The organism is Ornithinimicrobium carbonis (assembly GCF_977012275.1).
The window spans coordinates 1,932,749-2,836,111 of record NZ_OZ348993.1 but is presented as its reverse complement, the minus strand read 5'-3'; the positions used below and the strand labels follow the sequence as shown (position 1 = coordinate 2,836,111).

Annotated in this window: 835 protein-coding genes, 9 tRNA genes, 6 rRNA genes, 2 other RNA genes, 12 pseudogenes and 3 riboswitches (2 of these 867 only partly in view); of the genes and pseudogenes, 327 read left to right on the top strand and 537 right to left on the bottom strand. The window is 72.2% G+C overall.

Annotated features, from left to right (window positions below):
* The 3 genes in view from ACWHYA_RS12995 to ACWHYA_RS12985 are tightly spaced (at most 3 nt apart) and all read right to left on the bottom strand, a layout consistent with a single transcriptional unit that may run on beyond the window.
* Positions 1-799: the start of an ABC transporter ATP-binding protein gene (locus ACWHYA_RS12995; RefSeq protein ID WP_425943958.1), read on the bottom strand. The gene continues 953 nt to the left of window position 1, outside the view; 799 of the gene's 1,752 nt are visible here — the first part of the coding sequence; the start codon lies at positions 797-799; its stop codon lies beyond the left edge, outside the window.
* Positions 796-1,443 (bottom strand): ECF transporter S component, encoded by a 648-nt coding sequence (locus ACWHYA_RS12990; RefSeq protein ID WP_425943956.1) that lies wholly within the window; start codon positions 1,441-1,443, stop codon positions 796-798. Before ACWHYA_RS12990 ends, ACWHYA_RS12995 begins: the two co-directional genes overlap by 4 nt.
* Positions 1,444-1,446: 3 nt before the next feature.
* Positions 1,447-2,136: a YkoF family thiamine/hydroxymethylpyrimidine-binding protein gene (locus ACWHYA_RS12985; protein ID WP_425943954.1), complete on the bottom strand. Its 690-nt coding sequence runs from the start codon at positions 2,134-2,136 to the stop codon at positions 1,447-1,449.
* 53 nt (positions 2,137-2,189) lie between these two features.
* Positions 2,190-2,299: riboswitch (TPP riboswitch) on the bottom strand.
* A gap of 128 nt (positions 2,300-2,427) precedes the next feature.
* Between ACWHYA_RS12985 and ACWHYA_RS12980 the strand changes: the two genes are divergently transcribed.
* From ACWHYA_RS12980 to ACWHYA_RS12965, 4 genes are all read left to right on the top strand, one after another.
* Positions 2,428-2,676, top strand: a complete 249-nt coding sequence (locus tag ACWHYA_RS12980) for a hypothetical protein (RefSeq protein WP_425943952.1) — start codon at positions 2,428-2,430, stop codon at positions 2,674-2,676.
* A gap of 67 nt (positions 2,677-2,743) precedes the next feature.
* Positions 2,744-3,067: a hypothetical protein gene (locus ACWHYA_RS12975; RefSeq protein ID WP_425943950.1), complete on the top strand. Its 324-nt coding sequence runs from the start codon at positions 2,744-2,746 to the stop codon at positions 3,065-3,067.
* On the top strand, positions 3,051-3,293 hold the full coding sequence (locus ACWHYA_RS12970) for a DUF6290 family protein (RefSeq protein ID WP_425943948.1): 243 nt from the start codon (positions 3,051-3,053) through the stop codon (positions 3,291-3,293). Before ACWHYA_RS12975 ends, ACWHYA_RS12970 begins: the two co-directional genes overlap by 17 nt.
* A 60-nt stretch (positions 3,294-3,353) precedes the next feature.
* The gene (locus tag ACWHYA_RS12965) at positions 3,354-3,740 is read left to right on the top strand and encodes a cytidine deaminase family protein (protein ID WP_425943946.1); all 387 of its coding nucleotides are present in this window, start codon (positions 3,354-3,356) and stop codon (positions 3,738-3,740) included.
* 34 nt (positions 3,741-3,774) lie between these two features.
* Here ACWHYA_RS12965 and ACWHYA_RS12960 read toward each other — a convergent pair whose 3' ends face one another.
* Entirely contained in the window at positions 3,775-4,500 is a 726-nt protein-coding gene (locus ACWHYA_RS12960) for a class I SAM-dependent methyltransferase (protein ID WP_425943944.1), read from the bottom strand.
* Between the two features lie 137 nt (positions 4,501-4,637).
* Here ACWHYA_RS12960 and ACWHYA_RS12955 point away from each other — a divergent pair, with 137 nt between their 5' ends.
* Positions 4,638-5,147, top strand: coding sequence for a GNAT family N-acetyltransferase (locus ACWHYA_RS12955; protein ID WP_425943942.1), 510 nt, complete (start codon positions 4,638-4,640; stop codon positions 5,145-5,147).
* 75 nt (positions 5,148-5,222) lie between these two features.
* Positions 5,223-6,020, top strand: coding sequence for an acyl-CoA thioester hydrolase/BAAT C-terminal domain-containing protein (locus ACWHYA_RS12950; protein WP_425943940.1), 798 nt, complete (start codon positions 5,223-5,225; stop codon positions 6,018-6,020).
* Positions 6,021-6,143: 123 nt separating this feature from the next.
* On the opposite strand, the gene ACWHYA_RS12945 is transcribed toward ACWHYA_RS12950, so the two are convergent.
* The 3 genes from ACWHYA_RS12945 to ACWHYA_RS12935 form a co-directional block, all read right to left on the bottom strand.
* Entirely contained in the window at positions 6,144-6,803 is a 660-nt protein-coding gene (locus ACWHYA_RS12945) for an alpha/beta hydrolase (RefSeq protein ID WP_425943938.1), read from the bottom strand.
* A gap of 65 nt (positions 6,804-6,868) precedes the next feature.
* Entirely contained in the window at positions 6,869-7,108 is a 240-nt protein-coding gene (locus ACWHYA_RS12940; RefSeq protein ID WP_425943936.1) for a hypothetical protein, read from the bottom strand.
* A 633-nt stretch (positions 7,109-7,741) separates the two neighbouring features.
* Positions 7,742-9,019: an IS110 family transposase gene (locus tag ACWHYA_RS12935; protein WP_425943934.1), complete on the bottom strand. Its 1,278-nt coding sequence runs from the start codon at positions 9,017-9,019 to the stop codon at positions 7,742-7,744.
* 462 nt (positions 9,020-9,481) lie between these two features.
* Here ACWHYA_RS12935 and ACWHYA_RS12930 point away from each other — a divergent pair, with 462 nt between their 5' ends.
* The 3 genes from ACWHYA_RS12930 to ACWHYA_RS12920 are packed head-to-tail and all read left to right on the top strand — an operon-like array spanning position 9,482 to position 11,734.
* Positions 9,482-9,709, top strand: coding sequence for a hypothetical protein (locus tag ACWHYA_RS12930; protein WP_425943932.1), 228 nt, complete (start codon positions 9,482-9,484; stop codon positions 9,707-9,709).
* Complete coding sequence (locus tag ACWHYA_RS12925) at positions 9,706-11,160, top strand: sodium:solute symporter family protein (protein WP_425943930.1); 1,455 nt, start codon at positions 9,706-9,708, stop codon at positions 11,158-11,160. The genes ACWHYA_RS12930 and ACWHYA_RS12925 overlap by 4 nt, the downstream gene beginning before the upstream one ends.
* A 10-nt stretch (positions 11,161-11,170) precedes the next feature.
* Entirely contained in the window at positions 11,171-11,734 is a 564-nt protein-coding gene (locus ACWHYA_RS12920; RefSeq protein WP_425943929.1) for a hypothetical protein, read from the top strand.
* An 18-nt stretch (positions 11,735-11,752) separates the two neighbouring features.
* On the opposite strand, the gene ACWHYA_RS12915 is transcribed toward ACWHYA_RS12920, so the two are convergent.
* A complete protein-coding gene (locus ACWHYA_RS12915; protein ID WP_425943927.1) occupies positions 11,753-12,406 on the bottom strand; it encodes a VOC family protein in 654 nt (217 codons plus the stop codon).
* 46 nt (positions 12,407-12,452) lie between these two features.
* Between ACWHYA_RS12915 and ACWHYA_RS12910 the strand changes: the two genes are divergently transcribed.
* Positions 12,453-13,388, top strand: a complete 936-nt coding sequence (locus ACWHYA_RS12910; RefSeq protein ID WP_425943925.1) for an ornithine cyclodeaminase family protein — start codon at positions 12,453-12,455, stop codon at positions 13,386-13,388.
* A 466-nt stretch (positions 13,389-13,854) separates the two neighbouring features.
* Positions 13,855-14,751 carry a trypsin-like serine protease gene (locus tag ACWHYA_RS12905; RefSeq protein WP_425943923.1) on the top strand — a complete coding sequence of 299 codons (897 nt, stop codon included), beginning with the start codon at positions 13,855-13,857 and terminating at the stop codon, positions 14,749-14,751.
* A 29-nt stretch (positions 14,752-14,780) separates the two neighbouring features.
* Here ACWHYA_RS12905 and ACWHYA_RS12900 read toward each other — a convergent pair whose 3' ends face one another.
* On the bottom strand, positions 14,781-16,067 hold the full coding sequence (locus tag ACWHYA_RS12900; RefSeq protein ID WP_425943921.1) for an IS256 family transposase: 1,287 nt from the start codon (positions 16,065-16,067) through the stop codon (positions 14,781-14,783).
* A 635-nt stretch (positions 16,068-16,702) separates the two neighbouring features.
* Here ACWHYA_RS12900 and ACWHYA_RS12895 point away from each other — a divergent pair.
* The 9 genes from ACWHYA_RS12895 (at position 16,703) to ACWHYA_RS12855 (ending at position 24,866) form a co-directional block, all read left to right on the top strand.
* A complete protein-coding gene (locus tag ACWHYA_RS12895) occupies positions 16,703-17,398 on the top strand; it encodes a GNAT family N-acetyltransferase (protein ID WP_425943919.1) in 696 nt (231 codons plus the stop codon).
* A 519-nt stretch (positions 17,399-17,917) separates the two neighbouring features.
* Positions 17,918-18,685, top strand: a complete 768-nt coding sequence (locus tag ACWHYA_RS12890; RefSeq protein ID WP_448095601.1) for a DUF7668 domain-containing protein — start codon at positions 17,918-17,920, stop codon at positions 18,683-18,685.
* Positions 18,669-19,442 carry a DUF7668 domain-containing protein gene (locus ACWHYA_RS12885; protein ID WP_425943915.1) on the top strand — a complete coding sequence of 258 codons (774 nt, stop codon included), beginning with the start codon at positions 18,669-18,671 and terminating at the stop codon, positions 19,440-19,442. Before ACWHYA_RS12890 ends, ACWHYA_RS12885 begins: the two co-directional genes overlap by 17 nt.
* Before the next feature lie 333 nt (positions 19,443-19,775).
* Positions 19,776-20,264: a DUF7668 domain-containing protein gene (locus ACWHYA_RS12880; RefSeq protein ID WP_425943913.1), complete on the top strand. Its 489-nt coding sequence runs from the start codon at positions 19,776-19,778 to the stop codon at positions 20,262-20,264.
* Between the two features lie 12 nt (positions 20,265-20,276).
* Positions 20,277-20,987 (top strand): Imm52 family immunity protein, encoded by a 711-nt coding sequence (locus ACWHYA_RS12875; protein ID WP_425943911.1) that lies wholly within the window; start codon positions 20,277-20,279, stop codon positions 20,985-20,987.
* Positions 20,988-21,153: 166 nt separating this feature from the next.
* The gene (locus ACWHYA_RS12870; protein ID WP_425943909.1) at positions 21,154-21,288 is read left to right on the top strand and encodes a DUF3626 domain-containing protein; all 135 of its coding nucleotides are present in this window, start codon (positions 21,154-21,156) and stop codon (positions 21,286-21,288) included.
* 664 nt (positions 21,289-21,952) lie between these two features.
* Positions 21,953-22,849, top strand: coding sequence for a TIR domain-containing protein (locus ACWHYA_RS12865; RefSeq protein ID WP_425943907.1), 897 nt, complete (start codon positions 21,953-21,955; stop codon positions 22,847-22,849).
* A gap of 28 nt (positions 22,850-22,877) precedes the next feature.
* Positions 22,878-23,321 carry a hypothetical protein gene (locus ACWHYA_RS12860; protein ID WP_431472905.1) on the top strand — a complete coding sequence of 148 codons (444 nt, stop codon included), beginning with the start codon at positions 22,878-22,880 and terminating at the stop codon, positions 23,319-23,321.
* Positions 23,322-23,558: 237 nt separating this feature from the next.
* On the top strand, positions 23,559-24,866 hold the full coding sequence (locus tag ACWHYA_RS12855; protein ID WP_425943903.1) for an ISL3 family transposase: 1,308 nt from the start codon (positions 23,559-23,561) through the stop codon (positions 24,864-24,866).
* Positions 24,867-25,012: 146 nt separating this feature from the next.
* Here ACWHYA_RS12855 and ACWHYA_RS12850 read toward each other — a convergent pair whose 3' ends face one another.
* From ACWHYA_RS12850 to ACWHYA_RS12840, 3 genes are all read right to left on the bottom strand, one after another.
* Complete coding sequence (locus tag ACWHYA_RS12850; RefSeq protein WP_425943989.1) at positions 25,013-27,940, bottom strand: DEAD/DEAH box helicase; 2,928 nt, start codon at positions 27,938-27,940, stop codon at positions 25,013-25,015.
* Between the two features lie 962 nt (positions 27,941-28,902).
* Positions 28,903-29,814, bottom strand: coding sequence for a hypothetical protein (locus ACWHYA_RS12845; RefSeq protein ID WP_425943901.1), 912 nt, complete (start codon positions 29,812-29,814; stop codon positions 28,903-28,905).
* Complete coding sequence (locus tag ACWHYA_RS12840) at positions 29,811-31,118, bottom strand: ISL3 family transposase (RefSeq protein WP_425943899.1); 1,308 nt, start codon at positions 31,116-31,118, stop codon at positions 29,811-29,813. Before ACWHYA_RS12840 ends, ACWHYA_RS12845 begins: the two co-directional genes overlap by 4 nt.
* 557 nt (positions 31,119-31,675) lie before the next feature.
* On the opposite strand from ACWHYA_RS12840, the gene ACWHYA_RS12835 reads away from it, so the two are divergent.
* From ACWHYA_RS12835 to ACWHYA_RS12825, 3 genes are all read left to right on the top strand, one after another.
* Positions 31,676-32,017, top strand: a complete 342-nt coding sequence (locus tag ACWHYA_RS12835; protein ID WP_425943897.1) for a histone-like nucleoid-structuring protein Lsr2 — start codon at positions 31,676-31,678, stop codon at positions 32,015-32,017.
* A 515-nt stretch (positions 32,018-32,532) separates the two neighbouring features.
* Positions 32,533-33,144, top strand: a complete 612-nt coding sequence (locus tag ACWHYA_RS12830) for a hypothetical protein (protein WP_425943895.1) — start codon at positions 32,533-32,535, stop codon at positions 33,142-33,144.
* On the top strand, positions 33,141-33,710 hold the full coding sequence (locus ACWHYA_RS12825; protein ID WP_425943893.1) for a hypothetical protein: 570 nt from the start codon (positions 33,141-33,143) through the stop codon (positions 33,708-33,710). The genes ACWHYA_RS12830 and ACWHYA_RS12825 overlap by 4 nt, the downstream gene beginning before the upstream one ends.
* A gap of 130 nt (positions 33,711-33,840) precedes the next feature.
* On the opposite strand, the gene ACWHYA_RS12820 is transcribed toward ACWHYA_RS12825, so the two are convergent.
* Positions 33,841-34,740 (bottom strand): hypothetical protein, encoded by a 900-nt coding sequence (locus ACWHYA_RS12820; protein WP_425943891.1) that lies wholly within the window; start codon positions 34,738-34,740, stop codon positions 33,841-33,843.
* A 259-nt stretch (positions 34,741-34,999) separates the two neighbouring features.
* Between ACWHYA_RS12820 and ACWHYA_RS12815 the strand changes: the two genes are divergently transcribed.
* From ACWHYA_RS12815 to ACWHYA_RS12805, 3 genes are all read left to right on the top strand, one after another.
* The gene (locus ACWHYA_RS12815; RefSeq protein ID WP_425943889.1) at positions 35,000-35,350 is read left to right on the top strand and encodes a hypothetical protein; all 351 of its coding nucleotides are present in this window, start codon (positions 35,000-35,002) and stop codon (positions 35,348-35,350) included.
* Complete coding sequence (locus ACWHYA_RS12810) at positions 35,347-36,837, top strand: hypothetical protein (RefSeq protein WP_425943887.1); 1,491 nt, start codon at positions 35,347-35,349, stop codon at positions 36,835-36,837. Before ACWHYA_RS12815 ends, ACWHYA_RS12810 begins: the two co-directional genes overlap by 4 nt.
* Before the next feature lie 112 nt (positions 36,838-36,949).
* Positions 36,950-37,165, top strand: coding sequence for a hypothetical protein (locus tag ACWHYA_RS12805; protein WP_425943885.1), 216 nt, complete (start codon positions 36,950-36,952; stop codon positions 37,163-37,165).
* A gap of 494 nt (positions 37,166-37,659) precedes the next feature.
* Here the strand turns inward: ACWHYA_RS12805 and ACWHYA_RS12800 are convergent, their stop codons facing one another.
* Together ACWHYA_RS12800 and ACWHYA_RS12795 are read right to left on the bottom strand one after the other, a co-directional pair.
* Positions 37,660-39,072: a sugar ABC transporter substrate-binding protein gene (locus tag ACWHYA_RS12800; protein WP_448095600.1), complete on the bottom strand. Its 1,413-nt coding sequence runs from the start codon at positions 39,070-39,072 to the stop codon at positions 37,660-37,662.
* An 866-nt stretch (positions 39,073-39,938) separates the two neighbouring features.
* Entirely contained in the window at positions 39,939-40,514 is a 576-nt protein-coding gene (locus ACWHYA_RS12795) for a hypothetical protein (RefSeq protein WP_425943881.1), read from the bottom strand.
* A 465-nt stretch (positions 40,515-40,979) separates the two neighbouring features.
* Between ACWHYA_RS12795 and ACWHYA_RS12790 the strand changes: the two genes are divergently transcribed.
* The 3 genes from ACWHYA_RS12790 to ACWHYA_RS12780 all read left to right on the top strand — a co-directional run bounded on the left by ACWHYA_RS12790 (position 40,980) and on the right by ACWHYA_RS12780 (position 44,761).
* A complete protein-coding gene (locus ACWHYA_RS12790) occupies positions 40,980-42,101 on the top strand; it encodes a DUF5655 domain-containing protein (RefSeq protein ID WP_425943879.1) in 1,122 nt (373 codons plus the stop codon).
* Positions 42,102-42,490: 389 nt separating this feature from the next.
* Positions 42,491-42,802 carry an integrase core domain-containing protein gene (locus tag ACWHYA_RS12785; RefSeq protein ID WP_425943987.1) on the top strand — a complete coding sequence of 104 codons (312 nt, stop codon included), beginning with the start codon at positions 42,491-42,493 and terminating at the stop codon, positions 42,800-42,802.
* A gap of 198 nt (positions 42,803-43,000) precedes the next feature.
* Positions 43,001-44,761 carry an IS1634 family transposase gene (locus tag ACWHYA_RS12780; protein WP_425943877.1) on the top strand — a complete coding sequence of 587 codons (1,761 nt, stop codon included), beginning with the start codon at positions 43,001-43,003 and terminating at the stop codon, positions 44,759-44,761.
* Positions 44,762-44,952: 191 nt separating this feature from the next.
* Here ACWHYA_RS12780 and ACWHYA_RS12775 read toward each other — a convergent pair whose 3' ends face one another.
* From ACWHYA_RS12775 to ACWHYA_RS12750, 6 genes are all read right to left on the bottom strand, one after another.
* Positions 44,953-47,895, bottom strand: coding sequence for a DUF499 domain-containing protein (locus ACWHYA_RS12775; protein WP_425943876.1), 2,943 nt, complete (start codon positions 47,893-47,895; stop codon positions 44,953-44,955).
* Positions 47,892-50,711: a hypothetical protein gene (locus tag ACWHYA_RS12770; RefSeq protein ID WP_425943874.1), complete on the bottom strand. Its 2,820-nt coding sequence runs from the start codon at positions 50,709-50,711 to the stop codon at positions 47,892-47,894. The genes ACWHYA_RS12775 and ACWHYA_RS12770 overlap by 4 nt, the downstream gene beginning before the upstream one ends.
* On the bottom strand, positions 50,708-53,806 hold the full coding sequence (locus ACWHYA_RS12765; protein WP_425943872.1) for a helicase-related protein: 3,099 nt from the start codon (positions 53,804-53,806) through the stop codon (positions 50,708-50,710). Before ACWHYA_RS12765 ends, ACWHYA_RS12770 begins: the two co-directional genes overlap by 4 nt.
* A 216-nt stretch (positions 53,807-54,022) precedes the next feature.
* The gene (locus ACWHYA_RS12760; protein WP_431472915.1) at positions 54,023-54,541 is read right to left on the bottom strand and encodes a hypothetical protein; all 519 of its coding nucleotides are present in this window, start codon (positions 54,539-54,541) and stop codon (positions 54,023-54,025) included.
* Positions 54,542-54,998: 457 nt separating this feature from the next.
* Positions 54,999-56,054 (bottom strand): thermonuclease family protein, encoded by a 1,056-nt coding sequence (locus ACWHYA_RS12755; protein WP_448095599.1) that lies wholly within the window; start codon positions 56,052-56,054, stop codon positions 54,999-55,001.
* Between the two features lie 811 nt (positions 56,055-56,865).
* Positions 56,866-57,204: a hypothetical protein gene (locus ACWHYA_RS12750; RefSeq protein ID WP_425943866.1), complete on the bottom strand. Its 339-nt coding sequence runs from the start codon at positions 57,202-57,204 to the stop codon at positions 56,866-56,868.
* Between the two features lie 379 nt (positions 57,205-57,583).
* Here ACWHYA_RS12750 and ACWHYA_RS12745 point away from each other — a divergent pair, with 379 nt between their 5' ends.
* From ACWHYA_RS12745 to ACWHYA_RS12710, 8 genes are all read left to right on the top strand, one after another.
* Positions 57,584-58,654, top strand: a complete 1,071-nt coding sequence (locus ACWHYA_RS12745) for a tyrosine-type recombinase/integrase (RefSeq protein ID WP_425943864.1) — start codon at positions 57,584-57,586, stop codon at positions 58,652-58,654.
* On the top strand, positions 58,651-58,986 hold the full coding sequence (locus ACWHYA_RS12740; RefSeq protein WP_425943863.1) for a helix-turn-helix domain-containing protein: 336 nt from the start codon (positions 58,651-58,653) through the stop codon (positions 58,984-58,986). The genes ACWHYA_RS12745 and ACWHYA_RS12740 overlap by 4 nt, the downstream gene beginning before the upstream one ends.
* Positions 58,983-60,452, top strand: coding sequence for a hypothetical protein (locus tag ACWHYA_RS12735; protein WP_425943861.1), 1,470 nt, complete (start codon positions 58,983-58,985; stop codon positions 60,450-60,452). The genes ACWHYA_RS12740 and ACWHYA_RS12735 overlap by 4 nt, the downstream gene beginning before the upstream one ends.
* A 61-nt stretch (positions 60,453-60,513) precedes the next feature.
* Positions 60,514-60,864 (top strand): Cd(II)/Pb(II)-sensing metalloregulatory transcriptional regulator CmtR, encoded by a 351-nt coding sequence (gene cmtR / locus ACWHYA_RS12730; protein WP_425943859.1) that lies wholly within the window; start codon positions 60,514-60,516, stop codon positions 60,862-60,864.
* The gene (locus ACWHYA_RS12725) at positions 60,861-61,457 is read left to right on the top strand and encodes a cadmium resistance transporter (RefSeq protein ID WP_299520917.1); all 597 of its coding nucleotides are present in this window, start codon (positions 60,861-60,863) and stop codon (positions 61,455-61,457) included. Before cmtR ends, ACWHYA_RS12725 begins: the two co-directional genes overlap by 4 nt.
* A 293-nt stretch (positions 61,458-61,750) precedes the next feature.
* Entirely contained in the window at positions 61,751-67,471 is a 5,721-nt protein-coding gene (gene mobF, locus ACWHYA_RS12720; protein ID WP_425943856.1) for a MobF family relaxase, read from the top strand.
* 132 nt (positions 67,472-67,603) lie between these two features.
* Positions 67,604-68,773, top strand: a complete 1,170-nt coding sequence (locus tag ACWHYA_RS12715) for a tyrosine-type recombinase/integrase (protein ID WP_425943854.1) — start codon at positions 67,604-67,606, stop codon at positions 68,771-68,773.
* Positions 68,770-70,053 carry a tyrosine-type recombinase/integrase gene (locus ACWHYA_RS12710; RefSeq protein WP_425943852.1) on the top strand — a complete coding sequence of 428 codons (1,284 nt, stop codon included), beginning with the start codon at positions 68,770-68,772 and terminating at the stop codon, positions 70,051-70,053. Before ACWHYA_RS12715 ends, ACWHYA_RS12710 begins: the two co-directional genes overlap by 4 nt.
* A gap of 73 nt (positions 70,054-70,126) precedes the next feature.
* Here the strand turns inward: ACWHYA_RS12710 and ACWHYA_RS12705 are convergent, their stop codons facing one another.
* The 4 genes from ACWHYA_RS12705 to ACWHYA_RS12690 all read right to left on the bottom strand — a co-directional run bounded on the left by ACWHYA_RS12705 (position 70,127) and on the right by ACWHYA_RS12690 (position 71,812).
* The gene (locus ACWHYA_RS12705) at positions 70,127-70,534 is read right to left on the bottom strand and encodes an orotate phosphoribosyltransferase (RefSeq protein ID WP_425943850.1); all 408 of its coding nucleotides are present in this window, start codon (positions 70,532-70,534) and stop codon (positions 70,127-70,129) included.
* The gene (locus ACWHYA_RS12700; protein WP_425943848.1) at positions 70,516-70,662 is read right to left on the bottom strand and encodes a hypothetical protein; all 147 of its coding nucleotides are present in this window, start codon (positions 70,660-70,662) and stop codon (positions 70,516-70,518) included. Before ACWHYA_RS12700 ends, ACWHYA_RS12705 begins: the two co-directional genes overlap by 19 nt.
* 65 nt (positions 70,663-70,727) lie before the next feature.
* Positions 70,728-71,276: a GNAT family N-acetyltransferase gene (locus tag ACWHYA_RS12695; RefSeq protein WP_425943846.1), complete on the bottom strand. Its 549-nt coding sequence runs from the start codon at positions 71,274-71,276 to the stop codon at positions 70,728-70,730.
* A 77-nt stretch (positions 71,277-71,353) separates the two neighbouring features.
* Positions 71,354-71,812 (bottom strand): GNAT family acetyltransferase, encoded by a 459-nt coding sequence (locus ACWHYA_RS12690; RefSeq protein ID WP_425943844.1) that lies wholly within the window; start codon positions 71,810-71,812, stop codon positions 71,354-71,356.
* Between the two features lie 175 nt (positions 71,813-71,987).
* On the opposite strand from ACWHYA_RS12690, the gene ACWHYA_RS12685 reads away from it, so the two are divergent.
* On the top strand, positions 71,988-73,355 hold the full coding sequence (locus ACWHYA_RS12685) for an IS1380 family transposase (protein ID WP_425943842.1): 1,368 nt from the start codon (positions 71,988-71,990) through the stop codon (positions 73,353-73,355).
* 337 nt (positions 73,356-73,692) lie between these two features.
* On the opposite strand, the gene ACWHYA_RS12680 is transcribed toward ACWHYA_RS12685, so the two are convergent.
* From ACWHYA_RS12680 to ACWHYA_RS12670, 3 genes are all read right to left on the bottom strand, one after another.
* Entirely contained in the window at positions 73,693-75,474 is a 1,782-nt protein-coding gene (locus ACWHYA_RS12680) for an NAD-dependent malic enzyme (protein WP_425943840.1), read from the bottom strand.
* Between the two features lie 39 nt (positions 75,475-75,513).
* Complete coding sequence (locus ACWHYA_RS12675; RefSeq protein ID WP_425943838.1) at positions 75,514-76,956, bottom strand: aspartate ammonia-lyase; 1,443 nt, start codon at positions 76,954-76,956, stop codon at positions 75,514-75,516.
* Between the two features lie 69 nt (positions 76,957-77,025).
* Positions 77,026-77,544, bottom strand: coding sequence for an orotate phosphoribosyltransferase (locus ACWHYA_RS12670; protein ID WP_425943836.1), 519 nt, complete (start codon positions 77,542-77,544; stop codon positions 77,026-77,028).
* 1,935 nt (positions 77,545-79,479) lie between these two features.
* On the opposite strand from ACWHYA_RS12670, the gene ACWHYA_RS12665 reads away from it, so the two are divergent.
* The 11 genes from ACWHYA_RS12665 (at position 79,480) to ACWHYA_RS12615 (ending at position 89,954) form a co-directional block, all read left to right on the top strand.
* Positions 79,480-80,349, top strand: a complete 870-nt coding sequence (locus ACWHYA_RS12665) for an ABC transporter ATP-binding protein (RefSeq protein WP_425943834.1) — start codon at positions 79,480-79,482, stop codon at positions 80,347-80,349.
* The gene (locus ACWHYA_RS12660) at positions 80,336-81,151 is read left to right on the top strand and encodes an ABC transporter permease (protein ID WP_448095598.1); all 816 of its coding nucleotides are present in this window, start codon (positions 80,336-80,338) and stop codon (positions 81,149-81,151) included. The genes ACWHYA_RS12665 and ACWHYA_RS12660 overlap by 14 nt, the downstream gene beginning before the upstream one ends.
* Positions 81,152-81,354: 203 nt before the next feature.
* Complete coding sequence (locus ACWHYA_RS12655) at positions 81,355-82,296, top strand: ABC transporter substrate-binding protein (protein WP_425943830.1); 942 nt, start codon at positions 81,355-81,357, stop codon at positions 82,294-82,296.
* Between the two features lie 57 nt (positions 82,297-82,353).
* A complete protein-coding gene (locus tag ACWHYA_RS12650; RefSeq protein WP_425943828.1) occupies positions 82,354-83,457 on the top strand; it encodes a dihydroorotate dehydrogenase in 1,104 nt (367 codons plus the stop codon).
* A gap of 20 nt (positions 83,458-83,477) precedes the next feature.
* Positions 83,478-84,251 carry an IclR family transcriptional regulator gene (locus ACWHYA_RS12645; RefSeq protein WP_425943826.1) on the top strand — a complete coding sequence of 258 codons (774 nt, stop codon included), beginning with the start codon at positions 83,478-83,480 and terminating at the stop codon, positions 84,249-84,251.
* Entirely contained in the window at positions 84,251-84,826 is a 576-nt protein-coding gene (locus ACWHYA_RS12640; protein ID WP_425943824.1) for an orotate phosphoribosyltransferase, read from the top strand. Before ACWHYA_RS12645 ends, ACWHYA_RS12640 begins: the two co-directional genes overlap by 1 nt.
* Positions 84,819-85,307, top strand: coding sequence for a hypothetical protein (locus tag ACWHYA_RS12635; protein WP_425943822.1), 489 nt, complete (start codon positions 84,819-84,821; stop codon positions 85,305-85,307). The genes ACWHYA_RS12640 and ACWHYA_RS12635 overlap by 8 nt, the downstream gene beginning before the upstream one ends.
* Positions 85,300-86,595, top strand: coding sequence for a Zn-dependent hydrolase (locus ACWHYA_RS12630; RefSeq protein WP_425943820.1), 1,296 nt, complete (start codon positions 85,300-85,302; stop codon positions 86,593-86,595). The genes ACWHYA_RS12635 and ACWHYA_RS12630 overlap by 8 nt, the downstream gene beginning before the upstream one ends.
* Positions 86,596-86,767: 172 nt before the next feature.
* Positions 86,768-87,463: an iron-sulfur cluster-binding protein gene (locus tag ACWHYA_RS12625; RefSeq protein WP_425943818.1), complete on the top strand. Its 696-nt coding sequence runs from the start codon at positions 86,768-86,770 to the stop codon at positions 87,461-87,463.
* The gene (locus ACWHYA_RS12620) at positions 87,460-88,767 is read left to right on the top strand and encodes a dihydroorotase (protein WP_425943816.1); all 1,308 of its coding nucleotides are present in this window, start codon (positions 87,460-87,462) and stop codon (positions 88,765-88,767) included. Before ACWHYA_RS12625 ends, ACWHYA_RS12620 begins: the two co-directional genes overlap by 4 nt.
* A gap of 371 nt (positions 88,768-89,138) precedes the next feature.
* Positions 89,139-89,954: a hypothetical protein gene (locus ACWHYA_RS12615; RefSeq protein ID WP_425943814.1), complete on the top strand. Its 816-nt coding sequence runs from the start codon at positions 89,139-89,141 to the stop codon at positions 89,952-89,954.
* A 52-nt stretch (positions 89,955-90,006) separates the two neighbouring features.
* On the opposite strand, the gene ACWHYA_RS12610 is transcribed toward ACWHYA_RS12615, so the two are convergent.
* Together ACWHYA_RS12610 and ACWHYA_RS12605 are read right to left on the bottom strand one after the other, a co-directional pair.
* On the bottom strand, positions 90,007-90,837 hold the full coding sequence (locus tag ACWHYA_RS12610; RefSeq protein WP_425943812.1) for a hypothetical protein: 831 nt from the start codon (positions 90,835-90,837) through the stop codon (positions 90,007-90,009).
* 118 nt (positions 90,838-90,955) lie between these two features.
* Positions 90,956-91,081 carry a hypothetical protein gene (locus ACWHYA_RS12605; RefSeq protein ID WP_425943810.1) on the bottom strand — a complete coding sequence of 42 codons (126 nt, stop codon included), beginning with the start codon at positions 91,079-91,081 and terminating at the stop codon, positions 90,956-90,958.
* A gap of 147 nt (positions 91,082-91,228) precedes the next feature.
* Here ACWHYA_RS12605 and ACWHYA_RS12600 point away from each other — a divergent pair, with 147 nt between their 5' ends.
* Positions 91,229-91,687, top strand: coding sequence for a GNAT family N-acetyltransferase (locus ACWHYA_RS12600; RefSeq protein ID WP_075958511.1), 459 nt, complete (start codon positions 91,229-91,231; stop codon positions 91,685-91,687).
* Between the two features lie 153 nt (positions 91,688-91,840).
* On the opposite strand, the gene ACWHYA_RS12595 is transcribed toward ACWHYA_RS12600, so the two are convergent.
* Positions 91,841-92,425, bottom strand: a complete 585-nt coding sequence (locus ACWHYA_RS12595; RefSeq protein WP_425943808.1) for a TIGR03086 family metal-binding protein — start codon at positions 92,423-92,425, stop codon at positions 91,841-91,843.
* Positions 92,426-92,476: 51 nt separating this feature from the next.
* Between ACWHYA_RS12595 and ACWHYA_RS12590 the strand changes: the two genes are divergently transcribed.
* The 4 genes from ACWHYA_RS12590 (at position 92,477) to ACWHYA_RS12575 (ending at position 96,369) form a co-directional block, all read left to right on the top strand.
* Positions 92,477-93,322, top strand: coding sequence for a helix-turn-helix domain-containing protein (locus ACWHYA_RS12590; protein ID WP_425943806.1), 846 nt, complete (start codon positions 92,477-92,479; stop codon positions 93,320-93,322).
* Positions 93,323-93,619: 297 nt separating this feature from the next.
* Positions 93,620-95,026: an IS1380 family transposase gene (locus ACWHYA_RS12585; RefSeq protein WP_425943745.1), complete on the top strand. Its 1,407-nt coding sequence runs from the start codon at positions 93,620-93,622 to the stop codon at positions 95,024-95,026.
* A 138-nt stretch (positions 95,027-95,164) separates the two neighbouring features.
* The gene (locus ACWHYA_RS12580) at positions 95,165-95,563 is read left to right on the top strand and encodes a GNAT family N-acetyltransferase (RefSeq protein WP_448095645.1); all 399 of its coding nucleotides are present in this window, start codon (positions 95,165-95,167) and stop codon (positions 95,561-95,563) included.
* A gap of 251 nt (positions 95,564-95,814) precedes the next feature.
* A complete protein-coding gene (locus ACWHYA_RS12575) occupies positions 95,815-96,369 on the top strand; it encodes a DUF2500 domain-containing protein (protein WP_425943804.1) in 555 nt (184 codons plus the stop codon).
* A gap of 253 nt (positions 96,370-96,622) precedes the next feature.
* On the opposite strand, the gene ACWHYA_RS12570 is transcribed toward ACWHYA_RS12575, so the two are convergent.
* Positions 96,623-97,372 carry an HpcH/HpaI aldolase family protein gene (locus ACWHYA_RS12570; RefSeq protein WP_425943802.1) on the bottom strand — a complete coding sequence of 250 codons (750 nt, stop codon included), beginning with the start codon at positions 97,370-97,372 and terminating at the stop codon, positions 96,623-96,625.
* Between the two features lie 94 nt (positions 97,373-97,466).
* Complete coding sequence (locus ACWHYA_RS12565) at positions 97,467-97,853, bottom strand: RidA family protein (RefSeq protein ID WP_425943800.1); 387 nt, start codon at positions 97,851-97,853, stop codon at positions 97,467-97,469.
* Between the two features lie 105 nt (positions 97,854-97,958).
* Here ACWHYA_RS12565 and ACWHYA_RS12560 point away from each other — a divergent pair, with 105 nt between their 5' ends.
* From ACWHYA_RS12560 to ACWHYA_RS12540, 5 genes are all read left to right on the top strand, one after another.
* On the top strand, positions 97,959-98,531 hold the full coding sequence (locus ACWHYA_RS12560) for an Lrp/AsnC family transcriptional regulator (protein ID WP_425943798.1): 573 nt from the start codon (positions 97,959-97,961) through the stop codon (positions 98,529-98,531).
* The gene (locus tag ACWHYA_RS12555; protein WP_425943796.1) at positions 98,528-99,421 is read left to right on the top strand and encodes a PhzF family phenazine biosynthesis protein; all 894 of its coding nucleotides are present in this window, start codon (positions 98,528-98,530) and stop codon (positions 99,419-99,421) included. Before ACWHYA_RS12560 ends, ACWHYA_RS12555 begins: the two co-directional genes overlap by 4 nt.
* Positions 99,422-99,877: 456 nt before the next feature.
* Positions 99,878-100,372, top strand: a complete 495-nt coding sequence (locus tag ACWHYA_RS12550; RefSeq protein ID WP_425943794.1) for a beta-class carbonic anhydrase — start codon at positions 99,878-99,880, stop codon at positions 100,370-100,372.
* 176 nt (positions 100,373-100,548) lie between these two features.
* Positions 100,549-101,511 (top strand): ATP-grasp domain-containing protein, encoded by a 963-nt coding sequence (locus tag ACWHYA_RS12545; protein ID WP_425943792.1) that lies wholly within the window; start codon positions 100,549-100,551, stop codon positions 101,509-101,511.
* Between the two features lie 59 nt (positions 101,512-101,570).
* Positions 101,571-102,302 (top strand): DsbA family protein, encoded by a 732-nt coding sequence (locus ACWHYA_RS12540; protein ID WP_425943790.1) that lies wholly within the window; start codon positions 101,571-101,573, stop codon positions 102,300-102,302.
* A gap of 502 nt (positions 102,303-102,804) precedes the next feature.
* Here ACWHYA_RS12540 and ACWHYA_RS12535 read toward each other — a convergent pair.
* The 4 genes from ACWHYA_RS12535 to ACWHYA_RS12520 all read right to left on the bottom strand — a co-directional run bounded on the left by ACWHYA_RS12535 (position 102,805) and on the right by ACWHYA_RS12520 (position 107,036).
* Positions 102,805-103,461 (bottom strand): hypothetical protein, encoded by a 657-nt coding sequence (locus ACWHYA_RS12535; RefSeq protein WP_425943788.1) that lies wholly within the window; start codon positions 103,459-103,461, stop codon positions 102,805-102,807.
* Complete coding sequence (locus ACWHYA_RS12530; protein ID WP_425943786.1) at positions 103,458-104,882, bottom strand: type IV secretory system conjugative DNA transfer family protein; 1,425 nt, start codon at positions 104,880-104,882, stop codon at positions 103,458-103,460. The genes ACWHYA_RS12535 and ACWHYA_RS12530 overlap by 4 nt, the downstream gene beginning before the upstream one ends.
* Positions 104,883-104,929: 47 nt before the next feature.
* Complete coding sequence (locus tag ACWHYA_RS12525; RefSeq protein ID WP_425943784.1) at positions 104,930-105,379, bottom strand: hypothetical protein; 450 nt, start codon at positions 105,377-105,379, stop codon at positions 104,930-104,932.
* A 67-nt stretch (positions 105,380-105,446) separates the two neighbouring features.
* Positions 105,447-107,036: a peptidoglycan DD-metalloendopeptidase family protein gene (locus ACWHYA_RS12520; RefSeq protein ID WP_425943782.1), complete on the bottom strand. Its 1,590-nt coding sequence runs from the start codon at positions 107,034-107,036 to the stop codon at positions 105,447-105,449.
* Between the two features lie 173 nt (positions 107,037-107,209).
* Here ACWHYA_RS12520 and ACWHYA_RS12515 point away from each other — a divergent pair, with 173 nt between their 5' ends.
* From ACWHYA_RS12515 to ACWHYA_RS12505, 3 genes are read left to right on the top strand one after another with little or no spacing between them, the layout of a single operon-like run.
* On the top strand, positions 107,210-108,301 hold the full coding sequence (locus ACWHYA_RS12515) for a tyrosine-type recombinase/integrase (protein WP_425943780.1): 1,092 nt from the start codon (positions 107,210-107,212) through the stop codon (positions 108,299-108,301).
* Between the two features lie 4 nt (positions 108,302-108,305).
* Positions 108,306-108,644 carry a helix-turn-helix domain-containing protein gene (locus ACWHYA_RS12510; RefSeq protein WP_425943778.1) on the top strand — a complete coding sequence of 113 codons (339 nt, stop codon included), beginning with the start codon at positions 108,306-108,308 and terminating at the stop codon, positions 108,642-108,644.
* Between the two features lie 20 nt (positions 108,645-108,664).
* Positions 108,665-110,419: a hypothetical protein gene (locus ACWHYA_RS12505; RefSeq protein WP_425943776.1), complete on the top strand. Its 1,755-nt coding sequence runs from the start codon at positions 108,665-108,667 to the stop codon at positions 110,417-110,419.
* A 308-nt stretch (positions 110,420-110,727) separates the two neighbouring features.
* On the opposite strand, the gene ACWHYA_RS12500 is transcribed toward ACWHYA_RS12505, so the two are convergent.
* The 13 genes from ACWHYA_RS12500 to ACWHYA_RS12440 form a co-directional block, all read right to left on the bottom strand.
* Positions 110,728-111,945 (bottom strand): MFS transporter, encoded by a 1,218-nt coding sequence (locus tag ACWHYA_RS12500; protein WP_425943774.1) that lies wholly within the window; start codon positions 111,943-111,945, stop codon positions 110,728-110,730.
* A gap of 252 nt (positions 111,946-112,197) precedes the next feature.
* A complete protein-coding gene (locus ACWHYA_RS12495) occupies positions 112,198-113,520 on the bottom strand; it encodes an ATP-binding protein (protein ID WP_425943772.1) in 1,323 nt (440 codons plus the stop codon).
* A 222-nt stretch (positions 113,521-113,742) separates the two neighbouring features.
* Entirely contained in the window at positions 113,743-115,323 is a 1,581-nt protein-coding gene (locus ACWHYA_RS12490) for an SCO6880 family protein (RefSeq protein WP_425943770.1), read from the bottom strand.
* Positions 115,320-116,744: a hypothetical protein gene (locus ACWHYA_RS12485; protein WP_425943768.1), complete on the bottom strand. Its 1,425-nt coding sequence runs from the start codon at positions 116,742-116,744 to the stop codon at positions 115,320-115,322. The genes ACWHYA_RS12490 and ACWHYA_RS12485 overlap by 4 nt, the downstream gene beginning before the upstream one ends.
* A complete protein-coding gene (locus ACWHYA_RS12480; RefSeq protein ID WP_425943766.1) occupies positions 116,744-117,661 on the bottom strand; it encodes a hypothetical protein in 918 nt (305 codons plus the stop codon). The genes ACWHYA_RS12485 and ACWHYA_RS12480 overlap by 1 nt, the downstream gene beginning before the upstream one ends.
* 1 nt (position 117,662) lies before the next feature.
* Positions 117,663-117,971, bottom strand: a complete 309-nt coding sequence (locus ACWHYA_RS12475; protein ID WP_425943764.1) for a hypothetical protein — start codon at positions 117,969-117,971, stop codon at positions 117,663-117,665.
* Positions 117,968-118,876 (bottom strand): hypothetical protein, encoded by a 909-nt coding sequence (locus tag ACWHYA_RS12470; RefSeq protein ID WP_425943762.1) that lies wholly within the window; start codon positions 118,874-118,876, stop codon positions 117,968-117,970. Before ACWHYA_RS12470 ends, ACWHYA_RS12475 begins: the two co-directional genes overlap by 4 nt.
* Before the next feature lie 35 nt (positions 118,877-118,911).
* A complete protein-coding gene (locus ACWHYA_RS12465) occupies positions 118,912-119,688 on the bottom strand; it encodes a hypothetical protein (protein ID WP_425943760.1) in 777 nt (258 codons plus the stop codon).
* Positions 119,689-120,276: 588 nt separating this feature from the next.
* Positions 120,277-120,579 (bottom strand): hypothetical protein, encoded by a 303-nt coding sequence (locus tag ACWHYA_RS12460; protein WP_425943758.1) that lies wholly within the window; start codon positions 120,577-120,579, stop codon positions 120,277-120,279.
* Positions 120,536-121,765 (bottom strand): NAD(P)/FAD-dependent oxidoreductase, encoded by a 1,230-nt coding sequence (locus ACWHYA_RS12455; protein ID WP_425943756.1) that lies wholly within the window; start codon positions 121,763-121,765, stop codon positions 120,536-120,538. The genes ACWHYA_RS12460 and ACWHYA_RS12455 overlap by 44 nt, the downstream gene beginning before the upstream one ends.
* Positions 121,766-121,774: 9 nt before the next feature.
* Positions 121,775-122,005: a helix-turn-helix domain-containing protein gene (locus ACWHYA_RS12450; RefSeq protein ID WP_425943754.1), complete on the bottom strand. Its 231-nt coding sequence runs from the start codon at positions 122,003-122,005 to the stop codon at positions 121,775-121,777.
* A complete protein-coding gene (locus tag ACWHYA_RS12445; protein ID WP_425943752.1) occupies positions 122,005-122,511 on the bottom strand; it encodes a DUF2975 domain-containing protein in 507 nt (168 codons plus the stop codon). The genes ACWHYA_RS12450 and ACWHYA_RS12445 overlap by 1 nt, the downstream gene beginning before the upstream one ends.
* Before the next feature lie 220 nt (positions 122,512-122,731).
* Complete coding sequence (locus ACWHYA_RS12440) at positions 122,732-123,559, bottom strand: SDR family oxidoreductase (protein WP_425943750.1); 828 nt, start codon at positions 123,557-123,559, stop codon at positions 122,732-122,734.
* A gap of 88 nt (positions 123,560-123,647) precedes the next feature.
* Here ACWHYA_RS12440 and ACWHYA_RS12435 point away from each other — a divergent pair, with 88 nt between their 5' ends.
* The 3 genes and pseudogenes from ACWHYA_RS12435 (at position 123,648) to ACWHYA_RS12425 (ending at position 127,039) form a co-directional block, all read left to right on the top strand.
* Positions 123,648-124,190 carry a TetR/AcrR family transcriptional regulator gene (locus ACWHYA_RS12435; RefSeq protein WP_134774141.1) on the top strand — a complete coding sequence of 181 codons (543 nt, stop codon included), beginning with the start codon at positions 123,648-123,650 and terminating at the stop codon, positions 124,188-124,190.
* 1,098 nt (positions 124,191-125,288) lie between these two features.
* A pseudogene (locus tag ACWHYA_RS12430) lies at positions 125,289-126,570 on the top strand (IS256 family transposase).
* 16 nt (positions 126,571-126,586) lie between these two features.
* The gene (locus ACWHYA_RS12425) at positions 126,587-127,039 is read left to right on the top strand and encodes a LysE family translocator (RefSeq protein ID WP_425943986.1); all 453 of its coding nucleotides are present in this window, start codon (positions 126,587-126,589) and stop codon (positions 127,037-127,039) included.
* 580 nt (positions 127,040-127,619) lie between these two features.
* Here the strand turns inward: ACWHYA_RS12425 and ACWHYA_RS12420 are convergent.
* Positions 127,620-128,918, bottom strand: a complete 1,299-nt coding sequence (locus ACWHYA_RS12420; RefSeq protein ID WP_425943747.1) for an ISL3 family transposase — start codon at positions 128,916-128,918, stop codon at positions 127,620-127,622.
* Positions 128,919-129,678: 760 nt separating this feature from the next.
* On the opposite strand from ACWHYA_RS12420, the gene ACWHYA_RS12415 reads away from it, so the two are divergent.
* Together ACWHYA_RS12415 and ACWHYA_RS12410 are read left to right on the top strand one after the other, a co-directional pair.
* Positions 129,679-131,085, top strand: coding sequence for an IS1380 family transposase (locus ACWHYA_RS12415; protein WP_425943745.1), 1,407 nt, complete (start codon positions 129,679-129,681; stop codon positions 131,083-131,085).
* 160 nt (positions 131,086-131,245) lie between these two features.
* Positions 131,246-131,971 carry a HEAT repeat domain-containing protein gene (locus ACWHYA_RS12410; RefSeq protein WP_425943743.1) on the top strand — a complete coding sequence of 242 codons (726 nt, stop codon included), beginning with the start codon at positions 131,246-131,248 and terminating at the stop codon, positions 131,969-131,971.
* A 356-nt stretch (positions 131,972-132,327) separates the two neighbouring features.
* Here the strand turns inward: ACWHYA_RS12410 and merA are convergent, their stop codons facing one another.
* A complete protein-coding gene (gene merA, locus ACWHYA_RS12405; protein WP_425942514.1) occupies positions 132,328-133,779 on the bottom strand; it encodes a mercury(II) reductase in 1,452 nt (483 codons plus the stop codon).
* Between the two features lie 69 nt (positions 133,780-133,848).
* Here merA and ACWHYA_RS12400 point away from each other — a divergent pair, with 69 nt between their 5' ends.
* Positions 133,849-134,238, top strand: coding sequence for a heavy metal-responsive transcriptional regulator (locus ACWHYA_RS12400; RefSeq protein WP_122263854.1), 390 nt, complete (start codon positions 133,849-133,851; stop codon positions 134,236-134,238).
* 802 nt (positions 134,239-135,040) lie between these two features.
* Here ACWHYA_RS12400 and ACWHYA_RS12395 read toward each other — a convergent pair.
* From ACWHYA_RS12395 to ACWHYA_RS12360, 8 genes are all read right to left on the bottom strand, one after another.
* Positions 135,041-138,397, bottom strand: coding sequence for a LysM peptidoglycan-binding domain-containing protein (locus ACWHYA_RS12395; RefSeq protein ID WP_425943466.1), 3,357 nt, complete (start codon positions 138,395-138,397; stop codon positions 135,041-135,043).
* Positions 138,394-138,840 carry a pilus assembly protein gene (locus ACWHYA_RS12390; protein ID WP_425943467.1) on the bottom strand — a complete coding sequence of 149 codons (447 nt, stop codon included), beginning with the start codon at positions 138,838-138,840 and terminating at the stop codon, positions 138,394-138,396. The genes ACWHYA_RS12395 and ACWHYA_RS12390 overlap by 4 nt, the downstream gene beginning before the upstream one ends.
* 7 nt (positions 138,841-138,847) lie before the next feature.
* Positions 138,848-139,288: a TadE/TadG family type IV pilus assembly protein gene (locus tag ACWHYA_RS12385; RefSeq protein ID WP_425943468.1), complete on the bottom strand. Its 441-nt coding sequence runs from the start codon at positions 139,286-139,288 to the stop codon at positions 138,848-138,850.
* Positions 139,285-139,467, bottom strand: a complete 183-nt coding sequence (locus ACWHYA_RS12380; RefSeq protein WP_425943469.1) for a hypothetical protein — start codon at positions 139,465-139,467, stop codon at positions 139,285-139,287. The genes ACWHYA_RS12385 and ACWHYA_RS12380 overlap by 4 nt, the downstream gene beginning before the upstream one ends.
* A complete protein-coding gene (locus ACWHYA_RS12375) occupies positions 139,439-139,867 on the bottom strand; it encodes a hypothetical protein (protein ID WP_425943470.1) in 429 nt (142 codons plus the stop codon). Before ACWHYA_RS12375 ends, ACWHYA_RS12380 begins: the two co-directional genes overlap by 29 nt.
* Positions 139,868-140,084: 217 nt before the next feature.
* Positions 140,085-140,486: a TadE/TadG family type IV pilus assembly protein gene (locus tag ACWHYA_RS12370; protein WP_425943471.1), complete on the bottom strand. Its 402-nt coding sequence runs from the start codon at positions 140,484-140,486 to the stop codon at positions 140,085-140,087.
* An 80-nt stretch (positions 140,487-140,566) separates the two neighbouring features.
* Positions 140,567-140,767 carry a hypothetical protein gene (locus ACWHYA_RS12365; protein WP_425943472.1) on the bottom strand — a complete coding sequence of 67 codons (201 nt, stop codon included), beginning with the start codon at positions 140,765-140,767 and terminating at the stop codon, positions 140,567-140,569.
* An 82-nt stretch (positions 140,768-140,849) separates the two neighbouring features.
* Positions 140,850-141,770: a type II secretion system F family protein gene (locus tag ACWHYA_RS12360; RefSeq protein WP_425943473.1), complete on the bottom strand. Its 921-nt coding sequence runs from the start codon at positions 141,768-141,770 to the stop codon at positions 140,850-140,852.
* 194 nt (positions 141,771-141,964) lie between these two features.
* Between ACWHYA_RS12360 and ACWHYA_RS12355 the strand changes: the two genes are divergently transcribed.
* The 3 genes from ACWHYA_RS12355 to ACWHYA_RS12345 are packed head-to-tail and all read left to right on the top strand — an operon-like array spanning position 141,965 to position 145,174.
* Positions 141,965-143,071, top strand: a complete 1,107-nt coding sequence (locus ACWHYA_RS12355) for a tyrosine-type recombinase/integrase (protein WP_431472932.1) — start codon at positions 141,965-141,967, stop codon at positions 143,069-143,071.
* Between the two features lie 4 nt (positions 143,072-143,075).
* A complete protein-coding gene (locus tag ACWHYA_RS12350) occupies positions 143,076-143,393 on the top strand; it encodes a helix-turn-helix domain-containing protein (RefSeq protein WP_425943475.1) in 318 nt (105 codons plus the stop codon).
* Positions 143,390-145,174 (top strand): hypothetical protein, encoded by a 1,785-nt coding sequence (locus ACWHYA_RS12345; RefSeq protein ID WP_425943476.1) that lies wholly within the window; start codon positions 143,390-143,392, stop codon positions 145,172-145,174. The genes ACWHYA_RS12350 and ACWHYA_RS12345 overlap by 4 nt, the downstream gene beginning before the upstream one ends.
* Positions 145,175-145,179: 5 nt before the next feature.
* Here ACWHYA_RS12345 and ACWHYA_RS12340 read toward each other — a convergent pair whose 3' ends face one another.
* From ACWHYA_RS12340 to ACWHYA_RS12315, 6 genes are all read right to left on the bottom strand, one after another.
* The gene (locus ACWHYA_RS12340; RefSeq protein WP_425943477.1) at positions 145,180-146,076 is read right to left on the bottom strand and encodes a type II secretion system F family protein; all 897 of its coding nucleotides are present in this window, start codon (positions 146,074-146,076) and stop codon (positions 145,180-145,182) included.
* Positions 146,073-147,698, bottom strand: a complete 1,626-nt coding sequence (locus ACWHYA_RS12335; RefSeq protein ID WP_425943478.1) for a CpaF family protein — start codon at positions 147,696-147,698, stop codon at positions 146,073-146,075. The genes ACWHYA_RS12340 and ACWHYA_RS12335 overlap by 4 nt, the downstream gene beginning before the upstream one ends.
* Positions 147,695-148,489, bottom strand: coding sequence for a hypothetical protein (locus ACWHYA_RS12330; RefSeq protein WP_425943479.1), 795 nt, complete (start codon positions 148,487-148,489; stop codon positions 147,695-147,697). Before ACWHYA_RS12330 ends, ACWHYA_RS12335 begins: the two co-directional genes overlap by 4 nt.
* A gap of 1 nt (position 148,490) precedes the next feature.
* A complete protein-coding gene (locus ACWHYA_RS12325) occupies positions 148,491-149,201 on the bottom strand; it encodes an SAF domain-containing protein (RefSeq protein ID WP_425943480.1) in 711 nt (236 codons plus the stop codon).
* 77 nt (positions 149,202-149,278) lie between these two features.
* Entirely contained in the window at positions 149,279-149,971 is a 693-nt protein-coding gene (locus ACWHYA_RS12320; protein ID WP_425943481.1) for a hypothetical protein, read from the bottom strand.
* A gap of 227 nt (positions 149,972-150,198) precedes the next feature.
* Positions 150,199-150,867 carry a hypothetical protein gene (locus ACWHYA_RS12315; RefSeq protein ID WP_431472939.1) on the bottom strand — a complete coding sequence of 223 codons (669 nt, stop codon included), beginning with the start codon at positions 150,865-150,867 and terminating at the stop codon, positions 150,199-150,201.
* A gap of 523 nt (positions 150,868-151,390) precedes the next feature.
* Between ACWHYA_RS12315 and ACWHYA_RS12310 the strand changes: the two are divergent.
* Together ACWHYA_RS12310 and ACWHYA_RS12305 are read left to right on the top strand one after the other, a co-directional pair.
* Positions 151,391-152,335: pseudogene (locus ACWHYA_RS12310) on the top strand (recombinase family protein); the annotation flags it as partial.
* 246 nt (positions 152,336-152,581) lie between these two features.
* Entirely contained in the window at positions 152,582-153,037 is a 456-nt protein-coding gene (locus ACWHYA_RS12305; protein ID WP_425943740.1) for a hypothetical protein, read from the top strand.
* Here the strand turns inward: ACWHYA_RS12305 and ACWHYA_RS12300 are convergent.
* Positions 153,019-153,102 (bottom strand) — tRNA-Leu (locus ACWHYA_RS12300). The two genes, ACWHYA_RS12305 and ACWHYA_RS12300, sit on opposite strands and share 19 nt — an antisense overlap.
* 74 nt (positions 153,103-153,176) lie before the next feature.
* The gene (locus ACWHYA_RS12295) at positions 153,177-154,580 is read right to left on the bottom strand and encodes a DNA polymerase IV (RefSeq protein ID WP_425943483.1); all 1,404 of its coding nucleotides are present in this window, start codon (positions 154,578-154,580) and stop codon (positions 153,177-153,179) included.
* Between the two features lie 68 nt (positions 154,581-154,648).
* On the opposite strand from ACWHYA_RS12295, the gene ACWHYA_RS12290 reads away from it, so the two are divergent.
* Both ACWHYA_RS12290 and ACWHYA_RS12285 read left to right on the top strand, forming a co-directional pair.
* Entirely contained in the window at positions 154,649-155,179 is a 531-nt protein-coding gene (locus ACWHYA_RS12290; protein ID WP_425943484.1) for a YbhB/YbcL family Raf kinase inhibitor-like protein, read from the top strand.
* The gene (locus ACWHYA_RS12285) at positions 155,176-155,721 is read left to right on the top strand and encodes a YbaK/EbsC family protein (RefSeq protein WP_425943485.1); all 546 of its coding nucleotides are present in this window, start codon (positions 155,176-155,178) and stop codon (positions 155,719-155,721) included. Before ACWHYA_RS12290 ends, ACWHYA_RS12285 begins: the two co-directional genes overlap by 4 nt.
* Before the next feature lie 27 nt (positions 155,722-155,748).
* Here the strand turns inward: ACWHYA_RS12285 and ACWHYA_RS12280 are convergent, their stop codons facing one another.
* Positions 155,749-155,940: a hypothetical protein gene (locus ACWHYA_RS12280; RefSeq protein WP_425943486.1), complete on the bottom strand. Its 192-nt coding sequence runs from the start codon at positions 155,938-155,940 to the stop codon at positions 155,749-155,751.
* 144 nt (positions 155,941-156,084) lie between these two features.
* Between ACWHYA_RS12280 and ACWHYA_RS12275 the strand changes: the two genes are divergently transcribed.
* Genes ACWHYA_RS12275 through ACWHYA_RS12265 form a run of 3 tightly spaced genes read left to right on the top strand, consistent with a single transcriptional unit; the run spans position 156,085 to position 160,533 of the window.
* The gene (locus tag ACWHYA_RS12275) at positions 156,085-157,107 is read left to right on the top strand and encodes a cyclic nucleotide-binding domain-containing protein (RefSeq protein ID WP_425943487.1); all 1,023 of its coding nucleotides are present in this window, start codon (positions 156,085-156,087) and stop codon (positions 157,105-157,107) included.
* Positions 157,100-159,721, top strand: a complete 2,622-nt coding sequence (locus tag ACWHYA_RS12270; RefSeq protein WP_425943488.1) for a tetratricopeptide repeat protein — start codon at positions 157,100-157,102, stop codon at positions 159,719-159,721. Before ACWHYA_RS12275 ends, ACWHYA_RS12270 begins: the two co-directional genes overlap by 8 nt.
* Before the next feature lie 11 nt (positions 159,722-159,732).
* Entirely contained in the window at positions 159,733-160,533 is an 801-nt protein-coding gene (locus ACWHYA_RS12265; protein WP_425943489.1) for a maleylpyruvate isomerase family mycothiol-dependent enzyme, read from the top strand.
* Positions 160,534-160,539: 6 nt separating this feature from the next.
* On the opposite strand, the gene ACWHYA_RS12260 is transcribed toward ACWHYA_RS12265, so the two are convergent.
* The gene (locus tag ACWHYA_RS12260) at positions 160,540-161,235 is read right to left on the bottom strand and encodes a M50 family metallopeptidase (protein WP_425943490.1); all 696 of its coding nucleotides are present in this window, start codon (positions 161,233-161,235) and stop codon (positions 160,540-160,542) included.
* Positions 161,236-161,297: 62 nt separating this feature from the next.
* Here ACWHYA_RS12260 and ACWHYA_RS12255 point away from each other — a divergent pair, with 62 nt between their 5' ends.
* Positions 161,298-162,215, top strand: a complete 918-nt coding sequence (locus ACWHYA_RS12255) for an exodeoxyribonuclease III (RefSeq protein WP_425943491.1) — start codon at positions 161,298-161,300, stop codon at positions 162,213-162,215.
* A gap of 22 nt (positions 162,216-162,237) precedes the next feature.
* Here ACWHYA_RS12255 and ACWHYA_RS12250 read toward each other — a convergent pair whose 3' ends face one another.
* The 4 genes from ACWHYA_RS12250 to ACWHYA_RS12235 all read right to left on the bottom strand — a co-directional run bounded on the left by ACWHYA_RS12250 (position 162,238) and on the right by ACWHYA_RS12235 (position 165,124).
* Positions 162,238-162,600 carry a cupin domain-containing protein gene (locus tag ACWHYA_RS12250; RefSeq protein ID WP_425943492.1) on the bottom strand — a complete coding sequence of 121 codons (363 nt, stop codon included), beginning with the start codon at positions 162,598-162,600 and terminating at the stop codon, positions 162,238-162,240.
* A gap of 66 nt (positions 162,601-162,666) precedes the next feature.
* Entirely contained in the window at positions 162,667-163,527 is an 861-nt protein-coding gene (locus tag ACWHYA_RS12245) for a TrmH family RNA methyltransferase (protein ID WP_425943493.1), read from the bottom strand.
* Positions 163,527-164,291 (bottom strand): sulfite exporter TauE/SafE family protein, encoded by a 765-nt coding sequence (locus ACWHYA_RS12240; protein ID WP_425943494.1) that lies wholly within the window; start codon positions 164,289-164,291, stop codon positions 163,527-163,529. The genes ACWHYA_RS12245 and ACWHYA_RS12240 overlap by 1 nt, the downstream gene beginning before the upstream one ends.
* Complete coding sequence (locus tag ACWHYA_RS12235; protein ID WP_425943495.1) at positions 164,288-165,124, bottom strand: ABC transporter ATP-binding protein; 837 nt, start codon at positions 165,122-165,124, stop codon at positions 164,288-164,290. The genes ACWHYA_RS12240 and ACWHYA_RS12235 overlap by 4 nt, the downstream gene beginning before the upstream one ends.
* Positions 165,125-165,214: 90 nt before the next feature.
* Between ACWHYA_RS12235 and ACWHYA_RS12230 the strand changes: the two genes are divergently transcribed.
* Positions 165,215-165,982: a hypothetical protein gene (locus ACWHYA_RS12230; RefSeq protein ID WP_425943496.1), complete on the top strand. Its 768-nt coding sequence runs from the start codon at positions 165,215-165,217 to the stop codon at positions 165,980-165,982.
* A gap of 866 nt (positions 165,983-166,848) precedes the next feature.
* On the opposite strand, the gene glgA is transcribed toward ACWHYA_RS12230, so the two are convergent.
* Positions 166,849-168,096, bottom strand: a complete 1,248-nt coding sequence (glgA, locus tag ACWHYA_RS12225) for a glycogen synthase (protein ID WP_425943498.1) — start codon at positions 168,094-168,096, stop codon at positions 166,849-166,851.
* Positions 168,097-168,214: 118 nt separating this feature from the next.
* Between glgA and glgC the strand changes: the two genes are divergently transcribed.
* Entirely contained in the window at positions 168,215-169,471 is a 1,257-nt protein-coding gene (gene glgC, locus ACWHYA_RS12220; RefSeq protein ID WP_425943500.1) for a glucose-1-phosphate adenylyltransferase, read from the top strand.
* Positions 169,472-169,607: 136 nt separating this feature from the next.
* On the opposite strand, the gene fabI is transcribed toward glgC, so the two are convergent.
* Entirely contained in the window at positions 169,608-170,363 is a 756-nt protein-coding gene (gene fabI / locus ACWHYA_RS12215; RefSeq protein WP_425943502.1) for an enoyl-ACP reductase FabI, read from the bottom strand.
* Positions 170,364-170,429: 66 nt separating this feature from the next.
* Complete coding sequence (gene fabG / locus ACWHYA_RS12210; RefSeq protein WP_425943504.1) at positions 170,430-171,197, bottom strand: 3-oxoacyl-ACP reductase FabG; 768 nt, start codon at positions 171,195-171,197, stop codon at positions 170,430-170,432.
* Between the two features lie 29 nt (positions 171,198-171,226).
* Between fabG and ACWHYA_RS12205 the strand changes: the two genes are divergently transcribed.
* Genes ACWHYA_RS12205 through ACWHYA_RS12195 form a run of 3 tightly spaced genes read left to right on the top strand, consistent with a single transcriptional unit; the run spans position 171,227 to position 172,777 of the window.
* The gene (locus ACWHYA_RS12205; RefSeq protein ID WP_431472942.1) at positions 171,227-171,721 is read left to right on the top strand and encodes a DUF3099 domain-containing protein; all 495 of its coding nucleotides are present in this window, start codon (positions 171,227-171,229) and stop codon (positions 171,719-171,721) included.
* Positions 171,718-171,972, top strand: a complete 255-nt coding sequence (locus tag ACWHYA_RS12200) for a hypothetical protein (RefSeq protein WP_425943508.1) — start codon at positions 171,718-171,720, stop codon at positions 171,970-171,972. The genes ACWHYA_RS12205 and ACWHYA_RS12200 overlap by 4 nt, the downstream gene beginning before the upstream one ends.
* Positions 171,973-171,982: 10 nt before the next feature.
* Positions 171,983-172,777, top strand: coding sequence for an SURF1 family cytochrome oxidase biogenesis protein (locus tag ACWHYA_RS12195; protein ID WP_425943510.1), 795 nt, complete (start codon positions 171,983-171,985; stop codon positions 172,775-172,777).
* Between the two features lie 99 nt (positions 172,778-172,876).
* On the opposite strand, the gene ACWHYA_RS12190 is transcribed toward ACWHYA_RS12195, so the two are convergent.
* Positions 172,877-174,745, bottom strand: coding sequence for an ABC transporter ATP-binding protein (locus ACWHYA_RS12190; protein ID WP_425943512.1), 1,869 nt, complete (start codon positions 174,743-174,745; stop codon positions 172,877-172,879).
* A 54-nt stretch (positions 174,746-174,799) separates the two neighbouring features.
* Complete coding sequence (locus ACWHYA_RS12185; protein WP_425943514.1) at positions 174,800-176,398, bottom strand: ABC-F family ATP-binding cassette domain-containing protein; 1,599 nt, start codon at positions 176,396-176,398, stop codon at positions 174,800-174,802.
* Positions 176,399-176,561: 163 nt separating this feature from the next.
* Between ACWHYA_RS12185 and ypfJ the strand changes: the two genes are divergently transcribed.
* Both ypfJ and ACWHYA_RS12175 read left to right on the top strand, forming a co-directional pair.
* A complete protein-coding gene (ypfJ, locus tag ACWHYA_RS12180) occupies positions 176,562-177,446 on the top strand; it encodes a KPN_02809 family neutral zinc metallopeptidase (RefSeq protein ID WP_425943516.1) in 885 nt (294 codons plus the stop codon).
* Between the two features lie 160 nt (positions 177,447-177,606).
* Positions 177,607-178,950, top strand: coding sequence for a dicarboxylate/amino acid:cation symporter (locus ACWHYA_RS12175; protein WP_425943518.1), 1,344 nt, complete (start codon positions 177,607-177,609; stop codon positions 178,948-178,950).
* A 31-nt stretch (positions 178,951-178,981) separates the two neighbouring features.
* Here ACWHYA_RS12175 and ACWHYA_RS12170 read toward each other — a convergent pair whose 3' ends face one another.
* Genes ACWHYA_RS12170 through ACWHYA_RS12130 form a run of 9 tightly spaced genes read right to left on the bottom strand, consistent with a single transcriptional unit; the run spans position 178,982 to position 186,567 of the window.
* Complete coding sequence (locus ACWHYA_RS12170; RefSeq protein ID WP_425943520.1) at positions 178,982-179,623, bottom strand: acVLRF1 family peptidyl-tRNA hydrolase; 642 nt, start codon at positions 179,621-179,623, stop codon at positions 178,982-178,984.
* Between the two features lie 28 nt (positions 179,624-179,651).
* Positions 179,652-179,975, bottom strand: coding sequence for a metal-sulfur cluster assembly factor (locus tag ACWHYA_RS12165; protein ID WP_425943522.1), 324 nt, complete (start codon positions 179,973-179,975; stop codon positions 179,652-179,654).
* A gap of 56 nt (positions 179,976-180,031) precedes the next feature.
* Positions 180,032-180,559, bottom strand: a complete 528-nt coding sequence (sufU, locus tag ACWHYA_RS12160; protein WP_425943524.1) for a Fe-S cluster assembly sulfur transfer protein SufU — start codon at positions 180,557-180,559, stop codon at positions 180,032-180,034.
* A complete protein-coding gene (locus ACWHYA_RS12155; protein ID WP_425943526.1) occupies positions 180,559-181,923 on the bottom strand; it encodes an aminotransferase class V-fold PLP-dependent enzyme in 1,365 nt (454 codons plus the stop codon). Before ACWHYA_RS12155 ends, sufU begins: the two co-directional genes overlap by 1 nt.
* Before the next feature lie 38 nt (positions 181,924-181,961).
* Positions 181,962-182,717: a Fe-S cluster assembly ATPase SufC gene (gene sufC, locus ACWHYA_RS12150; protein WP_425943528.1), complete on the bottom strand. Its 756-nt coding sequence runs from the start codon at positions 182,715-182,717 to the stop codon at positions 181,962-181,964.
* Positions 182,718-182,766: 49 nt separating this feature from the next.
* Positions 182,767-183,105 carry a non-heme iron oxygenase ferredoxin subunit gene (locus ACWHYA_RS12145; protein ID WP_425943530.1) on the bottom strand — a complete coding sequence of 113 codons (339 nt, stop codon included), beginning with the start codon at positions 183,103-183,105 and terminating at the stop codon, positions 182,767-182,769.
* Positions 183,102-184,310, bottom strand: a complete 1,209-nt coding sequence (gene sufD, locus ACWHYA_RS12140) for a Fe-S cluster assembly protein SufD (RefSeq protein WP_425943532.1) — start codon at positions 184,308-184,310, stop codon at positions 183,102-183,104. Before sufD ends, ACWHYA_RS12145 begins: the two co-directional genes overlap by 4 nt.
* Positions 184,310-185,731 (bottom strand): Fe-S cluster assembly protein SufB, encoded by a 1,422-nt coding sequence (sufB, locus tag ACWHYA_RS12135; RefSeq protein ID WP_425943534.1) that lies wholly within the window; start codon positions 185,729-185,731, stop codon positions 184,310-184,312. Before sufB ends, sufD begins: the two co-directional genes overlap by 1 nt.
* The gene (locus ACWHYA_RS12130) at positions 185,728-186,567 is read right to left on the bottom strand and encodes a helix-turn-helix transcriptional regulator (RefSeq protein ID WP_431472947.1); all 840 of its coding nucleotides are present in this window, start codon (positions 186,565-186,567) and stop codon (positions 185,728-185,730) included. The genes sufB and ACWHYA_RS12130 overlap by 4 nt, the downstream gene beginning before the upstream one ends.
* Positions 186,568-186,667: 100 nt before the next feature.
* Here ACWHYA_RS12130 and ACWHYA_RS12125 point away from each other — a divergent pair, with 100 nt between their 5' ends.
* Both ACWHYA_RS12125 and ACWHYA_RS12120 read left to right on the top strand, forming a co-directional pair.
* Entirely contained in the window at positions 186,668-187,363 is a 696-nt protein-coding gene (locus tag ACWHYA_RS12125; RefSeq protein WP_425943728.1) for an ABC transporter ATP-binding protein, read from the top strand.
* Positions 187,360-188,181: an ABC transporter permease gene (locus tag ACWHYA_RS12120; protein ID WP_425943538.1), complete on the top strand. Its 822-nt coding sequence runs from the start codon at positions 187,360-187,362 to the stop codon at positions 188,179-188,181. The genes ACWHYA_RS12125 and ACWHYA_RS12120 overlap by 4 nt, the downstream gene beginning before the upstream one ends.
* Positions 188,182-188,448: 267 nt before the next feature.
* Here the strand turns inward: ACWHYA_RS12120 and ACWHYA_RS12115 are convergent, their stop codons facing one another.
* Both ACWHYA_RS12115 and ACWHYA_RS12110 read right to left on the bottom strand, forming a co-directional pair.
* Positions 188,449-189,477 (bottom strand): COX15/CtaA family protein, encoded by a 1,029-nt coding sequence (locus ACWHYA_RS12115; RefSeq protein ID WP_425943540.1) that lies wholly within the window; start codon positions 189,475-189,477, stop codon positions 188,449-188,451.
* Positions 189,478-189,546: 69 nt separating this feature from the next.
* The gene (locus tag ACWHYA_RS12110) at positions 189,547-190,518 is read right to left on the bottom strand and encodes a heme o synthase (RefSeq protein WP_425943542.1); all 972 of its coding nucleotides are present in this window, start codon (positions 190,516-190,518) and stop codon (positions 189,547-189,549) included.
* A 229-nt stretch (positions 190,519-190,747) separates the two neighbouring features.
* On the opposite strand from ACWHYA_RS12110, the gene tkt reads away from it, so the two are divergent.
* Genes tkt through pgl form a run of 5 tightly spaced genes read left to right on the top strand, consistent with a single transcriptional unit; the run spans position 190,748 to position 199,308 of the window.
* Positions 190,748-193,045 (top strand): transketolase, encoded by a 2,298-nt coding sequence (gene tkt / locus ACWHYA_RS12105; protein WP_425943544.1) that lies wholly within the window; start codon positions 190,748-190,750, stop codon positions 193,043-193,045.
* Complete coding sequence (gene tal / locus ACWHYA_RS12100) at positions 193,042-194,232, top strand: transaldolase (RefSeq protein ID WP_425943545.1); 1,191 nt, start codon at positions 193,042-193,044, stop codon at positions 194,230-194,232. Before tkt ends, tal begins: the two co-directional genes overlap by 4 nt.
* A complete protein-coding gene (locus ACWHYA_RS12095; protein ID WP_425943547.1) occupies positions 194,229-195,905 on the top strand; it encodes a glucose-6-phosphate isomerase in 1,677 nt (558 codons plus the stop codon). Before tal ends, ACWHYA_RS12095 begins: the two co-directional genes overlap by 4 nt.
* The gene (gene zwf, locus ACWHYA_RS12090; protein ID WP_425943549.1) at positions 195,905-197,455 is read left to right on the top strand and encodes a glucose-6-phosphate dehydrogenase; all 1,551 of its coding nucleotides are present in this window, start codon (positions 195,905-195,907) and stop codon (positions 197,453-197,455) included. Before ACWHYA_RS12095 ends, zwf begins: the two co-directional genes overlap by 1 nt.
* A complete protein-coding gene (pgl, locus tag ACWHYA_RS12085; RefSeq protein ID WP_425943551.1) occupies positions 197,452-199,308 on the top strand; it encodes a 6-phosphogluconolactonase in 1,857 nt (618 codons plus the stop codon). The genes zwf and pgl overlap by 4 nt, the downstream gene beginning before the upstream one ends.
* Positions 199,309-199,494: 186 nt before the next feature.
* Here pgl and ACWHYA_RS12080 read toward each other — a convergent pair whose 3' ends face one another.
* The 11 genes from ACWHYA_RS12080 to uvrA all read right to left on the bottom strand — a co-directional run bounded on the left by ACWHYA_RS12080 (position 199,495) and on the right by uvrA (position 212,206).
* Entirely contained in the window at positions 199,495-199,851 is a 357-nt protein-coding gene (locus tag ACWHYA_RS12080; protein WP_425943553.1) for an RNA polymerase-binding protein RbpA, read from the bottom strand.
* A 132-nt stretch (positions 199,852-199,983) separates the two neighbouring features.
* On the bottom strand, positions 199,984-200,226 hold the full coding sequence (gene secG, locus ACWHYA_RS12075) for a preprotein translocase subunit SecG (protein WP_425943730.1): 243 nt from the start codon (positions 200,224-200,226) through the stop codon (positions 199,984-199,986).
* Between the two features lie 123 nt (positions 200,227-200,349).
* Positions 200,350-201,147, bottom strand: coding sequence for a triose-phosphate isomerase (tpiA, locus tag ACWHYA_RS12070; RefSeq protein WP_425943555.1), 798 nt, complete (start codon positions 201,145-201,147; stop codon positions 200,350-200,352).
* Positions 201,144-202,358: a phosphoglycerate kinase gene (locus ACWHYA_RS12065; RefSeq protein ID WP_425943557.1), complete on the bottom strand. Its 1,215-nt coding sequence runs from the start codon at positions 202,356-202,358 to the stop codon at positions 201,144-201,146. Before ACWHYA_RS12065 ends, tpiA begins: the two co-directional genes overlap by 4 nt.
* Positions 202,359-202,363: 5 nt before the next feature.
* Positions 202,364-203,368, bottom strand: a complete 1,005-nt coding sequence (gap, locus tag ACWHYA_RS12060; RefSeq protein WP_425943559.1) for a type I glyceraldehyde-3-phosphate dehydrogenase — start codon at positions 203,366-203,368, stop codon at positions 202,364-202,366.
* Between the two features lie 314 nt (positions 203,369-203,682).
* On the bottom strand, positions 203,683-204,663 hold the full coding sequence (gene whiA / locus ACWHYA_RS12055) for a DNA-binding protein WhiA (RefSeq protein WP_425943561.1): 981 nt from the start codon (positions 204,661-204,663) through the stop codon (positions 203,683-203,685).
* Between the two features lie 79 nt (positions 204,664-204,742).
* On the bottom strand, positions 204,743-205,687 hold the full coding sequence (locus ACWHYA_RS12050; RefSeq protein ID WP_425943563.1) for a gluconeogenesis factor YvcK family protein: 945 nt from the start codon (positions 205,685-205,687) through the stop codon (positions 204,743-204,745).
* An 11-nt stretch (positions 205,688-205,698) separates the two neighbouring features.
* A complete protein-coding gene (rapZ, locus tag ACWHYA_RS12045) occupies positions 205,699-206,607 on the bottom strand; it encodes an RNase adapter RapZ (protein WP_425943732.1) in 909 nt (302 codons plus the stop codon).
* Between the two features lie 100 nt (positions 206,608-206,707).
* Positions 206,708-208,693: an excinuclease ABC subunit UvrC gene (gene uvrC, locus ACWHYA_RS12040; RefSeq protein WP_425943565.1), complete on the bottom strand. Its 1,986-nt coding sequence runs from the start codon at positions 208,691-208,693 to the stop codon at positions 206,708-206,710.
* Positions 208,686-209,162 carry a Rieske (2Fe-2S) protein gene (locus tag ACWHYA_RS12035; protein ID WP_425943567.1) on the bottom strand — a complete coding sequence of 159 codons (477 nt, stop codon included), beginning with the start codon at positions 209,160-209,162 and terminating at the stop codon, positions 208,686-208,688. The genes uvrC and ACWHYA_RS12035 overlap by 8 nt, the downstream gene beginning before the upstream one ends.
* A gap of 14 nt (positions 209,163-209,176) precedes the next feature.
* The gene (gene uvrA / locus ACWHYA_RS12030) at positions 209,177-212,206 is read right to left on the bottom strand and encodes an excinuclease ABC subunit UvrA (protein WP_425943569.1); all 3,030 of its coding nucleotides are present in this window, start codon (positions 212,204-212,206) and stop codon (positions 209,177-209,179) included.
* 157 nt (positions 212,207-212,363) lie between these two features.
* Here uvrA and gltB point away from each other — a divergent pair, with 157 nt between their 5' ends.
* From gltB to ACWHYA_RS12010, 4 genes are all read left to right on the top strand, one after another.
* Positions 212,364-216,956 carry a glutamate synthase large subunit gene (gene gltB / locus ACWHYA_RS12025; protein WP_425943571.1) on the top strand — a complete coding sequence of 1,531 codons (4,593 nt, stop codon included), beginning with the start codon at positions 212,364-212,366 and terminating at the stop codon, positions 216,954-216,956.
* Positions 216,949-218,409: a glutamate synthase subunit beta gene (locus ACWHYA_RS12020; RefSeq protein WP_425943573.1), complete on the top strand. Its 1,461-nt coding sequence runs from the start codon at positions 216,949-216,951 to the stop codon at positions 218,407-218,409. The genes gltB and ACWHYA_RS12020 overlap by 8 nt, the downstream gene beginning before the upstream one ends.
* 82 nt (positions 218,410-218,491) lie before the next feature.
* A complete protein-coding gene (locus tag ACWHYA_RS12015) occupies positions 218,492-219,202 on the top strand; it encodes an MBL fold metallo-hydrolase (RefSeq protein WP_425943575.1) in 711 nt (236 codons plus the stop codon).
* A 38-nt stretch (positions 219,203-219,240) separates the two neighbouring features.
* Positions 219,241-220,104, top strand: a complete 864-nt coding sequence (locus ACWHYA_RS12010; protein ID WP_425943577.1) for an EamA family transporter — start codon at positions 219,241-219,243, stop codon at positions 220,102-220,104.
* Positions 220,105-220,122: 18 nt separating this feature from the next.
* Here ACWHYA_RS12010 and ACWHYA_RS12005 read toward each other — a convergent pair whose 3' ends face one another.
* From ACWHYA_RS12005 to rpsA, 4 genes are all read right to left on the bottom strand, one after another.
* Positions 220,123-221,250: a TerC family protein gene (locus ACWHYA_RS12005; RefSeq protein WP_425943579.1), complete on the bottom strand. Its 1,128-nt coding sequence runs from the start codon at positions 221,248-221,250 to the stop codon at positions 220,123-220,125.
* Between the two features lie 113 nt (positions 221,251-221,363).
* On the bottom strand, positions 221,364-223,466 hold the full coding sequence (gene uvrB, locus ACWHYA_RS12000; protein WP_425943581.1) for an excinuclease ABC subunit UvrB: 2,103 nt from the start codon (positions 223,464-223,466) through the stop codon (positions 221,364-221,366).
* Between the two features lie 126 nt (positions 223,467-223,592).
* Positions 223,593-225,269: a BCCT family transporter gene (locus ACWHYA_RS11995; RefSeq protein ID WP_425943583.1), complete on the bottom strand. Its 1,677-nt coding sequence runs from the start codon at positions 225,267-225,269 to the stop codon at positions 223,593-223,595.
* A 139-nt stretch (positions 225,270-225,408) separates the two neighbouring features.
* Positions 225,409-226,893 carry a 30S ribosomal protein S1 gene (gene rpsA, locus ACWHYA_RS11990; RefSeq protein WP_425943585.1) on the bottom strand — a complete coding sequence of 495 codons (1,485 nt, stop codon included), beginning with the start codon at positions 226,891-226,893 and terminating at the stop codon, positions 225,409-225,411.
* Positions 226,894-227,130: 237 nt separating this feature from the next.
* On the opposite strand from rpsA, the gene ACWHYA_RS11985 reads away from it, so the two are divergent.
* From ACWHYA_RS11985 to ACWHYA_RS11965, 5 genes are all read left to right on the top strand, one after another.
* Positions 227,131-227,958: a class I SAM-dependent methyltransferase gene (locus ACWHYA_RS11985; protein WP_425943587.1), complete on the top strand. Its 828-nt coding sequence runs from the start codon at positions 227,131-227,133 to the stop codon at positions 227,956-227,958.
* A 129-nt stretch (positions 227,959-228,087) separates the two neighbouring features.
* On the top strand, positions 228,088-229,413 hold the full coding sequence (locus ACWHYA_RS11980; RefSeq protein WP_425943589.1) for a branched-chain amino acid ABC transporter permease: 1,326 nt from the start codon (positions 228,088-228,090) through the stop codon (positions 229,411-229,413).
* An 18-nt stretch (positions 229,414-229,431) separates the two neighbouring features.
* A complete protein-coding gene (locus ACWHYA_RS11975) occupies positions 229,432-230,409 on the top strand; it encodes a branched-chain amino acid ABC transporter permease (RefSeq protein WP_425943591.1) in 978 nt (325 codons plus the stop codon).
* Entirely contained in the window at positions 230,399-231,343 is a 945-nt protein-coding gene (locus ACWHYA_RS11970) for an ABC transporter ATP-binding protein (protein WP_425943593.1), read from the top strand. The genes ACWHYA_RS11975 and ACWHYA_RS11970 overlap by 11 nt, the downstream gene beginning before the upstream one ends.
* Positions 231,340-232,131, top strand: coding sequence for an ABC transporter ATP-binding protein (locus ACWHYA_RS11965; RefSeq protein WP_425943595.1), 792 nt, complete (start codon positions 231,340-231,342; stop codon positions 232,129-232,131). The genes ACWHYA_RS11970 and ACWHYA_RS11965 overlap by 4 nt, the downstream gene beginning before the upstream one ends.
* Before the next feature lie 107 nt (positions 232,132-232,238).
* Here the strand turns inward: ACWHYA_RS11965 and ACWHYA_RS11960 are convergent, their stop codons facing one another.
* Together ACWHYA_RS11960 and polA are read right to left on the bottom strand one after the other, a co-directional pair.
* Positions 232,239-233,549: an ABC transporter substrate-binding protein gene (locus ACWHYA_RS11960; RefSeq protein ID WP_425943597.1), complete on the bottom strand. Its 1,311-nt coding sequence runs from the start codon at positions 233,547-233,549 to the stop codon at positions 232,239-232,241.
* A 185-nt stretch (positions 233,550-233,734) separates the two neighbouring features.
* A complete protein-coding gene (polA, locus tag ACWHYA_RS11955) occupies positions 233,735-236,479 on the bottom strand; it encodes a DNA polymerase I (RefSeq protein WP_425943599.1) in 2,745 nt (914 codons plus the stop codon).
* 19 nt (positions 236,480-236,498) lie between these two features.
* Here polA and ACWHYA_RS11950 point away from each other — a divergent pair, with 19 nt between their 5' ends.
* Together ACWHYA_RS11950 and ACWHYA_RS11945 are read left to right on the top strand one after the other, a co-directional pair.
* Positions 236,499-236,936, top strand: a complete 438-nt coding sequence (locus ACWHYA_RS11950) for a hotdog fold thioesterase (protein WP_425943601.1) — start codon at positions 236,499-236,501, stop codon at positions 236,934-236,936.
* Between the two features lie 63 nt (positions 236,937-236,999).
* Positions 237,000-237,770: a DUF554 domain-containing protein gene (locus ACWHYA_RS11945; RefSeq protein ID WP_425943603.1), complete on the top strand. Its 771-nt coding sequence runs from the start codon at positions 237,000-237,002 to the stop codon at positions 237,768-237,770.
* Between the two features lie 54 nt (positions 237,771-237,824).
* Here the strand turns inward: ACWHYA_RS11945 and ACWHYA_RS11940 are convergent, their stop codons facing one another.
* The 13 genes from ACWHYA_RS11940 to ACWHYA_RS11880 all read right to left on the bottom strand — a co-directional run bounded on the left by ACWHYA_RS11940 (position 237,825) and on the right by ACWHYA_RS11880 (position 250,170).
* Entirely contained in the window at positions 237,825-238,535 is a 711-nt protein-coding gene (locus ACWHYA_RS11940) for an ANTAR domain-containing response regulator (protein WP_425943605.1), read from the bottom strand.
* A 73-nt stretch (positions 238,536-238,608) separates the two neighbouring features.
* Positions 238,609-238,694, bottom strand: a tRNA-Leu gene (locus ACWHYA_RS11935).
* A 51-nt stretch (positions 238,695-238,745) separates the two neighbouring features.
* Positions 238,746-240,206, bottom strand: a complete 1,461-nt coding sequence (gene pyk / locus ACWHYA_RS11930; protein WP_425943607.1) for a pyruvate kinase — start codon at positions 240,204-240,206, stop codon at positions 238,746-238,748.
* 102 nt (positions 240,207-240,308) lie between these two features.
* A complete protein-coding gene (gene lgt, locus ACWHYA_RS11925; protein ID WP_425943609.1) occupies positions 240,309-241,205 on the bottom strand; it encodes a prolipoprotein diacylglyceryl transferase in 897 nt (298 codons plus the stop codon).
* On the bottom strand, positions 241,202-241,933 hold the full coding sequence (locus ACWHYA_RS11920; protein ID WP_425943611.1) for a DsbA family protein: 732 nt from the start codon (positions 241,931-241,933) through the stop codon (positions 241,202-241,204). Before ACWHYA_RS11920 ends, lgt begins: the two co-directional genes overlap by 4 nt.
* Before the next feature lie 5 nt (positions 241,934-241,938).
* A complete protein-coding gene (locus ACWHYA_RS11915) occupies positions 241,939-242,463 on the bottom strand; it encodes a MauE/DoxX family redox-associated membrane protein (protein ID WP_425943613.1) in 525 nt (174 codons plus the stop codon).
* On the bottom strand, positions 242,460-243,242 hold the full coding sequence (gene trpA, locus ACWHYA_RS11910; RefSeq protein ID WP_425943615.1) for a tryptophan synthase subunit alpha: 783 nt from the start codon (positions 243,240-243,242) through the stop codon (positions 242,460-242,462). Before trpA ends, ACWHYA_RS11915 begins: the two co-directional genes overlap by 4 nt.
* Positions 243,239-244,591 carry a tryptophan synthase subunit beta gene (gene trpB, locus ACWHYA_RS11905; RefSeq protein WP_425943617.1) on the bottom strand — a complete coding sequence of 451 codons (1,353 nt, stop codon included), beginning with the start codon at positions 244,589-244,591 and terminating at the stop codon, positions 243,239-243,241. The genes trpA and trpB overlap by 4 nt, the downstream gene beginning before the upstream one ends.
* On the bottom strand, positions 244,588-245,412 hold the full coding sequence (gene trpC, locus ACWHYA_RS11900) for an indole-3-glycerol phosphate synthase TrpC (protein ID WP_425943619.1): 825 nt from the start codon (positions 245,410-245,412) through the stop codon (positions 244,588-244,590). The genes trpB and trpC overlap by 4 nt, the downstream gene beginning before the upstream one ends.
* A 119-nt stretch (positions 245,413-245,531) precedes the next feature.
* On the bottom strand, positions 245,532-245,774 hold the full coding sequence (locus ACWHYA_RS11895; RefSeq protein ID WP_431472951.1) for an HGxxPAAW family protein: 243 nt from the start codon (positions 245,772-245,774) through the stop codon (positions 245,532-245,534).
* Positions 245,775-245,800: 26 nt separating this feature from the next.
* Positions 245,801-246,490, bottom strand: a complete 690-nt coding sequence (locus tag ACWHYA_RS11890) for a hypothetical protein (RefSeq protein WP_425943622.1) — start codon at positions 246,488-246,490, stop codon at positions 245,801-245,803.
* Positions 246,491-246,493: 3 nt separating this feature from the next.
* Complete coding sequence (locus tag ACWHYA_RS11885; RefSeq protein WP_425943734.1) at positions 246,494-248,245, bottom strand: ABC transporter ATP-binding protein; 1,752 nt, start codon at positions 248,243-248,245, stop codon at positions 246,494-246,496.
* Positions 248,246-248,304: 59 nt separating this feature from the next.
* A complete protein-coding gene (locus ACWHYA_RS11880; protein WP_425943624.1) occupies positions 248,305-250,170 on the bottom strand; it encodes an ABC transporter ATP-binding protein in 1,866 nt (621 codons plus the stop codon).
* A 101-nt stretch (positions 250,171-250,271) separates the two neighbouring features.
* On the opposite strand from ACWHYA_RS11880, the gene ACWHYA_RS11875 reads away from it, so the two are divergent.
* The 3 genes from ACWHYA_RS11875 to ACWHYA_RS11865 are packed head-to-tail and all read left to right on the top strand — an operon-like array spanning position 250,272 to position 253,004.
* The gene (locus ACWHYA_RS11875; protein WP_425943626.1) at positions 250,272-250,919 is read left to right on the top strand and encodes a TIGR03085 family metal-binding protein; all 648 of its coding nucleotides are present in this window, start codon (positions 250,272-250,274) and stop codon (positions 250,917-250,919) included.
* Positions 250,920-250,923: 4 nt separating this feature from the next.
* A complete protein-coding gene (locus tag ACWHYA_RS11870) occupies positions 250,924-251,757 on the top strand; it encodes a hypothetical protein (RefSeq protein WP_425943628.1) in 834 nt (277 codons plus the stop codon).
* Positions 251,754-253,004 carry an FUSC family protein gene (locus ACWHYA_RS11865; RefSeq protein WP_425943630.1) on the top strand — a complete coding sequence of 417 codons (1,251 nt, stop codon included), beginning with the start codon at positions 251,754-251,756 and terminating at the stop codon, positions 253,002-253,004. The genes ACWHYA_RS11870 and ACWHYA_RS11865 overlap by 4 nt, the downstream gene beginning before the upstream one ends.
* Positions 253,005-253,034: 30 nt before the next feature.
* Here ACWHYA_RS11865 and ACWHYA_RS11860 read toward each other — a convergent pair whose 3' ends face one another.
* The 35 genes and pseudogenes from ACWHYA_RS11860 to ACWHYA_RS11690 all read right to left on the bottom strand — a co-directional run bounded on the left by ACWHYA_RS11860 (position 253,035) and on the right by ACWHYA_RS11690 (position 292,144).
* A complete protein-coding gene (locus ACWHYA_RS11860) occupies positions 253,035-253,517 on the bottom strand; it encodes a PH domain-containing protein (RefSeq protein WP_425943632.1) in 483 nt (160 codons plus the stop codon).
* Entirely contained in the window at positions 253,514-254,242 is a 729-nt protein-coding gene (gene pnuC, locus ACWHYA_RS11855) for a nicotinamide riboside transporter PnuC (protein ID WP_425943634.1), read from the bottom strand. The genes ACWHYA_RS11860 and pnuC overlap by 4 nt, the downstream gene beginning before the upstream one ends.
* Positions 254,243-254,314: 72 nt before the next feature.
* Entirely contained in the window at positions 254,315-254,986 is a 672-nt protein-coding gene (gene rpe, locus ACWHYA_RS11850; RefSeq protein WP_425943636.1) for a ribulose-phosphate 3-epimerase, read from the bottom strand.
* A 151-nt stretch (positions 254,987-255,137) separates the two neighbouring features.
* Positions 255,138-256,601, bottom strand: a complete 1,464-nt coding sequence (locus ACWHYA_RS11845; RefSeq protein WP_425943637.1) for an RsmB/NOP family class I SAM-dependent RNA methyltransferase — start codon at positions 256,599-256,601, stop codon at positions 255,138-255,140.
* Positions 256,598-257,533 (bottom strand): methionyl-tRNA formyltransferase, encoded by a 936-nt coding sequence (gene fmt, locus ACWHYA_RS11840; RefSeq protein ID WP_425943639.1) that lies wholly within the window; start codon positions 257,531-257,533, stop codon positions 256,598-256,600. The genes ACWHYA_RS11845 and fmt overlap by 4 nt, the downstream gene beginning before the upstream one ends.
* Before the next feature lie 31 nt (positions 257,534-257,564).
* Complete coding sequence (locus tag ACWHYA_RS11835) at positions 257,565-259,367, bottom strand: ABC transporter ATP-binding protein (RefSeq protein WP_425943641.1); 1,803 nt, start codon at positions 259,365-259,367, stop codon at positions 257,565-257,567.
* Entirely contained in the window at positions 259,367-260,479 is a 1,113-nt protein-coding gene (locus ACWHYA_RS11830) for an ABC transporter permease (RefSeq protein WP_425943643.1), read from the bottom strand. The genes ACWHYA_RS11835 and ACWHYA_RS11830 overlap by 1 nt, the downstream gene beginning before the upstream one ends.
* Positions 260,480-260,546: 67 nt before the next feature.
* Entirely contained in the window at positions 260,547-262,079 is a 1,533-nt protein-coding gene (locus ACWHYA_RS11825) for an ABC transporter permease (protein WP_425943645.1), read from the bottom strand.
* Between the two features lie 230 nt (positions 262,080-262,309).
* Complete coding sequence (locus ACWHYA_RS11820) at positions 262,310-264,202, bottom strand: ABC transporter family substrate-binding protein (RefSeq protein WP_425943647.1); 1,893 nt, start codon at positions 264,200-264,202, stop codon at positions 262,310-262,312.
* Positions 264,203-264,390: 188 nt separating this feature from the next.
* Complete coding sequence (locus ACWHYA_RS11815; RefSeq protein WP_425943649.1) at positions 264,391-266,505, bottom strand: primosomal protein N' family DNA-binding protein; 2,115 nt, start codon at positions 266,503-266,505, stop codon at positions 264,391-264,393.
* Positions 266,506-266,534: 29 nt separating this feature from the next.
* Complete coding sequence (gene metK / locus ACWHYA_RS11810) at positions 266,535-267,749, bottom strand: methionine adenosyltransferase (protein WP_425943651.1); 1,215 nt, start codon at positions 267,747-267,749, stop codon at positions 266,535-266,537.
* Positions 267,750-267,823: 74 nt separating this feature from the next.
* A complete protein-coding gene (coaBC, locus tag ACWHYA_RS11805) occupies positions 267,824-269,098 on the bottom strand; it encodes a bifunctional phosphopantothenoylcysteine decarboxylase/phosphopantothenate--cysteine ligase CoaBC (RefSeq protein WP_425943653.1) in 1,275 nt (424 codons plus the stop codon).
* A 14-nt stretch (positions 269,099-269,112) separates the two neighbouring features.
* On the bottom strand, positions 269,113-269,376 hold the full coding sequence (rpoZ, locus tag ACWHYA_RS11800) for a DNA-directed RNA polymerase subunit omega (RefSeq protein ID WP_425943655.1): 264 nt from the start codon (positions 269,374-269,376) through the stop codon (positions 269,113-269,115).
* 4 nt (positions 269,377-269,380) lie between these two features.
* A complete protein-coding gene (gene gmk / locus ACWHYA_RS11795) occupies positions 269,381-269,992 on the bottom strand; it encodes a guanylate kinase (RefSeq protein WP_425943736.1) in 612 nt (203 codons plus the stop codon).
* The gene (mihF, locus tag ACWHYA_RS11790; RefSeq protein WP_425943657.1) at positions 269,992-270,309 is read right to left on the bottom strand and encodes an integration host factor, actinobacterial type; all 318 of its coding nucleotides are present in this window, start codon (positions 270,307-270,309) and stop codon (positions 269,992-269,994) included. The genes gmk and mihF overlap by 1 nt, the downstream gene beginning before the upstream one ends.
* A gap of 96 nt (positions 270,310-270,405) precedes the next feature.
* Complete coding sequence (gene pyrF / locus ACWHYA_RS11785) at positions 270,406-271,248, bottom strand: orotidine-5'-phosphate decarboxylase (RefSeq protein ID WP_425943659.1); 843 nt, start codon at positions 271,246-271,248, stop codon at positions 270,406-270,408.
* Complete coding sequence (locus ACWHYA_RS11780; RefSeq protein WP_425943661.1) at positions 271,245-272,114, bottom strand: hypothetical protein; 870 nt, start codon at positions 272,112-272,114, stop codon at positions 271,245-271,247. The genes pyrF and ACWHYA_RS11780 overlap by 4 nt, the downstream gene beginning before the upstream one ends.
* On the bottom strand, positions 272,111-272,938 hold the full coding sequence (locus ACWHYA_RS11775; RefSeq protein ID WP_425943663.1) for an iron-sulfur cluster-binding protein: 828 nt from the start codon (positions 272,936-272,938) through the stop codon (positions 272,111-272,113). The genes ACWHYA_RS11780 and ACWHYA_RS11775 overlap by 4 nt, the downstream gene beginning before the upstream one ends.
* 16 nt (positions 272,939-272,954) lie before the next feature.
* A pseudogene (gene carB, locus ACWHYA_RS11770) lies at positions 272,955-275,288 on the bottom strand (carbamoyl-phosphate synthase large subunit); the annotation flags it as partial.
* Between the two features lie 207 nt (positions 275,289-275,495).
* A pseudogene (gene carB, locus ACWHYA_RS11765) lies at positions 275,496-276,512 on the bottom strand (carbamoyl-phosphate synthase large subunit); the annotation flags it as partial.
* Positions 276,499-277,659: a glutamine-hydrolyzing carbamoyl-phosphate synthase small subunit gene (carA, locus tag ACWHYA_RS11760; protein WP_425943667.1), complete on the bottom strand. Its 1,161-nt coding sequence runs from the start codon at positions 277,657-277,659 to the stop codon at positions 276,499-276,501. The gene carA and the pseudogene carB (ACWHYA_RS11765), both read right to left, overlap by 14 nt.
* Positions 277,656-278,984: a dihydroorotase gene (locus ACWHYA_RS11755; RefSeq protein ID WP_425943669.1), complete on the bottom strand. Its 1,329-nt coding sequence runs from the start codon at positions 278,982-278,984 to the stop codon at positions 277,656-277,658. Before ACWHYA_RS11755 ends, carA begins: the two co-directional genes overlap by 4 nt.
* A complete protein-coding gene (locus tag ACWHYA_RS11750; RefSeq protein ID WP_425943671.1) occupies positions 278,981-279,913 on the bottom strand; it encodes an aspartate carbamoyltransferase catalytic subunit in 933 nt (310 codons plus the stop codon). The genes ACWHYA_RS11755 and ACWHYA_RS11750 overlap by 4 nt, the downstream gene beginning before the upstream one ends.
* Positions 279,910-280,488: a bifunctional pyr operon transcriptional regulator/uracil phosphoribosyltransferase PyrR gene (gene pyrR, locus ACWHYA_RS11745; RefSeq protein WP_425943673.1), complete on the bottom strand. Its 579-nt coding sequence runs from the start codon at positions 280,486-280,488 to the stop codon at positions 279,910-279,912. The genes ACWHYA_RS11750 and pyrR overlap by 4 nt, the downstream gene beginning before the upstream one ends.
* A gap of 139 nt (positions 280,489-280,627) precedes the next feature.
* Positions 280,628-281,041 carry a transcription antitermination factor NusB gene (nusB, locus tag ACWHYA_RS11740; protein WP_425943675.1) on the bottom strand — a complete coding sequence of 138 codons (414 nt, stop codon included), beginning with the start codon at positions 281,039-281,041 and terminating at the stop codon, positions 280,628-280,630.
* 1 nt (position 281,042) lies between these two features.
* Positions 281,043-281,603 (bottom strand): elongation factor P, encoded by a 561-nt coding sequence (gene efp / locus ACWHYA_RS11735; protein WP_425943677.1) that lies wholly within the window; start codon positions 281,601-281,603, stop codon positions 281,043-281,045.
* A gap of 155 nt (positions 281,604-281,758) precedes the next feature.
* A complete protein-coding gene (gene aroB / locus ACWHYA_RS11730; RefSeq protein ID WP_425943679.1) occupies positions 281,759-282,838 on the bottom strand; it encodes a 3-dehydroquinate synthase in 1,080 nt (359 codons plus the stop codon).
* Positions 282,835-283,362, bottom strand: coding sequence for a shikimate kinase (locus ACWHYA_RS11725; protein WP_425943681.1), 528 nt, complete (start codon positions 283,360-283,362; stop codon positions 282,835-282,837). The genes aroB and ACWHYA_RS11725 overlap by 4 nt, the downstream gene beginning before the upstream one ends.
* Complete coding sequence (aroC, locus tag ACWHYA_RS11720; protein ID WP_425943683.1) at positions 283,359-284,663, bottom strand: chorismate synthase; 1,305 nt, start codon at positions 284,661-284,663, stop codon at positions 283,359-283,361. The genes ACWHYA_RS11725 and aroC overlap by 4 nt, the downstream gene beginning before the upstream one ends.
* Positions 284,664-284,778: 115 nt before the next feature.
* Positions 284,779-285,498 (bottom strand): prepilin peptidase, encoded by a 720-nt coding sequence (locus ACWHYA_RS11715; protein WP_425943685.1) that lies wholly within the window; start codon positions 285,496-285,498, stop codon positions 284,779-284,781.
* Complete coding sequence (locus ACWHYA_RS11710) at positions 285,491-286,372, bottom strand: shikimate dehydrogenase (protein WP_448095597.1); 882 nt, start codon at positions 286,370-286,372, stop codon at positions 285,491-285,493. The genes ACWHYA_RS11715 and ACWHYA_RS11710 overlap by 8 nt, the downstream gene beginning before the upstream one ends.
* Positions 286,366-287,607 carry an endolytic transglycosylase MltG gene (gene mltG / locus ACWHYA_RS11705; RefSeq protein ID WP_425943689.1) on the bottom strand — a complete coding sequence of 414 codons (1,242 nt, stop codon included), beginning with the start codon at positions 287,605-287,607 and terminating at the stop codon, positions 286,366-286,368. Before mltG ends, ACWHYA_RS11710 begins: the two co-directional genes overlap by 7 nt.
* A 13-nt stretch (positions 287,608-287,620) precedes the next feature.
* A complete protein-coding gene (gene ruvX, locus ACWHYA_RS11700; RefSeq protein WP_425943691.1) occupies positions 287,621-288,112 on the bottom strand; it encodes a Holliday junction resolvase RuvX in 492 nt (163 codons plus the stop codon).
* Positions 288,109-290,802 (bottom strand): alanine--tRNA ligase, encoded by a 2,694-nt coding sequence (gene alaS, locus ACWHYA_RS11695; RefSeq protein ID WP_425943693.1) that lies wholly within the window; start codon positions 290,800-290,802, stop codon positions 288,109-288,111. Before alaS ends, ruvX begins: the two co-directional genes overlap by 4 nt.
* Before the next feature lie 46 nt (positions 290,803-290,848).
* The gene (locus tag ACWHYA_RS11690; protein ID WP_425943738.1) at positions 290,849-292,144 is read right to left on the bottom strand and encodes a replication-associated recombination protein A; all 1,296 of its coding nucleotides are present in this window, start codon (positions 292,142-292,144) and stop codon (positions 290,849-290,851) included.
* Between the two features lie 109 nt (positions 292,145-292,253).
* On the opposite strand from ACWHYA_RS11690, the gene ACWHYA_RS11685 reads away from it, so the two are divergent.
* The 3 genes and pseudogenes from ACWHYA_RS11685 (at position 292,254) to ACWHYA_RS11675 (ending at position 296,215) form a co-directional block, all read left to right on the top strand.
* Entirely contained in the window at positions 292,254-294,527 is a 2,274-nt protein-coding gene (locus ACWHYA_RS11685) for an MMPL family transporter (RefSeq protein ID WP_425943695.1), read from the top strand.
* A gap of 115 nt (positions 294,528-294,642) precedes the next feature.
* Positions 294,643-295,257, top strand: a pseudogene (locus ACWHYA_RS11680) (GNAT family N-acetyltransferase); the annotation flags it as partial.
* Positions 295,258-295,444: 187 nt separating this feature from the next.
* Positions 295,445-296,215, top strand: a complete 771-nt coding sequence (locus tag ACWHYA_RS11675) for a hypothetical protein (protein WP_425943697.1) — start codon at positions 295,445-295,447, stop codon at positions 296,213-296,215.
* Between the two features lie 81 nt (positions 296,216-296,296).
* Here the strand turns inward: ACWHYA_RS11675 and ACWHYA_RS11670 are convergent, their stop codons facing one another.
* The 25 genes from ACWHYA_RS11670 to pheS form a co-directional block, all read right to left on the bottom strand.
* Entirely contained in the window at positions 296,297-297,769 is a 1,473-nt protein-coding gene (locus tag ACWHYA_RS11670; protein ID WP_425943699.1) for a phytoene desaturase family protein, read from the bottom strand.
* Between the two features lie 41 nt (positions 297,770-297,810).
* Positions 297,811-299,643, bottom strand: a complete 1,833-nt coding sequence (gene aspS, locus ACWHYA_RS11665) for an aspartate--tRNA ligase (protein WP_425943701.1) — start codon at positions 299,641-299,643, stop codon at positions 297,811-297,813.
* 209 nt (positions 299,644-299,852) lie between these two features.
* On the bottom strand, positions 299,853-300,458 hold the full coding sequence (locus ACWHYA_RS11660; protein ID WP_425943703.1) for an NUDIX domain-containing protein: 606 nt from the start codon (positions 300,456-300,458) through the stop codon (positions 299,853-299,855).
* Between the two features lie 33 nt (positions 300,459-300,491).
* Positions 300,492-302,186, bottom strand: a complete 1,695-nt coding sequence (locus tag ACWHYA_RS11655; RefSeq protein WP_425943705.1) for a CTP synthase — start codon at positions 302,184-302,186, stop codon at positions 300,492-300,494.
* A 16-nt stretch (positions 302,187-302,202) separates the two neighbouring features.
* Entirely contained in the window at positions 302,203-303,408 is a 1,206-nt protein-coding gene (locus ACWHYA_RS11650; protein ID WP_425943707.1) for a glycosyltransferase, read from the bottom strand.
* On the bottom strand, positions 303,405-305,102 hold the full coding sequence (locus ACWHYA_RS11645; protein WP_448095596.1) for a lipid II flippase MurJ: 1,698 nt from the start codon (positions 305,100-305,102) through the stop codon (positions 303,405-303,407). Before ACWHYA_RS11645 ends, ACWHYA_RS11650 begins: the two co-directional genes overlap by 4 nt.
* Positions 305,084-305,896 carry a hypothetical protein gene (locus tag ACWHYA_RS11640; RefSeq protein WP_425943711.1) on the bottom strand — a complete coding sequence of 271 codons (813 nt, stop codon included), beginning with the start codon at positions 305,894-305,896 and terminating at the stop codon, positions 305,084-305,086. Before ACWHYA_RS11640 ends, ACWHYA_RS11645 begins: the two co-directional genes overlap by 19 nt.
* A complete protein-coding gene (locus ACWHYA_RS11635; protein WP_425943713.1) occupies positions 305,893-307,059 on the bottom strand; it encodes a copper transporter in 1,167 nt (388 codons plus the stop codon). The genes ACWHYA_RS11640 and ACWHYA_RS11635 overlap by 4 nt, the downstream gene beginning before the upstream one ends.
* The gene (gene steA / locus ACWHYA_RS11630) at positions 307,060-308,241 is read right to left on the bottom strand and encodes a putative cytokinetic ring protein SteA (RefSeq protein WP_425943715.1); all 1,182 of its coding nucleotides are present in this window, start codon (positions 308,239-308,241) and stop codon (positions 307,060-307,062) included.
* 16 nt (positions 308,242-308,257) lie between these two features.
* The gene (gene recN / locus ACWHYA_RS11625) at positions 308,258-310,126 is read right to left on the bottom strand and encodes a DNA repair protein RecN (RefSeq protein WP_425943717.1); all 1,869 of its coding nucleotides are present in this window, start codon (positions 310,124-310,126) and stop codon (positions 308,258-308,260) included.
* Complete coding sequence (locus ACWHYA_RS11620) at positions 310,123-311,055, bottom strand: NAD kinase (RefSeq protein WP_425943719.1); 933 nt, start codon at positions 311,053-311,055, stop codon at positions 310,123-310,125. Before ACWHYA_RS11620 ends, recN begins: the two co-directional genes overlap by 4 nt.
* The gene (locus tag ACWHYA_RS11615; protein WP_425943721.1) at positions 311,052-311,900 is read right to left on the bottom strand and encodes a TlyA family RNA methyltransferase; all 849 of its coding nucleotides are present in this window, start codon (positions 311,898-311,900) and stop codon (positions 311,052-311,054) included. Before ACWHYA_RS11615 ends, ACWHYA_RS11620 begins: the two co-directional genes overlap by 4 nt.
* A complete protein-coding gene (locus ACWHYA_RS11610; RefSeq protein ID WP_425943723.1) occupies positions 311,897-312,094 on the bottom strand; it encodes a hypothetical protein in 198 nt (65 codons plus the stop codon). The genes ACWHYA_RS11615 and ACWHYA_RS11610 overlap by 4 nt, the downstream gene beginning before the upstream one ends.
* The gene (locus ACWHYA_RS11605) at positions 312,091-312,942 is read right to left on the bottom strand and encodes an HAD-IIA family hydrolase (RefSeq protein WP_425943725.1); all 852 of its coding nucleotides are present in this window, start codon (positions 312,940-312,942) and stop codon (positions 312,091-312,093) included. Before ACWHYA_RS11605 ends, ACWHYA_RS11610 begins: the two co-directional genes overlap by 4 nt.
* Entirely contained in the window at positions 312,939-313,706 is a 768-nt protein-coding gene (locus ACWHYA_RS11600) for a tetratricopeptide repeat protein (protein ID WP_425943726.1), read from the bottom strand. The genes ACWHYA_RS11605 and ACWHYA_RS11600 overlap by 4 nt, the downstream gene beginning before the upstream one ends.
* Before the next feature lie 418 nt (positions 313,707-314,124).
* Positions 314,125-314,241, bottom strand: a 5S ribosomal RNA gene (rrf, locus tag ACWHYA_RS11595).
* 116 nt (positions 314,242-314,357) lie between these two features.
* Positions 314,358-317,497: ribosomal RNA gene (locus tag ACWHYA_RS11590) — 23S ribosomal RNA — on the bottom strand.
* A gap of 456 nt (positions 317,498-317,953) precedes the next feature.
* A 16S ribosomal RNA gene (locus tag ACWHYA_RS11585) occupies positions 317,954-319,476 on the bottom strand.
* Together the 16S, 23S and 5S rRNA genes form the textbook arrangement of a ribosomal RNA operon.
* 362 nt (positions 319,477-319,838) lie before the next feature.
* Positions 319,839-321,182, bottom strand: a complete 1,344-nt coding sequence (gene tyrS / locus ACWHYA_RS11580; RefSeq protein WP_425944198.1) for a tyrosine--tRNA ligase — start codon at positions 321,180-321,182, stop codon at positions 319,839-319,841.
* 78 nt (positions 321,183-321,260) lie between these two features.
* Positions 321,261-321,914 carry a DNA-3-methyladenine glycosylase gene (locus ACWHYA_RS11575; protein WP_425944310.1) on the bottom strand — a complete coding sequence of 218 codons (654 nt, stop codon included), beginning with the start codon at positions 321,912-321,914 and terminating at the stop codon, positions 321,261-321,263.
* A gap of 46 nt (positions 321,915-321,960) precedes the next feature.
* Positions 321,961-323,382 (bottom strand): argininosuccinate lyase, encoded by a 1,422-nt coding sequence (argH, locus tag ACWHYA_RS11570; protein WP_425944200.1) that lies wholly within the window; start codon positions 323,380-323,382, stop codon positions 321,961-321,963.
* 55 nt (positions 323,383-323,437) lie between these two features.
* Positions 323,438-323,938 carry an arginine repressor gene (argR, locus tag ACWHYA_RS11565; RefSeq protein ID WP_425944312.1) on the bottom strand — a complete coding sequence of 167 codons (501 nt, stop codon included), beginning with the start codon at positions 323,936-323,938 and terminating at the stop codon, positions 323,438-323,440.
* A gap of 117 nt (positions 323,939-324,055) precedes the next feature.
* Positions 324,056-324,841 carry an SDR family NAD(P)-dependent oxidoreductase gene (locus ACWHYA_RS11560; RefSeq protein ID WP_425944202.1) on the bottom strand — a complete coding sequence of 262 codons (786 nt, stop codon included), beginning with the start codon at positions 324,839-324,841 and terminating at the stop codon, positions 324,056-324,058.
* A gap of 27 nt (positions 324,842-324,868) precedes the next feature.
* Entirely contained in the window at positions 324,869-327,478 is a 2,610-nt protein-coding gene (locus tag ACWHYA_RS11555) for a phenylalanine--tRNA ligase subunit beta (RefSeq protein WP_425944204.1), read from the bottom strand.
* Positions 327,478-328,572, bottom strand: coding sequence for a phenylalanine--tRNA ligase subunit alpha (pheS, locus tag ACWHYA_RS11550; protein WP_425944206.1), 1,095 nt, complete (start codon positions 328,570-328,572; stop codon positions 327,478-327,480). Before pheS ends, ACWHYA_RS11555 begins: the two co-directional genes overlap by 1 nt.
* 56 nt (positions 328,573-328,628) lie before the next feature.
* Between pheS and ACWHYA_RS11545 the strand changes: the two genes are divergently transcribed.
* Positions 328,629-329,495 (top strand): DUF368 domain-containing protein, encoded by an 867-nt coding sequence (locus ACWHYA_RS11545; protein WP_425944208.1) that lies wholly within the window; start codon positions 328,629-328,631, stop codon positions 329,493-329,495.
* A 22-nt stretch (positions 329,496-329,517) separates the two neighbouring features.
* Here the strand turns inward: ACWHYA_RS11545 and ACWHYA_RS11540 are convergent, their stop codons facing one another.
* From ACWHYA_RS11540 to infC, 4 genes are all read right to left on the bottom strand, one after another.
* The gene (locus tag ACWHYA_RS11540; protein ID WP_425944210.1) at positions 329,518-330,330 is read right to left on the bottom strand and encodes a TrmH family RNA methyltransferase; all 813 of its coding nucleotides are present in this window, start codon (positions 330,328-330,330) and stop codon (positions 329,518-329,520) included.
* 29 nt (positions 330,331-330,359) lie between these two features.
* Positions 330,360-330,746, bottom strand: coding sequence for a 50S ribosomal protein L20 (gene rplT, locus ACWHYA_RS11535; protein WP_425944212.1), 387 nt, complete (start codon positions 330,744-330,746; stop codon positions 330,360-330,362).
* A 43-nt stretch (positions 330,747-330,789) separates the two neighbouring features.
* A complete protein-coding gene (rpmI, locus tag ACWHYA_RS11530) occupies positions 330,790-330,984 on the bottom strand; it encodes a 50S ribosomal protein L35 (RefSeq protein WP_425944214.1) in 195 nt (64 codons plus the stop codon).
* Positions 330,985-331,063: 79 nt separating this feature from the next.
* Complete coding sequence (infC, locus tag ACWHYA_RS11525) at positions 331,064-331,741, bottom strand: translation initiation factor IF-3 (RefSeq protein WP_425944216.1); 678 nt, start codon at positions 331,739-331,741, stop codon at positions 331,064-331,066.
* Positions 331,742-332,134: 393 nt separating this feature from the next.
* On the opposite strand from infC, the gene ACWHYA_RS11520 reads away from it, so the two are divergent.
* Positions 332,135-332,644: a Fur family transcriptional regulator gene (locus ACWHYA_RS11520; RefSeq protein ID WP_425944218.1), complete on the top strand. Its 510-nt coding sequence runs from the start codon at positions 332,135-332,137 to the stop codon at positions 332,642-332,644.
* The gene (locus ACWHYA_RS11515; RefSeq protein WP_425944220.1) at positions 332,641-334,257 is read left to right on the top strand and encodes a catalase; all 1,617 of its coding nucleotides are present in this window, start codon (positions 332,641-332,643) and stop codon (positions 334,255-334,257) included. Before ACWHYA_RS11520 ends, ACWHYA_RS11515 begins: the two co-directional genes overlap by 4 nt.
* Before the next feature lie 78 nt (positions 334,258-334,335).
* Here the strand turns inward: ACWHYA_RS11515 and ACWHYA_RS11510 are convergent, their stop codons facing one another.
* The 6 genes from ACWHYA_RS11510 to ACWHYA_RS11485 form a co-directional block, all read right to left on the bottom strand.
* Complete coding sequence (locus tag ACWHYA_RS11510) at positions 334,336-335,127, bottom strand: SseB family protein (RefSeq protein ID WP_425944222.1); 792 nt, start codon at positions 335,125-335,127, stop codon at positions 334,336-334,338.
* Positions 335,124-335,837, bottom strand: a complete 714-nt coding sequence (locus ACWHYA_RS11505) for a HisA/HisF-related TIM barrel protein (RefSeq protein ID WP_425944224.1) — start codon at positions 335,835-335,837, stop codon at positions 335,124-335,126. Before ACWHYA_RS11505 ends, ACWHYA_RS11510 begins: the two co-directional genes overlap by 4 nt.
* 67 nt (positions 335,838-335,904) lie before the next feature.
* Positions 335,905-336,576: a hypothetical protein gene (locus ACWHYA_RS11500; RefSeq protein ID WP_425944226.1), complete on the bottom strand. Its 672-nt coding sequence runs from the start codon at positions 336,574-336,576 to the stop codon at positions 335,905-335,907.
* Between the two features lie 9 nt (positions 336,577-336,585).
* Complete coding sequence (locus tag ACWHYA_RS11495) at positions 336,586-339,786, bottom strand: bifunctional [glutamine synthetase] adenylyltransferase/[glutamine synthetase]-adenylyl-L-tyrosine phosphorylase (RefSeq protein ID WP_425944228.1); 3,201 nt, start codon at positions 339,784-339,786, stop codon at positions 336,586-336,588.
* Entirely contained in the window at positions 339,783-341,111 is a 1,329-nt protein-coding gene (locus ACWHYA_RS11490; protein WP_425944230.1) for a glutamine synthetase family protein, read from the bottom strand. Before ACWHYA_RS11490 ends, ACWHYA_RS11495 begins: the two co-directional genes overlap by 4 nt.
* Positions 341,112-341,115: 4 nt before the next feature.
* Positions 341,116-341,463, bottom strand: a complete 348-nt coding sequence (locus ACWHYA_RS11485) for an MGMT family protein (protein WP_425944232.1) — start codon at positions 341,461-341,463, stop codon at positions 341,116-341,118.
* Between the two features lie 40 nt (positions 341,464-341,503).
* Between ACWHYA_RS11485 and ACWHYA_RS11480 the strand changes: the two genes are divergently transcribed.
* The gene (locus tag ACWHYA_RS11480; RefSeq protein WP_425944234.1) at positions 341,504-342,505 is read left to right on the top strand and encodes a TIGR03557 family F420-dependent LLM class oxidoreductase; all 1,002 of its coding nucleotides are present in this window, start codon (positions 341,504-341,506) and stop codon (positions 342,503-342,505) included.
* Between the two features lie 6 nt (positions 342,506-342,511).
* Here the strand turns inward: ACWHYA_RS11480 and ACWHYA_RS11475 are convergent, their stop codons facing one another.
* Entirely contained in the window at positions 342,512-342,745 is a 234-nt protein-coding gene (locus tag ACWHYA_RS11475; RefSeq protein WP_425944236.1) for a hypothetical protein, read from the bottom strand.
* A gap of 91 nt (positions 342,746-342,836) precedes the next feature.
* Between ACWHYA_RS11475 and map (ACWHYA_RS11470) the strand changes: the two genes are divergently transcribed.
* A complete protein-coding gene (gene map / locus ACWHYA_RS11470) occupies positions 342,837-343,697 on the top strand; it encodes a type I methionyl aminopeptidase (RefSeq protein WP_425944238.1) in 861 nt (286 codons plus the stop codon).
* A 52-nt stretch (positions 343,698-343,749) separates the two neighbouring features.
* A complete protein-coding gene (gene ppgK, locus ACWHYA_RS11465) occupies positions 343,750-344,505 on the top strand; it encodes a polyphosphate--glucose phosphotransferase (protein WP_425944240.1) in 756 nt (251 codons plus the stop codon).
* A 40-nt stretch (positions 344,506-344,545) separates the two neighbouring features.
* Here ppgK and ACWHYA_RS11460 read toward each other — a convergent pair whose 3' ends face one another.
* Entirely contained in the window at positions 344,546-346,003 is a 1,458-nt protein-coding gene (locus ACWHYA_RS11460; RefSeq protein ID WP_425944242.1) for a GuaB1 family IMP dehydrogenase-related protein, read from the bottom strand.
* Between the two features lie 82 nt (positions 346,004-346,085).
* On the opposite strand from ACWHYA_RS11460, the gene ACWHYA_RS11455 reads away from it, so the two are divergent.
* Together ACWHYA_RS11455 and rnpB are read left to right on the top strand one after the other, a co-directional pair.
* Complete coding sequence (locus ACWHYA_RS11455) at positions 346,086-346,742, top strand: MBL fold metallo-hydrolase (protein WP_425944244.1); 657 nt, start codon at positions 346,086-346,088, stop codon at positions 346,740-346,742.
* Positions 346,743-346,765: 23 nt separating this feature from the next.
* Positions 346,766-347,145: RNase P RNA component class A (rnpB, locus tag ACWHYA_RS11450), an RNA gene on the top strand.
* A 65-nt stretch (positions 347,146-347,210) separates the two neighbouring features.
* On the opposite strand, the gene ACWHYA_RS11445 is transcribed toward rnpB, so the two are convergent.
* A complete protein-coding gene (locus ACWHYA_RS11445; protein ID WP_425944246.1) occupies positions 347,211-347,369 on the bottom strand; it encodes a hypothetical protein in 159 nt (52 codons plus the stop codon).
* The gene (locus ACWHYA_RS11440; RefSeq protein ID WP_425944248.1) at positions 347,366-348,841 is read right to left on the bottom strand and encodes a ribonuclease catalytic domain-containing protein; all 1,476 of its coding nucleotides are present in this window, start codon (positions 348,839-348,841) and stop codon (positions 347,366-347,368) included. Before ACWHYA_RS11440 ends, ACWHYA_RS11445 begins: the two co-directional genes overlap by 4 nt.
* Positions 348,842-348,874: 33 nt before the next feature.
* Between ACWHYA_RS11440 and ACWHYA_RS11435 the strand changes: the two genes are divergently transcribed.
* On the top strand, positions 348,875-349,621 hold the full coding sequence (locus ACWHYA_RS11435; protein WP_425944250.1) for a YaaA family protein: 747 nt from the start codon (positions 348,875-348,877) through the stop codon (positions 349,619-349,621).
* Between the two features lie 49 nt (positions 349,622-349,670).
* Here ACWHYA_RS11435 and ACWHYA_RS11430 read toward each other — a convergent pair whose 3' ends face one another.
* The 6 genes from ACWHYA_RS11430 to ACWHYA_RS11405 form a co-directional block, all read right to left on the bottom strand.
* Positions 349,671-351,029 carry a histidine phosphatase family protein gene (locus ACWHYA_RS11430; protein WP_425944252.1) on the bottom strand — a complete coding sequence of 453 codons (1,359 nt, stop codon included), beginning with the start codon at positions 351,027-351,029 and terminating at the stop codon, positions 349,671-349,673.
* Positions 351,026-351,763: a zinc ribbon domain-containing protein gene (locus ACWHYA_RS11425; protein WP_425944254.1), complete on the bottom strand. Its 738-nt coding sequence runs from the start codon at positions 351,761-351,763 to the stop codon at positions 351,026-351,028. Before ACWHYA_RS11425 ends, ACWHYA_RS11430 begins: the two co-directional genes overlap by 4 nt.
* Complete coding sequence (locus ACWHYA_RS11420) at positions 351,760-352,701, bottom strand: Nif3-like dinuclear metal center hexameric protein (RefSeq protein ID WP_425944256.1); 942 nt, start codon at positions 352,699-352,701, stop codon at positions 351,760-351,762. Before ACWHYA_RS11420 ends, ACWHYA_RS11425 begins: the two co-directional genes overlap by 4 nt.
* A 1-nt stretch (position 352,702) precedes the next feature.
* A tRNA-Val gene (locus ACWHYA_RS11415) sits at positions 352,703-352,775 on the bottom strand.
* Positions 352,776-352,850: 75 nt separating this feature from the next.
* The gene (locus ACWHYA_RS11410; protein ID WP_425944258.1) at positions 352,851-353,315 is read right to left on the bottom strand and encodes a peroxiredoxin; all 465 of its coding nucleotides are present in this window, start codon (positions 353,313-353,315) and stop codon (positions 352,851-352,853) included.
* Positions 353,312-353,728: a DUF3052 domain-containing protein gene (locus tag ACWHYA_RS11405; protein WP_448095595.1), complete on the bottom strand. Its 417-nt coding sequence runs from the start codon at positions 353,726-353,728 to the stop codon at positions 353,312-353,314. The genes ACWHYA_RS11410 and ACWHYA_RS11405 overlap by 4 nt, the downstream gene beginning before the upstream one ends.
* Positions 353,729-353,887: 159 nt before the next feature.
* On the opposite strand from ACWHYA_RS11405, the gene aceE reads away from it, so the two are divergent.
* The 7 genes from aceE to ACWHYA_RS11370 all read left to right on the top strand — a co-directional run bounded on the left by aceE (position 353,888) and on the right by ACWHYA_RS11370 (position 363,011).
* On the top strand, positions 353,888-356,647 hold the full coding sequence (gene aceE / locus ACWHYA_RS11400; protein ID WP_425944262.1) for a pyruvate dehydrogenase (acetyl-transferring), homodimeric type: 2,760 nt from the start codon (positions 353,888-353,890) through the stop codon (positions 356,645-356,647).
* Positions 356,648-356,736: 89 nt separating this feature from the next.
* The gene (locus tag ACWHYA_RS11395; protein WP_425944264.1) at positions 356,737-357,915 is read left to right on the top strand and encodes a PucR family transcriptional regulator; all 1,179 of its coding nucleotides are present in this window, start codon (positions 356,737-356,739) and stop codon (positions 357,913-357,915) included.
* 108 nt (positions 357,916-358,023) lie between these two features.
* Positions 358,024-359,073, top strand: coding sequence for an ACP S-malonyltransferase (locus ACWHYA_RS11390; protein WP_425944266.1), 1,050 nt, complete (start codon positions 358,024-358,026; stop codon positions 359,071-359,073).
* Positions 359,070-360,119, top strand: a complete 1,050-nt coding sequence (locus tag ACWHYA_RS11385) for a beta-ketoacyl-ACP synthase III (protein ID WP_425944268.1) — start codon at positions 359,070-359,072, stop codon at positions 360,117-360,119. Before ACWHYA_RS11390 ends, ACWHYA_RS11385 begins: the two co-directional genes overlap by 4 nt.
* Before the next feature lie 119 nt (positions 360,120-360,238).
* Positions 360,239-360,487: an acyl carrier protein gene (locus ACWHYA_RS11380; RefSeq protein ID WP_425944270.1), complete on the top strand. Its 249-nt coding sequence runs from the start codon at positions 360,239-360,241 to the stop codon at positions 360,485-360,487.
* Positions 360,488-360,597: 110 nt separating this feature from the next.
* Positions 360,598-361,860: a beta-ketoacyl-ACP synthase II gene (gene fabF / locus ACWHYA_RS11375; RefSeq protein ID WP_425944272.1), complete on the top strand. Its 1,263-nt coding sequence runs from the start codon at positions 360,598-360,600 to the stop codon at positions 361,858-361,860.
* A gap of 35 nt (positions 361,861-361,895) precedes the next feature.
* Positions 361,896-363,011 (top strand): glycosyltransferase, encoded by a 1,116-nt coding sequence (locus tag ACWHYA_RS11370; RefSeq protein ID WP_425944274.1) that lies wholly within the window; start codon positions 361,896-361,898, stop codon positions 363,009-363,011.
* 163 nt (positions 363,012-363,174) lie between these two features.
* Here the strand turns inward: ACWHYA_RS11370 and ACWHYA_RS11365 are convergent, their stop codons facing one another.
* Positions 363,175-363,690, bottom strand: coding sequence for a DUF3145 domain-containing protein (locus ACWHYA_RS11365; RefSeq protein ID WP_425944276.1), 516 nt, complete (start codon positions 363,688-363,690; stop codon positions 363,175-363,177).
* 408 nt (positions 363,691-364,098) lie between these two features.
* Here ACWHYA_RS11365 and ACWHYA_RS11360 point away from each other — a divergent pair, with 408 nt between their 5' ends.
* The 11 genes from ACWHYA_RS11360 (at position 364,099) to ACWHYA_RS11310 (ending at position 372,718) form a co-directional block, all read left to right on the top strand.
* Positions 364,099-365,112: a C40 family peptidase gene (locus tag ACWHYA_RS11360; protein WP_425944278.1), complete on the top strand. Its 1,014-nt coding sequence runs from the start codon at positions 364,099-364,101 to the stop codon at positions 365,110-365,112.
* A 179-nt stretch (positions 365,113-365,291) separates the two neighbouring features.
* Positions 365,292-365,714: a CBS domain-containing protein gene (locus ACWHYA_RS11355; RefSeq protein WP_425944280.1), complete on the top strand. Its 423-nt coding sequence runs from the start codon at positions 365,292-365,294 to the stop codon at positions 365,712-365,714.
* An 81-nt stretch (positions 365,715-365,795) separates the two neighbouring features.
* Positions 365,796-365,869, top strand: a tRNA-Ile gene (locus ACWHYA_RS11350).
* 77 nt (positions 365,870-365,946) lie between these two features.
* A complete protein-coding gene (locus tag ACWHYA_RS11345) occupies positions 365,947-366,720 on the top strand; it encodes an amino acid ABC transporter ATP-binding protein (protein WP_425944282.1) in 774 nt (257 codons plus the stop codon).
* Positions 366,721-366,732: 12 nt separating this feature from the next.
* Positions 366,733-367,650, top strand: a complete 918-nt coding sequence (locus ACWHYA_RS11340) for a glutamate ABC transporter substrate-binding protein (protein ID WP_425944284.1) — start codon at positions 366,733-366,735, stop codon at positions 367,648-367,650.
* Between the two features lie 92 nt (positions 367,651-367,742).
* The gene (locus ACWHYA_RS11335; protein WP_425944286.1) at positions 367,743-368,423 is read left to right on the top strand and encodes an amino acid ABC transporter permease; all 681 of its coding nucleotides are present in this window, start codon (positions 367,743-367,745) and stop codon (positions 368,421-368,423) included.
* A complete protein-coding gene (locus ACWHYA_RS11330) occupies positions 368,420-369,361 on the top strand; it encodes an amino acid ABC transporter permease (protein ID WP_425944288.1) in 942 nt (313 codons plus the stop codon). The genes ACWHYA_RS11335 and ACWHYA_RS11330 overlap by 4 nt, the downstream gene beginning before the upstream one ends.
* Positions 369,362-369,575: 214 nt before the next feature.
* The gene (locus ACWHYA_RS11325) at positions 369,576-370,811 is read left to right on the top strand and encodes a tyrosine-type recombinase/integrase (protein WP_425944290.1); all 1,236 of its coding nucleotides are present in this window, start codon (positions 369,576-369,578) and stop codon (positions 370,809-370,811) included.
* A 500-nt stretch (positions 370,812-371,311) separates the two neighbouring features.
* The gene (locus ACWHYA_RS11320; protein ID WP_426949448.1) at positions 371,312-372,082 is read left to right on the top strand and encodes a hypothetical protein; all 771 of its coding nucleotides are present in this window, start codon (positions 371,312-371,314) and stop codon (positions 372,080-372,082) included.
* A 116-nt stretch (positions 372,083-372,198) separates the two neighbouring features.
* Positions 372,199-372,396, top strand: coding sequence for a hypothetical protein (locus ACWHYA_RS11315; protein ID WP_075957819.1), 198 nt, complete (start codon positions 372,199-372,201; stop codon positions 372,394-372,396).
* A complete protein-coding gene (locus ACWHYA_RS11310; protein ID WP_075957820.1) occupies positions 372,380-372,718 on the top strand; it encodes a type II toxin-antitoxin system PemK/MazF family toxin in 339 nt (112 codons plus the stop codon). The genes ACWHYA_RS11315 and ACWHYA_RS11310 overlap by 17 nt, the downstream gene beginning before the upstream one ends.
* A gap of 61 nt (positions 372,719-372,779) precedes the next feature.
* Here the strand turns inward: ACWHYA_RS11310 and ACWHYA_RS11305 are convergent, their stop codons facing one another.
* Together ACWHYA_RS11305 and mobF (ACWHYA_RS11300) are read right to left on the bottom strand one after the other, a co-directional pair.
* Positions 372,780-373,859 carry a hypothetical protein gene (locus ACWHYA_RS11305; protein WP_425944294.1) on the bottom strand — a complete coding sequence of 360 codons (1,080 nt, stop codon included), beginning with the start codon at positions 373,857-373,859 and terminating at the stop codon, positions 372,780-372,782.
* Between the two features lie 511 nt (positions 373,860-374,370).
* A pseudogene (gene mobF / locus ACWHYA_RS11300) lies at positions 374,371-376,593 on the bottom strand (MobF family relaxase); the annotation flags it as partial.
* On the opposite strand from mobF (ACWHYA_RS11300), the pseudogene ACWHYA_RS11295 reads away from it, so the two are divergent.
* Positions 376,547-376,972, top strand: a pseudogene (locus ACWHYA_RS11295) (hypothetical protein); the annotation flags it as partial. The pseudogenes mobF (ACWHYA_RS11300) and ACWHYA_RS11295 sit on opposite strands and share 47 nt — an antisense overlap.
* Here the strand turns inward: ACWHYA_RS11295 and ACWHYA_RS11290 are convergent.
* The 8 genes and pseudogenes from ACWHYA_RS11290 to ACWHYA_RS11255 form a co-directional block, all read right to left on the bottom strand.
* Positions 376,885-378,525, bottom strand: a complete 1,641-nt coding sequence (locus ACWHYA_RS11290) for a hypothetical protein (protein ID WP_425944296.1) — start codon at positions 378,523-378,525, stop codon at positions 376,885-376,887. The pseudogene ACWHYA_RS11295 and the gene ACWHYA_RS11290 overlap by 88 nt on opposite strands.
* Entirely contained in the window at positions 378,522-378,857 is a 336-nt protein-coding gene (locus ACWHYA_RS11285; RefSeq protein ID WP_075957825.1) for a helix-turn-helix domain-containing protein, read from the bottom strand. Before ACWHYA_RS11285 ends, ACWHYA_RS11290 begins: the two co-directional genes overlap by 4 nt.
* Complete coding sequence (locus tag ACWHYA_RS11280; protein WP_425944299.1) at positions 378,857-379,969, bottom strand: tyrosine-type recombinase/integrase; 1,113 nt, start codon at positions 379,967-379,969, stop codon at positions 378,857-378,859. Before ACWHYA_RS11280 ends, ACWHYA_RS11285 begins: the two co-directional genes overlap by 1 nt.
* A 704-nt stretch (positions 379,970-380,673) precedes the next feature.
* Positions 380,674-380,976 (bottom strand): integrase core domain-containing protein, encoded by a 303-nt coding sequence (locus ACWHYA_RS11275; RefSeq protein ID WP_425944313.1) that lies wholly within the window; start codon positions 380,974-380,976, stop codon positions 380,674-380,676.
* Positions 380,974-381,135, bottom strand: a pseudogene (locus tag ACWHYA_RS11270) (IS3 family transposase); the annotation flags it as partial. The pseudogene ACWHYA_RS11270 and the gene ACWHYA_RS11275, both read right to left, overlap by 3 nt.
* Before the next feature lie 120 nt (positions 381,136-381,255).
* Positions 381,256-383,478, bottom strand: a complete 2,223-nt coding sequence (locus tag ACWHYA_RS11265; protein ID WP_448095594.1) for a hypothetical protein — start codon at positions 383,476-383,478, stop codon at positions 381,256-381,258.
* On the bottom strand, positions 383,478-384,128 hold the full coding sequence (locus ACWHYA_RS11260; protein ID WP_219977698.1) for an ABC transporter ATP-binding protein: 651 nt from the start codon (positions 384,126-384,128) through the stop codon (positions 383,478-383,480). Before ACWHYA_RS11260 ends, ACWHYA_RS11265 begins: the two co-directional genes overlap by 1 nt.
* A gap of 9 nt (positions 384,129-384,137) precedes the next feature.
* Complete coding sequence (locus ACWHYA_RS11255; RefSeq protein WP_289019947.1) at positions 384,138-384,473, bottom strand: hypothetical protein; 336 nt, start codon at positions 384,471-384,473, stop codon at positions 384,138-384,140.
* On the opposite strand from ACWHYA_RS11255, the gene ACWHYA_RS11250 reads away from it, so the two are divergent.
* Positions 384,448-384,810, top strand: coding sequence for a hypothetical protein (locus tag ACWHYA_RS11250; protein ID WP_425944304.1), 363 nt, complete (start codon positions 384,448-384,450; stop codon positions 384,808-384,810). The two genes, ACWHYA_RS11255 and ACWHYA_RS11250, sit on opposite strands and share 26 nt — an antisense overlap.
* An 11-nt stretch (positions 384,811-384,821) precedes the next feature.
* Here the strand turns inward: ACWHYA_RS11250 and ACWHYA_RS11245 are convergent, their stop codons facing one another.
* On the bottom strand, positions 384,822-385,052 hold the full coding sequence (locus ACWHYA_RS11245; RefSeq protein WP_425944305.1) for a hypothetical protein: 231 nt from the start codon (positions 385,050-385,052) through the stop codon (positions 384,822-384,824).
* Positions 385,053-385,713: 661 nt separating this feature from the next.
* Here ACWHYA_RS11245 and ACWHYA_RS11240 point away from each other — a divergent pair.
* Together ACWHYA_RS11240 and ACWHYA_RS11235 are read left to right on the top strand one after the other, a co-directional pair.
* Positions 385,714-386,310 (top strand): hypothetical protein, encoded by a 597-nt coding sequence (locus ACWHYA_RS11240; RefSeq protein ID WP_425944307.1) that lies wholly within the window; start codon positions 385,714-385,716, stop codon positions 386,308-386,310.
* A 120-nt stretch (positions 386,311-386,430) separates the two neighbouring features.
* Positions 386,431-386,892: an NUDIX domain-containing protein gene (locus ACWHYA_RS11235; protein WP_425944309.1), complete on the top strand. Its 462-nt coding sequence runs from the start codon at positions 386,431-386,433 to the stop codon at positions 386,890-386,892.
* A gap of 194 nt (positions 386,893-387,086) precedes the next feature.
* Here the strand turns inward: ACWHYA_RS11235 and ACWHYA_RS11230 are convergent, their stop codons facing one another.
* Positions 387,087-388,343 (bottom strand): IS256 family transposase, encoded by a 1,257-nt coding sequence (locus ACWHYA_RS11230; RefSeq protein WP_425941857.1) that lies wholly within the window; start codon positions 388,341-388,343, stop codon positions 387,087-387,089.
* Between the two features lie 170 nt (positions 388,344-388,513).
* On the opposite strand from ACWHYA_RS11230, the gene ACWHYA_RS11225 reads away from it, so the two are divergent.
* A complete protein-coding gene (locus tag ACWHYA_RS11225) occupies positions 388,514-388,753 on the top strand; it encodes a hypothetical protein (RefSeq protein ID WP_425941034.1) in 240 nt (79 codons plus the stop codon).
* Positions 388,754-388,873: 120 nt separating this feature from the next.
* Here ACWHYA_RS11225 and ACWHYA_RS11220 read toward each other — a convergent pair whose 3' ends face one another.
* Together ACWHYA_RS11220 and ACWHYA_RS11215 are read right to left on the bottom strand one after the other, a co-directional pair.
* Complete coding sequence (locus tag ACWHYA_RS11220; protein WP_303374654.1) at positions 388,874-389,866, bottom strand: hypothetical protein; 993 nt, start codon at positions 389,864-389,866, stop codon at positions 388,874-388,876.
* Entirely contained in the window at positions 389,863-390,210 is a 348-nt protein-coding gene (locus ACWHYA_RS11215; protein ID WP_303374655.1) for a PadR family transcriptional regulator, read from the bottom strand. Before ACWHYA_RS11215 ends, ACWHYA_RS11220 begins: the two co-directional genes overlap by 4 nt.
* Before the next feature lie 183 nt (positions 390,211-390,393).
* Between ACWHYA_RS11215 and ACWHYA_RS11210 the strand changes: the two genes are divergently transcribed.
* Positions 390,394-390,645: a hypothetical protein gene (locus ACWHYA_RS11210; RefSeq protein WP_425941036.1), complete on the top strand. Its 252-nt coding sequence runs from the start codon at positions 390,394-390,396 to the stop codon at positions 390,643-390,645.
* A gap of 81 nt (positions 390,646-390,726) precedes the next feature.
* Here the strand turns inward: ACWHYA_RS11210 and ACWHYA_RS11205 are convergent, their stop codons facing one another.
* The 3 genes from ACWHYA_RS11205 to ACWHYA_RS11195 all read right to left on the bottom strand — a co-directional run bounded on the left by ACWHYA_RS11205 (position 390,727) and on the right by ACWHYA_RS11195 (position 391,842).
* Positions 390,727-391,137, bottom strand: coding sequence for a GNAT family N-acetyltransferase (locus ACWHYA_RS11205; protein ID WP_134774227.1), 411 nt, complete (start codon positions 391,135-391,137; stop codon positions 390,727-390,729).
* A 138-nt stretch (positions 391,138-391,275) separates the two neighbouring features.
* On the bottom strand, positions 391,276-391,635 hold the full coding sequence (locus ACWHYA_RS11200; protein WP_425941039.1) for a type II toxin-antitoxin system death-on-curing family toxin: 360 nt from the start codon (positions 391,633-391,635) through the stop codon (positions 391,276-391,278).
* Between the two features lie 3 nt (positions 391,636-391,638).
* Positions 391,639-391,842 carry a toxin-antitoxin system HicB family antitoxin gene (locus ACWHYA_RS11195; RefSeq protein WP_075958334.1) on the bottom strand — a complete coding sequence of 68 codons (204 nt, stop codon included), beginning with the start codon at positions 391,840-391,842 and terminating at the stop codon, positions 391,639-391,641.
* 163 nt (positions 391,843-392,005) lie between these two features.
* Between ACWHYA_RS11195 and ACWHYA_RS11190 the strand changes: the two genes are divergently transcribed.
* On the top strand, positions 392,006-392,212 hold the full coding sequence (locus ACWHYA_RS11190) for a helix-turn-helix domain-containing protein (protein ID WP_114906025.1): 207 nt from the start codon (positions 392,006-392,008) through the stop codon (positions 392,210-392,212).
* A 155-nt stretch (positions 392,213-392,367) separates the two neighbouring features.
* Here ACWHYA_RS11190 and ACWHYA_RS11185 read toward each other — a convergent pair.
* The 3 genes from ACWHYA_RS11185 to dnaG all read right to left on the bottom strand — a co-directional run bounded on the left by ACWHYA_RS11185 (position 392,368) and on the right by dnaG (position 395,041).
* Positions 392,368-392,440, bottom strand: a tRNA-Asn gene (locus ACWHYA_RS11185).
* A gap of 113 nt (positions 392,441-392,553) precedes the next feature.
* Complete coding sequence (locus ACWHYA_RS11180; RefSeq protein ID WP_425941041.1) at positions 392,554-393,135, bottom strand: hypothetical protein; 582 nt, start codon at positions 393,133-393,135, stop codon at positions 392,554-392,556.
* A gap of 1 nt (position 393,136) precedes the next feature.
* Positions 393,137-395,041 (bottom strand): DNA primase, encoded by a 1,905-nt coding sequence (dnaG, locus tag ACWHYA_RS11175; protein ID WP_425941043.1) that lies wholly within the window; start codon positions 395,039-395,041, stop codon positions 393,137-393,139.
* A gap of 94 nt (positions 395,042-395,135) precedes the next feature.
* On the opposite strand from dnaG, the gene ligD reads away from it, so the two are divergent.
* On the top strand, positions 395,136-396,104 hold the full coding sequence (ligD, locus tag ACWHYA_RS11170; protein WP_425941045.1) for a non-homologous end-joining DNA ligase: 969 nt from the start codon (positions 395,136-395,138) through the stop codon (positions 396,102-396,104).
* Between the two features lie 132 nt (positions 396,105-396,236).
* On the opposite strand, the gene ACWHYA_RS11165 is transcribed toward ligD, so the two are convergent.
* The 7 genes from ACWHYA_RS11165 to ACWHYA_RS11135 form a co-directional block, all read right to left on the bottom strand.
* Positions 396,237-397,775 (bottom strand): AMIN-like domain-containing (lipo)protein, encoded by a 1,539-nt coding sequence (locus ACWHYA_RS11165; RefSeq protein ID WP_425941047.1) that lies wholly within the window; start codon positions 397,773-397,775, stop codon positions 396,237-396,239.
* Positions 397,772-398,305, bottom strand: a complete 534-nt coding sequence (locus tag ACWHYA_RS11160) for a SigE family RNA polymerase sigma factor (RefSeq protein WP_425941049.1) — start codon at positions 398,303-398,305, stop codon at positions 397,772-397,774. The genes ACWHYA_RS11165 and ACWHYA_RS11160 overlap by 4 nt, the downstream gene beginning before the upstream one ends.
* A gap of 85 nt (positions 398,306-398,390) precedes the next feature.
* Positions 398,391-399,494 carry a hypothetical protein gene (locus ACWHYA_RS11155; RefSeq protein ID WP_425941050.1) on the bottom strand — a complete coding sequence of 368 codons (1,104 nt, stop codon included), beginning with the start codon at positions 399,492-399,494 and terminating at the stop codon, positions 398,391-398,393.
* On the bottom strand, positions 399,491-400,513 hold the full coding sequence (locus tag ACWHYA_RS11150; protein WP_425941052.1) for an NAD(P)H-dependent flavin oxidoreductase: 1,023 nt from the start codon (positions 400,511-400,513) through the stop codon (positions 399,491-399,493). Before ACWHYA_RS11150 ends, ACWHYA_RS11155 begins: the two co-directional genes overlap by 4 nt.
* 1 nt (position 400,514) lies before the next feature.
* A complete protein-coding gene (locus tag ACWHYA_RS11145) occupies positions 400,515-401,777 on the bottom strand; it encodes a deoxyguanosinetriphosphate triphosphohydrolase (protein ID WP_425941054.1) in 1,263 nt (420 codons plus the stop codon).
* A 32-nt stretch (positions 401,778-401,809) separates the two neighbouring features.
* Positions 401,810-402,361 carry a hypothetical protein gene (locus tag ACWHYA_RS11140; protein WP_425941056.1) on the bottom strand — a complete coding sequence of 184 codons (552 nt, stop codon included), beginning with the start codon at positions 402,359-402,361 and terminating at the stop codon, positions 401,810-401,812.
* A complete protein-coding gene (locus tag ACWHYA_RS11135; RefSeq protein ID WP_425941058.1) occupies positions 402,354-402,620 on the bottom strand; it encodes a DUF2277 domain-containing protein in 267 nt (88 codons plus the stop codon). The genes ACWHYA_RS11140 and ACWHYA_RS11135 overlap by 8 nt, the downstream gene beginning before the upstream one ends.
* An 80-nt stretch (positions 402,621-402,700) precedes the next feature.
* Between ACWHYA_RS11135 and ACWHYA_RS11130 the strand changes: the two genes are divergently transcribed.
* Entirely contained in the window at positions 402,701-403,576 is an 876-nt protein-coding gene (locus tag ACWHYA_RS11130) for a sulfurtransferase (RefSeq protein ID WP_425941060.1), read from the top strand.
* Positions 403,577-403,585: 9 nt separating this feature from the next.
* Here the strand turns inward: ACWHYA_RS11130 and ACWHYA_RS11125 are convergent, their stop codons facing one another.
* From ACWHYA_RS11125 to ACWHYA_RS11110, 4 genes are all read right to left on the bottom strand, one after another.
* A complete protein-coding gene (locus ACWHYA_RS11125) occupies positions 403,586-406,474 on the bottom strand; it encodes a DUF4153 domain-containing protein (protein WP_448095593.1) in 2,889 nt (962 codons plus the stop codon).
* A gap of 19 nt (positions 406,475-406,493) precedes the next feature.
* On the bottom strand, positions 406,494-407,207 hold the full coding sequence (locus ACWHYA_RS11120) for a response regulator (protein WP_425941064.1): 714 nt from the start codon (positions 407,205-407,207) through the stop codon (positions 406,494-406,496).
* A gap of 97 nt (positions 407,208-407,304) precedes the next feature.
* On the bottom strand, positions 407,305-408,621 hold the full coding sequence (gene dusB, locus ACWHYA_RS11115) for a tRNA dihydrouridine synthase DusB (RefSeq protein ID WP_425941066.1): 1,317 nt from the start codon (positions 408,619-408,621) through the stop codon (positions 407,305-407,307).
* A gap of 152 nt (positions 408,622-408,773) precedes the next feature.
* A complete protein-coding gene (locus ACWHYA_RS11110; RefSeq protein ID WP_425941068.1) occupies positions 408,774-409,322 on the bottom strand; it encodes a type 1 glutamine amidotransferase domain-containing protein in 549 nt (182 codons plus the stop codon).
* Positions 409,323-409,413: 91 nt separating this feature from the next.
* Between ACWHYA_RS11110 and ACWHYA_RS11105 the strand changes: the two genes are divergently transcribed.
* Positions 409,414-410,022, top strand: a complete 609-nt coding sequence (locus ACWHYA_RS11105; RefSeq protein WP_426947705.1) for a LysE/ArgO family amino acid transporter — start codon at positions 409,414-409,416, stop codon at positions 410,020-410,022.
* A 1-nt stretch (position 410,023) separates the two neighbouring features.
* On the opposite strand, the gene ACWHYA_RS11100 is transcribed toward ACWHYA_RS11105, so the two are convergent.
* Entirely contained in the window at positions 410,024-411,433 is a 1,410-nt protein-coding gene (locus ACWHYA_RS11100; RefSeq protein ID WP_425941072.1) for a glycine--tRNA ligase, read from the bottom strand.
* Positions 411,434-411,496: 63 nt separating this feature from the next.
* On the opposite strand from ACWHYA_RS11100, the gene ACWHYA_RS11095 reads away from it, so the two are divergent.
* From ACWHYA_RS11095 to ACWHYA_RS11075, 5 genes are all read left to right on the top strand, one after another.
* Positions 411,497-411,856: a DUF6703 family protein gene (locus tag ACWHYA_RS11095; protein WP_425941074.1), complete on the top strand. Its 360-nt coding sequence runs from the start codon at positions 411,497-411,499 to the stop codon at positions 411,854-411,856.
* A gap of 69 nt (positions 411,857-411,925) precedes the next feature.
* Positions 411,926-412,987, top strand: a complete 1,062-nt coding sequence (locus ACWHYA_RS11090) for a metal ABC transporter substrate-binding protein (RefSeq protein WP_425941076.1) — start codon at positions 411,926-411,928, stop codon at positions 412,985-412,987.
* Positions 412,984-413,715 (top strand): metal ABC transporter ATP-binding protein, encoded by a 732-nt coding sequence (locus ACWHYA_RS11085; RefSeq protein WP_425941078.1) that lies wholly within the window; start codon positions 412,984-412,986, stop codon positions 413,713-413,715. The genes ACWHYA_RS11090 and ACWHYA_RS11085 overlap by 4 nt, the downstream gene beginning before the upstream one ends.
* Positions 413,712-414,752 (top strand): metal ABC transporter permease, encoded by a 1,041-nt coding sequence (locus ACWHYA_RS11080; RefSeq protein WP_425941080.1) that lies wholly within the window; start codon positions 413,712-413,714, stop codon positions 414,750-414,752. The genes ACWHYA_RS11085 and ACWHYA_RS11080 overlap by 4 nt, the downstream gene beginning before the upstream one ends.
* Positions 414,749-415,147 carry a Fur family transcriptional regulator gene (locus ACWHYA_RS11075; protein ID WP_425941081.1) on the top strand — a complete coding sequence of 133 codons (399 nt, stop codon included), beginning with the start codon at positions 414,749-414,751 and terminating at the stop codon, positions 415,145-415,147. Before ACWHYA_RS11080 ends, ACWHYA_RS11075 begins: the two co-directional genes overlap by 4 nt.
* Positions 415,148-415,169: 22 nt before the next feature.
* On the opposite strand, the gene ACWHYA_RS11070 is transcribed toward ACWHYA_RS11075, so the two are convergent.
* Both ACWHYA_RS11070 and recO read right to left on the bottom strand, forming a co-directional pair.
* Entirely contained in the window at positions 415,170-415,961 is a 792-nt protein-coding gene (locus tag ACWHYA_RS11070; RefSeq protein WP_425941083.1) for an isoprenyl transferase, read from the bottom strand.
* Positions 415,962-415,963: 2 nt separating this feature from the next.
* The gene (gene recO / locus ACWHYA_RS11065; protein ID WP_425941085.1) at positions 415,964-416,695 is read right to left on the bottom strand and encodes a DNA repair protein RecO; all 732 of its coding nucleotides are present in this window, start codon (positions 416,693-416,695) and stop codon (positions 415,964-415,966) included.
* Positions 416,696-416,797: 102 nt separating this feature from the next.
* Between recO and ACWHYA_RS11060 the strand changes: the two genes are divergently transcribed.
* A complete protein-coding gene (locus ACWHYA_RS11060) occupies positions 416,798-417,433 on the top strand; it encodes an alpha-ketoglutarate-dependent dioxygenase AlkB (protein ID WP_425941087.1) in 636 nt (211 codons plus the stop codon).
* Here ACWHYA_RS11060 and ptsP read toward each other — a convergent pair.
* The 11 genes from ptsP to hrcA form a co-directional block, all read right to left on the bottom strand.
* The gene (ptsP, locus tag ACWHYA_RS11055) at positions 417,399-420,008 is read right to left on the bottom strand and encodes a phosphoenolpyruvate--protein phosphotransferase (RefSeq protein WP_425941089.1); all 2,610 of its coding nucleotides are present in this window, start codon (positions 420,006-420,008) and stop codon (positions 417,399-417,401) included. The two genes, ACWHYA_RS11060 and ptsP, sit on opposite strands and share 35 nt — an antisense overlap.
* Complete coding sequence (gene dhaL / locus ACWHYA_RS11050) at positions 420,005-420,643, bottom strand: dihydroxyacetone kinase subunit DhaL (protein ID WP_425941091.1); 639 nt, start codon at positions 420,641-420,643, stop codon at positions 420,005-420,007. The genes ptsP and dhaL overlap by 4 nt, the downstream gene beginning before the upstream one ends.
* 10 nt (positions 420,644-420,653) lie before the next feature.
* The gene (gene dhaK / locus ACWHYA_RS11045) at positions 420,654-421,658 is read right to left on the bottom strand and encodes a dihydroxyacetone kinase subunit DhaK (RefSeq protein ID WP_425941093.1); all 1,005 of its coding nucleotides are present in this window, start codon (positions 421,656-421,658) and stop codon (positions 420,654-420,656) included.
* Positions 421,659-421,715: 57 nt separating this feature from the next.
* The gene (gene era / locus ACWHYA_RS11040; RefSeq protein ID WP_425941094.1) at positions 421,716-422,654 is read right to left on the bottom strand and encodes a GTPase Era; all 939 of its coding nucleotides are present in this window, start codon (positions 422,652-422,654) and stop codon (positions 421,716-421,718) included.
* On the bottom strand, positions 422,644-424,008 hold the full coding sequence (locus tag ACWHYA_RS11035; RefSeq protein WP_425941095.1) for a hemolysin family protein: 1,365 nt from the start codon (positions 424,006-424,008) through the stop codon (positions 422,644-422,646). The genes era and ACWHYA_RS11035 overlap by 11 nt, the downstream gene beginning before the upstream one ends.
* Positions 424,005-424,505, bottom strand: coding sequence for an rRNA maturation RNase YbeY (gene ybeY / locus ACWHYA_RS11030; protein WP_425941097.1), 501 nt, complete (start codon positions 424,503-424,505; stop codon positions 424,005-424,007). Before ybeY ends, ACWHYA_RS11035 begins: the two co-directional genes overlap by 4 nt.
* The gene (locus ACWHYA_RS11025; RefSeq protein ID WP_425941099.1) at positions 424,502-425,548 is read right to left on the bottom strand and encodes a PhoH family protein; all 1,047 of its coding nucleotides are present in this window, start codon (positions 425,546-425,548) and stop codon (positions 424,502-424,504) included. The genes ybeY and ACWHYA_RS11025 overlap by 4 nt, the downstream gene beginning before the upstream one ends.
* Positions 425,549-425,591: 43 nt before the next feature.
* A complete protein-coding gene (locus tag ACWHYA_RS11020; RefSeq protein ID WP_425941100.1) occupies positions 425,592-426,968 on the bottom strand; it encodes an MFS transporter in 1,377 nt (458 codons plus the stop codon).
* Positions 426,965-427,723: a 16S rRNA (uracil(1498)-N(3))-methyltransferase gene (locus ACWHYA_RS11015; protein WP_425941102.1), complete on the bottom strand. Its 759-nt coding sequence runs from the start codon at positions 427,721-427,723 to the stop codon at positions 426,965-426,967. Before ACWHYA_RS11015 ends, ACWHYA_RS11020 begins: the two co-directional genes overlap by 4 nt.
* A 22-nt stretch (positions 427,724-427,745) precedes the next feature.
* A complete protein-coding gene (dnaJ, locus tag ACWHYA_RS11010) occupies positions 427,746-428,873 on the bottom strand; it encodes a molecular chaperone DnaJ (protein ID WP_425941104.1) in 1,128 nt (375 codons plus the stop codon).
* A gap of 122 nt (positions 428,874-428,995) precedes the next feature.
* The gene (gene hrcA, locus ACWHYA_RS11005) at positions 428,996-430,021 is read right to left on the bottom strand and encodes a heat-inducible transcriptional repressor HrcA (RefSeq protein WP_425941105.1); all 1,026 of its coding nucleotides are present in this window, start codon (positions 430,019-430,021) and stop codon (positions 428,996-428,998) included.
* Between the two features lie 270 nt (positions 430,022-430,291).
* Here hrcA and fumC point away from each other — a divergent pair, with 270 nt between their 5' ends.
* From fumC to ACWHYA_RS10990, 3 genes are all read left to right on the top strand, one after another.
* On the top strand, positions 430,292-431,695 hold the full coding sequence (gene fumC, locus ACWHYA_RS11000; RefSeq protein ID WP_425941107.1) for a class II fumarate hydratase: 1,404 nt from the start codon (positions 430,292-430,294) through the stop codon (positions 431,693-431,695).
* Between the two features lie 192 nt (positions 431,696-431,887).
* The gene (locus ACWHYA_RS10995; RefSeq protein ID WP_425941109.1) at positions 431,888-432,751 is read left to right on the top strand and encodes a DUF3097 domain-containing protein; all 864 of its coding nucleotides are present in this window, start codon (positions 431,888-431,890) and stop codon (positions 432,749-432,751) included.
* A gap of 48 nt (positions 432,752-432,799) precedes the next feature.
* Positions 432,800-433,372, top strand: a complete 573-nt coding sequence (locus ACWHYA_RS10990) for a DUF4870 domain-containing protein (protein ID WP_425941110.1) — start codon at positions 432,800-432,802, stop codon at positions 433,370-433,372.
* A gap of 503 nt (positions 433,373-433,875) precedes the next feature.
* On the opposite strand, the gene hemW is transcribed toward ACWHYA_RS10990, so the two are convergent.
* Complete coding sequence (gene hemW, locus ACWHYA_RS10985) at positions 433,876-435,099, bottom strand: radical SAM family heme chaperone HemW (RefSeq protein ID WP_425941111.1); 1,224 nt, start codon at positions 435,097-435,099, stop codon at positions 433,876-433,878.
* Between the two features lie 92 nt (positions 435,100-435,191).
* On the opposite strand from hemW, the gene ppk2 reads away from it, so the two are divergent.
* Complete coding sequence (gene ppk2, locus ACWHYA_RS10980; protein ID WP_425941113.1) at positions 435,192-436,082, top strand: polyphosphate kinase 2; 891 nt, start codon at positions 435,192-435,194, stop codon at positions 436,080-436,082.
* Between the two features lie 107 nt (positions 436,083-436,189).
* Here the strand turns inward: ppk2 and ACWHYA_RS10975 are convergent, their stop codons facing one another.
* The 4 genes from ACWHYA_RS10975 to ACWHYA_RS10960 all read right to left on the bottom strand — a co-directional run bounded on the left by ACWHYA_RS10975 (position 436,190) and on the right by ACWHYA_RS10960 (position 440,617).
* Positions 436,190-437,101 (bottom strand): hypothetical protein, encoded by a 912-nt coding sequence (locus ACWHYA_RS10975; RefSeq protein WP_425941115.1) that lies wholly within the window; start codon positions 437,099-437,101, stop codon positions 436,190-436,192.
* Positions 437,102-437,415: 314 nt separating this feature from the next.
* Positions 437,416-438,195, bottom strand: coding sequence for a tRNA (guanosine(46)-N7)-methyltransferase TrmB (trmB, locus tag ACWHYA_RS10970; protein WP_425941117.1), 780 nt, complete (start codon positions 438,193-438,195; stop codon positions 437,416-437,418).
* A complete protein-coding gene (gene lepA, locus ACWHYA_RS10965; RefSeq protein WP_425941118.1) occupies positions 438,192-440,060 on the bottom strand; it encodes a translation elongation factor 4 in 1,869 nt (622 codons plus the stop codon). Before lepA ends, trmB begins: the two co-directional genes overlap by 4 nt.
* A gap of 128 nt (positions 440,061-440,188) precedes the next feature.
* The gene (locus tag ACWHYA_RS10960) at positions 440,189-440,617 is read right to left on the bottom strand and encodes a GNAT family N-acetyltransferase (protein WP_425941120.1); all 429 of its coding nucleotides are present in this window, start codon (positions 440,615-440,617) and stop codon (positions 440,189-440,191) included.
* A 177-nt stretch (positions 440,618-440,794) separates the two neighbouring features.
* On the opposite strand from ACWHYA_RS10960, the gene aceB reads away from it, so the two are divergent.
* From aceB to ACWHYA_RS10940, 4 genes are all read left to right on the top strand, one after another.
* On the top strand, positions 440,795-442,420 hold the full coding sequence (gene aceB / locus ACWHYA_RS10955; RefSeq protein ID WP_425941121.1) for a malate synthase A: 1,626 nt from the start codon (positions 440,795-440,797) through the stop codon (positions 442,418-442,420).
* A gap of 74 nt (positions 442,421-442,494) precedes the next feature.
* A complete protein-coding gene (locus ACWHYA_RS10950; RefSeq protein ID WP_425941123.1) occupies positions 442,495-444,060 on the top strand; it encodes an FAD-linked oxidase C-terminal domain-containing protein in 1,566 nt (521 codons plus the stop codon).
* The gene (locus tag ACWHYA_RS10945) at positions 444,060-445,352 is read left to right on the top strand and encodes an FAD-binding oxidoreductase (RefSeq protein WP_425941125.1); all 1,293 of its coding nucleotides are present in this window, start codon (positions 444,060-444,062) and stop codon (positions 445,350-445,352) included. Before ACWHYA_RS10950 ends, ACWHYA_RS10945 begins: the two co-directional genes overlap by 1 nt.
* Before the next feature lie 107 nt (positions 445,353-445,459).
* Positions 445,460-446,845, top strand: a complete 1,386-nt coding sequence (locus tag ACWHYA_RS10940; RefSeq protein ID WP_425941810.1) for a (Fe-S)-binding protein — start codon at positions 445,460-445,462, stop codon at positions 446,843-446,845.
* A 206-nt stretch (positions 446,846-447,051) separates the two neighbouring features.
* Here the strand turns inward: ACWHYA_RS10940 and ACWHYA_RS10935 are convergent, their stop codons facing one another.
* Complete coding sequence (locus tag ACWHYA_RS10935) at positions 447,052-448,860, bottom strand: L-lactate permease (protein ID WP_425941127.1); 1,809 nt, start codon at positions 448,858-448,860, stop codon at positions 447,052-447,054.
* Between the two features lie 166 nt (positions 448,861-449,026).
* On the opposite strand from ACWHYA_RS10935, the gene ACWHYA_RS10930 reads away from it, so the two are divergent.
* Both ACWHYA_RS10930 and ACWHYA_RS10925 read left to right on the top strand, forming a co-directional pair.
* Positions 449,027-449,791 carry an IclR family transcriptional regulator gene (locus ACWHYA_RS10930; protein ID WP_425941129.1) on the top strand — a complete coding sequence of 255 codons (765 nt, stop codon included), beginning with the start codon at positions 449,027-449,029 and terminating at the stop codon, positions 449,789-449,791.
* Complete coding sequence (locus ACWHYA_RS10925) at positions 449,788-450,360, top strand: type II toxin-antitoxin system PemK/MazF family toxin (RefSeq protein ID WP_425941131.1); 573 nt, start codon at positions 449,788-449,790, stop codon at positions 450,358-450,360. Before ACWHYA_RS10930 ends, ACWHYA_RS10925 begins: the two co-directional genes overlap by 4 nt.
* Here ACWHYA_RS10925 and ACWHYA_RS10920 read toward each other — a convergent pair.
* The 6 genes from ACWHYA_RS10920 to ACWHYA_RS10895 all read right to left on the bottom strand — a co-directional run bounded on the left by ACWHYA_RS10920 (position 450,278) and on the right by ACWHYA_RS10895 (position 453,738).
* Positions 450,278-451,540: an MFS transporter gene (locus tag ACWHYA_RS10920; protein ID WP_425941133.1), complete on the bottom strand. Its 1,263-nt coding sequence runs from the start codon at positions 451,538-451,540 to the stop codon at positions 450,278-450,280. The genes ACWHYA_RS10925 and ACWHYA_RS10920 overlap by 83 nt on opposite strands.
* A gap of 91 nt (positions 451,541-451,631) precedes the next feature.
* Positions 451,632-451,704: transfer RNA gene (locus tag ACWHYA_RS10915), tRNA-Ala, on the bottom strand.
* A 186-nt stretch (positions 451,705-451,890) separates the two neighbouring features.
* Positions 451,891-452,544, bottom strand: a complete 654-nt coding sequence (locus tag ACWHYA_RS10910) for a histidine phosphatase family protein (protein WP_425941134.1) — start codon at positions 452,542-452,544, stop codon at positions 451,891-451,893.
* A complete protein-coding gene (rsfS, locus tag ACWHYA_RS10905) occupies positions 452,541-452,927 on the bottom strand; it encodes a ribosome silencing factor (RefSeq protein WP_425941136.1) in 387 nt (128 codons plus the stop codon). Before rsfS ends, ACWHYA_RS10910 begins: the two co-directional genes overlap by 4 nt.
* On the bottom strand, positions 452,924-453,496 hold the full coding sequence (gene nadD, locus ACWHYA_RS10900) for a nicotinate-nucleotide adenylyltransferase (RefSeq protein ID WP_425941812.1): 573 nt from the start codon (positions 453,494-453,496) through the stop codon (positions 452,924-452,926). Before nadD ends, rsfS begins: the two co-directional genes overlap by 4 nt.
* Before the next feature lie 14 nt (positions 453,497-453,510).
* Positions 453,511-453,738, bottom strand: a complete 228-nt coding sequence (locus ACWHYA_RS10895) for a hypothetical protein (RefSeq protein ID WP_425941138.1) — start codon at positions 453,736-453,738, stop codon at positions 453,511-453,513.
* A 38-nt stretch (positions 453,739-453,776) separates the two neighbouring features.
* Here ACWHYA_RS10895 and ACWHYA_RS10890 point away from each other — a divergent pair, with 38 nt between their 5' ends.
* Positions 453,777-454,823 (top strand): glycosyltransferase family 2 protein, encoded by a 1,047-nt coding sequence (locus tag ACWHYA_RS10890; RefSeq protein WP_425941140.1) that lies wholly within the window; start codon positions 453,777-453,779, stop codon positions 454,821-454,823.
* Here ACWHYA_RS10890 and ACWHYA_RS10885 read toward each other — a convergent pair.
* The 7 genes from ACWHYA_RS10885 to ACWHYA_RS10855 form a co-directional block, all read right to left on the bottom strand.
* On the bottom strand, positions 454,811-456,094 hold the full coding sequence (locus ACWHYA_RS10885; protein ID WP_425941142.1) for a glutamate-5-semialdehyde dehydrogenase: 1,284 nt from the start codon (positions 456,092-456,094) through the stop codon (positions 454,811-454,813). The genes ACWHYA_RS10890 and ACWHYA_RS10885 overlap by 13 nt on opposite strands.
* A 130-nt stretch (positions 456,095-456,224) precedes the next feature.
* Positions 456,225-457,349 (bottom strand): glutamate 5-kinase, encoded by a 1,125-nt coding sequence (proB, locus tag ACWHYA_RS10880; protein WP_425941144.1) that lies wholly within the window; start codon positions 457,347-457,349, stop codon positions 456,225-456,227.
* Positions 457,350-457,458: 109 nt separating this feature from the next.
* On the bottom strand, positions 457,459-458,976 hold the full coding sequence (gene obgE / locus ACWHYA_RS10875) for a GTPase ObgE (RefSeq protein ID WP_425941145.1): 1,518 nt from the start codon (positions 458,974-458,976) through the stop codon (positions 457,459-457,461).
* Between the two features lie 179 nt (positions 458,977-459,155).
* Entirely contained in the window at positions 459,156-459,422 is a 267-nt protein-coding gene (gene rpmA / locus ACWHYA_RS10870) for a 50S ribosomal protein L27 (protein WP_425941147.1), read from the bottom strand.
* 48 nt (positions 459,423-459,470) lie between these two features.
* Positions 459,471-459,785, bottom strand: coding sequence for a 50S ribosomal protein L21 (gene rplU, locus ACWHYA_RS10865; RefSeq protein WP_425941814.1), 315 nt, complete (start codon positions 459,783-459,785; stop codon positions 459,471-459,473).
* Positions 459,786-459,949: 164 nt separating this feature from the next.
* The gene (locus ACWHYA_RS10860) at positions 459,950-463,012 is read right to left on the bottom strand and encodes an Rne/Rng family ribonuclease (RefSeq protein WP_425941149.1); all 3,063 of its coding nucleotides are present in this window, start codon (positions 463,010-463,012) and stop codon (positions 459,950-459,952) included.
* A 377-nt stretch (positions 463,013-463,389) separates the two neighbouring features.
* Positions 463,390-464,148 carry a TIGR03936 family radical SAM-associated protein gene (locus ACWHYA_RS10855; RefSeq protein WP_425941151.1) on the bottom strand — a complete coding sequence of 253 codons (759 nt, stop codon included), beginning with the start codon at positions 464,146-464,148 and terminating at the stop codon, positions 463,390-463,392.
* A 206-nt stretch (positions 464,149-464,354) separates the two neighbouring features.
* Between ACWHYA_RS10855 and serC the strand changes: the two genes are divergently transcribed.
* Positions 464,355-465,434: a 3-phosphoserine/phosphohydroxythreonine transaminase gene (serC, locus tag ACWHYA_RS10850; RefSeq protein WP_425941152.1), complete on the top strand. Its 1,080-nt coding sequence runs from the start codon at positions 464,355-464,357 to the stop codon at positions 465,432-465,434.
* A 3-nt stretch (positions 465,435-465,437) separates the two neighbouring features.
* Entirely contained in the window at positions 465,438-466,622 is a 1,185-nt protein-coding gene (locus ACWHYA_RS10845; protein ID WP_425941154.1) for a phosphoglycerate dehydrogenase, read from the top strand.
* A gap of 157 nt (positions 466,623-466,779) precedes the next feature.
* On the opposite strand, the gene ACWHYA_RS10840 is transcribed toward ACWHYA_RS10845, so the two are convergent.
* The 6 genes from ACWHYA_RS10840 to rbfA all read right to left on the bottom strand — a co-directional run bounded on the left by ACWHYA_RS10840 (position 466,780) and on the right by rbfA (position 474,218).
* Complete coding sequence (locus ACWHYA_RS10840) at positions 466,780-468,744, bottom strand: TIGR03960 family B12-binding radical SAM protein (RefSeq protein ID WP_425941155.1); 1,965 nt, start codon at positions 468,742-468,744, stop codon at positions 466,780-466,782.
* An 89-nt stretch (positions 468,745-468,833) separates the two neighbouring features.
* On the bottom strand, positions 468,834-470,678 hold the full coding sequence (locus ACWHYA_RS10835; protein ID WP_425941157.1) for an AMP-dependent synthetase/ligase: 1,845 nt from the start codon (positions 470,676-470,678) through the stop codon (positions 468,834-468,836).
* Positions 470,679-470,739: 61 nt separating this feature from the next.
* A complete protein-coding gene (gene rodA, locus ACWHYA_RS10830) occupies positions 470,740-471,858 on the bottom strand; it encodes a rod shape-determining protein RodA (protein ID WP_425941159.1) in 1,119 nt (372 codons plus the stop codon).
* A gap of 8 nt (positions 471,859-471,866) precedes the next feature.
* Positions 471,867-472,823: a bifunctional riboflavin kinase/FAD synthetase gene (locus tag ACWHYA_RS10825; RefSeq protein WP_425941161.1), complete on the bottom strand. Its 957-nt coding sequence runs from the start codon at positions 472,821-472,823 to the stop codon at positions 471,867-471,869.
* 11 nt (positions 472,824-472,834) lie between these two features.
* Positions 472,835-473,767 carry a tRNA pseudouridine(55) synthase TruB gene (gene truB / locus ACWHYA_RS10820; RefSeq protein ID WP_425941163.1) on the bottom strand — a complete coding sequence of 311 codons (933 nt, stop codon included), beginning with the start codon at positions 473,765-473,767 and terminating at the stop codon, positions 472,835-472,837.
* Complete coding sequence (gene rbfA, locus ACWHYA_RS10815; protein ID WP_425941165.1) at positions 473,757-474,218, bottom strand: 30S ribosome-binding factor RbfA; 462 nt, start codon at positions 474,216-474,218, stop codon at positions 473,757-473,759. The genes truB and rbfA overlap by 11 nt, the downstream gene beginning before the upstream one ends.
* Before the next feature lie 456 nt (positions 474,219-474,674).
* On the opposite strand from rbfA, the gene ACWHYA_RS10810 reads away from it, so the two are divergent.
* Genes ACWHYA_RS10810 through ACWHYA_RS10800 form a run of 3 tightly spaced genes read left to right on the top strand, consistent with a single transcriptional unit; the run spans position 474,675 to position 476,759 of the window.
* Positions 474,675-474,968 carry a hypothetical protein gene (locus ACWHYA_RS10810; protein ID WP_425941167.1) on the top strand — a complete coding sequence of 98 codons (294 nt, stop codon included), beginning with the start codon at positions 474,675-474,677 and terminating at the stop codon, positions 474,966-474,968.
* Positions 474,969-475,002: 34 nt separating this feature from the next.
* Positions 475,003-475,545 (top strand): copper chaperone PCu(A)C, encoded by a 543-nt coding sequence (locus tag ACWHYA_RS10805; RefSeq protein WP_425941169.1) that lies wholly within the window; start codon positions 475,003-475,005, stop codon positions 475,543-475,545.
* Positions 475,542-476,759 carry a Dyp-type peroxidase gene (locus ACWHYA_RS10800; RefSeq protein WP_425941170.1) on the top strand — a complete coding sequence of 406 codons (1,218 nt, stop codon included), beginning with the start codon at positions 475,542-475,544 and terminating at the stop codon, positions 476,757-476,759. Before ACWHYA_RS10805 ends, ACWHYA_RS10800 begins: the two co-directional genes overlap by 4 nt.
* A gap of 74 nt (positions 476,760-476,833) precedes the next feature.
* Here ACWHYA_RS10800 and infB read toward each other — a convergent pair whose 3' ends face one another.
* From infB to ACWHYA_RS10780, 4 genes are all read right to left on the bottom strand, one after another.
* Positions 476,834-479,758 carry a translation initiation factor IF-2 gene (gene infB, locus ACWHYA_RS10795; protein ID WP_425941172.1) on the bottom strand — a complete coding sequence of 975 codons (2,925 nt, stop codon included), beginning with the start codon at positions 479,756-479,758 and terminating at the stop codon, positions 476,834-476,836.
* Between the two features lie 109 nt (positions 479,759-479,867).
* The gene (locus tag ACWHYA_RS10790) at positions 479,868-480,209 is read right to left on the bottom strand and encodes a YlxR family protein (protein WP_448095644.1); all 342 of its coding nucleotides are present in this window, start codon (positions 480,207-480,209) and stop codon (positions 479,868-479,870) included.
* Between the two features lie 70 nt (positions 480,210-480,279).
* Positions 480,280-481,311, bottom strand: a complete 1,032-nt coding sequence (gene nusA, locus ACWHYA_RS10785) for a transcription termination factor NusA (protein WP_425941175.1) — start codon at positions 481,309-481,311, stop codon at positions 480,280-480,282.
* On the bottom strand, positions 481,311-481,868 hold the full coding sequence (locus tag ACWHYA_RS10780; RefSeq protein WP_425941177.1) for a ribosome maturation factor RimP: 558 nt from the start codon (positions 481,866-481,868) through the stop codon (positions 481,311-481,313). The genes nusA and ACWHYA_RS10780 overlap by 1 nt, the downstream gene beginning before the upstream one ends.
* Before the next feature lie 105 nt (positions 481,869-481,973).
* Here ACWHYA_RS10780 and ACWHYA_RS10775 point away from each other — a divergent pair, with 105 nt between their 5' ends.
* The 3 genes from ACWHYA_RS10775 (at position 481,974) to ACWHYA_RS10765 (ending at position 486,493) form a co-directional block, all read left to right on the top strand.
* Positions 481,974-482,999, top strand: a complete 1,026-nt coding sequence (locus ACWHYA_RS10775; RefSeq protein ID WP_425941179.1) for a hypothetical protein — start codon at positions 481,974-481,976, stop codon at positions 482,997-482,999.
* 129 nt (positions 483,000-483,128) lie between these two features.
* Positions 483,129-485,120: a thioredoxin domain-containing protein gene (locus ACWHYA_RS10770; protein WP_425941180.1), complete on the top strand. Its 1,992-nt coding sequence runs from the start codon at positions 483,129-483,131 to the stop codon at positions 485,118-485,120.
* A gap of 32 nt (positions 485,121-485,152) precedes the next feature.
* A complete protein-coding gene (locus ACWHYA_RS10765) occupies positions 485,153-486,493 on the top strand; it encodes a CapA family protein (protein ID WP_425941182.1) in 1,341 nt (446 codons plus the stop codon).
* 49 nt (positions 486,494-486,542) lie between these two features.
* Here ACWHYA_RS10765 and ACWHYA_RS10760 read toward each other — a convergent pair whose 3' ends face one another.
* From ACWHYA_RS10760 to uxaC, 8 genes are all read right to left on the bottom strand, one after another.
* Positions 486,543-487,340: a TSUP family transporter gene (locus ACWHYA_RS10760; RefSeq protein ID WP_425941184.1), complete on the bottom strand. Its 798-nt coding sequence runs from the start codon at positions 487,338-487,340 to the stop codon at positions 486,543-486,545.
* 14 nt (positions 487,341-487,354) lie between these two features.
* Positions 487,355-489,139, bottom strand: a complete 1,785-nt coding sequence (locus tag ACWHYA_RS10755) for a proline--tRNA ligase (protein WP_425941186.1) — start codon at positions 489,137-489,139, stop codon at positions 487,355-487,357.
* 99 nt (positions 489,140-489,238) lie between these two features.
* Complete coding sequence (locus ACWHYA_RS10750) at positions 489,239-490,513, bottom strand: alpha-amylase family glycosyl hydrolase (protein WP_425941188.1); 1,275 nt, start codon at positions 490,511-490,513, stop codon at positions 489,239-489,241.
* Positions 490,510-491,754 (bottom strand): cysteine desulfurase-like protein, encoded by a 1,245-nt coding sequence (locus ACWHYA_RS10745; RefSeq protein WP_425941190.1) that lies wholly within the window; start codon positions 491,752-491,754, stop codon positions 490,510-490,512. The genes ACWHYA_RS10750 and ACWHYA_RS10745 overlap by 4 nt, the downstream gene beginning before the upstream one ends.
* Positions 491,755-491,845: 91 nt before the next feature.
* Positions 491,846-493,630: a beta-glucuronidase gene (gene uidA / locus ACWHYA_RS10740; RefSeq protein ID WP_425941192.1), complete on the bottom strand. Its 1,785-nt coding sequence runs from the start codon at positions 493,628-493,630 to the stop codon at positions 491,846-491,848.
* 57 nt (positions 493,631-493,687) lie between these two features.
* Positions 493,688-495,133 (bottom strand): MFS transporter, encoded by a 1,446-nt coding sequence (locus ACWHYA_RS10735; protein WP_425941194.1) that lies wholly within the window; start codon positions 495,131-495,133, stop codon positions 493,688-493,690.
* A 95-nt stretch (positions 495,134-495,228) separates the two neighbouring features.
* A complete protein-coding gene (locus ACWHYA_RS10730; RefSeq protein WP_425941195.1) occupies positions 495,229-496,629 on the bottom strand; it encodes a mannitol dehydrogenase family protein in 1,401 nt (466 codons plus the stop codon).
* Positions 496,626-498,038 (bottom strand): glucuronate isomerase, encoded by a 1,413-nt coding sequence (uxaC, locus tag ACWHYA_RS10725; protein WP_425941197.1) that lies wholly within the window; start codon positions 498,036-498,038, stop codon positions 496,626-496,628. Before uxaC ends, ACWHYA_RS10730 begins: the two co-directional genes overlap by 4 nt.
* A gap of 176 nt (positions 498,039-498,214) precedes the next feature.
* Between uxaC and ACWHYA_RS10720 the strand changes: the two genes are divergently transcribed.
* Positions 498,215-499,510: a lactate racemase domain-containing protein gene (locus ACWHYA_RS10720; protein ID WP_425941199.1), complete on the top strand. Its 1,296-nt coding sequence runs from the start codon at positions 498,215-498,217 to the stop codon at positions 499,508-499,510.
* On the opposite strand, the gene ACWHYA_RS10715 is transcribed toward ACWHYA_RS10720, so the two are convergent.
* Positions 499,467-500,555 (bottom strand): LacI family DNA-binding transcriptional regulator, encoded by a 1,089-nt coding sequence (locus tag ACWHYA_RS10715; protein ID WP_425941201.1) that lies wholly within the window; start codon positions 500,553-500,555, stop codon positions 499,467-499,469. The genes ACWHYA_RS10720 and ACWHYA_RS10715 overlap by 44 nt on opposite strands.
* 96 nt (positions 500,556-500,651) lie before the next feature.
* Between ACWHYA_RS10715 and gndA the strand changes: the two genes are divergently transcribed.
* The 3 genes from gndA to larB are packed head-to-tail and all read left to right on the top strand — an operon-like array spanning position 500,652 to position 503,678.
* Positions 500,652-502,112, top strand: a complete 1,461-nt coding sequence (gene gndA / locus ACWHYA_RS10710) for an NADP-dependent phosphogluconate dehydrogenase (protein WP_425941203.1) — start codon at positions 500,652-500,654, stop codon at positions 502,110-502,112.
* 25 nt (positions 502,113-502,137) lie between these two features.
* Complete coding sequence (gene larE / locus ACWHYA_RS10705; RefSeq protein ID WP_425941205.1) at positions 502,138-502,947, top strand: ATP-dependent sacrificial sulfur transferase LarE; 810 nt, start codon at positions 502,138-502,140, stop codon at positions 502,945-502,947.
* A complete protein-coding gene (larB, locus tag ACWHYA_RS10700) occupies positions 502,944-503,678 on the top strand; it encodes a nickel pincer cofactor biosynthesis protein LarB (protein ID WP_425941207.1) in 735 nt (244 codons plus the stop codon). Before larE ends, larB begins: the two co-directional genes overlap by 4 nt.
* Here larB and larC read toward each other — a convergent pair.
* Complete coding sequence (gene larC, locus ACWHYA_RS10695; RefSeq protein WP_425941209.1) at positions 503,621-504,877, bottom strand: nickel pincer cofactor biosynthesis protein LarC; 1,257 nt, start codon at positions 504,875-504,877, stop codon at positions 503,621-503,623. The genes larB and larC overlap by 58 nt on opposite strands.
* A 99-nt stretch (positions 504,878-504,976) precedes the next feature.
* Between larC and ACWHYA_RS10690 the strand changes: the two genes are divergently transcribed.
* From ACWHYA_RS10690 to ACWHYA_RS10680, 3 genes are read left to right on the top strand one after another with little or no spacing between them, the layout of a single operon-like run.
* Entirely contained in the window at positions 504,977-505,879 is a 903-nt protein-coding gene (locus tag ACWHYA_RS10690) for an alpha/beta hydrolase (RefSeq protein WP_425941211.1), read from the top strand.
* Positions 505,876-506,844, top strand: a complete 969-nt coding sequence (locus ACWHYA_RS10685) for a DMT family transporter (protein WP_425941213.1) — start codon at positions 505,876-505,878, stop codon at positions 506,842-506,844. Before ACWHYA_RS10690 ends, ACWHYA_RS10685 begins: the two co-directional genes overlap by 4 nt.
* 13 nt (positions 506,845-506,857) lie before the next feature.
* Entirely contained in the window at positions 506,858-508,951 is a 2,094-nt protein-coding gene (locus tag ACWHYA_RS10680) for a prolyl oligopeptidase family serine peptidase (RefSeq protein ID WP_425941215.1), read from the top strand.
* A 23-nt stretch (positions 508,952-508,974) separates the two neighbouring features.
* On the opposite strand, the gene ACWHYA_RS10675 is transcribed toward ACWHYA_RS10680, so the two are convergent.
* Positions 508,975-510,390: an MDR family MFS transporter gene (locus tag ACWHYA_RS10675; protein ID WP_425941816.1), complete on the bottom strand. Its 1,416-nt coding sequence runs from the start codon at positions 510,388-510,390 to the stop codon at positions 508,975-508,977.
* Positions 510,391-510,568: 178 nt separating this feature from the next.
* Positions 510,569-511,411, bottom strand: coding sequence for a GNAT family N-acetyltransferase (locus ACWHYA_RS10670; RefSeq protein ID WP_425941217.1), 843 nt, complete (start codon positions 511,409-511,411; stop codon positions 510,569-510,571).
* 128 nt (positions 511,412-511,539) lie between these two features.
* Here ACWHYA_RS10670 and ACWHYA_RS10665 point away from each other — a divergent pair, with 128 nt between their 5' ends.
* On the top strand, positions 511,540-513,336 hold the full coding sequence (locus ACWHYA_RS10665; protein WP_425941219.1) for a glycerol-3-phosphate dehydrogenase/oxidase: 1,797 nt from the start codon (positions 511,540-511,542) through the stop codon (positions 513,334-513,336).
* Positions 513,333-514,871, top strand: coding sequence for a glycerol kinase GlpK (gene glpK / locus ACWHYA_RS10660; protein ID WP_425941221.1), 1,539 nt, complete (start codon positions 513,333-513,335; stop codon positions 514,869-514,871). Before ACWHYA_RS10665 ends, glpK begins: the two co-directional genes overlap by 4 nt.
* Before the next feature lie 16 nt (positions 514,872-514,887).
* On the opposite strand, the gene ACWHYA_RS10655 is transcribed toward glpK, so the two are convergent.
* From ACWHYA_RS10655 to ACWHYA_RS10615, 9 genes are all read right to left on the bottom strand, one after another.
* On the bottom strand, positions 514,888-515,595 hold the full coding sequence (locus ACWHYA_RS10655) for a uridine kinase (protein WP_425941222.1): 708 nt from the start codon (positions 515,593-515,595) through the stop codon (positions 514,888-514,890).
* 71 nt (positions 515,596-515,666) lie between these two features.
* Positions 515,667-516,518 carry a GNAT family N-acetyltransferase gene (locus tag ACWHYA_RS10650; protein ID WP_425941223.1) on the bottom strand — a complete coding sequence of 284 codons (852 nt, stop codon included), beginning with the start codon at positions 516,516-516,518 and terminating at the stop codon, positions 515,667-515,669.
* Positions 516,519-516,553: 35 nt separating this feature from the next.
* Positions 516,554-517,729 (bottom strand): flavodoxin-dependent (E)-4-hydroxy-3-methylbut-2-enyl-diphosphate synthase, encoded by a 1,176-nt coding sequence (gene ispG / locus ACWHYA_RS10645; RefSeq protein WP_425941225.1) that lies wholly within the window; start codon positions 517,727-517,729, stop codon positions 516,554-516,556.
* A gap of 59 nt (positions 517,730-517,788) precedes the next feature.
* Positions 517,789-519,108 carry a M50 family metallopeptidase gene (locus ACWHYA_RS10640; protein ID WP_425941818.1) on the bottom strand — a complete coding sequence of 440 codons (1,320 nt, stop codon included), beginning with the start codon at positions 519,106-519,108 and terminating at the stop codon, positions 517,789-517,791.
* Between the two features lie 34 nt (positions 519,109-519,142).
* The gene (dxr, locus tag ACWHYA_RS10635) at positions 519,143-520,375 is read right to left on the bottom strand and encodes a 1-deoxy-D-xylulose-5-phosphate reductoisomerase (protein ID WP_425941227.1); all 1,233 of its coding nucleotides are present in this window, start codon (positions 520,373-520,375) and stop codon (positions 519,143-519,145) included.
* Positions 520,372-521,199, bottom strand: coding sequence for a hypothetical protein (locus ACWHYA_RS10630; RefSeq protein WP_425941229.1), 828 nt, complete (start codon positions 521,197-521,199; stop codon positions 520,372-520,374). The genes dxr and ACWHYA_RS10630 overlap by 4 nt, the downstream gene beginning before the upstream one ends.
* On the bottom strand, positions 521,196-522,497 hold the full coding sequence (locus ACWHYA_RS10625) for a hypothetical protein (protein WP_425941231.1): 1,302 nt from the start codon (positions 522,495-522,497) through the stop codon (positions 521,196-521,198). Before ACWHYA_RS10625 ends, ACWHYA_RS10630 begins: the two co-directional genes overlap by 4 nt.
* Complete coding sequence (locus ACWHYA_RS10620; RefSeq protein ID WP_425941233.1) at positions 522,494-522,811, bottom strand: WXG100 family type VII secretion target; 318 nt, start codon at positions 522,809-522,811, stop codon at positions 522,494-522,496. Before ACWHYA_RS10620 ends, ACWHYA_RS10625 begins: the two co-directional genes overlap by 4 nt.
* Positions 522,812-522,955: 144 nt before the next feature.
* Entirely contained in the window at positions 522,956-524,863 is a 1,908-nt protein-coding gene (locus ACWHYA_RS10615) for a propionyl-CoA synthetase (protein ID WP_425941234.1), read from the bottom strand.
* A gap of 181 nt (positions 524,864-525,044) precedes the next feature.
* Here ACWHYA_RS10615 and ACWHYA_RS10610 point away from each other — a divergent pair, with 181 nt between their 5' ends.
* The gene (locus ACWHYA_RS10610) at positions 525,045-526,151 is read left to right on the top strand and encodes an LOG family protein (RefSeq protein WP_448095592.1); all 1,107 of its coding nucleotides are present in this window, start codon (positions 525,045-525,047) and stop codon (positions 526,149-526,151) included.
* Here ACWHYA_RS10610 and rlmN read toward each other — a convergent pair.
* The 6 genes from rlmN to rpsB all read right to left on the bottom strand — a co-directional run bounded on the left by rlmN (position 526,141) and on the right by rpsB (position 531,798).
* Positions 526,141-527,334, bottom strand: coding sequence for a 23S rRNA (adenine(2503)-C(2))-methyltransferase RlmN (rlmN, locus tag ACWHYA_RS10605; protein ID WP_425941237.1), 1,194 nt, complete (start codon positions 527,332-527,334; stop codon positions 526,141-526,143). The two genes, ACWHYA_RS10610 and rlmN, sit on opposite strands and share 11 nt — an antisense overlap.
* 27 nt (positions 527,335-527,361) lie before the next feature.
* Positions 527,362-528,264, bottom strand: a complete 903-nt coding sequence (locus tag ACWHYA_RS10600; RefSeq protein ID WP_425941239.1) for a phosphatidate cytidylyltransferase — start codon at positions 528,262-528,264, stop codon at positions 527,362-527,364.
* A gap of 22 nt (positions 528,265-528,286) precedes the next feature.
* Entirely contained in the window at positions 528,287-528,853 is a 567-nt protein-coding gene (gene frr / locus ACWHYA_RS10595) for a ribosome recycling factor (protein WP_425941241.1), read from the bottom strand.
* 87 nt (positions 528,854-528,940) lie between these two features.
* Positions 528,941-529,717, bottom strand: coding sequence for a UMP kinase (gene pyrH / locus ACWHYA_RS10590; RefSeq protein ID WP_425941243.1), 777 nt, complete (start codon positions 529,715-529,717; stop codon positions 528,941-528,943).
* Positions 529,718-529,887: 170 nt separating this feature from the next.
* Positions 529,888-530,715 (bottom strand): translation elongation factor Ts, encoded by an 828-nt coding sequence (tsf, locus tag ACWHYA_RS10585; protein WP_425941244.1) that lies wholly within the window; start codon positions 530,713-530,715, stop codon positions 529,888-529,890.
* A gap of 39 nt (positions 530,716-530,754) precedes the next feature.
* Positions 530,755-531,798, bottom strand: a complete 1,044-nt coding sequence (rpsB, locus tag ACWHYA_RS10580) for a 30S ribosomal protein S2 (protein WP_425941246.1) — start codon at positions 531,796-531,798, stop codon at positions 530,755-530,757.
* A gap of 259 nt (positions 531,799-532,057) precedes the next feature.
* Between rpsB and ACWHYA_RS10575 the strand changes: the two genes are divergently transcribed.
* The 3 genes from ACWHYA_RS10575 to ACWHYA_RS10565 are packed head-to-tail and all read left to right on the top strand — an operon-like array spanning position 532,058 to position 534,779.
* The gene (locus tag ACWHYA_RS10575; RefSeq protein WP_425941248.1) at positions 532,058-533,221 is read left to right on the top strand and encodes a pyridoxal phosphate-dependent aminotransferase; all 1,164 of its coding nucleotides are present in this window, start codon (positions 532,058-532,060) and stop codon (positions 533,219-533,221) included.
* Between the two features lie 11 nt (positions 533,222-533,232).
* A complete protein-coding gene (locus ACWHYA_RS10570; protein ID WP_425941250.1) occupies positions 533,233-533,862 on the top strand; it encodes an RDD family protein in 630 nt (209 codons plus the stop codon).
* Complete coding sequence (locus ACWHYA_RS10565) at positions 533,859-534,779, top strand: tyrosine recombinase XerC (protein WP_425941252.1); 921 nt, start codon at positions 533,859-533,861, stop codon at positions 534,777-534,779. Before ACWHYA_RS10570 ends, ACWHYA_RS10565 begins: the two co-directional genes overlap by 4 nt.
* Before the next feature lie 6 nt (positions 534,780-534,785).
* Here ACWHYA_RS10565 and ACWHYA_RS10560 read toward each other — a convergent pair whose 3' ends face one another.
* The 8 genes from ACWHYA_RS10560 to rplS form a co-directional block, all read right to left on the bottom strand.
* Complete coding sequence (locus ACWHYA_RS10560) at positions 534,786-535,433, bottom strand: peptidoglycan DD-metalloendopeptidase family protein (protein ID WP_426947776.1); 648 nt, start codon at positions 535,431-535,433, stop codon at positions 534,786-534,788.
* Positions 535,430-536,587, bottom strand: a complete 1,158-nt coding sequence (dprA, locus tag ACWHYA_RS10555) for a DNA-processing protein DprA (protein ID WP_425941255.1) — start codon at positions 536,585-536,587, stop codon at positions 535,430-535,432. The genes ACWHYA_RS10560 and dprA overlap by 4 nt, the downstream gene beginning before the upstream one ends.
* On the bottom strand, positions 536,584-538,113 hold the full coding sequence (locus ACWHYA_RS10550) for a YifB family Mg chelatase-like AAA ATPase (RefSeq protein WP_425941256.1): 1,530 nt from the start codon (positions 538,111-538,113) through the stop codon (positions 536,584-536,586). Before ACWHYA_RS10550 ends, dprA begins: the two co-directional genes overlap by 4 nt.
* The gene (locus ACWHYA_RS10545) at positions 538,113-538,493 is read right to left on the bottom strand and encodes a YraN family protein (protein WP_425941258.1); all 381 of its coding nucleotides are present in this window, start codon (positions 538,491-538,493) and stop codon (positions 538,113-538,115) included. The genes ACWHYA_RS10550 and ACWHYA_RS10545 overlap by 1 nt, the downstream gene beginning before the upstream one ends.
* 143 nt (positions 538,494-538,636) lie before the next feature.
* Positions 538,637-538,960, bottom strand: a complete 324-nt coding sequence (locus ACWHYA_RS10540) for a DUF2469 domain-containing protein (protein ID WP_425941259.1) — start codon at positions 538,958-538,960, stop codon at positions 538,637-538,639.
* On the bottom strand, positions 538,957-539,679 hold the full coding sequence (locus tag ACWHYA_RS10535; protein WP_425941261.1) for a ribonuclease HII: 723 nt from the start codon (positions 539,677-539,679) through the stop codon (positions 538,957-538,959). The genes ACWHYA_RS10540 and ACWHYA_RS10535 overlap by 4 nt, the downstream gene beginning before the upstream one ends.
* Positions 539,676-540,413 carry a signal peptidase I gene (gene lepB, locus ACWHYA_RS10530; protein WP_425941263.1) on the bottom strand — a complete coding sequence of 246 codons (738 nt, stop codon included), beginning with the start codon at positions 540,411-540,413 and terminating at the stop codon, positions 539,676-539,678. Before lepB ends, ACWHYA_RS10535 begins: the two co-directional genes overlap by 4 nt.
* Before the next feature lie 157 nt (positions 540,414-540,570).
* Entirely contained in the window at positions 540,571-540,990 is a 420-nt protein-coding gene (gene rplS / locus ACWHYA_RS10525; protein WP_425941264.1) for a 50S ribosomal protein L19, read from the bottom strand.
* A 234-nt stretch (positions 540,991-541,224) separates the two neighbouring features.
* Here rplS and serB point away from each other — a divergent pair, with 234 nt between their 5' ends.
* Complete coding sequence (serB, locus tag ACWHYA_RS10520; RefSeq protein WP_425941265.1) at positions 541,225-542,106, top strand: phosphoserine phosphatase SerB; 882 nt, start codon at positions 541,225-541,227, stop codon at positions 542,104-542,106.
* A 32-nt stretch (positions 542,107-542,138) separates the two neighbouring features.
* On the opposite strand, the pseudogene trmD reads toward serB, so the two are convergent.
* The 5 genes and pseudogenes from trmD to ACWHYA_RS10495 form a co-directional block, all read right to left on the bottom strand.
* A pseudogene (trmD, locus tag ACWHYA_RS10515) lies at positions 542,139-542,825 on the bottom strand (tRNA (guanosine(37)-N1)-methyltransferase TrmD); the annotation flags it as partial.
* Between the two features lie 2 nt (positions 542,826-542,827).
* Positions 542,828-543,358, bottom strand: a complete 531-nt coding sequence (rimM, locus tag ACWHYA_RS10510) for a ribosome maturation factor RimM (RefSeq protein WP_425941267.1) — start codon at positions 543,356-543,358, stop codon at positions 542,828-542,830.
* Between the two features lie 180 nt (positions 543,359-543,538).
* On the bottom strand, positions 543,539-543,781 hold the full coding sequence (locus ACWHYA_RS10505) for an RNA-binding protein (RefSeq protein ID WP_425941269.1): 243 nt from the start codon (positions 543,779-543,781) through the stop codon (positions 543,539-543,541).
* Positions 543,782-543,783: 2 nt separating this feature from the next.
* Positions 543,784-544,353 carry a 30S ribosomal protein S16 gene (gene rpsP, locus ACWHYA_RS10500; RefSeq protein WP_425941271.1) on the bottom strand — a complete coding sequence of 190 codons (570 nt, stop codon included), beginning with the start codon at positions 544,351-544,353 and terminating at the stop codon, positions 543,784-543,786.
* A gap of 187 nt (positions 544,354-544,540) precedes the next feature.
* Entirely contained in the window at positions 544,541-546,040 is a 1,500-nt protein-coding gene (locus ACWHYA_RS10495; RefSeq protein WP_425941273.1) for a helix-turn-helix domain-containing protein, read from the bottom strand.
* 119 nt (positions 546,041-546,159) lie between these two features.
* On the opposite strand from ACWHYA_RS10495, the gene aceA reads away from it, so the two are divergent.
* From aceA to ACWHYA_RS10480, 3 genes are read left to right on the top strand one after another with little or no spacing between them, the layout of a single operon-like run.
* Positions 546,160-547,470, top strand: a complete 1,311-nt coding sequence (gene aceA / locus ACWHYA_RS10490; protein ID WP_425941275.1) for an isocitrate lyase — start codon at positions 546,160-546,162, stop codon at positions 547,468-547,470.
* A gap of 23 nt (positions 547,471-547,493) precedes the next feature.
* Positions 547,494-547,625, top strand: coding sequence for a hypothetical protein (locus ACWHYA_RS10485; RefSeq protein ID WP_425941277.1), 132 nt, complete (start codon positions 547,494-547,496; stop codon positions 547,623-547,625).
* Complete coding sequence (locus ACWHYA_RS10480; RefSeq protein ID WP_425941278.1) at positions 547,625-549,214, top strand: aldolase/citrate lyase family protein; 1,590 nt, start codon at positions 547,625-547,627, stop codon at positions 549,212-549,214. The genes ACWHYA_RS10485 and ACWHYA_RS10480 overlap by 1 nt, the downstream gene beginning before the upstream one ends.
* A gap of 8 nt (positions 549,215-549,222) precedes the next feature.
* Here ACWHYA_RS10480 and ACWHYA_RS10475 read toward each other — a convergent pair whose 3' ends face one another.
* Positions 549,223-550,326, bottom strand: coding sequence for an amidohydrolase family protein (locus tag ACWHYA_RS10475; RefSeq protein WP_425941280.1), 1,104 nt, complete (start codon positions 550,324-550,326; stop codon positions 549,223-549,225).
* 76 nt (positions 550,327-550,402) lie between these two features.
* Here ACWHYA_RS10475 and ACWHYA_RS10470 point away from each other — a divergent pair, with 76 nt between their 5' ends.
* Entirely contained in the window at positions 550,403-551,101 is a 699-nt protein-coding gene (locus ACWHYA_RS10470) for an N-acetyltransferase (RefSeq protein ID WP_425941281.1), read from the top strand.
* On the opposite strand, the gene ACWHYA_RS10465 is transcribed toward ACWHYA_RS10470, so the two are convergent.
* From ACWHYA_RS10465 to ffh, 4 genes are all read right to left on the bottom strand, one after another.
* Positions 551,098-551,679: a mismatch-specific DNA-glycosylase gene (locus ACWHYA_RS10465; RefSeq protein WP_425941282.1), complete on the bottom strand. Its 582-nt coding sequence runs from the start codon at positions 551,677-551,679 to the stop codon at positions 551,098-551,100. The two genes, ACWHYA_RS10470 and ACWHYA_RS10465, sit on opposite strands and share 4 nt — an antisense overlap.
* Positions 551,676-552,827: a M4 family metallopeptidase gene (locus ACWHYA_RS10460; RefSeq protein WP_425941284.1), complete on the bottom strand. Its 1,152-nt coding sequence runs from the start codon at positions 552,825-552,827 to the stop codon at positions 551,676-551,678. Before ACWHYA_RS10460 ends, ACWHYA_RS10465 begins: the two co-directional genes overlap by 4 nt.
* A gap of 50 nt (positions 552,828-552,877) precedes the next feature.
* Positions 552,878-553,909, bottom strand: coding sequence for an LLM class flavin-dependent oxidoreductase (locus ACWHYA_RS10455; protein ID WP_425941286.1), 1,032 nt, complete (start codon positions 553,907-553,909; stop codon positions 552,878-552,880).
* 65 nt (positions 553,910-553,974) lie between these two features.
* On the bottom strand, positions 553,975-555,627 hold the full coding sequence (ffh, locus tag ACWHYA_RS10450) for a signal recognition particle protein (RefSeq protein WP_425941288.1): 1,653 nt from the start codon (positions 555,625-555,627) through the stop codon (positions 553,975-553,977).
* A 93-nt stretch (positions 555,628-555,720) separates the two neighbouring features.
* On the opposite strand from ffh, the gene ACWHYA_RS10445 reads away from it, so the two are divergent.
* Positions 555,721-556,713 (top strand): oxygenase MpaB family protein, encoded by a 993-nt coding sequence (locus ACWHYA_RS10445; RefSeq protein ID WP_425941290.1) that lies wholly within the window; start codon positions 555,721-555,723, stop codon positions 556,711-556,713.
* Here the strand turns inward: ACWHYA_RS10445 and ftsY are convergent.
* The 4 genes from ftsY to ACWHYA_RS10425 all read right to left on the bottom strand — a co-directional run bounded on the left by ftsY (position 556,694) and on the right by ACWHYA_RS10425 (position 562,411).
* A complete protein-coding gene (gene ftsY, locus ACWHYA_RS10440; protein ID WP_425941292.1) occupies positions 556,694-557,884 on the bottom strand; it encodes a signal recognition particle-docking protein FtsY in 1,191 nt (396 codons plus the stop codon). The two genes, ACWHYA_RS10445 and ftsY, sit on opposite strands and share 20 nt — an antisense overlap.
* A gap of 128 nt (positions 557,885-558,012) precedes the next feature.
* Positions 558,013-558,333: a hypothetical protein gene (locus ACWHYA_RS10435; RefSeq protein WP_425941293.1), complete on the bottom strand. Its 321-nt coding sequence runs from the start codon at positions 558,331-558,333 to the stop codon at positions 558,013-558,015.
* A gap of 82 nt (positions 558,334-558,415) precedes the next feature.
* Positions 558,416-562,054 carry a chromosome segregation protein SMC gene (gene smc / locus ACWHYA_RS10430; protein WP_425941820.1) on the bottom strand — a complete coding sequence of 1,213 codons (3,639 nt, stop codon included), beginning with the start codon at positions 562,052-562,054 and terminating at the stop codon, positions 558,416-558,418.
* Between the two features lie 75 nt (positions 562,055-562,129).
* Positions 562,130-562,411 (bottom strand): acylphosphatase, encoded by a 282-nt coding sequence (locus tag ACWHYA_RS10425; RefSeq protein ID WP_425941295.1) that lies wholly within the window; start codon positions 562,409-562,411, stop codon positions 562,130-562,132.
* 23 nt (positions 562,412-562,434) lie between these two features.
* On the opposite strand from ACWHYA_RS10425, the gene ACWHYA_RS10420 reads away from it, so the two are divergent.
* Both ACWHYA_RS10420 and ACWHYA_RS10415 read left to right on the top strand, forming a co-directional pair.
* Positions 562,435-563,469 (top strand): Gfo/Idh/MocA family protein, encoded by a 1,035-nt coding sequence (locus tag ACWHYA_RS10420; protein ID WP_425941296.1) that lies wholly within the window; start codon positions 562,435-562,437, stop codon positions 563,467-563,469.
* Positions 563,470-563,489: 20 nt separating this feature from the next.
* Positions 563,490-563,771: a hypothetical protein gene (locus ACWHYA_RS10415; protein WP_425941298.1), complete on the top strand. Its 282-nt coding sequence runs from the start codon at positions 563,490-563,492 to the stop codon at positions 563,769-563,771.
* A gap of 28 nt (positions 563,772-563,799) precedes the next feature.
* Here the strand turns inward: ACWHYA_RS10415 and mutM are convergent, their stop codons facing one another.
* The 9 genes from mutM to ACWHYA_RS10370 form a co-directional block, all read right to left on the bottom strand.
* Entirely contained in the window at positions 563,800-564,699 is a 900-nt protein-coding gene (gene mutM / locus ACWHYA_RS10410) for a bifunctional DNA-formamidopyrimidine glycosylase/DNA-(apurinic or apyrimidinic site) lyase (protein WP_425941300.1), read from the bottom strand.
* On the bottom strand, positions 564,692-565,447 hold the full coding sequence (gene rnc, locus ACWHYA_RS10405) for a ribonuclease III (protein WP_425941302.1): 756 nt from the start codon (positions 565,445-565,447) through the stop codon (positions 564,692-564,694). The genes mutM and rnc overlap by 8 nt, the downstream gene beginning before the upstream one ends.
* 16 nt (positions 565,448-565,463) lie before the next feature.
* Positions 565,464-565,658, bottom strand: coding sequence for a 50S ribosomal protein L32 (gene rpmF / locus ACWHYA_RS10400; protein WP_425941304.1), 195 nt, complete (start codon positions 565,656-565,658; stop codon positions 565,464-565,466).
* A gap of 1 nt (position 565,659) precedes the next feature.
* A complete protein-coding gene (locus ACWHYA_RS10395) occupies positions 565,660-566,259 on the bottom strand; it encodes a YceD family protein (protein WP_425941306.1) in 600 nt (199 codons plus the stop codon).
* A 136-nt stretch (positions 566,260-566,395) separates the two neighbouring features.
* Positions 566,396-566,902, bottom strand: coding sequence for a pantetheine-phosphate adenylyltransferase (gene coaD / locus ACWHYA_RS10390; RefSeq protein ID WP_425941308.1), 507 nt, complete (start codon positions 566,900-566,902; stop codon positions 566,396-566,398).
* A gap of 30 nt (positions 566,903-566,932) precedes the next feature.
* Complete coding sequence (locus ACWHYA_RS10385) at positions 566,933-567,499, bottom strand: hemerythrin domain-containing protein (protein ID WP_425941310.1); 567 nt, start codon at positions 567,497-567,499, stop codon at positions 566,933-566,935.
* A 102-nt stretch (positions 567,500-567,601) separates the two neighbouring features.
* On the bottom strand, positions 567,602-568,174 hold the full coding sequence (gene rsmD / locus ACWHYA_RS10380; protein WP_425941312.1) for a 16S rRNA (guanine(966)-N(2))-methyltransferase RsmD: 573 nt from the start codon (positions 568,172-568,174) through the stop codon (positions 567,602-567,604).
* Between the two features lie 7 nt (positions 568,175-568,181).
* Entirely contained in the window at positions 568,182-570,467 is a 2,286-nt protein-coding gene (locus ACWHYA_RS10375; RefSeq protein WP_425941314.1) for an ATP-dependent DNA helicase RecG, read from the bottom strand.
* A 25-nt stretch (positions 570,468-570,492) separates the two neighbouring features.
* A complete protein-coding gene (locus ACWHYA_RS10370) occupies positions 570,493-572,271 on the bottom strand; it encodes a DAK2 domain-containing protein (RefSeq protein WP_425941316.1) in 1,779 nt (592 codons plus the stop codon).
* A gap of 209 nt (positions 572,272-572,480) precedes the next feature.
* Here ACWHYA_RS10370 and rpmB point away from each other — a divergent pair, with 209 nt between their 5' ends.
* Positions 572,481-572,666 (top strand): 50S ribosomal protein L28, encoded by a 186-nt coding sequence (rpmB, locus tag ACWHYA_RS10365; RefSeq protein WP_084617151.1) that lies wholly within the window; start codon positions 572,481-572,483, stop codon positions 572,664-572,666.
* Positions 572,667-572,777: 111 nt separating this feature from the next.
* Here rpmB and thiL read toward each other — a convergent pair whose 3' ends face one another.
* The gene (gene thiL / locus ACWHYA_RS10360; protein ID WP_425941318.1) at positions 572,778-573,821 is read right to left on the bottom strand and encodes a thiamine-phosphate kinase; all 1,044 of its coding nucleotides are present in this window, start codon (positions 573,819-573,821) and stop codon (positions 572,778-572,780) included.
* Positions 573,822-573,890: 69 nt separating this feature from the next.
* On the opposite strand from thiL, the gene ACWHYA_RS10355 reads away from it, so the two are divergent.
* Together ACWHYA_RS10355 and ACWHYA_RS10350 are read left to right on the top strand one after the other, a co-directional pair.
* Positions 573,891-574,124, top strand: coding sequence for an Lrp/AsnC ligand binding domain-containing protein (locus ACWHYA_RS10355; protein ID WP_425941320.1), 234 nt, complete (start codon positions 573,891-573,893; stop codon positions 574,122-574,124).
* Positions 574,103-574,582, top strand: coding sequence for a DUF3515 family protein (locus tag ACWHYA_RS10350; protein WP_425941322.1), 480 nt, complete (start codon positions 574,103-574,105; stop codon positions 574,580-574,582). Before ACWHYA_RS10355 ends, ACWHYA_RS10350 begins: the two co-directional genes overlap by 22 nt.
* A 14-nt stretch (positions 574,583-574,596) precedes the next feature.
* Here the strand turns inward: ACWHYA_RS10350 and ACWHYA_RS10345 are convergent, their stop codons facing one another.
* The 3 genes from ACWHYA_RS10345 to ACWHYA_RS10335 form a co-directional block, all read right to left on the bottom strand.
* Positions 574,597-575,754: a D-alanine--D-alanine ligase family protein gene (locus ACWHYA_RS10345; protein ID WP_425941324.1), complete on the bottom strand. Its 1,158-nt coding sequence runs from the start codon at positions 575,752-575,754 to the stop codon at positions 574,597-574,599.
* A gap of 117 nt (positions 575,755-575,871) precedes the next feature.
* The gene (locus ACWHYA_RS10340; RefSeq protein ID WP_425941326.1) at positions 575,872-576,873 is read right to left on the bottom strand and encodes an NAD(P)H-dependent glycerol-3-phosphate dehydrogenase; all 1,002 of its coding nucleotides are present in this window, start codon (positions 576,871-576,873) and stop codon (positions 575,872-575,874) included.
* Positions 576,870-577,637 (bottom strand): lysophospholipid acyltransferase family protein, encoded by a 768-nt coding sequence (locus ACWHYA_RS10335; RefSeq protein WP_425941328.1) that lies wholly within the window; start codon positions 577,635-577,637, stop codon positions 576,870-576,872. Before ACWHYA_RS10335 ends, ACWHYA_RS10340 begins: the two co-directional genes overlap by 4 nt.
* Positions 577,638-577,683: 46 nt before the next feature.
* Here ACWHYA_RS10335 and cofC point away from each other — a divergent pair, with 46 nt between their 5' ends.
* The gene (cofC, locus tag ACWHYA_RS10330; RefSeq protein ID WP_425941329.1) at positions 577,684-578,349 is read left to right on the top strand and encodes a 2-phospho-L-lactate guanylyltransferase; all 666 of its coding nucleotides are present in this window, start codon (positions 577,684-577,686) and stop codon (positions 578,347-578,349) included.
* Between the two features lie 4 nt (positions 578,350-578,353).
* On the top strand, positions 578,354-578,587 hold the full coding sequence (locus tag ACWHYA_RS10325; RefSeq protein ID WP_425941331.1) for a hypothetical protein: 234 nt from the start codon (positions 578,354-578,356) through the stop codon (positions 578,585-578,587).
* Between the two features lie 3 nt (positions 578,588-578,590).
* On the opposite strand, the gene ACWHYA_RS10320 is transcribed toward ACWHYA_RS10325, so the two are convergent.
* The 6 genes from ACWHYA_RS10320 to clpS form a co-directional block, all read right to left on the bottom strand.
* The gene (locus tag ACWHYA_RS10320; RefSeq protein ID WP_425941333.1) at positions 578,591-579,484 is read right to left on the bottom strand and encodes an HU family DNA-binding protein; all 894 of its coding nucleotides are present in this window, start codon (positions 579,482-579,484) and stop codon (positions 578,591-578,593) included.
* Between the two features lie 163 nt (positions 579,485-579,647).
* Positions 579,648-579,720: transfer RNA gene (locus tag ACWHYA_RS10315), tRNA-Glu, on the bottom strand.
* Between the two features lie 81 nt (positions 579,721-579,801).
* Positions 579,802-579,873, bottom strand: a tRNA-Gln gene (locus tag ACWHYA_RS10310).
* A 96-nt stretch (positions 579,874-579,969) separates the two neighbouring features.
* Complete coding sequence (gene gltX, locus ACWHYA_RS10305; RefSeq protein ID WP_425941334.1) at positions 579,970-581,535, bottom strand: glutamate--tRNA ligase; 1,566 nt, start codon at positions 581,533-581,535, stop codon at positions 579,970-579,972.
* 7 nt (positions 581,536-581,542) lie between these two features.
* A complete protein-coding gene (locus tag ACWHYA_RS10300) occupies positions 581,543-582,145 on the bottom strand; it encodes a DUF2017 family protein (RefSeq protein WP_425941336.1) in 603 nt (200 codons plus the stop codon).
* An 8-nt stretch (positions 582,146-582,153) separates the two neighbouring features.
* Positions 582,154-582,492, bottom strand: coding sequence for an ATP-dependent Clp protease adapter ClpS (gene clpS / locus ACWHYA_RS10295; RefSeq protein ID WP_425941338.1), 339 nt, complete (start codon positions 582,490-582,492; stop codon positions 582,154-582,156).
* A gap of 45 nt (positions 582,493-582,537) precedes the next feature.
* Between clpS and ACWHYA_RS10290 the strand changes: the two genes are divergently transcribed.
* Together ACWHYA_RS10290 and ACWHYA_RS10285 are read left to right on the top strand one after the other, a co-directional pair.
* Positions 582,538-583,839: a nicotinate phosphoribosyltransferase gene (locus ACWHYA_RS10290; protein ID WP_425941339.1), complete on the top strand. Its 1,302-nt coding sequence runs from the start codon at positions 582,538-582,540 to the stop codon at positions 583,837-583,839.
* Positions 583,840-583,844: 5 nt separating this feature from the next.
* Positions 583,845-584,432, top strand: a complete 588-nt coding sequence (locus ACWHYA_RS10285) for an isochorismatase family protein (protein WP_425941341.1) — start codon at positions 583,845-583,847, stop codon at positions 584,430-584,432.
* 18 nt (positions 584,433-584,450) lie between these two features.
* On the opposite strand, the gene ACWHYA_RS10280 is transcribed toward ACWHYA_RS10285, so the two are convergent.
* On the bottom strand, positions 584,451-585,797 hold the full coding sequence (locus ACWHYA_RS10280; RefSeq protein WP_425941342.1) for a homogentisate 1,2-dioxygenase: 1,347 nt from the start codon (positions 585,795-585,797) through the stop codon (positions 584,451-584,453).
* A gap of 120 nt (positions 585,798-585,917) precedes the next feature.
* Between ACWHYA_RS10280 and ACWHYA_RS10275 the strand changes: the two genes are divergently transcribed.
* Entirely contained in the window at positions 585,918-586,790 is an 873-nt protein-coding gene (locus tag ACWHYA_RS10275) for a hypothetical protein (RefSeq protein WP_425941344.1), read from the top strand.
* A gap of 85 nt (positions 586,791-586,875) precedes the next feature.
* Positions 586,876-588,087 (top strand): fumarylacetoacetase, encoded by a 1,212-nt coding sequence (fahA, locus tag ACWHYA_RS10270; RefSeq protein WP_425941346.1) that lies wholly within the window; start codon positions 586,876-586,878, stop codon positions 588,085-588,087.
* Between the two features lie 6 nt (positions 588,088-588,093).
* Here the strand turns inward: fahA and ACWHYA_RS10265 are convergent, their stop codons facing one another.
* Both ACWHYA_RS10265 and hppD read right to left on the bottom strand, forming a co-directional pair.
* A complete protein-coding gene (locus tag ACWHYA_RS10265; protein ID WP_425941348.1) occupies positions 588,094-588,894 on the bottom strand; it encodes an RDD family protein in 801 nt (266 codons plus the stop codon).
* Between the two features lie 23 nt (positions 588,895-588,917).
* The gene (gene hppD, locus ACWHYA_RS10260; protein ID WP_425941349.1) at positions 588,918-590,147 is read right to left on the bottom strand and encodes a 4-hydroxyphenylpyruvate dioxygenase; all 1,230 of its coding nucleotides are present in this window, start codon (positions 590,145-590,147) and stop codon (positions 588,918-588,920) included.
* Positions 590,148-590,256: 109 nt separating this feature from the next.
* Here hppD and ACWHYA_RS10255 point away from each other — a divergent pair, with 109 nt between their 5' ends.
* Complete coding sequence (locus ACWHYA_RS10255; RefSeq protein WP_425941822.1) at positions 590,257-590,718, top strand: Lrp/AsnC family transcriptional regulator; 462 nt, start codon at positions 590,257-590,259, stop codon at positions 590,716-590,718.
* A gap of 129 nt (positions 590,719-590,847) precedes the next feature.
* Here ACWHYA_RS10255 and ACWHYA_RS10250 read toward each other — a convergent pair whose 3' ends face one another.
* From ACWHYA_RS10250 to ACWHYA_RS10230, 5 genes are all read right to left on the bottom strand, one after another.
* Positions 590,848-592,599, bottom strand: a complete 1,752-nt coding sequence (locus tag ACWHYA_RS10250) for a DEAD/DEAH box helicase (RefSeq protein WP_425941351.1) — start codon at positions 592,597-592,599, stop codon at positions 590,848-590,850.
* Between the two features lie 92 nt (positions 592,600-592,691).
* Complete coding sequence (locus tag ACWHYA_RS10245) at positions 592,692-593,036, bottom strand: DUF3039 domain-containing protein (protein WP_425941353.1); 345 nt, start codon at positions 593,034-593,036, stop codon at positions 592,692-592,694.
* A gap of 74 nt (positions 593,037-593,110) precedes the next feature.
* On the bottom strand, positions 593,111-593,707 hold the full coding sequence (locus ACWHYA_RS10240) for a YqgE/AlgH family protein (protein WP_425941355.1): 597 nt from the start codon (positions 593,705-593,707) through the stop codon (positions 593,111-593,113).
* A 19-nt stretch (positions 593,708-593,726) separates the two neighbouring features.
* Positions 593,727-594,035 carry a hypothetical protein gene (locus ACWHYA_RS10235; protein WP_431473005.1) on the bottom strand — a complete coding sequence of 103 codons (309 nt, stop codon included), beginning with the start codon at positions 594,033-594,035 and terminating at the stop codon, positions 593,727-593,729.
* 155 nt (positions 594,036-594,190) lie between these two features.
* The gene (locus tag ACWHYA_RS10230; protein WP_425941359.1) at positions 594,191-595,609 is read right to left on the bottom strand and encodes an NAD-dependent malic enzyme; all 1,419 of its coding nucleotides are present in this window, start codon (positions 595,607-595,609) and stop codon (positions 594,191-594,193) included.
* A 128-nt stretch (positions 595,610-595,737) separates the two neighbouring features.
* Here ACWHYA_RS10230 and ACWHYA_RS10225 point away from each other — a divergent pair, with 128 nt between their 5' ends.
* Together ACWHYA_RS10225 and trxA are read left to right on the top strand one after the other, a co-directional pair.
* Complete coding sequence (locus tag ACWHYA_RS10225; RefSeq protein WP_425941361.1) at positions 595,738-596,721, top strand: YihY/virulence factor BrkB family protein; 984 nt, start codon at positions 595,738-595,740, stop codon at positions 596,719-596,721.
* A gap of 45 nt (positions 596,722-596,766) precedes the next feature.
* Positions 596,767-597,129, top strand: a complete 363-nt coding sequence (trxA, locus tag ACWHYA_RS10220; protein ID WP_425941363.1) for a thioredoxin — start codon at positions 596,767-596,769, stop codon at positions 597,127-597,129.
* Positions 597,130-597,244: 115 nt separating this feature from the next.
* Here the strand turns inward: trxA and ACWHYA_RS10215 are convergent, their stop codons facing one another.
* A complete protein-coding gene (locus ACWHYA_RS10215; protein ID WP_425941364.1) occupies positions 597,245-598,312 on the bottom strand; it encodes a gluconolaconase in 1,068 nt (355 codons plus the stop codon).
* A gap of 58 nt (positions 598,313-598,370) precedes the next feature.
* On the opposite strand from ACWHYA_RS10215, the gene ACWHYA_RS10210 reads away from it, so the two are divergent.
* The 4 genes from ACWHYA_RS10210 to ACWHYA_RS10195 all read left to right on the top strand — a co-directional run bounded on the left by ACWHYA_RS10210 (position 598,371) and on the right by ACWHYA_RS10195 (position 601,504).
* A complete protein-coding gene (locus tag ACWHYA_RS10210) occupies positions 598,371-599,573 on the top strand; it encodes a sensor histidine kinase (RefSeq protein WP_425941366.1) in 1,203 nt (400 codons plus the stop codon).
* Positions 599,570-600,217 carry a response regulator gene (locus ACWHYA_RS10205; protein WP_425941368.1) on the top strand — a complete coding sequence of 216 codons (648 nt, stop codon included), beginning with the start codon at positions 599,570-599,572 and terminating at the stop codon, positions 600,215-600,217. The genes ACWHYA_RS10210 and ACWHYA_RS10205 overlap by 4 nt, the downstream gene beginning before the upstream one ends.
* A gap of 143 nt (positions 600,218-600,360) precedes the next feature.
* The gene (locus ACWHYA_RS10200; RefSeq protein WP_425941370.1) at positions 600,361-600,927 is read left to right on the top strand and encodes a dihydrofolate reductase family protein; all 567 of its coding nucleotides are present in this window, start codon (positions 600,361-600,363) and stop codon (positions 600,925-600,927) included.
* A 91-nt stretch (positions 600,928-601,018) separates the two neighbouring features.
* Positions 601,019-601,504 carry a mycothiol transferase gene (locus ACWHYA_RS10195; protein WP_425941372.1) on the top strand — a complete coding sequence of 162 codons (486 nt, stop codon included), beginning with the start codon at positions 601,019-601,021 and terminating at the stop codon, positions 601,502-601,504.
* Between the two features lie 42 nt (positions 601,505-601,546).
* On the opposite strand, the gene ACWHYA_RS10190 is transcribed toward ACWHYA_RS10195, so the two are convergent.
* Both ACWHYA_RS10190 and ACWHYA_RS10185 read right to left on the bottom strand, forming a co-directional pair.
* Positions 601,547-602,491, bottom strand: coding sequence for a cold-shock protein (locus tag ACWHYA_RS10190; RefSeq protein ID WP_425941374.1), 945 nt, complete (start codon positions 602,489-602,491; stop codon positions 601,547-601,549).
* A 299-nt stretch (positions 602,492-602,790) separates the two neighbouring features.
* Entirely contained in the window at positions 602,791-602,973 is a 183-nt protein-coding gene (locus ACWHYA_RS10185; protein ID WP_425941376.1) for a tyrosine-type recombinase/integrase, read from the bottom strand.
* A 433-nt stretch (positions 602,974-603,406) separates the two neighbouring features.
* On the opposite strand from ACWHYA_RS10185, the gene ACWHYA_RS10180 reads away from it, so the two are divergent.
* Entirely contained in the window at positions 603,407-603,655 is a 249-nt protein-coding gene (locus tag ACWHYA_RS10180; protein ID WP_425941378.1) for a type II toxin-antitoxin system Phd/YefM family antitoxin, read from the top strand.
* Positions 603,652-604,056 carry a type II toxin-antitoxin system VapC family toxin gene (locus ACWHYA_RS10175; RefSeq protein WP_425941380.1) on the top strand — a complete coding sequence of 135 codons (405 nt, stop codon included), beginning with the start codon at positions 603,652-603,654 and terminating at the stop codon, positions 604,054-604,056. The genes ACWHYA_RS10180 and ACWHYA_RS10175 overlap by 4 nt, the downstream gene beginning before the upstream one ends.
* A gap of 45 nt (positions 604,057-604,101) precedes the next feature.
* On the opposite strand, the pseudogene ACWHYA_RS10170 reads toward ACWHYA_RS10175, so the two are convergent.
* The 3 genes and pseudogenes from ACWHYA_RS10170 to ACWHYA_RS10160 all read right to left on the bottom strand — a co-directional run.
* Positions 604,102-604,323 (bottom strand): annotated as a pseudogene (locus ACWHYA_RS10170) (hypothetical protein); the annotation flags it as partial.
* Positions 604,307-604,522: a hypothetical protein gene (locus ACWHYA_RS10165; RefSeq protein ID WP_425941382.1), complete on the bottom strand. Its 216-nt coding sequence runs from the start codon at positions 604,520-604,522 to the stop codon at positions 604,307-604,309. The gene ACWHYA_RS10165 and the pseudogene ACWHYA_RS10170, both read right to left, overlap by 17 nt.
* Before the next feature lie 273 nt (positions 604,523-604,795).
* On the bottom strand, positions 604,796-605,266 hold the full coding sequence (locus ACWHYA_RS10160) for a UPF0158 family protein (RefSeq protein WP_425941824.1): 471 nt from the start codon (positions 605,264-605,266) through the stop codon (positions 604,796-604,798).
* 72 nt (positions 605,267-605,338) lie between these two features.
* On the opposite strand from ACWHYA_RS10160, the gene ACWHYA_RS10155 reads away from it, so the two are divergent.
* From ACWHYA_RS10155 to ACWHYA_RS10135, 5 genes are all read left to right on the top strand, one after another.
* A complete protein-coding gene (locus ACWHYA_RS10155; protein WP_448095643.1) occupies positions 605,339-605,512 on the top strand; it encodes a Txe/YoeB family addiction module toxin in 174 nt (57 codons plus the stop codon).
* Positions 605,513-605,682: 170 nt separating this feature from the next.
* Positions 605,683-605,916: a YlcI/YnfO family protein gene (locus ACWHYA_RS10150; RefSeq protein ID WP_425941383.1), complete on the top strand. Its 234-nt coding sequence runs from the start codon at positions 605,683-605,685 to the stop codon at positions 605,914-605,916.
* A 2-nt stretch (positions 605,917-605,918) separates the two neighbouring features.
* Positions 605,919-606,239 carry a type II toxin-antitoxin system PemK/MazF family toxin gene (locus ACWHYA_RS10145; RefSeq protein WP_425941385.1) on the top strand — a complete coding sequence of 107 codons (321 nt, stop codon included), beginning with the start codon at positions 605,919-605,921 and terminating at the stop codon, positions 606,237-606,239.
* 120 nt (positions 606,240-606,359) lie between these two features.
* On the top strand, positions 606,360-606,590 hold the full coding sequence (locus ACWHYA_RS10140; protein WP_425941387.1) for a ribbon-helix-helix domain-containing protein: 231 nt from the start codon (positions 606,360-606,362) through the stop codon (positions 606,588-606,590).
* A complete protein-coding gene (locus tag ACWHYA_RS10135; protein WP_425941389.1) occupies positions 606,577-606,924 on the top strand; it encodes a type II toxin-antitoxin system PemK/MazF family toxin in 348 nt (115 codons plus the stop codon). Before ACWHYA_RS10140 ends, ACWHYA_RS10135 begins: the two co-directional genes overlap by 14 nt.
* 15 nt (positions 606,925-606,939) lie before the next feature.
* Here ACWHYA_RS10135 and ACWHYA_RS10130 read toward each other — a convergent pair whose 3' ends face one another.
* The 6 genes from ACWHYA_RS10130 to ACWHYA_RS10105 form a co-directional block, all read right to left on the bottom strand.
* A complete protein-coding gene (locus tag ACWHYA_RS10130; protein WP_425941391.1) occupies positions 606,940-607,272 on the bottom strand; it encodes a type II toxin-antitoxin system VapC family toxin in 333 nt (110 codons plus the stop codon).
* 126 nt (positions 607,273-607,398) lie between these two features.
* The gene (locus ACWHYA_RS10125; RefSeq protein WP_425941393.1) at positions 607,399-607,584 is read right to left on the bottom strand and encodes a hypothetical protein; all 186 of its coding nucleotides are present in this window, start codon (positions 607,582-607,584) and stop codon (positions 607,399-607,401) included.
* A 135-nt stretch (positions 607,585-607,719) separates the two neighbouring features.
* Entirely contained in the window at positions 607,720-608,451 is a 732-nt protein-coding gene (locus tag ACWHYA_RS10120; RefSeq protein WP_425941394.1) for a DUF7668 domain-containing protein, read from the bottom strand.
* 22 nt (positions 608,452-608,473) lie between these two features.
* Positions 608,474-609,292 (bottom strand): DUF7668 domain-containing protein, encoded by an 819-nt coding sequence (locus ACWHYA_RS10115; protein WP_425941396.1) that lies wholly within the window; start codon positions 609,290-609,292, stop codon positions 608,474-608,476.
* A 663-nt stretch (positions 609,293-609,955) separates the two neighbouring features.
* Positions 609,956-610,322: a transfer-messenger RNA gene (gene ssrA / locus ACWHYA_RS10110) on the bottom strand.
* 166 nt (positions 610,323-610,488) lie between these two features.
* On the bottom strand, positions 610,489-610,908 hold the full coding sequence (locus tag ACWHYA_RS10105; protein WP_425941398.1) for a CBS domain-containing protein: 420 nt from the start codon (positions 610,906-610,908) through the stop codon (positions 610,489-610,491).
* Positions 610,909-611,034: 126 nt separating this feature from the next.
* On the opposite strand from ACWHYA_RS10105, the gene smpB reads away from it, so the two are divergent.
* Positions 611,035-611,511 carry an SsrA-binding protein SmpB gene (smpB, locus tag ACWHYA_RS10100; protein WP_425941400.1) on the top strand — a complete coding sequence of 159 codons (477 nt, stop codon included), beginning with the start codon at positions 611,035-611,037 and terminating at the stop codon, positions 611,509-611,511.
* Positions 611,512-611,616: 105 nt separating this feature from the next.
* Here smpB and ACWHYA_RS10095 read toward each other — a convergent pair whose 3' ends face one another.
* From ACWHYA_RS10095 to ftsE, 3 genes are read right to left on the bottom strand one after another with little or no spacing between them, the layout of a single operon-like run.
* Complete coding sequence (locus ACWHYA_RS10095) at positions 611,617-613,374, bottom strand: M23 family metallopeptidase (protein ID WP_425941402.1); 1,758 nt, start codon at positions 613,372-613,374, stop codon at positions 611,617-611,619.
* 28 nt (positions 613,375-613,402) lie between these two features.
* Entirely contained in the window at positions 613,403-614,326 is a 924-nt protein-coding gene (gene ftsX, locus ACWHYA_RS10090) for a permease-like cell division protein FtsX (protein WP_425941403.1), read from the bottom strand.
* Positions 614,323-615,018: a cell division ATP-binding protein FtsE gene (gene ftsE, locus ACWHYA_RS10085; RefSeq protein ID WP_425941405.1), complete on the bottom strand. Its 696-nt coding sequence runs from the start codon at positions 615,016-615,018 to the stop codon at positions 614,323-614,325. The genes ftsX and ftsE overlap by 4 nt, the downstream gene beginning before the upstream one ends.
* 300 nt (positions 615,019-615,318) lie before the next feature.
* Here ftsE and ACWHYA_RS10080 point away from each other — a divergent pair, with 300 nt between their 5' ends.
* The gene (locus ACWHYA_RS10080; protein WP_425941407.1) at positions 615,319-616,884 is read left to right on the top strand and encodes a M28 family peptidase; all 1,566 of its coding nucleotides are present in this window, start codon (positions 615,319-615,321) and stop codon (positions 616,882-616,884) included.
* A 117-nt stretch (positions 616,885-617,001) separates the two neighbouring features.
* Here the strand turns inward: ACWHYA_RS10080 and ACWHYA_RS10075 are convergent, their stop codons facing one another.
* Positions 617,002-618,507 carry an aldehyde dehydrogenase family protein gene (locus ACWHYA_RS10075; protein ID WP_425941409.1) on the bottom strand — a complete coding sequence of 502 codons (1,506 nt, stop codon included), beginning with the start codon at positions 618,505-618,507 and terminating at the stop codon, positions 617,002-617,004.
* A gap of 37 nt (positions 618,508-618,544) precedes the next feature.
* Positions 618,545-619,657, bottom strand: a complete 1,113-nt coding sequence (gene prfB, locus ACWHYA_RS10070; RefSeq protein ID WP_425941411.1) for a peptide chain release factor 2 — start codon at positions 619,655-619,657, stop codon at positions 618,545-618,547.
* Positions 619,658-619,764: 107 nt separating this feature from the next.
* On the opposite strand from prfB, the gene ACWHYA_RS10065 reads away from it, so the two are divergent.
* Positions 619,765-620,319: a DinB family protein gene (locus ACWHYA_RS10065; protein ID WP_431473011.1), complete on the top strand. Its 555-nt coding sequence runs from the start codon at positions 619,765-619,767 to the stop codon at positions 620,317-620,319.
* A gap of 6 nt (positions 620,320-620,325) precedes the next feature.
* Here ACWHYA_RS10065 and ACWHYA_RS10060 read toward each other — a convergent pair whose 3' ends face one another.
* Positions 620,326-621,882, bottom strand: coding sequence for a nitronate monooxygenase (locus ACWHYA_RS10060; protein WP_425941413.1), 1,557 nt, complete (start codon positions 621,880-621,882; stop codon positions 620,326-620,328).
* 220 nt (positions 621,883-622,102) lie between these two features.
* Between ACWHYA_RS10060 and ACWHYA_RS10055 the strand changes: the two genes are divergently transcribed.
* Positions 622,103-622,747, top strand: a complete 645-nt coding sequence (locus tag ACWHYA_RS10055; RefSeq protein ID WP_431473012.1) for an arsenate-mycothiol transferase ArsC — start codon at positions 622,103-622,105, stop codon at positions 622,745-622,747.
* Between the two features lie 111 nt (positions 622,748-622,858).
* Here the strand turns inward: ACWHYA_RS10055 and ACWHYA_RS10050 are convergent, their stop codons facing one another.
* From ACWHYA_RS10050 to ACWHYA_RS10015, 8 genes are all read right to left on the bottom strand, one after another.
* The gene (locus ACWHYA_RS10050; protein ID WP_425941416.1) at positions 622,859-623,527 is read right to left on the bottom strand and encodes an HAD family hydrolase; all 669 of its coding nucleotides are present in this window, start codon (positions 623,525-623,527) and stop codon (positions 622,859-622,861) included.
* Between the two features lie 65 nt (positions 623,528-623,592).
* Entirely contained in the window at positions 623,593-624,048 is a 456-nt protein-coding gene (locus ACWHYA_RS10045) for a pilus assembly protein TadG-related protein (protein ID WP_425941418.1), read from the bottom strand.
* Positions 624,045-624,491 carry a pilus assembly protein gene (locus ACWHYA_RS10040; RefSeq protein WP_426947860.1) on the bottom strand — a complete coding sequence of 149 codons (447 nt, stop codon included), beginning with the start codon at positions 624,489-624,491 and terminating at the stop codon, positions 624,045-624,047. The genes ACWHYA_RS10045 and ACWHYA_RS10040 overlap by 4 nt, the downstream gene beginning before the upstream one ends.
* A complete protein-coding gene (locus ACWHYA_RS10035; protein ID WP_425941422.1) occupies positions 624,488-624,967 on the bottom strand; it encodes a TadE family protein in 480 nt (159 codons plus the stop codon). The genes ACWHYA_RS10040 and ACWHYA_RS10035 overlap by 4 nt, the downstream gene beginning before the upstream one ends.
* Entirely contained in the window at positions 624,964-625,194 is a 231-nt protein-coding gene (locus tag ACWHYA_RS10030; RefSeq protein WP_425941423.1) for a hypothetical protein, read from the bottom strand. Before ACWHYA_RS10030 ends, ACWHYA_RS10035 begins: the two co-directional genes overlap by 4 nt.
* Positions 625,195-625,352: 158 nt before the next feature.
* Entirely contained in the window at positions 625,353-626,282 is a 930-nt protein-coding gene (locus ACWHYA_RS10025) for a type II secretion system F family protein (protein ID WP_425941828.1), read from the bottom strand.
* Complete coding sequence (locus tag ACWHYA_RS10020; protein ID WP_425941425.1) at positions 626,282-627,148, bottom strand: type II secretion system F family protein; 867 nt, start codon at positions 627,146-627,148, stop codon at positions 626,282-626,284. The genes ACWHYA_RS10025 and ACWHYA_RS10020 overlap by 1 nt, the downstream gene beginning before the upstream one ends.
* Positions 627,148-627,483, bottom strand: a complete 336-nt coding sequence (locus ACWHYA_RS10015; RefSeq protein WP_425941427.1) for a hypothetical protein — start codon at positions 627,481-627,483, stop codon at positions 627,148-627,150. Before ACWHYA_RS10015 ends, ACWHYA_RS10020 begins: the two co-directional genes overlap by 1 nt.
* 100 nt (positions 627,484-627,583) lie before the next feature.
* Here ACWHYA_RS10015 and ACWHYA_RS10010 point away from each other — a divergent pair, with 100 nt between their 5' ends.
* The 4 genes from ACWHYA_RS10010 to ACWHYA_RS09995 all read left to right on the top strand — a co-directional run bounded on the left by ACWHYA_RS10010 (position 627,584) and on the right by ACWHYA_RS09995 (position 633,133).
* Complete coding sequence (locus ACWHYA_RS10010) at positions 627,584-629,068, top strand: recombinase family protein (protein WP_425941428.1); 1,485 nt, start codon at positions 627,584-627,586, stop codon at positions 629,066-629,068.
* A 661-nt stretch (positions 629,069-629,729) separates the two neighbouring features.
* Positions 629,730-630,644 (top strand): hypothetical protein, encoded by a 915-nt coding sequence (locus ACWHYA_RS10005; protein ID WP_425941430.1) that lies wholly within the window; start codon positions 629,730-629,732, stop codon positions 630,642-630,644.
* 128 nt (positions 630,645-630,772) lie between these two features.
* Positions 630,773-631,042 (top strand): hypothetical protein, encoded by a 270-nt coding sequence (locus ACWHYA_RS10000; RefSeq protein ID WP_425941432.1) that lies wholly within the window; start codon positions 630,773-630,775, stop codon positions 631,040-631,042.
* 288 nt (positions 631,043-631,330) lie between these two features.
* Positions 631,331-633,133, top strand: coding sequence for a hypothetical protein (locus ACWHYA_RS09995; RefSeq protein ID WP_425941434.1), 1,803 nt, complete (start codon positions 631,331-631,333; stop codon positions 633,131-633,133).
* 323 nt (positions 633,134-633,456) lie between these two features.
* On the opposite strand, the gene ACWHYA_RS09990 is transcribed toward ACWHYA_RS09995, so the two are convergent.
* Complete coding sequence (locus tag ACWHYA_RS09990) at positions 633,457-634,368, bottom strand: restriction endonuclease (RefSeq protein ID WP_425941435.1); 912 nt, start codon at positions 634,366-634,368, stop codon at positions 633,457-633,459.
* Positions 634,369-634,503: 135 nt separating this feature from the next.
* Between ACWHYA_RS09990 and ACWHYA_RS09985 the strand changes: the two genes are divergently transcribed.
* Positions 634,504-634,677 carry a hypothetical protein gene (locus tag ACWHYA_RS09985; protein WP_425941437.1) on the top strand — a complete coding sequence of 58 codons (174 nt, stop codon included), beginning with the start codon at positions 634,504-634,506 and terminating at the stop codon, positions 634,675-634,677.
* Positions 634,678-635,158: 481 nt separating this feature from the next.
* Here ACWHYA_RS09985 and ACWHYA_RS09980 read toward each other — a convergent pair whose 3' ends face one another.
* The 4 genes and pseudogenes from ACWHYA_RS09980 to ACWHYA_RS09965 form a co-directional block, all read right to left on the bottom strand.
* Complete coding sequence (locus tag ACWHYA_RS09980) at positions 635,159-636,601, bottom strand: hypothetical protein (protein WP_425941439.1); 1,443 nt, start codon at positions 636,599-636,601, stop codon at positions 635,159-635,161.
* Between the two features lie 168 nt (positions 636,602-636,769).
* Positions 636,770-637,402 (bottom strand): annotated as a pseudogene (locus ACWHYA_RS09975) (CpaF family protein); the annotation flags it as partial.
* 30 nt (positions 637,403-637,432) lie between these two features.
* Positions 637,433-638,623: a tyrosine-type recombinase/integrase gene (locus ACWHYA_RS09970; protein ID WP_425941441.1), complete on the bottom strand. Its 1,191-nt coding sequence runs from the start codon at positions 638,621-638,623 to the stop codon at positions 637,433-637,435.
* 3 nt (positions 638,624-638,626) lie between these two features.
* A complete protein-coding gene (locus ACWHYA_RS09965; RefSeq protein ID WP_425941442.1) occupies positions 638,627-639,436 on the bottom strand; it encodes a helix-turn-helix transcriptional regulator in 810 nt (269 codons plus the stop codon).
* A gap of 339 nt (positions 639,437-639,775) precedes the next feature.
* Between ACWHYA_RS09965 and ACWHYA_RS09960 the strand changes: the two genes are divergently transcribed.
* From ACWHYA_RS09960 to ACWHYA_RS09870, 19 genes are all read left to right on the top strand, one after another.
* Positions 639,776-640,432: a hypothetical protein gene (locus tag ACWHYA_RS09960; RefSeq protein WP_425941444.1), complete on the top strand. Its 657-nt coding sequence runs from the start codon at positions 639,776-639,778 to the stop codon at positions 640,430-640,432.
* Positions 640,432-640,599, top strand: a complete 168-nt coding sequence (locus tag ACWHYA_RS09955; protein WP_425941445.1) for a hypothetical protein — start codon at positions 640,432-640,434, stop codon at positions 640,597-640,599. Before ACWHYA_RS09960 ends, ACWHYA_RS09955 begins: the two co-directional genes overlap by 1 nt.
* Complete coding sequence (locus ACWHYA_RS09950) at positions 640,596-640,823, top strand: hypothetical protein (RefSeq protein WP_425941447.1); 228 nt, start codon at positions 640,596-640,598, stop codon at positions 640,821-640,823. The genes ACWHYA_RS09955 and ACWHYA_RS09950 overlap by 4 nt, the downstream gene beginning before the upstream one ends.
* Positions 640,823-641,134, top strand: a complete 312-nt coding sequence (locus tag ACWHYA_RS09945) for a hypothetical protein (protein ID WP_425941448.1) — start codon at positions 640,823-640,825, stop codon at positions 641,132-641,134. Before ACWHYA_RS09950 ends, ACWHYA_RS09945 begins: the two co-directional genes overlap by 1 nt.
* Entirely contained in the window at positions 641,131-641,412 is a 282-nt protein-coding gene (locus tag ACWHYA_RS09940) for a hypothetical protein (protein WP_425941450.1), read from the top strand. The genes ACWHYA_RS09945 and ACWHYA_RS09940 overlap by 4 nt, the downstream gene beginning before the upstream one ends.
* Entirely contained in the window at positions 641,409-642,362 is a 954-nt protein-coding gene (locus ACWHYA_RS09935) for a helix-turn-helix domain-containing protein (protein ID WP_425941451.1), read from the top strand. Before ACWHYA_RS09940 ends, ACWHYA_RS09935 begins: the two co-directional genes overlap by 4 nt.
* The gene (locus ACWHYA_RS09930) at positions 642,359-643,696 is read left to right on the top strand and encodes a hypothetical protein (protein ID WP_425941452.1); all 1,338 of its coding nucleotides are present in this window, start codon (positions 642,359-642,361) and stop codon (positions 643,694-643,696) included. The genes ACWHYA_RS09935 and ACWHYA_RS09930 overlap by 4 nt, the downstream gene beginning before the upstream one ends.
* Positions 643,693-643,944, top strand: a complete 252-nt coding sequence (locus tag ACWHYA_RS09925; RefSeq protein ID WP_425941454.1) for an HNH endonuclease — start codon at positions 643,693-643,695, stop codon at positions 643,942-643,944. Before ACWHYA_RS09930 ends, ACWHYA_RS09925 begins: the two co-directional genes overlap by 4 nt.
* Before the next feature lie 102 nt (positions 643,945-644,046).
* Positions 644,047-644,304, top strand: coding sequence for a hypothetical protein (locus ACWHYA_RS09920; RefSeq protein ID WP_425941456.1), 258 nt, complete (start codon positions 644,047-644,049; stop codon positions 644,302-644,304).
* Complete coding sequence (locus ACWHYA_RS09915) at positions 644,301-645,716, top strand: hypothetical protein (protein WP_425941458.1); 1,416 nt, start codon at positions 644,301-644,303, stop codon at positions 645,714-645,716. Before ACWHYA_RS09920 ends, ACWHYA_RS09915 begins: the two co-directional genes overlap by 4 nt.
* A 94-nt stretch (positions 645,717-645,810) precedes the next feature.
* Entirely contained in the window at positions 645,811-646,911 is a 1,101-nt protein-coding gene (locus ACWHYA_RS09910; RefSeq protein WP_425941460.1) for a phage portal protein, read from the top strand.
* Positions 646,908-648,467: an HK97 family phage prohead protease gene (locus tag ACWHYA_RS09905; protein WP_425941462.1), complete on the top strand. Its 1,560-nt coding sequence runs from the start codon at positions 646,908-646,910 to the stop codon at positions 648,465-648,467. Before ACWHYA_RS09910 ends, ACWHYA_RS09905 begins: the two co-directional genes overlap by 4 nt.
* A 2-nt stretch (positions 648,468-648,469) precedes the next feature.
* Complete coding sequence (locus tag ACWHYA_RS09900; protein WP_425941463.1) at positions 648,470-648,778, top strand: hypothetical protein; 309 nt, start codon at positions 648,470-648,472, stop codon at positions 648,776-648,778.
* Positions 648,775-649,158, top strand: a complete 384-nt coding sequence (locus ACWHYA_RS09895) for a hypothetical protein (protein ID WP_425941465.1) — start codon at positions 648,775-648,777, stop codon at positions 649,156-649,158. The genes ACWHYA_RS09900 and ACWHYA_RS09895 overlap by 4 nt, the downstream gene beginning before the upstream one ends.
* On the top strand, positions 649,158-649,571 hold the full coding sequence (locus ACWHYA_RS09890; RefSeq protein ID WP_425941467.1) for a hypothetical protein: 414 nt from the start codon (positions 649,158-649,160) through the stop codon (positions 649,569-649,571). Before ACWHYA_RS09895 ends, ACWHYA_RS09890 begins: the two co-directional genes overlap by 1 nt.
* A gap of 10 nt (positions 649,572-649,581) precedes the next feature.
* Complete coding sequence (locus tag ACWHYA_RS09885) at positions 649,582-650,013, top strand: hypothetical protein (protein WP_425941469.1); 432 nt, start codon at positions 649,582-649,584, stop codon at positions 650,011-650,013.
* An 8-nt stretch (positions 650,014-650,021) separates the two neighbouring features.
* A complete protein-coding gene (locus tag ACWHYA_RS09880) occupies positions 650,022-650,429 on the top strand; it encodes a hypothetical protein (RefSeq protein ID WP_425941471.1) in 408 nt (135 codons plus the stop codon).
* Positions 650,430-650,439: 10 nt separating this feature from the next.
* A complete protein-coding gene (locus ACWHYA_RS09875) occupies positions 650,440-650,742 on the top strand; it encodes a hypothetical protein (RefSeq protein WP_425941472.1) in 303 nt (100 codons plus the stop codon).
* 140 nt (positions 650,743-650,882) lie between these two features.
* Positions 650,883-652,952: a hypothetical protein gene (locus ACWHYA_RS09870; RefSeq protein WP_425941474.1), complete on the top strand. Its 2,070-nt coding sequence runs from the start codon at positions 650,883-650,885 to the stop codon at positions 652,950-652,952.
* Positions 652,953-652,966: 14 nt separating this feature from the next.
* Here ACWHYA_RS09870 and ACWHYA_RS09865 read toward each other — a convergent pair whose 3' ends face one another.
* Positions 652,967-653,296, bottom strand: a complete 330-nt coding sequence (locus tag ACWHYA_RS09865; RefSeq protein ID WP_425941475.1) for a hypothetical protein — start codon at positions 653,294-653,296, stop codon at positions 652,967-652,969.
* Between the two features lie 236 nt (positions 653,297-653,532).
* The gene (locus tag ACWHYA_RS09860) at positions 653,533-653,826 is read right to left on the bottom strand and encodes a hypothetical protein (protein WP_425941477.1); all 294 of its coding nucleotides are present in this window, start codon (positions 653,824-653,826) and stop codon (positions 653,533-653,535) included.
* A 205-nt stretch (positions 653,827-654,031) separates the two neighbouring features.
* On the opposite strand from ACWHYA_RS09860, the gene ACWHYA_RS09855 reads away from it, so the two are divergent.
* Positions 654,032-657,883: an FtsK/SpoIIIE domain-containing protein gene (locus ACWHYA_RS09855; protein WP_425941830.1), complete on the top strand. Its 3,852-nt coding sequence runs from the start codon at positions 654,032-654,034 to the stop codon at positions 657,881-657,883.
* Here ACWHYA_RS09855 and ACWHYA_RS09850 read toward each other — a convergent pair.
* On the bottom strand, positions 657,849-658,244 hold the full coding sequence (locus ACWHYA_RS09850) for a hypothetical protein (RefSeq protein WP_425941478.1): 396 nt from the start codon (positions 658,242-658,244) through the stop codon (positions 657,849-657,851). The two genes, ACWHYA_RS09855 and ACWHYA_RS09850, sit on opposite strands and share 35 nt — an antisense overlap.
* Before the next feature lie 94 nt (positions 658,245-658,338).
* On the opposite strand from ACWHYA_RS09850, the gene ACWHYA_RS09845 reads away from it, so the two are divergent.
* Positions 658,339-658,920: a PGPGW domain-containing protein gene (locus ACWHYA_RS09845; RefSeq protein ID WP_425941480.1), complete on the top strand. Its 582-nt coding sequence runs from the start codon at positions 658,339-658,341 to the stop codon at positions 658,918-658,920.
* A gap of 69 nt (positions 658,921-658,989) precedes the next feature.
* Here ACWHYA_RS09845 and miaB read toward each other — a convergent pair whose 3' ends face one another.
* Complete coding sequence (gene miaB, locus ACWHYA_RS09840; protein WP_425941482.1) at positions 658,990-660,522, bottom strand: tRNA (N6-isopentenyl adenosine(37)-C2)-methylthiotransferase MiaB; 1,533 nt, start codon at positions 660,520-660,522, stop codon at positions 658,990-658,992.
* Between the two features lie 196 nt (positions 660,523-660,718).
* Positions 660,719-661,474: a YoaK family protein gene (locus ACWHYA_RS09835; RefSeq protein WP_425941483.1), complete on the bottom strand. Its 756-nt coding sequence runs from the start codon at positions 661,472-661,474 to the stop codon at positions 660,719-660,721.
* A gap of 107 nt (positions 661,475-661,581) precedes the next feature.
* On the opposite strand from ACWHYA_RS09835, the gene ACWHYA_RS09830 reads away from it, so the two are divergent.
* A complete protein-coding gene (locus ACWHYA_RS09830) occupies positions 661,582-662,133 on the top strand; it encodes a DUF5709 domain-containing protein (protein ID WP_425941484.1) in 552 nt (183 codons plus the stop codon).
* A gap of 30 nt (positions 662,134-662,163) precedes the next feature.
* On the opposite strand, the gene ACWHYA_RS09825 is transcribed toward ACWHYA_RS09830, so the two are convergent.
* A complete protein-coding gene (locus ACWHYA_RS09825; protein WP_425941486.1) occupies positions 662,164-662,847 on the bottom strand; it encodes a regulatory protein RecX in 684 nt (227 codons plus the stop codon).
* Complete coding sequence (gene recA, locus ACWHYA_RS09820) at positions 662,847-663,893, bottom strand: recombinase RecA (RefSeq protein ID WP_425941832.1); 1,047 nt, start codon at positions 663,891-663,893, stop codon at positions 662,847-662,849. Before recA ends, ACWHYA_RS09825 begins: the two co-directional genes overlap by 1 nt.
* 357 nt (positions 663,894-664,250) lie before the next feature.
* Here recA and ACWHYA_RS09815 point away from each other — a divergent pair, with 357 nt between their 5' ends.
* The 4 genes from ACWHYA_RS09815 to ACWHYA_RS09800 all read left to right on the top strand — a co-directional run bounded on the left by ACWHYA_RS09815 (position 664,251) and on the right by ACWHYA_RS09800 (position 668,130).
* Positions 664,251-665,063, top strand: a complete 813-nt coding sequence (locus ACWHYA_RS09815) for a YwiC-like family protein (protein WP_425941488.1) — start codon at positions 664,251-664,253, stop codon at positions 665,061-665,063.
* A 167-nt stretch (positions 665,064-665,230) separates the two neighbouring features.
* Positions 665,231-666,502 carry an aspartate kinase gene (locus ACWHYA_RS09810; RefSeq protein WP_425941490.1) on the top strand — a complete coding sequence of 424 codons (1,272 nt, stop codon included), beginning with the start codon at positions 665,231-665,233 and terminating at the stop codon, positions 666,500-666,502.
* Entirely contained in the window at positions 666,499-667,608 is a 1,110-nt protein-coding gene (locus tag ACWHYA_RS09805; RefSeq protein WP_425941492.1) for an aspartate-semialdehyde dehydrogenase, read from the top strand. The genes ACWHYA_RS09810 and ACWHYA_RS09805 overlap by 4 nt, the downstream gene beginning before the upstream one ends.
* 48 nt (positions 667,609-667,656) lie before the next feature.
* The gene (locus ACWHYA_RS09800; RefSeq protein WP_425941493.1) at positions 667,657-668,130 is read left to right on the top strand and encodes a hypothetical protein; all 474 of its coding nucleotides are present in this window, start codon (positions 667,657-667,659) and stop codon (positions 668,128-668,130) included.
* Positions 668,131-668,137: 7 nt separating this feature from the next.
* On the opposite strand, the gene ACWHYA_RS09795 is transcribed toward ACWHYA_RS09800, so the two are convergent.
* Positions 668,138-668,362 carry a DUF3046 domain-containing protein gene (locus ACWHYA_RS09795; RefSeq protein WP_425941495.1) on the bottom strand — a complete coding sequence of 75 codons (225 nt, stop codon included), beginning with the start codon at positions 668,360-668,362 and terminating at the stop codon, positions 668,138-668,140.
* A 9-nt stretch (positions 668,363-668,371) separates the two neighbouring features.
* Positions 668,372-669,298: an AEC family transporter gene (locus ACWHYA_RS09790; RefSeq protein ID WP_425941497.1), complete on the bottom strand. Its 927-nt coding sequence runs from the start codon at positions 669,296-669,298 to the stop codon at positions 668,372-668,374.
* Positions 669,299-669,369: 71 nt separating this feature from the next.
* Between ACWHYA_RS09790 and ACWHYA_RS09785 the strand changes: the two genes are divergently transcribed.
* On the top strand, positions 669,370-671,220 hold the full coding sequence (locus tag ACWHYA_RS09785; RefSeq protein ID WP_425941498.1) for a carboxyl transferase domain-containing protein: 1,851 nt from the start codon (positions 669,370-669,372) through the stop codon (positions 671,218-671,220).
* A gap of 21 nt (positions 671,221-671,241) precedes the next feature.
* Here the strand turns inward: ACWHYA_RS09785 and ACWHYA_RS09780 are convergent, their stop codons facing one another.
* Positions 671,242-673,185, bottom strand: coding sequence for an ABC transporter ATP-binding protein (locus ACWHYA_RS09780; protein ID WP_425941500.1), 1,944 nt, complete (start codon positions 673,183-673,185; stop codon positions 671,242-671,244).
* Positions 673,182-675,152: an ABC transporter transmembrane domain-containing protein gene (locus tag ACWHYA_RS09775; RefSeq protein ID WP_425941501.1), complete on the bottom strand. Its 1,971-nt coding sequence runs from the start codon at positions 675,150-675,152 to the stop codon at positions 673,182-673,184. The genes ACWHYA_RS09780 and ACWHYA_RS09775 overlap by 4 nt, the downstream gene beginning before the upstream one ends.
* 107 nt (positions 675,153-675,259) lie before the next feature.
* Here ACWHYA_RS09775 and ACWHYA_RS09770 point away from each other — a divergent pair, with 107 nt between their 5' ends.
* The 4 genes from ACWHYA_RS09770 to ACWHYA_RS09755 all read left to right on the top strand — a co-directional run bounded on the left by ACWHYA_RS09770 (position 675,260) and on the right by ACWHYA_RS09755 (position 682,286).
* On the top strand, positions 675,260-675,460 hold the full coding sequence (locus tag ACWHYA_RS09770; RefSeq protein WP_425941503.1) for a hypothetical protein: 201 nt from the start codon (positions 675,260-675,262) through the stop codon (positions 675,458-675,460).
* Between the two features lie 42 nt (positions 675,461-675,502).
* Positions 675,503-680,620, top strand: a complete 5,118-nt coding sequence (locus tag ACWHYA_RS09765; protein ID WP_425941834.1) for an Lhr family ATP-dependent helicase — start codon at positions 675,503-675,505, stop codon at positions 680,618-680,620.
* 161 nt (positions 680,621-680,781) lie between these two features.
* Positions 680,782-681,360 carry a peroxidase-related enzyme gene (locus ACWHYA_RS09760; RefSeq protein ID WP_425941505.1) on the top strand — a complete coding sequence of 193 codons (579 nt, stop codon included), beginning with the start codon at positions 680,782-680,784 and terminating at the stop codon, positions 681,358-681,360.
* A 68-nt stretch (positions 681,361-681,428) separates the two neighbouring features.
* On the top strand, positions 681,429-682,286 hold the full coding sequence (locus tag ACWHYA_RS09755) for a DNA-formamidopyrimidine glycosylase family protein (protein ID WP_425941507.1): 858 nt from the start codon (positions 681,429-681,431) through the stop codon (positions 682,284-682,286).
* 100 nt (positions 682,287-682,386) lie between these two features.
* Here ACWHYA_RS09755 and ACWHYA_RS09750 read toward each other — a convergent pair whose 3' ends face one another.
* From ACWHYA_RS09750 to ACWHYA_RS09725, 6 genes are read right to left on the bottom strand one after another with little or no spacing between them, the layout of a single operon-like run.
* Positions 682,387-682,836, bottom strand: a complete 450-nt coding sequence (locus ACWHYA_RS09750; protein ID WP_425941509.1) for a rhodanese-like domain-containing protein — start codon at positions 682,834-682,836, stop codon at positions 682,387-682,389.
* 58 nt (positions 682,837-682,894) lie between these two features.
* A complete protein-coding gene (locus ACWHYA_RS09745) occupies positions 682,895-683,233 on the bottom strand; it encodes a helix-turn-helix domain-containing protein (RefSeq protein WP_425941511.1) in 339 nt (112 codons plus the stop codon).
* Positions 683,234-683,236: 3 nt separating this feature from the next.
* Positions 683,237-683,833, bottom strand: a complete 597-nt coding sequence (locus ACWHYA_RS09740; RefSeq protein ID WP_448095591.1) for a CinA family protein — start codon at positions 683,831-683,833, stop codon at positions 683,237-683,239.
* Positions 683,800-684,405 carry a CDP-diacylglycerol--glycerol-3-phosphate 3-phosphatidyltransferase gene (pgsA, locus tag ACWHYA_RS09735; protein ID WP_425941515.1) on the bottom strand — a complete coding sequence of 202 codons (606 nt, stop codon included), beginning with the start codon at positions 684,403-684,405 and terminating at the stop codon, positions 683,800-683,802. The genes ACWHYA_RS09740 and pgsA overlap by 34 nt, the downstream gene beginning before the upstream one ends.
* Positions 684,402-685,883 (bottom strand): 30S ribosomal protein S12 methylthiotransferase RimO, encoded by a 1,482-nt coding sequence (gene rimO / locus ACWHYA_RS09730; protein ID WP_425941517.1) that lies wholly within the window; start codon positions 685,881-685,883, stop codon positions 684,402-684,404. The genes pgsA and rimO overlap by 4 nt, the downstream gene beginning before the upstream one ends.
* Positions 685,884-685,936: 53 nt before the next feature.
* Entirely contained in the window at positions 685,937-688,639 is a 2,703-nt protein-coding gene (locus ACWHYA_RS09725; RefSeq protein ID WP_425941836.1) for an FtsK/SpoIIIE family DNA translocase, read from the bottom strand.
* Between the two features lie 320 nt (positions 688,640-688,959).
* Between ACWHYA_RS09725 and ACWHYA_RS09720 the strand changes: the two genes are divergently transcribed.
* From ACWHYA_RS09720 to ACWHYA_RS09695, 6 genes are all read left to right on the top strand, one after another.
* Positions 688,960-689,427 carry a 2TM domain-containing protein gene (locus tag ACWHYA_RS09720; RefSeq protein ID WP_425941519.1) on the top strand — a complete coding sequence of 156 codons (468 nt, stop codon included), beginning with the start codon at positions 688,960-688,962 and terminating at the stop codon, positions 689,425-689,427.
* Positions 689,428-689,668: 241 nt separating this feature from the next.
* The gene (locus ACWHYA_RS09715) at positions 689,669-690,490 is read left to right on the top strand and encodes a thymidylate synthase (RefSeq protein WP_425941520.1); all 822 of its coding nucleotides are present in this window, start codon (positions 689,669-689,671) and stop codon (positions 690,488-690,490) included.
* Complete coding sequence (locus ACWHYA_RS09710) at positions 690,487-691,431, top strand: dihydrofolate reductase (protein WP_425941522.1); 945 nt, start codon at positions 690,487-690,489, stop codon at positions 691,429-691,431. Before ACWHYA_RS09715 ends, ACWHYA_RS09710 begins: the two co-directional genes overlap by 4 nt.
* Positions 691,428-691,907: a hypothetical protein gene (locus tag ACWHYA_RS09705; protein WP_425941524.1), complete on the top strand. Its 480-nt coding sequence runs from the start codon at positions 691,428-691,430 to the stop codon at positions 691,905-691,907. The genes ACWHYA_RS09710 and ACWHYA_RS09705 overlap by 4 nt, the downstream gene beginning before the upstream one ends.
* Positions 691,904-693,223 (top strand): threonine/serine exporter family protein, encoded by a 1,320-nt coding sequence (locus tag ACWHYA_RS09700; RefSeq protein WP_425941526.1) that lies wholly within the window; start codon positions 691,904-691,906, stop codon positions 693,221-693,223. The genes ACWHYA_RS09705 and ACWHYA_RS09700 overlap by 4 nt, the downstream gene beginning before the upstream one ends.
* A gap of 9 nt (positions 693,224-693,232) precedes the next feature.
* Positions 693,233-695,176, top strand: coding sequence for a S9 family peptidase (locus ACWHYA_RS09695; RefSeq protein WP_425941527.1), 1,944 nt, complete (start codon positions 693,233-693,235; stop codon positions 695,174-695,176).
* An 84-nt stretch (positions 695,177-695,260) separates the two neighbouring features.
* On the opposite strand, the gene ACWHYA_RS09690 is transcribed toward ACWHYA_RS09695, so the two are convergent.
* From ACWHYA_RS09690 to ACWHYA_RS09680, 3 genes are read right to left on the bottom strand one after another with little or no spacing between them, the layout of a single operon-like run.
* On the bottom strand, positions 695,261-696,046 hold the full coding sequence (locus tag ACWHYA_RS09690; RefSeq protein ID WP_425941529.1) for an AMIN-like domain-containing (lipo)protein: 786 nt from the start codon (positions 696,044-696,046) through the stop codon (positions 695,261-695,263).
* A gap of 47 nt (positions 696,047-696,093) precedes the next feature.
* Positions 696,094-697,665, bottom strand: a complete 1,572-nt coding sequence (locus ACWHYA_RS09685) for an acyl-CoA carboxylase subunit beta (protein ID WP_425941531.1) — start codon at positions 697,663-697,665, stop codon at positions 696,094-696,096.
* 23 nt (positions 697,666-697,688) lie between these two features.
* Positions 697,689-698,870 (bottom strand): acyl-CoA dehydrogenase family protein, encoded by a 1,182-nt coding sequence (locus tag ACWHYA_RS09680; protein ID WP_425941533.1) that lies wholly within the window; start codon positions 698,868-698,870, stop codon positions 697,689-697,691.
* Between the two features lie 147 nt (positions 698,871-699,017).
* Between ACWHYA_RS09680 and ACWHYA_RS09675 the strand changes: the two genes are divergently transcribed.
* Both ACWHYA_RS09675 and ACWHYA_RS09670 read left to right on the top strand, forming a co-directional pair.
* Positions 699,018-699,422 carry a MerR family DNA-binding protein gene (locus ACWHYA_RS09675; RefSeq protein WP_425941535.1) on the top strand — a complete coding sequence of 135 codons (405 nt, stop codon included), beginning with the start codon at positions 699,018-699,020 and terminating at the stop codon, positions 699,420-699,422.
* An 87-nt stretch (positions 699,423-699,509) separates the two neighbouring features.
* Positions 699,510-701,288, top strand: coding sequence for an acetyl/propionyl/methylcrotonyl-CoA carboxylase subunit alpha (locus tag ACWHYA_RS09670; protein ID WP_425941536.1), 1,779 nt, complete (start codon positions 699,510-699,512; stop codon positions 701,286-701,288).
* Positions 701,289-701,405: 117 nt separating this feature from the next.
* Here ACWHYA_RS09670 and ACWHYA_RS09665 read toward each other — a convergent pair whose 3' ends face one another.
* Complete coding sequence (locus tag ACWHYA_RS09665; RefSeq protein ID WP_425941539.1) at positions 701,406-702,872, bottom strand: NAD(P)H-quinone dehydrogenase; 1,467 nt, start codon at positions 702,870-702,872, stop codon at positions 701,406-701,408.
* Between the two features lie 31 nt (positions 702,873-702,903).
* On the opposite strand from ACWHYA_RS09665, the gene ACWHYA_RS09660 reads away from it, so the two are divergent.
* Together ACWHYA_RS09660 and ACWHYA_RS09655 are read left to right on the top strand one after the other, a co-directional pair.
* Entirely contained in the window at positions 702,904-703,740 is an 837-nt protein-coding gene (locus ACWHYA_RS09660; RefSeq protein ID WP_425941540.1) for a purine-nucleoside phosphorylase, read from the top strand.
* An 82-nt stretch (positions 703,741-703,822) separates the two neighbouring features.
* On the top strand, positions 703,823-705,520 hold the full coding sequence (locus ACWHYA_RS09655; protein WP_425941542.1) for a phospho-sugar mutase: 1,698 nt from the start codon (positions 703,823-703,825) through the stop codon (positions 705,518-705,520).
* A gap of 27 nt (positions 705,521-705,547) precedes the next feature.
* Here the strand turns inward: ACWHYA_RS09655 and ACWHYA_RS09650 are convergent, their stop codons facing one another.
* The gene (locus ACWHYA_RS09650) at positions 705,548-706,285 is read right to left on the bottom strand and encodes a hypothetical protein (protein ID WP_425941544.1); all 738 of its coding nucleotides are present in this window, start codon (positions 706,283-706,285) and stop codon (positions 705,548-705,550) included.
* Between the two features lie 42 nt (positions 706,286-706,327).
* Between ACWHYA_RS09650 and ACWHYA_RS09645 the strand changes: the two genes are divergently transcribed.
* From ACWHYA_RS09645 to ACWHYA_RS09615, 7 genes are all read left to right on the top strand, one after another.
* Positions 706,328-706,984 (top strand): uridine kinase family protein, encoded by a 657-nt coding sequence (locus ACWHYA_RS09645; protein WP_425941546.1) that lies wholly within the window; start codon positions 706,328-706,330, stop codon positions 706,982-706,984.
* A 185-nt stretch (positions 706,985-707,169) separates the two neighbouring features.
* Positions 707,170-708,159 (top strand): hypothetical protein, encoded by a 990-nt coding sequence (locus ACWHYA_RS09640; RefSeq protein WP_425941548.1) that lies wholly within the window; start codon positions 707,170-707,172, stop codon positions 708,157-708,159.
* A complete protein-coding gene (locus tag ACWHYA_RS09635) occupies positions 708,156-708,818 on the top strand; it encodes a DUF4129 domain-containing protein (RefSeq protein ID WP_425941550.1) in 663 nt (220 codons plus the stop codon). The genes ACWHYA_RS09640 and ACWHYA_RS09635 overlap by 4 nt, the downstream gene beginning before the upstream one ends.
* Positions 708,819-708,916: 98 nt before the next feature.
* Positions 708,917-710,065 carry a DUF4350 domain-containing protein gene (locus ACWHYA_RS09630; RefSeq protein ID WP_425941551.1) on the top strand — a complete coding sequence of 383 codons (1,149 nt, stop codon included), beginning with the start codon at positions 708,917-708,919 and terminating at the stop codon, positions 710,063-710,065.
* Positions 710,062-711,075: an AAA family ATPase gene (locus ACWHYA_RS09625; protein ID WP_425941553.1), complete on the top strand. Its 1,014-nt coding sequence runs from the start codon at positions 710,062-710,064 to the stop codon at positions 711,073-711,075. The genes ACWHYA_RS09630 and ACWHYA_RS09625 overlap by 4 nt, the downstream gene beginning before the upstream one ends.
* An 8-nt stretch (positions 711,076-711,083) precedes the next feature.
* Positions 711,084-712,397, top strand: a complete 1,314-nt coding sequence (locus tag ACWHYA_RS09620; protein WP_425941554.1) for a DUF58 domain-containing protein — start codon at positions 711,084-711,086, stop codon at positions 712,395-712,397.
* An 85-nt stretch (positions 712,398-712,482) separates the two neighbouring features.
* Positions 712,483-713,415, top strand: coding sequence for a cation diffusion facilitator family transporter (locus ACWHYA_RS09615; RefSeq protein WP_425941555.1), 933 nt, complete (start codon positions 712,483-712,485; stop codon positions 713,413-713,415).
* A 16-nt stretch (positions 713,416-713,431) separates the two neighbouring features.
* Here ACWHYA_RS09615 and ACWHYA_RS09610 read toward each other — a convergent pair whose 3' ends face one another.
* Both ACWHYA_RS09610 and ACWHYA_RS09605 read right to left on the bottom strand, forming a co-directional pair.
* Positions 713,432-714,427 (bottom strand): stage II sporulation protein M, encoded by a 996-nt coding sequence (locus tag ACWHYA_RS09610; RefSeq protein WP_425941556.1) that lies wholly within the window; start codon positions 714,425-714,427, stop codon positions 713,432-713,434.
* 137 nt (positions 714,428-714,564) lie between these two features.
* Positions 714,565-715,776: an IS110 family transposase gene (locus ACWHYA_RS09605; RefSeq protein ID WP_425941838.1), complete on the bottom strand. Its 1,212-nt coding sequence runs from the start codon at positions 715,774-715,776 to the stop codon at positions 714,565-714,567.
* 270 nt (positions 715,777-716,046) lie between these two features.
* On the opposite strand from ACWHYA_RS09605, the gene ACWHYA_RS09600 reads away from it, so the two are divergent.
* On the top strand, positions 716,047-716,931 hold the full coding sequence (locus ACWHYA_RS09600) for an RDD family protein (RefSeq protein ID WP_425941557.1): 885 nt from the start codon (positions 716,047-716,049) through the stop codon (positions 716,929-716,931).
* Here the strand turns inward: ACWHYA_RS09600 and ACWHYA_RS09595 are convergent.
* Positions 716,853-717,224, bottom strand: a complete 372-nt coding sequence (locus ACWHYA_RS09595) for a cupin domain-containing protein (RefSeq protein WP_425941559.1) — start codon at positions 717,222-717,224, stop codon at positions 716,853-716,855. The two genes, ACWHYA_RS09600 and ACWHYA_RS09595, sit on opposite strands and share 79 nt — an antisense overlap.
* Before the next feature lie 36 nt (positions 717,225-717,260).
* On the opposite strand from ACWHYA_RS09595, the gene deoC reads away from it, so the two are divergent.
* Entirely contained in the window at positions 717,261-718,028 is a 768-nt protein-coding gene (gene deoC, locus ACWHYA_RS09590; protein WP_425941560.1) for a deoxyribose-phosphate aldolase, read from the top strand.
* Positions 718,029-718,059: 31 nt separating this feature from the next.
* On the opposite strand, the gene ACWHYA_RS09585 is transcribed toward deoC, so the two are convergent.
* Positions 718,060-719,343: a thymidine phosphorylase gene (locus ACWHYA_RS09585; protein ID WP_425941562.1), complete on the bottom strand. Its 1,284-nt coding sequence runs from the start codon at positions 719,341-719,343 to the stop codon at positions 718,060-718,062.
* Entirely contained in the window at positions 719,336-720,004 is a 669-nt protein-coding gene (locus tag ACWHYA_RS09580; protein ID WP_425941564.1) for a hypothetical protein, read from the bottom strand. The genes ACWHYA_RS09585 and ACWHYA_RS09580 overlap by 8 nt, the downstream gene beginning before the upstream one ends.
* Positions 720,005-720,040: 36 nt before the next feature.
* Between ACWHYA_RS09580 and ACWHYA_RS09575 the strand changes: the two genes are divergently transcribed.
* Positions 720,041-720,709 (top strand): hypothetical protein, encoded by a 669-nt coding sequence (locus tag ACWHYA_RS09575; protein WP_425941566.1) that lies wholly within the window; start codon positions 720,041-720,043, stop codon positions 720,707-720,709.
* Here ACWHYA_RS09575 and ACWHYA_RS09570 read toward each other — a convergent pair.
* The 8 genes from ACWHYA_RS09570 to ACWHYA_RS09535 all read right to left on the bottom strand — a co-directional run bounded on the left by ACWHYA_RS09570 (position 720,699) and on the right by ACWHYA_RS09535 (position 730,906).
* The gene (locus ACWHYA_RS09570) at positions 720,699-721,112 is read right to left on the bottom strand and encodes a cytidine deaminase (protein WP_425941568.1); all 414 of its coding nucleotides are present in this window, start codon (positions 721,110-721,112) and stop codon (positions 720,699-720,701) included. The genes ACWHYA_RS09575 and ACWHYA_RS09570 overlap by 11 nt on opposite strands.
* Positions 721,113-721,126: 14 nt before the next feature.
* Positions 721,127-722,434, bottom strand: a complete 1,308-nt coding sequence (locus ACWHYA_RS09565) for an ABC transporter permease (RefSeq protein WP_425941570.1) — start codon at positions 722,432-722,434, stop codon at positions 721,127-721,129.
* Positions 722,431-723,771 (bottom strand): ABC transporter permease, encoded by a 1,341-nt coding sequence (locus tag ACWHYA_RS09560; RefSeq protein WP_425941572.1) that lies wholly within the window; start codon positions 723,769-723,771, stop codon positions 722,431-722,433. Before ACWHYA_RS09560 ends, ACWHYA_RS09565 begins: the two co-directional genes overlap by 4 nt.
* Positions 723,768-725,405, bottom strand: coding sequence for an ABC transporter ATP-binding protein (locus ACWHYA_RS09555; protein WP_425941573.1), 1,638 nt, complete (start codon positions 725,403-725,405; stop codon positions 723,768-723,770). The genes ACWHYA_RS09560 and ACWHYA_RS09555 overlap by 4 nt, the downstream gene beginning before the upstream one ends.
* 125 nt (positions 725,406-725,530) lie before the next feature.
* A complete protein-coding gene (locus ACWHYA_RS09550; protein WP_425941575.1) occupies positions 725,531-726,715 on the bottom strand; it encodes a BMP family lipoprotein in 1,185 nt (394 codons plus the stop codon).
* A gap of 102 nt (positions 726,716-726,817) precedes the next feature.
* Positions 726,818-728,077 carry an amidohydrolase gene (locus tag ACWHYA_RS09545; protein ID WP_425941577.1) on the bottom strand — a complete coding sequence of 420 codons (1,260 nt, stop codon included), beginning with the start codon at positions 728,075-728,077 and terminating at the stop codon, positions 726,818-726,820.
* A 67-nt stretch (positions 728,078-728,144) separates the two neighbouring features.
* The gene (locus ACWHYA_RS09540) at positions 728,145-729,728 is read right to left on the bottom strand and encodes an acyl-CoA mutase large subunit family protein (protein ID WP_425941579.1); all 1,584 of its coding nucleotides are present in this window, start codon (positions 729,726-729,728) and stop codon (positions 728,145-728,147) included.
* 26 nt (positions 729,729-729,754) lie between these two features.
* Positions 729,755-730,906 carry a quinone-dependent dihydroorotate dehydrogenase gene (locus ACWHYA_RS09535; protein ID WP_425941581.1) on the bottom strand — a complete coding sequence of 384 codons (1,152 nt, stop codon included), beginning with the start codon at positions 730,904-730,906 and terminating at the stop codon, positions 729,755-729,757.
* 23 nt (positions 730,907-730,929) lie between these two features.
* Here ACWHYA_RS09535 and ACWHYA_RS09530 point away from each other — a divergent pair, with 23 nt between their 5' ends.
* Positions 730,930-732,042 carry a mannose-1-phosphate guanylyltransferase gene (locus ACWHYA_RS09530; protein ID WP_425941582.1) on the top strand — a complete coding sequence of 371 codons (1,113 nt, stop codon included), beginning with the start codon at positions 730,930-730,932 and terminating at the stop codon, positions 732,040-732,042.
* 143 nt (positions 732,043-732,185) lie between these two features.
* Positions 732,186-733,343, top strand: a complete 1,158-nt coding sequence (locus ACWHYA_RS09525; protein ID WP_425941583.1) for a glycosyltransferase family 4 protein — start codon at positions 732,186-732,188, stop codon at positions 733,341-733,343.
* 16 nt (positions 733,344-733,359) lie between these two features.
* On the opposite strand, the gene ACWHYA_RS09520 is transcribed toward ACWHYA_RS09525, so the two are convergent.
* Complete coding sequence (locus tag ACWHYA_RS09520) at positions 733,360-733,923, bottom strand: 2'-5' RNA ligase family protein (protein ID WP_425941585.1); 564 nt, start codon at positions 733,921-733,923, stop codon at positions 733,360-733,362.
* 103 nt (positions 733,924-734,026) lie between these two features.
* Positions 734,027-734,617, bottom strand: coding sequence for a LysM peptidoglycan-binding domain-containing protein (locus ACWHYA_RS09515; protein ID WP_425941587.1), 591 nt, complete (start codon positions 734,615-734,617; stop codon positions 734,027-734,029).
* Positions 734,618-734,871: 254 nt separating this feature from the next.
* Here ACWHYA_RS09515 and ACWHYA_RS09510 point away from each other — a divergent pair, with 254 nt between their 5' ends.
* Entirely contained in the window at positions 734,872-735,858 is a 987-nt protein-coding gene (locus tag ACWHYA_RS09510) for a malate dehydrogenase (protein WP_425941589.1), read from the top strand.
* 162 nt (positions 735,859-736,020) lie between these two features.
* On the opposite strand, the gene ACWHYA_RS09505 is transcribed toward ACWHYA_RS09510, so the two are convergent.
* The 9 genes from ACWHYA_RS09505 to pcrA form a co-directional block, all read right to left on the bottom strand.
* Positions 736,021-736,347, bottom strand: coding sequence for a DUF3017 domain-containing protein (locus ACWHYA_RS09505; protein ID WP_425941591.1), 327 nt, complete (start codon positions 736,345-736,347; stop codon positions 736,021-736,023).
* Positions 736,344-737,201: a bifunctional methylenetetrahydrofolate dehydrogenase/methenyltetrahydrofolate cyclohydrolase gene (locus ACWHYA_RS09500; protein WP_425941593.1), complete on the bottom strand. Its 858-nt coding sequence runs from the start codon at positions 737,199-737,201 to the stop codon at positions 736,344-736,346. Before ACWHYA_RS09500 ends, ACWHYA_RS09505 begins: the two co-directional genes overlap by 4 nt.
* 22 nt (positions 737,202-737,223) lie before the next feature.
* Positions 737,224-738,783, bottom strand: coding sequence for a bifunctional phosphoribosylaminoimidazolecarboxamide formyltransferase/IMP cyclohydrolase (gene purH / locus ACWHYA_RS09495; RefSeq protein ID WP_425941840.1), 1,560 nt, complete (start codon positions 738,781-738,783; stop codon positions 737,224-737,226).
* Between the two features lie 167 nt (positions 738,784-738,950).
* A riboswitch (ZMP/ZTP riboswitch) is annotated at positions 738,951-739,027 on the bottom strand.
* Between the two features lie 2 nt (positions 739,028-739,029).
* Positions 739,030-739,629 carry a phosphoribosylglycinamide formyltransferase gene (purN, locus tag ACWHYA_RS09490; protein ID WP_425941595.1) on the bottom strand — a complete coding sequence of 200 codons (600 nt, stop codon included), beginning with the start codon at positions 739,627-739,629 and terminating at the stop codon, positions 739,030-739,032.
* Positions 739,626-740,924 (bottom strand): cell division protein PerM, encoded by a 1,299-nt coding sequence (locus ACWHYA_RS09485; protein ID WP_425941597.1) that lies wholly within the window; start codon positions 740,922-740,924, stop codon positions 739,626-739,628. The genes purN and ACWHYA_RS09485 overlap by 4 nt, the downstream gene beginning before the upstream one ends.
* A gap of 99 nt (positions 740,925-741,023) precedes the next feature.
* The gene (gene sucD / locus ACWHYA_RS09480) at positions 741,024-741,914 is read right to left on the bottom strand and encodes a succinate--CoA ligase subunit alpha (RefSeq protein ID WP_425941599.1); all 891 of its coding nucleotides are present in this window, start codon (positions 741,912-741,914) and stop codon (positions 741,024-741,026) included.
* Between the two features lie 36 nt (positions 741,915-741,950).
* Entirely contained in the window at positions 741,951-743,132 is a 1,182-nt protein-coding gene (sucC, locus tag ACWHYA_RS09475; RefSeq protein WP_425941601.1) for an ADP-forming succinate--CoA ligase subunit beta, read from the bottom strand.
* Positions 743,133-743,214: 82 nt separating this feature from the next.
* On the bottom strand, positions 743,215-743,619 hold the full coding sequence (locus ACWHYA_RS09470; RefSeq protein ID WP_425941602.1) for a cobalamin B12-binding domain-containing protein: 405 nt from the start codon (positions 743,617-743,619) through the stop codon (positions 743,215-743,217).
* 67 nt (positions 743,620-743,686) lie between these two features.
* On the bottom strand, positions 743,687-746,203 hold the full coding sequence (gene pcrA, locus ACWHYA_RS09465; protein ID WP_425941604.1) for a DNA helicase PcrA: 2,517 nt from the start codon (positions 746,201-746,203) through the stop codon (positions 743,687-743,689).
* Between the two features lie 133 nt (positions 746,204-746,336).
* Here pcrA and ACWHYA_RS09460 point away from each other — a divergent pair, with 133 nt between their 5' ends.
* Genes ACWHYA_RS09460 through ACWHYA_RS09450 form a run of 3 tightly spaced genes read left to right on the top strand, consistent with a single transcriptional unit; the run spans position 746,337 to position 748,326 of the window.
* The gene (locus ACWHYA_RS09460) at positions 746,337-746,759 is read left to right on the top strand and encodes a hypothetical protein (RefSeq protein WP_425941606.1); all 423 of its coding nucleotides are present in this window, start codon (positions 746,337-746,339) and stop codon (positions 746,757-746,759) included.
* Positions 746,756-747,199 (top strand): hypothetical protein, encoded by a 444-nt coding sequence (locus ACWHYA_RS09455; RefSeq protein WP_425941608.1) that lies wholly within the window; start codon positions 746,756-746,758, stop codon positions 747,197-747,199. The genes ACWHYA_RS09460 and ACWHYA_RS09455 overlap by 4 nt, the downstream gene beginning before the upstream one ends.
* Complete coding sequence (locus ACWHYA_RS09450) at positions 747,196-748,326, top strand: lysylphosphatidylglycerol synthase transmembrane domain-containing protein (RefSeq protein ID WP_425941610.1); 1,131 nt, start codon at positions 747,196-747,198, stop codon at positions 748,324-748,326. The genes ACWHYA_RS09455 and ACWHYA_RS09450 overlap by 4 nt, the downstream gene beginning before the upstream one ends.
* On the opposite strand, the gene ACWHYA_RS09445 is transcribed toward ACWHYA_RS09450, so the two are convergent.
* From ACWHYA_RS09445 to ACWHYA_RS09405, 9 genes are all read right to left on the bottom strand, one after another.
* Positions 748,236-749,237, bottom strand: coding sequence for a type 1 glutamine amidotransferase (locus ACWHYA_RS09445; protein ID WP_425941611.1), 1,002 nt, complete (start codon positions 749,235-749,237; stop codon positions 748,236-748,238). The two genes, ACWHYA_RS09450 and ACWHYA_RS09445, sit on opposite strands and share 91 nt — an antisense overlap.
* Positions 749,234-750,547, bottom strand: a complete 1,314-nt coding sequence (locus tag ACWHYA_RS09440) for a MurT ligase domain-containing protein (RefSeq protein WP_425941613.1) — start codon at positions 750,545-750,547, stop codon at positions 749,234-749,236. The genes ACWHYA_RS09445 and ACWHYA_RS09440 overlap by 4 nt, the downstream gene beginning before the upstream one ends.
* Before the next feature lie 5 nt (positions 750,548-750,552).
* Positions 750,553-752,148, bottom strand: coding sequence for a glutamine-hydrolyzing GMP synthase (guaA, locus tag ACWHYA_RS09435; RefSeq protein WP_425941615.1), 1,596 nt, complete (start codon positions 752,146-752,148; stop codon positions 750,553-750,555).
* The gene (locus ACWHYA_RS09430) at positions 752,145-752,480 is read right to left on the bottom strand and encodes a DUF3817 domain-containing protein (RefSeq protein ID WP_425941617.1); all 336 of its coding nucleotides are present in this window, start codon (positions 752,478-752,480) and stop codon (positions 752,145-752,147) included. Before ACWHYA_RS09430 ends, guaA begins: the two co-directional genes overlap by 4 nt.
* Positions 752,477-753,361, bottom strand: a complete 885-nt coding sequence (locus tag ACWHYA_RS09425) for an SURF1 family protein (protein ID WP_425941619.1) — start codon at positions 753,359-753,361, stop codon at positions 752,477-752,479. Before ACWHYA_RS09425 ends, ACWHYA_RS09430 begins: the two co-directional genes overlap by 4 nt.
* Before the next feature lie 70 nt (positions 753,362-753,431).
* Positions 753,432-754,814: a YncE family protein gene (locus tag ACWHYA_RS09420; RefSeq protein WP_425941621.1), complete on the bottom strand. Its 1,383-nt coding sequence runs from the start codon at positions 754,812-754,814 to the stop codon at positions 753,432-753,434.
* Entirely contained in the window at positions 754,804-755,922 is a 1,119-nt protein-coding gene (locus ACWHYA_RS09415) for a GuaB3 family IMP dehydrogenase-related protein (protein WP_425941623.1), read from the bottom strand. The genes ACWHYA_RS09420 and ACWHYA_RS09415 overlap by 11 nt, the downstream gene beginning before the upstream one ends.
* A gap of 50 nt (positions 755,923-755,972) precedes the next feature.
* Positions 755,973-757,493: an IMP dehydrogenase gene (gene guaB, locus ACWHYA_RS09410; protein WP_425941625.1), complete on the bottom strand. Its 1,521-nt coding sequence runs from the start codon at positions 757,491-757,493 to the stop codon at positions 755,973-755,975.
* Positions 757,494-759,029: 1,536 nt separating this feature from the next.
* Entirely contained in the window at positions 759,030-759,620 is a 591-nt protein-coding gene (locus ACWHYA_RS09405) for a sigma-70 family RNA polymerase sigma factor (RefSeq protein WP_425941627.1), read from the bottom strand.
* Between the two features lie 288 nt (positions 759,621-759,908).
* On the opposite strand from ACWHYA_RS09405, the gene ACWHYA_RS09400 reads away from it, so the two are divergent.
* The gene (locus ACWHYA_RS09400) at positions 759,909-760,199 is read left to right on the top strand and encodes a WhiB family transcriptional regulator (protein WP_425941629.1); all 291 of its coding nucleotides are present in this window, start codon (positions 759,909-759,911) and stop codon (positions 760,197-760,199) included.
* A gap of 83 nt (positions 760,200-760,282) precedes the next feature.
* Here ACWHYA_RS09400 and groL read toward each other — a convergent pair whose 3' ends face one another.
* From groL to ACWHYA_RS09385, 3 genes are all read right to left on the bottom strand, one after another.
* On the bottom strand, positions 760,283-761,890 hold the full coding sequence (gene groL / locus ACWHYA_RS09395) for a chaperonin GroEL (RefSeq protein ID WP_425941631.1): 1,608 nt from the start codon (positions 761,888-761,890) through the stop codon (positions 760,283-760,285).
* A 179-nt stretch (positions 761,891-762,069) separates the two neighbouring features.
* Positions 762,070-762,366, bottom strand: a complete 297-nt coding sequence (gene groES / locus ACWHYA_RS09390; protein ID WP_425941633.1) for a co-chaperone GroES — start codon at positions 762,364-762,366, stop codon at positions 762,070-762,072.
* 203 nt (positions 762,367-762,569) lie between these two features.
* Entirely contained in the window at positions 762,570-763,838 is a 1,269-nt protein-coding gene (locus tag ACWHYA_RS09385; RefSeq protein ID WP_425941635.1) for a phospholipase D-like domain-containing protein, read from the bottom strand.
* A gap of 33 nt (positions 763,839-763,871) precedes the next feature.
* On the opposite strand from ACWHYA_RS09385, the gene ACWHYA_RS09380 reads away from it, so the two are divergent.
* Positions 763,872-765,143: a class I SAM-dependent methyltransferase gene (locus tag ACWHYA_RS09380; protein ID WP_425941637.1), complete on the top strand. Its 1,272-nt coding sequence runs from the start codon at positions 763,872-763,874 to the stop codon at positions 765,141-765,143.
* A 35-nt stretch (positions 765,144-765,178) separates the two neighbouring features.
* On the opposite strand, the gene tsaD is transcribed toward ACWHYA_RS09380, so the two are convergent.
* The 5 genes from tsaD to ACWHYA_RS09355 form a co-directional block, all read right to left on the bottom strand.
* The gene (tsaD, locus tag ACWHYA_RS09375; RefSeq protein WP_425941639.1) at positions 765,179-766,249 is read right to left on the bottom strand and encodes a tRNA (adenosine(37)-N6)-threonylcarbamoyltransferase complex transferase subunit TsaD; all 1,071 of its coding nucleotides are present in this window, start codon (positions 766,247-766,249) and stop codon (positions 765,179-765,181) included.
* On the bottom strand, positions 766,246-766,758 hold the full coding sequence (locus tag ACWHYA_RS09370) for a GNAT family N-acetyltransferase (protein ID WP_425941641.1): 513 nt from the start codon (positions 766,756-766,758) through the stop codon (positions 766,246-766,248). The genes tsaD and ACWHYA_RS09370 overlap by 4 nt, the downstream gene beginning before the upstream one ends.
* Positions 766,755-767,438: a tRNA (adenosine(37)-N6)-threonylcarbamoyltransferase complex dimerization subunit type 1 TsaB gene (gene tsaB, locus ACWHYA_RS09365; RefSeq protein WP_425941643.1), complete on the bottom strand. Its 684-nt coding sequence runs from the start codon at positions 767,436-767,438 to the stop codon at positions 766,755-766,757. Before tsaB ends, ACWHYA_RS09370 begins: the two co-directional genes overlap by 4 nt.
* Positions 767,439-767,516: 78 nt before the next feature.
* Entirely contained in the window at positions 767,517-768,740 is a 1,224-nt protein-coding gene (locus tag ACWHYA_RS09360; protein WP_425941645.1) for an HD-GYP domain-containing protein, read from the bottom strand.
* Positions 768,737-770,023 (bottom strand): HD-GYP domain-containing protein, encoded by a 1,287-nt coding sequence (locus ACWHYA_RS09355; protein WP_425941647.1) that lies wholly within the window; start codon positions 770,021-770,023, stop codon positions 768,737-768,739. The genes ACWHYA_RS09360 and ACWHYA_RS09355 overlap by 4 nt, the downstream gene beginning before the upstream one ends.
* Before the next feature lie 525 nt (positions 770,024-770,548).
* Between ACWHYA_RS09355 and ACWHYA_RS09350 the strand changes: the two genes are divergently transcribed.
* Complete coding sequence (locus ACWHYA_RS09350) at positions 770,549-770,623, top strand: 50S ribosomal protein bL37 (protein WP_373288732.1); 75 nt, start codon at positions 770,549-770,551, stop codon at positions 770,621-770,623.
* A 140-nt stretch (positions 770,624-770,763) separates the two neighbouring features.
* Here the strand turns inward: ACWHYA_RS09350 and rsrA are convergent, their stop codons facing one another.
* The 3 genes from rsrA to ACWHYA_RS09335 all read right to left on the bottom strand — a co-directional run bounded on the left by rsrA (position 770,764) and on the right by ACWHYA_RS09335 (position 772,766).
* Positions 770,764-771,060, bottom strand: a complete 297-nt coding sequence (gene rsrA / locus ACWHYA_RS09345; RefSeq protein ID WP_425941649.1) for a mycothiol system anti-sigma-R factor — start codon at positions 771,058-771,060, stop codon at positions 770,764-770,766.
* Positions 771,057-771,722 (bottom strand): sigma-70 family RNA polymerase sigma factor, encoded by a 666-nt coding sequence (locus tag ACWHYA_RS09340; RefSeq protein ID WP_425941843.1) that lies wholly within the window; start codon positions 771,720-771,722, stop codon positions 771,057-771,059. Before ACWHYA_RS09340 ends, rsrA begins: the two co-directional genes overlap by 4 nt.
* A gap of 150 nt (positions 771,723-771,872) precedes the next feature.
* The gene (locus ACWHYA_RS09335) at positions 771,873-772,766 is read right to left on the bottom strand and encodes an SGNH/GDSL hydrolase family protein (protein ID WP_425941651.1); all 894 of its coding nucleotides are present in this window, start codon (positions 772,764-772,766) and stop codon (positions 771,873-771,875) included.
* 95 nt (positions 772,767-772,861) lie between these two features.
* On the opposite strand from ACWHYA_RS09335, the gene ACWHYA_RS09330 reads away from it, so the two are divergent.
* The 6 genes from ACWHYA_RS09330 (at position 772,862) to ACWHYA_RS09305 (ending at position 779,098) form a co-directional block, all read left to right on the top strand.
* The gene (locus ACWHYA_RS09330; RefSeq protein ID WP_425941654.1) at positions 772,862-774,103 is read left to right on the top strand and encodes a pyridoxal phosphate-dependent aminotransferase; all 1,242 of its coding nucleotides are present in this window, start codon (positions 772,862-772,864) and stop codon (positions 774,101-774,103) included.
* A 14-nt stretch (positions 774,104-774,117) separates the two neighbouring features.
* Positions 774,118-774,957: an SOS response-associated peptidase gene (locus ACWHYA_RS09325; protein WP_425941656.1), complete on the top strand. Its 840-nt coding sequence runs from the start codon at positions 774,118-774,120 to the stop codon at positions 774,955-774,957.
* On the top strand, positions 774,954-775,724 hold the full coding sequence (locus ACWHYA_RS09320) for an alpha/beta hydrolase family protein (RefSeq protein WP_425941658.1): 771 nt from the start codon (positions 774,954-774,956) through the stop codon (positions 775,722-775,724). Before ACWHYA_RS09325 ends, ACWHYA_RS09320 begins: the two co-directional genes overlap by 4 nt.
* The gene (gene aroA, locus ACWHYA_RS09315; RefSeq protein ID WP_425941660.1) at positions 775,721-777,025 is read left to right on the top strand and encodes a 3-phosphoshikimate 1-carboxyvinyltransferase; all 1,305 of its coding nucleotides are present in this window, start codon (positions 775,721-775,723) and stop codon (positions 777,023-777,025) included. The genes ACWHYA_RS09320 and aroA overlap by 4 nt, the downstream gene beginning before the upstream one ends.
* Entirely contained in the window at positions 777,025-778,038 is a 1,014-nt protein-coding gene (gene rsgA / locus ACWHYA_RS09310) for a ribosome small subunit-dependent GTPase A (RefSeq protein ID WP_425941845.1), read from the top strand. Before aroA ends, rsgA begins: the two co-directional genes overlap by 1 nt.
* A gap of 121 nt (positions 778,039-778,159) precedes the next feature.
* Positions 778,160-779,098, top strand: coding sequence for an inositol monophosphatase family protein (locus tag ACWHYA_RS09305; protein WP_425941662.1), 939 nt, complete (start codon positions 778,160-778,162; stop codon positions 779,096-779,098).
* A gap of 30 nt (positions 779,099-779,128) precedes the next feature.
* Here the strand turns inward: ACWHYA_RS09305 and ACWHYA_RS09300 are convergent, their stop codons facing one another.
* The 4 genes from ACWHYA_RS09300 to ACWHYA_RS09285 form a co-directional block, all read right to left on the bottom strand.
* The gene (locus tag ACWHYA_RS09300; RefSeq protein ID WP_425941664.1) at positions 779,129-780,481 is read right to left on the bottom strand and encodes a M16 family metallopeptidase; all 1,353 of its coding nucleotides are present in this window, start codon (positions 780,479-780,481) and stop codon (positions 779,129-779,131) included.
* Entirely contained in the window at positions 780,478-781,821 is a 1,344-nt protein-coding gene (locus tag ACWHYA_RS09295; RefSeq protein ID WP_425941666.1) for a M16 family metallopeptidase, read from the bottom strand. The genes ACWHYA_RS09300 and ACWHYA_RS09295 overlap by 4 nt, the downstream gene beginning before the upstream one ends.
* A gap of 132 nt (positions 781,822-781,953) precedes the next feature.
* Positions 781,954-782,027, bottom strand: a tRNA-Met gene (locus ACWHYA_RS09290).
* Positions 782,028-782,106: 79 nt separating this feature from the next.
* A complete protein-coding gene (locus ACWHYA_RS09285) occupies positions 782,107-785,307 on the bottom strand; it encodes a UPF0182 family membrane protein (protein WP_425941668.1) in 3,201 nt (1,066 codons plus the stop codon).
* 61 nt (positions 785,308-785,368) lie between these two features.
* On the opposite strand from ACWHYA_RS09285, the gene ACWHYA_RS09280 reads away from it, so the two are divergent.
* Positions 785,369-785,905 (top strand): PPA1309 family protein, encoded by a 537-nt coding sequence (locus ACWHYA_RS09280; protein WP_425941670.1) that lies wholly within the window; start codon positions 785,369-785,371, stop codon positions 785,903-785,905.
* Positions 785,906-785,914: 9 nt separating this feature from the next.
* Here the strand turns inward: ACWHYA_RS09280 and ACWHYA_RS09275 are convergent, their stop codons facing one another.
* Together ACWHYA_RS09275 and ACWHYA_RS09270 are read right to left on the bottom strand one after the other, a co-directional pair.
* Positions 785,915-787,069, bottom strand: a complete 1,155-nt coding sequence (locus tag ACWHYA_RS09275; protein WP_425941671.1) for a YlbL family protein — start codon at positions 787,067-787,069, stop codon at positions 785,915-785,917.
* 10 nt (positions 787,070-787,079) lie between these two features.
* Entirely contained in the window at positions 787,080-787,508 is a 429-nt protein-coding gene (locus ACWHYA_RS09270) for a molybdenum cofactor biosynthesis protein MoaE (protein WP_425941672.1), read from the bottom strand.
* 180 nt (positions 787,509-787,688) lie between these two features.
* Between ACWHYA_RS09270 and ACWHYA_RS09265 the strand changes: the two genes are divergently transcribed.
* A complete protein-coding gene (locus ACWHYA_RS09265) occupies positions 787,689-789,194 on the top strand; it encodes a zinc-dependent metalloprotease (RefSeq protein WP_425941674.1) in 1,506 nt (501 codons plus the stop codon).
* A 69-nt stretch (positions 789,195-789,263) separates the two neighbouring features.
* Positions 789,264-790,046 carry a hypothetical protein gene (locus ACWHYA_RS09260; RefSeq protein ID WP_425941676.1) on the top strand — a complete coding sequence of 261 codons (783 nt, stop codon included), beginning with the start codon at positions 789,264-789,266 and terminating at the stop codon, positions 790,044-790,046.
* On the opposite strand, the gene ACWHYA_RS09255 is transcribed toward ACWHYA_RS09260, so the two are convergent.
* The 4 genes from ACWHYA_RS09255 to nudC form a co-directional block, all read right to left on the bottom strand.
* Positions 790,043-790,282: a WhiB family transcriptional regulator gene (locus ACWHYA_RS09255; RefSeq protein ID WP_425941847.1), complete on the bottom strand. Its 240-nt coding sequence runs from the start codon at positions 790,280-790,282 to the stop codon at positions 790,043-790,045. The genes ACWHYA_RS09260 and ACWHYA_RS09255 overlap by 4 nt on opposite strands.
* A gap of 326 nt (positions 790,283-790,608) precedes the next feature.
* A complete protein-coding gene (locus tag ACWHYA_RS09250) occupies positions 790,609-790,803 on the bottom strand; it encodes a hypothetical protein (protein ID WP_425941678.1) in 195 nt (64 codons plus the stop codon).
* 122 nt (positions 790,804-790,925) lie between these two features.
* Positions 790,926-793,103, bottom strand: coding sequence for an ATP-dependent DNA helicase UvrD2 (locus tag ACWHYA_RS09245; RefSeq protein WP_425941680.1), 2,178 nt, complete (start codon positions 793,101-793,103; stop codon positions 790,926-790,928).
* Positions 793,100-794,053 (bottom strand): NAD(+) diphosphatase, encoded by a 954-nt coding sequence (gene nudC / locus ACWHYA_RS09240; protein ID WP_425941682.1) that lies wholly within the window; start codon positions 794,051-794,053, stop codon positions 793,100-793,102. Before nudC ends, ACWHYA_RS09245 begins: the two co-directional genes overlap by 4 nt.
* Positions 794,054-794,146: 93 nt before the next feature.
* Here nudC and ACWHYA_RS09235 point away from each other — a divergent pair, with 93 nt between their 5' ends.
* Positions 794,147-795,670 carry a phosphotransferase gene (locus ACWHYA_RS09235; RefSeq protein WP_425941849.1) on the top strand — a complete coding sequence of 508 codons (1,524 nt, stop codon included), beginning with the start codon at positions 794,147-794,149 and terminating at the stop codon, positions 795,668-795,670.
* A 21-nt stretch (positions 795,671-795,691) separates the two neighbouring features.
* On the opposite strand, the gene ACWHYA_RS09230 is transcribed toward ACWHYA_RS09235, so the two are convergent.
* Together ACWHYA_RS09230 and ACWHYA_RS09225 are read right to left on the bottom strand one after the other, a co-directional pair.
* Positions 795,692-799,024, bottom strand: coding sequence for an ATP-dependent helicase (locus ACWHYA_RS09230; protein WP_425941684.1), 3,333 nt, complete (start codon positions 799,022-799,024; stop codon positions 795,692-795,694).
* Positions 799,021-802,266: an ATP-dependent helicase gene (locus ACWHYA_RS09225; RefSeq protein WP_425941686.1), complete on the bottom strand. Its 3,246-nt coding sequence runs from the start codon at positions 802,264-802,266 to the stop codon at positions 799,021-799,023. The genes ACWHYA_RS09230 and ACWHYA_RS09225 overlap by 4 nt, the downstream gene beginning before the upstream one ends.
* Positions 802,267-802,363: 97 nt before the next feature.
* Here ACWHYA_RS09225 and ACWHYA_RS09220 point away from each other — a divergent pair, with 97 nt between their 5' ends.
* From ACWHYA_RS09220 to ACWHYA_RS09205, 4 genes are all read left to right on the top strand, one after another.
* Complete coding sequence (locus ACWHYA_RS09220; protein ID WP_425941688.1) at positions 802,364-802,999, top strand: TetR/AcrR family transcriptional regulator; 636 nt, start codon at positions 802,364-802,366, stop codon at positions 802,997-802,999.
* Between the two features lie 62 nt (positions 803,000-803,061).
* Entirely contained in the window at positions 803,062-803,286 is a 225-nt protein-coding gene (locus tag ACWHYA_RS09215) for a DUF3107 domain-containing protein (RefSeq protein WP_425941690.1), read from the top strand.
* 181 nt (positions 803,287-803,467) lie between these two features.
* Complete coding sequence (locus ACWHYA_RS09210) at positions 803,468-803,752, top strand: GlsB/YeaQ/YmgE family stress response membrane protein (protein ID WP_425941692.1); 285 nt, start codon at positions 803,468-803,470, stop codon at positions 803,750-803,752.
* A gap of 338 nt (positions 803,753-804,090) precedes the next feature.
* Positions 804,091-805,650, top strand: coding sequence for a DEAD/DEAH box helicase (locus tag ACWHYA_RS09205; protein WP_425941694.1), 1,560 nt, complete (start codon positions 804,091-804,093; stop codon positions 805,648-805,650).
* A gap of 20 nt (positions 805,651-805,670) precedes the next feature.
* On the opposite strand, the gene ACWHYA_RS09200 is transcribed toward ACWHYA_RS09205, so the two are convergent.
* Positions 805,671-806,546 (bottom strand): PHP domain-containing protein, encoded by an 876-nt coding sequence (locus ACWHYA_RS09200; RefSeq protein ID WP_425941696.1) that lies wholly within the window; start codon positions 806,544-806,546, stop codon positions 805,671-805,673.
* An 86-nt stretch (positions 806,547-806,632) separates the two neighbouring features.
* On the opposite strand from ACWHYA_RS09200, the gene ACWHYA_RS09195 reads away from it, so the two are divergent.
* Positions 806,633-807,391: a hypothetical protein gene (locus tag ACWHYA_RS09195; RefSeq protein ID WP_425941697.1), complete on the top strand. Its 759-nt coding sequence runs from the start codon at positions 806,633-806,635 to the stop codon at positions 807,389-807,391.
* 23 nt (positions 807,392-807,414) lie between these two features.
* On the opposite strand, the gene ACWHYA_RS09190 is transcribed toward ACWHYA_RS09195, so the two are convergent.
* Entirely contained in the window at positions 807,415-808,932 is a 1,518-nt protein-coding gene (locus tag ACWHYA_RS09190; RefSeq protein ID WP_425941698.1) for a threonine/serine exporter family protein, read from the bottom strand.
* Positions 808,933-808,990: 58 nt separating this feature from the next.
* Here ACWHYA_RS09190 and ACWHYA_RS09185 point away from each other — a divergent pair, with 58 nt between their 5' ends.
* Entirely contained in the window at positions 808,991-810,526 is a 1,536-nt protein-coding gene (locus tag ACWHYA_RS09185) for an aminopeptidase P family protein (protein WP_425941700.1), read from the top strand.
* 17 nt (positions 810,527-810,543) lie between these two features.
* Here ACWHYA_RS09185 and ACWHYA_RS09180 read toward each other — a convergent pair whose 3' ends face one another.
* On the bottom strand, positions 810,544-811,044 hold the full coding sequence (locus tag ACWHYA_RS09180; RefSeq protein WP_425941702.1) for a general stress protein: 501 nt from the start codon (positions 811,042-811,044) through the stop codon (positions 810,544-810,546).
* Between the two features lie 129 nt (positions 811,045-811,173).
* Here ACWHYA_RS09180 and ACWHYA_RS09175 point away from each other — a divergent pair, with 129 nt between their 5' ends.
* The 3 genes from ACWHYA_RS09175 to ACWHYA_RS09165 are packed head-to-tail and all read left to right on the top strand — an operon-like array spanning position 811,174 to position 814,202.
* The gene (locus tag ACWHYA_RS09175) at positions 811,174-812,472 is read left to right on the top strand and encodes a magnesium transporter MgtE N-terminal domain-containing protein (protein ID WP_425941704.1); all 1,299 of its coding nucleotides are present in this window, start codon (positions 811,174-811,176) and stop codon (positions 812,470-812,472) included.
* Positions 812,465-813,052: a DUF1003 domain-containing protein gene (locus tag ACWHYA_RS09170; protein WP_425941706.1), complete on the top strand. Its 588-nt coding sequence runs from the start codon at positions 812,465-812,467 to the stop codon at positions 813,050-813,052. The genes ACWHYA_RS09175 and ACWHYA_RS09170 overlap by 8 nt, the downstream gene beginning before the upstream one ends.
* Positions 813,053-813,062: 10 nt before the next feature.
* Positions 813,063-814,202 carry an Mrp/NBP35 family ATP-binding protein gene (locus tag ACWHYA_RS09165; RefSeq protein WP_425941708.1) on the top strand — a complete coding sequence of 380 codons (1,140 nt, stop codon included), beginning with the start codon at positions 813,063-813,065 and terminating at the stop codon, positions 814,200-814,202.
* Between the two features lie 3 nt (positions 814,203-814,205).
* Here the strand turns inward: ACWHYA_RS09165 and ACWHYA_RS09160 are convergent, their stop codons facing one another.
* The 3 genes from ACWHYA_RS09160 to sigE all read right to left on the bottom strand — a co-directional run bounded on the left by ACWHYA_RS09160 (position 814,206) and on the right by sigE (position 816,557).
* Positions 814,206-814,682, bottom strand: a complete 477-nt coding sequence (locus ACWHYA_RS09160) for a Sec-independent protein translocase TatB (RefSeq protein WP_425941710.1) — start codon at positions 814,680-814,682, stop codon at positions 814,206-814,208.
* 73 nt (positions 814,683-814,755) lie between these two features.
* Positions 814,756-815,874, bottom strand: coding sequence for a S1C family serine protease (locus tag ACWHYA_RS09155; protein WP_425941712.1), 1,119 nt, complete (start codon positions 815,872-815,874; stop codon positions 814,756-814,758).
* A 44-nt stretch (positions 815,875-815,918) separates the two neighbouring features.
* A complete protein-coding gene (gene sigE, locus ACWHYA_RS09150) occupies positions 815,919-816,557 on the bottom strand; it encodes an RNA polymerase sigma factor SigE (RefSeq protein WP_425941714.1) in 639 nt (212 codons plus the stop codon).
* A gap of 95 nt (positions 816,558-816,652) precedes the next feature.
* Here sigE and ACWHYA_RS09145 point away from each other — a divergent pair, with 95 nt between their 5' ends.
* Complete coding sequence (locus ACWHYA_RS09145) at positions 816,653-817,285, top strand: O-methyltransferase (RefSeq protein WP_425941716.1); 633 nt, start codon at positions 816,653-816,655, stop codon at positions 817,283-817,285.
* Positions 817,286-817,428: 143 nt separating this feature from the next.
* Here ACWHYA_RS09145 and ACWHYA_RS09140 read toward each other — a convergent pair whose 3' ends face one another.
* Entirely contained in the window at positions 817,429-817,596 is a 168-nt protein-coding gene (locus ACWHYA_RS09140; RefSeq protein ID WP_425941718.1) for a DUF3117 domain-containing protein, read from the bottom strand.
* 143 nt (positions 817,597-817,739) lie between these two features.
* Here ACWHYA_RS09140 and ACWHYA_RS09135 point away from each other — a divergent pair, with 143 nt between their 5' ends.
* Together ACWHYA_RS09135 and ACWHYA_RS09130 are read left to right on the top strand one after the other, a co-directional pair.
* A complete protein-coding gene (locus tag ACWHYA_RS09135) occupies positions 817,740-818,549 on the top strand; it encodes a PaaX family transcriptional regulator (protein ID WP_425941720.1) in 810 nt (269 codons plus the stop codon).
* A 9-nt stretch (positions 818,550-818,558) separates the two neighbouring features.
* Positions 818,559-819,380 carry an enoyl-CoA hydratase-related protein gene (locus ACWHYA_RS09130; protein ID WP_425941722.1) on the top strand — a complete coding sequence of 274 codons (822 nt, stop codon included), beginning with the start codon at positions 818,559-818,561 and terminating at the stop codon, positions 819,378-819,380.
* Positions 819,381-819,389: 9 nt separating this feature from the next.
* Here ACWHYA_RS09130 and ACWHYA_RS09125 read toward each other — a convergent pair whose 3' ends face one another.
* Genes ACWHYA_RS09125 through ACWHYA_RS09110 form a run of 4 tightly spaced genes read right to left on the bottom strand, consistent with a single transcriptional unit; the run spans position 819,390 to position 822,409 of the window.
* On the bottom strand, positions 819,390-820,616 hold the full coding sequence (locus ACWHYA_RS09125; protein ID WP_425941724.1) for a hypothetical protein: 1,227 nt from the start codon (positions 820,614-820,616) through the stop codon (positions 819,390-819,392).
* Entirely contained in the window at positions 820,613-821,251 is a 639-nt protein-coding gene (locus tag ACWHYA_RS09120) for a DNA-3-methyladenine glycosylase I (protein ID WP_425941726.1), read from the bottom strand. Before ACWHYA_RS09120 ends, ACWHYA_RS09125 begins: the two co-directional genes overlap by 4 nt.
* The gene (locus ACWHYA_RS09115) at positions 821,248-821,589 is read right to left on the bottom strand and encodes a DivIVA domain-containing protein (protein WP_425941728.1); all 342 of its coding nucleotides are present in this window, start codon (positions 821,587-821,589) and stop codon (positions 821,248-821,250) included. Before ACWHYA_RS09115 ends, ACWHYA_RS09120 begins: the two co-directional genes overlap by 4 nt.
* A 52-nt stretch (positions 821,590-821,641) precedes the next feature.
* Positions 821,642-822,409 carry an LOG family protein gene (locus tag ACWHYA_RS09110; RefSeq protein WP_425941730.1) on the bottom strand — a complete coding sequence of 256 codons (768 nt, stop codon included), beginning with the start codon at positions 822,407-822,409 and terminating at the stop codon, positions 821,642-821,644.
* A gap of 86 nt (positions 822,410-822,495) precedes the next feature.
* On the opposite strand from ACWHYA_RS09110, the gene ACWHYA_RS09105 reads away from it, so the two are divergent.
* Entirely contained in the window at positions 822,496-823,362 is an 867-nt protein-coding gene (locus ACWHYA_RS09105; protein ID WP_425941732.1) for a hypothetical protein, read from the top strand.
* 110 nt (positions 823,363-823,472) lie between these two features.
* On the opposite strand, the gene ACWHYA_RS09100 is transcribed toward ACWHYA_RS09105, so the two are convergent.
* From ACWHYA_RS09100 to ACWHYA_RS09070, 7 genes are read right to left on the bottom strand one after another with little or no spacing between them, the layout of a single operon-like run.
* The gene (locus ACWHYA_RS09100) at positions 823,473-824,771 is read right to left on the bottom strand and encodes a citrate synthase (RefSeq protein WP_425941734.1); all 1,299 of its coding nucleotides are present in this window, start codon (positions 824,769-824,771) and stop codon (positions 823,473-823,475) included.
* 41 nt (positions 824,772-824,812) lie between these two features.
* Positions 824,813-825,139, bottom strand: coding sequence for a ferredoxin (gene fdxA / locus ACWHYA_RS09095; RefSeq protein ID WP_425941736.1), 327 nt, complete (start codon positions 825,137-825,139; stop codon positions 824,813-824,815).
* Positions 825,140-825,185: 46 nt separating this feature from the next.
* The gene (locus ACWHYA_RS09090; RefSeq protein ID WP_425941738.1) at positions 825,186-827,003 is read right to left on the bottom strand and encodes a VanW family protein; all 1,818 of its coding nucleotides are present in this window, start codon (positions 827,001-827,003) and stop codon (positions 825,186-825,188) included.
* 57 nt (positions 827,004-827,060) lie between these two features.
* Positions 827,061-827,600 carry a flavin reductase family protein gene (locus ACWHYA_RS09085; protein ID WP_425941739.1) on the bottom strand — a complete coding sequence of 180 codons (540 nt, stop codon included), beginning with the start codon at positions 827,598-827,600 and terminating at the stop codon, positions 827,061-827,063.
* Complete coding sequence (mshB, locus tag ACWHYA_RS09080) at positions 827,579-828,478, bottom strand: N-acetyl-1-D-myo-inositol-2-amino-2-deoxy-alpha-D-glucopyranoside deacetylase (protein WP_425941741.1); 900 nt, start codon at positions 828,476-828,478, stop codon at positions 827,579-827,581. Before mshB ends, ACWHYA_RS09085 begins: the two co-directional genes overlap by 22 nt.
* A complete protein-coding gene (gene typA, locus ACWHYA_RS09075) occupies positions 828,475-830,400 on the bottom strand; it encodes a translational GTPase TypA (protein WP_425941743.1) in 1,926 nt (641 codons plus the stop codon). The genes mshB and typA overlap by 4 nt, the downstream gene beginning before the upstream one ends.
* Entirely contained in the window at positions 830,390-830,842 is a 453-nt protein-coding gene (locus tag ACWHYA_RS09070) for an NUDIX domain-containing protein (protein WP_425941745.1), read from the bottom strand. The genes typA and ACWHYA_RS09070 overlap by 11 nt, the downstream gene beginning before the upstream one ends.
* Before the next feature lie 153 nt (positions 830,843-830,995).
* Here ACWHYA_RS09070 and ACWHYA_RS09065 point away from each other — a divergent pair, with 153 nt between their 5' ends.
* The 8 genes from ACWHYA_RS09065 to ACWHYA_RS09030 are packed head-to-tail and all read left to right on the top strand — an operon-like array spanning position 830,996 to position 839,514.
* Entirely contained in the window at positions 830,996-832,702 is a 1,707-nt protein-coding gene (locus ACWHYA_RS09065) for an ABC transporter substrate-binding protein (protein ID WP_425941747.1), read from the top strand.
* Between the two features lie 58 nt (positions 832,703-832,760).
* The gene (locus ACWHYA_RS09060; RefSeq protein ID WP_431473039.1) at positions 832,761-832,901 is read left to right on the top strand and encodes a hypothetical protein; all 141 of its coding nucleotides are present in this window, start codon (positions 832,761-832,763) and stop codon (positions 832,899-832,901) included.
* A complete protein-coding gene (locus ACWHYA_RS09055; RefSeq protein WP_425941749.1) occupies positions 832,895-833,905 on the top strand; it encodes an ABC transporter permease in 1,011 nt (336 codons plus the stop codon). The genes ACWHYA_RS09060 and ACWHYA_RS09055 overlap by 7 nt, the downstream gene beginning before the upstream one ends.
* Before the next feature lie 19 nt (positions 833,906-833,924).
* Positions 833,925-834,866 carry an ABC transporter permease gene (locus ACWHYA_RS09050; RefSeq protein ID WP_425941851.1) on the top strand — a complete coding sequence of 314 codons (942 nt, stop codon included), beginning with the start codon at positions 833,925-833,927 and terminating at the stop codon, positions 834,864-834,866.
* 10 nt (positions 834,867-834,876) lie between these two features.
* Positions 834,877-835,959, top strand: coding sequence for an ABC transporter ATP-binding protein (locus ACWHYA_RS09045; protein WP_425941751.1), 1,083 nt, complete (start codon positions 834,877-834,879; stop codon positions 835,957-835,959).
* Entirely contained in the window at positions 835,956-837,152 is a 1,197-nt protein-coding gene (locus ACWHYA_RS09040) for an ABC transporter ATP-binding protein (protein WP_425941753.1), read from the top strand. Before ACWHYA_RS09045 ends, ACWHYA_RS09040 begins: the two co-directional genes overlap by 4 nt.
* Before the next feature lie 9 nt (positions 837,153-837,161).
* Complete coding sequence (locus ACWHYA_RS09035; protein WP_425941755.1) at positions 837,162-837,896, top strand: type 1 glutamine amidotransferase; 735 nt, start codon at positions 837,162-837,164, stop codon at positions 837,894-837,896.
* Between the two features lie 31 nt (positions 837,897-837,927).
* Entirely contained in the window at positions 837,928-839,514 is a 1,587-nt protein-coding gene (locus ACWHYA_RS09030; RefSeq protein ID WP_425941756.1) for a cation:proton antiporter domain-containing protein, read from the top strand.
* Between the two features lie 28 nt (positions 839,515-839,542).
* Here the strand turns inward: ACWHYA_RS09030 and ACWHYA_RS09025 are convergent, their stop codons facing one another.
* Positions 839,543-840,445 (bottom strand): universal stress protein, encoded by a 903-nt coding sequence (locus ACWHYA_RS09025; RefSeq protein WP_425941758.1) that lies wholly within the window; start codon positions 840,443-840,445, stop codon positions 839,543-839,545.
* A 218-nt stretch (positions 840,446-840,663) separates the two neighbouring features.
* Here ACWHYA_RS09025 and ACWHYA_RS09020 point away from each other — a divergent pair, with 218 nt between their 5' ends.
* A complete protein-coding gene (locus tag ACWHYA_RS09020) occupies positions 840,664-842,883 on the top strand; it encodes an NADP-dependent isocitrate dehydrogenase (protein ID WP_425941760.1) in 2,220 nt (739 codons plus the stop codon).
* Positions 842,884-842,949: 66 nt separating this feature from the next.
* Here the strand turns inward: ACWHYA_RS09020 and ACWHYA_RS09015 are convergent, their stop codons facing one another.
* The gene (locus ACWHYA_RS09015) at positions 842,950-843,267 is read right to left on the bottom strand and encodes a DMT family transporter (protein ID WP_425941762.1); all 318 of its coding nucleotides are present in this window, start codon (positions 843,265-843,267) and stop codon (positions 842,950-842,952) included.
* Between the two features lie 9 nt (positions 843,268-843,276).
* Positions 843,277-843,341, bottom strand: a riboswitch (guanidine-III (ykkC-III) riboswitch).
* 31 nt (positions 843,342-843,372) lie between these two features.
* Here ACWHYA_RS09015 and ACWHYA_RS09010 point away from each other — a divergent pair.
* Together ACWHYA_RS09010 and ACWHYA_RS09005 are read left to right on the top strand one after the other, a co-directional pair.
* Entirely contained in the window at positions 843,373-844,605 is a 1,233-nt protein-coding gene (locus ACWHYA_RS09010; RefSeq protein WP_425941763.1) for an MFS transporter, read from the top strand.
* Between the two features lie 294 nt (positions 844,606-844,899).
* Complete coding sequence (locus tag ACWHYA_RS09005; protein WP_425941765.1) at positions 844,900-845,613, top strand: hypothetical protein; 714 nt, start codon at positions 844,900-844,902, stop codon at positions 845,611-845,613.
* 94 nt (positions 845,614-845,707) lie between these two features.
* Here ACWHYA_RS09005 and ychF read toward each other — a convergent pair whose 3' ends face one another.
* From ychF to ACWHYA_RS08960, 9 genes are read right to left on the bottom strand one after another with little or no spacing between them, the layout of a single operon-like run.
* Positions 845,708-846,793, bottom strand: a complete 1,086-nt coding sequence (gene ychF / locus ACWHYA_RS09000) for a redox-regulated ATPase YchF (RefSeq protein ID WP_425941767.1) — start codon at positions 846,791-846,793, stop codon at positions 845,708-845,710.
* A gap of 12 nt (positions 846,794-846,805) precedes the next feature.
* The gene (locus ACWHYA_RS08995) at positions 846,806-847,792 is read right to left on the bottom strand and encodes an alpha/beta hydrolase (protein WP_425941768.1); all 987 of its coding nucleotides are present in this window, start codon (positions 847,790-847,792) and stop codon (positions 846,806-846,808) included.
* Positions 847,789-848,448: a TetR/AcrR family transcriptional regulator gene (locus tag ACWHYA_RS08990; protein ID WP_425941770.1), complete on the bottom strand. Its 660-nt coding sequence runs from the start codon at positions 848,446-848,448 to the stop codon at positions 847,789-847,791. The genes ACWHYA_RS08995 and ACWHYA_RS08990 overlap by 4 nt, the downstream gene beginning before the upstream one ends.
* On the bottom strand, positions 848,445-850,040 hold the full coding sequence (locus ACWHYA_RS08985; protein WP_425941772.1) for a class I adenylate-forming enzyme family protein: 1,596 nt from the start codon (positions 850,038-850,040) through the stop codon (positions 848,445-848,447). Before ACWHYA_RS08985 ends, ACWHYA_RS08990 begins: the two co-directional genes overlap by 4 nt.
* On the bottom strand, positions 850,037-851,188 hold the full coding sequence (locus ACWHYA_RS08980) for a branched-chain amino acid ABC transporter permease (RefSeq protein WP_425941773.1): 1,152 nt from the start codon (positions 851,186-851,188) through the stop codon (positions 850,037-850,039). Before ACWHYA_RS08980 ends, ACWHYA_RS08985 begins: the two co-directional genes overlap by 4 nt.
* Positions 851,185-852,063, bottom strand: coding sequence for a branched-chain amino acid ABC transporter permease (locus ACWHYA_RS08975; protein ID WP_425941775.1), 879 nt, complete (start codon positions 852,061-852,063; stop codon positions 851,185-851,187). Before ACWHYA_RS08975 ends, ACWHYA_RS08980 begins: the two co-directional genes overlap by 4 nt.
* On the bottom strand, positions 852,060-852,863 hold the full coding sequence (locus tag ACWHYA_RS08970) for an ABC transporter ATP-binding protein (protein WP_425941777.1): 804 nt from the start codon (positions 852,861-852,863) through the stop codon (positions 852,060-852,062). Before ACWHYA_RS08970 ends, ACWHYA_RS08975 begins: the two co-directional genes overlap by 4 nt.
* The gene (locus tag ACWHYA_RS08965; protein ID WP_425941779.1) at positions 852,860-853,657 is read right to left on the bottom strand and encodes an ABC transporter ATP-binding protein; all 798 of its coding nucleotides are present in this window, start codon (positions 853,655-853,657) and stop codon (positions 852,860-852,862) included. Before ACWHYA_RS08965 ends, ACWHYA_RS08970 begins: the two co-directional genes overlap by 4 nt.
* A complete protein-coding gene (locus tag ACWHYA_RS08960) occupies positions 853,654-854,868 on the bottom strand; it encodes a substrate-binding domain-containing protein (protein WP_425941852.1) in 1,215 nt (404 codons plus the stop codon). Before ACWHYA_RS08960 ends, ACWHYA_RS08965 begins: the two co-directional genes overlap by 4 nt.
* Before the next feature lie 315 nt (positions 854,869-855,183).
* Between ACWHYA_RS08960 and ACWHYA_RS08955 the strand changes: the two genes are divergently transcribed.
* Positions 855,184-856,422 (top strand): DNA recombination protein RmuC, encoded by a 1,239-nt coding sequence (locus ACWHYA_RS08955; protein WP_425941781.1) that lies wholly within the window; start codon positions 855,184-855,186, stop codon positions 856,420-856,422.
* 47 nt (positions 856,423-856,469) lie between these two features.
* On the opposite strand, the gene ACWHYA_RS08950 is transcribed toward ACWHYA_RS08955, so the two are convergent.
* Both ACWHYA_RS08950 and ACWHYA_RS08945 read right to left on the bottom strand, forming a co-directional pair.
* On the bottom strand, positions 856,470-857,510 hold the full coding sequence (locus ACWHYA_RS08950; RefSeq protein ID WP_425941854.1) for a 4-hydroxy-3-methylbut-2-enyl diphosphate reductase: 1,041 nt from the start codon (positions 857,508-857,510) through the stop codon (positions 856,470-856,472).
* 29 nt (positions 857,511-857,539) lie between these two features.
* Positions 857,540-858,283, bottom strand: coding sequence for an alpha/beta fold hydrolase (locus tag ACWHYA_RS08945; protein WP_425941783.1), 744 nt, complete (start codon positions 858,281-858,283; stop codon positions 857,540-857,542).
* An 18-nt stretch (positions 858,284-858,301) separates the two neighbouring features.
* On the opposite strand from ACWHYA_RS08945, the gene xseA reads away from it, so the two are divergent.
* Positions 858,302-859,540: an exodeoxyribonuclease VII large subunit gene (gene xseA, locus ACWHYA_RS08940; protein ID WP_425941785.1), complete on the top strand. Its 1,239-nt coding sequence runs from the start codon at positions 858,302-858,304 to the stop codon at positions 859,538-859,540.
* 171 nt (positions 859,541-859,711) lie between these two features.
* Positions 859,712-860,083, top strand: coding sequence for an exodeoxyribonuclease VII small subunit (locus ACWHYA_RS08935; RefSeq protein ID WP_425941787.1), 372 nt, complete (start codon positions 859,712-859,714; stop codon positions 860,081-860,083).
* 117 nt (positions 860,084-860,200) lie between these two features.
* Here the strand turns inward: ACWHYA_RS08935 and ACWHYA_RS08930 are convergent, their stop codons facing one another.
* Positions 860,201-861,703, bottom strand: coding sequence for an HNH endonuclease signature motif containing protein (locus ACWHYA_RS08930; protein WP_425941788.1), 1,503 nt, complete (start codon positions 861,701-861,703; stop codon positions 860,201-860,203).
* Between the two features lie 129 nt (positions 861,704-861,832).
* Positions 861,833-862,465, bottom strand: coding sequence for a DUF4245 family protein (locus tag ACWHYA_RS08925; protein WP_425941789.1), 633 nt, complete (start codon positions 862,463-862,465; stop codon positions 861,833-861,835).
* A 111-nt stretch (positions 862,466-862,576) separates the two neighbouring features.
* Here ACWHYA_RS08925 and glpX point away from each other — a divergent pair, with 111 nt between their 5' ends.
* The 4 genes from glpX to ACWHYA_RS08905 all read left to right on the top strand — a co-directional run bounded on the left by glpX (position 862,577) and on the right by ACWHYA_RS08905 (position 866,461).
* A complete protein-coding gene (gene glpX, locus ACWHYA_RS08920; RefSeq protein ID WP_425941791.1) occupies positions 862,577-863,611 on the top strand; it encodes a class II fructose-bisphosphatase in 1,035 nt (344 codons plus the stop codon).
* 10 nt (positions 863,612-863,621) lie between these two features.
* A complete protein-coding gene (locus ACWHYA_RS08915) occupies positions 863,622-864,554 on the top strand; it encodes a carbohydrate kinase family protein (protein ID WP_425941793.1) in 933 nt (310 codons plus the stop codon).
* A 107-nt stretch (positions 864,555-864,661) separates the two neighbouring features.
* Positions 864,662-865,201: a beta-class carbonic anhydrase gene (locus tag ACWHYA_RS08910; protein WP_425941794.1), complete on the top strand. Its 540-nt coding sequence runs from the start codon at positions 864,662-864,664 to the stop codon at positions 865,199-865,201.
* Positions 865,202-865,354: 153 nt separating this feature from the next.
* Entirely contained in the window at positions 865,355-866,461 is a 1,107-nt protein-coding gene (locus ACWHYA_RS08905) for a MauE/DoxX family redox-associated membrane protein (RefSeq protein ID WP_425941795.1), read from the top strand.
* 56 nt (positions 866,462-866,517) lie between these two features.
* Here the strand turns inward: ACWHYA_RS08905 and glmM are convergent, their stop codons facing one another.
* From glmM to rplM, 3 genes are all read right to left on the bottom strand, one after another.
* Positions 866,518-867,864, bottom strand: coding sequence for a phosphoglucosamine mutase (gene glmM, locus ACWHYA_RS08900; RefSeq protein ID WP_425941797.1), 1,347 nt, complete (start codon positions 867,862-867,864; stop codon positions 866,518-866,520).
* Between the two features lie 265 nt (positions 867,865-868,129).
* Positions 868,130-868,627 (bottom strand): 30S ribosomal protein S9, encoded by a 498-nt coding sequence (gene rpsI, locus ACWHYA_RS08895; protein ID WP_425941799.1) that lies wholly within the window; start codon positions 868,625-868,627, stop codon positions 868,130-868,132.
* Between the two features lie 14 nt (positions 868,628-868,641).
* Positions 868,642-869,085 (bottom strand): 50S ribosomal protein L13, encoded by a 444-nt coding sequence (gene rplM / locus ACWHYA_RS08890; protein WP_425941801.1) that lies wholly within the window; start codon positions 869,083-869,085, stop codon positions 868,642-868,644.
* A gap of 146 nt (positions 869,086-869,231) precedes the next feature.
* Here rplM and ACWHYA_RS08885 point away from each other — a divergent pair, with 146 nt between their 5' ends.
* Positions 869,232-869,885, top strand: a complete 654-nt coding sequence (locus ACWHYA_RS08885; RefSeq protein ID WP_425941802.1) for a winged helix-turn-helix domain-containing protein — start codon at positions 869,232-869,234, stop codon at positions 869,883-869,885.
* Between the two features lie 133 nt (positions 869,886-870,018).
* Here the strand turns inward: ACWHYA_RS08885 and ACWHYA_RS08880 are convergent, their stop codons facing one another.
* The 41 genes and pseudogenes from ACWHYA_RS08880 to tuf form a co-directional block, all read right to left on the bottom strand.
* Positions 870,019-871,206: a S8 family peptidase gene (locus tag ACWHYA_RS08880; RefSeq protein ID WP_425941804.1), complete on the bottom strand. Its 1,188-nt coding sequence runs from the start codon at positions 871,204-871,206 to the stop codon at positions 870,019-870,021.
* Positions 871,207-871,408: 202 nt separating this feature from the next.
* Complete coding sequence (gene pulA / locus ACWHYA_RS08875) at positions 871,409-874,153, bottom strand: pullulanase-type alpha-1,6-glucosidase (protein WP_425941806.1); 2,745 nt, start codon at positions 874,151-874,153, stop codon at positions 871,409-871,411.
* Positions 874,150-876,516, bottom strand: a complete 2,367-nt coding sequence (locus ACWHYA_RS08870) for a 6-phosphofructokinase (RefSeq protein WP_425941808.1) — start codon at positions 876,514-876,516, stop codon at positions 874,150-874,152. The genes pulA and ACWHYA_RS08870 overlap by 4 nt, the downstream gene beginning before the upstream one ends.
* Before the next feature lie 233 nt (positions 876,517-876,749).
* Positions 876,750-876,866 (bottom strand): 5S ribosomal RNA (gene rrf / locus ACWHYA_RS08865).
* 116 nt (positions 876,867-876,982) lie between these two features.
* Positions 876,983-880,122 (bottom strand): 23S ribosomal RNA (locus ACWHYA_RS08860).
* Positions 880,123-880,578: 456 nt separating this feature from the next.
* Positions 880,579-882,101, bottom strand: a 16S ribosomal RNA gene (locus tag ACWHYA_RS08855).
* A gap of 388 nt (positions 882,102-882,489) precedes the next feature.
* Complete coding sequence (locus ACWHYA_RS08850; RefSeq protein WP_425943992.1) at positions 882,490-883,473, bottom strand: zinc-binding dehydrogenase; 984 nt, start codon at positions 883,471-883,473, stop codon at positions 882,490-882,492.
* 9 nt (positions 883,474-883,482) lie between these two features.
* The gene (truA, locus tag ACWHYA_RS08845) at positions 883,483-884,340 is read right to left on the bottom strand and encodes a tRNA pseudouridine(38-40) synthase TruA (protein WP_425943994.1); all 858 of its coding nucleotides are present in this window, start codon (positions 884,338-884,340) and stop codon (positions 883,483-883,485) included.
* 87 nt (positions 884,341-884,427) lie between these two features.
* Complete coding sequence (gene rplQ, locus ACWHYA_RS08840; protein ID WP_425943996.1) at positions 884,428-885,135, bottom strand: 50S ribosomal protein L17; 708 nt, start codon at positions 885,133-885,135, stop codon at positions 884,428-884,430.
* 31 nt (positions 885,136-885,166) lie between these two features.
* Positions 885,167-886,188 (bottom strand): annotated as a pseudogene (locus tag ACWHYA_RS08835) (DNA-directed RNA polymerase subunit alpha).
* Between the two features lie 267 nt (positions 886,189-886,455).
* Positions 886,456-887,064 carry a 30S ribosomal protein S4 gene (gene rpsD / locus ACWHYA_RS08830; protein ID WP_425944000.1) on the bottom strand — a complete coding sequence of 203 codons (609 nt, stop codon included), beginning with the start codon at positions 887,062-887,064 and terminating at the stop codon, positions 886,456-886,458.
* 28 nt (positions 887,065-887,092) lie between these two features.
* The gene (rpsK, locus tag ACWHYA_RS08825) at positions 887,093-887,461 is read right to left on the bottom strand and encodes a 30S ribosomal protein S11 (RefSeq protein ID WP_448095642.1); all 369 of its coding nucleotides are present in this window, start codon (positions 887,459-887,461) and stop codon (positions 887,093-887,095) included.
* 126 nt (positions 887,462-887,587) lie between these two features.
* The gene (rpsM, locus tag ACWHYA_RS08820) at positions 887,588-887,965 is read right to left on the bottom strand and encodes a 30S ribosomal protein S13 (RefSeq protein ID WP_075956886.1); all 378 of its coding nucleotides are present in this window, start codon (positions 887,963-887,965) and stop codon (positions 887,588-887,590) included.
* 214 nt (positions 887,966-888,179) lie between these two features.
* A complete protein-coding gene (gene rpmJ, locus ACWHYA_RS08815) occupies positions 888,180-888,293 on the bottom strand; it encodes a 50S ribosomal protein L36 (protein WP_022925314.1) in 114 nt (37 codons plus the stop codon).
* Positions 888,294-888,384: 91 nt separating this feature from the next.
* The gene (gene infA / locus ACWHYA_RS08810; protein WP_425944005.1) at positions 888,385-888,606 is read right to left on the bottom strand and encodes a translation initiation factor IF-1; all 222 of its coding nucleotides are present in this window, start codon (positions 888,604-888,606) and stop codon (positions 888,385-888,387) included.
* A gap of 187 nt (positions 888,607-888,793) precedes the next feature.
* Complete coding sequence (gene map / locus ACWHYA_RS08805; protein WP_425944007.1) at positions 888,794-889,660, bottom strand: type I methionyl aminopeptidase; 867 nt, start codon at positions 889,658-889,660, stop codon at positions 888,794-888,796.
* 15 nt (positions 889,661-889,675) lie between these two features.
* Complete coding sequence (locus ACWHYA_RS08800; protein ID WP_425944009.1) at positions 889,676-890,257, bottom strand: adenylate kinase; 582 nt, start codon at positions 890,255-890,257, stop codon at positions 889,676-889,678.
* Complete coding sequence (secY, locus tag ACWHYA_RS08795; RefSeq protein ID WP_425944011.1) at positions 890,257-891,582, bottom strand: preprotein translocase subunit SecY; 1,326 nt, start codon at positions 891,580-891,582, stop codon at positions 890,257-890,259. The genes ACWHYA_RS08800 and secY overlap by 1 nt, the downstream gene beginning before the upstream one ends.
* Positions 891,583-891,813: 231 nt before the next feature.
* Positions 891,814-892,287 carry a 50S ribosomal protein L15 gene (gene rplO, locus ACWHYA_RS08790; protein WP_425944013.1) on the bottom strand — a complete coding sequence of 158 codons (474 nt, stop codon included), beginning with the start codon at positions 892,285-892,287 and terminating at the stop codon, positions 891,814-891,816.
* A 2-nt stretch (positions 892,288-892,289) separates the two neighbouring features.
* The gene (gene rpmD / locus ACWHYA_RS08785) at positions 892,290-892,472 is read right to left on the bottom strand and encodes a 50S ribosomal protein L30 (RefSeq protein ID WP_141339071.1); all 183 of its coding nucleotides are present in this window, start codon (positions 892,470-892,472) and stop codon (positions 892,290-892,292) included.
* Positions 892,472-893,155, bottom strand: a complete 684-nt coding sequence (gene rpsE / locus ACWHYA_RS08780; protein ID WP_425944015.1) for a 30S ribosomal protein S5 — start codon at positions 893,153-893,155, stop codon at positions 892,472-892,474. Before rpsE ends, rpmD begins: the two co-directional genes overlap by 1 nt.
* 30 nt (positions 893,156-893,185) lie before the next feature.
* Positions 893,186-893,560: a 50S ribosomal protein L18 gene (gene rplR / locus ACWHYA_RS08775; protein WP_425944017.1), complete on the bottom strand. Its 375-nt coding sequence runs from the start codon at positions 893,558-893,560 to the stop codon at positions 893,186-893,188.
* Between the two features lie 3 nt (positions 893,561-893,563).
* Positions 893,564-894,103: a 50S ribosomal protein L6 gene (gene rplF, locus ACWHYA_RS08770; RefSeq protein WP_425944019.1), complete on the bottom strand. Its 540-nt coding sequence runs from the start codon at positions 894,101-894,103 to the stop codon at positions 893,564-893,566.
* 22 nt (positions 894,104-894,125) lie between these two features.
* Positions 894,126-894,524 carry a 30S ribosomal protein S8 gene (gene rpsH, locus ACWHYA_RS08765; RefSeq protein WP_425944021.1) on the bottom strand — a complete coding sequence of 133 codons (399 nt, stop codon included), beginning with the start codon at positions 894,522-894,524 and terminating at the stop codon, positions 894,126-894,128.
* Positions 894,525-894,648: 124 nt separating this feature from the next.
* Positions 894,649-894,834 carry a type Z 30S ribosomal protein S14 gene (locus ACWHYA_RS08760; protein WP_425944023.1) on the bottom strand — a complete coding sequence of 62 codons (186 nt, stop codon included), beginning with the start codon at positions 894,832-894,834 and terminating at the stop codon, positions 894,649-894,651.
* 3 nt (positions 894,835-894,837) lie between these two features.
* Positions 894,838-895,440 (bottom strand): 50S ribosomal protein L5, encoded by a 603-nt coding sequence (gene rplE / locus ACWHYA_RS08755; protein ID WP_425944025.1) that lies wholly within the window; start codon positions 895,438-895,440, stop codon positions 894,838-894,840.
* A gap of 5 nt (positions 895,441-895,445) precedes the next feature.
* The gene (gene rplX / locus ACWHYA_RS08750; protein ID WP_425944027.1) at positions 895,446-895,793 is read right to left on the bottom strand and encodes a 50S ribosomal protein L24; all 348 of its coding nucleotides are present in this window, start codon (positions 895,791-895,793) and stop codon (positions 895,446-895,448) included.
* Between the two features lie 3 nt (positions 895,794-895,796).
* Positions 895,797-896,165, bottom strand: coding sequence for a 50S ribosomal protein L14 (gene rplN, locus ACWHYA_RS08745; RefSeq protein WP_425944029.1), 369 nt, complete (start codon positions 896,163-896,165; stop codon positions 895,797-895,799).
* Positions 896,166-896,241: 76 nt separating this feature from the next.
* Positions 896,242-896,586: a 30S ribosomal protein S17 gene (rpsQ, locus tag ACWHYA_RS08740; protein WP_425944031.1), complete on the bottom strand. Its 345-nt coding sequence runs from the start codon at positions 896,584-896,586 to the stop codon at positions 896,242-896,244.
* A 2-nt stretch (positions 896,587-896,588) separates the two neighbouring features.
* On the bottom strand, positions 896,589-896,846 hold the full coding sequence (rpmC, locus tag ACWHYA_RS08735) for a 50S ribosomal protein L29 (protein ID WP_425944033.1): 258 nt from the start codon (positions 896,844-896,846) through the stop codon (positions 896,589-896,591).
* Positions 896,846-897,265, bottom strand: a complete 420-nt coding sequence (gene rplP, locus ACWHYA_RS08730; RefSeq protein WP_141339053.1) for a 50S ribosomal protein L16 — start codon at positions 897,263-897,265, stop codon at positions 896,846-896,848. Before rplP ends, rpmC begins: the two co-directional genes overlap by 1 nt.
* Positions 897,265-898,134 carry a 30S ribosomal protein S3 gene (gene rpsC, locus ACWHYA_RS08725; RefSeq protein WP_425944036.1) on the bottom strand — a complete coding sequence of 290 codons (870 nt, stop codon included), beginning with the start codon at positions 898,132-898,134 and terminating at the stop codon, positions 897,265-897,267. The genes rplP and rpsC overlap by 1 nt, the downstream gene beginning before the upstream one ends.
* On the bottom strand, positions 898,134-898,502 hold the full coding sequence (gene rplV / locus ACWHYA_RS08720; RefSeq protein WP_425944195.1) for a 50S ribosomal protein L22: 369 nt from the start codon (positions 898,500-898,502) through the stop codon (positions 898,134-898,136). The genes rpsC and rplV overlap by 1 nt, the downstream gene beginning before the upstream one ends.
* A gap of 26 nt (positions 898,503-898,528) precedes the next feature.
* On the bottom strand, positions 898,529-898,810 hold the full coding sequence (gene rpsS, locus ACWHYA_RS08715) for a 30S ribosomal protein S19 (protein ID WP_075956900.1): 282 nt from the start codon (positions 898,808-898,810) through the stop codon (positions 898,529-898,531).
* A gap of 17 nt (positions 898,811-898,827) precedes the next feature.
* Positions 898,828-899,658, bottom strand: coding sequence for a 50S ribosomal protein L2 (rplB, locus tag ACWHYA_RS08710; RefSeq protein WP_425944038.1), 831 nt, complete (start codon positions 899,656-899,658; stop codon positions 898,828-898,830).
* A 36-nt stretch (positions 899,659-899,694) separates the two neighbouring features.
* On the bottom strand, positions 899,695-899,991 hold the full coding sequence (gene rplW, locus ACWHYA_RS08705; RefSeq protein ID WP_425944040.1) for a 50S ribosomal protein L23: 297 nt from the start codon (positions 899,989-899,991) through the stop codon (positions 899,695-899,697).
* Positions 899,988-900,650, bottom strand: coding sequence for a 50S ribosomal protein L4 (gene rplD / locus ACWHYA_RS08700; RefSeq protein ID WP_425944042.1), 663 nt, complete (start codon positions 900,648-900,650; stop codon positions 899,988-899,990). Before rplD ends, rplW begins: the two co-directional genes overlap by 4 nt.
* 8 nt (positions 900,651-900,658) lie before the next feature.
* Positions 900,659-901,321 carry a 50S ribosomal protein L3 gene (gene rplC / locus ACWHYA_RS08695; RefSeq protein WP_425944044.1) on the bottom strand — a complete coding sequence of 221 codons (663 nt, stop codon included), beginning with the start codon at positions 901,319-901,321 and terminating at the stop codon, positions 900,659-900,661.
* An 8-nt stretch (positions 901,322-901,329) separates the two neighbouring features.
* Positions 901,330-901,638 (bottom strand): 30S ribosomal protein S10, encoded by a 309-nt coding sequence (gene rpsJ / locus ACWHYA_RS08690; RefSeq protein WP_006946210.1) that lies wholly within the window; start codon positions 901,636-901,638, stop codon positions 901,330-901,332.
* 375 nt (positions 901,639-902,013) lie between these two features.
* Positions 902,014-902,568 carry a YceI family protein gene (locus ACWHYA_RS08685; protein WP_237769954.1) on the bottom strand — a complete coding sequence of 185 codons (555 nt, stop codon included), beginning with the start codon at positions 902,566-902,568 and terminating at the stop codon, positions 902,014-902,016.
* A gap of 167 nt (positions 902,569-902,735) precedes the next feature.
* A protein-coding gene (tuf, locus tag ACWHYA_RS08680) for an elongation factor Tu (RefSeq protein WP_425944048.1) crosses the window boundary here: on the bottom strand, positions 902,736-903,363 show its 3' portion. It continues 566 nt past the right edge of the window; the window shows 628 of its 1,194 coding nt (coding positions 567-1,194); its start codon lies off the right edge, out of view; the stop codon is at positions 902,736-902,738.

Below are 903,363 nucleotides of genomic sequence, written 5' to 3'. Positions count from 1 at the left end.
CCCGCAGCTCGGCGTCCAGCGGCAGCCAGCAGCCGGCTGCGTGCAGCCGTGCAGCCTGGTCGCGCAGGACGACGGCGGTGGGGCCGTCGGCCAGCACGGTCCCGGACTCGTCGAGCACGAGCGCCCGGGCGGGCAGCCCGGCCGCCCCGTCGGCCCCCGCCCACTCGTCGAGCCGGTGCTCGACCAGCACCACCGCGGGGCCGTAGCGCTGCACCGCTTGGACGAGGGCACCGCGGACCGCGGCCACGCCGTCGGGGTCGAGCATGGAGGTGGGCTCGTCGAGAAGGAGCACGTCCGGCTCGGTCACCAGGGCGGCCGCGAGCGCCACCCGTTGCGACTCCCCGCCCGAGAGCGCGGCCGTCGCCCGCCGCCGCAGGTGGCCGGCGCCGACCGCGGCGAGGGCATCGCCGATGCGGCGGTCGATCGTCGAGCGGTCGGCCGCGTGGTTCTCCAGCGGCAGGGCAAGCTCCTGCTCCACGTCCGGCAGGCACACCGCCGAGGAGGGGTCCTGCGCCACCACGCCGAGGTACCGGGACCGCTCGACCACGGTGGTCGCCGCCGTCGTCGTCCCGGCGACGGTGACCTCGCCGTCCAGCTCGGCGTGGACCGTGTGCGGGACGACGCCGGTGATCGTGTGCAGCACCGTCGACTTCCCGGACCCGGACGCGCCGAGGATCACCACCTGCTCGCCCGGCGCCAGGCGCAGGGAGACGTCCCGCAGCACCGGGGTGGCGCGGCGCGGGAACCGGACGCTGACGCCGTCGAGCGTGACGACGGGCGGCCCGGGCGGCGTCGTCATCGGTGCGCGGCGCGGCCGATGGCGAAGTTGTCGACGACGCCGGTGCGCGCCAGCGCGTCGACCACCACCTTGGCGAGCAGGCCGCCGAGGACCACGCCGGAGACGCACTGCATGATCAGACGCAACGGGAAGATGTCCTGCCCGTACCAGCCGGAGCGGAAGGCCGAGTAGAAGAACACCAGGAAGGCGCCGAGCAGCCCGGACAGGGCGAAGACGCCCCAGCCGAAGCGGCGGTACCGGGTGAGCGCGAACGGCAGCTCGCTGCCCGCGCCCTGGATCGCGGCGGCGAGGATCAGCAGCGGCCCCACGGGGGAGCCGAGGAAGACGACCTCGATGACGGAGGCGATGACCTCGGCGATGATGCCGGCGAACGGGCGCCGGATGATCGCGATGGCGATCGGCGCGACGATCAGCCACCCGCCGAGCAGGACGTGCTGCGCCAGGTCGCCAGCCGGGCCCATGAGCACGGCCAGGCCGTTCCACGCCTGGACGAGCGCCCAGTAGACGAAGCCGAAGACGACGCCCAGCACGACCATGAGGACGAGGTCCTTCATGGCCCAGCCCTGGCGGGCGCTCGGCGTCCGGCCGGTGCGCGGCGCGCCGGCGCCGACGCTGCCGTCGCCGGTCTTGTCGGTGCTGGTCATCGCTCAGCCCTCTGCCTGGCTCGGCGAGCCGACCGAGATCGTCAGGTGGGTGACGGCGTGCGGGACGTGGGCCCCGACCTGAGCCCACGCGTCGACGGCGGTGGCCAGCACCTCGGACACGTCACCGGTGAGCTTGGTGGCGTAGTGGTTCGGCAACGCCGCCGTCCCGCGATCGTGGGCGGCGGCGATGGCGGACTCGATGTGCGCCATGTGGTCCCCCGCGTCGCTGCCGCCGTCGAGCAGCGGGTACAGCGACCACTGGGCCGCGGCCCGGATGCCGGTCGGCTCCAGCTCGACGGGCGCCGGGCTGGGCAGGCCGGTCACCGACAGGTCGCAGGCGACCTCGCCCGGGCAGCCACGCGAGAAAAGCGCGTGGGCGACGACGTGCCCGCCGCCGGAGCGGCGGTAGGCCGCCGCGATGACCGCGGACAGGTAGGCGGCCAGGCGCTGCTCGGCGGGCCAGTCCTTGGCGCCGACGTAGGTGCTGACCTCGTCGGTCTCACTAACCAGGCCCTTGGTCAGGCCTGCCGCCGCGACGTCGGCGAGCGCGCCCAGGATGACGTCGACGAAGTCGTCGGTGTGGGGATGGATGCTGAACCGCAAGCCGATCCCGAGCTCGGCCGGGGTGGCGCCTGCGGTGGTTCCAGCGGTGGTCGTGGCCGGCCGGCTCGGCCGGGTGGTCGACGTGCTCATCACGGTCCCTCTCTCGGGCCCGAGGGTACCTCGACGAGACCCGCCATCGTCCGACGACGGCGAGTGCCCTGCTCCCTACGCCGGTACGAACCGGATCAGGTGTACGGGTCTGCGGACTTTCCGCACTCTCAGCGCTCTTCCCAGCGCTCCCCGGGGGTCGGTGACAAGACTAGTCAGGCGGCGTTCGGTTGTCCACACGGCGTTCGTCAAGCCCTGTGCGTCAGGATGAGGTGAGACACCACCGCTGATCTGCTACTGACCTCGCACGGGGCGAGAAATGGACACTTTGAGATGACGATGACGGTTGCTGACGTCGGCGCCGATGATGGGGCCATGGCTCCTCGTGCTGACCGTCCCAAGCGGCGCTCGTTCACCGCCGAGTTCAAGGCGGCGATCCTGGCCGAGTACGACGCCGCGGACCGGGAGGAGCGAGTGGCATGCCGCAGTATTGCAGCGGCGGAGCTGAGGATCAGGACTTCGGGCAGCGCCGCCGTATGCACTCATCTGCCGCGGGTCGCGTCAACGTCATTGACCTCCTGAACGATCGGCAGTGGGCCGCCCCACTGAAACTCTGTACTACATCGTCGTTCAGTGACATACTGAGGTAGTGAGTGCAGAGCTTCACTGGGACGTCGAGTCGATGGACTACATCAGCTCCCGTTCCAGTCGCTACGCCGACGCCTTGGACATCGACCCCGACTGGACCCGCGAGCTCCTGGCCGACGCCGACATGGTGGCGTTGGAGCCGGATCCCAAGTCACGCATGGGCGCCTCCAGGTTCATCGGCCGCTCACCCTCTGCCGGCCGCGTCCTGGTTCTCATCGCCTACCGCGATCTCGACGGCGAGCTGCACGGAGTGAATGCCTGGCCGGCCACCGGGGCCGACCTGCAGATCTATCAGGAAGGACTCGACGATGGCCAAGACTGTTGACCCCCAGCTGATCTCCGGGTTGCGCGAGGAGTCCGAGCGGACCAAGGACGACCCCTACCCGGCAGGAACCGAGGGCAAACGCCCGAACCGGTCGCAGGTGTACTCCGTACGGCTGAGCGCCGACGAGCAGGCGCGGGTCCAAAGCGTGGCCGAGGCCAAGCACCTACCTGCGTCTACGCTGGTGCGTTCCTGGATCCTCGAACGGCTAGACCAAGAGAGCGCCTGAAAACGCACTAATCTGCCGCTGGTCGATCCTGTCGTGCAGCCTGCGTGCGAGGGTGGTCACATGGCGCACTTCGATGATCTTCGGGAACGAGCGACCGATGTGGTGGCGCCACGCCAACTATCACCGTCAGCATCGTGTGGAACGGTCGGCGCTGCTCTTGAGACCGTGCAGGGAGAGGTGTTCGTGGGAGTTTGCGTCGATACGGCATCATCACTTGGCTTCTGTGCCGAGCACGCCGCCGCGGCCGCCATGCTTACACACGGCCAGAACGTCGTCGTTCGCATGGTTGCTGTCGGCGCCGACCACAAGGTACTCGCACCGTGCGGTCGGTGCCGCGAGTTCATCCTTCAACTGTCACCGCACAACTTCGACGCGGAGGTGCTGGTCAACCAGACAGAGGTCGTGCGTCTCGGCGACCTGATGCCCTACCGCTGGCCCGTGGACTGAACACGCGCTACTGCAGCTGGTCACCCCGCCGCGCTTAGTCAGGGCGCGCTGCCTCGAATACCATCAGGGCTTCGGCGCCGCCGAACGGCGTCTGTGCCCAATCGCGCCACACATTGACGGTGACGAGACCGGCGGCGAGCAGGTCGGCCTCGATCTGCTCGCGGCTGCGGAACTGGAGTGGCTGCGCCACGTCGAGGGCATCACCAGTATCGACGAACTCGTTGTGGCAGCACATGACAACGACGCCATCCTCGTCCGGTGGTTGCGTGGTGAGGGACTCCCGGAGCAACCCAACGGGTGTCTCTCGCTCGGCGACCGGGTCGTTCCAGGTCTCCCAGGCGCGCACTGCAGGATTGCGTGCTTCGAACACCAGGCGCCCATCGGGCCTCAGACCGCGCGCGATCGCGGCCAGCGTTGTGTGCCAGTCGTCGCCGATGATGTGCATGGCGACATTCCCGCTCATGATGACCAGGTCGGCCGTGTCAGGCGCGATCGCGTCCCCCGTGCCCAGTACCCAGTTCACAGCTTCACCCCCGGGCCGGGCAGCCGCCCGCTCGAGCATCGCTGCCGCGGGGTCGATACCCGTCACGGTCCGACCCGGTTCGGCCAAGGTCACGGTGAGCAGGCCAGTGCCGCAGCCGAGATCGACAATGTGCTCGGCGCCGAGGTTCTCCGCGAACCGTCGGAAGAAGTCGTGGTCGGGGCCAGCGGGATTGTCGAGGTCGTACAGCACTGCCAGGCGTGGATCGTCGTAGGTCACGCAGTTCCTTTCGCGAGTGGAAGATGCCAGTGTGCAAGGCGAGGAGGGGCAACCGCATTCTGCACTCACTCACTTGCCGCTGCGGGCGCGTCGTGCGACGGTGCCGCGTCGTGCCTTGGTTGGAGCGGGATGCAAGGATGGAACTCATGCGGACGCCTCCGCCCCGCTTCGAGGTCGTCACGCCGGCCATGGAGCACGTCGATGGCCTGGCCCACGTTCACGTGCAAGGTTGGCGTGACGCCTACGGAATGGTGCTGCCCGAGTCCTTCTACGACGACACCGCACTGGAACGCCGTCGCAATTCCTGGGCGGCACTTCTGAGCACCCTAGGTGCAAATCAAACTGTCCGCGCAGCAGTGGCCGACGGTCACGTGATTGGGTTCAGCTTCGCCGGACCCGCCCAGGACGAGAACCTCGCACGGGACCAGGAGCTGTACTCCCTGTACGTTCTCTCCGACTGGTACGGCACCGGCGTCGCGACCGCACTCCTGGAGGGCTCCCTGCGCGAGCAACCTGCCCAACTGTGGGTCGCTCAGCAGAACGCCAGAGCCATCGCGTTCTACCGCAAGCATGGATTCGATCTCGATGGAACCGAGAAGATTGAAACCAGGCTGCACGATCTCGTTGAGGTGCGCATGGTCAGGTGAGCGACGCACTCAACTGCCGCGATGACATCGGCATGGTTGCCCTGCGGGGAGTGAAGCGCGGCTACGGTGACGGGCGTGGAGATCTTCCGGCCAGCGCACCCGACCGGCACGGGTGTACTCGTCCTGGCCGGGTCGAGCGGCCGGGTCGACACCCAGCGGGCCATGCTGCTGGCAGAGCATGGGGCGCTCGCGCTCCCTCTGCAGTGGTTCGGCGGACCTGGTCAACCCTCCGGGCCATGGGAGGTCCCCATCGAGACCTTCACCTCGGCGCTGGACCACCTCGCGAAGGAAGCTGACTCGCTCGCGATCGTCGGGGTCTCCTTCGGGGCCGAGGCAGCCCTGACCACCGCATCCCTCGACCCGCGCGTACGCGCCGTGGCCGCCTTCGCCCCCTCGCACGTGATCTGGGCTGGCTATGACGAGAACCAACAACGGTGGACCTCCCACTGGAGCTGGCAGGGACGCTGCCTGCCCTTCGTCCCCATCCAACGACCATCCACTCCCGAACTTGACCAGGGGCCGCCCAGCTACCTGCCTGTGTACCGGGCGTCCCTGAGTGCGGTATCCGCGGAAGTGCTCGAACAGGCGACCATCCGCGTCGAGAACATCCCCGAGTTGCTCCTGATCAGCGGCGGCGATGACCAGGTCTGGCCCTCCGTCGACTTCGCGCGCGCCATCAGTAGCCGGCGCGCGTCCCACGGTCTCGACACCGCCCATGTGCACGTGCCTGAGGCCGGACACCGCACTGTTCTCCCCGGGGAACGTGCACCTGACGGCGGGCGAGCTATGGCCCGCGGAGGCACCACCGAGGCCGATTCGGCGCTCGGCCGACTGGCCTGGCCCCACCTCTTGACAATTCTCCGGCTCCACTGAAGTGTCGACGAAAATGCATCCGGAGATGCCGCCTTGAGCACGCTGGCGTGCGGTGCGCTAGGGACTGCTGGGTGTCGCGGTCCTGATGGACAGGCCCAGCCGCTCCCAGCGGATTGGGTGCGGTCACCGGTGGTTGCTCGACAAGAAGTTCTCGACACTTGCGTGGAAGTCGGGGTGGTCTTGGACTCGGTGGCCCTGGCCGTCGAGGACCGCCGCGGACGCACCCGCCTGTGCCAGGACCGTGGCGATGGCTTCGTACTCGTCGTTCCAGCCACCAGTGAGGACAAGCGTCGGCACGGAACGCACGAAGGCTGGGTCGATCTGGTGGCCCCACGGCGCCTCCAAGCTCGCGAACCGTGCCGCGATCTCTTGGTCTTCGGTCCAGGCGTCGCTCGTGGCGGTCTGGCCGAACATCATCGGCTTGACGATCTGCCAGTAGCCGAACAGATCTCCCTCCTTGGCCTTGTCGCGTGCACGGGTCATCGCTTCGATATGCGCCTCAATGGCTGCGTTCCCACGTGCGACGTCGTAAAGCGCCGGCTCCACGAGCACAAGGTGCGAGGGAGACAGATTGTGGCCGCGCATGGCCAGCACGGATATCACCGCGCCAAGGGAGTGAGCGACCACGGCGTACGGACCAGCGGGTGCCTGTTGTCCCACCATGGCTGCCTTCTCGGCGGCGCTGCGCACCGATCCATGGTCGGCGAAGACCGCCGTCTCAGCCGCCTGCGCAAGCCATGCCTGCTCGCCGGAGCGACCCGCTCCGTGCACGTAGTACCTCACTGAAGGGACAGTAGACGAGTCATTCGTCAGCGACCCAGGCGCTCCCTTTATTGCCGCGATCACGGCTATGCTTCCGCGCCGCCCGCGAGTCGGAGCTCCTGCATGATGCTGGAGCGGTCGGCCCGGGTGGCGCGTTTGAACGACATGTCCATCACCATCTCTGACTGGTGTTCATCCCAGCCATATCTCTCCTGGAGAGCGTGAACGGCGGCTCGTCGATCCTCCGCTTCCACGATGACTGCAAGGAACGCGTGGGGATCAGCGAGTGCCTGAGCGACTGCGCGCAGCAGGTGCGGATCGGACATGCCTCAGCCTCGCTTCAACAGCTGCAGTGTGTCTAGTCGCGCAGCGCGAGGCCGGCCGGGAGCGGCACCCGAATCCATCCGGTATTGCCGCTGTGAACGCGTAGCGTCCGACCATGCCGCTGTGAACGCGTAGCGTCCGACCATGCCGCTGTGAACGCGTAGCGTCCGACCATGCCGCTGTGAACGCGTAGCGTCCGACCATGCCGCTGTGAACGCGTAGCGTCCGACCATGCCGCTGTGAACGCGTAGCGTCCGACCATGCCGCTGTGAACGCGTAGCGTCCGACCATGCCGCTGTGAACGCGTAGCGTCCGACCATGCCGCTGTGAACGCGTAGCGTCCGACCATGCCGCTGTGAACGCGTAGCGTCCGACCATGCCGCTGTGAACGCGTAGCGTCCGACCATGAGCGTGAGGCGTTGTACGTCAAGAGGGGGCCGGTGCCCTGTGCCCGTCGTCGTCCCTGCATAGGTGATGGAGCTTGGTGGCTCTGCAGCGTGTGATCGGGTTTGGTGACGACGGGCCGGGGGCGGCCCATGATGTGCGACGAGATACCTAGGGGTTCTCAATGCCGCGGAGGGCTCGCCCCGGCCCTGCTGGTGACGCGCGACGCCTGATGCGAGGTCGCGTTGGGGTCAGGCGGCCACGAGCGGTTCCTGGGCGCGGGCGTGGCCGGTGGCGATGGCGGGGTCCCAGGCCTGGCGGTGGACGACGACGGCGTGCAGCTGGCGCAGGATCGCTGCGGCGATCACGGTCTGGGCCTGGGTCGCCTTGAGTCTGTTGGTCTCCCGGGTGGTCAGGTGTCGGTAGCGGGCGGCGTAGACCTTGTTCGTCTGCAGGCAGCCCCACACCGCTCGCCAGGCGGCGGTGCGTAGCTCGGGCCGCCCGGCGCCGCTGAGGCGGGCCTTGCCGGTGAAGGTGCCCGACATCCGCTCCCGTGGTGCCAGGCCGGCGTGCTTGACCACGGCGCGGGCGGAGGTGAACCGCCTCAGGTCTCCGGTGTGGGCCAGGATCGCGGCCGCGCCGACCGGGGACAGGCCGGGGATGGTGGTGACCAAGGCGGTGAGCTCGAGCTCGTCGAGGACGGCGGTCATCTGGGCCTCGATGTCGCCCTGCTGGGTGCGGGCCCGGTCCCAGTCGTCGAGCACCCAGGCGATGCGTTCGAACGCGCCGGCACGGTGGGTGTGCACGCCGGCGGGGTCGGACAGGGCGGTGAACAGGTTGCGCACGATCCGCAGGCAGGGGCGCGTCTTGCCCCTCCTGGTCACCTCGACCCGGACCATCCGTTCGAACCGGGCCGCGCCCAGGCGGCGGGTCCGCTCCAGGTCCCCGCCGTCACGGGCGGTGATAACCACCAGGGCGGCGACCCACGTGGTCGACCGGAACGGGTAGGCCGCCGTGGCCAGGGCCGCGGGCCAGACGCACTCGAGCAGGTCGCGCAGCCGGTGGACCGAGGAGCCGTGGATCTCCAGCAGCTCATCGCGTCGATTCCCCAGGTGACGCAGCCGGCCCCAGGTCTCATCAGCCGGCTCGGGAAGGTAGCAGCGCAACTGGGCGGTCATCCGCGCGATCAGCACGGCGTCCTTGTCGTCGGTCTTGTCGAACGTCAGGTCTTCGGACTTGCGGGCCCAGGCAGACATCGTCGGTTGCACGCACACGAAGCTCATCCCACGGTCGGCCGCGAGCTGGCCCAGGATCCGCCACCGGTGCCCGGTCGGCTCGCAGGCGAGCGTGACCCCGGCGAACCCGTGCCGGGCGGCGTGGGCGGCGGCCCAGTCCAGCGCCGAGCCCAGGTCCCAGGCCTTGCACCGGAAGGTGCGCCGGGCCAGCACCCGGGAGTCGTGGTCGCACACCACGACCATCTGCTTGACGTCGGCCAGGTCGATCCCGACGATCGCGTTCGAGGTCGGCACCGCAGCACGCAGCCGAGCCAGCCGTGCGTTCCTGTTCCGGTCACCACGCGAAACACCACTACCGCTACTCATGACGTCCTCCTGACAGCGATGGGAAACCAAGCCCGACAAGCGCATCAGGAGGACGTCAACACGTCCAGACCCCAGCGCTTAACGTCTTCCTATGCCGCTGTCCTGGCGGCCGTCCGACAGGCCGCAGGGGCGTGGTCGCAGGTATTGCCCATGGGCGTGTTGACGTGGAGTGACGTTGCGCCCAACGGGTGATGCGCCGCCCAGCGCTGGTGAACGATGGCTACGCGGCGACCTTGCACGTGTGCACAGGAACGACTGGTCCACGAGCTGCAGGGGCCAGCGTGCGCCATCCCGACCACGCCTCGCTGTCCCGGGCATTCCGTCGATCTGCGTTGCATCTGTCACGACTTCGTCTTGTGTCCATACGTTGAGGGTGATAGGCAATCTTCTATGTCAACGACCCGCCGGCGGCTCCGGAACGAGCCAGGCCTCATCTCCTTCGTCGTCGTGATCCTCTACAGCGTCTTCGTCTGGACGTGGTGGCCGGCCGATGTGCTGATCGGGCGCATCTCCCTGGTCATCCCGTTGATGTCCCTGGGCGTGGCGCTGTGGGTGGTGCTGTCCTTCGTGTTCGTCTTCTGGGTGGAGCGGCTCGAGTCGCAGGAGTCTGTGCGATGAGGGTCACCGAGTCGGTCCTGGTCGGCCTCTACCTGGTCGGTATGACGGTTGTCGGTATCTACTTCTACAAGCGGGCGCGCAGCTCTGAGGACGACTACTTCACGGCCGGTCGCAGCATCGGGACCTTCGTCGGCGCCTTCGCCATCTTCGCTGCGATCGCCAGCTCCAGCTCGCTCATGGGTGCCGTCGGCGGAGGCGTGGCGCTCGGGCTGCCCTACTTCGTCACGTACGCCTTCGGCGTTGTCGGGGCGCTGCCGCTGGTGATCTTTCTGGTCGCCGGGCAGCTGAGCAAGTCCGGTGTCCGCACCGTGCCGGACTTCTTCCGGCAGCGGTTCGGCGTCAGCGTGCAGATCGTGGCGGCCGTCATCGTGGTCCTGGCCATGACCTTCTACCTCGTGCCACAGCTGACGGCCGCGGGCCTCATCGGGTCCTACGTGCTGGGCATCAACTACGGCACCGCCGTGGTCGTCCTCGGGCTGGGATTCACCTTGTACGCCGCCCTCGGCGGGATGTGGGCCATCACCTACACCGACCTCGTGCAGGGCATGATCATGCTGGTCGGCATCGTGGTGCTCGCCGGGGCGATCCTGTTCTCCCGCGGCTGGGACTTCGCCGGTCTGCTGGACGAGGCCTTGACGGTCGACCCCGCCTTCGGTGAGGTCACCCAACCCTGGATGTCCTACTTCGGGATCTTCATCGCCTTCATCTGGTTCGGCATCATCTCCCCCTCGGTGGTGATGCGAAACTTCGCCTCCCGCAGCCCGTTCGTGGCCCGACGCTCCTCCATGTGGGCAACCCTCATCTATGCCGTGCTGTTCGCCGCCGGTGCCGTGGTCGCGACCGCCGGGGCTGCCATGGGCAGGATCGACGAGCTGGACAACCGCGACTTCATCTTCATCCTGGCCATCGAGCAGTACCTCCCGAGCATCCTGGCCGGCATCATCCTGGCCGGCCTCCTCGCTGCGATCATGTCCTCGGCCGATGCCATGCTGCTGGCAATATCCGCTGGTGTTGCGCACGATCTCTACAAGGGGGTCATCAACAGGCAGGCGGCGGAGCGTCTAGTCACCGGTGTGGGCCTTGCCGTCATGTTCCTGGCCGTGGGCCTGGGCATCGTCTTCGCCCTGGACCCGCCGGGGCTGATCGCCGTCATGGTGGGATGGGTCGGCGGGTTCCTGCTGTCCAGCTTCGGGGCCCCCCTGGTCCTGGGCATCTGGTGGCGCGGGGCCACGACCGCGGGAGCCCTGGCCGGCATGGTCGGAGGGGCTGCGACCTTCGTGGTGCTGATGATCGGCGGCTGGTTCCCCACCAACGCCGAGCCCATCATCGCCACCCCGTTGAGCCTGGCACTCGTCATCGTCGTGAGCCTGGTGACCGGTCCGACGACGCCGCGGCAGCAGGACCTGGTGGCCCGGTACCACGCCGCCGAGCCCGAGACCGTCGGACGGTGAGCAGGTCTCGGTGACCGCTGCGCTGACGGTCGTCGGCGACGACATCCTGACCGAGGAGGCGGCTCGCGCCGGCGTGCGCCGCCGCGTCCGCCGCAGCCTGACGCAGACGGCCGGGCAGCTGCTCCTGCACCCGATCTGGGTGGCGCGGGTCGAGGTGATCGCCGACCGCCCTCCTTTCGCGCCCCTGGTCCGACGCAGGTTGGTGTTCGTGGACGGGGTCTCGGAGTATCGCGGCCTGCTCGAGGCGGTCCCCCCGGTCCGTCAGGTTGCGGTCCAGGAGGAGGCGTGGGGCAGCCACGCCGGCCGGGCCGGGGAGTACCGGGCCCGGATGGACGGCGAGCTGGTGGCTGTGCACCGCACCGTCGTCGACCGGGACCGCGCGGTAGAGCTGGTGCAGGACGTGCAGGTCCGGCAGATCAACCGCTCCTACGCCCTGAGGAAGCCCCGCCACCGCATCCTGGACGTCGTCATCCAGCACCTGCCCCTGTGGCGCTTCCAGACGCGGACCGGGCACGTGGCCACCGTCAACGCGGTCACGGGCGCGGACGAGTCGTACCTTGCCTCGCGCTGGTGACGCTCCACCGTGCACCGGTCAGGTCAGGGTCAGGTCACCAGCGGGGGCGCCGACCACCGCGATGAGGCGCGGCGCCGGCCCCGCTGCCACGTCGACCTGCGCCCCCAGGGCGCGGATCACGCGGACCGCGAGGACCGGGTCGGGGTGCTCAGCCCGTAGCTCCTTGAGCTCCAGCCACGGCAGGTCGGCGTCCGAAGGGTGGGCCCCGCCCTGCCAGTCGATGAGGAAGGGCTGCACCCCCCCGAGCCCCAGAGGGTAGGGGGCGGCCAACCGCCACGACAGGAGCGTGCCGTCCGCCCTGCGACGCTGGGTCGCCACCGGCCGGCCCACGTCGACACCCGCCTGCCTCGCCCGCTCCACGGCCTCATCCAGTGCGGTCCCGGGGGCCTCGACGGCCCACCCGTGCAGGCGAGGGGCCTGACCCCAGACGTCGCCCGCCCCCAGCATCGTCCGCTCGGGAGGCACCGGCGGCTGGTCCGGATCAGGCCCCAGGAGCTCCAGGTAGGCGCGTCGGGCGCCCTGCCAGCTCACCCCGACCAGGGCGTTGCGGGTGCCCATACCCGGGTGGCTCCCGCCAGCCACCGGCTCCACCCCCGTCCTGGTGGCGAAGTCCGAGACCGCCGCGTCAAGGTCGCGGACGGTGAGCACCAGGTGGTCCAGCTGGACAGGCATGATGCCCATCATGCTGGACCCCGCGCCGGTGTGCTTGGGTAGATCGATGAGAGTCCTGGACGCCGACCACATCCGGGCTCGTGTCGACCCCGGTGCGCTGGTCCAGTCCCTGCGCGAAGCCTTCGCCGGTCAGAACCGGATCGAGGCACCGGCGCGCATGCACCTGCCCATGGACGAGGACCTCGAGTCCACCCTGCTGGTGATGCCCGCCTGGGAACGCGGCCGCTACGTGGGCGTCAAGGTCGTCGGGCACTACCCCCGCAACGGGGCGGAGGGCCTGCCCAGCATCCTCGGCAGCTACCTGCTTCTCGAGGCGCGGACAGGACAGCCCGTCGCTGTCCTGGACGCCACCGAGCTCACCCCCTGGCGGACCGCGGCGGCCAGTGCCCTCGCCGCCGACCACCTGGGGCCGGACCAGGTCAATGAGCACCTGGTCATCGGGGCCGGGAAGGTAGCCGCTGCCGTCCCCGCCTGCTACTCCGTGGTCCGTGAGGTCGAGCTGACGCGGGTCTGGGCACGCCGCCCCGAACGGGCGGCCGCCCTGGTCGATCAGCTTCGTTCCGAGGGTCGGGCCGCCGAGCCTGTCGCCGACCTGAGGGCCGCCGTGCGGACCGCCGACGTCATCACTTCTGCCACCTCCTCCACGACACCCCTGATCCTGGCCGAGGACGTCCGCCCCGGGGCCCACGTCGACCTCATCGGGGCCTTCTCCCCACAGATGGTCGAGGCGGACGAGGCGCTGGTCACCTCCGCCAAGGTGTTCATCGACGGGCCCGAGGCGCTGCACGCCGGGGACCTTGCCGGCCCGCTCGAGCGCGGCACCTTCACCGAAACGGACGTCCACGGCACCCTGGCCGACCTGGTGACCGGGCGACACGGCGGAAGACGCGCCGCAGCGGAGGTGACCCTGTTCAAGTCGGTAGGCAGTGCCCTGGAGGACCTGGTCGCCGCGGTCCTCGTGGTCGAGGCGGGGGACGCTTAAGCGCTAGGTGTGGTGTCCGGGAGGTTGGTCAGTCGGGTGACCGGTGGCCGGCCGCAGTACGGACCCGTACCTGGGGGATATGGCGGCCATCCGTCACCGGCGGCAAGATGAGCGGTTCCACCGCACCCTGCGCACACGTCCATGATGGGTGAAACATGGCCTCCGCGGCTGACACACTCATCTGCCGCCGTGAACGCGTAGCGTCCGACCATGCCGCCGGTTGTGCTCGCGCCCGAGGCCCCCGATCGCGGAACGGAAGCGAAAGCACAGGAGCGCAGGGAGCGAGTAGCTCGCCACATGCAGTCACGACGGCTCCGGTGTATCGATGGACGACCGTAGATGAGCAGGTGGACGGCCTACGTGCACCCGGGAGTCTGCCCGACGTCGTTCCGGCCTGTGGCGCAGCCGGAAACGAAGACCTAGTGTGTACTACCTCACACCACTTCCCAATAAGGATGACGCAACGATGCGCAAGAGCACCCTTCTGGCAGGCGCCGCCGGCCTGGCCCTCGTAGCCACCACCGTAGTCCCCGCCGCAGCCGTCAAGTACGGCGAGCCGGACAACAATGAACACCCGTACGTGGGACTCATGCTCGCCTACGTCTGGGACGACCTGGACGAGGACGGCAACATGACCGACGACGAGCTCTTCGCAGGGTGGCGCTGCACCGGTACCCAGCTCGACGCCGACACCTACCTCACCGCCGGTCACTGCACCTCCGGCGCGGACGCGGTCGCCGTCTGGTACGCCGATGACCTGCAGGACGTCCGCTTCGCCCGCGAGTTCGTCGTCTTCGCCGACGCCATCGACCAGACCAACGAGCTGGCGGCCGACGCCTGGAGCTATGACGCGCTGACCCACCCCGACTACACCGACGGCGCCTTCTACCTGCACGACGTCGGAATCGTGGACCAGATGATCCTGGCCGAGGACACCACGTTCGAGGACTACGGCACCCTGCCCACGCTCAACTACTGGGACACCCAGCTCGCGACCCGGAAGAAGGACCGCGACAGCTACACCACCGTCGGCTACGGGCTGCAGTGGGCCACACCGGACAGCAACGGGCAGGGCCGTGGTGACCAGGCCGACTGGCTCAAGCTCAAGGCCGGGGGTGACCTCATCGGCTACCGCCAGTTCGGGGGCGGCAAGGCCAACGACGCCTACGTCGTGCTGACCAACAACGCGAACACCGGCGGCACCTGCTTCGGCGACTCCGGCGGCCCGACCTTCATCGAGGACGAGACCACCGTCGTGGCCGTCACCTCATTCGGCGTCAACTCCACCTGCGCCGGCACCAGCGGCGTCTACCGCATCGACACCGAGGACGACCTCGCCTGGCTCAGCCAGTTCGTCAGCTGAGTAATTGTCAAGACCTGTGGATCGGCGTGTCACGCCACGTGTTGGTGGTCTCCTGACTCTTCGGGTCGTTCGACGAGTTTGCCCTTCTCGAAGGTGGCGCCGGCACGGACCAGGGCGACGAGGTGGGGTGCGTTGACCGCGCGCCAGCGTCGTTGCGCTGACTCGATGAGCTTGAACGCCATCGCGATGCCTGCCGCACGCGAGCCGGGTCCCTTGGTGACGCGCTGCCGGAGCCGGACGGTGGCGAAGGTGGACTCGATCGGGTTGGTCGTGCGCAGGTGGATCCAGTGCTCGGCCGGGAAGTCGTAGAACGCGAGGAGAACGTCGAGGTCATCGGTGACCTTCGCGGTCGCCTTGGGCCACTTCGCGCCGTAGGCGGTGCTGAACGCCTTCGCCGCGGCCAGGGCGTGCTCGCGATCCTGCGCGTTGTAGATCTCGGCGAGGGCGGCCTTGGCGTCCTTGTGCACCGACTTGGGCAGCGCGGCGAGCACGTTGCCGATCTTGTGCCACCAGCAGCGCTGCTCGGCGGTGGCGGGAAAGACGTCGCGCAGCGCACGCCAGAACCCCAGGGCACCGTCGCCGACCGCGAGGACGGGGGCGCGCATGCCGCGGCGCTTGCACGAGCGCAGCAGGTCAGCCCAGGACTCGGTGGACTCGCGGTGCCCGTCCTCGAGCGCGACGAGCTCCTTGGTGCCATCGGCGCGGACCCCGACCATGACCAGCAGGCAGACCTTGTCCTGGGTGAGGCGGACCTTGAGGTGGATCCCGTCGACCCACACGTAGACGTAGTCCGTGCCAGCCAAGGAGCGTTGGTTGAACGCGACCGCCTCGTCCTGCCACTGCTCGGTGAGCCGGGTGATCGTCTTGGCCGACAGCCCGGCGGCCGAGCCGAGGAACTGCTCCAGGGCCGGAGCGAAGTCCGAGCTCGACAGGCCGTGCAGGTACAGCAGCGGCAGCACCTCGGCCAGCTGCGGGGACTTGCGCGCCCACGCAGGCAGGATCGCCGAGGTGAACCGCTTGCGCTGCCCGCTGGCCTCGTCGATCCGGCGGTCGTTGACCCGCGGCTGGCGCACCGGCACCGCACCCGCGGCGGTGCTCACCTCCCGCGGTTGGTGGTAGCCGTTGCGGACCACCAGCCGGTGGCCGTGCTCGTCGACCTCCTCGGCGTGGGCCGCGATGTAAGCCGCGACCTCGGCCTGCAGCGCCGCCGCGAGCATCTGCCTCGCGCCGTCACGGACGATCTGATCCAGCAGCGACCCACCACTCGTGGCCGCGTCGACGTTGGACCCGTCGTTCTCCTGGACTACCTTGAGCATGGGCGTACCTTCCCGAGCCGGCGCGCCAACGCCGACCCTGATCAGAACTTCTATGGGCTTCAGATCTTGCTCGGGAGGTACGCCACATTCACGTCACCCCGCCGAGAGCCATCCACAGGTTCTGATCATTGCTCTCGTCAGCTGACGCAACAGCGATGTCGAAGGGCCGGCACCCGCGGGTGCCGGCCCTTCGACATCCACTAACGCACGCTCCCAGGACCGTTCCACTTTGCGGCGCTCATAACCGGGCGGGGCAGCGATGAGACATACGTGCGCAGGCCGGCCGCCGGCGCCTCGACCGTGCCGGCGCCAGCGGCACCTACAAGGACTAGACCTTCGAGAAGAAAGCTCGGCAGTCCCTGACAGCGCCCACGCAGTTGGCCTTGAAGCAGACGCGCGATTACTGCCTAAATCCGGTCCAACACTCTCCCGGAGCAACAAGAGACGCACTCATTTGCCGCCCTGCGTGCATTGAGCAGCCCGCCGAGCGTAACGTAACTTGGTCGCGCTGGGCCGCCGGCGGACAGGGACGCAGCGATGCGCTTTTCGGCTGGTACCGATGGCGGGCGTCGTGCCGGCGCTGCGCCTGCCTGAGGCCGACGATGAAGTATCGCTGCGAGAGGATGGGACCCGGAGTGCGGGATCAGACCAGACGGAGGATCAACCGCTACTGGGCCGCCTTCTTTCCCGAGATTCCAGCCGACTGGTCTTCTGTCGTTGTCAGCCACACGTCGGTATTGGAGGGATACCACGGCCTTTACGCCATCCTCCGGGACGGTCGCGCGTACGTCTCATCTCCGCCTGAGATGGCTGCCACGGTGCGCACCTGGGGCGTCGACGCGGCCACGGTGACCGACCCGGCCTGGTGGCGTCACCGAGTTCCGGAAGGAACGGTGCTCGGGCCAAGCGTCCATGCGTTCCTCGACACGGCTGACACAGTTCCCCGCTCACAGCGGGCCCGCCGTGCTGACGCAGGGGAGGTGGTCCACGCCCTGAAGGGGCGCGTTACCGCCGAGGAGTGGGTCGAGAGCGGCTTCGACAGTGATGACGTCCACAAGACCTGGTTGGTGCGCGACAACGACGCAGAACCAGTCGCCGCTGCAGGCCTCACGCTTTTCGATGGCGACCCCGTCGACGTCGGTGTGATCGTCGCTGCCGACGCTCGCGGACGTGGCCACGGAAAGCACGCCGCAGCTGCGGCGGTACATGACGCCATCGACCTGCACGGGATCGTCCGCTGGCGCTCTCTTGATGCCAACCAGCCATCACGCCAGCTCGCTAAGAGTTTCTCATTCCAGGACGACTGCCGACAGCTCGCCATCCGACTCTGAGGCGGCCGCCTGAACAGGATGAATGTCCGGTTCTGCCGCCGAGCGGTTACGCCTCGTCGCGTCTAGGTATGGCAGGCTCACCCCTGTGACCACTAATCCGCAGCGCGCCGCGAAGGCACGCATACTGCCGGACAACTGGAGGGTTCCAGTATTCGGGGGACTCGGGGCGGGGCTGGCTGTGGTGGCCGGCGCAGTGATCGACGAAGTGACAGGCTCAGTCGCCCTCCGAATCCTGACCATGGTGCTCGTTATTCTCGGCGTCATGGCGCTCGGCCGTCCGTACGCGTCGCGGCGTAAGTAGGGCATTCAGCGCCCTGTACGGCCGCGTGGAGGACGGCTACGCTCGTCCGACTTTGCCGCGATGGTGACAAGTTCCACCGCGGTGATCTGACGGTTCGTGACCGCTCAAATCGGCTTCATCCACGCGGTGCCGGTACCCCCTGCCGGTGTCCCTTGTATGGTGCTTGTGTGCACGGCTGCGACGCAAGGGGTGGACGTGAGGAACGGCGGGACATGCTCATGCCGCTCGCCGTCCTGTCCAATCTCTTCGGTAGCGACGACCTGGATGCCATCGCGCACGCCGGCGGACTGTCCCGCGTGGAGCTGGAGGCCGGGGTCAAGGCAGTGGGTGCACCGCTGCGCAGGCTCCCGGAGCAGGCGCTGCCCTGGTTCGAGAGCTCGGTGCGACCTCGGAGCGTGCCGGGGACGGACCCGGTCGAGTACGAGGCCCTCGTGCCCTTGTGGACGGACACCGGCATGGCGGGGAGAGCTGCCCGCGTCCGGCTGGTCCCGTCGGGGTTCGAGTCGACCTTTCGACGTCACGTGATCGGGTTCGAGGATGTCGTGGCACCGCCTGAGGTCACGGGCATGGTCCCGGATCCGGCCCGTCAGCCGCGCCCGCCGGAGGTTCGTCTGACGGAGCCGCTGGTGCCGATGGAGCACCCCGTACCCGAGGGGTGGCGTCCCTTGATCCGTCGCATGGTCGACAGGTTGGCCGCCGGTGACTATGAGGGTCTCGAGAGGGAGGGCGTGATCACTCACGTCGGTGGGCCCGGTGACATGGTCAGGAGCAACCTCAAGGCCTATCACGACTCCTTGGTGCCCCTCCCACCCCAGGCCTGGGCGTGGTCGGATCACCTGCCGGTCTATGCCGGGCCAGGCGTCTATCACGTGACGCTGCCGTTGTGGACGGCGGTGGAAGGGGTCAGCGACCTCACGCTGACAGCAGAGGTGCACGACGACGACACGAGCGTGAGGGTCGTGGTCACGAGTGTCCACGTCCTCTGACGGGGGGATGCGGCAGGCGGCCGTGTTCCCGCTCAACATCCTCGTCAAGGAGGCGTTCGGCGCCGTGCGGCCGTTCTCGCGGGTGGACGAGGCGGACCTGAGGGAGAGGCTGGCGGACCTTGGTGGCCGGCTGCTGCCCCTCTCGCCCGAGTCCGTCCGCGAGCTGACGGCGCGCCCGGTCGGCGGGCGTCCGGACCAGGTCGACATCGTCGTCCCGCTGGTCACTGTTGACGGCCCGACGGGGGCCGGGCTGCTGGTCCGCGTCACGGAGCACGGGTCTGGCTACCGGCCCGAGGTGCTCTCCTTCGTCGACGCTGAGCCGACCGAGGCGCAGACTCGTCCGGGTGACGTGCGCGGCGCGACGGTGGTTCCCCCTCCCGGCCCGCCGGGCACTCCCGAGGAGGGTCTTCGGCCGGTGCCCGAGCGATGGCGACCGGTCGTCGCGGGTGCCGTCTGCCGCCTGGCGGCCGGCGACTTCGCCGGCCTGGTGCGGGACGGGGTCGCGCCGACCCGTGAAGGCCCCGACGACCTCGGCTTCGAGCACTGGCTCGTGGAGTATCCCGCCACCCTCGTCGACCTTCCCGACGAGGCCTGGCCCTTCACCGACCACGAACCGACGGACGAGGCGGAGGTCTGGGACGTGTCGGTCGACCTGTGGACCGCGGAGGAAGGACGCAGCGACCTGACCCTCGAGGGGCAGGTCCGGGATGACGGGAGCGCGGTCACCCTGCGCATCGAGAGGATCCATACCCTGTGAGTCGGCGGCGGTTCCGTCGTCCGGGGAGAGGGGGAAGAGTGGCCTACAGCAGACCCGAGGTGGTCTCGGCGTTCGGCGGGGTGATCGGCGCGCTCTCGGCCGGCGAGCTGTCTCTCTTCACCGGCCGGGATGGCCTGGGTCTCGACGAGCTCCGGGACGGTCTGGTCGGCCTCGAGGGCCGGCTGCGTCCCTACCCAGACGCCTTGTGGTCGTGGCTGGACGAGCATCTGGTCCTCGTCGCTGTCGAGGGCACCTCGCCGGTGGAGCACGAGACCGTGGTGCCGGTGTGGACCGACGAGGGGGGCGGCGCGGCGCGGTCTGCGCCTGCGGCTCGTGCCGGTCGGCACGCGGGGGTTCCTCGACGCCCGGATCGTCGGTGTCGAGGATGTCGACCGTGTCCCGGAGTGGGCGGGGTTCACGGGTGTGTCGGCGGACGAGCCGGCCGCCAGTCTCGCCATGCCTGGCGACAATGCGGTGCCCGAGCGCTGGCGACCCGCCCTGCGCGAGGTGGTCTCCCGGTTCGCCCGGGGTGACTTCGACGGCCTGGCCCGGGACGGTGTCCTGGCCCTGGTCGGGCACCCCTCACACACCATGGTCAGAGAGGGGCTGGAGGCCTACCCCGACCGGCTCGTCGACCTGCCGGAGGACTGGTGGAGATGGTCGGACCTCGCCTCGGCGGACCACGGCCCCGGCCGGTATGCCGTCCTCCTGTCGCTCTGGACAGCCGGTCAGAGTCCCAGCCGCCTGTCGCTGGAGGCCGACATCGACGACCGAGGTGCGGACGACGTGCGCGTGCAGGTGATCGGCGCCCATGTGCTGTGACCGGGAGGGGCGATGAGCGCGATGTACGTCGGTGCCTACTGGGGAGCCCGCGCCGAGCCGGCCTCGACCTGCGCCGCACGCCTGGCACGGTGCCTCGAAAGCCTCCACGGGGCGCACCCCGCGCTGACCTCGTGGTGCCACAAGGGACGCTCACGCGCAGGCGCTCGCCGTCCGGTCGACGTGGACCCGGGGTCGTTGACGACCCTGGTCGAGCGCGGACGGGCCCGCAGGGACGTCGACGACGAGACGATCGACGAGCTCGGCTTCACCGGCGGGATGTGGAACGGCCAGACACCGTCGGTCGGGCTGACCTTCCAATGCGGAGCGACCTTCATGCCCATCGGCAACAACGTGGTGCTGCAGCTGTCGGGCGGTGGGGAGGGTGAGACCCTCACCGAGCCTGCGGTTGCCCGGGCCGTCCTCGACAGCCTCGTGAATGCGTGGGAGCCGGTCTGGGTCACGTGGACGACCGACGCGTGGCGCAATGCCCAGGGAGCTGAGCCGGGGCGACCTGTCGTCGGCTGGCTCACCTACCTGCGAGGGGTGCCGGCATACGGCATACCCGATGAGCTGGCGAGCGTCGCCATGGCCGGCGGCGTGCTGGTCAGTGCGGCACCGACCTTCTCTGAAGTAACCGAGGAGCGAATCCTGTCGGTGCGGGAGGCTCTGCGCGGCGCTGGTGCGCTGGACCTGCGGGGCGGGGGCTCTGAAGTCGGCTCCTGACCTGCACATCTCTCGAGCAGCGCCGTTGTCGTTGTCGCGGGTCAGCGGATCTGTCGGTGATGCCGCCTAACGTGGGGTATGTCGCAGCGCTGGGGCTGCCGGCTCCTCACGGGATGAGGGTGTAGGCAGTGCTGGCGCGCCGGTCCGGGGCTAGGGGCCGGGGTCTTTGGAAGAGGAGGCATGCGTCCACGGTCAGGTCTCCACCGCCCGCGATGTCCAGGCCGTGGTGCTCGACCCCTGCTGCCAAGGCACAGATGTCGAACGAGCGGCCGAGAGACTCGACTGCCCCGGGGGGAAATAGGCGGATCATGGCCTGTGCGGCATCGTCACAGTCGAGGCACCGACCACTTGGTCGTGGTGGACTCCCGCGCCGGCAGGGATTCGGGACAGAGCCGTTGGTCGCGCTTGAGGTCGGCGGGAAGTCCCCCAAGCATCAGGCTCGGGGCCAAGCCTCTCACCACGTGGGGGTTCAAGTCGCCGATAGAGAAGTATGACCGCGTTTCCGCAGGTCAGAGCACTGCCTGGTGTCCGGAGGGGGACTTGCCCACATGGGACACACACCTTCGAGATCGCCGTCAACACATAACAGCAGCTCAGGCGGCGACCCCAGCCCTCGAGCGTTCGTGTCTTGCGCGTGGCTTCCCCTTTCCGGCCCCCCAGACGGCTGGCGCTGTGAACCGGAACGCTGATGTACGTGACAGCACGACGCCCGCCGCTCAGCGGTCCTCCGGTCGGCGGCCGCGTCGTGGCGTCATTCCGCCCAGAATGATGTGACCGGGGTGTACAGGATGGCTAGCCATCACAAACCTAGACGACCTTCACGCCGCGGGAGCAGCTCACCGTGTGATGACTTGGAGGCGCGGAGTTCCAGGCTGTCCGCGCGACGACCTCTTCACTGTCAGTGGTAGTTGCTACCTTCGGACTCGACCACACTTTCGAGCAATCCGAAGGAGGCAGAACTACTTATGACCCAGGACGACCGCGCCGTATTCGTCGTGCACGGACGCAATCGTGCCCTCGCTGACGCCATGTTCGACTTCCTGCGCAGCATCGACCTCGCGCCGATGGAGTGGGACCAGGCAGTCCAACTGACTGCCACCGGAAGCCCGTACGTCGGGCAGATTCTCGATGCAGCCTTCGAGAGGGTCGCAGCAGTCGTCGTCCTGCTCACGCCTGACGAGGTCTCCTACCTCCAGCCTCGCTACGGCGACGGCCCGCACGACGTCGAAACGCAGCCGGCCGAGCAGGCCCGACCCAACGTACTGTTCGAGGCGGGCCTAGCGTTCGGTCGACACCCCGACCGGACCGTCCTGGTGGAAATCGGCGACGTCAGGCCGTTCAGCGACGTCGGAGGTCGTCATGTCATACGGATCAACAACTCGCCGGCGTCGCGGCAAGCACTTGCGACCCGCCTACAGACCGCCGGCTGCGCGGTCAACCTCACTGGGACGCACTGGCATAGCAGGGGTGACTTCACCGCGCCCCGTCCCGCGGGCGACGGGTTAGTTCTCGGGCGACGGATCCCCGCTGCAAACACCCAGCGGCCTCCAGTCGACTTCGATATCAAGTACCTGAACAAGGGCGGCAGCCGGAGCGACAAACTGCAAGTCATCAACCGCGGCACCGAGACCGCGTACGACGTCACCCTGTCCGTCCAAGAAGGCACATCGCTGGACCTGCAACGTGCCGCCCCGATCGCCAAGATCCCTGGGGGCGGCAAGTCGGTGACCGTCGACGTCATGAACCTCAACCGTTTCTTCGGCGGCGCCCACACCATCGATCAGTTCGACATCACTGTGACCGCCCGCACCGACGCTGGCGAGACGGTAACTCAGGACGTGTTCATCGACATGAATGGATGATCCAGTGACCGAAGAGTTCAGCATCCCCGTGAGCATCCCGCTCGACGAAGACGGCTTCCTGCGCCGAGAATGCCCCACCTGTGAGCAGGAGTTCAAGTGGTTCAACCACGAAGAAGGTGACCCGGACGCCGAGCAGGTCGGCCAGTACTTCTGCCCACGCTGTGGAGAGCCGTCCGGCCTCGACACATGGTGGACACCGGCGCAACTCGAGTTCGCGCAGGCCGCAGCCCAGCCCCAGATCGACCAGTACGTCAAGGACTCGCTCACCGACGCGTTCAAGGGTGTGAAGGGCATGGACTTCAAGGTGAATCAGAACTGGCACTCTGACTCCGCCTCTCCCGACCCGTTGATCGAGCCGAGCGACATGGTGATCGTCGAGCCGCCCTGCCATCCGAACGAGCCGCTCAAGGTTCCCGACACCGCTACCGGCCGTGTCCACTGCATGATCTGCGGAACGCCGTTCGCCGCGTGAAGCGGCAGTGCCCCTTACCGCCGCGAATGTTTGGATTCGGATACCGTATGCTGCCGAGATGCTTATCACCAATTGGCTGCCAGCTAAGGATGTAGCGAGGTGGGCGGGCTAGGATCGTCGGAATAACGGCTCTTCACAGATGAGGGTGTAGAGAGCGCTGGCGCGTCGGTCACGAGGTAGGCGTCGAGGTCTTCCGAGGATGGAGGTTCCTACGCCAGCCATCCGAAAGACCTCGACATGCCCGACGCTACCTTCACGCGCCCCGACCTGACGACCTTCACCCGCCTGGACGACCTCGGCCTGGAAGTCACCGGCCAGCTGCTCGAGCCCGACCGTTCGGTGCTCGCCTGCCGGGTCCTCGAACCCGACGACTGGTGCCGACGATGCGGCTGCCAGGGCGTCCCGCGCGGCACCGTCACCCGGGAGCTGGCGCACGAGCCGTTCGGGTGGCGCCCCACCACGCTTCTGCTCACCGTGCGCCGCTACCGGTGCGCCGAGTGCGCGCACGTGTGGCGTCAGGACACCACCGCCGCGGCCGAACCGCGGGCCAAGATCTCCCGCGCCGGCCTGCACTGGGGACTCGTCGGCATCGTGGTTCAGCACCTGTCCATGTCCCGTGTCGCCGAAGGGCTCGCCGTGTCCTGGAACACCGCCAACGACGCCGTCCTGGCCGAAGGACAGCGCCTGCTCATCGCTGATCCGACCCGACTGGACGGCGTCCGCGTCGTAGGTGTTGATGAGCACGTGTGGCGGCACACGAGGAAGGGTGACAAGTACGTCACCGTCATCATCGACCTCACCCCGGTCCGTGACGGCACCGGTCCATCCCGGCTGTTGGACGTGGTCGAGGGCCGCTCGAAGAAGGCGTTCAAGGACTGGCTGGCCCAGCGTGACCAGGCCTGGCGCGACGGCATCGAGGTCGTGGCCATGGATGGGTTCGCCGGGTTCAAGACCGCCACCACCGAGGAACTCCCCGACGCTGTCGCGGTCATGGATCCGTTTCACGTCATCCGGTTGGCCGGTGACGCCCTCGACGGGTGCCGCCGCCGCGTCCAGCAAGAACTGCACGGCCACCGCGGCCGCAAGGGCGACCCCCTCTACGCCACCCGGCGGACCCTGCACACCGGCGCCGACCTGCTCACCGAGAAGCAGCACGACCGTCTCGACACGCTCTTCACCGGCGACCGGCACCTGCAGGTCGAGCTCACCTGGGGCATCTACCAGCGCATGATCTCCGCCTACCGAGACCCCGACCGGGCGGGCGGCCGCACCGAGATGAACTCGGTCATCGACGCCCTCACCCAGGGCGTGCCCAGACCGTTGGTCGAGCTGCGCACGCTCGGCCGCACCCTGGCCCGCCGCGTCTGCGACGTCCTGGCCTACTTCGAGCGCCCCCGCACCAGCAACGGCCCCACCGAAGCAGTGAACGGTCGCCTTGAGCACCTGCGCGGCCTGGCCCTCGGCTTCCGCAACCTCACCCACTACATCGCCCGAGCACTCCTGGAGGCCGGCGGATTCAGGCCCCAACTACACCCTGGATTGTGAAGAGCCGGAATAACTCGGGGCGCATTTTCATTGCAAACTGACGCACCCGAGATGGTAATTGTACCCCGTCCCGCTGAGGCGGTGCTCGGGCAGGCGTCTTTCTCGGAAGATCTCTGTTGTGCTACAGCCCCGAGTGCCTGAGGAAACTACTCGCTGCACCAGACGGTGAGTGGCGCGTTGATCGTGGTCTTCAGGTATGCCTGGGTTGACGCCAAGAGATCGAGCTGCTGGGTGGTTGCCTTCGAGGCTGACAGGCCGGGTTGCACGATCACCATTTCCATCCGGCGGCGAAGGACCAGGGCTTTGTCCTGCATCTCGTAGAGTTTCTTGATATCACCGACCTCGAACGGGTTGACACCGTCTCGGCGCTGCTTCTGCCGGGCACGGGCTTCGAGGGTTCGGAAGAACGGACGTAGATCGCCGCGACGCCACATGATCGATTTCTGTGCTTGGCCGCAGACCTCGTATAAATCCGCGACGCGCGCCCCGGGGGTGTCGGCGCGCGAGTACTTGCAGTGAACCAGCCGGATGAGCAGTCCTTCGTGGTCCAGGCGAAGAGCGACGACGTCTGCGATCTCGCCGGTGCCGTCGTCGTCAATTATGATGTCCCACGGCTCTGGCTCGGCCTTGAGCTCGGAGATGGCACGGAACTGGATTGACTGGACGAGTTTGTCTTTGGTCTGGGACTCGACTGTGAGCGTTGTCCCACCCCAGTCGAGCGGGACGAGCTGGGACGGGTCGAAGGGCGGTCGGTCCCAAGTGGGCTTGTACAACAGGTTGTCCTCGATGATCCGGTCGTCGTCGAGTATCAGAAGCAGCCCGTTGTCGTTCAGCCAATCGCTGAGGGGATATTCCGATCGTGGGCGAACGACCTTGATATCGTCGTCGCCGGTACAGCGGTAGTGAAGCCGTCCCCTCTCGACAGCTGCTTCGTAGGTCACTTCCCAACTGCCGGTCTTGACGGTGAACCGGAACGGTCCGGTCGTTGACGCGGTGTCTGGGATGAGATCCGTGTAGACGGCCTCGTGGATTTGTTCCTGATAGGAGAGGCGCACGTGTTCGGCCTGCAGCGTGTGGAGCTGCCATGGCCATTCGACGGCCAGCAGCACGCCTTCCGGTCGCCCGGTGAGTCTTTCGGGGAGAATGAACTGGCCGATGACCTTGTCGATGCTGATGGTGTCATCGAGGAGCTTCTCGCCAATGGAGTCACACCAGTCTTGCCAGTGCTTGAGGCTGGTGGCCGTCGCGTGGGACCAGATGCGGCCTTTGAGTGAGGCGCTGATGCTGACGTGTTCTCCGTCGCGGTATCCGCCGCCTGAGATGTTCGTCTGCGACTTGGTCCCGGCCTCGGCCTGGGAGAAGCTGGCGGCCACATCTGAGCCGACATGCATCGAGAAGCGTCGAAACTGGTCGCGGGCGTCGAGGACACCGACGTTAGTCGGGACCAAGCGTTCGATGTCGGCCATGACGCGGTACACGGTCGACCCAGTGAACCGTTCGGCGCCGGGGTTCAGCACGGCGTCTGCGAGGTCCTCGAAGACGCCGTCGTTAGCCGAGTTGTTGATGTACAGCAGCCGGTGGACGCGGTCGAAGTACAGGACGAAGAGTTGGTAGGCGACCTCCTCGATGGTCTTCAGATCGCCCCAGCGGACGTCAGTTCTGCGCTCTACCACGCACCAGGCCACCCCGGCGTCGGCGTTGAGCCCGATAGGGGAAGTGAGCAAGTTTTCCTCGCCGAAGAAGTGGACGATGTTCTGTGGTTCCCACTCCATCGACGGTGCGCGGTAGACCACCGTGCTCATCTTAGGCAGCAGGCTACGAAGGGCTACTTCCTCCGGGAGGCTGGTGAATCCCTCCTCGAAGTCGCTGACAGCCTGCTGCTCATCGACTGCGGCTTCAGTTAGGTTGCGAAGGATGAGGTTCCAGTCCGAGTCTTCGGCATAAAGCTCGCGTAGGCGCTTGTCGACCTCGATCTCCGCGCGCGCCACGAAGATCGACGCCTCGCCGAAACTGCCCGACGCCGAGGTGCGGGCAAACCGTCCGATGAACTGAAGAGTCACCCCGAGGCTCTTCTGCGGGTCGTGCACTGCGGCGATCTTGAGAGCGGGCAGATCGAATCCCTCGCCGAGCATGTTGACGCATACGATGATTCGCGATGTGCGCTCGCTCAGCGCCTTCAAGGCGTCACGCTGCTGGGTCTTCGGCATTCGGCTGTTGATGATGACCGGTGATAGGTCTGGGGCGATCGCTTCGTAGAGCGGCAGAATCGCCTTGGCCCGTTCTACGCCGCGAACTCGTGCCATGAGCACGTGGTCATGCCCTGCGGCGAGGTCGACGCGAAGCTGAGCCACGCTCTGGTCGGCGAGCGCTTGATCAACATCATCGAAGTCGATCACGGCCGTGTAGTTGATGCTCGAGAAGTAGCCTTGAGCTTGCGCCTCGCGCAGCGGGAATGAGTAGATGCTGCGACCTTGAAGGTGCTTGCCGTCCTCGCGAAAGGGTGTGGCGGTGAACTGCACCACCGGCTTCTGATCAAACGCTTGGCGAACCTCTGACCAGGTCCGGGCAGCGACGTGGTGTGCCTCATCGATGAACAAGTGCGAGCACGCGCCAAGCAACACCTCCAGAGCGTCGGGCGCGCAGGCGTTGAGCGCCGACGGTGTGGCCACTATGACGTTGCATGTCTCGGCAAAGGCGGTAGCTGTGTCCGTGTCAGAAAGTCCGTGCGACAGCCGTCCCACCGTCGGTCGAAGGGCTGAGGCTGACACGATGCCAAGTTCCTGCAACACACCGAGGGTCTCGAACTTCGTTGCTACCTGTTCTCGAAGCGAGTCCGACGGCACCAACACGAGCAGCCGCTCAGGCCGGGCTGCCACGAGCAGGGCCAGCATGGTCTCAGTCTTACCCGTACCCGTGGGCATAACGACTGTTGCCGGGGTCATGCGCTTTGTGGTCCAGTAACCCAGGACAGCGTGCAGAGCTCCGAGCTGCGGTGAGCGGAGACCAGGCCTGTCGGGGCGGCCTTCAGTGAAGCCGATGGCGTCACGGTAGCTTTCGTTTACCTCTACGGGCATGACGCGTGGAACCGTGGGTGGCCTGTTCCATGAGGCCCGGCGAACGTCATCATCGGCTTGAGTGCCTAAAGGCAACCGAACCCAGAGCATCTCGCGGCTTAACGGTCGGTCAGGTGTTGCCGCCGGCCAGGAACCGTAATTATTCTTTACCTGGAGTCCGCCGTCAACGGCGACGACTTGCTGAAAAGTGCTTGCCGGCGCGATGAGCTGCTTGACCTGGTTTCCCCCGAAGGTCTCCGTTCGAGCCCACACGCTCGGTGCGCGCCACCCCCCGCGCGCATCGTCCCCTGGGCAGTCAGCGTCGCTCACGTGTGGAGTATCTCACGTGTGTAAGTCCTCAGCAGATTCGAACGCGTGTTGTCCCGTCCGCGTTCGATGGCGTGGAGGGGCGCTCACGCACGCCACATCGGTGAAGGTCACCACAGGCATGGACTACTACGGATGGGAGTCCCGAGTGCCCGGCCGCAGCCCCAGCCGCAGGGCGAACGCCGCAGGGCGAACGTACTAGTACGGCTCAGAGCCATCTTCTGGGCCAGCGCGTGCCACGGTAGGCTGGATGCCGCACTGGTGTGCACGTTCCATTCCTTGTGAAGAGTCGAAAGCTCGCAAGCATCCCTTGATCCGCCGGCGCAAGCCCTCTGTTTGCCGCGATCGGCGTGTCGGACCGTTCCGTTGCTTCGGTGCTGAGGAAGAGAAGTGGCGGCCCTTTGTCTCCGAGAGAGGTTGTCAAGGCGATCTGTCGCACGTGATAACGCCGTCGGGGGTCCTCCTCTGCCGCCGATCGGCACGACTGAGGTGCGTCCTTTCGCCGCGCGTGACGCGATGCGCCTAGCGAGGTTGTCGCGGATAGGTGAGTTCATCCCCAGTACGGCTACCGACTGAGGACCAGGAGTCGGTCGACCTGGTGACCGCCCGGCGGGCAGCACGGGGGTGCGACCGACTCGACGCCACCCGATGCTCCGTCAGCCGTCGGTCCCCACCCCCTCGAAGAGGTCAGGGAATCGGTCCGGCCAGGCAAGCCTGACCCCGCTCGCCGCGCAGATGTCCACCCAGTCGGAACGGCTCTGCGCGGGTGCACTCTCGATAGCCAGTACGCCCCGCATGGCCTGAACGTGCGGCCAGTGCTCGATGTTGGTCCGGTGGAGGTAACTGAGCAGTTGTCCGAGGCCGAGACGCGACTGCGACTCCTCGTTGGCGCTCGTGGTGCTCTTAACCTCACAGATGTAGAGCACGTGATCGGCCACCCAAGCGACGTCGAACGGCTCGTCGCCGCCGCGGGGGGACAGGGGCACGAAGCCGGACTGGCGGATGCGTTCGGCGAGCTCGACCTCGAGGTCCTTGTGGGCCTGGGTACCGCGGTCGATCGCGTCCGCGTTCCACAGGACGAACGCGGGCTCCGCGCTCGACTCCTCATCCTGGAGAGTTCGGGACGGCCCCACGTAGGGCCTTCCGCCTTGGGCGAATCCCTTTGAACCTGTGCCCTCGATTCGGTTTTGCTCCACGGCTTCCTGCTCATCGGACCCAAGACGGGCCCAGGCCAGCCTGACGTCGTTGAGGTCCACGCCGTAGGCGTCCGTCAGCACCGTCATGAACTCGATGGGCGCTCCCGCGTCATGCAGCATTCTCAATGTCACAGCTGCCTGTTCCCCAGTTGTGGTGCGTGGGTTGGTGCCATCATCGGCATTGTTGAAGGCCTCGCGCGGGAGAACGCCCTCCCGGACAGCCTTCAAAGCAGCTTGCGCCGCCGAGGATTTGTAACGGCCAGCGGAGGGCATCGTGTCTGCGGCATGCCAGTTGTGATGGGTCATCGCCCGCGAAGCAGCAATCGCCGTGGGATCGCCGCTGAAGCGTTGAGCCCATTGCCGGCTCTTCACAATCCAGGGTGTAGTTGGGGCCTGAATCCGCCGGTCTCTAGGAGTGCTCGGGCGATGTAGTGGGTGAGGTTGCAGAAGCCGAGGGCCAGGCCGCGCAGGTGCTCAAGGCGACCGTTCACTGCTTCGGTGGGGCCGTTGCTGGTGCGGGGGCGCTCGAAGTAGGCCAGGACGTCGCAGACGCGGCGGGCCAGGGTGCGGCCGAGCGTGCGCAGCTCGACCAACGGTCTGGGCACGCCCTGGGTGAGGGCGTCGATGACCGAGCGCATCTCGATCCGGCCGCCCGCCCGGTCGGGGTCTCGGTAGGCGGAGATCATGCGCTGGTAGATGCCCCAGGTGAGCTCGACCTGCAGGTGTCGCTCGCCGGTGAAGAGCTTGTCGAGGCGCTCCTGCTGGCGCTCGGTGAGCAGGTCGGCGCCGGTGTGCAGGGTCCGCCGGGCGGCGTAGAGGGGGTCGCCCTTGCGGCCGCGGTGGCCGTGCAGTTCCTGCTGGACCCGGCGGCGGCACCCGTCGAGGGCGTCACCGGCCAACCGGATGACGTGAAACGGATCCATGACCGTGACAGCGTCGGGCAGTTCCTCGGTGGTGGCGGTCTTGAACCCGGCGAACCCATCCATGGCCACGACCTCGATGCCGTCGCGCCAGGCCTGGTCACGCTGGGCCAGCCAGTCCTTGAACGCCTTCTTCGAGCGGCCCTCGACCACGTCCAACAGCCGGGATGGACCGGTGCCGTCACGGACCGGGGTGAGGTCGATGATGACGGTGACGTACTTGTCACCGCGCCTCGTGTGGCGCCACACGTGCTCATCAACACCGACGACGCGGACGCCGTCCAGTCGGGTCGGATCAGCGATGAGCAGGCGCTGTCCCTCGGCCAGGACGGCGTCGTTGGCGGTGTTCCATGACACGGCGAGCCCTTCGGCGACACGGGACATGGACAGGTGCTGGACCACGATGCCGACCAGGCCCCAGCGCAGGCCGGCACGGGAGATCTTGGCCCGCGGTTCGGCCGCGGCGGTGGTGTCCTGACGCCACACGTGCGAGCAGTCGGTGCACCGGTAGCGGCGCACGGTGAGCAGAAGCGTGGTGGGGCGCCACCCGAACGGCTCGTGCGCCAGCTCCCGGGTGACGGTGCCGCGCGGGACGCCCTGGCAGCCGCACCGCTTGCACCAGTCGTCGGGTTCGAGGACCCGGCAGGCGAGCACCGAACGGTCGGGCTCAAGCAGCTGGCCGGTGACTTCCAGGCCGAGGTCGTCCAGGCGGGTGAAGGTCGTCAGGTCGGGGCGCGTGAAGGTAGCGTCGGGCATGTCGAGGTCTTTCGGATGGCTGGCGTAGGAACCTCCATCCTCGGAAGACCTCGACGCCTACCCCGTGACCGACGCGCCAGCGCTCTCTACACCCTCATCTGTGAAGAGCCCCATTGCCGCAAGCCGTCCGTGATCTCAATGACACCCGGGACGTCTTTGGCAGGCGTTCGGTTGGTGGCAGTCATCGCACTGATCTCCTGGTTGGGCACCGACTCTCCGCAGACTAGACCGTATCGGCACCCACCCCCAGCGGCACTCTGCCCGCTTGGGGCGCGGAACCGCTGGTTGGGTCGTCGGATCCGAGGCACATCGCATCGCCACGCATGGCCCAGTACTGTGCCGCGGGCCGCGCGACTTTACCTCGACTTGACGCTTGCTTGCATCCTGAGGCCCGTCGGATACTCAAGTGAGCAAGCTGGAAGCCGATCCGCGAGACTGCCCTGGTGATATGGGCAGCGAATCTTGTCTCGCGAGTGCAATCGGCCCTGATGTGTACCCAGCCCAGGCCAAATGGTCGTAGGCTGGTCTCGACAATCCCAACTCGCTTAGGAGCCACAGTGGCGCAGAAGGTACAGACCATTCTCGTCTCGGACCTGTCCGGGACCGAGCTCGGTGAGGACGGTCAAACCGTCAAGTTCGGTTTTCTCGGGGTGGACTATGAGATCGATCTCTCCCAGGAGGAAGCCGACGAGTTCGCCAACACGATACAGAAGTACGTCGAGGCGGGCCGTCGGGTCGGTGGCCGCCGTCAGACGGGCGCGGCCAGTTCCGCCAAGCGCGCCCCCTCGCAGACCAAGGCGATCAAGTCCTGGTTGGACGAGCAGGGCATCGACTACCCCAAGCGGGGACGTCTCCCGCAGAACCTGATCGACCAGTGGGAGCAGGCCCACAGGTCCTGAGACCCCCCGAGTGACCCCTGGCCCCCGGCCAGGGGTCCTCCTCTGTCCGGACGACGTGTTCGAGATCCCTCCATCTGGGTCGTTGCGCCGCGCCGGAGGCGTCCCGTGCGCCCGTACGAGGGCCGCGCACCCACACCTCGACCGGTGCGCGCCCTCCCCCACCGCTGTCGAGGAAAGTTCGTGGACCCCCGGGGTGGGTTCCCCGGGCCTGTGGTGAGGGACCGCCACAACGCGAGGACCTGGCGGACCGTGGATGGGAGAGGCGCTGTGCAACCGAACACCGTCAGCGGGCAGACCCCTCGATCGGGTTGGCCCTGTCCGAGGGCTGATGCGCGGCCCAGCCCTGGTTCCGCCTGCAGGAGCGTATGTCCGCCATACCGGGACCTCAAAGCGGCGACCCTGCCAGGGCGGACGCTCTCATGTCCGTGAGCGCTCGTCCGGAATGGGACGAGGCCAGATCGGTCTTGGTCCACGTGTCCCAGGTCCTTCCCCGGGTCCGTTGGGAGCTGTCCCGCATGCGGCTCGACATGCTCGACGCCCACCTCAGGCTGGCCCGGCTCGCCGCCCCACGCCTCTCAGGCGGTCGCGGCGCACCGGCTGCCGAGCGGGGTGTTCTCCTGCGTGGGATCGTCGTCTCATGCGAGCAGGGTGCAGCAGCCGGCGCGCAGGTCGACCGCAAGCTGCAGGACGGGATCGCCGGACTGAAGGCCGCGGCCGTCCTGGCAGGGGCGGGTCGTGCGGTGGGGACGCACGAGGAACTTGCACAGGTACGTCTACTGCGTGACCTGGAGGATCTGCGCACCCAGCTGGGGGCCACCGGCACGGCGCTGGCCGGGGTGGCGACATCGCTGCGCGAGGTTGCCGACCGCGCACGCACCGTCTCACCCACAATCGCCGGCAATGGTGGCGGCGTGGGCGATGGCAGGACGGTGCAACGTCTCCACGGGATGGTCCAGGCGGCCGCGAACCAGGCACGCTACGGCGACCAGGACCTTGACCGTGCCCAAGCGCGTACCAGCGAGCTCGTCACCCAGGTGAGGGCGCAGGCCCGTGACAGCGGCCTGCGGACCCGGGCGCTGCGGCACGCCGTCGGGCCACCCGCGCCGTCGAACGGGACGCCCCGATGAGCACCGGCCACGGGTTCGTCCTGCCGGCGACCCGACCCGAGCGGTCGACCGGTCCCGGTCCTGGGGACCTGCGGGGTGACCTCGTCGCGCTGAGCACGGCGCTGGACCGCCTCGCGCGGGATCTGCGGGCGTGGATCCTGCTCGTGGGCACCTCCACGGACGCGCGGGTGCTGATCGACCAGGCCGAAGACCTGCGCCGGCGTCTGCGCGAGACCGGGGCCGACGCACGACAGCTCTGCGAGGCGGCCCGGCCACCCGTCCCCGGCGGACCGGACCACGGGGTCCTCCCGCTCTCGCCATGCGTGGGCGCGCTGGTGTCCGCAGCGACATCGCTGCACGCGGCGAACCACGCGATGAGCCCGGCCGCGTCCGCCCTCTGCCGACAGGACCATCTGACCACGACCCTGAGAACCTCCGGGATGGTTGCGCGCCGGTTCCTGGCCGCCGCGGCCGACGCGACCCAGGACGCCGCCCGCACAATCACCGACCACCCGGCCCACGACGTCGGACAGGAGGACGGCACCCCTCGTCTGCGGCTCGTCCACGCAACCGACGAGGAACCATAGGTCGGCCTCGCCCCGCACCGGCCCCACGGCCACGGCCCCGGCCGCGCGTCATCCGACACTGAACAACGGGCCGTCTCCTCTGCGGCGCCAGCTCCTGGGCTGGGCCTGTCGAGGTAGAGGCCAGGTTCTGCTACCGGGACCATGACACCGGGCAGGCGCCTGCTCCCGTGGCCGCAGGCCCGTCACCGGACCGACCCGGGTGCCAGGAGTCCTGCTGCCGCAGACGGACGACCCGGTCGAGGGTCGCGTCGTCGCTGCCGGTGGTGCGCAGGTAGTCCGCGAAAGACCCGGCGAGGCCGACCTGGACCAGGTGGTCGTCAGCCACCCGGTTCCGGGCCCGGTGCCAGCCCGAGGACGACCACCACGTCCACGCCACCACGGCCATGACCAGGGTGCTGGCCAGGTGGACCGGGTGCTCGGTGGCCCCCAGCCAGAGCCCCACGCCGGCGGAGATCACCATGGAGGCCACCAGGACCCGGGCGGACACGAACACGGTCACGATTCCCCACAGGAGCGTCAGGAACCCCACCAGGGCCGACCACGGCAGCAGGAAGACCGCCCAGGCCTGTGACGTCCGTGTCAGCCCCGCCCGGACAATTCCGAGCTCGTGGGCGATCACCGCGGCCGCGGTCACCGGCCCCAGGCATCCTGACCGGACCGCCTCGACCAGGCCCCTGGTCACGACGAGGGTCCGCTCCCCCACCGCCATGACACCCACCCCGGCGCCGGGTCCGACGAGCAGCAGCAGGCCGTCCACGACGACGCCATGGCCCAGCAGCACCTTCGCGACCGGCGCCAACGTGCACCGCTGGTGCAGCCGCGGGACACCACCCCGCAGCAGCACCCGGGCCGTCCACCGCTCCCCCACCCCCGTGCAGGACAGCACCACCAGAGCTATGCCGCCGGCCGCCACCGGCCACGCGTCCACCGCCAGCGCGGTCTCGAAAGCGAGAGCCCACCCCGTCAGGCTCCACAAGGCAGGCACGAGCAGGGCCTTGGCCCGGGCCTCGCGCGCGACCCGCACGTGCACGACCACCACCTCCAAACCCGCCGCAACCCCGGCGTCCTGACCCGGGTGTCCGGACTTCGTGGACCCCGCAGGCCACGCCGGCCCGCGTCCGGGGGTCATGACCACCCTGCCCCACCTGCCGGCCCTGCCCACCACGTCGTCCACAACCACCCCCGCGCTCCCCGATGCGTCCCCGCCCCTGTGCGGAGCCGCCGCACCCGTGTCATCGGAAGCCCTACCCAGGGAGGGAACCGACGCACCGACCCCAGGAGCGACCTCGATGACGATGCACGAGCACCAGGTCCTGTCCCCCGTCGGGGTGCTGCTGCGGGCACACAGGCTGCTGGCCCAGGCCGACGCCGAGGCCACCCGCACGGCGTCCCGCACCCGAGGCATGGACGACGTGGACCTGGCGTTCGCCCTGTCCTGCCTGCGCGGTCAGGTCCTGGACCGTATCCCCGCGCCGGTGCGTCACCTGCTGTCCCACGTGCCGGACCCGGCCGGGCTCGACCCGGTCGACCTGGCCGCCGCCGCCGAGCAGGTCCTGCGGACCGTGCCGCTGGAGCAGATGCCCCCGGGCACGAGCACCCTCCTGTGCCGGCTGACCGAGACCCTGCGGCGGTTCTGGTGACCAGGCGCCGGCCCCCGAGCATCTACCCGCCCAGCACCGGGGAGCTGATGGACCGGGCCGACCTGCTGGCCCGCCGCCTGCTCTACGAGGCCCCGGAACGGGACGGGCGGGCCATGGTCCGCGCCTGGGGCGAGGTCGTCGAAGGCGCCGTCGAGCTCTGGTCCCACCTGCCCCGCCCCTCGGACGTTCCCGGCACCGGGCACGACGTCATCATCCAGCTGGCTAGCACCGCCAGGACCCTGCACCGCAGCGCCGGCCAGGCCCGCCAGGTCGACCCCACCCTGCACGAGATCGGAACCCTGTTCACCCGCGCGGCCGCCATGATCGAGGACTCCGGCATCGGCCGGACCGGCACCCGGTGGACCCCCCGGCAGAACCAGGACGCGTTCGCCGCCCGCCTGAACATCATGCACACCCTCTACGTCACCTCCCACGCCGTCTCCGTCGCCCTGGCCACCACCGCCCGGGCCGAGAACCGCGACGAACGCCTGCAGGTGTACACCGTCCCTGCCGACGACCTACGGGCACGGGTCCTGGACGCCGAGCAGATCGCCCACTCCTACCTGCGCGGCCACTACCCCACCGGCCTTGACGGGCGGCACCGACAACCCGTGGACGACACCCGCATCGACGCGGCTGTCGCCACCTGGGACGTGCACGCCCAACGGACCCTGACCCGCGACCCGACCGCCGACGCGATGGCCCAGGTCGCCGGCGCCGCCTTCGCCACCACCGTCCACGCACACCGGCTGTGGCGGGCCGCCGCCGACACCGGGCACGTCGACCCCCACGCCTACACCCACGAGATCGCCCCCGCCTTGGAGACCATGATCGAACGCTGGGGACAGGCAAACACCGTGTGGCACAACCTGCACCACCCCCAGGTCCCCACCGCCGGCGACCTGCGCGAAGCCTCCTGGGAGCTGGTCAACGCCATGCTCGAAGTCACCCGGGACCGGATCGGCGCCGCCACCGGCCAGCACATCGCCCAACGCGTGCACATGCCCACAGTGCTCAGATCCCTGCACCGAGTCCACGCCACCCTCGCCAGCCTCGGCGAGCTTTTCCACGACACCGCCCGACGCGCCCCTTTCGTGGTCAACGCCAGACCCGCCAACGACCTCGCCCGACAGCTGGACCCCAGTACCAACAAACCCCGCTCCGTGCCCCGCGGATGGCCCGAGACCGAGCCGACCGAGAACCCCCTCATCACCCCCCGCGACATCCTGCTCCGACGCCCCGTCCCGCTGCCCGAACCCCTGCGGCCCCTCCTGGAACGCCCCTCCGGACAGGCAGCGGCCGCCTCCAGAGCAGCTCTACGCGCGACCATCGGCGCCGACGACCGGAACGTCGACTCCATGCAGGTTCCACCCAGCTGGACGAAGGACAAGCCCGCCCCCACGCGACTGGCCCGCTCCCAGGCCACCGAACGTCACCGATCCGCCTCGGTCCCGGGACCCGGCGCCGTCACCACCCCGGGACGCTGATCAGCCGACCGCTCTGCACGCTCGCCGGCAGCCGTATCCGTTTCGGCAGCATGGCTGTCCAGCAGGGCGTCTCCTCGGACGAGGCTCGTAGGGGCGGGTAACCTCCGCGAGTGTGAGCACCGACGACGTCCCGCCGCAGCAGCGCGCGCTCGAGCTGGTGGCCGACGCCGCAATCAACCTCGAACAAGCCCGTGCCCTGCTCGTCGCCCGTGCCTCGGTAGCCATCGCCGCCGACCTCGATCTCAAGGTCGTCGCGAAGACCGCGGGTCTTGACCGGGCGACGCTACGTCGTTGGCTGATAGCGCGCGAACGCGAGACGCCCAGCTGAAGACCGCGGACGGGCAGGAGAGAGGCCCGCTGGTACGTTCACCTGTGTCCAGCTGGCGTGTGAGATTGCCGTGAGACCGCGCAGAGCCGCCCCGGTCAAGGCGCCACCCATCGGAGATGCAGTCCCATGCACCCCGGAGCGAGAACGGCCCGTCGCGAATGAGCGTCAGTTTCCTGCTTCGCTGCCGCGAGTACCGACGGGTGTGCGGGCCAGACTTCGTTAGACGAAGTGCCACCCGGTACACACCGACCCGGGTCAAGTTGGGCACAACCTCGACGGAGCGCTTCGGGCCCGTTGTTGCACGCCGTCGACACCTGCCAAGAACTGCCGTCCTCGATGGATCAACGAGGCAGCAAGAGGACACCCTCGAGCCGTCCTTACGGCTGAGGGCGAGGTCCTGAATAGGTGTTACCCTAGCCCACCGTGATTTCCCCACCAAGCCTATTCTGCCCCAATATTGAGGGTGCGGACTTGACCGGCGCGTCGCTCAACGATCACCTCTTGCTCACGCCCAAAGCTCCATCCATATTATCAGCTGCTACGTCTAGAGCAGCCCGTACGGATCTTGAGTCTCCGGACGTACTGACGCACTGGTTAATAAGCTCACCAAGGATGCGCCACACATCAGCCATGTTCGGCAGGGATGGCATGGGGCGAGAATTTGAGCAACATTGCTGAACGACCGCCGCGTATGCACCTTCATCCACTAGGCCCGATCGGCTAACGACCGGCATGCCAAGATCCCCGGATAGCTGGGAGCAGACGATCCTGCTACCGAGATGATAGTGCAGAAAATCTTCGCCGTTCCTCGTGTACTCATTCCTCTCAAAGTCCTGATTGCCAGGATTCTCAGGGGATGGAATATCGCGAAAATAGAAAGCGTATATCAGGCTTAGCCCAGGACGCGCGATTTCGCTCTCGATCGGAACGGGAGCGAGTTCTGGCTCGAAATCACACTTCATTTCAGATCGCGCACCAGCCGTGTCGATATGAAAGGGCGTCGAACCTTCGGAGAAGATCTGCCGAGCTGTGGCATGAGTCGTCCGCGGATCGAAGCTCTCGGGGTATTCGCGGGCGATCCCCTGCAAGGCGATCAACGCCTCAGCTAGCTGAGGCGCTCGTAGCGCGTTCGCGCTAGGAAGCCAGGCGTCGTCTCCCTGCGGTTCGAAAAGGTAACCCCCCAGGCTCGCCAATAGTGGCCACATCATGAAGGGGTCCCCTTCATGTAACCGTTCCCCCATGCTGACGCTCACGCCTGGAATGTTCACATCATCCTCTCCGGCATGTCTACACGCACGGCCTGCACGAAACATCTCCGGCACCGACTTCGGAATCTCGCCTTGATACAGTTTCCTATTAATAAACAAGACCGCGGTATCGTAGGCTAGGGGCACGCCGTAAGATTCCACCGACCCCTCTGCAGCCCTGAACGTCTCGAACGCCTCGCGCGTCAGAAAATCCTTAGGTACCACGTGAGGGATGGGAATCGACCGTAGAAGGGACCTCGCCCGAAATGTCCCTAGCCAATCGTGAGGCCCGACGATTGCGTCACATTTCCCGCCTTCATATCTTTTGGACCCAAAGAACTCGCGGAGTCCGTGACCGCTGTGGCTAGTGTTCACCTCCACCTCCAAGGAGAACTGTTCTCTGAATAATTTTCGATATCGATCCAGGCCCTTTTTTACATCCACTCCACTGTACAGCGTGAATTTGTCAGGCAAAGGGCCCAACTTGCCTGCTGGATCTCGCTTCCATCGCTTTCCGGAGCTGTCCGTGAACGTCATGCTCGTTCTGTAATGATCGTGAAACACATCATCGCCATGGAGCTCTCCGAGGTTATTAAACGTAACACCAGGAGGCAACACCGAGTGGTAAGAGTAGTAGATCGTGTTGTCGGAATCGTTCAATACGCGTATTGCAACATGCCGAACGGGCAAGGCGGAACCGTTGTGCGCATTCACATCCAGCTGGATCTGAGAATCGGTCACTGGCGTAACCTCTGCCCAACTGGCAACTCCTGAGGCGTGGATACGCTCCAGTTCTCTCCTGTGTTCCTGAGCGCTCCGCGACTCACGGTACTCCCGACGCGCCTGCAGCCCAATGGCCACCAACGACCCCATTGCTGTAGCGATCACTATTGCGCCGCCACCGGCGTCACTCAGGCTTCCAATAGAGACCATGAGGCCACCCCAATTTGCAAAGGTCACTATTCTGCACCCTTCGGTATAATTTCGACAGCCACCGAATTCGTGCAGTGGACACCGATGTCACTGCAGGCCGATGGCGCATGATGGACCTTACTGCTGGAACCGCCGAGGCGCACGCTGATCCGTTAGATGTCTTGGGTCTCCTACAGTTGCCGGTCGCCTAGCTAGTGGAGGTCCGGCCGTTGGACCGAAGAGCTGAGGTTCCCCCGGGGCAACAGCGTTCGATTCTGCAGGCTAGTTTTCGAGTGTTCTCGCCCGGCAGCAGTGCCGCGACACGCTTGGTGCGTGACATGGTCACACCGCGCACCCAGTCTCGTTACCGAGCAGGTTCCTGGCGGGTGGACCGACTGGCCATCCGTGCACCAGGGAGCTTGATCGGTGGGGGCGGTAGACCTGCAGGACGGCGTCTCCGCGGTGGAAACTGTCTCGACGAGCGGTGCCCCCGGTGTGAGATCGCGGGGTCGCGCGGTGAGACGGGCGGGTGTTCCTGCAGGTCGGCGGCGGGGTGATCGGAGACGACATCCGATGCCGCACCAGCCCGAGCCCTCCTCAATCAGGGACACCGCCTACCAGCTCGGCAGATCCTGGTGCCAGGGGTGGGCCGGAGGCAGACCCACCCGCTGCTCGGTCGCCAGGGACCGGAAAGCTGTCGGCAGGAGGACGGGGGCCTGCTCGGTCGGGCGCTCCACCATGTCCCAGCGGTCTTCGTACGCGGCGAACACCTCGACCTTGACACGGGCATGTTCCACCGAGGCGGTGCGCTTTCCCGCAGGGGCGTCCGGGTGGGTCAACCAGTCCATGTGCGAGATCCAGGCCGCGGCCGAGACATGGGACCGAGGCACGACGAAGCTGCGCAGCGGACCCCGGGGCTCCGGATCGGCGGCCACGAGGACCACCCATTCATGCTCTCCTCCCGCTACCGAGTGGGCGAGCGAGCCCAGGTGCCACGACACGCGCCCCGGGACGGCCACGGTCGTCTTCACCTGCACCTCGACCATGAGACGTTCCCCATGGTTCTTCACCGCGAGGATGTCGGTCCGCTCGATGCCGTCCCGGGTGAGGGCAGGTGCCCACCCTCGGCGGGCCAGCTCGCAGCACGCCCAGTGCTCACCGATGGTCTTGGTCTGCTTGGTGTCGACCACGCCCCGAAACCTACGGGGTATCCGAGGGTGTTGAGATCGGACGCGCCCAATGCGTGTTGCTCTGGGCTCCTGCTCTCCTCTAGCGACGCCCCAGACCAGGCAGTCCTCCAGACATGGCGCGCACACTGGTCGAGCGGGGGCGCGCCTCGGGGATCTCAGTGATGTCCTCAGGTTTCTTCTTAGGCACTTTGCGCCGTCGCCGCCGAGTTTCGGGGGGGACCGTCGGCTCCGCAACCTGCATGCCCCCGGCCCGGCAGTTCTTCGTTCGGTCGACTCTGGGGTGGACGTACAGCTTTCCTGTCTCCACGCTGAAGTGGGTTTCCCGTCCGCACTCCGGACAGGTCACAGCCATCGCTTGACCATCGGGCACGAAGTCTCCTAGCAGCGCGTCATCGTCTGCTGCCGAATGTACGCCCAGGGACTGCAAGGCGCGTCCGGAAGCGCCGCCTGTGACAACATGCGGACATGGGGCTTGCTGAAGTCGTCGACAAGGTCACGGAACGTTCTCACAAACTGGAGGACTCCAAGAAGGGCAACGAGGCCAACACCAAGGCACTCCTGATAGAGCCTGTTCTCCAGGCCCTCGGATGGGACACCGGAGACCTGGACGCGGTGCAGCGGGAGGTCAAGGTCTACGAGGGCACCTACCTGGACTACGCCCTTCTCATCACGGGCGGGACCAAGTTGTACGTCGAGGCCAAGGGCATCGCCGAGAAGTTGGACGACAAGAAGTTCATCGCCCAGACCGTCAACTACGCCAACAACGACGGCGTCGTGTGGTGCGTGCTCACCAACGGACTGCAGTACCGGGTCTACAAGACCAACGAGCCGGTCCAGATGGATCAGAAGCTGTTGTTCGAGGTCGATCTGCGGGAGGACTCCCAGTCCATGCCCGACCGGCTGCGCCAACTGCGCACCCTGAGCCGCGACGCGGTGACCGCGGGCGAGCTGGATTCCTTGGGCGAGCGGGTGTTCACCGACACCCGGATCAGAGCGGCGCTGTCGAAGCTGGCGACCGACCCGCCCGCCGAGTTCGAACAGATGCTCCACGACCGGCTCGGCCACCCCGCCGTGGCCCCTGACAACCTGCGCCGCAGCCTGCTACGGGTCCTGGACGGCGACCAGGAGGACCGCCCCCGCCCCGTGGTCGACCACAAGGGCAAGACCAAGCCGGTGGGACCGGCCAAGCCACCCACGGGCAAGGAGTACCCCCTCGAGCACCACTTGGGCGGCAAGAGCAGCCTGATCCGCGAACTCTTCGAGGCCGTCGACGACATCCCTGCCTCGCTGGGCGGTGACGTGACCCGCCGCACGAAGAAGATGTACGTGGGCTACTACAGGGGGAAACGCTCGTTCCTCACTGTCCAGACCCAGAAGAGCCGCCTCCTGCTCTACCTGTCGCTAGACCCCCACTCGACCAAGCCGTGGAACGAAGGCGTGATGAGGGACGTTCGTGAGATCGGGCACTACGGCATGGGACACCTTGAGTACTCCTTCACCGATCCCGACCAGCTGGCAGATGTTCGAGCTCTGATTCAGGCGGCCTACGTCAGGGCGGGGAGCAAGAGTCCTGATTCTTTGCGCTGATGCTGCTAAGTGCCAGCGTCCGCGCTATCACCTGCGGTGTGAGCCAACCGTCGAGCCGTGAGATCCGCACGCCGTCCTCGCAGGCCAGCGGCGTCGGTGATCGGATCGGGTATCCGATCACGGTACTTGCCTCCTCCGAGTCTGGACCATCGAGACCGAGGAGCCCAAGCGTGCGCAGCTTGTGAGGGAGCGGTTCTTCGCACGGCCGGACCTACCCGGACGTCTGCGCCGGAGGCAGGTGGCAAGGACCGGATCGGCCCCCGCGCACGAGGAACGTTTCGGGCCGGGCGCGGGCTCGTGGTCAGCCATCGCGGCGCTGTCCGCCCAGGCCAGGAACTCGGCGACGGCGAGGATCGGCTTGCCCCGCTCTCTCGGAGGCCACCCCGCATCTGGACCACGTCCGCACGAGGGTCCCCACCCCGGGCCAGAACGGGGTCCCGGAGCGGGCGTTCCAGTCGCTGAAGGACGAGCGGCACTACCGCGAGCAGATCGACGACATGCACGACCTCGTCGCTCACGGCGAGGAGTGCCACACCAAGTTCAACACCGTCCGCCCGCACGAGGCCCTGTCCTGGAACCGGCCCTCGAGGTGCGCACCTGCACCTAGCCGACCCCTGCTCACCCACCTTTCCCGAGCCCGAAAACCTGCCAAGAACTTGACACGGGACACGTGCATGGCCGCGCCTCGGTGGGTCGGGTGACGCGCCGAGCAACCCGCAGTGCGAGTGCCGTCCCGCCAGACCTGAGTTCCGCAGCTGATCGCGTTTCTGGGACATGTCGGGGGACGAACGTGCAGGTCAGCGGTTCGCGGGGTGGTGACGCATCCCGAAATGCCTAGTGACACGACTGGGCGTGTTTGGCTCGCTTAGGCGCGTGTTGCCCGGGTAGCGTCTGGTGACATGTTCGTGAGGACGACGTCGCGGCGGAACAAGGACGGCACCGTGGTGCGGTACCTGCAGCTGGCGCACAACGAGTGGGATCCGGCTGCGAAGAGCGCGCGGATGAAGGTGCTGTACAACTTCGGCCGGGCCGAGGAGCTGGACCGGGCCGCGGTGCAGCGGTTGATCGGTTCGCTCTCCCGGCTGCTCGGCGAGACCTCGAGAGGCAGCCAGGTCGAGGATCAGGCCGGTGGGCTGCCCGGGCTGGCCTTCATCGAGTCCCGGCCGCTGGGCGGGGCCTGGGTGCTGGACGCGTTGTGGACCCGGCTCGGGATCGCCAAGACGATGCGCACCCTGCTGAGCGGGACCCGCCGCGACGCCACCGTTGAACGGGTCCTTTTCGCGTTGGTCGCCAACCGTGCACTGGCACCGTCCTCGAAGCTGGCCGCCGCGGGCTGGGTCAACCGTGACGTGCACATTCCTGGCCTGTCCGAAGTCAGCGACGACGCCTGCTACCGGGCGATGGACTGGCTCCTGGCCGTCGAACCAGCCCTGGCCAAGGACGTGTACGCCTCGACCGCGGACCTGCTCAACCTGCAGGTCGACCTGCTGTTCTTCGACACCACCTCCACCTACTTCGAAACCGAGACCGGCGACGAACCCCTCTGGCGCGACGCCAAGGGCAACCCCGTGGCCACCACCATCGACACCACCGCTGACGGCGACGGCGACGACGACGGCGGCGAGCTGCCGAGCGGTGCGGTCAAGCAGGCCGGGTTCCGCACCTACGGCAAGTCCAAGGACCACCGCGAGGACCTGCCGCAGGTCGTCGTCGGGATGGCCGTGACCCGCGAGGGGATCCCGGTACGGGTGTGGTGCTGGCCGGGCAACACCTCCGACTCGGCGCTGATCCGCCAGGTCAAGGACGACATGCGCGACTGGAACCTGGCCCGGGTGGTGTGGGTCGCCGACCGCGGGTTCACCTCAGCGGAGAACCGCCGCTACCTCCAACGCGCCGGCGGCGGTTACATCCTGGGCGAGAAGCTCCGTTCCGGCTCGGCCGAAGCCACTGCCGCGTTGGGGCGGGCCGGCCGCTACCAAGACGTCGCCGACAACCTGCGCGTCAAGGAAGTACGGATCAGCGAGAGCGAACGGTTCGTCATCTGTCACAACCCCGAGGCCGCCGACCGTGACGCGCTGGTGCGGACGGCACTGCTCGCACGGCTCACCGAGATGATCAAGAACTCCGACAAGCTCACCAAGACCAAGCGGGCCGAGCTGCGTGGGGTGATCTCCACCAAGCCCGGGCTGAACCGCTACCTGCGCGTCACCCCCAGCGGGCTACTCCGCATCGACGCGGCCGCGATCGCCGAGGAGGCCAAGCTGGACGGCAAGTACCTGCTGCGCTCCAGCGACCCCCACCTCTCCGCTGAAGACATCGCGCTGGGCTACAAGCAGCTGCTGGAGGTCGAACGCGGCTGGCGCGACATGAAACAGATCCTCGACCTACGCCCGGTCCACCACCGACTCGAGGACCGCATCCGCGCCCACGTCGTCTTGTGCTGGCTCGCGCTGCTGCTGATCCGGATCATCGAGACCACCACCGGCGACACCTGGAACAACCTGCGCGCCGAACTCCAGCGCCTGTACGTGGGCACCTTCACCGGCCCGGCCGGCACCTACCAGCAGAGCACCGACCTCACCAGCGAGCAGGCCAAGATCCTCGCCCAGCTCGACATCACCGCCCCGCCCCGGATCCTGGACCTCGCCACCGCGGGCTGATCCTCCCGCCGGGACAGGGCTAGTGACACGCCGTGTCACCGGCCAAACACGCGTTTCCGCAGGTCAACCCCCACAACCGCGCCCCCAAGCAGTCACTCAGCTGCGGAACTCAGGCCAGAGACACGCGCGACGACCGTACCGTCCACGCCCACAACCGCATCAAGACTAAGGGGCCCGTACGCCGTGCCTCGCTACATGTCCCGAAGCACAACCGAGATTCCCGCCTGCCGCGCAGCGTCCGCTATCTGCTCGGCCCACGACTCATGCGCGACAACGCGCAACTGGCCCTGAGCGAAGGACGACCCATTCGACTCGATTGCTTCGTAGATGAGACGGAGCATGGCCGCCGTGCTGTCGCTTGCCTCCTCGTCGCCCTCGAAACGTTTGAGGATGGAGAGGCTGACCTCCTTCTCCACAAGCGTGTCCGGTCCGGGAGACGTCGTGCCGCCGCCTCCTGGGCCCGGTGACGGAGCAGGGCTGTCCCCGCGGCCCGTGCCGGGCTGGACACCGGGCGCGTCATCCGGTCCCGGCTGGGAGTCGGGCACAACCTCAGCTGGCTTCTGCAGGGTGAGCGAAGCTGACTGGAGGTTTATCTCGTTCGGGCCTGTGACCACGACCTCGCTGCCGTCGCGGCTCACGACTCGCATGTCCCCAGCCGTTACCGCGTCATAGATCGCGTGCCGGAGCTCGGCCTCTCCCTCGTGGAGAAGGGGCAGTCGCGGCGCCTGCCAAAACGAGTCCCGGATCTCGATCAGAGGGCGTCCGTAGTCGCTGTCACGGAGCTGGTGCAGCAGGGCACGGGCGTTGAACTCGCCCTGGTCGAACGCCTTCTCCTGGGCGACCAGGGCCTTCCAGACGAGAGCGCCGTTCAGCGATGTCTGGGCGTCATCGTCAAACGTGACCTGCCCAAGTTCCCGAACGGAGTCGGGGTCCGGCTGGGATAGATAGACGACGTGCTGGTAGGCCCGCTTGAGCGCGCTGTCGAGACGACGTTTTGCCTCGTCGCGGGATTTCTTCGCCTCGTCCCGCATCGTGTCGTCAGCTTGCACGTCGGGCGACATGAGCACCCGCTCCCATGCGATGAACTCGCTGGCGATCGCACGGGCGTGCCCACGACGTTGCGTGTTGACGACGGCGAACACCATGGAGGAGGCCCACGAAGAGGTGAGCCGGTCAGGCCCGAGTCCCAGCGCGGCTTCCAGCGCCTCGACCGTGTCCCTCTCCATGCCGTTGCGCAGGGAGAACGCGGCGGGGTCAAGAACGACCAGCCGGGTCGTCCTTGCCTCGTCCAGTCCTGCCGCTTCCAGCAGTTCCAGCGGCGTCCTGCCCTCTTCCGCGCGGACGAGGATCTTCGTGCGGAACGGGCTCGGCGCGGGCACGATCCCTTCGACAGCGTCTGCGACGGTCCGGTCCCTGTCGGAGTCGGTGATGCTGCCGCGCATGGCCCTGGCGAGCATGTTCAGCGTCTGCCGCGTCGACAGGTAGTAGCGAGGGGCCGTGCCTCCGCTGCCCTTGATCGGCTCGACCGCGGCCAGGCCCGTGTCCGGGTCCACGAGGTCACGGATAACCCCGTCGGCGTCCGCGATCCCGTAGTTGAGCTCGGGAACGATGGTCGCAGCCTTCGCCTCGGGCTCAGAGGCTCCGCGTCGGCCTTGCCCGCGCGCACCGACGATAGACGCGAGGAAGATCATGGTCGCCGCGCGTTCAGCCGCCCGCGGATTGAGGGTGCTCCAAAGGGGCGCGTCCCTGCGGAGGTCCAGTAGGCGCGCTGCGCCGGAAGTCTCGTCGAGGGAGACGATGTCGTTCTGTGCGACCGCGCGGTAGTTCGCCTGCGTCTTGGTGTCAGAGATGAGGCCGCTGCCGAGGATGGCCTCGCGGACCGTCGCCTCGGATAGCGGGAGGTCCCCGGGCCCGATGAGCGTCGGGACCCAGTCACCGGCGCGGCCTCGTGCTTGCAGCGCCCACACTGTCGCGGCGAACACCTGGATCGTCGACCGGACCTTCTGGAAACCGGCCAAGTTCGCCCACTCGTTCTCGGCGATGTGCATGAGCTGGGGGTGGAACGGGTAGGACCGTTCCACCTGCGCCGCGAAGTCCGTGGTCCATGCGGCAGAGAGCTGGTCAAGAACCTTGCTCTTCCACCCCTTGTCCCTCAGCACAGAGTCGAACGAGCGCACGGTGGCGCTGACGACCTCGTTGACAGGCGCAGCATCGAACAGCCGCCGGCGCAGGATCGCGGCGAAGTCGGCGTTCTCGTTCACCGTCGCCAGGCGACCGTTGCGGTCGATGAACGACTGCAAAGACTCGCGGCGCCTCTCACCCGCGGCGCTCAGGGCCATCGTGTCCCGGTCGGAGGCGATCATCACGAGCAGCATGGCGACGTTGGGGGCGTCGTTCACTGCGTCCAGCAGGACCTGTAGGAACCCCATGTCCTGCGCCACCAGTTCGGGGTTGCCTGCTCCGTCGAGGCCGTTCCCGATGTAGTTGACGACCTCATCCACGATGATGAGGACCGGCCGGCCGACCGACCGCAGTGCGGCGACCACTTTGGACTTGTCGTTGAAGTAGGGACGGTAGTCCTCGAAGCGGGCGTAGTCGCGCTCGAAGAGACGCCACAGGAAACGCTCCCACAGGTTCGTGGCTGGCCCGTCGAGCTCCTGGACTGGAGCCCCGGGCGTCATGGAGTCACACGGCAAGACGACCACGCGGGGGTCGCCCAGGTCGGCTGGGAGTGCCTTGCCGAGCACGTCTCGGGCGACCTTGTGGACGGCCTTGCCGATGTCCGTGGCCGCGAACTCGGATGGGTGCTGGGCCAGGTGCCAGGCACCGATGCAGGCGTGGGACTTACCGCCGCCCATCCCTTGATCAAGCCGCGTGAGCGCGCGCACCTTCGTGTAATCCTCGGGCCCGGCTCCGAGGCGGATCGCGAGTTGGGCAAGCAGGTCAGCGAGCTGCCCGGTCGGATGGGTGATCTCCCCGTAGTAGGCGACTTTGGCGTACTCGGGCCGCGTGACACCCTTGCCGTAGACCGCGTCGTGCAGGCTCATCTGCACGTCGTCTATCGCACCGGAGGCGTCCACGATCTCCGGCCGGAGCTTCAACGCCTCCCACCAAGGCGTGGGCTTGTTCTTCATCCGTTGCTCCTACGGGTCGAGTCGGTCGGCGCTGCCGAGGTGATGGTGGCCCCCAGCTCGGGTCCTCCGAACAGGTCGAACGTGCCGAGGTCGAGGGTGGGCTGGTCGGCCTTGTTGCGGGCGTCCTGGCGGGTGCGCTCCGCGCCCGCTGCGGCGGATGTGACGTTGCGTCGGTTGCGGATGATGCCGGTCCACGCGACCGCGTCGGCGTCGCTGTCGGGTAGCCGATCCGCGAGGAAGGTGATGGCCGCCCAGAGGTAGGGATCGTCGGTGCTGCGGCCAGACGCGGCGAGCACGTCGCCCACGGCGTCCAACCCGTGCGCCCATTCCTTGGCCATGGCTAGGGCAACGTCGATAACTGCCGATTCCCCGTCGATGCGGGGCTTGACGGACTTGGACTCGACCAGCCGGCAGCCCTTGGACGCGTCTGGGACCAGGTCTCGCACGTCGGTCAGTTCCATGGACGCCGCGAGCGTCTGCCAGCGCAGTTCGGACTTGGGTTGGACGTTGCGGCCGTAGAGTCGGGCCCACCATAGGGCGAATCGTGTGCGGGCGTCGAACGTCTCCAGAGGCTGGTGGTCGATTTCGACGGCCATGGCGTCTTGGACCGTCGAGCGTGCCAGGGGGAGGAACGTCGAGATGTCCACCTCCTCGCCCCTCGCGTCCAGCACCGCGCTGTACCGTCCCGCGACCTCCATGGCCGGGCCGGCAGCGGCCATGAGCATGTCAGCGGGCGCCAGCCCCCACCGCTCCCAGTCGGGCACCCGGCTCTTGACGACCTTGCGGATCTCCGACTCCACGGCCCCCTTACGCCCGATGGGGCGTCCTGCGGGGGCGGGGCGGCAGGACATGGTGAGGGTGGTGACGATGTTAGTGAAGCCGACCTTCCCTCCGGCCTCCGTTTTTGCGGGCCAAGCACCCGTGAGGACCAGGCCGGCGTCGCGAATGGCGGACAGGAGGCGCTGCCAGACCTCAGGCTCCCCGTGCCCGAAGACGATGGTCACCACGCCGTCCTCCTTCACCACACGTTGTGCCTCGTTGAACGCCTGCGTGATGAGCCGGTCGTAGTGCTCGCGGGTGCGGTGGTCGTGGTTCTTCGTGCCGCCCTTCTTGACGATGATCTCGTCGCCCTTCTCCTGCACGCCGAACTCGTGGGAGGTGAGGCCCATCTCGGGCCAGGCGTCCGTCAGCGCGCGCTTGATCCACACGTAGAACAGGTCGCTGGCGTCGCTGTAGTCGATCATCGCGTCGTAGGGCGGGTCGGTGACGACGGCGCTGATGCTCCGGTCCCGGAACGGGAGCATGGTGGCCGTTCCTTGTGCCACGTCGGCTGGGACCGCGCGCGGCGGGGGCATGGTGTTGCGGACCGACCTGAGAGTGCCCTTGGCCACGGAGGCCCAGCTTCCGGGACCGTCAGCGAGGCCCACCTCGAAGTAGTCGAAGGAGAAGTTCAGGCTGGACTCGGTGGCGAAGATGTCGTGGACTCCCGCGCGGCTGACGTCGAGCGTGCACCCACGGGTCGCGCGTCGGAGTTTGCGAGACATGGCGGCGGCGGCGTACCCGGTCAGGGCACGCACGTACTCGTCAGAGTTACCGTTCGACAGGAGCTCGTTCCCCAGGTCGCGGATGATCCTCGCGAGCCGGACGAACGACAAGGTCTGGCGAGCGTTCATCATGTCGCCGTACGTCCGAGCGCCGTACACGGTGGCTTGGACGGTCCACGAGTTCCCGTCGGGGATGCGTTCGACGGGGACGGCTGACAGGAACGGCGAGAACCGCTCCTCGCGGGCGAGCTGGTCGTGGGCGGCCTGCACGGCGTCGGTCTCTACGGCGGTGAGGGCCCGGTATGTCTTGCCGTAAACGGGGTCGAGGTCGGCCGCAAGAAGGGGTACGTCCGCTCCCTCCCCCTGGTCGAAGAGCCGGGTGAGGATGTGACGGTCGTGGGGGTGGTCGCAGAACGGGCACACGGCGATGCGCCCGTTACTGTCGTACCGGCTCTTACCGGGGGGCACCTGACGGGTCGGGAGGCGACGTGGGGCACCCTCATGGACGACCACGGAAGAGGTGCCGGTAGCCCGGTCGGGGTCGACATAGTAGGACTGGCCGGCGTCGTGGACCTGGACCCCCGTCTCCGGGTCCCGCCGCATTCCGGCGTGGCGGAGCGCGAGCTGGCCGATGAGCGGGAAGCGGTGGCCGCACTCTTGGCAGGGGATCGCGAGAGCCCAGAGGTACCCCCAGGCGTGCTGTCCATCCACGGACGGGTAGTACGTCCTCATGTGCGTGGTGTGCCGAGTCCCGACCTCCTCGATCGTGGCCTCCAGGTCCCCCACCAGGCGCTCTGTACCGACGTCGAGGGTGTCGGAGTCGCGATATGGCAGGTGCGGTTCGGCGGACCAGTCGCGGGCGGGGAAGTCGGTCAGCAGCCGGGATGCGAGGACGGCTACGGGGCTGTAGTCGATCGCGTGGGCAGTGAGACCGAGCCGTGCTGTCTCCAGCGGGATGAGTCCCCGCCCCGAGAACGGGTCGAGCGTGCTGGCACCGGGGCCGTTGGCGGCGACGATCTCGGCGCGGACCTGCGCGCCCTTCTCGTACCTGCCGGACATGGCGTCGCGGACCAACTGCTGGAGGCGTGCCTGCTCTGCAGGGTCGTCGGGCCAAGGAAGGAGGGAGCAGATCGTGGCGGCTTTTGCCTGGGCGGTGGGCCGCTTGGCGAACCATGTCATCACGCCGACCTCGGCGTTCCCGCTGCCCCAACCAGACCCGCTGTTGGCGCTCACTTCGGCGCAGGGGAACCAGCGTTCGATCATGCGGGTCATACGGGGTCGTTCTCCTTGTTAGCGGCGCGAGCGAGGCTTGAACCGGGGACGCGGAACACCGCGTCGGCGGTGATGTCGGGAGCGAACACCCTGACCGGATCTCGGTAGGTCCCGAAGACGCGACCCTTCCCGTCCGAGCAACCGTCCACGACGTACAGCCAGTAGTCCTTGCTGTGCTGGGTCGCGATGAGGACCTCGTTGCCGGTGAGTTTCACCCCGGTCGAGCTCGCGGACCCCCACACGCCCTTGACCTCGACGAGCCGGTGCTCACGCCCCCGGCGGGCGTACAGGTCGTAGCCCACGTTGTCGTGGTGAACGTCTCCGACGACCCATCCCTCGGTCGTGAGGGTGTTGGCGACGAGCCGCATTGAGATGGCCTCGGAGTCCTTCTCCTCGACGGTGGCGGGCACACCGGCGGCGGTCACGTGGATACGGGCGACGAGACGTGGGGTGGTGATGTCCACCACGGACAGGCGTTGGAGCTCAGCCAGCCGGTCCTCGGTCTTGGCCTTGAGCGTGCTCCGCAGGTGTATGCGTTCTTCCCGGTTCGGGAACGACGTGGCGGGGGTCAGGTCGGTAGGCAGGTTGGACAGGTCCCTGCGGGCGTCCGCGAACCAACTGTTCCGAGCCGTCTGGGAATCGGTCTTGGCGCGTTCGGCGGCCCTGCGTGCCTCGTCGTCCGCGGCGAGGTCCCGTGCGGGGTGGGGCGGTTTGCCGGGGTCGGACGTGGGCGTGAGGTTCGCGAGCGTCTCCCATCGGACCAGTGTGGCCTTCCCTGTGGCGTCCACGCGGACGAGCGCGGCCCACTGAGTGCGGCGGCGACCGCCGGCCTCGGTGAGCTCGCCCCGGTACGCGTACAGGTCGTAGGGGGTGATGGTTGTCGGGTCCTGGGCAGCGCCGCCGCGGAACAGGTCCGGCTCGAACTGGTCCTCGGCCAGGTCGATGAGCGCGGCGAACGCGGGGTCGCCCGGCCCGAGCGGGAGGACGCGAGTGTCCGCCATCGCGGCGTCCTTCAACGCGTCCCCGCTCACGGCGACGAGAGCGGCCGGCTGGCCTCCGAGCCCGTCAGGGAGGCGGGTCGCGGTGAGGAGTCGAACCTCGTCGCCCATCGCGGTCGGCCGGACCTGCAGCAGGCCGGACGCGTCGAGCCGGGCGAGGTACGCGTCGACGATCGCGGGGTTGATCCGTTCGAGGTAGTCCTGGTGCAGCAGCGACATGGCCTCCACAACCCTGACCTGCTCGGCCAGCCTGGCCTCCTGGGCCCGTGCGGTCTGGGCGGCGGTTTTGAGCTGCGTGCTGGTGACCCGTCTGGCGGCCCGCAACGCCTCGGCTTTCCGGTCCTCGTCGTTGCCGTACAGGGCCGTGAGCCACTTCTCGTAGTCCACGCCGGTCAGCTCAGCCACGAGGGAGAGGGAGTCGAAAAGCTGGCCGTTCAGCTCGTTCGCGGCGTTCACAAAGTTGTCCAGCAGCTTGTGCAGCGTCTCGCCCTCGCGGGTGTCCACGGCGACGAGGTTGAACAGCTCCACGTCCCGGGTCTGTCCGACCCGGTGGATACGGCCCATGCGCTGTTCGAGCCGGACGAGCGACCACGGGATGTCGTAGTTCACGAGCACGTGCGCAGCCTGCAGGTCGATGCCCTCGTTGCCGGCGTCGGTCGTCACGATCACTTGGAAGTCGCCGCGCATGAACGCGGCTCGCACCGTGTCCCTCTCGGCGTGGTTCTGCCTGCCCGAGTACGTGCGCGCTGAGTAGCCCTCCGCGGCGAGCCGAGTCGTGATCCACTCTGCGGTGTCGGCGTACTCGGTAAACACGACCGCCTGCTCGGTCCCACCGGGCCGGATGCCCTGCGCGGCGAGGCACTCGTCAGTCAGCCGCTTCCACTTCGACGGGACGTAACCGGGGTCGGCGAAGATGCCGTCGAGGGTGGCAAGCAGCCCGCCGATAGCTTTCTTCTCCGCGCGGGCGGACAGCGAGTCAGCATGGACGACCTCCTCGACCTCGCGCTCGGAGTCGTCCTCCCCGTACGGGTCGACCTCCATCGCGGTCTGCGCCGCGGTCTTGCCGCCCATGTTGTCCCTGCGGCGCCGCAGCGTCTCCGCGAGAGAGTGTAGGCACGACGCGGACCGTTTGCCGTACACCATGCGCGCCAACGCCTGCGCGGACGGCGGGAAGAACTGGTCCACCATCTCCAGCGCCTGGTTGTAGACGGTCAGCTCCTCCAACGTGAGCGGGACGCGCAGGTTCGTCGCGGTCCTGCCCTTGAACAGCTTGGTCATCCCGTCGTAGTCGACCAGGTCCTCCTTCATGCGGCGCAGGAAGTGGGTTGTGCCCGGGCGCAACGGCGCCAGGGGCTGGTCCTTGTCGTCACCCGGGTCGGGGTAGATGTCAGGGTCGACCAGGTGCAGCAGGTGCCGGAACAGCCACTCCGACCCCCTGTGCGGCGTGGCCGTCAGCAGCAGCGCACGGGGCGACTGGGTGAGCAACCGGCCGACCCGGTGGAAGGACTGGGCGGTCGGGGTGAGCCGGTGCGCCTCGTCGAACACGACGATGTCCCAACCAGCGAGGTCGGGCCGGATCGCCTCCTGCACGGCAGGGTTGACCGCGGCCAGCTCCAACGACGTGATCCACATGTCGTGGTCCAGGTCGAGGGCGTGCTCCCGCACTGTGCCTGCGGTGATGCGGCGCAGCCCGCCGCCGAAGAACCTGTCGAAGTCGGCCTGCCACTTGGAAACGAGGTTCGCGGGCACAACGATGATCGCCTTGCGGATGAGCCCATACTTCTGCATCTCGCGCAGGTACAGGCCAGCCATGATGGTCTTGCCCGTGCCCGGCTCGTCCGCAAGGAGGAACCGCAGCCACGGCTGCGGCAGCATCGCCCCGTACACCGCGTGCGACTGGTGCGCGAACGGCTCCAACGGGGAGGACGCCAACAACGTCGACCGGGCGTTCATGGACGCCCCCGCCATCCACTGCGTCCACATGCCCGCTAGGACCCGCTCGGACCGGGCCGCACCGTCCTGCACCAGCACCTGCACACCGGCTACGTCGTCACCGGCCACGTCCGCCCGGTGAAACCCGCCCCTGTCGTCCTTCACGTACAGCGTCCATCCGCCAACAGTGTCAACGGCAGCCATGTCAACCGTCACATACCCCAAGTGGGCGAGGGCAGGGACGAGGACGCGCTGGCCCTCTTCGAAACCGCCCGACACCGTCGTCCTTCCGTCGCACACGTCACCCCGGCGTAGTCACGGCGAAGGTGACTCCGGGGCGTCGTCCAACCGTAACCGTCCGACCACCGTGCTGGGCCCGCCCTACGCGACCCGCGCGGAAATGCCCGCCAACGGTGCGTATACATGCCCGTGACAGGCGCCCTCTCCGCCCCCGAACGCTACCTCTGGCACCTGATATCCACTGAAGCTAGGCGGATCGATGTAGATGCACTTGACCTGACCGGTGTGGGACCCGAGCAGGTGCTTCAGTGCGTCCAGATTGTCACCCACTAGATACAGATTCTCCCGCCGGGAGTATGCCTCCTCGGTGTTGTGCTCGAGGTCGGGGACGAGCACCGTCTCGGTCTTCGTGGAGGTGAGGAAGTTCGCGTACGCCTTTCTGAGGAATTTGAGTTCGTAGCCCTCTCGGGCAAGGCCCACGTCACCACAGGCAAGCACCTCCTGAAGCCGGTCAAGCATGAAACTCTCGTCCTTGGCGAAGTACCCCTGTAGGGCGGCGAGGAGCCGTGCGATCTCGAAGTCGTTCGGGCCAACCGCGTCGTTGGCCTCGTGGGCGTCCCTGATCATTGGTCCCCCGTCGTGTCGACCGTGCGTCGTCATGTGGTTGGCGTACCACGCCGGGCACGTAATGTTAGTCCGTCCAACCCGTGAGCCAGGCACCAGGCGCTCGTCATGATCCGCTGCTTACCATCAGGCACGCACCCCGAGCGATTCCGATTCGGAGCGCTCCCGCCCGCTGTGCACTTGCTCGATGCTGCCCTCCGTCGGACGAAGCACTCCCGCGGGCCCTACCGTTCGAGGCCACCTGAGCACATGCCCTGCCTCTCCCCCCGCAGCCGCCTCCAGTTACACGCATCCCCTCCGCAGCCTGGCCCGAATCGGACACCATCTCCGATCGTCGGCGCCACCATCAGCGATGATCGGTCTCGGTCTCACGGCGCTCTCACGGCCGCCGGTGCCGGTGCCACTTGTTTGTTGGGGGTGCCCGTGGCAGCGCGCGCACGACCCGTCCTGGAGGCCGCGCACGGCTCCCTCCCGAGCTAGCCGGCCGGGTCGGTCAGCGTTCGCAGACGATCCCGTCGCTGTCGGCGTCGCGGTACCAGTGGTACTCCGGGTCCACGCCGACGACGTACGGCCCGTACCCGTTGGCGATCGCCTCCTTGCAGGTGCCGAACTGGGGATCGGTGCCTCCCCCGGCCGGTGGCTGGGGGACGAACGGCTGCGGTTGCGGTGCTGGCTCGGGCGCGGGTGGGGGCGCAGCTGGGGCGGGGCAGGAGTAGGCCTGCGGGCTGGCGGCGTCGGCGGCGACGTACTCCGCCTCGCGGTGGTGCCACCCGTAGCCGTCGCGGGAGTCGTACCGGGCGATGGCCAGGCCCTCCTGGATCAGCGTCAGGCCCACGTCGCGTCCGTCCACGTCCAAGTAGCGGATCAGCCGCCCGTACCGGTCGATGCTGTCCGCGCCCGCCTTGACCAGGACCGCCTCACGGTCCCGGGCCAGCTCCATCATCCGGGCACCGGCCTCCTCGTACCCGCACTCCCCACGCTCGGGGGTGTCGATCCCGGCGATCCTGATGCGGGCACCGGTGGACACGTCTACGGTGTCCCCGTCCACGATGGCCACGACCGTCGCGAGCTCTCCCGCGGCGGCCTTCTCCTCAGCGGCCTTCTTCTCTGCCTCCTCGGCCGCCTCCTTCTCCGCGGCCTCCTCAGCCGACTTCTTCTCTGCGGCCTCCTCAGCCGCCTTCTTCTCCTCAGCCGCCTTCTTCTCCGCGGCCTCCTGGGCGGCCTCCTCCTGCGCAGCCCGCTTCTCGGCGGCGATGCGCTTGCCCTCCTCGGCGCGTGCCTCGGCACGCTCGGCCCGCCTGGCGTCGGCCGCCTCCCTCTCCGCAGCCTGATCCGCGGCCTCGTCGTCGGCAGGCTCCTCCGGCGTCGTCGGCACCGGCTCCTCGGCAGGAACCTCCCGTGTCGCGGCAGGGACGGGCGCGGAGGACACCGCCGCCGGGTCCGACTCCTCCACCCCGACCATGGCCACGACGGACACCGTCAGAAGAACCAGTCCCCCGATGAACGACGCTACGGCGATCAGCACACCGATCAGAGCGGCACGAACCATTCCTTCTCCCCATTTGCCTGCTTCTCTGCAGGACGTCTCCGGCCGGCGGGTGCCCACTCAGGACCCCGCCCCATGAAACCCTGCGCCGAGGCACGTGATGACACGCACCCCTCGGCAAGTTCTGGACGGCTATGACGTTACCCCGCACCTCCGACAGGCATGAAGGCTGCGTCATCGTGGTCCTCCAGGTTTCGGTGCCTGCGGCTCCACGACCCGGTGGCAGGCTTCCAGGCACGCGTCGACGTCGTCGAGCAGACCGAACGTCGCCAGCAGGTGGGCGCAGACCGTGCCGGGAAACCACCCGATGTCCCCTCCGGGTCAGTGCCCGGGAGCGAGCGTCAGATGGGACACACGCCCCGGACTGATGCCTGCCGCCTTGGCCACCACCGAGGGCCTCACGCCTGCCTTCACAGCAGCTCGCACGGCCCGGTCACGAGCTTCACGAGCACGCCTCTCCTCGAGCACAGCCCGCTCCAAAGCAGCCGCTGCATCCTCGACCGCTTCAAGCTTCATCCGCTCGTGCGCGGCCGTCGCCCCAATGTCCACCCTTGGTCCCTCCACCGTCGTCGTTCCCGACCGCCAAGGATGCCGGACAGCGAAGACGACCGCGTGAAGGTATCCACAGCCCGGGCTATCCGGCGACGGCGAGCAGGGAGACCAGCAGGGTCTCGCTGATCAACCAGAACGCCACGGCCAGGCCGGTGACCGCAACAGCAGGGGCCAGACACATGGGCACTCCCCACGGTCCCGGTGCACCTTGCCGTCGATAGACACGGGCAATGGAGGCGCCGCGGCCCGCCGGAGAGCCGGTTCACCCCTCTCGTGCCCCGTTGGCCTCGCCTCCGCGCATGGCCTTCTCGACTGGGCGGCGCATCATCCGCAGGGCCTCCCTCGATGTCAGGCCCTGCACGCCGCACCACCTCAAGGCGTCTCGGACGCTGAGTCGCTCGTCCTGAACCATCGTGCGCAGTGCCTCACCTGCGCGTCGTTCGTGATCGGCCACCGCGGCGTCGCGGCGCGCCAGCTCGACGGCGACCGTCTCCCCTGCTCGGGCCAACCGCTTCTCCCGCGCGGCACGCTCGGCCCGAACCCTCGCCCTGGCCTCCCTGGCCGCACGCCGTGCCTCCTGCGCCGCTGCCTGATTCGCCATCTGCGATCACACCCTTCCTCGAATCGACGTTCCACATCCCACAGGCACTGCCCAGGACCGCCCCGGCTCCAGCGATCCTCGAGTGATCTCGCGACCCGAGGACGTCGAGCACCACCGTCCCCACCCATTCCCGCTGCGCTCAACTCCCACACACCTCTTGCATCCACGGGCAAAGCGAGCATTATCGCGTCAGAAGTCACACCCACTGGGTGGTCTGCGGATTAGTAGGGACGCCGACGTCCCCACGCGAGTTCGTTGACCAGGGACGTCCTACTAGGTGTAACGTCAGGAGCAACAATATGGCTTCTGCGGCAACGACGGATCGGCGGTCCTGATGGTCGGCATACCCGGATCAGCTGGGCTCGTCCTGATCGCCGGCGTGGCTCATCTGAACGAGGAGAGCGCCGTCTTCGAGGCGATGCTGACCGGGTGGGGACGCCAGCAGGCCTCCCGGCTGCTGGGTGAGAAGACCATCGGCGACCGGGTCCGGGTGGTCCGTCGGTTCACCGAGTTCGCCGAGTCCTACCCGTGGGCGTGGGGCCCTGGGGACGTGGAGGACTTCACCGTCTCCCTGGCCAGCGGGGACGGTCGGCGGTCACCCTCGACGATCCGCGGGTACCACCTGGCGCTGCGGATGTTCTGCGACTACCTGACCGACGCCCGGTACGAGTGGCCCCGTCAGTGTCGCGACCGGTTCGGCTCTGTGCCCTCGCAGGTGTGCCACGAGTGGAACACGGTGGCGCACCTGAACGAGTACGAGGGCCGCCCGGCACGACGGCCGCTGACGTACGCCGAGCTGCAGGATCTCTTCGACCACCTGGACGCCCAGGTCGAACGGGCCGCGTCCTCGGGCCGCAAGGGAGCGTTGAGCGCGTTGCGCGACGCGCAGGTCTTCAAGACCGCCTACGCGTTCGGCCTGCGCCGCAACGAGCTGTGCCGCCTGGACGTGGCCGACCTGCGGCCCAACCCGCACGTGCCCCGGTGGGGTACCTACGGCTCGGTGCACGTCCGCTACGGCAAGGCCGTTCGCGGCGGTACCCCGCGGCGCCGCACGGTCCTGGCGGTGCCCGAGTTCGACTGGGCCATCGAGGGGATGCGCCAGTGGGTCGAGCAGGCAAGGCCGCTGTTCGGCGTGCCTGGCCACCCGGCCCTGTGGGTGACCGAGCGGCTCTCCCGGGTCTCGTTGCGCCACTTCGACGCCCGCTTCGCCACGGTCCGCAACCAGGCGGGCCTGGACCCGGCGCTGTCGCTGCACTGCCTGCGCCACTCCTACGTCACCCACCTGGTCGAGTTCGGCTACCCCGAACGGTTCGTCCAGGAACAGGTCGGGCACGCCTACGCCTCGACCACCGCGATCTACGCCTCGGTCAGCAACGACTTTAAGGACAAGACGCTCAAGGCCGCGCTGGCCCGCGTCTACGCACCCACCGATCAGGAGGACCAGGGATGACCGTCCGCACCGTGATGGGGTGGAACCTGCGCCAGGTGATGGCCACCCACGGCATGTACCAGACCTCCGAGCTCGTCCCGCTGCTGGCCGAGCGCGGGGTCCACCTGTCCCGCGAGCACGTCTACCGGCTGGTGGCCCGGACCCCGCAACGGCTGAACATGGAGGTCCTCGCTGCGCTGTGCGACATCCTGGACTGCGAACCCAACGACCTGCTGGTCCCCACCGTCGTCGAGGACCAGACCGCCAAGACAGGGACCGGGGACCGCGGTCCAGGGATCGGTGACCTGCGCCCGATCCGTGCCCGGGTCCGCCGCCCGCCCGAGGACGGATGAGCCCAAGGGCGCGGCTGCCGCGCCAGGACTGCGCGCACTGCGGGCGCCACGACCGGTGCACCCGGGTCGTCCTGGAGGAGGCGGTCTGCCAGCGCTGCACCCTGCGCTTCGCCCGGACAGCCCAGCCCTGCCCCGGTTGCGCGAACATCAGGGTGCTGGCCTTCTACGACGACCGGCGCCGGCCGGCGTGCGCGGCCTGCACCGGCAACGAGGCCGTCTACGCCTGCACCGCCTGCGGACGGGAGGACTCCCCGTGGGGCCGGCTGTGCGGGCACTGCGCCCTGAAGGAGAAGGCCACCGCGCTGCTGTCCGGCCCCGATGGCGGCATCAACCCGCGACTGCGGCCGGTGTACGAAGCCCTGATCTCGGGCCCGCGACCACAGAGCACCCTGTACTGGTTCACCCGCTCCACCGGCCCGGCCACCCTGGGCGCGATGGCCCGCGGCGAGCTCGACATCTCCCACGCGACCTTCGAGGCCATGCCCGCGAGCAGGACGAACAGCTACCTGCGCGACCTGCTCACCGCCCTGGGCGTCCTGCCGCCCTTCCACGCCGAGCTCGAGCGGGTCAGCCCGTGGCTGGCGGAGCTGCTGAGCACCCTGCCGGCCGGGCAGTCCGAGGTCCTGGCCCGGTTCGCCCGCTGGCAGGTGCTGAGCAGGCTGCGCCGCCAGGAGCATCACGGGACCCTCACCCACGGCGCGATCTCCGCCGCGCGGGCCACCATCGTCGTCACCGCCCGCTTCATGGACTGGCTCACCAAGGACGGCACCGACCTGACCGACATCGACCAGGACGACCTGGACCGGTACGCGCAGCAGCACCGCGCCCGCGCCCTCGCGCTGCGACCGTTCCTGGCCTGGTGTGCCCGCACCGGCCTCGGAGGGGATCTGTCCGTGGCCACCCGCCCCACCACCCAGCCCGCCGTCACCCTCTCCGACGAGGACAGGTGGTCGCACGTCCAGCTGCTCCTGCACGACGACACGATCCGCCTCTACGCCCGCGTCGCCGGCCTGTTCGTCCTGCTCTACGCCCAACCCCTGGCCCGGGTCGCCCGCATGCGCGCCGACCAGATCACCGTTGACGCCGTCGGCGTCACCACGGCCACGTTCGACACCTTCCCCGTCGAGCTGCCGGGCCCGCTCGACCGCCTCGTCCGCACCCACCTGACCTGTCGCGGGCAGGCCTCCTACGTCAGCCGTCCCGACACCTGGCTCTTCCCCGGCGGCATCCCCGGCAAGCACCTGGCCACCGAGAACGTCCGCGCCCAGCTCGTCGAACGCGGCATCCAGCCCATGGCAGCCCGCAACGCCGCCATGTTCCAGCTTGCCGCGAGCATGCCCACCCCGATCCTGGCAGAGGTGCTCGGCCTGGCACCCAACACCGCGACCCGGTGGGCCGCACTGGCCGCACGAGACTGGAGCACCTACACCGCCCAACGCGAGGCCCACCTCCGACGCCGAAGCTGACGACTTCGCTTGCACGCCCGACCCGACGGGTCGGTTCAGCAAACACTGTATAGTTCAGCGCATGCTGACTACTCCCTCCAGGCTGGACGCGATGCACCGGATCGGCCGGGCTCTGGCAGATCCGACGCGGGCTCGGATCCTGCTGTCGCTGCTCGAACAACCTGCCTATCCCGCTGGACTCGCCGAGGACCTCGGCCTGACGCGGCCCAACGTGTCCAACCACCTGACCTGCCTGCGCGACTGCGGCATCGTCGTGGCCGAACCGCAGGGACGACACACCCTCTACGCGATCGCCGACCCCCACCTCACCAACGCGCTGCTCGCGTTGGTCGAGGTGACCCTCGCCGTGAACGAGGACGCCCCGTGCCTGGATCCGCAGTGCCCCGTCGCCGGTTGCGAGGTCAGCCGGTGACCGCCACCACGGTGCTGCAGGCGATCGGGCTGTTCATGGCCACCAACATCGACGACATCATCATTCTTTCCCTGTTCTTCGCCCGAGGCGCCGGCCAACGAGGCACCACCACCCGGATCGCGCTGGGGCAGTACCTGGGGTTCGTCGGGATCCTCGGTGCTGCGCTGCTGGTCGCCTGGGGAGCCGGGCTGGTCCTGCCGTCCAGCGCCATTCCCTACTTCGGGCTCATCCCCCTGGCGCTCGGTATCTGGGCGGCGTGGCAGGCATGGCGAGGCGACGGTGACGACGACGACGAGAAGGTCGAGGGCAAGAAGGTCGGCATCTTGACTGTCGCCGCGGTCACCTTCGCCAACGGCGGAGACAACATCGGCGTCTACGTCCCGGTGTTCCTGAACGTCAGCACGGCAACCGTGGTCATCTTCTGCGTCGTGTTCCTGCTGCTCGTCGGCGTCCTGGTCCTCCTCGCCAGGTATGTCGCCACCCGCAGGCCTATCGCCGAGGTGCTTGAGCGGTGGGAACACGTGCTCTTCCCAATCGTCCTGATCGGCCTCGGCATAGCCATCCTCGTCAGCGGCGGCGCATTCGGACTCTGACAACCCGCACCCTACGAAGCGCCAAGCGGCGGAGCGTGACGCCTCCCATTCCGAAGGCCTGCCCTGCGGGGCACCGCATGCTTCCGACCAGCTATAGCGACTGGTTCGAATAGGGCTGTCCACCAGTAAAGGGCCGCGAATCGCACCTGGGTTGACCACGTCCCCACCGGCGTTTTCGGTCCGAGATCGCCCGTCCGACGGGATTCGTCCCGGTACATGCAAGCCGACTACGAGCCCCCGTACTGGTCCAGTCTGCGGACCCCGATCGCACCCCCTTGCTGCCTTCGGGAAGCGTGACGGTCTCCATCCACAAGCTGACCGCCGGATCGGGGTATGACTACCTGACCCGGCAGGTCGCCCGGCAGGACGCCACCGAGGTCGGCCACAGCGGGCTGGGCAGCTACTACACCGCTAAGGGCGAGGCTCCGGGGGTGTGGGTCGGCGCCGGCATGGCCGGGATCGCCGGCCTGGCCGCCGGCGAGGAGGTCACCGCCGAGCACATGACCCGCCTGTTCGGCACCGGGGAGCACCCGCTGGGTGATGAGTCCGGGCAGAGCCTGGGCCGTCCGTTCCGGGTGTACACAGGACGGGACGACGTGACCCCGTTCCGGATCGAGGTGGCACGCCGGTTCGAGAAGCACAACAAGGCTCTCGGGCTACCGGTGGACCACCCGATCCCGGTGGAGGAACGCGCGAGCATCCGCACCCAGGTCGCCCTGGAGATGTTCCGCACCGAGCACGGCCGCGACCCGTTCGACGAGCGGGAGCTGGCCGGGCTCATCGCCAAGCAGTCCCGACCACGGACCACCGCCGTGGCCGGGTTCGACCTGACCTTCTCCCCCGTGAAGTCGGTCTCCACCCTGTGGGCCGTGGCCGACCGCCCCCTGGCCCTGAGCATCGAGGCCGCCCACCAGGCGGCTGTCCGCGACGCCCTGGGCTACATCGAGAAGCACGCCCTGTTCACCCGCACCGGTAAGGACGGCGTGCAGCAGGTCGACGTGCGCGGCATGGTCGCCGCGGCGTTCACCCACCGCGACTCCCGCGCCGGGGACCCGGACCTGCACACCCACGTCGCCGTGGCGAACAAGGTGCAGACCGCCAAGGACGGGCGGTGGCTCTCCGTCGACGGGCGCACCCTGTTCAAGGCGATGGTCTCCGCCTCCGAGGCGTACAACACGGCCCTGGAGAAGCACCTGCGACCGCTGGGGATCACCTTCGCCGCGCGTGCAGTTCGCAGTGATGCGCACAGGCGGCCGGTGCGCGAGATCGTCGGTGTCGACGACCGGCTCAACCAGGCGTGGTCGACCCGGCGGGTGAGCATCCAGGCGCGGCGCAGCGAGCTGGCGCAGGCATTCCAGGCACAGCACGGTCGACCGCCCACCCCGGTGGAATCCATCCAGCTGGCGCAGCAGGCCACCCTGGAAACCCGCGACGCCAAGCACGAACCCCGCTCCGAGGCGCAGCAGCGGCAGACATGGCGGGCCGAAGCCCTGGCCGTCCTCGGGGACCAGGACGGGCTGGCCTCGATGGTCGACGCGGCCCTGTCCGGTGCTCACACCCACGGGCTCGGCGAGCGGGTCGACGAGGCGTGGGTGGAGCGGACCGCAGCCCGCGTGGTCGACACCGTGCAAGGGTCCCGGTCCACCTGGCAGGTGTGGCACGTGCGGGCCGAGGCCCAGCGTCGCGTCCGCGCCGCCGACGTCCCACTGGAGCGGGTCGAGGACCTGGTCGAGCAACTCACGCACGCAGCGCTGTCACGCAGCAAGGCGATGAACTCGGCCAAGGCCGATCCCATCGTCGAACCGGAACCGTTGCGCCGGGCCGACGGCGCGAGCGTCTACACCGTCGCCGGGTCACAGTTGTTCACCTCCACCGCGGTCCTGGAGGCCGAACGACGGCTGGTCACCGCTGCCGGGGCCACGGACGGGCGCCGCGCCTGCGAGCAGGACGTGGACGTGGCCCTGCTGGAATCGGTCGCCAACGGGGTACACCTCAACGCCGGGCAGGCCGCCCTGGTCAAGGGCATGGCGACGTCAGGGGCGCGGCTTCAGCTGGCGATCGCTCCCGCAGGGTCGGGCAAGACCACCGCCATGCGGGCCCTGGCCCGGGCCTGGGAGTCCTCCGGCGGGACCGTCGTCGGACTCGCCCCGTCCGCAGCCGCCGCCGCGGTGCTGCGGGACAACGCCGACACCCAGGCCGACACCCTGGCCAAGCTGGTCTGGCACCTGGAGCACGACCCCGAACAGCTCCCCGCCTGGGCCACGGACATCGACGAACGGGCCCTGGTGGTCATCGACGAGGCCGGGATGGTCGACACCCTTTCCCTGGACAAGGCAGTGGCGTTCATCACCTCCCGGGGCGCCTCGGTCCGGCTGGTCGGGGACGACCAGCAGCTGGCCGCGGTAGGCGCCGGAGGGGTGCTGCGCGACATCCGCGCCACCCACGGTGCCCTGCACCTGACCGAACTGATGCGCTTCACCGGAGCCGCCGAAGGCGGCGCCTCCCTCGAGCTGCGCGACGGTCGACCCTCCGCGCTGGGGTTCTACCTCGACGCCGGGCGAGTGCACGTCGGTGACCTGGCCACCATGACCGAGGACGTCTTCGGTGCCTGGTCCGCCGACCGGGCCAACGGCAAGGACGCGATCATGCTCGCCCCCACCCGGGATCTTGTCGCCGAGCTCAACCAGCGCGCCCGCGACCACCGCCTGGACGGAGCCCCCCGCCCCACTGACGAGGTCGCCCTGTCCGACGGCAACCACGCCTCGGTCGGGGACACCGTCATCACACGCCGCAACGACCGGCGCCTGCAGACCGCACCGACCGACTGGGTGAAGAACGGTGACCGGTGGACCGTCCTGGACACCACCGGCGCCGGCGCCCTGGTCGTGCAGCACACCCACACCGGCCGCAAGATCACCCTGCCGGCCGACTACGTCGCCGCCAACGTCGAGCTCGGGTACGCCTCCACCGTGCACACCGCCCAAGGGGTGTCGGTCGACGTCACCCACGGCCTGGCCACCGGCCAGGAGTCCCGCCAGCAGCTCTACACGATGATGACCCGCGGCCGGGACGCCAACCACGTCTACCTGGAGGTCGTCGGCACCGGCGACGAGCACGACGCCGCCAAGCCGGACACGGTCCACCCGCGCACCGCCACCGACATGCTCGAGACCATCCTGGCCCGGGACGAGGCCCCCGCCTCGGCCTCCACCATGCTGCGGCAGGCCGACGACCCGGCCGTCCTGCTCGGCCAGGCCACCGCCCGGTACGTCGACGCGCTCTACACCGCCGCCGCCACCACGGTCGGCACCGAGCGCCTCCAGCGCCTCGACGAGGCCGCCGACCGTCTCGTCCCCGGCATGACCGACGCGGCGGCGTGGCCGACCCTGCGGGCACACCTGACCCTCATCGCCGCCGGCGGAGGCGACCCGGTGCAGGCGCTGACCGGCGCGGTCACCGCCCGGGAGGTCGACACCGCCGCCGACCCCGCCGCCACGGTCGACTGGCGCCTGGACGACACCGGGATGCGCAACACCTCCACCGGGCCGCTGCCGTGGATCCCCGGCATCCCCACCACCCTCGCCGACCACCCGACCTGGGGGCCCTACCTGGCCGCCCGCGCCCAGCGCGTCACCGACCTCGCCACCGAGGTCGCCGAGCACGCGCTCACCGCACCCACCCCCGAGTGGGCGGCACAAGGCACGGCTCGCCCGGCCGATGACGTGCTCGCAGCTGTCGCCGTCTGGCGGGCCGCGAACCAGGTCGAGGCCAACGACCTGCGCCCCACCGGCCCGGCCCACGCCTCCAAGGCAGCAGCGACCTACCAACGCCAGCTGCGGGCCCAGATCCAGGGCGACCGCTCCCCCGCCCTGGCCGAGTGGGGTCCGCTGCTGTCCGAGGTCGCCCCGGGGGCGGTCAGGGACGCCTTCGCACCGGTCCTGGCCGAGCGCCTGGCCGCCGCCACCCGAGCCGGGATCGACGCCGCTGCCCTGGTCCGCGACGCCGCCGGCACCCGGCCCCTGCCGGACGACCACGCCGCGGCCGCGCTGTGGTGGCGCGTCGCGCAGCACCTGACCCCGGCCGTGGACAGCACCGCCGGACCCGACCAGCTCCTGTCCACCGCATGGGTGCCGACCCTGACCAGCACGCTCGGGGACGACCGGGCCCAGGCGATGCAGGCCAGCACCTGGTGGCCGGCGCTGGTCACCACCGTCGACCACGCACTGCAACGCGGCTGGTCCCTGGCCGACCTCGCAGCCACCGCACCCGCACCCGGCGCCGATGTCGACGACGCCGCGGCCATGACCTGGACCATCAGCACCCTCCTGGACGACCCGACCCACCTGCACCACGCCGCCGGCCCCCACGAGGAGGACCTCGAGCTGGCCGCTGTCGACCCGCACCCGGTCTCGGTGCAGGCCACCGACGCCGAGTACCGCGACCACCTCGACACGCTCACCGCCTCCCCCGCCACCGACCAGACGGACCGGGACGACGACCTCGACCTCGCACAGGTGAACGCCGGGCTTGCCCTGGCCGCGCAGTACCGCCGGCTCATGGGACCGCTGGACCCGACCGACACCGACCTGCAGCGGGCCTACGACCGCGCGGTGCAGGCGCAGGATTCACCCGTCCCGGTGCAGCGGCTGGCGCAGGTCAACGCGATGGCGCTGCACTACTACGAGCAGCAGCTGACCGCCGGTGGCTGGGCACGCGCCTACCTGACCGACCGGTTCGGCCAGGACGTCGCCGGCCACCCGCACGTGCGCCCCGGATACGCCCCGACCGGGTGGACCCGGCTGACCGACCACCTTCGCAGCCAAGGCGTCACCGACACCGAGATACAGACCACCGGGCTGGCCACCACCACCAAAGACGGCCGCCTCATCGACCGCCTCCGCGACCGCGCCGTCTTCCCCATCACCGACACCAACGGGCAGGTCCTCGGGTTCGTCGGCCGCCGCAACCCCTCCATCACCGATGACACCCCGCACGCCGGCCCGAAGTACCTCAACACCCCCACCACCCCCCTGTTCTCCAAGGGCCACCAGCTCTACGGCGCCGACGCCAACCTCCTGGCGACCGGGGCCACCCCGGTGCTCGTCGAGGGCCCGATGGACGCCCACGCCATCACCCTCGCCACCCACGGCCGGTACGTCGGCCTCGCTCCGCTGGGCACCGCCCTCACCGACGACCAGGCCGCGCAGCTGGCCCAGCTCGGCGGCCCGGTCATCGTGGCCACCGACGCCGACCTGGCCGGTCGCATGGCCGCCGAACGGGCCCACTGGCTCCTCGCCCAGCACAACGTCCCCACCTTCCACACGCCCCTGCCCGAGGGAACCGACCCCGCAGCCATGCTCCACGACCAGGGCGCCGACGCTGTGACCGGCGCGCTCCTCGGCTCATCCCCCCTGTCCGAGGTCCTGCTGGAGGAGCGGCTGACCAACCTGCCCGCCGACGAGGCGCTCGAGCCGGCGGCCCGGGTCCTGGCCACCGCCGACCCGTCCAGCTGGGACCGCACCTGCACCGAGATCGCCGACCGGCTCGGCACCGACGAGGCGACCACCCGCCGGGCCCTGCACCAGGCCGTCCGCGCCTGGCACGACGACCCCCACGCGGTCGCCACCCGACAGCTGGACAACACCCGCGACGTGCGAGCCCGGCTCGAAGCGGCCGCCCGTCAGGCCCCAGACCAGCGGTGGGCTACCCTCGCCGACCGCCTCGACACCCGACTCACCGTCCAGGAGGACTGGCCGGCCCTGGCTCACGTCATGCAGCACCTGCACGACGAAGGCCACGACGTACAGGCTCTTGCCCAGGCAAGTATCACCGACGAGCCCCTGGTGTCCTCCCGCCCTGCGCAGGCGCTGCGCTACCGCCTCGCCGTCATCGCTCCCCCCACGGCCAGCACACCCCCGCCAAGGGACGCGGCACCCGCAATGCCTGCACGTCCAGAGACCGAGCGGGCTGCCGCCAAAATGCCTTCTCGCCGTCCCGCGGGTCCCGGACGATGACCCCCGATGCCCCAAGTGGTTCGGCGCGCTTCGAGAGGCTCGTGACAGACCGGATCCGCTTGATATGTGGGTGATCTTCGGATCGCCGGCGCCTGTACTTTGCAGGTGTCCGTCTCGCTGAGGAGGCGCTGTATGTCAGCTCTGTCGTTGAGGTTCGTGCCGGCCGACGAGCGGTTGCCGAGTTCGGCCCCGGCCAGGTTCGACGAGCCGTTGCTGGATGACTTCGTGGATTTCCTGGCGGGCAGGTCGCGACCGAACTCCGTGCTCGCCGCGATCTATGACCTGAAGGTCTTCTTCACCGTGGTGGACAAGCCGGTCGCGCAGGTCACGAGCAGGGACGTGCTCGCGTTCATTACCGCCCAACGGGCCGGGCTGAAGAAGTTGCCGACGATCGGCCCGGTGCTGCCGGTGGTCGGGGTCGACGGCTCGCCCGCCTCGGGCGGGGTGTCCTTGCGGACGGTCCGGCGGCGCCTGTCGACGATCAGCGCGCTGTACGCCTTCCTGAGCGTGCGCGGTGATGTGGCCCGCAACCCGGTACCGCGGGGGCTGCCGACCCGGCGCGAACGCAACCGTCCCCGTCAGGGTGTGCCTTTGGTGCGGGCACCTCGGACGCTGCCGCGGATCCTGGCACCGGTGGAGGTCGACGCCCTCGTCGCGGCGCTGCGTACCCACCGGGACCGGGCCATGGTCGCGGCGATGCTGCTGGGCGGGCTGCGCCGCTGCGAGGTCCTGGGCCTGCGGCTGGAGGACCTGCGACCCGGTGAGCGGCGTGTGTTCGTGGCCGACGGCAAGGGCGGGCACCAGCGGTACGTGCCGATCGCGCCCGCGTTCTTCGTCCACCTCGCCGCCTACCTGAACACCGAACGGCCCGCCGAGGCCGGCACGGGCCAGGACGACGGCGGCACCGACCGCGTCTTCGTCTGCCTCAAACGGCCCCGGCGCGGACACCCGTTGAGCGCGGACGGCCTGGACGAGATCCTCGAGGGCGCCCGGCGCCGTGCCGGGCTGGACCGGGCGACCTGTCACCAGCTGCGCCACACCTGCCTGACCCGGCTGCGGACCGCGGGCATGCCGCTGGAAGCGGTGCAGGCACAGGCCGGGCACGCCTCGATCGAGTCCACCCGGATCTACCTGCACCTGGGCCAGGACTGGCTCGCCACCCAGTACCGCACCGCCTCGGAGGTCATCGACGCGCAGGTCTTCGCCATCGACCCACCGCTGTCACCACCACCGACCCCGGTCCGGGTCTTCACCAGCATCTCCGGCCGTCCCGGACCTGCGCTGCCCGGGGGGTCCTCATGAGGCGCGGACGCCGGCGGCTGCGCCCGCCCAACCCGTACGCGGCGATCCCGTTCGCGACCTGGGAGCAGCTGACCGAGGCCGTCCCGGACATCGTCGACGTCATGGTCCGCTACCTCGAGCAGATCGCCTGCATCCTGCGCCCGGGCAGCGTGCACAACACCGACCAGTGCTTGCGGGCCTTCGCGACCTACCTGATCCAGTGCCACCCGCAGGTGCGCACGGTCGCGGCGATCGGCCGTCCCCAGATCGAAGGCTACAAACCCTGGCTGCTGGCCCGCCCGGGACAGAACAAACCGACCCTGGCCCCGGCCACCAGCGCCCACCGGCTCGGGGTGCTGCGGATGTTCTTCATGCGCATCGACGAGTGGGGATGGCCCGAGGCCCCGTCCCGGGTGCCGATGTTCCACGGCGACATCCCCGTCCAGGACCACGCCCTGCCCAAGGCCCTGGACGACCCCTCCGCCTCCGCGCTGCTGCGCGCCGCCCAGGCCGACAGACGCCAGCTCATCGGCCTGACCGTGGAGGTCCTGCTGCGCACCGGCCTGCGCGTCGGGGAGTACTGCTCCCTGAGGTCCGACGCCGTCGTCCTCATCGGAGACACCTACTGGCTCCACGTGCCGGTCGGCAAGCTCCACGAGGACCGCTACCTGCCCCTGCACCCCCACCTGGTCGAGCTCATCGGCGCCTACCGGGCCGCGCACGTCACCCCTGGGCACGAGCTGCTCATCCCCTACGAGAACGGCCGCCAGCTCGACCGGCACGCCGTCACCCGGTTCATCAACAAGGCCGGCGCGGCCGCCGGGCTGGGCCACATCAACCCGCACCGACTACGGCACACCCTGGCCACCCAGGCCATCAACCGAGGCATGTCGCTGGAGGCGATCGCCGCGATGCTCGGCCACAAGTCCCTGGACATGACCCTGGTCTACGCCAAGATCGCCAACCGCACCGTCGCCCAGGAGTACTTCGCCGTCGCCGCCAAGGTCGACGCCCTCTACGCCCACCCCGCCAGGCTCCCGGCCGAGGACCTCGGACCCAACATGGCCCGCCTCAACCGCGAGCACCACCGCCTCCTGGGCAACGGCTACTGCACCCGCCCCACGGTCATGGACTGCGAGTACGAGAGCATCTGCGAGTCCTGCACCTTCTTCCAGACCACCATCGCGTTCCGCCCCGCACTCCTCGCCCAACGCGCCGACGCCTGCGCCAAGGGACAGACCCGCCGCGCCGCGATCTACGACCAGCTCATCACCAGCCTCGACACCACCGAGGCCTCTTGACAACGATCACCCACATAACGCCGATGTGCGGATGTTGACCGAAGCCACTCTGAACCGCCGGATCCTCGGATACTTAGCGAGTTCTAGCGGCGTCGAGATCTGCCTTAGTCAGGACCGAGATGGTGCTCAGGCCGATCTCGTGGAGTGCGTTCTGGCCGGGCTCGGAGCGGTCGATCACGCACACCACATCCTGGACCGCCCCGCCGAGCTCGCGCAGTGACACAGCGGCTTTCCGGACAGCTCCGCCGGTGGTAATGATGTCTTCGATCAAGGTCACCCGCCGGCCTGCGAAGTCGCCACCCTCGGCGATCTTGCAGGTGCCGTAGGTCTTGGCTTCCTTGCGAATGAAGATGACTGGGAGCCCGGTCAGAGCGCTGAGCCGGGTAGCGATCGGGATGCCACCCAGCTCGAGCCCCCCGAGCACTTCCGTGTCGCCAGGCAGGAAAGTCGCCATGGCTTCGGTCACTCTGCCCAGCAGCACGGGTCGGTCTCGAAACGGTACTTGTCGAAGTACTCGGGCGAGGTGAGTCCGCTGCGCAGCGTGAATTCTCCCTGGATGCGGCATACGGCGTCGATGGCGGCGGCCAGCTCACGGGCATCGGTCCTCATGGACCCTGATCCTGCCATCGCCCCAATCCACACCACTGGCCCCGGTGCGCACGCGCCCGAGGGATCTACGTTGATGGGTCGTCGGAGTCAAGCCGGCTGAAGACGACCAGGTCGACAGGCCCTGCGTGTGTTATCCCCGCCTGCCGCAAGACCCCTTCCTCGGTGAATCCGGCCGCCCGTGCCGTGCACAGAGAGGCGTCGTTGCCGGCGGCGGCCCGTAGCTCGATCCGTTTCATGCCCTGTGCCAGCGCCCACGTCGACAAGAGCTGGGTGCACCGGGCGGCCAGACCCTGACCGCGCCCCCAGGGGGCGACCATGTAACTGATCTCAACCGACGGCACTCTCCAGTCGGCCTTGCGGAGGTCGATCGTTCCATGGAAGCGGCCCCCAACGGTGATGGCACGGACGAGCCCTGCTCCCGACTCCAGCTGCGCAGGCGCCCACTCCTCGATGAACCAGCGTGCATGGGCGTCCAGGTACGGGCTGGGCAGCGGCAGCCAGCGCTGAACATCAGGGTCGTTGCAGGTCTGGACGAGGTCACCGACATCGTCAGCCCGTAGACCGCGAAGAACAAAACCCCCGCCCGGCACCTCCACGTCGTCAAATCCGCCCATGGACGTAGCCTCCCAGACACGCGCACATTTGCCGCTGGTCGCTTCTGGTGGCCGGGCTTCGTCCTTGCCCTGCGGTCCTAGCGGAATCGCTCCGACGAGTTCTGTTCACGTAGCGCTTGTAGCTCCTCGTCGAGGAATCGACCAAGGACAGCGACCCGTTGATCCACATAGCCCAGCCGTTCGTAGAACTTGATGACGGCAGTGTTGTCAGCACGCACCATGAGCTGCAGCTTTGGTATGCCCTGCTCGCGTGGCCATGACTCAGCAGCGTTCATCAGGGCACGCCCAATCCCGGCTTCACGATGGCCGGGCTGGACGGCCAGGTAGTACACCCAGCCACGATGACCGTCCTGCCCCGCCATCACCGTGCCGAGAAGCTGCCCGTCCGTCACCGCCGCGAGAACCGTGGACGACGGGCCCTCGAGGGCACGCCCCAGATCGGCGCCTGGATCGTTCCACGGACGGGTCAGTCCGCAGTCGCGCCACAGCTGTACCGCATCGTGTTCCAGCTCGGACGGGAGAGGAGTGATCAGCATGCGGTTGAGTCTCTCTTACAGGCCGAGTCGCGAACGCGCGGTACTGCCGCACTGAGCCTCGATCCGCCGATGTGATTGGTGACCAAGCCGGGTCGTAACGCACGAATGCCCCTGTGACCTGGGGCGATGGGACTTGCGACAGTTCCATTCGACCAGATAACAGGAGCACCCGATAGTGCGAGTCTGCCACAACATCTCCGCCGTTTTCGATGACCCGAACCTGATCGGCACCGCCGGGTTGGTCCCGGTGATGGGCCTGGCCGAGAAGGCCGGGCTGCCCGACCTGGTCGCCGGGCACGTCACCGTGGCCGGCTCGGCCGGCGCCAACGCCGACCTCAAGATCGGCTCGCTGGTCGCGGGCATGATCGCCGGCGCGGACAGCATCCAGGACATGGACCTGGTGCGCCACGGCGGGATGGGTCGGGTCTTCACCGGGCACCGGGCCCCGACCACGCTAGGCACCCACCTGCGCGCTTACACCTTCGGCCACCTCCGCCAGCTGGACGCCGTCGCCTCCCGTGTCCTGGTGAACCTGGCCGCCATCGTCCCGGGCCTGCTGGCCGGTGCCCAGGCGGTCGCCTACCTCGACGTCGACGACACGATCCGCGCCACCCACGGCTACGCCAAGCAGGGCACCGGGTACGGCTACACCGGCATCAAGGGCCTGAACGTGCAGGTCGCGACCCTGTCCACCCCCACCAGCGCACCGGTGCTCGCAGCCACGAGGCTGCGCAAGGGCAACAGCTCCTCCGCGCACGGCGCGCCACGGCTGATCGGTGACGCGCTGGCCACGGCGAGAAAGGCCGGCGCGACCGGTTCGGTCACGGTGCGCGCGGACTCCGCCTACTACAACCACGCCGTGGTCGCCGCGGCCCGCCGGGCCAAGGCGAGGTTCTCCCTGACCGCCCGGATGGACCCGGCCGTGACCGCGGCGATCTCCCGCATCCCCGAGCAGGCGTGGGTGGACATCAGGTACACCGACGCGATCTGGGACGAACAAGAGCAACGGTGGATCTCCGATGCGCAGGTCGCCGAGATCTCCTACACCGCGTTCACCTCCCGCAAGAAGTCCGAGCACGTCACCGCCCGACTGATCGTGCGCCGCGTCAAGCGCCTCAACCCCCAGGCCGTCAGGGCCGGGCAGGACGAGCTGTTCGCGACCTACCGTCACCACGCCGTGTTCACCGACTCCCCGCTGACCATGCTCGAGGCCGAGGCCTCCCACCGCGACCACGCGATCGTCGAGCAGGTCATCGCAGACCTGAAGGCAGGTCCGCTCGCCCACGCACCATCAGGGTCCTTCTGCGCCAACGGTGCCTGGACCGTGCTGGCCGCGATCGCGTTCAACCTGACCCGCGCCGCCGGCGTCCTGGCCTCGGCCGCCCACGCCCGAGCCCGCCCGGCCACGATCCGGGACCAGCTGATCAAGATCCCCGCCCGCATCGCTAACCGCGCCAGGCGACTCCACCTGCACCTGCCCACGAACTGGCCCTGGCAGGACGCCTGGCAAGGCCTCTTCAACACCGCCTACGCCCCCTCCTGACCCCCGCTCTCTGCCCCTTCGAGGAACAACCCACGTGGAAAAGCCGGGCAGACCGGCGAACTCCCCCTGCCCCGAACCCGGACCCACCCCTCCTGCCGCCCTCCAACATCCCGGACGACGCTCACAAAACCCGCTCGGCGGATCGAGGCTCAGAGGGAGCACGGCTAGTCTCGGCCGGCACCCGGTCGTGCCGCGTGCAGGGCGCGCCGTGTAGTGCGCATTCGTCCTTCCCATCTCGCATGGAGCCTGGCACCTTCGGCGAAGGGGCCGTCTCGGTGTCCTGTCGAGCGGCCGGCTTACGGACCGTTCGGAGAACCACCGCGTGCTTTGCGCAACGTCACTCCGGCTGTGCGGGGTCGTCCGAGTCCTCCGTATGCGCAGCGCCGGTGTGCCGGGCCGACTGCACGTCCGTCCGGTCGACGACTTCGACCGTGGGGTAGTTCGGCACCCACATCAGGTCGTGGATGTCCTGGATGGGGTTGGTCAGCGTGCGGCGGGCGATGCCATCCTCCTGCGCGGCCTGCGCGACGCGCACCGCCACCGCCGCCGAAACGGCGCGCAACTGCCGCATCGAGGGCAGGACCGCACTGCCCGGCCGCCGGGCGGTGGTCATCTCAGCCACCGCCTGGGCGGCGGCGGTGATCATCCTGTCGCTCACCGCGCTCGCGCGGGCGGCAACGGTGCCTAAGCCGATCCCGGGGAAGACCAGCGCGTTGTTGGCCTGGGCGATCTCATAGGTGACCCCATCATGGACCACCGGGGCGAAGGGCGAGCCGGTCGCGATGAGGGCCTGCCCGTCGGTCCAGGACAGCAGGTCCTCCGGCAGCGCCTCGGCCTTGGACGTCGGGTTGGACAGCGGCATGATCACCGGTCGCTCGCAGGAGTCGGTCATCAGCCGCACGATCTCCTCGGTAAACGCCCCGGCCTGCGCCGAGGTGCCGATGAGGATGGTCGGTCTGACGTTCCGGACGACGTCCGCCAAGTCGTAGCGGCCCGCCGCGGTGACCCAGTGGTCGACCTCACCGGCCGGGCGGGCATACCGCTCCTGGAAGTTTCGCATGGGGTGCCCGGTGCGCAGGAGCCCTCGGCTGCCGAGGCCCCAGAATCGCCGTTCCGCCTCCTCGCGGCTCAGGCCCTCGGAGACCATGATGTCGCGCATCAGGTCCGCAATACCGATGCCGGCGGTGCCCGCCCCGTGCACCACGACACGCTGTTCGCTGAGCAGCTTACCCTTGGTGCGGACCGCCCCGAGCGCTGCGGCGGCGACCACCGCGGCTGTGCCCTGGATGTCGTCGTTGAAGGAGCAGTGCTCCTCGCGGTAGGTTTCCAGCAGCCGGTGCGCGTTGTCGGCACCGAAGTCCTCCCAGTGCAACAGCGACGCCGGGAAGTGCTCCTTGACTTTCGCAACGAACAGGGCGAGGAAGTCGTCATACCGCTGCCCCCGGACCCGTGCGTACCGGCCCCCCAAGTAGGCGGGGTCGTTCAGCAGCCGGGGGTTGTCCGTGCCGACGTCCAGCACGACCGGCATGGCCCGCAGTGGGTGGATGCCGGCCGCGGTCGTGTAGACGGCTAGCTTGCCCACAGCGATCCGGATGCCTCCGACGCCCTGGTCTCCGATACCGAGGATGCCCTCGGAGTCGGTCACCACGACGAGGTCTACGTCGTCGGCGCCCTGGCCGTTGGCCCGGAAGGCGTCGTCGATGCCGGCCGGGTCCTCGATGGACAGGTAGATCCCGCGCGGACGGTCGAAGGTGGAGCTGAACTGCTGGATGGCGAGGCCGACCGTGGGGGTGTAGATAATCGGCAGCATCTCGTCGATGTGCTCGGCCACGAGCCGGTAGAACAGGATCTCGTTGAGGTCCTGTAACTGATTGAGGAACACGTACTTGCTGAGCGCGTCAGGCTGGCTGGAGAACTGCTGGTAGACCCGCTTGAGCTGCTCGTTCATGCTGTTGACGGCTGGCGGCAGCAGGCCGGTAAGGCCCAGCGCCCGCCGCTGCTCGAGCGTATAACCAGGTCCGAAGTTCAGCATCGGGCGCGCCAGCACCTGGCGGCCGCGCACGGCGATCTGGACGGTCTCGCGGCCGTCGACGGTGCGGTACTGGTACTGGCGCCCCATGTTCAGACCGCCATGAATACTGTCGGGCACCTCGGCATCTCAGAACCTTCCACGTCCGTGCCGGAATCGTTCGGCTGGATCCACATCTTGGGCAAGACCTTGTTCCTCAGCGAGTTCAGCAATGCTTCGCCCAGTGATCAATGACTGCTCCACCAGTGCTGCGGCCGCCTTGTATCCCATCGTTGGGACCAGTTCGGTCGCCCTGGCGGTGACAGTTTTTTCCTGACTGCGGAGGAACTTCTCGTTGGGGGAGATGCCCTCAACGCACCGTTGCCGAAGAATTCTCACCCCATTTTCCATCAATTCAAAAGCTTGCAGAAGCGTATGTGCGATCACTGGCTCAAACGCATTAAGCTGCAGTTGTCCATTCTCTGCCGCCAAAGTCACTGTCAAATCAGCTGCCACAACTATAAACACGACTTGATTCATCATCTCTGGGATGACCGGATTGACTTTCCCTGGCATAATGGACGAGCCCGCCTGGCGTGGCGGTAGGAGTATCTCTTGAAGCCCCGCTTGAGGGCCACTTGACAATAGGCGGAGGTCATTGCAAATTTTAGTCAGTTTAATGGCGGAACGCTTCAGAATGCCCGAGACCTGCATGAATACGCCGGTGTCCCAACTGGCTTCGATGAGGTCTATAGCAGGTTCGATCGGTAGGGCGGTGACGGCGCGGAGGTGTTTGATAACGACCTCTTGGTAACGGGGGTGTGCGGTTATTCCGGTGCCGATTGCGGTGGCACCCAGGTTGCACTCAAGAAGCAGTGGGATAGCCTCTTCTAGCCGGTCACAGTCCTCGAAAATGGTGTTTCCAAATGCAGCAAACTCTTGGCCCAAGGTCATTGGCACCGCATCTTGAAGTTGAGTGCGGCCAATTTTCTGGATGTCTTTGAATGCCTCCGATCTCTCCAGAAATGCATCAGCCAAACTGGAGAGTTCCTGAACCATCTTTTGGATTGCGAGCACAATCGCCAGGCGCACGGCAGTCGGGTACACATCATTGGTGGACTGACACTTGTTGACGTGCTCGATCGGGTGGACAATATCGTGCCGCCCAAGGGGATGCCCCATCTTCCGCAAAGCGGCGTTGGCGATAACCTCGTTGGCATTCATGTTTGTCGAGGTGCCCGCACCGCCTTGAATGACATCCACGGGGAACTCGTCGTCCCAAGCACCAGCGGCGACGTCACGAGCAGCCTCGATGATGGCCGTCCCGACTGGCTTTTTGAGGAGCCCCAATTCAGTGTTAGCTGCGGCTGCAGCTTCCTTCACACACCCTAGGGAGTGGATTAGACCGCGGTACCGACCGATACGGATCCCACTGATGGGAAAGTTTTCAATGGCACGTTGGGTGTGCGCGCCCCAGAGCGCCTCAGCAGGGACCTCAATCGGTCCAAGCGAGTCGTGATCTGTGCGTGTGGGGGGATCGGCTGCGGGGCCACTGCTTCGTGACGAGACTGTGGAAAATCTCCGGTCGGTCACTGTGTCCTCTTTTCGCAGATATCAACCGCGCTTGTGTGGGAGTGTGGGTCACTTTTGGGCCGCTCGTCTCTAGTTCTGGTGGCCGTTCATCTGTTCGAGCGTGAAGAGTGATTCAGTCCAGACACCAATGTCCTGAAGTGCATGGCCTGGTCGGGGACTGCGATCGATGGCACACACGGCGGTCGATACGTTCGCGTGGTGATGCCGGAGCGCCACGGCAGCGGCGCGCACAGACCCGCCGCTCGTGATGATGTCCTCGATGACCGTGACCACCACGTTCTCGACTGGCGCGCCTTCGATAAGACGACCAGTGCCGTACCCCTTTGCCTCCTTGCGGATGAAGGCTACTGGTAGATCGGTGATCTGTGAGATGAGGGTGCCCAGGGGGATCCCCCCCATCTCTAGTGCTCCCAGGACTTGGGTATTAGGTGGAACCAGGTCGGCCATGGCTTCAGCGACACGTCTGTGTAGGCGGGGGTCGGCTTCGAAGGAGTACTTGTCGAAGTACTCGTCAAGGACCTGCCCTGACCGAAGCCGGAACGTCCCTGTGAGCCTGCACGCCTTGTTGAGATCGGCAGCCAGTGACATCGGACGGAACCCCCTGAAGGAGACGTGGTGGTCGCGAACCTCTTGTGGGGGTTCGAGTGCGCAGCAGTATGCCACACTTCCGTACGGGCGAAGTTGTTACCGGCCCATGGAAGTGAAGAGGGAGCGACAGGAGGCGTTGCGATCCGGTCAGGCGACTAGGAGGGCGCTGAACAAGGCGCGATCCAACCGTGGGTTCAGCATGAGGGGGCGGTCGGCGTTAAGTCCTGCAGAGTGCAGAGCCGGGATGATCAGTGGGTCAGGTGCACTACCTCGGCGGTCGCAGGCTCGGGGCATGCGGTAGGACGGGCCGCTAATGACGACGGTGGTGGCGTGGTGCACGAGCCGGTCGACTTGGACCCGGCGGTGGTGTGCTCGGACCGTGAAGCGTCCCCAGCCTTCGAAGGAGTGGTGGGAGGCCATGCCGAGAGAGCGGCGTTTCGTAGGCGGCGGCGAAGAAGCGGAAGAGCAGTGGACGCCGGCGCCGTCCAACGGGGCGAACCGATCTCGTCGCCGAGGAGGAGGTCGTCGCGCAGCAGGGCCTCGATCGCCCTGCAGACGGTTCGTCGGCCAGGCCGCGGTGGAGCGTCTCGATGAGGTCGGCCGTGGTCACATATCCCACCCGGTGACTGCGGCGTGCCCCGGCGCGATGAGGGTGTGGGACTCGTGGGTGCCGGCGGGCCGAAGAACGCGATGCTCTCCTTGGCCCGGACCCCCTCTAGGCTCGCGAGGTAGGGCTAGGGCGGCGCCGGGGTCGAGGAGCCGGCCAGGTCGAAGCCCTCGATCGTCTTGAGCACGGGAAGCCGGCTGCCTTGAGCCGGGTGCGTTCCATTGGAGCCGTGGCCGTGCGGCGATCTCGGCCTGGACCAAGTCCCCAGCACCCCTTCGGGGGAACGACCGCTAGGTCTGGCCGTGACGAGCAGCCCGCGGGCGAGCTGGCCCGTCGCGGCCAGTGCGGGCGGTCAGAGCGTTGAGCTCGGCCAACTGGGGACCGAGCCGGGTGTGCCCGGTGCCCGCAGCGCCGGCGACAAACGCCGCGGCGGCGGGGCCGAGCTCGCAGAACGCCTGCTCCGCCGCCGTGCGCGGGCGGATCGCCCGCACCCGTGTCGCTGGGCGGGGGCAGGTGGTAGACCTTCCGCACGTCCTCCATGCTTGCCACGAACCCTCCGCTGGCCTGCGTGGGATGGTCCAGCCCTTGTTCAGGTGAGGACGAAACCCCCCTATTGATGACCCGCCCGATGATGGTTGGTCCAGATCGGAATCCCATCGGTCAGCCCCACGTGTTCGCCAACAGCTTGCCGCCACCACTGCTCGTACCGGCCGGGGGCGTGGTGCACCCCAGGGCGATAACCCCCTGGCCGCCACCTCACCGGCACCTTCGGTGCCACCCGGCGGCGTCGCCCGCCTGCGGGGGCAAATGACGGTGCCTCGGCTCGGTTCGATATCACAGAAAATCACGAATTCCCAGAGCCTGTAGATCTAACTGCGCCGCCCACCCCTTCCTTCGGATGAAGTACGTGACCACCTCCACGGTTCAGTTCGGTGACGAGGTCCACGCCAGGTCCTCCCTACGGCCGAAGCCTTGACATCGCGTCAAGTCACCAGTAGTTTGACTGACATTCACGACACAGAAGTCGTTTCCGCCACATGGAAGTGAGCGAACCGTGCTAGTGCAGCACACCAGCATCCTTCAGTCGCACCTCGGGGCGCACCTGCCGAACCTCATCATGCCTGGCCACCGTTGTCCCGACCCTCATCTGCCGCGCGTAGTTCTTGCTACCCACGGTCCCCAGCGCGGTCTTAACAGCCTTCCCCGGGATTCGATCTGGCAATCACGTCCACCAAGGCATTCTCCCCGACAACACGTCAGTCGCCCGCTTCGTGCGAGAGGCAAAGTCAATGCAGTTCAATCTGGAGAACGAGGAGTGAGGCAAAAAAATGCATAATCTCGCCGGTGCAGAAGTAGTTGCCGAAAGCGTCTGCAAGACGTTTCGTACTAAGGGCGGCCAACCCGTCCAAGCGCTTCGCGATGTCTCGTTCCGAGTAAACGGGGGAGAATTTCTGTCGATTGTGGGTCCGAGCGGTTGCGGCAAGAGCACACTTCTTATGATGATCGCCGGTTTGGAGTCACTGACGACGGGGCACCTTGCGATCGATGGTAACTCGGTAAAGGGCCCTAGCGAGGTTCTCGGGGTGGCTTTTCAGCGGGACAATCTATTTCACTGGAGGACTGTCCTGGGAAATGTCATGGCACAAATCGACCTGAGGGGATGGAAGAGATCCAAGTGGGAAGACCGAGCGCGAAACCTGATACATATGGTGGGCTTGGAAGGCTTCGAAAACTCCTACCCAAGCCAATTGTCAGGGGGCATGAGGCAGCGGGTCGCGCTCTGTAGGGCTCTCCTGCATGAGCCGCAAATGCTCCTACTAGATGAACCCTTCGGCGCGGTCGATGCATTGACTCGGGAGCAACTTAACGTCGACGTTGCGACGATCTGCGCGTCTGCGGGCGTAACCACACTCTTGGTGACTCACGACATCAATGAGGCAGTTTTTATGGGAAATCGAGTGATGGTTCTGGCACCACGACCTGGGAGAGTCGCGGGAATCGTTGATGTGCCGACCTTCACACCTCGGACATCGGAGTTCCGAGTGACGCCAGAGTTTCTAAACGTTTCGGCCGACGTGCGAGCCATGCTTGAGGGGAGTACGCCTACGCCGACAGCCGCGTGGTCGCCGGACCGCAACGGCAGGCGGCAGGAAGACCACCACAACTCGCAATTGGGGAGCGGTAATGAGCAGTCTTGAGAGTGCAGCAGAAATTCAACGAGCTGAGATGCCCGAGCAGAGCCTGACGGAGCGTCTCGGTGACTCCAGAACCGTCCAAATAGGCCTTGTTCTCGGGACTCTCGCAGCAGTGATAGTCGTCTGGCACCTTGGTGTGTTGCTCTTGGATGTGAGAGAATTTGTTCTGCCGTCGCCTTTAGCCGTGGGACGCTCACTGATCGACTCTTGGGGCCTGCTTTTACCACATGCCTATATAACGTTGCAAGAGACGATATACGGATTCGTCATTGCAGTCTTGGTGGGGGTGCCGTTAGCTGCTGGAATCGCCATGTCACCCTTGATCGAGCGGGTGGTGAATCCGCTCCTCGTCCTAAGTAACGCCGTGCCCAAGATCGCCCTTGCACCCTTGTTCCTGGCATGGTTCGGTTTGGACAGCACGCCGCGAGTATTGATCGCTGCCCTGTTGGCAATCTTCCCAGTGGTAATCAACACGGTCGTGGGCCTCGTGGAGATTGAGCCCGGACTCATTCTTCTTGCACGATCCACGAGGGCAGGGCAACGAAGAACGTTTTGGCGAGTCCGGTTTCCTGCTGCTTTGCCGAACATCATGAGCGGGATGAAATTGGGCATTACCCTATCATTGACTGGAGCGGTAGTGGGTCAGTTCTTGGGCGGGAACGGTGGACTGGGCTACGTGATCACCAATGCGCAGGGGAACCTGCAGCTCGACGTAGCCTTCGCATCCATCGTACTTCTTTCTGTCATGGGTATAGCCCTCTTCTATTTGGTTGAGTTTGTTGAAAAAATGATGATCCGGAAGTAATCCATGGAGTTGCAGTTCCACATCCTAGAGAGAGAAGAATCATGACACAGACAGACTGGTCCAGGGGCCGGGCTCTTGCCGTGGTCGTTGCGCCGTTGGTGGCAACGGTGGCGTTCGTTGCAGGTTGCACTCCAGGGGCCGAGCAGGGCGCTCCACTGGATGACGACTCAACTGGTCCGCCAGCGGTCGCCCAGGATCTGACGATGTTGACAGACTTCGTGGCCAACGGTGTTCACGCACCTCTTTGGTATGGCGTCGACGAAGGGTTTTACGAGGATGAAGGCATCAATCTGGACATTGTCTACGGTACGGGATCAGCTACGACGTCGCAGCAGGTAGCGGCCGGGCAGGTGCATATGGGAGACGCTTTCAGCGCCACGTTTATTCAGGCGGTGGATTCGGGAGCCCCCCTCGTCGCTGTGGGAATGTATCGGGCCGACGCCGGCTTCGCCTTCTTCTGCGACGAAGAGTTGGGGCTCGAAAGCATCGAGGATCTGTCAGGTCATTCTATAATCCTGCCTCCAGGGACGGTCCAGGCATCACTGTACGAAGGAGCGCTTCGGGCAGCTAGTGTTGAGCCTGACTCGGTGGAGCCCGTGGCGGTTGAGGCTAAGACATCGCTATCCATCTATGCCAGCGGGAGAGCGGATTGCATCGCTACCACCCTTGGGGATGCCCCGACGTTCCAAGAAATCCGCCCGAGCGACGCCTTCACCTGGCAGGAGGCCGGTTTCAATCTTGCTGGCTTCCCCTTTATTGTCAACAACGACTTCTTTGAGTCGGACAAGGATCTCATTGAGAGGTTTTTGCGCGCCACATACAAGAGCATCAGCGCTGCCTTAGAAGAGCCAGATGCAGCGTTGGAGGCCTACTTGGAGCATAACCCGTCTGCAGACCGGGACTTGACCGCCAAGCAGTGGCTGGACGTGTCTGTCAAGGTCTTCTGCACCGTGGACATGGTCGAGTCGGAGGAGGTTATCGGCGCGCAGAATTCGGAGGCGTGGGACACGACCTATGAAGCTGTGAAGGAGTTCCAGGGCCTCACGGGTGAGGACATCTCTGTTGAGAATCTGTTCACGAACGAGTTCGTCGAGGATGCGTCCATTTCGGGCACGGTCTGCAGTCCAGAAATGGCCAACATGTGATCGGCGATCTCACCCTAGAAAATAGTGTCCGCGCAGTCGAAGAGAGTAGGTCATGCAATGACGGTCCAGGACACAAGCACTTTCCAGTCACTCGGGGTCGACTTAGGAGGGCTGCAGTTGTCGAACCCCATCATGCCTGCCTCCGGTTGCTTTGGCCCTCAGATGGCGAGCGTGGTTGATACCAGCGGTCTCGGTGCGGTGGTGACGAAGACGGTGTTCCCCGATGTTCGCTCCGGCAACCCTGCCCATCGATTGGGAGAGACTCCTGGAGGCATGATTAATGCAGTCGGGATCCCGAGCCCGGGGTTGCCCGGGCTCCGCACGACAGTGCTTCCCGACTACTGCGCTTTAGGCCCCCCCGTCATAGTAAGCATCGGGGGCCTGACGGTCGAGGAGTACGTGCGGATGGCCGCCGGGCTGGCCGAACTTGTCGCAAGTGAGTACCGTTTCGCGGCAGTCGCAGCTGTGGAGGTCAATCTCTCATGCCCCAACCTCGAGCATGGGGGGCTCGAGATGGGCTCAGTCCCGGAACGAGTCGCAGAAGTCGTGAACCGCGTTGGTGAACAGACGGATCTGCCCGTATTCGCCAAGTTGACGCCCAACGTAACGGATATCGCTGCCTTGGCACGGGCCGCGGAAGCCGCAGGGGCGCACGGCCTCACCGTAGCAAACACGTTTGTGGGGCTCGTGATCGATGTACATAGGCGACGACCGGTCCTCGGAAATGTCACCGGAGGCGTGAGCGGTCCAGCGATGAAACCCCTCGCCCTCCGTGCCGTGCACCAGGCCTCTCGCGCGGTCGAGATCCCCGTCATCGGATGCGGTGGAATCGCCACCGCGTCCGACGTCCTCGAGTTCTACCTCGCGGGCGCATCTGCGGTGCAAGTCGGAACCGCCAACTTCACACGCCCAGACACAATGAATCGTATCCTGGACGAGCTTCCGAAACTCCTTTCGGAACTCGATGTCCTTCACATCTCGGATCTGAAGGGGGCAATGGATACTCCGGCCGCTGTCGATCTCGGCGAGACGAAAGATCCCGAGCTGGATCTCCCTATAACCGAGCCCGGACGGCCTGCTTCACCGGGGGAAGGGAACAACCGCAGGGCAGGGAGGGCGCCGGGCTGGGTGGAGGCTCAGCCTATACCGAGCGAATCGTAACCGCACAGGGAAGGTAAGAAATGCAATTGATTACCCGCATTGCGAGCATCCTGAAGTACCTTGCGAGTCGCCCAGACGGGGCAACCCTTCTGCAGATCACGGTCGAATTGGGGCTTCCCATGTCGACGCTTCACCGATTATTGGCATCCTTGGAGGATGAGCATTTCGTGACACGCGTGGGGAAGGTTTACGTCCTCGGGCCGGACGCTATAGGACTGTCTCGCGGCATTCGGTATACAGCCCAAGTGGCAAAGAGGCACTTGCATGCGCTGACATCGGAAACCGGCGAGACAACCTTCCTAACGGAGTTTCTCGGAGAACGGGCCGTCTGCGTGGCGATCTCGGATGGCCCGGGGTCACTACGACTGTTCGTTCGTGTTGGTGAAGCTATGCCACTCCACGCGGCTGCCTCGGCACGCGCCATACTGGCGTTCCGTCCGGACGAAGAGGTGCAGGCGCTGCTGTCGGCTTCGCCCATGACGATGTTCACTCCTAAAACACCTGTTACGGTCGAGGAGGTCGCGGAGGATCTGTCGATGGTACGAAGGATGGGATATGATCTCTGCGACGAGGAGTTGGACCCTGCCGTGGTGGCGATTAGTGCGCCGGTCTTCGATGCGCACAACGAGGTGATCGCTAGCGTGACGGTGGCTGCGCCCAAGACGCGATGCCATGGTGAGCGACGCACGGATACAATTGACGCCCTCATGAGACATACAGGCGCAATCTGTAGAGAACTTGGTCATCTTCCTATGAATGTCGATACTCCTACGGCTGCTGGTGAGGTCAGCTGATGAGGCACGAACTGATAGAATTTCCAAAGAGGGACGGATTACCGATGGGTGGCCTTTGCAGCGAAGTTGGGCGGGACATAGTTGCGGCCTCGTACCGCAGAGGCGATTTTGTTCTGCCGTCGGGTGAGCACAGCAAGTTCTACTTCGACACGTACCTGTTCGAAACAAAGCCAACAATCCTTCGGCGGATTGCGGACAGGATCGCCATGGAACTTCCATCCCGGGTTGACCGTGTCGCTGGCACAGACGGTGGAGGGGTCGCTTTGGCGACGGCTGTGTCCTTAGCTACCGGGCTCCCTTTCGTGATCATACGGCCGACCAAGGAGTTCCAGGTAAGGGGGGAGCTGTACAAAGGAGAGCGAGTAGCTGTCCTTACGGACGTCGTCGACTCTGGAGAGCACGCCACCGCAGCCGCGACGAGGGTGAGCGCCGCAGGTGCGGAGGTAGTTGTGGTTATATCTGTGATCGATCGTGATGCGGGTGCCCCCCGCCGGCTCAGGTCCGCTGGATTGCAGTACCGTTCCTTGTATCGACTGCAGGATCTCGGCATTGATGAGGAGCAGTGGAATGGCTGAAATGAACAGAGCGGGCATGGATCTAGAGACCGCGCTTGAGAACGGTGGCATAAGCATGCCCAAGCTATGGGAGCGGCCGTCCCGTCACTTCGAAGCCCACCTGGACCCGTCGGGTGCCGAGTTGCTCGGTTCCAGCCTGGCGAAAGCGGCACAGGGGACTCGCCCAACCGCTGTCATGGTCTGGTACGACCATGAGCAGTCCGTTCTGGGACACATCGTCGCGCGGGAATTGTCGGCGCGCGTGATTCAGGCTTACGAAGCATCTGGCGTGCTCGGGGTTGAAGGTTCGTTGAGGGCGACCGATCGGGTTCTGATAGTGGGTGACTACTTCAGTAGCGGCCCGGAACTCCAGCAGATGCAGGCGCTGATCAGGAATCATGGGGCGCAATCCATAGGCATCGCGACGCTAATTGGAGGCTCTGCACTTCCCGAGACGGGCGATATCCCGGTCATGTCCCTAGTATGGGAATACCATGAATGAGCGCAGGCGAGGTGCCACAGAGAAGCCAGTGGCCGACCCGGCACGGATCACTGAACTTATCGCAAGTATCGCAGCGATCAACGACACACCCGCGGATCAAGGCATCACTCGTATCGGCTTCACGCCGAGCGAAAAAAGGGCGCACAAACAGTTCAGTGACTGGCTATGCGATATAGGGTTGACGGTGCGAAGCGACGAAGTTGGTAATACCATCGCTGAAAAAGTCGGCCTACAGTCGCTTCCCGCAATCGGCACCGGCTCGCATCTTGATAGTGTGCCTGGAGGTGGCCGTTTCGACGGGATTGCGGGGGTTGTCGCGGCGGTCCATGTGGCTGAGCTTCTCGTCAGGCACGAGATACCGCATAGGCACCCGCTGCGGTTCGTCGCGTTCGTCTGTGAAGAAGGTGCTCGTTTCGGACAAGCCTGTGTTGGAAGCAAAGCCGCTGGTGGTCATTGGAGCTATGAGGCCCTGCAAGGAATTCGAGATTCGAATGGGATCAGTATCGCGGATGCAATCCAGCGTTCTGGGGGGTGTCCAAGCGATGTAGTGCGTGCCATTTGGCAGAAGAGCGACTGGGCGGCCTTTCTGGAACTCCATGTCGAACAGGGCGGGCAGCTGGAAGAGTCCGGCGTAGACATTGGCCTCGTGGACCTGATTTCAGGGAGCACACGATTCGAGCTTGTCCTGGAGGGCGTAGCGTCACATACGGGTAGCACTCCCATGCACTTGCGCGCCGATGCCCTTACGGCAGCAGCACAAGTGATCCTGCTGGCCGAAGGAATCGCCAATGACGGGCGTCACCGCGGGACACGCGTGACCGTTGGCAAGGTGGATGTGCATCCGGGCAGCATTACTACCATTCCCGGACGAGTCTCTCTATGGGTCGACGTCCGAGACATTGACAGCGGACGGCAACGGTTGATCGCTGACGAGATCGTGCGACAGGCTCGAGCCGTGTGTGACGCTCGCAGGGTAGCTCTGACACCTAGGCTCCTCAGCGACGCATCCCCAGTGGTTCTACCCGCCTGGCTGCGCGATGTCACAACGACGGCAGCTGACCAGCGCGGCAGGTCCTACCGTGTGATGTACAGCGGTGCGAGCCACGACAGTCAGATGGTGGCTGCTGTCGCGCCGGCAGCCATGATATTTGTGCCTAGTAGAGGTGGATTGAGCCATGTCCCCGAGGAGTGGACGAGCGCTAACGAGATCGCGCGAGGAGTAGAAGTGCTGCTAGATAGCATCATGGCCCTAGACAAGCTAGGAGAAAGCGGTGATTGCAGTGTCTGAACTTCCGTCCGGACTCATACCCGGCCTTTCGACCATTGGAGAGCCAGATCGCCCCCTACCAACGTTGGCCCGATCGCAGATTGTTCTCCAGGAACATCTAGGTGACAGGTACTGGAAGTTAGTTTTGTCTGCTCCGCAGATCGCTGCTGTGGCTGCACCAGGACAGTTTGTGATGGTGACCCTTCCCGAATCGATGGATGTGGCGCCAACGCTACCCCGGCCAATGGCAATCTATTCAGCGGACCCCGACGCTGGAGAAATCGTCCTAGTTTACGGAACATTGGGCAATGGAACAAGGCGCATGTCGCGTTGGACTCCCTCATCACGAGAACCCGTGGTCCTCGTGGGGCCCTTGGGCCAAGGGTTTACCCTTCAGGACGGTACACGACATCTCCTCCTTCTCGGCCGGGGTATCGGAACTTGCTCCCTTGTCCCTGCGGCTGGACTCGCGGTTCGGCGTGGCGTCTCCGTTACAGCGGTCGACAGTGCAAGGAGCGAGGAAGCTCTCGTTGTGGGGGGCGCCTACGATGAGATCGGCGCGACTCGGTGGGCGGTGACCGACGCTGATGGCTCGTCGGATGCCATCATTCTGGAGAAGCGACTCATCCGGACATTCAATGACACGGGCCCCGAGCAGATTGCTGTGTGTGGGTCAACTCGGCTCGCGGAGCTCGCTCGGAGGTTAGGAGCGCGGTGGGGTTCTCGGGTGGAAGTGTCGATTGAAGCTCATATGGCATGTGGATTGGGCTACTGTCATGGCTGCTCTCGAGGAGACCGCACGGCGTCGTCTGAAACGCCCCTAGTCTGCTGTGACGGGCCGACATTCCTGCTCAACACACGAGAGAACATATCCGGTGGTATCAAATGAAGCATCGACCCTACGTATTGCGCAACGTTAGCATCGAGGGCGCCAATCCTCGCGACGTCGCCGTGGCAGAGGGCGCGTATGTGCGGTTGGACGCACTCGGCCACGACGCTGACCAGATTGACTGCAAAGGATTGATTCTTCTTCCGGGCCTGGTCGATCTGCACACTCACCTCCGTGACCCGGGCGACGGGAGGGCAGAGACCATGGAGAGTGGCACCCGCGCTGCAGCAGCAGGCGGATATACCACAGTATTTGCGATGGCAAACACTACTCCCGTGGCCGACTCCGTCGAAGTAGTTGAGCGCGTGGTCGGTTCGGCTGCATCGACAAACTGTGAAGTTCGGCCCGTTGGGGCGCTCACGAAAGGGCTTGAGGGGCGAGAACTTGCAGACATCAGGGGCATGGCCTCGTCTCGGGCTCAGGTCACGTGGTTCTCGGATGACGGGCACTGTCTTTCAGACAGCGCACTGATGAGAGAGGCCCTGATAATGGTTCGAGACGTGGACGGGACGCTCGCACAGCATGCCCAGGATCCGAATCTCACCCGTGGCGCCCAGATCAACGATGGCGCTGCCATGGCGAAGAAGTTGGACCTACCAGGATGGCCACCCATGGCAGAAGAGGTGATTATTGCCCGCGATGCCATTATGGCACACCATCTCGGCAGTCGTGTTCACGTCTGTCATGTGTCTACTGAGGGGTCGATGGAAGTCGTGCGATGGGCTAAGGAGCAAGGCTTTCCAATTACTGCCGAAGTTGCGCCTCATCATTTGACACTGACGGACGAAAGCGCAGGGGAGGATCCAGCGTTCAAGGTGAATCCCCCCTTACGCAGTGCCCGAGATGTTGCAGCCGTCACGAAGGGGCTTATGGACGGCGTGATTGACGTGGTCGCGACCGATCACGCACCTCATCCGGACTCGGAAAAAGGGAGGTGTTGGTCCGCAGCACCCATGGGGATGCTGGGCCTGGAAACCGCTCTTCCGATCATGAGTGAGTTCGTGGCTGCCGGCACTCTTTCGTGGAGTCAACTTGCCGATAGGATGTGTCGCACACCTGCGAGGCTTGGCAAGTTGGATGACGATCGCCGCAATCCAGGCGGTCCGGGAAAACCTGCAACGTTTTGCCTGATAGATCCCAATGATCCATGGACTCTTCGGGCCGAGAATCTGCAAAGCAGAGGTCATAATACTCCATATGATAGACGGCGATTCCCGGCTCGCGTAATGTTCACTGCGCGTGAAGGACGGGGAGTGTTCGACGAACTTGCGAAACGAGGCTCTGTTCGAGGGGGCCCGAGGTAACTGTTTCCGCCAGGAATATGACCCCTCAGCATGGATGAACGGGGTTCAACGCCTCTACTTCAGCCCGATTGTCCGGTCTGCCCAGTTGCGGTGGGATAGCGGCCTGACCCGCCGGGTGGTTGCGGTCCTGGACGATGGGCCAGCCTACGGGGTGCTCTGGCGGGTAAGATGCTGCTCGAATCCTTCTGCGACAACTCGGATATGCTCGTGGGCTCGAGTCGAAGTCTGTGACGCGCAGGATATTGGGCCCTGCAACTTTGACCTGACTCGGTTCCCTGAGCCCTGAGGACGGCCACGCTCGTCCGAATCTGCCGCAGGTCGCTGCCTCGGACGAGGGCGGGTATCGCCCTGTGGGCGCTACGGTTTGTGGGATGTGGGCGACCCTGGAGACCTGGCTCCTCGGCGACGGCGAGGTACCTGAGCTGTGCATCGGCGAGGTGTTGCCTCACAAGGGGCTGCGACTGAGCTGCGACACGTTCGGACCTAGCGCAGAGACGACCACAGGCGCGTGGACCGCAGGGGCGGCAACGGAGGGTGACATCACCCACCGACTGCGAGGCGTCGTGGTCGCCGCCTGGCGGCAGGCGGCTGTGATCGACATCGGCGAGTGTCTGGTCCTGCTCGAGCCGGCCGCCGTCCGCTCGGTACAGACCGCGGATGGTCACGAAGCGCTGGAGCGGTACTCCGCCGACTTCAAGACCCCGTCCCTCGGGGCGATGGGTGAAGCGGTCGGTCGGCTTGAAGTCGTGCCCGACTATGAGTGGGAAGCATTCCACCAGCTCGACGTGCGCCGTGACTGGCGACTCACGGATGTAATGCTGATCGACCGCCAGCCCGTCTTTCACGTGCGCCCAATGGCGCAACTCGACATCACGGCTGACCGCAACCCCAGCAGCTGTTACCTGGTCGATCTCGAACCGGCACAGAAGGTGGTGTCCTCCAGAGAGCCCGCCGAGCCGAGTGCAGAGAACTACGCGATCGAGGCAGTCGTGCTCGAGTGGCACCCGGAGGAAGGATGGGGCGTCGTGGACTCCCAGCAGACCCCGGGTGGATGCTGGGTCCACTGCAGCCACATCCACGCGACCGGGTACCGAGAACTCGTCCCCGGACAGACCGTCGCGCTCGAGTTCGAGCCTGCAGACCAGGACGGCCTCACCTACCGAGCCGTGACCATCAAGCCTCTCTAGAAACGCACGGATCTGCCGTCCGTGCCTGCCGCAGCCCGACTCGTTGTCGGTGTCAATGCTCCTCGTAGTGCGTGATGAGGAAGCAGTTCTCGTCATCGATGCTGTCGAGCCGCAGGTCCAGGTCGAACCATCGAGGCACGCCGTCTTGGTCGACCCAGACCTGGGCTTCGCCCTCGCGCTCGGCCTGCCGGGCAAGGTCGAGCATGGCGGCCAAGCTGGGCACGGAGTCGACACCGATCCCGTCGAAGCCCCGTCTCAGCGGATCGACGCCAGTGACGGCGCCCTGCTCGACGCTGACTGCGTACTCCCCGATGAAGGCTTGCTCGCCGCAGGAGCTCTGCACGACGTAGGAGTAGTCAGGCGGTGGCTGCCAGTCCGGCACTCCGTCGTGGCGAGTCAGACCCGCAGGCGGCGCCCAGCGCACCGCTTCGGTGCACGCGGCCGTGCCCACGGCCTCTCCTTGCAGGCAGGCGGCGTCGACCAATTCCCGGACGCCCAGGGGCTGATCCAGGTGGATCTCCACGGGGACTGCGTCGTTGCCTTGACAGTCGTGTGCGCCGGGCCCGATCTTCTCGACGTCGGTGCGGAGAAGGACCTGCGTCTCGTCGTAGTGGATCTGCGGGTCGAGAACGGTGCCGGTGATCCCGCTTGCGCATCCCAGCCGGGTCACCTCGACGACGAGAGACGTCGTCTTCGGGTCCACGAGCTCGTCGGGCGCCAGCGACCAGGTGGCAACGTCACCGGCGAGAGGTTCGAGACGAGAGACGGCAGGCGAGCCTTCCGACGCCATCGAGCCGGCGTTCGTGTTCGGCCGTTCCAGGGCGCATCCGCTCAGGGCAACAACCGCCAGGGCTGAGCCTGCCAATGCTGAGCGTCGTCGCATGCGCGGCCTCCAGACCTTGTGGCATGGGCTTGGACGCGAGGTGGGCATCTGGGTTCCGGCGACCTGAGGACGACCTCAACCGCCGCCAGGCGCGCGAATGAGCGAACTGCCGTTGAGGTCAGGCGTGATCGCGCCGCGCGTCTTTGATTCCGTGCCGAACCGCCAGCCGCACGACGAAGTAGAGGATGACGACCGGGACGATCCACACGAGAAGAAGGAACGCTTCGATCCCTGTGACGTTCATGCCCCGGACCATAGCGGCCGCTGAGGCTGGACGTCCGAAAATGCCGCCGGTCGGTCGCTCCCGACTGACCGGAGGTGTTCCCCGGAACACTCGTGCGCGAGCCGTTAATCGTGTGTCGTCGCAGATGCGCTCTGGCAGGCTTAGGCCATGGGATGGATCTGTCGTCCGGACTCGCAGGTGCCGGAAGCGGCGGAGCGACTTCTGGCGAGGGTGCCTGAGTGGTTCGGTCTCCCGGAGGCGAACGCTGACTACATCGAAGCGGCTCGTACCAAGGAGACGTGGACGGTCCGCGATGACGGCGGGAACGTCATCGGGCTCACTTTGGTCGATCGTCACTTCCCGCACGTGGCTGAGCTCCACCTCATGGTTGTCGACCGCGACCATCACGGTCAGGGTGTCGGAACCGCCATGGTCCAGGCCGTCGAACAGGACGCGCGGGAACGCGGTGTTCAGCTGCTCGAGGTGAAGACGTTGGGCGGCTCACATCCGGACCCCGGGTACGCGCGCACCCGTCACTTCTACGAGCAGGCCGGGTTTCTCCCGCTTGAGGAGACCGACCTGTGGGGTGAAGCGAATCCCTGCCTCTTCATGGTCAAGCCGCTCTGAGACCTAAGCCCGGCCAACTCGAGAGCCGGCATCCGGATTTGCCACGTGCCGTTTCGTAGGCCGGAGCGCTTGTTAGCACAATCAGTGAGACCGGCTCGAGCGATTGCCGGCACCGATTGCCGGGCACTGGGCAGGCCGTGGCGATGCATCTGCTCAGGCGGGTTGCCAGTGCGGGTCGCGGCCAAGCCGAGCGAGGAGTCGGTCGGTTGCAGAGGCATCTCGGGCGACCTCGACAGGTGCGGCGCAGATGCCCTCGGAGTACAGGGCTTCGCCCCAGCCGTCGGCCGTGGTGTGTAGTGCCTGTGCCTCGTCATCGCTGATCGACCATTGCTGCCCAGTGGCTCGAGCCACGTCAGAACCGTGCACGACCAGGTCCCAGCCGTAGAAGTCCGCCATCGTGGCGCCGATGGTGGTGCGGCCGAAGTAGCCGTCGTACTCCCTCTCCGCGACACGGTCCTTTCCCAGCACGGCCACCACGTGGTCGAGGTGGGCGTTCCACGCGGCGGCGGGGTCGGCGAGGTCAGTTACCGGTCCGGCGTCCAGGCCCTGACCGGTCAGGAAGTCGCGCTGCGTGTCGATCACGTGAGCGACGACGTCTCGGACGCTCCACCCCGCGCACGGTGTCAGGGCGTCCCAGGCCTCGCCTGCGGCGGCGAGAATCCTGGTGAACCGGGCGGCCCGGTCAACGAAAGTCAGGGCGTGCTGATCCGGCGTGGTGGCCGATGTCGTCTGGGTCATAGGACAACCGTGACAGGACAGACGTCTCCGCCGCTTGTGATAATCCGACACATGCCTGCGCCCGAGATCCCGCGACCGGTCGACCCGGTCGATCGGGCACACCTGACGGGAGTCAGCCGGCCCTCACCACCCATACACCGCTACGCCCCGAGCGAGCATCTCGCCGACCTGGTCGCTCGTTACTGGATCCCGGTGTGGCGGAACCTAGCTGAGCCCTCCACGCAGAGCACCCTGCAGCACCCCGTCTGCCTTGTCGTCGTCAGCGACAGCTACGCCAGGCTGTACGGCGTGGCGCGGGGCAGTTCCAGCGTGACGCTCGATGGTGAGGGCTGGGCCGTCGGCACCATGCTTGAACCGGCCGCCGGACGTCTGTTGCTCGGGCGGTCCGTCGCCGAGCTCACCGACAGGTGGGTCGACCTGACCGGGGTCGACGGCGTTCCCAGCAGTCTGGTGCCCGACGTGCGGGCCGCGATGGCGGCCTCCCCGCGCGATCCGGCCGCCCACGCAGCGGCGATCGCAGTGGTGGAGCGGTGGCTCACGGCCTACCTACCGGTGGACGAGCAGGGACTACTGATCAACCAGATCGTCACCTGGCTCCGTCACAACCCCGACGTGACTCGGGTCGAGCACGTGGCCCGCGAGTTCGGCCTCACCGAGCGCAGCCTCCAGCGTCTGGTGGAGCAGCGGGTGGGGCTGACCCCCAAGTGGCTGGTCAAGCGCCGGCGCCTGCACGACGCGGTACAGGCGCTCAAGTCCGGGAACACCACTCTGGCCGACGTGGCGGCCGAGCTCGGCTACAGCGACCAGGCCCACTTCACCCACGACTTCCGCGCGGTCACCGGGATGACGCCGGGGCATTTCCTGCGCGACCAGCGCAGCACGCCCCCGCACACATGAGCGCAAGCTCGACTGCGTTTCCAGGCATCCGGTCATGCCGCCGGTCGGTCGCTCCCGACTGACCGGAGGTGTTCCCCGCAAGCCGTTAATCGTGTGTCGTCGCAGATGCGCTCTGGCAGTCCGGACTCGCATGTGCCGGAAGCGGCGGAGCGACTTCTGGCGAGGGTGCCTGAGCCTGGATCCACCGATCGGGTGAGCCGGTGAAGCGGCGTGGGAAAGCGAGAAATGCCCTTCTGACCTGGGAAGATACGACTTGTCTAGAGCACGTATCACCCAAACCGGAAGGGCATCTCGTAGATGCAACTCTCTCACACCCTCCCCGTGGTCTCCGCGACGTTCGATGACCCCAACCTCGTGTCTGCCGCCGGGCTTGTCCCGCTGATGACGCTGGCCGAAGAAGCCGGCCTGCACGCCCTGGGCGATGAGCACCTGAGCCTGCCGACCGACAAGGGCGCCAACGCCGGCGCCAAGCTGGCCGCCCTGGTGGCGGGTATGGCCGCCGGCGCGGACAGCATCGAGGATATGGGGCTCTTGCGCCACGGCGCGATGGGCAAGCTGTTCGAACGGCCCTATGCCCCCTCCACGCTCGGTTCGTTCCTGCGCACGTTCACCTTCGGCCACGTCCGCCAGGGCGACGCGGTCGCCTCCCGCTTCACCCTCGCCCTGGCCGGGCGCACCGGGCTGCTGGGCCGGGCCGGCGACACCGGGACGGTGCTGCTCGACCTGGACGACACCATCGTGGAGGTCCACGGCTACGCCAAGCAGGGCGCCGGGTTCGGCTACAGCGGGGTCCGAGGGTTGAACGCGCTGCTGGCGACCGTGTCCACCGAGCAGACCGCCCCGGTCATCGCCGCCCAACGCCTGCGCAAGGGTTCCGTGGGTTCCTCCCGTGGCGCGGCCCGGTTGGCCACCGATGCCCTGGCGCTGGTCCGGCGCAGCCACCTGGCCGGGCGACCGGTGCTCCTGCGCGCCGATTCCGCGTTCTACTCCGCCGCCCTGGTGGGCGCCGCCGACAGGGCCGGTGCACAGGTCTCGATCACCGTGCGGCTGGACCCGGCGGTCAAGCGCGCCATCGCCGCGATCGCCGAGGACGCGTGGACCACGATCAGGTACACCGACGCGATCTACGACCAGGCCACCGGCAGGTGGGTCTCGCGGGCCGAGGTCGCCGAGATCGACTACACCGCGTTCACCTCGGCCAAGAAGTCCGAGCAGGTCACTGGCCGGCTGGTGGTGCGCCGCGTCCCGGACCTGAACCCCAGGGCCAAGGACGGGCAGGAGTCGATGTTCGACACCTGGCGCTTCCACGCGTTCTTCACCACCACGCCCGCCACCGAGCGGGACACCGTGGCCGCCGACCAGGTCCACCGGGGCCACGCGGTCATCGAGAACGTCCACGCCGACCTGAAAGCCTCGGCCCTGGCGCACCTGCCCTCGGGCAAGTTCGCTGCCAACGCCGCCTGGCTCATCGCCGCGGTCATGGCGTTCAACCTCACCCGCGCCGCGGCCACCCTGACCGGCAGCACCCGCCTGGCGCGGGCGACGACGCCCACGATCCGCCGCAAGCTGGTCAACCTGCCAGCCCGGGTCGCCTCCTCCGCCCGCCGCCTCCACCTGCACCTACCCCGAGACTGGCCCTGGGAGCACGCCTGGACCGTCCTCTACGACGCGCTCCGCCCCGGCCGGGCCGCAGCACCCGCCTGACCCCAGCCCCCGTCCCTACCAGCAGGAACCCAGTGGAAAAGCCGGGCAGACCGGCAGTTCACGCGCGCCCTCACGACCCTCGCCCCGTCAAAGACCTGACCCCGTCCTACAGCGGCCCATCCACCTGCCCATCGGTGGATCGAGGCTGAGTGGTTCGGTCTCCCGGAGGCGAACGCTGACTACATCGAAGCGGCTCGTACCAAGGAGACGTGGACGGTCCGCGATGACGGCGGGAACGTCATCGGGCTCACTTTGGTCGATCGTCACTTCCCGCACGTGGCTGAGCTCCACCTCATGGTTGTCGACCGCGACCATCACGGTCAGGGTGTCGGAACCGCCATGGTCCAGGCCGTCGAACAGGACGCGCGGGAACGCGGTGTTCAGCTGCTCGAGGTGAAGACGTTGGGCGGCTCACATCCGGACCCCGGGTACGCGCGCACCCGTCACTTCTACGAGCAGGCCGGGTTTCTCCCGCTTGAGGAGACCGACCTGTGGGGTGAAGCGAATCCCTGCCTCTTCATGGTCAAGCCGCTCTGAGACCTAAGCCCGGCCAACTCGAGAGCCGGCATCCGGATTTGCCGCCAGGAGGACGCTAGCCTTCGGCGCGTCCGACATTGCCGCTCGGAGGGCGTTAGGTCTTCGGGGCGTCCGCCTGGCCGAACACATGCTTGGCCCGGCACGGACAGCGCTTGCCGGGGACCCAAGAAAGGTTCTTGACCCGATCGGGGGGTGCTGGCCGCGGGAACCCGTCGCCGGACGGTAGCGTCCGACCTGGGCCAAGTTGAACCTTGGCACTCATCGAGGAGGTGGGCCTGATGCATACGACCATGTGGCGGCCGCTGTGGGCAGGCGCCAACGGATCGGGCCCGGCCATGGATCCTGACGTGCAGTTCGATCCGGGGGTGTCTCTCGACCCTATTGCTGGACCGGGCGAGGGGTTGTTCTCCACGATGCCGGTGCTCATGGGCATCTTCTTCATCATCTTCGTGACCGTGGTCGTCGTGAAGCTGGTCCAAGCCGGGCAGACCTTCGCCGACAATTCCGCGTTGCCCGAGCAGACCGTCGCCGCACGGGTGGTCGGAAAGCGGACCCACACCGAAGGCGGAGCGGGCGACAGCGCGGTGCAGACCGCTTACTTCGCCACGTTCGAGGTTGGGAGTGGTGAACGCATCGAGGTCAAGATCCCACCACGCGAGTACGGCCAGTTCACGGAGGGGGATCAGGGGCAACTTACCCATCAGGGCACGTGGTATCGCGGGTTCGAGCGCAGGCGCGTCATCCCAACGGACGGCTCGTGGGAAGCACCCGGCGGCCCCTCCCTCCGGCCGCCGAACACAACCTGAGGCCAACCGCAACGTTTCCCTGAACCACTCCGAGCGGCCAGCCTCGCGCCGTCCGCTCTTGCCGCCAGGAGCGCTGGTTCCGCCCATGCTCGCCTGACCGTCCACAGCACTACCCCTGGGCCTTTGATCGTGCCTCAGATGACGTACCCGCTGGGGGTCGGTCTGCCAGTGTTTGTGTCGAAGCGTCTCCCGGGTCTTATCAGGGAGCGATGATGCGGCCGAAGTGTTCTGGGTCTGGCACTGGGGGCTGGCTCTAGGTGAAGAGTTGTGCGAGTCCGTGGCGCAGTGCTGATGTGTCGGTATCTACGGCGATGAGGTCTGCTTCGGGGGCCACCTGGATGAGTTCGGGACCTCCAGCCATAAAGCCGACGACCTTGCCGGCGGTCCGGGCCAGGCTGATGGTGTGCCGCAGGGCCTGGATGGTCTGGGTGGAGTCCGGTCCGGAGTGACCGGCGGAGATGGACAGGTCATAGGGTCCGAAGAAGACTCCGTCGATCCCGGGGACGGCGAGGATGTCTGCGGCGTTGTGCAGGCCCGCGACCGTCTCCACCATGGGCAGCACGAGCTGCGGCTCGGGCTGCTGGGTGACGCCGAGCGTGGCTCGGCACCCCCCGGTGCTGCGGTTCCCGACCGGCGGGGTGCGGCACGCCGAGACAAGGTCTTGGGCCTGGGCGGCCGACTCGACCATGGGGATGATGACGCCGCTGACGCCTGTGTCCAGGACCCGGCCGAGAGCGGCGGGGTCGTGGCTGGCCGTCCGGGCCAGCAGGGGCAGCCCGGCCGCTTCGGCGACACGCAGCAGGCCGGGCAGGTGGTGCGTCTCGATGTTGCCGTGCTGCAGGTCGACCCCGACCCAGTCCGGGCCGCAACCGGTGGCGACCTCCAGCCCGTACGGATCGAGGAAGCTGAGCCACAGTCCTCGTCGCAGGCCTTCGCCTGTCCCAGCGGAGGCTGCTTGCAGCCGTGTCCGTAGGTCCTGGGCGGCAGCGGGCTGTGAGGCCATGGCTTCTCCTTCGTCAGGTGGTCGTGGGAAACCGGCGGACAGGACCTGTGCCGGTGCCCGCGTTGGTGCGGTCGAGGCTGTGGTGGTGCGGGGTTCAGCGGGGCACGCGGGCGACCAGCTCGATCTCCACGGCGATACCCAGCGGTAGTCCGGCGACCCCGATGGTGGTCCGGGCGGGATAGGGCTCGGTGAAGCATTCGGCGTAGAGGGCGTTGACGGTGGCGAAGTCGCCGAGATCGGTGAGGTAGATGTTGGCCTTGACGACGTCCTCGAAGCTCGCGCCGGCTGCTGAGAGGACGGCCTCCAGGTTGGCGAGCACCTGCCGGGTCTGCGCCTCGACGCCCCCTTCGACCACGGCCCCGGTGCCCGGGTCCAGCGGCGCCTGGCCAGAGAGAAAGATCATGTCCCCCTCTCGGACGGCGTGCGAGTAAGGGCCGACAGCAGCCGGCGCGGACGTTGCGTGGACGGCGTCTCGAGTCATCCCCCCAGCCTAGCCCACGCCATCATAACGTTGGCCATTCGCCCATCGTACTTCGCAGATCGGGCGTGGGTATGGCGTGCAGCCATCGGTTGTAAGATCTCCGTCATGACTGGTGCCGATCTCGACTCCTCCTGGTCGTTGGACGCGGTGGACACCCGGTTGCTCTCGTTGCTCGCCGCGGATGCCCGGGCCTCCCTGAGGAGCTTGGGGAGCGCCGTCGGTCTCTCCGGGCCTTCGGTGGCCGAACGGATCGCGCGGCTGAGGTCTCGAGGGGTCATCCGGGCGTTCACGGTGGACATCGACTGGGCCCGGCTGGGCATGCCTACCCTGGCCCACATCTCGCTGCTGACCGACAAGAGCAGCCACATCGAGCAGATCGTCGCGACGCTTCGCACCGTCGAGCGGGTGGAGGAGATCTCGATCGTCACCGGATCGACCGACCTGCTGGTGCGCGCCCGCGTGGCTGACCTGACCGAGCTGCGCCAGCTGCTGGTCGAGCACATCTGGCCCATCCCAGGAATCCAACGGGTCGAGACCACACTGGCGGTGCAGACCGTGCAGGCGCCCCAGTTCGTCGACAGCCTGCTCGAGCATGCTCCCGCGACCCCGAGAGCCCCGCACGAGGCACTGGACCAGGGTCCCCGTCACGGGGATACGAGGCCAGGAGGAACCGCATGACGATCCCCGTCGACGTGCACCGGTACGCAGCGTTCAGCGACCGTCCCCGCGGGGGCAACCCCGCCGGTGTGGTTCTGGAGGCCTCGCACCTGACCGCCGAGCAGATGCAACACGTCGCCGCCGAGGTCGGGTACAGCGAGACCGCGTTCGTCACCGGCCCGCTCGAAGCCGGGCCGGGTGGCCAGATCCCCATCCGCTACTTCGCCCCCGAACGCGAGGTCGACTTCTGCGGCCACGCGACGATCGCCACCGCGGTCGCCATCGGCCGGCGGGTCCGTCCCGGTACCTACACACTCGCGACCAAGGCCGGCCCCGTCGCCATCAGCGCATGGCTCGAAGAAGACCGGGTGATCGGGACCTTTCGCAGCCCGGACCTCGGCTGCTACCCCCTGCCCGAGGAACTGCTCACCCAGCTGCTCAGGGCACTGGGATGGTCCACGGACGACCTCGACCAGAACCTTCCACCGGCCATCGGCTACGGCGGGAACCACCACCCCGTCCTCGTCACGCCGAGCCTGCAACGGCTGGCCACGTTGTCCTACGACTTCGACGCCCTGCAACGCCTCTGCCGCGCCCACGACTGGGTGACGGTGCACCTGGTGACCCCGACAGGCCCCGACACCTGGCAAGCCAGAGACCCCTTCCCCTGGGGCGGAGTCGTCGAGGACCCCGCGACCGGTTCGGCCGCCGCCGCCTTCGCCGGCTACCTGCGCGCCCACGACCGCGTCGCCCCCGGCCAAGGGCTGGTCATCACCCAGGGAGTCGAAATGGGGCGTCCCAGCCGCATCCAGGTCGAGCTGCTGGATCAGGCCGCCCTGATCAGCGGCGTCGCCACCCCCATCCACGACCCCCGGCCCACGCGCCGAGAAACCCCACGAAGGCGGCTGTAACCCAGGACGAGACGAAGAGGGCCACCCTTTCGCAGGCGAGGCCACCCACACAAACTCGGCCCTGACGCCCACCATCACGCGCGGTCCCGTCAGAGGACAGGACACAATCGGCAGACACAAGCCGGCGGCACCTTGGCCATGTGGAACTCGCGGGCATGCGCCCATCTCGCATCGAGGTGCACAGTGGCATCAACCGATCCCCGGCGCCCCCTGGACAGCAGCAACTGCCGCCGACGCCATCGACCGTTGCCGCCATGTGGGGCCACGTCGAGTGACCCATCCATGGGCTGGGTGCTCAGACCGTCGTCGGACGCAGCTGTGGACGGGTGCCACCCGACATAATTGACACTTATGATGAGACGAAGATGTTGTAGTGTTCGCGGGTGAGCCAGGCTCCCTGCCCGCTCGCGCATGAGTCTTCGACGCCCAGCCAGGACCACACTCCAGGAGAAAGCGATGACCGTCACCGACACCCTGCTCGCCAACAACGAGGCCTACGCGTCCCACTTCGACGGTCCGCTTCCGCTGCCGCCCTCCAAGCACGTGGCCGTCCTCGCCTGCATGGACGCGCGTCTGGACGTGTACCGCGCCTTGGGGCTGGCCGAAGGCGAAGCACACGTCATCCGCAACGCCGGCGGCGTCGTCACCGAGGACGAGATCCGCTCCCTGGCCATCAGCCAACGACTTCTGGGAACGACCGAGGTCATCCTCATCCACCACACCGACTGCGGGATGCTCACCTTCACCGACGACGAGTTCAAGGAGTCCATCCGTGCCGAGACCGGCCTGCGCCCGCCGTGGGCGGCCGAGGCCTTCCCAGACGTGGAGGAGGATGTCCGCCAGTCACTGGCGAGGGTCCGCAACAACCCCTTCATCCCCCACAAGGAGTCGGTTCGCGGCTTCGTCTTCGACGTCGCCACCGGACGACTGCACGAAGTGACCGCAACGTGAGTCGCGCCCTCGCAGGCGGTACGGGCCGGTTCAGTTACTCGCCGGCGAACGACTGCACCACGAGTTCTTCCTCCGGCCCCGCCTGAAGGACGGCACGACACCTCTTCAACCGCATCCTGACTGTGGTCCGGCGCAGGGGCCTGGGCAACGGCAACCTCTGAAAGTTGAGCTGGACCATGACGACCCCCACGATCTTCGCCCTGCACGAGAACCCCGAGTGGTTCCCGCCCTTCGCCGAGGCGTTCGCCGCCGAGGGCGTCCACGTCCAGGAGTGGCTCCTCACCGACGGGGTCCTGGACCTGGACTCCACCCCGCCCGAGGGTGTCTTCTGGTCGCGGATCAGCGCCTCGGCGCACACCCGCGAGCACCACCTGTCCAAGGACTACACCCGCACGGTGCTGTCCTGGCTGGAGTCCCACGGGCGCCGCACCGTCAACGGCCGGCAGGTGCTGGAGCTGGAGATGAGCAAGGTCGACCAGCTCGCCCGGCTGCGGGCCGCCGGCATCGAGACCCCCCGCACCGTGGCCGCCGTGGGCCGGCACCACGTGATCCAGGCGGCCGCGGCGGTGCCCGCGCCCTTCGTCACCAAGCACAACCAGGGTGGCAAGGGGCTCGGGGTGCGCAAGTTCGAGCGCCACGCCGAGCTGGCGGACTACGTGGACTCGGAGGAGTTCGAGGAGCCGCAGGACGGCATTACCCTGATCCAGGAGTATGTGGTGCCCGCCCGTCCGAGCATCACCCGCGTCGAGATCGTCGGCGGGGAGTTCATCTACGCCATCGAGGCCGACACCGCCCGCGGCGGCTTCCAGCTGTGCCCCGCCGACGCCTGCGCGGTCGACCCGGCGACCGGGCAGCCGATCATGCCGCCCGGCGCGACGCTGGCGCCGGAGATCGGGCAGCAGCTCTTCTCCCTGCGCGAGGGTTTCGACCACCCGATCATCGAGAAGTACCTGGACTTCGCCCGCACCAACGGCATCGAGGTCTGCGGCATCGAGTTCATCGAGTCCGTCGACGGCCGCATCCTGACCTACGACGTGAACACCAACACCAACTACAACGCCGTGGTCGAGCAGGCCGCCCCGCGCTCCGCGCCCCGGGCGCTGGCGCAGTACCTGCGGTCGGTCGCCGAGAACCTGTGACGCCCTGAGCGCTCACGGTGCGCAACCGCCATGGACCGACCCGAACGTCAGGAGAGACGATGAACAGCCCCGACATCCACTTCTACTTCGACCCGGTCTGCCCGTTCGCCTGGATGACCAGCAAGTGGGTGCGGCTCGTGCAGGCCCAGCGCGACTACACGGTCGACTGGCGGTTCATCTCGTTGCGGCTGGTCAACGCCCAGGTGGACTACGACGCCCACTTCCCGCCGGAGTACGAGGCCGGCCACACCGCGGGTCTGCGGCTGCTGCGGGTGGCGGCACGGGCCCGGCAGGAGCTCGGCCCAGAAGCGGTGGGCAGCCTGTACGCCGCCCTCGGCGCCCGCATCTTCGACACCTGGACCGACACGCCCGACGCGACCGGCACCCGGGAGCGTCGCGGCACCCGAGACTTCCTCGAGCCGGTCCTGACAGGGGCCGGCCTGCCCGCCGCACTCGCGGACTCCCTGGACGACGACTCCTTGGACCGGGTGATCCAGGCCGAGACTGACGAGGCCCTCGGGCTCACCGGCAAGGACGTCGGCACCCCGATCATCCACTTCCGGCCACCGGCGGGCGTGGCGTTCTTCGGGCCGGTCATCAGCCGGCTGCCGGACGAGGAGGAGGCCGGACGGCTTTGGGACCACGTCGTGGGCCTGGCCACCTTTCCCGGCTTCGCCGAGCTCAAGCGCAGCCTGCGCGAGACCCCCCAGCTGGCCGGGCTGGGCGTGGACGTGGACCGGCCGGGGACCCAGGAGGACTGGCACGCCGGCAGCCGCCGCCTCAAGAAGTAGGCACCCAACCCTCCGGCCTGCCCCGGAGCGCCCCTCCGCCCTGCCCCGGAGGGGTCCTTCGAAGTCTCCGGTGAGCGTCAGGGACCGTGACGTGGCGACCTTCAACCCCCGGGGTCCCCAACAATCGGGAAGCCCGCGTGGCTCCCACCGGGTTCCCTGGGCGCCAGGCATACCTGCGCGCGCACCCATGGACCGCGGGTCCAGCGGTGACATGCAACACCGCGGAGGTATGACGTGAAGCAGATCAAGGAACAGACCGGAACCGGGCGGGCGACCGTGCGCGACGTGTCCTTTCTCGGGACCGAGGGGGACGTCCTCGCAGCCACCCGGAAGGTGCCAGCGGGTCCACCGGCCGGGTACGCGATCATGGCGCACTGGTTCACCTGCACGAGCAACACGCACGACACGTCACGGATCTCCGGGGCCCTGACCGCGCTCGGGTGTTCGCCGCCCCGCGCTTCGACTTCACCGGGCGCTCAGGTGGGGACTCCGCACCCTGTACCTAGTGCACCTCACCGGTACGTGGGTCGACCCGGTGGCCGTCGACGAGGTGCAGTCTTGGGATCTGCTGGGTCTGGTCGGGGGGTTGCAGCAGCCGGCGGTGGTGGTCAACGTCGCCGGTGTAGTGCCGGGCCCGGTGCTCGTGGGCATCCTGGAAGCGGACGTGGGCGGGTCTGGCTGGCCAGTCGTGGTGGCGGCTGTCGCAGGCTGTGCGCAGCCGCGTCTTGCGGCGGTCGAAGAAGGCGGGCAGGGCGTAGCGGTGCCACTCCTCGAGGGCGTCGCTGGCGATGGCCTGGCCGGCTTTGCGGCGTTGGTCGGCCAGGACGGCGATCTCGTGGACCAGGTGGGGGTGGGCGGGCCAGCACGGCGGAACGAGGTAGGAAGGGTCCCAGACGTGTTCGCTGTTGACCCATTCGACGACGGCTTCGAGCCATTCCCACAGCTCGGTCCGCATGGGCGGGTCGCCGATGGTTCCGGGGTCCCAGGGGCGGGGCAGCTTGCTGGGGTGGCCGACGGCCTTGCGTGCCGCGTCGTCCCCGTTGAGGGCGATGTCGAGCTCCCGGTAGGCGTGGACGATCAACGGGCCGGGGGCGGGGAAGGGTCTGGCCAGCGGGTAGCGTGCCCGTCCCTGTTCTCCTGCCTGGTGGGTGGTGCTCACCGGTCGTGCTCCGCTGTGATGAGGCCGTGCTGGCGGGCTGCGGCCAGGGCTGCAGTGGTGCGGGCCTGCGGGCTGATCGTGGCGCGCTGGTGGCCCCCGATCTGGGCCCGGAGCGTGGCCTGGTCGGCCAGGAGTCGCTTACCGGGTCTGCCGTCGATGCAGCGGTGGAGCCGGGCCATGACCGGTTTGCCGTTCTCGGAGATGACCAGGGCGTGCCGTTCCTTGATCTGGCGGATCTCCGATCCGGTCAGGACAGGGATGTCCTCGGCCGAGTAGGTGCGTCCACCGCGGTGTCCGGTGTTCCAGGTGGCCCGACCGACGCGGACCTTGCCTAGAAGGTCGGAGACCTCCTGGTTGAAGGCGACGTCCTTGGACCCGCCGAACAGCACCATGTTGTTGGTCAGGCCGAGCACGGCGCGGGCTTCCTGCTGGCCGAAGATCGAGTCGAGCTGGGCGCGGGTCTGCGCGGCCCAGATGAAGGACAGGCCCAGGGCTCGTTCGTTGGCCATCCGGGTGCGCAGGGTGGGCAGGGGGGCGGTGGAGGGCAGCTCGTCCAGGCAGGCGAGCAGGGGCGGGCACAACCTGCCCCAGCCGGACCGTTGGGCCATGCCCAGGGCGGTGTCCAGGACGTGCTCGGCCAGCGCGGTCATCAGCGGGGAGGCCGAGGCGTAGGGGTCCTCCCGGCCGAGCAGGTAGATGGTGCCGCCGCCGGCGAGAACTTCGGTGATGTTGGTCGCCGGTCGCCCGGGGCCGGGAACGCACCGCTGGCGCATCGGTTCCTGGAAGAACAACGACAGTGCCTGCTGCACCGTGGTGACGGTGTTGCCGGCGGTCCGTTCGTCCCCGTGGAGGGCCCCGTGCAGCAGTCCGTGCCAGAACCGGGCGGCCTGGGGGTGGGTGCGCAGGATCTCGGCGGGTTCGACGGTGGAGCGTGGGTCGGCGACCCACTCCAGCACGTCGTCCAGGGTGCGGCTGGTCAGCGCGGCCGCGTGGAAGTAGGCCTGGATGACCTTGGCGGCCTCGGCGGCGTAGAACCGGGCGGCCTGGTCCCCATACCCCTCGGCCACAGCACCCTTGATCGTGCCGGCGGTGAACGCCTTGGCCCGACGCTCGGCCACGACCGCGTCCACGCACCCGGTGATCGGGTCCCACACGAGCTCCGGGAGCCCAGGCACCAGGGCGAACGGGTCGAGCACGACGCAGGGACGCCCGTGGGTGGAGCGGGCGGTGAACGTCAGGAGCAGGTCGTCCGGCTTGGTGAGGGTGACCAGCGCCGCCCCGGGTGCGTCAAGCAGAGCGGGGGTGAGCAGGTCCAGGGTCTTGCCTGAGCCTTGTGGCCCGATGACCCCGGCGGTGCGGTCCCACGGCACCCACAGATCGACCCCGGCGGGGGCGGTGGACCGTCCAAGGTTCCATCCCACGTCCCGAGGGTCGAAACGACGGCTGCGACCGAAGGGGCTGGGCAGGTTCATCGCGCGGCCTTTCCGAACAGGTCGGGCCGGATCACGGCCCGGTGCCTGCGCAGCCGGGGCAGTCCCAGCAGCGACGCGGCCTCGGCCTTGGAGGCCATCCCCCGCAGCCGGCCCGGTCCCCAGCGCCGGTAGGCCACCACGGCCAGGACCAGAGCGCCGAGCAGGTTGACGGCCGCCGTGATGAGCACCCAGGTCCGCAGCGCCCCCGGTTCGGCGAGGTCGCCGGGGTCGCTCAGTCCGGCGCCGGCGTCGCCGCGCAGGAGGCCGGGCAGGCTGCTGAACAGCTCGGTGGCGGGGGGCCAACCCCAACCTCCGCCGGCGAGGAGGTTGGCCACGGCCCGCCCGGTATGCACCCCCAGCACCGCGATCAGCATCAAGGTCAGCACGATCGCCAGAGGGATCTCGTAGGTCCACGGGTGCGGGTTCTTCAGCCTGTCCTGCTGCATCGCTTCCTCATCTCCGGGGGCGGGGAACTGTTCTGCGTCCTGAAGCGGACGAGGACGGCCCAGGGACTCAGCTGGGCGCCTTCGGGGTGTCCTCGATGTTGCCCAGACGCCAGATCTCGAAGATGTTGTTGTCCAGCGCGTGCTCGTAGCTGAAGTGCCCGACGCCCTTGGTGGGGTTGGCGGCCTCGATGCTGGTGTAGGTGGCCGGGTCCCAGACGAACCCGACATGCCCGATCGTGTGCGGGCCCAGGTAGGAGTCGAAGAAGAACAGGTCCCCCGGTCGGGCCTGGTCGAGGGGCACGCGGAACCCGTTGCCCATCCCCAGCCAGTCCCGCTGGGCCTGGGCGGTGCGGGGGGCGGTGATCCCGATCTGGGCCATCGCGGTCTGGGTCAGTGAGGAGCAGTCCCAGGCGTCGGGCCCACCGGCGCCCAGGATGTAGGAGTCCCCCTCCTGTCCGGCCGCGAACGCCAGCATCTGCGCGACCCGTCCGTTGCTGACCGGGGGCAGGTCGGGGTTGCTGCCCTGGGGCTCGCAGTGCAACGGGTCTCCCAGCACCAGCCCGCCCCCGTACTGCTGGGCGTAGTACAGGACGTCGTTGACGTACCAGTGCGCGTGGTTGTAGGCGAACAGCGCATCACGCACCCCCTCCTCGCCTCGGTGCACCCCGGAGGCGGTCAGGTAGTTGGCCGCGGAATGGACCGAGTCGGCATCGTTGTCGATCTGCGCCAAGCCGTCGCCGTCCCCGTCGACCCCGTAGGCGGCGAAGGTGGCCGGCATGAACTGCATGAGGCCCCGCGCGCCCGCCCAGCTGGTGCCGGTGTTGGCCCCGTGGGCGGTCTCGGCCATCCCGATCCCGGCCAGCAGGGCCCACGGGATGCCGTACTGCGACCCGGCCTGCTCGTACAACGCCTGGATGCCCGACGGGATCGGCAGCGGCGGGTTGCGCAGCGAGTCCTGGCGCGGCTCCCCCGGGGCGGGCAGCTCGAACCCGATGCCACCCTCCCCGTCCTCGGGCAGTTCAGGCACCCACGGTGGCAACGGGTCCTCCCCCGCCGGTGGGGAGGGTGCCACGGCGACACCGTTCAGGGGGGCACCGCGCTCGAGCATGAACGGGACCGGGTCGATCGGCTGCCCGTCCTGGCGGATCTCGAAGTGCAGGTGTGAACCGGTGGAGTCCCCGGTGGACCCCTCGACACCGATCCGCTGACCCTGGTGGACGGCCTGCCCGAGCCTCAGCGGGCTGGGTTCCGCCAGGTGCAGGTACCGGGTGCTGATGCCGCCGCCGTGGTCGATGGTGACAGTGTTCCCTCCCCCGCTGGTCCACCCGGATCCGGTGACCGTGCCGGCCGCGGCGGCGACCACCGGGGCGCCCGCCGGCTGGGAGACAAGGTCGACCCCGGCGTGCAGGCGCCACTCCTTGTGGATCGGGTGGAAACGCTGCCCGAACCCCGAGCCTGGGGTCAGGGCATAGGCGGTCTCGTACGGTGGCCGCCAGTCCCCGGTGACGGGCAGGGTCCCCTCGCAGAAGAGGGTGCGGTGCTGCTGCGCCATCGCGGGCGTGGCCACCGAGGCCACGAGCACCGCGGTGGCCAGGGGAAATCCCAGCAGCACCGCGAGAGCGGCCATCACGGCCAGGACGCTTTTCACTTCCCTCACCTGGCTGTCTCTAGGGACTCAGGTTCTCCTGGCCCGGTTTCTGCTTGACGTTGCTCGTGCGCAGGCCACGTCGGCTCGGGGCGGTTGGGCGCGCAGAACGATGCGTCGTCACTCTGGCTGACGCTATTGCTGTACTGTCGATGCATGAACGCCCTTGGTGAAGTCGAGTTCTGATGGAGTTGGTGGCGCTGCCAGGTGGCGGCGCCGAGGACGTGGTCCTGCCGGACGCTCAGGCTGCTCAGGAGTTCGAGCAGGAACTGGTCGATCAGTACGCCTTGGCGATGGCGGCAGCAGGTCTGAGCGATGACCACATCAGTGGCACCCGGTCGGTGGTGATCGAGTTCGCGAGGTCGCTGACGACACCGCTGTGGGAGGCGACCTGTCAGGATGCCGACCGGTTCATGGCCGAGCAGAGACGGCGGGGCTGGACGGTGTCGACCAGGGCCGGCAAGGCCGGCGCGTTGGCAGGCTTCTACGAGTTCCTGATCGCCCGGCACAGCGGCACGATCCGACGCGCGACCGGGGTGACGGTGGGGCAACCGATAGATGAGTTCAACCGGCAGTCCGGCCACTCGCTGGGCAAGGTGCGGGTGCCTCCCTCGGACGCCGAGGTCGAGGACCTCTTCACCGGCTGGCGCGACTCGGTCGGGCAGGCCCGCAAGTATCTGCCAGCCGCCCGCGACTACTTCGCCGCGTCGCTGTGGCGTCGCCTCGGGCTGCGGATCAACGAGACCGTGATGCTCGACATCCGCGACTGGCGGCCCGACCTCGGCGGGTTTGGCAAGCTGCACGTCCGGTTCGGCAAGGGCTCCGGCGGGCGCGGCCCCAAGCCCAGACTGGTCCCGGCGATCAACGGCGCGGACCAGCTGATCGACTGGTGGCTGGCCGAGGTTCGTCACCAGTACGGGGGCGACTTCGCTGACCCTGACGCCCCGATGCTCCCTTCCGAGCGGTTCGACACCGACCTCGACCGCTGCGGCCGAGTGGGCGCGAACGCGCTGCGCCGGACGCTGACGATCCAGACCCGGCGATGGCTGCCGGCGTGGTCGGGACAGTTGACTCCACACGTGCTGCGCCACTACTGCGCCTCCTCGCTCTACGAGGCGGGCATGGACCTGAAGGCACTGCAGGAGCTGCTGGGTCACCAGTGGCTCTCGACGACCTCCTCTTACATCCACGTCCGGGACGAACACGTCGAGCTGGCCTGGAAGAGCGCCAACATGCGGGTAGCTGCCCGCTTCGGGATCACCGAGAAGGAAGGCTGAGACGATGCAGTGGAACCTGCGGCTTCGCGCCGCCGAGCGCGGGATCTGGAAGTCGACGCAGATGCGCAGGATGCTTGCCGATGCCGGGCTCGACATCAGTGCCGGGAAGATGTCCTCATGGTGGGCCGGCAGCCCACCGACGCTGCGCCTGGCCGAGCTGGACGTTCTCTGCGCCGTGCTCGAGTGCACCCCGAACGACCTGATGACACCCGAGCCGGACAAGGTCGCCGCTGCCCGGCCAGCGGCGGAGAACGCCGCGACCGGTGAGGGCGCCTCGCCCGGCGCACGTGGGCCCGTGGTGTCGCCGCGGTTCGGCAAGCCACGGTCCACGCCGCCGGTATAGACCGACGGGGGGAGCACGCGATGCCAGCTGCCGGGGAGTCCGCGCCGCTGCGGCTGCCACCGATGTGCGGATCCTGCCTGGCCCGGCGTGTGGCCTGGACCCGGCCGCGGGTCGACGTCTGCTACGACTGCCTGCCCGGTGGGCCCTTTCCCCCGCCGGCGTGCTCGGCCTGCGGCACCGAGCAAGACTACTTCAGCCAGGGCCTGTGCGGCCGCTGCCACCCGCGAAGCCCGCTGCACGTCGGCTCGTGCAAGATCTGCCTGGCCTGGGGCGTCTATCCACGCCACAACTGGACCTGCTGGGCGTGCCGGTGGTGGCGGGCGAACTGCCCCGAGCAGACCTGCCAGTACTGCGGCCGCCTCACCCGCGTCGGGGACCAGGGCGCCTGCCGCTTGTGCCTGTCCCAGGCCCAGTCCCTGCAGGAGCCCGGCCGCAGCCTCGACCTGGCCGGTGCCAACCGGCACGGGCAGCAGCTGTTCTTCGCCAACATCCTGATCAAGCGGCGCAAGACCCCCCGTCTGCGCGCCGACCCCTGGCGTGCCCGGAACCGCAACTCCCTGCCGTTCCCCGCCGGCACCGGTTTCACGGACCACGGGCCTGACCAGCTCACCCTGTTCGACTTGGCGCCCGACCCCAAGATGGTCCGCGCCCTGGCCGCGGTCGCCGACAGCGACCTGACCCGCTACTGCGCCTCGATCGTCGATGAGCACGCCGCCCGGTTCGGCTGGTCGGCCAGGCAGCGTAACGACGTCATCCGCTCCCTGCGGCTGCTGCAGACCCTGCGCACCACGCCGAACGCGAAGATCCGCGCTAGTGAGGTCCTGATGCTGCCCCGCTACCAGGGCAACATCACCTCCACGATGGACGTCCTGCGTCAGGCCGGACTGCTCATCGAGGACCATCCCACCCCGCTGCAGACCTACCTGACCACCAGGACCGCCGGGCTGCCACCGCAGATGGTCGAGCACCTCGAGCTGTGGGTCGACGTCATGGTGCACGGCAGCCGCACCGCACCGCGGCAGCTGCCGCGCGAACCGCAGACCGTCCGGCTGCACGTGGACGGCGTCACACCCGCTGTCACCACCTGGGCCCAGGCTGGCTACCGCTCCCTTGCCGAGGTCACCAGCCAGGACGTCCGGGTCGCGGTTGCCGCCCAGACCGGCGCGCGACGCCGCTTCGCCGAGACCGGGCTGAAGTCGCTGTTCAAGGTTCTCCATGGCCGCAAGCTGCTCTTCACCAACCCCGCCCGCGGACTGCCCAGCACCCAGGTCCGGGCCAACATCCCACTGCCGCTGGACCCGGCCACCGTCCGGGAGGGACTGGACTCCCCCGACCCTGCCCTCGCGCTGTGCGTCGCCCTCGTCGCCTTCCACGGCCTGACCGGCAAAGAACTCCGGTCCCTCCAACTCACCGCCATCGCCGACGGCTGCCTCACCCTCGGCGACCGGGTACTGCCACTGGCCGCCCCGGTCCGCTCCAGGCTCGCTGCGTGGCTCGACGACCGGCAGCGCACCTGGCCCGAGACCGCCAACCCGCATCTGCTGATCAACCGCAAGACCGCGCCACGCCTCACCCCACCCGGACAGGCCTGGCCCTGGACCGGCACCACCCTGCGGCCACAGTCCCTCCGCGAAGACAGGATCCTGCACGAACTGCAGGCCACCGCAGACCTGCGACGCATCTGCGACCTCTTCGGCCTGTCCGTCCAGGGCGCCACCCGCTACCTGCCCACCATCGAACACCCCGACCTCACGATCAACAGCCCCCGGGACTGAAACCAGGCGGCGTCCTTGACCATCCCGTCCCGCCCCGGCGGCGGGTCCGGACAGAATCGAGCGCAACTCCCGGGCGGGCGCAGGCTCGTGGGGGCGACAACGATGATCGAACCGTCCAAGACGGGGCTGCTGACGCTGCCTGACCGATCCCAGCTGTGGGCGGAGACGACCAGGAACCTCGACGGTGAACCGCTGCTGTAGCTGCACGGCGCCCCTAGCACCGGCCTGGGCTCTGGCGCGGCCTACGATCAGGAGCCTCCGCAGCGAGTCAAGGGCTCCGTGCTCAACGCGGTTCTCGTCGGAGTCGTTCAGTCCTGCCGCACGAGACGCCAGGGCAGCAGAACCCCGGACACGAGCAGAGCCAATGCGCTGAGCAGGATGGCGACCTGTGTCGAGGTGGCCACAGCCAGGGCACCGAAGAGCAGCATGGCGACCGGCCACAGGACACGGTTGGAGACGCTCCAGGCCGCTGAGACGCGAGCCATCAGGTGGTCGGGCACCGCATCCATGCGGTGTCCGGCAAAGAGCGGGTTGAACGCTCCGGCAAAGAACAGCAGCAGGGTGTCGCAGGTGATGATCACCGCTACACCGGCCAGTCCTGGTGGGGCAAACGCAATCGGGATCAACCACACGGCCCGCAACGCCCCGAGGACCACCATCACCCGATCCCGTCCCCACCGGCGCTCCAGGTGTGGGGCCAGCATCGCACCGGCCAGGCCGGCGGCGGCCGGCAGGCCCAGCGTCAGCCCGTACTGGAAGGGCGTGAAGCCGAGGTCGCGCAGCATGAACAGCAGGATGAGGGGCTGGGCGCCCATGATCATCGCGCCGAAGAGCATCGCGTTGACGAACAGCGGCCGCAACGTGGCATGGCCCAGGACAAAGCTCCACCCGGTGGTCAGGTCCTTGACCCACCGGTGATCTGGCGGGCGTGGCGCCGGGTCTGGCTCGGGTTGGCGTATACGGCTCAGGCTGAATGCAGAGGCCAGGTGGGCCACTGCGTCCAGGCCGAGCGTGATGGTCGGGCCGATCACGCCCAGCAGGACACCGCCCAGCGGTGGCCCGCTGCTGTTGGCGATCCAGCTGGTGGTGTCGATCCGGCTCACTGCGATCGTGCGCTGCTCGCGGGAGACCAGTGCCTTGAGGTGGGCGGTGCTGGCCGTCAGGCTCAGCAGCTGGCCAAAGCCGATGACCGCCGCCACCACGAGCAGGTGAACATACGTCAGGACGCCTGCCAGGTGCGCGATCGGCACGCTGAACAAGGCCACGGCACGAACCAGGTCCGCACCGATCATCACCGGTCGTTTGCGGCGCAGCTCCACCCACGGCCCCACCGGTAGCCCGAGCAGTCCCGCCGCGGCGGTCCCTGCGGCCGCCAGCAAAGAGACCTGGAAGCTCGTGGCGAGCAGGACCTCGGTCGCCACGAACGTGAAAGCTCCCATCGCCAGGGCCGAGCCGGTCTGACCCGCAGCCATCGCCACCCACAGGCGCCGAAAGTCGCTCCCCAACGCCGGGACTGGCTTCGTCACTGCTCCTCCCGGCGCACCCACGAGGCAGGACCCTACGCACTTCCTCCGACATACCCTGTGCCGAACACGCGGACACCACGGCTGACGTCCGGCCACGCCACGAGACGCCGTCCTTAGCTCCTACAGTCGGGAGGCCCTGGCCATACAAGGCTCGCCCGCCGTCAATTCCCATCGAACACGAGCACCTACGTCCCCTCGCACCACCGCCGATGCTCAGGTTTCCGCCCAGACTGTCGATTTTCACGCGAACTTCTAACCCGCCGACTCGATACCAAGGTTGGTGTTGGCCAGTGCGGCCTCGAGCGGGTGCAGAACGGTGGCCACCTTGTACATGCGGTCCCCCACCTGCCACACGGCGCGACCAGGTTCCTGCCGGGCCCACGTGGTGATGGCGTGCACGGCCAACGGGCCCAGGCCCAGGATCTCGTCGAGCTCGCCTGCGACCTTGGGGCCCTGGCCGTGCAGGATCTTGATGTCGGCCAGGTGCAGCATGTCCCGGGCGATGGTCTGGGCCACCGAGCCCTCGTCGCCGGCCGAGAGCAGGTCGGAAGGTTTGTGCGCGACCGCGTACTGGATGTCCCCGCCCTGGCCGGCGAAGCCGCGGGACAGGCGCATGTCGGCGTCGAACGCCTTGACGGCCTCCGGCCCCAGCCGCAGCTGCCGCCACGCCTCGTCACGGACGACCACGCGCTGGTCGGCCCGGGAGACGACCTCGCGTTGACCGGCGCCCCAGGAGCCCAGACAGGTCAGGGCGATGCCCACGGCCTCCTGGGGCAGCCGGGACAGGGACAGGGACTGGATCGGCGCGAGCCAGTCGATGTGCACGTTGGTGTGCGCGTCGAACATGCCGGCCAGGGCGCCGTTGACCAGCTGGCCCAGGGCGTCGCGCAGCAGGCGCGTGGAGTCCATGAACGCCCGTGTGGTCTCGAACCGGGTCGCGGCCACCAGTTCGGGGGCAGGGTTGTCCAGGGCGTGCCACAGCCCGGGCAGCGTGGTCTCGGCCAAGGAGGTGGCGCCGGCGGCGTACCCGGTCAGGTCGGCCAGGGCGGTGCGGACCACGGCCTCGTCGCTGGGTCCAAAGGGGACCAGGTTCTCCCCGATCCGTTGGGACCCGACCAGGGCACGGATCAGGGTCAACCAGCGGGAGAAGACGGCCTGGGCGCGGCGTTGCGCCTCCACGGCGTCCAGCCGTTCCCACCCGTGGGCCAGCGGGCCGAGGGCCAGGGGGTTGACCCGGGCCCCCAGGCCGGCGCCGAGGGCGATCGGCTGCACCCCCAGGAACCGGCACACCCCCTCGTACTCGTCCTTGGTGTCACCCAGGATCAGGGCCCGGTACCCGAAGTCCATCATCCGCAGGATGAACGCCTTGGTGGTCCCGGACTTGCCCATCCCGGGCTTGCCGAAGCACATGATGTTCGGGTTGCTGATCGGCACGTCAGGGCGGACCACCCAGCCGAGGGGGTCGCAGTGGAACGCGGCCCCGGAGGCGACGTCGATGCCCATCTGCGCCCCGGTCGGTGGAAGCGCGGGGGTGGGGATGAACGGCCAGAACGCCGGAGCCTGGTCACTGGTCATCCGCCAGGTCGCCACCGGCGCTTTCGCCGGGGCCCAACCACGATCTGCCTTCCGTGGTCCTCTGGTGCTGGTGGGCCGGAACACCCGCGGCTCCCGCTCCTGCCTTGCGGGCGTCGGTGCCGGTGGGGCGTCGTGGCCGAAGTCGGCCAGCAGACGGGCCACGTCCCGGCCGGTGCTCCCCCGGCGGCCACCAGGGTTCCGACTGTGTGAGGTGCTCATGGTTCAGCTCGCCTTCCGGGTCAGGCTGATGCCCATCGGCACCACCGAGGCGGCGAAGGCCACGTCGTGGGCCAGGTCCAGGCGCAGCGGGGCGAACCCCGCCCGGCGGATCGAGGAGTCGAGGCGCCGGCCGGCCTCGGCCGCCCGGACCGTCTTGGGCACCGTGACCGTGGCCACCGCGTAGGGAACGGTCAGGGAGTTGCCGCGGGCCAGCTTGGACTCCAGGGCGCGCACCTTCTGCGACTCGTCGACGTCCTTGGTGCGCTGCTTCATCCGTGCCGCGACCCGCAACGACTGCCCCAGGTCGGCACCGAACTCGCTGTTGGCCGACTGTCGGTCGGCACGGCCCGGCGGCACCAGGGGGTAGCAGACCATGAAGGAGCGCCGCTCCCCGTCCTGGTGTGCCGACAGGACCGGGGCCAGTGCCCCCATCGCGGCACCCTTGACCGGCAGCTTGACCGTGGAGGAGACCGAGTTCCAGGCGTCGTGGGAGTAGTGCCGCACGGCCGCATCCGCACCGGAGGGGCCGGCCATCTCCCACGGCACGTCGGTGTTCACGTCGTCGTCGGTCTGGGATGCCGCGAGGGCGTCGATGATGGTGGCCCGGTCCCCCGGGGCGAACCCGGTCCGGCACGCGATCGCCAGCTGGCGGCTGGTCAGCCACTCCACGCTCGAGACGCCCAGGCCGCCGCGCAGGTGGGACTCGACCTCGGTCATCGTCCCGTACAGGGCCCTGGCGCGGCCGTCGATACCCCCGCCGTACTCCCGGGCCACCTTGCCCAGCCGTGACTCGGGCACCACGACGGTGACGTACTGCTCGGTGCGCACGGTCGCGGCGGTCAGCGACTCGTGCAGGTCGTCGTTGATCGCGCTGACCTGGGCCGGGGCGTTGCCCGTGCGGTGGCGCCGGACCCAGTCGGCCCGCTCGGCACCGTCCTCGGGGACGGTGCGGACCATGAAGATCACCTCGCAGGCCAGCTCGGCCCGCACGGCCGCGTCGAGCAGCTCGGCCAGGCCCTGCCCGTAGACCTCCCGGTCCTCGGCCTCGGCCATGCCCAGTCCCGGGTGCACGATCGACGCGGTGACCGCCCACGTCCTCATCGAGTGGTTCTGGATCAACGCGACCCGCCGGTGGGAGTGTCCCGTGGGTGGGCCCTCGTGGATCACGACGCTGGCCAGGATTCCCGGCAGGTCCACCTGCTCCTGCTCCTGCTCGTGGGGTCTGGCCTGCCCGGTGGTGGCCCGCGCCCGGAACCGGGTCCACCCGGCCAGGGTGCCCGCCGCCAGGGACACGGTCGAGGTGATCCACCCGGTCATCGACCGGCCCCGCACCGGGACGGCCACGATCCCGAACAGCACCCCCCAACCGAGGATCGACAGGCCCACCGCGGCCCAGTCCTGCTGGGAGATCGACCAGGCCACCGGCAGGACCGCCGTGGCCAGGAGGCCGAGCTGGAGGCCGGTGAGGCCGAAGAACCACCCGATGCGGGCGCGGGTGTAGTCGCGGTAGACGGTCATGACCGTGTCCTTCCTGACGTCGTGCCGGCAGGGGTCGTGCTCCTTGCGGCTGGGCTGGGTCGTCACGGGGTCACCACCCCGGCGCCGGCACCGGCGGCTGCCGCACCGGACCCGGCGCCGCCACCGCTGGGTGGGGGTATCGGCCCGGTCCCGGTGCTGGGACTGGTCTGTGCCGGCGGCGGTGCCTGGACCGCTCCCCCGCCGGCTTCCCCGCCGCCGCTGCCGGTGTTCTCGCCGCGTTGTTCGGGGTGGGCGAGCCGGTGCCGGTCGCCGGTGGGGCGGGAGGGTTGGAAGTCCGGGACGTAGGTGTTGTGGCCCACGCCGGCCTGGTTGGCCAGGTCCGCGGCCACCGCGGCGCCGCGGGTGCCGGCCGAGACGAACGACCCGACCCCTGCCCCGATCACGGCGGCCGCCGCGCCCAGGGCCGGGTGGGCCAGCCCGCCGGCGGTCGATCCCAGGCTGGTCGTGGCCGTCACCGCGCGTTGGTTGGCCTGGCCCTCGGCGGACACCTCCCCCGCGGGGCGGCCGTGCCCGTCGAGGGTGGACGCGGCCCCGGAGGTCGCCACGCCGCGGCCGGTGAGTCCGCGCAGACCGCCGTGGGCCTCGTACCCGGCGCGCATCGCGGCCCCGGAGGAGGTGCCGGGGTCCACGAACGCCAGCAGCTTGAACAGGGCCAGCGGGGAGAACGCCGCGATGCAGATCAGGAACACCCCCGGGATCGCGGTGCCGATCGTCTTGGCCAGCCCGTCGGCCTCCCCTTGGACGACGCCGGTGGTGACCGAGGTGCCCAGGCCGAGCACGAGGGCGACCAGGACCGGGGTGAACGCGGCCGCGTGGAACCACCGGAACGACGTCCAGAACCAGCCCCTGGAGAACCCGGCCGCCAGCCCGGCAGCGGCGATCGGGCCGGTGGCCACCAGCACCAGCAGGGCCCCGGCCCGGGTCAGCATGACCAGCAGGAACCCGACCCCGCCCAGCCACAGCACCAGGCCCAGGAACCCCAGGACGGTGGCCAGCAGGGCGTCGGTGACGTCCTCGGCCGCGATGACCAGGGTCCCGGAGGGTTCCCAGTGGGCGAACGCCTCGACCCCGAACATGGCCCGCAGCAAGGACCGGGTCAGGCCCTGGGCGGCGGCCAGGATCATCACCGCGTACCCGACCCAGGCGGCGAACACGACGACGAACTGGGCCACCCCGATCCCGGCGTGGGCCAGGTCGGTCCCGTCCCGCCGCCACGCGGCCACGCCTAGCTGGACCATCGCCAGGATCAGCAGCAGAGCGATTGCGAGCCAGAACGTGGTCCGGTACACCTGCCCGGCCGGGCCGTCAGCGGTCACGTCGGGGGTCAGGATGGCGTCCACGAGGCCCAGGACGGTGCGCAGGAACCACAGCCCGCCCATCCAGATCGCCAGCATGATCGAGGTCCACGCGTCGGCCACCAGCTCCCCGACCGCCTTGGCCGCCAGGTACTCGAACGGGTTCGGCATCACCGACCACCCCCCGACCCGCGCCCGTCCAAGGGACCGACCCACGTCCCCGTCCCACCGGTGACGTCCCCGGTGGGCCCGGCGTCGACCGGCGCCGGTGCGGGGGACCAGGGGCGCCACCCGGCCCGGGCGGCAAGGTCGGTCCCTGGCCAGGTCGAGGGTGCCGGGGACACCCGGTGGGTGGTGTCGATGACCCACCGGTCGCCGGTCCAGGTCATGGCCTCGCAGTGCCCGTACGCGGCCTGGGCCTGCTCGACCAGGGACGCCTCCAGCTGCAGCAGGACGCAGGCGACCACCCAGTCCGGCCCGTCGGTGCCTTTGACCTGGCCGGCGGCCGGGACAGCGGTCACGACCAGGCCGGCCTCCTTGGTCTGCCCGGCCTGGCCGGCGGCGGTGAGGAAGTCGGTGACGTTGCCGGCCATCACCCACCTCGCCGGGTCGGCACCACCGGTGGACCAGGACCGGTAGATCTCGTGCGTGGCCGGCACCGACATGGCCCGGATCACACTCACGTCGATCGCCGCCAGCTGTCCCACCGCCCCCTCGGGCGTCCGGGGGAACCCGGTGGGCACGTCCACCGGACCGGTCGTCGTCGGCGAGGGGACGCCCAGGGGCTCGGTGACGGTGGTGGTCACCTGCCCCTGCCGGTAGGCGCGTGGGTCGTCCACGGTCAGCATCGGCGTGTCCGCGATCCGTTCCCGCCGGGCAGGGCCCTCCTGCGGCAGGTGCGCCTCCGCCAGCACCACCTGGGCGGGTGCAGTTTCTTGCGCGGCCAGGGGGTCGGGTGCCTCGTCGGTCAGGACCTGCCGGACGAACAGGCCCAGGCCGACCAGCAGTCCCAGGCTTGCGGCCAGGGCTGCGGCGAGGATGGCCAGCAGCTTGCCCCGACCCCACGCTCCGGGTGTGGTGGTGGTCATCTCAGACGCACCCGGTGCCCATCATCGCGTCCAGGATCCCGGGCAGGATCAGGTAGGCGATCACGGCGACGAAGACGATGACCAGGCCGATGATGCCGCCGGTGCTGGCATGGGGCATGCCGAACATGCGCCCGCCGGCGATCGCTGCCACGGCGATGACGACGCCGAGGAAGAACAGGATGCCCACGCCCCACAGGACGTACCCGAGGATGTTGTCGACGTGGACCTGCGCCCCCGGTGGTGCCTGCGGGCAGACCTGGGCGACCAGGGAGCCGGCGTGGGCCAGGGCGGGAGAGAGCGTGGTGGTCATCGGGTGCTGCCTTTCGTCGGTGCGGGTCGTGCCCCGGTCAGGCCGAGGCCATGCAGGAGGTCGGTGGCCGCGGCGACCAGCTCGCGCGGCAGCGGGCGGGTGTCCAGGCCGTGCACGGCCAGGCCCGGGTCGTGCGGGACCGGGACCACCCCGGTCAGCAGGTCCCGGGTGGCCGGGCCGGTGCTGTGCCGCACCGCCGCGGGCCACCGGCGAGGGGCCGGGCCACGCACGGCCAGCACCAGCCTGGCGTGGGAGGGCCCCAGGCGTTCCAGGGTTTCTTCCAGACGCCTCATGCCCGGGACGGTGGCGGTGGTGACCAGGACCAGGTGCTGTGCCGCGGCCACCGCCGGGCCCACCCACCCGGGGGCAGCCTCGAGCCCGTCGGGGTGGCACCCGGCGTCGACCACCGTGAGCTGTTCCTGTGCGGTGCCTCCCGGGTCGGGGATGTCTGGGTGGGTGGGCGGGTCGGGGTCGGGCAGGGGCACCGGGCCGGGGTGCTCGCGGCGGTCCAGGATCACGTGGTCGCGGCGGCCGCGGACCCACCCGGTGCCGGTGGGTCCCAGCTCGGCCGTGGCGTACCCGACCAGGCCGCTCGCGCCCGGGGCTGCGGTCTCCAGCAGGTGCACCGGGCGGTCCGTCGCGGCGGCCAGGGCCACGGCCACGGTGGTGCACCCGGCGTAGCCGTGGCACCCGAGCACCGCGACCACCTCCCCCGTCGGGGACCACTCGCCCTCGGTGGCCGGCGCGCCCGGGGCCGTCGAGGGTTGCTGCATGGTCCCGCGGAAGCGGCCGGCTGCGGCCGCGTGCCACGCGGCCCGCAGCTCGGCCACGCTCACGCTCGCCCGGCAGGTGTCGGGCGGGTCGGCCGCACGAGGGGTGCCCGGTGTCGAGGCAGCAGGTCCCATGACGCCCACATGCAGACCGGGGGCTGGTGTGGGGTTCATGCGGTCCTGGCCCGGTCCGCGTAGGTGGCCTGCAGGGCCTCCAGGGCCCGGTGGGCCCGCCGGAAGATGGTCGTGCGGGACGAGCCGTGCTCGCGGGCGACCTGGTGGGCCGCGGCCCGACTCAGCAGCCCCGCCCGGCACAGCGTGGTCGTGCGGGTGGTGGTGTGCTCGGACAGGTCCAGCAGCACCCGGCAGTCCTGCCGGCTGACCACCCCCCGCCGGCGGGCGTCGGCCAGCAGCTCGTGCACCAGGTCCACCGCCCCGGCCGAACCACCGTCCGGGGCCGGGGCGGGCAGCAGGTCCATGTCCTGCGAGGGGGTCTCATGGTCCACCCACCGGGCCGTGACCTCCAGGTCCAGCAGGACACCGCGGCGGGCGCTCAGCATCACCGAGGGGGCGACCTTGACCCGGTTGCGCCAGGCCACAGTCCGTCCGCTGATCCACAGCTGGGCCGCGACCGCCTCGTCCACGTCCGGGCCGTACCGGGCCAGCGACCGGGACAGGCGCACCGCCCCCGGCATCAGCACCCACAGCAGCATCCCGGTGGCCGCGGCCTCTCCCCCGCCGTCGGGTGCACCGAGCTCGGCCAGGGCCAGCAGCACCTCGTTCGCCCGGGCCGGGGCGGCGTCCAACGACCACTGCCGCAGCCCTTCCGGTCCGACCCCGACGTCCAGGCACGGGTGCAGCCCCGCCCAGGTGTCCCACCGGGACCGGGCCGTGGCCAGCAGGTCGCAGTCCCACCCGGTCAGTCCCAACGCTGTCGCCACACTCATCTCGAGCTCCTCTTCTCGTGCGAACACCCACGAGAAGCTCCCCGGCCAGCGCTCCCGGTTACGTCCCCACCAGGGCCCCCACCACGCCCCTGCCAGGGTGGGGACGCTGGAAGAACCGCAGGTCAGGGCACGTCCCCACACGTCCCTGGAAACGGTCCTTGACGCAGCCCCCGACCACGTTGACCGCGGGGCTCGGCTGAGCGTTACGCTGCTCGGTGCCGGCTTAGACCGGCCCGCGGGGGACGTGCGCGTCGCCCGGTAGCCCATCACCGCCGGGCAGACCCCACCGCCGCGGGCGGCCCTCCCGGGGAGTACCCCCCCTGCACCCGGGAGGGCCGCACAGGTCACCACGTACCCGTCGGAGGGTCGAGCACGCCATGGTCGGTCTCGGGTCCCGTTCCGTGGCGGAGGCGTCGTCGTGACACGACCTTGCCGTCACCTGCTCCGACCCACCCACGGCGCCGTGAGACGTCTTTGGGACCCACGGTGGACGACGAGCATCATCGCCTGGATGCCCGTAGGGCCTTGGTCAGGACGGGCCGTTCGTGCCCGCCGGTGGCTGGAGGACCCGCCGGCGTGTGGCCTGCCCTAGACGGTCTGTGCGGTGGGCACCTGGTAGTGCTTGAAGTAGATGTCGTCGCCGTCGGGCCAGTCGTTGTCGAGCAGGATCACGTGCACCTGGGTGGGTTGCCCGTCGTGGGAGACGTCCTTCCAGATGGTGACGCCTTCGACCTCCTCGAACTTGCTGGCGTCCTTCTGGACGGGCGCGCTTCCGCGGTAGGCAACGTTGAGGGTGCTGACGCAGCGGTTGTCGTCGGTGCGGCCCGAGGCGATGGCGGCAAGTCCGCTAACGGGGAGTAGTGACCCGCGCGTCGCCGGGGCACGCCTCAACGGTTCGGCCCTGGCGTGGGGTGACGTCCCCGCCTTCCCTAGGTGCGGTAGGGGCGTCGATCGGGAAGGACCTGTCGGAGAACAGGATTTGGCGTGCAGCAGCACGGCCAGGGGTCGTGCGCAGGCCGGTGAAGGCGGCTTCTACCAGGCGGGGTGAGCTGGTGTGGGCGAGCACGGTCCGAAGAGCTGTTCGGCCCCGGAGCCGACGGCGCAGGGGGGCCGCGTCGTAGCGGTCCAGGCTCTCGCGCCGTCCCGTCCTCAGGGCTTCGTCGAGGATCTGCGCCGCGTGGTCCGACAGGCGCAGGCACGGGTCGAGCCCTCCGGCGGTCAGCGGGGACACGGCCCCCGCGGCGTCGCCGACCAGGAGACCGTCCCGGTTGCCGATCCTGCGGAGCAGCCCGCCCACAGGGATCGGGCCGGCGCGGTGTTCGACCGGTCCGGTGCGCGTGGCGGTCGACAGCCCGGGGGCCCGGGCGCGGTAGGTGGCCAGGCTCTGGCGCAGGCCGTGGCGGAACTGGGCGGGGTACCCAGCGGTCCCGACGTGGACGTGGGCGCCGTCGTGCACGACCCAGGCCAGGTAGCCAGGGGCGATCCGCGGGTCCAGGGTGCAGTGAAACGTCGGTGGCGGATCGGTCGGGTCGTGCACCGGGTAGGTCTGCTCAGCACCCACGAGCAGGGCACGGTTGGTGTCCAGTCCGAGGTCCCTGGCCACGCGGGAGCGGGCCCCGTCGGCGCCGACGACCAGGCGGGCGAGCACCCGGACTGCTCCGTGCGGTCCCTGCAGGTGGTAGGCCGTGCCGTCGCGGCCCTGGTAGGTGGTGCCGAGCATGATCTGGACCCCGTGCTGCTTGGCCTGCTCCCCGGCCCAGGTGCACAGTTCGGCCATCCGGCCCACGCGAAACTCATCCCGCTCGCTGCGAAGGTCCACGGGTCTGCGGTGGCTGGGTGGGTATAGCACCACGCGCCGGATCGCGGGGCCGAGCGTGTGCGGGGGGAAGTGGAAGTCCTGCAGGGTTCGGTGCACGAAGATGCCGGTGGTGCGGATCCCCACGCCCAGCGAGGCCCGGCTGTCCACGAGCAGCACCTCGTGGCCTGCTTCCGCCAGCCGGGTGGCGGTGCGCAGTCCTGCCAGGCCGGCGCCCACCACCAGGACGTCGACGTGGACGGTGACCGGAAGGTCAGCCATGGCAGCAGGTCAGCCGATGCCGGACGGGCTATCACCGTCCGGCTCCCAGCGCAGCAGGTCCCCCGGTTGACAGTCCAGCGCCTCGCACAGCGCTTCCAGGGTGGTGAACCGTACCGCCTTGGCACGGCCGTTCTTGAGGACGGAGAGGTTGGCCGGTGTGATGCCGATCCTGTCGGCGAGCACGCCCACGGCCATCTTGCGCCGGGCCAGCATGACGTCGATGTCCACGACGATCGGCATCAGATCACCTCGTCGAGCTCGGAGCGCAGCTGACGGGACTGCACGTCGAGCGCGACCGCCTGCGCGAGCAGGGTGCGCATCACGTAGACGAGCAGGGCGACCCCCGCGGCCACCAGAGCCAGCCCGGAGATGATCCCCACCAGCCCAGGAGCCACGGCGTCGCCCTCGACCGCGTGGTTGGCGAACCTGGCCACCACCGCGACGCAGAGCACGAGGACCGAGCCTGCCGCGATCGCACCGATGACGATGTCGACATAACGGAAGCTGGCCGGGGAGAACACGGTGCCGCGCGCGGCCATCGTCAACAGCCTCCACACGCACACGGCGATGACCTGCAGGCACAGGATGCCGAGGACGGCGATCACCGCCAGTGAGGTGCGGAACCCCTCGCCCGCCTCGTCCATGTCCAGCCACAGCAGCGGGACGATCAGCACCTGCACCACCAGCGAGCCCAGCAGCGCGATCGCGAGCACCACCCGCAGGCTCAGCACGACCCACCTGTTCATAGCCATCTCTTTCGTCGAGAAACAATGCACAGGTATCGTACAACGATAGATTCTGAACGTGCAACGATGATCGGAAGGTCGCGTGGCCGTGCCACCCCCTCCAGGCCCCAACTGGCGGCCAGGACCGGACACCCGCGTCCGGTCCCGACGTTGTCGTCCGGGCGGCCCCGGTTCAGCATCTGGGCACCATGACGTGCCGGGCCTGTCTGAACCGGGTGGGTTACCGCAGGCCCAGGAGTCGGGCTCCGATGGCGTCGTTGAACCGCGTGGGCAGGACTGCGTTCATGGTGACCATCGCCCGGGCCTGGGCCCCGGCGGCGTAGCGAGCACGAGGGCGGCGCGCAGTCAAGGCCTGCTCGACCACGCGGGCTACGACGTCCGGCGGCACGGTCCGGGCCTGGAGCGTGCTGACCAGCTTGAGCATGCCGCTGATGTGTTGCGCGTAGAGCTCGCGGTGGTTGGCCGCCATGCCCAGCTCCATGGCATGGAGCAATGGCTGGATCTGCTGCCACGGGCCGGTGTCGGTGGGGCCGGGCTCTACGACGGACACCTCGATGTGCCAGGGCCGGAGCTCGACCCGGAGCACGTCCGCGACTGCTTCCACCGCGAACTTCGATGCGCAGTAGGCGCCCTCCATGGGCACCGGTGCCCGGCCGCCGGTGGAGGAGATGAAGACGATCTGGCCGCCGCCGGTACGGATCTGCGGCAGTACGGCCTGCGTGACGGCGACCTGGCCAAAGAGGTTGACCTCGAACTGGCGGCGAAGGTCTGGGATGGACACGGTCTCGATCGGGCCGAGCACGCCGATGCCGGCGTTGTTGACGAGGGCGTCCAGCCGGTCGGGCAGGTTGTCGGCCAGGGCGGCGACGTGCGCCTCGTTGGTGATGTCGAGCAGGACCCTCGTGATGCCGCGGTCCTCGCGCCCCAGGCCCTCCCCGGTGAGTTCCTCGCGCACGCCGGCGAAAACGGTCCATCCGGCGCGGGCCAGTCGCAGCGCGATGGCCTCGCCTATCCCGCGACCGGCTCCGGTGACCAGTACCGATGGCATGGGGAACATCCTTCCCGGCAGGCGCCCCGCCTCACCACGCCACACTACTCGCGTAGTGGCACGGTGTCACTACTCATATAGTGCTCAGATGAGATCGTTGCGGGACCGTGCCCTCGATGCCGCCATCGAGTTGGTGGGCACCCAGGGCCTGAAGGCCTTGACCCACCGCCGGATCGACGAGCGGGCCGACCTCCCGCCGGGGTCCACGTCCAACTACTTCCGGACGCGCGACGCCCTCCTTCGTGGGGTGGCGGACGCCATCCTCGAGCGGGAGATCTCTGGGATGCGAGCCACGTTCGCCCCGCAGTCGGCCGAGGAGCTCCTCGAGGCCATGGTGGCGCTCCTGGACCGCACCACCGAGGACCAGCGCACACTGACCAGCGCACGGCTGGTCCTCTTCATGGAGGCGAGCCACAATCCCGCCTTGCGTGAGAGCCTCGGACGGGGTCGGGCAACCTTTGAGGCCGCCCTGCAGGGGGCACTTGCAGAGCTGGGCGCCACGGACCCGGTTGCGGCGACCCGGGCCATGATGGCGTGCGCGGAGGGACTGATCCTGCATCGCGTCGCCCGCCACGACGACAGCGACATCCGGCCGGTCCTCGAGCTCGTCGTCCGCGCCGTCCTGGCCTGAAGGCGTTCGTGACCCGCCAGCGAACGAAGGCGACCACCGTTCCGACGCTCGTTGGCCTGGCGCACGGGTCGCGCAGGCAAAACGCTCCGGCCGCGCGACGAGCGGCAAATGGGTATGGCTCCGGCGTCTTGATCAGTCGGGTCAAGAGCCCCGTCGGCAGCATGCCTGGGGCTAGTCTGTGGCCATGAGCGCCTGGCTCACCATCGAGGTCCAGGAAGGCGACGTCTCCGCCGATGGGTGGCGTCGTGCCCATGGCGAGCTGCTTCTCGAAGCGGCGGTTACCAACGGGGCTAGCGATTGGGTCTGGCACACCCCTCGGTGGGGCGTCATCCTAGAACTGCAGTTCGCGGAAGAGCTCGCGCGGGAGTCCTTCCGGGAGCTTCCGGCAGTACTTGCTGCACTGGACGCCGTCCCAGACGCTGCGTTCGGCTTGCACGTTTACCCCGGACGCGGAGGTAGCTCCGGCAGCGCAGTTCCCCGGCGCCCTCGACCATCTCCCCTCAGCGATACTGCCATGGCTGAAGAGACCCAAGACGAGTTCATAGATCTGCCACCCGGCGAGCACTCGTACTGGAGCGGCACCCGACCCTAGGTTCGCTGCTTGGCATACGATGCCAGATGCGGCAAAGTCGGACGTCACGCTGGAGGGCTGGTGACTACTGATCCTTTCCGCGCAACAAGCGGATTCGCTGTAGCCAGCCCCGGGTGGAGATCGCACCGGCCACAGGGTCTGCGCCCTGCCGCTGCGCCATGAGGACCCCCGCCGCTGCGCCGAGAACACCCTGCTCGCACTTGGTGCAGACCCGGCGTCCAGTCGCCGTTCGACGTGCTTGACCCCTGAACATTCGACCGCACTCGACGCAGGTGAACGTGCTCATCCGTGCACCCTATGGTGATTCCGGTTCAGCCTGCAGGAATGCGTTGCGGCGGACGCGTGCGTCCCACGTCAATGCGACTGGGTCGGACGAGCGTAGAGTGGAGTCCACCAGAGTGGTGTACGACGACACCCGGTGAGCGTGTCCTGCTGAGGTAGGCGCGGCCACCGGTGTGATCCTTCGAGTGAACCTTCCACAGAACTCTCGAAGAGGAGCACCACCGATGACCGCTGGACCCATTATCGACCCGCATCAGTTCCTGCACGAGCAGCTCGCGCAGGCGAGCCCTGACCTGATGCGTGAGCTGCTGCAGTCCTTCATCAACAGCCTGCTCTCGGCCCAGGCCGACAGCGTGTGCGGCGCCGACTACGGCGACCGCAGCACCGAGCGCACGAACCGGCGGAACGGGTATCGGCACCGGGACCTGGACACGCGTGTGGGCACCCTGGACGTGGCGATCCCCAAGCTGCGCGAGGGGTCCTTCTTCCCCGAGTGGCTGCTCGAGCGTCGTAAGCGGGCCGAGGCCGCGCTGACCACGGTGGTGGCGACCTGCTACCTGCTCGGGGTCTCCACCCGGCGGATGGACAAGCTGGTCACCGCGCTGGGGATCACGGGCCTGTCCAAGTCGCAGGTGTCGGTGATGGCGGCCGAGCTGGACGAGCACGTGGAGTCTTTCCGCACCCGCCCGCTGGACGCCGGCCCCTACACCTTCGTCGCGGTCGACGCGCTCGTGCTCAAGGTGCGTGAGGGCGGGCGCGTGGTCAAGGTGAGCGCGCTGGTGGCCACCGGCGTCAACGCCGAGGGCTACCGGGAGATCCTGGGCCTGCAGGTGGCCACCGGCGAGACCACCGCCTCCTGGCTCGCGTTCTTCCGCGACCTCGTGGCCGCGGCCTCACCAGTGCCGGGCCGGTCGGGCTGGTCACCTCCGACGCCCACGCCGGCCTGGTCGGGGCGATCGGCGCGACCCTGCCCGGCACCGCGTGGCAGCGCGTGCTCCCGCCCACTACGCCGCCAACCTCATGGCCGCCACGCCCAAGAGCTCCTGGCCCTGGGTCAAGGCGCTGCTGCACTCCGTCTACGACCAGCCCGACGCGCCGTCGGTGCAGGCCCAGTTCGACCGGGTCATCGACACCCTGGCGGGGAAGCTGCCCGCGGTCGCCACCCACCTCGAGGACGCCCGCGCCGACATCCTGGCCTTCACCGCCTTCCCCAAGGAGGTGTGGCGCCAGATCTGGTCCAACAACCCCCAGGAGCGGCTCAACCGCGAGATCCGCCGGCGCACCGACGTCGTCGGCATCTTCCCCCACCGTGAGGCCATCATCCGCCTCGTCGGCGCCGTCCTGGGCTGGGGGCACCTCCCGCTTGCGGGGGCGCAGCACGACGCCTGGGCCGAGCAGCGCCGCTACATCGGCCTCGACGTCCTCACCCGCTGCCGACACGCCCTGGCCCCCACCACCACCGGACAGGAGGAAACCGCTGCTACCGTCCCCGCACTGACGGCCTGATCAACCCCATCGAGGGATCACCGTCGTACACCACTCCACTGGACTTGACCTGATCAAGATGCTGGGTGCTGCATACCTGATCTACCTCGGGGTTCTGGCGATCCGGCATCGTCGAGCAGGTACCGGTACCGACGGCGGGGACAGTCACCGAGCACTGACGTCCTGGACCCTCCTGCGGCAGGGGTTCATCGTCGGCGTGACCAATCCCAAGACCATCGTCTTCTTCGTCGCAGCCCTACCGCAGTTCGTGAACTTCCATGCCGGCGTCATCCCCGTGCAGATGATGGTTCTGGGCTTCGTCTTCGTCCTGATCGCGTTCGTTTGCGACGCTGTCTGGGCCGTGCTGGCCAGCAGTGCTGCCTCGTGGTTCGCCCGCTCTCCACGTCGTCTCGCCGCGGTGCGTGCGACCGGGGGCGGCATGATGATCGGCCTGGGTGGCAACTTCGCGCTCACCGGCAACAAGGGCTGAGCACCTCCTTCAATTCCGGGCCCACACAGGAGCGCGACGGGTCGCACCGCACCCAGCGATCAGCGGCAGAAGCGGATGCTGGTCCTGAAGAGGAGCAGGCCGGGTGGTTGCCCAACCAGCGGCACGGTGCCACGCTGGCTGCTATGGAAATCGCGGCAAGGACTTGCCCCTCCTGCGGGGTCGACGCCCATCCCGTGACGGCAACCGGCGTCGGGAGGCTGGATCAGCCCGGCGTCACGCTGCGCATGCCGTACCAGTGCCGCCGCGGCCACCGCTTTATTGCGAAGATCGAGACGCGAGAGTTTGAGCCGTCGCCGCCGGCGAGCTGATCCGCTGGCCGACTGCGGGTGTTCGACTGCAGAGGTCGCGACCTGCGGCAGAAGCGGATGTCTGCCTCTAGCGGCGCTGCACTCTATCGACTACCGCTGCGAGACGAGGCAGGTGGTCACGCCACCCGGCTGGAACGGGCCACAGCAGCACAACGATCAGCATTGCGAAGGGCAGAACTAGCATCTCCGGTACCCCCAGGAACAGGAAGAGGATCCCGCAGAAAATCGGGCTCTCCTGACACATGTGTGGGTCAGTTCCGGCCTGGGAGCGCGGGGCGGTGACCGCCGAGGTTGAGCAGTGCGAGGGCGATCAGGGCCTCGGCGGAGTGGAACCCGAACGCTATGCGGGTGATCAGGCGCACCTTGGTGTTGGTGGACTCGACGAGTCCGTTTGACAGGTCGTGCTCGATCGCTGCCAGGATCCGGTCGCGGTGCTTGACGATGCTCTTCTGCAGCTTCACGAATGCGGGGATGCGGCACCGGCGGGCCCAGCTGATCCACCGGTCCAGGGCCTCGACGGCCTCGTCGTAGGGCAGCTGGAACACCACCCGTAGGCCCTCCTTGAGCAGGTAGGCGCGGTGCAGCCTCGGGTCGGTGGCAGCGACCCAGGCGAGTTTGGCCTGCTGGTTCTCGGTGAGGTTCTCCGGGTTCTTCCACAACGCGTACCGGGCACCCTTGAGCGCCTTGGCCCGCTCGCTGCCTGGTCGTGGTGGGGCGTCAGCGCCAGGACGGCCAGGACCGCGCCTGGGCTCCTTCCGGGCCAGCGCACGGGCGTCGTTCCACGCTTCGCGGCGGACCTCATCCAGCGCGTCGGTGGCCCACTTCACGATGTGGAACGGATCGGCCACCCGCACCGCCTGAGGACACCGCCGGACGACGATGGTGTCGATGAAGTCCGCCCCGTCAGCCGAGACGTGGGTGATCTGGGCGCTGCGCTCGGGGCCGAGGAGGTCGAAGAACTCGCCCACCGTGGCGCTCGTGCGTCCCGGCGCGGCCCAGACGAGGCGGCGTGCGTCATGGTCGACGACCACCATCAGGTACTTGTGGCCCTTCTTGTAGCTGATCTCGTCGATCCCGATCCGCCGTAGCCCGGCGAACCGGTCGTGGCTGGCCTCGACGTCGGCCCAGACCCGGGTGATGATCGACCCGACGGTGCGCCAGCCGATGCGCATCAGCTCGGTCACGGTGGACTTCGAGGACTGGGTCGCCAGCCACGCCACCTGATCGTCGAAGGCGTAGGTGTGGCCCGCGTCGTGGCGCGCCCACGGCACCGAGGCGACCACCACCCCATGAGCGCGGCACCGCACCCGTGGCGTGTGGGCCTCCAGCTCGGCCCGGATGGTGCCCAGATCCAGTGCGCGCCAGCGCCGCCGCCCCGGGCCGGCGTCATACCGTGGGCTGCGCCGTCGACACTTCACGCACCGGCCCCGCTGCCGGGCGGTGGGTCGCACGTGCGCCACCAGCACCTCGGCGTCCTCGTCGAACTCGACCCGCTCCAGCACCGTCTTCTCGACCCCGAGCAGACTGCGCCATAGGCTGACATCACGCACGCCGTTCTCCTGACCACTGGCTTCTGTTCCTTGACAGCTCAGAAACCTAGGCAGGGAACGGCGTGCGCCCTACTCAGCCGCGCTCAAACACCCACAGATGTGTCAGGAGGGCCGAAAATCGAGCCGGCAAACATGATCAGGGTCCGATACCAGCGCTCGACAGGTCGCCAAGGGTGGCGCGACGGGTACCTGTCCATGCTGCAAGGTTAGGCGCTGACTGCGACGCCGATGAGCGGAGGAGTGCTCGCGGCTTCCACCGTGCCTGTCGGCCGTCCTCCTGGCGGCATGAGCGTGCCCGTCGCCCTTCGCTTGGTTTGGCTGTCCGGCTCCAGGATCTGGTGCGTTCAGTCGACGTCTTCAGCGTCCTTTTCCCTCGGCGGTCTCCAAGCAACCCATTCGCGGAGGATGCGGCGAAGCGGAGTAGAGGCCACAGACCGACCAGTGATGGATACACGGAGAGGCACTAGCAACCGTAGGGCTCAACGATCCCAGTGTCCGGCTGGCGCTCCGAACCGTGCTTGAGTTGCGGCAGGTGCCTGTCGTAAAGCTCTGCTCCTGGATACCCGCAAGTCATTCCTGGGCGGCGCAGAGGCTGGTGCTACCAGCGGGTTGACCCTCACGCACGGTGAGGCCTTAGCCTGGATCCACCGATCGGGTGAGCCGGTGAAGCGGCGTGGGAAAGCGAGAAATGCCCTTCTGACCTGGGAAGATACGACTTGTCTAGAGCACGTATCACCCAAACCGGAAGGGCATCTCGTAGATGCAACTCTCTCACACCCTCCCCGTGGTCTCCGCGACGTTCGATGACCCCAACCTCGTGTCTGCCGCCGGGCTTGTCCCGCTGATGACGCTGGCCGAAGAAGCCGGCCTGCACGCCCTGGGCGATGAGCACCTGAGCCTGCCGACCGACAAGGGCGCCAACGCCGGCGCCAAGCTGGCCGCCCTGGTGGCGGGTATGGCCGCCGGCGCGGACAGCATCGAGGATATGGGGCTCTTGCGCCACGGCGCGATGGGCAAGCTGTTCGAACGGCCCTATGCCCCCTCCACGCTCGGTTCGTTCCTGCGCACGTTCACCTTCGGCCACGTCCGCCAGGGCGACGCGGTCGCCTCCCGCTTCACCCTCGCCCTGGCCGGGCGCACCGGGCTGCTGGGCCGGGCCGGCGACACCGGGACGGTGCTGCTCGACCTGGACGACACCATCGTGGAGGTCCACGGCTACGCCAAGCAGGGCGCCGGGTTCGGCTACAGCGGGGTCCGAGGGTTGAACGCGCTGCTGGCGACCGTGTCCACCGAGCAGACCGCCCCGGTCATCGCCGCCCAACGCCTGCGCAAGGGTTCCGTGGGTTCCTCCCGTGGCGCGGCCCGGTTGGCCACCGATGCCCTGGCGCTGGTCCGGCGCAGCCACCTGGCCGGGCGACCGGTGCTCCTGCGCGCCGATTCCGCGTTCTACTCCGCCGCCCTGGTGGGCGCCGCCGACAGGGCCGGTGCACAGGTCTCGATCACCGTGCGGCTGGACCCGGCGGTCAAGCGCGCCATCGCCGCGATCGCCGAGGACGCGTGGACCACGATCAGGTACACCGACGCGATCTACGACCAGGCCACCGGCAGGTGGGTCTCGCGGGCCGAGGTCGCCGAGATCGACTACACCGCGTTCACCTCGGCCAAGAAGTCCGAGCAGGTCACTGGCCGGCTGGTGGTGCGCCGCGTCCCGGACCTGAACCCCAGGGCCAAGGACGGGCAGGAGTCGATGTTCGACACCTGGCGCTTCCACGCGTTCTTCACCACCACGCCCGCCACCGAGCGGGACACCGTGGCCGCCGACCAGGTCCACCGGGGCCACGCGGTCATCGAGAACGTCCACGCCGACCTGAAAGCCTCGGCCCTGGCGCACCTGCCCTCGGGCAAGTTCGCTGCCAACGCCGCCTGGCTCATCGCCGCGGTCATGGCGTTCAACCTCACCCGCGCCGCGGCCACCCTGACCGGCAGCACCCGCCTGGCGCGGGCGACGACGCCCACGATCCGCCGCAAGCTGGTCAACCTGCCAGCCCGGGTCGCCTCCTCCGCCCGCCGCCTCCACCTGCACCTACCCCGAGACTGGCCCTGGGAGCACGCCTGGACCGTCCTCTACGACGCGCTCCGCCCCGGCCGGGCCGCAGCACCCGCCTGACCCCAGCCCCCGTCCCTACCAGCAGGAACCCAGTGGAAAAGCCGGGCAGACCGGCAGTTCACGCGCGCCCTCACGACCCTCGCCCCGTCAAAGACCTGACCCCGTCCTACAGCGGCCCATCCACCTGCCCATCGGTGGATCGAGGCTTAGCGTCGGCCACGTGAACCAGCCCCGTAAGCCTTTAGCCGACAACCCTTCGGCCGCACTCGCCGCCCTGGTCCACCCGGACAAGGACATGCGTCAACACGCAGCTGTCGCATTAGGTCAGCGAGCCGAGCCGCATCTGGCACCTCGCATTGCCGAGCTGCTGTGGCAAGAACCTGACTATTTCGTTCGGGAAACCTTGACCTGGGTCCTGACCCGGACCCCTGAGGCAGCCGCAGACGCAGCTTCGTCGGCGCTTTCCGTCGGCGATGTCAACACCCGCCTGCAGGCACTACACCTTCTCAGTAAGCTCGCCGACCCCAACACTGTTCCCGTGGTGGCGCGGTTCATCGACGATGCCGACCCTCTTGTCGCGGACAAGGCCCGGTGGGCACTTGCCCGGATCGCGGACCCCTCGGTCATTCCGCTCCTGGTTGACCGGCTCGGCGACACGGACCAGACGGCGCGCGATGCGATGACCACGGCGCTGTCCCAGTTCGGAGCGCCAGCTGTGCCGACCATCTGCACGGCCCTGACCACGGCGAATGATCCGAGCGCGCGCGCTCATGCAGCCGACGTACTGTGCTTCATCGGGGCACCGGGCGCACATGAGGCTGCTCCCGCCCTAGCCGACGCGTTGCACGACGACCACCCCGATGTCCGGCTGGCCGCCACGCTAGCCCTCCGCGAGCTGGTCGACTACCCCCCCGGCGCGCAAGGCGCTCCTAGAAGTCAGCCATAACAGTGACGACTCCCGGGTCCGAACAGTCGCTCGGCTAAGCCTGTAACTTCCCGCTTGTCCGTGGTGCCGGCCGTGAGGCCTCGTCGCAAGGACTGCCGGGCGACGGACATCTGCGACGCTGACGTTTCGCCGTCCAATGAAGCGTCGAATCTCGTGACACCATGCGGCACAGCGTCGCCACCTCGAAGCGGCAGATGGGGACGTTTGAGAGGTCTCCCAGTGAGTGCATAGTTATGCAGTCAGAGGTCTCTGTCGAGATGGCCTGCGGCGGTTCGACTGAGGGTCGGTTCGGCCAGCACGTCTGGCCGCGCGTCTGTCTGACGATGTGTCCGCAAGGGGATCCCTATACGCGGGTTTCATGCCGCGCAGCAGGAGAGTTTGGTGATGTCGGTGGTGAAGGCCTGGGCGGTGAGCTTGAGGCCTTCGGCCATGGTCAGGTAGGGGCTCCAGAGGTTGGCGACCTGGTCGGTGGTCATGCCGGCGTCGAGGATGTAGACGCCGGCGGCGGCGAGGTCGCCGGCGTCCTGGGCGAGGGCGGTGATGCCGATGATGCGTCCGGTGTCGGCGTCGGTGACCATCTTGATGAGCCCGCGGGTGTCGCGGTTGACGATCGCGCGTGGGACGTGCGCGAGGGACAGGACGCGGCTGTCGTAGCGGATCCCGGTGGCGGAGGCCTGCTGGCCGGTCATCCCGACGGTGGCCAGGGCGGGGCTGGTGAACACGACCCGGGGCAGGTGGCGGTAGTCGACCTCACGGCCGGCGCCGGTGAGGGCGTTGTCGGCGACGATGGTGCCGTGGGCCGCGGCGACGTACACAAACTGCGGGTGGGCGGTGACGTCACCGGCAGCCCAGATGCGCGTGTTTGTGGTTCGCAGGTGATTGTCGACGACCACCGCGCCGTGGTCGCCGGTGCGCACGTCGACGGTGTCGAGGCCGAGGGTGCCGATGACCGGGCGGCGCCCGGTGGCGACGAGAACCTCAGCGCCCCGGAGCTCCTGTGAGCCGCCGCCGGCGGTGGTGGCGGTGACCGCGACCTCGCCGGCGGCCTGGTCGCGGCGGACCGCGGTGGGCACCGCCCCGCGGATGATCTGGATGCCTTCGTCGGCGAAGATCTCCTGCAGGGCGGTGGCGGCCTCGGGTTCTTCGTGGGACGCCAGGCGGGAGCGGACCAGCATGGTGACCCGGGCGCCGAGCCGGGCGAAGAGCTGGGCCTGCTCCATGGCGACATAGCCGCCGCCGATGACCAGCAGCGATTCTGGGACGTGGTCCAGCTCCATCGCGGTGGTCGAGGTCAGGTAACCGGCCTCCTGGAGACCGGGGACCGGCGGCACCCAGGGCGTGGAGCCGGTGGCAATGAGGTAGCGCGCGGCGCGGACCCTCTTCACCGTGCCGCCCGGGCCGGTGACGCGCAGCGCCGGCTCGGTCGGCGTGCCGACGAACGTGGCCTCCCCGGGCAGGAGGTCCCATCCGTACTCGGTAGCCAGGTCCACGTACTTCTCGCCGCGCAGCGATCCGACGAGCTCATCCTTACCGGCGACCAGGGCGGGCATCTCCACCGGCCCGACGCCGGGGACCGGCAGGCCGGGGAACCGGGCGGTGTCGAGTGTGACGTGGCGGGCCTCGGCGGCCGCGAGCAGGGCCTTGGAGGGCACACACCCGGTGTTCACGCAGGTACCACCGACGGTGCCCCGCTCGATCATCACCACCCGCTTGCCCAGGCTGGTGGCGCGGATCGCGGCCGCGAACGCCGCCCCACCGGACCCGATCACCGCCAGGTCATACGACCCGCCCTTTGCCGTTGCCGTCATGAGCTCCTCCTTCATCGCCCTCAGGATCGACCTTCCAGGGCACTGGAAGGTCAAGGCAGAATGAGTGGCATGCGGATCGGTGAGGTGGCCCAGGCGTCAGGCACGACAACCAAGACCCTGCGGTACTACGAGGAATTCGGGCTGCTGCCCGCCGCGGACCGGACCCCGGCGGGGTACCGGGACTACGGGCTCGACGTGCTCGACCGGCTCGACTTCATCGGCCGGGGGCAAGCCGCCGGGCTGACCCTGGCGCAGATCGGCCAGGTGCTGGACATCCGCGACCGGGGGCAGGCCCCCTGCCAGCACGTCACCGACCTGCTCGACACCCGCCTCGAGGTGATCGACCGGCAGCTCGCCGAGCTCGCGCAGCTCCGCGCCAAGATCGCCGACCTGCGCGAGGACGCCGCCGCCGGCGACCCGGCCACCTGCTCCCCCGAAGACGTCTGCCGCTACCTGTAACCCCCGAGGGTCACGGGCCCGTGGCACCATCGCGACATGGTCGATGACACCCAGCAGCGATGCTCGTGCTGCGGCCGCCTGCGGCCACGCAGGTCGCTCCACGCACTCGGTAGCGAACCGGCCTACATCTGCCGAAGGTGCGGGCTCTGGGTCGCCCTTCGCATCTCCCGCGACTGAACGACACCGCCCGCAACGCGAAGACGCCGCCAGCCGGGCGGGCGGGGGTCAGTAGCGCGGCGCGTCGCCGGGTCCCTGACGAGCTAGAGCTCGGCCTCTCTACGGCACCTTGGCGCTGTCAAGCTGGCGATGCAGCAAGCTGGCGAACCCCAGATACTCCAGCGCCGCCGTTCCGATTAAGGAACCTTGAACGGGAATGATGCAGGTCAGCGAGTGCATCCCTGTTCGGGTGTCCGATAAGACCCGCCCGAGAAAAAGCCCGGTCAAGGGGTGCTGAGTGGGACACGGCCGAGGAGGTCCAGACCGGGGTGCGAGGTGACCGCCGGGCGTGTACGCGTCCTGTCGGCCGCCAACGGTTCGCTCTGTGACCGACGCTCCACCAACGGTATAGACATCCCCATGAGTGCATGGGTATGCCATCCAACAAGAGCGCGCACATCGGCGGTACAGCGATGTATCGCACCTTGGCGTGTGGGGAACACCGACATATCCAGGATGAGTGCGCGCTCGTCGGCGGACTCGCGACGTCACGAGCATCGGGGCCCTGACATGTCACTGCCGTTGAGACGCCGCCCCGCGCACGTTGTCGTCACTGAGGTGGGTTCCCCCCCCGGGTAGACACTCGTCAGACGGCTTCCTTGCGGTCCTCCAGCCAGGCGTGGCGGTCGAGGATCCGTTGGGTGCGTTCGGGCAGGTCGGCCGGTGGGAGGTCGGGGTCGTCGGTGCGGTTGCAGATGTCGGTCTGCAGCAGGCGGACCGCTTCGGCCGTGTTGCCCTCCCGTGCGGTGACGACGGCCAGGTCGAGCGTGGGGATCTCCTCGTTCGGGGCGGCGAGGAAGGCGATCTCCGCTGCTGCGCGAGCCCCGGCCAGGTCGCCGGTCTGCAGGTCATGGGTGGCGACGATGTGGGCGACGTCGACCACGGCGCAGGTCATGTGGTGGTCGAGGCGGTCCCCTTCGAACAGCCAGGCCCAGCCTCCGCGGCGAAGCTGGTCGAAGGGGCGTCCTTGGACCAGGCGCAGCGCAGCTTTGAGGTCCTGAATGCCTTCGGTGCCGCCGCGGGCGGTGGCGCGGGTGCGGAGCCGGCGGAAGAGGTCGACGTCGACCAGCAGGCCGAGCACCTGGTAGACGTTCACGCCACGTTCGCGGCTGGCGGGGGTGTCCTGGGCGTGCGGGATGTGCAGCTCGCCGGTGGCCGGGTCGGTGCCGAGCCAGTCCCGGCAGCGGCCGATGTAGTCGCGGGTCTTGGTCTCGGTGATCCCGAACGCCTCTGCCGTCTGTGCGGTGGTGACCCCTCCTGGGTGCAGCGCCAGGTAGGCCAGCAGCTCGGTCAGGTACGCCTTGCGCTCGGCCAACGGTTTGCCCCACGTCTTGGCCTTGACCGGGCCCAGCAGGGTGAGCCGGGGGACGCGGGCGGCCGGGTCCCACCACGCGGCCAGGTCGGCATCCAGGGTGGGGTCAGCTTCGACCACCTGTCGGGCGACGTCGGGCTCCACCCGGGGGGCCAGCGTCGAGAGGTCTTCTGCGGTGGTGGCCGCCTCCTGCTCGTAGAGCTCGTCGTCCTGTGGCAGGAGCGTCGCCAGGTCCTGGTCGACGGTCGCGTCCCGCCCGGCGGTGTGCTCGGACCGGATAGCACCGGCCTGGTCGGCCCAGCCCCGCCAGTCCTCCTGGTGCTCGTCGCTGTCGAGGGTGGCTGCCGGCATCGGCACGTCCGGTTCGGTGTCGGCGTGGGCCAGCAGCGCCGCGCACCCGGCCGCCTCGTCGGCGGTCAGGCCCACACCGAGCAGGTCCAGGCCTGCGGCGGGGATACGGACCCGCCCGTCGGCGGTGGCTTCGATGTGCATCGCGGTATCGGTAGGGGCACCGCTGCGGACGACCAGGCAGGCGCCCGTGCTCCCGGCGTGCTGGGCCAGCAGCTGGCGCAGCTGGTCGGTGGCCGCAGGCGCCGCACCGTCGGTGGCGAGCAGGACCAGCCGGGCCGGCCAGGTGTCCTCACCGTCCTGGCGCACCCGGGCGGTGGGCACGCCCTGCTCCCCCACCCGGTCGATCACCCCGACGACCTCGGCGAGGAGGTCCTCGAGCGCGCCGGCGTCCGCGACGCGCACCCGGGCCGGGTTCATCGGGGCCACCTCGGAGGCGATACCGACGCAGTCGAGCCTCACACCGGCCGACCACGGGTTCACCGCGACCTCCGCAGCCAGGTAGCGGGTCAGGTCGTCCACGTACTCGGCCTGCCCGGTCAGGGCCACCTCCAGGTCCTCCAGGTTCAGCATCCACGCCGACCCGTCGTCCCCGGCCCCGATGGAGACCAGCAGCGGGAACGGTGCAGGAGCATCCTCACTCCAGGGCCCGATCTGTTCCACCGGTGTGCCGGCGGGCAGGAACCAGTGCTGCCCGTCCCCGGTGTCCTGCCACGGGGCGTCCAGGTCGGCCGGTTGCCACAGGTGCAGCCACAGGCCGTCACCGGCCAGCTGCACGGCCGCCACGGCCGGGACGGGGGCCCCGGTCGCGGCGCACGTCCCACCGAGGCGGCGCAGGGCCTGGTCCACCTGTTCCAGGGTGGGAGCCGCAGACCGGCCGCGGGTCTGGATCGTCTTCTCCACGGGGATCAGGACCGGGTCCGGCGGGGCGAGGGCACGCCCTGGGCGGCGGGTCCGGAACCGGGACCGGCGGCGCAAGGTCAGCGCGAGGAACAGCGCACCTCCCAGCAGGGCCCCGGACCCGACGATGCCCTCCAGCAACCACGCCGCAGGGGTGTCCTCCTCACCGTCTCCGGCAGCGTCCCTTCCGTCCAGGGCAACGTCCCCATCCGCACCCCTGCCGTTCCCGGCAGCGTCCCCTCCGACGCCGCGACCGGCGTCTCCACCGGTGTCGGGTCCGGCCTGCGCGGCGCTGTCGACGATGGAGGTGGCGCCCGCGGCGGCACCCAGGGTGATGCCCGACCGGGCGGACGCGCCACCTGCCGGGCTCGCCTCGGCGGGCTGCTCCGGCTCGCCTGCGTCGGGGGTGTCTGGCTGCGCCCCCAGTGCGGTGCCGACGTCCGCGGCAGTCCGCGCATCCGCGGTGGTCGGCGCCGGCCGTTCCTGGTCCTGGCCCCCGGCCGAGTCGGGCAGGCCCAGGCGCCAGCCGGGATAGATCAGGTCGGGGTCGCTCAGGCGTCGCCCGTCCGGCTGGACGGTGCCGGTGGAGGCCTCGTAGATCTCTGGCCACCGGTCGGCCTGCCCCAGGTGCTCGGCAGCCAGGCCGCTGAGGGTGTCACCGGTCTGCACCACCACCTCCTGGTCCTGGCCGGCCTGCTCGCCGGTGCCGGTCCCGGCCTCGGTCGCCGGGAGGTGCAGCACCATGCCGGGGGTGACCCAGTCGGCACCACCGGCCAGGCGCTCGGGGTTGAGGTCGACGATGCGGTGGTAGTCGTGCCCGGACCCCAGGTGCTGGGCAGCGATGGACCACAGGGTGTCCCCAGGGCGCACCACGTAGGAGTGCGTGGGCTCCTGCTCGGTGGTGGCTGCAGGGACCGGGGTGACCGGGGCGGGGGCCGTGTGTGCCTCGGTTGTCACCGGGGCAGAGGCCGTCACCGCCGGCGCACTGACCGGGGCGGGTGCCGCCGTGGCCGCCGGAACGGTTCCGCCGGGGGCGGCGATGAACAGGGCCAGCGCGGCCACGACCAGGGGTCGCATGCCGGACTGGGGCAGGGACAGGGCAGGCAGCTTCGGAGGCCGGACGCCGCGCAGCGCCGAGACGGCCTCGACGAGGATGCTGAGGGTCAGTGCGGCCCAGACCACCCAGCCGAGCAGCTTGGCCCCGGTCAGGGCCAGGGTGCCGTCGTCAGGGGTCAGCAGGGCGGCGCGGACCTGCTCCAGGCTGGGGAGGGTCTGCGGCAGCGGGTTCCCGCCCAGGGCCAGCAGCAGGGCAGGCAGGCCCACCAGGATGCCGGCCAGGACGACCAGTGCGCCCAGGCCGAGAAGGCGTCGACGGACTCTCATTGCTCCACTCCTCCCACGGACCGGGTGATCCGTGCCTGCGCCGTGCCGGTGGCACTCAGGCTGGGCACGCCGATGATCGACAGGAACTTGGTCGGGTAGACCGAGGTGACGTCGACGCTGATGCTGGCCGGGCCGGTCACGGACGCCGAACCGGTGACTCCGGCGCTGGCCAGGTACGCCTGCGCGGCCGCCGCTGCCTGGCCGGGGTCGGCCACCGCCCCCAGGCCGCGGACCCCGGTGGGCGTCTGCAGCTGCTGGCCCCCGACGCGGGCGGCCTCACGGGCGGTGGCGCGGGCCTCCTGCATGGCGTGCAGGTGCCCGGAGACGTCCACCGCCAGCCCGACCATGATCAGGAACGAGGCCGCGAGAACGATGACGAACACCCCCACCGACCCGCGCTCGGTACGCTCCCGCAGGGACTTGCTCACCGTGCCCGTGGTCATCGCGGTCTTACCCCTGCCTCGAGCGGTAGGTGTCGATCGGGGAGGACATGGTGGCCTCCAGGGTGCGGTTGCCGGGGATGCCGGGGAACGCCAGGTCGGACATGTCGACCTGGCACGACACGGTCGCGGTGACCAGCCCGGGTGTGCCGGGGTCCTGCGCGAAGGCGCTGGTGTCCACCGACACCGACCGGGTGACGCAGCGCACGTCCTGGTTGGCCAACGACGCCGACGCTGCCCCGGTCGCAGAACCGGACGCCTCCCCGGCCGACCGGGCGATCGAGGCGGCCCGGGCCGCCTCGGCGGCCGCGGCCTGGACGGACTGCTGGGCCAGGGCGTACCGGCCGGCGAAGAGCACCGCCAGGACGAAGAACAGCAGGACCGGCCCCAGGATCACCATCTCCACCGACACCGATCCGCGGTCGAACCCGGCCCGGCGCGTCCGGATCACGTCCCTAACCCCATCAGTTCCGGCACAGCAGTGAGCTCCACCGCCTGATGAGCGATCGCGAGCTGGAGCCGGCCAACGACCGTCAGCAAGGCCACGTAGAGCATGACGGCGGGAATGCCGATCGCAGCCACCACGGCTTCTGTACTCTGCTCACGGGCGGTGCGGTTCCGCACGCTCATCACATCCACCCTCTTCCCGGGTGCTTGCGCGCAGGGCCGCTTCGCGCCGGGTGTGCTCCCACCGCTCGACGTCCTCAGGGGTGCCTTCCCACGTGGGCGCCATCTTGTTCCAGGCTTCCACGATCCTCTCCCACCGCTCGAAGTTCTCACGTCCCGGATCGTGGGGATTCCATGTGGGCTCCATCTCGACCACCCACGCGTCCCGAAGTCGGACTGCGCGCTCTTCGGCGACGAGGTCATAGGAACCACGCCCGTGGCGGCGGTCCCACCACCAACGGCGCAGCCACCACCGCAGCTCCGCGGACACGCCGGTCTGGTGAGCAGTCATGCACAGCCCGAAGAGGGCCAGGCAGAAGACCAGACCAAACACGATGTACCCGAAGACGTCCCAATCGCTCATCACTCGGATCCTCCCGGGACTGGTCTCCTCGACACGGTGGCGAGGTGTGTGGGCATCCCGTTCATGCCCCTGAGACCGGTCGTTCCGCCACCGACCTGCGCCCTGCTGCGACCGTCACTCCTGCTCACCGTGCCCGCGTGCGGTCGACCCCGGACAACGCCGCGGAGGCCCGGGCAGCTGCCAGTTGGCGAACCCAGGCTCGGTCGCATACCCACCCTCACCGTCCACCCCCGAAGTGCCCGGCGTACAAGCCTTCCGAGATCCCGAACCCACGAGAGGTTCCGGTGATCCTCTCGGTCGGGAAGCTGGCCGACTGGGCCACCGACGGGTTCAGGAAAGGGACCAGGCTCTGCGCCTGCCCGGTGACGGTCACGGTCGCGGTCGTGGCCGACCGTGACCCGGTGACGGCTGGGTTGATCACGACGCCGCTGCCGGCGTCGGCGATGAACGAGGTGGCTGCGGAGATCCCGGCGCCGGCCGAGGAGCTCTCGGCGGCGGCGACACGGGCCCCCTCGGTGGCCGCGCCCAGGGCGACCGCGCGGGCGTGGAACCACAGTCCGCCCTGCACCATGCCGAACAGCAGCAGGAAGACCAGCGGCAGTAGGACGACGACCTCCACCGAGCTCGAACCACGGTCCCGGGGCGTGGCACGCAGAACACGCGCCGCCCCCCGGGGCCAAGGTGCGAGCCTGGGGGTCATCAGCTCAGGCCACCCAGCTTGCCGGTGGCCCAGGCGGTCAGCAGGCCGACGATGACGGTGGCCAGGGCGAACAGGCCCAGGGCGATGACGACGGTCTCCACCGAGATCGATCCCCGCTCACCGCGGGCGATGATCTCCTGTCGCAGCCGCTGCGGGTAGGTCGCGACCTGGGCGCTGTAGTGATACGTGGACTTCTTCATGGGTTCTCCCCTTCATTGGTGGTGTGGATGGTTGAGATCGGGGTGGTCGTGATGGCTGGGATGCGCGGTGGGCTCGTGTCGGTCAGCTCCCCACCATGCGCAGGAGCTGGGGGGTGATGAGGATGAGCAGGAAGATCATCCCGAGCAGGGTCATCGGCAGGGTCATGCGTTCGCTGACCTCGTTGGCGCGGGTCGTCTGGGCGGACAGGATCGCTGACCGCATGCTGGCTGCCCGGGCCTTCAGCTGGGGGTAGACCCGTCCGCCGTCCTCCCCGGACAGGCGCATGATGTCGGCGAGCTCGTGCAGGTCGGGCATGTCGATCTCGTTGCCCAGGTGCCGCAGCGCGTCCCAGGGGGTGATCCCCGACCAGCGGGTGCGGGCCAGCTCCTCCCGCATCCGGCGGAACACCCAGGAGTCCCCGACCGCGGCCGCGGCCTCCATCGACTGCCGCGGGCCGGATCCGGAGGTCATCTCCAGGGCGACCAGGTCGACGAACGCGCCCAGGGAGCGGGCGAACTCGACCCGGGCGTCGCGGGCGTCGCTGGCCACGTTGTAGGTCGGGACGAACCACAGCACCACGGTCAGCACGAGGGTGGCCAGGACCGGGACGTACACCGGGATGGAGAAGGAGAACATGGCCGCGGCGGACAGGAGGGGGCCGGCGACCAGGCCGATGAAGGCGTAGAGGATCTTCTCGCCGTAGAACCGCGCCGGGGTCATCCCCAGCACGGCCAGGTCGGCCGGTGCCACCTTGCCCCACAGGTTGGCCGGCAGGTGCCGGGCACCCCAGGCACCGAGCACGTCGCGGATGTCGTCGCTGCCCTTGACTCGCGGTTGGGTGAGCGCCCGGGCGGCGTTCTGGGCCTCCCGGGCACCGGCCGGGGAGAGCCGGGCCAGCGCCTGCCCCAGGTCGGGATGGGACGGGACCAGCTGGAACAGCACCAGGGCCAGCCCGGCGCCGACGAGCCCGCCGGCGGCCAGCAGCAGCTGCAGGACGGTCATGCCGCACGCTCCCGCACGGAGGTTGTTTCAGTTCCATCCAGTTCGTTGCAGGGCTGTTTGTCCTGACAGCACTGTGACCTGCGTCTTCCGGGACCAGCAGGGACCATGCCGGACAGTGAGCACCTATCACGATTCGTGAAGGAGGTGCTAGGTTGCTGACAGAGATTCCTGCTTCGTGAAGCGGTGGTGGTGTGATGTCCCTTGCTGTGGTCCGGTCGGTGGACTCCGCCCGCAGTCGGCGTGAGGGCGTGGACGTCGAGGAGTTCGAGCAGGAGCTGATCGATCAGTACTCCCTGGCGCTGGGCGCGGTGGGCATCAACGACAAGACCGCGGCGGCCGACCGGTCGGTGATCTTCGAGTTCGCGCACTTCCTCGGGCGCCCGTTGTGGACCGCGCAGGCCGAGGACGCGGACAGGTACCTGCGGACGGCCCGGCGCGAACGCGAACTGGCCCGGTCCACGGTCGCGGGCAAGGCGGCGGCGCTGGCGAAGTTCTACGACTTCCTGCTGCGTCGCTACCAGGGCGACATCCATGCGTTGTTCGACGTGGTCATCACCCAGCCGATGGATGAGTTCAACCGGCCACGGTCGGTCGCTGCCGCGACCGCGGCCCGCATCCCACCACGTCCTGAGGAGGTCGACGCCCTCTTCGACGGTTGGCGTCAGTCGCTGCCGGGAGCCCGTAAGTACCTGCCCGCGGCACGGGACTACCTGGCGGCGTCGCTGTGGCGACGGGTCGGGCTGCGGATCAACGAGACCGTGATGCTCGACGTCGGGGACTGGCACCCCGAGCTTGGGACCCGGGGCAAGCTGCACGTGCGCCACGGCAAGGGCAGCCGCGGTCGGGGCGCGAAGGTCCGCATCGTGCCCGCCATCGACGAGGTGGACGCGTTGCTGGAGTGGTGGCTGACCGACGTGCGCCACCAGTTCGGCGACGACTACGACTCCCCCGACGCGCCGCTGCTGCCCAGCGAACGGCGCGACGCCATGACCGGGCACTGCACCCGCATCGGGACCGACGCGCTGCGCACCGGCCTCGGTCAGGCGGTCGGCGTCTGGCTGCCCGGCTGGTCCGGCAGGCTCACCCCGCACGTGCTGCGGCACTACTGCGCCTCCCACCTCTACGAGCAGGGCCTGACGCTCAAAGCGATCCAGGAGCTGCTGGGGCACAGCTGGCTGTCGACGACCACGCAGTACGTGCACGTGCACTCCACCCACATCGAGACCTGCTGGGCCGCCGCGAACGAGCGGGCCCTGCAACGCCTGGGAGCAGCAGGTCCGGGCACCCCTGAGGAGGTATGAGGCGATGCGTTGGAACATGCGGATGAAGGCCGCCGAGGCCGGGATCTGGAAGTCGACCGAGCTGCGCCGCAGGCTGGCCGAGGCAGGCCTGGAGATCAGCGCCGGGAAGATGTCGGGCCTGTGGGCCGGCACACCGACGACCATCCGCTTGGATGACCTGGACGTGATCTGCTTCGTGCTCGGGTGCACACCCACCGACCTGCTGATCTGCGAGCCTGAGGCCGTGGCCGCCCGCCGGCCCGCTGAACAGGCGACCGCGTCCTCGCCTCGTCCCAGACGTCCGGTGACGACAGGGCGCACCCGGAGCACGCCGCCGGCGTGAACGCGCCCCGGATGTGCCAGGGCTGCGCGCAACGGCCCGAGGCATACCAGGCCCGTGGCTGGTGCTACCAGTGCAAACCAGGGACCAAGGGCCGGCCCCTGCCGTGCCGTCGCTGCGGGACGAGCGGGGACTACTGGGCCGCCGGGCTGTGCCGCCGCTGCCACCGGCTCGCACCCCAGCTCCCAGAGGCCTGCCGCGACTGCCTGGCCTGGGGTGCGACCCGGACCCTGCGCTGGCTGTGCGCCGCCTGCGTCAGCTGGCGCCACCGCCACCCCGGCACCGGTGAGTGCATCAGCTGCCACCGTGACCTGACCCTCAACGAGCACCAGGCGTGCCGGCTGTGCTGGACCCAGACCCACGACCAGGCCCGGGCCGGGCTGCCTCGCGACGTGCTCGCCGCCAGCCGCGCCGGCCAGCAGCTGTCCTTCGCGAACATGGGCGATCCCCGCAACGGCTACCGGCCCCGGCCCCGGCGCGACTACCGGCGCCCCACCGACCAGGTACGCCCACCAGCCCCGGTGTCCGAACGCGAGGAACCCCTCGCACCTGAGGACCTGCCCGCCCCGGGCCCGGACCAGCTGGACCTGTTCGAGCGCGACCCCGTCACCGAGTCCGCGCGGCGCTTCGGGTTCGGTGACCCGCCCAGCAACCGGTTCGCCGCGCAGCTCGACCACCACGCCCTCGACCACGCCGCACGCCACGGCTGGTCCTCCCGTCAGACCCGCCGCACCCGGATCACGCTGCGGGTCTTGCAGGCCCGACACCGCATCCAGGCGCCCCCCGTCAGCGCCAGCCAGCTGCTCGAGCTGAGGGCCTACGGCCTGCCCACCAGGCTCGCGCTGACCATGCTGGCCGACCACGGGCTCCTGCTGCAGGACCGTCCCCCACCCCTGCACGCCTGGTTCGCCCGTCAGCTGGCGGGACTGCCCGAGCCCATGGCCAGCGAGCTGAGGACCTGGTTCGACGTCCTGCACCGCGGCAGCACCACGCCGCCGCGCAGCCGGCCCCGCCACGACGTCACCATCAGGACCAGGACGCAGTGGGCGATGCCGACCCTGCGCGCCTGGGCCGCCGCCGGACACCGCTCGCTGCGCGAGATCACCCGCGAGGACGTCCTGGCCGTGCTGCCCGCCGAAGGCTCCGCCCGGGTCAAGCTCGGCGTCGCGCTGCGCTCGATCTTCACCACGCTCAAAGGACACCGGGTGCTGTTCCTCAACCCGATGGCACGCATGCGGATCGGCAACCTCGAACGGCGCGTCCCGATGCCGATCGACACCGAACCCATCCGAGCCGTGTTCGACTCCCCCGACCCGGCCACGGCCGCGATCACCGGCCTCATCGCCGTCCACGGCCTGAGACCCCGAGAGGTCTGCGCCCTGCTCCTGGTCGACATCCTCGACAGCCGCGTCATGCTGCCCGACCGGACCATCCTGCTCGCACCCGCGACCCAGGCCCGGCTCACGGCCTGGCTCACCTACCGGCACCACCGCTGGCCAGGCAGCATCAACCCGCACTTCCTGATCCACACCAAGTCGGCGACCACCCTGGAACAGGTCCGCGTCCCCTGGCTCACAGCCAAGCTCGGCATGTCCGCCAGCTCCCTGCGCCGCGACCGGATCCTGGCCGAGGTCCACGCCGGCGGCGACGCGCGTCGCCTCTGCGACTTCTTCGGCGTCACCATCTCCACCGCCGAGCACTACGCCAGCACCCTCAACCACCCCGACCTCGACGACTCGCCCACCGACGCACCCGCCAGTTCGTCGAACCGCAGCCCCCGCTGAGCACCTCACGACCACCCCACCCCCCAGTTCCCGCCAGAACGGCCTTCGGTTTTCTCGAACTGACGGGGATCGCCGATGAAGCGCGGCATGGCCTTGCCGCGGGCCATCGTGCGCAGCCAGATCAGCATCCCGACGTACATGGCCAGGAAGGATCCGAGCAGCACCTGCCCGATGGGGGTCCCGTAGGGGGCGATGTAGTTCCCGGACAGGGACAGGAAGACCAGCACCGACAGCGTGATGCCGGTGATCAGGCGCGCGTTGGACCGTGGCTTGGCCCGGTCGGACTCGATCTCGCGCCGGGCTCGCACGTCCTCACCCACGGACTGCGCGAGCGCACCCAGCACGGTGGCCAGGCCGCCGCCTCGGCGGCGGGCCCCCAGGGCCAGGTTGGCGGCGATCAGGTCCCCGGTCGGGTCGTCCAGGTCGTCGGCGAAGGCCCGCAGCGCGTCCTCGGTGGCCCACCGGGCCCGCAGCCGGCCTGCCAGGCGGGTCACCTCCGGTTTGATCGGCTCCGGGGTGGAACGCAGGGACCGCAGCAGCGCCTGCTCCAGCCCGACCCCTGCCCCCAGGGTGCCGGCCACGGTGCGCACCCACTCCTCCATCGCTTCCAGGCGTTGCACCTCCCGCTGCGCGGGGGGCGCGGCCAGCAGCACCGGGATCCCGGCCAGGGCCAGCGGGGCGACGGCCAGGGCGATCACCCATCCGGTCAGCACCGCCACCAGAGCGCCGGTGCCCAGACCGACGCCTGCCAGCATCCGGGTCCGCGGGCTCAGCCGGGCACGCCGGGTGCTGGCCCGCCGTGGCCGGGCCGGGGGGACCGGCCGGGCCGCCAGCCCGGCTCCCAGAGCGAGCAGGCCACCGGCGACCAGGGCGCCGGCGACAGCGACGAGCAGGGTGCTCATGCCCCGGTCCCTTCCTGCTCCTGGGCGAACGCAGCAAGGTCGAAGCCGAACCGGGCCAGGTCCCGGTAGTCGTCGGGCAGGACGTGCGGACGGGCGACCGTGGACCCGGGGTCGGCCCTGAACACGTGCGTGACCGCGTACCCGGTCTGCTCCTCCCCCAGCGCGACGGCGATGATCTCGGAGACGAACCTGGACACCTGCGCCGTGCCGTCGTCGGCCGGCTGAGTCTCCTTGGTGACGTGGACGACGACGTCGACACCGGAGGCGACCGCCCGCAGGGCGAAGTCGTGGGTCGCGTGCTGCCCGGACTCCATGACGCAGGTCACCAGCTTCTCCACCGCCCCGACCGCGTGGGCCGCGTGCGTGGTGGAGATGGACCCCGACCCCGACTGCATGGCCTTGAGCATCGCCGCGGCCTCCGGGCCGCGGACCTCACCGACGATCTGCCGGTTCAGGTTCATCCGGAAGCTGCCGTGCAGCGCCTGGTCCAGCGTGTACTCCCCCGCCCGCGACCCGTCCGGGCCGACCTCACCCGACCCGGGCCGGGCCTCCCACGCGAACACGTACGGGTGCCGCTCGGGCATCTGGTGCAGGTGCAGCTCGTGCTCGGTCTCGAAAGTGCCGATGACCTCATACCGGGGGATCTCGTTGCACAACGCCCGCACCATCGTCGTCTTGCCCGCACCCTGAGCACCGGAGACCACCACCGACCGGCCCGAGCGGACCACCGCGGCCAGGAACGACGCAGCGACCGAAGTCAACGCGCCCAGGTCGACCAGGTCCTGCAGGGACACCTGGGTCAACCGGTGACGGCGGATCACCACCTGCGGCCGCGGCGTCACCCACGCCTGCGCCGCCAGCCGGGCACCACCGTCCAGGCGCAGGTGCAGCTCGGGGTGGGACGCGGAGAACGGACGGGCGTTCACCTCCGAACGGGAGGCCACGAAGGACAGGAAGTCCACCAACTCCTGGTCGGAGTCAGCCACCGGCGCCGCCATGACCTGCCGGCCCCCGGTGAGCTCCACGGTGACCTGGTCGTGGCCGAAGATCATGATGTTCTCCACCTGCGGGTCATCGACCAGCGGCTGCAACCGGCCCAGACCGAACACCGCATCGAACACCGCCCGAGACAGGGCGTTCTGAACGTCGGCGTCCCAGGCGGCCTCCCCGGCCCGGAGCCGCTCGGTGGCCTCCTGACCCAGCAGCTCGGTGATGATCGCCCGTCCCCGCTCCTGCTGGGCGCCCCGGTCCTCCTCTCCCGTGGGGGTCCCTTCCTGGGACAGGCGGTCCGCGGTCTGCTGCCGCAGGCTGGCCACCAGCTCCCAGTCCAGGGTGTCCTGGGACCAGCCGTGCCGGCCCGCCCGGCCCGCGTCCCTGGTCTGCAGGAGCACGACGTTGTCGCCCCGACCCTGCTCCGGGTGGGAGGCAGCACCAAGTGCCGAGGGGTGGCTGGACTGCTCGCCCGTGCCCTGGGTCAGGGTGAATCCCCCGCGTCGACGGCCACGGGACGACCCAGGGGTGGTGGCGCTTTCCGTGGTGGGCGGGGTGGTGAACAGTGGCAGCCCGGTCGGGTCGCAGCTGGCTGTCCCCTCGGGCTGGACGGCGTAGTTCTCGATGCTCATGCCCGCACCTCGTCCAGGTCGTGGGTGGTGCTCGCGATCCGCTTTCGCGCGGCGTCGTCGAGGTGCCGCAGGCTGGCCACGAGCTTGCTCGAGCCCAGCCGGCGCACCTGGGCGCCGGCGGAGAACGCGGCAGCGGCCTTGGGGTCCCAGGCCAGCGACGTCAGGACCGGGGACCGGCCGCCGCACACCGGGGCCAGGACCTTGCCGACCTCGGCCTCGCTGTAGGGCCGACCGGGGCCGACGATCACCACGCCCAGCGAGGACGCGCCACCGACCTCCTCGAGCTCGGTGTGCAGGGTGGCCAGCCACGACCGCAGGGCCGACAGCGACACCAGGTCGGACCGGCAGACCACCAGGGCCAGGTCCGCCCCGTGCAGCAACGGCGTGGGCGACCCGGCCAGCCCCAGACGCCCCATGTCGACGAGAACGTCCTGCCCCGTGCCCTCCAACGCCTTCAACGCGGCCAGCAACGGCTCCCACAGGCCGACCAGCCCCCGCGCCTGGGCATGCGAGCGGGTACCCGGCAGAAGCCCGACCTGGGAGTCGGGCAGGGACATGGTCAGCGCCGGCAGCGCCGCCCGCAGCCGGCCCTGCTGCTGGGCCGTCCAGGCCTCCAGCAGCGCGTCCGGGGGCACCATCTGCCCGCGCAGGTACCCGGCCAGCATGGACGCACCGCCGGTGGGGTCGGCGTCCACCAGCACGGTGGGCCGTCCCCGGGACAGCGCCCACCCCAGGGCGGTCGTGGTCACCCCCGGAGAGCCGGAGGCCGAGGTCAGCGTGATGACCGCCATCTCAGTCGCCCTCGCGGCTGTCCAGCACCAACGCGGCCCGCCCCGCCGAGGCCCACTGCGCGATCTTCGCCGCGTCCTGCTCCGGGACCAGGACCGAGACCACCGTCTGCGGCGACTCCAGCGAGGCGGTCACGCCGACCACCTCGGCCCCGAACACGGTGTCGGCGGACTCGAACGCCGCCGGGTCCCCGGCCTGGCCGGGGGTGGCCACCACCCGCACCCGGTCCCCCACCTGTAACGGTTCCCCAGGCATCAATCCGGATGTCAGCGCCAGACCCACCACGGACTCACCGTCGCCGGGGACGACCTGCTCGGCGGCCGCGTCGGGGGTCAGCAGCGCACCGGCGGACAGGTCGCGGGCGGCGCGCTGGCCGACGAAGGAGTCCAGGTCGCCGGCCGGCACCAGCGCCAGGGCCGGGTCCGGGGTCACCTGGACCGTCATCAGGTCCGCCGCGGTGATCGTCTCCCCCCGCATCACCGTCTCGCGCACCGCCACCGCACTCGTGGCATCGGTGTTGGACAGGTAGACCCATACCGCCAGCAGGGCGCCCATCACCACCAGGCCCAGACCCGCCAGAGCCAGCAGCGGCCGGCGGCGCAGCTTCGGCGGTGCCGCCACCGCGGTCGTCCCCGTCGTGCGTGGCGGGGTACCGGGCGGGATCGAGCCGCCGGTGCCGCCCTGACCGTCGGCCTGGTCGAACTTTTTCGCCATGTGCGTCTCTCCCCGATCTTGCTGGTCGGGCGCGGTGCTTGCGCTGTCCCGCGGCCGAACCGGTGACGTTTCCTGCGCTACTGGCTCAGCACCTGGGCCTCCCCCATCACGATCTGCCCCTCCTGGACCAGGTCCATCTCGATGGTTCCCGACCGGCCCAGCCCGGCCCAGCTGATGACCCAGTACGAGGTCGCCGAGACCCTGTAGTGCCCCTGCTCGGTGTACCGGTGGCCGCAGTCCGGGCTGTCCATGTCACCGAACCGGTCCTCGTACGGGGTACCCGGGGTCGTGCAGACCACCGTCGTCCCATCCCCCATGTCCCACACGATCCGCTCCACTTCAGCTGTCGCCGTCACCGACCACGGCCCGCTCGTCGCGGTCCTGGTGATCGGCCCCCACGTCGACCCGCCCAGGTCCTGCACCCACATCCACGTCGGCAACCCCACCAGCCCGACCCGCCCCGGCCCCTGCTCGGGCACGATCCCGATCTGGATCGCCCTCAGGTTCATCGACTCCACCGCCGCCCGGGCCAGCTCCTCCGGGTCCGGAGGCGCCCCCCACGGCGGGGACGGTGCCCACCGAGGGATCGTGTCCGCAGGGAACGGGTCGGTCAGGGTCACCCCCCGGGAGCACCAGAAGATCGCCCCATCGGTCCGTCCGCTCCACGCCGGATCGCTCCACGGCGGCTGCGGGTCGGCGTACTTCGTCCAGCACGCCCAGTCATACGACCAGTACCAGTCGTGCACGACGCACGGGACCACACGATCCACCAGCGGGTCAGCACACACCGGCTCCTCACCACCACTGCCATCACCAGGATCCCCAGGGACGCCTCTCGGCGGGGCCGGGTAGTCCGGCGGCGGCGGCGGAACGTAGATGAGGCACTGGCCCGTTATCGGACTGACTTCCCGACACTCTGGCTCGGCCTGGGCCGGCGCACTAGCCAGGGTGGAGACGGTGGATCCCATGATCAGAGTCAGGGTGGACCACAGGATCGCTAGCCGTCGCACGGCTCGTTCCGATTCGTGTCCTCGACGACGTACCAGCCCAACTGGGCCGAGTCGTCACGCTCCAGGACGTAGTCCTGCAGCGTTCGATCCAATCGATCCTCAGTGATGACCGAGTTACCGTCCTCGTCAACCGCTTGGACAGCCGACACGTCTAGACACGCCACCGCCTCTGCTGTCTTCCCGCCGGCGGTGACCTCGAGTGCTTCGACATCCATGGTCCCGCTGAAGCTGAGCTCTTGGGCCTGTGCCGCCATCACCTCGGTGACCCATTTCTCCCGGGCGGCGTCCCGAGAAAACGGATAGATACCTTCGATCGATTCATCGCCGTTGAAGGCGTCGCTCAACGCGACTGTGTAGAGCTGCAGCGTCTCCTCGATGTTGGCCTCGTCCTGCTCCTCTACCGACAACTCCGGCGGCGCGCTCGTGGTCTCCGCGTCGTCACCCGGCGCCTCGGTCGTCGGGTCGGACTCCGAGGGCGAGGGAGTCTCCGTGGTGGGCACCGGTGCAGAGGTGGTCTCCTCAAGGGGCTCATCGCTGCAGGCGTTCAGGACCATGACCGCCGTGAGCCCCAGGACAGCCCCCAGGCCAGCATGCCTTCTCATCATCGCTACCTCCTCGAGGTCCCCATGCGTCCGATCGCAACTCCCGGGGTCCACCAGTTCTCGATTCGAAGGACCGTAGCCCGAACGACTCCGCCCATGCCTGCACGAGCAGGCCAGCCTGTGGACAACTCTTCGCCACCGACGAGTACGCAGGCCCTTCCCCGAACGACGGTATCCGCGTGCAGGTCAGCAGGGGTTCAAGAGTAGGTATGGAGTTGTCCAAGTCTGACGGGTTGCACGTCCTGACATGCTCGCCTAGGTCGCCGTCGTGGGGACTGGCCCCAGCCTTCTGTGCTCTGCGGGTGGACCCGCTACGGGGGTTGAACCCGCATCCGGGTTCCATGGAAGCTTCACCAGCCCTACAGAACCGAGCCGACGACCAACCGTCCCTTCGTCGGACCAGATCCAACACGGTGAGTGACTTGGTTCGGCGGAGCGATCCTGGTGCGGAGCACCTCACCTCGACGCTGCGCGTAGACCTACCATGTGACTACACCTTGCCAAGTACGACTGTCCGGATCCTGGCAGACATCATCGTCGCCACCATGCAGTCGCGGGATCGGCCATCGGAGGTCGCATGATTCGAGTCGCCTTCTACGGCCGCGTGTCCACGGAGGACCAGCAGGACCCAGCTGCTTCGAGAGGGTGGCAACTGCGGAGAGCCAAACAGCTGGTGGAGATGCACGGCGGACAGGTGGTGCAGGAGTTCTTCGATATCGGAACGAGTCGCTCCCTCCCATGGAAGCGCAGACCCGAGGCGAACCGACTGCTAGACCTGCTCAGCCAGCCCGATCGAGGGTTTGAAGCCGTTGTCATCGGTGAACCGCAGCGAGCCTTCTATGGCAACCAGTTCGGACTCACTTTCCCCGTGTTTACCCACTACGGCGTGCAGCTGTGGGTCCCAGAGGTAGGCGGACCCGTCGATCCTGGGTCCGAGGCCCACGACATGGTGATGATGCTGTTCGGGGGGATGTCCAAGGGCGAACGCACTCGCGTGCAGGTTCGAACCAAAGCCGCGATGCAGGACCTGGCCTCCACCACGGACCGATTCTTAGGTGGTCGCCCCCCGTACGGGTATCAGCTCGTAGACGCAGGCCCTCACCCAAATCCGGGCAAAGCAGCCTCCGGTCAGCGAGCACACCGACTCGTCGCTGATCCGGTGACGGCCCCGGTGGTCCAGCTGATATTCAAGCTTTGCGCAGAGGGGCACGGTCTTCGGTCGATCGCCCAAAAGCTGACGGATGCCGGCCATCCGTCGCCCTCTGCTCACGACCCCCGCCGCAACCCCCATCGTGATCCGCGGGGTTGGTCGTACGCGTCAGTCAGGGCGATACTTCAAAACGAGACATACACTGGGGTGAGAGTCTGGGGCAAACAGGAAAAGTTCGAGACACTAATCGACCCAGAGGATGTTGGGGCCGGATACGTGACCCGAATGCGGTGGCGCAACGAAGACACCTGGGTACGGTCGACTAGCGGGACACATCCTGCCCTGATATCAAACGACTTGTTCGCAGCTGCTCGTGGACAGATCGCAAGTCCGACCCCGACCGTGAGTCGCGCGAAACGCACAGAACGTCCCTATCAGTTGCGCGGAGTACTATTCTGCGTCCATTGCGGACGTCGCATGCAGGGCGCCTGGCGATCAAATCGAGATGACCGATCTTCGGGTCGCCTACTTTATCGGTGCACACTGCGGGGGGCACGAACGGTACCTCCCGAACTGCAGGATCACCCGCGCTCTCTTTACGTTCGCGAGGACGCTATCGTGCCGTCACTCGACGCCTGGATTGCCAAGTTGACGAACCCCGAAACCCTTGCTTCGACAGCAGCAGAAGCCCCGGTCGACCAGATGCACGATTCCCTACGGCGTCAGATAGCCGAGCTCGATCGGAAGATCACGGCCTTGGTGGCAGCAGTGGAGACCGGCGGAGATATCGAGGCCCTCACGGCACGACTGCGCGAGCGTTCCCGGGAGAGAGAAGGACTCCTGGCGCAGATGCGTGCGAGATCCGCTCCCAGCCGACCAACACCAGCCCAGATTGAGCATGCGATCCAAGAACTAGGTGGAATCGCCACCATCCTCGCCAAGGCCGAGCCTCTCGAGAAGGCCAAACTGTATCTGTCGCTGGACATTCGGCTCGAGTACGACCACGCGAAGAAGCTGGTCACCGCGACCGCGGGGCAAGCGTGTGTCCAGCAGCGTGTCCGGAGGGGGACTTGAACCCCCACGCCCGTTAAGGGCACTAGCACCTCAAGCTAGCGCGTCTGCCATTCCGCCACCCGGACAGGGTGCCACCCGCCGGAGCGGGCAACGACGGACAAGATTAGCACGGTCGGACCGGTGCTCCGTGCCACTCCGCTCACCGCGCACCGACGTCCTCACCCTCCTCCGCGCGCCAGTCCGGCGGGTCCGCCGGTGACAGCGCGGGGTCGTCGGTCGTGAAAGTCCGGACCGGCCCCGGCGCCGTCCGAGGACCCTCGAACCGGACCGTGACGCGCCCGCGTCCGCTGCCCCACACCCACCCCGGTCCGTGGTGGTCGTGCCGCACGTCCTGACCGGTCCGCCAGCCCTCGGACCCGCCCAGCCGGGTCGCCACCGCGCTCGGGGGACCCGCCGCCTCCGTGGCCACCTCGACCGGTGAGCTCGCGTCGGGCAGGAGCAGGTTCTGGTGCACGGCACCGTCCAGCACGACCAGCTCCTCCTGGGCGTGGTCGGTCAGACCGCTGACCCCCAGGCCGAGCAGCCGGATCCCCCCGGACACGTCCACCCCCGCCAGCAGCCGGCGCCCCTCCCGCAGCACGACCGTCTCGTCCCCGGTGGCGAAGGGCAGGGTGGCCGACCGTGTCTGGGTGCTGAAGTCGTGCTGACGGACCTTCACGGTCACCGTGCGCGCGAACGTCGTGGCGTCCGTCAGCCGGCCGGCCAGCCGGGCCGCCATCCGGGCCAGCTCACCCTCCAGCAGGGGCCGTTCGACGACGTCGGTCTCGAAGGTCTCCTCGACCGAGATGCTCTTGGCCTCCCGTTCCACCACGACGGCCCGGTCGTCCTCGGCGCGTCCGAGGCGGTGCAGCGACTCCCCGTGCGCCGTCCCGAAGATCGCGACGAGGTCGCTGCGGGACACCCTGGCCAGGTCGCCCACCGTCTCGACCCCGAACGTCCGCAGCCGGGCGGCCGTCGCCGGGCCGACCCCGGGCACCGCGCGCACCGGCAGGGGGTGCAGCACCTCCAGCTCCCGCCCGGGCCGGACGACCGTCGTCCCGCCCGGCTTGTCCATCTCGCTCGCCAGCTTGGCCATCATCTTCGAGGTCGCCACGCCCACCGAGGCGGTCAGGCCTCCCGTCGCGGCGGTGATCTCCCCGAGCAGGCGGCCGCACCACTCCTCGACCGCCTCCCCCTCCCAGCCGGGCGGGGCCTCCCCCGCGGCCAGGTCGACGTACGCCTCGTCCACCGACACCTGCTCCACGAGGGGTGAGCGGGAGCGCAGGATCTCCATGACGACCTGGGAGCTGGCGCGGTAGGCGGCGAACCGGGACGAGAGGAATGCGGTGCCCGGCGGGCAGCGCCGGCGGGCCTCCGCCGTCGGCATGGCCGACCGGGCCCCGAAGACCCGCGCCTCGTAGGACGCGGTCGAGACCACGCCGCGGTGCCCGGTCCCCCCGACGATCACCGGTCGCCCGCGCAGGGACGGCTTGTCCCGCTGCTCCACCGCCGCGAAGAACGCGTCGAGGTCCAGGTGCAGGATGCAGCGCCTGGGGTCGGCCATGAGGCCACTGTGCCACGGGCCTCCCGGCCCCACGTGCGACCGCCAGGCGCGCTCGTTAGGGTCGGGCCATGGACCTGGAACGCACCCTTGCCCCGCACCCGCTCGAGCACCTGCCGGCCGCGCCCGCCGAGCTGCAGGTCACCAGCGAGGACTTCGAGGACGGCTCGCCGCTGCCGTCGACGGCCGGCTTCGGGTTCGGCAACACCTCCCCGCAGCTGTCCTGGAGCGGCGCCCCCGAGGGCACCCGGTCCTACCTCCTCGTCTGCCACGACCCGGACGCGCCCGTCCTCGGCGGCTTCCACCACTGGGCCGTCGTGGGCATCCCGCCCGAGGTGACCTCCCTGCCGACCGGTGCCGGTGAGTTCGGTCAGCCGGTCGGGGCGGGCGCGACCACGCTGGCCAACGACTACGGCACCCGCGACTTCGGCGGCTGCGCACCCCCCGAGGGCGACCCCGCCCACCGCTACGTCTTCACGGTGTGGGCGCTGGACGTGGCCGACACCGGGCTGGACGCCCGGACGTCGGTCGCCAAGGCGCAGTTCAGCACGCTGGGCAACGTCCTGGCCCGGGGGTCGATCACCGGCACCTACCAGCTGTGAGGCTGGCCTGGGTCCCGGCGCTGGAGCGCCCCGACCTCCTCGCCGACCCCGTCCGCGAGGCGCTGGAGGGTATGCGGTCCGCGGGCACCGTCGACGTGGGCCGGATCGAGGTCGCCGAGATCGACCCCGCCTCGGCCGACACCGCCGACCTCGTGGCGGTCACCGGGATGGACCTGGCGGACATGGCCAACTGTCTCGTCGTGGCCGGCGCCCGTTCCGGTGAGGAGCGCGTCTGCGCGGTGCTCGTGCTGGGTCACACCAGGGCCGACGTGAACCGGACGGTCCGCAAGGCCCTGGAGGTGCGCAAGTGTTCCTTCATGGCCATGGACGACGCGGTCGCGCGCACGGGGATGGAGCACGGCGGCATCACCCCGGTCGGGCTGCCCGCCGACTGGCCGGTCCTCGTCGACGCCCGTGTCCTCGACCGCGCGGCGGTCGTCGTCGGATCAGGCGTGCGGCGCAGCAAGCTGCGCCTCCCGGGCGCACTGACAGCAGACCTGCGCGGGGTGCAGGTGGTGGACGGTCTGGCCGCCGAGGTCTAGGACCCGCAGGTCAGGCGGTCCAGGACCTCAGGTGCGGTCCTGCTTGTTCCGCAGGGCCTCGTGCCGGGGGGCCGCCTGCAGGTTGCCGTCCCCGCCGTCGTCGGACCCGGGCCCCTCGTCGGGCCGCCCTGCGACCTGCAGGCGCACGCCGTAGCGCTCCTCCACGAGGCTGATGACGTGGTCCAGCGGGTCGTTCTCGTCGTCGAAGGTGATCTCCATGCTCGGACGCTAGGGCACCGGAGGCCTCCTGTCACCCCCTGGCGCCACCGGGTCCTCCTCGCGAGGACCGGGACGTCATCCCCAGGGACGATCCCGGGCCAATTTCAGGTGCGGGCCGCTGCCTGTGGTGCTTGACTTCCCTCCATGGACGTCAAGGGCCAGGCGATCACGATGTCGTGGATCCCCTCGGAGTCCGTCCGCAACTGGTTGCGCGGCGGTTTCGAGCTGGGACTGTCGCACTACGACGACCCGCCCAGGGACGTCGTCGACGGCCCCGAGGACGTGCGCGCCCTGCGCGACGACGACCGCTTCCGGTTCGCCAACGTCCTCACCGGCTGGGCCGAGTTCGGCGACGGTCCGCCCCGTGGCGGGTACGGGGAGGACTCCGGACTGCTCATGGGCAGCACCACCGTCCGGGCCCGGGTGGCGACCGTCACGTTCATGGGGTTCGGCCTCCCGGTGCTCCAGGCCGAGCCGGAGATCACCGAGGACCGGGTGGTCCTGCGGCAGACGGTGGGCGGCCGCACCGGCATCCCCCTCCCCCGTCCGGTCAAGCACGCGCCCTACGTGCGGTGGCAGGCTCCCATCGTGTGGACCACTCTGCAACTGACGCTGACCAGGGACGGCGACCGGCTCGTCGAGCTGGTCGGCGCCTCCTCCTTCCCCCGGCACTGGGTCTACGGCAGCGACGGCAGGCTGCAGAGCAAGTCGGGCCTGGCCCAGCTGCAGGACTGGTTGGACCACAGCTTCGGCGACCGCACCCCCTGGGGGTCCCAGGACTCGCCCGCCCTCACCATCGCCGCGGAGTCGGCGGCCGAGCGTCGGCTCTCGAGCACCATCATGCGGGGGGAGCAGACCCCCAGGATCGTGCAGGTCGGCAAGGGCGAGGACGTCGTGCGCCAGGGCGAGGAGGGCACCGACGTGCACCTGGTGCTCGACGGCGTCCTCGACGTCAGCGTCGACGGCGACGTCCTGGCCGAGCTCGGCCCCGGTGCCGTGATCGGCGAGCGCGCCGCGCTCGAGGGTGGCCGCCGGTCGGCGACGGTGACCGCCCGCACGCCGGTCCGGCTGGCCCGGGTCCCGGCGTCGGCCCTCGACGCCGGGGCGCTGGAAGAGGTGGCCGCGGCGCACCGTCGCGAGGAACGCCCGCCCGGTCCCCATGGCTGAGGCGTCCACGCGCGAGGAGACCCCCCGCCCCCGGCTGCCCGAGGGCACCCTGACGCTGCTCTTCAGCGACATCGAGGGATCCACGGTGCTGCTGGACCGCCTTGGCCTGTCCTACCGCGAGGTGCTCAGCACTCAGCGGATGATCATGCGCGAGGCCATCCACGACCACGGCGGCAGCGAGATGGGGACCGAGGGCGACTCCTTCTTCGTCGTCTTCCGCACGGCCCAGGACGCGCTGTCGGCCGCCGTCCAGGCGCAGGAGCGCCTGGCCACCACCCCCTGGCCCGAGGACGTCGACGTGAAGGTGCGGATGGGCCTGCACACCGGCGCCCCCCAGCGGCACGAGGACGGCTACGTCGGGATGGACGTCCACCTCGCCGCGCGCGTGGCCTCGACCGCCGGTGGGGGCCAGGTGCTGCTCACCGAGAGCACCCGCGCCCTCGTGGGCGAGGACCAGGTCCGGCTGCGGGACGTCGGGCTGCACCGGCTCAAGGACATCGACGCCCCGCAGCGCCTGCACGAGGTGGTGCTGGACCCGACCTCCGCGGCTCCCGGGCCCCGGGCGGTCCGCTCCCTGGGGTCCCCGGCGGACCTTCCCACGGTCCACGGGCCCCTCGTGGGGCGGGACACGGAGGTGGACCTCGTCCTGGGCCTGCTGGCCCCCGGCAGGGTCGTCACGGTCGTGGGTCCCGGGGGGGTCGGCAAGTCACGGCTCGCCATCGCCGTCGCCGCCCGCCGCGACGAGCTGCCGGACGGGGTGTGGTTCGTGCCCCTGGCCCGTTCCACCGACGAGGAGCAGGTATGGGGCGCGCTGGCGGCGGCCGCCGGTGTCCGGGGCGGCACGGGCACGCGGGAGCAGGTGCTGGCGGGGCTGTCCCGTCGGCGGCTCCTGCTGGTCATGGACAACCTGGAGCACCTCGCCCCGGCGGCGCCGGTCGTCGCCTCCGTGCTGGCGGAGGCACCCGGCGTGGAGGTCCTCGCCACCTCCCGCTCGCCCCTGCACCTGCTCGGGGAGCAGCTCGCGCCGCTCGCACCGCTCGAGCCTGCCGACGCGGTCGACCTCTACGTCGAGCACGTCCGTCGGCAGCGGCCTGGCTGGTCGCCCGACCACGACGAGCGCCAGGTGGTCGAGGCCGTCTGCGAGCGGATCGACGGGCTGCCGCTGGCGGTCGAGCTGGTCGCCGCCCGCAGCCGGCTCCTCACGCCCCGGGCCGTCCTGGCCCGCCTCGACGACGCCCTCGACCTGGCCGGGCGTGCGGTGGACCGCACCGACCGGCAGCTGTCCCTGCGCAGCACCCTCGACTGGAGCTGGCGCCTGCTGACCGAGGACGCGGCCGACGCCCTCGCCCGGCTCGGCGTCTTCCGGGGCCCGTTCGGGGTGGACGCCGCCGCGGCCGTCCTCGACCGGCCGGCCGACGACGTCGTCGACCTGCTCCTCGACCTCGTCGAGGCCAGCCTCGTGCACGCCGACGAGGAGGCCTCCGGGGAGCCCCGCTTCCGCATCCTGCGGGTGGTCTGCGCCTACGCCCAGGAGCGCCTCGGGGAGGACCCGGTGGCGGAGGCCGACGCCCGTCGCCGGCAGGCGGAGGTGGCGGCCGCGCTCGTGCGCCGGGAGTGCCCGCGGTTGCGCGGCACCCACCACGTGGCGGCGCTGGACAGCCTCGAGGAGCAGCACCACAACACCGCCCAGGCCCTCGACTGGTGCCTCCGCCCGGGATCGCCGCAGCTGGCGACCGGCCTGGAGATGTGCCGGCTCCTGACCCTGCACTGGCACCTGTCCTCCCGCCAGGACGAGGGCCGACGGTGGCTGGCCCGCGCCAGCGAGGTGGCCGGCGACAGCCAGGACCCCGAGGCCCTGGCGGCGTGGCACGGGCTGGGGATCATGCTCGACCAGCAGGGGGAGCTGGACCGCGCGGCCGAGATCCTGCGACGGTGCCTGGACGCGGCCGTGGCCCGGGGCGACCTGGCCACCCAGGGCCGGGAGTCCAACAGCCTGGGACTCGTCGAGATGCGACGGGGCCGCGTCGACGCGGCCCGGGAGCTGCTCGGCACGGCGCACCGGCTGGCGGTGGCCGCCGGTGACGACGAGCGTGTCTCCACCTGCCTGAACAACCTGGCCATGCTGGCGCTCGACGAGGGTGACGCGGACACGGCCCGACGGCTCCTGGGCGAGGTGCTCTCGATCGACGAACGGCTGGGTGACGTCTGGGGCATGGCGGTGGACCGGCTCAACCTGGCCGAGGCCCACCTCGCCGCCGGGGACCTTGCCGCGGCCCGGGAGGGGATGGTCGGCCACGGCGCGCAGATGCTCGCCCTGGGGGACAACGAGGTCGACGTGGAGCTCCTGGAGCACCTGGCGGTCCTGTGCACCCGTCTGGACCGGCGCGGTCCGGTCCCGCTGCTCCTGGGGGCGGCGGAGGCCGTCCGCCGGGCCAGCGACATCCCGCCGACCGAGGCCTACGCACGACGCCTGGCCGACGGGACCGCCGCGGCCCGCGACGCGGTCAGCCCCGGCGACTGGCAGCGCCTGACGGCCAGGGGAGGGCGCACCACGCCGCGGGAGGCCTGGGAGCAAGCGGTCGAGGCCCTCGACGCCCCGGCCCGGCAGGACTAGCCTGCGACGTCATGGACCCTCTGGCCGTCATCCGCTCCGAGTCCGACCGCTTCGCCGAGGTGCTCGCCGGTGCCGACCCGCAGGCACCGGTGCCCACCTGCCCCGGGTGGGACGCCCGTGACCTGCTCCACCACCTGGCCGAGGTGCACGCGTTCTGGGCGCAGGTGCTGGGGTCGGACGTGCGCGACGACGAGGGGGTCGAGGCCCTGGAGCAGGCCGCGCCCCCGCGGCCGGACGGCGTCGAGGAGCTTCTCGCCCTGCGGGCCCGGGCCACCGACGCCCTGCTGGAGCAGCTCGGCGCGCTGGACGACGCCGAGCCCCGCTGGTCCTGGTGGCCCCCGGACCAGACGGTGGGGTTCACCCGCCGCATGCAGACCTACGAGGCCACGCTGCACCGCGTCGACGCGGAGCTGACCGCCGGACTGCCACCCTCCCCGCTCGACCCGGAGGTCGCCGCGGGCGCGGTGGAGCACTGCGTCGACGTCATGTGGGGATACGTCCCGGACTGGGCCCAGGACGACTCCACGGCCGTGGTCGAGCTGGTCGCCACCGACACCGGCGACCGGTGGCAGGTGGACGTGGGCCGGTGGCACGGGACCGGACCGGAGTCGGGCACGGAGTTCGACATGGCCCGGGCGCGTCGCGCGGGTCAGGAGCCGGACCCGGCGCTGCCCACCGCCACGGTGACCGGGACCGCCCGCGACCTGGCGCTGTGGGCGTGGGGTCGCGGCCCCCGTTCCGCCGTCCGGATCGCCGGTGACGCGGACGCCGTCGCCGCGGTCGACCGCCTGATCGAGCAGGGGATCCAGTAGCCGGCCTCAGCGCAGGAGCAACCAGCCCGCCGCCCCCAGGCAGGCCACCGCCACCAGCCAGAACAGGGCCACCCACAGGACGGCGGGGACGCCGGTCAGCCCCGCCAGCTGGTCGACGTCCGAGCCCCGCGCACCACGTCGCCGGTGCCGCTGCAGCTCGACCACCGACCGGGGCGCCCCCAGCAGCACCACCCACACCAGCGCGGCGGCCACCCAGGAGAGCAACCGGGGCTCGGCGACCCAGGAGAGGACGGCGACGCCGGCGCCGGTTACCACCACGACCAGCAGCCCGTAGACGTTGCGCACGAGCAGCAGCACCACGCCGCACAGGAGCACGAGCGCCCAGAGCAGCCCCACGGCATACCCCCGGGACAGCAGCGCGGCCGCGCCCAGGCCGACCAGGGCCGGCGCCGGGTAGCCCGCGAGCAGCATCAGCACCATCCCCGGTCCGCGGGCGCGGCCCCGCGAGAGCGTCAGGCCCGAGGTGTCCGCGTGCAGGCGTATGCCGTGCACGCGCCTCCCGGCGAGCACGCCGACCGCGGCGTGACCGGCCTCGTGCAGCAGGGTGACCAGGTGGCGCACCACCCGGTGGCCCACGGGGCTCCAGGTCACGAGGAGGGCGAGCAGCGCCAGGACCAGGAGCGCGGTCGGCGACGGGGCGGGCTGCGTGGTCAGGGCCCGCTCCCAGATCTGCTCCAGCACGTGCCGAAGCCTCGCACGACCCGCTGGGAGCCGGCTGCGGCGGCAGCGCATACCCTCGAGCGGTGCTCCGCGTCGCCACCCTCAACGTCAACGGGATCCGGGCCTCCCACCGCCGGGGGTTCGGCGACTGGCTGGCCACCCGCGGTTGCGACGTGGTCGCCCTGCAGGAGGTGCGCTGTCCGTTGGCGGCCCTGCCGCCGGGGGCGTTCGGGGACCGCCACGTGGTCTACGAGCCGGGGCAGGTGGCCGGGCGCAACGGGGTCGCGGTGCTGACGCGGCAGGCACCGGTCGGCGTGCGCACGTGGGACGCGGGCGTGCTGGTGCGGGGGCCTGGCGAGGAGCACCTGCACACCGTCCCCGCACCCGACGGGGTCCCGCTGGCCCGGGGGCTGGGTCGGCACGCGCACGAGGGCCGCTACGTCGAGGTGGACCTGGCGGAGGCACCGGTGACCGTCGCCAGCCTCTACCTGCCCAAGGGAGGGCTGCCGGCCCGGTTGCAGGTGCCCGCCCGCATGCGGGAGGCGTCCGACGGCGGTGTCCGCTACGAGCGCAAGATGCGCTTCCTGGCCGCCTTCGCCCGGCAGCTGACCCGGAGCCGGCGGGCCGCCGCCGCCCGGGGACGCGAGCTGCTCCTGGTGGGCGACCTCAACGTGGCGCACACCCGGCACGACGTGGCCGCCTGGCGCCGGGCGCAGACCTCGGAGGGCTTCCTGCCCGAGGAGCGGGCCTGGATGGACGACCTGCTCTCGCCCCGGACCCTCGTCGACGTGGTGCGCTCGCTGCACCCGGGCACGGACGGGCCGTACTCGTGGTGGAGCTGGTTGGGCGGGGCCTTCGAGCGGGACACGGGGTGGCGGATCGACCACCACCTGGCGACACCGCGCCTGGCCCGCACCGCGGTCTCGGCGGTCGTCGACCGTGACCACCGCGGGGTGCGGCTCTCCGACCACTCCCCCGTCGTCGTGGACTACGACGTGTGAGCCGTTCCTGGGCGTGCCTGCGTCAGGCGGGCGCGGCGTCGGGGTGGGTGCTCGGCCTGGTCGTGGAGTTCTTGAGCTCGACGAAGATCACGTGGGTGGAGGTGCGCCCGATGTTCTCGCCGGCATGCACCTGGGCGGGCAGCCAGGCGACGTGACCCTGCTCCATCCGCACGTCGCGGGAACCGCCGTCGTAGGCGAGGCGACGTTCGAAGCCGGAGAGGGTGCACATCACCGAGTCCGGGTGCCGGTGAGCACTGGTGCGGGCTCCTGGCTCGTCGCGGTACTCCAGGACGCGGACGCGGTCGTTCTCCAGGACCACGTGGTACTTGTCCGGATCGGTGACGACCGGGTCGTCGGCGCGGTCCGGGCTGCGGGTGTCTCCCATGGCAGTCCCCTGGGTGCGGTGCGGTGAGGGTCCGACAGCCCAGTGTCCGTCCGCCGTCCCCCGACGTCAAGGGTCCGGAGGCGCCCCCTCGGGTCGCAGCGCCCAGAAGGCCACGGCCGAGGCGGCCGCCACGTTGAGGCTGTCCACACCGCCGCCCATCGGGATGCGCACGACCACGTCGGCGTCCTCCACGGTCCGCCGCGACAGTCCGTCGCCCTCGGTGCCCAGGACGAGGGCGAGCCGCTCGGGGGCGTCCGCGGCGAGCCGGTCGAGGGTCACCGCGTCGTCGGTCAGCGCGAGGGCGGCGACGGTGAAGCCGGCCCCCTGGAGGGTGGCCACGCCCCCGGGCCAGGGCTCCACCCTGGTCCAGGGGACCTGGAAGACGGTCCCCATGGACACCCGGACCGAGCGCCGGTACAGCGGGTCGGCGCAGCGGGGCGTGACCAGGACCGCGTCCACCCCCAGGGCGGCCGCGGAGCGGAAGACCGCGCCGACGTTGGTGTGGTCCACCACGTCCTCGAGCACCGCGACGCTGCCGGCCCCGACCAGGACCTCGTCGAGCGACGGCAGCCGGGGCCGGTGCATGGCGGCGATCGCCCCGCGGTGCAGGTGGAAGCCGGTCATCTCCTGCACGACGGCGGGGCTGGCGACGTGGACGGGCGTGCCCGCGGTGACGGCCGGTGCGACGAGGTGGGCGAGGTCCTCGACCCACCGGGGTGTCAGCAGCAGCGAGCGCATCCGGTGGCCGGCCGCGAGGGCCCGGCCGATGACCTTGTCTGACTCCGCCAGGTAGAGACCCTCGGCCGGTTCGAGCACACGGCGCAGGGCGACGTCGGTGAGGTGCAGGTAGTCGCGCACGCGCGGGTCGTCGGGGCGCTCGATCCAGGTGACCCCCTCCGGGAGGTCCGGTGCCGGCTGGTCGTCCATCAGGTCAGCAGCAGGTTGACGATGGCCACCGACCCGATGACGACGATGACCGCGCGCAGCAGGGCCGGCGGCATGGACCGGCCCACCCGCGCCCCGACCACCCCGCCCACGAGGGAGCCGATGCTGATGAGCAGCACGATCGTCCAGTTCACGATGCCGGGGGCGACGATCAGGAAGACGACGGCGGCCACGAAGTTGACGATCATGCCGAGCACGTTCTTGATCCCGTTGATCTGCTGCAGGCCCAGCGGCAGCAGGATGCTCATGATCCCCAGCAGCAGCACGCCCTGGGCCGCGCCGAAGTAGCCGCCGTACATCCCCGCGACAAGGATCCCCAGCAGCAGCACGACCCACCGGCCCGGGGTGATCCGGTCCGCGTGGTGCCGGACCGCCCAGGCCGACAGGCGGGGGCCCAGGACGACGAGGACCAGGGCCAGGAAGATCAGCACGGGCACGATGGCCTCGAAGGCGGCCGCCGGGAGGACGAGCAGCAGCAGGGCGCCCAGGATCGAACCCAGCAGCGAGGCCGGCGCCAGCCGGCGCAGCATGGGGCCGAGGGTGCGCAGCTCGTGGCGGTAGCCCCAGGCCCCGGTGATCCCGCCGGGGACCAGGCCGAGGCTGTTGGAGATGTTGGCCGACACCGGGGGGTAGCCGAAGAAGAGGAGGGTGGGGAAGGTCACCAGCGTGCCGGACCCCACGATGGTGTTGATGGTGCCGGCTGCCAGGCCGGCCAGGATGATGGCGACGACCTCCCAGACGCTCACCGGGCGGTCTGGCCCGCCGGGGGCGGTGCGTCCTCGGCCGTCGTCGGCGGCTGCTCGGCCCGGGCGGCCCAGCGCTCCCCGTGGCGGTCGACCACCAGGGGGATGCCGAAGGTCGAGGAGAGGTTCTCGGCGGTGAGCGTGACCTCGATCGGGCCGGCGGCCACCACCCCGCCGTCGCGCAGCATGAGGATGTCGGTGAAGCCCGGGGGGATCTCCTCCACGTGGTGGGTCACCAGGACCATCGCAGGGGCCTCCAGGTCCTGAGCGAGCAGGCTGAGCCGGCCGACCAGGTCCTCCCGGCCCCGCAGGTCCAGCCCCGCCGCCGGCTCGTCCAGCAGCATGAGCTCAGGGTCGGTCATCAGGGCCCGCGCGATCTGCACACGCTTGCGCTCCCCCTCCGAGAGGGTGCCGAAGCGCCGTCGGGACAGGTGGGCGACCCCCAGCGCCTCGAGCAGCTCGGTGGCCCGCTGCTCGTCGGCCGCGTCGTACTCCTCCCGCCAGCGGCCCAGGACTCCGTAGGCGGCAGTGACGACCACGTCGCTGACCCGCTCCTCGTCCGGGATGCGGTCCGCCACCGCGGCGCTGGAGACGCCGATCCGGGGTCGCAGCTCGAAGACGTCGACCGTCCCCAGCACCTCGCCCAGCACGCCTGCCACGCCGGTCGTGGGGTGCATGCGCGCGGCGGCCAGCTGCAGCAGGGTCGTCTTCCCGGCCCCGTTGGGGCCGATGACGACCCAGCGCTCGCCCTCCTCGATCGACCAGTCGACGTCCCTGAGCAGGTCGGTCGTCCCACGGCGCACGCCCACACCGGCGAATTCGAGGACATCGCTCATGGTGCGCCACTCTAGTCAGTCCCGCGCGGCGCGCCGCGCAGCCCCGCAGCATGTCCGCAGCCTCCCGCCGGTGCGCCTAGCATCGGGGCCGTGTCCGAGCACGAGCTGCCCGCCAGCGTCCGCGTCGCCCTGTGGGGGACGGCAGTCCTGGGCGGCCGCACGCCCGCGGCCGAGCTGCCCCGTCGCGCCCTTCCGGACCTGGACGAGTCCGCCGGCCTCGTGGAGGCGGTCGAGCTGTGGGCCTCCCTGGGCGAGCGGGCCGTGCTCGTGGCGCTGCCGCGCCCAGGGGACGTCGCCGGGATGCCCCGCGGTCCGGTCGAGCTCCTCGACGCGGCCACCCGCTCGCAGGAGTGCGTCTTCGTCCCGGCCGTCGGTGGCGCGCTGGTTCCGACGATCGAGCCCTTCGGCCCCGAGGGTGACCGGGGCTGGATGGCGCGCTGGACGGCATACCCGGCCGAGCCGGTGCCCACCCACCGGATCGAGGCGCTGGACCTGGGCCAGACCGAGCTGGGCCTGCGGACCGACCTCACGGCGCTCACCGAGCAGCTGGCGCGCACCGGCGCGCCCCCGTTCGGCCCGGACGCCGAGCGGGGGGTAGCCCGGGCCAGGGCCGTCCGGGACGGCGCCGGGAGCTGGGGTCTGCCGGGGGGTCTGCCGCCCCGTGCCCTGCGGGTGGTCGACCTGGCCGGGACGGTGCTCCGCCTGGCCGACGCCGGCCTGGACTCGGTGACCGGCTCGCTCGACGCGGCCAGCACGGCCGCCCGGGCCGAGCTGCTCCGCCGGCTGCAGGCCAGGGCCGCCTCTGCGCTGGCCGACGCCACCAACGTGGCCGCCCTGCATCTGGCGTACCGGTCGTAGGGACGGCGGCCCGCTCACTCCCGGTTGCTCCGGCGACTCCCGCGAGGACCGACACCGACGGTCCTGACGGCTCCCGGAGACGTCCCGCGAGGACCGACACCGACGGTCCTGACGGCTCCGCCGACCTCCCCGCCCCCCTCCGGCGTGTCGCGCACCGTGCGGCGCCCTTGTTGCGTGTCGCGGGGCCTGACGCCGTCGACGCAGCACGCGACACGCAGCAACGGCGCATCGTCCACACCGTTCGTCCGGTGGCGGACCCTGTCCACGGACGAGGCGCGGACGCTCGTGCTGTCAGGGGCGCACCGTCACCATCGCCGTCATGTCGATCGACGCATCGCCGAGGCAGGGTCGGAGGGCCCGTCCGGCCCGCACCTTTCCCGCCATGGAGCACCAGCGCGGACTGGCGACCTCCGCCCAGCTGCGGGATGCGGGGTGGTCCGGAGATGCGATCCGCCATGCGGAGGGTCGGACCATCCGGTCCGTCTACCCCGGTGTCTTCGCGCCCCACCGCGGTCCGCTGGCCCACGACGACCGTCTGGTCGCGGCCTTCCTGTGGGCCGGCGAGGGTGCCGTGCTGACCGGACGGGTGGCTCTCGACCGGTACGGCCTTTCGGCCGACCCGATCGACACGGATCCACGTCCAGGCAGGGGGAGCCGCACCGCGACCGGGGGCCTGACGACGGACACAGCCGGAGGGCTTGTTGCAGGAACGGGGCCCCAGCACGCGACCCGCCGCAGCGGCGGCGGCACGGTGCGCGACACGCCGGGACCGGAAGCCCCCCTGTGCGCGACACGCCGGGACCGGAGGCCCCCCTGTGCACGACACGCCGGCTGCGACACCGGCGCCGCACCTGACGCGAGCGGGGTCAGCCCAGCTGGGGCAGCTGCGGGGCGCGGCCCTCCAGCACGGCCCGGTAGACCTCGACGGTCCGCTCGGCGATCGTCGTCCAGGCGAACTGCTCGACCGCCCGACGACGCCCGGCCTCGCCCCGGCGGGCGGCCTCCTCCGGGTCCGAGAGGGCCGCGACGATCGCCTCGCCCAGGTCCGCCACGAACCGGTCCTCGTCCACCGGGGTCCCGGTCCCGTCGGTGACCTGCTCGATCGGGACCAGCCAGCCGGTCTCACCGTCGAGCACGACCTCGGGGATGCCGCCGGTGGCGGTGGCCACGACCGGCGCCCCGCAGGCCATCGCCTCGAGGTTGACGATCCCCAGCGGCTCGTAGACCGAGGGGCACAGGAAGACCGTCGCGTGCGACAGCACGGCGATCACCTTCTCGCGCGGCAGCATCTCTCCGATCCAGACGACCGGCGCCGCCCCCTCGCCCCGGTCCGAGCGCAGCTGGTCGACCAGACCGACGACCTCGGTCTCGATCTCCTTCGTGTCCGGAGCACCGGCCAGCAGGACGACCTGCACGTCGTCGTCGACGGACCGCAGCGCACGCAGCAGGTAGGGCAGCCCCTTCTGCCGGGTGATGCGGCCCAGGAACACCGCCGTGCGCGCCTGCGGGTCCAGGCCCTGGGACCGGACGAACTCCGCGGCCTCCTCGGAGGTGTCCCGCCGCCACAGCTCGCTGTCGATCCCGTTGTGCACCACGTGGACCTTGCCCGGGTCGACCGAGGGGTAGGCCGCGAGAATGTCGCGGCGCATGCCCGCGGAGACGGCGACGATCCCGGCCGCCCCCTCGTAGGACACCTTCTCGGCCATCGAGCTGATGCCGTACCCGCCGCCCAGCTGCTCGGCCTTCCACGGCCGCAGCGGCTCCAGGCTGTGCGCGCTGACCACGTGCGGGATGTCTGCCAGGAGCCCTCCGAGGTGACCGCCCAGGTTGGCGTACCAGGTGTGCGAGTGCACCAGGTCGGCCCCTCCCCCGGCCACGTCGTGGGCCATCAGCAGGTCGACCCCCAGCGTGCGCAGCGCCCCGTTGGCCTCCTCGAGGCCGGGGGGCACGGCATACCCGGCGGTGTCCTCCTCCTCGACGGGGTCGTCGAAGGCGCGCACCTGCACCTGCACCCCCTCCAGGCTCCGGAGGGCGCGGGTCAGCTCGGCCACGTGCACCCCCGCTCCTCCGTAGATGTGGGGCGGGTACTCGCGGGTGAGGATGTCGATGCGCACACGACCAACCTAGTGGTGCCGGGCGCGGCACGACCAGGGGTGCCGGGTATGCCGCCCGCCCCGCCCGGGGGGGCCGCCCCCCTCGCCAAGGGTCGCCCGCAGGCCATAGGGTCGTGCCATGGCAGCGCAGCGCGGTTCGCGTCTCAAGGTCCTGGCGATCGTCCTGGCGGGCGGGGAGGGCAAGCGGCTGATGCCCCTCACCGCCGACCGGGCCAAGCCTGCGGTCCCCTTCGGAGGGATCTACCGGCTCATCGACTTCGCCCTGTCGAACATCGTCAACTCCGGCTACCTGAAGGTGGTCGTGCTGACGCAGTACAAGTCGCACTCCCTGGACGCCCACATCACCAAGACGTGGCGCATGTCGACCCTGCTGGGCAACTACGTCGCCCCGGTGCCGGCGCAGCAGCGCGTGGGCAAGCAGTGGTTCGCCGGCTCGGCGGACGCCATCTTCCAGAGCCTGAACCTCATGCACGACGAGAAGCCCGACATCGTCGTCGTGGTCGGAGCCGACCACGTCTACCGGATGGACTTCTCCCAGATGGTGGCCCAGCACGTCGAGAGCGGCGCCGACTGCACGGTCGCCGCGATCCGCCAGCCGATCTCGCTGGCCGACCAGTTCGGAGTCATCGAGGTCGACCCGGAGGACCCGCGCCGCATCAAGGAGTTCCTGGAGAAGCCGACCTCCCCGCAGGGGCTGCCGGACGCCCCCGACGAGGTCCTGGCCTCGATGGGCAACTACGTCTTCTCCGCGGACGCCCTGGAGCGGTCGGTCATCGAGGACTCCCAGAAGGAGGACTCCTCCCACGACATGGGCGGGGACATCGTCCCGTCGTTCGTGGACGCCGGCGAGGGCTGGGTCTACGACTTCAAGGACAACGACATCCCGGGGGCGACCGACCGCGACCGCGGCTACTGGCGCGACGTGGGGACGATCGACTCCTACTACGAGGCCCACATGGACCTGGTCTCGGTGCACCCGGTGTTCAACATCTACAACGAGGCCTGGCCGATCTACACCAACTACGGCCCGCAGCCGCCGGCGAAGTTCGTGCACGGCTCCGGCGACCGGATCGGCCACGCGGTCAACTCCGCGGTCTCGCCGGGCTGCGTCATCTCCGGCTCCACGGTCAGCGACTCCGTCCTCTCACCCCGGGTGAAGGTGCACAGCTTCAGCCACGTCACCCGCTCGGTCCTCATGGACGGGGTCGAGGTCGGCCGGTCCTGCCAGATCCACCGGGCGATCATCGACAAGGGCGTCTTCGTCCCGGCCGGCGTGCACATCGGCGTGGACCGCGACCAGGATCTGGCCCGGGGATTCACCGTGACCGACTCCGGCATCACCGTGGTCGGCAAGGGGACGATCATCGAGGGCTGAGCCCCCGACCCGCCGGCGCCACAGTCCGCACCAGGTGGCGCCATACGCCGACCTGCAGCCGGAACACGTCCTGCAGCGGGTTCCTCCCCGCTGCAGGACGTGTTTCTCGCTCCGGGTGCGTCGAGAGCCAGGCCCGCTAGAAGCCCGTGGCGTGGTAGCCGCCGTCGACGTGCACGATCTCGCCCGTCGTCGCCGGGAACCAGTCGGACAGCAGGGCCACGCACGCCTGCGCGGCGGGCACCGGGTCCTTGACGTCCCAGCCCAGCGGGGCGTGCTCGCCCCACCTGGCGAACTGCTGGAAGTCCGGGATGGACTTGGCCGCGGTCGTGGCGATCGGGCCGGCGGAGACCAGGTTGGAGCGGATGCCCTGCGGGCCGAGGTCGCGGGCGAGGTAGCGGCTGGTGGACTCGAAGGCCGCCTTGGCCACGCCCATCCAGTCGTACATCGGCCAGGCGTACTGCGCGTCGAAGGTGAGCCCGACCACGGACCCGCCCGGCCCCATGCGCGGCAGGCAGGCGGCGGCCAGAGCCTTGAGCGAGTAGGCGCTGACGTGCACCGCGGTCGCGACGTCCTCCCACGGGGCCTGCATGAAGTCGAAGGCCCCCTTGGGGGCGAACCCGATCGAGTGCAGCACGCCGTCGAGGTGGTCGACGTGCTCGCCCACGCGCTCGGCCAGCGTGTCGAGGTGCTCGGTGTCGGTGACGTCGAGCTCGACGACCGGGGCCGGCTGCGGCAGCCGCTTGGCGATGGTCTGGGTGATGCGGAAGGTGCGGCCGAAGGAGGTCAGCACGACCTCGGCACCCTGCTCCTGGGCCATACGGGCCACGTGGAAGGCGATCGAGGAGTCCATGAGGACACCGGTGATGAGGATCTTCTTGCCGTCGAGGAGCATGGGCGAGACTCTAGTGCGTGGCCGCCCGCAGTCGTCGGAGGCGGCGTGACCGGGACGGACGCGCCGTCAGTGCCCCATCCCCAGCCCACCGTCCACCGGAACCACCGCACCGCTGATGTATGCCGCGTCCGGCCCGGCGAGGAAGCGCACCACGTGCGCGACCTCCTCGGGGGTGGCGAAGCGGCCGGCCGGGATCTGCGAGAGGTAGGTCTTCTGGAGGTCCTCGGGCAGCTCGTCGGTCATCTCGGTCCGCACGAACCCCGGCGCCACGACGTTGGCGGTGATGCCGCGCCCGCCCAGCTCGCGGGTGATCGAGCGCGCCAGCCCCACCAGCCCGGCCTTGGAGGCCGCGTAGTTGGTCTGCCCGGCCGAGCCGAGCAGCCCGACGACGGAGGAGACGAGGATGATCCGTCCGGCCCGGGCCCGGATCATTCCCTTGACCGCCCGCCGGGCACAGCGGAAGGCCCCCGTGAGGTTGGTGTCCAGGACCGCCTCGAAGTCCTCGTCGCTCATCCGCATGAGCAGCCCGTCACGGGTGATGCCCGCGTTGGCGACGAGCACCTCCACGGGCCGGCCGAGGATCTCCTCGGCCCGGGTGAACGCCGCGTCCACGCTCTCGCTGTCGGTGACCTCGCAGCGCACCCCCTGCAGACCCTCCGGCGGCTCACCGCTGCGGTGGGTGACCACCACGTCGTGGCCGTCCGCGGCGAAGGCCCGGGCGATGGCCAGCCCGATCCCGCGGTTGCCGCCGGTGACGAGGACGGCCTGGGGCCTGGGCCCGGCGGCGTCGGCGGAGGGGGCGGCGGACTCGGTGGCGGGGGTGGGAGCACTCACGGAGGTCACGGTAGTCGTATCGTGGACAGGTGCCCACCCCTGCCAGACCCGGCCCGGCGAGGCGTCCCGTCCAGGCGGTGACGTCGGCCCGTGCGTCGGTGGAGGCCGACCGCAGCCGCCGGATGCGCAGCTACCTGGTCGCCATGGGGATCCGGACCGCCTCCTTCCCGCTCGCGGTGTGGGCCATCGTCTCGGAGTGGTACCTCGTCGGCTCGCTGCTCGTCGCGGCGGCGGTCGTGCTCCCCTCCGTGGCCGTCATGGTGGCCAACGCGGTCGACCGCCGGACCAGCGTGACCGGGCCGGCACCCCTGTCCCCGGTGCGGGGGCTGGGGCCCGCCCCCGCTCCGGGACCGGTCTCGGGCGCGGCCGACGAACCCGGGTCCGGTGACCCCGCGACCGGTGCGGCCGCGGGCCGCCCGTCCGGGGTCGCAGACCGCCCCACCGCGGACGACGACGGCCCGATCGTGGGCACCGTGGTCTCCAGCCGTCCGCTGGACGACCCGGAGCACCGGGAGGCCTCGTGACCGGCGGGCTCCTCGGCGGACCGGGCCCTGGACCGCTCCCGCCGGACCGTCTGGCCTGCAGCGCGAAGGGCTGCCGCCGCCGCGCGGACTCGGCGGTGCGGTGGCGCAACCCCCGGCTGCACGACGCCGACCGGCGCAAGGTGTGGCTCGCCTGCCCCGACCACCGCGAGCACCTGCGGGACTTCGTCCAGCTGCGCGGCTTCCTCATCGACGTGGTCCCGGTCGAGGACCTCACGGAGGCGGACGGCTGAGGTGCTCTCCGTGCTGCGGCGACCCCGGTGGATCGCCTACCTCCTGCTCGCCGTGCTCTTCGGCGTGGCCGCCGCCGGCCTGGGGGCGTGGCAGTGGCAGCGGCACCAGGAGAAGGTCGAGCGCCGCGACCTCGTCGAGGCCAACTACGACGCCCCGGCCGTGCCCCTGGGCGAGGTGCTGCGTCCCGACGGGACCCTGCCGCCGGACCAGCAGTGGCGCCGGGTGCAGGTGGAGGGGGAGTATGCCGCCTCCGACCAGCACCTCGTGCGCAACCGCCCCTATCAGGGCGTCTTCGGGTACGAGGTGCTCGTCCCGCTGGCTACCGGGGAGGACGCCGCGCTGGCGGTGGACCGAGGCTGGGTCCGGAACGCGGAGACGGCGGCCACCGAGCCCGAGGTGCCCCCGCCTCCCGCCGGACCGGTGACGGTCACCGGGTGGCTGCGTCCCTCGGAGCCGGACCTGGGCCGGGACCTCCCGGAGGGCCAGCTGGCCTCCGTCGACGTGCCCGGGCTGGCCGGGGCGACCGGGCAGCCGCTCGTCGGGGCCTACCTGATCCTGGAGGCCGAGGAGCCGCCCCCGACGGACCGACCCGCGCCGCTGGCCCGTCCGGACACCCGGCTCGGTTCGCACTTCGCCTACGCGCTGCAGTGGTGGCTGACGGTGCCCGTGGGGCTGGTGCTCGTCCTCGTCATGGCGCGGCAGACCGCGCGTGAGGAGCGGCGGGGCGAGACCGCCGACGACCGGGCCTCGGCGCGCAGCAGCCGGCCGCGCAGGGTGCGGATCTGGGACGAGGAGGACGCCTGAGGACCACTCCCGGAAGGGGGCTCACTCCGGCGAACGAGGCTCACTCCCGCGAACGGGGGCTCACTCCCGCGAACGGGGGCTCACTCCCGGAACTGGGGCTCACTCCCGGAACTGGGTGTCGTGCAGCGTCCGGTAGAGGCCGCCCTCGGCGAGCAGCTGCTCGTGGGTGCCCCGCTGCACCACCCGGCCGTGCTGGAGCACGAGGATGAGGTCGGCGTCGCGCACGGTGGAGAGCCGGTGGGCGATGACGATGGACGTCCGACCGGCCAGGGCCTGGTCCAGGGCGCGCTGGACGGCTGCCTCGGACTCGCTGTCCAGGTGGGCCGTCGCCTCGTCGAGGACGACGACGGACGGCGACTTCAGCAGCAGCCGGGCGATCGCCAGCCGCTGCTTCTCGCCGCCGGACAACCGGTGGCCGCGGTCGCCGACGACGGTCTCCAGCCCGTCGGGCAGCCGCCGGACCAGGTCCTCGATCCGGGCGCCGCGCAGGGCCTGCCACAGCTCCTCCTCGGTCGCCGAGGGGCGGGCGTAGAGCAGGTTCACGCGCACGCTGTCGTTGAACATGTGCGCCTCCTGGGTGACCACGCCCACGGTGCGGCGCAGCGAGTCCATCGAGGCCTCGCGCAGGTCCACCCCGCCGATCCGGACCGCTCCCCCGGTGGGGTCGTGCAGGCGGGCCACCAGGTTGGTCAGCGTCGTCTTGCCCGCCCCGGAGGGCCCCACGAGGGCCACCATCGACCCCGCCGGCACCTGCACGTCGACGTGCTCCAGCACCGGACGCCCGTCCAGGGTCTCCGCCTCGGGCCGCTGCTCCAGGGAGGCCAGGGACACCTCGTCGGCCGCCGGGTAGGCGAAGGACACGTCCTCGAGCGCGACCCCGACCGGACCGTCGGGGATGTCCACCGGGTCGTCGGCCTCGCGGACGAGGGGTCGCAGGTCGAGGACCTCGAAGATCCGCTCGAAGGAGACCAGCGCGGTCATGATGTCGACCCGCACGTTGGACAGCGCGGTCAGGGGTCCGTAGAGCCGCGACAGCAGGGCGGCCATCGCGACGAGCGTGCCGACGGTCAGCTCACCGGCCACGGCCATGAGCCCACCCATGCCGTAGACGAGCGCGGTCGCCAGCGAGGCGACCAGGCCCAGACCGGCCATGAAGACGACCCGGTTGACCGCGATGGCCACCCCGGCGTCACGCACCCCCTTGGCGCGCACGGCGTACTGCGCGTCCTCCTCCTCGGGCCGGCCGAAAAGACGCACCAGGAGGGCACCGGCGACGTTGAACCGCTCGGTCATCCGGGTGTGCATGTCCGCGTTCAGCCCCATCTGCTGACGGGTCAGGGCCGAGAGCCGGGCACCCATGAACCGCGCCGGGACGAGGAAGATCGGCAGCAGCAGCAGCGCGAGCACGGTGATCTGCCAGCTCATCGACAGCAGGGCCGCGAGGATGAGGACCAGCTGGACGACGTTGCTCACCAGGCCCGAGAGGATCGAGGTGAACGCCGTCTGCGCCCCGATGACGTCGCTGTTGAGCCGGCTGACCAGCGCTCCGGTCTGGGCCCGGGTGAAGAAGGCGATCGGCTGGCGCAGGACGTGGGAGAAGACCTCCGCGCGCAGGTCGAGGATGAGCCCTTCGCCGATCCGCGACCCCAGCCACCGGCTGACCACGGTCACGAGGGTCTCCAGGAAGGCGATCCCGGCGACGACCAGTCCGAGCCGCACGACCACGTCCCGGTCGCCGACCTCCACGCCGTTGTCGATGATCTGCCGCAGCAGCAGCGGCACGGCGGTGACGAGCACGCCCGCGAGGATGGTCAGGGCCAGGTAGACGACGATCTCGCGCAGGAACGGGCGGCCGTAGCCCAGCACCCGCCGCGCGGTGCCGGCCTCCAGCCGGTGGTCGCGGACGGAGGGGTCCTTGGTGAAGCTGCGGTAGGTCATGCCCCCGCGCATCCCGGTGCCGATGGTCATCCGCGCTCCTTCTCCGGCGCGCCCGGGGGGGGCGTGCCGCTCGTCCGTGGCCGGTCAGGCCAGCGCGATCAGGTCCTCGTAGTCCCGTCCCCAGAGGTCCTCGACCCCGTCGGGGAGCAGCAGGACCCGCTCGGGCTCGAGCGCCTGGACCGCGCCCTCGTCGTGGCTGACGAGGACGACCGCACCCTCGTAGGAGCGCAGCGCGGACAGGACTTCTTCCCGGGAGGCGGGGTCGAGGTTGTTGGTGGGCTCGTCCAGGAGCAGCACGTTGGCCGCGGAGACGACGAGGATCGCCAGGGCCAGCCGGGTCTTCTCCCCGCCGGAGAGCACGCCGGCCGGCTTCTCGACGTCGTCCCCGGTGAAGAGGAAGGACCCGAGCACCTTGCGGGTCGCGGTCTCGTCGAGGTCCGGCGCGGCGGACTTCATGTTCTGCAGCACCGACCGGTGCACGTCGAGGGTCTCGTGCTCCTGGGCGTAGTAGCCCAGCTTGAGCCCGTGGCCGGGCACGACCTCGCCGGTGTCCGGCGCGTCCACCCCGGCGAGCAGGCGCAGCAGGGTGGTCTTGCCCGCCCCGTTGAGGCCCAGCACCACGACCCGGGAGCCGCGGTCGATCGCCAGGTCGACGTCGGTGAAGATCTCCAACGAGCCGTAGGAGCGGGAGAGCCCCTCGGCGGTGAGCGGCGTCCGTCCGCACGGCGCGGGCGTGGGGAAGCGCAGCTTGGCGACCTTGTCGGACGCCCGCTCCCCCTCCAGCCCGGCGAGCATCTTCTCGGCCCGGCGGGCCATGTTCTGCGCCGCGACGGCCTTGGTCGCCTTGGCGCGCATCTTGTCGGCCTGGGCCATGAGGGCCGCGGCCTTCTTCTCGGTGTTGGCCCGCTCCCGGTGCCGGCGGCGCTCGTCGGCCTCGCGCTGGGCCAGGTAGGCCTTCCACCCCATGTTGTAGACGTCGAGCACCTGCCGGTTGGCGTCGAGGTAGAAGACCTTGTTGACGACCGTGTCGATGAGGCTGACGTCGTGGGAGATGATCACCAGTCCGCCGACGTAGCTGCGCAGGTGGTCGCGCAGCCAGACCACCGAGTCCGCGTCCAGGTGGTTCGTGGGCTCGTCCAGGAGCAGGGTGGAGGCCCCGGAGAAGAGGATCCGCGCCAGCTCGATCCGCCGGCGCTGACCGCCGGAGAGGGTGTGGAGCGGCTGGGCCAGCACGCGGTCGGGCAGACCGAGGGAGCTGGCGACCGACGCCGCCTCCGCCTCGGCGGCATACCCTCCCCGGGCGGTGAACCGGGCCTCCAGGCGCCCGTAGCGCTCCATCGCCTGCTCGCGCACCTGGCCCTCCCCGGCGGCCATCTGCTCCTCGGCGCGGCGCATCCCGCGGATCACCTCGTCCAGGCCGCGGGCCGAGAGGATGCGGTCGCGGCCGAGCACGCCCAGGTCGCCGGTGCGCGGGTCCTGCGGGAGGTAGCCGACGTCCCCCGTGCGGGTGACGGTCCCGCCGGCCGGATCGCCCTGGCCGGCGAGGATGCGCGTCAGCGTGGTCTTGCCCGCCCCGTTGCGGCCCACCAGACCCACGCGGTCGCCCGGGCCGACACGGAAGGAGACGTCCTCCATGAGCAGGCGGGAGCCCACGCGCACCTCGACGCCGCTGGCGGTGATCATGGCGGGTCCCTCCTCCGGGGCGCGACGACGACCCCGGGCGGGATCAGGACGTGGATGGTGGTCGGCCCGCACCTGTGGGTGCGGCGCGGCGACCAGGGTGGTTAGTCTACGCGCTAGGCGTGCGGTCGCCCGACCGGCGCAGGAGAACGGCAGAGGCGGACAGATGACCTTCAGGGAGAACGCCAACATCGGCTCGGGCGCGGCCCGGCGCGGAGGTGGCGGCGGCGGCGGCCTGGCCGTCGGCGGCGGCATCGGCACCGTCCTGCTCGCCCTGGTCGTGATGCTCTTCGGCGGCGACCCGGGCGCCATCCTCGGCGGTGGGGGCGGTCAGACGCAGTCGTCGGCGGAGAACGTCGAGCTGGCCGAGTGCCAGACGGGGGCCGACGCGAACGAGGACGTGGACTGCCGGATGAAGGCCACGATGGTCTCCCTCGTGGACTACTGGGACCAGGTCGCCCCCGACGCCGGGGCCACCGAGGCCATCATCTTCACGGGCCAGGTGAACACCGGCTGCGGCACCGCCAGCAGCCAGGTCGGCCCGTTCTACTGCCCGGTGGACAGCACGATCTACCTCGACACCGGGTTCTTCTCCCAGATGGAGAGCCAGCTGGGAGCCGACGGCGGCAACTTCAGCCAGATGTACGTCCTGGCCCACGAGTACGGCCACCACGTCCAGAACTACACCGGTGCCCTGCGCGCGTCCCAGCAGGACCAGCAGGGCCCCGAGTCCGGCGCCGTCCGGGTCGAGCTCCAGGCCGACTGCTTCGCGGGGGCCTGGGCGGGCAACGCCACCCGCACCCGCGACGCCGACGGCAACCTGCTGCTGGAGCCGTTGAGCCGGGAGGACATCGAGTCCGCCCTGTCGGCGGCCGCGGCGGTTGGCGACGACTCCATCCAGGAGCGCATGCAGGGTCAGGTGACCCCGCACACCTGGACGCACGGCTCCTCCGAGCAGCGGATGGGCTGGTTCATGCGCGGCTACGACTCGGGCGACCCGAACCAGTGCGACGTGCTCAACGCCGGCAGCGTGGACGACTACGACGCCTGACCGCTCATAACTGGTGACTCAGATCACCATAAGCGAGCGGAATGACCAGCGGGTGCGGGCAGTTGGTCCCCGGTGTCGCACCGACGTCCGGGACCAGCGCGAGCGTCCTGGGCGGGTGCGGCACGGCATCCCTGTCCGTCCGCCCCGAAAGGCCGCTTACGTGCTCTCCCGTCTCCCCCGGGTGTCCTTCGGCACCCAGGTCCTCATCGGCCTCGTGCTCGGTGTGGTGCTGGGCCTGGTGGCCCGCGCCACCGGCGCCAGCGCCGAGAACCCGACCTGGCTCTCCGAGACCCTCGCCATCATCGGCTCCACCTTCGTCACCCTGCTGCGCACCCTGGTGCCGCCGTTGGTCTTCCTGGCCATCGTCTCCAGCATCGCCAACCTGCGCGAGGTCACCGACGCCGCCCGCCTGGCGTGGAACACCCTGCTGTGGTTCGCGATCACCGCTCTCGTCTCCGTCGCCATCGGCCTCGTCGTGGGGTGGGTCGTCGACCCTGCGCGCGGCGCCGGCGTCAGCGCCGCCGACGCCGCCGAGCCCTCCCGCACCGGCTCCTGGCTCGACTTCCTCACCGGCATCGTGCCGGCCAACGTGCTCGGCCTGGGCGCGCGCGGCGGCGACGACGGCGAGGTGTCGCTGTCCTTCAGCGTGCTCCAGATCCTCGTGCTGGCCATCGCGGTCGGCATCGCCGTCATCAAGGTGGGTCGGGAGGCCGAGCCGTTCCTCACCTTCACCCGCTCGGCCCTGACGGTCGTGCAGAAGGTCCTGTGGTGGGTCATCCTGCTCGCCCCGCTGGCGACCGTCGGCCTGCTCGGCAACGCGGTCGTGTCCTACGGCTGGACGACGATCGGCTCCCTGGGCCGCTTCACGCTGGCCGTCTACGTCGGCCTGCTGCTCGTCATCGGCGTGCTCTACCCGGTCCTGCTGCGGATGCACGGCCTGTCGGTGCGGCAGTTCTTCACCGGCGCGTGGCCGGCGATCCAGCTCGCCTTCGTCTCCCGCTCCTCGATCGGCACGCTGCCGGTCACCCAGGCGGTCACCGAGCGCAACCTCGGCGTCCCGCGGGCCTACTCCTCCTTCGCGGTGCCGCTCGGCGCGACGACGAAGATGGACGGCTGCGCCGCCGTCTACCCGGCGATCGCGGCGATCTTCGTCGCCCAGTTCTTCGGGGTCAGCCTGGGCGTGACCGACTACCTGCTCATCGCCTTCGTCGCGGTCATCGGCTCGGCGGCCACCGCCGGCGTCACCGGTGCCACCGTCATGCTGACGCTGACGCTGTCGACGCTGGGCCTGCCCCTGGAGGGCGTGGGCCTGCTGCTGGCGGTCGACCCGATCCTGGACATGGGCCGCACCGCGACCAACGTCGCCGGGCAGGCGCTCGTGCCCACGATCGTGGCCAAGCGTCAGGGCATCCTCGACCGGGAGCGCTACGACGCCCCCCGCGAGGGCGACCCGTGGCGCCGGGACGACCGCGACGCCGTCGAGCCGGTGGCCGTCGCCGGCTGAGCCCGCCCGACGCCCCCGGCCCTGCCCCGGGTCAGGCGTTGTGCACCGTCACCCGCACGGCCCGCCCCCGGCGGACGGCCTCCTCCAGGACCGACCGCCGGGGGTCCGGCACGTCCCACAGCTCCCTGCGGGGTATGCCGTGCAGCCGGGTCCGCGGCCCCGTCGCCACCGTGTCGAGCACCTGGGCGGCCAGGGTCCGGTCGCCGCCGAGGACCAGCCCGGCGACGGCACCGGTGCGCCGCTCCCCCTCCTCGAGGACGCGCACGGCGTGGCCGACGACCCCCTCGACGAGGGCGTCGGCCTGGTTGGCCCGGCGGCGGGCGTAGCGCTGCTGCGACCACCCCCCGGCGGCGGTCCGCGACTGCACGTGGCGGGTGCCGGTCTTGGAGGCGGGGAGCGAGGCGTCTGGGGCGGCCAGGCCCACGGCATACCCTCCGCGCCGGACCAGCAGCACGAGCAGGGCCGGGGGGAGCGCCCACTCCTGTGTCGCCCGCTCCCCCGTGGCCGCGCGCCAGGCGGTCAGGCGCGCCCAGGACCCGTCGGCCGCCCGCACCAGCCACGACGACGGGGAGGTCCCCCGCCCGTCGTCGACGGACCAGGTGACCTCCCCGTGGGAGTCGGCGAAGCGGTCGAGCCAGCCGTCCAGGCGCTCGGGCGCGACGTCGACCGTCACGTCCGGGCCGTCCGCCCGGCCCACCGGCTCAGACGTTGAAGCCGAGGGCGCGCAGCTGCTCGCGGCCGTCGTCGGTGATCTTGTCCGGTCCCCACGGCGGCATCCACACCCAGTTGATGCGGTGGCTGGCGACCAGACCCTCGAGGGACTGGGCGATCTGGTCCTCGATGACGTCGGTCAGCGGGCAGGCCGCCGAGGTCAGCGTCATGTCGATGACGACGTGGCTGGCGGCGTCGACGGTCACGCCGTAGACGAGGCCCAGGTCGACGACGTTGATCCCCAGCTCGGGGTCCACGACGTCACGCAGGGCCTCCTCGATGTCCGCCACGTTCGGCGGTGCGGTGGTCTCCATGGGTTCCTCCATCAAAGGGGTCGGTGGTGCTCGGTCCGGCCTCGTGGGCCAGTCTCTCAGGATCTGGGCGTGCTGTCCCGGCCGGCGCCGGTGGCCGTCCGGTCCGACCCGGGCCCGGGGCCCGCGTCGGTGCTGGCGGCCGAGATGTCGGCCCCCGCCCGGGCGAGGGCGTCCAGGTAGGCGGTCCACGACAGCAGCGCGCACTTGACGCGGGCGGGGTAGCGCGCGACCCCGGCGAAGGCGACGGCGTCGCCGATCTGCTCGGGGTCGCCCGGGTCGGTGCCCCGGCTGGTCAGCATGTCGTGCAGGTGGCGGTAGGTCGCCAGGGTCTCCACGACCGGCCGGCCGATGGACTCCTCGGCCAGCACCGAGGCCGAGGCCACGGAGATGGAGCAGCCGAGGGCGTCGTAGGAGACGTCCTGCAGCACCGCGTCGCGCCCCTCGCCGACCACGTGCACCCGCAGGCTGATCTCGTCGCCGCAGGTGGGGTTGACGTGGTTGACCTCGACGTCGTAGGGCTCGCGCAGCCCGGCGTGCTGGGGCCGCTTGGCGTGGTCGAGGATCAGCTCGCCGTACAGGTCCATCAGGCCGCTCCCGTCCGGAAGATCGTGGGCACCCGGTCCAGGGCGTCCGTCCAGGCCTCGATCTCCTGCGGCGTGGTGTACAGCGCGAAGCTGGCCCGGGTGGAGGCGGGCACCCGCAGGCGGCGGTGCAGGGGCCAGGCGCAGTGGTGCCCGGTGCGCACGGCCACCCCGGCGTCGTCCAGGACCTGACCCACGTCGTGGGGGTGGACCTCGTCGACGACGAAGGACACGCAGCCCACCCGCTGGCCCGGGTCGCCCGGGCCGAGGACGCGCACCCACGGGCGCTCGGCCAGCGCGGCCAGCGCCCGCTCCATGAGCATCGTGTCGTGGGCGCGCACGCGGTCCAGGCCCCAGCCGGAGAGGTGCTCCAGCGCGGCGGCCAGGCCGACGGCCTGGGCGGCCATCGGCACGCCGGCCTCGAACTTGGCCGGCGGCGGGGCCCAGGTCGAGCCCTCCATCCGCACGACCTCGATCATCGATCCGCCGGTGAGGAAGGGCGGCATCGCCTCCAGCAGCGCGCGGCGGGCCCACAGGACCCCGACGCCGGAGGGCCCCAGGGTCTTGTGGCCGGTGAACACCAGGGCGTCGATCCCCGACCCGGGGGCGGTCAGCGAGGTGATGTCCAGGTGGGGCGCGCTCTGGCAGGCGTCCACGACGACGAGCGCGCCGACCCGCCGGGCGGCGGCGACGACCGGCGAGTCCGGGCCGAGGTCGTTGAGCGTCCCGAGCACGTTGGACACGTGGGTCAGCGCCACCACCCTGGTCCGCTCCCCCACGACCTCGTCCGGGTCGCCCAGGTGACCGTCGTCGGTGACCCCGATCCAGCGCAGGGTCGCGCCGGTGCGCCGGCACAGCTCCTGCCAGGGCACGAGGTTGGCGTGGTGCTCCATCTCGGTGACCACGACCTCGTCGCCGGGGCCCAGGCGCAACCGGTCGGCCCAGGCCTCGTCGACGCCGTCCATCGCGCCGGGCGCGGCCGCGTTGGAGAAGGCGTAGGCCAGCAGGTTCAGGCCCTCGGTGCCGTTCTTGGTGAAGACGATCTCACCGGCGACGGCACCGAGGAAGCGGGCCACCGTCTCCCGGGCGCCCTCGAAGGCCTCGGTGGCCTCCTCAGCCAGCTGGTGGGCACCGCGGTGCACGGCGGCGTTGTGCTGCTCGTAGAACTCGCGCTCGGCGTCCAGCACCACCCGCGGCTTCTGCGACGTCGCCCCGCTGTCGAGGTAGACGAGGGGCCGGCCCCCGCGCACCGTGCGGCCCAGCAGCGGGAACTGCGCGCGCATGCGCGTCAGCTCGGTGCTGCTGAACGGCCGGGGGGTCGCGGAGGCGGGCTCCGCGGTGCCCGGGTGCGTGGTGGGCCGGCCCATCGTCATACCTCCTCGGCGGGGGTGGGGTCCGAGGGTCCTCAGACGCCCGCGGTGAGGAAGCGGTCGTAGCCCTCCTCCTCCAGGCGGTCCGCGAGGTCGCGGCCCCCGGACTCGGCCACGCGGCCGTTGACGAACACGTGCACGTAGTCCGGCTCGATGTAGCGCAGGATGCGGGTGTAGTGGGTGATGAGCATGACGCCCAGGCCGGTGGACTCCTTGACGCGGTTGACGCCCTCGGAGACGACCTTGAGCGCGTCGACGTCCAGACCGGAGTCCGTCTCGTCGAGGATCGCGATCCGAGGCCGCAGCAGCTCCATCTGGAGGATCTCGTGGCGCTTCTTCTCACCGCCGGAGAAGCCCTCGTTGACGTTGCGCTCGGCGAAGGCGGGGTCCATCCGGAGCAGCTCCATGGCGCCCTTCATGTCCTTGACCCAGTGGCGCAGCTTGGGGGCCTCGCCGTCGATCGCGGTCTTGGCGGTGCGCAGGAAGTTGGACACGGTGACGCCCGGCACCTCGACGGGGTACTGCATGGCCAGGAACAGCCCGGCCTGGGCGCGCTCGTCGACGCCCATCGCCAGGACGTCCTCGCCGTCGAGCAGCACCTGGCCGCTGGTGACGGTGTACTTGGGGTGGCCGGCGACGGCGTAGGCCAGGGTGGACTTGCCCGAGCCGTTGGGACCCATGATCGCGTGGGTCTCGCCGGAGCTGATGGTCAGGTCGACGCCGCGCAGGATCTCGGTGGCGTCGTCGTCGGCGACGCTGACGTGCAGGTCGCGGATCTCCAGGGTGGTCATGGTGCTCCTTGGGGAACGAAGAGGGGTATGGGGTGGGTGCGGGAGGAGGTCAGTCGGCGAGGGTGACCCAGACCTGGTCGCCCTCCAGCGTCACGGTGTGCACCGCGATCGGCTGGGTGGCGGGCAGGCTCCTGGGCTCTCCGGTGGTCATGTCGAACTGCGACCCGTGCAGCCAGCACTCGATGAGCTCGCCCTCGACCTCGCCCTCGGCCAACGAGACGTTGGCGTGGGTGCAGGTGTCGTCGAAGGCGTGCACGTGGCCGGCGGAGTCGCGGGCGATGGACACGCGGCGCCCGCCGAGGTCGGCGACGACCGCCCCGACCTCGGGCAGGTCGCCCAGGGCGCAGACGTGCACCGGCTCCGGACCGACGACGGCGGGCTGGCTCATGCCGTGGCCGCCCCGGTGGTGAGGGCCAGCTCCTCGTCGATGGAGGCCATGACGGTCTCGACGACCTCGGGCACGCCGATCTTGGCCACGATGTCGGCGAAGAAGCCGCGCACGACCAGGCGACGGGCCTCGTCCTCGGTGATGCCGCGGGACATCAGGTAGAAGAGCTGCTCGTCGTCGAAGCGACCGGTGGAGCTGGCGTGGCCGGCTCCGGCGATCTCACCGGTCTCGATCTCCAGGTTGGGCACGGAGTCGGCGCGGGCGCCGTCGGTGAGGACCAGGTTGCGGTTGAGCTCGTAGGTCTCGATGCCCTCGGCCTCCTTGCGGATCAGCACGTCGCCGACCCACACGGTGCGGGCGCTCTCGCCCTGCAGCGCGCCCTTGTAGGTGACCAGCGAGGTGCACCGGGGGGCGTTGTGGTCCACGAACGAGCGGTGCTCCAGGTGCTGGCCCGCGTCGGCGAAGTAGACGCCCAGCAGGGTGGCGTCGCCGCCGGGGCCGGCGTAGCGCACGTTGGAGTTGACCCGCACGATGCTGCCGCCGAGGGTGACGACGATGTGCTTGTAGGTCGCGTCCCGCCCGACGAGGGCCTCGTGCTGTCCCAGGTGGAGGGCCTCGTCGTCCCAGCGCTGCAGGCTGACGACGGTCAGGTCGGCACCGTCGCCGAGGACGACCTCGACGTTGCCGGTGTGGTCGCAGCTGCCGCTGTGGTCGAGGATCACCAGGGCCTTGCTGTGCCGCTCGGCCTCGATGACGTAGTGCGCGTTGCTGCGCCGCCCGGCGCCGCGGCCGTGCACCCGGACCCGGACCGGGTCGGGGTGCTCCACGTCGGCCGGGATGCGCAGGTGCAGCGCCTCGGGGGTGTTGGCGCTGGCGACGGCAGCGCCGCGGTCCTCCGGCACGAGGACGGTGCCGCGGGGCGCCTGGCCGGGGGCCAGGGTGCCGGCCACGAACGACTCGGGCGCCTCGACCGTGAACTCAGCCGCGGGTCCGTCACCCTCGTCCGTCGCCGTGTCGGAGAGCACGTTGCCCAGCCGGTCGACCGGGGTGAAGCGCCACTCCTCCTCACGGCCCGTGGGCAGCCCGAAGGCGTCCACGTCGAAGGACCGGGTGCGGGCCGCCCGCGACTGGTCGGGGATGCGGTGGTCCCCGCCCAGCTGGGCGGCGGGGTCCACGTGGGTCTTCTCGTCGATGAGCAGCGACATCAGCCGACGGCTCCTTCCATCTGCAGCTCGATGAGGCGGTTGAGCTCGAGGGCGTACTCCATGGGCAGCTCGCGGGCGATCGGCTCGACGAACCCGCGCACGATCATGGCCATGGCCTCGGTCTCGGACATGCCTCGGGACATGAGGTAGAACATCTGGTCCTCGGACACCTTGGAGACGGTCGCCTCGTGCCCCATCTGCACGTCGTCCTCGCGGACGTCGACGTAGGGGTAGGTGTCGGACCGGGAGATCTGGTCGACCAGCAGGGCGTCGCAGACCACCGAGGAACGGCTGTGGTGGGCCCCCTCGTTGATCTGGACCAGGCCCCGGTAGGAGGACCGGCCACCGCCACGGGCCACCGACTTGCTGACGATGGTCGAGGAGGTGTGCGGCGCGGCGTGCACCATCTTGGAGCCGGCGTCCTGGTGCTGGCCCTCTCCGGCGAAGGCGACGGACAGCGTCTCGCCCCTGGAGTGCTCGCCGAGGAGGTAGACGGCCGGGTACTTCATGGTGACCTTGGAGCCGATGTTGCCGTCGATCCACTCCATCGTCGCGCCCTCGTCGCAGGTCGCGCGCTTGGTGACCAGGTTGTAGACGTTGTTCGACCAGTTCTGGATGGTCGTGTAGCGCACGCGGGCGTTCTTCTTGACGATGATCTCCACGACCGCGCTGTGCAGGCTGTCGGTCTTGTAGATCGGCGCGGTGCAGCCCTCGACGTAGTGCACCGAGGAACCCTCGTCGGCGATGATCAGCGTCCGCTCGAACTGGCCCATGTTCTCGGTGTTGATCCGGAAGTAGGCCTGCAGCGGGATGTCCACCTCCACGCCCTTGGGGACGTAGATGAACGAGCCGCCGGACCAGACCGCGGAGTTCAGCGAGGCGAACTTGTTGTCGCCCACCGGGATGACCGAGCCGAAGTACTCACGGAAGAGCTCCTCGTGCTCGCGCAGCGCGGTGTCGGTGTCCAGGAACAGGACGCCCTTCTCCTCCAGGTCCTCGCGGATCTGGTGGTAGACGACCTCGGACTCGTACTGCGCGGCGACGCCGGCGACGAGCCGCTGCTTCTCGGCCTCGGGGATGCCCAGGCGGTCGTAGGTGTTCTTGATGTCCTCGGGCAGGTCCTCCCAGCTGGTGGCCTGCTTCTCGGTGGAGCGGACGAAGTACTTGATGTTGTCGAAGTCGATGTCCGACAGGTCGGCGCCCCAGTGCGGCATCGGCTTCTTGCCGAAGAGCCGCAGCGCCTTCAGCCGCTGCTCCAGCATCCAGGCCGGCTCGTCCTTCATGCCGGAGATGCCGCGGACGACCTCTTCGGACAGGCCGCGCCGTGCGGTGGCTCCCGCCACGTCGCTGTCGGCCCAGCCGTACTCGTAGGTGCCCAGGTCCTTCAGACCCGGGTTCAGCTCCTCGATGTTGGTGCTCATCGCTCAGACCTCTCGTCGGCGTGGTGGTCGTGGGTCGTGGTGCTCGGTGTCGTGCTGGTGGCGGCCGTGGGTGCTGCGCCGGCGCGGGGTATGACGTAGGGCCGGGCCCGCGCGCGCTCCTGCGGGGTGGGACCCCGGGTGCCGACGGCGCCCGTCGGCACGAACGTGGTGCACACGTGCTCCCCGCCGGCCAGGGTGGCCAGCCGCTGCACGTGCACCCCGAGGATGCGGGAGATCGCCCCGGTCTCGGCCTCGCAGAAGTGCGGGAACTCCGAGGCCACCGACCGCACGGGGCAGTGGCCCTGGCACAGCTGGATGCCGGCCGGCCCGGCACCGGGTCCGACCGGGCGGGCCGAGGCAGCATACCCCTCCTCGGAGAGGGCTGCGGCCAGGGCGGAGGCCCGCGCGTCCAGGTCCTCCGGGTCGGCGTCCGCAGCCTGCAGGTGACGCGCCATCGCGGTGCGCAGGCGACCCTCGAGCTCGACGACCTGCTGGTCGGCGAAGCTCTCGACGGCGCTCTCCCCCACCGTGTCGGCGAGGTAGTGCAGGGCGGCGGTGGCCACGCCGTCGTAGGCGGTGGTGAACTGCTCCTGGCCCTGCGCGGTAAGCACGTAGGCCCGGGCGGGACGACCCCGTCCGCGCGGCGCGCCGCCGGAGGGCACGTGCTCGACGATGACGCCGTCGTGCTCCAGGGCGTCGAGGTGGCGCCGGACGGCGGCGGCGGTCAGTCCGAGCCCCTTGGCCAGGGCGCTCGCCGAGACCGGCCCCTGCTCCCCCACGGCGCGGCGCACGCGGTCCCGGGTCCGGGACTCCGCCTGCACCTCGACCAAATTCACCATGCCATTGTGTCCTATTTCTGCTCCAGGTCCAAGCAGGGCGTCCGGCCACGACCAACTAGAGTTGCCGTCCGTGAGCGCTCCCCCTCCCACCGTGCAGATGGACGCGGTCGTCCGTCGGTTCGGGGCGGTCGAGGCGCTGCGCGGACTGACCTGGTCGGCCCGCGCCGGTGAGGTGACCTGCGTGCTCGGACCCAACGGCGCCGGCAAGACGACCGGGGTCGAGATCGCCGTGGGCCTGCAGCGGCCCGACGGCGGGACGGTGCGCGTCCTGGGCCAGGACCCCTGGGGCGCGGCCGCCGCCCACCGGGCGCGCGTCGGGGTGATGCTCCAGGACGGGGGCCTTCCGCAGTCGGTCCGTCCGGTGGCCCTGCTGGAGCACCTCGCCCGGTTCTGGGAGCGGCCCGCGGACGTTCCCGGGCTTGTCCGCCGGCTGGGCATCGACTCCTTCTCGCGCACGACGGTCCGTCGGCTCTCCGGCGGGCAGCGTCAGCGCGTCGCGCTCGCGGCGGCGCTCGTCGGCCGGCCCGAGGTCGCCTTCCTCGACGAGCCGACCGCGGGCCTGGACCCGCACGCCCGCCGCGAGGTGCACGCCATCATCACCGAGACCGCCGCCGACGGCTGCGCCACGGTCGTGACCACCCACTCCTTCGACGAGGCCGAGCGCCTCGCCGACCGCGTCGTCATCGTGGTCGCCGGGAGGGTGGTCGCCGACGGCACGCTGGCGGAGGTCGCCGGTCCGGAGGGGCTGGAGGCCGCCTACTTCCGGCTCGCCGACAGCGAGGCGGTCCGGTGACCGGGACCGCACCCACCGGGTCGGCCCCTCCGCCCGCCTCCCCGGCGTCGGCCGCCTCGCCGCCGGCCTCCCCGGCCCGCCGGGTGCTGGCGCAGGCCGGGTTCGAGACGCGCGGCCTGCTCAGCCACGGGGAGCAGCTCGTCGTCTCCCTCGTCCTGCCGCTGATGGCGCTCGTGGCCCTGGCACTGGTGCCCTATCCAGACCTGGCCACCGGACCCTGGGCCGGCCGGGAGCGCATCGACGTGCTGACGCCGGGGGTGCTGGCGCTGGCGGTGATGTCCACCGCCTTCACCGGTCAGGCGATCCTGCTCGCGTTCGAACGCCGGTGGGGGGTCCTGCGCCTGCTGGGCACCACCCCGCTGGGCCGCGGCGGGCTGCTCCTCGCCAAGGCCCTGTCCGTGCTCGTCGTCATCGCCGTCCAGCTCATCGTCCTCGGCGGGGTGGCCGCGCTGCTGGGGTGGCGACCCGGCCCGGGCGGTCTGCTGCCCGCCGCCGTGGTCGTCGTCCTGGGCGCCGCGGCCTTCGCGCTGCTGGCCGCCTGCCTGGGCGGGACGCTGCGGGCCGAGGCCGTGCTGGCCCTGGCCAACCTGGTCTGGGTGCTCCTGGCCGCCGGTGGTGGGGTCCTCCTGCCGGTCAGCTCGATGCTGCCGCCGGCCGTCGCCGCGGTCGTCGGGTGGCTGCCGTCCGCGGCCCTGGGCGACGGGCTGCGGGCGGCCCTCGTCGAGGGCCGGCTGGCCGTCGTCCCCGCCCTGGTGCTGCTCGCCTGGGCGCTGGTCGCCGGCCTCGTGGCCCGCCGCGCCCTGCGCTGGTCCGACTGAGCCCGGTCCGAGCGGACGGACCGAGCCCGGTCCGAGCGCCCCCGGCGTGTCGCGCACCGTGCCGTCAGCGTTGCGGCGTGTCGCGCGCTCTGACCCCGTTCCTGCAGCACGCGACACGCCGCAGCGGCAGTCGAACGGGCCGCAGACGGACGGCACCCACGGGCCACAGAGGGACGGCACCCACGAGGCCGCAGACGGACGGCCCGCACGAGGTCGAGGACGGTCGACCCCCACCCGCCGTCCGGACGAGACGGTCGCGGTCTGCCCTCAGACGGCCGTGGTCGCCCCGGTCCGGGCGTCGTCGCCGACCCCGTCGCCCGCGGGGGCCGAGACCGCATACGCCCGGTCGAGCACCGTGCCGACGACCGCGACGAGCACCGCCGCACCGACCAGGTGCAGGGCCACCGCGGCGACGGGGAGGCCGGTGAAGAACTGGTAGTAGCCGATCAGCCCCTGGACGATCAGCACGGCACCGAGGAGCGCGAACGACCGCCGCACCGGGGAGGGCCAGCCCTGCCGGGCGGCCAGGACCAGGCCCAGGACGGTGACCGCCAGCAGCAGGTAGGCCGGCACGCTGTGGAAGCGCGTGACGACGTAGGCGTCGAAGGTGTGCCGGGCCACCTGCCCGGAGTCCCCGGCGTGCGGGCCGGTGCCGGTGACCAGCGTCCCGACGTAGACGACGACGAACGCGAGGACGGCGACGGCCACCGCGGTGCCGCGCAGCCGGCCGGCCGACCGCCCGTGGACCTGTCCGGCGCGCTGCTCGAGGGCCACCTGCGGCAGGGACGCCCGCCGGGCCCGCCCCACCAGCACCGCGGCGACCGCGATCATCACCGCCGAGAGCATGAAGTGGATGCCGACGACCCACGGGTTCAGCCCGGTCCGCACGGTGATCCCCCCGACGACGGCCTGGACGACGATCCCGGCGGCGAGCGCCACGGCCAGGGACAGCATCCCCGGGTGGGTCCGCCGCGAGCGCCACACGGCCAGGAAGGTGAGGACGGCGATCGCCACGAGCAGGAAGGTCAGCAGCCGGTTGCCGAACTCGATCGCCCCGTGCAGCCCCATCTCCCGCGTGGAGGTCCAGGAGTCGTCGGTGCAGCGGGGCCAGGTGGGGCAGCCCAGCCCGGATCCGGTGAGGCGCACGAGCCCTCCGGTGAGCACCAGGAGCGCGTTGGCCAGGAGGGAGGCCCACGCGGTGGCACGCAGCCACCCGTCCGGCCGTGCGGGCAGCAGCCGGCCCAGCACGGACGTGAACCGGGTCGTGGTGGGGGTGGTCGAGGTCGGGGCGGTCATCGGGTCACGCTTCCAGGGGAGTTCCGACGGGGGCACCCGGGTCGCCGGGGCACGGAGGAAGGTCGGGGGTCACAGCGCCAGCGGGAGGTGGATCAGCGGGTCGACGGCGACCCCCAGGAAGAGCAGCGTCAGGTAGCTGATCGAGTAGTGGAACAGCCGCATCGCCCCCAGCGCCGGACCCGCGACCCCCCGGCGGGCGCGGCCCAGCAGCCGGTGCGACTCGACGACGAAGAGGGCGCCGGAGACGACGGCGACCACCGTGTAGATCCAGCCCATGGGGGCGACCGGGACCAGCACCAGCGAGGTGAGCACGGTCACCCAGGCGTAGGCCACGATCCGCCGCCCCACGGCCACGTCCTCGGCGACCACCGGCAGCATCGGCACCCCGGCCGCCGCGTAGTCCTCGCGGAAGCGCATCGACAGGGGCCAGTAGTGCGGCGGCGTCCAGAAGAAGACGACGAGGAAGAGGATGACGGCCTCCCACGAGACCGACCCGGTGACGGCCGACCAGCCGATGAGGACCGGCACGCACCCGGCGACACCTCCCCAGACGATGTTCTGGCTGGTCCGCCGCTTGAGGATCATCGTGTAGAAGACGACGTAGAGCGCGATCGCGGCCAGGCCGAGCCACGCGGAGACCCAGTTGACGAGCAGGCCGAGCCAGAGCACCGACGCCACGCCCAGGACCGCGCCGTAGACCAGGGCGGCCCGCGGGCTGACGGTGCCGGTGACCAGCGGCCGGGCCGAGGTGCGGTTCATCTGCGCGTCGATGTCCCGGTCGAGGTAGCAGTTGAGCACGTTGGCCGACGCGGCCGCCAGGGTGCCGCCGACCAGGGTGGCCACGATGAGCCACACCGGCGGGACCCCCCGCTGGGCCAGGAACATCACCGGGAAGGTGGTCACGAGCAGCAGCTCGATGATCCGGGGCTTGGTGAGCGCCACGTAGTCGCGGAGCACGTCCCGCCAGGTGCGTCCTCGGGAGGCTCCGACGGTGACGTCGGCGGGTCCGTCGGGCGCGGGGCGCGGGTCGAGCGTGGTCACGGTGTCCTTCGGGTGGCAGGCGTCGTCCCCACGGGACGCTGACGTCCTTCGATGGTACCCGGGGCCGTGCCCGGCCCGGCACCCACGACCCCCCGGTGGGCCTCCCGGGGCCGCCCCGGCAAGAGTCGGCAACGGGCGCGCGTCCAGGGGTGAGCGGCTAAGGTCGGGGTATGCCGTGCCGGCCCCGGGCCGGCGGCCGCACCGACCGTCCAGAACCCGAGGAGAACACGTGAGCCAGACCGAGCCGACCCTCACCGCCGGCCGCGACGCGAGCCTGACCCGGCCGATCGCCGACGAGGTGGGCTGGAGCGACACGGACGTCCGGGCGGTGGACACGGTCCGCGTCCTGGCGGCCGACGCCGTTCAGCACGCGGGGCACGGCCACCCGGGGACGGCCATGAGCCTGGCTCCCCTGGCCTACCTGCTCTACCAGAACGTCATGGTCCACGACCCCTCCGACCCCCACTGGCTGGGCCGGGACCGGTTCGTCCTGTCCGCCGGGCACTCCAGCCTCACCCAGTACATCCAGCTCTACCTCTCCGGCTACGGCCTGGAGCTCGACGACCTCAAGGCGCTGCGGACCTGGGGCAGCGCGACCCCCGGGCACCCGGAGGTGCACCACACGACCGGCGTGGAGATCACGACCGGGCCCCTGGGCTCGGGCCTGGCCTCGGCGGTCGGCATGGCGATGGCGCAGCGCCGGCAGCGGGGCATGCTCGACCCCGACGCCGCCCCCGGGGAGTCCCCCTTCGACCACCACGTGTGGGTCGTGGCCTCCGACGGCGACCTGATGGAGGGCGTCTCCTCGGAGGCCTCCTCCCTCGCGGGTCACCAGGAGCTGTCCAACCTCACCCTGGTCTACGACCAGAACTTCATCTCCATCGAGGACGACACCGACATCTCCTTCAGCGAGGACGTCGCCAAGCGCTACGAGGCCTACGGCTGGCACGTGGAGACCATCGACTGGCGCGGACGCGCCGGCGACAGCGGAGACGCCGTCGAGGAGCAGGCCGGGGAGGAGGGCCCCTACACCGAGGACGTCGACGCCCTGTTCGCCGCCCTGCAGGCCTCCCGCGAGCGCACCGACCGCCCGACCCTGGTCATCCTGCGCACGATCATCGCCTGGCCCGCGCCCACCGCCCGGGACACCGGTGCCTCGCACGGCTCGGCGCTCGGGGAGGACGAGGTCGCGGCCACCAAGAAGCTGCTCGGCTTCGACCCGGAGGCCGCCTTCCCGGTCGAGGACGAGGTGGTCGAGCACGCCCGCAGGGTCGTCGAGCGTGGCCAGGAGGCGCACTCCCGGTGGCAGGAGCGGTACGACGCCTGGCGCGAGGCAGCCCCGGACAGCGCCCGGCTGCTGGACCGCCTCCAGGCCAAGGAGCTGCCGGAGGGCCTGGAGGACGCGCTGCCCACCTTCGAGGCCGACGAGAAGGGGATCGCGACCCGCAAGGCGTCGGGCCAGGTGCTGACCGCCCTCGCGCCGGTCATGCCCGAGCTGTGGGGCGGATCCGCCGACCTCGCGGGCTCGAACAACACGACGATGGAGGGCGAGCCGAGCTTCGTGCCGGACTCCAAGGCGACCGAGGCCTTCCCCGGCCACCGCTACGGCCGCACGCTGCACTTCGGCATCCGTGAGCACGGCATGGGCATGATCCTCAACGGGATCGCCCTGGAGGGCCTGACCCGCCCCTACGGCGGCACCTTCCTGATCTTCTCGGACTACATGCGCCCGGCCGTCCGGCTCGCCGCCCTCCAGCAGCTGCCGGTCGTCTACGTCTGGACGCACGACAGCATCGGGCTCGGCGAGGACGGCCCCACCCACCAGCCGGTGGAGCACCTGGCCGCCCTGCGCGCGATCCCCGGCCTGGACGTGGTCCGGCCGGCGGACGCGAACGAGACGGCGGTGGCCTGGCGCACGATCCTGGAGACCGTCGACCACCCCTCCGCGATGGCCCTGACCCGGCAGAACGTCCCGACGTTCGACCGGTCCGTGCTCGCCTCCGCCGACGGCGTGGCCCGGGGCGGCTACGTCCTGGCCGAGGCCGACGGCGGCGACCCGCGGGTGGTCCTCATCGGGACCGGATCCGAGGTCCAGCTGGCGCTGGGCGCCCGCGACCAGCTGCAGGCCGACGGGGTGCCCACGCGGGTGGTCTCGATGCCCTGCCGCGAGTGGTTCGACGAGCAGGACCGGACCTACCGGGAGGAGGTGCTGCCGCCCGCGGTGCGCGCCCGGGTATCGGTCGAGGCGGGCGTGGCCCAGGGCTGGCGAGAGCTGGTCGGGGACGCGGGCCGGATCGTCAGCCTGGAGCACTTCGGTGCCTCCGCCGACTTCGAGACCCTCTACCGCGAGTTCGGCCTCACCGCAGACGCGGTCGCCGAGGCCGCCCGGGAGTCGCTCGCCGCGGCCAGCGGCGACGCCCCCTCCGCCCCCGGCACCTCCGACCCCCAGGAGCCCGGGGACGACCAGAGCACCCTGGGGGACGCCGGCGACGGCGGAACCCGGTCCACCGACGAGACCCAGAAGTGAGCGAGGACACCATGAGCCACCACGACGACGGCAAGCCCACCCAGGCCCCCGAGGAGGGCGCCACCTCCGACCAGGGCCAGTCCCGCACGATCCTGCACGAGCTCGCCGACGCCGGCGTGTCCGTCTGGCTGGACGACCTGAACCGCCCGATGATCGCCGACGGCGACCTGCAGGGCTACGTCGACCGAGGCGTGCTGGGCGTGACCACCAACCCGACGATCTTCGCCAGCGCCCTGGCCGAGGGCGAGTCCTACAGCGACCAGATGGCCGAGCTGTCCGGGTCCTCGGTGGACGAGGCGGTCTTCGCGCTGACCACCCAGGACGTGCGCGACGCCTGCGACGTCCTCGCCCCCGTCCACGAGCAGACCGGTGGTCTCGACGGCCGGGTGTCCATCGAGGTCGACCCCCGGCTGGCCAAGGACACGGCGCGCACCGTGGAGGTGGCCCGGCGGCTGTGGTCCGAGATCGACCGCCCCAACCTGCTGATCAAGATCCCGGCGACCGTCGAGGGCCTGCCGGCGATCAGCCAGACCCTCGCCGAGGGCATCAGCGTCAACGTCACCCTGATCTTCAGCCTCGACCGCTACCGGGGCGTGATGAGCGCCTATCTCACCGGTCTTGAGCAGGCCCGGGAGCGGGGCCACGACCTGGCCCCCATCCACTCCGTCGCCTCCTTCTTCGTCTCCCGGGTGGACGGCGAGATCGACGGGCGGCTGGACAAGATCGGCACCGAGGATGCGCTCGCCCTGCGCGGCAAGGCCGGTCTGGCCAACGCCCGCCTGGCCTACCAGGCCTTCGAGGAGGTCTTCTCCACCCCCCGCTGGCAGAACCTGGCCGACGACGGCGCCAACGTCCAGCGCCCGCTCTGGGCCTCCACCGGCGTGAAGAACCCCGACTACCCCGACACCATGTACGTCACCGGGCTGGTCGCGCCCCACACGGTCAACACGATGCCCGCCAAGACGCTGGAGGCCACGGTCGACCACGGCCGGCTGACCGGTGACACCGTCACCGGTACCTACGAGGAGGCGCAGAAGGTCCTCGACGACCTCGCCCGGGTGGGTGTGGACTACACCGACGTGGTGGAGCAGCTCGAGACCGAGGGGGTGGACAAGTTCGAGGCCTCCTGGAAGGAGCTGCTGGAGACCGTGGCCTCCGAGCTGGACAAGGCGAAGGGACGGGCATGAGCGCACTGACCGTCGAGGCGCTCGGGGCCGCCGCCGACGCGGTCGAGCGTCACCTGGCCGCCCTGGTGGAGGAGCGCTTCGCCTCCCGCCTGTTCGACCAGGACCCCACGCTGTGGGGGCCGGAGGCGGAGGAGGAGGCCTCGGTCCGGTTGTCCTGGGTCGGTCTCCCCCGCTCCTCCCGTCCCCTGGTGGGCGAGGTCGAGGCGCTGCGCGAGCAGCTGCGGGAGCAGGGGGTGGACCGGGTCGTGCTGTGCGGCATGGGCGGCTCGTCGCTGGCCCCCGAGGTCATCTGCGCCACCGCCGGCGTGCCCCTCGTGACGCTGGACAGCTCGGACCCGGACATGGTCCGCTCGGCCGTCACCACCGACCTGGGGCGCACGGCGGTCGTCGTCAGCTCCAAGTCGGGCTCGACCCTGGAGACCGACTCCCAGCGCCGGGCCTTCGTGCAGGCGTTCACCGACGCGGGGATCGACCCGACCGACCGGATCGTGGTGGTGACCGACCCGGGCAGCCCGCTGGACGAGCGCTCCCGCGCCGACGGGTACCGGGTCGTCAACGCCGACCCCGACGTGGGGGGGCGCTACTCCGCCCTCACCGCCTTCGGCCTGGTCCCCTCCGGCCTGGCCGGGGTCGACGTCGGGCAGCTGCTCGACGAGGCCGAGGAGGTCGCCGACCTGCTCGCCGACGACGACCTGGGCAACCCGGGCCTGCGCCTGGGCGCCGCGATGGGCGGCACCGAGCCCCTGCGCGACAAGCTCCTGTTCGCGGAGGCCGGGTCCGGCATCGTCGGGCTCGCCGACTGGGCCGAGCAGCTGATCGCCGAGTCCACCGGCAAGGAGGGCACCGGCGTCCTCCCGGTCGTCACGCCCTCCGGGCGGCCTCCGGCCCAGGGGCTGCGGGAGACCGCCGACTGCACGGTGGTCGCCCTCGTCGCAGCCGACGAGGTCGAGCTCGATCTCGGCGCCGACGAGGAGGACGAGGACAGCGCACCCGAGGAGGGCGCCGGCGTCAGCACCGGCTCGCGGATCGCCGTCGGCGGTTCGTTGGGGGCCCAGCTGCTCCTGTGGGAGGTGGCCACCGCGGTGGCCGGCCGTCTGCTCGGCATCAACCCCTTCGACCAGCCCGACGTGGAGAGCGCCAAGGACGCCGCCCGCCAGATCATGGCCGACGGTGGCGGGGCACGGGTCGAGCCGGACCTGACCGACGGCGCTGTCGAGGTCCGGGCCGCCGGGCCCGGCTGGCTGCCCGCCGGGACCGACTCCCTCCAGGGCGCCGTCTCCGCGCTGCTCGACCAGCTCGACCCCAGCGAGGGCTATCTCGCGGTGATGGTCTACCTGGACCGCCTCGAGCACGCCGGGTTCGCGCAGGTCCAGGCGGACCTCGTCGACCGGACCGGACGCCCCGTCACCTTCGGCTGGGGTCCCCGGTTCCTGCACTCCACCGGCCAGTACCACAAGGGAGGCCCCGCCCAGGGCGTCTACCTCCAGGTCACCGGTGAGCCGCAGGAGGACCTCACCGTCGCCGGCCAGGACTTCACCTTCGGGGAGTTCATCGCCGCCCAGGCCGCCGGTGACGCCGCGGTGCTGGCCGACCACGGGCGGCCGGTGCTCCGGCTGCACCTGACCGACCAGGCGCAGGGGCTGGAGCAGCTGCGTCGCATCCTGGCCGGCTGATGCCCGACGCCCCGGCCCCGGTGACACCGGAGCACAACCCGCTGCGTCACCCCGACGACAAGCGGCTGCCCCGCATCGCCGGACCCTGCAGCATGGTCATGTTCGGCGTCACCGGCGACCTGGCCCGCACCAAGCTCATGCCGGCGATCTACGACCTGGCCAACCGCGGCCTGCTGCCGCCGGGGTTCTCCCTCGTGGGGTTCGCCCGACGGGAGTGGGCCGACCAGGACTTCGCCAAGGTCGTGCACGACTCCGTGCGGGCGCACGCCCGCACGGAGTTCCGCGAGGAGGTGTGGCGCTCCCTGGCCGAGGGGTTCCGGTTCGTGCCGGGCGCCTTCGACGACCCCGACGCCTTCGACCTGCTCGCCCGGACGGTGCGCGAGCTCGACCAGCGCCGCGGCACGGGGGGCAACCACGCCTTCTACCTGTCGATCCCCCCGGCCTGGTTCGCCCCGGTCTGCGAACGGCTGCAGGCCAGCGGCCTGTCGGACCCCCGCCCGGGCACCTGGCGGCGGGTGGTCATCGAGAAGCCCTTCGGCCACGACCTGCAGAGCGCCCAGGCCCTCAACGACATCGTCGAGGGCGTCTTCCCCCCCGACTCGGTCTTCCGCATCGACCACTACCTGGGCAAGGAGACGGTGCAGAACCTGCTGGCGCTGCGCTTCGCCAACCAGATGTTCGAGCCGGTCTGGAACAGCCACTACGTCGACCACGTGCAGATCACCATGGCCGAGGACATCGGCATCGGCGGCCGGGCCGGCTACTACGACGAGGTCGGTGCAGCGCGCGACGTCCTCCAGAACCACCTGCTGCAGCTGCTGGCGCTCACGGCGATGGAGCCGCCCATCGCCTTCACCGCCGACGCCGTGCGCGCGGAGAAGGAGAAGGTGCTCGCCTCCGTCCGCCTCCCGGACGACCTGGACGAGGCCACCGCCCGGGGCCGCTACGCCGAGGGCTGGCAGGGTGACGCGAAGGTCGGGGGCTACCTGGAGGAGGACGGGGTGGACCCCGGGTCCACGACCGAGACGTATGCCGCGCTCAAGCTCGGGGTGCACACGCGCCGGTGGGCGGGGGTCCCCTTCTACCTGCGGGCGGGCAAGCGCCTGGGCAAGCGGGTGACCGAGATCGCGGTCGTGCTCAAGCGGGCGCCCCACCTGCCCTTCACCGACACCGCGACCGAGGAGCTCGGTCAGAACGCCGTCGTCATCCGGGTGCAGCCCGACGAGGGCGTGACGATGCGGTTCGGTTCCAAGGTGCCGGGCAGCCAGATGGAGGTGCGGGACGTGACCATGGACTTCGGCTACGGCGCGTCGTTCACCGAGTCCAGCCCCGAGGCCTACGAACGGCTGATCCTGGACGTGCTCCTCGGGGAGCCGCCGCTCTTTCCGCGGCACGAGGAGGTCGAGCTCTCCTGGAAGATCCTGGACCCCATCATCGAGCACTGGGCGCGGTCCTCGTCCCCGCCCCCGGACTACCCGGCCGGGACCTGGGGACCGGGGTCGGCCGACGAGCTGATGAGCCGTGACGGGCGCACCTGGAGGCTGCCGTGATCCGTGACCTGCCGAGCACCTCCACCCGCGACGTCGTCAAGGAGCTGCTCCGGCTGCGCGACGGCGTCGGGGCGATGGCCATGGGCCGTGTCCTCACCCTCGTCGTCAGCGTCGAGGAGGACGGGGCCGACGAGGCGGTGCGGACCGCCAACGACGCCACCCGGCAGCACCCCGCCAGGATCATCGTGCTGGTGCGCGGCAACGCGCGGGGCCGTGGGCGGCTGGACGCCCAGATCCGCGTCGGCGGTGACGCCGGGGCCAGCGAGATCGTGGTCCTGCGTCTCTACGGTGAGCTGACGCGCCACGAGGACGCCGTGGTCACGCCGCTGCTGCTGCCCGACTCCCCCGTCGTGACCTGGTGGCCCGGCGACGCCCCCGCCGACGTCGCCGGCGACGACCTGGGCCGGATGGCACACCGCCGCATCACCGACGCCCTGGCCGCCGCCCGACCGCCCACCGAGCTGCGCCGACGCGCCCGGCACTACGCGGCGGGCGACACCGACCTGGCCTGGACCCGGATCACCCGCTGGCGGGCCCTGCTCGCCTCGTCCCTGGAGTCGGCACCGTTCGAGCCGGTCACCTCGGCCACGGTGACGGCCGAGGCGGCCCACCCCGGGGCCGACCTGCTCGCCGGGTGGCTCGCCCACGCGCTCCGGTGCCCGGTCCAGCGCGCCCGCAGCGCCGCCGGGACGGGCCTCGTCAGCGTGCGGCTCGACCGCGACGGCGGGCCCGTGGACCTGGTGCGCACCGACGACGGTGCGGACACCGCCACCCTGTCGAGGGAGGGCAGCCTCCCCCGCCTGGTGGCCCTGCACACCCCCGGCCCGGCCGAGGCGCTGGCCGACGAGCTGCGTCGGCTGGACGCCGACGAGGTCTACGCCGCGGCCCTGTGCGAGGGGCTGCCGCTCGTGCGCAGCGGGGGGTCCCGGACGGATGCGGTGCGCCGCGGCGCCGCTCCGAAGGGGCCGGCTCCGGTGGACACCGGCGACCGGACCTCCCTGGACAGCGACCGGCTGGACCGCCGACCCCCGGCACCGACCGGTGCGGAGGACCTGCAGGAGCACGTGGAGCAGCGGCTCGCCGAGGCGACCCGGGCAGACCTGCGCGTGCACGCCGACAAGGACGCCCTCGGGACGGCGGTGGCCCGCGAGCTCGCCCGCCGGGTGGAGGACGCGGTCGCCGAGCGCGGAACGGCCCACGTCGCCCTGACGGGCGGATCGATGGGCGGGGCCGTGGTCAGCGGCCTGGCGGACCTGGTCCGGGAGGGTGCGCTGGAACGAGCCTCCTGGCGCCAGGTGCACGTGTGGTGGGGCGACGAGCGGTTCCTCCCCGCGGGGGACCCCGACCGCAACGACACGCAGGCCGACGCAGCAGGGCTGGACCAGGTCCCGGTGCTCGTCAAGCACACCCACCGGGTGCCCGGAGGCGCCGATCCTGCCCGGCTGGAGTCGGCGGTCGCCCGGTACGCGGTCGAGCTGGCCCGGTGGGCCGACGCGCCCTCGCCGGTGCCCGAGCTCGACGTGGTGCTGCTCGGCGTGGGTCCGGACGCGCACGTCGCCTCCCTCTTCCCCGGACGCGACGAGCTGGACCTCGTCGAGCCGGCCACGACCGCCGTGCGGGACTCCCCCAAGCCGCCGCCGTCACGGGTCAGCCTGACGCTGCCGGCGATCAACGCCGCCCGTGCCGTCTGGCTCGTCGTCGCGGGGCCGGACAAGGCGGAGGCGGTCGCGGCCTCCCTGGACGCCACCGACGACCACGACCTGCCCGCGTCCTGCGTCCACGGTCGCCAGGAGACGGTCTGGTGGGTCGACGAGGCGGCCGCCGCCCAGGTCGAGGGGCAGACCCGGGGGTGACCGGGGGCTGCCCGGGCCCACCCCGACACGGTGCCGGACCGCGGGAGCGTCTTCGACGCTCAACCGCCACCGGCGCCCGGCTCAGCCACCGCGGCCGACGCCCCGCCCAGGACCCGTCGCGCCGGGTCCCCCTTCGGAAACCGCCACCGGGCCCGGCTCACACACCGTCGTCGCCGGGTCCCCGGCTCAGGTACCGCCGCCGACGCCCCGCTCCCGCATGGTGCGCAGCGCCTCCTCCAGCAGCGAGGCGCCGTCCTGGTCGCTACGCCGCTCCTTGACGTAGGCCAGGTGGGTCTTGTACGGCTCCGTGCGGGGAGCCTGGGGAGGGTTCTCGGGGTCGGTGCCGGCAGGCAGCCCGCAGCGGGGACAGTCCCAGGTCTCGGGCAGCTCGACCTCACCGTCACGGGCGAAGCTGGGGCGGGTCTCGTGCCCGCGCGCGCACCAGTAGCTGACGACCGTGCGGGGGGCGGAGTCGCCGCGCTCGCTCTCGCCCATCGGGCCGGAACCGACCCTGCTGCCGCGGATCGCGTTGTTACCGACCATGGGTGCCTCTCCTCGTGCCGTGCCGGACCGGGCCGACCGCACGGGAGCGGACGCGCGACCGACGTGGGACACGAGCGGCCCGGGGGTAGAGAGTAACCCGTGGGGTGGCGCGGGCACCAGAGGCGCGGCCGCTCAGCCGAAGCGGATGAGCAGCCCGATCGCCACGATGACCGCGGTCCAGACCACGGCGACCGCCACCGTGATGCGGTTGAGGTTGCGCTCCGCCACGGAGGAGCCGCCCAGGCTGCTGCTCATGCCTCCGCCGAACATGTCCGACATCCCGCCCCCGCGGCCCTTGTGCATGAGGATCAGCAGCACGAGGAACCCGCTGGTGATGACCAGCAGGCCGTTCAGGAACCAGCGCACGTACTCCACGCGGTGCACACCTCGACAGTCGTTTCGGGACGGATGACGGACGCCCGGAACCAGGGTCCCGGGCGTCCGACAGCCTAACCCAGCGGGTGGCCGGAGCACGAAGCGGCGCGGACGCCGCGGCGGTCAGACGGTGCCGACGTGCTCGCGGTAGCGGCAGATCGCGGAGAAGTCCTCCACGGACAAGGACGCCCCTCCCACGAGTGCCCCGTCCACGTCCTCCTGGGCCATGATCTCGGCCACGTTGCCCGGCTTCACCGACCCGCCGTAGAGCACCCGCAGGGAGGTCGAAACCTCCCCGCTGACCAGCTCGGCCACGGTGGAGCGCACGGCCGCGCAGACCTCCTGCGCATCGGCCGGGGTGGCCACCTCGCCGGTGCCGATGGCCCACACCGGCTCGTAGGCCACCACCACCCGGCCGACCTGGTCGGCGTCCAGCCCCTCCAGGGCGGCCCGCAGCTGGGACACCACGTGCGACACGTGCTCGCCCGCCTGGCGCACCTCGAGGGGCTCGCCCACGCACAGGATCGGGGTGAGCCCGTGCCGCAGCGCGGCCCGCACCTTGGATGCGACCAGCTCGTCGGACTCGGCGTGGTGCTCGCGGCGCTCGCTGTGCCCGACCACGGCGTACCCGCACCCGAGCTTGGCCAGGAACGCGCCGGAGATCTCGCCGGTGTAGGCACCGTCGTCGTGCTGGGACAGGTCCTGGCCGCCGTAGCCGAGCGCCAGCTTGTCGCCCTGCACCAGGGTCTGCACCGAGCGCAGGTCGGTGAACGGCGGCAGGACCACGACCTCGACGGCCGCGAAGTCGTGCTTGGCGTCCCGCAGCGTCCAGTCCAGCTTCTGCACGAGGTGCGTGGCCTGGAGGTGGTCCAGGTTCATCTTCCAGTTGCCCGCCATCAGCGGGGTCCTCGTCGTCGTCATCGGTCCTCCAGCACCGTCAGGCCGGGGAGCTCCTTGCCCTCCAGGTATTCCAGGCTCGCACCACCACCGGTGGAGATGTGGCCGAAGTCGGCGTCGGCGTGCCCGAAGTCGCGCACGGCCGCCGCGCTGTCACCACCGCCGACGACCGTCATGGCTCCCTCGCGGGTGCGTTCCACCAGCACCCTGGCCACGGCCCGGGTGCCCGAGGCGAAGGGCTCCATCTCGAAGGCACCCATCGGCCCGTTCCAGAAGATGGTCCGTGCGTCGGCCAGCTTCTCGGCGAAGAGCGCCTCGGACTCCGGTCCGATGTCCAGCCCCATCCGGTCGGCGGGGATGGCGTCGGCCGCCACGACCTCGTGCGCGGCGTCCGCCGAGAAGGCGTCCGCGACGACGATGTCCGTCGGCAGCACGATCTCCACGCCCTGCTGGGCGGCCGCCTCCAGGTAGCCCCTAACCGTGTCGACCTGGTCCTGCTCCAGCAGGCTGGTCCCCACCTCGTGGCCCTGGGCCTTGAGGAAGGTGAAGACCATGCCGCCCCCGACGAGGAGCCGGTCGGCGACGGTGATGAGGGACTCGATGACGCCCAGCTTGTCGCTGACCTTGGCCCCGCCCAGGATGACCGCGTACGGACGTCGGGGGTCCTCCCGCAGCTGGCGCATGATCGCCACCTCCGAGCGGACCAGACCGCCCGCGGCGTGCGGCAGGAGGCGGGCCACGTCGTAGACGGAGGCCTGGGCCCGGTGCACGACACCGAACCCGTCGGAGACGAACGCGTCCGCGAGGGAGGCCAGCTCCTGGGCGAACCCGGCACGGTCCTCGTCGGCCTTGGCGGTCTCCCCGGGGTTGAACCGGAGGTTCTCGAGCACGACGACGTCGCCGTCGGCCATCGCCTCGACGGCCGCGCGGGCCGTGGCCCCCACGGTCTCCTCGACGAAGGTCACCGGACGGCCGAGGAGCTCACCGAGCCGGTCGGCGACGGGACGGAGCGAGTACCTCGCCTCCGGGGTCCCCTTGGGCCGGCCCAGGTGGGCGGTGACCACGACGCGGGCGCCGGCGGAGGCCAGCTCCTCGATGGTGGGCACCGAGGCACGCACCCGGCCGTCGTCGGTGATCCGGTCACCGTCCAGCGGGACGTTGAGGTCGCTGCGCAGCAGCACGGTGCGTCCCGCCAGGCCGCCCAGCTCCTCGGTCAGGTCCGCGATCGAGCGCATGCCGCTCAGAGCTTCTCTCCGACCAGGAGGCTGAGGTCCACGAGGCGGTTGGAGTAGCCCCACTCGTTGTCGTACCAGCCGACGACCTTGACCTGGTCGCCGATGACCTTGGTGAGCCCGGAGTCGAAGATGCAGGAGGCGGGGTCGGTCTCGATGTCCTTGGAGACGATCGGGTCCTCGGTGTAGACGAGGATGCCCTTGAGCTCGCCCTCGGCCGCCTTCCTCATCGCGGCGTTGACCTCCTCGACGGTGACCTCCCGGCCGGCCTGGAAGGTCAGGTCGGTGGCCGACCCGGTCGGGACCGGGACGCGCAGGGCGTAGCCGTCGAACTTGCCCTTGAGCTCGGGCAGCACCAGCGCCACGGCCTGGGCCGCGCCGGTCTTGGTCGGCACGATGTTGAGGGCCGCGGCGCGGGCACGACGCAGGTCCTTGTGCGGGCCGTCCTGGAGGTTCTGGTCGGCGGTGTAGGCGTGGATGGTGGTCATCAGACCCTTGACGATGCCGAACTCGTCGTTGAGCACCTTGGCCATCGGCGCCAGGCAGTTCGTGGTGCAGGAGGCGTTGGAGATGATGTGGTGCGACGCGGGGTCGTAGTCCTTGTCGTTGACGCCCATCACCAGGGTGATGTCCTCGTTCTTGGCGGGCGCGGAGATGATGACCTTCTTGGCGCCGGCGTCGATGTGCGCCTGGGCCTTGGTGGCGTCGGTGAAGATGCCGGTGGACTCGATGACGATGTCTGCGCCGAGCTCGCCCCAGGGCAGCGCCGAGGGGTCCTTCTCGGCGAACGCCTTGACAGCCCTGCCGTCCACGGTGATCTCGGTCTCGGAGGAGGTCACGTCGCCGTCGAGACGGCCCAGGATGGAGTCGTACTTGAGCAGGTGGGCCAGCGTGGCGTTGTCGGTGAGGTCGTTGACCCCCACGATCTCGATGTCGGCGCCGGACGCCAGCACGGCCCGCATGAAGTTGCGGCCGATGCGGCCGAAACCGTTGATACCTACGCGAACGGTCATGAGTGAACCTTCCCTCGTGGGTGGGCGCGGCGCGCGGACGCGCGCCGCGACGAAGGACGCCGTCGTCCTGGTCCCAACCTATCGTCCCCCGGCGGGGCTGCCCAACGCAGGTGAGCCCCCGCCGGGACCACGCCCGGGACCACCCCCGGAGCCTTTCTCGGACCGCCCCCGGGACCACCCCCGGAGCCTTCCCCGGACCACCCACGGGGCCTTCCCCGGACCACCCCCCGGGCCTTCCCCGGACCTCGCCGGGACCTCCCTGTCGCAGCCTCGGCACGGCCACCCGGCTGCGCTTCGGCCCGTGGCAGGAGTCTTCAGTCGTCGAGCATGTCGGGGGTGATGTTGGCCTCGGTCCCCTCCACGCCCAGGTCCTCGGCCTGCTTGTCGGCCATCGCCAGGAGTCGCCGGATCCGGCCGGCCACGGCGTCCTTGGTCATCGGCGGGTCCGCCAGCTGACCCAGCTCCTCCAGGCTGGCCTGCTTGTGCTGCAGGCGGAGCTCGCCGGCGACCCTGAGGTGCTCGGGGACCTGGTCCCCCAGGATCTCCAGGGCGCGCTCCACCCGTGCACCGGCGGCCACCGCGGCGCGGGCCGACCGGCGCAGGTTGGCGTCGTCGAAGTTGGCCAGCCGGTTGGCGGTGGCCCGCACCTCCCGCCGCATCCGGCGCTCCTCCCACGCCAGCACGGCGTCGTGGGCGCCCAGCCGCGTGAGCATGGCGCCGATGGCGTCCCCGTCCCGGATCACCACCCGGTCCACGCCGCGGACCTCCCGCGCCTTGGCCTGGATGCCGAGCCGGCGGGCCGCGCCCACCAGTGCGAGTGCCGCCTCAGGCCCCGGACAGGTGACCTCCATCGCCGTCGAGCGGCCCGGCTCGGTGATCGAGCCGTGGGCCAGGAAGGCACCGCGCCAGGCCGCCTCCGCGTCGCAGACCGAGGCGCCGACCACGCGCGGGGGCAGACCGCGCACGGGGCGTCCGCGGTGGTCGATGAGGCCGGTCTGGCGGGCCAGGACCTCGCCCTCGGAGGTGGCGCGCACGACATACCGCGTGTGCTTGCGCAGTCCTCCAGGGCTCATGACGACCAGCTCGCTGCTGCTGCCGTAGACCTCGGCCATCGAGGCGCGCAGCCGGCGGGCGCTCTGGGCCGTGTCGAGCTCGGCCTCGATGACGATCCGGCCGCCCACGATGTGCAGCCCCCCGGCGAAGCGCAGCATGGTGGACACCTCCGCCTTGCGGCAGCACGTCCTGGTCACCGGCAGCCTGGCCAGCTCGTCCTTGACCTTGGCGGTCATCGCCACGCTCGTCCTCCTGGTAGGTCCTGGCACGGTCCGGGCAGGAACCCCACCTGCGACCGGCAGGGTACCCCGACACCCGGCCTCATGACAGGGTCGCCATGACGTCCCGGTAGGCCGCCGCCAGGCGCAGGGTGTCGTGGACCCCCGGCGTGCGCATCTTGCCCACGGTGGTCACCACGAGGTGGGCACCCAGCCGGGCGACCGCCTCCTGCAGGGCCGTCCGCTCCGCCACGGTGGACACCACCTGCGGGTCCGCGATCACGTGGTCGAAGCTCAACCCCGGGGCGTGCTTGAGGATCGCCCCGACGTGGTCGGCCACGGTGTAGCCGGCCGCCTCGTCGTCGGTGAGGCTGACGTTGAGGGTGAGCACCCGGGTGGCGGGGGTGTCGTGCAGCGCCTCCAGGAGGTCAGGGACCAGCAGGTGGGGCATGACCGAGGTGAACCAGGAACCCGGCCCCAGGACGACGACGTCGGCGAGCTTGATCGACTCCAGCGCCTCGGGACACGCGGGCGGCGCCTCGGGGACGAGCCTGATGGCGTCGACCCGGCCGGGGTGCTTGGCGATGCGGGACTGCCCGCGCACCGTGACGAGCACCTCGTGGCCGAGGTCGTCGGGGACGCCCATGGTCGCCTCGATGTCCAGCGGCAGCAGGGACATCGGCAGCACCCGGCCGCGGGTGTTGAGCAGCCGGCCGACGAGGTCCAGGCCGCGCACCTCCTGCTCGGGCACCAGGTCCCACAGCGCGGTGATGAGCAGGTTGCCGAGCGGGTGGCCGGCCAGCTCGCCGTGGCCGCCGAACCGGTGCTGCAGGACGGCGGACCACTGGTGCCCCCACTGGGTGTCCTCGCACAGCGCCGCGAGAGCCATCCGCAGGTCCCCGGGCGGCAGGATGTCGAACTGCTGGCGCAGCCGGCCGCTCGAGCCCCCGTCGTCGGCGACGGTGACCACGGCCGTGATCGCCTCGGTGGTGTGCCGCAGCGCCTGGAGGGAGGCGGACAGCCCGTGGCCGCCGCCGAGGGCCACCACCCTGGGGCTCCTCACTCCCGCCCCAGGTCGCGGTGGAACGTGGTCAGCTGCACCCCGCGTCCCTGCAGGTCTCCCAGCCGAAGGGCCAGGTCCTCGGAGACGGCGACCGAGCGGTGCTTGCCACCGGTGCACCCGACCGCCACGGTCACGTAGCGGCGCCCCTCGGCCAGGTATCCCTCCACGGCGGTGCGCAGCAGCTGCTCGGCGTGGTCGAGGTAGGTCCCGGCGAGCTCCTGGCCCAGGACGTAGGCACGGACCGGCGCGTCCTTGCCCGTGTAGGGGCGCAGCTCGGGGTCCCAGTAGGGGTTGGGCAGGAAGCGCAGGTCCAGGACCACGTCGGCGTCCAGGGGGATGCCGTACTTGAAGCCGAAGGACATGACCGCCAGGCGGAGCTGGAGCTGGTGGTCGGCGTTGATGAGCGAGTCGATCTTGGCAGTGAGCTGGTGGACGTTGTAGCTCGTGGTGTCGACGACGACGTCGGCGTTGGAGCGCAGGTCGGCCAGCATCCGGCGCTCCCGGCGGATACCGTCCAGCAGCAGACCCTCGCCCTGCAGCGGGTGCGGGCGCCGGACGGCGTCGAAGCGGCGCACGAGGGCCTCGTCGGACGCGTCGACGAAGACCACCCGGGGCCGCCAGCCGTCCTCGGCGAGCTGGTGCAGCGCGCGGGAGAGCTCGGTGGTGAAGTCGCGGCTGCGGACGTCCACGACGGCCGCGACCTTCTGCCGCTGGGGGTCGTCGGCGGTGGTCTGCATCAGGTGCTGGATCATCGGCGGCGGCAGGTTGTCGACGACGTACCAGCCCCGGTCCTCCAGCACGTCGGCGGCGGTGGACCGGCCGGCCCCCGACATGCCGGTGACGATGACGACGTCCTGCCGCCGTCCTGCCGCGGCCTCCCGGGTCCTCGTCCCCGTCGACGTCACCGCCGCCGTCGTCGGGTCGGGGCCGGGGGCCGGGGACGGCCCGGTGCGCTGGTCGGGATTCACTGCGCCTCGTCTGTCGTGGTCGTTCGCGTGCGGCAGGTCAGTCCAGCACCTCGCCTGTGCTCAGGTTAACCGCCATCCCCGGCTCGCTGCCGCGCAGGCGTTCCAGCACCGCCCGGGCCACGGCCGGCCCGATGCCGGGGACCTGCAGCAGGTCCTCCTCCTCCGCCCGGCGCAGGGCCTTGACCGACCCGAACCGGGCCAGCAGGGCCTGCTGCCGGGTCCTGCCCAGGCCGGGGATCCCGTCCAGCTGGCTGTTCGTCATGCTGCGGGAGCGACGCTGCCGGTGGAAGGTGTTGGCGAACCGGTGCGCCTCGTCGCGCACCCGCTGCAGCAGGTAGAGCCCCTCGCTGGTGCGGGGCAGCACGATCGGGTGCTCCTCCCCCGGCAGCCACACCTCCTCCAGCCGCTTGGCCAGCCCGATGACCGCCAGGTCGTGCACGCCGACCGCGGCCAGGGCGGCCCGGGCGGCCTCCACCTGGGGGCGGCCCCCGTCGACGACGACGAGGTTGGGCGGGTAGCGGAAGGTGGACCGGCCATCCTGGGCGGCCGGCTCCTCGGGGGTCGGGTCCGGCCCGGGGGTCGGGTCCGGCCCGGGGGTCGGGTCCGTGCCAGGAGTGGGGTCCGTCCCGGCCGGTGCCCGGCCGAGGTGGCGGAACCGCCGGCCCAGCACCTCGTGCATGGCCGCCGTGTCGTCCCCCGTCCCGTCCCGGACGATGAACCGGCGGTACTCCGCCTTGCGGGCCAGACCGTCCTCGAAGACGACCATGGAGCCGACCACGTCGGTGCCCTGGACGTGGCTGATGTCGAAGGACTCGATCCGTAGCGGCGCCTCGGGCAGCTCGAGGGTGTCCTGCAGCTCCTGCAGGGCCTGCGAGCGCAGGGTCAGGTCGCCGGACCGGGCCACCTTGTGCCGGGCCAGGGCCTGGTCGGCGTTGCGCGCCACGGTCTGCATGAGCGTCCGCTTGTCCCCGCGCTGAGGGATCCGCACGCGCACCCGCCCGCCGCGTCGCGCCGAGAGCCAGGCCTCCATGTCCTCGGGGTCGGTGGGCAGCACCGGGACGAGGACCTCGCGCGGGACGGTCTCCCCGTCCTCGGGGCCGTACACCTGCTGGAGCAGGTGCTCGACGATCGAGCCCATGTCCTCCGCGCCCTTCTCGCTGACCCAGCCCCGTTGTCCGCGGATCCGGCCCCCACGCACGTGGAAGACCTGGACCGCCACCTCGAGCTCGTCGTCGGCCAGCCCGAACACGTCGGCGTCGGTGGCGTCGGGCAGGACGACCGCCGAGCGTTCCAGGGCCCGGCGCAGGGCACCGACGTCGTCGCGCAGCCGCGCCGCGGTCTCGAAGTCGAGCTCCTGGGAGGCCGCCCGCATGCGGTCCTCGATGCGCCGCACGAACCGCTCCGCGTCGCCGGCCATGAAGTCGCAGAAGTCCTGGGCGATCTCCCGGTGCTCCTCGGCACTCACCCGGCCCACGCACGGCGCGGAGCACTTGTCGATGTACCCGAGCAGACAGGGCCGGCCGGACTGCTCGGCCCGGCGGAACACCCCGCCCGAGCACGTCCGCACGGGGAAGACGCGCAGCAGGGTGTCCAGCGTCTCCCGGATGGCCCACGCGTGGGTGTAGGGGCCGAAGTAGCGTGTGCCCGGACGCTTGCGCCCTCGCATCACCTGGGCCCGGGGGAACGCCTCCCCCATGGTGACCGCCAGGTAGGGGTAGGACTTGTCGTCCCGGTACTTGACGTTGAACCGGGGGTCGAACTCCTTGATCCAGGAGTACTCCAGCTGGAGCGCCTCCACCTCGTTGCGGACCACGGTCCACTCCACGCTCGCCCCGGTCGTGACCATCTGCCGGGTGCGGGGGTGCAGGGCGCGCAGGTCCTGGAAGTAGGAGGACAGGCGGGAGCGCAGGGAGCGGGCCTTGCCCACGTAGATGACGCGGCCGTGCGCGTCGCGGAAGCGGTAGACCCCCGGCTCGGTGGGGATCTCCCCCGGTCGCGGACGGTAGGTCGCGGGATCAGCCACGGACCAGCAGGTCCTCCCCGTCGACCTCGACGCTCAGCACCCGCAGACCGGTGGGCGCCGGGCCGGCCAGCACGTCGCCGGTGGCGGGGTCGAACCGGCTGTTGTGGCACGGGCAGACCAGCTGGTCGTCGCGACGGTCCGAGGTGGCGCACCCCTCGTGCGGGCAGACGGCGTCGAAGGCGACGTAGCTGCCCTCCTCCACGTGGCTCACGACCACCTTGGGGTCGGCGTAGTACGTCGAGCCGCCGACCGGGGTGTCGGCCGCCGGGACCCGCACGGTGCCGTCGGGATCGGTGGCCGACACCCCGGTCGAAGCCTGCCCGTCGTCGCCGCAGCCGGCCAGCAGCGGCGTGGCGCCGAGCAGCAGGGCGGAGGCGCCCCCCGCCCGCAGCACGCTGCGCCGGGCCGGGGCGCCGCAGGACGGGGGGGTGGTGCCGGCGGTGCGGGACGTGCCGGGCGTAGAGGTCATCGGGTCGCTCCTCCTCAGGCCGTCGAGCGGCGGGCGGTGGTCAGCAGGTCGTTGAGGAACCGGCCGGTATGGCTGCCCGGATGGCCGGCCACGGCCTCCGGGGTGCCCTCCACGACGACCGTACCGCCGCCGTTGCCGCCCTCCGGACCCATGTCGACGATCCAGTCGGCGCTCTTGATGACGTCGAGGTTGTGCTCGATGACCAGCACGGTGTTGCCCTTGTCGACCAGGCCCTGGAGCACCCCCAGCAGGCGACGGATGTCCTCGAAGTGCAGCCCGGTCGTGGGCTCGTCGAGCACGTAGATCGTGCGGCCGGTCGAGCGCTTCTGCAGCTCCGCGGCCAGCTTGACCCGCTGGGCCTCACCCCCGGACAGGGTGGTGGCCGGCTGCCCGAGGCGGACGTAGCCGAGCCCGACCTGGGTCAGGGTCGTCAGGTGCCGGCTGATGGCCGGCACCGCCGCGAAGAAGTCGGAGGCCTCCTCGATCGGCATCTCCAGCACGTCGGCGATGGTCCGTCCCTTGAAGTGCACCTCGAGGGTCTCGCGGTTGTAGCGCCGGCCGTGGCACACCTCGCAGGGCACGTAGACGTCGGGCAGGAAGTTCATCTCGATCTTCAGGGTGCCGTCGCCGGAACAGGCCTCGCACCGCCCACCCTTGACGTTGAAGGAGAACCGCCCGGGCAGGTAGCCCCGCACCTTTGCCTCGGCCGTCTCGGCGAAGAGCCGCCGGACGTGGTCGAAGACCCCCGTGTAGGTCGCCGGGTTGGACCTCGGCGTGCGTCCGATCGGCCCCTGGTCGACGTGGACCACCTTGTCGAGCTGGTCCAGCCCCTCGACCCGCCGGTGGCGGCCCGGGACGTGCCGGGCGCCGTTGAGCTGGTTGGCCATGACGTGGTAGAGGATGTCGTTGACCAGGGTGGACTTGCCCGACCCCGACACCCCGGTGATCGCCACCAGGTTGCCCAGCGGGAAGCTCACGTCCACGTCCTGCAGGTTGTGCTCACGGGCGCCACGCACCGTCACCACCCGACCGTCCTGCGGCCGTCGCTGGGACGGGACCGGGATGGCGCGCCGGCCGGAGAGGTACTGCCCCGTCAGCGAGGTCGGGTGCTCGCGCAGCCCGGTCACCGTGCCGCTGTGCACGACCTCGCCACCGTGCTCGCCCGCGCCCGGGCCGATGTCCACGACCCAGTCGGCCTGGCCGATGGTGTCCTCGTCGTGTTCGACGACGATGAGCGTGTTGCCCAGGTCTCGCAGCCGGGTGAGGGTCTCGATGAGCCGGTGGTTGTCGCGCTGGTGCAGGCCGATGCTCGGCTCGTCCAGGACGTAGAGCACCCCGACCAGACCCGATCCGATCTGGGTGGCCAGGCGGATGCGCTGGGCCTCCCCTCCCGACAGGGTGCCCGCGGGACGGTCGAGCGAGAGGTAGTCCAGCCCCACGTCCAGGAGGAACCCCAGGCGCGCGGCGATCTCCCGGTTGACCTGGGCCGCGATCGACTGCTCGCGCGGGGTGTACTCGACCTGGGCGAGGAAGTCTGCGCACTCCTCGATCGGCATCCGGGAGACCTCGGCGATGCTGCGCCCGCCGATGAGCACCGCGAGGATCTCCGGCTTGAGCCGGGCCCCCTTGCAGGCCGGGCAGGGCACCTGGCGCATGTAGGCCTCGTAGCGCTCCCGGCTGCTGTCGGACTCGGTCTCCGCGTGCTTGCGCTTGACGTAGGGAACGACCCCCTCGAACCCCGTCGAGTAGCTGCGCTCGCGGCCGAAGCGGTTGCGGTAGCGCACGTGCACCTTGTGCTTGTGACCGTGCAGGATCGCGTCGCGCGCGCGGCCGGGCAACTGCCGCCAGGGCACGTCGATGCGGAACTTCAGGTCCTCCGCCAGGCCGCCGAGCACCCGGGCGTAGTAGTCGTTGACGCCCGCGGTCGTGGACCACGGGATGATCGCGCCGTCGGCGATCGAGGTCTCCTCCCCCCGGATCACCAGCTCGGGGTCCACCTCGAGCTCGGAGCCGATCCCGGTGCACTCGGCGCAGGCCCCGAAGGGGCTGTTGAAGCTGAAGCTGCGCGGCTCCAGCTCGTCGAGGCTCAACGGGTGGTCGTTGGGGCAGGCCATCCGCTCTGAGTAGCGCCGCTCCCGCGGCAGTGCCTGCCCGTGCGCGTCGACGGGTGCCGGCCGGCCCGCCCGCTGCTCCTCCCCCGGCGCGGGGACGTCCACCATCTCGGCCAGCAGGATCCCGTCGGCCAGCCGAAGGGCGGTCTCCACGGAGTCGGTGAGGCGGCGGGCGAACGAGGCGGTCGGGGCGCCGTCCGGCTCGTGCTTGGCCACCAGCCGGTCGACGACCACCTCGATCGTGTGCTTGCGCTGCTTCTCCAGGGTCGGCGGCGCGGTCAGCTGCACGACCTCGCCGTCGACCCGGGCGCGGGCGAAGCCCGACCCCTGCAGCTCGGCGAACAGGTCGACGAACTCCCCCTTGCGCCCGCGCACCACGGGGGCCAGCAGCTGGAAGCGGGTCCCGTCGGGCAGCTCGGCGAGCCGGTCGACGATCTGCTGGGTGGTCTGCCGCTCGACCGGCTCCCCGCACACGGGGCAGTGGGGACGCCCGACGCGGGCGTAGAGCAGGCGGAGGTAGTCGTGCACCTCCGTGATGGTCCCGACCGTCGACCGCGGGTTGCGGTTGGTCGACTTCTGGTCGATCGACACCGCCGGCGACAGCCCCTCGATGAAGTCGACGTCGGGCTTGTCCATCTGGCCCAGGAACATGCGCGCGTAGGCCGACAGCGACTCCACGTAGCGCCGCTGCCCCTCGGCGAAGATGGTGTCGAACGCCAGGCTGGACTTGCCCGACCCGGAGAGCCCCGTGAAGACGACGAGCGCGTCGCGCGGGATCTCGAGCGAGACGTCCTTGAGGTTGTGCTCCCGTGCTCCCTGGACCTGGATCCGGTCGTGGCGGGCGCGCGTGAACGTGGCGGCGGCCCCGCCGGAGGGCCCGTCCGGCGGGGCGGTGCTGGACGGAACGGTTCGGGATGGTACGGAGGACGGCACGACACCACTGTAGGTCGCCGGACCGACACACCCCCATCCCAGAGGGTAGTCATGCAGCCTTGTGTATATGTATGCTTCCCCCACTCCTCGCGCGGGCCGGCGTCGCCCCGGGCGTTCCACCCAGCGCCGCCCGGCGCCCCGACGAGAGGGCTGATCCATGACCGAGCCCGTCCCCGTCCTGCGTCCCGCGCAGGGACCGCATCCCCAGGGCCTGTACGACCCCGCCTTCGAGCACGACGCCTGCGGCGTGGCGTTCGTGGCCGCCCTCGACGACGAGGCCCGCCACGACGTCGTGGCGCAGGGGCTGACCGCCCTGCACAACCTGGACCACCGCGGCGCGGTGGGCGCCGAGCCCGACACCGGGGACGGCGCCGGGATCCTCGTCCAGGTGCCCGACGCCTTCCTGCGGGCGGTCCTGGACGTCGAGCTCCCACCGCGCGGGGAGTATGCCGCCGGCATCCTCTTCCTGCCCGCGGACGGCAGCGACGGCCAGGTGCAGGAACAGGTGGAACACCTGGTCGAGGACGCGGGCCTGCAGGTGCTGGCCTGGCGCGACGTGCCGGTCGTCCCGGAGATCGTCGGCCCCACCGCACGATCGGTGATGCCGGTGATGCGCCAGCTCGTCGTGGCCACGCCCCCCGACGCCACGGGGGCCCGGGAGTCCGGTCTGCCCCTCGAGCGCCGGGCCTGGCTGCTGCGCAAGCGGGTCGAGCGGGACACCGCGGCATACCCGGTGTCCCTGTCCTCGCGGACGATGACCTACAAGGGGATGCTGACGACCGACCAGCTGCCCCGCTACTTCCCGGACCTGACCGACGAGCGGTTCGCCAGCGCTCTCGCCGTCGTGCACTCCCGCTTCTCCACCAACACCTTCCCCTCGTGGCCGCTGGCCCACCCCTACCGGGTGGTGGCGCACAACGGCGAGATCAACACCGTCAAGGGCAACCGGAACTGGATGAACGCGCGCCAGTCCGCCCTGGCCAGCGACCTCTTCCCGGGCGACCTGGCCGACGCGCTGCCGGTGTGCACCCCCGGCGCCAGCGACTCCGCGACCTTCGACGAGGTGCTCGAGCTGCTGCACCTGGGCGGGCGCTCGTTGCCGCACGCGGTGCTGATGATGGTTCCGGAGGCGTGGGAGAACGACGCCACCATGGACCCCGACGTCCGGGCGTTCTACGAGTACCACTCGATGCTCATGGAGCCGTGGGACGGCCCGGCGAACCTCGTCTTCACCGACGGCACGCTGGTGGGCGCGGTCCTGGACCGCAACGGGCTGCGGCCCTCTCGCTGGTGGGTCACCGACGACGGGTTGGTCGTGCTCGGCTCCGAGACGGGGCTGCTCCCGGTGCCGCCGGAGCGGGTCCTGGCCCGCGGGCGGGTCGCCCCGGGGCGGATGTTCCTCGTCGACCTGGCCCAGGGACGCGTGCTCGACGACCGTGAGGTCAAGAAGGAGCTGGCGGCGCGCCAGCCCTACCGGCGGTGGCTGGAGGAGAACCTGGTCCGGCTCGACGAGCTGCCCGAGCAGATCCACGTGCGGCACACGGGGGCCTCGGTCACCCGTCGTCAGCAGATCTTCGGGTACACCGAGGAGGAGCTGCGCATCCTGCTGGCGCCGATGGCCCAGTCGGGCGGCGAGCCGCTCGGCGCGATGGGGACCGACACCCCGGTGGCCGTGCTCTCGGAGCGGCCGCGCCTGCTCTTCGACTACTTCGTCGAGGCCTTCGCCCAGGTGACGAACCCGCCGCTGGACGCCATCCGCGAGGAGATCGTCACCTCCCTGGCGAGCTCGACCGGACCCGAGCCGAACCTGCTGGACGAGACTCCGGAGCACGCCCGGCAGGTCGTCCTCGACTTCCCGGTCATCGACAACGACCAGCTGGCCAAGCTGCGCCGCATCGACCTGGAGGACCACCCCGAGCTGGGGGCCGTCGTCGTCCGGGGCCTGTACCGCGTCGACGGTGGCGCCGCGGCCCTGGAGGAGCGGCTGGAGGAGATCTGCCGCGAGGTGGACGAGGCGGTGGCGGCCGGCGCCTTCTTCGTCGTGCTCTCGGACCGGCACAGCGACCGTGAGCACGCCCCCATCCCCTCGCTGCTGCTCACCAGCGCCGTGCACCACCACCTGGTGCGCCAGAACACCCGGACCCGGGTCGGCCTGGTCGTGGAGGCCGGGGACGTGCGCGAGGTGCACCACGTGGCCCTGCTCGTGGCCTACGGGGCCGCCGCGGTCAACCCCTACCTGGCGATGGAGTCCGTCGAGCAGCTGTGCGCCGCCGGCGAGCAGCTGGACGGGCTCGATCCCGAGGTCGCCATCCGCCACCTCATCAAGGCGCTCGGCAAGGGCGTGCTGAAGGTCATGTCCAAGATGGGGATCTCCACCATCGCCTCCTACCGCGGGGCCCAGACCTTCGAGGCGGTCGGGCTGTCCCGCGAGCTGGTCGGCCGCTGGTTCACCGGCACCACCAGCCAGATCGACGGCGTCGGTCTCGACGTGCTCGCCGAGGAGGTCCACCGGCGGCACGCCACGGCATACCCCCTGTCGGGGATCAGCCCGCACCGGGCCCTGGAGGTCGGCGGGGAGTACCAGTGGCGCCGGGAGGGCCCGCCCCACCTGTTCAACCCCGAGTCGGTCTTCCGGCTGCAGCACGCCACGCGGGAGCGTCGCTACGACATCTTCCGCCGGTACACGGACCTGGTCGACGACCAGTCCGAGCAGCTGATGACCCTGCGCGGCCTGTTCGCCCTCGCCCCCGACCGGGAGCCCGTCCCGCTCGAGGAGGTCGAGCCGGTCAGCTCGATCGTGCGCCGGTTCGCGACCGGGGCGATGAGCTACGGCTCCATCTCCCAGGAGGCCCACGAGACCCTGGCGATCGCCATGAACCGGCTCGGCGGCAAGTCGAACACCGGCGAGGGCGGGGAGGACGTCGACCGTCTGCTGGACCCGGAACGGCGCTCGGCGATCAAGCAGGTCGCCTCGGGCCGCTTCGGCGTCACCTCGGCCTACCTGGTCCACGCCGACGACATCCAGATCAAGATGGCCCAGGGCGCCAAGCCGGGCGAGGGCGGTCAGCTGCCGCCGGGCAAGGTCTACCCGTGGGTGGCCCGCACCCGGCACTCGACGCCGGGCGTGGGCCTCATCTCCCCGCCGCCGCACCACGACATCTACTCCATCGAGGACCTCAAGCAGCTGATCCACGACCTGAAGAACGCCAACCCCCGGGCCAGGATCCACGTCAAGCTGGTCAGCCAGGTGGGGGTCGGGACGGTCGCCGCCGGGGTGGCCAAGGCCAAGTCCGACGTGGTGCTCATCTCCGGCCACGACGGCGGCACCGGCGCCAGCCCGCTGACCTCGCTCAAGCACGCGGGGACCCCGTGGGAGCTCGGCCTGGCCGAGACGCAGCAGACGCTGCTGCTCAACGGTCTGCGCGACCGGATCGTCGTGCAGTGCGACGGGCAGCTCAAGACCGGCCGGGACGTGCTGGTGGCCGCGCTGCTGGGCGCGGAGGAGTTCGGCTTCGCCACCGCGCCGCTCGTGGTCTCCGGCTGCGTGATGATGCGGGTCTGCCACCTGGACACCTGCCCGGTCGGGATCGCGACCCAGAACCCCGAGCTGCGGGCCCGCTACACCGGCCGGGCCGAGCACGTGGTGACCTTCTTCGAGTTCGTCGCCGAGCAGGTGCGCGAGCTGCTCGCCTCCCTGGGCTACCGCAGCCTGGAGGAGGTGGTCGGCCGCAGCGACCTGCTGGACACCTCGGCGGCGGTGGACCACTGGAAGGCCTCCGGGCTGGACCTGGAGCCCGTCCTGCACAGCGTGGAGCTTCCTGAGGGTGCTGCCCGCCGGTGCACCACCACCCAGGACCACGGGCTGGACGTGGCGCTGGACAACCTCTTCGTCGAGGCCGCCGCCCCCGCGCTGGCCGACGGCACCCCCGTGCGGGCGTCCTTCCCGGTGACCAACGTCAACCGCACCGTGGGCACCCTGCTGGGGTACCACGTCACGCGGACCGCCGGCCCGGACGGGCTGCCGGACGGGACGATCGAGCTGAGCCTCACCGGCTCGGCCGGCCAGTCCCTCGGGGCCTTCCTCCCACGGGGGATCACCCTGCGGCTGGAGGGCGACGCCAACGACTTCGTCGGCAAGGGCCTCTCGGGCGGGCGCATCGTCGTCCGACCGCACGAGGCGGCACCGGCGCCGGCCGACGTCGTCCCGGGCACCGCGGGCCAGGTCGTGGCCGGCAACGTGCTCTGCTACGGCGCCACGTCGGGCCAGGTGAACGTGCGCGGCGTGGTGGGTGAGCGGTTCTGCGTGCGCAACTCCGGTGCGACGGCGGTCGTCGAGGGCGTGGGCGACCACGCGCTGGAGTACATGACCGGCGGGCGCGCGCTCGTGCTCGGACCCACCGGACGCAACGTGGGCGCGGGGATGTCCGGCGGCACGGCATACCTGCTCGACCTGGACCGGAAGCGGATGAACCCGCTCGCCACGGCGCAGGGAGACCTGCACCTGACGCCCCTGACCGACACCGAGCACCTCGACGAGGTGCGCGCCCTCGTCGAGGAGCACCTCGAGCTCACCGGCAGCCCCGTCGCGGCGGCGCTGCTCGCCGACGACGGGTGGCCCTCCCGGATCACCGTCGTCACCCCCCGTCAGTACGCCAGCGTGCTGAGCATCCGTCGCGAGGTCGAGGCCCGCGGCGACGATCCCGACGGCCCGCACGCCTGGCAGCTCATCCTGGAGGACTCGCATGGCTGACCCGCACGGCTTCCTGACCCACCGGGAGCGCGAGGCCCGTCCCAGCCGGCCGGTCCCGGTCCGCATCCAGGACTGGAAGGAGGTGCACGGCCAGCAGGAGACCGGGATCCTGCAGCGGCAGGCCTCCCGCTGCATGGACTGCGGCATTCCCTTCTGCCACTCCGGCTGCCCGCTGGGCAACCTCATCCCCGAGTGGAACGACCACACCCGGCGGGGCAACTTCGCCGACGCCATCGAGCGGCTGCACGCCACGAACAACTTCCCGGAGTTCACCGGGCGGCTGTGCCCGGCCCCCTGCGAGACCGCCTGCGTGCTCGGGATCAACCAGCCCCCGGTGACGATCAAGCAGATCGAGGTCTCGATCATCGACCGGGCCTTCTCCAACGGGCGGGTGCGGCCGCAGGAGCCGGAGTGGCTCAGCGGACGCACGGTCGCCGTCGTCGGGTCCGGGCCGGCCGGCCTGGCCGCGGCGCAGCAGCTGGGCCGGGCAGGCCACACGGTGGTGGTCTACGAGCGGGACGACGCGGTCGGTGGTCTGCTGCGCTACGGGATCCCGGAGTTCAAGATGGAGAAGGCGGTGCTCGATCGGCGGCTGGTCCAGCTGCGCGGGGAGGGTGTCCGCTTCGTCACCGGGGTCGCCGTCGGGGGGACGGGCCCCGACGACATGAGCCTGGAGACGCTGCGCGAGCGCTTCGACGCGGTGGTGCTGGCCACCGGCTCGACCGTGGCCCGCCGGCTCGACGTGCCCGGCGCCGACCTCGACGGGGTCCACGTGGCCATGGAGTACCTCGTCCCGGCCAACCGGGAGGCTCTCGGGGAGGACCGGGGCATCGACGCCGCCGGCAAGGACGTGGTCATCATCGGCGGCGGGGACACCGGCGCCGACTGCCTGGGGACCGCCCACCGGCACGGTGCCCGGTCGGTGACCCAGCTGGAGATCCTGCCGAGCCCTCCCCAGGAACGGCCCGCGCACCAGCCCTGGCCGACCTACCCGATGGTCTTCAAGGTCAGCGAGGCCCACGAGGAGGGTGGTGAGCGGGCCTTCGGCGTCTCCACCGTCGAGGTGCTCGACGACGGGAACGGCGGCGTGCGGGGCCTGCGGCTCGTCGACGTGGCGATGGTGGACGGCCGTCCCCGGCCGGTCGAGGGCACCGAACGCGACCTGCCGGCCCAGCTGGTGCTGCTGGCGATGGGCTTCGTCGGTCCCGACGAGAGCGCCGCACCGGCGGACGTGCTCACCCGGACCGCGCAGAACACCTACGCGCGTGACGAGCGCTTCGCGACCACCCTGCCGGGGGTCTTCGCCGCGGGCGACTGCGGACGCGGCCAGTCGCTCATCGTCTGGGCGATCGCCGAGGGGCGGGCGGCCGCCGCGGCGGTCGACCGCTACCTCACCGGCGCGACGGAGCTGCCCGCGCCGATCAGGCCCACCGACCGTCCGTTGACCGTCTGAGGCGCCTGGCCACCCGGGCGGGCGGACCGTAGACTCCGGCCGGGCCGCGGACGGCGCTGCCCGTCGTCGACGAGGAGGAGAGATGAGCACGTCCACCGAGGCGCGCGGTCACGTCGAGCCGGGCGGGCCCAGCTGGGTCCTGGACCTGGGCGCTGCGACCGTCCGCAAGTGCAGCGTGTCCGAGATGGACAACAACGTCTACCTGGTGACGTGCACCGCCACCGGTGAGCGGCTGCTCGTCGACGCGGCCGACGACCTCGACCGGGTCCGCGCTCTCCTGGCGGAGGACCCGGGGGCGGACCGGGTGACGGAGGGCGGGCCGGGCACCGAGGTGCCGCTCGGCCAGGTGCTGACGACGCACCGGCACTGGGACCACCACCGTGCGCTCCCCGCCCTGGTCCGGCTGACCGGGGCCACGACCCTGGCCGGTCAGGACGACGCCGACGAGCTGCCGGTCGCGGTGGACGTCCGGCTCGGTCACGGCGACACCGTGCGGGTCGGGGACCTGACGCTCACGGTCGTCGCGCTGCGCGGACACACCCCGGGCTCGGTCGCCCTGGCGCTGTCCGTGGAGGGCAGCCCCGCGGTGCTGCTCACCGGGGACAGCCTGTTCCCCGGAGGCCCCGGGAAGACCTGGTCCCCCGACGACTTCGAGATCCTCCTGGAGGACCTGCAGGTCCGGGTGTTCGACGTGTACGCCGACGACACCCTGGTCCTGCCCGGCCACGGCGACAACACGGTCCTGGGGGTGGAACGGCCGCACCTGCCGGAGTGGCGGGACCGGGGGTGGTGACAGCAGCCCGGACCGGTCGTCGGCCCACGGTGCATCCGGTGGGTCTGGTGCTGCTCGCGGTGGTCTCCGTCCAGTTCGGCGGCGCCCTGGCCGCGACCCTGCTCCCGCTGGTCGGCGTGCTGGGCTCGGTGGCCCTGCGCCTGGTGCTGGCGGCGGTGATCCTGCTCGTCCTGGTCCGCCCCCGGCTGCGGGGGCGCAGCCGGTCCGACTGGACCGTCGTCGGCCTGTTCGCCCTGGCCCTGACCGCGATGAACCTGACCTTCTACGGTTCGTTGGCCCGCCTGCCGATCGGGGTGGCGGTGACCATCGAGTTCCTGGGTCCGCTGGCGCTGGCCGCCGTCCTGTCCCGCCGGCCGCGCGACCTCGCCGCAGTCGGGGCGGCCCTGGCCGGGGTGGTGCTCATCTCCGAGGCGGTCACGACACCGTGGGCGCAGCTCGACCTGGTCGGGATCGGGCTGGCCGCGACGGCCGGGGCATGCTGGGCCGCCTACATCGTGCTGAGCAGGCGGACCGGCTCCCGGTTCGCCGGGCTGGACGGGATCGCGCTGGCGATGGCGATCGGGGCGGTGCTGACCCTTCCCCTGGGACTGGCCACCGCGGGGGCCGAGCTGTGGTCGGGCGAGGCCCTCCTGCGGGGGCTGGGGATCGCCCTGCTCTCCTCGGCGATCCCCTACAGCCTGGAGCTCATGGCCCTGCGGCACCTGCGCTCGGGGACCTTCGGCGTGCTGCTGAGCCTGGAGCCGGCCGCGGCCGCCCTGGCCGGGCTGCTCATCCTGGGTCAGCTGCTGTCGCCGACCCAGCTCGTGGGCATGACGCTCGTGGTTCTCGCCAGCGTCCTCGTGCTCGGCCGTCCGGGCGGGGGCGTCCCCCGGAAGGACCCGGCGGCCGTCACCGGGAGCTGAGGCGCTCGTCCGCCGGACTCAGTCGTCGGCATCCTTGCGCTCCGGGGCGGGACCCGGGAGGTCCGGGGTGTCGGACCGGCGCCGCTCGTGCTGCTCCCCGAAGAGGGAGACCTCCTCCAGGTCCAGCTCCCCCTCGTCCCCCTCGGCGACGGCACCCTCCTGGCGGTCCTTGCGGGTCTTGATCAGCGAGGCGACCGCGGTGACGCCCAGGATGCCCACGATCATGGTGAGCGAAAGCCAGATGGGGATCTCCGGGATGCTGTGGATCGGCTCGCCGCCGTTGATGAAGAACAGCGAGTTCTCGTGCAGGGCGTGCAGGACGAGCTTGACGCCGATGAACGCCAGCAGCACGGCCAGCCCCAGCCCGAGGTAGACCAGCCGCTTGAGCAGGTCGCCCAGCAGGAAGTAGAGCTGACGCAGTCCCATGAGTGCGAAGACGTTGGCCATGAGGACCAGGTACGGCTCCTGGGTCAGCCCGAAGATCGCCGGGATGGAGTCCAGGGCGAAGAGCAGGTCGGTGGTGCCCAGGGCGATGATGACGATCGCCATCGGGGTCAGGACACGCTTGCCGCCCTCCAGGACACGCAGCTTGGTTCCGCCGTCCCAGGACTGGGTGACCGGGAAGCGGCGCTCGATCGCCTTCAGGAGCGCGTTCTCCTCGTACTCCTCGTCGGCGTGCCCCTGATGACCGATGTTCTCCCTGGCGAGCTTGACCGCCGTGTAGATGAGGAAGGCGCCGAAGATGTAGAAGACCCAGGACCAGCGCTCGATCGCCGCGGCCCCGACGAGGATGAAGATCGCCCGCATCACCAGCGCCATGACGATCCCCACCATCAGGGCGAACTGCTGGTACTTCCTCGGCACCCCGAACTTGGCCATGATGATGAGGAAGATGAACAGGTTGTCGACCGACAGGGAGTACTCGGTCAGCCAGCCGGCGAAGAACTCGCCCGCGAGCTGCCCGCCCTGCAGGAGGAGGAGCCCCAGCCCGAACAGGACGGCCATGCTCACGTAGATCGTCAGCGCGACCGACACCTCCCTCCGGGAGGGCTCGTGCGGACGCCTACCGAGGACCAGCAGGTCGAAGGCGAAGATCACGGCGATGATGACGAGGGTGACGATCCACACCCACGTGGGGACGGTCATGCAGCTACCTTCCGGTCGGGCGGCGGACCGGAGGACTCTCCCGCACCGGGTCCCCTGCTGGGCACACCGATACCGACTTCCCGCCGATGGACCCGGTCATTCTGTCACAGGCCTCAGTGCGCGTCGCGCATCTGACGCAGCTCCTTCTTCAGGTCCCCGATCTCGTCCCGCAGTCTGGCGGCCAGCTCGAAGTGCAGGTCCGTGGCCGCCTGGTGCATCTGCTCGCTCAGCTCGTGGATGAGCTGGGCCAGCTCGACCGCGGGCAGGGCCTCGGTGGACCGACGCTCGATGACGGCGCTGCCCACGGCCGCGGCCGCACCCCGCCCGCGACCGGTCCCCCGCGACTGACGTCGACCGCTGCCCATCAGCGTCTCGGTGTCCGCGTCCTCCCGCTCGAGCATGTCGGTGATGTCCGCGATGCGCTTGCGCAGGGGCTGCGGGTCCACGCCGTGGGCGGTGTTGTAGGCCAGCTGCTTGTCCCGCCGGCGGTTCGTCTCGTCGATGGCCTCGGCCATCGACGGGGTCACGCTGTCGGCGTACATGTGCACCTCGCCGGAGACGTTACGGGCTGCGCGACCGATCGTCTGGATCAGCGACCTGGCCGAGCGCAGGAAGCCCTCCTTGTCCGCGTCGAGGATGCTGACCAGCGACACCTCGGGAAGGTCCAGGCCCTCCCGCAGCAGGTTTATCCCCACGAGGACGTCGTACTCCCCCATCCGCAGCTCGCGCAGCAGCTCCACCCGTCTCAGGGTGTCGACCTCGGAGTGCAGGTAGCGCACCCGCACCCCCTTGTCGAGCAGGTAGTCGGTGAGGTCCTCGGCCATCTTCTTGGTCAGGGTGGTCACCAGGACGCGCTCGTCGCGGGCCGTGCGTTCGCCGATCTCGTGCAGGAGGTCGTCGATCTGACCCTTGGTCGGCTTGAGCACCACCTGGGGGTCGACCAGTCCGGTCGGGCGGATGATCTGCTCCACGACTCCGTCGGCCTTGGCCATCTCGTAGTTCCCCGGCGTCGCCGAGAGGTAGACGGTCTGCCCGATCCGCTCGAGGAACTCCTCCCACTTCAGCGGACGGTTGTCCATCGCGCTCGGCAGGCGGAACCCGTGGTCGACCAGGGTCCGCTTGCGCGACATGTCCCCCTCGTACATCGCGCCGATCTGCGGGACCGTCACGTGGGACTCGTCGATGACGAGCAGGAAGTCCTCCGGGAAGTAGTCCAGGAGGCAGTTCGGCGCCGAGCCGGGTCCGCGGCCGTCGATGTGGCGTGAATAGTTCTCGATGCCCGAGCAGCTCCCGACCTGACGCATCATCTCGATGTCGTAGGTGGTGCGCATCCGCAGGCGCTGGGCCTCCAGCAGCTTGCCCTCGCGCTCGAAGCGGGCCAGCTGGTCCGCGAGCTCAGCCTCGATCGAGGCGATCGCACGCTCCATCCGCTCGGGCCCGGCCACGTAGTGGGAGGCGGGAAAGACGTACATCTCCTCCTCCTCCCGCACGACCTCCCCGGTCAGCGGGTGGAGGGTGTACAGCCGGTCGATCTCGTCCCCGAAGAACTCGATCCGCAGCGCGAGCTCCTCGTACTGCGGGATGATCTCCACGGTGTCGCCCCGCACCCGGAAGGTGCCTCGGGTGAACGCGGCGTCGTTGCGGGTGTACTGCATGGTGACGAACCGCCGCAGTAGGTCGTCCCGGACGACCGTGTCCCCGACCCGCAGCCGCTCCATCCGGTCGACGTACTCCTGGGGGGTGCCCAGGCCGTAGATGCAGGAGACGGACGCCACCACGACCACGTCGCGGCGGGTCAGCAGCGAGTTGGTCGCCGAGTGCCGCAGGCGTTCGACCTCGTCGTTGACCGAGGAGTCCTTCTCGATGTAGGTGTCCGTCTGCGGGACGTAGGCCTCGGGCTGGTAGTAGTCGTAGTAGGAGACGAAGTACTCCACCGCGTTGTGGGGAAGGAGCTCCCTGAACTCGTTCGCCAGCTGGGCCGCGAGCGTCTTGTTGGGGGCCATGACCAGGGTCGGACGCTGCACCTGCTCGACGAGCCAGGCGGTCGTGGCCGACTTGCCGGTGCCCGTGGCGCCCAGCAGCACCAGGTCCTGCTCGCCCAGGCCGATCCGCCGGGTCAGCTCCGCGATCGCCGCCGGCTGGTCCCCGGCAGGGCTGAAGTCGGACTCGACGCGGAACGGGGCGACCGTGCGCTGCAGGTCGGTGGTGGGGCGCATAGCAAGGAGGCTAACGCCCGCGTCCGACAGTCCTGTTCCCGTCCAGACCCCCGGGCCCGTCCTGGCCCCGCCCCCGGCCGGCCCGTCCAGGGCCGGCCAGGGGGCGGTGGCGCGTCCCGGCCCCGGTCAGGGGCGGGCGGGGTCGTCGCCCGTCGGGCCCGCCTCCTGGAGCTCCTGCGTCTCCAGCGCGAGCTCGCGGGCGAGGATCCGTCGTTCGACCTGGTTGCGCCACCTGTCCTCGGCGCTGAACGCGATCACGAGGGAGATCATGATGCCGATCATCACGAGCGTGAACGGGGCGGCGGTGATGATGGCCATGGTCTGCAACGACTGCAGGCCTCCGCCCTCGACCCCGGCGGCGGCCCCGGCGACGATGAGGACCGCCGCGATGGCGCCCTCGAGCACGGCCCACATCACCCGGCTCCACACGGGCGGGTCAGGGTTTCCGCCGTTGGAGATCATGTCCACGACGTAGGATCCGGAGTCGGAGCTGGTGACGAAGAAGATGACGATCATGATGATCGCCAGGCCCGAGAGGAAGGGACCTCCGGGCAGACCGTCGAGCATCTGGAACAGGGCCTCGTTCGTCGCCACGCTGCCGTCGTCCGCCACGAGGCCGCCGTCGCCGAAGATCTCCCGGTGCAGGGCGGTGCCGCCCATGACGGTGAACCAACCCATGGTGAGCAGCGTCGGCACCAGCAGGACACCGGTGATGAACTCCCGCACCGTGCGGCCCTTGGAGATCCGTGCGATGAAGATCCCCACGAAGGGCGACCAGCTGATCCACCAGCCCCAGTAGTAGGTGGTCCAGCCCCCCAGCCAGGCGGGACCCTCCTCCTGGTAGGCCATCGTGGAGAAGCTCATCGAGAAGAAGTTCTGCAGGTAGAACCCGACCGCCTGCACCATGTCCCGCAGCAGGAAGAGGGTGGGCCCGGCGACGAGCACGAAGAGCAGCAGGAGCCCCGCGAGGGCGAGGTTGATGTTGCTCAGCCACTTGATGCCCTTGCCGATGCCGGTCATCACCGAACCGGTCGCGATGAGGGTGATGCCCGCGATGAGGGCGACCTGGCCCCAGGCGCCCACGCCGTCGGTCAGGCCGACGAAGTCCAGCCCCGCGGCCACCTGGCTCACCCCGAACCCCAGCGAGGTCGCGACCCCGAACAGGGTGCCGACGACGGCGACGACGTCGATGACGTCCCCCAGCCAGCCCTCCACCCGGCTCCCCAGGAGCGGCCTCAGGGCCCAGCGGATGGAGACGGGCAGCTTCTTGCGGTGCACGGCATAGGCGACGCCGAGCCCGACGATGATGTAGATGGCCCACGCGTGCAGCCCCCAGTGCAGGAAGGTCCGCCCCATCGCGGCGTTGGCCAGGCCCGCCGGCGTGTCCGCGGCGGAGCCGGGCGGAGGTCCGGCGAAGTGGAACAGCGGCTCGGCCACGCCCCAGAACATCAGGCCGATGCCCATCCCGGCGCTGAACAGCATCGCGAACCACGAGACGTAGCCGAACTCGGGCTCCTCGTCGTCCTGGCCCAGCCGGATCTCACCGAAGCGGCTGACCGCGAGCCAGATGGTGAAGACGACGAAGATGAAGGTCAGCAGGACGTAGTACCAGCCGATCGTGTTGACCACGACCTCGTTGATCTTGGCCAGGCCCTCGTTCATGGGCGCGGGAAAGATCGCCGCCGCCAGCACGAAGGCGGTGATCAGGACGGCGGCCGGCCAGAAGACGCGGGGGGCCAGCCCTGGGGTGATCGCCGGCGCGGGTGCTCCCGGGGGCCCGTCGGGCTTGGTCGTCACGCTCATGCGCTGTTCTCCTCGGAGGGTAGGGGCTGACGCGGTAGAGGGTAGAGGGTAGAGGGGTGACGCAGAAGAGCCCGACCCGGCGCGGGTCGGGCTCTCCCGGACCGGGGCCGGCTGGTGGGCCGGACCCCGGTCGGGTGGATCAGTTGCCGGTGAGCTTCTCGCGCAGCGCGGCGAGGGCCTCGTCGGAGGCCAACGTGCCGGTCGCCTCCTCGGCGGCCGACGGGGTCGAGCTGTAGGACGAGGACGAGGACGAGGACGAGCTGCTGCTCGACTGCGTGACCTCGACCGTGTCGTCGGTCGCGGACTCGGCCGCGGCCTCGACCTGCGCCTTGTGGGCCTCCCAGCGGGCGTGGGCGTCGGCGTACTCCTTCTCCCACTTCTCGCGCTGGGTCTCGAAGCCCTCGAGCCACTCGTTGGTCTCGGGGTCGAAGCCCTCGGGGTACTTGTAGTTCCCCTGCTCGTCGTACTCCGCGGCCATGCCGTAGAGGGTCGGGTCGAAGTCGGCCGTGAGGGCGTCGTTCGCCTGCTTCAGCGACAGCGAGATGCGACGGCGCTCCAGGTCGATGTCGATGACCTTGACGAACACCTCGGCACCGACGGTGACGATCTGCTCGGGCAGCTCCACGTGGCGCTCGGCCAGCTCGGAGATGTGCACGAGACCCTCGATGCCGTCCTCGACACGCACGAAGGCGCCGAACGGCACCAGCTTGGTGACCTTGCCGGGCACGACCTGACCGATCGCGTGGGTGCGCGCGAAGGTCTGCCACGGGTCCTCGAGGGTGGCCTTCAGGGACAGGGAGACGCGCTCACGGTCCATGTCGACGTCCAGCACCTCGACGGTGACCTCGTCACCGACCTCGACGACCTCGCCCGGGTGGTCGATGTGCTTCCAGGACAGCTCGGAGACGTGCACCAGCCCGTCCACGCCGCCGCCGAGGTCGACGAACGCACCGAAGTTGACGATGCTGCTGACGACGCCGGAGCGGACCTGACCCTTCTGCAGCTCCTTGAGGAAGGTGGTCCGCACCTCGGACTGGGTCTGCTCGAGCCACGCACGGCGGGACAGCACCACGTTGTTGCGGTTCTTGTCCAGCTCGATGATCTTGGCCTCGATCTGCTTGCCGACGTAGGGCTGCAGGTCGCGGACGCGGCGCATCTCGACGAGGGAGGCCGGCAGGAAGCCGCGCAGGCCGATGTCGAGGATGAGGCCGCCCTTGACGACCTCGATGACGGTGCCGGTGACGACGCCGTCCTCCTCCTTGACCTTCTCGATCGAGCCCCAGGCGCGCTCGTACTGCGCACGCTTCTTAGACAGGATCAGGCGGCCCTCCTTGTCCTCCTTCTGGAGGACCAGGGCCTCGACCTCGTCGCCGACCGAGACGACCTCGGACGGGTCGACGTCGTGCTTGATGGCCAGCTCGCGCGAGGGGATGACGCCCTCGGTCTTGTAGCCGATGTCGAGCAGGACCTCGTCGCGGTCGACCTTGACGATGACTCCTTCGACGATGTCACCGTCGTTGAAGTTCTTGATCGTCGCGTCGATCGCTGCGAGCAGCTCCTCCTCAGACCCGATGTCGTTGACAGCGATCTGGGAGATGGCCTTCTCGGCCGTGGTAGCAGTCATGTAGTAGGGGCTCCGATTGTGGACATGGAAAGGATGGACGGGCGGTCGTGCGTCACCGGCTCCGCACCTCCCGGGACCACCCCGGAGGGAGGACCGACGGCGGCCTGGAGAAGACCGCCGGAGAGCATGCACGAGCGCACGCGACGCGCCCGCCCACCTTATCGTCGGTCCGGGCGCAGGTCAAAGCGCTCGGCCGGGTGCCGCCGCGCCCTCGCGCACCGCTGGCACACTGGGGCGGTGGACAGCGAGCCTACGCCCGGCCGGGTCGCCCGTCGCCCGGTGACTCACCCCGAGGCCGTGCGGGCCAGCAGGAGCTGGTGGGACTCGGAGGCCGAGAGCTACCACGCCGAGCACGGCTCCTTTCTCGGGGACCACGACCTGACCTGGGGCCCGGAGGGCTGGACGGAGACGGACCTCGGGCTCCTCGGCGACCTGGACGGGGCACGCGTCCTGGAGGTCGGTTCCGGGGCCGGGCAGGGCGCGCGCTGGTGCGCGGGTCAGGGCGCGGCTGTGGTGGCCTCGGACCTGTCCGGATCCATGCTGGGCGTCGGCGCCCGGCTCCAGCGAGGTATGCCGTCCGGCCGGCGGCCCGCGCTGGTCCAGTGCGACGGCACGCGCCTGCCGTTCGCGGACGCGACCTTCGACGTGGTCCTCACCGCCCACGGCGTGCTGGCCTTCGTGCCGGACGCAGCCGCCGCGCTCTCGGAGTGGGCGCGTGTGCTGCGCCCCGGGGGGCGGTGCGTCTTCTCCCTCCCCCACCCCGTGCGGTGGGCCTTCCCGGACGTCCCCGGCCCGGAGGGGCTGCGGGTCGCGCACTCCTACTTCGACCGCCGCCCCTACGTGGAGGAGTCCGCCGACGGAAGCGTCACCTACAGCGAGCACCACCGCACCCTCGGCGACCTGGTCCGGGCCGTGGCCGGCGCCGGTCTCGTCCTCACCGACCTGGTCGAGCCCGAATGGCCCACCGGCGCGGAGCACGTCTGGGGCGGCTGGAGCGCGACCCGCGGCACGATGATCCCGGGTACGGCCGTCCTCGTGTGCCACCGGCCCCCCGCACCCGGGTAGGTCACGATCCGGACACGCCCTCGACCCGCCCCTGTCGGGGGCCTCACCCGTCCCCTATGCTCTGCCCACGTGACGCACCCGAGCCGGGTGCGTCACGTCGTCCCGTGACCCTTCCAGGTTGGAGGAGCAGTGCCGCCCACCACCTCATCCCCGGAGCGCCCGCGCGCCCGCAGGCCCTGGCACCTGCTGGGAGTGCTGCTCGCAGTGCTGCTCGTCGCCCTCTCGCCCGCCGCCGCGCTGGCACAGGGGGGGGCGGACCCCTCGCAGGTGGGGATCGACGAGTACGACGACGTCGTGACGGTCAACATCCGTTACGACAACGAACCGGTGGAGGGCGCCCGCATCGTCATCAGCGGCGGTGGGTTCGAGGCGGAGGCCACCACGAGCGATCGCGGGCAGGCCCGGTTCGGGGTGCCGACGACCGACCCGTACGAGGTGCTGGTCGACGAGGAGTCGTTGCCGGAGGGGGTGACCGTCACCGGCGACAACCCGCTCACGGTCAGCTACGGCTCGCAGTTCTTCCAGCCGGCCAACTTCTTCCTCGGCGAGGGGGAACGGGAGACCACCAGCTTCCTCGACCAGTTCGTCGAGCGTCTCATCAACGGGTTGAACTTCGGCCTCATGCTGGCCCTGGCCTCGATCGGCCTGTCCCTCATCTTCGGCACGACGGGACTGACCAACTTCGCGCACGCGGAGATGGTCACGCTGGGCGCGATCGTGGCGCTGATCTTCGGGGTCGACCTCGGCTGGCCGATCTGGCTGGCCATCCTGCTCGCCGTGGTGCTGAGCGGGGCCTTCGGCTGGCTGATCGACGCCGGGATCTGGCGGCCGCTGCGCCGCCGGGGCATCGGGCTGGTGCAGATGATGATCCTCACCATCGGCTTCTCGCTGGCCCTGCGCTACGTCTTCCAGTTCTTCATCGGCGGCGGCACCAGCCAGCTGCCGGGGGCCGGGGGCACCAAGCACCAGATCCTGGGTCCGATCAGGCTGTCCACCATCGACATGGTGAGCATGGGCCTGAGCCTGGTCGTGCTCCTCGGGGTGGCCTACTGGCTGCTGCGCACCCGGACCGGCAAGGCCACCCGCGCCGTCGCCGACAACCGCCCGCTGGCCGCAGCCAGCGGCATCGACGTCGAGGGCGTGACGCGGATCGTGTGGGTCGCCGGGGCCGCGCTCGCCGGCCTCTCCGGCGTGCTGTGGGCCTACTTCCGACCGGGCATCAAGTGGGACATGGGGATGCAGATCCTGCTGCTGATCTTCGCGGCCGTGGTGCTCGGCGGTCTGGGCACCGCCTTCGGCGCCCTGCTCGGCGCCCTGATCATCGGAATCCTCGTCGAGGTCTCCACCCTGTGGATCCCGTCGGACATCAAGTACGTCGGGGCCCTCGGCGTCCTCATCATCATCCTGCTCGTGCGACCCCAGGGACTTCTGGGTCGAACAGCACGCATCGGATAGCGGCAAGGGAGAACTGCGATGGACTGGGGCCAGATCCTCAACAACACGTTGAGCTTCATGCTCTCCACGGAGACGATCGGGTTCATGCTCGCCGCGCTCGGGCTGGCGATCCACTTCGGCTACGCGGGGCTGCTGAACTTCGGGATGGCCGGCTTCATGGCGATCGGGGCGTACGGCTACGCCATCTCCATCCTCAGCTTCGGCTTCCCGTGGTGGCTGGCGATGGGGGTCAGCATCGCCGGCGCCGTCGTCTTCGCCGTGCTCCTGGGGATCCCCACGCTGCGGCTCCGGGCGGACTACCTGGCGATCGTGACGATCGCGGCGGCCGAGATCGTCCGGCTGCTCTTCCAGACCCAGCTGTTCGACCGGTGGACCAACTCGGCGGACGGCCTGGGCGGCTACCACGCGAGCTTCCGGGCCGCCAACCCGTTCCCGGCAGGCTCCTTCGCGCTGGGCCCCTGGTCCTACACGTCCGACCAGTGGTGGGCCCGGATCTTCGGGCTCGTGCTGGTGGCGCTGGCCGTCCTGCTGGTCTGGCTCATCATGCGCAGCCCCTGGGGCCGGGTGCTCAAGGGCATCCGCGAGGACGAGGACGCGGTGCGCTCCCTGGGCAAGAACGTCTTCGCCTACAAGATGCAGGCCCTGATCCTCGGCGGCGTGCTCGGCTCCCTCGGTGGTGTCGTGATCGCCCTGCCCTCCGCCGTCATCCCGCAGTACTACCTGCCCAGCCTGACCTTCTTCGTGTGGACGGCGCTGCTCCTGGGTGGTGCGGCCACCATCTTCGGACCGGTTCTCGGGGCGGTCCTCTACTGGGCGCTGATGGCCTTCCTGTCCGGAGTCCTGCCCGCCCTGGCCAGCGAGGGCTGGCTGCCGATGACCGAGACCCAGGCCGGCTACCTGCGCTACGTCCTCGTCGGAGTCGCCCTCATGCTGCTCGTCGCGTTCCGACCGCAGGGGATCCTGGGGAACAAGAAGGAGATGACCTTTGTCAAGTGACCAGCCCGGTCCTGAGCACGAGCACCTCGTGGCCACCGAGGACGTCGCCCCCACGGTCCGGGCGGAGAAGTCCGTCGACCTGGCGACCGGCCCGGCCCGGCCCGGCGTGCCGAAGAAGGACCCCATCCTCGTGGCCGACCACATCACGCGGTCCTTCGGCGGTGTGCACGCGGTGGACGTCGACCACGTGGAGATCCCGCGGCACGCCATCACCGCTCTCATCGGCCCCAACGGGGCCGGGAAGACGACCCTGTTCAACCTGTTGAGCGGGTTCGACCGGCCCGACACCGGCGAGTGGTCGTTCAACGGACGGTCCCTGTCGGGCATCCCTGCCTGGAAGGCCGCGCGGCGCGGACAGGTCCGCACCTTCCAGCTGACCAAGGTCCTCAACCGGCTCACCGTGCTGGACAGCATGAAGCTCGGGGCCAGCAAGCAGAAGGGCGAGAGCCTGCTGTTCTCCGTCCTGCCCTTCACCTGGCGCGCCCAGGAGAGGAAGAACGAGGAGCGGGCCCTGGTCCTGCTCGAGAAGTTCAGGCTGCTGGACAAGAAGGACGACTACGCGGCGGCGCTGTCGGGGGGGCAGCGCAAGCTGCTCGAGATGGCCCGGGCGCTGATGACCGACCCGGAGTTCGTGCTGCTGGACGAGCCGATGGCCGGTGTCAACCCGGCGCTGGTGCAGTCCCTGTTGGACCACGTGGTCAACCTCAAGCGCGAGGGGATGACGGTGCTCTTCGTCGAGCACGACATGCACATGGTCCGGCACATCGCCGACTGGGTGGTCGTCATGGCCGAGGGCCGGATCGTGGCCGAGGGGCCGCCGCACGAGGTCATGAAGGACGAGGCCGTGGTGGACGCCTACCTGGGCAGCCACCTCGACCAGGACATCGGTGTCATCACCGGCCGGTACGACGAGGAGGGCAACCGCATCCTATGAGCGAGCACACCGAGCACCCCTCCCCCACCGGGGCCGCTGCCACGGCGACCGAGGAACGAGACCTCGTCGTCGAGGTCCGGGACGTGACGGCCGGCTACCTGCCGGGGGTGGACATCCTCATGGACACCAACCTGCAGGCCTACGACGGTGAGCTCATCGGCATCATCGGTCCCAACGGGGCCGGGAAGTCCACCCTGCTCAAGGCGATCTTCGGCCTGGTCAACGTGCGCAGCGGCACGATCAGCCTGCGCGGCGAGGAGATCACCAACCTCAAGGCCAACAAGCTCGTGGCCAAGGGGGTGGGCCTGGTCCCCCAGACCGAGAACGTCTTCCCGACCCTCACCATCCAGGAGAACCTGGAGATGGGGGCCTACCAGCGGCCCTCGGTCGTGAAGGAGAACCTGGCGTTCGTGCTGGACATCTTCCCGGCGCTCAAGGACCGCCTCAACCAGGTGGCCGGTTCGTTGAGCGGCGGCGAGCGGCAGATGGTGGCGATGTCCCGGGCGCTGATGATGCGGCCCGACGTGCTGCTGCTGGACGAGCCGTCGGCGGGTCTGTCCCCGGTGCGGCAGGACGACGCCTTCATCCGCGTCTCCTCCATCAACGAGGCCGGCGTGACGACCATCATGGTCGAGCAGAACGCCCGCCGGTGCCTGCAGATCTGCGACCGCGCCTACGTCCTCGACCAGGGCAAGGACGCGCACACCGGGACCGGCCGTGAACTGCTCAACGACGAACGGGTCATCGGGCTGTACCTGGGCACCCTGGGTCAGGACGACGCCTCCTGAAGCACCCTGAACCTGAAGCACCCTGAATCTGAAGCACCACCCCCCAGCCGCACACGCCAGAAGGGCCCCCGGGACGTGTCCCGGGGGCCCTTCTGGCGTGCCTGCCGTCAGTTCTGACGGACCAGCTCGTTGTTGCCGTCGTACTCGAAGACGCCGATGGTGGCCTCGGTCGGGTCACCGTTCTCGTCGAAGGTGATCGGACCCGACGGGCCGTCGTAGTCCACCACGCCTCCGTCCACGATGATCTGGGCGGCCTCGGCGAAGTCGCTCACCTTCTCACCGCCGCCGGTGCCACCGGAGACCTCCTGCATCTTGGCCGCCAGGTCGGGGCCCTCGACCGAGTCGGCCGCCAGGGCCGCCAGGGCGCTGAGCATCACGGCGTCGTAGGACTCGGCCGCGTAGTTCCAGTCCTCCAGCTCGTCGTTGCCCGCGGCGGTCCAGACGTCGTTGAGCTCGCTGCGGAACTCGTCCCCCAGGTCCGGTCCGGGCTGGGTGCCCTTGGAACCCTCGAGCAGGCCTGCGTCGAACTCGTCGCCGTAGTTGGACAGGTTGCCGTCGACGAAGTAGAGGCTGCCGGTGTCGAAGCCCGCCGCGTCCAGCGCCGGGATGATCGTCGTGGCCTCCTCGAAGGTGATCAGCGCGATGGCGTCGGGGTTCTGGGCCATGACCGAGCTGATCTGCGCGTCGAAGGTGGTGTCGCCCGCGTTGTAGGACTCACTGGCCACGATCGTGCCGTTGGCGGCCTCGAACGTCTCGGTGAGCTGGGCCTCCAGGCCGGTGCCGTAGGCGTCGTTGAGGTAGATGATCCCCAGGTTGACCACACCGTCGGAGGCGATCAGGTTGCCGAGCACCTCGCCCTGCAGCAGGTCCGAGGGCGCGGTGCGCCAGTAGAGGTCGTTGTCGTCCCAGTCGGTGAACTCCGGGGCGGTGTTGGCCGGGGAGACCATCAGGGTGTCGGCGGCGACGACCTCGTCGATGAAGAGCTTCGAGACGCCCGAGGAAGCCGCCCCCACGATGACGTTGACGCCGGCGTTGAGCAGCTGTGGCACCGTGGTGGCGTAGGCGCGGTTGTCCGGGTCGCCGGAGTCGCCCAGCGTCACGTTGACGGTGATGCCCGCGTCCGCCTCGTTGATGTGCTTCTCGGCGAGCAGCACGCCCGCCTCCTCCGGCGGGCCCAGGAAGGCCAGGGCGCCCGTCTGCGGCAGGACGGTGCCGACCTCGAGGGTCAGGTCGCGCTCCCCGGCGGCGCCGGTGGCGTCCGAGTCCTCCTGGGTCTCCTCCGAGGCTGTGTCGTCATCGGCGGGGGCGGCGTCGTCGCCCCCGTTCCCGCACGCTGCCAGCACGAGGCTGGCGGCGGCGACGGCGGCGACCCCGCGGGCGGTCACGGACGCCCGAGAGCGAAGAGAGGTGGGGCTCATGGTGCTCCTCTTGTGTCGATGTGGGCGACCACTGTGTCGCCCTGGTGCCCTGAACGTAGATGTCGGGACCGCCCAGCACAAGGGTGGCACGGCCACGACCAGGGATCGTTCCCACATCGTTATCCAGCCGTCCCGCAGCCGGACCGCTCACCGGCCGGCCCGTGACCGGACGGGGACGGCGTGGGTCAGTGGGCGGCCTCGTGCCAGCTGCGACCCACTCCCACGCTCACGTCCAGGGGCACCGACAGGTCCGCGGCGCCGCCCATCTGCTCGCGCAGGAGCAGCTCCACCTGCTCCTGCTCCCCCGGCGCGATCTCCAGCACGAGCTCGTCGTGGACCTGCAGGAGCATCCGGGAGGCGAGCTCCTGCTCGCGCAGCGCGTCCTCGGTGCGCAGCATGGCGACCTTGATGATGTCGGCCGCCGATCCCTGGATCGGGGCGTTGAGCGCCATCCGCTCGGCCATCTCCCGCCGCTGCCGGTTGTCGCTGAGCAGGTCCGGCAGGTGCCGCCGACGCCCCAGGATCGTCTCGGTGAAGCCGGTGCGCCGGGCCTCGGCGACCACGTCGCGGAGGTAGTCCCGCACCCCCCCGAAGCGCTCGAAGTACTCCTCCATGAGCTCCTTGGCCTCCCCGGTGGAGATCGTGAGCTGCTTGGACAGGCCGAAGGCCGAGAGCCCGTAGGCCAGGCCGTAGCTCATCGCCTTGACCTTGGAGCGCATCTGCGGGCTCACCTCGTCCGGCTGCACCCCGAACACCCGGGACCCGACGAAGCGGTGCAGGTCCTCACCGGTGCGGAAGGCCTCGATGAGGCCCTCGTCCCCCGAGAGGTGCGCCATGATCCGCATCTCGATCTGGCTGTAGTCGGCCGACATCAGCGACTCGAAGGCGGTCCCCGTCGAGGCGTCCCGGCCGACGACGAAGATCTCCCGGATCCGGCGCCCCTCCTCGGTCCGGATCGGGATGTTCTGCAGGTTCGGCTCGGTCGAGCTGAGCCGACCGGTGGCGGCGATGGTCTGCTGGTAGGTCGTGTGGATCCGCCCGTCGTCGGCGACCGCCTTGACCAGCCCCTCGGCGGTCACCCTCAGCCGGGCCTTGTCCCGATGGCGCAGCAGTGCCTCCAGGAAGGGGTGCTCCGTCTGGGCGTACAGACCCGCCAGGGCGTCCGCGTCCGTGGTGTAGCCCGTCTTGGTCCGCCGGGTCTTGGGCAGGCCCAGGGTCTCGAAGAGGACGACCTGCAGCTGCTTGGGCGACCCGAGGTTGACCGTGTCGTCGCCGAGCGCGTCCCAGGCGTCCTGCTGGGCCTGGGCCATGGAGGCGGCGAACTCGCCCTCCAGCGCCTGCAGCATCGGCAGGTCGACGGCGATCCCGGCCTGCTCCATCCGTCGGAGCACGCCGACGAGCGGCAGCTCGACGTCACCGAGCAGGTGCTGCTCGTCGTCGTCCGCGAGCTGCTGGTCCAGGGTGACGGACAGGTCGTGGACCGCGCGGGCGTGCACCATCGCGGACCGTCCGGCGGCCACGTCGACGGGCTGGCCGTCCCCGGTCCCTGCTGCGTCCTCCCCCACGTCCCACCCGAGGGAGAGCTGGCCCTGGTCCTGGTCCTGGTCCTGGTCCTCGTCCAGCCGCAGCTCACGGTGCAGGTAGCGCAGCGCCAGGTCGGCCAGGTCGTAGGACCGCTGGTCCGGACGCACCAGGTAGGCCGCGAGAGCGGTGTCGCTGACCACCCCCTCCACCGGCAGCCCGACGGCCTCCAGCGAGGCGGTCTGCCCCTTGGCGTCGTGCAGGACCTTGGGGCGGCCGGCGTCGGCCAGCCAGGTCTGCAGGGCCCGTTCGTCGTCGACGTCGGCGAGCTGCAGCGACAGGTATGCCGCGTGCTCGGCCCCCGCGAGCCCGAGCCCGGTGGCCTCCCCCGCCCCGGCAGCGGTGCGCGGCGCGGCCTGGACGACGAGGGCCAGGCGTTCGCCGGGGCCCGCGTGCTGCTCGAGCCAGCCGGTCAGCTCACCGCCGCCCAGCAGGGTGCCGGCCACCTCGATGCCCTCCTCGGCCTCGGACTCGGCCGACTCCAGGGTCGCGAACAACCGGTCCCGCAGCACGCGGAACTCCAGCCCGTCGAAGACGCGGTGGACCTCCTCCCGGTCCCAGCCCCGGGCCTGCAGGTCGGGGACGCCGACCTCGAGCGGCACCTCGGCCACCAGCTGGTTGAGCCGCCGGTTGCGCAGCACCTGGTCCAGGTGGTCGCGCAGCGACTGTCCGGCCTTGCCCTTGAGCTGGTCCGCCGCGCCGACGATCCCGGCCAGGTCCCCGAACTGCGCCAGCCACTTCGCGGCGGTCTTCGGCCCGACCCCGGGCACGCCGGGCAGGTTGTCCGAGCTCTCCCCCACCATCGCGGCGAGGTCGCTGTAGCGCTCGGGCCGGACGAGGTACTTCTCCTCGATCAGCGCCGGGGTGAGCCGCCAGGTCTCGGAGACGCCGCGCACGGGGTAGAGCAGCAGCGTGCGCTCGTCGACGAGCTGGAACGCGTCGCGGTCGCCGGAGAGGATGATCACCTCCAGGCCCTCAGCCCGGGCCTGCGAGGTGAGCGTGGCGATGATGTCGTCCGCCTCGTAGCCGTCCACCTCCACGTGCGTGATCCGCAGCGCGTCCAGCACCTGCTTGATGAGGTCGACCTGCCCCACGAACTCACCCGGGGTCGAGGCTCGCCCGGCCTTGTACTCGGCATACTCCTGCGTCCGGAACGTCTGCCGGGACCGGTCGAAGGCCACCGCGACGTGGGTCGGCGCCTCGTCGCGCAGCACGTTGATGAGCATCGAGGTGAACCCGTAGACGGCGTTGGTGCTCTGACCCGTCGTCGTCGAGAAGTTCTCCACCGGCAGCGCGTAGAAGGCGCGGTAGGCCAGCGAGTGTCCGTCCAGCAGCAGCAGTCGACTCACGCATGGCAGCCTATGTCCCATGACCGACAGCACCCAGCCCGCGCCCTCCCCCGACCTGCCCGGGCTGGACGGGACGGTCACCGGGACCCTCGTCGAGCGGATGGGGATGGAGCTGCTCGAGATCGGGGCCGAGCGCACCGTGGCCCGGATGCCGGTCGCCGGCAACACCCAGCCCTACGGGCTCCTGCACGGCGGGGCCTCCGCCGCCCTCGCCGAGACGGTGGGTTCCCTGGCTGCGGCCACGCACGCCGCCCCGGATCGGGTCGCGGTCGGGGTGGACCTCAACGCCACCCACCACCGGGCGGTGCGCTCCGGCTGGGTCACCGGGGTGGCGACGCCGCTGTCCCTGGGTCGGTCGGTGGCCGCCTACGAGATCCTCGTCACCGACGAGGAGGGGCGCAGGGTGTGCACCGCCCGGCTGACCTGCCACCTGCGGGAGCGTCCACCGGCGGGCTGACCGTGCTCCCCGCCGCCCGGACCCGTGGCCGTCGGGGCCGGGCGCCGGACCTAGTCTGTGCCCATGGATGGCGCCTTCCCCGGGCTCGGGACCGTGATCAACGTCGTGGCCGTGCTCCTCGGGGCGACCCTGGGGATGGTCGCCGGCAACCGGCTCCCCGACCGGGTCCGCTCGGTGGTCACCGACTGCCTGGGGCTGGTCACCCTGCTGGTCGCCGTCCTCTCGGCGCTCGACGTCACCTCCCCCGCCCTGGCGGCGGCGGTGGGCGAGGGGGTGCCGGTGCTCGTCGTCCTGGGCAGCCTGCTCGTCGGCGGGATCGTGGGCTCGCTCCTGCGGATCGAGCAGCGGCTGGAGTCCCTGGCCGGGGTGGTCCAGCGGTGGGTGCACCGCCGGTCCGTCCCCGGGGAGCGGGGGCACGCCGAGCGGGAACGCTTCATCGAGGGCTGGCTGACGGCCTCGCTGCTCTTCTGCGTGGGGCCGCTGACCATTCTGGGCTCGCTCTCGGACGGCCTGGGCCGGGGCATCGACCAGCTCGTGCTCAAGTCGGCCCTGGACTTCTTCGCCTCGATCGCGTTCGCCTCGACGTTCGGGATCGGGGTGCTCGTCTCGGCGGCGTCGGTCGCGGTGGTCCAGGGGTCGCTGACGCTGGTGGGGGTGACCCTCGGCGCGATCGTGCCGGAGGCCCACATCGCCGCGCTGACCGCCGTGGGCGGCCTGCTGCTGGTGGGCATCTCCTTCCGGCTGCTCAACATCCGGCAGGTGCCCGTGGGCGACCTGCTGCCGGCCCTGCTGGTGGCGCCGGTGCTGGTCTCGGTGGTCGCCGCGCTGAGCTGAGGCCCGTCGCCCGGTGCCCGGGCGCCGGGCCGGGGCGACCTGCCCCGCGCTCCCCTACTTCCCGGGCATCCCCGAGATCACCGCGTCGGCGACCTCACGCATGGACAGACGACGGTCCATGGCCGCCTTCTGGATCCACCGGAAGGCGTCCGGCTCGGACAGCTTGAGCTGGGCCATGAGCAGACCCTTGGCCCGGTCGACCCGCTTGCGGGTCTCGAACCGCTCCCCCAGGTCGGCCACCTCGGACTCCAGCGCCTTGCGCTCGGCCCAGCGCGCGCGGGCGATGTCGATCGCGGGCAGCACGTCGGCGGCGCTGAACGGCTTGACCACGTAGGACATCACGCCGGCGTCGCGCGCACGCTCGACGAGGTTCTTGTCGCTGAAGGCGGTGAGCATGACGACGGGCGCCAGGCCCTCCCGGCCGATCTGCTCGGCGGCCGAGATCCCGTCCATGCCGGGCATCTTGATGTCCATGACCACCAGGTCGGGCTCGGTGTCCCGGACCAGGGCGACGGCCTGCTCGCCGTCGGCCGCCTGCCCCACGATCTGGTGCCCCGACTCGGTGAGCATCTCGGCCAGGTCCATGCGGATGAGCGCCTCGTCCTCGGCGAGCACGATGCGCAGGCCGGACGCGTCCGGTCCCTCCGTCGCGCTCTCCCCGACGGTGCCTGACGGCTCGGGAGCGCTGCTCTGGTCGTCGTCGGTCGGGGTCATGAGGGCGCCGTCCTCGGCGTCCGGCCCCGTCGGGGCGCTGTCCTTGGTCACGAGGTCCAGCCTATCTGCCTGGCGACGGGCCCCACCACCGGTCCCCCACGGGGGAGCGGCGGCGGGGCCGTCGTGGTGCCGGGAGCGGGACTTGAACCCGCACGCCCTTGCGGGCAGAGCATTTTGAGTGCCCCGTGTCTGCCGTTCCACCACCCCGGCGGGCATGGTCGCGCGACGCGCACACAGCATACCCGTGGGTGGCGGGTGCCCTCAGACCAGAGGCGGGTCGTCCTGGTAGGCCGGGGCCCGGCCGAAGATCGCGTCCCCGACGCGGTGCAGACGCAGCGCGTTGGTCGTCCCCGACACGCCGGGCGGGGAGCCGGCGACGATGACCACGAGGTCGCCCTTCTGGCAGCGCTTCTCGCGCAGCAGGACCTCCTCGACCTGCATGACCATCTGGTCGGTGTGCCACACGAAGGGCACCAGGAAGGTCTCCACCCCCCAGGTCAGGGCCAGCGTGGACCGGGTGTGCTGCTCGGTGGTGAACGCCAGCATGGGCACCGCGGGACGCATCCGGGCCATCCGGGTGGTCGTGTCGCCGCTCTGGGTGAAGGTGACGAGGTAGGTGATGTCCTCGAGCGACTCGGCGATGCTCAGCGCCGCCCGCGTCACCGCGCCCCCGGGGGTGCGGGGTTTGGTGAGGACCGGCAGGATGCGGTGCAGCCCGTGCTCCTCGGTGGCCGAGATGATGTCGGCCATCGTCTCCACCGCCCGGACCGGCCAGGCCCCCACCGAGGTCTCCCCGGACAGCATGATCGCGTCCGCCCCGTCGAGCACCGCGTTGGCGCAGTCGCTGGCCTCGGCGCGGGTCGGGCGCGGGTTCTCGATCATCGACTCCAGCACCTGCGTCGCGACGATGACCGGCTTGGCCTTCTCCCGGCACAGCTGGATGGCGTCCTTCTGCACGAGCGGCACCTGCTCCAGCGGCATCTCGACCCCCAGGTCGCCACGGGCCACCATGATCCCGTCGAAGGCCTCGACGATCTCGGTGAGGTTGTCGACCGCCTGCGGCTTCTCGATCTTGGCGATGACCGGCAGGATCCGGCCCTCCTCCTCCATCACCCGGCGGACGTCGTCGTAGTCGGCGGCGCTGCGCACGAACGAGAGGGCCACGAAGTCGGCCCCGGACCGCACCGCCCAGCGCAGGTCCTCCTCGTCCTTGTCCGACATCGCCGGCACGCTCACGGCGGTCCCGGGCAGGTTGATGCCCTTGTTGTTGGACACCACCCCGCCCACGACGACCTCGGTGACGACGTCGGTCCCGGACACCTCGGTCGCCCGGAGCATGACCTTGCCGTCGTCGATGAGCAGGTCGTCCCCGGTGTGGACGTCGCCCGGCAGCCCGGCGTAGGTGGTGCCCACGGCCTCGCGGTCCCCGGGGACGTCCCGGGTGGTGATCGTGAAGCTGTCTCCGCGGGCGAGGGTGACCGGGCCGGCGGCGAAGGTGCCGGTGCGAATCTTGGGGCCTTGGAGGTCGGCCAGCACGGCGACCGCGTGACCGGCCTCGTCGCTGGCGCGGCGCACCCGCAGGTAGCGCTCGTAGTGCTCCTCGTAGGAGCCGTGGGAGAGGTTGAGGCGGGCGACGTCCATCCCGGCCTCCACGAGCGCGAGGATCTGCTCGTAGGAGTCGGTGGCGGGGCCCAGCGTGCAGACGATCTTGGCGCGGCGCATGGGGTCAAGCCTAGTGCCGTCGCGGGGGTGCCGGAGGTCGCCGGGCGGTGGCTCTCCCCGCACGGGGCCCACGGCCGGGGCGGGCCCGGGGCACGGCGGCGTTCACGCCGCGGCGGGGGTATGCCGTTCCGCGACGCCGCGGGCGGGCAGGTCGCCCACCCGGCCGCGCCACCACCAGATCGCCAGCCCCAGCAGGAACACGGCGATCGAGACCCAGACGTTGATCCGCTGGCCCAGGACCATCTGGGCGGGGTCGGTGCGCATGATCTCGATGAAGAACCGACCGAGCGTGTACCCCATGAGGTACAGGCCCACGACCTGGCCGCGGGCGAGCCGGAACCGCCGGTCGACCAGCAGGATGGCCACGGCGACGAGCAGGCACCACAGCGCCTCGTAGAGGAAGGTGGGCTGGAAGGTGCCGAGCACGACCGCCTCCCCCGCCGCGTCGCGCACCGCCTCCCCACCGGACATCTCGTGGATCTGCACGGCCCAGGGCGCGTCGGAGGGGCCGCCGTACAGCTCGTTGTTGAACCAGTTGCCCCACCGGCCCATCGCCTGGGCCACGAGCAGGCCGGGCATGATGGCGTCGGCGATGTCGAGGAAGGAGTAGCCGTGCCGGCGTGCGCCCCACCAGGCGCCGACGGCCCCGAGGGCCACGGCCCCCCAGATGCCCAGACCTCCCTCCCAGATCTTCAGGGCGTCGACCAGGTCACCCTCGGGGCCGAAGTAGGGCCACGGGCTGGAGACGACGTGGTAGATCCGCCCGCCGACGATGCCCAGCACGATGGTCGGCACGGCGATGTCGTAGATCTCCTGGCCGGTGCCGCCACGCGCCCGCAACCGGTGGGAGGTGATCCACATGGCGACGAAGATGCCGGCCAGGATGGACAGGGCGTAGCCCCGCAGGGGGAGGGGACCGAGCCACCACACCGACTGCTCGGGGCTGGGGATCGCGGTGAGGAGAGCCGTCGTCGCGGCGCCCGTGGGGAGCAGGGTCATCGACCCTGGGCCTCGAGCACCTCGCGCAGGGCTCCGGGCTCCTGGAGCAGCCGGCTGAGGTCCTCCTGGGGCAGCTCCTCCCCGTCGACGAACACGGTCGGGGTGCCGCTGACGCCGTCCTCGTTGGCCCGCTGCTGCATGTCCTGGACGTACTCGGCGTGGGTCTGGTCCGCCACGCAGCTCTCGAACTGGGCCAGCGCCTCACCCTCGATCCCGGCCTGCTCGCCGAAACCGATGAGCTGCTCGTCGCTCCAGCCCTGACCCTCGGACGCCGGCATGTTGCCGTAGAGCTCCTCGTGGAAGGGCAGGAAGGAACCGGCATCGTCGGCGCAGAGCATGGCGTTGGCGCCCCGGGTGGAGGAGTCGTTGCCCAGACCCCCGTCGAGGAAGGACATGATCTGGAAGGTGACGTTGACCTCACCGGCCTCGATCAGCTCGGCCAGGTCCTCCCCGATCGCGTTCTCCAGCCGCCCGCACCACGGGCACTGGGGGTCCTCGTAGATGCGCACCTGGGGAACGTCGGCGTCCAGCCCCGGGCCGACGCTGACGCCGCCGCCGTCGGGGAGCGTGCCGGAGCTGCCCACCGCCTCGAGGTCGCCGCCGCGGGTGGCGGCCCACACCAGGACCCCCAGCAGGGCCACGACGAGCACGACCACGCCGGCGATGAGGCCCGCGGACGGGCCCCGGGCGGCGACGGGCTTGACCTGGGGGGCCGGGGGACGGGGCATGGTGTTCAGCGACCTTTCAGCAGGGAGTCGAGGGCGAGGGGCGTGCGCGGGCGGACCACGAGCCAGGCGGCGAGCGCCAGCAGACCCAGGTCCCGCAGGAGGTCGGGCAGGTAGGCGGTCTCCCCCGGGGCCACCGGTCCCCCGGTGCCGAAGCAGCCGCAGTCGATGGACAGGCCCCGGACCCAGGCCGAGACGATCCCGCCGACGAAGACGAGCATGAGCAGCCCACCGGCTGCGGCGGCGGCCCGGGTCAGCAGACCGGCGACGAGCAGGAGCCCGACCGCGATCTCGACGAGGGGCAGCACCGTGCCGACCGCCCGGGCCACGGGGTAGGAGAACAGCTCGTAGGCCAGCACGCTCTGCACGGACCCGGTGAGGTCGGTGATCTTCAGCAGCCCGGCGACGAGGAGCACCCCGCCGAGCACGAGGCGGGCCAGCAGCCCGACCACGCCGGTCCAGGACCGGCCCGGTGCGGAGGGTCCGGGGGTCTCCCGGTCCGCGACCACGGGGGCGGGGCCCGGAGAGCTCATCGGCGGACCCCGGCGGCCAGCTCGGCGGTGAGCGTCCGCAGCGCCTCCAGGGAGGGGTCCTGGTCCACGGCCCGCACGAGGGCCGACCCCACGATGACGCCGTCGGCGAACGCGGCGACCTCGTGGGCCTGGGCCCCGTCGCTGACCCCCAGTCCCACGCACAGGGGCAGGTCGGTGACCGCGCGCACGCGGTCCACGAGGGTGGCGGCGTCCCCGCCGACGGCGGACCGGGTCCCGGTGACCCCCATCGTCGAGGCGACGTAGACGAACCCCCGGCAGGCCTCGGCGGTGGACCGCAGCCGCGCGTCCGTGGAGCTCGGGGCGACGAGGAAGACCGGGTCCAGGTCGTGCGCGTCGGCGGCCTGCAGCCACGCGTCCGCCTCGTCGGGCACCAGGTCGGGGGTGATCATCCCCGCCCCCCCGGCCGCCGCCAGGTCGGAGGCGAACCGTTCGGGCCCGTAGTGCAGCACCGGGTTCCAGTAGGACATCACCACCGGGACGGCACCCGCCTCGCGCACGGCGCGGACCAGGTCGAAGACCCGGGCCAGCCGGAACCCTCCGGCCAGCGAGCGGCTGGCGGCCTGCTCGATGACCGGACCGTCCATGAGCGGATCGGTGTAGGGGACGCCGACCTCCACCACGTCGGCGCCGGAGGCGGCCAGGGCCCGGACGGCCTCCAGGGAGGTGTCGAGATCGGGGAACCCGGCGGGCAGGTAGGCCACCAGGGCGGCCCGGTCCTCGGCGCGGCACCGGTCGAAGACCTCCGACAGGGCGCTCACCAGCCGCTCCCCTCGGCCTCGGCGACGGGTTCGGCGGCCTTGATCTGCTCGGCCTCCACGAGGTCCTCGCCGTCGACCAGCCCGAACCAGCGCGCGGCGGTGTCGACGTCCTTGTCCCCGCGGCCGGAGAGGTTGACCAGGATCACCGGGCGCCGGGGGTCGTCGGCCTCGAAGGGCCCGCCCGCCCGCGCGGCCATCTCCCGGCCCACGCGCACGGCTCCGGCGAGGGCGTGCGCGCTCTCGATCGCGGGGATGATCCCCTCGGTGCGGCACAGCAGCGCGAAGGCCTCCATGGCCTCGGCGTCGGTGACGGGGGCGTAGGTGGCCCGGCCCGTGTCGTGCAGGAACGCGTGCTCGGGTCCCACCGACGGGTAGTCCAGGCCGGCCGAGATCGAGTGGGTCGGCAGCGTCTGGCCGTCCTCGTCCTGCAGGACGTAGCTGGCCGCCCCGTGCAGCACCCCCGGCTCCCCCCCGGAGAAGCGCGAGGCGTGCCGGCCGCTGTCGACCCCGTCGCCACCGGCCTCGAAGCCCAGCAGCCGCACCTGCTCGTCGTCGCGGAAGGCGTGGAAGATGCCCATCGCGTTGGACCCGCCGCCCACGCAGGCGCAGACGGCGTCCGGCAGCCGGCCGGTGCGCGCGAGCAGCTGCTCGCGCGACTCCCGGCCGATGACCGCGTGGAAGTCGCGCACCATCGTGGGGAAGGGGTGCGGACCGGTGACGGTGCCCAGCAGGTAGTGCGTACGGTCCACGGTCGTCACCCAGTCGCGCATCGCCTCGTTGATCGCGTCCTTGAGGGTGGCGCTGCCGGTCGCCACCGGCACCACCTCGGCTCCCAGGAGCCGCATCCGGGCCACGTTCAGCGCCTGGCGGCGGGTGTCCACCTCGCCCATGTAGACCGTGCACTCCAGACCGAGGAGGGCCGCGGCCGTGGCGGTGGCCACGCCGTGCTGGCCGGCGCCGGTCTCGGCGATGACCCGGGTCTTGCCCATGCGCACCGTCAGCAGGGCCTGGCCCAGCACGTTGTTGATCTTGTGCGACCCGGTGTGGTTGAGGTCCTCCCGCTTGAGGAAGACCCGTGCCCCGCCCGCGTGCTCGGCGAACCGGGGCACCTCGGTGAGCGGGTTGGGCCGCCCGGTGTAGTCGCGCTGCAGGCGGTCCAGCTCGGCGACGAAGTCGGGGTCGCCCATCGCCTCGCGCCAGGCCTCCTCGAGCTCCTCCAGGGCCGCGACCAGGGCCTCCGGCACGTACCGGCCCCCGAAGGCGCCGAACCGGCCGGCGGGCGTGCCGGTGGCGGTCCCGCGCGTGGCCGTCTCCTCCGACGTCGACCCGCCCGTGGCCGCCGCGCTCATCGCCGACCGCCGTGCGCGGCGTGGACGGCCGGGTGGGAGCCGGCGGCCACCAGCTCGGCGACGGCGTCCCGTGGCGACCGACCGGTGACGAGGGCCTCCCCCACGAGGACCGCGTCGGCCCCCGCCTCGGCGAAGTCCATCACGTCCAGCGGTCCGCGCACGCCGGACTCGGCCACCCGCACGGTGCCGGCCGGGACCGCGGGGGCCAGCCGGGCGAAGGTGGTCCGGTCGACCTCGAGGGTCCTCAGGTCGCGGTTGTTCACGCCCAGGATGCGCGTGCCGGCGTCGACCGCCCGCTGCAGCTCCTCCTCGTCGTGCACCTCGACCAGGGCGTGCATCCCCAGGGACTCCGTGCGTTCGAGCAGACCGACGAGCACGTCCTGCTCCAGGGCCGCGACGATGAGCAGGACCAGGTCGGCCCCGTGCGCCCGGGCCTCCCAGACCTGGTAGGGGTCCACCACGAAGTCCTTGCGCAGGACCGGGACGTCCACACGGGCCCGCACCGCGTCGAGGTCGGCCAGCGAGCCGCCGAAGCGCCGCTCCTCGGTCAGGACGCTGATGACGCTGGCCCCGCCCGCGGCGTAGTCGGCCGCCAGCGACGCCGGGTCGGCGATGGCCGCCAGCGCCCCTTTGCTCGGGCTGCTGCGCTTCACCTCGGCGATGACGTGCACCCCCGGTCCCGAGCTCAGCCGGGCCCGGGCGTCCAGGGCCGGCGGCGACTGGCCCGCCCGCTCCTGCAGCGCCTCGAGCGGCGTGGTGCGACGACGGCGGGCGAGGTCCTCGCGCACGCCGTCGAGGATCTGGTCCAGCACGGTCGACACGTCCCCCAGCCTAGTCGCCCGGACAGGGTGCTCCTGCCCCACGGGGCGCCGTCGGCGGTGCCACCGGGCGCGGACGACCTTGTTGCGGGCCCGGCGGTCAGCGGGTGCGGGCCCGGCGGTCAGCGGGTGCGGGCGCCGCTTCCGCTCTCCTGGGGACGGGCGACCTCGTAGGCCTCGGCGCCGTAGCCGGCCTTGCTCAGCGCGTACCAGACCAGCGCGCCCACCACGAACAGGCCGAGCCCTGCCCACATCAGCCAGCCCGGACCGAAGACCGCGGCCGAGCACCCCACCACGGTGGCGACGAGCATGATGCTCACCCCGACCCACGCGGCCGTGCTGTGGTAGTGGTTCTCGTGCTCCATGGCGGGCTCCTGGTCGGGTGTCTCGGTCAACGGTCGGTCTCGTGGTGCCCGGGGGCGGGGCCGTCCGGCTCGACGTCCTCCCCCGGGACGTCGTCCTGCGGGTGCTCCTGCGGTGCGGCTGGGGCCATTGTGCCAGCACCCGGCTCGGAGGTGGGGTCCCGACCCGCGTCCAGCTCGGTCCAGGTCCGCGCGACCTGCCGCCGCTGCCGTTCGGCGGGGACGTCGTCGCCCGGTGACCTCCGGTCCGACCGCGCAGGCCCGGGCCCGACGGGGGGCGGGACCGACGGCCGGCCGGTCGGCACCACCGTGGACGGCAGGGCCGCGGTCGTGGCCGCGGCAGCCGCGAGGAGCGCGGTCCAGGACCAGCCGGTCGGGGCGGCGACGACCACGTCGGTCGGCACCCCGGTCCCACCCGCGACCACGAGCAGCGCCCCGGCCAGGGCCGTGAGGCAGCCGGCGGTCGAGAGCACCCCCAGGAGGCGGTCGACCGGCCGGACGACCCTCCCCGTCGTCCGGGTCAGCAGCACCAGGGTGGCCGCGCCGGCGGCGAGCGAGGCTGCGGGGACCCACGGGACCAGCTCCGCCCCCGTGGCCGACCACCGGGTCCGGACCGACCCCGGCGCAGCCTCGACCACACCGGCGACCCAGGGCTGCGTCGTCGCGAGCGCCAGCAGACCGAGCAGGAGCAGGGTCGCAGCGGCGGCCGCGCGCGGCATACCTCAGACCCGCCCGGCGCCCTGCTGGGCCGCCCACGAGGCGTGCATCCGGGTGTACACCCCGCCGCGGTCCACGAGGTCACGGTGGTGCCCCAGCTCCACGATGCGTCCCTGGTCCACGACGACCACGAGGTCGGCCGCCTCGGCGGTGGAGAGCCGGTGGGCGATGGCGACCGAGGTCCGTCCGCGGGTCAGGCCCTCCAGGGCCCGCTGGACGCGCACCTCGGTGGAGGGGTCGACCGCGCTGGTGGCCTCGTCCAGGACCAGCAGGTCCGGGTCGGCCAGGTAGGCCCGCGCGATCGCCACGAGCTGGCGCTCCCCCGCCGAGAGGGACTCCCCCCGCTGCCCCACCCGGGTGTCCAGGCCGTGCGGCAGACCCTCCACCCAGCCGTCCAGGCCCAGCTCGGTGACCGCGAGCGAGATGTCGTCGTCGTCGGCCTCCGGGCGACCGAAGCGGATGTTGCCCCTGAGGTCGTCGTCGAAGAGGAAGCCCTCCTGGGGGACCAGGACGACCCGGCTGCGCAGGGAGGCGAAGGTGATCGTGCGCAGGTCCACGCCGTCCAGGAGCACGGCCCCCTCGTCGGGGTCCATGAGGCGGGTGAGCAGCTTGGCCAGGGTGGTCTTGCCGGACCCGGTCTCCCCGACCACCGCGACGCGGGTGTGGGGCTCGATGCGCAGGTCGACGTCGTGCAGCACCCGCTCCCCGCCGGGGTAGGCGTAGGAGACCCCGGCGAACTCCACCGTGATCGGCCCCCGGTCCAGGGCGACCCCGTCCTCGCCCGGGTCGGACACGTCCGCGGGGGTGTCGATGACGCCGATGACGCGGCGCCACCCGGCGACGGCGTTCTGCAGCTCGTTGAGGATCTCGGTGGCCATGAGGACGGGCTGGGTGAAGAGGTTGACCAGGAAGAGGAAGGCGAGCAGCTCACCGAGGGTGACCTGCCCGCGCACCGCCAGGACGGTGCCGACGACGAGCACGACCGCCGTGGTCAGGCCGGCGAAGGCCTGACCGGAGACGAAGGCCATCACCGAGCGGATCTGGGCGCTGATCGCCGAGCGACGGTGCTCCTCGATCGCGGTGTCGATCCGGGCGGCGGTGCGCTCCTCGACGCCGTAGGCGCGGATGGTCACGGCGCCGACGATGGACTCGCTGATCGCGCCGAGCATGTCCCCGACCCGCGTGCGCACGGCCCCGTAGGCGCGCCCGAGCACCGGCTGCAGCCGCTTGACGAGGAAGACGAGGGGGACGAAGCACAGGTAGACCACCAGCGCCAGCACCGGGCTGTAGACGAGCATGAGCACCGTGGCCATCATGATCTGGGCCGTGGAGATCAGCAGCATGAGGCCGCCGAACTGCACGAACATCGAGATCGTGTCCACGTCGCTGGTCACCCGGGAGACCAGCGAGCCCCGTCGCTCGGTGCTCTGGGTCAGCATCGACAGGTCGTGGATGTGCCGGAACGCGGCGCGCCGCAGCGTGGCCAGGCCCGACTCGGCCGAGGTGAAGAGCCGGACGTTGACGAGGTACTGCGCCACGCTCGTGAGGGCGACCACCCCGGCGGCCATGAGGATGGCCTGGGTCACGAAGGCGGTGTCGGGGCCGCCGTCGGCCAGGATGCCGTTGTCGGTGGTCTGCTGGACCACGAACGGGATGAGCACGCGGCCCAGGGTGGCCACGACCGCCAGCACGACGGTCAGACCCAGTCCCCGGCGCAGCTCGGGCGAGAGCTGCAGCCCCCGGCGCAGGGTCGCCATCGTGCCCAGGTCGCTCTGCGCCTCGATCCGGCTGGAGGCGGGCGGGGTGGCCGGGGTGCTCACGCGCGCTCCGTCTCGTCGGACGGTCCGGGGGCGCCGGGCTCCTCGGCGGCCGCGACCGCCGCCCGCTCCGCCGCCTCCCGGGCGTAGGCGTGGACGAGGTCGGCGTACCCCTCGCACCGCCCGAGCAGCTCGGCGTGCGGGCCCTGGTCCACGACCCGGCCGTGCTCGAGGTAGACGACCTGGTCGGCCAGCGTGATCGTGGCCATCCGGTAGGCGACGACCAGCACCGTCATGCCGTCCCGGGCCTCGCGCAGGCCGGCCAGGATGGCCTGCTCCACGGAGGGGTCGACCGCGCTCGTGGCATCGTCCAGGACGAGCAGCCGCGGGTGGCGCCAGATCGCCCGGGCGAGCGCGATGCGCTGCCGCTGCCCTCCCGAGAGGGTGCCGCCCCGCTCGCCGATGACGGTGTCCAGCCCGTGCGGCAGCGCCCGGACGAAGCCGTCGCCCTGGGCGATCCGCAGCGCCTCCCAGACGTCCTCGTCCGCGCAGTCCTCCCCGAGGGTGACGTTGCCCCGCACGGTGTCGTCGAACATGAAGGTCTGCTGGGCCACGAGGGTGGCGACCGACGGCACGACGCCGTGGGCCAGCTCGCGCACGTCGCGGCCGGCCAGGTGCACGGTGCCGGCACCGGGGTCGACCAGCCGCAGGGCCAGGTTGGTCAGGGTGCTCTTGCCCGAGCCGGTCGGCCCGACGAGGGCGGTGGTGCTGCCCGCGGGGACCACGAGGTCCACGTCGTGGACGGTCGGCTCGTCCTCACCCTCGTGCGTGTAGGAGACCCCGCGCAGCTCGGACCCGACCGCGCCCCCCTCGCGCGCGAGGAGGCCGTCGCCGTGCTGCATACCTCCCTGGGCCTGCAGGACGTGCTGCACCCGGTCGTAACCGACGACCGAGCGCGGCAGCTCGGCCAGCACCCAGCCGAGCGCGCGGACGGGGAAGGCGAGGATGGAGAAGAGGTAGGCCATCTGGACCACGTCGCCGGCCACGAGGTCACCCTGGGAGACCTGCCAGGTGCCCACCCCCAGCACCGCCAGGGTCCCCAGCGTGGGGATGGCCTCGATGACCGGTTCGAACGTCCCCCGCGTGCGGCCCACCTCGATGAGGGCGTCGCGCAGCTCGTGGGTCGCGGTGGTGAAGCGGGCGGCCTCCTGGTCCTCCCGGCCCATGGACTTCACGACCAGGCCGGCCTCGAAGGACTCGTGGGCCACCTCGGCCACCTCGGCCCGCAGCTGCTGGGCGTAGGTGATCCGCGGCGACATGAACCGCTGGAAGACGAGGTTGGCCGCGAACAGGCCGGGGAAGACGAGCAGGCCCACGAACGCCAGGAGCGGGTCGACGACGACCATCATCGCGCCGGCGATGACGAGCATGAACAGCACGCCGATGGCCATCGGCAGGGGGTTGAAGACCTGCCAGGTGGCCTCGATGTCGGCGTGCGCGTTGGACAGCAGCTGGCCGGAGGGGTGCGAGTGGTGCCAGGACAGCGGGAGCCGGAGGTACTGCCGGGTGACCCGCCGGCGGTAGGCCGCCTGCAGGTTGAACCCGGCGACCGTGGCCCACACGCGACGCAGGATGACGCCCACGACGTTGACGAGCAGCACGGCGAACAGCACCCCGAAGATGGTCCACAGGCCGACCGCGGTGACCGCGCCCGACTGCACCGCGGGGGTGATGACGGTCCGCGTGACCCACCCGATGGCCCCGGCGGTGCCCACGGTGGCCGCGGCCCAGAGCACGGCACCGACGACGGCGACGGCGAACGGGCGCGGCTGCTCCTTGATCCCGGTCCAGACGACCCGCAGGCCGCGCCGCAGCACCGCGCGGCTGGGCGCGGGGCGGGGGACCGGGGGGCTGGCCGCGGACATGCTGGGTCGACCTCCGTCAGGAGCGGGCGATAGGGGGATCCGACCGGACATCTTCTCACGGCCCCGGGGCCGCCTCCTCCCGGGCGTGGTGGGATGGGGGTATGACGTCGACCCCCCTGTTGCGCGACCTGATCGCCTCCACCGCCCTGGACCTGGGAGCCGAGGCCGCCACGCTGTGCGACCCCTGGCGGGTGCGCGACCTGCTGGCCCACCTGGTCGTCCGGGAGTCGCGCCCGGACGTCCTGCCGGGCATCGGGCTCGGCCTGGCCCCGCTCCAGCGGCACACCGAGAAGGTCCAGGACCGCACGGCGGAGGAGCACGACCTGGCCGGGCTGGCCGAGGCCGTGCGCCGCGGACCCGCCCGCTGGTGGCCCACGTCGGTCCCCGCGGTGGACGACCTGGTCAACGTCGCCGAGCTCGCCGTCCACCTGGAGGACATGGTGCGGGCTCGACCCGGGTGGGAGCCCACTCCCCTGCCGGCGCAGGTGCAGAGGTCCCTGTGGACCTCGCTGCGCCGCTCCGGCCGGATGCTCTACGGCCGGGCACCGGTGGGCGTCGTCGCGGTCGCCGACGGTTTCGGCCGGGCCTCCCTTCGCCGGCCTCCGGGAGACGCCGGTTCGGTCGTCCTGCGCGGGACGCCGCTGGAGCTGACCCTGCACGCGTTCGGCCGGACGGACGTCGCCCGCGTCGAGACCGAGGGCGCGGAGCCGGACCTGGCGGCGCTGGACCGGCACCGCCGGTCGGTCTGAGCCGATGGCCGACCGCGCGGCCGCCACGGCACCGACGTGGTGGCCGGGACTTCTCGAGCGCGTCGAGGACCGTGCCCGGCACGGCCGGACGGGGGCGGGCGCGCAGGGGCGGCCGGGGGCGGACGCGCAGGGGCGGCCGGGGGCGGACGCGCAGGGGCGGCCGGGGGCGGACGCTCCGGTGCTCGTCGGCGTGGACGGTCGCAGCGGCGCCGGCAAGACCGACCTCGCGGCCGCGGCCGCCCAGCTGCTGGACCGCTCCGGTCACGCGGCGCGGGTCGTGCACCTCGAGGACCTGTACCCCGGGTGGTCGGGCCTGGCCGCGGCCCTCCCCCGGCTCTGCGAGGAGGTGGTGGCCCCGCTCCTGGGAGGCGGGGCGGGCCGGTACCGCTCGTGGGACTGGCACGCCGACCGGCCCGGTCCGTGGGTGGACGTGCCGCCGGAGCCCGTCGTCGTCGTGGAGGGCGTGGGGGTGCTGGCCAGCCCCTGTGCCGACGGGTTCGCGGTCCGACTGTGGCTGGAGGCCCCGGCCCGCGTGCGCCGGGTCCGTGCCCTGACGCGCGACGGGGAGATGTTCGCGCCGCACTGGCGGCACTGGGCCGAGCAGGAGGACCGGGTGCTGGGCACCCGTCCTCCCGCGGACGGCGTCGTGGACACCGTGACCGGCCGGACCCGGTGGTCGACGCAGAGCCCGGTCGTCGGGCCGGGGGCGCACGGCGGCGGGCGACCGGGGGGTGGGCGACCGGGGGGTGGGCGACCGGGGGGCGGGCGACCGGGGGGCGGGCGACCGGGCACGGACGTCAGCGGGAGCACGACCCCCTGCGACAGACTGGGCCCATGAGCACGGGCCGCGGGCAGCTGAGCCGGTACTCGCACGAGGGCTGGGACCGCCTGCGGCTGGAGGTCTCGCCGCGCTCGTTCCGGGAGCGGCTCACGCGGCTGCGCTCGCGTGCCTGGCTGATCGCCCAGATCGCCCTCGGGGCCGCGGTCGCCTGGTGGATCGCGCGGCACCTCGTGGGGCACACCCTCCCGTTCTTCGCCCCGGTCACCGCGATGATCTGCCTGGGCCTGACCTACGGCGACCGCGTCCGCCGCATCGTCGAGCTGACGGTCGGGGTGGCGATCGGCATCCTCACCGCCGACCTGTTCGTGCAGTGGTTCGGGTCCGGCACCTGGCAGATCCTCCTGGTCGCCGGGACGGCGATGTCCTTGGCGGTGCTGCTCGGTGCCGGGCAGCTGCTCATGATGCAGGCCGGGATCCAGGGCGTGCTGGTGACCACCCTGGTCGCCCCCGAGGGCGCCGCCCTCAGCCGGTGGGTCGACGCCGTGGTCGGCGGCGGCGTGGCCCTGGTCGTGGCGATGCTGGCCCCCACCCGGTCGACCACCCAGCGTCCCCGCGAGCGCGCCGTCGCGGCCGTGGGTCACCTGGCGGCGGTGCTCACCGACACCACCCAGGCGCTGCGGACCCGGGACGTGGAGCGGGCCAAGGGGGCGCTGTCCACGGCCCGGGGGCTCTCGGACGAGATCGACGCCCTGCGCGACGCGACCGCCGAGGCGCTCGCCGCGGCACGCCTGGCCCCTCTGCTCTCCGGGGTTCACCGGGTGCAGGTCGAGCAGATCCAGTCGATGATCGGCCCGCTCGGGCTCGCGGTCCGCAACGTCCGGGTGCTGGCTCGCCGGGCCGTCGCCGCCGTCGAGGACGCGGAGTTCGTCCCCCCGACCTACACCGACATGGTGGAGGCGTTGGCCCAGGCCGCCGCGACCGTGCAGGAGCAGCTGCTCCACGAGGCGCCGCTGGAGGAGGTCCGCGAGGACCTCATCACCCTGGCGCGGCGCTCCACGTGGAGCCATCCGCAGGCGGGACTCTCCGCCGAGGTCATGCGTGCCCAGGTGCGCTCCACCGTCGTGGACCTGCTGGTGCTCTCCGGGATGGAACCGGCCGAGGCCCGCCGGCGGGTCCCGGCGACCCGCGAGGAGTACGACCCGGGCCACGTCGACGAGCGCACGGACGAGGAGCGTCGGGCCGAGAAGCCTCCGGCCGGGGAGCATCCGGCCGAGGACGACGAGGGGCGGCCGGGACACCGCTGAGAGGCCCCGGAACCGTCGCCCGGGGAAGGATCAGCCGGCGTCCACCCCGCCGGCCGTGCGGTGGTGGTGCTCCACCAGGGCCGCGAGCCGGGACGCCTCCCGCCGGGCGTGCTCCCCGTCGGCCCGCTGGATGGCCATCACGGCCAGCTCCTCGGTGTCGGCGAGCTCCAGGACGGCCCAGGACGCACCCCCGGAGAACCCGACCCGCACGATCTGGGCCCACTCCAGCTCGGTGGTCGAGAAGAGGTTGACCACCCGCAGACCGCGCGGCCCCGGCTCGGCCCGCAGCACGGCATACCTCCACAGGAAGGCGGCCATGACGACACCGATGAGGGCGACCGCCACCCGGTTGAGGACCGTGAGGGAGGGGTCCGAGCCCAGCGGCATCGGGGAGAAGACCGCCACGAGGCCGAAGGTGAGGAGGGAGGCCACGGCGGAGATCCGGGCCACCCACGCCCCGCGGACGGGACGGAAGGTGGCGTACGGGTCGCGCCGCTCGGCCGGTGTGGTCACCCCACCAGGGTACGTCCGTCCTGCGCCAGGGTGGGGCCTGCGCCGGTGGGCGCCTCCACCCGCGCGGCCCTCCTCCAGACGACGAAGCCCCACAGCACGAAGGCGCCGTAGACGACGAAGAGCACGGCCGAGGGGTAGTAGCCCGAGTGCCACAGGAGGGGCACGCCCACCAGGTCCACGGCGATCCACACCAGCCAGAAGTCGACCCACCCGCGGGCCATCGCGTAGGTGGCCAGCATCGAGCCGACGAAGATCCAGGCGTCGGTCCAGTAGTACCACCGTGGCGCCGGCCAGCCGGCCCCGACCTGGGCGAAGACCCACTGGGCCAGGACGACGAGCACCGCGGCACCGACCAGGTATGCCGTGCGCTCGCTCGCCGTGGCCCACCGGGGGGTGATCGCGGGGGCTCCCCTGGCCCGCCCCCGGCGGGAGCGGTTCCAGGCCCACCAGCCGTAGAGGCTGGTGAGGATGAAGAAGGCCTGGCGCGCCGCCTGCCCGAAGAGGCTGTGCTCCTGGGGGTTGGCGAACCAGACGCCCATGAAGACGGTGAAGAGCAGGGCGTTGCCGACGATGCCGACCGGCCACGCCCAGACCGTGCGGCGCATCCCGAGGACGGCCGATGCCAGGCCGAAGACGTTGCCGACCACCTCGCGCCAGGCGATGGTGTGGCCGGCGACGGTCAGCTGGGCGTTGAAGAGGTCGTTCCAGACGTCCACGACGGGCATCCCTTCGGGGCGGAACGGGGGGCGGGGGACGTCGGGAGCCCTCGCTCCCCCAGTCTACGGCGCGCGGCAGCGTCAGCCGTGGGCGTGCCGCTGGGCCAGCTCCCGCAGCTCGGCGATCCGGCCCGGCACGTCGTCGGCGCCGTAGACGGCCGAGCCAGCGACGAGCACGTCGGCACCGGCCTCGACGCACCGGCCGAGGGTGTCCTCGGAGACCCCGCCGTCGACCTGGACCCAGATCTGCGCACCGCGACGTCGCACGGCCTCCCGCACCGCCCGCACCTTGGGCAGCTGGTCGTCCATGAACGACTGCCCGCCGAACCCCGGCTCGACCGTCATGACCAGCACCATGTCGACCTCGTCGAGGAGGTCCTCGTACGGCTGGAAAGGGGTGCCCGGCTTGACCGCGAACGCGGGGCGGGCGCCCGCGGCACGGATCGCGCGCGCCGTCGCCACCGGGTCCGCGGCCGCCTCGACGTGGAAGGTCACCGATCCCGCTCCCGCCTCGGCGTACCCGGGGGCCCACCGGTCCGGATCCTCGATCATCAGGTGGCAGTCGAGCGGCAGGGGGCTCACCCGGGCCAGTGCCTCCACGACCGGGAGCCCGAGGGTGAGGTTGGGCACGAAGTGGTTGTCCATGACGTCCACGTGCGCCCAGTCCGCCGTCCCGATGCGCCGCAGCTCGGACTCGAGGTTGGCGAAGTCGGCGGCCAGGATGGAGGGGCTGATCTGCAGGGGCGCGGGCATGGCGCACACCCTAGTGGGAGGGTCACCGGGAGGGAGGCGCACCCTCGTCGCCGGGGCACCCCCGTGGGCCGGCACGTGCTCCGGGCGGCACGTGCTCCGGGCGGCACGCGCTCCGGCCGACCGGCGACCGGGCGCGACCGGCAGCCCTCGCTCAGCGGCGGCGCAGAAGTGCCACGAACATGCCGTCGGTGCCGTGCCGGTGCGGCCACAGCTGCGCCCAGAGCTCATCGGGCCGGCCGACGCCCGCGACCGGACGGCCATCCCGGTCGCGCAGGTGCGGCCGGACGTCGACCAGCTCCGCGTCCTGGCCGGCGCGGCCCTTGAGCACGTCTCGCACGACCAGGTGCGTCTCGGCCAGGTGCGGGGAACAGGTGGCGTAGGCCACGAGTCCTCCCGACCGGGTCGCCTCCAGCGCGGAGTCCAGGAGGGCACGCTGCAGCGGGGCCAGGGCCGGGATGTCCCGGGGGCTGCGTCGCCACCGCGCCTCCGGGCGTCGGCGCAGCGCGCCCAGGCCGGTGCAGGGAGCGTCCACCAGGACCCGGTCGTAGCGGCCCGGCTCGTGGGACCCGACGTCGCGGCCGTCCTCGACGGTCACCTCGACCCGGGCCCCTGCCTCCACCACCGACCGCAGGGTCTGCCGGACCAGCTCGGCCCGGTGGGGGCTGATCTCGTTGGCGCGCAGGTGGGCACCGCGCCCGTGGGCCAGGGCGGCGAGAAGCCCCGCCTTGCCCCCCGGCCCGGCGCACAGGTCGAGCCACCGGGCGTCGGGCCCCTCGATCGGCGCGTCCGCGAGGGCCAGGGTCAGCAGCTGGGACCCGGCGTCCTGCACCGCGACGCGGCCGTCACGGACGGCGGCCAGGGCGCCGGGGTCGCCCGAGGGCAGCGTCCAGGCCGTGCGCGCCGTGGGTGAGGGGTGCGCCCCCGCCTCCCGGAGCTCCTCGTCCTCGACCAGACCCGGACGGGCCGCCAGGGACAGGGACCCGGCGACGTTCTGCGCGGCGAGGAGGGCCACGAGCTCCTCGTCGGTCCCGGTGTTGGCCAGCAGCGACGCCCGGAGGGCCCGCACGATCCACGCCGGGTGGGAGTGCTCCACGGCCAGCCGCGCGGTCTCGTCCGGCTCCTCGGTGGTGACCGTGTCGATCCAGGCGCTCCGGTCGCGCTCCACGACCCGGCGCAGGACGGCGTTGACGAACCCGGCCGCGCCCTGACCGACGTGCTGCCGGGCCAGCGCGACCGTGGCGCTCACCCCCGCGTGGTCCGGCACCCGCATGCCCAGCAGCTGGTGGATCCCCAGCCGCAGCACGTCGAGGACCGCAGGGTCGATCGCCGAGGTCGGACGGGAGGCCGCCTGCGCCGCGACTGCGTCGTAGAGGCCCTGCATCCGCAGCGTGCCGTAGGCCAGCTCGGTGGCGAACGCGGCGTCCCGGCCGCGCAGCCCGGCCGCTGTCAGGATGCGGGGCAGCTCGAGGTTGGCGTAGGCGTCCTGGGTCGCGACGGCGCGCAGCAGCGAGTAGGCGGCCTCCCGGGCCGGGTCGGCACGGCGCTGCCTCTGGGCGGGCGTCCGGGCCGACCGCCGGCGCGGTCCCCTGCGCCCGGGAGGGGTCAGGTCAGTCATTCCAGGCGCTCCCCCGGCCGGGGCCGCACTCCCCGGGCCCAGTCCTGGGCCGGCATGGGTCGCCGGCCCTGGGGCTGCACCTCGCCGAGACGCACCGCACCGCCGGCGGTCCCCACGACCACCTCGGTACGTCCTGCCAGGAGCTCGCCCGCCCCCAGGTCCTCCGGTGCGTCCGAGGCAGCGAGCGGTTCGACCGGCCCGACCCGCAGCCGCTCGCCCCGCCACGTGGTCCAGGCACCGGGGGCCGGCGTGCACGCGCGGACCCGCCGGTCGACCGCGAAGGCGGGCAGGCTCCAGTGGATCCTGGCGTCCTCGGTGGTGAGCTTGGGGGCCAGGCTGACGCCGTCGGACGTCTGGGGCTCGGGGACCAGCTCGCCCCGCTCCAGCCCGTCCACGGTGGCCACCACCAGCTGCGCTCCGCCGACGGCCAGTCGCGCGAGCAGGTCGCCGCTGGTGTCCCGCGGTCGCACCCGCTCCGTCATCCGCCCCAGGACGGGGCCGGTGTCCAGGCCCTCCTCCAGGACGAAGGTCACCGCCCCGGTGATCTCGTCCCCCGCCAGCACGGCGTGCTGCACGGGCGCGGCCCCCCGCCACCGGGGCAGCAGGGAGAAGTGCAGGTTCACCCAGCCGAGGCGCGGCAGGTCCAGCAGCTCCGGCGGCACCAGGGCGCCGTAGGCCACGACGACTGCCACCTCCGGGTCCCATGCGCGCAGCTGCTCGGCGACCCCCTCCTCCCGCAGCCGGTACGGGGCCAGGACGGGGACGCCGGCGGCCTCGGCGGTGGTGCGGACGGGGGACGTGCGGGTGCGGCGCCCCCGGCCCGCGCGGGCGTCCGGGCGGGTGAGGCAGCCGACCACCTCGTGCTCGGAGGCGAGCAGGGCGTCGAGGGCGGGCACCGCGACGTCCGGCGTCCCGGCGAAGACCACCCTCACCGGGACGCGCCGTCCGCCCGTGACCGACGGCTCAGAGCCGGTCCTTCTCGTCGGAGATCGTGGCCCGGAACTCCTGCGCGTCGTCCAGGCGCAGCTCGACGACCTCCTCGCCCTGCTCGCGCAGCAGCTGGTGGCGCTCCCGCCGCCGGCGGGCCTGCTCGATGGGATCGGGGACCGGGGCGGCGGCGATCAGACGCTGGGTGTACTCCTCCTGCGGGTTCTCCATGATCTGCGCCCGCGGTCCGGCCTCGACGACCTTGCCGTTCTGGAGCACGACCACCTGGTGGGCCAGCAGGTCCACCACGGCCAGGTCGTGGCTGATGAAGAGGCATGCAAAGCCGAACTGCTCCTGCAGCTCGGCGAAGATCTTCAGCACCCGCGCCTGCACCGAGACGTCCAGCGCCGAGGTGGGCTCGTCGGCGACGAGCAGCTCGGGGTCCAGGGTCAGGGCACGGGCCACGCAGATCCGTTGGCGTTGACCGCCCGAGACCTCGTGCGGGTAGCGGTTGTAGACCTCGCGGGGCAGCTGCACCGCGTCGAGCAGCTCATAGACCTTGTCCTGCCGGCTCCTGCGGTCGCCGACCCCGTGGACGACCAGCGGCTCGGCGATGCACTCACCGATCGGCAGCCGCGGGTTCAGCGAGGCGGCCGGGTCCTGGAAGACGACCCCGATGCGCTTGCGCAGCGCCTTCAGGTCGCGTTTGTTCATCGAGGTGATGTCCTCGCCGAGCAGGCTGAACTCCCCCGAGGCCGCCGGGATGAGGCCGAGCGCGCACCGTCCGATGGTGGACTTGCCCGACCCGGACTCCCCCACCAGGCCCACGATCTCGCCCTTGCGCACCCTGAAGCTCACGTCGTCCACGGCGCGGAACGGGGGCTTGCCCATCCGCTGGTACTCGATGACGAGGTTGCGCAGCTCGATCGACAGCGGCGCGTCGTGGTCGACCTCCTCGCGCACGCTGATGCCCATCTGGCCACGGCCGGCCCCCATCTTGGGGACCGAGCCCAGGAGCATCTTGGTGTACTCGTGCTGCGGGTGCAGCAGCACCTCCTCCACCGTCCCGCGCTCGACGATCTCACCCTTGAACATCACCGCGACGCGGTCCGCCATGTCCGCGACCACCCCCATGTTGTGGGTGATCAGGAGGATGCCGGTGTTCAGCTTGTCCTTCAGCGAGCGGAGCAGGTCGAGGATGTCCGCCTGCACCGTGACGTCCAGGGCGGTCGTCGGCTCGTCGGCGATGATGACCTTGGGGTCGCAGCTGATCGCGATGGCGATGACCACGCGCTGACGCTGGCCGCCGGAGAGCTCGTGCGGGTACTTCTTCATCTGCTTGTCCGGCTCGGGGATGCCGACCATCTCGAGCAGCTCGATCGAGCGGTCCACGGCGGCCTGCCCGCGGGCCACGTGGTGCAGCTCCATCGACTCCACCATCTGGGTACCGATGGTCAGGACGGGGTTGAGCGCGGTCATCGGCTCCTGGAAGACCATGGCCACGTCGTTGCCGCGCAGCCGTCGCATGTTGCGGTCCGAGAGCTGGCCCACGTCCTTGCCGGCGACCTGGACGGCCCCGCCGATGGTGGCGTTGGACGGGAGCAGCCGCATGGCCGTCATGGACGTGACGGACTTGCCGGAGCCGGACTCGCCCACGAGGGCGACCACCTCGCCGGGTCGCACCCGCAGGTCCACCCCCTTGACGGCGTGCACGCTGCCGAACTCGGTCTTGAACCGGACGTCGACGTCGTCGAAGCTCATGACGACCTCGTCGCCCTCGCCCGGGGTGCCCGACCCGGTGAAGACCTGGTCGCCGTAGTCGTCGGTCGCGGTCGTCATCAGTCGGCGGTCCTGTTCTGACGGGGGTCGAAGGCGTCGCGCAGGCCGTCACCGAGGAAGTTCACGGACAGCGCGATCGCCAGGATGATCATGCCGGGCCACCAGAAGAGCCACGGCCGGGTCTGGAAGCTGTTCTGGTAGGTGGAGATGAGCAGCCCCAGCGAGGTGTCGGGCGGGCGCACCCCCCAGCCGAGGAACGACAGCGCCGACTCCAGCAGGATGGCGGCCGCGATGGCCAGGGTGGCGCTGACGATGATCGTGCCGATGGTGTTGGGCAGGATGTGCTTGAAGATGATCCGGCCCGAGCTGGTGCCGATGGCCTCCGCCGCGGTGACGAACTCCCGCTCGCGCAGGGACAGGACCTCGCCGCGCACGAGGCGCGCCAGGCCGGTCCAGGTCAGGACGCTGAGCAGGAACGCCAGGGGCCAGATGCCACCCCCGGCCATCTTGCCGAAGACCGCGGCCATGACCAGCAGCGGGATGACGATGAAGAGGTCGGTGACCCGCATGAGGATCGCCTCGACCCAGCCGCGGTAGTAGCCGGCGAGCGCTCCCACGAGGGTGCCGATGATCGTGGACAGGATGCCGACCGTGAAGGCGATGATGAGCGAGCGCTGGGTCCCGCGCATGGTCAGGGCGAAGTAGTCCTTGCCGGCGTTGTCCTGGCCGAAGGGGTACTCCCCGACCTCGAACGGCCAGAGCTTGAGGGTGGGTCGGCCCATGTTCTCCACCAGGGCACCCTCCCAGAAGTTCTTGTTCCACCAGCCCGGGATCAGGCCGTAGCCGATCGAGGTGAAGGCGAAGACCGTGATGCCCAGGAGCGCCACGAGGGAGACCATGGCGCCGCGGTGCCGGAAGAAGCGCCGACGCACCAGCTGGCCCTGGGAGTAGGACTTCTCGGAGAGGTCGATCCGCTTCTCGACCGAGTAGATCTCCGGGTCCCCGTCGGCACCGGTGCCGTCGGTGACCTCGTCGTTGACGTCGGGGTCCTGGGGGGCGGCCTTGTCCTGCGGTGCCGGGACGGGCGAGAGACCCTCGCGTCCGCTGCCGGGGACCTCGGGGCGGTCCTGCTCGGGCCGGTCCCCTCCGCTGGTCGGGGGCTTGTCGTTCATCGGTCGTTCCTTCGCATGGTCGTGGCCGGTCGGGGCGTCGTCCGGGGGCGGCGCGTCACGGTGCCGGTCACCGTCGGATCCGCGGGTCGAGGAAGGCGTAGGCGATGTCCGCCAGCATGTTCATCAGCACGGCCGCGCCACCGGCGACCAGGTAGTAGGCCATGACCGGCCCCGGGTCCACGGTGTTCAGGCCGTCCCGGAAGATCGCGCCGAGCCCCTTCCAGCCGAAGATGGTCTCGGTGATGACCGCGCCGCCCAGCAGGCCGGCGAAGTCGAAGGCCACGATCGTGGTGATCGGGATGAGCGCGTTGCGCAGCGCGTGCTTGGTGTAGACCACGCGGTCGGACAGACCCTTGGACCGGGCGGTGCGGATGTAGTCCTGGTTGATGGTCTCCAGCATGGAGGCGCGGGTGTAGCGGCTGTAGCCGGCGATGGAGATCAGGGTCAGCACGATCGTCGGCAGGATGAGCTGGACCCCCCAGTTGTAGATCTCGATCCAGAAGTTCCCGTCCAGCCTCTCCGAGGGGACCCGGGCGTCGCCGATCGTCGCGATGGGCCGTCCCTGGGGCGCCACCTCGAGGAAGCCGGCCCAGTTGCGCAGCAGCTCGTCCATGAAGACCAGGAACCCGAAGGCCAGTGCGGTGCCGATGTTGACGACCATCGAGACCTTCTTCTCGAAGCCGCCGAAGAACCAGCCGATCAGGGCCCCCACCGCCACGGCGACCAGCGCCAGCAGGACGATGCTGCCCCAGGAGGGGTCCTGCAGCAGAGGCTGGATGACGAAGTAGCTGACCACTCCGACGGCCAGGGTCCCCAGCCCGGCGTAGAGGATCCGCCGGTGCTGCAGTCCCACCGTGAGGACCAGGAAGAAGGCCAGGGCGGCCAGGCCGCCGAGGATGATGAGGGGCAGTCCCAGCGCGGGCTGGCGCCACCACCCGATCCGGTCGAACCAGAAGACCGCCCCGAAGACCACTGCACCGGTGACGAGGAAGGTGAGCGCCTGGCGACGGATGTCTCCGCCGAGCACCGAGGCCACGAGCAGCGCGAACACCAGGGCCACCACCCCGATGGTCACCGTCGTCAGCTGTGGATCGGCCATCCAGTTGTTGAACCGGATCGCGCCGAAGTCCTTCAGCAGCACCGCGGCCCAGAAGACCGGCAGGGAGAAGAAGAGGAAGGCCATGAAGGTGATGGCGTAGTCGAACCCGGAGTACTGCCGGATGGCCGACAGGACGCCGAGGGTGATGCCGATGACGATGGCCAGGGCGACCGAGACGATGACCAGGCGGAGGCTGGCCCCCGCCGCGCCCAGCAGCAGCGTGTTGACGTTGGCCCCGTCCCGGGTGGTGCCCAGGTCGCACTGGAGCACCAGGCACTTGCCCGCACCGGCCAGCCAGGTCAGGTAGCGCTGCCACCACGGCATGTCCAGGTTCATGTTCCGGACGCGGGCCGCGATGAGCTGGTCGCGGTTCTCGGCGCGGGTCTCCCGCAGGTCTTGCAACGGGTCTCCGGCGTTGATGGTGGCGAAGTACATCAACGCCGAACCCAGGACCAGGATCACCGCCGAGATGGCGATCCGGCGAAGGATGAACTGGAGCACGGGAAACCTTCCTGCACTGGGACCACGTCGTCGTGGCTGGGTGACGGGGGGACTCTAACCGACCCGTGGGGCGGTTGACGAAGAGGCGGGGCCGGGCGTTCGCACGCTCTGGCGCCCTGAGGGGCGGGAGGCACGCGGCGGGGCGGGAGGGCTGGTGTGCCCTCCCGCCCCGTGCGTGCGGCGGACCCTACCGGGACGAGGTCCCGGACCGGACCGCTAGCGTTCGTGGATCAGCTCGCGCGGACCCACTGCTCGGCGTTCCACGACACACCCGTCTGGGTGGAGTTGTGCCGGACGTTCTCCAGCGAGGCGTCGTGACCGATGACGCCCGGGTGCGCGAAGAGCGGGATGCCGTAGAGGTCGTCCCACAGCAGCTTCTCGATCTTCTTCACCTGCTCCAGGTGGACGGCCGGGTCGTTGGACGAGGCGAGCTCGTCCCAGGCGGCGTCGACCTCTTCGTTGGAGTAGCCACCGAAGTTCTGGCCACCACCGGTGGAGTAGATCGGCTCGCCCGAGGCGACCTGGCCCGAGCCGGCCCACGCGAAGAGGGCGACCTCCCAGTCACCGGTCTCCAGCGGCCCGCCCTGCTCGAAGAAGGTCGAGTCGCCGGCGTCGACGATGTTGAAGCCGGCCTCGTCGCAGGAGGCCTTGATCGCGGTGACCTCGTCGGTGCGGCGCGGGTTGGGCGCCGAGTAGCCGATCCGGACCTCGACCGGGGTCTCGACGCCGGCCTCCTCCAGCTTGGCTGCGGCACCCTCGATGTCGACCTCGTCGTACCGGCCGTCGTAGGCGGCCGACAGGACCTCCTGGTAGTCGTCCTGGAAGGGGAACTTCTCGCGCAGGTTCATGACCTCAGCCTCGGGGTTGATCGGCTGGATCAGGTTCTGCACGATCTGCTGCCGCGGGACGCACATGGCGAACGCCTCGCGAGCGGCCAGGCCACCCTCGTCGTCGGAGAAGACCGAACCCTCGGCGAAGTTGAAGTCGAGGTGCTCCCAGGTCATCTCGTCCCCGGTCAGCGTGGTGACGGTGTCACCCATTCCCGAGAGCTGGTCCATGGTGTCCACGGTGGCCTGCGGCTCGATGACGTTGATGTCACCGTTCTGCAGGGCCTGCACGTGGGTGCCCGGGTCGGCGAACTTGAAGGTGAGGTTGGCCGTGGCCGGGGCCGGGCCGTAGAACTCCTCGTTCGGGACCAGACCCAGGGACAGGTCCTTCTCCCAGACCGAACCCTGCAGGGTGTAGGGACCCGATGACGGGACGAGGGACTCGTCCGGGATCTCGTAGTCGTTGAAGACCCAGCCGGTGTTCCAGAACTCCGAGGCCTGCGCCACGGTCTCGCCGTCCCCGTCGAGGATGGCCTGCGCCAGGGCGTCGGGCTCCAGGCCGGCCTGCTCCGCCACGATGTGCGAGGGCAGGGCGCCACTGACGACGAGCTCCCAGTCCGGGTAGGGCTCGGGGTACACGACGGTGAACTCCTTGGAGCCCACCTCGGTCTCCAGGCCGTCCGGCACGTAGACGCCGAAGGTGTCGGACACCGGGTCGAAGCCGAGGGTGTCGACGCCGCCGAGGGACTCCGGGTTGGAGGAGGCCCACTCGAGCAGGTAGTCGTTGGCCGTCACGGGGGTTCCGTCGGACCAGACCGCCTCGTCGGAGATGGTGTAGTCGATGGTCAGCGGGTCCTCGCTGGTCACCTCGTAGGAGCCGAACCACTCGTTCGGGTACACGGTGCCGTCGGTGCCCCAGTACCAGAAGCCACCGATGAGCTGGTTGTTGACGACCGCGTTGTAGGTCGAGTTCGTCGACGAGGTGTTGTCGTTGTAGGCGTTGTACTGCTCGGAGCCGGTGGAGAAGGAGATCTCGTCCTGGGCGGTCTGGACGTCGCCCAGGTCCGCCTTCGAGGTGTCCTCGTCGCCGCCGGCAGCCATGCCGCCGTCGGACGTCGCCGAGTCGTCGTCGCCGCCGGCGGTCGACTCCTCGTCGTCGGTCTCGGCATCGGTGCCGCCACCGCCCTGCTCGTTGGTCGTGCCGGTGTCCTCGGGGGTGTCCGTCTCGGACGTGCAGCCGGCCAGGGCGAGGGCTCCGGCCGCCACGACGGCCATGGTCGCGCGCCTGATCTTCAATGTTCCTCCTAGTGGGAAGCTCGGGCCGGAGCACGCGTCCCACTCTGGACGCGCGCCCGGTCAGCACCGAGCCGGGGGGTTGCGAGAGCAACATAGGCACGAGGAGGGGGCCGACGCCACACAAGTGACCGGACGGTCACTGGATCGTTACCACTTTGAGACGTGCGGCGGAGGTGCCGAGCCGGCCCTCAGCGGGGTCCTTCCACCGGGTCCAGCACCGCCCGCACCGGGTCGTCCGCCTTCCGCGCGCTCCGCACCGCCCGGACCGCGCGCACGTCCTCGGCCAGCGGCCTCCCCTGCGCCTCGCCGAGCACCGCGACCGCCTCGTCCGGACCGGTGGCCCTGACCTCTCCGAGGAGGACGTGACCTGCCTCGGCGAGCTGGGCGGCGAACGCGGCCACCCCCGCCGGTGCTCCGCGGAGCAGCACGTGCCGACGGAGCGGTGGCAGCCCGAGATCGACCCGGTCCGCCAGCTCACGGGCGGCCAGCCAGACCGGGTCCCAGCGCACCAGAGCCTCCACCGCGGGCACCTGGGCGTGCGGCGGAACCCCGCAGAGGACGACGCGGGCGGTGGACCCGCCCGCGGCCGGCCGGACCAGCGCGGCCGCGGCGGCCCAGCGGCGCAGCGCCTCCACGGCCGCGTCCAGACTGGCCCGGTCGAGCAGCTGCCACCCGTCGAGCAGCGCAGCCGCCCGGTAGCCACCGGGCGCCCACGGCTCGGCACCCGGGGTCGCCACGACGAGGGCGGGCGAGTCGTCCACGCACGCCACGACCTGGGCCCCGCCCGAGCTGACGACGCGGACCCCCGGGAAGGCCCGGCCCAGCTCCTCGGCGGTACGGCGCTCCCCCACCCCGCTGGCCCGCAGCCGTTCCGACCCGCAGGAGCGGCAGCGGGACCGGTCCGCGACGCCCAGGCCGCACCAGCGGCAGGCCGGCCCCCGGCCCGCGGTGGGGACGCCGACGGGACCCTCGCACCGCGGGCAGCGCACCGGGGTGCGGCAGTCCTGGCAGGCCAGCGCCACGACATACCCCTGCCGCGGCACCTGGACCAGCACGGGACCCGTGTCCAGGCCCGCCCGCAGGGCCTGCCACGCCAGGCTGGGGATGCGCGCCGTCCGCGCCGCCGGGTCCCGGTCCTCCTGCCGTCCCTCCCCCGCGACGACCACCGCGGGGGCGGAGGAGCGGACGGCCGCGCGGGCGGGAGCCACGTCGGCCGCCACCCCCGCCGTGACCCAGGCCTGCAGCGGGACGCTGCGGCCGAGGCCGCCGACCAGCAGGCCGGCGCGCGCCCGGTCCGCCCGCAGTCGCAGGACCTCCCGCACGTGCGGGTAGGGGGCGCGAGGCTCCTGGTGCAGGTCGTCGCCGTCGTCCCAGCACACGAGGAGGCCGGGGTCGGCCACCGGCGCCCAGGCGGCGGCCCTCGTGCCCACGACCACCCGGGCCTGTCCCCTGAGCACTCGCAGGAAGGCGCGGTATCGGGCCTCGGGGCCGAGGTCGGCGGTGAGCGCCACGCAGTCCTCCTCCCCGACCACCGCGGCCACGGCGGTGAGCACCCGGTCGACGTCCCGACGGTCGGGCACCACGACGACCGCACCCCGCCCGCCGGCGCGGGTCGCCGCGACGGCCTGGGCCACCGCGGCCGGCCAGTCCTGCTCCGGCGGGCGGCCCGGCAGCGCAGTCCAGGCCGCGACGGGCGCCTCGCCGGACCGCAGCCGGCGCAGCAGGGCGGGACCGGCCGGGTAGGCGGACCAAGGGCCGTCCGCGACCTCGCCGGGCGCAGGTGGCTGGCCGGCTCCGGCCGGGCGCGGGTCCGCACGGGTCGGCGGGTCTCCTGCGGACAGGTCCGCAGAGGCCCCGGTTCCGCTGCGCTCCGCACGGGCGTGGCGGGGAGGAACCGCGAGCCGCAGGACGTCGGCCAGCGTGCCGCCGTAGTGGTCGGCCACCTCCCGGGCCGCCGCCAGCACGTCCTGGGTCAGCACCTGCTCGTGCCCGACGACCCGCAGCAGGGGCACGAGCCGACCGGGGTGGTCGGCCTCGGCGGACCGTCCCACGACGAACCCGTCGTGCTGCCGGCCCGCCATCCGCACCCGGACCCGCACCCCCGGCCGCACGTCGTCGTCCAGCTCGCTCGGGACGGCGTACTCGAAGATCCGGTCGAGATGGGCCAGCGGGGTGTCCACCACGACGCGCGCGACGGGGTCGTGCTCGGCGACGGCCCGGTCGCCGGCCGTGCCGGAGCGGCGACGCCGGGGCCCGCCCGCCGGGGGCGGCACCAGCGTCAGCTGCTCCTCAACCTCGCCCATCGCCTGCCCCGGGTCCTCGGTGACCGTCCTCAGACCGCCCGGCGCAGCTCCTCGACCCGACCCAGCCGCTCCCAGGTGAACGCGTCGTCCACCCCGGGGGCCTGCGTGCGCCCGAAGTGGCCGTACGCCGCGGTCGGGCGGTAGATCGGGCGCAGCAGGTCGAGCTGGTCCACGAGGGCGGCGGGCCGCAGGTCGAACACCCGGGTGACCGCCTCCTGGATCTTGTCGTCCGGCACCGTGCCGGTGCCGAAGGTCTCGACGTAGAGCCCCACCGGGTGGGCGGTCCCGATCGCGTAGGCGACCTGGATCTCGCACCGGCGGGCCAGCCCGGCGGCCACGACGTGCTTGGCGACCCAGCGCATGGCGTAGGCCGCCGAGCGGTCCACCTTGGAGGGGTCCTTCCCGGAGAAGGCCCCACCGCCGTGCCGGGCCATGCCGCCGTAGGTGTCGACGATGATCTTGCGGCCTGTCAGCCCCGCGTCGCCCATCGGTCCGCCGATCGTGAAGATCCCGGTGGGGTTGACCAGCATCCGGTAGCCGTCGGTGTGCAGGTCGATCCCGGCCTCGTGCGCCTCCTCGAGCACGGGACCGATGACGCGCTCGCGGATGTCCGGGGTCAGCTGGTCCTCCAGCGAGATGTCCCGTGCGTGCTGGGTGGAGAGGACCACGGTGTCCAGCCGGACGGCGCGGTCCCCCTCGTAGGCGATGGTGACCTGCGTCTTGCCGTCCGGGCGCAGGTAGTCCAGCTCGCCGCTCTTGCGCACCTGGCTGAGCCGCTCGGCCAGCCGGTGGGCCAGGAAGATCGGCAGGGGCATGAGCTCCGGGGTGTCCTCGCAGGCGTAGCCGAACATCAGACCCTGGTCGCCCGCCCCCTGGACGTCGTAGGGGTCGGCGCCCGCGTCGTCACGGCTGTCCATCGCCGTGTCCACCCCCACGGCGATGTCCGCGGACTGGTCCCCGATGGAGACCTCGACCCCGCAGGTGCGACCGTCGAAACCCTTGTGGGAGTTGTCGTAACCGATCTCGAGGATGGTGTCGCGCACGATCTGGGGGATGTTGGCGTAGCCGCTGGTGCGCACCTCGCCGGCCACGTGCACCAGCCCGGTGGTCACCATCGTCTCCACGGCCACCCGCGAGCCCGGGTCCTGACGGAGCAGCTCGTCCAGGATGCCGTCGCTGATCTGGTCGCAGATCTTGTCCGGATGCCCCTCGGTGACGGACTCGGACGTGAACAGGCGGGCCATCGACTCTCCTCGCGTTGCGCAGCGGCTGCTGACGGACCCGCGCAGTCTACGGTCCGCGACCGACGGTCGGCGGGCTACGTCCCCAGGAGCGCGGCCACCTCGTCCCACACCGCCACCGCGACGCGGTCCTTGCCGGTCGGCCCGACGGTGCGCACGTCCTCGACGTCGGGACGGAGCAGGTGGACGGTGGTGGTGTCCTGACCGAAGGTCACCCCGGGACCGACCTCGTTGGCCACGAGCAGGTCGCAGCCCTTGCGCCCGAGCTTGTCCCGGGCGTGCTCCAGCACGCTTCCCTGGTCGTCACCGGTCTCGGCCGCGAAGCCGACGAGGACCGGCCGCCCGGCGTCCCCCCGGTCGGCGACCAGGCCGGCCAGCACGTCGGGGTTGCGCACGAGCTCGACCACGGGAGCCTCCGCCGCGTCGACGCCGTGCTCCTTCTTGATCTTGCGGTCCGTGTAGGCGGCGGGCCGGAAGTCGGCGACCGCGGCCGCCATGACCACGACGTCAGCGTCGTCCCGCACGGCCTCTCCCACCGCGTCCTGCAGCTGCAGGGCCGTCTCGACCGCCACCACCTCGGTGCCGCCGGGGGCCGGCAGGTCGACGTTGGCCGAGACCAGGGTGACCCGTGCACCACGGCGGGCCGCCTCGGCCGCCAGGGCGTACCCCTGCTTGCCGGACGACCGGTTGCCCAGGAAGCGCACCGGGTCGAGCGGCTCGCGCGTGCCGCCGGCCGACACCACCACGTGCCGCCCGGCGAGGTGCTTGGAGCGGTCGGCGTCGGCCCCGGACTGGACGGCGGGGTCCGCGTCGTCCGTCCCGGACCACCCGTCGAGGACCCTCAGCGCGGCCGCGACGATCTCTTCCGGCTCGGGCAGCCGCCCCGGTCCGCTGTCGGTCCCGGTGAGGCGGCCCGAGGCGGGCTCGACGACGTGCACGCCGCGTCCGCGCAGGGTCGCGACGTTGTCCACCGTGGAGGCGTGGCCCCACATCTCGGTGTGCATCGCCGGGGCGAGCACGACCGGGCACCGGGCCACGAGCAGCGTCGTGGTCAGCAGGTCGTCGGCCAGGCCGTGCGCCGCTCGGGCGAGCAGGTCGGCGGTGGCGGGGGCCACGAGCACCAGGTCGGCCTCCTGGCCGAGCCGGACGTGCGCGACGCCCGGGACGTCGTCCCACACCTCGGTTGCGACGGGACGCCCGCTGAGCGCCTCCCACGTGGCGGTCCCGACGAAGCGCAGGGCCGCCCGGGTGGGGACGACCGTGACCTCGTGCCCCGCCTCGGTGAGCAGGCGCAGCACGAGGCAGGCCTTGTAGGCGGCGATCCCCCCGGAGACCCCGAGGACGACCCGCATCCGCGCTGTCCCGCTCAGCTCTCGATGGCGCCCAGGTGCAGCTTGCCCTGGTCGATCTCGTGGAGCGCGATGGACAGCGGCTTGTCGGTGGCGTCGGCCTCCACCAGGGGGCCGACGTACTCGAGGAGGCCCTCGGAGAGCTGGGAGTAGTAGGCGTTGATCTGGCGCGCGCGCTTGGCGGCGTAGATGACGAGCGCGTACTTGCTGTCGGCGCGCTCGAGGAGACTGTCGATCGGCGGGTTGGTGATGCCGTCCGGATGGGCGATGGTGCCGGTCACGTTCTCACGAATCCTTTGCTGGGGTGGGGTCGACCATCAATGATACGAGTTCCTCGGCGGCGCGGGAAACGTCGTCGTTGACGATGGTCACGTCGAACTCCTCGGCCGCCGCCAGCTCGGTGCGTGCGGTGCCGAGCCGGACCTGCCGCTCCTCGGGCGACTCCGTGCCGCGTCCGACCAGGCGCACGACGAGGTCGTCCCACGACGGCGGTGCCAGGAACACGAACAGCGCGTCGGGCATGGCCTCGCGGATCTTGCGTGCACCCTGCAGGTCGATCTCCAGCAGGGCCGGGCGTCCCTGGGCCAGGACCTGCTCCACGGGTCGGCGAGGGGTGCCGTACCGGGCCCGCCCGTGCACGAGGGCCCACTCCAGGAGCTGACCCTCCCGGGCCAGCCGGTCGAACTCCGCGTCGTCGACGAAGTAGTAGTGCTCGCCGTGCACCTCGCCGGGACGCGGCTCGCGCGTGGTGGCCGAGACGGACAGCCAGACCCCCGGATGGTGCTCGCGGACGTAGGCGGCGACGGTCCCCTTGCCGACCGCGGTCGGCCCGGCGAGGACGACGAGCCGGCGGACCGGCGGACCGGATCCCGCGTCGTCGGCCTGCTGCGCGGGGATCAGCTCTCGCCGAACCGCTCGAGCAGCTGGGCGACCTGGTTGGCACCCAGCCCGCGCACCCGACGGCTCTCGGAGATGCCGATGTCCTCCATCACCTGGCGGGCGCGCACGCGACCCACGCCCGGCAGCGACTCCAGCAGGGCCGAGACCTTCATCTTGCCGACGACGTCGTTCTCCTTGCCCTCGGTGATGACCTCCTTGAGCGAACCCTGGGCGTTCTTGAGCCGGTTCTTCACGGCCGCTCGCTCACGGCGGGCCGCCGCCGCCTTGGCGAGCGCGTCGGCTCGCTGCTCTGGCGTCAGCTGGGGAAGGGGCACGGTCCAACTCCTCCGTCTGGGTCGGTGCGCGGACGGAAGTCCGCTGCAGGTGAACCTATCCACACCCGGGCGGGTGTGCCAACCCATGCTCCCTGGTCAGCCTGTGGCCAGGTCCGCCCGCAGCCCGTCCGACCAGGTGGTGACGGCTTCGGCCAGGGCGCGCTCCCCCGGACCCGCGGCCAGGATCGCCCGGCTCACCGGGACCAGGATCCGGTCGGTCAGGCCGGCGAACAGGCGCAGGAGGTCGGCCCCCGAGGCGCCCTGAGCCCCGACGCCCGGCGCGAGGACCGGGGCCGCCGCGGCGCGCAGGTCCAGCCCGAGCGCGGAGGGAGGATCCGCCAGGGTGGCCCCGACGACCAGGCCGACGTCGCCGAACGGGCTCATCCCGGCGTTGTCGACCGCGACCTGCTCGACCACCCGGGCGGCCACCGTCGGGGAGCCGACCTGCTGGACCGAGGCACCCTCCGGGTTGGAGGTCAGTCCCAGCACCCACACACCGCGGCCGGTGGCCCGGGCCAGGTCGATCGCAGGACGAAGCGAGCCGTAGCCGAGGTAGGGGCTCAGGGTCACCGAGTCCGCCGCCAGGGGCGCACCGTCGGCCAGGTACGCCTCGGCGTAGGCGGTCATGGTCGAGCCGATGTCCCCCCTCTTGGCGTCCAGCACGCTGAGCAGCCCACGGTCGCGGCAACCGAGGAGCACCTCCTCGAGCACCCGCACCCCGTCGGCACCGTGCCGTTCGAAGAACGCGGCCTGCGGCTTGACGGCGGCGCACCGGCCGGCCGCCGCGTCCAGCACGCGCTCGGCGAAGGTGCGCAGGCCGGAGGCGTCGTCGGGCAGGCCCCAGTCGGCGAGCAGGCCGGGGTGGGGGTCGAGGCCGACGCACAGGGGTCCGTACCGGGCCAGCGCCTCGGCCAGCCGGTTTGCGAAGGAGGTGCTCACGGGGTGCTCCTGGTGGGGGGACGGGGGTCGGGGTCGGGGTCGGGGTCGGGGTCGGGGTCGCCCGGGGGCCGGTCGGCCAGGGCTGTCCGCAGCGCCGGCAGCAGGGTGGGATCGGCCCACAGGGCCGTGCCCAGCTGGACGGCGGACGCGCCGTCGGCGACGGCCGCCCGCGCCGTGACCACCGAGTGCACACCCCCGGCGCCGACCAGCACCGCCCCCGGCCACCGGTGGTCGGCCGCGGCGGCGCGCAGGGTGCGCAGGCCCGAGCGGGTGACCGCCGCCGTCGAGGGCCCGGTCCACCAGCGTCCACCGGCGAGCGGCACCTGGCCCGCCACGACGACTCCCCCGGCTCCACCGGCCACGGCGGACCGGGCCACGGCGACCAGCTGCGGATCGACGGCCAGCACCTTCACCAGGAGCGGGACGGAGCGGCCCAGCACCTCGCGGACCCGGGCGGCGATCCGCAGCACCACCTGCTCGCCACGCCCGCGCAGGTCGACCTCCACGGCCGCGACGACGTCCCCGTCGGGGTGCCGCAGGAGCGCCTCGACCGCGGCTGCCACGTCCTCGGGCCGCTCCGCCCGCACGCACAGGCAGGCCCTCAGGCCGGCGGTCCGGGCACGGACGAGGTCGTCGGCGGCGGTCGCCACCCCCGTCCCCCGGGCGTCGTCGTGCTCGACCCCGCCCACCCCGGCCCCGTGGACACGGGTGGCCCCGGTCCGCCTCAGCGGTGCCCCGGGGGTCACCGGGCCGACCGGGACGAGGAGCCCGTCCGCCCCCGGCAGGCGGGCCACCGCGGCGGCGTCGGTGCACGTCCCCGGTCCGAGCCACACCCGGGGCAGGGACGCCAGCGGCACGCCGGTCACCGGGCGTCACCCGCCAGCCACTCTCCCGGGACGACGGGACCCTCGAGGCACGACCGGAGCACCTGGCCCGCCCGGGGACCACCCAGCAGCACCACGTCGCACCCACCGCACAGGCCCGTGCCGCAGAGGACGGACGGGTCGGCCAGGTCCAGCGTCGACACCCGGCACGCGAGACCGCGCGCCGCGACGGTCCCGACGAGGGCGGGCACGAGCCGACCGGGAGCGGCGGCATACACCACCCCGAGCCGGTCCCCGTGCTCGTCCAGCGACCGCGTCAGGGCCGGCCCGAGGTCCTCGGACGTGGTGAGGACCACCGTCCGTGCGTGGCGCCGCAGGAAGGGCAGGTCCAGGTGCAGCTCGGGGTCGTCCGCGGACAGGACGAGGTGGACCACGCAGCCCCGTGCCCGCAGCCGGGCGGTGAGCCACCGGAGGGGCACCGCACCCCCCTCGTGTCCGACGAGGAGCACCTCGACCGGCTCCCGCGGCGCGGAGAACCCGTGGCCGAGGGGGCCCAGCAGCCGCAGCCGCGCCCCCGGCGCCAGGGACCGTCCGGCCGGCAGCACCAGCTCGGCGGTGGTGCCGTGGACGGGGTCCTGGTCGGCCCCCGCCAGCCAGTGCAGGCGGGCCCGGACCGCGCCGGCCGAGGGGTCCCCGGGTTCGAGGACGAACTGGCCCGGCCTGGCGTGCGCCCAGGACGGGTGCTGCTCGCCGAGGGTGAGGCCCACGACGTCGAAGCGTCCCGCGTACCGCACCGAGACCACCTCGGCCGGCACCGTCTGCAGGACGGTGCCCGCCTCGCGGACCGGACCGCGTCGTGCGCCCATGACGACCGGACCGGCCTCAGGAACCGACGGGAGCGCCCGGGGCCGGCCTGCCGAAGAGGTCCAGGGCGGCCGCGTGCTCCTGGAGCGAGGCGACCTGGAGGGGCCCGTCGCGCATGGCCTCGATCCCCAGCACCGCCACCGCGAGCTGCTGGACGGTGGTGATGATCGGCCGGTCGAGGCTGGTGGTCGCCGCCCGGATGGCGTAGCCGTCGGCGCGGGCGTCCCGTCCGGACGGGGTGTTGATGACCATGTCCACCTCCCCGGCCGTGATCAGGTCCACGATCGAGGGACCGGGCGCGTCGGGGCCCTCGGGGCGGCTGTGCTTGCGCACGACCTGCGCCTCGATGCCGTTGCGCCGCAGCACGTCGGCGGTGCCCTCGGTGGCCATGACCGAGAACCCGAGGTCGACGAGCCGCTTGACCGGAAAGATCATCGAGCGCTTGTCCCGGTTGGCGACGGAGACGAAGACGGTCCCCCCGGTGGGCAGGCTGGTGCCGGCCCGCAGCTGGCTCTTGGCGAACGCGGCCCCGAACGAGGCGTCGATCCCCATGACCTCGCCGGTCGAGCGCATCTCGGGTCCGAGGATGGAGTCGACGGCCTGCCCGGTCTGGGTACGGAAGCGCCGGAACGGCAGGATCGCCTCCTTGACCGAGAATGGCGCGTCCGTGGGCATCATGCCGCCGTCGACGTGCGCCGGCAGGGAGCCGTCCTCGCGCAGCCCGGCGACGGTGGCGCCCAGCATGACCCGGGCCGCGGCCCGGGCGAGGGCGACCCCGGTCGCCTTGGCGACGAAGGGGACGGTGCGGCTGGCCCGCGGGTTGGCCTCCAGGACGTAGAGCACGTCCTGGGCCAGGGCGAACTGCACGTTGATCAGGCCCCTGACGCCGATGGCCTCGGCGAGGCGGCGGGTCGCCTCCCGCACCTGCTCCAGCTCGGCCCTGCCCAGCGTGAACGGCGGCAGCACGCAGGCGGAGTCGCCGGAGTGGATGCCGGCCTCCTCGATGTGCTCCATGATGCCGCCGACGTAGAGGTCGTGACCGTCGTAGATCGCGTCGACGTCGATCTCGACGGCCGTGTCCAGGAACCTGTCGACGAGGACCGGGTGGTCCGGCCCCGCCAGGGTGGCGCGGTCGACGTAGCCGGCGAGGGTCTCGTCGTCGTAGACGATCTCCATCCCCCGGCCGCCCAGGACGTAGGAGGGACGCACCAGGACCGGGTACCCGATCTCCCGGGCCACCTCGAGCGCCTCCTCGGACGAGTATGCCGTGCCGTGCCGGGGCGCGGCCAGGCCGGTCTCGGCCAGGATGCGGCCGAAGGCACCACGGTCCTCGGCCAGGTGGATCGCCTCGGGAGAGGTGCCCACGACCGGCACCCCCTCGGCCTTCAGCGCGGCGGCCAGGCCGAGCGGCGTCTGACCGCCGAGCTGGACGACGACCCCCGCCAGCGGACCCGCCTGCCGCTCGGCGTGCACCACCTCCAGGACGTCCTCCAGGGTGAGCGGCTCGAAGTAGAGCCGGCTGGAGGTGTCGTAGTCGGTGGAGACCGTCTCCGGGTTGCAGTTGACCATCACCGTGTCGAAACCATGCTCGCGCAGGGTCATCGAGGCATGGACGCAGGAGTAGTCGAACTCGATGCCCTGCCCGATGCGGTTGGGACCCGAGCCGAGGATGATCACCGCGGGCCGCTCCCGCGGGGCGACCTCGGTCTCCTCCTCGTAGGTGGAGTAGTGGTAGGGGGTCTGGGCGGCGAACTCGCCGGCGCAGGTGTCTACGGTCTTGTAGACCGGCCGCACCCCCAGGGCCTGCCGCACGCCGCGCACGACGGCCTCGGTCATGCCGCTCAGCTCGGCCAGCTGGGCGTCGGAGAAGCCGTGCCGCTTGGTCAGCCGGAGGAGCTCTGGGGTGAGCCGCCCGCCGGTGGCCGGCCGCGCCTGCTCCCGCACCTGGGCGGCGAGGTCGTTGATCAGCTCGATCTGGTCGAGGAACCACGGGTCGATGCCCGTGGCGTCGTGCACCTCCTCCACCGTGCACCCCCCGCGCAGCGCCTGCTGGACCAGGACGATCCGGCCGTCGGTCGGGGTGCGGGCCTGCTCCAGCAGCGCGCGGGCCATCTCCGGGCTGGGCGACTCGTCCTCGCGCCAGTGGAAGCTGCTGCCGGAGCGCTCGACCGAGCGCAGGGCCTTCTGCAGCGCCTCGGTGAAGCTGCGGCCCAGCGACATCGCCTCGCCCACCGACTTCATCGTGGTCGTCAGCGTCGGGTCGGCCGCCGGGAACTTCTCGAAGGCGAACCGGGGCACCTTGACGACGACGTAGTCGAGGGTCGGCTCGAAGGCCGCCGAGTAGAAGCGGGTCGCGTCGTGGGCTCCGCCGGGTGCGGAGTCCTTCCGGAGGGATCCCGGGGGGCGGAGCCCCCCGGGTGTGGAGTCGTTCCGGGGGGATCCCGGGGGGCGGAGCCCCCCGGGTGTGGAGTCGTTCCGGGGGGATCCCGGGGGGCGGAGCCCCCCGGGTGTGGAGTCGTTCCGGGGGGATCCCGGGGGGCGGAGCCCCCCGGGTGTGATGATGTCGTTCGGCACCTCGTCCAGGGTGTAGCCGAGCGCCATCTTGGCGGCGATCTTGGCGATCGGGTACCCGGTCGCCTTGGACGCCAGCGCCGAGGAGCGCGACACCCGGGGGTTCATCTCGATGACGATGATGCGGCCGTCGTCGGGGTCGACAGCGAACTGGATGTTGCACCCCCCGGTGTCGACCCCGACCTCGCGGATGATCGCGATCCCGATGTCGCGCAGGCGCTGGTACTCCCGGTCCGTCAGGGTCATCGCCGGGGCGACGGTGATCGAGTCGCCGGTGTGCACGCCCATGGGGTCGAGGTTCTCGATGGAGCACACGACCACGACGTTGTCGGCGCGGTCGCGCATCACCTCCAGCTCGTACTCCTTCCAGCCCATGATCGACTCCTCCAGGAGCACCTCCGTGGTCGGGCTGTCCTGCAGTCCGGCCCCCGCGATGAGCCGCAGCTCCTTCTCGTCGTGGGCGAACCCGCTGCCCAGGCCGCCCATCGTGAAGGAGGGGCGCACGACGACCGGGTAACCGAGGTCCTCGGCCGCGGCGAGAGCCTCCTCCATCGTGTGGCAGATGGCCGAGCGGGCCACCTCGGCGCCGCAGCGTCGCACCACGCCCTTGAAGGCCTGCCGGTCCTCGCCGAGCTGGATCGCCTCGACGTTGGCACCGATGAGGGGGCAGCCGTAGCGCTCCAGCACGCCCCCCTCGTGCAGGGCGATGGCCGTGTTCAGCGCGGTCTGTCCGCCCAGGGTCGCCAGCACGGCGTCCGGGCGCTCCTTGGCGATGATGGCCTCGACGATCTCGGGGGTGATGGGCTCGACGTAGGTGGCGTCCGCCACCCCCGGGTCGGTCATGATCGTCGCGGGGTTGGAGTTGACCAGGACCACCCGCACGCCCTCCTCGCGCAGGACCCGGCACGCCTGGGTGCCGGAGTAGTCGAACTCGGCGGCCTGACCGATGACGATCGGCCCGGAGCCGATGACCAGGACGCTCCTGATGTCCTCACGCCTGGGCACGGTGCTCCTCCATCATCGTCACGAACCGGTCGAACAGGTGCTCCGCGTCGTGCGGACCGGCTGCCGCCTCCGGGTGGTACTGCACCGAGAAGGCGGGCACGTCCACGCAGCGCAGCCCCTCGACGACGTCGTCGTTGAGGGCGACGTGCGAGCAGCGGACCGGGCCGTACGGCGTGTCCGCGCCCTCGTCGGTGGGCGTCCCCTCGGGCCAGCCGACGGCGAACCCATGGTTGTGCGCGGTGACCTCGACCTTGCCGGTGGCACGGTCCAGCACGGGCTGGTTGATCCCGCGGTGGCCGAAGGCCAGCTTGTAGGTGGGCAGTCCGAGCGCCCGTCCCAGGAGCTGGTTGCCGAAGCAGATGCCGAAGAAGGGCAGGCCGGTGTCCAGCACCCGGCGCAGCAGGGCGGTCTCGTGCTCCGCGGTGGCCGGGTCACCGGGGCCGTTGGAGAAGAAGACCCCGTCGGGCTCCACCGCCAGGAGCTCCTCCCACGTGCTGGTCGCGGGAAGCACGTGCACCCGGATCCCCCGCGCCGCCATGAGGGTGGGGGTCGTGCCCTTGATGCCCAGGTCGAGGGCCGCCACCGTCCACCGCGGGGCCACGCCCTCCGGCGGCGAGACGACGTAGGGGTGCGGGGTGCTCACCTCCTCGGCCAGGGCCGATCCCGCCATGCGGGGGGCCTGGGTGACCGTGCGCAGGAGCTCCTCCACGGGTCGCCCGGCGTCGGGGCCGGAGAAGATCCCGACCCTCATGGCGCCGCGGTCCCGCAGGTGCCGGGTCAGCGCCCGGGTGTCGACCCCGCTGATCCCGACGACCCCGGAGGTGCGCAGCGCCTCGTCCAGGTCGCCCTGGGACCGCCAGTTGGAGGGGCGCAGCGCGGGGTCCCGGACGACGAACCCGGCCACCCAGATGCGGCTGCTCTCCATGTCGTGGGGGTTGACCCCCGTGTTGCCGATGTGCGGGGCGGTCATCACCACCACCTGCCGGTGGTAGGAGGGGTCGGTGAGGGTCTCCTGGTAGCCGGTCATGCCGGTGGAGAAGACGGCCTCGCCGACGGTGGTGCCGACCGCGCCGTAGGACTGCCCGGCGAACGTGCGCCCGTCCTCCAGGACCAGGACCGCCGGTCCGGCCGTGCTGGTCGCCCTCACTGCTCCTCCCCTCCCCAGACCAGGCCCTCGCGCGCGGTGACCCGCCCGCGCAGCATCGTCAGGTGGACCGCCCCGGTCAGCCGCAGACCGTTCCAGGGGTTGTTGCGCGAGAGGGACCGCGACCGGGTCGCGTCCACGGTGACCACGCGGTCCGGGTCGACGAGGGTGAGGGTGGCGGGGTCCCCCGGCCGCACGTGGTGGCCCTGGTCGGTGAGCCGGGCGATCCTGGCGGGGGCCTGGGACATCACCCGGGCCACGTCGGCCCACCCCATCCGGCCCTCCTGGACCATCAGGGTGCCCACCACCCCCAGCGCGGTCTCCAGCCCGAGCATGCCGAACGCCGCGTCGACGAAGGCGTGCTCCTTGTCCTGCCGCACGTGGGGGGCGTGGTCGGTCGCGACCGCGTCGATCGTGCCGTCGGCCAGGGCCGCCCGCAGCGCCTCGGCGTCCTCCGTCGGACGCAGCGGCGGGTTGACCTTGAACGTGGGGTCGTAGCCCACCAGCCGGTCCTCGGTGAGCATGAGGTGGTGCGGGGTCACCTCGGCGGTCACGTCGATCCCGCGCTCCTTGGCCCAGCGCAGGACCTCGACGGTGCCCGCCGTCGTCACGTGCGCGACGTGCACCCGCGAGCCCGTGTGCCGGGCGAGCATGACGTCCCGGGCCACGATCGTCTCCTCGGCGACCGCCGGCCACCCGGGCAGCCCGAGCCGCCCGGAGAGCTCACCCTCGTGGCAGCAGGCTCGCCCGTCCGCCAGGCGGGGGTCCTGGGCGTGCTGGGAGACGACACCGTCGAAGGCCCGGACGTACTCCAGGGCGCGGCGCATCAGGCGGGGGTCGTGGACGCACCGGCCGTCGTCGGAGAACACCCGGACCCGGGCCCGGGAGCGGGCCATCAGCCCCAGCTCCGCCAGCTCCTCGCCGGCCAGGCCCTTGGTGACCGCGCCCACCGGGTGGACGTCCACGTAACCGGCGCGGCGGCCCAGGTCGGCGACCCGTTCGGCCACCTCGGCCGTGTCGGCGACCGGGTCGGTGTTGGCCATCGCCAGCACGGCGGTGAACCCGCCGGCGGCGGCGGCCTGCGACCCGCTCTCGACGGTCTCGGCGTCCTCGCGTCCCGGCTCGCGCAGGTGCGTGTGCAGGTCGACCAGGCCCGGGAGCAGGACGAGGCCCTGCGCCGGGAGGCGCTGGGTGTCCGACGGTGCCCCGGTGGCCGCCTCCGGACCGACGGCGGCGATCCGACCGTCGACGACGAGGACGTCCTGGGCGCCGCCCCCGAGCACGTCGGCCCCCTCGACGAGCAGACTGGGCTGGCTGAGCCGGGTCACTGGGTGCTCCCTTCCCCCGCGAGGAGGTGGTAGAGGATGGACATCCGCACGGCCACGCCGGCGCTGACCTGGTCCAGGACGAGGGACCGGGCCGCGTCGGCGGCCTCGGCGGAGATCTCCAGCCCCCGGTTCATGGGGCCGGGGTGGGTGATGACCGCGTGGTCCGGCAGGAGCGCCAGGCGACGCGCGGTCAGCCCGTAGGTGACGGCATACTCCCGGGCGGTGGGGAAGTAGCCCCCGCTCATCCGTTCGCGCTGCACGCGCAGCATCATCACGGCGTCGACCCGGGGAAGGACCTCGTCCAGGTCGTAGGAGGTCTCGAACCCGTCCCTGGCCGACCAGGAGGACACCCCGCTCGGCATCAGGGTGGGTGGGGCGACCAGCGTCACCTCGGCACCGAGGGCGCGCAGGCAGAGCAGGTTGGAGCGCAGCACCCGGGAGTGGGTCAGGTCGCCGACGATCGCCACGTGCCGCCCGGCCAGGTCACCGAGGGCGCGGCGCAGGGTGTACGCGTCCAGGAGGGCCTGGCTGGGATGCTCGTGCGTCCCGTCCCCGGCGTTGACGATCGAGCAGTCGACCCAGTCGGCGATCTGGGCGGGCGCACCGCTGGCGGGGTGGCGGATGATCATCATGTCCACGCCCATGGCGTCGATGGTCAGCACCGTGTCCCGCAGGGACTCGCCCTTGGAGACCGAGGTCCCCTTGCCGGTGAGGTTGATCGTGTCGGCGCTCATCCACTTGCCGGCGATCTCGAAGGAGGCACGGGTGCGGGTGGAGTCCTCGAAGAAGAAGTTGATGATGGTCCGCCCGCGCAGGGTCGGCAGCTTCTTGACGTCGCGGTCCTGCACCTCGTGCATGGAGACGGCGGTGTCCAGGACGGAGAGGATCTCCTCGCGCGTCAGGTCGGCGATGGACAGCAGGTGCTTCACGAGCGCTCCTCCGCGGGCCCGGCGATGCGCACGCCCTCGGTGCCCTCGCCGTCGTGCTCGGCGAGCCGGACCATGACCCGCTCGCTGGTGGACGTGGGCAGGTTCTTGCCCACGTAGTCGGCCCGCACCGGCAGCTCGCGGTGGCCGCGGTCGACGAGCACCGCCAGCCGCACCGCCCGGGGTCGGCCCAGGTCCGAGAGCGCGTCGAGGGCGGCCCGGACCGTGCGGCCGGAGTAGAGCACGTCGTCGACCAGGACCACGACCCTGTCGTCGACGCCCCCGGCCGGAACCACGGTGGGCTCGACGGCCCGGGTGGGCTGACGGCGAAGGTCGTCGCGGTACATCGTCACGTCCAGGGACCCGACCGGCACCTCCACGCCCTCGACCTGCTCCAGGGCGGAGGCCAGCCGACGGGCCAGGTGGGCGCCGCGCGTGGGGATCCCCAGGAGCACCAGGTTCTCCGGGCCCTTGTTGGCCTCGAGGATCTCGTGGGCGATCCGGCGCAGGGCCCGGTCGATCTCGCTGCTGGTGAGGACCTCACGTCCTGGACCAGCGCTGTTCTGGGCAGGGGGCACAGCCCGTCTCCTTCCCCGCCTCACAGGACGGTGGTTAAAGGATGATGCTCGGTGCGCGCCACTGTACTGCACCCACGACAGGCTCCTGCGCGGGACTCAACCGGGCCGGACCAGGAACCGTTCGCGCGGGGCCCTGGTCTCAGGCCAGGGTGTCCTTGACCTCGGAGATCCGGGAGAGCAGGCCGTTGACGAAGCGCGGCGAGTCGTCGGTGGACAGGTCCTGCACGAGGTTGACCGCCTCGGAGACGGCCACGCCGTCGGGGACCGCGTCGTTCCAGACGATCTCCCACGTCCCGATGCGCAGCGCCGCCCGGTCGACCGCGGCCATCCGGTCCAGGGACCACCCCTGGGACCAGGTGGTCAGCGCCTCCTCGATCGAGGACCAGTGGTCCACGACCCCACGGACCAGCTCCACGGCATACTCCGGCAGCGGGTGCTGCGTGGTGGGCACCGCGATCCGCTCCTCCAGCAGGGTCCCCACGTTCAGGCCTCGCTGCTCGGCCTCGTAGAGCAGCTCCAGGGCGCGCTTGCGCGCCTTGGTGCGTGCGGGCACGTCAGCTCACGCGGCCGAGGTAGGAGCCGTCGCGGGTGTCGACCTTGACCTTGGTGCCGCTCTCGAGGAACAGCGGCACCTGGATCTCCGCCCCCGTCTCCAGGGTCGCCGGCTTGGTGCCTCCGGTCGAGCGGTCGCCCTGCAGCCCGGGCTCGGTGTGGGTGACCTCCAGGACGACGGAGGCGGGCAGCTCGACGTAGAGCACCTGCCCGTCGTGCTGGGCGATCATCGCGCGGCCGTTCTCCAGCAGGAACCTGGCGGCGTCACCCATGGCCTGGGGCGAGACGTGGATCTGCTCGTAGGACTTCTCGTCCATGAAGATGTAGTCCGTGCCGTCGTTGTACAGGTACTGGAAGTCGGACCGGTCCACGGTCGCGGTCTCCACCTTGGTGCCGGCGTTGAACGTCTTGTCGATGATCTTGCCGGAGGTGACGTTCTTGAGCTTGGTGCGCACGAACGCCGGGCCCTTGCCGGGCTTGACGTGCTGGAACTCCAGCACCTGCCACAGCCCGTTGTCCATGTCCAGGACGATGCCGTTCTTGAGGTCGTTCGTGGTTGCCACAGCGTTCTTCCTTCGCAGGTCGGTCAGGTCGGTCAGGTCGTCGGGGAGGGCCGGCGCGGACACGGACCCAAACCCGGACAAGTCTAGCGGCGACTCCGGCGGCGACCCGCATCGTCCTGCGGCACAGCGGCCGACGCCCGGCTGAGGCGGCTCGGTCAGTGCAGGGCGTCGTAGGCGGCCCTCAGCTCGGCCTCGTCCGGCCCCTCCAGCCGGGTCGGCCGCGCGAGCCCCTCCAGCACCACGAACCGCAGCGTCGCCCCCCGCGCCTTCTTGTCCCGACCCATCGCGGCGCGCAGCTCGGGCCAGCGGCCGGGGCCGTAGGAGGTGGGCAGCCCGACCGCCGAGAGCACCCGGCGGTGCCGGGCGAGCAGCTCGGCGTCCACCAGCCCCCGCCGGGAGGCCAGCTCGGCCACGTAGACCATCCCCACCGCCACGGCGTCCCCGTGCCGCCAGGTGTAGTCCTCGACCTGTTCGACCGCGTGGGCGAAGGTGTGGCCGTAGTTGAGGATCTCGCGCACCGAGGCCTCGCGCAGGTCGGCGGCGACGACGTCGGCCTTGACCTGCACGGCCCGGACCACCAGCTCGGCCGCGAGCTCGGGGGCGGCCACGGGGTCCAGCGCCGCTCCCGGGTCGGCCTCCACGAGGTCCAGGACGTGCGGGTCGGCGACGAAGCCGCACTTGAGCACCTCGGCCAGGCCGGAGGCGTAGTCCGGCCGGGCCATCGTGGCCAGCCAGGACGGGTCGCACAGCACGGCCGAGGGCTCGTGGAAGGCGCCCACGAGGTTCTTGCCCTCCGCGGTGTTGATCCCGGTCTTGCCACCCACGGCGGCATCGACGATCCCCAGCAGCGAGGTGGGCAGCTGGACCACCTCCACCCCGCGCAGCCAGGTCGCCGCCACGAAGCCGGCCAGGTCCGTGGTCGCGCCTCCGCCCAGCCCGACGACGAGGTCGTCCCTGGTGAACCCCTCGCGCCCGAGCACGCCCCACAGGTCCACGAGCACCCTGGCGTCCTTGGCGGCCTCGGCGTCCGGCACCCGGGCGGCGACGGGGCGGGCGCCGCCGGCGGTCAGCACCTGCAGCACCTCCGCCAGCAGCTCCTCGCGCCCCGGTTGGTGGACGACGAGCACCCGTCGGCCGGGCCGGGCGTGCTCGCCCAGCCGGTCGAGGGCGCCGGCGCCCACGTGCACGGCATACCCCTGCGCGGGGGGACCGACGTGGACGGTGCGCACGCTCATGGTTCCTGCCGCTCCCCCACCCGCTCGACGACCTCCTCGACGACGGCCGCGGGGGTCCGACCTCCGGTCTGCACGTGGTGGTCGGCCAGCCGCTCGTAGACCGGCCGACGGACGTTCATCAGCCGGGTCCACGAGGCGCGGGGGTTGACCAGGAGCAGCGGGCGGGAGGTGTCGAAGCCGACCCGGGAGGCCGCGTCCGCGATGGTGACGTCGAGGAAGACGACGGGGACCGGGCTCTGCTCCAGGGCCTGGGCCACGGCCTCCTGCATGACCGCTCCTCCGCCGAGGGCCAGCACGCAGGAGCGTCCGTCCTGCAGCGCGCGGAGCACCGCGGCCCGCTCCAGGTCGCGGAAGGAGGCCTCGCCGTCCTGGACGAAGATGTCGCTGATCGTGCGCCCGGCGGCGGTCTCGACCTCGACGTCGGTGTCGACGAGCGGCACGCCCCACCGTTCCGCGAGCCCGCGGCCCACCGTGCTCTTGCCGGCTCCGGGAGGGCCGACGAGGACGACGATCGGGCCGCTCACGCCGTCCCCTCCGGGTCGACGGGGGCCGAGTGAGCGGTGGCGGAGTGCGCGGTGGCGGGCGCGGGTCGCAGGTGGGGCGGCACCTGCTCCAGGTAGGCGGCGTGGTTGCGCGCGACCTCGGCCACCGAGTCGCCGCCGAACTTCTCCAGGACCGCGTCGGCCAGGACGAGGGCGACCATGGCCTCGGCCACCACGCCGGCGGCCGGGACCGCGCAGACGTCGGACCGCTGGTGGATGGCCGTGGCGGCCTCGCCGGTCGTGGTGTCGATGGTGCGCAACGACCTGGGCACGGTGGAGATCGGCTTCATCGCCGCACGGACGCGCAGCACCTCGCCGGTGCTCATCCCGCCCTCGGTCCCCCCGCTGCGCAGGGTGGTCCTCGCCACCCTCCCGTCCCCGTCGACGACGATCTCGTCGTGGGCGCGGCTGCCGCGGCGGGCGGCGGTGCGGAACCCCTCCCCCACCTCGACGCCCTTGATGGCCTGCACCCCCATCAGCGCGGCAGCCAGGCGGGCGTCGAGCCGCCGGTCCCAGTGGACGTGCGAACCCAGACCCGGGGGCAGCCCCCAGGCCAGGACCTCGACCACGCCACCGAGGGTGTCGCCGTCCTGGCGGGCGGCGTCGATCTCGGCGACCATCGCGGCCGAGCGTCCCGCGTCGAGGGTGCGCACGGGGTCGGCGTCGAGCGCGTCCACGTCGTCCGGGCGGGGCAGGTCCTCCAGCGCGGGGGCGTCGTCGTCCACCGACGGGGTGCCGGCCCGTCCGATGCTGACGGTGTGCGAGACGAGCCGGACGCCGACGGCCTGCTCCAGGAAGGCCGCGGCGACGGCACCGAGGGCGACCCTGGCCGCCGTCTCCCGGGCGGAGGCGCGCTCGAGCACGGGACGGGCCTCGTCGAAGCCGTACTTGGTCATCCCCACCAGGTCGGCGTGGCCCGGACGGGGCCTGGTGAGGGGGCGGTTGCGGGCCAGCTCCTGGGGCGCACCGACGTCGTCGGCGCGCCGCAGCGCCTCCTCGGGCACCGGTTCGGGGCTCATCACGGCCTGCCACTTGGCCCACTCGCTGTTCTCCACGAGCAGGGCGAGGGGGGAGCCGATGCTCAGCCCGTGCCGCAGCCCGCCCAGGAAACGCAGCTGGTCGGCCTCGAATGACATCCGGGCGCCCCGGCCGTGGCCGAGGCGGCGTCGGGCCAGCGCACCCTCCACGGCGGACCGGTCCACCCGCACCCCGGCGGGCAGACCCTCGAGGACGGCGGTCAGGGCGGGGCCGTGGGACTCCCCGGCGGTCAACCAGCGCAGCATGCGGGCGATTCTCCCACGGGCGGGCGGTGCGACCGTCCGGCGGCCGAGGCCGAGGCCCCGGGCGCCGCCCGGGACCGGCGGGCCCCTGCCGGGGAACCACCGGGCGCACGGCGGGTCAGAACAGACCGGCCGTGGGGCCGGGGACGAGCACGAGGCCGAGCAGCGCCCCGACCATCATCGGGGGCCCGTAGGCGAAGTCGCCCTTCCACCCGACCCGGCGCGTCAGCAGGAGCAGGACGGCCAGCAGCCCGCCGACGAGAAATCCCGCGTAGATGCCCGCGACCACCTCGGGCCAGCCGAACCACCCCAGGCCGGCGCCCAGCACGACGGCGAGCTTGACGTCGCCCAGGCCCAGGGCCAGCGAGCCCCGGGCCAGGGACAGCAGGGCCAGCAGCAGGTAGAAGCCCCCGCTGGCCACCCCGGCCACCATGGAGCGCACCCACGGTTCCAGCCCTCCGCCCACCAGCGCGGCGAGGAGCATGCCGGTGGCCAGGAACGCCATCGTGGGCCACATGATCCGGTCCGGGAGGCGGTGGACGTCCAGGTCCATGGCCGCCAGGCAGACGCAGGCCAGCGTCACGAGCAGCAGCGTGGCGGTGAGCACCACGGCCACCGGCCAGCCGGGCACGGCGTCGTCGTCGACGATCCAGACACGGTGCACCACCAGCGTCGAGGCGCCTGCGAGCGCGAACGGCACCCACCACCGGTTGCCCGGGTAAGGCACGTCCGCCTCGTCGGGCTTGCGGTAGGTGGTCGCCTCCAGCCAGCGGGCGACGGGGATGCCGAGCACCCCGACGACGAGCGCCACGAGGCCGAGGGCCACCTGCTCAGACACCGGTCGGTCCCTCCGACCACCGGGTCGTCGGAGAGGCACCGGCGGCCTCGAGCAGGGCCGTGCGCAACACCTCCACCGGGACATCATGCCCGGTCATCAGCCGCACCTGGCGGGCGGCCTGGTGCGCGAGCATCGCGGTGCCGCGCAGGACGGGCACCAGGCCCTCCGACGCGGACGCGACGGCCCTCGCAAAGCCGCTCGGCCACGGGGCGTAGGCCACGTCCATCACGACCGGGCACCCCCCGCCGAGCACCGCGCGGACCGTGTCCGCGGCGGGGTCGACGGTGGCCGGGAGGGTGTTCACGACGACGTCCGGGGCGCCGCCGCCGCGGTCCGTCCCCGGGAACGTGGCGACGGTGGTCCGGGCGCTCAGCCGCCCGAGGAGCTCCTCGGTGCCCGGACGGGCGCGGTCGCGCACCAGCAGCCGCACCTGCTCCACGCCGAGGCGGTCGAGCGCCACCAGCACCGAGCGGGCGGTCGCCCCGCCGCCCAGCACGACGGCCCGTCGGGGCCGGAGCAGGCCGGCCTCGGCCAGCGCGGCCCCCACGCCGTGGACGTCGGTGTTGAAGGCCGTCCACCCGCCGTCCGAGGGGACGAGGGTGTTGGCGCTCCCGGTGAGGACGGCGTCGTCGTCGGCGTGGTCGGCCAGCGCGAGAGCCTCGTCCTTCAGGGGCATCGTCACCGACAGCCCGGCCCACTGCGGACCCAGGCCGGCCACGAACCCGGCCAGCGCGCCCGGCGGGACCTCGGTGGCGGCATACTCCCACCCGGTGAGCGCGAGCCTGCGGTAGGCCGCCCGGTGGAGCACCGGTGAGAGGGAGTGCGCCACCGGGGACCCGACCACCGCGGCCCGCCGAGGACCCGCGGTCAGCACTGGTCCGGGTTGTCCTGGCACCACTGCTGGAAGAGCTGGACGTTCTCCTGGTGCCCCGCCCAGTCGGTGGCGAAACGGGTCTCCCCCGTCGAGGGGTCCACCGTGACGAAGTAGAGCCAGTCACCCGGCTCCGGTTCCAGCACCGCGCGGATCGCCTCCTCGCCCGGGCTGTTGATGGGACCGGCCGGCAGCCCCGGGTAGGCGTAGGTGTTGTGGGGGTCGTCGTCGGCGCGCTGCTCGTCCGTCGTGCCGGCCAGGCCGCGCTCCTGGAAGATGAAGTGCACCGTGGAGTCCATCTGCAGGTAGCCGTTGGTCTCCGGGTTGGGCTGCAGGCGGTTCTCGACGACCCGCGCCACCTTCGGCAGGTCCTCGGAGAACATGCCCTCGCCCTGGACGATGCTCGCCTTGATGATGACCTCGCGCAGCTCGTCGTCGGCGATCCCGAGGTCGGCGTAGACCTGCCTGCCCTGGTCGACGAGCGTCTGCAGCTGCTCCTCCGGGGTGGTGTCCGGCCCGAACTCGTAGGTGCTCGGGTAGAGGAAGCCCTCCAGCTCGCCCTCGGCGGCGTCGGGCAGGTCGAGGGAGGCGGGGTCGACCGCCTCGTAGTCGGCGACCTCGTGGCCGGTGGCCTCGGCCAGCGCGGCGAAGGTCTCGGCCACCCACAGGCCCTCACGGACGGTCACGCCGTCGATCTCCCGGAAGTTGCCGTCCAGGAGCCGCCCGAGCGCGGCCTGCGAACTCATCTGGCCGGCCATCCGGTAGGTGCCCGGCTGGATCGAGGAGGACCGGGGGTCGGCCTGCAGCGCGGCGGTGAACGCCCCGGCCGACGCCACGACGTCGTTCTCCACCAGCAGCTGGGCGATCTCCCCGCCGCCGGCGCCGGGTGGCACCTCGACCATGACCTCACCGGTCCCGGAGCCCTCGTAGTCCTGCGCGGTGGGCTCCCCGATCGAGACGTCGGGCAGCAGGTCGCGCATCCAGCCGACGGCGAAGACGGAGGCGGTGACGACGAGAGCCCCGGCGAGCAGCAGCGAGATGCCGACCAGGACCGGGTTGCGCCGTCGCCGGCGTCGCCGGCGGAACAGCTGCTCCTCGGGCTCGAGGACGTCGTCGGCCAACGACTCGTCGTGGTCGTGGACGCCACGCAGTCCGAGGACGTCGTCGTCGAACCGGGTCCCGGACGCCGTGCCGTGCACGTCGTGCTCGTCCCAGTCCTCGTGCGGAGGATGGCTCATCCGTGTCCTTTGCTCAGGGGCCGGACCGGGGGGTCCGGGGCTTGCGCGCCTTCAGGGGTTCACCGGGGGGACGGCCGGCGCGTCTGGCGTCCAGCGCCGACTGGAGGATGAGGACGGCGGCCGCCTGGTCCACGACTCCGCGGTGCTCGCGTCCCCGGACCCCGCTGCGGCGCAGGTTCCGGTGGGCGTCCACCGTGGTCAGACGTTCGTCGACCAGACGCACCGGCACCTCCAGACGCCGCTGCAGCGCAACAGCGTAGTCGCGGGCACGGCGTGCGGCCAAGCCCTCCTCCCCGGAGAGGGAACGGGGCAGGCCCACGACCACCCCGACGGCTCCCCGTCCGGCGACCTCCTCGGCGATGGCACCGAGGTCGGTCAGGCCCTCGGGGTCCCGGGGCAGGGTCGCCACCGGGTGGGCCAGCAGGCCGACGGCGTCGCTGGCCGCCAGGCCGACCCGGACCTCCCCGACGTCGACGCCGAGCAGCACCCCCGGGTCGGTCGTCACGGCCTCAGCTCGTCCTCGATGCGACGCAGCGCGTCGGCGGTCCGCGACGGGTCCTGGCCACCCCCCTGGGCCAGGTCGTCCTTGCCCCCGCCGCCGCCGCCGAGGGTCTGGGCGGCGACCTTCACGAGGGCGCCGGCCCGGATCCCCCGGCCGCGGGCGGCCTCGTTGGTCCCGACCACCACGTGGGGGCGTCCGCCGGAGGTGCCGGTGAGGGCGACGACCACGGGCCGGTCGGTACCGAGACGGCCCCGCAGGTCGGTCACCGCGCGGCGCAGGTCGTCCCCGGTCGACCCCTCGCCGAGGTCGTGACCCAGGAAGGTCACGCCGTCCACGTCGCGGGCACGGTCGGTGAGCGAGGCCGCCGCCGCCAGGGCCTGCTGGGCCTTGGCCGCGGCGATCTGACGCTCGGCCTCCTTCAGCCTCGCCATCAGCTGGCCGATGCGGTCCGGCAGCTCGTCGGGACGAACCTTCAGGGAGTCCGTGAGCTGGTTGACGATGACGTTCTCCCGCGCCAGGTGCTGGTAGGCGTCCGCACCGACCAGGGCCTCGACGCGGCGGACCCCCGACCCGATGGAGGCCTCGCCCATGATCTTCACGAGGGACAGCTGGGCGGAGTTGAGCACGTGGGTCCCGCCGCACAGCTCCAGCGACCACGGGCCGCCGACCGAGACGACGCGCACCACGTCGGGGTAGCGCTCCCCGAAGAGCGCCATCGCGCCCATCTCCCGCGCCTGGGCGAGCGGCATCTCGGCCGCGCTGACCGAGAGGTCGTCCATGAGCCGCTCGTTGATCCGGGCCTCGACCGCGGCCAGCTCCTCGCCGCCGAGCCCGCGGGTGGAACGGAAGTCGAAACGCAGCCGCCCCGGGGCGTTCTCGGACCCCGCCTGGGTCGCCGAGTCCCCGAGGGCCTCCCGCAGCACCTTGTGCACGATGTGCGTGGCGGTGTGCGCGCGGGACACCGAGGCCCGGCGGACCGAGTCGATCTCGGCGGTGGCGCGCTCGCCGACAGCGACCTCGCCCTCGAGGAGACGCCCACGGTGCACGACCAGACCGGGTGTCGGCCGCTGCACGTCGGTCACCTGGACCACCGCGCCGCCGGCCAACCGGAGGACGCCGTGGTCGGCCAGCTGCCCACCGGCCTCGGCGTAGAAGGGCGTGCTGCCCAGGACGACCTCGACCTCGGTGCCACCGGTCTCCGCGTCCTGCCCGACGGCGCTGAGCCGGTCCACCTCCTGGCCGGAGCTGAACAGTCCCACGACCGGGGCCTCGCCGCTCGTCTGCTCGTACCCGGTGAACTCCACCGGACGACCCAGCCGGTCGGCGACCTGCCGGTAGGAGGTGACCTCGCCGTGCCCGGCCTTCTTGGACCGGGCGTCGGCCTTGGCCCGCTGCCGCTGCTCGGTCATCAGCGTGCGGAAGCCCTCCTCGTCGACCGACAGGCCCTGCTCGGCCGCCATCTCCAGGGTGAGGTCGATGGGGAAGCCGTAGGTGTCGTGCAGCTGGAAGGCCTGCCCGCCGGCGAGCCGGGTGACCCCCGACTCCTTGGCCCGGGCGACGGCGGTGTCCAGGATCGTGGTGCCGCTGGCCAGCGTGCGCCGGAAGGCCTCCTCCTCGGCGTAGGCCACCTCGCTGATCCGGGCCCAGTCCCGCTCCAGCTCGGGGTAGGACTGCTTCATCACGTCCTTGCTCACCGGCAGGAGCTCTGGCAGGGCGGGGTCGTGGACGCCCAGGAGGCGCATCGAGCGCACGGCGCGGCGCAGGAGCCGGCGCAGGACGTAGCCGCGGCCCTCGTTGCCGGGGGTGACCCCGTCGCCCATGAGCATCAGCCCGGACCGGACGTGGTCGGCGACCACCCGGAAGCGGACGTCGTCGTCGTGGTCCTTGCCGTAGGCGCGACCGGACAGGTCCTCGGCGCGCTCGATGACGGGGTAGACCTCGTCGATCTCGTAGAGGTTGTCCACGCCCTGGAGCAGGTAGGCCACCCGCTCCAGCCCCATCCCGGTGTCGATGTTCTTCGTCGGCAGCTCCCCGGCGATGTCCACGTCGGTCTTGGAGCGGACCGCGGACAGCTCGTCCTGCATGAAGACGAGGTTCCAGATCTCCAGGTAGCGGTCCTCGTCCACGACGGGCCCGCCGTCGGGCCCGTGCTCGGGACCGCGGTCGATGTAGATCTCGCTGCAGGGTCCGCCCGGTCCGGGCACCCCCATGGACCAGTAGTTGTCGGCCGGCCCGCGCCGCTGGATGCGCTCCTGGGGCAGCCCGGCGATCCGGTGCCACAGGTCGGCGGCCTCGTCGTCGCCCTCGAGGACGGTCACCCACACGGACCCGGGGTCGAAGCCGAGGAACCCGTCGTCCTGCGACCCGGTGACGAACTCCCAGGCGTAGGCGATGGCCCGGTCCTTGAAGTAGTCGCCGAAGGAGAAGTTGCCGTTCATCTGGAAGAAGGTGCCGTGCCGGGTGGTCCGCCCGACCTCCTCGATGTCGAGGGTCCGCACGCACTTCTGCACCGAGGTGGCCCGCGGCCACGGCGCGCTCTCCTGGCCCAGGAAGTAGGGCTTGAAGGGCACCATGCCGGCGTTGACGAACAGCAGGTTGGGGTCGTCGTAGACCAGCGGGGCGCTGGGGACGACGGCGTGGTCCTTGCTCTCGAAGAACCTCAACCAGCGACGGCGGATCTCGGCGGTTTCCATGGTCTCCTCACCAGGGGGCAGACGGACCTTGCCACAATAGCCGCCGTCACCGGCCCCGGACGATCCGCCGCAGCTCGGCCCACCGGGCCGCGAGCCGCTCCTCCCACCCGCGCGTGGTGGGACGGTAGTAGTCGACGTCGGCCTCGAGCAGGTCGTCCGGGAGATACTGCTGGGGCCCGACCCCGGCCGGCTCGTCGTGGCTGTAGCGGTAACCCTCCCCGTGCCCGAGGCGGGCGGCCCCGGCATACCCGCTCCCCCGCAGGTGCGGCGGCACCGCCCCGCCACGACCGGCCCGGACGTCGGCCACGGCCGCGTTGATCGCGGCGTAGGCCGCGTTGGACTTGGGCGCCAGCGCGTTGTGCACCACCGCCTGGGCCAGCACGATCCTGGCCTCCGGCATCCCGATCTGGGCGACCGCGTGCATCGCGGCGACGGCGGTCTGCAGCGCCGTCGGGTCGGCCATGCCCACGTCCTCGCTCGCGGCGAGAACGATCCGGCGCGCGATGAACCGGGGGTCCTCCCCCGCCTCCAGCTGCCGGGCCAGGTAGTGCAGCGCCGCGTCGACGTCGCTGCCGCGCATCGACTTGATGAACGCGCTGGCCACGTCGTAGTGCTGGTCCCCCGCCCGGTCGTAGCGCACCGCCGCGGTGGCCACCGCCTGCTCGACCGTCGCCAGCGCGATGAGGGCCGGCTGGTCCTCGCGACCGGCCGGACGCTCGTCGGCCGCCACGCCGGCGGCGGCCTCGAGGGTGGTGAGCGCCCGCCGCGCGTCCCCGCCGGCCATCCGCACCACGTGGTCGAGGGCGTCGTCGTCGAGGGTGAACTCCCCCGCCAGACCCCGCTCGTCGGTGAGCGCGCGCCGGACCACCCCCGCGACCTGCTCGTCGGTCAGCGACCCGAGCCGCACCATGACCGAGCGCGAGAGCAGGGGCGCGATGATCGAGAAGGAGGGGTTCTCCGTCGTCGCCGCCACGAGGATCACCACCCGGTTCTCCACGCCCGGCAGGAGCGCGTCCTGCTGGGCCTTGGTGAACCGGTGGATCTCGTCGAGGAAGAGCACGGTGGCCCGCCCGTGCAGCGACCGCTGGCGCACGGCCTCCTCCATCGCCGCCCGCACGTCCTTCACCCCGGCCGTGACCGCGGAGAGCTCGACGAACCGACGGTCGCCCGCTGCGGCCACGAGGTGGGCCAGCGTGGTCTTCCCGGTGCCCGGCGGTCCCCACAGGATCGCCGACAGGGGCCCGGCCACCCCGGCGTGGCCCTCGATGAGCCGACGCATCGGGGACCCGGGTCGCAGGACGTCCTCCTGGCCGGCGACCTCGTCGAGCGTGCGCGGCCGCATCCGGACCGCCAGCGGTGGCCGCAGGTCCCCCTCGGCCGCGGTCCCGTCGGCGCCCGTGGATACGCTGAACAGGTCTGATCCACCACTCGACACCCTGGTGAGGCTACCCGTGGCCGGCTCGCACCGCCCTCCCCGCCGTCCTGCGCTGGCCGTGCTCGGCCGGTCGACGGTCCGCCACCGATGGTGGTACCTGCTCACCTGGTCGGTGCTGGTGGTCGCCGCCTTCGTCACCGCCCTGGGCCTCGGGCCGGGCCCCGGCCTCTTCGACCGCCTGACCTCCGGGGCGATCGAGGCCCCGGGTGCGGCCCAGGTCGTCCAGGAGATCACCGCCGCCGACGAGGAGGGACCGGCGCTCCTCGGGTCGGTGACCGGTGCCGACCTGCAGGACCCCGCCCTCGTGGCCGCGGTGGCGGGGTTCGCGGAGCGGGCCGCGGACGTCGACGGGGTGGCGGGGGTCGTCGCCCCCGTCCTGCACCCGGAGTGGCCCACCGCTCCCGAGGCGCTCGTCGCGGTCCGGGACCAGGACCCCTCCGGCGGTGCCTTCCTGCTGACCGTCGAGCTGGAGCCCGAGGTGACCTTCCCGCAGGCCCGGGACGTGCTGGTCGGCCTGGAGGCGGCATACGAGGAGCTCCTGGCGGACCACACGGGCGCGGTGGACTGGGGCGGCGTCCCCCTGCTCGTCGACGACATCACCGACCAGATCCAGGTCGACCTGCAACGGGGCGAGGGCATCGCCCTGCCGATCTCCCTCGTCGTCATGGTCGTGGTCTTCGGTGGCGTCCTGGCCGCCCTCATGCCGGTCCTCGGCGCGGTCGCGAGCATCGGGGGCGGCCTGGCGATCCTGCTCGGCTTCTCCTACCTGATCGACCTCGACGCCACCGTCGTCAACATCGTCACGGTCATGGGGCTGGCCCTGTGCATCGACTACGGCCTCCTCCTGGTCTCCCGGTTCCGGGAGCAGGTGGAGGCGGTCGCCCCGGGGGTACCCCACCGGGAGCTGTCCCAGGACCAGATCGAGGCGGCCGTCGTCGGAGCCCTGACGACGGCCGGCCGCACGGTGCTCTTCTCCGGCCTGATCGTGGGGATCGCCCTGTCCGGGCTGGTCCTCTTCGAGGCACCGATCATGCGGGCGATCGGGGCCGCCGGGGTCGCCGTCGTGGTGGTCGCGCTGCTCGTCGCGCTCACCCTGGTCCCCGCGCTGGCCGCCACGTGGGCGCGCCGCCTCGGGCACCGCCGGGGAGCCGGCGCGACCGCGGACGAGGGGATCTTCAGCCGGCTGGCCACCGCGGTCCAGCGACGCCCGGTGATCACCGTCGTGGCCAGCACCGCCGTGCTGCTCGCGCTCGCCTGGCCCGCGCTCGGCCTGCGGCTGACCTCTTCCGGGACCGACCTGCTGCCGCCCGGGGCCGACCAGCGCGTCTTCTTCGAGCAGCTGGACGAGGACTACCCCCTGGTGGCCGCCCCCGACGTCGTGGCCCTCGTCCAGGCACCGCGGGAAGAGACCCTCACCTGGGCCGAGGAGGTCTCGAGCCTGCCCGGGGTCAGGGACGTCGACCCGCCGCAGGACCTGGGGGCGTGGCCGGCCGACGTCCCGCTCGCGGACGGCGCCGACCCGGACGACCCGCTGTGGCGCGTCGGGGTGCGGGTGGAGGACGGGCCCCTGGGGGACCCGGCCCGCGAGGTCGTGACCGCGCTCAGGTCCAGCACCGGCCCGGACGGTGGCGCGGTGTGGGTGGGTGGGCAGGCCGCCTCCCTCGCCGACTTCGTGGACTCCGTCTGGGACCGGGCCGCCTGGGCCGCGGCCTGGATCGGCGGCGCCACCCTCGTCCTGCTCTTCCTCCTCAGCGGCTCGGTCGTCATCCCGCTCAAGGCCCTGGTGCTCAACGTCGTCTCGCTGGGGGCGAGCCTGGGCCTGACGGTCCTGGTCTTCCAGCACGGCTACCTCGAGGGTCTTCTGGGGTTCGAGTCGGTGGGTGCCCTGGAGTCGGTCATCCCGCTGCTCGTGCTCGCGTTCGGCTTCGGGCTGTCGATGGACTACGAGGTGTTCCTGCTCTCGCGGATCATCGAGCTGCACGAGCAGGGCCACGACGACGACACCGCGGTCCGCCTCGGCGTCCAGCGCTCCGGGCGGATCATCACCTCGGCCGCGGTCATCATGGTCGTCGTCTTCTCCGGGTTCGCGGCGGGCCACATGCTGGCCATCAAACAGACCGGGTTCGCCCTGGCCGCCGCCGTCCTCGTGGACGCCACGGTCGTGCGGATGCTCGTCGTCCCGGCCACGATGACGCTGCTGGGCCGGTGGAACTGGTGGGCCCCGGACTGGCTGCGCCGGGTGCACGCGCGGGTGGGGGTCTCCGAGCACGCTCCCGCGGCGGGGGTATGACGTGCGCCGGGTCCGCACGCACGCGGAGCTGGTGGCGCTCTCCGGGGGTGACCCCTGGGTCCGCTGGGCGCTGGACCCGGCGCTGCCGGGAGAGGCGTGGGTGCACGGACCGGTGATGCTCGTCGAACGGCTCGGGGAGCGGCGAGGGTTCTGGGTGGCCCCGCTGGGAGGCCCGGCCGAGGTCGGCCCCGAGGACGTCCGCGCCGCCCTGGGGGCGCTGCGGGACGGCGGACACCTGCACCGTCTGCGCAGCCGGTCCGTCTCCGTGGTCCGCTCCCACGCCGCCGTCGCCCACGAGGTCCTGGACCTGGGCGACGGCGGCGACTGGGACTGGATGTGGTCCGCGACCCCTCCCCCCGCCGACGCCCGGGAGGCCGAGCTCGAGGAGCTGGACGACGGGCAGGACGCGGCCGAGCTGTCGGCGTTCACCCGCCGGCACAATCCCCGCGTCTGGACCGAGATCGGCACCGGTCGGGTGGTCCGCTGGGTGGGGAGGCGGGACGACGCCGGGCACCTGACCGCGGTGGGCGGGGCCGAGCGGGAGGCGGGCGGCGTGCCCCACCTGGCCGGCATCGTCACCGCCACCGGCCTGCGAGGGCACGGCTGGGGCGGCGTGGTCACGGCCGCCCTGACCCGGTGGGCCCTGGGCGAGCACGGGGTCTGCACGCTGGGCGTCTTCGCGGACAACACGGCTGCTCTGCGGGTCTACCGGCGCCTGGGCTACCGCACCGCCCGCGCCTGGCACAGCCGCCGCTCCTGCAGGGGTGACGTCCGTCCTGCGGATCCGGGACCTTTGGCCCTACTACCGACGATAGGAGATGCGTCAGGGTGGAGCCATGCCCCTCCCGGGCACGCCGCCGGCCCGTCCGGCGGGACACCACGATCCGGGTCCCCTGCCCGGAGGAGGTTCCTTCCCCATGGCACAACGTCTTCGTCTCGTCGGGATCATGCTCATGGTCTTCGGTCTGGTCTTCCTGATCGGCTCCGGCGTCGCCTTCAAGATGTACCAGGACGGCAGGCATTCCCTGCAGAGCTTCAGCGAGGTCCAGGGCGTCGAGCTCTCGTACAACGAGGACGGCCAGCTCGTCGACCGCGGCACCACCGAGGAGGCCGACGCGATCATGGCCATGCTCGAGGACGAGTGGGGCTACCCCGTCTCGGGCCGCGAGATGAACGCAGACGACCCGCTGGTCAACAGCGCGAGCGAGTACATGTTCCAGATGGCCACCGTCGTGCACCACGTCATCAACGGCACCACCGAGGTCACCCTGACCGAGGAGCAGCTGGTCGACGCCGAGGGCAACGCCCTCACCGAGCTGCAGGTCGGCGACGAGACCGTGCCGGTGCCCGACCCCGTCCCGGCCGAGGGCATGACCGTCGAGTACCCCAACGGCGGCAAGTACTGGAACGACTTCGACCGCACCAACCCGGCCGACGCCGCCGCCCGCGGCGAGATCTGGACCGGCACCGTCCACGGACTCGTCGGTGAGCTCGGCGTGGGCACCGTGACCGCCTCGGCGCTCAAGCTGGCCCTGGGCATGACCGCCCTCGTCGCCGGGCTGGGCGTCATCAACATCCTCACCGGAGCGGGCCTGTTCTGGGCCGCCGGCGCCCGCCGCAGCGACGGTGACGGCCCGGTCGCCGACAGCGACGAGGACCGTCGGGTCCTGGTCGACCAGACCGCCTGACCCGCGCCGCACAGGCCCCGCCCCCGGATCTCTCGGGGCGGGGCCTGAGCCGTCCCCGCCCCGGGTGCTCGGCGCGGCGTCTCAGGGAGCGAGCGAGGGCACGGGGCGTCCGAGCGCGCGCAGGACCCGGCGGGCGGCGTGCAGCCCGGACATGCCGTGCACGCCCGGGCCCGGAGGGGTGGAGGCCGAGCAGAGCCACACGCCGGGCGCGACGGCGTACGGGTCCATCCGTGCGGTGGGCCGGGAGATCATGTGCCACAACGAGATCGCCCCTCCGGAGATGTCACCGTCGGGGTAGGCGGCGTTGTGCTCGGCCATCCGGGAGGCGGGCGTGACCACGCAGTCCACGACGAGGTCGCGGAACCCGGGGGCGAACCGTTCCAGCTGGGCGTCGGCCTGGGCACGCACGTCCCGGGAGGAGCCCCGGGGGACGTGCGCGTAGGCCCACACCGGTCGCAGACCGGTGCGGCCCAGTCGTCCCGGGTCGAGCGGAACCGGGTCGCTCAGCAGCATCATGGGACGCTCGGCGTGCCGGCCCGCCGCCACCTCGGCCTCCGCGCGGCGCATGTCCCCCACGTCGCCGCACACGTGCACGGTGCCGGCCAGCGCGACCTCCGGCCGGCTCCAGGGCACCGGTCCGGACAGCACGTAGTCGAGCTTGCACACGCCGGCTCCCACGGGCAGGGACCGCAGGCGCGAGCGGTACGGCTCGGCCAGCAGGTCCGCGGCGACCCGGGCGTGGGTGTCCAGCAGGGTCGCCCGGGCGGAGGGCAGGTCCTGGCCGCTGCGGACCGGGTGGTCGGGGACGACCTCGCCCCCGTGGGCGCGCAGATCGGCCAGAAGCGCGTCGGTGATGCGGCCGATGCCCCCGCGCACCAGCGGCCACCCGGTGGGGCCGTGAGCCAGAGCGCCGAGGTATGCCGCCGTGCCCGCCGCCGCCGGAGAGGGGATGCGGGTGATCGTGTGCGCGGCCACGCCGGTGATCAGCGCCCGGGCCTCCTCGGTGCGCCACCACCGTTCGCCGCCGGGTCCCGAGAGCACCGCCAGGGCCTGGAGGAAGGCGGCCGCGCCGGCTGGCGTGCCGGCACCGGACCACGGCACGGAGCGCTTGTCCGACAGGGCGATCGAGGCCACCTCCTGGCGGTGCCGGACCAGGGGGCCGACGAGCCGCCGCCACGCGCCGGCGTCCACCCCGAGGTCCTCGGCGGTCCGGTCCAGGTCCCGCCAGGCGATGCCCGCCCGGCCACCGTCCAGGGGCTGGGCGTAGGAGACCTCCGGCACCAGGAGCTCGACCCCACGCGCCGCCAGGTCGAACTCCTCGAAGAACGCGGAGCCGGACACGGCCGCGGGGACGGCCGCGCAGACGTCCTGCACCAGCCCCTCCCCCGCCGGGACGCGCGGACCCTCCAGCGGCAGCGTCCGGACTCCGCCGCCGGGGGTGGGCTGTCCCTCCAGCACGGTGACCCGCAGCCCCGCGCGCGCCAGCGTGACGGCGGCGGCCAGCCCGTTGGGGCCCGAGCCCACGACGACGGCGTCCACGGGTCGGGGAGTCATGACCCCACGCTAACGGGAGGGCCGGCACCCCGCCGGTCGACTCAGCTCCGGGTCGGTGACACCTCGGGCGCCCCCTGCGGGGCCGGCGCCGGCTGCTCGGGCACGGCGTCGATCCCGGCCTCCTTGCGCTGCTCGGGGGTGATCGGGGCGGGCGCCTCGGTCAGCGGGTCGAAGCCGCCCCCGGTCTTGGGGAAGGCGATGACGTCCCGGATGGAGTCCGTGCCCGCGAGCAGGGCCACGATCCGGTCCCAGCCGAAGGCGATGCCGCCGTGCGGCGGCGCGCCGTACTTGAACGCCTCGAGCAGGAAGCCGAACTTCTCCTGGGCCTGCTCCGCCGACAGGCCCATGATGGCGAAGACACGCTCCTGGACGTCGCGGCGGTGGATACGGATGGAGCCGCCGCCGATCTCGTTGCCGTTGCAGACCAGGTCGTAGGCGTAGGCCAGGGCCGAACCGGGGTCCTCCTCCAGGGAGTCGAGGAACTCCGCCTTCGGCGAGGTGAACGCGTGGTGGACGGCGGTCCAGGCGCCGGAGCCCACGGCGACGTCCCCGGCCTCGACCGCGTCGCCGGCCGGCTCGAAGAGGGGCGCGTCGACGACCCAGAGGAAGCTCCACGCCGACTCGTCGATCAGTCCCGCGCGCCGACCGATCTCGAGCCGGGCGGCGCCCAGGAGGGCCCGCGAGGGCTTGGTCGGGCCGGCCGCGAAGAAGACGGCGTCACCCGGGGAGGCCCCCACGTGGTCGGCGAGGCCGGCCCGCTCGGCGTCGGAGATGTTCTTGGCCACCGGGCCGCCCAGGGTCCCGTCCTCGCCGACGGTGACGTAGGCCAGCCCCTTGGCCCCCCGCTGCTTGGCCCACTCCTGCCAGGCGTCGAACTGCCGGCGCGGCTGCGACCCGCCCCCGGGCATGACGACGGCGCCCACGTGCTCGGCCTGGAACACCCGGAACGGGGTCCCGGAGAAGTACTCGGTGCAGTCGGTCAGCTCCAGGTCGAGGCGCAGGTCGGGCTTGTCGGTCCCGTAGCGGGCCATCGCCTCGGCGTAGGTCATCCGCGGGAAGGGGGTGTCCAGCTCGATCCCCTGCACCCCCCAGACGGCCCGGGCCAGGGCCTCACCGAGCTCGATGACGTCGTCCTGGTCCACGAAGCTCATCTCGACGTCGAGCTGGGTGAACTCCGGCTGCCGGTCGGCGCGGAAGTCCTCGTCGCGGTAGCAGCGGGCGATCTGGTAGTACCGCTCCATCCCGGAGACCATGAGGAGCTGCTTGAACAGCTGGGGGCTCTGGGGCAGGGCGTACCAGCTCCCGGGCTGCAGGCGCGCCGGGACGAGGAAGTCGCGAGCGCCCTCCGGGGTGGAGCGGGTCAGCGTGGGCGTCTCGATCTCGACGAAGTCGCGCTCGGCCAGCACGGTGCGGGCGGCGGCGTTGACCCGCGAGCGCAGCCGCAGGTTGGCGCCCGCCGAGCTGGCCCCGGGACGACGCAGGTCCAGGTAGCGGTGCCGCAGCCGGGCCTCCTCCCCCACGCTCACCCGCTCGTCGATCTGGAAGGGCAGCGGAGCCGACTCGCTGAGCACCTCGATGCCGGTGGCGACCACGTCGACCGCGCCGGTGGGCAGGTCGGGGTTGACGTCCTTGTCCGCGCGGGCGGTCACCTCGCCGGTCACCGTGATGCAGTACTCGCTGCGCAGGTCGTGGACCATGTTCCCGCCGGTGAGCACCTCGTCGCGCGCCACGACCTGCACGACGCCGCTGGCGTCCCTCAGGTCGACGAAGGCCACGCCTCCGTGGTCGCGACGACGGGCCACCCACCCGGCGAGGGTGACCGTGGTCCCGACGTGCTCGGCGCGCAGCGTGCCGGCCTCGTGGGTGCGAAGCATGTTCGTCTCCTCTCGGGTCGTGTCCCGGAGGGGCGGGGTGCCCGTCCGGAAGGCAGCCCGCAAAGGTGTGGGCGGGGGCCAGGTCGCGGTGCCACCACACCTTCGCCGAGGGATCCTCGGCCTCTCGTCGGTCCGCCGGACGCGCGGTGCGCAGGTCGGGGTCCTCGAGGGATCCCGGCGGGTCGTCACTCCGCCCTGCGCACGAGAGGTCAGTCTAACCGCGCCGCCAGCGCCAGCACACCGACGACCAGCGGCCCGTTGCGCACCTGCCCGCCCAGCACCGCGGCCACCGCGTCGGACAGGCCCACCCAGCCCACCGGCATACCCGCCTCCTCGTGCTCCCGCTCGTGCCGCTCCTCGGCGGGCACCTCGGAGAGCCCGGTCGCCACGAACAGGGTGATGACCTCGCCCAGGCTCCCCGGGGAGGGGGTGAAGGCGAACAGCTCCTCCCACCGGCCGGCCCGCAGGTCGGCCTCCTCGGCCAGCTCGCGCCGGGCGGCCTCCAGGGGCGCCTCCCCCTCCACGTCGAGCAGCCCCGCGGGCAGCTCCCAGTCCTCCGCGCCGACGGGGTGGCGGTACTGTCGGATGACGAGGACCTCGGGCTCCCCGCGGTCCTCCCGGACGGCGAGCACGAGGACCGCGCCGCCGTGCTCCACGTAGTCCCGGGTGACGACGCCACCCCCACCCAGGTCGACCTCGTCCCGGCGCACGTCCCAGACCCGCCCGCTGAAGGGGACCTCGGTGCTCACCACGGGACGGCGCCCGGGCAGGTCCTGCAGGTCGGCGGCGCTGAGGCGGGGGGCGTCCAGGCTCATGGCCCTACGGTAGGCGGTGCTCCGACGGCCGGCTCACTCCGGCAGCTCGTGCTGGTGGTGGCGGCCCTCCACCTCGACGAGGCGCTGGGCGCGCTGCTGGTCGAGGGCCGCGGCCACGAGCCCGGCGAAGAGCGGATGGGCGTGGTCGGGGCGGGACTTGAACTCGGGGTGCGCCTGCGTCGAGACGTAGTAGGGGTGCACGTCGGACGGCAGCTCGACGAACTCCACCAGGGACCCGTCGGGCGAGGTCCCGCTGATGACCAAACCCGCGTCGGTCAGGCGGTCGCGGTAGGCGTTGTTGACCTCGTAGCGGTGGCGGTGGCGCTCGGTGACCTCGGTGGTGCCGTAGGCCCCGGCCACCACCGACCCCTCCCGCAGGGCGGCCGGGTAGGACCCCAGCCGCATGGTGCCGCCCAGGTCCCCGGCACCCTCGACGAAGGACTTCTGCTCCTCCATGGTGGCGATCACCGGCTCGGCGGTCTGCGGGTCGAACTCGGTCGAGCTGGCTCCCTCGATGCCGGCGACGTGGCGGGCGTGCTCGATGACCATGGCCTGCAGCCCCAGGCAGATGCCCAGCGTGGGCACCCCCCGCTCCCGGGCCCAGCGCAGGGCCCCGATCTTGCCCTCGATGCCCCGGACCCCGAAGCCGCCGGGCACCAGGACGGCGTCGACACCGCCGAGGGCCGTGCTGGCACCGGCGTCGGTGCGGCACTCGTCGGAGGCGACCCACCGCACGTCCACCTTGGCGTCGTGCCGGAAACCACCGGCGCGCAGCGCCTCGGTGACCGAGAGGTAGGCGTCGGGCAGGTCCACGTACTTGCCCACGAGGGCGATCTCGATCCGGTGCTCCGGCTCGTGCACCCGCTCGAGCAGGGCGTCCCAGGCCGACCAGTCGACGTCCTTGAACGGCATCCCCAGGTGGCGCACGACGTAGGCGTCCAGCATCTCGGCGTGCAGCACCCGGGGGATGTCGTAGATGCTCGGGGCGTCGATGCAGGCCGCGACGCCGTCGTTCTCCACGTCGCACATCAGCGAGATCTTGCGCTTGATGCCCTCGGGGATGGCGCGGTCGGCCCGCAGCACGAGGGCGTCGGGGGTGATGCCGACCTGCCGCAGGGCCGCCACCGAGTGCTGGGTGGGCTTGGTCTTGAGCTCGCCGCTGGGCGCCAGGTAGGGCACGAGCGAGACGTGCAGGAAGAAGCAGTTGGCCCGGCCGATGTCGTGCCGGACCTGACGGGCGGCCTCCAGGAACGGCAGCGACTCGATGTCGCCGACGGTGCCGCCGATCTCGGTGATGATGATGTCCGGACGATCCGCGTCGTCGGCGTCGGCCGCCGCCCGCATCCGTGCCTTGATCTCGTTGGTCACGTGCGGGATGACCTGGACGGTGTCGCCGAGGTACTCCCCGCGCCGCTCCCGCGCGATGACGTCGTTGTAGACCTGGCCCGTGGTCACGTTGGACCGACCCGAGAGGTTGGTGTTGAGGAAGCGTTCGTAGTGCCCGATGTCCAGGTCGCACTCGGCGCCGTCCTCGGTGACGAAGACCTCGCCGTGCTGGAAGGGGTTCATCGTCCCCGGATCGACGTTGATGTAGGGGTCCAGCTTCTGCATCGTCACCCGCAGCCCGCGCGAGCGGAGCAGGAACCCCAGGCTGGAGGCCGTCAGACCCTTCCCCAGCGAGGAGGCCACGCCCCCCGTTACAAAGATGTGCTTCGTCGTCTCCGCCACGGGCTGCCAGTCTACGTCACGGTCGGGACGGACCGGTCCGGGGGTGGTCCGCCAGGACCCCACGGTATGCCGTGAGCGCCGCCGTGAGCGCGTCCGCCCCGGTGGGCAGCTGCGCGGCCCTGTCCGTGGCCCGGTGCCGCAGCGCGAGCAGTGCCGCCGGGTCCCCCAGGAGGTCCCCCAGCGCCACCGCGACCGCCGCTGCGACCTGCTCGTCGTCGCCCTCGTCCGGGACGAGGGCCGCCGCGTCGCCGACGACGAGCCCGGTCCCGCCCACATCGGTGGCCACGACCGCCGCCCCCTGCTGCAGAGCCTCCTGCAGCCACACCGGCTGACCCTCCCACCGCGCCGTCGACAGCACGACGTCGGCCCCGGCCAGCAGCCGGGGGACGTCGTCGCGGTGGCCCAGCAGGTGCAGGTCGGCCCGGACCCGGGCCGCGGCCGTCAGCGCGTCCCGCTCCGGCCCCTCCCCCGCCACCACGAGGTGCACCGTCGGGGAGCCGCCGCTGTCGCCGACCGTGCCCGGGCGGGCGCCCGGGCGGGTCGTGGTCGGGCGGGGACCGTTGAGCCGGTCCAGCGCGGCCACAGCGCGGTTCAAGCCCTTCTGGGCGGCCAGGCGCCCCACCAGCAGCACTACGGTCGCCCCCGGGTCCAGGCCGGCCACCCGGCGCAGGTGGTCCCGGGCGTCGGCGCCGTCCAGGCGCGGGCACGGGGGTGCGGGCACCACGGCGAGGTCGACGGCCCGGGCCCCCGCGGACCGGGCGCGCCGGACCAGGTCCGGCGACACGCCCAGGACCAGGTCGGCGCGTGCGGCGACGAGACGCTCCATACCGGTGTAAAGGAGCCTGGCCGCGCCCCGCTCCGGCGTCGCGTTGTGGGTGGTCACCACCAGGGAGGGCGGGCCGGCGCGGCGGGCGAGGGCGCCCAGGGCTCCGGCGCGCAGGCCGTGGGCGTGCACGACGTGAGCACCGGCAGCGGCGGCGCGCAGGGTCCGGACGGAACGGCCGTCACGGAGGGGGTGGGGGGCAGCACCGACCGGCAGCGGCACCACCCGCGCGTGCCGGTCCAGGTCGAAGCGGTCGGCGACCTCCGGGGGGCAGGCGACGGCCACGTGGTGCCCGTCGGCGGCGAGTCCGGCCGCCAGCATCTGCACGTGCCGGCCCACGCCGCCGGCGACCAGGGCGGTCACCAGCAGCACGCGCAGCGGCTCGACGGACCCGGTCATCGGCCGCCCCGGCCCCGGCGGGCCGCCCGCAGGGGAGACCGCCCTGGGGTGCCGTCCGCGGGGGGTGCCGGTCGCGACCCTCCCCGGCGCACCACCTGCGCCGCCGTCCCGGGGTCCACCGTGCGCAGGCCGACGATCGCTCCCGTCAGCACCAGGACCGCCACGAGCGCGGCCCGACCCAGGGTGGGGACCCATCCACCGGCGGGGTCGCCCAGGACCAGCTCGGCGAGCACGACCACGGGGAGCGTGCCCACGAGCACGGCGGTCCCGGCCCGGACCGTGCCGCGGGTCGCCTCCGCACCCCAGGCCCCGCGCAGCTCGCGCAGCAGCAGGAGCCCGGCGACCGTCATACCGACGGAGGACCCGAGCGCCAGCACCCGCAGGGTGGTCTCGACGGACCCACCGGTCGGCGCCACCACCAGGGGCAGCAGCCCCGCCGACGCCCACCCCGCCGCCGCCGCCGCCGCGGCCCGCAGCGGCGACCCGTGCGCGTAGAGGGCACGGGTGGCCACCGCGACGACCGCGAACCCGAGCAGACCCGGCGCGAGGAGACCCAGCGTGGCCGGGAGGGCTGCGAGGGTCTCTGCCCCCGGCCCCCCGGCCCCGGCGTCCAGGAGCACGAAGGCCCGGCCGACCTCCCGGCGGACCGCGACGAGGACGGCCGCGGCGACGACGGCCGCGGCCACGACAGCCGCCAGGGTCTGCCGCAGGACCCGGCGGGCGCGGACCCGGTCCCCGCTGAACCGGGGAAAGGCGACGGTGGCCAGGGGGACCACCAGCACCGCGTAGGGCAGCAGGTAGGCGGTCTGGGCGTAGGTCCAGACGGTGATGGCCGCCACCCCGCTCGCCGCGTTGGTGAGGAGGAGCACGACGACCGTGGTGGTCTGCTGGGCGAGGACGACCCCGACCCCCGCGACGACGAGCAGCCCGGCGCGGGCACCGGAGCCCTGCGGAAAGCGCCAGGTCGGCCGCCAGCGCAGGTCCAGACGCCGGGCCGGGGCCAGGAGCGGCAGGGTCAGGGCGACGACGCCGAGCGTCGTCCCGCCCGCGAGCAGCCAGTACGCCGACGCCGGGAGCTCACCCAACGGACGGGTCGGGTCGTGCAGGGCACCGAACGCGATGTAGACGGCCACGACGACCAGGCTCGAGAGCAGGGGTGCCGTCGCCGCCGCCAGGAACCGGCCGTGGGCGTGCAGCACCCCGGTGAGCACGATCCCCAGGCCGTAGAGGAGGACCTGGGGGGCGAACAGCAGCAGCATCAGCCGGCCGGCCGCCCGGGCGTCCTCCGGGGAGCACCCTTCCTGGGTGCCCAGCAGCCACGTGGTCAGCGGCCCGGCGGCCAGCGCCACCACCACGGCGAGCGGCAGCAGCACCGTGACGGTCCAGGTCATCAGGGCGGACGCGGTCCGGCCGGCCAGGTCGGTGCGACCCCGGTGCAGGTGGCCCGCCACGAGCGGCACGGCCACTGCGGCCAGCGCGCCCCCGGCGGCGACCTCGAACAGGACGTTGGGCACGAGGTTGGCCGTCGCGTAGACCTGGCCCACGCAGGTGGCCCCGACGGCGTGGGAGAAGACCACCCACCGCACCAGGCCCACGGCCCGGGCCAGCAGGGTGATGCCGGCGACCAGGCCGGCGGCGGCCAGCAGGCCTCCCGCCGACGTCCTCGCGGGGGCGTTCACCGAGGACGGCCCCACCGGTCCAGCTCACGCAGGACGGGGACGGAGTCGATGACCCGGCTGAAGCTGATCCGTTCGCTGAGCAGGGTGAGCCCGGTGAGGACCGCGAGCGCCGTCCACCGTCCCCCGGCCCCGAGCCGGTGCGCCGCCGCGGCGCCGACGGCCGCGCCGAGAGGGTTGGCGCCGGTGTCCCCGAGCATGGTGCGGCCGGCGAGGTCGTCGGCCAGGACGACCAGGCCGGCCCCGCCGACAGCGGCGGCTGGGGGCTGCCCCAGGACCACCAGGGGCAGGGCGGGGAGCAGCGCCACCTTCAGGGCCCGCCCGGGACGCAGGTCGAACAGGTTGGCCAGGTTGGCCGACGCGGCGACCACCCCGGCACCGGCCAGCGTGTGCGGGCCCGTCCCCCGGGGGGACCGGGCGTCGTGCACGACGACCGCGAGCATCCCGCCGGCCCCGAGGACCAGGATCTTGAGGACCCCGGTGGTGGGACGTCCGCGACGCAGCGCACCCAGGTGGCCGCCCAGCCCACGGGCGGCGCCGTCGTCGACGAGGTCGTCGAGCGCTCCTGCGACACCGGCGAGGACCACCGCGCCGGCCACCGCCGGACGGACGGGCAGCAGGGCCGTCGCGGTGCCCACGGCGAGCGCGACCCCCTCCACGAGCGACACCGGGGCGCCCGCGTGGTTGGTGCGGGCCCACCGGTCCCGTCCGCCGGGGAGCCGGCCGGCACGGTCCAGCCGGCGGACACCCTCGGTGGCCGCGACCGCCATCAGGGCCGAGGCTGCGGTGACGACGGGACGGGAGCGGCTCACGGGGGGGAGGTCTCCTGGACCCCGACGTCCGGACCGGTCGGCGTGGTCCCCGGCGCCACGCCGGGGTCCGGTGGTGACACGGTGTCCGGTGCGGGCGCCGGCACGACCCCCAGCTCCCCGGTCCCCGGCACACCGACCTCCAGCTCGTTGCGGACCGGAGGAGCGACCGGCACGGGAGCCTGGGCCAGCCGGCCGAGCCCGTAGTGGCCGGCCCGGTCACGGGTCTCCCAGGCCAGCGCCAGGACGGCGGCCAGCCGGCCGGAGACGCCCTCGGTGTTGTCCACCGTGGACACCTCCCCGCCGAGCTCGCGGTCCTGCCGGACCACGGCGAGCAGAACGTCGAGACCGTCCTCGGCCCCGCCGTCCGGTCCGAGCGCCGGGCGGGAGTCGGTGCCGGTCCCGGTGACCACGGTCGGCATCTCCAGCTCGGCCAGGGCGGAGAGGAGGTCCAGCCGGTGGGCCAGCGCCTCGGCACCCGCGTCGCCGGGGGTCGCCCCGACCGCCGCCGGGTCCAGACCTCCGGCCAGGACGACGACCGCGTCCGGGGGTCGACGGTCCCGCTCCGTCTCCTCGTCGTCCTCCTCCCAGGTCACGTCGACCAGGTCCGCCCCGGAAAGGTCGTCGAGCGCGACCAGCCACGCCCCCAGCTGACCGTCCTGGTCGGCGCCGGCGAGGGCGGCCGCCAGGACGGTGGGCACGCTCGGCCCCTCCGCCTCCCCGATCTGCGGTACGGCGAGGCCGCCGGCCAGCCTCTGGAGCAGCTCGGACCGGTCCTCGGGCAGCGGCGAGACGTCCCAGCGCGCGTCCACGTCGACGGTGACGGCCACCTGCGCCCCGGCGTCCTCGAGGCGCTCGGCCAGGTCGTCGAGGGGTTCGCGGTCGGCCCCGGGGAGCACGACGAGCCCCACGCGGGTGCCGGTGAGGGTCCCGGCGACCGCGCGCGTCCCGGTGCGGTGCAGCGCCTGCTCCCGGGCCTCGGCGAGGCGACGGGCCTCGTCGACGTCCGCGCGGAGCGCGACCCGTTCCTCGCGCAGCTGGGAGACCTCCCCCTCCAGCGTGCTGGAGAGTCCTTCGCGCAGCGGGCCGGCGCCCAGGACGATGCCGACCGCGAGCGCGATGAAGACGGCCACCAGCGAGACCAGGTGGTAGCGGAAGTCGATCACCTACAACAGTCCCTCGACCCAGGCCCAGACATCGTCCCATCGTACGGCCAGCACCCCGAAGAAGGCCCGTCCTCCCGGGGTGGCCGCCAGGGCGACGAGCAGCGCCGTCAACCCGGCGAGCACCAGCCACACGAGCGAGCCCGTCGAGATGCGTGAGCGGTAGAGCAGGCTCACGCCCTTGGCGTCGACGAGCTTGCTGCCGACCCGCAGCCGGGTCAGGAAGGTGCTGGCCATGCCCTGGCGGCCCTTGTCCAGGAACTCCACCAGCGTGGCGTGGGTGCCCACGGCCACGATGAGCTCGGCGCCCTTGTCGTCGGCGAGCAGCATTGCGATGTCCTCGCTCGTCCCGGGCGCGGGCATCACGACCGCGTCCCGGACCCCGAGCGCCTCGACCCTCTCCAGCCCGGGTGCCGTTCCGTCCCGGTAGGCGTGCACCACCAGCTCGGCCCCGCTTGTCAGGGCCCGGTCGGAGACCGAGTCCATGTCCCCGACGATCAGGTCGGGCGTCAGCCCCTGCTCGAGGAGGGCGTCGGCTCCCCCGTCCACACCGATGAGGACCGGTCGGGCCTCCCGGATGAAGGGTCGAAGGGTGTGCAGGTCCTCCTTGTAGTGGTAGCCGCGCACGACCACGAGGGCGTACCGCCCGGCCAGGTCCGTGCGCAGCGGCGGGATCCCGATGCCGTCGAGGAGCAGGTCCCGTTCGGCCCGCACGTAGTCCATCGTGTTCTGGGAGAACGCCTCGATCTGGTCCGAGAGGTTGGCGCGCGCGTCCTGCAGCTGGGCCTCGACCAGGGCCGGGGTCAGCCGCACCCCTCGGGTGAGGACCTGGTCCCCGACCCGCAGCTCGTCCCCGGCCACGGTCACGGCCGTGCCCTCGGCGATGTCCATGACCTCCGGGCCGGTGAGGTCCAGCACGGGGATCCCGGCCTCGAGGAGGATCTGCGGACCGCGGTTGGGGTAGGTCCCGGTGGTGCTCGGCGCGGCGTTGACCACCGCGACGGGCCGGCAGGCCACCAGTGCGTGGGCGCTGACCTGGTCGAGGTCGTCGTGGTCGATGACCGCGACGTCCCCCGCCTGCAGGCGCTTGGTCAGGTTCTTCGTGCGCGCGTCGACCCGGGCCGGACCCGTCACCGGGGCCGGGTCCTCCGAGACGGACCGGCGCGACCGGGTGGCGCGGCTCACGGTCCTGCCACCCCGCTCATGCGCTCGCCTGCTCTCCGCGACGGGCGAGGAGCTCGCGGGCGTGCTCGACCGCCGCCCGGGAGTCGGCGATCCCGCCCAGCATGCGGGCAAGCTCGGCCTCGCGCTCGGCTCCCTCGACGACGACCACGTCGCTGCTGGTGACCTGGCCGTCGCTGCTCTTGCGGACCACGAGGTGGCGGTCGGCGTAGGCAGCCACCTGCCCCAGGTGGGTGACGACGACGACCTGCGCGGTGCGCGCCAGACGCGCCAGCCGGGCACCCAGGTCGAGGGCCGCACTGCCGCCCACGCCGGCGTCCACCTCGTCGAAGACGTAGGTGGGCACGCTCCCGTCGCCGCAGACCACCTCCAGGGCCAGCATGACGCGCGACAGCTCGCCCCCGGACGCCGCCCGGGCGACCGAGCGAGGAGGCGCGCCGGGGTTGGCCGCCAGCCGGATCTCCACCTCGTCGAGACCGTGCCGGCGGGGCGACGCCAGCCGTCCGTCGGGCAGCGGGACGCAGCTCGCGGGTCCGGTACCAGCCCCGTCGGCCCGCTCGGCCCCCTCGGCCCCGTCGGCCCCCTCGGCCCTGCCGGCCCTGAGGGCCCTGTCTGCCGGCCCATCCCCTCCGACGCGCCCGGCGGCGCCCTCGGCAGACACCTTCCGGGGCGCGACGTGCACGACCACCTCGGCGGCACCCATGGCCAGGTGGCTGAGCTCCTCGGTGACGGCGCGGCCGACCCTCTCCCCCACCCGCGCACGCGCGGACGAGAGCTCGCCGCCCAGCCGCCCCACCTCCAGGCGGAGCGCCTCCGTCCGCCGGCGCAGCTCGGCCACGTCGTCGTCGGAGAGGTCCAGCCGTGCCAGCTCGTCCCGGGCGCCGCGAGCGAACGTCAGCAGCGCCTGGGTGGAGGGTCCGTACCTGCGCAGCAGGGCCGTGAGGTCGGCGCGCCGGCGGTGCACGGCGTCGAGCCGCTCGCCGTCCACGTCCACGCCCGAGGCGTAGCCGGACAGGTCCGAGGCCAGGTCCGAGGCCAGGTAGCCGATCTCGTCGACCCGTCGTCGGAGCGCCGCCAGCTCGGGATCGTGGGCGGCGGCCGGGCCGAGCAGCACGGAGGCGGCCGAGACCAGCTGCGCCACGCTCTGGACCTCCGTCCCGGGGTCGTCCGCTCCGACGAGGGCGTCGTGCGCAGCGCGTGAGGCGGTGAGCAGCTCCTCGGCGTGGGTCAGCCGCTCGGACTCGGCCCGCAGGTCGTCCTCCTCCCCCTCCCGGGGATCCAGCTCGTCGATCTCCGTCAGCGCAGCTCGGAGGGCGTCGACCCGCAGGCTGCGCTCGGCGGCACCGCGCTCGATCTCCACGAGCCCGGCGCGGGAGGCCTGCCACTGGTCGTACGCGTCCTCGTAGGCACGCAGGGCCTGGGCGAGATCGGCACCGCCGGCGGAGTCGAGCAGGATCCTGTGCTGCTCGGCGTCCCTCAGCCTCCACTGGTCCGCCTGCCCGTGGACCGCCACGAGGTGCTGCCCGACCTCGGCCAGCACGGCTACCGGCGCGGTCCGGCCCCCGACGTAGGCGCGGGACCGTCCCCCGGCGGCGACGGTACGGACGAGGAGCACCCCGTCGGAGGCGTCCCCTCCGGCCTCGGCGACCCGGAGGGCCGCCGGATGCTCCACCGGCACGTCCACCTCGCCCTCGACGACGGACTGCTCGGCACCGGCACGGACGAGCCCGGCGTCGGCCCTCGCGCCCAGCAGCAGTCCCAGGCCGCTGACGACCATCGTCTTGCCCGCACCGGTCTCCCCGGTGATGACGTTGAGTCCCTCGCTCAGATCCAGCTCGGCCTCGTCGATGACCCCCAGCCCCTGGATCCGGATCCGGCGCAACGTCATACCGGAGGGTCCTCGACGAGGGTGGGACCGGGGCCGCGCCAGCCGGTGACCGGCAGCGCGAACTTGGCCACGAGGCGGTCGGCGAACGGTTCGTGTCCCAGCCGGGCCAGGAGGACCGGCTGGGAGGAGCGGCGGACCTCGATCCGCGCCCCGGGCGGCAGCTCGACGGTGCGTCGACCGTCGCACCACATCACGCCGGCCACATATGAGTGGGGCACCACCTCCACGGCCAGGTGGGTGCGAGGACCAAGGACCAGCGGGCGGGCGAAGAGGGCGTGCGCCGAGATCGGGACGAGCAGGATCGCCTCGACGTCGGGCCAGACCACCGGGCCTCCGCCGGAGAAGGCGTAGGCGGTCGAGCCGGTCGGCGTGGCCATGACGACCCCGTCGCAGCCCCAGGTGGACAGCGGCCTGCCGTCCACCTCGACCGCCACCTCGAGCATCCGCTCGCGCGCCGACTTCTCCACGGACGCCTCGTTCAGAGCCCAGTTGTGGGCCACCACCCGACCGTCGTGGAGGACGTCGACCTCGAGGGTCATCCGCTCCTCCACGTGGTAGTCGCGCTCGACGATGCGCTCGACGATGGTCTCCACGTCGTCGCGCTCGGCCTCCGCCAGGAACCCGACCCGGCCCATGTTGACCCCGAGAAGTGGCGTGCCGGCCGGACGGGCGATCTCGGCCCCCCGCAGGATGGTGCCGTCCCCGCCGAAGACCACGACGAGCTCGCACCCGCTCGCATCCACGTGCGGCGGCACGGGGTTCTTGGCCGAGACCACCCGGTCGGTGCGGACGATCTCGTGCGTGGGCTCTCCCTCGGGCACGACCTCCACGGCGATGCCGTGCGAGGCCAGCTGCTGCTCGAACGTCTCGGCCAGACCGGGGATCTCCGGGCGGGAGGGATGGGTCACCAGCATGATGCGGCGGGTCATGGGTCCTCCTCCTCGCTCAGGGTCCGGATCCGGCTCTGGATCGCCTCCGGGGTCAGGCCCCAGCCAATCATGTCGCTCCGACGGGGCCGCAGCCAGAGGAGGTACTCGACGTTGCCGTGCGAGCCCGTCACCGGGGAGCGCTCGATCCCGTGCAGCGTCAGGCGGTGCTCCGTCGCCGTGGCCAGCACCGCACGCAGGACGTCCTGACGCTGCGCCGCGGAACGGACCACCCCGTCGCGGGCCAGGACCGTCCGCCCCACCTCGAACTGCGGCTTGACCAGGAGCACGGCCTCCCCGTCGCGGGCCAGGAGCGCACCCAGCTCCGGGAGGACCGTGCGCAGGCTGATGAAGGACAGGTCCGCCACGACCACGTCGACGGGGCTGCCGACCTGGTCCGGGACGACGTCACGGATGCTCGTCCCCGACAGGTCGGTCACCCGTGGATCGGCGAGCAGGTCCGGATGGAGCTGGTCGTGCCCCACGTCGAGCGCCACGACGTGGGCCGCACCGTGGGTGAGCAGCACCTGGGTGAATCCGCCGGTGGAGGCACCCACGTCCAGGCAGCGACATCCCTCGACGCTCAGCCCGCAGGGCCCCCACACCTGCAGCGCGTGGCGAAGCTTGAGGGCACCGCGCCCGACCCAGCCCTCGGTGACCCACGCGCTGGCGGCGTCTGGGGACGCCTCGTCGACGACGACCTGCTGTGCGGGGTCCACCGGTGCGGCCGGCCGGTCGACCAGGGTCCCGTCGACGCGGACCCGTCCGTCCTGGACGAGCAGGCGGGCCTGCGTCCGCGAGCGCGCCAGACCCCGCAACACAAGGGTGGTGTCCAGACGTCCGCTCATCCTGGGCGGCCCGGCCGGGCCTGCCCAGGAGCGGGCGGTGCGGGCGGCGCCGTCAGGCGCTGCTGCAGGACCCGGTGGGCCTCCACGACCGCCTCGAGCGGGTCGGCGCCGCCGTCGAGGCGTGCGTCCAGCTCGACGAGGGCCTGGTCCACGACGTCGTCGCCCGTGGTGGGTCTGTCCGGCTCGCCGGTCATGCGACGCGCTCCCACAGGTGGGCCAGGTCGCCGATGGTCTCCACCACGTGTCCCGGCCTCAGCGAAGGTGCCAGCGTGACCACCTCCTCGGCCGTGGAGACGCCGGTGAGGACCAGGGCGCTCGGCACCCCCGCGCGGGAGGCGCCGGCGATGTCGGTGTCCAGGCGGTCCCCGATCATCAGGCACTCCCCGGCCGTCAGGCCGAGCCGGTCGAGGGCCACCTGGTAGGCGCTGGCGTACGGCTTGCCCACGACCGTCGGGGTCGCGCCCGTGGCCGTGCGGACCGCGGCGACGAGCGACCCGTTGCCGACGGCCAGCCCGCGCGCCGTGGGCAGGGTGGTGTCGTCGTTCGTCGCGATCCACACCGCACCGGAGCGGATCGCGTAGGCGGCCTCGGTGAGGTCCTGGACGTCGAGCTCGGGCCCGTACCCCTGCACCACGGCCGACACGTCGGCCACTCCTGCCCCCGACCGTTCCCGCTGCCGGGCGGTGGAGATCCACGCCAGACCCAGCTCCTCGAGGGCCACGCCGACGCCGGCGCCGCCGAGAGCCAGCACGGGACGTTCCGGCCCGACCGTCAGCCGTCCCCCGGTGCGCATCGACGCCACCTCCGTCGCGGCGACCTGGGAGGCGGTGAGGACGTCCTCGGGTCCGGCCGGCACACCCAGCGCGCCGAGCTGGTCGGCGACCGCCGCAGGGGTGCGGGAGGCGTTGTTCGTCATGTAGAGGATCCGGACCCCGGCCTCACGGGCGGAGGCCAGTCCCTCGGTGGCACCTTCGCACGGCTCGTCGCCGCGGTAGACGACTCCGTCGAGGTCGCACAGGATCCCGCGGAGCGCCGCGGTCATCCCGCGCCCCCGGAGGAGCCAGGGCGGCGCGCCTCACCTGCGCGGTCCGCCTCCTCCGCGTCGCCCTCCTCGCCCTCGAGCAGGTCGACGAGCTCGGGATCCTCCTCCATCCCCAGCAGCTCCCTGGCATCCGTGCTCCCCTCCTCGTCCAGGGCGGCGGCCCGGGCGAACCACTCCTGAGCCTGCTCGGCCTGTCCGTCCGCCTCCAGCGCCGCCGCGTAGGCGTACCGCAGCCGCGCAGCCCAGGCGGAGGTCTCCTTGCCCGCCATGACGAGCTCGCGCAGACTCTGCACGGCCGCCGCCGTCTGGCCCATGTCGAGCCGGGCGCCGGACACGACGATGGCCATCTCGATCTGCTCGGCGGCCGGGAGCCGGCGCACCTCCGGGCCGGCCGCCAGATCCAGGGCGCGCTCGGGCCGTCCCAGGCCCCGCTCGGTGTCGGCCATGAGCGGCAGCAGGTGATCCTGCCCCGAGAGCCGTCGCGCGGTGCGGAACTCGCCCAGCGCCTTGGTCCACTCCCCCCGCCGGTAGTGGACCACGCCCAGCGTCTCCCGCACCCCGGCGACCCGACCGGCCCGTTTGGCGGCGGCCTGCGCGTGGGCGAGGGCCCGGTCGAAGTCCTCGGCGTCCAGAGCACGACCGACGGCCACGAGGTGACGGGCGGTCCCCTCGGCGTTGTCCTTGCTCAGGGTGCGCAGCTCGGCCCGCAGGACCTTGTCCAGCTGGCCGGCCTCGACGTCCTCGGGAACCTCCGGCTCCGGCACCCGACGAGGACGCTCCTTCCAGTCGCGTCCCCCCTCGGGCCGGTCGTCACGGCGCGGCCCACCGCGGTCGTCACGGCGCGGCCCATCGCGGTCGTCACGACGGGGCCCATCGCGGTCGTCACGACGAGGTCCACCACGGTCCTCACGACGGGGCCCATCACGGTCGTCACGACGGGGCCCCCCACGGTCGTCCCGGCGCGCAGGCTCTCGGTCCCTCCGCCCCCCTGTCGCGCGGTCTCGCTGCTCGTTCACCCTGGCTCCTTCTCGTGGGACGACCGGCTCATCATCGCAGACCGGTTCAGGCGAAGGTCCGGAAACCTACGCCGGTGCACCTGGTCTGGACATGGCTGTGGGCCCCCAGCCTCCGGTCAACACGTGGTGTTGACCGGGCCTGAGGGCCCACGACCAATCAATGGTGGTCCGGCGGTGTCCTACTCTCCCACACCGTCCCCGGTGCAGTACCATCGGCGCTGTCAGGCTTAGCTTCCGGGTTCGGAATGTGACCGGGCGTTTCCCTGACGCTATGACCGCCGTAACTTTATGGAGTTCACGAACGTTCCGGGGCCGACCCCCACATTTTGTGGTGGGGGTGGTGGTGGTTCGTGTCTCGGGAACCGTACAGTGGACGCGTAACATCTTCGGGCTTGGGTTTAAGTCAAGTTGTCGGCTTATTAGTACCGGTCAGCTCCACACATTGCTGTGCTTCCACGTCCGGCCTATCAACCCAGTGTTCTAGCTGGGAGCCTCTCACCCACAAGGGGTATGGAAACCTCATCTTGAAGTGTGCTTCCCGCTTAGATGCTTTCAGCGGTTATCACGTCCGAACGTAGCTAATCAGCGGTGCCCTTGGCAGGACAACTGACACACCAGAGGTTCGTCCATCCCGGTCCTCTCGTACTAGGGACAGCTCTTCTCAAGTTTCCTCCGCGCGCAGCGGATAGGGACCGAACTGTCTCACGACGTTCTAAACCCAGCTCGCGTACCGCTTTAATGGGCGAACAGCCCAACCCTTGGGACCGACTCCAGCCCCAGGATGCGACGAGCCGACATCGAGGTGCCAAACCATGCCGTCGATATGAGCTCTTGGGCAGGATCAGCCTGTTATCCCCGGGGTACCTTTTATCCGTTGAGCGACGGCGCTTCCACAAGCCACCGTCGGGTCACTAGTCCCGACTTTCGTCTCTGCTCGACATGTCTGTCTCACAGTCAAGCTCCCTTGTGCACTTACACTCGACACCTGATTACCAACCAGGCTGAGGGAACCTTTGGGCGCCTCCGTTACCTTTTGGGAGGCAACCGCCCCAGTTAAACTACCCACCAGGCACTGTCCCTGATCCGGATCACGGACCGAGGTTAGACATCCAGAACGACCAGAGTGGTATTTCAACGTTGACTCCACGGACACTGGCGTGCCCGCTTCACAGTCTCCCACCTATCCTACACAAGCCGTACCGAACACCAATACCAAGCTATAGTAAAGGTCCCGGGGTCTTTCCGTCCTGCTGCGCGTAACGAGCATCTTTACTCGTAGTGCAATTTCGCCGAGTTCGTGGTTGAGACAGTGGAGAAGTCGTTACGCCATTCGTGCAGGTCGGAACTTACCCGACAAGGAATTTCGCTACCTTAGGATGGTTATAGTTACCACCGCCGTTTACTGGCGCTTAAGTTCAGAGCTTCGCCGCACAAGTGCGGCTGACCCGTCCCCTTAACGTTCCAGCACCGGGCAGGCGTCAGTCCGTATACATCGTCTTGCGACTTCGCACGGACCTGTGTTTTTAGTAAACAGTCGCTTCTCCCTGGTCTCTGCGGCCCTCCGTGCCAACCCGCAAAGGGGTCTCACACGTCGGGCCCCCCTTCTCCCGAAGTTACGGGGGCATTTTGCCGAGTTCCTTAACCACGATTCACTCGATCGCCTTGGTATTCTCTACCTGACCACCTGGGTCGGTTTGGGGTACGGGCGGCTCGGACCTCGCTAGGAACTTTTCTAGGCAGCATAGGATCACCCTTCTTCCCGCATACACGGTCACCATCAAGCCTCGGACACCGATGGGGCGGACTTACCTCTCCCCGGTCCTGCGCTCTTGGACGTGGACTACCATCGCCACGCGGAGGCTACCTTCCTGCGTCCTTCCATCGCTTACCTACTACACGCTCGGGCCACGCGTTCCACCCCCGCTCACCAACCCCCCGAAGGGGACAGGGTCTGCGAAGGCTTCAGGCGCTTAGCATCACATGATTCGGTACTGGGCGGTCCTTCGCCGGTTCCGGAATATCAACCGGATGTCCATCGACTACGCCTGTCGGCCTCGCCTTAGGTCCCGACTTACCCAGGGCAGATTAGCTTGACCCTGGAAACCTTGGTCATTCGGCGGAAGAGTTTCTCACTCTTCTTTCGCTACTCATGCCTGCATTCTCACTCGTGCCGCGTCCACATCTCGATCACTCGGATGCTTCTCCCGCGGCACGACGCTCCCCTACCCAACGACACGCCTGGACCCACCCGCGAAGGGGAGGGCCGGGCAAAGGTGTCGTTGCCACAGCTTCGGTGGTGTGCTTGAGCCCCGCTACATTGTCGGCGCGGAATCACTTGACCAGTGAGCTATTACGCACTCTTTAAAGGGTGGCTGCTTCTAAGCCAACCTCCTGGTTGTCTTCGCAACTCCACATCCTTTCCCACTTAGCACACGCTTAGGGACCTTAGCTGGTGATCTGGGCTGTTTCCCTCTCGACTACGAAGCTTATCCCCCGCAGTCTCACTGCCATGCTCTTACTTACCGGCATTCGGAGTTTGGCTGACGTCAGTAACCCGGTGGGGCCCATCAGCCATCCAGTAGCTCTACCTCCGGCAAGAAACACATGACGCTGCACCTAAATGCATTTCGGGGAGAACCAGCTATCACGGAGTTTGATTGGCCTTTCACCCCTACCCACAGCTCATCCCCTCAGTTTTCAACCTAAGTGGGTTCGGGCCTCCACGCGGTCTTACCCGCGCTTCACCCTGGCCATGGGTAGATCACTCCGCTTCGGGTCTAGACCCAGCGACTCATTCGCCCTGTTCGGACTCGCTTTCGCTACGGCTACCCCGCACGGGTTAACCTCGCCACTGAGCACTAACTCGCAGGCTCATTCTTCAAAAGGCACGCCGTCACCAGCCCACGGGCCGGCTCCGACGGATTGTAGGCACACGGTTTCAGGAACTATTTCACTCCCCTCCCGGGGTACTTTTCACCTTTCCCTCACGGTACTTGTCCGCTATCGGTCACCAGGGAATATTTAGGCTTGGCAGGTGGTCCTGCCAGATTCGTACGGGATTTCTCGGGCCCCGTACTACTTGGGACGTGCGATACGGAGTCGAGAACATTTCGGCTACCGGGGTCTCACCGTCTGTGCCAGGCCTTCCCAGACCTTTCGCCTATGAACTCGATTTCTTACTCCGCACCGGCGTGGTAGCACCGGTACACACACTCCCACAACCCCCCAGCTGCAACCCCTACCAGGTGATCACACAGCTGAGGTTTGGCCTCGTCCGCTTTCGCTCGCCACTACTCACGGAATCACATGTTGTTTTCTCTTCCTGCGGGTACTGAGATGTTTCACTTCCCCGCGTTCCCTCCACGCACCCTATATATTCAGGTGCGGGTGACTGGAGATGAGTCCAGCCGGGTTTCCCCATTCGGAAATCCTCGGATCAAAGTCTGGTTATCGACTCCCCGAGGCTTATCGCAGATTCCCACGTCCTTCTTCGGTTCCTGGTGCCAAGGCATCCACCGTGCGCCCTTGTAAACTTGACAAAAAAGCCACAAAGATGCTCGCGTCCACTGTACAGTTCTCAACACACGACCAGGCCAACCCCAGGCAAACACCACCGCCACACACCCACCACCGGTCCACACCCCGCTCTACGCGAGGCACGCACCGGCACCGGACGGGTACGGCAGCACCCAGGGTCCCGGACGAACCAGAGCAACCAGAAGACCCCCACCAACGGGGGCCGCCCGATCCCTCAGGACCCAACAACGTGTCAGCACCAGCACCAACCACCCCCGCGCCGACCGTTCCACACCCACCCCCCCGAAAAGGGGGACGGGCCGTACCAGGTCAGGACAGCAGGAGCGCCGGTGAGGCGACGGAATATCGATGTTCCACCCGAGCACCCGCCGCGGGACGAACGCCCACGACACGGGCACCAGACCCCAGGCCCACCCCCGAACGGGAACGGACCAGCTGGGGCCAGATGTGCTCCTTAGAAAGGAGGTGATCCAGCCGCACCTTCCGGTACGGCTACCTTGTTACGACTTAGTCCCAATCACCAGTCCCACCTTCGACGGCTCCCTCCACAAGGGTTGGGCCACCGGCTTCGGGTGTTACCGACTTTCGTGACTTGACGGGCGGTGTGTACAAGGCCCGGGAACGTATTCACCGCAGCGTTGCTGATCTGCGATTACTAGCGACTCCGACTTCATGGGGTCGAGTTGCAGACCCCAATCCGAACTGAGACCGGCTTTAAGGGATTCGCTCCACCTCGCGGTATCGCAGCCCTCTGTACCGGCCATTGTAGCATGCGTGAAGCCCAAGACGTAAGGGGCATGATGATTTGACGTCATCCCCACCTTCCTCCGAGTTGACCCCGGCAGTCTCCTATGAGTCCCCACCATCACGTGCTGGCAACATAGAACGAGGGTTGCGCTCGTTGCGGGACTTAACCCAACATCTCACGACACGAGCTGACGACAACCATGCACCACCTGTGTACCGACCTTGCGGGGCCCCCATCTCTGAGAGTTTCCGGTACATGTCAAGCCTTGGTAAGGTTCTTCGCGTTGCATCGAATTAATCCGCATGCTCCGCCGCTTGTGCGGGCCCCCGTCAATTCCTTTGAGTTTTAGCCTTGCGGCCGTACTCCCCAGGCGGGGCGCTTAATGCGTTAGCTGCGGCACGGACCCCGTGGAATGGGACCCACACCTAGCGCCCAACGTTTACGGCGTGGACTACCAGGGTATCTAATCCTGTTCGCTCCCCACGCTTTCGCTTCTCAGCGTCAGTAGTGGCCCAGAGACCTGCCTTCGCCATCGGTGTTCCTCCTGATATCTGCGCATTCCACCGCTACACCAGGAATTCCAGTCTCCCCTACCACACTCTAGCCTGCCCGTACCCACTGCAGACCCGGGGTTAAGCCCCGGGCTTTCACAGCAGACGCGACAAACCGCCTACAAGCTCTTTACGCCCAATAATTCCGGACAACGCTCGCACCCTACGTATTACCGCGGCTGCTGGCACGTAGTTAGCCGGTGCTTCTTCTGCTCCTACCGTCACGATAAAGCTTCGTCAGAGCTGAAAGAGGTTTACAACCCGAAGGCCGTCATCCCTCACGCGGCGTCGCTGCATCAGGCTTTCGCCCATTGTGCAATATTCCCCACTGCTGCCTCCCGTAGGAGTCTGGGCCGTGTCTCAGTCCCAGTGTGGCCGGTCACCCTCTCAGGCCGGCTACCCGTCGTCGCCTTGGTAGGCCATTACCCCACCAACAAGCTGATAGGCCGCGAGTCCATCCTCCACCACAAAAGCTTTCCACTCCATACCCATGCGAGTTGGAGTCATATCCAGTATTAGCACCGGTTTCCCGGAGTTATCCCAGAGTGAAGGGCAGGTTACTCACGTGTTACTCACCCGTTCGCCACTAATCCACGGTGCAAGCACCGCTTCATCGTTCGACTTGCATGTGTTAAGCACGCCGCCAGCGTTCGTCCTGAGCCAGGATCAAACTCTCCGATAAAAACCAAAACTCTTACCAAAGAACCCAGTTTCCTGACAAACAAACCACCACACCCCACCGGGGGGCAGAAGCGCGGTGGCAAAACAAATACATGGCATCAATAAACTGACACGCTGTTGAGTTCTCAAAGATCGGACACACACCATCAGAACACCCACACAACCGTGCAAGCCTCATCCGGGGCAACCTCTTCAGGCTAGTCTCTCCGACGCTCTGCGGTCAAGTCCGCGTCGCGGTCGAGGACCGCGCGGTCGGAGAGGATGCCGACCCGGGACCGGCCACCTGTCTGGTGTCCGTGCCTCCCTGTCGGTGCGGCGAGAGACAACTTTAGGGCGCTCCTCGGGGGAACACAAATCTGCAGGTCAGCGCCCTGTCGGCGGTGTCGGGGTCCCGTCGGTCGCGCTTGTGAGCTCCTCGGCCGTGATGCCGCCCTGCCCCGAGCCGGCGCGGACGGTGCGCCGTGCCGCCGCGAGGCTCTTGCGTCCGCGACGCAGCAGCGCCACCTGGCCGTGCAGGAAGTCGGTCTCGGACAGGAGGCGCTCTGCGTCGGCCACCTTGGCGTTGTTCAGGCTCACCCCTCCCTCGGCCACGAGCCGGCGCGCCGCTCCCCGGCTGTCGGCCAGTCCGGTCAGCACCAGCGCCTCCACGACGCTGCTCCCGACGGGCACCTCGGCCCCCGGCAGCTCGGCGGTGGCGTCCCGCACGGTGTCCGGGTCGAGCGCCGACGGCTCCCCCCTGCCGAAGAGCACCTGGCTGGCCGCCTCGACCTGGGCCGTCGCCGCCGCCCCGTGGACCAGGGTGGTGACGTCGGCAGCCAGGGCGCGCTGGGCCTCGCGCAGGTGGGGACGCTCCGCGGCAGCGGACTCCAGATCGGCGATCCCGGACTCGTCGCGGTCGGTGAACACCCGCAGCAGCTTGCCCACCTGGCTGTCCGCCACGTTGATCCAGTACTGGTAGAACGCGTAGGGACTCGTCATGTCGGCGGCCAGCCAGACCGCGTTGCCGGCGGACTTGCCGTACTTCTCCCCGTTCTCGTCGGTGACGAGCGGCGTCGTCATCACGTGGGCCGTCGCGCCCTCCGCGCGGTGGATGAGGTCGACCCCGGCCGTCAGGTTGCCCCACTGGTCCTGCCCACCCGTCTGCAGGGTGCACCCGTGCTCCCGGTAGAGGTGCAGGAAGTCCAGCGCCTGGAGGAGCTGGTAGCTGAACTCCGTGTAGGAGATGCCCTCCTGGCTCTCCAGCCGGGCGGCGATCGCCTCCTTGCGGATCATCTGGTTGACGCGGAAGTGCTTGCCGACGTCGCGGAGGAAGTCGAGCGCGCTCAGCGGCGCGGTCCAGTCCAGGTTGTTGACCACGACCGCCGGGTTGGCCCCCTCGAAGTCCAGGAAGGGCTGCACCTGCTCCCGGATCCGCTCGACGTACTGGGCCGTCGTCTCCTTGGTCTTCAGCACCCGCTCCGAGGTGGGCCTCGGGTCGCCGATGAGTCCGGTGGATCCACCCACCAGGCACAGGACCCGGTGCCCCGCGCGCTGCAGGTGCCGCAGCACGATCAGCTGCACCAGGTTGCCGAAGTGCAGGCTGGGGGCCGTGGGGTCGAACCCGCAGTAGACCGTGAGGGTGTCGTCGAGCGCCTCGCGGAGGGAGGCCTCGTCGGTGGACTGTGCCACCAGACCTCGCCACTGCAGCTCGTCGAGGATGTTGGTCACGCTCGCTGGTCCTTCCGGGGGGGCGGGTCCTGGGAGGTCGTCGCGGTGCCCCAGGACAGGGTGCGGTGCGCGCCCAGCCTACGTCCGCGACCGTCCGGTCCCGGTCCCTCGGGCGCGTCCCCGGGTCGCCCCCGGTCGGTAGGCCGACACCGTCGGGTCCCCGTCGAGCCAGAAGCGCCACGGGTGGAGCCGCGCGTCACCACCCTCCCCGGAGACCCCCACCCGCGGTCCCTGCCGCACGGGGCCTACCCCTCCGGTCGCGATCCGCAGCTGGACGGGGCTCGAGGCGTCGAAGAGGTCGAGGCCGTCGTGCTCCCGGGCCAGTCCGAGGGCGGACGCCAGGCGCGCCGGACCGCGGGCGAGGTCGCGGACGGGGTGCGGCCTGGCGCGGCCCGCGTCCCGCCGACCGCGGGCGGAGGAGATGCCCCGCACGACCTCGCCGGCCCGCAGGAGCACCGCGCTCGCCTCACCGTCCGGGCCGCAGACCACGTTGCAGCACCAGTGCATCCCGTAGGAGAAGTAGACGTAGAGGTGCCCCGGGGGACCGAACATGACCTCGGTCCGCGGCGTCGGTCCTCGGAACGCGTGCGAACCCGGGTCGCGGGTGCCTGCGTAGGCCTCCACCTCGGTGAGCCTGACGGTCACCCCGCCGGCCGTGACATGGGCGCCGAGCAGCGACGGTGCCACCTCGAGGACGGGACGCGCCAACCAGTCGCGGTCGGGCTCCACCATCACCGGAGCGGCCGGCCGCGCGTGCGCGGCCCGGTCGCGGGCGCCCTCAGTCACGCACCCGCGGGAGGTCCTGGACCCAGTGACGGTGCCGGGCGACCTGCTTGAGCAGGTGGGCGTGCTGCTCGCTGACCCTGGCCGGCGCGGTGCCGCCGTGGGCGTTGCGCGAGGCCAGCGAACCGTGGACGGTCAGCACCTCGCGCACCCGCGGGTCGAGGTGCGGGCTGATGGCGGCGAGGTCCTCGTCGGTGAGCTCGTCCAGACCGATGCCCCGCCCCTCGCAGACGCGGACGCACTCCCCCGCGACCTCGTGGGCGACGCGGAAGGGGACGCCCTGGCGCACCAGCCACTCGGCGACGTCGGTGGCGAGCGAGAACCCCCGGGGGGCGAGCTCCTCGAGCCGCTCCCGGTGGAAGGTCAGGGTGGCCAGCATCCCGGCCACCGCGGGCAGGAGGACCTCGAGGGTGTCGATCGCGTCGAACACCGGCTCCTTGTCCTCCTGCAGGTCGCGGTTGTAGGCGAGCGGTAGTCCCTTGAGGGTGGCCATCAGGCCGGCGAGGTCCCCGATGAGACGGCCGGCCTTGCCCCGGGCGAGCTCGGCGACGTCCGGGTTCTTCTTCTGGGGCATGATGCTGGACCCGGTGGAGAAGGAGTCGTCGAGGGTGACGAAACCGAACTCGGCCGTCGCCCAGAGGATGACCTCCTCGGCGATGCGGGACAGGTCCACCGCGACCATGGCGGCGACGAAGGAGAACTCGGCGGCGAAGTCCCTGGAGGCGGTCCCGTCGATGGAGTTCTCGCTCGACCTGTCCATCCCGAGGTCGTGCGCGATCGACCCCGGGTCCAGTCCGAGGGAGGACCCGGCGAGCGCGCCTGAACCGTAGGGGGACACCGCGGCCCGGGCGTCCCAGTCCGTCCAGCGCTCGACGTCCCGGACCAGCGGCCAGGCGTGCGCCTGCAGGTGGTGGGCCAGCAGCACGGGCTGCGCGTGCTGCAGGTGCGTCCGTCCGGGCATCGCCGTGGCCGGGTGGGCCGCCGCCTGGTCCAGGAGGGCCTGCACGACGTCGAGCACCTTGCCGGACAGAAGCCGCGCCTGGTCGCGCAGGTACATCCGGAACTGGGTGGCGACCTGGTCGTTGCGGGACCGGCCCGCCCGCAGCCGGCCGCCCACGTCGGGACCGACCCGCTCGATCAGCCCACGCTCCAGGGCGGTGTGCACGTCCTCGTCGTCGGGGGCCGGGGTGAAGGCCCCGGTCCGCACGTCCTCACCGAGCTGGCGCAGGCCGTCGAGCATGGCCGCCAGGTGCTCGTCCGAGAGCAGACCGGCCCGGTGCAGCACCCGCGCGTGGGCGCGCGAACCGGCGAGGTCGTACGGCGCCAGGCGCCAGTCGAAGTGCGTGCTCTTGCTGAGCGCCGCCAGGGCGTCGCTGGGGCCGCCGGTGAAGCGGCCTCCCCACAGGCTTACCGTCATGGGCCCAGTCTCCCCCATCGCCGGGGGTGCGACCCCGCACCGGGGCGCCCGGCGCTCATCCCTGGCCCTGGTCCCCGACGTCGGCGATGGAGAGCAGCCGCTCGGCGGTTCCCGGTCCGCCGTCCGGCGCCGTCGTGATGACCAGGATGGTGTCGTCCCCCGCGATGGTGCCGAGGACGTCCGGGTCGTCGCTGCGGTCGATCGCCGCGGCGAGGAACTGGGCGGCGCCGGGCGGGGTGCGCAGGACCACCTGGTTGCCGACGGCACGGGCGCTGACCAGCAGCTCCTGCAGGAGCCGCACCAGCCGGGCGGACACCTCCTGCGCGTCCTGGGCGGGTCGTGGCGTGGTGTCCCCGCCCTCACCGGGGACCGCGTACACCAGCTGGCGTCCCCGGCGCACCTTGACCGCCCCCAGGTCGACGAGGTCGCGCGACAGGGTCGCCTGGGTGACGTGGATGGCGTCCTCGGCGAGGAGGTCGAGCAGCTGGCCCTGCGACCCCACCGCGTGGCGCTCGAGCAGGTCGGCGATCCGCTGGTGCCGCGCCGCCCGCGTCATCGGAATGCTGGTCACGGCGTGACTATACAAGAGCATGCATGAGTATGCGGTCGTGCCCGGGTGCACGCGCCGCCCCGCCCCCGAGGTGCCCCTCGCGACGGGCGCGCGCCGTGCACGTCAGCCCCGCAGCGGGTCGTCCTGGCCCCAGGGCCGCAGACGGAGCATCCGCTCCCCCTCGCCGAGGCCTGCGCGTGAGCGTTCCCGCAGGACGTCGAGATCGTCGGTGCCCGCCCGGACGAACCGGCCGCTGAAGCCGTCCAGCTCGCCGCCGGCCAGGGCCAGGACCAGCGCCGTGACGTCGTCGGGGTCGGTCCACTCGGTGCGGTCCCGGTGCATCTGCATCGAGTGCGTCATGTCGGACTCGATCACGCCGGGGGCCAGGTCGAAGGCGAGCACCCCGTGCTCGGCGCCGGCCATGGCGACCCCGCCCGTGAGCCGGGCGAGGGCGGACTTGGAGGCGTGGTAGGCCGTGAGCACGTCGCTCTCCCGCGTGCCGGACCCGGAGTTGAGGTTGATGACCCGACCGCCGCCGGCCGCCAGCATGTGCGGCACGACGGCGCGCATGAGCAGGAAGGGGCCCTTGACGTTGGTCACCATGACCTGCCACCACTCGTCCACGTCGGCGTCCCAGAGCGGCTGCTCGGTCTCGATCAGACCGGCGTTGTTGACGAGCAGGTCGATCCGCCCGTGCCGGTCGAGGACCTGCGCGACGGCCGCCTCCACGGCCCGGGCGTCCGTGACGTCGCACGCCAGCCCCTCGGCCCCCGGGGCGACCGTGCCCGAGCGGGACAGGCCCACGACCGTCCACCCGGCCCCGAGCAGGGCGTCGACGACGTGGGCCCCGATGCCGCGCGAGGCACCGGTGACGAGGGCGGTCCGGTCGGTGGCTGCGTCGGCGTCCATGGTGCCCAGGGTGCCACGCCCCGCCGGTCAGCGCTGGACGGCGCCGTGGTCCTCGGCGGCGCGGGCCACGGCGGCGTCGCGCGCCGCGTTGACCTCCTCGGTGGTCAGGGTCCGGTCCGGGGCGCGGAAGTGCATCCGGAAGGCCAGGGAGTGCTGGTCCGGCCCGATCTGGTCGCCGACGTAGACGTCGAAGAGCTCGAGCGACTCCAGCAGCGGGCCCGCCCCGAGCCGGAGCGACCCGGCCACGTCCGCGTAGCGCGCGGCGCGGCCGACGACGAGCGCCACGTCGGAGGACGCCATCGGCTGGGTGGACAGCGGACGCACCTGGGTGCGGTGGTCGCTGGCCGTGACGAGCACGTCCAGGTCCAGCTCCGCCGCGGCCGTCCTCGGTGGGAGCCCCAGCCGCTGGAGCACCTGGGGGTGCAGCTCCCCCGCCCACCCGACCGTGGTTCCGTCCTGGAGGGCCAGCTCGACACACCGTCCCGGATGGAAGGGAGGCCGTCCGGCAGGGCGTCGCACCACCGGCACACCGAGAGCGTCGCAGACCGTGTGGGCCCAGGCGACCACGTCGGTGACGTCGAGCGGACGGCCCGCCCCCCACCACCCGGAGCGCTCGGCCTGCCCTGAGGCGATGAGCGCCACGTGCCAGGGCTGAGTGGGCACGGCGGCCCGGATCTGCTGCAGCACACCGTCATCCGGTCGAACGCCGACACCGGGGACCGGTGCCGCGGCCGCGCCGTCCGGCAGGGTCACCGTGTCGATCTCGAAGAGCGCCACGTCCTTCGCGCCGCGGGAGAGGTTGCGGCGCAGGATGTCCGGGAGCGTCTGCAGGAGCTCGGTCCGCATCAGGGGCGACTCGTCCGAGAGGGGGTTGGCCAGCCTCAGCGCCCGACGCCGCGGGTCGCTCTCCGTCAGCGCCAGCTCGTCGAGGCGCTGCTCGCCCACGAAGGGGTAGGTGAGCACCTCGTGAAGTCCCTGGCCCGCCAGGGCGGCCGCCACGGTCCGGCGGGACCGCTGGCCGTGCGTGAGCCCGCGGCCACCGACGGCCCGGGGGACGACCGAGGGGATCCGGTCGTACCCGTCGATCCGGGCGACCTCCTCGACGAGCGTCGGGGCGTCGGTCAGGTCCGGCCGCCAGCTGGGCGGGGTGACGAGCACCCGGGCGGCGGACGGGGTCGCGGACGTCTCCGGGGACCCGGGGGCACCGCGGTCGTCGGACGCCTCTGCCGGCGCGTCCTCGAGCCGGCAGCCGATCATCCCCAGGATCTCGCGCACGCGCTCCTCGGGGTAGTCCACACCCACGTAGCGCGAGGGCAGGCCGAGGTCGAGGGGGATGACGGCCGGTCCCCCGGCACGGAGGTCCCGGTCGGTGATCGCCGGGTCGGCGGACCCGCCTCCGTGCTCGACCAGGAGGTCGACGGCCAGCTGGGCGGCGGCGTCGGCGACCGCCGGGTCCACCCCCCGCTCGAAGCGCTTGGCCGCCTCGCTCGACAGCCGGTGGCGGCGCGAGCTGCGGGCGACGGTCCGGGAGTCGAAGTGGGCGGACTCGATGAGCACGTCGGTGGTCGTGCCGGGGGTGATCTCGCCGTCCTCTCCGCCCATCACGCCCGCGAGGGCCAGGATCCGCTCCCCGTCCGACCCGCAGGTGATCAGCAGGTCCTCGGGGTCCAGGGGCCGGTCGACGTCGTCGAGGGTCCGCAGCCGCTCCCCCGCCCGCGCCCGGCGGACCAGGATCGGGCTGTCGAGCGTCTGCAGGTCGAAGGCGTGCAGCGGCTGCCCCAGCGCCAGCATCACGTAGTTGGTCACGTCCACGGCCAGGCCGATCGGGCGCATCCCGGCCTCGGTGAGGCGGCGGGCCATCCACTCCGGGGTCTGCCGGGTCAGGTCGATGCCGCGCACGGTCCGGGCCACGTACCGGTCGCAGCCGGGCACCCCGTCCAGCGGGTCCTGGTCGGCCAGCTCCACGGCATACCCCGCGTCGGTGGCCGGGTCGACGGGCAGGTCCGCGGGGTCGACGAAGGCGGCCCCCGTGGAGTGGGAGTACTCCCGGGCGACGCCGCGGACGGAGAAGCAGTAGCCGCGGTCGGGCGTGACGTTGACCTCGACGACCTCGCGGTCCAGGCCGAGGACGCCCACCAGGTCGTCGCCCGGCGCCAGGCCCAGCTCATCGACCCGGTCCTGCCCCAGGAGGCGTGGCAGCACGATGATCCCGTCGTGGTCGTCCCCGATCCCCAGCTCGCGGACCGAGCAGATCATGCCGGCCGAGACGTGGCCGTAGGTCTTGCGCGCGGCGATGGTCTGCGGACCCTGGGGCGTTGGGAGGACACCACCGGGCAGGATCACCGCGACGAGGTCGCCGGGCTCGAAGTTGTGCGCACCGCAGACGATCCCCTGCGGCTCGCCGCTGCCGTTGGCGTCCCCAACGTCGACCTGGCACCAGTTGATCGTCCTGCCGTTCTTCTGCGGCTCGGGGTGCTTCTCGAGCACCCTCCCGACGACGAGGGGGCCGCCCACCCCGCTGGTGTGCAGGCCCTCCTCCTCCAGCCCCACGGCCACGAGGTCGGCGGCGATCTGCGCACCGGTCACGCCCTGCGGCAGCTCGACGTACTCGCCCAGCCAGTCGACCGGAACCCGCATCAGATCTCCATCCCGAACTGCGCGTTGAAGCGCACGTCTCCCTCGATCAGTTCCCGCATGTCGGTGACGCCGTGCCGGAACATCGCCGTGCGCTCCACCCCCATGCCGAAGGCGAAGCCCTGGTATCGCTGCGGGTCCACGCCGCACGCCCGCAGGACGTTGTGGTTGACCATGCCGCAGCCGCCCCACTCGATCCAGCCCGTGCCGCCGCAGGTCCGGCACCCGGCGTCCTCCCCCCGGCAGACGAAGCAGCGGAAGTCCATCTCCGCGCTGGGCTCGGTGAACGGGAAGAAGGCGGGGCGCAGCCGCGAGACGATCCCGGGCCCGAACATCGCCTCGGCGAGGCGGTCCAGGGTGCCCTTCAGGTGCGCCATCGTCAGCCCCTCGTCGACCGCCAGGCCCTCCAGCTGGTGGAAGACCGGCGTGTGTGTGGCGTCCAGCTCGTCCGTGCGGAAGGTCTTGCCCGGGACCGCGACGTAGAGCGGCACACCGCGCTCGAGGAGGGACCGGGCCTGCACCGGCGAGGTGTGGGTCCGCAGCACCAGCCCCGCCTCGGCCGGGTCGACGAAGAAGGTGTCCTGCATCTGCCGCGCGGGGTGGTCCTTGTCGAAGTTGAGCGCGTCGAAGTTGAACCACTCCGCCTCGACCTGCGGGCCCTCGGCGATCTCCCACCCCATACCGACCATGGCATCGGCCATCCGCTCGGCGGTGACGGTGAGGACGTGCCGGCGACCCAGCGGCCGGCGGGCGGGCACCGCCGTGAGGTCGACGGCCTCCTCGACGAGGATCCGCTCGTCGCGCTCGGCCTCGAGCTGGGCCTGCCGCGCCGTCAGCGCGGCGCCGACCCGGCCGCGGGCCTGGCCCACCCGCTTGCCCGCGTCCGCCTTCGCGCTGGGGGGCAGGGCCCCGATCTCCCGGTTGGCCAGGGCCAGCGGAGAGCGCTCACCGGCGTGCGCGAGCCGCGCTGCCTTGAGCGCCTCCAGGGAGTCGGCGGCCGCGATCGCGGCGAGGGCGTCGGCGACGGCCTGCTCGACCGCCTCCGGGGCGAGCGCGGCGACCTCGACGGGGTCGTAGCTGGTGTTGGGTCCGGACACCTGCGCAAGTGTAGGCGGCGGCGGGACGGACCCGGACGAGCACCTAGGCTTCCGCCATGCCCCCCGTGACGACCTCGCTCCTGCACGCCGCCCGCGGCACGCTCATCGGCGCCGCCGAGGTGGTGCCGGGGATCAGCGGAGGCACCGTCATGCTCATCGTCGGCGTCTACGAACGGCTCGTCACCTCGGCCGGGCACTTCGTGGGCGGGCTGCGTCTGCTGCTCACGGACCGGGCCGCCGCCCGGGCCGAGCTGGCCCGGGTGCGCTGGGACGTCGTGCTCCCGGTGATCCTCGGCATGGTCCCCGCCGCGCTGCTCACGGCCGCGCTCGTCGCCCCCGTCGCCGAGCGGCACCCGGTGCCCACGCTCGGGCTGTTCCTGGGGATGAGCGCCGCCGCGGTGCTCGTGCCGGCCACGATGGTCGGCCGGGCGTGGACGGCCCCCAGGGTGGGGCTCGCCGTGCTGGCCGCCGTGGTGGCGGCCGTCCTCGTGGGGCTGCCGCCCCAGGAGCTGCCGGCCCACCCGGCCGTGATCTTCGCCGCCGCCGCGGTCGCCGTCTGCGCGCTCGCGCTCCCCGGGCTGTCGGGCTCCTTCCTGCTGCTGACGCTCGGTCTCTACCAACCCACGCTGGCCGCCCTCAACGACCGGGACTGGGGGTACCTGCTGGTCTTCGGGGCCGGGGCGGCCGTGGGCCTGGCGTCGTTCCTCCGCCTGCTGCAGCGGCTCCTGGAGCACCACCACGCGACGACGCTCGTCGTGCTCACGGGCGTGATCGTCGGAGCGCTGCGGGCGCTGTGGCCCTGGCAGGAGGAGGACCGCACCCCCCTCCCCCCCGACGGGCAGGTCGGCCTCACCGTCACCCTGGCGGTCGTGGGGGCCCTCGTGGTCATGGTCCTGGCCGTCCTCGGACGCCGTCGGGAGTAGGTCGGGGACCCGCCCGCGCTGGTCAGCCGGCGTGGGTCCGCGCCGACGAGGCGTGCAGGCAGACCGTCGCCGCCATCGCCAGGTTGAGGGACTCCGCCCGTCGGATCGGCACGGACACCACGTCGTCGCACCCGTCGAGCACCTCGGGCGGCAGGCCCCAGGCCTCGTTGCCCATCACCCACGCGTGCGGGCCGGTGAGGTCCACGTCCGGCAGCGGCGTCGGGCCCGACCCGTCGGCCGCGAGCAGCCGGATCCCCCTGGCCCGGCAGGCCTCCAGCAGCTCGCCCACGGGCGTCCCCACGCTCACGGGCAGGTGGAACAGCGAGCCGACCGTCGAGCGCACCACCTTGGGGTTGTAGACGTCGACGGAGGCCGCGCTGACGAGCACGGCCGAGGCCCCGAACGCGTCCGCCGCCCGCAGCACCGTCCCCGCGTTGCCGGGGTCGCGCACGTGGGCCAGGACGACGACGAACCCGGTCGTCCCGACGGCGTCCAGCGCCCGGTCGAGGGGGACGTCCACCCGCCCCGCGACCGCGAGCAGCCCCTGCGGGTGCTCGGTGCCCGCCATCACCCGGAGCACCTCCTCGGTGCACTCCTGCACGCGCACGCCGAGGGCCCTGGCCTCCTCGACCAGCGGGCCGTGCCGCTCCAGCGCCGCCGGGGTGACGTACAGGGCCTCCGCCGCCGACGCGGCATACCCGACCAGCTCCCGGACCGCCTGGGGTCCCTCGACGAGGAAACGGCCCTGCCGGTCCCGGGCAGCACGACGCCCCAGCGCCGCGACCTGCCTGACGCGCTCGCTGCGCGGGGTGCGCAGCGGCGGCGGCTCGGTCACGGGGCTGGGGCGGTCGGGTGCGTCGACGCTCAGGCGGCCGAGGTGGCCTTCTCGCCCTCGGCGGGGACGTTGGCCCGGGCCAGGTCGACGAGCGCCACGAAGGCGGCCTCGTCGTGCACGGCCAGCTCGGCCAGCATGCGGCGGTCGACCTCGATCCCGGCGGCCTTCAGGCCCTGGATGAACCGGTTGTAGGTCATGCCGTTCGCGCGGGCGCCGGCGTTGATCCGCTGGATCCACAGGCGACGGAAGTCGCCCTTGCGCTTGCGGCGGTCGTTGTACGAGTAGACCAGGGAGTGGGTGACCTGCTCCTTGGCCTTGCGGTAGAGCCTGCTGCGCTGGCCGCGGTAGCCGCTGGCGCGCTCCAGGACGACCCGACGCTTCTTGTGGGCGTTGACAGCCCGCTTCACGCGTGCCACGTGATGTCTCCTTGCTAGTGCTGGGGTGGGAAGGTGCTGCGGCTCAGAGGCCGAGCATCTTCTTCACCTTGCGGACGTCGGACGGGGCGACCAGCTTGTCGTTCACGAGACGACGGGCGGCCGAGGAGCTGCGCTCCTGGAACTTGTGGACGTGGCGGGCCCGCTGGTGCATGACCTTGCCCGTCCCGGTCACCCGGAAGCGCTTCTTGGCGCCGCTGTGGGTCTTCATCTTCGGCATGGGCCGATCTCCTTCGTGCGTGGTTCCCCGCGGGCTGCCGCGGGCGTGGTGGTGCGCAGGTGGGGGCGCCGCAGCGCCGTCAGACCTGCTCGGTCTGGGTGGACGGGACGTCGGTCCCGGGGGTGGCTCCGACGGTCTCGTCATCGGCCGGGGCCGCAGCCGTCCCGTCCTGGGTCGTCGCGGTGCCCTCACCGCCCTTGGTCCGCTCGGCCTCACGGCGCTTCTCCTGGCGCACGACCGTCTTCTTCTTGGTCGGACCCAGGACCATGACCATGTTGCGGCCGTCCTGTCGCGGGGCGCTCTCGACGAAACCGAGCTCGGCGACGTCCTCGGCCAGGCGCTGCAGGAGCCGGAAGCCCAGCTCGGGCCGGGACTGCTCGCGACCGCGGAACATGATCGTGACCTTGACCTTGTCGCCTCCCTTGAGGAAGCGGACGACGTGACCCTTCTTGGTGCCGTAGTCGTGGTCGTCGATCTTGGGCCGGAGCTTGATCTCCTTGATGACCGTGTTGACCTGGTTCTTGCGGGACTCCCGGGCCTTCATGGCGGTCTCGTACTTGTACTTGCCGAAGTCCATGAGCTTGGCGACCGGAGGACGGGCCTCCGGGGCCACCTCGACGAGGTCGAGATCTGCCTCGGCCGCCAGCCGCAGCGCGTCCTCGACGCGCACGATGCCGACCTGCTCCCCGTTCGGTCCCACCAGACGGACCTCGGGAACGCGGATCCGGTCGTTGATGCGAGGCTCGCTGATGTGCATGCTCCTTCGTCCGTTCGCGACGACCAGGCACCAGAAAGGCCTCCTGGCACCAGGTGCGCAAGAGGCCTGACACGGGTCCCACCCGGCCGTCGGTCGGCAGGAGGGGTATGCCGTGGGTTCGCCACGTCATACCCTGGCACCACTGCGGTGCCGGACCCGGACCCGGCGACCCTGAGGTCGACGCGGGTGGGGGCCGAGGCCCCTCTTGCACGTCGGACGCGCGGACGTCCGACTGGTCATTGATCATGCTAGCAGATCCACCCCGGGGCCCCGCGCGACGGGGCGACGCGCAGCCGCCCGTCCGCGCTCGGCCCGACCGCCGCGTTCCGACTGCCCTGCCCGCGCGGGGGCTCCACACTTGAACCGTTCAAGAAAACATGGTCCGATGGGGGTGTGCCGACCGCCCCCGTTGACCTGCTGCGCGCCGCCGGGCTGCGCGTCACCGGGCCCAGGGTGGCCGTGCTGGACGTGCTCGCCGATCACCCGCACGCCGACGCCGCCCGGGTGCTCGAGCAGGTCCGGGCCCGCTCCACCGCCGGAGCGGCGGGCGTCTCGGTGCAGGGGGTCTACGACGTCCTGTCCACCCTCGACGGGGCCGGCCTGCTCCGCCGCATCCAGCCGGCCCACTCGGTGGCCCGCTACGAGATCGACGGCGGGGACAACCACCACCACGTCGTCTGCCGCGGCTGCGGCCACCTGCACGACGTGCCCTGTTCCACCGGCTCGGTGCCCTGCCTGGACCCCACCGCACCCCAGGCCCTCGGGTTCCTCGTCGACGAGGCCGAGGTCATCTACTGGGGGCTCTGTCCGGACTGCCGCACCGACGACGTCGGCGCCGCCGGTGCACCACCGGCGACCACCCGAACCACCACGCCCATCCACCACGCGAAGGAGAACGCATGAGCCAGACCCAGCACGGGTTCGTCAACCAGCTGCATTCCGAGGAGCACCCCCGCACCACGGGGTCCACCACCACGGCGGGCGTGCCCTCGGGCTCGGACCGCAACTCCCTGTCCGTCGGCGCCGACGGGCCGCTGCTCCTGCACGACGTGAGCCTCATCGAGACCCTGGCCCACTTCGACCGGGAGAAGGTTCCGGAGCGCCTGCCCCACGCGAAGGGCTCGGGCGCCTTCGGCCGGTTCGTCGTCACCGAGGACGTCTCCCGCTGGACCAGCGCAGCCGGCTTCCAGAAGGGTGCGGAGTCCGAGGCCCTCGTGCGCTTCTCCACCGTCGCCGGTGAGCAGGGGTCTCCGGACACCTGGCGGGACGTGCGCGGCTTCGCGGTGCGGCTCTACACGAGCGAGGGCAACCACGACGTGGTCGGCAACAACACGCCGGTCTTCTTCGTGCGCGACCCCATGAAGTTCCCGCACTTCATCCGCAGCCAGCGGCGCCTGCCCGACAGCGGCCTGCGCTCGAACAACATGCAGTGGGACTTCTGGACCTCGACGCCGGAGTCGGCCCACCAGGTCACCTACCTCATGGGCGACCGTGGTCTGCCGAAGACCTGGCGGCACATGAACGGCTACTCCTCGCACACCTACATGTGGGTCAACGCCCAGGGTGAGCGCTTCTTCGTCAAGTACCACTGGCACAGCCACCAGGGTGTGGAGAACCTCACCAACGAGGAGGCCGGTCAGCTCGCGGGCGAGGACGCCGACTTCCACCGGCGCGACCTCTTCGACGCGATCGAGGCGGGCGACCTCCCCTCCTGGACGCTGTCGATGCAGATCATGCCGTACGAGGAGGCCAAGACCTACCGGATCAACCCGTTCGACCTCACCAAGGTGTGGCCGCACGCGGACTACCCGCTGGTCAAGGTCGGCACCCTGACCCTGGACCGCAACCCGGTGAACTTCCACGCCCAGATCGAGCAGGCGGCGTTCTCCCCGTCCAACCAGGTGCCCGGCACCGGGGTCTCCCCCGACAAGATGCTGCTGGCCCGCGTGTTCTCCTACCCGGACGCCCAGCGGCACCGGATCGGTGCGAACTTCCAGCACCTGCCGGTCAACCAGCCGAAGGTGCAGACGAACGCCTACCAGTTCGACGGTCCGATGGCGTTCCTGCACTCGGGCAACCAGCCCACCTACGCGCCCAACTCCTACGACCGTCCGTGGTCGGACGAGACCGGCCCGGTCGAGAACGGCTGGGAGGCCGACGGCGAGCTCGTGCGGCAGGCCTACACGCTGCGCGAGGACGACGACGACTTCACCCAGCCGGGGATCCTCGTGCGCGAGGTGTACAGCGAGGAGCAGCGCGGTCGGCTCGTGGAGACCGTCGTCGGCTCGCTGATGCCCGACGACGTGCGCGAGCCCGTGCTCTCCCGCGTCTTCGAGTACTGGCGCAACGTGGACGAGGGCATCGGTCGCCGCGTCGAGGAGGCCTACCGGGCCGCCAAGGGCGACCAGGTCCCGGGCGCCGGTCCCAAGGACGCGGACACCGGCAGCCCGGACGCCGAGGGTGTGCGGCCCGAGGTCGCGGCCTCGGCCCAGCCGGGCCACGCCGCCCACAGCTGATCGTCGGACCGGTCCGGACGGGCGCGTCGCTCCTGCGGGGGTGGCGCGCCCGTCGTCGGTCCGGGCCGCAGCCGGGCCTCAGGCGCCCCGCAGCCGGAAGGTCACCGCGTCGATGCGCGCACGCGTCTCGCCGTCGGCGGCGATCCGTTCCCCCACCGACGTGACCAGCCGGCGGACCTCGTCCTGGGTCAGCCCTGGCACGAGCGTCAGCCCGACCTGGAGCGCGAGGTCCGGGCCGGCGGCGCAGTCGTGGGAGACGACCGCCTCCTCCCCGGCCACCGCCGCGGCGACAGCGGCCCGCACCTGGTCGTCCTCGTGCGCCGGGACCCACGGACGACCCGTCGCGAGGGCCCACACCATGGACGGCCGGAGCAGGTATGCCGCCGTGCCCGGCGGCGCGGGCAGGTCCAGCGGGATGACCGAGCACCCCTCCTGGACGGCGGCGAGCGCGGCGCGCTGGGCAGTCACCGGCACCGGGCGGGCGTCGGCGTTCCAGGCGGCCAGGGCCGCCGTGGAGGTGAAGGCCGGCAGGGCGCGCGCCCCGTCGGGGGCCACCAGCGTCACCGAGGCCATGTCGCTGGAGACGTCCACGGGCACGCCCGAACTGTCGTCCACCTCGCCCGGCACGGCCACCACGGGCACCACGAGCCGCGCCGTGGCCACGGCGGCGACGAGCTCGGCCGGGTCGACCCCGGCGTCCGCACCCCCGGACGCCGCCCGGCCGTGGGCCGCGAGGAGTGCCGCGAGCGTCTCGTCCGCCGCACCGGTGTCCCCCTCGAACCCGGTGCCGGTGAGGGTCCGCCCCGTCCAGGGGACCCCTGCGCTGTCGTGCCCGGCCCGCGGGTCGTGGGCGCTGAAGCGGTGGGTCATGCGACGGCCTCCTTGGCCTGCGAGAGGGTGAAGGCGCCGTGGTACAGGGCGGCGCCCAGGACCGCGCCGGACGCCCCGGCCGCCCGCAGGGCCCGGAGGTCGTCGAGCTCCGCGATCCCGCCCGAGGACACCACGGGCACGCGCGTCCCCAGCCGTGCCACGACGCGGGCGAGCAGGCCGACGTCCGCACCGCTTCGGCGGCCGTCGCGGCCCGCGTCGGCGAGCACGACCGCGCCGGCGGTCGTCGGGGTGAGCAGCTCCACGAGCAGGTCGAGGACCCCCACGAGGGGGCCGAGGTCGACGCCCGAGCCCCGCGCGACCACCCGGTCCCCGAGCACGTCCACCCCGACGGCGATCCGCGGGCCCTCGGCCGCGAGCAGCCGACCCACCGCGACCGGGTCCTGCAGCGCCGTGGTCGCGAGGTTGACGCGCCACGCCCCGGTCGCCAGGGCCTGCGAGACCGCCGCGCCGTCGTCCAACCCTCCGGAGAGCTGGACCGGGACCGGCAGAGCCTGCACCAGGCCGGCGAGGAAGGCCGGGTCCGGGCTCCTCCCGAACGCGCGGTCCAGGTCGACCAGGTGGATCCGTTCGGCGCCCTCCTCGATCCAGTGCCGGGCCACCTCGAGCGGATCGGCGGGCCCGGGACCGACGACCTGCACGGCCCGCCGTCCGGCCACGTCCACGGCCGGCAGGAGCTCGAACGAGCTCATCGGCGGACCCGCCCCGCCGCCTTCCCCTCGGGGAGTCCCACCGGCACCCTCGCCCGCGGGCGGCCGCTCATTCGAGCACCCCCAGCTCGCGCCGCAGCCTGACGGAGTCGGCGACGGCGTCCTCGAACCACGTCACCTGACGGCCGGAGGGTTCGTGCCGGGCCGCCCCCGGCAGGTCCTCGGCCCGGGCGGGATCCTGCAGCAGCCGGGGTCCGGGAAGGCCGAGCGTGGCCATCACCGCCTGCAGCATGGTCACCGGGCGTGGTCTCGTCTCGTGGAGCAGGTCGACGAGCTCCTCCCTGCTGCGGGCCGGGCAACCGGCGGCCCGGACGATCTCCCCCGGGCCGGCAAGGTCCAGACCCGGCGGGCGGACCAGACCCACCTCCGGCTCCCAGACCACCCAGCCCGGCCCCCGGCGTCGACCGGCCGTGTGCAGGGTGACCACCGCCCGCCCGCCGACCTCGAAGAACCCGAGGGCCGGACCGGTCCGGCCCGGCACGGGGCGCCCGGCCAGCAGGAGGGCGCCGTCGTCGTAGGGCGGGCCGGTGCGGGTGCCTCCCACGGCGACGACCAGGCTCCACCGGCCGGCCGGTGCCCACACCAGCGGGACCACGGACCGTCCGACCCAGTCCGCCACCCGCTCACGCGGGCCGCCCAGCAGCAGGAGCGCGGTCGGCAGCGTCGCCGACGCCGACGCCGACGTCCGGTCGTCCGAGGGACGGGTGCTGGGGGTGGTCACCCGGACATCCTACGAACGCCCCCGGCCACCGGACGGACCGCCGTCGTGACCGCCCCGGCCCCGGCTCGGACGGGGGAAGCGCGAGGCCGAGCGCGGTGGGCCCCCGGGCGCCCGGTCGAAGCCGGCCGCCCGACCCGGGCGGGACCGCTGGGCCCCCGGTGTCGACACCGGGCTGCGCCCCCCGGGCGAGGGTGGCGCGTCGCCGTAGAAGAGACGGTCGACGACCTGCCGGGCGTGCCGGGCCGTGCGCCGCCACTCCTCGGCCAGCTCCGACCCGTGGCCGGGGGAGCGTCCCATCACCCGGGCCATCCCCTCGGCGTCACGCAGGGCGCTGGGGACCGAGTCGACGGCCCGCCCCCGCCACATCACCCCGGCGTCGCGCAGCTGGGAGGCCAGCGTCCACGCGCGGGCCAGCGTCGCCTGGTCCTCGGCCGACAGCAGGTCGGCCTCCACCGCCGCCTCGAGCGCAGCCAGGGTGCTGGTCGTGCGCAGCCCCGCGTGCTCGTGGGCGTGCTGCAGCTGCAGGAGCTGGGCCACCCACTCCACGTCGGAGAGGCCGCCGCGTCCGAGCTTGAGGTGGGCCCGGGGGTCCGCCCCCCGGGGCAGCCGCTCGGCCTCCATCCGCGCCTTCAGCCGGCGGATCTCGCGCACGGCCTCCGGGGTGATCCCGCCGCGCGGCCAGCGCAGTGGTTCGACGAGCTCGGTGAAGGCCCGCCCCAGGTCCTCGTCGCCGGCGACCGGCCGGGCGCGCAGCAGCGCCTGCGACTCCCAGCCGGCGGACCAGCGGGCGTAGTAGGTGGCGTAGCTCTCCAGCGTCCGCACCAGCGGCCCGGACCGTCCCTCCGGGCGCAGGTCGGCGTCCAGCTCCAGCGCCGGGTCCGGTCCGGCCCGTCCGGACAGGCCGGACCTCAGCTCGGCCACGACGTCGCCGGCCTGCCGGGTGGCCAGCTCGGGGTCGGCCCCCGGGTGCGGGCGGTGCACGTAGAGCACGTCCGCGTCGCTGGCGTAGCCCAGCTCGCGCCCGCCCAGCCGGCCCATGCCGACGACCAGCAGGTCGGTGACGAGCCCGCCGTCGCGCTCCTCCACGACGCGGGAGGCCACCTGGAGGGCGCCCCGGAGCGTCGCGTCGGTCACGTCGGTCAGGGCGCGCCGGACCTGCTCACCGGACCACCCGCCCACGAGGTCGCCCAGCACGGTGCGGACCAGCTCGCGGGCCCGTACCGTCCGGACGGCCACGAAGGCTTCGCCCGGGTCCGCCCGACGGGTGGCCGCGGCGGACATGCGGGCGAGCAGGGCCTCCTGCTCGGGGACGACGAGGGCGCCGGGGTCGCCGAGCAGCGCGACGGTCTCCGGCGCCCTCAGCAGCAGGTCGACGGCATACCGGCTGGTGGACAGGACCCTCGCGAGCCGTTCGGCGGCCGTCCCCTCGTCCCGCAGCATGCCCAGGTACCAGTGCGTGGTGCCCAGCGCGTCGCTGATCCGCCGGAAGGCCAGCAGGCCCGCGTCGGGGTCGGCCCCGTCCGCGAACCAGGCCAGCATCACCGGCAGCAGGTGGCGCTGGATGGTGGCCCGCCGGCTCAGACCCTCGGTCAGCGTCCCCAGGTGGCGCATGGCACCCTCGGGGTCGCGGAAGCCCAGGGCGGACAGGCGCTCCCGCGCGGCCTCCGGCGAGAGCCGCACCTCGTCGGTGGTCAGCCGGGCCACGGCCCCCAGCAGCGGCCGGTAGAAGAGCCGTTCGTGCAGCCGCCGCACGTCGCGCTGCACGGCGCGCCACCGCTGCACCACCGCGCGGTCTGCCTCGCCCCGCTCCCCCAGCGACCTGCCCAGCCGGCGCAGCTCGACCTCCGAGGTCGGCATGACGTGCGTCCTGCGCATGCGGTGCAGCTGCAACCGGTGCTCCAAGGTGCGCAGCAGACGGTAGGCCTCGTCGAGGACCCGCGCGTCGTCGCGGCCCACGTACCCACCGTCCCGGAGGGCGGCCAGCGCATCCAGCGTGGTGCGCGAGCGGAGGGTCTCGTCGGTGCGGCCGTGGACCAGCTGCAGCAGCTGGACGCTGAACTCGATGTCGCGCAGACCGCCCGGGCCCAGCTTGAGCTCGCGGTCGGCCTCCCCCGACCGGACGTTGCGCTCGACCCGGCGGCGCATCGCCTGCACGTCGTCGACGAAGTTCTCCCGCCCGGCGGCCTCCCAGACGAGCGGACCGACGAGCTCGGCCCACCGCTCCGCGAGCTCCTGGTCCCCCGCGACGTGACGGGCCTTGAGCAGCGCCTGGAACTCCCAGGTCTTGGCCCAGCGCTGGTAGTACTCGCGGTGGGAGTGCAGCGAGCGCACGAGCGGGCCGTTCTTGCCCTCCGGGCGCAGCGCCGCGTCGACCGGCCACAGGGACCCCTCGGACGTGGACTGCCCGCAGACGCGCATCACCGCGCTGGCCAGCGCCGCCCCGACGGCCAGGGCCTGCTCCTCCGACGTCCCGTCCCGGGGGCCGACCAGGAAGATCACGTCCACGTCGCTGATGTAGTTCAGCTCGCACCCCCCCGTCTTGCCCATCGCCACGACGGCGAGGTCGCAGCAGGCCTCGTCCTCGGTCTCGTCCCGGGCCAGCACCAGCGCCCCCCTCAGGGCCGCGCCGGCCAGCTCCGCCAGCTCCGCCGCGACCACGGGGAGGAGGTCGACCGGGTCCTCGCTGGTGAGGTCCCGGGTCGCCACCCGCAGCAGCTGACGGCGGTAGGCCACGCGCAGCGCCTCGGCCCCCTCCCGGCCCGAGGTCCCCCTGACCGCGTCCTCCACCTGGGCCGGGTCGGGGTCCGCCCCCCCCACGACGTCCTCCAGGTGCTCGGGGTGGCGGACGAGGTGGTCGGCCAGCGCCCCGCTCCCCCCGAGCAGCGCGAGCAGCCGGCGGCGGGCGGTGCCTCCCCCACGCACCACGGGGAGCACCGCCCCGTCGGTGCGGGACCCGTCGGTCGCGGTGGTGCGCGGGTCCAGGAGCCGGACGAGCCCCAGGAGCGCGGCGTCCGGGTCGGCGACCCGGGACAGGTCCCCCAGGAGCGCGGGGACGTCCAGCTCCGCGCCCGCCCGTTCCACGACCTCGGCGAGGAGCCCGCCGGAGCGACGGGTGTCGGCGACCCCGGCACGGGCCAGCTCGGCCGCCGTCACCGGCCCGTCGTCCTCCCCCGGCGGACCACCACGACGCCGCACGGGTCCGGACCTCACAGGTGCAGCAGGTAGCGGTCGAGCTCGAAGCGGGTGACCTGGGAGCGGTACTCGCCCCACTCCTGCCACTTGTTCCGCAGGTAGAAGTCGAAGACCTGCTCGCCCAGGACCTCGGCGACCAGGTCCGACTCCTCCATCACGGCGACCGCCTCCCCCAGACTCTGCGGCAGCGGGTCGATCCCCAGGGCGCGCCGCTCGCTGTCGGTCAGCGCCCACACGTCGTCCTCGGCCTCGGGGGGCAGGTCGTAGCCCTCCTTGATGCCGCGCAGGCCCGAGGCGAGGATCACGGCATACGTCAGGTAGGGGTTGCAGGCGGCGTCGATCGAGCGGACCTCGATCCGGCGGGAGTGACCCTTGCCGATGGAGTACATGGGCACCCGGGCCAGCGCCGAGCGGTTGTTGTGCCCCCAGCACACGTAGGCGGGGGCCTCCCCGCCGCCCCAGAGGCGCTTGTAGGAGTTGACCCACTGGTTGGTCACCGCGCAGATCTCGCGGCTGTGCGCCAGCACCCCGGCCATGAACCGCCGTCCGGTCGTGGACAGCTCGTAGGAGGCTCCGGGCTCGTAGAACGCGTTGGTGTCCCCCTCGAACAACGACACGTGGGTGTGCATGCCCGAGCCCGGGTGCGGCGCCAGCGGCTTGGGCATGAACGTGGCGAACGCCTTCTCGTGGAGGGCGACCTCTCGCACGACCGTGCGGAAGGTCATGATGTTGTCCGCCATGGACAGGGCGTCGGCGTAGCGCAGATCGATCTCCTGCTGGCCGGGGCCGCCCTCGTGGTGGCTGAACTCGACCGAGATGCCCATCTGCTCCAGCATCTCGATCGCGCCGCGACGGAAGTCGTGGCCGTCCCCGCGGGCGACGTGGTCGAAGTAGCCGGCCTGGTCGACCGGGACCGGGCCGACCGAGGGGTCGTAGGGCTCCTTGAAGAGGTAGAACTCGATCTCCGGGTGGGTGTAGAAGGTGAAGCCCTCCTGCCCGGCGGCGTCCAGCGCCCGGCGCAGGATGTGCCGCGAGTCGGTGGCGGCCGGGCTCCCGTCCGGCATGTGGATGTCACAGAACATCCGGGCCGTCCGCTCCCGCCAGGGCAGGACCTGGAAGGTGTCGGCGTCCGGCTGGACCACCATGTCGGCCTCGTACACCCTCGTGAACCCCTCGATGACGCTGCCGTCGATCCCGATGCCCTCGGTGAAGGCCTGCTCGAGCTCGGCGGGGGCCACCGCCACCGACTTCAGGGTGCCGAGGATGTCGGTGAACCAGAGCCGGACGAACCGGATGTCCCGCTCCTCGATGGTGCGGAGGACGTACTCCTGCTGGCGGTTCATGACCTCATCCTGCCGCATCGTCCAGGTCCGCGGTGGCCCGGGCGTGGTCCTGCGCGAGGCGGTCGAGGTCGGCCCGGTGGGCCTCGAACCGGACGCCCCGGCCGTCGGTGCTCAGCCCGATCCCCTCCTGCAGCCACTGCTCCCGGGCCCGCGCGAGCAGGTCCGGCCGCAACCGCCCGGACCGGTCGGTCACCCGCCACCACGGCACGCCGGAGCCCCACCGCGCCATCACCGCCCCCACGTGACGAGGACCCGTGCCCACGAGCGAGGCGAGGTCCCCGTAGCTGACCACCCGGCCCGGCGGCACCGCCTCGACCGCCCGCAGGACCCGTTCCACGAGGAGGTCGTCCATCCGTCGGACCCTACCCGCGTGCGCCGCCTACGCTCTCGTCATGAGCACCCCCACGATCGGCTACGCCGCCATGCTCGAGCAGTTCCACCCCGCGGAGGCCGTGCGCCTGACCGCGCTGGCCGAGGAGCACGGCTTCTCCGGCTGCATGGCGGCCGACCACTTCCAGCCGTGGGTGCCCGCCCAGGGCGAGTCCGCCTTCGTCTGGAACGTGCTGACGGCGGTCGGCGAACGTACCCGGGGCGACCTCGGCCCGGGGGTCGTGTGTCCCAGCTTCCGCTGGCACCCGGCGATCGTCGCCCAGGCCGCGGCGACCCTCGAGGCCATGTACCCGGGCCGGACCTGGCTGGGCCTGGGGGCCGGCGAGGCGCTCAACGAGCACGTGGTCGGCGGCTACTGGCCCGAGGCCGGCGAGCGCTCCCGCCGGATGTTCGAGGCGGTGGAGCTGATCTCCCAGCTGTTCACCTCATCCCGGGAGGGCAAGGACTCGCGCTGGGCCGGAGAGCACTTCCGCATGGAGACCACCCGTCTGTGGACGATGCCCGAGCAGGCGCCGCCGATCCTCGTGGCGACGGCAGGACCGGTGAACGCCCGCCGTACCGGTCGCCACGCCGACGGGATCATCACCGTCGGCGCCCCGCACGAGAAGGTCGGCATGCTCCTGGACCGGTTCGCCCAGGGGGCCAGGGACGCCGGCAAGGACCCCGACGGCATGACCCGGGTGCTGCAGCTCCACCTCTCCTGGGCGCCGACCGACGAGGAGGCCGTGGCCAACGCCCTCACCGAGTGGCCCAACGGGGGGATGAAGTTCCCCAAGGCCGACATCCGCTCCCCCCACGACCTGGCCCAGATGGCCGCGCTCGTGCGCGCCGAGGACTTCGAGGGGCGGATGGTGATCTCCAGCGACCCGGACGTGCACCGGGCCCACGTGCAGAGCTACCTCGACCACGGCTTCGACCGGGTCTACCTGCACAACGTCGGGCGCAACCAGGCGGAGTGGATCGAGGTCTTCGGCCGGGAGGTGCTTCCAGCGCTGCGCCGGTGAGCGACGTCAGCCGTTGAGCGGGTTGGCGTCCCAGTCCCGGGCCTGCGGGTCACCGGTGCGCCACTCGTCCTCGGCCGCCTCCTCCTCGTCCCAGCGGGCCGTCCGCTCCGCGGCGATGTCGAGCGCCCGAGAGGCCTCCTCCTCGGTGGCGTAGGGCCCCAGCAGGTCGTGGCTGCGGGCACGCTCGGGGTCGTCCCCCGCCTCGACCTGGCCGGTGCGGGTGTTGAACCAGTACTGCATACCGTCTCCTCCGGTGGTGGTGCCCGTGGGGCACGACTGCACTTCCTCGGGCCGTGGGCCGCCTCGGGACGGGCCACCTACACTCGACCCTATGCCGACGAGCACACCCCTCGCCCCCGGAAAGATCAGTCCCCGTCTCGCCGTCCCGACCGACCTGCCCCGCCCGGAGTACGTCGACCGGCCGGCGCCGGCGCCGTTCCGGGGGTCGGAGGTCAAGGACGCCGAGACCGTCGAGCGGATGCGGCACGCCGGTCGGATCGCCGCCCGGGCGCTGCAGCTGTGCGGCGAGATGGTCCGCCCGGGGGTCACCACGGACGAGATCGACCGCGCGGGCCACGCCTTCCTCCTGGACCACGGGGCCTACCCCTCCACGCTGGGCTACCGGGGTTTTCCCAAGTCGTTGTGCACCTCCGTCAACGAGGTCGTCTGCCACGGCATCCCGGACGACCGGCCCCTGCGGGACGGGGACATCTGCAACATCGACATCACCGCCTACGTGGGAGGCGTGCACGGCGACAACAACGCGACGTTCCTGTGCGGCGACGTCGCGGAGGAGACCCGGCTGCTCGTCGAGCGCACGCACGAGGCCCTGATGAGGGGGATCCGGGCGGCCCGTCCCGGGCGGCAGATCAACGTGGTCGGGCGGGTCATCGAGAGCTATGCCAGGCGGTTCGGCTACGGCGTCGTGCGCGACTTCACCGGCCACGGTGTCGGCGAGGCGTTCCACTCGGGGCTCGTCATCCCCCACTACGACGCCGCCCCGGACTACGACACGGTCATCGAGCCGGGGATGACCTTCACCATCGAGCCGATGCTCAACCTGGGCACGCACGAGTGGGTGGAGTGGGACGACGGCTGGACGGTCCTGACGGCCGACGGCCGTCCCTCCGCCCAGTTCGAGCACACCATCCTTATCACCGAGGACGGCCCGGAGATCCTCACCCTCCCCTGACCAGCCCGGGCCGCCGTCAGTGGCCCGTCCCCCAGCCACCGGAAGGACCACCATGGGACAGCACATCCTCGGCGTCGACATCGGCGGGAGCGGCATCAAGGGTGCCCCCGTCGACCTGGAGAAGGGCGCGTTCGCGACCGACCGGGTCCGCATCGACACCCCCGACGACGCCACTCCCGAGGCGGTGGCCGAGATCGTGGCCCAGATCATCGACGAGTTCGACGAGATCGACGCCGACAGCCCGGTCGGGATCACCGTGCCCGCCGTGGTGCACCACGGCGTGGTGCGGACGGCCGCCAACATCGACCCCAGCTGGATCGGCACGGACGCCGACGCGCTGTTCTCCCGGCACCTCGAGAGGCCGGTGCACGTGGTCAACGACGCGGACGCCGCCGGCGTGGCCGAGATGCACTACGGCGCCGGTCGGGGCAACGACGGCGTGGTGCTGCTGACGACGCTGGGCACGGGGATCGGGTCCGCGCTGTTCCGGGGTGGTGAGCTGTTGCCCAACACCGAGCTGGGCCACCTGGAGCTCGACGGCCACGACGCGGAGACGAGGGCGGCCAGCAGCGCGCGCGAGGAGGAGGACCTCTCCTGGGAGGAGTGGGCCGAGCGGCTGCAGCGCTACTACTCCCACGTGGAGAACCTCCTCTGGCCCGACCTGATCATCGTGGGCGGCGGCGTGTCGAAGAAGGCCCACAAGTTCCTTCCGCTGCTGCACCTGCGGGCGCCGGTGGTGGCCGCCGAGCTGCGCAACGACGCGGGGATCATCGGCGCCGCCTGGTACACGCGGCACGTGGAGGACTGAGCGACGGCGGACAGGATCGACCGGCCGCCCGGGCTGCGCCTCACCAGGAGGTGTGGCGCGGCCTGCCCTCCTCGAACCCGGCGGCCCCCTGGACCCCCACGACGGCCCGGGTGTGGAACTCTCCCACGGTCCGGGCCCCTGCGTAGGTGAAGGCGCTGCGCACCCCGGAGACGATCTGGTCCAGGACGTCCTCCACCCCGGGGCGGTGGGGGTCGAGGAACATCCGGCCCGAGGAGATGCCCTCCTCGAACAGCGCGGACCGGGCCCGGTCGAAGGCCGACAGGTCCCTGGTGCGCTGACGCACCGCCCTGGCCGAGGCCATCCCGAAGGACTCCTTGTAGGCCCGGCCCTCCGCGTCGCGCATGAGGTCGCCCGGCGACTCCAGGGTCCCGGCGAACCAGGACCCGACCATGACCGACGCGGCCCCGGCGGCCAGGGCCAGGGCCACGTCGCGGGGGTGCTTGACACCGCCGTCGGCCCACACCTGCGCCCCGGTCTCCCGGGCCGCCTCCGCGCACTCCACGACGGCGGAGAACTGCGGTCGCCCGACACCGGTCATCATCCGGGTCGTGCACATGGCGCCCGGCCCCACCCCCACCTTGACGATGTCCGCCCCGGCCGCGGCCAGGTCGTGCACCCCGGCCCGGGAGACCACGTTGCCCGCGACGACCGGGACCCGGACACCGGTGCGGTCCGCGTGGGCGTCCCGGGCGGCGACCACCTGCGGCAGTGCCTCGAGCATCTTCTCCTGGTGCCCGTGTGCGGTGTCGACGACGAGGACGTCGACCCCGATGGCCAGCAGCTCGGCCGCCTTGGCCGGCACGTCCCCGTTGATCCCCACCGCCGCGCCGACGCACAGCCGGCCCTCCGGGTCGACGGCCGGCGCGTACATCGCCGAGCGCAGCAGACCGGTGCGGGTGACGATGCCCCTCAGCAGTCCCCCGGCGACCACGGGGGCCAGGTCCGCGCGGCTGCGTTCGAGGTCGTCGAAGGCCGCGCGCAGGTCGACGCCGTCCTCCAGGACCACCCGGGGCTCCTGCATGACCTCTGCGACCGAGGAGAACCGGTCCACGTCCTCGCAGTCGGCCTCGGTCACCACCCCGACCGGCCGACCCGCCTCCACGACGACCGCGGCCCGGTGCGCCCGCTTGCCCATGACGGACAGGACCTGGGCCACGGGGGCGGACCGTTCGACGACGATCGGGGTCTCGTAGACGGGGTGGCTGGCCTTGACGCGCTCGACCGTCCTCCGCACCTCGGGCAGGGGGATGTCCTGGGGCAGCACGGCCGCACCCCCCCGACGGGCCACCGTCTCGGCCATCCGACGGCCGGAGACCGCGGTCATGTTGGCCACCACCACCGGGACCGTGGTCCCCACCCGGTCGGGGGTGGTCAGGTCCACGTCCAGACGCGAGGTCACCGCCGAGCGGGAGGGAACCATGAACACGTCGGCGTAGGTCAGCTCGTGCGTCGGCCGCATACCGTTGAGGAACTCCACGGTGCCCCAGCGTACGCACCCCTGGCGCAGCACCAGCGGGCGTCCTAGCGTGGGGCCGACACCGACCTGACGGAGGTAGACCATGCAGCTGACGCACCGGGGCCACGCCTGCCTGCTCCTCGAGGAGCAGGACCAGCGCATCCTCGTCGACCCGGGGACCTTCTCCGACCTGGACGACCTGACCGGACTCACCGCGGTCCTGGTGACCCACCAGCACCCGGACCACCTCGATCCGCGCCGCGGACCCGAGCTCCTGCGGGCCAACCCCGACGCCCGGGTGCTCGTGGAGTCCCAGACGGCCGAGCTGCTCGCCGACCAGGGCCTGGGCGGGCGGCTGGAGCGGCTCGAGCCGGGCGGCCGCGTCGACCTGGGACCCGTCGAGCTGCGGCCGGTGGGCGAGCAGCACGCCGTGATCCACCCCTGGGTGGAGCGGATCGGCAACACCGGCGTGGTCCTGGAGGCGGGCGGGACCGCCCTGTTCCACCCGGGTGACGCCCTGGACGCCGACCCGGGACCGGTCGACCTGCTCGCCGTCCCGGTCAACGCGCCCTGGGGCAAGATCGCCGAGACGCTGGAGTTCGTGCGCAGGGTCGCCCCGCGGCGGGGCGTGGTCCCGGTGCACGACGGTCTCCTCAACGACACGGGCCGCTCGATGTACCTCAAGCACATCGGTGACTTCGGTGCCGAGGGCGGGGTGGAGGTGCTCGACCTTCGGGGTGTCGGGGCGGCGACGCTCTGAGCGGTAGACTGGGAGGCTGAGGATGAGTCGGCCAGGCGGCCGCGTCGGACCTTCGGGTCCGCCGAGGAACGTCCGGGCTCCACAGGGCACGGTGGTGGCTAACGGCCACCCGGGGCGACCCGCGGGACAGTGCCACAGAAAGTAGACCGCCCACCGGTCCGCCGGTGGGTCAGGGTGAAAGGGTGGTGTAAGAGACCACCAGCACGCCAGGTGACTGGCGTGGCTCGGTAAACCCCACCGGGAGCAAGACCAGACAGTGCGTGCTCGAGGGCTGCCCGCCCGAGCGCACGGGTAGGTCGCTGGAGGCGGTCGGCAACGGCCGTCGTAGATGGATGGCCGCCACCTCCGCAGCGCCGGCGACGGCGCGGAGGGACAGAACCCGGCGTACCGGCCGACTCATCCTCACCAGGCCCCGTCCGCACCGGGCGCCGCCGGCGATATCTCAGCCCAGGGGGCGGCCGGCGGTGCTCAGCCCAGGGCGCCGGTGAGCAGGTCGACGACGACGAAGACCGCGGTGAACGCAGCGACCCCGATCGGGATCACCGACAGCACCTTGTTCATCGACCGGGTGTCGGCCGTCCCCGTCGGCACGGCGTCGGACGTCGGGGCGGGTGCGCGGAAGCTCATGACGCCGATTCTGCCACACCGTCGACGTGCGCCCCGTCGACGATCCGGAGGTCGACCCGCCCGGCGAGCACGTCGACGGCGACGACCTCGACCCGCACGGCGGTGCCGGGCTCGGCGCGGCCCTCGGCGAGCTCGCTGACCGGCGGGTCGATCAGCTGCACGACGACGTCCCCCCGCCGCCCGACGTCCACCACGACCGCCTCGAAGGTGCCGCCGACGTGGTCGGCGAGCACGGCGGCCTCGACCGACGAGAGGCAGGAGCGCTCGACGGCCCGGGTCCGACGGTCGGCCTCGGCCATGAGATCGGGCAGCACCGGCAGCGCCTCCTCGACCCAGGAGGGCAGCTCCCGCCCGTGCACGAGGGCCTCGCACACCGCCAGCGAGAACCGGTCGACGAGGCGGCGCAGGGGGGCGGTCGTGTGGGTGTACGGGGCGGCGATGGCCGCCTGGACCACCTCGTCCTCGGGCGGGGACGTGCCGTCGAGGACGGTGTAGCCGGCTCCGCGGAACAGGCTGGTGGCGGCGTTGATGACGGCCAGGTGGGCGGGGTCGTCGCGGTCCAGGGTGCGCAGGAACCGGCCGTAGGTCAGGCCCTCGGGCCACGGGACGCCCAGGGCCCTGGCCTCCCGCCGGAAACGGGCGACGGCGCCCGCGTCGGGGCTCGGCATCGTGCGCAGGATGCCGGTGCCGGCCTCGAGCATGATGCGGGCGGCCACCATGCCCGTGAGCAGGGAGACCTGGGCGTTCCAGTCCTCGGCCGCGAGCAGGGGCCGCAGGCGCAGGTGGTAGTGGCCCTCCTCGTCCACCTCCACCTCCTGCTCCGGCATCGGCAGGCTGGCCCCGCCCCGCTCGTCCTCGCGCCGGATCCGCAGCTCACCGACCTCCTTGAGCAGCAGGAGCGTGTCCTCGGCCCCTCCCCCGTCCACCAGCGCCTGCACCTCCTCGTAGGTGTAGCGGCGCACCGAGCGCACCATCGCCCGGTAGAGGTCGGCCCGGTCGCGCTCGCCCCCGGCGGTGAGGCGCATGTCCCACACGTAGGCGGGACGCACCTCGTCCGGCAGCAGGCTGGCCGCGTCCTCGCTGAGATGGGGCGGGTGGAGCGGCACGCGCACGTCGGGGCAGTAGACCGTCATACCCCGGCGGCGCACCTCCGCGTCCAGCGCTCCGCCCTCGGGCAGGAACGCGGGGACGTCGGCGATCGCGTAGCGCACCCGGTAGCCCTCGCCGTCGCGCTCGACGTGCAGGGCCTGGTCCAGGTCCATGGACCCCGGCGGGTCGATCGTGACGAAGGGGACCCCCGTCTCGTCGCGGTCGGGCAGGTCCGGGGCCGCCACGGCCCGCTCCACCTCGGCGAGCACCTCCGCGGAGAAGCCGGTCGGCAGGTCCTGCTCGGCGCGCGCCCGTTCGAAGGCCCGCTCCAGCAGCTGGGTGTGCCCGCCGGTGCCGGAGAGCCGTGTCGCACGCTGAACCATGGCCGCCACCCTACGTCGCCTACCCTGCGTGTCGTGCTGATCCTGCTGCCCCCCTCCGAGTCCAAGGCGACCCGCGGCCGCGGGGCCCCCGCGCGTCCGCACACCCTCTCCTTCCCGGCCCTGGCCCCTGCCCGGGCGCAGGTCGCCGCCGCGCTGGCCCGGGCGAGCGCGCGACCAGACGCGGCCGCCGTGCTGGGCGTCGGCCCCGGAGTCGCCGCGGAGGTCGCGCGCAACCTGCGCCTGCAGGAGGCCCCCGCGCTGCCGGCCCGCGACCTGTACACCGGTGTGCTCTACGACGCCCTGGACCTGGCCTCGCTGGACCTCGCCTCCGCCCGGCGCGCCACCCGGAGGCTGGTCGTCGTCTCTGCCCTCTACGGGGCGGTCCGCCCCACCGACCGGCTGGCTCCCTACCGTCTGTCCATGGGCGTGTCTCTGCCGGGCCCGGGCCCGCTCGCGTCGTTCTGGCGTCCTCACCTGGGTCCGGTGCTCGAGGCGGCCGCGGGCCTCGGACTGGTCGTGGACTGCCGCTCCAGCACGTATGCCGCCGCCTGGGCACCGGGGGAGGCGCTCGCGCCGCGGTGGGTGCAGGTCCGCGTCCCGGGGGCCACCCACATGGCCAAGCACACCCGGGGCCTGGTGGCCCGTGCCCTGTGCCGCACGCCGGCCGACCCCCGGCGCGTGCAGGACCTCCCCGCCCTGCTCGGCCAGGAGTTCGACGTCGCGCTGCACGAGCCGGCACGCCGGGGCCGGTCCTGGATCCTCGACGTCGTGGCCCGGTAGCTCCAGGCACGGGACGCCCGTCGGTGCTCGGCGGGAGCACGCGGCGGCACTAGCCGGGCGGGCCCTCGAGGGAGCTGTCCAGGATGCGGACCCGGGCCTCGGTCTGGGCCACGTCGTCGGCGAACGCCGGGTCGTAGAGGTGGTGGGTGTCGTTGACGAACTCCACCTGCACCCCGCCGTCGGCCCACACCTCGACGGCCGTCAGGGACGTGGGGGCGGTGGCCACCGACCAGGCCCTCGAGTGGTCGATGCCCAGCAGCCGGCCGAGCACCGACATGAGCACCACCCGGTGGGTGGCGACGACGACGGTGCCGCCGCGCGAGATCGCCCGTCCCAGCGCGCCGCCCACCCGCCGGTCGAGCTCGCGCCGGGTCTCCCCGCCGGGAGGGGCGAAGTCGAGGTCGTGCCGGAGCCGGGCGAGGTCCGCGGCGCTCTCCCGGACCAGGTCGGGCATGGCCCGACCGTCCCAGGAGCCGAACCCCTGCTCGTCCCAGTCGGCGTCCTCCTCCCGGGGCACCCCCAGGTGGTCGGCGACGACCTGTCCCGTCTGGCGGGCCCGCCGCAGGGACGAGGAGACCACGGTGACCCGGCCGGGGTCCGAACGGTCGAGGAGACGCCGGACGGCGACGGCGGCGGCCCGGGCCTGCGCCAGACCGGTGGCGTTGAGGGCAGGGTCGGCACCTCCCCGCCCGTCGAGCCGGTGACCCTGGGTGAAGTCGGTCACCCCGTGGCGCACCAGGACCAGCCGCGTCTGCCCCTCCAGCGTCGGCACGGTCTCGTCGGAGACGAAGACGTCGGTGAGGGGCACCCGGGCGTCGCCGAAGACCTGGCCGGTGCCGGGGCGGTCGCCGGGGGCCACGCCGCGGCCCACCCGCCCGGACGTGGGGCCACCGGGACCGGTGACCGTGGACACCTCCGGCGCCTCCCCGGGCCGGTCGGAGCCGGCGCCCTCCCCCAGGAGGTCACGGTGGACGATGCGTCCGTCCATCGCCACGTTCGACAGCGCGTCCGCCGCACCGTTGCGCTCCCGCGGGATCCAGGTGAACCGGACCGTGCCCCCGGCGGCCTGGACCTGGTCGACGAGCTGACGGGCCTGGAGTGCCAGCCGGCGCATGTCCTCGTGCTTGATCTTCCACCGCCCGCACATCTGCTCCACGACCAGCTTGGAGTCCATCCGGACCTCGACGGCCGCGTCGGTCGCCAGGCCCAGGTCGAGCACGGCCTGCAGTCCGGCCACGAGGCCGCTGTACTCGGCCACGTTGTTCGACGCGCGGCCGAGAGGCACCGCCCGTTCGGCCAGCAGCTCCCCGGTCCGCGCATCCTTGACCAGCGCCCCGTAGCCGGCCACGCCCGGGTTGCCCCGGGAACCGCCGTCCGCCTCGACCACCAGGGCCGGGCGCAGGCTCACAGACCGGACTCCGAGGTCCGCACGAGGACGCGGCCGCACTCCTCGCACCGGAGCACCTCGTCCTCGGGCGCGTTGCGGATCCGCGAGAGGTCGACCGCGTTGAGGTCCAGCCGGCAGCCGCCGCACCGGCGCTGGACGAGCGGGGCCGCGCCGGTCCCGCTGTGCGCCCGCACCCGGTCGTAGAGGGCGAGCAGCTCCGCGGACAGGTCGGCCACGACCGCCGGCCGACCATGGGCGACCTCCTCGCGCTCGGCGCTGATCCGGGCGGCCTTCTCGTCGCGCTGGGCGCGCAGGGACGTCAGCCGCTCGGCGTGCTCGGCGTGCGCCCGGGCGGCCCGGTCGGCCGAGCCCTGGGCGGCCTCCACCCGCTCCATGACCTCCAGCTGCTCGTCCTCGAGCACCCCCTGGCGCCGCTCCAGCGAGGCCAGCTCGTGCTGCAGCCCCTGCAGGGACTTCGAGGTGCCGGTGCCGGCGTCGAGCCGGGCCTGGTCCCGGGCGGCCCGGTCGCGCACCTGCTGCACGGCCGCCTCGGCCTTGGCCACCTCCCGCTGGAGGTCCGAGACCGCGGTCTCGGTGCGCACCACCTCGGCGCGCAGGTCCGCCTCGGCCGCCTCGAGCCGGGCGATGTCGACCAGCTCGGGGAGGGTGCGCAGCTGGTGGTCCAGCTGGGTCAGCCGGGTGTCGAGGTCGAGCAGGTCAAGGAGTCGGGACTGCATCTGCGGGCTGGCCTTCACGGCATACCTCCGGGTCGGGGTGCAGGACGGGCGGTCACGGGGCCCACCTCGGGCGGACGGGCTCCGACGACGAAGTCCCAGGGGTCGGAGCGCACGGTGGACAGGGAGAGGCTCACGCTACCGCCGAGCCGGTCGGCCAGGAGCCGCCGCACCATCGGCAGCCACAACGACTCGCTGGCCCAGTGCCCCGCGTCGACCAGGTAGGGCGTTCCCGCGGAGGGGTCCGCCCCCCGGCTCCGCGCGGCGGCCCTGGCCTCCTGCCGGGCCTCGAGGGCGGGGTGGTGCCGCAGGTCGGCCGTGACGTAGGCGTCGGCACCGCTGCGGCGGGCGGCGTCCAGCGCCGAGTCCCCGGCACCACCGAGCACCGCCACCCTGCGCACGGACGCCCCGGGCGGGCCCGCGACCCGCACCCCCGACGCGGTCGGCGGCATGGCTGCGTGGAGGGTCGTGGCGAGGTCGGCGAGGGTGGTGGGCGCGGGCAGGTCCCCCACCCTGCCCAGCTCCTGGTCCTCCACCACCTGCAGGGCGTCGGTCTCCTCCAGCCCGCACGCCCGGGCGAGCGCATGGCCGACCCCGGGATCGGCCACGTCGGCGTTCGTGTGCGCGCAGTAGAGCGCGACGTCGTTGACGACGAGGTCGGTGATGGTGGCGCCCTTGGCGCTGGTCGTCGCGACGGAGTGGATGCCCCGCAGCAGCAGGGGGTGGTGGGTCAGGACGAGGTCGGCACCGGCGGCGACCGCCTCGGCGACCACCTCCAGCGTCGGGTCGACGGCGAGCAGGACGCTGCGCACCCGTTGGTCGGGATCACCGGCGACCAGGCCGACGCGGTCCCACGACTGGGCGGTGGCGGGCGGGTAGAGCTCCTCGAGCACCGCGACGACCTCGCGCAGCGGCAGCCCCTCGGGGCTGCTGCCGGCGACCTCTCTGCTGTTGTCCACGTGGGCCCGGCCGGGCTCGAACCGACGACCTACGCGGTGTAAACGCGGCGCTCTACCAGCTGAGCTACAGGCCCCTAGGGGCGACCATTGTGCCAGTCCGCCCGGGCGGTTCGGCACGCGTGTCGGGACGACGGGCGCCGTGCCCGGTGCTACAGGCCCCTGACCGCCTCGTGCAGCAGGCCGATGGGGCGCTCCTCCCCCGGTCCGTGGACCAGGCTCCACGTGACCACCCCCCGCGGGTCGACCAGGAACGTCCCGCGCGCGGCGGCCCCCGTGTCCTCGTCGAGCACGCCGTAGGCGCGGCTCACCCGGCCGTGGGGCCAGAAGTCGGACAGCAGGGGGAAGCGGTAGCCCTCGTGCGCGGACCAGGCCCGCAGGGAGGAGGTGGGGTCGCAGGAGAGGCCCACCACCTGGACCCGGTCGTTGACGAACTCGTCGATGTTCAGCTGGATCTCCAGCAGCTCCCCGGTGCAGATCGAGGAGAACGCGAAGGGGAAGAACACCATGAGCAGGTGCCGCTCGGCGACGAGGTCGGCCAGGCGCTGCCGGTCGCCGTGCTGGTCGGGCAGGTCGAGGTCGGGAGCGAGGGCCCCCACCTGCGGGTATGCCGTCACCGGCGACCCACGAGACGCTGGCCGATCCAGGCGCCCAGGGGGATGGCGCCCGCGGCCGACAGGGAGCACGTCGTGCAGGCCTCCTGGACCTCGTGGGCGGCCACGCGGTCGGGCCGTCCGGCACCGGGCGTCAGCAGGGCGATGAACCCACCCTCCTCGAGCGTGGTGAGGGCGTCGACGAGCTCGTCGGCAAGGTCACCGTCGCCGTCGCGCCACCAGAGCAGCACCACGTCGACGACCCCGTCGTAGTCCTCCCCCTCCAGGGGACCCTCGACGAGGGCCTCCACGGCGGCCCTGAGGTCCTCCTCGACGTCGTCGTCGTCGCCGTACTCGACGACGATCTGGCCCGGGGCGAAACCCAGCCGTCGGGCGGGCGCGACCAGCGGGCCTGCGTCCGTGTCGATCTCGTTCACGTTCCTCTCACCGTCCATGGTGAGGACTACACAACTAGAGGGTGGCCCGGATGTAAAGGTGGCGTCGCCCGGGCCCTCGGGGCGGCGGCCGACCGACCTGACCCGACGTCCACCCCTCGTGACAGACTGGCCCCGTCACCACGACGGAAAGGTTGCCTCATGTCTTTCGAGCGTCCAGTCGGGCCGATCCTCAACGGGTTGCCGAGCCAGGTCCCGGACACGGATCCCGACGAGACCCAGGAGTGGCTCGAGTCGCTCGACTCCGCGATCGAGGCCGGTGGCCGGGGTCGTGCCCGCTACCTGATGCTCCGCATGCTGGAGCGCGCTCGTGACTCCCAGGTGGGGCTCCCGTCGCTGACGACGACCGACTACATCAACACGATCCCGCCCGAGCGCGAGCCCTGGTTCCCCGGTGACGAGGACATGGAGCGGCGCTACCGGGCCTGGATCCGCTGGAACGCCGCCGTCATGGTGCACCGGGCCCAGCACCCCGAGATCTCCGTAGGTGGCCACATCTCCTCCTACGCCTCGATCTCCACCCTGTGGGAGGTCGGCTTCAACCACTTCTGGCGAGGACGCGACCACGAGGGCGGCGGCGACCAGATCTTCTTCCAGGGTCACGCCTCGCCCGGCATCTACGCCCGCGCCTTCCTGGAGGGACGGCTCTCGGAGAAGGAGCTGGACGGCTTCCGTCAGGAGAAGAGCCGGGGTCTGGACGACGACGTCCAGCCGCTGCCCTCCTACCCCCACCCGCGCAGCATGCCGGAGTTCTGGCAGTTCCCCACGGTCTCGATGGGCCTGGGTCCGATGAACGCCATCTACCAGGCGGCGTTCAACAAGTACCTGCACAACCGCGGCCTGAAGGACACCAGCCAGCAGCACGTGTGGGCCTTCCTCGGCGACGGCGAGATGGACGAGCCGGAGTCGCGCGGCCTGCTCCAGGTGGCGGCCAACGACGAGCTGGACAACCTCACCTTCGTCGTCAACTGCAACCTGCAGCGGCTCGACGGGCCGGTGCGCGGCAACGGCAAGATCGTCCAGGAGCTGGAGAGCTACTTCCGCGGCGCCGGCTGGAACGTCATCAAGGTGCTGTGGGGCCGCGGCTGGGACGAGCTCATCGCCAAGGACACCTCCGGAGCGCTCGTCAACCTGATGAACTCCACCCCCGACGGGGACTTCCAGACCTTCCGCGCCAACGACGGCGCCTTCATCCGCGACCACTTCTTCGGGCGCGACCCGCGCACCAAGGAGATGGTCAAGGACTGGTCGGACGAGGACGTCTGGTGGAAGCTCAAGCGGGGCGGGCACGACTACCGCAAGGTGTACGCCGCCTACGCCGCCGCCCTGCGGCACACCGGACAGCCGACCGTGATCCTGGCCCACACCATCAAGGGGTACAGCCTCGGGACACACTTCGCGGGCCGCAACGCGACCCACCAGATGAAGAAGATGACCCTGGACGACCTCAAGGGCTTCCGGGACAGCCTGCGCATCCCGATCACCGACGAGCAGCTCGAGGCCGACCCCTACAAGCCGCCGTACTACCACCCCGGTCAGGACGACGAGGCGATCCGCTACCTGCAGGAGCGTCGCAAGGAGCTGGGCGGGTACCTGCCCAAGCGCGATCCGTCGAAGGTCGGCGAGCTGACGCTGCCGGACACCAAGATCTACGACGTGGCCAAGAAGGGCTCGGGCAAGCAGAACGTGGCCACCACCATGGCCCTGGTCCGCATCTTCAAGGAGTGGATGCGCGACAAGGAGTTCGGGAAGCACCTGGTGCCGATCATCCCGGACGAGGCCCGCACCTTCGGCATGGACAGCTTCTTCCCCACGGCGAAGATCTACAACGTCCACGGCCAGAACTACACCTCGGTGGACGCCGACCTCATGCTCGCCTACAAGGAGTCCACGAGCGGCCAGATCTGGCACGTCGGCATCAACGAGGGCGGATCGGTGGCGGCCTTCACCGCGGCCGGCACCTCCTACGACACCCACTCGGTCCCGATGGTGCCGTTCTACATCTTCTACTCGATGTTCGGGTTCCAGCGCACCGGTGACGGGATCTGGGCCGCGGCCGACCAGCTGGTGCGCGGGTTCATGATCGGAGCCACCGCGGGCCGGACGACCCTGGCGGGCGAGGGGCTGCAGCACGCGGACGGCCACTCACCCCTGCTGGCCTCGACCAACCCGGCCTGCGTCTCCTACGACCCGGCGTACGCCTACGAGCTGGCGCACATCCTGCCCGCGGGGCTGGAGCGGATGTACGGCGGCGAGGCGGAGGACGTCTTCTACTACATCACCGTCTACAACGAGCCGATGCGGCAGCCGGCCCAGCCGGAGGACGTGGACGTCGAGGGCATCCTCAAGGGCATGCACCGGATCACGAAGGCGGAGCCCGCGGAGGAGGGCCGCCAGGTCCAGCTGCTGGCCTCCGGCGTCGGGGTGCCCTGGGCCCTGGAGGCCGAGGAGCTGCTCCGCGAGGACTGGGGCGTGCACGCCGACGTGTGGTCGGTCACCTCCTGGTCCGAGCTGCGCCGCGAGGCGATGTCCTGCGACGAGGACGCCTTCCTGCACCCGGACGAGGAGCGGCGTGTCCCCTACGTCACCCGCCGCCTCTCCGAGGGCACCGGCCCGATCATCGCGACCAGCGACTACATGAGGGCGGTCCAGGACCAGATCGCCCCGTGGGTGCCGGAGGACTACCACGCCCTGGGGGCCGACGGCTTCGGCTTCGCCGACACCCGGGCCGCCGCCCGCCGGTTCTTCCACATCGACGGTCCCTCGATGGCGGTCAAGGCCCTGCAGATGCTCGCCGACCGCGGCGAGATCGACCCGCAGGTGCCCCGCGAGGCGGCGGACCGCTACCGTCTGCTCGACGTCAATGCGGGCACCTCCGGCAACGTGGGCGGGGACGCCTGAGCGCCGTCCCGTCGACACCGCCCGGGCGGGGCGGCCGGCAGACGTGCCGGCCGCCGCGCCCGGGGGTCCCGGATCACTAGGCTGCAACGGTGCCCTCCTCCCCCGCCGCGGGCGCGGCCTCCCGACCTGAGCCGCTGCAACGACGGGCCGGGGAGCTCGCCACGCGGGTCACCCGGCGGATGGCCGAGGAGCACGACTGGTTCACGGCGCTCAGCCCCGACGACCGCTCCTGGGTGGGTCTCATCGCCCAGGGCGGGATCAGCACCCTGCTCACCTGGTATGCCGACGGGACCCCCGAGCGGACCGTGTCCGGCGACCTGTTCACCACGGCCCCGCGGGCCCTGGCCCAGACGATCTCCCTGCGTCAGGCCCTCGACCTGACGCGCACGGCGGTAGCCACCGTCGAGGACGCCGTGGACGAGCTGGTCGGGGAGGACGAGCGCCCGCGGCTGCGGGAGGCGGTGCTGCGCTACTCGCGCGACGTGGCCTTCGCCGCCGCCGACGTCTACGCCCGCGCAGCGGAGCAGCGCGGTGGGTGGGATGCCCGGCTGGAGTCCCTCGTCGTCCACGCGATCGTGCGGGGAGAGGCGGACGACACCCTGGCCTCCCGCGCCGCCGAGCTCGGTTGGGAGGACGTGACCGGGGTCGCCGTCCTCGTCGGCGCCCTGCCCGAGGGGGGTTCCGGCCCGGCCCTGGAAAGGGTCCGCGAGGCCGCCCAGCGCGCCGGCCGTTCGGTCCTGACCGCCGCGCTCGGCCGCCGGCTCGTGTGCGTGCTGGGCGGCAGCGACGACCCCTCGGCCGACGCCCGCGCGCTCGCCCCCTCCTTCGCGCCCGGACCCGTCGTCGTCGGTCCCCGGGTGCCGCACCTGTTCGCCGCGGGCCGCAGCGTGCGGGCCGCCCTGTCCGCCTGCGACGCCCTGCCCGCCTGGACGCAGGCGCCCCGACCGGTCGGTGCCGACGACCTGCTGCCCGAGCGGGCGCTGCTCGGTGAGCAGCCGGCCCGCAGGATGCTCGTCGACCGGGTCTACCGACCGCTGCGGGACCACTCCTCGCCCCTCCTGGAGACGGTCCAGGCCTATCTCGACCACGGCGGAGCGCTCGAGGCCACCGCGCGGGCGCTGTTCCTCCACCCGAACACGGTGCGCTACCGCCTGCGTCGCGCCGCCGACGTGGTCGGGCTGGACGCCCACGACCCCCGGGACGCCTGGGTCCTGCAGGTCTCCCTGGCGCTCGGCCGCATGACCGCACGGCACCGTCCGCCACGCTGAGCAGGCCTGATTCCGCACGCACCTTGGAGGAAACCTCCAAAGACGGCCGTGCCTTCTCGTCGGGAACGCTGACGCCGTCCCGTGCCGCCGCCGGGCAGAGTGGGGGGCGTGCTCGTGATCGTCGCGCCCGGACAGGGCTCCCAGGCTCCCGGTTTCCTCGCTCCGTGGCTCGAGCTCCCGGGGCTGCCCGAGCGTCTGGAACGCCTCTCCGAGGTCGCCCAGAGCGACCTCGTGGCCCATGGGACCACCTCGGACGCTCCCACCATCAAGGACACCGCGGTCGCCCAGCCCCTCATCGTCGGCGCCGGGCTCGTGGCCCTGTCCGCCCTGTTCGGCGTCGATCGCGCTGCCGCCCCGGACCGTGGGGACGACGCCGGTCGGGCCGACGGGCGGGCTGCCTCCCCCGTCGGCGCCACCGCAGGGCACTCCGTCGGGGAGATCACGGCCGCCGCCTTCGCCGGTGTGCTCACCGAGGACGAGGCGGTGGCGTTCGTGCGCGAGCGGGGACGTGGCATGGCCCAGGCCTCGGCCGTCGCACCGACCGGGATGAGCGCCGTCGTCGGCGGCGACCCGGAGGAGGTCCTGGCCGTCCTGGACTCCCTCGGTCTGACCCCCGCCAACCTCAACGGCGCCGGCCAGGTGGTGGCCGCCGGCACGCTGGAGCAGCTCTCGGCCCTGGACGGCGCGCCGCCCGCCCGGGCCCGCGTCGTCCCCCTCCAGGTGGCCGGTGCCTTCCACACCCGGCACATGGACCCGGCGGTGGACCGCCTGGCGCGCCACGTGCTGGACCTGGCGGCCCAGGACCCCGCGGTCCCGCTGGTCTCCAACGCCGACGGGACCGTCGTCGACGACGGCGAGGAGGTCCTGCGCCGCCTCGTGCGTCAGGTGTCCAACCCGGTGCGCTGGGACCTGACGATGGACACCTTCCTCGCGATGGGGGTCACGGGTCTCATCGAGATCCCGCCGGCCGGCACCCTCGTCGGCCTGGCCAAGCGGGCCCTGCGCGGCGTCGAGACGCTGGCGCTGAAGACCCCCGACGACCTGGACCAGGCCCGCCGGATGATCCAGGAGCACGGTGGGCCCCAGGACGCCGGACCCGATGCTCCCCCGCACCCCGGCCAGCCCGAGCACCAGCACCCCCAGGAGGACACCCCGTGACCACACCTCGTCCCGGTCGTCCCGCCCCGACCCTCGCCGGTCCCCGCACGCTCCGCCACGCCCGCATCCTCGGGCTGGGCGGCTACCGGCCCGAGCGGGTGGTGACCAACGAGGAGATCTGCCGCTTCATCGACTCCTCCGACGAGTGGATCCAGCAGCGTTCCGGCATCGTGACCCGACGGTTCGCCCGGGACGACGAGACCGTGGTGGACATGGCCGAGGCGGCGTCCCGGCAGGCGATGGAGCGCGCAGGGGTGGGCCCGGACCAGATCGGCGTGATCATCGTCGCCACCGTGACCCACCCCTACCAGACCCCGGCCGCGGCGCCCGAGCTGGGCCACCGGCTCGGGATCCCGGACCCGGCCGCCTTCGACGTCTCGGCCGCCTGCGCCGGCTACTGCCACGGCATCGCCCTGGCCAACGACATGGTCCGGGCCGGGACGGCCGACCACGTCCTCGTCGTCGGGGTGGAGAAGCTGTCCGACTTCACCGACAAGCACGACCGCGGCTCGGCGTTCATCTTCGGCGACGGTGCCGGTGCGGCCGTCGTGGGCGTCTCGGACACCCCCGGCATCGGTCCCACCCTGTGGGGCAGCCTGGGCGACAAGACCGACGCGATCACCCAGCGGGAGTCCTGGACCGAGCTGCGGCCGGCGATGGAGGACCCGCGGCGCGCCGAGGAGATCGCCTGGCCCTCCTTCGTCATGCAGGGGCAGACCGTCTTCCGGTGGGCGGTGTTCTCGATGGCCCAGGTCGCCATCGACACCGTCGCGGCCGCCGGCGTCACCACCGACGACCTGGACGCCTTCGTGCCCCACCAGGCCAACATGCGCATCACCGACGCGATGATCAAGTCCCTCAAGCTGCCCGAGCACGTGCCCGTGGCGCGCGACATCGCCGAGACGGGCAACACCTCGGCAGCCTCGATCCCGCTCGCCATGTCCCGGATGCTCGACGAGGGCGAGGCCCGCCACGGCGGGCTTGCCCTGCAGATCGGGTTCGGCGCGGGCCTGGTCTACGCCGCCCAGGTCGTCGTCATGCCGTGAGCAGGCCCCTGTCCGAATGCGGCGGTCGGAGCACCCCTCCCGCCCCCGCCCCCCACGAGACCACCCGAGGCCCGGCGGGAAGCACCCGGGTCACCCCCTCAACCGAAGGAGCAGGACAGATGGCCATGACCGAGCAGGAGATCCTCGCGGGTCTCGCGGAGATCGTCAACGAGGAGACCGGTCTGGAGCAGGAGGAGGTCCAGATGGACAAGTCCTTCACCGAGGACCTGGACATCGACTCCCTCTCGATGATGACCATCGTGGTCAACGCCGAGGACAAGTTCGGCGTGCGCATCCCCGACGACGAGGTGAAGAACCTCACCCACGTCCGGGACGCGGTGACCTACATCGCCAACAACCAGGGCTGACGCTCCCCCCTCCCGGCGCGGTCCCCAGCGGCCGCGCCGGGAGGCGCCCCACCCCATACCCCGTCCTGTCCGCGGCACCGCCGCCCCGACCGACCCCGGAGGTCGTGCAGATGTCCCCCAGCCCCAGCCCGACCCCCCGCCGCGTCGTCGTGACCGGCCTGGGCGCCACCACCCCCGTCGGCGGCACCGCGCCGCAGACCTGGGACGCGGTCCTGGCGGGCCGCTCCGGCGCCCGGGACATCCCCCAGGAGTGGATCGACGAGCACGAGCTGCCGATCACCTTCGCGGCCCAGATCCACACCCCGCCCAGCGAGGTGCTCCCCAAGGTCGAGGTGCGCCGCAACGACCCCTCGGGCCAGTACGCCCTCATCGCCTCCCGGGAGGCCTGGGCCGACGCCGGCAGCCCCGAGATCGAGCCCGAGCGTCTGGGTGTGGCGGTCGGGTCCGGCATCGGTGGCGTGTGGACCCTGCTGGACCAGTGGGAGAACCTGCGCACCCGCGGGCCCCGTCGCGTCTTCCCGCTGACCGTCCCGATGCTCATGCCCAACGGGCCCGCCGCGGCCGTGTCCCTGGACCTCACGGCCCGCGCCGGTGCCCACTGCCCCGTCAGCGCGTGCGCCTCCGGTGCCGAGGGCATGGGCCTGGCGTTCTCGATGATCCGCTCCGGCCGGGCCGACATGATGGTCGCCGGGGGCACCGAGGCCGCCATCCACCCGCTGCCGATCGCCGCGTTCGCCGCGATGACCGCGCTGTCCGGACGCAACGACGACCCTCAGCGGGCCTCCCGCCCCTACGACGTGGACCGGGACGGGTTCGTCATGGGCGAGGGAGCGGCTGTCATGGTGCTCGAGGCCGAGGAGCACGCGCTCGCCCGCGGGGCCCGCATCTACGCCGAGCTCGTCGGGGTGGGCATGTCCAGCGACGCCTACCACATCACCGCGGGCGAGCCCGACGGCGCCGGGGCCGCGCGCGCCATGGCCGAGGCCGTGGCCGACGCCGACCTGTCGATGAGCGACATCGCGCACATCAACGCGCACGCCACGTCCACCCCCGTCGGGGACGCCGCCGAGGCGCGCGCGATCCGCCGTGCCTTCGGCGCGCACACCGACCGGGTCCCGGTGACGGCGACCAAGTCGATGACGGGCCACCTGCTGGGGGCCGCCGGCGCGCTCGAGGCGGTCCTGACCGTCCAGACCCTGCACGCCAGGACCGTGCCGGCCACCATCAACCTGGACCGGCAGGACCCGCAGATCGACCTGGACGTGGTCACCGGGGCCCCTCGCCCGCTGCCGGACGGGGACCTGGCCGCCGTCAACAACTCCTTCGGGTTCGGCGGGGTCAACGTGGCGCTCGCGTTCCGCAGCCGCGGGTGAGGCCGGCAGGGGGCGGCGGGTAGGCTCGCCGTCCCATGCACATCCTGCGCGTCGCCAACTTCGTCAGTCCGACGTCCGGCGGGATCAAGACGGCGCTGCGGGCCTGGGGCCAGCACTACCGCGAGCTCGGCCACGAGGCCTCGCTCATCGTCCCGGGTCCGGGGCAGGAGATCAGCCAGGAGGCTCAGGGCACCGTCTACCGGGTCCCGGCGACGCCCGTCCCGGGAACGGGCTACTCCCTGATGTTCGAGCGCCGCGGCCTGTCCCGGCTCATGGACGCCGTGGCCCCCGACGCCCTGGAGGTCTCCGACCGGTCCACCACGCGGTGGATGGGCCGCTGGGCCCGCCGGCGCGGCATCGGCTCGGTGATGATCAGCCACGAGCACATGACGGGCATCCTCGTGCGCCGTACCCCCGTTCCGGACGGGCCGGCGGTGTGGGCCGCGGACCTCATCAACCGCCGTAGCGCGCACGACTACGACGCGATCGTGTGCCCCAGCAGCTTCGCGGCGGAGGAGTTCCACCGCAACGGCATCGACGCGAGGGTCGTGCCCCTGGGGGTGGATCTGGACACCTTCCGGCCGGTGCGGGATCCCGCCACCTACCGACCGCCGGGCCCCGGTGATCCGGTCCGGCTGGTCCACTGCGGGCGACTGTCTCCCGAGAAGCGTCCGGCGCTCTCGGTGGAGACCGTGCGCGAGCTCGTCCGGCGCGGCCACGACGTCGAGATGACGGTGTTCGGGCACGGCCCCCTGCGCGACGAGCTCATCGAACGTGCCCGGGACCTGCCGGTCGTCTTCCACTCCTACATCACCGACCGTGCGGAGCTGGCCGCCCGGATGGGGACCGCGGACGTCGCCCTGGCCCCCGGACCGCTGGAGACCTTCGGCCTGGCCGCCCTCGAGGTGCTCGCCTGCGGCGTTCCGGTGGTGTGCCCCGACGAGGGGGCCCTGCAGGAGGTGGTCGGGCACGCCGGCCACGTGGCCCCGTCCACCCCCGCAGCCTTCGCCGACGGCGTCGAGGCGCTCCTGGCACGGCCCCGGGCCGCCGTCCAGGCCCGGGAGCAGGCCGAGCGGTTCAACTGGCGGGCCTCTGCGCAGGCCATGCTCGCCGTGCACACCGACGTCGCCGCGCGCCGGACGTCCGGCTGAGACGGACGTCCGGCTGAGACGGGCGGCCGGGCCGCCCGGGCGGGCTCCGTGCCTCACAGGCGGCGCGGAACCCGGGCCGGACCCGGCATCCGCCCGACGACCTGGTCGTCGGATCAGGTCGTCGGGAGCGGACGCGGGGACGCTCTGCGGGACCTGGGCGGGGTCAGCCGACCTTGTGCAGCCAGGTGACGGGTGCGCCCTCGCCGGCGTGGCGGTACACCTCGAGCTCGCTGTCCCAGGCCGCCCCGAGGACGCGGTCCAGCTCGGCGGCGAGCACGGCGGCGTTGCCCTCGGCCTGCTCGACGACGGTGCGCAGCCGGTCCTCGTTGACGACGACGTCACCGTTGGCGGACAGACGTGCCTGGTGGATGCCCAGGGCCGGGGTGTGGGTCCACCGCATCCCGTCGCTGCCGCGGCTGGCTTCCTCGACGACCTCGTACCGCAGGCCGTCCCAGCCGCGCATGGCGCTGGCGATGAGGGCACCGGTGCCCGCCTCGCCGGTCCAGGAGAACTCGGTGCGCACGAGACCGGACTCGACGGGCTGGGGCACCCAGTCCAGGCTCACGCGCGTGTCCAGGACCCCCTCGAGGGCCCAGTTGATGTGCGGGCACAGCGCGATCGGCGCGGAGTGGACGAACACCACTCCGCGGGTCATGACTCGGGGCATGACGACTGACATCCTGGCCTCCTGTGTGGTGAGGGACGTCTTCCCCAACGACCTCGTGACACGGAACGGCCGGCCGGCGTCGGCCCGCTGTGCGGTTTTGTCACATTGTGCTCTGTCGTCACTCCAGTATCAAGTGCGCCACGGTCACGATCTCGGACGTGCCGTCCGGCCGCGTGAGCCACGTCACGAAACGGGGGGTGACCTGCGCCGTTGTGCTGCCACTCGAGTCACAATTTGTCACATGCGTCACAACACGCCGGTCAGACTTGGTCATTTCGTGATCTTTTCGTAACCTGATTCAGGCGCACCTGTCCCCCCGATCTTCGGTTCGCCCCGCCCTGACCATGGCGCCCAGGTCTTCCCTGTGCCTGCGCGCCCCGCACAACGAGGTCGTGCGTCCAGCACGCCCCCGGAGGTTCTATGAAGTTCACCGGCAAGCACCGACTCTCCAGCACCGCGCCGCGCAGCAGCGCCGCCGCCCTGATGATCGGCGGTCTGGTGGCCGGCACGGTCGCCACCGCGGGTGCCGTCACCCTCAAGCAGGACCCGGGCGCCGCCCAGGACGACGTCACCGCGGCCCTCACCGACGACCTGACCGGCGCCGTGCGCGACGCCCAGGCCCCGGTGGACCCCTCCGAGGAGGCCGCCCAGCTCGCGAGCCTGCGCAGCTCATCGCTCTCCGAGCTGCGCGACCAGGGCGCGGCCGACCGCAGCGAGGCGCGGGAGGCCCCCGAGGACGCGGCCACGGTCAGCACCCTCCTGGACGGGTCGGGCTTCTCGGCCAGCACGCTGGAGGTCGAGACCGCCGACGTCGAGCCCGCTCCCGAGGACGCCGCCCCCGTGCAGGAGACCCAGGAGCCGGCCGCCGAGGATGCCGTTCCCCAGCCGGCAGCCCCCGCCGCCGAGGAGCCGGTCGCCGCGCCCCAGGAGCAGGCCGCTCCGCAGCCCGAGCCTGCTCCCGTCCAGCAGACGCAGGCCGCTCCGGCCCAGCAGGCCGCTCCGGCCCAGCAGGCCGCTCCGGCCCAGCAGGCCGCTCCGGCCCAGCAGGCCGCTCCCGAGCCGGTCGCGACCCAGCCCGTCCAGCAGGCGGCTCCCGCCCCGGTCGGCGGGTCCGTGCTGTCCGTGGCCGCCGCCTACGTCGGGTACCCGTACGTGCTGCTGGGCACCCCGCCCTACTCCTTCGACTGCTCGTCCTACACGTGGTACGTGTTCCAGCAGGCGGGGATCAACATCCCGCGGACGGTCGCCGGCCAGAAGGCCGCGGTGACCCCGGTCTCCAACCCGCAGCCGGGCGACCTGGTCTTCTACAACGACTTCTACCACGTGGGCATCTACGCCGGTAACGGCATGACCTACGAGGCCCTGAACCCCGGTTCGGGCGTGCGCTACGGCCCGCTCGTCTCCAGCAACATCTGGTACGGCCGGATCGGCTGACCCGCCCCACGCACCCCCCGACGACCCCGACCGGTGACCGGTCGGGGTCGTCGTGCGTCCGGGGCGGTTCCGACCGGGCGGCCGGGCCGGTTCCGACCGGGCGGCCGGGCGACTTCCGACCGGGCGGCCGGGCGACTTCCGACCGGGCGGCCGGGCGACGCCGCGTGCTAACGTCGAACATGCGCGTCTCCGACCTGATCAAGAAGAAGGGCGCGTCGGTGGTGACCCTCCCGCCGACGGCGACCGTGACCCAGCTGCTGGAGACCCTCGACGAGCACCGGATCGGTGCCGTCGTGGTCGTGGACGAGGACGGGGGTGTCGTCGGCATCGTCTCCGAGCGGGACGTCGTTCACCACCTGCGGGGCGGCAGCGGAACCCACTCCCCCCTCTCCGACCTCATGACGGCCGAGGTGCACACGTGCACCTCCGGGGACGACCTGGTCCAGCTGGCCACGACGATGACCGAGCAGCGACTGCGCCACCTGCCCGTCGTGGAGGGCGGCCGGCTGCGCGGCATCGTGTCCATCGGCGACGTGGTCAAGGCCAGGCTCGACGCGCTGGAGGCCGAGCGCGACATGCTCGAGGACTACCTGCGGCGCTGACGCCTCCAGGCCCGAGCTCCAGGCCCGCGCCTCCAGGGCCCGTCCCGGGGCACCTCCCCCGGCCGTTAGGATCGTTCCTCCGGGCCAGTAGCTCAGCCGGTCAGAGCAGCGGACTCATAATCCGTCGGTCGTCGGTTCAAGCCCGACCTGGCCCACCCCCAAGGTCACAACTCGGTGACACTGTCCGCACAACCGCTGACGCTGCAGGTCAGATGCCGTTAGTGTGCCCGTCATGACCGACACGCCGTCCCCGGCCGACCGCGCGACCGCCGCGCCGCTGGTCGTCCTGGAGAACGTCAACAAGCACTTCGGCGACCTGCACGTGCTCCAGGACATCGACCTCACCGTGCACGAGGGCGAGGTCGTCGTGGTCATCGGCCCCTCCGGGTCGGGCAAGTCCACGCTGTGCCGCACCATCAACCGCCTGGAGACCTACGAGTCGGGCAGCATCACCATCGACGGTCAGGACCTCCCGCAGGAGGGCAAGGCCCTGGCCCGGCTGCGCGCCGACGTCGGCATGGTGTTCCAGTCGTTCAACCTGTTCTCGCACAAGACGATCCTGGAGAACGTGACGCTGGGTCCCATCAGGGTCCGGGGCATGAAGCCCAAGGACGCCGAGAAGCACGCGATGGCGCTGCTCGAACGGGTCGGCGTGGCCCACCAGGCCAAGAAGTACCCCGCCCAGCTCTCCGGCGGCCAGCAGCAGCGGGTGGCCATCGCGCGCTCCCTGGCGATGGAGCCCCGGGTGATGCTCTTCGACGAGCCGACCTCGGCCCTGGACCCCGAGATGATCAACGAGGTTCTCGACGTGATGATCTCCCTGGCCAAGAGCGGCATGACCATGATCGTGGTCACCCACGAGATGGGTTTCGCCCGCAAGGCCGCGGACCGCGTGGTGTTCATGTCCGACGGCGCGATCGTCGAGGAGAACACCCCCGAGGAGTTCTTCACCAACCCCCAGTCAGCCCGTGCCAAGGACTTCCTCGGCAAGATCCTCACCCACTGAAGGAGAACCACCGTGAAGCAGCACTCCCCCTTCCGCATCGCCGCAGTCCTGGCGGCCTCGGCCCTGGTGCTCAGCGCCTGCGGCGGCGACGACACCGACGACGCCGCTGACGGCGGCACCGCCGCCGAGGACACCGCCGACGACGCCGCCGCCGACGACGCCGGTGACACCGAGGACGCAGCCGCCGGGGGTTCGGGCGAGGGCCTGACCATCGGCATCAAGTTCGACCAGCCCGGTCTCGGACTGCAGGAGGGTGACGAGTACTCCGGCATGGACGTCGACGTCGCCATCGCTGTCGCCGAGGCCCTCGGCGTCGCCGAGGAGGACATCACCTGGCGCGAGGCACCCACGCCTCAGCGCGAGAACCTCCTCACCACCAACCAGGTCGACATGATCTTCGCGACCTACTCGATCACCGACGCGCGCAAGGAGGAGGTCCAGTTCGCCGGGCCGTACTTCGTCGCCGGGCAGGACCTCCTCGTCACGTCGGACAGCGACATCGAGGGTGTTGACGACCTGGACGGCAAGCTGCTCTGCTCGGTCACCGGCTCGACCTCGGCCACGAACGTGCAGGAGGAGGTGCCCGGCGTCCAGCTGCAGGAGTACGGCACCTACTCCGAGTGCGTCGAGCAGCTGGCCAACGGCACCATCGACGCCCTCACCACCGACGACACCATCCTGGCGGGGTATGCCGCCCAGGACCAGTACGCAGGCCAGCTGCGGGTCGTGGGTGCTCCCTTCAGCGAGGAGAACTACGGCGTCGGCCTGAACAAGGACTCCGAGCGCTGCGAGGAGATCAACGAGATCCTCCAGGGCTTCTGGGAGGACGGCACGATGGAGGGCATCATCGAGGACAACCTCGGTGCCGCCGACTACACGGCCAACCCGGACCTGAACCCGCCGGCGGAGATCGGCGGACACTGCGGCTGAGGCCGCCCAGCACGCCCATCCCGGCCGGCACACCCCAGGCACCGCCCTGCGGGTGTGCCGGCCGGGCCCCGTCGCCCCGCTGAAGGATCCCGATGCTCGAGCTGATCAACGACTTCAACGTCCTGGCAGCCTTCTGGATGACCATCCGACTGGCCCTGTGGTCCTCGCTCTTCGCCCTGATCATCGGCACGATCGTGGCCATCATGAGGCTCTCGCCCGTGGGTGTGCTGCAGCGGGCCGGCGCCGCCTACGTGACCCTGCTGCGCAACACCCCGCTGACCCTCATCATCATCTTCTGCAGCCTGGGGCTGTGGGGCCAGCTCGGGATCGAGCCCGCCTCGCGCACCTCGGACACCTTCATCGCCGACCTGAACTTCCGGCTGGCCGTCATCGGGCTCTCCTTCTACCACGCCGCGTTCGTCACCGAGGCCATCCGCAGCGGGGTCAACACGATCCCGGTGGGCCAGGCCGAGGCGGCCCGCTCGATCGGGCTGACGTTCTCCCAGAACCTGCGCCACATCATCCTCCCCCAGGCCTTCAGGGGAGCGATCACCCCGCTGGGCAACGTCCTCATCGCCCTGATCAAGAACACCACGGTCGCCGTGGCGATCGGGGTGGCCGAGGCGGCCTACGCCCTGCGGAACATGATCGAGTTCCGGCCCGACGTCATCCTGCTGAACTTCTTCCTCATCGCGGTCGGCTTCGTCATCCTCACCCTTCCCACCGGACTGGCCGTGAGCTACTTCTCCCAGAAGCTGGTGGTGCGGCGATGAGCGCGCAGCAGGTCCTCTTCGACGCCCCCGGTCCCCGGGCGGTCCGGCTCTACCGCATCATGGCGCTGGTGGGCACGCTCATCGTGCTCGGGGTGCTCGGCTGGATCGGATGGCGGATGTGGGACCGTGGGCAGCTCACGGCCGACAAGTGGATGCCGTTCCTGGAGTGGGAGACCTGGAAGAACTACTACTTCCCGGGCTTCTGGGACACGGCCCGCGCCGCCCTGGCCGCGATCGTCATCTCGATGTCGCTGGCCCTCGTCCTGGCGATGGGCCGGATGTCCGACCTCGCGCCCCTGCGGTGGGTGACCACTGTCTTCGTGGAGTTCTTCCGGGCCGTGCCCGTGCTGATCATGATGATCTTCACGTTCTTCTTCCTGTCCCGCCAGGGCTGGTTCCCCGACGAGCTCAACCCGTTCATCGCCACGGTGACCGGCCTGGTGCTCTACAACTCCTCGGTGCTGTGCGAGGTCATCCGCAACGGGGTGGGCTCGCTGCCCAACGGGCAGCGGGAGGCCGGGCTGTCGATCGGTCTGAGCTCCTCGCAGACGCGGCGGATCATCCTCATCCCCCAGGCGCTGACGGCCATGCTGCCCACCCTGGTCAGCCAGATCATCGTCATCGTCAAGGACACGGCCCTGGGCTACATCATCCTCTACCCCGAGCTGCTGACCCGGGCCCGTCAGCTGGGGTCGGCCGAGGCGAACGTCGTGCCGGCCTACCTGGTCGCGGCAGCCCTGTTCATCATCATCAACTACGGGCTGGGCCGGGTCGCCGAGGCCATCGAGGACCGGCAGCGTCGCCGCTCGCGCAGCGCCGCCAAGGCCGCGCCCGGAAGTGCCACCATGGGCGACGCCGCAGGCGTGGCCGCCGGCGTGGGCATGCACGGCACGATCGGGACCGGGGCGACCTCGGGAACGGCCGAGGACGGCTACTGACCCGTGACGGCACGAGGGCCCGGCACCATCGGTGCCGGGCCCTCGTGGTTCCCGCTCCCCCGGTTGGACTCGAACCAACATGCAGGATTGTTGGACCTGCGTAGACACAACCGGACATACGTGCCCCTGACCTGCATAAACAGCCGCACTGCTGCGACTCCAACTGTCCGCCGAAGGCCCATCAGAGGACACTTTTTGCCGTACGATCCGATGCATGAACGATGCAAGATCGCCCCGCCGGCGCTTCGGGCAGGTGACGCGGATGCGGTCTGGACGCTGGCAGGCGCGCTTCACGGTCCCGCTCGGGCACCCCTCCGGACGCGGGGGCCAGACGGTCACGGCACCCCACACCTTTGAACCCACCACCTACGGCAAGGAGGCTGCCGGGGACTGGCTCCGCGACGAGGAGCGGCGCCTCAACGCCGACGGGGCGACGTGGGTCACCCTCGCCGAGCTCGCCGAGGCCGAGCGAGCGCGGGCCGAGCGAGAGGCCGTCGTCACGTTCGGCGAGTACTCCGCCGTCTGGCTCCGCACGCGCCGAACCAAGAACGGCCCCCTGCAGGAGTCAACCCGTCGCGGCTACCGGATCTGGCTCGACAAGTACCTCCTACCAACCCTCGGGCACCTCCCCCTCGACCAGATCACCCCGACGGTCGTGCTCCGCTGGTACGAGGACGTGCTCCCCCACGACAAGCCGAAGACGACGCGCGAGTGCTACGCCCTCGGCTCGGCCATCATGCGGACGGCGACGGCCGCAGACGGCGTGCTTGCGGGAGCCGTAAACCCATTCAAGATCGACGGTGCCGGCTCCATCGGCGGGCGCTCCCGCGTCCGGACCGAAGTGATCGACGACCAGGACCTGCGGCTGATCATGTCGACCATCCGGCCAGAGTGGCGGGCGATGGTCGCGCTCGCCCTCGGTTGCGGGCTGCGGTTCGGCGAGATCATCGCGCTCCGCCAGTCCGACATCGACCTGCGGGCGACACCGCCCGTCGTGCGGGTCAACCGCGCCGTCGGCACCGGCCCAGGTGGTCGTCGCTACGAGAAGGGCCCCAAGAGCAAGGCGGGAGCACGCGACCAGCGGATGCCCGTCGCCGTCGTCGACGCTGTCACCGAACACCTGCGATCGTGCGGCACGGGCAGGGACGGGCTTCTCTTCCCTGCCCCCGATGGCGGTTGGCTGTCCGAGACGACGTTCCGGAAGGCTTCAGGCGGCTGGCTCGCTGTCCGCGAGGCGGTGGGTCGCCCCATCAGGTTTCACGATCTGCGTGCGACCGGCGCCACGCGGATGGCCCAGCGCGGGGCGCACATCGACGAGGTCAAGGTGTTCCTCGGGGACAGCTCGACCCAAGCGGCCGAGCGCTACGTGAGAGCGACACAGAGCCGGATGGACGAGCTCACCGCGGCTGCGTTCGCAGCCGTCGACTTCGGGACCGCGGGCACACGATGACGGGAACGGACCGGTACGAGCTGCGCACGCTTGGGTATCGGCCGGTCAACTGGGCCCCGGCTTAAGTCCTGGTGGCTCGGGCGGCCAGCCCTGCGGGCTGGACGTCACCCCGCACCACCTCGCCGCCATCAACTTTGCGAGGGACGTAGCCAACTTTTCCAGGGACGTAACCGACTTTCCCAGAGACGTCCCCGACTTTCCCAGAGACGTGGCCCTGACCTGCGGCGATGCTCGACAGGGCGCTCAGGCGACGGCTGCCTGACAGAGGACCAGAGACGCGCCCCCGCCCAGGGAGAGACGTTGCTAGGGACGTTGGGGGGACGCACCGCGACCTGCGCAAACGCCCGCATCAGAGCCACGCGGGCATGCCCAGCAACCCACGGGACGACGCCGTCAGGGGCGCGGGCGTGAGTGCAGGGGGGACGCTTCCGGAGACGTAACCGGGAGCGCACTCACGTCATCGTCTGGGCCACATCGACGCGGTGTGGAAGGAGACGACGATGAGCTTAGCGATCTGTCTTGGGGTGGACACCCACGAGCGACCGCCCATGCGGTGGGCGCGGGACCACTGGCATGACTGGGGCCGGACCGAACCGGGGCTGTTGGTCGTCTCGGACCTGCTCGACCTGCCGCGCCGGCTGGGGCAGACGGCACCGGAAGGGAGGGATGCGGTGCTGGCGGCACTCGCCCGCACGGCCGAGCACGACGTGGGAGCGGTCTCGGTGATCACGTGGCTCCTGGTCCCGGGAGCGGTGAACCTGGCTAGGCAGCTGGCCGACCTCTCCCCCGACATCGACGCTCTGGTCGCCGGACAGCTGTGGTTGACAGTTCGGTCCTACCGCGGCGACCCGCCGCGACGCGTTGCAGCCACGCTGCTGGCCCGGACCCGGCGCGAGGTGATGGCCGACCTCGGTGTCGGTGACGCGGCGCTGCGCCGCGACCGCGTCTGGGCATCAGCGGTCCCGATGGGGACGGTCCCGGAGGCGCCCGACCTCGACACCGGGCCGGACCCCGAGCGCGAGCTGGCTGAGCTTCTCGAGGACGCTGCCGCCACGGGCGCTCTGACCCGCGAGGACCGAGCCCTGCTCCTGGACGTGGCGAGGGAGGCGGCCCGGCTCAACGTACCCGCGCGACGGGGCCGGGGCGGCCTGATGACCCCGTCGGTGGCCGAGCTCGTCGCCGAGGACTACGCAGCGTCGGCACGCACGGTCCGTCGCCGGGCAGCCGGGGCCGTCGCCGGCCTCCAGGCGTTCCGCCGGTCGACACCGTAACCCACCTCCGGCGTCAGCAAGTACGGGGGCGGCCAAGTCTCTGCGACGCGCTGCGCTAAGCGCTGGTCCGTCCACGGCTGTAGACGGATCCGTCTACACCGGGCTACGCTGGTCTCATGGGTGAGACGACGACGATCCGTATCAGTCGGGACACGCACGCACGGGTGACTCGGCTCGCGGCCGAGCGCCACGAGACGATCGACGAGACCGTGAGCAACGCGATCCGGGCGCTGCGTCAGGACGCGATGGGGCGCGACCTGGCGGCTGATCTCACGGCCGAGGAGAGCGCGTGGCTGGATGCTGACGCCGGGTGACGTCGTCGAGCTCGATCTCGGGATGCCCTCGGGCAGCGAGGCGGGACTTCGGCGCCCGGCCATCGTGGTGACCGCCTATCGGGTCTTGCGGGGGGAACCGAACGTCGTCCAGGTCGTCCCCCTGACCCGGACGCTGCGTCACAGCAGCACCGAGGTGGTCATCGATCCCGACGAGGGCAACCGGCTGGTGGCGCCCTCGTCGGCGCAGTGCCAGCATGTGCGCTCCGTCGCCACGACGCGCATTCACGAACGCACGGGAAATGTGGGCCCGGTCGTCCTCGGCGAGGTCCGCGAGACGCTTGCGTTGCTCATGGACCTGTGACTGGCCGCGCGGGACGGCTTCCGGTCGGGTCACCTTCAGCAACCCCACCGGCATCCGTGGCTCAGCGGCTGGGACCGTAAGGGGCGGGACCGGAGGGGGCAGGACTGCAATCCTCTGGCCGCATCCGCACCCGTTTCGGCTCGGTCCGGCGGGAGGGCAGTGCGGCCTGTTGCTGGGGGTCGATCATGCGGAACCACAGTGCCGAGGTCGCCTCGTCGTCCGGTAGCGGGCCCCGGGCCGTCGCCTGCTCCAGCCGGTCGGGTACGTCGACGCCGGCACGGTGCAGCCGGTCCAGCCGCTGCGCCAGCTGCGGGGTGAACCAGTCCCGGTGTCCGACGTGCTCGACGATCAGATGCTCCCAGTGCCGCAGCGCGTCGGGCAGCTGACCGGTGACCCTGCAGGCGAGGCCGCGTGCGTACCGGCCGGCCGCTCCCCCGCCGTCCAACGGTCCGACCGGGCGCGAGTCGGTGTGATTGACGCCTCTGGCGGCCCGCCACACGGTGAGATCGGCGAGGAGGTCAGGACTGATGTGGGGCGCGAGGGGCGCCGCCCACCGCTGGCCGGCAGTGCTTCCCTGGCGCACCTGGGCGGCCAGCGACTGCACCCGTTCGGCTCGGGCGGTGAGGTAGCCGGCCCAGACGGGATCGGCGCCCACCCGCTTGGGGATGCCGGGCAGCCATGGGAGCGGGCCGCCTGCCGGTGCGCGGTCCAGACGTGAGAGCAGGACGGCGGCAGGGTCGTCGGCGTCGCCGAGCCCCCGGTAGGTGGACCCTTCCGTGAGGGCTCCGACGGCGTCGCGGCCGTCGGCCTGGATGAGCATCAGGTGGGCCCGCAGGCTGGGCCAGGCCGGTGCGTGGGGCAGACCCGGGACCAGAGCCTCGGCGGCAGACTCCAGGTGATCGCCCCAGCCGGGGCCGAGGAGCCTCTCGGCGCCGGCCAGGACACCGTCCTCGTACCTTTCTGCTGCGTCGTGAAGCAGCGCCGCCGGGTCGGCCGCTCGTGCCCTCTCCGTGGTCGCCGAGACCGCGGCACCGTCACGTGCCAGCACGCCCTGCAGGACCTCGGTCGCCGTGGCCGGGCTGCTCGTCTCGACCAGCGGCAGGGTGTGCCCGTCGGGGTCGGCGGCCGACACCACGTGCACGTGGTTCTTGTTCCGGCCGCGGGTGAGCATGGTGTAGAGCAGCTGCCGAGACTCCTGGCCGGTGACGATGCCGTGGACAGTGTCGGTGGTGATCCCCTGGGCCGTGTGGACGGTCGAGGCGTACCCGAGCTCGACATGCTGGGCGACGTAGCCGACCGGCGTCCGGAGTCCGGAGTCCGGAGCTGAGGTGACGGACGCTCACGGTGGGTCCGTCGACGGCGGTGACGGTCCACCGGTCACCGTTCTTGACCCAGTCGCACCTGCCGACGCCCAGCCGTCGGTCGTTGCGCCGGGTGATCACCACGTCCCCGGCGGAGGCGTGCGTGCCGTCGGCCAGGGCCACCTCGCGACCGGGGGCGCTGCTCCCCAGGCGCGCGGCCCGGGCGCGGGTGTTGAGGCTGGTGACGAGCTCGCCGGTGGGTGCGAGCATGAGGCTGTCCCGCCCGCCGGCGCGGTCCCGGGACCAGGCGTCGAAGACGGCGTCGACGGTGGTGGCGAGGTCCCCGACGTGCACCCGGGTCCGGTCCAGGTAGAACCCGAGTGCGGAGGCGTCGCCGGCCCGCAACGCCAGGGACGCCTGTGCCTCGGCGGGGTCGGCGAACCGGACCACCTCATCGAGGCGTACGGCGCCGTGGGCGGTGGCGATGTCGCGCAGCGCTCCGCCGGCGCCGACGGCGGCGAGCTGCTGGTCGTCGCCGATGAGACGGACGCAGGCGCCCCGGGCCAGGACGTGGCTGATCACCCGGTCCAGGGTGAGCGTGTCCGCCATACCCGCCTCGTCGACGACCACGAGGGTGTCCGGGCCGATTGCCTCGTCCAGCTGGGAGGGGCGCTCGTGGTCGAGGTCGTGGACGAGCTTGGCCAAGGTCTCGGACGGTACGCCGGTCGCCTCGGCGAGCACGGTGGCGGCGGCCGCCGACGGGGCGAGTCCGATCACTGGACCGACGTGGCCGCGCCAGGCGTCGGCGAGGACCCGCACGGCGGTGGTCTTGCCCGACCCGGCCGGGGCCAGCACGAGCTGCACCCGGCGACCACTGCAGGCCAGCGCCAGGACCAGGTCCGCCTGCCCGCGGTTGAGGCTCGTCCCGTGCAGGGAGGACTCGAGGACTGCGAGCTGAGCGTCCTCACGGGCGAGCGCAGCACCATCGCTCCGGCCGGCGGCCGCGGTGATCCGCTGCTCAGCCTGAAGGACCCGAAGGCTGGTGTAGTGGTCGCTGCCGGTGTGGCGGTACACGCTGGTGCCGTCGCGTCGCCGCAAGCCGTCCGGCTCGCCGATGGGATCCAGGTCCGGGGTGAGGTTGACCGAGCGCGCCACCGTCGCCGCGTCGACGACCCGCCCCACGACGCCGGCGACCATGCTCGGGTGCAGGTCCAGGCCACGGACCTGACGTTGGGCCTCGGCCTGCAGGTGCCAGACCTGCCAGGTGGCCCGCCGCGCCTCGACCTCGGCGACCACCCTCTGCGCCGCCTCGCCGACCCACTCGTCGGTGACCTCCTGCAGAGGGCGCCCTGCCTGGCCCTGCACGGTCGCCACCATCTGCTGGATACCCTCCACCCCGAGGACCCCGGCCGCCTCCGCCCACCACGTCTCGCGCTGCGCCGTCAGGGATCGCGGCTCGTGCTTGGCCGCCCGGGTCTCCAGGTTGGCCCGCTGAGCCAGGGCGATCTGCTCCACCGGTGTCGGCGGACGCCCGTGCGCCTCCAGGAACTCCCGGGACAGCACCTCCTGCCGGGCGGTGATGTCACCCCGGCGCCGGGACCACAGCTCGCACAGCGCGCGGTCGACCCCCTCGACCTCACGGACCGGCCGCCTGTCGCCGGTCCCGCCCGGCCGCTCGACGAAACGGACACCCAGGGCAGCACGCAGGTGAGCCTCGACGGCAGTGTTGTAGGCCTCCGACGCGGCGACGACATGCTGGTGCAGCACCCGCCCGTAGATCGAGAGCCACTTGCCCTCGAGCGTCTGCACCTTGTTGGCGACCGCGACGTGGGTATGCAGGTCGGGGTCGCCGTCGCGAGAGTCCCGGTGGGTGAAGGCCGCCGCGATCAGGCCCCTGGTCTCGACCTGGCGTGCCCCGTTCTTACCCTCTCGCGTGTACAGCACCTGCCGCTCGAGGAAGGCAAGCGCGTCCTGCACCGCGGCGTCGTGCGCTTCCGCCATCGCCTGGGCGATCTCGGGCGGGGCGATGGCCCACAGTGTCGACACCGACTTCACCGGGCTGAACGTCAGGTCATACCCGGCCACGGCGGTCCGCTGCGGCCGCGAGTACCGAGCCACCGCCGAAGCCAGCTCCCGGGCATCACGCGGCTCCCTCCCCTGCTCGCGGACGAAGAACTCCCGCGCCACCTCGCTGCGCGCTGCGGCGACCTGCTCCAGCTGCTCCGCCGGCTCGGTCGAGTCGTCAGCACGTGCGTCCAGCCGGCGGGCGACCTCGGCGTCGAACCCTCCCCCGTCGCTGTCGTAGACCCGGTAGGGCGCACCCAGCGCCACACCGGTCAACGGGTGACGGCCGGCGCCGAACAGGTTCGCCATCTGCTCCGAGGTGACCGGGTCGCCGGCGCAGAGCCCGTCGATCCCGACCAGGCCGGAGCCGGCCCAGCGACCGGGCGACTCACCCTTGGCCGCGTAGTAGTCCTCCAGACCGCGGCGACCGATCCCGGCGTCGTCCCCCGCCGCGACCTGCCGGGTGAGGTACTCATACCCCGACCCCGCCGACAGCTTGTGCAGCGTCATCGTCACGCACCCCAAGGCCGCAGCCAGCTGGCGAGTGGCCACGGAGTACTGGTGGACAGCCCTATTGGAACGTGTCCTTATAGCCCCTCGGTACCGGCATCGCGGACACCCCGCCGGCCTCCGCTACGCGCAGCTGGGGCAGGATGAACGGGTGAAGGTGCAATTCCTCTACTTCGACGGGTGCCCGCACTGGGAGCTGGCGCAGGCGCGTCTGCGCGAGGCGCTCGAGGTACACGGGGAGCCGGTCGAGGTGGAGCGCGTGGTGGTGGACACGCCGGAGAAGGCGGAGTCCTACGGGTTCCTGGGCTCGCCGTCGGTGCTGATCGATGGTGTGGATCCGTTCGCTGAACCAGCAGCGCCGGTGGCGTTGTCGTGCCGGTTGTACCGCACACCGGAAGGGGTGGCCGGGTCGCCGACCGTGCAGCAGCTCGTCGCAGCGCTCTCGGAAGCATCAGCTTCGTAGGGATCAGCACGGCGCAGGTGGGTGTCGCGTTGCGCGGTGTAGGTGCTCCATCCGCGGGAGGCCAGGGCGGCCCACCGGGTCGCGGTGTTGGGTGCCAGGCCGAGGATGTCGGCGAGGATCGGGGTGGGCATGCTCGCGGCGAGCTGGAACATGGCGGCGTTGCGGGCTGCCATGGGCTGGATGCCTCGTTCGACGAGCTGGGCGCGGACGTTCTCGGTGGCCAGGTGCTTGCCGGGAATGCCGCCGGGGAAGAGCCATATTTCGGCGCGGCTGGCGTAGGAGGCCTGCCCCCGACGGGTCAGGTGGGTGCGAACCAGGCGGTCGAGCGGGTCCGGCAGCTCGATGGGGAAGGTGTCGAACGTGGCGGTGACGACGCCGTCGGGGTTGACGGTGATCTGGTGGGCGCGCATGCGGACGACCCGGGCCAGGGGTTGGGCGTAGAGCAGGACGAACAGGCCGGCGACGCGGGTGTAGAGGCGGATGGTGTCGTCGTGCAGGAGCAGCTGGACGTGCGCCCACCTGTCCTCATCGGAGAGGGTGACGGCGGGCTGGGTGCTGGGGCGGGTGGCCACGGACAGATTCCCTCCGAGACCGGTGCGGGCGCGCCAGGCCAGGAACGGTCGCAGCGCGAGGGCGCGGGCGCGGTGCTGCTGCGCGTACCGGTCCAGATCTCCCTGGCCGATGTCGGTCAGGTCGGTGCCGTCCTCGGTGAGCCAGTCCATGAAGCGCGCGGTGACGACGATGGTCGCCCTGGCTGCCGAGATCGCGCCGTGGGTGAGGGTCCCGTGATGCTCCTGGCGGCGCAGCCTGCTCAGCACCTGCCAGCGGGCGAACCGGGCCAGGACCTCGGACTGCCCGGCCGGCAGGGTGCTCAGCAGCTCCTCCAGCCACGGGCTGACCCGCTCGAGCTCGGCGTGGAAGGGCGGCAGGACCCCCAGGGCGGTGAGCAGGTCGCGCAGGTAGCTGTTCGTCCTGCTCGCGGGCATGGCCTCGAAGGTCGCGTGGGAGATGTCGAGCTCGCCGCGGGCCATCGCGCCCAGGGTGGCCGGGCCGGTGGAGCGGGTGAACCAGTACAGGGTGGACTGGGGTCGTGGGCCCGAGATCAGGGCGTCGTACACCGGCCGCAGCCGGGGGTGGATGACCCCGTCGGGGCTGGACAGCAGCACGGTGGCCTTCTCCTGCAGCGCGCAGTGCCCGCACAGCCGGCCCCACGGGGAGTCCTCCCGCCCGCAGGCGGTGCAGGCGTAGACGGTCTCGTTGCCGGTGCAGGCCGCGCACGCCGGCCGGCGCCGGTCGTCGTAGAAGGCCAGCACCCTGATGTGCCCGCAACCGGGGCAGGGCTGGGCTGTCCGGGCGAAACGCAGCGTGCAGCGCTGGCAGACGGCCTTCTCCAGGACGACCCGGGTGCATCGGTCGTGGCGCCCGCAGTGCGCGCAGTCCTGGCGCGGCAGCTGCGGGCGCGGGCTCACCGGTCCTCAGGAGGGCGGCGGACCCGGGCCCGGATCGGGCGCAGGTCACCGATGCCCGGTCCGCCCTCCCCGGTACCGGTCTTGGAGGCTTGCTCCTGCACGACGGTAGGGACCAGCAGGTCGTTCGGTTCGCAGTCCAGGATGTCGCACAGCGCGGCCAGGACCTCCATGTTCAGCCGTTGCGGGGTCCGGGCCACCAGCCGGTAGACGTGCTCACGGGACAGGTGGACCCCGCGCTCGGCCAGCAGCGGGACGAGCTCGGAGGTCTGGTACATGCCGTGGGTGGCCATCACCTGACGCAGGTTCCACCCCATCACGGTGCGGACGGTCATCACTGGTCCTCCTGATCGGTGGGTGCGTAGACGCGCTCCAGCGCGGCCTTGAGCGTCTTGTCCTTGAAGTCGTTGCTGACCGAGGCGTAGATCGCGGTGGTCGAGGCGTAGGCGTGCCCGACCTGCTCCTGGACGAACCGTTCGGGGTAGCCGAACTCGACCAGGTGAGTCACGTAGGAGTGGCGCAGGCAGTGCAGCGACAACGCCGGGTCCAGGCCCGCCTGGTGGCGGACCGTCGCGAAACGGGCGTCGAAGTGGCGCAACGAGACCCGTGAGAGCCGCTCGGTCACCCACAGGGCTGGATGTCCAGGCACGCCGAACAGCGGACGGGCCTGCTCGACCCACTGCCGCATCCCTTCGATGGCCCAGTCGAACTCGGGCACCGCCAGGACCGTGCGGCGGCGCGGGGTACCGCCGCGAACGGCCTTGCCGTAGCGGACGTGCACCGAGCCGTACGTTCCCCACCTGGGCACGTGCGGGTTGGGGCGCAGGTCGGCCACGTCCAGGCGGCACAGCTCGTTGCGGCGCAGGCCGAACGCATAGGCGGTCTTGAAGACCTGCGCGTCCCGCAACGCGCTCAACGCTCCCTTGCGGCCCGAGGACGCGGCCCGTTCGACCTGGGCGTCCAGGTGGTCGAAGAGATCCTGCAGCTCCCCGTAGGTGAGCGGTCGCCGTGCCGGACGGCCCTCGTACTCGTTCGGGTGCGCCACCGTGTTCCACTCGTGGCACACCTGCGAGGGCACCGAGCCGAACCGGTCGCGACACTGCCGGGGCCACTCGTACCGCGCGTCGGTGAGGTAATCGCAGAACATCCGCAGCGCCAGGTGGTACCCGCGGATCGTCGAGGGTGACCGCCGACCGTCCCCGCTGGCCAGGGATACCGTGAAGTCCTCCACGTCCCCAGGACCCCACGACCACGGGTAGGACTCGGCGAACTCGGTGAACCGACGGACCAACCGGACCCGGTCGCTGATGGTCTTCTCGCCCAGCAGCCGGGACCGCTGCTGACGACCCCAGCCGGTCAGCATCGCCTCGAAGACGGCGCTCTCCTCGTTCAGATGAGCCACCCCGGCGACCAGGACCAGCCCCGCCGAGCCCGGTATGCCGACCATCAGGACCGCCGATCCGTCGTTGCCTCAGAAGCCATATTGTTGCTCCTGACGTTACACCTAGTTGGGCGTCCCTGGTCAACGGGCCCGCGGGGGGCCGTCGGAGTCCCTACTAATCCGCAGACCACCCGGCGGGTGTGACTTCTGACGCGATAATGCTCGCTTCGGGCCAGGATGAAAGAGGTGTGTGCGGGTTCAGCACAGCGGAGAATCGGTAGGGACGTCGGTCGACTCGCAGGTCGCATCTCGTGCGCGGGCCAGGATGGGAAGCTAGGCGGTCGGTAGCGGACGGGGCCAAGCATGCATACATCGCAGAGTCGCCGGTCTGGGTGGCGTGGTCGTGTCGCAGGGCGAAGGTGACGGGTCACAGTGGCCAGCAGTGGAGGGCGTTCGACGGGAGCGAGTCGCGCGTCGTCGCGACCACGCGGCGCCGGCGGGCCGAACGCCGCCTCGTCACGTCCGGCATGCCGCGGGACCATGCCTGGCGGTGGGCCACAGGGCGGCGCTGCCCGACGGAGTGCGTGACGCGCTCCACCCAGAGGTGCGTGACATCACGACTCCGCCGATGTGCGCGCTCTTGCTGGATGGCATACCCATGCACTAGTGGGGATGTCTATACCGTTGGTGAGCGTCGGTCACAGAGCGAACCGTTAGCGGCCGACAGGACGCGTACCCGGAAGGTGTCAAGTCGGGTGAGACAGTTTCCGTCAGGCGGTCTGTATGAGGGCCTCCTGTGAGGGCTGGTTGATCCACGCGGCCTGGGGCAGCTTGGGCGCCTGGGGTCGGCGGTGGCCGAAGCGCTCGGGGTGGGCTGCGTAGGCAGCGTCCAGGGTGGACTGGCGTTGGGCGCGGACCTGGTCGACGGTGCCGTAGTGGACGCTGGCGGGGGTGTGCAGCCCGATGCCGGAGTGGCGGTGCTCGTGGTTGTAGTAGGCGAAGAACTGCTCGGCGAACGCGCCGGCGTCGGCCAGGGACCCGAAACGTTCGGGGAAGACCGGGGCGTACTTCAGCCCGGCCTGCGCTCCGGCGGCGGCGGCCTTGCGCCACTCGATGATGTGCGAGCTGTACAAGCCCTCCCGGCGCAGGATCGCGCCCCGCTCACCGCGGTCGGCGGCGTCGTACTCGGCCAGGATCGCGGCCTTGAACTCAGCGGTGAAGCTCCGCCGCTTCGGCTGGTCAACACCACCGCTGACGGCGACGGCGACGACGACGGCGGCGAGCCGGAACGGAGCTTCTCGCCCAGCCCCCTCCGCGAACTGGCCGTACTCGCGTGGTCGAGCAGAGCCGGTTTACCTGGACGTCTCCGTGGTCAGGATGCGGGATGGCGGAGAGGTCCGATCGGTAGAGCGGACGCCTGCCAGGGCGAGGACGCTACTCGTGGCAAGTGCCGCCGCCATGAGGCCACCGCAGATGATCAGCCCAGAGATAGGGTAGGGCACGGTGCCTGTGGTGAATAGCCATCCCAGGCCGGAGCCCAGCAGGATGCTCACGGCGCCGGCTACGAGCAACGGCACCAGGGTGAGGGCGAGGCTGATCTGGAGTCGTTGTGCCCGCGAGGCTCCTATCCGCAGGAGCGGGCCGAGCGATGCCTCGGCCGCCCGCACCCGGTCGAGGTAGGACAGGAGCGCGGTCAGGACCAGGACAAGCAGGCTGGTGGTGACCGCAGCTTTGACCCACGGTACGAGAGTAGAGGGGCGGGGTTGGCCGCTCGTGGCATCACGGACGTCGCTGGACGGCAGGCTAGCTCTTGTCCACGTGCTTACCGTGTCGGCCAACGCAGCGACGGGGAGTTCAGTGGAGGTCACCAGGGCGGCGCCGCGAGCCCCGTCTACCGCGGCGTAGATTGAGGCCGGCGTAGCCAGCTCAAGCGGCGTGGAGGGATCCTCCAGCGCCCCCAGCGCCCTCAGCAGGAACCTGATGTCTTCCTGGCCCTTGACCAGCGTGTGCGGGTCGGCCCGGTTACAGGTGACTGGTACGCGTAGGGCCGGGCCGATCTCATCGCAGCGCGCTCCGATGAGGACCTGCTGGTCCCCGCCCTCCTCCCCGACCGTGACGAAGGGCATGACGGTGGATACTCCGGGAGGGTGGGTGGTGTCCAGGGCGTCGGGCTCGGCCCCTCGCCATTGCACTGACACCACGGGCGGTGCGCTGGTGACAACACGAGGCTGTTCACGGTGCTCGGCCACGGCGATGTATCCCGCGGCAGCCAGTGAGAGGACGATGGCGGCGCTGATCCCGACCGTCGGGCGAGCATAGGTGCGCGGACTCCAGCGCAGGGTGTACCCAGCCAGGGCTATCGGTGCCGCCATGGAGCGAGTCATCGCCTCACCCACGGCACGCAGCGTGGTGGGCACGGCCAACGGGATGCCAATGATCGCTAGGGCGACCGCAGCGAACCGCAGGTCGGTGGCCCGCTCGCCGCCGGTCACCGAGGCGAGCAGGAAACACCCTGCCGACCCCGCAGCCGGCGCGAGCCACCAGATCGTGGGCGTACGTGGTTCCAAGGTCGGCCTGGCCGCGGCCATCCCGCGGGCCGCGAACCAGCCCTGCCCGGCGGCCAGGGCCGAGACCAGCGCCGCGCACCCAACGAAACCCACCATCAGCAGCCACCAGGGAAGGGACAGGTCACCGGGGAATACCGTCTCGGCCACGCCCGGAAGGTAGGTGATCATCGGCGCGAACACCGCCCAAGCGCAGGCTATGAGCAGCATCGTGGGCCAGGCATGGAACGCCACCTCGCGCCAGGAGACTCCAGCCAGGTAGCCCCGGGAGGCGCCCAGTGAGTGCAGGATGCGGAACCGTCTGCGCCTGGACTCACTGCCCGCGCCAAGACCCACCATGACTGCCAGCAGCGCCGGAAGGACCAGGGAGATCGCGCTACCGGCACCGATCATCCCCGCGGTGCCCGCCTCTGAGGGGAACAGGCGCAGCGTCAACGCTGGCGGCCCATCACCACCGAACCCACTCACCCGGGCAACCGGGCCCTCACCGACCCAGACTCCGTCCTCGCCCCTGATCACCTGGTCCTCACCGCTCAGCACCCCTGGGGCGAGGACGCTGTAGACCATTAGGTCATCCCCGGACGGCACCCCCTGGCTGTCGATCACGGCGACGGGACTGTAACGCTGACGCAGCTCTGGATGCTGGGCTGCCAGGCGCGATAGCGCTGGGGACACCACGGATTCTCCGATCGGTGGCCAACTCTCCACTCCCACCGGCAACGGCGAGTCCGTTCCCGGCTCCAACGCGATTACCGTGACGTCTATCCCGCGCCATTGGTCGTCGTTGACGAGGAGGTGAACATCGCTTGGCTCGGGACTCTGCGAGAGTATGGCTGAGGTCTCCATCCTCCGCTCGTCTTGCAACAGCCGCAGCATCACCAGAGAGCAGGAGATCAATACACTGAGCATCAGGAAGGCGGCCACGAACGCCACGAGGACCGCCCGCACTCTCGCACCTGGAGCACGATCCCAGGCCACGCCACGAGCCAGCGTCCAGCGTTCGCGCTGCATCAAACGAGCTCGTCGAGGCGTAGCACCCGGTCCGCGGCGCATGAGACCCGAGCATCGTGCGTGGCGATCAGGAGGGCGCATCCCCGGTCAGCAGCAGCTTCACGCAGCACCTCCATCACAGCATCACTCGCAGCGCGGTCCAACATGCCGGTCGGTTCATCGGCCAACACGATGTCGGGCCCGTGAGCGAGGGCACGAGCGATTCCTACTCGTTGCTGCTGCCCTCCTGACAGCTCGTGAGGGTATCGCTCGGCTAACGAATCGACTCCCGTAGCACGCAACTGATCCATGGCCGCCACCCGGGCCAGGGCGGCTGCTGTTCCCGCCAAACGCAGGGGCAGTGAGGCGTTCTCGAGCGCGGACATTTCCGGCACCAGTTCGGCGAACTGGAAGACCATCCCCATGCGCGTCAACCGCATGCGCGTGCGCTGTTTCTCCGGCAACGCGTAGATGTCTTCCCCGCCCACCATAACCTGACCCTCGTGCGGTGGCAGCAGACCGGCGACACAGTTCAGCAGGGACGTCTTGCCGCTACCCGACGGGCCAGTAATGGCCAGACACTCACCACGCTCGACCGAGAAAGCTGTCCTAGGAAAGACCGTGTGCGTGTTGATCTTTCCCACGATGCTGTCCGCCAGAACGGCGGTCACGGGTATCGCTCAGTAATGGTTGTGCCACTTCGAGCAGGCGTCCGGCCAGTTGTTGATGTCTTCACACGTCTTGTGGAACATCACGTTCGTGGCGATGTCATAGGTGGTCATCCAGCAGGAGCCGGACGACCCATCCATGTCGTTCACCCGTCCAGAAATGTTGTAGTTGCCGGCTTCCCACAGCACGTAGGCCGTGCGCGCATCGGCCTCCATGTCGCAGATCACTGGCCGCTTGTGACCGCTCGTCGTGTAGGAGTAGTCCCCGCCTTGGTAGATGGTCCCCGCAGTCGCGATACCCCCACCAATGCCAAGAAGCAGGGTGGGAGCCGCCAGAACGCCAATCAAGAACCTCTTTGTTCTCATGACATGTCATCCGATCACTCCGAGGACAGTCGCCTCTCTCTGGAGGGGGATGACGATACTCCTCGAACTGCGTGCCAACAACCCCGCGGTGGATCATCAAGCAGGGAAGTACATCGGGGTCACGGGCTGGGTCAACGGCCAGCAGACGGTGACCTTCTACCTCGGCACGAAGGAGGTCGGTCGCCAGAACACGAAGGGGGTCTTCACCTTCGAGACCAGGACTGCCCAGGCGAACTGGCGGGTGAAGGGTGCGGATCTCGTTTCCGCGTCGGACTACTGCTACAAGCCCAGGTCGGGACCCGCGTCCGCCGACATCTAGGCCGCGGCGCCTCAGTCTTGAGCGCGCTCGAACTCCTGCATGATCAGGTCCCGATCGGCGCGCGTGGCCCGTCTGAACTGCATGTCCAGCACCGTCATCGCCTGCACCTCATCCCAGCCATACCTCTCCTGGAGGGCGGCCATCGCGGCCTCTCGGTCTTCGGAGTCCAGGATGACTGCCAGGAGGGCCTGGGGGTCTTCGAGCGCCTCTGAGAGAGCGCGCAGGAGCTGCGAGTTGGACATTCCTGAAGCCTAGCCCAGCACGCCTTTCACGGATGCTGGCTTGGTTGGTGGTCCGCCATGTCCTCGAGCCCGAACATGGCGAGCATCGCGGCGTGGTACCGGCGATTGCGTCGTCGAAGGCGACCTGGGCCTTTAGCTGCGTCTCGACGCCGTACAGGCCGACCGCCTCGTCGGGGCGTTGGATCGGGATCAAGGCTTGACCTTGCGGTGGAGTTCCCTGATGGGTACGAGGCGCTGGCTCTCTTCGCTCAGCCGTGGGCGGTTGACACGGGCACGGGTTCCGACCTTCCGAGCCATTTCTCGGTCAGTGGATGCACAATTAAGCAGACCACTGACGCGCGTGGCGCCGCTGGGGTAGTTGTCCGTACTCGAACGAACAACTGCCGTTTCCGACCTCGCTGTACGACTCACTCACCGAGCCGATGGAGCCGTAGCGCCCCATCCGACCATGCCGCTGATTGCTCAACATGAGAGTCGGATGTGGGGAAACGACGGCCCAGGAGCGTCTTGAGCACTCACTCCCCGGTCGCAGGCGAGTTCCCCGGTGTCAAGGCGAGGTCGCTAAGGGCCGTCCGGTCGTCGTGCCGGACCAGATCCGGAGCAAACGAATACACCTCCGGCCTGCGTGCGCCTGTCGGCGCGCGGGTCTACGCTGCTGGTCATGGGCGGTGACGGGGGGCAGGTCGTGCCGTCGGTCGAGGAGGTCGCCAGGCTCGTGGGAGAGCTGGTCGACTCGGAATGGCCGACGACGCAGAGCGAACGGAGCGCGTGGTTCGAGCGACACGGCATTGCGGCAGAGGGTGCCGAACGGTTGCGGTCAGAGCATGGGAGCGAGACTTGGCACAGCGGTGGCCCGGGCGCCCCGTGGCCGGCGGTGGGCTGGCACGTCTTCGAGAACGAGTTCGTCGGGATCAGTTGGTTCCTGTGGCACGGGCTGTCGGAGGACGTCGTGCCCGAGCTGGCGGAGGAGCTGCGCGCCCGTCTTGTCGAAATGGCGGGTGAGCCGATGGACGAGATTAGACGCGAGGGCGAAGATTACCGCTTTACCGCCTATTGGCAGACGGGTGGTCGCTCCATCGACATGTACCTCCACGGCGGACCGGTGTTGGAAGGTCAGTTCCACGAGCACCCGGTGGTGCAACTGCACGTCGACCACGTCGAGCGCGCCCGACGGGCAGACGAGACCGCGGCGCGGGCGCAGCCGGTGGTGAGGGGCCGGGCGCTGGGGGACGATGCTCCCACATCCGGACCGCCGTGAGAGGCACCCATCACCCTGACACCAGCCGCCGTCCGCTATTGCCGCGCCAAGGGCGTCTGGGATACGGGGCTATTGGAGTTAAGCAGCAGCATCCCACGTGCACCTCACTAGACTCGTCACATGACGGTCGACCGCTCCATGATCCGTGTCAAGGCGATGCTGATTGCGCCGAACGAGGCTGCCTCGGCTCATGCAGTTACCCTAAACGTCCCTACCGCCGAGAACCCAGAGGGCTACCACCGTCTTATCGGAGGCAGCGTCGAATTCGGGGAGACCCATAGGGAAGCTGTACTGCGCGAAGTCTACGAAGAGCTGGGGGCAGCCGTAGAGGACCTCGAGCTGCTTGCGGCCGTCGGGAACATCTTTCACATCGACGAGGTGCAGGGTCACGAGATCGTGTTCCTCTACTCGGGGCGGCTCAACCCTATGCCGGCGAAGGCGGGTGCCACCCTCACAGAGTCTGACGGCAGCGTCGTGCCCATCGTCTGGCGATCCGTGCACGATGACGCCGAACCATTGCCTCTATATCCCACGGGCACGCAGGATTGGGTCAGTGCAGCACTGACCCGACGGCGGACCTAAGGCCGAACGAGCACCTCCTCCCAGGACGTGTTCGTTCCTCCCCGGGGCCCTTCACTCGATGCATCCGCTTCTGCCGCGCTCAGAGCGTCAAACGTGACAGGATCGTCACTACGAGTTGGGGAAGGACGCCACCTCTGAATGTCGGGTCAAGTCCGGTGGAGTGGTGTACGACGGTGATCCCTCGGTGGGGTTGATCAGGCCGTCAGTGCGGGGACCGTAGCAGCGGTTTCCTCCTGTCCGGTGGTGGTGGGGGCCAGGGCGTGGCGGCAGCGGGTGAGGACGTCGATGCCGATGTAGCGGCGTTGCTCGGCCCAGGCGTCGTGCTGCTCGGCCAGGACGGCGCCGACGAGGCGGATGATGGCCTCACGGTGGGGGAAGATGCCCACGACGTCGGTCCGGCGGCGGATCTCGCGGTTGAGGCGCTCCTGGGGGTTGTTGGACCAGATCTGGCGCCACACCTCCTTGGGGAAGGCGGCGAAGGCCAGGATGTCGGCCCGGGCGTCCTCGAGGTGCTCGGCGACCGCGGGCAGCTTGCCGGCCAGCGTCTCCAGCACCCGGTCGAACTGGGCCTGCACCGCTGGCGCGTCGGGCTGGTCGTACACCGAGTGCAGCAGCGCCTTGACCCAGGGCCAGGACGACTTGGGCGTGGCGGCCATGAGGTTGGCCGCGTAGTGCGTGCGGCACCGCTGCCACGCGGTCCCGGGCAGGGTCGCGCCGATGGCCTCCACTAGGCCGGCGTGGGCGTCGGAGGTGACCAGGCCCACCGGACCGGCCGCGGTCAGCCCGCGGGCCACCAGGTCGCGGAAGAACGCCAGCCAGGAGGCCGTGGTCTCCCCGGTGGCGACCTGGATGCCCAGGATCTCCCGGTAGCCCTCGGCGTTCACGCCGGTGGCCACCAGCGCGGACACCTTGACCACGCGCCCGCCCTCGCGGACCTTGAGCACCAGGGCGTCGACGGCCACGAACGTGTACGGCCCCTCGTCCAGGGGCCGGGTGCGGAAGGACTCCACGTGCTCGTCCAGCTCGGCCGCCATCACCGACACCTGCGACTTGGACAGGCCGGTGATGCCCAGCGCCGTCACCAGCTTGTCCATGCGGCGCGTGGAGACCCCGAGCAGGTAGCAGGTCGCCACGACCGTGGTCAGGGCCGCCTCGGCACGCTTGCGCCGCTCGAGCAACCAGTCGGGGAAGAACGAACCTTCGCGCAGCTTGGGGATCGCCACGTCCAGCGTGCCGACCCGGGTGTCCAGGTCGCGGTGCCGGTACCCGTTACGCCGGTTGGTCCGCTCGGCGCTGCGGTCGCCGTAGTCGGCGCCGCAGACCGCGTCGGCCTGCCCCGAGAGCAGCGTGTTGATGAAGGACTGCAGCAGGTGCCGCATCAGGTCCGGGCTCGCCTGCGCGAGCTGCTCGTGCAGGAAGACCTCAGGGTCGATACTGGGAGAAGCGGTCATCGTGATGCTCCGTTCGAGAGTGCTGTGGAAGGTTCACTCGAAGGATCACGCGGTGACCGCGCCTACATCAGCAGGACACGCTCACCACCGTGGTCGTCGTACACCACTCTGATGGACTCCACTGAATGTCGAGGAGATACATGCGGCCCTTCAGTAAAGAGGCACGCACGGTGCTGGTCGCTGCGAGTAACGTGGCGAGGTTCCGTGGCGCCCAAGAGTGTGACCGGTCGGACATACAGGTAGCAGGCCTCCTCACCTCGTTGCACCCTGGCGTTTCGCTGTACCCCGACGCCGCGGCCAGCTCTTCTCCCTTGCAACTTCCGTTCGCCGCGGATGTGCAGGAACTCCTGGTGAACTCAGATGAGGAGCTCGGCATCGAGGAACTGAAGAGGTTTGCCGCAGAGCACTAGCTGGCCGACCAAGCCGCAAGAGGCTGCGACGCACTGTTCTGCCGCTGCGGGCGCGTGGCTTTCAAGTCCTGCCGGTTGGCGCTCGGCCCTGACGCCACTGGACGGCGGGGTGGCCGCGACTCATCCCCGTGCGGGGCTCTTGATGGATCTGTGTGCGGTCAGTGCGAGGGCTACACCCCCGGCCGCTGCGGTGAGGACGGCTGTCAGCTGGAAGATTGACGGGGCTGCCGAGGCTGAGGCCAGCGCGAGGATGGCGAAGGTCAGGACGACTGCTCCGGTCTTCGCCCGCACGCGCAGGTGTGCGGCCAGGACTGCCAGGACGACGAATGCCGGCAGCGGCGAGGTGCGCACATGCTCGGCGGTGAACCAGTAGCTGTGGTTGACCGCGGCGTCGGCAAGCGCGATCAGTCCGGTCACTGCCGCGAGGCCGGCGCTGATGAGGGCGGCCCGCGCCACCGCGAAGCGCGGGAGGGCGGCCACGGCTGTGGCGAGCCTGCGCGGGGTGGCGGTCATGGCCACAGCAGCCAAGGAAAGGCCCCACCAGGCGGCGTCCCTGGCGGTCAACGGCAACCCGGGCGATGGGTCAGCCGGGGTGGCGTGGCCCCACGTACCGGGCACCTGAGCGGGCCACGGGATGCCGGTCGCGACGAATACCGGGTAGGCGGTGACCAGGACAGCTGCGACCAGCATCGCCGCCCATGCTGCCGCCGGGCGGCGAGCCCAGATCATGACGCCGGCGATGAGCCATGCCGCGTGGACCGGCCAGCGGGGGTCCAGCCATCCGTCTCCCCGCTCGGCGTCAGCAAGGCGTACCAAAGCCGATGTCCAGGCCTGTGTCGCCACCACGGCCAGCACCATCATGACAAGCATGCCCGCCAGGTGCCACGGGCGTGGCGCAGCCTCAGCGCCAGTGACGTGCGGCGACAGGACACGGACCTTGGCCGCATGGACCACGACTCCGCCCACCTCACGGATCCTGCGCCACGTGCCCGGGCGGCGGTCGTCCGCGTCGAGCAGCACACCGACGATCTCGGCGCCGTGGGTGCTGCGGTACGGCTCGGGGTAGGCCAGCGTGAGTAGGTGACACAGGTGCTCGTAGGCCGATGCCCTCATGCCACACCTCCCGCCCGCCGCGGACGGGGCGCGAAGCCAAGCCGTCGGCTCGCCTCGACCACCAGCGAGTTCATGCGCTCCACCTCGGCGGTGAGCACGCTCTTTCCCGCAGCGGTGATCTCGTAGGTCCGCCGCAGCCGTCCGTTGACGACCTCTTCCTCGGCCACCGCGACCCACCCCTGAGCCGCCATTCGGTCCAGCGTGGCGTACAGGCTCCCCACGGCCAGGCGCACCCGACCACCGGAGGCCTCCTCGACCGCCTCGAGCAGTGCATAGCCGTGCAGCGGCTGGTTCACCAATGCCGTCAGGATCAAGAACGACGGTTCCCTCAGTCCGGTACTCATGGGACATGAATACTCGCGTAACACGACTATGTGCCGGCGACACGCCGTCCACCACGAGGTTCACACCCTCAGAGGCTCGCCGCGACGGCGGACGCCCTTGGCAGACGCACTGTCCTGCTGCTGATCGCATCCTGGCCAGGGACCGGGGCTCACGGCGTACGGTGAGGATCTGAGGAGGGACCGATGATTCCCACGATGCTCTTGTTCGGGTTGGTCCTCGGCCGCTGGTGGAAGACCTGCCTCCTGGTCGGAACCCTGGGCTGGCCCTTGCTTCTGTGGTTCGACGGCATCATCGAGTCACCCAATGAGTTCCTTGGAGCGGCTGGACTGGCTGCCTTGAATACCGCCGTCGGAGTTGCGATCCACCAGTCGCTGCTCCATCTGCTCAGATGGCTACGCAAGGACCGTCGCGCCCCGCACCACGCAGCCGCCTGACGCACTCTTCTGCCGCGCCGAGGACGGCTGGTGCTTTGACTGACCGTCATCCCGACGGTCGACGCGCATTTCGCCCACACGTCAGTCCCTGACGACCTTCCACATACCGAGCATCTCCTGCTCTCCCCACCCCAGCTTCCGATAGAGCGTCTCTGCGGCCGGTGTGGCAAAGAGGCCGACAAAACAGTGGCCCGGCGCCTGCTGCCTGATCTGGTCCACGAGCTCGTCCACGATGGTCCGTCCTACCCCGCAGCCTTGATAGTCCGGATGCACCACCACGTCCTGGATGTAGAAGTAGAAGGCACCGTCTCCCACCACCCGCCCCATCCCCACGAGCTCACCGCCGTCCTGATGGACCACCACACCGCAGGTAGAGCCGGCCAAGGACGCGGGCATCGCCTCCCACCAGAAGGCGTCGGCCCAGCCGACGGACTCAGACAATCGACGGTGCTCCTCGACGGTGGGCTTGCGCCGCGCGACGGTGTAGGACATGAGGCCAGAATCTAGCTGCTCCTCTACCTCATCCTGGGTCCAGGCGCGACCGGCGGCGAGCGTGTTGTCACCGGGTGGTGCACTCTTCTGCCGCTGTCGTCGCCTAGCGTCCGACCATGCCGCGAGCCGTAGCTTGAACTAGTGCCACTGGGTCAGGTGGCGGGCTGCCACCTGGTGGTCGGCCTTGCCGCTGGCGACGGCGATGACCAGGTCGTAGGCGGCGTCGTCGGGTGCTTGGAGGTCGATGCCGTTGAGGCCGTAGAACACGACTACGGCGAGCCATCCCAGGCGCTTGTTGCCATCGACGAGCGGGTGGTTGACGACGATGGACTCCAGCAGCGCACCCGCCTTGGCATCGATGCCGGGATAGGCGTCACGTCCGAAAACGCTGGCGCGGGGACGGTGGGCGGCGGAGTCCAAGAGGCCAAGGTCCTGCATCGGACCTACGCGCAGGTCCGATGCCAGGGCGAGCAGGTCCTCCGTAGTCAGGTACTCCAAGGGTCAGCGCCCGAGACGCTCAAGCAGGTCGGCGTACCGCTCACGCCCCCGTGCGGACAACTCGCGCACACGCTCCTCGTGCCCGCGCCGCGCGGCCGCTTCCCGGATCGCCCGCACCGTCGCCTCCTGCTTGCTCACACCCTCGGCCTCGGCCAGGGCCGCCAAGGCGCGCTCGTCCTCCGGAGAAAGCCGCAGAGTCATCGCCATCCGCTGATGGTATCACTCTGGTATCTGACGCCTTGGGCGGCCCGTGCGCCGCTGCGCCTCGATTGCTCGGCGTGCGGCAGACGCAGGTGGCCACTCGCGACTGCTCGGCGGCCTTGGGGGACGAGTGCGGTCACACAGGCCGCCCCTGCCCCAGGAGACGACCATGGCCGCCACCCTCTCCCACAAGCTCGTGTCGTTGGCCGAGGCGGCCGACGTCCTCGCGGTCTCGACCAAGACCGTGCGCCGCTACATCGCCGACGGCCATCTCGACGCCGTCCGGCTCGGGCGCAAGACGCTGCGGATCAAGCTCGACTCGATCGAGAGGTTCATCGACTCCTGCCCAGTCGGAGGGTGGCGCCGGACCGGCTGAGGGGTCAGAGTCGTGCCGAGAAGCGACCGAGAAGGTCATGGCTGCTCCTCTCCGGTCGAGAGGCAGCCACCTGCGAACGATGCATAGTCGCTGCACTCGAAAAGAGAAAGGCCTCTGAACTTGCGTTTCCGCAGTTCAGAGGCCTTTTCACAACGCTCCCCCGGTTGGACTCGAACCAACAACCTGCCGGTTAACAGCCGGCTGCTCTGCCAATTGAGCTACAGGGGAAAGTCGCAGCGCGAAGAGACTGTAGCAAACGGCACGACGGCGCCGAAATCCGGGCCGGTCTCACCGGCAGCACGCTGCTCAGCACCGTCACCCGGCCCCCGGGGGTGCACCTCTCAGGCGAGCTGTGGCGGGTCGGGGTCCAGCCCGGCCTGGTCACGCACGTCCCGCCGGGCCTCGTGGACGGCGCGGGCCAGCTGGGCGTCGACCAGCTGCGCGCCCGGACCCAGCAGCACCTGCTCGACCAGCTCGCGGCTGTGCAGCACCTTGCGGACCGTCACCCGGGCGGTCCGGCGCGGGCCCAGATCCACCCCCCGCGTCAGGACCACGCTGGCCGTCGTGCGGTCCCGCACGACGACCGGCACCGACCCCGGACCGGTGCGGTCGCGCAGCCGCCAGCGACGAGGCCCCACCCCGTCGACGAAGTCCACCGCGAGCAGCCACTCGTCGGGGTCCCAGGCGCCGCTGTCCACCTCGTGCCAGGGGCGCTCGACCACCGTGGCACCCTCCTCGGTCCGCTCCACCAACCGCCAGGTGGTCAGCACCACCCAGTGCCCGTCCGCGTCCTCCTGCGCGGTCGCCAGGACCTGCTCGCCCCGGAGCAGGTCCGGCAGCACCCCCTCCGGAGGAGCCCCCGCCGACCGTGCGGGTCGTGGCGGGCCGTCCCGGTCCGCCCGTGCTCGTCTCCACCATGCCATCTCAGCTCATCCTGTCCTTGAGGGCAGCGTGCTCGCGCTGCAGGGCCATCAGCTCCTCGTCGACCCGGCGGGCCTCCGGGACGCCGGGGGTCAGCCGCTGGAGCCGGCTGATGGTCTGGGAGATGCGCTGCTCGGACGCGGCCAGGCGCACCCGCAGCACCAGCGAGTCGACGTAGGCCTCCGAGGGCGTCCCCGTGCCCGGGTCGAGCCGCGTCGGCAGCGGCGCCACCGCGAGCTCACGGACCAGCCCCTGCACCGTGGGCGGGGTCCGGGAGAGCACGGCGCGCGTCCAGCCGGCCGCACTGGTGCTGGCCGCGGCGTGCACGCCCCCCGCCTGCTGCAGCGCCTGCCACACCGCCTGGTGCACCGGTGCCCTCAGCTGGGCCGCGGGCAGCTCGTCCATGTCCTCGGCCACGATGGCCAGGGGGTACTGCAGCGCCACCTGGAGCAGGTGCCGCTCGGCCACCTGGACCGGGTCGGACAGGTCGGCCACGGGGACCACCGGCTCCGCCGCGGGGGTATGCGGTGGGGCGGCCCGGGCGGGTCCGGGCCGGGCGGGCGCGGCCGCCGCCCGGGTCACCTCGACCGTCAGGGCGGAGGGGTCCACGCCCATCCAGCCCGCGACGTCGCGGACGTACTCCGGTCGCAGCGTCGGGTCCTTGACCCCTGCGAGGATGGGGGCGACGGCCCGCATCGCCTGGACCCGCTCCGCGGCCAGGGCCAGGTCGTAGGGGGCCAGGGTGGTGCGCACGGCGAACTCGAACATCGGGGTCGCCTCCTCCACCAGCGCGCGGACCGCCTCCGGCCCTCCCCGCAGCCACAGGTCGTTGGGGTCCTGCCCCTCGTCGGCGACCGCGACGAAGGACTGGGCCGCCCACCGCTCGTCGTGCTCGAAGGCCTTCATCGCGGCCTTCTGCCCGGCGGCGTCGCCGTCGAAGGTGAAGATGACCCGGGCCGGTGCCCGTCCGGCCTCGTCCCGCAGGATCCGGCGCAGCATGGAGATGTGGTCTCCGCCGAACGCCGTCCCGCAGGTGGCCACGGCGGTGCCCACCCCGGACAGGTGGGCCGCCATGACGTCGGTGTAACCCTCCACGACCACGGCCCGCCGCTCGGTGGCGATGGCCTTCTTGGCCATGTCGAGGCCGTACAGGACGCTGGTCTTGCGGTAGATCGGGGTCTCGGAGGTGTTGAGGTACTTGGCCGCGACCCGGTCGTCGTCGTACAGGCGCCGGGCACCGAAGCCGACCGTGTCGCCGGCGATCGAGCGGATCGGCCAGACGACGCGGCCGCGGAACCGGTCGTAGAGCCCGCGCGAGCCGCGGGCGGACAGCCCGCCCAGGACCAGCTCCTCGTCGGTGAAGCCCTTGCGCCGCAGGTGGTCCGAGAGGACCGAGCCGCCGCGCGCGGCATACCCCACCATGAACTGGGCGGCGTGCTCCCCGGTGAACCCCTTCTCCCGCAGGAAGGCCCGGGCCGACCTGCCCTCCCCGGAGGAGAGCAGCTGCTCGTGGTAGAACTCCTCGGCCACGCGGTGGGCCTCCATCAGCCGCGTGCGCTGACCGGCAGGCGCCTGGGGGCCCCCGGCCTCCTGACCCGTCCCTTCCTCGTAGCGCAGGGTCAGTCCCAGCTGGCCGGCCAGCCGCTCGACCGACTCGGCGAAGGTGAGGTGGTCGATCTTCTGGATGAAGTCCAGCACGTCCCCGCCCTCGCCGCAGCCGAAGCAGTGGAAGTAGCCCACGGCGGGCCGGACGGTGAAGGACGGGGTCTTCTCGTCGTGGAAGGGGCACAGGCCCTTGAGGGTCCCGATCCCTCCTCCGCGGAGGGTGACGTGCTCGCGGACGACCTCCTCGAGCGAGGCGCGCTCCTTGACGGTCTGGACGTCCTCGTTCCTGATCCGTCCCGCCACGCGCACCTCCTGGTGATCTTCTCCGGTGAGTCTAGGTCGCGGCGCCGACGACGACCCAACGGCGTCCACAGCCACCGGTGGCTACTGTGGGCGAATGGCCAAGCAGAGCGCGCCGGCGACCGAGCTGGAGGTGGGCGGCCGGACCGTGCGGATCTCCAACCCCGACCGGGTCTACTTCCCCGGCCCGGGCATCACGAAGATCGACCTGGCGCGCTACTACCTCTCGGTGGGCGACGGGATCGTCAACGCGCTCCGGGAGCGCCCGTGCATGATGCACCGCTTCCCCGAGGGCATCACGGGTGAACGGGTCCACCAGAAGCGGCTGCCGCGCGGCGCCCCCGACTGGGTCGGGACGGTCCACGTGACCTTCCCCCGGTGGAACCGCACGGCGGACGAGCTGTGCGTCACCGAGGTGGCCCAGGTCGTCTGGGCCGTCCAGATGTCGTGCGTGGAGCTCCACCCGTGGAACAGCAGACGGGGCCACGTGGAGCAGCCGGACGAGTGGCGCATCGACCTCGACCCCGGGGACGACTGCGACTTCGCCACCGTCCGCCGGGTCGCCGGCGTGGCGCAGGAGGTCCTCGACGAGCTGGGGGCCGTGGGCTGGCCCAAGACCACCGGGAGCAAGGGGCTGCACGTCTACGTGCGGATCGCTCCCGAGCACGGGTTCACCCAGGTCCGCCGGGCCGCCCTGGCCTTCGCGCGCGAGGTGGAGCGGCGCACCGAGGAGGCGACGACCGCCTGGTGGCGCAAGGACAGGGACCCCCGCAAGGTGTTCGTCGACTTCAACCAGAACGCCCGGGACCACACGATCGCCGCCGCCTACTCGGTCCGTGCGACGCCGGACGCCCGGGTCTCGGCCCCCCTGCGCTGGGAGGAGGTGCCCACCTGCGACCCGGCCGACTTCACCGTGCTGACGATGCCCGGGCGCTACACCGAGCTGGGCGACCTGCACGCCGGGATCGACGACGCGGTCTTCGACCTGGCTCCGCTGCTGCAGTGGGCGGAGCGGGACGAGGCGGAGGGCGAGGAGACCCCGGAGGAACCAGACCCGGCCCCCTGAGGCGGTGGTTGGTGGCCGGTGGTTGGTGGCCGGTGGCCGGTGGCCGGTGGTTGGTGGCCGGTGGCCGGTGGTTGGTGGCCGGTGGCCGGTGGCCGGTGGTCGCTCGCCCCCCTCGCGCCTCGCCCTCGATCCTCAGCCGACGTGCTGGACGTCCACCACCAGCCGCATCGGGTCCTGCAGCAGGAACACCCGGTAGGGACGCGGCTCCCCGGTGATCCCGACGAAGAGCTGGAGCCGACCCTCGAAGGGCGTCGTGCGCAGGACCTCGACCACGCCGTCCAGGGTGTGCGTGTCCAGCCCGGCGTCGCCCGCGTCGTAGACGGGGTCGCCCGGCTCGGGGTAGGCCATGCCGGTGAGGACCACCTCGAGCACGCTGTCGCCGGCCACCCCCGCCGGCAGTCCGGACCCGTCCCGCACGGCCGTCCCGGGGTATGCCGCGCGCCACCCGGGCGTCCCCGTGCCGGTGAGGTCCACCACGACCCGGTCGTAACCCTCGTTCAGCCCGGCACGCAGCGTGGGGGCGAACAGCTGGCCGCCGTCCGGCCAGGCCCCGCCGACCGCCACCTCGGCGGCCGCCGTGAAGCCGGCCAGCGGGGTCGGGGTGCCCGTCCCCGGCGCCGGGGCGACGGACGGCTCCGCCGGGGCGGGCGCCGGAGGGGGTGCCGCGACGGCGTCCGGGTCCTCCTCCGCCCCGGCTCCTTCGTCCGGGCCCGGCGACGGCTCCGGGGACGGGTCGTCCGGTCCGTCCGGCACCGGTGCTGCCACCTCCCCCGTCCCGTCGGCCGGCACGGGCGCCGGGGACGCGGCGGGCCGGTCGGGGTCGTCGCCCGCCGACGGCCCGGGAGCGACCTCCTCCACCACCACGACCCCGTCGGAGCTGCCCGGGGCGTCGGGGTCGGGAACGGTGACCTGCGGGTCCTGCGTCGGGACGGGTCCGACGGTGGCCGGGGGGTCGCCCGCGCCGTCGGGCACGTCCACCGACAGCAGCAGCCACCGCCCGTCGCCGACCGCGCGCAGGACACCTCCGCCCCCCAGCGCGTCCCGCCAGACGTCCTCGGCCTCCTGCACCTCTGCCGGGCAGCCCCTGTCGGTGGTGACCGGGTCACCGGGCGGGAAGCGCCCCTGGTCGTCCAGGTCCAGGTCCTGGGAGAACCATCCGCCACCGCACCCGGCGATCTCGAACCCCCAGCCACCGCCCTCCTCCGCGAAGGAGAACGTGGTGTCCCGGGAGGCCGGGACGACGGTCTGCGCGCCCGTGCCGCCGCCGTGCAGGTCGGGGAGCAGCTCCCAGGTGCTTCCCCTCAGCGCGTCCGCCTCGGGCACCGCGACGGCGTCGTCCACGGCCGGCGCGGGGGTCGGGGCCTCGGGCGCGGCGAGGACGAAGGTCGTCCAGCCGTCGGGCACCGCGGCCACCGTCGGTCCCTGGGGGTCCGGCCCGACCAGCGCCCCGGCCTGCCACCCCAGGACCAGCACGGAGGCCGCCACCGTCCCGGCGAGGGTCCCGGCGGCGACCCGCCGCAGGGTCCGCCGGCGGCGCCCCGACCGCCAGGCCCCGTCGACGTCCAGCTCCTCCAGGACCTCGCCCCAGGAGGCCTCCTCGAGCAGCTCGCGCACGTCGAGGCCGCCACCGTCGCTGCGCCCGGTTCCGTCCACGTCATACCTCTCGTTCATCGTCGTCCCTCCTGCTGCGGGAGGGGAGCCGGCACCGGCTCCTGCGCCTCCGCGGCGCGCCGCGCGGTCAGCTCGGCCCGCATCCGGGCCACGGCCTGGTGCGACAGGCTCTTGACCGTCCCGGTGGCCACCCCCATGACCTCGGCGGTCTGCGCCTCGGTCAGGTCCTCGAAGTAGCGCAGCACGAGGGCCGCGCGCTGCCGCGGCGGCAGCGTGCGCAGCACGTCGTGCACCTCGGCGTCCCGGGCCCGCCGTTCCGCCCCGTCGTCGACGCCGGCCTCGGGAAGGCGGTCGACGACCAGCTCGTGCCGGGAGCGGCGCCACCAGGAGACGCGCTGGCGGTAGATCACCCGGCGCACGAACGCGTCCGGGTGCTCGACGGTCTCCCACTTCTCGGCGAGGGCGACGAGGGCCTCCTGCAGCAGGTCCTCGGCCTGGGCCACGTCCCCGCACATGAGGTAGGCCGCCCGGCGCAGCCGTCCCTGCCGAGCGAGCACGAACTCGCTGTAGGCGGGGTCGGTGGTCACCACGGCGCACTCCCTTCCAGGGCCTGTTCCCAGCATGTCGCACGGGACGAGGAAAAGGTTCAGCCCGCAGGACGATCCACGGTCAGCGTCAGCGTCCGCGGAAGGCCGGATACCCCGGCAGGTCCAGCGCCGACCCCTCCCGCCAGGCACGGCGGCCCCGTCCGACGGCCTCCTCGCAGACCGCCGCCACGGCGGGCAGCTCCCCGGAGCACTCGCGCGCCACCCAGCCCCACCGGGCGAGCAGCAGCGCCCGGAACCCCGGGCCCTGCCGACCGGCCGGTGCCATCGTCCGGTCGGCCACCGCCCCGTCGAGCAGCCAGAGCGTGCCGGCGAGCACCCAGCACGCGACGGCCGAGCGCACCTGGCGCAGCCAGTCGGGGTCGGCGGCCAGGCCGGGCAGGGCGGGCTCGGCGGCGGCGGTGAAGGCGGACAGGGTCTGGTCCGTCAGTCCCTGCGGCGGGGTGAAGACGCACCAGCAGGTGCTGAACGGCTCCGCGGCGTAGGCGGCCTCCAGGGCCACGTGCCGCACCCCCGTGCCCTCCAGGTCGAGCAGCCGGACCCCGGCCGGCGTGAGCACGGCGTTGTCCGGGCAGGCGTCCCCCGGCCCGAGGACGTGCCTGGCGGTGTCCCCCTCCAGCCGGTCGACGACGTCGAGCAGCTGGGCGGTCGCGGCCCGGACGTCCCGCAGCCCGGTGACCTCCTGCAGCCGGGTCAGCCCCTGCCGCGGCTGGTCGCGGCGCACCTGCCGGTCCTGGATGCCGGCCTCCCCCAGCCGCAGCCGTGCGTCGGCGAGCACCCGGGGATCGGCGCTCACCGCCCGGCCGAGCGCAGCGGCCCACCGCACGGTGTGCCGCCAGGCGTCCTGCGCGTGCGGGTCCAGCAGGACGTCGGCCAGGGTGGGGTGCACCCCGAGGTCCTCCAGCACCAGGGTGCGGGTGGCGTCGTCGCTGGCCAGCAGCGCCGGGACGCCGGGCAGGTGGCTCAGTCCGGCGACCTCGCGCTCATACCCCATGGCCGCGCGCGACCCGGGCGGTGCCGGCACGAACCTCTTGACGACGACCGACTCCCCCCACGCCGCAGGGCCCTCGACGACGCGGCACCGGTGGACCGTGGAGCGGACCGACCCGCCGAGCTCGACCGGCTCGCCGAGGACCACCCCGGCCCACGGGACGACGAGCCGGTCGGGTCTCACGGCGCCAGGTCCTGCACGATCTCCCCCGCGGGCCGGTCCTGGCAGGCCCGCCACCCGCTGCCCGCCCACACGTGGATCCCGTGGACGTCCCCGGCCGCGGCGGCGGCGGCGCGCACCGGTCGGCTCACCTGGTCGACCACCGGGAAGGCCGGCGGCGCGACCGCCCCGAACCGGTCGACGAACCGGTTGCGCAGGGCACCGGCCACCCGCCCGCTGAACGCGCGGGTGGTCACCCGCTCGGAGAGCCCGGGGTCGCGCAGCGCCGCCCGGTAGGTGCGCGAGGCGCCCGACTCGGTCGCCAACAGCAGGGCGGTCCCCACCTGGACGGCGGTGGCGCCGGCGGCGACGGCGCGGCGGACGTCCCCGGGGGTGGTCACCCCTCCAGCCGCCACGAGCGGGAGCGTGGTGGTCGGCGAGACGACCTCCAGCAGCCCCAGGTGGTCGATGGCCACCGGGTCGGCCTCCGGGTCGTGCAAGCCCCGGTGCCCACCGGCCTCCTGACCCTGCAGGACGAGCACGTCGGCCCCGGCCGCCTCCGCCGCCGCCGCCTCCTGCGGCGAGGTCGCGGTGACGTGCACCTCGCAGCCCGCGGCCTGCCAGCGCTCCACGACCTCGCGGTCCGGGACCCCGAAGGTGCAGGAGACCACCGCCGGCCGGAAGGTCTCCACGAGCAGGACCTTGTCCGCCCAGTGGTCGGTGTCGCCCCAGGAGGGCGTCCCCGGTTCGACCCCCAGACGGGCAGCCTCGGGAGCCAGCGCCGCGCGGTAGTCGGCGACGGCCTTCTCGTGCCGCGCCCGGTCCACCGGGCGGGGCACGAAGAGGTTGACCCCGAACGGCCGGTCGGTGAGGTCGCGCACGTGGACGAGGTCGGTGGCCAGCTGCTCGGGGGTTCGGTAGCCGGCCGCGAGCATCCCCAGGCCGCCGGCGTCGCAGACCGCCGCCACGAGCAGAGGGCTGCTCACCCCGCCGGCCATGGGAGCACCGACGACGGGGACGTCGAGGTCGGGGAGCACGGTCATGTCATACCTCCAGGGTCGAGCGGGCGAGGACGGCCAGGGCGCGGGCGTCGGAGAGGCTGGCCACCTGGTCCACGACGGCGCGGCGGGCGGCCGCGTTGTCGGCCGCCGCGTCGTGGGCCTCCCGGTGGACCGGGTCGAGCAGGCCGGGGTCGGCGGTGTAGCGCTCGAGCAGCGTGGTCAGCACCTCGCGCTCGGTGTCCATCACCACGCGTCGCTCCTCGCTGAGCATGACGAAGTGGGCCGCGACCGCCTTCAGCCCGGCCGCCTGGGCCCGCACGTGGTCGGGCACGACCAGGTCCGCCTGGTAGCGCCGGAGCGGACCGGCGCCGTGACGGTCCCGGGTGGCCATCTCCACGGTGTGCACGAAGTGGCCGATGAGCCGGGAGGTCATGTCCTTCAGCACGGCCAGGTCCGCCCGGGTCCCGTCGTGCCGGAGCGGCACCCAGCCGCTGTCCAGCACCTGGCACAGGCCCTGCCGGAGCTGCTCCTGGTCCAGGTCGGGGGCGTACCAGCGGTGCGCGAGCGCCGCGACCTCGGTCTGCACCTCCCGCGAGCGCAGCGCCCGGGGGTCCACCCGTCCCGAGGCGATCGCGTCCTCGACGTCGTGGACGCAGTAGGCCACGTCGTCCGACCAGTCCATCACCTGGGCCTCCAGGCAGCGACGGCGGGGGCGGTCGGTGGGAGCGTCGGTGCGCAGCCAGTCGAAGACCGGGGTGTCGTCGGCGTAGACCCCGAACTTGGCGGTGCCCTCCTCCCCCCGGTGCCAGGGGTACTTGACGACGGCGTCGAGGCTGGCGCGCGTGAGGTTGAGCCCGGCGGGTCGCCCGTCGGGGTGCGACCGCTTGGCCTCCAGCCGGGTGAGCACGCGCAGGGTCTGCGCGTTGCCCTCGAACCCGCCGACGTCCGCGGCGAGCTCGTCGAGCACCGCCTCGCCGTTGTGCCCGAACGGCGGGTGCCCGATGTCGTGCGCGAGGCAGGCGGTGTCCACCACGTCCGCGTCGCAACCGAGGGCCGCGCCGAACTCACGACCGATCTGGGCGACCTCCAAGGAGTGGGTGAGCCGGTTGCGGACGAAGTCGTCGCTGGTGGGCTGGACCACCTGGGTGGTCGCCGCCAGCCGGCGCAGCGCCGCGGAGTGCACGACGCGGGCACGGTCGCGCGCGAAGTCGTGCCGGTCGGCCCGCTTCTGCGCGGGATCCTCGGCGACCCACCGCTCCCGGTCGGCGGCGGTGTAGCCCGCCGCGGCCTGCGCGCTCTCGTCCACGGGGCGAGCGTATGCGGTGGGGCGGGCCGGTCCTAGGCCGGGAGGGCGCCGGGCGGCCGGGGGTGGGCGGGGGACGGCCCCCCGCGTCGGCGGCCCAGCGCGGAGGCCAGCACCGTGCCGACCGGGCGCACGGGCACGTCCCGGTAGCCGCCCGCGGCCAGCCCCGCGTGCCGCTCGAAGACGCTGCGGGCGGCCCGGTCGCCCGTGCGCACCCACGACCATCCCATCGAGGCGACGTAGAGGGGCAGGAAGGGCAGTCCTCCGCAGGCCGCCCACTGGGCGCTGTGGACCAGCTCGTGATCCAGGAGCCCGGGCCGTCGCTCCGCCAGCCGGTCGAGGTCGTGCCGGCTGATGACCACGTCGCCGACCGTGAACGCGCCCGCGGCCGGGAACCGCCACCGGTAGTGGTCGGCCAGGAAGCAGCGGCGCGGGCCCCGCCGGACCCGGGCACCCCCGGCACGGGCGACCGCCAGCCCGAGGGGGGTGGACAGGTTGACCCAGTTGAGGGCGTGGCGCAGCAGGTCGCCGGACCGTTCCCCCGTCAGGGCCGAGGTCCCCGCCGGGGAGCCGGGGTCCTCAGGCATACCGGGCCCTGGCCCGTGCCCGGGCCTTCTCCGCCTCGGCGTCGCGGTCCTTCGGCGGCGCGGTGGTGACCAGCGACTCCAGCAGCTCACGGGTCGCCCGGGCCACCGCCTCGACGGCGGAGTCGTAGGCCTGCTCGTTGGCCCGGGACGGGCGGGGGGCGCCGGCGACCTTGCGGACGTACTGCAGGGCGGCGGCACGGACCTCCTCGTCGGTCGCCGGCGGCTCGAAGTTGAACAGCGGGCGGATGTTGCGGCACATGCCGTCCACTGTCCCACGGCGGCCTCTCCCCGGGCAGGGGTCCGCGGACCCCGCAGGAGGCCCGGTGGCAGCATGGGGTCATGAGCGCCCACTCCCCCGCCCCGACCTCCCGGTCCCCGCTCGTCGGTGCCGACGAGCTGGCCGCCGAGCTGGCCGCCGGCGCGGACCTGTCCCTGCTGGACGTGCGGTGGAGCCTGGGTGCCGGCGCGGAGGCCAACCGCTCCGCCTACCTCCAGGCGCACCTGCCCGGGGCCGCCTTCCTGGACCTGGAGACCGCGCTGTCGGACCCGGTGGCTCCCGACGGCCGCGGCGGGCGCCACCCCCTGCCCGCCCGGGAGCGCGTGCAGGAGGCGCTCCGCGCCGCGGGCGTGCCACGGGGAGGGGCGGTCGTGGCCTACGACGCGCGGACCTCGCTGGGGGCCGCCCGGGCCTGGTGGGTGCTGCGCCACTACGGGGTCGAGGACGTCCGGGTGCTCGACGGCGGGCTGCACGCGTGGCAGGAGGCCGGCCACGCCGTCGAGCCGGGACCGGTCGAGGTCGGGACGGGCGACGTCGTCCTGGGCGCCGGTGGGGACGGGCTCCTCGACGCCGACGGGGTGCGCCGCTGGCTGGCCGCCGACGGGCAGCTGCTGGACGCCCGCCCCGCCGACCGCTACCACGGCCGCAACGAGACGGTCGACCCGGTGGCCGGGCACGTCCCCGGGGCGCTCAGCCTGCCGGCCCTCTCGCTGCTGTCCGAGGACGGCACCTTCCTGCCGACGGACGCGCTGCAGGCCCTCGTGGAGCAGGCGGGGGCCGACCCGGACGCACCGGCCGCGGTCTACTGCGGTTCCGGCGTGCAGGCCGCCCACGTCGCCCTCGCCCTGGAGGCTGCGGGCGTGGGACCGGTGCCGCCGCTGGTCTACGTCGGGTCCTGGAGCGACTGGATCAGCGACCCGGACCGCCCGGTGGCCTGAGGCCACCGGTCACGGACCCTCCTCGCCGAGCACCACCGGGCAGCTCGAGGCCTCCTCCGGCGCAAGGTCGACCGGGTCGGCCGCCGCGACGGCGGACGCCGCCCGGGCGCGACCCAGGTTCCAGCCCCACACCCCCTCGGTGCCGGTGCCTGTCTCGGAGACGGACCCGCTGCGCTGGTTCGCCAGAACGCACGCGGCCAGGTCCGCGGGCAGCCGGTCGGCGACGACCGGGGTGGCGTCCGGGCCCAGCGTGGCCAGGTAGGCCAGGTCCAGCCGCCCGGTCTGCTCGTAGCGCCCGATGTTGGCTTCCGCGACCCTGGCCTCGGGGTCGGCCAGCCCCAGCACGAGCAGCATCGCGGCGCCCGAGACCAGCGCGGCCCGCGGGACCCAGCGGCCGGAGAGCCTGATCCCGGCGACCATGACCATCACGACCAGCAGGCCCAGCCACAGCTCGAAGAGGTCGACGAGCACGCGGGTCACCGTGTAGCCATAGGCCTGCTGGTAGACCGACATCCGGAACAGGGCGGAGGCGACGACGACGAGGGTGAGCAGGCTCAGCGTGCCGAGGAGGAGGCGCAGCAGGAGCCGGTCGGCCGGGGTGCTCCTGGGCGCCACGCGGACGGCGAGCGCGATCGTCAGCAGGGTGAGGGCGGTCGCCACGGTGAGCTGGGCGAAGCCCTGGTGCACGTACTCCGCGTAGGTCAGCCCGGTGCTGCGCCGGACGAAGTCGTGACCTCCCCACATCGCGCTGGCCTGGGCGACGAGGAAGCCGAGCAGGACCGCCACGACGACGCCGACGGGGACGGCCCACTCCCAGGGGCGGGTCACCCGCCGCGGTGCCGGGGCGTTGGCCCGCTCCACCGGCGGCGGGTTGAGCGCGAGGTAGGTGGCGGCCAGCACGACGCCGGCGACGAAGAACCAGAGGAAGGCCCGCATGACCAGGGTGTCGGCCAGCGCGAGGTCGACGTCGGGCAGCAGCCGGTCCACCCAGGCGCCGAAGACGGCGTCCCCGGAGGCGAAGAGCCCGCCGAAGACCACCAGGGCCGTCGCCGACAGCACGACGGTGCGCACGACGGGCCACAGCAGCCGGTGGCCGCGGGTGGTGGCGAGGGTCCGCTGGAGCAGGGGAAGTCCCCGCACGGCCGAGAGCACCCAGGCCGGCGGGCCCAGGAGCACCGGCAGGAGCCGCTCGGCACCGGTGAGCGCCGTGGTGACGAGCACCCCGACGACGAGGAGGACCAGGACCGGCAGCCACTCGGCCGCCCGCAGGACGACCAGGGAGCCCAGCGCCACGCTGAGCCCGGCGCTGAGGACCGTCCAGGCCGTGCCCCGTCGGACCGAGGACCACAGCACGAGCGCGCCACCGGACAGGAGCACCAGCAGCAGCCCCAGGCCGAGGTCGTGCTCGGGCAGCACCAGGGCGGCGAGGGCCCCCACGGCGACCGCCCCCACCAGCTGCGCGGGCGCGCTGCGCACCCGCTCCCCCGGCCAGGCCGTCCCGAACAGCGCGTCGACCGCATGGGCGTCCGTGACGGCGGGACCTGCAGGGCCCACCGGCGAAGCCCCGGGTGTCGAGACCGCCTGGGCCGACGAGGCCGACGAGACCGACGAGGCGGAGGAGCCGGTGGACCGGACGGGCACCGCCGAGGGGTCGGCCGCCTCCCGCCCGCCGGCCGGGACGTCGCGGCGCGGAACGGCGACGACGGGTTGCACGGGCAGGTCGACCCGCAGGCAGGCACCGGGGCGGCCGTCCGGACGGGGGTGGGCCGAGACCGACCCGCCGTGCAGCTCGCAGATCCAGCGGGCGATGGCCAGCCCGAGACCGGTGCCCCCGCCCTCGTCGTCACCCCTGCCGTACCGCGTGAACACGGCCTCGGTCCGCCCGGGCGGGATGCCGGGACCCTCGTCCAGCACCTCCAGCCGCCAGTGGCCCGCAGCCACCGCGTCCGCCGGCCCGTCGGACGCGTCGGGCACGGCCGACCCGTCGGGCACGGCCGACCCGTCGGGCACGGCCGACCCGTCGGGCACGGCCGACCCGTCGGGCACGGCCGACCATCCGACAGCTCCCGGACCGGAGGCACGCACCGTCACCGTCCCCCCGGCCGGCGAGTGGCGGGCGGCGTTGTCCAGCAGGTTGCCGACGACCTGGGAGAGACGGGCCGGGTCGACCTGCACCTGCAGGTCCGCCGGGGTCACGGCCGTGCGGTGGACCACCGGCCGCGCCCCCACCTGCGCCTCGGCGACGGCCGAGCCCACCAGGTCCGCCACGGTCGTCGGGGTGAGCTTCAGGGGCACCGCCCCCGACTCGAGCCGGCTCAGGTCGAGCAGGTCGGCGACCAGGTCGCTGAGCCGCTCCGCCTGCGCGAGGGCGTTCTGCAGAGCGGCGTCGTCGGGCTGCACCACGCCGTCGACGAGGTTCTCCAGCAGGGCACGTTGGGCGGCGAGCGGGGTGCGCAGCTCGTGCGAGACCGTCTCCAGCAGCTGGCGGCGGGTGGTGTCCGCCCGGTCCAGGTCGGCCCCCATCCGGGTGAACGCCTCCGCGAGCCGGGCGACCTCGTCCCGGCCGGCGGACCGGACCACCGAGCGGTAGTCGCCCGCCGCCATCCGGTCCGCGGCCCGGGTCATCTCACGCAGCGGCACCGTCATGCCGCGCGCCATCCACTGCGTGACCACCAGGGCCACGGCGAGGGTGACCGGCAGGGTCAGCCAGGCCGGCACGCCGGCACCCCGGCCGGCCTCGAGCACGACGACCGCCGCCAGGATGCTGCCGGCCACGAGCAGCCCGATCTTGGCCCGGACCGACCCGACCCCGGCCAACGGACCCGGGGGGCCGTCCGCCGCGGCCGACGTCGCGCCGGCCCCGTCCACCGCGGCCGACGCCTCGTCGGCCCCGGCCACCGCCGGACCTCCCGTCCGATCAGCCGGCATGGTCGACCTCCAGGGCGTAGCCCACCCCGTGGACGGTGCGGACGCGGGCAGCGCCGATCTTGGCGCGCAGGGACTTCACGTGGCTGTCCAGCGTGCGGGTGCCGCGCGCGTCGGCCCAGCCCCACACCTGCTCCATCAGCTCGGCCCGCGGATGGACCGTCCCCGGTGACAGGGCCAGGGTCGCCAGCAGCTCGAACTCCAGGGGCGTCAGGTGCACCTCGTGCCCGTGCAGGAGGACGCGCCGGCCACCGCGGTCCAGGACGAGGTCGCCCCGGCGCAGGACCGGGGGCGGGTCGACCGCGAGCGCCCGGGCCCGTTCCACCCGCCGCAGGAGCGCCCGCACCCGGGCGACCACCTCGCGCATCCGGAAGGGCTTGGTCAGGTAGTCGTCGGCCCCCACCCCCAGCCCCACGAGCACGTCCGTCTCCTCGGCGCGGGCGGTGAGCATGAGGACGGGCACCGGACGTGCGGCCTGGATGCGGCGGCACACCTCCAGCCCGTCCATCCCCGGCAGCATCACGTCGAGCAGCACCAGGTCGGGGGTGGTCCCCTCGCAGGCCTCGAGCGCCGCCGGGCCGTCGTGGACCTGCTGCACCCTCAGGCCGTCCGCCCGCAGCCGGTCGGCGAGGGCCTGGTTGATCGTCGGGTCGTCCTCGACGACGAGCACGAGCGGCGCGTCCGGGGCGGGGGGCTGGGTGGGCATGTCCCCAGGCTAGGAGGGCCGGCGTGGGCGGCGGGGGTATGACGTGTGCAGATCGTGTGAAGAGGCCCCCCGTGCCGTCGGGCCGCCCGTCCCCGGGTCAGCCCCCGGACACCGAGAGCTCGGCCTGGGCCACGGAGGCGGCCTGCGCGGCGTCCAGCTCACGGGACTCCAGCCAGCGGTCCGGCAGGGCGACGACCCGGGCCGACCCGGCCCGCCCGCGCTGGCCCTCGGCCGCCTCCCCGGGCCACGGCTGGTCCAGGTCCAGGGTGTCCACGAGCCGGTCCAGCGCCGCGAGGGAGTCCACGAGGCCCAGCTGGTGGCGCAGGTCGCCGCCGACGGCGAAGCCCTTGAAGTACCAGGCGATGTGCTTGCGGATGTCCCGGCAGCCGCGGGCCTCGTCCTGGTGGAACTCCACCAGCAGCTCGGCGTGCCGTCGCAGCACCCGGGTCACCTCCCGCAGGTCGGGCACCACCCGCACGTGGGAGCCGGCGAACGCGGCGGCCAGGTCGGTGAACAGCCAGGGCCGTCCCAGGCAGCCGCGCCCCACGACGACCCCGTCGCAGCCGGTGTGCTCCACCATGGCCACCGCGTCGTCGGCCGACCAGATGTCGCCGTTGCCCAGCACGGGGATGGTGCGCACCGCCTGCTTGAGCTCGGCGATGCGGTCCCAGTCGGCCTGCCCGGAGTAGGCCTGTGCGGCGGTGCGGGCGTGCAGCGCCACCGCGGCCACTCCTTCCTGCTCGGCGATGCGGCCGGCGTCCAGGAAGGTCTCGTGCTCGGCGTCGATCCCCACCCGCATCTTGACCGTGACCGGGATCCCCGCCGGGGAGGCCTCGCGGACGGCCGCCCTCACGATCCCGCGGAACAGGTCGGTCTTCCAGGGCAGGGCCGAGCCGCCCCCCTTGCGCGTCACCTTGGGGACCGGACAGCCGAAGTTGAGGTCGACGTGGTCGGCGCGGTCCTCGTCCACGAGCATGCGCACCGCGGCGCCCACCGTCGCGGGGTCCACCCCGTAGAGCTGGACCGAGCGCGGGTCCTCCCCCGGGCCGTGCTCGATGAGCTTCATCGAGATCGGGGTGCGCTCGACGAGCGCGCGGCTGGTGATCATCTCGCTGACGTAGAGGCACCCGGCGCCTCCGGCCTCGGCCCCTCCCGCGGCACCTGCTGCCCCGCCGGCGTCGTCGGCCCCCGGTGCGCGGTCGGGGGCACGGGTCCCGTCCGCGTGCGCCAGCCCCTGCTCGCCGTACTCGCGGCACAGCTGTCGGAACGCCCGGTTGGTGATCCCGGCCATCGGCGCGAGCACGACCGGGGCCTGGATCCGGTGCGGTCCGATCTGCAGGGGCGGCAGGAGCGGGCCGCCCGGGGCGACAAAGGACTCCTGGGAGGGCGGGGCGGTCGTGGAGGTGAGCGTCATGGCGTGTCCGATTGTCCCATCCCGGGCGGCGTGCTCCCGCAGGACGCCGGGAGCGGGGGGCGACGCGGCGCGCCCGGCCACCACCGGGAGGACGACGCGGCGCGCCCGGCCACCACCGGATGGCCGGGCGCGCCCCGGGGTGAGCGGTCCGATCAGGCCTGCTGACTCTCGTGCCGCCCCTCGGCGAACTCCTCGACGATCTTGGCGTTGAACGCCGGCAGGTCCTCGGGCGTGCGGCTGGAGACCAGGCCCTGGTCCACGTGGACCTCCTCGTCGACCCAGGTGGCCCCGGCGTTGCGCAGGTCGGTCCGCAGGCTGGCGTAGGAGGTGAGCGTGCGGCCCGTCAGCACGTCCGCGTCGGCCAGGATCCAGGCGCCGTGGCAGATGACCCCGACCGGCTTGCCCGCCTCGAAGAAGTGCCGGGCGAAGGCCACCGCGTCCTCGTCCATGCGGATGTGGTCGGCGTTCACGACGCCGCCGGGCAGCACCAGGGCGTCGAACGCGGACGGGTCGCTGCCCCCGGTGGTCTGGTCCACGCCCGCCTCGTGCCCCTTCTTGCCGGTGATCGTGCCGTCCTCGGAGGACACCAGCACCGCGCGGGCGCCGGCCTCCGTCACCGCGTCCCAGGGCGAGGTCAGCTCGCTGTCCTCGAAGCCGTCGGTCGCCAGGAACGCGATCGTGCGTCCGTCCAGTTCTGCCATGGGGATCCTCCTCGTGCTCGGGGGTCGCTCGGTCCCGTCCACGGTATGCCGCGTCCGCGCCGGTCGCACGTGCACGGCATACCCTGTGGCGGTGCCGGTCTCCCTCGTCCTCTCCGGGCTGCTCACCGGATGGGCGCTGATCGCCGCGGTCGGTGCACAGAACGCCTACCTGCTGCGGCAGGGGATCGTCCGTCGCCACGTGGGTCCGCTGGTGGCGCTGTGCGCCCTGTCCGACGCTGTCCTCATCCTGGCCGCCGTGCTGGGGATCGGCGCCGTCGTCGAGGCCTGGCCGCCCTTCCTGCAGGTGGCCCGGTGGGGCGGTGGGGCCTTCCTCGTCGGCTACGGCCTGCTCGCCGCCCGCCGCGCGCTGCGGGCCGAGGAGTCCCTGCGGGCGGCGCGGACCGTCGACCGCGGACTGGGCCCGGCCCTGGCCACGATGGCCGCCCTGACCTGGCTCAACCCGCACCTGTACCTGGACATGGTCATCCTCGGGGCGATCGCCAACAGCCACGGCCTCCAGGGCCGGTGGTGGTACTACGCCGGGCTGGTGGTGGCCAGCGTCACCTGGTTCGCCGCGCTGGGCTACGGCAGCGGCCGGCTGCAGCCACTGTTCGCGCGGCCGCGCTCCTGGCAGGTGCTCGACGCGCTCATCGCCGTGGTCATGGTCTCCCTCGGCGTCGGGCTGGTGCTCGGCGGCTGAGTCAGCAACCGACCAGACGCTGGGCCAGGAAGCCCTCGACCTGGTCGAGGGCGACCCGCTCCTGGGACATGGAGTCCCGCTCCCGGATCGTCACCGCCTGGTCGTCGAGGGTGTCGAAGTCGACCGTCACGCAGAACGGCGTGCCGATCTCGTCCTGGCGGCGGTAGCGCCGGCCGATCGCCCCCGCGTCGTCGAAGTCGACCATCCAGTGCTGCCGCAGGCGCGCCGCCAGGTCCTTGGCCTTCGGCGTCAGGTCGGCGTTGCGCGACAGCGGCAGGACGGCCACCTTCATCGGCGCCAGGCGCGGGTCGAGCCGCAGCACCGTCCGCTTGTCCACCCCGCCCTTGGCGTTGGGCGCCTCGTCCTCGGTGTAGGCGTCCACGAGGAAGGTCATCAGCGAGCGGGACAGGCCGGCCGCCGGCTCGATGACGTAGGGCGTCCACCGCTCGCCGGTGGCCTGCTCGAAGTAGGACAGGTCCTGCCCCGAGTGCTGGCTGTGGGTGCTCAGGTCGAAGTCGGTCCGGTTGGCGATCCCCTCCAGCTCTCCCCACTCCGAGCCGGTGAAGTTGAACCGGTACTCGATGTCGACGGTGCGCTTGGAGTAGTGGGACAGCTTGTCGGCCGGGTGCTCGAAGTGCCGCAGGTTCTCCGGGGCGATGCCCAGGTCGGTGTACCAGCGGGTCCGCTCCTCGATCCAGTACTGGTGCCACTCCTCGTCCTCGCCCGGCTTGACGAAGAACTCCATCTCCATCTGCTCGAACTCACGGGTGCGGAAGATGAAGTTGCCCGGGGTGATCTCGTTGCGGAAGCTCTTGCCGGTCTGGGCGATGCCGAACGGTGGCTTCTTGCGCGAGGCCCCCATGACGTTGGCGAAGTTGACGAAGATGCCCTGCGCGGTCTCGGGGCGCAGGTAGTGCAGGCCGGACTCGTCCTCGACCGGGCCGAGGTGGGTCTTGAGCATCATGTTGAACTCGCGCGGCTCGGTCCAGGCCTTGTTGCCGCAGCTGGGGCAGGTGATCTCCGACAGGGGCACCTCGTCGGGGTCGATCTCCTCGCCCGGCCGTGCCTTCCTGTTCTTCTTCTCCGCGACCGCCTCCTGCATGTGGTCCACCCGGAACCGCTTGTGGCAGGACTGGCACTCGGTCAGCGGGTCGGAGAACTCGCCCACGTGCCCGGAGGCCACCCACGTCTGCCGGGGCAGGATGATCGAGGAGTCCAGGCCGACCACGTCCTCGCGCGTCTGCACCATGGCGCGCCACCACTGGCGCTTGATGTTCTCCTTCAGCGCCACCCCGAGCGGTCCGTAGTCCCAGGCCGACCTGGTCCCGCCGTAGATCTCCCCGCACGGGAACACGAAGCCACGGCGCTTGGCGAGGGAGACGACGAGATCGACGGTGGAGGTCTGCGACATGGGCGCCAGTGTACGGTCCTGCCCCGGCCCGGCCGGACCCTCCACGGGACTTAGGCTGGTGGGGTGTCCGACGCGTCCCGCCCGTCCCAGCCCCGTCCCGAGCACCCCTCCGCAGCCCCTCGGGAGGAGCCGGGCCCGGGCCGCCTCCGGTATGCCGTGGAGCAGCGCTCCCTGCCCGCCCTGACCCGCCTGGCGCGGCTGCCGGTGTGGCTGCCCTTCCTCGTCCTGCTCGCCACCATGCTCCTCGGCGGCTTCCTCGGCGGCGTGGTGGGCTGGGTGCTCGTCGGGCTCGCGCTCGCCTTCATCCTGTGGCTGCTCTACCTCTCCTGGCCGCGCCTGACCACCGTGGAGCGGCTCATGCGGGGCACCGTCCTGCTGCTCTTCGCGGTCGTCACCGTGACCCAGCTGGTCCCCCGCGCCTGACCGACCCGCCGGTCCCCGCACGAGACCCTGAATTGACAATCATTCTCATTCTCGGTCATTCTCGGTGGCATGACCCTGCGAGCGCGGACCGCCGCGACCCTGCTGCCCCTGGCCGTGCTGCTGGCCGCCTGCGGCCCCGCCGGCGGACCGGCGGACGGACCCGCGGACGCCCCGGCGACGGACGGCGCGCCCGACGCCGCGGAGGTGACCGACGGCGGCACCCCCCTGCAGGTCGTCGCGGCCTTCTACCCCCTGGAGCACCTCGTCCGCACGGTCGGCGGCGAGCACGTCGAGGTGTCCACGCTCACCGCCCCCGGCATCGACCCCCACGACGTGGAGCTCACGCCGCGGCAGGTGGCCGGCCTGGGCGAGGCCGACCTCGTCGTCTACCAGGACGGCATGCAGGCGGCGGTGGACGCCGCAGTGCAGCAGCAGGCTCCCGACCACAGCCTCGACGTGGTGCCGGCCGCGGACCTGATCCTGCTCGACGAGAGCGAGCAGGAGCACGCCGAGCACGCGGGTGAGCCGGTCGACGACACCGACCACGGGGAGGACGAGGGGCAGGCCGAGCACGCGGACGGCGACACCGACGACAGCCACGACCACGGCACGGAGGACCCTCACTTCTGGCTCGACCCGCAGCGCTACGACGACGTCGCGCAGGCGGTGGTCGCCGAGCTCGCCAGGCTCGACCCGGCCCACGCCGACGACTACGCAGTCAACGGTCAGGCCTTCTCGGACGTCATGAGCGACCTCGACGCCCGGCTGGCCGAGGGCCTGGCCACCTGCGAGAGCAGGGACGTGGTGACCACCCACGAGGCGTTCGGCTACCTGGGCGCGCGCTACGACCTGCACGTCGTGGGGATCACCGGCGTGAGCCCGGAGTCCGAGCCCTCCCCCGCCCGGCTGGCCGAGGTGACCGAGCTGGTCCGCGAGCTGGGGGTCGGGGCGGTCTACACCGAGCCCCTCCTGCCCGAGGCGATCGCCCGCACCGTCGCGCAGGAGACCGGCACCCGGGTGCTCGTGCTCGATCCCGCGGACGGGATCGGGGAGGGGTCCGTGGGAGAGGACTACGAGAGCATCATGCTGGCCAACCTGGAGACGCTGCGCGAGGGGCAGGGCTGCTCGTGAGCACCGTCCTGGCGCTGCACCGGGCCACCTTCGGCTACGACGGCCGCCCCGTGGTCTCCGATGTCGACCTGACGGTGGGGTCCGGCGAGGTGCTGGCCTTCCTGGGGCCCAACGGGGCGGGCAAGAGCACCCTCGTCAAGGGTCTGCTGGGCCTGGCCGACCACCTCTCCGGTGAAGTCACCGTGCTCGGCTCCCCCCTGGACCGGCTCCGCGAGCGCACCCGGATCGGGTACGTGCCCCAGCGTCATACCCTCACCGGCGGGGTGCGCGCCACGGTCACCGAGGTGGTCTCCACCGGCCTGCTGGCGGGCCGGCCGTGGTGGCGCCCGGCCACCCGGGCGGACCGGATCGCGGTCCAGGAGGCGCTGGAGACCGTGGGGCTGGCCGACCGGGCCCGGTTCGAGGTGGAGACCCTCTCCGGGGGCCAGCAGCGCCGCGTGCTCATCGCCCGGGCCCTGGTCGCGGGGCCGGAGGTGCTCGTCATGGACGAGCCCACGGCCGGGGTCGACGTCGCCAGCCAGGCGGTCCTCGCCGGGGTCCTGCAGCGCCTCGGCGAGGCTGGCACGACCATGCTCGTGGTCACCCACGAGCTGAGCGCGCTGCGCGGCGTCGTCGACCGCATCGTCGAGGTGGACGCCGGGCGGCTCACCTTCGACGGCGACCCGTCGGGGTATGCCGAGCACCAGTCCGGCCTCGCGCGCACCGCGGGCAGGGGGTGGGTGGCGTGAGCGCGATGCTGGAGCTGGAGTTCATGCGCAACGCCCTGCTGGCGGCCCTGCTCGTGGGCCTGGCCGCCCCCCTGGTGGGCATCTTCCTCGTCCAGCGCCGGCTCTCCCTCGTCGGCGACGGGATCGGGCACGTGGCCCTGGCCGGCGTCGCCGTGGGCGTGGCCACCCAGCAGAGCCCGGTGTGGGCGGCGATGGTGGCGGCCGTCGCGGCGGGGGTGGCCATCGAGCTGGTGCGCGCCCGGGGGCGGGCCTCCGGCGACGTCGCCCTGGCGATCATGTTCTACGGCGGCATCGCCGCGGGCGTGGTCATCATCAACCGCGCCGAGGGCGCCCAGACCGGCAGCCTCACCGGCTACCTGTTCGGGGCGATCACCACGACCACCCGCTCCGACCTCGCGGTCTTCGCGGTCCTCTCCGCCGTGATCGTGGGCGTGACGCTGGTCCTGCGGCTGCGCTTCTTCGCGGTGGCCGGCGACGAGGAGTACGCCCGCGCCAGCGGCCTGCCCGTGCTCGGGCTCAACATCCTGCTGGCGGTGCTGACCGCCGTGACCGTCGTCGTGGCGATGCGCGTCGTCGGGCTGCTGCTCATCAGCGCTCTCATGGTCGTGCCGAACGCGGCGGCCCAGCAGGTGGCCGGCAGCTTCCGCGCCGCCGGGGCCTGGGCCGTGGGACTGGGCATCACCGCCTCCGTGGGCGGGGTGGTCACCTCCTACCACGCGGACACCGCGGCCGGGGGCACGATCGTCCTGCTGGCCATCGGGCTCTTCGTGCTGACCACGCTCGCCGGTGCCGCCCGTCGCCAGCTCGCCGCCCGTCGTCACCGGCACGCCGAGCGCCACCTGCACGAGCACGGGCCGGGGTGCGGGCACGAGGCCGTCCTGCACGGCGACCACGTCGACTACCTCCACGACGGTCACCGGCACGCCGCCCACGAGGGGCACTACGACGAGCACGCGGGCGACCACGGCCAGGAACGGGGCCGGGACCACGGCCGCCCCGGGGGACCCGGCATCGAGGAGCACGAGGTGGTCCGGTGAGCACGACCTCCAGGCGCAGGCCCACCCGTCAGCAGGCGGCGGTGGTCGAGCAGCTCGGTGCGGGCGAGGACTTCACCAGCGCCCAGGACCTGCACGCCCGGCTGCGCGACTCCGGCGAACGGGTCGGGCTGGCCACCGTCTACCGCACCCTCACGGCGCTGGCCGCCAGCGGCGAGGTGGACATGATCCGCACCGACGACGGCGAGGCCGTCTACCGGCGGTGCTCGACGGGCCACCACCACCACCTGGTCTGCCGGGAGTGCGGCCGGACCGTGGAGATCGAGGGGCCCGCCGTGGAGCTGTGGACCGACGCCGTGGCCGCCGAGCACGGCTTCTCCGACGTGGAGCACACGCTGGAGGTGTTCGGCACCTGCGGCAGCTGCGCCGGCACCTGACCGCGGTCGCCCGGCGCAGGGGTCAGCTCGAGGCCCGGTCGACCGCTCCCCCGTAGCGGCGGTCGCGGGCGGCATACTCCTCGATCGCGCGCCACAGGTCCCGCCGGTCGTAGTCGGGCCAGAGCACGTCCTGGAAGACCATCTCGGCGTAGGCGCTCTGCCAGAGCAGGAAGTTGGACGTGCGCTGCTCCCCCGAGCTGCGCAGGAACAGGTCCACGTCGGGCACCTCGGGGTGGTAGAGGTAGCGCCCGACCGTGCGCTCGTCGATCCCCCGGGGCGAGAGCTTCCCCGCCCGCACGTCCTCGCCGATCCGGCGGACGGCGTCGGCGATCTCGGCCCGCCCCCCGTAGTTGACGCAGAAGTTCAGCGTGATGACGTCGTTGTCCCGGGTGCGGCGCTCGGCGTCCTGCAGCTCGTTGACGACCGACCTCCACAGCCGCGGGGTGCGGCCCGACCACACCACCCGCACGCCCCAGGAGTCCAGCTGGTCGCGCCGCCGGTGGATGACGTCGCGGTTGAACCCCATGAGGAAGCGCACCTCGTCGGGGCTGCGCCGCCAGTTCTCGGTGGAGAAGGCGTAGGCGCTGATGCACCCGACCCCGATCTCGATGCCGCCGGCGATGACGTCCAGCAGCGACGCCTCCCCCGCCTCGTGACCCTCGGTGCGCCGCAGCCCCCGCTGGTTGGCCCAGCGGCCGTTGCCGTCCATGACGATGGCCACGTGGCGCGGCACCAGCTCGCGCGGCACGTCCGGGGGACGCGCCCCGGTGGGGTGGGGGTCGGGCGGGACGGGCCCGTGCGGGCGGGTGACCACGGTCAGCGGATCCTCTCGAGGTGGCGCAGGGAGCGCACGCCCCGCTCCAGGTGCCACTGCAGGTAGGCGGCCACGAGGCCGCTGGCCTCGGCGCGGTGCCGGCTCTGGCTGTGCGCGGCGACCTGCCAGTCGCCGGTGAGCAGGGCCCCCAGCAGCTCCAGGGTCTCCGGCGCCGGTGCGGTGGACCCTGGCGGTCGGCAGACGGGGCACACCGCCCCGCCGGAGGGGACGTGGAAGGCGCGGTGCGGGCCGCTCATGCCGCAGCGGGCGCAGTCGACGAAGCTGGCCCGCCAGCCGCCGATGGCCAGGGCTCGGACCAGGTAGGAGTCCAGCACCATCCGCGGCTCGTGCTCCCCCGCGGCGAGTGCGGACAGCCCGCCGGCGAGCAGACGGAAGTGCTGGGTGGCCACCTGCCCCTCCTCGGTCAGCTGCTCGCACGTCTCGAGCATCACGTGGGCGGCCGTCCACGCCGGGTAGTCCCGGGCGATCGCCTCCCCGTAGGCGGCCAGGCCGTCAGCCTGGGTCACGGTGTCGAGGGTGCGCCCCTCGTAGCACTGCACGTCCACGACCATCCCCGGCTCCAGCCGGGCCCCGAACCTGCTCCTGGTGCGCCGCACCCCCTTGGCCACCGCCCGCACCTTGCCCCTGCCCCGGGTCAGCAGGATGACGATGCGGTCGGCCTCCCCGAGCTTGTAGGTCCGCAGGACGACCGCGGCCTCTCGGTAGGTGGGCATGGCCCCATCATCCCCCACGCGGGCCGCTCGTGGAGGGAGGCCGCGACGCGCGGCGCCCCCTCCGCTGTTGCGTGATGATCGAACATTTGTTCTACTCAGACCATGATGCTCCAGGGCTCCCTGCTCGACCAGGTCGACGAGGTCGGACTGCGCCCCCTCGCGGGGGCGGTGCACCGGACCACCCTCGACGCGACCGCCTGGGTCGACCTGCGGCCGGGCTGGGTGACCGGCTCGGACGAGCTGTTCACCCGGCTGACCCTGGGCGGGTCCGCCGGGGTCGAGTGGCGCGGCGAGCGGCGCCAGATGTGGGAGCGCGAGGTGCAGACACCCCGGCTGCTCCGGTTCTACCGCGAGGGCGAGCCGCTGCCCGACCCGGTCCTCACCGGCGCCCGGGAGGAGCTCGGGTCCCACTATCGGCAGGAGCTGGGCGAACCCTTCGTCACGGCCGGGATGTGCCTCTACCGCGACGGTCGCGACAGCGTGGCGTGGCACGGCGACCGCCACGGTCGCAGCTCGGCCGCGGACACGATGGTGGCGATCGTCAGCCTGGGCGCCCCACGGGCGCTGCTGCTGCGTCCCCGGGGCGGTGGACCGAGCACCCGGTTCGTCCTGGGGCACGGCGACCTGCTCGTCATGGGCGGCGCCTGCCAGCGCACCTGGGACCACTGCGTCCCCAAGACCACCCAGCCCGTCGGCCCGAGGATCAGCGTGCAGTTCCGGCCGCGAGGGGTCCGCTGAGCCGCACGGTGGGTGTCGGCAGGGAGGCCTGCACCAGCGCCCGGACCGCGGCTCCGTCGGCGCAGGCCAGGGCCTGGTCGGCCAGCTCGACGAACTGGGCGGCGCTGCCCGTGCGCAGCCGCTGCTTGACGAGGGGGACCGCGGCAGCGGAGGCGCTGAGCTCGTGCACCCCGAGCCCGACGAGCAGGCCGGCCAGGTCCGGGTCGCCGGCCATCGCACCGCACAGGCCCACCCGCACCCCGTCCGGGGCGCCGTCGGCCACCGTCCGCACGAGCGAGAGCACGGCCGGGTCCAGGGCGTCCGACCACGCGGCCAGGCGGGGGTTCCCGCGCTCCGTGGCCAACGTGTACTGCACGAGGTCGTTGCTGCCGATCGAGACCAGGTCCAGCCCCTGCGCCAACCGGGCGATGCCGAGCGCGGCGGCCGGCACCTCGACCATGATGCCCACCTGCAGTCCGGGGGGCGGTGCCTCCAGACCCGCCCGCGCGGCGGCGCGGCCCAGCTGCTCCTGGGCCCAGCGCACGTCCTGGATGGTCGTGACCATGGGGAAGAGCACCGCCACCGGGTGGTCCACCGCCACGGTGCAGATCGCCTGCAGCTGGTCGAGCAGGAGCGAGGGGTCCTCGGCGAAGGCGCGCAGCCCCCGCACACCGAGGAAGGGGTTCTGCTCGGGGGCGACGGGGTGGAACGGCAGCGGCTTGTCCCCGCCGACGTCCCACGTGCGGATCGTCACCGGGTGGGGGTGGTAGACGCGGGCCATGGCGGCGTAGACCTCGACCTGCTGGGCCACCGACGGCGCCTGCCGCCACTGGGCGAAGACGGCCTCGGTCCGGACCAGCCCGGACCCCTCGGCCCCCAGGGCGGCTCCCAGGCGGGCCACCGCGAGGGAGGAGACGTTGGCCTTGACGCGCACCCGGACCCCGTCGGTCGTCACGGCGGGCGAGAGCGCGTGCCGCAGCGCCCGCTCCCGTTCTCGCCGCCGGTCGTCGACCATCCGCTCGAACGCCTGGCGCAGCGCGGGCTCGGGGTCGACGACCAGGTCGCCGCTGCGCGCGTCGAAGGCCACCACGGTGCCGTCGGGCACGTCGGCCCGGTCACCCACCCCCGTGAGGACCGGAACCCCCCTCGCGGTGGCGATGAGCACCCCGTGCCCGGTCGTTCCTCCCCGGCGCGTGAGGACCCCCTGCACCCGGGAGGCGTCCAGGGAGATCGCGAGGGCGGGGTCGAGCTCGTCGACGACCAGGATCCCGTGCGCGGTGCTGCCCGGCTCGTCCGCGCCCAGCAGCAGGCGGACCACCCGGTCCCCGACGCTGTGCACGTCCTGGCCCCGCTCGCGCTGGTAGGGGTCGGCGAGGTCGGCGAAGGCCCCGGCGGCCCTCTCGATCGAGGCCGCCCAGGCGGCCGCCGCCGGCTCGCCCGCCTCGATCCGGGCGTGGGCGGCACCGGTGATCCGGGGATCCCGCAGCAGCGTCGCGTGCGCCTCGAAGACCTCGGCCTCGCCCTGACCCAGGTGCCGCCGGGCGCGGTCCGCGAGCTCGGCGAGGCGCTCCAGCACCCCGGCGACCGCCTCGTGGAGCCGCTGGTGCTCCTCCGCCACGGTCCCCGCGTGGTCCTCGACGGACTCCAGGACGGGGTGCAGGCGCAGCGAGGGGCCGACCGCGGCCTCCAGCCCCGACCCGGCCACCCCCGGCTCGGAGGAGACGGCCGGCACCGGGACCTCGACGTCCGAGAGCGGCTCGGCGGGCCCGGGCTCGTCCCCGAACCCGCGCAGCGCCAGCTCCTCCAGCTCGGCGAGCACCTCCTGCGCCGACGGTCCGTCGGCCTCGGCCAGCAGCACGTGCCCCTGCTGGGCGTCCAGGGTGGCCACCGCAGACAGGGACAGCGCGTCCACCGGCCCCCGGCCGACCGTCAGGTTGCGCAGACGGACGGTGGTCGTCGGAGCGTGGCGGGCGGCGCAGGAGACCAGCCGGGCGGCCGGGCGGGCGTGCAGCCCGTGCTCGGCGGTCACGGCCAGCTCGACGGACGCCGTGGGTGCCGTCCTGGCCGGCGCCGAGGGCGTGCCGTCACCCCCGGCCGCGGACCCGCCGTCCCCCTCCGGGGACGCCACCCCGGGGGGCCCGGCGGGTGCTGCCGCTCCTGCGACCACCCCGGGTGCCCCCGCGCCGAGGTGCTGGCTCTTGGCCCGCAGGCCGGCCGCGGCCTCCCGGGCGCAGGCCTCGAGCCCGCCGCCGCCCGCGGCCGTCACCACCGCCGCGAGCAGGCCCTCCACGAGCGGGGCGTCGCTGAGCCGGACCCGCCCGGCCACGGCCGGGTCGAGCAGTTCCAGGGCCATCTCGGCCGAGAGGACGGCGCTGCCCAGGTCCAGCAGGACCAGCACCCCTGCGCCGTCGCTGGCCGCGTCCGACCGCGCGAGCGCCCGGGCCACGTCCGCGGCGTCCGACCCCAGCCGCCCGTCGTCCAGGCCGGCCGCGACCTCGACGTGGGGCCGACCCGGGCCGTGGAGCATCTGCGTCGCCAGCTCGACCGCGGCCTCCGCGAGGGTGCGGCTGTGGGAGACGACGACCAGGGAGATCAACGGGCGTCCGCGCCCAGCGCCCGCGCGGCCGAGCGCAGAAGGATCGCGGCGCTCGCGGCACCGGGGTCGAGGTGTCCGGCGCTGCGCTCACCCAGGTAGGAGGCCCGCCCCTTGCGGGCGACCAGCGGCAGCGTCGCGTCCCGCCCCTCCTCGCCCGCGGCCGCGGCCGCCTCCAGGCAGACGGGGAGGGCCCCCCCGTCGCCCGCTGCGGCGGTGAACGCCGCCACGGCCGGTGCGAACGCGTCATACATCGTCTTGTCCCCGGCCTCGGCCTTGCCGCGGGCCACGATCCCCTCCACCCCGGCCCGCAGACCCTGACCCACCTCGAAGACGCCGGCGTCGGCGGTCGCCGACAGCGGTCCGGCCATCCGCAGGAAGAAGGTGCCGTACAGCGGGCCCGAGGCTCCCCCCACGGTGCCGACGAGGGTCATCCCGACCTTCTTCAGGTATGCGTCGATGCCTCCGAACTCCTCGTGCTCGGCCAGCTCGGCGCACCGGCCGAACCCCCGCGCCATGTTCGTCCCGTGGTCGCCGTCACCGATGGCGCGGTCGAGCTCGGTGAGGTGGTCCGCCTGCTCGATCAGGTCGGCGGCGGCCTCCGCGATCCACCGCTGGAAGGACTTCAGGTCTGCCATCTCGTTCCTCTCAGGATCCCCATCGCAGCCCGGGGGTCGCCACGGGGGCGTCCCACAGGGCCACGACGTCGTCGTCGGCGCGCAGGAGGGTGACCGTGCAGCCGGCCGTCTCCAGCGACGTGATGTAGTTGCCCACCAACGACCGGGCCACGGTGACACCGGCCCGGTCCAGCAGGGCGTGGACCTCGTGGTGCATGAGGTACAGCTCCATGAGCGGGGTCCCGCCCAGCCCGTTGACCAGGACCAGCACGCTCTCCCCGGACCGCAGGCCCAGGTCGCCCAGCACCGGTCCGACGAGGGCTGCGGCCACCTCCCGGGCCGACGTCGCGGGCACCCGGGCGCGTCCGGGCTCGCCGTGGATCCCCACGCCCAGCTCCATCTCCCCCTCGGACAGGACGAAGGTGGGGGCGCCCCCCGCCGGGACGGTCGGCGAGTCCAGCGCCACGCCCATCGACCCCCCGCCGGCCGTGAGCCGGCGCGCCAGCGCCGTGCACTCGCCCAGGGACCGGCCCTCCTCCGCGGCGGCACCGACGAGCTTCTCCAGCAGCACGGTCAGGCCCGTCCCGCGACGCCCGGCGGTCCAGGTGCTGTCCTGGACCGCGACGTCGTCGGCCACGAGGACGACCTCGACCTCGGGTCCCCCGTCCAGCCCGGCGAGCTCCACGGCCATGTCGACGTTGAGCACGTCCCCGGTGTAGTTCTTGACGACCAGCAGCACCCCCGCGCCGCCGTCGGCGGCGCGGACGGCCGCGAGCCACTGGTCGGGGACGGGTGAGGTGAACACCTCCCCGCAGCAGGCGGCGTCGAGCATCCCCGCACCGACGTAGCCCGCGTGCAGCGGCTCGTGCCCGGACCCCCCGCCGGCGACGACGCCCACCTTGCCCGGGACCGGCCCTCCGCGCCGGCTCACCACCCTGGCCCCGAGGTCCACCTCGATCAGGTCCGGATGGGCCAGGGCCATGCCGGTCAGCGCCTCGACCACCATGTCGGCGGGGTCGTTGAGGAGCTTCTTCATGGGGTCACTCTGCCACCTGCCGGACGGCGGCACACGCGCGACCGCACGACGGTCGCCTCAGAAGCCGAGCCGGTCCAGCTGCTTGGGGTCGCGCTGCCAGTCCTTGGCCACCTTCACGTGCAGGTCGAGGTAGACGCGGTGGCCGAGGAGCTCCTCGATGCCGCGCCGGGCGGTGGTACCGACCTCGCGCAGGCGCGAGCCTCCCCGCCCGATGATGATCGCCTTCTGGCTGGGGCGCTCCACGAAGACGTTGACCCGCACGTCGCTCATGGGGTCACCCTCGGGACGGTCGGGGCGCGGCACGATCTCGTCGACCTGGACGGCCAGGCTGTGCGGCAGCTCGTCGTGCACCCCCTCCAGGGCGGCCTCCCGGACGAGCTCGGCGATCATCACGACCGTCGACTCGTCGCTCACCTGGTCGGAGGGGTAGAGGGGAGGGGACGGCGGCAGGTAGGAGGCCAGCAGGTCCGCGACCTGCTCGACCTGCTCCCCGCTGACCGCCGAGCACGGGATGATCGCGTCCCAGTCGCCCAGCCGGTCGATCGCCACCAGGTGCTCCGCCAGCCTGTCGCGGCCCACCGCGTCGGCCTTGGTGGCGATGGCCACGACCGGGACCCGGCGCACGCGGTGCAGCTCGAGAAGGTCCTTGGCGATGTAGGTGTCGCCCGGACCCACCCGCTGGTCGGAGGGCAGGCAGAAGCCGATGACGTCGACGGACAGCAGGGCCTCACGCACCAGGTTGTTCAGCCGCTGGCCCAGGAGCGAGCGGGGCCGGTGCAGCCCGGGGGTGTCGACCAGCACCAGCTGGGAGTCGGCGGTGGTGCGGATCCCGCGGATCGTGTGCCGGGTCGTCTGCGGCTTGGAGGAGGTGATGGCCACCTTGCTGCCGACGAGGGCGTTGGTCAGCGTGGACTTGCCGGCGTTGGGCCGCCCCACGAGGCAGGCGAACCCGCTGCGGTGCTCGGGTCCGCCCGTGGCGGGCGGGTCAGGATGCACGGGTGACCTCCGTGGACTCGGTGTCGGTGTCGGTGTCGGCGGCGGGGTCGACCGTGGTCCCGGGGCGTCCGGGCTGGTCGGGATCGGGCGCAGGCAGGCGGCGGACCAGCACGGTCGCGACGCGGCGGCGCCGCCCGGCCATCCGCTCGGCGGTCAGCTCCAGGTCGGCGACCTCGGCGACCGCCCCCTGGATCGGGACCATTCCCAGGGCGGTGGCCAGCAGCCCACCGACGGAGTCGACGTCCTCGGCCTCGATCTCGACCTCGAACATCTCCGCCAGGTCGTCCACGGGCAGGTTGGCCGGGACGCGGACCCGCTCCTGGCCGTCCTCGTCCAGCACGCGCTCGACCTCGACCTGGTCCCGGTCGTACTCGTCGGTGATCTCCCCGACGATCTCCTCCACGATGTCCTCGATCGTCACCAGGCCGGCGGTGCCGCCGTACTCGTCGATGACGACGGCGACGTGCTGACGGGCGCGCTGCATCTCCCGCAGCAGCTCGTCGACCCGCTTCATCTCCGGGACGCGCTGCACGGTGCGCATCACCTCGGTGACCGCGACCGACCGGGCGGCCCCCGGGTTGGCGTTGACCTGGCGCGCCACGTCCTTGAAGTAGAGCATCCCCAGCACGTCGTCGGTGTCCTCCCCGACCACCGGGACACGGGAGAAGCCCGAGCGCAGGAACAGGGACATGGCCTGCTGCAGGACCTTCTCGTCCTTGATGGTGACCAGGTCCGGCCGCGGCACCATGACCTCCCGCACGACCGTGTCGCCCAGCTCGAAGATCGAGTGGATCATGTCCCGCTCCTCGTCCTCGATGACGGCCGAGTCGCCCGCGAGGTCGACGAGCTCGCGCAGCTCGGACTCGGTCGCGAAGGGGCCCTCCGCGTAGCCGCGACCGGGGGTGACCGCGTTGGCGAAGACGACGAGCAGCTTGGCGACGGCGCCGAGCAGCAGGCGCAGCAACCGCACCACCGGCGCCGCGGTCAGCGCGACCGCCTCGGCGTGCTGTCGACCCAGGGTGCGCGGGGAGACCCCGACGACGACGAACGAGACGACCGCCATGATGCCGGTGGCGACCAGGGCGGTCTGCCAGTGCGAGTCGGTGACCATGTCGACCGCGACCGTGACCGCCACCGCGGTGGCGGCCTCGGCCGTGACCCGCACGAAGGTGGCCACGGCCAGGTAGGGGGCCGGGTCCGCGCTGATCCGCAGCAGGGCGCGCGCACCCCGACGGCCCTCGTCGGACAGCTGCTCGGCGCGGTGCCGGGTCACCCGCTGGAGCGCGGTCTCGCCGGCGGTGAGCAGGAAGGCCACGACGGTGGCGACGACGGCCACCAGCACGAGCGGGGTCACGTGCGGCCCGCCTCCGGCGCCGCCGTCGTGGTCCGCCCGCGCTGGGCCAGGAAGGTCAGCAGCAGCGTGCGCTGCAGGTCGAACATCTCGCGCTCCTCGGCGGGCTCGGCGTGGTCGAACCCGAGCAGGTGCAGGATGCCGTGGGTGGTCAGCAGCAGCAGCTCGTCCCCGACGGCGTGTCCGGCGGCGGCGGCCTGGGCGCGCGCGACGGCCGGGCACAGCACGACGTCGCCCAGCACGCCCTCCACCGGCTCGGCGTCCTCCCGACCGGGACGCAGCTCGTCCATGGGGAAGCTCATCACGTCGGTGGGACCGGCCAGGTCCATCCACCGTTCGTGCAGGGCGGCCATCGTCGCCTCGTCGACGAGGGTCACCGTCAGCTCGGCCCGGGGATGGACCCGCAGCTGGTCGAGGACGTGCCTGGCCAGGTCGGCCAGCTCCTGCTCCGGGCAGGGTGAGGGCACCTCCCCCGACTCGTTGAGGACCTCCACGCTCACGGTGCCGACCCCTCCCCCGTCCGGGTGCGCCGCGGGGACCGGGCCCGGTCCTGCCCGGCGCGCCGGGCGTCGTAGCGGCCGTAGGCGTCGACGATGTCGCTGATCAGGCGGTGGCGCACGACGTCGTCGCTGGTGAGGTGGGCGAAGTGGATGTCGTCGACGTCGTGCAGGATGTCCTGGACGACCTTCAGGCCCGAGCTGGTCCCCCCGGGCAGGTCGACCTGGGTGGTGTCCCCGGTGACCACCATCTTGGAGCCGAAGCCGAGGCGGGTCAGGAACATCTTCATCTGCTCCGGGGAGGTGTTCTGCGCCTCGTCCAGGATGATGAACGCCGAGTTGAGCGTGCGCCCCCGCATGTAGGCCAGCGGCGCGACCTCGATCGTGCCGGCCGCCATGAGCTTGGCCATCGAGTCCGGGTCGACCATGTCGTGCAGTGCGTCGTACAGCGGACGCAGGTAGGGGTCGATCTTGTCGTTGAGGGTGCCCGGCAGGAAGCCCAGCCGCTCGCCGGCCTCGACGGCGGGCCGGGTCAGGATGATCCGGTTGACCTGCTTGGCCTGCAGGGCCGCGACCGCCTTGGCCATCGCCAGGTAGGTCTTGCCGGTGCCGGCCGGCCCCAGACCGAAGATGATGGTGTGATCGTCGATCGCGTCGACGTAGTGCTTCTGGTTGAGCGTCTTGGGGCGGATCGTGCGCCCGCGGCTGCTGATGATGTTCATGGTCAGCACGTCGGCGGGACGCTCGGTGGTGCTCGTGCGCAGCATGCCGATCGAGCGCTCCACCGCGTCCCGGTTCAGCGGCTGACCGGTGGCGGCGACCGCGAGCAGCTCGTCGACGAGCCGCTCGACCAGCGCCATCTCACCGGTGTCCCCGGTGAGCCGGAACTCGTTGCCGCGCACGTGGACGTCGACCTTGGGGAAGGCGCGCTCGATCGTGCGCAGCAGCTCGTCCCGGGGACCGAGCAGGCTGACCATGGGGACGTCGTCGGGGACGACGACGGTGTGGGTGGGGACCACGCGGGGTCCGGGCTGGGGTTCGCTCATCAGGTGCTCCAGTCTAGGCGGGGTGCGGCCAGGAGCCCCATCGTCAGGCCGCCGACCGGGCGCGCCAGGCGCTGAGCACCGACACCGCGCCCACGGAGACGGCCACCGCCAGGGTGCCCACGAACGCCGCGTGCGGGTCGGTGCCGTAGAAGACGCCGAAGACGACGCCGGTCACGGCCAGCGTCACCGCACCGGTCAGCGACTCGCCCACCTGCAGGGCCGAGCTGTTGCGGCCGATCTCCGCCTCCGGCGACAGCCGCATCGTCAGCAGCGACGTCGTCGGGTAGGCCAGCCCGACCCCCAGGGTGGCGGCGCCGTACAGCAGGACGACCACCCAGCCCGGCCAGGTGAGGGCCACCGCCACCACGAGCCCGACCATGAGGGTGAGGAAGACGACGACCCCCACCCGCATCAGGGTGTAGCGGTCCGAGGTCTCCCCCAGGCGCCCCTGGGCCCAGGACCCCAGCGCCCAGGTCACCGAGGCGACCGCGAGCACCGCACCGGCCTGCGCCGGGGAGTAGCCGTGCTCGTCGCGCAGCATGAGCGGCAGGTAGGCCTCGGCCGCCAGGAAGGAACCCCCCATGGCCGCGCGCACGCCGATCACCGAGGGCAACCCCCGGGCCAGCGTGAGCGTCCCCGCCGGGAGCAGGTGCCAGGAGGCGACGAGCAGCAGCAGGAGCAGCGCGGGCCCCACGATCCGCTCCACGCCGTCCACGGAGGTCCCGGCCAGGTTGAGCACCCCGACCGCGACCGCGGCCACGACGGCCCAGGCGATGGTGGCCGGCCGCAGGTATGCCGCGCCCGCGCCGGGACGGGTGGCGGCCAGGGCCCGCCACAGCACCGCCACGGACAGGGCGACGAACGGGGCCACGCCCAGGAAGACCCAGTGCCAGGTGAACCGCTCCACGACGAGCCCCGTGAGCAGGGGGCCGGCCAGCCCGGGCACCACCCAGGCCGCGGCCAGCAGGGAGAACACCGCCGGCCGGCGCTGGTCGGGGATGCGCTGGGCGATGACGACGTAGAGCGCGACGGTCGACAGCCCGCTGCCCAGGCCCTGCAGGCCCCGGCCGACGACGAAGACCTCCATGGTGCCGGCCAGGCCGGCGAGCAGCAGACCGGCGGTGAACAGGCCGGCCCCGGCGAGCACGACGGGACGGGGCCCGGCACGGTCGGACCACCAGCCGCCCACGACCATGCCGACGACGCTGGCGGCCACCGTGGCGCCGAAGGCCATGTTGTACAGGTGGTAGCCCTGCAGGTCGGCGGCCACGGTCGGCATGGCCGCCCCGACGGCGATGTACTCCAGGGCGAAGAGGGAGATGAGGGCGGCGGCGCCGACCGAGGTGCTGCGCAGCCCCGGGGAGAAGATGGACGGCGGCACCGACGGACGCACCGGAAGCTCCCGGGGGGCGGTGCTCATCGCCACCGTCCGCGGGCGTTGAGCAGGGCGAGCGCAGCCGCACCGGCCGTCGAGGTGCGCAGGACGGCACCACCGAGGCGCACGGCGCGTGCGCCCGCGTCGCGCAGCGCGGTCAGCTCCTCAGGGGTGATGCCCCCCTCGGGCCCCACGACGACCACCACCTCGAGGGGTCCGGAGCTCCCGGTGAGGTCGGTGCCGTCCAGCACGGCGGTCAGGGTCTCCTCGGCCTCCTCGTGCAGGACCAGCGCGAGGTCCGCGGCGGAGGCGCGCGCGAGCAGGTCCGTCCGGCCGGCGAGCCCGGCGACGACCGGCAGGCGGGTGCGCCGGGCCTGCTTGCCCGCCGCCAGGACCTGCTGCTCCCACCGGCGGTGGGACTTCGCGGCCCGCTCCCCCCGCCAGCGCACGATGCTGCGGTCGGCCTGCCACGGCACGACCTCGTCGACCTCCATCTCGGTGGCGCTCTCCACCGCCTGCAGGTCGCGGTCGCCCTTGGCGAGCGCCTGGACGAGCACGTGGCGCACCGGTGGCGCCGGGTCGGTGCCGCGCTCCAGCACCACCAGGTCCAGCGCGCCCCGGTGTGCCTCCTCGACCCGGCACCGGGCCCAGGCACCCCGGCCGTCGGCGAGGACCAGCGTCTCGCCCGTCCCCAGGCGCTGGACGTCGGCGGCGTGGCGACCCTCGGGGCCGTCCAGCCGCAGGACCGCTCCGTCGCCGGTCAGCAGCTCGGGGCCGACGACGAAGAGCGGTGCGGTCACGATGGCACCGCCACGGTCGCCGTCACCGGCCGCGCAGCGCGTCCCAGAACTTGCCGGCGCGCCCGGCGTGCGACCCCACGGTCGCCATCCGACCCTCCGGGTCGGTCTCCCCTCGCTCCGCCGCCAGCTGGACGAGAAGCTCGCGCTGGGGCGCGCTGAGGCGGGTCGGGACGCGCACGTCGAGGTGGACCACGACGTCGCCCCGCCCCTGCGCCCGCAGGTGCCCCACCCCGAGGCCGGGCAGGGTCACGGTCTGGCCGGGCTGGGTGCCCTCGGGCACGTCGACCTCGACCGGACCGTCGAAGGTCTCCACCGGCAGGGTGGCGCCCAGCGCCGCGGCCGTCATCGGCACCTCGACCCGGCAGTGCAGGTCGTCGCCGCGCCGGGTGAACGTCTCGTGCGGGGCGACCGCGATCTCCACGTAGAGGTCCCCCGGCTCACCGCCGAAGGGACCGACCTCGCTCTCGCCGCCCAGCTGGATGCGGGTCCCGCTGTCGACCCCGGCGGGCACCTTAATGGTCAGCTCGCGCCGGGTGCGGACCCGACCCTCCCCCGAGCAGTCGAAGCACGGGTGCTCGATGACGTCGCCGTAGCCCCGGCAGGCCTGGCAGGGGCGCGAGGTCATCACCTGGCCGAGGAAGGAGCGCTGCACCTGCTGCACCTCGCCGCGGCCGGAGCAGACCGCGCACGTGCGGGTCCCGCTGCCGGGCTGGGCGCCCGACCCGGTGCAGGTGGAGCAGCGCACGGCCGTGTCGACCGTCAGGTTCTCCTCGCCGCCGAAGACGGCGGTGGACAGCTCCACGTCCAGGCGCACGAGGGCGTCGTGGCCCCGCTGCACGCGCGAGCGCGGACCCCGCGTGCCGGCCGCGGTGCCCCCGAAGAAGGCGTCCATGATGTCGGTGAAGGTGAATCCCTGGCCGAACCCGCCGGTGGCGCCCGCGTAGGGGTCCTGGCCGCGGTCGTAGGCCGTCCGCTTGGACTGGTCGGAGAGCACGTCGTAGGCCTGGGAGACCCGCTTGAACTCGGCCTCGGCGTCCGGGCCGGGGTTGACGTCGGGGTGCAGGTGGCGCGCCTTCTTGCGGTAGGCCTTCTTGATCTCCTCGGCGCTGGCGTCGCGGGAGACCCCGAGGTCGGCGTAGTAGTCGTTCACGGCGTGGAAGTTCCTTGGTGGTCGGGGGCAACGGGAGTGTCAACGGCGCGGGCGCCCGAACTATGCCGGGCCATGTCGTCGTCGACCGGCAGGGACGGTCGTCCGGTCAGGGGCGTGCAGGGTCATCCGTCCAGGATCTCGGCGACGTAGCGGGCCACGGCCCGCACGGCCGCCATCGCCTGGGGGTAGTCCATCCGGGTGGGACCGACCACACCCAGGCCGCCCGCGTCGCCGTAGCTGGTGGCGACGACCGAGGTGGTCCGCAGCGGCTCGTAGGGATTTTCCATCCCGATGCTGACCGCGACCTGGTCCCCGTCGGCGAGGGTGGCCATGCTGCCCATGAGGCGGAGCAGCACGACGTGCTCCTCGAGGGCGTCCAGCACCGCGGACAGCGAGGTGGGGAAGTCGTTCCCGGACCGGGCGAGGTTGGCGGTGCCGCTGAGGAAGATGCGCTCCTCGGCCTGCTCGGCGACCGCGTCGGCCAGCGCGCGGGCGACGGCGGTCGCCACCGGCCGGTCCTCCGGGGCCACGCCGTCCACGAGAACGTCCAGCCGGGCCGGGACGCTCGGGAGCGGCTGACCGACGGAGGCGGAGTTGATCCGCGAGCGCAGGTCGGCCACCAGGTCCGCGTCGGCGGTCAGCTCGCGGCCGGTGTCGATGACCCGCTGCTCGACCCGTCCGGTGTTGACGATGAGGACCACCATGAGGCGGGGACCGCCGATGGGGACGAGCTCCACGTGCCGGACCGTGGAACGGGACAGGCTGGGGTACTGCATCACCGCGACCTGGTGGGTCAGGCTCGACAGGAGCCGCGTGGTGCGCGAGACCACGTCGTCGAGGTCGACCGCCCCCTGCAGGAAGTGCTCGATCGCGGTCCGCTCCCCGCGGCTGAGCGGCTTGACCGCCGAGAGGCGGTCGACGAAGAGCCGGTAGCCCGCGTCCGTGGGCACCCTCCCGGCGCTGGTGTGCGGGGCGGTGATCAGGCCCTCCTCCTCCAGCACGGCCATGTCGTTGCGCACCGTGGCGGCGGACACCCCCAGCTGGTGGCGCTCGAGCAGGGCCCTGGAGCCCACGGGCTCGGAGGTGCGCACGTAGTCCTGCACGATCGCGCGCAGCACCTGGAGGCGTCGGTCGTCGCTGACGGTCATGATCTCCTCCACCTCCGTCGTCGGTGCTGTCGGGCCGACGGTCCCGGACCGTCGGCGACCCCGGGGCTGCCGGCACGGGGGCCTGGCACTCCTGAGCGTCGAGTGCCAGTCTACGCGGCCGGGGCAAGCGAGCCGGTCGGGCAACCGAGCGAGCCGGGCAGGCGACCGAGCGAGCCGGGCAGGCAACCGATCGGCACGGTCGACCGTCCCTGCACTCCCGGTCCGGGCACCCCGCGGCACCCGCCCCGCCGCGGAACCTACGATGAGCCCATGAACCAGGTGCGCATCGAGAGCGACAGCATGGGACAGGTCGAGGTCCCCTCCGACCGTTATTGGGGCGCGCAGACGCAGCGCAGCATCCACAACTTCCCCATCGGCCGGGACACCTTCGTCTGGGGCCGGCCGGTGATCAAGGCCCTGGGCATCCTCAAGAAGGGCGCTGCCCAGGCCAACGCCGAGCTCGGTGAGCTGCCGCAGGACGTGGCCGACCTCATCGTCCGGGCGGCCGACGAGGTCGTGGCCGGTGACCTCGACGACCACTTCCCCCTCGTGGTCTTCCAGACCGGCTCGGGGACGCAGAGCAACATGAACAGCAACGAGGTCATCGCCAACCGGGCGATCGAGCTGGCCGGCGGCGAGCTCGGCAGCAAGACCCCGGTCCACCCCAACGACCACGTCAACCGGGGCCAGAGCAGCAACGACACCTTCCCCACGGCGATGCACATCGCCGTGCTGCTCGAGCTGCGCGACCGGCTCGAGGGCGGCGTGTCGGTGCTCCGCGACACCCTGGCCGCCAAGGCGCAGGAGCATGCCGACGTCGTCAAGGTCGGACGCACCCACCTGCAGGACGCCACCCCCATCACGCTGGGTCAGGAGATCGGCGGCTGGGTCGCGCAGCTCGACTACGCCATGGCCGAGGTCCGGCACGCCGGTGAGGGGCTGCGCGAGCTGGCCATCGGCGGCACCGCGGTCGGCACCGGGCTCAACGCCCACCCCCGGTTCGGGGACCTGGCGGCCCGGAAGATGGGCGAGGAGGCGGGCCTGGAGCTGCGCTCGGCGGAGAACAAGTTCGCCGCGCTGTCCGCCCACGACGCCCTCGTGCAGACCTCCGCCGCGCTGCGCACCCTGGCCGGCGCCCTGATGAAGATGGCCAACGACGTGCGCTGGCTGGCCTCCGGACCGCGCAACGGCATCGGCGAGCTGAACATCCCCGAGAACGAGCCCGGCTCGAGCATCATGCCCGGCAAGGTCAACCCGACCCAGGCCGAGGCGCTGACGATGGTGGCGACGCGGGTCTTCGGCAACGACGCCACGGTGGCCTTCGCCGGTACACAGGGCAACTTCCAGCTGAACGTCTTCAAGCCGGTCATGGTGCACGGGGTGCTGGAGAGCATCCGGCTGATCGCCGACGCCTGCCGGGCCTTCAACGACGGCTGCGCGGTCGGCCTGGAGCCCAACACCGATCGCATCGAGGCCAACCTGGCCAGCAACCTCATGCAGGTGACCGCGCTCAACCCGCACATCGGCTACGACAAGGCCGCCGCCATCGCCAAGAAGGCCCACAAGGAGGGCCTGACCCTGCGCGAGGCCGCCGTGGCCAGCGGCGAGCTGACCGAGGAGCAGTTCGACGCCTGGGTCGTCCCCGCCGACATGACGGGTCCCCGACAGGACTGAGACGACGCACCCGGACGGGCCCGGCCGGCCACGGACGGTCCCGGTCGGCCACGGACGGGCCCCGTCGACGACGGACTGGCCGGTTACGGACGGGCCCCGTCGACGACGGACGGGGCCGGCCGCGTCCCCGGTGACCCTCGCCCTGGCGCGCCTCACCCGACCCACCTGCCCCACGGCATACCCTCGACGGCTGTGAGCGACCGCTACGGAACCGACGTGCTGAGCACCGACTGGCGCGCCCCGCGGAGGGGTCGCGCCCAGCCCGTGGAGGCCGAGCCCGGCCTGGTCGTCGAGGACGTGGACACCGGGTGGTGCGGCGCCGTGGTGCGGGTGGAGAAGGCCGGGGGCATGCAGGTCGTGCACCTGGAGGACCGCCGGGGCCGCACCCGCGGGTTCCCGCTGGGTCCGGGGTTCCTCCTCGAGGGACGACCCGTCGTGCTCACCGTCCCGACCGGCGAGTGCCGGGCGCAGGTGGAGGCTGCCCGGCAGGCGGCCTCCCGGACGGCGAGCGGGTCGGTGGCCGTGCGCGGGCAGGCGGCGCGCGTGGCCTCCGGGTCCCGGATCTGGGTCGAGGGGCGGCACGACGCCGAGCTGGTCGAGAAGGTCTGGGGGGACGATCTGCGGGTGGAGGGCGTGGTCGTGGAGATGCTCGACGGGGTCGACGACCTCGCCGGCGAGATCCGCCGTTTCGCCCCGACGCCGGACCGCCGGCTGGGCGTCCTGGTGGACCACCTCGTCCCGGGCACCAAGGAGACCCGGATCGTCGCCGAGGCCGAGCGGGTCAGCCCGCACGCGCGCATCCTGGGGCACCCCTACGTCGACGTCTGGCAGTCGGTCAAGCCGGCCCGGCTCGGCCTGCAGGTGTGGCCCGTCGTGGAGCGCGGCCGCTCCTGGAAGCACGGGGTGCTCGAGGCCTTGGGCTGGCCCCACGGTTCGCAGGCCGACGTCGCCCGCGGCTGGAAGAAGATCCTGTCCTCCGTGCGTTCCTACAGCGATCTGGAACCGACGCTGCTCTCCAGCGTCGAAGAACTGATCGACTTCGTCACCGTCCCCTGAGAGGATGGGACAGGTCGAGGTTCCGGCCGTCCTACCCAGGAGCGACACATGAGCACCGCACCCCCGCCTCCCCCCATTCCCGGCGACCGTCCGTCCGAGCCCCAGCAGCGGCAGGACCTGTCCGGCGGCGAGCAGCCCCACGTGCCCGGCCCCGAGCAGGGGCAGGGCACCGACCCCTGGCGCTCCGGCGGCGCCCCCGACTCCCGGGGCGGGTGGTCCGGTCAGGGCGTCGGCCCGTCCGGTCAGGGGCGGACCCCCGTCGAGGGCGAGGAGCGCACGATGATGCTCCTGGCCCACCTGTCGGCCCCGATCTCCTTCCTGCTCAGCGGTGCCTGGCTGCCGTTCCTCGGCCCGCTGCTGGTGTGGGTCTTCTACAAGGACCGCAGCCAGGCGGTCCGGGTGGCCTCCGCGGGAGCCTTCAACTTCAACGTCTCGATGACCATCGCGACCGTGGCGCTGTGGCTCAGCGTGATCCTCACCCTGGGGATCGGTTTCCTCTGGGCGATCCCGCTGTGGATCATCCTCTTCGTCGTGCAGATCTGGGCCCACGTCAAGGGCGCCATGATGGCCTCGCGCGGGGAGGTCTTCGAGTACCCCTTCCAGATCCGCATCCTCAACTGAGCGGTCCCGACCGCCGACCGGACGGTCCTCCTCGGACGCGGTCGGACCCCGACCCCAATCTGCCCGCCGCGGTGTGTCAACACGACACGCCGCGGCGGGTAGACTTTTTCGGGCCGACCTCTTGTCACGGGGACCGTTCGGGAGTAGACAGGTTCTACGCCCTTTCCGCAAGGCGGGGCGGGTCGCAAGACAGTCGAGGATTCGATCGGCGGACCGCGTGCCCCCGGGCACACCGTCGCCACCTCCGGTGACGCGGAGGTCGAGCCTCCGGACCCCTTGCGCACCGGTCGGGACGTCACGTCCGGCCGTGGCCCGCTTCGCGACCTCATACGTCGCGAAGCGGGCCACCATCGTCCGCGGCCAGTCCCTGCCGGCTCATACCCGGCAGGGGCTGTTGCCGTGTCCGTCTGTTTCCGTTCAGCGCGTCCGTCCCGTTCTACCGGCGTTGGCGCCGACAGGACGCAGCGCGCACCGGCGTGTCGCGGAAGGGGACCCGGGTCGGGTCAGCCCGGCAGCAGCCGGTGGACCACGGTGTCGGCGAGGAGCCTACCGCGCAGGGTCGGCACGACCCGTCCCCGCAGGGCCTCACGGCCGTCCACGAGACCGTCGGCGACCAGGCCGGCGACCGCCGTCCTCGCCGGCGCCGCCAGCAGCTCGGTCGGCAGGCCCTCGACCAGGCGCGAGCGCAGCAGGACCGTCTCGTCGTGCCGCTGTTCCGGCCCGAGCACCTCACGGGCGTGGGCGGGGCTGAGCCCTGCGGCCAGCCGGTCGGCGTAGGCACGCGGGTGCTTGACGTTCCACCAGCGCACGCCGGCCACGTGGCTGTGCGCGCCCGGACCGATCCCCCACCAGTCCCCACCGCGCCAGTAGGCGAGGTTGTGCCGGCAGCGGTGCTCCGGCCCGCGCGCCCAGTTGGAGATCTCGTACCAGTGGTAACCGCCCCGCCCCAGCACCCGGTCGGCCAGCTCGTACTTGTCCGCCTCGTCGTCGTCCTGGGGGGCCGGCACCTCGCCCCTGCGCACCTGGGCGGCCAGCCTGGTCCCCTCCTCGACCACCAGGGCGTAGGCCGACACGTGGTCGGGGTCCAGCGACACCGCCGTCTCCAGGCTGGTGCGCCAGTCCTCCAGGGACTCCCCCGGCGTGCCGTAGATCAGGTCCAGGCTGACCTGCAGCCCGGCCGCCCGGGCGGCGGCGACCGCCCGCTCCACGTTGGCGGGGTCGTGGGTACGGTCGAGGGTGCGCAGGACGTCCGGGACGGCCGACTGCATCCCGATGCTGACCCGCGTGAACCCCTCGGCCGCCAGCTGCTCGGCGACCCGTGGGGTCACCGTGTCGGGGTTGGCCTCGGTGGTCACCTCCGCGTCGCGCGTGAGGCCGAGGACCTCGCGGACGCGACCCAGCAGGGCGCCCAGGGCAGCGGGCGCCAGCATGGTGGGCGTCCCGCCCCCGATGAAGACGGTGCTGACGGGCGGCGGGTCCCCCTGCGCGAGAACGCGTCCGGCCAGGTCGACCTCGGCGAGGGCAGCCCCCACGTAACGACCGGTGTCGGCGTCGGCGCCCAGCTCGGGCAGCGTGTAGGTGTTGAAGTCGCAGTAGCCGCACCGGACCCGGCAGAACGGGACGTGCAGGTACACCCCCAGGGTGCGTGCCGGCATACCCTCCAGCGCGCCGGCGGGCAGCGAGCCGTCCGCGGGCGCGGGGTCTCCGGGAGGAAAGGTCGAGGGCACGCCTCCCATTGTCCCCGACGGGCGGACCCGTCGGCGCCTCTCCTCCTCGCCCCCGCCGCCCGGGGACCGCGCCGGGCGATAGGGTCGGAGGCGTGCAGCAACGTCTCCGGGAGTACATCGACCGGCTCCGCGACGAGGGGTACACCGTCCGGGACGACCAGGGGTCGGACCCGGACCTCATCACGCCGGACGGCAGCGCGGTCGACACCTGGCGCGAGGACTACCCCTACGCCGAGCGGATGACCCGGGACTACTACGAGGTCGAGAAGTGGCTGCTGCAGGTGGAGCTGCTGAAGTTCCAGTACTGGGCCAAGGACAACGGCAGCCGCCACGTCCTGGTCTTCGAGGGACGCGACGCGGCCGGCAAGGGCGGGTCGATCAAGCGGTTCATGGAGCACCTCAACCCGCGCGGGGCCACCGTCGTGGCCCTCAACAAGCCGACCGAGGTCGAGGCCGGGCAGTGGTACTTCCAGCGCTACATCGAGCACCTGCCCACGAGCGGGGACATGGTGCTCTTCGACCGGTCCTGGTACAACCGCGCCGGGGTCGAGCGGGTGATGGGGTTCTGCTCCGACGCCGAGTACGAGCTGTTCATGGAGCAGGCGCCGCAGTTCGAGAAGATGCTCGTCGACGCGGGGGTCTCGATCACCAAGTTCTGGTTCTCGGTGACCCAGACCGAGCAGCGCACGCGGTTCGCGATCCGTCAGCTGGACCCGGTGCGGCAGTGGAAGCTCTCCCCCATGGACCTGGAGTCGCTGGACCGGTGGGACGCCTACACCGCGGCCAAGGAGGAGATGTTCCGGCGCACGGACACCGACTGGGCGCCGTGGATGACGCTGAAGTCCAACGACAAGAAGCGGGCCCGGATCAACGCCATGCGCCACTTCCTGTCCCAGTTCGACTACGAGGGAAAGGACCACGACGTGGTCCTGCGGCCCGACCCGCGGCTCGTCAGGCGCGCCCGGGACACCGTGGGGGACTGAGGAGTTCTCGAACCGCACCGGAGGGTGGACCGGTCAGTGGTGCCGGCCCTGCGTCGGGGGCGGACCGGTCAGTGGTACCGGCCCGGTGGACCGGGGCGCGGAACCGCTCAGTGGTCCCGGCCCGAGAAGTGGCGCAGCCACTCGTGCCGCGGCGGGCCGACGGTCATGCCCCGTGCCGACAGGATGCGACGCAGCCGTTCGACCGTGCGCGCGGGCGTGACGAAGACGTCCCTGCTCACCAGGGTGACGATGCGCCAGTCCTGGTCCTCGAACTCCTCCCGACGGCCGATGTCGTCCTCCCACTGCTCCTCGCGCCGGACGTGGTGCCGTCCGTCGTACTCGACACCGGTCCTCGTCCGCCGGTCACCGGCGTCCAGCCGTCTGGTCAGGGTACCGCGGTCGTCGTGGAAGCGGAGGTCCGTCTCGAGCTCGGGCAGACCCGCGAGGACGCGCAGAAGCCGGCAGCGGGTCTCCATCGGCGAGTCGACGCCCGGACGCACGAGGGTCGCCGCCCTCCGCGCCAGGGCGACACCACGACCCGACGCGGTGCCGGCCGCCTGGACGAGCTTCTTCGGCGTCGTCCTGCATCGACGGACGAGACTGTCGCCCAGGACCACCAGGTCGACGAGACCGAGCGACCTGGCCAGGTCCAGGAAGGTGTCGTCGGCGCTGGTGGTGCGCAGGCCCCGGAACACGGTGGGGTTGCGGGACGACGCGTGCACGACCACGTCGTCGCGAGCGGCGCGGCGCACGCCGCGCGGCACGCTCAGGTGCAGCTTGTCGGTGTGCGGAACGACCCCTCCCCACAGGGCGGCGGCGGTGTGGTGCGACACGAAGGCCTCGTCCCGGGCCGAGAGCAGGGCGGCCCGAGCCCACGTGGAGCCGTCGAGGGTCACCGAGGCGTCGACATACACCCCTCGTGCCAGGCGGCTGAACTGCGGCGAGGCCAGCCGGTGCCGGGCGATCCCCGCCTGCCGGGCGGCCCGGTGGGTGAACGGCTTCGTCGTGTCCAGGGGCATGGGTCGAGCCTGCAGGAGACCGTGGGCGGACCGTCTCGGTCGTCCACAGGCCGGGCGGCGGGACCGGCCGGGCGGCGGGACCGGGGAACGACTGCACGCACCGTTCGGCCCGATCGAGGGGATCAGCCGAACAGGCCGTGCACTCGTTCGTGCAGACGGACGGCGCTGTGCCGGAGGATGCGCGAGTCGTCCGCGCGGCGAAGGAGGATGCAGGAGTCGTCCGCGCGGTGCCGGAGGATGCCTGAGTCGTCACGCGGACCCGGGCGATGTCACGTCGCCCGGGCGGACAGGACCTGACCGCGGAGGGGCGCCGGTCAGTCGAGCCGCACGTAGGCCAGGTCGGTGATCCGCCGCCCGGCCTCGGTGCCGCGGCGCTCGAACCGGGTGACCGGCCGAAGGGGGAACCGGGCGGTCGACTCCAGCCGGAGCCGCGGCTCGGCCCCGACGACATCCCGCATCACCTTGGCGTAGTCGTCCCAGTCGGTGGCCAGGCGCCACCGGCCGCCCGGGCGCAGCAGGTCTGCCACCGCGTCGGAGAAGTCGGGGTCGACCAGCCGGCGCTTGTGGTGGCGGGCCTTGGGCCAGGGGTCGGGGAAGAAGGTCCACACCTCCTCGACGGTGCCGGGCTCCAGCATGGTCCGCAGCGCCAGCGCCGCGTCCGCCTCGACGACGCGGACGTTGGGCAGGGCCTGCCCGTCGTTGACGGCGGCCATCTTGGCGAGCGCGTGACCGGTGCCCGGACGCCATACCTCCAGCGCGAGGAAGTTGTGGTCGGGACGGGCGGCGGCCCCCGCCACCAGGGCGTCCCCTGCCCCCGAGCCGACCTCGACCACGAGCGGGGCGCGACGGCCGAAGACCTGCTCCGGGTCGAGGCGGTAGCCCGGGTCCACGACCGTGGAGGTGTCACCCGCTGCCAGGGGGACCTGCAGGACGACCTGGTCCGCGAGCCGGTCCCAGGCGCGCTGGTGGGTGTGCGGCATCCGCCCGCCCCGACGGGTGAAGGATCGGGTCCGTGCCAGGGGACGGGGACCGATCACCGGGTGGCCCAGCGCGTAGTGGCCCCGCAGGGAGATCGCGCCCTCCTCCCCGGTCACTTCTTGGCCTTCTCGACCGCCCCGCCGTCCTGGGAGAGCGCGGCGATGAAGGCCTCCTGGGGCACCTCGACGGACCCCACCATCTTCATCCGCTTCTTGCCCTCCTTCTGCTTCTCCAGCAGCTTGCGCTTGCGGCTGATGTCACCGCCGTAGCACTTGGCCAGGACGTCCTTGCGGATGGCTCGGATGGTCTCCCGCGCGATGACCCGGGCACCGATCGCCGCCTGGATCGGCACCTCGAACTGCTGGCGCGGGATGAGCTCCTTGAGCTTGGTCGACATCTGCACGCCGTAGGCGTAGGCCTTGTCCCGGTGCACGATCGCGCTGAAGGCGTCGACCGTGTCGCCCTGCAGGAGGATGTCCACCTTGACCAGGTCAGCCTCCTGAGAGCCGTCGGGCTCGTAGTCGAAGGAGGCGTAACCCCTGGTGCGTGACTTCAGCGCGTCGAAGAAGTCGAAGACGATCTCGGCCAGCGGGAGGGTGTAGCGCATCTCCACCCGCTCCGGGGAGAGGTAGTCCATGCCCCGCAGGGTGCCCCGTCGGGTCTGGCAGAGCTCCATGATCGCGCCGATGAACTCGCTCGGCGCCAGGATGGTGGAGCGCACGATCGGCTCGGTGATGGAGGCGACCCGCCCGGAGGGGAACTCGCTGGGGTTGGTGACCTCCACGACGGTGCCGTCGTCGAGGCGCACCTCGTACTCCACGTTGGGCAGGGTCGAGATCAGGTCCAGGCCGGACTCGCGCTCCAGCCGCTCCCGCACGATCTCCAGGTGCAGCATCCCCAGGAAGCCGACCCGGAAGCCGAAACCCAGTGCGGCGGAGGTCTCCGGCTCGTAGACGAGCGCGGCGTCGTTGAGCTTGAGCTTGTCCAGCGCGTCCCGCAGCAGCGGGTAGTCCGACCCGTCGATCGGGTAGAGCCCGGAGAAGACCATCGGGCGCGGGTCGTGGTAGCCACCGAGCGCCGTCGCCGCCATCCGTCCGGCACCGGTGACGGTGTCCCCGACCTTGGACTGCCGCACGTCCTTGACCCCGGTGATGAGGTAGCCGACCTCCCCCACACCCAGTCCCTGGGAGGGCACCGGCTCGGGGCTGATGACGCCGATCTCGAGCAGCTCGTGGGTCGCCTTGGTCGACATCATCGCGATCTTCTCGCGCGGGGTGAGCCCGCCGTCGATCACCCGCACGTAGGTGACCACGCCCCGGTAGGTGTCGTAGACCGAGTCGAAGATCATGGCGCGTGCGGGGGCGTCGGCGTCACCGACCGGGTGCGGGACCAGCTCCACGATCCGGTCGAGCAGGTCCGCCACCCCCACCCCGGTCTTGCCCGAGACCTGCAGCACCTCGGCGGGGTCGCAGCCGATGAGCCCGGCGAGCTCCTCGGCGTACTTCTCCGGCTGCGCCGCCGGCAGGTCGATCTTGTTCAGCACCGGGATGACCGTCAGGTCGTTCTCCATGGCCAGGTAGAGGTTGGCCAAGGTCTGCGCCTCGATCCCCTGGGCCGCGTCGACGAGCAGCACCGCCCCCTCGCACGCCGCCAGGCTGCGGCTGACCTCGTAGGTGAAGTCCACGTGCCCGGGGGTGTCGATCATGTTGAGGATGTGGTTCCCGCCGTCGACCGACCACGGCATCCGGACCGCCTGCGACTTGATGGTGATGCCGCGCTCGCGCTCGATGTCCATCCGGTCCAGGTACTGCGCGCGCATCTGCCGCTGGTCCACGACTCCGGTCTCCTGGAGCATCCGGTCCGCGAGGGTCGACTTGCCGTGGTCGATGTGGGCGATGATGCAGAAGTTGCGGATGAGCTCCGGCGGGGTGGACGCCGGCTGCGGCACGGAGTCGGTCTTGCTGCGGGCGAGCGGGGACACGCTGGGTCTCAACCTCGGGTATGGAGTGGGGGCGGGCGGTCCGGCCAGTGTCCCACGGACCGGGGCCGGGGGCGGAACCGTCGGCCCGGCGTGCGGGTCCCGCCGGACGGGCCAGAGCCGTCAGATCGTCAGGCGATCTGGACGAAGGCCCTCAGGTGACCGTCCCCGTGCTCGCGGACCTCGACCCAGCCCAGGGACTCGTAGAAGGCCTTCTGGGCTGGGTCGTCGTCGGTGAGCAGGACCTTCTGGCGGCAGTGGGCGAAGGGCTCCATCGCCGCGTCCACGAGGGCCCTGCCGACCCCCTCCCGCTGGAGCTCGGGGCGCACCAGCACGTCCTGCAGGTAGGCGATCGTGGCCCCGTCGGAGACCACGCGGGCCAGCCCCAGCAGGTCCTCCCCGTAGCGGGCGACCACCACGCGGGTGGAGCCCCGCACGGCAGCCTCCAGCAGGTCGGGGTCCGAGGTGTACCGCGACCAGCCCACCGCGTCGTAGAGCGCGACCAGGTCCTCACGGCCCGGCAGCTCCTCGGTGGTGATGACGATCTCGTGCGAGCCCACGCCGTCACTGTAGGCGACCGCCGCAGCGTCGGCCCGGTGGGTCCGCACCGGGCCGGGTGACGCGGACCACATCCTGCCGGTGCTCGGGACGGTGGCCCGTGGAGGGTCGCGCCGCTAGACTGACGTTCCACACGACGGACGCTTCATTCCATGATGCGGAATACCAGGAGGAACCGGATGACCGACGCGACGACGCCCGTGCTGGACCTGCCCGAGGGTGTGGAGGTGACGGGCGCGCTGCGGCCCGGCTACGAGGAGATCTTGTCCCGGCCGGCCCTGGAGCTGGTCGCGACCCTGCACCGCGAGCTCGAGCCGCGCCGGCAGGAACGGCTGGCGGCCCGCCGCACGGTCGTGCAGGCGGTCGCCGACGGTCAGGACCTGGACTTCCTGCCCGAGACCCGGGACGTGCGCGAGGACGAGTCGTGGCGGGTGGCCGAGCACGCCCCGGGGCTGGTCGACCGCCGGGTCGAGATGACGGGTCCGACCGACCGCAAGATGACCATCAACGCGATGAACTCCGGCGCGCGGGTGTGGCTGGCCGACCAGGAGGACGCGAACACCCCCATGTGGGAGAACGTCGTCGAGGGCCCGCTCAACCTGCGCGACGCCGCCCTGGGCACGATCTCCTTCACCTCCCCCGAGGGCAAGGAGTACGCGCTGAGCACCACCGACCAGGAGCAGCTGCCGACGATCGTGGTGCGCCCCCGCGGCTGGCACCTGGACGAGAAGCACGTGCTGGTCGACGGACAGCGCGCCTCCGGCGGACTGGTGGACATGGCGCTCTACATGGCCGCCTGCGCGAAGCCGCAGCTGGACGCCGGCAAGGGCCCCTACTTCTACCTGCCGAAGATGGAGCACCACCTCGAGGCCCGGCTGTGGAACGACGCCTTCGTCATCGCCCAGGAGCACCTCGGCATCCCCCGCGGCACCGTGCGGGCCACCTGCCTCATCGAGACGCTGCCGGCGGCCTTCCAGATGGAGGAGATCCTCTACGAGCTGCGCGAGCACTCGGCCGGGCTCAACGCCGGCCGCTGGGACTACCTGTTCAGCGTCATCAAGACCTACCGCACCCGGGGCGAGGACTACGTCCTGCCCGACCGCAACGCGGTGACGATGACCGCCCCGATGATGCGCGCCTACACCGACCTGCTCGTGCGCACCTGCCACCGGCGCGGCGCGCACGCGATCGGCGGCATGGCCGCCTTCATCCCCTCCAAGGACGAGAAGGTCAACGCCGCCGCCTTCGAGAAGGTCCGCACCGACAAGCAGCGCGAGGCCGAGGACGGCTTCGACGGATCCTGGGTCGCCCACCCGGGCATGGTCGGCACCTGCATGGAGGTCTTCGACGCCGTCCTGGGCGACCGGCCCCACCAGGTCGACCGTACCCGTGAGGACGTGCAGGTCACCGCCGCCCAGCTGCTCGACGTCGCCAGCACCCCGGGTGAGGTGACCGAGGCCGGGCTGCGCGCCAACATCGACGTGGCCCTGCAGTACCTCGCGGTCTGGCTCACCGGGCGCGGCGCGGTCGGCATCCACAACCTCATGGAGGACGCGGCCACGGCCGAGATCTCCCGCAGCCAGATCTGGCAGTGGATCCACAACGACATCACCCTCGCCGATACCGGGGAGACGGTCACCCGCGAACTGGTCGAGCGGCTGGTGGCCGAGGTCGTGCCCACCCTGCCGGGCGCCACGGACGGCAGCGTGGACTACACCGAGGCGCAGGACCTCTTCCTGCAGGTCGCGGTGGCCGACGACTTCGCCGACTTCCTCACCGTGCCGGCCTACGAGACGATGCCCTGAGGGCGCGCCCCGGCCGGGACGATCCGGCCGCGGCGGCCTAGGGTGGGTTCCATCGACGACGAGGAGGTCGAGGTATGGCGCTCGAGCCCGAGGTGCGGGGACCAGCCGCCGAGGAGGACGTTCTCGCCCGGGCGGGCGCGGGCCCCCGGGGCGCCGCCACGGACCGGCCCGGCTCCGACCGGACGGGGACGGTGCGGGACGTGCTCGTCGAGCTGCGCGACGCCATACCCGCCCCCCTGCTGCTCACCGACCCCGCCGAGCTGGAGACCTACGCCTGCGACGGGCTGGCCGCCTACCGGGTGACGCCCGCGCTCGTCGTGCTGGCCGACACCGCCGAGCACGTGGCGGCCACGGTCCGGGCATGCGCGCGCCACCGGGTGCCGTTCGTGGCGCGAGGGTCGGGGACCGGACTGTCGGGAGGTGCGCTGCCCCACGTCGACGGCGTCCTGCTCGTCACCAGCCGGTTGCGGACCCTGCACGAGCTGCGGCCGCAGGACCAGCGGGCGGTCGTCGACCCCGGGGTGATCAACCTGCAGGTGAGCAAGGCGGCCAACCCGCTGGGCTACTACTTCGCACCCGACCCCAGCAGCCAGCAGATCTGTTCGATCGGCGGCAACGTGGCCGAGAACTCCGGCGGCGCGCACTGCCTCAAGTACGGCTTCACCGCCAACCACGTGCTGGCGCTCGACCTGGTCACCCCCTCCGGGGACGAGGTCCGGCTGGGCACCGACGCCCCCGACGCACCGGGGTACGACCTCGTGGGCGCCTTCGTCGGGTCCGAGGGCACCCTCGGGGTGGCCACCCGGGCCGTCGTGCGCCTGACCCGGTTGCCGGAGGAGGTCCGCACCGTGCTCGCCGGGTTCGCGACCATCGACCAGGCGGGGGCCGCCACGAGCGCGATCATCGCCGCCGGCATCGTGCCCGCCGCGATCGAGATCATGGACGCCCTGGCGATCGAGGCCGCCGAGAAGGCCGTCTCCTGCGGATACCCGGCCGGGGCCGGTGCGGTGCTCGTGGTCGAGCTGGACGGCGCCGCCGAGGAGGTCGAGCACGAGTTCGACCACGTGGAGCGGATCTGCGCCGATCAGGGCTGCTTCGAGTTCCGCACGGCCACCGACGCGTTCGAGCGCGCCGAGATCTGGAAGGGCCGCAAGTCGGCCTTCGCCGCGGTGGGCCGCATCTCCCCCGACTACATCGTCCAGGACGGGGTGGTCCCGCGGACCGCCCTGCCGGAGGTGCTGCGGGAGATGTCGCGGATCAGCGCCGAGCGCGGGGTGCGCGTGGCCAACGTCTTCCACGCCGGCGACGGCAACCTGCACCCGCTCGTCCTCTTCGACGCTGCCGAGGAGGGGGCCACCGAACGCGCGGAGGAGGTCTCGGGGATGATCCTGGACCTGTGCATCCAGCACGGGGGATCGATCACCGGCGAGCACGGCGTGGGGGCCGACAAGGCACGCTACATGCCACGCATGTTCACCGAGGAGGACCTGGACACCATGCAGCTGGTCCGCTGCGCCTTCGACCCCGACGGCATCGCCAACCCCGGCAAGATCTACCCCACGCCCCGGTTGTGCGGTGAGCGTCCCCGGGTGGTCCAGGGTGCGCACGCCCTCGCCGGGGACGGCGTGGAGATCTTCTGATGGACCTGTCCGAGATGCTCGCCGGAACCTGCCCGCTCCGCGAGGCCGGGCCGCAGGACCACGTGGACGGGTCGCCCGCCCGGGTCGTGGCCACCCCGGGGTCGACGCAGGAGACCTCGGCCCTGCTGCGGGCCTGCCACGCCGGCGGGCTGGCGGTGGTCGTGCGCGGGCACGGGACCAAGCTGTCCTGGGGACGCCCGCCCGAACGGCTCGACGTCCTCCTGGAGACGACGGCGATGGACGGCCTGGTCGAGCACTCGCGCGGTGACCTCATCGCCACGGCGGGGGCCGGCATGCCCCTCGACCGCCTGGGACGGTGGCTCGCCCAGGGCGGGCACCAGCTGGTCCTGGACGACCTCGTCGGCACCGCGGCCGCCCGGACCGCGGACGCCCCGGACGCCGATGGCGGGCGTACCGGGTCCACGCTGGGCGGGGCGGTCGCGACCAACCTGTGCGGCCCGCGCCGGATGTGGACCGGGTCGGTGCGCGACCTGGTCATCGGCGTGCGGTTCGTGCGTGCGGACGGCACGGTCGCCAAGGCCGGTGGCAAGGTGGTCAAGAACGTCGCCGGCTACGACCTGTCCAAGCTCCTCACCGGGTCGTTCGGCACCCTGGCCGTCGTCACCGAGGTGACCGTACGGCTTCACCCGCTTCCCGAGGCCCAGCGCTGGGTCCAGATGGTGGTTCCCCCGGAGGCCCTGGCCAGCGTGCTGGGCGCCGCCGTGCACTCCCAGACCGTGCCCCAGGCGCTCGAGGTGCGCGCCGTCCCGGGCCAGGCCCCCGAGGTCGCGGTCCTGCTGGGCGGTACGACGGGTGGGGTCCAGGCCCGGGCCTCCCGGCTCGTGGAGACGCTGGCCCCCCTCCTGCCGCAGCACCGTGCCGCCGTCCGGGCCACCGAGCAGGCTCCCGGCTGGTGGGCGCACCCCGTGGACCCGGAGGAGGGTCGGCCGGTCCTGGTCCGCACCACGTCCCGCATCTCGGGGGTGGGCGAGCTGGTGTCCTCCGCCCTCGACCAGGGGATGACCGTGACCGGGTCGGCCGGGGTCGGTGTGCTCCACGCGCTCCTGCCCGGGGACCGCGCGCCCGAGGAGGCGCGGACGTCGGTGGACGCCCTGCGGGCCACCAGCGGACGGCTCGGCGGGTCCACGGTCGTCCTCGATGCGCCACCCGCCGTGAAGGCGGACGTGGACAGCTGGGGGCCCGTGCCCGGTCTGGACCTGATGCGCCGCGTCAAGAACGAGTTCGATCCCACCCGGGTGCTCGCACCCGGACGCTTCGTCGGAGGACTGTGATGGACCGCCCACGCCCTCGCCCCACCATGTCCCCGGCCCTCACGAGCCTGCCGACCACGACCCAGCCCGCCCGGGTGCCCTCCGCCCAGGACGTCACCCGCCTGGGGATGCCGACGGTGCGCGGCGACGCCTCGCGGGTCGTGGCGGACCCGGCCTTCGACGACCACCGCACCCCCAGCATCGAGCTGCTCGACGACTGCGTGCACTGCGGCTTCTGCCTGACGACCTGCCCGACGTACCAGCTCTGGGGCGAGGAGATGGACAGCCCCCGGGGCCGCATCGACCTGGTGCGGTCTGCCCGGGAGGGCGCCCCGCTGACCGGTTCGACCGTGGCCCACCTCGACGCCTGCCTGGGGTGCATGGCGTGCGTGACCGCCTGCCCCTCGGGCGTGCGCTACGACCGCATCCTGGAGACGACCCGGGCGCAGATCGAGCGCCGCGTCGAGCGCCCCGCCCGGGACCGTGCCCTGCGTTCCCTCATCTTCGGGCTGTTCCCGCACCCACGACGCCTGCGGGTGCTGCGCGGTCCTCTGCGGCTGGCCCAGCGGACCGGTGCCCTGCGCCTGGTCGGCCGGACGGGCCTCGTGGGCCGGGTCAGCCCCGAGCTGGAGGTCATGCAGTCGCTGGCGCCACCCCTGGGTCCGCGGGTGGAGGTGCCTGAGCGCACCCCCGCCGTGGGGCCGCGACGCGCCGTCGTGGGCATGCTCACCGGCTGCGTCCAGCGCGAGTTCTTCGGCGACGTCAACACCGCCACCGCGCGGGTGCTGGCGGCCGAGGGGTGCGACGTCGTCGCCCCCCGCCGTCAGGGGTGCTGCGGCGCGCTGTCGGTGCACACCGGCCGCGAGGAGGAGGGCGCCGCGTTCGCCCGGCGCCTCATCGACACCTTCGAGGAGGCCGGGGTCGACAGCGTCGTCGTCAACTCCGCCGGCTGCGGCTCGACGATGAAGGAATACGTCCACCTGCTCTCCGACGACCCCGACTACGCCGAACGGGCCCGCGTGTTCAGCCAGAAGGTGCGCGACCTCTCCGAGATCCTTGCCGAGCTGGGACCCGTCGCCCCGCGGCACCCGGTGGGACCGGCCGGCGGCCCGGAGGACGCGGACGCTGGCGAGGACGCAGACGCCGGCGAGACCCGCGAGGTCGTCATCGCCTACCACGACGCCTGCCACCTGCGGCACGCCCAGCAGGTCGTCCGTCAGCCGCGGGACCTCCTGCGCGGCATCCCGGGCGTACGTCTGGTCGAGATCCCCGACGCGGAGATCTGCTGCGGCTCGGCCGGTGTCTACAACATCCTCAACCCCGAGCCCGCGGCCGAGCTCGGGGACCGCAAGGCCGCCAACATCCTGTCCACGGGCGCCGACCTGCTGGTGACCGCCAACCCTGGCTGTCTGATGCAGATCAGCCAGGCGCTGGAGCGGGCCGGGCGCCCCGTGCCCTTCGTGCACACCGCGGTGGTGCTGGACGCCTCGATCCGGGGCGAGCCGCTGCTCTGACCCGCGACGCGGCGAGGGACGACAGCCCGAGCACCGGAGAACGCCGGCGCCCGAGCAAGGACGCCACCCCGAGCGCCGAAGGCGCGATGCGCTGCCGCCGGGGGACGACGCCCCCGCCGTCGCACGTCCCCCCTCCGGGAGCGGGACGCCGCCCCGCCCGGTCTGTGCGGGCGGGGCGGCGTCGTCCAGGGGCCGCGGGAGCGACGTCAGCGCGGCGTCTGCACCTGCGGGATCTTCTTGTCGCGGTTCAGCATCCACACCACGAGCCCGGCGAGCAGGGCCACCAGCAGGATCAGCTGGACCAGCCCGGGGTTGAAGCCGATGCCGTAGATCCACAGGAAGCTGACCGCACCACCGACCAGGCAGTAGTACGCCGTGATGATCACGGTCTTGCGGATCAGGTCGCCCTCACGACCCAGCAGGCCGACCGTCGCCGACGCCGCGACGATGTTGTGGATGGCGATCGGGTTGCCGGCGGCCCCGCCGACGGCCTGGGCCGCCACGACGCTCTCAGGAGCCACACCGATCTCGTTGCCGGTCGCGAACTGGAAGAGCGCGAAGGTCAGGTTGCTGACCGTGTTGGACCCGGCGACGAAGGCTCCCAGGGCACCGATCCACGGGGCGACCAGCGGCCAGTTCGCGCCAGCCACGGCCGCAGCGCCCTCGGCGAGGGTCACCGGCATCGAGGCCAGGTCGGAGTTGGTGAAGTCGGGGCCGGAGCGGATGAGCAGCCGCACCAGCGGGACCGCGAAGCCCAGCGCGACCGCGGTGCCCAGCAGCTGCTTGGCCGCGACCGACCACGTCGCCCCGATCTGGCGCCCGTTCATCTTGTGCAGGCCGTAGGTGATCAGGCAGGTGACGATGAACACGGTGCCCGGGCTGTAGAGCCACTGCCACGTGGTGCTGATCTCGGTGCCCAGGATGTTGTTGAACGGGATGGTGACCCACGGCGCCTCGGCGCGCAGCGCGTCGGTCAGCGGCGGGATGAGGCGGGTCGCCAGGAGCAGGACGGCGATGATGACGTAGGGCATCCAGGCGGTGACGACGCCCATCCGCTTGTGGGTGTCCAGCTCCTCGCCGAGGTGGTCGGTGTCCAGGGACCCCATCCACCGCTCCTCCCAGGACGCGCGGGGACCGAAGTCCCAGGTGTCCTTGGGCATCAGGAAGCCGCGGCTGGAGGTGAACATCACCAGCGAGAGACCGATGAGACCACCGATGAGCGAGGGGAACTCGGGGCCGATGAACCGGGCCACGAGCACATAGGGGACGGTCATCGCCAGGGAGGCGTAGAGCGCGAACGGCCAGATCCGCAGGCCCTCGGCGAAGCTGCGTCGCTCGCCGAAGAAGCCGGTGAGGAAGACCACGATGAGCAGCGGGATGAGCAGACCGGCGATGGCGTGGATGGCCGCGGTCTGGAAGGCGATCTCGGCGACCAGGCCGTCGTAGCCCAGACCCAGCTCGGTGGCCCGCTCGTTGACGCCGGCGCCGTCGCGCAGGCCGTTGCCGACCCCGACGATCATCGGGGTCCCGACCGCACCGAACGACACCGGCGTGGACTGGATGATGAGACCGACCATGACCGCCGCCATGGCCGGGAAGCCGAGGGCCAGCAACAGCGGTGCGACGACCGCCGCAGGGGTGCCGAACCCGGAGGCGCCCTCGATGAAGGACCCGAACAGCCAGCCGATGATGATCGCCTGGACGCGGCGGTCCGGGGAGATCGAGGTGAACCCCGCCCGGATGGTGCTCATCGCCCCGCTCGAGATCACCGTGGCGAGCAGCAGGAGCGCGCCGAAGACGATGTAGAGGAGGGTGACCGCGATGATCACGCCCTCGATGGTGGCGGCGGCCACGGCCGAGGGCCGCATCTGCCAGACGGTCATCGCGATGATGACCGTGATGACGTAGCCGACGGGCATGGCGTACTTGGCGGGCCAGCGGAAGCCGGCGAGCAGCACGCCGACGACCGCGATGGGGGCGATCGCCAGGAGGCTGAGGACTGCGAGGTTGTCCACGTCGACACCTTTCGGGACGGTGACGTCCGACCACCCCGCGCGAGGGGGACCGGGTCTGGAGCCGCACCGCCGCACAGAATGGACTGACCATTTCCGGAACGCACTATGCCGCTCCCCCGCCCGTGCGTCAAGGCTCCCGCCCGGGTGTCGCCGCTAGGGTGGCTCCATGACGCTGGAGGAGGTCGGACGCGGCCGCGGCGTGCAGTCGGTGGACCGCACCCTGGCCATCCTCGAGACCATGGCCGCCCACCCCGGCACGCTCGGCGTCACCGAGGTCGCCAGGGCCACGGACCTGCCGGCCGGCACCGCCCACCGGCTCCTCACCGCACTGGCCCGCCGCGGGTGGGTGCGCCAGGACCCGGACCGGCGCTACGGCCTGGGACCCAGCGCCCTCCTCCTCGGGGACGCGGCCTCCCGCGAGCTCTCCACGCTGGCCGCCCCGGCCCTGCGCGCAGCGGTCGAGGCGACCGGGGAGACGGCCAACCTCGCGGCCTTCGACGGCGAGCGGATGGTCTACCTGGCCCAGTCCCCCTCCCCCCACACGCTGCGCATCTTCGCCGAGGTCGGCCGGCGCGTGCCGGTCCACTCCACGGCCGTCGGCAAGGTGGTCCTCGCGGCGCTGGCGCCCGAGGAGGCGGACCGCGTCCTGGCGACGGCGACCCTGGAGGCGCGCACGCCCCATACCCTCACCTCGATGGAGGCTCTGCGGCGGGAGGTCGGACGCGTGCGGGTGCAGGGGTATGCCGTGGACGACGAGGAGCAGGAGCTCGGGGTGCGCTGCGTGGCGGTGCCCGTGGACCTGCACGGGGGGCGGATGGCCCTGTCCGTCAGCGGGCCCACCGAGCGGATGACCCCCGAGGTCGCGCGCGCGGTGGTCACCGACCTGGCCCGGGTCGCCCGGGACCTGGCCGCCCGGGCCCGCGGGACGTGACGGGTCGCGGCGCCGGGTCCCCCGAGCCGGCCGCCGGTCCCCAGGACGGTACCGGCGCTCCCCCGGACGACGCCGACGGTCCCCCGCTCGACGCCGACGGGCCCCGGATCGGGTGGGCCCCGGTCGAGGACGACCGGGCCGACCCCGGCGAGGTCGTCTGGGCGTGGGTACCCTTCGAGGAGGACGCGCAGCGGGGCAAGGACCGACCGGTGCTCGTCCTGGGGCGGGACGGTGACGCGCTGCTCGCACTGCAGCTGACCAGCCGTGACCACGACCTGGACGAAGAGCAGGAGGCGGCCGAGGGGCGGCTGTGGACCGACATCGGCACCGGCGCCTGGGACCGCTACCGGCGCCCCAGCGAGGTGCGCGTCAACCGGCTGCTGCGCCTGCCCTCGACGGCGGTGCGGCGCACCGGGGCGTCGGTCGACCGCGACGTCTTCGCCCGGGTCCTGGACGAGGCCGCCCGGCACCTTCCCGGCCTCGGGGTCAGCGGGCCGACCGCCGGGCCTCCGCCCGGGCCACCCAGTGACGGACCCACCCCGAGCCCGCCACCACCGCCACGCCCGTGATCACGCAGGCCGTGGCGAGGGGGACCACGCTGGCCAGGACGGCGACCACGAGCGGTCCTCCCGCGCTGCCGAGGTCGCCGGCCAGACGCCACCCGCCGAGGAACTGCGAGCGTCCTGCGGAGGGCGCGGAGTCGGCACCGAGGGTCATGACGATGCCCGACCCCATCCCGTTGCCGAGCGCCATGAGGACGGCCAGGCCCACGAAGACCGGGAGCCCTGCAGCCAGCGGCAGCAGCGCGACCCCCAGGCCGATGGTGGCCACCACCGGCACCGCCACGAGGGTGCGGCCACGGCGGTCCATCAGCCAGCCGGCGGGGTAGAACAGGGCGATCTCGACCAGGGCCGCGACCCCGAAGACCAGCGAGGTGGCCTCGGCGGAGATCCCGACGTGGTCGGCCCACAGCGGCAGGACGGTGGCCCGCAGGGACCGGGCGGCCCCGATGACGACGACCGCGCTGCCCAGTGTCAGCAACACGTGCCGGTGGGCGGTCAGGACGGCGAGGACGCGGGGGCGGGCAGCGGCGCGACCGGTCCCGTCCCCCTGCGGCGCGTCCGCCCGGGTCGCAAGGCCGCCGCTGCCCGGACGGGCACCCGACCGGGCCTGCAGGTCGGGCACGAGGAGCACCACCAGCCCGGAGAGCAGGGCCAGGACGGCGGCCAGCCAGAAGACCGAGCGCAGCGACCCGGTGGAGGCCAGCAGCGCCGCCCCGGCGACCGGCCCCAGGAAGGCCCCCACGCGGTGGCTGCCCCCCAGCGTCGACATGGCCCGGGCCAGCAGGTGCGCGGGGGAGACCGCGATGAGGAAGCCCTGCCGGGCCAGGAGGAAGACCGACCAGCTGGCCCCGCTGAGCACCACGGCCGCCATGAGCACGGGTACGGACGTCGCCCCGGCCGCGAGCGCCATGGCCGCCGCGTCCACCACCCCGGCCCCGACCAGCGCCCGCCGCTCCCCGACCCGGGCCACGAGGGCGCCGGCCGGCAGCGAGGCGACCAGGCTTCCCACCCCCAGCAGGGCCACGACGAGGGCCGCCTGACCCACGTCGGCCCCCAGGTCGCGGGCGAACAGCGCCAGCACCGGCAGCAGGGCCGCGTGACCGGTGCCGCTGACGATGGTCGGCAAGAAGGCGGCCAGCGCGACGTCGCGCAGGCGGAAGGGCTCACCCCCGGGCGTGCGGCCCACGCGTCCTCCCCTTCCGACCGGTCCGTCGTCGGCCGGCGCCGCGACGGGAGAAGGCCGCCTCCCTGGTGGGAGACGGCCTTCTTCTCGACGGTGGAGCTGAGGGGATTCGAACCCCTGACCCCCTCCATGCCATGGAGGTGCGCTACCAACTGCGCCACAGCCCCGAAGGGCCCCGTTGAGGACTGGAACACAATACCCAGGCGCGTGAGCATTTCCCAAATCGCTGGTCGGGCCCGCCCCTGCCCTGCCGAGGGGGGTGGAGGGTGGGGGGTGCGACCGTCACTCCCTCGCTGATGCGTCGGGAACGTGCCCGGTCGCGTGCCGCTGCTCCTCGCCGCGCGCCTGCGGCACTAGCGGTCGGAGACCGAAGCCGCTCCCGGTCCTGCGACCCCCACGTTCCAGGCCTCCAGCCGCCAGCCGGTCCGGTGCTCGACGAGCTCGGCCCAGTGGCAGTTGTGCAGACCGACGAGGGAGAGCCAGGCCTGGCGTGCCGACAGCCCCACCACGTCGGCGACCAGGGCCCGGCTGGCCATCCCGTGCGTGGCCAGGACCGCGGTCTCCCCCGGCCCCAGCCGGGGCAGCAGCTCGTCGAAGACGGCCCGCACCCGCACCTGCACGTCGACCACCCGCTCACCGGTCTCTCCCCGCACCGGGTCCTCCCCCCGGTCGAGCGCTGCCAGGACCTGGGGGAAGCGGTCGACCACCTCGGTGTGCGCCAGCCCCTGCCAGCGACCCACGTGGATCTCGCGCAGACGCTCGTCGTGCTCGACGGTCAGCCCTGTGAGGGCGGCGAGCTCGTCGGCGGTGTCCGCCGCGCGGACCAGGTCGCTGGCGATCAGCCGGGCGACCGGACGCTCGGCCAGGCGCGCGGCCGCGGCGGCGGCCTGCCGACGACCGCGTTCGGACAGGTGGCTGTCGAGCTGGCCCTGGTAGATGCCGCTCGCGTTGTGGTCGGTCTCCCCGTGGCGCCAGACCAGCACGCGTCGGGAGCTGCGGGCGCTCACGCCTCCGCGGCCGGGGCGGGCGGCAGGACCACGGCCGGGCAGTCCTTCCACAGCCGCTCGAGGTCGTAGAACTCCCGGTCCTCGCTGTGCATGACGTGCACGACGATGTCGCCGAAGTCCAGGAGCACCCACCGGCCCTCCCTCTGCCCCTCCCGGCGCAGCGGCTTGGCGCCCAGCTCCTGCAGGCGCTCCTCGACGGCGTCGACCACCGCCCCGACCTGCCGCTCGCTGGGGGCGGAGGCGATGACGAAGACGTCCGTCAGCGCGAGCTGGCCGGAGACGTCCAGGCCGACGACGTCGCGGGCGAGCTTGTCCTGGGCCGCGGCGGCCGCGGCCTGGGCCAGCTCGACCGCCCGGGGGGTGGCACTGGGGGTGGCGCTCACGTGGTCTCCTCCTGGTACAGGCCGTACTTGTGGATGTACTGCACGATGCCGTCGGGCACGAGGTACCAGACGGGGTCCCCGGCCGCGGTGCGCTCCCGGCAGTCGGTCGAGGAGATGGCCATGGCCGGGACCTCCAGCAGGGTCACCTTGTCCTGAGGCAGCCCGCTGTCGCTGAGGTCGTGGCCGGGTCGGGTGACCCCCACGAAGTGGGCCAGCTCCCACAGCTCCTCGACGCCCTTCCAGGACAGGATCTGTCCCAGCGCGTCCGCGCCGGTGATGAAGAAGAGCTCGTCGTCGGGGCGCAGCCGGCGCAGGTCGCGCAGCGTGTCCCGGGTGTAGGTGGGACCGGGACGCTCGACGTCGACCCGGCTGACCGTGAACCGGGGGTTGGAGGCGGTGGCGACGACCGTCATGAGGTAGCGGTGCTCCGGGGCGCTGACCTCCGCCGCCTCCTTGCGGTAGGGCTGTCCCGTCGGGACGAAGACCACCTCGTCCAGGTCGAGCAGGTGCGCCGCCTCGCTGGCGGCGACCAGGTGCCCGTGGTGGATGGGGTCGAACGTCCCACCCATCACCCCCAGGCGCATCAGTGCGCGCTGGAGCCGCGCGCGCTGTCCGGGTCGTGGCCCTCGGCGACGTTGTGCGGGTCGAGCGCGAGGGTGTTGCGGAAGGACCACAGCAGGCCCAGCAGCGCCAGGAACGCCACGAGGGCGATGACCCCGAACCAGATGGGCTCGAAGAGCAGCTCGTTGACCACGTGGTGGCCACCCTCCTCCGCGGAGGCGGCCAGCAGCTGGGAAGGCGCAGACGTCATGGGGGCCACTGTACCTGCAGGCCACCTACAGTGGAGCCATGTCCGTACCGCCGAGTCCGCGTCGTCCGGGAGCGACCCCGGGGGCGGCTGCGCCCGCCACCGACGCCCGGGACGTCACCCCCACGCTGTCCGTCGTCGTGCCGATGTTCAACGAGGCCGAGGTGCTGCCGCTGTTCGTCGAGCGGGTGCGGGAGGTGCTGGACGGACTGGGCGAGCACTACGAGGTCGTGGCCGTGGACGACGGGAGCCGGGACGCCACGCCCGTGCTGCTGCAGGCCGCGCGGCGCACCTGGCCCCAGCTGCGGGTGCTGCGCCTGCGGGCCAACGCGGGGCACCAGGCGGCCCTGTCCGCCGGGCTGGTCGCCGCGCGGGGCGCGTGGGTGGTCACCCTGGACGCGGACCTGCAGGACCCTCCGGAGTTGGTCGTCGACATGCTGGGGGCCGCCCGTTCCCAGGACGTGGACGTGGTCTACGGGGTTCGCAGCGACCGCTCCTCGGACTCGGTCTTCAAGCGCTCCACGGCCCGCGGCTTCTACGCGCTCATGCGCACGCTCGGCGCCGTGGACGCCCCCGACGACGCCGGTGACTACCGGTTGATGTCGCGGGCCACCGTCGACGCGGTGAACGCGCTGCCCGAGGACCACCGCGTGCTGCGCCTGGTCGTGCCCGCCCTGGGCTTCCCCTCCACGACGGTCGGCTACGTCCGTGCGGAGCGGGCGGCCGGGACGAGCAAGTACCCGCTCGCGCGGATGCTGCGGCTCACCGTCGACTCGGTCACCGGCTTCTCCGCCGCCCCGCTGCGGCTGGCCACCTGGTTCGGGCTGGTCGGGTTCCTCGTGGCCCTCGGGCTCCTCGGCTACGCCCTGGTCGCCAAGCTGGGCGGCCACACCGTGGCCGGGTGGACCTCCACCGTCGTCATCGTCGCCGGCTTCAGCGCGCTGCAGCTGCTGAGCCTGGGGGTCATGGGCGAGTACGTGGGCCGCATCTACGCCACGCTGCAGCGCCGGCCCACGTACTACGTGGCCCACGACTCCCTGACCGACACCTCGGACGAGGCGCCGCGCTCCTCCTCTCAGCGCACCTGACCGTCGCCCTCGACGACCCACTTGGTCGTCGTCAGCTCGGGCAGGGCCATCGGGCCCCGGGCGTGCAGCTTCTGGGTGGAGATGCCGATCTCGGCGCCGAAGCCGAACTCGCCACCGTCGGTGAAGCGGGTCGAGGCGTTGACGAGCACCGCGGCGGCGTCGACCTCGGCGGTGAAGCGTCGGGCGGAGGCCCGGTCGGCGGTGACGATCGCCTCGGTGTGCCCGCTGGTGTGGTCCTGCACGTGGGTGATCGCCGCGTCGAGGTCGTCCACCACCCGGGCGGAGATGTCCAGCGACAGGAACTCGGTGTCGTCGTCCTCGGGGGTGACAGGGGTCCAGGTCGCCCCGGCGGCCTCGGCGTAGGGCCTCATCTCCTCGTCCCCGTGGACGGTCACCCCGGCGGCGGCGAGCCCGGCCATGACCGCGGGCAGCACCCGGTCGGCGGCGGCCCGGTGGACCAGCAGCGCCTCGGCCGCGTTGCAGACCGAGGTCCGGTGGGTCTTGGAGTTGGTGACGATGCGCACGGCCATGTCGGTGTCCGCGGAGGCGTCGACGTAGACGTGGCAGTTGCCCACCCCCGTCTCGATGACGGGGACCGTGGACTCGGTCACCACCGTCCGGATGAGGCTCGCCCCGCCGCGCGGGATCACCAGGTCGACGAGCCCGCGCGCGGTCATCAGGGCCCGGGCGGCGTCGTGCCCACCTTCGGACAGCAGGTTGACCGCGTCCGGGTCCAGCCCCTGGTCCGCCAGCGCGGCCCGGAGGACGTCCACGAGCGCGGCGTTCGTGGAGGCCGCTGCGGACCCTCCGCGCAGGATCACCGCGTTGCCGCTCTTGAGGGCCAGTCCGGCGGCGTCGACGGTCACGTTGGGACGGGCCTCGTAGATCATCCCGATGACGCCCATCGGGACCCGGACCTGCCGGATCTGCAGCCCGTTCGCCAGGGTGGAGCCCCGGACCACCTCCCCGACCGGGTCGGGCAGAGAGGCGATCTGCCGCAGCGCGTCGGCCACGGACCGGACCCGCCCGGCGTCCATGGTGAGACGGTCCAGGAGGTTCTCCGGCAGACCCTTGTCGCGACCCCGGTCGAGGTCCTCGACGTTGGCGGCGACCACCTGCTCGGCGGCCCCGTCCACGGCGTCGGCCAGGGCGAGCAGCGCCGCGTCCTTCTGCGCCCGGGTCAGCTGGGCGAGCCGACGGGCGGCGAGGCGTGCCCGACGGGCCACCTCGTGGACCTGGTCGACGACCTCGGGGGCGATGGGGGTGCTCATGCGCGTTGCTCCTGTGTGTCGGTGCTCGGTGGTCGGTGTTCGGGTCTTGGCCTGACGACGTGCTGCGGGTATGCCGTGCGCGGCCCGGTGGGCCGCGGCGCCTCGTGCTCGTGGATGTGGTGCCCCCGGCTCAGAGGACGACGAGGTCGTCCCGGCGGACGACCGGACGGGGTGCCGGGGCGCCGTTGCGCAGCCGCGGCCCGCGCGGCAGCCGCTGCCCGACCAGCGGCCCCAGCTCCTCGGCGTCGTAACCGACCAGCCCGCGGGCCACGACCTGACCGCGTGGGTCGCACAGGTCGACGGTGTCGCCGGCGCTGAAGCGGCCCTCGACCCGGGTGATCCCCACGGGCAGGAGCGAGGTGCGGTGGGACACGACCGCGTCGACGGCACCGTCGTCCAGGACCAGCCGCCCGGTCGCGCTGCTGGCGTGCGCCAGCCACCGTCGACGGGCCGGGCTCTTGCTCCCCGTGGGGGTGAACAGGGTGCCGACCTCGTCACCGGCCAGGGCCGCCGTGACCTTGTCGGCGCTGGTGAGCAGCACGTTGATGCCCTCCTCCGTCGCCATCCGGGCGGCCGCGACCTTGGTGGCCATGCCACCGGTCCCCACGGCGGACCCTGCTCCGGAGATGTCGACGGCGGCGATCTGGTCCGCGGAGACGACGGTCCTGATCGGGCTCGAGCCCGGGTGCGAGGGGTTCGCGTCGTAGAGGGCGTCGACGTCGGAGAGGAGCAGCAGGGCGTCGGCGTCGACGAGGTGGGCCACGAGCGCCGCGAGCCGGTCGTTGTCGCCGAACCGGATCTCGTCGGTGGCCACGGTGTCGTTCTCGTTGATGATCGGCACCACCTCCAGCTCCAGAAGCCGCTCCAGGGTGCGGGATGCGTTGACGTAGTGGCTGCGTCGGTGCATGTCGTCGGCGGTCAGCAGGACCTGCCCGACGCGGACCCCGTGGAGGGTGAAGGCGTTGGTGTAGGCGGCCATCAGCTGTCCCTGGCCGGCGCTGGCCGCCGCCTGCTGGGTGGCCAGGTCCTTGGGGCGTCGGACCAGCCCCAGCGGTTCCATGCCCGCCGCGATGGCTCCCGAGGACACGAGCACGACCTGGACCCCCGAGAGGGCCTGGCGGGCCAGCGCGGTGGAGAGCGCCTGGAGCCGGAACCCGTCCAGCCCGCCCGCGGGTCCGGTGAGCGAGGACGAGCCGATCTTGACCACGAGCCGGCGGGCGTCGCGGATGACGCTGCGGTCGACCGACGGAGTCATGTCAGAATACTAATCCACTCAGACGCATAGTCATGCATCGCGGGAGAGGGCCGGACCGCCGGACGGTGGCCGGTCGGATGGTACCCGTCGGGTCGCCCGGCCGGTGCGCTCACGTCGGCGGCTGGTCGTCCCCGGTCCACTTCCCCGCCCGGCGCTCCGCGGCCAGCTGCTCGCGGGCGGCAGCCGCGGCGTCCATCTTCTCGTGGAAGGCACCCCGCTTCTGCGAACGGGTGGGACGGGCGCGGTCCTCGAGACGCAGGTCGCTGCCGCGCGACCCGAGCAGCTCGGCCCCCGCGCTGACGGTGGGCTCCCAGTCGAAGACCACCGCGTCCTCCTCGGGTCCGACGAGCACGGTCGAGCCCGCGACGGCACCGGCCTTGAGCAGCTCGTCCTCGACACCGAGCCGGTTGAGCCGGTCGGCGAGGTAGCCGACGGCCTCGTCGTTGGTGAAGTCGGTCTGGCGCACCCACCGGGTCGGCCGGTCGCCGAGCACCCGGAAGACCTCGCCGTCGGCGGTGTTCTCCCGCCGCACCGTGAAGCCGGAGTCGTCCACGGCCCGGGGCCGCACCACGACCCGGGCGGGCTGCTCGACGAGCTGCTCGGCCCGCGCCGAGCGCACGTGGCCCGCCAGGGAGAAGGTCAGCTCCTTCAGGCCGGTGTGCGCCACAGCCGAGACCACGTGCACCTCGTACCCCTGGGCCTCCAGGTCGGGCCGCACCATCTCGGCGAGCTCGCGAGCCTCGGGTACGTCGGCCTTGTTCAGCACCACGACCCGGACGCGCTCGGCGAGCGGGATCCCGCCCAGCTGCCCGTGGGGGACGTAGGCGGCCAGCTCCTGCTCGATGACCTCCAGGTCCGTCATCGGGTCACGACCCGGCTCCAGGGTGGCGCAGTCGATCACGTGGACCAGCACGTGGCATCGCTCGACGTGGCGCAGGAACTGCAGGCCCAGGCCCTTGCCCTCGCTGGCGCCCGGGATCAGACCGGGGACGTCGGCGACGGTGAACCGCTCCCCGCCGGCGGTGACCACCCCCAGGTTGGGCACGAGCGTGGTGAAGGGGTAGTCGGCGATCTTGGGCCTGGCCGCCGAGAGCACGCTGACCAGGGAGGACTTGCCGGCCGAGGGAAAGCCGATGAGCGCGACGTCGGCGAGGGTCTTCAGCTCCAGGACGACCTCGACCTCCTCGCCCGGCTCGCCGAGCAGGGCGAACCCAGGAGCCTTGCGGCGGGCGGACGCCAGGGCCTTGTTCCCCAGCCCGCCACGGCCCCCACGGGCGGCCACGTGCTCGGCCCCGTCGCCGACCAGGTCCGCCAGCACCTCGCCGGAGCGCGTGGTGACCACGGTTCCGCTGGGGACGGCGAGCACGAGGTCCTCGCCCTGGGCGCCGTTGCGCTCGTCCCCCTCGCCGGGGCGCCCGTTGGGCGCGCTGCGGTGCGGTCCGTGGTGGTAGTCGATGAGCGTGGTCACGGAGGGGTCGACGCGCAGGACGATGTCCCCGCCCCGGCCGCCGTTGCCCCCGTCCGGACCGCCGAGCGGCTTGAACTTCTCCCGGTGGACGGAGGCGACGCCGTGCCCGCCGCTCCCCGCCCGCAGGTGGAGCACGACTCGGTCGACGAAGTTGGCCATGGGGCCGATCCTCTCAGCAGGGGGACGTTTGGGGTGGACGAACGGGCGGGACGCCCGCCCGTGGGGGGCAGGGCGTCGTGGCGACCGGACCAGGGCGACCGGGTCGGGAATGCCGAACGACGCCGGCGGGGCGCAGGGCCCCACCGGCGTCGTGTCGTCAGGTGTCGCGACGCGCGCGATCAGACGTCGGCGGTCTCCCGCGCGACGATGTTGACGGTCTTGCGGCCCCGCTTGGAGCCGAACTCGACGACGCCGGGGACCAGCGCGAACAGGGTGTCGTCGCTACCGCGCCCGACGCCCTCGCCGGGGTGGAAGTGGGTGCCGCGCTGGCGGACGATGATCTCACCCGTGCCGACGACCTGGCCGCCGAAACGCTTCACGCCGAGACGCTGCGCGTTCGAGTCCCGACCGTTGCGGGACGAGGACGCGCCCTTCTTGTGTGCCATCTGAAGTCTCCTGGGAAAGGACGGGGTGGGCGGTGGTGCGCCGGCGCCTCAGGCGTCGATCGCGGTGATCTTGACCTTGGTGAGCGGCTGGCGGTGGCCCTGACGCTTCTTGTACCCGGTCTTGTTCTTGTACTTCTGGATGATGATCTTGGGGCCCTTGACGGCCTCCATGACCTCGGCGCGGACCACGGCCCGGCCCAGGGTGTCGGCGTCGGTGGTCACGGTGGACCCGTCGACGAGCAGCACGGGAGCGAACTCCACGCTGTCCCCGGCGTTGACACTGCCCTTGACCTTGTCGATGGTCAGGACGTCGCCGACGGAGACCTTCTCCTGGCGGCCGCCAGCACGGACGATCGCGTACACGTTCAACTCACTTCCTGCAGTCGTGGAGGGGTATGCAGCACCCGGCGGTGCGGGCCGAGCCGCCGCCGGAGCGACGACTACCAGACCCGCCCCGTGCGCGGGGCGAACCGACGCACCAGCCTACCCTGGCCGGGCCTCGGTGGCCAAACCGGTCCGGCCCGGGCTCAGTCGTCGATCGGCTCTCCCGCGGCGTCGGCCCCGGTCGGCGGCCCTGCCGGTGCGACGACCCGGCCGCGCGGGCGGCGTCGCCGGGGCTGCGTGACCGGCTCGGGCTCCTCGGCGGTCCCGGTCGTGGCGGTCCCGGTCGTCGCGGTCCCGGTCGTCGCGGCGGGGGCCGCGTCCGGGACACCGCCGGCGGTCTGCGTCTCGGACGGGGCCGCCGTTCCACCGGCGTCCTCGCTCACCGTGGCGGCGGGGGCGTGGGCAGCGGCGGGAGCGTCCTCGGCCGCCTCCTCGGCGACGGCCCGGGCGGCCGCGTCCGCGGCCGGAGCCGGAGCCCCGGCGTGCAGGGCGGCAGCGTGGGCCGCCGCGGCGATCTGGGCCGGGGTGGGACCGTTGGGGTTGGGCACGGGCAGCACGTTGCGGGCCTCGCTGCTGCCCCCGTTGCTCCCGTTGCCCCCGGTCGGGCCGGACCGGCCCTTGCCGCGGCCCCGACGACCACCGGCACCGCCGGCAGGCTCGTCCTGGGCGCCGCCCCGGGTGGCGACCGGCTCGGTGTGCACCACGACGCCGCGACCGGCGCAGTGGACGCAGGTGTCGGAGAAGACCTCGATCAGGCCCGACCCGACGCGCTTGCGGGTCATCTGGACCAACCCCAGCGAGGTGACCTCGGCCACCTGGTGCTTGGTCCGGTCGCGCCCCAGGCACTCGAGGAGACGGCGCACGACCAGGTCGCGGTTGGCCTCCAGCACCATGTCGATGAAGTCGATGACGATGATGCCGCCGATGTCGCGCAGCCGCAGCTGGCGGACGATCTCCTCGGCCGCCTCGATGTTGTTCTTGGTGACGGTCTCCTCGAGGTTTCCGCCTGAACCGGTGAACTTGCCGGTGTTGACGTCCACCACGGTCATCGCCTCGGTCCGGTCGATGACCAGCGAGCCGCCCGAGGGAAGCCACACCTTGCGGTCCATCGCCTTGGCGATGGCCTCGTCGACCCGGTGGGCGGTGAAGATGTCGGTGGACCCGGTGTGGCGCTCCACCCGGTCGGCCAGGTCGGGGGCGACCTCGTCGATGTACCGCTTGACCTCGGCCCAGGCCTCCTCGCCGGAGACGACCAGCTTGGAGAAGTCCTCGGTGAAGACGTCGCGGATGACCCGGACGGTCATGTCCGGCTCCCCGTGCAGCAGCGCCGGGGCGTTGGCCCCCTTCGCCTTGGCCTGGATGCGCTCCCAGGTGGCGGTCAGCCGCTCGACGTCGGCGCGCAGCTCGGCCTCGGCGGCCCCCTCGGCAGCGGTGCGCACGATGACACCGGCGTCCGCAGGGACGACCTCCTTGAGGATCTTCTTCAGCCGGGCTCGCTCGGTGTCCGGCAGCTTGCGGGAGATCCCGGTCATGGAGTTTCCCGGAACGTAGACCAGGTAGCGCCCCGGCAACGAGATCTGGGACGTGAGCCGCGCACCCTTGTGCCCGATGGGGTCCTTGGTGACCTGCACGAGGACCGACTCGCCGGACTTCAGCGCGTTCTCGATCCGCTTGGGCTGGTTGCCCTCCAGACCGGCCGCGTCCCAGTTCACCTCACCGGCGTACAGCACCGCGTTGCGGCCCTTGCCGATGTCGACGAAGGCCGCCTCCATGCTCGGCAGGACGTTCTGCACGCGGCCGAGGTACACATTGCCCGCCATCGTGCTCTGCGCCGAACGGGAGACGTAGTGCTCGACCGGGACGCCGTCCTCGAGCACCGCGATCTGGGTGCGGTCGGGCAGGCCCCGGACCACCATGACCCGGTCCACGCTCTCGCGACGGGCCAGGAACTCGGCCTCGGTGATGATCGTGCGTCGCCGACCGGCCTCACGGCCTTCGCGACGCCGCTGACGCTTGGCCTCGAGCCGGGTCGAACCCTTGACCGAGGACACCTCGTCCTGGGTCGTGCGCTCCGCCTGGCCGGACTCTCCGCTGCGCCGCCGGCGCCGACGACGCCGGGTGCCGGCTGCTCCGTCGTCCTCGCCCTGGTCGTCCTGGTCCTCGTCCCGGGCCGCGCCCTGACCCTCGTCCTGCGCGCCGCGGTCGGTGTCACCGCCGGAAGCTCCGGCGGGACGTCGGCCCCGACGGCTGCGCGAACGGCGTCGACCTGACCCACCCTGGGTGTCGTCGTCCCCGTCCGACCCCTCGGGCGCGTCGGGCCCTTCCGGGTCGGTGGAGTCGTCGGTGGGCTCCGGACCGGTCTGCTCGGTCCCGCCGTCGTCGCCGGCTCCCTGCTCCGAGCCCGACCGGGTGCCGCGGCGGCCCTTCCCGCCGCGCCGCCGTCGACGTCCGCCGCGGCCACCCTCGTCGTCGGAGCCGTCGTCGTCCGACCCCGTCCGGTCGGTCTCGTCCCGGTCCCCCCGGTCGTCGCCGACTCCGGACGCACGCGCCTGTTCCCGTCGACCCCTGACCGGTCCGTCCCGGTCGTCCTTGGCGGCCGCGTCGTGCCGGTCCTCCTGGGCCTGCTCGTCCTGCTCGTCCTGCGGCTGGTCGGTCGGTGTGGTGACCCCGGAGGTCGCCCGGCGCGACCGGCGTCGAGGAAGGTCGGACAGGTCGGGCGCCTGGAAGACCACGCCGAACGAGGGCCGACGGACCTCCACCTGCTCCTCCTCCCCGACCTGGACGTGGTCCTCGTCCTGCTGGGGCTGCTCCTCGTCCTGCCCGGACCCGGGCCGTCGAGCCTGGTCCGACCCGGGAGCGTCCTCCTCGGTCACCTCGTGCTCGGCCGGATCCTGCTCGGGCGTCTCGTCGTCGGCCGGATCCTGCTCGGGCGTCTCGTCGTCGGCCGGATCCTGCTCGGGCGTCTCGTCGTCGGCCGGATCCTGCTCGGGCGTCTCGTCGTCGGCCGGGTCCTGCTCGGACGCCTCGTCGTCGGACAGGTCCTGCTCGGACGCCTCGGCCGCGTCGGGCGTCCCGACGTGCTGCTGCTCCTGCGACCGGGCCGTGAGCTCGGCGGTGATCTCGGCGAGCCGGCCGGCGCGGTCGTCCGGGTTCTCGACCCGGTCCTGGGCGCGTTCCTCGCCGGGGGTGCTGGTCTCCTCGGACACGCTGTGCCTTTCTGGGCCTCGCGGCGAGTCCACACCGGGTCCGGGTAGGACCCACTCCCCGCGCGGCGCGGGTGCAGTCGTCCAGCCCTGTCGGGCTCGGACGGAAGTCGTCCAGGTCGCCCACGCGGTTCGCGCATCTGGCGCGGCACCGGTGGGGCGGTGGGAGTCGGCTCGATCTTCACGACGGCGTCGCGTGCCGGCAACTGCTGCCGCACAGCGAGGGGACTCGCACCGGACGGGCAGCGGTGTGGTGACTTGCCCGACCGCTGTCAGTATCGCACAAGCAGCGCCGCACGCCCCATCGTCCGCCGACGCGCGCGTCGCCCGGGGTCGCCGCACCCTGCACCCCGGCCGCCGGCCGCGCACCTTCGGCCGGTTCAGCCCCCCAGGCTGTCCGAGACCTGGTCCCCCACGAGGGGCCCCTGCCGCAGCCGGGTCGACAGCGGACGCGGGAGCGGGGTCCCGCCCACGAGACCGAGAGCGGTCCAGACCTCCTCCGGGCGCACCGTGGGGACGGTGTGGCGCAGGGTGACGAGAAGGACGACGTCCCCCGGTTCGGCCGGAACCCCCGGGACCTGGTCGGCGGCGACCGTCATCCCCAGGACGGCGGCCCTCACGTCCAGCTCCCTGGGCCCCTTCTTCATCATCCTGGTCACGAGCAGCTCCTCGGCCGCCAGCAGCGCCGCCACCGCGGCGTCGACCGCCCCGGTGTCGACGGGCGTGCCGTCGGCCCGGAGGCGCAGCGCCCACAGGCTGCCCTGGAGCCGGTCGGCCAGCGCGCCGGGGAGGTCGTCGGCGTCCTGGACCTCCACCACGTCCAGCCCGTCCGGGAGTGCCTCGTCCAGAACCGGCGCCACCCGGGCGGGGTCCACCCGGCGGGTGAGGGCGATCTCGACGTACTCGGCCTCGCTCGCCGTCCCCGTGGGGGCGGCGTTGGCGTAGGAGATCTTGGGGTGCGGGTGGAAGCCGGCGGAGAAGGCCACCGGCAGGCCGGCCCGCCGGACGGCCCGCTCCAGGGCCCGCTGGAAGTCCCGGGTCGAGGTGAACCGCATCCGGCCCCGCTTGGCGTAGCGCACGCGCAGCCGCTGGACCGTGGGATCGGGTGCCGGACCCTCGGGAACGCGACGCGTGGCCATGGGCGGACAGGCTAGTCGGCCGATCCTCACCCGCCCAGGACGGCCTCCTGCACCGTCGTGGGGGGCCTCGGTCCCCGACGGGGTGACCGAGCGCCTCGCGGTTGACGGTACGGTAGGCAGCGGCACTCGACGTCGAGGCCGGACCGGAGCTCAGCCCCGGGCTGTGCTGCGGTCGCCCCCGTCCATCCCGACCCGAGGAAGCCCCCTTGCGTGCTGTCAACTTCTCCGCCGGCCCTGCCGCCATGCCGCTCGAGGTGCTCGAGCGGGCCCAGTCCGAGCTGACCGACTGGCGGGGGTCGGGAATGTCGGTGATGGAGATGTCCCACCGCTCCCCGGAGTTCGTCGGCATCGCCGCCGAGGCCGAGCAGCGGATGCGGACCCTGCTGGCGGTGCCGGACGACTACGCGGTCCTCTTCCTCCAGGGCGGCGCCACCGCCCAGTTCGCCGCTGTCCCGCTCAACCTGGGCGCACCCGGGGCGCGCACGGCATACCTGAACACCGGGTCCTGGTCGAAGAAGGCGATCGCCGAGGGCCGCAGGTTCACCGACGTCCAGGTGCTCGCGGACGAGAAGGCCTCGAACTACGCCTCCGTCCCGGCGCCGGGCTCGTTCGAGGTGCCCCAGGACGCCGCCTACCTGCACTACACCCTCAACGAGACCATCGGCGGGGTCGAGTTCCCCTACGTGCCGGACGCCGGGGACGTCCCGCTGGTCACCGACGCCAGCTCGACGATCCTGTCCCGACCCATGGACGTGACCCGTTACGGCGTGGTCTACGCCGGGGCCCAGAAGAACCTCGGCCCCTCCGGGATCGTCGTCGTCGTCGTGCGGCGCGACCTGCTGGGTCGACCCCGGGCCGACGTGCCCTCGGTGCTGGACTGGACCGCCATGGCCGAGGCCGACTCCATGCTCAACACCCCGCCGACGCTGGCGTGGTACCTCGTCGGTCTGGTGCTGGAGTGGGTCCAGGAGCAGGGTGGGCTGGAGGCCATGGCTGCGCGCAACCGGGCCAAGGCCGAGCTGCTCTACGGGGTGATTGACGCCTCGGACTTCTACGCCAACCCCGTCGAGCCGGCCGCCCGGTCCTGGATGAACGTGCCCTTCCTCGTGCCCGACCCCGCCCTGGAGAAGCCGTTCGTCGCCCAGGCGGCAGCGGCCGGGCTCTCCGGCCTCGCCGGGCACCGGAGCGTGGGCGGCATGCGCGCCAGCATCTACAACGCCATGCCCCTGGAGGGCGTGCAGGCCCTCGTCGACTTCATGACCGAGTTCGAGCGGAAGAACGGCTGACCCATGAGCACCTTCGCGATCCAGACCCTCAACGCCATCTCGCCGATCGGCCTGCAGCGCCTCGACCGGGACGTCTTCGACATCGGCACCGACATCGCCGAGCCCCGGGCGCTCCTGCTCAGGTCGGCCGACCTGCACTCGGTGGAGATCCCCGAGACGGTGTATGCCGTGGCCCGCGCCGGCGCGGGCACGAACAACATCCCGGTGGACCGGCTCGCCGCCCGCGGCATCCCGGTGTTCAACACCCCCGGCGCCAACGCCAACGCGGTCAAGGAGCTCGTCATCGCCGGCATGCTCCTGGCCGCGCGCAACCTCTACCACGCGGCCGACTACACCCGTGACCTCGTGGCCGGGCGGTCGCTGTCCGGCAAGGAGCTCGACAAGCAGGTCGAGGCCGGCAAGAAGCAGTTTGCCGGGTTCGAGCTGCCCGGGCGCACGCTCGGGGTGATCGGGCTGGGCGCGATCGGCGTGCTCGTGGCCAACGCCGCCCAGTCGCTGGGGCTGAAGGTCCTGGGGTACGACCCGGCGATCACGGTGGAGCGCGCGTGGCAGCTCTCCCCCCAGGTGGAGCAGGTCACGAGCGTGGAGGAGCTCTTCTCCCGCTCGGACATGATCACCCCCCACGTGCCGCTCGTCGAGGGCACCAGGGGCCTGGTCGACGCCCACCGGATCTCCCTCATGCCCGAGGGCGGCGTGATCCTCAACTTCGCCCGGGGCGGGGTGGTCGACGAGGCCGCGGTCCTGCAGGCCCTGGACTCCGGCCACCTGCACGCCTACGTCAACGACTTCCCCACCGAGGCCGGGGCGATCCACCCCAAGGTCATCGCCCTGCCCCACCTGGGCGCCTCCACGGGTGAGGCCGAGGACAACTGCGCCGTCATGGCGGTCGACCAGCTCTCCGACTTCCTGCTGCACGGCAACATCCGCAACTCGGTCAACTTCCCCGAGGTCGTCATGGCCCGCACGCCGGGGACCACCCGGCTGGGGATCTTCAACCAGAACCGGCCCACGATGATCGGGCAGATCACGGGGGTCCTGGGCGAGGCCGGGCTCAACGTGGCCGAGTTCACCAACCGGTCCAGGGGCGACTACGCCTACACCCTCGTCGACGTCGAGGGTGAGGTGCAGGACGACCTCAAGCAGGCGATCCTGGCCATCGACGGGGTCGTGCGGGCCCGCAAGCTCTGACCCCTCCCCCGGGTCCGCGGGTCGCGTCACCCGGACGACGTGGTCACGTCCCGGACGACGTGGTCACGTCCCGGACGACGTGGTCGCGCCCCGGTCGACGTGGTCACGTCCCGGTCGGGGGCGCGTCGGCCCCGGGCGCGATGCCGGTCCTGCGTCCTCAGCGCACCACGGACAGGGGCAGCAGCCGCTTGCCGGTGGGGCCGACCTGGATCTCGGTGTCCATCTGCGGGCACACGCCGCAGTCGAAGCACGGCGTCCACCGGCAGTCCTCGACCTCCCGCTCCTCGAGGGCGTCGAGCCAGTCTTCCCACAGCCACTCCTTGTCCAGGCCGGAGTCGATGTGGTCCCAGGGCAGGACCTCGTGCTCCCCCCTCTCCCGGGTGGTGTACCAGTCCACGTCCACCCCGGTCCCGGCCAGGCCCGCCTCCGCGGCCGACATCCAGCGCTCGTAGGAGAAGTGCTCGTTCCACCCGTCGAACCGCTGCCCGTCGCGCCACACCTGCTCGATCACCGCGCCCAGCCGCCGGTCGCCCCGCGAGAGCAGACCCTCGACGATCCCGGGCTTGCCGTCGTGGTAGCGGAACCCGATGGCCGACCCGTAGCGGCGGTCGGAGCGCAGCGCCTCGCGCAGCTTGGCCAGCCGGGCGTCGGTCTGTTCCGCCCCCAGCTGCGCGGCCCACTGGAAGGGGGTGTGCGGCTTGGGCACGAACCCGCCGATGGAGACCGTGCAGCGGATGTCGCGGTGCCCGGAGACCTCCCGCCCGGTGTCGATGACCCGCTTGGCCAGGTCGGCGATCTGCAGGACGTCCTCGTCGGTCTCGGTGGGCAGCCCGCACATGAAGTAGAGCTTGACCTGCCGCCACCCGGCCGCATAGGCGGCGCCGACCGTGCGGATGAGGTCCTCCTCGGTGACCATCTTGTTGATCACCTTGCGCATCCGCTCGCTGCCGCCCTCGGGGGCGAAGGTCAGTCCGGACCGGCGCCCGTTGCGGGTCAGCTCGTTGGCCAGCTCGATGTTGAACGCGTCGACCCGGGTCGAGGGCAGCGAGAGGCCGGTCTGGGTGCCCTCGTAACGGTCCGCCAGGTCCTTGGTGACCTCGGCGATCTCGGAGTGGTCGGCCGAGGACAGCGAGAGCAGCCCGACCTCCTCGAAGCCGGTGGCCTCCAGGCCCCGCTGGACCATGTCGCCGATCCCGGTGATCGAGCGCTCCCGGACCGGGCGGGTGATCATGCCGGCCTGGCAGAAGCGGCACCCTCGGGTGCACCCGCGGAAGATCTCCACGCTCATCCGTTCGTGCACCGACTCGGTGATCGGCACGAGCGGTGCCTTGGGGTAGGGCCAGGAGTCGAGGTCCATGACGGTGTGCTTGGCGACCCGCCAGGGCACGCCCGCCCGCGCGGGGGCGACCCGCTGGATCCGCCCGTCCGGCAGGTAGTCCACGTCGTAGAACGCCGGGACGTAGACGCCGCCGGTGGCGGCCAGCTGCAGCAGCAGCCCCTCGCGGCCGCCGGGCCGCCCGGCCTCCTTCCAGCCGCGCAGGATGGCCGAGACCGCGAGCACCGCCTCCTCGCCGTCGCCGACGACCGCGGCGTCGACGAAGTCGGCGACCGGTTCGGGGTTGAAGCTGGCGTGGCCGCCGGCGATCACCAGCGGGTGCTCCTCGGTGCGGTCGCGGGCGTGGAGCGGGATGCCGGCGAGGTCGAGCGCGGTGAGCATGTTGGTGTAGCCCAGCTCGGTGGAGAAGCTGAGGCCCAGGACGTCGAAGTCGCCCACGGCCCGGTGGGCGTCCACCGTGAACTGGGGCACCCCGTGCTCGCGCATCAGGGTCTCGAGGTCGGGCCACACCGCGTAGGTGCGCTCGGCCAGGACCCCGGGCTGCTCGTTGAGGACCTCGTAGAGGATCATGACGCCCTGGTTGGGCAGGCCGACCTCGTAGGCGTCGGGGTACATCAGCGCCCAGCGCACCGTGTGTTCGCCCCCGCAGTCCCAGGCCTTGACCTGCGAGTTCAGCTCACCACCGACGTACTGCACCGGCTTGCTCACCTGCTCGAGCAGGGGCTCCAGCCGGTCGAGGACGGAGGCTCCGCGGGGACGGCTCGGGACGTCGGTCGGCGAGGACATGCGGTCCAGCGTATGCAGCCGCGCCCGCCGGGGGGAAACGAGCGCCGCCGCCGGGGGATCCCCGGCGGCGGCGCGTCGACGCGTGCGCCCTAGCTCTCGACGTAGAACCTGTCCAGCTCGTCCTTGTACTTGGAGGTGACGGCCTTGCGCTTGAGCTTCATGCTCGGCGTGAGGTCACCCTCCTCCACCGACAGGTCGTGGTCCAGGATGTGGAACTCCTTGATCTGCTCCCACCGGTTGAGCTGGGAGTTGAGCTCGTCGACGTAGCCCTGGACCATCTCCCGGGCCTTCTCCGAGGTGACGATCTGCCGGTAGGAGTCCCCTGCCATCCCGTTCTGCGCACCCCAGGCAGCGATGGACTCGGGCTCGAGGGTGACGAGCGCGGAGACGAACTTGCGCCCGTCGCCCTCGATGATGAGCTGGCTGGCGTAGGGGCAGATGCCCTTGAACCGCGACTCGATGAGCGAGGGGGCGACGTACTTGCCGCCGGACGTCTTGAACAGGTCCTTCTTGCGGTCGGTGATCGTCAGGAAGCCGTTCGGGTCCACCTCGCCGATGTCACCGGTGGCCAGCCACCCGTCGTCGAGGCTGGCGGACGTCTCCTCGGGCAGCTGGTGGTAGCCCTCCATGACCCCGGGTCCCTTGAGCAGGATCTCGCCGTCCTCGGCGATGCGCACCTCGGTGCCGGGCAGCGGCCACCCGACAGAGCCGAACTTGTAGCCACCGGGCGCGGGCCGGTTGACGAAGGAGGCGGCGCTGGTCTCGGTGAGCCCGTAGCCCTCGAGGATGAGCAGACCCATGGCGTCGAACCAGCGGGCGACGTCGGCGTTCAGCGCGGCCGAGCCGGAGATGAAGAAGCGCACCTTGCCGCCGAACCGTCCGCGGATCTTGCTGAGGACCAGCTTGTCGGCCAACCGGTACTTGGTGGCCAGCAGCCCGCCCGGCTGTCCGCCGGCGGCCCGGATCTCCCCGACCTCCTTGCCCACCCCGGAGGCCCAGGTGAAGAGCTTGGCCTTGACCCCGCCCTCGTCCATCATCATCGTGGTGATCTTGCCGTAGACCTTCTCGAAGATCCGCGGTGCGGCCCCCATGAAGGTGGGCTGGACGACGGCGACGTTCTCGACGATCTTCTCCGGCCGTCCGTCGACCGCGGTGGGGAAGCCGATCTGCAGCGGCAGGGCGAGCAGGACCTTGCCGAAGACGTGCGCGAGCGGAAGCCAGAGGTACTGCAGGTCGTCCTGGCTCAGGATGCCGATGGAGGCGACCGCCGCCGCCTCGTAGGTCCACGCCGAGTGCGGCAGCCGCACCCCCTTGGGTCGACCCGTCGTGCCAGAGGTGTAGATGATCGTGGCGAGGTGCTCGGGGGTGAGGCCGTCGATGCGGGCGTCCACCACGCCGGGCTCACGCTCGAGCCGGGCACGGCCCAGCTCCTCCAGCTCGGCGAAGGTGATGACCTGCTCCCCGTCGCCCTCCCCGTCGACGACGACGACCTTGAGCACCCCGCTCATCTCGTCGGCGCGCTCGCGCAGCTTGGCCACCTGGTCGCCGTCCTCGGCGATGACGACCCGGCTGCCGGAGTCGGCCACGATGTAGGCCACGTCCTCGGTGATGGTCGTGGGGTAGATGGTCGTGGTGGCGGCGCCGGCGCACATGACGGCCAGGTCGGAGAGCACCCATTCGATCCGGGTGGAGGACATCAGCGCGACGCGCTCCTCCGGCTCGACCCCCAGCTCGACCAGGCCGGCAGCCAGGGCGTAGGCCCGGTCCCGGGTCTGGCTCCACGTCAGGGACGCCCACCCGTCCCCGACCGGGTGCCGGAAGGCCTCCCCCTCGGGCAGGGCCTGGACACGTTCACGGAACAGGTGGCCCACGCTGGGGGCACGGTTCTCGATGATGCTGCGGTCGACCTTCTCCTCGGTCACGGAACGGGCCATCGTCAACTCCTTCGTCGGCAGGCACGGGCTGGCCCGATTCTGTCACGACGCCTGCCCGGAGTCAGCGCCCCCCACGCCGGTCCTGCTGCGCCGCCGACACGAGCGCCACGGCGACCCAGCAGGCCAGCATCGAGGAGCCTCCGTAGGACAGGAAGGGCAGCGGCAGCCCGGTGACCGGGACCAGGCCCAGGTTCATCCCCACGTTCTGGACCACCTGGAAGGCGAACCAGCTCGCGACCCCCACGGCCACGAGCCGGGCGAAGGGGTCCTCGCAGCGCAGGGCCACGACCAGGGCCCGCAGGACCAGGAAGCCCAGCAGCAGCAGGAGCCCGCCGGAGCCGAGGAGGCCCAGCTCCTCGGCCGCGACCGAGAAGACGAAGTCGGTGTGCTGGAACGGGATGAACCCGCCCTGGGTGTGGGGGCCCTCCCCCAGCCCGGCGCCGTCCCAGCCCCCCGCGGCCACCGCCAGCCGCACCTGGCGGGTCTGGTAGCCGATGCCCTCCGGGTCCAGCGTGGGGTCCCGGAAGGCGAGCAGACGGTCGACCTGGTAGGGGTCCAGCAGGGGAACGCGGACCGCGGCGACCACGGTCGCGACGGTGCCGGCCAGCGCGGCCGCCGTCCACCACCACGACGCGCCGGAGGCGGCGACCACCCCGACGGTGAGCATGCCCAGGACGAGCGCGCTGCCCAGGTCGGGCTGGAGCAGGATAAGCAGGACCGGCACCCCCGCCAGGACCCAGGCCAGCAGGACCTCGCGGGCACGGGGCGGCCGCCACCGGTCCCGTCCCTCGGCCAGGATGACCGCCAGGCCGAGCACGAGGCCGATCTTGGCCAGCTCGGCCGGCTGGAGCGAGAAGCCGCCGGGCAGGAAGAGCCAGGAGCGCGACCCGTTGACCGTCTGTCCCACCGGGGTCAGGACGAGCACCAGGCCGCCGACCCCGGCCACGACGGCGAACGGGGCCAGGGCCCGTAGCCGGCGCACGTCGAGCAGGAGCACGCCCAGGGCGGCGGTCATCCCCACCGCGGTGTTCACCACGTGCCGCACGGCCAGGGCCGGACCGACCTGCTCGTGGGTGGCGGACCAGACGAGCAGCGCTCCCACGACCGAGAGCCCGCCGGCGGCCACGACCAGGCCCCAGTCCGCCCGGGCGAGCCGGGTCACGACGGGGCGCGACGACATACCCCGGCTCAGCCGAGGAGGGCGCGGGTGCGGTCGACGTCGGCGGCGATCTGCTCCAGCAGACCCTCGACCGTCTCGAACCGGTCGTTGCCGCGCAGCCGGCGCGCGAAGTCCACGGCCACCGTCTCGCCGTACAGGTCGAGGTCGTCGCGGTCCAGGACGTAGGCCTCGACCGTGCGCTCGACGTCGCCGAAAGTCGGGTTGGAGCCCACCGAGATCGCCGCCGGCAGCCGCCGGTCGGGGTGCTCCGCCGGCAGCGACGGGCGCTCGAGCCAGCCGGCGTAGACGCCGTCGGCGGGCACGAGCCCCTCGCTGTCGGTGCTCAGGTTGGCGGTGGGGTAGCCCAGCTCCCGGCCCCGGTGGTGGCCGTGCACGACCTCGCCCGAGACCCGGTGGGGCCGGTCGAGGATCTCGGTGGCGGTCTCCATGTCCCCCGTGGCGATCGCCTCGCGCAGCGCGGTGGAGGACCAGCTGCGCCGGCCCCGCTCGTGCTCACCCACGGTCCCCTGGACGAGGACCTCGAAGCCGTAGGCCTCGCCCAGCTCGCGCATCGTCCCCACGTCCCCGCTGTTGTGCAGGCCGAACCGCGAGTCCTGGCCGAGGACCACGACCTGCGAGCGCAACCCGTCCACGAACGTCTGCACCACGAAGTCCTCGGGGGTGAGCAGGGCGTACTCGGGGGTGAACTGCACCACCACCACGCCGTCCAGCCCGAGGGCGGCCAGCAGGTCGAGCCGGTGGTCCAGCCCGGTGATCTCCCGGGGCGCCCGGTCCGGGTGCAGCACGGCCACCGGGTGCGGGTCGAAGGTGACGGCCACGGAGGCCAGGCCGCGCTCCCGGGCGGTCGCCACGACGGTGTCCAGGACGGCCCGGTGGCCGCGGTGGACACCGTCGAAGTTGCCGAGCGTGGCGACGGTGGGACCCAGGTCGGCGGGAACCTCGTCCAGGCTCGTCCATCGGTGCACGGGCGCCTACTCTACTTCTGCCCGGCGGGCGCCAGGACCACGCGCGCACGCGCGGTGGGACCGCTCTCGTCGAGGACGGCCACCAGGACGCCCTCGGGCGAGAAGGCGGCGACGGGACTGCTCCGGCCGGGCTCGGCGGAGGGGACGCGCTGACCGTAGCCGAGCGCCCGGGCCTCGGCCTCGTCCAGGTCACGGGCCGGGAGCGTGGCCCGGGCCGCGTCCGCCAGCGCCAGCAGGTGGGCTCCGGCCCCCTCGCCCGCGTCCGGGTCCAGCTGCTCCAGGGTCGCCGCCCGGTCGAGGGTGAACCCTCCGACCCGGGTCCGGCGCAGCGCGGTCAGGTGACCGCCGACCCCGAGGGCGGTCCCCAGGTCGCGGGCCAGCGCACGCACGTAGGTGCCCGAGGACACCTCGACCTCCACGTCCAGGTCCACGACCCGGTGGCCGTCGTCCAGGACCACGTCCCGGCGGGCGAGCACGTCGAAGCGGTGCACGGTCACGGGGCGGGCGGCCAGCTCGACGTCCTCGCCGGCGCGCACCCGGGCGTAGGAGCGGCGCCCGTCGACCTTGATCGCGCTCACCGCGCTGGGCACCTGCTGGACCGGCCCCGTGAGCGAGCGCACCGCCGAGGCCACCTGATCGTCGGTCAGGGAGCCCGCGTCGGCCCCGCCGGTCACCTCCCCCTCGGCGTCGTCGGTGAGGGTGGAGCGCCCCAGGCGCACGGTGGCGGCATACCCCTTGTCGGAACCGACGAGGAAGGTGAGCAGCTTGGTGCCCCGGTTCACCCCGAGCACCAGGACCCCCGTGGCCATCGGGTCGAGGGTGCCCGCGTGCCCCACCCGTCGGGTGCCGCACAGGCGCCGGGCCCTCGCGACGACGTCGTGGCTGGTCCAGCCGGCGGGCTTGTCGACGACGAGCAGTCCGTCGCCGACGCCCTCAGCGCTCATCCGCCGGGACGTCGTCCCCGTCGTCGTCCTCGGCCGCCGGCCGCCGGTAGGGGTCCGGCTCGCCGGCGTAGGCCGCCGCCGCCCGTTCGCGCGCCAGCTCCGCGTCCCGCTCGGCCACCTGGCGCAGCAGGTCGTCCATGTGCGCCGCGTCCTCCGGGAGGGCGTCGAGGATGAACTCCAGGCTGGGCGTCAGCCGGATCCCCAGACCACGGCCCACGAAGGAGCGCAGCCGTCCGCGGTAGGTCTCCAGGATCTCGGCCGCGGTGGCGCGGTCCTCCTCCTGGCCCAGGACGGTGTAGAAGACGCTGGCGTGCTGCAGGTCCCCGGTCACGCGGACGTCGGTGATCGTGACGAAGCCCAGGCGCTGGTCCTTGACCACCTGGGACAGCCCCTGCGTCACCAGCTGCTTGATGCGCTCGGCGATGCGGCGGGCGCGGGCCTGGTCTGCCATGGGTCCTCCTGGGTCGTCGGTGTTCCGGGCGGTGTTCCGGGCCCGACCATCCTACGGACCGGCAGGACCTGTCGGCGCCAGGGCGTGGGATACCCTCCGGGGTATGACGTGGGCGGCCAGGGGTGCCCGCGCGGGCGCTCTGTCCGTCCTCGCGGTGGGCTGGGGGCTGCTCGCCCACCTCGGTGCGGACGGGCACGGCGCCGGGGGCGGGGTCCGCCCGGGTGCGCTCCTGTGGGCCGGCACGGCCACCGTGCTGCTCGCCTGGTTCCTGCCGGCCCGCCGTGCCGGCTCCGGGCCGGTGGCCCGGGCGGCCCGGCTGCTCGTGGCCGTGGGCGCGGGGCAGGCGCCACCCATGCCGCGCTGGCGCTGGCGCCCCTGCTGTCGCAGCAGACCCGGTCGCCCGTCGCGACGCCGGGGGCGCGCGGCCCCGCCGCCCACGACGGGCACCTGGCGGTCGTGGTCGCAGGCCCCTCCCCCTCCGAGCTGCTCGCGGCGCTGGGCCACGGGGGGACCACGATGCTCCTGCTCCACGGCCTCGCCTCGCTCACCGTCGTCGTCCTCCGGGCGGCTGCCGCCACGCTGTGGCGAGAGGCGGTGGCGTGGTGGGGACGGTTGGTGGCCCCCGGCACGGTGCGGGGGCCCGTCGGACCCCGGTGGCCGGTGGCCGGCCGCACGGTCCTGGCCGCCGCCTGCACCGCGCACCGCTCCTGGGACGGAAGGGCCCCGCCGACGCCGTCGGCCGTGCTCTGACCCCTTCCCCCCGCACCAGCTTCCAGGAGATCCCATGCCCATCGCCCGCTCCGCGCGCTCGGCGCTCGTCCTCACCCTCGCCCTGGCCGTCACCCTGACCGGGTGCGGCCCCGCCACCGGTCCGGCCGACGCGCCTCCGGCCACCCCGGACGCCACCTCCGCCGGTGCCGGCCTCGTCCTCGTGGACGGGTGGGCCAAGGCCACGGACGGTCCGATGACCGGGGTCTTCGGCGCGCTCACCAACGACGGCGGCACGGACCTGCACCTGGTGGAGGTGCGCAGCGAGCTCGCCGGGACGTCCGAGATGCACGTGACCGTCGACGACGGCGCGGGCGGACGGGTCATGCGCAGGGCCGAGGACGGCTTCGTGGTGCCCGCGGGCGGCGAGCACGCTCTGGAGCCCGGCGGTGACCACCTGATGCTCATGCAGCTGGCGGAGCCGGTCGGGACGGGCCAGGAGGTGGACCTGGTGGTCGTGGACTCCGACGGCGTCGAGCACGAGCTCACGGTCACCGCCCGCGCCTTCTCCGGGGCCGAGGAGGACTACGCGCCGGGAGAGCACACGGAGGCACCGTGAGCAGCGCTCAGGTCGGCCGGCGCACGCTCCTCACGGGGAGCCTGCTGGGGGGCGCGGGCGCCCTCGCACTGGCCGGGGGAATCGCCTCCTCGGGGACCCGGTCCACGGACCCGGCGCAGGCCAGGACCCCGGCGGGCGGGCCGGGCGACCTGGTCGTGCCGTTCCACGGGGAGCACCAGGCAGGGATCGCCACGCCTCCTCCGCCCCACGCGGTCTTCGTCGGACTGGACCTGGACGACGGCGTCGGCGCGACCGGTCTGGGCCGGCTGATGCGGGTGTGGACCGACGACATCTCCCGGCTCACCGCGGGCGTGCCACCGGTCACCGACCAGGAGCCCGAGGTGGCCGTCCGCCCGGCCGGGCTGACCGTCACCGTCGGCTGGGGGCCGAGCCTGTTCGACCGGACCGGCCTGGTCGACCGGCGCCCGCCCTGGCTGACGCCCTTGCCCTCGCTGCCGGTGGACGACCTGGACGAGGCGTACGGCGGGACCGACCTGCTGCTGCAGCTGTGCTCCCACTCCCCCGTCCCGCTGGCCCACGCCCGTCGTCTGCTCGTGGGTGCGGCACGCGGCATCGCCACGCCGCGCTGGGTCCAACCGGGCTTCCGCGATCCCGCGGAGGCGGCCGGCCTGGCCTTCCGCAACGAGTTCGGCCAGGTCGACGGCACGGTCCAGCCGGACGTGGCCGACCGCGACGCCGGGCTGCTGTGGATCGGCCCGGACGCGCCGACGCACCCGGGGTGGGTCGGAGGGTCCAGCCTGGTCCTGCGCCGGATCCGGATGGACGTGGAGGGCTGGGAGCGGGCTGACCGGGTCGCCCGCGAGCACGCGGTCGGGCGGGACCTGGCCACCGGTGCCCCCCTCACGGGTGGCCGGGAGGGCACCCCCGTGGACCTGCACGCGCTGACGCCCAGCGGCCTGCCCGTCGTCGACCGGCACGCCCACGTGCGTCGGGCCGGCGCCCAGGCACCCCACGAGCGCTTCCTGCGCCGCCCGTACAGCTACGAGCAGGTCGGGAAGGACGGGAACGTGGAGACCGGGCTGCTCTTCGCCGCCTTCCAGGCCGACCCGGTGCGTCAGTTCCTGCCCGTCCAGCGCCGCCTGGCCGAGGGCGACCTGCTCAACCTGTGGACGGTGCCCGTGGGCTCCGCCGTCTACGCCGTGCTCCCCGGCTGCGCCGAGGGCGGCTGGCTCGGCCGTTCCCTCCTGGCCTGAGAGCCCGACGCCCACGCCGCGAGGCCCGGCCCGTCACGGGGACGGACCGGGCCTCGCGGCGTGCACGACGGCGGTCAGCTGCGGGGGATCTCGCGCATCTCGTAGGTGGCGATGAGGTCGTCCGCCTGCAGGTCGTTGAACGACCCCAGGTTGATGCCGCACTCGAAGCCCTCGCGGACCTCGGTGACGTCGTCCTTGAACCGCCGCAGACCGGCGATCTCCAGACCCTCGGTGACGACCACGCCGTTTCGGGTGATCCGGGCCTTGGCGCCGCGGCGGATCTCGCCGCTGCGGACCAGGCAGCCCGCCACGTTGCCGAACTTGGAGCTGCGGAAGATCTCGCGGATCTCCGCCGTCCCGGTCTCGAACTCCTGGTACTCCGGCTTGAGCATGCCCTTGAGGGCGTTCTCGATGTCCTCGATGGCCTGGTAGATCACGCCGTAGTAGCGGATCTCCACGCCCTCGCGCTCGGCGTAGTCGGCGTTCTGGCCCTCGGCACGCACGTTGAACCCCAGGATGATCGCGTCGGAGGCGACCGCCAGGTTGATGTTGTTCATCGTGATCGCACCCACGCCGCGGTCGATGATCCGCAGGTCGACCTCGTCGCCCACGTCGATCTGCAGCAGCGCGTCCTCCAGTGCCTCCACCGAACCGGAGACGTCACCCTTGAGGATGAGGTTGAGCGTCTCCACCTTGCCCTGGGCCAGGGCCTGGGTGAGGTCCTCCAGGCTGATCCGCTTGCGGGACTTGGCCAGGGCCGCCTGACGGTCGGCCGCCTCGCGCTTCTCGGCGATCTGCCGAGCGGTGCGGTCGTCCGGAGCCACCAGGAAGGTGTCGCCGGCACGGGCCACCGTGTCCATGCCCAGCACCTGCACGGGCCGCGAGGGCGGCGCCTCCTGCAGGTTGTTGCCGTGCTCGTCGAGCATGGCCCGGACCCGTCCGTGGCTGGCGCCCGCGACGATCGCGTCACCGACCCGCAGGGTGCCCTGCTGCACGAGGACGGTCGCGACGGCGCCACGACCCTTGTCCAGGTTGGCCTCGATGGCCACGCCGCGGGCGTCCTTGTCGGGGTTGGCCCGCAGGTCCAGGGCCGCGTCGGCGGTCAGCAGGACCGCGTCGAGCAGCTGCTCGATGTTCTGCCCCTCCTTGGCGGAGACGTCGACGAACATCGTCTCGCCGCCGTACTCCTCGGCGACCAGGTTGTACTCGGTCAGCTGCTGACGGATCTTGGCGGGGTTGGCACCCTCGACGTCGATCTTGTTGACGGCCACGACGATCGGCACGTTGGCCGCCTGGGCGTGGTTGAGCGCCTCGATGGTCTGCGGCATCACACCGTCGTCCGCGGCCACGACCAGGATCGCGATGTCGGTCACCTTGGCACCACGGGCACGCATGGCGGTGAACGCCTCGTGACCCGGGGTGTCGATGAAGGTGATCGCCCGCTCCTCGCCGTCGTGGGAGGCGTGGACCTGGTAGGCACCGATGTGCTGGGTGATGCCTCCGGTCTCGCCGGCCCCGACCTCGGACTCGCGGATCGCGTCCAGCAGCCGGGTCTTTCCGTGGTCGACGTGACCCATGACCGTCACGACCGGCGGCCGCGGCAGGAGGTCCTCGTCGGACTCCGCCTCCGCCTCGGCCTCGAGGTCGATGTTGAAGGCGCTGAAGAGCTCGCGCTCCTCCTCCTCCGGCGAGACCACGCGGATGTCGTAGCCCAGCTCCGAGCCGAGGACGGCGAAGGTGTCCTCGTCCAGCGACTGGGTCGCGGTGGCCATCTCGCCGAGGTGGAAGAGCACGGTCACCAGCGACGCCGGGTCGACGTTGATCTTGTCGGCGAAGTCGGTCAGCGAGGCACCGCGGCGCACCGTGATGGTCGCGCCGTTGCCGCGCGGGACGTTGACGCCACCGATCGACGGCGCCTGCATCTGCTCGAACTCGGCGCGCTTGGCCCTCTTGGACTTGCGCCCGCGGACCTTTCCGCCGCCGCGCCCGAAGGCACCCGCGGTGCCACCGCGGCCGCGAGGACCGCCGCCACGACCACCGGGGCCGCCACGGAAGCCACCCGGAGCACCGCCCGGTGCACCACCGGGGCCGCCGCCGGGACGACCTCGACCGCCGCCGGGGCGCGCGGGGCGCTCACCGGGACGGGGCACGGCCGCACGCTCGGGCATCATGCCCGGGTTCGGCCGGGCGCCGCCGCCGGGACGCGGGGCCGCCGGACGGGGCCCGCCGGGACGAGGTCCGCCCGGGCCGGCCTGGGTGCCGCGCGAACCACCGGGACGGGGCATCCCCTGGCTGGGGGCGAAGGGGTTGTTGCCGGGGCGCGGCGAGCCGCCGCCCCGCTCTCCACGGTCGGCGCCACGGTCGGCGCCACGGTCTGCTCCGCGCTCGCCGCCTCCGCGGCGCTCACGGCCCATGCCCTGGCTGGAGGAGAAGGGGTTGTTGCCCGGACGGGGTCCGGGCTTGACCCCGGGACGGGCCGGGCGGGGACCGGGGGTCGCGCCCGACTCGGGCCGCCGGTCGCCCGCGGGCTCGGCCGCCTGCTCCGCGGCGGGCTGCTCGGGCGCCGACGGGGAGGGCCGCGGACCGGGCCTGGCACCAGGGGTGGCCGGGGACGGGCGGTCTGGCCTCGTCTCCGCGGCGGGGGCGGGGGCCTCCGGCTGCGCGGGCGCGGGCTCGACAGGCGTGGACGGGGGCGTCGGCTCGGCGGCTGCCGGGGCCTGCTCGGCCCCGGGCGCCGACGAGGGGCGGGGTGCGGACTTCGGTCCCGGCTTGGGAGCACGGGACGACTGCCCGGGCTTGCCGGAGGAGGACGCCGGGGCGGCGGGCGCGGGCGCGCCGGCCGCTGCGGGCGGGTTCTCCCGGATCTTGCGGACGACAGGGGGTTCGATGGTCGACGATGCCGACCGGACGAACTCTCCCTGCTGCTTCAGGTGGGCGAGCAGCTCCTTGCTCTCGACCCCGAGCTCCTTGGCGAGCTCGTAGACCCTGAGTTTGGCCACGGTGTGGTGTCTCCTTGGTGTAGCGCCACGACCGGGCCCCTGCAGGGCACGCCCGTGACTAGTGCTGGTGGGTGCTCATCGCTGAGTACTCATCGGGTGCTCATCAGCGTCAAACCCGCTTCCGGTTCCTCGATGACAGGCCCGGGTGGGCCCGCCCTTTGCTGGCGGCCGGATCCGTTGACCCGGCCGTGTCACGGCCTTGCTGCGCGAACCGCTCCTGCACGGCCGTGGTGTCCACCGTCCCCGCCCGTGACAGGCGCAGGGCGCGGTGGAAAGCACGACGCGCGATCGCGATCCGCACGCACTCGGGGTCGGGGTGCACCCAGGCACCTCGTCCGTGTGCGCGGCGCCGCTCGTCCGGGACGACGGTCCACCGGTCGGTGCCCGCCGGTCCGTGGACCGCGACGACCCGCAGCAGTGCGGACTGCTCGTCCTGGCGCCGGCACCCCACGCACGTGCGCACCGGGGTGCGGCGGGACGTGGTGGTGGTCGACGACGAGGGACGGGCAGTGCTCTCCACTCTACACGCCCGGCGGGACGGCGTCCTCCTGCCCCGCCCGGTCCTCCAGCTCCTCGGTGTCGGCGCGGATGTCGATCTTCCACCCCGTCAGGCGGTGGGCGAGGCGGGCGTTCTGCCCCTCGCGTCCGATGGCCAGTGACAGCTGGTAGTCCGGCACGACGACCTGCACCTGCCGGGTCCTGGTGTCGACGATGCGGGCCGACTGGACACGGGCCGGGGAGAGCGCCGCGGCCACGTACTCCTCGGGGTCGTCGCTGTAGTCGACGATGTCGATCTTCTCGCCCTGCAGCTCGGCCATGACGGCCCGCACCCGTTGTCCCATGGGACCGATGCAGGCCCCCTTGGGGTTGACGCCGGGCACCGTGGCCCGCACCGCGATCTTGGTCCGGTGGCCCGCCTCGCGCGCCACGCCGGCGATCTCCACGCTGCCGTCGGCGACCTCGGGCACCTCCAGGGCGAACAGGCGGCGGACCAGGTTGGGGTGGGTGCGCGACAGCATGATCTGCGGACCGCGGTACCCCCGCTTCGCGCTGACCACGTAGCAGCGGATCCGCTGACCGTGCTCGTAGCTCTCCCCCGGCACCTGCTCGGCCGTGGGCAGCTCGCCCTCGACCGTGCCGAAGTCGACCAGGACGAAGCGCGGGTCGTTGGACTGCTGCACGACCCCGGAGACGATGTCGCCCTCCCGGGCGCGGAAGTCGCCGAGCACCGCGTCGTCCTCCAGCTCGCGCATCCTCTGGGTGATCACCTGGCGGGCGGTGGCGGCGGCGACCCGGCCGAAGCCCTCGGGGGTGTCGTCGAACTCAGGACCGGGCTCGCCCCGGGTGCCGTCGTCCAGGACGGGAGCCGCCTCGCGGGCCCAGACGGTGACGTGCCCGCTCTTGCGGTCCAGCTCCACCCGGGCGTCGCGGTGGTGGCCCTCGACCTTCTGGTAGGCGGACAGGAGGGCCTGCTCGATCGCCTGGACGATGACGTCCATGGGGATCTCCCGCTCCCGCTCCAGCAGCCGCAGCGCGGCCATGTCGATGTCCATCAGTGGTCCTTTCCGTCGGGGCGCGAGAACTCCACCTGCACGGCGGCCCGCTCGATCGTGGGCCAGGCGAGCTCGAGGCCCTTCCCGTCCTGGGGCTGCTTCCCGGCCGGGTCGTCGTTCCCGGCACGCACGTCCTCCAGGCGCACGCCGTCGGCGTCCACCCGCACCAGCCGACCGGTGACCGGTGACCCGTCGGTGCGGCTCACCGTCACCAGCCGGCCGACGTTGCGCCGGAACTGGGCGGGGCTGCCCAGGGGACGGTCGACGCCGGGGGAGCTGACCTCCAGGGTGTAGGGCCCGGTGCCCATGGCGTCGGTGGAGTCGAGGGTGTCGGACACAGTCCGGGTCGCGACGGCGATCTCGTCCAGGGTCAGCGGTTCGACCGCGGAGGTGGTGTCGTCCGGGTCCAGCCCGTCGACGTCGCGGGCGACGAAGACGCGCACGAGGCGACGACGGCCGGCCTGCTGGACGACCACCTCGTCGACGACGACCCCGCTGCCCTGCAGGCTCTCGGCGACCTGCTGGGTGAGCAACTCGGTGCGTGCCCGGCTGTCCATCGGGTGCCTCCTGCGATCTTTAGCTGTCTGCCGGGCCCGGGCACCGTGCGATGCCGGGCCACCGGTCCGGAACCGTCTACCCTACCCCTTGAGATGATGCCCGTCATGCGCCCGACCGTGTCCCGCCGCGCCCTGATGCGTGCCGGTGGTCTCACCGGTCTGGCGGCGCTGCTGACCGCCTGCGAGGGCGGTGACGGGCCGGACAGCAGCTCCCCCACCGGCACCGTCGAGCCGGACGACCCGACCACCTGGCCGCCCGACACCACGCTGCTGCTTGCGGCCCGTCAGCGGGTGCACGGCTACCTGACCGCCCTGGACCTGGTCGAGGTCTCGACCGGCCGCCGGTCGCGGCTGGCCGCCGCCTGGGGGTCCCAGCTGGACACTCTCGAGCAGCTCGTCGTCCTCGGCGGTGTGCCGCTGCCCGCGCCTCCCGCCGAGCCGGTGGTCACCGCTGCGCCGGACGCGGCCGCGCGCTCGACGGGACCCGCCGACGACGCCGACCGCACCAGCGGCGCGGCGGACGGCGACGCGAGCACCGCGGGACCACCCCGGGCGCCGGCCGAACGCCTCGGACAGGTGCTGCGCGGCGACGTGAGCGACGCGGTCCGGGACGCCTCGACGGCCACCCCCGCGCACCTGCCGATGCTCCTCGCGCTGGCGGCGCAGCACGCCGCCTCGGCCCAGGAGCTGGGGGCGGCGGTCGACTGGCCCCCGCTGGCCGGCCCGCAGGGAGCCGCCGCGGTCCCCCTGCTCGCCGCCCTGCGCCCGGCCGTCTTCGGCCTGGAGGTGCTCGCTGCCCGGTCCCGCGGGGAGGAGCGCGAGGACTACGAGGCGGTCCTGGAGCCGCTCGCCGGCCTGACCCGCCAGGTGACCAGCCTCGCCGGCCGGGCGGCCCCGGTCCCCCCGCTGGGCTACGACATGCCCGAGGATCTGGACGGGGCGGAGGAACGGCGCGCCCTCGCCCGTCAGCTCGTGGGCGACGTCGCTCCCGCCGCGCTCACGACGGCGACCCGCGTCTCCGGCGACGTCGCCCAGCTGACGGGGATCGCCCGGGTCGTCGCCGAGGCGGTGGCCTGGAACCGCAGGTTGGACGGCCCCGGCGCCGCGTTCCCCGGCATGACCGCGCCCTGACCGGTCCGCCCGGACGGGCGGCGCGGTCCCGCACCGCGCGGGGCGTCTCCGCCACCGCGCGGCGAGGTCCCGCCCCCACGCGGAGGCGCGCGCCCTCGCCCGCGGGCGCGACCGCATACCGTGGACGGCATGCCGAACCGTCTGGCCGCCAGCACCTCCCCGTACCTCCTGCAGCACGCCGACAACCCCGTCGACTGGTGGGAGTGGGGGCCGGAGGCGTTCGCCGAGGCCCGGCGCCGGGACGTCCCCGTGCTGCTGTCGGTGGGCTACGCCGCCTGCCACTGGTGCCACGTCATGGCGCACGAGACGTTCGAGGACGACGAGGTGGGCCGCCTGGTCGGGGAGCACCTCGTCGCCGTCAAGGTCGACCGGGAGGAGCGACCGGACGTCGACGCGGTCTACATGTCGGCGACGACGGCGCTCACCGGCCACGGCGGCTGGCCGATGACCTGTCTGCTGACCCCCGACGGCGAACCCTTCTGGGCCGGCACGTACCTGCCGCGGGAGCAGTTCGTCCAGCTGGTGCTGGGAGCCGCCCGGGCGTGGCGGGAGGACCGGGAGCGCGTGCTCGCCGGTGGTGCGCAGATCGTGGCCGCCCTGCGCCGGGCCGGGGACCGCACGGCCACCGGACCCACGCCCGGCGAGGACGAGCTCGCCGCGGCGGTCCGGACCCTGTCGGGCGAGTTCGACCCGCAGTGGGGCGGGTTCGGCGGCGCCCCCAAGTTCCCGCCCTCGATGGTGCTGGCCTTCCTGCTGCGCCACCACGGACGCACCGGGGACGAGGAGTCGCTGCGGATGGTCCGGGGCACCTGCGAGGCGATGGCGCGCTCGGGCACCTACGACCAGGTGGGCGGCGGCTTCGCCCGGTATGCCGTGGACCGCGCCTGGGTCGTCCCCCACTTCGAGAAGATGCTCTACGACAACGCGCTGCTGCTGGGGGTCTATACCGACCTGCTGCGGGCCGACCCCGCCAGCCGACCCTGGGCGGAACGCGTCGTGCGGGAGACCGTCGACTGGCTGCTGCGGGAGATGTGGACGGAGCAGGCGGCCTTCGCCAGCTCGCTGGACGCCGACACCGAGGGCGTGGAGGGGGCCACCTACGTGTGGACCCCCGCACAGCTCCGCCAGGTCCTTGGCGAGGAGGACGGACGCCAGGCCGCGGACCTGCTCGGCGTGACCGACGGCGGCACGTTCGAGCACGGCAGCTCGACCCTGCAGCTGCGCCGGGACCCGGACGACCCCGCCTGGTGGGCGGACGTGCGGGAGCGGCTGGACCTGCACCGCAGCCTGCGGCCGCAGCCGGCCCGGGACGACAAGGTGGTCACCGCCTGGAACGGGCTGGCGGTCGCGGCGCTGGCCCACGCCGGCTGGGTGCTGGAGGAGGCGGACTGGGTCGACGTGGCCGCGCGCTGCGCGCGCTTCCTGCTCGAGGAGCACGTCGTGGACGGGCGGCTGCGGCGCAGCTCCCGGGACGGGTCGGTCGGCGACGCCCTGGCGGTGGCCGAGGACCACGGCGACCTCGTCGACGGCCTGCTGGCGCTGCACCGTGCGACCGGGGACGGCGGCTGGCTGGCAGCGGCCGGTCGGCTGCTCGACGAGGCGGTCGGCCTCTTCGGCCGGGACGACGGGACCTTCTCGGCCACCGGACGGGACGCAGAGCGGCTCGTCGTCGAGCCTCGCACCGAGGGTGACAACGCCGAGCCGGGCGGCCTCAGCGCCCTGGCGCTGGCGCTCGTGCGCCACGGGGCCCAGGCGGCCCGGGCCGACCATCTGGAGCGGGCCGCCCTGGCCCTGGGCGGGATGTCCGACCTCGTCACCCGTGCGCCCCGCTTCGCCGGCTGGGCCCTCGTCGCGGCCGAGGAGCTCGTCGGTGGTCCGGTGCTCGTGCGGCTCTCGCCCGCGACGACCGGCGGGGCGCGCGAGGCGACCGGTGCGGGCGGGCAGGGGCCGGGGAGCGACCCGCTCGGGGCGGCGGCCCGGCGCACCCCGGTGGGCACGCTCGTGGTCGACGGTGACGCCGAGACCCCCTCGGTCGGGGGTCGTCGGGCCGCGACCGTGTGTCGCGGCACGACGTGCGACCTGCCGACGACGCTCCCGGAGGACCTGCCGGGACGGGGCTAGTCTGACGACCACCGTCTACTGGAGGGGTCCCTGTGCGACGCACGTCATCCACCGCCACCGCCGCCGCCGTCGCGCTGCTCCTCGCCGCCTGCGCGGGAGGAGACGAGCAGGGGGGCGAGGACGGGTCCGGCGGGACCTCGACGGCCGTGCCCGCACCGGCGCCCGCCCCCGAGGACGAGGGGTCGCAGGACGAGGAGGACGCGGCGGACGCGGCGGACGACGAGGCGGCGGACGACGAGGACGACGCCCCGCAGGGGGTCTCCCCGCCGGCGACGTCCCTCGACGAGGCGGACGACGGGGAGGCCGGCGGGCCGCTCGAGGTGACGATCGCGGCCGCCGGCGACATCCTGGCCCACTCCCGGCTCAACCTCACCGCCAACGCCTACGCGGGCGGCGCGGCCGGCGCCTACGACTACACCCCGATGTTCGAGGACGTCTCCTCCCCCATCTCGGAGGCCGACCTGGCGCTGTGCCACCTGGAGACCCCGCTGTCGCCGGACAACACGAACCTCTCGGTGCCGGACACGCTGGTCTTCAACACGCCGCGCGAGATGGCCGACGCGCTGGCCGGCGCCGGCTTCGACGGGTGCGACTTCGCCTCCAACCACACGATGGACATGGGTGTTTCAGGGCTGGCGGCCACCGAGCAGGTCGTGCGGGACGCCGGGATGGGCTACGCCGGCCCGACGGCCGACGAGGACCGCTCGGGCCTCGCCGAGGTCTACGAGGTCGAGGCGGAGGGAGGCCCGGCCCGCATCGCCCACCTGGCCTACACCTACACCTACCCCAACTCCGGCACGCCGACCACGGACGTCCCCGGCGAGGCACCCTGGCTCGTGGACGCCTCCTGGCCCAACCTGGGCAGCGAGGGCATCCTCGAGCAGGCCTCCGCGGCGCGGCAGGAGGGAGCTGACTTCGTCGTGGTCAGCATGCACTGGGGCAACGAGTACCAGGCGCAGCCGACCGAGGACCAGACCCGCATCGCCCGGGACCTGCTGGGCTCCGGCGACGTCGACCTCGTCCTGGGGACCCACGTGCACGTGATCCAGCCGTGCGAGGAGGTGGACGGCCGGCACGTGATCTACGGGCTGGGCAACTTCCTGTCCAACCAGTCCCCGGACACCAACGCCAACCTGCTGCCCGCCACCCAGGAGGGCATGGTCGCCACCTTTACCCTCACCCGCGACGAGGAGGGCGGCATCAGCTCGCGGATGGACTACCAGCCGACCCGTGTGGAGATCGTCCCCGGGCCCCAGCCGGGTCCCCACGTGATCCGGCTGGTCTCCCCCGAGACGTACCCCGAGACGTGGGAGCGCACCACCGCCACCGTGGACCTGCTGGGCGGGTGCGGGGCGGAGCCGCTGGAGCCCTAAAAGGCCCTGAGGAACCCCTCCGCGCCCGGCCCGGGAGCCGCCCGCCGGCTCAGCCGAACAGCTGCTCAGCCGTGTCCAGCCCGATCTTGACGATGAAGGCGGTCAGGACGAGCACGAAGAAGATCCGCACGAACCGGCTCCCCCGGGCCACGGCCACCCGCGCCCCGAGGTAGCCACCGACGACGTTGCAGGCGCCCATGACCAGCCCGATCTCCCACATCACCGCGCCCTGCGGGACGAACACCACCAGCGCGGCCAAGTTGGTGGCCAGGTTGGCGATCTTGGACTTCGCGCTGGCCTCCAGGAAGCCGTAGCCCAGGGCGCTGACGAGGGCGAAGACGAAGAACGAGCCCGTGCCCGGGCCGAGGGCGCCGTCGTAGGCCCCGATCACCACCCCGATGAGCAGCGCGGCCGCCAGGTGCCGGCGCGGACGGGCGTGCCCGAAGCGCAGCCGCTGCATCTGTCCCATCGACGGCCTGGCCAGGGTGTAGACGCCCACGGCCACGAGCACCGTGAGGATGATCGGGTTGAACGCCTCCTTGGTGATGAGGAAGGCCGTGGCCGCACCGGCGGCGCTGCCGAGGAAGGCCGCCCCGGCCAGCGGCAGGGCGGTGCGCAGGTCGGGGCGGACCCGCCGGAAGTAGGTGATCGAGCTGGTCGCCGTCCCGGCGATGGACCCCAGCTTGTTGGTCGCCAGCAGCTGGACCGGGCTCGCTCCGGGGACCCCGACGAGGAGGGCCGGCAGCTGGACCAGCCCCCCGCCGCCCACGACGGCGTCGATGAACCCGGCGGCCAGCCCGGCCAGCGCCAGGAAGACCAGGACGCCCGGGTCGAGGGTCTCCAGCACCGGGGGGTATGCCGTCAGGCGGGGCGCGCGTCGCCGCGCACCTCGGCGAGGACCTCGCCGACGGTCCGCTCCACCGGCACGTCGCGCCGTGAGCCGCTGCGCCGGTCCTTGATCTCGATGGTGCCGTCGGCCAGGCCCTTGCCGATGACCACGATCGTCGGCACGCCCAGCAGCTCGGCGTCCTTGAACTTCACGCCCGGGCTGACCTTGGGCCGGTCGTCGTAGACCACCGTCAGCCCGGCCGCCTCCAGGTCCTCCACGAGGAGCTCGCCCTGGTCGAAGACGTCCTGGCTCTTGCCGGTCGCCACGACGTGGACGTCGGCCGGGGCCAGCGCCCGCGGCCAGCACAGCCCCAGCTCGTCGTGGGTGGCCTCCGCGACCGCGGCCACGGCGCGGGAGACACCCACGCCGTAGGAGCCCATGGTGACGGTGACCAGCTTGCCGTTCTCGTCGAGGACCTTCAGGTCCAGGGCCTGCGCGTACTTGCGCCCCAGCTGGAAGATGTGACCCATCTCGATGCCGCGGGCCAGCGTCAGCGGGCCGGCTCCGTCGGGGCTGGGGTCGCCCTCGCGGATCTCGCCGGCCTGGATGGTCCCGTCGGCGGTGAAGTCGCGGCCGAGCACCAGGTCGAAGACGTGCTTGCCGTGCTCGTCGGCACCGGTGACCCAGGCCGAGCCCTCGGCGACGGAGGGGTCGAGCAGGTACCTGATCCCCGACTCCTTCTGCAGGCCGAGCGCGCCCGGGCCGATGTAGCCCTTGGCCAGCATCGGGTAGGCGGCGAAGTCGTTCTCGTCGAAGGGGGCCCACTGCGCCGGTGCCACCTGGGCGTCCAGCCGCTTGGCGTCGACGTCGCGGTCACCGGGCAGACCGATCGCCAGCGGCTCCGTCGTGCCGTCCGGGTGGGTGAGCAGGACCACGACGTTCTTCAGCGTGTCGGCCGCCGTCCACCCACGACCGTCCGTGCGCGGATGCAGGGCGTCGGCCTGGGCGACCAGGGTGGCGATCGTGGGGCTGTCGGGGGTGTCCTCGACGTGCGCGGCCGGGGTGGCGGCGACCACGGCCGGGTCGACGGGGGGCGCCTGGGGCACGACGACCGCCTCGACGTTGGCGGCATACCCGCTGGCCTCGCAGCGCACGAAGGTGTCCTCCCCGTCGGGGCTGACCGCGAGGAACTCCTCGCTCGCGGACCCGCCCATGGCGCCGGAGTCGGCATACACGATGACGTAGTCCAGCCCGAGCCGTTCGAAGATCCGCACGTAGGCCTCCCGGTGCCGCTGGTAGGCGGCCTCCAGACCTGCGTCGTCGACGTCGAAGCTGTAGGAGTCCTTCATGACGAACTCGCGCCCGCGCAGCAGCCCGGCCCGCGGGCGGGCCTCGTCGCGGTACTTGGTCTGGATCTGGTAGAGCGTCAGCGGCAGCTCCTTGTAGGAGCTGAACATGTCCTTGACGGCGAGGGTGAACATCTCCTCGTGCGTGGGGCCCAGGAGCATGTCGTTGCCCCTGCGGTCCTGGAGCCGGAAGAGGTTGGGGCCGTACTCGGTCCACCGGTTGGTCGCCTCGTAGGGCTCGCGGGGCAGCAGCGCGGGAAAGCTGAGCTCCTGCCCGCCGATGGCGTCCATCTCCTCGCGCACGACGGTCTCGACCTTGCGCAGCACCTTCAGGCCCAGCGGCAGCCAGCTGTAGATGCCCGGGGCGGCCCGTCGGACGTAGCCGGCGCGCACGAGCAGCTTGTGCCCGGGCAGCTCGGCGTCGGCCGGGTCCTCGCGCAGGGTCCGCAGGAACAGGGTCGACAGGCGCATGGCCACGAGGGTGCACTCCTAGACTGGGAGAGGGTCCCGGGGACGGGCGGCGGGGTATGCCGTGCACGTCGCGTCCCGGGGTCGGGGGACCGTCGCAGACTACCCGAGCGCCCAGCCGTGGGCGGGCACGGCGAGTCCCCCCTGGGCACCGTCGAGGCTGATCTGCTCGTCGGTGAGGTTCAGGCCGATGGTCAGCCGCTGGTCCTCCTCCGCGCCCACCAGGTCGATCGCGGCCGTGGTGTCGGTGACGTCCCGGGCGGTGGCCGTGGCCGTCGTGATCCACGGGTGCGTCCGGCGCAGGTGGATGATCCGCTGGTGCTCCTCCAGCAGTGCTCGCCCGTGGGGCAGGAGATCCTCGGGGCTGTCCGGGAACGGTGGGCGCACGGAGTCGTCGCCGCCGGGCTGGTCGAGCTTCTCGCCGGTGAACCCCTGCTCGTCGCCGGCGTAGACGGAAGGGACGCCGGGCAGCAGCAGCGCCAGGGCGGCGGCGGTGCCGACGTGCCGCGGATCGGTCAGCTTGCTGGCGATCCGGGTGACGTCGTGGTTGCCGACGAAGGTCTGGGGCCGGAAGGCGGAGCAGAAGTCGGCGTGCCGGGTCAGCGCCCAGGCCAGCTCGTGCAGGTTGCCGTCGTTGAGCGAGCTCCAGACCGCCTTCCACAGCTCGTACTGGGTGACCGAGTGCATCCCGGAACGCTCGACGAAGTCGACGTAGTCGCCCTGGATCACCTCACCCAGGATCCAGGCGTCGGGGTGACGCTCCCGGACCCGGTCGATGATGGGCCGCCAGGCGTCGGCCCCCGGCGCGAAGGCGGCGTCCAGCCGCCAGGCGTCCACGCCTGCGGACAGCCAGTGGCACATGACGTCGACCACGTAGTCCTGGACCGGGGGGTGGGACAGGTCCAGCTCCACGAGGTCGAGGTTGCCCTCGAAGCCACGGGGGTACTCCCCCACCCATCTCAGCCACGCCCGCTCCTGCGGCGCAGCGTCCGGTGCGAGCGCCCGGCGCACGATCTCGTGATCCTCGGAGACGTGGTTGAAGACGCCGTCGAAGGCGACCCTGATGCCCTTGCTCCGGGCCTGGTCGATCAGCTCCCGCAGGTCGTCCTCGTCGCCGAGGCGAAGGTCGACCCGGTAGTGGTCGAGCGTGTCGTAACCGTGGCTGGTCGAGGCGAGGACGGGGCCGAGGAGCAGGCCGTTGGCACCGAGCTGCAGCAGGTAGTCGAGCCAACCGGTGACGCGGGTCAGCCGGTGGACCACCTCGCCGCCCTGCTCGGCGTGCTCCGCCGCGGTGTGCTCGGCCCCCACGAAACCGAGGGGGTAGAGGTGCCACCAGACGACCGTGTCGACCCAGCCGGGGCTCGTCGCAGCGCTCATCGCCCGGCCTCCAGCTCGGCGACGCCCGTCAGGAGCCGGTCGACCTCCTCGGCCGTCGTGTAGGGGGCGATCCCGACGCGCACGCCGCCGGCGGCGCCGAGGCCGAGCCGGTGGCTGGCCTCCCAGGCGTAGAAGTGGCTGGCCGGGGCGTTCACGTCCAGGGTCGCCAGGTGCCGGTGCACGGCGGCGGGCTCGACGTCCGCGAGGGTGAACAGCAGGGTGGGGGTCCGGTGGGCGGCCCGTGAGTGGACGGTCACGCCGTCGATCGCGGCGAGCCCCTCCTCGGCGCGGAGGCGCAGGGTCTCCTCGTGCTCGTGGAGCGCCCCGAAGGACCGGGTCAGGCGCTCCCGGCGGGACAGGCCTCCAGGGTCCGGGTGGGCGGAGGCTCCCTCCCCCTCCCACGCGAGACCGGCGAGGACGTCCACCGCGGCGGTCGTGCCCGCGAGCGCCTCGTAGGGCAGGGTGCCGAGCTCGAAGCGCTCAGGCACCGCGTCGCTGGAGGGGAGCAGCTTGTCCGGGCGCAGCTCCTCCAGGAGGTCGGCCCGGCCGCAGGTGACGCCGAGGTGGGGGCCGAGGAACTTGTAGGGCGAGCAGGCCAGCAGGTCCGCGCCCAGGGCCTCCCGGTCGAGCAGGTCGTGGGCCGCCAGGTGGACCGCGTCGACGTGGACGAGGGCACCGACGTCGTGGGCGGCACCGACGATGCCGGGCAGGTCGGGGCGGGTGCCCACCAGGTTGCTCGCGGCCGTGACCGCGACGAGCCGGGTGCGCTCCGACAGGACCTGCTGGACGGCCTCCACGGGCAGCTCGCCCGTCGCGGGGTCGAGCTCGGCCCACCGCACGGTCGCCCCGACGGCCTCGGCGGCGATCACCCAGGGTCGGACGTCGCCGTCGTGGTCGAGGGAGGTCACGACCACCTCGTCGCCGGGGCCCCAGCCGTGGCTGCGGGCCAGGGTGCGGGCCAGGTCCATGGTGTTCGCGGTCATGCTCCGCCCGAAGACGACCGTGGCGGGGTCGGTGCCGAGCAGGTCGCCCATGGCCCTCCTGGCCTCCCGGACGACGTCGTCGGCCAGCCGCTCGGCGGCGGTGACGGCGCCCCGGTTGGCGATCGAGGAGGTCATCGTGCGGGCGACCGCCTCGGCCACCGGTGCCGGGGTCTGGGAACCGCCCGGCCCGTCGAAGTGGGCCGTCCCGCCGGCCAGGGCGGGGAACAGCGCGCGGACCGCGGCGACGTCATACCTCATGCCGCCCAACCTATCGCCGCGACCACGCCGCCCGGGCACACGTCGGCCCCTCGACCCAGGTGGGTCGAGGGGCCGATGTGCACGCGAGTGCTCAGTCTTCCTTCATGGCCTGCCAGCGCTCCCGCAGCCGGTGGGCAGCAGCCTTGGGCTGACGGTCCCGCGTGAAGGCACCCTTCTTGTTGCCACCGACCCGCATGATCCCGGAGGTGGTGGCGAAGTCGGCGAAGTTCCAGACCTGCTCGCCGACCACGGCAGGGACCGCGTCGAAGGCTCGGTGGTTCGCGTCCAGGTAGTCGACCTGGTACTCCTCCGACCAGGGCTCGGCCGGCAGCTGGTGCAGACCGGGCATGGTGTCGGCGCCGTACTCGGTGATGATGATCGGCTTGCCCTCCGTCGCCCACGCCTCCAGCTCCTCACGGAACTGCCGCTCCGAGGCCGGAAGGTCGCCGGTCAGGACGTACCAGCCGTAGTAGCGGTTGAGCATGACCACGTCGGCGAACTGGGTGACCCGGCACTTGCCGTGGGGGGCCAGCATCACGTTGACGAAGCCGACCGGTCGGGTCGGGTCCGCCTCCCGGGCCACGTCGAAGAGCGGCCGGAAGTAGTCCTCCGCGGCCTCGGTCTCGCTCTCCGGCTCGTTCGCGATGGACCACAGCACCACGCTCGGGTGGTTCTTGTCGCGGGCGACGAGCTCGCGGATGTGGTCGGCGTGGACCTGCTGCGTCACGTCGTTGGCGGTCTCGGGCGAGAAGGTGGTGTAGCCCTGGCCGCCGAAGATGCCTCCGCCCAGGCCCATGTTCAGGCCCACGGCGGCCGTCTCGTCGATGACGACGATCCCCCGCTCGTCGGCGTAGTCCAGGACGTCCTCGCTGTAGGGGTAGTGCGACGTGCGGAAGGAGTTGGCGCCGATCCACTCCAGCAGCTCGAAGTCGCGCAGCATCAGGGCGTCGATGTGGGCCTTGCCCACCGTGACGTGGTCCTCGTGCATGCCGAAACCGGTGAAGTAGAACGGCTCGCCGTTGATGAGGAACTGCTCGCCGTCCACCGCCACCGTCCGCACGCCCACCCGCTGGTGGTAGCTGTCCACGGTGCTCTCTCCCTCGCGAAGCTGCAGCTCGAGGTCGTACAGGTAGGCGGCACCTGGTCGCCACAGGGTGACGTCGGGGACGGTGAGCGCACCGGCGGGGCCCTCGGCCGTGGCCACCTGCTGACCGTCGGCGTCGCGCAGCACCGCACGGACGGTCAGGCCCGCCGCGTCCACCACCTCGGTCGTGTACTCGACGGTGCCGGTGGTGTCCTCGACCGTGGTCACCACGGTGACGTCGTCCAGACGCGCGGTCGGCACGCTGGTGAGCCAGACCGGTCGGTGGATCCCCGCGTAGTTGAAGAAGTCGTGCCAGTAGATCTGGCGCTTCCCGTCGGGCGTGTCCTCGATCACCCCCGGAGGGATGGACTGGAAGGACAGGGTGTTGTTGACGCAGACGGTGAGGCGGACCTCCTCGCCCGCCCGGACGTGCTCGCCGATGTCGGCGGCGAAGGGGAGGTACCCGCCCTCGTGGGACACCACCTCGTGCTCGTCGACCCACACGGTGGCCCTGTGGGTCGCGGACTCGACGTAGAGACCGATGCTGCTGCCGTCCCAGCCCCGCGGGACGCGGACGGTGGTCTGGTACCAGACGTCGCCGAAGAAGTCGCGCGTCTCCTTGTCGGTCATCAGGTCGTTGAAGCTGGCGGGGACCGCCATCTTGCGGGCGTCCTGCAGTGGGCCTGCGAACCATCGCTGGTCGCGGCCGGCACCGTCGGCGTCCAGTCGGAAGTCCCACAGACCGTCGATCTTGCGGCGTTCACGGGTGGTGGTGTCCTGGGGGCGGAGCATGAAGAGTCCTCTCTCTGGTGGACAGGGTGGGGTCGTGAAGGGGTGGGACCGGTTCGCTCACTCGTTGACGGGGGCGAGGCCGGCGGCTGCCCGGCGTTCGGCGAGCACCGCGGCGTTGCGCTCCACCGTCGCCTTGTTCAGGGGGTAGAAGAACTGGAGGGCGACGGCCACCAGGATCAGGACGATCCCGGGGACCATGGTCGACAACGCGTAGATGCCGTTCAGGGTCCCCTCCGACTGCTGCACCTGCTGGTCTCCGGTGGTGGCCTGGTAGCCGACCCACCCCAAGGCCCAGCCGGCGAGACCTCCCGCCAGGGCCTGGCCCAGCTTGCGGGCCCAGGAGTAGATGCCGTAGATGGTGGCGTCGTCGCGCTCGCCGGAGCGCAGCTCCTCGTCGTCGATCACGTCGACGATGAAGGCCCAGATCATGAAGTTGAAGACCGCGATGGCCAGCTGCGAGACGGCGAAGAGGGCGATGAAGACCCAGGGACGGTCCTGCAGGTCCATGAAGTACGCCGAGATCAGCACGACTCCGCCGACGATCATGGCCACCACCGAGGACTCCTTCTTGCCGAACCGGGCGGCCAGGACCGGGGCGACGAGGATCAGCAGGAGTGCGGGCGCCAGGCCCGCGAGCCCGGCCAGGGACTGCAGGCTGCCCTCGTTGAAGTAGTCGAGCCACAGGTAGGCGACCAGACCGCTGGGCAGGAGGTTGGCGATCAGGAGCAGAAGGGCCGCCACGACGAGCCCGGCCAGTGACTTGTTGGTCAGGACCGACCTGATCATCTGCGTGAAGGGGACCCGCTCCTTCTCCTCGCTGGGGGCGACCACACGCTCCCGGACCAGGGCGTAGCAGATGACGTAGAAGACGATGGCCAGCGCAGACATCGCGATCGCCGTCCACTGCAGCCGTTCGCCGGAGAGCACGGAGTTGCCGTCGACCTCGACGTTGACGATGGCCGGGACGACCGCCACGACGATGAGGGCAGCCAGCGTGGCACCGCCGGAGCGGTAGACCGACAGCGATGCCCGGTCCTTCGGGTCGCCCGAGATCACCGAGGCCATGGAGCCGTAGGGGATGTTGATGATGGTGTAGGCGATGGACCCCCACAACAGGTAGGTGATGACCATCCAGCTGACCCGGGCCCCGTAGGACTCCCAGCCGGCCAGGAAGTTCATGTACATCAGGGCGGAGGCGACCGCGACCGGCACCGCACCCTTGAGGAGCCACGGCCGGAACTTGCCCCGGGGACCGGGGCGACGCGTGTCGAGGAACCGTCCGATCCCGATGTCCGTGAAGGCGTCGAGCAGGCGCGCGACGAGCAGCAGGGTGCCCACGTGCGTCGGGTCGATGCCGACGACGCGGGTGTAGAAGGCCATGAAGAGGAAGGCCTGAAGGATGAAGGTGAAGTCGTTGCCGAAGTCTCCGAAGAGATAGCCGACCTTGTCCCGCCAGCCGAAGGGCCGGACCTTCCCGGGGATGCGGGTTCGCGTTGTGTCCATCGGGGCACTGCCTTTCATCATCGTTGATCCGGGCCTTCTCCGTGCCCGTTCCTTCATCGTGGACCGGAAGCCGTGCAGCGCACCCGGTGTTGCCGTCAGTTGCCGGGTATGCCGTCCGGTCGCCGCGCGGGGTGCAGCTCCCGGGAGAGCTCGAGGGCCCTCGGTGCCACGTCGGACGGAACGTCCCAGGCGTCGAGCACCCGCTCGAGCGCCGCGGACAGCTCCCCGTCCACGAGCGGGCCGACCAGCTCGGCCTGGCTGTCGGAGAACGGGGCACCGGCGCCGCGGGCGTGGAGCACCCAGGCGACCAGGACGCGCAGAGCCCCGTCCACGCCGCGACCGTCCGACGTCTCGAGGGCCGCCCGGAGCGCAGGGACGATCCGGACCGGGATCTTCTGCGATCCGTCCGCCGCGATCTGGGCGAGGAGGTGCCGGATGGCGGGGTTGCGGAAGCGGGTGACCAAGGCCTCCGTATAGGCACGGAGCTCCTCCTGCGCCAGCGCCAGGTGGGGGATGGCGGTGTTCCACCACTCCTGCACCCACCGGACCACCTGCTCGTCCTGCATGGCGCCGGACACCGTCTCGTGACCTCGGATCGACCCGGCGTAGGCGAGCAGCGAATGGGCCCCGTTCAGGAGCCACAGCTTGCGCGTCTCGTACGGACGGACGTCGTCGGTGAAGACGGCGCCGGCCGTCTCCCAGGGCGGCCGGCCGGCGACGAAGTCCCCCGCCAGGTCCCACTCCACGAACGGTTCGGTCACCACCACCGCGGGGTCCGGCGTCCCCGTGATGGCCTGGACCCGGTGCACGTCGTCCTTCGTGGGGCGCGGAGTGATCCGGTCCACCGCCGTGCTGACGAAGCTGACGTGGCCCTCGATCCAGGCCGCCAGCTCCGGCGACGTGTGACGGGCAGCTCCCAGCACCACGCCCCGGGCCACGCTGCCGTTGCCGGGGAGGTTGTCGCAGGGCACCACGGTCAGCCCTCCGGCACCCGCGCGCCGTCGACCGTCGAGCGCCCAGGCCACCCTCACCGGCATGGTGGTGAGGTCCTGGGTCCGACCGTCGAGCCAGGCGTCGAGGTCGGCGGACACCCGTTCGTCCGTCAGGTCGAGGTCGCCGTCGACAGTCGCGCAGTAGCCCGCCTCGGTCACCGTCGTGGTGAGCACGGCGACCTCGGGGCGGGCCAGGAGCCGGGCCAACGTGCCGAGGTCGTCCCCCGGTCGGGCCATGACGACGCTCTCGACGACCTCTGCCTGCGACCCATCGGCGGCGTCGACCATCAGTGTGTACAGGCCGTCCTGCTCGTTCAGCTGGTCCGCGACCGCGCTCGACCGCCCGGTGAACGCCGCGATCCCCCACTGCTGGTCCGGGGGGAGGGTCTGGTTCGCCCGGTGCGTGTACCAGGCCTGATGGGCCCGGAAGAAGTTGCCCAGTCCGAGGTGGACCATCCGGACGGGCGGGGCCGGACGGGTGCGGCTGAGCCGGTCGCCGCTCACAGTCCGAACACCTCCCTGGGCTGGGTCTCGACGAGATACCGGGCCGTCTCCTGCGCCTCGTCCTCGGTGAGTCGGTGCTCCGCCACCAGGCCCGCGAGGAACCCGCAGTCCAGTCTCCGGGCCATGTCGTGCCGTGCTGGGATCGACAGGAAGGCACGGGTGTCGTCGATGAAGCCGGAGGTGCGGGAGAAGCCCGCGGACTCGGTCACGGCGGCCCGGAACCGCTTGATGGACTCGGGGGCGTCGATGAACCACCAGGGCACGCCGATCCGCACGCCGGGGTAGAAGCCGGCCAGCGGGGCGAGCTCCCTGCTGTAGAGGGTCTCGTCGATCGTGAACACCACGAGGGTGAGGTCGGGGTCGGTCCCGTGGCGGGCCAGTGCCGGGGCGAGCGCGCGGGTCGCCTCCACCGCGATCGGGATGTCGGCCCCGACGTCGGCACCGAAGCGCTCGAACGTGCCCGGATGGTGGTTGCGGTGGACCGCGGGGTGCAGGGTCATCGTCAGGCCGTCCTCGGCGGCCATCCGCACCATCTCGCACACCATGTGGCGGCGCAGCCGGTCACCCTCGGTGCTGCTGATCGTGGTGGACCGGGCCTGCTGGTAGAGGTGCTCGGCCTCGTCGGGGGCCAGGGGTTGCGTGCCGAGGTCGCGGTGGCTGTGGTCCGTCGAGACGGCACCGTGCCGCCTGAAGTAGGCACGGCGGTCCTCCATCGCTGCGACCCAGCCCGCGTACGTGTCGCAGGACTCCCCGGACACCTCCGACAGTCGGTCGACGTCGGTGTTCCAGGTGGCTGCGGCTGGTTCGAGGTACCGGTCGGGGCGGAAGGTCGGGACGACCCGTCGGGTGAAGGACGCGTCCTCCGCCAGGGCCCGGTGGTGGTCCAGGTCGTCGCACGGGTCGTCTGTCGTCGCCAGGAACGCGATGTCGAAGGCGTCCATGAGCGCCCTGGGTCGTGAGCTGTCCCGTGCGATCCAGTCCGCCACGGCGTCGTACACCTGGTCGGCGGTCTCCGCCGACGGCACGACGTCGATCCCGAAGACCTCGACGAGCTGGGTCTCGAACCACAGCTTCATCGGTGTCCCCCGGAACAGGTGCCACCGTTCGCAGAAGAGCCGGAACGCGGCCCGCGACGCCTGCGGTGACAGCTCGACCTGTCCCACCCCGAGGTCGGCCAGGTCGACTCCGCTGGAGTGCAGGATCCGGGTGACGTAGTGGTCGGGGGTGATGAGCAGTGAGGTGGGGTCCCGGAACGGGGTGTCCTCGGCCAGCCACGCGGGCGGGACGTGGCCGTGCGGGGAGATGATCGGCAGATCCTGGACCTGCTGGTACAGGTCCCGCGCGACCCTCCTCACCGACGGCTCGGTCGGCAGCAGACGGTCGGGGTGCAGGTGCATTCGCTCAGCCATTCTCAGAATCCTTCTCTAGCCCGGACCACGGGTCCACCGGAACGGCCGTACCGGCACGAGGCACGACCCACACCTCATCCAAACGGTCGCGGGGCGCTCCTGACCGTGCTTGCCGGTTGTTGCCCCCCTCCGCATCCAGGCTGTCCAGCCCCGGGCCTGCGGCGTAGTCTCCCGACATGGCGACCACGAGCCCTGACCCCACCTGCACCCTCGTCGGTGGCCCGCACATGCAGGTCGGCGACGAGCAGCTGGACGGCCTTGTCCGGGGTGCGGTGGCCGAGCTCCCCGACCTGGGTGGCCAGGACGTGGTTCTCGTCGTCCCCGACGGCACCCGGTCCTGCCCCCTTCCCCTCCTCGTCGGCACGCTGCACCGGCACCTGTTCCCCGTCGTGGGGTCGCTCACGGCGGTGATCGCCCTGGGCACGCACTCCTACATGGAGCCCGAGGAGATCGACCGGCTCCTCGGCGTGGGCGGTGATGGACAGCCCGCCACCCTGGAGGAGGCCTACCCGGGCCTGCGCGTGGTCAACCACGAGTGGGCCGACCCCGACATGCTCGTCGAGGTGGGGACGATCCCGGCGAACCGGATCTCGGAGCTGTCGGAGGGACGCCTGGAGCGGGACGCCCCCATCGTCATCAACCGGCACGTCGTGGAGGCCGACACCGCGATCATCGTCGGTCCCGTCTTCCCGCACGAGGTCGTCGGGATCTCCGGGGGGAACAAGTACTTCATCCCCGGCGTGGCCAGCCAGGAGTTCATCGACATGACCCACTGGGTGGGGGCGCTCATCACCTCGACGGAGATCATCGGCACGACCGGGATCACGCCGGTCCGAGCCATGATCAACGAGGGGGCGGCGATGATCCCGACCCGCCGGCTGGCCCTGTGCTGCGTCGTGCGGTCTGGCAGCGGCGACCTGGAGGCGGCCGCCTTCGGCACGCCGGAGGAAGCCTGGGCCGCCACCGCGGCGATCGCCTCCGAGACGCACGTGGAGTGGTTGGACGAGCCGATGCACCGCGTCATCGCCGTCATGCCGACCCGCTACGACGACATCTGGACCGCGGCCAAGGGGGGCTACAAGACCGAGCCGGCGATCGCGGACGGCGGCGAGGTGGTCATCTACGCCCCGCACGTGACCGAGGTCTCGGAGGTCCACCACGAGATCTACGACATCGGTTACCACTGCCGCGACTACTTCGTGAAGCAGTGGGAGAGGTTCGAGCACATCCACTGGGGAGTGCTGGCCCACTCGACCCACCTGCGCGGGCAGGGGACCTACGACCCGCAGACCGGAGAGGAGCGCCTGCGGATCCGGGTGACCCTGGCGACCGGCATCCCCCGCGAGGTGTGCGAGCGGATCAACCTGGGCTACCTCGACCCGGCCACCGTCGACCTGGAGGCCCTCGCCGACGAACCGGGGACCACCGTCATCCCGAACGCCGGGGAGGTCCTGTACCGCGTGCGTCCCTGACCGGCCCGGTGGACTCCCGCACCCTCAGCTCGACCGGGAGCACCGACAGCTGCTCGCGCTGCTCCACCTGACCGGTGGCCATGCCGATGACGTGCCGGCCGGCCGTCTCCCCCAGCAGCGTCACCGGTTGCGCGACGGTGGTCAGGCCCACCAGATCGGCCGGCAGCGTGTTGTCGAAGCCGACCACGCTCACGTCTCCCGGCACCTCGGCGCCGAGAGCCTCCAGCCCCCTCAGCAGCCCGACGGCCACCATGTCGTTGTAGGCGATCACCGCGGTCAGTCCGCGCCCCACGACGTCCTGCGCTGCACCGCGTCCCCCCGCGAGCGTCGGGGTGACCGGACCGACGCGGACGTCGGTGAGGGAGAGCTCCATGCACGCCTCCCGCACGGCCCGCCACCGGGAGCCGTCGGCCCAGGACGCCCCCGGCCCGGCGACGTAGCCGATCCTGGTGTGCCCCAGGGTCGCCAGGTGCTCCACTGCCCGCCGGATGCCGCGCGGCGTGTCGGGAAGCACGCACGGCAGGCCGGGCACCCGCCGGTTGAGGACCACGACGGGGACCTTGCGGGCCAGCCCCCGGATGTCGGTGTCGGACAGCCGGGAGGAGGTGACGATCAGTCCGTCGACGAGCGGCAGGTGCCGGGCCAGCATCCGTCGCTCCTCCTCGGCCGACTCCCGGGCGTCCGCGACCAGCAGCGAGAAGTCGTTGTCGGCCGCTGCCTTCTCCGCCCCCCGGATGATGCCGAAGTAGAACGGGTTGGTGATGTCGCTGACCGCGAGTGCGACCACCCGGGTGCGGGTGGGGGACGGTAGGCGGTGCAGCTGCTCCGAGCGGTACCCCAGCCGCTCCGCGACGTCGTGGACGCGCCTGGAGGTCTCGCTGCTGACGCGTCCGGGGCGGGAGAAGGCCCGGGACACCGTCGAGGGGCTGACCCCGACCTCGCGCGCGACGTCGTAGATGGTGACCCTGGCCCTTCCCCTGCCCTCGTCCCCCTCGCCGTCGACAGGGTCCGCGTCGTCGCGGACGGGCCCGTCCTGCTGCTTCATCCGGTCACGGTACCGGCCCGGCAACCTTTGGCAACCGGAGCGCTGTCGGCGCCGCCCCCGCGACGATGGCTGTACGCCACGAGAGGGAGACCACCCATGACCACCACCGTCCCCGCGCCCGCCCCTGAGACCGCCTCCGCCGACGTCGGTGTCGTCGGCCTGGCCGTCATGGGCGCCAACCTGGCCCGGAACCTGGCCCGCCACGGGCACGCCGTGGCCGTCCACAACCGCAGCGCGGCCCGCACGCAGACCTTCATGGAGACCCACGCGCACGAGGGTCGCTTCGTGCCCGCGGAGGACCCAGCCACCTTCGTGGCGTCGCTGACCCGACCCCGGCGCATCGTCCTCATGGTCCAGGCGGGTCCGGGCACGGACGCGGTCATCGACCAGCTGGTCCCCCTCCTGGATGAGGGCGACATCGTCGTCGACGGTGGAAACGCCCACTACGCCGACACGCGTCGTCGCGAGGAACAGCTCCGCGGGATGGGTCTGCACTTCGTGGGGGCCGGCATCTCCGGCGGCGAGGTCGGCGCGCTGGAGGGGCCCTCGATCATGCCCGGCGGGTCGGTGGAGTCCTACGCCGCGCTGGGCCCGATCCTGGAGAGCATCGCCGCACAGGTCGACGGGGAACCGTGCTGCGCGCACATGGGCACCGACGGCGCCGGCCACTTCGTCAAGATGGTCCACAACGGCATCGAGTACGCCGACATGCAGTTCATCGCCGAGGCCTACGACCTGCTGCGTGCCGGAGGCGTGGACCCGTCCGCGATGGCCGACGTCTTCCGCAGCTGGAACGAAGGAGACCTGGACTCCTACCTCATCGAGGTGACCGCCGAGGTGCTCGCCCAGCGCGACGCCCGGACCGGTGGAGCCCTCGTCGACTCGATCGTGGACGCCGCCGGCCAGAAGGGCACCGGCAGCTGGACCGTGCAGGCCGCCCTCGACCTGGGCGTGCCCGTCAACGCCATCGCCGAGTCGGTCTTCGCCCGCTCCGCCTCCAGCCACCCCGAGCTGCGTGCGGCGGCCCGCAGCGCGCTCACCGGCCCGGACCGCACCGGGATCGACGGCGCCGACCCCGCGTTCGTCGAGGACGTGCGCCGCACCCTGTGGTCGGCCAAGGTCGTCGCCTACGCCCAGGGGCTGCACCTGATCCGGGTCGCGTCCCAGACGTACGGCTGGGACGTCGACATCGCCGAGGTCGCCCGCATCTGGCGGGCGGGGTGCATCATCCGGGCCCGCCTGCTGGAGCGGATCCGCGGCGAGTACGCCGCCCAGGACCTGACCACCCTGCTGGAGGCACCCAGCATCCGCGACGGGCTGGCAGAGTCGCAGGACGCGTGGCGCCGGGTCGTGGGTGCCGCGGCGGCCTCGGGCGTCCCTGCTCCTGGCTTCTCCGCCGCGCTGGCCTACTACGACACCCTCCGTGCCGAGCGGCTTCCGGCTGCCCTCGTCCAGGGACAGCGTGACTACTTCGGGGCCCACACGTATCGTCGGGTCGATGACGACGGCACCTTCCACACCGCCTGGTCCGCCGACCGTGCGGAACTGCGCATCTGAGGCACCCGCCGAGCTGCGGCCCGTCGTGGACCGCGTGACCGAGGCCCTCGACGGGGTCCACCGGCTCGGCGTCGCCTTCTCCGGCGGCGTGGACTCGGCCACCCTGCTGGCGCTGTCCCTGCGGCTCCTGGGACGGGAGCGGGTCCTGGCGATCACGGGGGTCTCCCCCAGCCTGGCGGCCCGCGACCGGCGGCGCGCCCGGGACGTCGCCGACGGCCTGGGCGCGACGGTGGTCGAGGTCCCCACCCACGAGGGCGAGCGGGAGGACTACCGCCGCAACGGGCCGGACCGATGCTTCTTCTGCAAGGACGAGCTCTTCAGCGTCATCTCCGACGACCTGGTCTCCGAGCACGACCTGGACGCCGTCGCCTACGGCGAGAACGCCGACGACGCCCGTCGCCCGGACCGCCCCGGCGCGGGCGCGGCCCGTCGGCACCGGGTGCTCCGGCCGCTGGCCGACGCGGGTGCGGACAAGGCCACCGTCCGGGCACTGGCCCGCTGGTTGGAGGTGCCCACCGCGGAGGCCCCCGCCTCGCCATGCCTGGCCTCCCGGATCCCGCACGGCCAGGAGGTCACCCCCGAGAAGCTGGGGCAGGTGGAGGCGGCGGAGGACGCCGTCCTGGCCCTCGGGGTGCGCGACGTCAGGGTGCGCCACCACGGCGACCTCGCCCGGATCGAGGTCGCGCCCGCCGACCTGGCGACGGTCCTGGAGCACCGCGAGGAGCTGGTCGCCGCGTGCCGCACGGCCGGCTTCCGGCACGCCACGGTCGATCTGGCCGGCCTGCAGTCGGGCGTGTTCACCCTCGAGGCCCTCGGCCTGAGGGCCGCCCGGTGAGCCAGGAGGACGGCACGGCGCCACCGCCCTCCTTCCGGCTGGCGGTCGAGGACTTCGACCTCGACCACGAGCGGACCCGCCGTCGGGGCTACCCCGAGGCCGTGCTGTGCGACGTCAAGACGGTCGACCAGGTCCGGCGCATCGCCGCCGACTGCCGCGAGCGCTCCGCGGGCCCCGTGCTGTTCACCCGCGCCGACCCCGAGCGCGCGGCCGCCGTGATGGGCGAGCTGCCGGACGCCCACCACGAGCCCCGCGCCCGGCTCGTGGCCTGGCCGCCCGAGCCGCCCGCACCGACCGGCGGGCTGGTCGTCGTCGTCAGCGCCGGCACCTCCGACCTGCCGGTGGCCCTGGAGGCCGGGACCACGGCCCGCTACCTGGGCCGGTCGACCGAGCTCGTGGTCGACGTGGGGGTCGCCGGCCTGCACCGCGTCCTGGGCCGGCTGGAGCTGCTGCGCCGTGCCCGGGTCGTCGTCGTGGCGGCCGGGATGGACGGCGCCCTGCCCTCCGTCGTGGCCGGACTGGTGTCCGCCCCCGTGGTGGCCGTGCCGACGTCCGTCGGGTACGGCGCCAGCTTCGAGGGGGTCGCCGCCCTCCTGACGATGCTCAACAGCTGTTCGCCCGGCGTGGCCGTCGTCAACATCGACAACGGTTACGGCGCAGGCCATCTCGCCGCTCAGATCGCGGCCCCCGAGGGACCGTCCTCCCCGCCCGGGGACCAGCCCGACTCCTGAGCCCCCGCCTCGGCGGCCCTGAGCACGACCCGGAGGGGGACACCGTGCGCCTCCGCCACGGCGCGACAGTCCTCCAGCTCCGGTGTCGCGGAGAGGATCCGACCCCTCCGCGTGCCCAGCTTCACGCGGACCACGCCCCAGGGCACCGCCACCTCGACCCACCGGCGCTCCAGGGCGGTGCGCCGCACGGCGTGCGAGCGCACGCCGAGGGTCGAGGTGTGCGCCACCAGGACGTCCACCATCAGGTCCCGGTCACGCGTCGCGGCGAGCACGGAGACCACGGTGCCCGGGCGACCCTTCTTCATCTGCACGGGGGCCAGCCAGGCGTCCAGCGCACCGGCCGTCAGCAGCTCCTGGACCACCGAGGGCCACACCCGGGGGTCGAGGTCGTCGACGGTGGCGGCCAGCTCCACCAGATCCTCGTCCTCAGCCCGGGCATCCCCCGACCCGGCTGGAGCGGCCGCACCGCCCCCGGCCTCCAGCAGGACGACCCTGGTCACGTTGGCCCGGCCCGCCACATCCCGCGTCCCCGCGCCCGTGCCCACGCCCACGACCCGGCCCGAGGGTCCAGGGACCGTCGCCTCCCCCAGCGCCGCGAGCAGGGCGACCCCGGTCGGGGTGGCGCACTCCCCCGTCAGTCCCGGGTCGTCGGCCGCCTCCAGGTGGGTCTCGGCGAGCACCCCCAGGACGGCCGGGACGGGCACCGGCATCACGCCGTGCTCGGTGCGCACCGTCCCGGAGCCGAGCCCGACCGGCCCGCAGGTCAGCCGCCCGACCCCCAGGTCCGCCAGCGCCGCGCACACGCCGACCACGTCGGCGACCGAGTCCCACGCGCCCACCTCGTGGAAGTGCACCTCCTCCTCGGGCACCCCGTGCGCCCGGGCCTCGACCCGGGCGAGCAGGGAGAACGTGGACAGGGCATCCGTGCGCACCCGCTCCTGCAGCGGGGCGGTCGAGAGCAGGTCGCGCAGGTCCGCCCACGCGCGGGCCGGCGGCGCCCCCGTAACAGCGACGTGGACGTGCACCGCCGCCAGACCGGACCGCTGCACGCGGTCGGACCTCAGCCCGACCTCCCCGGGCAGCACCGCCTCCACGGCGGCGCGCACGACCGACAGGTCGGCCCCGGCGTCCAGGAGGGCTCCCAGGAGCATGTCCCCGGCCACCCCGGCGGAGGCGTCGACCCATCCGTCCCGTTCCACACGGGCGACCCTACTGCCGGGCCGACCACGCGCCATCCGGCGGCCGACACCCCGCCGACGGATTCCGGTCGGGGACACGCCCGCTCCTACGATGCGGGGGTGAAGCTCGCCGCCGACGACCTCCGTCCCGTGACCGACCCGCACCTGCGCGGAGACCTGCGCTCGTGGACCGACGTGGAGCTGCCCGGTCTGGACCGTCGCGCCGAGGTCTACGCCTGGCTGCCCCCGGGGTACGACGACGGTGAGGAGCGCTACCCCGTCCTCTACCTGCACGACGGCCACAACGCCTTCCTGCCCGGGCGGTCCTTCGCCGGTGCGGCCTGGGAGGTCGACGGCGCCATGACCGACCTGGCGCGAGATGGCATACCCGCGATCGTCGTCGCCGTCCCCTGCTCCCCCACGGGGCGGGCCGAGGAGTACACCCAGTACGCCATGCCCGGCGAGGGCGGCGGCCGGGCCGCGGACTACGCCTCCTTCCTCGTCGACCACCTCAAGCCGGCCGTGGACGCCGTCCTGCGCACCCGTCCGCAGCCCGAGCACACCGTCACCGCGGGCAGCTCCCTGGGCGGGGTGGTCTCGACCTACCTGTGGGAGCGGCACCCCGACGTCTTCGGCGGGGCCGGCGTGTTCAGCCCGGCCTTCTGGTGGCCGGGCGAGCAGGCCCTGCTCGACCTGGAGGCCGCACTGCCCGGACGCGCGCCGGGCCGGGTCTACGTCGACGTGGGCGGGCACGAGCGGCCCGACGACGCCGACATCGAGCGCCGCTACGTCGAGGACGCCGAACGCCTCGTGCGCGCCCTTCGGGACGCCGGGGTGCCGGTGCGCTACGTCTACGACTCCCAGGCCCACCACGCCGAGCCGGCCTGGGCGGAGCGGTTCCCCTCCGCGGTGCGGTGGTTGCTGCGGGGGTATGCCGTCGCGCCCCCCGCGCAGGTGCCCCCCGTCCCGGTCGACCCGTCCGGGGACGAGCCGCCGGCCGCCGCGACCGGGTCGGGGACGTGAGCACCACCAGCGCGGAGCGCACCGGCTCCCGGCCCGACCCGGCGCTGCGCGCCCGGGCCAACCTGCTGCTGGCCCTGACCGCGGCGATCTGGGGCCTGGGCTTCGTCGCACAGCGCCTCGGGGCCGACCACATGGGCGCGATGAGCTTCAACGCCGCCCGGTTCGCGATCGGGGCCGTGTCGCTGCTGCCCCTGATCTGGTGGTTCTCCCGACGACGGCGGACCGCCCCGATCGTCGCCCCCGAGCCTCCGGCCGGCGAGATCTTCGACGAGACCCCACCCAGGGTCGGGGGCTCCCCGCTGCTGCCGGGACTGGCCGCGGGGGCCGTCCTGTTCTCCGCGGCCGGGCTGCAGCAGGTGGGCATCGCCACGACCACGGCCGGCAAGGCGGGCTTCATCACGGGGCTGTACATCGTGCTCGTGCCGGTCCTGGGCCTGGCGCTCGGGCACCGCGCCGGCACCCCCGTGTGGGTCGGCCTCGGCCTGGCCGTCCCGGGCCTGTGGCTGCTCAGCATGACCGAGGACCTGACGATCGCCACCGGTGACCTGCTCGTGCTGATCGGTGCGCTGTTCTGGGCGCTGCACATCCTCGTCATCGACCACTTCGTGCGGACGGTGGACGCGCTGAAGCTGTCCGCCGCCCAGTTCGCCGCCTGCGCGCTGCTCTCGGCCGGGGCCGCGGTGATGGTCGAGGAGCGACCGTTCGCAGGGTTCGCCCCGGCCCTCTGGGCGGTCCTGTACGGCGGTCTGTTCGCCGTCGGCGTCGCCTACACCCTCCAGGTGGTCGCCCAGCAGCACGCCAAGCCCTCCCACGCGGCGCTCATCCTGTCCCTGGAGGCGGTCTTCGGCGCCCTGGGCGGGTGGCTGCTGCTCGGTGAGGTGATGAGCGGGCGGATGCTCCTGGGCGCCGCGCTGGTGATGACCGGCATCCTCGTCTCCCTGCGCGGAGGGTCCCGGCATCCGTGATGGGGTGGGCACCATGACCGACGCATCCGCACCGCCGGACACCACCGACGCCGACCCCCACCGCTGGCTGGAGGAGGTCGAGTCGCCGCAGTCGATGGACTGGGTGAGCAGCCGCAGCACCGCCGCCGAGGACCGCCTGCGCTCCCACCCGGTCTTCGAGCCGCTGCACGCGCAGCTGCAGGAGGCGCTCGAGGCGCCCGACCGCATCCCCCTGGTCGGCCAGGTGGGCGAGCACCTCTACGGCTTCTGGACCGACGTCGAGCACCCCCGCGGGGTATGGCGCCGCACCACCTGGGAGTCCTACCGCACCCCGGACCCGGACTGGGAGGTCCTGGTCGACGTCGACGCCCTCTGCGAGGACGAGGGCACCTCGTGGGTGTGGCAGGGCGCCAGCGTGCTGCGGCCCACGCACGACCGCGCGCTCGTGCATCTCTCCCGCGGCGGGGCCGACGCGGGCACCACCCGTGAGCTCGACCTGACCACCCTGGAGTGGGTGCCGCAGCCCGAGGGGTTCGCCAAGGGCGAGGCCAAGGGCCGGCTCGCCTGGCGCGACCGGGACCACGTCTACCTCACCACGGCGGCGGACCCCACGGGCGCGACCCGGTCCGGCTACCCGCGGACGGTGCGCCTCTGGGAGCGTGGCACGCCGGTGGAGCAGGCCCAGGTCCTGCACACCGTCGGCGAGGACGACCTCGGGCTGTTCGTCGAGCACGACCAGGAGCTCGGCCGCACCCTGCTGCGCCGGGCGGTCGCCTTCTACGCCTCCGAGACCATGGTGCTGACCGACGACGGGCCGGTGACCCTGCCGGTGCCCACCAGCGCCGACGTCTCCGTCCACCAGGACCACGTGGCCCTGCGGCTGCGGGAGGACTGGACCCCCGGGGGCGGGTCGCGCACCTGGGCTCAGGGCAGCCTGCTCGTCTCCCCGCTGGCGGACGTCCTCGGCGGGGAGGCCGACTGGTCGGCCGTCTTCGTCCCCGACGAGCGCTCGGCGCTCGTGGACCTGACCTGGACGGCCTCCCGCCTGGTGACGACCGCGCTCGTCGACGTGCGCCATACCGTCCGGGTGCACTCCCCCGCACCGGACGGGACCTGGACCAGCGAGGACCTCACCGCGACCCTCGACGTGGGACTGCGCACGGTGAGCGTGTCCGCGGTCGACGCCCATCGCGGCGACGACCTGTGGGTGGTTACGACGGGCTTCCTGGAGCCGATGGAGCTCTCGGTGGCGCACCTGGGCCCAGGGACGGGCGCAGAGACAGGCCCACGGGTGGCCCTCGAGCCCGTGCGGCAGGCGCCCGACCGGTTCGACGCCATCGGCCTGGAGGTGTCCCAGCACTGGGCGACCTCCGCCGACGGCACCCGCGTCCCGTACTGGCAGGTCGGCCCCGCCGACCTGCCGACGGACGGCTCCACCCCCACCGTGCTCCACGGCTACGGCGGGTTCGAGCACGCCCTGACCCCCGCCTACGACCCGGTCGTGGGCCGCGCCTGGCTCGCCTCCGGCCACGTCCACGTCGTCGCGGGGATCCGGGGCGGCGGCGAGTTCGGGCCGCGCTGGCACCGGGCGGCCCTGGGTCCGCACCGGCACCGGGCCTACGAGGACTTCGCCGCCGTGGCCCGCGACCTCGTCGCCCGCGGGGTGACCTCGGTGGAGCGGCTCGGCTGCACCGGCCGGTCCAACGGCGGGCTGCTCGTCGGCAACATGATCACCGGCTACCCCGAGGACTTCGGCGCGGTCGTCTGCCAGGTGCCCCTGCTCGACATGCGGCGCTACCACCTGCTCCTGGCCGGGGCGTCGTGGACGGCGGAGTACGGCGACCCCGAGGATCCCGCGCAGTGGGAGTGGCTGCAGACGTACTCCCCCTACCAGCGCTTCGACCCCTCCCGCCCGACGCCCGCGGTCTACCTGGCCACGTCCACCCGGGACGACCGGGTGCACCCCGGGCACGCCCGGAAGATGGCGGCGCTCCTGCAGGAGCACGGACGGGACGTGACCTACTGGGAGAACACCGAGGGCGGGCACGGCGGGGCGAGCACGGCGGCCCAGTGGGCGACCTGGCACGCCCTCGCCTGGACGTTCCTGCACGAGCGGCTGACCGGCTGACGCGGGCCGGCCGGGCCGCCCGCTCAGGCGGCGTCGACCGGTTCGGCCGGGGGCTCCGCCCGCCGGACGAAGAGGCTGCCCGCCACGGCCGCGAGCGACACCAGCGCCCCCGCGAGCAGCGCGGCGTGCACGCCCTTCATCAGCGCGTCCGCCGGGTCCGTCCCGGCCTGCGCCCCGGCCACCTGGGCGGTGGTCATCACGGTGATGAACAGGGCGGTGCCGGCGGCCCCGGCCACCTGCTGCATCGTGGAGACGATCGCGCTGCCGTGCGGGTAGAGACGGCGGGGCAGCGACCCCAGGGCGTTGGTCATGAGCGGGGAGAACATCAGGGCCAGACCGGTGTTGAGCACCACGTGCCAGGCCACCACGGTCGTCAGGGAGGTCTGCGGCCCGAACGTGGTGGTCATCCCCCACAGCGCGGCGGAGGCGACGGCGGCGCCGGGCAGGACCAGCGGCCGGGGCCCGGTCCGGTCGAAGGTGCGGCCCACGACGTACCCCAGCAGCCCCATGACGAGACCGCCCGGCAGCAGGGCCAGGCCGGTCTCCAGCGTGGAGCGGCCCAGGACGTTCTGCAGGTAGATCGGCAGCAGGATGAGCGTGCCGAACAGCGCCATCATCGTCACGGCCGCGAGCGCCACGGCGAGGCTGAAGGCCGGTGTCGTGAACGCCCGGACGTCCATCAGGGCCCCGTCCCCCAGCGACGTCTGGCGCAGCACGAAGAGCGTGAGCGCGGACAGCCCGACCACGAGCGGGATCCACGGCTGGACCGCGGCGGTCCCCTCCGCGGCGGAGCCGATGCTGCTGAGCCCGTAGACCGTGGCCGCGAAGCCGACGGCCGACAGGACCACCGAGAGCACGTCCAGCGGGACCCTGCGGGGGGTCGTCACGTTGCGCACGAGCACGGCACCGACGGTCAGGGCGGTCAGCGCCACGGGCAGGACGAGCCAGAACATCCAGCGCCAGGTCAGCACGTCCAGCACGATCCCGCCGACGGTGGGGCCGACCGCGGGGGCCACGGCGATGACGATGGAGATCACGCCCATCGTGCGACCCCGCCGGTGCGCGGGCACCACGTTGAGGACGGTGGTGAACAGCAGCGGCATCATCAGCGCGGTGCCGACCGCCTGGACGACCCGACCACCGACGAGGAGCGGGAAGCTGACGGCCAGGGCGGCGGCCAGCGTCCCGAGGCTGAAGAAGGACATCGCCGCCACGAACACGGTCCGCAGGCTCAGCCGTGTCAGCAGGTAGCCGGTGACCGGGATGACCACCGCCATGGTCAGCATGAAGGCCGTGGTCAGCCACTGCGCGGTGGCGGCGCCGACGGAGAACTCCTCCATCAGCTCCGGCAGCGCGACCGACATGATGGTCTCGTTGAGGATGACCACGAAGGCCGCGGCCACGAGCAGGCCGATCAGCCGGGCCGCCCCCTCGGGCATCTCGGAGGACGCGGCCGACGTCGGGGTGGCCGGGCGGGTGGTGGTGCTGGTCACGCAGGTCCTCTTTCGCCGGTGGCGGGCCGCACGGCCCGCAGGCTCCCAACGCCCCGGGCGCGCTGGACATTCCGAGGGTGCGCTCGGTCGTGGCCGCAGGAGACCGGCACCGACGGGTCGCGGCTCAGAGCAGGACGGTGGCGAAGGTGCCCGTCCGCTCAAACCCGACCCGGGCGTAGGTGCGGACGGCCGGCTCGTTGAAGTCGTTGACGTAGAGCGTCACGGTCGGGGCCACGTGCCGCAGCGTGTGCTCCACGACCGCGGCCATGGCCGGGACGGCGATGCCGCGCCCGCGCAGCTCGGGGTGGACCCAGACCCCCTGGACCTGGGCGACCCCCAGCGCCACCGAGCCCAGGTCGGCCTTGAACACCACGCGGCCGTCCTCGACCCGCACCAGGGAGTGGCCCCGCTCGACCAGGCCGGCCACGCCCTGCCGGTAGGACAGCCCGCTGCCCTGGTAGGGGGGGTAGCCGATCTCCTCGGTGAACATCGCGGCCGCCGCCGGCACGAGCAGGTCCAGCTCCTCGGCCCGGGCGGGGCGCACCGCGGGGTCGACCGGGACGCCGGCCAGGAACGGCGAGGAGCTCGTCGTCATGACGTACTGGGTGGGCCGCACCTCGCGCGCCGGTCCCCACTGGCGCTCCAGGCGCCCCCACAGGTCGAGCACCTGGTCCGCCGGACCGAACACCGAGCTGGCCCAGGTCCGCCGCTTGACCACCTTGGCGGCCAGGGCGGCCAGCGCCCGGTCGTGGGCCTGCACGGGCACGACGTTGGCCGAGCACCAGCACAGCGCCCGCTCCCCGCCCGACTCGTAGCCGAACAGCGGTCCCCGGGTGCCGGCCAGCCCGGTCTCCTCGATGCGGGCGGCCACGAAGACGTTGGCCACGGGGTCCTGGGCGCAGACCTCCAGGGCAGCCTGGACGTCGGGCCTGCCGTAGGCCCGCACGGGAGTCAGGCCGCGCAGCATGGTCCCAGGGTGCCGTATGCGGTGGCGCCGGGCGAGAGGGACCCGCGGGCGGGGTGGGGAGGCCGGGTGGGCGGTCCGTCGGGGCGGGGTGAGAAAGTGGTGCCCCAGACCACGGGGAAGGCGGTCCCATGCAGTCGAAGGCACTCACCGGACGTTCGCGCGACGAGGCGTGGCAGGTCCTGCGGGACAGCGGGCGGGGCGGGCCCGTCGTCGACGTGCTGGTCGTGGGGGGCGGCGTCACGGGGGCCGGGACGGCCCTGGACGCGGCCACCCGCGGCCTGTCCACCGTGCTGGTCGAGGCCGAGGACTGGGCCTCCGGGACCTCGCAGTGGTCCACCAAGCTGGTCCACGGCGGCCTGCGCTACCTGCAGATGCTGGACCTGCACCTCGTGCACGAGGCGCTCACCGAGCGCGGTCTGCTGCTGCGGACCCTGGCTCCGCACCTGGTCAAGCCGATGCCTTTCCTCATCCCGCTGGAGCACCGCTGGTGGCAGCGCCTCTACTACGGGGCGGGCGTGACCCTCTACGACCTGCTGGCCAACGTGCTGCCCGGCCAGCGGGCGCTGCCGGTGCACCAGCACACCACCCGCCGGGGGCTGCACCGGGACTTCCCGGACCTGCGCGACGGCCGCGCCGTGGGCGCGGTCCGCTACTGGGACGCCACCGTCGACGACGCTCGGCTGGTCACCACCATCGTGCACACGGCGCACACCTACGGCGCCCAGGTCGCCAGCCGCACCCGCGTCCTGGACCTGCTGCGCGACGGTGACCGGGTCGTGGGGGCACGGGTGCGCGACGAGGAGACGGGTGAGACGGTCGACGTGCGTGCGCACCAGGTCATCTCCACCGCCGGGGTGTGGACCGAGCAGGTCGGCGACCTGGCCGGCGCCGAGGGCGGGCTGCGGGTGATGGCCTCCAAGGGCATCCACCTGGTCGTCCCCCGCGACCGCATCCGGGGGTCCCAGGGGTTGTTCCTGCAGACCGAGCGCTCGGTGCTGTTCTTCATCCCCTGGTCACGCTACTGGATCATCGGCACCACCGACACCCCCTGGCACGGGGACCTGCGGCACCCGGTGGCCACCGCGACCGACATCGACTACGTCCTCGACCACGCCAACGAGGTGCTGACCACCCGGCTGACCCGCGACGACGTCGTCGGGTGGTACGCCGGTCTGCGGCCCCTCCTGCAGCCCGGGACCCGGGGGGAGCCGGACTCCTCGAAGATCAGCCGCGAGCACACCGTGGCCTCACCGGTCCCCGGCCTCACGCTGGTCGGCGGCGGCAAGCTGACCACCTACCGCGTCATGGCCTCCGACGCCGTGGACCTGGCCCTGGGCGACCGCGCGCAGGAGCTGCCCTCGATCACCGCCCAGGTGCCCCTCGTCGGCGCGGTCGGCGAGGCCGCCATGCGACGGCGGATGCCCGCGCTGCGGGACCGCTTCGGCTGGGACGAGCAGACGACCGACCACCTGCTCCACCGGTACGGCTCCCTCGTCGAGCAGCTCCTCGACCTCATCGCCGAGGACTCCTCGCTGGCCGTGCCGCTGGAGCACGCACCGGCCTACCTGCGCGCCGAGATCGCCTACGCCTGCATCAGCGAGGGCGTCCTGCACCTGGAGGACATCCTCATGCGGCGCACCCGGCTCTACTACGAGGCACCCCGCAAGGGGTTGCAGGCCGCCCCGGAGATCGCCGACATCGCGGTCCAGTGGCTCGGCTGGGGCGAGGAGAAGGCGGCCCGTGAGCTGGACGACTACTCCCGACGGGTGCGCGCCGACGAGGCCGCGGCCCGCGAGCCCGACGACCTGGCCGCGCTGGCGGCCCGGGACCGCGTGCTCCGCGGCGAGCCGACCGCCACCGGCGCCTGGCCCGAGGAGGTCCCCCGGACCCCGACCGGAGCGGCGTCCGAGGGGGCGCGGCCATGAGCAGGTTCGTGCTGGCCGTGGACCAGGGGACGACGAGCACCCGGGCGGTCGTCGTCGACCACGGGGGCCGCACCGTCTCGGTCGGCCAGAAGGAGCACCGCCAGATCCTGCCCCGGGCCGGGTGGGTAGAGCACGACCCGGTCGAGATCTGGGACCGCACCCGCGAGGTGATCGGGCTGGCCCTGGGCCGGGCCAACCTCACCGGGCAGGACCTGGCCGCCGTCGGCATCACCAACCAGCGCGAGACCACCGTGGTCTGGGACCGGCGCACCGGCGAGCCGGTGCACCCGGCGATCGTCTGGCAGGACACGCGCACGGCGGGACTGGTGGCCGAGCTGGCGGGGTCGGAGGAGCCCGGTGCCGCCGACCGGTTCAAGGACGTCTGCGGGCTGCCGCTGGCAACCTACTTCTCCGGTCCGAAGCTCGCCTGGATCCTGCGCCACGTGGCCGGGGCACGGGAGCGTGCCGAGGCCGGCGACCTGCTCTTCGGCACGATGGACACCTGGCTCGTCTGGAACCTCACCGGCGGCCCGGACGGCGGGGTCCACGTCACCGACGTCACCAACGCCTCGCGCACGATGCTCATGGACCTGCGCACCCTGTCCTGGTCGGAGGAGGTCGCCGGGGCGATGGACGTGCCCCTGTCCATGCTGCCGCGGATCCGGACCTCCTCGGAGGTCTACGGCACGAGCGAGAAGCTCGGCGTGCCCATCGCCGGCGTGCTCGGCGACCAGCACGCGGCCATGGTCGGCCAGGCCTGCTTCGAGCCCGGGATGAGCAAGAACACCTACGGGACCGGCAACTTCCTGCTGGTCAACACCGGCTCACGGATCGTGCCGAGCGAGCACGGGCTGCTGAGCACGGTCTGCTACCAGTTCGAGGGCCAGGACCCGGTCTACGCACTGGAGGGGTCGATCGCGGTGACGGGATCGCTCGTGCAGTGGCTCCGCGACAACGTCGGCCTCATCTCCGAGTCGGCCCAGATCGAGGACCTGGCCGGCGAGGTCGAGGACAACGGCGGCTGCTACGTCGTGCCCGCCTTCTCCGGCCTCTTCGCGCCCTACTGGCGCGACGACGCCCGCGGCGCGATCGTGGGCCTGACCCGCTACGTGACCCGGCACCACCTGGCGCGGGCCGCGCTGGAGGCGACGGCATACCAGACCCGGGAGGTGGTGGAGGCGATGGACGCCGACGCCGACACCCCCGTGGCCGAGCTGCGGGTCGACGGCGGGATGGTCGGCAACGAGCTGCTCATGCAGTTCCAGGCCGACGTCCTCGGTCTGGACGTGGTGCGCCCGGAGGTGACCGAGACCACCGCCCTGGGCGCGGCCTACGCCGCCGGCATCGCCGTGGGGTTCTGGGAGGGCACCGAGGACGTCGCGTCCCGCTGGAGGGAGGACCGCCGGTGGACCCCGCAGATGCCCGAGGAGCAGCGCGAACGGCTCTTCCGCACGTGGAAGAAGGCCGTCACCCGCACCTTCGACTGGGTCGACGAGGACACCGAGCAGCTGGAGCCCGACCCGGACCCGTCCTGAGGCCCCTGCCCGTGCCTCACCCCTGCTCGAACCACTGCGGCTCGTCGGGGTCGGGGACGATGATCTCGGGCCGCTGCAGGTCGGTGTTGTCGACGATCCAGGTCGGCGGCGCCGTCCGCGCCTGCTGCCGGTAGAGCGCCTGGGCCCCGGTGTACCGCGCGTTCGCGGGATGGGCCGGGTCGTCGTCGCCGGGGACGCGACGGTGCGGGAGACGCGCGTTCCCGCGGGGCACGGTGATCCGGGCGGGGGCGGTGACCAGGCAGGTCGCGTCCCACTCCCCCACCAGCTCGGGGCGGCGCAGGTAGACGCCCTCGACCACGAGGAGCGCGTCCTCGGAGGGCTGCACCGGGTCGGGGTCCAGCGGACGGTCCTCCTCCAGGTCCCACGACGCCGGGACGACGGGGCCGCCGTCGCGGAACGGCTGCAGCACCCGGGACCGCAGCGCGGCGTGGTCGAAGGCGTCCTCGTAGTGGGTCCGGGCGTCCCTGCCCATGGCGTACCGCAGCGCCCGGGGGTGGTGGAAGTCGTCCATCGCGACGGAGAGCACCTCACGTCCGGCGACGTGCTCCGCGAGCGCGACCAGCTCGGCGACCATGCGGGTCTTGCCCACCCCGTCCGGACCGTCGACCGCGACCACGGCGCGCCGCCCGGGACCGGTGGCGAGCATCAGGGACAGCAGGTCCACGAGGACGAGCTGGCGGACGGGCAGGTCCGGGGCTGGCATGGGCCCCAGGGTATGCCGTCCGCGCGCCCCGCCCCGCACCGTTCGCCGTGGACCGGACGGGGGACGGCGGGTCAGTGCCGGTCCGGGCACCACTCCATGTACAGACCGTTCTCCAGCAGGATCGCCCCCGGCGGCGCCTCCTTCTCGACGAACCCGAAGGCCCGGTAGAGGCTGCGGGCCCGGGTGTTGTCGGCCCCCACGTCCAGCCAGACCCGTTGCACCTGGGGCCGCCCCGCGGCGTGCTCGAGCAGCTTGCGCAGCAGGAGGCGTCCCAGACCCTGGCCCCGGCCCTCGGGCGCGACGACCATCCGGCGCAGCTCCACCTCCTCCGGCCGGTCGAGCGCCGCCAGGATCCCGAAGGCCACCACCCGGTCGAGGCGGTCGACGAGGACCCAGTGCTCCTTGTCCGGGTCCTCCAGCACCTGCTCGTGCCACTCCCGGCCGCCCTGGCCCAGCCACTGGCCGGTGTCCTGGGCGCTCTCGATCTCCACGACCACGTCCAGGTCGCCGACCCGGGTGGGACGCAGGTAGGACCCCACCACGACGCCGCCGTAGTCGCGGCGGAGCGGCCGGGCCCGGTGGGAGTTGCGTCCGGAGGTGACCTTGGGGGCCGAGACGACCAGCAGCACCAGCTCCTCGTCGCCCTCGTTGCGGATCTGGTGACGCACCCGAGGCGGGACCTCGATGCCCGAACCGGCCACCACTTCCGCGGTCTGCGGCCCGACCGAGACCACGGCCCGGCCCGCGAGCACGTGGAAGTACTCCCGGGAACGGTCGTGGGCGTGCGTGCGGGTCTCGCTGCGGGGGGGCACGGACTCCTGCACGACCGACAGGTCGGAACGGTCGACGAGGTGCCAGACGGTGCACCCGTCGTCCCAGGTCGACCGCCGGGCGGTGTCGGGGCTGATCGGGTCCGGGACCATGGGTGAACGCTACCGGCTGCGGCCGGGTCGGGTCATCAGCCGATCTGGACGGACGGCGAGCCGCCGCTGGCCTCCAGCTCGCCGCTGGCCTCCATCTCCTCCGCGATCCGCATGGCCTCCTCGATGAGCGTCTCCACGATCTGGGACTCCGGCACGGTCTTGATGACCTCGCCCTTGACGAAGATCTGACCCTTGCCGTTGCCGGAGGCCACGCCCAGGTCCGCCTCACGGGCCTCCCCCGGGCCGTTGACGATGCACCCCATGACCGCCACCCGCAGCGGCACCTCCATGCCCTCCAGGCCGGCGGTCACCTCGTCGGCGAGCGTGTAGACGTCGACCTGGGCCCGCCCGCACGAGGGGCAGGAGACGATCTCCAGCTTGCGCGGCTTGAGGTTGAGGCTCTGCAGAATCTGGTTGCCGACCTTGACCTCCTCCACCGGCGGCGCCGAGAGCGAGACCCGGATGGTGTCGCCGATGCCCTTGGAGAGCAGCGCCCCGAAGGCCACCGAGGACTTGATGGTGCCCTGGAACGCGGGCCCGGCCTCGGTCACCCCCAGGTGCAGGGGCCAGTCGCCGCGCTCGGACAGCATCTCGTAGGCGCGCACCATGACGACGGGGTCGTTGTGCTTGACCGAGATCTTGAAGTCGTGGAAGTCGTGCTCCTCGAACAGGCCGGCCTCCCAGACGGCGGACTCCACGAGGGCCTCGGGGGTGGCCTTGCCGTACTTCTTCATGATCCGCGGGTCGAGCGACCCGGCGTTGACGCCGATGCGGATCGAGACCCCTGCGTCCTTGGCGGCCCGGGCGATCTGCTTGACCTGGTCGTCGAACTTGCGGATGTTGCCGGGGTTGACGCGCACCGCCGCGCAGCCGGCGTCGATCGCGGCGTAGACGTACTTGGGCTGGAAGTGGATGTCGGCGATCACCGGGATCTGGGACTTGCGGGCGATGGCCGGCAGGGCGTCGGCGTCGTCCTGGCTGGGGCACGCCACCCGGACGATGTCGCAGCCGGTGGCCGTCAGCTCGGCGATCTGCTGCAGGGTGGCGTTGACGTCTGTCGTGGGCGTCGTGGTCATCGACTGGACCGAGATCGGCGCGTCGCCGCCGACCTCGACCTTGCCCACCCTGATCTTGCGGGTCGGGCGCCGCGGTGCGAGCACCGGAGGGGGCGCGGACGGCATACCGAGCGAGATGGGGTTGCCAGCAGTCATGGGATCGAGTATCGCACCGCCCGGGGGCGGTGCCCTCCTTCGCGGGGGTCGGGTCCGGGTCAGGTGAGCCGGATCGGGGTGACGATGTCGGCGTAGATGAGCAGGGCGGTCATGCCGAGCAGCCCGACGGCGACGGCGTAGGCGACCGGCAGCGCCTTGGCGGTGTCGACCGGCCCCGGGGCGGGCAGCCCCCGGACCCGGTGCCAGGCCTTCTTCACGCCCTCCCACAGCGCTCCGGCGATGTGCCCGCCGTCGAGCGGCAGCAGGGGGATGAGGTTGAAGACGAACAGGGCCATGTTGAGCGAGGCGACCAACGACAGCAGGATCCAGAACCGGTCCGCGACCGACTCGCCGGCGTCGCCGAGGGCCCCGTCGGCGACCTCGCCCGCCACGCGGCCCACGCCCACCACCGACATCGGGCCCTCCGCGTCCCGGTCCTCCACGCCGGCGACCGCCTGGGCGACGTCGACCATGCGCTGGGGCAGCGTCAGCACGATCCGTGCGGTCCCGGTGAACATCTCGCCCACGAAGCCGGGCACGGCCGTGACCGGCTGCGGCTCGTAGACGAACGTGGGGCTGGCCCCCAGGAAGCCGACCTGACCCAGGACCAGCTCGCCCTCCTCGTCCACCTGGTACTGCCCGTCGGGGGTCATCAACGGCCGTTCGCGGAGCACGAGGTCGGCCTCGAGCGTGCGCTCGGCACCCTCCCGCTCGACGGTGAAGGTCGCGGTGTCCCCGGCGTTCTGGATCGCGTAGGTGGTCTGCGCCCACGTCTGCACCGGGGTGCCGTCGACGGCCAGGATCGTGTCCCCGGCCTGCAGGCCCGCAGCCCGGGCCGGGGAGGGGTCCTGCCCCTCGCAGCTGTCGTCGGCGACGTCGGTGTTGGCGCACGCGGCGACGGCGGAGACCGTGGGGGTGAGGGTCCCCACCCCGTGGACGGTGAGGAGCAGCGTCACCAGCACGGCCGCGATGGCCAGGTTCATCAACGGACCGCCCGCCATGACGACCAGACGCTGCCACACCGGCAGCCGGTAGAAGGTGCGGTGCTCCTCCCCCGGCTCGACCTCGTCCAGCGAGTCGGTGCGGGCCTGCTCGATCATCTGGTGGAAAGGGTTGGAGGAGGACCGGCGCAGCCGCCCGCCGTCGGCGGCGCGCGGCGGGAACATCCCGATCATCCGGACGTAGCCGCCCAGCGGGACCGCCTTGACCCCGTACTCGGTCTCTCCCCGGCGGCGGGACCACAGGGTCGGTCCGAAACCCACCATGTACTGGGTGACCTTGACGCCGAACCGCTTGGCGGGCACCAGGTGCCCGACCTCGTGCAGCGCGATCGAGACCGCCACGCCGACGACCATCATCAGCACGCCGAGCAGGTACATCACGGCTGGTCCTCCTGGTGCTGCTCCCGACGGGTCACGGGTGGGCCTGCCGGGGCGGGGCCGTCCCGCCGATCCGGGAGGACGCGGCCCGACGGGCCCAGGCGTCGGCCGCCAGGACCTGGTCCACGGAGAGGTCAACTCCCGGGGCCGCCGATCCGTTCCCGGCGGCGTGGTCCTCCACGACCCGGGCGACGACGTCGACGACCTCGGGAAGGCGCAGCCGCCCGGCGTGGAAGGCCTCGACGCACTCCTCGTTCGCCGCGTTGTAGACCGCCGGGAAGGTCCCCCCGGCGCGGCCCACCCGTTCGGCGAGGCGGACGGCGGGGAAGGCGTCGTGGTCGAGGGGGAAGAACTCCCAGGTGGCGGCGGTGGTCCAGTCGCACGGTGCGGCGACGTCCACGAGCCGGCCGGGCCAGGACAGGCCGAGGGCGATGGGGATGTGCATCGTGGGCGGGGAGGCCTGCACCAGGGTGGAGCCGTCCACGAACTCGACCATCGAGTGCACGACGGACTGCGGGTGGACGACGACCTCGATGTCGTCGAAGGGCACCTCGAAGAGCAGGTGCGCCTCGATCACCTCCAGCCCCTTGTTGACGAGCGTGGCCGAGTTGGTCGTCACCACCGGACCCATGTCCCAGGTGGGGTGCGCCAGCGCCTGCCCGGGGGTGACGTCCATCAGCTGCTCGCGGGTCATGCCGCGGAAGGGTCCGCCGCTGGCGGTGACGACCAGACGGCGCAGCTCCTCGCGCCGTCCGCCCCGCAGGCACTGGGCGATGGCGCTGTGCTCGGAGTCGACCGGGACGATCTGTCCGGGGGCGGCCGCTGCGGTGACGAGGGGACCACCGACGATGAGCGACTCCTTGTTGGCCAGGGCCAGGGTGCTGCCCGCGGCGAGCGCCGCGAGCGTGGGCCGCAGCCCGATGCTGCCGGTGATCCCGTTGAGCACGACCTCCGCCCCGTTCCCGGCGACCGCGGTGGCGGCGTCGGGCCCGGTGAGCACCTCGGGACGGTATGCCGTGCGCCCCGCGGCCCGCGCCGCGTGCTCGAGGGCCTCGCGCAGCTCGTCCAGCACGTGCCGGCCCTCCCGGGCGACGGCCACCTGCTCGGCGCCGAGGTGGACCGCCTGCCTGGCCAGCTGAACCAGGTCGGCTCCTCCGGCGGCGACGGCCCGCACGGAGAAGAGGCCGGGGTGGTCGTCGATCACCTCGACCGCCTGGGTGCCGATGGAGCCGGTGGAGCCGAGGATGGTCACGGAGCGGGACGTCACCGGGCCATTGTGCCCTCCGCCCCGTCGGCCACCCTGCCCAGCACAGCGTCCACGGTGAGCCGGGCCCGGTCGCCCAGCCACGTGCGCGGCACCGGGTGGAGCGTGGTGCGGCCGTCCTCGTCGACCGCCGTGGGACCCGCCCAGCACCCTCCGGGCCCCATCGCGAGCAGCACGCCCGTCGCGGCTGGTGCTCCGGGACCGTCGCCCTTGGGAACGAGGACGGCCAGCTCGGCGAGGACCGTGGGTCGACCGAGGGCCTCGACCAGATGCTCGACCCGGGCCGTGTCGACCTGCACCGGCCCGCCCCGGCCGTCGGCCGCGTCCGGGGGCAGCAGGGCCTCCTCCAGGGACCTGGCCGCCTGCTCCTGGTCGGTCGTCAGGGCCAGCGAGTGCAGGCCCTCCTCGTCGAGGTCCTCGACGCAGGCACCCTGGGCCACCAGGTGCAGGACCCGGGTGGAGCGCACGGGCCGGTGCTCCTCGGGTCCGACTCCGAGCAGCGGCCCGACCAGGCGGGAGGCCACCACACGGACGTCGGCCGAGAGCCGAACGTCCAGGGCCAGCCCGACGGCCGCGGGCAGGTCCGGCGCCCCGTCCTCGGCGACGTCCCCGGGGACGAGGTCACCGTCGGCGGTCAGCAGCCCCCGCGCGCGCAGGGTCCGGCGGGCGTGCTCGGAGGCGCCGTCCGGGTCGGTCCCGCCGAGGTCGGCCCCGCCCGGGCCGGTCCCGCCGGGCTCCGGTCCCCCCGCCAGCTCCCGCAGGTGCGCCTCCTCGAGGACCGCCAGCTCGGAGTCGGTGAGGGTCACGAAGGGGTGCGGGCCGCTCACCAGGACCACCGCAGGGGCAGCACCGGCGACCTCGGCCCGGGGCGCAGGGGAAGGTCGGGCACCACCCCGGTCCGTCCCACCACCCGACCGACCTCGGACCTCCAGCGCCCCGCCGCCCCTCCGAGCCGGGTGGCACCGTCGCCGGCGCGGCGTCCGGTCTGCGCCAGGCGACGCAGCCCTTCACCGGCCCGCGACCGGGCGCGGGCGACCGCGGCCTCCCCCGACCGTCGGACCCAGCCACCCGCCCGGGTTCCCGCGCTCCGGGCCCGCGACCAGGCGGAACGGGCCGCCCTGCCGATCGGTCGTCGGTGGTCGTAGAGCCAGGACCCGGTGGTCCAGACCGTGTAGGCCCCCACGGCCACCGCCCCGGCGAGGGCGACCGGCGGCAGGACCGTCAGCGCCATGGCCGGAATCCCGACCAGCGCTCCGCCCGCGGCGACCCTGGTCACCGTCCCCCGCCAGCCCTGCTGGCCGCCCCCGTCCCGCAGGTCCGAGAGGGCGCCGAACCAGGTCCACACCGGGGCGAGCCGTCCCACGAGGGCGACGGGACCGTGCAGCCGACGGGGCACGAACCGTCCCGGCGGGGCGGGACGTCCCGCCTGCGCCCACCGTTCGGGCGCACCCTGCAGGCGGGTCCGGGCCGCCTCCCGGACCCGTCCGTCGCGCGACCAGCGGGCCTGGGCCAGCGTCGTCAGTCCCGCCACCGCGACCGCGGCCCGACGCGCGGGCCGCCGGGCGGCCGCCAGCTTCCTGCCCGCCGTCCCCAGCGTGGTCACCTGCTCGACCACCGCCCGCAGGGGCAGCACGGCGTCGCGCAGCTGCCGGGCGGCGACGCCCAGGACGAGCTCCAGCTCCTCCCCCGCGGTCCGCACCTGGTCGCGGGCGCGCTCCAGCTCGAGCTGGAGCTGCTCGATCCGCGCGGTCAGGACCGGCAGCACCGACGGGTCGCAGGTGGACGTCGTCACGCGCAGACGGGCGAGCTCCTCGGCCAGCTCCTCCCCCTGCCGCTGCCAGCGGGTCATCTCCTCCCGGGCCAGGGCCGTCGCGTCGGCGACCTCGGAGAGGATCACGCCCGCCCGTTCCCCCGGCAGGGCCAGGGCGGTCACGAGACGGGCGGTCGCCTCGGCGCGGGCCGCCTGCTCCAGGGCCGCCAGCCCCACCCACGCCGGACCCGCTGCGCGGGCGGACCCCACGTCGTCGGCGAGGCCCTGCACCTCCGTCCCCGCCGCCCGCAGCAGGGACGCGACCTCACGCAGCTCCTCCGGACGGGCCCGCAGGGCCGCGCCCGTCCCGCTCACCGCGATGCCCCCGCGCCCAGGACGTCCCAGCCCGTGGCGACCCGGCCCTCGGTCTCCGCGTACGCGCGGGCCGACTCCCTGGTCGCCCGCGCCAGGGCGTCGAGCGCGGTCCCCAGCGCCACGGCATACCGCGTCCACTCCTGGCCGGCCTCGGTCACGGCCGACCTCAGGGCGGCGTCCCCGACCGCCGCTCCCGCCCGCTCCCATCCGGGCCCGACGAGCCGCAGCACCTCCTGCAGCGCCCCCGCGGCGCGGTCGAGCCTGCCGGCGAGCGCCTCGACCGCGCCCACGTCCACGCCGATCCGGTCCACCATCGACCCACCCCTCCTTCGCTGACCGGGCCCCTGCCCGGCGACCTGGTGCGAGGGTAGGACGCGGCGACCCGCCGGCGCACCCGTCGTCCACAGGCGTCCAGGCCCGCTCCGCGCCGGGGTGGCGCCCAGGCCGGGCCGGCCGGGTCAGCGGCCCCGCAGCACCGGGCCGAGGTCGTCCAGGACCGAGACGTCCTCGATCGTGGAGGGGACCAGGGCCTCCTGGCCGTCGGCGATCTGGCGCATCGTCTTGCGCAAAATCTTTCCCGAGCGCGTCTTGGGCAGCGCCTCGACGATGTCCACCTGCCGCAGGGCGGCCACCGCGCCCACCTCCGAGCGCACCCGCTGGACCAGCTCCGCGCGGAGCTGCTCCTGCCCCTCCTCGTCGGGGTCGATGCCGGTTTTGAGCACGACCAGCGCCCGCGGCACCTGCCCCTTCAGCGGGTCGCTGACGCCGATGACCGCGCACTCGGCGACCGCGGGGTGCCCGGCCAGCGCCTCCTCGAGCGACCCCGTGGACAACCGGTGCCCGGCGACGTTCAGCACGTCGTCGGTACGGCCCATGACGAACACGTAACCGTCCTCGTCGACGTACCCGCCGTCGCCGGAGAGGTAGTAGCCCTCGAAGGCGGACAGGTAGGAGGAGACGTAGCGCTCGTCGTCGCCCCACAGGGTCGGCAGGGTCCCCGGCGGCAGCGGCAGCTTCAGGCAGATGGCGCCCTCGGTGCCGCGCTCCACCTCCCGGCCGACCTCGTCGAGGACGCGCACGTCGTAGCCCACCGTCGGCAGCGTGGGGCTGCCCGGCTTGATCTCGAACGGGGCGATCCCCACCGGGTTGGTCGCGATCGGCCACCCGGTCTCGGTCTGCCACCAGTTGTCCACGACCGGCACCCCTAGGTGCTCGGTGGCCCACTGCCAGGTGTCGGGGTCGAGCCGCTCGCCGGCGAGGAAGAGCGTGCGCAGCGAGGACAGGTCGTGGCCGGCCATGAGGGTGGCGTCCGGGTCCTGCTTCTTGATCGCCCGGATCGCGGTCGGGGCGGTGAAGGCGGCGACCACGTCGTACTCGTCGATCAGGCGCCAGTAGGTGCCGGCGTCGGGGGTGCCGACCGGCTTGCCCTCGAAGAGGACCGTCGTGGCTCCGGTGAGCAGCGGCGCGTAGACGATGTAGGAGTGGCCGACCACCCAGCCGACGTCGGAACCGCACAGCCAGGCCTCCCCGGGCTGCACGCCGTAGAGGTTGGTCATCGACCACCGCAGCGCGACGGCATACCCTCCGCTGTCCCGCACGATGCCCTTGGGCTTCCCGGTGGTGCCCGAGGTGTAGAGGACGTAGAGCGGGTCGGTGGCCTCCACGGGCACGCACGCCGCAGGGGCGACCGCGTCCGGGTGCATGAGCCGGTCCCAATCCAGGTCGCGCTCCCCCATCTCGCAGGGGAGCTGCTCGCGCTGCAGGACGACGCAGTGGTCGGGCTTGTGCGCTGAGCGCTGGATCGCCTCGTCGAGCATCGGCTTGTAGGGCACCGTGCGGCTGGGCTCGATGCCGCAGCTGGCCGAGACGACGACCCTGGGCTCGGCGTCCTCGATCCGAGCCGCCAGCTCGGCCGGGGCGAACCCGCCGAAGACGACCGAGTGGACGGCACCGATGCGGGCGCACGCCAGCATCGCCACGACGGCCTCGGGCACCATCGGCATGTAGACGACGACCCGGTCGCCCTTGGCCACGCCCAGGTCGCGCAGGACACCGGCGAACCGGGCCACGAGGTCCAGCAGCTGAGCGTAGGTGTAGCTGCGCTTCGTGCCGGCCACGGGGCTGTCGTAGATCAGCGCCGTCTGGTCGGCCCGGCCGTGGACGACGTGCCGGTCCAGGGCGTTGAAGCAGACGTTGAGCCGGCCTCCGGCGAACCAGCGGTAGAACGGCGGGTTGCTGTCGTCCAGGACCGTGCGCGGCGGGGTGGTCCAGTCGATGAGCCCGGCGGCCTCCCCCCAGAAGTCCTGCGGGTCCGTGAGGCTCGCGGCGACCAGGTCTCGGTAGCTCTGCCGGGCGTCGTTGTCCATGGCTCTCCACTCCGATCGTTCCGCACCGCCGCCACCCGGGTCGGGATGAGGTCGGTGACTACCCTCAGGGTATGCAGAGCGGCAGCGGACGTCCCCGCCAGGTCCCCCCGGTGCCGGCGGGTCGGGTCAGGACGTCGGCGTCGGCGGCGAGGTGCGGTACGGCCGGGCGCAGGGCGTGCGGGTGGGCGCCGGCCGCGAGATCGAGGACCAGCACGCCTGGGAGCGGGCGCTGCGCTCCCCCGAACCGCTGCACAACCTGCGGCTGCAGGGCCTGGACCTGCGCTCGCACCGCGACCTGCTGCTCGGGCGGGAGGACCTGGGCGACATCGTCGTGCTGGGCGGCCACCTGGACGACGAGGTCGAGGAGCACCTGCGCCGGCACGGCGCGATCGTCTTCCCGGCCGATCCCCGTGCACCGGTGGACCCCTACCGGGCCCGGCTCTACACGCCCCAGGAGCTCTACGCCGGTCTGGACGAGGTCGGTTACGCCCACACCGTGGACGCCAGGGCCTACGCCTGGTCGCGGGACGCGTCCGTGGCGCACGACGCCTACGTCACGGCGCTGCGCGCGATCCACGACGACGCGATGGCCGACGCCCTCGCCGCGGTCGTCGCCGGCCGCCGGGTCGTCGGGGTGATGGGGGGCCACGCGCTGCGCCGGGGCACCGGGGACTTCGCCACGGCTGCCGTGCTGGGGCACCGCCTGGCCAGCGCCGGGACGCTGGTGGTCACCGGTGGCGGCCCCGGGGCCATGGAGGCGGCCAACCTGGGCGCGTGGGCCCCGGACGGCGACGTGCTCGACCACGCCCTGGCCGAGGTCGCCCGGGTGCCGGACTTCGCGCCCGACATCGCCGCCTGGGTCTCCCCCGCCCTGCAGTTGCGCTCGGGTGCGCCCGCAGAGGGGCCGCGGGCCCTGCGCAGCCTGGGCGTCCCGACGTGGTTCTACGGCCACGAGCCGCCCAACGCCTTCGCCCAGCTCGTCGCGAAGTTCTTCTCCAACGCCGTGCGCGAGGACCTGCTGCTGGCGCACTCCCGTGGTGGCCTGGTCGTGCTGCCGGGGGCCGCCGGGACCGTGCAGGAGGTCTTCCAGGCGGCGACCCGGCTCTACTACGAGGTGGACGTGGAGCTCGGTCCCCTCGCTCCCCTGGTCCTGGTGGGACGCGAGCACTGGACCGGGCACCTGCCCGTGTGGCCGCTGCTGCGGTCGCTCGGGCGAGGGCGCGCGATGGCCGGGGCCGTGCACCTGGTCGACACGGTCGAGGAGGCGGCGGACCTGCTCAGTCCGTGACCGCGGCCAGCTGGCCGCACGCTCCGTCGATCTCCGAGCCACGGGTGTCGCGCACGGTCGTGGGGATGCCGTGGGCGAGCAGCCGCTCGACGAACTGCTGCTCGACCCCCCGGCGGGAGGCGGTCCACTTCGAGCCCGGCGTGGGGTTCAGCGGGATCGGGTTGACGTGCACCCAGCCGCGGCCGCGGGCGTTGAGCTTCTCCCCCAGCAGGTCGGCCCGCCAGGCGTGGTCGTTGATGTCCTTGATGAGCGCGTACTCGATGCTGACCCGGCGCCCGGTGGTGTCGAAGTAGCGGCGCGCGGCGTCGAGCGCCTCGTCCACCTTCCAGCGGGTGTTGATCGGGACGAGCTCGTCGCGCAGCTCGTCGTCGGGGGCGTGCAGGCTCAGCGCCAGGGTCACCGGGATGCCCTCGCCCGCGAGCTTGTCGATGGCCGGGACCAGGCCCACCGTGGACATCGTGATGCCCCGCGCGGACATGCCCAGACCGCCGGGGGCGGGGTCGACGAGCCGACGGATCGCGTCGACCGCCCGCCGGTAGTTGGCCAGGGCCTCGCCCATCCCCATGAAGACGACGTTGGAGACCCGCAGGGCCTGCTCCACGCTCTGCTCGGCGGACGCGTCGTGCCCACCCTCGACGGCCGTCCCGGTCCCCAGCTCCCCGTGCCGCAGCGCCCGGGCCGCGGCGACGACCTGCTCCACGATCTCGGCCGTCGACAGGTTGCGCGTCAGACCCTGCTGGCCGGTGGCGCAGAACGGGCAGTTCATCCCGCAGCCGGCCTGGCTGGAGATGCACATGGTCACCCGCCCGGGGTAGCGCATGAGCACGGACTCGACCATGGCTCCGTCGTGCAGCCGGTGCACCTGCTTGAGCGTGGCCCCGTCGTCCGCCGACAGGGTCCGCACGGGGGTCAGCAGCTCCGGCAGCAGGGTGCCGACCAGCTCGGCACGGCCGGCTCCCGGCAGGTCGGTCATCTGCTCCGGGTCGGCGACCAGCCGCTCGAAGTAGTGGCGCGAGACCTGGTCGGCGCGGAACCCGGGGACGCCCAGCTCGCCGGCCCACGCCTTGCGGCCGGCCAGGTCCAGGTCGGCCAGGTGCTGGGGGGCCTTGCCGCGGCGGGGCGCGCTGAAGGTCAGCGTCCCGGGGGCGGGACGGGTGGCGGGGGTCGGCAGCTCGGTGGTCATCCTCACCATTGTCGCACCGGGGCCGGCTCAGACGAGCACGCGCAGCAGGGCCCAGCAGACCGGCGCGGTGACCAGCAGGGAGTCCAGGCGGTCCATGATGCCCCCGTGACCGGGCAGCAGGTGGCCCATGTCCTTGATCCCCAGGTCCCGCTTGATCGAGGACTCGGCCAGGTCCCCGACCGTGGCGAAGGAGGCCGCGACGGCACCGACGACCAGCCCCGCCCACCACGGCCCGTCCAGGAGCAGCACGACGGCCAGCATGCCGACCACGGCGCTGGTGCCGACCGACCCGGCGAAGCCCTCCCACGACTTCTTCGGCGACAACGAGGGTGCCATGGGGGTGCGTCCCTTCAGGACGCCCACGGCATACCCCCCGGTGTCGCTGGCGACGGTGACCAGGACGAAGGTGAGGATGCGCCCCGCCCCGTCCGGCTCGGCGAACATGAGGGCAGCCACGGCGGCCAGGACGGGGACGTAGGCGACGACGAACACGCCGCCGGCGATGTCCCGGACGGCGTCCTCGGGCGGACCGACCGAGCGCCACAGCAGCACCAGGCACGCCGCGGCCGCGAACCCCAGCGCCAGACCGTCCGGACCGGTCAGGTAGGCCAGCGGGACCAGCCCGGCGGCCAGCAGCATCGGGGGCAGCGGCGGGGTGATCCGCCCCTGCCGCAGCGCGTGGTCCAGCTCCCAGACCCCGATCACCGCGACGAGGGTGACCAGCGCGACGAACGCGGCCGGGGAGAACAGCAGCAGGACGACGATGAGGGCGATCAGGCCCAGTCCCACCGCCGTGGCCGCGGGCAGGTTGCGGCCCGCCCGGCCCGGGGGCCTCTTCTCGCCGGCCGGAGGACGCACGGCCGCGCGGGCGCGGTAGGCCCGTCGGGAGGTCGGCCGGCCGGGTTCCTGCGTCGTCGGTTCGGGGCTCACGGTGGCGGGTCGGACCGGCTGCTCAGACGTCGAGCAGCTCGGTCTCCTTGTGCTTGAGGATCTCGTCGACGGCCTCGACGTGCCGCTTGGTGAGGGCCTCCAGCTCCTTCTCGGCCCGGGTGCCCTCGTCCTCGCCCACCTCGCCGTCCTTGACGGCCCGGTCGATGGTGTCCTTGGCGTGCCGGCGCACGTGGCGCACCGAGACCTTGGCGTCCTCGCCCTTGGTGTGGGCCAGCTTGATGTACTCGCGGCGCCGCTCCTCGGTCAGCTGCGGCATGACGATGCGGATGGCGTTGCCGTCGTTGCCCGGGTTGGCCCCCAGGTCGGAGTCGCGCAGCGCCTTCTCGATGGCCGTCATCGCGCTCTTGTCGTAGGGAGTGATGAGCAGGGTGCGCGCGTCCTGGACGGTGAACGAGGCCAGCTGCTGCATCGGGGTGGGCGAGCCGTAGTAGTCCACCTCCAGCTTGGCGAACATCCCCGGGTGGGCCCGGCCGGTGCGGATCGAGGCCATGTCCTCGCGCGCCACCTCCAGCGCCTTGTCCATCTTCTCCTCGGCCTCCATGAGGGCCAGCTCGATGACCTCGGACATCCTCGGTACCGCTCCTTCGTCGTGTCGGTGGTTCTGCGTCGTTCGTCGTTCGGTGTGCCGGCGGTGCCGCCGGGCGTGCCCGGGGGGTCAGCCGGCGGTGACCATGGTCCCGATCCTCTCACCCGTGATCGCCCGGGTGATGGCGTCCTGGTCGTCCATGCCGAACACGAGCATCGGCAGCTCGTTGTCCATGCAGAGGCTGAAGGCGGCGGCGTCGACGACCCGCAGGTTGCCGGCGAGGGCCTCGGAGAAGGTCAGCTCCTCCAGCTTGACCGCGTCGTCGTCGGTCCGCGGGTCGGCGGTGTAGACGCCGTCGACCCCGTGCTTGCTCATCAGCACCTGGTCGCACTTGATCTCCAGGGCACGCTGGGCCGAGACGGTGTCGGTGGAGAAGTACGGCATCCCCGCGCCGGCCCCGAAGATGACCACCCGCCCCTTCTCCAGGTGCCGGATGGCCTTGCGGGGGATGTAGGGCTCGGCCACCTGGCCCATGGTGATCGCGGTCTGCACCCGGGTGTCCACGCCCTCCTTCTCCAGGAAGTCCTGCAGCGCCAGGCAGTTCATGACCGTGCCGAGCATGCCCATGTAGTCGGCCCGCGCCCGCTCCATCCCGCGCTGCTGCAGCTGGGCCCCCCGGAAGAAGTTGCCGCCGCCCATGACCACCGCGATCTGCACCCCCGTGCGGTGCGCGGCCGCGATCTGCCGGGCGATCCCCCGGACCACGTCCGGGTCCAGCCCGACCGCACCGCCGCCGAAGGCCTCGCCGGACAGCTTGAGCAGGACGCGACGGGCGGAGTGCTCCTCGTCGGTGGCGGCCGGGGAGGTGGGGGTCTGGACGGTCGCGGGCGCGGCGCTGGTCGGCATGCGGAGAACCTCCGGGGTATGCGGTGGGCGGTCGCCCGATCCTGCCACACCGCGACTGTGCGGACCCACCTCGACCGACCGGGACGGGGACCGGTCCCGGGGAGGGCACGGACGTGCCACGGGCCCGCAGCCGTGCGGCTGCGGGCCCGTGGACGGGGTGCTCGTGCGGGTCAGACGCCGACCTTGAACCGGGCGAAACCGGTGACGGTTGCGCCGGCCTCCTGGGCCACCTGGGCGACGGACCTCTTGTTGTCCTTGGCGAACGCCTGGTCGAGCAGGACGTTCTCCTTGAAGAAGCCGTTGACGCGACCTTCGACGATCTTGGGCAGCGCCTGCTCCGGCTTGCCCTCCTCGCGTGCGGTCTCCTCGGCGATCCGACGCTCCTTCTCCACGGTCTCGGCGTCGATCTCGTCGCGGGACAGGACCGAGGGCGAGAACGCGGCGACGTGCATCGCGATGTCGCGGGCCACCTGCTCGTCGCCCCCGCTGGTGGCGACGAGGACACCGATCTGCGCGGGCAGGTCGGGGTTGGTCTTGTGCAGGTAGGAGACGACCTGGTCACCGGTGACGCGCGCCACCCGACGGACCTCGATCTTCTCGCCCAGACCGGCGTTGGCCTCGTCGACGATCTCCTTGACGCTGCGGCCGTCCAGCTCGGAGGCCAGCAGCGACTCGGCGTCGGTGGCGCCGGCCGCGACGGCCTGGGCCAGCAGCTGGTCGGCCAGCTCGCCGAACTTCGGGTTCTTGGCCACGAAGTCGGTCTCGCAGTTGACCTCGACCAGGGTGCCGACGCCACCGTCGACGTGCGCCCGGACCAGGCCGTTGGAGGCCGACCGGCCCTCGCGCTTGGTGACGCCCTTCAGACCCTTGACGCGCAGGATCTCGGTGGCCTTGGACAGGTCGCCGTCGGCCTCGTCGAGCGCCTTCTTCACGTCCATCATGCCGGCGCCGGTGGACTCGCGCAGGGTCTTGATGTCAGCGGCGGTGTAGTTCGCCATGAGTACGGTTTCGCTCCTTCTGGATGCGGGTGGCGGTGGTCAGGACTGGACGGACTCGTCGTCGGCGGCCGGGGACTGCTCGGCCACGGCCTCCTGGGCCTCGACCTGGACGGCCTCCGCGTCGTCCGCGGAGGTGCCGATCGCCTCGACCGGGCTCTCGACCGCGGGCGCCTCCTCGTCGACGGCAGGAGCGTCCTCGGCGACCGTCCCGGCGTCCGCGGTGGCCGCGGTGACGTCGGTGGTGGCGGTCGGCGCGTCAGCGGCTGGCGCGTCAGCGGCTGGCGAGTCAGCGCCGGCCGCGGGACCCTGCTCGGTCTCGGCCCCGGCCAGCAGCTCGCGCTCCCACTCGGCCATCGGCTCGGCCGCAGCGGTCTCCTCCGAGGAGCCTCCGCCCGAGCGCGACATCAGGCCGTCGGCGACCGCGTCGGCGACGACCCGGGTCAGCAGCGTGACCGACCGGATGGCGTCGTCGTTGCCGGGGATCTTGTAGTCGACCTCGTCCGGGTCGCAGTTGGTGTCGAGGATCGCGATGACCGGCAGGCCCAGCTTGCGGGCCTCGGTGACGGCCAGGTGCTCCTTCTTGGTGTCCACGACCCAGATGGCCGAGGGGACCTTCTGCATGTCGCGGATGCCACCCAGGGTGCGCGCCAGCTTCTCGTACTCGCGGCGCATCATGAGGAGCTCCTTCTTCGTGCGGCCGCTGCCGGCCACGTCGTCGAAGTCGATCTCCTCGAGCTCCTTGAGGCGGGTCAGCCTCTTGGAGACGGTCTGGAAGTTGGTGAGCATGCCGCCCAGCCACCGGTGGTTCACGTAGGGCATGCCGACCCGGGTCGCCTGCTCCGCCACCGACTCCTGCGCCTGCTTCTTCGTGCCGACGAACAGGATCGTCCCGCCGTGGGCCACGGTCTGCTTGACGAAGTCGTAGGCCTCGTTGAGGTAGGTCAGCGACTGCTGCAGGTCGATGATGTAGATGCCGTTGCGCTCGGTCATGATGAAGCGCTTCATCTTGGGGTTCCAGCGACGGGTCTGGTGCCCGAAGTGGACGCCGCTCTCGAGGAGCTGGCGCATGGTGACGACGGCCATGCCGTGGTCTCGCTCTCTGTCGAAGGTGCAGTTGGTGTCCTGGCCCGGGGACGTGCCCCACCCGTGCCGGATCTGCCGGAACGGGACCGCGGGGTGCGCCGCCGCTGTCGACCGTCACCGGTCCGTCGGCCGCGCCCGGGCGCGAATTCGTGTGGCGGCTCCGACCGCGATGCGGGCAGGGCACACCACACGTGGTGCCCATGGTACGCCAGGCGGGCCGCCCGGCCCAATCCCCGGGGCCCGCGGCTACGGTGGGCCGATGACCTCGCCACTGGTGTCCAGGATGCGCCCCTTCGGCACGACCATCTTCGCGGAGATGACGCAGCGCGCGCTGCAGCACGACGCCGTGAACCTGGGTCAGGGGTTCCCCGACACCGACGGTCCCTCCCGGATGCTGCAGATCGCGGCCGAGGGGCTGCACGGCGGCCTGAACCAGTACGCGCCGGCCCGCGGGCTGCCGGTGCTGCGGCAGGCCGTGGCCGAGCACCAGCAGCGCTTCTACGGCATACCCCTGGACCCGGACACCCAGGTCCTGGTGACGGTGGGCGCGACCGAGGGCATCGCCGCGGCGCTGCTGGCCCTCGTCGAGCCGGGTGACGAGGTGGTCGTCATCGAGCCGGCGTACGACTCCTACGACGCCTCCGTGGCCCTGGCCGGCGGCGTCCGGCGACCGGTCGCGCTGCGCTTCCCGGATCTCGCGCTGGACCTGGACACCGTGCGCGACGCGGTCACCGCGCGCACGCGCGTGCTGCTGGTCAACACCCCGCACAACCCGACCGGCAAGGTCTTCACCACCGAGGAGCTCCAGGGTCTGGCGGCGGTCGCCCGCGAGCACGACCTGTGGGTCGTCTCCGACGAGGTCTACGAGCACCTCGTCTTCGACGGCCGCCGGCACGTGCCGATCGCCACCCTGCCGGGGATGGCCGAGCGGACCCTGACCATCTCCTCGGTGGGCAAGACCTTCTCCCTGACGGGCTGGAAGACCGGATGGGTCACCGGACCGGCCGACGCGGTCGCCGCCGTGGCCGCCGTCAAGCAGTTCCTCACCTTCGTCGGCGTCACCCACCTCCAGCCCGCCGTCGCCCACGGCCTGGGCCTGCCGGAGGCGTTCTTCACCGGGTTCGCCGCCGAGCTGCAGGCCAAGCGCGACCTGCTGGTCGAGGCCCTCGCCCGGGTCGGGGTGCCGGTCGCCCCGAGCGAGGGCACCTACTTCGTCGTCGCCGACCTCTCCGGGCACGGGGTCGAGGACGCCGTCGACTTCTGCCGCCGGATGCCGGTGGAGATCGGGGTCGTGGGGGTGCCGGTGTCGGTCTTCTGCAGCGACCCGGCACCGGTCGCCTCGCTCGTCCGGTTCGCCTTCTGCAAGCGGGACGAGGTGCTGGAGGAGGCGGCGCGCCGCCTGCAGGTCCTCGGTCCGCGCTGAGAGCCTGGGGTATGACGTCCCGCCCGCCGACCCCCCACGGGGCCGGGGAGGGTCCTGGCCGGGCCGGGGTCCCCCGCCGCTGGCACCCCGCGCCAGGTCCGCGGGTCACCTCGTGGCTCGTCGACTGGGCGGTGGTCGGCGGGTGGCTGGGGGTGCTCACCCTCGTGGCGTTCCTGGCCCCCTCGCCCTGGGCGTCCGCGCAGCCGTCCACCCCCACGGCCGGCACCCTGCTGCTGACCGACCTGCTCGTGACCGTGGCCACGGTGGTCCCCTACGTCCTCTACCTGTCCCTCACCGAGACGTCACGGGCCCGCGCGACGCTGGGCAAGCGGGTCGCCCACCTGGCCGTCGCCGGCGCCGAGGGTGGTCGAGCGGCGGACGGGGCGGTGTGGGTCCGCAACCTCGTCAAGGCCTCCCCCTGGCAGCTGGCCCACCTGGGCGTGAGCAGAGCCGTCCTCGACGTGCAGCCGGGAGCCGCCGCGGTCCTCGTGGTGCTCTCCCTGGCCCTCGTGGCCGCGTGCGCCGTCCCCTCGCTCGTCGGGGGCCGTGGCGTGCACGACCGGATGGCGGGCACCAGGGTCGAACGGGTCGGCGGGGACGGGCCGGCTCCGGCCGCGGTCCCCCCGACGGAGGGCCGATGAGCAGCCAGGGGCCGGTCGAGGACGTGGTCGTGCAGGCCTTCGCCCAGCACCTGCGCGTGGAGAAGGGTCGCTCCGAGCACACGGTGCGGGCCTACCTCGGTGATCTGCGCGCCCTGGACGCCTTCCTGCACGGGCAGGGGGTGGAGGAGCTCACGGAGGTCCGCCTGGTCCACCTGCGGGCCTGGCTCGGGGCCCTGGGTGCGGGCGGCGCAGCCCGGTCCTCGGTCTCCCGCCGGGCGGCGACGGTGCGCACCTTCTTCGCCTGGGCCCGGCGCAGCGGCCGGACGGCTCAGGACCCCGCCGTGCGACTGGTCGCACCCGGACGGGACGCCTCGCTCCCCGGGGTGCTGCGGGCCGAGCAGGCCCAGCAGCTGATGGACCTGGCGGCGGTGGCCGCCGACGACGACGACCCGGTCCACCTGCGCGACCGCGCGGCCCTGGAGCTGCTCTACGCCTCCGGCATGCGCGTCGGCGAGCTGACCGGTCTGGACGTCGACGACGTTGACCTGTCCGGGGGGACGGCCCGTGTCCTGGGCAAGGGGGACAAGGAGCGGATCGTCCCGTTCGGGGCACCGGCCGCCGACGCCCTCGAGCAGTGGCTGCGGACCGGTCGGCCGCGGCTGGCGACGCCGCAGTCCGGAGCGGCCCTGTTCCTGGGGCGCCGGGGGCGGCGGGTGGGTCAGCGCCAGGTGCGCGAGGCGCTGCACGAGCTGCTGGCGCACCTCCCCGACGTGGCGGACATGGGCCCCCACGGACTGCGCCACAGCGCGGCGACCCACCTGCTGGAGGGCGGCGCCGACCTGCGGGCGGTGCAGGAGATCCTGGGCCACTCCAGCCTGGCGACGACCCAGGTGTACACCCACGTGTCCATCGACAGGCTGCGGGCCGCCTACCAGCAGGCGCACCCGCGGGCCTGACCCCCGTCAGCTCCACGGCGTCGACGAGGGCAGGAGCGTCAGCCGCACGTGCCCGAGCAGCAGGGCGGGGTCGAGGTAGTCGTCCCGGCCCCGCACCGCCCCCAGGTGGAGGCAGGTCAGCAGGAGGCAGTGACCACCGGGGTCCAACCGGCCGAGCTGCTGGCCCCGCGCCACCCTCGTGCCCTCGTCCGCCCGGTCGCCGACGGGCTGGTACGTGCTGCGCAGCCCGTCGCCGTGCGTGACGCTGACCATGCCCACGCCGGCGATCTCCCCGCTGAACGTCACCGTGCCGTGGTCGACGGCACGCACCGGCTCGCCCAGCAGGCCGAGCAGGTCCACCCCCCGGTGGCCGGGCAGCCAGCGGTGCGCAGGGGGATCGAACGGCCGGACGACGGCTCGGAACGAGCCGGTCGGCCACTCCCAGAGCGGTGTGCGGACGGTCGGGTGCGCGCCGGACGCCCGGTCCGGGGTGGGACCGGGGGCCGCCCCGGGCGGGACCACGGTGGCGGCCACCCCGGGCGGAACCACGGTGGCAGACGCTCTCGACGGGCCCCGGTCGGCGACCGCCCCGGGCAGGGCCGCCGGACCTGACCCGACGGCCAGGGCCAGGAGCGCCGCGCTCCATCGCCGCCCGGGGACGTGGGCAGATCTCACCGCCGTCCCCGCCCGCCGTGGTCCCCGCGACCGGCAGCGCCGGCGCGGCGCCAGCCGTCCAGCAGCTGCTCGGCCAGACCCCGCTCCTCCAGCTCACCGAGCGCCACGAGCACCTCCCCCAGGCCCAGGCCCGAACGGACCACGAGCTCGTCCACGCCGAGGCTGGTGCGGGGCCGCAACCACTGCCAGACCCGGCGGTTCTCCCCGGAGAGGCCGTCCTCCGGCAGGACCTGGCCGCGCCGGGAAGGCGCGAGGTCCTCGCCGATGCGGCCGACGAGCTCGGCCACGTCCGCGGCATCCGTGACGAGGGTCGCCCCCGCGCGGATCTCCTCGTGGCAGCCGGCCGACATGACGCTGGTCACCGGTCCGGGAACGGCCATGACGTGCCGGCCGAGGTCACGGGCCTCCCTGACCGTCGAGCGGGCGCCGGAGCGCAGACCGGCCTCGACGACGACCGTCCCCGCGGCCAGGGCCGCGATGATCCGGTTGCGGGCCAGGAAGCGCATCCGGGCCGGGGCGCCGCCGGGCGGGGTCTCGCTCACGAGCGCGCCTCGGGCCCCGATCTCGGCGATGAGGTCGGAGTTGGCACGCGGGTAGGGCACGTCCACCCCGCCGGCGAGCGCGGCGACGGTCCGGCCGTCCGCGGACAGCGCCGCCCGGTGGGCCGCTCCGTCGATGCCGTAGGCCGCTCCGGAGACCACCGTGAAGCCCCGCTCCGCCAGCTCGAAGGACAGACGGACGGCGACCTCCTCCCCGTAGGCCGTGCTGGCCCTGGCGCCGACCACGGCCACGCTGCGGGCCCCCACCTCGTCCACCCTCAGCGGACCCCGCACCCACAGGCACCACGGGGGTGCGCGCAACCCGTCCACCTCGACCGGCCACTCCTCGTCCCCGGGCACGACGAGCCGGACACCCAGCGTCCGGCAGAGACGCTCCTCGTCCACCCCCGTGGCACGCGGCAGCCGGGCGGCCAGGCGCTCCAGGCCCACCCCGCCGGGGGTACGGCCGTCCCGGAGGGCGTGGCCGACGAGGTCGACCACCCCCAGGTCGGCCACGAGGCCCTGGATCTTCTCGTCGTACGGCTCGGCCGACCGGGCCAGCAGCGCCCTGGCACGACGTTCGTCCAGTCGTGCCGGAAGCGACGGGGTCCTCATGCCGCCCTCGCCCCCTGGACGTCGCGCAGGTGCAGCGCGTGGTGGACCTGCGCGTAGCCGGGGCGCTCCAGACCGGCCAGGTCGGCCAGCGTCCAGGCGACGCGCAGGCAGCGGTCGAACCCACGGAGGGTGAGCGTGCCCAGGTCCAGGGCTCGGTCGAGCGGACGCCGGTCCCCGGCCGGGAGCCGCCACCGCCCGTCCCGCAGCAGCGCTCCGGGAGCCTGGGCGTTGAGCGAGAAGGGGTGCCCCGTCCAGCGCTCCCGCTGCCGTTCGCGTGCTCCGGACACCCGGGCGGCCACGTCCGTGGTCGGTTCACCGGGCCCGCGGGCCAGGTCGGCCCGGGTCACCGCCCCCAGGGCCACCTTGACGTCGACCCGGTCCAGCAGGGGGCCGGAGAGGCGGGAGAAGTACCCCGCGCGTCGGGCCGGCGCGCAGGTGCACCGCCCACCGGCCGCCCCGCACGGGCAGGGGTTGCAGGCCAGCACGAGCTGGAAGCGGGCGGGCATCCGCACGTGCCGGTCGGCCCGGGCGACGACGACCTCCCCCGACTCGAGCGGCTGCCGCAGGGCGTCGAGGACGTCGCGGCGGAACTCCGGGGCCTCGTCCAGGAAGAGGACCCCCCGGTGGGCCCGGGACACGGCGCCGGGCCGCACGGTGCCGGACCCGCCGCCCACCACCGCGGCCATGGAGGCGTGGTGGTGCGGAGCCACGAACGGGGGCCGGGTGAGCAGCCCCCCGCCGGCCGGCAGGACCCCCAGGACCGAGTGGATGGCCGAGACGTCGAGGGCGTCCTGCGGCGTCAGGGGCGGCAGGATGCCGGGCAGCCGCTCGGCCAGGAGGGTCTTGCCCGCCCCCGGTGGACCCACCATCAGCAGGTGGTGCCCACCCGCCGCAGCCACCTCGAGGGCCGCGCGGGCGTGCGCCTGACCGGCCACGTCCACCAGGTCGGGCGGGCGGTGCACCTCGACCGGTGCAGGCGCGGGGACGGGCAGCTCGGCCACCTCCCCCGCCGCCCGGGCCGCGTAGTGCCGCACCACGTCCTGCAGGGTGCCCACCGCGCGGACCCGGACCCCGGAGACCAGCCCGGCCTCGCGGGCGTTCTCGACGGGGACGAGCACCTCGGTGACCCCGCGCGCGGCCGCCGCGACCACCATCGGCAGCACGCCCGGCACCGGACGCACCGTGCCGTCCAGACCGATCTCCCCCAGGTGGGCCACCCGGTCGACCAGACCGGCGGGCACGTGCTCCTGGGCGGCGAGCAGGGCGGCGGCGATGGCCAGGTCCAGGCCGCTGCCGACCTTGGGCACGCCTGCGGGCGAGAGGTTGATGGTCCAGCGGCGCAGGGGGAGCTCGAGCCGCAGGCTGCGGAAGGCGGCCCGGATCCGGTCGGGCGCCTGCCGGCACGCGCTGTCCGGACGCCCGCTCATGACGAAGGTCGGCAGCCCGTCGGTGCCGTGGGCCTCCACGGTGACCACCTGTCCCTCGACACCGGCCAGGGTGGTCCCGCAGGTCCGGGCCAGGCTCATCAGGCCACCGCCCGCAGGTGCTCGAGACGCGCCGGCCCGCCCCCCGGGACCAGGATCCCGATGAGGTCGATCCGGAACGCGGCCGAGCGCTCGCCGTGCTCGGCGAGCCAGGCCCACGCCAGCCGGCGCAGCCGCCGCGCCTTGGCGTCGTCGACCGCCTCCAGGGGGCTGCCGAAGCGGGCCGACCGCCGGGTCTTGACCTCGCAGAAGACCAGGGAGCCGTCCTCGTCGCGGGCCACCAGGTCCAGCTCCCCGTGCCGGCACCGCCAGTTGCGGTCGACCACCTGCCAGCCGAGCGCCTCCAGGTGGTCCTTCGCCAGCTCCTCCCCGTCGTCCCCGACCCGCCGGGCCTCCCGCCACGGCATACCCCCACCGGACATGTCCCCTCCTCGGTCCGCCGTCCCCGTCCTTCGGGGCGGCGTCCTCATCTCAACGCGCCGGAGGGTCCTGCGGCCAGGGCGGGCGGTGCGGCTGTGGACCCGTCCGGGGGCGGGCCGACGGTGTGGAGGGACGGCGCAGGAGGCTAGCGGCCGAAGGGGGGCTCCTTGGGGATCTCCAGGTCCGTCTTGGCCAGCTCCTCGACGTTGACGTCCTTGAACGTGATGACCCGCGCCTGCTTGACGAAGCGGGCCGGACGGTAGACGTCCCACACCCAGGCGTCGGCCATGGTCACCTCGAACCAGGTCTCCCCGCCCCCGGTCCGCACCTGCACGTCCACCTCGTTGGCCAGGTAGAACCGTCGCTCGGTCTCCACGACGTGGGAGAACAGCCCCACGACGTCGCGATACTCGCGGTAGAGGGCCAGCTCCATGTCGGTCTCGTACTTCTCCAGGTCCTCCGCGCTCATCGCGCACTCCCTTCGTCCAGGTCCGCACCGGTCAGCCGCCAGCTGCGGCGGTGGTGCACGCACGGCCCCAGCGCGCGCAGCGCCTGCTGGTGGTCGGGCGCGGCGTAGCCCTTGTTGTGGTCCCACCCGTAGGCCGGGTGCTCCGCCGCCATCTGCACCATCATCGCGTCCCGGGAGACCTTGGCCAGCACCGAGGCCGCGGCCACCGAGGAACAGCGCAGGTCCGCCTTGACCAGGGTGCGCACGGGCGGCGGGGCGGGCCGCTCGTCCAGCAGGCCGAGCAGTCCCTGCCTGCCCGGGTCGGAGAGCCAGTCGTGGTTGCCGTCCAGCAGCACCAGGTCGACGTCGGCCGCCAGCTGGGCGAGCGCCCGCTCCCCGGCCAGCCGCAGCGCCGCCATGATGCCGACGGCGTCGATCTCGTCGGCGGAGGCGTGCCCCACGCCCCAGCCCACGCACCAGCGGCGGATCGCCGGGACCAGTCGCTCGCGGGCCGCGGGGGCCAGCAGCTTGGAGTCGCGCACGCCGGTCGGCGCGCTGCGGCAGCCGGGGTCGACCGCGACGACGCCGACGCTCACCGGTCCGGCCAACGCCCCCCGCCCCACCTCGTCCATGCCCGCGAGCACCGCATACCCCTCGCGGTGCAGGGCGCGCTCCACGCGCAGGCTGGGGCTGCGGGAGGCCCCGCCCGGGGGACGGGGGCGGGCGGTGGTCGAGGTCATCGCGCCTCCGGTGCGGGCACGTCGTCGTAGGTGTCGGGGACGGTGAACCAGGTGGCGTGGTCCAAGGGGTAGAGCAGCACGAAGGCCTGCCCGACCACGTTGTCCATCGGCACCGAGCCCTGACCCCCGCCGCCGTCGTGGGCCCGCGAGTCGCGCGAGTTGGACCGGTGGTCCCCCATCAACCAGACGTGCTCCTCGGGCACGGTGACCTCGAACGGGCTGGTGCTGGGCAGGTCGCCCGGGAAGAGGTAGTCCTCCTCCAGGGGCTGGCCGTTGACGGTGATGCGGTCCCGGTCGTCGCAGCAGACCACCTCGTCCCCGGCCGTGCCGACCACCCGCTTGATGAGGTGGTTGCCCTCGTCGGCGGGGGCGACCCCGACGAAGCGCAGGACGTCCATGACGCCCTCCACGAGCGGGCCCCGGTCGGTGCGGGGCAGCGGACCGAGCCAGCCGCCCGGGTCCTCGAAGACGACGATGTCGCCCCGGTCCACGCTCATCGGTCCAGCCTGGATCTTGCTCACCATCACGCGGTCCCCCACCGCCAGCGTGTCCTCCATGCTGCCGGAGGGGATGTAGAAGGCCTGGGCGAGGAAGGTCTTGACGACGAACGAGATGACCAGCGCCGTCACCGCGATGAGGACGACCTCGCGGACCGCGTGCCAGAACCCCCCGCCCCGGGGCCGGTCGGCACCCTCGGCGTGCGGGTGCGCGTCGTGGCTGGTGCGGTCGCTCACCTGCGTCGTCCTGTCTGCTCGCTGGGATCGTCCCCGGGTCCCGGTGGCACCGGGTCGATCGGCGCCGGGTCGACCCTAACGCCCCGCGCTGGGAGTGCACCGATCCCCCGCCGGTCAGGTGCCGACGGGGGATCGGGTATGCGGTGCGCGGACCGGGTCAGGCCTGCTCGTCGGCCTTCCGGGCCGGTGCCGCGGCGGCCGCGGTCCTGGCGGACCTGGCCTGCGCGGGGGTGGACTCGCGGCGCTCGCGGATCTTGGCGGCCTTGCCGCGCAGGTCGCGCAGGTAGTAGAGCTTGGCGCGACGGACGGCACCGCGGCTGACGACCTCCACCTTCTCCACGTTCGGGGAGTGCAGGGGGAAGGTGCGCTCCACCCCGACGCCGAAGGAGACCTTGCGGACGGTGTAGGTCTCGCCCACGCCGGAGCCGTGGCGGCGGATCACGACGCCCTTGAAGACCTGGATCCGGGAGCGGGTGCCCTCGATGACCCGGACGTGGACGTCGATGGTGTCGCCGGCGCGGAAGGCGGGGATGTCGTCCCGCAGGCTGGCGGCGTTGACGTCGTCGAGCTGGTGCATGATGATCTCTCCTGCTGCTCGTGGCCGCCACAGGTCGGTCACGGCGCTCTGGCCCGGCCGGGCGCGTGGCCCGGTCGGACGGTGTCGGTGGTCGTCCCTCGGTCCGGACCTCCCGCACAGCTCCCCCTGTGGCAGGGGCACGGGACTTCGGCGAACCGGACCGGGACGCAGGGGGCCAGTCTGCCAGAGCCCCGGCCGCGCGTCCAAGTCCGCCCGGAGGCCTACGATCGGCCCGTGCCCGTCCTGACGCTGCTCACCGACCCCGCCCGGGCCGATCTCCCGGCCGACGCGGCCGCGCGGCTCCCCACCGCCTGGGGTGCGGGCGAGCCGCGGTGGCTCTCGCCGGGGACGGCCGTCCAGGTCCCTCTGGCCGGGACCGTCCGCACGGAGGAGCAGGCCGAGCTGCGCGAGCTGTGGTCGCGGCGCGGCGTGGACGCCGTCGTGCAGCCGCGGGTGCTGCGTCGACGCGTCCTGGTCGCGGACATGGACTCCACGATGGTCCAGCAGGAGTGCATCGACGAGCTGGCCGCGCACGCCGGCGTGGGTGAGCAGGTGTCCGCGATCACCGCGGCCGCGATGAACGGCGAGCTGGACTTCGCCGCGGCCCTGCGGGCCCGGGTCGCGCTGCTGGCCGGCCTGCCCACCTCGGTCGTGGACACGGTCCTGGCCGAGCGGATCACGCTGACGCCCGGCGCGCGGGAGCTCGTGGCCACCATGCGGGCCCACGGGGCCCGGACCGCGCTCGTCTCCGGAGGGTTCGTGCCGTTCACCGCCGCGGTCGCCGCTCGGGTGGGGTTCGACGAGCACCGCGCCAACGTGCTGCTGGAGCAGGACGGTGCCTTCACCGGCACCGTGCAGGAGCCGGTCGTGGGCCGCGAGGCCAAGGTCGCGGCCCTGGAGGAGATCACGGCCGCTCTGGGGCTGACGCCCCGGGACGCCATGGCGGTCGGGGACGGGGCCAACGACCTGGACATGCTGCGGCGGGCCGGCACCGGGGTGGCGCTGCACGCCAAGCCGGTGGTGGCCGACCAGTGCGACGTCCGCGTGGACCACGGGGACCTCACCGCGCTGCTCTACCTGCAGGGCTACGCGGAGGAGGAGTTCGTCGGCCGCTGAGAGCCGTGGCCACCGGAACCGGCCCCGCCGCCCAGCATGTCCGGACGCCGTCGGGCCGTGCGCTCGAGCCGCTGCTCGTGGCGCCAGCGCGCGATCTCGCCGTGGTGGCCCGAGAGCAGCACCGGGGGCACCTCCCGTCCCCGCCACACGGGGGGCTTGGTGTAGACGGGGTACTCCAGCAGCCCGTCCTCGTGGGACTCCTCCACGAGCGAGGCCTCGTTGCCCACGACGCCGGGCACGAGACGGACCACCGCCTCGGTCATCGCGAGCACGGCCACCTCGCCCCCGTTGAGCACGTAGTCCCCCAGGCTGAGGACCGACAGCGGGTAGCGCGCCCCGAACTCCTCGTAGACCCGTTCGTCGATGCCCTCGTAGCGGCCGCACGCGAAGACCAGCCAGTCCTCCTCCACGGCCAGACGCCGGGCGGTGGCCTGCGTGAAGACCTCGCCTCCAGGACCAGGCACGACGATCCGTGGGGTCCGGCCCGGCAGGCCGGAGCAGACCTCGTCCAGCGCCTCCCCCCACGGCTCGGGGCGCATCACCATCCCGGCACCCCCGCCGTAGGGGGTGTCGTCGACCGTGCGGTGCCGGTCGTGCGTCCAGCGGCGCAGGTCGTGCACGTGCACCTCCAGCAGCCCCTCGCGCCGGGCGCGCCCGAGCAGTGAGAGATCCAGAGGAGCGAGGTAGTCCGGAAAGATCGTCAGGACGTCGATCCGCAGGCTCACCCCTCCTCCCCCAGCTCCAGCAGCCCGGGCGGCGGGTCGAGGACGACCCGCCCGGCCTCCTCGTCGACCTCGGGCACCAGCTCCTCCACGAAGGGCACCAGGACGCGGCCGCGGCCGGTGTCCACCTCGAGCAGGTCCTGGACCGGCCGCAGGTGCAGCGCGGTCACGGTCCCCACGGCGGTCCCGTCGGTGAGGACCGCGGCCAGGCCGACCAGGTCCTCCTCCCGCCAGGAGTCCTCGTTGCCGGCGTCGTCGTCGAGGTCGTCGACGAGCAGACGGGTGCCGCGGAGCGACTCGGCCGCCGTGCGGTCCGGATGACCCTCGAACCCCAGCAGGTAGGTCCCCTGGTGGATCCGCACGCTGCGCAGCCGCAGGGGCCCGGCACCGGGCGGGTCGGTGGTGAACTCCGCCCCGGGCACGAACCGACGCTCGGGCTCGTCGGTGTGCACCTGCACCGTGACCTCGCCCCGCAGACCGTGCGGCCTGCCGATGCGTGCGGCGACGAGCTCGGGCCGGGCCTCGGTCATGGCGTCCCTCCGGTGGTGGTGGGGTGCGGGGACGTGCGCAGCACGTCCTCCACGGGGTGGGAGCAGGGTATGCCGTGGGCGCCCGGTGCGGTGGGGCCGGTGGGGCGCTGCCGGTCACGACGCAGCACGGCCCGCCGGGCGCGGGTGCGCCGGGCGGGCCGTGCTGTCGAGCGGGGGCGGTCAGCGCGGACGGTCGGTGTCCACGATGTCGACGCGGACCTTCTGACCACCCGCGAGGGCTCCCACGACCGTCCGCAGGGCGCTGGCGGTGCGGCCACGTCGGCCGATGACCCGGCCGAGGTCCTCCGGGTGCACCCGGACCTCCAGGATGTCGCCCTGACGGGCGCTCCTGGTCCGGACGCTGACGTCGCCGTCGTGGTCCACGATGCCCTTGACCAGGTGCTCCAGCGCCTCCTCCAGCACGGTCAGGCCTGCTCGGTCTGCTCGGCCGCCGTCTCGTCGGTCGCCGGCGCTCCGGCGTCCGTGCCCTCAGAGCCGCCGCTGGACGCGGCGGAGGAGTCGGTGTCGGCGGCGGGGGCGGTCTCGGACGCGGGCTCCTCGGCCTTGGGCTCCTCAGCCTTGGGCTCCTCAGCCTTGGGCTCCTCGGCCTTCTTGCTGCGGCGCTTGGTGGCCGGCGAGTCGGAGTCGTCCTTGTCGGCGGCGGCGAGCGCGGCCTCGTACAGGGACTTCTTGTCGGGCCGGGGCTCCTTGACCTTCAGCGTGCCCTCGGCACCCGGCTCGCCCTTGAACTTCTGCCAGTCACCGGTCACCTTGAGCAGGGCGGCCACCTGCTCGGTGGGCTGGGCGCCGACGCCGAGCCAGTACTGCACCCGCTCGGAGTCGATGTCGATGAGCGAGGGCTCCTCGGTGGGGTGGTACTTCCCGATCTCCTCGATCGCCCGGCCGTCGCGCTTGGTGCGCGAGTCCATGACGACGACGCGGTAGTACGGTGCACGGATCTTGCCCATGCGCTTCAGGCGAATCTTGACAGCCACGTGTGCGGTGTCTCCTCATTCTTGGTCTGTGCGAGGGCCCTGCGTTCCACGTGGGGAACACGCGCGGCGCGGGGCCTGCTGATGGACACGTCCGGGCACGGAGAGAGGGGCCGACCGCGGACGGGTACCGCGCCATTGTGCCAGACCCTGCGTGCGCCCCCCAACACCGCCGCCGCTCCACCGCCGTTCACGGGCCGGCGTGCTCGGCCACGAAGCGCAGGACCTCGGTGTCGTCCACCCCGGGGAAGACGCCCGGCGGCATCACGGCGAGCAGGTGCGAGTGCGCCCGGGCGCTGGGCCAGACCCGGCCCTGCCAGCGCCGGGCCAGCTCGGGAGGGGGCTGGGTGCAGCAGCGCGGGTCCGGGCAGCCCGACACCCGCCGGTGCCCGGTGTCCCGTCCCCGCATCCAGCGCACCTGGTCGTAGGGCACCCCCACGCCGACCGAGAACCGACCGGCGGGGGTCTGCTCGGCCACCGCGGTGCACCAGAACGTGCCACGGCCGGTGTCGGTGTACTGGTGGTAGACCTCCCCCGTGGGCTGCTCGAAGACCACCCGCGCCGTCCAGGAACGGCATACCCGGGCCCCCTCGATGGCGCCCGAGGCGTCCATGGGGAAACGGATGCCGTCGTTCTCGTACGCCTTGTAGACCACCCCGTCGGCGCTGGTCCGCAGGAAGTGGACGGGCAGGTCCAGGTGCCGGGTGGCCAGGTTGCAGAACCGGTGCGCCGCCGTCTCGAAGGAGACACCGTAGGCGTCCCGCAGGTCCTCCAGCGCGATGTCCCGGTCCTGCTTGGCCCGCTGCAGGAAGGGGACCGCGCTGGAGCGCGGCAGCAGCACCGCGGCGGCGAAGTAGTTGATCTCCACCCGCTGGGCGAGGAACTCGGCGTAGTCCCGCGGGGGTTCGTGGCCGAGCACGGTGTGGCCCAGCGCCTGCAGGGCGGTCGCCCGCAGGTCGTGGCCGCCGCGCACGGGCACGTAGACGCGGCGGTGCTCCAGGTCGGTCACCGTGCGGGTGGAGGACGGCAGGTCGGTCACCGGCTCGATGTCGAACCCGACGTGGCGGGCGATCCGGTTGACCGCCTCCCGGGTCACCGGCCCGTGCGTGTGGTCGACCACCGCCACGAGCTCGGCCGCGCGCTCCTCGATGAGGGGGAAGTAGTTGTCCGCCTCGCGCATCAGCCTCCGCAGCTCGGAGTTGGCCGCCCGGGCGTACTCCGGCGTGGCGGTGCGGTGGTGCTGCAGCCCCACGACGGTCTCGTACATCCCCACGAGGGCCTCGAGGGCGTCGTCCGGCAGGCTGGGCCCCACCCGGACCTCCGGGATGCCCAGGCTCTCGAACCCCGGGGAGCGCTGGGCGCGTTCCCACCGGACCTCCAGCGCCGCGCGACGGCTGGGGGGTGCGCCCGCCAGGAGCTGGTCGGTCTGCACCCCCAGCGCCCGCGCGAGCGTCGTCAGCGTGGAGACCCGGGCCTCGCGCCTTCCGTTCTCGATGAGCGAGAGCGCCGAGGCCGACAGGCCGGTGCGCTCGGCGAGGGCGGCCAGGGTCAGCCCCGCCTCACGCCGGTGGTGGCGCACCCGCCGCCCCAGCGCCACGGGGTCGCCGGACCCGTCGGCCGTCGGTGGGGAGGTCCCGTCCAGGCGCACCGAGGGGGTGAACGGCAGGACGCGCTCGTGCACGGTGGTCATCTGTGCACGATAGCGAAAGAAGTGCGAAACTTCACACCTCCTGGGGGGTGCATCGGGGGTCCGGGTGGGGCAGTGTTGTCAACACGGACCGATCACCACCACAGGACAGGGGTTCATCAATGACGACCACGACCCGCACGCACGACGCCAGCCTCTCCCCGGCCGAGATGGCCGTCGAGCTGGAGCAGCAGTGGGCCTCCGACCCCCGGTGGGCCGACGTGGAGCGGCGCTACGCCGCCGAGGACGTCGTCCGCCTGCGCGGCTCCGTCGTCGAGGAGCACACCCTGGCCCGCCGGGGCGCCGAGCGGCTCTGGGAGGCGCTGGAGACCAAGCCCTTCACCCGGGCCCTGGGTGCCCTGACCGGCAACCAGGCGGTGCAGATGGTCAAGGGCGGGCTCGAGGCCATCTACCTGTCGGGCTGGCAGGTGGCCGCCGACGCGAACCTCGCCGGGGAGACCTACCCGGACCAGAGCCTCTACCCGGCCAACTCCGTGCCGGCCGTGGTCCGGCGGATCAACAACGCCCTCAAGCGCGCCGACCAGATCTCCTGGATGGAGGGCGAGACCGACACCGACTACTTCGTGCCGATCGTGGCTGACGCGGAGGCCGGCTTCGGGGGTCCCCTCAACGTCTTCGAGCTGATGAAGTCGATGATCGCCGCCGGCGCGGCCGGCGTGCACTGGGAGGACCAGCTGGCCTCGGAGAAGAAGTGCGGCCACCTGGGCGGCAAGGTGCTGGTGCCGACCTCCCAGCACGTGCGCACGCTGAACTCGGCCCGCCTGGCCGCCGACGTCCTGGGCGTGCCCAGCGTCGTCATCGCCCGCACCGACGCCCTGGCCGCCGACCTGCTGACCAGCGACGTGGACGAGATCGACCAGCAGTTCACCACCGGCGAGCGCACCTCCGAGGGGTTCTACCGGGTGCGCAACGGCATCGAGCCGGTGCTGGCGCGCGCCAAGGCCTACGCCCCCTACGCCGACCTGATCTGGGTCGAGACCGGCACCCCCGACCTGGGCCTTGCCCGCGAGTTCGCCGAGGAGCTGCACAAGGACTTCCCGCACCAGAAGCTGGCCTACAACTGCTCGCCGTCGTTCAACTGGAAGGCCGCGCTCTCCGACCGCGAGATCGCCGAGTTCCAGGACAAGCTGGGCGAGCTGGGCTACGCCTTCCAGTTCATCACGCTGGCCGGGTTCCACTCCCTCAACCACGGGATGTTCCACCTGGCGCACGGCTACGCCCGCTCCGGGATGAGCGCCTACGTGGAGCTGCAGGAGGCCGAGTTCGCCGACGCCGAGCGCGGCTACACCGCCGTCCGCCACCAGTCCGAGGTGGGCACCGGGTACTTTGACGCTGTGAGCACCGCGGTCAACCCCGAGTCCTCGACCACGGCCCTGTCCGGCTCCACCGAGGCCGAGCAGTTCCAGCACTGAGCGACCCGGGGCAGGTGCACCCGGTGACCGGTCGCGACGAGCTCGCGGCCGGTCACCGGGTGCCGCTCGTCGCGGAGCCGCGCCGGCCGTCCGCCCACGCGGGACGGACCACGACCACCGCCGCCCACCGACCCCCGGAGGCAAGGACAGCCTGATGGACAGCTACCTGACCGACCTGCTGGACGACCGTGCCCTGGCGGTGCTGACCGACGTGGAGCGCGCCACCCGCCCCGAACGGGTGCGCCTGGTCCGTGCGCGCAAGGAGCTCAACCGCCGCGTGCAGGCCGGGGAGGACCTGGGCCTGCAGGCGGCGACCCGCGCCGTCCGGGAGGACTCCTCCTGGCGGGTGTCCCCCCCGCCTGCGGACCTGACCTACCGCCTGGTCGAGCTGGCCACGCCCGCCACCGCCGAGGCGGCCAAGGCCGCCCTGGGCGCGGGCACCGACGTCTGGGTGGCCGACCTGGAGGACATGCTGGTCCCCACCCCTGACCGGCTGACGTCGGCCCACCAGGTCATCTCCGAGGTCGCGGCCTCCCGCACGGGGAACGCCGAGCCGATGGTGCCCACCCTCATGGTCCGACCGCGGGGCCTGCACCTGCCCGAGGCCCACCTGGTCGTCGACGGCGAACCGGCCAGCGCGCCGGTCGTCGACGTGGTGACCTTCCTGGCCCGGTGCGGGCAGGGCCTGCTGGACAGCGGGACCGGCCCCTACCTCTACCTGCCCAAGCTGGAGACCGGGGAGGAGGCCGCCTGGTGGGACGAGCTGCTCACCCGCGCCGAGGAGGCCCTCGGGCTGCCGCCCGGGTGCACCCGGGTCAGCGTGCTCGTCGAGACGGTGCAGGCGATCTACCAGCTCGAGGAGATCCTGCACGCGCTGCGCCGACGCGTCACCGGTCTGGCCGCCGGCCGCTGGGACTACGTCTTCTCCCACCTGCGCACCTACGGGCACCGCTCCGACCACACCCTCCCCGACCGGGACGCGTTCACGATGAACACCCGCTTCCTGCGGACCTACACCGAGGTGATCGTGCGCACCTGCCACCGCCGGGGCGTGCAGGCGATCGGTGGACCGATCGCGCTCGCCGCCAGCGGACCCTTCGACGACTCGGTGGCGATGACCCACGCCCGGGTGCACCGGGACAAGGCCCGGGAGGCCAAGCAGGGTTTCGACGGCGCCTGGACGCTGCACCCGGCCCTGGTGCCGGTGGCACGGGCTCCCTTCGAGGAGCGGGACCGCCGCTCGGGCGAGGACGCGACCGGTCGTTGGCGGGCCGAGGGTGCCGACGAGCCCCAGGTCGTCGTCGACCCGGAGGCCCTGAGGGACGTGAGCGCGCTTCCCGGGACCGCCACCCTCACCGGGATGCGGACGGCCCTGCGCTCCTCCCTGACCTACCTGACCGGGTGGCTGGCGGGCGAGGGCACCGCGACGATCTCCGGGCACATCGAGGACTTCGGCACGGTCGAGCTGGCCCGGATGCAGCTGTGGCAGTGGCTGGCGCACGGGACCCGGTTCGCCGAGGGGCCCACGATGTCGACCCGCCTCCTCGACCGCGTGCTGGAGGACGAGGTCGCGCTGATCCGTCGGCGCGGCGCACGCGAGGACCTGCTGCAGCACGCCGTCCGGCTGCTGCGGGACGCCGTCGTGGCCGAGGACCCGCCGGCCTTCCTCTCGGTGCGCGCCTACGAGGTGCTGCTCACCGTCTCCCAGACCGGCGGCCTGGAGGGCGGCGGGACGGCGGCCTGAGCCCGGTCCTACCCGCGGGCGCCGGAGTGCGGCTGCACCCGACCCCGCAGCACCACCCGGTGCGGCCGGGCCAGGGCCCGCACGTCCTGCCGGGGGTCCTCCTGGTAGACGACCAGGTCGGCCGACTCCCCCTCGGTCAGCCCCGGCCGCCCGAGCCAGCGCCTGGCCTCCCAGGTCGCGGCGCCGAGCGCCTCCAGGGGACCGAAGCCGGCCCGGGTCAGGGCCTCCACCTCCTGGGCCACGAGCCCGTGGGGCAGCTGTCCGCCGGCGTCGGTGCCGACGTACACCGGCACGCCCGCCTCGCGCGCCTTCGCGACCGTCTCGTAGCGCCGCTCGTACAGGTCCATCATGTGGTCGGCGTAGGTGGGGAACTTGCCCCGCCCCGCCTCGGCGAAGGCGGGGAAGTTGTCGATGTTGACCAGGGTCGGGACGATCGCGATCTGCTGGTCGGCGAAGGTCCCGATCGTCTCGTCGGTCAGTCCGGTCGCGTGCTCGATGCAGTCGGTCCCGGCCTCGGCGAAGTCGACCAGGGACTGCTCCCCGAAGCAGTGGGCCGTCACCCGGGCCCCCTCCTCATGGGCGGCCGCGATCGCGTCGGCGAGCACGTCGACGGGCCAGCAGGTGCCCAGGTCGCCGGTCTCCCGGTCGATCCAGTCACCGACGAGCTTGACCCACCCGTCGCCGTTCCTGGCCTCCTGGCGCACGTACGCGACGAGGTCCTCCGGTTCGATCTCCCACGCGAAGTTCTTCAGGTACCGCCTCGTCCGGGCGATGTGCCGACCGGCCCGGATCAGCCGCGGGAGGTCCTCGCGCTCCTGCACCCAGCGGGTGTCGGCGGGGCTGCCCGCGTCGCGCAGCAGCAGCGCCCCGGCGTCCCGGTCGGCGAGAGCGTGCTCCTCGGCCCTGGCGTCGTCCACCGCACCGTGGGCCTCCAGGCCCACGTGGCAGTGGGCGTCCACGAGCCCGGGGAGGGCATACCCGTGCACCGTCTCCACCTCGCCCCCGCCGGGAGCGCTCAGGCTCACCCTCCCGTCGACGACCCAGATCTCGTCCAGCACCTCCTCGGGCCCGACCAGGACCTGACCCTTGACGTGCAGCACCGGTGAGCTCATCTGCGCCTCGCCTCCTCGCGGGGTATGCCGTGGCGTCAGGCTACCGGGGCCTCGCCCCCGGGTAGACTGGGCCCTCGTGCCCGACCCCCGTGACCAGTCCCCTCCCCTCTCCTCCCGCGTTCCGCTGCGGGTGCCGCGGGTCGACCTGGGCCAGGTGATCCGGGACGCGGCGGAGGGGCGCTTCCCGGCGGCCGACGGGGAGTTCTCCCGGTCGGCACCCTGGGTCCCGGGGGTGGAGGCGGCGGTCGCGCTCACCGGGCACGCGGTCATGGTGGTCGACGAGGAGATCACCGACGGCGACCTCGCGGCGCTGGGGGTGCACGGGTTCGGGGGCGCGCACGACCCCCGGGTGACGGTGGCCCTGGCGGGCGAGGGGCCGGTCAACGTCCTCGACGTCCTCCTGGTGGGCCGGGGAACCGGGCGGGGCGGTCCGCTCGTGCACCGGCCCGACCTCGCCGAGACCGACCGGGCCGCCCACGCCGGCGAGTGGCGCGACCAGGTCGACGTGTACGGGCTGCCCGACCGGGCGAGCAGCGCGCTGGCCACCCTTTCCCTGGGCATCGGTGGGCTGCCCGAGGTCGGCATCCAGGCGGAGGGGGGCGCGGCCGACGTCCTGCTGGAGGGCATCCTGGGTCGCCTGCCCGCCGGCGAGGTGCTGGTCGCCTCGGTGACGCCGGGCAACGCCCGCTCCCTGCGCTTCTTCCTGCGGCACGGCTTCGTGCCGCTGGGCAGCGAGCAGCTGTGGAAGCCGTCGCGCCGACGGCCGGTGCTCTAGGCGGGAAGCACCCCCGCGGCCCGGGCGGCCCGGGCGTAGCAGGCTGCGAGGGTGTCCACCGTCTCGTGGGCGTTGAGCCCGGAGGGGTTGGGCACCACCCACAGCTGCGCCCCCTCGAGGTCCTCCGGCTGCCGGCCCGCAACCGCGTGACGCTCGCCGAAGGCGGTCCGGTAGGCGGTGATGCCCGCGACCGCCACGACGACGGGCGGGGCCTGCCACACGAGCGCGCGGAGCCGGGCGCCGCCCTCCCGCAGCTCCTCCGCGGTCAGCTCGTCGGCCCGGGCGGTGGCTCGACGCACGAGGTTGGTGATCCCCAGCCCCCGGTCCAGCAGGGCGGCGCGTTGCTCGTCGTCCAGCCCGGCGGCGGGATCGACCGGCTCGGGCAGGATGCCGGCCCGGTGCAGGGCCGGGTAGAACCGGTTGCCGGGATGGGCGAAGTGCGTCTGCGTGGCCGCGGTCCACAGCCCGGGGTTGATGCCCACGAACAGCAGCCGGACCCGGCCGCCGGGAGGCAGCAGGTCGGGAACCTCCGCGTCGCGGAACCCGGCCAGCTCCTCCCGGGTGAAGCGTCGGCTCATCCGGCCGGCACCCCGACACCCGTCCAGGCCGACCGCAGCGCCCCCGCCACCTCCTGCCCCTCCGCACCGTCGCCGTAGCGCCGCCGGGCCGCCTCCAGCGTCGCCGCCGCGAACCCGACGAAGTCGACGTCGCGCGGCACCAGCCCGCGCGTGGTCATGGTGTCGTACCAGACCTGCCCGGCCCGCTCCCAGACGTGTCCGCCCAGAGCGGTGGCGAACAGGTGGAACGCCTTGTTGGGGATCCCCGAGTTGACGTGCACGCCGCCGTTGTCGTTGTCGGCGTCGTGCGGCAGCACGACGTAGTCGTCCATGTGCCCCGGCTGGGGGTCCCGTCCCAGCACCGGGTCGTCGTACGCGCTGCCCGGGGCGGCCATCGAGCGCAGCGCCCTCCCCTGGACCCGGTCGGTGAACAGCTCGGCCCCGATGAGCCAGTCCGCCTCCTCCACCGTCTGCCCGCGCACCCGCTGCCGCACCAGTGAGCCCCAGACGTCGGAGGCGGACTCGTTCAGCGCACCCGGCTGGCCGACGTAGGTCAGGCCGGCGGTGTACTGCGTCAGACCGTGGGCCAGCTCGTGGGCGACCACGTCGATGCTGCGGGTGAACCCGGCGAAGTAGACCCCGTCGCCGTCACCAAAGACCATCTGCCGTCCGTCCCAGAAGGCGTTGTCGTAGTCGCGGGCGTAGTGGACGGTGGCCACGAGCGGAAGGCCGCGGCCGTCGAGGGAGTCGCGGTCGTAGACCTCGGCGAGCAGCCGCCAGGTCGCGCCGAGCCCGTCGTAGGCCTCGTCCACGGAGGCGTCCCCGGACGGCTGCTGGCCCTCGGCCCGCACCAGCTCACCGGGGAGGGATGTCCCGTGGCCCGCGTCGTGCACCGCCCGGCGCGGCGTCGCGGTGGCCGGCACACCCGCGGCGAGGTCCCCGGCGACCTGCGGGGTCCGTGCCGCACGCTCCTGCATCGGCCAGGCGATGATGCCCTGGCCGGACGGAGGATGACCCTGCGGCCACCGCGTGGCGCTCACCTCGCGACGGTGACGCACCTGGGCACCGTCGCTCAGGGCGAACTCGACGGCGGGGCGCAGGCCCGGGTCGGCCTGCACCAGCCGCCGGAGCAGGTACGGCGGGACGATCGAGCAGTGCGGGAACGACATACGTGCACCCTGGCACGGCCCACCGACATGCGCCGGTGGGAGGGACCCGCTCAGCCCTCGGCGAGGAGCTCGCGCACCCGGGGTGCGACCTGGGTGCCGTAGAGCTCGACGGAGCGCATCAGCTGGGCGTGGGGCATCGGCCCGCTGGCGTACTTGAGGTCGAAGCGGGACAGACCCAGGGTGCGGACCGTCGCGGCGACCTTGCGGGCGACCGTCTCGGGGGACCCGACGTAGAGGGCGCCGTCGGTGATCTCGGCGAGGTACTGCTCGCGGGTCATCGGTCCCCAGCCGCGCTCGGCCCCGATCCGGTCGCGGTTGGCCTTGAAGTGGGGGTAGAGCTGCTCGCGCGCCAGGTCGTCGGAGTCGGCGACGTGCCCCGGGGAGTGCACGGCCACCGGCAGCTCCGGAGCCCCGGCCTCGCCCAGGGCCCGGCGGTAGAGGTCGGCGAACGGTGCGAAACGCCGGGCCGGCCCGCCGATGACGGCCAGCATGAGGGGCAGGCGGTAGGACGCCGCCCGCACCACGCTCTGCGGGGAGCCGCCGACGGCGATCCACGTCGCCAGCCGCCCCGACTCCGTCCTGGGCCAGACCTCCTGCTCCACCAGGGGCGGACGCGTGGTCCCCCGCCAGGTCACCGGACGCTCGTGCAGGAGGTGGGTGAACAGGTCCAGCTTCTCGGCGAAGAGCGTCTCGTAGTCGCGCAGGTCGAACCCGAAGAGGGGGAAGGACTCGGTGAAGGAGCCGCGACCGAGCACGACCTCGGCCCTCCCGCCGGAGAGCGCGTCGACCGTGGAGAACCGCTCGAAGACACGGATCGGGTCGTCCGAGCTGAGCACGGTCACCGCCGAGCCGAGGCGGATGCGGGACGTGCGGGTCGCCAGGCCGGCGAGCACCACGTCGGGCGCGCTCACCGCGAAGTCCGGGCGGTGGTGCTCACCGACGCCGAAGGCGTCGACGCCGACCTCGTCCGCCAGCACACCCTGCTCGACGAGGTCCCGCAGCACCTGCGCGGCGCTCTGCGGGGTGCCGTCCTCCCGGACGGTCACGTCGCCGAAGGTGTCCAGCCCCAGCTCGACGGTCATGCCCGGCCCTCCTCAGATCGTTGTTGATGCATCAACAACGAGGGTCACGGGCGTGTTCCCCGCGCCTACTTCTGGCCGCCCTGCCCGCCCTCGAGGAACTTCTCGAACCCCGGGGGCAGCTTGAGCCCGGACAGGTCGCCGCCCTGGCCGGGGGGGGTCTCGTCGTCAAGACCCAGGGCCCCGGCACCGAAGGCGTTCTCGAAGGACGACTCGCGGGCCGCCTCCGCCCTCTGCGCGGCCTCGCGCTCCTGCTGGGCCCGCTTGGCCGGGTTGCCGGACTTCCCCTTCTTCTTCGTGGTCTGCTTGCCCCTCTTGCCACCTCCGGGACCGCCCCCCATGCCCGGCATGCCGGGCATTCCCGGGATGCCGCCACCCTTCTTCAGCTGGCGCATCATCTTCTGCGCCTCGCCGAAACGCTCGAGGAGCTGGTTCACCTCCGAGACGGAGGTGCCCGACCCCCGGGCGATCCGTGTCCGGCGCGACCCGTTGATCTGCTTGGGGTGGTTGCGCTCGAAGGGCGTCATCGACCGCACCATCGCCTCGACCCGGTCGAACTCGCGCTCGTCCAGGGAGTCCAGCTGGGCCCGCATGCCCTGCATGCCGGGCATCATGCCGAGCATCTGCTTCAGCGAGCCCATCCGCTTGATCGCGGCCATCTGGTCCAGGAAGTCGTCGAACGTGAAGTCCTCGTCGGAGAGGAACTTGCGCGTCATCTCCTTGGCCTGCACCTGGTCGAAGGCCTTCTCGGCCTGCTCGATGAGGGTGAGCACGTCGCCCATGTCGAGGATGCGCGAGGCCATCCGGTCGGGGTGGAACAGCTCGATGTCCTTGACGCCCTCGCCGGTCGAGGCGAACAGGATCGGCTGGCCGGTGACGGTGGCCACCGACAGGGCCGCACCACCGCGGGCGTCGCCGTCGAGCTTGGTCAGGACCGAGCCGGTGATGCCCACGCCGTCCGAGAAGGCCTTGGCCGTCTCCACGGCGGCCTGCCCGATCATCGCGTCGATGACGAAGAGCACCTCGTCGGCGTTCGTCTCGATCCTGATGTCGCTGGCCTGGCGCATGAGGTCGACGTCGATGGCCAGCCGTCCCGCGGTGTCGATGATGACGACGTCGTGACCCTTGCGCCGGGCCTCCTCCACCCCGTCCACGGCCACGTCGACCGGGTCGCCGAAGGAGCGGGTCCCCTCGCCGGACTCCAGGGCGGCGTCGTGGCCGAAGACGTTGCCCCGCTCGGGGGCGAAGACCGGGACGTTCGCGCGCTGGCCGACGACCTCGAGCTGCGTCACCGCGTTGGGCCGCTGCAGGTCGGCCGCCACCAGCATCGGCGTGTGCCCCTGCTCGGCGAGCCACCGGCCCAGCTTGCCCGCGAAGGTCGTCTTGCCCGAGCCCTGCAGGCCGGCGAGCATGATCACCGTCGGCGGGTTCTTGGCCAGCCGCAGGCGACGGGTCTCCCCGCCCAGGATGGCGGCCAGCTCCTCGTTGACGATCTTGACGACCTGCTGCGCCGGGTTGAGCGCCTGGTGCACCTCGACCCCCAGGGCGCGCTCGCGGATCCGGCCCGTGAACTGCTTGACCACCGGCAGCGCGACGTCGGCGTCCAGCAGCGCGATCCGGATGTCCCGGACCGTCGCGTTGAGGTCGGACTCGGTGACGGTGCCCTTGCGCTTGAGGTTCTTGAAGGTCAGCGTCAGTCGGTCGGAGAGGGAGTTGAACACCCCGCAAGGATACGTGCGGCGGGACGCCGCCCGGTGACCCCCGCCCGCCCGGACCCGCGTCGAGGGCGACCGGCCTGCGTCATACTGGCGATCGTGGCCCCGCACCCGTCCCTGCTCGCACGCTCCCGGCGTCGGCTCGCCGGAGCCCTGCGCGACCGGGTGGCCGGCCCGGACGCGGAGCGGCGCGCCCAGGCGATCTGGCTGGCCCCGGGACCCCGACGCTTCGCGCCCCAGGACCCGATCTGCCGGGTCCAGGGACACGCGGGGATGTACGTCGGCGGCATCAGGGCGTTGCTCCTGCAGTCGCTGCACCCTCTCGCGATGGCCGGGGTCGGCGAGCACTCGGGCTACCGCGGGGACCCGTGGGGCCGGCTGCAGCGCACCAGCGAGTTCCTGGCCGCGACCACCTTCGGGCCGGTCGAGCTCGCGGACCGGGTCGTCGAGCGGATCAACCGGGTGCACGCGACGGTCGAGGGAACGGCTCCGGACGGCCGACGGTACGCCGCCGGCGACCCGCACCTGCTGCGCTGGGTCCACGTCGCGGAGATCGACAGCTTCCTGGTGGCCCACCAGCGTTACGCCCGCACGCCGCTGACCCCGGACGAGGCCGACACCTACGTGGCCCAGGCCGGGTCGGTCGCTGCGCTGCTGGGCGTCGTGGACCCGCCGACGACGACCGCCGGGCTGCAGGCCGAGCTCGACGCCTTCGGACCGGAGCTCAGCGCCACCCCGGGCGCCCGCGACGTGGCGCGCTTCCTGCTGGCCGAGCCCCCGCTGCCGCCCCTGGCCCGCCCCGGCTTCTGGATGCTGGCCGCCGGTGCGGTGGAGCTGCTGCCGTCCTCGGCCCGCGAGATGCTCGACCTGCACCTGCCGGGGCCCTTGCGCAGGGCGGACGCGCTCGCCCTGCGGACCGTCGCCGGGCCGCTGGGCCGGCTCGGCACCGCGGGGGTCCGCTGGGCGCTCAGCGACCCGGCCGACCCGCGCAACCGGCCGGGCAGCTCGCAGCTGCCCTCCTCGGGCCGGTCCTGGAAACCCTCGCCGACCGACCCGGAGCTGACGACGGCGGTCAGCCGACGATCGCGCTGACGAACGCCTCCGCGTCGAAGGGCGCCAGGTCGTCGGCGCCCTCCCCCAGGCCGATGAGCTTGACCGGCACGCCGAGCTTGCGCTGGACGTTGACGACGATGCCACCCTTGGCCGTGCCGTCCATCTTTGTCAGCACGATGCCGGTGATCGCCACCTCCTTGGCGAACTCCTCCGCCTGACGCATGCCGTTCTGCCCCGTGGTGGCGTCCAGGACGAGCAGGACCTCGCCCACGGGGGCCAGCTTCTCCACCACCCGCTTGATCTTGCCGAGCTCGTCCATCAGCCCGCGCTTGGTGTGCAGGCGGCCGGCCGTGTCGATGATGACGACGTCGGACTCCATCTCGATGCCGGCCTTGGTCGCCTCGTAGGCCACCGAGGCGGGGTCGGCGCCCTCCTGGTGGGAGCGCACCGCCGGGACGCCCACGCGCTCCCCCCAGGTCTGCAGCTGGTCGGCGGCAGCCGCGCGGAAGGTGTCCGCGGCGCCCAGGACGACGTCCTTGTCCTCGGCCACGAGGACGCGGGCGAGCTTGCCCACGGTGGTCGTCTTGCCGGTGCCGTTGACCCCCACGACGAGGATGACCGCCGGCAGGCCGTCGGTGCGGCTGGCCGCGATCCGCCGGTCCATGGTGGGGTCCACGAGGGCGAGCAGGTCGTCGTGCAACCACTGCTTGACCTGGACCGGGTCGGTCGTCCCGTCCACGCTCACCTGCCGCCGCAGGGAGGTCACCAGCTCCTCGGTGGCCTCGACCCCGAGGTCGGAGGCCAGCAGGGTGTCCTCGACCTCCTCCCAGTCCTCCTCGCCGAGCCCGCCCCGGGACAGCAGCGCCAGCAGGGCGTTGCCGATGGCGGAGTTGGAGCGGGCCAGCCGGGCGCGCAGACGCTGGAGCCGCCCGCGCGCGGAGTCGGGCCGTTCCAGCGTGGGGGCCCTGGGCCCGGCCTCGGGCTCGACCGCCACACCCCCGCCGCGGTCCTCCACCCCGGTGCCGTCGGGCCGGTCCTCGGTGAGGACGTCACCCTCGCGCTCCGCTCCCCGGCCGGGGCCGGGGGTGCGCGGAAGGGTCGACGAACCGCCTCCTCGTCCACGGACCAGGGCGACCAGCGCGACGAGCGCGCCGACCACGATGACGCTGACGAGGGTCAGGATCTCCCAGAGCTCATTGATCGGTCCCACGGGTGACAGTCTCCCAGACGCCGGAGCCGGACCCGACCCCCCGGAGCACGCTCTGGCCCGGCCTCCTCCGGCCGAGGCGGCCCGGCGGTGCTCAGCCGGCGGTGCTCAGCCGGTGGCGCGTCCGATGCTCAGCTGGCTGCGCGCAGCCGGTCGTCGTCCTCGTGGTCGCCGCCGGTGGGCGCACCGCGGTCCGGGGCCGCAGCGGTGCGCCGGTCGCGCTCGGCTCCCCGCGAGCGCAGGGCCTGGGTCCGCTGGGTGGCGGTCCCCGCGATCCGCTCGCTCCGGGTCACGACCTTCTGACCGGTCCGTCGGGCCCCGGCGAGCAGCTCCTCGCCCTCGGGCGTCCAGAACTCTCCGCGCCCCTCCCGCCGGGCCTCGAGCATGACGTAGCCGACGACCCCGGCACCGAGGGCGACGCACATGAGCATGGCGAGGACGAGAGCGAACATGGTCCCAGTGTGCCGTGCGCACCGGCGGGTGCCCCAATCCGTCCCGCGCGTGTCCCGGACCGGACGTGGATCGTGACCGGTCTCACACGGAGGGTGCGTGCGCACCGGCCGGTGCCACGTCCCGGACCCGCTGGCTGACGACCGTGGTCACCCCGTCGCCGCGCATGGAGACCCCGTAGAGCGCGTCCGCGATCTCCATCGTGCGCTTCTGGTGGGTGATGACGATGAGCTGGCTGGAGTCGCGCAGCTCCTCGAAGAGGGTGATGAGGCGGCCCAGGTTGGTGTCGTCGAGGGCCGCCTCCACCTCGTCCATGATGTAGAAGGGGCTGGGCCTGGCCTTGAAGATCGCCACGAGGAGGGCCACGGCGGTGAGCGAGCGTTCGCCCCCGGACAGCAGCGAGAGCCGCTTGATCTTCTTGCCCGGCGGCCGGGCCTCGACCTCGATGCCGGTCGTGAGCATGTCGTCCGGGTCGGTCAGGGTGATCCGTCCCTCCCCACCGGGGAAGAGCCGCGCGAACACCCGCTCGAACTGGGCCGCGGTGTCGTGGAAGGCCTCGGTGAAGACGCGCTCCACCCGCTCGTCGACCTCCTTGACGATCTCCAGCAGGTCGGCCTTGGACCGTCGCAGGTCCTCGACCTGGGTGGTGAGGAACTGGTGGCGCTCCTCCAGCGCGGCGAACTCCTCCAGGGCGAGGGGGTTGACGCGGCCCAGCGCGGACAGCTGACGCTCAGCCCGGCGCAGCCGCTTCTCCTGGTCGGTCCGCACGAAGGGGACCTCCCGGGGAGCCTCGGCGTCGGGGGCCTCGTCCTGCCCCGGGGATCCTCCTCGATCGCTCCCGGTCAGCACCGGCACCGGCAGGTGCGGGCCGTACTCGTCCACGAGCACCTGGGGGTCGACCCCGAGCTCCTCGAGCGAGCGCGCCTGGAGCGCCTCGATCCGCAGCCGCTGCTCGGCCCTGGCGATCTCGTCGGCGTGCACGGAGTCGGTCAGCTCGCGCAGGTCCGCCCCGAGCTGGTGCACCCGGCCGCGGGCCAGCCCCAGCGACCGCTCCCGCTCCCCCTGCTCGAGGCGCAGGCGGTCCCGCTCCTGGGCGGCCCCGGCGAGGAGGCGTTCCACCCGCACCGCCAGGTATGCCGCTCCTGCGGCGACCGCGTCGGCGGTCGCCCGGTCCTGGACGCGGCGGCGGCGCCGTGCGGCCGCGCGTTCCCGGGCGGCCAGCTCGTTGCGGGCCGAGGCCTCCAGGGCCTCCGCCCGCCCGCTCAGGGCGCGGGCCCGCTCCTCCTGGGTGCGCAGCGTCAGCCTGGCCTCCGTCTCGACGCTGCGGGCCCGGGCGGCCGCCTCCGCCAGCCGCTCCCGCTCGGCGGTGTCGGGTTCCTCGGGCTGCCCCTGGGTCGTCGACTCGGCGTCGGCCAGGCGCCGCTCCAGGTCGGCGAGCTCCTCCCGGGTGGAGGCCAGGGCCTCCTCGGCGGTCCGGACCGCGGCGGAGTGCCGCTCGTGCTCGGCCCGGGCCGCCCGCACCACCTGCCCCAGGTGGGCCAGCTGCTCGGCGACCGCCGTCATCCGCGCGTCGGACTCGTGCAGGGCCTCGAGCGCATCCTCGGCCGCCACCTCGGCCGCGGAGAGCCGCTCCCGGGCGGCGGCCAGCTCGAACGTGAGCCGCTCGGCCCGCGCGGCGGCCTCTCCGGCGCCGTCCTGGGCCTGCTCCAGCGCCGACTGCAGCTCGAGCAGGCTCGGCGCGGCGCTGGAACCCCCGCGCACCCATCCCGGACCGTAGACGTCCCCCTCGGTCGTGACGGCCGTCGTCCCGTCCAGCTCCTCGACGACCCGACGGGCGGCGTCCGCGTCGTCGACGAGCGCGACCCGGTCCAGCAGGGTGCCCAGGGCCGGCAGGAGCGTCGCGGAGCCTCCCGCGGGTCCGATGACGTCGACGGCCCACACGGCCCCGGCGGGCAGCCCGGGCCGGTCCGCGGGCTCCGGCGAGGGATCGCCCGGCACGAGCAGACCGGCCCGCCCCTGGTCCTGCGAGCGCAGCCAGGCCAGGGCGCGTCCCGCGGCGCCGTGGCCCTCCACGACGACCGCCTCCCCCGCCCAGCCGAGCGCGGCCGCGACCGCCGCCTCCCGTCCGGGCTGGACCTGGACGTGGTCGGTCAGGGGTCCCAGCAGGCCGGAGACCTCCTCGGCGGACAGCAGTGCGGAGGCGCCGTCGGTGCGCCGCAGGCTCATCGAGAGGGCCTCCACGCGCGCCTGCAGCGTGGCCTGGGCGGACTGCGCGGTCCGCAGCTCCTCGGCCAGGCGGCCGACCTCGGCCCCGGCCTCCTCGCGGGCTCGCTCCGTCCGCTCGAAGGCCTGGTCCAGGTCCTCCTCCCCCCGCTCGACGTCGAGCACGGTCGCCTCCAGCGCGGCATGCTCCCGCTCCGCCCGGACCGCACGCTCCACGGCGGCTCCGGCGGCGGCGGTGAGCCGGGCGATCTCGCCCTCACCACCCTCGACCCGCGAGCGACGGGCGGAGACCTGGCCCGCGAGCCTGGCCAGCCCCTCGCGCCGGTCGGCCGCCGCCCGCGCCAACCGGGCGAGCCGGTCCTGCTCCTCGGCGTGCGCCCGCTCCGCCCGCGCCCGCTCGTCCTCCGCCGCGGCCAGGGTCCGGGTCAGCTCGGCCACGCGGGCCAGCAGGGCGTCCTCCTCGGCACGCACCCGGCGGGCCTGCTCGCGCAGCTGCTCGGGGTCGCGGCCGCGGCCGGGACCGGAGTCCTCACCCCGCAGGTCCTCCTCCTCGACGCCCAGCAGCCGCACCCGCTCCCGGGCCAGCTCCCCCAGGGCGCGGACCCGCTCGAGCAGGGACGAGAGGGTGTACCACCGGTCCTGGACCTCCTGCAGCACCGGCGCCGAGGCTGCGACCGCCTCCTCCAGGCCGGCGACCTCCTGCTCGGCGGCGGCCACCTGCTGCTCCACCGCCTGCCGGCGGCGCAGCAGGGCCTGCTCGTCGGCGAGCTCCTGCTCCAGCGCGCTGGTGAGCTGGACCAGGTCGTCGGCCAGCAGCCGCAGGCGGGCGTCCCGGACGTCGGCCTGGATCGTGGCCGCCCGGCGGGCGGTCTCGGCCTGCCGGCCCAGGGGACCCAGCTGTCGGCGGATCTCGGCGACCAGGTCCGCCAGCCGGGTGAGGTTGCCCTCCATCGTCTCCAGCTTGCGCAGGGCCCGCTCCTTGCGCTTGCGGTGCTTCAGGACGCCGGCCGCCTCCTCGATGAAGCCGCGCCGCTCCTCGGGGGTGGCCCGCAGGACCGTGTCGAGCTGGCCCTGCCCGACGATGACGTGCATCTCCCGTCCGATCCCGGAGTCGGAGAGCAGCTCCTGGACGTCGAGCAGGCGGCAGCCGGTGCCGTTGATGGCGTACTCCGAGCCGCCGCTGCGGAACATCGTCCGGGTGATGGTCACCTCGGCGTAGTCGATCGGCAGCGCCCCGTCGGTGTTGTCGATCGTCATCGACACCTCGGCCCGGCCCAGCGGCGGGCGGCCGGAGGTGCCGGCGAAGATGACGTCCTCCATCTTGCCGCCGCGCAGGCTCTTGGCCCCCTGCTCCCCCATGACCCAGGCCAGCGCGTCCACGACGTTGGACTTGCCGGAGCCGTTGGGGCCCACGATGCAGGTGATCCCCTGCTCGAGGCGCAGCGTCGTCGTCGAGGCGAACGACTTGAACCCCTTGAGGGTCAGGCTCTTGACGTACACGCGGGCGGGCTTCTCACGGTCGACGGGCGGTGGTGCCGTCACGATACCTGCGCGGCGGCCCGGCGCCCGGCAGGCTCAGCGCTCGAGGAACCCGGTCAGGCCCTCCCGCGGCGCGTGCCACTGGGTCGTGACGCCGTCGACCCGGCCCGGGCGGCTGCGCACCGACACCTCCTCGGAGAGCAGCTCGACGAGGCGCTCGACGTCGGCCCGCTCCCCCTGCGCCTGGACCTCGACCCGGCCGTCGGGCATGTTGCGGGCGTGCCCGACCAGTCCGAGCTCAAGGGCCCGGGCGCGGGCCCACCAGCGGAACCCGACCCCCTGGACCCGGCCGCGGACGTAGACGAGTGCGCGCTCCATGCGGCCGAGACTACGGTGGGAGCGTGAGCGAGCCGAGCAGCACCGCATACCCCCCGATCACCGACCGCCCCGTCCGCTGGGGGCTGCTGGCCGCCGGGCGGATCGCCCGCGCCTTCGCGGCGGCCGTCGCCGACGCCGAGGGGGGCGAGGTCGTCGCCGTCGCCGCCCGGGACGCCGGCAGGGCCCAGGAGTTCGCCCGCGACCTGGGGGTTCCCCGTGCGTACGGCGGGTACGAGGAGCTGTACGCCGACCCCGAGGTGGACGTCGTCTACATCTCCTCCACCCATCCCTTCCACGCCGACCAGGCGGTCGCCGCCCTGCAGGCCGGCAAGCACGTCGTGGTGGAGAAGCCGACCGCGCTGACCGTGCGGGACACCGAGCGGATCTTCGAGGCGGCCCGCGCCGCCGGCCGGTTCGCCATGGAGGCCATGTGGACCCGGTGCCTGCCGCTCGTGCAGGACGTGGTCGGCCGGGTGCGCGACGGGCAGATCGGCACGCCGCGCAGCCTGGCTGCGGCCTTCACCGTGCCCTTCGACTACGACGAGGACCACCGGCTCTTCGACCTGGCCAACGGCGGAGGGGCCCTGCTGGACATCGGGATCTACCCGGTGACGCTGGCCCACCTGCTGCTGGGTCATCCGACCCACGTGCAGGTGATCGGGTCCACCGCCCCCACGGGCGCCGACGATCTCGTCGGGCTGCAGTGGATGACGCCGGAGGGTGCGGTCGCCCAGGTGCTGTGCGACTCCCGCAGCAGCGGAGCCAGCCGCACCGTCGTGCGGGGGACGACGGGGTGGATCGAGGTGCACGGGCCGGTCAACGACCCGGAGAGCTTCACCGTCTACCGCGGGCGGGAGAGCGAGGGCGAGCTGGTGGGTGGTGAACGGCGGGGTCTGGTGCACGAGGCGGAGGAGGTGCACCGCTGCCTGCGGGCGGGTCTGCCCGAGTCTCCGGCCGTGCCGCACGCGGACACGGTGGCGATCATGACGATCCTGGAGTCGGCCCGTCGCGAGCTGGGGGTGCGCTACCCGCAGGAGGAGGAACCGCTGCACACCTGAGGGTGGGGCACACTGGGCGGATGACCGAGCTCATCGTCTTCACGCTCGGCGCCCTCGTGGCGCTGGCCCTCCTGGGCCAGCTGGCCACGCCGCCGGCGGACCGGCTGCCCCCGCGCCGGTGGACCCCCGTCTACCTGGCCGACCGTGTCCGGGCCGGGCTGGGGCTCTTCCTCGGGGCAGGACGCGAGCGGGCCGACCGCCTGGGGCGGGCCGTCGACGAGCACTCCCGGCGTCGGCCGGGGCGCGAGGACGGGACGGGGACGGGCCCCGGCGGGACGACCCCGGGCGGACCGGCTGCCTGAAGCGCCGGGCGACCGCCCCGGGCGGCGCTCATCCGCGACGAGGAGCGCGCGGACGGACCTGGCAGCGTGGGCAGGAGTGGGAGGAGCGGTTCATGAACTCCTCGCGCACGATCGGCGTCCCGCACCGGCTGCAGGGGCGACCGGTCTGCCCGTAGGCGTCCAGGGACCGGTCGAAGTAGCCGCTGGCCCCGTTGACGTTGACGTAGAGCGCGTCGAAGCTGGTCCCGCCCTGGCCCAGGGCCTCGGTCATGACGTCGGTGGCGTGGTCCAGGAGCCGGCCCAGCGCCGGACGGGTGAGCGCCGACGCCGCACGCCGTCCGTGCACCTCGGCGCGCCACAGGGCCTCGTCGGCGTAGATGTTGCCGATGCCGCTGACGACCCGCTGGTCCAGCAGCACCCGCTTGATCTCGCTGCCGCTGGCCTTCATCCGCCGCACGGCCGCCGTCCGGTCGAAGACCGGGTCGAGCGGGTCGGGGGCGATGTGCAGCACCGGCGCGGGTATGCCGTGGGGGTGGGTGGGTCCGCGGTGCGGGTCCGGGCGCAGCTCGGCCAGGGCGAGCCCGCCGAAGGTCCGCTGGTCGACGAACCGCAGCTGCGGCCCGTCGTCCTCGAAGGTGAAGGTGGCGTGCAGGTGCTTCTCCCGGGGTGCCTGCGCCTGCTCCACGAGCAGCTGTCCGCTCATCCCCAGGTGCACGACGAGCGCCTGGGGGTCGTCGTGCGGCGGTCGGAGCACCAGCCACAGGTACTTGCCCCGCCGGTCGACCTGCTCGACCCGGGCGCCGGCGACGCGCGCCGCCAGGTCCGCCGGACCGGCCGGATGCCGACGCGCCACCCGGGTACCGGTGAGGACGGCCTCCTGCACGGTGCGGCCGCGGACGTGCTGCTCCAGCCCCCGACGGACGACCTCGACCTCCGGCAGCTCAGGCACCGCTGCCGTCGTCGCTGCCGTCGTCGACGGTGGGCATGGTGCCCACGACCCGCACGGCCCGGTCCGTCAGGGTCCGCCACCCGGACTCCGCCGCCTGCTGCTCGGCGGCCTTCTTGGACCGGCCCCCGCCCGTGCCGACGACCTCCTGGTCGACCAGGACGCGCGCGGTGAACCGCTTGTCGTGGTCCGGCCCCTCGGACTCCACCCGGTACTCCGGCGCCCCGAGCTCGGCGGTCGCGGCGACCTCCTGCAGGCTCGTCTTCCAGTCCAGGGCGGCGCCCAGGGCCGCGCTGCGGAGCAGGAGGGGGTCGAGCAGGTGATGGACGAAGGTGTCGGCCGCCGCCATTCCGGAGGAGAGGTAGACGCAGCCGATGACGGCCTCGGTGGTGTCGGCCAGGATGGAGTCCTTGTCCCGCCCCCCCGTGGTCTCCTCCCCCTTGCCCAGCAGCACGTAGGCACCCAGGTCGACGGCCCGGGCGACCTCGGCCAGCGCCCGCGAGTTCACCACGGCGGCGCGCAGCTTGGCCAGGCGCCCCTCGGCCAGGTCGGGATGGGTCCGGTACAGCGTGTCGGTGACGATCACGCCCAGGACCGCGTCCCCGAGGAACTCGAGCCGCTCGTTGTGCGGCAGCCCGTCGTTCTCGTAGGAGTAGGACCGGTGCGTCAGGGCACGCAGAAGCAGCGCCTCGTCGCAGGGCCGGCCGACGACCTCGGTCAGGTAGTCGTTGAGCTCGGCGGCGGGGCGCATGCGTCGGCGCAGGACCTCAGTCCTGGTGCTCGGTGCGCTCGGCGGCCGCGTAGTGGCGGCCGGCGTAGGTCCCGCAGCTCGTGCAGGCCTGGTGGGGGGTGCGCACCGAACCGCACTGCGGGCAGGTGCTCAGCGCGATCGGCGCAGCCTTCCACTGGGAGCGGCGGCTCCGGGTGTTCGAGCGCGACATCTTCCGCTTGGGGACGGCCACGTCAGTTCCTCTTCTCGTCGTCGTCGGCCTGCGCGGCCATGGGGGCCAGCGCCGACCACCGGGGGTCGATCACGTCGTGATGGTGCTCCGGGTCCTCCGCCAGGCGTGCGCCGCACTCGGAGCACAGTCCCGGACAGTCGTCCCGGCACACCGGTTGGAAGGGCAGGGCGGTGACGACGGCGTCCCTGACGACCTCTTCGAGGTCCATCTGGTCGCCGTCGAGCACGTACTGCTCATCCTCGGCCTCGTCCTCCTCGCCACGACGGGTCGACCCGGCCACCTGATGGTGGTGGGCCGCCCGCTCGGGATAGGCGAACAGCTCCTGGATCTCCACCTCGAGGTCGTCCTCGATCGGGTCCAGGCACCGCACGCACGTCCCGCTCGTCGAGCTGCGGACCGTCCCCGAGACCAGGACGCCCTCGACGACCGACTCCAGCCGCAGGTCCAGCTCGACCTTGCGGCCGGCCGGAACGGCGACGACGTCGGTCCCGATGCGCTCGGGCGCCTCCACGGTCCACGAGGCGCGGCGCATGGTGCCCGGGCGGCGGAGCAGCTCGCGGGTGTCGAGCACCCAGGGGCCGTCCTGCTCGTGCGCAGCCATGATCCTTCATCCTCGTTCGCCGTGGTGGGGACGGGCCGGTCACGACGAGACACGACGTGGACACGGGCCGACGGACAAGACTAGCCGAGCGCCGGCGGTGCGACCAAGTCGACCGCCGGGCACCGTCGCCCGTCCCTCAGCCTGTCCCGTCCCCCGGGAGGGCGTCGAGGGCGGCCAGGACCACGTCCGGCACGAGGCCGCTCACGTCGCCGCCGTAGCGGTGGACCTCCTTGACGAGGGAGCTGGACACGTGCTCCAGCGACGGGTCGCCGGGCAGGAAGACGGTCTCCACCCCGGTCAGGTGGCGGTTCATGCGGGCCATCGGCAGCTCGTAGGCGAAGTCGGTGCCGCCGCGCAGACCCTTGACGATCGCCCCGGCCCCCACCTGACGGCACACGTCCACCAGCAGCACGTCGGCGAAGGCCTCCACCCGGACCCGGTCGGCCAGGCCCGGTGGAAGGGAGTCGCGCACCAGGGCCAGCCGGCGCTCGACCGGGAAGGTCCCCGCCTTGGCCGGGTTGTGCAGGACGGCCACCACCACCTCGTCGAAGAGCTCGGCGGCGCGCCGGACCACGTCCAGGTGGCCGTGGGTGACCGGGTCGAAGGAGCCGGGGCACACGCAGCGGCGCTCGAGATGCGTCATACCCCGACCCTATCGAGCGACCGGCTCGCCTCAGCTCTGCGCCGACCCCTCCTCGTCCTCGGTCAGCAGCCCCTCGCGCCGGGCCTCGTCCACGAGCCGCTGCACGTTCTCGAGCGAGCCGCAGCCCTGGTCCAGCTGGGTGCCCCGGGCGGCGAGGAACTTCTCCCCCAGGGTGCGCCGCTCGTCCTCGGGGACGTCGTCCCGGGCGGGGTTGAGGATGGTGAGCTCCTCCTCGGTGAGGTGGTGCTGGAGCACCTCGTTCATCGCCTCGACCGCGTCGTCGAACTTCTGGGTGTCGGTCCCGACGCACTCCAGCAGGGCCAGGAGGGCCTCGTTGATCTCGGCGTGCTCCTCCTCGCCGTGCTCGACCTCGTGCTCGCCGACGTCCTCGGTGCGGCGCCGCAACCGGGGGTAGACCTCCTGCTCCTCGGCCTCCCCGTGCGCGACCAGCACGTCGGCGAAGGCAGCGCGCGCACCCGCACGGTCGGCGGAGCTGTCGCGCATCTCGCGCATCAGGCTCTCGAAGAGGCGGTGGTCGTCCAGGATGAGGTCGACGACGTCGCCGGACACGGGGCGGGGGATGTGGTAGTCGGTCATGGATCGATCATGGCAGCCGTGCCCCCGGCGCTCGACCCGGGGTCGTGCACCGCCTCCCCCGGTCGACGGGGGCCGGACGGGGCATCCATACGGGGTATGGCGTCACCCGCCCCCGGGGACCGGTTCGGCCAGGTGGACGGTGGTCTCGCCGTAGCTGCGGCGGTCCAGGGGGCGCAGGCCCGGCGGCCAGGACGGCTCCGGCGAACGGGTCCCGCGCTCCACGACGACGAGGGCGTCCGGGTCCAGCCAGCCGGCGGAGACGAGCAGCCCCAGCACCTCGCCGAGGTCCTCCTCGCCCAGGTCGTAGGGGGGGTCCAGCAGGACGAGGTGGTAGGGCTCGTCGGGACCGTCGTCGAGGACCGCCGGGACGGTCGCCGGGCGCACCTGGACCTGGGTCTCCATCCCGAGGGTCCGGGCGTTGCGCGCGACCAGGGTGGCCGTGGCCCGGTGCCGTTCGACGGCGAGCAGGTGGCCGGCACCCCGCGAGAGGGCCTCCAGGCCCAGCGCGCCGGAGCCGGCGTAGAGGTCGAGGACGCGCACCCCGTCGAGGTCCATCAGCGCCTCCAGGCGTGAGAAGACCGCCTCGCGCACCCGGTCGGTCGTGGGGCGGGTCGCGGCGCCGCGGGGGGTGGCGATGGTGCGCCCGCCCGCACGGCCGGCGATGATCCGGGTCACCCGGCCGTCACCCCCGCTCCAGGAAGGCCGCCCGCTCGGTGTCGAGCTGGTCCAGCTCGCGCCGCAGGACGGGGTGGCGCTCCAGGTCGGGGTCGGCCCGGACGGTCTCCCAGGCGGCCTCGTGGGCGGCCACGATCAGCTCCTCGTCGCGGGCCAGCCGCAGGAAGCGCAGTCCGCTGCGGCCCCCGCTCTGGCTGGCCCCGAGGACGTCGCCCTCCCGGCGGGTCTCCAGGTCCAGGCGGGCCAGCTCGAAGCCGTCGGTGGTGGAGGCCACCTGGTGAAGCCGCTCGACGGCCGGACCGTCCTCGGGACCGCCGGCCTGCTGGGTCACCAGCAGGCACAGGCCCGGGCGGCCGCCGCGACCGACCCGGCCGCGCAGCTGGTGCAGCTGGGAGATCCCGAACCGGTCGGCGTCCAGCACCACCATCGTCGTGGCGTCCGGCACGTCCACCCCGACCTCGATGACCGTCGTGGCCACGAGCACGTCCACCTCGCCCGCCGCGAAGCGGCGCATCACGGCGTCCTTGTCCTCCCCGGAGAGCCGGCCGTGCAGCGTGGCGATCCGCAGGGGTGCCGTCGCGGGCAGCTGCTGCAGGGCCCGGGCCACCTGGTGCACCCCGTGCAGCGTGGGCTCCTGCACCTCCTCGTCGACCCCCGTCGACGGAACGGCCCGGTCCTGGTCGGCCGGGCCGTCGGTGGCCTGGTCCGTCGGTCCGGCCGGCGCACCGACCGTCGGGCCTCCCGGTCCGACCGTGGCGCCGGCGGGGAGGTCGGGGTCCTCCTCCTGCCCGATCCGGGGACACACGACGTAGGCCTGGCCGCCGGTGCGCACCTCCTCGGCGACGCGCGCCCAGGTCCGTCCCACCCAGTCGGGCCGTCCCCCCGGCACCACGTGGGTGCTGATCGGACGTCGGCCGCGCGGCAGCTCGCGCAGGGTGGAGGTCTCCATGTCGCCGTAGACGGTCATCGCCACGGTCCGGGGGATGGGGGTCGCGGTCATGACGAGCACGTGGGGGGAGCTCTCGGCCTTGGCCCTCAGGGCGTCGCGCTGCTCCACCCCGAAGCGGTGCTGCTCGTCCACGACCACCAGTCCCAGCTCGGCGAACTGGACGTGGTCCTGGATGAGGGCGTGGGTCCCGACGACGATCCCGGCCGAGCCGGACGCGGCGGCGAGCAGGTTCTCCCGCCGCTCGGCCGCCGTCTGGCTGCCGAGGAGCAGGGCGAGGCGGGTGGCCCGGTCGTCCCCCCCGAGCATGCCCGCCTCGGCCAGCGGGCCGAGCATGGCGGTGATGGCACGGTGGTGCTGGGCGGCGAGCACCTCGGTGGGGGCCAGCAGCGCGGCCTGCCCGCCGGCGTCGACGACCGCGAGCATGGCCAGCAGGGCCAGGACCGTCTTGCCCGAGCCGACCTCGCCCTGCAGCAGCCGGTGCATCGGGACGTCGGCGGCGAGGTCGGAGCGCAGCTCCCCCAGGACGGTCTGCTGGCCCTGCGTCAGGTCGAACGGCAGCCTGCCCAGCAGTGCGTCGACCAGGCCGTCCTCGACCGGATTACGTGGCACGGCGGCCGCGGCGTCGTCGGCGAGCCGTGCCCGGGCGAGGGCGGCCTGCACCACGAACGCCTCCTGGAACTTCAGCCGCCACCGCCCGCGGCGGTGGTCGGCCTCCCGCTGCGGCCGGTGCACCAGCTGGTAGGCCTCCCGCAGGCCGGGCAGGCCGTGCGTGTCCCGGACCTCCTGCGGCAGGGGGTCGGGCAGCTCCTGCAGGGCGTGCAGCACCAGGTCGAGGGTGTCCCCGTGCACGATCGGGGACACCTTGGGGGTGGCGGGGTACACCGGGACGAGGCCCCCCAGCAGCCAGCCGCCGGAGGTCGAACCGCTGGAGTCCCCCAGGACGGCGTAGTCGGGGTGGGTCAGCTGCAGGGAGCGGCCGTAGCTGCCGACCTGGCCGGAGCAGACCACCCGCGCACCGGGCACGAGCCGGTCCTGGTGGCCGTAGGGCTTGAAGAAGGTCAGCTGGATGGTGCCCCCGACCTCGTCCTCGACGTCCACGACCAGCATCCGGCCCCTGCGCTGCCGCATCTGGCGGGTGGTGGCGGCCCGGACCGTGCCGACGACGACGACGTCCTCGCCGTGCGGCAGCTGGGCGAAGGCCGTCGGGCGGGCGGGGTCGAGGTAGGTCCGGGGCAGGAAGTCCAGCAGGTCGCGCACCGTGCGCAGGCCCCGGGCCGTCTCCAGCCGGGCGGCCGTGGCGCCCACGACGGTCCGCAGCCGCGTGTCCAGGTCGACGCCGCTCACGGATGCCTCCCCCGGGTGTCCACGGTCACTCCACCCCCAGCAGCCAGGGAAAGGTCGGCTGACCCCCGTCGAGCCGCACGACCTCCACGTCCGGGTGCTCGGCCAGCACGTCGTCGAGCACCGGGTCGAGGTCCTCGGCGTCGGACCGCTCCCCCCGGACCACCGTGACCACCTCGGCCGCCGGGTGCCACAACTGGTCCAGCACCGGTGCGGCGACCTCCGCGGCCCGCTCGCCCACGGCCACCACCGTCCCGTCGACCAGGCCCAGCCACTGCCCCCGACGCACCCTCCCCACGGGGGTGTCGGCGTCCCGGTCGGCGGGCGTGAGCGCCCCGGAACGTACTCCGGCGGCCGCCTCGGCCATGGCCGCCACGGTCGGACCGGGCTCGGCGTCCGGGTCCAGCACCGCGAGCGCGGCCAGGCCCTCGACCACGCTCGTCGTCGGGAGGACGTCGACGACGAGGCCGCCGGACCTGGCCTCCTGGGCGGCGGCGCGGGCGACCATGACGGTGTCGGGGTCGTTCGGGAGCAGGACCAGGTGGGCGGCCCGCGCGCCCCACAGGGCCGAGAGCAGCTGGCCGGCGGAGGCCCGCCGGCGGGGCCCGGAGGGCACGACCTGGGCCCCCGCCTCCGAGAACAGCGCGTGCAGGCCGGGACCCAGCGCGCACACGACCACGTCCAGCCGGTGCTCCGTGGGGTCCGGGTGGTCGGACGTGAGCCCGGGTCCCCCCTCCTCCGCCGCTCCGCGCTCCCCCTGCGGGTGCCCGTCCCCGTCGGCCGGGCCCTCCTGGACCGACCGGCCGTCGGTCAGGGAGGTCAGCCGCACGTCCTCGACCTGCCCGGCCGAGCTTCCCGCCTCCACGGCCGCCCTGGGGTCGCGCAGGTGGACGTGCACCCGGTAGTCGTGCGGTCCTCCCGCGACCGCGACCGAGTCCCCCAGCCGGCCCAGGTGGGCCCGCAGCCGGTCGGCCCGACCGGGGTCGCTGCCGGTGAGCAGGTACATCACCTCGACCTGGTCGGTTCCAGCGGCGGCCAGGCACCCGGGAGCACCCGCGCCGGCGCCGTGGTCCCCCGGGACCCTCCGCCCGCTCGAGCCGGTCGAGGACGCCGAGCCCGTGGTGGGCACCTCCCACCACCGGGGCAGCTCGGACACCACGACGTGGGGACGTTCCTGCAGGACCGCGTCCAGAGCCTCCACGACGACGACGAGACCGGCACCACCGGCGTCGACCACCCCGGCGGAGCGAAGCTCGGGCAGCTGCTCGGGCGTCCGGGCCAGGGCCACCCGGGCCGACTGGAGGGCGGCGGCGACCACGTCCGCGACCTGGGTGCCGCCCGCGTCGACGACACCTCTGGCCCCCTCGGCAGCGGCCGTGGCCACGGACAGGATGGTGCCCTCCACCGGGGCCGCGACCGCGTCCCACGCCGCCCCCGCCGCCGTCTCGAAGGCGACCGCCAGGTCGACCGGCCCCGCCACGCGCACCCCCGGTCCGACCGACTCGGCCAGTCCCCGCGCCAGCTGCGACAGGATGACCCCGGAGTTGCCCCGTGCCGACAGGAGCATCCCGCGGGCGATGAGGGCCAGCCCCTCGTCCAGCCGCTCGGTGCCGGCACCCAGCTCGAACTGGCCGCGGACGAAGTCCAGGGCACCGTCCATCGTCAGGTACATGTTGGTCCCGGTGTCCCCGTCGGCCACCGGGTAGACGTTGAGGGCGTCGATCCGTTCCCGGGCCGAGGCCAGCATCGACCTCGCCGTCACCGCCCACCGGCGGGCGGTGACGAGGTCGAGGACGGGAGGCGGCACGTGCCCAAACTACCTGTCCGGCCCCGTCGTGCCCGGCGACCTCCCACAGCCCGGCCGTGTCCGGCAGGATCTGGCGCCTGGCGGCGATTTGGGCACCGCCGCGCCCCTCCGGTACGCTGACGAGGTTGCCCGGCGGCGACGTGCGACCCGACCTCGCCCCCGCTCGCCGGCACGACGACCATCGCACCGACCGACACCAGGAGTACACCGTGGCTGCCACTTGCGACGTCTGCGGCAAGGGACCGAGCTTCGGTCACAGCATCTCGCACTCCCACCGCCGCACCAAGCGCCGGTGGAACCCGAACATCCAGCGCGTCCGCGCGATGGTGGGTGCGACCCCGAAGCGCCTCAACGTGTGCACCTCCTGCCTGAAGGCAGGCAAGGTCACCCGCTGACCGCCCGGGTCGTCCCGCGACCCGATCCACCGGAGCCGGCCGCACCCCGAGGGTGCGCGCCGGCTCTCGTGCGTCCGGACCACGTGCGTCCGGATCCCTGCCGGCGGGTCCTCAGCCGCCGAAGTGGTCCCAGCCCCCCGCCGACGGGTCGAGCCGTCGGCCGTCCAGCCACACGCCGGACGCGCCGGCCCCGCGCCCCGGCCCCGGTCCGCCCCCGGCCTCGCGCACCCGGCCGAGCCGCGACCAGCCGTCCGGCAGGTGCGCCCCGGGCGCAAAGGTGGCGAGCAGCTCGTGCTCCTCGCCGCCCACGAGCACCTGTGCCCGGGCCTCCGCCGGACCCAGGGCCGGCACCAGCCCCTCGGCGAGACGGCCCAGGGCCGCCGGGTCGAGCTCGAGACGCACCCCGCTGGCCCGGGCGACCCGGTCGGCGTCGCGCACGAGCCCGTCGGAGACGTCGATCATGGCGCGGGCACCGGCCCTGGCCGCGGCCGGTCCCTGCGCCAGGTCCGTCGTCGGCCGGCGGTGGTGGCGCAGCAGCCGCTCCTCCTGCGCGTCGCGGCCACGGGTCACCCCGCGCTGCAGCAGCAGCAGCCCGGCGCCCGACCGGCCCAGGGGTCCTGAGACCGCCACCACGTCGCCCGGCCGGGCGCCGCTGCGCAGCACCGGTGCCCCCACCCCGTCGCCCAGCTCCCCTAGTGCGGTCACGGACACGACGACCTCCTCCGCCCCGGCCGAGGACAGGTCTCCCCCCACGACCGGCACGCCCGCCCGGGCGGCGGCCAGCGCGGTCCCGGCGACGAGCTCGCGCACCCAGTCCACGGCCAGGTCCTGCGGCGCGACGAGGGTCACCAGCAGACCGGTCCCGCGTCCCCCCATCGCCGCCAGGTCGGCCAGGTTCTGGGTGACGACCTTGATGCCGACGTCCTCCCCCGAGGACCACGCGTCCCGCCAGTCGCGGTCACGAACCACGGTGTCCGTGGTCGCCAGCACCGAGCCCGACCCTACGGTCAGCAGGGCCGTGTCGTCACCGGGGCCCACGCGCACGGCCCCGTCCGGCAGGTCGGCGTAGGCGGCGAACACCTCGGCCAGCAGCCGCCCCTCCCCGAGCCCCGCCAGGGTCGGGCCACGGTCCTGCGGCTGCGCTCGCTGCTCCATACCCGTCCCTCCGTCGTTCCGCTGCCGCTGGCACGGTAGCCTGCGCACGTCCCGTCCTGGAGGTGCACCGTGATCAAGGCCTACATCCTCGTGCAGACCGAGGTGGGTGCTGCGGGGCAGGTGACCGCCGCCGTCCGCGCCCTGCCCGGTGTGCGCAGCGCAGAGATCGTCGCCGGCCCCTACGACGCGGTCGTCGTGGCGGAGGCACCGACCGTGCAGGCCCTGGGTCGCGAGGTGATCGCCGCCGTGCAGGAGGTCCCGCGCATCACCCGGACGACCACGTGCACCGTCGTCGAGTTCTGAGGATCCTCCCGGTCCTGCTCACCGTCACCGCCGTCCTCGCCGCGTGCGGGGAGCAGCCCGTGCGCGCCACGCCCTTCGAGCGGTCCGACTCCCCCGCGTGCCGCGCGGTGGCCGAGCACTGGCCCGCGACGGTGGGCGGGCTGGAGCCGAGGGTCACCGCCGTGCAGTCGCAGGGGGTCGCCGCGTGGGGCGAGCCCCCGGTCGTGGCGCGCTGCGGCAAGGCCGCGCCGGGCCCGACCACCGACCCCTGCATCGACGTCAGCGGGGTGGACTGGGTGGCGACCGAGCTGGAGGACGGGACCATGTTCACCACCTACGGCCGCGACCCTGCCCTGGAGGTGCTCGTCCCCTCCGAGCACGGCACCGCCCCGCTCCTGCTGCCCGCGTTCGAGCAGGCGGCCCGGCAGGTGCCGCAGACGGCGGGCCGCTGCGTGGCCGCCTCCGACGCCGGCGGCTGACGCGCCGGCTGCGGCTAGCGCAGCCCGAGCGGACGGGCCAGGGCCAGCTGGAGCAGCTCCTCGACCAGCTCGGGGTAGGACAGGCCGGTGGCGGCCCACGCCTGGGGGTACATGGAGAACGGGGTGAACCCGGGCATCGTGTTGATCTCGTTGAGCACGACACCTCCCTCGGGGGTCACGAAGCAGTCCACGCGTGCCAGTCCCTCGCACCCGGCCGCCTCGAAGGCCGTGCGCGCCACCCGGTGGATCTCCTCGCGCACCGAGGGGGCGACGTCGGCCGGCGCGGTGATCCGCACGCTCGCCTCGTCGAGGTACTTGGCCTCGAAGTCGTAGAACTCGTGCCCTCCCCCGGTCACGGTGATCTCGCCGCACTCGCTGACCCTCGGCTCGTCGGTGCCGCGCCCCTGGAGAACGCCGCACTCGATCTCCCGGCCCGCGACCCCCTGCTCGACCAGCACCTTGGGGTCGTGGGTGCGGGCCTTCTCGACCGCGGCCTCCAGCTCCGCCGGGTCGTCGACCTTGTGGACCCCCACCGACGACCCCGCCCTGGCCGGCTTGACGAACACCGGGAACCGCAGGGCGCGGGCCGCCTCCAGGCAGGCCTCCCGGTCCCGCCGCCAGGCCAGGTCGGTCACGACGGTGTAGGGACCGACCGGCAGCCCGGCCGCGCTGAAGACCACCTTCATGACGTGCTTGTCCATCATCGCCGCGGAGGCCAGCACCCCGCAGCCGACGTAGCGGATGTCGGCCAGCTCCAGCAGGCCCTGGATGGTCCCGTCCTCGCCGAACGGCCCGTGCAGCAGCGGCAGCACGACGTCGACCACGCCGATCTCCGTCGTCGACCCGTCGTCCTCCACCAGCCGCCACACGTGGTCCACCCCGCCCAGGGGCACCATGACCTGCCGGCCGGTCCCGGGCACCTCGGGCAGCCGGCCGTCGCGGATCTCCAGGGCCGAGGGGTCGTCGGGGACGAGCACCCAGTGTCCCTCCCGGGTGATGCCGATCGGCACGACGTCGTAGCGGTCCCGGTCCAGGGTCCGGAGCACGCTCGCGGCGGTCGCGCAGGAGATCGAGTGCTCCTCGGAGCGGCCGCCGAAGACGACGGCGACCCGGGGCAGGGCGACCCGGGTCTCGGTGGAGGGCGCGGCGGGGGCGGGGGGCTGGCTGTCCATCGCGCCCGAGCCTAGTGGGCGCCTACCGGCACGAGGGTATGGCGCGCCTGCGCCGCTGCTCGGGCCCGTCCTCGGGCCCGTCCTCAGGCCGGGCCACGGCCGGCCCGGCGGAGCCGGTCAGCCGCGTTCGTGCTTGCGCGCGCGCGACATGAGCGCACCCGTGAGCTGCTCGGGGCTCAGGTGCCCCTCCACCACGGCGGTCACGCCCTGGCAGATCGGCATGTCGACCCCGTGCCCGGCCGCCAGGTCGACCACGGAGCGGCACGAGCGCACGCCCTCTGCGGTCTGGTGGGGCACGGCCACCATCTCCTCCACCGACCGTCCCTGGCCCAGGGCCACCCCGACCCGGTGGTTGCGCGACAGCGGAGACATGCACGTGGCGATGAGGTCGCCGACGCCCGCCAGCCCCATGAGCGTGGCCGGCTCGCCTCCCAGCGCCTCGCCGAGCCGGCTGATCTCGGCCAGGCCCCGGGTGATGAGCGAGGACTTCGTGTTGTCCCCGTAGCCCAGCCCCTCGGCCATCCCGACCGCGAGCGCGATGACGTTCTTGACGGCGCCGCCGATCTCGGCGCCCACGACGTCGGTCTGGGTGTAGGGCCGGAAGTAGGGGGGCGCGATCATCGCCGCGACCCGTTCGGCCGCGGTCAGGTCCGTGCCGGCGACGACGCTGGCCGCCGGCTGGCGGGCCGCGATCTCCTTGCTGAGGTTGGGTCCGGAGACGACGACGATCCGGTCGCGGTCCACGCCCGAGGCCTCGATCACCTCGCTCATCCGCAGCCCGGTGCCGCGCTCGATCCCCTTCATCAGGGAGACGACGAGGGCGTCGGCGGGAATCACCCCCGACCAGCGGGTCAGGTTCTCCCGCAGGCTCTGCGAGGGGACGGCGAGGACGACCACGTCGACCCCCTGCGCCGCCTCCGAGGGCTCGGTGGTGGCCGTCACGGCCGGCGGGAGGGCGATCCCGGGGAGGTAGTCGAGGTTGGTGTGCCGGTCCCGGACGGCGGAGGCGACCTCCTCCCGCCGCGCCCACAGCGTCACCGGCGACACCCCTCCGTCGGCCAGCACCTGGGCGAAGGCGGTCCCCCAGCTCCCGGCCCCGAAGACGGCGGCCCGGGTCACCGTGGCTCCTCGGCGTCCGGCGTCACCGGGCCGGCGCTGCCACCGGACCTGGTCGCCGGGTCGTACGGCACGGCGGGGGCCGGTTCGCCCCGGAGCTCGGCCACGATGGCGGTGACCGCCGCCATCACCCTGCCGGTCGCCTCGGCGTGGGCACGTGGGTCCTCGGCACGTCCGTAGAGGTCCGACAGGTCGACGGGGGGACCCGCGGCGACGTGCTGCACCGGCCTGCGCAGCAGGTTGCCGGGGCGCCGCGCGTAGCGCCCCAGCACCTCCTGGGCACCCCACTGCCCCACCGGGACGACCGGGGCACGGCTGGTCAGCGCCAGGCGGCCCACACCCGGCTTGGGCCGCATGGGCCACAGCTGCGGATCGCGGGTCAGGGTGCCCTCGGGCATGATCGCGATGCACTTGCCCTCCACGAGCGCCCGTCGGGCCTCGTCCAGGGCGTCCTTGGCCTGGGTGCTCCGCCGACGCACGGGGACCTGCTCCAGGTGCCGCAGCGCGGGACCCAGCAGCGGCACCTCGAAGAGGGAGGACTTGGCCAGGAAGAAGGGAGGGCGCCCGTGGTCGACCAGGTAGTGCGCCAGCATGAACGGGTCCACCTCGGAGTAGTGGTTGCTCGCCACGATGAAGCCTCCGGTCGGCGGCACGTGCTCCCCGCCCGACCAGGAACGACGGGTGATGCCCATCAGCACGGGTCGCACGGTGGCGATGACGGCGCGGTAGGACCAGGGGATCGGTTGGCGGGCGGGCTGACGGGTCACGGCGACATCTTGTCACCCACGCCGAGGCGTCCACCAGAATGGCCGGGTGCGGACCACCCCTGACGACGACCCGGTGCGGTGGCGGCTGGTCGTGCCCGTCAAGGACGCCCGTCGGGCCAAGTCCCGGTTGAGGGGCACCTCCCCCGCCGTGCGGGCAGCCCTGGCGCGCGCGATGGCGCTGGACACCCTGGAGGCTGCCGCGACGGCGCTGGGGGCCGGGTCCCTGGTGGTGGTCACCTCCGACGACCCGGTGGGTGCCACCGTCCGGTCCTGGGGGGCCACGGTGCTGACCGATCCCGGGCGGGGGCTGAACGAGGCGGTGCGCGCCGGTCTGGCCGGTTGCGCCCCCGGGCAGGTCGAGCCCGGCACCGGATGGGCCGCGCTCCTGGGTGACCTGCCGGCCCTGCGTCCGCGCGACCTGCTCACCGCCCTGGCCGTGTGCGCGCGGCACCCGTCCGCGGTGGTGCCGGACGCCGCGGGCAGCGGGACGACCCTGCTGACCTCGACGCGCCGTCCGCCGACGCCGCGCTTCGGCCCGGGGTCCGCGGCCCGGCACGCGCAGGACGCGGCGCTGCTGGCCCTGCAGCTCCCCCGGCTGCGGCAGGACGTGGACGTGGCTGCGGACCTCGCCCGGGCGTGGGCGCTGGGGGTGGGGGCCCGCACGCGTGGTGTCCTGCGCGGGATCGGACGAGGGGACGGACGCCTACAGTGACCTCATGCAGGCCAGCGTGCACACCTTCGACCTCACGAGCCGGTCCGGCTCCGTCCTGCTGGACACCGGGCGCAGGCTGCCGTTCGACGAGGAGGTGTTCCTCGCCAGCGGGCTGCGCCACGTCCGGGTGGGCCAGCGGGTCAGCGTCGAGGTGGAGCCGGCCGATCCCGAGCAGCCCGACGCCCGCCTCAGCCGCCTGTGGATCGTCGGGATCGGTGAGGGCGAACCCATCCGCTGAGGCTCAGGACCCCTTCTTGCTCTTCTTGCCCTTCTTGTCCTTCTTCCCCTTCTTGTCCTTCTTGCCCTTGCCCTTCGCGCTCTCCTTGGCAGCCTTCCCGCCCCTGCCGTCGTCGGAGCCCTTGCCCGAGCCCTTCGCCCCGGTCCCGACGCCGGCCACGACGTCGTCGTTCTTCACTCTCGCCAGCTGGGCCTTCTTGGCCGTGATCATCCCCATGGTGATGTCCTGGCCTCCTGAGCGTCCCCGCCCCGCGGTGGGAGACGTCGTCTCCCCCGACCCGCCGTCCGGCGCGTCCTGAGCGCCCCCGCGGCCGGCCCCCCGCTCCGCGCCGGTGGACGCCGTGTCGCGCCCGCGGCTCGCGCGCACGGTCGGAGGAGTCCCGCTCGCGGCCCGTCGACGACGGGTGCCCGGGGTGCGGCCCTCCTCCTCCGTGGGGCCCGGTGCGCCCGGTCCGGCGCCCGTCCCACCCTGCTGGGCACCCGTCCCGCCCACCTGCTGGTCGTCCGGGCGGTCCTGGCGTGCCGACCGGCGCACGCTGTTCGGGCGGCTGGTGGGTTCCGGCTCGGCCATCTCGCCGTGACTGCCCACCCGGACACCGGCCAGACCCTCGGTGGGCAGCCGCTCCGGGTCGGCCACGACCTCCTTGAAGTAGGCACCGGGACGGAAGCGCGGTGAGCTGGTCGCGGCGATGGGCACCGGCTCCCCCGTGTGCGGGTTGCGGCCGGTCCTGGGCGCCCGGTCGACCTTCTCGAAGGTGCCGAACCCGGTGATCCCCACCGACCCGCCGGCGGAGACCTCCCGCAGCACCGCGTCGACCAGTGCCTCAACCGCCATCGCGGCGAGCTGACGCCCACCGAGCCGGGGCGCCAGCGCCTCGATCAGCTCCACCTTGTTCATCGCACTCTCCTCGCCGTGGGACCGGCGGGACGGCCGCCCGTCGGAATGCGTCACGCTACGCCGGTGGGGGCCCGGTGTCGATGCGGGACACCCGATCCGGTGCCCCAGCCCGGAACGACGAAGGACCCCCACCAGGCGAGTGGTGGGGGTCCTTCGTCCTGCGTAGCCCCGACGGGATTCGAACCCGCGCTACCGCCTTGAGAGGGCGGCGTGCTAGGCCACTACACAACGGGGCCGTGCTGTCCGGCGCGTGGCGCCGACCCGCAACCTTACCCGAGAGGCAGGCGCGGAGCGAAATCGACCGGGGTCGACCTGCGCTGGGGTACCAGGACTCGAACCTAGACTAACTGAACCAGAATCAGTCGTGCTGCCAATTACACCATACCCCAAGGGGTATCGCCGCCAGCCTTTTCGCAGGCGGTGAACCGAGGAGTTACCTTACCGTGCTCCCCGGCCGGACCCAAATCGCCGGTGCCCGCGCAGCCTCACACCTCGGCGCGGAGTCGGCGCAGCCGCGCGAGCGTCTCGTGCTTGCCGAGGATCTCCATCGACTCGAACAGCGGCGGGCTGATCCGCTGTCCGGACACGGCGGTGCGCAGCGGCCCGAAGGCGAAGCGGGACTTGAGCCCCAGCCCGTCCACCAGGGCCGTCCGCAGGACCTCCTCGATCCTGGCCGCCGTCCACTCCACGCCTCCACCCAGCGGCTTGGGGTAGGCCCCGGAGATCTCCTCCAGCGCAGCCGCAGCGGCGTCCAGCACGGTGCCCGCGTCGTCCTTGAGCTGGGCGCGGGCGTCGTCGGCGATCGGCAGCTCCTCACCACGGACGTAGAACGGCGCCACCAGCGGGACCGCCTCGGAGAGCACCTGGACCCGGGTCTGGACGAGCTCGGCCACGGCCTCCAGGCGGGCGAGCTCGCCCATCCCGGACTGCGGACCCAGGACCCCGGCCGCCCGGAGCACCGGCAGCAGCCGGCTGGTGAACTCGGGCAGGGGCAGCATCCGCACGTGGTCGGCGTTGATCGCCTCGGCCTTCTTCTGGTCCCAGCGGGCCGGGTTCGGGTTGACGTCGCGCACGTCGAAGGCGGCGACGAGCTCGTCGGGGGTGAAGACGTCGCGGTCCGGGCCGATCGACCAGCCCAGCAGCGCGAGGTAGTTGATCATCCCCTCGCGCACGAAACCGCGATCCCGGTGCCGGAAGAGGTCGGACTGCGGGTCGCGCTTGGACAGCTTCTTGCTGCCCTCCCCCAGCACGAGGGGCAGGTGGCCGAAGGTCGGCACCCGCTCGGCCACCCCGATCTGCACCAGCGCGCGGTAGAGGGCGATCTGCCGCGGCGTGGAGGAGAGCAGGTCCTCCCCGCGGATGACGTGGGTGATCCGCATCAGCGCGTCGTCGACCGGGTTGACGAGGGTGTACAGCGGCTGCCCGTTGCCGCGCACCACGACGAAGTCGGGCACCGACCCGGCGCGGAAGGTCACCTCGCCCCGGACCAGGTCGGTGAACGTGATGTCCTCGTCCGGCATCCGCAGCCGCAGCACCGGCTCCCGGCCCTGGGCCCTCAGCGCGTCGCGCTGCTGGGCGCTCAGGTCCCGGTCGTGGTTGTCGTAGCCCAGCTTGGGGTCCCGCCCGGCGGCCCGGTGACGCGCCTCGACCTCCTCGGGGGTGGAGAAGGACTCGTAGACCAGCCCGGCGTCCACCAGCTGACCCACCACCCGGTCGTGGACGTCCCGGCGCTCGCTCTGCCGGTAGGGGCCGTGGGGCCCGCCCACGCCCGGGCCCTCGTCGTAGTCCAGGCCCAGCCAGGCCATGGCCTCCTGGAGCTGGTCGGCCGACTCGGTGCTGTCCCGGGCGGCGTCGGTGTCCTCGAGGCGGAAGACGAAGGTGCCGCCGTGGTGCCGGGCGAAGGCCCAGTTGAACAGGGCGGTCCTGGCCATCCCCACGTGCGGGGTACCGGTCGGGCTGGGGCAGAAGCGCACCCGCACGTCGGAGCCGGTCACCTCGGCGTCGACCTGCTCGGACTCGTGCGGCGCAGCGGGAACGGGGTTCGTCGTCATGGTGCGGTCAGACTACCGCCGGCCCGTCGCCCTCCAGCATCACCGTGGTGATGCTCTCCTGCACCCAGGAGAGGAAGTCGTAGTAGGCCATCTGCTGGGCGGTCGCCGGGTCCAGCTCCGCCTCCCCCGCCAGGGCGGCCTCCAGCTGGTCGTGCAGCCGTTCTGAGTCCTCGTCCGTCCGCAGACCCAGCCGCTCCCCCAGGATGAGCCGGACGTCGGTGAGGGCCACGGCCAGGGCGTGCGCCCCGGCGTCGTCGAGCGACACCTCGGGCGGCTCCGCCTCCTCCAGCGCCGCGACCGCCGTGGCGATCGTGGCGGCCTTGCGGGTGCGCAGGCCGTGCTCGGTGAGCCGGCGGAACTCCCGGGCCTGCTCGTCGTCGTCCCGCGAGGCCGGCGGGAGCAGCCTGGCCAGCGCCGGGTCCGAGGGCTCCTCCGGGTCGACGTCCTCGCCGAGCCCGGCCACCAGGTCGAGGAAGGGGTCTCCGCTGCCGGGGCGCTCCGGGGCCACGAAGTCACGGGTGAGCCGCAGCACGTGCAGCACCACCTCGACCTCCTCGGCGTCGAAGCCGGCCACGAGCCTGCCACCCACCCGCCGGAACGCGGTCGCCATACCCGGGCCTATCCCTGGTCCGCGTGCTGGAAGGTGGCCCAGAGCCCGTAGCCGTGCATGGCCTCGGTGTCGGCCTCGACCTGCTCCCGGCTGCCGGTGGAGACCACCGCGCGGCCCTTGGTGTGCACGTCCATCATCAGCTTCTCGGCCCGGGCCCGCGGATAGTGGAAGTGCGCCTGGAAGACCCAGGTGACGTAGCTCATGAGGTTGACCGGGTCGTTCCAGACCAGGCACACCCAGGGGGTGTCCACCTCGGGCCGGTCCAGCACGGCCACCCCGCCCTGCTCCCGGGGCGAGGTCCCGGGGCCGGCCGGAGGAGAGGGCGGTGGTGGGACGTCGACGGGCACCCGTCCACTGTAGGCGGCCTGCGCCGGGGGCTCTACGCTGATCGGGTGAACCCGAGCACGGCCCTGCTGACGGACCACTACGAGCTGACGATGGTTCAGGCAGCCCTGGCGAGCGGCCACGCCGACCGCCGGTGCGTCTTCGAGACCTTCGCCCGCCGCCTTCCGGACGGGCGCCGCTACGGCGTGGTGGCCGGGACCGGCCGGATCCTGGAGGCGCTGCGCGACTTCCGCTTCGACGAGGAGGCGCTGTCCTTCCTCGAGGAGCGGCGCGTCGTGGACGGACCCACCCTGGAGTGGCTCGCGGACTACCGCTTCTCCGGGGACGTCTGGGGGTATGCCGAGGGCGAGGTCTACTTCCCCGGTTCACCGGTGCTCGTGGTCGAGTCGGGCTTCGCCGAGGGCGTCGTGCTGGAGACCATGGTCCTGTCCGTCCTCAACCACGACTCCGCGGTGGCCTCGGCCGCCTCCCGGATGACCGCCTCCGCGCACGGGCGGCCCTGCATCGAGATGGGGTCGAGGCGCACCCACGAGCAGGCCGCCGTGGCCGCGGCGCGCGCGGCCTACGTGGCCGGGTTCGCCTCGACGTCCAACCTGGAGGCCGGCCGCCGCCACGGCGTCCCCACGGCCGGGACCGCCGCGCACTCCTACACGCTGCTGCACGACGACGAGCGCGAGGCCTTCGCCAACCAGCTGGCCAGCCTCGGGCTCTCCACGACCCTGCTCGTGGACACCTACGACGTCGGGGCCGCGGTGGAGCTGGCCGTGGAGCTGGCCGGCCCCACGCTCGGCGGGGTGCGGCTGGACTCGGGCGACCTGGTCTCGCAGGCGCACGAGGTGCGCGAGCAGCTGGACGCCCTGGGGGCCACCGGCACCCGGATCGTGGTCACCTCCGACCTCGACGAGTACGCCATCGCCGCGCTGCAGGTGGCCCCGGTCGACGCGTACGGCGTCGGCACCCGGGTGGTCACCGGGTCGGGCCACCCGGCGGCCGGCATGGTCTACAAGCTGGTCAGCCGGGAGGGTGCGTCGGGCCGGATGGAGGGGGTGGCCAAGGCGAGCGCCGACAAGGCCTCCGTGGGGGGTCGCAAGTACGCCCTGCGGCGCCGGGGGCCCGACGGCACCGCGCAGGCCGAGATCATCGGGATCGACGAGCAGCCGGGCGACGACGGGGACGACCGCCCCCTGCTGACCCCCCTCGTACGGACGGGCGAGGTGGTGGCCCCCACCGACGCCGGCACCGCAAGGGCCCACCACGAGACCGCCCGTGCCGAGCTGCCCCAGCGGGCCCTGCGGCTCTCGCACGGGGACCCCGCCATCCCGACCACCTACCTGGACGACTGGAGCTGAGGACCATGAGCCGTGCACTGATCATCGTCGACGTGCAGAACGACTTCTGCGAAGGAGGGTCGCTCGCGGTGGACGGCGGGGCGCAGGTCGCCGCCGACGTGGGCGAGCACCTGCGCCGGCACGGGCAGGACTACTCGGTGGTGGTGGCCACCGCCGACTGGCACGTCGACCCGGGCGACCACTGGTCCCAGGACCCGGACTACCGCACCTCCTGGCCGGTCCACTGCCGCGCCGGGAGCGAGGGTGCGCAGTTCCACCCCGACCTCGCCCCTGCGCTCCAGCACGTCCAGGCCGTCTTCCGCAAGGGCGAGCACGAGGCGGCCTACAGCGGGTTCGAGGGCAGCACCGAGGCGCACGGTCGCACGACCGGACTGGCGGACTGGCTCACCGAGCGGGAGGTCCGCGGTGTGGACGTGGTGGGGCTGGCCACCGACCACTGCGTCCGGGCGACCGCCCTGGACGCGGTGGGGGCCGGCTTCCGGACCCGGGTGCTGGCGACCCTGTGCGCCGGGGTGGCCCCGGAGACGACCCGCAACGCCCTGGCCGAGCTGAGGGACGCCGGGGTCGAGGTGGTCGACGGGCCCTCCGCCTGACCGGGAGCGACCGGGGGGTCAGCTCGTCGAGAACACCTCGTCCGAGCCCTCTCCTCCTGCGTGCAGGGCCCGGCTCCACGAGCCGGCGTAGACGCCGTCGTCGACGGCCCGCCCGGCCTCACCGAGCTCCAGGGGCCGGAAGGTGTCCACCATGACGGCGGTCTCGTCGAAGTACTCCACGCCCAGGGACGCCTCGGTGGCCCCGGGCTGCGGCCCGTGGGCGTGTCCGCCCGGGTGCACCGAGATCGACCCCTTGCCGATCCCGCTGCCCCTGCGCGCCTCGTAGTCCCCGTCGACGTAGAACATGATCTCGTCGGAGTCCACGTTGGAGTGGTAGTACGGCACCGGGACCGCCAGGGGGTGGTAGTCCACCTTGCGCGGCACGAAGTTGCAGACCACGAAGTTGTGGCCCTCGAAGACCTGGTGCACCGGCGGTGGCTGGTGGATCCGCCCGGTGATCGGCTCGAAGTCGCGGATGTCGAGGGCGTAGGGGTAGAGGCACCCGTCCCAGCCGACGACGTCGAACGGGTGGTAGGGGTAGGTGTAGACCGTCCCGACCAGCCCGCCGGAGGAGTGCTCTCCGGAGCCGCGGTGCTTGATGAGGACCTCGGTCGGGGCGTCCGGGTCGGCGCCGACGTCCTCGGCCAGCAGGGGTCCCTCCGGACAGCGCAGGTCGCGCTCGCAGTAGGGCGCGTGCTCCAGCAGCTGGCCGAACCTGGAGAGGTAGCGCCGGGGCGGTCCGATGTGGCTGTTGGCCTCGATGACGTAGGCCCGCAACGGCTCGACCCAGCCCTCGTCCCCCTCGACCACCGGCAGCCAGCGGTGGGTCGTGGCGCGGGGCAGGACCAGGTAGTCGCCCTCGGCGACCTGGAAGGAGCCGAAGACCGTCTCCACCCGGGCCGCACCCCGCTCGACGTAGACGCACTCGTCCCCGATGGCGTTGCGGTACAACGGGCTGGGGGTGTCGGCCACGACGTAGAGCAGCCGGACGTCGGCGTTGCCCAGCACCAGCCGGCGGCCGGTCACCACGTCCACGCCCTGCTCGAGGACCGGCCCCGCGCCGTCCCCGGCGTCGGCGTCGGCGTCGGCGTCGGCGTCGGCGTCGCTCCCGGCCCGGACGAACAGGTCGTGCAGCTTCAGGTGCCGCGGCAGCAGCGGGTGGTTGGGCACCGTCGACATGTCCCCCAGGTCCCACACGCGGGCGTCGGCCACCGCCGAGGGGATGTTGCGGTGGTAGAGCAGCGAGGAGTCCGAGGAGAAGCCCTCCTCCCCCATGAGCTCCTCGGAGTAGAGCCTGCCCTGGGGGTCGCGGTGCTGGGTGTGCCGCTTGGGCGGCACGTCGCCCGTGCTGCGGTAGTAGGCCATCGGCGGCTCCGTTCGTGGGTGGTCGCGGGGTCGTGCCGTGCCGTCCGGGCGACCCCGACTGGGGGTGGGCCGGCCGGACGACGGTGTCCTCGCCCGTCACTGTGCAGTAGCCTCCCGGGCATGTCAACGAGGACACCGCCCCGCAGCCTGTTCCGCGGGCTCGTCGACGACGCAGCGGTGTTCCCTCCCGGGAACGCCCCCGTGGCCCGGGCGTGGGAGGAGCACCTGCGGCTGCGCCGCGAAGGGTATGCCGACCTGCTGGGTCCCCTGCTCGTGGGCACCGGCCACGCCGCCGGGCTGGCGCAGGTCGCCGGTGAGGAGCAGGACGGCGCGCCCGTGGCCGTGGCCGTGGTCTGCCGGCCCGGGACGCCCGTGGAGGAGCTCCTGTCCGCCGTCGCGCGCCTGCGGGTCGTCGCGGCCGTCCGGGTGGTGTCCGTGGAGACCGCCCTGGACCCCGCCGGGTCCTGGCGGCGGGCGCTCGACCTCGAGGTCCCCGTGGCCGTCGAGGTCGGCCCGGACCCCGGCGGGATGCCCCGGGCCCTCGACGCTCTGGCCGCGGCGACCGGGCCGGCCGGGAGGGTCCTGGCCAAGCTGCGCACCCAGGCGACGCCGCAGCAGCCGGTGCCCGCGCCGTCGGAGCTGGCTGCCTTCCTCGTGGGCGCCGACGCCCGCGACCTGCCGGTCAAGCTCACCGGCGGGCTCCACCACGCGGTCGCCCGGGGCACGGCCGGGGGCGCGCCTCCGGAGCGCCACGGTGTCCTCAACGTCCTGGTCGCGGTCGCCCGGCTCATGGACGGGGCCGACGAGGAGGCCCTGGTCGAGGCGCTGAGGATCGAGGACGCCGATCGCCTGGTCGGGGCGCTGACGTCCGAGGACGCCGCCCCGGACGAGGCGGCGGTGACGCGGCTGCGGCACAGGTTCCGGTCCTTCGGCTGCTGCGGCGTGACCGACCCGCTCGACGAGCTGGCTGCGCTGGGGGTGCTGACCCGGTGACCGCCCGCTTCCCCTCCCCCGGCGTCGGGCGGGTCCACCGGCCCGCCCCGCGCGACACCCACCCCGTCCCCCCTGGAAGGACCCCATGAGCCGCTCCCCCCTCGACCTGCCCGCCGACCACCCCTACGGCACGGACCACCTGCCCTACGGCGCGGTGTCGCGGGCCGGGTCCCAGCCCTGGCTGGCCGTCCGCGTGGGTGACTCCGCGCTGGACCTGGCCGCGGTCACCCGCGGCACGCCCTGGTCGGAGGCGCTGTCTGGACCGGTGCTGAACCCCTTCCTGGACCTGGGCCCCCGGGCCTGGGCCGGGCTGCGGTCCTGGCTCCAGGAGCAGCTCGTCGACGAGCGGGGACGGGCCCTGCTGGAGCCGCACCTGCACGCTGTCGACGGGCTCGTTCCCCACCTGCCGGTGGCCGTCGCCGACTACGTGGACTTCTACGCGGGCGAGCACCACGCGACCAACGTGGGCCGGATCTTCCGCCCCGACGGGGAGCCGCTGACCCCGAACTGGAAGCACCTGCCCATCGGCTACCACGGCCGGTCCTCCACCGTGGTCGTCAGCGGCACCGACGTCGTCCGTCCGCGTGGCCAGCGCAAGGGCAAGGACGACCCGGTCCCGGTCTTCGGACCCTCCGTCCGCCTCGACATCGAGGCCGAGCTGGCGTTCGTCGTGGGTGGGGGGACCTCCCTGGGCACGAGCGTGCCGGTCGACGAGGCCACCGGCCACCTGTTCGGGGTCGCCCTGTTCAACGACTGGTCGGCGCGGGACGTGCAGGCCTGGGAGTACGTCCCGCTGGGCCCGTTCCTGGGCAAGTCGTTCGCCTCGTCCATGGCGGCCTGGATCACCCCGCTGGCGGCCCTGGAGCGGGCCCGCGTCGCGCTGCCGCCGCAGGACCCCGAACCGCTGCCCTACCTGAGCGGACGCCCGGAGAACCTCTTCGGGCTCGACCTGACCATGGAGGTCCGGCTGAACGGCACCCTGGTCTCCCGTCCGCCCTACCGCGCGATGTACTGGTCACCGACCCAGATGCTGGCGCACCTGACCGTCAACGGGGCCAGCCTGCGCAGCGGTGACCTCTTCGCCTCCGGCACGGTCTCGGGGACGCAGCCGCAGGAGCGGGGCTCCCTGCTGGAGCTGACCTGGAACGGCACCGAGCCGCTGAGGCTGGCGGACGGCTCGAGCCGCACCTTCCTGCAGGACGGTGACACCGTGACGATCACCGCGACCGCCCCCGGCCCCGCAGGAGGCGTCCTGCGGCTGGCCGAGGTGACCGGGACGGTGCGGCCCGCGACCTGAGGCGGGTCAGCGGTTGCGGACCACGTTGGTCCGGGCCGCCTTGTCGTGCAGCGCCTGCCGCTTGGCGTCCCAGAGCGGCCACAGGCCGTTGAGCAGCATGAAGACCTGGCCCAGGCCGTTGATCGCCGAGGGCCCCTGCCAGACCAGGCCCCGGACGGCGGCCGCGGCCCACGGGAGCTGGCCGGGCGTCTCGCGCAGCCGCACGCGCAGGCCGGTGAGCAGCTTGCCGACCGTCGCGCCGAGCAGGCGCAGCATCAGGACCTCGTAGGCCAGGCCCACGACCAGGCTGACCATGCTGACGCGCAGCAGCCCCGAGGCCAGCCCCTCGGGGATCTCGAAGGCCGACGACGGGTCGGCCGTCATGATCCAGGTCGTGTAGTCCTCCAGCAGGGTCGGGTCCACCAGCGGCAGGATGACGAAGCCCGTGACCAGGCTCAGCAGGATCCCGTCGACGATGCGGGCGAGCAGACGCAGGCCCCAGCCGGCCAGCGGCTGGCCGTCGGGGGTGGTGTCCCGGTGCTGCGGCTGCTGCCACCGGTCGTCCGCGCCCGGCATCGGCGCGGACCACCGGCCCTGCTCCTGCCCGCCCCACGCGGCCTGCTGCTCGCCGACGGTGGGGCCCTGCCCGCCCCAGACCTGGGCCGGCTGGTCGGCCGGGCCGGCCTCGTGGTGGGTGCCGGCCTGCCCGGCCTGGTCCAGGCCGGGCATCCGCTTGGGGCTGGTGTGGGAGCTCCACTGCACCCCGTCCCAGTACCGCAGGTTCTGCTCGTCCTCGGGGTCGTCGTACCACCCTGCTCGTTGGCTCATGCCCCCAAGCGTGCCACGACTCCTCAGAGGTTCCCGCGCTTCTCCTGCTCCCGCTCGATCGCCTCGAAGAGGGCCTTGAAGTTTCCCTTGCCGAAACCGAGCGACCCGTGCCGCTCGATGAGCTCGAAGAAGACCGTGGGACGGTCCTGCACCGGCCGGGTGAAGATCTGCAGCAGGTAGCCGTCCTCGTCGCGGTCGACGAGGATCCCGCGGGACTGCAGCTCCTCGATCGACACCCGCACCTCGCCGATGCGGCCGCGCAGCTCGGGGTCCTGGTAGTAGGAGTCCGGCGTCTGGAGGAACTCGATCCCGTTGGCGCGCATGTGGTCCACCGTCGAGAGGATGTCGTTGGTCGCCAGCGCCAGGTGCTGGGCGCCCGGCCCCTGGTAGAACTCCAGGTACTCGTCGATCTGCGACCTCCTCTTGCCGACGGCCGGCTCGTTGAGCGGGAACTTGACCCGGTGGTTGCCGTTGGCCACGACCTTGCTCATCAGGGCCGAGTAGTCGGTGGCGATGTCGTCGCCGATGAACTCGGCCATGTTTACGAAGCCCATGACCTTGTTGTAGAACTCGACCCACTCGTCCATCCGGCCCAGCTCGACGTTGCCGACGATGTGGTCCAGCGCCTGGAAGAGCCGCTTGGGCTCCCCGTCGCGCTTGACGTAGGCGGAGCTGCGCGCCACGTAGCCCGGCAGGTAGGGCCCCGAGTACACCGACCCGTCCGCGGTGACCCCACGACGCTGCACGAGGGTGTGCCGCGTCTCGCCGTAGGTGGCGATCGCCGCCACCCGCACCGTGCCGTGCTCGTCCTGCAGGTCCTGCGGCTCCTGAAGGACGGTGGCACCGATCGTGCGGGCGTGCGCGATGCACCGGTCGACGTCGGGCACCTCCAGGGAGATGTCCACGACGCCGTCACCGTGGCGGCGCACGTGCTCGTGCAGCGGGCTCTCGGGGTCCACGCCGCCCTTGATGACGAACCGGATGGACCCGGACTTCAGGACGAAGGCCTTGTGGTCGCGGTTGCCGGTCTCGGGACCGGAGTAGCCGATGAGCTCCATCCCGAAGGCGGACTGGTAGAAGTGCGCGGTCTGGGTCGCGTTGCCCACGACGAAGTGGATGGAGTCCCAGCCGGTCACCGGGAAGACGTCGGTGGTCTCGTCGTAGGGCACCAGCCCCACGAGCTGCTTGAGCTGGTCGAGCTCGAGGTGGGCCTCGCGCTCCTGGTCGGTCAAACGGACGTCGGTGTCGGTCATGGGTCCGAGCGTGGCCGGGAAGGGGTATGCCGTGCAAGGAACCCCGGCGTGGGTGGTCGATCTGTCCAGCGCCCGGGCCGATCCGGTCGGCATCCTGCACACTGTGACCATGGCCGACCACGTCGACGAGTTGGACGCCCACCTGCTGACACTGCTCGAGGAGGACCCGCACGTGGGCGTGCTGGGCGCCTCGCGCCGGCTGGGGGTCGCCCGCGGCACCGTCCAGAGCCGGCTGGACAAGCTCGTGGCGCGCGGGGTGATCCGCAGCTTCGCCCCGCAGCTGGACCCGGTCGCGCTGGGCTACCCGGTGACGGCCTTCTGCACCCTGGAGATCCGCCAGGGCACGGGAGGGGGGCCGGTCGTGGAGCACGTCGGCACCATCCCCGAGGTCCTGGAGGCGCACACGATCACCGGCCCGGGAGACCTCATGATCCGGGTGGTCGCCCGGGACAACGCGGACCTGCAGCGGGTGATCGACCTCGTCGTGGCCCACGAGATGGTCGAACGGTCCGCGACGGTGATCTGCCTCTCGACCCGGATCCCCTACCGGACCTCGCCGCTGGTGCCCTGACGACCACGGCGGGCGTCGCGCCGGTCGGTCACCACCGTGTGGCCCACCAAAACGAGCACGGCCACCGCGGCGACGACGAAGAGGCGAGCGCCACGGCCGGGTAGCCGAGCAGCGTCCAGCTCGCCCCAGTCAGCGACGCCCGACGAACCAGCGCCGGATCGTCTCGATCCGGGTCCCCACCTGCTCGCTGCTGGCGGTCGCCAGCTCGGGTCCGCCGCAGGTGCGGCGCAGCTCGGCGTGCACCACCGCGTGCGGCCGGCCCGCCTTCTGGGCGTAGGCCGAGACCAGCCTGTTCAGCTCCTTGCGCTGCTCGGCGAGCGCCCGGTGCGCCGAGACCGCCTGCGCCCGCTCGTGGCCACCGCCCCGGGACACCTGCTTCTTCTGGCGCTCGCGCAGCACGTGCGCCACCTGGTCGGGCTCGAGCAGGCCGGGCAGGCCGAGGTACTCCTCCTCGTCCTGGGACCCGGGCAGCCCGCCCAGGCCGAACTGCTCGGCGTCGAAGAGGACGTGGTCGAACTCGGCGGCCGAGTGCAGCGCCTCGAACGAGCCCTCGAGCTCGTCGGCGGCCCCCTCCGTGGCGTTGGCCTGCGCCATCAGCTGCTCCTCCGGCGCCCAGACGTCCTCGTCCTGCTCGGTGGGACGACGGTTCAGGACGTGGTCGCGCTCGACCTCCATGGTGCCGGCGTGCTGCAGGATCGTCGGGACGCTGGGCAGGAAGATCGAGGCGGTCTCCCCGCGGCGCCGGGCCCGGACGAACCGGCCCACGGCCTGGGCGAAGAACAGCGGGGTTGACGTCGACGTGGCGTAGACGCCCACGCACAGCCGCGGCACGTCCACCCCCTCGGAGACCATCCGCACCGCGACCATCCAGCGCGAGCTGCTCCCGGCGAACTCCTCGATCCTCGCCGAGGCGCCGGTGTCGTCGGAAAGGACCACCGTGGGACGCTCCCCCGTGAGCTCGTGCAGCTGGCGGGCGTAGGCCCGGGCCGAGCTCTGGTCGGTGGCGATGACCAGGCCACCGGCGTCGTCGACGTGCCGGCGGACCTCGGAGAGCCGCTTGTCGGCGGCCGCCAGCACCGAGGGCACCCAGTCCCCGGCGGGGTCCAGGGCGGTCCGCCACGCCTGCTTGCTGACGTCCTTGGTCAGCGGCTCCCCCAGGCGCACCTCCAGCTCGTCCCCCACCCGGGTGCGCCAGCGCATCGTGCCGCCGTAGGCCAGGAACAGCACGGGGCGCACGACCCCGTCGCCGAGCGCGTCGGCATACCCGTAGGTGTAGTCGGCGCGCGAGCGCAGCTCGCCCCCCTGGTCCATCTCGTAGCGCACGAACGGGATGGCGGCGGTGTCGGAGCGGAAGGGGGTGCCGGTCAGCGCCAGCCGCCGGGCGGCCGGTTCGAAGGCCTCGCGGATCGCCTCGCCCCAGGACAGCGCGTCGCCACCGTGGTGGACCTCGTCGAGGATGACGAGGGTGCGGGCCGCCTCGGTGCGTGAACGGTGCAGGAGGGGCTTGCTCGCCACCCCGGCGTAGGTCACGGCGACGCCGTCGTAGTCGGCGGCGTGCCGTCCCTGGGCGTTGGCGAAGCGCGGGTCGATCCGGATGCCCACCTTGGCCGCGGCCTCGGCCCACTGCACCTTGAGGTGCTCGGTGGGCGCGACGACGGTCACCCGGGTGATCTCCCCCCGGTCCAGCAGCTCGGTGGCCACGCGCAGGGCGAAGGTGGTCTTGCCCGCACCGGGCGTGGCCACGGCGAGGAAGTCGCGGGGCCGCTCCGTCAGGTACCGCTCCAGCGCCGCGGCCTGCCACGCGCGCAGCTTGTTGGCGGTCCCCCAGGCGGCGCGTCCCGGATAGGCGGGAGGCAGGTGGGAGGCGGCGGAGGTCGACATGGCCGACCCAGGATAGGCGCTTTCGGGAGCGGACTCACCCGGCCCGCCGCGCCCGTGGGGACGCCCTCAACCGTGGTATGGCGTGTCGCGCCTCAGTCCCCCGCGCCGCCGGAGTCCTTGCCTCCGCCGCCGTCCTGGGGCTCGCGCAGACCGTCGTAGATCTCCTTGCACATGGGGCACACCGGGAACTTCTCGGGGTCGCGCCCGGGCACCCAGACCTTGCCGCACAGGGCGATCACCGGGTTGCCGGTCATCGCGCTCTCCAGGATCTTCTCCTTGCGCACGAAGTGGGCGAACCGCTCGTGGTCGCCGGGCTCGGAGAGGCGGGGGTCGGCGCTGGTGCCGGTGCGCTCGAGCAGGGCGGTCCGCTGCGGAGCCGGCCCGGAGGGTGCCTCGGGGGCGTCGAGCGGCTGGTCGGAGGAGGTCACGGTCGCCATCCCGCCAGTGTAGGACGACGAGGGGCACGTCGGGCAGTGGTCGGCCGGCCGTGGTCGGCTCCGTTGGTCCCCCGTCAGTTGGTCTCGGGCACGTCGGTCCAGGTGGTGACGAAGGCCATGCTGCTGCGCTGACGCAGCAGCACCTCGCGCCACAGCCCGGCGACGTCCTCGTGGAAGGGGTCGCGCGGTTCCCGGGGCACGACGTACCAGGCGCCACGGCGCAGCTCGGACTCCAGCTGCCCGGCCGCCCACCCGGAGTAGCCGACGAAGATCCGGAAGGCCCCCAGCTCCGGGACGACCAGCGGCGCGGGGGCGTCCAGGTCGACCAGCCCGATCCCTCCGAACAGCAGCTGGGTGCCCAGGGGCGGGTCGTGCGGGTCGTGGCCGGGGACGCTGACCAGGCCCATGGCGGTGTCGGGTCCGACCGGGCCACCCCGGAAGAGCACACCGGGCGCGGTCACGAAGGGCTGCCACTGGGGCAGGACCGCCTCCACGCGGGCATCCATCGGCCGGTTGAGCACCAGCCCGTGGGCCCCCTCCTCGTCGTGGTGCAGCACCAGGACGACCGCACGCTCGAAGACGTCCCCGGTCAGCGGCGTGGCCACGAGGAGGGAACCGGTCAGGTCCTGCCCGCCGGTCCGGCCCCCGCCTGCCACGTCCGGTCCGCTCACACCGTCCCCTCGCGCGTCCTCATCCCTCCATCTTGGCCCAGGTCCGCCCCGCTCCGCGCGCCACGACGACCCCGAGGCCGACGCCCGCGAGGTTGGCCACGGTGTCCCAGGGGTCCATCATCCGGGAGGGGGCGACCCAGGCCTGGAGCGGCTCGGCGACCAGGGCGTGCACGAGCAGCACCGGCACGAGCCACCGTGCCCCGAGCACCCGGGCGAGCGCCACGGGCCCGGCGAAGGCGAGCAGGTGCCCGACCTTGTCGCTCCCGGCCGGGCCGTCGGGCCCGGGGGCGGAGTCGGAGTAGAGGCCGACCACCTGGATGAGGAGCATCACGAGCAGCGCCAGCCAGGTCAGGAGCCGGACGGGGTCCTGGGCCGCTCCCCCGGGACCGGGACCGCCCGTTCGTCCTGAGGCTGCCCCTCCTGGGCCTGCCCCTCCGGGACCCGCTCCTCCGGGACCCGGCCCACCCGGGCCGGTCCGCCCGCTCAGGAGCCGTCCCCCTGCTGCCGCTCGCGGGCCGCCTGCTCCACGGCGCGGGCGACCGCGGTGGTCGCGGCGGTGTTGAACACGCTGGGGATGATGTACGTGGGGTTCAGCTCGTCGGGACCGACCACGTCCGCGAGGGCCGACGCCGCGGCGAGCAGCATCTCGTCGTCGATGTGGTCGCTCTGCGCGTCGAGCAGGCCCCGGAACACGCCGGGGAAGACGAGCACGTTGTTGATCTGGTTGGCGAAGTCGCTGCGGCCGGTGGCCACGACGGTCGCGTGCCGGCCCGCCTCCACCGGGTCGACCTCGGGCACCGGGTTGGCCATCGCGAAGACGATCGCGTCCTCGTTCATCTGCGCGACGTCCTGGCCGGTGAGGATGTTGCCGGCCGAGACGCCGATGAAGACGTCCGCGCCGACGAGCGCGTCCTTGAGGGTGCCGGTCTCCATCGCACGGTTGGTCTGGCTGGCGATCCAGGCGAGGTTGCCGTTGTGTCCTGACATGACGTCGGGGCGGCGGGAGTGGATCACGCCGTCGACGTCGGCGACGACCAGGTCGGTGGCACCCGCGCGCAGCAGCAGCCGGATGATGGCCGAGCCGGCGGCCCCGGCGCCGGACATGACGATCTTGACGTCGTCGATCCCCTTGCCCACGACGCGCAGGGCGTTCTTGAGGGCCGCGAGCGCGACGATCGCGGTGCCGTGCTGGTCGTCGTGGAAGACGGGGATGTCCAGCTCCTCGCGCAGCCGGGCCTCGATGTGGAAGCAGCGCGGTGCCGAGATGTCCTCCAGGTTGATCCCGGCGAACCCGGGGGCCAGGGCCTTGACGATGCGCACGATCTCGTCGGCGTCGTGGGCGTCGAGGCAGATCGGGAAGGCGTCGATGTCGGCGAACCGCTTGAACAGGGCGGCCTTGCCCTCCATGACCGGCATCGCGGCCAGCGGACCGATGTCGCCCAGCCCCAGGACGGCCGACCCGTCGGTCACGACCGCGACGGTGTTGCGCTTGATGGTCAGGCGGCGCGCGTCGGCGGGGTTCTCGGCGATGGCCTGGCAGATCTTGGCCACGCCCGGGGTGTAGACGAGCGAGAGGTCGTCCCGGTTGCGGATGGGCAGCTTGGAGCGCACCTCCAGCTTGCCCCCCAGGTGGGCCAGGAAGGTCCGGTCGCTGACCCGGCCGATCTCCACCCCGTCCACCCCGGCGATGGCCTCCACCACCTCGGCCGCGTGCGTGGTGCCGTGGGTGGCGACGGTCAGGTCGGCCTGGAGGCGCTCGGTGCCGGACTCGCTGATGTCCACGGCGGTGACCATGCCGCCCACGTCGGAGACCGCGGTGGTGATCTCGGAGACGGCGGTGACCCGGGCGGGCAGCTCGAGCCGGACGGTGATGGAGTTGGACACGGAGGGCACGGGACTCATGGGGGGACATTCTTCCCTGGGGTCCCGCCCCTGCCCCCATCCGGGTCACGCACGGACCCCGGCCCCGTGCACGACGGGAGGGGCAGCGGTCCCCGTGCGGCCCCGGGGAGGCCGGGTGACACTGGGGTATGACGTCCGCCCCTGACCGCGAGCAGGAGCCGGAGCGCCGGGGTGCCGGCGTCGTGGACCCCCGCAACCTTCCCTGGCGTGCCTGGCTGCAGATCCTGCGGCGGGTCCTGCGCCGTCTCGGGGACGACCGGTTCTCCTTGCACAGCGCCGCCGTGGCCTTCTTCGCCGTGCTCTCCGTCGCGCCCGTGCTGCTGACCGCGCTGTCCGTCTACGGCGCGGTCAACACGCCCACCCAGGCCATGACCCACCTCTCCGGGGTGGTCGACGTCCTTCCGCCGGCGGTCGGTGACGTCCTGGCTGACCAGCTCGTCTCGATCACGGCAGCGTCCACCCAGGTGCTCACCGTCCGGGGCCTGCTCGCCGTCGCGGTCGCGCTGGGGACGGCGACGACCGCGACGACCTTCCTCATGGAGGCGTTGACGGTGGCCTACCGGGAGGAGGAGACCCGCGGGCGGCTGCGCCGGACCGGGGTCGCCCTGGCCCTCGTGCTCGGTGGCGCGGTGGCGGTCGGTGCGGTGATCAGCGCCAGCACGGTGCTCTTCCGGACCCTCTCCGGGGTCCCCGACGTGGTCCGGTCCGTCGTCGTGGCTGCGGTCTGGGTCGGGCTGGCGCTCCTCATGGTCCTCACGCTGGCGGTGCTCTACCGCTTCGCGCCCGACCGTCGCGGCCGGGCCAGGTGGCGCTGGGTCAGCGTCGGCTCCGTGTCCGCCACGCTCGCCTGGCTGCTCACCTCCGCCGCGCTGTTCGGCTACGTGACGAACTTCTCCAGCTACGAGCGCACCTACGGCTCGCTGGCCGGGGTGGCGATCAGCATGCTGTGGCTCTGGCTCACGGTGCTGCTCGTCGTCCTCGGGGCGGCGCTCAACGCCGAGTCCGAGCGGCAGACGGCCCGGGACACCACGGTGGGGGCCGAACGCCGTCCGGGGCGGAGGGGCGCGGTCGTGGCCGACGACGTTCCACCCCACCCGGAGGACCAGGGGTGAGGATCTTTCGGAAGAGATCGGCCCCCTCGTGACGTTGACCGGACCATGAGCACCGTGAACCTGACCGCAGAGACCTTCGAGCAGACCGTCACCGGCAACGACATCGTGCTGGTCGACTGGTGGGCCGAGTGGTGCGGCCCCTGCAAGATGTTCGGCCCGGTCTACGACAAGGCCTCCGAGCAGCACCCCGACGTCGTCTTCGGCAAGGTCGACACCGAGGACCAGCAGGCGCTCGCCGCCGGTGCGGGCATCACCTCGATCCCCACGATCATGGCCTTCCGCGACGGGATGCTCGTCTTCCGCCAGCCGGGTGCGCTGCCCGCCCGGGACCTGGAGTCGGTCATCGACCAGGTCAGGGGACTGGACATGGAGGACGTCCGCGCGAAGATGGCCGAGCAGCAGGCCTGAGCCGCCCCGCCCACGGCACGTCCGAGGCCCTCTCCACCCGATCGGGTGGGAGGGCCTCGCGCGTGCTCGACGTCCGTCCATGTGAGCACGCGCCCCGGCGGGGTCGGCCCACCCGTCAGCGCACGAACGGGTCGGTGACCACCTCGTAGGGCGGCGTGGCCACCGCCTCGTCGAACTTGCTGTCGACGTAGAGGATCCGCCCGTTCAGCACCTTGGCCGTCGTCAGCACCCGCTCGGGGTCGGTGGCCTGCTCGGACAGCAGCCGCGCGTCGGACCCGTCGGCCGACAGCCGCAGCGTGGTGACGACCCGCGGGAAGTTCCGGACGACGGTCAGCCGGTTCCCCCGCAGCACCAGGCCGTCCGCGCCGACCAGGTCCACTCCCCCGGTGTCGACCTGGGTGACCGAGCGCTCCTGCAGATCGAGGCGCCACAGCCGGCCGAGGTTGCCCTGGGCCACGATCAGAGCGCTGCGGTCCGGGGAGGTGACGATGCCGCCCAGGTTGAACTGGCCGGGTCCCTGCACGGTCGGGATGGTGCCGGTCGCGTCGACCCACAGCTCGACCGTCCAGCTGCCGTGCTCGCGCACGACCCGGAAGATCTGCGGTGCGTTCGAGTTGGTGACGTAGGCGGCGCCGTCGGGCCCGATCCACACGTCGTTGAGGAAGGCGTTGTCCCCCGGCACCTGCAGCGCGGCGAGCAGCTGACCGGACCGTGAGTAGACCCAGACGTCCGGGCGACCGTTGTCGCGGCCGTCGGGGCCGATGCCGTTCGGACCGCCGGCGACGTAGACGTTCCCCCGCCGGTCGGTCGTGATGCCTCTGGCGGTGAAGCGACCGTCAGCACCGTCCCCGGCGAGCCACTCCGAGGTGTGCGCCCGGTTGGCCGTGCCCCGGTGGATCTCACCCCCGGTCACCTCGCTGACGTAGAAGGTGCCCCGTCGCTGGTCGGTGCCGATCCCCTCGAACCTGGATCCGCCGTCGTCCCCGTCCAGCACGTATGTGGTGGGCCGGCCGGGTGGGTCGTCGTGGGCCACGGCCGTCGGGAGGGCGCCGACCGCAGGAAGAGCGAGCGCGGCAAGGAGGGCGACGAGCGGGCGCTTCATGAGGGTCTCCATCTCGATGAACGGGTCGGTACCGTCCAGCCTCGCGCGGACGAGGGTCCGGGACGACCGACGACGGTCCATCCCTCGCTAGCCGATCGGATGATGACGAGCCGGGCCGACGGCCGTAGCCTGTGCGCCCATGGAGCACGGCGTCTCGCACGCGCCCCGGGTGCGGGGAATCCTCGCGCCCGCCGGAGGCCTGGACCGGTGGCTGCAGGTCGTGCTCCTCGCCCTGGTCCTGGCCTGCGCGCTCCGGTACGTGGACCGTCACGGCCTAGGACCCACGGGTCAGGTGGTCCTCGCCGGGGCCGCCGGGTTCGCTCTGGTGTATGCCGCCCGTGCAGCGGTTCCGACGGGTGCGGGTGGACCGGTGGCCTGGGTGCTCCTGACCACCGCGCTGTGGACCTCGCTCACCCTCGCCGCGCCGTCGTTCGCCTGGACCGCGGTGCCGGTGGCCTTCGCGGTCCTGCAGGTCCTGCCGTTCAGCTGGGCCGCGGGGGTCGTGGTCCTCATGACGGCCGTCGTCAGCGCCGGCTGGCTGCGGATCGCGGAGCGCTTCGACGTCACGATCGTCGTGGGACCGGTGGGTATCGCCCTGGTGACCGTCGTGGCCTACCGGTCCCTGAAGCGTGAGTCGACGGCACGCCAGCTCCTGCTGGACGAGCTCACCGCCGCCCAGGTCGACCTGGCCGCGGCCCAGCGGCAGTCGGGGGCCCTCGCCGAGCGCACACGGCTGTCCCGCGAGATCCACGACTCCGTCGGCCAGGGCCTGTCCAGCATCAACCTGCTCCTCAACGCGGCCCAGCAGGACTGGGACCGTTCTCCCGAGGTCGCCCGCGCCCACGTTCGCACGGCGGCCTCGACCGCGAGGGACGAGCTGGAGGAGGTGCGTCGCGTCGTGCGGGACCTCGCCCCGGCAGGTCTGGACGGTGACGTGCACGGGGCCGCTCTGCCGGCCGCGGTGCGCAGGCTGGTCGAGGTGGACGCCCACGGGCTAGACGCGAGCGTGCACGTGCACGGCGCACCCGTCCCGGTACCCCCTGACGTCGGCACGGCGGTGATGCGGTCCGCCCGGGGTGCGCTGGCCAACGCCGTCGAGCACGCGGATGCACGGACCGTCGTCGTGACCCTCACCTACCACCCTGACGAGCTGCTCCTCGACGTCCGTGACGACGGGCGGGGGTTCGACCCCGCCCGTCCCGGGACGGGCGGCGCACGGGGTCGCGGTCTGAACGGCATACACCACCGTGCGAAGGAGCTGGGCGGACAGGCGACGGTCGAGAGCTCGCCCGGCGAGGGCACCACCCTGTCGGTCGCCTTCCCGCTGGACGGGCGATCGTGATCCGGTTGGTCCTGTGCGACGACCATCCCGTCGTCCGTGCGGGCCTTCGGGCCCTCGTCGACGGGCAGGAGGACCTGGCCGTGGTCGGCGAGGCCGCCGACCTGGCGAGCGCCGTCCGAGCGGTCACCCTCGAGCGTCCGGACGTGGTGCTCATGGACCTCAACCTCGGGGCGGGGCCGGGCGGGGTCGAGATCATCCCGCGGCTGCGGTCCCTGTCTCCGTCCCCCCGGGTGCTCGTGCTGACGACGTACGACACCGAGTCCGACATCCTGAGGGCCCTGGACGCGGGGGCCGCAGGGTACCTGCTCAAGGACGCCCCGCCCGAGGAGCTCTTCGCCGCGATCCACGCGACGGCGCACGGAGAGATGGTCCTTTCCTCGTCCGTCGCCGCAACCCTGCTCCGCCGCGCATCCTCCCCGGGACCGGTCGTGACCGAGCGCGAGGTTCAGGTGCTCGAGCTCCTGGTGCGGGGGCTGGGCAACAAGGATCTCGCGCGCGAGCTGCTGGTGTCCGAGGCGACCGTCAAGAGCCATCTGTCCCACATCTACGCCAAGCTCGGTGTGGAGACCCGGGCGGGCGCCGTCGCCGCAGCGCTCGACCAGCGGATCGTGCGGGCGGCGGACCGGGGGCCACCTCCTTCCTGACCCGCCCGCGCGGCCGCGTCGTCGACCTCGGCCAGCAGGTGCACGCTCGGGGTGAACACGTCGAAGGCGGAGCGTCCATCGGTGCTCTTGACGCTGCTTGACTGACGCTGCACGCTGAGAGCCCCCGTCGGACCGGAGGCCTCATGGGCAAGCTGATCTACGCAGCGAACACCTCGCTCGACGGCTATCTCGAGGACGAGACCGGTTCCATCGACTGGTCCACGCCTGACGACGAGGTGCACGAGTTCTGGAACGAGCACGAGGGGCGCATCGGCACGGCGCTGTACGGCCGCCACATGTACGAGACGATGCGCGTGTGGGAGAGCGACGACTGGTTGGCCACCGCTCCGGCAGTCGTCCGTGAGTACGCCGCGATCTGGCGCGATACCGACAAGGTCGTCTACTCCACGACGCTCGAAGCGGTCTCGACCGCGCGGACGCGGATGGAGCGGCAGTTCGACCCCGTGGCGGTCCGACGGCTCAAGGAGAGGACCAGTTCCGACCTGAGCATCGGCGGCGCGGCCATCGGGGCCGAGGCGTTCCGGCACGGGCTGGTCGACGAGTGCGTGCTGCTCCTGTGCCCCGTGCTCGTGGGCGGAGGCAAGCCGGCGCTCCCCCGAGGCCTACGACTCGACCTGGAACTGCTGGATCACCGCCGGTTCGGCAACGGTGTGGTCGGGGTTCGATACGCGGTGTCGCGCACACCCTGACCGGTGCGGGGACGCTTCTGGCGTCACCACCGTCCGTCCACGCCCCGCGGCAGAGGACCGCGTCCTGGTGTGCTCCCGTACGGTGCTGGGTATGACGCGAGAGCGGACGGTGCTCCTGGAACACCTCGAGGCAGAACGAAAGCACGTGCTGGCTGCCGTGGACGGGGTGGGTGAAGCCGACCTGACCCGTGCCATGGCTTCGTCGGGGTGGTCGATCGCCCAGCTGCTGAACCACCTGACCTACGACGATGAGATTCTCTGGGGCAGCGCCATCATCGGTGGGGACGAAGAGGCGATCGGTCTGATCCAGGACGGATGGAAGGCTCCCGCGACGTCTGGCGCTGGTGCAGTCGAGCGCTACCGGCACTGGTCGCGTCGAGCCGACGTCCTCCTTGCCGAGGCCGACTTCGACGCGCCCCCGCGCTGGTGGCCCTCGGAGGACGTGTTTCCGTTTCCACCGTTTGCCGACGTTCGTCAGTGCGTGGTCAGGCTCCTTCTCGAGACGGCCACCCACGCGGGCCACCTGGACATGGCCCGCGAACGGATCGACGGTCACCAGCACCTGGTGGTCACGTAGACCTGCTCTCGGGCACCACCCGCCAGGGACGCGCCGTCCCGTTCACACCCGTTCGACGCGGTCGGCCTGTGGTCCTCGATCGCTCTGTCGCACCTGGTACCGGACCCGATCGCCCTGATGCAGCGCCTCGGCACCTCTCAGAACCGACACGTGCACGAACAGGTCCGCGCCTCCCGTGTCCGGGGCGATGAAGCCGAATCCCCGCTCCTCGTCGTAGCGCGCGACCACTCCCTCGCCGCCGCGCGCCGGGACGTCGGAGGCCTCCCGACGTCCCGACCGAGCACGGGTCGTCGACGTCGTAGGTGCGCCCCGCGGTGTCGAGCTGCGCGCGAGGCGTACGTCGCGAGCCTGCGGGCCCCTCTCGCTCATCACGACGTCGTACGTCACCCGGTCCCCCTCGCCCAGCTCGGGAAGCCCGTCGGCCAGCGCCCGGACGTGGACGAAGACATCGGGGTCGCCCGACTCGGGGGTGATGAACCCGAAACCCTTACCCACGTCATACCAGGACACTGTGCCGTCCGCCCCGTCGGATGCCACGGCCTGCTGGGCAGCCTGGTCTGCCAAGGGAAGCAGATGGTCGGCCTGCGGTCCCCTCTCCCCGTCGACGACGAGGAACGCCACGCGCTGCCCCTCCGAGACCACGCCGCCCCCCACGATGGCCGAGCTGTGCATGAAGATCTCGGCACCACCGCCGTCGGGCGTGATGAAGCCGTACCCCTTGGCAGGCTCGTACCAAGAGACGGTGCCGAGCAGACCCAGCGGTGTATCGGCGGCCTGGTCGGCCGTGACCCGGACGCGGCGTGCTGTCGGGCCGCGGTCCCCCTCGCCGATCTCGAACTCGACCACCTGCCCCTCCCTGAGCAGCTTCGTCGCGTCGCCGCTGACGATCTCGGACGCATGCACGTACAGGTCCTCTGCCTCCTGTCCGAGGGCGATGAAGCCGAACCCCCGGTCGGCATCGAACCAGCGGACGGTTCCCTGGGTCACGGCTGACTCCTTGTCGAAGATGCGGTCGGTGTTCCCCCAGTGTCCCCGACGGGACCGCGACAGGCGCCTTACGGTGCTCACACCGTCGTGACGGTGCCCGACTGCGACATCCACGACCCCGGCGCTGCACCGATAGCGGTACGGACAGGTGCGTCGCCAGTGGCAAAGCGTCCAGCCGAGCCGCACTGGTGGTCGCCGCCCTGGAGCGCGAGATTTGTCTGGCCCGGCTGGACAAGAGTCGCCCGTCCGGGTCTCTCCGATGAACGGTGGTTCTGGCGTTCATCGGACAGACCCTTTGGTCAGGTGCCGGAGGCCATGTAGGCGGCAAGGATGTAGTTGGGGTGACGGTCGAGGTTCTTGCGTGCTCGGTCGTAGCGCATGGTGGTGCGGGGGTCGGCGTGGCGGGCCGCGGTCTGGACGTCGCGCAGGTCCACGCCGGCGTCGAGCATGGTGGTGACGAAGGTGTGCCGGAGCAAGGGCAAGACGTCGATGGAAGCGATGCGCTGCCTGCGCCGGCGCCTGTCCGACGTCGTCTACCGCCAGCTCGCCGCCGACGCGGCCGCCCGCACCGACGACGCACTCGAGGCGGGCCCGGGGGGGCACTCGGGGACGACTTCGCAATCCAGCGTGGCCGGCCTGACCCCGGACACCGGCCCTTCGGAAAAGCCACTTCCCGGACCCGCACCCACCACGCTACCCAGCCCGGCGCCCACCCAAGAGATCCAACCGGGGAGGCACCAGGCCCACCGCGCCGACGCGCCGGAAGTGTCAACGTGGAGCGCCCCACCGGACGAACGACTTGACACCGACCAACGTCGGCGCGCTCGAACGCCTCCCCGGCCACCCCCGCTTGACAACCGGCGTCGTGGAAGGGAGCCATGAGGGAGTGTGTAGCACAAGCGCTACCATGGGGTTATGGAAACGGTGGGACTTCGTGAGCTGAGGCAGGACGCCTCTGGCCTTCTGCGACGTGTGGAGCGAGGCGAGGAGATCATCATCACCGTCTCTGGTCGGCCCAGCGCCAGACTCGTACCAGCTCGGCAGACCCGTTGGCACCGCTGGGATGAGGTCACGGACCTGTTCGCCGGCCCTGCCGATGCGGACTGGGAGACTGATCGAGAGTTGGTCGAGGACACCGTCCGCGACCCCTGGGCAGAGCAGTGACCGAGCAAACGGAAACGGACGAGCGTGGCCTGCTCGACACGAGCGTGGTGATTGCCGAGGACCTCGCGCCAATCCCCGGCGTCCTGGCTATCAGCACCGTCACTTTGGCGGAGCTGCACTTCGGGGTCCTCGTTGCCAAGTCCGCCGAGGTGCGCGCCGAACGCCTGCGACGACTCAGCATCCTTCAGCGCCGGTTCGATGCCCTGCCCCTCGACGAGGTCGTCGCGGCCAGTTACGGCCGCCTCGCGGCCGCGGTCCTAGAAGCCGGACGTCAACCCCGCCGACGCACAATGGACCTGTTGATCGCAGCCACCGCCCATGCACATGACGCTGCGCTCTACACCCGCAACCCGGATGATTTCGCCGGAATTGGGGACCTGATCGATGTGCGCGTGGTCTAACGACCCGCGGCAAAGTAGTGCGGGATAGGCGCTCTCTTGGTCAAGCCGTTCAAGGATCCAGGAGCGCACGAGCGTGGATGCAGGTAGGTGCTTGGCGTCGGCCACGCTCTGGACCCTGGCCTGCTCATCTGCGCTCAGCCGTACCGAGTACACCTGAGACCGGTTCGGCCGCTTGCCCTGGGTACCCGTCGGGTAGGGGTCGTCCTTGGTGCGCTCGGACTCCTCGCGCAACCCGGAGATCAGCTTGGGGTCAACTGTCTTGGCCATCCTCGAGTCCTTCCTGGTATATCTGCAGGTCGGCCCCGGTGGCCGGCCAAGCGTTCACTCCGTGTGGCTCACCGTCGAGGTCGCGGTAGGCGATGACGACCAGCACGCGCCCGGCGGAGGGCGAGTGGCCGATGAACCGGGAGGCGCCCATCCGAGACTTCGGGTCCGGTTCCAGTGCCACCATGTCGATGTCGGCCATAGACCTCACGGGTCCAGTCGGACGCGACATCCATGGCGTCGGTGTAGCGGCTGGAGCGGAAGCCGATGTAGTCCATCGACTCGGCGTCCCAATGGAGTTTCTCACTCACGAATCCAGTGTCACCGAAGGACGTTGTAGTACAAGGCTCTGGGCGTGGGCCCTGCGGCGAGGCGACGGATGCCAGGCGGGCGGAGGGCCTCAGCCCTGCCCACGGCACCATGCCACCAGCGGCACGTGAGTGCGTGCCACAGGAGGGGCTGACTGACGCCGGGGTTAGGGCACCTCGGGGTCGGGGTGGTTCTGTCGATACTGGCCGGCGTCGTCTTCGGGGATGAGGCCTTCGTCCGCGAGCCAGTCGACCGCTCGTCTATTCGCGCGGGTCTCTCGAAAGGCGTGCCAGGTTGGTAGGAGATCGGGGAACTCCTCGTGCAGCGCGTTCTTGAACCGCCGAAAGGCACCCTTGCCTGCAATGGCTCGCGCGAGTCGGCGTCCCGCGGGGTCATCGCTCAACCGGTCCGCGAAATCGGCCATGTCTTGGTACCAGACATACGACGGGAGCGGATCGATCAGCGTGAGGTCCACGTCCTCAAGGTCCACGGGGTTCTCCCCGTCGAGGCCAGTGTCAGAAGTCCAGAAGGACACCTGCCCCGACGTGGGGTCGATCAGCCACCGATGGTCGTAGTCGGTCTGGTCGGACAGTGCTGTCGCGATCTCGTCCAGGTCCAGCTGGCTGAGCTCGAGCATGAGCCCAGGGTAGAAGGTCGACGTAGACGCCGCAGCCGTCAGCTCCTGGGCATGCCATAGACGCAGGGCCTCCTGGACATCCTGGCCGAGGACCCGTTCGCCACGCCCCCGCGCTACGAGAAGCTCGTCGGTGACCTCGCCGGCTGCTACGCCCGGCGGATCGATATCCAGCACCGACTCGTGTGCGAGGTGCTCCCGGAAGAGCGCGTTGTCCACGTGCTGCGGATGTGGGCTCACTACGAGTAGGGCTTGCCAGTGCCAGCGACCCTCGTTGCGCCGCTCTCGAGAGATCGAGGCGGCCCATCAGCTCGGGCACGGGATCGGGACACCCGTGCAGGCCATGACTCCTGAGCAGTAACCGGTCGATCCGTGGCAAGTGCATCCCATTATGGGATGCTCGATGGTATGCTCACGGCATGACGACACAGATCGCGGTACGGCTCCCTGACGAGATGGTTCGCTTCTTGGACCGGAGCGTCGCCAGTGGCAAGGCTGCCAGCCGAGCCGCGCTGGTGGCCGCGGCCCTAGAGCGCGAGATGCGCCTTCAGGCCGCGCAGCAGGACGTCCAGACCCTGAAGAAGAAGGGCACGGCCGATGACCTCGACGAGCTCGTGGCCTGGCCCGTGGCCCACGCGACACTGGACGACTGACCTTGCGCGAGATCTGCCTGGCGAGGCTGGACAAGACGCGCCCCGTCCTGGTGCTCACCCGCGACACTGCCCGCGCCGTGATGACCAAGGTGACCGTGGCTCCCATCACGTCGACCGTCAAGGGGTTGTCCAGCGAAGTACCGGTAGGACGTGCCAACGGGCTGGACCACGACAGTGCTGTCTCGATCGACAACGTCCTGACCATCCCCGCCGACCTCCTGGGCAGGACGCTGGGGCTCCTCACGCCCGAGCAGGAGCGCCACCTTGCAAGAGCCATCGTGCTGGCGTACGACCTCGAGGTGCCGTTGCTCCAAGAGCCGTGATCGCCCCTGAACCCAGAGACGATGCCTTCCGATCGAGCTGGAATGGAGAGCGACCAGCGGCATGCGCGAATGGTGCTACTGGGGTAGTCGTTGTGATCCTACCGAGGTAGTATCGCTGTCATGAAGGTGAGTGTAAGTCTGAGCGAGGAAGACCTCGCGGCCCTGGACCGGTACGTCGAGCAAGCCGGTCTGGAGTCAAGGTCGGCTGCCGTCCAGCAGGCCATCCGCCGCTTGCAGGATCCGCAGCTGGAGGCGGACTATGCCGCCGCCTGGCAGGAGTGGGCCCGCGCGGGGGACGAAGACGCGTGGGCCGCTGCGTCCTCGGACGGGCTCACCGATGCTGCGCGGTGAGATTCACCTCGTCGATCTGGACCCTGTGCGCGGTAGCGAGGCCAACAAGCGTCGCCCCGCGGTATTGGTCAGCAATGACCAGGCCAACACCATGGCTCAGCGACTTGGTCGCGGCGTAGTGACCGTCGTGCCCGTCACCAGCAACGTGGAGCGAATCTTTCCGTTTCAGGTGCTCCTGCCAGCGGACGAGACGGGACTGCGGGTGGACTTCAAAGCCCAAGGTGAGCAGGTTCGCTCGGTCGCCGTTGAACGGATCGGCCCTGCAGTAGGCCGGGTTTCGCCTCGATTGATGGCTGCGGTCGACGAAGCACTGCGCCTCCATCTGCGCTTGTGACCGCGCGGCGGCAGTTCAGTGCGTCTGTCCGTGAACGTGGACGACCGCGTTGTGGCCGCCGCTGTCGAGCGTGGCGTCGCACGTGTGTAGCGGCGCCCCTAGCGCCTCTGCCATAGTGATGTAGGCGGCGTCGTAGCTCGTGTACTGGTGCCGCAGGTCCCAAATCCGCTCGGCCAACGGCGCTGTTGCATGCCTGTCGATGACAAAGCCGAAGTGGACGTTGCGGGCGGCGCTGGCCGCGTGCTCGCCCAGTTTGCGACCCAGCGCGAGTCCTCGTAGAACGGAGAGGACTTCGACGTCGAGGATGTGAGGCGCGGCGACCTCGCCGGCCAACGCATTGAGCAGCATCTCATCGACATCGCGACCCGGCTGCAGAGTGGCGCGGAAGGTGCGGCATCACTCGGCGGGGCAGACTGAGCCAGGAACCACGCGGCCTGCGGCATGACAGTGCACGTGGCGGCGCACCACCGGGGTCTACGGGCAGACCTTCTCTACCCCTGGGGTCCACACCGGCACCACGGTCTCGTGCTCCACCGGCGAGGTGCCCTCGACAGCGACGAGGACCAGGTGCTCGTCCAGCCACGACCACAGGGCGTCGGGGTAAGGACGCAGCCGGTCCTCCACGCCGACCAGACCGTCCCGCAGCTGCTCAGCGCTCATGCCACCCGGCCGGCGACGAGAGATAGCTCGCCGGCCGAGAGCGCGCCGATCACCCCGCCGACCGCAGAGACCACCTCGGGTCTGCTGTATGCCAATCTTTTCCTCTCCCCGGACGACGGAGCCGCCGTCGTCGACTCACAGGGTATGGATTCTTTTGATGCACAGGGTGACCGCGCTCCCGGTATCCCGGACCTGTCCCTCGAGTGTCAGGTCGCTGCGTCCTTCCTCCGCGGTCCACAGGTCGACCGACACGTCCCAGACATCCTGCTCTCCCGTGGGCTGGTGGTCGGTAAAAGCCCAGGCGTCGTCGGGAAGGTCGACGACGGTGGCGGGATACTCCACGACCCAGTGCTCGAAACCGAGGTCGTCAGGGCCTTCACTGGCCGGTGCTACCCCGTCCCGCACCAGGCCGGCGTAGTCGCCGGCCGCCAGGCGACGGACGACGCCCGCGATGACCGGTCGCCATCGCTCGGGCACCGGACGAAGACCGTCGGGAATACCCTGCCAGCCGGGAGAACGGGCCAACCTCGCGTCACGCACGTCGGCCGCACGACCCTGCGCCTCGGTGGATCCCACGTCGACAAGGGAGAGCACCTCGGGCCGGTAGTACGACCCGCGCTCCGTGACCCGGACCAGCAGACCGACCCCCGTCGGGCCGTCAGCAGTGACCAGCGGGACGACGATGTCGAACTGGTCCGGACGGCCGCCGGCCGGGCGCGCCGTCAGCTCGCGGACGGCCTGGGGCGATAGGGGCTGCACCCGGCCCCCCAGCGACGCCAGCCTCTGTCTCAGGTTCGTCTCGTCCATCCGGGAGAACGGCCGCACGGCGCCGAACGCCTCCTTGACGAGGAGGTTGAGGGGGAACACGGCAGCCTGCCGCATCCGCGCGTCAGAGCACGTGCACACTCGTGACCACGACTCTCACGTTCGTACCGTCATCGTGTACCTCTGCTGTCAGCGTGAGGTCGCTGACGCCTTCGACCGCCGTCCACAACGGCAGCGTCACGGCGTATACCCCGGGGCCGGCAGAGACCGGCAGGTGATCCGACCACGCCCACGCGTAGGGCGGGAGCGGCACCAAGGAGTCGTGGTAGGCCTCGAGGTTGCCCTGGACCATGTCACCGGGCCCGCCGACGTGCGCGATCACGCCCTCCCGCTCAAGACGCTCATAGTCACCGGCGACCAAGCTGTCGACCACCTGACGGATCAAGGGACGCCATCGTTCGGGTATCGGGTAGTCCATCGGCACCAGCGGCTCCGTCAGACGAACCTCCGACGGGCGCGGCTGACGGGCCGGATCCGGGACCATGCCCGTGACCTCAGGCGGTGGCACGACGTCCTCGAACCCGACCACGTGGCGTCGGAACGTCGATTCGAACCCCGACGGAACCAACCGGACGCGGGCCGCTCTCCCCGCCATGCCGATGTTCGTCCACAACGGCACGAGGGCCTCGTACTCGACCGGGTCCGTTCCTGGCACGCTCTGAGGTTGGACCCAGTTCTCGAACCAGGGCAGCGCCTGCTCAGGGAGCCTGTACAGCGGTGCACCCACCGCCTTGACCTCGGCCTCCAACTCCGCCCGGGACAGGCCGCCGGCGTGCGCGATGGTAGCCAGATCTCCGCTACCGAAGAGATTGGCCAGGACGGCGAGCGGCATGAGCATGCCCCGCCGCTCCTCACGCCCACCCCTTTCGTCGCAGTCGTGCACGCGAGCACCATACAAGGGACACCCGCAGGGGTACCGGCACCGCGTGGATGAAGCCGGTTTGAGCGGTCACGAACCGTCAGATCACCGCGGTGGAACTGTCACCATCGCGCGAAAGTGGCCCAAGTCAGGGTGGGTTACGCCGCCTCGGGCATAGCGCCGCTCGCGCACATGCTCCCGATGAGTTCGCGCTCATCGGCGTTATGTGAGCGCGATGTCACGCGCGCCTCCGAGGGGATGTCGCAGTGGCATCCACAACTCGGCGGAGTCTTGATGTCACGCACCCCGGCGTGGCAGCGATGTATCGACCCTCGACGTGTGCCGGCCACCGGCATATCGCTGATGAGAGGCGCTCACAGAGCCCTGCCTGTGGCAAGCGTTGGGCGTGGAGCGCGCATCGCTTGTGGTCTGGGTCCCTGCACCGGAAGGGACCAGACGGCTTGCGGGTAGCACCATCTAGTTGGTGACGGGCTCTGCTGTTGCTTCATGCTCACGTCATCCGCCTCCGGATGATCCGGCGCGGGTGTGTCAGCCCTATGTCAATCCGGGTGGTCGTCTGACGCTACTCCTGACCACTCCTGTTCGGATGCACGAAACCCCCAGATTCGCGTCCTCAGGCGCAATCTAGGGGTTGACGTGCGACAACTGCACGGCGTGAAGACACGTAAGTGGAGGTGGCGGGAATCGAACCCGCGTCCGTCGCCAGGAATCCAGGGCTTCTCCGGGTGCAGTGCGCTAAGGATTTTCTCGGCCCCAGGGCTCGCGCGCACACGTTCCCTGACAGGCCCAGTCACGTAGGAGTCCCGCGCCGTCCCGTGACGTGACGACGCAGCAAGTCCTCTAGCTGATGCCAGACACTGAGACGAGGACTAGCTCAGGCTGACAGACTTCGGGCTCGCTCAGGCGGCGAGGGCGAAGTCGCTGCGGTTGGAATTGGCAGCTATTGGTTTCGCAAGGATCGTTGACGAGATGACCTTGCATCCTCGACCCGCTTCCCCTGAGACGCTGAACGACGTCGAAACCGATCACCCCCATGGGGTGCCTTCACGCTGTGCAGTTGTCAACCGGTCCACCGCGTCCTCGCGGACGGGGCAGACCGTCATCCTACGGGGGTCAACACCGTGAGGTCCACGCGGATTCCCTCCGGCGCGCCCAACCGCCGCGCCGGCCCCCCCACCGGCACCGGCACCGGGCGGGTCTCAGCCGCGGCCATAGACCATCTGGACGAAGTGGGCCACCTTGTCGTCGCTCACATGACGGGCCAGGTCGGACTCGCTGATCATCCCGACGAGACGGCCACCGTCGACGACCGGCAGGCGCTTGATCTGCTGGTCGCCCATGGTGTCGACGATGCGGTCGACATCCTCCTCCGACCCGACCGTGGAGACGATGCCCTGGGCTACCGACCCGACGGTCGTGGTAGCCAGGTCAGCGCCCTCGGCCACTCCGCGCACGACGATGTCCCGGTCGGTGACGATGCCCGACAGCGACCCGTCCCCTGACATCACCGGCAGGGCCCCCACCCCGTGGTCTCGCATCAGCGTCGCGGCCTCGGCCAGCGACTGGTCCTCGGTGACGGTGTGCATCTCGGCGGTCATGATCTCGCGTGCGGTGGTCATGTCACTCCATTTCGAGGGGGTTGCGGTTCCGTGCCTTCCCCACCCTGCCCCGCCCCCGCCCCACGGGCAAGCGGAGGGGAAACCCGCGCGACCGCATACCCCCTGCTCGCCTAGACTGGGCCGGTCATGCCCAAGGAAACCGGACGCAAGGTCGTCGCGAACAACAAGAAGGCCCGGCACGAGTACCTCATCGAGGACACCGTCGAGGCCGGCCTCGTGCTGACCGGGACCGAGGTGAAGTCGCTGAGGCAGGGTCGGGCCTCGCTGGCCGACGGTTACGCGACGTCCTACGGCGGCGAGCTGTACCTGGAGGGCGTGCACATCCCGGAGTACACGCAGGGGACGTGGACCAACCATTCGGCCCGGCGCCGGCGCAAGCTGCTGCTGCACCGGGACGAGATGGACAAGCTTGTCGCCAAGGCCGAGCAGGCCGGGCACACGATCATCCCGCTGTCGCTCTACTTCAAGGACGGGCGCGCCAAGGTCGAGATCGCGCTTGCCAAGGGCAAGAAGCTGCACGACAAGCGGCAGACGCTACGCGAACGGCAGGACCGCCGCGAGGCGGAGCGGGCCATGTCTGCCCACCTGAAGCGGCACGGCTGAGCGCGCGTCGCCGGGCAGCCATCACGGCCCCTTCCTGACGCTCGCTCCGCCGCTCACGCTCGCTCCGCCGCTCAGGCCGCTCCACCGCTCACACCCCTCACGCCGTCAGAGCCAGATCCGCGGGTTGACGGGCGCGCCGTTCTCCCGGGTCTCGAAGTGCAGGTGGCAGCCGGTCGAGGAACCCGTCGTCCCCTCGTAGCCCACGACCTGCCCGCGGGAGACCGACTGGCCGGGCGAGACGGCGAAGCTCTGCAGGTGCAGGTAGGCCGTGGTCAGGTTGACCCCTCGCTGGATCCCGTGGTCGAGCACGACGTAGTTGCCGCGGCTGTCGTCGTAGGGGGTGGAGTGCACCACGCCGTCGGCCGCGGCCGTGATGGGTGCCCCGCACCCGCCGCTGAAGTCGATGCCCGAGTGCAGGAGCGTGACTCCGAGGATCGGGTGCAGCCGCATCCCGAACTCGCTGGTCACGCCGCCGGCCACCGGCTGGGACAAGAACCCTGAGGACGTCTGTGCCGCGACCTGGGCGACCTGGGCCCGGCGCTCGGACTCGGCCTCCGCCGCGACCTGACGCTCGCGCTCCTCGGCGGCCTGCCGCTCGTCGGCCTCCTGGGCGGCCCGCTCCGCGGCGGCCGCCTCCTGCGCGGCGGCCTCGGCCCGCCGCCGGGCCTCCGCCGCGGCCTGCTCGTCGGCGCGACGCTGGGCGTCGGCCTCGGCCTGCCGCTGCCGCTCGGCCTCCCGTTCGGCGGCCCGCTGCCTGGCCCGCTCCTCGGCCGCCTGCTCGGCAGCGGCCTGCTCCGCCGCCTGCCGGGCCGCCTCCGCCTCGGCGGCCTTGCGGAGCGCCTCCTCCTCAGCCTTCCGTGCGGCCTCCTCGGCGGCCTTGCGACGGGCGGCCTCCTCGGCCGCCCTGAGCTCGGCCTCGGCGATCCGCTCCTCCTCGGCCTGTTCGTCGGCCTTGAGCCCGTGCTTGGTCTCGGCCAGCTCCGCGAGCTCGGCCGCCAGGTCGTCGGAGCGCCGCTGCTCCCCGGCCAGCTCCTCGGCGACGCGAGCCTTCTCCTCCTCCAGCGCCTCCTTCTCGCGCGCCTGCCGTGCCTCCAGCTCCTCCAGCTCGGCGCGCACGGCCTCGGCCGCGGCACGGGCCTCCTCCTTCGCGACCACCATGGCTTCGGCGCGGGCGAGCAGGTAGGCGATGTCGCCGCGCACGCCGGCGAGCCGGTCCTGCTCCACGACGTGCTCGGCCTCCTGGCCGGCCAGGGCCCGGATCTGCTGGTCCTGCACCCGCAGCACGGTGCGGGCCATGGACATCTCGTCGACCGCGTCGGACTCCCCGGAGAGCAGCTCCAGCGTCGAGGCCAGGGACCCCATGCCGCCCTGCTTGTAGCTTTCCCGGGCGATGGCGCCGACGGTGTCCCGGCTCTCGGCCTGCTGCTCCTCGTTCTGGGCGAGGCGCTCCTCGATGCGCTCCTCGTCCGCGCGGGCCAGCCCCAGCTCGGCCTCGATGCGCTCCGCCTCAGCCTCGGCGTCGGTCAGGTCGGCCTCTGCCTCGGCGAGCGCCACCCGGGCCTCGGCCACCTGCTCGGTGGTGCGGGCCAGCCGTTCGCTGGCCTCCACCAGCTCCTGGCCGGTGTGGTCCAGCTCCTCGTCCAGCTCGGCGGCCTGCTGACGAGAGCGTTCCTCGGCCTGACGCTTGCGCTCCTCCTCGGCCTCCACCCGCTCGATCCGGTCCCGGATCTCGTCGAGGTCGTCGGCGAGTGCGGGCGCGGCGACCATCACGCCGGCCAGCGCGAGGGCGAGGACGCCGCGGACCCGGGCGGCGGCATACCGACCCTGCCGTCGGGCGGGTGGGTGCTGGACGGAACCGCTCATCGTGCTTCTCCTCTGGGCGTCCACGGGATCAGACCCGTACGTGCCGGTGCAGGGCCAACCAGGCGGTGACCACGGCCAGCAGGAGTGCCCCACCGACCAGGAACGGGGTGATCAGCCACAGGTCGCGCTCGCCGACCAGGCTGATCAGGCCGCTCTCCCCCGCGAGCAGCTCGGACAGGAACCCGGTGACGCCGTAGCGCACCGTGGCCCACAGGAGACCGACGGCGAGCGCGGCCCCGAGCAGGGTCGCCACGACGGTCTCCAGGACGAAGGGCAGGTGGATGGAGAAGGCCGAGGCGCCGACCATCCGCTTGATCGCGGTCTCGCGTCGCCGGGTCCAGGCGGTGAGCCGGATCGTGGTCGAGATGAGCAGGACGGCGCACACCACCATCGCCACGGCGAGCGCCAGCGCCCCGACGCTGAGCACCCCCAGGAAGGTGAAGAGCTTGTCCACGACCTCGCGCTGGTCCTCCACGCTCTCCACGCCGGGCGCGTCCTCGAACGCGGCCCGGATCACCTCGTAGCGGCTGGGGTCGGACAGGTTGACCCGGAACGACTCCGGGATCGCCTCCTGGGGGATGGAGTCGATGACCGGGCTGTTGCGGAACTGGTCGCGGAAGCGCTCGTAGGCCTCCTCGTTGGACTCGTAGAAGACCTCGGTGACCAACGGGCTCAGGCCCTCCAGGTCGGCCCTGATCTGGTCGCGCTGCTCCTGGGTCACCCCTCCCCCGCTGCACGAGGCCACCTCGGCGGCACCGGGGGTGCACAGGAAGATCGAGACCTCGACCCGGTCGTACCAGAAGCCCTTGGCCGTGCTCACCTGCTGCTGCGCGAGCAGGCCGATGCCCAGGAAGAACAGCGAGACCATCGTCACGAGCACGACCGAGACGACCATCGAGACGTTGCGGCGCAGGCCGTTGCCGATCTCACCGAGCAGGAACCCGGGCCTCACGGCGCCGCCACCTGCCGGTAGCCGCCCACCGCCTGGTCGCGGACCACCCGGCCCTCGTGCAGCTGCACGACCCGCTTGCGGAACTGGTCCACGATCGAGGTGTCGTGGGTGGCCATGAGCACGGTCGTGCCGGCGCGGTTGATGCGCTCGAGGATGGCCACGATCTCGCTGCTGGTGTCCGGGTCGAGGTTGCCGGTCGGCTCGTCGGCGAGCAGGATCGGCGGCTTGTTGACCATGGCGCGGGCGATGGCCACGCGCTGCTGCTCCCCGCCGGAGAGCTCGTGCGGCAGGCGTCGCCCCTTGTCCTGCAGCCCGACGAGGGCCAGGGTCTCGGGGACGCGCTGCCTGATCTCGTGCCGCCGGGTCCCGAGCACCTGCAGGACGTACGCGACGTTCTGCGCCACCGTCTTGCCCGACAACAGCCGGAAGTCCTGGAAGACCGTGCCGATCTGGCGGCGCAGCAGGTGCACCCGCCTCTGCGGCAGCTCGCCAAGGTCGTGCCCGGCCACGAGCACCCGACCCGCCGTGGGCGCCTGCTCGAGGATGACCAGACGCAGCAGCGAGCTCTTCCCCGAGCCCGACTGTCCCACCACGAAGCAGAACTCTCCGCGGGTGACGTCGAGGTCCACCTCGCGCAACGCCCAGGGGTCGCCCTTGGCGTAGCGCAGGCTGACGTTCTCCAGGGTGATCACGCGGGCGGGCTCCAGGGGAGAGTATGCGGTGCTGCTGGGACGGGGGGGACGTGTGGGGCGGGCTGGCGGTCGGCGTTCACGGTAACCGAGGGACCCGGGGCGACCAAGGACCCGCGCCGGGCCTGTCGAGATCCGGTCCCGCCCGGGTTCTGTCAAGGGACGGTAGGGCCCAGGTCAGGGGTCGGTCAGAAGTCGGTCTGGACTCGGTCAAGACCCTGGACCGCGGGCCCGCGGGTGCCTACCTTGCGACAGGGCCCTCGGTCGTCCGCGGGCCTCCCCCCGTCAAAGGAGACGCACGACGTGAGTACGAGCACCGACCACCGGACCCCGCGGTCCGGCCGCAGCACCGCCCGCCGCACCCTGGCCGTCACGGCCACGGCCGCGGTCGTCCTGGCCGGCATGGGGTCGCCGGCGCTGGCCAAGGGCAAGGGCGGCGAGAACAACGGCAACCCGAACACCAGCAAGAAGATCACCCAGGCGGTCGACGTCGAGAACGTCTGGACGCACCTGGAGGAGTTCCAGGAGATCGCCGACGAGAACGGCGGCAACCGGGCCTCCGGCCTCCCCGGGTACGAGGCCAGCGCCGAGTACGTCGAGCAGGTCCTGCAGGACGCCGGCTACGAGACCGAGCGCCACGACTTCAGCTACCCCCGCACCCGGACCCTGGCCGAGGACCTGACCGTCGGCGGTGAAGACGTAGCGGTGATCGCCATGAGCTACAGCCCCAGCACGCCCGACGGCGGTGTCACCGGCCCACTGGCGGCGCCGACCGTCGACCCCCAGGGTTGCGACGCGGCCGCCTACGGCGAGGGTGCCGACCTCACCGGCCAGATCGCCATCGTCTCGCGCGGGACGTGCGCCTTCTCCGCGAAGTCGCTGGCCGCCGCCGCAGTCGGAGCCGAGGCCGTCCTCGTCTACAACAACGAACCCGGGGCGCTCAACGGCACCCTCGGAGGACCCGACTCCGGTTTCGTGCCGGCGGCGGGCATGACACAGGAGGCCGGTCAGGCGCTGCTGGCGCAGATGGCGCAGGACACCGTCACCGCGACGCTGGACCTGCGCACCATCGACGAGGTGGTCGAGACCTTCAACGTGCTCGCCGAGACCTCGACCGGCCGGGACGACAACGTCGTCATGCTCGGTGCCCACCTCGACAGCGCCCAGGAGGGTGCCGGCATCAACGACAACGCCACCGGGTCGGCCGCGATCCTGGAGACGGCGGTGCAGCTGGCCAGGGTCAACAAGACCAACAACACGGTGCGCTTCGCCTGGTGGGGCGGTGAGGAGGACGGCCTGCAGGGGTCGAACGCCTGGGTCGCCGACCAGTCGCCGGCCGAGCTGGACGACATCGCGACCTACCTCAACTTCGACATGGTGGGCTCGCCCAACCACGTCATCGGCGTCTACGACGCGGACGAGTCGACCTACGAGGCGGGCGTCGCCCCGCCGGCCGGATCGATCCAGACGGAGGAGGTCTTCACCGACTACTTCGACCTGACCGGTCAGCCGTGGGTGGACACCGCCTACTCGGGCCGCTCGGACTACCAGGCGTTCATCCTCAGCGGGGTCCCGGCCTCAGGCCTGTTCACCGGTGCCGACGGCACCAAGACGGAGAAGGAGGTCGAGCTGTTCGGCGGCACCGCCGGCATCACCTACGACCCGAACTACCACACCGTCCTCGACGACATCGACAACGTCGACCGGGAGGCCCTGGACATCATGAGCGACGCCATCGCGCACGCGGCGTTGACGCTCGCCCAGGACACCTCGGAGATCAACGGCAAGCGCAGCGCCGGGAAGTCCGGCAAGCCGCACCCGCAGGGCGACCTGCCGACGGACGACGAGGAGGCCGAGGACGCCGCCTGACCGGCGCGCGTCGAACCCGACCCCAGCACCACCCGACGGGCGGCACCCAGCAGGGTGCCGCCCGTCGGCACGTCCCACCCGTCCGAGCCCCGCTCACGCAGGCGGCGCAGACAGCTCTCAGCCGCGCCGCACCAGGCCGCGCACCTTCGCCATACCCTCCCGGACCAGCGCGGCGGGCCGCCCCGCCCAGCCGGGGGCGGTCGCGGCCGCGACGACCCGGCCCTTGAGGCCTTCGAACGGGGGGTACAGCACACGCAGGGTGTCCGGACCCAGCGGCTTGTCGAGCACCGACCGGTGATGGCTCAGCTCCTCGAGCGACGCGCGGCCGTGGTAGGCGCCCGTGCCGGAGGCCCCGACCCCCCCGACCGGGAGCTGCGGGGCGCCGAACTGGATCACGGTGGCGCCGAACGCCATCCCTCCCGAAGTGGTGCGCCGCGCGAACGCGTCCCTGACGTCCTCCCGCTCGGAGAAGACGTAGAGCGCCAGCGGGTGCTCGCGCGAGGTGATCTGCTCGATGGCCTGCTGGTGGTCGGCGACGGTGATGACGGGCAGGATCGGGCCAAAGATCTCCTCCTGCATGATCGGCGCGCCGGGGTCGACGTCGGCGAGGACCGTCGGGGCGATGTACCGCTCGCCGGCGTCGTGCTGCCCACCGGTGACCACGCTCCCCCCGGCTCCGTCCAGGAGCTCGACGAGGCGGGCGTGCTGCCGCCCGTCGACGATCCGCCCCAGGTCCGGGCTCCTGCGCGGATCGTCGCCGAAGAACTCGTGCACCGCCGCGGCCAGCTCGGCCAGCAGCCGGTCCCGGGCGGCGCGGGTCACGAGCACGTGGTCGGGCGCCACGCAGGTCTGGCCCGCGTTGGTGAACTTGCCCCAGACGATCCGCCGGGCGGCCACACCCAGGTCGACGCTGTCGTCGACGAACGTCGGAGACTTCCCGCCCAGCTCGAGGGTCACGGGCGTGAGGTGCTCGGCCGCGGCGCGCATGACGATGCGACCCACCCGGCCGGACCCGGTGAAGAAGATGTGATCGAAGCGGCGCTCCAGCAGGGCGGTCGTCTCCTCGACGCCGCCAGTGACGACCTTGGCGACGTCGGCGGGGAAGTACTGCGGAACGAGCTGTTCGACCAGGGCGGCGAAACGGGGCGCGTGCTCGCTGGGCTTCAGCACGACCGTGTTGCCGGCGGCGAGGGCACCGGCCGCCGGGGTCAGCAGCAGCTGGAGCGGGTAGTTCCACGGCGCGACGACCAGCACCACACCCTTGGGCTGCAGCTGCACGTGCGCGCGGGCAGGACGCAGCGTCAGCGGCAGGGAGACCGGCCGGGGCGCCGTCCACTCCTCCAGGTGGGCGAGCAGATGGTCGATCTCCTCGACGATGACGTAGCTCTCGGTGAGCCGCGCCTCCAGCCGCGGCTTGCCGACGTCGGCGGCGACGGCGTCCAACAGCTCGGCCTCGTGCTCGACGAGCAGGCGGCGCAAGGCCCCCAGGTGCGCCCGGCGCCAACCGAGGTCGGCGGAGGCGCCGGAGGTGACGGTATGCCGCAGCGCCACCAGGTCGAGGGAGCCGGGGCCGAGAGGACCCGGGCTCGACGGACCCGGGTCGGAGGTCGTGGTCGCGGTCATGCTCCGACCCTACGGCCGGCGCCTGGGCGGGCCGACCTCAGTCCTGCGCCCGCTCCTGGCCGCGCTTCCAGCGGATGCCCGCCTCGATGAAGTCGTCGATCTCGCCGTCGAGCACCGACGAGGTGGACCCCACCTCGTGGCCGGTCCGCAGGTCCTTCACCATCTGGTAGGGGTGCAGGACGTAGGAGCGCATCTGGTCCCCCCAGCTGGCCTTGACGTCCCCGGCCATCTCCTTGCGCTCGGCGGCCTCCTCGGCCTGCTTGAGGAGCAGCAGACGGGACTGGAGCACCCGCAGGGCGGCGGCCCGGTTCTGGATCTGGCTCTTCTCGTTCTGCATCGAGACCACTGTGCCCGTCGGGATGTGCGTCATGCGCACGGCCGAGTCGGTCGTGTTGACCGACTGGCCACCGGGACCCGACGAGCGGAAGACGTCGATCTTCAGGTCGTTCTCGGGGATCTCGATGCTGTCGGTCGACTCGATGAGGGGGATGACCTCGACGGCGGCGAAGCTGGTCTGCCGCCTGCCCTGGTTGTCGAACGGGCTGATCCGCACGAGCCGGTGGGTGCCGGCCTCGACCGCCAGGGTGCCGAAGGCGTAGGGGACCTTGACCTCGAAGGTGGCCGACTTCAGCCCGGCCTCCTCGGCGTAGGAGGTGTCCAGCACGGTGGTCGGGTAGTCGTGCCGCTCGGCCCAGCGCAGGTACATCCGCATGAGCATCTCGGCGAAGTCGGCGGCATCCACCCCCCCGGCACCGGAGCGGATCGTCACGACGGCCTCACGCTGGTCGTACTCCCCGTTGAGCAGGGTCCGCACCTCGAGCTGCTCGACGTCCTTGCGCAGCTTGGCGAGGTCCCGCTCGGCTTCGACCATCGTCTCGGCGTCGCTCTCCTCCTGGCCGAGCTCGACGAGCGCCTCGAGGTCGTCGATCCGTGCGTCCATGCCGGTCACCTTGTCGTGCTCGGCCCTGGCGCGGGACAGCGAGGAGGTCACCTTCTGGGCGTGCTCGACGTCGTCCCACAGGTTCGGTGAGGAGGCCTCGGTCTCCAGCTCCGTCATCTGCTCCCGCAGGCGGTCGAGGTCGGTGACGTCGCGCACCGACGCCATGGTCGCGCGGAGCTGCTTGATCTCGTTCTCGAAGTCGACGGCCACGAGGGTCAAGCCTACGGCAGCCCCGGGGCGCCCGGGTCTCGGCCGGGCCTCCCACCCGGGAGGGTGCACGGCCCACTCCGGAGCGTGCACGGCATACCCTGGCGCGCATGAGCGAGCCACGGACCGACGACCAGGGACGACCCGAACCCCCGTTGACGGCGGACGAGGCGGGGACGCTCGTGGGGTTCCTGGAGTTCCAGCGCGCGACCCTGGAGTGGAAGACCCGGGGGCTGGAGGAGGAGGGGCTGCGTCGCCGGCTCGACGCCCACCCCTCCCGGCTGACGCTGGGCGGGCTGTTGAGCCACCTGGCCTGGGTGGAGGACTTCTACTTCTCCGCGGGCGCGACGGGCTCGCCGATGCCCGAGGAGTGGCAGCGCTCCGAGGACGGGTCAGACTATCTGCGGGCGTGGACCTCGGCGGACACCCTGCCCGCCGCCGAGGTCCACGGCCGGTGGGAGCGCGCGGTGGCCCGGTCGCGGTCCGTCGTGGAGAACCTGGTCGGGCGCGGACCCGAGGCGCTGGGCCGCACCTACCCCGCCTGGGACGGTCAGGCGCAGGTCACGCTGCGCTGGTTGCTCACCCACATGGTGGAGGAGTACGCCCGGCACAACGGCCACGCCGACCTGCTGCGCGAGCTGGTCGACGGGCAGACCGGGGAGTAGCCGCGCTCAGGCGATGGCCACCAGCCGGCCCGTCGCGGAGGTGGCGACCGCCTCCTGCAGGTAGGACAGCGCCTGGCGGGCCGTCCACCCCTCGGGGTGCCGCTGGATGAGGACCTGGGCCCCCTCGAGGTCCTGGCCGAGGGTGACGAGGGTGTCCTCGACGTAACCGTCCTTGCGGTGCTGCTCGAGGCCGATGTTGGCCATCAGCCCGTTGCACAGGCACTTGCGGCCGGCGGTCTCCTCGAGCTCGCCGCCCTTCTTGAGGTACATGTGCACCGGCTCCGAGGCGCAGCGGTAGCCGACCTCCCCGTCCTCGCGCTCGTAGGGCTGGCGCAGGTAGGACAGGTCGCACAGCCGGGGGCGGGCCTCGTAGACCTCGACCTGGCTGGCGGTGCCCTCGAGGGTGGCCACCTTGAACGGGAACCCGGTCGGGCTGGCCCGGGGGTCGTTGCGCACGTCCAGGTCGCCGGCGCGCAGCCGGTCGAGCATCTTGGCGCGCACACCGTCGGCGAGACCGGAGTCGGCCGACATGGCGAAGAGCGTGCCGACCTGCACCCCGACCGCGCCGGAGGCCACCGCCTCGGCCACCCGCTCGGGGGTGCCGAAGGCGCCGGCGAGCCAGAACGGCAGGCCCAGGGCCGCCATCTTCTCCAGGTTGGCCTCGTCGCGGGCGCCGTAGACCGGGTCCCCGTGCTCGTCGAGCTGCATCTTGCCCCGCGGCGGTGCGGAGTGACCGCCGGCCGGCGGCCGCTCGACGACGAACCCGTCCGGGCGGATGTCGGGGTCGCGGTGCAGGTAGGAGGCGAGCTGGTCGACCGAGACGATGGCCAGGAAGTCGGGCCGGACCAGCGCGGGTAGGTCCTCGCCGAGCAGGTCGACCGGGTCCACCTCCACGTAGCGGCGCAGCTTGCCGCCCGCCACGTCGGCGCTGATGCGCCCGGCGGTGCCGGCGGCCAGGGCGCGCAGCAGCGCGGGGATCTCACGGGGGATGCCTGCCCCCATGAGCACGTAGTCGACGCCGGCCAGCATCGCCCCGAACAGGGCCGTCGGCGTGGCCATCTGCACCTTCTCGAGGGCGTTGATGCCCACGACGCCGTCGTGCCCCTCCTTGGCCAGCCACACCTCGGCGAAGTTGCCGAGCACACCCAGCTCCTGCCCGGCGCGGGCCGTCTGCAGCGTCAGCTTGGGGATCGGCTTGTAGGGCGCGTCGGGGTGCCGGCCACCCTCGACGAAGTACTTGTCCAGCACCCGCTCGACCATCGCCGGGGAGGGGAAGTGCGCGAGCGCCCGGCGGTAGTGCCCGCCGGGGTCGCCGTCCTGCAGCACGCGGGACAGCACGGCGTCCATCGCAGTGCCGGACACGACGCCCAGGTGACCGGCCGTGGAGACCTCGCGGGCGAGGCGCCAGCCGGAGACGGCCACCCCCATGCCGCCCTGGATGACCACCGGGCGGCGGCGTCCGGTCTCGCCCGGGCCCGGCTGGGCGGCGGTCTCGGGCAGACCTGCGGGCCCGGCGGGGGCCGGCTCGGCAGGACGGGGGTATGCGGCAGCAACTGCGGGCATGCGGGGGGTTCACCTTCGGGTCGGGTACCTACGCTAACGTAGGTTTCGGTTCCGTAGGTTACGGTAACGTAAGTCGCCCGGGCCTGTCTCCCCCGGACGCCAGCACGACACCGCCCGATCTCCGGGCCGTTCCTCCGACCTGCTGCGCGATCCTGGCGTACACTTGGTGTTCATCAGTTGTTCACCTGATCGGAGGCGCGACATGCAGGCACGGAGCCCCATGTACGAGCGCACGCTGCGCCGGGTCCAGCGCGACCTGACCGAGCGGTTCGCTGCCGGCTTCACCGCGGACGAGGTCGCCGAGGTGGTCACCCGCGGGCGTCGTCAGCTGGAGGAGAACGGACGCCACCCCGAGTTCATCCCCGCGCTCCTCGAGCACTGGGCCCGCGACGAGCTGCTGGCGACGGCGCGCGCCGAGGGACGGGCGCTGTCCCCCCTGCCCAAGCTGCTGTTCGTCTGCGAGCACAACGAGGGCCGTTCCCAGGTCGCCGGGGCCCTCGCCGAGCACCTCTCCGGGGGCCAGGTGCTGGTCCGGTCCGCAGGCATCAACCCGACGGGCCGGCTCAACCCGCACGCGGCGACCGTCCTGGCCGAACGTGGCATCGAGCTGCGCAACCCCCTCCCGCAGACCGTGCACGCCGACGCGCTCGACGCGGCCGACGTCATCGTGCTGATCGGCTGCTGCGAGGACGAGGCCGACTTCGCCGGACGTCGCACCCTGCGCTGGGACGTCGACGACCCCTACGCCCAGGACCTGTCGACGGCCCGCCGGATCGCCGACGAGCTGGAGGCCCGCGTGCGCGCCCTCCTCGCCGAGCTCGAGGTGCCCGTCCTCGAGCAGGAGGTCGCCCGTACCGCGTCCTGACGGACGTGGGACGGCCGCGCGTCGCCCCAGGACGCACCCGGGGTCCGCGTCAACCCTCGTTGGGAGGGCAGCAGGGGGCCCTGCGTGGACGGCCCGACGGCATCCGCTGCGTCAGGCCAGGTCCACGCGCACCCCGTCGCGCACGGTCTGGAAGGTCACCTGCGAGAGGTCCGTCACGACGGCGTCGGCCAGCTCCGCCAGCTCGTGCGCCCCGCTCGTCGTGGTCACCGCGATGGTCGCGGCACCGGCCGCCCGCCCGGCCTGCAGCCCCGCCGGCGCGTCCTCGACGACGAGGCAGCGGGCGGGGTCCACGCCCAGCTTCTGGGCGCCCAGCAGGAACGGCTGCGGGTCGGGCTTGCCGCGGGTGATGTCGTCGGCGGTGACGAAGGCCGCGGGAGGCGTCAGCCCGGCGGCGTCCAGCCTCAGCACCGCCAGGTGGCGTCCGGCGGAGGTCACGATGGCGGCGCGGCCGCCCACCGCGGCCAGCGCTTCCCTGGCTCCGGGGAGGGCCACCACCCCCTCGGCGTCCTCGAGCTCGCGCCGGTCGATGTCGGCGGTCGCCGCGTCGACGTCCAGGTGCGGCGCCACCCGGGACACGATGCCGCGGCTGGGCACCCCGTGGAGGCCGACGAGCGTTTCCAGGGGTATACCGTGGTGCTCGGCCCAGGCGGTCCAGGCCCGCACGACGGCGCCGCTGGAGTCGATCAGGGTGCCGTCGTTGTCGAAGAGGACCGCGTCGAAGGTGGTCGTGGACAGGTCGGTCGTCGCAGCGGAGCTCACCGGGCCATCCTCCCAGGCCGCCGGCGTGCCTCCGACCCCGCGGACGGCATACCCGCGGAATGCCTTCAGGGTTCCAGGTCGCTGCGGGCGGTCGAGGTGACCGTGATGGGGACCGACCCGCCGAACGCCGACAGGACGGAGGAGGCCACCGGTATCCGGGCGCCCCCGGACAGCACGACGACCGCCGTCCGCCCGTCCGGCGTGCCGGTCCCCGCGGCGACCTGCCATCCCGTCAACCGGGAGGGCAGGGTGCGCGAGGCCAGGTGGTCGGAGGCGGCCAGCGCCACGCCGGCGTCGGTCAGCGGCACGCCCGTCCCCACACCGGTGGAGTAGGCGGTCGCCTCGTCCAGGGCGTCGCTGGCGTCCAGGGCGGCCGCGTCCGCCGCGTCGAGCAGGTGGATCCGGGCCAGCTGGACCGAGGTGACGCCCACGACCCCCAGCACCACCGTGAGGGCCACGGCCACCATGCCGATCAGCAGGATGCTCACCTGACCGGCCTCCGGGTCCGTGCGGCCCGTCATCGTCCACGCTCCCGGAAGGCGTCGACGGACTCCGTGTGCTGCGCGGTGAGGGTGATCGAGGCCGGCACCCGGTCGGCCATCATGTCCGGGACCAGGGGCAGCGGCACCTCCACGACCGCGTCCACCACGACGACGCTCCCGGGCTCCAGACAGCCCGGCCCGCCGCAGCCCAGCGAGAGGCGGACGTCCTCGGCCGCGAAGCCGTGCGCCTGCGCGACCAGGGCTGCCGCCGCCTGCGCCCGCGTCGGGGCGTCCAGGACGGACTCGGCGGTGACGTAGCTGCGTCCGGCCTCCCGGGCGGCCGCGGTCACCGCGTACGCCCCCGCCTGCACGCGGCCGACCGAGCCGACGAGGTAGAAGAGCGGCACCACGAGCAGGACCAGGAGGAAGGCGACCTCCACGGTCATCGATCCCCGGTCCGAGGCACGGAGGAGGGCACTCACTGGTCCTCCGCGTAGGCCTGCCCGGAGACGACCATCCGGTCGGCCGGCCCGAACGGGCCGAGCACCGGCAGCCGCAGCGAGGCGCTGACCTCCACGACCTCCACCCCCGAGACCGACGTACGGTGCGCCGAGACGGCCACCCCGCTCGTCCCCGGCAGGCTGGTCCGCAGGAGCTCACGCGCCCGGTGGGCACCGTCCTGCGGTCCGGCGTCGGCCCGCGCCCCGTACCGTGCACCTTCGACGACGTGGGCCGTCGCCGTGTTGTGCAGGTGCAGCGCGAAGGCCAGCTGCACCGCCGCCAGCAGGAGCACCGAGACCATCCCGGCCAGGAGCGCGAACTCGGTGACCGCCGCCCCCCGGTCGGGAGCCGCCCCCCGGTCGGTGAAGGGGGCCCGATCGGGAGCCGCCGCCCGGTGGGTGACGGCGGCCCGATCTGGGGCAGCGGTCACCCTGCGGTGGATGGTCCTGCGGATCACGTCCCGACGCTGGTCACGGCCGTGGTGAAGAGCTGGGTGAGCAGCGGCTCGGCCACCAGCCACAGGGCGGCCACGAGGCCTGCGGTCATGATCGTGATGAGCACCCAGCCGGGCACGTCGCCCCGCTCGGGCTCGTCCGCCCAGGCACGCAGGTGGCGGGCCAGGGCACGGCGGGCCAGCGGCCGGCGGCGCGCTGTGCTGGGAGTGCGGAGGGTGGATCGCTGCATGGTCGTCCTTCTCTCGTCGGGTCCGGGCCGGGTCGGGCCGCGGAGCGGTTCCTGGTCTGGTCGTGGGGCCGGTGGCCCGTGGTCATGGATGGGTGTGCTGGACGGAGGACTGCGGAGATGTCCCGGTGGCGGCACCGCGGGTGCCTCGCCCCGTCGGCCTACAGCGAGATCTGCAGCATCGAGGCTCCTGGGAAGACGGCGAACAGGACGGTGACGGGCAGGACCAGGAAGACGACGGGGACCATCATGGTGATCTCGCGCCGACCGCCCTCCTCGATGAGCGACTGGCGGGCCGCCTCCCGAGCGTCCGCGGCCTGGGCGCGCAGCACCTCACCCAGGGGCGTGCCCCGCTGGATGGCCACGACCAGCCCGTCGACGAAGCGGACGATCGGCCCCAGGCCCGTGCGACGGCCCAGCGCCTGCAACGCCTCGGGCAGCGGGGCGCCGGTGCGCGCCTCGGCCAGGCACAGCTCCAGCTCGGAGGCCAGGTCGCCGGAGGAGAGGCGGGTCACCCTCTCCAGGGCCTGCACGGTGCCCTCCCCTGCTGTGACCGACAGGGCCAGGAGTTCGGCCACCGCCGGGAACTCCGCCATGATCCGCCGCTCCCGACTCCTCGCGGACCGGGTCAGGGCCGCGTCGCGCAGGACCACGCCGGCGAGGAAGGCGCAGGCGACGAGCACGGCGAGGGCGACGACGCTCGCGCCGCGGGTCCACCACAGCAGCGAGCCGAGCCCCGCGGCCAGGACGCAGGCACCCAGTCCCCAGAGCACCTGCTGGGTACGGAAGCCCTCCACGTCGGCGGGCAGACCCGCGCGGTGCAGGCGGGTGCGCACGGAGTCCGTCCCGCCGAGCACCTGGTCGAGCAGGTCGGCCGCCCGTCGTGTCAGGGGCTCGACCACGTCGGCCAGGTGCCACGGCCGCGGATCGTCCAGTCGCAGCAGCCGGGACCGCTGCGGCGGACGGTCCAGGTACGGCTCGATCCTGGCGGCCAGGTCGACCCGTCGACTCATCGGCACCCCTGCCCACATGAGCAGGACGCCGGTCCCCAGTCCCAGTCCGAGCAGGGCTCCCCACCAGGTCAGCACCATCACCGCAGCACCCGCTGCTCCTGGGGCAGGCGGCCGATCGTGAGCATCAACCGGTAGGCGAGCACGCTGGCACCGGCACCGAAAGCCAGCACGGCGGCACCGGTGGGTGTCCCGTAGGCCTCCAGCGTGCTCCCGCGCGTGGCCAGCAGGAGCAGCACCGCCCACGGGGCCGCCATGGCCATCCGGGCGGCGTTGACGGTCCACGACTGGCGTGCCTCGAGCTCGGCCCGTGCGCGGGCGTCCTCCCGCAGGAAGGAGGACAGTGCGCGCAGGACCCGCCCCAGGTCCGTGCCGCCCACGTCGCGGGCGAGCCGCAGCGCCTCGACGAGCCGGTCCGCCACCGGGTCGGAGAGGCGCTCCTTGAGCCGGTCGAGCGACTCCGAGAAGCGTCCCGTGGCCCGGTAGTCGTGGCTGAACTCCACGAACTGGGGCCGCAGCTCGGCAGGCCCCCGCTCCCCCAGCTGGATCAGCGCCTCAGGAAGCGACAGTCCGGCCCGGACCGCGGAGTGCACGTGGTCCACCACGTCCGGCCACACCTCCCGCAGCGTGCTCCTGCGGGAACGGGCGCGCCCGCGCACGACCGCGAACGGCGCCCAGGCGGCCATGACCGCGAAGCACAGGCTGACCGACCACACCCCGGTGACGGCATACCCCAGGAGGAGGACGAGCAGGGCGAGCACCCCGGTGAAGGCCAGGAAGGTCCGCGGCCCAAGGCCCCGGACGCCGGCGAGCACGATCTCGTCGCCGAGGCGCTCCACCCTCCCCCGCCGGACCACGGGCACCGGGCCCGTCGCCCGCGGCCAGAACGACCACCAGATGCTGGCCAGGCCGATGCCAAGCAGCAGTCCCCAGAACGCCCCCTCCATCAGGCCCTCCCGAGCAGTGCGCCCAGATCGTGCCCGGCACGGGCGAACCGCTCCGGGTGCGGCGGGAACCCGTCGGCCCGCACGAGGTCCTGGCCCTGGCGTACGAAGATGTCGGCGGTCTCGACCACGTCACCCTCCACCCGGCCGGGCAGGGCCGTGATCTCCCGGACCCGACGGTGTCCGTCCGCGTCCATGCCCAGGTGGACGACGAGGTCCACCGAGGAGGCCACCGTGGGCACGACGAAGCTGGCCGAGACGTTGGACCCCGCCAGCAGCGGCAGGGTGCACATCTTGGTGACGGCCTCCCGGGCGCTGTTGGCGTGGACGGTCGCCATCCCGGGCAGGTCAGCCTCGTTAGGTGCGGATGAGCGGAACGTCTCCGACTCGCAGACCTCCACTCCGACGAGGACCCTTCCCAGCATCGGAGCACACGCCATGAGCAACCCCCGAGCCCTTCTCTACGTCCGCCTCAGCGTATCCAAGGATGACTCAACCTCCCTGGCGGCTCAGGAGAAAGATCTCCGCGCCCGCGCCGCCGCCGAGGGATGGGACGTCGTGGAGGTCGTGAAAGAGAACGGCGTCTCCGGCGCCCACAACGACACCGAGGCCGTTCTCCAGCATCTCCGTGACGGGCGCGCCGACATACTTTGTGTTTGGCGCTTCGACCGCTGGAGCCGCTCGGGCATCCCCGCCCTCGGGGCCCTCGTAACCACCCTCAAGGACACCCCCACCGCACGCTTCGTCAGCATCAAGGACGGCGTGGACTCCGCCACGCCTTTCTGGGAGGTCATCGCCGCCATCCTCGCCACAATCGCCGAGCAAGAGAGGGCGGCCGTGCGCATCCGAGTGTCGCGGTCCATCGCGGAGCGGGTCTCACTTGGCCGCTACACCGGAGGCACCGTCCCCTACTCCTATCGCCCCGCGGCTAACCCGAACGGCCCCGGCCGCGTCCTTGAGGTCGCGGAGGAGGAAGCTGTGATCGTTCAGGAGGCCGCCGCGCGCGTCATCGCCGGTGAGTCCGCCTATGGCGTCGCGCATGACCTCAACGCCCGCGGGGTGCCCACGAGGCGGCATCGAACCTGGACCGTGCAAGCCCTCGCGCGGATCCTGACCTCGGACACCATCATGGGCCGTGTGACCCACCGGGGACTCCTGGTCCGCGACGATGCTGGAGTCCCCGTCACCCCATGGCCCGCGGTCCTGGATCCGGACACCGTCGAGATCCTCCGCGAGGGTCTCGGCTGGGCCCGTCAGCGCCCGGAGACGCAACGCGGCGAACGGCGTCCTCGGTCCCTACGCCTCCTTGCGGGTCTCGTCTCTTGCGCTGCCTGCGGCTCGGCTCTCTACCCTCGTGTAAACGGGGGCGGGAACGTTGCCTATGGGTGCTCTGCGCGGTCCAAGGGCCGATCCTGCCCTGGTGTAGCCGTGACCGCTGAGAACTTGGAAAGGCTAGTTGTGTCCCGCTTTCTCGCCACCTGTGGCGATCTCCAACGCCACGAGCGCCGGGAGTCCACCAGAGCGGACGGCGACCTAGCCGAAGTCCAGCGCGGGATCAAAGCGCTGTACTCGGCCATGGCCGAGGAGGACGCTGACGACGAAGCCCTGGCGGCTCGGGTCCGTGCGCTCAAGGCCCGTCGAGTCATCCTGCGCAGGGAGCAGAAGTCCCCTGTGGTCGAACTCGTGCCCTCAGGTGAGACCTTTGCCGAGACGTGGGAGCGGCTGACGGCGGCGGAGGACCACGTCGCGCGACGCGGACTCCTTGCCGCCAACCTCGCCATCCTCGCCGTCTCCAAGGGGCGACGTGGCGCCCACGGTCTCGACCCTTCCCGCGTCAACCTCGTCTGGCAACCCGCCCATCCCATAGGGGTTCTTGCCGACGCCTCCGCCAGTGAGGATCGCGCGGCCTTCGCAGCGGTCTGAGCGCCCGTCTCCCGGACGCCCGGCCCTCGTCCACCTCCACGGTGGGCGAGGGCTCTCGCGTGGGCCTGCAGGCCCTCCAGCGACTCCGACCTGGAGGCCCGATTGTGATCCTGGTCACAAGAAGGGTCGAAACGGCCGATATGGGCCCGATGTGAGCCAATGACCCGATCGCCTCGCAGACTTCCTAAGTAGACCAAGGCGCACGCCTTAGTCACTCACCTCCTCAAACAAAGTCCGATGCGGATAAGTCATGGACAGGTGAACCGGCCGCGGAGTAGACCGCCCTTTACTCCGCGGCCCCCCAATCATGGCCCCCGTTTGGTCGCTCTCTTTGCCGGAAGCCAGCCAAGCGGCGCGGGCCATACGCTCCATAGCCAAGGTCCTAGGGTCGAGCCTGACAACGGCAATGGAGCACGAACGGCGCAGCATGCTCCCAAGGGTGGCCGCCGCCGCCGTCCACCGAGCCCGGACGGCCGGATGAAGATCCCCTTTAGTGAGGTCTCTCCGGCCGTCCGGCCTCACCCTCGTATCACCCGTCGCCGCGGCAAGGTCCGCGCCGACCCCTTCCGCTTTCACCGATAAAGGCAAGGCCCTTTCATAGGTGAGTGCGCCGCGAGTGCGGTTAATTCACTTACACCAATCTACGAAAGAGAGCCCAACCGTGAGCAATACTATTCTGACCACTGACACCGGCAACATCGCCAAGGTCGCCGCTAGCCTCGTGGGCCTTGACAGTGGCGGCCTCGCCCCGCTCGTCATGCGACACCTGGAGGCCGAGTTTGAGGGTGGCCGCGGCGCCACCATCCGCGTAAAGGTACCCGGCGCCGTTCCGGCCCGTACCCGTAGCGCGGGCGACAAGACCACCGCCATTGTGTCGGACGAGATCTCCGAGCAGGCCATTAGCGTCGCACTGGACGACTTTGTCCACTCCTCGGTCATTCTATCCGAGAAGGATATGTCGCTGGACCTGACCTCCTACGCCACGCAGGTGCTTAGTCCTCAGTGTGCCGCTATCTCCCGCAAGGGTGAGGCCCTCCTCGCCGAGGCTTTCGCTGCGACGCCGCTCAACACTGCGATCACCTACGACCGTGACAAGCCCTACAGGGCCGTCGTCGCCGCCCGCCGCGTACTCCGCGACAACGGCGTGTCCGCGGAGTCTCAGATCGTCGGGGTCGCGGGCACCAACGTCTACGAGGCCCTCCTCGGGGCCGAGGGTGGCTTCGGCTTCGATCCCGGCACAACCAAGGTGCGCGGCATTGAGCTGCGAGAGTCGAACAGGCTTGGCGCCAATGACCTCTTCGTTTTCGTCAAGGAGGCTTTCACCCTCGTCTTCGTTGCGCCGACCATGCCCGAGGGTGCTACCCGCGGGGCCTCGGTGCAGACCGAGAGCGGCGCCGTCCGGGCTCTCCAGGACTACGACTCCTCGGTGGCAGCCGACCGATCCCTCGTGGGCGCCCTGGTCGCCGCACAGGCCATGCCGCTTGCCGTCGTGGACGAGACCGCGGGCACCGTAGCCCTGGTACCCAACGCCGGCGTCGTCCGTATGAGCATCGCCGACGCCGAGCCGGTCGCCTGACCTACCTCGTGAGCCACTAGGGGAGATCTCGCAGACCTCCCCATGAGCGCCGGGACAGACCTACCTCTGTCCCGGCGCTCCCCCCTTTCCCTTCCACACGTTCGTCACTTCTCACCAAAGGAGCCCCCATGTTTTGCGACCGCTTCGATTGCCACAATGAGATCCCCGAAGGCAGCCGCGTTGACCGCGTATTCTGCTCGGACCGATGCCGGTATCTCGTGAACCGGCGTAAGCAGATGGCCGGAATGGCCCTCCTGCACCACGCCTCCGATGCCCTCATGCGTGGCGACGTCCGCGCCTATGACGACTACACCGCGCAGGCCAACGCCATCCTTGGCCCGCCCAAGCCGCTCTCCCCCGCCATGCTGGAGATCATCGCGGAGATCATGGCGGAGTGATGGCCTTTGGCCTCCGGCGACGGCCAAGTAAGGGCGACGCCGGGGCCCATGAGCAATCAACCCTGGAAACCTAAACCCCCCGGTCTTCGGACCGGGTCGGGTGGTAGAGATCTGTGGCGGATCGTGACGTGGAAAGGGTAGGCGCCTTCGGGTACCTACCCTTTCCGCGTTTACACCTCCCTCGAAACTCCCACCTTCCACCCCTTGTCTTTAGGCACCGCCACGCCGAGGACAAGTCCACCTCTACCACCTTGAGAGAAGACACTAGTAATGGACCTCCGTACTTTCGTGCAAACGCACTTCCCCCTAGGTCGCGCCAAGCCCGACCCTGCCAAGTGGTGCGGATACCTCGTGGATTGCCCGGTCTGCAACACTCCCCACGGCCGCAACGTCTGGACCCTCACCCCCGAACACGACGTCCTGACCTATGCGTCCACCGATTGCGCTACGTGCTCCGAGGAGAAGCGCCCCTACGACGAACTCCCCGCTGCCCTCGGTATGACCGAGGACGGACTCAACGCCGCCCTCCGTGAGGTCAGGGCCGAGGGCACCGCCCTGGCCGCAGCACCGGAGGCACCGGCTGCCGACAAGAAGGGCCATACAGCTAATGACGTCGTGGAGTGGGTTCTCTACAACTACCAGATTGGCCGCTCCGACGACGGCCTCCTCTTCGCGGTCCCTACCCGGCCCGGCACCCTCCGCATCGCAAAGGAGATCCGCGCTATCCGCGCCGACGTACTCAAGGCATTCCGCGAGGACCGTAAGGCCGCCACGGGGACCGGAGTGGTCCTCGGCCGTGAGACCTTGAGCAACGCCCTTGACACCGTGGCTGCCTACGCAGAAGAGGCCGACCCCGTCCACGTCGCCATGCGTTCCGCCCAGGTCGGGGACGACCGTGTCGTCCTGGACCTTGGCGACGCCACGGGCCGCGTGGTGGAGATCACCCGAGCAGGCTGGAGCGTCCGCGACCCCGACGAGGGAACGCCCCTCTTCCGCCGTTCCGAGGCCACCAAGCCCCTCCCCGTCCCCGTCAGGGGTGGGGACCTGGCCGTTCTGCGGGATCTCCTCGGGCTGGACGCGGAGGATCGCCGATGGCTCCAGATCCGCGGGTGGCTCGTCGGCTCCCTCTTCTCCGAGGTCCCGCGCCCGTTGCTTTGGGCGACGGGGCCGCAGGGGTCGGGCAAGTCCACGCGGGCCCGCATGGTCCTCTCCCTCGTGGAGCCCGCAGAGGCCCTCGGCAAAGAGCCCGGACGCAATGAGCGCGACGACTCCACGGCGGCCCGGGGCCGCTATCTCGTGTCCTTCGACAACGTCACCTCGGTCTCGCAGAACACCTCCGACTGGATATGCCGCCTCGTGACCGGCGTGACCGATGACCGGCGCACCCTCTACACCGACGATGGTCTCCGGCCCGTCACCTACCGGCGCAGCGGCGTCTCCACCTCCATCGCACTCCCTCCGGGTCTTAAGCCTGACGCCCTGGAGCGGATCTCCCTCGTGGACTTTGACCGCGTCCCCGACACCGAGCGCCGCTCCGAGGCCGAGCTCTGGACCGCCTATCACGCGTCCAAGCCCGCTCTCCTCGGAGCGGTCCTGGACGACGTCGTTACCTCCCTCCGCAATCGCTCCCGTCTCGTCGCCGAGGGCCGATCTTGGCCCCGCATGGCCGATTACGCGCAGGTGGTCGCGGGCGTGGACGAGCGCCTCTATGCGGCGTACGTCGGGGCCGTTGACGAGGTCCTCGCGGACTCCGCGCTGGACGACCCCTTCACCGCGGCCGTCCTCGCCCTCGTCGCCAAGCGCGGCGGGAGGACCAAGGCCAAGCCTGCCGACTTCGTCAGTCCCCTCGCGGCGTCCTACACCGGGGGAGACACCCACGTCTCATGGTGCCCGAGTGACGGCCGCGCCTTCTCCCGAGCCCTCAAGGTGGCCGCGGAGGCACTCCGCCGCGCGGGCGTGACCTACACCACCGGCAAGTCCAACGGTGACCGCTATATCGAGTTGATCGGGCCCGCCGACCCCGCCCACGCGGAGGCGGTTGAGACGTACCTGCCAGAAACCCACCCGGCCCCCGGCCCGAGGGTCTTCTAGGGTCGTTAGATCCTGTGGCAGGGTCGCTTGAGGGTCACACCAACGACCCTCCATTGCCGCAGGTCAGGCGGGTTTGCAGGGACGGCAGGGTCGTAAGGGTCGGTCTTCCGGGCACAGATGCAGTCTTCCCACTCACCGGAAGAAGAAGACATAGGGCAGGGGCGCCCCCACGCCCCTCCCCGGGTGCCCCAAAGCCGCGCCCGCCAATGGTCCCGGAAGACCGACCCTTACGACCCTTAGCCCCGTCTTCCGCAGCCCTAACCCTCACTCTCGGTCCCCCGGGAACGAGGAACTTAAGAGGTCTCCCTCCATTAAACGTCGTGTCAGTCCTCAAAGAACGCTTCATCGATCTGCTTGAGATCGAAGGTCTCGCGAACACCCACCCCCACGTTGTAGCGCACCATGAGTCGGGTGAGTTCCTCCCCGTCCAGGAGGACCAGCCGCATGGCTACCCCCTCAGCAAACGCCCGCGCCCCCGCGCTAAAGCGTCCTGTCGTCACGAATACCCCGCGATTGGTTTGTGCCCCTTGCAGCGCGCCTACGAACGCCTGCAACTCGGGCCTTGGCACGGTGTTGCCCTTGTCGTAGCGTTTGGCCTGCACTCCAACCAGCTCCAGCCCCAGGGCGTCCTGGCGGACGATCCCGTCAAGTCCGGCGTCTCCCGACTTGCCAGTGTGCTCCAGGAGAGACTCCTTCCCGCCGTAACCCATCGCCTTCAGAAGCCGTAGAGCCAACCGCTCCAAGAAGGCGGGAGGCTGCGCCAATATCCGATCCAGGAGATCAGCCGCCAAGAGCTTGTCAGCGGACTGCAGGAGGTTGCCGACCGCCTCACTGGGCGACAACTCATCCGCGGTTGCCGGAGCGACTAGTGGCGATTCAACATCCGTGCTCTTGGGTGTGCGGAACTCTCGGTACTCGTCGAAAGTGTTAAGTACGTTCATGTCGACTCGTTGAGGATGGTTCTGCAGGACCTCGCTACCACGGTCCGTCAGGGCGTAAGTCGCCCTGGCCGGGCGATCCACCAACCCCGCTTTACCCATGTGCGTGAGCGCCCACGCAATACGGTTCGAGTACGTCGTCTGCTTGCCACTAGGCAGGAGTTCTTCTTGATCCTCCTCCGTAACCCCCAACGTCGTCGCGACCTCCCCGCGGATCTGCTGCAGGGTATGCGGATCGCCATTCGACAGTGCATCGAGGATCGGGCGCATCACGGTCTGGAAGTCAGGTACGGCCATGCGACGAACGCTACCCCGCGAGCCTCACCGACGTTTGGTGGGGATCCCCTTGCCGAGCGCCTAGTGGCGGATGGCGAGTCCTCTCCGTTAGTCCCTGCCCCGCCCACACTCCACCTATCGGAAGGCCCCCACCCCATGAGCAAACGCGCCCACGCCTACAAGGGCCGCATCGCCAACGCCGTCGTCACCAAGCGCCGCGTCACCCCAACGTCGGCCACGACGGGTCTCCCGACCATGGGCAGGCCGAAGGTCACGATCCCTGCCCGCGCCGCGCGGCGTCTCGGCCTCCTCACCCCCGCGGGCCGGTAGCCCATGGCGTGGACCGGCCACCGCCGTCGCGACGAACTCCCCCCGGACTGGAAGCAACGGCGCCGCCTCGTGCTCCAGCGTGACCGGCACGCCTGCCAGTGGCGCACCGACGACGAACGCGGACGGTGCGGCGCCCGCGCCAATCAAGTCGACCACGTCGTCCGCAGCCGGGACCACCGACTCACCAATCTCCAAGCCTTGTGTGTGCACCACCACGCGCGCAAGACCGGCACCGAGGGCGGGCAGGCATCGGCAGCACGACGACGCTCAACGTCGCGCGCGGCCGAGCCCCACCCCGGCCTCCGTCCTCCCGGAGGTTGGTGAGATTTCGCCCAGGGGTGGGGGCCAACCCGGCCGATCCAACCCCCACCGTCGACCCGGCATAGCACCTGCCGTCGTGTACGGGTCTGGGCTTCTCGCGCGGCCTGCGTTCATCGAACCTCCTGAAGCACTTCAGGCCACGTCACGCCAATGCGGCGGCTCAGGGAGTGGCCTTCTTCACCCGTTTGGCCTTGCTGGCTGGCTTGGGTCGAATCGCTGTCACTACCCGTCCATGGAGATCGAAACCCGTAGCTTGAGCCGCCTCATCAACCCTTCCTGGAAAGTCGGCTAACCGTTCCTTCTGGGTCGGCGAGTCATAGAATTGCACGGCCAAGTACCACCCGCTCGTGCAACCATCACTCTCCATATAGGACACAAGTTGCTCCTCAAGCCCGTGCCATATGGCATCACTATTCAACTTCTTTATCTCCATGAGGACGCGTATGGATGCGCCGCGCGAGAACGCGAAATCCACCGGCCCTCTACCCAATTCCACTTCACGATCGACGATCACATCATTAGCTTCACAATACGCCTGAACCACACCTCGGTAAAGCAACTGGATAGCCGACTCATGCTTTGGCTTGCGAGAATCGTCATTCCACAACAGGGACCAGCCTCCCTGCGCCTCCACGAAGCGCGCGAACTTCCGATTTACTTCCTCGACGAACTCCATCAAGTCCGAGGTCGACTGCACCGCCATATGGAAGGCGAACTGGTCAGCCACTTCCCTGCCCTGCGCCAACCAATTCAGAAGACCCGCCGGATCGCGATCCACGTCATAAGCGCCTTGCTCCCTGTCCTCGCGAGACTCGACCCAAGACCTGACCAACTGTGGATTCGACCGAGCAATCTCCACGATCCGTGCCTTGTTCAGGTTCTCACTGATGGCCAGGTTCAGATCATCGCGCAACTCAGTGTCAATGTATTCGTACCAGTCGTCAGACCCCAGCACCGGCAATTGACGCACGAATCGCTTCGGCGTCAAGAGAATGCCTCTACCTTCGTAGAAGGGGTTTTCCGGCAGCTCATGCACCGCGTCCACGTAGCGATTCCTTGATGAATCCCATTGGGATCTCGCCACGGGAACGGCCTTCATTGGGATCTCAAAGTCCCTACAGACGCTTTGCGTATATTCTATGAACCGGTTCTTGAGAATGTTGCACGTCAGGTCCGATATGCGATCACGCCCGATGCGGGGGACCAGGACACCCAACTCTTCGAAGTGAGTCAGATCCTCGATACCTGCATTTATCGCGATGGCCATCCCTTCGACGATGGTCCTCGCGAGGCCAAGGCCTCCCCCAGCACCGTCGACACTCTCCGACGAAACCCCCAAGCAGAACTCCCTAGGCTCTGGGAACTTCATCCACTCGACAACGCGTTTGTATTGCAAACTATTTTCGTTGTCTTGATGCCCGGCTAGAAAGTCATAGCTCTTCTGAAAATGCGCCATCAACTCACTGTGCGCGTCTTTCCACTCATCGCTCTCGTCCTGAAAGATTAGGAAAGGGTCAACGAATAGAGCCGTGTCGTCGTTGAGCACGATGTCGACCCATTCCGGGGATTCTGCGTCGATGGCGAACGCTTCCGAAAAATACACCGATTACCTCCTCGTAGCGGCGCGGATTTGACAATCTACCTCAGAGAGCCCGAGAAGTTGTTTTGGATTGCCGCATAGGCCGCCTAGAACGTGCACCGGCCGGCGATGCAGCGTCCGACGCTACGCATGGGTCAGTCGGCGCGAGCATCAAGCGGCCTCAAGTACAGTTGGGAGGCCGCTGTTGAGCGCGATCAGCAGGTCGAGGCTCTCCTCCTGGCGGACCTCACCCACGACGATGCGCCCGGGCCGCATCCGCAGCGCCTCCTTGACCAGGCGTCGCAGAGGCACCTCGCCGGTACCCTCGAGACCGGCCTGGCGGCACTGCATCCCGGCCACGTCCCGCAGGTTGATCTGCAGCTCGAAGACCTCCTCGCAGGTCACCACCCGCTCGTGGGCGGGGATGGCGGCAGCCAGGCAGTTGAGCATCGTGGTCTTGCCGGCCTGGGTCCCGCCCGCCACCAGGATGTTCAGACCGCTGGCCACCGCGGCGGCCAGGAAGTCCGCGGCCGCCTGCGTGAGGCTGCCCAGCCGCACCAGGTCGGACAGGTCGTCCGCGGCCACGACGAACTTGCGGATGTTCACCGCCCAGTGCCGCCGGGTGATGTCGGGGATCACCACGTGCAGGCGGCTCCCGTCCGGCAGCGAGGCGTCGACGAACGGACTGCTGAGGTCGACGCGCCGTCCGGAGCTGCGCAGCATGCGTTCCACCAGGTCCTGGACCTGCTGCTCGGTGAGGAACGTCGGCGTCAGCTCGGGCCGACCGTGCCTGGCCACGAAGACCTTGTGGGGCTCGTTGATCCAGAACGAACCGTAGCCCCCCATCGGTGCAGGTCAGACGGTGGTCACCGCACCGCCGGGCCGCACCTGGGCCGCACCGCCGCTCTCCCGCACCCTGCGGGCCAACGACCCCGCGGCCGCCCTCGTCCGGTCCTCGGCGTCGGGCCACAGGTGCGAGTACGTGTCCAGCGTCGTCGACGGCTTGGAGTGACCCAGCGCCCGCTGCACCGTCACGACGTCGCACCCGGCCGCGATCAGCCCGCTGGCGAAGAAGTGCCGCAGGGCATGCAGGTGCAGCCCCTCGACCCCCGCCGCCCTCGTCGTCCTGCCCCACCAGTTGTTGACCGACGACGGTGGCATCGGCCGCCCCGCGCCGGTGAAGAACAGCCACCCCTGGGAGGAGACCCCGTGATCCTCGACGTGCCGGGCCAACGTCTGCACCAGCTCGTCCGGGATCGGGACGTCGCGCACGCTCTCATACTTCGGCTCACGGACCTCCGGAGGGCCACCAGGACGCGCTTGGACCTGACGACGGACGTGCAGCACCCGCCGCAGGAAGTCGACGTCACCGACCTGGACCGCCGAGATCTCCCCCAGCCGCAGACCGGCGTAGGCCGCCAGCTCCACGTAGGCCTTCATCCGCGGCTCGGACGCCTCGATCACCGCGGCCACGTCCTGCGCCGGCGGGATCTCCACCCTCTTCGTCCGACCGTCCAGCCGCACCGGACGCACGCTGGCCGCCACGTTGGAGGGCACGACGTTGTCCTCCACGGCCGCCTTCAGCACCGAGCGGACCGTCACCAGCCGGTGATTGACCGTCAGCGGCGCGTAACCGTCGGCGATCATCTGCTTCTTCCACGCCTCGACGTGGGCCTTGGTCAGCGACCTCAGCGCGACGTCGCCGAACGGCACCGACCGGCGGATCAGGTCCGCCCCGACCGTCGTCCGCGGCTTCCACACCTGCAGGGCCGCCCACCGGGCCATGTACGCCGAGAAGGTGACCTCCCCCGCCCGTGCGTCGACGTACCGCCCCGTCAGGACGTCGGCCGTGACCTCGTCCAGGCGCCGCTGCGCGTCGACCTTGCGGTCGTAGGACTGGGACCGCTCCCGCCCGTCCTCCTCGATCCAGCGGGCCTTCCAGCGCCTCCCGACCCCGTGGCGCTTGGCCGGCACCTTCTTCCCCGTGGCGCGGTCCTCCCGATACCAGCGGTCCTCGATGAACGCCCGTCCAGCCCTGCGCCCCATGGACTACTCCCCCTTCTTCGACTTCGCCTTGGCCGTCGGCTCCCGGGCCAGGTCCTCCGCACGTCGCTTGTCCTCCGCTGACAGGCCCGTGCCCTCCGCAGACCAGACCATCCGGCCACCACCCTTCGACCCCTCGGAGCGGTCGTCGACGACCTCCGCCTGCCCCGACTCGACCACATGCTTGATGTGCCCCGACACGTCCTCGCCCTGCCCCGACTCCCGTCGCCGGCGCTCCCATCGCTCCGCCCGGATCTGAGCCTCTTGCTGCGCAATTTCCACCCGCACCGACGACATGGCGGCAAGTCGTCTGGCGTCGTCCTTCTGAGCCGCTTCGATCTTGGCCTGGTCCAGAGGAGGCTCGAACACGCCCGCCAACCCAATCTCTACATCGATCGGAATCTGGGTCTGCTCGAGGACGGCGAGGGCCTCTTCTGCCACCGACTCCGAGACCAGGTCCCTCTCTCCACCGAGGGCGGCCTGCAGTTTCTCCCGTGACTGCAGCCAGAAGTCGAAGCCGCGCCTCAAGGCGTCGTAACCCTCACGAGCCTTCATCATGAGCCCGGTGGCCCTGACGTCCCCCACAGCGTGGCCGCTGGGCTTGAAGAGCTCCTGCGGGCTCACCCTGAGCAGCGAAGCGAGCCGCAGCCCCTCAACAAATTTCAGCGATCGGCGGCCCGCCTCAATCTTCGTGATCGTCTGCGGATAGAAGCCTGCATGGTGCCGCGACATGTGTGCGGCGACCTCGGCCTGACTCAACCCCTGCGCCTCACGCAGGGCGCGCACGTTCCGCCCGATCTGCTCATCGGTGTCCATGCAGACCACCCTACCCCCGCAACACACCGATCGGGTACACCCATTGCCCATCAGTCCGGTTCCGTGTCATACTGGTGTCATCACCACCAACCAGAAAGGTACAGACCATGGCGGACGACCAGGCCCGAGCGGCCAGGCGAATCCTGTCCCTCGACGAGGTCAGCTCGATGACCCACGTCCCTAAGAACACCCTTCGGTACTGGCGTTCGAACGCTCCAGAGAAGGGCCCCAACCTCTTCAAACTCTCCGGGCGGTCTTTGGTCGCATGGGAGGACGAGGTCATCGAGTGGATGGAGACCCGTTACCGGCAGACCTCAAGCCACCGAACGGCGGTCTGACATGACCCGCACCACGAAGAACGCCCCGGCACGGTGCTGCAACACCGGCCAGGGCCTGAACCACCCCACCACCAACCAGGAAGTGAGCAAGTCCATGACCATCATCCCAGACGGGACCGACAGCATCAAGACCCCCGAGGCGTGGATGCAGGACCCCGCCACCGACGTGGCCCCCCAGCGCGGCGAGGGGGTCCACCCCGATGACTACGGCGCCTACTACGACCGGTTCATCGACGAGTGGGTCAGCACCCCCTCGGCCGCGCACATTAGCTACGACCAGCTGCGGGTGTCCGTGGGCGCGTTCGTCAACGATCACGGTCCGCGGGAGTCGCTGACCGAGGTCAGCGTCTACGTCGACAGCGTCGCCGAGGTCACCGTCACCGCCATCGACGCCCGGCGCCTGGGTCAAGCCCTCATCACGGCCGCTGACCTGATCGAGGGCCGCCCGGCCGCCACCTTCCCCCTGACCTGGCAGGCCCTCAACGGCGGCACCTACCGGATCACCAACGACGGCGACGTGCAGAGCTACCAGGCCCACGCCGACGAGTGGCGCCGCTGCGCGGACCTCACGCCCCGCTCGGTCGACGACGCTGCCGAGCACTACCAGGCGATCGCCGCCGCCATGCAGGCGCTCGGGCACGACGGGGAGGTCGGCTGATGACCCCCGCCGAGGCCGCCCGCACGATCCGGGATCTCTTCGCCCGGCACGGGATCAGCGACCGGGACCAAGCCAAGCGTCTGGTGCGGGAGCGGTTCACCCAGGACGAGCTGGACGCGTACAAGGAGGCGCTGGAGGTCCTTGACGGCATGGGAGTGATCGGGTGACGCGCCACGGGTACCTGGTCATCCCCACGAACGCCGGCCACCAGCTGCCGAACCGCACCAGGGCCGGCAAGGGCCCGGGCGGCCTGCGCTTCCACGCCCTCGGCTGCATTGTCGACGGTGGGTCAGGCCTCCCGCCCGGCGTCTGCGACAAGTGCACCGACGACATCAGCAGCCGCTACGTCAGCACCCTCATGCGCGTCGACAGGAAGGCGAGGTCCGTCTGATGGAGCCCCAGGAGATCCCCACCTTCGACCCCGACCAGGTCCTCGACAACGCCGACACATGGTGGCGCGACTGCGCCGAACGCGCCCTCCTGTGGTGGGCGCGTAGCGGCGCCGAGTTCGAGGCCTACGACCTGGTCGGGATCGGCGTGCCCGAGCCTGACAAGCCCCACCGGTGGGGTCCCCTGTTCCTCAACGCCAGCGCCAGGGGCCTGATCGAGCCGGTCCGCTACCAGCCCTCGGCACGGCCGACCCGTCACGGTGGGGTCTGCCGGATCTGGCGTGGCACCCAAGCCGTCCGGGAGGCCGCATGACCGCGGCCACCCAACCCCTGTGGGAGGACGAGGACCCTGAGGACGAGGTCACGCTCCCGTACGGCCTGGTGGCCGTCGTGGAGCGCGACGAGGCCGCCCGTGCCCTGCGATGGGCACGAGCACGCCCCGACCGCTGGAAGACCGTCGTGGCCGCCAGGACGAGCCGCACGGACGCCGCCCTCGCCCGGGCCGCCCTGAAGGTCTACCGGGCAGACACCCGCCAGCGGGAGAAGTACGTCGCGGCGCTGAAGGCACGAGGGAGGGCCGGCAACCGATGACCGAGACGACGGGACTGTGGTGGCGGCACAACTGGATGAACGCCGTCTACTCGAGCGACCTGAAGCCGCTGGAGCGCTTCGTCGCCTCCATCTTCGCCGACCACGCACGAGACCAGCGGCTCGTGTGGGTCACGATGTGCCGGCTGATGGAGCGCACCGGCCTCTCCCGAGACGCCGCCAACCGTGCCCTGAAGGGCCTGCGTGACAGCGGGTGGCTCGTCGTCGTGGAGAAGGGTCGCCAGCACAAGCCGACGACCTACGCCATGGTCATCCCCGGTGGCTCCAGGGGGTCGGGCGAGCGACCCCCTGAGCAGCCCAGCAGTACGGGAGACGGACCCCTGAGCAGTACGGGAGACGGACCCCTGGCCCAGTCCAGCAGTACGCCTCACGACGCCAGCAGTACGTCTCCCGTCATCCAGCAGTACGGGAGACGTACTCAATCAAAGGTTCATATCAAAGATCCAAACTCATCTTCTTCGCCCGCACGACGTCACGCAGCTCACCTCCTCGCCTGGGACGAGGAGGATGAGCGATTGGACCTGATCGACGACTTCCTCAAGGCCCACAACGTCAAGTCCGCCCAGGCATGGATGACCAGGTGCCACGAACGTGGCGACCTGGAGCGCAACTTCCTGGCCTTCGTACAGGACGCCAACGACCCCTGGGGGGTCTCCAGCGCAGCGACGGACGACACCTGGATGACCCGCAAGGGCCCCGACGCCCAGACCATGCTGGAACGCCTCTACGACGAGTTCGTCGACCAGGAGGCCGCCGACCACCAGATCGCCTATGAGGGCGAGGCCATGTACGGCAACCCCCGACCCCTCGAAGAGCTGCTCCAGGACCGCACCGTCCTACGCAGCGTCCTCTCCAGCATCCAGAACGACCGCGCCTGGGGAGTGATCGGCATCCCCGGCCTACGCCCCGCCGAAGCCAAGGAGGCATCATGAGCCGTCGTCGCTCCATGGACCGGATCCTCGACCCCGGCCCCACCACCGAGCTGACCGCCGAGCAGGCGATCGACTTCTTCACCGACGCCGGCATCCCCATGTGGTTCGCCACCCGCATGCCCGAACCGTGGGACCGCTACCTGTGGCACCAATGGCCCCACGCCTGGGCCGAATACACCATGCACACCGCCGAGACCGTCTGGCGCAACACCGGCGCCCGCCTCTACGACACCCACCGAGACCACGACCTGCGCGACGACCTGCGCGACTGGCTCCTCGTCAAGGCCGTCGAGGCCGGCACCGAGTTCACCCCCGACCCCTGGCACCCCGCCCCCGAGCGCCAGTACGCAGCATGGCTCTACGGGTCGCTCAAGCACCGCGCCCGCAACCACTTCTCCGACGTCGTCGGCTACGCCCCACGCTCACCCAAGGCCGCCGCCGGCATCGAGGCACGCAAGAAGTACGGCCCCTCCCTGGAAGCCCAGCAGGAAGCCCTGGACGGCCCCGGCAAGGGCGTCGTCTACACCCACGGGCCCATGTGGACCCGAGCCTTCGAGGATGACGACCCCGCCTCCGTCATCATCAAGCTCGAGGACCTGCAGGCCCAGGCCGACGACATCGACCGGCAAGGCCTCGGCGCCACGTTCTACACCAGCGCCGGTGACTACTGCCTCGTCAACCTCTGCACCAAGCCACCCGTCGGCCGAGGCCTGTGCCGCAACCACTACAACTTCGAGCGCAACCGAGCCGTCGACCGCGGCGACTGGCAGACCTACACCCCGCCGGCCACCTGCGAGGAGGACGGCTGCACCGAGGGCCACTACTCCCGCGGCAAGTGCCGCCTGCACTACGAACGCCACAAGGCCAAGGTGGCGCCCTGCAGCGTCGGGGACTGCACCAACGGCAGCCACGCCAAGGGCATGTGCATGGCCCACTACATGGCCGACAAGCGTGCCCGCACGCCCACCCCGTGCAGCCTCGACGGCTGCGACCGACCCGTCCGGGGCCGAGGCCTGTGCGGCTCCCACTACGAAGAGGTCCGCCTGTCCGAGGCACCCCCCTGCAGCGTCGAGGACTGCACCGCCCCGGCCAAGTCCAAGGGCATGTGCGGGGTCCACTACAACAGGGCCCGCCGCCAGGACGCCCCACCCTGCGAGGCCCCCGGCTGCACCCAGCCCCGCCGCAAGAGGGGGGGCACCCTGTGCCAGGACCACCACAAGGAGGCCCTGCCCCCCAAGGTGTGCGAGGTCCCCGACTGCGAGGACACCGTCCGGGCCAAGGGCCTGTGCCCCGCGCACTACCGGGCCGAGCGACGAGGAGACCTGCAGCGGTGAGCCGCTACTCCAGCAGCGGCACCGACTGGGAACGGACCCGCGCCCGCGTCCTGGCCCGTGACGCTCACACCTGCGCGTACTGCGGACGAGAAGCCACGACCGTCGACCACATCGTCGCCAAGAAGAACGGCGGCACCGACGACGAAGCAAACCTCGTCAGCGCCTGCAACCGCTGCAACGCGTCCAAGGGTGCCCGGGTCATGGCCCGCACCGCCTGGTACGACCCCGAATGGATCCGACGTGTCTGACCGACGAGCCGACCCGATCCCGTTTCTAGCGCTGCCCCTCCCTGACCCCGCCTCCCCTTTGATTCCCACCGACGAGGCCCAAATATCCGGCGAGGAGCCACGATGAGCCGCAAGAAGACCCCGGTGACGTTCAGCGCCGCCGTGCAGGAGTTCGAGGACGCCTCGCCATGGCTGGGACCCCAGCACGCCCCGGCCGTGGTGTCCCTGCGGGCGATGGCCGTGCAGCTGGACGCCGGCGACATGGCCCCTGCGCTCCTGGGTCAGTTCGGCCTGGCGTTCCGGTCCCTGTCCAAGGAGCGTCCCGTCGAGTCTGGCGTCGACCCGCTGACCGTGGCGCTGCAGGAGGCCCGGGCCTCGTGATCCCCGCCTGGCCCCCGGCGCGTTGGTCGCCCCCGCTGACCGAGGACTTCCCGTCCGTCTTCGGCCGCTACCGCGCCGTCTTCCGGATCGCCTGGCAGACCGCCCGCGGCTACCAGCTGGACGAGTGGCAGGAGCACCTGCTCGAGGCGATCACCGAGATCAACCCCGCGACGGGTCGCCTGCGCCGCCGGCAGGTCCTCGTCTCCATGGCCCGCCAGTCCGGCAAGACCGAGATCGCCGCCGCCCTGGGCCTGCTGTTCCTCCTGTGGAAGACGTCGCCCTATGTCGTGGGTATCGCCTCCAGCGCCGAGCAGGCCCGCCTGGTCTACGACCGGACCATGCGCGTCATCTCGGCCAACGCCGGCCTGGCCGTGGCCTTCGAGGCTCTGACGGACACCCGCGGCATCCGGGCCAAGGACGGTGGCCGGTACGAGATCAAGGCGTCGAAGTCGGCCGCGCTGCAGGGTCTGCCGATCGACCTGGGCCTGGTCGACGAGGTCCACCTGCTGCGGATGGCCCTGTGGTCCGACCTGGTCTCCGGCACCGGTGGCCGCCCGGACTGTCTCGTCGTCGGGATCACCACGGCCGGCGACGACGGCTCCGACCTGCTGAAGCACCTTTACAAGCTGGCCGAGACCGGTGAGGCCGGGGACACCTTCGCCCATTTCATATGGGAGGCACCCGAGTCGACCGTGCCCGACGACGACGCCACCCTCGCCCGCTACCTGCAGGCCGCCGGTCCTGCCCTGGCCGCCGAGCGGGTCGACCTGGAGACCGTCCTGTCCGACGTGCGCTCCATGCCGCCGGCCGACGTGGTGCGCTACCGGCTCAACCGCTTCGTGAGCTCGTCGGGCGTCTTCATCGGGGCCGGTGAGTGGGTCGCCGCGGCCTGGGCCGAGGACCAAGCCTTCCCGCGCGACCTGCGCCCCGTCTTCGGGATCGACCGCACGCCCGAGTGGGGCTTCGCCTCGATCAGCGCCGCGGTCCGGGTCGGGGACACCGTCTGGACCCAGCTCGTCGCCTCCATCCCGCAGCCCACCATCGAGCGTCTGGCAGCGGTCTGCACCGACCTGGCCCGGTGGTCGCCCGTCACCTACGCCATGGACTCCTACCAGTTGCGCGACCTGGGCCTTGAGCTGAAGCGCCGCGGTCTGCCCGCACGGATCTGCTCCCAGGGCGACATGGTGAACGCCAGCGGCCTGCTGCACTCCAAGCTGGCCCACGGCCGCCTGAAGCACCGTGGAGACCCCCTGCTGTCCGTCCAGGTGCCTCGCACGGTCCGCAAGAACGTCGGGGACGCCTACCGGATCAGCCGCAAGGACTCCTCGGTCGAGATCGACGCGGTCGTCGCCACCGCCCTGGCCGTCCTGGCCGCCGAGGTCGAGACGGACACCCCGCCGACGGTCTACTGAGAATGAGAATCATTATGATAGACTGAGGGTGTCCCGCTACCGCGTCCGGATCGGATCTGCATTGGGTTGGTGGTCGCAACTGCTGGGGCTCCCCGTGATCGAGGGAGCCGAGCGACTGCCCGACCTGCAGGACGAGATCCGCTCCGAGACCACCCCCGAGGGCGTCATGCCCCCGGCGCGGTCCGACCGCTTGCCGATCACCCAGGCCCAGGCGCTCACCCTCATCCCGGTCTACCGGGCCTTCTCGCTGATCTCCTCGGCCGTGTCCCAGCTCTCCCTGGACCTGTGGCGTGGCGAGGAGACGATCCCCTCCCCGACGTGGGTCCGTCGCCCTGACGTGAAGGTGCCCCGCTCGGCGTGGCTGGAGATGACGACCACGTCCCTGGCCGCCAACGGCAACGCGTTCTGGCGCGTCGAGCGGTCCTCACCGGCCGAGGCACCCTCCGCGCTGCTCGTGCTGGACCCCAACGAGGTCCACATCAACGACGACGGCACCTTCTCCCACCGCGGCCGCACCCTGGCCTCCTGGCAGGTGCAGCACCTGGCCCTCCTGCGCGTCCCCGGCAGGCTGCGCGGGCTCGGGCCGATCCAGGCGGCCGCACAGGACCTCACCGGCGCCGCAGACCTGCGCGACTACGCCTCCGAGTGGTTCAACGCCGGCACCGTGCCCAACGGCGTCCTGAAGTCCGACCAGCACATCACCGCCGAGCAGGCCGCCGCGGTGAAGACCCAGTGGCTGACCTCGGTCAACGGCGCCGAGCCTGCCGTGCTGGGCAACGGACTGGACTACCGGCCGCTGCTGATCTCACCCAAGGACGCCCAGTTCCTGGAGTCGCGGCAGTTCACCGTCACCGACATCGCCCGCCTGTTCGGGATCCCCTCGCACCTGATGCTCTCCGTCGTCGAGGGCGGGTCCATGACCTACCTCAACGGACAGGCCGCCGACCTGTCCTTCCTGCGCTGGACCCTCATGGCCTACCTGCGCGAGATCGAGGAGGCCGTGACCGCGCTGCTGCCCCGTGGTCAGACCGCCCGCTTCAACGTCGACGCCATCCTGCGCCCCTCGACCCAGGAGCGCTACGACGCGCACAAGGTCGCCCTGGAGGCCGGCTTCCTGACCGTCGACGAGGTCCGCCGGATCGAGGGTCTGGACCCGCTCGGCCCCGCCCCTGCACCCACCGAGGAGCCTTCATGACCACGACCACCCCCGAGCTGGAGGTCCGCGAGTTCCAGGTCCGCCTGGCCGAGGACACCGACGAGGAGAAGCGCGAGTTCACCGGCATCGCGGTCCCCTGGGACACCGTCGCCCGCATCGGAGATCTCTACGAGGAGCGGATCGCCCGCGGCGCGGTCGTCGACTCCGAGGACGCCAAGGTGTGGTGGCGCCACGCCGAGCCGATCGGGCGGATCACCCGTACCGAGGACACCGACGAGGGCTGGCAGATCACCGGCGTCCTGTCCCGCACCCCCCGCGGCGAGGAGGCCTACACGCTGCTGCGCGACGGCGTGGTCGACCGGCTCTCCATCGGCTTCGTGCCCGTGGAGCACCGCGAGGAGGTCCACGACGACGGGTCCATGACCCTGACGCGCACCAAGATCCGGGTCCGCGAGGTCTCGGTCGTCCCCATCCCGGCCTACGACAAGGCCACCGTGACCTCGGTCCGCGAGGCACAGCCCACCCCCCACCAGGAGGAAACCATGAGCGACACGCTCACCCGGGCGGACCTTGACGAGGTCCGCACCAGCATCGAGGACCTGGACCGCGAGCTGAAGCTCGTCGGCTCCCAGGTCGCCACCCGCACCGACGAGGAGCCGGCCCTGCAGTTCCGGTCCTTCGGCGAGTACGTCAAGGCCGTGGCCGCCGGCGACGAGACCGCCATGCGTGCCTACACCGGCGCGACGACCGCGGACTCCATCTCCCGCGACTCCTGGGTCGGCGACGTCATCCGCCTCGGCGAGGCCCGCCAGCGGGTCACCAGCCTCTTCCAGCACACCAAGGACCTTCCGCCCGAGGGCATGAACGTGGAGTACGGCTACCTGGCCGACGACACCACCCAGGTGGACGTGCAGGCCGCCGAGGGCGATGACCTGCTCTACGGCAAGGTCGACCTGGGTACCGCCACGGCAGCGGTGAAGACCCTCGGTGGCTGGACCCAGATGACCCGCCAGGAGATCGAGCGGTCCTCGGTCAACGTGGTCGACTTCTCCTTCCGCGCCATGGCCCTGCGCTACGCCAAGGCCGTGGAGACCCTCACCCGGGGCACCCTGACGGCGGCGTACAACGACGCCACCGCCACCGCCCTGGCCGAGATCGAGGCCGACCTGACCACCCAGGACGGCGTCGTCGAGGGCCTGATCGACCTGGTCGAGCACTTCGAGGACTCCGACGTGACGCTCTCCGGTCTGATCGTCGCCAAGGACGTCTTCCTCTCCCTGCTGGCCGTCCCCTCCACGGACCGGATCCTGCAGGTCACCCAGGCGCCGACCGACAAGCTCGGCACCCTGACCGTGTCCAGCCTGACCGGCAACATCGCCGGCGTGCCGGTCACCCTCTGGCCCGGCGCCCCGACCGGTGCGACGGTGGCCTACGACGAGACCGCGATCCGCACCCAGGAGGCGCCCGGCGCCCCCATGCGGCTGCAGGACGAGAACATCGTCAACCTGTCCAAGGCGTTCAGCGTGTACGGCTACGCCGCCTCCTACGTCCAGGTCCGCCCGGGCCTGGTCAAGGTCACCGCCCCGGTCGTCTGACCATGAGCGCCGCCGACCTCAGCGCCTACGTCAACTCGACGGCGACCGCCGACGAGCCCTTCGTCGCTGCCTGCTGGGCAGAGGCCGAGGAGCTCGTCGCCGCCTACGTCGGGCTGAACGTGGTGCCTGCCGTCACCCTGCACAGGGCGACGCTGGAGGTCGCGGCCGAGCTGTTCCACCGACGCAACGCCCCGGGCGGGATCACCCAGTTCGCCGCCCTGGACGGACCGTCACCGGTCCGGATGGCCCGAGACCCCATGCTCGGCGCGTACCCCATCCTGGACCGCTTCCTGCCCGCGGGGCTCGCATGAACACGCTGCGAGCCCTGCGGGAGGACCTGCAGGCCGTCCTGGCCCCGATCGGGACGGTCCTGGACCACCTGCCCGAGCGGATCACCCCTCCCGTGGCGATCATCGCCGCCGGCTCCCCGTACGTGGAGGCCGGTGAGACCTTCGGATCCTGGTCGGTCCGCTTCACCGTGGTGCTCGTCGCTTCACAGGGCACCAACCAGACCGCCACCCGCCAGCTGGACCACGTGGTCGCGGCCACGGCCGTGGCCCTGGACCAAGGCGCCTGGGACGTGGAGCGGATCGACCAGCCGACCATGCTCGGCCACGCCGGCACCCACTTCCTGTCCACCACCGTGGACGTCGCCCGCACCGTCGACACGATCACGGACGGGGGCACCTGATGGGCTCTCCGAGGATCAAGGGCGACCGACTCTCCTTCCACGTCGACGGCGTGGACCACTGGGCCGACGCGACCAGCGTGGTCATGGACGGCGAGGACCTGGAGGTCCCCGACATGCATGGCGAGGTCAAGCTGATCCGCCTGCGCTCCTGGTTCGACGTGGAGGCCGTCCAGTCGACCGCCGCCGCCTCCCTGTGGACGTTCTGCTGGGAGCACCAGGGTCAGACCGTCCCCTTCGCCTACGCCCCCCACGGCAACCCCCTGCCGACCGAGGACCAGCCCCACTTCACCGGTGTCCTGACCGTGCCCCTCGCCCCACGCCTGGGCGGGTCCGCGGGCCGCACCACCGAGCAGACCTTCGAGTCCCGCTTCCACATCGTCCAGGGCCCGCTCCGGGTCACGACCACCGAATAGGAGAAACACCATGGGTTCGACCCGCATCCGGGGCAACAAGCTCGCCCTGACCTTCGGCACCCCCGGCACCGACTACTGGGCCGACGCGACCAGCGTCGTCCTGGAGAATGAGGAGAAGGACTCCGACGTCGTCACCTTCGAGGACGCCGCCGGTGAGTCTGGCACCGACCGCCAGTGGTTCTTCACCATCTCCGCCGTGCAGTCCACCGCCACCGGCTCCTTCTGGCGCTACCTGTGGGAGAGCACCGGCGAGGTCGTGCCGTTCACCTACGCCCCCCACGGCAACGAGACCGCCACCGCCGAGCAGCCCCACTTCCTGGGGACCTGCAAGGTCGGCCCCAAGCCGTCCGTCGGTGGCGAGGCGTCCCGCACGAGCGAGTTCACCTTCGAGGTCCGCCTCGACGTGGAGACCGGCCCGACCCTGGACGAGGGCGGGGTCTGACCGGCGCCATGGCCGTCAAGGACGTGACCTTCAGCTCCGGAGGCGCCCAGGTCAAGATCGAGGGCCTGCGCAAGGCGCTACGGGCCTTCGAGGCCGCCGGCGCGTCCGCCGAGGACATGAAGGACCTGATGCACTCCATCGGGCTGATCGTCGTGGCGACCGCCACCCCCAACGCGCCAACCCTGTCGGGCGCCCTGGCCGGCTCGCTACGGGCCGGCCGGGGCAAGACCAAGGCCGTCGTCCGTGCAGGCGGCGCCCGGGTCCCCTACGCCGGTGTCCAGCACTACGGCTGGCCCGCCCGCAACATCGCCGCCAAGCCCTTCCTGGCCGACGCGGTCCAGTCGACCCGCGCCAAGACCTTCGCCGCCCTCGAGGACGGCGTCGGTGACCTGTTGAAGAAGCAGAACCTGACCTAAGGAGCCACCCATGATCGACGTCAACAAGCTCACCCTCGGCGAGGTCGCCAAGATCGAGGAGCTGTCCGGTCAGCCGATCACCTCCTTCGGCGACGACGACCGCCCCAAGGGCCTGGCCCTGGCCGCGTTCGCCTTCATCGCCAAGCGCCGCGAGGACCCCACCTTCACCTGGAACAAGGCCCAGGAGCTGACCTTCGAAGAGGCCAACACCATCCTGCAGCCGACCCCGGCCGCCGAGGACGAGGAGGGGTCCGACCCTTTGGACGAGCCCGCCACCCCGGCCCGTTCGAGGAAGACCCAGCGGAAGAGCTGAGGGAGGCCCGTCTGCAGGAGATGGCCCAGTTCGCCGTCCACCTGCGGATGACCCCGGGCGACTACTACGCCCTCACCGTGGCCGAGCACCGCGTTATCGTCACCGAGTGGAACAAGACCCAGAAGAGGAGGGGGTGAACCGTGGCAGGTCAGACGATCACCGTCAGCGTCCTGGCAGACACCAAGCCGCTGTCCAAGGCCTTCAACAACCTCAGCAACGAGATGGGCCTGGGCAAGATCGGCAAGGCCGTCGGCGCCCTCGGCAAGGCCGTCGCGGTCGGGGCGACCGCCGCCGGGGCAGGCTTCGCCGCGCTCACCGTCGCCGGCGTCAAGGCCGCCTCCGGGCTGGAACAGTCCATGGGCGGCGTCGACGCCGTCTTCAAGCAGACCGCCGACGAGGTCCACGCCCTCGCCAAGGGCGCCGACATGGACCTGGGGCTGACCCAGAACGCCTACAACGAGCTGGCGACCGTCATCGGGACCTCGCTGAAGAACAGCGGCACCCCCATGAAGGAGCTGGCCGGGACCACCGACGAGCTGATCTCACGGTCCTCCGACCTGGCCGCCACCTTCGGCGGGACCGTCGTGGACGCCAGCAACGCCATGGCCTCCGCGCTGCGCGGTGAGTTCGAGCCGCTGCGCCAGTACGGCGTGTCCCTGAACCAGGCCGACATCAACGCCCGCGCCCTGGCCGACAGTGGCAAGGCCAACGTGGCCGAGCTGACCAAGCAGGAGAAGGCCCTCGCCACCCAGGCGCTCATCATGGAGCAGTCGGCCGACGCCGCCGGGATGTTCGCCGCCGAGAACGACACCCTCGCCGGCAAGATGGAGCGGGCCAAGGCCGTCGCCGGCAACCTGGCCGCCGAGTTCGGTGCCGTCTTCCTGCCCGCCGCGACCGCCGCCATGGGCTACCTGCTGGAGCAGGGCGTCCCCGCGATCCAGGCCCTCGGCACCTGGGCACAGGACCACCTGCTGCCCGCCCTGCAGTCCCTGGGCGCCTGGTTCACCAACGAGGGCGTGCCCCGCCTGCAGGAGTTCGGCGCGTTCCTCACCGAGACCGTCGTGCCCAAGATCCAGGAGTTCGGCAACTTCCTCACCGGCACCGTCGTGCCCGCCCTGGCCTCCTTCGGCACCTGGGTCCAGAACAACGCCGCCTGGCTCCTGCCGCTGACCGGTGCCATCCTCGGCGCCGTCGCCGGGTTCAAGGCCTTCACCATCGCCATGGCCGCCTGGAGGGTCATCACGACCGCCGCAGCGGCCGCCCAGCTCCTGCTGAATGCCGCCCTCCTCGCCAACCCCATCGGCCTCGTCATCGCGCTCGTCGCCGGTCTCGTCGCCGGGTTCCTCATCCTGTGGAACACGAACGACGGCTTCCGGGACGCCGTCATCAACGCCTGGCAGGCGATCACCGCCGGCGTCCAAGCCGCCTGGGCATGGCTGCAGACCCTGCCGTCGAAGTTCAGCGACATGATGACCTCCATCCGCACCGCGGTGAGCACCGGTATCGACGCGGTCGTGACGTTCTTCCAGAACCTGCCCGGGCGTGCCCAGGACGCCGCCAGCGCCCTCACGTCGCGCCTGAGCGACCTGGCGACCACCGCGATGACCGCGACACGCACCGCCGTCAGCGACGGCATCGACCGGGTCCTCGGCTTCTTCCGCAACATGCCCGGACGGATCGTCTCCGCCCTCGGCAACCTCTCCGGACTGCTCACCGGCGCCGCGGCCGACGTGATCGACGGCTTCCTCGGCGGCCTCCGGGGCGGCTTCGACCGGGTGAGGGGCGAGCTGGGCAGGCTGACCAACCTGCTGCCCGACTGGAAGGGTCCCGCGTCCAAGGACCGGAGCATCCTGCGCGGCGCCGGTCAGCTCATCATCGACGGCTTCGTGAGGGGTCTGGAGGACCGCTTCGGGGACGTCAGGAGCACCCTGGGAGGGCTGACCGACGAGGTCGCCTCCACGAGCTTCGAGTCGCCCTCGATCGACGCACCCCCACGGCTACGCACCGCCTCGGATCGGACCTCGTCGACTCCGGGCAATGGGGGGTCGGCTCCGGTCGTGCAGCTCTCAGCAGACGCCGAGCGGGTGCTCCTGGCGGCCGTCGACCGACCCATCCAGGTAGGTCTGCAGGTCTCTCAGCGCGAGTTCGCTAAGGCAGTAGTCGAGTCCAGGAGCTACTGGGACCGCCGCGGCGGCTTCCAACATGCTTGATGGTGAGGGAGCGGTCAGGGCATGGCCGCAGCTGTACGCACCTGTCGCCACACGCCTGGCGCAAACATCATCAGCATCTTGCCCTCGATGCCCACAGCGAGGTCTCCGCCGGGCCCGATTTTGATGTCGAAGGGGGCGTCTTGGCCGTCGGCGACGAACCAGTGCTGGTGCAAGTCGCCATCCATGCCAGCCGTGAAGACCACAAACTCGAGCAGACCGTCAGTGTCGGGGGGAATCTCATTGGAACGGCGAACGGACACCTCGCCCTGGGAGTCCATGAGGTACACCGTGATGCCGTCGTCGTCCTGAGTTGCTGCTTCTTCTCTTCCCGGTGCCTGAGTCATGGGCCCCGATCCTAGCTACGTTGGGCATCGTTGGTTCCGTCCGGCTGAGGCGGCGACAGCAGTCCAGGCACGGAGGGCGGTTCGGATCGGGCGTCCGGATGGCCTGGCTCAGGCAGGTCCGACAACAGGAAGAGACCCGAGCGGGGCCGCACAGGGGCCGCACGAGGATCATTCAAGGCCGTTCTTTGCCAATGCTGCCAACGCTCGCATAGGCCTTTGACCAGCGGGTTCACTCTTCACCATCCGTTACCGTAACCCCGAAAAGCATTGATCCAGATCTCCTCCACCGTCGGGTCGTCGAGGTAGGGCTGCAGCGGGCCGAAGCCGGCCACCGACTCCAGGAGGGCGCGCTGCGCCTCACGACGGTCCCCCAGCGGGACCAGTCCGCCCAGGAGCGCGCGCTCGTCGTAGTCGTCGAGGACCTCGCCGATGAGGTCGCGCACCTCCAGGTCGTCGCGGGAGGGGTCGAGCCGACGTCGACGGATGAGCTCACGCACGTCCTCCTCGAGATCGTGCAGCGCGGCCTGCATGGACCTGCCCTCCCCCTGTCGTTCCGAACCGTCGTGCCGGGCCACCGGCCCCACAGCGGACCATGCGACCAAGCGTGAGCAGGACTGTAAAGGGACTTTGCCAAAGCCTGACCAAACCCGAACCAGATCTGTGGACAGACCCCGGGGCTGTGGACGACGGAGAGGCTGCGGGCGGAGAACGAGCCACCATGGGCCGGTGCGAGCGATGATCACCGTGCCGGCGTGCCCGGCGCCGAGGTACCTCGTGCTCGAGGGCCCCGAACACCTCACCCCCGCAGACGTCCACGCCCTGGTCGGCGTAGCCGTCCCGCCCCCCGCCGCACGGCTCCCCCTGCACGGGTATGCCGTGGGGCCCGCGGCCCTCCCGCCCGCCACGCCCCTGCCCAGGCTCGTCGTCGCCGACGGACCGGACGCCGGGGCGTGCGTGCAGGTGGCTCCGGGGGCGTCGGTGACGGTCGGCCGCGACCCCTCCTGCGACCTGACCGTCCTCGACCCCGCGCTCTCCCGGTGGCACGTGAGGGTCGCCGCGGACCGCGAGGGCATCACGGTCGAGGACCTGGGTTCGACCAACGGGATGCGCTGGTCGCCGGAGAAGGAGGAGGCGCACCCCTGCACCGAGGGGACCGCCGGCCCGCGCCGCTGGGTCCCCGGCCACGACCTGCTGGTCGGAGGCTCACGGCTGACGCTGCGGACCCGGCCTGGGGCACCGCTGCCCGTGCGCTGGCGCGGCGGAAGGGCCGAGGTCAGACCCTGGCCCCGCACCGGCACGCCACGGCCGGAGGTGTCGCTGAGCACCCCCGCTCCACCCCAGCGGGAGGTCGTGCGGCCCCCCAGCGCGTGGTCCTGGGGACTCCCCCTCGCGGCGTCGGTGGCCCTGGCCGTGGTGCTCCGGATGCCCTTCCTCCTGCTGTTCGGCCTGATGGCGCCCGCGATGGTCCTCGGCCACCACCTCGGCGAGCGTCGCCGGACGCGGACCGAGCACCGGGACGCCGCGGCCCGGCACGACGAGGAACTGATCCGCCTCGAGGAGGTCCGCCGTCGCGCGTTGGCCGACGACCTGACCGCGCTGCGGGCCGCTCGTCCCGGTCTGGGCGGGGTGGTCACCGCCCTGCTGCCGGCGCCCTCCACGGAGCTGTGGTCCCGGGCCCACGAACCGCTGGAGGTCGTCCTGGGCCGTTCCCGGTGCCCGGCCGGCGTGCGTCACGACGGTGCGGTGCTGACCCACGGGGACGGCCCGGTGACCCTGGACCTGGAGCAGCCGTTGGCGGTGGTGGGTCCGGCACACCTGCGGGACGGCCTGGTCCGGTCGGTGCTGCTGCAGGTCGCCACCACCCACCCGCCCTCCGCCCTGCGCCTGCTGGTCGATCCCGTGGAACCCCCCGGGGACGGGTGGGACCTGCTGGCGTGGCTGCCGCACACCCGTCCGGCGAGCCCGGACGGGTGGACGGACGGGGGGACGGACGGGCTGCGCTGGGGTGAGCACCTGTGCCTGGTCGACGACGTCCGTGACGCACCGGCCGGGCGACCCCGGGTGGAGGTGGCCGCGCCGGGGCAGGCGGTGCTGCGACGACCGGGCGAACCGGACCTGCGGTTCGAGCCCACGATGCTCGGCCTGCCGCTGGCCCGCCGGCTGGCCCGTCTGCTCGCGGGGTGCGCCGAGGACGTCCCCCTTGCAGGACCCGGCCCGCTCTCCCGGCCGGCGACCCTGGGTGACCTCGCGCCGTGGCCCACGGACACGGACCAGGTGCGCCGGGGGTGGTCGTCGGCGGCCGGGGCGCAGGGGCTGTCCGTCCCGCTCGGCACCGACGCGCGGGGCACCCCCGTGGTCGTGGACCTCGTCCGCGACGGCCCGCACACACTGGTCGCCGGGACGACCGGATCGGGCAAGTCCGAGCTCCTGCGCACGCTCGTGACCGGGCTCGCGCTCGCCCATCCGCCGTCCCGCCTCGGCGTGCTGCTCATGGACTACAAGGGCGGCTCCTCGCTGGGACAGCTCTCGGCCCTGCCCCACGCCGTCGGTCTGGTGACCGACCTGGACCCGCACCTGGGGCACCGCGTCCTGGAGTCGCTGCGCGCGGAGCTCCGTCGGCGCGAGCGCCAGCTCGCCCAGGAGGGCCTGCGGGACGTGGCGGAGGGCGGGGACCGCATCCCGAGGCTGCTCATCGTCGTCGACGAGTTCAGGGTCCTGGCCGAGGAGCTGCCGGACTTCCTCAGCGGTCTGGTGCGCGTCGCCACGGTCGGGCGCAGCCTCGGCGTCCACCTGGTGCTGGCCACCCAGCGGCCGGGCGGGGTGGTCTCGCCCGACCTGCGGGCCAACGTCAACCTCCGCATCGCCCTGCGGGTGCGCGAGGTGGCCGACAGCCTGGACGTCCTCGACGTGCCGGACGCCGCTCAGCTGCCCGAGGGTCGCCCCGGTGCCGGCCTCCTGCGGACGGGGGCCTCACCCGCCCGGTCCTTCCAGACCGTCCAGGTCGGACCTCCCGCCGGACCGGCACGGTCGCACGACCCGGGGCCCTCGGCCGGGCCCGGGGTCCGCCACCCGCAGGTCACCGTCCAGGAGGTGGCGGACGCGTGGGCGGGCTGGCGGGTCGTGACGGCTACGGACGACGGTCGGGCCACGGACCCGTCGTCCGACCTCTCACGGTCGCTCGCCGTCGAGGGGATCGTCGAGGTGCTCCGCCGGACGGCGGAAGAGGACGCGGCCCGGTCGTCGACGCCGGTCCGCGCCCGGCCCGTGTGGCACCCGCCGCTGCCCGACCGATTGCCGGTGAAGGACCCCGGTGCCTGGGCGGTGGCCGACCGGCCGGAGCAGCAGTCGTGGGAACCGCTCACCTGGCGCGGTGACGGGCACGTCGCCCTGGTCGGGGCGCCCCGCAGCGGCCGGTCCACCGCCGCACGCTCCCTCGTCGCCGCCGCCGGCGACGTCTGGCTCTACGTCGTCGACCCGGCGGGCGCCCTCGCCGGCAGCGAGCTGTCCGCACACCCGGGCCTGCGGGCGTGGGTCGGTCCTGGCGACCCGGCCCACGCCACGGCCGTCCTGCGCGCCCTGGTCGAGGTCGTGGACCGCCGACTCGCCGCGGTGGAGGCCGGCGCGGCCGCACCGGTCGTCCTCGTCGTGGACGGCTGGGACCGGTGGGTCCAGGAGCAGGAGGCGGACCGGGGGCAGGCCCGCGAGCTGGCGACGCGGGTGCTGCGCGACGGACCCTCCGCCGGGGTCTGCGTCGTCCTCACCGGCGACCGGCAGCTCGTCTCCGGAACGGTGGGCAGGCACGTCCCGCAGACCTGGTTGCTCCCCACGCACGACCCCACGGACGTCGCCGCGGTCGGGCTGCGACCCGTCCAGGTGCCACGGCACCGGCCTGCCGGGCGGGCGGTCCGGGCCTCGGACGGCCTGGTGGCCCAGGTGCACCTTCCCGTCGGCGGTCGCGCGACTCCGGCTCGACCACCGGGTCCTGCTCCACCCCGTCTGGTCACCCTGCCGCGACGGCTGGACGCGGACGGACCGTGGGCGGTCGGCGGCGAACGGGCCGAACCCGTGCCGCGCCCCACCGGGTCTGCGCTGGTCCTGGGCCCCCCGGGATCGGGCGTCACCTCCACCCTCGGGCTGCTCGCCGGGCCGGAGCAGGGGAACGGCACCGGCGGGACGCACCAGCAGGGTGTCGTGCGCGTCGCCGGTCCGGGCTCGTGGGACGACGACGAGCTGCGCGCAGCCCTGGACGGCACGGTGGGCACCGTCGTGCTGGACGAGGCGCATCTGCTCACCGGCTCCCGGACCGAGGAGACCGTCCTCGCCTGGGCGGACCGCACCCGTGGACGGCTGCTCGTCGGTGGCGAGCTGACGGCGTGCTCGGCCCTGTTCCGCGGTGCCGTCCCCTACGTCGGCCGGCTCCGGACGGGACTGGTGCTCCAGCCCTCCCTCGTGGGTCACGGCGCTCCGCTGGCCGTCGACCTGCCCACAGGAGACCTGCGCGTCCCGGGACGGGGCGTGCTCGTCCTCAGGGGTCGCTGCACCCGGGTCCAGGTCAGGGGTCCGTCCGGACCTCCAGACGACCCATGAGGAAGGTCGCGGCGACGGTGGCCGACCCGGCGGTCAGCACGAGGCCGGCCAGCCACCAGGGGGCGAACTGGAACATCGCGATGCCCAGGGGCACGAGCATGAAGTTCGCGGCGATGGCCGGTGCCTGGGCCCGCGGGTGCCGCGCGCGCAGTCCCCGGGCGGTGTAGGCCAGCCCGATGACGAAGACCGCGATCGTGGCGACGGACATGATGACGATGAGCGGGTCGCTGCCCTCGCCCACGGCCAGCTCGTAGAGGTAGAACGCGGCGATGCCCGCGAGCACCACGGCCTCGAGGGCCACCAGCAGCGCCGCGACCTGTCCGGCCCGACGCTCACGGGGGGTCGGCTCGGCTGCGCTCACCGGGACATCGTAGGCACCCACCGGTCACGACCGGTCCTGCGGGCCCGGGTGCGGGCCAGGGTGCTCGCAGACCGGACCGTTAGGCTCATCCGTCGTGACCGCGGCGAAGCGAATAGCGCTGGAGACCCTGGGGTGGGTCGTCCTGTGCGTGGGCATCCTCGCCCTGTTCCTGCCCGGTCCCGGCCTGCTGCTGACGCTCGCGGGCCTGGCGATCCTCTCCACCCAGTACGGCTGGGCCCGACGGCTGATGGAGCCGGTGCGGGTCAAGGCCTGGCGGGGCGCTGCCGAGGGTGTGGAGACCGTCCCGCGCATCGCCGCCTCCGTGGTCGTCGCCCTGGTGATGATCGGCATCGCGGTGCTGTGGCTGTGGAGCCCCCCGGCTCCCGGCTGGTGGCCGGTGGCCGAGCGGTGGTGGCTCTTCGGGGGGCCCGCCGTGGGGATCACCATGATCGTCTCGGCCGTCATCGCGCTGGGACTGCTGGTCTACGCCACCCGGCGCTTCCACGGTCACCCGGCCGCGATGGCGGACGTGCTGCGGATGGAGGAGCGCTACCGGGCGCGCCGTCGGCACCGCGTCGAGGCGAGACGCCGGCTGCGTCGGATGCGGACCGCGGGCGTGGCCGTCCCCACGCGTGCCAGACGCCGGGGGGCCAGCCCCGTGCGCGACGGCGGCTGACCCTTCCCGCGCGACGCGTCGACGGGGCGGAAGCTGGCGCGGTCCGCTCCGGCGGTGGCCGCCCGGGCGTCAGGACGTCGGGCAGCAGGCCGGGGCCAGGGGCTCCGGCGCCGGGGGCCGGCCCACGGTGGGGATGCCCAGACTCACCGCGGGCTTGCGGGTGGTCCCCTCTGTGCCACCGTCCTGCAGGGCCGCCCAGGCCTCACCGCCCCGCGTGCGCCGCACGGCATACGTCCCGCCCCGCACGCCCGAGTCGGCGAGAAGGTGGTGCGGGGCGCCGTAGGTGACCTCGACGGTCACGGCGTCCCCCGGCCGGGGCCGCTCGGCCCCGGCGGGGACGGCGAAGTGGACGAGCCGGTTGTCCCGCGCCCGACCTGACAGACGCTCGGTCTCGGCGTCCTTGCGGCCCTCCGCCGGCGCGACGAGCACCTCGACGCGGCGCCCCTCGAGCTCGCGGTTGCCCGCCCAGGAGACCTCCTCCTGCACGGCCAGCAGCCGGTCGAAACGCTCCTGGACGACCGCCTTGGGCACCTGGTCGCCCATGGTCGCGGCCGGCGTGCCGGGGCGGACGGAGTACTGGAAGGTGAACGCGCTGGAGAAGCGCGAGGCACGGACCACCTCGAGGGTGTCCTGGAAGTCCTGCTCGGTCTCGCCGGGGAAGCCGATGATGAGGTCGGTGGTGATCGCCGCGTCGGGGATCTGCTCACGGACCCGGTCGATGATGCCGAGGAACTTCTCGCTGCGGTAGGAGCGCCGCATCGCCTTCAGCACCCGGTCCGAGCCCGACTGCAGCGGCATGTGCAGGCTGGGCATGACGTTGGGCGTCTCGGCCATGGCGGTGATGACGTCGTCGGTGAAGGCGGCCGGGTGCGGGCTGGTGAACCGCACCCGCTCCAGCCCCTCGACCTGTCCGCAGGCGCGCAGCAGCTTGCCGAAGGCGAGCCGGTCGCCGAACTCCACCCCGTAGGTGTTGACGTTCTGTCCCAGCAGCGTGATCTCGACGACGCCCTGGGCCACCAGCGCCTCGACCTCGGCGAGGATCTCGCCCGGACGGCGGTCCTTCTCCTTGCCGCGCAGGGCGGGGACGATGCAGAAGGTGCAGGTGTTGTTGCAACCCACGGAGATGGAGACCCAGGCCGAGTATGCCGAGTCGCGCCGGGTCGGGAGGGTGGAGGGGAAGACCTCGAGCGACTCCAGGATCTCGACCTCGGCCGCCCTGTTGTGCCGGGCGCGGTCCAGCAGGGCCGGCAGCGAGCCGACGTTGTGGGTGCCGAAGACCACGTCCACCCACGGCGCCCGCTCCACGATGGTGGCCCGGTCCTTCTGCGCCAGGCAGCCGCCGACGGCGATCTGCAGGTCCGGGTTGGCCAGCTTCGCCGGGCGCAGCTGACCCAGGTTGCCGTAGAGCTTGTTGGCGGCGTTCTCACGCACGGCGCAGGTGTTGAACACGACGACGTCGGCCACGTCCGACCGCTGCCCCGGGGGCAGGCTGGCCAGGTCCACGTAGCCGGCCGTCTCCAGCAGCCCGGCCAGGCGCTCGGAGTCGTGCACGTTCATCTGGCACCCGTGGGTGCGCACGTCGTAGGTCTTGAGGGTCTCCATACCGTTGTCCAGGGTAACCGGGGACCGCGGCCCCGACGGACCGGTGAGCACCCGGACCCGGACCGGGCCGGACCGGACGGATCCCCAGCCGGACCGGACGGATCCCCAGCCGGACCGGACGGATCCCCAGCCGGACCGGACAGACCCCGAGGCGTCGGAGGCCCGTCGGCGGGGGTGGGTCTCCCGCCGACGACGGTCACGGCAGGAGTCGGGCGGGGGCCGGGGGCGGACCGGGTCGGGTGAGGAGCGGGGGCACGGCGATCGTCAGCAGCAGCGCGGCCGGGACCAGGAGCACCACGACGCCCGCCGTCAGGTAGCCCAGCGCCCCCATCACCCCGCCGAGGAAGAACAGGGCCACGAGCGTGGCGTGCATCCGCAACCGGTCCAGGTCGGCACGCACCGGAACAGCGCCGTCGAGCCGGTTGCGGTAGGCGCCCTTGCCCAGCTCGATGCCGATGTCGGTGACCATCCCGGTCACGTGCGTCGTGCGGATGGTGGCGTCGGACACCTTGGTGATGAGCGCGTTCTGCAGCCCCATGACGAACCCCAGGGCCGCCACCAGGGGCCACTGACGCTCGGGCCCGGGCACCAGGTCGGCCAGGGCCCCGATCAGCAGGACGAGCACCGCCTCGGTCAGCAGGACGAGGGCGAACCGACGGTCGTGCCAGCGGTCCCGGCGCCGGGCCCAGTGGAACTGCAGGGCCGAGGTCATCGCGCCGAGGACGAAGGCGGTCAGCGCGAGCAGGCCCATCGCGACGACCACCCACCCGCCCAGGACGAGGTGGTCGGCGACGCTGGCGGTGAGGCCCGTCATGTGGGAGGTGTAGAAGCCGACCGCGACGAAGCCGACCGAGTTCAGCACGCCCGCGGTCCAGGCGAGGTGGTAGGCCAGGTGACGGTTGAGCCGCTGGGATCGGGCCGGCCCGGCCAGGTCCCACACGCGCCACGCCATGTGCGCCTCCTCCGCCTCTCCCCGCTGGTCGGGGAGCCTCGCGCGACCGACTGTAGTGGGGTCGTAGGATGAGGGTCCGAGGAGCACCCGTCTGCGAAGGAGCGGCGATGATCCACAACGATCGCGAGAGCATCGGCGACGAGCTGGGCGTCTGGAGCGTCGACGACGAGGACCAGCTGTCCTCCGCCGACACCCTTGACGGCGACGGGGATCCGCTGGACCGGGGCTACACCGCACCGGACCGCCTGCACGGGTCGTTGGCCTACGGAGTGACGGCGAGCGAGCAGCGGGGCGACGAGACGATCGACCAGCGCATCCGTCAGGAGGAGGCGGATCCCTGGTCGGCCTACGGCGCGCCGGACAACGAGTCCGGGCTGGACGGGACCGAGGAGGACATGCTCGGCGGCGACGACGTGGACGCGGTCCCCGCCGGCCGTGACGTCTACGGGGGCGACCACGGACGGATCGGCCGTCTCGTGGCTCCCGACGAGGGCCTGCACCCCGACCGCGAGGCGCGGCTGGTCGCCCGGGAGGGTCGCGCCACGAGCTGGGACTCCCCCGAGGAGTCGGCGATGCACTACACCGACGGGGAGGACGACGACCTCTCCGAGGAGGAATGGACCCCCGAGAGCGTCGTCGCCCGCGACGAGGAGGAGTAGGCGCACCCGGACGACGCCCGTGCCGGCGGGTCAGTCCCGGCGGTTCTCCGGCAGCTCGTCGAGCGCCTCCCGCACGACCTGGTAGGCCACGCCGGGACCGTAGCCCTTGCGGGCCAGGAACCCGGCCAGCCGGCGCGTCTGCACGTCCCGCTCCAGCCCACGCATGGTGCGCAGGCGGCGGGCGACCAGGGCGCGGGCCTGCTCCTTCTCCCGCTCGGGGTCGATCTCTTCCAGCGCCGCGTCGGCCACCTCGTCCGGGACGCCCTTCTGCCGCAGCTCGTGGCGCAGGGCACCGGCGGCCAGGCCCTTGGTCTCCTGCTTGGACCGCACGTACATCTCCGCGTACGACTCGTCGTCGACGAGGCCGACCTCCGTCATCCGGTCCAGCACCCCTCGGGCGACGTCGGGCTCGCACCCCCTGTCGCGCAGCTTGTCCTCGAGCTGGCGGCGGGTGCGCGGGCCCATGGCCAGCTGGCGCAGGACGATGCGACGGGCGACGGCGTGGGGGTCGGGGTCGGAACGGCCCGGTCCCCCGGACCGTCCCGACGTCCCTGCTGCCCGACCCCGACCGTGTTCCCCGTCGACGGGGGTCCCGCCGTCCGCGAGGGCCGTCGACGAGGTCCGGCCGGGGCTGAGCCCGGAAGCGCTGGCGACGGACTCCGCCTCCGCCAGCGCCCGCCGCGCCGCAGACAACCGGTCTGCGTCGGTGCCCATCAGAAGTCGACCGAGACCTCACCGGTCACCGGGTCGACCCCGTCCGGCAGGTCCTCGGCGGTCTGCTTGGGCACCCCGATGCCGAGCTTGGCCTTGATCTTGCGGTCGATCTCCTCGGACAGGTCCGGGTTGTCCTTGAGGAACTGGCGGGCGTTCTCCTTGCCCTGCCCCATCTGGTCGCCCTCGTAGGTGTACCAGGCGCCGGACTTGCGCACGAAGCCGTGCTCGACGCCCACGTCGATGAGGCCGCCCTCCCGGGAGATGCCCTGCCCGTAGAGGATGTCGAACTCGGCCTGCTTGAACGGCGGCGACACCTTGTTCTTGACGATCTTGGCCCGGGTGCGGTTGCCGACCGCGTCGGTGCCGTCCTTGAGGGTCTCGATGCGGCGCACGTCGATGCGGACCGAGGCGTAGAACTTCAGCGCCTTGCCACCGGTGGTGGTCTCCGGCGAGCCGAACATGACCCCGATCTTCTCGCGCAGCTGGTTGATGAAGATCGCCGTGGTGCCGGTCGTGCTGATCGCGCCGGTGATCTTGCGCAGGGCCTGGGACATCAGCCGGGCCTGCAGACCCACGTGGCTGTCGCCCATCTCGCCCTCGATCTCGGCCCGCGGCACGAGCGCCGCGACCGAGTCGATGACGATGATGTCGATCGCCCCCGACCGGATCAGCATGTCGGCGATCTCCAGGGCCTGCTCGCCGGTGTCCGGCTGGCTCACCAGCAGGGCGTCCGTGTCCACGCCGAGGTTCTTCGCGTAGTCGGGGTCGAGCGCGTGCTCGGCGTCGATGAAGGCGGCGATCCCGCCGGCCTTCTGGGCGTTGGCCACGGCGTGCAGCGCGACCGTGGTCTTGCCGCTGGACTCCGGCCCGTAGATCTCCACCACGCGGCCGCGGGGCAGACCGCCCACGCCCAGGGCGACGTCGAGGGCGATGGACCCCGTCGGGATAACCCGGATGGGCGGACGGTCCTCGTCCCCCAGGCGCATCACCGACCCCTTGCCGTGCTGCTTCTCGATCTGCGCCATGACGGCGTCGAGAGCCCGCATCCTGTCGTTGCCGGCAGCGACCGGCGATGCCGTCTTCGTCGTGGCCTGGGCCATGTCCGTGCTCCTTCGTTGCTCGTGGTGGGCGCGCCTACCTTCGACCGACCTCCGGCCGCCGTCCCCTTGCAGGGCCTCGTCCCGTGTCCAGTCAGACGCTAGGTGCCGCCACCGACAGACCCGGCCTCCCACGGCATACCTGTGGGTGTCCGGTCCCGTCGGGGGGACCATGGGGACGAGCGTAGTCGAAAGTCTGTACGAACTGCTGAACCACCTCCCGGCGTGTTCCGGGACGACTCACCCGGCGCCGTCCGCGACACCCACCCGGCGCGGTCTGCCGATCTGTTCACTACACTGCGTCGTATGAGCGTCCGGTCCTCTGTGGCGCCCACCGCCCGGAAGCTGCCCGGGCCGGGGGCGGGTCACCGGGGAGGCCGACGGCGCCGACGGCCGGGCTGGGTCCCCAACCAGCACGGGGCCTGGGCGATGCTGTCGGCCCCCCTCCTCGTCGGCACGCTGGCCTCGGGACCCCGCTGGGCGCACCTGCTGCTGGCGGCCTTCTGGTTCGCCGGCTACCTCGCCTTCTTCGCGGCCACGCTCTGGCTGAAGTCCCGCCGACGGCCGCGCCACCTGGCTCCGGTACAGGTGTACGTCGCCCTGGCGACCGCCCTGGGCGCGGCCCTGCTCCTGGTCGAGCCGACGCTGGTGCGCTGGGCCCCGCTGTTCGTCGTCCCGCTCTCGGTCGGCATGGTCGCCTCGGCGACCCGGCACGAGCGGGCCCTGATCGCCGGACTGGCCACCGCGGCCGGGTCCTGCCTGATGACGCCGGTCGCCTACGACCTGGGTCCGGGCGAGCGGTGGACGGTGGCCTGGATCCTCACCGGCGTCCTGGCGGGCTACTTCACCGGCACCGTCTTCTACGTCAAGAGCGCGATCCGGCGACGGGGCAGCACCGTCTTCCTCCTGCTCTCGGTGGGCTACCACCTGCTCCTGGCGGTCCTCGCCCTCGCCCTGCTGCCCCACGGCGCGCGGCTGCCCCTGGGCGGTCTGGCCCTGGTCCTGGCGGTGCGGGCCGCCGCCGTGCCCCGCCTCGGGTGGAGCCCCGCACGGCTCGGGGTCGGCGAGATCGTCGCCACCCTCGCCGTGGTCGTCCTCGCGCTCACCACGCTCGTCTGACCCGACCCGACCCGACCCGACGTGACCGGACGCGCGCCGTCACCGCGCTCCCCGCTCCTTCCGCCGCGTCAACGACCCCCGTTCCTCTCCCCTACACTGGCTGCCAGTCCGGGACCTGCGACGCCGACGTCATCCCGTGCCACCCTGCCCCCTGCCCAGGAAGCACCATGGCTCTGCTCGTGATGAAGTTCGGCGGTTCGTCCGTCGCCGACGCCGAGGCGATGCGCCGCGTCGCCCGCCGCGTCGTGGCCGCCCACCGCGCGGGCGACCAGGTCGCCGTCGTCGTCTCCGCGATGGGGGACACGACCGACGAGCTCCTCGACCTGGCCGCCCAGATCGCCGACGGACCGCCGCCGGAGCGCGAGATGGACATGCTCCTGTCGGCGGGCGAGCGGATCTCGATGGCCCTGCTGGCGATGGCCATCCAGGACCTGGGCGTGCCCGCCCGCAGCTTCACCGGCGCCATGGCCGGGATGCGCACCGACACCGCGCACGGCCGTGCCCGACTGCTCGACGTCCAGCCCGCCCGGGTCCGCGGCACCCTGGAGGAGGGCGGCGTGGCCATCGTGGCCGGCTTCCAGGGCATCTCGACCGACGACGACATCACCACCCTGGGCCGCGGCGGGTCCGACACCACGGCGGTGGCGCTGGCGGCCGCCCTGGACGCCGACGTCTGCGAGATCTACACGGACGTGGACGGCCTCTACACCGCCGACCCGCGGATCGTCCCCAGCGCCCGGAGGGTGACCCGGCTGACCATCGAGGAGACCCTCGAGATGGCCGCCCACGGCGCCAAGATCCTGCACCTGCGGGCGGTGGAGTACGCCCGGCGCTTCCACGTCCCGCTCCACGTCCGCAGCAGCTTCTCCGACCAGGAGGGCACCTGGATCCTCGTCGGCCGACCCCTCACGGAGGACACCATGGAAGAACCGATCATCTCCGGCATCGCGCACGACCGCTCGCTGGGCAAGGTCACCGCCGTCGGCATCCCGGACCGCCCCGGGGCGGCGGCAGCCGTCGTGGGCGCGGCCTCCCGGGCCGGCGTCTCGATCGACATGATCGTGCAGAACGTCTCGACCTCGGACGCGGCGACCTCCGACATCTCCTTCACCATCCCCGAGACCGACGGCCCGACCACGGTCGCCGCGGTCCGGGCGCTGCAGGACGAGATGGGCTTCGACGACGTCCTCTACACCTCGCACGTGGGCAAGCTGTCGCTCGTGGGGGCGGGCATGCGCTCCAACCCGCAGGTCGCCGCCCAGCTCTTCGCCGCCCTGGCCGACGCCGGGGTCAACATCGAGATGATCAGCACCTCCGAGATCCGGATCTCGGTGATCTGCGACCAGTCCGACCTGGAGGACGCCGTGCGCGCCGTGCACACGGCCTTCGGGCTGGACGCCGAGGACGCGGCCGTGGTCTACGGCGGGACGGGCCGGTGAACGCCGTGACCGGGCACGACCGGCACCTGCACGTGGCCCTGGTGGGGGCGACCGGACAGGTCGGCGCGGTGATGCGGCGGCTGCTGTCCGAGCGCGACTTCCCCGTCGCCTCCGTGCGCTACCTCGCCTCCGCCCGCTCCGCCGGCACCGAGCTGCCCTGGGACGGGTCGGCCAACGGCCTCGAGGGGTATGCCGAGGCGCGCCAGATCCTCGTCGAGGACGTGGCCACCGCCGACCTGTCCGGCATCGACGTGGCCCTCTTCTCCGCCGGGGGCTCCGCCTCGAAGGAGCACGCACCCCGCCTCGCCGCCGCCGGTGCGGTCGTGGTCGACAACTCCTCCGCCTGGCGGATGGACGACGCGGTGCCGCTGGTCGTCAGCGAGGTCAACCCGCAGGATCTGGGGCTCGCGCTGGGCGGGGGCGGGTCGCGGATCGTGGCCAACCCCAACTGCACGACGATGGCGGCCATGCCGGTGCTGCGGCCCCTCCATGCCGAGGCCGGGCTGGAACGGCTGCGGGTGGCCACCTACCAGGCCGTCTCCGGGTCCGGGCTCGCGGGCGTGCGCGAGCTCGGCGACCAGGTGCGCGCGGCCCTGGCCGGCGAGGAGCCGGTGGAGGCGCTGACCCACGACGGGTCGGCGGTGGCGCTGCCGGAGCCGACCACCTACGTGGCCCCGATCGCGTTCAACGTCCTGGCCATGGCCGGCGACCTCGTCGAGGACGGGGAGACCTCCGAGGAGGTCAAGCTGCGCAACGAGTCGCGCAAGATCCTGGGCGTCCCCGCGCTGGCGGTGTCCGGCACCTGCGTGCGGGTGCCCGTCTTCACCGGGCACAGCCTGGCGGTCCACGCCGAGTTCGCCCGGCCGATCACCCCGGAGCGGGCCACCGAGCTGCTCGGCCAGGCTCCCGGCGTCGCGCTCGCCGACGTGCCGACGCCCCTGCAGGCCGCCGGGCAGGACCCCTCCTTCGTCGGCCGTATCCGGGTCGACCAGAGCGTGCCCGAGGGTCGCGGCCTGGTGATGTTCGTGGCCAACGACAACCTGCGCAAGGGCGCGGCGCTCAACGCCGTGCAGATCGCCGAGCTCCTCCTGCAGCACGACCTCTGACCCGGCCGCGCGGATGACAGGCCGGGCCGCACGGTCCACAGTGGGACCATGACCGACACCGACAGCAGCACCGCCCTGACCGAGGACGAGCAGGCGCTCGTCAAGCGCTCCGCCTTCGGCGCCATCGCCCTCGTCTCGCGCTCCGACCCCGGCTTCTTCGCGATGTTCAAGGAGTCGATGGCCGGCTCCAAGGCGTTCCAGGAGGCCCCGGCTGCGGTCCAGGAGCTGCTGCGCGACGGCGGCTTCCCCACCCCGCCCACCGGGTCCCCGGACGAGGTGGAGCAGACCGTCCTCGACGAGCTCGGGCGGGCGGTCGACGTCCTCCGCGCCAAGGCACCGGCGCAGGCGGACGGCTACCGCGACGTCGTCCTGGCCGCGGCCGACCGGGTGGCCCAGGCCTCCGACGGCGTGGCGCCCGCGGAGCAGGAGATGATCGAGAAGATCCGCCGGGCGGTCGCCGGCGGGCTGGCGGGCGAACCTCCCGTGGGCGACACGGCCACGGACGCCCCGCGCCAGCCCTGAGGAGGCCTCAGGAGCGGGTACGCCGGCGGTCGGGCAGGTAGTGGTGCTCGGGGGGCACCTCGAGGTCGCGCACGACGGCCTCCCACACCTGCCGGACCGGGTCTCCGTCGGCCAGGGCCTGCTCGGCCGTCCGGCTGCCCAGCGACCCCAGGGCCTGCCCCTGGGCGACGAGCGCGGCATACCCCTGCCCGAACTCCTGCTCCATCAGGGCCCAGAACTCGCTCAACCGCACCGCGCCAGCCTACCCACCGCCGGCGAGGGCGACGACCAGCAGCATCGCGGGCGCCGCCAGCACCGTGGTGACGAAGACGCTGTCCCGGGCGATGTCCTCCCCCCGCCCGTAGGCCACCGCGAGGACGAAGACGTTCTGTGCCGTCGGCAGCGTGGACATCACCACGACCGCCAGCACCTCCGCCCCCGACAGCCCCAGGACGGGGCCGGCGACCAGGCCCGCCACGGCAGGCATCAGCCCGAGCTTGAGCAGGACGACGGCCGCCAGCTCGGCGAGGTTGTCGCGTCCGCGCGGCAGGGGTGAGAGGCGCAGCGAGATCCCGAACGCGAGCAGCATCCCGGGGATCGCCAGGCCGCCGACGAGCTCCGTGGGCCCCCGCACCACCGCGGGGAGGGTGATGCCGGTGAGCGCGACGACCAGTCCGAGCATGCTGCCGATGGTTAGCGGGTTGGTGACCGGCGAGCGCAGCAGCCGCCCCAGCGACACCCGCCCCGACTGGCTGGCGTCCAGCGCCGCCAGCCAGGCCGGCTGCAGGACGAGCAGCTGCATGAGGATGATCGGGGCCGACCACGACGCGTCGCCCAGCACGTAGATGGCGATCGGTAGGCCGAGGTTGTTGGAGTTGACGTAGCTCACGCTCATCCCGCCCATGAGGGCGTGGGTCAGGCTGCGGCGCAGCACCAGCCGGGCCAGGAGGAGGTATGCCGCGGCCGTCACCACCACGCCGGCCACCGTGGCGACCAGGAAGCCGGAGAAGATCACGCCGACGTCGGCGTCCGCCACGACGAGGAAGAGCAGCGCGGGCGAGCCGACCCAGAAGGTGAGCCGGGCGAGCATCTGCTGCTCGGTCCGGCCGAAGAGGCGGGTGTGCGCGAGCAGCCACCCGACCGCGACGACCGCCGCGATCAGCCAGAATCCCTGGAGCACGGCCGCCACGGACCGCATTATCGCGGTCGCGCGGCGTTACCTGTCGGTAGGGTCGACGGCCCGCTGCTAGCCTGCGTGGAATGCGCGATCCGGGCCGTCCCGACCAGGGCGAGGACCACCACGACCTCCACGACGACTACGTCACCGGCGACGGTGGCGTGACGCCCGACCTGCTCGACCTGCGGCCCCGCACCCCCCGCACCGTGGCCTCGCTCTACGAGAAGCGGCCGGGGTTGAACCCGACCGAGGCCGCCCGGGCCTTCATCGCCTCGGTGGACCTCCAGGAGCGCTACGGCCACCTGCGGGTCGTGGACGACCTCATCGGCCTGCAGCGCCGGGTCGGGGACACGATCGAGCGCTACACCGACAAGCTCACCAGCGCCGAGGCGCGCAGCGGGTCGACGGAGTCGGCCAAGTTCGGGATCGGGCACTTCCGGGGGCAGAGGGCCGTGGTCTACGTGGTCGACTGGTCCTTCTTCGCCGGGTCCCTGGGCGAGGTCGCCGGGGAGAAGTTCGTCCAGGCCGCCGAGCTGGCCGAGCGCGAGAAGCTCCCGCTGGTGAGCATGGGGGCCTCCTCCGGGGTGCGCCAGCACGAGAACGTCCTGGGCCTGATCCAGATGCAGCGGATGGCCGCCGCGGCCAACAAGTTCCAGCACACCACCAACCGCCCCTACGTCAGCGTCCTGGCGGGGCAGGTGTGGGGCGGGATGTCGGCGAGCGCGGTGCCCGCCGCCGACCTCATCGTGGCGCTCGAGGGCACCGACTACGGGTTCGCCGGGCGCCGGGTCATCGAGACCTTCGAGGGCAAGGAGGTCCCGCGCGGGCTGCAGAGCGCCGAGGCCAACTACCTGGACCGCAACGTCGACGTCCTCGTCAAGGACGTCGACGAGCTGGTCGAGCTGCTCGGGCGGATGTTCGAGGCCGGCCGCTCCACCTCACGGCTGCGCGACCGTCGGCGCGACGACGTCGCCGACGGGGCCGAGGACACCGGCCGGGAGGTCACCGTGGGTCCGGAGGGCTTCTCGGCCGCGCTGTGGGACCGCCAGGGGGTCGAGCGCCGGGTCCACCTGCCCCGCGACCGCCGGGACCGTGGCCGCGCGACGGCCGGGGAGACGCTCATCGCGCGGTACAACGAGATCGCCGCGGGGGCGGGGCGTCTGGACACCGAGTTCCTCCTGCGCACCGTCTTCGACTCGGCTGTCCCCTTCTACAACCACGTCCGGTTCGAGGACGACACGATCTACCCCCACGTCGTCGCGGCGCTGGCCACGATCGGGGACCACTCCTTCATGGTCATCGGGGACCAGCCCTCCTACCGGATCAGCGGCGACTACGTGGGCAAGCGGCCGCCCAACCCGGGTCCGGAGGACTACGAGTACGCCGTCCGCATGCTGGACGCCGCGGAGCGCTGGGAGCTGCCGGTCGTCTTCCTCACCGACACGCTGGGGGCGCTGCCGACGATGGCCGCCGAGCGCCGCGGCCAGTCCCGGGCCATCGCCCAGTGCATCAAGCGCGCCGCCTCCCACCCCTACCCCACCGTGGCGGTGATCACCGGAGCCATGGGCAGCGGTGGCGGGCTGGCCACCACGCCGTTCGGACGGCACACCGTGATGTTCGACAGCGCGCTCGGCTTCGTCTCCGAGCCGCGCTCCACGGCGACCATCCTGTACAACGTGGCCAACCCCTCGGTGGAGCAGGTGGCGATGACGCTGGAGACCATGAAGGCCTCCGCCGACGACCTTCGCTCCCAGGGTCTGGTCGACACGATCGTGGAGGACGGCGACCGTCCCCGCGCCACGGCGCGGGCGCTGCGGGCCTCCGTCGTGGAGGGGTACAACGAGCAGCACGGGCTGAGCCCCCGACGGCTGCGGCAGAAGGCCGACGACCGGCTGCGGCCGCGCACCCTGGGCAAGCTCTCCACCGGGGACTGACCCCCGGACCGTCGGGCCGGCTCAGCTGGTCCAGGCCCGCCAGAGGGCGGCGTACTGCCCGTCCGCGGCGAGAAGCTCCTCGTGGCTGCCCAGCTCGACGATCCGCCCCTCCTGCACCACCGCGATCCGGTCCGCGTCGTGCGCGGTGTGCAGCCGGTGGGCGATCGCCACCACGGTGCGGCCGGTCAGGAGCGCGTGCATCGACCCCTCGAGGTGTCGTGCCGTGCGCGGGTCGATGAGGCTGGTCGCCTCGTCCAGGACGAGGGTGTGCGGGTCGGCGAGGAGGAGCCGCGCCAGCGCCACCTGCTGCGCCTGCCCGGGGGTCAGCTCGTGGTGCCCCGACCCCAGCACGGTCGCCAGCCCGCCCGGCAGGGCCCGCACCCAGGCCGCCGCGTCCACCGTGGCCAGCGCACGCCATACCTCCTCGTCGGTGGCGTCCTCGCGCGCGAGGGCGACGTTGTCGCGCAGGCTGCCACGGAAGACGTGGTGCTCCTGGGTGACGAGCGCGACCTGCCGGCGCAGCTCGTTCAGGGGCAGGGAGACCAGGTCGACCCCTCCGACGGTGGCGGACCCGGTGCGGGGGGCGTGCACGCCGGCGAGCAGCCGGCCCAGCGTGGACTTGCCGGACCCGGACGGCCCGACCACCGCCAGCCGCTCCCCCGGCGCCAGGTCCAGGTCGATGCCGTGCAGCACGTCCTGACCCTCCCGGTAGGCGTAGGTCATCCCCCGGCCCACCAGGTGGTCGTCGACGGGACGGTCCGTCCCGGGCGTCCGGTCCGGGGGAACCTCGGCGATGCCCAGCAGGCGGGTCGTGGAGGCGATGCCCACCTGCAGCTCGTCCACCACCCCCACCAGACGGTCGAAGGGACCGTAGAAGGTCTCGATGTAGAGCATCGCGGCGGTGATCTGCCCGAGGGTGACCACCCCCTGCGCGTGCAGCACGGCGCCGACGCCCAGGGTGATGACCCGGGGCAGGGAGAACGCCATGTCCATGACCGCGAACAGCACGTTGCGCAGCGTCAGGCCGTAGCGCTCGGCCTGGGCGCTGACCTCGACGTCGTCCTCGGCCGCCCGCCGGCGCTCCTCCTGCAGGCCCAGCGCCTCGACCGTCCGCGCCCCCTCGACCGTCTCGGCCAGGGTGCTGCCGATCCGGCTGTAGGTGGCCCCCTCGAGCAGGTATGCCGCCGGCGCCCGGCGCAGGTACCGGCGCACCTGCTCCATCGAGAGCGTGGCCGTGACCAGGGTGGGCAGGGCCAGCACCCAGGAGTTGACCACCATCGCCACGACGGTGAGTCCGAGGGTCACCACCCCGATGACGAACTCGGGCAGGGCCCAGCGCACCGCGCGGCTCATCGAGGCGACGTCGCGGGTGACCCTGGTCACCAGGTCGCCGGTGCCCGTGGACTCGACGGTGCCCAGCGGCAGCCGCAGCACCGCCCGCACGACGTGCTCACGGGCCTGGGCCAGCACGTCCTGTCCCAGCACGGCGGCGAGCCACTTGGCCAGGTGGGTCAGGACCGCCTGGGCCACGAGCACCCCCGTGACGACGGCGACGAAGGTGCTCACCGTCGCCACGGCCGGGCGACCGTCCGCCTCGACGACCGCGTCCACGAGCCTGCCGAGGAGCAGCGGGACCGCCAGACCGGCGGCGGCGGCCAGCCCGTTGGCCGCGACGACGAGCACGAGGAGGCGCGTCCGGTCCCGCAGCAGCCCCGCCAGGTAGCGCAGCACGACGGGGGTCGGCGCCACGGGCAGACCCCGGTCCGGGGACAGGGCGGTGAGCAGGTGCTCCTCGGCGCGCCGCCGGCGCAGGGCGTGCCGGGCCCACAGGGACCGGTGGCGTTCGCGCGGGCCGGCGCTGCCCCGCGGGGGCGGCCGCAGCGCCGCCGGCACCGGCGGGGCGGTCCCACGGCGGTCCACCCAGGTGCTGGCCCGGTCCGGCGGTGCGGGCAGGGTGGCGGTCACGGGGTCACCTCCCCGGCCAGGACCGGGGTGCCGCCCGGCACCGGGACGGTGTCGGTGGCGGGGTCGCCGCGCAGCACGGTGCGCCGGTAGTCCGGGTCTCGGGTGACGAGCTCCTCGTGGGTGCCGGTGGCGACCACGCGGCCCGCGTCCAGCAGGGCGACGTCGTCGGCGTGGTGCAGCAGCAGCGGCGAGGCGGTCACGACCACCGTGGTGCGGCCGCGCCGGTGCCCGGGAAGCCGGGCGGCGACGAGGGCCTCGGTGTGGGCGTCGACGGCCGAGGTCGGTTCGACGAGCACGAGCACCGGGGGGTCGGCGGCCAGCGCCCTCGCCAGGACCAGCCGCTGGCGCTGTCCTCCGGACAGCCCCCGGCCACGTTCCTCCAGCCGGCCCTGCCACCCCCCGGGCAGCACGTCGTAGACGTCCTCGGCGGCGGCCGACCGCAGCGCGGCCTCCGCCGCCGCGTGGTCGAGGCGGTCGTGCGGGTCCACCGCCTCCTGCAGGGTGCCGGAGAAGACCTGGGCGCCGGCGTCGCTGACCAGCACGAGCCGGCGCACCTGCTCCATCGGCAGCCGGGCCAGGTCGACCCCGCCCAGGGTCACGCCCCAGGGGGCGAGCGCGCGCTCCTGGTCGGCGCGCTCCAGACGGGCCCGGGCCGCCGCGCGCTCCCGCCGGGCCAGGGCGAGCGCCCGACGGTCGCCGTCCTCGTCCTCGTCGTCGTCCTCCTCCCCCGGCACCCCGTCGGCGGCGGGGAGGTAGCGGCCGAGCCGGTCGGCGAGCGCGGCCGCGTCGTCGGGCACGGCCGCGACCACCATCGTCAGCCGGCCGGGCCGTACCCGCAGGCCCGAGGCGACGTCCACGAGCTCCCCGCGACCCAGCCGCTCGAGCTCCTCGGGTGCCACCAGGGCGGGCCGGGGCCACGGGTCGGGAGTGCCCAGCACCCCCACCGTGCGCCGCGCGGCCACGAGGGACCGGGTCAGCTGCTGAGCGGCCTCGAAGACGACCCGGATGGGCTGGACCAGGAACAGGGCGTACCCCAGGAAGGTCACGAGCTCACCGACCTGCAGGTCGCCGGCGCGCACCCGGTCCACCCCGAGCACCATGAGGACGACCACGAAGAGTCCGGACAGCAGGACACCGACCGCCTCGACGAACGCGCCCCAGGCGCCCGAGCGCACGCCCGCGCGGCGCACCCGCTGGCTCTGCCGGGCGTAGTTGTCGCCGAACGTCCGCTCGCCGCCGATCCCACGCAGGATGCGCAGGCCGGCCACGATGTCGGTGGCCATGGACGTGAGCTCGGAGTCGCGGGCGCGCTCCCGGGTCTGGGCCGCGGCCAGGGGCCGCAGCAGCACCGAGGACACCACCACGAGAAGAGGCGCGACGAGGAGGACCACCAGGCCCAGCGGCACCGAGACCTGGAGCACGATGACCGCGACGAGGGCGTAGGCCACGACGTTGCCGACGAGCCGGGAGACGATCTCCACGAAGTGGCCGAACTGGTCGCCGTCGCTGCCGTTGACGCTGAGCACCTCCCCCGTGGCCGCCCGGCGGGGCAGCACGTGCCCGAGGCGCACCCCCTGATGGGTCACCAGGAACGTCTGCCCGTAGGAGGCCACGAGCCAGGAGCGCACGACCACGGTGTGGTAGAAGACGCCGCTGGCCCCGCCGAGGAGGGTGACGAGCAGCAGGACGAGCAGCCAGGTCCCCAGCCGGCCGCCGTCGCCGCCGAGGATGCCCTCGTCGATGGCCCGGCCCAGGATCCAGGGGGTGAGGGCGGCCGGCAGCATCCACAGCAGGCTGCACAGGCACCCGGCCAGCACGAGGTCGGGCTGCTGGCGCAGCAACCACCACAGGAACCTGACCGGCCCCTGGGTGTCGGGCACCCCGATGGACCGCCGCGCCGTGGAGTCGGTGGGCGGGTAGTCGGCGGACGGCGTCCAGGCCGTCACGGTGGGGGGGAAGTCGCGCATGGCGAGCACCAAGCCTAGGCGTGCCCCCGCCCCACCACCACGGGTTTTCCCCCGGGGACGGGGGTGAGAGGATGGACCGGCCCATACCCGCACCGTGGAGGAGACCCGTGAGCACTCGTCAGGACCTGGCCTGGTGGCAGAAGCTGCTGGTGGCCGCGAAGCTGTGGCGCCCGCCGCACCGCACGCTCCACCACGAGGTGCGTGACATGGAGCGCCCCGCCGCTCCGCCGGTGACCGGTGCGCACGGCAACCGCGTCGTCTCCGCCACCCGCCGGCGGCTCGTGCCGCAGAGCGACGACGGGGTCTGACCCCACACTGTCGGTGCCGGGTGGGACAGTGATCCGGTGACGCTGGACGCCGCGACGGTCCTGGACCGCTTCTCCCCCGCCACCCGGGCCTGGTTCGACGCCTCCTTCCCCGCGCCCACGCCCGCCCAGGTGGGGGCCTGGGACGCCATCAGCCGGGGTGAGCACACCCTCGTGGTCGCACCCACCGGGTCGGGGAAGACGCTGTCGGCGTTCCTGTGGGCCATCGACCGGATCGTGGCCGACCCCCGGCCGACGCCGGTGGGTCCCACCGCTCGCGCCGCCCGGGTCACCGACACGGCGACGTCGACGGGGGGTGGACAGCCGACGGTGACGGAGGACCGCACCCCCGCGAGGCGGCCTGCCGCCGGGGCACGGACCGGGGGGACGCCGTCCCCCGGGACCGGCCGCTGCCGGGTGCTCTACGTCTCCCCGCTCAAGGCCCTCGCGGTCGACGTCGAGCGCAACCTGCGCTCGCCCCTCGTCGGCATCGGTCACGCCGCGACCCGGCTGGGGCTGGCGTCCCCGTCGGTCTCGGTGGCGGTCCGCTCGGGCGACACCCCGGCCGCGGAACGCCGGGCGTTCGCCCGGGAGGGCGCCGAGATCCTCATCACCACCCCCGAGTCCCTCTTCCTGCTGCTCACCTCCCAGGCCCGCAGCGCCCTCACCGGGGTGGAGTCGGTGGTCGTGGACGAGGTCCACGCGGTGGCCGGCACCAAGCGGGGGGCGCACCTGGCCGTGACCCTCGACCGGCTCGACGCGCTGCTGGAGCGGCCCGCCCAGCGGATCGGCCTGTCCGCGACGGTCCGCCCGGTCGAGGAGGTGGCCCGATACCTGGCCGGCGGACGTCCGGTGAGCACGGTCCAGCCCCCGTCCACCAAGGCGTGGGACCTGCAGGTCGTCGTCCCCGTCCCCGACATGTCGGACCCGGGGGCCACGGAGCGGGGCGAGGTGGCCGGGGCCCGGGCCGTGGTCCGTGCCCCCGCGACCGACGGGGGACCGACGGAGGACGCGTGGACGACGGGGACGGGCCCGGTGCTGCCGGACCTGGACGGCGACGGGGCGGCGGCGACAGCGGCGACGACGACGGCGGCGACGACCGACGGCGGCCCCGGGACGGGCGAGGTGTGGGCTCCGGCCCCCGACCCGGAGGAGCGCGCCTCCATCTGGCCCCACGTGGAGCGGCGCGTGGTGGACCTCGTCGGACGGCGCACGTCGACGCTGGTCTTCACCAACTCCCGACGGGTGGCCGAGCGCTTCACCGCCCGCCTGAACGAGCACTGGGACGCCCGGGGCACGGCGCCCGACGACTCCGGCACCGACGACCCGCCCGCCCCGGGGGGCCGGCCGCCCGCCCAGGTGATGGGCCAGGCGGGCGCCGACCGTGGCGCACCGCCGGTGCTGGCCCGCGCCCACCACGGGTCGGTCAGCAAGGAGCAGCGGGCCGTCATCGAGGACGCCCTGAAGACGGGCCGGCTGCCGGCGGTCGTGGCCACCAGCAGTCTCGAGCTGGGGATCGACATGGGCGCGGTCGACCAGGTGGTCCAGGTGGCCAGTCCCCCCAGCGTCGCCTCCGGCCTGCAGCGCGTCGGCCGGGCCGGACACCAGGTGGGCGCCGTCAGCCACGGGGTCTTCTTCCCCACCCACCGGGCCGACCTGGTCCAGACCGCCGTCGTCGTGGACCGGATGCGATCCGGGCTCATCGAGCGGCTGCAGGTGACGGCCAACCCCCTGGACGTGCTGGCCCAGCAGGTCGTGGCGATGGTGGCCATGGACGACTGGACGGTCACCGACCTGTTCGACCTGCTCCGCCGGTCCGCTCCGTTCGCGAGCCTGCCTCGCACCGTCTTCGAGGCGGTGCTCGACATGCTCGCCGGACGCTACCCCGGCGAGGACTTCGCCGACCTGCGTCCCCGCATCGTCTGGGACCGGGTCACCGACAGCCTCTCCGCCCGCCGGGGGGCCCAGCTGCTCGCCGTCACCTCGGGCGGGACGATTCCGGACCGGGGTCTGTACGCCGTGATGCTGGCGACCGGGGACGGACCCGGCCGGCGCGTGGGCGAGCTGGACGAGGAGATGGTCTACGAGTCCCGGGTGGGTGACGTCTTCACCCTGGGCACGACCAGCTGGCGCATCGAGGACATCACGCACGACCAGGTGCTGGTCACCCCGGCCCCCGGCCAGATCGGCAGGCTGCCGTTCTGGAAGGGCGAGTCCCAGGGCAGGCCGGCCGAGCTCGGGGCCGCGGTCGGAGAGTTCCTGCGCAGGACGGCCGCAGCCCCCCGTGACGCCGCGCTGGCCGAGCTGTCCGGACGCGGCCTGGACGACTGGGCCGCGCGCAACCTGGTGACCTACCTGGAGGACCAGCGGCAGGCGACCGGGCACGTGCCCGACGACCGGACGGTGGTGGTGGAGCGCTTCCGCGACGAGATCGGCGACTGGCGCGTCGTGGTCCACTCCCCCTGGGGCACCCCGGTTCACGCCCCCTGGGCGCTCTGCCTGGCCGCCCGGATGCGCGAACGCTACGGCACGGACGTGCAGGCGCTGGCGGCCGACGACGGCATCGTCCTCCGGCTGCCCGACCTGGGCGCCTGGGACGAGGACGGCTCCCCCACCGACGAGCGGACCCGGAACGCCCGGCTGGACGCCGAGATCGCCGAGCTGCTCACCCTGGACCCGGACGAGGTCCCCGACCTGGTCACCGCCGAGATCGGCGGGTCGGCCCTGTTCGCCTCCCGCTTCCGGGAGTGCGCCGCCCGTGCGCTGCTGCTGCCGCGGCGCACCCCTGGTCGACGCCAGCCGCTGTGGCAGCAGCGGCAGCGCTCCGCCCAGCTGCTCGAGGTCGCGGCCCGCTACCCCACCTTCCCGATCGTGCTGGAGGCGGTGCGCGAGGTCGTCCAGGACGTCTACGACGTGGACGCGCTCGTGGAGCTGATGCGCAGCATCGCCGCCCGTCGGGTCCGGGTCGTCTCGGTCACCTCCAGCACCGCCTCGCCCTTCGCCCGCAGCCTGCTCATGGGCTACGTGGCCCAGTTCCTCTACGAGGGCGACTCGCCGCTCGCCGAGCGTCGGGCCGCCGCGCTGTCCCTCGACCCCGCCCTGCTGGCCGAGCTGCTGGGCCGCGGCGAGGGCGCGTCCCTGCGCGACCTGCTCGATCCGCGGGTCGTGGCCCGCACGCTCGCGGAGCTGCAGCGGCTCACCCCGGAACGGGCGGCGCGGGACCCGGAGGAGCTCGTCGACCTCCTGCGCGTCCTGGGTCCGTCCACGACCGACGAGCTGGTGGCCCGCACCCAGGACGAGGTGCGCGGGCACGTCCCCGGATGGCTGGCGGAGCTGGTCGAGGCCCGCCGGCTCGTCGAGGTGCGGGTGGCCGGCGAGCAGCGCTGGGCCGACGGTCAGGACGCCGCCCGGCTGAGGGACGCGCTGGGCGTGGCCATGCCCGTCGGTGTGCCCGCCGCGTTCCTCGAAGCGGTCGAGGACCCCCTGGGCGACCTCGTCGTGCGCTACGCCCGCACGCACACCCCCTTCACCCTCGAGGAGCTGGCCTCCAGGCTCGGCCTCGGGGCCGCGGTCGTGCGGGACGCCCTGCGCCGGCTCGCCTCCTCCGGCCGGGTCGTCCAGGGGGCGCTGGTGCCGGACGGCAGCGGTGCCGACGACTGGTGCGACGCGGAGGTGCTTCGGCTGCTGCGGCGTCGGTCGCTGGCCGCGCTCCGGCAGGAGGTGGAACCGGTCACCGGGGCCACGTTCGCGCGCTTCCTGCCCCGCTGGCAGTCGGTCGGTGAGCTGCGGGGGATCGACGGCCTGGCGCGCGCGGTGGAGCAGCTGGCCGGCGCGCGGATGCCCGCCTCCGCCGTCGAGTCCCTCGTCCTGCCGGCCCGGGTCCGCGACTACTCCCCCGCCCTGCTGGACGAGCTGATGGCCTCCGGCGAGGTGCTCTGGCAGGGGCACGGCACCCTGCCGGGCGACGACGGGTGGATCTCCCTGCACCTGGCCGACACCGCCCACCTGACGCTCGCGCCGCCGGAGGCGGTCGAGGGCGGCACGGCCGAGCAGGTGCTCGAGCTGCTCGAGCGGGTGCCCGGCGGCGCCTACTTCTTCCGTGCACTGTCCGACGCCGTCGGCTCCACCGACGACGGCGCCCTGCTGACCACGCTGTGGGAGCTCGTGTGGGCCGGCCACGTCTCGGCCGACGGCTTCGCCCCGGTCCGTGCGGTGCTCTCGGGCGGGCGCTCGACCCACCGGTCCCGGCAGGCACCGCGCCGGGCGGCACGCTGGTCCCGCACCTCGGTCGCGCTCGCCTCGCGCCCGGCACGCCCGACCATGCCCGCGCGGTCCGGACCACCGACCGGTGTCGGCCGGTGGTCGCTGCTGCCGCCGCCGGAGCAGGACCCGACCGTCCGCGCCCTCGCGACCGCCGAGCAGCTGCTGGACCGCTACGGGGTGCTCACCCGCGGGTCGGTCGTGGCCGAGGGCGTGCCCGGGGGCTACGCGGGCGTCTACAGGGTGCTCGCCGGTGCCGAGGAGGCCGGTCGCGTCCGTCGCGGCTACGTCGTGGAGGGCCTCGGCGCCGCCCAGTTCGGCACGGCCGGTGCCATCGACCGGCTCCGCGCGATGGACGGTGACCTGGACCGTCCCGGTCGTGAGCCGGAGGTTGTCCTGCTCGCGGCCACGGATCCGGCCAACCCCTACGGGGCGGCCGTGCCGTGGCCGGACCGCGCCGGGGCATCGACCGACGGGGTGCGCCCCGGGGCCGACGAGGGCCGACCAGGACCCGGGGCCGAGGACACCACCTCCTCGACGAGTCCTGCCCCGACGCCCGCACCCGTCGCGGGCGTCGCCGCGACGGGCGCACCCGGCAGCCACCGACCGGGACGCAAGGCGGGGGCCATGGTGGTCCTCGTCGACGGCGCCCTCGTCCTGTACCTCGAACGCGGCGGGCGCAGCGCCCTCACCGCCGACCCTCCGCCCCACCTTCCGGCCGACCAGGTCTGGCAGGCGGTCGCCTCCCGGCTCGTCGACGCCGTGCGGTCGGGGTCCCTGCGGGGGTTGACCGTCGCCCGGGTCGACGGGGAGACGGCGCTGGGTTCGGACGCACCCCTGGCCCGGGCCCTCGTCGGCGCCGGGTTCCACACCGCCCCGCAGGGGTTGCGGTTGCGACGCTGAGGCCGGTCCTCGGGGGGTGTCCGCCGGAGCGGCGGAGGCGACTGCGGGCGACCAGCCGCCGGGTGCGGCCCGGTCCCCCGGTGCCAACCCGGCGGGAGGCGCCGGGGCCGCACGGGGAGGGTCCCCCGTCCGCCCGTCCCGGCAGGGCCTACATTGGCCGCATGAGCGCGCCCGCCGACCCCTCGATCTCCGCCCTCGCCCTCCCGGACCGGGCCGAGGTGCCCGAGGGCGTGCGCCGGCTCTGGGACAGGTCCCTGGAGGTGTTCGGTTTCGTCCCCCACGTGTTCCTCGCCCAGGCGCTCAACGGCGAGCAGTTCCAGGCCTGGTGGACCTACTTCAACCTCCTGGTCAACAAGGAGGGGTACCTGAGCACCACCGAGCGGGAGCTGATCGCCGTGGTGGTCAGCGGTCTGAACCGCTGCACCTACTGCGCCGTCTCCCACGGCGCGGCCCTGCGACACCTCAGCGAGGATCCGGTCACCGCGGACCTCGTCGCGGTGAACTGGCGCCAGGCCGACCTGCCGCCGCGCGAGGCAGCGCTGGCCGCCTACGCCGAGAAGCTCACCCTCACCCCCGCCGAGGTCACGCCGGCGGACCTGGAGCCGCTGCGCACGGTCGGGCTCGACGACCACCAGATCCTGGAGGCGGTCCAGGTCGTGGGGATGTTCAACATGACCAACCGGATCTCCACCGCGCTGGCCATGGTGCCCAACGCCGAGTACCACGCCCAGGCGCGCTGACCGGTCGACGACCCTGCGCCGCCCCGTCCGACACCGCCGCGCCATGACCGCCCGTCCCCTGGACCGTCGTGCCCGAGGGTGACGCCGTCTGGCGCACCGCCCGCCGCCTCCACCGCGCCCTGGCCGGGCACCGGCTCGAGGGGGCGGACCTGCGGGTCCCGGCCCTGGCCACGGCCGACCTCTCCGGCCGCCGCACCGTCGAGGTGGTCCCCCGCGGCAAGCACCTGCTGCACCGGCTCGAGGACGACCTGACTCTGCACAGCCACCTGCGGATGGAGGGGTCCTGGCGGGTGCATCCCGTGGGCCGGCGGCACGCGCTCGGACGCGCCCACACGGTGCGGGCCCTGCTGTGGACCCCCGCGCGGGTGGCGGTGGGCGACTCCCTGGGGGCGCTCGACCTGGTCCGTACGAGCCAGGAGCACCGCGTCGTGGGGCACCTGGGTCCGGACCTGCTCGACCCCGGCTACGACGGCGACCGGGCCCTGCGCAACGTCTTGTCCGACCCCGTCCGCACGATCACCGAGGCCTGCCTGGACCAGCGCAACGTGGCGGGGATGGGCACGATCTTCACCGCCGAGCCGCTCTTCGTGCACGCGGTGAACCCCTGGACGCCCGTCGGCCGGCTCGACCCCGCGCAGGTCGAGGAGCTGCTCACCACGGCGCGGCGGATGCTGGTGCTCAGCTGCCGGGTCGGCCGGACGACGGTCACCGGACGCGCGGACGTCGACGCCGACGACGCGTGGGTGCACGGACGGGTCGGGCTTCCCTGCAAACGGTGCGGCACGGCCGTGCGGCTGGCCACGATCGGGACCCAGCCCCAGCAGCGCGTGATGTTCTACTGCCCGACCTGCCAGGGCGGGCTGGCCCCCACCGACGACGGCGCGCGGCAGACGCCGCTGGGGCACGGCCGTCGCCGCTACGAGTAGCCGCGCCCGGGCGGAGAGGCCCGGAAACCGGGCGGCGAGGGCGGTGACCCGGCGCGGCCGGCCGTCGACCGGAGGCGTAGGCCGGTGTCCGCGGGCGGGCTCAGCCGGTGACGACGGGCAGGTCCGCGCCCTGCCAGGCACCGATGCCGCCCTCGAGGTGGGCCACGTCGGTGAACCCCAGCTCGACCATCGTCGCCAGCGCCTGCGCCGAGCGGTTGCCCGACTGGCAGTAGACCGCGTAGCGCGCGTCCGGGTCGAGCTCGCCGAGCTGCTGCTGGAAGTCCGCCGACTGCAGGTCCAGGTTGACCGCGCCGGGCAGGTGTCCCTGGGCGAACTCGGCGGGCGTGCGCACGTCGACGACGACGGTGCCGCTCCCGGCGACCCGCTCGGCGAACGCGTCGACACCCAGGTCGGTACCGGTGGCGTCGGCCGCCGGGGCGGAGGCGGAGGACGTCGGGACGGCATTCGGCTCCGTCGTGCCGGTCCCGCAGGCGGCGAGGAGGGCCACCGCGGGAGCGAGCGCGAGGACGCGCCGAAGGGAGAGGTGCATGCCTCCCATCATACCCCCTGGGGTATGAGGCCCGGTCCGCTCACGCTTCCGGGTCCGGTCAGGCGGCGGAGACGACCTGGTCACCACGGCGGCGCACCTGTCCCTGGGCGAGCGGACGGGCCAGGCCGTCGGTGAGCAGGGCGGTCATCTGGGTGTCGGCCGCCTCCACGAGGCTCACGCGGTCGGCGACGTCGGACAGCATCTGGGAGAGGGGCAGGTCCAGCGCCCGGCAGATGGAGGCCAGCAGCTCGGAGGAGGCCTCCTTCTCACCGCGCTCGATCTCGGAGAGGTAGCCCAGGGAGCAGGAGGCCTCGGCGCTGACCTCGCGCAGCGTCCGGCCCTGGCCCTGGCGGCGCTCGCGCAGGACGTCCCCCATCTCACGACGCAGCAGCACCATGCCTCAACCCTCCTCCGCGTTCTCCGACGACCAGGTCTCTACCGTACCCGCCGCCACCGACAGCTGCCGAACCACGTGCTCGAGCAGCTCCAGCACCTGCGTCACGGTCCCGTCCCGGACCTGGCGGCGGGAACCCTGCAGGTGCAACGCCCGGTGGAGCTGCCCGTGTTCCCCGACCACCGCGACGTGGACGGTCCCGACCGGATGCCCCTCGCTCGGGTCCGGCCCGGCCACCCCCGTCGTGGCCAGGCCCCAGTCGGCACCGAGCAGCTCCCGCACCCCCGCGGCCATGGCCAGCGCGCACGGGGCCGAGACCGCACCGTGCGCCGCCAGCAGGTCCTCGGGCACGCCCAGCACGTCGTGCTTGACCCCGACCGCGTAGGAGACGACGCCGCCGCGCACGACGGCGCTGGACCCGGGGACCTCGGTGAGCGCGGCGCAGACCAGCCCCCCGGTGAGCGACTCCGCGGCCGCCACGGTCTGTCCCCGCGCCCCGAGGAGGTCGAGCACCCACGAGGCGGTCCCGGCGGCAGCCCCCTCCGCCGGCTCCGGGGCCGAGCCGGCGGTCACGGGCGGGAGCGCGGACGGAACGCCTGCCATGCGTAGTCCACGCCCGTGACGACGGTGACGACGACCGCCGCGTACATGACCCACAGACCCAGCGCCCCCAGCAGGCCGCCGACGGGGGCGAGCAGCAGGGTGATCGCCAGCGCCTGCAGGACGGTCTTGAGCTTGCCGCCCTTGCTGGCCGGGATCACGCCGCGGCGGATCACCACGAAGCGCAGCAGGGTGATGCCGATCTCGCGCACGAGCACCACCACGGTGATCCACCACGGCAGCACGTCGACCAGCGACAGGCCGACCAGCGCCGTGCCGGTGAGCGCCTTGTCGGCGATCGGGTCCATCAGCTTGCCGAAGTCGGTGATCAGCCCGTCCCGGCGGGCCAGGAAACCGTCGACCCAGTCGGTGGCGATGGCGACGACGAAGACCACGGTGGCCCACCAGCGCCAGGCCGTCTCCTCACCACCGTGGGCCAGCAGGAGCCATCCGAACAGGGGCACCATGAGGATGCGCAGCACCGTCAGGGCGTTGGGCACGTTCCACGGCGAGGCCTGCGGCGCCGACGCCGCGGTGGCCACGTCGGGTCCGTCCGGATCGTGCGGACCGATCACGCCGCCACCTCCTGCACGGGGACGGCGACCAGGTCGACCCCCTCGGTGGCCACGACCCGCGCCATGACCAGCGCACCGACGCGGACGTCGGGAACGCTCCCGTCGGCGGCCTGCAGGTAGGTCACACCGTCGACGTCGGGGCCCTGCTGCCCGGCCCGGCCGACGAGCCGCCCGTCGTCCTCGTCCAGCGCCTCCACGAGCACCTCCACGGTCGTACCGACCCGGTCCTCGGCCCGCTGGGCGGTCAGCTCCTCGACGAGGGCCGACACGCGCTCCACCCGGGCCCGGACCGTCGCCTCGTCGAGCTTGTCCTCGTACCCCTCGGCCTCCGTGCCGTCCTCGTCGGAATACCCGAAGACCCCGACCACGTCCAGCCGGGCGGCCTCCAGGAATGCGGTGAGCTCGGCCAGGTCCTCCTCGGTCTCCCCGGGGAAGCCCACGATGACGTTGGTCCGGATCCCGGCCTCGGGCACCCTGGAGCGCACCTGCTCCAGCAGACCCAGGAAGCCCTCCCGGTCCCCGAACCGGCGCATCCGTCGCAGGAGGGGACCGGAGGCGTGCTGGAAGGAGATGTCGAAGTAGGGCGCCACACCGGGGGTCCTGGCCATGGCGTCCAGCAGGTCGGGCCGGATCTCGGCCGGCTGCAGGTAGGACACCCGCACCCGGTCGATCCCCTCGACGGCGGCGAGCTCGCCGATCAGCGCGTCCACCAGGCGCAGGTCGCCGAGGTCCTTGCCGTAGGAGGTGGTGTTCTCGCTGACGAGGAACACCTCCCGGACGCCCCGCTCCGCCAGCCACCGGGCCTCGGCCAGGACGTCCTGCGGCGGTCGCGACACGAACGCGCCGCGGAACATCGGGATCGCGCAGAAGGCGCACCGCCGGTCGCATCCGGAGGCCAGCTTCAGCGGGGCCCATGGACGTCCGTCGAGCCGCGCCCGCACCACGCGGGGCCCGCTGGCGGGAGCCACCTGGGCCAGCGGCGTCACCGGTTCCGGTGCGACGGCGGACGCCTGCTGGTGACCGGGCAGGGACACCGACGAGCCGGAGGTATGCCGTGCCGCGGGGGCGAGGGGCAGCAGCGTGCGGCGGTCCCGGGGGGTGTGCGAGGCGGGTCGCTCCCCCGCGAGGATGCGGCGCAGGTGGCCCGACATGTCGGTGTAGCTGTCGAAGCCCAGGACGGCGTCGGCCTCCGGCAGCTCGGCGGCCAGCTGCTCCCCGTAGCGCTCGGCCATGCAGCCCACGGCGACGACCTTCTGGGTCCGCCCCGTCCGCTTGAGGTCGTTGGCCTCCAGCAGCGCGTCGATGGAGTCCTTCTTCGCCTGCTCCACGAAGCCGCAGGTGTTCACCACGGCCACGTCCGCCTCGGCGGCGTCGTCGACGAGCGTCCAGCCCTCGGCGGCCAGCCGCCCGGCGAGCTCCTCGGAGTCGACCTCGTTGCGGGTGCAGCCGAGGGTGACGACGGCGACGGAGCGGGACATGAGCGCCAGTCTACGGTCGGCGGCCCGCCCGCCCCGCGCGCCGCGTCCGGGGATCAGTACCGCTCCCGGCCCCCGCGGTCGGTCAGCGCCCAGGCGTCCTCCGACTCCTCCTCCTCGGCCTCCTCGACCCGGCTGCCGGAGACGGGGTCCCCGTCGTAGCTGGTGTTCCGTCCGGTCGCCGGGGGGACGGGGGGCTCCTGCGCGTCCTCGTCCCAGGGGTCCTGCTGCCCGACGGGCTCGTCGACGACCTCGGCCGCGAGCGCGTCGAAGGGGGCGCTGTCGGTCTCCGGCTCCGGACGCGGGGGCGGGTCGTCCCCCCGCAGGAGCCCGAGGGTCTCCTCCAGGTCGTCCGGCTTGACCAGCACGTCGCGCGCCTTGGAGCCCTCCGAGGGCCCGACGATGCCGCGGGACTCCATGAGGTCCATCAGCCGGCCTGCCTTGGCGAAGCCCACCCGCAGCTTGCGCTGCAGCATCGAGGTCGAGCCGAACTGGGTGGTGATGACCTGCTCGGCCGCCTGCAGCAGCAGCTCCAGGTCGTCCCCGATGTCCTCGTCCACCTGCTTCTTGGCCGGGGCCGCGACGACCTCCTCGACGTACTTGGGCTGCAGCTGGCCGGTCACGTGCACGACCACGTCGTGCACCTCGGACTCGGCGACCCAGGCGCCCTGGATGCGCATGGGCTTGCTGGCCCCCATCGGCAGGAACAGGGCGTCGCCCTGGCCGATGAGCTTCTCGGCACCAGGCTGGTCCAGCACGACGCGGCTGTCGGCCAACGAGGAGGTCGCGAAGGCCATCCTGCTGGGGACGTTGGCCTTGATCAGCCCGGTGACCACGTCCACCGAGGGACGCTGGGTGGCCAGCATCAGGTGGATCCCGGCCGCCCGCGCCAGCTGGGTGATCCGGACGATGGACTCCTCGACGTCCCGGGGGGCGACCATCATGAGGTCGGCGAGCTCGTCCACCACGACCAGCAGGTAGGGGTAGGGGCGCAGCTCACGCTCCGAGCCGGGCGGCAGCGTGATCTTGCCGGCCTTGACGGCCTTGTTGAAGTCGTCCACGTGCTTGTAGCCGAAGGCGGACAGGTCGTCGTAGCGGTGGTCCATCTCCTTCACGACCCACGCCAGCGCCTCCGCGGCCTTCTTCGGGTTGGTGATGATCGGCGTGATGAGGTGCGGGATGCCCTCGTAGGCCGTCAGCTCCACGCGCTTGGGGTCGACGAGGATCATCCGCACCTCGTCGGGGGTCGAGCGCATGAGGATGGAGGTGATCATCGAGTTGACGAAGCTCGACTTGCCCGAGCCCGTGGCACCGGCGACCAGCAGGTGCGGCATCTTGGCCAGGTTGGCGATCACGTAGCCGCCCTCGACGTCCTTGCCCACCCCCATGACCATCGGGTGGGTGTTGTTGCGGGCCGCCTGGCTGCGCAGGACGTCGCCGAGGTTGACGTTCTCCCGGTCGGTGTTGGGGATCTCCACGCCGACCGCCGAGCGGCCGGGGATCGGGGAGAGGATGCGCACGTCGGCGGACGCGACGGCGTAGGCGATGTTCTTGGACAGCGCGGTGATCCGTTCGACCTTGACCCCGGGGCCGAGCTCGACCTCGTAGCGCGTCACGGTGGGGCCGCGCATGAACCCGGTGACCTGGGCGTCGATGTTGAAGTCCTCGAGCACCCCCGTCAGGGCGTCCACGACCCGGTCGTTGGCCTCCGACCGCTCCTTGTGGGGCGTCCCCGGCTTGAGCACCGAGGGGTCGGGAAGGGTGTAGGTGACGTCCCCGGCCAGCTGCAGCTGCTCGACGCGCTGGGGCAGCGGGTTGGTCGGCGGGGCCTCGAGCTGGGGCTTGGAGGGCACCTTCTCGGGTCGCTTCTGCCCGGGCCGGACGGCCGGGATCTCCTCGGTGCGCTCCCCCTCGGCACGGGCCCGGGTCCCCGGCCTCCGGCCCGCGCCCGCCTCGGACCTGGCCGCCGTGGCTCCACCGCCCCCGTCCGCGGCGCTGCCGCCACCGCGCCGCCCGGGGGTCGCGCCCTCTGCGGGAGCGGCGTCCGAGGAGTCCTCCGGCCGGCCGCGGCGGTCCCGGGGAGCTGCCCGCAGGGAGCGCCCCTTGGCGGTCCGGTCCACGTGGGCCGCCTGCTCGAAGGCGACGTCGCCCTCGCGCTCGTCGAGGTGGGCCCGGGAACGCCGCCCCCGGGGCAGGACCTCCCCCGTCACCGGGTCCACGCGGTCGAACCGGGCCGAGTCGAAGAGCTGCTGCTCCAGCTCGCGCAGCCGGTCGGGGATCCGGTGCACGGGCGTGCGGGTCAGGACCAGGAAGCCGAAGGCCGCGAGCAGGCCCAGGACGACGGCCGCCCCCGTGGCCGTGATGGCCGCCGACAGCATCGAGGAGGCGATGAAGCCGAGGATCCCTCCGGAGGCCTGCATCACCCCCGGGCCCTCGGCGTAGTCCGGAGCACCGGTGGCCAGGTGGGTCAGCCCGCTGCCGGCCAGCAGCAGCGCCACGGTGCCGATGGACATCCGGTTGGTGGCCTGCTGCTCGCCGGGCCGGCGGAACAGTCGGACCGCGAAGAACAGCAGCACCACCGGCAGGACGAGCGAGACCCGGCCGAAGGTGCCGGCGGCCACGGCGTGCACCGCGTCGCCGAACATCCCGTCCAGTCCCCACCACTCCCGCAGGGCCACGACCAGGGCCAGCGCGAGCAGCAGGAACCCGGCGCCGTCACGGCGGTGCTCCGGCTCCAGGTCACGGGCGGTGTCGGTCATCGCCCGGACCGTGCCGCCGGTGGCACCGGCGATCCCGCGGAAGGCCTTCCCGGGCAGCGACGTCCCCCCGCCCGGGGCGGCGGCGGCCGTGGCACCCTTCCCGGACGTCCCGCCCCGCCCGCCCGGGCCGGATCGGCTCGCGGGACGGGCCGAGGCACCGCCGGTGCCGCCGGAGCGGGTGCGGGACGTCGAGGTCGCAGTCTTGGCCACGCTCGCACCGTACGCCAGATCCCCGTCCGCACCACGCGTCACACGCCCTGCAGCTCCACATCGCGGCCCCGACCGGACTAGGCTGGCCCGGACCACCCGGAGGAGGCACCATGGACCGACCGCCCCTGCCGCCCCCCGGTCAGGAGCCGCCGGCGGATCCCGTCCGCAGGGACCCCGCGGGGCCCCTCGCCGACCCGGCCGACGATCCCCGGCTGCGGGCGAGGGCCAAGCAGCAGCTGGAGGCCCGCGCGGGTTTCCGCCAGCACCTGACCGTCTACCTGGCCGTCATGGGCCTGCTCACGGCCATCTGGCTCGTCTCCGGCGGTGGCTACTTCTGGCCGGTCTGGCCCGCCATGGGATGGGGCCTGGCCCTGGTGCTCCACCTGGCCGCCCTCCGGTGGGACCAGGAGCCCTCCGAGAACCAGATCGCCGAGCAGGCCCGCCGCCTCGCGGCCCGCGAGCAGGGGCGGGCGGCCCCTCGTGCCGTGGACGGACCGTCGCACGGCACCGGCGGGTCCCGCCGCGCTCCGGTCGAGCCGGAGCACCCCTGGGACGAGCCCGGACCCCGGGACGTCTGAGCATCGTCCGGCCGCACCACCTCGTCGGCCTGCCTCCGGTGCCCCTCCTCCGGGAGGCGAAGGCCAGGACCACGGGGCCCGGACGGGAAGAACCGCCCCGGACGTGAAGAACCGCCCTGCTGCCCGCTCGGGGGGTCCGAGCAGCAGGGCGGTCACAGGTCATATCGGCGAAGAGGCCCCCAATGTTACGCGCCAGTCATGTGATCTGAGTCACAACCCGGGGTGCGCCTAGTCTTGCGGTATGCAGCAGTACCTGGACCTCCTGCGCCGGATCCTGGACGAGGGCGTGGAGAAGAGCGACCGCACCGGCACCGGCACCCTGTCCGTCTTCGGCCACCAGATGCGCTTCGACCTCACCGAGGGCTTTCCCGCGCTGACGACCAAGCGGCTGCACCTGCGCTCGGTCGTCGGCGAGCTGCTGTGGTTCCTGCGCGGCGACACCAACGTGCGCTGGCTGCAGGACCGGGGCATCAGCATCTGGGACGAGTGGGCCGACGAGGACGGCGAGCTGGGTCCGGTCTACGGGCACCAGTGGCGCTCCTGGCCCACTCCGGACGGGCGGACCATCGACCAGATCGACCGCCTGGTGACCGGGCTGCGGACCTCCCCCGACTCGCGCCGGCACATCGTCTCCGCCTGGAACGTGGCCGAGGTGGAGGCCATGGCCCTCCCGCCGTGCCACACCCTCTTCCAGTTCTACGTCGCCCCCGCCGCCCCCGACGACGAGGACCGGCGCGGCTGGCTGTCCTGCCAGCTCTACCAGCGCAGTGCCGACACCTTCCTGGGCGTGCCGTTCAACATCACCAGCTATGCGCTGCTGACGCACATGGTCGGCCAGGTGGTCGACCTGCGACCCCGGCACTTCGTGCACACCCTGGGGGACGCCCACCTCTACCTCAACCACCTCGACCAGGCCCGTGAGCAGCTCACCCGCACCCCCGGACCGCTGCCCACCCTCCACCTCGACCCGACGGTGCGCGAGCTGGACGCCTTCGACCTCGGGCACGTCGAGGTGCGCGACTACGTGGCCGCCCCCACGATCAAGGCGCCGATCGCGGTATGACGCCGCCGGCCACCGGCGGCAGGATCCAGGTCGTCCCCGCCGCCTACCTCGCCCTGCTGCGCGGTCCCGCCGACGACCCGGAGGTGCTGCTGCAGCTGCGGTCCGGCACGGGATTCATGGACGGGTGGTGGGCCTGCGCCGCCGCCGGGCACGTGGAGGCGGGCGAGACGGCATACCGGGCCGCGACGCGCGAGGCGCTGGAGGAGGTGGGGGTGCAGGTCGACCCCTCGGACCTCGCCCCGGTGGCGGTGATCCAGCGCACCTGCGCGCTGCCGGACCCGCTCGAGCAGCGCGTCGACCTCTTCTTCGCCACCCGCTCCTGGACGGGCGAGCCCTCCGTCCAGGAGCCGGACAAGGCGCAGGAGCTGCGCTGGTGGCCGCTGGCGCAGCTGCCCCCGCGGACCGTCCCGCACGAGCGGCGCGCGCTGGAGCACCTGGCCGCCGGTGCGCCGCCCACGGTGCTCGTGCACGGTTTCGACCAGACGCTCACCCTCGTCGCCGCGGTGGGGCGCAACGGGGTGATCGGCGACGGGTCGACGATGCCCTGGCACCTGCCCGAGGACCTGCGGCACTTCAAGGAGACCACCGCCGGAGGGGTGCTGCTCATGGGACGGGCGACGTGGGACTCGATCGGGCGGCCCCTGCCGGGGCGGCGCACGATCGTGCTCACCCGCGACCGCGCCTGGACCGCGTCCGGCGCCGAGGTGGCCCACAGCTGGCCCGAGGCCCTGCTGGCGGCCGGGGACCGAGAGGTCTTCGTCGTGGGCGGCGGTCAGGTCTACGCCGAGGCGATCGCCTGGGCCGACCGGCTCGTGGTCAGCGAGGTGGACGACGAACCCGCCGGCAGCACCGTCTTCCCCACGATCGACCCCGCCCGGTGGCAGGAGGTCTCGCGGGACCCGCGGACCGGCTTCGCCGTCGTCACCTGGAGGCGGCGGTGAGGTGGCGGTACCTCGTCGCCTGCGTCCTCGTGGGGGTCGCCGTGAGCGCGACCGTGGGGGCGGTGACCGGTGTGGCCACCGCCCTGACGGGTGGGGCCTCCGCGAACGGCGTCGACGGCGGTGCCGCGAGCGCCGTGGGCTCGGGCCTCGCGGGGCTGATCGTCGGAGCCGCGCTCGGTGCGCTGCTGGGGATCCTCTCGGGCGCGGTGACCACGGTGGCGGCCGGTGGGCACCGGGACCGGGCCACGGTGGCCGTGCGGGCCGGGTCGTCCGCCGGGGTGGTCCACGCCGCGGGCCTGACCGGCCTGGCGGCCCTGTCGTGGGGCCGCCCCGAGGTGGGCGGGGGCTCCGTCGCGCTCCAGGTCGCCGGTGTCGTCGTGCCCTCCCTCCTGGCCGCCGTCCTGTCGGCATGGGCGTGCGCGGAGGTCGCCGGCATGGAGCCGGGCGACCTCTCCCCGGACGGGAGGTCGGCGTGAGCGGGCAGGCGGGCGCGGACCCGACGGCGCAGCTCGAGGAGCGCGACGTCCGTGACCGCCGCCTGCTGGCCTGGCTCGGGGCGGGCCTGCTCGCGGGCGGGATGCCCGTGCACGAGGTCCAGGAGGACATCCACGAGGCGGCCCGCGGCCTGGGCCACCCCGCACCCCAGGTGGGCTGCCTGCCGACCGCGATCACCGTGACCCTGGCCGCCGGGCGGCCGGCCACCTTCGAGCAGGTGGAGGGGGCCGTCCGGCTGGACCAGCTGGCCGACGTCTGCGCGGTGCGCGCCAGCCTGCGGACCGGGACCCTGTCGCCCGACGAGGCCCTGGAGCGGCTGACCCGTCTGCGGGCGCAGCCGCACCGCTACCGCCGGCTCGGCCTGTTCTCCGGTGCCGTCCTCTCCGGGGTCGGCATCGCGCTGATCCTGGCACCGGCCTGGTCCGCGGTGGTCTTCGCCGCCCTGCTGGCCCCGGTCACCGGTGCGCTGCTCCTGCTGCTCTCGCGGGCCGGCCGCACGATGCGCACCGTCTCCCCGCTGATCGCCGCCTTCGTCGTGGGCGCCGCCGCCTTCCTGGCCGCCGGTGAGGGCTGGGCCCCGGCGCCGCTGTGGACCCTGGTCGGCCCGATCGCGGTCCTGCTGCCCGGGGCCGCGATCGTCACCGGCCTCACCGAGCTGTCGGCCGGGTCGATGGTGGCCGGTACGGCGCGGCTGGCCCACGGGACGATGCAGATGCTGCTCTTCGCCCTGGGGGTCGGTGCGGCGGCCGCCCTGCTCCGGGTGCCGCTGGAGGAGGTCGAGACCGCCCGTCCGGCCGAGCTGGGCTGGTGGGCGCCCCTCATCGGCGTCGTCCTGGTGACGGTGGCCATCTCCCTCATGGAGTCCGTGCCGTCCCGGCTGGTGCCGTGGCTGCTGGCGGTCGTCCTGGCCACCTACCTGGCCCAGTGGGCGGGCCACACGGTCCTGGGGACCCGGTGGGCCGGCGCGTTCCTCGGCGCGGTCGTCGCCAGCCTGGGCGCCACCCTCGTGGAGTTCCTGCGCCCCCACCTGCCCCGGGTGGTGGCCTTCCTGCCGAGCTTCTGGCTGCTCGTCCCCGGTTCGCTCGGCCTGATCTCGGTGTCCCGGCTCGAGGCCGCGCCCGAGGTGGCCGTCGCCGCCTTCCTCGGCGTGACCCTCGTCGTCGTGGCCATCTCGCTGGGGATCGTCGTCGGCGCCAGCCTGGCGCGGCCGTTGCGGGACGTGGCCCGCCGGGTGGGCATGCCCTACCTGCTCAGCCTGCTCCCCCGGCGTCGTCGCCGCGGCGGGACGAGCACGTAGTCTGCTGCGGTGCTGCCCAGCGACCTCACCTCCGTCCGCACCCTGTCCGCACCCTCCGTCCACCCCGACGGGACCCACGTCCTGGTGACGATGAGCCGTCCCGACGTGGACGAGAACCGCTACCGCACCAGCCTGTGGCGCCTCACGCTCGGCCCCGACGGCACCGCGGCCGGCCCCCTCGAGAGGTTCACGCAGGGCACCCGGGACGGCTCCGCGGCATACTCCCCGGACGGCACCCGCGTCGCCCTGCTCCGCGGGGAGGAGGACGGCCCGGCCCAGCTGCACCTGCTCCCGGCCGACGGGGGCGACGCCCGGCGGCTCACCGACCACAAGCTGGGGGTGGGCTCCTTCGCCTGGTCCCCCGACGGGCGCCGGATCGCCTACGCCGCCCGCGTCCCGGAGCAGGGCCGCTACGGCACCGACGAGGACGTCAAGCCCGACCAGGAGGCCCCCCGGCTCATCGAGCACTCCCGCTACCAGGCCGACGGGCTGGGTTACGTCCTGGACCGTCCCAGCAAGATCTTCCTGCTCGACCTGGCCGACCTGCCCGCCGCCGACGGCGACGCCGCCGAGGACCTGCCCGGCGCCCGTCAGCTGACGGACGGTGACGGCGACGACGACTCCCCCGTCTGGCTGGACGAGGAGCGGGTGGCCTTCGTGGCCTCCCGGGACGAGGAGGGCCGGTGGGCACCGGACACCCTCGTCTCGGACGTGTGGTCCGTGGACCTGCGGGGGGACGGTCTGCGGCGGCACACCGGCGGACACGGTGCGGTGGGTGGCCTGGACCGCGGCCCCGACGGGACCGTCGTCGTGGGCCTCGGCGACCTGGGACCCTCCCGACAGGACTTCGTCGCCCGCAACGCGGTCCTGCACCGGCTGGGCGAGGACGCCCCGCTCACCGACGCCGAGGCCGACCACCTGGCCTGCGCCCCCGCCGTCGCCGGCGACGGCACCGTGGTCGTCGCCCTCGAGCACCAGGGCGACACCGTGGTCCGCCACCTCCCGGCGGGCGTCGTGCTGCTCGACGGCCACGTGAGCGTCACCGGGCTGGCGGTGGGCGGCGGGATGGTCGCGGCCGTCTCCGGCACCCGCTCCTCCTTCGGCGAGCTGTTCGTGGGCCGGCTGGGAGACCGCCTCACCCCGGCGACCGACCTGGCCGAGCGGCACCTCACCGGGACCGCCGCGCCGATCCTGCCCGAGGAGCTGCGCACGCAGGCCGAGGACGGCTACCCGGTGCACGGCTGGCTCGTCCGTCCGACGGGCGGGCCGCCCCGCCCCGAGGGGCACCCCGTCGTCCTGATGGTCCACGGCGGTCCGTACACGCAGTACTCGGGCAACCTCTTCGACGAGGCCCAGGTCCTCGCGGGGGCGGGGTATGCCGTGGTGATGGGCAACCCGCGCGGCGGGTCCGGCTACGGGGCCGCCCACGGACGGGCGGTGAAGGAGGCGATCGGCACCGTGGACGTGGCCGACCTGACGGCCCTGCTGGACCACGCCCTCACCCGGCCCGGGCTGGACCCTTCCCTCGTGGGTGTCCAGGGCGGGTCCTACGGCGGGCTGATGACGACCTGGCTGGTCGCGCACTCCGACCGGTTCACCGCCGCGATCAGCGAACGGGCGGTCAACGCGTGGGACTCCTTCGCCGGCACGAGCGACATCGGGTGGTTCTTCGCCGACGAGTACGCCGGGGACCACCAGCACGAGCAGTCGCCGCTCACGTGGGCGGACCGGATCCGCACCCCCACCCTGGTCGTCCACTCCGAGCGCGACCTGCGCTGCCCGTTGGAGCAGGGGCAGCGGCTCTTCGCCCGGTTGCGCCGCAACGGCGTGCCCACCAAGCTGCTCGTCTTCCCCGGCGAGGGCCACGAGCTCTCCCGGGCTGGACAGCCGCGGCACCGGGTGCAGCGCTTCGAGCACGTCCTGGCGTGGTGGGAGGAGCACCTGCGCCGGTGACCTGCTCCCGCGGGGCGGGGGCGCACCGGTCGGTGCAGCAGGCGGGCCGGCGGGGCGCCGGCCGGCGGTGGAGCGTCCGCCCGTTCAGGGGTGGCGCACGTCGACGACGATGCGGGCCGGGTCGGACAGCGTGAAGATCCGGTAGTCCGTCTCCTCGCGCAGACCCAGGACGACCTGCTGCTGCCCCTCGAAGAGACCGCCGAGGACCACCTCGGTGAGGACCTCGGTGCCGGCGCCGAGGACCCGGTCCCCGTCGTAGCGCTCGGGCGACTCCGTCGTCCAGTCGATCCCCCGGACGGACACCTCGACAAAGGCCTCGCCCTCCACGCCGAGCGAGAAGCCCGTGGGGTCCTCGACCGCCTCGTCGACCGGCCCCACGAACCATCCGAGGACGGGTCGGTCACCGGTGAGGTCGAGCACCACCCGGTCGAAGTCCTCGTGCAGGCCCGTGCGGACGCCGGTGATCTCCTGGGGTTCGTCCGACGCGGCGGACGCCCGCTCCTGCGGATCGTCGGTCCACGGTGGAAGAGCCTGCTCGGACCCCGTGCCGGTCGGCTCGTCGCCGACGGTGCCGGGCTCCTCCGTCGCGTCGTCGGGTGGCTCGCCGGAGGTCTGCCCCGGGTCCGTGGGGTCCTCCGTCACCTCCCCCGTCCGCTCGTCCTCGGTGCCCGTGGTCGTGCCGGGATCCTCCGTGGTCCCCGGTGCTCCGGCTCCGTCGTCCGTCGTCGTGGTGGCGTCGCTCGGCGTGGACGTGGCGGCGTCCGCGGGCGCCGAGGTCCCCGCAGGCGTTCCGGACGGGTCGTCCCCGTCCTCCTGGCACCCGGCCAGGAGGAGGACGACCACCGCCGTTGCCGCCGCAGCGCGTCGCACGTCCGTCACGGTACGCGCACCCGTCCCCGGCGTCCACGGGGTCCGGCTCAGACGGGCGGGATGCTGCGGTGGCGGGTGGAGAAGTGCCGGTCGCGGCGGCCGGCGTAGCGGAACCGCCGCGCGACCTCCTCTCGCAGCTGCTCGGGCTCGACGACCGCGTCGATGACGAGGTCGGCCGCGAGCCGTTCCAGGTCGACGTCCTCGAGGTACTCCGCCCGACGGGCCTCGACGAAGGCGGCCTGCTCCGCCGGGTCGGCGATCTCGGCGATCTTGTTGGCGTAGACGGCGTTGACCGCCGCCTCCGGTCCCATGACCGCGATCCGGGCGGTGGGCAGCGCGATCGTGGCCTCCGGGCCGAAACCCGGGCCGCCCATCGCGTAGAGCCCGGCGCCGTAGGCCTTGCGCACGACGACGCACAGCTGCGGCACGGTGGCCTCGGACACCGCGGAGACCATCTTGGCCCCGTGCCGGATGATGCCGCCGCGCTCGACCTCCGAGCCGATCATGAAGCCGGGCACGTCGGCCAGGTAGAGCAGGGGGATGCCGTAGGCGTCGCACAGCCAGATGAAGCGGGACGCCTTGTCGGCGGAGTCGGTGAACAGCACCCCGCCCTTGACCGCGCTGTTGTTGGCCACGATCCCGACGGTGCGTCCCTCCATCCGCCCCAGCCCGACGACCAGCTCGGGGGCGAACAGGGGTTTGATCTCGAAGAAGCTGTCGTCGTCGACCAGTCCCTCGACGACCTCGTGCACGTCGAACGGCACCGACTCGGCCTCGGGCACGACGTCGCGGGTCAGCGGCCGGGCCGGCGGCTCGGCCTCGTAGTGCGGCACCGGGTCGTGCCAGGTGTCGGGCAGGTAGGAGAACAGGTGCCGGGCCATCTCGACGGCCTCGGTGTCGTCGGCGGCGAGCAGGTCGCCGACGCCGGAGACGGTGCAGTGCATCCGGGCACCGCCCATCTCCTCCAGGCTGACCTTCTCCCCCACGACCATCTCGGCCATCCGCGGGCTCCCGAGGTACATCGACGCGTTGCCCTCGACCATGATGATGACGTCGGTGAAGCTGGGGATGTAGGCCCCGCCCGCGGCGCTCGGGCCGAACAGGCAGCAGATCTGGGGAACCTTGCCCGACAGGGCGACCTGGTTGGAAAAGATCCGTCCGGCCCCGCGCCGGCCCGGGAAGAGGTCGACCTGGTCGGTGATCCGGGCCCCGGCGGAGTCCACGAACCAGAACAGCGGCAGCTCCTCGCGCAGCGCCGCCTCGGTGGCCCGGATGATCTTCTCCACCGTGCGGGCCCCCCACGACCCGGCCTTGACCGTGGGGTCGTTGGCCACCACGATCGCAGGCCGCCCGTCGACCTCGCCCCGCCCGGTGACGACGCCGTCGGCGGGCAGCCCCGCCGCGGTGGCGTTGGCGTAGCGCCCGTCCTCGACGAAGGTTCCGTCGTCGAAGAGCAGCGCGATCCGCTCGCGCACGTAGAGCTTGCCCTGGGCGTCGAGCTTGGCGCGCGCCTTCTCCGACGGCTGCGCCGAGTCCTGGTATGCCGTCGCGAGCCGGGCGCGCAGGTCCGCGACCCGGGGGTCCTGGGAGGGGTCGCCCCCGGTGCCGGAGTGCTCCATGCCCGTCATCGTGCCAGCCCCGCTCAGGACGGGAGGCCGAGGCCCCGGGCGATGACCATCCGCTGGACCTCCGAGGTACCCTCCCCGATCTCCAGGATCTTGGCGTCCCGGAAGAACCGGGCCACGGGGTACTCCTCCATGAACCCGTTGCCGCCGAAGACCTGGGTCGCGATGCGGGTGGTGGTGACCGCGGCCTCGGTGGAGTAGAGCTTGGCGATCGCCGCGGCCTGCTTCACCTCGGCGAGCGAGCGACGGCCCGCCTCGCGCTCGTCGTTGAGCCAGGCGGCCTTGTAGGTGAGCAGGCGGGCGGCCTCGACCATGACGGCCAGGTCGGAGATCTGGAAGGAGACCCCCTGGTTGACCGCGATCGGGCGGCCGAAGGCGATCCGCTCGGAGGCGTAGGCGGTGGTCTCCTCCAGCATCCGCTGGGCGCAGCCGACGGCGAGCGCGGAGATCGCGATGCGGCCGTCGTCGAGGGTCTTGAGGAACTGCTTGAATCCCTCGCCGCGGGCGCCCAGCAGGTGGTCCTCGGGCACCCGGCAGTCCTCGAACGTCAGGCCGTGGGTGTCGGAGATGTGCCAGCCCAGCTTGCGGTAGGCGGGTTCGACGACGAAGCCCTCGGTGCCCGACGGCACCATGATCGCGCTGAGCTCGGGCCGGCCGTCGGCGGTCTCCCCCGTCCGTGCGGTGACCGTCACGACGGAGGTGATGTCGGTGCCGGAGTTGGTGATGAAGGCCTTGGCGCCGTTGACCACCCACGAGCCGTCCTCAAGCCGGGCCCGGGTCCGGGTGGCCCCGGCGTCGGACCCGGCCTCGGGCTCGGTCAGGCCGAAGCCGGCGAGCGCACGACCGGCGACGAGGTCGGGCAGGAAGCGCTCCTTCTGCTCCTGCGAGCCGAAGGAGAGGATCGGGTTGATGCCCAGGCCGACACCGGCGGAGAGGGTGATGCCGACGGACTGGTCGACGCGACCGAGCTCCTCGATCGCCAGGCACAGGTAGGTGAAGCCGCCCTCCTCCAGGCCGGCGCCGCCGAACTCCTCCGGGGCGTTGAGACCGAAGAGGCCGAGCTCGCCCATCTTGGGCACCAGGTCGGTCGGGAAGTGCGCCTCCCGGTCCCACTGCTCGACGTGGGGGGCCACCTCGGCCTCGGCGAACTCGCGCACGAGCCGGCGGAAGTCCTCGTGGTCCTGGGTCAGCTCGAACATCGGTGTCCTCGTCCTTCCGGGCGGTGGCTGCGGGGCGCAGGCCGCCTCCCGGGCCTGCGGGTGCGGCGGTCGCGAGCCCCATCGTCCTTGACGTTGACGCGAAGGTCAAGCAGGATGCCCGGACCGCCAGTTGACGTAAGGACAACCGTGAACCGCACCGACGACGAACCCACCTGGACCATCGCGCAGATGGCCGACGACTACGGGGTCACCCACCGTGCCCTGCGCCACTACGAGCACCTCGGCCTGGTCGATCCCGGGCGGGAGGGGCAGCGGCGGGTCTACCGCCGGCGGGAGCGCACCCGCCTGGCGCTCATCCTGCGGGGCCGCCGCCTGGGGTTCTCCCTGGAGGAGATCTCCACCATCCTGGGGATGTACGACGACCAGCCGGGCGAGGCCGGCCAGCTGCGCTACCTGCTGGACCAGATCGGCGACCGTCGCGCGGACCTCGAGCGGCGCCGACGGGACGTGGACGAGTCCCTGCGGGAGCTGGACGACCTCGAGCGCCGGTGCTCCGCGGACCTCGCCCGGATGACCCCGGGGACGGCGTGACCGGCGCCCCGCGGAGCGACCGACGCAGGCCGTGGCACGGCATACCCTGGCGCGTCGCGACGCCCCCGTGGGTCTAGGGTGATCGCCATGCCGATCAGCAAGGTCCTCATCGCCAACCGCGGCGAGATCGCCGTCCGCATCGCCCGTGCCTGCAAGGACGCAGGCCTGACCTCGGTCGCGGTCTACGCCGACCCCGACCGGGACGCGCTGCACGTGAAGGTGGCCGACGAGGCATGGTCCCTGGGCGGCACGACCCCGGGAGACTCCTACCTCGTCCAGGAGAAGCTGCTGGACGTGGCGCGGCAGGCGGGCGCCGACGCGGTCCACCCCGGCTACGGCTTCCTGGCGGAGAACGCCTCCTTCGCTCAGGCGGTCATGGACGCCGGCCTCACCTGGATCGGTCCCGGCCCCGAGGCGATCGACGCGCTCGGCGACAAGGCGAAGGCCAAGCACATCGCCGTGAGGGCAGGGGCCCCGCTGGCCCCCGGCACCAAGGACCCGGTCAAGGACGCCGACGAGGTCGTCGCGCTCGCCGAGGAGTTCGGCCTCCCCGTGGCCATCAAGGCGGTCTACGGCGGTGGCGGCCGCGGGCTCAAGGTCGCCCGCACCATGGAGGAGATCCCCGAGCTGTTCGACTCCGCGGTCCGCGAGGCCGTCACCGCCTTCGGGCGGGGCGAGTGCCTCGTCGAGAAGTTCCTCGACAAGCCCCGCCACGTCGAGACGCAGTGCCTGGCCGACCAGCACGGCAACGTGGTCGTGGTCTCGACCCGTGACTGCTCCCTCCAGCGCCGCAACCAGAAGCTCGTCGAGGAGGCCCCGGCCCCGTTCCTGACCGAGGAGCAGCGCGCCGAGCTCGTCCGGGCCTCCAAGGCCATCCTCAAGGAGGCGGGCTACGTCGGCGCCGGCACGTGCGAGTTCCTCGTGGCGCAGGACGGCACGATCTCCTTCCTCGAGGTCAACACCCGCCTGCAGGTCGAGCATCCCGTGACCGAGGAGGTCACCGGGATCGACCTCGTGCGCGAGCAGTTCCGCATCGCCGACGGCGAGGAGCTGCGGTATGACGATCCGACCCCCCAGGGGCACTCGTTCGAGTTCCGCATCAACGGCGAGGACGCCGGCCGCGACTTCATGCCCGCACCCGGCACCGTCTCGCGCATGGTCGTCCCCCACGGCCCGGGTGTCCGCTGGGACGCCGGGATCGTCGAGGGCGACACCGTCGCCGGCGCCTTCGACTCGATGATCGCCAAGCTCGTCGTCACCGGTCGCACCCGCGAGCAGGCCCTCGAGCGGTCGCGCCGCGCTCTCGGCGAGCTCGTGGTCGAGGGCATGCCCACGGTGCTGCCCTTCCACCAGGCCGTCGTGTCCGACCCGGCCTTCGCCCCGTCGGAGCCCTCCGAAGCGTTCTCCGTGCACACCCGGTGGATCGAGACCGAGTTCGACAACCAGATCCAGCCCTGGTCGGGGCCGACCGCCGACGACACGCCGGAGGACGGCGAGCGCCAGACGGTCGTCGTCGAGGTCGGCGGCCAGCGCCTGGAGGTCTCGCTGCCCGCCGGCCTGTCCCTCGGGGGCAACGGTGGCGGCACGAGCTCCACCCGCCGGAAGGCGCCCAAGCGCTCCCGCGGCGGCGGTGGTGGTGCGGCGGCCTCGGGCGACGCGGTGACCGCCCCGATGCAGGGCACGATCGTCAAGATCGCCGTCGAGGAGGGCCAGCAGGTGGCCGAGGGCGACGTGGTCGTGGTCCTGGAGGCGATGAAGATGGAGCAGCCGCTCAAGGCGCACAAGGCGGGCACGGTCACCGGGTTCAGCGCGTCGGTCGGCGAGACCGTCGCCAACGGCGCGGTGATCTGCGAGCTCAAGGACTGACGGGTCCGCGGCAGGTGGGCGGGGGGTTTTTACCACCGTGCCCGGCCGCCGTGCCGCCACGGGCCGCCCGGCGTCCGGCGTCCGGGGCAGCCCGGCGGCAGCGGCGTCCCGCGGTCGTCAGTCCGCGATCTCGTGCAGCTGCCGGGCGGCCTCGGCCAGCGACCCCGACATCGAGGGGTAGATCGTGAAGGTCGAGGAGAACTGGTCCACGTTGAGCCGGTTGGCCACGGCCAGGGCGATGGGGAAGATCAGCTCGCTGGCCCTCGGGGCGACCACCACGCCGCCGACGATCGTGTGGCTGCCCTTGCGGGCGAAGAGCTTGACGAAGCCGTCGGAGAGGTTCTGCATCTTGGCCCGGGGGTTCTTGGTCAGCGGCAGCATCACCGCCCGGGCGTCCACCCGGCCCTCGTCCACGTCGGCCTGGCTGGCCCCCACCGTGGCGATCTCTGGGTCGGTGAAGATGTTCGAGCTGACCTTGCCCAGCGACAGGGGCGCCACGGCGTCACCGAGGGCGTGGGCCACGGCGATGCGGCCCTGCATCGCGGCGATCGAGGCCAGCGGGAACACGCCGGTGCAGTCGCCCGCGGCGTAGACCCCGGGGACGCTGGTGCGCGAGACCCGGTCGACCTCGACGTGGCCCGAGGCGGTCAGCCGGACCCCGGCCTCCTCCAGCCCCAGGTCCGTGGTGTTGGGGATCGACCCCACCGCCAGCAGGGCGTGGGTCCCCGGCACCTCGCGCCCGTCCTCCAGGGTGACCACGACCCCGTCCCCCTCGCGGCGCACCTCGGCCGCCCGCGAGCGGTTGAGCACGGTCATGCCCCGGCGGCGGAAGACCTCCTCGACGACGTTGGCCGCGTCCGCGTCCTCCCCCGGGAGCACGCGGTCGCGGGAGGAGATGAGCGTGACCTGCGACCCGAGGCCCAGGTAGGCGTGCGCGAACTCGGCCCCGGTGACGCCGGAGCCGATGACGACCAGGTGCGCGGGCAGCTCGGTGAGGTCCCAGATCTGCTGCCACGTGAGGATGCGCTCGCCGTCGGGCCGGGCGGTGTCCAGCACCCGGGGGCGGGCGCCGGTGGCCACGAGCACGAGGTCGGCCTCCAGGGTGCGGGTGACCCGCCCCTGGTCGCGGTCCGCCCCGTGCGGCGCGGGCTCCTCCCCCGAGGGGACGGCCCCCACCCCCTCGACGACCTCGACCGTCCCGTCCGGCAGGAGCCGGCCGGCCCCCTGGATCACCTCGACGCCCGCGGACTCCAACCGCTCCCCGATGTCGCGGCTCTGGGCGGCCGCCAGGCGCATGATGCGCGCGTTGACGTCGGTGATGTGGGCGGTGACCCCCTGGTCCCCGGGCACCTGGGCGCCGTCGAAGTGCACCCCGATGCGCTTGGCCGCGCTGAACCGGTCCATGAAGTCGGCGGTGGCGATCAGGGCCTTGCTCGGCACGCAGTCGGTCAGCACCGTGGCGCCGCCCAGCCCGGACCGTTCCACGACGGTCACCTCCGCGCCCAGCTGGGCCGCCCCCAGGGCCGCCTCGTAGCCTCCGGGGCCACCACCGATCACCACGACGGACTTGTTGGCTGCACTCACGCCCCCATCAAACCATCGGTACGCTGCCCGGGTGACCGACGCCTCTCCCGCCCCCGACCTCGACGACCCCCGCACCGACCCCCAGGAGGTCGCCCGGGCCGCGGCCGCGGTCCTGGCCGAGCGCACCGGTGCCGCCCGGCACGACGTGGCGCTCGTGCTCGGCAGCGGGTGGAAGCCCGCCGCCGACCGGCTCGGCACGCCCGACACCGTGATCGAGAACACGGACGTGCCCGGGTTCGGCGCGGCGGCCGTCGCGGGCCACACCGGGACGATCAGCTCGATCCCCCTCCCCGACGGTCGACGGGTCCTGGTCTACGGCACCCGCACCCACTTCTACGAGGGACGGGGGGTGCGGGCCGTCGTGCACGCGGTCCGGACCGCGGCCGCGGCCGGGTGCCGCACGGTCGTGCTGACCAACGGGTGCGGCGGGCTGCGGCCCGAGTGGGGACCGGGGACGCCGGTGCTCATCTCGGACCACCTCAACCTCACCGCGGCCTCGCCCCTGGAGGGGGCCACGTTCGTGGACCTCACCGACCTGTACACCCCCCGGCTGCGCGACCTGGCCCGGGAGGTGGACCCCGACCTGCCCGAGGGCGTCTACGTCCAGTTCCGCGGGCCGCACTACGAGACGCCGGCGGAGGTGCGGATGGCCCGCACCCTCGGGGGCGACCTGGTGGGCATGTCCACCACCCTGGAGGCGATCGCCGCCCGGGAGGCCGGACTGGAGGTGCTGGGCATCTCCCTGGTGACCAACCCCGCGGCCGGGATCAGCCCGGTGCCCCTGGACCACCAGGACGTGATCGAAGCCGGCCGGGCCGCCGGCGAGCGCTGCGGCGAGCTGCTCGCCCGGATCGTGGCGCGGTTGTGATCCCCCCTCCCACCCGCCCCCCTCACGACGTCCCGCGCGGCGACGACCGGCCCGCGCACCGAGCCGATCCCGGAGGACACCGATGACGCAGCACGACGACCTCGACCCCGCCCTGCTGGAGCGCGCGGACGCCTGGATGGCCGACGACCCGGACCCGGTGACCCGCGCCGAGCTGGCCGACCTGCTCGAGCGGGTCCGCGCCGGGGAGGGTGACGCCCGGGCCGACCTGCAGGACCGGTTCGCCGGGTTCCTGGAGTTCGGTACCGCCGGGCTGCGGGGGGCCCTCGGGGCCGGCCCGAACCGGATGAACCGCGCCGTCGTCCTGCGCACCGCCGCCGGCCTCACGGCATACCTCACCCAGATGCTGCGCCGACGCGGGGACGGCGACGGGCCGACCGTGGTCGTCGGCTTCGACGCCCGGCACAACTCCGACGTCTTCGCCCGGGACACCGCCGCGGTCGTGACCGCCGCGGGCGGGCGCGCCATGGTCCTCCCCCACCCCCTGCCGACACCGGTGCTGGCGTTCGCCGTCCGGCACCTGGGGGCCGAGGCCGGTGTCATGGTCACCGCCAGCCACAACCCGCCCGAGGACAACGGCTACAAGGTCTACCTGGGTGACGGGTCGCAGATCGTCCCGCCCGCCGACCGGGACATCGCCGAGCAGATCGCCGCCGTGCCCTCGGTCGCTCAGGTCCCGCGGGCCGACGACGGCTGGGTCACGCTGGACGACTCGGTGACGCAGGCCTACCTGGACGCCGCCGTCGCGGTCCTGGACCCCGACGGTCCGCGCTCGCTGTCCGTCGTGCACACCGCGCTGCACGGCGTGGGCTCGCAGGTCGTCCGCGAGGCCTTCGTCCGGGCCGGCTTCCCCGCTCCGGAGCAGGTGGTCGAGCAGCAGGAACCGGACCCGGACTTCCCCAGCGTGGCTTTCCCCAACCCCGAGGAGCCGGGGGCCATCGACGCGGCGCTGGCGCTGGCCGAGCGCGAGCACCCTGACCTGGTGGTGGCCAACGACCCCGACGCCGACCGGTGCGCCCTGGCCGTGCGGGACGGCGGCTCCTGGCGGATGCTCCGGGGCGACGAGGTCGGCGCCCTCCTGGGGCAGCACGTCATCGACCGCGGCCGGGCCACCGGGGACCGCCGGGTGCTGGCGCGCTCGATCGTCTCCTCCCGCCTGCTCGGCGCGATGGCCGAGGCCGCGGGCCTGCCGGGCGAGGAGACCCTGACCGGGTTCAAGTGGATCGGCCGCGTCCCCGGGCTGGCCTACGGCTACGAGGAGGCGCTGGGGTACTGCGTCGACCCGGCCACGGTCCCGGACAAGGACGGGGTCACCGCCGCGCTTCTGGCCGCGGAGATGGCGGCCGGGCTCAAGGCGCAGGGCCGCACGCTGCTGGACGTGCTGGACGACCTGGCCCGGCACCACGGGGTGCACCAGACCGACGCCTTCTCGGTGCGGGTGTCCGACCTGGCGCTGATCCCCCCGGTGATGCAGCGGCTGCGTGAGGAACCGCCCGCGCGGCTGGGCGGCACGGACGTCAGCAGCGTCGAGGACCTGGCCGACGGGGTCGACGGGCTGCCCCCGACCGAGGGAATGCGGTTCCTGCTGGTCGACGACACCCGGGTCATCGTGCGGCCGAGCGGGACCGAGCCCAAGCTGAAGGTCTACCTCGAGGCGGTCGTGGCCGTGCAGGGGGACGACGGCCTGGCCGCGGCCCGCGAGGAGGCCGGGCGGCGGCTGGCGGACGCGCGGGCGGCGATGGAGGAGCTCACCCGGGTCTGACCGGGAGGCGACCGGGCGGCCCGGACCTCAGGCCAGGACCGCGAGCACCACCAGGGCCACGGCGAGCGTCAGCACGGCGACCGCTCCCCAGGCCGGCCGCTGGGCCACGCGCGGCGACGTCGCTGCCGAGGACCCCGGGGCCGCGGCCCTGCCCGGTCCGGCCAGGTCCTGCCGGTCGCGTGCGGCGACACCGAGCTCCCCGCCGTCCAGGCGCCAGCGCTGCAGGGCCCGCTGCACCTCGTCGGCGACCCCCTGGGCGGTCGTCCCGGCGTCCCCCCGCCCCCGCACGGTCGTCTCGGCGAAGTCGTCCACGGACCGTCGCCGCACCCGTTCGCGCTTGACCGGAACCGCCCAGGACCCGTGCCGCCTGCCCTGCAGGTCGTGCAGCTCCAGGGACCACTGGTGGGTGACCTCCTCGACCGCCGCGAACGGCACGACGGTGTCGGTGAGGACGTTGCCCAGCACGACCCCGTCCTCGTGGAGCCGCACCGAGGGCCGCAGGAACAGCACCCAGCCCAGGGCCGCCACCCCCACCACGAGCGCGGTCGGCGGGAGCAGACCGGTGCGGTGCCCCGACACGACGTCCACGAGGGTCAGCACCGCCAGCACACCGGCCCCGGCGACGAGCGCCCACCCCATCAACCGGGCCGGCAGCGTCCGGTAGACCCGCACCAGCGGCCCCTGCAGACGACCGGCGCCGGGGCCGGGGCCGGGTCCCCGCGCGGGGTCGACGGGCGGGTGGCCGGACGGCGGAGAGGTGCTCACGCCCGCAGAGTCTAGGCGCGGCACGTCCTAGACTGTCGGGCCATGGAGCCCGCTGCCACCCGACCCGCGCGGGTCCTCGTGCTCGCCGGGCCCAGCGGTGCCGGCAAGTCCCGCCTGGCCCGCCGGTTGACCGCCCGGTTCGGCTGGCCGATGGTGGCGCTGGACGACTTCTACCGCGAGGGCGGCGACCCGGACCTGCCGATGAGTCCGCTGGGCCTGGTGGACTGGGACGACGTGCGCTCCTGGCACGTGGACGCGGCGCTGGAGGCGCTGGAGGAGCTCTGCGTGCACGGCTGCACCGACGTGCCGGTCTACGACATCTCCAGCTCCAGCATCACCGGCCACCACGTGCTCGTGCGAGGGCGCCACCACGTCGTCGTGGCCGAGGGGATCTTCGCGGCGCACACCGTGGCCGGGCTGCGGGAGAAGGGCCTGCTGGCCCAGGCCTTCTGCGTGCGCAACCGCCCCTGGCTCACCTTCGGGCGTCGTCTCGTGCGCGACCTCGCTGAACGGCGCAAGCCGCCGTGGACGCTGTGGCGCCGGGGGCACGTCCTGCGTCGTGCCGAGCCGGGTATCGTGGCCGCCCAGGAGGCTCTCGGGGCCGTCCCGGTCACCGCCAAGGAGGCCGAGCGCCTCGTCCACGACCTGCTCGCACCCGAGGGGGCGGGCGTCCGCACCGCAGGAGGAGCCGGGGGATGACGCAGCCGCACGGGGGGCCCGGGGAGGCGCCGCACGGCATGCCGCCGCCCGGGGCACCACCGCCCGGTATGCCGCCGCCCGGGGCACCACCGCCCGGTATGCCGCCACCCGGCGCACCGCTGCACGGTCTCCCGCCCGGGGCGCCGCCGCCGCCCGGTATGCCGCCACCCGGGTCAGGAGCACCGTTGCCCCCTCCCGCCGCGGACGGGCCAGACCCGTGGCAGCGGCTCACGCCCGAGGAGCTGGCCCACCAGCACCAGCCCGGCGTGGTCCCGCTGCGCCCGCTGGGCCTGGGGGACGTCTTCGGCGGGTCGCTGCAGACGATGCGCCGCAACCCCCGTGCGACCGTGGGGATGGCCCTGCTGGTCCTGGCCGTCCTGCTCCTGCCCTCCCTGGTGCTCTCGCTGGGGGTCGCCAGGACGAGCGCGATCGCCCCCACCGACCGCGATGCCGTGCTCCTGCTGGTCACGCTGCTCTTCTCGGCCCTGGCCTCCACCACGCTCACCGGCCTGATCGTCCACACCGTCGGTGAGGCCGTCCTGGGCGACCGGGCCGGGCTGCAGGAGGCCTGGGAGGCGGTCCGCGGCCGCCTGCCCGCCCTGCTGGGGGCGCTGGTGGTGATGACCGTGCTCCTGCTCCTGCTCGGAGCCGCGGTGGTCCTCCTCGTCGTGCTGGCCACGTGGGCGGCCAGCGGCGCCGGCGACGTGATCGCCGTCCTCGTGGCCGTCCTGGGCGGCCTCGCGGCCGCGGTCGTGCTCCTCTGGTCGGGGAGCCGCCTCTCGCTGGCCCCGGCCCCCGTCGTGCTCGAGCGAGCCGGGCCGTGGCAGGGGGTGCGGCGGGCCTGGGCGCTGTCCTCGGGGCGGCAGTCCTGGCGGATCACGGGGATCACCGTCCTGGCAGGCCTGGTCACCGCCGCGTTCACGGCCGCCGTGCAGGTGCCGGTCTCGGTGGTCCTGCTCCTGCTGGGCGAGGGGTTCCTCACCGGCGGCGGGGGCCCGTCGACGCTGGCCATCGTGCTCGACCACGTCGTGCAGCTGGTCGTCAACGCCGTCGTCGTCCCGTTCACCGCCGGGGTGACGGCGCTCCTCTACCTCGACCAGCGGATCCGTCGTGAGGGTCTGGACCTGATGCTGCACCGCACCGCCCAGGAGCGGGCCGCGCGGCGGCGGCGTTGACCGCCCTGCGGGCGGGGACTCCCGGGCCCGACCGGGAGGAGGCCCGCCGGTGGCTGGAGGAGGAGCTCTCCGGCGGTGAGTACCAGGTCCGGGAGTCGGTCGTGGAGCGGGTCCTCAGCTGGCTGGCCGACCTGCTGCCCTCCCCCTCCCTCGCGGGGACGCTCCCGCCCGGGGCGGCCTGGCTGGTCCTGGCCGGCGTCGTCCTCGCCGTCCTCGCGGTCCTGACCCGCTCGGCCCGGCAGCGGCGCCGCGAGACGGCCCTGTCACGGCGCGCGGTCGACCCCTCGGTGCTGCCCGAGCGACCCCTCGGAGCGGCCGCCTACCGGGAGCTCTCGGAGCGGGCCCTGGTCGGTGACGACCCCGGTACCGCCCTGCTCGAGGCCTACCGGGCGGTGGCGGCCACCGCCGACGAGCGGGGCTGGCTGCCCGATCGGCCCGGCCGGACCGCCCACGAGCTGGCGGCCGAGCTGGCCGCCCGGGTGCCCGCACTGGCCGGCGACCTCACGGCGGCCGCGGACCGGTTCGACGCGGTCCGCTACGGGAACGGCCGCGCCACCCCGGAGCAGGCGCGGGCGGTCCTGGAGCTGGGGTCCCGCCTCGAGCAGGCCCCCGTCCGTGCCACGACCGCCCGGGTCCCCGGGCCGGCGGTCCCCCGGTGACCGCCGCCGTGGCGCGTCGACCGGCTGCGCGGTCGGACCGACCGTCCGGGGGGCCCACGGGCGCACCGTCCCCGGGGGTCCGCCGACGCGTCCCGTGGGTGCGCCGATGGGTCCCGTGGGTGCTCCTCCTGCTGGGGATGGCGGTCGTCGCCACCCTGCTCACCCGCCAGGACACCGGGGAGCCGCTCTCCCCCGACAACCCCGGCCACGAGGGGACCAGGGCCCTCGCCCGGGTCCTGGAGCAGCAGGGGACCCGGGTCGAGGTCGTGGACGGCACGCGGCGCCTGCTGGAGCGTCCGGTGGGGCCGGGCACGACCGTGCTCCTGGGGCACACGGCATACCTCGGGCCCGAGGCGGGCGCCGAGCTGCTCGCGCACGTCGCCGATGCCGACCGCCTCGTCGTGCTCGTCCCCGACGGTTCCGCCGACCCGGGGGCGGTCCTGGACCTGCCCGTCTCGACGGCACCGGGCGGCGACCGGGTCCTGGAGGCGGGGTGCACGGCCCCGTGGGTGCGCGACGGCGACCTGCTGGCCCGCGCGGACGTCATGCTCGAGGTCGACGGGGCGGAGCGTGCCGCGGCCACCGCCTGCTACCCGCCCACCCCCAGCCACAACGCCGGAGGCGCGCGGGTCGGCGCGCTGCTGGAGCTGCCCGCCACCTCCGGACACCCACCCCTCACCCTCGTCGGCTTCCCCTCGGCGCTGACCAACGAGCACGTCCTGGAGGAGGCGCACGCCGCGCTGGGCCTGCGGCTGCTGGGCGGCCCCGAGGAGCTGGTGTGGGTGGTGCCCTCCCCCGGCGACGCACCCCCCGACGCCTCGGCCCAGGGACTGTGGGACGTGCTGCCCCGCAACCTCACCGCCTCGGTGGTCCTGCTCGCGGCGGCGGTGCTCGTCACCGGGCTGTGGCAGGGTCGGCGGCTGGCCCCGGTCGTCGTCGAGCCCCTCCCCGCGGTCGTCCACGCGGCCGAGACCACCCGGGCCCGGGGCCGGCTCTACCGGCAGGCGCACGACCGGGAGCACGCCCTGGGCGCGCTGCAGGAGGGCACGCGCCACCGCCTGGCCCAGCGCCTGGGCCTGCCGCCCGCCACGGGCACCGACGACCTGGTCGAGCGGGTCGCCGCCACGACCGGCCAGCCGCCCGGGGCCGTCCGACGACTGCTCACCGACCCCACCGCCGACGACGACGCCACCCTGGTGGACGTCGCGCGCCGGCTGCGATCCCTCGAGGAAGGACCTCATCGATGACTCCCCCGCCGACACCGTCCGGCACGTCCGACGCCGCACCTCCCGACGTCCCCCCGGACCCCGAGGACGCGCGCTTCGCCCTGCAGGCCGTCCGGACGGAGGTCGCGCGGGCCGTCGTGGGTCAGGACCAGGCCGTCTCCGGGCTGCTCGTCGCGCTCCTGACGGGCGGGCACGTGCTGCTGGAGGGGGTGCCCGGGACGGCCAAGACCCTGCTGGTCAGGGCGCTCGCCCGGGCGTTGTCCGTGCGCACCGCGCGGGTGCAGTTCACCCCCGACCTCATGCCCGGCGACGTCACCGGCTCGATGGTCTACGACAGCGGTCGGGGCGACTTCACCTTCCGCCCCGGTCCGGTCTTCACCAACCTGCTGCTGGCCGACGAGATCAACCGCACGCCGCCGAAGACCCAGTCGGCCCTGCTGGAGGCCATGGAGGAGCGGCAGGTCACCGTCGACGGCACCGGTCGCGCGCTGCCCACGCCCTTCCTGGTGGCGGCCACCCAGAACCCGGTGGAGTACGAGGGAACCTACCCCCTGCCGGAGGCCCAGCTGGACCGCTTCCTGCTCAAGCTGACGGTCCCCCTGCCGCCCCGGGAGGACGAGGTCGAGGTCCTCACCCGCCACGCCGCGGGCTTCGACCCGCGTGACCTCGCGGCCGCAGGGGTCACCCCGGTCGCGGGGGCGGCGCACCTGGCGGCCGCGTCGACGGCCGTCCGGTCCGTGCAGGTCTCCCCCGAGATCGTGGGGTATGTCGTGGACCTGGCCCGGGCGACCCGGACCGCCCCCTCCCTGCAGCTGGGGGTCAGTCCCCGGGGGGCGACGGCCCTGCTGGCCTCGGCGCGCGCCTGGGCCTGGTTGTCAGGGCGGGGGTTCGTCACGCCGGACGACGTCAAGGCGCTGGCTCCCGCCACCCTGGCGCACCGGGTGGCGCTGCGCCCGGAGGCCGAGCTCGAGGGCGTGGACGCCGACGCGGTGCTGCGCACCGTGCTCTCCTCGGTCCCCGTCCCCCGCTGAGGCCGGCCGTGGTCGTGCGTGGGCCGGTCGTGGCCCTGGTGCTCCTGGGCCTCGTCCCCGCCGCCCTGTGGCCCGGGCGGGCCGGGGTGGTCGCCGCGGGCTGGCTGCTCCTCGTCGCCGTGCTCGTAGCGCTGGACCTGCTGCTGACCCCCTCCCCGGGGGCGCTGACGGTGGTGCGCGGTGAGGTGCCGCCGGTGCGTCTGGGCGGATCGAGCGCCACGGAGCTCACCCTCACCCACGAGGGGTCCCGCCGCGTGCGGGGGCTGGTGCAGGACGCCTGGGTGCCGTCGGCCGGGGCGGACGGCGCCCGGCACGTCCTCGACCTCGCTCCGGGCCGGGTGCAGCGGGTCCGGACCGTGCTCACGCCGACCCGGCGCGGTGACCGGCCCGCCACGACGGTCACCGTCCGCGTGCACGGCCCCCTCGGCCTGGCCGGGCGGCAGCGCCGGACGGCCGTCGCCGGGGTGGTCCGTTCCCTGCCCCCCTTCCGGTCCCGCCGCCACCTGCCGAGCCGGCTGGCCCGGCTCCGCCAGATCGACGGGCGCTCGGCGGTGCGCACGCGCGGGCAGGGCACGGAGTTCGACTCCCTGCGCGACTACGTCGACGGCGACGACGTGCGGTCCATCGACTGGCGGGCCACGGCACGGCGCCAGCACACCGTCGTGCGTACCTGGCAGCCGGAGCGGGACCGCCGCGTGCTGCTGGTCCTGGACACCTCCCGCACCAGCGCGGCCCGGGTCGGCGACGAGCCTCGGCTGGACGCGGCGATGGACGCTGCCCTGCTGCTGGCGGCCCTGGCGACCCGGGCCGGTGACCGCGTCGACCTGCTGGCGGGCGACCGAGTCATGCGGGCGCGGGTGGGCTCAGGTGCGGGGAGCGCCGCCGGGTCGGCCGACCTGCTGCACCGCCTGGTGACCGCGATGGCGCCGCTTGAACCGGTCCTGGTGGAGGCCGACTGGACCCGGCTTGCGGGAGCGGTGAACGCGACCACCCGGCGGCGGGCCCTGGTCGTGCTGCTCACACCGCTGGAGCCGGCCGCGGTCGAGGAGGGGCTGCTGCCCGTGCTGCCCAGCCTGACCGCCCACCACCACGTGGTCCTGGCCTCCGTCGCCGACCCCTCGGTGGCCGAGATGGCCCACGACCTGGGCTCGGTCGGGTCGGTCTACGACGCGGCCGCCGCCGAGCGGACCGGGTCGCTGCGCCGCCGGACCGCCTCGGCCCTCCACCAGCTCGGGGTCGACGTCGTGGACCGCCCGCCGCACGACCTGGCGCCCGCCCTCGCCGACCACTACCTGCGGCTGAAGGCGACCGGCCGCCTCTGAGTGCACGGTGGGTGTGGACCGCCGACCCGCCTGCCCGCCGGTAGCATCGTCGGGTGTCCACCGCCCCCTGCCCGCCGCGTCGTCGATGAGCAGCACCCCCGACCCGACCCCCAGCACGCGCCACCCCGCCCCCCAGGACCTGACCCGGTTCGCCTGGCTCTCGATCGCGGCCGCGCTGGTGACGATCGGCCTCAAGTCGGGGGCGTGGCTGCTGACCGGCTCCGTGGGCCTGCTCTCGGACGCCGCGGAGTCGCTGGTCAACCTGGTCGCGGCGATCGTGGCCCTGGTGGCCCTGCGGGTGGCCCTGCGCCCGCCGGACAAGAAGCACAACTACGGCCACAGCAAGGCCGAGTACTTCGCCGCCGCGGTCGAGGGTCTGATGATCTTCGTCGCCGCGGCCGTCATCCTCATGGTCTCCGTGCAGCGCTTCCTGGACCCGCAGCCGCTGGAGCGGGTCGGGGTCGGCCTGCTCATCTCGGTGCTCGCGTCGGTGGTCAACGGCGGGGTCGCCTGGGTCCTCCTGCGGGCGGGTCGTCGGCACCGCTCGATCACCCTCACGGCCGACGGCGAGCACCTGCTCACCGACGTGTGGACCTCGGTCGGCGTCGTCGTCGGCGTGGCCCTGGTCTGGCTGACGGGGTGGGAGCGGCTGGACCCGGTGGTGGCCTTCGCCGTGGGAGTCAACATCCTCGTCACCGGGTGGAGCCTGGTCGCCACCTCCGCCGCCGGGCTCATGGACGCCAGCCTGCCGAAGGAGGACAACGAACGGATCGGCCGCATCCTGGACGGGTGGGCCAGCGACGAGGTCCAGTTCCACGCCGTGCGCACCCGGGAGTCCGGGCACCGTCGCTTCATGGAGATGCACCTGCTCGTCCCCGGGGAGTGGAGCGTCAAGCGGGGCCACGACCTGGCCGAGGACATCACCGACTCCCTGCTCGAGGCCTATCCCGACCTGCGGGTGAACTGCCACCTGGAACCGATCGAGGATCCTCGCTCCTACGAGGACATGGGCGTCTGAGGACCGCCGGCCGGGGTCAGCCCGCCGAGGGCGCGGACGCCGCCTGCTGGTCCTCCCCCACGTCCCCGGTCACGCCCCGCCGGACGGCCGCCCGGCCGAGGGTGAAGACGTACGCCAGGAAGCCCAGCAGGGCCAGCACCCCGATCCCCACCCGGGCCCACGTCGGCAGCGGCGAGGGTGTGACGAAGCCCTCGATGACGCCGGCCACGAGGAGGACGACGACCAGCCCGAGCGCCACCCCCGCGGCGGTGCGACCCTCCGCGGCCAGGTTGGCCAGCCGGGTCCTGGGTCCGGGGGCGACCCACGCCCAGAACAGCCGCAGGCCCACCCCGGCAGCCACGAAGACGGCCATGAGCTCCAGCAGACCGTGGGGCGTCAGCAGCCCCCAGAAGACACCGGCGCGGTCGTAGCGGTGCATGAGCGAGCCGATGACCGCGACGTTGGCGATGTTCTGCCACAGCACCCACACGACCGGGAACCCCAGCACCCCCATCCCGATGGCCCGCGCCGCGACCCAGGCGTTGTTGACCCAGACGAGCGTGGAGAAGCTGCTCGCGGGGTGCTCGGAGTAGTAGGACTCGAACTGGACGTCGACGAGGAGCTGGACCTCCTGCGGCGTGAGCAGGGTGTTCTCCACGACCGGGTGGTGGTAGAGCCACCAGCCCAGCACCAGCCCGACGACGACGTTGACCACGGCGGTGGTGCCCCACCACCACCGCAGCCGGTAGAGCGCGGCCGGGAAGTCCTCGGCGAAGAACCGGCCCACCCCCGACCACGACGCGGTCGGGACCCGCCCCGCCCGGGCCCGCGCACGGGCCACGAGCGCGGAGAGGTAGGAGACCACCCCGGCGTCGGGGGCGCCGGAGCGCACGAGGGAGAGGTCGGTCGCGGCCCGCTGGTAGCCGTCCACCAGCTCGTCGGCCTCCGCCCCGCTGAGCCGACGTCGCCGCGACAGGGTCTCCAGCCGGTGCCAGTCCGCGCGGCGGCGCGTCACGAGCGCATCCAGGTCCACGGGGCCACTGTAGGTCCGCCGCCGCTGGTAGGGGTGCAGGCCGGTAGGGCCGTCCGCAGGGCCGGTCGCCCCCGTCGCCCTGCCTCATCCCGGGCGGGTGGCTGTCCTCCCACTAGATATCCCAGGGGTCTAACGTGTCAAGCTGCCGTGGCGTGGCGGTGGGCCCAGGCGGTGTGTTCGTCGTAGGGGGTGCGGTGCTTGAGGCAGCCGTGCAGGATTCCGATCCAGCGGTTGCCCAGGGCGCGGAGGGCTTCGTGGTGCTCGTAGTCCGCGGCGCGGCGTTCGTCGTAGTAGGCGCGGGCGCCGGGGCTGGTGCTCAGGGAGCAGAAGGCCCACTGGTCGATCGCGTCGTACAGCCGCTTGTTGCGCACGTACCTGGCCAGCACGATCTTCCTCTTGCCCGAGGCCTTGGTGATGGGTGAGGTGCCGGCGTAGTTCCTGCGAGACTTGGCATCAGCGAAGCGTTCGGGGTCGTCCCCGAGCTCGCCGAGCACCCGGGCGCCGAGGACGTCACCCAGGCCTGGCAGCGAGAGGTAGATGTCGGCGTCCGGGTGCTGCTCAAAAGACTGGCCCAGCTGGGCCTCCAGGTCGCTGATCTGGGTGTTGAACGCGACCAGCACCCCCACCAGGGCCTTGGTGCTGGCTGCGTGAGCCTGCACGAGCGGGGCCGGTGCGGCCAGCTGCTCGCTGCGCAGCGCCTCCTGGATCCGCTCGGCGGTGGCCTCCAGGTACCGGCGGCGTCCACCGGCACGCAGCGCGGTCTTGATCTGGGACAGGCTCAGCCTGGCCCCGGTGATGGGGTCGGGGGCCCGACCCAGCACGGCCAGGGCGTCCCGGTCGTCCAGGTCCTCGAACGCGACCAGCGCGGCGGGGTAGTACTCCCGCAGCGCGTTGCGCAGCCGGTTGGCCTCCCGGGTCCGGGACCAGATCAGGTTCTGGTGCGCCCGGGCGATGACCTTGATGCCCTCCACCTGTGCGCTGTCACCGGCGACCAGGCGATGGTTGTGCGCGTCGGTGCGGACCAGGTCGGCCAGCATCCTGGCGTCGCCCGCGTCGGACTTGGCACCACTGAGGTGATGCCGGTCCCGGTACCGCGCGGCCGCCTTGGGGTTGATCGCGTGGACCTGGTACCCGGCCGCGACCAGCGCGTTGACCCACAGGCCCCGGTCGGTCTCGATCCCGATCCGCACCTGCGCGGGATCCTCGGCGTGGGTGCCGAGCAGGGCGTGGAAGGCGCTGAGTCCTTCGATGCCCTCGCCGACCCTCTTGGCCGCGAGCTTCCTGCCCGCCTCGTCCATCACGTACACGTCGTGGTGATCCTCTGCCCAGTCGTTGCCGACGAAGATCACTGCCACCGCCTCCTTCCGTTGTCGGTCCTGTCATCTCCCGTGAGCCGAGACCGCCCCGGTAGCGACCTAATGGATCAGTGCTCACCACGGGTGGTGGGGCACGACATCCCAGCAGCACTCAACGGGCGACCTACCCGCCGGCCGGGACACGATCTAGGGCTAGAGGTCCACAGGGCCTCAGGCTGAGAGCGGTGTTCACCGGCCGACGGCTCGGCCACCAGCCTCCCATCCACTCCGAACGGGTGACTGCACCCCCATTAGGCTGGGCCCGTGGCGCGGCAGGGCATCTTCGACGTCGACCGGTTCGTGACCGGCGAGGCGGTCGAGGTCGACCTGCCCGCGGCCTCCCTGCCGCTGCGCATGGTCTCCGGGCTCATCGACCTGCTGGTCGTCGCGGCGCTGCTGACGGCGGTCCTGCTCCTCACCCCCGTCGAGCTCTTCGCCGCCGACGGCGCGCTCGGCCAGACCTTCCTCATCCTGCTCATGGTCCTGGGGATGGCCGGTGTGCCGGTCACGCTGGAGACCCTCCTCCACGGACGGACGGTGGGCAAGCTCGTCCTGGGTCTGCGCACCGTGCGGGACGACACCGGTCCGATCGGTCTGCGCCACGCCACGATCCGCGCCCTGGCCGGCACCGTGGAGCTGTGGCTCACCCTCGGCGGGCTGGCGCTCCTCGTGGCCGCCACCAACGAGCGGGCCCGGCGCCTGGGCGACCTGCTGGCCGGGACGTACGTCGTGCGCGACCGGGTCAGGCTGCCCGCGGTCGAGCTCCCCTCCGCCGGCCCCACCGTCACCGCCTGGGCGAGGGACGCGGACATCGGCCCCCTGCCCGACGCCCTCGTCGTCGCGGTCCGCCAGCTGCTCTCCCGGGCCGACCAGCTCGACCCGGACGCCCGCTCGCGCGCCGCTGCCGAGCTGTGGACGGCCGTGGCCCCTCGCGTGGCACCTGCCGCGCCCGCTGACGAGCACCCCGAGGAGCTGCTCGCCGGGGTCCTGGCCGAGCGCCGCCGTCGCGACGAGGCCCGCCTGGGCAGGGACGACGCCCTGCGCCGGCGCCTGCTCCCCCCGGACGCGGCTCAGCCGCCGACGGGGTCGGGACCGGGGTCCCGCCGCGCCCCCTCGACGGTGAAGGCCGGGGCGCACACCGCCAGGTAGTCCGCCCCGGCGGCGCCGACGGCGTAGCGGACCCACTCCCCGGCGCGGGTGAGGATGCACCCCCCGGCGGTGACGCTCGTCGAGCCGCCCTCGTGCTCCACGAGGATCTCCCCCGCGAGCACGTAGGTGATCTCGTCGAACTCGGGACGCTGGCCCGGCTCGGACCACCCCGGAGGTGCCGTCATCCGCGCGAAGGACACCGTCCGGTGCCCCGTGCTGGCGGCGCCGGCCAGCTCCTGGATCAGCTTCTCCCCGGTCCCGGGCACCCGGACCGGCCGCAACGTCGTCGGCATACCGCGATCCTAGGTGGTCCACCTACAGTGGGACGCATGCCGAACACCTATGCCCCCGGGAGCACCCTGACCGTCCAGGACGTCGCCGACCTCGTGGACCACGCGCTGCTCAAGCCCGAGCTGACCCCGCAGGAGGTCGAAGGCTCCTGCCGCGAGCTCGCCGGGCACGAGATCTGGTCGGTCTGCGTGCGGCCCAGCGACGTGGTCCTGGCGGCGCGGGCCGTCGAGGGGCACCGCACCCGGGTGTGCACGGTCATCGGCTTCCCGCACGGGACCACCTCGACCACGGCGAAGGTGGCCGAGTCCCGTCAGGCCCTCGAGGACGGTGCGACCGAGCTGGACATGGTCGTCAACATCGGCCGGCTCCGCGGCGGCGAGCTGCAGGACGTCCAGGACGACATCACCGCCGTCGTGGAGGTGGGTCACGCGGCCGGTGCGCTCGTGAAGGTCATCCTGGAGACCGCCCTGCTGGACGACGACCAGGTGGTCGCCGGGTGCCGGGCGGCCGAGGCTGCGGGGGCCGACTTCGTCAAGACCTCGACGGGGTTCGCAGGGGGCGGGGCCACCCTGCCGCACGTGCGCCTCATGCGCGCCAGCACCGGACCGAAGGTCCAGGTGAAGGCCTCCGGCGGCGTCCGCGACATCGACACCCTCCTGGCGATGTGCGCCGAGGGCGTCACCCGGATCGGCACCTCCTCCACCGAAGCCCTGCTCACCGGTGCGCGCGAGCGCGCAGACGCGGGCACGCTCGTCGTCCCGGAGGCCGGGGCGGCCGGCGGCACCGCCGACGGCCAGGGGTACTGAGGGGGCACCGAGGACGCCCCTGCCGACCGCGTCAGTCGACGCGGTCGAGGACGACGTCCGGCCGGTCGGGCGCCCGGTCCCCGACCGCCCAGGCACCGTCGAGGGCGGCGACGGCGCGCTCGAAGCGCTCCGGGGTGTCGGTGTGCAGGGTCATCAGCGGTTCCCCCGCCCGGACGCGGTCACCGGGCTTGGCGTGCAGCTCCACGCCGGCGGCCGCCTGCACCGGGTCCTCCTTGCGGGCGCGGCCGGCGCCCAGCCGCCAGGCGGACACCCCGACGGCGAGCGCGTCGAGCTCGGTGAGCACGCCGTCGCGGTCGGCGACGACCTGGTGGGTCTCCTTGGCCGTCGGCAGCTCGGCGTCCGGGTCTCCGCCCTGGGCGGAGATCATCCGGCGCCACACGTCCATGGCCCGGCCGTCCTGCAGCGCGTCGGCCGGGTCGACGTCCTCCACCCCCGCCCCGGCGAGCATCTCGCGCGCCAGGGCCAGCGTGAGCTCCACGACGTCCTGGGGCCCCCCGCCGGCCAGCACCTCGACGCTCTCGCGCACCTCCAGGCCGTTGCCGGCCGTCAGGCCCAGCGGGGTCGACATGTCGGTGAGCAGGGCGACCGTGTGCACGCCGGCGTCCTGCCCCAGCGCGACCATGGTCTCGGCCAGCTCGCGGGCGTCGGCCTCGGTCTTCATGAACGCCCCCGAGCCGACCTTGACGTCGAGCACGAGCACCCCGGTGCCCTCGGCGATCTTCTTGCTCATGATCGAGGAAGCGATGAGCGGGATCGCCTCGACCGTGCCGGTGACGTCCCGCAGCGAGTACAGACGCTTGTCCGCCGGCGCCAGCCCGGAGCCGGCCGCGCAGATGACCGCGCCCACGTCCTCGAGCTGGTCGAGGATCTCCTCGTTGGACAGCGAGGCGCGCCACCCGGGGACGGCCTCCAGCTTGTCCAGCGTCCCGCCGGTGTGGCCCAGTCCCCGCCCGGAGAGCTGGGGCACGGCGACCCCGCAGGCGGCCACGAGCGGAGCCAGCGGCAGGGTGATCTTGTCGCCGACCCCGCCGGTCGAGTGCTTGTCCGCCGTCGGCCGCGAGAGGGAGGAGAAGTCCATGCGCTCCCCCGAGGCGATCATCGCCGCCGTCCAGTCGCCGATCTCGCGGCGGTTCATCCCGTTGAGCAGGATGGCCATGGCCAGCGCGGACATCTGCTCGTCGGCCACGACCTCGCGGGTGTAGGCGTCCACCACCCACGCGATCTCCTCGGGGGACAGCTCCCCCCGGTCCCGCTTGGTCCGGATGATGTCGACGGCGTCGAAGGACTCACTCATGGTGCCCAGTCTGGCCCATCGCGCGGCACCGGGCCACGACCCGGTCCAGCGCGGCGCGGTCGACGCCGCCGGAGCCGCGGGTGAGCGCACCCAGGGCCGTGCGCACGTCGTCGTGCAGCGCGCGCTCCTGCGCCCCCTCGGCCCGGCCGGCGGTGAGCTGGCGGTCCATGCCCTCCAGCAGCTGCCTGGCGCGCCCCGCGTCGCCGGCCGCGAGGGCCTGCTCCAGGTCGCGCCCCACCTGGGACAGCTGCAGCCGCAGGAGCGAGCGGGCGGGGTCGCCCGCGCTGCCCGGACCGGTCGGCGCGCCGGGCGGCGGCGGTGCGGGTGTTCCGGCCGACCCCGGGTAGCGGGGCACGTCGATCGTCGGCATGGTCGGGGGCCCACCGGGACGGTCGAGCGGGCCGGCGTGGCCGGCACCGGTCGAGGGCGGACCCCAGGGGCTGCGCTCCCCCGGCGCGGCGGTTCCGCCGACGGGCCGGCCCGCCGGCGGGACGCGGTTGCGGGGTCCGGCTCCCGCCGACAGCTGCTTGCCGAACACCTTCCACCCGATCACCCCCAGGATGATCAGCGGGAGCAGCCCGCCGTCCAGGGCGTCCAGGAGGCTCAGCGTCCCGAGCACGAGCAGCACCCAGCCCCACCAGGGCACCTGGGAGGCCTTCACGGCCGTGCCCCGCCCCGGTGTGGCATCCTGACCCGCGTGCTCATCGCTGACGTCATGGCCCTCGTCGTCCCTCCTGTGACCGACCTGCTGCGGCGCACCCGCGCCCGTGGTGGGACGCACGGCGAGCAGCCGATGTTCCCCACCATCATCGCCGTCCGCAACGGTCGCGTGGTCGCCGGGGTCTCCACGCCCCGGACGGCGGCGACCCTCTCGGCCGCACGGACGCTGGCCGTCGGGGTGGACGCGGCCGCGCTGGTGCTCGCCGCGCAGGCCGAGGTGGACGGGCACAGCGCCCTGGTCTACACGGTCATGACCCGCGACCTGCTGGCCAAGCAGGTCCTCCAGCGCGTGGAGCTAGGCCCGGAGGGCCGGGTCGCTGTGGGGACGCCGCAGGAGGGCGGGGAGCCCCAGGACGACACGCTGATGCGCACGCTGGCCGAGGCGATGGGACACCGTCCCGTGGACGTCACCCGGGTCGCCCGCAGGGACGGCGGCGGCACCTTCGGCGAGGACCTCTACCTGCCGCCGGAGCAGGGTCGCGTGGTCGTCGACGCCGGCACGGTGCGCACCCTGCACGAGCGGGTGCGCGGAATCGCCGGTGAGGTCTTCTACGTCCCCCGCAGCCCCGAGGCCGCCCGGCTGGCGCTGGAGGCCGGTATGCCGCGGCAAGCCCTGGTCGACCGCCCCACCCGGGTCAGCGGGTGAGGTGGTCCGGGCCGAACGCCTGGGGCAGCACCTGGTCCATCGGCAGCACGCCCTCGGGCGTGGCCAGCAGGCAGGTCGCGCCGCCGTGCTCCCAGAGCAGCTGACGGCACCGGCCGCAGGGCATCAGCGTGCCGCCGTGCCCGTCGACGCACACCACGGCCACCAGCCGGCCCCCACCTCCGGCGACGAGGTCGGAGACCATCCCGCACTCGGCGCACAGGGTCAGGCCGTAGCTGGCGTTCTCCACGTTGCAGCCCGAGACCACCCGGCCGTCGTCCACCAGGCCCGCGACGCCGACCGGGTAGCGGGAGTAGGGGACGTAGGCCCGCCCCATGACCTCGACGGCCCTGGCCCGCAGGCCCTCCCAGTCCACGGCGTCCGCGGACACCTCCTGCTCGCTCACGTCGTACCTCCCGCTCAGCTCTTGGTGTAGGGCGTGCCGTTGGCGGCCGGCGGACGGACCCGTCCGACGAACCCGGCGACGGCCAGGATCGTGATGACGTAGGGCAGCATGAGCAGCAGCTCCGAGGGCACGCCCGACCCGATGGTCGACAGCACGTTGCCGAGGTTCTTGGAGAAACCGAACAGCAGCGCCGCCAGCACCGCCAGCTTGGGGTTCCACTTGCCCAGGATCATCGCGGCCAGCGCGATGTAGCCCTGGCCGGCCGACATCTCCCGGCCGAAGGCCAGGCCGGAGCCGACGGTGAAGAAGGCGCCGCCCAGACCGGCCACGGCACCGCCGAGGATGACGTTGAGCACCCGCCGGGTGTTCACCTTGATGCCCACGGTGTCCGCCGCCCTGGGGTGCTCCCCCACGGCCCGGGTCCGCAGGCCCCAGCGGCTGCGGAAGAGCATGAACTGCAACACCGCGACGACGACGTACATGAGGTAGACCAGGATGGTCTGGTCGAAGAGCACCGGCCCGACCACCGGGATCTCCGAGAGCACCGGGACCGGCAGCCGCGGCAGCGGCATCCGGGTGTTCCACAACGCCTTGTTGTCCGACATCAGCGTGGAGAAGAGGAATCCCGTCAGGCCGATGATCAGGGTGTTGAGCACCACGCCGACGATGATCTGGTTGACCCGGTAGGCCACCGCGAACCAGGCCAGCAGGCCACCGACCATCGCGCCGGCGACCGGGGCGGCGAGCAGGCCGACGTAGCCGATGCCGACCGAGGAGGCGACCAGGGCCGCCGCGAAGGCGCCGAAGAGCAGCTGCCCCTCGATGGCGATGTTGATCACCCCGGAGCGCTCGCAGATGACGCCCGACATGGAGCCGAAGACCAGCGGGACGGACAGCGCCAGCGCACCGGCGAGCAGCGCGACGACGGGGATGACCGAGGATCGGCCCGCCCCCACGTAGGTGAGGAAGGCGGTGATGAAGGCGACGCCCACCAGGACGTGCCACCAGGCGGGCAGGGGTCGTCCGGCCCGGTGCTGCAGGAAGGCCCACACGGCGGCCCCGGCGAGCAGGACCGTCAGCAGGACGAGGGTGACCAGCGAGGGCACGGGGACGTCCGGGACCCGGATGAACTCCCGTCCCGAGCCGAACTGGAAGACGGTGCGCACGTCGCTGGGGGTGCCCGGGACGAACAGCAGCAGCGAGGCCAGGGCGGCGAGCGCGTACACGACCGTCGGCTTCAGGCTCGTCCTTCGCCGCGTGCCCGGGCCGGGCCCGGCCGCGGTGGCGCCCGAGGGGGTGGGGCGCTCGGTGGTGGTGCTCACGCGGCGGCCTCCTTGACTGCGCGGCGGGACCGTGGTCGCGCCGCCGACGGTGCGGGCAGACGGAAGATGGTGCGCACCAGCGGCGGTGCCGCGATGAACAGCACGATGAGGGACTGGACGACCAGCACGATGTCGATCGGCGTCTGGGTCAGGGACTGCATGAGGAAGCCGCCGGCCTTGAGCGCCCCGAACAGCAGCCCGGCGAAGAAGGTGCCCCACGGCCGGGACCTCCCCAGCAGGGCGACCGTGATCGCGTCGAACCCGTAGGAGGCGGCCACCCCGGCCGTCAGGGACCGTTCCGTGCCCAGCACCTGCGCGGTGGCGGCCAGCCCGGCCAGGGCCCCGGCGACGACCATCGTGATGATCGTGGTGCGCCCCACCGACATGCCCGCGGTGCGGGCCGCCTTGGCGTTGGCGCCCACGGCGCGGATCTCGAAGCCGACGGTCGAGCGCTCCAGGAGCCACCACACGAACCAGGCCGCCAGGACGGCCACGACGAAGCCCCAGTGCAGCCGGAAGGTGTTGCCGGGCACCAGCCACTCGGGGATGAGCAGGGGGTAGGTGGCGTCCGCGGACACGGCCGGGCTGCGCTGCCCGGTGCGGCCCGGGTTGAAGGTCGGCTGCCGCAGGACGAAGCTGATGAGGTAGACCGCGATGTAGTTCAGCATGATCGTCACGATCACCTCGTTGGCCCCGAACCGGGCCTTGAGGACGCCGGGGATGCCGCCGTAGACGGCCCCGCCGATCGCGCCGCCCAGGATCGCCGCCAGCAGGTGGACGACGGGCGGCAGGTCGAAGGCGAAGCCGAGCCAGGCCGCGACGATGGCACCGACGATGATCTGGCCCTGGGCCCCGATGTTGAACAGGCCGGCCCGGAAGCCCACGGCGATGCCGAGGCCGGCGAGGATCAGGGGGACGGCGAAGACCATCGACTCGGTGAGCGGCTTGATCATGCCGGCGAAGGTGTCGGACTGCCAGTTGAAGACCGAACCGCGGAACATCGCCACGTAGGCGTCGGTCATCGCGGTCCAGCCGGCCGAGAGCATGTCGCCCGGGCGGGAGAAGAAGTAGCCGGAGGCCGCCCGGGTCTCCTCGTCGGCGAAGGCGATGAGCAGCCCGCCGATGAGCAGCGCCAGAACGACCGCCAACACCGACATCAGCGCGTTGCCGGAGAGGATCTGGTGCAGCACCCCGGGGTGGTCCTCGTCCCGGTGCGTGGGCCCCTCCGGGGAGGCGGCCGCGGGCTGCGCGTCACCGGTCTCGGCGGGGGGTGCGGCGGCGGCGGACCGCTCGTCGGCGGCGTCCGTGCCGTCGTGGGGGCTCGGGTGGTCGGTCACGACCGCTCCTCCGCGCTCGCAGGGTCGGGGGTATGGGGTGCGGGGGCGGGGGCGGTGCTGCCGCCGCCCGCCCGGGCCAGGTCGGCCGAACCGAGGACCGAGTGGTGCTCGGCCGCCTGCCGGCGGGCCTCGTCCATGGGCACCCCGGCCATCATCAGCCCCAGCATGTCGCGGTCGGCGTCCGCCCCGTCGACCACGCCGACGATCCGGCCGCGGTACATCACCGCGATCCGGTCGGCCAGCCCGAGCACCTCGTCCAGCTCGGTGGAGACGATGATGCAGGGGGTGCCCTGGTCCCGCTCGCGGACGACCCGGCCGTGCACGAACTCGATGGATCCCACGTCCAGGCCGCGGGTGGGCTGGGAGGCGACGAGCAGCCGGAGCGGACGGGACATCTCCCGGGCGAGCACCACCTTCTGGGCGTTGCCGCCAGAGAGGGTGGAGACCGGGTCCTGCACGTCGGTGTAGCGCACGTCGAACTCCTCGGCGCGCCGGACCGCGTTGTCGGCCACCTTGGCGGGACTCATGGTGACCCCGCGCGCGAACTCGGGCGTGTCGTAGATGTCCAGGACCAGGTTCTCGGCGATGGTGAAGCTGGGGATGACACCGTCGGTGGACCTGTCCTCCGGCACGAAACCGATCCCCGCGCGGAGGCGGTCCCGCACCCCGGTCCCGCCGAGCTCGGTGCCGTCGAGGAGCATCCGGCCGGACTCGATCTCCTCCAGGCCCAGGATCGCCTCGGCGAGCTCGGTCTGCCCGTTGCCCTGGACACCGGCGATGCACAGGATCTCCCCGGCGCGCACCTCGAAGGAGATGTCGTCCACCAGGACGGTGCCGGCGGGGCTGACCACGGTGAGGTCCTCCACGACGAAGGCGGCGTCGCCCGGGGTGGCCGGCTGCTTGTCGACGGTGAGGCTCACGGAGCGTCCGACCATCATCGAGGCCAGCTCGGTCTCCGTGGAGCTGGGGCTGGCCTCGCCGACCACCTTGCCCCGGCGGATGACGGTGATCTTGTCGGCGACGGCGCGCACCTCGCGCAGCTTGTGGGTGATGAAGACGATCGAGGTGCCGGCCTCCTTCAGCTCACCCATGATGCCGATGAGCTCGTCGGTCTCCTGGGGCGTGAGCACGGCCGTGGGCTCGTCCAGGATGAGCACCTGGGCGTCCCGGGAGAGCGCCTTGATGATCTCCACGCGTTGCTGCACCCCCACGGGAAGGTCCTCGACCAGCGCGTCCGGGTCCACGTGGAAGCCGAACCGCTCGGAGATCTCGGTGACCCGCTGCCGGGCCCGGTCCAGGTCCAGCACCCCGCCGGGGCCGGCGGGCTCGTAGCCCAGGGCCACCGACTCGGCGACCGTGAACACGGGCACCAGCATGAAGTGCTGGTGGACCATGCCGATCCCGGCGGCGACCGCGTCCCCGGGGCCCTTGAAGCGGACCTGCTGGTCGTCGAGCAGGATCTGCCCGCCGTCCGGGTCGTAGAGGCCGTAGAGGACGTTCATCAGGGTGCTCTTGCCGGCCCCGTTCTCCCCGAGCAGGGCGTGGATCTCACCCGGTTCGACGACGAGGTCGATGTGGTCGTTGGCGACCAGGGGGCCGAACACCTTGGTGATGCCCCGCAGTTCCAGCTTCATCGCGTGGGTGCCTTCGTGTCGTTGGCGGTGGTGGCGGTGGGCGACGCCGCAGCGGCCCGACCCGAAGGGCCGGGCCGCTGCGCCGTCGCTGGTGTCCCCGGGGCCTGGCCCCGGGGGTCACCGGGTCACTGCGGGGCGTTCGGCGTCTCGATGGCCAGCTCGCCGGAGACGATCTGCTCCTCGTAGGCGTCGATGACCTCGTTGAGCGGCATCTCCTCGCCGTCGGGGCCGACGGCGGTCTTCTCGGCCACCGCGTCCTCGAAGTCGTGGTACGGCGCCAGGCCGACGCCCTCATTCTCCAGCGTCCCGACGTAGGGCTCGTTGGTGAAGCCGCCCTCGTAGGTCTGGGTGATGGTGTCCTCGACGGCCGGGCCGATCTGCTTCATGACCGAGGTGAGCATGATGTCGGAGTACTCCGAGGCGGTCAGGTAGCCGTCGGAGTCGACCCAGACGACCTTGACGCCCTCGTTCTCGCTGGCGGCCGCGGCTGCGCCGAGGCCGACGGGACCGGCGACGGGCATGATGACGTCGGCACCCTGGGCGATGAACTGCTCGGTGAGGGTCTGGCCCTGGGACTGGTTCTCGAAGTCGCCGGAGAAGGACCCGTCCTGCGCCTCCTTGTCCCAGCCCAGGAGCTGGACCTCGGCGTCGTTGTCCTCGTTGTACCTGTCCACACCGTCGGCGAAGCCGTCCATGAAGATCGCCACCGAGGGCAGCTGGATGCCGCCGAAGGTGGCCACGGTGCCGGTCTCGGTCATGCCGGCGGCGAGGTAGCCGGCCAGGAAGCTGGCCTCGGCGGTGTTGAAGAGGATCGGCTTGGCGTTGTCCAGCTCGACCGGGTTGAAGTCGGCGTCGCTGAAGGCGGAGTCGATGAGGGCGAAGTTGGTGTCCGCGTTGGCGTCCGCGGCCTCCTGGATCGCGTCCTCGAGGAGGAAGCCGACCCCGATGGTCAGGTTGCAGCCCTGGCTGACCAGGTTGTTCACGTTCGTGGCGTAGTCCGCGTCCGACTGGGACTCGACCTCGGTGGTGTCGATCCCCAGCGACTCCGCCGCCGCGTCCAGACCCTCCTTGCCCGACTGGTTGAAGGACTGGTCGTCGAAGCCGCCGGAGTCGGAGACCATGCACGCCTGGAAGTCCTCGGCACCGCCGGCGGCCGCGCCGTCGTCGGTGGCGGCGGTGTCGTCGGTGGCGCCAGCACCGGAGTCGTTGTTGGTGGTACCGGTGTCGGTGTCCTCCGGGGCCTCGCCGCAGGCGGCGAGGACGAGGGAGGCGGCGGCACCGACGGCCGCGAGCTTCAGAACCCGACGCACGGGGTCCTCCTTAGATCAGCAGATAGGGTTTGTGCAGTCCTGATGGTATCTCCCCCCGGAACATGCTGGGACGCCCGTCCTGCACCGAAGGGGCGACGGCCCTCAGAGGAGTCCGTCGGGCCCCACGGAGGTCAGGACGCTGGCCGCCAGCACCTGTGCGGCCACGACGACCGCGCGCTCGTCGACGACGAGGTCGCCCTGGTGCAGCTCGTGGGTGGTCCCGCCGGGCGTCCGGGTCCCCAGCCGGGCCATCGCACCGGGCACCTGGGTCAGGTACCACCCCAGGTCCTCCCCTCCCATGGACTGCTTGGTCGGCACCACCGCGTGCGGGCCGAGGAGGGACATCGCCGCCTTGGACAGCGCCACGACGGCGTCGTTGTCGTTGTCCACGGGCGGCACGCCCTTGACGTAGGTCACCTCGGCGCCGACGCCGTACGGCGCCACCACCGAGCGCACGATCTCCTCGATGAGCGGTCCGGTGCTGTGCCACGCGTCGGCGTCGAGGATGCGCAGGGTCCCGGTGCACTCGGCACGCGTGGGGATGATGTTGGGCGCCGAGCCGGCGCGCACCATGCCCCACACGAGCGTGGCGCCGTCCCGGGGGTCCAGGCGTCGGGAGAGCACCGCCGGCACCTCGGTGACCACCTTGCCGAGCGCGTAGGTGAGGTCCTGGGTCAGGTGGGGCCGGGAGGTGTGCCCTCCCCGGCCGGTCAGCGCCACGTGCACCGAGTCGGAGGCGGCGGTGATCGGACCCACGCGCAGGCCGACCGACCCGACGTCCACCGAGGGGTCGCAGTGGACCGCCAGCAGGCGGTCCACCCCGTCGAGCCCGCCGTGCTCCATGACCGTGTGGGCACCGCCGGGGATGGTCTCCTCCGCCGGCTGGAAGAGGAGGCGCACGCCGATCCGCCGCCGCACCAGCTCGTCCTCGACCGCCTTGAGCGCCAGCCCGGCACCGAGGACGCCGACGGTGTGCACGTCGTGGCCACAGGCGTGGCACACCCCGTGGGTGCGCGAGGCGAAGGGCAGGCCGGTGGCCTCCTCCAGCGGCAGCGCGTCGAGGTCGGCCCGCAGGGCGATCCGCACGCGGGGGTCGGGGTGGCCCAGGTCGGCCACGGCCCCGGTCCCCGGGAGCGCCGTCACCTCGACCCCGGCGTCGGTGAGCACGTCGGTGACGAGGGCGGTCGTGCGCAGCTCGTGCCAGGAGAGCTCGGGCTGCTGGTGGACCGTGCGGCGCAGCTGGACCAGCCGCTCCGCCATACCCTCCACGTGCCGACCGACCGTCTCGACGATCCCGGGGTCCTCCCGGGGGGTCCAGGAGTCGTCGGCGCGTCGGGCGCGGCGGGCGGTAGGGGTCGTCACGGGGGTTCTCTCACCTCGGTCGGCGGCGGGTGGTCGACCACCCAGGGTACAACCCCACCCCGCCCGGTCAGAACGTCTCGTGCGGGACGTGCTGACCCCAGACCTCCCGCAGGGCGTCGGCGACCTCGCCCCCCGTGGCCCTGGCGGCCAGCGCCTCGCGCATGGGGGGCAGGACGTTGGCGGTGCCCTGGGCCGCGGCGCGCAGGTCGGCCAGCGCGCGGTCCACGGCGCCCTGGTCACGGTCGGCCCGCAGCCGCTCCAGCCGTTCGGCCTGGGCCGCCTCGATGGTCGGGTCCACCCGCAGCGGCTCGTAGCGCTCGTGCTCCTCCACGGTGAACCTGTTCTGCCCCACGACGACCCGCTCGCCCGAGTCGATCTGGAGGGCGTTCTCGTAGGCCGACCGCTCGATCTCGCCCTTCTGGAACCCCTGCTCGATCGCCCGGACCGCTCCCCCACGGTCCTCGACCGCCTGCATCAGCGCCTCGACGGCCCCCTCCAGGTCGTCGGTGAGGGACTCGACCACGTAGGAGCCCGCGAAGGGGTCGACGGTCTTGGTCACGTCCGTCTCGTAGGCCAGGACCTGCTGGGTGCGCAGGGCCAGCCGGGCGGCCTTGGCGGTCGGCAGGGCGATCGCCTCGTCGAAGGAGTTGGTGTGCAGCGACTGGGTCCCGCCCAGGACCGCCCCGAGCCCCTGCAGGGCCACCCGGACCAGGTTGATCTCCGGCTGCTGGGCGGTGAGCTGCACGCCCGCCGTCTGGGTGTGGAAGCGCAGCATCATCGACCTGGGGTTCTGCGCACCGAACTCCTCCTTCATCATCCGGGCCCAGATGCGGCGGGCGGCACGGAACTTGGCCACCTCCTCCAGCAGCGTGGTGCGGGCGACGAAGAAGAAGGAGAGCCTCGGGGCGAAGTCGTCGACGGCCAGCCCGGCGTCGAGGGCGGCCTGGACGTAGGCCTTGGCGTTGGCCAGCGTGAAGGCGACCTCCTGCGCCGGGGTGGCCCCGGCCTCGGCCATGTGGTAGCCGGAGATGGAGATCGTGTTCCAGCGCGGGATCTCCTGCTGGCAGTAGGCGAAGATGTTGCTGATCAGCCGCAGGGACTCCGCCGGCGGGTAGATGTAGGTGCCGCGGGCGATGTACTCCTTGAGCACGTCGTTCTGGATCGTCCCGGTCAGCGAGGACGCGGGGATGCCGTTGCCCTCCGCCACGAGCTGGTACATCAGCAGCAGCGAGGCGGCCGGGGCGTTGATCGTCATCGAGGTGGACACCTCGTCCAGCGGGAGCCCGTCGAAGAGCAGCTGCATGTCCTCGACCGAGTCGATCGCCACGCCCACCTTGCCGACCTCGCCGGAGGCCAGCGGGTGGTCGGAGTCGTAGCCCATCTGGGTGGGCAGGTCGAAGGCGACCGACAGCCCGCCGGTGCCGTTGGCGACCAGCTCCTTGTAGCGGGCGTTGGACTCCGCCGCGGTGCCGAACCCGGCGTACTGGCGCATGGTCCACGGACGCCCGGTGTACATGCTCGGGTAGACCCCTCGGGTGAAGGGGTAGGCACCGGGCTCGCCCAGCCGGGTGGCGGGGTCGAAGCCGTCCAGGTCCTCTGGTCCGTAGCGCGCCCTGATCGGCAGCCCGGACTCGGTCGTCGCCTCTGACATGACCTCAGCCTACTGTCGGGCCGCGCTCACGCCGGGCCGGGCCCGCGCCGCACCTCCCCGGCGGGCCGGGACGCCGCACCCGCTGCCCGCACGGCCTCTCCCAGCAGCCCCGGTCCGGCGTAGACGAGGCCGGTCCAGAGCTGCACCAGGCTGGCCCCCGCGTCGAGCATCGCCCGCACGTCGTCCCCGGTCATCAGGCCGCCGACCCCCACCACCGGCAGGTCGGTGCGCGCCACGACGCGGGCCACGACCTCCCGGGCACGACGGGTCAGCGGCGCCCCCGAGAGCCCGCCGGCCTGGGCGGAGGCGAGCTCGCGCTCGGCGGGCACCACCCCGTCCCGGGACAGCGTCGTGTTGGTGGCGACGATGCCCGCGACCCCGGCCCCGGTCGCCACCTCGAGCGCCTCGTCCAGCGCGGGGTCGGTCAGGTCGGGGGCGAGCTTGACGAGGACGGGCGTGCCGGCGGCGGCCCGGACGACCTCGGTGAGCAGCTCCCGGAGGGGCCCGGCGTCCTGCAGCGAGCGCAGCCCCGGCGTGTTCGGGCTGGAGACGTTGACGGCCAGGTAGTCGGCCAGCCCCTCCAGAGCGGCCACCGACGTCAGGTAGTCGCCCACGGCCTCCGGCACCGGGGTCACCTTGCTCTTGCCGATGCTCACCCCGACCGGCACGTCCACGAGCCCGGCCTCCCTGGCCGCCCTGAGCCGGTCGGCCAGGGCGTGCACCCCCTCGTTGTTGAAGCCCATCCGGTTGAGGACCGCACCCGACGCGGGCAGCCGGTACAGGCGCGGCCGCGGGTTCCCCGGCTGCGCGACGGCGGTCACCGTGCCCAGCTCCACGTGCCCGAACCCCAGCGCGCCCCAGGTGGGCACCGCCCGGCCGTCCTTGTCCATGCCGGCCGCCAGGCCGACCCGGTGGCGCATCCGCAGCCCGAGCACCTCGACGGGCTCGGTTCCCACGCCCCGCCCCCCCACGGCATACCCCGCCAGGGAGGCCAGGGCCCGCGTCGGGGCGGTGGCCCCCAGCCCCTGGGCCAGGGATACGGTCGCGTGGTGGACCCGTTCGGCGTCCGCGCGCCACAGCAGGGGCCGCACCACCCTCCGGTATGCCGTGACCGCGACGGCGCCACCGGCACGGCGGGCGGGGGCGGACGCGGCGGTCGGACCCGGGGGCGCAGGCATGGCGCCACCCTAGACTGAGCCCCATGCCCACCCCGGACCCGGCAGGAGACCTCGTGCCCGACCTGACCGCCGTGGTCCCCGCCGGGGGCTCGGGGACCCGGCTGTGGCCGTTGTCGCGCGCCGCCTCCCCGAAGTTCCTGCACGACCTCACCGGGTCGGGGCGCTCGCTCCTGCAGGACACCGTGGAGCGTCTGCGGCCGCTCGCGGGGGACCGGGTCCTCGTCGTCACCGGGACGCGGCACGCGGACGCCGTGCGTGAGCAGCTGCCCGACCTGCTGCCGGCGAACCTGCTCGTGGAGCCCGGCCCCCGGGACTCGATGCCGGCGATCGGCCTGGCGGCCGCGGTCCTGGAGCGGCGGGACCCCGAGGCGGTGCTCGGCTCCTTCGCCGCCGACCACGTGATCGAGCAGCCGGAGGTCTTCCGCGAGCGGGTCCACCAGGCGGTGCGCGCGGCCCGGGAGGGTCTGCTCGTCACCCTCGGGATCACGCCCACCCGCCCGGCGACGGGCTTCGGCTACGTGCGGGTGGGGCGGGCGCTGGGGGTCACCGGGGCGCCGCAGGTGCGGCACGCCGAGGCGTTCGTGGAGAAGCCCGACGCCGAGCTGGCGGCGGAGTACGTGTCCTCCGGCACCTACCTGTGGAACGCCGGGATGTTCGTCGTGCGGGCCGGCACGCTGCTGGAGCTGCTGGCGACGCGGCATCCCCGGATGGTGCAGACCCTGCGCCGCGTGGCCGAGGACCCCTCCGCGATCGAGGAGCTCTGGGGGTCGCTCCCGCGGATCTCGATCGACCACGCGGTCGCCGAGCCGGCCGCCGCGGCGGGTCGGGTGGCGGTCGTGCCGGCGCCGTTCGGCTGGGACGACGTCGGCGACTTCTCCTCCCTGGCCGACCTGCTGCCGGAGTCGGCCGAGCACCCCGGGCTGCGCGTCCTGGGCCCCGGCCACCTCGTCGTGGACGAGGGGTCGACCGGCCTCGTCGCGCCCCGGGGTGGTCGGACCGTGGTGACCCTCGGACTGCAGGACGTGGTCGTCGTGGACACCCCCGACGCCGTCCTGGTCACCACCCGGCAGCACTGCCAGGACATCAAAGGCCTGGTGGAGACCCTGCGCCGCACCGGTCGGGAGGAGCTGACCTGAGCACCGCCGGCGAGCACGAGGACCCGCCGCGCCGCCGCGGGCGGTTGCGGGACGGGCTCGGCCACCCGTTGCTCACCCGACGCTCACCCGCCGCACACCCCACGGTCGCCCCCGGCACACCCGGGACCCCCACCCTGGAGCACGTGCGCGTGGCCATCGTGACCGAGTCGTTCCTGCCGGCGTTGAACGGGGTCACCACGAGCGTGTGCAAGATCCTGGAGAACCTCCGGGCAGGCGGCCACGACGCCCTCGTCGTCGCACCGGGGACCAGCCCCTGGAGCCCGACCGCCACCCCCGAGTGGTACGCCGGGTTCCCGGTGCACTCGGTGACGAGCGTCCCGGTGCGCCAGTTCCGGGTCGGGCTGCCCTCCTACGAGCTGGAGACGGTGCTCCACCGGTTCGCGCCCGACGTGGTCCACGTGTCCTCGCCGTTCGTCCTCGGGGTCCGGGGCCTCATCGCGGCCCGGGCCCTGGGGCTGCCGTCCGTGGCGGTCTACCAGACGGACATGCCCTCCTACATCCGCCAGCACTCCGGTCCCGCCGGCGACCTGACGTCCCGTGCGGCCTGGCGCTGGATCCGCCGGATCCACCAGCAGGCCGACCTCACCCTGGCCCCCTCCACCGCGGCCCTGCACGACCTGGCGGACCACGACGTGCCGCGGGTGGCCCTGTGGGGCCGGGGCGTGGACGCCGACCTCTTCCACCCCGGCCGCGCGGAGGAGCCGGCCACCCGCGCGCTGCGGGCGCGGCTGGCTCCCGACGGGGAGGTGCTGCTGGGGTACGTGGGCCGGCTGGCCCCGGAGAAGGAGCTGCACCGCCTGGCCGAGCTCGTCGACCTGCCCGGGACCCGGCTGGTCCTGGTCGGGGAGGGACCCAGCCGGGACCAGCTCGAGGCGCTGCTGCCGGGAGCCGCGTTCCTGGGCCGTCGGGAGGGGCTCGACCTGGCCCGGGCCTACGGCGCCTTCGACGCCTTCGTGCACACCGGCACCCGGGAGACGTTCGGTCAGACGCTGCAGGAGGCCTCCGCGTCGGGGCTGCCGGTGGTCGCCCCGGCCCGGGGCGGACCCCTGGACCTGGTCGAGGTGGGCCGCACCGGCGAGCTCTTCGACCCCGACCGGCCGGGGTCGCTGCGAGCCGCCGTCCAGAGCCTGCTCGAGCAGCCGGACGCCGCCGGGCGGCGCGCCCGCGCCGGAGCGGCCGGGCGCGCGCGCGTGGTGGGTCGCTCCTGGCCGGCCCTGGTCGACCAGCTCCTGAGCCACTACGGCCGGGTCGTGGCGGACGCCGCCCGCGCGGTCGCCTGAGCGGACGGGTCGCGCCTCAGCCGGCGAGCGCGAAGTCCTGCACGACCTGCCAGATGCCGTCCCCGCCGTGCAGGTAGAGCCGGAAGCTGACCGCCTCGAAGGTGCACGAGAACGCGGCCAGGTCGGCGAAGGCCCGGTCGAGGACCTCGGGCGAGCGGTCGTGGGAGATCGTCACGTGCGGGTGGTAGGGATAGTCGAGCCGTCGCTCCACCGGCCCCGCCCGCACGTCCCGCTCCAGGCGCTCGCAGCTCGACACGCCCTGCGACACCTGGACGAAGACGACGTCGGAGACGGGCCGGAAGGTGCCCGTCCCCCGCAGGATCACGGTGAACGGGTCGTGCGTGCGCGCCACCGCCGCCAGGTGCTGGCGCAGGGGCGCCACGAGGTCCGGGGTGATCGGGGTCGGCGGCAGCAGCGTGATGTGCGTGGGGATGTGGACCGCGCCCGGCTCGCCGTAGTCCTGGCGCAGCCGCTGCAGATGGCCTCCCCAGGGCTCGGGCACCGGGAGGGCCACCCCCACGACGGGAGCGGCGGGCACGTGCGTGGTCGGGCCGTCGGGGGCGGCTCCGGGAGCGGACACGCGGTTCACCCTACCCGGGGGCGGGCACGGGCCCGCCGACGCGCTGCGCCGACGGGCCCGGAACCGGGGGGTGACCCTCCCCGACCTGGGCCGGGGGCCGGGCTCAGCCGGCGGGAACCTTGAAGACCTGACCCGGGTAGATCAGGTCCGGGTTGTCCAGGTTGTTCAGGCGGGCCATCTCGTCGGCGTCGACGCCGTAGTGCTCGGCGATGCCCGCCAGGGTGTCGCCCCGCTGCACGGTGTGGGTGCGGTGCTGCGCCGCCTTCGTCTGCTCGGCCTTGTGCGCGACGGCGTCGGAGCGCTGCTCAGCGGCCTCCTGCTCGGCGCCGGCCTGCTGCTCGGCCGCCTCCTTCTTGGCCCCCGCCTCAGCCTGGGCGGCCTCCTTCTGGGCCTTCGCCTCCGCCTGGACGACCTCCTTCTCGGCCTCGGCCTCAGCCTCGGCCGCGTCCTTCTTCGCCTCGTCAGCCAGCCGCTGCTTGGTCGTCGCGTCCTCGGCGGTCATGCTGTCGGCCGGGTCGTCGGCCTTGCGGGCGGCCTCGTCGGCCTCCCGCTGCGCCTCGTCGGCCTTCGCGCGTGCCTCCGCCGTGACCCGGTCGGCCTTCTCCTGCGCCTCCCGGGCACGCTCCCGGGCGCTCTCGGCCCGCGCCTCGTCCGAGCCGGTCAGCGCGTCCTTGACCTTGTCGAAGAAACCCATCGTCCACTCCTTCCACCGGTGCGGGGCGGGGTGGGTCGCCACCCCCGGGTGTCCCGGCCGGTCCGGACGCCACGCTATCCGGCGGGGCCGACCCCCGCCACCCCGTGGGGGGACGGCGCCCGCCGTGGCGCCCGCATCCGGCTCAGCCGGCCCGGCGGGCCGGTGCTAGCGTCGGACCGACGGGACCGCAGCCGCCCGGGCTCGGGCCTGCGGGACCCGGCGCAACCCCATACCCGAGGAAAGGGCACCCCCTCATGAACGCACCCGTCAAGGTTGCCGTGACCGGCGCCGCCGGTCAGATCGGCTACAGCCTCCTGTTCCGCATCGCCTCGGGCGAGCTGCTGGGCAGGGACACCCCCGTCGAGCTGCGGCTGCTGGAGATCACGCCCGCGCTGAAGACGCTGGAGGGGGTCGTCATGGAGCTCGACGACTGCGCGTTCCCCACGCTGGCCGGCATCGAGATCGGCGACGACCCGGACGTGGTCTTCGACGGGGTCAACGTCGCGCTGCTCGTCGGCGCCCGCCCCCGGAGCAAGGGCATGGAGCGCGGCGACCTGCTGGAGGCCAACGGCGCGATCTTCACCGCCCAGGGCAAGGCCCTCAACGACCACGCCGCGGACGACGTCCGCGTGACCGTGACCGGGAACCCCGCCAACACCAACGCCCTCATCGCCCGCAGCAACGCCCCCGACATCCCGGCCGAGCGGTTCACCGCCCTGACCAGACTCGACCACAACCGGGCCATCGCCCAGCTCGCCGCCAAGGTCGGTGCACCGGTCACCGACATCACCCGGATGACCATCTGGGGCAACCACTCCGCGACCCAGTACCCCGACCTGTTCCACGCGAAGGTGGGCGGTCGCAACGCGGCCGAGGCGGTGGGAGACCAGGAGTGGCTGGAGAACACCTTCATCCCGACGGTCGCCAAGCGCGGCGCCGCGATCATCGAGGCGCGGGGCTCCTCCTCCGCGGCCTCCGCGGCGTCGGCGACGATCGACCACACCCGCGACTGGCTGCGCGGGTCGCCCGAGAACGACTGGGTGTCGATGGCCGTCACCTCCGACGGGTCCTACGGCGTGGCCGAGGGCCTGATCAGCTCCTTCCCGGTGACCACCCGGGACGGCGGCTACGAGATCGTCCAGGGCCTGGAGATCGACGACTTCTCGCGCGGTCGCATCGACGCTTCCGTGGCCGAGCTGGCCGAGGAGCGCGACGCGGTCACCCAGCTCGGGCTGGTCTGAGGACGCGGCACCGGTCGGTCCGACGGGACCGCCGCCGCTGACCACGGGCCCCTCCCCCGCCGGGGAGGGGCCCGTGGCGCGTGACGCGCAGGGGCGGGCGCGCCACGCGGGGAGTCTGCCGGCGGCCGCAGGTCGCGTCCCTGGCCAGGTGCGCCGCCGGTCTCAGAGGATGCGCAGGGTGGCCGCGAGCACGGCGACGGCCAGGCCGAGCAGCGCCATGATCGTGGCGTCGACCCAGCGCGAGCGCACCGCCAGCCCCCCGACCGCGGCGTCCGGCAGCAGGATCCGGGCGAGGGCGAGGACGCCCATGGTCACGCCCACGGCATACCCGTAGGCACGCAGGTTCTCGGTGACGAGCAGCACCGCCGCCACGGTGAGCCCCGCGACGCCGGCACCCCACCACAGGCCGAGCGGCTGCCGGGGCACGGCGGCCCTGCGCTCGGCCTCGGGGTCGTCGTCCAGCGGTCCTGCGGGTGGCCCCGGGCTCACGCCGGGCCGGCGCCGGCGGCCCGTTCGGCGGCCTCCACCACGTTGCTCAGCAGCATGGCCCGCGTCATCGGCCCGGCGCCGCCCGGGTTGGGCGACAGCCACCCGGCCACCTCGGCCACGTCGGGGTGGACGTCGCCGGCGATCTTCCCGTCGCGGCGGGCCACCCCGACGTCGAGGACCGCGGCCCCCGGCCGGACCATGTCCGGGGTGATGAGGTCGGGGACACCGGCGGCCGCGACGACGACGTCGGCCCGGCGCGTGTGCGCGGCCAGGTCACGGGTCCCGGTGTGGCACAGCGTGACCGTGGCGTTCTCCGAGCGTCGGGAAAGGATGAGCCCCAGCGGGCGCCCGACGGTGAGACCCCGGCCCACCACGACCACCTCTGCCCCGGCCAGCGGCACGTCGTAGCGCCTCAGCAGCTCCACGACCCCGACCGGCGTGCACGGCAGGGGCGCCGGCTCGCCCAGCACGAGCGAGCCCAGGTTGAAGGGGTGCAGACCGTCCACGTCCTTGACCGGGTCGACGCGCGAGAGGATCGCGAACTCGTCCAGCCCGGTGGGCTGCTGCACGAGGAAGGCCGTGCACGCCGGGTCCGCGTTGAGCTCGTCGACGACGGCGAGCACCTGGTCGAGGGTCGCGTCCGCCGGCAGGTCGCGCCGCAGGCTGGCGACGCCGATCTCGGCGCAGTCGCGGTGCTTGGCCCCGACGTACCACGAGCTGGCCGGGTCCTCCCCCACGAGCACGGTCCCGAGCCCCGGGACCGTCCCCCGCCGGGCCAGGGCGCTCACCCGTGTCCGCAGCTCGTCCTTGATCGTGGCGAGGACGGCCTTGCCGTCCAGGATGGTGGCGCTCATGGGCCCGAGTGTAGGTCGTGGCTCAGTGCGCGAAGTGTCGGGTGCCGGTGAAGTAGGTCGTCACGCCGGCGGCCTCCGCCGCGGCGACCACCTCCTCGTCCCGGACGGAGCCTCCTGGCGCGACGACGGCCCGCACCCCGGCGTCCAGGAGCACCTGCAGGCCGTCGGCGAAGGGGAAGAACGCGTCCGACGCGGCGACGGCACCGGCGGCCCGATCCCCGGCCCGGCTCACCGCCAGGTGGCAGGAGTCGACCCGGTTGACCTGGCCCATCCCGATCCCGACGCTGGCCCCGTCGGAGGCGAGCAGGATGGCGTTGGACTTCGTGGCCCGCACGGCCCGCCAGGCGAACTGCAGGTCGTCGAGGGTGGCCTCGTCGGCGGGCGGGCCGGCGACCAGCCGCCAGCGCGACGCGTCGTCACCGCCGTCCTCGACGACGGCGTCGACGGCGTCCACGGACTGCAGCAGGAGCCCGCCGGAGATCGGACGGGTCTCCGTGCCGCCGGCGGAGGGCGGGGCCGCCCGCAGCAGGCGCAGGTTCTTCTTCGTCCGCAGCAGCTCGAGGGCGTCGGCGTCGAAGTCGGGGGCGACGACGACCTCGGTGAAGACGTCCTTGAGCTGCTCGGCCATGAGCAGGGTGACCGGCCGGTTGGTCGCCACGATCCCGCCGAACGCCGAGACCGGGTCGCAGGCGTGCGCCCGGCGGTGCGCCTCGGCGACGTCGGCCCCGACGGCGATGCCGCAGGGGTTGGCGTGCTTGATGATCGCCACCGTCGGGCGGTCGCCGTGGTCGGACGCGGCCCGGCGGGCCGCGTCGGCGTCGACGTAGTTGTTGTAGGACATCTCCTTGCCCCCCAGCTGCTCGGCCTGGGCGAGCCCGGGCGTGGGCCGGAAGCCGTCGGCGTAGAGCGCAGCGCGCTGGTGGGGGTTCTCGCCGTAGCGCAGCACCGCCCTGCGCTCCCAGGTCGCACCGACCCAGGCGGGGAACCCCGAGCCGTCCCCCGTGTCGGTCAGCACGCTGCCCATCCAGGAGGCGACGTGCACGTCGTAGGTGGCGGTGTGCACGAACGCCTCGGCGGCCAGTCGCCGCCGCTCCGGCAGGTCGAAGCCCCCGCCGGCGGCGGCGGCCACGACCCGGGGGTATGCCGCGGGGCTGGTGACCACGGCGACGCTGCGGTGGTTCTTCGCGGCGGCCCGGACCATCGAGGGGCCGCCGATGTCGATCTGCTCCACGCAGGCGTCCTGGTCGGCGCCGGAGGCGACCGTCTCGGTGAACGGGTAGAGGTTGCAGACGACGAGGTCGAAGGGCTCGACCCCGAGCTCCTCGAGCTGGGCCACGTGGTCGGGGTTGGAGGTGTCGGCCAGCAGGCCGGCGTGGACGCGGGGGTGCAGGGTCTTGACCCGGCCGTCGAGGCACTCGGGGAAGCCGGTGAGGTCCTCCACCCTGGTCACCGGGACGCCCAGCTCCTCGATCCGGGCGGCCGATCCCCCCGTGGAGACCAGCGCCACCCCGGCGCGGTGCAGGCCGGCGACCAGCTCGTCCAGACCCGTCTTGTCGTAGACCGACACGAGGGCCCGGCGCAGCGGCCGTCGACCGTCGTCGTCCCCGGCCTCGCGGACGGTCGCGACGTCGGGCGCCGCGGGAACCTCGGAGGTCGCCGGTGCGCCGGGACCGGCGGGGTCGGAGCTCTCGCTCCCGGGGGTCGGGCGGGGGTCCTGCACGGCGGGTCTCCTCAGCGGTCGGATCGCGGTGCGGGCACCCAGGCGGGCGATGCCCACGACGTCACTCCCCGGTGGTGGTCCACCCTCGCCAGTCGTGTCGCGGTCAGTCTAGCGGCCGAGCAGGCGCGGGAGCTCCTGCACGAGGAGCTCGCGCTCGGCGGCCTTGATCCGCTCGTGCAGGCTCTCCTCGGTGTCGTCCGGCAGCACCGCGACGGCACGCTGGGCCAGGATCGGCCCGGTGTCCACCCCGGCGTCGACACGGTGCAGCGTGCACCCGCTCACGCGGACCCCGTGGGCCAGGGCGTCCCGGACGGCGTGGGCCCCCGGGAAGGACGGCAGCAGGGCCGGGTGGGTGTTGACGACCACGAAGCGCCCGAGCACCGCGGGGCCGAGGATCTTCATGAACCCGGCGGAGAGGACGAGGTCGGGCCGGTGCTCGGCCAGGGCCTCCGCCAGCGCGACGTCCCAGGAGGCCCGGTCGGCATGCTCCCGGAGAGGCACCACGAAGGTCGGCAGTCCCCGGTCCCGGGCCCGGTCCAGACCGGCGATCCGGTCGCGGTCGGCGCCGACCGCGACGACCGCGACGCCGTAGGACGGGTCGACGCAGGCCTCGAGCAGGGCCTGCAGCAGGGTGCCCGTCCCGGACACGAGCACGACCACCCGCGCCGGGGACGACGACGCACCCGGGGGCTGCGTGGTCGGGGTCACCGACGGCCGAGCCGTCCGCGACCGACCAGGTGCCGCACGCTCACGACGAGCAGCGCGCCCACGGCGACCTCGGCACCCAGGAGTCCGGCGACGTGCCACGGCCGCACGCCCACGGTGCCCAGCAGGCCCGGGGTCAGGCCACCGGAGGACAGCCAGCCCAGCAGCAGGGCGACCAGGGCCACGGTCGCGGCCCCCACGAGCGCGGTCGCGGCCTTGGACCACCAGGTGGACAGCCGCGGCGCGGACCCGGCGACCCGGTGGCCCAGCCATCCGCCGGCGACGAGCGGCACCAGGGCCATCGCCCACAGGCCCGGCGGCAGGGCCCCCGGTTCCGGCAGGGCGCCCAGGACCGGCAGGAGGGGCAGGTCGCCGGGCGTGGAGCCGGTCCAGCCGACGTGCACGGTCCCCACGTGCACCCCCGCACCGGCCAACCAGGCGAGGGCCCAGACCATGAGGTTGGGAAGGACGAGCAGCTGGGCCAGGGTGAGCACGACCGTGCCCACCCAGCCGGCGTCGAGGGCGGCGTAGAGGGCCAGCACCCGGTCGCCCCGCATCAGCAGCAGGCCCAGCACCATGAGGAAGGCGACCGCGGAGAACCCGACGAGGACCTCCACCGCCGGGGCCGCCGCCCTGCGCACGCTCGTCGGCGTGCGCCGGGTCATCCACCGCAGGCCCGCGTCCACGACCGGGTGGTCGGCCCGCCGGTGCTCGGCCCACCACACGCCCAGGACCGCCAGCGCCGGGACCAGCAGGGCACCGGGCAGCAGGCTGGGGAGCCACACCGGGGCGACCCCGAAGCTGGCGGTGTGCGCCAGGAGCAGCGCGGCCACGGCATACCCCAGCACGAAGGCGACCGCCTCGTCGCCCCCGAGCGCGTGCCAGGCGGCGCGCCAGCCCCCGATGCGGGGGACGCGCGAGCGCAGGTCGGTGCGGGTGAGCACGACCTGGTGCGCGGCGTAGGCGCAGACCCCCACGAGCAGCGCGGTGAGCGCGAGCGGTGCCAGCACCACGTCGGTGCCGTCGGCGCGCACCTGCGCCCGGTGGGCCAGGGCCCAGACGTCCACGGAGGCCCCCAGCGTCTGCCAGAACGAGGCCGTGCTGCGCTCGTCGGCGACCCACGTGACCACGGTCGGCAGGGCGACCGCGATCGCCCCGAGCAGGACGCAGGCCGCCCCGGAGAGGACCGCCAGGAGCAGGCCGACCAGCCGCCCCGCCGTCAGCCCACGGGGGCGCGGGTCGGGACGGTCCCGGGGGCCGGGGTCGGGGACGGTCTCGGGTCGCTGCAGCACAGTCATGGCCCGCCCATCGTCGCGCGTGGGGGGTGGACCCGGACGCAGGCGCGCCGACGGGCGGCCCCCGGAGGGAGCCGCCCGTCGTGCGCTGCCGCAGGTGGGTCAGTCCAGCCCGGCGACGATCTCCCGCATGAGGCGGGCGGTCTCCGAGGGGGTCTTGCCGACCTTGACGCCCGCGGCCTCCAGCGCCTCCTGCTTGGCCTGCGCCGTCCCTGAGGAGCCGGAGACGATGGCGCCGGCGTGGCCCATCGTCTTGCCCTCCGGTGCGGTGAAGCCGGCCACGTAGCCGACCACCGGCTTGGTGACGTTGTCCTTGATGTAGTCGGCCGCCCGCTCCTCGGCGTCGCCGCCGATCTCGCCGATCATGACGATGGCGTCGGTGTCGGGGTCGTCCTGGAACGCCTGCAGGCAGTCGATGTGGGTGGTGCCGATGACCGGGTCGCCACCGATGCCGACGGCGGTGGAGAAGCCGATGTCGCGCAGCTCGTACATCATCTGGTAGGTCAGCGTGCCCGACTTGGACACCAGGCCGACCCGGCCCGGCCCGGCGATGTCGGCCGGGATGATGCCGGCGTTGGACTTCCCGGGGCTGATGAGGCCGGGGCAGTTGGGCCCCACGATGCGGGTGGTCCCCCGGTCCCGGGCGTAGGCCCAGAACTCGGCGGTGTCCCGGACCGCGATGCCCTCGGTGATGACCACCAGCAGCGGCATGCCGGCGTCGACCGCCTCGATCACCGCGTCCTTGGCGAACTTCGGCGGGACGAAGACGACGGACACGTCCCCCCCGGTCGCCTCCATCGCCTCGGCCACGGAGCCGAAGACGGGCACGGTGGCACCGCCCTGGAACTCGACCTCGGTGCCGGCCTTGCGGGGGTTGACGCCGCCGACCACCTGGGTGCCGGAGGCGAGCATCCGCTGGGTGTGCTTCATACCCTCGGAACCGGTCATGCCCTGGACGATGACCTTGGAGCTGTCGTCGAGGAAGATTGCCATAGGAGTCTCTGATCCTTCGTTCGTGGTCTCGGGGGCTTACTTGGCGGCCAGCTCGGCAGCGCTGCGGGCGGCGCCGTCCATGGTCTCCTCGATGGTCACGAGGGGGTGGGCGGCCTCGGCGAGGATGCGCCGGCCCTCCTCCACGTTGTTGCCGTCGAGGCGCACGACCAGGGGCTTGGTCTCCTCGTCGCCGAGCATCTCCAGGGCCTTGACGATGCCGTTGGCGACCGCGTCGCAGGAGGTGATGCCGCCGAAGACGTTGACGAAGACCGACTTCACCTGGTCGTCGCCGAGGATGACGTGCAGTCCGTTGGCCATGACCTCGGCGGAGGCGCCGCCCCCGATGTCGAGGAAGTTGGCGGGCTTGGCGACCCCTCCGGTGAACTCCTCGCCGGCGTAGGCGACCACGTCCAGGGTCGACATGACCAGGCCGGCGCCGTTGCCGATGATCCCGACGTTGCCGTCGAGCTTGACGTAGTTGAGGTCCAGCTCCTTGGCCTGCGCCTCCAGGGGGTCGGTGGCGGCCTTGTCCTCCAGCTCGGCGTGGTGCGGCTGGCGGAAGTCGGCGTTGGCGTCGAGGGTGACCTTGCCGTCGAGGGCGACGATCTGCCCGTCCTCGGTCTTGACCAAAGGGTTGACCTCCACGAGCGTGGCGTCCTCCTCGCGGTAGACGGTCCACAGCTTCTGCAGCACCGGGACGATCTTCTCCCCCGTCTCGGCGTCGAACCCGGCCTGCTCGACGATCTCTCGGGCCTTGGCCTCGTCGATCCCGGTGTTGGCGTCGACCTCGACCCGGGCCAGCGCCTCGGGACGCTCGACCGCCAGCTGCTCGATCTCCACGCCGCCCTCCTTGGAGCACATCGCGAGCAGCGAGCGGTTGGCGCGGTCCAGCAGGACGGAGAAGTAGTACTCCTCGGCGATGCGGGCTCCCTCGGCGATCATCACGCGGTGCACCGTGTGTCCCTTGATGTCCATCCCGAGGATCGCCTCGGCGGCCTCGCGGGCCTCCTCGGGGCTCTTGGTCACCTTGACGCCGCCGGCCTTGCCCCGACCGCCGGTCTTGACCTGGGCCTTGACCACGGTGACGCCGCCGGACCCTGCCCCGACCCGCTCGGCGGCCGCCTGCGCGTCCTCCGGCGTGTCCGCGGTGGCACCGGCCAGCACGGGGACGCCGTGCTTCTCGAACATGTCGCGTGCTTGGTACTCGAACAGATCCACGAGTCAGCTTCCCATCGTGTGGTGGTGGTTGGTCGGAACAGGTGTGCCACCGGCCCGGGGCGGACGCCCGGGGGGCCGGACCTCAGGCGGGCTGGGCGAGGTGCTCGTCCACCCATCGGGTGATCGCGGAGGTGCTGCTGCCGGGGGTGAAGACCTCGGCCACCCCCATCTCCTTGAGCACCGGGATGTCGTCCTCCGGGATGATCCCACCGCCGAAGACGACGATGTCGCGGGCGTCCTGCTCGGTGAGCAGGTCCAGGACCCGCCGGAAGAGCGTGAGGTGGGCACCGGAGAGGACCGACAGCCCGATCGCGTCCGCGTCCTCGGCGACGGCGGCGGCGACGATCTGCTCGGGGGTCTGGTGCAGCCCGGTGTAGATCACCTCCACGCCGGCGTCCCGCAGGGCGCGGGCGACCACCTTGGCTCCCCGGTCGTGGCCGTCGAGACCGGGCTTGGCCACGACCACGCGCAACGGTGATGAGGTCATGGCCGCAGACTATCGCAGGGCCTGCGGCCGTCGACGCGGCCGGTCGGGTCCGGCCCGCCGCCGGCGATCAGAGCTTCTCGAGAGGAGCCACCCGCAGCAGGAGGCGCTTGACGCCGGTCTCGCCACCGAAGTCCACGTGCGCCATCGCGTGCCGGCCGGTGCCCTCGATGCGCACCACGGTGCCCAGGCCGAAGGAGTCGTGGCTGACCCGGTCCCCCTCGGACAGGGTGGCCAGCTGAGCCTCCTCCGCCTCCGTCCGGGACCGCCGGGGGGCGCTGCCCCGGGGGTCGAGACGCACCGCGGCGGGCCGCCCGGGGCCGCGGTCCCCGCCCCAGCCACCCTGCCAGCCCATCCCCTCGGCCGCCGAGCGGCGCCCGGTCATGCTGCTCCGGTCGGCGTCGGTGCGCTGCCAGGTGACCAGCTCCTCGGGGATCTCGTCCAGGAAGCGCGAGGCCGGGAACCACTGCGGGGCCCCGAAGGCGGCCCGGGCACCGGCCCGCGACAGGTGGAGCTGCTCGCGCGCCCGGGTGATGCCGACGTAGGCCAGCCGGCGCTCCTCCTCCAGCTCGGCCGGGTCGTCCAGGCTGCGCTGGTGCGGGAAGGTGCCGTCCTCCAGGCCGGTCAGGAAGACGACCGGGAACTCCAGTCCCTTGGCCGTGTGCAGCGTCATCAGCGTGACCACGCCCCCACCGTCGCCCCCGTCCGGGATCTCGTCGGCGTCGGCCACCAGGGACACCTGCTCGAGGAAGTCCACGAGGCCGCCCTCGGGGTAGGTCTCGTCGAACTCGCGCGCGACCGTCACCAGCTCGGCCAGGTTCTCCACCCGGGTCTCGTCCTGGGGGTCGGTGCTGGCGCGCAGCTCCGCGAGGTAGCCGGTCCGCTCCAGGATCGCCTCGAGCAGGGCCCCGACCCCGCTGTCGGGGTCCTCCGCGGTGCGGCCCAGGCCCTCGAGCAGGGCGGTGAAGCCGTTGATGGCGGCCACCGACCGGCTCGCGATGGCGGGGGCGTCGGCCGCCCTGCCCAGCGCCGCGACGAACGGGATCCGCTCCCGCTCGGCGAGGGCGGCCACCGCACCCACCGCCCGGTCGCCGATGCCGCGCCGGGGGGTGTTGAGGATGCGCCGGAGGTTGACGTCGTCGGCGGGGTTGGCCACCACCCGCAGGTAGGCGAGCGCGTCCTTGACCTCCCGGCGCTCGTAGAACCGCGTGCCGCCGACCACCTTGTAGGGCAGGCCGGTGCGGACGAGGACCTCCTCCAGCGCCCGCGACTGGGCGTTGGTGCGGTAGAAGACGGCGACGTCGCCGGGGCGGACCCCCCGCTCGTCGGCCAGCTCGTCGATCCGGCGGGCCACGAACGAGGCCTCGTCGTGCTCGCTGTCGGCCACGTAGCCCACGATCGGGTGTCCCTGCCCCGCCTCGGTCCACAGCCGCTTGTCCCGGCGCTGGGGGTTGCGGGCGATGACCGCGTTGGCGGCCTGCAGGATCGTGGCGGTGCTGCGGTAGTTCTGCTCGAGCAGGATGGTCCTGGCGTCGGGGTAGTCCTGCTCGAACTCCACGATGTTGCGGATGGTGGCGCCGCGGAAGGCGTAGATCGACTGGTCCGCGTCCCCGACGACGCACAGCTCCGCCGGCTCCAGCGTCCGTCCGGCCCCGTCGACGATGTCGCCGGGGGTGCCCACCAGTTCGCGGACCAGCGCGTACTGGGCGTGGTTGGTGTCCTGGTACTCGTCGACCATGACGTGCCGGAAGCGGCGGCGGTAGTGCTCACGCACGTCCGGGAAGGCCCGGAGCAGGTGCACGGTGGTGGCGATGATGTCGTCGAAGTCGAGCGCGTTGGCCTGCCGCAGGCGGCGCTGGTACATCGTGTAGGCCTCGGCGACCTTCTGCTCGTACGGGTTGGCACCGACCCCGGCGGCGAAGGTCTCCTCGTCGACCAGCTCGTTTTTCGCGGCGGACACCTTGGCCAGGAAGGCCCGGGGAGGGTAGCGCTTGGGATCCAGGTCGAGGTCGCGCACGACCATGCCCATGAGCCGTTGGCTGTCGGCCGCGTCGTAGATGGAGAAGGTCGAGCGCAGACCGGCGGTGGTCGCCTCCCGCCGCAGGATGCGCACGCACGCGGAGTGGAAGGTCGAGACCCACATGGCCCGTGCCCGGGGACCGACGAGGGTCTCGACCCGGTCGCGCATCTCGGCGGCGGCCTTGTTGGTGAACGTGATGGCGAGCACCTGCCCGGGGTGGACGCCGCGCCGGGCCAGGAGGTAGGCGATCCGGTGGGTCAGGACCCTGGTCTTGCCCGACCCGGCGCCGGCCACGATGAGCAGCGGGCTGCCCTCGTGCACGACCGCCTCCCGCTGCGGATCGTTCAGCCCCTCGAGCAGCTGGGCCACCGACCTGCCCGGGCCCTGGGATCCGCGCGCCCCCTCCTCCGACCCCCGTCCGGACGTCCGGACGGGGGTCGGGGACCCCTCCCCGACCGCCCAGGCCGGGACCCCCCGCTCGTCGACGTCGTCGGCGCGGGCGGCCGCACCGGCCGGCGGTGCGGACGGCGGAGCGTCGAAGGAGAGGTGGTCGAACAGGCTGCTCATCGTCCGACCATGGTAGGCGTCGTCGGCGACGCTCCCGGCCGACCTCCACAGCCCGACCGGCACGCGCGCCGCATACCCTGGGACGCGTGTGCACCCCTGCGAGCCCTCCCGGACCCGGCCCGGGCACCCCGTCGTGAGCGCCCTCGCCCTCGCGGCGCGGGCCACCGACGGCACGTCGAGCTACCTGGACGCGCCGACCCTGGTGATCCTGGTGGGCGGGCTCCTCGTCGCCCTCCTCAGCCTGGTCGCCGGGCTCGACGGGCGGGCCCCCGGTCCGGTGACCGTCGGTGCCACGGTGCTCCTGCAGGTCGGCGCCCTGGCCTACCTGGGCCTCTACCTCTGGCGCCAGGTGGCCGGGCAGTCCCCCGGAGGCCCCGGGTGGGAGCTGTGGGCCTACCTGGTGACGATCGCCTTCCTGCCGGCGGTCGCGCTCATCTGGGCCCGGGAGGAGCGCACCCGGTGGAGCACGTTCGTGCTGTCCGTCGCGGCGTTCACGGTGGCGGTCATGGCGGCCCGGTCGGCCCAGATCTGGTACGGCGTCGGGTTCGCCCCGTGAGGGCACCGACCGCGCACGCCGGTGACCGGCGGCACGGACCCGGACGGGTGATCCTGGCGCTCTACCTCGTCTTCGTCATCGGCACCGTCTCCCGGTCGGCGGCCCAGATCCTCACCCGCTTCGAGGCGGCCCCGCTCGCCTACTCGCTGTCGGCCCTGGCAGCCGTCGTCTACGTCGTGGCGCTGGTCTCGCTGTCCATGCCCGGGCGGACGGCCTGGTGGGTCAGCGTCGTGGCCCTGTCCGTGGAGCTGGTCGGGGTCCTGGTCGTGGGCACGTGGAGCCTGCTGGCCCCGGAGATGTTCCCCGACGCCACCGTGTGGTCCGGCTACGGGGTCGGCTACCTCCTCATCCCGCTCGTGCTGCCGGTCGCAGGGCTGTGGTGGCTGCTGTCGGGACGGGGCGCCCGCTCGAGGGACGGCGCCCCGGTGGCGGCCCGGTGAGCCCCGCCGTCCCCACGCTGCGCGTCCCGGGGTGGCGCGACGTGCTGCAGTCCGTGCTCGGCCTGGCCGTGGTCGCCCTGCTCATCGCCTACGGGCTCCCGTCCCTGCTGGACACGTCCTGGGACGCCATCGGCACCCAGCTGGGACGGCTGCGCCCGGGGCCGGCGGTGGCCATGGGGGCCCTGCTGCTGGCCGGTCTGTACTGCTACACCTTCGTCCTCACCGGGTCGCTGCCCGGCCTCGGGGCGGGGCGGGCGCTGCGTCTGAACGCGGTGACGGCGACGATCGCCAACCTGGTCCCCCTGGGAGCCGCCGTCGGCGTCGCGGCCGCCTGGACCATGCTGCGCACCTGGGGTTTTCCGCGGCGGGCCATCTCCAGCTCCTTCCTCGTCACCGGGGTGCTCAACGTGCTCGCCCGGGTCGCCCTGCCGGTCGTCGGCTGCCTCGTGCTCGTGGCAGGCCCGGTCGACGCCCCGTCCGCGGTGGTGGCCGGTGCGTGGGTGGCGGGAGCCCTGGGGACGGGCGTGGTCGCGGGGACCGCCCTGGTGCTGCTCTCGGACCGGGTGGCGACGGCGGTCGCGACCGTGGTCCGGCTGGTCGCCACGCCGTTCAGCAGCCGGGTCCGCGCCTCGCACGCCGTCGCCGACCTGGTCGTCGGGGACCAGCGGCGACGCGTCCGCGAGGTCGTCGGCTCCCGCTGGGGCACGATGACCCTGGGCATGACGGGCCAGTTCGTCCTCCTCTTCGGGCTCTACTGGCTGGCGGCCCGCACCGTCGGCATGGACCTGCCGGTGGCCGCCCTCGTGTGCGCCTACACCTTCCGCCAGCTGCTCACCGTCATGGCGGTGACCCCGGGCGGGCTGGGTGTGACCGAGGTGGGGACCGCGGGGGTGCTCGTGCTGCTCGGCGGGGACGCCGGTGCGGCGTCGGCCACGGCCCTGCTGTATGCCGTGTACGCCCACCTGCTCGTCGTCCCGTTCGGGCTGGCCGCCCTCCTGCACTGGTGGGTGGGTCCCGGACGGGCGGTCGTGGCCCGTCAGCCCGTGGTGACGGGCGGCCGTCCCGACCGGCCGGGGACCCAGGACGGGAGCCACCGGGGAACGGGCCAGGCCCCCCCGTCCGACTGACCGGCGCGCAGCAGGCGCCGCACCTGGTGCTCGTGCGCCCGCTGCGCCAGGGTGTCGTCCACGGCCTCGGGCACGAAGTCCCCGGTCGCGCGGCGGGCCGCGATCTGCAGCAGGCCGTCGGCGAGACCGGGGTTGGCCGGCAGCACCGGCCCGTGCAGGTAGGAGCCGATGACGTTGCCGCTGCGCGCACCCTCCGTGCCGTCGTCGCCGTTGTTGCCGCTGCCGACGCGCACCCGGCCGAAGGGCTCCTGCCCGGGCGCCAGGACGGTGGACCCCGAGTGGTTCTCGTAGCCCACGACCTCGCCCAGCCCCGTCTCCAGGACCACCGGCCCGATCATCCGGGTGGCGTTGCCCGTCGTCGTCACCGACAGGATGCCCAGGCCGGGGAGCCGGGTGCCCTCCACGGTGACGAACGCCTCGCCGAAGAGCTGGTACATCCCGCAGATCATGAGCATCGGCACCCCGTCCGCCGCCAGCGCCCGCAGCCGGTCGCCGTTGGCCGCCAGGTCGTCCTGGACGCGGGCCTGGCCGCTGTCCTGCCCTCCTCCGCCGAGGACGAGGTCCACCCGGTCCGGCCAGGGTGCGCCCGGGTGGTGGTCGTGCACCACGGGACGGTACCCGTGCCAGCGTAGGCGGGACGCCAGGCAGCGGGTGTTGCCCAGGTCGCCGTAGATGCTCATCTCCCGGGGGTAGAGGTGCACCAGGTGCACCTCGCCCTTGTCCGCGGGCACGTCCGCCAGCTCGGTGACGGCCCGGGGCAGCCCGTCCCCGAACTCCGGCGGCAGTGCGGGGCCTGGGGCGGACCCGGCGGACGCGGGGTCCGGGGCGGACGCGGGGTCCGGGGCGGACGCGGGGTCCGGGGCGGACGCGGGGTCCGGGGCGGACGCGGGGTCGTCGGGCAGACCGCTCATGCCGTGGGGTCCTCTCCGAAACGGGCCAGTCCGTAGCGCTCGGCCAGCCGCCGACGCAGGTGCATCATGGCGGTGTAGGTGCAGAAGATCCGCGTGGGCCGACCCCGGTGGTCCTCCAGGAACCGGTCCAGGGCCCGGTCCAGGTCCGTCTCCACGGCGCCGACCTCCACGCCGTCGTAGCGCAGGCGCAGCGCCATGTCCCACCCACGCACCCCGCTGGTCAGCGCCACCCCGCGCTCCCGCAGGGACTCGAAGGACACGTCGTAGAGCCAGGAGACGTCCCGCCCGTCGGCGTAGTTGTCGTTGATGGCCACCATCGTGTCGACCGGCTCGTTGCCGTAGGTGCCGAGCGCGACGGTGAACCCGGCGGGGTTCTTCACCAGCACCAGCTCCAGCGGGGCCCCGTCGACGTCGACGACCTCGCCCCGCCCGAACGGAGGCTCCACCGCCGCCAGCGCCCGCGCCGCGATCTCGGTGGAGAACTCCTCCCCGAGCAGCTCCCGGGCGGTGGTCGTGGCCGCCGTGGCGTTGATCATCGCGGCCAGTCCGCGCTGGCGCAGCGTCAGGGGGCCGACGTCGGTGCCGCCGGGGAAGCGCACCGTCAGGGCACGGCCGTCCGCGTCCGGCAGCAGCAGGCCGTCGTGCGTCCCCAGCGACGGGCGCTCGTCCGCGTCCTCGAACCGGACGTCGGCCTCCTGCAGCTCCGGCAGACGGTCCGCGATGCTGGGGTCGACCCCGAACCAGCGCACCCGCACGCCCGGCGCCAGCCGGCCACGCACCCGGGAGATGAACGAGTCGTCGGCGTTGAGCACCACCCCCGTCGTCGTCTGCTCCGCGAGCCGGGTCAGCAGCCGGGCGGTGTGGTCGATCTCGGCGAACCGGTCCAGCTGGTCGCGGGCCACGTTGAGCAGCAGCGCGTGCGTGGGCGGCACCTGGGCCACGAAGTGCAGCGCGTGCGCCTCGTCCAGCTCCACGACCGCCACGTCCGCCTCCAGCCGCCCGTCCAGGCGCACCTCCCCCAGCAGCGAGGAGATGACCCCGCGCGTGAAGTTCGACCCGGTCGGGTTGGTGAACACCCGCCATCCGTGCGCCCGCAGCAGGGCCACGAGCATCTTGGTGGTCGTGGTCTTGCCGTTCGTGCCCGACACCACGACGACGCCCCGGGGCAGCGACCCCAGGGTGTGCCGCAGCACCGCCGGGTCGATCCGCTCGGCGACGAGGCCCGGGAGCGCCGAGCCCCCGCCCCGCAGGCGCGAGGCGAGCCGGGCCCCCCGCCCGGCGACGAGCGCCGCGGTGGTGCGCAGCCGCATACCCCTCACTCCCACTCGATGGTGCCCGGCGGCTTGCTGGTGACGTCCAGCACGACCCGGTTGACCTCGGGGACCTCGTTGGTGATCCGCGAGGAGATCCGGGCCAGCACGTCGTAGGGCACGCGGGTCCAGTCGGCCGTCATCGCGTCCTCGCTCGAGACGGGTCGCAGGACCACCGGATGCCCGTAGGTGCGCCCGTCGCCCTGCACCCCCACGGAGCGCACGTCGGCCAGGAGCACGACGGGGCACTGCCAGATCTCCCGGTCCAGCCCGGCCGCGCTGAGCTCGGCCCGGGCGATCGCGTCGGCGCGGCGCAGGACGTCCAGACGGGGGCCGGTCACCTCGCCGACGATCCGGATGCCCAGCCCGGGGCCGGGGAAGGGCTGGCGCCAGACGATGGACTCCGGCACGCCGAGCTCCAGCCCGACCTGGCGCACCTCGTCCTTGAAGAGCGTGCGCAGCGGCTCGATCAGCTGGAACTGCAGGTCGTCGGGCAGACCGCCCACGTTGTGGTGGCTCTTGATGTTGGCCGCGCCCGTCCCCCCGCCCGACTCGACGACGTCCGGGTAGAGGGTGCCCTGCACGAGCCACTTGACCGGGTGGTCCCCGCCGGCGACGGCGCCCGGGGCCTCGTGGGCGCGCACCACGTCCCGGGCCGCCTGCTCGAACACCCGGATGAACTCCCGGCCGATGACCTTGCGCTTCTCCTCCGGGTCGCTGACCCCGGCCAGCGCGGAGAGGAAGCGCTCGCGGGCGTCGACGACCACCAGGTCGACACCGGTCGCCGCGACGAAGTCCTCCTCGACCTGCTCGGCCTCCCCCTCTCGCAGGAGCCCGTGGTCGACGAAGACGCAGGTCAGCTGGTCGCCCACGGCCCGCTGCACCAGGGCGGCCGCGACGGAGGAGTCGACTCCGCCGGAGAGTCCGCAGAGCACCCGGTCCTGGCCCACCCGTTCGCGGATCTCCTCGACGAGCTGGTCGGCCACGTTCCCGCTGGTCCAGGTGGGTTGGATGCCGGCACCGCTGACCAGGAAGTTGGTCAGCACCTCCCGCCCGTGCGCCGAGTGCAGGACCTCGGGGTGCCACTGGACGCCGTAGAGGCGACGGTCGTCGTCCTCGAAGGCCGCCACCTCGGCGCCCGGGGTGGTCGCGGTCACGCGGGTCCCGGGGGGCGCTGCGGTGACGGCGTCGCCGTGGGACATCCAGACCTGCTGGCTCCCCGGCTGCCCGGCGAACAGCGTGCTGCCGGTGTCGGTGACCGCCGCGGTGGTGTCGCCGTACTCGCGCGACCCGGTGCGGGCGACCGCCCCTCCGAGCGCCTCGGCCATCGCCTGGAACCCGTAGCAGATGCCCAGCACGGGCACGCCGGCCTCGACCACGGCCTCCTCCAGGGCGGGAGCGCCCTCGGCGTACACCGACGACGGACCTCCGGAGAGGATGATGGCGGCCGGGTCCTTGGCCAGCATCTCCGCAGCCGGCATCGTGTGCGGCACGATCTCGCTGTAGACGTCGACCTCGCGCACGCGGCGGGCGATGAGCTGGGCGTACTGGGCGCCGAAGTCGACGACCAGGACCGGTCGCTGGTCCAGGGGCTGGGTCACGCCGCCACCCTATCCGCGTCGACCCGCTCCCCCGCGATCTGCGCGGAGGCCTCGCGGCTGACCCGGTGCTCGACCCAGAAGGACAGGAACGGGACGCACCCGGCCAGCATGACGAGCACCATCCGCCCCAGTCCCCAGCGCAGCTCGAAGCCCAGCAGGGCGACCGCGGCCACGTAGACCATGTAGAACCACCCGTGCGGCGCCGGCCACCAGGCGAGGGCGTGGTTGTCGAAGCCGTAGCGCAGGACCATGTGCGCCACGAGGACCAGCAGGCCGACCCCCACGAGGAAGGCCATCACGCGGAAGAAGGTGAGCTTGGCACGGGCGGTCATCGGTGGTCTCCTCGGGAGCCGGTGGTGGTCAGGGGTCGGCGGGCGGCGGGTATGCCGGCCGCGCCCGGCCCGGGCGGGCCGTCGTCGGGGTCGGTCCCGTCGCCGGGGTCGGTCCCGTCCTGCGGCCCTCTGTCGGGTCCTCGGGCCGTTCCGGTGTCGTTGCCTCGCGCCGCGTCGCGGAGGAAGCGCAGGTACATGTAGACCGCGAACGCCGCGAAGACGAACCACTGCAGGCCGTAGCCGAAGTTGCGCCACACGATGCCGCTCTCGCCGAAGACCGGCGGAGGGATGCGGTCGACCCCGGCCGACGTCAGGGCGGGGTCCTCCTCGACCAGGAAGAGAAAACCGGTGAAGAGCGGCTCGTCCCAGTCGTTGACCAGGTCGGCGCTGTCAATGGACGCGCGGATCCCCGGCGGCCAGGGTCCTCCCTCCACGGGGGACTCGCTGGGCGCGAGGGTCCCGGTGAGCCGGACCGGGGACTCCGGCGGTCGGTCCGCCGCCGACGGGTCGGTCACGAAGCCGCGCACGACGGGCAGCAGCGCAGGTTCCCCGGAGGCCGAGGTGCGCAGCGGCGTCACCACCCAGTAGCCCCGGTCACCCTCGAGCAACCGGTCGGGCACGAGGAACTGGTGCTCCGGGACGTACCGGCCCTCGGCGCCCACCGACAGGCCGGCCGCGTCGTCGGGGAAGGTCCGGTGCGGAGCCGTCACCTCGCCCAGGGGCTCGGTGGGCCGGGCGGCCTGCTCGACGGCCCGCTCCCGGGCGGCCTCGTTGCTGCTGACACCGATCTGCCAGGTGCCCAGCTGCACGAACGCCCAGACGACTGCGACGAGCAGCGCCAGCAGTGCCAGCCAGGGGGGCCGGAGGGCGGTGCGGATCACGCTTCCAGGGTAGGTGATGGCACCGGGCCGACCGACACGCCCGGACGGACGGGCGCCCGGTCCGGCCGGGCTACAGCTGGGTGCTCTGGTCGTCGAAGACGTACATCGAACCGTTGTAGCAGGCGACCCAGACGGTGTTGGTCACCGGGTCGTAGTCGATGCCGATCGGATCGGCGTCGACGTTGCGCTTGTCGATGACGGTCATGTCGGAGGTGCGGACCTTGGCCACCGTGGCCTCGTTGTAGTTGACGACGTACAGCGCGGTCTCGTCCGGGGACATGGTGACGCTCCGCGGCTCCAGGCCCGGGGAGACCTCGTCGACGATCTCGTCGGTGTCGGTGTCGATCTTGTAGATCGTGTTCGCCGAGCTGACCGTCATGTAGAGGGTCGACCCGTCCTCGGTGAGGTTGAGGTGCCGCGGCCGCAGGGTGGTGTTCATCACGAGCTCGCTCGTGCCCGCCTCGATGTCGATCTTGAACAGCGACTGGGCGTACATGGCGACCACGTAGGCCGTGTTGCTGTCGGGCATGATCGCGATCCCCCGGGGGGACTCGTTGACGTCGATGACCTTGACCTCCTCGGCCTTCTCGACGTCGACGACGGAGATGCTGGCGTCGCACCAGTTGGAGACCAGGATCGTGGACTGGTCAGGGGTGATCTCCAGGTACTTGGGCACGGCTCCGACCTTGATGACCTGGTCCCAGGCCATCTCCTCGGCGTCGAACCGGTAGACGAAGGAGGGCCCGACCCCGCTGTCCTGGGTGCAGGCGTCGAACCCCTGGACCCCGAAGTTCTCGCCGAACATCGTGTACTGGGACACGTAGGCGTACCGCCCGTCGGCGGTCCAGACGGCCTCCACCGGTGATCCCTGGGAGATGCCGGGGTGCCCCTCGACGCCGAACTCGCCCAGGTCGACGGCGTCGTCCAGGACGGCCACCCGCTCCCGGGTCACCGAGTCGAACACGGTCGAGGTGTGGCTGTACATCATGTTGTTGGCGATCATCAGCCCGTGGTCGGAGGACATCACCGACTTGGGGGTCATCTCCCCGGTCAGGTAGTCCAGCGGCTCCATGGCCGTGGTGTCGCTGGGCATCTCCGCGGGGACGGCCTCGCGCTGCCAGATGGCCGGCGGCCCCTCGCTGGTCGGCGCGGCCTCGTCCTTTGCCCCGTCGTCGGAGGCCTGCGCGTCCTCGTCCTCGTCCTCGGTCTCCTCGTCCCCGGGCGCGGGGGCCGGGGCCGCCACCCCGGGGGCGTCGTCCGTCCCGGCCGCGTCCGCGTCCTCCCCCCGACCTCCGAGCCAGACCGCGACCCACACCACCAGGAGGAGCAGCAGCACGCCGACGCCGGCGGCCACCGCCCGCCGGCGGCGCACGTAGACGGGGTCCTTGCGCATCTGAAGCCCTCCGGCGAGTCCCGGCCGGTGCCGGCCGCCGATGTCGTCCTCAGTTGCCATAGGGGGCCACCACAACTTCCACTCGCTGGAACTCCTTCAGGTCGGTGTACCCGGTCGTGGCCATCGCCCGCCGCAGGGCACCCATCATGTTGGTCGTGCCGTCGGCCGCGGTCGCGGGCCCGACGAGGATCTGCTCGAGCGTGCCGACCGTCCCGACGTCCACCCTCTCCCCCCGGGGAAGCTGGGGGTGGTGGGCCTCCGGGCCCCAGTGGAAACCACCGCCCGGCGCCTCGGTGGCGCGTGCCAGGGCGGCGCCCAGCATGACCGCGTCGGCACCGCAGGCGACCGCCTTGACGATCTCGCCCGAGTTGCTCGCCCCGCCGTCGGCGATGACGTGGACGTAGCGTCCGCCGGACTCGTCGAGGTAGTCGCGACGCGCCGCGGCCACGTCGGCGATGGCTGTCGCGGCGGGCGCGTGGATCCCAAGACTGGTCCGCGTGCGGTGCGCCGAGCCGCCGCCGAAGCCGACGAGGACACCCGCCGCCCCGGTGCGCATCAGGTGGAGGGCGGCCGTGTATGTCCCGGCCCCGCCGACGACGACGGGCACGTCCAGCTCGTAGATGAAGCGCTTGAGGTTGAGGGGCTCGGCCCGGCCGGAGACGTGCTCGGCGGAGACCGTGGTCCCCCGGATGACGAAGAGGTCCACGCCGGCGTCGACGACCACCTTCCAGAACTGCTGCGTGCGCTGCGGGGAGAGCGATCCCGCGACCGTGACACCGGCCTCACGGATGCTGCGGAGGCGCTCGGTGATCAGCTCCGGCCGGACGGGGGCGTCGTAGAGCTCCCGCATCCGCACGGTCGTCTCCGCCGGGTCGAGCGAGGCGATCTCGGCGAGGGCGGAGGTGGGGTCGTCGTAGCGGGTCCACAGACCTTCCAGGTCGAGCACCCCCAGTCCCCCGAGCCGACCCACCTCCACCGCCGTCTCCGGCGAGGTCACCGAGTCCATCGGCGCTGCGAGGACGGGCAGCGCGAAGTGGTAGGCGTCGATCTGCCAGGAGATGGAGACCTCTTCCGGGTCCCGGGTGCGGCGGGAGGGGACGACGGCGATGTCGTCGAAGGTGTAGGCGCGTCTCCCACGCTTGCCGCGTCCGATCTCGATCTCGCTCACCCGCCCAGGCTACCCAGTGCAGGGCGGTGCTCCGGTCCGCACACACCGGGTCAGCGGCTGTAGTTGGGCGCCTCGGCGGTCATCTCGACGTCGTGCGGGTGCGACTCCTGCAGGCTGGCCTGGGTGATCCGGACGAACCGGCCCTTCTCCTGCAGCTCGGGCACGGTGCGGGCGCCGACGTAGAACATCGCCTGCTTCAGACCGCCCACCATCTGGTGCACGACCGCGCTCACGGCACCCTTGTAGGGCACCTTGCCCTCGACGCCCTCGGGCACCAGGTGCTCGTCGCTGGCCACCTCGGCCTGGAAGTAGCGGTCCTTGGAGAAGGACTGCTGTCCCCGGGAGCTCATCGCGCCGAGCGACCCCATCCCCCGGTAGCTCTTGAACTGCTTGCCGTTGACGAGGATCAGCTCCCCCGGCCCCTCCTCGCACCCGGCGAGCATGGACCCCATCATGACCGACTCGGCCCCGGCCGCCAGCGCCTTGGCGATGTCGCCGGAGTACTTCAGACCGCCGTCGGCGATCACCGGCACCCCGTGCTCGCGGGCCGCCGCCGCCGCCTCGTGCACCGCCGTCAGCTGCGGCGCGCCCACACCCGTGACCACCCGGGTGGTGCAGATGGCGCCCGGGCCGACCCCCACCTTGACCGCGTCCGCCCCCGCCTCCACGAAGGCCCGTGCACCGGCGGCCGTGGCGACGTTGCCGCCGACCACCTGCACGTGCCGCGTGGCCGGGTCGGACTTGAGGCGGTGCACCATCTCGGTGAGCAGCCGGACGTGGCCGTGGGCGGTGTCCGCGACGAGCACGTCCACCCCCGCGTCCACGAGGGTGGTGGCCCGGTCCCAGGCGTCGCCGAAGTACCCGATGGCCGCGCCCACGAGCAACCGCCCCTGGCCGTCCTTGCTGGCGCGCGGGTACTGCTCGGACTTGACGAAGTCCTTGACGGTGATGAGTCCCACGAGACGACCCTCGTCGTCCACCAGCGGGAGCCGCTCGCGCTTGTGGGCCCGCAGGATGCGGGTGGCCTCCTCCCGAGACACGTCGGCCGGAGCCGTGACGAGCGGAGTCGGGGTCATCACGTCCCGGACGAGGGTGCGCTCCCACTCGGCGACCGGCGTGAATCGCAGGTCCCGGTTGGTGCAGATGCCCAGGAGCCGGGCGTTCTCGTCCACCACCGGCAGGCCGGAGACCCGGTAGGTGCCGCAGACCCGGTCCAGGTCCTCCAGGGTGGCGTCCGGTCCGATCGTGATGGGGTTGGTGATACGGCCGGTCTGCGTGCGCTTGACCATGTCGACCTGGGCGGCCTGGTCGGCCACGGACAGGTTCCGGTGCAGGATGCCGATCCCGCCCTGGCGGGCCATCGCGATGGCCATCCTCGCCTCGGTCACGGTGTCCATGGCCGCCGACACGAGGGGCACGCGCAGGGAGATCTCCCTGGTCAGGCGGCTCGTCGTGTCGATCTCGTCCGGGACCAGGTCGGTCTCTCCCGGCAGCAGGAGAACGTCGTCGTAGGTGAGCCCCAGGCGGGCGAACGCCGGGGGGACGGGGCTGGTGTGGTCGACCGGGGTCATGCACCGAATTCTAGGGGCCACCCGGGCGCCCTCCCGCCTCGCCCGTCGCCGCGGGCCTAGGGCCGGGGACGGTCGTCCTGATGACGCCCGGGGGCCGAGGGCGGTGGATCCGCCGGACCCTGGTCCAGGGGTGGACCGGTCACCGGCGGCGGTGGCGGGGGCACGGGCTCGCCCGGCGACGGCTCGGTCGGGGACGGTTCCGGCGGCGCGGGTTCCGAAGGCCCCGGGGGCTGAGTCGGCGGTCCCGGCCCATCTGCCCCTGGGGGCTGCGCCGGCTCCCCGGCACCCGGTGGCTGGGTGGGCTGCACCGGCTCCATGGCCCCTGGGGGCGGACCGGGCGGCACCGGGCCGGGCGGCGGTGCCCCCTCCGGTGGCGGGGGTGCGGCGGGGTCGGCCGGGGTGGTGGGATCGGCGGGGTCGGCCGGCGTGGTGGGCTCGGCGGGGCCGGCGGGTGGGCCTCCGTCCGCGGGTCCTGCGGGTCCGGTCGGCGGGACCGGCTGGGCTGGGGCGGCGGGAACACCCGGCCCGCCCGGGTCGGCGGGGGCCGTGGCCGAGCGCCCGGCACCGGGGACGGCAGGGATCGCCGGACGCCCCGGTTCCCCCGGGTCGGCCGGGGTGGCCGGACGGGACGACGTGGCGAAGCCGGACACGTCTCCCCGCCCTGCCGGTTCCGCCGGTACAGCGGGGGTGGCGCGCGACCCCGGGCCACCGGGGTCGGCGGGGACGGCCGGGGTGGCCGGATCTGTCGACCACCGACCTCGGGGGCCTGCCGGGGCGCCGGACGCGGAGTCCGCCGAGGACCGGAAGGTCGTCGCAGGGACCGACTGCGAGGCCGGGCCCCCCGCACCGACAGCGGTCTGCGGGTCCGGTGGAACGACGGTGCCCGCCGGGGCCGGAGCACCGGCCGCCTCTCCCCGGTCCGACGGACGGACCGGGTCGTCGACGAGCACGACGGGCGCCTCTGCCGGAACCGTGCCGGTCCCGGCCGGGTCCGGCGGGGACACGGGGTCCGGGAGGCCACCGGAGGCCACCAGGCCGAGGTCCAGCCCCAGCCAGGCCGACACACCCGCGCCCGGCTGTCCCACGTCCGGTACGGGCGGGGACGGGTCCTGGGCGGAGGGGAACAGGGACCACGCCCCCGACCACGGCGCGAGCGCCGGATCGGACGCGTCCTCGCGCACGGTCGTCCGGGTCTCGGGGGCCGCGACGCCGAAGGAACCACCATCTGGTTCATCCAGCCCGGTCAGGGCGGCAGCGATCGTCGACCCGGTCACCAGGACCGCAGCCAGCGTCCCTCCCCCGAGCCAGCGCCGCCGTCCCGCAGGCCGACGCGTCCCCGGGACGGTACCGGCGGGTCGGGGCACGGCCGCGGGCACGGAAGGTCCGGCGGAGCGGACCTCCGGGTCGCCGTCGACCTCCTGGGCGAAGGCGAGCAGGGCGCGGGTCAGGGTGTCGTCCTCAGGACCGGCGGGCAGGCGGTTCCCCAGGGCGTCGAGCAGACGGTCCGTCAGCAGCAGGTCGGGAAGCGCGGTCATCTCACTGCACCTCCCAACGGTCCCGCAGGGCGGCGAGCGCCCGGTGCTGGAGCACCCGCACCGCCCCGGGCGTCGAACCGAGGACGTCGGCGGTCTCGCGGGCCGTCAGCCCGACCGCCACCCTGAGGATCAGGACCTCCTGGTGCTTCTGCGAGAGGGTGGAGAGCACGTCCCGCAACCGGGAGGCCTCGTCGGCGGCCACCACGTCGTCCTCGGCCGAGCTGACCCGACCCTGCGGCCACGCGGGCCCCTGCACGTCCGCGGTCACCGGACCCCGGGCCTGTGCCCGCTGTGCGTCCGCGACCTTGTGGGCCGCGATCCGGTAGACGAAGGCCTCGAACGGCACCCCGCGCTCGTCGTAGGCCGGGAGCGCGGTCAGCACGGCCATGCAGACCTCCTGGGCCACGTCGGCCGACAGCTCGGACGCCGCCGGATAGGTGCCCAGCCGGGCCCGGGCGTACCGGTGGGCCAGCCGGTGGACGTGCGCGAGCAGCTCCTCGCGGGCCTCGGCGTCACCCTCCCTCGCCCGGGTCGTCAGGGACCGGTCCTCGTCGATCCGGTCCACGGGCCGGTCCAGCGGCGCGCCGCCCATCGAGCCCCTCCCTGTGCGTCCTCCGGCACGACGCCCCGGCGCGCCGTACCCTCCGTGCGGGAACGACCCCCAGGGCACCGCGGAGGAAGACACGACCACCAGTTCGACCTCCTGCCTCGCCCGAGCGTACCGGCCGGGGTGCTGTGGAGCACCTGCCGGACCACCCCTGGGGGGGAACCCGGTCCGGACTTTACCCTCCCCATACCTTCATCCGGTATAAACCGTGGTGAGGCATCGTGCAACACCAGGGGGGCCATGCGCGTCCGCATGCTCCCGTAAGGAGGAACCGTGGCAGAGACCGTCCACCAGCCGGGTCCTGTCGCCGACCTGTGGGAGTGGCAGTACCAGGGGGCCTGCCGCACCGCCAGCCCCGAGGTGTTCTTCCACCCCGAGGGCGAGCGCGGCCCGGCACGTCGTCGTCGGGACGAGCGGGCCAAGGAGGTGTGCGCCACCTGTCCGGTCCTGGTGCGCTGCCGCGACCACGCACTGGCCGCCCGGGAGCCCTACGGCGTCTGGGGCGGGATGACCGAGGACGAGCGTCAGGCGTACTACGCCCAGGAGGACGCCGCCGGGGCCTGAGCGCCCGGCCCCACGCTCCCGCCCAGCGCGAAGGCCCCGCCCGGTGGACCGGGCGGGGCCTTCGTGCGTGTGGACGGACCGGGTCAGTGGCTGTGGCCGTGCCCGTGGTCGTCCTCGTCCTCCTCCGGCTTCTCCACGACCAGCGTGTCCGTGGTGAGCACCATCGAGGCGATCGAGGCGGCGTTGCGCAGCGCCGACCGGGTCACCTTGACCGGGTCGATCACCCCGGCGGCGAAGAGGTCGCCGTACTCCCCGGTCGCGGCGTTCAGACCCTGGCCGGGTGCCATCTCCGCGACCTTGGTGGTGGCGACGTAACCCTGGATGCCGGCGTTCTCGGCGATCCAGCGCAGCGGCTCGACGACCGAGCGTCGCACGACCTGGGCGCCGACCGCCTCGTCGCCCTCCAGCTGGAGGTCGTCCACGGCCGAGGCCGCGTGCACGAGGGCCGAACCGCCGCCGGCGACGATGCCCTCCTCGATGGCCGCCCGGGTGGCCGAGACGGCGTCCTCGATGCGGTGCTTCTTCTCCTTCAGCTCCACCTCGGTGTACGAGCCGACCTTGATGACGCACACACCGCCGGCGAGCTTGGCGATCCGCTCCTGGAGCTTCTCCTTGTCCCAGTCGCTGTCGGAGGCCTCGGCCTCGCGCTGCAGCTGGCTGACCCGGTCGGCGACGGCGTCGGCGTCCCCGCCGCCCTCCACGAGGGTGGTGGAGTCCTTGGTCGAGACCACGCGACGGGCGGTGCCGAGCACCTCGAGACCGACCTGGTCCAGCTTGAGCCCGACCTCCTCGGCGACGACCTGGCCACCGGTGAGGATGGCCATGTCCTGCAGCATCGCCTTGCGGCGGTCCCCGAACCCGGGGGCCTTGACGGCCACCGCGTTGAAGGTGCCGCGGATCTTGTTGACGACCAGGGTCGAGAGGGCCTCGCCCTCGATGTCCTCGGCGATGATGAGCAGCGGCTTGCCCGCGCCCACGACCTTCTCCAGCAGGGGAAGCAGGTCGGCGACCGCGGAGATCTTGCCCTGGTGCAGCAGGATCAGCGCGTCCTCCAGGACGGCCTCCATGCGGTCGGCGTCGCTGACGAAGTAGGGCGAGAGGTAGCCCTTGTCGAACTGCATCCCCTCGGTGAAGTCCAGCTCCATCGCGGTGGTGGAGGACTCCTCCACCGTGATGACGCCGTCCTTGCCCACCTTGTCGAAGGCGTCGGCGATGAGCTCGCCGATCTCGGGGTCCTGCGCGGAGAGCCCGGCGACCTGGGCGATCTCGTCCCGGCCCTCCAGCTCGCGCGCGGTCTCCAGCAGACGGTCGTTGATCGCGGCCACCGCCTGGTCGATGCCGCGCTTGAGCGCGGCCGGCCCGGCACCGGCGGCGACGTTGCGCAGGCCCTGGTGGACCATCGCCTGCGCCAGGACGGTCGCGGTGGTGGTGCCGTCGCCGGCGATGTCGTTGGTCCGGGTGGCGACCTCCTTGGCCAGCTGGGCCCCCAGGTTCTCGAAGGGGTCCTCCAGCTCCACCTCGCGGGCGATCGTCACGCCGTCGTTGGTGATCGTGGGGGCGCCCCACTTCTTGTCGAGGACGACGTTGCGGCCCTTGGGGCCCAGCGTGACCTTGACCGTGTTCGCGAGCGCGTCCACGCCGCGCTCCAGCGCCTTGCGGGCCTTGTCGTTGAACTCAAGCTGCTTGGCCATGGGCTCACAGCTCCTTTCGGGGTATGGGGTGGGAACGCACGCGGCCCCGCCCCACCTCGCCGCGGGGGCGGGTCGGGCGGGGCCGGTTCGTGCGTGGGCCGGCGGTGCCGGCCGAGGTGGACCCGCAGGGCCTGCTCGAGCCACGGCGGGCTCGGCGGGTGCGGGTCCTCACCGGTGCGTCAGCCGACGATGGCGAGCACGTCGCGGGCGGAGAGGATCAGGTACTCCTCGCCACCGTGCTTGATCTCGGTGCCGCCGTACTTGCTGTAGATGACCCGGTCGCCGACCTGGACGTCCATGGGGACGCGCTCGTCGCCGTCCTCGTTCCAGCGGCCCGGACCCACGGCCAGGACCTCGCCCTCCTGGGGCTTCTCCTTGGCGGTGTCCGGGATGACCAGACCGGAGGCGGTGGTCTGCTCGGCCTCGACGGCCTTGACGACGATGCGGTCCTCGAGCGGCTTGATGGAAACCGACACGGTTACCTTCCTTTGCATGGGGCCGACCGGGGGTTCCCGGCCGGTGCGGTCGTGGTGCGGACGTCACTCCCTGCGCGCCCGGCCGCCGTCGCGGGTGCCGACCGGGTGTGCTGGCACTTGCGTGCCGAGAGTGCTAAGGACGAATCTAGGCTCGTCCTTAGCACTCGGTCAAGCCGAGTGCCAGGACCCGGGACGGAACAGGGTCACATCAGGTGGCCCAGAGGCCGCAGGGCCCACTCGATGAGCCCGTAGTAGCGCGGCCTCCTGCGCCACTCCTCCAGGCTGAGCTCGCGGCAGGCCTCCAGGTCGCGCCGGAAGATCTCCTCCATCCGCCCGGCCTGGGCCGGGTCCACGATCTCCATGTTGATCTCGTAGTTGCCCCGCAGCGACAGCCGGTCGATGTTGGCCGTACCCACGGTGGCCCACGCGCCGTCCACGGTGGCCGTCTTGGCGTGGACCATCACGTTGCGGTACAGGTGCAGGTGGACACCGCCCTCGAGCAGGGTCTCCCAGTAGGAGCGTGCCACCACGTCGGCGAGCACGTGGTTGGACCACTCCGGCAGGACCACCCGCACGTCCACCCCCCGCCTGGCGGCCCCGAGGAGCCCCTCGAGGATCTCCTTGTCGGGGATGAAGTACCCCTGCGTGATCCAGATGTGGTGCTGTGCCCGGTCGATCGCCTCCAGGTAGAGCGCCCGCACGGGGTAGATGAGTCGGCTCGGTTCGTTGCGGGCGGCCCTCACCGAGGGGTTCCAGTGCGGGGACCCGCTGTCCGGCAGCTGCGGCAGCTCCCGGCGCCGGTGACGGTTCCAGAAGTCGACGAAGGCGTTCTGCACCTCCCAGACGCCCGGGCCCCGCACCCGCAGGTGGGTGTCCCGCCAGCGGGTGGCGTACAGGGACCCGATGTTGTACCCCCCGACGAAGCCCACCACCCCGTCCACGACGAGGATCTTGCGGTGGTCCCTGCCGCTGCGACGGACGTTGATGAGCGGGATCCCCGCGCGGACCACGGGGAAGGCGAGCACGTGCACGCCGTCGGGAAAGCGCTTGAACGACGGCGGGACCACGATGTTGGCGAAGCCGTCGTAGACGACGCAGACCAGCACGCCCCGCTCGGCCGCCCGCACCACGGCGTCCTTGAACCGCTGCCCGACCTCGTCACCCTTCCAGATGTAGGACGCCAGGTAGACGAAGTGCTCCGCGTCGTCGATCGCGGCGACCATGTCGTCGTAGAGGATCTCGCCGTAGGTGTAGGTGGTGATCTCGTTGCGCCCGACGGTCGCCTCACGCGGCTCGTCGGCCGGGGCCTGGTGCTCCTCCCGCGGGCTCCGCCGCTTGCGCAGCTCGTCCGCGGCGACCACGGCCGCGGCCAGCCCCAGCTGACCCGCGATCCCCCACCCGACCACCCGCACCGCGGCCTGCCGGCCACGACGCAGCAGGGTGTGGATCTCAGGGGCGAGGACGCGGGGCATGGACAGCAATCTACTGGGCGCAGAATGGACGCCGTGGCACCGGACGACGACCAGGGTCCCCAGGACCGTGCTGCTGCGGTGCTCCGCAGCCTGCACGACGGAGCCGGGCGCGCCGTGCTGGACGCGCTGCCGCCCTACGACGAGGACGACGTCCTGGGCCTGACGGCCCGGCTGCGGGGCGAGGGGGTCCCGGCTGACCTGGTGGCGGCGGCGCTGACCCAGGCGCGCCTGCGGGCCCGCGGACGCGCCCGCCTGGGCGACCTGGTCGACCGGTTGCTGCTGACCGAGGACGGGCTGGAGCAGGCGACCCGGCCACCCGTGGCGGCCCGCCACGCGGCCCGGTTCGTCGACGCCGGCCTCGACCACGTCTGGGACCTGGGGTGCGGGCTCGGCCTGGACGCCCTGGCCCTGGCGGAGGCCGGCCCTGCGGTGACGGCGGTCGACCGCGACCCCGCGGTGGCGGCGGCCGCCCGGGCCAACCTGTCGGCCCACTCCCGGGTCCGGGTCCTCGAGGGGGACGTGGAGGACGTCTCCCCGGCCCCCGGTGACGGTGTCTGGTTCGATCCAGCCCGCCGTAGCCCCGGGGTGGCCGACGTCCACGGCCGCACCCGCCGCCGGTCCCGGCTCAGCGAGCTGTCCCCCTCGTGGGAGCACGTGCAGGCGGTGGCGACCGGGGTGGAGGGGGCGGGCGTCAAGCTCTCACCGGGCTTCTCCCCCACCGACGTCCCGGCCGGGGTCGAGGCGGAGTGGGTCTCCCTCGGCGGGGACGTGCTGGAGTGCGCGCTGTGGTGGGGTGCGGCCGCAGCCTCCCCGGGGCGGTCGGCCGTCGTGGGGTCGGTGCCACGCACCGGAGAGGCCGGGCCGGTGCAGTGGCACGTCGTCCGTCCGCCGTCGGACGAGCCCGACGTCCTGACGGCGGGGCAGCACCCGGGACCCTTCCTGGCCGAGCCTGACCGCGCGGTCGTCGCGGCCCGGCTCACCGGAGCGCTCGCCGCGGCGGTCGAGGGCCACGAGCTGGACCACGGGGTCGGCTACGTGTCGGCCGACCGTCCCCGTCCCCTCCCCTGGGCCCGCTGGTACGCCGTCCAGGAGGTGCTCCCCCTGCGGGCACGCCAGGTGCGCGCCCGGCTGCGGTCGATGGGAGCCGGCCGGGTCACGCTCAAGAAGCGGGGGGTCACCGTGGACCCCGACAGGTTCCGCGCCGAGCTGCGCATGGGCGGGGAGGGCCCCGAGGTGGTGCTGGTCCTGACCAGGGTGGCCGGACGTCCGGCCACCCTGGTGGTCCAGCCTCTCACCGCCTCCTGACGCGGGCCCGCCCTGGTCGGTGGTGCCCGGCCCGCTCAGTGGTGGTGGTGCCCGGGTCCTCCGAACGCCTGCACCAGCTCCACCGGCTGGGAGGAGTCCGCGGGCAGGTCCAGCTCGGAAGGCGCGCGACCCTTCTGCACCATCTGGGCCCCCAGGGCCGCCACCATCGCCCCGTTGTCCGTGCACAGCCCGGGGCGGGGCACCCGCAGACGGATGCCGGCAGCGTCGCACCGTTCCTGCGCGAGCGCCCGCAACCGGGTGTTGGCCGCCACTCCGCCACCGATGAGCAGGTCGTCGACGCCGTGCTCGGCGCAGGCCAGGACCGCCTTGCGGGTGAGGACGTCGACGACCGCCTCCTGGAAGCTGGCGGCGACGTCCGCCACGGGGACCGGCTCGCCGGTGTGCTCCCGGGCCTGGACCCACCGGGCCACCGCGGTCTTCAGGCCCGAGAAGGAGTAGTCGAAGCGGTGCCGCTGCAGGTCCCGCCCGGACGTGAGCCCGCGGGGGAAGTCGATGGCCACCTGGCTCCCCTCCCGCGCGGCCCGGTCGATGTGCGGGCCACCGGGGAAGGGCAGCCCCAGCAGGCGCGCGACCTTGTCGAAGGCCTCTCCGGCGGCGTCGTCGATGGTGGCTCCAAGCGAGCGGATGTCGTGCGTGACGTCCGGTACCAGCAAGAGGTTGGAGTGTCCGCCGCTGACGAGCAGGCCCATGGTGGGCTCCGGCAACGGTCCGTGCTCCACCACGTCGACGGCGACGTGCGCGGCGAGGTGGTTGACCCCGTAGAGGGGACGGTCGAGGGCGATCGCCAGGGCCTTGGCGGCCGCCACCCCCACGAGCAGCGCACCGGCCAGCCCCGGGCCGGACGTCACGGCGACCGCGTCGACGTCCCGCAGCTGCACACCCGCCTCCCGGCAGGCCCGTTCGATGGTGGGGACCATGGCCTCGAGGTGGGCTCGGCTGGCCACCTCGGGCACGACCCCGCCGAACCGGGCGTGCTCGTCGACGCTGCTGGCGATCGCGTCGAAGAGGAGCGTCCCGCCGCGGACCAGACCGACGCCGGTCTCGTCGCAGCTGGTCTCGATGCCCAGCACCAGGGGTTCGTTCACCGGACCGACAGCTCCTTGCGCAGGACGAGGGCGTCGACGGCGGGTCCGCCGTCGTCGGAGCGGTAGTAGCCGCGCCGCAGATGCACCTGGTGGTAACCGGCGGCGGCGTACAGGCTGCGGGCGCCGACGTGGTCGGCCCGGACCTCCAGCATCATCACCCGGCAACCACGTTCCCGCGCACCCTGGTGCAGACGGTCCAGCAGCTTCGCCCCCCAGCCGAGGCCCCTCAACCGGGGGTCGACCGCGAGCGTCATGACGTCTGCGACCTCACCGTCGGAGCTGAGTCCGGCATACCCCAGGACCGGCTCAGGATCCGCAGGGGTGGATCCGCGTCCCGGAGCCGGACCCCCCGGTGCGACCACCCAGTAGGACCGGGTGGGGCGGGCGGCCAGCTCGGCCCAGAACACGGACTCGGACCACGCGTCGGAGGGGAAGCAGCGGCGTTCCAGCTCGGCCATGTCGGCCAGGTCGCGCCAGCCGGCGGGGCGCAGGTGCAGACCGTCCCTCACGTGCGCGCGCTCCTGGTGGCGGCGACGACCGCGTCCGGCCGCCGCAGGTAGAGGGGCTCGGGGGGCAGCTGCGCCCGGCCGGCGTCGGGGTGGTCCCCCTCGACGATCCGGTGGGCGAGGGCCGCGAGGACCCCGGGATCGACGTCGACGGCTGCCTGCGGCAGGGCGTTGGTCAGGGCCTCGGGGTAGAGGGAGGTGCCACGACCCACGCTGGGCAGCTCCCGCACCTGCAGGGGGAGGTCGGCGGCGCGGGCGACGCCGGGCCCCTGGACCCGTCGGGCGGCGTTCGCGCCCACCTCGTAGACCGCCCAGTAGACCTCCTTGCGTCGTGCGTCGGTGGCCACGAGCACGGGACCCTCGTGCCGACCGACGAGCGCGTGCGCCAGGGCGTCGAGCGAGCAGAGGCCCGTCGGCGCCGGAAGACCGAGCGCGTGCGCCATCACCAGTCCGGTCACCACGCCCACCCGCAGACCGGTGAACGGCCCGGGCCCGACACCCACCACGACGCGGGTGAGGTCCGTGCGGTCGACACCCGCGTCGAGCAGCACCCGTCGGACGGCCGGTGCCAGGAGCTCGCCGTGGCGGCGGCCGTCCTCGTGCACGGCGCGGGCGACCACCCGGGCACCGTCGTGCAGCGCGGCACCGACGGCCGCGGTGGAGGTGTCGATCGCCAGCAGCACGCCTCCAGGCTAGCGGCTGACCGGCACCTCCTCGTGCGGCTGGCCGCGCATGCCTGCTGCCCCACCGCCGGCCCCGGGTCAGCCGACGCGCGACAGCCGCTCGGCGGCCACCGGTGACAGCCGCCCCCTGCGGACGAGGTGCCGCAGGAGCGCCGCAACCACCTCGGGGTCGTACTCGTGGGGGGTGTTGCGCAGCAGCCGGGCGAGGGCGTCGGTGGGATCGGACCCTCCCGGCCCCTGGTGGGTGAGGTCGTCGTAGGCGGAGACCGCCCGGACCACCCGTGCGGCCGGCGGGACGTCACCCCGCAGGACCGCCCGGTGGTGGGGCAGGCCGACGTCGGCCACCGTCGCCGCCAGCCGCGAGAGCTCGGCCGTGCGCGCCAGGATGGCCGCCCCGGTGCTGGCGATCCGGCGCTGGTCCCGGGCGGAGACCTCGACGGTCGCCCCTCCCGGGACGGGACGGCGAAGACCCACCTGCCCGACGTCGTGCAGCAGCGCTACCGCCTCGACGTCCCGGAGCTCGGCGTCCGGGACGCCGACCTCGCGGGCGACCGGCACGGCAAGGGTGGCGACCCGGTGGGCGTGGCCGCGGGCGGTGAGCCCGGCCTGGTCGGTGAGGCGCGCCAGGGCGAAGAGAGTCTGCCGCTGGGCGGCCCGGATGCGGCGCTGGCGGGTCACCGCCGTCTGCAGCACCCCCAGGGGCACGAGGAAGAGGACGAGGGCGACCGGGCCGAGGACCTGCAGGGACAAGGCCATGACGGCGGCCGTGGACGCCGTGGCCAGCGCGAGCGGGCCGTGCCTGCCGAGGTCGGTGGTCAGCTCGGCGAGGACGGAGACCGGTTCGACCCGGGCCCGGACGGTGGAGCGCGCCAGGATCGGCACGGCCACGGTCACCACGGCCACCGCCAGCAGCAGGAGCGCGACCAGCCCGCTGCCCACCCCGGGCTCGGCCGCCCGCTCCAGCAGCGTCTCCCCGCCGGGGCCGGCGACGCGGGCCAGCGTGCCGGCCACCAGGACCGTCCCCAGGGCCCGGGACAGGTCCGCACCGAGCGAGGAGGTCGACCGGTGGACCGCGGCGACCACGAGCACCGCCGCGACCGCCAGGCCCGACGGGCCGACCAGACCGCCCAACCCCACCGGGGGTGAACCGGTCGCCGGCCAGGCCGTGGACACGGCGACGGCGATGCCGGTCGCCTGGGCCAGGGGGGCGTCGCGCACGGCCCCGGGGACGGCGACCCGCCAGGCCTCGCCCAGGATCATGATGGCCAGGGCGACGAGGGCCGCCCCCGGTCCGAGGATCACCGGGGACGCCCCAGGCTCTCGGGACGCCACCGGGCGTAGGCGTCGCTGACGCGGGGGTCGTCGTGGTCCACCCAGCTGGTCGTCGAGGCACCGCCGGCCTCGGGCACTGCAGACCTCGTCGCACCGTCCGACCGGACCTGCGGGGCGGCCGGGGCCGAGCGGTCCACGCCCAGCGCAGAAGCGAGCGCCTCCACCACCTCCGGGTCCAGGTGGGTGCCGGCGCGCCGGCGCAGCTCGGCCACCGCCGTGACGGGGTCGCCCGCACCCTCGCCCCGGTCCACCGTGAGGGCGTCGTAGGCGTCGGCGACGGCGATGACGCGGGCGGCGAGGGGGATCTGGTCGCCACGCAGCCCGGCCGGGTAGCCCCGGCCGTCCAGCCGTTCGTGGTGGTGCCGCACCGCCGGGAGGGCACCGGTGAGGAAGTCCAGCCCCCGCAGGACGTCGACCCCCGCCACGGGGTGCCCGCTGAGCACGCTCAGCCGGGTGAGCGGCTCCCGGTCGGCTCCCGTGGCCAGCTCCGGTCGGACGGCGACCATCCCGATGTCGTGCACCAGCGCGGCGTACCGCAGGTCCTCGGCCGCCTGCCCACGGATCCCCAGCCCGGCGGCGATCCGGTCCACCAGGTCGGCCACCCGGGCACTGTGGCCGACCGAGGCGGGATCGGCCTGCTCGAGGGCCGCCACGAACGTGGTGACCGTCTCCTGGTGCTCCCGTCGGGCCGCCACCTCCCGGCCGATCGACCAGTGGGCGACCAGCAGCGGGCCGAGCACGAACAGGGCGCTCAGCGCGCCGAGGCCCGCCGGACCCCAGAGCACGGCGAAGAGAAACGCGACGACGACGTGGGTGAGGTAGCCCCATCCCAGGCTGCGCAGCACCCGCGAGACCGTCTCGGACGTCGGGGTACCGCGCATGATCCGGAGCATGACCGCGATCGCCACGGCGTTGAGCGCCGTCATGGCCGCGTAGGCGACCAGCAGCGGCAGCCCCACCCGCAGCAGCAGGCCGACGGGATCCAGCTCCACCTGCCGGATGCGCAGGCCCCCGAGGCCCAGGTAGACGAGCCCCCCGCCGGCACCCAGGAAGCCCGTCATGGCGACGTTGAAGGCCCGGGTGCGCCAGCGGTTGCGTCGAGGGTCGAGCGCGTAGGCGGTGGCACCCACCAGGACCGCACCCGAGGGGCCGGACAGCGGCAGGGCCGCGGCGAGGACCACCATCGCGACCGACACGCCCAGGTGGGGGCCGAGATCACGTTCCCGCAGCGCGACCCCGGCCACGCCCAGCACGAGGAGAGCGATCAGGACGTCGGTGCTGGGTCGACCGTCCGCGCCCTCGTTGGTCCAGCCCCACCAGCAGACGACCCCGGCCGCGAAGGCCAGCGCCAGGATGTAGGCGTCCGCGCGCAGCGACGCGGGGCCGACGCCCTGGCGTCGGCCCCGCGTCGCGAGGGTCTGGCTCGTCAGTCCTCCAGGGAGACGACGTCGATGCCGATCCCGCCGAAGGAGGAGAGCAGGGCGATGAAGAGCTGGTACATGTCGGGGGGTCCTTTCGTCCGTGTCCCGCGGGGGGACACCCGGGCAGACAACGGCCGGGGGAGACCGTCTGTCTACTGTGGCACAGCGCGCGGGTGCCGTCCTGCCAGGTGGGACCCCTCGAACCACTTCTTGAACAAGACTTTACCCACGGAGTGACGAACGTCACATCTGAGTCGAGACGCCGTTCTGCCGTGTGCGATGATGAACCGATCGCCCACCGCGCCCTCGCCGGCCGGCGGGCCGACCGACCACGTCCCTCGACCCACGGAGGCTCCCATGAGCAAGCGTGCCCGCAAGCGCCGCGACCGCAAGAAGAAGGCGGCCAACCACGGTCGCAAGCCCAACGCCTGACCGCACCACGACGAAGGACCGGACCCCGGCCGGGGGTCCGGTCCTTCGTCGTGCCGGGCGTTCCAGCTGCGGGCGTTCCAGCTCGGCGACCTGCCTCCCGGCCGGTCCTCCCACCGCACGCCCGGACGTGGGCCCCAGGATCAGCGCTCGCGGCGCTCCCGCACGACCGTCACCGAGGTCGTCGTGATGCGGGTGAGGATCTGGGTGCGCAGTGCCGCCGGCGCCTGCTCACAGGCGCAGGCGCGGCGCACGAGGGCCTTGATCAGCAGGTCCCGCTCGTACTCGGCCAGGCAGGACCCGCACTCGTCCAGGTGCTCCTGGATGCGCTCCTGGTCCACCGGGCCGGTCTCGTTGTCCACGAACTCGAACAGCCGCAGGACCACGTCGGCGCAGTCGACGGCCTGGGCATCGTCGCGTTCGTCGTGCCGGTGGTTCATCGGCGGGCCTCCTCCGGTGAGGAGATGACTCCACGCTCGACGGCGTAGTCGGTGAGCAGCTCCCGGAGCTGCTTGCGCCCGCGGTGGAGCCGGGACATCACCGTCCCGATGGGCGTGTCCATGATCTCGGCGATCTCCTTGTAGGAGAACCCCTCGACGTCCGCGAGGTAGACCGCGAGCCGGAAGTCCTCCCCGATCGAGGCGAGCGCCCGGGTCACGTCGCTGTCGGGAAGGTGGTCGAGCGCCTCCGTCTCGGCCGAGCGCAGGCCCTTCGAGCTGTGCGAGGCCGCCCGGGCCAGCTGGTAGTCCTCGATCTCGGCCGCGTCCGACTCCAGCGGCTGCCGCTGCTTCTTGCGGTAGGTGTTGATGTAGGTGTTGGTGAGGATGCGGTACATCCACGCCTTGAGGTTGGTTCCGGGCCGGTACTGGTGGAACGCCGCGAAGGCCTTGGCGTAGGTCTCCTGGACCAGGTCCTCGGCGTCGGTGGGGTTGCGCGTCGTCCGCAGCGCCGCCGAGTACATCTGGTCGAGCAGGGGCATGGCCTCGCGCTCGAACCGCGCGACGCGCTGCTGCTCCGTCTCGGTGGCGACGTCCACGGTGGCGTCCGCCTCCGCGAGCGCCTGGGCGTCGAGCTCCGCGATCGTGGGCTGGTGGGTGTCCATCGACGTCCAGCCTATCCCGTGGTCGCCGACCAGCGCGCTCGCGCCGGCCCGCTCCCCCGGGAGATGGGTGGTGATCAGCACAGGCTCCTCCTGCCTCGACTCGGTCCGTTGGCGGCAACGGCGCGACCGGGCGAGGCATTCCCGTCCCGGTCAGGGAGCCTCCAGCGTCTCCCCCACCGTCCGGGCCCACAGCAGGGCACCGTCCTCGTCGGGATGCACCCGGTCCGCGAGGAGCGCCCCCGGGTCGCCCGTCTCCTCGAAGGCCGCGGCAACGTCGATCGTCGGCAGCCCCTCGTCCGTGGCCAGCTCGGCCAGGGCGCGCCGGACGTCGGCGTTCGCGTCGTCGGCCTGCGGCTGCTGCAGCGTGACCACGACGGGGATCTCGGCACCGAACCGCTCCCGCAGGGTGGACAAGGTCCGGGACGTGCCCTCCCGCACGCTCTCGACGCTGTCGTTGTGGCCGAAGTTCAGGATCACCAGGTCCGGCTCCTCCGGCACGAGGGCGTCCATCCGCTCCACCGGGTATGCCGCACCCGCGCCCGACTGGTGGCCGGAGTAGATCGTCACGGCCTCGCCCTCGGCGTCCTGGCCCAGCAGCACCGGGTCGATGTAGCCGTCCTCGGTCCACTCGTTCCAGGACACCACCCGGACCGGCCGCTCGGACGCCAGGGTCCGCCCCCACGCGTAGACCCACTCCCAGGTCTCGTTCCCCGTGGAGTCGCCCAGGGCGGCCACGACGACCGGCCCGTCCTGGTCCAGGACTGCGCGGGCCTCGTCCGGCCGGGGACCGTCGACTCCGCCGTCCGCGGTGCGGCCCTCGTCCCCGGGCACCCCGGCCGTGGACGTCGCACCGTCGGGGACCGACGGGGTGGCCCGGGACAGGTCGGCCAGGCCCGCCGCACCGGCGCGGGCCGACGCGCCGGGCTCGCCGGACCCGCCGGGGCCGGCCGTCCCCGGGCCCGACACCGCGGTGAACGTGAGCACGCTGAGGGCGCCGGCGAGCAGGGCCAGCAGGACCAGTCCCACGTCCTGGAGCCTGCGCATCCGGCCACCTCCCTCGAGCTGCGCACCGGGTGGCCCGACGCCACCGCGTCCAGTGCCCTGGCAGGGTACCTGCTGGCAGGTGCGACGATGGGCTCGTGAACGCGAGCCTCCGCCATCCCCTCCGCGAGCTGACCCAGCCGCTGAAGCTGCAGAACGTCCTCTACGAGATCCGTGGGCCCGTGGCCGCCCGGGCGGCCCAGCTGGAGGCCGAGGGGCACCGCATCCTCAAGCTGAACATCGGCAACCCGGCGCCGTTCGGCTTCGAGGCTCCGGACACGATCCTGCAGGACATGATCGCCGCCCTGCCCACCGCGCAGGGCTACTCGGAGTCCAAGGGGATCCTGTCGGCCCGCCGGGCGGTCGTCGCGCGGTACGAGGAGGTGTCCGGGTTCCCGGACCTGGACGTGGACCACGTCTACCTGGGCAACGGCGTCTCCGAGCTGATCATGATGACCCTCCAGGCCCTGCTCGACCCCGGGGACGAGGTCCTGGTTCCGGCGCCGGACTACCCGTTGTGGACCGCGGCGACCTCGCTCGCCGGCGGGACCCCCGTGCACTACCTGTGCGACGAGCAGGACGGCTGGAACCCCTCCGTGGAGGACATCCGCAGCCGGATCACCCCGCGCACCAAGGCCATCGTGGTCATCAACCCCAACAACCCCACCGGAGCGGTCTACTCGCGGGAGGTCCTGGAGCAGATCGCCCAGGTGGCCCGGGAGCACTCCCTGCTCGTGATGGCCGACGAGATCTACGACCGGATCCTCTACGACGGCGCCGAGCACGTCTCGATCGCGGCCCTGGCTCCCGATCTGCTGTGCCTGACCTTCAACGGGCTCTCCAAGACCTACCGGGTCGCCGGCTACCGGGCGGGCTGGGTGGCGATCACCGGGCCCACGCACCACGCCCGGGGGTTCCTGGAGGGTATCGAGCTGCTGGCCTCCACCCGGCTGTGCCCCAACGTCCCCGCCCAGCACGCCATCCAGGTCGCGGTCTCCGGGCACCAGAGCATCGAGGAGCTCATCGCCCCCGACGGGCGGCTGACCCAGCAGCGCGACATCGCCGTCTCCATGCTCGGTCGGATGGAGGGCGTCTCCGTGGTCCAGCCGCACGGGGCGCTCTACGTCTTCCCGCGGCTGGACCCCGACGTGCACGAGATCCGCGACGACGTCCGGCTGTGCCTCGACCTGCTCGAGCAGGAGAAGATCCTGGTCGTCCACGGCACGGGGTTCAACTGGCCCACCCCGGACCACCTGCGGATCGTCACCCTCCCCTGGGGCTCGGACCTGCGCGCGGCCCTGGAGCGGATGGGCAACTTCCTGGCCTCCTACCAGCAGTGAGGTGAGGGACGCCCATGTGCGGCAGGTATGCGGCCACCGCCCACCCGGACGAGCTCGTCGAGGCGTACGAGGTCGCCCTGGACGCGACCGGCGAGGTGTCCCGGAGCCTGCTGCGGTCCCCGCAGCAGCCGCCGCCCGGGCAGCCCGACCACAACGTGGCTCCGACCAAGCAGGCACCGGTGGTCCTGACCCGGGCACCGCGGGGAGAGGCTGAGCCGGGCGACCCGGTGCGCCAGCTGCGGCTGCTGACCTGGGGGCTGGTCCCGTCGTGGGCCAAGCACCCCTCCGTCGGGGCGCGGATGACCAACGCCCGCGCAGAGACGGTCCTGGACAAGCCGGCCTTCGCGCGGGCAGCCGCCCGTCGTCGCTGTCTCGTCCCGGTCACCGGGTGGTACGAGTGGCAGGCCAGCCCCGTGGCCCTGGACGCGCGGGGCCGGCCGCGCAAGCAGCCGTTCTTCATCGTCCGGGCGGACGAGGCCCCGCTGGCGCTGGCCGGGCTGTACGAGTTCTGGAAGGACCCGGACGCACCCGCGGACGACCCGCGGTCCTGGGTCGTGTCCTACGCGATCATCACCACGACCGCCGAGCCCGGGCTGGACCGCATCCACGACCGGCAGCCGGTCGCGCTCGACCCCGGCGCCTGGGATGCCTGGCTGGACCCCGGGACCACCGCGCCCGAGGACGTGGGCGCCCTGCTGGCCGCCTCCCACGTGCCCGGTCGCTTCCGCGCGTGGCCGGTGAGCACCGCGGTCAACTCCTCGCGCAGCAACGGGCCAGGTCTGCTCGAGCCGGCGCCGGCCGAGGAGCTCGAGGGGGTCGTCGACCCGGGGACGGGCGAGGTGGTCGGGCCGTGACGCCCGCCGACCACCAGGGAGTGCTGGTACCCACCGACCAGGGCCCGGGCCGCGTCCGGGTCTTCCCCGCCCGGGAGCGGCGGGGGACCCTGCTGCTCGGGCACGGTGCGGGTGGGCAGCGGGACAGCCCGGACCTGCTCGCGCTCACCGCGCTCGCCGACCACGGCTGGACCGTGGTCCTCGTGGACCAGCCCTGGCGGGTCGCCGGACGGCGCGTGGCCACGGCACCGCCGCGGCTGGACGCCGCCTGGCGGCAGGTCGTGGCGGCCCTGGCGCTCCTGACGGACGTGCCCGGCGCCCCCGAGGCACCCGGCAGCCACCGGGAAGGCCGGGCCCCCGCGGCGCCGGGATCACCCGGGGCCCAGCACGGCATACCCCTCCCCCGGCCCTGGGTGCTCGGAGGCCGCAGCGCCGGGGCCCGGGTCGCCTGCCGCACGTCCGTGGCCCAGGACGGGACCCCCGTCCCGGGGGTGGCCGCCGTCGTCTGCCTGTCCTTCCCCCTGCACCCGCCCGGTCGCCCCGACCGCAGCCGGGCCGACGAGCTGGTCCTCCCGGTCCGGGCCGGCCTGCCCACGCTCGTGGTCCAGGGCTCGGCCGACCCGTTCGGGGGACCCGACGAGGTCCGGCGCGCCGTCCCGGACCCCCTCCTCACCGTCGTCCCCGTCCGGGGGACCCACTCCCCCGCGGACCTGCCGGCCCTGAGCACCGCGGTCCGTATGCTGCTGGACGGCCTGCCCACCGCCGACCCCGAGGACCCGCCGCCATGACCGAGCCCGAGACCTGGGCAGCCCCCGTCGCCCGAGGGCCTGTCGACGCCACCGTGCGGGTGCCCGGCAGCAAGTCGCTGACCAACCGTTGGCTGGTCCTGGCCGCCCTGGCCGAGGGGCCGTCGCTGCTGCACGACCCGCTCCGGTCCCAGGACAGCCGGGCCATGGTCGAGGCGCTGCGCACGCTGGGCGCCGCCGTGGACGACGGCCGCGACGACCGGTGGCGGGTGGACCCCCCGGCCCGGTTGCGCGGGTCGGTGACCGTCGACTGCCACCAGGCCGGCACCGTCATGCGCTTCCTGGCCCCCGTGGCCGCGCTCGCCGACGGGCCGGTCCGCCTCGACGGGCACGTCACGGCGCGCTCCCGACCCGTGGGTCCCGTGCTGCAGGCCCTGCGGGACCTGGGGGTGGCGGTCGAGGACGAGGGTCGGGGGACGCTGCCGTACACCGTGCGGGGCACCGGTGCCGTCCGTGGAGGGCGCGTCCGCCTCGACGCGTCGGCCAGCTCCCAGTTCGTCTCCGCCCTCCTGCTGGCGGCGCCCCGGTTCGCCGACGGGCTGCTGCTCGAGCACGCCGGCGGGGTGCTGCCGAGCCTGCCGCACGTCGACATGACCGTGGAGGTGCTGCGCCGGGCCGGGGTGCGCGTGGACCGCCCGGGGCCCTCGGCCTGGCAGGTCTTCCCCGGCACGGTCCCGGGCCTGGACGTGCACGTCGAGCCCGACCTGTCCTCCGCGGCCCCCTTCCTCGCCCTGGCCGCGGTCTCCGGAGGCCGCGTCACCGTTCCCGGCTGGCCCTCCTCGACGACCCAGCCCGGGGACCGGCTCCCGTCCGTGCTGGAGTCGATGGGCTGCCGGACCGTGCGGGACGAGGCCGGGCTGACCGTCCAGGGACCGGCGGGGGGCCGCCTCCGGGGAGGTCTGGACCTCGACCTGTCCGAGGTCGGGGAGCTCACCCCGGTCGTCGCCGCCCTCTGCGTGCTGGCCGGGGCGGCCAGCCGGATCCGCGGGGTCGCCCACCTGCGCGGCCACGAGACCGACCGGCTGGCGGCCCTCACCACCGAGATCCGGCGGCTGGGCGGCAGCGTCGAGGAGACGGACGACGGCCTGCAGATCACCCCCACGACCCTGCACGCTGCCGAGCTGCGCACCTACCACGACCACCGGATGGCGATGTTCGCCGCGGTCGTCGGCGCGGTGGTCCCGGGGGTGCGGGTGCAGGACGTCGCCTGCGCCGACAAGACCTTCCCCGGTTTCGACCGGACGTGGGAGACCGCGGTCGCCACGGCCCGGGGGCGGCGCTGATGGGCCGCTACGACCACCTGGACGAGTCGTCGGTGCGGGAGCGCCCCTCCCGTCGGAACACGCGCCCGCGCTCCAAGGACCGCCCGGCGCACGAGGACGCCGTCGACGGCATGGTCGTGGGGGTGGACCGCGGCCGCTACAGCGTCCGGGTCCAGGAGCGCACGGTGGTGGCCATGCGCGCCCGGGAGCTGGGCCGCACCCGCATCGTCGTCGGGGACCGCGTCGCCATGGTCGGGAACACGACCGGCGCGCCAGACAGCCTGGCCCGCATCGTCCGGGTCGAGGAGCGTCGCACGGTGCTGCGGCGCAGCGCCGACGACAGCGACACGGTCGAGCGGGTCATCGTGGCCAACGCCGACCAGCTCGTCGTCGTCACCGCCCTCGCCGACCCCGAACCCCGCACCCGCATGGTCGACCGGTGCCTCGTGGCCGCCTACGACGCCGGGATGGAGCCGTTGCTGCTGCTGACCAAGGCCGACCTGGCGGACCCGGCCGGGTTCCTGTCGCACTACGCGGCGCTGGACGTCCCCCACGTGGTGAGCAGGGGCGGGTCGGGCGGCGCCCTCGACGCGGCCGGGGTCGAGGAGGTCGGGCGGCACCTGGCGGGACGCACCAGCGTGCTCGTCGGCCACTCCGGGGTGGGCAAGTCGACGCTCGTCAACGCGCTGGTGCCCGGCACCGACCGCGCCACCGGACCGGTGAACGAGGTGACCGGCCGGGGCCGGCACACCTCGTCCTCGGCGGTGGCCCTGGAGCTCGCCGACGGTGGGTGGGTGGTCGACACCCCCGGCGTGCGCTCCTTCGGCCTGGGGCACGTCGACCCGGCCACCTTCGTCCAGCACTTCGAGGACCTGGCCCCGGGCACCGCGCTGTGCCCGCGCGGGTGCAGCCACGACGAACCTGCCTGCGGGCTGGACGCGTGGGTGGCCCAGCGGGACGACCCGCACGGGGCGGACCGCCTGGAGTCCCTGCGCCGGCTCCTGCGCAGCCGCTCCGGCGAGGACCGCGGCTGAGCGCAGCCGCTCCGGCGAGGACCGCGGCCGAGCGCACCCGCTCCGGCGAGGACCGCGGCCGAGCGCACCCGCTCCGGCGAGGAGCGCGGCCGAGCGCACCCGCGACGGCTACGGTGGGCCGGTGCCCGCCTACGACGACGACCTGCGCCTCGCCCACGTCCTGGCCGACGCCGTCGAGCGCACCGCGCTCGACCTCTTCGGCTCCCCGGACCTGCAGGTCTCGGTGGGGGACGACGGGTCGCTCACGACCCAGGCCAGCGAGCGGCTGGAGACGCTGCTCCGCCACCAGCTGGGGCGCACCAGACCCCGCGACCGGGTCGTGGGACGGGTGCACGAGGAGACCGGCCAGGGGGACCGGCGCTGGGTGCTCGACCCGGTCGACGGCACGGCCAACTACGTCCGGGGCGTCCCCGTGTGGGCCATGCTCATCTCCCTGGTGGTCGAGGACACACCCGTCCTGGGGCTGGTGGCCGCACCCTCCCTGTCCCGGCGCTGGTGGGCCGGACGTGGCTCCGGCGCGTGGACCGGCAGGACCCTGTCGCAGGCCGTGCCGGTCCGGGTGAGCAGCACCGAGGTGCTGGCCCACGCCTCGGTGTCGGCCGACGAGGTGGCCGCGTGGTCCCACGGTCCCCACGGCGACGGCTTCGACCGGCTGACGGACCGGGTATGGCGCACCCGCGCCTTCGGGGACTTCTGGAGCCACACGCTCCTCGCCGAGGGCGCGGTGGACGTGGCGCTCGCCGCCTGGATGGACGGCTACCAGGCGGCCCCCCTCAGCGTCCTCGTCGCCGAGGCCGGGGGCCGGACGAGCACCCCCGACGGGCGGGACGTCGTGGGGGGCGACCCCCGGGCCGCCTCGGCCGTCGTCGCCACCAACGGGGTGCTCCACGAGGAGGTGCTGTCGATGCTCGGCAGCCGGGCGGCCACGACGGCCGGGCGGGAGAGCCCCGGGCGACGCGAGGGGTCGTGGGCGCAGACGGCCACGGAGGCGACTGCGGCACCGGTGCCCGTGAACGCAGGGCCCGACGTAGAGGGCGACGGGGACCAGCCCCAGGGCTGAACGGCGCGACGGCGCGACGGAGCGCCGGCGTCAGGGCGCCGGGGTCTCCACGCTCAGCTCAAGTCCCTCCACCCCGGCGGCGCGGTCGGGGTCCCCCACGAGGACGACGGTCCACGGCGGACCTGCACGGACCTCGTCCCAGGCCGCGCCCACGTCCTCGCGCCCCAGTTCGCGCACCTGCCTCAGCGTGCGCGTCACCGTGTCCAGGGCCAGCCCGTCCCCGGCCAGGGACACGAGCTCGTCGGCCACGGCGTCGGCCGTGGCGTAGCGACCGGGCGCGGTCATCGTGACGAAGTCGGCCGCCTCGCGCACCTCGCGTCCGGTGAGGTCCTTGCCCGGCACGTCCAGGATGCGGAGGGTCTCGGCCAGGGCCTCGACGGTGACGTCGGCCCGGACGGACCCGCCGACGACCGTGGTTCCGCCGACGCTGCGGGGACGGAAGCCCAGCCGGACCCCGTAGGTGTAGCCGCGCTCCTCGCGCAGCACCCGGTCGAGCCGGGCGTGGGGAGCGCCTCCCAGCAGCATGCCCAGGACCTGATAGGTGCCCCACCCCCGCGGGGTCCGCCGGTCGGGTCCGGGGCGACCCAGGTAGAGCTCGGTCTGCGCCAGTCCCGGGCGCGGGACGAGCACCGTGCGGCCGGCGTCCGGCGACCTGCGGGCCGGGCCCGGGGCGCCGACCACCTCGTCGCTGCCGCGCCAGGTGCCGAGCGTCGCGGCGACGGTGGGGACCGCGGCCGGGGCGCCGGCCAGGTCGCCCGCGAGGACGACGGTCGCACCCCGGGCGGTCAGCTGCGCGTGCCGCGCCCGCAGGTGGTCGCTGGTGAGCGAGGACACGGTGGTCGTCGTCCCCCCCAGCGGCAGGTGCGGACGGTCCCGCGGGTCGAAGTAGGTCTCGTGGAAGGCTCGGGCAGCCGTCGACCCCGGGTCGGCCTGCTCGTGGGCCAGGTCCACGAGCCGGTGCCGACGCAGCCGGGCCACCTCGGGCTCGGGGAAGGTCGCCGAGGTCAGACACTCCGTGACCAGGGCAAGGGCCGTCCCCAGGTGCCGGCCGGTGACCTCCAGGCCGAGGTGGACCCCCCGCTCGCCCGCACCCGCCCCCCAGGCGATGCCGTTGCGCTCCGCCAGCTCGGCGAGCTGCTCGGCGCTGTGACGTTCGGTCCCCTCGTCCAGGGCGCGCGCCATGAGCAGGGTCGCCCCCTCGGTCCCCGGCTCCTCGTGGGAGACCGGCAGGGGGAGCGAGACGCGCAGGGACAGGACGTGCTGGCCGGGCAGATCGACGGTCAGCAGCCGCATCCCGTTGGACAGGTCCACCAGCGACGGCTCCGGGAAGGACCACGGGACCGGCGGGCCGACGGGCGGACGCGCGGTCACCCGGCTGCTCACGAGAGGTCCTCACCGGCCGCGTGGGCCGCCGGCCGCTGGGCGGCCTCGACGACCGGGCCGGGCCGGCTCCCCGGACCCGGTCGGCGGAACCGCACGGTGCTCATGACCTCAGGCGAGAGCCACGTCGCCGCCGCCTCCTGCACCTGCTCGGGGGTGACGGCCATCACCTCGTCCAGGTAGGTGTTGACGTGCTGCGCGTCCCCCAGGCTCACCGCCGCGCGGGAGAGCAGCTCGGCCCGTTCGTCGTGGGCGGACAGCGCCTCGAGCCAGGACCGCTCGGTGTCGGACCGTGAGGCCTCCAGCTCCGCCTCGCCCGGGCCCTCGCGGCCCAGGGCGTCCAGCTCCTCGCGCACGGCGGACTCGACCCGTTCCGGGTCCACGTCCTCCGAGACGTCCAGGATCAGCAGCCCCAGCGACGCGCCGTCCACGAGACCCAGGGCCGAGGCGTGGCAGCCGCTGGCGCTCTCCTCCCGACGGAGCAGACGCTGGTGCAGCCGGGAGACGTCCAGGGACGCCAGGGCGTCCAGCGCCATCGCGCAGGGCAGGTACCGGGGGTCGGTCACCGGCGGCAGCCGGAAGGTGAGGTAGAGCCGGTCGGAGGGCACGTCCTCGACGAGCTGCAGCTCGACCGGATCCGTCGACGGCCCCAGCGCTGGCCGCCGCGCGGGGCGGGGCTCGGTGCCGTCCACGAGGTGGCCGAAGAAGTGCTCGGCGCGGTCCACCACCGTCGCCGGTTCGACGTCGCCCACGACGGTCAGGGTCGTCGTCCCGGGCCCGTAGTGCGTGCGGTAGAAGGAGTGGACGTCGGACAGGTCGGCCGCCAGCAGGTCGTCCATCTCACCGATCGTGGTGTGGCGGTATGGGTGGTCGGCCGGGAACACGCTCCGGCACGCGTGCGCCAGGGCCTGCCCGTAGGGGACGGTGTCGTAGCGCTGCCGCTTCTCCTCCACGACCACGTCCCGCTGGTTGTCCAGGTTGGCCTGGGTCACGGCCGCCAGCAGGTGTCCGTGGCGGTCCGCCTCCAGCCACAGGGCCAGGTCGAGCGCACCGACGGGGACCGACTCGACGTAGGTGGTCCGGTCGAAGGAGGTGGTGGCGTTGGACCGTCCACCGTGGGCCATGAGCAAGGACATGTGCTCCCCCTCCCCGACGAGCTCCGACCCCTGGAACATCAGATGCTCGAAGAGGTGGGCCAGTCCGGTGCGGCCGGGGCGCTCGTGCCGGGACCCCACGTCGACCCACAGGTTGAGGGAGACGGACGGCACGGAGGGGTCCGGGCTCACCACGACACGCAGTCCGTTGTCCAGGGTCGCGGTGCTGATGGGGTAGTCCAGAGGCATGGTGCGCCCACTGTACGTTCCACCCTCCCGGCGAGGGTCCGCACGGTCCGGTCGGGGGAAGGTCGGGCGGACCCGGCGCATGACGAAGGCCCGGACCAGAGGTCCGGGCCTTCGTCATGCTGACGCGTGAAGTAGCGGGGGCAGGATTTGAACCTGCGACCTCCGGGTTATGAGCCCGGCGAGCTACCGAACTGCTCCACCCCGCGTCGTTGTTGCTCCGCCTACTCTACGGGACGGGCCGCGGGGGATCAAATCGCCCCCCGCGGCCCGGGCCGCCCGCAGCACTCACGGCTCGGCGGTGGCCTCCGCCCCGTCACCGGGCGCCTGGGTCTGGTCCGCTCCGTCGACCGACACCGAGCCGCCCTCCGGGCTCGCCTGCACGGCGCGCTCGATGGCGTCCTGCAGCCGCTCCTGGGCCTGGCCGTAGGCCTCCCAGTCACCGGCCTCGAGGGCGGTCTGCCCCTCGGCGTAGGCCTGCTCGATGTCCCCGACGGCACGGGCCAGCGCGGTGTCCGGGTCGGTCTCCGTCTCCGTCGCGGGCTGCTCGGCCTCCTCCCCGGGCGAGCCCGAGGCCCCGGCGTCGCCCGCGGTCGCGCCGGAGTCCCCGCCGAAGAGCTCGTCGAGAGCCCCGTCGAGGGTGTCCGACCAGGCCAGGTCGTTGCCGAAGGCGACGACGACCACGCGCTGCAGCGGGTAGGCGGAGGCGCTGCGGGCCTGCACGTAGATGGGCTCGACGTAGAGCAGGCCGCCACCGACGGGCAGGGTCAGCAGGTTGCCGTAGTCGACCCGGGAGTCGTCCGAGCTGTTCAGGTTGATGAACTGCGACAGCGTCTGGGCGAACGCCTCGGAGTTGGCGTCCGAGGAGTTGATGTCGTTCTGGAACTGGCCCGGCCCGCGGACCGTGGTGTCGCGCGGCAGGACCAGGACGCGGAGCTGACCGTAGTCCTCCCGACGCTGGCCCGCCTGGCTGCCGGCGTCGGCGTCCACCGCGAGGTAGCCGGTGAGGTTCTGCCGCTGCGACCCCGCCGGGATGTAGGTGGTCGTCAGGCTGAAGGTCGGCTCGTCCTGCCCCGGCAGCGCCACCGAGAGGTAGTGCGGCGGCATGTCGGGCTTGGTCTCGCCCGGCACGCTGGGGTCCTCGGAGACGGTCCAGAAGTCCTGACCGGTGAAGAACGACCCCGCGTCCTGCACGTGGTAGCGGGAGAGCACCGAGCGCTGCACCTTGAACAGGTCCTCGGGGTAGCGCAGGTGGTCCATCAGGTCGCCGTCGATCTGCGACATCGGCAGGACGGTGCCGTCGAAGGCCTTGGACCACGCCATGAGCAGGGGGTCCTCCTCGTCCCAGGTGTAGAGCCGCACCGTGCCGTCGTAGGCGTCCACGGTCGCCTTTACCGAGTTGCGGATGTAGTTGACCTGGCCCTGCCCGATCGAGGCGATGTTCTCCGCCTGCTGGAGGGAGTCCGCCGTGGAGGCGCCCAGGTCCTCCATCTGGCTGTAGGGGTAGCGGTCGCTCACCGTGTAGCCGTCCACGATCCACTGGACCCGGCCGTCGACGACCGCCGGGTAGGGGTTGCCGTCCAGCCGGAGCCACGGGGCGACCCGCTCCACCCTCTCGCGGGGCTCCCGGTGGTCGAGCATGCGGGAGTTCTCGTTGAGGGAGTCCGAGAGCATGATCTCGATCTGGCGGTACTTGATCGCGTAGGCCGCCCGGCGCACGATCGACCCGATCTCCACGCCGCCGGACCCGGCGTAGGTGTTGCGCACCTCGCCGGTCTCGTTGCCGCTGGCGGGGTAGTCGAGCTCGCGGGGTCCCTCCCCTTCGGCGGCGCCGACGATGGAGTAGTTCGTCGAGGCCTCGCCGAAGTAGATCCGGGGCTCGTAGTCGCCCAGCCCGCCCACCGGAGGGATGTTGCGCTCGAAGAAGAGCGGCTCACCCTCGGTGGAGCGACGGTTGCCGTAGGCGGCCACCACGCCGAAGCCGTGGGTGTACACCGTATGGTCGTTCACCCAGTTGCGCTGACCGGCCGAGATGCCGTCCAGGTTGAGCTCGCGCACGGCGATGACCGTGTCCACGGTCTCGCCGTCGATCTCGTAGCTGCCCACGTCGAGGGCGTCGGCGAACTGGTAGTAGTTGCGCACGCCCTGGAGCTGGCGGAACGTCGGAGAGACCACCGAGGGGTCGACGATGCGGATCCCGGGGATGGTGTCCGCGTCGGCGCGCAGCTGTCCGGGCTCGGCCTCGGTCTCGGCGTCGAAGTCGATCTTCTCCAACCCGTCCAGGTCGTAGGCGCTGAGCGTGCTGTCGATCGCCCGCTCGATGTAGGGGACCTCGAGCTGGGCCTCCGAGGGCCGGACCTGCAGCGACTGGACAAGCGAGGGGTAGACCCCGCCGAGCAGCAGCGACACCACCAGCAGGCCGGCCAGGCTGATGAGCGGCAGCCGCCAGGCCTTGGTCCAGATCGTGGACAGGAAGAAGGCGGCGGCCAGCAGGGAGGCCACGGCCAGGATGCTGCGGGTGGGGAGCACGGCGTTGACGTCGGTGTAGGTCATGCCGGTGATGCGCGCGTGCTCGTTCATCGACAGGGTGAAGCGCTCGATCCAGTAGCCGCCGGCGCGGACGACCAGCAGCAGCGCCAGGAGGACGGCCAGGTGGATGCGGGCCGCGGTCGTGGTCCGAGGACGCCCCGGTCCGGCCTGCAGCTGCAGGCCGCCGTAGATGTAGTGGGTCACCAGAGCCCCCACCAGGCTCAGGCCCAGCACCAGCGTGCTGTAGGAGACGACCATCTGCCAGAACGGCAGGCTGAAGACGAAGAACCCCACGTCCAGCCCGAACTCCGGGTCCTCGACCCCGAACGGCTCCCGGTGGATGAAGAGGAGGATGTTCTGCCACTGGGACGCGGCCGCGGTGCCGGTGAAGGCGCCCAGCAGCAGGGGGACGGCCACGAAGACCAGCTTGCGGACCGGGTCCAGGGCGCTGCGGTAGCGGTCCAGCGCGGCCTGCTCCGGTGTGCTCGGTGCGTAGACGGGTCGGTGCCGCCACGCCAGCCACAGACCCGACCAGACCACCAGGGCGGTCAGCGCACCCGCGAGGAGGAAGAGCGCCACCTGGGTCAGCAGACGGGTCGTCAGGACCGTGCGGAAGCCGACCGAGTCGTACCAGAGGAACTCCGTCCAGAGCGTGGACGCGTAGCCCACCACCGACAGCAGGGCCACGAGCACGAACAGGGTGGGGACCCACCGGCTGCGGCCGGCGCCGCCCGGGCGCCGGGGTCCGGAGGGTCGGCGGGGACCACCGGACCCGGGGCCGGGGCGCCCCGGCCGGGCACCCCCGGGACCGCCTGGCCCGCGCCCACCACCACCGGCGGCGCCGCCGGCACCCAGCGGGCCGAACGGACCTCCTCGTGGTCCCTCGGCCGGGCCGGAGCCACCCCCGGAGGGCGGGCCCACGGGCTCGTCGGGGTCGGGCGTGCTGTCCTGGTCGCTCACGCGCCCACCCTAGACGCCGGACCTGGAAGTTCCCTCACCGCCGGGGTGGCACCATGGTCGGGTGAGCCAGCACGATCCTGCCCCGACCCCCTCAGCGCTGCTGACCGCCGCCGTCGACACCGAGCGCCACGTCGCCCGGGTCGGGTGGGACCAGCCCCCGCGCCTCTTCGCCCTCGTCCGCACCAGCGTGCTGCGCGAGCGGGAGCCCTCCCTGCTGGACCGGCTGGGCACCGCCGAGTACGAGGGGTACACCGCCATCGAGCAGGAGGGCCTGCCGAAGACGTCGGACCTGGAGTCCCTCCTGGGGCGCATGGCCTGGCCGGCGGAGGTGGACGGGGTGGCCCTGTCCGTCGAGCGCATCGTCGTCCCCCCGGAGGCCGAGCGGGACCTGCCCGACGACCCGCGCGAGGCCACCGACCGGCTGGCCGGACATCCTGGGCGCAAGGACGTGCGCCTCCTGGCCGCCTGCCTGCGCGACGGCGAGCAGATCTGCCTGCTTCGTCAGCGCGACCACGACGAGGACGACGCCGTCGCCGTCGGGCGTGACATCGCCCCCGGTCTCACCCACGCGCTGGCCGCGACGCTGCGCGACGACTGAGCGCTCGGGTCACCCCGTGGCGGGGGCCTGCTCCTCGGCAAGGGTGCGGCAGGTCGGCAGGTCCAGCCCGTCCACGTCGTCGGCGGAAGCCACCGCCTCGACGTGCGCACGGGCCTCGTCGAACGTGGCGACCGGGACGACGAGCAGGTCCGCGGGCTGCCCCTGAAGCACCTCGTCGCAGTTCTCGGACGGTGCGAGGAAGAGCTCGACGCCCGCGTCGTCCGCCGCATACATCTTCTGGCGGATGCCGCTGATCGGGCCCACGTTGCCCAGTCCGCTGATGGTGCCGGTCCCGGCCACGGAGCGGCCACCGGTGAGGGCGCCTGGGGTGATCCGGTCGTAGATGGCCAGGGAGAACATGAGCCCGGCGCTGGGGCCGCCGACGTTGCCGGCACTGATCGTCACGTCGTAGGGCATGTCGTAGCGCGGGGCCAGGTAGACGCCCACGATGGTCCGACCCGTCTCCTCGTCCCGCACGGTCGGCACGTCCAGGGTGACCTCCTCGCCCTCGCGGAGCAGCGTCATGCTCGCGCTCTCCCCCGCGGTCACCTCTTGCAGCCGGGACCGGACGGTCTCGGCGTCCGTCATCTCCTCCCCCTCCACCGTGAGGATCTCGTCGTCCACGTGCAGGACCCCGTCGGCCGGGGCGTCGGCGATCACCTGGGCCACGACGATCTCCTCGGGGACCTCCAGGCCCGCCTCGCGCAGCGCGACGACGGCGGCGTCCTGCTGGGAGTGCTCCATCAGCTCGGTGTTCTGCTCGCGCACCTGCTCGGCCGTCACCTGCTCGGGAAAGATGTCCTCCCGGGGGTGGACGGTCAGCGCGGGGTCGAGCGCCGCCCGGCCCCACTCCAGCAGCGTCACCTTCTCCCCCGGCCCACCGTCCAGGCGCACCGTGGTGAAGAACAGGTCGCCCTCGGTCGGATGGTCCTCGAGCTCCGGGTCGAGCTCGACCACGGGCGTCCCGTCGATGGAGTCCAGCGTGTCGAAGAGGGGACCTGGCTCGTAGACGACCTTGTCGACGCCGACCCAGCTCGCCGCCGCGCCGGCCACCACGAGCAGCGGGACCAGCAGCAGGGCCGCGCCGGAGCGCCGGCCGATGCCGGTGTGCGGCACCTTCGTCCTGGGCTGCTGGGGGTAGCCGTGGTGGTATCCCTCGCTCACCGCCCCCTCCTCACAGACCGACCCAGCTGTGGTCGCCCTCGGACCACTGCTGCTTCTTCCAGATGGGCACCTGCGCCTTGAGCTCCTCGACCAGGCGACGGGCACCGTCGAAGGCCTCGGCGCGGTGCTCCGCGGCCACGGCGCACACGACGGCCAGGTCGCCCACGTGCAGCGCACCCGAGCGGTGCACGGCATACACCCCCAGCACCTGGTCCTCGGCGGCGACTGAGGTGGCGATCCTGCTCAGGTGGGCCACGGCGTCCGGATGGGCGCTGTACTCCAGCAGGGACACCCCCTCCCGGCCCTCGTCGTGCTCCCTCACGGTGCCGACGAAGAGGGCCACGGCCCCGGCCCTGGGGTGGCGCACGCCCGCCAGGGCCTCGTCCACGGACAACGGGGAGTCGCGCACCTCGGCGACGACGGACGGCTCAGCACTCACCGCGCCATCATGCCGTACGCCGCCTGGGAGCGTGCTGGGCGCGACCGCGAGACCGTCGCCGACCACGGCACCTGGCGGAACGTCCTCGCCGGTGGGCGCGTTGTCGCAGGAGAAGGCCGGTGCCACCGGCCGCCCGGAACCCCCGGCCCCGTCCCGTGGCAGGCTGGGGCGAACGATCCCGTGCGGAAGGACAAGATCGACGTGTCGCAGAACCCACCACCCTCCGAACGCCCCGACGACCAGCCCGACCCTTTCGAGGCCCTGCTCGGCGGACCCGTCCCGCCCCAGATGCGTGAGGCGCTGGAGGCCATGGGGCTCGGGTCGATGGACCCCGAGCAGGTGCGTCAGATGCGCGCCCAGATGGAGCTGCTCCTGGGAGGAGGCGGGGGCGCTGACGACGGACCGGTCAACTCCGACCTGGCCCGGGACGTCGCCCGCCAGGTGGTCGCCCAGGAGTCCGGTGACGCCTCGGTCGGCCCGGGGACCGTGCGGGACGTGGAGCAGGTGGTCCAGGTCGCCTCGCTGTGGCTGGACCAGGTGACCGATCTCCCGCGGCCGGAGGGTCCCACCCGCGCGCTGAGCAGGGCCGAGTGGGTGGAGCTCACCCTGCCGCTGTGGGAGCGGCTGACGGCCCCGGTGGCCGAGGGTCTGCAGACCGCCATGTCCACTGCCATCCGCGAGCAGATGTCCCAGCTGGGGCAGGAGGGTGGCCCCGAGATCCCCGGCCTGCCCCCGGGGATGAACCCGGCGGCGCTGATGGGCCAGATGGAGCCCATGGTCCGCCGGATGAGCGCCAGCATGTTCGGCGCCCAGGTCGGACAGGCCGTCGGCACGCTGGCCACCGAGATCGTCTCGGGCACCGAGGTCGGCATCCCGGCGATGGGTGACGAGTCGGTCGCGATGCTGCCGGTCAACGTCGCCGCCTTCGCCGAGGGGCTGGAGCTCGACGGGGGGGAGGTCCACCTCTACCTGGCGGTGCGCGAGGCGGCCCGCGTGCGGCTGTTCGCCGGCGTCCCCTGGCTGGGTCCGCAGCTGCTCGGCGCGGTGGAGCAGTACGCGCGGGACATCCGCATCAACACCGACGGCATCGAGGAGGCGGTGCGCCAGGCCGACCCCCAGGACCACGAGGCCATGCAGGAGGCCCTGGGCGACAGCCTCTTCGCGACCGAGCCCAGCCCGGCGCAGCAGGCGGCCCTCGCCCGCCTGGAGACCCTGCTGGCGCTCGTGGAGGGCTGGGTCGACGTCGTCGCCGCCCGCGCGTCCGACCAGCACCTGCCGCACGCGGACGCGCTCGCCGAGGCGGTCCGTCGACGCAGGGCGACAGGGGGACCCGCGGAGAAGACGTTCGCCTCCCTGGTCGGTCTCGAGCTGCGGCCGCGGCGGCTGCGGGACGCCGCGAACCTCTTCGCCGCCCTGGAGTCCGCCCACGGGCAGACCGCACGCGACGAGGCCTGGGGTCACCCCGACGTGGCGCCGACGGCGGCCGACCTGGACGACCCTCTCGGGTATGCCGAGCGGCGCACCGGCGCGCAGGACGCCGTCTCCATCTCCGACGCCGACATCGAGGAGCTGCTGGCCTCGGGCGGGGCGGGCCCGTCGGAGGGTACCGGCGGACCGGATGACCGCTCGGGGGACGACGAGGACGGCACCTCCGGCGAGGGACGCGAGCACCCCTCCGGCGGCTGACGTCCTTCCGCGCACCCGCCCTGTGGACGCACGGGGCGGGTGGGCACGCGGCGGTGGCAGGGTGTCCGCATGCGCGACGGCGACCGACCCCTGGCCGACGGTGCGGTCCCCCTGCCCGCCTCGAGGAGGGGCGCCCGCTGGCGGGTCGGGGTGGGGCCGGGGGCCGTCGTCGTGGACGGCGGCCCGGGCGGCGCGGTCGAGGGCGGGTCGCCCCGGAGCCGCACGACGCCGGGGCCGTGGGCGCACACCGCCCGCAGGGTGGCTGCCGCGCTGGCCACCGGCCCACGCGACGCGTCCGACGGCGGTCCACAGGTGCAGGTCCGTGGTGCGGGGCCGCTCGCCCGGCGTCTGCGCCTCTCGCTGGGAGGTGCCGCGCCTGCGGGCCCGGCCGGAGCGCTGCTCGAGGTGGTGGTCCACCAGCACGTCGTGCCGCCGGAGGTCGGACTCGCCGCCGCCCGGTCCGGGCGGACGCTCCTGCCCGTGGTGGTGCAGCCGCGCAGGGTCGTCGTCGGGCCGGTCACCACCCCCGAGGGTCCTTGTCTGCACTGCCTGGACCTGCACCGGTGCGACCGCGACGCGCACTGGCCGCTCGTGGCGACGCATCTCGGCCACCCGGTCGAGCAGATCTCCCCCTCCCCGGTCCCGGAGTCCCTGCAGGCGGCGGTCGAGGGTCTGGTCCTGCTTCTCGTGGACGCGATCCGGGAGGGCCGTCCCGTGCAGCCTGGCCTCTCCCACGAGGTCGGCCCGCACCCGCCGCACGTGGTCCTGAGACGGTGGGCGACCCATCACCGCTGCCCGTGGCACACCGGCTGGCCGGCCGGGGGCTCGGGCTCGGGCTCGGGCTGGGGCTAGGCTGCCACCTCGTCCTTGCGCGGACGGCCGCGGGGGCGCTTGCGGGCCACGACCTTGCCCTGCAGCACGAGCTGGCCGCCCCACACGCCCCAGGGTTCCGCCCGGCGCAGGGCCTCGGTCAGGCACGCCTGACGGATCGGGCAGTCGCCGCAGAGCTCCTTGGCGAGCTCCACCTCCTGGGGAAGCTCGGCGAACCACAGGTCGGCCGGGTGACGACGGCAGGGCAGGTCCTCCAGGACCGGGCGCGTGCCGCTGGTGGCGTCCGAGCAGCTGGTCGTGGTGGCGAGGGTCGTGGTGGCGAGGGTCGCGGTGGTCGGTGCGCCGGACACGGCAGGTCCTTCCTCGGACGGGCTGGTGGGGTGGCTCGACGGGCGGGTGGGGTGGCTCGACGGGCGGGTGCGGTGGTCGTCCTGGGTGAGGCCAGGCGGGGGGCTCGACATCGGGGTGCTCCTGGGCGGTGGCCCCGCGTCCGCGCCGCCCTCCGCGCGAAAGGAGGTGGACAGCAGAACGGCCGCGGGCCCTCGGACGAGGACTCGCGGCCGGAGGTCGGCAGGCGGTCGGCCTACGTGGTCCGGTGAGCGGTCTGGTCCAGGGTGGGGTCGGTGGGCAGGGTGGCGGTGGGACGCTCCGTGCGTCCGCCGGCGAAGGCTCCGAGGACAGAGCTTTCCCACGGGCGCAGGACGGACCGCCGGGCGGCCGCGCCGGAGGGGCGTGCCGCGACGTCGAGGTCGCCGTGACCGAGGACGATCGTCTTCATGCTGGCCACCCTCCTTCCGTCTGCGCTGGACCCCACGGACCTGCCGTGGGCTGGACCCGAACAACTCTAGGACGAACCGTCCGCCCTGGCAACGGTTTTTTCCTGCGACGGACCTGCGCAGGTCAGACCGGGGCGGTGCCGCCGGGCCCCGGACCGGCCTCACGGGCCTGTCGGAGCACGTCCAGGACGCCCTGCCCGTAGAGGTCGAGCTTGCGCTCACCGACACCCGAGATGGCACGCAGCCCTGCCGGGTCGACGGGGTCGGTCTCCGCGATGGCCGTCAGCGTCGCGTCGGTGAACACCACGAAGGCCGGCACGCCCGAGGACCGGGCGACCTCCAGCCGCCACTGGCGCAGCTGCTCGAACGTCGCCTCGTCGTAGGTCGGAGGGCACTGCGAGCACCGACCGATCTTGCGCTCCCCCGCCCCGGAGAGCAGCGTGCCGCAGGTGCGGCAGGTCCGGGGGGTCCGCGAGCCGGACGCCGCGCGTCGGCCCCTGGAGCGTCCGCCCGACGGGCCGGCGGCCGACCCGCCGAGCACCGGGGCGGCCGGCGCCAGGAACCGGGAGACCTTCCGGGTCGACCGTCCGCCCGCGGACCGCGACCCCGCCCAGCTCAGGTCGAGGTGACGTCGTGCCCGGGTCACTCCCACGTAGAGCAGACGACGCTCCTCCTCCACCCGTTCGGGGCTGTCGGCCAGCGTGATGGGCAGCAGCCCCTCGCTGCAGCCGATCAGCAGCACGGCGTCCCACTCCAGGCCCTTGGCGGCGTGGAGGGAGGCCAGGGTGATGCCCTGGACGGTGGGGGCGTGCTGCTCCGCGGCCCGGCGGTCGAGCTCGGCGACCAGCTCGGCGGTCCGGGCCCCCGGCGAGGAGCGTTCCAGGTCGTCGGCGAGCAGGGCGATCGCCTGCAGGCTCTCCCACCGTTCCCGGGTGGCTCCTCCGCCCGGGGGCGGCTCCGGGGACCAGCCGGCACCGGAGAGCACGGCCCGGACGTTCTCCCCTAGGCCCGAGGACCCGTCGTCGGACCGCACCGCGCCGCGGAGCAGCAGGACCGCCGAGCGGACCTCGGCCCGGGAGAAGAAGCGCTCCCCGCCCCGAACCAGGTAGGGGACACCGGCCTGGGCCAGCGCGGACTCGACGGCCTCCGACTGGCTGTTGGTCCGGTAGAGGACCGCGATCTCGCTGGCGGGTACGCCCTCCCCCATGAGCGTGGCGACGCGGTGAGCCACCCCCCGCGCCTCCGCCTCGTCGTCGTCGTAGGCCGTCAGCGTGGGTTCCGGACCGTCCGCCGCCTGGGCGACGAGCTCCACCGTCGCACCGCGGCCCGGGGTCGGCGGGGCCTCCCCGTCCGGGCGGCCACCGGAGCGTCGACCCCCACCCAGCACCAGATTGGCCAGGTGGACCACCTGCGGGGAGCTGCGGTAGTTGCGGACGAGACGGACCGTGCGCGCGTCCTGGTGTCGCTGGGAGAAGGAGAGCAGGTGGTCGGCGGAGGCCCCGGTGAAGGAGTAGATGGACTGGGCGGGATCACCCACGACGCACAGGTCCGCCCGCTGTCCCACCCACTGCTCCAGGAGGTGCTGCTGGAGCCGGTTGACGTCCTGGTACTCGTCGACCACGAAGTGGCGGTACTGCTGGTGCACCTGGGCGGCCACCTGGGGATGCTCGTCCAACAGGCCCACGGTGAGCAGCAGGACGTCCTCGAAGTCGATGACGTGCCGCTCGGCACACACCTCCGCATACACCTCCAGCACCCGGGCCATCGCGGTCGCGTCCAGCCCCGCGGGCTGGCGGCCCTCGGCCCTGGCCGCCGCCGGATAGCCCTCGGCGGTCAGCATGCTCACCTTTGCCCACTCGATCTCCGCGGCGACGTCCCGAAGGCCCGCCCGGTCCAGCCGGAGCCGCAGCCGGCCGGTGGCCTCGACCACCAGGGGGACCTTCTGTGCCACGACGTCCGGCGGAGCCCCGCCGACGGCCTGCGGCCAGAAGAACTGCAGCTGGCGCAGCGCGGCGGCGTGGAACGTCCGCGCCTGCACGGAGGGGACCCCGAGGCTCCGCAGCCGGGTACGCATCTCCCCCGCCGCACGGGCGGTGAAGGTCACGGCCAGCACGCGCCCGGGGTGGTAGGCACCGGTGGCCACGCCGTAGGCGATGCGGTGGGTGATCGCCCGTGTCTTGCCCGTCCCGGCCCCGGCCAGGACGACCATCGGGCCGGTGGGGTTCCCGGCGACCTGACGCTGCTCGGGGTCCAGGCCCGCCAGCAGGTCCTCCGGCGATCGGTCGGCCGCTGGCCGGGTCATCGGTCGTCCCTCCCCGGAGGCGCGTCGACCGGGCCGCCAAGCCACTCCTCGATGAGGACACGGGCGATCGAGACGCGGGAGGGCAGGGTGTGCGTGCCCTCCTGGACGCGCGTCCGCAGCTCCTCCCGGGTGTACCACGCGGCATACCTGAGCTCGACGGGGTCGACCGTGAGGGCGACCGTCGCCGCCCGGGCGCGGAAGCCGAGCATGAGCGAGGCGGGGAAGGGCCACGGCTGGTTCCCGCGGTACTGCACGTCCGTCACCTCGACCCCCACCTCCTCGTGGACCTCTCGGGCGACGGCGGCCTCCAGGGTCTCCCCCGCCTCCACGAAGCCGGCGAGCACCGAGACGCGGCCGTCGGGCCACGGCCGTCCCGTGGCGAGGAGCAGCCGGTCCGCGTCGTCGACGACGGCCATGATCACGGCCGGGTCGGTCCGCGGGTAGTGCTCCGAACCGTCCCGCCGGCAGCGGCGGACCCACCCCGCCTGCACCACGTCCGTCGTGTCCCCGCACCGGGGGCAGTGCCGGTGGGTACGGTGCCAGCCGTGCAGGGCGGTGGCCGTCGTGAGCAGGCCCGCCTCCAGGTCGTCCAGGTCGGCCCCGACCTCCCGGAGGGAGGCCCACTCCTGGTGCTGCGCACCGTCGACGTGCGCACCGGCTCCGTCCTCCTCGGCGACGCCCAGGTCGACCGCGAGGTATGCCGTTCCCCCGTGCCGACCGAGGAACCAGGGGGTCCGCCCGGCGTCCTCGTCCCGCGGCGCGCGCAGCGCGAGCCGGGCCGACGGGCCGGAGACGACCCGCGCCCGCCCCTCGAGCAGGTCCACCACGCGGGTACCGCTGTCGGCCAGGGCCCGCTCGAGGGTGGCCGCGTCCGCACGTTCGTGGGCCGACCTGGGCACCGTGGAACGGGACAGCGCCAGGTCGAGCAGGGTCTCGTCGGGCGGGCTCACCCGGCCACTGTAGGTGGCCGGACCGACCGTCCCGGGACGTACCGCCCAGCCTGCGGGGCTGCGGGGCGGCCACCGCATACGGTGGATCCCGTGATGCGCAGCGACCTGGCCCTGGCCGCCCTCGCCAGTGCCGCCGTCCCCGGGATGAAGCCCGTGGCGGTGGCGGCGATCGGCCCGGCCGACGACGACTCCCCGGAGGAGCACCAGCAGGCCCTGGTCGAGGACACCACAGGACGCCGGTGGCTCGTCCGCGCGCCGCTGAGCCCGGTGGCAGGGGCCCGGCTGCAGCAGCACGACGAGCTGGTCCGGCAGCTGTCCCGGCACGTGCCCTTCAAGGTGCCGGCACCCGTGGGGTACGCCGACGTGGGTCCGGACGGCCGGGCCGCCGTGTACCCGTTCGTGGACGGGTCGCCGGTCGACCTCCGCCGGGTGCCGGCCGGACCCGGTCTGGCCGCCGCTCTGGCCCGGGCTGTGGCCGCGGTGCACAACATCCCCCGGGGGGCCTTCGAGGAGCAGGACGTACCCGTCCTGGACGCGGCCGGCTGCCGGCAGCGGCTGATCACGCAGGTGGACCGGGCCGCGGAGACCGGCCGGGTGCCGACCGGGCTGCTGGCCCGGTGGGAGGAGGCCTTCGACGCCGCACCGCTGTGGCAGTTCGCGACCACCCCGGTCCACGGCCGCTTCCGGGGAAGCACGGTGCTGGTGACCTTCACCGACGACGACGCCGCCACCGGCCGGGTGGTGGCGGTGACCGGCTGGGAGGAGGCGGCGGTCTCCGACCCCGCCGTCGACCTGGCCGAGCTGTGCGCCCAGGCGTCCCCCCAGGCGTGGCGGTCGGTGCTGGAGAGCTACACCCTGGCCCGCGCGCAGCGACCGGATCCCTACCTCCACGTGCGAGCGCGACTGCACGCCGAGGTCCGCGCGCTCCACGGCCTGGCGGCGGCGGTCGCCGAGGACCGGGCGGACGTCGTCCGCCGCACCGAGGAGGCGCTGCGCCGCATGGACCGGTTGACCGAGGACGACGACGCCCTGGTGCCCGTGACCGCCCGTGGATCGACCACCCCGGCGGAACTCTCGCGCGACCCGGAGGATGCCGGGACCGCCGTGTCTCTGGAACCCGAGGCCGTGGACGTGGACGAGCCCACGGAGGGTCACCCCGTGTCCGAGGTTCCTGCCGGTGCGGACCAGGTGACCCCCCAGGAGCCGGACGGCGACGACGTGACGATGGAGGTGCCGGTCCCCGACCACCTCAGGGCCGGGAGCGCTGGCGCGACCGTCCCGGCCTCGGAGGCTGAGCCGGGCCAGGAGACGGGCGACGTCATGAGGGAGACGCCCGACGCGGGCGACGAGCGCGGCGCGGCGGGGGACGGGGACGGGCCTACGGCCGACGGCGAGGACGACCCGGAGGAGGACGGCGGCGAGGACGTGCAGGCGGACCCCGTGGAGGACGCCGAGGCGCACGCCGGGGAGGCCGACGAGCGGACGCGGCTGGAGGAGGACCCCGAGGAGCTGGACGACGAGCACCGGCTGACCGAGCTCTACGGCATGCCGGCGGAGCCCGACGACCCGGCCCGCGCCGCGGACGACCGGACGACTCCCCCGGCGGGCCCGCGGTAGGGAACGGGCGTCACCGGACCGTCAGGGTCGCCCGGCAGCGTCCCCGTCCTGGAACGTCAGCTGCGCGAGGAGACGCTCCAGCGCGACCTCTCCGGGCAGGTCGGGACGCATGGTCGTGCCCGTGGAGGCGTAGAAGAACGCCGCCCTCACCTGGGCCTCGGGTCGTCCGGTGAGCCGGGCGTAGGCGAGCCGGTACACGGCCAGCTGGAGGGCCCGGTGCTGCTGCGCCTCCGGGGGGCCGGGGCTGCCGGTCTTCCAGTCGACCACGGTGACCCCTCCGTCGTCGTCGCCGAACACCGCGTCGAGGCGCCCTCTGACCCGACGGCCGGCCACCGTGGTCTCGACGGCGACCTCCACCGCGACGGGTGCCCGGTCGGCCCACTCGCTGGCCAGGAAGTTCTCCTGCAGCCGCTCGAGCTCCTCCCCCGGGTCCTCTCCCTCGTCCCGGGTCTCCAGGTCGTCCAGGTCGACCAGCGCCGCAGCGGCGTAGTGCTGCTCCACCCACGCGTGGAAGGCCGTGCCCAGCCGGGCGTGCGGAGCAGGTCGACGAGGAACCGGCCGCCTCAGCGCGGCCAGGAAGGCGACCGGGTCCTTGGACAGCTCCACGACGGCGGAGGTGGACAGGTGGTCCGGAAGGAGCACGTCCTCGATGGAGGGACGTCGATCGGCCCGTTCGGCCAGCAGGAGGTCCACCAGGTGGTCCCACTCCGCCTTCTCGGGCACCTCCGGTCCTGCAGGACCGCCGCCGGTGCCGACCGCCCTGGCCGTCACGAGGGCACGGGCGACGTCCCTGACGGCGTCCCGGCGGGCGTCGGGCGTGGTCGGCCAGGGTGCCGTCTCCTCCTCCTCCAGGCGCGGGTTGCGGTGCTGCGAGGGATCCGCCGGGTCCGGCATCTCGGCCCACTCCCTGGTGCTGACCGACGTGTCGGCATCGCCCAGGACGTCCTCGAGGAACCGGGAGGTCACGCGTGGAAGCTTGCCCGTCGACCACACGGGGGCCGTCAGCAGCATCCGGCGGCGAGCCCGCGTGAAGGCGACGTAGGCCAGACGCCGTTCCTCCATGACGGAGTAGGCGCCGCCCTGCAGAGCCAGCTGTTCCAGGCCCTCCCGCAGCTCGTGTGTGTCGGCCATCGATTCCCAGCCCAGGTCCGGCCGGTCCTGGCGGTCGCCCCGCAGCGGCGTCGGCAGCCGACCGATCCCGGTGAGCCAGGTCCGGTCCTTGCGCGGGCCCACGACCCAGCCGCCCACCTCCGGCCGCGGTTGCACGCGGCCGGAGGGGAAGGTGCCTTCCACCAGGCCGGGCACGGCGACGAGGTCCCACTCCAGACCCTTGGCGGCGTGAACCGTCAGGACCTGCACGGCCCCGGCGTCGACGTGCACCTCGGCCAGCTCCGGGACGTCCGCCTCCTCCAGGCCCCGCTCGTGCTCCCGTGCGGCGTCGAGCCAGTCGAGGAAGCCGCCCAGCGTGGCCCGCTCGGCACTTCCGACGTACCCGGCGGCGACGTCGGCCAGCGCGTCGAGCTGGGCCCGCCCCCAGGCGGGGTGCAGGTCGGGGTCCGCGGCGACCTCCAGGTCGAGACCGAGCAGCCGCTCCGCCTCGACGATCAGGTCGGGCAGGGCCAGCCCGGCCAGGGAGCGCAGTCGCCGCAGGACGACGGCCAGACGACGGACGCGGTCGGCTCCCTCCGGGGAGAGGTGCTGGCCCCGGGGTCCCACCCAGTCGACGGTGGGAGGGTGCTCCACCGCCTCGGCCAGGACCGGGGCGTGCTCCCGGCCGTCCTTCCCGGCCCCGTCGGGCGGCCGGGCCAGCTCCCGGGCCCATGCCCAGAGGGCGTCCACGTCCGCCGCCCCCAGGCGGCAGACCGGCCCGGTGAGCAGACGCATGACCTGGTCGCCGCGGGTCGGTTCCTGGGTCGCCCACAGGACGGCGACGAGGTCGAGGATCTCGGGGGTGTCCAGCAGCCCGCCCAGGCCGACCACCTCGACGGGCAGGCCCCGCCGGCGCAGGGCGTCCACGAGCACCGGGAACTGCGCCCGCGCCCGGCACAGGACGGCCGCCGTGCGCCCCGGACCGAAGTGCTCGGACACCCAGGCCGCGACGTGGTCGGCCTCGGCGACGTGGTCGACCAGGCGGGCCGCCTCGACCAGACCAGGACCCGCCGAGGGGGAGGGTGTGAGCGTCCGCACGGGGATCCTCGTCGCTGCCTGCAGGTCACCGGCGACCGCGTTGGCGGCCGCGAGCACGCTCCTCGTGTTGCGCCAGGACGTGCTCAGGCTCAGCACGGCCGCCGGCCTGCCCGACGCGGCGAAGACGCCCGGGAACCGGCTGAGGGTGCTGGCGCTGGCTCCGCGCCATCCGTAGATCGACTGGTGCGGGTCGCCGACCGCGGTGATCGGCAGGTCGAGGCCGGCGAACAGCGAGCTCATGAGCACCATCTGGGCCTCAGAGGTGTCCTGGAACTCGTCCAGGAGCACGGCGTGGTACCGGGCGCGCTCCCCCGCGGCCACGGCCTCGACGTCCCGCGCGAGCCGCGCGGCCAGGGCCATCTGGTCTCCGAAGTCCAGGGACGTACGTTCGGCCTTGGCCTCGCGGTAGCGCAGCACCAGCGGGTAGACCAGCGCCTGCTCCCGGAGCGCCGACGCCAGGTCGCGGCTCACGGCCAGGGGCCGACCCCCGCCCTTGCCCGGCAGCGCAGCCACGCGGGAGGCGAGCCGCTCGACCCAGTCCAGCGCGTCGTGCGGCTGGACGAGGTGCTCCCCGAGCTCGCCGGCCAGGTCCAGGACGGCCCGCACGACGGTGGACTCGGCCTTCTCGGTCGCGGTCATGTCGCCGTCGTGACCCGCCACGACGTCGTGCGCCAGCTGCCAGCAGGCGGCCTCGGACAGCAGCTGGGAGTCGGGCTCCACCCCGAGACGCAACCCGTGCTCGGCCACCAGCCGACCCGCGTAGGCGTGGTAGGTGGAGACGGTCGGCAGGTCGAAGGCGTCCTCGTACGACCTGTCGGACGAGGACTCCGGACGCCACAGGCCGGTGCCGCGCAGCTGCTCGAGCTTGACGGCCAGGCGCGCGCTCAGCTCGTGCGCGGCCTTCCTGGTAAAGGTCAGGCCCAGCACCTCCTCCGGCCGGACGTAGTCGTTCGCGATGAGCCAGATGACGCGCGAGGCCATCGTCTCGGTCTTGCCCGATCCCGCGCCGGCGACCACCACCGCCGGTGAGAGGTCGAACTCCACGACGGCCCTCTGCTCGTCCGTGGGGCGGTCCGTGCCCAACGCCTCCGCCAGCTCGTCCGCGCCATACCGCGGCGGGTGCGGAAGCCCGGGCACGCCGGGCGCGGCGGTCGGTCGGTCCGTCATCGTTGCTGTCCCTCCGGCTGGAGGGGGCAGGAGAACCGCACGGTGCAGGTGCGGCAGCGCTGGTCGTCCAACCGGGCCGGGAAGACGTGGCCGGCCATCCCGGTGCCGGCGCCCGTCACCAGCCGACGGGCCCAGGCCGGATCGTCCGCCTCCTGCACGGCAGGCTGCGACTGGGTGCTGACGGTCTTGTCCGGCGTGCCGAGGTGGACCAGCTGAGCGCCGCCGCTGCGGGCCGACCCCACGCGCTCGGTGAAGGCGCCCTCCTCCACCGCCACCTGGTAGGCACCCAGCTGGGCGTGCTCCACGATGTCGGCGGCAGGCGGCTTGGAGCGCCCGGTCTTCAGGTCCACGATCCACAGACGGCCTTCGCCGTCCTGCTCGAGCCGGTCCACGGAACCCACCAGCTCCACGTCTCGCCAGGCCGCGTCGTCGGCCGGCACCGGCACGCGGAGCGGCACCTCGGTCCCCAGCAGGGTGCGCCCGGCGGAGGAGGCGGCGGAGGCGTAGGCGACGTACTTCACGAGCATCGCGCGGGCCCGACGGTGCTCGCGCTCCTCGACCCACCCGGGCCGCAGCCCCACGTCGGCCCACCGCCGGTCCAGCTCCTCGAGCAGGATGTCGAGATCAGCGTCCGGCCGGGTGGCCACCACGTCGTGGACGAGGGTGCCGATCTCGGCCTTGACGGCCTGTCCGTCCTCGCCGCCGCGACCGGTGAGGAACCAGCGCAGGGAGCAGTCCGAGAAGGCCTGCACGTGCGACGGCGACACCCGCACCGGGCCGTCGGGCACCAGGGGGCGGCCGGTCGAGACCTGCCGGGTGTCCCACCAGTCGACGGGGTCGGTGCCCGGCGTCGTGCTCGCGTCGAGCCTCAGGAGGACGTCGAGCGCGGCGTCCCGACGACCGTGGTCGCCGGTCCGCTGGGCGCGCACCGCCTCTCTGCGCAGCTGGCCGACCATGCCCCTCAGGGTCAGCGGTGGAGGGACGGTCACGAGGCGGTCCCGCGGATATCCGGGCCGGACCAGGTCGAGCAGGCTGGAGGGCTGGTCCTCGGTGCTCGACACCGCGGTGACGAGCAGCCGCTCCTGCGCGCGGGTGACGGCGACGTGGAACTGACGCAGCTCCCCCGCGCGGACCTGGGCCTGGGCGGCCCGCACCGCCTCGGGGCCGGTCGCGGCCCTGCCCTTCACTGCGTCCACGAGCGCCTCGGACCCCAGCAGGGTGTCCCGCAGCCGCAGGTCCGGCCACACGCCGTCCTGCACCCCCACCACGGCCACGCGACGCCACTGCCGGCCCGCACCGGCCTGCGGGGTGATCACCTCCACGCTCTCCCGGTCCCGGGCGCCGACGGCGAGGCTGTCGGCGGCGACCTCGGCGCTGCGGACGTGGTCGAGGAAGCCCCGCGGGGAGCTGCCCGGGAGCCGGTCGACGTAGGACTCGGCGGCGCCGAACAGGACCATGACGGCGTCCAGGTCGCGGTCCGCGCGGGCCCCCGTCGCTCCCCCGGCGTGCGCCTGCTCCGTCCACACCGGGGCCAGACCGCCTGCCTCCCACACCGCCCAGAGCACGTCCTCAGCGGTCCCGGGAGGATCGGCCCGGAGGACGGCCCGGCCGGCCTCGAGGACCCGGCCCAGTCGGGCCAGCGGGCGCAGGTCAGGGTGTGTGTCCGAGGGCAGGGCACGGCGGTGGTCGTCGTCGGACAGCGCGTCCGCCAGCACCTCGTCGGCCGACCGGTCGCCCCCGGCAGTCATCTCCTCCCGGCGGACACGGCGCCGCAGGCGGCGGAGGTGGACCGGGTCGACCCCGCCCAGGGCGGAGGTCAGCAGCAGGACCGCCTCCTCGGCCCGGACCCGGCAGGGCGCCTCCGGATCACGGGTGGCCACGTCGAAGGCGGTCAGCAGCGGCACGACCGCCGGGTCCTGGCCGAGCGGGACCCCGGACCGGTCGAGCCGGACCGGGACACCCCCCGACGCCAACGCCCGACGCACGGACTCCTGCTGCGCCCCGGAGCGGGCCACCACGGCCATCTCCGCCCAGGGGACACCCTCGAGGAGGTGGGCCTCGCGCAGCCACCGGGCCACGTGGGCGGCCTCCTGAGCGCGGCTCCGGGCCAGGGCGACCTGGACGGCGGGCGGGTGGAGCCCCTGCTCGGGTCCGCCACCTCCGTCCTGCCCGGCACCGGCGGGCGGGCGGGAGGTCCGGGCGGTCTCCGGGTGCCGGTGCGCCGTGCCGTGCACCACGCCCACCCGGTCGGCGACCCGGGCGGCGGCCTCCGAGAGCTCGGCGTTACCGCGGTAGCGGTGCCGCAGGACGACCGTGGGCAGCGTGGGCGCCACCCCCGGGAGGACCCGCCGGTCGTCTGCGTGCAGCTCGTGGGCCAGCTCGACGAAGAGCTCCGGGACCGCGCCGCGGAAACCCAGGACCGAGGCGTCGGCGTCTCCCGCCAGGACGATGTCGGTCCCGGCGCCGCGGACCACCGCCACCAGACGTCCGGCGGAGGCGGTGAGCTCCTGGGCGTCGTCCACCACGACGACCTCGAGCCGGTCACGGATCCGCGCGAGGAGCCCGGGGTCCTCCTCCAGGGCGTCGGCGGCCGCCGTGCAGATCCACGCGGGGTCGTAGGCCCCGGGCTCGGAGAGAGCCGTGACCTCGTCGTACTCGGCGAGCACGTCGGCCGCCGCCACCCACTCCGGGCGGGTGTGCAGAGCCCCCAGGATGCGCAGGTCCTCAGGCTCGAGCCCCCGCTCGACGGCCCGCATCAGCAGGTCGCGCAGCTGAGCCCGGAAACCCGCCGTGGGCAGCGCCGGGGCGAGCTCCTCGGGCCAAATGGGCCCCGTCCCGTCGACGGCGTGCCCGGCCAACAGCTCCCGCAGGATCACGTCCTGCTCCGCGCCGGACAGCAGACGGGGCGGGGGCCCCTCGGAGGCGGCCGCCGCCAGCCGGAGGACCGAGAAGGCGAACGAGGAGGCGCTGCGCGCCAGCGGTTCGGTGTAGGTGTGGCCGAGCCCGCGGCCGACGGCGGTCCGGACCCGGGCCGCCGCCTGCCTCGTCGGCGCCAGGACGAGGCACGCGTCCGGATCGGCCCCCTCGGCGATCCTGCGCCGCACGTGATCCACCAGGGCCGTCGTCCTGCCCGTCCCGGGCGCCCCGGTGACGAGCAGGACCCCGCCCCGGTGCGCGACGACGGATCGTCGGCCGTCGTCGCCCTGGGTCAGGTCGTCCCGGTCCTCCCACATGGACGCCATCTCATCACCCGAGCCCGACACACCTGGCGGGCCGGTTCGCCGGGCGGCCCCGCGCCCGCCCCCTAGGATTGGCCGCACCCCAGCTCAGGAGGCCGTCGTGACGACACCCCCCCACCGCTCCGACCACCGGGTCCGGCTGCCGCGCGACGCACGGCGCGCCACCCTGCTGGAGGCGGCCCTGGCCGCGTTCTCGGAGAACGGCTACCACGCGACGTCGATGGACGACATCGCCGAGCGGGCGGGGGTCTCCAAGCCCGTCCTCTACCAGCACTTCGACAGCAAGCTGGAGCTCTACCTGGCCCTCGCCGCCCGGGTGGCCGACGACGTGGTCGCCACGATCACCCGGTCCCTGGACTCGACCTCCGACAACGGAGCACGCATAGCGGCCTGCGCACGTGCCTACTTCGAGTTCGTCGACCGGCCCGCGTCGGGGTACCGGCTCGTCTTCGCCTCCGACATGGGGGCCGATCCCGCTGTGGCTGCGATCCTCGACGACGCCCGCAGCCGGTGCGCCGAGGCGATCGGCCGGGTCCTGCGGGACCAGACCGCGCTGGGCTGGACCGAGTGCGTCCTGCTGGGGACCACCCTCGTGGGGATGGTGCAGTCGGCCGCGCGCCAGTGGTTCGAGGGCGGGTCGAGCATCCCGCTCCCGGAGGCCGCGGAGCTGGTCACCACGTTGGCCTGGCGCGGGATCGCCCACTACCCGCAGGTCGACGACCAGCCGCCGTCGTGACGGACCTCAGCGCCGGTTACCCTCGACCCACACCCAATACCCCCGAGCAAGGAGGATCGCCCGTGGAGGTCCGCATCGGCATCCGCAACGTGGCCCGCGAGGTCGCGTTCGAGTCGGCCCACACCCCGCAGCAGGTCCGCGCCACCGTCGCGGACGCCCTGTCCTCCGGCAGCCAGCTCATCGAGCTGGAGGACGACAAGGGCGCCACGGTGCTCGTGCCCACCGAGGCCCTGGCCTACGTCGAGATCGGCGCCCAGGAGAAGGGTCGCGTCGGCTTCGGCCGGTGACCTCAGGCGCGGGTCGCCGCGTCGTGCCAGGCCGCCATCCCCTGTGGTCGGCCCGGTTCTTCCTGCCTGAGTGGACCCTGGGAAGAATAATGACTAATGTGATCGCCGGTTCATACGGGTACGCCCGTGACCACCATCCCGGGGGTGTCCCCAGGGTGGACGTCTTGGAAAGGTGTACACCATGATCGGTACCATCATCACCGCGCTCATCGCAGGACTCATCGTCGGCCCGCTGGCCCGCCTCGTCCTCCCGGGCAAGCAGAACATCTCGATCCCGATGACCATCCTGCTCGGCGCCGTCGGTGCCCTGCTCGGGTCGTTCCTCGGTTCGCTGGTTTTCAACTACGACGGCGGTCTGCTGAACTTCTGGGGGATCATCCTGGGCGTCATCGGCGCCATCATCGTGGTGCTCGCGTACGGCGCGATCACCGGGCGCGAGAGCACGAACAACCGCGTCGGTCGCTGACCCCGACCCACGTCGGACGGCTGGACCGTCCCGGACCGCGGTTCGACCGCACCGCACGGCGCCCCTCCTCGGAGGGGCGCCGTCGTGCGTGCGGCCTCTCTGTCTCATCCGTCCCATAGACCCGGACGGGGAGGCCGGCTGCCTCGTCGGCTCCGGTCCGGGATCCCGGTCCGCTACGCTGGGGCCGTTGGACCGGTGACCGGTCGGCCGTGCCTGGCACGGTTGCTCTCGTCGGGCGCGTCGCCCGGCTCCCCAAGAACAGTCCCGATCGGCTCCGTACGACCCGTACCACGGCATACCCCGTGGTACGGACCGCACCCACCGATCGGAAGAGACCCTTGCAGGACGACCGCACCTTCGCCGACTTCGGCATCCATCCCGACATCGTGGCCGCGCTGGCCGACGGCGGGATCACGCACCCCTTCCCCATCCAGTCGATGACCCTGCCCGTGGCCCTGGCGCGGCACGACATCATCGGCCAGGCCAAGACCGGGACGGGCAAGACGCTGGGCTTCGGGCTGCCGATCCTGCACCACGTGCTGGCCCCTGGCGACCAGGGGGCCGACCAGCTCCCCGGCGGCGGAGCCCCCCAGGCCCTGGTCGTGGCCCCCACCCGCGAGCTGGCGGTCCAGGTGTCCGGCGACCTGGCCAGGGCCGGGGTCCGTCGCGGCATCCGCGTGCTGACGATCTACGGCGGCCGGGCCTACGAACCGCAGATCGAGGCCCTCCACAAGGGTGTCGAGGTCGTCGTCGGGACCCCGGGCCGGTTGCTCGACCTGGCTGCCAAGGGGCACCTGGACCTGGGTTACGCCCGCACGGTCGTGCTCGACGAGGCCGACGAGATGCTGGACCTGGGCTTCCTGCCCGACGTGGAGAAGCTCCTCGCCCTGACGCCGGCAGGTCGCCACACCATGCTCTTCAGCGCCACGATGCCGGGCGCCGTGGTGTCCCTGGCGCGCAGCTACATGACCCAGCCCACGCACATCCGGGCCATGAGTGACGACGGCGACGACCAGCGTCAGACCGTGGCGGCCGTGGAGCAGTTCGCCTACCGGGCGCACGCCATGGACAAGATCGAGATGGTGGCCCGGATCCTGCAGGCCGAGGGCCGCGGGCGCACCATCATCTTCACCCGCACCAAGCGCACGGCCGCCAAGGTGGCCGACGAGCTGATGGACCGCGGGTTCGCGGCCGCGGCGATCCACGGCGACCTCGGCCAGGGCGCGCGCGAGCAGGCGATGAGGGCCTTCCGCAGCGACAAGGTGGACGTCCTGGTCGCCACCGACGTCGCCGCCCGCGGGATCGACGTGGAGGCGGTCACGCACGTCATCAACTACCAGTGCCCCGAGGACGAGAAGACCTACCTGCACCGAATCGGCCGGACCGGGCGCGCCGGTGCCACGGGCGTGGCCATCACGTTCGTGGACTGGGACGACCTGCCCCGCTGGAGCCTCATCGACAAGGCCCTGGACCTGGGCTACCCGGAGCCGGACGAGACCTACTCCTCCAGCCCGCACCTGTTCGAGCAGCTCAACATCCCGGCGGGCACCCGCGGGACGCTCCCCCGGTCGTTGCGGACCCGGGAGGGACTGGACGCCGAGCAGCTGGAGGATCTCGGCGAGCCGGGCCGGGGCGGCCGTGGGGCCCGTGGGAACGGACCCCGGGCTGCCCGCGGCGACGGCGGTGGACGCTCTGATGCAGGACGCTCGGGCGGCGGCCGTCGACAGGGAGGACGGGGCGAGGGACGGTCGGACGCCGGCCGGGGCCGTGGCTCCGACCCCGTCGCGGAACGCCCCCAGCGGGCCGGGGACGGCGAGCGCTCGACCGGAGGGGGCCGGCGCCGGCGTCGGCGTACCACCCGCGTGGACGGTGCGGCGGGCGGAGCCGGCACGGACTGACCAGCGGACGGACCGGTCCTCTAGAGCGGGGCGCCGAGCAGCGGGGTCCCCGTGCCCGCGGCCAGGATCCGGTCCAGCACGGACGGGGCGGTCGTGTGCTCCCCGAGCCGGTTCTGCTTGCCCCTGCCGTGGTAGTCGCTGGAGCCGGTGCGCAGCAGCCCCAGCCGGTCCGCCAGGGTCGCCGCGTGCTCCCGCTCCTGCGGACCGTGGTCGCGATGGTCGACCTCGATGCCGACCATCCCCGCGTCCGCCATGTCCGCCACCACCGTGTCGTCCACCACCCGACCGCGGCTGCCCGCGAACGGGTGGGCGATCACGGCCGCACCACCGGCGGCGACCACCAGCCCGGTGGCGACCACCGGGTCCGGCGCCGCGTGGGTGACGTAGTACGGACCGGTGGAGGACAGGATGCGCACGAAGGCCTCGTCCCGGGTGGCCACGACCCCCTCCCGGACCAGGACGTCGGCCACGTGCGGGCGCCCCAGTGCACCCGCATCGCCGGCCACCCGTCGCACCTCGTCCTCGCTCACCGGGTAGCCGTCGGCCCGCAGACGCTCGATCATCACCTGCAGCCGGGTGTCCCTGCTCTGCCGGCTCGCCTCCAGCTCGGCCCCGAGGGCGGCGTCCTGCGGGTCCGGCAGGTAGGCCAGCAGGTGCACCGAGATCCCTCGCCAGCTGCAGGACACCTCTATCCCCGGGACCACGGAGACCCCCGCGCGACGGCCCGCCTCGTCCGCCTCCGCCCACCCGGTCACCACGTCGTGGTCGGTCAGGGCCACGACGTCCAGCCCTGCGGCCCGGGCCTGCTCCACGACGACGCCCGGCGGCTCGGTGCCGTCGCTGTGGTCGGAGTGGGCGTGCAGGTCGACGACGGCGTCGGGGCGGGACCGTTGCATGCCGCCCACCGTACGCCGCGGCGCACGTCATACTGGAGGTCGACCACCGCCACCGCCGCACGTCGCGGCCGCACCCGAGGAGCACCATGACCCTGTCGCAGCCCCGCCGCGCCGTCGGCACGACGGCCGCCGCGCTGCTCGCCCTGGCCCTGGTGGCCGGGTGCGCCGACGAGGCCCCCACCAACGAGGAGCAGCCGAGCGCGACCGAGGAGGTCAGCGCCGGGCCCGCACCCACGCAGGACGAGGCCGCGGCGACCACGGGCGAGGACGCGGCCACCACGACCGCCCCGCCCGACACCGCCGCGGGGACGGCCGGTGACCAGGAGGAGGCCACCGCCGACGCGGCGGCGACGACCCAGGAGCCCACCGCGGCCGGACCGACGACCGTGGCCTCGGGCGACGAGGGGTTCGAGGTTGAGATCCCGGACGACTGGGAGGACGCCCTGGACCTGGTCGACCCGGGCGAGCTCGCGGAGGGCGAGGAGACGGGCATCGTGCTGGCGGTCAAGGACACCCAGCAGGCGGACGACTTCTTCACCAACGTCGTCATCACCCGCGAGGAGTACATCAGCAACCTCACCTCGGCCGTCGAGCAGACCGCCGAGGACCTCGCGGGCGAGGACGGCGAGTACGAGCTGCTCGAGCCCGCCGAGGTGGACGGCAACCGGGCCCCGGGCTACGTCCTGACCCGGGACGTGGACGGTACGGACGTGCGCCAGACCCAGCGCTGGGTCAGCCACGACGGGACCCTCTACGTGGTGACGCTGTCTGCCGTGGAGGGACAGGACGAGGAGGCCGGGGAGCTGCTCGACGCGATGCTGGCCTCCTGGACCTGGACCGACTGAGCCGCCCGCCCGACGACGCCCCGTCAGCCCTGGACGTAGCGGCCGCGCGAGCGCCGGCGGGCCCGCTGGGCAGCGAGATCCAGCCCCAGCTTGCGGCGGGCCAGGAACCCTCCGATGGACAGTCCGGCAGCCAGGGCCGTTCCGGTCGAGACCGCGGTGACGAAGTGCAGGACCGCGTTGCCGACGACGGCCGCGGAGTCGCTGAGCATCAGGTAGATGGCCCGGTAGACCGACAGCCCCGGCAGCATCGAGACGATCCCGGCCGTCCCGACCGCCAGCTCGGGCATCCGCAGCCGGCGGTGGGCGGCGTACGCCGCCATGCCCACCGGTGTCGAGGCCACCGCCGTCGCCTCGGGACCGCCCAGGCCCACGGCCAGGCAGGCCTCGAAGACGATCCATCCCCCTGCGGCGACCGCCATCGACACGAGGGTCGTGCGCAGCCCAGAGTAGGTGGACAGGCAGAACCCGAGTGCGACGAGCATCGCCCCGACCACGCCCAGGAGGGGGTTGCCGCCCAGGCTGACGAACGGCGAGACCTCCATGTCGACCCCGAACCGGTTGGCCGTGCCGATGACGACCGCGACCCCCACCGCGATCCCGCCCGTCATGAGCAGCACCTCCATCCCGCGCGCCCCCGCCGTGACGAAGTAGCCGTCGAGCGCGTCCTGGGCGGCGCCCATCACGCCCAGGCCGGCGAGCAGGACCACGATGCCGGAGATGACGACCAGCGACGGCGACTCCACCCCCGGGACCGGCATGTCCATCGAGGCGAGCCAGTGCAGGCCGAGCGCGATCGTGGTCGGCACGGCGGCGCTCACCGCCTGGGTGAAGAAGGCGGCCACGCCCGTGGCGTAGAGCACCCGCTGCACCCGGTCGACCACGGTCGCCGAGACGGCGGCGGCCACCCACATGCCGGGAGAGGCGCCGAAGAGCATGACCACGCCCACGGCCAGGAGCGCAAAACCGACCGTGACGACCCAGCGCCGGTAGGGGTGGGGGGCGGACAGCACCCGGGTCAGCCGGGCCCTGGCCACGTCGACGGGGATCGGCTCGCCCGGCCCCTCCGCCGTCCGGACGATGTCGTCGACCAGACCCTGGACCCCCTCCAGGCGCGAGTAGTCGGGCGACCGGCCGGGGATGACCCGCATCACCGAGAGCGGGTCCTCGTGCAGCCCGCGGTGGATGGAGACCGTGATCGAGGTGAAGGTGATGTCGATGTGGGCCGACCGCACGCCGTAGGCCGTCACCAGCCGCAGGACCGAGGCCACGCAGTCGGCGGCCGAGGCGCCCGTGGACAGCATGGCCTCCCCGACCCGCAGGGCCAGGTCGATGACCGCCCGCGCCTCCCGCTGGCTGACGGCGTCGTCGCCACCGAGCCGGGTCCCCAGGGCCAGGGTGGGCGGGGAGGCGCTGCGGACCACGTCGGACGCCCGCCGGCGCCACATCCGGCCGACCCGCCCCGCGGGCCGCACCTCGCGCGGACTGACCTGCTGCGGGCCGGTCACCCCGCCGAACACCTCGGGCACCACCTTCTCGCTCACCGTCCCAGGGTAGGGGGCGCGGCACCCCCGTCCGTCCACCCGCACCTACGATGACCGGGTGAGCGAGAAGCAGCACCAGGCCGAGCACCGCAACCGCCCCACCGGGGAGGCCTTCCGCGCCTTCATGGGTCAGGACTGGGCCCCCCGGACCGACGAGCTCCCCGCGCTCACCGAGGCGGCGAGGTATGCCGCAGCGCGCCGTGAGGTGGTCTCCTCCGCCTTCCCCGGGGAGCGGCTGGTCGTCCCGGCGGGGGGCCTGAAGGTGCGCAGCAACGACACCGACTACGTCTTCCGCCCCCACAGCGCCTTCGCCCACCTCACCGGGCTGGGGGCCGACCGCGAACCGGACGCGGTGCTCGTCCTGGAGCCCGTCGAGGGCGAGGACGGCCTGGGCGCCGGGCACGAGCCGGTGCTGTACTTCCTGCCGCTGGCCGACCGCGACAGCACCGAGTTCTTCGCCGACTCCCGGGTCGGCGAGTTCTGGGTGGGCGCCCGTCCCACGCTGGCCTCCGCCGCGGCCGAGCTGGGCGTGACCACCCGCCACCTCGGTGAGCTGGAGGACGCGCTGGCCAAGGACCTGGGTGCCGGCGGCCTGACCCTGCGGGTCGTGCGCGACGCGGACCGGGAGGTGACCGCCCTGGTCGACGGCGTGCGAGGACGCAGCGGAGCCCTCGCCCACCAGGACCTGGAGGCCGCGCACGAGGCCGACCTGGCCCTCGCCCGGTCCCTGTCCACGCAGCGTCTGGTCAAGGACGACTGGGAGGTCCGCCAGATGGAGGAGGCGGTGGAGGCCACCGCCCGGGCCTTCGACGCGGTCGTGGCCCAGCTGCCGGAGGCGGTCGCCCGGGGCCGCGGGGAACGCTGGGTGGAGGGCGTGTTCGGCCTGCACGCCCGCCACGCCGGGAACGGCGTGGGCTACGACTCCATCGCCGCCGCCGGCGAGCACGCGACCACGCTGCACTGGATCCGCAACACCGGGGACCTGGAGCCGGGCCAGCTGCTGCTCCTGGACGCCGGGGTGGAGCTCGACAGCCTCTACACCGCCGACGTCACCCGCACCGTGCCCGTCGACGGGACCTTCACCCCCGCGCAGCGGCGGGTGTACGAGGCCGTGCTCGAGGCCCAGGAGGCCGGCCTGGCCGCCTGCCGCCCCGGCAACCGGTTCAAGGACGTGCACGCGGCCGCGATCGAGGTGGTCGCCCGGTACCTGCTGGAGTGGGGACTGCTCCCCGAGGGCGTCACGCTCGAGGAGACGCTGGACGCGCAGGAGGGCCAGTTCCACCGCCGCTGGATGGTGCACGGCACCAGCCACCACCTGGGGATCGACGTCCACGACTGCGCGCTGGCGCTGCGTGAGGACTACGGCGACGGGGAGCTGCGCGAGGGCATGGTGCTCACCGTCGAGCCGGGGCTGTACTTCAAGTCCGAGGACCTGCGGGTCCCGCCGGAGCTGCGGGGCATCGGGGTGCGGATCGAGGACGACGTGGTCATCACCGCCGACGGGTACCGCAACCTCTCGGTCATGCTCCCCCGGACCCCCGACGAGGTCGAGGCCTGGGTGCGCGACGGAGGCGAGCGGCCCCAGCCGGGGTGAGCCCCCGGCCGACGGCGCTAGCCGAGGGGAGCCCCCGGGCGCTGGTCGAGCAGCTCCCGGGCACGCTCGGCGTGCTTGTGCTCGGTCAGGACCTCGTAGCGTGTGGCCACCACCTGGGTCACCGAGACGAAGTCGCGGCGTCCCCGGGTCATGGCGTACCCGATGAGCGCCCACACCACGCCGAAGAAGGCACCGAAGGCGACCGCACCCAGGACCGTGACCAGCGCGTCCCCGGTCGGGGCGAACAGCGCGAAGATCAGGCCGACGAACAGGCCGAGCCACACGCCCGACGCGACACCGCCCAACGCGACCCTACCGGTCGTCAGCCGTCCCGTGACCCGCTCCACCTGCTTGAGGTCGGTCCCGACGATCATGCACTGGTCGACCGGGAACTCCTGGTCGGACAGGTAGTCGACGACGCCCTGCGCCTCCTCGTAGGAGTCGTGGACCCCCAGGCTCCTCGGGTACTCCAGGGCCAGCACGGGGCCGGGTCGGTTCGCTGCGGCTGGTGAGGTCACCACGCCATTGTGCCCCCCGGCCGCCCCGCGCCGCGAACGGAGCGCCCACCCCGCACCCGGACCTCCGGACCGCCGGCCCGCGCCGTCCGACGGCCCGGGCCGGACCTCCCGGGTCGGTATCCTGCCCCGGTGAGCACTCCCCGCGTCTTCGTCGCCCGGCTGAACGGGATGAGCGTCTTCGACCCCCTGGGCGACGAGGTGGGTCGGGTGCGAGACGTCCTGGTCACGCTCTCCGGCCGCGTCGGGGGCCAGGGACCGCGCGTCATCGGCCTGGTCGTGGAGGTGCCCGGGCGACGGCGGGTCTTCGTCCCGATCACCCGGGTGACCGCCATCGACGCGGGCCAGGTCATCACCACCGGCCTGGTGAACATGCGGCGCTTCCAGCAGCGCCCGGGCGAGACGCTCGTCGTGGGCGAGCTCTTCGACCGGCAGGTCGCGATCGTCGAGGACGGCCGGCGCGAGCCCGCGGTGGTGGAGGACATCGCGATGGACCGGCAGCGCAGCGGCGACTGGCGCCTGAGCAAGCTGTTCGTGCGCCGTGGTATGCCGCAGCGTCCCGTCCGGGGGCTGCGGCTCGGCCGCCGACGGGGCGAGACCCTGCTCGTCGACCCCGAGCAGGTGGAGGGGCTGCAGGACACCGGACCCGCGCAGGCGGCCACCGCCCTGCTCGAGGCCTACGAGGACCTCAAGCCCCAGGACCTGGCCGAGGCGATCCACGGGCTGAGCCCCAAGCGCCGCTCGGAGGTCGCCGACGCCCTCGACGACGAGACGCTGGCCGACGTGCTGGAGGAGCTCCCGGACGACGACCGGCTGGAGATCCTGACCCACCTGGCGGCCGAGCGCGCGGCCGACGTCCTGGAGGTCATGCAGCCCGACGACGCGACCGACCTGCTCGCCGACCTCCCGGCCGCCACCCAGGAGGAGCTGCTCCAGCTGATGGAGCCCGACGAGGCGGCCGACCTGCGCCGGCTGCTCACCTACGACGAGAACACCGCGGGCGGTCTGATGACCACCGAACCGGTCATCCTCGGCCCGGACGCCAGCATCGCCGAGGCGCTGGCCCTGGTGCGCCGTGAGGAGCTGCACCCGGCGATCGCCTCGCTGGTCTACGTCACCCGTCCCCCGCACGAGACCCCCACCGGGCGGCTGCTCGGCAGCGTGCACATCCAGCGGCTGCTGCGCGAGGCCCCCCACCAGCCGGTCGGCTCCGTGCTCGACGACCTCGACCCGGTCACCCCGCAGGCCAGCCTCGGCGAGGTCACCCGGGCGCTGGCCACCTACAACCTCGTCGCCCTCCCGGTCGTGGACCCCGAGGGCCGGCTCGTCGGCGCGGTCACGGTGGACGACGTGCTGGACCACATCCTGCCCGACGACTGGCGCGAGGAGCGCGACGACGAGGCCGACGTGACGGAGGTCGTCGATGTCTGAGCCCCTGCGCCGCGACCGGGGCGGGGAACGGTCGGCGGGCCGCCCCGCCGACCGCCTCGACCAGCCGCTGGCCAAGGCGGGGCGCTGGAGGCTGCCCTCCCGGATGGACCCCGAGAGCTTCGGCGCCTTCGCGGAGCGGTTCGCCCGGTTCATGGGCACCGCCCGCTTCCTGGTCTGGATGACCGTCTTCGTCGCGGTGTGGGTGGTCTGGAACACCATCGGCCCGCCGTCGGTGCGCTTCGACCCCTACGCCTTCATCTTCCTCACCCTCATGCTCAGCCTGCAGGCCTCCTACGCCGCCCCCCTGATCCTGCTGGCCACCAACCGGCAGGACGACCGGGACAAGGTCCAGATGGAGCAGGACCGTGCCCGGGACGAGCGCAACCTGGCCGACACCGAGTTCCTCACCCGCGAGGTCGCCGCCCTGCGCCTGGCCATGCGCGAGGTGGCCACGCGTGACTTCGTGCGCTCCGAGCTGCGCTCCCTCCTGGAGGAGCTGGTCGACCGGGACGGGAGGACGGACGGCGACGGGCCCGGCGGCGACGGCCCGGGGACCGGAGCACCCCGCCGCGACGCCTAGCATGGGGGACATGTCCCACCCCACCACCGACGCCCTCCACGCTGCCCTCGCCACGGTCGACGACCCCGAGATCCGCAAGCCGATCACCGACCTGGGGATGGTCGAGTCCGTGGACGTCGGCGACGACGGCCGGGTCAGGGTCACCGTGCTGCTCACCGTGCCCGGGTGCCCGATGAAGGACACGATCACCCGGGACGTGACCGCCGCGGTCTCCCGCGTCGAGCACGTCACCGGGGTCGACGTGCAGCTGGGCGTCATGAGCGACGAGCAGCGCGGCGCCCTGCGCGACCAGCTGCGCGGCGGCGCCGCCGAGCGTGACATCCCGTTCGCGCGTCCCGACTCCCTCACGACGGTGTATGCCGTCGCCTCCGGCAAGGGCGGCGTGGGCAAGTCCTCGGTCACCGTGAACCTGGCCGCCGCCCTGGCCGCCGAGGGGCTGCGGGTGGGCGTGGTGGACGCCGACATCTACGGCTTCTCGGTCCCCCGCATGCTGGGGGTGACGCGCCCGCCGACCCAGGTCGACGACATGATCATGCCGCCCGTGGCCGAGCCGGGGGGCGTGAAGGTGATCTCGATCGGCATGTTCGTCCCGGGCAACCAGCCCGTCGTGTGGCGCGGCCCGATGCTGCACCGGGCCATGCAGCAGTTCCTGGCCGACGTCTACTGGGGGGACCTGGACGTCCTGCTGCTGGACCTCCCGCCCGGCACGGGCGACATCGCCATCACCGTGGCCCAGCTGCTGCCCAGCAGCGAGCTCATCGTCGTCACCACGCCCCAGCAGGCGGCGGCCGAGGTGGCCGAGCGGGCCGGGTCGATCGCCCTGCAGACCCACCAGCGCATCGTCGGCGTCGTGGAGAACATGTCCTGGCTCGAGCTGCCCGACGGCAGCCGCCAGGAGATCTTCGGCAGCGGTGGCGGCCAGGCCGTGGCCGACTCGCTGAGCCGGTCCATCGGGGCGGAGGTGCCCCTCCTGGGGCAGGTGCCGCTGGACGTGACGCTGCGGGAGGGCGGGGACACCGGCCGCCCGGTCGTGCTGTCCCACCCCGACTCCCCGGCGGCCACCGCCCTGCGGGGCGTGGCCCGTCAGCTGGCCCGCCGCGGTCGCGGGCTGGCCGGGCGCAAGCTCGGCATCACCCCGACGAGCCGCTGATCCTCAGGTCGCGTCGGGGTCGAAGGGCACCGGCCGACCCGGGTCGAACGACCGCCCGACCCCGGTACCGGTCCCCCCGCCGCCCCCGGTGCGCGGGCGGCTCGACGTCGCTCCTCCGACCGCGTCCCTGCCGGTCCCCCCGGCCGCGGCCGTCCGCGCCGCCACGGTCGCTCCTCCACGGGCTCCGGCTCCACCGGTCGTCGGCCCCCGCTCGCCCGGAGCAGACTCCGTCAGGGCCTCGCGGACGATGCGCCGGGGGTCGTACTGACGCGGGTCCAGCTGGCGCCAGTCGACGTCCTCGAAGGCTGGTCCCATCTCCTGCTTGATCTGCGCCTTGGCCCCCTCGGCCAGGTCCCGCGCCTTGCGGACGAGGTCGGCGAGCCGGGCCGCGTAGTGCGGCAGCCGACGAGGACCGAGCACGACGACGGCCAGCAGCACGAGCAGCATGATCTCGGTGCTCGTGAGATTGAAGAACGTCACGCCTCTCCTCGTCCCGGTGGCCGGCCGCCCACCGTGCGATCCCGGCCACAGCCTACCCAGCCCAGGAGGGTCCTCAGTCCCCCGAACCCGCCAGGGTCAGCGTCACCGTCCGCTCCTCGCCCCCGGTGTCGCGCAGCTGCAGGGTGACGGTGTCCCCCACGGCGTAGGAGCGAAGGACCACCAGCAGGTGCTGGGGGTCCCGGATCGCGGTGTCGTCGACGCGCAGGATGAGGTCGCCGGCCCGCACCCCGGCCTCCTCGGCCGGACCGCCCGGGATCACGGGCCGCGAACCCTGTCGCGCCTCCGTCATCACCCGGGCGCCCTCACCGGTGTGCTGCAGGTCGATGTGCACCCCCATCACCGGGTGCTCGCTGCGGCCCGTCTCGATGAGCTGGGTCGCGGTGCGCTCGGCCTGCTCGGCCGGGATGGCGAAGCCCAGCCCGATGCTGCCGGCCGGACCGCCCAGGGCGCTGGTGGGCAGCTGGGCGATCGCGGAGTTGACCCCCACCACCTGTCCCTCGAGGTCGAGGAGCGGCCCGCCGGAGTTGCCCGGGTTGATCGCGGCGTCGGTCTGGATGGCGTTGATGTAGCTCATCTCGTCGTCCCCGCCGGCGACGACCGGACGGTCGAGGGCCGAGACGATCCCGCTCGTGACGGTGCTGTCCAGGCCCAGGGGCGCGCCGACCGCGACCACGGTCTGACCCACCTCCACGGCCTCGGAGTCGGCGAAGGGCAGCGGGACGAGGTCGCCCTGGTCCACCTTGAGCACGGCGATGTCGTAGACCGGGTCCGAGCCCACCACCTCGGCCGGTACCGGCTCCCGGCCGGGCAGCTCGACGGTGATCCGGCCCCCGTCGCCGGCCGGAGCCACGACGTGGTGGTTGGTCAGCAGGTAGCCGTCGGCCCGCACGACGAACCCCGACCCCTGCCCCACCTGCCCGTCCTCGCCGAGGGAGATGAGCGCGACGCTGGGGAGGACGGCGCGGGACAGGCCGGGAACGGTGCCGTCGACGGCCACCGGGGCCGGTGCCGGGTTCCGGTGGGCCACCGGCGTCGCGGGGGCCGCCACCGGGGCGTCGGGCTGCAGCTGGTGGGCCAGCACTCCTCCGCCGAAGCCTGCGACGGCACCGGCGAGGAGGGCGGCCAGCACGACCGCCAGGCTCGTGCGCCCGCTGCGTCGACGTCTGTCCATGGGACCCGATGGTGCCAGCCCGGGAAGGAGGTCGGGACCGCCGCTCACCCGAGGGCCGGAGCCGGGAGCCCGCGCGGACGGGGACCGCGACCCTCCGCCGGGGCCGGAGCCGGGCGCCGGTGGGCCAGGGACTGGCGCAGGAGGGCCCGGCCACGGTGGATCCGGGAGCGCACGGTGCCCATCTTGACCCCCAGCGTCCGGGCGACCTCCTCGTAGGAGAAGCCCTCGATGTCGGCCAGGACCACGGCCGCGCGGAACTGCGGCGGCAGCGCCATGAGAGCCGCCTGGACGTCAGGGCCCAGGTGGTTCATCTCGTAGGCCTCCTCCGGCTGGCCGGCCAGGGCCCGGACCGGCAGGCGTGCGGCGAGCTCCTCGGTGAGGGCGTCGAAGCGCAGCCGCTGACGTCGCCGGACCCGGTCCAGGAAGAGGTTGGTGGTGATGCGGTGCAGCCAGCCCTCGAAGGTGCCGGGGCGGTAGCTGTCCAGGGAGCGGAAGACCCGGACGAAGACGTCCTGGGTCAGGTCCTCGGCCTCGTGCGGGTCCCCGGTCAACCGGTAGGACAGGCGGTAGACCCGGGCGGAGTGCTCACGCACGATCTCCTCCCACGACGGGGGGACCCACGTCGGGTCCGCCCCGGTGGGGGACAGCTCGAGGAGCTCCGTCGCGACGCCCTGCTGGCTCATGACCCCAGGCTGGCAGGGTCTGCTGGGAGCCTGCTGGACGATCAGGGCGTCCCGGCGGGCGCCGGTGCGTCCCGGCGGCGCATAGGGTGGGGACCATGGCAGCTGCGAAGGCGTCCTCCCTGGCCTATGCCGAGGACTTTCTCACCCCCCACCCGGTGATCGAGCAGGCCCAGCGCCGGGGCGAGGAGCTCGGCGCCCGTCCGGTGAGCAGCGCCACCGGGGCCGCGCTGCGGCTGCTCGCGGCGGCCGTGGCCGCCCGTCACGTCGTCGAGGTCGGCACCGGGGCCGGCAGCTCGGGCCTGTGGCTGCTCCAGGGGATGCCCCACGACGGCATCCTCACCTCGATCGACGTCGAGCCCGAGCACCAGCGCGCGGCCAGGGAGTCCTTCACCGCCGCGGGCATCCCGCCGCAGCGCACCCGGGTGATCAGCGGGGACGCCGTGCAGGTGCTGGGCCGCCTCACGGACGGGGCCTACGACCTGGTGCTCGTGGACGCCGACGAGGAGAGCTACCCCGCCTACGTCGAGCAGGCGATCCGGCTGCTGCGCCCGGGAGGCGTGCTGGCCGTGCACGACATGCTCTGGCACGACAAGGTGGCCGACCCGGCCAGCCGGGACACCGTGACCACCCTGCTGCGCGACCTGGGCAAGACCCTGCGCGACGACGACCGGCTGCTGCCGGCCCTGCTGCCGGTGGGCGACGGCCTGCTGGTGGCGGTCCGCCGCTGAGCCGCCCGCGCGGCTGACCCCACCGGCGCCGCTGACGGCCCGCACGCGCAGCACCCACGCCCCCCTCCCCCGCATCACCGGGCACGACGAGGCCCCCGCGTCCGGTGACACGGGGGCCTGGTGCACGGTCGGCGGGGGTGGCGTCAGCCGACGCACTCCTTGATGGCGTCCCCGAGCGCCGTGGCCTCCTCGGCGTTCATCTCCACCACCAGGCGGCCGCCGCCCTCCAGCGGCATGCGCAGGACGATTCCACGCCCCTCCTTGGTGACCTCCAGAGGACCATCGCCGGTGCGAGGCTTCATTGCTGCCATGGGTTGCCCTTCCTTGTGGCGCGGCCAAGGACCGCTGCCCGGCGCGGGTGCCCCGGGCCTGGGTGACTACGCACCATTATCTACCGAACCTCCTGACCCGCCTAATCGACCCGGCCCCCGCCGGGCCGGGCGATACTGGCCGGATGCACGCCCGTTCCGCCGTCGTCGACCTGTACGGGGACCACCTGCCCGCCCACGGGTGGTGGGCTCCCGTCGCCGGTGTCGTGCGCCTGGCACAGACCTGCGGGGTCACCCCCGCGGCGACCCGCACCGCCGTCTCGCGGCTGGTCCGCGAGGGCTGGCTCGCGGCCCGCACCATCGACGGTGCCCGGGGGTATGCCGCGACGCCCCTCGCGCAGCACCGGCTCCGTCGGGCGCACGTAAGGATCTACGCGCCGGGTCCCCCGGCCTGGGACGGACGCTGGCACGTCGTCGTCGTGGAGCACCACGGAGACCGGCGGCGCCGCGACCACGTGGCCGCGTCGCTGGGCTATCTGGGCTACGGCCACCTGGCGACGGCCACCTGGGTCAGCCCGTGGGTGAGCCCTGAGCTCGGCGCCGTCCTCGAGGGCCACGGCGCAGCCTGGACCGCCTGGACGGGCGACCCCCACGGGTCGCGCTCCCCCGCCGAGCTGGCCCGCCGGCTCTGGGACCTGCCCGCCCTGGCCGCCTCCTACGAGGAGTTCGCCCGCACCCTGCCCGCGCCGGAGCCGGGCCTGAGCACCCTGCCGCCGCACGCGGCATACCCCCTGCGCACCCGGCTGGTGCACGAGTGGCGCAAGTTCCTCTTCCGGGACCCCGGGCTGCCCGCGGAGGTGCTGCCGCCGGGATGGCCGGGGCAGCGGGTGCGGCAGCGTCTGCTGGAGGTCGCCGACGCCCTGGCTCCCTCCGCCGGAGCGTTCGTGGAGGGGACCCTGCGGTCCGCCCGTCCCGGGGGCGGTCCCGCTGCGTAGATTGGACCCATGACGACGCCGAGCACCGCACCGACCCCCAGCGCCCCGCCCCCCGTCGGCCTGGAGGTCGTCGACGGCGTGGCCACCGTGACCTTCACCCGCCCGGAGTCGATGAACTCCCTGGACGTGGCCACCAAGGAGCTGCTGCTCGCCACCCTGCGCCAGGTCGCCGACGACGAGCAGGTGCGCTGCGTGGTGCTCACCGGCACGGGGCGCGCCTTCTGCGTCGGCCAGGACCTCAAGGAGCACGTGCAGCTGCTCGCGGAGAGCGCCGAGGAGCTGTGGCGCACCGTGGCCGAGCACTACAACCCGGTGGTGGAGCTTCTCGTCACCATGGACAAGCCGGTCGTGGCGGCCCTCAACGGGGTGGCCGCGGGCGCCGGTGCGGCCTTCGCCCTGGCGGCGGACCTGCGGTACGCCGGGGAGTCCGCGGGACTGAACCTGGCCTTCACCGCGATCGCGCTCTCCTGCGACTCGGGCACCTCCTGGTCCCTGCCGCGGCTCGTGGGGCCGGCGAAGGCCAAGGAGCTGCTCTACTTCCCCCGGACCCTCCCGGCGGCCGAGGCGCTGGAGATGGGACTGCTCACCGAGGTCGTGCCCGACGACGAGCTGGCCGACCGGGTCGGCACGGTGGCCCGGCAGCTGGCGCAGGGACCCACGCGCGCCTACGGTGCCGTCCGCCGGGCGATCGCCTTCTCCTCCTCGCACTCCCTGGCCGACTCGCTGGACCTGGAGGACGAGTTCATGCGGCGCACGGGCGTCAGCGAGGACCACCGCGCGGCGGTCCAGGCCTTCCTCGACAAGGAGCGACCCACCTTCACCGGACGCTGACGCCGCGGCTCACGGCGGGTCGTCGCGGGGCGGGACGAACATGAACAGCTCCCAGGCCCACCACACCTGCCAGCCGAGGAAGAGGCCCGCCAGGGTGACCGTGCGCACGACCAGCACCCACGTCGGGCGCCGCCGCGCGGCGGGGTCCCGGGGGTCCCAGCCACCGCCGACCGCGACCACGAAGAGCGGGAAGAGCAGGATGAGATAGCGGAAGATGCTCGTCCACGGGTCGAGGGCGGCGAAGAGGTAGAGGACGTAGCCCAGGCACCAGGTGCGCATCTCCACCCCCAGACCCCGCGCCCAGGGCCCGGCCACCGCGAGGACCAGCAGCCCCAAACCGGTCCCCAGGACCAGCAGGCCGGTGAGGTCGCCCCACAGCCACTGGACCCGCTCGAGGGTCGGCAGGAACGGGCGCACCGGCTCCCCTCCGCGCCAGGCCGACATCGTCGCGGTGTAGGCGTCCGGGCGACCGGTGCGGGCCCAGGCGACCGCCGGCCAGACGAGGCCGGACAGGCCGCAGCCCACGAGCGCGGCGAGCATCCCGGCGGCCTCCCGCGCAGGCACGGGGCGGGTGTGTCGTCCGTGCCACCGGACGAGGACCGCCACCAGGCAGACCAGTCCCAGGGGCAGGGCCACCGGACGGGCCAGCCCGGTGGCCAGGGCCAGGGCGGCCGCCCACCCCCACCGCCGTCGGACCAGCAGCCACAGGACGCCCGCGACCAGCAGCACCGCCAGCGACTCGGTGTAGGCGACCTGCAGGGTGGGCGCGGCCGGGTAGGTGCCCAGCAGGGTGACCCCTCCCAGGGCCGCCGCCGTCCCCACGCGCTCCCGCAGCAGACCCGCGACGACCAGCGCCGCGGCATACCCCAGGACGGTGGCCAGCACGGTGGCGGTCACCGCGAACGGCTGGCCGGTCAGGGCGGTCAGCACCCGGGCCATGAGCGGGAACACCGGGTAGAACGCCCAGGGGTTCTGCCGGACCTGCCCGTCCCGCTCGGGAAGCTCGGTCGGGTACCCCTCGGTGGCGATCCGCTCGTACCAGGCACCGTCCCACAGGGTGGCGAACTGGAAGTACCGCGCGACGTCGGCGTCGTCGTAGACCGAGGGGTCCTGGTGCTGGGTGGCCAGACGGTGCAGGAGCACGGCGGTCAGGGCGCGCAGCAGCGTCCAGAGCGCGACGACGACCAGGACGAAGCGCAGGTCGAGGGGGCGTCGCGCGGGGGCGACGAGGGTCATGCGCTGCTGCGCACCGCCGTGAGCCGGGCACCCGAGCGCGAGGCCCCGGCCCGGAAGCAGCCGACCAGGTGGTCGTCGACCAGTCCGCAGGCCTGCATGGTGGCGTAGACGGTCGTGGGGCCCAGCTGGACGAAGCCGGCCTTGCGCAGGCGCTTGGCGAGCAGCTCGGACTCGGGGGTCTGCGACGGGACGTCGATGAACCGGTGCGGCCGGGGCGTCGGCTCCGGCGCGTGGGTCCAGAGGAGCTCCTCCAGCCCGCCGCCGTCCCGCAGGGCCAGGGTGGCCCGCGCGTTGGTGACCGCCGCCTCGATCTTGCGGCGGTTGCGCACGATGGAGGCGTCGGTGAGCAGGCGCTCGACGTCGGCGTCGGTGAACTCGGCGAGCCGCTCGGCGTCGAACCCTGCCAGCGCCACCCGCAGCGCCTGCCGCTTGCGCAGCACGACCAGCCAGGACAGACCGGACTGGAAGCCCTCGAGGCACAGCCGCTCCAGCAGGGCGGTCTCCCCGTGCACCGGCTTGCCCCACTCCCGGTCGTGGTAGTCGCGGTAGTCGGCGTGCGCCAGGCCCGGCCAGGCGCAGCGGACCACCCCGTCAGGACCCACGGTCAGGTCCGGGTGCGGCGCGGTGTCGGTCATGCTGGCATCCCTCCGGTGAGATCGGCGTGCTCGTGCCCCTCCGGCGCCGGGCGCTCCCCCGGCTCGCCGCGGAGCCGGGCGATCTGGGCGTCCCGGTCGGCCAGCTCCTCGGCCAGCCGGCGCAGCGCTGCGTCCACCTGGGCCATCCGGTAGCCGCGGACGGCCTGGTCGAAGCGCAGCCCGTGCACCGCGTCCGGCCCCAGCGGCCCGGCGGGCAGCGGCACGGCGGACTCGGTCGTCACGGCCGGCGGCACGCCCGGGACGTCCGCCCGGGCGACCAGCCAGGCCAGCCCCGCGCCGAGCGCGAGGACGGCTACGACGGCTGCGAGGATGATCACGGCACCGATCCTCGCACGGAGGTGCACCCGTGGAGAAGCCCCGGCACGCCGCTCACACGTCCGGGGTGCCGGTCCCCGCCCCGCGGGCCGCGCGGCCGGCCCGTTCGCTCGCGATCCAGGACACCGCCTCGTCCACGTCGTCGGTCAGCCGCAGCAGGTCCAGGTCGGCCTCGCCGATGGTGCCTCCGGCGACGAGCGTGTCGCGCATCCACGTCAGCAGCGGCCCCCAGAAGGCGGTGCCCAGGAGGACGATCGGGAAGCTGGTGATCTTGCCCGTCTGCACCAGGGTCAGCGCCTCGAAGAGCTCGTCCAGGGTGCCGACGCCGCCCGGCAGCACGACGAAACCCTCGGCGTACTTGACGAACATCGTCTTGCGCACGAAGAAGTAGCGGAAGTTGATGCCGAGGTTGAGGTAGTCGTTCAGACCGGCCTCGAAGGGCAGCTCGATCCCCAGGCCCACGGAGGTGCCGCCCGCCTCGGTGGCACCCCGGTTGGCCCCCTCCATGGTGCCGGGACCGCCTCCGGTGATCACGGCATACCCCGCCCCGACGAGGGCCGAGCCCACCGCGCGGGAGAGCTCGTAGGTCGGGTGCCCCGGCCCGGTGCGCGCGGAGCCGAAGACGGCCACGGCCGGCCCCAGCTCGGCCAGGGTCCCGAAGCCCTCGACGAACTCGGCCTGGATGCGCATGACGCGCCAGGGGTCGGTGTGCACCCAGTCCGCGGCACCGCGGCTGTCGAGCAGGCGCTGGTCGGTCGTGCTCCGGGGCACGCGGGTCCCGCGCAGCGTCACCGGCCCCTTGCGGTACTCGTGTCGGCTCACAGCCCCCGACCCTACGTGGTCGGGGCCCGGGCCCGCGCGCCCGCCGTCACCGGGGGACGGGCAGGTCCGACCCGTAGGATCCCGGGGTGAGACGCACCACCGGCACGCTGACCGTCCTGGCCCTGGTTGCCGTGACCGGCGCCGGCGCGGTGGTCGGTACCCGCTGGCTCGTGGAGGAGGTGCGGCCCGACCGGTGCCTGGTGCAGGTCGGGGACACCACCGTGCGGCTCTCCCCCGAGCAGACGGCCAACGCCGCCACGATCGCCGCCGTGTCCGTGGCCCGGCAGCTGCCACCGCGTGCCGCCACCGTCGCCCTGGCCACGGCGATCCAGGAGAGCAAGCTGCGCAACCTGCGCTACGGGGACGCCGACAGCCAGGGGTTGTTCCAGCAGCGGCCCTCGCAGGGATGGGGCAGCGAGGAGGAGGTCACCGACCCCGTGCACGCGACCGGCTCCTTCTACGACGCCCTGGTCCAGGTGCCCGGCTGGGAGACCGGCGTGGTCACCGAGGTGGCACAGGAGGTCCAGCGCAGCGCCTTTCCCGAGGCCTACGCCGACCACGAGCAGGAGGGCCGGGTGCTCGCCTCCGTGCTCACCGGTCAGGAGGGCGCACGGACCCTGATGACCTGCCGCCTCGCGGACGACGGCCGGGGCGACCCCGCCGGACTGGTCGACGGCCTCGCGGAGCAGTTCGGCCCGGTCGTCGCGCTGGAGGAGGGGCCGGGGTCGGGGCAGGGGTCGTCGGGGACCGGGACCGTGACGGTGCGGGCCTCGACCGGGGACCCCGCCACCGCGTGGGCGGTGGCGACGTGGGCGGTCGCCCACGCCGACGCCCGGGGGGTCGCCGGCGTGACGGTGGGCGACCGCCGGTGGCAGCGGGACCGGTCGGACCTGGAGTGGGCCGTCGTCGAGGAGGCCCGCCCCGCCACCGAGGTCGTCGTCGAGCTCGGCTGACGCCGACGGCCCCCGCAGACGCCGACGGCCCCCGCAGCAGTGCTGCGGAGGCCGTCGTCAGGCGGTGCGTGGGACGTGCCCCGTGGGGCCGGCCCCCGGTGCCGGGCCGGTCAGCGCTGCCCGGTGGGCACGTACTGCCGCTCGGGCTCGCCGACGTAGACCTGACGCGGACGCCCGATCTTGGTGGCCGGGTCGTTGATCATCTCGCGGTACTGCGCGATCCAGCCGGGGAGGCGGCCGATCGCGAAGAGCGCCGTGAACATGTTGCTGGGGAAGCCCATCGACTCGTAGATCAGGCCGGTGTAGAAGTCGACGTTGGGGTAGAGCTTGCGGTCGACGAAGTAGTCGTCCTCCAGGGCGGTCTGCTCCAGCTCCATGGCGAGGTCGAGGAGCGGGTTGTGCCCGGCCTTCTCCAGCAGCTCGTGCGCCGTCTCCTTGACGATGGCCGCGCGCGGGTCGTAGTTCTTGTAGACCCGGTGGCCGAAGCCCATGAGCTTGACCCCGTCCTCCTTGTCCTTGACCTTGCGGACGAACTCCTTGACGTCGCCGCCGCGGTCGTGGATGTCGTTGAGCATCGCCAGGACGGCGCTGTTGGCCCCGCCGTGCAACGGGCCGGACAGCGCCTGGATGCCGGCGGAGATGGAGGCGAAGAGGTTGGCCTCCGAGGAGCCGACGAGGCGGACCGTGGACGTGGAGCAGTTCTGCTCGTGGTCGGCGTGCAGGATGAACAGCAGGTCCAGCGCCTTGGCCAGGTCGGGGTCCATATCGAAGTCCTCCGTGGGCTGACCGAAGGTCATCCACAGGAAGTTCTCCACCAGGTTGTAGTTGTTGTCCGGGTACAGCAGGGACTTGCCCTGGCTCTTGCGGAACGCGTAGGAGGCGATCGTCGGCAGCTTGGCGATCAACCGGATCGTGGACATCTCCACCGACTCCGGGTCCCGCGGGTCCAGGCTGTCCTGGTAGAAGGTGCCCAGCGCGGACACCGAGGAGGCCAGCACCGACATCGGGTGCGCGTCGCGGTGGAAGCCGTCGAAGAACTGCTTCATGTCCTCCACGAGCAGGGTGTGCCTGCGCACCCGCTGGTCGAAGTCCTCCAGCTCGCTCGCGGACGGCAGCTCGCCGTAGATGAGCAGGTAGCTGGTCTCCAGGAAGCTGGACTCCTTGGCCAGCTGCTCGATCGGGTAACCGCGGTAGCGCAGGATCCCGGCGTCCCCGTCGATGTAGGTGATCGCGGACTGGCAGGAGGCGGTGTTGACGTACCCCACGTCCAGCGTGGTGTCACCGGTGGTCTTCATCAGGGCGCTGATGTCCAGACCGTTGTTTCCCTCGACGGCCGGCACCACCTTCAGCTCGAGCTCGTTCTCGCCGTGACGCAGCGTGGCCGCGGGCGTGGTGGTCGGGTCGGTCATCTGTCCTCCTGGTGGGGGGTAGGCCGGTCGGGGGGTGCGGTTCACTCGTCGTGCGGCTGCGGTGGCAGCACGGCGATGATCGGGTGGTCCTTGGGGATCATGCCCATCTTGGCCGCACCGCCGGGGCTGCCGAGGTCGTCGAAGAACTCGACGTTCGCCTTGTAGTACTCCGCCCACTCCTCCGGGACGTCGTCCTCGTAGTAGATCGCCTCGACCGGGCAGACCGGCTCGCAGGCGCCACAGTCGACGCACTCGTCGGGGTGGATGTACAACGACCGCTCGCCCTCGTAGATGCAGTCGACCGGGCACTCCTCGATGCAGGCCTTGTCCTTGAGGTCCACACACGGCTGGGCGATCACGTACGTCATGGGGACAGAGTATGCCGTCTCCGGGCACCCGGACGGCACGGGGTGCTCAGAAGCCCGCCTCGGGATGGGTGCACACGACCTCGTCCGCCGGGGCGTAGGTCGTGGTGAACTCGTCCCGCGAGACCTCCTGCCCGCCGGCGCGCAGGATGCGCACGTTGGTGATCGTGAACCCCTCGGCCGGACCCTGCGGCACGCACTCGGGGCTGTCGTCCTCGTGCCGCTCGGGCTGACGGACGTCGCGTCGCGGTCCGTCGACGGTCTCCACCTCGTACTGCCGCTCGCCCAGGAGGACCATCCGGATCTGGTCACCCTCGATCCAGGAGCGCACGACGACGGGGTTGTCGGTGTCGTTGGTCCACACGTTGTCGATGACCGGGTAGGCCAGCGTCGCCTCCCGTCCGGCCGGGTAGCGCGAGATGTAGTAGGAGTGCGGGGTGTGCGCGTCCAGCTGCACCCCGGCGAACCAGGACGCGTTGAAGGCCACGGTGGAGATCTGGGAGAGTCCACCGCCCAGCCCCATGACGAGCCGGCCGTCCACGATGACCGGTGCCTCACGGTAACCCCCGGCCTCGCTGAGGTCCCCCAGTGCCACCCCGAGGCTGAACTGCTGGCCCGGCATGACCACGGTGCCGTTCACGTTCTCCGCACCGACGCGCAGGTTGTGGGTGCGGGCCGCGTTGGCCTCCCCGGTCGGGAACACCGAGCTGAACTCCGACATCTCCTCGAAGGTCCAGTCCTCGCTGACCTCCGTGGGGATCGCCGGTTCGACCGCCGCCAGGGTCGCCTCGACCGTGCGGTCGTCACCGTCGGCGGACAGCGCAGCGCGGACGGCGTCGAACAGACCCTCCTCCTGCAGCTCCGTCCCGGCACGCGCCGGGACGACGACCACGTCGTCCCCGTCCAGCTCGACGGTGGCGTCCCGCGGGCCCCGCTCGAGCTGGCCGATGTCCTGACGGATGCGGGCGAGCAGGCCGTCCTCGTCGAGCGTCAGCGCCAGGGCGTCCCCCGTGCGCTCGGTCCCGAGCAGCTCGACGAGCTCGCGCGGCGCGATCTCGGCCGTGGCGGTGGGGGCGTCGTCACCCGACCCGCGGGTGGCCGTCACGCTCACCGGACCGGAGAGCGCCGGGTCCACCTCCTCGCGGGTGAACCGCTCGACCTCGTCCTGGGACAGGGTGGGCGCAGCCACCATGGCCCGACCGTCGGCCTCCCTGCTGTCCGGCCAGGCGCCCGCGACGGCCTCGGCCGTCGCCCCGACGTCGAGCGTCCGTCCCACCTCGGCCTCGACGACGCGCACCCCCTCGTCGGTGAGGGTGACCTGGCCCTCGACCACGTCGGTGTCGTAGTCCTGGGCCAGCCGTTCGACGGCCGCCCGGAGCTCCGCGCGGTCCACCACCCCCACGAGCGGCAGCGACCGGTCGCTGCCGGAGACGTGCGACCACAGCACGCGGGGGTCGAAGCTCAGACCGGTGGCCCCCTCCAGCGTCGCGTCGAGGTCGAAGGCCAGCCCGGCGTCCTCCGGCACCAGCTCGAGGGTCTCGTCGGCGACCTCGTCGGCCCCGTCGACCCCTGCCGCCCCACCGCCGTCCCCGCTCGCCCGGACCGTCACGACCACCGGCTCCTCGAGCCGGTCGGCCAGCTCGCGGTCCAGGCGCTCCACGGCCTCGTCGCGGGTCATCGACCCGATGTCGATCCCGTCCACCGTCATCCCGGCGGGGGGCCGGTCCTGGAAGTAGAGCGCCGCTCCCACGTAGATCCCCCCGAGCACGACGACGGCGGCCAGCAGCCGCAGCACGACCGCCCTCCACTCGCCCCCCGTGCGCGACTCCTCCTGCAGCCCCGTGCCGTCGTCAGGTGCGTCGCTCATCGTGCGGGTGGTCCCTCCGTCTGGTCCAGCGGTGCTCGGCGGCGGGCCGCGGCGCGGTCACCGCAGCTCGCCCAGCCCCCCACGGTAGTGGACCAGCGCGGGTTCGTCGGTCGTCGGCACGTCGACGGAGACCACCTCGCCGACGCACAGCTGGTGGTCCCCCGCCGGGTGGACGGCGAAGGTTCGGCACTCGAAGGTGGCGAGCGCACCGTCCACGAGGGCCACCCCGGTGCGCTCCCCCCGGCGGTGGGAGACCCGGGCCAGCTGGTTGTGGAGCGGTCGCCCCGGCTCCCCCAGCCAGGTCGCCAGGGCCCGGTGCCGGGCCGGCAGGATGCTCACGCCCCAGGCCTCGCCGGCCCGGATCCCCTCCAGCACGCGCGCCTCGTCGTGCAGGCTCACGAGGAGGAGCACGGGGCGCAGCGACACGCTCGTGAGGGTGTCGACGGTCAGGGCCACGTCGTGGCCCCGGTGCCGGGAGGTGACGACCGTGACCCCGGAGGCGAACCGGCCCATGGCCTGCCGGTAGCGGCCGGGATCGACCTCGGGGTCGTCCCCCGGCGCGGGCGTGGGCGTGCTCAGGACTCCTCGACCTCCCACACGGCGTAGCCCTCCCGGCCGGGCAGCCGGGCGGCCACGTCGTTGCTCAGCGTGTACCACTCCTCGTGCACGGTCACCTGCGTCGGGTGCTCGCGCAGCGCCGCGACCTGACGGGTCAGGGCGTCGGCGTCGACCACCGCGTGCGTCACGAGCCCGTCGGTCACGACCGACGGCGGGAACGGGTCGTCCGTCGCCGGGACGCGGACCGTCCCGCCCGCCGGGCTGCGGGCGCCCCGGGGCACGTGCCGCTGCAGCCACGTCCGGTCCTCCTCGGCCCAGGACCGCGGGGTCAGGACCACGAGGAGCCGCGGACGCTCGTCCCGGGGTATGGCGCGCACCGCCGCGACCGTGACCCGGTGGGTCTGCACGTGGTCGGGGTGGCCGTAGCCGCCCTGCGGGTCGTAGGTCAGGACGAGGTCGGGCCGCACCTGCGCCAGCTGGCCGGCGAGGACGGCGGCGGCCTCCGGGACGTCCGCGGCGGCGAACGCCCGGGGGTGCCGCGCCGCCGGCGAGCCGGCCATGCCGCTGTCGCGCCACCGTGGCCGGTCACCGCCCAGGTAGTGGTGCTGCACGCCCAGGGCGGCCGTGGCCCGCGTGATCTCGCCGTGGCGGTGCGGACCGAGCTCCTCGCTCCCCTCGAGGTGGGCCAGGTCGGGGGGGATGACCTCGCCCTCCTCGCCGAGGGTGCAGGTGATCACGTGCACCTCGTCCCCCGCCAGCACGGAGTGCGCCAGCGCCAGCCCGGTGGCGAGGGTCTCGTCGTCGGGGTGGGCGTGCACGGCGACCACGCGCAGGGGCCGGTCCGGGGCGGCGGCCGCGGCGCGCAGGTCGGGCCGTCCCGGCGGGTCCGGGACGGGTCCCCCGCCGGCGGCCGTCACGACTTGTTGCGCGCCCGGGCCGCGGTGCGGGCGCGCAGGTTGGCGTCCAGGACGACCTTCCGGACGCGGACGGCCTCGGGGGTGACCTCCACGCACTCGTCCTCGCGGCAGAACTCCAGCGACTGCTCCAGGGAGAGCAGGCGCGGCGGGACGAGCCGCTCGAGCACGTCTGCGCCCGCGGACCGGACGTTGGTGAGCTTGCGCTCCTTGGTGATGTTGACGTCCATGTCGTCCGCGCGCGAGTTCTCCCCCACGATCATGCCCTCGTAGACCTCGGTGGTCGGCTCGAGGAACATAGTGCCGCGCTCCTGGAGGTTGAACATCGCGTAGGTGGTGGCCACGCCGGTGCGGTCGGAGACCAGGGAGCCGGACTGGCGGGTGCGGATGTCGCCGAACCAGGGCGAATAGCCGTCGAAGACGTGGTGCGCGATGCCGGTGCCGCGGGTCTCGGTGAGGAACTCGGTCCGGAAGCCGATGAGGCCCCGCGAGGGGACGACGTACTCCATCCGGACCCAGCCGGTGCCGTGGTTGGTCATCTGCTCCATGCGCCCCTTGCGGGCGGCCATCAGCTGGGTGATCGTGCCGAGGTGCTCCTCGGGGGTGTCGATCGTCAGCCGCTCGACGGGCTCGTGCAGCTTGCCGTCGATCTCCTTGGTCACGACCTGCGGCTTGCCGACGGTGAGCTCGTACCCCTCCCGACGCATCTGCTCGACGAGGATGGCGAGCGCCAGCTCGCCGCGGCCCTGGACCTCCCAGGTGTCGGGTCGCTCGGTCGGCAGGATGCGCAGCGAGACGTTGCCGACGAGCTCCTTGTCGAGCCGGTCCTTGACGAGGCGGGCGGTCACCTTGGAGCCCTTGACCCGGCCCGCGAGCGGCGAGGTGTTGGTGCCGATCGTCATCGAGATGGCCGGCTCGTCGACGGTGATCAGCGGCAGCGGGACCGGGTGCTCGGCGTCGGCGAGGGTCTCGCCGATCGTGATCTCGGGGATGCCGGCGATGGCGATGATGTCGCCGGGGCCGGCCTCGTCGGCGGACTTGCGCTCCAGCCCCTCGGTCAGCAGCAGCTCGGTGATCTTGACCCGCTCGACCGACCCGTCGCGGCGGCACCACGCCACCTGCTGGCCCTTGCGGATCGTGCCCTCCCGCACACGGCACAGGGCCAGGCGGCCCAGGAACGGGCTGGAGTCGAGGTTGGTCACGTGGGCCTGCAGCGGCGCGCCCTCGGTGTAGGTCGGCGCCGGCACGGTGTCCAGGATGGTGGCGAACAACGGCTCCAGGTCGGGGCTGTCCGGGAGCTCCCCGTCCTGGGGGGCGGTCAGGGAGGCGCGTCCCGCCTTGGCCGAGGCGTAGACCACCGGGAAGTCCAGCGCCCGCTCGACGACCTCGGGGTCGTGGTCGTCGAGGAGGTCCATGAACAGGGAGTAGACCTCGTCGACGACGTCGGCGATCCGGCTGTCGGGCCGGTCGACCTTGTTGATGCACAGCACGACGGGCAGGTGCGCGGCCAGCGCCTTGCGCAGCACGAACCGGGTCTGGGGCAGCGGGCCCTCCGAGGCGTCGACGAGCAGGACGACCCCGTCCACCATGGACAGCCCCCGCTCGACCTCGCCGCCGAAGTCGGCGTGCCCGGGGGTGTCGATGATGTTGATCGTCATGCCGCCTTCGGGCGCGTGCGCGCCCGCGTAGTGGATGGCGGTGTTCTTGGCGAGGATGGTGATCCCCTTCTCCCGCTCGAGGTCGCCGGAGTCCATCACCCGCTCCACGTCCTCGCCGGGCGAGCGGTGCTCGGCGAAGGCACCGCCCTGCGTCAGCATCGCGTCGACCAGCGTGGTCTTCCCGTGGTCGACGTGGGCCACGATGGCCACGTTGCGGATGTCGAGGCGGTCGGCGCGCACGCCGGAACCGGTGTCGTCAGAAGGCATGCCCACCATTGTCGCAGCCGTCGGGCACCAGGTGCGCCGCCACGAATTCGACCACCGGGAGGTCGTTCTCCAGCCAGGGCACCGCGTGCAGTGTCGCGCGGGTCAGCCAGCGCAGCGCGTCGTGGTCCTCCAGCGGACGGGGCTCCCCCTCGCCCGGGGCGGTGACCGCCCACCACAGGTGCATCTCGTGGGAACGGCCCAGCGGCCACGGCCCACCGGCAGGCTCCCCGAGCTCGACCCGCACGCCCAGCTCCTCGGCGGCCTCCCGCACGGCCGCAGCCGCGGGCTCCTCGCCGGGCTCCACCTTCCCGCCCGGGAACTCCCACCCGCCGGCGAGCGCCGGCGGCCCGCTGCGCCGCGCCGCGAGCAGCCGGCGCGGCCTGCGCAGGTCGTCCACGAGGGCCACGGCGGCCACCGCCACCCGTCCGGGCTCGAGCGTCATACCCTCATCCTGCCCGAGCCTTCCCCCACGTCGGGGCAGGTCACGGTCTCGTCACGACTTGCCACACGCTCTTCCCCTGGGGGCCGGGTTGTGGTGAGGTCGGCTCGACCGGCCCTGTACCGGTCGGAACCACGTCCATGCCTAGGAGGCACGATGAAGAACCGCATGGTGGGGGCCCTGGCGACCAGCGCCGCGCTGGCCCTGGTGCTCACGTCCTGTGCCGAGTCGGAGCGCGACTCGGACACCGGTGACACCAACGACGACACCGCCGCGAGCGGCACCGACGACGGCGCCGCCGGAGGGGAGGCCAGCTCGGACGCCACGTTCGTCTTCGGCGCGGCCGGCGCCCCAGCGACCTTCGACCCGTTCTACGCCAGCGACGGCGAGAGCTTCCGGATCAGCCGGCAGATCTACCAGAACCTCATCGGCATCAAGGAGGGCGGCACCGAGGGTGTCCCCGAGCTGGCCACCTCCTGGGAGGGCAGCGAGGACGGTCTGACCTGGACCTTTGAGCTCCAGGACGGCGTGACCTTCCACGACGGGACACCGTTCGACGCCGAGGCCGTCTGCTACAACTTCGAGCGCTGGGCCGACCAGAACGAGGTCGGTCAGTCCCCGGCGATGGCCTACTACTACGGCAACGACTTCGGCTTCGGCGAGGACTCGCTGTACGAGTCCTGCGAGGCCGTCGACGACCTCACCGCCGAGGTGACGGTCAGCCGCGTGACCGGCAAGTTCCCCATGGTGCTGTCGCAGTCGTCCTACGCCATCCAGTCGCCCACCGCGCTGGAGGAGTACAACGCCAACGACGTTCAGGCCGAGGGCGACGCGTTCGTCTTCCCCGAGTACGACGAGCACCCGACCGGCACCGGACCGTTCAAGTTCGAGTCCTACGACAACGCGGGCGGCACCGTGACCCTCACGCGCAACGAGGACTACTGGGGCGAGCCGGCCGGCGTGGCCGAGCTGGTGTTCAAGATCGTCCCGGACGAGAACGCCCGTCGCCAGGAGCTGCAGGCCGGCACCATCCACGGCTACGACCTGCCGAACCCGGTCGACTGGCAGGGCCTGGAGGACGACGGCAACCAGGTCCTCATCCGCGACCCGTTCAACGTCCTCTACCTGGGCCTGAACCCGATCGCCGACCCGCAGCTGGCCGACCCGCTGGTCCGCCAGGCGCTCTACCACGCGATCAACCGCGAGCAGCTGGTGTCCTCCCAGCTGCCCGAGGGCGCGACCGTGGCGACGCAGTTCATGCCCGACACGGTGAGCGGCTACGACGGCTCGCTGGAGGCCTACGAGTACGACGTCGAGAAGGCTCAGCAGCTGCTGGAGGAGGCCGGCAAGTCCGACCTGGAGATCGACCTGTGGTACCCGACCGAGGTCACCCGCCCTTACCTGCCGGACCCGCAGCGCGTCTACGACGCGGTCAAGTCCGACTGGGAGGCCGCCGGCATCACGGTCAACCCGATCTCCAAGCCCTGGGCGGGCGGCTACATCGACGGCGCCCAGACCTCCCAGGCCCCGGCCTACTTCCTGGGCTGGACCGGTGACCTGAACTCGGCCGACAACTTCCTGTGCGCCTTCTTCTGCGGCGACGAGAACGCGTTCGGCACGAGCGAGTACGACTGGCACGACGAGCTGCAGGAGTCGCTGACGGCCGCCGACGCCGAGCCGGACGAGGACACCCGCACCGGGATGTACGAGGAGCTCAACGCCCAGATCATGAGCGAGGACTGGCTCCCGGGCCTGCCGATCTCCCACAGCCCGCCGGCCATCGTGGTCGCCGAGAACGTGGACGGTCTGGTGCCCAGCCCGCTGACGGCGGAGGACTTCTCCACCGTCACCATCTCCGAGTGACCGGTCACCCCGCGGGGTGATCAGCCCCACCAGCGGTCGCAGCGGCGGACCGGGCCCCGTGCCCGGTCCGCCGCCCGCGGTCGCCGACCTCGTCGCCGACCTCGTCGCCGCCGACGTCAGCGTCGTCCACGTCGACGGCACCCCGAACCCCCTCCCCGCGGCCCACGCCGCACCCCCCTCCGGAGGATCCCCGTGCTGAGGTTCATCGTCCGACGGATGCTGCAGGCCGTCCTGGCCCTCTTCGTGCTCAGCGTCCTGCTGTTCGCCTGGCTGCGCTCGCTGCCCGGCGGGGTGGTCAGCGCCCTGCTCGGCGAGCGCGGCACCCCCGAGTCCACCGCGGCGCTGCGCGCCCAGCTCGGGCTGGACCAGCCCCTGCCCGTGCAGTACTGGAAGTTCCTCCAGCGCGCCCTGCAGGGGGACTTCGGGACCTCCAACGGCGTCTTCCGCGGCGAGCCCGCCCTCGACGTCTTCCTGCAGCGGCTGCCGGCCACCGTCGAGCTGAGCTTCTTCGCGATGTTCATCGCCCTCACGCTGGCCATCCCGCTGGGCTACGTCGCCGCTCGTCGGCGCGGCGGCCCGCTGGACACCGGCTCGATCATGTTCTCGCTGGTCGGCGTGGCCGTCCCCGTCTTCTTCCTGGCCTACGTGCTGAAGTACGTCTTCGCCGTCCAGCTCGGCTGGCTCCCCCCGTCGGGACGGCAGAGCGTGGGCATCAACGCGACGCACATCACGAACATGTACGTCCTGGACGGCCTGCTCACCCGTGAGTTCGACGCCGCCTGGGACGCCTTCCGCCACCTGATCCTGCCGGCGATCGCCCTGTCGTCGATCCCCTTCGCGATCATCTTCCGCATCACCCGGGCCGCCGTCATCGACGTCATGGACGAGGACTACGTGCGCACCGCCCGCGCCAAGGGCCTGACCCCCCGGGTCGTGCGCCTGCGGCACATCATGCGCAACGCGCTCATCCCCGTGGTGACGATCGTCGGGCTGCAGATCGGGGCGCTGCTGGCGGGGGCGGTCCTCACCGAGAAGGTCTTCGCCTTCCAGGGGATCGGCCAGGCGCTGGCCATCGGGTTCGAGCGGCGGGACTACCCCGTCCTGCAGGTGCTCATCATGATGGCCGCCCTCATCTACATCGTCGTCAACCTCGTCGTGGACATCCTCTACGCCGTGATCGACCCGCGCGTGCGGACCAAGTGAGGAGAACACCGTGACCTCCATGACCTCACCGGGCCAGCGCAAGAAGGACCGGATCGACGCCCTGGCCGAGGCGGGCACCCTCTCCGACGAGGAGGGCGTGAGCCTGTGGCGCAGCGCGTGGCGCCGCCTGCGCCGCGACCCCGTCTTCCTCGTGGGTGCGGTGATCATCGCGCTCTTCCTCGTGCTGGCGCTGATCGCCCCCTGGATCGCGCCGCACGACCCGGCGGCCCGGTTGCTGATCGACCAGCGCACGCCCAACAACCCCATCCCCGAGCCGCAGCCGGGTCACCCGCTGGGCGCCGACGACGCCGGTCGGGACATGCTCTCCCGGCTCCTGGTCGGTTCGCGCCAGACCCTCATCGTCGGCGTCATGGCCACGCTCGGGGGCCTGGCGGGCGGGCTGACGCTGGGCACCCTCGCCGGCGGTCTGGGCGGCTGGGTCGACGGGGCCGTCATGCGCGTCGTCGACGTGATGCTCTCGATCCCGTCGCTGCTCATGGCGTTCTCCATCGCGGCCATGTTCGCCCGCCCCAGCCAGTGGACGGTGATCCTGGCGATCGCGATCATCCAGATCCCGATCTTCGCCCGTCTGCTGCGCGGGTCGATGATGGCCCAGCGGCACAGCGACCACGTCCTGGCCGCCCGGGCCCTGGGCGTGCGACCGGCCGCCATCGTCTTCCGGCACATGCTGCCGAACTCGCTCGGACCGGTGATCGTGCAGGGCACCCTCGTGCTCGCGGTGGCGATCATCGACGCCGCGGCCCTGTCCTTCCTCGGCCTGGGCAGCCCCGACGACACCGTCCCGGAGTGGGGACAGATGCTGGGCAAGGCCCAGCAGTACTTCAACACCCACCCCGAGGTCGCCGTCTACCCGGCCCTGTGCATCATCGTCGTCGCCCTGGGCTTCACGCTCATGGGTGAGTCGCTGCGCGAGGCCCTCGACCCCAAGTCCCGTCGATGAGGAGCCTGCGATGACCGTTCCCACCACGACGTCGACCGGCCCGGCCACCGGTCCCGGCGCGGCCCCGCTGCTGTCGGTCCGCGACCTGTCCGTCACGTTCGGCCGCGGGCGCAAGGCGTTCACCGCCGTCGACGGGATCAGCTTCGACGTCGCCCCCGGGCAGACGGTCGGGCTCGTCGGCGAGTCCGGCTGCGGCAAGTCGGTCACCTCGCTGGCGATCATGGGGCTGCTCCCCTCCCGCGGCAACACGGTGACCGGCAGCGTCCGCTTCGACGGCGACGAGCTGCTCGACCTGCCCGGCGACCAGCTGCGCGACCGCCGCGGCCGCGACGTGGCGATGATCTTCCAGGACCCGCTCTCGTCCCTGAACCCGGTGGTGTCCCTGGGCGTTCAGGTGGCGGAGGTGCTCCAGCGCCACCGGGGCATGAAGAAGGACGCGGCCATGGGGCGGGCCACCGAGCTGCTCGACAAGGTCGGGATCCCCGACCCCACCCGCCGGCTCAAGGAGTACCCGCACCAGCTCTCCGGGGGGATGCGCCAGCGTGCGCTCATCGCCATGGCCCTGGCGTGCGAGCCCCGACTGCTCATCGCCGACGAGCCCACGACCGCGCTGGACGTGACGATCCAGGCGCAGATCCTGGCGCTGCTCAAGGAGCTCGTGCAGGAGTCCGGGACGGCCCTGATCATGATCACCCACGACCTGGGCGTCGTGGCCGGGCTCTGCGACGAGGTCAACGTCCTCTACGGCGGGCGCATCGTGGAACGGGCCCAGCGGCACGACCTGTTCGCCAAGCCACGCCACCCGTACACCGGCGGGTTGCTGGCCTCCATCCCCCGCCTCCACGAGGAGAGGGGCCGACGGCTGACGCCGGTGCCCGGTTCGGTGGCCGACAACATCCCCTGGTCCTCGGGCTGCGCCTTCGCACCGCGGTGCGCCTCGGCCATCGAGGTCTGCCTGGAGCGGACGCCCGAGCTGGTGCAGGACCGGCCCGAGCTGGGGCCGGACCGCCTGCTGCGCTGCCACAACCCGCTGGAGTCCAACCCGATGGACGACGACCGCGACGCCCCCGTGGGTGAGGAGACCGACCGATGAGCACCGCCGCCGAGCCGTCCGCGACCGGGCCCCGCCAGGAGGCTCCCGCCGGGGCCGGCCGTCGTACCCCCGACCCGGACGCCGACGTCCTGCTCGACGTGCGCGACCTCAAGGTGCACTTCCCCATCAAGAGCGGGGTCGTCTTCGACCGGACCGTCGGCCACGTCTACGCGGTGGACGGCGTCGACCTGCAGATCCGTCGTGGTGAGACGTACGGCCTGGTGGGTGAGTCCGGGTGCGGCAAGTCGACCCTGGGCCGCGCCATCCTGCGGCTGGAGGACCTCACCGAGGGCCAGGTCCTCTTCGAGGGGACCGACCTGGCCTCCCTCAAGGGCGAGGAGCTGCGCAAGCAGCGCCGCCACATGCAGATGGTCTTCCAGGACCCGCTGGGCTCCCTGGACCCCCGGCAGACGGTCGAGCAGCTGCTGCTCGAGGGGATGCGTGCCCACGGGCTCACCAAGGGGGTGGACGCCCGCCAGCGCCTCAAGGACCTGCTCACCGCGGTCGGTCTTCCGCGCACGGCCCTGACCAAGTACCCCCACGAGTTCTCCGGCGGGCAGCGTCAGCGCGTGGGCATCGCCCGGGCCCTGTCCGTCGACCCGCAGCTCATCGTGGCCGACGAGCCCGTCAGCGCGCTCGACGTCTCGGTCCAGGCCCAGGTCATCAACCTGCTGGCCGACCTGCAGGCGGAGTTCAACCTCACCTACCTGGTGATCGCCCACGACCTGGCGGTCGTGCGGCACATCAGCGACCGGGTCGGGGTCATGTACCTCGGCGCCCTCGTCGAGGAGGCCGACGCGGACGACCTCTACCAACGGCCGCTGCACCCCTACACCCGCGCGCTGCTCTCCGCCGTCCCGGTCCCGGACCCGGTCGTCGAGGACTCCCGCGAGCAGATCCTGCTGGTGGGCGACCTCCCCTCCCCCGCCGACCCACCCTCCGGCTGCCGCTTCCACACCCGGTGCCCCTGGCGCCAGCCGACCCGCTGCCACGACGAGCGACCGGTGCTGCGTCCCCTCGACGTGGCCGGCGCACCCCCCGGCCAGCGGGTGGCCTGCCACTGGGCCGAGCAGATCGCGACCGGGGAGCTGAAGCCGCACGAGGTGAGCCCGGAGTCCGTGGAGTCCATCAGCTCGACCTCCCCCTCGGACACCAGCCTGGGCGCGAAGGACCTCGTCGACCCGGTGCAGTAGTCTGCGCCCGTGACGCCCCGCCCACGGGTGCTGGTGGTCCAGCACGAGGACGACTGCCCGGTCGCGATGATCGAGCCCTGGCTGGCCGACGTGGGCCTGGACTGCGACGTGCTGGCCGCCCACCGTGGCCGGGCGGTGCCGGCCCACCTGGTCGACCACGCCGGCCTGATCGTCCTGGGTGGGCGGATGGGGGCCGGTGACGAGGCCCGGCACCGCTGGCTGGGCCCGACCAAGGCGCTGATCGCCACCGTCGCCGCCGGGGGTATGCCGTTCCTCGGGGTGTGCCTGGGCCACCAGCTGGCGGCCGCCGCCCTCGGCGGACAGGTGCGTCCCCACACCCGTCCCACCCGCGCCCTGCACCCCCTCGGCGCGACCCCGGAGGGGCTGCAGGACGCGCTGCTGGGCGGCCTGGGCGGCGGCCCGGAGGTGCTGCACTGGAACGACGACGTGGTCGTGCGGGCGCCGGCGGGCGCCACCGTCCTCGCCCGCACGCCGGACGGGGCCGTGCAGGCCCTGCGCCTGGGCCCCCGCGCCTGGGGCGTGCAGTTCCACCCGGAGGTGACCGCCGCGGTCGTGCGGGGGTGGGCGGCCGACCGCGACCTCACCGCGCAGGAGGAGCAGGTCGTGGCCGAGCTCGAGCGGCGCACCCGGGAGCTGCACCGCGGCTGGGCCCGGCTGGTGCGCACCTTCGGCCGGACGGTCCTCGGGGCGGGCGGGCCCGCCGGGATGGAAGAATCGCCCTGACCCGGCCCGCCGCGACCGCAGGGGGTGCTGCATGACCGACATCGCCTTCTTCCTCGCGGCCACCTTCGCCGCCGGCCTGCTGATGTCCGTCGTCAAGCTCCCCGCGCTCCTGGGGTTCCTGCTGGCCGGCTTCCTCCTGGAGGCCGCGGGGGTGCGTGAGCTGCCCTACCTCGACTTCATCGCCGAGCTGGGGGTGACGCTGCTCCTGTTCGGCATCGGCCTGAAGCTGGACCTGCGCAGCCTGCTGGGTCGCGAGGTGTGGGTGACCACCGGGGCGCACGTGGCCCTGTCCGTGGCCGTCGGCACCGGCTTCCTCTGGATCCTCGCGCTCCTCGGCTTCCCCCTGCTCACCGGTGCCGACGTGGGCACGATGGCGCTCATCGCCTTCGCGCTCTCCTTCTCCTCCACCGTCTTCGTCGTCAAGGTCCTGGAGGACAAGGCCGAGATCCAGTCGTTCTACGGCCGGATCGCCATCGGCATCCTCGTCATGCAGGACCTCGTGGCCGTGATCTTCATGACCGCCTCCAAGGGGGAGCTGCCCAGCCTGTGGGCCCTTCCCCTCCTGCTGGGCCTGTGGCCGCTGGGGTGGGTCGCCCGCCGCCTCTGGCGGGTCGTTCCGCCCGGGGAGATGCAGGCGCTGTTCGGCCTGGCCATGGCCCTGGGGCCGGGGTATGCCGCCTTCGACGCCGTCGGTCTGAAGGGGGACCTGGGGGCCCTGGTGGTGGGGATGCTCCTGGCCGGGGACGCCGCCGCCAGCGAGCTGTCCCACCGCCTCTTCGGCCTCAAGGACCTGCTGCTGGTCGGGTTCTTCATCTCGATCGGGTTCGGGGGCACCGCCAACGTGCAGACGGTGGTGCTGGGCCTGGTCCTGCTCCTCCTGCTGCCCGCGCAGGTGCTGCTCTACGTCTGGCTGCTGGACCGCCACCGGCTGCGCCGACGCACCTCGGTCAAGGCCGGGCTGCTCCTCGGCAACTTCTCCGAGTTCGGTCTCATCGTCACCGCGGTGGCCACCTCCTCGGGCCTGCTGGACGAGGATTGGCTCGTCGTCATGTCGGTGGCCGTGGCGGCCAGCTTCGTCGTGGCCACCGTGATCAACGCCCGCTCCGACGGCTGGCTGCGGCTGGCACGCCGGGTCATGCCGATGCACCCCCCCTACGACGTCCACCCGCACGAGCGCCCCATCTCCTTCGGGCCCGCCCGTGCCGTGGTCATGGGGATGGGCCGGGTGGGGCGCGCCGCCTACGCCGAGCTCGGCCAGGTCTACGGCCTGGAGGTGCTGGGGGTGGAGAACCTGCCCACCCGGGTGACCGACCTGCGCGAGGACGGGTTCGCGATCGTCGAGGCGGACGCCGCCGACGGGGACTTCTGGGCCCGGCTGGAATCGACCGGCCAGGTCGACATCGTCGTGCTGGCGATGCCCTTCCACGGCGCCGGGAAGCTGGCCCTGCGCGAGCTGACGGCCAGCGACTACACCGGCATCGTCGCGGTCGTCGCGCAGTACGACACGGAGGTTCTCGAGTACCAGGAGCTGGGTGCCGACGTCGTGGTGCAGCTCTACGAGGGGGCGGGCACCACGCTGGCGGAGCGGGCGGCCGAGGCGCTCGCCGAGCGCGACTGACCCGCTCCGACCTGCCGAGCGGGTCGCGTCAGTGCCTGTCGCGCGGTCGGGTGACGACCATCACGGGCACACCGGCGGCCCGCATCATGCGTTGGCTGACCGAGCCCAGGAGCCGCCCGCGGAAGCTGCCCATGCCCCGGCTGCCCATGACCATGAGGTCGACGTCGGCGCTGGCCTCCAGCAGCGTGCTGAGCACCGGGCCCCGGCGGACCGAGAGCTCGACCGGCACGTCCGGGTGGGTCCTCATCGGCCCGGCGAGGGCGGACTCCAGCACGGCGGCGCGCTCGGCCTCCAGCTGGCGCCACTCGGGACTGTCCGGCTCGGTGACGACGTACCCGTCGACGACCTCGAGGTACCACGTCGTCAGCGCCAGCACGCTGGCCCCGGTCGCACCGGCGTAGTCCAGGGCGACCCGGGCGGCGGCCCTGCTGTCCTCGCTGCCGTCCACGGCGACCCCGACGACGCCCCGGTCCAGGGAGTCGACGTCCACCTCGGGGTTGATGACGACCACGGGACAGGTGGCGTGCGCGGCCACACCGATGGAGGTGGTGCCCAGGACGAACTCCTCCAGGACACCCTTGCGCCCGGTTCCGACGACGATCGCGCAGGCGGTCGCCTCGTGCTCGAGCAGCGCCCTGACCGGCGAGGAGCGGTGGACGTCCAGCCGCACCTCGACCCCGGTGGCCGCACCCAGCTCCTCGGTCTGTTGCCGGATGAGGTCGGCCCGCTCCTCCTCGGCCTCCAGCAGCGCCGTCACGTCCGGCGCCCCTGCCCCGGCGGCGCGGGCGGCGAGCGCCTCCGGCTCGCTGGCGTGCACGACCACGAGCTCGCGGTGCAGACGCTCGGCCAACCGGGCGGCCCACCGCACGGCCGCCGAGTCCGTCCCGCCCCCGTCGGCTCCCACCACGACCGGACGTCCCTGCTCCGACACCGCCACCACCTCCGTGTGCGTGGACCGGGGCGCCCCGGCACCGCAGGCGCCCGGCCGGACCGACCGCGACCGCGGTGGTCGACCACCCTCATGCTATCGGGGGCCGGTCCGGCCAGGGAGGGCGGCTCCCCGGCCGCCAGCGCCTCCGCCCGCGGGGGTCGAGTAGCCTCGTACCGACGACAGCACGCCCGTTCCAGCACGTAGGAGACCTTCAGCTGATGTCCACGATCATCTACACGCGCACCGACGAGGCCCCCCTGCTGGCGACCTACTCGCTCAAGCCCGTCATCGAGGCGTTCGCGGGCGCGGCCGGCATCGAGGTCGAGACGCGCGACATCTCCCTCGCCGGTCGCATCCTGGCCCAGTTCCCCGACCGCCTGACGGAGGACCAGCGCCAGCCCGACGCCCTGGCCGAGCTGGGTCGGCTGGCCACCACGCCCGAGGCCAACATCATCAAGCTGCCGAACGTCTCGGCCTCGGTGCCGCAGCTCAAGGCGGCCGTCGCCGAGCTGCAGTCCCAGGGCTACGACCTGCCCGACTACCCCGAGTCGCCGCAGACCGAGGAGGAGCGCGAGGTCCGCGCCCGGTACGGCAAGGTCATGGGCTCGGCCGTCAACCCCGTGCTGCGCGAGGGCAACTCCGACCGCCGGGCGCCCGACGCCGTCAAGAACTACGCCCGCTCCCGTCCGCACTCGATGGGCGAGTGGAGCAGCGACTCCCGGACCCGGGTGGCCACCATGGGCGAGCACGACTTCGCCACCAACGAGAAGTCGGTCGTCGTGGAGTCCGCGGGCGCGCTCTCGATCGTCCACGTCGCCGAGGACGGCACGGAGACCGTGCTCAAGGACTCGGTGCCGGTGACCGCCGGCGAGGTCGTGGACGCCACGTTCATGGACGTGCAGGCCCTGCGCTCCTTCCTCGCCGAGCAGGTCGACGCGGCGGCGCAGGAGGACGTCCTCTTCTCGCTGCACCTGAAGGCCACGATGATGAAGGTCTCCGACCCCATCATCTTCGGGCACGCGGTGGAGACCTTCTTCGCCGACGTCTTCGAGCGCTACGGCGAGCAGCTGGCGGCCGCGGGCCTCTCGTCCGACGACGGTCTGGGCGGCATCCTCGCCGGGCTCGACGCGCTGGGCGAGCAGGCCGACGAGGTGCGGGCCGCGGTGCAGGAGCGGCTCTCGCACCTGCCCCGCCTGTCGATGGTCAACAGCGACAAGGGCATCACGAACCTGCACGTGCCGAGCGACGTCATCATCGACGCCTCGATGCCCGCCATGATCCGCAACGGCGGCAAGCTCTGGGGCCCCCAGGGCGAGGAGGACGACACGCTGGCCGTCATCCCGGACTCCTCCTACGCCGGTGTCTACCAGGCGGTGATCGAGGACTGCCAGGCCAACGGCGCCTTCGACCCGACCACGATGGGGTCGGTCCCGAACGTGGGGTTGATGGCCAAGAAGGCCGAGGAGTACGGCTCGCACGACAAGACCTTCGAGATCGCCGCCCCGGGCACCGTCCGGGTCGTGGACGGCTCGGGCACCGTGCTCCTGGAGCACCAGGTCGGCGCGGGCGACATCTGGCGCGCCTGCCAGACCCAGGACGAGCCGATCCGCGACTGGGTCAAGCTCGCCGTCACCCGTGCCCGGGCGACCGGCGACCCGGCGGTCTTCTGGCTGGACGAGGCCCGCGCCCACGACGCCAACCTCATCGCCAAGGTGGGCGCGTACCTGGAGGAGCACGACACCGACGGGCTGGACATCCGCGTGCTCTCCCCGGTCGAGGCCACCAGGCTCTCGGTCGAGCGCCTGCGCGCCGGCCAGAACACCATCTCGGTCACCGGCAACGTGCTGCGCGACTACAACACCGACCTCTTCCCCATCCTGGAGGTCGGCACCAGCGCCAAGATGCTCTCGGTCGTCCCGCTCATGAACGGCGGGGGTCTGTTCGAAACCGGCGCCGGCGGGTCCGCCCCCAAGCACGTCCAGCAGCTCCAGAGCGAGAACTACCTGCGCTGGGACAGCCTCGGGGAGTTCCTGGCCATCGCCGAGTCGCTGCGCCACCTGGCCGACCGGGACGACAACCCCCGCGCCCGCGTGCTCGGGAACGCCCTCGACGTCGCCACCGAGAAGGTGCTGACCGAGGACCGCTCCCCCGCCCGCAAGCTGGGCCAGATCGACAACCGCGGCAGCCACTTCTACCTGGCCCTCTACTGGGCCCAGACCCTCGCGGCCCAGGACGAGGACCCCGAGCTGGCGCAGCGGTTCGCCCCCGTCGCCGAGGAGCTGTCCGCCAAGGAGGAGCAGATCGCCCAGGAGCTGCTCGACGTGCAGGGCTCCCCGGTCGACCTCGGCGGCTACTACCACCCCGACGACGCCAAGACCTTCGCGGCCATGCGCCCGTCGGCGACCTTCAACGCGGTCATCGACGCCCTGCGCGGCTGACCGGACGCCGGCGCCCCGGGCGACGACCGTCGTCCGGGGCACCGGGTGCCCCGTCCGCGCCGGGGGCTACTCCTGCGGGAGCAGCTTCAGCCCGACCACGCAGGCGATGATCCCGGCGATGAGCAGCACCCGGGCGAGGGTGAACGGCTCGGCGCCGGTCATCATCGCCCAGGCCACGGTGGCGCTGGCTCCCACCGCCACCCAGACGGCGTAGGCCGTGCCGGTGGGCAGCTCGCGCATCGCCCACCCCAGTCCGACCATCGAGACGGTCAGGGCGAGGAGGAACACGGCGACCGGGCCGGGACGCAGACCGTCCATCCGGCCCAGGGCCGTGGCCCACACCGCCTCGAACAGGCCGGACACGACAAGGACGAACCAGGACATGAACCCTCCACGTGGTCGTCTTGTCGCGATCCGGGTACGACCACCCTCGTCCGGGAGCCGGTCGGGCTCGTCGCCCAGGCTAGCAAGCCGTCCCCGGGGGCGAGGATGACCACGCTCCTGCCCGGCGGTCGGCCGCGGCCGGCCCGCAGCCACGTCGGGGTGGGCCTCATCCTGGCCGCCGTCGTCCTGGTCTCGATCAACCTGCGCCCCGGCGCCTCGTCCGTGGGACCCGTGCTGGCCGAGCTGACCGCGGACCTGGGGATGGGCCCGGCCTCGGCCGGTGTGCTCACCGCCCTGCCCGGCCTCTGCTTCGGCGCCGTCGGCGCGCTGGCGGTGACGCTCGCCCGGCGGCTGGGGCTCAGCGCCGTGGTCGCCGCCGGCGTCCTGGCCGTCGTCCTGGGTCTCGTGGCCCGTTCCTTCGCCGGCTCCGCCTGGGTGTTCCTGCTGGCCTCGACCCTGGCGCTGGCCGGCATGGCGGTGGGCAACGTCCTGGTCCCGGCCTGGATCAAGCGCCACTCCCGCGACGGCGGCGTCCGCCTCATGACGTTCTACAGCACCGGGCTGACGCTCGGCGGGGCGCTCGGCGCGGCCCTCGCGGCCCCCGTGGGCCAGGCCAGCGGAGCCGGGTGGCGGGCAGGCCTGGGGGTATGGGGCCTGGTCGCCCTCGCCGCGCTCGTCCCCTGGGTGCTCCTGAGCGCGGGTGAACGGCATACCCTCCGGCTGGGGAGGACCCCCGCACGACCCTTCGTGGGTCGCATCGCCTCCTCCCCCACCGCAGTCGCCCTCACGGCGCTGTTCGGCATCCAGTCGATGAACGCCTACGTCCAGTTCGGCTGGCTCCCGCAGATCTACCGCGACGCCGGGCTCAGCGCCACGAGCGCCGGACTGCTGATGTCGCTGCTCACGGCGCTGGGCATCGTCGGGGGTCTGCTCATGCCGACGGTGATCGCCCGGTCGCGCACGCTCGCGCCGTGGATGGTGGCCTTCGGCGTGCTGCAGGTCTCCGGATGGGCCGGCCTGCTCGTGGCCCCCGGCACGCTACCCTGGCTGTGGGCCGGGTCCCTGGGTCTGGCCGGGTTCGCCTTCCCGACCGCCATCGCGCTCCTCACCGCCCGGTCCCGCAGCCCGCAGGTCACCGCCCGGCTGTCGGGGTTCGTGCAACCGGTGGGCTACGCCCTGGCGGCGACCGGACCGTTCGCGGTGGGCCTGATCCACGAGGCGACCGGCGGCTGGACCCTCGTGCTCGTCCTGCTCATGGGCTCGGGGGTGCTGATGACCCTGGCGGGGCTCCGGGTGTCGCTGCCCGTGTACGTCGACGACGAGCTCGCCCGTCCCTGATCCGGACGTCGGTTGCCACACCCTCGACGACGGCGTCCCCCACACCCTCGGCGACGGGTCCGACACCCTTCGCGACGCCGTCCACACCCTCGGCCCCCGCCGGGGGCGGGGACGCCGCCTCTGTGGACACGGGCTGTCCCCGGTGGCGGTCGTGCGACGGTGGGTGCACCGAGTAGACGCGAGAGGGGAGCACCTATGGAGGGGACCGAGAGTGGAGGGACCGAGGGTAGAGGGACCGACGGGGTCGCGTGGGAGGACCTGACACCTGACGGCGGGCTCGACGGGAGCGGGTCCATGACCGCCGGTCTGCTGCCGACGACCGGGGCGGCCTCGCGGCCGGTCGCACCGTCCTCCCGGCCGGCCGGGACGACCCCTCGGCCGGCCCGGAATGGCCTGCCCTGGACCGACGAGGACTACGAGCGGCTGGTGGGCGGCTGCCGCCGTGGAACGGGGCTGGAGCCGCTGGCCGAGGAGCTGGGCCGATCCTGGGTCGCCGTCCTGGACCGCGCCCGACGGATGCTGCCCGTGGACGAGCGCGGCCTGCCACGCGACCGGGCCCTCCCCCGGTTGGCCGAGCTGCTGGAGCAGGACCCCGCCTACGACTGGGCGGCGGCTCTGCGCACCTCTCCACCGCCGCCACCCGTCGAGAGGCCGGTGTACCTGCGGCGGGGGCTGGAGGGGCTGAACCCGGAGGAGCTGCTGGAGATCGCCGAGGTGTTCGTCCTCGAGCACCGGGGAGGCCATCGCGTGCGCGACCGGCTGCTGACCCGGGTCCGGGCCGAGGGCCTGTGGGAGGACCTGGAGGCGACGGTCGGACGGACGCTGGTCCAACGGGCCCTGGATCCTGGCGGCACGGACCCGGCTCACGCCCCCTGGGGCTCCTGGGGGCCGGCGTCGATGGACGGGGTCGGGTGGTTCGACGAACCCCCGTGGCACGACGCACCACGGCTGGCCGACGAGCCTTCCCGGCACGAGGAGCCACCGCCGACCGACGACCCTGGGTGGTAGGACCTGCGCCGAGGGTCGCCGGGCCGCCGTCGAGGGGGACCTGCTCCTGGCCCCCACCCGTGTTCCACGGCGAGGACCTCACACGGCGAGGACCTCACACGTTGAAGCGGAACTCCACGACGTCGCCGTCCTGCATGACGTAGTCCTTGCCCTCGATCCGGACCCGGCCGGCCTCCTTGGCCTTCGCCATCGACCCGGCGGCGTCCAGGTCCTCGAACGAGACGACCTCGGCCTTGATGAAGCCGCGTTCGAAGTCGGTGTGGATGACACCGGCGGCCTGCGGCGCGGTCCACCCCTTGCGGATGGTCCAGGCGCGCGTCTCCTTGGGGCCGGCCGTGAGGTAGGTCTGCAGGCCGAGGTTCTGGAAGCCCACCCGGGCGAGCTGGTCCAGGCCGGGCTCGTCGACCCCGACGGACTCCAGCAGCTCCCGGGCCTCCTCGTCGTCCAGCTCGGCCAGGTCGGCCTCGAGCTTGGCGTTGAGATAGATCGCCTCGGCGGGGGCCACGACGGCGGCCAGCTCGTCGTGCAGCGCCTCGTCGGTCAGACCGTCCTCGTCGAGGTTGAACACGTAGAGGAAGGGCTTGGTCGTGAGCAGCCCGAGCTGGCGGGCGAGCGCCATGTCGACCCCCGCGGGCGGTCCGGCGGTGAACAACGTGTCCCCCGCCTCCAGCACCGTCCGGGCCGCGAGCGCGGTGTCGAGGACCTCCTTGTCCACCCGCTTGCCCTTGACCTCCTTCTCGAGCCGCGGGACGGCGTTCTCCAACGTCTGCAGGTCGGCCAGGACCAGCTCGGTGTTGATCGTCTCGATGTCGTCGCGCGGCGAGACCTTGCCCTCCACGTGCACGACGTCGTCGTCGCGGAAGGCGCGCACCACCTGGCAGATCGCGTCCGCCTCGCGGATGTTGGCCAGGAACTTGTTGCCCAGCCCCTCCCCCTCGCTCGCACCGCGCACGATCCCGGCGATGTCCACGAAGCTGACCGTGGCCGGCAGGATCCGGGCGCTGCCGTGGATCTGCGCCAGCCGGGCCAGCCGGTCGTCCTTGAGCGGGACCACCCCGACGTTCGGCTCGATCGTGGCGAACGGGTAGTTCGCCGCGAGCACGGAGTTCTTGGTCAGCGCGTTGAAGAGGGTCGACTTGCCGACGTTGGGCAGGCCGACGATTCCGATGGTGAGTGCCACGGGGTCAGGAGTCTAGCCGCCGGACGGCCCGTTCCCGTCACCGTGCAGGCCGGCCACCGCCCGCTCCACCCAGGGCGTCACCTGCGCGGCCCCCTGGCGCGACAGGACGATCGAGTAGTGGTTCACGTCGCCGACCTCGACCACCTCCAGGAGGGGGTATGCCGCCTCCCACCGGCCCCTGAGGTCCGCGGGGTAGAGCGGGGGCACCTCGTCCATGAGCCCGCGGGGCGCCAGCAGCCAGGGCGTGGGCCCGGGCAGGTGCTCCAGGGCCCGCAGGACGTCGTCCCCGTCGACCAGCTGGCGGATGTCCCCCTGCAGGGCCTCCACCCTGGTGGCGGCCCGCAGCTGCGGCTCGACCCCGACGAGGTCGTAGTCGGCGTAGGCCTCGACCAGCTCCGACCAGCTCGTCGCGAAGGCCGGGTGCGCGCGCCAGGTGTCCCGGTAGTCCTGGGAGGTGGCGAAGGTCTGCTCCAGCCGGGCGGCCGCCGGGCCCAGGGTGGCCGAGGCCAGCTGGTCGGGGCTGACGCCGGCGGGTGGGGTCAGCGGCAGCCCGCCGTCGACGAGGACCAGGGAGGTGACCAGCCCGGGGTGGCGGTGGGCGAGCACGACGCCGACGAAGGCCCCCATCGAGTGTCCGACGACGACGGCCGGTCCGCCGGTCCCGAGAAGGCGCAGGGCGGCCGCGACGTCGTCGGCGTGCCGGGCCATCCCGTACGGACCGGGCAGGTCGCGCGACCTGCCGCGTCCGCGCAGGTCCGGTGCGATCACCCGCACGTGCGGGAGCAGCTCGGCGGTGGCCGCCCAGGCCAGGTGGGAGGAGGTGATGCCGTGGACGAGCAGGACCGTCGGTGCGGAGCCGTCGCCGTCGCCGTCGACGGAGCCGGCCACGGGTTCCCACACGCCGCACACCAGGTCCCCGCCGTCGACGGCGACGCGCTCGGTCCGGTGGCGCGGGCCGGTGACCTCGGCCACGGACGGCGGCAGGGTGGGCGTGCTCATGGCTGGGTCCTCCTGGGGTCCTGGTCCGCACCGGGCGGGGTGACGATGAGGGCCACGATGTCCATGAGCGCCTCGAAGACGTGCGGCGGGACCCCGTCCGGGTGGCCGGCGCGGGTGGCGGCCTCGCCCTCCCAGAGCACCCACCGCATACCGATGAGCTCACCCGCCCCCATGAGCACCCACGCGGCCACGGTCGGGTCCACCCGGCCCAGCTGGCCGTCGTCGCGGGCGCGGGTGAGCGCCTGCTCGTAGCCGGCGAGGATGCTGCCGTAGTGGTCGCGCATCGCCTCGGGGGAGACGAACTCGGCCTGCCGCACGATGCGGTAGAGCGCGGGGTGCTCGGCGGTGAACCGGAAGAACGCGCTGAAGCCGGCGCGCTCGGCGCTGAGCCGGTCCGGTGCGGCGTCGGCGGCGGCGGTCATGGCCGAGCGGACCCGGCGGTTGAGGTCGTGCACGACCTCGTCGAAGATCTCCTTCTTCCCCGGGAAGTGCACGTAGAAGGTCCCCAGCCCCACCCCCGCCTTCTCGGTGATCCGCACGATGGAGGCGTCCGGGTAGCCGACGTCGGCGAAGACGTCCTCCGCCGCCTGCAGCAGCCGGGCACGGGTGCGGGCTCCCCGGGCGGTCCGGGGCGCGGTCACCCCGCCGGCGCTCACGGACGGCCCTCCGCCGCGCGCTCGCCGGCGGGCCGCGCGTCGGCCCGTCCGTCCAGCTCCGCGACCAGGCGGCGCACCGCCGGACGGTCGACCTTGCCCACGGCGACGAGGGGCACCTCGCGCACGAGGTGGATGCGCGCGGGCACCTTGAACGCGGCCAGCTCGCGGCGGCAGTGCTCCAGCAGCTCGGTCTCGTCGGTGGGCACGCCCGGCCGCGGCTCGACCACGGCGACGCCCACCTCCCCCCACCGCTCGTGGGGGATCCCGGCGACGGCCGCCTCGTGCACGGCCGGGTGGCGGCGCAGCACGCCCTCGACCTCGGCGGGGGCCACGTTCTCCCCGCCGGAGATGAAGATGTTCTTGAGGCGGTCGACGATGCGCAGATATCCCTCGTCGTCGCGGGTGGCCACGTCGCCGGTGGCCAGCCAGCCCTCGCGCAGGGCCCTGGCGGAGGCCTCGGGGTCGTCCAGGCAGCCGCTGAACAGCCCCGGACCGCGCACGACGAGCTCGCCCGTGCCCGCACCCTCGACCCGGCGCCCGGTGGCGGGGTCGACGAGGTCGACGTCCACGTGGGGGTACGGAACGCCCGCCCAGCCGGCCCGCGCGGTCGCCTCGTGCGGCGGCAGGCACAGGACGTTGGGGCCGGCCTCGGTGAGCCCGTAGCCCTGGGTCAGCGCGACGCCCCGCTCGTGGTAGGTCCGCAGCAGCGGCGCCGGCATCGGCGCTCCGCCCACGACGGCGCTGCGCAGGCTGGTCAGGTCGGCGGTGGCGAAGCTGCGGTGCTCGGCCATGAGCAGGTAGTGCGTCGGCACCCCCATCATCGTGGTCACCCGGTGCTCGGCGACCAGGGCCAGCACGCGGCCGGCGTCGAAGGAGCGCTCCAGCACGACCGTGGCCCCGGTCCACAGCGCCAGCAGGGGCTGCACGTTCCAGGCTCCCACGTGGAACTGCGGCAGCACGGCGAGCACGACGTCGCCGGCGGTCAGCTCCACGGTGCGGGAGAGCGAGAGGTTGGTCCAGAAGCACGCCCGGTGCGACAGGACGGCCGCCCGGGGCGCGCTCCCGCTGCCGCTGGTGAGCACGACGAGGAGCGGGTCCTCGTCCTCGACCGGCCCGTCCGGTCCCGGCCCGGGGCGCACCTGGGGCACGTGCCCCTCGCCGTCCAGGCTCCCCAGGTATGCCGTGGGGACGGGGGTGCGGGCCCCGTCACCGGCGGCGCGGGCCAGGTCGGCGGTCTCGTCCTCGGCGACGAGCAGCACCGGGTCGACGGTGTCCAGCTGACGGGCGAGCTCAGCGGTGGTGGAGCGCCAGGAGAGCGGCGCGAGCGCGGCACCCAGGCGGGCGCAGGCGAAGAGCAGCACGACGTGACCGGCGCTGTTCCCGACGAGGGTGGCCACCCGGTCGCCCCGGCCCAGCCCGGCGGTCCGCAGACGCTCGACCATGCTCTCCACGCGGTGGTGCAACCCGGCGTAGTCGAGCGGGACCCCCCGGTCGACGACGGCGACGTGGCCGGGGTCGATCCGCGCCCGGTCGGCCGGCCAGCGGCCGAGCGTGTGCAGCCCGTCCCTGCTCGTGCCCGGACCCACGGTCACCTCACCTCCAGGGGTTCCCGGACGTCGTCCGGGTCGCCCTCCTGCGCAGACGTGGCGGGCTCCGACGGGGAGGCTCCGCCGTCTCCGTGCGGTCCGCTGCGACGCCCGACCACCCGTGCCACCGTACCGGCGAGGCCGCCGGGCAGGAAGAGCACGACGAGGACGAAGAGGGTGCCGAGGATGAACAGCGGCTCGGACAGGGGGATGCGCAGGACGGCGGGGAGCTCGTCGACCCATCCTGCCTGGGAGAGCACCGTGAGGCGCTGGCTGAGCAGGACGTAGAGGATCGCGCCGGCGACGGCGCCCCACCGGGAGCCGACCCCGCCGAGCACCACCATGAGCAGGAGGGAGATCGTGAACTCCGCGCTCATGATCGTCGGCACCGCGCCGGAGTTGAGCAGCAGGTGGACCATGCCCACCATCGAGGCGATCACGGAGGCGGACACGAAGATCGCGAACTTGACCATGAAGGGACGCATGCCCAGGACCCGCACCCGCAGCTCGTTCTCGCGCACCGCCTCGGCCACGTGGCCGGCGCGGCTGTTCTGCACCCACGCGGTGAGCAGGTAGGCCAGCACCAGGACCGCGAGCGCCAGCCAGTAGAGGTTGCGCGTGTCCGCGACGCCGACGAGGTAGCCGGGGACGTGCTCCGTCGGCAGGCGCAGCCCCTCCTCGCCCCCGGTGAGGCGCTCGGGGTCCCGACGGACCCAGACGTACCCGGCCTGGGCGAAGGCCAGCGTCACCATGGCGAAGGGGATGCCGGTCACCCGCAGGCTGACCGCACCGAGGACGGCCGACATCACCACGGCCACCACGAGGGTCAGCAGGGCGGCGGGCACCAGCCCCAGCTCGAGCTCGCGCATGATGATCCCCAGGCCGTAGGCACCGAGGCCGAAGTAGAGCGCGTGCCCGAAGGACAGCAGGCCGGCGACCCCGAACAGCAGGTGGTAGGACAGGGCCACCGCCGCCATGACCCACGCCAGCGCGAGCAGGTGCAGGGTGCCGGGGGTGTAGGTGGCGCCGGGCAGGACCCCGGGGAGCGAGACGTCGAGCAGCGGCAGGGAGGCCAGCAGCACGACGAGGCCGAGGGGCGCCAGCAGCCGGAGCAGCGGCGTGCGACGTCGCGTCGCGGGGGTCGGGCCGCTCATGTCGCCACCTTCTTTCCCAGGAGACCGGTGGGTCGGGTCAGCACGACCACCGCCAGCAGGATGACGACGGCGAAGTCGCCGTAGCCCCAGTAGTAGTTCGCGAACTGCTGCAGCACCGCCACGAGCACCGAGGCGACGGCGGCGCCGGTGAGCGACCCCAGCCCCCCGATCACGGTGACGATGAAGGCGAAGATCAGCAGGGTCTGGCCCAGGACGGGCGAGACGTAGCCGAAGTAGTGCGACGCGAGCACCCCGCCCATCCCGGCCACGGCGCCGCCGATGGAGAAGATGAGGGTGAAGGCGGTGCGGACGTCGATGCCCAGCGCGGTGACCATCGACCGGTTCTCGACCCCGGCCCGGATGATCATCCCGTAGCGGGTGCGCTGCAGGAAGAGGACGAGCGCGACCAGGACGACGACGGCCACGACGATAGCGACGAAGCGGTCGTTGGGCACGTTCGCGCCGCCCACCGTCGTGGTCCGGGCCATCCAGGCCGGGCCGCTGATGAAGCGGGGGTCGGTGCCCCAGATCCCGTCGAAGAGGGCGACGACGGCCAGGGCGAGGCCCACGGTGATGAGGACCTGCTCGATGTGCCGCTCGTAGAGGCGCTGCACCAGGAAGCGCTCGGTGAGCGCGGCGAAGGCCGCGCCGGCCAGGGCCCCGACGAGGAGCGAGGCGACGAAGCCCGCCCAGGTCGTGGCACCCATCCGGGCCGCCACCTCCCAGCCCATGAAGGCGCCGAAGGTCAGGAAGACGCCGTGGGCGAAGTTGAGCACGCCCATGAGGCCGTAGATCAGGGACAGGCCCGAGCTGACGAGGAAGTAGATGGCACCGAGACCGACGCCGGTGATGAGGAGGAGGACGACGGTGCTCATGCGGCTCCTGCCGGGGTGCTGCCACCGTGCACGCCGAGCAGGCGCTGGGTGGCGACGGGGTCGTCGAGGAAGGCGGCGGCGTCGCCGTGGTGGACGCTGCGGCCGTCGGTGAGGACGACGACGTGCTGCGCCAGGTCGCGCACCACCTGCAGGTTCTGCTCGACGAGCAGGACGGGAGCCACCTCGGCCGCGCGGGCCAGCGCCCGGGCGACGTCGGTGACCAGACGGGGGGCCAGCCCCTTCGTCGGCTCGTCGATGAGCAGGACGCGGTTCTCGTTGAGCAGGGCACGGGCGAGGGAGACCATCTGCTGCTGACCGCCCGAGAGCGTGCCTGCGGTCTGGGAGGTGCGCTCCTCCAGCTCGGGGAAGAGCTCGTAGACGAGGTCGTAGCGGTAGGAGCCTCCGCGGCGCTCGGCGAGCCGGAGGTTCTCCCCGACGGTCAGCCCGGAGAAGACCTCGCGGTCCTCGGGGACGTAGCCCACCCCCATCGAGGCGATCTTGAAGGTGGGCAGCGTGCTGATGTCCTGCCCGTCCAGCTCGATGGTGCCCGCCCGGCCGATGAGCCCCATGACGGCCCTGATCGTGGACGTCTTGCCGACGCCGTTGCGGCCGAGCAGGGCGGTGACGCCGGTCGGTGCCACCTCGAGGTCGACGTGCTCGACGACCTGCTGGCCGGCCACGTTGGCCGAGAGGTCGCGCACGACCAGGACGGGACCGGGCGAGGCCTGCGCGGACGCACGCGCCTCCCCGGGCCGCGGGGAGGCGTCCGGTGACGACGGCGACGGGGTGCGCGACGTCATACCGTCTCCCCCAGGTAGGCGCTCTGCACCGTGGAGTCTGCCATCACGGCCTCCGGGGTGTCGATGGTGAGCAGGGTGCCGAAGTGCAGCACGGCGACCCGCTCGACCAGGCCGAGCAGCACCTCCATGTGGTGCTCGACCATAAGAACGGTGCGGCCGTGGTCTCGGTGCAGGCTGCGGATGACCTCGGTGAGGCCGTCGACGTCGCCGGAGGCGACGCCGGCCATCGGCTCGTCGAGCAGCACGACGGAGGGGTCGGTGGCCAGCAGCATGGCGATCTCGAGCTTGCGCTTGTCGCCGTGGGGCAGGTCCCCGGCCATCCGTCCGACCCGGTGTCCGAGCCCGACCTCATGGAGCAGCTCGAGGGCCCGGCGCGAGGCCGCGTCCCCACGACGGGGGAAGCTGAGCAGGGACAGCGCCCGCCCCTCCTTGACCTGGGCGGCCAGGCGCACGTTCTCCTCCACCGTCAGGCGCGGGAACAGGGAGGAGGTCTGGAAGGTGCGTCCCAGGCCGGCGGTGGCCCGCTGGGTCACGCTTCGACCGGTGATGTCGCGGCCGCCGAGCAGGACCTGGCCGGCGGTGGGTGCCATGACGCCCGAGACCAGGTTGAACAGCGTGGTCTTGCCGGCACCGTTGGGACCGATCACCCCCACGATCTGACCGGCGGGGACGGCGAAGCTGACGTCCTGGAGGATCTGGGCTCCCCCGATCCGCAGCGACAGGTCGCGGACCTCGAGCGCGGGGGCGGCGGAACCGGCCGCCCCCGCGTCGGAGGTCGTGGTGACGTCGGTCACTTGCCGGACGCCTCCGGCGGGGCGACCTTGTCGGCGGGGACCGTGTCGACGAGCTCGGGCACCCAGGCGTCCCCGTCCTGGGTCAGGGTGGCGGTGAACATCGGCTGGATGAGCGCGTGGTCGCTCTCGCGGATGGACGTGGTGCCCTTGGGCCCCTCGAACTCCCATCCCTCGAGCGCGTCGATCATCGCGTTGACGTCGTCCCCGCCCTCGGCGACGGCCTGCACGATCATCTGGCCGGCGACGAAGCCGTCCGGGGTGAACAGATCGGGGGTGCCGCCGGCCTCGGTGACGTGGTCGACCAGGGCCTGGTTGACCTCATTGTCGGCGGCACCGGGGAAGTAGTGGGACAGGAAGCTGATCTTCTCGCCGATGGGGCCGTAGGCGGAGAAGGTGGCGCTGTCGGCCAGCCCGGTCACGACCGGGGCGACGTCGAAGACGTCCTGCTGGTCGAGCGACTGCCACATGCTGCCCGCGGTGGCCCCGGCCCAGGCGACGAAGATCAGGTCGGGCTCCGCGTCGATGACCTGACGGGCGAAGCCGGTGAACTCGGTGGCGTCCTCGGGCACGAGGACGCTGTCGACCTCGGCCCCCTCGGCGCCGAGAACGGCCTCGACGGCGGCGAGGTTGCCCTGGCCGAAGGCGTTGTCCTGGGCGAGGACGACGACCTTGCCGCTCGCGTCGTCGAGCATGGCGCCGGCCGTCGCCACGTCCTGGAGGGACTGGCGGCCGGAGCGGAAGGTGAACTCGTTGATGCCGGTGACGGCGTCGGCGGCGGCGGGGCCGGAGATGTAGAGGACCTCGTTCTGGGCCGCCTGCTCGGCCATGGCCAGCGCGATGCCGGACACGACCGTGCCGCCCATGATCTTGAAGTCCTGGCCGATGAGGTCCTTGGCGGCCGCGACCGCGGTGTCGGGGTTGCCCGCGTCGTCGCGGTAGGTCAGCTCGATGGGGGTGCCGTCGACCTCGCCGGTGCCGTCGGTCGCGTAGTCGATGCCGGCCTCGAGGCCCTCCTTGTACTGCTTGCCGTAGGCGGCGAGGGGCCCGGTCTCGGAGTAGATGATGCCGACCTGGACGGGTTCGCCGCCGCCCTCCTCGGCGGCGGCCTCGGTCCCCGTGCTGGCACCTCCGTCCGGCTCGTCGGCAGACCCGGAGGAACCGGAGTCCGAAGGGGCGCAGCCGGCCACGGTCAGGACCGCTGCGGTGGACATGAGGGCGAACAGTCGGGTGCGGATCACCGGGAACACTCCTTCGTGCACGACGAACCTGAAAGGTGATTCAGGTTTCGACGGGAACGCTAACGAGGTGCGTCCGGCGTGTCAACGGCGCGGGGATCACGATCCGGTCACGGCACCGTCGGCGCGTCGGGCCCGGGGGTCCTGCCGCAGTGACCGTGCGGGACCGGGGTGTGTCGGCCGGGGGTGTGTCGGTCCGGGGTGTGTCGGCCGGGGGTGTGTCGGTCCGGGGTGCGTTGGTCGGGGTGCGTTGGTCGGGGTGTGTCGGTCGGGGGTGGCACTGTGCGCGGCATGGAACTGCAGTGGTGGCAGCTGGTCGCGCTCGTCCTGGTGACCCTCGGCGTCGGGCTGGTCCTCGGCAGGGCCCTGGGCGTGGCCGCCGGCGCCCCTGACCGCGCCCGGCTCGAGGCGGAGCGGGACGGGTTGCACGAGCGGGTGGCCGGTCTCACCCGGGCCGTCGAGCAGGACCGGGAGGCGGCCGCCGAGCTGGCCCCCCTGCGGGCCTCGCTCGACCGGGTCGAGTCGCAGGTGCGGATGCTGGAGCGGGACCGGGTGCAGCACTACGGCCAGGTCGGGGAGCAGCTGGCCCAGGTGGCCGACCAGACACGCGCCCTGCAGGAGCAGACCAGCGCCCTGTCGGGCGCCCTGTCCTCCTCGGCGGTGCGCGGCACCTGGGGCGAGGTCCAGCTGCGGCGGGTGCTGGAGCACGCCGGGATGCTGGCCCGGTGCGACTTCGACGAGCAGGTGTCCGCCACGACCCGGCACGACGTGCGGGTCCGCCCCGACGTCGTCGTCCACCTGCCGGGTGGCAAGAACCTCGTCATCGACAGCAAGGCCCCGTTGGGGGCCTTCCTGCGGGCCCAGGGGGACGGGGTGCCGCCTGACGAGGCCGACCGGCAGCTGGTCGAGCACGGGCGCGCGCTGCGGCGGCACGTCGACCAGCTCGCGGCGAAAGAGTACTGGAGCGCGTTCGACCACTCCCCCGAGCTCGTGGTCTGCTTCGTGCCCAGCGACGCCGTCCTGGCCGCGGCGCTGCGGGCGGCCCCGGACCTCTACGACCACGCCCAGGGCCAGCGCGTGGTGCTCGCCTCCCCGGGCACGCTGCTCGCGATGCTGCGGGCCACGGCCCTGGCCTGGCAGCAGGACGCGCTGACCACGCACGCCCGCGAGCTGCTGAGGCTGGGCGCCGACCTGCACCGACGGCTGGCGACCCTGGGACGGCACACGACCGCGATGGGCACCGCCCTGCGCCGCTCGGTGGAGACGTACAACCAGCTCGTCGGGACGCTGGAAACCCGGGTCATGGTCACCGCCCGCCGGATGCACGAGCTCGACCTGGCCGAGGGCGCACCCGAGACCCTCGAGCCGCTGACGGTGGCGCCCCGGCCGCTGACGAGCCCGGAGCTGCTGGCGACCGAGCTCGACGAACTCACCCCGGCACGACCGACGCTCGAGACGGACCTGCCCGGGAGGGCGGCGGAGGGCGGCACCGGCCCCTCATCGAGTGGGGGAAGCCGGAACACGGCCTGACACGCGGATCCTGAGCCCCCCGCAGCGACCGGCCGTGCTGACCCCTGCTAGTGCAGCTGGCTCCCCCGGCCGCTCGGGATGGCACCCGGGTCGTGCTTGACCTTGGCGGCCTCCTTGCCCGCGGCCTTGAGGTCGCGGCGCAGCTCGGTCGGCAGGGCGAAGAGCAGCGACTCCTCGGCGGCGGTGACGGCGCTGACGTCGGCGTACCCCCGCTCCGCCAACCAGTCGAGCACGTCGCGCACGAGCACCTCGGGCACGCTGGCGCCGCTGGTCACTCCCACGGTCCGCACCCCGTCCAGCCACGCCTCGTCGATCTCGTCGGCGTAGTCGACCAGGTAGCCGGCCCGTGAGCCGTGTTCCACGGCCACCTCGACCAGGCGCTTGGAGTTGGAGCTGTTCTGCGAGCCGACGACGATCATGAGGTCGCACTCGGCGGCCATCTGCTTCACCGCGACCTGGCGGTTCTGGGTGGCGTAGCAGATGTCGTCGCTCGGCGGGTCCTGCAGGTGCGGGAAGCGCTCCCGCAGGATGGCCACGGTCTGCATCGTCTCGTCCACCGACAGGGTCGTCTGGGAGAGCCACGCGAGCCGCTCCGGGTTCGGCACCTCGACCTCGGCGGCGTGCGCCGGGTTCTCCACGACGATGGTGTTGTCCGGGGCCTCGCCGGCGGTGCCCTCGACCTCCTCGTGGCCGGTGTGGCCGACGAGCAGGATCGTGTAGTCCTCGCTGGCGAACCGGATCGCCTCGCGGTGCACCTTGGTCACCAGGGGGCAGGTGGCGTCGATCGTCTGCAGGGACAGCGCGCGGGCCTCCGCGTGCACGGCCGGGCTGACCCCGTGGGCCGAGAAGATCACCCGTGCCCCCTCGGGCACCTGGTCGGTCTCCTCCACGAAGATCGCGCCGCGCTTCTCCAGCGTGCGCACCACGTGCTTGTTGTGCACGATCTCCTTGCGCACGTAGACCGGCGGCCCGTAGAGCTCGAGGGCCTTCTCGACGGTGACCACCGCCCGGTCCACGCCGGCGCAGTAGCCGCGTGGGGCGGCGAGCAGCACGCGTCGCTGCTCTCCGGCGGACTCGGGGACGGTCACGTCGGTCGGTCGGGTCGAAGGTGTGGCAGTCACCGGTCCATCGTACGTGGGTGCTCTGCGCACGACCTGGGTGCGGCCTCGGCGAGGGCCCGGCGCAGGGTCTCGACGGTGGCTGCCCGGTGGGTCAGGGGGAAGAGGTGGCTCGCCCCCTCCACCACCACGACACGGGCCTGCGGCGCGGCGGCGGCGAACCGCGCGGCATGGATCCGCATCTGGTCCCACCGGCCGTTGGCGATCGTCACCGGGCAGTCCACCGTGGTCAGGACGTGCGGGCCGCACCGTTCCACCACCGCGTCCCAGGCGTCGCCGAGCACGGGGTATGCCGCCGCGTCGGGCAAGTCCTCCGGACGCGCCCCGAGGGCACGGATGACGGCGTTCGCGAGCCGGGCCATCCGCTCGAACCCGACCCGCGGGAGCAGCTTGGCGAACCCGGTGTAGACCCCGGTCAACCGTCCCGCGGGGTCACCTGTCGCGCCGAGGAGCACCAGCCCCGCCAGGGTGCCGGGGTGCTCGGCCGCGTACAAGGACGCCAGGTAGCCCCCGAGGCTGTGCCCGGCCAGCACCACCCGGCGTCCCGGTCCGCCCGACCGGACGGCCTCGTCGATGACGTCCAGCGCGGACCCGACCGTGAACGCCATACCCACCCGTTCCCCGTGGCCGGGGAGGTCGACGGCGACCACGTCGGCCGAGGGCAGCTGCGCGGCATACCCGGACCACTGGCGGCGCGAGAACCGGGAGCCGTGGACGAGGACGAGCAGGGGCCGTGGGTGCACCGACCTAGGCTAGGCCCCGTGAGTCCACCGACGTCGCTGCCGCCCACCGCGAGGGACACCACCGCCGAGCAGCCCTGGCCGGTGCGCACCCTGTCGATGAAGATCAGCGACTACGTGGACAAGATGTCCCCGTTGTGGGTCGAGGGGCAGATCGTCCAGCTCAACCACCGCCCGGGGATGTCCCGCGCCTACTTCACGCTGCGCGACACCGACGTCGACATGTCGTTGTCGGTGTCCATCTCGGTCGGGGCGCTCGCGGCCATGCCGGCACCGCCCCAGGAGGGCGCCCGGGTCGTCGTGCACCTCAAGCCGTCGTTCTGGACCAAGCGGGGCACCCTGACGATGGACGCCCGGCAGATGCGACACGTGGGGGTCGGGGAGCTGCTGGCGCGGCTCGAGCACCTCAAGCAGCTGCTGCGCAGCGAGGGCCTCTTCGAGCCTGGACGCAAGCGGCCGCTGCCCTTCCTGCCCCGGACCATCGGTCTGGTCGTCGGTCGCAACACCGCGGCCGAGCGCGACGTCCTGGCCGGCGTGCGCAGGCGCTGGCCGGCCGCCCGGTTCGAGATCCGTCAGGTCGCCGTCCAGGGAGCCACGACGGTGACCGAGGTGTGCGCCGCGGTCCGCGAGCTCGACGGGCTCGGCGAGGTGGACGTGATCGTGGTGGCGCGGGGCGGCGGGTCTTTCGAGGACCTGCTGCCGTTCAGCAACGAGGCGCTGGTCCGGGCGGTCGCGGCCACCCGCACCCCCGTCGTCTCGGCCATCGGGCACGAGAGCGACACCCCCATCGTGGACTTCGTGGCCGACCTGCGCGCCTCCACCCCGACCCACGCCGCCGCCGCGGTGGTGCCCGACGTCGCCGACGAGCTGCGGGGCCTGGTGACCGTGCGCACCCGGTCGCGACGCGCGCTTCTCACGCGCATCGCCCGGGAGCGCGAGCGGATCAGCACCGTCATGAGCAGGCCGGTCATGGCAGACCGGGCGGCGATCGTCGCCCGCCACCGTGCGGAGGTCGAGGACCTGCAGGCACGTGGTCGTCGCCGCCTGGCCGACCGGCTCGTCCGTGAGCAGGACCGGTCCGCCCAGCTCCTGCGCCACCTGCGGGCCGTCTCGCCGCAGCACACCCTCGAGCGCGGGTATGCCGTGGTCCGGCACGCGGACGGAACCATCGTCCGCGACCGGGCGGAGGTGGACGCGGAGGAGCTGCTGCGGATCACGGTGGCCCGCGGTGACTTCGCCGTCCGCCCCGTCGCGGGCTGACCGTCGGGGCTGACCTCCACCACGGGGGTGCAGTGCCGGCTGGATCGCCGACTGACGGTCCTGGACGTCGGGCCGGACCCGTGCTCGCTCCGCTCGCGGTCGGGCCGGACCCGTGCTCGCTCCGCTCGCGGGCGGGCCGGGTGGCGGGCCACCGGGTCGTAGGGTGGTCGGGTGACTCCCGTCGACGCCACCACTCCCGAGCCCACCCCGGTGGGTCAGCTGAGCTACGAGCAGGCCCGCGACGAGCTGGTCGCGCTCGTGTCCCGCATCGAGTCCGGTCAGGTGCCCCTCGAGGAGTCGATGCTCCTGTGGGAACGCGGGGAGGAGCTCGCCGCGCACTGCCAGGCCAAGCTCGACTCCGCCCAGGAGACCCTCGACCGGGCCACCACACGGGCCGGTGCCGAGGGGGCGGAGAGCCCGGGGAACGGCTCGGCCGACGAGGAGACCTCTGCTGAGACGAGCGCTTCCCCGGCTGCCGACGTGACGACGCCTCCATCGACGAAGACGACGGAGCCACACGACGGTAGTCACGGCGGCGCCTGACGTCCGAGCTGCGTTCCGGAGTCGCGCCGTCCGCCCCTGGCTCGTGGGGGCCGAATGACGTCCTCCCGGGCGTGGTGGTGCTCCCGGCCGGGTGGGGCCGGGTGTGGGGCGGGGTCGTCAGACGTGCCAGGTCGTGGTGCCACCGGTGACGGTGGCCATGAGGTCCTTCTCGTGCACCTTCTTGTGGTGCCGCCCGCAGAGCAGGACCAGCAGCTCGATGTCGGTGCCCCCGCCACGGCACCACCACACCAGGTGGTGGGCCTCGCACCACGACCCGGGCACCGAGCACCCCGGGAACGTGCACCTCCCGTCCCGGACCAGCAACGCCTTGAACTGTCCCGGCGTGGCCAACCGCACCGTGCGACCCAGCCGCAACGGCTCCCCCGTAGGGCCCAGCACCACCGGGGTCACGTCCCCCAGGCACGCGTACCGGCCCGCCTGCCCCGCGTCCAGCCCCGCATCACCGGCCTGCGCAAACGCCGCCCCCCGCGGACGACCCGTGTCCGGGTCCGCCGCCACCGTCAGGATCACGCTGGCGCGGCCCGTCGACGGTGGCGCCCCCGGGTTTCCCAACCCCCGCGAGATCACCGTCAGCACCGCGTCGTAACGCCGCTGCCCCACCGACCGGCCATCCCGCTCCCCCTGCCCCTCCCGGCCGTCCTGGCCGTCGTGCCCGGCGTTGTCGCGGGCGGGATCGGGCGCGGCCAGCGGCCCGTCCAGCACCCCGTCGATCAGGACCGCGTCGGCGTCCGGGGCGTCCAGGACGTAGCGCACCAACCCCGGACCCACCCGCCGCCGGGACACGCACCGCAACCCCTCCGCCGTCTGCTGCTCGGCCTCCCGGGGCGCCTCCTCCAACAGGTCCACCAGCAGCTTCTGGCACACCCGCCCCAGATCCCGCTCGCTGATCCCCCCATCACACGCGGCGCCGGTCGCGATCTGCGCGTACGCCTGCGCCTGGTCCACGTCCAACCCCGGCACCACCCGGGACAGGGTGGCCGCCACCCGGCCCGCCCGGGCCAACCCCGCCCGCCCCTCGATCACGGCCTGCAGCACCGGAGCACCCCAGTACTGACCGGCCGCAGCCACCACCGCCCGCAGATGCGCCGCCTCCGCGCCCGAGAGCCACGGGCAACGCACCCGTACCCAGTCCACCAGACCCATCCCCACCGCGCCCGGCAACCCCCGCCGCTGCGCCTCCACCGCCAACGTCACCACCAGTGCATCCACCCGGGCACGCACCCGACCGGCCGCCTCCAGACCCTCCACCAAGGACGGGTCGAACACCCCCACCACACCCTGCGGACCCACCGCGGCCCGGTCCAGCCCCACCATCGCCAGGTCCAACCCCGCGGCCAGCTCCTGCGAGGCCAACCCGCCCGGGACACCCCAGCCACCGTCCCCGCCCGCCTCTGCCGCCAACGTCTCCTCGATGTCGGCCAGCAGCTCCCAGTACCCCGCCCCCGCCGGATCCTCACACTCCGGCGTCTGCACCTCCTGCTGCGCCATCACCCCCGCGACGAACAGCCGCTCACGCTCCGACACCGGCTCCGGCACGACGTCGCCCGCATCGTGGACCTCCTCCACCAACCCCGCTGCCCCACCCCACAAGAACGACATACCCCCACCCAAGCACCCCCCACTGACACACCTGTACGAACCACCCGCCCGGACGCCGGCACGGCGGCCCGGAGGAACCCTGGCCACGCCTCCCCCGGGGCGAGGGCATCGGGACCCCCGACCGCCCCGTCAGTCGCGGGCGTCCACGGACTCGAGCAGCTCGGCCATCTCGTCGGTCCCGGCCGTCCCGCTCACCACGACCGTCGCGCCGCCGGTCTCCTCCGGACCGAGCACCCAGGCGTTCTCCACGTTGCTGGGCACCGGACCCTCCCACGCCTGCCACGCCTGCGTCCCACCGGGGGCGGGCAGCTCCTCCTCGCCGACCGGCTCGGCGTCCACGAGGACCTCCTCCCGCCAGGCGTCGGTGACGTCGGCGGCCTGGTGCAGCGCGGCATACTCCCCCTGGGGGGTGGTCCACGAGACGTGCCAGGTGGGGACCCCGGCGAGACGCTCGTCGAACCACACGACCGTGGGCGTCCACCCCTCGCCCGGGTCCGGCACCCACACGGGCCACGACGCCTGCTCGGTGGCGAAGGGCACGACCTGGCTCACGTCCGCGGGACGACGCTGCGACTCCTCCGGCTGGTAGGTCATCGACCACCAGGTCAGCACCACGGCCAGCACGAGCAGCACCGAGACGACCATGTTGCGGAAGGTCCAGGCCGCCAGCCGCTTCTGCCGCCCGTCCGGGGGCGGTGAAGCGTCGGAGGGTCGGTCCCGGACCGTGTCGGGTCCGGTGCTCGAGGAGGTAGCAGGGCTCACCCCTCCATCGTCCCATCCCCCAGGACCGGGGCCTCCCGCGGCCGCTAGGCTGGCCGAACCCACGTCGCGCAGTCGTCAGCCGCGCAGCCGTCACCGACGAAGGAGTCCCGCATGGCCGCCGAGCAGCCCACCCGTCCGAGCACCGAGCAGGTCATCCCGGACCGCAACCTGGCCATGGAGCTGGTCCGGGTCACGGAGGCGGCAGCGCTGGCGGCCGGCCGGTGGGTCGGCCGGGGGGAGAAGATCCTCGCGGACAACGCGGCGGTCGAGGCCATGCGCAAGGTCATCGGTCAGGTCGCCATGGACGGGATCGTCGTCATCGGCGAGGGCGAGAAGGACGAGGCGCCGATGCTCTTCAACGGGGAGAGGGTCGGCGACGGCACCGGACCCCAGGTCGACGTCGCCGTCGACCCGATCGATGGCACCACCCCGACCGCCAAGGGCATGGACAACTCCATCGCCGTCATGGCCGTCTCCGAGCGCGGCACGATGTACGACCCCTCAGCCGTCTTCTACATGGACAAGCTCGTCGTCGGCCCCGACGTGGCCGACCGGGTGGACATCCGGCTGCCGATCAAGGAGAACCTGCGGCGCATCGCCCGCGCCAAGAAGCGCTTCGTGGACGACCTGACGGTGATCATGCTCGACCGACCGCGGCACGAGCAGTACACCCGGGAGGTCCGCGAGGCCGGCGCCCGGCTGCGCTTCATCACCGACGGCGACGTCGCCGGCTCGATCGCCGCCGCGCGCGAGGAGTCCTCGGTGGACATGCTCATCGGGATCGGCGGCACCCCCGAGGGCATCATCACCGCGTGCGCGATGAAGGCCATGGGCGGGGTGATCCAGGGCACGCTGTGGCCCAAGGACGACGACGAGCGCCAGCGGGCCATCGACGCCGGCCACGACCTGGACCGGGTCCTGTCGACCGAGGACCTGGTCACCGGCGACAACGCCTTCTTCGTCGCCACCGGCATCACGACCGGCGAGATGCTGGGCGGGGTGCGCTACGGCTCCGGCACGGCCGTGACCCACTCCCTCGTCATGCGCTCCCGCTCCGGCACCATCCGGGAGATCACCTCCCACCACCGCCTGGACAAGGTCGCGCAGATCGCCGACTCCCTGTCCCCGGAAGCCACGGGTCACTGAGGGGCCGCCGATGGACCAGCCTGCTGTCCTCACCGTCGGCGAGGCCCTCGTCGACATCGTCGTCGCCCGGAACGGGCAGGAGCGCACCGAGCACGTCGGCGGCTCGCCCGCCAACGTCGCCGTGGGCCTGGCCGCCCTGGACCACGACAGCCGGCTGACGGCCCACCTGGGCCACGACGAGCGCGGCCGGCGGGTGCGCGAGCACCTCCTGGACGCCGACGTCGTGCTCACCCCGGGGTCGGACTCGGCCCAGCGCACCTCCACGGCCACCGCCCACCTGGACGTGGACGGGTCGGCGACCTACGACTTCGACCTGCTGTGGCACGTGGGCACCCAGGACCTCCACGGGGTCGGCCACCTGCACACCGGTTCGGTCGCGGCCACCCTGGAGCCCGGCGCCTCCGCCGTGCTGGCGCTGATGACGCGCGCCCGCCCGACCGCCACGATCTCCTACGACCCCAACTGCCGTCCCTCGATCATGGGCGCCCCTCACGACGTGCGCTCCCGGATCGAGGAGTGCATCGGTCTAGCCGACGTGGTGAAGGCCTCCGAGGAGGACGTGGCCTGGCTCTACGACGGCGCCCCACCCCCGGAGGTGGCCCACCTCTGGGGGCGGCTGGGTCCCGAGCTGGTCGTCGTCACCCGGGGCGGTGACGGCGCCCTGGTGCACCTGTCCCGCACGGACACCACCATCGAGCTGGACCCGGTCGCCGTGCAGGTGGTCGACACGGTCGGGGCGGGCGACTCCTTCATGGCGGGCCTGCTCAGCGGCCTGCTCGACGCCGGTCTCCTCGGCTCGGCCGGAGCGCGCGACCGCCTGCGCCGGACCGACCTCGACGACGTGGCCCCCGCCCTGCGCCGGGCCGTCGACTGCGCCACCTGGACCGTCGGTCGGGCCGGTGCCGCCGCCCCGACCAGGGCCGACCTCGCCGAGCTCGGCTGAACGAGGGCGGCCGCCCGAGCCCCGCGCCGAGCCCGACATCGCCCACGAGCCCCGTGACATCCCCCGACGAACCCCGACAAGCTCCCGCGCGCAGAGAGGAACCCGGTATGACGCACCACGAGGACACCCCGCCCGGCACCGAGGCGGAGCCCGCCTCCGCCTTCGCCGACCTGCTCGAGGCCAACGCCGCCTACGCCGAGAACTTCACCCTCGGGGGTTTTGACGGCATCGCCCGTGCGGGGGTGGCGATCGTCACCTGCATGGACTCCCGCATCCAGCCCCTGACGATGCTGGGCCTGACGCACGGGGACGCCAAGATCTTCCGCAACCCGGGCGGCCGGGTCACCGACGCGGCGCTGGAGGCCCTCGTCCTGGGGGTGCACCTGCTGCAGGTGCGTCGCATCCTCGTGGTCCCGCACACGCGCTGCGCGATGACGAAGATGTCCGAGAACGAGCTGCGCACGACGATCACCGAGCTCTCCGGCCAGGACGCCTGGTGGCAGCATTTCCACGTCGTCCCCGACCAGCGCGCCGCGCTCATGGAGGACGTCCTCCGGGTCACCAGCCATCCGCTCATCGGCGACCGGGCCCAGGTCGGCGGCTTCCTCTACGACGTGGACACCGGGCGGATGGAGCAGCTCGTCTGAGCCCCGCCGCTCCCTGGCCACCCCCCGGCCACAAGAGGGCCCACGCCAGGCCCACGCCAGCCCGTCCCGCACCCTCGCCACACCCCCGCACCCACGCGCAGACGGCTGCATGACACGTCATCCGCCGTCGGCGCCTGCCGTATCGTGGACGCCATGCACCCCGCCCTGTCGCTCGCGCCGCTGACGCTGGCCGCCGTCCTCGTCCTCAGCGGGGTGGCCAAGCTGCAGGACACCGGGTCCACGTTCAGCGTCCTGCGGCTGCTGCGCCTCCCTGCGCTCGTGACCAACCGTCCGACCGCCCGCGCCCTTCCCGTCGTGGAGCTGGTGACCGCGGCGCTGCTGCTGCTCCCCTGGCGATGGCCCTTCCTCGCCGGGGCGGTGCTGGCGATGGGACTGTTCGTGGCCTTCTGGGCCGTCGTGGTGCGGGCGATGGGGTTCGACCCCCGGCCCACCTGCGGCTGCTTCGGCCGGATCGGCGACCACCGCATCAACGGCCGGACCGTCGTGCGCAACACCGTCCTGGTGGCCCTCGCCGGGCTGACCCTGTGGATCGGCCTGGCCGGGACCAGCACCGGCGAGCTCCTGGCCCGGTACACCGCCAACGACGTGTGGTGGCTCGTCCTGGCCGTCGCGCTCGCCGCGGTCTCCGTCATGGTCCTCGGCGGGGGGCCCGCCGTGGCCAGGACGACCCGCCGGACCGGTCGTGGGGGCGCGGCGCGCTCCTCCTCCGCCCCCGCCCCAGCGGCGGCGGCCACCACGTCCGTCCCTGCCGAGCCCGACGAGCTCGAGTACGTGCGCCTCCCCATACCCCGTGGGGTGCTCGTCGGCCGGGACCACGGCACGGTCGCGCTCAGCTCCCTCGCCCGGAGCCAGGCGCAGCTGCTGGTCCTGGTCAACTGCTGGTGCGGCCCCACGCACGAGGCCCTCGAGCGTCTTCCCCGCTGGCGCGAGCGCCTGCCCCAGCTGGGAGTGCAGATGGTCTTCGTCCCCCACCCCTTCGACGCGTCGGCGCTCGACCCCGGCCTGTCCGGCATCTGGTGGGACCCGGGCTCGCGCGTCTACGACGACCTGGGCGTGGGGTCGAGTCCCGGGGCGGTGCTGCTGGGAGCCGACGGCCTGCTCGCAGGCGGACCCGTCAACGGCGTGGACGGCATCGAGCAGTTCGTCGAGGACATCGAGGCCGAGCTCGCGGAGACCCAGGACGCGACCTCCGAGACCTCCGCCCCGCCGCCCGGGGAGCAGCAGGGCGTCCGCGCCTGAGGCGAGCCCGGGCGGGTCGGTCCGAGGCTCGGACGTCCGGGCTCGGACGTCCGGGCTCAGAGGGTCAGCCGCTCCCGCACGACGTCGGCCAGCCGGTCGGCATACCCCTGCGCCCGGTCCTGGGAGTCCGCCTCCACCATGACCCGCACGAGCGGCTCGGTGCCGGAGCGGCGCAGCAGGACCCGGCCGTCCGCACCCAGCTCGGTCTCCACGGTCCGCACCGCCGCGGTGAGCGCCTCGTCGCTGTCCACCCGCGACCGGTCCACCCCCTTGACGTTGATCAGCACCTGCGGCATGCGCGTCATCACCGACGCCAGGTCGCGCAGCGGCGTCTGGGAGGAGACGACCCGCTGACCGAGGGCGAGGGCGGTGAGCACACCGTCGCCGGTGGTGCCGTGCTCGAGCATGATGACGTGGCCCGACTGCTCCCCGCCCAGGGAGTAGCCGTGCCGGCGCATCTCCTCCAGGACGTAGCGGTCCCCCACGGCCGTCTGCACGACCCGGACCCCCTCGGACTCCATCGCCTTGATCAGGCCCAGGTTGCTCATCACGGTCGCCACGAGGGTGTCGTCGGTCAACCGGCCGCCCTCGTGCATGGACAGCGCGAGGATGGCCATGATCTGGTCGCCGTCAACCGTCTCGCCGTGGGCGTCCACCGCCAGGCAGCGGTCGGCGTCACCGTCGAAGGCCACGCCCATGTCCGCGCCCCGGAGGCGGACGGCCTCCTGCAGCTGCTCCAGGTGGGTGGAGCCGGCGCCGTCGTTGATGTTGAGACCGTCCGGGTCGCCGCCGATCACGTCGACGGTGGCCCCGGCCCGGCGGAAGACCTCCGGGCCCACGACCGAGGCCGCGCCGTGCGCCGCGTCGATGACCACGCGCAGACCGTCGAGCCGTCCGGGAACCGCCTCGAGCAGGTGCTCGATGTAGAACTCGGCCCCGCGGTCGAACGGACGGATCCGCCCCACGGCCGCGCCGGTGGGCCGGTCCCAGTGGGTCCCCAGGCGCCCGGAGATGCGGTCCTCGATCTCGTCGGCGAGCTTGTGCCCGCCCCGCGCGAAGAACTTCAGGCCGTTGTCCGGCATCGCGTTGTGCGAGGCGGAGAGCATCGCCCCCATCTCGGCGTTCATCCGCTGCGTCAGGTAGGCGATCGCCGGCGTGGGCAGCACTCCCGCGTCGAGGACGTCGACGCCCGCGGAGGCCAGTCCGGCCATGACGGCTGCGGAGAGGAACTCGCCGGAGGCCCGCGGGTCCCGGCCGACGACGGCCGTGGCCCGGTGACCTCCGAAGGCACCCTGCCCGCCCAGCTCGTGCGCGACGGCGACGGACAGGTCCAGCGCCAGCTCGGCGGTGATGTCCTTGTTCGCCAGTCCACGCACCCCGTCGGTGCCGAACAGTCGTCCCATGTGCTGTGCCTCGTCTCGTCGTCCTGCGGCGGACCCGTCGCGGATCCTCAGAAAGTATGCCGTACGTGCGGGCGGAGGCCGCCCCCCACCGCGGAGGGGTCCGGGACTGCGAGCCGCAGGGGGGCTGGCGCCACGTCCTTCTTCGTCGACGACGTCACGCTGCGCCGACCACGTCCGCACACAGGCCGAAGGCCGGCGGGAGCTGTGCTCCCACCGGCCTTCGGTGCGTCCGTCGCGACCCCGGGTCCCGGCGTCGGACGGCGCGTCAGCGCTTGCTGTACTGCGGCGCCTTGCGGGCCTTCTTCAGACCGGCCTTCTTGCGCTCGGGGACGCGGGCGTCCCGGGTGAGCAGACCGGCCTTCTTCAGGGTGGCGCGGTTCAGGTCGGGGTCGATCCCGTTGAGCGAGCGGGCCACGCCCAGGCGGACCGCACCGGCCTGGCCCGAGGGGCCACCGCCGTGCACGCGCACGAGGACGTCGTAGGCACCCATGAGGTCGAGCGCGGCCAGCGGCTCGTTGACGATCTGCTGGTGCACCTTGTTGGGGAAGTACTCCTCCAGGGTGCGGCCGTTGACCTTCCACTCGCCGGTGCCCGGGACGATGCGCACGCGGGCGATCGCCTGCTTGCGACGACCGGTGGCGGCACCGGGGGCGGTGGCGGTGGGGCGGGCGGTGGCGTCGGCCGCGGCCGACGACTCGGTGGTGTACTCGGAGACGGCGTTCTCGTCGAACTCGTCGGTCTCCACGGTGGTGGTGTCAGTCATGTGTCAGACGTTCCTTACTGCGCGACCTGGGAGATCTCGAACGGCACCGGCTGCTGCGCCGCGTGCGGGTGGGTGTCGCCGGCGTAGACCTTGAGCTTGCCGAGCATCTGGCGACCCAGGGAGTTGCGGGGAAGCATGCCGCGCACGGCCTTCTCCACCGCCCGGGTCGGGTGCTGCTCGAGCAGCTGCTCGTAGCTGACGGCCTTGAGGCCACCGGGGTAGCCGGAGTGGCGGTAGGCCTTCTTCTGGGCCAGCTTGGCGCCGGTCAGGGCAACCTTGTCCGCGTTGATGATGATGACGAAGTCGCCGGTGTCGATGTGAGGCGCGAAGATCGTCTTGTGCTTGCCGCGGAGCAGGATCGCGGTCTGGGACGCGAGGCGACCCAGCACGACGTCCGTGGCGTCGATGATGTGCCAGGCGCGGGTGATCTCGCCGGGCTTGGGGGTGTAGGTACGCACGGTAGAAGAACCTTCATCTCGTGTGGTGGGGCAACCGTTCAAGTCTACCGAGGGTCTCCGGGACCACCCAAATCGACGTCGTCGCAGGTCAGGAGCCATCCTAGGACCGTCGACCGGCGTCTGCAGCCGATCTGTGCATAATAATTGTGCACGCACTCGGCGCCATCTACCCGTGGAAGGCCAGCATGACACCACCGGCCACGGCCCCCCCGCCCTCGTCGTCCCAGGCACTGCGCACCCTTGCCCACCCGTTGCGCAGCCGGCTCCTCGCCGAGCTGCGCGTCCACGGGGGTGCCACCGCGACCGAGCTCGCCGCCGCGCTGGACTCGAACACCGGCGCCACGTCATACCACCTGCGCCGTCTGGAGGAGGCGGGTCTGGTGGAGGACACCGGCACCGGCACCGGCCGGCGCAGGGTATGGAGCGCGGTCCCCGACCCTGACCGACCCGGCGTGCTCGGGGTGGGGCTGGGGGTCGCCGGCGGGGCCGAGCAGGACCTCGACGAGGACGACGCCCGGGCCGCCGACTGGCTGGCCCTGGACTACCTGGCGCACTTCGGCGAGCGCACCGAGGCCTGGCTGCGCGAGCGGCCGCTGGAGGAGACCACCTGGCAGCAGGCCTGCGGCCTGGAGGACCACACCGTGCAGGTGACCGGCGAGCAGCTGACGGCCATGCGGGCCGAGCTGCTCGAGGTGCTGGAGCGCTACCGCCGGGTCGGGCAGGGCAACCCGCAGGCGCGCAGGGTCGTCGTCTACACATGCGCCCTGCCGCTGCCGCCCAGCGGTCGCGGCGGCACCTGACGTCGCGGAGGCACGCCTCCGGGGCCGCGGTCCGGCCCGGACGGGGCGAGGTGCCTCGTCCGGGCCGGTGGCCCGCCCCCCGGGGGTGAGACGGGTGCGCGGTGCCGGCGCGTGCGGGCGGAACTCCTGACGATCAGGAGGTGGCGCGCAGCAGCCGGTCCGGGGAACCGGCGAGGTCGCTCACCACTCCCCGCGTGGCGGCCGTCTCGATCGCACCCTCGACCTGGGAAGGACTGGCGGAGGAGCTGCTCTGGAGCACCAGGGCGGCGACGCCGGCGACGTGCGGCGAGGCCATCGAGGTGCCCGAGATGGTGTTCGTCGAGGCGTCCCCCTTGTGCCAGGCGGCGGTGATCCCCACGCCGGGTGCGAAGAGGTCCAGGCAGGATCCGTGGTTGGAGAAGGAGGCCCGCCGGTCGTCGCGGTCGGTCGCCCCCACCGTCAGGGCGCCGGGGGCCCGGGCCGGGGAGGTGGCGCAGGCGTCCTGGTCCTCGTTGCCGGCGGCCACGACGGTGGTCACGCCCGCGTCCACCATCCGGGCGACGGCCTCGTCGACCGAGGCGTTCGCCCCGCCGCCGAGGCTCAGGTTGGCCACCGACGGTCCGTTTGCGTCGGCCACCACCCAGTCCATGCCGGCGACCACGCCGGACCAGCTGCCGGAACCCCGGCAGTCCAGGACGCGCACGGGCACGAGGTTCACCTCCTTGGCCACCCCGTAGGTGCTCCCACCCACCGTCCCGGCCACGTGGGTGCCGTGCCCGTTGCAGTCCTCGGTGGTGTTCTTGCCGCGGGCGAAGTTGGCACCCGCGAGCACCCGTCCTGCGAACTCGCCGTGGGTGCTCCGGATGCCGGTGTCCACGATGTAGGCGTCCACGCCGGCACCGGTGGCGGTGTAGCGGTAGATCCCGTCCAGCGGTGGGTCGGCCTGGTCGATGCGGTCCAGACCCCACGTGGCGCCCTGCTGCTCGGTCGAGACCGACACGACGCCGTCGACGGACACCGTGCTGACCGCGGGGTCCTCGGCGAGCGACCGGGCCTGCGCGGGGGTCATCGTCGCGACGTAGCCGCCCAGCGCCGGCAGCGCCCGCTCCACGTCCAGACCGCGGGCGCGGGCGTCGGCCACGGCCCGCGCCGTCGCGGTGCCGACGGCACCGCGCTGCTCGCCCGCCTCGGCACCGGCCTCCAGCAGGACGATGTGACGCGTCGCCGCCCCGGGGCGGGCGTCGTTGCCGGCAGCGGTGGCCACGGCGGCCGGGGCTGCGGCGAGGGCAAGGACGGAGGCACCGGCGATCGCTGCCAGTGCCCGGGGTCGGCGGTGGGTCATGGAGTGCTCCTCAGGGGTGTGATGTGGGCCACATCGTCGTGGCGCGCCGACAGCATCACCGGGGGCCGAACCGCCGCGCAAGACTCTTGACCAGACCCGTACCCGATCTTGACCGGACCCTGACCCGGAGCCGGTCGTGGAGCGACCTGTGCCGGTCGTGACCGCTTGGCGGGTCCAGGTCGGGGTCCGGGTCCGGGTCGCCTCAGCCGCGACGCACGAGCACCGCGGCGGACAGACCGGGCACCACCAGGCGGCCGGTGCCGGGCTCCCACCGGGTGGAGCGCACGACGGGGTCGGCGCCCTCCTGCTGCACGGCCGACAGCTCCCAGTGCTGACCGGCCAGCCCGGGAAGCCGCGGCACCTGCTCCTCCCGGGAGGCGTTGAGGACGACGAGCAGCCCCGAGGACACCGGGTCGACCGGCGCACCGACCAGGTCGTCCACGAGCATGACCACGAGGTCCGCACGCCCCTGCGGGCCCGACAGCGGGAAGGAGACCTTGGCCAGGATCTGCTCGGCCGTTCCGAGCCGCAGCAGCGGCAGGTCACGCCGCAGCCGGAGCAGGTCGAGGGCGCCGTCCAGCGCCGTGCGGGCGTCGGCGGGGGTGGGCCGCAAGGAGGGGTCCGCCAGCAGGGGCGCCATCTCCGCCCAGCGTCGCCCGTTGTCCGGCTCGGGCGGCAGTCCGCGACCGAACCCGTTGTCCTGCAACGACCAGTCGAGGACGTTGAACCAGTCGCCGGAGTCGTAGCTGTTGCGGTCCAGGCTCTTGCTGCGCAGGATCTCGGCACCGGCGTGCCAGAACGAGATCCCCTGGGAGAGGGTGACGCAGGCGAGGGCGAGCGTGTTGCGCCGCACCCGTTCGGCCATCGGCGTGTCGTCGGACAGCTTGAGCAGCAACGTGTCCCACAGGGTCTCGTTGTCGTGCGCGTCGACGTAGGAGACCACCTCGTCGGGCTGAGCCGCATACCCTCCGGGGGCGCCGCCGTAGGGCACCCCTGCCCCGGTGGTCCACCGACCGGTGGCGTGGGAGAGGAGGCGGAGGTCGCGCAGCCCACCCGCCAGCCCGACCTGCAGCAGGTCCGTGTCGTGGGGGTCCGACCCCCCGGTGACCCAGCCGTGCCCCGACCGGCCCGAGTCGTCGTGCACCGCCCCGCCGCGCACCGCGTCGCGCAACCGGTCGTTGAAGGTCCCGATCCCGGTCCCGTCCAGCTGGCCCTGGACCGCCTGGGGGAAGCGGGCGTCGCCGGCCACCTCGCCGAAGTTCCAGCCCTCCCCGTAGAGCGTGACGGCCGAGCCGTCCACCCCGTCCTGGGCGGGGGTGAGGGCGTCGAGCGCGGCCCGCACGGCATCCAGGTTCGCTCGCGAATGGTGGCCCATGAGGTCGAACCGGAAGCCGTCGACCCGGTAGTGCCGGACCCACAGGACGCACCCGTCGACCATCAGCTGCTCGGCCAGCTGGTGCTCGGTGGCCAGGTTCTGGCAGCAGGTGGACGTCTCGACCCGGCCCTCCTCGTCGAGCCGGTGGTAGTAGCCCGGCACCACCCGGTCCAGCACGGAGGTGCGCTCCAGCCCCGAGTCCGTGGTGTGGTTGTAGACCTGGTCGAGCACGACGCGCAGGCCGAGGTCGTGCAGCGCACCGAGCATCTCGCGGCACTCCGCGACCCGTCGACCACCGTGCGCCGCACCCGGACCGGTCGCGTACGACCCCTCCGGCGCCAGGAAGTGCCACGGGTCGTAGCCCCAGTTGAAGGCGTCCCGGTGCGCGGTGCGCCGCACCAGCTGCTGCTGCTCCGTGCCGGCCGGGTCCCGGCGCGTCAGCTCCGCCAGCACCTCGGGGTCGGGCCCGACCCGCTCGGCCGGGTCCTCCGGCACCGAGGTGAGGTCGAAGACCGGCAGCAGGTGCACGGTGTTCAGCCCGGCCCCGGCCAGGGTGCGCAGGTGGCGCCGTCCCAGCCCGTCCGCCCCGAACGCGCGGTAGGTGCCGCGCAGCTCGGGAGGCACCTCTGGATCGTCCCGGGAGAAGTCCCGCACGTGCAGCTCGTAGATGCTCTGGTCGACGGGTCGCAGCCGCGGGGGGACCGGCGCCTGCGCCCACCGGGGCGGGACCCAGCGCGGATCGTCGAGGTCCACGAGGACGGAATGGGTCGAACCGAGCGTCAGCGCCACCGACCAGGGGTCGGTGGTGCGCACGACCTGCTCGGTCCACCGCGGAGGTATGACGTGGCGCAGCTCGAGCTGGTAGCACCGGTCGCGCCAGTCGGAGGCACCGGTGACCGACCAGGCCCCGTCGTCGGAGCGGGCCAGCGGATGGCGGACCGGGTCACCGGGTGGCGTCCAGGCGGCGCTCGAGCCCTCCGGCGGGACAGCGTCCCACAGCAGGAGGGTCACCTCCCGGGCCGTGGGTGCCCACACGGTGACCGTGGGGACGAGGTCGGCGACGGCACCCGCGCCGGCCCCGGCGCCGCGCCGGTCCGGGCTGTCCGGGGCGTCGTGCTCGGCAGGCCCCCAGGTGGCCCCGCACCGGCGTCGGCGCGCCTGCGCCGCGTACAGGTCGTCGAGCACGTGCGGCACCTGCAGGGAGGTCGCCATGACCAGGCGAGCCCGGTGGCGCACCGTGAGGGCCACCTGCCCGGTGAGCAGCCGGGCCGCCCGGGCGGACGCCTCGTCCGGCAGACGCAGGGCCAGCGCCCCGGCCAGGTGCGGCACGACGCGCAGCGTCTCCGGCGGCAGCCCGCCATCATCGGGCCGCAGGTCCCAGCCCGGCCCCGGCCGGTCGCCGGGGTCCAGGCCCCCGTCGGGGGCGTGCTCGAGCCGGACCGTCAGCTCGTGCACCGGCAGGTCGTGCGGGAGCGCGGTGGCCGGCAGGGCCACGAGGTCGGACCTGACCCAGTGGGCGCGGGCGGCCCCGAGGTCGACGGGACGTGGTGCCGGACGGTGGCGCCGGATCATCGGGCCTGGTCCCGGCCCGCGGCCAGCGGCAGGTCGACCGGGGCGACGCTGCGGTGCCGGTCGGAGACCACGGCGATCACCGGCCGCAGCTCGGACCACCACGGGGAGCGGGCCCGGCCGGCGACCAGGTCGGTCTCCTCCGCGAGGCGGTCGACCGGGGTGACGGTGGCCCGTCCGGCGACCTCCCCGACGTAGCATCCGCCCGCCGCGCCCTCCGCCCACCGTCGGGACACCTCGTCGAGCGCGACCCGGGCGAGCCGGGTGGCGAGCAGCCGGTCGAACGGCGTCGGGTCGCCGCCGTCCTGCACGTGCCCCAGGACGGTGCTGCGCACGTCGAAGAGGTCGCCGCCCTCCTCCTCGAAGACCCGGGCGACGAGGTCGGTGGTGTAGTGCGTGGAGGCCATCTCGTTGCGCAGCACGAGGTAGAGCCGGCGCCCCTCGGCGAACGACCGGCTCATCCGCTCGGCGTCGGCGGCGATGTCCGCGATGCGCAACCGGTCCTCGGGCAGGTAGACCCGCTCGGCACCGGAGGCGAGCCCCGCCATCATCGTCAGGTAGCCGCACCGCCCACCCTTGGTCTCGGCGACGAAGCACCGCTGGGTCGCCGAGGCGGACGTGCGGATGCGGTCCAGCGCCTCCACGACCGTGTTCAGCGCCGTGTCGGCGCCCACAGAGAGGTCGGCTCCCGGCAGGTTGTTGTCGATCGAGGCGGGCAGGCAGACGACCGGGATCCCCAGCGGGCCGTGCTCGGCGCCTCCCCGGACCAGGACCTCGGCCGTGAGGTAGGCGTCCAGGCCACCGACGAGAACCAGCGCATCGAGGCGGTGCCGGGCGACCGCGTCGACGAGCGCCGGCAGCTCGGCAGGGGTGGGCACGTGCCGTCGGGTGCCCAGGAAGGCACCGCCTCGGCCGACCCAGTCGTCGACCTCGGCCCAGCCCAGGTCCCGGACGCGTCCCCGGGCCAGTCCGGCCAGCGAGTCCTCGATCCCGACGACCTCCATGCCGTCGGTGAGCCCGAAGCGCACCAGCGCCCGGACGGCGGTGTTCATCCCGGGTGCCAGACCGCCGACGTGCAGGACGCCGACCCGTGGGCGTGGACCCGTGGGTCCGGGACCGCTGCTCGCCGCCCCGCCCGTGAAGGCCCGGCTAGGGTGGGGCCGGCCGTCGACGAGCTCGGCGGGCGGCTGGGACAGCTGGGCGTAGAGGCGCGACAGCGTGGCGAACGAGCTGCCCCGGGCCTCGCGGGCAACGTCGAAGTCGCACGACTCCAGCGCGGTCTTCACCGCGTTGGTGTCGCGCACGGCCTCGCTCAGCGGCAGCACCGCGACCTGGTTGTGCCGTACCCCGACGATCTGCGACGGCGCGTCCGCCGCTGCCTGCAGGAGCTGGCGCACCGCGGCATACCCCAGGAGGGTGGGCATCCAGCGGTCGTAGGCGGACGGTCGCCCGCCGCGCTGTACGTGACCGAGGATCGTGACCCGGGCCCGCTCCCCCATCCGCTCCCCGAGCGCCTCGGCCACGGCCGCGCTCGTGATCGGCCGGCCGGCCTGGTCGGTCGCCCCTTCGGCGACGATGACCAGGCTGTCCCGCTGGCCGGTGGCCCGCGTGCGCTCGATCGAGGCGACGAGTCCGGACTGCCACCCGTCGGCGGGCGGGCCCTCGGGCACCAGGACGGCGTCGCTGCCCCCGGCGACGGCCGCCATGAGCGCCAGGTAGCCGCAGTGACGTCCCATGACCTCCACGACGAAGGTGCGCTGGTGGCTCGCGGCGGTGGAGGACAGGGCGTCGAGGGCCTCGATGATCCGGTGCAGCGCGGTGTCGGCCCCGATCGTCATGTCCGTGCCGGCCATGTCGTTGTCGATCGAGCCCACGAGCCCGGCGACGCGCAGGCGCGGGTGCGCCTCGGCGGCCGTCCCGTCGAGCTCCCCGGCCCGGACCAGCTCGGTCAGCAGCTCCGGCCACTCCTGCCGCAGCTCCTCGGCACCCCGCAGCGACCCGTCGCCGCCGATGACGACGAGCCGGTCGATCTGGTGCTGCACGAGGTGGAGCGCGGCGGCACGCAGCCCGTCGCGTTCGCGGAACTCCGGGCACCGCGCCGACCCCAGGACCGTGCCGCCGCGGTGGAGCAGCGAGCCCACGTCGTCCCAGCCCAGCTCGCGGATGCCGTCGCCACCGGCGAGGGCTCCGCGCCAGCCCTCCAGGATGCCGAAGGGCCGCCCTCCCAGGCGCAGGGTGGAGCGGACCACGGCCCGGACCGCGGCGTTCATCCCCGGCGAGTCGCCGCCCGAGGTGAGGATGCCGATGCGCGTCCCGGACCCGGCGTCGGCCGGCGGCGGGGTCTGGACGGACTCGTGGGTGCTCACGTTCTCATCCTCCCCCACCGTCCGTCGGCGCGGACAGCGGGGGACGGGCCGTGCCCCCTCCGGGCTCGGCCCCGAGAGCCCGCCGGGGCAGCCGTCGGGGGCGCACCCCGGCCCCGGCTCAGCCGGTGGGTTGGACCAGGACGGCGACCGTCCGAGCGGTTGAAACAGTCCCGCTGCATGCAGAAGGGCCCTGGCCGATCTGATGATCGACCAAGGCCCTTCTGGCAATGGTGGTCCGGCGGTGTCCTACTCTCCCACACCGTCCCCGGTGCAGTACCATCGGCGCTGTCAGGCTTAGCTTCCGGGTTCGGAATGTGACCGGGCGTTTCCCTGACGCTATGACCGCCGTAACTTTATGGAGTTCACGAACGTTCCGGGGCCGACCCCCACATTTTGTGGTGGGGGTGGTGGTGGTTCGTGTCTCGGGAACCGTACAGTGGACGCGTAACATCTTCGGGCTTGGGTTTAAGTCAAGTTGTCGGCTTATTAGTACCGGTCAGCTCCACACATTGCTGTGCTTCCACGTCCGGCCTATCAACCCAGTGTTCTAGCTGGGAGCCTCTCACCCACAAGGGGTATGGAAACCTCATCTTGAAGTGTGCTTCCCGCTTAGATGCTTTCAGCGGTTATCACGTCCGAACGTAGCTAATCAGCGGTGCCCTTGGCAGGACAACTGACACACCAGAGGTTCGTCCATCCCGGTCCTCTCGTACTAGGGACAGCTCTTCTCAAGTTTCCTCCGCGCGCAGCGGATAGGGACCGAACTGTCTCACGACGTTCTAAACCCAGCTCGCGTACCGCTTTAATGGGCGAACAGCCCAACCCTTGGGACCGACTCCAGCCCCAGGATGCGACGAGCCGACATCGAGGTGCCAAACCATGCCGTCGATATGAGCTCTTGGGCAGGATCAGCCTGTTATCCCCGGGGTACCTTTTATCCGTTGAGCGACGGCGCTTCCACAAGCCACCGTCGGGTCACTAGTCCCGACTTTCGTCTCTGCTCGACATGTCTGTCTCACAGTCAAGCTCCCTTGTGCACTTACACTCGACACCTGATTACCAACCAGGCTGAGGGAACCTTTGGGCGCCTCCGTTACCTTTTGGGAGGCAACCGCCCCAGTTAAACTACCCACCAGGCACTGTCCCTGATCCGGATCACGGACCGAGGTTAGACATCCAGAACGACCAGAGTGGTATTTCAACGTTGACTCCACGGACACTGGCGTGCCCGCTTCACAGTCTCCCACCTATCCTACACAAGCCGTACCGAACACCAATACCAAGCTATAGTAAAGGTCCCGGGGTCTTTCCGTCCTGCTGCGCGTAACGAGCATCTTTACTCGTAGTGCAATTTCGCCGAGTTCGTGGTTGAGACAGTGGAGAAGTCGTTACGCCATTCGTGCAGGTCGGAACTTACCCGACAAGGAATTTCGCTACCTTAGGATGGTTATAGTTACCACCGCCGTTTACTGGCGCTTAAGTTCAGAGCTTCGCCGCACAAGTGCGGCTGACCCGTCCCCTTAACGTTCCAGCACCGGGCAGGCGTCAGTCCGTATACATCGTCTTGCGACTTCGCACGGACCTGTGTTTTTAGTAAACAGTCGCTTCTCCCTGGTCTCTGCGGCCCTCCGTGCCAACCCGCAAAGGGGTCTCACACGTCGGGCCCCCCTTCTCCCGAAGTTACGGGGGCATTTTGCCGAGTTCCTTAACCACGATTCACTCGATCGCCTTGGTATTCTCTACCTGACCACCTGGGTCGGTTTGGGGTACGGGCGGCTCGGACCTCGCTAGGAACTTTTCTAGGCAGCATAGGATCACCCTTCTTCCCGCATACACGGTCACCATCAAGCCTCGGACACCGATGGGGCGGACTTACCTCTCCCCGGTCCTGCGCTCTTGGACGTGGACTACCATCGCCACGCGGAGGCTACCTTCCTGCGTCCTTCCATCGCTTACCTACTACACGCTCGGGCCACGCGTTCCACCCCCGCTCACCAACCCCCCGAAGGGGACAGGGTCTGCGAAGGCTTCAGGCGCTTAGCATCACATGATTCGGTACTGGGCGGTCCTTCGCCGGTTCCGGAATATCAACCGGATGTCCATCGACTACGCCTGTCGGCCTCGCCTTAGGTCCCGACTTACCCAGGGCAGATTAGCTTGACCCTGGAAACCTTGGTCATTCGGCGGAAGAGTTTCTCACTCTTCTTTCGCTACTCATGCCTGCATTCTCACTCGTGCCGCGTCCACATCTCGATCACTCGGATGCTTCTCCCGCGGCACGACGCTCCCCTACCCAACGACACGCCTGGACCCACCCGCGAAGGGGAGGGCCGGGCAAAGGTGTCGTTGCCACAGCTTCGGTGGTGTGCTTGAGCCCCGCTACATTGTCGGCGCGGAATCACTTGACCAGTGAGCTATTACGCACTCTTTAAAGGGTGGCTGCTTCTAAGCCAACCTCCTGGTTGTCTTCGCAACTCCACATCCTTTCCCACTTAGCACACGCTTAGGGACCTTAGCTGGTGATCTGGGCTGTTTCCCTCTCGACTACGAAGCTTATCCCCCGCAGTCTCACTGCCATGCTCTTACTTACCGGCATTCGGAGTTTGGCTGACGTCAGTAACCCGGTGGGGCCCATCAGCCATCCAGTAGCTCTACCTCCGGCAAGAAACACATGACGCTGCACCTAAATGCATTTCGGGGAGAACCAGCTATCACGGAGTTTGATTGGCCTTTCACCCCTACCCACAGCTCATCCCCTCAGTTTTCAACCTAAGTGGGTTCGGGCCTCCACGCGGTCTTACCCGCGCTTCACCCTGGCCATGGGTAGATCACTCCGCTTCGGGTCTAGACCCAGCGACTCATTCGCCCTGTTCGGACTCGCTTTCGCTACGGCTACCCCGCACGGGTTAACCTCGCCACTGAGCACTAACTCGCAGGCTCATTCTTCAAAAGGCACGCCGTCACCAGCCCACGGGCCGGCTCCGACGGATTGTAGGCACACGGTTTCAGGAACTATTTCACTCCCCTCCCGGGGTACTTTTCACCTTTCCCTCACGGTACTTGTCCGCTATCGGTCACCAGGGAATATTTAGGCTTGGCAGGTGGTCCTGCCAGATTCGTACGGGATTTCTCGGGCCCCGTACTACTTGGGACGTGCGATACGGAGTCGAGAACATTTCGGCTACCGGGGTCTCACCGTCTGTGCCAGGCCTTCCCAGACCTTTCGCCTATGAACTCGATTTCTTACTCCGCACCGGCGTGGTAGCACCGGTACACACACTCCCACAACCCCCCAGCTGCAACCCCTACCAGGTGATCACACAGCTGAGGTTTGGCCTCGTCCGCTTTCGCTCGCCACTACTCACGGAATCACATGTTGTTTTCTCTTCCTGCGGGTACTGAGATGTTTCACTTCCCCGCGTTCCCTCCACGCACCCTATATATTCAGGTGCGGGTGACTGGAGATGAGTCCAGCCGGGTTTCCCCATTCGGAAATCCTCGGATCAAAGTCTGGTTATCGACTCCCCGAGGCTTATCGCAGATTCCCACGTCCTTCTTCGGTTCCTGGTGCCAAGGCATCCACCGTGCGCCCTTGTAAACTTGACAAAAAAGCCACAAAGATGCTCGCGTCCACTGTACAGTTCTCAACACACGACCAGGCCAACCCCAGGCAAACACCACCGCCACACACCCACCACCGGTCCACACCCCGCTCTACGCGAGGCACGCACCGGCACCGGACGGGTACGGCAGCACCCAGGGTCCCGGACGAACCAGAGCAACCAGAAGACCCCCACCAACGGGGGCCGCCCGATCCCTCAGGACCCAACAACGTGTCAGCACCAGCACCAACCACCCCCGCGCCGACCGTTCCACACCCACCCCCCCGAAAAGGGGGACGGGCCGTACCAGGTCAGGACAGCAGGAGCGCCGGTGAGGCGACGGAATATCGATGTTCCACCCGAGCACCCGCCGCGGGACGAACGCCCACGACACGGGCACCAGACCCCAGGCCCACCCCCGAACGGGAACGGACCAGCTGGGGCCAGATGTGCTCCTTAGAAAGGAGGTGATCCAGCCGCACCTTCCGGTACGGCTACCTTGTTACGACTTAGTCCCAATCACCAGTCCCACCTTCGACGGCTCCCTCCACAAGGGTTGGGCCACCGGCTTCGGGTGTTACCGACTTTCGTGACTTGACGGGCGGTGTGTACAAGGCCCGGGAACGTATTCACCGCAGCGTTGCTGATCTGCGATTACTAGCGACTCCGACTTCATGGGGTCGAGTTGCAGACCCCAATCCGAACTGAGACCGGCTTTAAGGGATTCGCTCCACCTCGCGGTATCGCAGCCCTCTGTACCGGCCATTGTAGCATGCGTGAAGCCCAAGACGTAAGGGGCATGATGATTTGACGTCATCCCCACCTTCCTCCGAGTTGACCCCGGCAGTCTCCTATGAGTCCCCACCATCACGTGCTGGCAACATAGAACGAGGGTTGCGCTCGTTGCGGGACTTAACCCAACATCTCACGACACGAGCTGACGACAACCATGCACCACCTGTGTACCGACCTTGCGGGGCCCCCATCTCTGAGAGTTTCCGGTACATGTCAAGCCTTGGTAAGGTTCTTCGCGTTGCATCGAATTAATCCGCATGCTCCGCCGCTTGTGCGGGCCCCCGTCAATTCCTTTGAGTTTTAGCCTTGCGGCCGTACTCCCCAGGCGGGGCGCTTAATGCGTTAGCTGCGGCACGGACCCCGTGGAATGGGACCCACACCTAGCGCCCAACGTTTACGGCGTGGACTACCAGGGTATCTAATCCTGTTCGCTCCCCACGCTTTCGCTTCTCAGCGTCAGTAGTGGCCCAGAGACCTGCCTTCGCCATCGGTGTTCCTCCTGATATCTGCGCATTCCACCGCTACACCAGGAATTCCAGTCTCCCCTACCACACTCTAGCCTGCCCGTACCCACTGCAGACCCGGGGTTAAGCCCCGGGCTTTCACAGCAGACGCGACAAACCGCCTACAAGCTCTTTACGCCCAATAATTCCGGACAACGCTCGCACCCTACGTATTACCGCGGCTGCTGGCACGTAGTTAGCCGGTGCTTCTTCTGCTCCTACCGTCACGATAAAGCTTCGTCAGAGCTGAAAGAGGTTTACAACCCGAAGGCCGTCATCCCTCACGCGGCGTCGCTGCATCAGGCTTTCGCCCATTGTGCAATATTCCCCACTGCTGCCTCCCGTAGGAGTCTGGGCCGTGTCTCAGTCCCAGTGTGGCCGGTCACCCTCTCAGGCCGGCTACCCGTCGTCGCCTTGGTAGGCCATTACCCCACCAACAAGCTGATAGGCCGCGAGTCCATCCTCCACCACAAAAGCTTTCCACTCCATACCCATGCGAGTTGGAGTCATATCCAGTATTAGCACCGGTTTCCCGGAGTTATCCCAGAGTGAAGGGCAGGTTACTCACGTGTTACTCACCCGTTCGCCACTAATCCACGGTGCAAGCACCGCTTCATCGTTCGACTTGCATGTGTTAAGCACGCCGCCAGCGTTCGTCCTGAGCCAGGATCAAACTCTCCGATAAAAACCAAAACTCTTACCAAAGAACCCAGTTTCCTGACAAACAAACCACCACACCCCACCGGGGGGCAGAAGCGCGGTGGCAAAACAAATACATGGCATCAATAAACTGACACGCTGTTGAGTTCTCAAAGATCGGACACACACCATCAGAACACCCACACAACCGTGCAAGCCTCATCCGGGGCAACCTGTCCAGCGTACCTGATCCGCTCCGGCTCACCGAATCCTCGCGGTGCGAGGAGGTGGGGGTTGGGGCGGCCAGGGAGCTGGCCCGCCGCTCCGCTTCCGCGGGGCAGCGAGGAGATACGTTACACACACCCGGGGGTGCGGTCCAAATCGCCGCCGCCGGCACCTGTTCGACACAGTGGGTGCGTCGACATCAGCGCTGGTCAGAGCGGTTCTGCGACGGTGATCCCGACCTTTCCCCGCACGTCTCCGGCGGCCAAGTGGGCCAGCGCGTCGGCGGCACGCGCGAGCGGGTAGGTGCTGTCGATGGCCGGCCGCAGGCCGGCGGTCTCGACGAAGCGGCACAACCCGCGGAGCTCCGCCAGGGTCCCCATCGTCGAGCCGACCACCCGCAGCTGCTTGAAGAAGATCTTGGTCAGCTCGGCCTTCTCGGGCGCGTCGCCGGAGGTGGCCCCGCAGATGACGATCGTCCCGCCCGGCCTGAGCGCGTTGACCGAGTGCGACCACGTGGCGGCCCCGACGCTCTCCAGGACCGCGTCCACGCGTTGCGGCAGGCGATCCCCGCTGGCGAAGGCGCGGGCGGCGCCGAGCTCGACGGCCGCCCTCCCCTTCGCCTCGTCCCTGCTCGTGACCCACACCGTGAGTCCGGCGGCCGCGCCCAGCTGGACCAGTGCCGTGGACACCGCCCCGCCGGCGCCCTGGACGAGCACGGTGTCACCCGGACGGACGTCGGCGTTGCGGAAGAGCATCCGGTAGGCCGTGAGCCAGGCGGTGGACAGTGCGGCCGCCTCCACCGTCGACAGGTGCGCCGGTGCGGGGGCCCAGCTTCCCTCAGGGACGGCCACCTGCTCGGCGAGGGTCCCCTGGTGGAGCTCGGAGAGCAGGGAACGCCGGGGGTCGAGGGTGACGTCGCCGTCCCAGCCGGGGGTTCCGGCCACCACCGGCAGGACCACGACCGGTCCCTCGTCGGGGTGCCGGACCACGGCGTCGCAGCCCAGGATCATCGGCAGCCGGTCGGCGGGCAGGCCGACCCCCCTGAGCGACCACAGGTCGTGGTGGTTGAGCCCGGCCGCGAGGACGGGGAGCACCACCCACCCCACCCTCTCCTCCGGCGCAGGGCGGTCTCCCACGACGAGCCCGCTCAGCGGGTCCTCGGCGTTGATGGCGTCGACGTAGGCAGCCAGCATGCCGCCAACCTAGCGTGCATCCCGGCCGGGGCCGTGGACCGGCCCCCGGACGGCCCGGCTCTCCGCGGCCCGGGCGGCCCTGGCCTCGTCGGTGTCCGGGTACTCGACCGCCTCGAGGCACAGCCCGTGGGCGGGCATGACCTGCACGCCGGGGTCCCGGACCCCACGCTCCAGCACCTCGCGGGGCCAGGTCGTGGGCCGGCGGCCCTCCCCCACCGCCACCGCCCCGCCGACCAGGGCGCGCACCATGCTGTGGCAGAAGGCGTCCGCCACCAGCGTGGCCCGGAGCGTCCCGTCGTCGTCCCTCTCCCACCGGTAGGACTGCAGGTGCCGTACCGTGCTGGCTCCCTCCCGAGGACGGCAGTACGCCCCGAAGTCGTGCAGGCCCACCAGCCCGTCGACCGCCACGGTCATCGCCTCCTCGTCGAGGCGGTGCCGCCACACGACGGTGTCCCGACGGCGCAGCGGGTCGAGCCGGGTGGGGTCGTCGCACAACCGGTAGGTGTAGCGGCGGCGGACGGCGGAGAACCGCGCGTCGAAGGTGTCCGGCACCTCCCGTGCGCTCCGCACGACCACGTCGGGCGGCAGCACGCCGCGCAGCCGGGACACGAGCGCCTCGGCCGGAACCCGTGCCGACCGACCAGTCACCGCCGCCCACTCGTCGGGGTCCAGGTCGAGGTGGCACACCGATCCGCGGGCGTGCACCCCGGCGTCGGTGCGTCCGCCGACGGTCAGCCGGACCTCAGAGCGGCGCAGGACCGTCGTCAGGGCCCTGCCCAGCTCCTCCTCGACCGTCCGTCGGCCGGGTTGACGGGCCCACCCCGAGAAGTCGGTCCCGTCGTAGGCGAGGTCGATCCGGATGCGCACGGTCCCATCCTGCACCGCCGACGACGAAGGCCGCCCACCCCGGCTCGGGGGTGGGCGGCCTGCGTGGTGCTCAGCGCAGCGACGACGTCACTTGCTGTCGTCGGCCTCCGCCGGCTCCTCGGCGTCGTCCGCCGCCGACTCGTCGGCGTCGTCCGCACCGCCGGAGACCATGGCGGCCTCCGTGGTGTCCTCGGCCGTCTCGTTCTCGCTCACCTCGGTGACCTCGCCGGCAGCGGCGACGTCCACGCCCTGCTCGGCGGCGCTGTCCGCCGCCTCCACCTCGGCCTGGGTCTGGTCGACCGCGGCCTCGTCGGTGGTGGTGGGCTCCTCGGCCTGGAGCTCCGCGTCGGAGATCGGCGCGGCCGCCGCGGCGTCACGGTCCTTCGCCGATCGCCGGGTGGCGCCCTCGGCCTGGGTGACCACGGCCTTGCGGGCCACGGGCTCGCGGACGAGCTCGATGACGGCCATGGGGGCGTTGTCCCCCTTGCGCGGGGCGATCTTCGTGATCCGGGTGTAGCCGCCCTGGCGGTCGGCCATGTCCGGGGCGATCTCGGTGAAGAGGCGGTGCACGACGCCCTTGTCCCGGATGGTGGTCAGGACCTTGCGGCGGTTGTGCAGGTCACCGCGCTTGGCGAAGGTCACCAGGCGCTCGGCGAGGGGCCGGAGCCGGCGCGCCTTGGGCTCGGTGGTGGTGATCCGGTCGTGCTCGAACAGGGCGGTGGCCAGGTTGGACAGCATGAGACGCTCGTGAGCGGCTCCGCCGCCGAGGCGCGGGCCCTTCTTGGGTGCAGGCATGAGATTGACTCCTGGGGTGGAAAATTCGGTATCAGTACTGCTCGTCCTCGACGAAGGCGGCGTCGCCCTCGTCGTCGTAGGACCCGTCCTCGTAGGAGCTCGCACCCTCGAACCCGGGGGGCTGTCCTTGAGCGCCAGGCCCATCTCGGCCAGCTTGTCCTTGACCTCGTCGATGGACTTGGCGCCGAAGTTGCGGATGTCCAGCAGGTCGGCCTCGCTGCGGCCGACGAGCTCGCCGACCGAGTGGATGCCCTCGCGCTTGAGGCAGTTGTAGGAGCGCACCGTCAGGTCCAGCTCCTCGATCGGCAGCGCCAGGTCGGAGGCCAGTGCCCCGTCCCCGTTGGAGGGGCCGATCTCCACGCCCTCGGCCTCGGTGTTCAGCTCGCGGGCCAGCCCGAAGAGCTCCACCAGCGTCTTGCCGGCCGAGGCCATGGCGTCGCGCGGGCTGATCGAGCTCTTCGTCTCGACGTCGACGACGAGACGGTCGAAGTCGGTGCGCTGCTCCACACGGGTCGCCTCGACCTTGTAGGTCACGGCCAGGACCGGGGAGTAGATGGAGTCGACCGGGATCCGGCCGATCTCCTGCTCCCCCGACTTGTTCTGCTGGGCCGAGACGTAGCCACGACCGCGCTCGACGGTCATCTCGATCTCGATCGTGCCCGACTCGTTCAGCGTCGCCAGGTGCAGGTCGGGGTTGTGGACCTCGACCCCGGCGGGCGGAGCGATGTCGGCGGCGGTGACGGCACCGGCGCCCTGCTTGCGCAGGTACATCACGACCGGCTCGTCGTGCTCGCTGGAGACGACCAGCCGCTTGAGGTTGAGGATGATCTCGGTGACGTCCTCCTTGACCCCGGGGATGGTGGAGAACTCGTGCAGCACGCCGTCGATGCGGATGCTGGTCAGCGAGGCGCCGGGGATGCTCGAGAGCAGGGTGCGGCGCAGGGAGTTGCCGAGGGTGTAGCCGAAGCCGGGCTCGAGCGGTTCGATGGAGAACCGGGAACGGGCGTCGGAGACGACCTCCTCGGAGAGGATGGGACGCTGTGCGATGAGCACGGGTGATCTTTCCTTTCCACGGGCGCCCGCTATATGACGCCTCGTGACACGCACCGGCCTGGGGCCGGTCACCGTGGTCACCTCTGTCCGTGACCGCGGAGGTGAGCTGCACGGTATGAGGTGCAGAACGCCATACCGGGCAGCTCGCGGAGCGAGCCCGGGAAGACCGGCGAGCGAAGCGAGCCCTGGTCTTCCCGGAACAGACGGGGAGCGCGAGCGAAGCGAGCTCCCCGCCTGTGGGGGTGGTCGGGGGCTTGCCCCCGACGATCAGTTCTTGGAGTACAGCTCCACGATCAGCTGCTCGGTGAGGATCGTGTCGATCTGCTCACGCGTGGGCAGCTGGTGGATGAGGATGGTCAGCGAGCCGGGGAGCACCTTCATCCAGGCCGGGACCGGGCGGTCGCCGTAGGTCTCGCGCGCCAGCTGGAAGGGGAACGTCTCGACCGACTGCGGACGGACCTCGACGATGTCGTACTTCTCCACGCGGTAGGACGGGACGTCCACCCGGCGGCCGTTGACCAGGAAGTGACCGTGGGTCACCAGCTGACGGGACGCACGACGGGTGCGCGCCAGTCCGGCGCGGTAGACCACGTTGTCCAGGCGGGACTCGAGGATGACCAGCAGGTTGGCGCCGGTCTTGCCGGGGCGGCGGGCCGCCTCCTCGTAGTACCGACGGAACTGCTTCTCCATGACGCCGTAGGTGAAGCGGGCCTTCTGCTTCTCCTGCAGCTGGGTCAGGTACTCCTTCTCCTGGGACCGGCGGCGGCCGTGCTGCCCCGGCGGGAAGGGACGGAGGTCGAAGTTCTTGTCGCCGCCGACGAGGTCGACCTTGAGCCGGCGGGACTTCTTGGTGATGGGTCCGGTGTAACGGGCCATGATGTAGTTACCTGGTTCCTTCCGGGGCTCAGTTACGGCGCTTCTTGGGCGGGCGGACGCCGTTGTGCGCCTGGGGCGTCACGTCGCTGATCGTGCCGACCTCCAGGCCGGCGGCGGTCAGCGAGCGGATGGCCGTCTCGCGGCCCGAGCCCGGGCCCTTGACGAAGACGTCCACCTTGCGCATGCCGTGCTCCATCGCGCGACGGGCGGCGGCCTCGGCAGCCATCTGGGCGGCGTAGGGCGTCGACTTGCGCGAGCCCTTGAAGCCGACCTGGCCCGAGGAGGACCAGGCGATGACGGCCCCGGTGGGGTCGGTGATGGTGATGATGGTGTTGCTGAACGTGCTCTTGATGTGAGCGTGCCCGACGGCGACGTTCTTCTTCTCCTTGCGGCGCACCTTGCGGGCGCCGGCCTGACGGCTCTTGGGGGCATTGTCTCTCCTGACGAGGAAGCTGTTCGGTTCGCACCGGCGCCGGGCGGAGCCCTGGCGGGGGTGCACGGGGGGCGGAGCCCCCCGGGGTGATTACTTGCCGGCCTTCTTCTTGCCGGCGACGGTGCGCTTGGGGCCCTTGCGGGTCCGCGCGTTGGTCTTCGTGCGCTGACCGTGCACCGGCAGGCCGCGGCGGTGCCGCATCCCCTGGTAGCTGCCGATCTCCACCTTGCGGCGGATGTCGGCGGCCACCTCACGGCGCAGGTCACCCTCGAGGCGGTAGGCGCCCTCGAGGTGGTCACGCAGAGCGACCAGCTGCTCCTCCGTCAGGTCCTTGACGCGGGTCGAGGGGTCCACGCCCGCTGCCGCCAAGGTCTGGTCGGCGCGGGTGCGACCCACGCCGAAGATGTAGGTGAGGGCGACCTCGACGCGCTTGTCGCGCGGGAGGTCGACTCCGATGAGTCGTGCCATGTGGCAGGTGCTCCTAGAAATCGTGCGAGAGTCTGGTGCAGCACCGGTCCGCATCCTCTGAACTGGGCCGGAGCCCGCGGTCCCCGGCTCTCGCGGCCGGGGGTGACGTCCCGTGTCGACGGGGGTCGGGTGCTGCTTGTTGCATTCGGTATGAAGTTGTGTCGCGCTTCTCGACGTGGCGGGAAGCCCTGCGAGCCGTGCGGTCGTGCTCTGCTCAGCCCTGGCGCTGCTTGTGGCGCAGGTTGTCGCAGATCACCATGACCCGGCCGTGACGGCGGATCACCTTGCACTTGTCGCAGATCTTCTTCACGCTCGGCTGAACCTTCATGGCCTGCCTGCTTTCGGATCTTCGGGTGGTGGATGTGGTGCGTGTGCAGCGAGGGGCCCCTCCCTGCCGGCGGCAGTCGGGGCCCGGGTCGTCAGCGGTAGCGGAAGACGATGCGTCCACGGGTGAGGTCGTACGGGCTGAGCTCCACCACGACCCGGTCCTCGGGGAGGATCCGGATGTAGTGCTGACGCATCTTCCCGGAGATGTGGGCCAGCACGACGTGCTTGTTGGTCAGCTCCACCCGGAAGTTTGCGTTCGGAAGGGCTTCGACAACCGTGCCCTCGATCTCGATGACGCCGTCCTTCTTCGCCATGTCCTCCACTTTTCGCGTGACTGCACTGCATCGACCCAGTCCGGGCCGACGCACCATCGTACGCGAATCGGGGAAGGGAAGGCCAATCCGTGCCGGGCCGCGGCCCGCGGCCCCCGCGCGGCGTCCGTGACGAGCCGGGAACGGTCGTTCGTGACGGGCCCGGGAACGGTCCTCCCGCGGACGGTCGTCAGTCGGACAGGGGGGCGAAGGCCGCTCCCCTGGCCCGCAGCTGCTCCTGCCCGCCGTCCGCGGCGGTGAGCACCCACAGCCCCCCGTCCGTGACGGCGACGGTGTGCTCCCAGTGCGCGGCCCTGCTGCCGTCAGAGGTGACGACCGTCCAGTCGTCGTCCAGCGTCCGGGTCTCGATCGTGCCGAGGGTCACCATCGGCTCGATGGCCAGCGTCGCACCCGAGGGCACGGTCGGGCCGGTGGACGTGACGGCGTAGTTGGGCACGTTGGGGTCCATGTGCATCTGCCGCCCGATCCCGTGGCCCACGTAGTCCTCCAGGATCCCGTAGGTCGAGACCCCCTGCGCGGCGCGACCCTCGAGCGCGGACTCGACGGAGGCCTCGACCGCGTCCCCCACGGCATACAACCGACCCCCGGCGCGCAGCGCCGCGATGCCGTCCCACAGGGCAGCCTCGGTGTCGTCCATGACCGCCAGGTCCTCGGGGCGTCCCCGGTCCCGGCCCCCGACCACGAGGGTGATGGCCGCGTCCCCGTGCCAGCCGTCGACGATCGCCCCGCAGTCGACCGAGAGCAGGTCGCCGTCCGCCAGGACGCGCGGCCCCGGGATCCCGTGGACGACCTCCTCGTTGACCGACGTGCACAGGCTGCCGCTGAAGCCGTGGTAGCCCAGGAAGCTGGGTCGGGCGCCGGCGGAGCGGATCAGGTCCTCGGCGAGCGCGTCCAGCTCACCGGTGCTCACGCCTGCGACCGCCCGCTCCCGGACCATGGCGAGGGTGTCGGCCACCACGAGGCCGGCGCGGCGCATGGCCCGCAGCTGGTCGGGCGTCTTGGCCTCGATGGAGGTGCGGCGACGGAAGAGCGACATCGTCGGCGGCCCGGGTCAGGCGGGTCGCCCGGCCGAGGGGGCCAGGGCCGCCTCGATGCGGGCGGTGACCTCCTCGACGGTCCCCATGCCGTCCACCACCCGCAGCAGCCCGCGGTCGCGGTAGACGGCGGCCAGGGGCGCGGTCTCTTCGGCGTAGATGCGCATCCGCTCCCGGACGACCTCCTCGGTGTCGTCGGCCCGGCCCTGCTCCTGGGCCCGTGCGAGCAGCCGGCCGACGACCTCGTCGGTGTCCACGGTCAGCTCGACGACGGCGTCGAGCGCGTGGCCCGACTCCTCGAGCATGCCGTCCAGCGCCTCGACCTGACCGGTCGTCCGGGGGTAGCCGTCGAGCAGGAACCCCTGGCTGGCGTCCGGCTCGGCGAGCCGGTCGCGCACGATGGCGTTGGTGATCTCGTCGGGGACGTAGCCCCCGGAGGCGGTGATCTCCTTGACCTGCAGCCCGAGGGGGGTCTCGTTCTTGATGTTGGCCCGGAAGATGTCTCCGGTCGAGATGGCCGGGATGCCGTGGGCGGCGGACACCAGGGCGGCCTGGGTGCCCTTGCCGGCACCGGGGGGACCGAGCATGATCAGACGCATCAGCGGAGGAACCCTTCGTAGTCGTGCTGCTGGAGCTGGGACTCGATCTGCTTCACCGTCTGCAGACCGACACCCACGATGATCAGGATGGAGGCACCGCCCAGCGGGAAGTCCGCCACCTGCAGCGCGTTGAACGCGATGAGCGGGATGAGCGAGAGCCCCGCCAGGTACAGCGCACCCGGGGTGGTGATCCGGTTGATCACGTACTCAAGATACTCGGCGGTGGGCCGGCCCGCGCGGATGCCCGGGATGAAGCCCCCGTAGCGCTTCATGTTGTCCGCGACCTCGGTCGGGTTGAAGGTCACCCCCACGTAGAAGAACGTGAAGAAGATGATCATCGCGACGTAGAGCAGCATGTAGACCCAGTGCGTGCCCTGCCCGGTCACCCCCATGGACAGGTAGCGGTCCACGAACGTGACCCACTCCGGCGACTGCTGGGCCGGGTCGGTGGGCCGGGCGAAGTTCCCGGCCAGCTGCGGCAGCATGAGGATGGAGCTGGCGAAGATGATCGGGATGACGTTGGCCATGTTCAGCTTCAACGGGATGTAGGTCGAGGTGCCGCCGTACTGGCGGCGCCCGATCATCCGCTTGGCGTACTGCACGGGGATCCGGCGCTGGCACTGCTCCACGTAGACGACGGCCGTGATGATCGCCAGCCCCATGAGCATGACGAGCACGAAGGTCGTCACCGACTTCTGGTAGATGACCGACAGCGAGGACGGGAAGGTGGCGGCGATGGAGACGAAGATCAGCAGCGACATCCCGTTGCCGACACCCTTCTCGGTGATCAGCTCGGCGAGCCACATGATCAGGCCCGTGCCGGCGGTCATCGTGAGGACCATGAGGACCAGCACCGGGATGCCGTCGTCGGGCATGACGCTCGTGCACGTGCCGCCGAAGAGCCGTGCCGGGTCCCGGGCGATGACGACGAGCGTCGAGGCCTGCAGCACCGCCAGCCCGATCGTCAGGTAGCGGGTGTACTGGGTCATCTTGGTCTGACCGGCCTGCCCCTCCTTCTTCAGCTCCTCGAAGCGCGGGATGACCACGGTCAGCAGCTGCACGATGATGGCGGCCGTGATGTAGGGCATGATGCCCAGCGCGAAGATCGACAGCTGCATCATCGCGCCGCCGGAGAAGAGGTTGGCCATGCCGAGCACGCTGCTGGACGCGGTCGCGTTCTGCTGGCACTGCTGGACCAGGCCGTAGTCGATGCCCGGGCTGGGGATGTGCGTGCCCAGGCGGTAGATCGCCATGATCGCGAGCGTGAAGAGCAGCTTGGTGCGCAGGTCCGGTGTCCGGAACGCACGCACGAAGGCGGAGAGCATACGGAGGGTCCTCCTGTGGTCCCCGGGACACGTGGGCCCGGGGGGCGGGCTGGCGCCGGGTGCGGGCGTGATCGCCGACGACGATAACACCCGGCGCTGAGGGGCAGGGAACGGCGGAGCGCCGGTCGCGGCGGGAACGCGTCGGGCCCCGGGCCGCTGGAAGCGGCCCGGGGCCCGTCGTGCTGGGGCGGGAGGAGGAGGTCTCCCTCCCTCCCGCCGGGGGTGGGAGGCTCAGGCCTCGGTGACGCTGCCGCCGGCCGCCTCGATCTTCTCCCTGGCGGAGGAGCTGAACTTCGTGGCGGTGACGTCCACCTTCACGCCGATCTCCCCGTCGCCGAGGACCTTGACCGGCTGGTTCTTGCGGACCGCGCCGCGGGCCACGAGCTCCTCGACGGTCACGGTGCCACCCTGCGGGAACAGGGCGGCGATGTCGGCGACGTTGACGACCTGGAAGGTCGTCTTGAACGGGTTCTTGAACCCGCGCAGCTTCGGCAGCCGCATGTGCATCGGGGTCTGTCCACCCTCGAAGGTCGCGGGCACCTGGTAGCGGGCCTTCGTGCCCTTGGTGCCACGCCCTGCGCTCTTGCCCTTGGAGCCCTCACCACGACCCACGCGGGTCTTGGCGGTCCGGGCGCCCGGGGCGGGGCGCAGGTGGTGGACCTTCAGCGCGGATCCACCCTCGGTGGTCTTCGTGCTGTCAGCCATGGTCAGTCAACCTCCTCGACGGTCACCAGGTGGGCGACCGTGCGGACCATTCCCCGGAACTCGGGGCGGTCCTCCTTGATGACGGTGTCACCGATGCGCTTCAGGCCGAGGCTCCGAACCGTCTCCCGGTGCATGTGCTTGGTGCCCACCGTCGACTTCGTCTGGGTCACCTTCAGGCGAGCCATCACGCACCTGCCTTCTGCTCGGCACGCGCGGCGGCACGGGCGCGCAGCATGGCGGCCGGCGCCACGTCCTCGACGGACTTGCCGCGCCGGGCGGCCACGGCCTCCGGCTGCTCCAGACCCTTCAGGGCCGCCACCGTGGCGTGCACGATGTTGATCGAGTTGTCCGAGCCGAGCGACTTGCTCAGCACGTCGTGGATGCCCGCGCACTCCAGGACCGCACGCACCGGGCCACCGGCGATGACACCGGTACCGGGGCTGGCCGGACGGAGCATGACGACACCGGCGGCCGCCTCACCCTGCACCGGGTGCGGGATGGTGCCGGCGATGCGGGGGACGCGGAAGAAGTTCTTCTTCGCCTCCTCCACGCCCTTGGCGATCGCCGCGGGCACCTCCTTGGCCTTGCCGTAGCCGACGCCGACGGATCCGTCGCCGTCACCCACCACGACGAGCGCGGTGAAGCTGAAGCGACGGCCGCCCTTGACGACCTTGGCGACGCGGTTGATGGTGACGACCCGCTCCAGGTACTGGTTGCGGTCGTCCTCACGGCCGCCGGAGCGCCGCGAGTCGCGGTCGCGCCCGGAGCCGCGGTTGTCACGGTTCCCGCCCCGACGGTTGTCGCGGGCGTCACCCGCGGCGGCGGTGTTGGTGTCGCCGGTGCCGCGGCGCTGGAAGTCACCAGCCATGGTTGTTCCTCTTTCCGTACGTCGGGGTGGTCACAGGGACAGGCCGGACTCGCGGGCCCCGTCGGCGATCGCGGCGACGCGACCGGCGTACCGGTTGCCACCACGGTCGAAGACGGCCGACTCGACGCCGGCGGCCTTCGCGCGCTCGGCGAGCAGCTCGCCCACGCGACGGGCCTTGGCGGTCTTGTCGCCCTCCAGCGCACGCAGGTCGGCCTCCATCGTGGAGGCGGAGGCCAGCGTGCGGCCCTCGGTGTCGTCGACCAGCTGGACGAAGACGTGCCGCGAGGAGCGGTTGACCACCAGGCGGGGACGCGCGGCCGTGCCGGTGACCCGCTTGCGCAGGCGCACGTGGCGGCGGTTGCGCGCCGCCATCTTGGTCTTGGAGCGCTTGACGATCTGTGCCATGGCTTACTTACCAGCCTTTCCGACCTTGCGGCGGATGTGCTCACCCTCGTAGCGCACGCCCTTGCCCTTGTACGGGTCCGGCTTGCGCAGCTTGCGGATGTTGGCAGAGACCTCGCCGACCTGCTGCTTGTCGATGCCCGTGACCGAGAACCGGGTGGGGTTCTCGACCGCGAAGGTGATGCCCTCGGGGGCCTTGATGAGGATCGTGTGCGAGTAGCCCAGGGCGAACTCGAGGTCGCTCCCCTTGGCGGTCACGCGGTAACCGGTGCCGTGGATCTCGAGCTTCTTGGTGTAGCCGTTGGTCACACCCTCGACCATGTTGGCCAGGAGGCTGCGGGTCAGGCCGTGACGGGAGCGGGAGTCCCGCTCGTCGTCCGGGCGGGAGACCTCGAGGGCCCCGTCCTCGGCCTTGGCCACGGAGATGGGCTCGACCACGTCGAGCGCCAGCTGCCCCTTGGGGCCCTTGACGGTGACGGTGGACCCGTCGATGTTCACGTCCACACCCGCGGGGATGGGAACGGGGAGTCGTCCGATACGAGACATGTCTTCTTGGCTCCTTCCCTGCTCACCAGACGTAGGCGAGGACTTCCCCACCCACGCCCTTCTGGGCAGCCTGCCGGTCGGTCAGCAGACCGGAGGACGTGGAGATGATCGCCACGCCCAGCCCGCCGAGGACCCGCGGCATGTTGGTGGACTTGGCGTACACGCGCAGGCCCGGCTTGGACACCCGGCGCACGCCGGCGATGGAGCGCTCGCGGTTCGGCCCGTACTTCAGGTCGATGACGAGCGTGCTGCCAACCTCGGCCTCCTGCTCGGACCAGGAGGCGATGTAGCCCTCGGCCTTGAGGATGTCGGCGATGTTGGACTTGAGCTTGGAGTACGGCATGCGGACCTGGTCCTTGTGCGCCGAGTTGGCGTTCCGGATGCGGGTCAGCATGTCCGCGATCGGGTCGGTCATGGTCATGGGGCTTCATGCCCTTTCTCATCGCGGTTTCCCCACGCCCGGGCGGACCGGGCGGGCGACCTGCGATGTTCCAGGTGGTGCGTGATGAGGTTTCGGGTATGCCGTGCGTGCGGGCTGGCTGAGGTCACCAGCTCGACTTGGTCACGCCGGGCAGCTCGCCGGCGTGCGCCATCTCGCGCAGGCAGATCCGGCACAGGCCGAACTTGCGGTAGACCGAGTGGGGACGGCCGCACCGCTGGCAGCGGGTGTAGGCGCGCACCTTGAACTTGGGCTTGCGGTTGGCCTTGTTGACCAGTGCGGTCTTCGCCATGGGTCAGTTCTCCTTGAACGGGAAGCCCAGCCGCTTCAGCAGCGCCCGGCCCTCGTCGTCGGTGGTGGCGGTCGTGACGACCGTGATGTCCATCCCGCGGACGCGGTCGATCCGGTCCTGGTCGATCTCGTGGAACATCGACTGCTCCGTCAGACCGAAGGTGTAGTTGCCGCGGCCGTCGAACTGCCGGGGCGAGAGCCCGCGGAAGTCGCGGATGCGCGGCAGCGCCAGGGACAGCAGCCGGTCCAGGAACTCCCACATGCGGTCGCCCCGCAGGGTGACGTGCGCACCGATGGGCATCCCCTCGCGCAGCTTGAACTGCGCGATGGAGCGGCGGGCCTTGGTCACCGAGGGCTTCTGCCCGGTGATCGTGGCCAGGTCGCGGATGGCGCCCTCGATCAGCTTGCTGTCGCGGGCCGCCTCCCCCACGCCCATGTTGACGGTGATCTTGACCAGGCCGGGAACCTGCATGACGTTGCCGTAGCCGAACTCCTCGACCAGGGCCGGCTTGATCTCGTCGGCGTAGCGCTGCTTCAGGCGCGGCGCGGTGCGGGCCTCCGCGGCCTCGGCCGCGTCGCCCTGGGTCTCGTTGATGGTCTCAGTCATGTCGCTCACAGGTCCTTACCCGAGCGCACCGCAACGCGGCTGCGCACCGTCTTGGTCCGACCGTCCTCCTGCTCGACGGTCTCGACGTGGGTGCGCACACGGGTGGGTCGCTTGTCCTCGGGGTCGACCACCATCACGTTGGACACGTGGACGGCAGCCTCCTGGACCTGGATCCCACCGGTGTTCACACCGCGGTCGCCGCCGGCACGGGTGTGCTTGGTGATGCGGTTCACGCCCTCCACCAGCACCCGGTCGGTGTCGGTGTTGACGGCGATGACGCGGCCCTGCAGGCCCTTGTCCTTGCCCGCGATGACCTGCACGAGGTCGTTCTTCTTGATCTTCATCTTCGCCATGGCTCAGATCACCTCCGGCGCGAGCGAGACGATCTTCATGAACTTCTTGTCACGCAGCTCGCGGCCCACCGGGCCGAAGATGCGGGTGCCCCGAGGGTCACCGTCGGTCTTGAGGATCACCGCTGCGTTCTCGTCGAACTTGATGTAGCTGCCGTCGGGACGACGGCGCTCCTTGCGCGTGCGCACGACGACCGCCTTGACGACGTCGCCCTTCTTGACGTTGCCGCCGGGGATCGCGTCCTTGACGGTGGCCACGATGGTGTCCCCGATGCCGGCGTAGCGGCGGCCGGAGCCACCGAGCACGCGGATGCACAGGAGCTCCTTGGCACCGGTGTTGTCGGCGACACGAAGTCGCGACTCCTGCTGGATCACTGTTCGTTCTCCTAGGTGCCGGCTGGTTCTCGCCCCGGGGGGCCGAGCCTGGCCGAACGTTGTGGACGGGTGTTGCTTACTTGGCCTTCTCGAGGATCTCCACCACGCGCCAGCGCTTGGTCGCGCTGAGCGGGCGGGTCTCCATGATGAGGACGCGGTCGCCGACGCCGGCGGTGTTGCCCTCGTCGTGCGCCTTCACCTTGTGGCTGCGACGCAGGACCTTGCCGTAGAGGGCGTGCTTGACGCGGTCCTCCACGACGACCACGACGGTCTTGTCCATCTTGTCGCTGACCACCAGGCCCTGGCGGGTCTTGCGGTAGTTGCGGTCGCCGCCGTGGCCCAGGGCGCTCGCGTCGGGCTGGTGGGCCTCGACGGTCTGCTCCGGGCTGGCCTCGACCTCGGTCGTGGTGTTCTCGCTCATCCTCAGCCCACCTTCTCGCTGGTCTCGGTCTCGACGGTCTCGCGGCCGATGCCGAGCTCGCGCTCGCGCATCTCGGTGTAGATCCGCGCGATGTCCCTACGGACGGCGCGCAGGCGGCCGTGGTTGTCCAGCTGGCCGGTGGCCGACTGGAAACGCAGGTTGAACAGCTCCTTCTTGGCCTCGGCCAGGGCGTCGGCCAACGGGCCGGCCTCCAGACCGCGCAGCTGCTCGGGGGTCAGGTTCGAGGAACCCAGTGCCATCAGATGTCACCACCCTCACGCGTGACGAAACGGGCCTTCATGGGGAGCTTGTGCATCGCCAGCCGGAGCGCCTCGCGGGCGATCTCCTCCGAGACGCCCGAGAGCTCGAACATGACGCGGCCCGGCTTGACGTTGGCCACCCACCACTCGGGCGAGCCCTTGCCGGAACCCATGCGGGTCTCGGCAGGCTTCTTGGTCAGCGGACGGTCCGGGTAGATGTTGATCCACACCTTCCCACCACGCTTGATGTAACGGGTCATGGCGATACGCGCCGACTCGATCTGCCGGTTGGTGACGTAGGCGGGCTCCAGGGCCTGGATGCCGTAGTCACCGAAGGCGACGGTCGTGCCGCCCTTGGCCATGCCGCTGCGCTTGGGGTGGTGCTGCTTGCGGTGCTTGACTCGACGGGGAATCAACATCAGGACTGCTCTCCCTCGGTGGTAGCAGGGGCGGCCTCCGCCGCAGCAGCGACGGGAACCTCGGTGGAGGCACCCTCGGCGGCCGGAGCGTCCTCGCGGCGCGGGGCGCGGCCGCCTCGACGGTCACCACGGTCCCCGGCTCCGCCGCGCGGGCCGCGCTCGGGGCGGTCGCCCCGGCGACGGTCGCCGCGGGGGCGCTCGGCCGTGGCCTCCTCGCGCGCCAGCTCCTTGGCGGTGAGGTCACCCTTGTAGATCCAGACCTTCACGCCGATGCGGCCGAAGGTCGTCTTGGCCTCGTAGAAGCCGTAGTCGATGTTCGCGCGGAGGGTGTGCAGGGGCACCCGGCCCTCGCGGTAGAACTCCGAGCGAGACATCTCGGCGCCACCGAGGCGGCCCGAGCACTGGATCCGGATGCCCTTGGCACCGGCGCGCAGCGACGACTGCAGGCCCTTGCGCATCGCGCGGCGGAACGTCACGCGGGCAGCCAGCTGCTCGGCAACGCCCTGGGCGACGAGCTGCGCGTCGACCTCGGGGTTCTTGACCTCGAGGATGTTCAGCTGCACCTGCTTGCCGGTGAGCTTCTCCAGCTCGCCACGGATGCGGTCGGCCTCGGCGCCACGGCGACCGATGACGATGCCCGGACGGGCGGTGTGGATGTCCACCCGGACGCGGTCACGGGTGCGCTCGATCTCCACCTTGGAGATGCCGGCGCGGTCCATGCCGGTGGAGAGGAGACGTCGGATGGCGACGTCCTCCTTCACGTAGTCGCGGTAGCGCTGACCCGGCTTGGTCGAGTCGGCGAACCAGCGGCTGCGGTGGTCGGTCGTGATACCCAGGCGGTAGCCGTTCGGGTTGATCTTCTGCCCCATCAGCGGGCACCTCCCTTGGGGGTACGAGGAGCGACGATCACGGTGATGTGGCTCGTACGCTTGTTGATGCGGCTGGCGCGGCCCTGGGCGCGCGGCCGGAACCGCTTCATGGTCGGGCCCTCGTCCACGTAGGCGGAGGAGACCACGAGGGTGGTCTCGTCGAAGGCGGTGCCGGTCTGGTCGGCGGCGAACCGGGCGTTGGCCACGGCACTGTTGAGCACCTTGAGCACGGGCTCGCTGGCGCTCTGCGGGGCGAACCGCATGAGGGCGACCGCCTCGGCGATGCTCTTGCCGCGGATCAGGTCCACCACGCGACGCGCCTTCATGGGCGTCACGCGGACGAACCGGGCCTGGGCCCTGGCTTCCATCGTCTGTCCTTCGCTGGTCGTGGTGCTCAACGTCGGCGGCCCTTCTTGTCGTCCTTCTCGTGACCCTTGAACGTGCGGGTCGGAGCGAACTCACCGAGCTTGTGGCCGACCATCGACTCGGTCACGAAGACCGGGACGTGCTTGCGGCCGTCGTGCACGGCCAGGGTGTGGCCGAGCATCTCGGGGGTGATCATCGACCGGCGGGACCAGGTCTTGATGACGTTCTTGGTTCCGGCCTCGTTCTGCGCGTCCACCTTCTTGGTGAGGTGGTCGTCGACGAACGGGCCCTTCTTCAGGCTGCGAGGCATCTGTCGTTACTCCTAGCTCAGCGCTTCTTGCCGCGACGACGCACGATGAGCTTGTCGCTGGGCTTGTTGGGCTTACGGGTCCGACCCTCGGGCTGGCCCCACGGGCTGACCGGGTGGCGACCGCCGGACGTGCGACCCTCACCACCACCGTGCGGGTGGTCCACCGGGTTCATCACGACACCGCGCACGGTGGGACGACGTCCCTTCCACCGCATCCGGCCCGCCTTGCCCCAGTTGATGTTGCTCTGCTCGGCGTTGCCGACCTCGCCGACGGTCGCGCGGCAGCGCGAGTCGACGTTGCGGATCTCGCCGGAGGGCATGCGCAGCTGCGCCATCTTGCCCTCCTTGGCGACCAGCTGGACGCGGGTGCCGGCGGAACGGGCGATCTTGGCGCCGCCACCGGGGCGGAGCTCGATGCAGTGCACGACGGTGCCGACCGGGATGTTGCGCAGCGGCAGGTTGTTGCCGGGCTTGATGTCCGCGGACGGCCCGTTCTCGATCGTGTCGCCCTGGCGCAGCTTGTTCGGCGCGACGATGTAGCGCTTCTCGCCGTCGGTGTAGTGCAGCAGCGCGATGCGGGCGGTGCGGTTGGGGTCGTACTCGATGTGGGCGACCTTGGCGTTCACGCCGTCCTTGTCGGCACGGCGGAAGTCGATCACGCGGTAGGCACGCTTGTGCCCGCCGCCGATGTGGCGGGTGGTGATCCGACCGGAGGCGTTGCGTCCGCCGGTCTTGCTCAGCGGCCGCACCAGGGACTTCTCCGGCGTGGTGCGGGTCACCTCGACGAAGTCCGCCACGCTGGAGCCGCGTCGGCCCGGCGTCGTCGGCTTGTACTTACGGATAGCCATGTGGGTTGCAGTCCTTTAGCTCTAGACCCTCGGCGCTCAGAGCGTGCCGAAGATGTCGATGGTGCCGTCCTTGAGCGTGACGATCGCGCGCTTGACGTCCTTGCGGCGGCCGGTGCCGAACCGCGTGCGGCGCGACTTGCCCGGGCGGTTCAGGGTGTGGACCGAGGAGACCTTGACGCCGAAGATGTTCTCGACGGCCTTCTTGATCTCGGACTTGTTCGCGCGCGGGTCGACCAGGAAGGTGTACTTTCCCTGGTCCAGCAGCGCGTAGGACTTCTCGGAGACGACCGGCGACAGCAGGATGTCGCGCGGGTCCTTCTGCACGGTGCTCACTTCTCCTCCTCGGTGGCCGGTGCGGCCGTGCCGGCGCGGGACACGAAGGCGTCCAGCGCGGCCTGGGTGAAGACCACGTCGTCGGCGCACAGCACGTCGTAGGTGTTGAGCTGGTCGACGAAGAGCACGTGCACGTCGGCGAGGTTGCGCAGGCTCTTCAGCCCGATCTCGTCGGCACGGTCGATGACCACCAGCAGGTTGGGCCGCTCGGTGAGGCCGGACAGTGCCGCCCACGCGGTGCTGGTCGAGGGGGTCTCACCCTCGACGAGCGCGGTCAGCACGTGGATGCGGCCGTGACGGGCCCGGTCGGACAGCGCCCCGCGCAGCGCGGCGGCCTTCATCTTCTTGGGGGTCCGCTGGGCGTAGTTCCGCGGCTGCGGGCCGTGGACGACGCCACCGCCGGCGAACTGCGGCGCACGGACCGAGCCCTGGCGGGCGCGGCCGGTGCCCTTCTGGCGGTAGGGCTTGCGCCCACCGCCGCGGACCTCGCCGCGGGTCTTGGTGGAGTGCGTCCCCTGGCGGGCCGCGGCCAGCTGGGCCACGACGACCTGGTGGATCAGCGGCACGTTGGTCTGCACGTCGAACAGCTCGGCGGGCAGCTCCGTGGTGCCGGCGGAGCCACCGGCCGGTGTGTGAACGGAGACGGTCGGAAGTGCCATGATGATGTTCACGCCCCCTTCGCGGCCGTGCGGACCAGGACGATGCCGCCACGAGGGCCGGGAACGGCACCCTTGATCAGCAGCAGGCCCTTGTCGGCGTCCACGGCGTGGATGGTCAGGTTCGGGGTGGTCTGACGCACGCCGCCCATGCGGCCGGCCATGCGCAGGCCCTTGAAGACCTTGCCCGGGGTGGCGCAGCCACCGATCGAGCCAGGCTTGCGGTGGTTGCGGTGCGCACCGTGGGAGGCGCCCACGCCGTGGAAGCCGTGACGCTTCATGACGCCGGCGAAGCCCTTGCCCTTGGTGGTGCCGGTGACGTCGACCCGCTGACCGTCCTCGAAGGTCTCGACCGTGACCTCCTGGCCGAGCTGGTACTCCCCGGCGTCGGAGGTGCGCAGCTCCACGAGGTGGCGGCGCGGGGTGACCCCGGCCTTCTCGAAGTGGCCGCGCAGCGGCTGGGTGACCTTGCGGGGGTCGATCGTGCCGAAGCCGATCTGGACGGCGTCGTACCCGTCGGTCTGCGCGTCGCGGACCTGGGTCACGACGCAGGGGCCGGCCTTGACGACCGTCACGGGCACCAAGCGGTTCTCGGCGTCCCAGACCTGGGTCATGCCGAGCTTCTCGCCGAGGACACCCTTGACGGCGCGCACGGTGGTAGTGGTAGCAGTCATCGTCACACTCACAGCTTGATCTCGATGTTGACGTCCGCCGGCAGGTCGAGGCGCATCAACGAGTCGACCGCCTTGGGCGTCGGGTCGACGATGTCGATGAGCCGCTTGTGGGTGCGCATCTCGAAGTGCTCGCGGCTGTCCTTGTACTTGTGGGGCGACCGGATGACGCAGAAGACGTTCTTCTCCGTCGGGAGCGGCACCGGGCCGACCACGGTGGCGCCGGCACGGGTCACCGTGTCAACGATCTTGCGCGCCGAGCTGTCGATGACCTCGTGGTCATAAGACTTCAGCCGGATGCGGATCTTCTGTCCCGCCATCGCTTGTCTGACTCTCTCTCGTCGTCCTACAGAACATTCCTGGACCGTCGGTCACCCTGGACCGGACTCCGACCCCCGCGGTCGGGCGTGTCGCGCCTCCTGCGGAGGTGTCCCACGCTCGCTCGCGCTACTTCATCGGGCTGGTGTCCGTCCCGGCGACCGCCGGGGCTTGCGCTGCCGTCGCCCGCGCTCCTTCCGTGTCCCCGGGGCGGCTGCCCCGACCACGACGATCGCGCGTGCCGGACGGCTGGCGACGCACACACGGGTGCGCGTCACGCGTCAAGCAACCTGCCTAGTGTGCCACGAAGCGGTGGCGCACCCCAAATCCGCCCGGTCGGGCCCCCGGGAGGGTGGGTCGTCCGGGTGTCCGCCCGGTCAGCTCTCCTGCTTGATGGCGGAGATCTCGAACTCGAGGCTCACCTTCTCCGACACCAGCACCCCGCCGGTGTCCAGGGGCATGTTCCAGTGCAGCCCGAAGTCCCTGCGGTTGAGCCGGCGGGTGGCCTCGAAGCCGGCCCGCAGGTTTCCCATGGGGTCGCGCTGCACCCCGAGCAGGGCGATCGGGATGGCCACCTGCTTGGTGACCTCCTTGATGGTCAGGTCCCCCACGACCATGAAGTTGCCCTCCTCGACCTCGTCGATGGTGGAGGAGACGAACCGGATGTCGGGGTAGCGCTCGGCGTCGAAGAAGTCGATGGAGCGCAGGTGCTCGTCCCGCTGCTCGTTGTTCGTGGTGACGCTCGCCGTGCCCAGCCGCACCTCCACCCGGGAGGCGGAGACGCTCTCGGCGTCGACGTGGATGGTCCCCTCCACGTCGGTGAACGTGCCCCGCACCGTGGTGACCATGGCGTGCCGGGCGGAGAAGCCGATGCGCGTGTGGCCCGGGTCGAAACGCCACACGCCCGCCATCGCTGGGTCGAGGTCGGCCACGGGACTCCTCCTGTTGTCATGGTCGCCCGCGCCCGTGCCGGCGCGGTGGTCCTGTCCTTCCGCAGCGTACCTGCCACCGGCCCGAAAGGCCGGGAGGACACCAGGACATGCAGCAGGCCCCCGCCACCGGGTGGGTGGCGGGGGCCTGCTGGACCGGGAGGGTCAGGTCACTTGAGGATCTTGGTGACCCGGCCGGCGCCGACGGTGCGGCCACCCTCGCGGATGTTGAACATCAGGCCCTCCTCCATGGCGATCGGCTGGATCAGCTCCACGCGCATGTCGGTGTTGTCGCCGGGCATGACCATCTCGGTGCCCTCGGGCAGGTGGCACACGCCGGTCACGTCCGTGGTCCGGAAGTAGAACTGCGGACGGTAGTTGTCGTAGAACGGGGTGTGGCGGCCACCCTCGTCCTTGCTCAGGATGTAGGCCTGGGCCTCGAACTCGGTGTGCGGGGTGATCGAGCCCGGCTTGACGATGACCTGGCCGCGCTCCACCTCCTCGCGCTTGGTGCCACGGAGCAGCAGACCGACGTTCTCGCCCGCCCGACCCTCGTCGAGCAGCTTGCGGAACATCTCGATGCCGGTGACGGTCGTCTTCATCGAGTTCTCCTTGATGCCGACGATCTCCACCTCCTCGTTGACCTTCAGGACGCCGCGCTCGATACGACCGGTGACGACGGTGCCACGACCGGTGATCGTGAACACGTCCTCGACGGGCATCATGAACGGCTTGTCGAGGTCACGCTCCGGCTCGGGGATGTACTCGTCCACCGTGTCCATGAGGTCGGCCACGCTC

What these genes read in the sequence shown, in the direction of transcription:
- ACWHYA_RS11245 (WP_425944305.1), bottom strand. Translation starts at nt 385,052, where the DNA reads ATGTCCAACTCGCAGCTCCTGCGCGCTCTCTCAGAGGCGCTCGAAGAC.
- ACWHYA_RS12955 (WP_425943942.1), top strand. Translation starts at nt 4,638, where the DNA reads ATGGAACTCATGCGGACGCCTCCGCCCCGCTTCGAGGTCGTCACGCCG.
- ACWHYA_RS09905 (WP_425941462.1), top strand. Translation starts at nt 646,908, where the DNA reads ATGACCACGACCACCCCCGAGCTGGAGGTCCGCGAGTTCCAGGTCCGC.
- ACWHYA_RS09880 (WP_425941471.1), top strand. Translation starts at nt 650,022, where the DNA reads ATGGCCGTCAAGGACGTGACCTTCAGCTCCGGAGGCGCCCAGGTCAAG.
- ACWHYA_RS12915 (WP_425943927.1), bottom strand. Translation starts at nt 12,406, where the DNA reads ATGCCTGTCCAGCTGGACCACCTGGTGCTCACCGTCCGCGACCTTGAC.
- ACWHYA_RS12930 (WP_425943932.1), top strand. Translation starts at nt 9,482, where the DNA reads ATGTCAACGACCCGCCGGCGGCTCCGGAACGAGCCAGGCCTCATCTCC.
- ACWHYA_RS10160 (WP_425941824.1), bottom strand. Translation starts at nt 605,266, where the DNA reads ATGCTCGAGCTCAGCCAGCTGGACCTGGACGAGATCGCGACAGCACTG.
- fabF (WP_425944272.1), top strand. Translation starts at nt 360,598, where the DNA reads ATGTCCCCCAGCCCCAGCCCGACCCCCCGCCGCGTCGTCGTGACCGGC.
- ACWHYA_RS10055 (WP_431473012.1), top strand. Translation starts at nt 622,103, where the DNA reads ATGTACGAGCGCACGCTGCGCCGGGTCCAGCGCGACCTGACCGAGCGG.
- ACWHYA_RS11235 (WP_425944309.1), top strand. Translation starts at nt 386,431, where the DNA reads ATGACGGTCGACCGCTCCATGATCCGTGTCAAGGCGATGCTGATTGCG.
- ACWHYA_RS10215 (WP_425941364.1), bottom strand. Translation starts at nt 598,312, where the DNA reads ATGGACCGTCGTCGGTCGTCCCGGACCCTCGTCCGCGCGAGGCTGGAC.
- rplB (WP_425944038.1), bottom strand. Translation starts at nt 899,658, where the DNA reads ATGGCTATCCGTAAGTACAAGCCGACGACGCCGGGCCGACGCGGCTCC.
- tsf (WP_425941244.1), bottom strand. Translation starts at nt 530,715, where the DNA reads ATGGCGAACTACACCGCCGCTGACATCAAGACCCTGCGCGAGTCCACC.
- ACWHYA_RS08960 (WP_425941852.1), bottom strand. Translation starts at nt 854,868, where the DNA reads ATGTCCACCGCAGCGGTCCTGACCGTGGCCGGCTGCGCCCCTTCGGAC.
- ACWHYA_RS10415 (WP_425941298.1), top strand. Translation starts at nt 563,490, where the DNA reads ATGACCGAGCTCATCGTCTTCACGCTCGGCGCCCTCGTGGCGCTGGCC.
- ACWHYA_RS09070 (WP_425941745.1), bottom strand. Translation starts at nt 830,842, where the DNA reads ATGACGCTCGAGCCCGGACGGGTGGCGGTGGCCGCCGTGGCCCTCGTG.
- ACWHYA_RS12755 (WP_448095599.1), bottom strand. Translation starts at nt 56,054, where the DNA reads ATGGTTCGTGCCGCTCTGATCGGTGTGCTGATCGCCGTAGCGTCGTTC.
- ACWHYA_RS10395 (WP_425941306.1), bottom strand. Translation starts at nt 566,259, where the DNA reads ATGGCTGCGCACGAGCAGGACGGCCCCTGGGTGCTCGACACCCGCGAG.
- ACWHYA_RS09985 (WP_425941437.1), top strand. Translation starts at nt 634,504, where the DNA reads ATGAGCAAACGCGCCCACGCCTACAAGGGCCGCATCGCCAACGCCGTC.
- ACWHYA_RS11615 (WP_425943721.1), bottom strand. Translation starts at nt 311,900, where the DNA reads ATGAGCGGACGTCTGGACACCACCCTTGTGTTGCGGGGTCTGGCGCGC.
- ACWHYA_RS09245 (WP_425941680.1), bottom strand. Translation starts at nt 793,103, where the DNA reads ATGACCCGGCCAGCGGCCGACCGATCGCCGGAGGACCTGCTGGCGGGC.
- ACWHYA_RS08975 (WP_425941775.1), bottom strand. Translation starts at nt 852,063, where the DNA reads ATGAGCACCGTCGTCCTCCTCCTCATCACCGGCGTCGGTCTCGGTGCC.
- ACWHYA_RS12415 (WP_425943745.1), top strand. Translation starts at nt 129,679, where the DNA reads ATGCAACTCTCTCACACCCTCCCCGTGGTCTCCGCGACGTTCGATGAC.
- ACWHYA_RS10075 (WP_425941409.1), bottom strand. Translation starts at nt 618,507, where the DNA reads ATGACCGCGACCACGACCTCCGACCCGGGTCCGTCGAGCCCGGGTCCT.
- ACWHYA_RS11920 (WP_425943611.1), bottom strand. Translation starts at nt 241,933, where the DNA reads ATGCCCCGTCCCCCGGCCCCCCAGGTCAAGCCCGTCGCCGCCCGGGGC.
- ACWHYA_RS12855 (WP_425943903.1), top strand. Translation starts at nt 23,559, where the DNA reads ATGCCCGACGCTACCTTCACGCGCCCCGACCTGACGACCTTCACCCGC.
- ACWHYA_RS12620 (WP_425943816.1), top strand. Translation starts at nt 87,460, where the DNA reads ATGAAGCATCGACCCTACGTATTGCGCAACGTTAGCATCGAGGGCGCC.
- ACWHYA_RS12295 (WP_425943483.1), bottom strand. Translation starts at nt 154,580, where the DNA reads ATGGCCGACCCCAGGCGCTGCATCCTGCACCTGGACCTCGACGCGTTC.
- ACWHYA_RS11120 (WP_425941064.1), bottom strand. Translation starts at nt 407,207, where the DNA reads ATGCCCACCCAGCCCCCCGCCCCGGACGCGCCGCTCGTGCTCGTCGTC.
- ACWHYA_RS12265 (WP_425943489.1), top strand. Translation starts at nt 159,733, where the DNA reads ATGGACCCTCTGGCCGTCATCCGCTCCGAGTCCGACCGCTTCGCCGAG.
- rodA (WP_425941159.1), bottom strand. Translation starts at nt 471,858, where the DNA reads ATGTCGTCGCGCCCCGTCGTGACCCGGCTCGCCCGGGCGGACTGGGGC.
- ACWHYA_RS11510 (WP_425944222.1), bottom strand. Translation starts at nt 335,127, where the DNA reads ATGACCCACCGCTTCAGCGCCCACGACCCGCGGGCCGGGCACGACAGC.
- ACWHYA_RS10990 (WP_425941110.1), top strand. Translation starts at nt 432,800, where the DNA reads ATGAGCACCGCACCCCCGCCTCCCCCCATTCCCGGCGACCGTCCGTCC.
- ACWHYA_RS09005 (WP_425941765.1), top strand. Translation starts at nt 844,900, where the DNA reads ATGACCGCCGGTCTGCTGCCGACGACCGGGGCGGCCTCGCGGCCGGTC.
- ACWHYA_RS11220 (WP_303374654.1), bottom strand. Translation starts at nt 389,866, where the DNA reads ATGAGGGCATCGGCCTACGAGCACCTGTGTCACCTACTCACGCTGGCC.
- aceA (WP_425941275.1), top strand. Translation starts at nt 546,160, where the DNA reads ATGACGACCACGACCCGCACGCACGACGCCAGCCTCTCCCCGGCCGAG.
- ACWHYA_RS09195 (WP_425941697.1), top strand. Translation starts at nt 806,633, where the DNA reads ATGACCCTGTCGCAGCCCCGCCGCGCCGTCGGCACGACGGCCGCCGCG.
- ACWHYA_RS12660 (WP_448095598.1), top strand. Translation starts at nt 80,336, where the DNA reads ATGAGCAGTCTTGAGAGTGCAGCAGAAATTCAACGAGCTGAGATGCCC.
- ACWHYA_RS09875 (WP_425941472.1), top strand. Translation starts at nt 650,440, where the DNA reads ATGATCGACGTCAACAAGCTCACCCTCGGCGAGGTCGCCAAGATCGAG.
- ACWHYA_RS12185 (WP_425943514.1), bottom strand. Translation starts at nt 176,398, where the DNA reads ATGATCACCGCCAGCGGCGTCGAGGTGCGCGTGGGCTCCCGCCTGCTC.
- ACWHYA_RS08955 (WP_425941781.1), top strand. Translation starts at nt 855,184, where the DNA reads ATGGAACTGCAGTGGTGGCAGCTGGTCGCGCTCGTCCTGGTGACCCTC.
- ACWHYA_RS09655 (WP_425941542.1), top strand. Translation starts at nt 703,823, where the DNA reads ATGACGCAGCACGACGACCTCGACCCCGCCCTGCTGGAGCGCGCGGAC.
- ACWHYA_RS12770 (WP_425943874.1), bottom strand. Translation starts at nt 50,711, where the DNA reads ATGACCCGCATGATCGAACGCTGGTTCCCCTGCGCCGAAGTGAGCGCC.
- pyk (WP_425943607.1), bottom strand. Translation starts at nt 240,206, where the DNA reads ATGCGCCGCGCCAAGATCGTCTGCACGCTGGGCCCCGCCACCGACTCC.
- ACWHYA_RS09155 (WP_425941712.1), bottom strand. Translation starts at nt 815,874, where the DNA reads ATGGACAGACGTCGACGCAGCGGGCGCACGAGCCTGGCGGTCGTGCTG.
- ACWHYA_RS11505 (WP_425944224.1), bottom strand. Translation starts at nt 335,837, where the DNA reads ATGAGCTCGTTCGAGCTCCTGCCGGCCGTGGACGTGGCCGGACGGCGG.
- ACWHYA_RS11830 (WP_425943643.1), bottom strand. Translation starts at nt 260,479, where the DNA reads ATGAACGACAAGCCCCCGACCAGCGGAGGGGACCGGCCCGAGCAGGAC.
- zwf (WP_425943549.1), top strand. Translation starts at nt 195,905, where the DNA reads ATGCCCGACGCCCCGGCCCCGGTGACACCGGAGCACAACCCGCTGCGT.
- ACWHYA_RS09965 (WP_425941442.1), bottom strand. Translation starts at nt 639,436, where the DNA reads ATGGACACCGATGAGCAGATCGGGCGGAACGTGCGCGCCCTGCGTGAG.
- rpsH (WP_425944021.1), bottom strand. Translation starts at nt 894,524, where the DNA reads ATGACCATGACCGACCCGATCGCGGACATGCTGACCCGCATCCGGAAC.
- merA (WP_425942514.1), bottom strand. Translation starts at nt 133,779, where the DNA reads ATGACGGCAACGGCAAAGGGCGGGTCGTATGACCTGGCGGTGATCGGG.
- ACWHYA_RS09930 (WP_425941452.1), top strand. Translation starts at nt 642,359, where the DNA reads ATGAGCCGTCGTCGCTCCATGGACCGGATCCTCGACCCCGGCCCCACC.
- ACWHYA_RS11240 (WP_425944307.1), top strand. Translation starts at nt 385,714, where the DNA reads ATGGGCGGTGACGGGGGGCAGGTCGTGCCGTCGGTCGAGGAGGTCGCC.
- ACWHYA_RS10325 (WP_425941331.1), top strand. Translation starts at nt 578,354, where the DNA reads ATGCAGGCCAGCGTGCACACCTTCGACCTCACGAGCCGGTCCGGCTCC.
- ACWHYA_RS12395 (WP_425943466.1), bottom strand. Translation starts at nt 138,397, where the DNA reads ATGAGAGTCCGTCGACGCCTTCTCGGCCTGGGCGCACTGGTCGTCCTG.
- ACWHYA_RS11945 (WP_425943603.1), top strand. Translation starts at nt 237,000, where the DNA reads ATGGATGGCGCCTTCCCCGGGCTCGGGACCGTGATCAACGTCGTGGCC.
- ACWHYA_RS12275 (WP_425943487.1), top strand. Translation starts at nt 156,085, where the DNA reads ATGGACGTCAAGGGCCAGGCGATCACGATGTCGTGGATCCCCTCGGAG.
- ACWHYA_RS12510 (WP_425943778.1), top strand. Translation starts at nt 108,306, where the DNA reads ATGCAGTGGAACCTGCGGCTTCGCGCCGCCGAGCGCGGGATCTGGAAG.
- ACWHYA_RS11515 (WP_425944220.1), top strand. Translation starts at nt 332,641, where the DNA reads ATGAGCCAGACCCAGCACGGGTTCGTCAACCAGCTGCATTCCGAGGAG.
- sucD (WP_425941599.1), bottom strand. Translation starts at nt 741,914, where the DNA reads ATGGCAATCTTCCTCGACGACAGCTCCAAGGTCATCGTCCAGGGCATG.
- ACWHYA_RS09785 (WP_425941498.1), top strand. Translation starts at nt 669,370, where the DNA reads ATGCGCGATCCGGGCCGTCCCGACCAGGGCGAGGACCACCACGACCTC.
- ACWHYA_RS11360 (WP_425944278.1), top strand. Translation starts at nt 364,099, where the DNA reads ATGAAGTTCACCGGCAAGCACCGACTCTCCAGCACCGCGCCGCGCAGC.
- ACWHYA_RS12890 (WP_448095601.1), top strand. Translation starts at nt 17,918, where the DNA reads ATGCCGCTCGCCGTCCTGTCCAATCTCTTCGGTAGCGACGACCTGGAT.
- ACWHYA_RS09140 (WP_425941718.1), bottom strand. Translation starts at nt 817,596, where the DNA reads ATGGCAGCAATGAAGCCTCGCACCGGCGATGGTCCTCTGGAGGTCACC.
- ACWHYA_RS11610 (WP_425943723.1), bottom strand. Translation starts at nt 312,094, where the DNA reads ATGACCGGCGAGCCGGACAGACCCACCACGGGCGACGACGTCGTGGAC.
- ACWHYA_RS09170 (WP_425941706.1), top strand. Translation starts at nt 812,465, where the DNA reads ATGTCTGAGCCCCTGCGCCGCGACCGGGGCGGGGAACGGTCGGCGGGC.
- ACWHYA_RS11325 (WP_425944290.1), top strand. Translation starts at nt 369,576, where the DNA reads ATGAACGATGCAAGATCGCCCCGCCGGCGCTTCGGGCAGGTGACGCGG.
- ACWHYA_RS11575 (WP_425944310.1), bottom strand. Translation starts at nt 321,914, where the DNA reads ATGGTGGAGCCCGACCGCGACTGGTTGGCGCGTCCCGTCCTCGAGGTG.
- ACWHYA_RS12775 (WP_425943876.1), bottom strand. Translation starts at nt 47,895, where the DNA reads ATGAAGAACAAGCCCACGCCTTGGTGGGAGGCGTTGAAGCTCCGGCCG.
- ACWHYA_RS12700 (WP_425943848.1), bottom strand. Translation starts at nt 70,662, where the DNA reads ATGAGGACCGATGCCCGTGAGCTGGCCGCCGCCATCGACGCCGTATGC.
- glpK (WP_425941221.1), top strand. Translation starts at nt 513,333, where the DNA reads ATGAGCAGGTTCGTGCTGGCCGTGGACCAGGGGACGACGAGCACCCGG.
- ACWHYA_RS10855 (WP_425941151.1), bottom strand. Translation starts at nt 464,148, where the DNA reads ATGGCCACGCGTCGCGTTCCCGAGGGTCCGGCACCCGATCCCACGGTC.
- ACWHYA_RS09225 (WP_425941686.1), bottom strand. Translation starts at nt 802,266, where the DNA reads ATGGCGTCCATGTGGGAGGACCGGGACGACCTGACCCAGGGCGACGAC.
- ACWHYA_RS10570 (WP_425941250.1), top strand. Translation starts at nt 533,233, where the DNA reads ATGACGTCCCGCCCGCCGACCCCCCACGGGGCCGGGGAGGGTCCTGGC.
- ACWHYA_RS12250 (WP_425943492.1), bottom strand. Translation starts at nt 162,600, where the DNA reads ATGGGAGACACCCGCAGCCCGGACCGCGCCGACGACCCGGTCGTCACC.
- ACWHYA_RS10715 (WP_425941201.1), bottom strand. Translation starts at nt 500,555, where the DNA reads ATGAAGCAGCAGGACGGGCCCGTCCGCGACGACGCGGACCCTGTCGAC.
- aroC (WP_425943683.1), bottom strand. Translation starts at nt 284,663, where the DNA reads ATGCTGCGCTGGTTGACCGCCGGGGAGTCCCACGGCCCCGCCCTGACC.
- ACWHYA_RS11265 (WP_448095594.1), bottom strand. Translation starts at nt 383,478, where the DNA reads ATGCAGCGCGAACGCTGGACGCTGGCTCGTGGCGTGGCCTGGGATCGT.
- ACWHYA_RS09010 (WP_425941763.1), top strand. Translation starts at nt 843,373, where the DNA reads ATGACCACGCTCCTGCCCGGCGGTCGGCCGCGGCCGGCCCGCAGCCAC.
- ACWHYA_RS12455 (WP_425943756.1), bottom strand. Translation starts at nt 121,765, where the DNA reads ATGGCTGACCTTCCGGTCACCGTCCACGTCGACGTCCTGGTGGTGGGC.
- ACWHYA_RS10665 (WP_425941219.1), top strand. Translation starts at nt 511,540, where the DNA reads ATGCAGTCGAAGGCACTCACCGGACGTTCGCGCGACGAGGCGTGGCAG.
- ACWHYA_RS11210 (WP_425941036.1), top strand. Translation starts at nt 390,394, where the DNA reads ATGATTCCCACGATGCTCTTGTTCGGGTTGGTCCTCGGCCGCTGGTGG.
- ACWHYA_RS10640 (WP_425941818.1), bottom strand. Translation starts at nt 519,108, where the DNA reads ATGTACCTGCTCGGCGTGCTGATGATGGTCGTCGGCGTGGCGGTCTCG.
- ACWHYA_RS12245 (WP_425943493.1), bottom strand. Translation starts at nt 163,527, where the DNA reads ATGGACGACCAGCCGGCACCGGACCTCCCGGAGGGGGTCACCTGGATC.
- ACWHYA_RS12020 (WP_425943573.1), top strand. Translation starts at nt 216,949, where the DNA reads ATGGCTGACCCGCACGGCTTCCTGACCCACCGGGAGCGCGAGGCCCGT.
- mltG (WP_425943689.1), bottom strand. Translation starts at nt 287,607, where the DNA reads ATGAGCCATCCTCCGCACGAGGACTGGGACGAGCACGACGTGCACGGC.
- ACWHYA_RS10010 (WP_425941428.1), top strand. Translation starts at nt 627,584, where the DNA reads ATGAGCAACCCCCGAGCCCTTCTCTACGTCCGCCTCAGCGTATCCAAG.
- rplS (WP_425941264.1), bottom strand. Translation starts at nt 540,990, where the DNA reads ATGCACCAGCTCGACGACGTCAACGCCGCCAGCCTGCGGGACGACATC.
- ACWHYA_RS09825 (WP_425941486.1), bottom strand. Translation starts at nt 662,847, where the DNA reads ATGGGCACCGACGCAGACCGGTTGTCTGCGGCGCGGCGGGCGCTGGCG.
- rpmC (WP_425944033.1), bottom strand. Translation starts at nt 896,846, where the DNA reads ATGGCACTGGGTTCCTCGAACCTGACCCCCGAGCAGCTGCGCGGTCTG.
- ACWHYA_RS12615 (WP_425943814.1), top strand. Translation starts at nt 89,139, where the DNA reads ATGTGGGCGACCCTGGAGACCTGGCTCCTCGGCGACGGCGAGGTACCT.
- rpsA (WP_425943585.1), bottom strand. Translation starts at nt 226,893, where the DNA reads ATGACTGCTACCACGGCCGAGAAGGCCATCTCCCAGATCGCTGTCAAC.
- ACWHYA_RS10125 (WP_425941393.1), bottom strand. Translation starts at nt 607,584, where the DNA reads ATGAGCGCTGAGCAGCTGCGGGACGGTCTGGTCGGCGTGGAGGACCGG.
- ACWHYA_RS09710 (WP_425941522.1), top strand. Translation starts at nt 690,487, where the DNA reads ATGACGCCGCCGGCCACCGGCGGCAGGATCCAGGTCGTCCCCGCCGCC.
- ACWHYA_RS11355 (WP_425944280.1), top strand. Translation starts at nt 365,292, where the DNA reads ATGCGCGTCTCCGACCTGATCAAGAAGAAGGGCGCGTCGGTGGTGACC.
- infC (WP_425944216.1), bottom strand. Translation starts at nt 331,741, where the DNA reads ATGCACATCAGCGAGCCTCGCATCAACGACCGGATCCGCGTTCCCGAG.
- ACWHYA_RS09625 (WP_425941553.1), top strand. Translation starts at nt 710,062, where the DNA reads ATGACTCCCCCGCCGACACCGTCCGGCACGTCCGACGCCGCACCTCCC.
- fabI (WP_425943502.1), bottom strand. Translation starts at nt 170,363, where the DNA reads ATGCTCCTCGACGGCAAGAAGATCCTCATCACCGGTGTCCTCATGGAC.
- ACWHYA_RS08850 (WP_425943992.1), bottom strand. Translation starts at nt 883,473, where the DNA reads ATGCTGGCTGCCTACGTCGACGCCATCAACGCCGAGGACCCGCTGAGC.
- ypfJ (WP_425943516.1), top strand. Translation starts at nt 176,562, where the DNA reads ATGACCTTCAGGGAGAACGCCAACATCGGCTCGGGCGCGGCCCGGCGC.
- rlmN (WP_425941237.1), bottom strand. Translation starts at nt 527,334, where the DNA reads ATGACCACCGAGCTGCCGACCCCCGCCACCCGTCCCGCCCCCGGGACG.
- rsgA (WP_425941845.1), top strand. Translation starts at nt 777,025, where the DNA reads ATGGGCCGCTACGACCACCTGGACGAGTCGTCGGTGCGGGAGCGCCCC.
- ACWHYA_RS11650 (WP_425943707.1), bottom strand. Translation starts at nt 303,408, where the DNA reads ATGACCGGGTCCGTCGAGCCGCTGCGCGTGCTGCTGGTGACCGCCCTG.
- ACWHYA_RS11670 (WP_425943699.1), bottom strand. Translation starts at nt 297,769, where the DNA reads ATGACTCCCCGACCCGTGGACGCCGTCGTCGTGGGCTCGGGCCCCAAC.
- ACWHYA_RS11195 (WP_075958334.1), bottom strand. Translation starts at nt 391,842, where the DNA reads ATGGCGATGACTCTGCGGCTTTCTCCGGAGGACGAGCGCGCCTTGGCG.
- ACWHYA_RS12555 (WP_425943796.1), top strand. Translation starts at nt 98,528, where the DNA reads ATGACGATCCCCGTCGACGTGCACCGGTACGCAGCGTTCAGCGACCGT.
- ACWHYA_RS08910 (WP_425941794.1), top strand. Translation starts at nt 864,662, where the DNA reads ATGACGCACCACGAGGACACCCCGCCCGGCACCGAGGCGGAGCCCGCC.
- ACWHYA_RS12865 (WP_425943907.1), top strand. Translation starts at nt 21,953, where the DNA reads ATGACCCAGGACGACCGCGCCGTATTCGTCGTGCACGGACGCAATCGT.
- ACWHYA_RS10025 (WP_425941828.1), bottom strand. Translation starts at nt 626,282, where the DNA reads ATGGTGCTGACCTGGTGGGGAGCCCTGCTCGGACTGGGACTGGGGACC.
- ACWHYA_RS12190 (WP_425943512.1), bottom strand. Translation starts at nt 174,745, where the DNA reads ATGACCATCGGCACCGGGATGCGCGGGGGCATGACCTACCGCAGCTTC.
- ACWHYA_RS11690 (WP_425943738.1), bottom strand. Translation starts at nt 292,144, where the DNA reads ATGCGGCCGCGCACGCTCGACGAGGTCGCCGGCCAGGAGGACGTCCTG.
- dusB (WP_425941066.1), bottom strand. Translation starts at nt 408,621, where the DNA reads ATGACGCTCACCTCCACGACCGCCCCGCCCTCCCAGGAGTCCTTTGTC.
- map (WP_425944007.1), bottom strand. Translation starts at nt 889,660, where the DNA reads ATGTCGCTCTTCCGTCGCCGCACCTCCATCGAGGCCAAGACGCCCGAC.
- ACWHYA_RS09510 (WP_425941589.1), top strand. Translation starts at nt 734,872, where the DNA reads ATGAACGCACCCGTCAAGGTTGCCGTGACCGGCGCCGCCGGTCAGATC.
- ACWHYA_RS09145 (WP_425941716.1), top strand. Translation starts at nt 816,653, where the DNA reads ATGGCAGCTGCGAAGGCGTCCTCCCTGGCCTATGCCGAGGACTTTCTC.
- ACWHYA_RS10030 (WP_425941423.1), bottom strand. Translation starts at nt 625,194, where the DNA reads ATGCAGCGATCCACCCTCCGCACTCCCAGCACAGCGCGCCGCCGGCCG.
- ACWHYA_RS12495 (WP_425943772.1), bottom strand. Translation starts at nt 113,520, where the DNA reads ATGACCAGTGACCAGGCTCCGGCGTTCTGGCCGTTCATCCCCACCCCC.
- sufB (WP_425943534.1), bottom strand. Translation starts at nt 185,731, where the DNA reads ATGAGCACCAACATCGAGGAGCTGAACCCGGGTCTGAAGGACCTGGGC.
- ACWHYA_RS09210 (WP_425941692.1), top strand. Translation starts at nt 803,468, where the DNA reads ATGATCGGTACCATCATCACCGCGCTCATCGCAGGACTCATCGTCGGC.
- ACWHYA_RS11845 (WP_425943637.1), bottom strand. Translation starts at nt 256,601, where the DNA reads ATGACTGACCTGACCCCTCCCGGGCGCAGGGGACCGCGCCGGCGGTCG.
- ACWHYA_RS09040 (WP_425941753.1), top strand. Translation starts at nt 835,956, where the DNA reads ATGAGCACCGCCGCCGAGCCGTCCGCGACCGGGCCCCGCCAGGAGGCT.
- ACWHYA_RS09955 (WP_425941445.1), top strand. Translation starts at nt 640,432, where the DNA reads ATGACCCCCGCCGAGGCCGCCCGCACGATCCGGGATCTCTTCGCCCGG.
- ACWHYA_RS10230 (WP_425941359.1), bottom strand. Translation starts at nt 595,609, where the DNA reads ATGAGTCCCGTGCCCTCCGTGTCCAACTCCATCACCGTCCGGCTCGAG.
- ACWHYA_RS12650 (WP_425943828.1), top strand. Translation starts at nt 82,354, where the DNA reads ATGACGGTCCAGGACACAAGCACTTTCCAGTCACTCGGGGTCGACTTA.
- pyrH (WP_425941243.1), bottom strand. Translation starts at nt 529,717, where the DNA reads ATGCCGACCAGCGCCGCGCCCGCGACCGTCCAGACCCCCACCTCCCCG.
- ACWHYA_RS11475 (WP_425944236.1), bottom strand. Translation starts at nt 342,745, where the DNA reads ATGCAGTACTGGTTCAACACCCGCACCGGCCAGGTCGAGGCGGGGGAC.
- ACWHYA_RS10045 (WP_425941418.1), bottom strand. Translation starts at nt 624,048, where the DNA reads ATGACGGGCCGCACGGACCCGGAGGCCGGTCAGGTGAGCATCCTGCTG.
- ACWHYA_RS09615 (WP_425941555.1), top strand. Translation starts at nt 712,483, where the DNA reads ATGAGCAGCACCCCCGACCCGACCCCCAGCACGCGCCACCCCGCCCCC.
- ACWHYA_RS12435 (WP_134774141.1), top strand. Translation starts at nt 123,648, where the DNA reads ATGAGATCGTTGCGGGACCGTGCCCTCGATGCCGCCATCGAGTTGGTG.
- ACWHYA_RS11605 (WP_425943725.1), bottom strand. Translation starts at nt 312,942, where the DNA reads ATGACCGCGGCGCTCCGCGGGATCCTGTGCGACCTCGACGGAGTCGTC.
- ACWHYA_RS10140 (WP_425941387.1), top strand. Translation starts at nt 606,360, where the DNA reads ATGAAGGTGAGTGTAAGTCTGAGCGAGGAAGACCTCGCGGCCCTGGAC.
- rpmD (WP_141339071.1), bottom strand. Translation starts at nt 892,472, where the DNA reads ATGGCTCGCCTGAAGGTGACCCAGACGAAGTCGACGGTGGGCACCAAG.
- ACWHYA_RS09090 (WP_425941738.1), bottom strand. Translation starts at nt 827,003, where the DNA reads ATGAGCGACGCACCTGACGACGGCACGGGGCTGCAGGAGGAGTCGCGC.
- ACWHYA_RS10575 (WP_425941248.1), top strand. Translation starts at nt 532,058, where the DNA reads ATGACCTCGCCACTGGTGTCCAGGATGCGCCCCTTCGGCACGACCATC.
- ACWHYA_RS12330 (WP_425943479.1), bottom strand. Translation starts at nt 148,489, where the DNA reads ATGGCGGTCATCACGCTGACCTCGGCCTCCGGCTCTCCGGGGGTGACC.
- ACWHYA_RS11110 (WP_425941068.1), bottom strand. Translation starts at nt 409,322, where the DNA reads ATGGCAGAACTGGACGGACGCACGATCGCGTTCCTGGCGACCGACGGC.
- ACWHYA_RS11915 (WP_425943613.1), bottom strand. Translation starts at nt 242,463, where the DNA reads ATGAGCTCTCCGGGCCCCGCCCCCGTGGTCGCGGACCGGGAGACCCCC.
- rpsC (WP_425944036.1), bottom strand. Translation starts at nt 898,134, where the DNA reads ATGGGGCAGAAGATCAACCCGAACGGCTACCGCCTGGGTATCACGACC.
- ACWHYA_RS09830 (WP_425941484.1), top strand. Translation starts at nt 661,582, where the DNA reads ATGATCCACAACGATCGCGAGAGCATCGGCGACGAGCTGGGCGTCTGG.
- argH (WP_425944200.1), bottom strand. Translation starts at nt 323,382, where the DNA reads ATGACGGTAAGCCTGTGGGGAGGCCGCTTCACCGGCGGCCCCAGCGAC.
- ACWHYA_RS10930 (WP_425941129.1), top strand. Translation starts at nt 449,027, where the DNA reads ATGACGCTGGAGGAGGTCGGACGCGGCCGCGGCGTGCAGTCGGTGGAC.
- ACWHYA_RS12280 (WP_425943486.1), bottom strand. Translation starts at nt 155,940, where the DNA reads ATGGAGATCACCTTCGACGACGAGAACGACCCGCTGGACCACGTCATC.
- rplV (WP_425944195.1), bottom strand. Translation starts at nt 898,502, where the DNA reads ATGGAAGCCAGGGCCCAGGCCCGGTTCGTCCGCGTGACGCCCATGAAG.
- ACWHYA_RS09260 (WP_425941676.1), top strand. Translation starts at nt 789,264, where the DNA reads ATGCGCGACGGCGACCGACCCCTGGCCGACGGTGCGGTCCCCCTGCCC.
- rplC (WP_425944044.1), bottom strand. Translation starts at nt 901,321, where the DNA reads ATGACTGCTACCACTACCACCGTGCGCGCCGTCAAGGGTGTCCTCGGC.
- deoC (WP_425941560.1), top strand. Translation starts at nt 717,261, where the DNA reads ATGCCGAACACCTATGCCCCCGGGAGCACCCTGACCGTCCAGGACGTC.
- ACWHYA_RS11875 (WP_425943626.1), top strand. Translation starts at nt 250,272, where the DNA reads ATGACGTCGACCCCCCTGTTGCGCGACCTGATCGCCTCCACCGCCCTG.
- ACWHYA_RS09250 (WP_425941678.1), bottom strand. Translation starts at nt 790,803, where the DNA reads ATGAAGACGATCGTCCTCGGTCACGGCGACCTCGACGTCGCGGCACGC.
- ACWHYA_RS09855 (WP_425941830.1), top strand. Translation starts at nt 654,032, where the DNA reads ATGATCACCGTGCCGGCGTGCCCGGCGCCGAGGTACCTCGTGCTCGAG.
- ACWHYA_RS12155 (WP_425943526.1), bottom strand. Translation starts at nt 181,923, where the DNA reads ATGGGCCGGCCCACCACGCACCCGGGCACCGCGGAGCCCGCCTCCGCG.
- ACWHYA_RS10095 (WP_425941402.1), bottom strand. Translation starts at nt 613,374, where the DNA reads ATGAGCGGTTCCGTCCAGCACCCACCCGCCCGACGGCAGGGTCGGTAT.
- ACWHYA_RS12545 (WP_425943792.1), top strand. Translation starts at nt 100,549, where the DNA reads ATGACGACCCCCACGATCTTCGCCCTGCACGAGAACCCCGAGTGGTTC.
- rplD (WP_425944042.1), bottom strand. Translation starts at nt 900,650, where the DNA reads ATGGCACTTCCGACCGTCTCCGTTCACACACCGGCCGGTGGCTCCGCC.
- ACWHYA_RS09890 (WP_425941467.1), top strand. Translation starts at nt 649,158, where the DNA reads ATGGGCTCTCCGAGGATCAAGGGCGACCGACTCTCCTTCCACGTCGAC.
- ACWHYA_RS12990 (WP_425943956.1), bottom strand. Translation starts at nt 1,443, where the DNA reads ATGACCAGCACCGACAAGACCGGCGACGGCAGCGTCGGCGCCGGCGCG.
- thiL (WP_425941318.1), bottom strand. Translation starts at nt 573,821, where the DNA reads ATGGAGCAGCGAGCGCAGCCGCAGGACCGTGGCCCGACCCTGGCGGGG.
- ACWHYA_RS12125 (WP_425943728.1), top strand. Translation starts at nt 186,668, where the DNA reads ATGGACGCGGTCGTCCGTCGGTTCGGGGCGGTCGAGGCGCTGCGCGGA.
- ACWHYA_RS10235 (WP_431473005.1), bottom strand. Translation starts at nt 594,035, where the DNA reads ATGCTCCTCATCCAGGTGGTCGGCCTCTACTCCGACTCCGCCCCCGGG.
- ACWHYA_RS12540 (WP_425943790.1), top strand. Translation starts at nt 101,571, where the DNA reads ATGAACAGCCCCGACATCCACTTCTACTTCGACCCGGTCTGCCCGTTC.
- dhaL (WP_425941091.1), bottom strand. Translation starts at nt 420,643, where the DNA reads ATGGCAGACCTGAAGTCCTTCCAGCGGTGGATCGCGGAGGCCGCCGCC.
- rpsD (WP_425944000.1), bottom strand. Translation starts at nt 887,064, where the DNA reads ATGGCCCGTTACACCGGACCCATCACCAAGAAGTCCCGCCGGCTCAAG.
- ACWHYA_RS11165 (WP_425941047.1), bottom strand. Translation starts at nt 397,775, where the DNA reads ATGAACGAGAGGTATGACGTGGACGGAACCGGGCGCAGCGACGGTGGC.
- ACWHYA_RS10755 (WP_425941186.1), bottom strand. Translation starts at nt 489,139, where the DNA reads ATGCGCCTGTCGACCCTGTTCCTGCGGACCCTGCGCGAGGACCCGGCC.
- ACWHYA_RS12790 (WP_425943879.1), top strand. Translation starts at nt 40,980, where the DNA reads ATGGGGCTTGCTGAAGTCGTCGACAAGGTCACGGAACGTTCTCACAAA.
- ACWHYA_RS09440 (WP_425941613.1), bottom strand. Translation starts at nt 750,547, where the DNA reads ATGCGGCTGCGCACCACCGCGGCGCTCGTCGCCGGGCGGGGGGCCCGG.
- map (WP_425944238.1), top strand. Translation starts at nt 342,837, where the DNA reads ATGCCGACGAGCACACCCCTCGCCCCCGGAAAGATCAGTCCCCGTCTC.
- ACWHYA_RS09515 (WP_425941587.1), bottom strand. Translation starts at nt 734,617, where the DNA reads ATGGGTTTCTTCGACAAGGTCAAGGACGCGCTGACCGGCTCGGACGAG.
- ACWHYA_RS10065 (WP_431473011.1), top strand. Translation starts at nt 619,765, where the DNA reads ATGAGCGAGCCACGGACCGACGACCAGGGACGACCCGAACCCCCGTTG.
- rsrA (WP_425941649.1), bottom strand. Translation starts at nt 771,060, where the DNA reads ATGAACCACCGGCACGACGAACGCGACGATGCCCAGGCCGTCGACTGC.
- uxaC (WP_425941197.1), bottom strand. Translation starts at nt 498,038, where the DNA reads ATGGCTGAGCGAATGCACCTGCACCCCGACCGTCTGCTGCCGACCGAG.
- ACWHYA_RS10680 (WP_425941215.1), top strand. Translation starts at nt 506,858, where the DNA reads ATGACCGACGCATCCGCACCGCCGGACACCACCGACGCCGACCCCCAC.
- ACWHYA_RS10435 (WP_425941293.1), bottom strand. Translation starts at nt 558,333, where the DNA reads ATGTTCGCTCTCGTCCTCGCCATGCTCATGTGCGTCGCCCTCGGTGCC.
- ACWHYA_RS09935 (WP_425941451.1), top strand. Translation starts at nt 641,409, where the DNA reads ATGACCGAGACGACGGGACTGTGGTGGCGGCACAACTGGATGAACGCC.
- ACWHYA_RS10135 (WP_425941389.1), top strand. Translation starts at nt 606,577, where the DNA reads ATGCTGCGCGGTGAGATTCACCTCGTCGATCTGGACCCTGTGCGCGGT.
- ACWHYA_RS10345 (WP_425941324.1), bottom strand. Translation starts at nt 575,754, where the DNA reads ATGGACAGCCAGCCCCCCGCCCCCGCCGCGCCCTCCACCGAGACCCGG.
- glpX (WP_425941791.1), top strand. Translation starts at nt 862,577, where the DNA reads ATGGCCGCCGAGCAGCCCACCCGTCCGAGCACCGAGCAGGTCATCCCG.
- recO (WP_425941085.1), bottom strand. Translation starts at nt 416,695, where the DNA reads ATGCCCACCTACCGAGAGGCCGCGGTCGTCCTGCGGACCTACAAGCTC.
- ACWHYA_RS12165 (WP_425943522.1), bottom strand. Translation starts at nt 179,975, where the DNA reads ATGGAGACCACCGCACCGCCGAACGTGGCGGACATCGAGGAGGCCCTG.
- ACWHYA_RS11130 (WP_425941060.1), top strand. Translation starts at nt 402,701, where the DNA reads ATGAGCGCCCACTCCCCCGCCCCGACCTCCCGGTCCCCGCTCGTCGGT.
- sufD (WP_425943532.1), bottom strand. Translation starts at nt 184,310, where the DNA reads ATGTCGCTGCTCATCGACGAGAAGACCCACGTGGACCCCGCCGCCCAG.
- ACWHYA_RS10460 (WP_425941284.1), bottom strand. Translation starts at nt 552,827, where the DNA reads ATGTCGTTCCCGCACTGCTCGATCGTCCCGCCGTACCTGCTCCGGCGG.
- pcrA (WP_425941604.1), bottom strand. Translation starts at nt 746,203, where the DNA reads ATGAGCAGCCTGTTCGACCACCTCTCCTTCGACGCTCCGCCGTCCGCA.
- ACWHYA_RS10535 (WP_425941261.1), bottom strand. Translation starts at nt 539,679, where the DNA reads ATGACCTCGACCACCGCCCGCCCCCGTCCCCCGGGCGGGGCCTCCCGC.
- ACWHYA_RS09015 (WP_425941762.1), bottom strand. Translation starts at nt 843,267, where the DNA reads ATGTCCTGGTTCGTCCTTGTCGTGTCCGGCCTGTTCGAGGCGGTGTGG.
- ACWHYA_RS12080 (WP_425943553.1), bottom strand. Translation starts at nt 199,851, where the DNA reads ATGGTCGGTAACAACGCGATCCGCGGCAGCAGGGTCGGTTCCGGCCCG.
- ACWHYA_RS09760 (WP_425941505.1), top strand. Translation starts at nt 680,782, where the DNA reads ATGAGCGCGCCCGCCGACCCCTCGATCTCCGCCCTCGCCCTCCCGGAC.
- hrcA (WP_425941105.1), bottom strand. Translation starts at nt 430,021, where the DNA reads ATGACCGTCAGCGACGACCGACGCCTCCAGGTGCTGCGCGCGATCGTG.
- ACWHYA_RS11205 (WP_134774227.1), bottom strand. Translation starts at nt 391,137, where the DNA reads ATGTCCTACACCGTCGCGCGGCGCAAGCCCACCGTCGAGGAGCACCGT.
- ACWHYA_RS12840 (WP_425943899.1), bottom strand. Translation starts at nt 31,118, where the DNA reads ATGCCCGACGCTACCTTCACGCGCCCCGACCTGACGACCTTCACCCGC.
- ACWHYA_RS10285 (WP_425941341.1), top strand. Translation starts at nt 583,845, where the DNA reads ATGAGCCGTGCACTGATCATCGTCGACGTGCAGAACGACTTCTGCGAA.
- ACWHYA_RS12625 (WP_425943818.1), top strand. Translation starts at nt 86,768, where the DNA reads ATGGTGACCCTTCCCGAATCGATGGATGTGGCGCCAACGCTACCCCGG.
- ACWHYA_RS12095 (WP_425943547.1), top strand. Translation starts at nt 194,229, where the DNA reads ATGAGCGCACTGACCGTCGAGGCGCTCGGGGCCGCCGCCGACGCGGTC.
- ACWHYA_RS11335 (WP_425944286.1), top strand. Translation starts at nt 367,743, where the DNA reads ATGCTCGAGCTGATCAACGACTTCAACGTCCTGGCAGCCTTCTGGATG.
- ispG (WP_425941225.1), bottom strand. Translation starts at nt 517,729, where the DNA reads ATGACTGCTGGCAACCCCATCTCGCTCGGTATGCCGTCCGCGCCCCCT.
- ACWHYA_RS12505 (WP_425943776.1), top strand. Translation starts at nt 108,665, where the DNA reads ATGCCAGCTGCCGGGGAGTCCGCGCCGCTGCGGCTGCCACCGATGTGC.
- ACWHYA_RS09860 (WP_425941477.1), bottom strand. Translation starts at nt 653,826, where the DNA reads ATGCAGGCCGCGCTGCACGATCTCGAGGAGGACGTGCGTGAGCTCATC.
- ACWHYA_RS11330 (WP_425944288.1), top strand. Translation starts at nt 368,420, where the DNA reads ATGAGCGCGCAGCAGGTCCTCTTCGACGCCCCCGGTCCCCGGGCGGTC.
- ACWHYA_RS10225 (WP_425941361.1), top strand. Translation starts at nt 595,738, where the DNA reads ATGACGTCCGCCCCTGACCGCGAGCAGGAGCCGGAGCGCCGGGGTGCC.
- ACWHYA_RS12710 (WP_425943852.1), top strand. Translation starts at nt 68,770, where the DNA reads ATGAGGCGCGGACGCCGGCGGCTGCGCCCGCCCAACCCGTACGCGGCG.
- ACWHYA_RS12035 (WP_425943567.1), bottom strand. Translation starts at nt 209,162, where the DNA reads ATGACCTCTACGCCCGGCACGTCCCGCACCGCCGGCACCACCCCCCCG.
- alaS (WP_425943693.1), bottom strand. Translation starts at nt 290,802, where the DNA reads ATGGAAACCGCCGAGATCCGCCGTCGCTGGTTGAGGTTCTTCGAGAGC.
- ACWHYA_RS11215 (WP_303374655.1), bottom strand. Translation starts at nt 390,210, where the DNA reads ATGAGTACCGGACTGAGGGAACCGTCGTTCTTGATCCTGACGGCATTG.
- ACWHYA_RS09740 (WP_448095591.1), bottom strand. Translation starts at nt 683,833, where the DNA reads ATGGCAGGCGTTCCGTCCGCGCTCCCGCCCGTGACCGCCGGCTCGGCC.
- ACWHYA_RS12970 (WP_425943948.1), top strand. Translation starts at nt 3,051, where the DNA reads ATGGCCAAGACTGTTGACCCCCAGCTGATCTCCGGGTTGCGCGAGGAG.
- ACWHYA_RS08905 (WP_425941795.1), top strand. Translation starts at nt 865,355, where the DNA reads ATGCACCCCGCCCTGTCGCTCGCGCCGCTGACGCTGGCCGCCGTCCTC.
- ACWHYA_RS08760 (WP_425944023.1), bottom strand. Translation starts at nt 894,834, where the DNA reads ATGGCGAAGACCGCACTGGTCAACAAGGCCAACCGCAAGCCCAAGTTC.
- ACWHYA_RS09945 (WP_425941448.1), top strand. Translation starts at nt 640,823, where the DNA reads ATGGAGCCCCAGGAGATCCCCACCTTCGACCCCGACCAGGTCCTCGAC.
- ACWHYA_RS10015 (WP_425941427.1), bottom strand. Translation starts at nt 627,483, where the DNA reads ATGGCGACCGTCCACGCCAACAGCGCCCGGGAGGCCGTCACCAAGATG.
- aceB (WP_425941121.1), top strand. Translation starts at nt 440,795, where the DNA reads ATGACCGACGCGACGACGCCCGTGCTGGACCTGCCCGAGGGTGTGGAG.
- rimM (WP_425941267.1), bottom strand. Translation starts at nt 543,358, where the DNA reads ATGACCGAGGCCCGGCCCGAGCTCGTCGCCGCACGCATCGGCAGGCCG.
- ACWHYA_RS12365 (WP_425943472.1), bottom strand. Translation starts at nt 140,767, where the DNA reads ATGAAGAAGTCCACGTATCACTACAGCGCCCAGGTCGCGACCTACCCG.
- ACWHYA_RS10775 (WP_425941179.1), top strand. Translation starts at nt 481,974, where the DNA reads ATGCGCCCGACCGTGTCCCGCCGCGCCCTGATGCGTGCCGGTGGTCTC.
- ACWHYA_RS09895 (WP_425941465.1), top strand. Translation starts at nt 648,775, where the DNA reads ATGAACACGCTGCGAGCCCTGCGGGAGGACCTGCAGGCCGTCCTGGCC.
- ACWHYA_RS11675 (WP_425943697.1), top strand. Translation starts at nt 295,445, where the DNA reads ATGGCACAACGTCTTCGTCTCGTCGGGATCATGCTCATGGTCTTCGGT.
- rpmA (WP_425941147.1), bottom strand. Translation starts at nt 459,422, where the DNA reads ATGGCACACAAGAAGGGCGCGTCCTCGTCCCGCAACGGTCGGGACTCG.
- ACWHYA_RS09335 (WP_425941651.1), bottom strand. Translation starts at nt 772,766, where the DNA reads ATGCGCAGGCTCCAGGACGTGGGACTGGTCCTGCTGGCCCTGCTCGCC.
- ACWHYA_RS12760 (WP_431472915.1), bottom strand. Translation starts at nt 54,541, where the DNA reads ATGACGACGCACGGTCGACACGACGGGGGACCAATGATCAGGGACGCC.
- ACWHYA_RS09125 (WP_425941724.1), bottom strand. Translation starts at nt 820,616, where the DNA reads ATGACCCTCGTCGCCCCCGCGCGACGCCCCCTCGACCTGCGCTTCGTC.
- lgt (WP_425943609.1), bottom strand. Translation starts at nt 241,205, where the DNA reads ATGACCCTGCTCCCCACGGGCGCCGCGACGACGGCTCTCCTCACCGCG.
- secY (WP_425944011.1), bottom strand. Translation starts at nt 891,582, where the DNA reads ATGCTCTCCGCCTTCGTGCGTGCGTTCCGGACACCGGACCTGCGCACC.
- ACWHYA_RS10020 (WP_425941425.1), bottom strand. Translation starts at nt 627,148, where the DNA reads ATGGAGGGGGCGTTCTGGGGACTGCTGCTTGGCATCGGCCTGGCCAGC.
- metK (WP_425943651.1), bottom strand. Translation starts at nt 267,749, where the DNA reads ATGGCCCGCCTGTTCACGTCCGAGTCCGTCACCGAGGGGCATCCGGAC.
- rpsB (WP_425941246.1), bottom strand. Translation starts at nt 531,798, where the DNA reads ATGGCCGTCGTCACCATGCGCCAGCTCCTCGAGAGCGGCGTCCACTTC.
- ACWHYA_RS10000 (WP_425941432.1), top strand. Translation starts at nt 630,773, where the DNA reads ATGTTTTGCGACCGCTTCGATTGCCACAATGAGATCCCCGAAGGCAGC.
- rpmI (WP_425944214.1), bottom strand. Translation starts at nt 330,984, where the DNA reads ATGCCGAAGATGAAGACCCACAGCGGCGCCAAGAAGCGCTTCCGGGTG.
- rpsM (WP_075956886.1), bottom strand. Translation starts at nt 887,965, where the DNA reads ATGGCACGACTCATCGGAGTCGACCTCCCGCGCGACAAGCGCGTCGAG.
- fumC (WP_425941107.1), top strand. Translation starts at nt 430,292, where the DNA reads ATGAACCAGGTGCGCATCGAGAGCGACAGCATGGGACAGGTCGAGGTC.
- cmtR (WP_425943859.1), top strand. Translation starts at nt 60,514, where the DNA reads ATGCTGACTACTCCCTCCAGGCTGGACGCGATGCACCGGATCGGCCGG.
- ACWHYA_RS09720 (WP_425941519.1), top strand. Translation starts at nt 688,960, where the DNA reads ATGGACCGACCGCCCCTGCCGCCCCCCGGTCAGGAGCCGCCGGCGGAT.
- ACWHYA_RS11895 (WP_431472951.1), bottom strand. Translation starts at nt 245,774, where the DNA reads ATGGAGCACGAGAACCACTACCACAGCACGGCCGCGTGGGTCGGGGTG.
- rplO (WP_425944013.1), bottom strand. Translation starts at nt 892,287, where the DNA reads ATGGCTGACAGCACGAAGACCACCGAGGGTGGATCCGCGCTGAAGGTC.
- ACWHYA_RS09500 (WP_425941593.1), bottom strand. Translation starts at nt 737,201, where the DNA reads ATGAGCGCCACCATCCTGGACGGCAAGGCCGTCCTCGCCACGATCAAG.
- ACWHYA_RS08915 (WP_425941793.1), top strand. Translation starts at nt 863,622, where the DNA reads ATGGACCAGCCTGCTGTCCTCACCGTCGGCGAGGCCCTCGTCGACATC.
- ACWHYA_RS11135 (WP_425941058.1), bottom strand. Translation starts at nt 402,620, where the DNA reads ATGTGCCGCAACATCCGCCCGCTGTTCAACTTCGAGCCGCCGGCGACC.
- ACWHYA_RS09030 (WP_425941756.1), top strand. Translation starts at nt 837,928, where the DNA reads ATGACCGACATCGCCTTCTTCCTCGCGGCCACCTTCGCCGCCGGCCTG.
- ACWHYA_RS12335 (WP_425943478.1), bottom strand. Translation starts at nt 147,698, where the DNA reads ATGAGCATCGAGAACTACGCCGTCCAGCCCGAGGGGACAGCCAGCTGC.
- ACWHYA_RS11995 (WP_425943583.1), bottom strand. Translation starts at nt 225,269, where the DNA reads ATGAGCGTGACGACCAAGCCCGACGGGCCCCCGGGAGCACCCGCGCCG.
- ACWHYA_RS09940 (WP_425941450.1), top strand. Translation starts at nt 641,131, where the DNA reads ATGACCGCGGCCACCCAACCCCTGTGGGAGGACGAGGACCCTGAGGAC.
- gltX (WP_425941334.1), bottom strand. Translation starts at nt 581,535, where the DNA reads ATGACGACGAACCCCGTTCCCGCTGCGCCGCACGAGTCCGAGCAGGTC.
- rpe (WP_425943636.1), bottom strand. Translation starts at nt 254,986, where the DNA reads ATGCCCGCGCCCCTGCAGATCAGCCCCTCCATCCTGGCCGCCGACTTC.
- ACWHYA_RS09050 (WP_425941851.1), top strand. Translation starts at nt 833,925, where the DNA reads ATGACCTCACCGGGCCAGCGCAAGAAGGACCGGATCGACGCCCTGGCC.
- ACWHYA_RS10750 (WP_425941188.1), bottom strand. Translation starts at nt 490,513, where the DNA reads ATGAGCGCTGCGACGAGCCCCGGCTGGGTCGACACGGTCGTCTGGTGG.
- frr (WP_425941241.1), bottom strand. Translation starts at nt 528,853, where the DNA reads ATGTCCGAGGTCATCGAGCTGGCCCTCATGGAGGCCGAGGAGAAGATG.
- ACWHYA_RS12940 (WP_425943936.1), bottom strand. Translation starts at nt 7,108, where the DNA reads ATGTCCGATCCGCACCTGCTGCGCGCAGTCGCTCAGGCACTCGCTGAT.
- ACWHYA_RS10745 (WP_425941190.1), bottom strand. Translation starts at nt 491,754, where the DNA reads ATGAGGTATGACGTCGCCGCGGTCCGCGCGCTGTTCCCCGCCCTGGCC.
- ACWHYA_RS11865 (WP_425943630.1), top strand. Translation starts at nt 251,754, where the DNA reads ATGAGCACGGGCCGCGGGCAGCTGAGCCGGTACTCGCACGAGGGCTGG.
- ACWHYA_RS12595 (WP_425943808.1), bottom strand. Translation starts at nt 92,425, where the DNA reads ATGACCCAGACGACATCGGCCACCACGCCGGATCAGCACGCCCTGACT.
- ACWHYA_RS10165 (WP_425941382.1), bottom strand. Translation starts at nt 604,522, where the DNA reads ATGGCCGACATCGACATGGTGGCACTGGAACCGGACCCGAAGTCTCGG.
- guaB (WP_425941625.1), bottom strand. Translation starts at nt 757,493, where the DNA reads ATGACCCCGGTCGACCACACCAGCCCCGTCCCCCCGGCGTTCGCCCGC.
- ACWHYA_RS12875 (WP_425943911.1), top strand. Translation starts at nt 20,277, where the DNA reads ATGAGCGCGATGTACGTCGGTGCCTACTGGGGAGCCCGCGCCGAGCCG.
- ACWHYA_RS09340 (WP_425941843.1), bottom strand. Translation starts at nt 771,722, where the DNA reads ATGGACACCCACCAGCCCACGATCGCGGAGCTCGACGCCCAGGCGCTC.
- ACWHYA_RS10475 (WP_425941280.1), bottom strand. Translation starts at nt 550,326, where the DNA reads ATGAGCTCACCGGTGCTGCACGTCAAGGGTCAGGTCCTGGTCGGGCCC.
- rplF (WP_425944019.1), bottom strand. Translation starts at nt 894,103, where the DNA reads ATGTCTCGTATCGGACGACTCCCCGTTCCCATCCCCGCGGGTGTGGAC.
- ACWHYA_RS11100 (WP_425941072.1), bottom strand. Translation starts at nt 411,433, where the DNA reads ATGTCGCAGACCTCCACCGTCGATCTCGTCGTCTCCCTCGCCAAGCGC.
- fdxA (WP_425941736.1), bottom strand. Translation starts at nt 825,139, where the DNA reads ATGACGTACGTGATCGCCCAGCCGTGTGTGGACCTCAAGGACAAGGCC.
- ACWHYA_RS09420 (WP_425941621.1), bottom strand. Translation starts at nt 754,814, where the DNA reads ATGGCAACTGAGGACGACATCGGCGGCCGGCACCGGCCGGGACTCGCC.
- ACWHYA_RS09800 (WP_425941493.1), top strand. Translation starts at nt 667,657, where the DNA reads ATGACCGACACCGACAGCAGCACCGCCCTGACCGAGGACGAGCAGGCG.
- nusA (WP_425941175.1), bottom strand. Translation starts at nt 481,311, where the DNA reads ATGGACATCGACATGGCCGCGCTGCGGCTGCTGGAGCGGGAGCGGGAG.
- ACWHYA_RS08995 (WP_425941768.1), bottom strand. Translation starts at nt 847,792, where the DNA reads ATGAGCACGCCCACCCTGCCGCCGTCCGTGGCCGAGGTCACCGGCCCG.
- ACWHYA_RS12515 (WP_425943780.1), top strand. Translation starts at nt 107,210, where the DNA reads ATGGAGTTGGTGGCGCTGCCAGGTGGCGGCGCCGAGGACGTGGTCCTG.
- ACWHYA_RS10320 (WP_425941333.1), bottom strand. Translation starts at nt 579,484, where the DNA reads ATGAACAAGGTGGAGCTGATCGAGGCGCTGGCGCCCCGGCTCGGTGGG.
- aceE (WP_425944262.1), top strand. Translation starts at nt 353,888, where the DNA reads ATGTCTTTCGAGCGTCCAGTCGGGCCGATCCTCAACGGGTTGCCGAGC.
- ACWHYA_RS10245 (WP_425941353.1), bottom strand. Translation starts at nt 593,036, where the DNA reads ATGGCGACCGTGACCTCCTCCGACCAGCCGCTCGACGCCCCCGAGGCA.
- ACWHYA_RS12480 (WP_425943766.1), bottom strand. Translation starts at nt 117,661, where the DNA reads ATGACCACCACCACACCCGGAGCGTGGGGTCGGGGCAAGCTGCTGGCC.
- ACWHYA_RS12680 (WP_425943840.1), bottom strand. Translation starts at nt 75,474, where the DNA reads ATGGGGCGCCAGTACCAGTACCGCACCGTCGACGGCCGCGAGACCGTC.
- rpsE (WP_425944015.1), bottom strand. Translation starts at nt 893,155, where the DNA reads ATGGCTGGTGACTTCCAGCGCCGCGGCACCGGCGACACCAACACCGCC.
- sufC (WP_425943528.1), bottom strand. Translation starts at nt 182,717, where the DNA reads ATGACCACCCTGGAGATCCGCGACCTGCACGTCAGCGTCGCCGACGAC.
- ACWHYA_RS12115 (WP_425943540.1), bottom strand. Translation starts at nt 189,477, where the DNA reads ATGACCGCCCCGACCTCGACCACCCCCACCACGACCCGGTTCACGTCC.
- ACWHYA_RS12900 (WP_425943921.1), bottom strand. Translation starts at nt 16,067, where the DNA reads ATGCTCAAGGTAGTCCAGGAGAACGACGGGTCCAACGTCGACGCGGCC.
- ACWHYA_RS09900 (WP_425941463.1), top strand. Translation starts at nt 648,470, where the DNA reads ATGAGCGCCGCCGACCTCAGCGCCTACGTCAACTCGACGGCGACCGCC.
- ACWHYA_RS12815 (WP_425943889.1), top strand. Translation starts at nt 35,000, where the DNA reads ATGACGATGCACGAGCACCAGGTCCTGTCCCCCGTCGGGGTGCTGCTG.
- ACWHYA_RS09295 (WP_425941666.1), bottom strand. Translation starts at nt 781,821, where the DNA reads ATGCCTCTGGACTACCCCATCAGCACCGCGACCCTGGACAACGGACTG.
- ACWHYA_RS10895 (WP_425941138.1), bottom strand. Translation starts at nt 453,738, where the DNA reads ATGACGTCTGCGCCTTCCCAGCTGCTGGCCGCCTCCGCGGAGGAGGGT.
- ACWHYA_RS09645 (WP_425941546.1), top strand. Translation starts at nt 706,328, where the DNA reads ATGGAGCCCGCTGCCACCCGACCCGCGCGGGTCCTCGTGCTCGCCGGG.
- ACWHYA_RS10845 (WP_425941154.1), top strand. Translation starts at nt 465,438, where the DNA reads ATGAGCACCTTCGCGATCCAGACCCTCAACGCCATCTCGCCGATCGGC.
- ACWHYA_RS09595 (WP_425941559.1), bottom strand. Translation starts at nt 717,224, where the DNA reads ATGCCGACGACGTTGCGGCCGGTCCGGGTGCCCGGGACCGGGGAGAAG.
- ACWHYA_RS09680 (WP_425941533.1), bottom strand. Translation starts at nt 698,870, where the DNA reads ATGTTCGAGCTGACCCAGGACCACGAGGACTTCCGCCGGCTCGTGCGC.
- ACWHYA_RS09135 (WP_425941720.1), top strand. Translation starts at nt 817,740, where the DNA reads ATGCACGCCCGTTCCGCCGTCGTCGACCTGTACGGGGACCACCTGCCC.
- ACWHYA_RS09100 (WP_425941734.1), bottom strand. Translation starts at nt 824,771, where the DNA reads ATGACCGACCCGACCACCACGCCCGCGGCCACGCTGCGTCACGGCGAG.
- ACWHYA_RS12375 (WP_425943470.1), bottom strand. Translation starts at nt 139,867, where the DNA reads ATGAGCGATTGGGACGTCTTCGGGTACATCGTGTTTGGTCTGGTCTTC.
- ACWHYA_RS11775 (WP_425943663.1), bottom strand. Translation starts at nt 272,938, where the DNA reads ATGGGCGCACGACGCGGTCCGGTCCGCGAGGCGGGCACCGTCCTGCAG.
- ACWHYA_RS11490 (WP_425944230.1), bottom strand. Translation starts at nt 341,111, where the DNA reads ATGAACCGCCAGCAGGAGTACGTCCTCCGCACCATCGAGGAGCGGGAC.
- ACWHYA_RS12780 (WP_425943877.1), top strand. Translation starts at nt 43,001, where the DNA reads ATGTTCGTGAGGACGACGTCGCGGCGGAACAAGGACGGCACCGTGGTG.
- ACWHYA_RS12735 (WP_425943861.1), top strand. Translation starts at nt 58,983, where the DNA reads ATGAGCCCAAGGGCGCGGCTGCCGCGCCAGGACTGCGCGCACTGCGGG.
- ACWHYA_RS09045 (WP_425941751.1), top strand. Translation starts at nt 834,877, where the DNA reads ATGACCGTTCCCACCACGACGTCGACCGGCCCGGCCACCGGTCCCGGC.
- ACWHYA_RS09685 (WP_425941531.1), bottom strand. Translation starts at nt 697,665, where the DNA reads ATGGAGCACTCCGGCACCGGGGGCGACCCCTCCCAGGACCCCCGGGTC.
- rnc (WP_425941302.1), bottom strand. Translation starts at nt 565,447, where the DNA reads ATGCGCCCCGCCGCCGAGCTCAACGACTACCTGACCGAGGTCGTCGGC.
- rpmJ (WP_022925314.1), bottom strand. Translation starts at nt 888,293, where the DNA reads ATGAAGGTTCAGCCGAGCGTGAAGAAGATCTGCGACAAGTGCAAGGTG.
- groL (WP_425941631.1), bottom strand. Translation starts at nt 761,890, where the DNA reads ATGGCCAAGCAGCTTGAGTTCAACGACAAGGCCCGCAAGGCGCTGGAG.
- ACWHYA_RS10650 (WP_425941223.1), bottom strand. Translation starts at nt 516,518, where the DNA reads ATGGTCCCGGACCCGATCAGCCCCGACACCGCCCGGCGGTCGACCTGG.
- ACWHYA_RS12640 (WP_425943824.1), top strand. Translation starts at nt 84,251, where the DNA reads ATGAGGCACGAACTGATAGAATTTCCAAAGAGGGACGGATTACCGATG.
- ACWHYA_RS12590 (WP_425943806.1), top strand. Translation starts at nt 92,477, where the DNA reads ATGCCTGCGCCCGAGATCCCGCGACCGGTCGACCCGGTCGATCGGGCA.
- ACWHYA_RS09715 (WP_425941520.1), top strand. Translation starts at nt 689,669, where the DNA reads ATGCAGCAGTACCTGGACCTCCTGCGCCGGATCCTGGACGAGGGCGTG.
- ACWHYA_RS10210 (WP_425941366.1), top strand. Translation starts at nt 598,371, where the DNA reads ATGGAGCACGGCGTCTCGCACGCGCCCCGGGTGCGGGGAATCCTCGCG.
- ACWHYA_RS10455 (WP_425941286.1), bottom strand. Translation starts at nt 553,909, where the DNA reads ATGACCGTCGAGCTGGGGCTGGACACCTTCGGCGACGTGACCGTCCGG.
- ACWHYA_RS12350 (WP_425943475.1), top strand. Translation starts at nt 143,076, where the DNA reads ATGCGTTGGAACATGCGGATGAAGGCCGCCGAGGCCGGGATCTGGAAG.
- nadD (WP_425941812.1), bottom strand. Translation starts at nt 453,496, where the DNA reads ATGGGTGGGACGTTCGACCCCATCCACCACGGGCACCTGGTCGCCGCC.
- ACWHYA_RS10150 (WP_425941383.1), top strand. Translation starts at nt 605,683, where the DNA reads ATGACGACACAGATCGCGGTACGGCTCCCTGACGAGATGGTTCGCTTC.
- argR (WP_425944312.1), bottom strand. Translation starts at nt 323,938, where the DNA reads ATGACGCGGGCGGCGCGGCACCAGCGGATCGCCGACCTGCTCGAGCGC.
- ACWHYA_RS10480 (WP_425941278.1), top strand. Translation starts at nt 547,625, where the DNA reads ATGGACAGCTACCTGACCGACCTGCTGGACGACCGTGCCCTGGCGGTG.
- aspS (WP_425943701.1), bottom strand. Translation starts at nt 299,643, where the DNA reads ATGCTTCGCACCCACGAGGCCGGCACGCTGCGCGCCGAGCACGTCGGG.
- ACWHYA_RS09385 (WP_425941635.1), bottom strand. Translation starts at nt 763,838, where the DNA reads ATGCCCCGCGTCCTCGCCCCTGAGATCCACACCCTGCTGCGTCGTGGC.
- tpiA (WP_425943555.1), bottom strand. Translation starts at nt 201,147, where the DNA reads ATGACGACGACGAGGACCCCGCTGATGGCGGGCAACTGGAAGATGAAC.
- rplX (WP_425944027.1), bottom strand. Translation starts at nt 895,793, where the DNA reads ATGGCGAAGATGAAGATCAAGAAGAACGACCTCGTGCAGGTCATCGCG.
- ACWHYA_RS12355 (WP_431472932.1), top strand. Translation starts at nt 141,965, where the DNA reads ATGTCCCTTGCTGTGGTCCGGTCGGTGGACTCCGCCCGCAGTCGGCGT.
- ACWHYA_RS08800 (WP_425944009.1), bottom strand. Translation starts at nt 890,257, where the DNA reads ATGCGTCTGATCATGCTCGGTCCCCCCGGTGCCGGCAAGGGCACCCAG.
- rplR (WP_425944017.1), bottom strand. Translation starts at nt 893,560, where the DNA reads ATGGCACAGATCGTCAAGCGCTCCAAGACCAAGATGGCGGCGCGCAAC.
- ACWHYA_RS09815 (WP_425941488.1), top strand. Translation starts at nt 664,251, where the DNA reads ATGAGCGTCCGGTCCTCTGTGGCGCCCACCGCCCGGAAGCTGCCCGGG.
- ACWHYA_RS12325 (WP_425943480.1), bottom strand. Translation starts at nt 149,201, where the DNA reads ATGGCGAAAAAGTTCGACCAGGCCGACGGTCAGGGCGGCACCGGCGGC.
- ACWHYA_RS10540 (WP_425941259.1), bottom strand. Translation starts at nt 538,960, where the DNA reads ATGAGCGCGGAGGACCTGGAGAAGTACGAGACCGACATGGAGCTGGCC.
- ACWHYA_RS12485 (WP_425943768.1), bottom strand. Translation starts at nt 116,744, where the DNA reads ATGCCGAACCCGTTCGAGTACCTGGCGGCCAAGGCGGTCGGGGAGCTG.
- ACWHYA_RS09235 (WP_425941849.1), top strand. Translation starts at nt 794,147, where the DNA reads ATGCGCAGCGACCTGGCCCTGGCCGCCCTCGCCAGTGCCGCCGTCCCC.
- ACWHYA_RS09555 (WP_425941573.1), bottom strand. Translation starts at nt 725,405, where the DNA reads ATGAAGCTGGAACTGCGGGGCATCACCAAGGTGTTCGGCCCCCTGGTC.
- ACWHYA_RS11815 (WP_425943649.1), bottom strand. Translation starts at nt 266,505, where the DNA reads ATGGGCGAGGTTGAGGAGCAGCTGACGCTGGTGCCGCCCCCGGCGGGC.
- ACWHYA_RS09065 (WP_425941747.1), top strand. Translation starts at nt 830,996, where the DNA reads ATGAAGAACCGCATGGTGGGGGCCCTGGCGACCAGCGCCGCGCTGGCC.
- ACWHYA_RS11870 (WP_425943628.1), top strand. Translation starts at nt 250,924, where the DNA reads ATGGCCGACCGCGCGGCCGCCACGGCACCGACGTGGTGGCCGGGACTT.
- ACWHYA_RS10465 (WP_425941282.1), bottom strand. Translation starts at nt 551,679, where the DNA reads ATGAGCCGACGCTTCACCCGGGAGGAGCTGGCCGGGTTCCGCGACGCG.
- ACWHYA_RS11230 (WP_425941857.1), bottom strand. Translation starts at nt 388,343, where the DNA reads ATGACCGCTTCTCCCAGTATCGACCCTGAGGTCTTCCTGCACGAGCAG.
- ACWHYA_RS12400 (WP_122263854.1), top strand. Translation starts at nt 133,849, where the DNA reads ATGCGGATCGGTGAGGTGGCCCAGGCGTCAGGCACGACAACCAAGACC.
- ACWHYA_RS09535 (WP_425941581.1), bottom strand. Translation starts at nt 730,906, where the DNA reads ATGCCTGCGCCCCCGGGTCCGACCGCCGCGTCCGCCCCCGCCCGCCGT.
- ACWHYA_RS10890 (WP_425941140.1), top strand. Translation starts at nt 453,777, where the DNA reads ATGTCCGTACCGCCGAGTCCGCGTCGTCCGGGAGCGACCCCGGGGGCG.
- ACWHYA_RS11380 (WP_425944270.1), top strand. Translation starts at nt 360,239, where the DNA reads ATGGCCATGACCGAGCAGGAGATCCTCGCGGGTCTCGCGGAGATCGTC.
- sigE (WP_425941714.1), bottom strand. Translation starts at nt 816,557, where the DNA reads ATGAGCCAGCAGGGCGTCGCGACGGAGCTCCTCGAGCTGTCCCCCACC.
- ACWHYA_RS09775 (WP_425941501.1), bottom strand. Translation starts at nt 675,152, where the DNA reads ATGCGCGACTTCCCCCCCACCGTGACGGCCTGGACGCCGTCCGCCGAC.
- ACWHYA_RS09885 (WP_425941469.1), top strand. Translation starts at nt 649,582, where the DNA reads ATGGGTTCGACCCGCATCCGGGGCAACAAGCTCGCCCTGACCTTCGGC.
- ACWHYA_RS12005 (WP_425943579.1), bottom strand. Translation starts at nt 221,250, where the DNA reads ATGACCGTCCCCACGTGGGTGTGGATCGTCACCCTCGTCATCATCGCC.
- ACWHYA_RS10720 (WP_425941199.1), top strand. Translation starts at nt 498,215, where the DNA reads ATGGCGACCACGAGCCCTGACCCCACCTGCACCCTCGTCGGTGGCCCG.
- ACWHYA_RS10975 (WP_425941115.1), bottom strand. Translation starts at nt 437,101, where the DNA reads ATGCCCCTGGACACGACGAAGCCGTTCACCCACCGGGCCGCCCGGCAG.
- ACWHYA_RS12610 (WP_425943812.1), bottom strand. Translation starts at nt 90,837, where the DNA reads ATGCGACGACGCTCAGCATTGGCAGGCTCAGCCCTGGCGGTTGTTGCC.
- rplE (WP_425944025.1), bottom strand. Translation starts at nt 895,440, where the DNA reads ATGACTGAGACCATCAACGAGACCCAGGGCGACGCGGCCGAGGCCGCG.
- ACWHYA_RS12525 (WP_425943784.1), bottom strand. Translation starts at nt 105,379, where the DNA reads ATGCAGCAGGACAGGCTGAAGAACCCGCACCCGTGGACCTACGAGATC.
- ACWHYA_RS09725 (WP_425941836.1), bottom strand. Translation starts at nt 688,639, where the DNA reads ATGACCGACACCGCCCGTGACCTGGAGCCGGAGCACCGCCGTGACGGC.
- ACWHYA_RS12985 (WP_425943954.1), bottom strand. Translation starts at nt 2,136, where the DNA reads ATGAGCACGTCGACCACCCGGCCGAGCCGGCCGGCCACGACCACCGCT.
- uidA (WP_425941192.1), bottom strand. Translation starts at nt 493,630, where the DNA reads ATGCTCCGCCCCCAGGACACCACCACCCGTGAACGCCGCAAGATCGAC.
- ACWHYA_RS11890 (WP_425943622.1), bottom strand. Translation starts at nt 246,490, where the DNA reads ATGCCGCGCGCGGCCGCCGCTGCGACCCTGCTCCTGCTCGGTCTGCTG.
- ACWHYA_RS11445 (WP_425944246.1), bottom strand. Translation starts at nt 347,369, where the DNA reads ATGAGCTTCCGCGCACCCGCCCCGACGTCCGACGCCGTGCCGACGGGG.
- ACWHYA_RS10655 (WP_425941222.1), bottom strand. Translation starts at nt 515,595, where the DNA reads ATGCCAGCCCCGGACCTGCCCGTCCGCCAGCTCGTCCTCGTGGACCTG.
- ACWHYA_RS12560 (WP_425943798.1), top strand. Translation starts at nt 97,959, where the DNA reads ATGACTGGTGCCGATCTCGACTCCTCCTGGTCGTTGGACGCGGTGGAC.
- gndA (WP_425941203.1), top strand. Translation starts at nt 500,652, where the DNA reads ATGACCACCACCGTCCCCGCGCCCGCCCCTGAGACCGCCTCCGCCGAC.
- ACWHYA_RS11150 (WP_425941052.1), bottom strand. Translation starts at nt 400,513, where the DNA reads ATGACCGTGCTCCCCGACCTCGACGTCCCCGTCGTCGGTGCTCCCATG.
- ACWHYA_RS10945 (WP_425941125.1), top strand. Translation starts at nt 444,060, where the DNA reads ATGGACCTGTCCGAGATGCTCGCCGGAACCTGCCCGCTCCGCGAGGCC.
- fahA (WP_425941346.1), top strand. Translation starts at nt 586,876, where the DNA reads ATGAGCCGCTCCCCCCTCGACCTGCCCGCCGACCACCCCTACGGCACG.
- ACWHYA_RS11310 (WP_075957820.1), top strand. Translation starts at nt 372,380, where the DNA reads ATGCTGACGCCGGGTGACGTCGTCGAGCTCGATCTCGGGATGCCCTCG.
- ACWHYA_RS10275 (WP_425941344.1), top strand. Translation starts at nt 585,918, where the DNA reads ATGTCAACGAGGACACCGCCCCGCAGCCTGTTCCGCGGGCTCGTCGAC.
- ACWHYA_RS12635 (WP_425943822.1), top strand. Translation starts at nt 84,819, where the DNA reads ATGGCTGAAATGAACAGAGCGGGCATGGATCTAGAGACCGCGCTTGAG.
- ACWHYA_RS10550 (WP_425941256.1), bottom strand. Translation starts at nt 538,113, where the DNA reads ATGAGCCTGGCCCGGACCTGCGGGACCACCCTGGCCGGTGTCGAGGGA.
- ACWHYA_RS09430 (WP_425941617.1), bottom strand. Translation starts at nt 752,480, where the DNA reads ATGACCGCCCGTGCCAAGCTCACCTTCTTCCGCGTGATGGCCTTCCTC.
- ACWHYA_RS10840 (WP_425941155.1), bottom strand. Translation starts at nt 468,744, where the DNA reads ATGTCCTCGCCGACCGACGTCCCGAGCCGTCCCCGCGGAGCCTCCGTC.
- ACWHYA_RS11180 (WP_425941041.1), bottom strand. Translation starts at nt 393,135, where the DNA reads ATGGCATGGTGGAGACGAGCACGGGCGGACCGGGACGGCCCGCCACGA.
- ACWHYA_RS12600 (WP_075958511.1), top strand. Translation starts at nt 91,229, where the DNA reads ATGGGATGGATCTGTCGTCCGGACTCGCAGGTGCCGGAAGCGGCGGAG.
- ACWHYA_RS10250 (WP_425941351.1), bottom strand. Translation starts at nt 592,599, where the DNA reads ATGTCGACCTCCGCCGCCTCCCACCTGCCTCCCGCCTATCCGGGACGC.
- ACWHYA_RS10835 (WP_425941157.1), bottom strand. Translation starts at nt 470,678, where the DNA reads ATGGCCCGTTCCGTGACCGAGGAGAAGGTCGACCGCAGCATCATCGAG.
- ACWHYA_RS10805 (WP_425941169.1), top strand. Translation starts at nt 475,003, where the DNA reads ATGCCCATCGCCCGCTCCGCGCGCTCGGCGCTCGTCCTCACCCTCGCC.
- ACWHYA_RS10615 (WP_425941234.1), bottom strand. Translation starts at nt 524,863, where the DNA reads ATGGACAACGACGCCCGGCAGAGCTACCGAGACCTGGTCGCCGCGAGC.
- ACWHYA_RS11885 (WP_425943734.1), bottom strand. Translation starts at nt 248,245, where the DNA reads ATGGCGACCCTGCGCCGGGGGCTGCAGCTCTCGCCCGAGCTGCGCCGG.
- ACWHYA_RS09325 (WP_425941656.1), top strand. Translation starts at nt 774,118, where the DNA reads ATGTGCGGCAGGTATGCGGCCACCGCCCACCCGGACGAGCTCGTCGAG.
- ACWHYA_RS09130 (WP_425941722.1), top strand. Translation starts at nt 818,559, where the DNA reads ATGACGACGCCGAGCACCGCACCGACCCCCAGCGCCCCGCCCCCCGTC.
- ACWHYA_RS12270 (WP_425943488.1), top strand. Translation starts at nt 157,100, where the DNA reads ATGGCTGAGGCGTCCACGCGCGAGGAGACCCCCCGCCCCCGGCTGCCC.
- ACWHYA_RS12585 (WP_425943745.1), top strand. Translation starts at nt 93,620, where the DNA reads ATGCAACTCTCTCACACCCTCCCCGTGGTCTCCGCGACGTTCGATGAC.
- ACWHYA_RS09990 (WP_425941435.1), bottom strand. Translation starts at nt 634,368, where the DNA reads ATGGCCGTACCTGACTTCCAGACCGTGATGCGCCCGATCCTCGATGCA.
- ACWHYA_RS09960 (WP_425941444.1), top strand. Translation starts at nt 639,776, where the DNA reads ATGACCCGCACCACGAAGAACGCCCCGGCACGGTGCTGCAACACCGGC.
- ACWHYA_RS10255 (WP_425941822.1), top strand. Translation starts at nt 590,257, where the DNA reads ATGGCCGACCACGTCGACGAGTTGGACGCCCACCTGCTGACACTGCTC.
- coaBC (WP_425943653.1), bottom strand. Translation starts at nt 269,098, where the DNA reads ATGCGGGTCGTCCTCGGGGTCTCCGGGGGGATCGCCGCCTACAAGGCC.
- ppgK (WP_425944240.1), top strand. Translation starts at nt 343,750, where the DNA reads ATGGGACAGCACATCCTCGGCGTCGACATCGGCGGGAGCGGCATCAAG.
- smpB (WP_425941400.1), top strand. Translation starts at nt 611,035, where the DNA reads ATGCCCAAGGAAACCGGACGCAAGGTCGTCGCGAACAACAAGAAGGCC.
- ACWHYA_RS10195 (WP_425941372.1), top strand. Translation starts at nt 601,019, where the DNA reads ATGACGCGAGAGCGGACGGTGCTCCTGGAACACCTCGAGGCAGAACGA.
- ACWHYA_RS12550 (WP_425943794.1), top strand. Translation starts at nt 99,878, where the DNA reads ATGACCGTCACCGACACCCTGCTCGCCAACAACGAGGCCTACGCGTCC.
- ACWHYA_RS10950 (WP_425941123.1), top strand. Translation starts at nt 442,495, where the DNA reads ATGGCGCTCGAGCCCGAGGTGCGGGGACCAGCCGCCGAGGAGGACGTT.
- recA (WP_425941832.1), bottom strand. Translation starts at nt 663,893, where the DNA reads ATGCGGGCTCTCGACGCCGTCATGGCGCAGATCGAGAAGCAGCACGGC.
- ACWHYA_RS11345 (WP_425944282.1), top strand. Translation starts at nt 365,947, where the DNA reads ATGACCGACACGCCGTCCCCGGCCGACCGCGCGACCGCCGCGCCGCTG.
- ACWHYA_RS11975 (WP_425943591.1), top strand. Translation starts at nt 229,432, where the DNA reads ATGGACTGGGGCCAGATCCTCAACAACACGTTGAGCTTCATGCTCTCC.
- ACWHYA_RS09540 (WP_425941579.1), bottom strand. Translation starts at nt 729,728, where the DNA reads ATGTCAGAGGCGACGACCGAGTCCGGGCTGCCGATCAGGGCGCGCTAC.
- ACWHYA_RS12450 (WP_425943754.1), bottom strand. Translation starts at nt 122,005, where the DNA reads ATGCCGATCGTCGTGGACATCGACGTCATGCTGGCCCGGCGCAAGATG.
- ACWHYA_RS09230 (WP_425941684.1), bottom strand. Translation starts at nt 799,024, where the DNA reads ATGACGGACCGACCGACCGCCGCGCCCGGCGTGCCCGGGCTTCCGCAC.
- ACWHYA_RS08930 (WP_425941788.1), bottom strand. Translation starts at nt 861,703, where the DNA reads ATGTCGTTCTTGTGGGGTGGGGCAGCGGGGTTGGTGGAGGAGGTCCAC.
- ACWHYA_RS12445 (WP_425943752.1), bottom strand. Translation starts at nt 122,511, where the DNA reads ATGAACAGGTGGGTCGTGCTGAGCCTGCGGGTGGTGCTCGCGATCGCG.
- ACWHYA_RS09745 (WP_425941511.1), bottom strand. Translation starts at nt 683,233, where the DNA reads ATGGTGCTGCTGCGTCGTGAGATGGGGGACGTCCTGCGCGAGCGCCGC.
- ACWHYA_RS08880 (WP_425941804.1), bottom strand. Translation starts at nt 871,206, where the DNA reads ATGACCCACCGCCGACCCCGGGCACTGGCAGCGATCGCCGGTGCCTCC.
- ACWHYA_RS11560 (WP_425944202.1), bottom strand. Translation starts at nt 324,841, where the DNA reads ATGGACGCCGACGCAGCCACCGACCGGACCGCCCTCGTCACCGGTGCC.
- trxA (WP_425941363.1), top strand. Translation starts at nt 596,767, where the DNA reads ATGAGCACCGTGAACCTGACCGCAGAGACCTTCGAGCAGACCGTCACC.
- ACWHYA_RS10545 (WP_425941258.1), bottom strand. Translation starts at nt 538,493, where the DNA reads ATGTCCGGTGGGGGTATGCCGTGGCGGGAGGCCCGGCGGGTCGGGGAC.
- ACWHYA_RS10385 (WP_425941310.1), bottom strand. Translation starts at nt 567,499, where the DNA reads ATGACCGACTACCACATCCCCCGCCCCGTGTCCGGCGACGTCGTCGAC.
- ACWHYA_RS12965 (WP_425943946.1), top strand. Translation starts at nt 3,354, where the DNA reads ATGGCGCACTTCGATGATCTTCGGGAACGAGCGACCGATGTGGTGGCG.
- ACWHYA_RS12670 (WP_425943836.1), bottom strand. Translation starts at nt 77,544, where the DNA reads ATGTCACTGGCTGCCGATCTCAACAAGGCGTGCAGGCTCACAGGGACG.
- ACWHYA_RS12655 (WP_425943830.1), top strand. Translation starts at nt 81,355, where the DNA reads ATGTTGACAGACTTCGTGGCCAACGGTGTTCACGCACCTCTTTGGTAT.
- ACWHYA_RS10425 (WP_425941295.1), bottom strand. Translation starts at nt 562,411, where the DNA reads ATGGAGCGCGCACTCGTCTACGTCCGCGGCCGGGTCCAGGGGGTCGGG.
- ACWHYA_RS11320 (WP_426949448.1), top strand. Translation starts at nt 371,312, where the DNA reads ATGAGCTTAGCGATCTGTCTTGGGGTGGACACCCACGAGCGACCGCCC.
- rpsJ (WP_006946210.1), bottom strand. Translation starts at nt 901,638, where the DNA reads ATGGCGGGACAGAAGATCCGCATCCGGCTGAAGTCTTATGACCACGAG.
- ACWHYA_RS11440 (WP_425944248.1), bottom strand. Translation starts at nt 348,841, where the DNA reads ATGGTTCAGCGTGCGACACGGCTCTCCGGCACCGGCGGGCACACCCAG.
- ACWHYA_RS11880 (WP_425943624.1), bottom strand. Translation starts at nt 250,170, where the DNA reads ATGTCCGCGGCCAGCCCCCCGGTCCCCCGCCCCGCGCCCAGCCGCGCG.
- ACWHYA_RS08970 (WP_425941777.1), bottom strand. Translation starts at nt 852,863, where the DNA reads ATGACGTCGCGCACCCCGTCGCCGTCGTCACCGGACGCCTCCCCGCGG.
- ACWHYA_RS09485 (WP_425941597.1), bottom strand. Translation starts at nt 740,924, where the DNA reads ATGACTGTGCTGCAGCGACCCGAGACCGTCCCCGACCCCGGCCCCCGG.
- recN (WP_425943717.1), bottom strand. Translation starts at nt 310,126, where the DNA reads ATGACGTTGCGCCGGATCCGGATCCAGGGGCTGGGGGTCATCGACGAG.
- proB (WP_425941144.1), bottom strand. Translation starts at nt 457,349, where the DNA reads ATGACTCCGTCGGTCGACCGCAGCGTCATCCGCGACGCCCGCCGGCTC.
- ACWHYA_RS12235 (WP_425943495.1), bottom strand. Translation starts at nt 165,124, where the DNA reads ATGAGCGATGTCCTCGAATTCGCCGGTGTGGGCGTGCGCCGTGGGACG.
- ACWHYA_RS12910 (WP_425943925.1), top strand. Translation starts at nt 12,453, where the DNA reads ATGAGAGTCCTGGACGCCGACCACATCCGGGCTCGTGTCGACCCCGGT.
- ACWHYA_RS12340 (WP_425943477.1), bottom strand. Translation starts at nt 146,076, where the DNA reads ATGAGCACCCTGCTCGTCGCTGTCGCCGGCGCCCTGGTCGCCGGTGGC.
- ACWHYA_RS09670 (WP_425941536.1), top strand. Translation starts at nt 699,510, where the DNA reads ATGCCGATCAGCAAGGTCCTCATCGCCAACCGCGGCGAGATCGCCGTC.
- hppD (WP_425941349.1), bottom strand. Translation starts at nt 590,147, where the DNA reads ATGACCGACACCGACGTCCGTTTGACCGACCAGGAGCGCGAGGCCCAC.
- gltB (WP_425943571.1), top strand. Translation starts at nt 212,364, where the DNA reads ATGACCGAGCCCGTCCCCGTCCTGCGTCCCGCGCAGGGACCGCATCCC.
- ACWHYA_RS10780 (WP_425941177.1), bottom strand. Translation starts at nt 481,868, where the DNA reads ATGGACAGCCGGGCACGCACCGAGTTGCTCACCCAGCAGGTCGCCGAG.
- ACWHYA_RS12850 (WP_425943989.1), bottom strand. Translation starts at nt 27,940, where the DNA reads ATGCCCGTAGAGGTAAACGAAAGCTACCGTGACGCCATCGGCTTCACT.
- typA (WP_425941743.1), bottom strand. Translation starts at nt 830,400, where the DNA reads ATGCCTTCTGACGACACCGGTTCCGGCGTGCGCGCCGACCGCCTCGAC.
- ACWHYA_RS12715 (WP_425943854.1), top strand. Translation starts at nt 67,604, where the DNA reads ATGTCAGCTCTGTCGTTGAGGTTCGTGCCGGCCGACGAGCGGTTGCCG.
- ACWHYA_RS12465 (WP_425943760.1), bottom strand. Translation starts at nt 119,688, where the DNA reads ATGAGTGTGGCGACAGCGTTGGGACTGACCGGGTGGGACTGCGACCTG.
- ACWHYA_RS12360 (WP_425943473.1), bottom strand. Translation starts at nt 141,770, where the DNA reads ATGACCGTCCTGCAGCTGCTGCTGGCCGCCGGCGGGCTCGTCGGCGCC.
- ACWHYA_RS12645 (WP_425943826.1), top strand. Translation starts at nt 83,478, where the DNA reads ATGCAATTGATTACCCGCATTGCGAGCATCCTGAAGTACCTTGCGAGT.
- ACWHYA_RS10265 (WP_425941348.1), bottom strand. Translation starts at nt 588,894, where the DNA reads ATGAGCCAACGAGCAGGGTGGTACGACGACCCCGAGGACGAGCAGAAC.
- ACWHYA_RS10565 (WP_425941252.1), top strand. Translation starts at nt 533,859, where the DNA reads ATGAGCAGCCAGGGGCCGGTCGAGGACGTGGTCGTGCAGGCCTTCGCC.
- ACWHYA_RS11315 (WP_075957819.1), top strand. Translation starts at nt 372,199, where the DNA reads ATGGGTGAGACGACGACGATCCGTATCAGTCGGGACACGCACGCACGG.
- ACWHYA_RS11190 (WP_114906025.1), top strand. Translation starts at nt 392,006, where the DNA reads ATGGCCGCCACCCTCTCCCACAAGCTCGTGTCGTTGGCCGAGGCGGCC.
- ACWHYA_RS11835 (WP_425943641.1), bottom strand. Translation starts at nt 259,367, where the DNA reads ATGACGACCGCGACCGACGACTACGGCGACCAGGTCTTCACCGGGTCG.
- ACWHYA_RS09120 (WP_425941726.1), bottom strand. Translation starts at nt 821,251, where the DNA reads ATGACCGACACCGCGCCGCACCCGGACCTGACCGTGGGTCCTGACGGG.
- obgE (WP_425941145.1), bottom strand. Translation starts at nt 458,976, where the DNA reads ATGGCCAACTTCGTCGACCGAGTCGTGCTCCACCTGCGGGCGGGGAGC.
- ACWHYA_RS09200 (WP_425941696.1), bottom strand. Translation starts at nt 806,546, where the DNA reads ATGCAACGGTCCCGCCCCGACGCCGTCGTCGACCTGCACGCCCACTCC.
- ACWHYA_RS09810 (WP_425941490.1), top strand. Translation starts at nt 665,231, where the DNA reads ATGGCTCTGCTCGTGATGAAGTTCGGCGGTTCGTCCGTCGCCGACGCC.
- ACWHYA_RS09865 (WP_425941475.1), bottom strand. Translation starts at nt 653,296, where the DNA reads ATGACTCAGGCACCGGGAAGAGAAGAAGCAGCAACTCAGGACGACGAC.
- ACWHYA_RS11485 (WP_425944232.1), bottom strand. Translation starts at nt 341,463, where the DNA reads ATGGACGACCTCCTCGTGGAACGGGTCCTGCGGGCGGTCGAGGCGGTG.
- ACWHYA_RS12980 (WP_425943952.1), top strand. Translation starts at nt 2,428, where the DNA reads ATGACGATGACGGTTGCTGACGTCGGCGCCGATGATGGGGCCATGGCT.
- pnuC (WP_425943634.1), bottom strand. Translation starts at nt 254,242, where the DNA reads ATGCCCGTCGTGGACGTCTGGAACGACCTCTTCAACGCCCAGCTGACC.
- rpsQ (WP_425944031.1), bottom strand. Translation starts at nt 896,586, where the DNA reads ATGAGCGAGAACACCACGACCGAGGTCGAGGCCAGCCCGGAGCAGACC.
- ACWHYA_RS10620 (WP_425941233.1), bottom strand. Translation starts at nt 522,811, where the DNA reads ATGGTGGACCGGATCGGCGTGGACGTGGGCGCGGTCGAGGCGCTCGCC.
- truB (WP_425941163.1), bottom strand. Translation starts at nt 473,767, where the DNA reads ATGAGCGCTGAGGGCGTCGGCGACGGACTGCTCGTCGTCGACAAGCCC.
- ACWHYA_RS12690 (WP_425943844.1), bottom strand. Translation starts at nt 71,812, where the DNA reads ATGCTGATCACTCCTCTCCCGTCCGAGCTGGAACACGATGCGGTACAG.
- ACWHYA_RS12750 (WP_425943866.1), bottom strand. Translation starts at nt 57,204, where the DNA reads ATGGCGAATCAGGCAGCGGCGCAGGAGGCACGGCGTGCGGCCAGGGAG.
- ACWHYA_RS12015 (WP_425943575.1), top strand. Translation starts at nt 218,492, where the DNA reads ATGAGCACGTCCACCGAGGCGCGCGGTCACGTCGAGCCGGGCGGGCCC.
- ACWHYA_RS09020 (WP_425941760.1), top strand. Translation starts at nt 840,664, where the DNA reads ATGTCCACGATCATCTACACGCGCACCGACGAGGCCCCCCTGCTGGCG.
- ACWHYA_RS11555 (WP_425944204.1), bottom strand. Translation starts at nt 327,478, where the DNA reads ATGCGGGTTCCGGTCGACTGGCTGGGCGAGTACGTCGAGCTGCCGCAG.
- glmM (WP_425941797.1), bottom strand. Translation starts at nt 867,864, where the DNA reads ATGGGACGACTGTTCGGCACCGACGGGGTGCGTGGACTGGCGAACAAG.
- rbfA (WP_425941165.1), bottom strand. Translation starts at nt 474,218, where the DNA reads ATGGCAGACCAGGCCCGCGCCCGCCGCATCGCCGAGCGCATCAAGCAG.
- ACWHYA_RS10180 (WP_425941378.1), top strand. Translation starts at nt 603,407, where the DNA reads ATGGAAACGGTGGGACTTCGTGAGCTGAGGCAGGACGCCTCTGGCCTT.
- ACWHYA_RS10770 (WP_425941180.1), top strand. Translation starts at nt 483,129, where the DNA reads ATGCCGAACCGTCTGGCCGCCAGCACCTCCCCGTACCTCCTGCAGCAC.
- ACWHYA_RS12475 (WP_425943764.1), bottom strand. Translation starts at nt 117,971, where the DNA reads ATGACCACCACGCTCTCTCCCGCCCTGGCCCACGCCGGCTCCCTGGTC.
- ACWHYA_RS12565 (WP_425943800.1), bottom strand. Translation starts at nt 97,853, where the DNA reads ATGACTCGAGACGCCGTCCACGCAACGTCCGCGCCGGCTGCTGTCGGC.
- ACWHYA_RS12830 (WP_425943895.1), top strand. Translation starts at nt 32,533, where the DNA reads ATGCGGCTCGACATGCTCGACGCCCACCTCAGGCTGGCCCGGCTCGCC.
- ACWHYA_RS09470 (WP_425941602.1), bottom strand. Translation starts at nt 743,619, where the DNA reads ATGACCTCATCACCGTTGCGCGTGGTCGTGGCCAAGCCCGGTCTCGAC.
- ACWHYA_RS09530 (WP_425941582.1), top strand. Translation starts at nt 730,930, where the DNA reads ATGCCCACCCCGGACCCGGCAGGAGACCTCGTGCCCGACCTGACCGCC.
- ACWHYA_RS10105 (WP_425941398.1), bottom strand. Translation starts at nt 610,908, where the DNA reads ATGACCACCGCACGCGAGATCATGACCGCCGAGATGCACACCGTCACC.
- uvrB (WP_425943581.1), bottom strand. Translation starts at nt 223,466, where the DNA reads ATGCGCCCCACCACCGACCTGCAGCGCACGGTCGCCCCGTTCCGCGTC.
- sufU (WP_425943524.1), bottom strand. Translation starts at nt 180,559, where the DNA reads ATGGACCTGTACGGCGAGCTGATCCTCGACCACGCCAAGCGGCCCCAG.
- ACWHYA_RS12665 (WP_425943834.1), top strand. Translation starts at nt 79,480, where the DNA reads ATGCATAATCTCGCCGGTGCAGAAGTAGTTGCCGAAAGCGTCTGCAAG.
- ACWHYA_RS12630 (WP_425943820.1), top strand. Translation starts at nt 85,300, where the DNA reads ATGAATGAGCGCAGGCGAGGTGCCACAGAGAAGCCAGTGGCCGACCCG.
- ACWHYA_RS11025 (WP_425941099.1), bottom strand. Translation starts at nt 425,548, where the DNA reads ATGAGCGAACCCCAGCCCGGACCCCGCGTGGTCCCCACCCACACCGTC.
- rpsS (WP_075956900.1), bottom strand. Translation starts at nt 898,810, where the DNA reads ATGCCTCGCAGCCTGAAGAAGGGCCCGTTCGTCGACGACCACCTCACC.
- ACWHYA_RS11140 (WP_425941056.1), bottom strand. Translation starts at nt 402,361, where the DNA reads ATGCCTGAGGACCCCGGCTCCCCGGCGGGGACCTCGGCCCTGACGGGG.
- ACWHYA_RS11660 (WP_425943703.1), bottom strand. Translation starts at nt 300,458, where the DNA reads ATGAGCCTGGACGCCCCCCGCCTCAGCGCCGCCGACCTGCAGGACCTG.
- ACWHYA_RS11090 (WP_425941076.1), top strand. Translation starts at nt 411,926, where the DNA reads ATGACCCTGCGAGCGCGGACCGCCGCGACCCTGCTGCCCCTGGCCGTG.
- glgC (WP_425943500.1), top strand. Translation starts at nt 168,215, where the DNA reads ATGGCAGCGCAGCGCGGTTCGCGTCTCAAGGTCCTGGCGATCGTCCTG.
- ACWHYA_RS12825 (WP_425943893.1), top strand. Translation starts at nt 33,141, where the DNA reads ATGAGCACCGGCCACGGGTTCGTCCTGCCGGCGACCCGACCCGAGCGG.
- ACWHYA_RS12605 (WP_425943810.1), bottom strand. Translation starts at nt 91,081, where the DNA reads ATGAACGTCACAGGGATCGAAGCGTTCCTTCTTCTCGTGTGGATCGTC.
- ACWHYA_RS10495 (WP_425941273.1), bottom strand. Translation starts at nt 546,040, where the DNA reads ATGACCACCGTGCACGAGCGCGTCCTGCCGTTCACCCCCTCGGTGCGC.
- ACWHYA_RS10060 (WP_425941413.1), bottom strand. Translation starts at nt 621,882, where the DNA reads ATGCCCGCAGTTGCTGCCGCATACCCCCGTCCTGCCGAGCCGGCCCCC.
- ACWHYA_RS10200 (WP_425941370.1), top strand. Translation starts at nt 600,361, where the DNA reads ATGGGCAAGCTGATCTACGCAGCGAACACCTCGCTCGACGGCTATCTC.
- ACWHYA_RS08980 (WP_425941773.1), bottom strand. Translation starts at nt 851,188, where the DNA reads ATGAGCGGCCCGACCCCCGCGACGCGACGTCGCACGCCGCTGCTCCGG.
- ACWHYA_RS09835 (WP_425941483.1), bottom strand. Translation starts at nt 661,474, where the DNA reads ATGGCGTGGCGCGTGTGGGACCTGGCCGGGCCGGCCCGATCCCAGCGG.
- ACWHYA_RS11280 (WP_425944299.1), bottom strand. Translation starts at nt 379,969, where the DNA reads ATGGTCGGCATACCGGGCTCGGCGGGGCTGGTCCTGGTCGCCGGGGTG.
- ACWHYA_RS10300 (WP_425941336.1), bottom strand. Translation starts at nt 582,145, where the DNA reads ATGGCGACCGCGTTCCGGCGGGTGGGTGGCAGGCTCGTGGCCGGCTTC.
- ACWHYA_RS12145 (WP_425943530.1), bottom strand. Translation starts at nt 183,105, where the DNA reads ATGAGCCAGCCCGCCGTCGTCGGTCCGGAGCCGGTGCACGTCTGCGCC.
- ACWHYA_RS12065 (WP_425943557.1), bottom strand. Translation starts at nt 202,358, where the DNA reads ATGCGCTCGATCGCGGACCTGACCGAGGAGCTGGGCGGCCTGGCGGGA.
- dhaK (WP_425941093.1), bottom strand. Translation starts at nt 421,658, where the DNA reads ATGAAGAAGCTCCTCAACGACCCCGCCGACATGGTGGTCGAGGCGCTG.
- ACWHYA_RS12740 (WP_425943863.1), top strand. Translation starts at nt 58,651, where the DNA reads ATGACCGTCCGCACCGTGATGGGGTGGAACCTGCGCCAGGTGATGGCC.
- ACWHYA_RS12905 (WP_425943923.1), top strand. Translation starts at nt 13,855, where the DNA reads ATGCGCAAGAGCACCCTTCTGGCAGGCGCCGCCGGCCTGGCCCTCGTA.
- ACWHYA_RS11365 (WP_425944276.1), bottom strand. Translation starts at nt 363,690, where the DNA reads ATGTCAGTCGTCATGCCCCGAGTCATGACCCGCGGAGTGGTGTTCGTC.
- ACWHYA_RS12440 (WP_425943750.1), bottom strand. Translation starts at nt 123,559, where the DNA reads ATGCCATCGGTACTGGTCACCGGAGCCGGTCGCGGGATAGGCGAGGCC.
- ACWHYA_RS12390 (WP_425943467.1), bottom strand. Translation starts at nt 138,840, where the DNA reads ATGACCACGGGCACGGTGAGCAAGTCCCTGCGGGAGCGTACCGAGCGC.
- ACWHYA_RS12290 (WP_425943484.1), top strand. Translation starts at nt 154,649, where the DNA reads ATGGACCTGGAACGCACCCTTGCCCCGCACCCGCTCGAGCACCTGCCG.
- infA (WP_425944005.1), bottom strand. Translation starts at nt 888,606, where the DNA reads ATGGCGAAGAAGGACGGCGTCATCGAGATCGAGGGCACGGTTGTCGAA.
- ACWHYA_RS10885 (WP_425941142.1), bottom strand. Translation starts at nt 456,094, where the DNA reads ATGAGCACCCCCATCGCCCCCGAGGTCGTCGACCAGGTCCACGAGGTG.
- ACWHYA_RS11285 (WP_075957825.1), bottom strand. Translation starts at nt 378,857, where the DNA reads ATGACCGTCCGCACCGTGATGGGGTGGAACCTGCGTCAGGTGATGGCC.
- ACWHYA_RS09920 (WP_425941456.1), top strand. Translation starts at nt 644,047, where the DNA reads ATGAGCCGCAAGAAGACCCCGGTGACGTTCAGCGCCGCCGTGCAGGAG.
- ACWHYA_RS09445 (WP_425941611.1), bottom strand. Translation starts at nt 749,237, where the DNA reads ATGAGCGGTCTGCCCGACGACCCCGCGTCCGCCCCGGACCCCGCGTCC.
- ACWHYA_RS12570 (WP_425943802.1), bottom strand. Translation starts at nt 97,372, where the DNA reads ATGGCCTCACAGCCCGCTGCCGCCCAGGACCTACGGACACGGCTGCAA.
- rpsI (WP_425941799.1), bottom strand. Translation starts at nt 868,627, where the DNA reads ATGACTGACACCACCACCGTGGAGACCGACGAGTTCGACGAGAACGCC.
- ACWHYA_RS10130 (WP_425941391.1), bottom strand. Translation starts at nt 607,272, where the DNA reads ATGCTGCTCAATGCGTTGGCCGGCGAGGTCGCCGCGCCTCACATCCTC.
- ACWHYA_RS11370 (WP_425944274.1), top strand. Translation starts at nt 361,896, where the DNA reads ATGCACATCCTGCGCGTCGCCAACTTCGTCAGTCCGACGTCCGGCGGG.
- ACWHYA_RS11455 (WP_425944244.1), top strand. Translation starts at nt 346,086, where the DNA reads ATGCAGCTGACGCACCGGGGCCACGCCTGCCTGCTCCTCGAGGAGCAG.
- ACWHYA_RS12380 (WP_425943469.1), bottom strand. Translation starts at nt 139,467, where the DNA reads ATGAGCGTGCGGAACCGCACCGCCCGTGAGCAGAGTACAGAAGCCGTG.
- ACWHYA_RS11020 (WP_425941100.1), bottom strand. Translation starts at nt 426,968, where the DNA reads ATGAGCACCGCCCCCCGGGAGCTTCCGGTGCGTCCGTCGGTGCCGCCG.
- ACWHYA_RS09405 (WP_425941627.1), bottom strand. Translation starts at nt 759,620, where the DNA reads ATGGGCGGCGCGCCGCTGGACCGGCCCGTGGACCGGATCGACGAGGAC.
- ACWHYA_RS11060 (WP_425941087.1), top strand. Translation starts at nt 416,798, where the DNA reads ATGATGCTCCAGGGCTCCCTGCTCGACCAGGTCGACGAGGTCGGACTG.
- aroA (WP_425941660.1), top strand. Translation starts at nt 775,721, where the DNA reads ATGACCGAGCCCGAGACCTGGGCAGCCCCCGTCGCCCGAGGGCCTGTC.
- ACWHYA_RS09585 (WP_425941562.1), bottom strand. Translation starts at nt 719,343, where the DNA reads ATGAGTGAGTCCTTCGACGCCGTCGACATCATCCGGACCAAGCGGGAC.
- ACWHYA_RS11950 (WP_425943601.1), top strand. Translation starts at nt 236,499, where the DNA reads ATGACCGACAGCACCCAGCCCGCGCCCTCCCCCGACCTGCCCGGGCTG.
- rimO (WP_425941517.1), bottom strand. Translation starts at nt 685,883, where the DNA reads ATGTCCCGCTCCGTCGCCGTCGTCACCCTCGGCTGCACCCGCAACGAG.
- ACWHYA_RS10675 (WP_425941816.1), bottom strand. Translation starts at nt 510,390, where the DNA reads ATGCCCGAGGGGGCGGCCCGGCTGATCGGCCTGCTCGTGGCCGCGGCC.
- ACWHYA_RS09750 (WP_425941509.1), bottom strand. Translation starts at nt 682,836, where the DNA reads ATGCACCTCTCCCTTCGGCGCGTCCTCGCGCTCGCTCCCGCGGTGGCC.
- dprA (WP_425941255.1), bottom strand. Translation starts at nt 536,587, where the DNA reads ATGAGGACCCCGTCGCTTCCGGCACGACTGGACGAACGTCGTGCCAGG.
- ACWHYA_RS11480 (WP_425944234.1), top strand. Translation starts at nt 341,504, where the DNA reads ATGAGCACCCCCACGATCGGCTACGCCGCCATGCTCGAGCAGTTCCAC.
- ligD (WP_425941045.1), top strand. Translation starts at nt 395,136, where the DNA reads ATGGCCAAGCAGAGCGCGCCGGCGACCGAGCTGGAGGTGGGCGGCCGG.
- ACWHYA_RS09165 (WP_425941708.1), top strand. Translation starts at nt 813,063, where the DNA reads ATGTCCCACCCCACCACCGACGCCCTCCACGCTGCCCTCGCCACGGTC.
- trpB (WP_425943617.1), bottom strand. Translation starts at nt 244,591, where the DNA reads ATGAGCGCGGCGGCCACGGGCGGGTCGACGTCGGAGGAGACGGCCACG.
- aroB (WP_425943679.1), bottom strand. Translation starts at nt 282,838, where the DNA reads ATGAGCGTGCGCACCGTCCACGTCGGTCCCCCCGCGCAGGGGTATGCC.
- ACWHYA_RS11960 (WP_425943597.1), bottom strand. Translation starts at nt 233,549, where the DNA reads ATGAGCCCCACCTCTCTTCGCTCTCGGGCGTCCGTGACCGCCCGCGGG.
- rplP (WP_141339053.1), bottom strand. Translation starts at nt 897,265, where the DNA reads ATGTTGATTCCCCGTCGAGTCAAGCACCGCAAGCAGCACCACCCCAAG.
- ACWHYA_RS12925 (WP_425943930.1), top strand. Translation starts at nt 9,706, where the DNA reads ATGAGGGTCACCGAGTCGGTCCTGGTCGGCCTCTACCTGGTCGGTATG.
- rplQ (WP_425943996.1), bottom strand. Translation starts at nt 885,135, where the DNA reads ATGCCTGCACCCAAGAAGGGCCCGCGCCTCGGCGGCGGAGCCGCTCAC.
- ACWHYA_RS11545 (WP_425944208.1), top strand. Translation starts at nt 328,629, where the DNA reads ATGCCCCCCGTGACGACCTCGCTCCTGCACGCCGCCCGCGGCACGCTC.
- ACWHYA_RS09970 (WP_425941441.1), bottom strand. Translation starts at nt 638,623, where the DNA reads ATGGGGCGCAGGGCTGGACGGGCGTTCATCGAGGACCGCTGGTATCGG.
- ACWHYA_RS10735 (WP_425941194.1), bottom strand. Translation starts at nt 495,133, where the DNA reads ATGGACACAACGCGAACCCGCATCCCCGGGAAGGTCCGGCCCTTCGGC.
- pulA (WP_425941806.1), bottom strand. Translation starts at nt 874,153, where the DNA reads ATGATCCGGCGCCACCGTCCGGCACCACGTCCCGTCGACCTCGGGGCC.
- ACWHYA_RS11620 (WP_425943719.1), bottom strand. Translation starts at nt 311,055, where the DNA reads ATGACCCGCCGCATCATGCTGGTGACCCATCCCTCCCGCCCGGAGATC.
- ACWHYA_RS12470 (WP_425943762.1), bottom strand. Translation starts at nt 118,876, where the DNA reads ATGGGACCTGCTGCCTCGACACCGGGCACCCCTCGTGCGGCCGACCCG.
- ACWHYA_RS12695 (WP_425943846.1), bottom strand. Translation starts at nt 71,276, where the DNA reads ATGGGCGGATTTGACGACGTGGAGGTGCCGGGCGGGGGTTTTGTTCTT.
- gap (WP_425943559.1), bottom strand. Translation starts at nt 203,368, where the DNA reads ATGACCGTTCGCGTAGGTATCAACGGTTTCGGCCGCATCGGCCGCAAC.
- ACWHYA_RS10940 (WP_425941810.1), top strand. Translation starts at nt 445,460, where the DNA reads ATGCCGACGGTGCGCGGCGACGCCTCGCGGGTCGTGGCGGACCCGGCC.
- miaB (WP_425941482.1), bottom strand. Translation starts at nt 660,522, where the DNA reads ATGGAGACCCTCAAGACCTACGACGTGCGCACCCACGGGTGCCAGATG.
- ACWHYA_RS10280 (WP_425941342.1), bottom strand. Translation starts at nt 585,797, where the DNA reads ATGGCCTACTACCGCAGCACGGGCGACGTGCCGCCCAAGCGGCACACC.
- coaD (WP_425941308.1), bottom strand. Translation starts at nt 566,902, where the DNA reads ATGACGCATCTCGAGCGCCGCTGCGTGTGCCCCGGCTCCTTCGACCCG.
- ACWHYA_RS10670 (WP_425941217.1), bottom strand. Translation starts at nt 511,411, where the DNA reads ATGCTGCGCGGCCTGACTCCCGTGCGGGCCTACGGCAGGCCCGACGTC.
- ACWHYA_RS11965 (WP_425943595.1), top strand. Translation starts at nt 231,340, where the DNA reads ATGAGCGAGCACACCGAGCACCCCTCCCCCACCGGGGCCGCTGCCACG.